The sequence below is a fragment of the Streptomyces sp. NPDC088400 genome (genome assembly GCF_044753355.1).
Lineage (GTDB): Bacteria > Actinomycetota > Actinomycetes > Streptomycetales > Streptomycetaceae > Streptomyces.
On sequence record NZ_JBIVMZ010000001.1, the window covers coordinates 1 to 710,965 of the forward strand.

Below are 710,965 nucleotides of genomic sequence, written 5' to 3' on the forward strand. Positions count from 1 at the left end.
ACCCCCCAGGTCATGCCTTCGACAGAGGGGACACAGTCATACCGGGCCCGGAGGCCAGCGGCCCCATTGCAGGACCGCGAAAAACATAACGGGGGCTCTCTTTAAGGAGCCGTCATCAGCCCAGGAGGGTTCGCAACGACCGGTCCGCCGAAGCATCGGAACGGCTGTCGGGCCGTCATCAGCCCAGGAGGGTTCGCAACGCGACACCTGGATCTGCTGGTACTTCCAGCCCTGCCCGCCGTCATCAGCCCAGGAGGGTTCGCAACAGGGGAACCGGTCATCGAAGCGGGCCCAGGGCATGCCGTCATCAGCCCAGGAGGGTTCGCAACTCATCGCCCACGTGTGGGACCGCCGCACCCGGGCCGTCATCAGCCCAGGAGGGTTCGCAACACCCACACCCGGGCACCAGGGGTGGCACCCGTACGGAGCCGTCATCAGCCCAGGAGGGTTCGCAACCGACGCTCAGTGGTCCCGGTGAAGTCGGACGACCGAGGCCGTCATCAGCCCAGGAGGGTTCGCAACTTGAGGGGTAGGCCGGGACGGACGCCCGGCCGACAGCCGTCATCAGCCCAGGAGGGTTCGCAACGCCACCGACGTGCTGTAGATCAGGCGGGTGAGACGTGCCGTCATCAGCCCAGGAGGGTTCGCAACGTGGTCTTGCGGTCTCCGCGCTTCTTCGCGGCGATGGCCGTCATCAGCCCAGGAGGGTTCGCAACACGCGCTGGGCCTGGGCGCGGGTGGCGGGCAGCTGCACGCCGTCATCAGCCCAGGAGGGTTCGCAACGTATGGCGCTGGGTCTGATCAGGACCAGCGGCAACACGCCGTCATCAGCCCAGGAGGGTTCGCAACCGATGATGGCCCGCACCAACAAGAAGGCGACCGCCGGCCGTCATCAGCCCAGGAGGGTTCGCAACGGGCTGACGGTCCCGCAGTACCTGACCGACATGTACGCCGTCATCAGCCCAGGAGGGTTCGCAACCGCGATCTCCCTTGCCTGGCTGACGATGGTGGCCTTGCCGTCATCAGCCCAGGAGGGTTCGCAACATGACCTCCTCGCCCGCGGCGAGCCCGTCACCTTCAGCCGTCATCAGCCCAGGAGGGTTCGCAACCCTGCCCGACCACCGGGAAGCCGAGGCCTTCCGCGTCCTGGCCGTCATCAGCCCAGGAGGGTTCGCAACACCTTGGCAATCATCTGGTGTGACGTCGCGAGTGGCCGTCATCAGCCCAGGAGGGTTCGCAACGCGACGACGACCAGGCCGAGCAGCTCGATACCGGCCGTCATCAGCCCAGGAGGGTTCGCAACCACCGCAGGTCCGAGCAGGACCGCCGCTGCACCAGGGCCGTCATCAGCCCAGGAGGGTTCGCAACGCGAGCACGGAGACCGTGGTCTCACCCGCCTGCCACGGCCGTCATCAGCCCAGGAGGGTTCGCAACACCTGGGACGCCGAGGAGCGTTCGGGCCCTGCGCTGGCCGTCATCAGCCCAGGAGGGTTCGCAGCTGGCGGTCAGGCGGGAACTGCGGGAGGAACTGGGCAGGGACATCGACGTACGCGGACTGCTGGTCGTGGACTGGGTCGCACCGCACGGCCCGTGGGACGACCAGATCGCGTTCATCTTCGACGGCGGAACCCTCGACGCGGCCGAGGAACTACGCCCGCACGACGAGGAACTGTCCGAAGCCCGCTTCGTGACCCTGAACAAGGCACGGGAACTGCTGAGTACGCGAATGCGGCACCGGCTGGACGCCGCCGTACACGCATTGGACGGGGGACGGCCGGTGTACCTGCATGACGGTGAGGCGGTCTGGTGAAGCGCGATATCGGCCGAAGTGTCGTACCCAGGTGGTGATGCTCGGATATCTCGGCGCCACGCACATCACGCTGCGGACTTGCACGCACCTGCTGCCGTCGAGCGAGACTCGCACTCCGCCGAACCCATGTGCCCTGGCCGCCTGACGGTCCCTCAACGGGCATGAAGAAGGCGGAGCCCGAAAGCCCCGCCCAATCCGCGAGAACCTCAGGTCAGGGCCACACCAAGCAGTACGGCTGATGCCCCGCCTCGTGCAGCCGATGCGAGAAGTCCTGCCACTCGTGCAGCAGTTGGTACACGTTGAACGCGTCCCTCGGGCCGCCCCGGTCCGGGACCGTCGACCAGATGAAGGCCGCCGCGCCCACCGACTCCTCGCCGACGCCGCGCAGCGGGTCCACGACCGTCATGGGGAGCTTGACCACCGCGTAATCCGGGTGCAGCACGACCAGTTCGAGCGGCGGGACCTTGTTCAGGGGCATGCCCTGTATGCCCGTCAGGACCATCGCCGCTATCGTCTCGGGCTTGATCTTGGAGAACATGCCACCCATGCCGAGCTCGTCGCCGCCCAGCTCCTCCGGCCGCATCGAGATGGGGACGCGGGCTGCTGTCGCTCCGTCAGGCGCGCCGAAGTACTTGTAGGTCACCCCCACCCGGCCACCACTCCTGCTCTCCGGACGTGCGTCGTTTCCCGGAGGTTGCTCACGGGCCTCACCGGCCGCACTGCCCTCGCGGGCATCGCGTTCGCGGCGCTCATGTCGTCGGTGCCTGCCCCGCTGGGCACGTTCGGGACCCAGGTCGTCGGTCCCCTCGCCCAGTCCGCCACCGCGATGCATATCTCCACCCGACCACTCGCAGCCGTGGCCGCGCAACCCGATCATCGTGACAGTGACCTCCCCCACGAACGGCCGGTGAAACACCTGTCCGCAAGAACGTCCGAGCCTCTGACACCATGGATTCCGTGAGCTTCCCCTATGACGCACCAGTTTCGCAGACGCTTTTCGACCGTGCGGCCCTTGTGACCCCCGGCGGCGTGAACTCTCCCGTGCGTGCCTTCCACGCGGTGGGCGGTACGCCCCGGTTCATGGTGTCCGGTAACGGTCCATACCTCATCGATGTGGACGGTCGCGAATATGTCGACCTCGTATGTTCCTGGGGGCCGATGATTCTCGGTCATTCGCACCCCGAGGTCATCGAAGCCGTCCAGGCCGCGGTCGCTCGCGGTACGTCCTTCGGTACGCCGGGTGAGGGCGAGGTCGCGCTCGCCGAGGAGATTGTGGCGCGGATCGCGCCCGTCGAGCAGGTACGGCTCGTGTCGTCCGGTACCGAGGCGACCATGTCCGCGATCCGGCTCGCCCGTGGATTCACCGGGCGGGCGAAGGTCGTGAAATTCGCCGGCTGCTACCACGGGCATGTTGACGCGCTGCTCGCCGCGGCGGGTTCCGGTGTCGCGACCTTCGGGCTGCCGGACACCCCGGGCGTGACCGGCGCGCAGGCCGGCGACACGATCGTCCTGCCGTACAACGACCTCGACGCCGTACGCCAGGCCTTCGCCGCGCACCCCGGCGAGATCGCCTGTGTGATCACCGAGGCGTCGCCCGGCAACATGGGCGTCGTGCCGCCGCGTGACGGCTTCAACGCCGGGCTCAAGGAGATCTGCGCCGCAGACGGCGCGCTGTACGTCTCCGACGAGGTGATGACCGGATTCCGTACGTCGAAGGCCGGGTGGTTCGGCATCGACGGTGTCGTGCCCGACCTGATGACCTTCGGCAAGGTCATGGGCGGTGGCTTCCCCGCCGCCGCGTTCGGCGGCCGGGCCGACATCATGGGGCGGCTCGCTCCGGCGGGGCCCGTCTACCAGGCGGGCACGCTCTCCGGGAACCCCGTCGCCACCGCCGCGGGCCTCGCGCAGCTGCGGCTGCTCGGCGACGCGGAGTACGAGAAGGTCGACGCCGTCTCGAAGCAGATCCAGGCGCTGGTGACGGAGGCGCTCAGCAAGGAAGGCGTCGCCCATCGCGTGCAGACGGCGAGCAACATGTTCTCCGTCTTCTTCACGGCCGACGAGGTCCGTGACTACGAGGACGCCAGGAAGCAGCAGTCCTTCCGCTTCACCCCGTTCTTCCACTCGATGCTCGCCGACGGCGTCTACCTGCCGCCGTCCTCCTTCGAGTCGTGGTTCGTCTCCACCGCCCACGACGAGCGCGCGGTGGAGCGGATCGCCGCGGCGCTGCCCGCCGCCGCCCGTGCCGCCGCGGAGGCCACCGAGCCGGAGAGTGCGGCATGAGCGAGGAGCGGGAGCGGGCCGAGGAGCGGGAGCAGGAGCGGGCCGAGGAGTTCCGGCAGATGGAGCAGGAGTCGGAGCAGGACGGGCGGGGCGACATCACCGTCGTCCATCTCGTACGGCACGGCGAGGTCCACAACCCCGACGGCGTCCTCTACGGACGGCGCCCCGGCTACCACCTCTCCGACCTGGGGCGGCAGATGGCCGACCGCGTCGCCGAGCACCTCGCGGACCGTGACATCACCCACGTCGTCTCCTCCCCGCTGGAGCGCGCCCAGGAGACCGCGGCCCCCATCGCCACGTCCCACGGCCTGCCCCTCGGCACCGACGCCCGGCTGATCGAGGCCGCCAACGTCTTCGAGGGCAAGACCTTCGGTGTCGGCGACGGCGCGATGCGGCAGCCCGGTAACTGGAAGCACCTGACCAACCCGTTCCGGCCGTCCTGGGGCGAGCCGTACGTCGATCAGGTCGTACGGATGATGGGCGCCCTGACCTCGGCGCGCGACGCGGCCCGTGGGCACGAAGCGGTCTGTGTCAGCCACCAGTTGCCGATCTGGATCGTGCGGAGCTTCGTCGAACGGCGCCGGCTCTGGCACGACCCGCGCCGGCGGCAGTGCACGCTCGCGTCCCTGACGAGCTTCACCTATCAGGGCGACAGGATCGTCTCCGTCGGCTACTCCGAACCCGCTCGTGATCTTGTTCCCGCCCATCTCCTCGCCGGCGCCAAGCCGGTGAAGGGCGGCGCCAAGGCATTCGGCGCGTGACGGGTAGGCCGTGACGCGGGTAGGCCGTGACGGGTAAGGCGTGACAGCCAAGGCATGACAGCCAAGGCATGACAGCCAAGGCGTGACGAATAAAGCACGAAGGGTTACGTGTTACGCGTAACCTGTAATGAGTGACCGGTGACGTTCTGCCATCCGGAATTACTGCCGCTATTCGTCACAGCACGCGTTCGCGCCGCTACCGCCCATCCGCGCCACTGCCGTCCCGCATTGCCGAGCTCTGTCACAGCTCTTGTTACACGGCAAAAAGTAGGAATTGCTGGAACCCCGCCGCCCCGCCCGTCATCTCCACTGCTGCCGCTTGTAAGACTCGTATGAGTGGCATCTGAACGTACGAGCGGGGATGGGAACGGTATGCGCGACATCAGCAGAAGGGGTCTGCTCGGAGCCGGAATGGGAGCCGCGGCCACGATGGGACTCGCGGCTTGCGGCTCCATCGGCGGCAGTGAGGCAGGACGGTCGGACGGGGGCAAGGGCACCGGTAACGGCGGAAGCGGGACCGGTAGTTCCGGCCATCAGGGCCGGCTCATCGGGGACGGCTCCACCTCCGACACCGGAAAGCAGCCGCATCAGCCGTCCAAGCCCGTCCCCCTCGAACCGGGTGAGACCCCGCCGCAGTTCGTGATCTTCTCCTGGGACGGGGCGGGCGAGGTCGGCAACGGCCTCTTCCCCCGCTTCCTCGACCTCGCCAAGGAACACGACGCGGCGATGACCTTCTTCCTCTCCGGGATCTACCTGCTGCCCGAGTCGAAGAAGACGATGTACCGCCCGCCGAACAACCCCGTCGGTGCCTCTGACATCGGCTATCTCACCGACGATCACATCAAGGACACGCTGAAGAACGTCCGTCGGGCATGGCTCGACGGTCATGAGATAGGCACGCACTTCAACGGCCACTTCTGCGCCGGCTCCGGCTCGGTGGGGAACTGGACCCCGGAGCAGTGGCGCAGCGAGATCGACCAGGCCGTGTCCTTCGTCACCGAGTGGCGTACGAACACGGGCTGGAAGGAACTCGATCCGCTGCCCTTCGACTACCGCAAGGAACTGGTCGGCGGCCGGGCGCCCTGCCTGCTCGGCCAGGAGAATCTGCTGCCGACGGCGAAGAAGCTCGGCTGGCGTTACGACGCCAGTTCCCCGGGCGGCCTCCAGCAGTGGCCGGGCAAGTCGCGGGACATCTGGAACTTCCCGCTCCAGGCGGTCCCGTTCCCCGGGCACAGTTTCGAAGTCCTTTCCATGGACTACAACATCCTCGCCAATCAGTCGAAGAATTCGACCAAGGGGATGCCCTCGCGTTATCCGGGCTGGCGCAAGCAGGCCACCGAGGCCTATCTCGCCGGTTTCAACCGGGCGTACGAAACGAACCGCGCGCCGTTTTACATAGGCAACCACTTCGAGGAGTGGAACGGCGGAATATATATGGACGCCGTCGAGGAAGCGCTCAAGGGAATGGCAGGGAAGAAGGACGTACGGCTGGTGTCCTTCCGCCAGTTCGCCGACTGGCTCGACGTTCAGGACCCGGCCGTACTCGCCAAGCTCCGTACGCTGGACGTCGGACAGGCCCCGGCCGGCGGTTGGAACGCATTCCTTAATCCGTCTTGACAAGGGGCTTAACGGGCAGCCAGGGGGGTGCGCAAGATCCCCGAATCGCTCATGCGAAACTTTTCACATGAACTCAGGCCGCGCCCCCCGACGCCGTTCCGGCCGTCGACTTCGGGCCATCCTGCCGGTCTCGGTCGTCGTCGCGGCGCTGACGCTCTCGGCGTGCAGCGGCGGCGGCAAGTCCGGCGGTGGTGGTGACACCAATTTCGTCACGAACACCGGAGGCATCTCCACCGTCGCGAAAGCCGACCGCAAGGCGGTGAACGAGGTCGCGGGCGAGACCCTCGAAGGCAAGAAGCTCGATGTGGCCGACCTCAAGGGCAAGGTCGTCGTGCTGAACGTCTGGGGCTCGTGGTGCCCGCCCTGCCGCGCCGAGGCCCCGCACTTCGCCAAGGTCGCCAAGGAGACCGAGGACAAGGGCGTGGCATTCGTCGGGATCAACACCCGCGACGCCAACAAGGGCCCGGCGCTCGCGTTCGAGAAGGACTACGGCGTCCGCTACCCGAGCCTGTACGACCCCACGGGCAAGCTCATCGTCCACGGGTTCCCCAAGGGCAGTCTCAACCCGCAGTCCATCCCCTCCACGATCGTGCTCGACCGGGACGGGAAGATCGCGGCCCGCTCGCTGATGGCGCTCGACGAGACGAAGCTGCGCAAGATGATCGACCCGCTGATCGCGGAGAAGTGATCCTGTGCTGGTTCTCGCCGAGGCCTCCGGCATGGTCGTGAGCTCGGGCACGTACGACACCGTCCACAACGGAGCGCTGACGCTCGCGCTGCCCATCGCCCTGCTGGGCGGGCTCGTTTCCTTCTTCTCCCCGTGCGTGCTGCCGCTCGTGCCCGGCTACCTCTCGTACGTCACCGGCATCAGCGGTACGGATCTGGCGGACGCCAGACGGGGCCGGATCGTCGCGGGCGCCGCGCTCTTCGTCCTCGGCTTCACCGCCGTCTTCGTCTCGGGCGGCGCGCTCTTCGGCTACTTCGGCGCGACGCTCCAGGAGTACCGGGACGTCGTGTCCAAGGTGCTCGGCGCGCTGATGATCCTCATGGGGGTGTTCTTCATGGGGATGCTGCCCTGGTTCACCCAGCGCGAATTCCGCTTCCACAAGCGCCCGGTGACCGGCCTGGCGGGTGCCCCTGCCCTGGGCGCGCTCTTCGGGATCGGCTGGACGCCCTGCCTCGGCCCGACGATCTCCGCCGTGCAGGCCCTCGCCTTCAACGAGGCCAGCGCCGGCCGAGGGGCCATACTGACCGTCGCGTACTGCCTCGGCCTCGGTATCCCGTTCGTGCTCGCGGCGGTGGCCTTCCGTAAGGCGCTGGGCGCCTTCGGCTGGGTCAAGCGCCACTACGTGTGGGTGATGCGGATCGGCGGCGGGATGATGATCGTGACCGGGCTGCTGCTGCTGACCGGTGCGTGGGACGGCATCGTGCAGCAGATGCAGGGCTGGTCCAACGGCTTCACGGTGGGGATTTAGTTCCATGAGCAAGGCAGACAGCAACCGCACGACCGGGATCGACGGTACGACCGGGGGCGAAGGTACGGACAAGACCCCCCGTACTCCCGAGATCCCCGATGCCCGGAACGCCGACAGCCGGGCCGCATCCGAATCCCGCGACGCCCGCGAACTCGGCGACGCCGGTTCCCAGCTCTCCACCGCCCCCCGCGAGGAGCGCGAGGACACCGTCATCGGCGGCCCCACGCTCGGGATCGTCGGCTGGGTGCGCTGGTTCTGGCGGCAGCTCACCTCCATGCGCGTCGCGCTGATCCTGCTCTTCCTGCTCTCCCTCGGCTCCATCCCCGGCTCGCTGATCCCGCAGGCCAACGTGGATGAGCTCAAGGTGCAGGAGTTCAAGGACCGGCACGAGACGCTCACCCCGGTCTACGACAGCCTCCAGCTCTTCCACGTCTACAGCTCGGTGTGGTTCTCCGCGATCTACATCCTGCTGTTCATCTCGCTCATCGGCTGCATCGTCCCGCGCACCTGGCAGTTCGTCGGCCAGCTGCGCGGACGCCCGCCGGCCGCGCCCAAGCGGCTCAACCGGCTTCCCGCGTACACCACCTGGCGCACCACCGTCGCGCCCGAGGCCGCCCGTGAGGCCGCGCTCTCGGTGCTGAAGAAGCGCCGGTTCCGCGCCCACACGGTCGGCGACGCGGTCGCGGCGGAGAAGGGTTACGTCCGCGAGGCCGGCAACCTGATGTTCCACGTCTCGCTGATCGTGCTGCTGGTGGCCTTCGCCAGCGGGGTGCTCTTCAAGTCCGAGGGCGGCAAGCTGATCGTCGAGGGCGACGGCTTCTCCAACACCCTCACCCAGTACGACGACTTCAAGTCCGGTTCCCTCTTCGACACGGACGAACTCGCGCCGTTCAGCTTCACCCTGGACCAGTTCACCGGTACGTACGCGCGCAGCGGGCCGCAGCTGGGCACGCCCCGTACGTTCAAGGCGGCCGTCCGCTACACCACCGAAGCCGGGAGTGCGGAACGCAAGGCGGACATCGAGGTCAACAAGCCGCTGGACGTCGACGGTTCGAAGGTCTACCTGATCTCGCACGGGTACGCCCCCGTCGTCACCGTCCGGGACGGCAAGGGCAAGCCGGTCTTCACGGGCGCGGTCCCGCTGCTGCCCATCGACAACAACGTCTCGTCCACCGGCGCCATCAAGGTGATGGACGGCTACCGGGACAAGAACGGCAAGAAGGACCAGCTCGGCTTCGCCGCGTTCTTCGTGCCGACGTACGGCGGCAAGGGCTCGGGACAGATGTTCTCGCGGTTCCCCGCGCTGGACTTCCCGGTGCTCAACGTGGGCGCGTACCACGGCAGTCTGGGCGTCGACTCGGGTCTGCCGCAGAACGTGTACCAGCTGAACACCGACAAGATGAAGGCCTTCAAGGACTCCAAGGGCAACGTCCTGAAGAAGACGCTGCTCCCCGGCGACAAGCTCACGCTGCCCGATGGCGCCGGCTCGATCACCTTCGAGAAGGGCGTCAAGGAGTGGGCGAGCTTCCAGATCTCGCACCAGCCCGGTGACGGCTGGGCCCTCGGTGGCGCGATCGCCGCCATCGCGGGGCTGGCCGGTTCGCTCTTCATCCAGCGGCGCCGGGTCTGGGTCCGGGCCGTGCGGGGCGCCGACGGCGTCACCGTCGTCGAGATGGCGGGACTCGGCCGCAGCGAGTCCGCCAAGCTCCCCGAGGAACTGGCCGAGCTGGCCGGCACCCTCCATTCAGAGGCGCCCACGGCGCCTGATCCCGCGGATGATTCCGCAGTAGAGACTGTCGAAGGGGCTGAGAAGTGAATCTCGCCGCCGCCGCAACCGCCGCCGCCGCAACCAACGAGAGCCTGGCGCAGACCAGCAATGTGCTGATCTATTCGTCCATGGCCGTCTACATGCTGGCCTTCTTCGCGCATATCGCCGAGTGGCTGTTCGGAAGCCGCAGCAAGGTCGCCCGTACCGCCGCCGCGCTGACCGCCGACGGCGCACAGTCCACGGCCGCCGCGGCGGATCAGCCGAAGATCAAGGCCGAACAGAAGGGCGGCACGGCCGTCCTGGAACGGCCGAAGATCATCACCCGTTCCGCGTCCGGCACCCGCGACCTCCCGGACGGTCCCGGCGCGCACGGCGGCGACGAACAGGGCGATCTCTACGGCCGGATCGCCATCTCCCTCACGGTCCTCGCCTGGGCCGTCGAGGCCGCCGGTGTGGTCACCCGCGCGATGTCCGTCCAGCGGGCGCCGTGGGGCAACATGTACGAATTCAACATCACGTTCACCACCGTGGCGGTCGGCCTCTACCTCGCGCTGCTCACGCTGAAGAAGAACGTGCGCTGGATCGGACTGCCGCTCGTCACCACGGTCCTGCTCGACCTCGGGCTCGCGGTCACCGTCCTGTACACCGCCAGCGACCAGCTGGTCCCGGCGCTGCACTCGTACTGGCTGTGGATCCATGTCTCCACCGCGATCTTCTGCGGCGCGGTCTTCTACGTCGGCGCGGTCTCCACGCTGCTCTACCTCTTCCGCGAGCGGTACGAGACGAAGCTGATCCAGGGCGTCACGCCCAGCACGTTCGCCACCTCCGTCATGGAACGGCTGCCCGCCTCGGCGACGCTCGACAAGTTCGCCTACCGCGTCAACGCGGCCGTCTTCCCGCTCTGGACGTTCACGATCATCGCGGGCGCGATCTGGGCGGGCGACGCCTGGGGCCGCTACTGGGGCTGGGACCCGAAGGAAGTCTGGTCCTTCATCACCTGGGTCGCGTACGCCGCCTACCTGCACGCCCGCGCCACCGCCGGGTGGAAGGGCCGCAAGGCCGCGTATCTGGCGCTGATCGCCTTCGGCTGCTGGCTGTTCAACTACTACGGCGTGAACATCTTCGTCACCGGCAAGCATTCGTACGCCGGGGTATAGGCCCGCGCACAGCCGCGCACGCGATGCATGAACGGCCTGCACGCGTGCATCCCTTACATAAAGAGATGCCCCGCGGGGGGTTGACTCCCGCGGGGCATCGCTGTATTTGGGCACCGCTGTATTCGGCGGTAGGGGCGCGCGTCAGTCCTGGCCGATGTCTTGACTGATGTCCTCGCCGATGTCCTCGTACCAGAGCTCAGGCCGGTCCCCGATGAAGGCGCGCATCAGGTCCGTGCACTCCGGGTCGTTGAGCAGGACGACCTCCACGCCGTGCTCCGCCAGCCAGTCATGACCGCCGTGGAAGGTCACCGCCTCACCGATCACCACCCGCGAGATCCCGAACTGCCGGACCAGGCCGCTGCAGTACCAGCACGGCGAGAGCGTCGTCACCATCGTCGTGCCCCGGTACGAGCGCTGCCGGCCCGCCGCGCGGAAGGCGGCTGTCTCGGCGTGCAGGGACGGATCGCCGTCCTGCACACGGCGGTTGTGGCCGCGGCCGAGGAGCGTCCCGTCCGGGCCGTACAGCGCGGCACCGATCGGGATCCCGCCCTCGGCCAGCCCGGTCCGCGCCTCCGCGACGGCGGTCGCGAGCCACTCCCGTACCCGCGCGATGTCCATGGTGGTCACGTCCCGGTGGCGTTCACGGTCGTCACGTCCCGGCTGCCCTCAGGGCTTCGGCGGCGCGTCGTCCGCGCTGCCGCTGCTGCCGCCGCCGTTCTCGCGACGCTCGATCTCCTCCTCGCGGCGGCGCAGATCGGCCTCCCACTGCTCCAGGTGCGAGGCGGCCTCGGGGTCGTCCTGCCCCGGTCCGGGTTCCTCGCCGCTCTTCTTCCCGTTCCTCCCGTCCTCGCTCTTCTTCCCGTCCTTCTTCTCGTCCTTCAGGGAGTTGAGGAATTCCGGGTTGTCGTCGGGCGCGACCCAGCCGCCGCGCCGCGTCGCGGGCGTACGGGTCCGGCCCACGATCAGCCACGAGATCGAGCCGACCAGCGGGAACAGCAGCACCAGAATCGCCCAGAGAGGCTTGGGCAGGAAGCGGATCTCCTTCTCATCGGTGGAGATGCAGTCGATGAAGGCATAGATGCTGAGAGCCAACGGCACCAGAAACATCAGCACCCGAAGCATGGAGGTCCCCCTGTGATGGAGATCGAGACCGGATGAGCGGCCCCCGTGACAGGTCCAGGGTACCGAGTACCGGATACTGGGACGCATGGCTTACGACGATCTTCGCTCGCTGCTCCGCGCCCTGGAGCGTGAGGGTGACCTCAAGCGCATCAAGGCCGAAGTCGACCCGCACCTGGAGGTCGGGGAGATCGTCGACCGGGTGAACAAGGCCGGCGGGCCCGCGCTGCTCTTCGAGAATGTCCGCGGCTCCTCGATGCCCTTGGCCATGAACGTGTTCGGCACCGACCGGCGGCTGCTCAAGGCCCTCGGGCTCTCGTCGTACACGGACATCAGCGACAAGATCGGCGGACTGCTCAAGCCCGAGCTGCCGCAGGGCTTCGTCGGTGTGCGCGAGGCGTTCGGCAAGCTCGGTTCGATGGTCCACGTACCGCCGAAGAAGATCAAGGACGCGCCGGTCCAGGAAACCGTCCTCATGGGCGACGACGTGGATCTCGACCAGCTGCCCGCGCTGTTCACCTGGCCGCAGGACGGCGGGTCGTTCTTCAACCTCGGTCTGACGCACACCAAGCACCCGGAGACCGGCGTCCGCAATCTCGGGCTCTACCGGCTCCAGCGCCACGACCGGCGCACCATCGGAATGCACTGGCAGATCCACAAGGACAGCCGCAACCACTACCAGGTGGCGGCCAAGCGCGGGGAGCGGCTGCCGGTCGCGATCGCGTTCGGCTGTCCGCCCGCCGTGACGTACGCCTCCACCGCGCCGCTGCCCGGGGACATCGACGAGTACCTCTTCGCGGGCTTCGTGCAGGGCCGGCGGATCGAGATGGTCGACTGCAAGACCGTGCCGCTCCAGGTGCCGGCGAACGCCGAGGTCGTCATCGAGGGATGGCTGGAGCCCGGGAAGACGCTGCCCGAGGGCCCGTTCGGGGACCACACTGGTTTCTACACACCGCAGGAGCCGTTCCCGGCGCTCACCATCGACTGTGTGACGACGCGTAAGCGGCCGCTGCTCCAGTCGATCGTGGTCGGCCGGCCGCCGACGGAGGACGGCCCGCTGGGACGGGCGACGGAACGCTTCTTCCTGCCGCTGCTGAAGATCATCGTGCCGGACATCGTGGACTACCACCTGCCGGAATCGGGCGGTTTCCACAACTGTGCGATCGTCTCGATCGACAAGAAATACCCCAAGCACGCGCAGAAGGTGATGCACGCGATCTGGGGCGCGCACATGATGTCGCTGACCAAACTGATCGTGATCGTGGACGCGGACTGCGATGTCCATGATCTGCACGAGGTGTCCTGGCGGGCGCTGGGCAACACCGACTACGCGCGCGATCTCACCGTGGTCGAGGGTCCGGTGGACCACCTGGACCACGCCTCCTACCAGCAGTTCTGGGGCGGCAAGGCGGGGATCGACGCGACGAGGAAACTCCCCGAAGAGGGATACACCCGGGACGGCGGCTGGCCGGAGATGGTCGAGTCCGACCCGGAGATCGCCGATCGGGTGACGAAGCGCTGGAAGGAGTACGGGCTGTGAATCACGCGCCCACCATGAGGACGAGCGGGGCGGGGACGGGTACTCCCCGCGCCTGCGGGGATGCTCCGGGGTACGGGCTGTGAGCAGCGCCGCCGCCGCGGTTCCTCAGCCGGGCCGGACCAAGGCCTTCTTGCGGCTGGTCATGATCGAGCACTCGGTCTTCGCCCTGCCCTTCGCGTACATCGCCGCGCTGACCGCGATGTTCCAGCTGGACGGGACCGTCCACTGGCGCGAACTGCTGCTGGTCACGGTCGCCATGGTCGGGCTGCGTACGTTCGCGATGGCCTGCAACCGGATCATCGACCGCGAGATCGACGCCCGTAATCCGCGCACGGCGGGCCGCGAACTGGTGACGGGCGCGGTGTCGGTACGGTCCGCCTGGACCGGCGCGCTGGTCGCCGTCGTCATCTTCCTCGGGGCCGCGGCCGCGCTCAATCCGCTCTGTCTCGCCCTCGCGCCCATCGCCGTGATCCCGATGGTGGTCTATCCGTACGGGAAGCGGTTCACCAACTTCCCGCACGCCATCCTCGGTCTCGCCCAGGCCATGGGCCCGGTCGGCGGCTGGCTCGCGATCACCGGGACCTGGTCCTGGGACGCGGTGATCCTCGGCCTGGCGGTCGGGGTCTGGATCGGCGGCTTCGACCTGATCTTCGCCTGCCAGGACGTCCAGGCGGACCGCGCGCACGGCGTGCTGTCCGTACCGGCGCGGTTCGGTATCCCGGCGGCGCTGTACGGGGCGCGCGCGTCGCACGCCGTGACGACGGCTCTGCTGGTCTGGTACGCGCTGGCCACCGGCGCCGGGGCGTTCTTCTGGGTGGGGCTGGTGATCGTCGCGGGGGCCTTCCTCTACGAGCACACGATCGTGAAGCCGCACGACCTGTCGCGCCTCAACCGGGCGTTCTTCTCGGTCAACGGCTTCATCGGGATCGCCCTGTTCGTGTGCGCTCTGCTGGATCTGCTGACCCGCGGCCTGACGGTGTAGCACGGCGGCGACGGCGGGACGCCCCACCGCGAGAGGCCTCACGCCGGGCCCCGGCAGCGACCTCGACCGCACCCGGTCCCCGCTGCCGGACCGCCGGATAGGCTCGGACGTGTGGAGCAGGTGGACGTACACAGTCACAGTCACAGCCGGCGGCAGCGCGTTCCGTGGGTCGTCGGTGTCTCCGGCGCGTCCGGGACTCCGTACGCCGCCGCCGTGCTGCGCGGGCTGCTGGACGCGGGCGAGAGCGTCGATCTCGTGGTCAGCAGGTCGTCGCGGCTGACGCTGCTCGACGAGACGGGCATCGCGTTCCGGGACGCGCACTGGCGGGACGATCTGGGTGCCTGGCTGGCGCGTGGCGCGGACGGCAAGCCGGACACGTTCGCGCGCGAACGGGCGCCGGATCTGGCGGACGTACGGTACTGGGCCGCCGGAGATCTGGCCGCCGGGCCGTCCTCGGGCTCGTACCCGGTCAAGGGCATGCTGATCGTCCCCGCGTCCACGGCGTGCGTGGCGGGGGTGGCGCTCGGTCTGTCGAAGGACCTGCTCCAGCGCGCGGCGAGTGTGACGCTCAAGGAGCGGCGCCGGCTGGTCGTCGCCGTACGGGAGACACCGCTGAACGGGCAGACGCTCAAGCATCTGGTCACGCTCGACGAGGCGGGCGCCGTGGTGCTGCCGGCCTCTCCGGCGTTCTACGCGGGGGCGACGCACATCCAGGATCTGGCGGATTTCGTCGCGGGGCGGGTGCTGGACGCGGCGGGGGTGCCGCACCGGTTGTACCGCCGCTGGGAGGGGGAGCTCGGCGGCTCCCGCGAGCGTTGACCGGTGCCGCCCGCGGGTGGGTGGTGCTGCCGGCGGGACGGGGCCGGGCAGGACGGCGCGGCGCCGAACGGGGTGGTGCGGGACGGGGCGGTGCTCGCGAGGGCGACGATTCGCAGAATTTAAGCCCAGCATGCCTTAGATTCTTTTCACAACTTGCGAGATTGCTGAATAATGGAAGGCTTCAAGTCTATGGATGCCGTGGATAGGCAGCTCATCCAGGCCCTCAGGGAGAACGGCAGAGCTTCGTACGCCGAGCTCGGCCGCCTCGTCGGGCTCTCCGGACCCAGCGTCACCGACCGCATCAACCGCCTCGAAGCGGCGGGCGTCATCACCGGCTACCGCGCCACGGTCGACTCGGCCTCGCTCGGTCTCGGAGTCACCGCGCTGATCGGGATCTCGCTCTCCGACGCGGCCGACCACCAGGACGTGGCACGCCGGATGAGCGAACTCGGGGAGATCGAGGACTGCTGGTTCATCGCGGGCGACGACTCGTACATGCTCAAGGTGCGGGCGAGCGACGTGGACGGGCTGGAGAAGACGATCGGCCGGCTGAGCGGTACGGAGGGCGTCTCCCGTACCCGTACCACCATCGTGCTCTCCACCAAGTGGGAGAACAGGGTCGGCGAACTCCCGGAAGACCCCGAGGCCTGACCGGCCCGGCCGGGGGAGTGGCGGGCCGCGACCGGTGGGTGGCGGTCCGAGGGGGTGTGCGGCCGGTGGACCGGAGGGCCGCACACGGTCGTGTCCGCCGGGGGGCGTAGGCTCGGCAGGTCCGATTGGTAGACGTATGGGAGGCGGCCGGTATGGACGCGGGGCTCAAGCGTGAGCTGGAGGAGAAGGTCCGGTCCGGGGAACGGCTCAGCCGCGAGGACGGGATCTCCCTGTACGAGTCGGACGATCTGGCGTGGCTCGGCGGCCTCGCCCACGAGGTGCGTACGCGCAAGAACGGCGACGTCGTCCACTTCAACGTCAACCGTCACCTCAACATGACCAACGTGTGCACCGCGTCCTGCGCGTACTGCTCGTTCCAGCGCAAGCCGGGCGAGAAGGACGCGTACACGATGCGCATCGAGGAGGCCGTCCGCCTCGCCAAGGCGATGGAGGGCGAGAGCCTCACCGAGCTGCACATCGTCAACGGCCTGCACCCGACGCTGCCGTGGCGCTACTACCCGCGCTCGCTCAGCGCGCTGAAGGAAGCCCTCCCGGAGGTCTCCCTCAAGGCGTTCACCGCCACCGAGATCCACCACTTCGAGACGATCTCGGGGCTGTCCGCCTCCGACATCCTCGACGAACTGATCGAGGCCGGTCTGGAGTCGCTGACCGGCGGCGGCGCCGAGATCTTCGACTGGGAGGTCCGGCAGCACATCGTCGACCACAGCACCCACTGGGAAGACTGGTCGCGTATTCACCGCCTCGCGCACGAGAAGGGGCTCAAGACCCCGGCGACGATGCTGTACGGGCACATCGAGGAGCCCCGTCACCGCGTCGACCACGTGCTGCGGCTGCGTGAACTCCAGGACGAGACCGGCGGTTTCCAGGTCTTCATCCCGCTGCGCTACCAGCACGACTTCGTGGACATGAAGGACGGCAAGATCCGTAACCGCCTTCAGGCCCGTACGACCATGGCCACGGGCGCGGAGGCGCTGAAGACCTTCGCCGTCTCCCGGCTGCTCTTCGACAACGTCCCGCACGTCAAGGTCTTCTGGGTGATGCACGGCGTGCAGACCGCGCAACTCGCGCTCCAGCACGGCGCGGACGACATGGACGGCTCGGTCGTCGAGTACAAGATCACGCACGACGCGGACAACTACGGCACGCCCAACAAGCTCGGCCGTGACGACCTGCTCGACCTCATCCGCGACGCGGGCTTCCGTCCCGTCGAGCGGAACACCCGCTACGAGATCATCCGCGAGTACCCGGGGCCGGACGAGAACCGCCGCGAGTCCCCGCAGCCGATGCGGGTCTGAGGAACAGCGGGACGCAAGGGCAGAAGGGCAGCGGGACGGAAGGGCGGAGGGACAGCGGGATGGCGCTCACATTCGAGCTGGACCCGAGGGTGGACCCCGCCCTGCGTGACGGGGTCCTCGCGCTCTGGGCCGAGGTCTCCAACGCCGACGGCGCCGTCGGATTCGTACCTCCCGTGACGGCCGACGACATACGGCCCGAGCTGATCAAGCACTTCGCGGCCATGGCGGAGGGCCGGGTCCGGCTGCTGGTCGGGTACGACGAGGAGGGCACCGTCGCAGCGACGGCGTTCCTCACGCTCAACACCCACCGGCTGATGCGGCACTGGCTCTGGCTGTACACGGTGATGGTCCACCCCGGGCATCAGGGCAAGGGGTACGGGCGCGACCTGATGGCGGCGGCCGCGGCGGCGGCCCGGGGGATCGAGGGCATCGAGGCGATACGGCTCACCTGCCGGGGCGGTACGGGCGTGGACAGGTTCTACGCCTCGTGCGGCTACAAGGAGGTCGGACGGGTGCCCGACGCGATCAGGGTCGCACCGGGCGACGACCGCGACGACATCATGATGCTGCTCCCGCTGAATCCGTACTGAACGGTGCGTGCTTCACTGTTCGGACACGTTCCCCCCTCCGACGAGGAAGAGAGAAGGCCCGCTGTGACCACTGCCAAGACAGGCGCCACGATCCGTTACACCACGATGCGCCTCGGTATCTTCATCGGCTGCTTCGTCCTCGTCGCAGGTCTGGTCCAGGTCGGTGCGCTGCCGAAGGGGCTCGGCGAATCGAACTTCGTCTGGGTGCTGCTGCTCTCCATCGTGATCTCGGCGCCACTCAGCTTCGTGCTGCTGCGCAAGCAGCGCGAAGCGATGTCCGAGCAGCTCGTCGACAAGGTCGACGGTGCGAAGGCGAAGCTGGCGGCCAACCGGTCCCAGGAGGACGGCGCCCTCCAGTAGGAGCTCGATCCCGGGTGGGTACTAGGCGCTCCATCCCGGGTGGGCACCCGAGGGGCGCCCCTCGTCCGGTAAGCGCTGCGTAAGCTTCCTCACAACGTGACATCTCACCCGACACCCCAGCACCGGAGCCGCCGCTCCAGTGCTGGGGTGTCGCGTTTTCAGCGCACCTTTCCCCAAAGGGGAGCTTTGAGCATCTCAAAGTTGAAGTGTTAACGTGTTCGACATGAAGTCAGCAGTGCGTCCACGCCACGACACGGGCATACCGCTCGTGGCGCGCCTGCATGTCGATCTCTGCCGCTGTATGTCCGCGGTCTGTTGCCGCGCGGTCTGACCCGGCATCATGCAGCGGCGCCCTCTCTGACGCACGAGCGCCGCACCCCTTCCCCCGTATTTCCCTGATACGTCATGTCTGGAGTGTGTTCGTGTCCGCGAACTCCGTATCCGCCGAGCCCGAGAAGCCGTCCGGCGCGAGATCGGGCCCGGGATTCCGGCTGCCCAAGGTCCCCTTCTGGGCGCAGATCGTCGCCGGTCTGGTGCTCGGCGTACTGCTCGGCTGGCTCGCCCGCAGCCAGGACATCAGCTGGCTGTACACCACGCTCGACAAGGTCGGCAGCATCTTCGTCCAGCTGCTGAAGCTGGCCGTCGCGCCCCTGGTCTTCTTCGCGATCCTGGTGTCGATCACCAACCTGCGCAAGGTCAACAACGCGGCCCGGCTGGCCTCCCGTACCCTGCTCTGGTTCATGATCACGTCGCTGATCGCGGTCGCGATCGGCCTGGCGATCGGCCTGATCACCAACCCGGGAGCCGGTACCGGGCTCACCCCGAAGGACGGCAAGGCGCCCGAGGGCTCCGGCTCCTGGATCGACTTCCTGACCGGCATCGTGCCGACCGACGTCATCACGCCGTTCACCGAACTGAACGTCCTCCAGATCGTGTTCATGGCCGCCGTCGCCGGTATCGCCGCGCTGAAGCTCGGTGAGAAGGCCCAGCCGATCCTCACCCTGAGCGAGGCCGTGCTGGAACTGCTCCAGAAGGCCCTGTGGTGGGTCATCCGGCTCGCCCCGATCGGCACGATCGGCCTCATCGGCTTCGCCATCGCCGACTACGGCTGGGACCTCATCGGCAAGTACGCGACGTTCACCGCGGACGTCTACATCGGCTGCGCGCTGGTCCTGTTCGGCGTCTATCCGCTGCTGCTGGCGACGGCCGCCAAGGTCAACCCGATCCAGTTCTACAAGGGCGCCTGGCCGGCCATCCAGCTGGCCTTCGTCTCCCGCTCCTCGGTCGGCACCATGCCGGTCACCCAGAAGGTCACCGAACGCCTCGGCGTCCCGAAGGAGTACACCTCCTTCGCCGTACCGTTCGGCGCGACGACCAAGATGGACGGCTGCGCCGCGATCTACCCGGCACTCGCCGCGATCTTCATCGCCCAGATCTTCGGCGTCCAACTGGGCATCCAGGACTACCTGCTGATCGCCTTCGTCTCGGTCGTGGGCTCCGCCGCCACCGCCGGCCTCACCGGTGCGACCGTCATGCTCACGCTGACGCTCTCCACCCTGGGCCTCCCGCTGGAGGGCGTGGGCCTGCTGATGGCGATCGACCCGATCCTGGACATGATGCGCACGGCCACGAACGTCGCGGGCCAGGCCCTGATCCCGGTCGTCGTCGCGGCACGGGAGAAGATCCTCGACCTCGACGCGTACAACTCCGCCTCGGCTTCGCCGGTGGAGGACTACGACAGCGAGGCCGAGGCCGGTCGCGGGACGACGGCCCCGGTAGCGGCCTGACTCTCCGTCCGCTCGCCCCACAGCGCCCCCGGTTCCGGACGAATTCCAGGAACCGGGGGCGCTCCGCTGTGCCGCGGCGGGGCGTCGGCCGTGTCCGTACATGTCAGCTGTATCGGCCGTACCGGGGCGGCCGGAAGAGCGGTGGTGCGGTTGACCCCGACCGCCGGCGTGCAAGTTAATGCGGGGCATGAGGTCAAGCGGCGATTCCCTGAGGGCCGACGGCAGGGGCAACGGCAACGGCAAGGAGCGGGGCGGCGAAGCCGAGCAGGGCGGCAAGGGCAAGCAGGGCAGCAAGGGCAAGCAGGACGGCAGGAGCAAGCAGGACGGCAGGAGCAGCCGGATGCCGCGCGCGGAGCGTGAGCGGCAGATGATGGACGCGGCCGTACGGACCTTTGGGCAGTGTGGGTACCGCGCCGCCTCGATGGACGAGATCGCGGAACTCGCGGGCGTATCGAAGCCGTTGGTGTATCTCTACCTGCATTCCAAGGAAGACCTCTTCACCGCCTGTATCCGGCGCGAGGCGCGGGCACTGCTCACGGCGGTGGAGGCGGGCGTCGATCCGGGGCTGCCCGCGGACCGGCGGCTGTGGGCCGGGCTCACGGCGTTCTTCACGCACACCGCGCGGCACCCGGACGGCTGGGCGGTGCTGCACCACCAGGCACGTACGCAGGGCGAGCCGTTCGCGGCCGAGGCCACGAAGACGCGGGACGAACTGGTCGCGTACGTGACGGGACTGATCGGCCCCGCGGCCCGTGAGGCGCACGGCTCGCCCGATCTGCCCGACCGCGATGTGGCCGGACTCGCGCAGGCGCTGGTGGGGGCCGCGGAGTCGCTCGCCGCGTGGGCCAACGAGACGCCGGGCGTCTCGGCGAAGGAGGCCGCGGCCACGCTCATGAACTTCGCCTGGACGGGCCTGGGGAACCTCATGGACGGGGAGCGCTGGTCGGCGAACGCCCTTCGCTGAGGAAAGCGTTCTTCGGTGAGTAAGTGCTGTTCGCAGAGGAAAGCTCTTCGGTGGGGAATGCGCTCGTCGGTGAGGAAACGGCCTGGCCCTGTGCCCGAGTTGTGTCTTCTGGGGAGGTTCCCCTCAGACTTCCCGGCAGACGGAGCCCGGCCATTGTTCCGGCTCCCCGCGCGGTCGTAGTTTACGTACTTACGCAACGTTGCTGACTAAAGGTCAGGGAAGATGCGCGACTGAGATCGCCGGTCGGTCTGAACCCTTCTGCCGGGAAGGGGAGTTCGGCGTGGCCGCTGCCTCCGTCGCCCTGCCGTAGCTCCGCCCCACGCGGAACCGCACCACCAGAACGAAGAACGAGGAGCCCCCACGTGTCCGTCCCCGTCCCCGGGTCCGTCGGCGACCTCACTGTCCCCGGGCCCGCCGACGCCCCCTTCGTACCGCAGGCCGAGCCCCCCATGCCGCGGAATCCTCAGGCGGACGAGCCCCACAAGGTGCGGGTGGACGGAATCGTCAGGGAGGTGGCCGTACCGCCCCTCGCCACACCCGTCCCGCACGGCTCACTCGCCGACATCCCCTTCGACAACGCCCGCGAGGCTCCGGCCGCCGTCGTCCTCGGCCGCAAACAGCCCGACGGGCGCTGGCAGGACGTCACGGCCGCCACATTCGCCGACGAGGTCCGGGCCGTCGCCAAGGGGCTGATCGCGGAGGGGCTGAGGCCCGGCGACCGGCTCGCGATCATGTCCCGTACGACGTACGAGTGGACCCTTCTCGACTTCGCGGCCTGGGCGGCGGGCCTGGTCACCGTCCCGATCTACCCGACCTCCTCCGCCTTCCAGACCCGCTGGATCCTCCAGGACTCGGGCGCGGTCGCCTGCGCCGTCGAGGACAAGGAACAGGCCTGGCTCGTCAGCCAGGAACGCCAACAGCTGCCCGGCCTCGGCCACCTGTGGGCGTTCGACACCGGCGCCATCGACTCCCTGCGCCGTGCGGGCGCACACCTCCCGGACGAGGAGGTCGCCGCGCGCCTGGCCGGCCTGACGCCGGAGTCCGTCGCCACCATCAGCTACACCTCGGGGACCACGGGACGCCCCAAGGGCTGTGTCCTCACCCACGCCAACTTCTTCGCGGAGGTGGACAACGCCATCGAGCTGCTCCACCCCGTCTTCAAATCGCCGGGCAAGCGGCCCACTTCCGACCCCGCCTGTTCCCCGCTCTCCACTCTCCTCTTCCTCCCCCTCTCCCATGTCTTCGGGCGGATGGTCGTGATCGGCTGTCTGCGCGCGGGAGTACGGGTCGGGCACGCGCCCTCCATCAAGACGGAGGACCTGCTGGCGGACCTGGCGGGATTCCGGCCGACGTTCCTGCTGGCCATCCCGTACGTCCTGGAGAAGGTCTACAACACCGGCCGCGCCACCGCCGAACGGATGGGCCGCGCTGCGTCCTTCGACCGCGCGGCGCGGATCGCGCGGCGCTACGCCGAGGCCAAGGAGGCGGCCCTGCACGGCACCGGCCCGGGCCCCACCCCCGGCCTGCGGATGGCCCGCGCGCTGTACGAACCGCTGGTCTACCGGCGTATCCGCGCCGCCCTCGGCGGCAAGGTGAAGTACGTGATCTGCGGCGGTTCCCCGCTGGGGCGCCGGCTGGCCGCGTTCTACGCGGGGGCGGGCATCATGCCCTTCGAGGGGTACGGCCTGACCGAGACGACGGCGGCGGCGACCGTGACCCCACCCCGGAAGCCCCGCATGGGGACAGTCGGCCGGCCCATGCCGGGGACCTCGATACGGATCGCCGACGACGGCGAGGTGCTGGTGCGCGGCGGCCAGGTGTTCGCGGGCTACTGGGACGTCCGGAGCGGTGAGGCCGTACCGGCACTGGAGCCGGGGCCCGACTCGGGGCCGGGGTCCGGGCACGGCTGGTTCGCGACGGGGGATCTGGGATCGCTGGACGACGACGGCTACCTCACCATCACCGGCCGCAAGAAGGACGTCATCATCACGTCGAGCGGGAAGAACGTCGTTCCGGCGCCCCTGGAGGACTGGCTGCGCGCCCATCCTCTGGTCAGCCAGTGCGTGGTGGTCGGCAACGACCGCTCGTACGTCACGGCCCTGATCACCCTCGAACCGGAGGGCCTGGCCCACTGGCAGCGGATGAAGAAGAAGCAGGACGTGCCGCTCGCCGCCCTGACGGAGGACAAGGAACTGCTCGGATCGCTCCAGCGCGCGGTGGACGAGGCGAACCGCCTGGTCTCCCGCGCCGAATCGATCCGCCGGTTCCGCGTCCTGCCGGTGGACTTCACGGAGGCGGCCGGCCATCTGACCCCGTCGCTCAAGCTGAAGCGCTCGGCGATCGCACGGGACTTCGCGATGGACATCGAGGCGCTGTACGGAAGCTGAGTGAACGGGCGCTGAGTGAACGGGCGCTGAGTGAACGGGCGCTGAGTGAACGGATGCTGAGTGGTCGTATACGGAAACGACGGGTAAAAGGCAGGAGCCCTGCTTTCCCCACCCGAGTGGGGGAAGCAGGGCTCCTTGGGTACTGCTAATCAGGTTCTACGCGATCGCCTGACCCGGGCAACTAGGCCGGGGTGACGTTCTCCGCCTGCGGGCCCTTCGGACCCTGCGTGACGTCGAAGTTCACGACCTGGTTCTCCTCAAGGGAGCGGAAGCCGGTCGCGTTGATCGCGGAGTAGTGGACGAAGACATCCGGGCCGCCGCCGTCCTGGGCGATGAAGCCGAAGCCCTTTTCAGCGTTGAACCACTTGACGGTTCCGGTAGCCATAAGCCCTCCTTGGGCCAAAGGGTTGCCCTGCTCCAGAACCTGCAAAGAAGTCTGAAAACTACAAAAGCCTGCGGGTTACATGCTCCGCAGGCTCTGTACTGCAAGGGAAACCAAACTGCAACTTGCGGCGAGCCTAGCACGCAGCGTGCGCGCAGCGGTAGAGGTAAAGATCACTTCACCCGGACGCCTGACGAAGGCCCTGACGTGCTGACGAACGGTGCCCCGCAGCGGCCTGCGGACGGGCGCGGGTTTAGCCTCGCGATGTGGACAGTCCAGCAGAAAACACAGCGGCAGAAGCAACCGGCACCGTCGACGGTATCGGAGCCGCCGGACCCCCTGGAGCCCTTGGAGCCGGCCACCGCCGGACCCGGCCGCGCGTCGGCCATATCCAGTTCCTGAACTGCCTGCCCCTCTATTGGGGGCTCGCCAGGACCGGAACCCTGCTCGATCTGGATCTGACGAAGGACACCCCGGAGAAGCTCAGCGAACAGCTGGTGCGGGGCGATCTGGATATCGCCCCCGTCACCCTGGTCGAATTCCTCCGCAACGCCGACGATCTCGTCGCCTTCCCGGATCTCGCGGTCGGCTGCGACGGGCCCGTCATGTCCTGTGTGATCGTCTCGCAGGGTCCGCTGGAGCAGCTGGACGGTGCCCGGGTGGCGCTCGGCTCCACGTCCCGTACGTCGGTGCGGCTCGCCCAGCTGCTGCTGAGCGAGCAGTACAAGATCCAGCCCGACTACTTCACGTGCCCGCCCGACCTCGGCGTGATGATGCAGGAGGCCGAGGCGGCCGTCCTGATCGGCGATGCCGCACTGCGCGCCTCGCTGCACGACGCGCCCCGGCTCGGCCTCCAGGTCCACGACCTGGGGCAGATGTGGAAGGACTGGACCGGGCTGCCGTTCGTCTTCGCGGTGTGGGCGGCGCGCAAGGACTATCTGGCGCGCGAGCCGAAGGCCGTACGGACGGTGCACGAGACGTTCCTCGCGTCCCGGGACCTCTCGCTGGAGGAGGTCGGGAAGGTCGCCGAGCAGGCGGCGCGCTGGGAGAGCTTCGACGCGGAGCTGCTGGAGCGGTACTTCACGACGCTCGACTTCCGTTTTGGTCCCGACCAGCTCGCGGGCGTACGGGAGTTCGCGCGCAGGACGGGACCGACGACGGGCTTCCCGGCCGACGTGCGGGTCGAGCTGCTCCAGGTGTGACGGTCTGCTCCAGGAGTGACGGCCGGTCGCCAGTGCGGCGCAGCGCTCCAGGGACGACGGTGAACTGCCCGAGGCCTCCCGCCGCTCCCGGCGACACGCCCTAAGCTGCCCCGTACAGGCGCGCGACTGGCAGAGGGGGAGCGGCATGAAGCCGCTGGAGGCAGACGATCCGCCCGTGATCGGCTCGTACCGCTTGCTCGGGCGGCTGGGGTCGGGCGGGATGGGCCGGGTCTATCTCGCGCGTTCCGAGGGCGGACGTACGGTCGCGGTCAAGGTCGTCCATCCGCACTTCGCGACGGACGACGAGTTCCGGGCCCGCTTCCGGCGCGAGGTGGACTCCGCGCGGCGGGTCGGTACCGGGGTCGGTACGGGACCGGACGGTCACCGCTGGTCGGCGCCCGTGCTGGACGCCGATCCGGAGGCGGCCATTCCGTGGGTGGTCACCGGCTATGTGGCGGGTCCCTCGCTGACCCAGGCGGTCGGGGCACACGGACCGCTGCCCGAACATTCCGTACGGGCGCTGGGTGCCGGACTCGCGGAGGCCCTGGTCTCCGTCCACGAGCTGCGTCTGGTGCACCGGGACGTCAAGCCGTCGAACGTACTGCTGGCCCTGGACGGACCCCGGCTCATCGACTTCGGTATCGCCCGCGCCATGGACGGCACCGCCTCGCTCACCTCGACCGGCGTCTCGGTCGGTTCGCCGGGCTACATGTCGCCCGAACAGATCCTCGGCAAGAACGTCAGCGGCGCGGCCGATGTCTTCTCGCTGGGCGCGGTGCTCGCGTTCGCCGTGACGGGCGAGCGGCCCTTCGCCGGGGACTCCTCGGCCGCGCTGCTCTACAAGGTCGTGCACGAGGAGCCCGAACTGGGCGCCATGGAAGGCGAACTGAGGGAACTGGTCGCGGGCTGCCTCGCCAAGGACCCGTCCGCGCGCCCCGCCCCGGCCGAGGTCGCGCTGCGGCTCGCGCCCGCGGGGGCCGGCGGGCTGGTCGCGGTGGGCTGGCTGCCGGGGCCGCTGGTCCAGGAGGTCAGCCGGGCGGCGGTCCGGCTGCTGGACCTGGAGGCGGCGGCGCCGCCCGTACAGACGGGGCCTGTTCCGTTCAGCAACCCGTCGCTCAGCACCCCGTCGCTCAGCAGCCCCTCCTTCGACGGTCCTTCCGCCGGTGGGTCTTCCGTCGGTGGTCCTTCTGCCGGTAACCCGTCGCTCGGTCATGCGCCGCTCGGGGTCTTCGGTCCTCCGATGGACCCGCCGAAGGGCACCCCGGTCCCGGCTTCGGCCCCGGCCCTGGTTCCTGAGCAACGGGCTCCTGAGCAACGGGCGTCCGACGGGCGGCTGTCCGTGTCGGTCTCCGCCGACACCACCACGGGTACGGGCGCCGGTACGGGTACGGGCACCGGCCGTCGCAGCCGTCAGGTGAGCTGCACCCTGGCCCTGGCCGTGGCGGGTGCCCTCGCGGCCGTGACCGTGGGCGGCGCCTTCTTCCTCAAGCTCCTGCCCGGGACGGGGAACGACGCCGGATCCGACGACAGCGCGGCCTCCCGCCCGTCGTCGACCGCCGCCCCGTCCGCCGCGTCGGACGCACCCGTCACCGAGCTGCCCAAGGGCTTCGCCGGCAGCTGGAAGGGGGCGACCACCGAGCGCAACGGCCTGAAACACGGTGACCTCGTCGCCGTGTTCACCAAGGGCGCGAAGGGCGAGGACGTGGTCCGTACGGTCACGAGTCTCTCCGTCTTCGGGGTGACGGCGGAGTGCTACGGCGTGGGCAAGCTCCTCTCGGGCACCGCGACCGAGCTGCGCGTCGAGGAGCGAGCCGATCCGGAGAAGCCCGGCACGAAGGGCATGTGCACCGGGAAGGCGGCCGAAGTGACCTACACGCTCATGAAGAACGGCTCCCTGCGCTACGAGTCGACGGAGGAGGAGGCCGGCAAGCCGACGGGGACGCTCACCAAGCTCACCAGGCAGTAAGGGGTCCTCGCGCAAGGGGCGGCACCGCGCACGGCCCCCGCCATGGTGCCCGCTGTCCGCCGTCCTCGCTGGCGTAGGCTGGATCGGTCGTTACTGCCCCTTTGGGAAGGACCCGCCCCGGTGACCGAGAAGGCCGACCCTACGTCCGTACATGTCACCGGCGAGGTCACTGGTGTCCTTGACCGTGCCGCCGCCGGCGGGCGCATCACCGCCGACGAGGCGCTCGTCCTGTACCGCTCGGCGCCGCTGCACGCGCTGGGCGCCGCGGCCGACGCGGTCCGCCGTCGCCGGTACGCCGGGACCGAGCACATCGCGACGTACATCATCGAGCGGAACATCAACTACACGAACGTGTGCGTCACGGCGTGCAAGTTCTGCGCCTTCTACTCCGCGCCCAAGGACACCGCCAAGGGCTGGACCCGCGACCTCGACGACATCCTGCGCCGCTGCGCGGAGACCGTGGAGCTGGGCGGAACGCAGATCATGTTCCAGGGCGGGCACCACCCGGACTACGGCGTCGAGTACTACGAGAAGCACTTCGCGGCCATCAAGAAGGACTTCCCGCAGCTGGTCATCCACTCCCTCGGCGCGTCCGAGGTCGAGCACATGGCCCGTATCTCCAAGGTCTCCGTCGAGGAGGCGATCCAGCGGATCCACGCCGCCGGTCTCGACTCCTTCGCGGGCGCCGGCGCCGAGTTGCTGCCCGCTCGGCCGCGCAAGGCGATCGCGCCGCTCAAGGAGTCCGGCGAGCGCTGGCTGGAGATCATGGAGACCGCGCACGGGATGGGCGTCGAGTCGACGTCCACGATGCTGATGGGTACGGGCGAGACCAACGCCGAGCGCATCGAGCACCTGCGGATGATCCGTGACGTACAGGACCGGACGGGCGGCTTCCGCGCGTTCATCCCGTACACCTACCAGCCCGAGAACAACCACCTGAAGGGCCAGACGCAGGCCACGCTCTTCGAGTACCTGCGCATGATCGCGATCGCGCGGCTCTTCCTCGACAACGTCGCCCACATCCAGGGCTCCTGGCTGACCACGGGCAAGGAGGTCGGCCAGCTGTCGCTGCACTACGGCGCCGACGACCTCGGCTCGATCATGCTGGAGGAGAACGTGGTGTCCTCGGCCGGTGCCAGGCACCGTTCCAACCGGCTGGAGATCATCGATCTGATCCGCAAGGCGGGCCGTGTCCCGGCGCAGCGCGCCACGACGTACGAGCACCTCGTCGTGCACGACGACCCGGCGAACGACCCGGTGGACGAGCGCGTGGTCTCGCACATGTCGTCCACGGCCATCGAGGGCGGCACGGCCCACCCCGAGCTCAAGCTCATCGCCTCCAACTGAGCTTCTGGAGAACTCTGTTGGAGACCCTGCACACGGCCGACGAGGTCCGGTACACCTGGGACCGCGCCTCCGACGCCTCGGTGAGCCACGCGTCGGCGACCGGTCCCGCACCGATCGAGGGCGGCGCCGTCGTGGTGAGCGGGGACCGGATCGGCGCGGTCGGTACGTACGACGAACTGCGGGCGCGTTTCCCGCGCGCGCGGGTGCGGAAGTGGGCCGGAACGCTCGGGCCCGCGCTCGTCCATGACGGGCCGCTGCCCGAGGCCCCGAGCCCGCGCGAGCGGATCCATGCCGTGCTGAAACTGGGCGCGGTGGCGGTGCTGGAGCGGTACGTCACGGATCCGGGGCTGCACTCCGCGGCCGAGCGGGTGGGCGTCGTCGTCCTGCCCGCCGCCCGGCGGCCCGCGATCGCCGACACGGGGCGCGCGGACCTCGCGGTGTTCGACGCGGACGGGCGGTGCGTGGCCACGGTGTGCGCGGGACGGTTGGTCCACCGGCGCGCGTAGCGTCTTCGTTCTGGAGGCCTATTTTGGGGCTCAGCCCGCCAGCGCCTTCGCGAACGCCCCCACCGCCTGTTCCGCCCCACTACAGGTGTCCGACGCCTTGGACGTCGACGTCCCGTCCGCGCACCGCTGGTCGCGGAACGGTGACCACATCGAGTCGGCAACCGCGACACGATGATCGGGTCTTCGGGCTGGTCATCGTCGTCGCGATGGCGAAGCACGGCCGGCTGCCCGGGGCCGACGCCCTGTACTGGGTGCTGCCGGTCGGGGACCTGCCGGGCAACGCATGGGGCGAGCAGGCGTGGGCGGTGCTCTGGTACCTGCGTACGTACCTGGTTCGTCCTGCTGCTGTTGCGCGCCCGCTTTCGAGCGGGACCTGCCGCTGGACAGCGTGTGGTTCCAGTTCGGGGTCGTCCGGGTGCTGATCGCGGCGGCCGTCGCGCTCTTCGGCCGGGTGGGGGACGTCGCGGCGAAACGCGGGCCGCGGCTGCTGCCCTGACGCGTACGGGGGCGTACGGGAGCGGCCTGCCACAATGGAGTGCGTGACCCGAGCCTCCCTGGACAAGCAGCCGCACGAAGTCGCCTCGATGTTCGACGACGTGGCGGAGAAGTACGACCTCACCAACGACGTGCTGTCGCTCGGCCAGAGCCGGCTGTGGCGCAAGGAGGTCGCCAAGGCGGTGAACGCCCGCCCGGCCGAGAAGGTCCTGGACCTGGCCGCGGGCACCGCCACCTCCTCGCAGCCGTTCGCCGCCACCGGGGCGTACGTCGTGCCCTGCGACTTCTCCCTGGGCATGCTGCGGGAGGGCAAGAAGCGGCACCCCTGGATGCCGTTCACGGCCGGGGACGGGACGAAGCTGCCGTTCGCCGACGAGGTCTTCGACGCGGTGACGATCTCCTTCGGCCTGCGCAACGTCCACGAGACGGATCTCGCGCTGCGCGAGCTGCGCCGGGTGACGAAGCCGGGCGGGCGGATCGTGATCTGCGAGTTCTCGCACCCGACCTGGGCGCCGTTCCGGACCGTCTACTCGGAGTATCTGATGCGGGCGCTGCCGCCGGCCGCGCGCGCCGTGTCCTCCAACCCCGAGGCGTACGTCTATCTCGCCGAGTCGATCCGCGCCTGGCCCGACCAGCCCGCGCTCGCGGCGCGACTGCAAGAGGCGGGCTGGTCCAAGGTGGCGTGGCGGAACCTGACGGGCGGGGTCGTGGCACTGCACCGGGGCGTACGGGACTGAGCCGGAGGCGTACGGACCCGAGCCGGGGCCGGGGCGTACGGAGCCGGGAGCGGCCCGGTCATGTCGTCCACGTTTTTGTCTACGTCGTCCATGTCGTCCATGTCGTTCGCGTCGTTCGCGTCGTTCACAAGGGCAGCCCTTCACCTGACGTATCCGTACGCCCCCATAGACTGCACATGACCAGTGCCGCCCGGTACGCCGTTTCGATTCTTCGGGAGAACCCGCTGTGACCGAGCCCCTCTCCGAAAACACCGCGGACGTGATCGTCGTAGGAGCGGGTCCGGCCGGCTCCACGACCGCGTACTACCTCGCCAAGGCGGGCCTGGACGTCCTGCTGTTGGAGAAGACGGCGTTCCCGCGCGAGAAGGTCTGCGGCGACGGTCTCACCCCGCGCGCCACGAAGCAGCTGGTGTCGATGGGCATCGACATCTCCGAAGAGGCCGGCTGGCTGCGCAACAAGGGGCTGCGGATCATCGGCGGTGGCGTACGGCTCCAACTGGACTGGCCGGATCTGGCCGCCTACCCGGACTACGGGCTGGTCCGCAAGCGCGACGACTTCGACGAGCAGCTCGCCCGGCAGGCGCAGAAGGCCGGCGCGCGGCTGCACGAGCGCTGCAATGTCGGCGCCCCGATCACCGACCCGCGCAACGGCCGCATCATCGGCGTCAACGCCAAGATGGGCGAGGAGAAGACTCCGGTCACCTTCCACGCGCCGCTCGTCGTCGCGGCAGACGGCAACTCGACGCGGCTGTCGCTCGCCATGGGTCTGCACCGGCGCGAGGACCGCCCGATGGGCGTGGCCGTCCGCACGTACTTCACCTCACCCCGCCACGACGACGACTACCTGGAGTCATGGCTGGAGCTGTGGGACCGGCGCGGCCCGGGTGAGGACAAGCTGCTGCCCGGCTACGGCTGGATCTTCGGCATGGGCGACGGCACGTCCAACGTCGGCCTCGGCATCCTCAACTCCTCCTCCGCGTACAAGGAGTTGGACTGGCGCGAGGTGCTCAAGGCCTGGTGCGCGTCGATGCCGGAGGAGTGGGGCTACACCCCGGACAACATGACGATGCCGATCCGGGGCGCCGCGCTGCCGATGGCGTTCAACCGCCAGCCGCACTACACCAAGGGCCTGCTGCTGGTCGGTGACGCGGGCGGGCTGGTCAACCCGTTCAACGGTGAGGGCATCGCGTATGCCATGGAGTCGGGCCAGATCGCGGCGGACGTCATCGTCCAGGCCCATGCCCGCGCCACTCCCTCTCAGCGCGAACTGGCCCTGCACCACTACCCGAAGGTCCTCAAGGACACCTACGGCGGCTACTACACCCTGGGCCGCGCGTTCGTGAAGCTGATCGGCAACCCCGCGGTCATGAAGATCGCGACCCAGCGCGGTCTGACGCATCCGCTGCTGATGAAGTTCACGCTGAAGATGCTGGCCAACCTGACGGACCCGACGGGTGGCGACGCGATGGACCGCATCATCAACGGCCTGTCGAAGGTGGCCCCGAAGGCCTGAGCCCATGCTCTGAGCCGTCCATGGTCTGAGCCGTCCGTGGCATGAGCCCATGGTCTGAGTGAACCAGGACCGATGATGGCGGACCGGCTGAGGGATGTCCGGACATCCCTCAGCCGTCGGCCCACTTCCGCAGCGCGGCACGGTCGGCGAACGCGCCGACGTTCGTGTCGACAGGGGTGTCCGTGTACTGGTGGAAGTGCCACTTCGCCTTGATACGGGGCTTTCCCGCGGTCACATAGTCCGCGATCCACAGGGCGTCGCCCGCGTTGCTCGTGGTGTCGCGGTTCAGCCAGTAGTACTGACCGCAGTACAGCCCGACCCGGTGGTTGGAGCCGCGCAGGCGCATGACCTCCGCGATGAACGCGTCCTTCTGCGCGCAGGAGACGCCGTCGTCCTCCCAGTCGGCGAACAGCGGGTCGTGCTCGATGCTGGCGCATTCCTCCACGAAGTAACGGGCCTGTGCCTTCATGTCCCCCGGCCGGAGGAAGTGGTAGAAGCCGACGACCAGCCCGGCTTCACGCGCGTGCGCGGCCTGAGCGTTCATCTTGGGGTTGATGTACGAGGTGCCTTCCGTGGCCTTGACGAACACGAAGGCGAGGCCGCTCGTGCTGAAACTCGAACTCTGATACGACGAGACGTCGATTCCGTTGACGGTCATGGGTGCCTCCTGGGCTCAAGTGCGCCCTTGGTGCGATACGTGTGGGGGGCGGTGCGAGGCCGTTCAAGTGACTTCTACCCAGAAGCGGTTGCTTCGGTCTCACTCGATTGGGTCAGTGATTCCGGCAGGTATGCCCGGCGGATAAGCCCGACGGTACCGCCGGGGAGGGTGGGGTGCAGGTGGTTCACCTGACTCCACCGTCACCGGTCAGCTGACTGACCGTCACCAGGTCACGGGGAGCCCGGCGGGCATGATGGCCATGCGGTTGGGGACCCAGGGAACCTCCTCGACGGGCACCGCCAGGCGCACCCCGGGCAGGTGGTCCAGGAGCGTGGCGAAGGCGGTCTCCGACTGGCGGCGGACGAGATGGGCGCCGGGGCAGTGGTGGCGTCCGTAGCCGAAGCGCAGATGGGGATTTGGCGAGCGGCCGATGTCGAAGGTACCGGGTTCGGCGAAGGCGGCGGGATCGTAGTTGACGGCGTCGAGGGAGAGCAGGAGCAGGTCGCCTTCCTTGACGGGTACGGTGCCGAGCTTGTCGTCCTGCGTGACGAAGCGGGGAATGGCGTTGCCCAGGACGACGCCGTACCGCAGCAACTCCTCGACGCACTGGGGGAGTCGCTCGGGACTCTCGCGCAATGTGTCCATCACGTGCGGCCGTTGGACCAAATGGAGCGCCGCGACGCCCAGGAAGCCGGCGAAGTCCTCGTAGCCGGTGACGAAGAGAAGAGCGGCGATATTGGAGAACTGCTTCTCGTCGAGACCCTGTTGACGGTCGTTGAGATCGGCGATGCGGTCCAGCAGGCCGCGGGGCGCCGCGGGGCGGGTGGCGGTGTACGCCGCCATGTAGAGCCGGAGCTCTTCCCAGTTGCGGGCGAGCTCCTCGTTGGTCGGCGTCTTCATGGTCAGGTCGAGGTCGGCGCGGGCGGCGAGCCAGTCGCGGTCCTCGAAGGGCAGGCCGAGCAGGCGGCACATGCACTGGGCGGCGACCCACTCGGCGAAGTGCCGCTGAAGATCGCCCGGACTGCCCTCCCTCGTCATGGCGTCCAGGCCTTGGCGGGTGATGCCGGCGACCCAGTCGGCCGGCAGATCCGGCTGGTTACGGCTCAGCGCCTTCAGCACCTCGTCCCGCAGGCCGGCCCGCTGGAGGTGCTGCATGGCATCGAGCAGCTCGGGCGCGAGGATCGGCGCGTCCTGGGTCGGCCCGTCCGCCTCGCCGAGCCGGGAACGGGCGAACTTCCTGTCCCGTAGCACCTGTTGGGCCAGTTCGTAGCCGGTGACCAGCCACGCCTCCCCGCCGGCGTTGGTGGTGACCCGGGCGACGGGGCACCGGCGCCGCAACTCGTGCAGTTCAGGGGCGAGGCGGTCGCCCCGGTCGCTGAAGGGGTAGTGCGGGAGGGGCTGGGTCTCCTCGGGCGCGGGCATGGCCTCGGTCTTTCTTCTCGTGTCCGTACGGCAGGTCGGCTCGCGTCCGTACGGCAGGTCGGCGGTCCACCGGCCTCACTGGCGGTTCACCACCAGTACCGGCGGTACCGGCAGTACTGGTGGTTCAGAGGCTTCGGCGGCTTCGGCGTCGGTTCACCAGCGGACCGGCAGGCGGGCCGGTGCGCGCAGCGGGGTGGTCTCGTCCCAGGGAAGGGTGTCGGCGGGGACGGCCAGCTCCAGACCGGGCAGGCGCTCCAGCAGGACCTGTAGGGCGATGGCCAGTTGCATGCGGGTCAGGTTGGCCCCCGTGCAGTAGTGCGGGCCGTGTCCGAACGCCGTGTGCGCGTTGGGGGTACGGGAGAGGTCGAGGCCGTCGGGGTCGGTGAACGCCGACGGGTCGCGGTTGGCGGAGGCGATCACCGGCAGGACCGCGTCGCCCGCCCGGATGTGCTGCCCGTGCAGCGTGAAGTCCTCCAGGGCGACGAGGATATTGATGGCGTTCATCAACGGGACGTACCGCAGCAACTCCTCGACGGCGGAGTCGATGGTGTCCGGGTGGTCGCGCAGCCGCTGGAGCTCGTCGGGGTGGGTGAGGAGGGCGAGCAGGGCGTTGCCGGTGTGCTGGATGTTCGTCTTGTAGCCGGCCATCAGCATGGTGACGACAAAGCTGACGACGTCGTCGCGGGTCAGCTCGCTGCCCTCGCGGCGGCTCTCCCAGAGCAACTGGCAGATGTAGTCGTCACCCGCCGCGTCACCCGTATCGGCGGGCGACGCGGCGGGCATCTCGCGCTCCTTGCGGGCGATCAGCTCGACCGCGTAGTCCTGGAGCGCGTACAGGGCCGCGAGCACCTCCTCCATGGTGAGACCGGCGGCGCTGAGGAGGGTGAGCGTGTGCGGCAGATAGGTGGCGCGGTCCTCGTGCGGAATGCCGGTCGTCTCGCACAGCACCATCAACGGCAGCGGATCGACGAACGCCTCGACCAGGTCCACCGTCCCGCCGGAGGAGTCCGCGGCGGCGACCATGGCATCGACCAGGCCTTCGGCCATGGAGCGGATCCGGGGAGCCATGAAGTCCAGCTTCCGCCTGCCGAACATCGGCAGCACGGTACGGCGGACCCGGTTGTGGTGCTCGCCGGTCATCTCCAGGAACGTGGGGAGGCACGGCGGGGGCGCCTGGGCGTCCTCACGCGGGGGCCAGGCGGACAGCAGCGGCCGGGTGAGCCGGGGATCGGCGAACGCCGCGCGCGCGTCCTCGTAACGGCTGATGAGCCAGCCGGTCTCGCCGTTCGGCAGCAACGCCTTGACCACCGGCCGCTCGACCCGCAACCGCGCGTACTCGCACGGCGGCCCGGCGGTACCGGGCGCGGCGGCGGGCACCGACATGGTCGGCGCGTCCGGCGCGTCCGGCACACCGGGTGCCTCCGGCACGACGGGCGCGTCCGTCATGACCGGGGTGGTCGCGTTGGATCCGCTCACGTCCTGTCCTCTCTGTCCGTTCTGTCCGTCCTGTGTCCAGCTCCCGAACCAGGCTTCCCAGGTTCACGGGGAACGACCACCGATTAACCAATTTGAGCGACTTAGTGCGATGAGTCGCCTGATGGCCTCGTACGGAAATGCCCGCGCCACGGGAATTCCGGTACGAGAGACGTCTGTCGGACACGACAAGGGCCCGCATCCCCTGGGGTGGGGGTGCGGGCCCTTGTGACGGCTCAGAGCGTTCAGAGCATGCGGACCGCGCCGGTCGGCATGTCGTAGTCCATGGTGCGCTCGACCACGCCGTCGCCGGGGTTCTGCGCGCCGACGAACTTGCCGTCGCCCACGTAGATCGCGGTGTGGTACGCGCTGCCGGAGCTGCCCCAGTAGAGGATGTCGCCCGCCTGGAGGTTGTCCAGGGACACCTGGGTGCCGGCCGTCGACTGGTCCTGCGAGACACGCGGGAGGTCCACGCCGATCTGCTTGAACGCGGCGCCTACGAGCCCGGAGCAGTCCCAGGAGTCGGGGCCCGTGGAGCCCATGACGTACGCGTCACCGATCTGGGCCTTGGCGAAGGCGATCACGGCGGCGGCGGAGCCGGTGGCCTGGGAGGCGGAGGAGTCCGAGGAGGAGCTGGAGCCGGAGTCCGAGGAGGTGTTCGTGGAGACGGAGGCGAGCTCCGTGCGCTCGGCGGAGCGGGAGGCCCGCTCGGCGGCCTCGGCCTTGGCCTGGGCTTCGTCGGCCTTCCTCTTCGCCTCGGCCTTGCGCTCCGCCTCGGCCTTGGCCTTCTTGGCGGTCTGCTCGGCCTTGGCGGCGGCCGCGTCCTGCTGGGCGCGCATGTCGAAGTTGTCCGCGACGCGCTGGGTGGCGTCGGCGGACTGCGCGACGCTGCCCGCGAGCCCGGAGGTGAGCGTGGGCATCTCGATGGTCTGGGTCACCGGCTCGGCGTTCGCCGGCGCGGCGGCGGCGGCCACAGCGATGGTGCTGAGAACGCCACCGGCAACTCCGGTACGGAGGACGACTCTCGACGCGCTGCGGCGGGGCTTCCGGTGGCTGGGTATGTGAGCGGTGTGGGACATGAGAACAACGGGTACCAGGCGATCCCTGGTCGGCGTCAAGAAAGGTGTGTTGCGCCACAGTTACGTCCGGAATCCCATAATCCGCTTTCCGATGGCCCTTATTGACGCCCTAGCGGTCAAACCGGGCGTGGGCGATCATTGCTGTGATCAGAGGCTTTCCGATAAACGTCCGAATTGCCCGTCGCCTACCACCCCTTCACGCGCGTGGCCAAGCCCGCTTCTCTGGGAGGTTGAGTGGAGTGGCGCAGGTCACAGGAAGGTCACCGCTTGGTGGTCCGGACGATCACGGAGTCCGCTTCGGGTGATCACGGGGCCCGTGCGGGTGATCGCGGGCTCGCCCCGGACCTCCACCCCGGACTGTCATGGACACCCGGCGTTCATTTGATCTTGACCCTCGCCCGGGCGACGTAACTCTCTGTTGCTCACCGGACTCGACGGGTCGTGACGGGCTGCGAGGGCGTTCCACGCTCCCGCGTGCTCGCCCCGGTCGCTCGTGAATGCGTGCACGTGTCCCCGTCGGCCCTCGCGGCACCCTCGACCTGGTCGATCGCCAGGCGCTTTATCACCCTCATCCGTCTCATTGCCAATTTGCTTGTACCGTGCATCTCTTGATAGGGCCGCACGCCTTCGACCAGCGACAACGGGCCCGGATGTCACATCTGGTGATCACACAGGCGCTTCGCGTATGAAGATCACCGCTCATCCGACTTGATGATCCTTCGTCGGGTGGTGGAGATCACAAAGGCGATGCTGTACCCCGTGTCGCAGATCACAGATCGACGGGCATAGGATGCGGAGCAGTCGGGCTTGTGAACTGCCTCACATGTACGCGATCTTCGGTGATCCGTGGGTGACCCGCCGATTACTCACCGGCGTATCGCCGGTGATCGGTCGGCGATTCGTCGGCGGTCCGTGAGGGGGTGGTCACGTGAAGTGCCCGGTGCGGTCCAACGGTCAAGGACGACTGGAAGGAGCTGAGGAGCGTGAATGCCTATGCGCCCGTCCTCGTGCTCGGCGCCCTCGGGGCTGGGTTTGCGATCTTCTCCGTGGTCATGGCCACGCTTATCGGCCCAAAGCGGTACAACAGGGCGAAACTTGAAGCGTACGAGTGCGGCATCGAGCCCACGCCGACGCCTGCCGGGGGTGGCCGTTTCCCCATCAAGTACTACCTGACGGCGATGCTCTTCATCGTCTTCGACATCGAGATCGTCTTCCTTTACCCCTGGGCCGTCACCTTCGACGCTCTGGGGATTTTCGGGCTCGTGGAGATGCTGCTCTTCGTGCTCACCGTCTTCGTCGCCTACGCGTATGTGTGGCGGCGCGGCGGTCTGGAATGGGACTAAAGGGGCTGAGGGGCCACCAATGGGACTCGAAGAGAAGCTGCCGAGCGGTTTCCTGCTGACCACGGTCGAACAGGCCTCGGGCTGGGTGCGGAAGTCATCCGTCTTCCCCGCGACCTTCGGCCTCGCCTGCTGCGCCATCGAGATGATGACGACCGGCGCCGGACGGTACGACCTGGCGCGGTTCGGCATGGAGGTCTTCCGCGGTTCGCCGCGCCAGGCCGATCTGATGATCGTGGCCGGACGGGTGAGCCAGAAGATGGCGCCCGTCCTGAGGCAGGTCTATGACCAGATGCCGAACCCCAAGTGGGTGATCTCCATGGGGGTTTGCGCATCATCGGGCGGAATGTTCAACAATTACGCGATTGTTCAGGGTGTGGACCATGTCGTCCCCGTAGACATCTATCTGCCCGGCTGTCCGCCGCGCCCCGAGATGCTGATGGACGCCATTCTCAAGCTCCACCAGAAGATCCAGGGCTCCAAGCTCGGGGTCAACGCGGAGGAAGCGGCCCGTGAGGCGGAGGAGGCGGCCCTCAAGGCGCTCCCGACGATCGAGATGAAGGGGCTGCTGAGGTGAGCGAGAAGAACGGCAAGAGCGGCCGGAACGACCAGAGCGGCCGGAGCGATTCGAGCGGCGAGCAGGTCGCGGCGGGCAACGTTCCCTCCGCCCGCGACGACTCCGCCGAGCCCATCCGCGTACAGAAGGGCATGTTCGGCGCCCGCAACGGAGGCGACACCTCCGGCTACGGCGGTCTCGTACGGACCGTCTCCTTCCCCGGTGCCTCGGCCCGGCCGTACGGCGGACCCGGCGGCGTCTTCGACGAGGTCGCCGACGAGCTCGAAGGGGCGCTGGAGGAGCAGGGGCTGGTCCCCGAGAGCGCCATCGAGAAGACGGTCGTCGACCGCGACGAGCTCACCTTCCACATCGCGCGCGAGCATCTCGTCCAGGTCGCGCGCACCCTGCGCGACGACCCCGCGCTGCGCTTCGAGCTCTGTACGGGGGTGTCGGGCGTCCATTTCCTCGGCGACAAGGGCCGCGAACTGCACGCCGTCTACCACCTGCGCTCGCTCACCCACGGCCGGCTGATCCGCCTGGAGGTCTCCGCCCCGGACGCCGACCCGCATGTGCCGTCCCTGGTCGAGGTCTATCCGACCAACGACTGGCACGAGCGCGAGACGTACGACTTCTTCGGCCTGATCTTCGACGGCCACCCCGCCCTCACCCGGATCATGATGCCGGACGACTGGCAGGGCTTCCCGCAGCGCAAGGACTACCCGCTCGGCGGCATCCCCATCGAGTACAAGGGCGCCCAGATCCCGGCTCCGGACCAGCGGAGGTCGTACAACTGATGAGCACGCCACACGCGTCCACGCACGCTTCCGCCCGCGAGACCACCGAGGGCACCGTATATACGGTCACCGGCGGCGACTGGGACGAGGTCGTCCAGTCCGCGGCCAAGGCCGACGACGAGCGGATCGTCGTCAACATGGGTCCCCAGCACCCCTCCACCCATGGGGTGCTCCGGCTGATCCTGGAGATCGAGGGCGAGACCGTCACCGAGGCCCGCTGCGGCATCGGCTATCTGCACACCGGTATCGAGAAGAACCTCGAATTCCGCAACTGGACGCAGGGCACCACCTTCGTCACGCGCATGGATTACCTGACGTCGTTCTTCAACGAGACGGCGTACTGCCTGGGCGTGGAGAAGCTGCTCGGCATCGAGGACGACATCCCGGACCGGGCCACCGCCATCCGCGTCCTGCTGATGGAGCTGAACCGGCTCTCCTCGCACCTGGTCTGTATCGCCACCGGCGGAATGGAGCTGGGCGCGACGACGATCATGATCTACGGCTTCCGCGATCGTGAACTGATTCTCGATGCCTACGAGCTGATCACCGGGCTGCGGATGAACCACGCGTTCATCCGGCCCGGCGGACTGGCCCAGGACCTGCCCCCGGGCGCCGTCGACCATCTGCGCGAGCTGCTGAAGACGCTGCGGAAGAACCTGCCGGAGTACGACAAGCTCGCCACCGGCAACCCCATCTTCAAGGCGCGCATGGAGGACGTCGGCTATCTCGACCTGGCCGGCTGCATGGCACTGGGCGCCACCGGACCGATCCTGCGCTCCGCCGGGCTCCCGCACGATCTGCGCAAGAGCGATCCGTACTGCGGTTACGAGACCTACGAGTTCGACGTCCCGACCGCCGACTCCTGTGACGCGTACGGCCGTTTCCTCATCAGGCTGGAGGAGATGCGCCAGTCGCTGCGGATCGTCGAGCAGTGCCTGGACCGTCTGGAGCCGGGGCCGGTGATGGTCGCCGACAAGAAGATCGCCTGGCCCGCGCAGCTCGCACTCGGACCGGACGGCCTGGGCAACTCGCTCGACCACATCAAGAACATCATGGGCACCTCCATGGAGGCTCTGATCCATCACTTCAAGCTGGTGACGGAGGGCTTCCGGGTCCCGGCCGGTCAGGCGTACGCCGCCGTGGAGTCGCCCAAGGGCGAACTCGGCGCGCATGTCGTCTCCGACGGCGGCACCCGCCCGTACCGGGTCCACTTCCGTGACCCGTCCTTCACCAACCTTCAGTCCATGGCGGCGATGTGCGAGGGCGGCCAGGTCGCCGACGTCATCGTCGCCGTCGCGTCCATCGACCCCGTGATGGGAGGCGTCGACCGGTGACAGCCACACCCAATTCCGAGGTCAGCCTGGGCATGCCCCAACTGCCCGCCCCGGCCTACCCGGCCGAGGTGCGCGCCAGGCTGGAGACCGACGCGAAGGAGATCATCGCGCGCTATCCGGGCTCCCGGTCCGCGCTGCTCCCGCTGCTGCACCTCGTCCAGGCGGAAGAGGGCTTCGTCTCCCGTACGGGCATGGCCTTCTGCGCCGAACTGCTCGAACTGACCACCGCCGAGGTCACCGCCGTGGCGACCTTCTACTCCATGTACCGGCGCGGTCCCGGCGGTGAGTACCAGGTCGGGGTCTGCACCAACACGCTCTGCGCGGTGATGGGCGGCGACGCCATCTTCGACGCGCTGAAGGAGCACCTCGGCGTCGGCAACAACGAGACGACCGAGGACGGCAAGGTCACCCTCGAACACATCGAGTGCAACGCGGCCTGCGACTTCGCGCCCGTGGTGATGGTCAACTGGGAGTTCTTCGACAACCAGACGCCGCAGAGCGCCAAGCGGCTCGTCGACGACCTGCGTGACGGGCTTCCCGTGGAGCCGACGCGGGGCGCGCCCCTGTGCACGTACAAGGAGACGGCGCGCATCCTCGCCGGCTTCCCCGACGAGCGCCCCGGCGCCGTCGAGGCCACGGGCGGTGCCGGGCCCGCGTCGCTGATCGGTCTGCGGCTGGCCAAGGGCGAGAACCCACGGCGCCGCGTGGTGCGCCCGCGTGACGCCGAACCCCGGGACGCGGAACCGCGTGACGCCGGACCGCGTGACGCCGAACCCCGGGACGCGGAACCGCAGCCGGGTTCCGAGCACCTCAGCTCGCACGACGCACCGCAACGGACGTCGGCCTCCGACCCGGCCCACCCGGCCGGTCCAGGCCATCCGGCCGACCCGGACCACACGACCGGGCCGGCCGCCGAGGAGGGGGAGTGATGACCATGGCCGCAGAGCTGGACGAGAACGGGACCAGCCCCGAGAAGATCCTCGCGCCCGTCCTGTCCGCCTTCTGGGACCAGCCGGAGTCCTGGACACTGGCCACGTACAAGCGGCACGAGGGGTACGAGGGGCTGAAGAAGGCCCTCGCCATGCAGCCCGACGACCTCATCGCGTACGTCAAGGACGCGGGCCTGCGCGGCCGGGGCGGCGCGGGATTCCCCACCGGAATGAAGTGGCAGTTCATTCCGCAGGGCGACGGCAAGCCGCATTATCTCGTCGTCAACGCGGACGAGTCGGAGCCCGGAACCTGCAAGGACATCCCCCTTCTCTTCGCCAATCCGCACTCCCTCATCGAGGGAATCGTGATCGCCTGTTACGCGATCCGCTCGCGGCACGCCTTCATCTATCTGCGCGGCGAGGTCGTCCCCGTACTGCGCAGGCTGCACGAGGCGGTGCGCGAGGCCTACGCGGCGGGCTATCTCGGCAAGAACATTCTCGGCAGCGGACTCGATCTCGACGTCATCGTGCACGCGGGGGCGGGCGCGTACATCTGCGGCGAGGAGACCGCGCTGCTGGACTCCCTGGAGGGCCGTCGCGGACAGCCCCGGCTGCGTCCCCCCTTCCCGGCGGTGGCAGGCCTCTACGCCTGCCCCACTGTGGTGAACAACGTCGAGTCCATCGCGTCCGTTCCCGCGATCCTCAATCGCGGCAAGGAGTGGTTCAAGTCGATGGGCAGCGAGAAGTCCCCGGGCTTCACGCTCTACTCGCTCAGTGGCCACGTCACCAGCCCCGGCCAGTACGAGGCCCCGCTCGGCATCACCCTGCGTCAGCTGCTCGACATGAGCGGCGGCATGCGGGCCGGTCACCGGCTCAAGTTCTGGACGCCGGGCGGCTCTTCGACCCCGATGTTCACCGACGAACACCTCGATGTCCCGCTGGACTACGAGGGTGTGGGCGCCGCCGGTTCGATGCTCGGCACGAAGGCGCTCCAGTGCTTCGACGAGACGACCTGTGTCGTACGGGCCGTCACCCGCTGGACCGAGTTCTACGCCCACGAGTCCTGTGGCAAGTGCACGCCATGCCGTGAAGGCACGTACTGGCTGGTGCAGTTGCTGCGAGACATCGAGGCGGGCAAGGGCCGGATGTCCGACCTCGACAAGCTGAACGACATCGCCGACAACATAAACGGCAAGTCGTTCTGCGCGCTCGGCGACGGCGCCGCGTCCCCGATCTTCTCCTCGCTGAAGTACTTCCGTGAGGAGTACGAGCAGCACATCACCGGCAAGGGCTGCCCCTTCGACCCCGCGAAGTCCACCGCGTGGGCAGACCGGAACCCGCACCTGGAGGTGAACGCATGACAGTCACCACCTCTGCCCCCTCCGGCGGCGGCGAGGCGGCGGTCCCGCCCGAAGATCTCGTCTCGCTGACGATCGACGGCATCGAGATCTCCGTCCCCAAGGGGACCCTGGTGATCCGCGCCGCCGAGCTGCTCGGCATCGAGATCCCGCGCTTCTGCGACCATCCGCTCCTCGACCCGGCCGGCGCCTGTCGCCAGTGCATTGTGGAGGTCGAGGGCCAGCGCAAGCCGATGGCCTCCTGCACGATCACCTGCACCGACGGCATGGTCGTCAAGTCGCAGTTGACCTCGCCGGTCGCGGAGAAGGCCCAGCGCGGGGTGATGGAGCTGCTGCTCATCAACCACCCGCTGGACTGCCCGGTCTGCGACAAGGGCGGTGAGTGCCCGCTCCAGAACCAGGCGATGCAGGTCGGCGACCCGGACACCCGCTTCGAGGGCAAGAAGCGTACGTTCGAGAAGCCCGTCCCGATCTCCACCCAGGTGCTGCTCGACCGCGAGCGCTGCGTGCTGTGCGCGCGGTGCACCCGCTTCTCCAACCAGATCGCGGGCGACCCGATGATCGAGCTGCTGGAGCGGGGCGCGCTCCAGCAGGTCGGCACCGGCGAGGGCGACCCGTTCGAGTCGTACTTCTCCGGGAACACCATCCAGATCTGCCCGGTCGGCGCGCTGACCTCGGCGGCGTACCGCTTCCGCTCCCGCCCGTTCGACCTGGTGTCGTCCCCCTCGGTGTGCGAGCACTGCGCGGGCGGCTGCGCGACCCGTACCGACCACCGGCGCGGCAAGGTCATGCGGCGGATGGCGGCGGACGACTCCGAGGTCAACGAGGAGTGGATCTGCGACAAGGGGAGGTTCGGCTTCCGCTACGCCCAGCGGCCCGACCGGCTCACGACCCCTCTCGTACGGAACGAGGACGGCGTCCTCGAACCGGCGAGCTGGCCCGAGGCGCTCCAGGCCGCCGCGCGCGGTCTGAGCGCGGCGCGCGGCCGGACGGGCGTGCTGGCCGGCGGCCGGCTGACCGTCGAGGACGCCTACGCGTACGCCAAGTTCGCCCGGGTCGCCCTCGACACGAACGACATCGACTTCCGCGCGCGCGTGCACAGCGGCGAGGAGGCCGACTTCCTGGCCGCCCACATCGCGGGCCGGGGGCGGGACCTGGACGGTACGGGCATCACGTACAGCACGCTGGAGAAGGCACCGGCAGTGCTGCTCGCGGGATTCGAGTCCGAGGAGGAGGCGCCCGGCGTCTTCCTGAGGATGCGCAAGGCTCACCGCAAGCACGGGCAGCGCGCCTTCTCGGTCGCCACGCATGCCACCCGGGGGCTGGAGAAGGCCGGGGGCACGCTGCTGCCGGCCGCGCCCGGTACGGAGACCGAGTGGCTGGACGCGCTGGCGTCCGGCAAGGGGCTGGAGGGGGACGGAGCCAAGGCCGCCGAGGCGCTGCGCGCGCCGGGCGCCGTGATCGTCGTCGGTGAGCGGCTGGCCGCCGTACAGGGCGCTCTGACGGCGGCGGCGCGGGCCGCCACCGCGACCGGCGCCCGGCTGGTGTGGATCCCGAGGCGGGCCGGCGAGCGCGGCGCGGTCGAGGCGGGCGCGCTCCCGTCGCTGCTGCCCGGCGGCCGTCCCGCCACCGATTCGCGGGCCCGCGAGGAGACCGCGGCGATCTGGGGCGTACGCGAACTGCCGCACCAGTACGGCCGCGACACCGGCCAGATCATCGCGGGCGCCGCCACCGGCGCGCTGGGCGCGCTGGTCGTCGCGGGCGTCGAGATCGCGGACCTGCCGGACCCGGCGGGCGCGCGGGCGGCGCTGGAGGCGGTCGGTTTCCTGGTCTCGCTGGAGCTGCGGCCGAGCGAGGTCACCGAACGGGCGGACGTGGTCTTCCCGGTCGCGGCCGTCGCGGAGAAGTCCGGCACCTTCCTCAACTGGGAAGGCAGGGCACGGCCGTTCGAGGCCTCGCTGAAGCCGGAGCAGATGACGCGGCGGCTCGCGCCGAGCGACGCGCGCGTACTGCACATGCTGGCCGACGAGCTGGACGTGCACTTCGCGCTGCCGGACCTCGACGCGGCGCGGGCCGAACTGGACCGGTTCGGCGGCTGGGACGGCCCCCGGGCCACCGAGCCGCTGGAGAGCGCACTGCCACTGCCCCGGCCGGGCGACGGCGAGGCCGTTCTCGCGGGGCACCGGCTGCTGCTCGACCAGGGCCGTCTCCAGGAGGGCGACGAGGCTCTGGCGGGTACGCGCCACGCGGCGGTCGCCCGGCTCTCCGCCGCGACGGCCGAGGAGACGGGCGTCAAGGATGGCGACGAACTGGCCGTCACCGGCCCGGCGGGCACGGTAACGCTGCCTCTTCAAGTGACGCGGATGCCCGACCGGGTCATCTGGCTGCCGTTGAACTCCACGGGCGGGGGCGTCCTCGCGGACACCGGATCCCGCCCCGGCACGCTGGTCCGCATCGGCCCGGCGGAGCCCGCCCCCGTGGCCGACGAAGCGCCGGAGGTGCGCGCATGACCGCCTTCGCCCAACTCGCGGCGGGACCGCCGAGTGTTCTCGCCGCCGAGGACCTGTCGATGTTCGGCCGCGATCCCTGGTGGCTCGTGGTCGTCAAGGCCGTGTTCTGCTTCGCGTTCCTGATGGTGACCGTGCTCTTCTCCATCGTGTGGGAGCGCAAGGTCGTCGCCTGGATGCAGCTGCGTATCGGCCCCAACCGGCACGGCCCCTGGGGCATGCTCCAGTCGCTCGCCGACGGCATCAAGCTGATGCTGAAGGAAGACGTGATCGTCAAGCGCGCGGACAAGGTGGTCTACGTCCTCGCGCCGATCATCGCCGCGATTCCGGCCTTCATGGCGATCGCCGTGATCCCGTTCGGCCCGGCCGGCAACGAGGTCTCGATCTTCGGCCAGCGCACCACGATGCAGCTGACCGACCTGCCGATCGCGATGCTCTACATCCTCGCGGTCGCCTCGGTCGGGATCTACGGCATCGTCCTCGCCGGCTGGTCGTCGGGGTCCACGTACCCGCTGCTCGGCGGATTGCGCTCGTGCGCGCAGATGATCTCGTACGAGATCGCCATGGGCGCCGCGTTCGCCTCCGTGTTCCTCTACTCCGGATCGATGTCGACCTCGGCGATCGTCGAGGCGCAGGCGGACCGCTGGTACATCATCCTGCTGCCGGTCTCCTTCATCATCTACATCGTCACGATGGTCGGCGAGACCAACCGCGCCCCCTTCGACATGCCGGAGTCCGAGGGCGACCTCGTCGGCGGCTTCAACACCGAGTACTCGTCCATCAAGTTCGCGATGTTCATGCTCGCCGAGTACGTCAACATGGTCACCGTCTCGGCCGTCGCGACCACGCTCTTCCTCGGCGGCTGGCGCGCTCCGTGGCCCATCTCCACCTTCTGGGAGGGCGCGAACCACGGCTGGTGGCCGATGCTCTGGTTCGTCGTCAAGGTCCAGCTGCTGCTCTTCTTCTTCATCTGGCTGCGCGGCACGCTGCCGCGGGTGCGCTACGACCAGTTGATGAAGCTCGGCTGGAAGGTCCTGATCCCGGTCTCGCTGCTCTGGCTGATGCTCGTCGCGACCGTACGGGCGCTGCGGAACGAGAACTACGCGTTCCAGACGATCGTGCTGTACGTGGCCGGGGCGATCATCACGCTCCTGCTGCTCTCGTTCATCGCGGACATCTTCCGCGACAAGCAGGAGAAGGCCGCGGCCGAGAGCGAGCCCGAGCCGCCGGCGTTCGACCCGATGGCGGGCGGTTTCCCCGTACCGCCGCTGCCCGGACAGACGTTGCCGCCGGTGCCGCGCAGGCGCTCGCGCCGTGAGCGCGAGCTGATTGTCAGTGGCGGGGTCAATACTGTGAGTGACGGTACCGAGAGTGACGGAAAGGAGGCTGACAGTGTCTGACTCTTCGCAGGGAGACGTTCCGCAGGGAGACGTTCCGGAGGGGGACATCCCGCGTCCGCCCCGGAATCCGGTCGCCGGCTTCGGCGTGACCTTCAAGGCCATGTTCAAGAAGCGGCTGACCGAGCAGTATCCGGAGCAGCCGAAGGTGACGGCGCCGCGCTTCCACGGCCGCCATCAGCTGAACCGGCATCCGGACGGCCTGGAGAAGTGCATCGGCTGCGAGTTGTGCGCCTGGGCGTGCCCGGCGGACGCGATCTATGTCGAGGGCGCGGACAACACGGAGGAGGAGCGCTACTCCCCGGGCGAGCGGTACGGCCGCGTCTACCAGATCAACTACGCGCGCTGCATCCTGTGCGGCCTGTGCATCGAGGCCTGCCCGACCCGGGCGCTCACGATGACCAATGACTTCGAGCTGGCCGACAGTTCTCGCGAGAGCCTCATCTATACGAAGGAGCAACTGCTCGCGGGACTTGAGGAGGGCATGGTCGAGTCGCCGCACTCGATCTTCCCGGGCACGGACGAGCAGGACTACTACCGGGGGCTGGTCACCGAGGCCGCTCCCGGGACGGTCCGGCAGGTCGCGGTGAGCAAGGGCGAGAAGCCGACGGACGAGGGGGTCGGCGCATGAGCGCGCTGGCCGCCTCGGTCACTTCCGTCACCTCTGCCACCTCTTCCGTCACTTCCTCCGTCACTTCTTCCGTCCACGCTTCCGTCACGTCTGCGGCCTCCACCGCCGCCTCCACCACGTCGACCGGTGAGGCCGTCCAGTTCTGGATCCTCGGCACGGTCGCCGTGATCGGCGCGCTCTCCACGATCCTGATGAAGAAGGCCGTGCACAGCGCGCTGTCCCTGGCGGCGACGATGATCATCCTGGCGGTCTTCTATCTGGCCAACGGGGCGTATTTCCTGGGCGTCGTCCAGATCATCGTCTACACCGGCGCGATCATGATGCTGTTCCTCTTCGTCGTCATGCTGGTCGGTGTCACCGCCGCCGATTCCCTCAAGGAGACGCTCAAGGGCCAGCGTTGGCTGGCCGCCGCCTGTGGGCTCGGCTTCGGCGTGCTGCTCATCGCCGGGATCGGCAATGCCTCGCTGGACACCTTCACCGGACTCGGCCAGGCCAACGCGGGCGGCAATGTCGAGGGACTGGCCGCCCTGATCTTCACCAGGTACGTCTTCGCGTTCGAGATCACCGGTGCGCTGCTGATCACCGCGACCGTCGGGGCGATGGTGCTCACGCACCGCGAGCGCACCGAACGGGCCAAGACCCAGCGGGAGATGGCCGAGGAGCGCGTCCGCAAGGGCACGCAACTGCCGCCGCTGCCCGCTCCGGGTGTCTACGCCCGGCACAACGCGGTGGACATCGCCGGCCTGCTGCCGGACGGCACCGCGTCCGAGCTGACGGTCAACAAGACGCTGAAGGGCCGCGGCCAGATCCGCGATGTGTCGAGCGAGGCCATCGCGGACCTCAAGGCCCTGGAGCAGCGGTCGACGGAGCGGCTGGGCCGCCCGCTGGAGTCCGGCCTTGACGAGCGATCAGCCCGTGAGTACGGGAAACCCGGCCGTGAGTACGGGAAACCCGGCCGTGAGTACGGGAAACCCGGCCGTGAGAACGGGAAAGAGGAGGAGGTCAAGCGATGAACCCGGTCTACTACCTCTATCTCGCCTCCCTGCTGTTCACCATCGGCGCGGCCGGTGTGCTGATCCGGCGCAACGCGATCGTGGTCTTCATGTGCGTCGAGCTGATGCTCAACGCGTGCAACCTCGCGTTCGTCGCCTTCTCCCGGCTGCACGGCAATCTCGACGGCCAGATCATCGCCTTCTTCACGATGGTCGTCGCCGCCGCGGAGGTCGTGGTCGGGCTCGCGATCATCGTGTCGCTGTTCCGTTCCCGCCACTCGGCCTCGGTCGACGACGCCAGCCTGATGAAGCTCTGAGGGGTCGCTGAATCGTGGAGAACTTGATTGCGCTGCTTGTCGCGGCGCCCCTGCTCGGAGCCGCGGTCCTGCTGTGCGGCGGCCGTCGCCTCGACCGCTCGGGTCAATGGCTCGGCACGGTCCTGGCCGGCGCGTCCTTCGTCATCGCCGTGGTGCTGTTCGGCGACATGCTCGGCAAGAGCGGCGAGGAACGCGCCCTGCACCAGCACCTGTTCAGCTGGATCCCCGTCGAGGGCTTCCAGGCGGACGTCGCCTTCCAGCTCGACCAGCTGTCGATGACGTTCGTCCTGCTGATCAGCGGCGTGGGCACGCTGATCCATATCTACTCGATCGGGTACATGGAGCACGACGAGCGGCGCCGCCGCTTCTTCGGCTATCTGAACCTGTTCCTGGCAGCGATGCTGCTGCTCGTCCTCGCCGACAACTACCTGCTGCTGTACGTGGGCTGGGAAGGCGTCGGTCTCGCCTCGTACCTGCTCATCGGGTTCTGGCAGCACAAGCCGAGCGCGGCCACGGCCGCCAAGAAGGCGTTCCTGGTCAACCGCGTCGGTGACATGGGTCTGTCGATCGCGATCATGCTGATGTTCACCACCTTCGGGACCTTCGCCTTCGGGCCGGTGCTGGGGGCCGCGGGGGACGCCACGGAGGGCAAGCTGACGGCGATCGGCCTGATGCTGCTGCTGGCCGCCTGCGGCAAGTCGGCCCAAGTGCCGCTCCAGTCCTGGCTCGGTGACGCGATGGAGGGTCCGACCCCGGTCTCGGCCCTGATCCACGCGGCGACGATGGTGACCGCAGGCGTCTACCTGATCACCCGCTCCGGGGCGATCTTCAACGCGGCGCCGGACGCGCAGCTGGCGGTCGTGGTGGTCGGCGCGGTGACGCTCCTGTTCGGTGCGATCGTCGGTTGCGCGAAGGACGACATCAAGAAGGCCCTCGCGGGTTCGACGATGTCGCAGATCGGCTACATGATCCTGGCGGCCGGCCTCGGCCCGATCGGCTACGTCTTCGCGATCATGCACCTGGTGACGCACGGCTTCTTCAAGGCCGGGCTCTTCCTCGGTGCCGGATCCGTCATGCACGGCATGAACGACGAGGTCGACATGCGCAAGTACGGCGGCCTGCGGAAGTACATGCCGGTCACCTTCGTCACCTTCGGCCTCGGCTATCTGGCGATCATCGGCTTCCCGGGGCTGTCCGGCTTCTTCTCCAAGGACAAGATCATCGAGGCGGCCTTCGCCAAGGGCGGTACGGAAGGCTGGATCCTCGGCGCCGTCACCCTGCTGGGCGCGGCGATCACCGCGTTCTATATGACCCGCGTGATGCTGATGACCTTCTTCGGCGAGAAGCGCTGGCAGCCCGATGCTCAGGGACACGAGCCGCATCCGCACGAGTCCCCGAAGTCCATGACCATCCCCATGATCATCCTGGCCTTCGGCTCGGTCTTCGCCGGAGGTTTCTTCTCCATCGGCGACCGTTTCCTCCACTGGCTGGAGCCCGTCACCGGACACAGCCACGGACACGCGCCGATCAGCGCGGGCGCCGTCACCGGCGCCACCATGGTCGTCCTGGTGATCGGTGTCGCCATCGCCTGGGTGATGTACGGACGTTCGCCGGTGCCGGTGACCGCCCCGCGCGGCTCGCTGCTCACCCGCGCCGCCCGCCGCGATCTCCTCCAGGACGACTTCAACCACGTGGTTCTGGTCCGGGGCGGCGAGCACCTCACCCGCTCCCTGGTGTACGTCGACCACACCATGGTCGACGGAGTGGTCAACGGCACGGCGGCGTCGTTCGGCGGGCTCTCCGGCCGGCTGCGCAAGCTGCAGAACGGCTACGCCCGCACGTATGCGGTCTCGATGTTCGGAGGTACGGCAGTGCTCATCGCCGCGACCCTGCTGATGAGGGCGGTGTAAACGGATATGTCGTTCCCTCTTCTGACGGCGACGGCGGTGCTGCCCGCGGTCGGCGCCATCGTCACGGCGGCCGTCCCCGCCGCCCGGCGCACCGCCGCCAAGTGGCTGGCGCTGCTCTTCTCGCTCGCCACGCTCGTACTGGCCGCCGTCGTGCTGGTCCGCTTCGAGCCCGGAGGCGACCGCTATCAGCTCACCGAATCGCACGCCTGGATCGCGGACTTCGGGGTGCGGTACGAACTGGGCGTGGACGGCATCGGGGTGGCGCTCCTCGCGCTCACCGCGCTGCTGATCCCGTTCGTGATCCTGGCCGGCTGGCATGACGCCGACCCGCTGGAGGATGTGAACCCGAACCGCCGCTGGCGGCCGACCCAGGGCTTCTTCGCGCTGATCCTGATGGTCGAGGCGATGGTGATCCTCTCCTTCGAGGCCACCGACGTCTTCCTCTTCTACATCCTCTTCGAAGCCATGCTCATCCCGATGTACTTCCTCATCGGCGGCTTCGGCGACCGCGCCGCACCTGCTCAATTTGCCGCTACCGCGGCGGGGGGCGGGGACGAGGCGGCGGCGACCCAACGCTCGTACGCGGCCGTCAAGTTCCTCCTCTACAACCTGGTCGGCGGCCTGATCATGCTGGCCGCCGTCATCGGCCTCTATGTCGTCGCGGGCAGCTTCTCGCTCGCCGAGATCGCCGAGGCGCGGGCCAACGGCTCGCTGACGATGGCGACCGACACGGAGCGGTGGCTGTTCCTCGGCTTCTTCTTCGCCTTTGCCGTCAAGGCACCGCTGTGGCCGCTGCACACCTGGCTGCCGAACGCCATGGGGGAGGCCACCGCGCCCGTCGCCGTACTGATCACCGCGGTGGTCGACAAGGTCGGCACGTTCGCGATGCTGCGCTTCTGCCTCCAGCTCTTCCCGGAGGCGTCCAAGTGGGCCACGCCGGTGATCCTGGTGCTGGCGCTGATCAGCATCATCTACGGGGCGCTGCTCGCGGTCGGCCAGCGCGACATCAAGCGGCTGATCGCCTACGCGTCGATCTCGCACTTCGGCTTCATCATCATGGGCATCTTCGCGATGACCAGCCAGGGCCAGTCGGGCGCCACGCTCTACATGATCAACCACGGCATCTCCACTGCCGCGTTGATGCTGGTGGCCGGCTTCCTGATCACGCGGCGCGGCTCCCGGCTCATCGCGGACTACGGCGGAGTGCAGAAGGTCGCCCCGGTCCTCGCCGGGACGTTCCTGATCGGCGGTCTCGCCACGCTCTCGCTGCCGGGGCTCTCCCCGTTCGTGAGTGAATTCCTGGTCCTGGTCGGCACGTTCAGCAGATATCCGGTGGTCGGCATCATCGCCACCTTCGGCATCGTGCTCGCCGCGCTCTATGTCCTCGTGCTCTACCAGCGCACGATGACCGGACCGGTGAAGGCGGAGGTCAGGACCATGCCGGACCTGAAGATCCGGGAACTGGTGGTCGTCACCCCGCTGATCGCGCTGCTCCTGTTCCTGGGTGTCTACCCGAAGCCGCTGACCGAGATCGTCAACCCGGCGGTGGAGCACACGATGTCCGACGTACAGAAGACCGATCCCAAGCCCGAGGTGGAGGCCGCTCCGTGAGTGCGACAGCTGTCCACAGCCTGTGGACAACGGCGGCGGCCGAGTCTGCCAACGGGATCGACAAGATCCCTGCCCCGAACATCGAATACGCGCAGCTGGCCCCCGTACTGATCGTGGTGGGCGCCGCCGTCCTGGGTATCCTGGCCGAGGCGTTCGTCCCCCGTAAGGGGCGGTACCACACGCAGCTCTTCCTCTCCGTCGTCGCCCTGGCCGCCGCCTTCGCGGCGGTGGTCGCCCTCGCGGCCGGCGGATACGGGACGACCAAGAAACACATCGCCGCCATGGGCGCCATCGCCATGGACGGCCCGACGCTCTTCCTCCAGGGCACGATCCTGCTGGCCTCGGTCGTCGCCGTGTTCACCTTCGCCGAGCGCCGGCTCGACCCGGAGGCCCACGGCAACCGCGTCGACTCCTTCGTCGCGCAGGCCGCGTCGGTGCCGGGCAGCGACAGCGAGAAGGCCGCGGTCAAGGCCGGGTTCACCACCACCGAGGTGTTCCCGCTGGCCCTGTTCGCCGTCGCGGGCATGCTGGTCTTCCCGGCGGCCAACGACCTGCTGACGCTCTTCATCGCGCTGGAGGTCTTCTCGCTGCCGCTCTACCTCCTGTGCGCCCTCGCCCGCCGCAAGCGACTGCTGTCCCAGGAGGCCGCGGTCAAGTACTTCCTGCTGGGCGCCTTCTCGTCGGCGTTCCTGCTCTTCGGGATCGCCCTGCTGTACGGATACGCGGGCTCCGTCTCGTACGCGCGCATCGCCGAGGTCGTCGGCGGCACCGTGCAGAACGTCGATCCGGCCCTCGCCGGCACCATGGGCAACGACGCGCTGCTGCTGATCGGCGGCGCGCTGCTCATCATGGGTCTGCTCTTCAAGGTCGGCGCGGTGCCGTTCCACATGTGGACCCCGGACGTCTACCAGGGCGCCCCCACCCCGGTCACCGGCTTCATGGCGGCGGCGACCAAGGTGGCGGCCTTCGGCGCGCTGCTGCGGCTGCTGTACGTCGTCCTGCCGGGCCTGCGCTGGGACTGGCGGCCGGTGATGTGGGCCGTCGTCATCATCACCATGCTGGGAGGCGCGATCGTCGCCATCACCCAGACCGACATCAAACGGCTCCTGGCGTACTCGTCCATCGCGCACGCGGGCTTCATCCTGGCCGGTGTGATCGCGGCGACGCCCGACGGGATCTCGTCGGTCCTCTTCTACCTGGCGGCGTACTCGTTCGTGACGATCGGCGCGTTCGCGGTCGTCACCCTCGTACGCGACGCGGGCGGCGAGGCGACGCACCTGTCCAAGTGGGCCGGTCTGGGACGGCGTTCGCCGCTGGTGGCCGCGGTCTTCGCGGTCTTCCTGCTCGCCTTCGCCGGCATCCCGCTGACCTCCGGCTTCTCCGGGAAGTTCGCGGTCTTCAAGGCGGCGGCGGAAAGCGGCGCCGGGGCGCTCGTCGTGGTCGGTGTGATCGCCTCGGCGATCGCGGCGTTCTTCTACATCCGGGTCATCGTGCTGATGTTCTTCAGCGAACCGAAGGCCGACGGCCCGACGGTAGCGGTCCCTTCGGCTCTGACGATGACGGCGATCGCGGTGGGCGTGGTCGTCACGCTGGTGCTGGGCGTGGCTCCGCAGTACTTCCTGGACCTGGCGGGTCAGGCGGGGGGCTTTGTGCGGTAGCCCGCGTACGGCGGGATTTCCCGTACGTCGGTGGATTCCATAGGTATGTCAGGGCCCGGCACCTCACTGAGGTGCCGGGCCCTGCCGCGTCCCGCTACTGCTCTCCGGGAACCCATCGGCGTGGGGTGATGGCGCCGGGATCGAGAACGACGGCGAATAACTCACGCGGCATGGACGGGAGCCGGCAGAGCAACGCGTGCTCAGTTCAGGCGAGTTGCTAGGTTGGCGGAACGCAGGTTGTCGCCAGGAGCAGCCGCATGGGTGGGGCGGGGGGCTTTCTCGTGGGGTGGGACGAGTGGGAGCAGTCGAAGGCTGAGGTGGCCGAAAGGCATTCCACGTCCACGGAGACGAAGCTCAATCAGCTTCCCGCGGACTCGCGGAGCGGCGGAGGTGGCGCGAGCGGCGGGCAGAGCGATCTGGTCACCAACCAGGATGATCTGGGTGACGTCGGCCACGAGGCATTCATGCTGCACGATCATCTTGGCAGGCAAGCGGATATCGCGGGCGCGGGTGCGGACAAGAACGGCGCCGGGTCCTCCATGCAGGCCGCCGCCTCGCTCAAGAGCCACAACTTCGCCCTGGGCGGAGCCCTGGAGAAAACAGTGGAGATCTGGACCACCCAGCTGAAGACACTGCTGCAGGCCTGCGCCCACATCTCCAATCATCTGGACCACACCAAGACGTCGCATGCCCGGGACGACGCCCTTATCGAGGCGTCGTTTCGCAACCGCAATGGTTCCGCGGTGCCCGTGTCACGGATCAGCGAGTACTTCAAGTAGCGAAGGACAGTGGTGGGCAGTCTTACGTTCATGGATGTGGCCGAGGTGGACCTCGGAAAGCTGGGGGCAGCCGTTTCGAGCTGGGAAACGACGGTCAAGAATCTAAAGTCTCTTGCGAGCGACGCCGAATTCGGACTGCTCGCGAAGTCGGAGGCTGCCCGCTGGGCCGGGATAAACGCGAGTGTGACGCGAGCCTTCGTCAAGAAGACTGCGAAGGAGTTCGCCGACGCCCACGCAGAGGCCGAAAGCATCGCGAAACTCCTTCACGACTCTCATTCGGAACTCGTCGACATTCAGAAGAAAATGAAGACCGCCGTCGAAGTCGATGTCCCCGGTCTGGGGGTCAAGATTGAGGACATCGGAGAGGGAGCAGTCCGGTGGTTCTTTCCTCACATCCGGGGTGACAGCGACGAGCGCACGCAGGAGCAACGCGATGCTGCTCAAGCGCTGGCCGACCGGATCAGTGGCCTGTTGGCGCACGCCATGGAAATCGATGCTTCCGTCAGCCGGGCACTCGGCAAGAGTCACGGGAACGACCCCAATAACTTCGGCCACAAGAGCTACTCATCGCTGGACGACGCTCAGCAGGAGCGGGCGAGTGAACTGGCCAAGATCGGTCCCAGGATGAACGACAAACAGTTCGCCGAGTTCAACCGAATTATGAAGTACAACGCGAACGACTCCGACTTCTCGACCGCCTTCTACAAGGGACTCGGCGGACCGAAGGAGACCCTGGAATTCTATGGCCAGATGTCGCTCGACGGTACCTGGGAGGACGATAAGTCGCGGCTCGCCCTGACCAAAGAACTTCAGCGAAACATGGGTATGGCTCTGGCGTCGGCCACCGACCCGGACAATAAGTCTCATCTTCCCGCCACTTGGCAGAAAGACTTCCGCGAACTGGGAAACCAGCGAGTCGAACTTCCTCGTGGTGCGCCGACACCACCATACGGCTATCAGATTCTCGGCGGTCTGCTGAGATATGGAAACTATGATTCCCGATTCATTAATCCCATCGCCGAGCACATAGTTCAGACGCATCACAACAACCCTGACCGGTTCATGTTGAACAAGCCGGTGGGAGGAACTGATCTCAACTATGGATTCAATCCGTCAGGGAAAACCGGGGCCGGATATGATCCGCTGACCAGTGTCATGGAGGCGCTGGGACACAGTCCGGATGCGGCAAAGAAATTCTTTTCCGACGAGAGCCCCACGGTGTACAACGAAAATGGCTCCGTCAACAAGGAAAAGACGCTCGACTACACCTACTTCGACGAGTTGACCAAGAAGGATTTCGAGTGGCCGCCGGACACTCTTGAACCGCTCGGTGCCGGATCCGACGAGAAAGCCACCAGCGTTGGTCCGGACGCGCTCGGTCACGCACTCGAAGCCGCTACGACCGGCCACGCTTGGGATGCCGCGAACCCTGTACTGCGTCGTGACGAAGAAACGACCGCGATCATGAAGAGAGTAATCGAAATCTATGGCGCGGACTCGGACGTACCGGCGCATGAAGTCATGAAAGACAGTCTTGGCCGGATGGGGGCCGCCTATATTGACGACCTGAACTATTCGACGAAGAACTTCGGTGGCTCAGGGGACGAGTTGGGCCGCGACGAGCTGTTTGCCAACAGCAGTGACGGATCGACGCGGACGGACTTCGGGGAGATGGCCGCGCACAATTTCATGATGGTGGCGGCAGGGGACGAAGAGGGGTACAAGGCGCTGTCGTCGGCGCAACAGGTCTTCATGGCCAGTGGGCTCGCCTCATTCGAGGGCGATCGTGAATCCGGGACCACCTTCGCTCACAATGCGGCCAAGGTTCATGGAATTCTGGACGAGTCTCGATCTCATTATATTCGCGAAGAATTCAAGGGTACGGAAGAAGAAAAGAATCTGCTCCAGGAGCAAAAGGGTGAGTGGCGGAAGTTTGGCGTGAGTAGCGGTGTGGCTGGCGTGGTCGGTGTGGGAAGCGCGCTTGTTGTCGGCCCTGCTGCGGGTGTCGTGGTGGCCACGGCTGTTCCGCTGCTGATGGAGACAGGTGGGGAAGCAATCAACACGGCGTACGGAAACCATACGCTTCAGTATCTCAAGGACAACGAATTCAAGAATGACCCCGAGGCTCTTGGGGCTTACCAGGATCATGAAGAAGCTGCTCAAATGGCGGCATGGGCACCTGCCTCTAGTTACGCAGACACTGCAGGGATGACGAATTTCGAAAGGAATGAATTTAACCGGGAGTTTGAGTATTCCTATCGAGGCGGCAAGGCGATCATTGGTTCTGCGGAGAAGGTAAATTGACCCTAAAGGTTATGCGCATAGGATGTGGAGTGCTCACCGCCACGGCCCTGCTCGTGACTGGCTGCTCAAGCGAGCCGCCGAGGCGTGATGATTCGCCCATTGGCTGGAAGGCGTGCAATGAACTCTTCGGATCGAAGAATGTCGATGTCTTGCAGGAACAAATGGGTGGAGGGCAGCTGCGGATCGAGAATCAAAGCTACCCCGTCCGAGATTTGACAGCCGGGTTGATCGCATTGGCGCGCGGTTGGGAGCCGGGAAGCGGAGCTCACTTGTCAGCCGCGTTCAACCCTTGCCAGATCGCGATTTCAAAGAATGGTGAGCGTCTCACTTCTGATGTGCGCTGGTTTCAGTTCAGTATGAGTGAAATTCAGTCCGGGGATGTGTCCGAGGAGTGGCGTAATGTTGGAGGTGACGTACTCGCTTCAGAGGACTCGGGTAGGGGGATTGAATTCATCTTTCCATGCAAAATTTCGGGCACCCACAAAGGGCAGGAGGAGGGCCTTCCGCTGAAGGTGCTTCTGTGGGGAGTGGGGATGCCGAATTTCAACACGGATCTTCGTGGAAATATGGCCTCCGCAATGGCCCGGAAGCTGAGCAGTGAGCTCGGCTGTGTCAACAAGCCGGCCATCCCGCGTGAGATCACCCTCGCCTGAGCCGGGTTTCCGGCTCAGGCGACGCGCGCGTGGTCGACGGAGGCGGGGCGCGGCGCGGCGTGTGCCTGCGGGTCATTGCGGGCCGGATGCGATCCGTCCTGTGACCTCGCCCAGGCCGACCCTCGTGCCGTCGGGGCCCGGGGCCCAGGCCGTGATCGTCACCACGTCGCCGTCCTCCAGGAACGTCCGCTTGCCGTCGGGCAGTTCGAGGGGCTCGGTGCCGTTCCAGGTGAGTTCGAGGAGGGAGCCGCGCTGCTCGCGCCGGGCGCCGCTGACCGTGCCGGACGCGAAGAGGTCACCCGTACGCAGAGAGGCGCCGTTGACCGTCATGTGGGCCAGTTGCTGGGCCGCCGTCCAGTACATGGTGGAGAAGGGCGGCTCGGAGATCACCTGTCCGTTGAGGGACACGGAGATCCGCAGGTCGAAACCGCCCGGCTCCTCGTCGTCCGCGTCGTCCAGATAGGGGAGAAGTCCGGCGGTACGGGCCGGGGGCGCCACCCGGGCCGCGTCCAGGGCCTCCAGCGGGGTCACCCAGGCGGAGACGGACGTGGCGAAGGACTTCCCGAGGAACGGGCCGAGCGGAACGTACTCCCAGGCCTGGATGTCCCGCGCCGACCAGTCGTTGAGGAGCGAGAGCCCGAAGACGTGGTCGCGGAAGGAGGCCAGTTCGACCGGTGCGCCCTGCCGGGAGGGCGCACCGACGACGAAGCCGACCTCCGCCTCGATGTCCAGCTTGACGGAGGGGCCGAAGACGGGCGCGGGGTCGGACGGCGCCTTGCGCTGGCCCGCCGGGCGCGTCACGTCCGTACCGGAGACGACGATCGTGCCGGCCCGGCCGTGGTAACCGATGGGCAGGTGCTTCCAGTTGGGGGTCAGCGCGTCACTGTCGGGGCGGAAGATCCGGCCCACGTTGGTGGCGTGGTGCTCGCTCGCGTAGAAGTCGACATAGTCCGCGACGTCGTACGGCAGATGCAGGGTGACCGAGCCGAGCGGGTGGAGCAGCGGCTCGATGTCCGCGCGGTGCGCGGGGACGGTGACCCAGGCGGTGAGGGCCCGGCGGACATCGCGCCAGGCCGTACGCCCCGCCGCCATCAGCGGGTTGAGGCTCGGCTGCGCCAGCAGGGCCGCGTACGGGGAGCCCAGGGTGTGCGCCGCCGCTCCCGCGTCGAGCACCTGATCGCCGATACGGACCCCGAGCCGGCGGCGGTCGGGCTCGTCGGAGGTCGAGAAGACTCCGTACGGCAGGTTGTGCGGGCCGAAGGGATCGCCCTCGGTCGGTTCGAGCGGGCTCTGCTCGGGCATTGGTGCTGCCTCGCTTTCCGGATCGATGCAGGACACGTTACGTCGGTGTTGCCCCGTCACGGCAGTGGTGAAAAGCCCGCCTTGACCGAAAAAGCGCTGGGTGTGCCGGTGGGGGCGCCGGGTGGGTCGGGACCGTACCGGCGGTAGCCCCCTGACCGCGCCGCTGGGGCCACGGCCGGGGCCGCGGCCCCCCTCCGGCGTCAGGCTGCCGCAGAGCCGCCACAGCGCCCGTGGAGGCCCGCCTTGAGGCAGCTGTTGCCCGTCGGGCCCCGGCGTGTTCGCGTGGCCCGACGGCAGCTCTCGTGGCGGCCCCGTGCGCCCATGGCTCTCGTAGCTCTCGTAGCTCTCGTGGCCTCTGTGGCGGCCCTCGTAGCGGCCGCCGCAGAGGCCACGGGCATCGAACCGCCCGGCACCGAACCGGCACCGGACCGCCCGGCACCGACGGCTCGCTCGGCCGCCGTCAGCTCGCCGTCAGCCCGCCGTGCGCGGAATGCGCTTCTCCCAGGTCCGGTGGAAGACCACTTCCTCGCCGTCGTGGCAGATCACCTCGTTGGTGGTGAAGAAGGAATCCGCGTCGCAGCTGATCTCGGAACGCGTCTCGACCCGGGTGTCCCAGGCCAGTTCGGGCCGGTGCAGCCGGATCGTCCAGTCCGAGCGGGTGCGCGCCGACAGCGGGTCGCTCTCCTGGATCGTGTACGTCTCCAGCGCGTCCTCGGTGAATTCGAGACCGTCCGGGTAGACGCGGGTGCCGCCGTAACGCGGGTCCACCTCCAGCCGCCAGGTGCCCTGCGCCACGTCCCGGATCACCATCCGCTCGGGGCGCGGTTCGTCCAGGGTGGCCGGAAACACCACGCCCATCGGCTCGGACTGCTCCGGCGGCTCGAACGAGATCGGGCGGTCCTCGTCGGCCTCGCCGTCGGCCGTACGGACGGGCAGTTCGAGCGAACTGCCCCCCGGGTCCAGGATGAAGCCCGCCGAGTCTCCTTGCGGCCAGACCCACGGCCAGTACGCGGAGGAGACCGCGAGCCGGATGTGGTGGCCGGGCGGGAAGGTGTGCCCGATGCCGTTCAGCTCGAAGGTGACGTCCTCGGTCGCGCCCTCGGGCCACGGGTCGTTGCGGTCACGGCCGTTCCGGGCGGAGAGGTTGAGGACGCCACGCGTGACCAGCGTGGACGAGCCGTCTGGCGCGACATCGCACAGCCGGGCGATGGCCTGCCCGGCGGGTACGTCCATACGCAGCCGGAGCCGCACCCGGGGGCGGCCGAGGATCTCGATCGGAGCGTCGCCGTGCCCGTCGGTTACGTCACCGGCCGTACCGCCCGTGACCGGGAAGTCGAAGCAGGCCGACTTCGCGTCCTCGTCCCGCTGGTCCGGCGGCAGATCCGCGTCGTTGCCGAACGGGAAGTAGCGTCCCGCGTCCAGCCCGGTGTGATGAGGCGAATCGACAAGGACCGGCTCGCCCCGGAAGGCGTACGGGACGGTCGTGATGTTCGGGGAGGGCCACACGGTGTCGCCGACCCAGCGGCCCGGCAGCTCGGGGTAGACCGTCGCGGGCGGGTGCGAGGCGCTGATCCAGGAACGCAGCAGCGGCTCGTCCATCACATCCGTGTCCTCGCCCTTGAGGTGATGGTCCCACCAGCGCAGCGTCTCCTGGAGGAAGCCGATCGCGGGCCCCGGCGGCAGCCCCCGGTCCGGATACTGGTGCGACCAGGGCCCGATCAGCCCCCGTACCTTCTCCGGGTCCAGGTGCTCGACCAGCCGCAGCACGGTGTCGCGGTACGGGTCGTGCCAGCCGCCCACCGCCAGGACCGCCGCCTTGATCGCGCCGTAGTCCTCGCAGACGCTGCCGTGCTTCCAGTACGCGTCGCGGGTCTGGTGGTCGAGCCAGGTGTGGATGAAGGGGTCGACGGCTTCGAGACGCCTCAGCCACATCTCGCGCCAGTCCTCGCCGGCGAACACCGGGTCCGGCGGCCGCGAGACGAAGGCCAGCATCGTCGCGGCCCAGGCATGCATGTCGACGGCGAGCACCGAGCCGCCGATGTAGTGGACGTCGTTGTCGTAACGGTCGTCGGCCGAACAGACGGTGACGATCGCCTTGAGGGGCTCGGGCGCGAGGGCCGCGAGCTGGAGCGAGTTGAAGCCGCCCCAGGAGATGCCGAACATGCCGACCTTGCCCGTGCACCAGGGCTGCTCCGCAAGCCAGTTGATCACCGCGACCCCGTCGGCCAGCTCGGTCGCGTCGTACTCGTCGCCCGGCAGTCCCTCGCTGTTGCCGTGGCCGCGTACGTCGACGCGTACGGAGGCGTAGCCGTGGCCCGCGTACCAGGGGTGACGCTGCCAGTCACGCGGCGCGGTCCAGTCGCTCAGCCGGTACGGCAGATATTCGAGCAGGGTGGGTACGGGCTCGTCCGTGACGGGACGCCAGATCCGCGCGAAGAGGTGGGCGCCGTCGGGCAGCGGGATGCGTACGTCCTCGTGGGACGTTTCGTACGGGAACGCGGTGCGGATGGTGGGGGGCATGCCGGTCACCTCTGGGGGATGGAACGGGGATGGAACTCGGGGGAGAGTCGGGGGCGGTACAGGGAGAAGTCGGGGGTGGTGCATGGGGAAGTCGGTGAAAGCGGGGGAAAACTGTCAATGCCTGGGGCGGTTCGTCGGGGAACGCGGTTCATCGGTACGGCGGTTCATCGGAGAGGGGGTTCATCGAGAGGGGGGCATCGAGAGGGGGGTTCATCAGGAACGCGGTGCATCAGGAACGAACGGGAAGTCGGAGGAGGGGAAGGAGAGCGGATGGCGGGGAGAGCCGGGTGGCAGGAAGGGCTGGGGACCGCCAGTGGTGCGCGGGTTGAGGGCACGCCGTCAGTGGACGGGGTGCATCGTGCGGCGCAGCCAGGGCGCCGCGGCGATCACGGCCAGACCGGCCACGACCGCGACGGCGCCGTTGACGCCGAAGTAGGCGGGCCCCGAGACCTGTCCGTACAGTTTCACGGTCTGTGCCTGGATGCCGTTGGCGAGGGCCAGAGAGAGGAACCACAGGGCCATGGTCTGGCTGGCGAAGGCCTTCGGCGCGAGTTTGCTGCTGGCGGAGAGCCCGGAGGTCTCCACGAGGATGTCGCCGAGGCCGAGCAGCAGATACGAGCCGACGATCCACCAGGCGGCCATCTTGTAGTCGTTACCGCTGTGTCCGGACGTCGGCAGCACCATCAGCAGGAAGGAGAGGCCGCCGAGGACCACCCCGACCGCGATCTTGTTGGAGGCGTGCGGCTGCCGCGTGCCCATCCGGACCCAGAGCGCGGCGACGACCGGCGCGAGCGCCACCTCGAAGGCGCCGAGCGCGGAGGCGTACCAGCTGGCCGGGAAGTCGAAACCGAGGACCGATGTACGGGCATTGGTCGACGCCAGCAGGATCATCGTCGAATACGACTGGAAAAGGATGAAGTTGAAGACGACGGACGCCAGGAACAGCACCACGTACGGGCGTAGCCGGCCACGTTCCTCCGCGCTCACCCGGGGGCTGCGGAACATCACCGCGAAGTAGACGACCGGCACGATCACCGAGATCACGGTCAGTAGGTCGACGAAGCGGCCCAGGGTGAGCCATCCGGCCAGTGACAACGCGACGGCCACGGCGGCGACCGCGACCGCGCCCATGAGGATCAGCCGGACGGCCCGGCGCATCGGTTCCGGCGCGAGTGCGAACTCCGCGGTGTGTTTGTGCCCGGCGAGGTGACGGCGTCCGGCCACGTACTGGACGAGGCCCAGGGTCATCCCGACCGCGGCGGCCGAGAACCCCCAGTGCCAGCTCACATGCTCGCCGACCCAGCCGGTGACCAGCGGACCCAGGAAGGCGCCGATGTTGATGGCCATGTAGTAGAGGGCGAATCCGGCGTCCCTGCGCTCGTCGTCGGTGCGGTAGAGCTTGCCGACCATGGCGGCGACATTGGGCTTGAGCAGCCCCGTGCCGGCGCTGATCAGGCCGAGGCCGGCCCAGGTCGCCGCGGCCGTGGGGATGATCATGGCGCAGTGGCCAACGGCGATCAGGACGCCGCCCCAGAGCACCGCGCGGTACGAGCCGAGGACGCGGTCGGCGAGCCAGCCGCCTGCCACGGAGACCAGGTAGACCAGGGTCCCGTACGCGGCGGACACGGAGGCGGCCGTGTTGTCGGCCATACCCAGGCCGCCCTCGTGGGCGGTCGCGACGAAGTAGAGGACGAGGATGGCCTGCATCCCGAGGAACGAGAAGCGTTCCCAGACTTCCAGGCCCGAGAGGGTCAGCAGCCCTTTGGGGTGACCGAGGAAGGCGTGATCGTCGCCGGGTGGCGGTTGCTCCGTGTTGGTTTCGGGTTCGGCCGTTGTTCCGGACAAAAGAGCTACTCCTGGTCGTATGGCTGAACCCGAACATACCGGTGGCCCCGGGAAGCCGCCCATGGTGATCGAAAGGGGACCGGATAGGCTGACTTGAGTGGTGACAGCGACACATCGACAATCCGTGTGATCGTCAGCAGACAGGAGTACCCCTCGTGACCGTCGTCGGGCCGTTCGGGCTGAGCGTGCGGGACCAGGCTCTTGAGGCCGATGTCCAGACCGGATTGGCAGCCGTCGAGGCGGGACTGCTCGAAGCAACCAAAAGCGACGTGCCCTTCATCACGGAGGCCGCCCAGCACTTGGTGCAGGCCGGGGGCAAGCGGTTCAGGCCGCTGCTCGCGATGCTCGCGGCGCAGTTCGGCGACCCGCACGCGCCCGGAATCGTCCCGTGCGCCGTGGTCGTCGAACTCACTCATCTCGCGACGCTGTACCACGATGATGTGATGGACGAGGCGGAGGTCCGCCGGGGCGTGGACAGCGCCAATGCCCGCTGGGGCAACTCGGTGGCCGTCCTCACGGGTGATTTTCTCTTCGCCCGCGCCTCGCAGGTCCTGGCCGACCTGGGGCCCGAGGCGGTCCGCGTTCAGGCGGAGGCATTCGAACGCCTGGTCACGGGTCAGATCCTGGAGACGGCGGGACCTCGCGACGGACAGGACCCGGTCGATCACTACCTCGAAGTCGTCGGCGGCAAGACGGGCTCGTTGATCGCGGTCTCCGGCCGCTTCGGCGCGATGATGTCCGGCGCGGACGAGTCGGTCGTCGACATTCTCACCCAGTACGGGGAGCGGCTCGGCGTCGCCTTCCAGCTTGCCGACGACGTCCTCGACATCGCCAGCGACTCGCACGAGTCGGGCAAGACGCCCGGCACGGATCTGCGCGAGGGCGTCCCCACGCTGCCGGTGCTGCTGCTGCGTGCTCAGGCCGAGGCACATGGCCGCCGGAGCGACCTGGAACTGGTCGAGTTGCTGGACGGCGATCTGGCGGACGACGCGCTCCACGGTGAGGCGTTGCGTCTGCTGCGCGCGCACCCGGCGTTGGAGCAGGCGCGTCGTGACACGGTGCGGTACGCGGAGTCGGCGCGGGAGACGTTGGCGCCGCTGCCCGAGTGTTACGCGAAGTCGGCACTGGTGGAGCTGTGCGACGCGGTGGTGCACCGCGCGGGCTGAGCCGACGCGGTGGTGCACCGCGCGGGCCGAGCCGGTGGTTGAACTCGGGGCGTGCGGTGACGGAATACGTGTATGCGGCGATTGAGCACGGTCGTCGCCCGTTCCCTGCCATGTCCCCGCCATGCCCTGCGGTGCCCTTGCCGCGTTCCTGCCACGTCCCTGACGAACGACGGGGTTTTCTCATCCGTATGTCATCCCAGGGCAGTACAGAAAATTGCTCCCGGAGTCTGACGCTTGTCCGCGGCCGATTTGGTCAGATGGATAACACCACTCCTCACCACTTCGGGTGAGAACGGCGGCGCGGGGTGGACGAGTGCAACGGACGGAAGGCCGCCGACCACGGAGGTAGGGCACACATGGCACCGAATGACAGCACACAGATCGCCGACGAGGACAAGGGTCCCGGAGCGGGCCGCCGTAAGGCGGCGCGCTACGCGCTCCCGGTCGCGGTGGCGGGGGTGGCTGCGGCGACCATCGGGCTCGTCCCGGCACTCGCCGCGTCAGGCGACCCCGAACTGCCGAAGATCAGTGCGCAGCAGCTCATCGAGAAGATCGCGGCCTCGGACACCGAGCAGCTCTCGGGCTCGGTGAAGATCACCACGGATCTGGGTCTCCCGCTGGACGGCCTGAGCGGCGCTGCGGACGCCTTCGTTCCCAAGGGCGGCGAAGGCGGAAAGGATTCTTCCGCGGCGCCGAGCGACAAGCTGATGGAGCTCAGCTCCGGCACGCACACGCTGCGGGTCGCGGCGGACGGCCCCGACAAGCAGCGGGTGTCGATCAAGGAGAATGCCGCCGAGTACAGCCTGATTCACAACGGCAACGAGCTCTGGGCGTACGACAGCGCCTCCAACCAGGCGTACCACGAGGCGTCTCCGAAGGGTGCGCCCAAGGACGAGAAGGGCGCCCCTTCCTCTGAGGGGAAGCCGTCCGTCACACCGCAGGAGTTCGCCCAGCAGGCGCTGAAGGCGGCGGGCGACACCACCTCGGTGAGTGTCGACGGTACGTCACGGGTCGCCGGACGTGACGCCTACCAGCTGCTCATCAAGCCCAAGCAGGCCGGTTCGACGGTTGGTTCGATCAAGGTCGCGGTCGACGCGGAGACCGGTACCCCGCTCAAGTTCACGCTGACTCCGAGCAGCGGCGGCAAGGCCATCGTCGATGTCGGCTTCACCAAGGTCGACTTCGCCAAGCCGGCCGCCTCCACGTTCGACTTCGCCCCTCCCAAGGGCGCGAAGGTGACGCGGAGCGAGGACGCGGTGAAGGGCGGGAGCGACAAGCACGATGCCCGGGAAGGGCGGAAGTCCCCGATGATCCCGTCGGTGCCCGGCGGGGCGGCGGCGTTCGGCGACGGCGACCTGAAGGTCATCGGCAAGGGCTGGAACGCGATCTACGAGCTGAAGGCCCCGGGCGGCGCAGGCGCGCCCACGTCCTCGAAGCCGAAGTCCGGCGAAGAGGGCATGCCCGCGGAAGCGCAGGGACTGATCGACTCGCTGGGTGACAAGGTCAGCGGGAAGTTCGGTTCGGGGACGGTCTTCCAGACCCGCCTCGTCAACGCCCTGATGACGGACGACGGCAAGGTCTACGTCGGCGCGGTGACGAAGGACGCGCTGGTCAAGGCCGCCGACCAGGCGAAGTAACGCGGTAACCGCCCGCCCCGCCGCACGGTCAGTGCGGCGGGGCGGAACGCTGACCGGGGCCGGTCCGTTCTCGGAGAGGTACCGCCGGGGGACAGGGCTGGGGGATGCCGCCGGGGTGGAGGGAGGAGCGCGATGAGCGAGACGATCCGTGACGGGACCGACATGATCGACGGGGCCCATGGGACCGCCGTGATCAAGACACGTGGGCTCACCAAGCGCTATCGCGGCGGGCAGGCGGCCGTCGACCGTCTCGACCTGACCGTGCCCGCCGGCAGCGTCTTCGGCTTCCTCGGTCCGAACGGCTCGGGCAAGACCACCACCATCCGGATGCTGATGGGCCTGATCGAGCCGACCGCGGGCTCGGCCACGCTCCTCGGCCGCCCCGTGCCGCGTGCCGCCCGAGCCGTTCTGCCCCAGGTGGGCGCGTTGATCGAAGGGCCCGCGCTGTACGGGTACTTGTCCGGCCGGGACAATCTCGTACGGTACGACTCGGCCGACCCGACGGCCGACCCCCGGACCCGTCGCGCGCGCGTGGCCGGGGCCCTGGACCGGGTCGGGCTCACCGCCGCGGCGGGCAAGAAGGCGAGGGTGTACTCCCTCGGCATGAAGCAGCGGCTCGGACTCGCGGCCGCTCTGCTGCGGCCGCGCCGCCTGCTGGTGCTGGACGAGCCGACGAACGGACTCGACCCGCAGGGCATGCGCGAGATCAGGACCCTGGTGCGGGAGTTGGCGGCGGACGGCACGACCGTCTTTCTCTCCTCGCATCTCCTCGACGAGATCGAGCAGGTGTGTACGCATGCCGCCGTGATGGCCCAGGGGCGGCTCCTGGTCCAGGGGTCGGTCGCCGAACTGGCGGCCGGGACCCGCGACAGACTCGCCGTCACCACCCCTGATCCGGGCGAGGCCGCCCGGGTGCTGACGGAGTGGGGGGTCACCGATCTCGTCGTGACGGGGGACCGGGTGAGCGGCGAACTGCCCACGGGTGAGGGCGCGGCAGACCCAGCGGGCTCTGTGAGACCGGTGGAGCCGGCGGACCCGGCGGACCTGAATGCCGCGCTCGTACGGGCCGGCGTGCGGGTACGGGCCTTCGGCGTCGAGCGTGCCTCGCTGGAGGACGCCTTTGTCGCGTTGACCGGGGAGGGCTTCGATGTCGCGGGGTGAGGTCGAGGCCGGGACCGCCGCCGGTGTGGCGGGGACGGCCGAGGTGGCGGACAGGGCCGGGACGGCCGAGGTGGCCGAGGCGCTGGAAACGACGGGTGCGTCACCGGATCATGGGCCCGAGCCCCGGGAGCGACGGCTGTGGTGGACGCTCGGGCTCTTCCGCTCCGAGGTGACGACCACCTTCCGACGCTGGCGCACCCTCGCCCTGCTGGGGGTGCTCGCCGCCGTGCCGGTCCTCATCGGTATCGCCGTGAAGATCGAGACGGGCGACGGCGGTGGGCCCGGCGGCGGAGGCCCTGCCTTCGTCACCCAGATCACCAACAACGGACTGTTCCTGGTCTTCGCCGCGCTCGCCGCGACGCTGCCCGTGTTCCTGCCCATGGCGGTCGGCGTCATAGCGGGTGACGCGATAGCGGGTGAGGCCAACAGCGGCACGCTGCGCTACCTGCTGGTCGCACCGGCCGGACGTACGAGGCTGCTGCTCGTCAAATACGCTTCCACGCTGACGTTCTGCCTGGTCGCGACGTTGGTCGTGGCGGCCTCGGCGCTCGCCGTCGGCGTGCTGCTCTTCCCGCTCGGCGAGGTCACCACGATCTCGGGCACCCGTATTTCCTTCGGGGAGGGACTGGCGCGGGCCCTGCTGACAGCGGTGGTCGTCGCGGCCTCGTTGACGGGGCTGGCGGCGCTCGGCCTCTTCGTCTCGACCTTGACCAACAGCGGGATCGCGGCGATGGCCGCGACGGTCGGGCTGCTGATCACGGTGCAGATCCTGGACACGATCCCGCAGCTGCACGCGATACAGCCGTACCTCTTCCCGCACTACTGGCTCTCGTTCGCGGATCTGGTGCGTGAGCCGGTGTACTGGGACGAGGTGGTCAAGAACCTGGGCTTGCAGGGGCTGTACGCGGTGGTGTTCGGCTCGGCGGCCTGGGCCCGCTTCACGACGAAGGACATCACGGCCTGAAGCCGGGAGTACGAGGTCACCCCCGCACATGGCCAACCGCCCGCGTGTGTGCCGTACGCACACGCGGGCGGTTGTGGGAAGAAGGCTGCCGGAAGGCTTACTGGGCGCCGGAGAGCGACCAGACCGCGTAGGCGACGGCGTCGCTGTTGCGGTTGAGCGCGGTGTCGTTGATGTTCGACGTGGTGTCGCACGAGCGGTGGTAGCACTGGTCGAAGGCGCGCCCTGAGGTGCCGCCCCACTTCTGCGCCTGTGCGGCGGTCTTGATGTAGTCGGCGCCGCTGAAGAGCCCGCCGACCGGGATGCCCACGTTCTTGAACGGGGCGTGGTCGGAGCGGCCGTCGCCCTCGGTCTCGATCTCCGTCGCGACCCCGAGGCCCGCGTAGTAGGTCTTGAAGGTCTGCTCGATCGTCGGGTCGTCGTCATAGACGAAGTACCCGGGGTTCGGAGAGCCGATCATGTCGAAGTTCAGATAGCCGCTGATCTTCGAACGATCGGCGCTCGGCAGGTTGTTGACGTAGTAGCGCGAGCCGACCAGACCCAGCTCCTCCGCGCCCCACCAGGCGAAACGCAGATGCTTTGTCGGCTTGAGCTGCGCGCGGGAGACGGCGAGCGCGGTCTCCAGGATGGCTGCCGAACCCGAGCCGTTGTCGTTGATACCGGCACCGGCGGTGACCGAGTCGAGGTGAGAACCGGCCATGACGACCTGGTTCGTATCGCCGCCCGGCCAGTCGGCGATCAGGTTGTAGCCGGTGGAGCCGCTGGAGGTGAACTGCTGCACGGAGGTGGTGAATCCGGCAGCGTCCAGCTTGCCCTTCACGTAATTGACGGACGCCAGATAGCCGGCCCGGCCATGGGCCCGGTTCCCGCCGTTGGCGGCGGCGATCGACGACAGCTGGGTCAGATGTGCCTTGACGTTCGCGAGCGGGATGTCGGGCGCGGCGAGGACGGCCGATTGTGAGGCCAGTGAGGCCTGTGCGGGCTGCACGGCCTGGGCCGGTCTGGGAGCGGGGGCGGGCGCCGCGGTCGCGGCGGGCGCCGCGCCGGCGAACAGCCCGGAGAGTGCGAGCCCGGCGACCGCGGCTGTAGCCGTGGCCTTGACCTTGCGGGCGGCCGGTATTCGGCCAGGTATGCGGCGTACTCCAGGAACGGAGAGCTTCATGGGGGGGCTCCGGATTCCGAACGGGGACAGGGACGGAACGTGCGAGACGCCCCACGACGACGTCGGCGTGAGGCGTTGGAGCTACACAGCGCCCAGAGTGTCGCGTGCTGGGTACTGCGCTGTGCGTGCTGAATGGTTGGTGACGGCATGACTGGCCGTCAAGAGCAAGAACCGGTCATAGGCCTTCGCTGAACGTTCGCTGAACGGACGGAATGAGACCTCAATCGGTCGTCCCCTGCCGGAAAGCCCCGTACACCCCGACTTGCGGGAGCGTGCGGGGTGTACGGGACGTACGGAACGTGCTGTGAGGGGCGGTCTAATGCACGCAGAACTCGTTACCTTCAGGGTCGGACATAAGGGTCCATTCCCCGCCGGGCACCTTCACTCGTCGGAGCACTGTCGCGCCCAGCCCCTCCAGGCGTTCGACCTCGGCCTCACGCTCCCCGGGGGCGGAGTGCACGTCCAGGTGCAGCCGGTTCTTCGTCGTCTTCGCCTCCGGCACGCGCTGGAAGAGGATCCGCCGGCCGAGCCCGACACCGGTGCCCTCGTCGTACGGGTCGTCCGGATGACGGACGGCGATCAGATCCCGCCAGGCGCGTCGGCCGTGCGATTCCACGGTGTCCGCGTCCGATGCGTGGCCCTGGCTGAGCAGTTGCCCGATGAGGGCGCTGTTGTCCTCGACGAGATAGCCCATGGCGTCGGCCCAGAAGTCGGCCTGAGCGTGCGGATCGCCCGAGTCCATCACAAGTTTCCAGTGCAGGGTCATGGACACCATTTGTATGGGCTACGTGATGGAGCCCGCAACGGACACGAGCGTGAACAGCACCCGTTCCCTAAGGGGCGGACGAGGGCTCGCTCCGGGCCGGCCCGGATTCCGTCCGTTCCGCCGACAGGGCCGGTGCACCCGCCTTCGCCGCCGCTGCCAGCCGCAGCGCCTGCGACTTCGTACGGCGGGCCGTCCGCAGCGCGTCCCAGGTCAGGATCGACAGCGCCAGCCAGACCAGCGAGAAACCAGCCCACCGCTGCGGCGGCATCTCCTCGTGGAAGTACAGGATGCCCAGCAGGAACTGGAAGACGGGAGCCAGATACTGGAGCAGGCCCAGCGTCGAGAGCCGTACCCGTATCGCCGCCGCGCCGAAGCAGACCAGCGGGATGGCGGTGACCAGGCCCGTGGACGCGAGCAGAGCCACATGGCCCGCCCCCTGCGTGCCGATCGTGGCCGAGCCGGAGGCGCTCAGCCACACCAGAAAACCGAGGGCGGGCAGGAAAAGGATCGCCGTCTCCGCCGCCAGTGACTCCAGACCGCCGATATTGATCTTCTTCTTGACCAGGCCGTAGGTCGCGAACGAGAAGGCCAGTATCAGCGAGATCCAGGGCGGCCGCCCGTACCCGACAGCGAGCACCAACACCGCCCCGAGGCCGATGAGCACCGCTGCCCACTGGGCCGCCCGCAGTCGTTCCTTGAGGAGGAGGACACCCATGGCGATGGTCACCAGGGGGTTGATGAAGTAGCCGAGAGAGGCTTCGACGACCCGGCCGGTATTGACCGCCCAGATGTAGAAACCCCAGTTGATGGTGATCACGACGGCGGCCACGGCTATGAGCCCCAGCTTGCGGGGCTGCCGTATCAGCTCCCGTATCCAGCCCCAGCGGCGCAGCGCCAGCAGCCAGATGACGACGAGGGCGAGTGACCAGACCATCCGGTGGGCGAGGATCTCCATCGCCCCGGCCGGTTCGAGCAGTGGCCAGAAGAGCGGGACCAGGCCCCACATCCCGTACGCCGCGATCCCGTAGAACAGTCCCGCCCGCTGGTCGCCGTCCGTCTTCACTGGCCCTCCCCGCTCCCGCGCGCCGCCCCGGCGCGGCGCCCCGAAGACGGTAGCGCCGAGCGGATGGAGATGTCATGCCCGTATCGCCATACGGTCATGACGCGAAGGGATGCGGCCAGGCAGGAAGGAGAGCGAAGGGGGAGCGAAGGGGGAAGCGGAGCAAGGGACTTGGAGCCGCCCTCAGGCCTTGAGTGCCTCGGCGACCGAGTCGGCGAGCGGGGTGGTCGGGCGGCCGATCAGCCGGGCCAGGTCACCTGTCGTACGGGCGAGCAGCCCGCGCCCGATCGCGTTGTCCACATCCACGAAGATCTCGGCCAGCGGCGCGGGCAGCCCCGCACCGGTGAGGATCTCCAGCCGTGCCTCGGGGGTGACATCGCTGTAGGTGATGGTCCGCCCGGTCTGCCGTGACAGCTCGGCCGCGTACTCGGCGAAGGACCACGCCGTGTCGCCGCTCAGCTCGTACACCGTGTTCAGGTGCCCCTCGCCGGTCACCACAGCGGCCGCCGCGGCCGCGTAGTCCGCGCGGGCCGCGGAGGCGACGAGGCCCTCGCCCGCGTTGGCCACGACGGTGCCGTGCTCCAGTACGGGAGCCAGGCTCTCGGTGTAGTTCTCGGTGTACCAGCCGTTGCGCAGGAAGGTGTAGGGCAGGCCGGAGTCGAGGATCAGCTGCTCGGTGACCTTGTGCTCGGCGGCCAGCTGGAAGTCGGCCTCGGGCCCGCCCAGGACGCCGGTGTACGCGAGCTGTGCCACGCCCGCCGCCTTCGCGGCGTCGATGACCGCGGTGTGCTGCGGCACGCGACGGCCGACCTCGCTGCCGGACACCAGCAGCACCCGGTCGCCGGCGCGGAACGCCGCCGCCAGCGTCTCGGGCCGGTCGTAGTCGGCGACGCGCAGCTCGACGCCGCGCGCCGCGAGTGCCGCGGCCTTCTCCTCGTTCCGTACGACGGCGGCGATTCCGTCGGCCGGGGCGCCGGTGGCCAGCAGGGACTCGATGACGAGGCGGCCGAGGTGTCCGGTGGCTCCGGTGACAACGATGCTCATGGGGTGTTTCTCCAGTTCATGCGTTCATGCGTTCATGCGGTTTCGTATCGCTCTGATGCTCACTTTAGGAGGGACACTAACCATGCGAAAGTACCCACTTTGAAGTAAGGTACTGGCGTGACAGTAAGCAAGGAATCGCAGGAGTCCCCGGCGCGATCGGTGATCAAGCAGCCGGATGTGAACCGGGCCATGTGCCCGTCCCGGCTGGTCCTGGAACACGTCACCAGCCGCTGGGGGGTGCTCGTGCTGGCCGCCCTGCTGGAGCGCTCGTACCGCTTCAGCGAACTGCGGCGCACGGTCGGCGGCGTCAGCGAGAAGATGCTCGCCCAGACCCTCCAGACCCTGGAACGCGACGGTTTCGTCCACCGCGACGCCAAGCCCGTGATCCCGCCGCGCGTCGACTACTCGCTGACCGAGCTGGGACGCGAGGCGGCGGAACAGGTGTGGGGGCTGGCGCGCTGGACGGAGCGGCGGCTCGGCGAGGTGGACAAGGCGCGTCAGGCATACGACGAGGCCCGGACCTCCTGAGAGATCCGGGCCCCGGGACGCGTCGAAGCGACGGCGGAAGCGGTCGCGTCGACCGGCGACCGCGAACTGTCGACGGTCAGCCGACAACCGTCCAGGTGTCGCCACCGGCCAGCATCGCCGCCAGATCTCCCTTGCCGTGTTTCTCGGCGGCAGCGTCGAGCTGGTCCGACATCAACGTGTCGTAGACGGGCCGTTCCACACTGCGCAGCACGCCGATCGGCGTGTGGTGCAGGGTGTCCGGGTCCGCGAGGCGTGACAGCGCGAACGCCGTGGTGGGGCTGCTCGCGTGCGCGTCGTGGACGAGGATCCGCGACTCGTTCTCGGGAGTGATGGTCACGGCCTGGAGGTCACCGGTGGCCGGGTCCCTGACCACACCCTTCGCGCCGTCCACGCCGAAGCGGATCGGCTGCCCGTGCTCCAGCCGGATCACGGCTTCCTGGGCCTTCTCCCGGTCCTTGAGGACCTCGAAGGCACCGTCGTTGAAGATGTTGCAGTTCTGGTAGATCTCCACCAGCGCCGTGCCGGGATGGTCGGCCGCCTGCCGCAGCACCTCGGTGAGGTGCTTGCGGTCGGAGTCGACCGTGCGGGCCACGAACGACGCCTCCGCGCCGATCGCCAGCGACACCGGGTTGAACGGCGCGTCGAGCGAGCCCATCGGTGTCGACTTGGTGATCTTCCCGATCTCCGAGGTGGGGGAGTACTGCCCCTTGGTCAGGCCGTAGATCCGGTTGTTGAACAGCAGGATCTTGAGGTTGACGTTCCGGCGCAGCGCGTGGATGAGGTGGTTGCCGCCGATGGAGAGCGCGTCGCCGTCGCCGGTGACGACCCAGACGGACAGATCGCGGCGCGAGGTGGCCAGGCCGGTGGCGATGGCGGGGGCGCGGCCGTGGATGGAGTGCATCCCGTACGTGTTCATGTAGTACGGGAAGCGGGAGGAGCAGCCGATGCCGGAGACGAAGACGATGTTCTCCTTGGCCAGGCCCAGTTCGGGCATGAAGCCCTGGACCGCGGCCAGTACCGCGTAGTCACCGCAGCCGGGGCACCAGCGGACCTCCTGGTCCGACTTGAAGTCCTTCATGGACTGCTTGGCCTCGGCCTTGGGGACCAGCGTCAGCAACTCGTTCGCGCCGGAAGTCGCGCCGGAGGCCGTACCGGAGGTCGCGCCGGGGATTGTCCCGGGGATTGTCCCGGACGCCGTCCCGGAGACCGTCCCAGAGGTCGTCGTATCAGGCATCGATGGCCTCCTGGAGAGCCGTGGCGAGCTGCGCGGCCTTGAACGGCATGCCGTTGACCTGGTTGTACGAGTGGGCGTCGACCAGATACTTCGCCCGCAGCAGTGTGGCGAGCTGACCGAGGTTCATCTCCGGCACCACGACCTTGTCGTACCGCCTCAGGATCTCCCCGAGATTGCGCGGGAAGGGGTTGAGGTGGCGCAGATGGGCCTGCGCGATGGGCATGCCGCTCTTGCGCAGCCGGCGTACGGCGGCGGTGATCGGCCCGTACGTCGAGCCCCAGCCCAGCACGAGCGTGCGGGCGCCGTCCGGGTCGTCGACGGCCAGGTCGGGGACCTCGATGCCGTCGACCTTGGCCTGGCGGGTGCGCACCATGAAGTCGTGGTTGGCCGGGTCGTACGAGATGTTGCCCGTGCCGTCCTGCTTCTCGATGCCGCCGATGCGGTGTTCGAGGCCGGGCGTGCCGGGTACCGCCCAGGGGCGGGCCAGGGTGTGCGGGTCGCGCTTGTACGGCCAGAACACCTCGGTGCCGTCGGCCAGTTCGTGGTTGGGGCCGGTCGCGAACCGCACCCGCAGGTCCGGGAGTTCGACCGTCTCCGGGATCCGCCAGGGCTCAGAACCGTTGGCGAGGTAGCCGTCGGAGAGCAGGAACACCGGGGTCCGGTAGGTCAGCGCGATCCGGGCGGCTTCCAGCGCGGCGTCGAAACAGTCCGCCGGTGTCCGGGGCGCGACCACCGGGACCGGCGCCTCGCCGTTACGCCCGTACATCGCCTGGAGGAGGTCCGCCTGCTCCGTCTTGGTCGGCAGGCCGGTGGACGGGCCGCCCCGCTGGATGGCGACGACCAGCAACGGCAGCTCCAGCGAGACCGCCAGACCGATCGTCTCCGACTTGAGCGCCACCCCGGGGCCCGAGGTGGTGGTGACGGCGAGGGCGCCACCGAAAGCCGCGCCTAACGCGGCACCGACGGCGGCGATCTCGTCCTCCGCCTGGAAGGTCCGTACGCCGAAGTTCTTGTGCCGGGACAGCTCGTGCAGGATGTCCGACGCCGGGGTGATCGGGTACGAGCCCAGGTAGAGCGGCAGCTCCGACTGGTGTCCGGCGGCGATCAGACCGTACGACAGGGCCAGGTTCCCCGAGATGTTGCGGTAGGTTCCGGCCGGGAACGCGGTGTCGGCCGGGGCGACTTCGTACGAGACGGCGAAGTCCTCGGTGGTCTCGCCGAAGTTCCACCCCGCGCGGAACGCGGTCACGTTCGCCTCGGCGATCTGGGGCTTCTTGGCGAACTTGGCCCGCAGGAACTTCTCGGTACTCTCGGTCGGCCGGTTGTACATCCACGACAGCAGCCCGAGCGCGAACATGTTCTTCGAGCGCTCGGCCTCCTTGCGGGAGAGCCCGAACTCCTTGAGCGCCTCGATCGTCAGTGTCGTCAGCGGCACCGGATGGACCTGATAGCCGTCCAGTGAGCCGTCCTCCAGCGGCGAGTTCAGGTAACCGACCTTGGCCATCGGGCGCTTGGTGAACTCATCGGTGTTCACGATGATTTCGGCACCGCGCGGCACATCGGCGATGTTCGCCTTCAAGGCGGCCGGGTTCATCGCGACCAGCACGTTGGGGGCGTCGCCCGGCGTCAGGATGTCGTGGTCGGCGAAGTGCAGCTGGAACGAGGACACACCGGGCAGGGTCCCGGCTGGCGCGCGGATCTCGGCCGGGAAGTTCGGCAGGGTCGACAGGTCGTTCCCGAACGACGCGGTCTCCGAGGTGAACCGGTCACCCGTCAGCTGCATCCCGTCACCCGAGTCGCCCGCGAAGCGGATGATGACCCGGTCGAGACGGCGGACTTCCTTCTTCTCGCCCGCGCCTGCCTGTCCCGGTGCCTGTCCCGGTGCCTGTCCGGGTGCCTGTCCGGGTGCTTGTCCCGACGCTTGTCCCGGCTGAGAGACGCGCTGTTCCCCGGCGGCACCGTCGTTCCCACTGGCGCCCTCGGTCTCGTCGGCCTGTTCGGCCGGGCTACTGACCTGGCTTGTCACTGAACTGGACCTCCCTCGAGGCGGCGGCTCGGGACCGTCCGGCAACCGGCGGTCCCGGATGCCCACCCTACGTCGGTAAGGGTCACCTTCCCTGGATCCTTGTGCGATGGACGTCATTTTGAGATGCCCCGACGTATGGCTTTGTCACGTTTTCCCCACCCCTGAGTGCTCCGACGAGGGCCGTTCCGCCCTCATCCTTTAGTTCTAGGTCCAGTCCCTCCAGCCCTGGTCCTCGCCCTTGTCCGGGGCTCTCCCCCGTCGCACGCCCCGTTACGCGTCTCGTGAGGGTGACGTGTACCCGCGCGTTTGACGCGAGGGAGGCGGAGGGGGAGGAGAGGGGACAGGAAGACAGAGGAGACAGGGGTATGACAGGGCGACAGGAAGACAGAGAAGGCAGAGAAGACAGGGGTGGGAGGTGACGCGGTGCGGATAACGGCGGTGCGGATAACGCGACGGTCAGGTCTTCAGATACGTCAGTACGGCCAGCACCCGGCGGTGATCCCCGTCGCTGGGGGAGAGACCGAGCTTCAGGAAGATATTGCTGACGTGCTTCTCGACCGCACCGTCACTCACCACCAACTGCCGGGCGACGGCCGAGTTCGTCCTTCCCTCGGCCATCAGTCCCAGGACCTCCCGCTCACGGGGCGTCAGCCCGGCCAGGACGTCCTGCTTCCGGCTCCGGCCCAGCAACTGCGCCACGACCTCCGGGTCCAGCGCCGTACCACCGCTCGCCACCCGCACCACGGCATCCACGAACTCCCGGACCTCGGCCACCCGGTCCTTGAGCAGATATCCCACGCCCCGGCTGTTTCCGGCCAGCAGTTCGGTGGCGTACTGCTCCTCGACGTACTGCGACAGCACCAGCACCCCGATCCCCGGATGGTCCCGGCGCAGCCGCACGGCCGCCCGTACCCCCTCGTCGGTGTGGGTCGGCGGCATCCGTACGTCCGCGACCACCACATCCGGCAGCGCGCCCTGATCCGCCAGGTCGCCCACGGTCTTGATCAGTGCTTCCCCGTCACCGACACCGGCGACCACGTCGTGCCCGCGGTCGGTCAGCAGCCGGGTCAGGCCCTCCCGAAGCAGCACTGAGTCCTCGGCGATGACCACCCGCACTCTGTCCCCCACGATCTGACGCCCCCCACTGTTCAGGTGTGCCTGCTCTGTGCCTCCAGCATCTCAGTATTCGGATCGCTCCGGACCTGCCTGCGAAGAATTAGCCGGTTGCCGCCGGTTGCCGCCGGTTGCCGCCGGTTGCCCACTGCGTGCGGTCAGCCCCGCCAGGGCAGTTCCGCCGTCACCGAGGTCGGGCCACCGGCCGGGGAGTTGATGACGAGGATGCCGTCCACCGCGTCCAGCCGTTCCGCCAGCCCGGCCAGACTGCTGCTCGCCAAGGTGTCCGCCCCGCCCCTGCCGTCGTCCGTGACCTGAAGCATCAGCCGGTCGTACGTCCGCCACACATCCACCGAGGCGCGTGTCGCCCTGGCGTGCCTGCTGATGTTCTGGAGCAGCTCGGAGACCGTGAAGTAGGCGATGCCCTCGATCGCCGCCGCCGGCCTGGCGGGCAGGTCGACGTCCACCGTCACGGGGACCGCGCAGCGCGAGGCGACGGCGGACAGTGCGGCGTCCAGGCCGCGGTCGGTGAGAATGGCCGGGTGGATGCCGCGCGCGAGATCGCGCAGCTCCTGGAGGGCCGTCTTCACCTCCCCGTGCGCTTCGTCGACCATGCGCGCCGCCGCCTCGGGGTCCTCCGCCATTTTCTCCTTCGCCAGCCCCAGATCCATGGCCAGGGCGACCAGGCGGGCTTGTGCGCCGTCGTGCAGGTCGCGTTCGATCCGGCGCAGGTCGGCCGCCGCCGTGTCGACCACCACGCCCCGGTCCGACTCCAGCTCGGAGACCCGGTTGGCCAGCCGGGACGGCCCGAGCAGCCCGGCGACCAGCAGCCGGTCCACGCTCGTCAGACCGCGTATCACCCAGGGCGAGACGAGCACCAGCACCAGTCCGAACCCGCTCGTGACCGTGACCTCGAACGGAGTGTCGAGGTAGAAGCCGTTCCCGTTGCCGTCGCTGTAGAGCGCGATACCCGACTGGTTGAGGTTGCCGGGGAACATCCACTGCCACAGCGGATACGAGAACAGCCCCCAGGCCGTGGCCCATAGCGTCAGGGAGACCGTGAACGCGAATACCGCCCACGGCAGTTGCAGCACCGCGTACAGCAGGTGCCGCCAGGACACCCCGCTCTTCAGAACGGCGCCGACCCACGACAGGAGGCCGCCCTCCTTGCCGCGGACCGGCGCGGGCTCCGCCACGTTCAGCCCCAGCATCGCCCGGGCCCGCGCCCGCTCCAGCATCCCGAAGCCGCGGCAGCCGACCAGGCCGGCCGCCAGTACCGGGACACCGAGGAACGTGACGAGCAGGCCCGCGCCCAGCGCGAACATCGTGACCGCGTAGGTGAACAGCACGACGCTGATCGGCAGGCTGATCATCAGATAGCCGAATGCGAGCCAGGTGCGGGCCTCGACCGGCGCGCGCAGAGCCGGAGGAAGGAAGTGGCGCCGCGTGTGCGTTCCGTAATCCGTATCCATACCCATGGCCATCGGTGGTGTCCATTCTGCGAGCGGGGTCTGAGCGGGTCCGTAGGGGCGAGGTCTGTTCGAGCGCGGTGTGTCAAGCGGCGTCTGTACGAGGGCGGTTCGCACGACCGAGCTCCGCACCTCCATGTCGATGTCCATGCTCCGGGGGCCCGGACCCCCGCACCATGAGGCCGGTCTCCGTCTTCACCGTGGGGTTTTCCCCACCCCCGGGATGCGGTGTCAGGCCTGCCCGCGCTGTCGCCAGGGCAGCTCCGCCGTCACGACCGTGGGACCCCCGGCCGGTGAGTCGAGGACGAACAGCCCGTCGACCGCCCCGAGCCGCTCGGACAGTCCGGACATGCCCGTACCGCCGTCCAGCCGCGCACCGCCCTGCCCGTCGTCCTGGACCTGGATCAGCAGCCGGTCGTCCGTCCGCCAGACGTCGACGGACGCGGTACGCGCCGCGCTGTGCTTGCTGACGTTCTGGAGCAGCTCGGAGACCGTGAAGTACGCGATGCCCTCGATCGCCTCCGCGGGCCGCTCGTCCAGACCGACGGTCACGGTCACCGGGACCGTGCAGCGGGACGCGATGGCGGACAGTGCCGCGTCCAGGCCGCGGTCGGTGAGGACGGCGGGGTGGATGCCGCGCGCGAGATCGCGCAGCTCCTGGAGCGCCAGCTTCACCTCGCCGTGCGCCTCGTCCACCATCTCGGCGGCCGCTTCCGGGTCCTCCGTCAGCTTCTCCTTGGCGAGGCCGAGCCCCATGGCCAGGGCGACCAGGCGGGCTTGTGCGCCGTCGTGCAGGTCGCGTTCGATCCGGCGCAGGTCGGCCGCCGCCGTGTCGACCACCACGCCCCGGTCCGACTCCAGCTCGCTGATCCGCCGCTCCAACTCGTCGGAGGGCGAGAGCAGCCCCCGCACCATCACCCGGTCGGCGTTGGCGAGTCCGCGCACCACGTAGGGGAGGCCCGGCCAGAGGACGAAGAGACCCACCAGGGTGACGCAGAACGTCAGTACGCCCCAGGGCAGCCGTATGAACTCGTACAGCACCGTCCGCCACGCCACCGGGTCCTTCAGCCCCGCCCACACCCAGCCCAGGAAGCCTCTGGTACGGACGCGCTCGCGCCCGCGTGCGCGTCCGTACCCGCGCAGGGGGCTCGGCTCGTCAATTCGTACGCCCAGCAGCGCGCGCGCCCGCGCACGCTCCATTCGGCCGAACAATCGCGCGCCGGTGAGACCGCAGACGAGCCAGGGCAGACCGATCACCGTGACCGACAGCCCCACACCCGTGGAGATCATCACCACCACATAGACGAACCCGGCCAGAGCGAGCGGCAGATTCGCGAGCAGATGCGCGATCTCTTTCCAGGTGTGCCGGTCGTACGCGAGGCGCACCGGTGGCGGCCGGTCATCGTCGGGGAGGTCGCTGCTCACGGTCATAGGGACCAAGACTGCCCGCACCGAATGCCGCACGCCATGGGGTTGCTGGGGGAGGGCCGGGTAGGGATAACCCCCCTACGAACCCACTACGGGAGACGCGGCTGCTTACCGTTTCTTTAGCAGGGCCTAGACTCCCGTGCGTACAGATCGTCGAAGAAGCTGCTTACTAGGTCAGGGAGCGAGGGGCGGACGTGTCGCAACCGACCGTTCTCGCGTCGGACTACTTCCAGAGCTATTCGGTGGTCGGTCTGCTCGCGGTCGTCGGCGTGCTGTTCGTTGCCGTGGCCTTCGGAGCGGGCCGGTTGCTGCGGCCGGTGGTGCCGACGCCGGAGAAACTGCTCACGTACGAATGCGGAGTGGATCCCGTGGGCGAGGGCTGGGCCCACACTCAGGTCCGCTACTACGTCTACGCGTTCCTCTACGTGATCTTCGCGGTCGACTCGATCTTCCTGTTCCCGTGGGCGACCGTCTTCGCCGCACCGGGATACGGCGCCACGACGCTGGTCGAGATGTTCATCTTCCTCGGCTTTCTGGCCGTAGGACTGCTCTACGCATGGAAGAAGGGCGTCCTGGAATGGACGTGACCCCCGCTCCCGAATCTCGCGCTGCGGAGGCCCGCACTCCCGAGGCCTCCACTCCCGGGACGTCCACCGCCGAGGCCTCCTCTTCCGAGGCGCGCACTCCCGTACAGCTGCCGATCGCGTCCGCCGGCGGCTCCGACACGGGCAGCCGTCTCGGCGTGCTCTCCCGGCTGGCCCCCGAGCCCATGAAGGTGGTCCTCAACTGGGGCCGCCGCTACAGCCTCTGGGTCTTCAACTTCGGGCTCGCCTGCTGCGCGATCGAGTTCATCGCCGCTTCCATGGCCCGGCACGACTTCATCCGGCTCGGCGTGATCCCCTTCGCACCGGGCCCGCGCCAGGCCGATCTGATGGTCGTGTCCGGCACGGTCACGGACAAGATGGCTCCCGCCGTGAAGCGTCTGTACGAGCAGATGCCCGAGCCCAAATACGTGATCTCCTTCGGCGCCTGTTCCAACTGCGGCGGCCCGTACTGGGACTCGTACTCCGTCACGAAGGGCGTCGACCAGATCATCCCGGTCGACGTCTACGTACCGGGCTGCCCGCCGCGTCCCGAAGCGCTGCTCCAGGGCATCCTGAAGCTCCAGGAGAAGATCGCCCGCGAATCGCTCGGCGAGCGCTACGCCTCGGGCGGCCGGCCCTCGGCCGCCGCCCTGAGCAGCGGACTGGTCGCCGCCCCGCCGACACCGGGGGAGAGCTCCTCGTGAACGCCTACGACCGGCTCCCGGACGCCGCCGCCGAGCTCTTCGGCGAGGACGCCACGGCCGAGCTGACCTACGACCTCCTGACGGTCGACGTCCCCGCCGCGTCCTGGATCGCCGCCCTCGAAACCGCCCGTGACCAGCTGGGCTGCACCTATTTCGACTGGCTGAGCGCGGTCGACGAACCGGGTACGGGCTTCCGCGTCTGCGCCCATGTGGCCGCGCTGGGAGGCGGTACGGGCGGAAGCGGTACGAGCGCCACAGGAGGAATCGGTACGGGGGGCACGGGAGGAAGCGGTACGGGTGGCACGGGCGGTACGGTCCGCCGGCTGCTGGTCCGTACGACCGTTCCGCACGACGCGGCCGTCCTCCCCACAGCCATCGAGGTCTACGCGGGCGCGGGCTGGCACGAGCGCGAGACGTACGAGATGTTCGGCATCTCCTTCACCGACCACCCGAACCTCGCCCACCTCCTTCTCCCCGAGGCGTTCGAGGGCCATCCGCTGCGCAAGGACTTCGTCCTCGCGGCCCGGGTCGCCAAGGCCTGGCCGGGCGCGAAGGAACCGGGGGAGTCCGAACACGGCGGACCGAAGCGTCGACAGATGCTCCCGCCCGGCGTCCCCGACCCGAACGAATGGGGCCCCCTGAAGGGCCAGTTGCCCCCGGCCCCGGCCCGCCCCGCGCGCGGAGCACGCGCCGGGGGAGCCGTGGCTGCCGGGGGAGCCGCGCGGGGGGCGGGAGCCACCGGCGACCGTCCGGCCCGCCGCGCCCGCAGCGTTACGGAGGGATCGGCCGCCCAGCGCCCGGCACCGCCCGCCCCAGCGGAGAACGGGACGAAGGACGGGACGAAGGACGGGACGAAGGACGGGACGGGCAAGGCGGCGACCGAGGCGACGCCCCGGACCCCGGCAGGGTCCGAGCCGACACCCCAGGCTCCGGCAGCGGCCGAGCCGAAGCGGGAAGTCCCGCCGACTGCTCAGGACGCGCCCTGGCACAAGCCGCGTCCGGCCTTCGAGGACAGCGAGAGCCGGCCCGCCCCGGCCGAGTCCGAGAACGACGGCCCCGAGAACGACGGCCCCGAGAGCGAGAGTCCCGAGAGCAACGGTTGGCAGACCGAGGGCCGGCAGCCCGACAGCCCGCAGGCCAAGGGGCAGCGGCCCGACAGTCCGCAGACCGAGGGCCGGCAGCCCGACAGTCCGCAGGCCGAGGGGCAGAAGCCCGACAGCCCGCGGAGCAACGGCCCCCAGACCGACCGCCCCGAAGGAGACGCGTGAACGACGTACTCGACGTCGCCCTCCGGCTGGTTGTCGTCTTCGCCGTGTTCCTGGTCGTCCCCCTCGTCGTCGGGCAGACCGAGCACAAGGTGATGGCGCACATGCAGGGCCGTCTCGGCCCCATGCACGCGGGCGGCTTCCACGGCTGGGCCCAACTCGTCGCGGACGGTGTGAAATTCGCGCAGAAGGAGGATGTGGTCCCGGCCGACGCCGACCGCCGTATCTTCCAACTCGCCCCGGCCGTCGCCCTCCTCCCGTACCTCCTCGTCCTGGTCGTGATCCCGGTCGGGCCGGGCGAGGGCGCGGTCGGGCAGGTCATCGACGCGGGGATCTTCTTCGTCCTCGCCGTGATGGGCATCGGCGTGCTCGGCTCGCTCATGGCGGGCTGGGCCTCGGCCAACAAGTTCTCCCTCCTGGGTGGTCTGCGGACCGCCGCGCAACTGCTCGCGTACGAGCTGCCGATGCTGCTCGCCGCCGCCTCGGTCGCGATGGCGGCCGGCACCGTCTCACTGCCCGGCATCCTCAACGCCTTCGAGTGGTGGTGGCTGCCGTGGCAGATCGTCGGCGCCCTGGTCTTCTTCGTCGCGGGCCTCGCCGAACTCCAGCGCCCTCCCTTCGACATGCCGGTCGCCGACTCCGAGATCATTTTCGGCGCCTACACCGAATACACGGGCCTGCGCTTCGCGCTGTTCCTGCTCGCCGAGTACGCGGGCATCGTCGTTCTCTGCGGGCTGACGACCGTCCTCTTCCTCGGCGGCTGGCACGGCCCGCTCGGCGCCGACGGCCTCGGCTGGGTCTGGACGCTCCTCAAGACGGCCGTACTCGCCTTCGTCGTCATCTGGCTCCGGGTGAGCTATCCGCGACTGCGCGAGGACCAGTTGCAGAAACTCGCCTGGACCGTCCTCATCCCGCTCGCTCTCGCGCAGATCGCGCTCACCGGCATCGTGAAGGTGGCGATCAACCAGTGACCCGCCCGTCCCCCGACCACCACGCCCCGGCGACGCCCTCCGGGCGGCGCTCCTCCTTCCCCGGATCCGGCCTGGCCAAGGGCCTGGCCGTCACCCTGCGCACGATGACGAAGAAGACCGTCACCGCGCAGTACCCGGAAGCACAGCCCGAACTCCCGCCCCGCACCCGCGGGGTGATCGGGCTGTTCGAGGAGAACTGCACGGTCTGCATGCTCTGCGCTCGTGAATGCCCCGACTGGTGCATCTACATCGACTCCCACAAGGAGACGGCCCCGGCCGCGGCCCCCGGCGGCCGCGAGCGCAGCCGTAACGTCCTCGACCGGTTCGCCATCGACTTCTCGCTCTGCATGTACTGCGGTATCTGCATCGAGGTGTGTCCTTTCGACGCGCTGTTCTGGTCGCCGGAGTTCGAGTACGCGGAGGCGGACATCCGCGAACTCACCCACGAACGGGACAAGCTCCGCGAGTGGATGTGGACGGTGCCGCCGCCGCCCGCCCTCGACCCGGGCGCGGAGGAGCCGAAGGAGATCGGAGCGGCCCGCAAGGCGGTCGAGAAACTCGAAGCGGCTCAGCGAAAAGAGCGGGAACAGGAACAGGAGGGCGGCGAGTGACCCTCGCAGCAACCGCCGCGACCGTGACCGCGACCGCAACGGAGACCGCCATGGCAACCGCGAACACAGCCGCCGCGGCCGGACACGGCTTCCTGTCACCGAGCGGCGTCGAGATCGCCTTCCTTCTCGTCGGCCTCGTCACCTTCGGCGCGGCTCTTGTCACCGTCACGACCAAGCAACTGGTGCACGCCGCCCTCTGGCTGGTCGTGGCGCTCGGCGGCCTGGCCGTCGAATACCTGCTGCTCACGGCGGAGTTCATCGCCTGGGTGCAGGTCCTGATCTATCTCGGTTCCGTGGTGGTGCTCCTTCTCTTCGGTCTGATGCTCACCAGGGCGCCCATCGGCCGCTCACCGGACGCCGATTCGGGCAACCGCCCGGTCGCGCTGGCGGTGGCCGTCGCCGCGGCCGCCGCCCTGGTCTGGGTGGTCGTCGACGCGTTCCGTACGACCTGGATCGACCTGGACGGACCGGTCCAGGGCTCCACCGCGGTGACCGGCCAGTTCCTCTTCCGGAACTGGGTGCTGCCCTTCGAAGCGCTCTCCGTTCTGCTCCTGGCCGCCCTCGTCGGCGCGATCGTCCTGTCCCGCAGGAACACCGGCGCCCCGAAGAGCAGCAACTCTCCGAAGAACAGCGGTTCCCCGAGGAGCAACAACTCTCCGAAGAACAGCAACTCTCCGAAGAACGGCAACGCCCCGAAGAGCACCGATTCCCCCAGCGGTAGCGGTAAGGAGCAGCGCTGATGCATCTCGCCTATCCCGCCGTGCTCGCGGCCCTCCTGTTCTGCACCGGGCTGTACGGAGTACTCGCGCGCCGCAACGCGATCCTCGTCCTGATGTCCGTCGAGCTGATGCTCAACGCCGTCAACCTCAATCTGGTCGCCTTCGACGTCTGGCTGCGCGACACCCTGCACACCGGTCAGGCGCTCACCCTCTTCGTCATCGCCATCGCCGCGGCGGAGATCGGCATCGGGCTGGCGATCGTCCTGATGGTCTACCGCAACCGCGGCACCTCGGACGTCGATGCCCTCCGCGACACCGCCGAAGGCCCTGACGACACCGGGGCCCTGGCGCTGACACCGGATCAGACAGCGGCACCGACACCCGCGCAGACAGCGGCACAGAAGGCCGAGGCCACCACGTGACCACCACGACCCTCGCCGTTCTCGTCCCCCTTCTTCCCTTCCTGGGCGCTGTCGCCGGGCTGCTGCTCGGCCGTACCGCACCCGGGTTCGTACGCCCGCTGGCCGTACTGCCGACCCTGGTGGCGGCCGCGCTCGCCGTCGTCGTGGCCGTACGCCAGGGCGGTGGCGCCGGCAACGGGACAGCGCCGCTGGAGGCCGCGACCCAGCTCGCCCCCACCGGCTCGGTCCCCATCGACCTCGCCCTGTACATCGACGGTTTCGCGGCCCTGGTCGCCGTCACCGTCGGCGTCGTCGCGTCCTGTGTGCAGATCTACTCGACGGGCTACCTGCGCGGCGACGCGCGCTACCCCTCGTACGCCGCCCTGGTCTCCCTCTTCACCTCCGCGATGCTGCTCGTCGTCTACTCCGGCGACCTGATGGTGCTGCTGGTCGGCTGGGAGATCATGGGCATCTGCTCGTACTTCCTCGTCGGTCACTACTGGGAGACCCCCGAGGCGCGCGCCGCCTCCCTCAAGGCGTTCCTGGTCACCAAGCTCGGCGATGTCCCCTTCCTGATCGGCCTGTTCGCGCTGGCCGCCGACGCCGGTACGTTCCGGATCACCGGGGTCCTGAAGACCGTCGCGGACGGTGGCCTCGACCACCCCACCCTGGTCGCGCTGCTGCTACTCGCGGGCGTGGCGGGCAAGTCCGCGCAGTTCCCGCTGCACACCTGGCTGCCCGACGCGATGGCCGGACCCACGCCCGTCTCCGCGCTCATCCACGCCGCGACGATGGTCGCCGCCGGTATCTACTTCGTGGCCCGTCTCCTCCCTGTCTTCGCCGCCTCCGGGACGGCCCTGACGGTGCTGGCCGTGATGGCCGCGATCACCATGGTCGGCTCGGCGCTGGCCGCCCTCGCCCAGGACGACATCAAGCGGGTCCTCGCCTACTCGACCATCGGACAGCTCGGCTACATGTCGGGCGCCCTGGCCGTGGGCGACCGTGGCGCGGCCGTCTTCCACCTCATCTCGCACGGCGCGTTCAAGGCCCTCCTCTTCCTCGGCGCCGGCGTGATCATCCACGCCGCCGGCACCAACTCGCTCGCCACGATGTCCCGTACGCACGGCCTGTCCAAACGCGTCCCGGACGCCTACTGGACGATGACCGTCGCGCTGCTCGCCCTCGCCGCGATCCCGCCCTTCGCCGGCTTCTTCTCCAAGGAGTCCGTCCTCGTCGCCGCCGAGCACACCGCGCTCGACAGTTCCTCCGGCATCGCCCCCGGGGCCGCGGGCTGGACAGTGCTGGTCGCCGGTCTGCTCACCGCCCTCCTGACGGCCGGCTACGCCACCCGCCTCTGGCTGCTGGTCTTCCGCGGCCGCGGTGCCGAGGCCCCCGACCACGGCAAGCAGCCCTTCTCCATGAACGCCGTCCTGTGGGTACTCGCCCTCCCCACCGTCGGTCTCGGTCTGACGGTCGGTGTTCTCGCCGACTGGTTCGACGGACACAGCCTCGCCCCGAACCTCACCACCTCCGTGCTGGGCACGGGAGTCGCCCTCGCCGGCGGGCTGGTCACCTACGGCTGCTGGCGGCACACCACGGCGCTCGCGGCACGCACCCCGATGGGCGCCGTCGTCGCCCACCCGGACGCCGAACCCGCTCTCGCCGAGATGGAAGCCATCGAGAACCACACCCGTGTCTACGGCTCCATGGCGGCGGCCCCCGACCCGGCCGACCCCGGGCGGCTCCTGCTGGGACCGCTCCACCGCCACGCGGTGTCCGGCTTCCATCTCGACGCCGTCTACCACAGCCTGTTCGTACGCCCCGTCCTCGCGGCGGCCCAACTGGTCCGCTTCCTCGACCGCGAGGTCGTCGACACGTACGTACGCGGTGCGGGCGCCGGCGCCCGCCAACTGGGCGCCGCCGTACGCCGGGCGCAGACCGGCAATGTGCAGACCTACCTCAGCGCGCTGCTCGCCGGCTCCGTCGTCCTGGCGATCGCCGCCGTCCTCGTCGCCGCCGGAGCGTGAGCCGTGATCGATATCAGTGAGTCCGTGATGCAGTTCCTTCTCGCGTTGATCGTCGTCGGGCCGCTCGTCGGCGCCGTCGCGGCGCTCCTCCCGGCCCCGCCCGGACTGCGGGGCAGAAGCCCCGACCAGGCCGTGCTGCGCCACGGTGTGACCGTGACCGGCGCGATCCTCGTCGCGGCGATCGTGCTGGCCCTCGGCTTCGACCATGACCATCCGTCGAAGATGCAGGCCACGACGGACATCAGCTGGATCGCGGCACTGGACGTGCGGATCCACCTCGGCATCGACGGCATTTCGCTCCCCCTCCTGGTCCTGACCGCGCTGCTGACCTTCCTCTGCGCGCTCTACAGCTACTTCAAGCAGCAGCATCAGCAGCCGACGCCGCAGACCAAGGACCCTTCGCCCACGGCCTCTTCGTCCAAGACGCCTTCGCCGAAGGGCTTTGTCGCCCTGCTGCTCGTCCTTGAGTCCGGCATGCTCGCGACCTTCGCCGTCCTCGATCTGATGCTGTTCTTCCTGGCCTTCGAGATGGTGCTGATCCCGATGTACTTCTTCATCGCCCGCTGGGGCGGTTCGGAAGGAGTGACCGGTGGCCGGGAGGCCGCCGCCTGGAAATTCATCCTCTACACGCTGCTCGGTTCCGTGGTCATGCTGCTCGGCCTGCTGCTCATCGGGCTCAACGCGGGCACATTCGACATGGTGGCACTCGCCACTGACAACGGCCGGGGTCTCAGTACATCCGTGCAGGTCATCGCCGTTCTCGCGATCGGCCTCGGACTTGCGGTGAAGACTCCGATGTGGCCGCTGCACAGCTGGCTGCCGGATGCCCACACCGCAGCACCCACCGTCGGCTCCGTCCTCCTCGCCGGCGTCCTGCTCAAGATGGGTACGTACGGATTCGTCCGTATCATCCTGCCCATCGCCCCCGACGGGATGCGGACCTTCGCGCCCTACCTCGGAGCCCTGGCCGCCGTCGGCATCATCTACGGATCCCTCGCCTGCCTCGCCCTCGCGAAGCAGGGCGCGGGCGGCGACCTCAAACGGCTGATCGCCTACTCCTCCGTCGGCCACATGGGCTTCGTGCTGCTCGGCATCGCGTCCATGACACCCACCGGCGTCAACGGCGCGCTCTTCGCCAACATCGCCCACGGCCTCATCACCGGCCTGCTGTTCTTCCTGGTCGGAGCGCTCAAGGACCGCTACGGCACCGCTGATCTCGACACCCTCTCCGGAGCGACGGGCGCCGCGCTCTACGGCCGCGCCCCGCGCCTCGGCGGACTGCTCGCCTTCGCGGCCGTCGCCTCCCTCGGACTGCCCGGACTCGCCGGTTTCTGGGGTGAGATGCTGGCGATGTTCGGCGCCTTCGATCCCGCGCCAGGGCTGAGCCGCCCCGCCTTCCTCACTTTCATGGTGATCGCCGGCTTCGGCACCCTGCTCACCGCCGCGTACCTCCTGATCGTCGTACGCCGCGTCTGCATGGGCGTGAAGCCTCAGGAAGCACAGGAAGCCCAGCAAACACAGGGGCCGCAGGAAGCACAGGGAGCGAAGGGAGCGAGGGAAGCGCAGCACTTCGCCGACGTCCAGACCTACGAATTCGCCGCCTGGACCCCGCTCGTCGCCCTGACCGTCCTCGCCGGACTCTGGCCCGCGGTCCTTCTCGGACTCACCGACCCCGCCGTGCAGAAGCTCCTCGCAGGAGGCAAGTCGTGACCGTGGCCGCCGAGAGTGCCGCAAGTGCCGCCGGCCTCGTCCAGTCCGTCGACTGGCTCGCGATCGCGCCCCCCACCATCACGGCGGCGGTCGCGCTGATCGTGCTGCTCGCCGACCTCTTCGTACCGGAGCACCGCAAGCCGCTCCTCGGCGGTATCACCATCGCCGGTCTCGTCGCCGCGCTGATCAGCCTCGTACCCCTGCTCCACGGCGACCGCTCGACGTTCTGCCTCCCCACCGACGCCGCTGTGTGCAGCTACACCGCCGATCATTTCGCGCTGGTCATCCAGCTGCTGGTGCTCGGCGGGGCCCTGCTGACCGCTCTGCTCTCGCTCCACGACACGTGGAAACTCCCCGTAGGGGAGTACTGGTTCCTGCTGCTCTCCTCGGCGGCCGGCGCGGCCCTGCTGCCCGCCTCACGCGATCTCGCCACCCTGGTCGTCGCCCTCGAAGTCGCGTCCCTGCCCGCCTTCGCCCTGGTCGGGATGAGGCGCGGCGACCGGCTCTCCTCCGAGGCCGCGCTGAAGTTCTTCCTCTCCTCGGTGACCGCGACCGCCGTGATGCTGCTGGGCGTCAGCTTCGTGTACGTCACGACCGGCAGCCTGCACCTCACCCGCGTCGCCGCCGAGCTGAACGATGTCCCCGGCCAGTTCGAGACCCTCGCGGAGGCGGGCGTCGCCCTCACCCTCGTCGGCTTCGCCTTCAAGACGGCTGCGGCCCCGTTCCACTTCTGGGTCCCCGACACCTACGTCGGCGCGCCCCTGCCCATCGCCGCGTATCTCTCCGTCGTCGGCAAGGCGGTCGGTTTCTCCGGCCTCATCCTGGTGACCGTCGTCGCGTTCCCCTCGTACGGGAACGTGTGGGGCCCGGTCCTCGCGGTCCTCGCCGCGCTCACCATGACCGTCGGCAATGTCGCGGCGCTGCGCCAGTCCTCCACGCGCGCGTGGAGCGCGGTACGGCTGCTGGCCTGGTCGTCCGTAGGACAGGCGGGCTATCTGCTGGTACCGATCGCGGCCGCCGCGTACGCGGGACACGAGCGGATCGGATCCACCGTCGCGTACGCCCTCATGTACGCCGTCGTGAACCTCGGTGCCTTCGCCGTCGTCGCGCTGGTGGCCCGTATGCAGCCGCTGAACCGCATCTCCGACTACGCGGGCCTCTACTCGCGGCGGCCCCTCGCCGCCCTCTCCATGGGCTTCTTCCTGCTGTGCCTGGCAGGACTGCCGCCGGGCATCATCGGCCTGTTCGCCAAGGTCACGGTCTTCTCGACGGCCGTCGACGCGGGCCTCGGCTGGCTGGCTGTCGTCATGGCAGTCAACGTGGTGATCGCGCTCTACTACTACCTCCAGTGGACGGCCGTCCTCTTCCGTGCCCCGGAGGGGCAGCCCGAGCAGGCCGCCGGGGCCGAGGCATCCGCCCACGGCGAACTGGTCGTACACAGGGCCCCGGTGGCGGTCACCGCGGCCATCGCACTGACCGCCGTGGCCGGTGTCGTCCTGTCCGGGGCGCCCCAGTTGGTACTGCGCTTCGCCGGCGTCAATCTCTTCTGACATCGCCCTCTTCCGACATCGCCCGCGCCAGTCCCCGCGCCAGTCCCCGCGCCAGTCCCTGCGCCAGTTCTGTCTTCTTCTGATCTGTCTCTTCTGACGCCGGTCCCGTCAGCACGTCCCCCGGCGCCAGTTCCTTCCCGGACGGCCGTCCCGGGCCCGTAGGGCGTACGCCGCCACCTCGACGGCGTACGCCCCTGCCCCGCAGCGCCAGGGAACCCGCACCGCTCGCCTCGCGTTGACCAGTACGGAAGGGTCCACTGAAGAGTGGAGCAGCATCAGTAGAGGGTCCCCCTGCCGCACCACTTGGAGGGCGTACCGTGCACCGCCGGCACAACGGGCTGAAGACCGCAGTACTCCTCGGGGGGCTGTCCGCGATCATCATCGCGTTCGGCAGCTTCTTCGGCCGTACGGGCCTGATCGTCGCGCTTGTCGTGGCGGTCGGCACCAACGCGTACGCCTACTGGAACAGCGACAAGCTGTCCCTGCGCGCCATGCGGGCCCGCCCCGTCAGCGAATTCGAGGCGCCGCAGCTCTACCGGATCGTCCGCGAGCTCTCGACGGCCGCCCGTCAGCCCATGCCCCGGCTGTACATCTCACCGACCCAGGCCCCGAACGCGTTCGCCACCGGCCGCAACCCCCGCAACGCCGCCGTCTGCTGCACGGAAGGGATCCTGCAGATCCTCGACGAGCGCGAGCTGCGCGGTGTCCTCGGTCATGAACTCAGCCATGTCTACAACCGCGACATCCTGATCTCGTCGGTCGCCGGAGCCCTCGCCTCCGTCGTGATGTTCCTGGTGAACTTCGCCTGGCTCATCCCCGTGGGCCGGTCCGACGACGATGACGGCCCCGGCATCGTAGGGATGTTGTTGATCATGCTCCTGGGGCCGCTCGCGGCCTCGGTCATCCAGCTGGCGGTGAGCCGTTCGCGTGAGTACGAGGCGGACGCCTCGGGCGCGCAGATCACCGGTGACCCACTGGCCCTGGCGAGCGCCCTGCGCAAGCTCGACGCCGGGACGAAGCAGCTTCCGCTCCCGCCCGAACCGCAGATCGAGACCGCGAGCCACCTGATGATCGCGAACCCGTTCCGGCCCGGACGGGGGTTCTCGAAGCTGTTCTCCACCCACCCGCCGATGGCGGAGCGCATCGCACGGCTGGAGCGGATGGCCTGCGGCGGCAGAGGGCTCTGACGGAGGGGGCTCTGAAGACGGCGACCGAACCCAGCATCCAGCGCCCAGCGACTCTTGGACCGGCCGCCGGTCGGTCCTAGCGAGCCCCGAAGGCCACATCCGTCGCCACGACATCCCGCCCCAGCGGCATCAGCGAGATGGGGATCAGCTTCAGGTTCGCCCAGCCGAAGGGGATCCCGATGATCGAGATGAAGAGCGGGATGCTGGTGAGCAGGTGCCCCAGGGCCAGCCACCATCCGGCGAAGACGACCCAGATGACATTGCCGATGAAGGACGGCGCACCGGCGCCCGGGCGTTCGACCGTCGTGCGGCCGAAGGGCCAGAGCACATACCCGGCGATCCGCAGGGAAGCGACGCTGAACGGAATAGTCACGATGAAGATAAAGCAGATGATCGCGGCGAGGACGTATCCGAGCGCCATCCAGATCCCGCAGAACACCAGCCACAGGATGTTCAGGATCAGCTCTATGAGCTTCATGATCACTCGCCTTCCGTGTGGACCACCGGTTATCGCTGCTCAGACTCAGTATCGGTCCTGAACGGCATCAGACGAAACCGGAAGGCCGTTCCAACCCGCGAACGCATGTCTCGCGGGATGCGGGGTAGTTGATCATCAAGCCGGATCGGCGGCATCGCGTGGCCCGGTTGCCGAACGACCCCCGCTCGCCGCTGAGTCGCCCTGTGTCGAGCACCCCGGAGTGTGGACAGTTCCTGTGTCCTGCACCGCACTCCACGGTCCGTGCAACCGCACCCGGCCCTTTTGGCGTCTTCCGGGGCAACTCAGTACGAAAGGCAGGTTTGTGGCATGGCCGTCATCAGCTGGATCATTCTCGGACTACTTGCCGGAGCCGCCGCCAAGATACTGCTCCCCGGCAGGGACCCCGGTGGGCTGATCGGTACGACTCTCATCGGTATCGCGGGAGCCTTCATCGGTGGCTGGATATCGTCCCGCTGGCTCGACCATCCGATCACCAAGGGTTTCTACGACGGCGCGACCTGGATCTCGGCGATCGGCGGGGCGCTCGTCCTGCTCATCGTGTACCGGCTTCTCTTCGGGCACTCGCGATCCCGCTGACCCCACTCGTCCCGCCTGCCCCTGACTCCACTGACCCCGCTCACCCCGCGGTCTCGCGGTACTACGCGAGACCGGTCTCCCGCAGGGTGATGTTCAGCCGCCCGCTCTTCACGCCCGTGGCCGGGGCAGCGGTTCCTGGATACACCTTCGGCACGCCGTGGTACGCGAAGCGGGACGGGCCTCCGAAGACGAAGAGATCTCCGGAGGCCAGCTCGACATCCGTGTACGGCCGCCCCCGGTTCTCCGCCTGACCGAAGCGGAAGACGCAGGTGTCGCCGATACTCAGGGACACCACCGGGGCATCGGACTTCTCGTCCTTGTCCTGGTGCATGCCCATCTTCGCGGCACCCTCGTAGAAATTGATGAGAGCCGTGTCAGGGGTGTACGCCGGACCGCCGTACACCGCACCCACCCTCGGGCCACCGCTCCCCACCCTGTCGACCAGCGGACCGTGGACCAGTGGACCGTCGATCAGCGGGCCATCGGCCGGCGGACCGTCGGCCACCTGCTCGCCGTACGCCTCGACCAGCGCCGCCCGCCCCAGTTGGACGAGCCAGTCCGGGAAGGCCGCGACCCGGGCGCCGTTCACATCCCCGGCGGTACGGGTGTATCTGTACGGCTGCCAGTGCCAGCCGACACAGACGGTCTGCACGGACATCACACCACCACCCGGCAGCACCGTGTGCCGGATCGGCACCGGCCCCCGCGCCCACTCCCGGCAGCTGTCCACCAACTCCCGCTGCCGTTCCACCGACAGCCAGTCGGGCACATGTACGGCCCCGGGCGCGACGACCGCGCGCGGCCTCGGAAACAGCTCTCCATACGCGGCACCCGGGCTCATGACGCCGTCGCGCCCTCCAGGCCGAGGAGCCGCTCCTTGTTCGCCAGCCCGCCGGCGTACCCCCTGAGTGCCCCGTCCGCCCCGATCACCCGGTGACACGGCCGTACGACAAGCAGCGGATTCCGCCCGATCGCGGTCCCCACGGCCCGCACCCCGGCTCCGGCGGAGCCGACCTGCTGGGCGATCTGCCCGTACGTCACCGTGACGCCGTACGGAATGGCGTCCAGCGCCTGCCAGACCCGCCGCTGGAAGTCGGTCCCGCCGGCCACGTACTCGACGTCGAAGTGCGTCAACGTGCCCTCGAAGTACGACCCGAGCTGTCCGGTGATCACGTCGAAAGCCTCCGGAGCCGGGACCCAGCCGTCCAGGACGACGGCCGCGCCCTTCTGTCCCGGCAGGGAGAGTGAGGCGAGCGCGGTGCCGCCCTTCGCCGTGGCGGATTCCTCACCGACCAGCAGCAGTTCGCCCAGCGGACTGTCGATCGTTGTGTACACGGTCATCACTCGGTCATCTCCTCGCAGAGTGTCCAGCTGTCGACTTCTTGCGGCCGTTGACTTCCTGCAGCTGTCCACGAGAACGATTCTCTGCCTGTCCGGCAGCCGAGGCTGGCGGAATTCGGACACGGCATCCTCGCGCGGGTCATTAGAGGTGCGCGAGTCACCAGAGGCGCGCGGGTCACGAGGTACGGGGCCGGAGACGGATCGCCGCCCCGTCCCCGTACCGCCTTCCCTACCGGTAGTTCACGAACTGCAGCGCGAAATCGAAGTCGTGCCCCTTCAGCAGCGAGATCACGGTCTGCAGGTCGTCACGGCTCTTCGAACTGACCCGCAGCTCCTCGCCCTGCACCTGCGCCTTGACCCCCTTGGGGCCCTCGTCGCGGATGAGCTTCGCGACCTTCTTGGCGTTGTCCTGGGAGATGCCTTCCTCGATCGAGGCGAAGATCTTGTACTCCTTGCCGGACAACTGCGGCTCACCGGCGTCCAGCGCCTTGAGCGAGATCCCGCGCTTGATCAGCTTGGACTGGAAGACATCGAGGATCGCGCTGACCCGCTCCTCGGAGTTCGCCTCCATGAGGATCTTCTCGCCGGACCAGCCGATCGAGGCTCCGACGTTCTTGAAGTCGTAACGCTGCGAGATTTCCTTCGCGGCCTGATTGAGGGCGTTGTCGACCTCCTGCCGCTCGACCTTCGAGACGATGTCGAAACTGGAGTCGGCCATGTCCTGTGGCTCCTTGTATCGGGGGCTGCTTCGGGGTGTTCGCTTCAGGATGTTGCTTCGGTGCTGCCGGGTGCTGCTCAAAGTGTTGTCCGAGATGCCGCCGACGGTGCCGCCGGGGCGCTCGTCACCTGCTCACTCGGCGACCGGACGCCGCCGACCGCTGGCGTAAAGCCTAGTCACCCGGGCCAGCCGCGAGGGCTGATCAATCCGGTGGCAGAGCACCCCTGGGCATCGGGTATCGTTTACGTCGTTGCCACGGAGCACCGCCCACCAGCGGCCCCCTCCAAACGGCAGCGACATCCCATGGCGGTGTGCCCGAGTGGCCAATGGGAGCGGACTGTAAATCCGTCGGCTTAGCCTTCCCAGGTTCGAATCCTGGCGCCGCCACGCGATAAAGAAGATGGCCCCTGCTCTGCGGAAACGTGGAACAGGGGCCATTTTCATTGCCACGGTCACTACCGGTCACGTACCCGCGGCCCGTGGAATCACCGAAATGATCAGCCGCCCGCGGCCGCCTTCGTCGCCTCGGCCACCGGTACCGTCCCGCCGATCAGTTCCAGCGTCCGACCCGCCGTGCCCGGGGTGTCCAGCAACTCGGCCAGTACCGCCGCCACATCGTCCCGCGTCACGGAGTCCCGGCCCGTCGACTCCGCGAGCCGGACGAGGCCGGTGCCCGGGTCGTTCGTCAGGGCCCCCGGCCGCAGGATCGTCCAGTCGAGCGCGGACCGGGAGCGTACGTAAGCGTCCGCCGCGCCCTTGGCACGCAGATAGGCGTCGAAGACCCCGTCGCCCTCGTGTTCCGGGTCCGCACCCATCGAGGAGACGACGAGGTGGCGCCGTACCCCCGCGCGCTCCGCCGCGTCCGCGAAGAGCGCCGCGGCGCCGCGGTCCACCGTGTCCTTGCGTTCCGTACCGCTGCCCGGACCGGCGCCGGCCGCGAACACCGCGGCGTCCGCGCCCTCCAGCGCCGCCGCGACCTCGTCGACCGAGGCCGACTCCAGGTCCAGGACGACGGGTTCGGCGCCCGCCGCCCGCAGATCGTCGGCCTGTTCCGGTTTGCGGATGACGCCCGCCACCTCGTGTCCGCGCGCGGCGAGCAACTGCTCCAGCCTCAGCGCGATCTGACCATGTCCTCCGGCAATCACAATTCGCATACTCACGACCGTACGTCCGCCCGGCTGTTCACACTCACGCGCCACGGCGGCGCCCCACTCATGGTCCGGGGTGGCCGGGTTGGCCCGAGGGGCCGAGGTCGGAGCGTCCCTGGCGCGGGAGTTCCAGGGGCAGGGGCGCCGCCGAATCGCAGTACTCCCGCACCGCGCTCGTCCGCGTCACCACCCGCCCGCGATGGATGACGATCCTGCTGTACGCGAGGGACAGCGCGCCCGCGATGTCCTCTCCGCGCACGGCCATCAGCTCGGCGGGGGAACCGGCCTCCACCCGGACCTCCGGCAGCCCCATCGCCGCCCGCGCCGCCGTACTCACCGCGCCGTACGCGTCCTCCGGCCGCATCCCGCCCCGCGAGGCCAGCAGATACGCGGCCTCCAGAGGATCCCCGCGCCCGACCGGATTCGATACGTCCCGCAGAGCGCCGCTGCCCGCCGCGACCCGTACGCCGGCCGCCCGCAGCAGCTCCACGGGGGCGACACCGCGCTCGTCCGTGCCCCCGCAGCCTCCCTGCGGCAGGCAGACCACCGTCACACCGGCCGCCGCCAGCCGGTCCGCCGCCCGCGCCGCCACATCGGCCGGCAGCCGGGCCAGACCGGCGCAGGGGCCGAGCGTCACTCCTTGCCGCAGGCCGCCGGCCATCGCCGCGAGCCGGGCGAGCCACGCAGGATCGTCACCGTCCGTATGCAGATCGACCGGACAGCCGTGCTCGGCCGCGACCTCCAGCACCGCCTCCAGATACCCGGCCGGATCCGGATCGAGGCCGGGCCGGCCGCCCACCGCCCCCGCGCCCATCTTCATCGCGTCGCGCAGCATCGCGAGCCCGTCGGCGCCCGCGAGCCCCGTCAGCAGCCGCGGTACGGCGACGGTGGTCAGGTCGGCGAGGCCGCGCAGCGAACGCCGGGCCTGGAGCACCGCCTCCATCCGGTCGAGCCGCCCCACGTCGCCGATCCGTACGTGGGAGCGCAGCGCGGTCGCGCCGTGCCCCAGTTGCAGCAGTGCGGCTTCGGTGGCGCGCCGCCGCGCATCGTCGGGGCAGTCTCCCGGGGGCCCGGCCGGGACGGGCGTGGTGAGCGCGGTCAGCGCGGTGTCGCTGTGGGCGTGCGGCTCGGCGGGGGCCGGGAGCAGCAGGTAACCGGCGAGGTCCACCCGGGCGCCGTGCGAGGCGAGGCTGCCCGCCGCTCCGACGGCGTCGATCCGGCCCGCGCGGAGCCGTACGTCCACGGTGCGGCCGTCGGCGAGACGGGCGCCGCAGAGGACGAGCGCGGCGGTGTCGGCCGTGGCGCCGTCGGGCGGTTGCGGCTGGCTGTCGGGCATCGCGCTCCTGGTCGGGGCTGCCTTGCCGGGCTGTGGACCGGACCCGGCAGCCCTGCGGTGGTGGGAGTCCGGGCAGGGGCTCTGGCGCGCGGATCACACGCAGAGGCGGATCACACGCAGAGTGGGTCGAGCGTAGGGGCGCCTTCGACGCGCTTCGGGGAGGAGCGCAATAGTCGTACCGGGCGAGGCCGCGAATGCCGTACGTGAGTGCCCCTCGGTGATCCGTACGCGTGCCGAACCAGCGCCTCCGAGCGCCGAACCAGCGCCGTACGAGTGCCTCCCGGGCCGCAGCGGGACGCGTGAGGTGAGGGCCGGAAAACGGATTTGGGCGAACGGCAACCGACCGTGTAATGTCTTCATCGCTCGCCCCAATAGCTCAGTCGGTAGAGCGTCTCCATGGTAAGGAGAAGGTCTACGGTTCGATTCCGTATTGGGGCTCAGATGTTCGGTGATCCTCGCCTTCGGGCGAGGAGATCCAGCATCGAAGCGGTGTAGCTCAGTCGGTAGAGCAAGCGGCTCATAATCGCTGTGTCACCGGTTCAAGTCCGGTCACCGCTACACACGGTAGCCGATTGCGGGGTCGGTCCTTCGATCGGCTACTCTTTTATGCGTTCATCCTTTCATCCGTTGTCCGTCCAAGGAGCACTCACGTGGCTGCCACCGACGTCCGCCCGAAGATCACGCTGGCCTGCGTGGAGTGCAAGGAGCGGAACTACATCACCAAGAAGAACCGGCGTAACAACCCGGACCGTCTTGAGATGAAGAAGCATTGCCCGCGCTGCAACTCGCACACCGCGCACCGCGAAACGCGCTGAATCAGGCTCGTATGCGAGGCCGTCCCCGTTGGGGGACGGCCTCGCGTCGTTTGTTGTGATCACATTCATCACAGGAGGGAGCGAGTCCATGGCGCTCGATCAGTCCTTCGTGGGGCGGAGTTATCCACCCACCGAGCCGTACGAGGTCGGCCGGGAAAAGATCCGCGAGTTCGCCGAGGCGGTGGGCGACCGCAACCCGGCTTACCACGACCCGGAGGCCGCCAAGGCTCTCGGACACTGCGATCTGATCGCCCCGCCGACGTTCGTGTTCGCCATCACGTTCAAGGCCGCGCGCGGCGTCATCGCCGACCCGCAGCTGGGTCTGGACTACAGCCGGGTGGTGCACGGCGACCAGAAGTTCGCCTACACCCGTCCCGTACGGGCGGGGGACCGGCTGACCGTCACCTCGACCATCGAGGCCATCAAGTCCCTTGCCGGGAACGACATCATCGACGTCCGTGGCGAGGTGCACGACGAGGGCGGCGAGCATGTCGTGACCGCCTGGACCAAGCTGGTGGCCCGCGCCGCCGAGGAGGCGTGAGGACGATGGCCGCGAAGATCGCTTACGACGAGGTCGAGGTCGGCACGGAGCTGCCGGCGCAGAGCTTCCCCGTCACACGCGCCACGCTGGTGCGGTACGCGGGCGCCTCGGGGGACTTCAACCCGATCCACTGGAACGAGAAGTTCGCCAAGGAGGTCGGGCTCCCGGACGTCATCGCGCACGGCATGTTCACGATGGCCGAGGCGATCCGTGTGGTGACCGACTGGACCGGCGACCCGGGGGCCGTCGTCGAGTACGGCGTCCGCTTCACCAAGCCCGTCGTGGTGCCCAACGACGACGAGGGCGCGCTGGTCGAGGTCAGCGCCCAGGTCGCGGCCAAGCTGGACGACGGCCGGGTCCGGGTGGACCTGAAGGCCATGAGCGCGGGACAGAAGGTGCTGGGGATGTCCCGCGCCGTCGTTCAGCTCGCCTGAACCGGATCGGTTCTTCTCCTCACGTAAGGGGTGCTCGCCATGGCGGGCACCCCTTACCTGTGGGCGGACGAGTGCACGGCCGCCGCCTGATCCCGGGCCGTTGAAATTCAGGGATCGAATTTCAACGGCCCGTACTCTTGTTCCTGTGCAGGAACTCCACGATGCCCCCCTCGCCCCCCTGACCACCTTCCGCCTCGGCGGACCGGCGACACGCCTCGTCACGGCCACCACCGACGACGAGGTGATCGACGCCGTACGTGAGGCGGACGACGCCGGAACACCGCTGCTGATCATCGGCGGCGGCAGCAACCTGATCATCGGGGACAAGGGCTTCGACGGCACCGCCCTGCGGATCGCGACAAAGGGGTTCACGCTCGACGGCACCACGCTGGAGCTGGCCGCGGGCGAGACCTGGACCGACGCCGTCGCCCGTACCGTCGAAGCGGGCCTCGCGGGCGTCGAATGCCTCGCCGGCATCCCCGGCTCGGCCGGCGCCACACCGATCCAGAACGTCGGCGCGTACGGCCAGGAAGTGTCCAGCACCATCACCGAGGTCGTCGCCTACGACCGCGCCACCCGCGAAACCGTCACGCTCGCGGGCGCCGACTGCGGCTTCTCGTACCGCCACAGCCGCTTCAAGCAGCACCCCGAGCGCTGGGTCATCCTGCGGGTCCGCTTCGCGCTGGAGGACGCGGGCGGGCTCTCCGCCCCCCTCAAGTACGCCGAGACGGCCCGCGTCCTCGGTGTCGAGCCCGGGGACCGCGTCCCCGCCGCCACCGCCCGGGACACCGTCCTGGGGCTGCGGGCCGGCAAGGGCATGGTGCTGGACCCCGCGGACCACGACACCTGGTCCGCGGGCTCCTTCTTCACCAACCCGATCCTCACCGACCAGGAACACGCGGACTTCGTCACCCGCGCCAGGGCCCGCCTCGGCGACGACGTGACACCGCCCGGATTCCCGGACGGGAGTGGCCGTACGAAGACCTCCGCGGCCTGGCTGATCGACAAGGCCGGCTTCACCAAGGGCTACGGCACGGGCCCGGCCCGCATCTCCACCAAGCACACCCTCGCCCTCACCAACCGGGGCGCGGCGACCACCGAAGACCTGCTCGCCCTCGCGCGCGAGGTGGTCGCCGGGGTCCACGAGGCGTTCGGGATCATGCTGGTCAACGAGCCGGTGACGGTCGGCGTCAGCCTCTGACGAGCGGATTGGCCGCACACATCGCAGGGAGGGGCCCCGTCAGTCGGCCAACCAGCCGTCGATCCCCGCAAGCAGCCTGTCGCGTACCTCCGTCGGCGCCGCCGAACCCCGTACCGACTGCCGGGCCAGCTCCGCCAGTTCGGTGTCGCTGAACCCCTGGTGGTTGCGGGCCAGTTCGTACTGCGCGGCCAGCCGCGAGCCGAAGAGCAGGGGGTCGTCCGCGCCCAGCGCCATCGGGACCCCCGCGTCGAACAGCGTCCGCAGCGGCACGTCCTCCGGCTTCTCGTAGACGCCCAGCGCCACGTTCGAGGCCGGGCAGACCTCGCACGTCACCCCGCGCTCCGCGAGCCTGCGCAGCAGCTTCGGGTCCTCGGCGGCCCGGACGCCGTGCCCGATCCGGGTGGCGCGCAGATCGTCCAGGCAGTCCCGTACGGACGCGGGCCCGGTCAGCTCGCCGCCGTGCGGCGCGGCCAGCAGCCCGCCCTCCCTGGCGATCGCGAAGGCCCGGTCGAAGTCCCTGGCCATGCCGCGACGTTCGTCGTTGGAGAGACCGAAGCCGACGATGCCCCGGTCCGCGTACCGCACCGCGAGCCGGGCCAGGGTCCTGGCGTCCAGCGGATGCTTCATACGGTTGGCCGCGACGAGCACCCGCATCCCCAGACCGGTCTCCCTGGACGCGGCGTCCACCGCGTCCAGGATGACCTCCAGGGCGGGGATCAGTCCGCCGAGATGGGGGGCGTACGACGTGGGGTCGACCTGGATCTCCAGCCAGCCCGAGCCGTCCCGTACGTCCTCCTCGGCGGCCTCGCGCACCAGCCGCTGGATGTCCTCCGGGGCACGGAGGCAGGACCGGGCGATGTCGTAGAGCCGCTGGAAACGGAACCAGCCGCGCTCGTCGGTGGCGCGCAGCTTGGGCGGTTCGCCGCCGGTCAGGGCGTCGGGCAGATGGACGCCGTACTTCTCGGCGAGTTCCAGCAGGGTCGTGGGCCGCATCGAGCCGGTGAAATGCAGATGCAGATGAGCCTTGGGCAGCAGGCTGAGGTCGCGAGGTCGGGTGGTGCTCTCCATTGGTAGATCCTGCCGCACGGAAACGCGGACCGGCAGCCACTTTCCCCGATCGAGATCTTGCCCGAACAGAAAAGCGGGCCCCAGGCCGTGGCCGGGAGCCCGCTTTCCGGAGCGGAGGAGCCGAAGCAGAACGTCAGTTCTTGGCCTCGGCCAGCAGCTTCTGGAGCCGCGTGATGCCCTCGGCCAAGTCCTCGTCGCCGAGCGCGTACGACAGCCGCAGATAGCCGGGTGTGCCGAACGCCTCACCCGGGACGACCGCGACCTCGGCCTCGTCCAGGATCAGCGCGGCCAGCTCGACCGACGTCTCCGGGCGCTTGCCGCGGATCTCCTTGCCCAGCAGTGCCTTCACCGAGGGGTACGCGTAGAAGGCGCCCTCCGGCTCCGGGCACAGGACGCCGTCGATCTCGTTCAGCATCCGCACGATGGTCTGACGGCGCCGGTCGAACGCCGACCGCATCGCGGCGACGGCGTCGAGGTCGCCGGAGACGGCCGCGATCGCCGCGGCCTGGGCGACGTTGGAGACGTTGGACGTGGCGTGCGACTGGAGGTTGGTCGCGGCCTTGACGACGTCCTTCGGGCCGACGATCCACCCCACGCGCCAGCCGGTCATCGCATAGGTCTTGGCCACACCGTTGACCACGATGCACTTGTCGCGCAGCTCGGGCACGACGGCGGGCAGCGAGGTGAAGGTGGCGTCGCCGTAGACGAGGTGCTCGTAGATCTCGTCCGTCATCACCCACAGGCCGTGCTCGACGGCCCAGCGGCCGATGGCCTCGGTGTCGGCCTCGCTGTAGACGGCGCCCGTCGGGTTGGACGGTGAGACGAAGAGCACGACCTTCGTACGCTCCGTGCGGGCCGCCTCCAACTGCTCGACGGAGACGCGGTAGCCGGTGGTCTCGTCGGCCACGACCTCTACCGGGACACCGCCGGCCAGCCGGATCGACTCGGGGTACGTGGTCCAGTACGGAGCCGGGACGATGACCTCGTCGCCCGGATCCAGGATGGCCGCGAACGCTTCGTAGATCGCCTGCTTGCCGCCGTTGGTCACCAGGACCTGGGAGGGGTCGATCTCGTAACCGGAGTCACGCAGCGTCTTCGCGACGATGGCGACCTTGAGCTCGGGGAGCCCGCCGGCCGGCGTGTAGCGGTGGTACTTGGGGTTGCGGCAGGCCTCGACAGCGGCCTCGACGATGTAGTCGGGGGTCGGGAAGTCGGGCTCGCCGGCGCCGAAGCCGATGACCGGACGCCCGGTGGCCTTGAGGGCCTTGGCCTTGGCGTCCACGGCGAGGGTCGCGGACTCGGAGATCGCGCCGATGCGGGCGGAGACCCGGCGCTCGGTCGGAGGGGTTGCAGCGCTCATGAGGCCCATGGTCCCAGACCTGAAACTTCCGCGACACACAAGTTTCGCTCTGCGGACAAAAAGAGGGTGCTCGCTCTGCGGACAGAAGAGAAAAAGGTGCTCGCCCTGCGGACAGAAGAGAACTCGCCCTGCGGACTGAAGAGAAAAGGTGCTCGCTCTGCGGACTAGAAAGAGGGTGCTCGCTCTGCGGACCCGCGGAGGGTGCTCCCTCCGCGGACGGAAAGCGGATGAGAGAGGGACACGCGAGCGTATGGACGGATGGACATATGAACAGCTGGACCGTGCGTGCGATCCGGGGAGCCGTGTCGGAGGAAGCTGTTCGACGCAGGGGCCGGGAGCACGTACACTCACTGGTCGTTGGCCCTCAGCAGCCAGGTCCGCACCGCGTACACCGTGCGTCCGGTCGGATGCGGTAGGTTGAGGGGAACGCAAAGGGTCGTAGCTCAATTGGTAGAGCACTGGTCTCCAAAACCAGCGGTTGGGGGTTCAAGTCCCTCCGGCCCTGCTACACACACCTTCCGCCAGGATGTGTGCGCATGTACGTACGTTTCAATGCATCGCCGTGCGGCTCCCCCGGGCGCGGCACGGCCACGACCCGGAATCAGGTGAGAGAGCGTGACGGACGCCGTGGGCTCCATCGACAAGCCTGATGCCGACGACGAATCCGCGGAGTCGAAGAAGCCCCGTAAGGGCGGCAAGCGCGGCAAGAAGGGCCCGCTGGGCCGTCTCGCGCTCTTCTACCGTCAGATCGTCGCCGAGCTGCGCAAGGTCGTCTGGCCGACTCGCAACCAGCTGACCACGTACACCACCGTGGTGATTGTCTTCGTAGTCATCATGATCGGTCTGGTGACCGTGATTGACTATGGCTTCCAGCAAGCAATCAAGTACGTCTTCGGCTGATCCCGCGGAGGGCGCCCACGCGGCGCCCCTTTCGCGTGTTCCACCCATTGAGCCAGGAAGAAGCAGCCACCGTGTCTGACCCGAAACTGAACGACGCCAGCGAGTCGGTGGAGTCCACGAAGGACGAGACCGACATCGTCGAGGCGGCGGACGCTGTCGAGCCAGACCAGGCCGAAGCCGCTGACGTCGCCGCCGGCGAGTCCGCCGAAGAGGCCGCTGTGCACGTCGAGGACGAGGACGCCGAGGCGTCCGACGAAGCGGAGTCGTCGGAAGACGCCGACGACGAGGACGCCGTCGAGGACGAGGCCGCCGAGCCCGAGGCTCCGGCCGACCCGATCGTCGCCCTCCGTGAGGAACTCCGCGGTCTGCCCGGCGAGTGGTACGTCATCCACACCTACGCGGGCTACGAGAAGCGCGTGAAGGCCAACCTGGAGCAGCGTGCCGTCTCGCTGAACGTCGAGGAGTTCATCTACCAGGCCGAGGTCCCCGAGGAAGAGATCGTCCAGATCAAGAACGGCGAGCGCAAGAACGTTCGCCAGAACAAGCTGCCGGGATACGTCCTGGTGCGCATGGATCTGACGAACGAGTCCTGGGGCGTCGTCCGGAACACCCCCGGTGTCACCGGCTTCGTGGGCAACGCCTACGACCCGTACCCGCTGACCCTGGACGAGATCGTCAAGATGCTCGCCCCGGAGGCCGAGGAGAAGGCCGCCCGTGAGGCCGCCGAGGCCGAGGGCAAGCCGGCTCCGTCCCGCAAGGTCGAGGTCCAGGTGCTGGACTTCGAGGTCGGCGACTCGGTCACCGTCACCGATGGCCCGTTCGCCACGCTCCAGGCGACCATCAACGAGATCAACGCCGACTCGAAGAAGGTCAAGGGCCTGGTCGAGATCTTCGGCCGCGAGACCCCGGTCGAGCTGAGCTTCGACCAGATCCAGAAGAACTGAGCCAGTGCCGCTCGCGGCACCAGCGCCCTTCTGAACAGCAGCTTCCGACAGGTCAGGCAGGCTCCCACAGCTGTCTGACCTGTCGGTTTTTGGCCGTGCAGCTATACCCGTTATCGTTGTGCGGTATGCCTCCATCCGGATGGCCGGATGGCTGGCTGAAAACTCTCACTAGGACCCGGAGAGAGCAATGCCTCCCAAGAAGAAGAAGGTCACGGGGCTTATCAAGCTCCAGATCCAGGCCGGCGCGGCCAACCCGGCACCGCCGGTCGGCCCCGCGCTGGGTCAGCACGGCGTCAACATCATGGAGTTCTGCAAGGCCTACAACGCCGCGACCGAGTCGCAGCGTGGCATGGTCGTGCCGGTGGAGATCACGGTCTACGAGGACCGTTCCTTCACCTTCATCACCAAGACTCCGCCGGCCGCCAAGCTGATCCTCAAGGCCGCGGGTGTGGACAAGGGCTCCGGCGAGCCGCACGTCAAGAAGGTCGCGAAGCTCACCCGCGACCAGGTGCGTGACATCGCCACGACCAAGATGCCCGACCTGAACGCGAACAGCCTGGAAACCGCCGAGAAGATCATCGCCGGTACCGCCCGTTCCATGGGCATCACGGTCGAGGGCTGACCCAGCCGGGCAAGTCCCCAGTGGCAGGGCCATGCGCGGCCCGGACCACGAACTCCACACTGAAGAAACACCAGGAGAAGAAGTGAAGCGCAGCAAGGCACTCCGCGGCGCGGAAGCCAAGATCGACCGGGAGCGCAACTACGCCCCGCTCGAGGCCGTCCGTCTCGCCAAGGACACCACCACCTCCAAGTTCGACGGCACCGTCGAGGTAGCCATGCGTCTGGGTGTCGACCCGCGCAAGGCCGACCAGATGGTCCGTGGCACCGTGAACCTTCCGCACGGCACCGGCAAGACCGCCCGGGTCCTGGTCTTCGCGACCGGTGACCGTGCCGAGGCCGCGCGTGCCGCGGGCGCCGACATCGTCGGCGCCGACGAGCTCATCGACGAGGTTTCGAAGGGCCGTCTGGACTTCGACGCCGTCGTCGCCACCCCGGACCTCATGGGCAAGGTCGGCCGCCTCGGCCGCGTCCTCGGCCCGCGTGGTCTGATGCCGAACCCGAAGACCGGCACGGTCACCCCTGATGTCACCAAGGCCGTGAACGACATCAAGGGCGGCAAGATCGAGTTCCGCGTCGACAAGCACTCGAACCTGCACTTCATCATCGGCAAGGTCTCCTTCGACGAGACGAAGCTGGTCGAGAACTACGCCGCGGCGCTGGAGGAAGTCCTCCGTCTGAAGCCGTCCGCCGCCAAGGGCCGCTACATCAAGAAGGCCACCCTGGCCACGACGATGGGCCCCGGCATCCCGCTGGACGCCAACCGCACCCGCAACCTCCTCGTAGAGGAGGACCCGGCCGCCGTCTGACACTGACGGCAGTCGCGGGTCACACGCGTACGAAAGCCGGTCCCCGCCCCTCTCCGGAGGTGCGGGGACCGGCTTTCGTACGTGGCGGTGTCGGAGCCGTGCGTTACGGTGCAGGGGAGTTGACTCACAACCAAGGGGTGGTGGGACATGCGTATGTCCGGATGGGCGCGTGGGGGCGTCTCACTGACGGCCGTGGCGGCCTTGGCCGGTGTCGCGGGCTGCCAGGGTGACGGTGGCTCCGAAGAGGGGACTTCGGGCTCAGGGACGGCCCGGTCCCGGTCCGGTGCCACGGATGCCGTCACCGCGGCCTACGAGAAGACCTCGGCGGCGAAGTCGGCCAAGGTCCGGATGACGGTGTCGATGCCGACGTCCGTGGGCGTGGGCGGCGACATGGAGATGTCCGGCGTCATGGGGTGGGACCCCACCGTGATGGACATGACCATGAACGGAGCGGCCCTGGCGGCCGCCTCCGACGCCCCGGACGAGATCCGTATGGTGTGGCTCGACAACGCCATGTACATGGACCTGGGCGCCGCGGCCAAGGGCATGAAGGGCAAGAGCTGGCTGAAGCTCGACATGGGCGCCCCGGCCGATGACTCCGGGGACGCGGCGCTCGGCAAGCAGCTCGCGGGCGGCCTGAAGAACGTGAACCTGGACCCGGCCCAGCAGCTCGCCCTGCTGCTCGACTCGCCGAATCTGAAGCACGTCGGCGCGGAGAAGGTCGACGGAGTCCAGGCCGAGCACTACAAGGGCACGCTCACCCTGGACGAGCTGATGAAGTCCGACGGCTCGCTCGGTGTGCTCGGCGCGAAGGGCCGTGAGGCCCTCGTCGACACGATGAAGAAGTCCGGCATGAAGGGGTACGACACCGAGGTCTGGGTCAACGAGGACGACTACCCGGTGAGGATGGACGTCGGTACGAAGACCTCTCAGGGCACGGCCAAAGTCTCCGCGCACTACTCGGACTTCGGAGCGAAGACACAGGTCCAGGCTCCGCCGGCCGGTGAAACCTTCGATGTCGCCGAGCTGCTGAGTGAGCTCGGAACCGGTACGGGCGCGGGTGCCGCGAGCGGGCGCTGAGGGGTCCGGCAAGGACCCTAAACCTGTTCCGGCAGCCCGATTTGCCTGCCGGAGACTCGGTCACGTACTCTTCCCCAGAAGCCAAAGACCGCTGGTCGTTGCCGTGTGCTCGTAAGAGGGTACGGCGGCCGAAGGATCCGCTAGCTGCGGACGACCCGCGTAGGTGACTGTGGACAGCTCCCGGATTCCATTCGGTCGAGCTACGCCCCGTGCGCCTGCGCCGGGGCGTTTCGTTTTGCCCAGCCCCTTCTGAGCGGTCCTCATCACCCGGAAGGAGGCCGACGCTCATGGCAAGGCCCGACAAGGCTGCCGCGGTAGCCGAGCTGACGGACCAGTTCCGCAGCTCGAACGCCGCTGTGCTGACCGAGTACCGGGGTCTCACCGTGGCGCAGCTCAAGGAGCTGCGTCGTTCTCTCGGTGAGAACGCCCAGTACGCCGTGGTGAAGAACACGCTGACCAAGATCGCGGCCAACGAGGCCGGGATCAACCAGCTGGACGACCTGTTCTCGGGTCCGACGGCGGTTGCCTTCGTCACCGGTGACCCGGTGGAGTCGGCGAAGGGTCTTCGTGACTTCGCCAAGGACAACCCCAATCTCATCATCAAGGGCGGTGTCCTTGACGGTAAGGCGCTGAGCGCTGATGAGATCAAGAAGCTTGCGGACCTCGAGTCCCGTGAGGTTCTGCTCTCCAAGCTGGCCGGTGCCATGAAGGGCAAGCAGTCGCAGGCTGCCTCGCTCTTCCAGGCGCTTCCGTCGAAGTTCGTCCGCACCGCGGAAGCGCTTCGTGCCAAGAAGGAAGAGCAGGGCGGTGCCGGTACGCCGGCTCCCGTCGAGGCCGACTCCGAGTAATCACGCTCGTTCGGTCACAGCGGGCCGGTACGCCCGCGGAACTGTACATACGGCACCAGCCGAATAGTGGAAGGACCGCCATCATGGCGAAGCTCAGCCAGGAAGACCTGCTCGCGCAGTTCGAGGACATGACCCTCCTCGAGCTCTCCGGGTTCGTGAAGGCGTTCGAGGAGAAGTTCGACGTCACCGCCGCCGCCGCGGTTGCCGCCCCGGTCGCCGGTGTCCCCGGTGCCCCGGCCGAGGCCGAGGCCGAGCAGGACGAGTTCGACGTCATCCTCACGGGTGCCGGCGACAAGAAGATCCAGGTCATCAAGGTCGTGCGTGAGCTGACCTCCCTGGGCCTCAAGGAGGCCAAGGACCTCGTGGACGGCGCCCCGAAGCCCGTCCTCGAGAAGGTCGCCAAGGAAGCCGCCGAGAAGGCCGCCGAGTCCCTCAAGGGCGCCGGCGCCTCCGTCGAGGTCAAGTGACCTCGTTCGAGTCCGCAGCCGCGCGCCGGTAGGCGTGCGGAGGCAGTCTCGGCGCCGTGAGGCGCAGCGTTGACGCGAAGGGCGATCACCCAGTCGGGTGGTCGCCCTTCCGTGCTCCCGTGGGGGGTGCCTTGCTCTTCGGCTCGTGGCGAGTATCGTGATCATCGCCGTGCCTCCGTACCGCCTCGTGACTTTCCACATGGGGTGGGGGGCCTTGACGAACCGCACGCAGCGCGCAATTCTCAGGACGCGTCGTCACAATCGATCCGGATCCGAGGCATGGATCGACGGCGAAGAGGGCAGTATCGATGTGCGCCCAGTGGCGCGAGGTTTTGCCGCAGTTGAGACAAGGGTGTTGAGAAAAACGAGGGTGTCGGGAAACCCGCTCTGGACATCAGTGAGCCAAGTGGCTACACTGACCCTTTGCGCTGCCTGTTAGCTGCTCCCTGCCCGTCACCAGGGGCACCCCCTCGCAAGAGCACCGGTGAGTGAACGGCCCTGATCTGGGCTTTCCCTCTCCGTGCCCCGCTTGGGACCGGTACGCGCGTAGTGAGTCCGAGCCCTCGGAAGGACCCCCTCTTGGCCGCCTCGCGCAACGCCTCGACCACGAATACGAACAACGGCGCCAGCACCGCCCCGCTGCGCATCTCCTTTGCAAAGATCAAGGAGCCCCTCGAGGTTCCGAACCTCCTGGCGCTGCAGACCGAGAGCTTTGACTGGCTGCTCGGCAACGCCGCTTGGAAGGCTCGTGTAGAGGCGGCTCTCGAGAACGGGCAGGACGTCCCCAGGAAGTCCGGTCTGGAGGAGATCTTCGAGGAGATCTCCCCGATCGAGGACTTCTCCGGGTCGATGTCGCTGACCTTCCGCGATCACCGCTTCGAGCCTTCCAAGAACTCCATCGACGAGTGCAAGGAGCGCGACTTCACGTTCGCCGCCCCGCTCTTCGTCACCGCCGAGTTCACCAACAACGAGACCGGCGAGATCAAGTCTCAGACGGTCTTCATGGGCGACTTCCCGCTCATGACCAACAAGGGCACCTTCGTCATCAACGGCACCGAGCGTGTCGTGGTGTCCCAGCTGGTCCGTTCGCCGGGTGTGTACTTCGACTCCTCGATCGACAAGACGTCCGACAAGGACATCTTCTCCGCCAAGATCATCCCATCCCGGGGTGCCTGGCTGGAGATGGAGATCGACAAGCGCGACATGGTCGGTGTCCGCATCGACCGGAAGCGCAAGCAGTCCGTGACCGTCCTTCTCAAGGCTCTCGGTTGGACGACCGAGCAGATCCTGGAGGAGTTCGGCGAGTACGAGTCCATGCGCGCCACCCTGGAGAAGGACCACACCCAGGGCCAGGACGACGCGCTCCTCGACATCTACCGCAAGCTGCGTCCGGGCGAGCCCCCGACGCGCGAGGCGGCTCAGACGCTGCTCGAGAACCTCTACTTCAACCCGAAGCGCTACGACCTCGCGAAGGTCGGCCGCTACAAGGTGAACAAGAAGCTCGGCGCGGAAGAGCCGCTGGACGCCGGTGTGCTCACCACCGACGATGTCATCGCGACCATCAAGTACCTGGTGAAGCTGCACGCCGGTGAGACCGAGACGGTCGGCGAGTCCGGTCGTTCGATCATGGTCGAGACCGATGACATCGACCACTTCGGCAACCGTCGTATCCGTAACGTCGGTGAGCTGATCCAGAACCAGGTCCGTACGGGTCTCGCCCGTATGGAGCGCGTCGTGCGCGAGCGCATGACCACCCAGGACGTCGAGGCGATCACGCCGCAGACCCTGATCAACATCCGGCCGGTCGTCGCCTCCATCAAGGAGTTCTTCGGTACCAGCCAGCTGTCCCAGTTCATGGACCAGAACAACCCGCTGTCGGGCCTGACGCACAAGCGTCGTCTCAACGCCCTCGGCCCGGGTGGTCTCTCCCGTGAGCGGGCCGGCTTCGAGGTCCGTGACGTGCACCCGTCGCACTACGGCCGCATGTGTCCGATCGAGACGCCGGAAGGCCCGAACATCGGTCTGATCGGCTCGCTGGCCTCCTACGGCCGGGTCAACGCGTTCGGCTTCATCGAGACCCCGTACCGCAAGGTCATCGAGGGTGTCGTCACCGACGACGTCGACTACCTGACCGCCGACGAAGAGGACCGCTTCGTCATCGCGCAGGCCAACGCGACGCTCTCCGAGGAGATGCGTTTCGAGGAGTCCCGCGTACTGGTCCGCCGCCGTGGTGGCGAGATCGACTACATCCCGGGCGACGACGTCGACTACATGGACGTCTCGCCGCGCCAGATGGTGTCGGTCGCGACCGCCATGATCCCGTTCCTGGAGCACGACGACGCCAACCGTGCCCTCATGGGCGCGAACATGATGCGTCAGGCCGTGCCGCTGATCACGTCCGAGGCGCCGCTCGTCGGCACCGGCATGGAGTACCGCTGCGCGGTCGACGCCGGTGACGTCATCAAGGCGGAGAAGGAAGGTGTGGTCCAGGAGGTATCCGCGGACTACATCACCGTCGCCAACGACGACGGCACGTACACCACGTACCGCATCGCCAAGTTCTCCCGCTCGAACCAGGGCACCTCGGTCAACCAGAAGGTTGTCGTCAACGAGGGCGACCGGGTCATCGAGAGCCAGGTCCTCGCCGACGGTCCCGCCACCCAGCAGGGTGAGATGGCGCTCGGCAAGAACCTTCTCGTGGCGTTCATGCCGTGGGAGGGCCACAACTACGAAGACGCGATCATCCTCAGCCAGCGGCTGGTGCAGGACGACGTCCTCTCCTCGATCCACATCGAGGAGCACGAGGTCGACGCCCGTGACACCAAGCTCGGCCCCGAGGAGATCACCCGGGACATCCCGAACGTCTCCGAAGAGGTCCTCGCGGACCTCGACGAGCGCGGCATCATCCGTATCGGTGCCGAGGTCGTCGCCGGAGACATCCTGGTCGGCAAGGTCACGCCCAAGGGTGAGACCGAGCTGACCCCGGAGGAGCGTCTGCTCCGCGCGATCTTCGGTGAGAAGGCCCGTGAGGTCCGTGACACCTCGCTGAAGGTGCCGCACGGCGAGACCGGCAAGGTCATCGGTGTGCGCGTCTTCGACCGGGAGGAGGGCGACGAGCTGCCGCCGGGCGTGAACCAGCTGGTTCGCGTGTACGTCGCGCAGAAGCGCAAGATCACCGATGGTGACAAGCTCGCCGGCCGTCACGGCAACAAGGGCGTCATCTCGAAGATCCTGCCGATCGAGGACATGCCGTTCCTGGAGGACGGCACCCCGGTCGACATCATCCTCAACCCGCTGGGTGTCCCGTCCCGAATGAACCCGGGACAGGTCCTCGAGATCCACCTCGGCTGGCTCGCCAGCCAGGGCTGGAAGGTCGAGGGCAGCGAGGAGTGGATGGAGCGCCTGAAGGTCATCGGCGCCGACGAGGTCGCCTCCGGCACCAACGTCGCCACCCCGGTCTTCGACGGTGCCCGTGAGGACGAGATCTCCGGTCTCTTCGAGTCCACGATCCCGAACCGCGACGGCAACCGGATGGTGCAGCCGTCCGGCAAGGCGAACCTGTTCGACGGCCGCTCCGGTGAGCCGTTCCCGGACCCGATCTCGATCGGGTACATGTACATCCTCAAGCTCCACCACCTGGTCGACGACAAGCTGCACGCGCGGTCGACCGGCCCGTACTCGATGATCACCCAGCAGCCGCTGGGTGGTAAGGCGCAGTTCGGTGGTCAGCGCTTCGGCGAGATGGAGGTGTGGGCGCTGGAGGCTTATGGCGCCGCGTACGCCCTCCAGGAACTGCTGACGATCAAGTCCGACGACGTGACCGGCCGCGTGAAGGTCTACGAGGCCATCGTCAAGGGCGAGAACATCCCCGAGCCCGGCATTCCCGAGTCCTTCAAGGTCCTCATCAAGGAAATGCAGTCGCTCTGCCTCAACGTGGAGGTGCTGTCCTCGGACGGTATGTCCATCGAGATGCGCGACACGGACGAGGATGTCTTCCGCGCTGCGGAGGAGCTCGGTATCGACCTGTCCCGGCGAGAGCCGAGCAGCGTCGAAGAGGTCTGACGGGTTCGCCGGCCGGATCCCGTATCCGGCCGGCTCTCCCCGGACCCGTTCAGACCATTGCTGAAGTGCCCCATCTACTCGCTGACGCGAGGGGCTCGAACCCCCGAAAGAGGGATTGACGACAAGTGCTCGACGTCAACTTCTTCGACGAGCTGCGGATCGGCCTTGCCACCGCGGACGACATCCGGACCTGGTCGCACGGCGAAGTGAAGAAGCCGGAGACCATCAACTACCGCACGCTCAAGCCCGAGAAGGACGGACTCTTCTGCGAGAAGATCTTCGGTCCGACCCGGGACTGGGAGTGCTACTGCGGCAAGTACAAGCGTGTCCGCTTCAAGGGCATCATCTGTGAGCGCTGTGGCGTGGAAGTCACGCGCGCCAAGGTGCGCCGTGAGCGGATGGGCCACATTGAGCTGGCCGCGCCCGTCACCCACATCTGGTACTTCAAGGGCGTCCCGTCACGCCTGGGGTACCTGCTCGACCTCGCGCCGAAGGACCTTGAGAAGGTCATCTACTTCGCCGCGTACATGATCACGTTCGTGGACGAGGAGCGCCGTACGCGCGACCTGCCCTCGCTGGAGGCGCACGTCTCCGTCGAGCGTCAGCAGGTCGAGAACCGTCGCGACTCCGACCTCGAAGCCCGCGCCAAGAAGCTCGAGACCGACCTGGCCGAGCTGGAGGCCGAGGGCGCCAAGGCCGATGTGCGCCGCAAGGTGCGCGAAGGCGCCGAGCGTGAGATGAAGCAGCTGCGCGACCGTGCGCAGCGCGAGATCGACCGTCTCGACGAGGTGTGGAACCGCTTCAAGAACCTCAAGGTGCAGGACCTGGAGGGCGACGAGCTCCTCTACCGCGAGCTGCGTGACCGCTTCGGCACGTACTTCGACGGTTCGATGGGCGCCGCCGCGCTGCAGAAGCGCCTGGAGTCCTTCGACCTGAACGAGGAGGCCGAGCGCCTCCGCGAGATCATCCGTACCGGCAAGGGCCAGAAGAAGACCCGTGCGCTCAAGCGCCTCAAGGTCGTCTCCGCGTTCCTCCAGACCAGCAACAGCCCCAAGGGCATGGTGCTGGACTGCGTGCCGGTGATCCCGCCGGACCTGCGTCCGATGGTGCAGCTGGACGGTGGCCGCTTCGCGACCTCCGACCTGAACGACTTGTACCGCCGTGTGATCAACCGGAACAACCGCCTCAAGCGTCTCCTTGACCTCGGTGCCCCCGAGATCATCGTGAACAACGAGAAGCGGATGCTCCAGGAGGCCGTCGACGCGCTGTTCGACAACGGCCGCCGCGGTCGCCCGGTGACCGGTCCCGGTAACCGTCCGCTGAAGTCCCTGAGCGACATGCTCAAGGGCAAGCAGGGCCGTTTCCGTCAGAACCTGCTCGGCAAGCGAGTCGACTACTCGGCCCGTTCCGTGATCGTCGTCGGCCCGCAGCTCAAGCTGCACCAGTGCGGTCTGCCGAAGGCCATGGCGCTGGAGCTCTTCAAGCCGTTCGTGATGAAGCGCCTGGTGGACCTGAACCACGCGCAGAACATCAAGTCGGCGAAGCGCATGGTCGAGCGTGGCCGTACGGTCGTGTACGACGTGCTCGAAGAGGTCATCGCCGAGCACCCGGTGCTGCTGAACCGTGCGCCGACCCTGCACCGCCTGGGCATCCAGGCCTTCGAGCCGCAGCTGGTCGAGGGCAAGGCCATCCAGATCCACCCGCTCGTCTGCACCGCGTTCAACGCGGACTTCGACGGTGACCAGATGGCCGTCCACCTGCCGCTCTCCGCGGAGGCGCAGGCCGAGGCGCGCATCCTGATGCTCTCCTCGAACAACATCCTCAAGCCGGCCGACGGCCGTCCGGTCACCATGCCCACCCAGGACATGGTGCTCGGCCTCTTCTTCCTCACCACGGACGAGGAGGAGCGCAAGGTCAAGGGCGCGGGCCGGTCCTTCGGCTCCACCGCCGAGGCGACCATGGCGTTCGACAACCGGGAGCTGTCGCTCCAGGCGAAGGTCGACATCCGCTTCCCGGTGGGCACCATCCCGCCGCGCGGCTGGACCCCGCCGGTCTCCGACGAGGTCGACACCGACGGCACCGCCGTCGAGTGGCAGCAGGGCGACCCGTTCCGGCTGCGTACGACGCTGGGCCGCGCGCTCTTCAACGAGCTGCTGCCCGAGGACTACCCGTTCGTCGACTACTCGGTGGGCAAGAAGCAGCTCTCCGAGATCGTCAACGACCTGGCCGAGCGCTACCCCAAGGTCATCGTGGCGGCGACGCTCGACAACCTGAAGGCGGCCGGCTTCTTCTGGGCGACCCGCTCCGGTGTCACCGTCGCCATCTCCGATGTCGTCGTGCCCGAGGCGAAGAAGGCGATCGTCCAGGGTTACGAGGCCCAGGACGAGAAGGTCCAGAAGCAGTACGAGCGCGGTCTGATCACCAAGGACGAGCGCACCCAGGAGCTCATCGCGATCTGGACCAAGGCGACCAACGAGGTCGCCGAGGCGATGAACGCGAACTTCCCGAAGACCAACCCCATCTTCATGATGGTGAACTCGGGTGCTCGTGGAAACATGATGCAGATGCGTCAGATCGCCGGTATGCGTGGTCTGGTGTCCAACGCCAAGAACGAGACGATCCCGCGTCCCATCAAGGCGTCCTTCCGTGAAGGCCTGTCCGTGCTGGAGTACTTCATCTCCACGCACGGTGCCCGTAAGGGTCTGGCCGACACCGCCCTGCGTACCGCCGACTCGGGTTACCTGACCCGTCGTCTGGTGGACGTCTCGCAGGACGTGATCATCCGCGAGGAGGACTGCGGCACCGAGCGCGGTCTGAAGCTGCGGATCGCCGAGCGCGGCGCCGACGGTGTCCTGCGCAAGGCGGAGGACGTCGAGACGTCCGTGTACGCGCGGATGCTCGCCGAGGACGTCGTCGTCGACGGCAAGGTCATCGCGCCGGCAAATGTCGACCTGGGCGATGTCCTGATCGACGCCGTCGTGGCCGCCGGGGTCGAGGAGGTCAAGACCCGCTCGGTCCTGACCTGCGAGTCCGCGGTCGGTACCTGTGCCTTCTGCTACGGCCGCTCGCTGGCCACCGGCAAGCTGGTCGACATCGGTGAGGCGGTCGGCATCATCGCCGCCCAGTCCATCGGTGAGCCCGGTACCCAGCTGACGATGCGTACCTTCCACACCGGTGGTGTGGCCGGTGACGACATCACCCAGGGTCTGCCCCGTGTCGTCGAGCTCTTCGAGGCCCGTACGCCCAAGGGTGTCGCCCCGATCTCGGAGGCGGCAGGCCGCGTCCGTATCGAGGAGACCGAGAAGACCAAGAAGCTCGTCGTCACCCCGGACGACGGCAGCGACGAGACGCCGTTCCCGATCTCGAAGCGTGCCCGTCTGCTCGTGGGCGAGGGCGACCGGGTCGAGGTGGGCCAGAAGCTCACCGTCGGTGCCACCAACCCGCACGACGTGCTGCGGATCCTCGGTCAGCGCGCGGTCCAGGTCCACCTGGTCGGCGAGGTCCAGAAGGTCTACAACTCGCAGGGTGTGTCGATCCACGACAAGCACATCGAGATCATCATCCGGCAGATGCTGCGCCGTGTGACGATCATCGAGTCCGGCGACGCGGAGCTGCTGCCGGGCGAGCTGGTGGAGCGTTCGAAGTTCGAGAACGAGAACCGTCGTGTGGTCCAGGAAAGCCGCCAGCCGGCCTCCGGCCGTCCGCAGCTGATGGGTATCACCAAGGCCTCGCTGGCCACCGAGTCGTGGCTGTCGGCGGCGTCCTTCCAGGAGACGACCAGGGTCCTCACCGACGCGGCGATCAACGCCAAGTCGGACTCCCTGATCGGCCTCAAGGAGAACGTCATCATCGGTAAGCTCATCCCGGCCGGTACGGGCCTGTCCCGTTACCGCAACATCCGGGTCGAGCCGACCGAGGAGGCCAAGGCCGCGATGTACTCGGCCGTCGGCTACGACGACATCGACTACTCGCCGTTCGGCACGGGCTCCGGCCAGGCCGTTCCGCTGGAGGACTACGACTACGGTCCGTACAACCAGTGAGCGGGTGCCGGTTCCTCGCTCACCGGTTTCGGTGAGCGGGTCGCCGGTCGCTGATTCGACTGAAGGGCGGTCACCCCACGGGGTGGCCGCCCTTCGGCCGTGGGCGGGCGTAGAAGCCTCACGGCCGGTCTTAGTTGAGGGCCCGGTCGATCCATTCGCGTATCCGCGCGTGGTGGTCGGACCAGGCGTCCCACATCTCCGAGCCCCACGCCGTGAGCAGCTCGCCGTACTCCCGGGTGTCCCCGGCGGCCACCACGTCGGCGGCCGACAGCCGGGAGTGCAGGCTCTTCGCGGACGGCTGCGGCTCCAGCGGGCGGAAGCCCCCGTACGCCACCATGCGGCGGTGCAGCCGTGGGCCGAGCCGGGGATCGGCGTCGCTCTCCACGACCATGCACAGCGTCATCAGGCATATCGACAGCCGTCGCACCGAGCGGGGGTCGCCGCCGCCCGGGTGCTGGGCGACACAGCTGTCCACCAGAAGCTGGTGCAGCGGCTGCCGGTCCGCGTCGTTGTACGAGGCTGCCAGGAGCTCCAGGTAGGGCGCACGACAGCGTTCACAGCCCATCTCGCCGGGCCGGCTGTCCGTCGTCTCCGTCATGCGTTCGCCCTCGTCATGCGTTCGTCCTCGTCACGTGGCTGCCTCCGTCACATGCGGGGTCGCCCCTCCGCGAGCATGATCCGGGCCCAGCCCTCCACCGTCCGGTGCGAGCCGGACCAGGCCCGCCATACGGAGGACGCCCAGCGGGCGGTCGCGGCGGCGCGCTCCTCGGAGGGGGCGTGCCGTACGTCCAGGACGGTCACCGAGCCCAGCCCGGCCGGACCGGCGGGGGGCTCCAGCACGGGCCAGTCGTCCCTGCCCAGCCGGGGCAGCACCTCGCGGCTGATGCCGTTGAGCAGCCGCCGCATCCGGTCCTCGGAGAGACCGTGCTCCAGGTGCAGACAGAGGGCGGTCAGATGCACCGCCACCGACTGGCGCTGGCGTCTCTCCCGCTCGCCGCCGTACGGATGCTGCGCGGCGTAACAGTCGGTGGCCAGGCGCAGCACTCCCGGATCCGCGAGCTCGGCGGTCAGCAGGGAGAACTCCTGCCAGCAGCCGGGTGCGGCGGACATATAGGCATGCACCGGGGCCGGGATGTCCGCGACAGGCGCGGCGCAGCCCCTACAGGTCGTCGATCTCGGTAAGTCGGCTCCCACTGTCATACTGTCTCCCGCCCCACCCCGCCCCGTCTTCGTCTTATACGTTTTCCTGTCGCGCGCACTCGTATGCTCGCTGAGACGTTCGATCTGACCGGGCTGTGGGCGGGCGACGGCCGGGCGATGACCTGGCTCGATCCGATCCGGCCCCCCGCCACCGCCCCCGGCGTGTCGGGTGCGCGGCATTTGTTTTGACCGGAGTCGATGAGGTAGGTACGCTCAGACCTTGTGCCTGGGGTGTGCCTGGGCTCCTGTGCGTGTCTGCAACCGCCGAGGGGCTCGAGTACCGGCCACCGCAATCTGCGCCCTCCTCGCTTTCAGCGGGGTCATGCAGCATTCGACACACCCGACCGCGTGGGTCGGTGGGTGTTCCAGGTTAGTTTCACGAACGGCACACAGAAACCGGAGAAGTAGTGCCTACGATCCAGCAGCTGGTCCGGAAGGGCCGGCAGGACAAGGTCGAGAAGAACAAGACGCCCGCCCTTGAGGGTTCCCCTCAGCGTCGTGGCGTCTGCACGCGTGTGTTCACGACCACCCCGAAGAAGCCGAACTCGGCCCTCCGTAAGGTCGCGCGTGTGCGTCTGACCTCCGGCATCGAGGTCACGGCCTACATTCCGGGTGAGGGACACAACCTGCAGGAGCACTCCATCGTGCTCGTGCGTGGTGGCCGTGTGAAGGACCTGCCGGGTGTTCGCTACAAGATCATCCGCGGTTCCCTGGACACCCAGGGCGTCAAGAACCGCAAGCAGGCCCGCAGCCGCTACGGCGCCAAGAAGGAGAAGTAAGAATGCCTCGTAAGGGCCCCGCCCCGAAGCGCCCGGTCATCATCGACCCGGTCTACGGTTCTCCTCTTGTCACCTCGCTGATCAACAAGATCCTGCTCAACGGCAAGCGTTCCACTGCCGAACGGATCGTGTACGGCGCCATGGAAGGCCTCCGCGAGAAGACCGGCAACGACCCGGTCATCACGCTGAAGCGCGCGCTTGAGAACGTCAAGCCCACGCTCGAGGTCAAGTCCCGCCGTGTCGGTGGCGCCACCTACCAGGTGCCGATCGAGGTCAAGCCCGGTCGCGCCGCCACCCTCGCTCTGCGCTGGGTCGTGGGTTACTCCCGCGCCCGTCGTGAGAAGACCATGACCGAACGCCTCATGAACGAGCTGCTCGACGCCTCCAACGGTCTCGGCGCCTCGGTCAAGAAGCGTGAGGACACGCACAAGATGGCCGAGTCCAACAAGGCCTTCGCGCACTACCGCTGGTAGTCGCTCCCCCCATCGAGACCGAGAGAAGATTGAGCCTTATGGCCACCACTTCGCTTGACCTGGCCAAGGTCCGCAACATCGGGATCATGGCCCACATCGACGCGGGCAAGACGACGACCACCGAGCGCATCCTGTTTTACACCGGTGTGAGCTACAAGATCGGTGAAGTCCACGACGGCGCTGCCACGATGGACTGGATGGAGCAGGAGCAGGAGCGCGGCATCACGATCACGTCCGCCGCGACGACCTGTCACTGGCCGCTCGAGGACGTCGACCACACCATCAACATCATCGACACCCCGGGACACGTGGACTTCACGGTCGAGGTGGAGCGTTCGCTCCGCGTACTCGACGGTGCCGTCACCGTGTTCGACGGTGTCGCCGGTGTGGAGCCGCAGTCCGAGACGGTTTGGCGCCAGGCCGACCGTTACGGTGTTCCGCGCATCTGCTTCGTCAACAAGCTCGACCGGACCGGCGCGGAGTTCCACCGCTGCGTCGAGATGATCTCGGACCGCCTCGGCGCGACCCCGATCGTCATGCAGCTTCCGATCGGTGCCGAGGCCGACTTCAAGGGCGTCGTCGACCTGGTGACGATGAAGGCCTACGTCTGGTCCGCCGAGGCCGCCAAGGGCGAGATGTACGACACCGTCGACATCCCGGCCACGCACACCGAGGCTGCCGAGGAATGGCGCGGCAAGCTGCTCGAGACCGTCGCCGAGAACGACGACGAGCTGATGGAGCTGTTCCTGGAGGGCATCGAGCCCACCGTGGAGCAGCTGTACACGGCGATCCGTCGCATCACCATCGCCTCCGGCAAGTCCGAGGGCGTCACCGTCACCCCCGTGTTCTGCGGAACCGCGTTCAAGAACAAGGGCGTTCAGCCCCTGCTCGACGCGGTCGTGCGCTACCTGCCTTCGCCCCTGGACGTCGAGGGCATCGACGGCCACGACGTGAAGGACCCGGAGAAGGTCGTCACGCGGAAGCCGTCGTTCGACGAGCCGCTGTCGGCGCTGGCCTTCAAGATCATGAGGGACCCGCACCTGGGCAAGCTCACCTTCGTCCGGGTGTACTCCGGCCGTCTGGAAGCCGGCACCGCGGTGCTGAACTCCGTGAAGGGCCGCAAGGAGCGCATCGGCAAGATCTACCGTATGCACGCGAACAAGCGTGAGGAGATCGAGTCGGTGGGCGCCGGCGACATCGTCGCCGTCATGGGCCTGAAGCAGACCACCACCGGTGAGACGCTGTGCGACGACAAGAGCCCGGTGATCCTGGAGTCCATGGACTTCCCGGCGCCGGTCATCGAGGTCGCGATCGAGCCCAAGTCCAAGGGTGACCAGGAGAAGCTGGGTGTCGCCATCCAGAGTCTCGCGGAGGAGGACCCCTCCTTCCAGGTGCACAGCAATGAGGAGACCGGCCAGACCGTCATCGGCGGTATGGGCGAGCTCCACCTTGAGGTGCTGGTCGACCGTATGAAGCGCGAGTTCCGCGTCGAGGCGAACGTCGGTAAGCCGCAGGTCGCCTACCGTGAGACGATCCGCAAGACCGTCGAGCGCGTGGACTTCACGCACAAGAAGCAGACCGGTGGCACCGGGCAGTTCGCCAAGGTGCAGATCATGCTCGAGCCCATCGAGAGTGGCGACACCTCGTACGAGTTCGTCAACAAGGTCACCGGTGGGCGTATCCCGAAGGAGTACATCCCTTCGGTCGACGCCGGTGCGCAGGAGGCCATGCAGTTCGGCATCCTGGCCGGTTACGAGATGACCGGCGTGCGCCTCACCCTGCTCGACGGTGGCTACCACGAGGTCGACTCCTCCGAGCTCGCCTTCAAGATCGCCGGTTCGCAGGCGTTCAAGGAAGGTGCCCGCAGGGCGTCTCCCGTACTCCTTGAGCCGATGATGGCCGTCGAGGTCACCACGCCCGAGGACTACATGGGTGACGTGATCGGCGACATCAACTCCCGCCGTGGCCAGATCCAGTCCATGGAGGACCGGTCCAACGCCAAGGTCATCAAGGGTCTGGTGCCGCTTTCGGAGATGTTCGGCTACGTCGGCGACCTCCGCAGCAAGACCTCGGGTCGCGCAAGCTACTCGATGCAGTTCGACTCCTACGCCGAGGTTCCCCGGAACGTCGCCGAGGAGATCATCGCGAAGGCCAAGGGCGAGTAACTCTTCAGAGTCCACGCTTTAGGCTTGTCACCGGAAGCCTTGGGGCAGTTCCGCCGGATTCACGGCGGGGCGGCTCCGGGCCCCGGCATCCCAGCAAAGATCACCTGGCGCCGATGAGTAAGGCGTACAGAACCACTCCAGGAGGACCCCAGTGGCGAAGGCGAAGTTCGAGCGGACTAAGCCGCACGTCAACATCGGCACCATCGGTCACATCGACCACGGTAAGACGACCCTCACGGCCGCCATTACCAAGGTGCTGCATGACGCGTACCCGGACCTGAACGAGGCCTCGGCCTTCGACCAGATCGACAAGGCTCCTGAGGAGCGCCAGCGCGGTATCACGATCTCGATCGCGCACGTCGAGTACCAGACGGAGTCGCGTCACTACGCGCACGTCGACTGCCCTGGTCACGCGGACTACATCAAGAACATGATCACGGGTGCGGCGCAGATGGACGGCGCCATCCTCGTGGTCGCGGCCACCGACGGCCCGATGCCGCAGACCAAGGAGCACGTGCTCCTGGCCCGCCAGGTCGGCGTGCCGTACATCGTTGTCGCCCTGAACAAGGCCGACATGGTGGACGACGAAGAGATCATGGAGCTCGTCGAGCTCGAGGTCCGTGAGCTCCTCTCCGAGTACGAGTTCCCGGGCGACGACCTTCCGGTCGTGCGTGTCTCGGCGCTCAAGGCTCTCGAGGGCGACAAGGAGTGGGGTGACTCCGTCCTCAAGCTGATGAGCGCCGTGGACGAGTCCATCCCGCAGCCCGAGCGCGACATCGACAAGCCGTTCCTGATGCCGATCGAGGACGTCTTCACGATCACCGGTCGTGGCACCGTCGTCACCGGTCGTATCGAGCGTGGTGTCCTCAAGGTCAACGAGACCGTCGACATCGTCGGTATCAAGCAGGACAAGACCACCACCACGGTCACCGGCATCGAGATGTTCCGCAAGCTGCTCGACGAGGGCCAGGCCGGTGAGAACGTCGGTCTGCTCCTCCGTGGCATCAAGCGCGAGGACGTCGAGCGCGGCCAGGTCATCATCAAGCCGGGTTCGGTCACGCCGCACACCAGCTTCGAGGCCCAGGCCTACATCCTGTCGAAGGACGAGGGTGGCCGTCACACCCCCTTCTTCAACAACTACCGCCCGCAGTTCTACTTCCGTACCACGGACGTGACCGGCGTGGTGACCCTTCCCGAGGGCACCGAGATGGTCATGCCGGGCGACAACACCGTCATGAGCGTCGAGCTGATCCAGCCCGTCGCCATGGAGGAGGGCCTCAAGTTCGCCATCCGTGAGGGTGGCCGGACCGTCGGCGCCGGCCAGGTCACCAAGATCAACAAGTAATTGCTGATCCCGTCCGATCCAGTCGGGTCCTTTTCTAAAAGGAACTGATCGGGTCAGATGTGACCTGGTTGCTCCTCGGAGCATTCAGCAGGGGCCCCGTACCCCGTCCGTGAGGACGGTGGTGCGGGGCCCCTGTCGTGTGTGTACGGCGGGATGTGTACGACGTGGTGTGTAAGGCGGCTTGTCGTATCGGCGTGGCATAATCCCCCGACCGCTGGTGGTCCGTACCTATGCGGTCGGGCGGCCGGTGACGCCGACTCCCAAGAAGACAGCCCTAGTTGCGTCAGTTGCCACCTCCACGGTGTGCACCTTGAGGCCGTTGGCTGACTCCTCGTCATGAGAGGAACATTGGATGGTTGTTCAGCGAGACACGGGGGGCGGGGCGAAGCCCGGAGCCGCTTCCCGCCCTCCTCGTATCCGGGCGGCAGTGACACTGTCGGCCTCGGCTCAGGACCCGGGTGACGCTCTCGTCCCGGGCGATGCCCAGGCTCCGTCACCGTCCTCGAAGCCGGCCCGGCCCGCGCCCGTACCCACGGGGGCCGACGGGCGGACGGACAGGGGCGAAGACGCAGGGGCGGCCGTGAACGCCCGCACCGCCGACGAGCCGGGCGATACGAAAGCCGGGGAGACCGGGGCCAGGGAAGCAGAGGCCGGGGAAGCAGGGGCCGGGTCGGTCGGAAACGCGGAGGCCGGCAAGGCGGAAGCGGACGACGGGAAAGCGGAGGCCGAAGAAGCGCGGACTGCCGAAGCGGGCTCGGGTACGGGTACGGGCTCAGGCTCGGGTACGGCCCTGGGCGCCACCCGGGGCGAGCGCTCCGGGCGGGCGACCGGAATCGCCGTCGCGGGAGCGGACGGTGGAGCCTCTCCGCCCGCCGCCCCCGACGCGGTGCCCGCCGGACGGCCGGGGAAGCCCATGCTGGCCGTCGCCGCCATAGCCGGAGCTGTTCTCATCGCCGTACCCCTTCTCCTGATGGGCGGCGGCAAGGACGACAAGGGGAACGGCCCGTCGGGGAGCGTGGCGTTGCAGACGTCCGACACCGTTCTCGGATCGGACGCGCTGGCCGGTGCGCCGGGCGACTACGCCAGCGAGAAGCCCTCCGCATCCCCGACCGCCACCCCCTCCAAGTCGGCGCGGGTCGAAATACCCCAGGTCCGGCATGATCCGGAGCCGAAGGAGAGCAAGGAATCCGTCAAGGACAAGCCCTCCCCGACGGCCGACTCCAAGAAGGACAAGAAGGAGAAGGCGGCCGACGAGAAGCCCAAGGCGGTCGTCTGGACGAAGACCACTGTCGCGGCGCCGAGCAAGCTCGAAACCGGCCAGTCGTGGAGTACGAATCGCATCCGGATGACCATTCAGCCGGACGGCAACTTCGTCGTCTACAACAAGGCGGACAACCACGCGCTCTGGGCCTCCATGGTCTTCGGCGAGAACCACAACGTCGAGTTCCAGCCCGACGGCAATCTCGTCGTCTACACCGCCGACCACAAGGCGGTGTGGGCCTCGCGCACCAACGGGAACGACGGTGCGAAGCTGGTCCTCCGCGAGGACGGCAGGGTGTCCATCACGACCGGTGACAAGGTCCTGTGGAGCACCTGATCCGCTCTGGATAGCGTTCGTGTACCGGAATTCCCGTCAGGCGGGAATTCCGGTACACGTCTTTGGTGCACGTCTTTGGTACGCGATGCCGGTGCCGGACCGTCGGTTTCACCCAGCTGTCATCATCTGTGCCCCTCGCGGGCCGGCGGGGGCCGTTGAACGCCCTTATCGTCACGGCGATCTCAACGGGCGTGCCGGCACAGGAGAGAGGGCGCGGTTCGCGATGGAAGCAGCGTTCCGGAACGGGAAGAGAAAGAGACGCGGGAGCCGATCGGCGCTGGTCGGCGGGGGAGTGGCCGCAGCCATGGCCGGGCTGATCGCCCCGCTCCTGGGCATCCCGGCGGCGAGCGCGGCACCGGCCGCGGCCCCGGCGGCAACGTCGTCCGTCGTGCCGTCGGCGGCGCCGGCCGTGCGCGACCCGGCCCAGTACGTGGACCCGCTCATCGGCTCGGCCAACGGCGGCAACACGTACCCCGGCGCCAACCTGCCGTTCGGCATGATCGCGTGGTCCCCGACCAGTACGGCGGGCGACCAGACCAACACCGCCGCCGCCAACGGCTATTCGTACGACACGACCCGCGTCCGCGGGTTCAGCCTCACGCATGTCAACGGCGCGGGCTGCCATCCGGGGGCGGCCGGTGACGTACCGATCATGCCGTTCGTGGGCGACGTCGACTCGTCCCCCTCCGCCGACACCAAGGACCAGAAGTACGCCGCGAACTTCTCGCACGCCAACGAGAAGGCCGAGCCCGGCCGTTACCGCGTGGGCCTCGACTCGGGCGCGATCACCGACCTCGCCGTCAGCGAGCGGGCCGGCGTCGCCGACTTCACCTTCCCCGAGGACAAGCCGGCCAGCCTCCTCTTCCGCGTCTCCAACTCCCTCAACGGCAGCGAGAACGCCCACGTCGCCATCGACACCGCGCAGCGGAAGGTGACCGGCTGGGTGGAGACCGGGGCGTTCTGCGGGCGGCGCGCCAACGGCGGTGAGAACAGCCGTAAGAGCTACTACCGCCTCTACTTCACCGCCTCCTTCGACCGCGCCTTCTCCGGCGTCGGCACCTGGCGGAACGACCGTCTGGCCGCCGGTTCCACCACGGCCGACGGCGGCGAGGGCTACGCCACCGGGGCGGACCGGGCCGGGCGCGGTTCCGGTGGGTACGTCAGTTTCGACACGGCGGGCGACAACGATGTCCGGATGCGGCTCGGCATCTCGTACGTCTCGCTCGCGGGCGCCGAGGCCAACCTCCGCGGCGAGATAGCGCCCCGGGCGAGCGTGGCGGACGTGGCGGAGGCCGGACAGGCGGCCTGGGAGCGGCAGTTGGGCGACGTCGGGATCAGCGGCGGCAGCGAGGCGCAGCGTACGACGTTCTACACCGCCCTCTACCACTCCCTCCAGCAGCCCAACCTGGTCAGCGACCGCGACGGCCGTTACCCGGGCATGGACGGTACGACACGGCGCGTCGGGCGCGGCCAGGGGGCGCAGTACAGCAACTTCTCCGGCTGGGACCAGTACCGGGCCCAGGTGCAGCTGCTCGCCCTGCTCGCACCGCGTGTCGCCGGGGACTTCGCCCAGTCGCTGTTCAACTTCGCCGAGCAGAACGGCGGGGTGTGGGACGGTGTTCGATATCGACAGCCACCAGGAAGTGCTCCCGCACCGCGTGCCGGAGCACTTCCTCCCGGTCCCGCGGAGGCATGAATTCGGTGTCCAGCACCGGGCTCATGAGGCAGACCTTCGACCGCATCGGCCATGGAGCCCGTCTGAGAAGACATCGACCCATTCCCCCACAATCCACCCCACAACGCAGACGGTTCCGGATATCAGTACGGATGGTTCCAGGCATCAGTCTGGCAGGGATTCTCTCCCGCCGGGCAACGCGCTTCGAGGGGCACACGCAGGGATCTCGCCTGATGCGGCGTCAACGTCGAGGCGGTGCACCACTGACAAAGCTCAGCGGTGCACCACTGACAAAGTTCCCTGCACGACTGACAAAGTCCGGAGCCCACGAGGACCTTAAGCTCCATGAGCGAGGGAGTGGACGACGCTTGAGAGGACGACCTGGAGCGCGAACAAGACGGCCTGTCCGAACCTGCCGTCGCCCACAGCTCATCCAGGCCCCACACATCATCTTCGGACTGTTGAACCGCAGGGGGTTTCGCAGTCCGACGGTGATCCGCCTGTGCTGTGCCGGCTTTCCGTGGCTCGTCGCCCGCCACCAGCGCAAGTAGGTGCCGCCCCGCCGGCGTACGACCGTGTTGTCAGCTCTGTGCTACTTCGAACGCGTTCCCGTTACCGATCGCAGCGCTGTTGACTAGCGGCGCCGTGCGACGATCGCGATTACGGTCACCGAGTCCAGGGGGCCGTTGACGCGCGGCGCCGAGGAGACATCGCGGTGAGCAACACTGCCCGACCCACGATCCGTACCCCTGAAGGACGCGGGCGCAAAGCCGCCGGACTCCTCGGCACGGTGGTCTGCGCTGTCGTCCTCGCCCTGGCGCATCTGGTGTCGGGTTACGTCACCTGGCTCGCCTACCTGATCGAGCCCGACGGCTTTTGGGACACCGACGCGGCCGGCAAGTCCGGCATCGCCGCCGGCATCGGCTTGGGGATCGCCGTTTTCGGGGGGCTGCTGACGTTGGCATTCGTGAAGGCCGGTTGGCTGCGCACGTGGTGGTACGCGTTGCCGGTCGCGCTCGCCGTCGCGGCGCTCCTCCGGCTCACGGTTCTCGCCCCCGAACTCTGACGTCGGCCTGCGTTCCTACGCCGCGAGCGGAGTGTCCGAGGCGGCGCAGCCGGCGCACGTGCCCGGTTCCGGCGCGCGGTAGGCGCGGTCGCAGGTGTCGCAGTTCTGAAGTGGGTCCGGGCGTGCGGCGGTTGTGGTGACCGGGGTCGCCGGAAGCGGTGGCGGCAGCAGGGCGGTGAGACGGTGGGCCAGCAGGGCGGCCGGGTGGTGCAGGCCCGATGGCAGGTTCGCGGTCAGGGTGCGTCGTACGGCCTCGGGCGCGGCACCGCGTTCCAGCCAGGCGGCGACGGCCGGGGCCAGGCGCCGTACGTCCCGCTCGGAGAGTAAGAGGCACGGGGCATCGCACCGCAGATCGGCCAGGAGCGAGGCGGCCGCGCGCTCGCGCTCGGGGGTGTGGACGTGTGGCTGGGGGAGTGGCGGTGGTACGGCAGGGGGCGTCGCGGTCCCGCTCGGCGCGCTGATCGCGCCTACGGGTGGGGCGGATGGTGCGGGAGCGGTCTCGGGGCCGGGCGACTGCGGGGGCTCGGTGGCCGGTCTGTCCGCTGCGGCTACCGGGAGCGGCGGCTGCGGGCGCTCGGCCGGTGTCCGTTCCACGGTCACACGCCCGTCCTGATTCGCCAATGCGGCTTCGCGGGCCCGACGGGCGCGGGTCGCCTCCGGCGCGTTGTACGAGATTGTGCGGGTGACGATCCAGCCGCCCTCGGTCCGCTCACGAAGGCGTTCGATGTATCCGTACGCCTCCAACTCCCTTAACGCGGCGGCGATACGGTCGCGCCCCTCGGGGAACTTGCCGGTCAGCGTCTTGATGTCCACCGGCGAACCCTCGGGCAGCGACTGGATGTGCGTGGCCAGGCCGATCGCGGTCGCGGACAACTCGCGGTGCTGGGCGAGGTGGTTGCCGACGATCGTGTAGCCGGAGGCCTGGAATTCGTTCACCTTCATCACTCCGGACGGGGATCGGCGAACGACAGAACGAGCGCGCGGGGGCGCACTAAGCTGCTGTTCAGTCATCGGGAAGCCTCACTTCCTTGGTGGTCAGGCCCTCGATCGGGATGCCAGTCCCGGCCGGGGGCCGTCTCATGTCTGTGCTGTTGTCGAGGCCGAGCCTGCCGCCCTGACCTGTCCGAAAGCCAGCTCTCTGGGGCGAGATCACCCTTGTGGGTGATGTACGGGAGGTTGGGTGGGGTTTGGTTGGTTCTTTCCCGGGTTCTTTGATCTTTTTACGTCCCGCAGCCCCGAGGCCTGACCCACCGAGGCCAGGGTTTCCGGGTTTCGGTGGGCGAGCTTCCAGTGGGCCGGGGGAGGCTGGGCTCAGGGAGTGAAGTCGATCTCCGCCCAGACCGTTTTGCTGAGCGCCGGTCCGGTCGTGACGCCCCAGCGGTCGGCCAGCGCCGCGACGAGCAGGAGCCCGCGCCCCGACTCGGCATCGGTGGGCGCCGGTTGGCGGGTGGCCGGAAGCCGCGCGCCCTGGGCGTCGGTCACCTCGATACGCAGCATTCCCGGCCTCGGACGCCGGAGCGTGAGGCGGAAGTCCCGGCCGGGTGCGCGGCCATGCACCGCGGCGTTCGACGCCAACTCGGCCACGACATGAGCGGCGTCCTCGAACGGCAGCTCCCAGGACCGCAGTTGCTCGACGGCGAGCAGCCGAGTGAGCCTGGCGCCCCTGTGAGTGGACGACAGCTGCACACGGAACTCATGGGTGGGCGGCGCCGATTGCGTCAGGGGCAGCTGGTCGCTGATTTCTCGGTTCACGTCACACAGCGTGTCCGGATATGTCTAGGCTGAATAGTGGCGGCGCCCTTACGTACGGTGAATGTCCCTGGTCAGGTATGGAACTGTCAGGGCTGTACAGCGTGACCTTCCGTGCTCGGGGCGACCGAAAGTGACGCTACGGGCGTGTCGGAGGTGTGCACATGGGCGTGGACAGCGGCGGTACGGACTACACGACGGACGGCGCGGACGAGCCCGACTGGGAACCGGACCCCGGAGAAGACTCCGGCGCGGTGATCGCTGCCGTCGGCCGCCAGATCAAGCTCTGGCGGGAGGCCGCCGGACTGCGCCAGGTCGAGTTCGGCGCGGCGATCGGCTACGGCGAGAACCAGGTCTACAAAGTGGAGGCGGGCAAGCGCATCCCGCGACCGGAGTTCCTCGACCGGGCGGACGAGGTGCTGGGCGCGGGCGGGAAGCTCGCCGCGATGAAGCAGGACGTGGCGGAGGCGCGGTACCCGAAGAAGGTGCGGGATCTCGCGAAGTTGGAGGCGGAAGCCGTCGAACTGGGCGCGTATTGCAATCACAACATGCACGGGCTGTTGCAGACGGAGGAGTACGCGCGGGCGCTGTTCGACATCCGGCGGCCGGCCTTCTCCCCGGACAACCTCGAACGGTACGTGGCGGCCCGTCTCGCCCGGCAGCGGATCTTCGCGCGTACGCCGATGACCACGCTCACCTTTGTCCAGGAAGAGGTCACGCTACGCCGCCCGATCGGGGGCAGAATGGTGCTGCGTCGCCAGCTCGAACACCTGCTGGAGCGGGCCCAGTTGAGGCACGTCGAGATCCAGGTGATGCCGACGGACCGTGATGACCACGCCGGAATGGGTGGTGAGCTCCAGGTGCTGAAGCTCAGGGACGGTTCGACGGTGGGGTACGTGGCGGGGCAGCTCACCACTCGCATGCTCTCGGCGCCGAAAGAGGTCCAAGTCCTTGAGCTGCGACATGGGATCATCCGATCTCAGGCTCTCAGTCCACGGGAGTCGCTGGCCTTCATCGAGAAAGTGCTGGGGGAGACATGACCCGCGAGTCCTCTGCCGGGAACGCGTCCGAGCCACAGTGGTTCAAGAGCAGTCACAGCGGCAGCAACGACAACGACTGCGTCGAGGTAGCCACCACCCCCGGCACCGTCCACGTCCGCGACTCCAAGGCCACCGAAGGCCCCCGCCTCGGCTTCGCCGCGACCGCCTGGTCCGACTTCGTGGCCCACGCCTCCCGGCACTGACGTGTGGAGCCACGGGCGTCCTGTTGGATGGTGCCGATCAGGTGCTGTTAGCTGAGAATCGGTACCGCACTGCCCGACCCGGACGATCGAGAGAGGTGCCCGGTGCAGACACCCCGCCTGGAGGAAGTGCGCCTCACCTCCTTCAAGAGCTTCACCGACCAGTGCTTGCCGCTCCAGAACCTCACCCTTCTGATCGGCCGCAATGGCAGTGGCAAGTCGAACGCGCTGGACGCTCTGACGGTTCTGTCCCGGCTCTCGCTCGGTGAACCGGTACGGGACGCGCTCGACGGGCCTCGGCACGGTGGGGAGGAACCGATCCGAGGCGGTGCCGAGGGATGCGCGCCGCTGGGGCGCGATGCCTTCGCCATCGGCTGCCGGGTGCGGGTCGGGGAGGCGGTGTTCGACTTCGACGTGGAGATCGAGGTACGGCCGACCGTTCGTATTCGCTGTGAGCGGCTGGTGGCCGTGGAGGGGGCGCTGTACGGCGGCAGGAGGGTGGCACCGGGCCGGGTGCTGCTGGTGGCGGAGCCGTACGAATCGGGCTCCGACCGTCTCGCGGTGCGTTATTTCAACGGCCGCAAGGAGTTGGAGGAGGGCGACGCAACACTTCCTGACCGTCTCCTCCTTTCTCAGGTCCCGGTGCGGGTGCCGGACACGACGCAGGCCGGGCACCTGGTGCACCGCGCGGCCGACCAGGTGCTGTCCGCATTGCGGGAGGTCTTTCTCCTGGACCCGGTCCCGCACCTCATGCGCCGGTACGTGGCCGAGCGGGACACCGAGCTCCGTCGTAGCGCGGACAACCTGAGCGCTGTGGTGGGTGAGCTGAGGCGCGAGGATCCACCGGCGTTCAACCGGCTCAAAGAGCTGATCAGCGGGATGCCGGAGTACCCGGTGGTGGACGTGGACACGGTCGTCACTTCCCTCGGCGATGTGCAACTCGTGCTCCACGAGTCGGGGTTCCACGGCGATGTGCATGAAATCCCCGCCCGCCTCCTCAGCGATGGGATGCTGCGCTTCCTCGCCTTCGGTACCGCGATGCTTGATGTACCCGCGCCAGCTCCCGCCGTGGATCCCGCCGTGCCGAGACGGCTCCTGGTGATCGAGGAAATCGAGAACGGGCTGTACCCCACCCAGGCCGCCCGGGTGCTGCATCTGATGCGGGAGGAGTCGCGGCGAGGCGCTGTAGAGGTGCTGTTCACCACCCACAGCCCGGCCTTGCTCAACGCGCTCACCGCGCAGGACCACTCCGGGGTCATGGTCTGCACCCGTGACCCGGATTCGGGCGAGAGTCGTCTGACCCGTTTCACCGATCTGCCCGGCTATGTGGATCTGCTGGCCGCCGGCGACCTGGGTGACGTCGTCACCAAGGGGCGCCTGCCCGATGCCGTACGTCCGCGCGACACCGAAGTGATCAGCGTCGAGGACTGTCTCTCTGTGACGGAGTCAGCACAGGCATGGACCTCGTCGAGCATGCTGTGCGGCAGCAGCTGGGCACCGGCGACCTGAGCATCGTGGTCGAACGGGATCTGTACGCGTCCCGCGCGCAGGCGAAGGTCCGTATCTGGACCCTGGAAGCCACGATGGGCACCTGGGCCGACCTCGGCTGAGCGAGAGAGGCCCCGGGAATCCCTCGCGCGTGAGGCCGAGGGAGACGCGCCCCAGGATTCGCTCAAACGCCCGTGGGGTACGCTTTCCGGCCCGATTGGCCAGGGTCAAGGCCCCTATGGCACACTGTTCAGGTTGCTCGGTTGAGTGCCGATGCTGCGCGCCTCCCGCCGGGAGGACCGGAAGCGAGTCCCACAGTACTCGTCGTCCCAACTGCCCTCCGGGGCAGCGCTGGGACGGACGTACGGGAATCTTCCGGGAAGTGTCAGCGGGGTTCCGGCCAGGCACCCGGTGGGTGTTCTGCCCCCGGCCTGCGGTCCATGGGCCCGCAAACCCTTGGTTGGGAAATCCTTCGGGAGATCTTCGTAGAGGGAATGCGACACGCCCGACCGCGTGGGTCGGAGCAGGGCCGGCAGTTCCAAGAAGCTCGACCCAGCGGGTTCCAGAGCGTTACGAGAGACAGGACTAAGAAGCAGCCATGGCGGGACAGAAGATCCGCATCCGGCTCAAGGCCTACGACCACGAGGTCATCGATTCGTCGGCGAAGAAGATCGTCGAGACGGTGACGCGTACTGGTGCGTCGGTCGCGGGCCCGGTGCCGCTGCCCACTGAGAAGAACGTGTACTGCGTCATCAAGTCGCCGCACAAGTACAAGGACTCGCGCGAGCACTTCGAGATGCGCACGCACAAGCGCCTGATCGACATCCTCGACCCGACGCCCAAGACCGTTGACTCGTTGATGCGCCTGGACCTTCCGGCCGGCGTCGACATCGAGATCAAGCTCTGAGAGGCGCGGAAGAGATGGCAAAGCAGATCAAGGGTGTCCTGGGCGAGAAGCTCGGCATGACCCAGGTCTGGGACGACAACAACCGTGTCGTCCCGGTGACCGTGGTCAAGGCCGGACCCTGCGTCGTGACCCAGGTCCGTACGAATGACTCCGACGGCTACGAGTCGGTCCAGATCGCCTTCGGCGAGATCGACCCGCGCAAGGTGAACAAGCCCCTCAAGGGCCACTTCGCCAAGGCCGACGTGACCCCCCGCCGTCACCTGGTGGAGCTCCGCACCCCCGACGCGAGCGAGTACACGCTCGGTCAGGAGGTCACTGCCGAGGTGTTCGAGTCCGGCGTCAAGGTTGACGTCACGGGCAAGAGCAAGGGCAAGGGCTTCGCCGGTGTCATGAAGCGTCACAACTTCAAGGGCCTCGGCGCCGGTCACGGCACCCAGCGCAAGCACCGCTCCCCCGGTTCCATCGGTGGCTGTGCCACCCCGGGTCGTGTGTTCAAGGGCCTCCGCATGGCGGGCCGTATGGGCAACGAGCGGGTCACCACCCAGAACCTGACCGTTCACGCCGTTGACGCGGAGAAGGGCCTGCTCCTGATCAAGGGTGCGGTTCCTGGTCCGAACGGCGGCCTCGTCCTGGTCCGTACCGCGGCCAAGGGGGCCTGAGGTAACTGATGAGCACCGTTGACATCCTTTCGCCGGCAGGCGACAAGGCCGGGACCGTCGAACTCCCTTCGGAGATCTTCGACGCCAAGGTCAGCATTCCGCTGATCCACCAGGTCGTAGTCGCCCAGCTGGCCGCTGCCCGACAGGGCACGCACAAGACCAAGACCCGCGCCGAGGTCCGTGGTGGTGGCAAGAAGCCCTACCGCCAGAAGGGCACCGGCCGCGCCCGTCAGGGTTCGACCCGCGCGCCCCAGTTCGCCGGTGGTGGCGTCGTCCACGGCCCCGTGCCGCGTGACTACTCGCAGCGGACCCCCAAGAAGATGAAGGCCGCCGCTCTGCGCGCCGCCCTCACCGACCGGGCCCGTCACTCCCGTATCCACGTCGTCTCCGGCGTGGTCGAGGACGCGGTGTCCACCAAGGCCGCCAAGACCCTGCTGGGCAAGATCAGCGAGCGCAAGCACGTGCTCCTGGTCGCCGAGCGGGCCGACGAGGCCGCGTGGCTGTCCGCCCGCAACCTGCCCCAGGTGCACATCCTGGCGCCGGGCCAGCTGAACACGTACGACGTGCTCGTCTCCGACGACGTGGTCTTCACCAAGGCCGCCTTCGAGTCCTTCGTGTCTGGCCCTTCCAAGGCCGCTGAGACCGAAGGGAGCGAGGCCTGATGGCTACGCGACACCCGAGCATTGCGCCGAAGGCCGCCAAGGCGGCGAAGGCCGCGCGTGTGGCGAAGGCCCGTCGTGGCACCACGGCGACCGTCGAGACCCCGCTGAGCAAGTCCCTCTCGGACCCGCGCGACATTCTTGTCAAGCCCGTGGTCTCCGAGAAGAGTTACGCACTGCTCGACGAGGGCAAGTACACGTTCGTCGTCGACCCGCGCGCGAACAAGACCCAGATCAAGGAGGCCGTCCAGGCGGTCTTCTCGGTCAAGGTCACCGGGGTCAACACGATCAACCGGCAGGGCAAGCGCAAGCGCACCCGCACCGGTTTCGGCAAGCGTGCGAACACCAAGCGCGCCATCGTGACCCTCGCCGAGGGCGACCGTATCGACATCTTCGGCGGCCCGACCTCCTGACGGGGGGCTGGGACGTCCAGGATCCGGAATTCTTCCGAGGACTGAGAGACAATGGGTATCCGCAAGTACAAGCCGACGACCCCGGGCCGTCGTGGCTCCAGCGTCGCCGACTTTGTCGAGATCACGCGGTCCACGCCGGAGAAGTCGCTGGTCCGCCCTCTGCACAGCAAGGGCGGCCGTAACAACGCCGGTCGTGTGACCATGCGCCACCAGGGTGGCGGCCACAAGCGTGCCTACCGCGTGATCGACTTCCGTCGTCACGACAAGGACGGCGTGCCGGCCAAGGTCGCGCACATCGAGTACGACCCGAACCGCACCGCGCGCATCGCGCTGCTGCACTACGCGGACGGCGAGAAGCGCTACATTCTCGCGCCGCGTGGCCTGGCACAGGGCGCTCACGTCGAGAACGGTCCGGGCGCCGACATCAAGCCCGGCAACAACCTGGCGCTGCGCAACATCCCGGTCGGTACGACCATCCACGCCATCGAGCTGCGGCCCGGCGGCGGCGCGAAGTTCGCCCGCTCCGCGGGTGCCTCCGTGCAGCTGCTGGCGAAGGAGGGCTCCATGGCCCACCTTCGTATGCCGTCCGGTGAGATCCGGCTGGTCGACGTGCGCTGCCGCGCCACCATCGGTGAGGTCGGCAACGCCGAGCAGTCGAACATCAACTGGGGCAAGGCCGGCCGTATGCGCTGGAAGGGCGTTCGCCCGTCCGTCCGCGGTGTCGCCATGAACCCGGTCGACCACCCGCACGGTGGTGGTGAAGGCAAGACCTCCGGTGGTCGTCACCCGGTCTCGCCGTGGGGTCAGAAGGAGGGTCGTACTCGTTCTCCCAAGAAGGCGAGCAACAAGTACATCGTCCGCCGCCGCAAGACGAACAAGAAGCGCTAGGAGCGGGTTTAGATGCCGCGCAGTCTCAAGAAGGGGCCCTTCGTAGACGGCCACCTCATCAAGAAGGTGGACGTCCAGAACGAAGCGGGCTCCAAGAACGTCATCAAGACCTGGTCCCGTCGCTCGATGATCGTCCCGGCCATGCTCGGCCACACGATCGCGGTGCACAACGGCAAGATTCATGTCCCGGTGTTCGTCACCGAGTCCATGGTCGGCCACAAGCTCGGCGAGTTCTCGCCGACTCGCACCTTCCGCGGCCACGTCAAGGACGACCGGAAGTCGAAGCGCCGCTAACGCGGGGTGACTGACTATGACTTACACCGAAGGGACAACCATGGAAGCCAGGGCCCAGGCGCGGTACATCCGCGTCACGCCCATGAAGGCCCGCCGCGTGGTGGACCTCATCCGTGGCATGGATGCCACGGAGGCTCAGGCGGTCCTGCGTTTCGCCCCGCAGGCCGCGAGCGTGACGGTGGGCAAGGTGCTCGACAGCGCCATTGCCAACGCCGCTCACAACTACGACCACACCGACGCCTCGTCGCTGATCATCAGCGAGGCGTACGTGGACGAAGGTCCGACCCTGAAGCGGTTCCGTCCGCGTGCTCAGGGCCGTGCTTACCGGATCCGTAAGCGGACCAGCCACATCACCGTGGTCGTCAGCAGCAAGGAAGGAACCCGGTAATGGGCCAGAAGGTTAACCCGCATGGGTTCCGGCTCGGTATCACCACGGACTTCAAGTCCCGCTGGTATGCCGACAAGCTGTACAAGGACTACGTCAAGGAAGACGTTGCCATTCGTCGCATGATGACGAAGGGCATGGAGCGGGCCGGCATCTCGAAGGTCGAGATCGAGCGCACCCGCGACCGAGTCCGCGTGGACATCCACACCGCGCGTCCGGGCATCGTCATCGGCCGCCGCGGCGCCGAGGCCGACCGTATCCGCGGCGAGCTGGAGAAGCTGACCGGCAAGCAGGTCCAGCTGAACATCCTCGAGGTCAAGAACCCCGAGGTGGACGCTCAGCTGGTGGCCCAGGCCGTCGCCGAGCAGCTGTCCTCCCGCGTCTCCTTCCGTCGCGCCATGCGTAAGAGCATGCAGTCGACGATGAAGGCCGGCGCCAAGGGCATCAAGATCCAGTGCGGTGGCCGCCTCGGCGGCGCCGAGATGTCCCGCTCGGAGTTCTACCGCGAGGGCCGCGTGCCCCTGCACACGCTCCGTGCGAACGTCGACTACGGCTTCTTCGAGGCCAAGACGACCTTCGGCCGTATCGGTGTGAAGGTCTGGATCTACAAGGGCGACGTCAAGAACATCGCCGAGGTGCGTGCCGAGAACGCCGCGGCCCGCGCCGGCAACCGTCCGGCCCGTGGTGGTGGCAACGACCGTCCCGCCGGCCGTGGTGGCCGCGGCGGCGAGCGTGGCGGCCGTGGCCGTAAGCCGCAGCAGAGCCCGGCAGCCGAGGCCCCCAAGGCCGACGCGACCGCTGCTCCCGCGGCTGAGGCGACGTCCTCTTCTACCGGCGGAACGGAGGCCTGACCGAAATGCTGATCCCCCGTAGGGTCAAGCACCGCAAGCAGCACCACCCGAAGCGCAGCGGAATGTCCAAGGGTGGGACGCAGGTTGCGTTCGGCGAGTACGGCATCCAGGCGCTGACCCCCGCGTACGTGACGAACCGTCAGATCGAGGCCGCTCGTATCGCGATGACCCGTCACATCAAGCGTGGCGGAAAGGTCTGGATCAACATCTACCCGGACCGTCCGCTCACCAAGAAGCCTGCCGAGACCCGCATGGGTTCCGGTAAGGGTTCCCCCGAGTGGTGGATCGCGAACGTCAAGCCCGGTCGGGTGATGTTCGAGCTGTCCTACCCGAACGAGAAGACTGCGCGTGAGGCGCTTACCCGCGCTGCTCACAAGCTTCCGATGAAGTGCCGGATCGTTCGGCGCGAGGCAGGTGAGTCGTGATGGCGGCCGTGACCAAGGCGTCCGAACTGCGCGAGCTGGGCAACGAGGAGCTTGTCGCCAAGCTCCGCGAGGCCAAGGAAGAGCTGTTCAATCTCCGCTTCCAGGCGGCGACCGGCCAGCTCGAGAACCACGGGCGTCTCAAGCTCGTGCGCAAGGACATCGCGCGGATCTACACCCTGATGCGTGAGCGCGAGCTGGGCATCGAGACGGTGGAGAGCGCCTGATGACTGAGAGCAACGTGACCGAGACCAAGATCGCCCGCGGCGACCGCAAGACCCGTGAGGGCCTTGTCGTCAGCGACAAGATGGACAAGACCGTCGTCGTCGCTGTCGAGGACCGCGTGAAGCACGCCCTGTACGGCAAGGTCATCCGCCGTACGAGCAAGCTCAAGGCGCACGACGAGCAGAACGCCGCCGGCATCGGCGACCGCGTCCTCCTGATGGAGACCCGGCCGCAGTCCGCCACGAAGCGGTGGCGCATCGTCGAGATCCTCGAGAAGGCCAAGTAAAACCCCTCCGAGGGGAGTCCCCCTCGGAATAGTTCCGCCAGGCTCGGTGGGGCCCCGCACGTCGACTCACGTCACGCGCGGAGCCCCGCCGGGAACCGGCAGACGATCAGGAGATAGACGTGATCCAGCAGGAGTCGCGACTGCGCGTCGCCGACAACACGGGTGCGAAGGAAATTCTCACCATCCGTGTTCTCGGTGGCTCGGGTCGCCGCTACGCGGGCATCGGTGACGTCATCGTCGCCACCGTCAAGGACGCGATCCCCGGTGGCAACGTGAAGAAGGGTGACGTCGTCAAGGCGGTCATCGTTCGCACCGTCAAGGAGCGTCGTCGTCAGGACGGCTCGTACATCCGCTTCGACGAGAACGCCGCCGTCATTCTGAAGAACGACGGCGACCCTCGCGGCACCCGTATCTTCGGCCCGGTGGGCCGTGAGCTGCGCGAGAAGAAGTTCATGAAGATCATCTCGCTCGCGCCGGAGGTGCTGTAAGCATGAAGATCAAGAAGGGCGACCTGGTTCAGGTCATCACCGGTAAGGACAAGGGCAAGCAGGGCAAGGTCATTGTGGCCTACCCCACGCAGGACCGTGTTCTCGTCGAGGGTGTCAACCGGGTCAAGAAGCACACCAAGGCCGGTCAGACGGCCCGCGGTTCGCAGACCGGCGGCATTGTGACCACCGAGGCCCCCATCCACATCAGCAACGTTCAGCTGGTCGTGGAGAAGGACGGCAAGAAGGTCGTCTCGCGCGTCGGCTACCGCTTTGACGACGAGGGCAACAAGATCCGCGTTGCCAAGCGGACCGGTGAGGACATCTGATGACTGCGACCACCAACGCGCCGCGTCTGAAGCTGCGCTACCGCGAGGAGATCGCCGGCAAGCTGCGTGAGGAGTTCTCGTACGAGAACGTCATGCAGATCCCCGGTCTCGTCAAGATCGTGGTCAACATGGGTGTGGGCGACGCCGCCCGCGACTCCAAGCTGATCGACGGTGCCATCAAGGACCTCACCACGATCACCGGCCAGAAGCCGTCGGTCACCAAGGCCCGGAAGTCCATCGCGCAGTTCAAGCTGCGTGAGGGTCAGCCGATCGGGTGCCACGTCACCCTCCGCGGTGACCGCATGTGGGAGTTCCTGGACCGTACGCTGTCGCTCGCGCTGCCGCGTATCCGTGACTTCCGCGGTCTGTCGCCGAAGCAGTTCGACGGCCGTGGCAACTACACCTTCGGTCTCACGGAGCAGGTCATGTTCCACGAGATCGACCAGGACAAGATCGACCGGGTCCGGGGCATGGACATCACCGTGGTCACCACGGCGACCAATGACGACGAGGGTCGTGCCCTCCTTCGTCACCTCGGCTTCCCGTTCAAGGAGAACTGACCGTGGCGAAGAAGGCTCTGATCGCTAAGGCCGCCCGTAAGCCGAAGTTCGGTGTACGCGGTTACACCCGCTGCCAGCGCTGCGGCCGGCCCCACTCCGTCTACCGCAAGTTCGGCCTGTGCCGTGTGTGCCTTCGTGAGATGGCGCACCGCGGCGAGCTGCCGGGCGTGACCAAGAGCTCCTGGTAGTCCTCCCTTTCAGGAGAACTGCTCGAAGCTCTCGGTAAGTATCTGGTTGGCGGGAGCCCTCCTTCACATGCCGTAGGCTTGTGGGGTTGGGCGCCCGCCGTCCATAACGACTTACTACGCCGTAGGTCCCCGCACCGCACCCGTCCCGACTCTGATTCGGGGAGAGGGATGGCGCATACAGGAAACCCCGGCGAGAGAGGCCGAAGGCCAACTCATGACCATGACTGATCCCATCGCAGACATGCTCACGCGTCTGCGCAACGCGAACTCGGCATACCACGACGATGTCGTGATGCCGCACAGCAAGATCAAGTCGCACATCGCGGAGATCCTCCAGCAGGAGGGCTTCATCACCGGCTGGAAGGTCGAGGATGCCGAGGTCGGCAAGAACCTCGTCCTGGAGCTGAAGTTCGGCCCGAACCGCGAGCGTTCGATCGCCGGCATCAAGCGCATCTCCAAGCCGGGTCTGCGCGTGTACGCGAAGTCCACCAACCTGCCGAAGGTCCTCGGCGGCCTGGGCGTGGCGATCATCTCCACGTCCCACGGTCTCCTGACCGGTCAGCAGGCAGGCAAGAAGGGCGTAGGTGGGGAAGTCCTCGCCTACGTCTGGTAGTCGGGAACGGAGGAAAAGCTCATGTCGCGAATCGGCAAGCTCCCCATCCAGGTTCCCGCCGGTGTGGACGTCACCATCGATGGCCGTACGGTCGCGGTGAAGGGCCCCAAGGGTTCCCTCTCGCACACCGTTGCCGCGCCGATCGAGGTCACCAAGGGCGAGGACGGCATCCTTTCGGTGCTGCGCCCCAACGACGAGCGTCAGAACAAGGCCCTTCACGGCCTGTCCCGCACGCTGGTGGCGAACATGATCACCGGCGTGACCAAGGGATACACCAAGGCGCTCGAGATCAGCGGTGTCGGTTACCGCGTCCAGGCGAAGGGCTCCAACCTGGAGTTCGCCCTGGGCTACAGCCACCCGATCCTCATCGAGGCCCCCGAGGGCATCACCTTCAAGGTCGAGTCGCCCACGAAGTTCTCCGTCGAGGGCATCGACAAGCAGAAGGTCGGCGAGGTCGCCGCTAACATCCGCAAGCTGCGGAAGCCCGACCCGTACAAGGCCAAGGGCGTCAAGTACGCGGGCGAGGTCATCCGCCGCAAGGTCGGAAAGGCGGGTAAGTAAGCCATGGCATACGGTGTAAAGATCGCCAAGGGTGACGCGTACAAGCGCGCCGCCATCAAGCGTCGCCACATCCGCGTCCGCAAGCACGTCTCCGGCACGCCGGAGCGTCCTCGTCTGGTCGTGACGCGCTCCAACCGCAACATCGTTGCGCAGGTCATCGACGACATCGCGGGCCACACGCTCGCGTCGGCGTCGACCCTGGACACCTCGATCCGCGGTGGCGAGGGCGACAAGAGCGCCCAGGCCCAGCAGGTCGGGGCCCTGGTCGCCGAGCGCGCCAAGGCCGCGGGTGTCGAGGCCGTCGTGTTCGACCGTGGTGGCAACAGGTACGCCGGGCGCATTGCCGCTCTGGCTGACGCCGCCCGCGAAGCCGGGCTGAAGTTCTAAGCCCCGGATCCCGGGACCAACGGACGTAACAGAGAGAGGTAAATCCAATGGCTGGACCCCAGCGCCGCGGAAGCGGTGCCGGTGGCGGCGAGCGGCGGGACCGGAAGGGTCGCGACGGTGGCGCTGCCGCCGAGAAGACCGCTTACGTTGAGCGCGTTGTCGCGATCAACCGCGTTGCCAAGGTTGTGAAGGGTGGTCGTCGCTTCAGCTTCACCGCGCTGGTCGTGGTGGGCGATGGTGACGGCACCGTCGGTGTCGGTTACGGCAAGGCCAAGGAGGTGCCGGCCGCCATCGCCAAGGGTGTTGAGGAGGCCAAGAAGCACTTCTTCAAGGTCCCCCGTATCCAGGGCACCATCCCGCACCCGATCCAGGGCGAGAAGGCCGCGGGCGTCGTCCTGCTCAAGCCGGCTTCCCCCGGTACCGGCGTTATCGCCGGTGGCCCGGTGCGTGCCGTGCTCGAGTGCGCCGGCGTGCACGACATCCTGTCGAAGTCGCTCGGCTCGGACAACGCGATCAACATCGTGCACGCGACCGTGGCGGCCCTTCAGGGCCTGCAGCGTCCCGAGGAGATCGCGGCCCGCCGTGGTCTGCCCCTCGAGGACGTCGCCCCCGCGGCTCTGCTTCGTGCACGTGCGGGAGCGGGTGCGTAATGGCCCGTCTCAAGATCACGCAGACGAAGTCGTACATCGGCAGCAAGCAGAACCACCGCGACACCCTGCGTTCGCTCGGGCTCAAGCGCCTGAACGACGTTGTTGTCAAGGAGGACCGTCCCGAGTTCCGCGGCATGGCCAACACCGTGCGGCACCTCGTAACGGTCGAGGAGGTCGACTGACATGGCGGAGAACAACCCGCTGAAGGTCCACAACCTCCGTCCTGCCCCGGGCGCCAAGACCGCCAAGACCCGTGTGGGTCGTGGTGAGGCGTCCAAGGGTAAGACCGCTGGTCGTGGCACCAAGGGCACCAAGGCCCGTTACCAGGTTCCGGAGCGCTTCGAGGGTGGGCAGATGCCCCTCCACATGCGTCTCCCGAAGCTCAAGGGCTTCAAGAACCCGTTCCGCACCGAGTTCCAGGTGGTGAACCTGGACAAGCTCTCCGCTCTCTACCCCGAGGGTGGCGAGGTCACGGTGGCCGACCTGGTCGCCAAGGGCGCGGTTCGCAAGAACAGCCTCGTCAAGGTCCTGGGCCAGGGCGAGATCTCCGTGGCGCTGCAGGTTTCGGTTGACGCCGTCTCCGGCTCCGCCAAGGAGAAGATTGCCGCCGCCGGCGGCACCGTCACCGAGCTCGTCTGAGACAACTCGATGGCCTGAACATCCGACCGGGGATGCCTCTCATATGGGGCATCCCCGGTTGGTCGTTCCAAGGGGGGCACTGTCGCCGGTAAGGTGGCGTGCATTGTTGCTGTATTGAAGCCGGGGGCTTGCCCCCGGACCCCCGTCGCGCGGAGTGTCCGCAGGGGTTCCACGCGCGGCACCCGCTCGTTCCGTATCCGTCGATCCTCAATACCGTCACCTCTGACGCAGTAGCGCGGGGGTCGCAGGAGGCACCGTGCTCACCGCGTTCGCCCGGGCGTTCAAGACGCCCGACCTGCGCAAGAAGCTGCTCTTCACACTCAGCATCATCGTGCTGTACCGGCTCGGGGCACACGTCCCCGTACCTGGCGTCAGTTACGAGAATGTCCAGACGTGTGTCGACGCGGCCCAGAAGGGCAATAACAGCCTGTTCGGCCTGGTGAACATGTTCAGCGGCGGGGCGCTGCTACAGATTACGATCTTCGCGCTCGGCATCATGCCGTACATCACCGCGAGCATCATCCTCCAGCTGCTGACCGTGGTCATCCCCCGACTGGAGGCCCTCAAGAAAGAGGGTCAGTCCGGTCAGGCCAAGATCACTCAGTACACCCGTTATCTGACGGTCGCCCTCGCCGTGCTCCAGGGCACCGGTCTGGTGGCCACCGCCCGCAGCGGCGCGCTCTTCAGCGGCTGCCCGGTCGCCTCGGAGATCGTCCCCGACCAGTCGATCTTCGTCACCGTCGTCATGGTGATCACCATGACCGCGGGCACCGCGGCCGTCATGTGGCTCGGTGAGCTGATCACCGACCGCGGCATCGGCAACGGCATGTCCATCCTGATGTTCATCTCGATCGCCGCCGGCTTCCCCGGCGCCCTCTGGGCCATCAAGCAGAGCGGCACGCTCGCGAAGGGCTGGATCGAGTTCGGCACGGTCATCCTGATCGGCTTCGTGATGGTGGGCCTGGTCGTCTTCGTCGAGCAGGCGCAGCGCCGGATCCCCGTCCAGTACGCGAAGCGCATGATCGGCCGCAGGTCCTACGGCGGTACGTCGACGTACATCCCGCTGAAGGTGAACCAGGCCGGTGTGATTCCGGTCATCTTCGCGTCGTCGCTGCTCTACATCCCGGCGCTGGTCGCGCAGTTCTCCAGCGGGAACTCCGCCTGGAAAACGTGGATCGAGGCCCACTTCGTCAAGGGCGACCACCCTTACTACATCGCCTCGTACTTCCTGCTGATCGTGTTCTTCGCCTTCTTCTACGTGGCCATCTCGTTCAACCCCGAAGAAGTCGCGGACAACATGAAGAAGTATGGTGGCTTCATCCCGGGTATCCGGGCAGGTCGACCTACTGCCGAGTATCTGAGCTACGTGCTCAACAGGATCACTTGGCCGGGCTCGCTGTACCTGGGTCTGATTGCTCTCGTCCCGACGATGGCGTTGGCAGGCTTCGGCGGTGCGAACCAGAACTTCCCGTTCGGCGGGACGAGCATCCTCATCATCGTGGGTGTGGGTCTGGAGACCGTGAAGCAGATCGAGAGCCAGCTTCAGCAGCGTAATTACGAAGGGTTCCTCCGCTGATGCGAATCGTCCTCGTCGGACCGCCCGGTGCCGGCAAGGGAACGCAGGCTGCGTACCTAGCCGAGAATTTGTCGATCCCGCACATCTCCACGGGCGACCTTTTCCGGGCCAACATCAGCCAGGGCACGGCCCTCGGCAAACAGGCGAAGGCGTACATGGACGCCGGGAACCTGGTGCCCGACGAGGTCACCATCGCGATGGCGCAGGATCGCATGGCCCAGCCGGACGCCGTGAACGGCTTCCTGCTGGACGGCTTCCCGCGCAATGTGTCGCAGGCCAAGGCGCTGGATCAGGCGCTCACGGCGGATGGTGTGCGGTTGGACGCGGTACTCGACCTCGAAGTCCCCGAGGAAGAGGTGGTGAAGCGGATCGCCGGCCGGCGGATCTGCCGTAACAACAGCGCGCATGTCTTCCACATCACGTACAGCCCGGCGAAGCAGGAAGGCGTCTGTGACGCCTGCGGCGGCGAGCTGTACCAGCGGGAGGACGACTCCGAGGAGACCGTACGGACTCGCCTGGAGGTCTACCACACGCAGACCGAGCCGATCATCGACCACTACAAGGCCCAGGGCCTGGTGGTCACGATCTCCGCGCTCGGCAAGGTCACCGAGGTGACCGAGCGCGCGATGGAGGCTCTGAAGCAGGACCCGGCCTCGCAGGGTTGAGCAGTAAGCAGTGCTGAGCGGTAAGCAGCAGTAGCGCAGGTACGGCCGTGGCGTCCGTCGGACACCACGGCCGTACTGTTTAGCGGTTCGAATGGTTCGAACGGTTTCGCAGACAGTCAGGTGGAAGGCACAGGCATGGTGCAGATCAAGACTCCCGAGCAGATCGCGAAGATGCGCGAGGCGGGACTGGTCGTCGCCGCCGTGCACGCGGCCACCGGCGAGGCCGCGGTGCCCGGCGCCACCACCCGGGATCTGGACCAGGTCGCCCGCAAGGTGCTCGCGGACCACGGCGCCAAGCCGAACTTCCTCGGGTACGGCGGGTTCCCCGCGACCATCTGCACCTCGGTCAACGAGGTCGTCGTCCATGGCATCCCGGACGACAAGACCGTCCTCAAGGACGGCGACATCATCTCCGTCGACGCCGGCGCGATCATCGACGGCTGGCACGGCGACGCGGCCTTCACCGCGTTCGTCGGCACCGGTCACGCCCCGGAGCTGGTCGAGCTCTCCCGGGTGACCGAGGAGTCGATGTGGGCCGGTATCGCGGCGATGCGGACCGGCAACCGGCTGGTGGACGTCTCCCGTGCGATCGAGACGTACATCCGCCGCCAGCCCCGTCCGGGCGGCGGCAAGTACGGGATCATCGAGGAGTACGGCGGCCACGGCATCGGCACCGAGATGCACATGGACCCGCACCTGCTGAACTACGTCACCCGCAAGCGCGGCAAGGGCCCGAAGCTGATCCCGGGATTCTGCCTGGCGATCGAGCCGATGGTGTCGCTCGGGACGCCCCGCACCGAGGTGCTGGAGGACGAGTGGACGGTCATCACGACCGACGGCACCTGGTCCTCGCACTGGGAGCACTCGGTGGCGCTCACCGAGCAGGGCCCGCTGGTCCTGACGTCGCCGGACGGCGGCAAGGCGAAGCTCGCGGAGCTGGGTGTGACAGCGGCTCCCGACCCGCTCGCCTGAGCCTCCGGGGCCCGTCCAGGGCCTGTCCGGCGGAGCCTGAGAGACAGCGTGAGGAAGACGGTCCGCTTAAAAATCTCCGGCAGTGGGCAAACTCCACGGATTCGTCTTTTCGAGTGTGCTGCCGTAGACTGACGCGTCGGCTCTGGTGCACCCGTGTGTCTGCATGCGATTGCCAGAAACCGACCAAGGTAGCCGATTCGAAGGGCGAAGCGTGGCCAAGAAGCAAGGTGCCATCGAAATTGAGGGCACCGTGATCGAGTCCCTCCCGAACGCCATGTTCAAGGTGGAGCTCCAGAACGGTCACAAGGTCCTCGCGCACATCAGCGGCAAGATGCGGATGCACTACATCCGAATCCTGCCCGATGACCGGGTCGTGGTGGAGCTGTCTCCGTACGACCTGACGCGTGGCCGGATCGTCTACCGATACAAGTAGATCTTGCCGACGCTCCTTCCGGGGAGCGTTTGCACTGACCCGGAGAACCTCAATCCCATGAAGGTCAAGCCGAGCGTCAAGAAGATCTGCGACAAGTGCAAGGTGATCCGCCGTCACGGCCGGGTCATGGTCATCTGCGACAACCTGCGCCACAAGCAGCGCCAGGGCTGACGTACGACCGCCTTTCTCTTCGCAGTACTTCGCGCGACGCGAGCAACTCGTAATAACGCAGTGTCCGGCTCCCACACGGTGGGACCGACACCTCCGGCGGAGGCCGGGGACCCGGACCGTGCCGCTCTCTTCCGAGAGGCGGACGGCAGCCGGGACAGACGCTGCGGAAGACCTCCGACACCATCAGGAGCCATGAATGGCACGCCTCGCAGGCGTTGACCTCCCGCGCGAAAAGCGCGTCGAGGTCGCCCTTACGTACGTCTTCGGTATCGGGCGCACCCGGTCCAAGGAGACCCTCGCCGCCGTTGGCGTGGACGCCAACGTCCGTGTTCGCGACCTTGCCGAGGAAGACCTCGTCAAGATCCGTGAGTACGTCGACGCCAACCTCAAGACCGAGGGTGACCTTCGTCGCGAGATCGCCGCCGACATCCGCCGCAAGGTCGAGATCGGCTGCTACCAGGGTCTGCGTCACCGCCGTGGCCTGCCGGTGCACGGTCAGCGCACCAGCACGAACGCTCGTACCCGCAAGGGCCCGCGTCGCGCCATCGCCGGTAAGAAGAAGCCGGGCAAGAAGTAGTCCTCAGCGGACGCTCACCAGCGGTCTTCGCTGTAGGACCGACCACCTCCACCGCAGGAGTTCAAAAGAATGCCTCCTAAGGGCCGTCAGGGCGCAGCCAAGAAGGTGCGCCGCAAGGAAAAGAAGAACGTCGCTCATGGGCACGCCCACATCAAGAGCACGTTCAACAACACCATCGTCTCGATCACGGACCCCTCGGGCAACGTGATCTCCTGGGCCTCCGCCGGCCACGTCGGCTTCAAGGGCTCGCGCAAGTCCACCCCCTTCGCCGCGCAGATGGCCGCCGAGTCGGCCGCCCGTCGCGCGCAGGAGCACGGCATGCGCAAGGTCGACGTCTTCGTCAAGGGTCCCGGCTCCGGCCGTGAGACCGCGATCCGTTCGCTCCAGGCCACCGGCCTGGAGGTGGGCTCGATCCAGGACGTCACCCCCACCCCGCACAACGGCTGCCGCCCGCCGAAGCGTCGCCGCGTCTGATTTCGCTGTCCCCTCGTACGTCTTGTACGTAGAGGGGAACAGCTCGCGGGCGGTACGGCGCTTCGGTGCCGTGCCGCCCGTACCCTTGTTCCTGTTGGCATCAAATAGTGGGTGCCAAGACTGGAGGCAACACCATGCTTATCGCTCAGCGTCCTTCGCTGACCGAAGAGGTCGTCGACGAATACCGCTCGCGGTTCGTCATCGAGCCGCTGGAGCCGGGCTTCGGCTACACGCTCGGCAACTCTCTCCGCCGTACGCTCCTCTCCTCGATCCCCGGTGCCGCTGTCACCAGCATCCGGATCGACGGGGTCCTGCACGAGTTCACCACCGTGCCGGGCGTCAAGGAGGACGTCACCGACCTCATCCTCAACATCAAGCAGCTGGTCGTCTCCTCGGAGCACGACGAGCCGGTCGTGATGTACCTGCGCAAGCAGGGTCCCGGCCTGGTCACCGCTGCTGACATCGCCCCGCCGGCCGGTGTCGAGGTCCACAACCCGGACCTCGTCCTCGCGACGCTGAACGGCAAGGGCAAGCTGGAGATGGAGCTGACCGTCGAGCGCGGTCGCGGCTACGTCTCCGCCGTCCAGAACAAGCAGGTGGGCCAGGAGATCGGCCGTATTCCGGTCGACTCCATCTACTCGCCGGTGCTCAAGGTCACGTACAAGGTCGAGGCGACCCGTGTCGAGCAGCGCACCGACTTCGACAAGCTGATCGTCGACGTCGAGACCAAGCAGGCCATGCGGCCGCGTGACGCCATGGCGTCCGCCGGTAAGACGCTGGTCGAGCTGTTCGGTCTGGCGCGCGAGCTCAACATCGACGCCGAGGGCATCGACATGGGCCCGTCGCCGACGGACGCGGCGCTCGCCGCCGATCTCGCCCTGCCGATCGAGGAGCTGGAGCTCACCGTTCGGTCGTACAACTGCCTCAAGCGCGAGGGCATCCACTCCGTGGGTGAGCTCGTGGCGCGTTCCGAGGCCGACCTGCTCGACATCCGTAACTTCGGTGCGAAGTCGATCGACGAGGTCAAGGCGAAGCTGGCCGGCATGGGCCTCGCGCTCAAGGACAGCCCGCCCGGATTCGACCCGACCGCCGCCGCGGACGCCTTCGGCGCCGACGACGACGCGGACGCGGGCTTCGTGGAGACCGAGCAGTACTGACACACCTCCGGCCGGGGTGCCCGAAAGGGTGCCCCGCTCCGGTGCCCCGCGCCGGGGCCATTCCGCAGGGCATCCGCTCTGCGGGAACTGACATCGGTACCTGACACGGCCGGTGCAGATATGAAGGAGTAACACCATGCCGAAGCCCGCCAAGGGTGCCCGTCTGGGCGGCGGCGCCGCGCACGAGAAGCTGCTTCTCGCGAACCTCGCGAAGTCGCTGTTCGAGCACGGCCGTATCACCACGACCGAGGCCAAGGCCCGCCGCCTGCGTCCGGTCGCGGAGCGCTTCATCACGAAGGCGAAGAAGGGCGACATCCACAACCGTCGCCAGGTGCTCCAGTCGATCACGGACAAGAGCATCGTCCACACGCTCTTCACCGAGATCGCCCCGCGCTACGAGAACCGCCCTGGTGGTTACACGCGCATCACCAAGATCGGCAACCGTCGTGGCGACAACGCCCCGATGGCGGTCATCGAGCTGGTCGAGGCCCTGACCGTGGCGCAGGAGGCCACCGGTGAGGCCGAGGCGGCCACGAAGCGCGCGGTCAAGGAAGACGCCCTCAAGAAGGACGAGGCTCCGGCCGAGACCGTCGAGGACGCCAAGCCGGCCGAGTCGGAGTCGAAGGACGCCTGAGCGTTCTGACCGACGGCTTCAGGACGGGCCCGCTCCCTCACGGGGGCGGGCCCGTTCCGTTTCGAGAGGATCCGACAAGGTGAGTCAGGCAGGGCAGGTGGGCGAGGACGTCGAGGGCGCGGCGCCCGGACACGTACGGGTGCGCCTCGACCTCAGTTACGACGGCAAGGACTTCTCCGGCTGGGCGAAGCAGAAGACCCGGCGCACGGTCCAGGGGGAGATCGAGGACGCGCTGCGTACGGTGACGCGGTCCTCGCGTACGTACGAGCTGACCGTCGCGGGGCGTACGGACGCGGGCGTGCACGCGCGCGGGCAGGTCGCCCATGTCGATCTGCCCCAGGACGTGTGGGCCGAGCACCGGGAGCGGCTGCTGCGGCGGCTCGCGGGGCGCCTCGGTCATGACGTACGGGTCTGGAAGGTCGCCGAGGCGCCCGCGGGCTTCAACGCGCGTTTCTCGGCCGTCTGGCGGCGCTACGCGTACCGGGTGGTCGACCACCCGGGGGGCGTCGACCCGCTGCTGCGCGGCCATGTGCTGTGGCACGACTGGCCGTTGGACGTGGCCGCGATGAACGCGGCGTCCGCCGGGCTGCTCGGTGAGCACGACTTCGCGGCGTACTGCAAGAAGCGCGAGGGCGCGACGACCATCCGTACCCTCCAGCGGCTGGAGTGGGAGCGGGACGCGCACGGTGTGATCACCGCGACCGTGCGGGCCGACGCCTTCTGCCACAACATGGTGCGTTCGCTGGTGGGCGCGCTGCTGTTCGTGGGCGACGGGCACCGGCCGGTCGACTGGCCGGCGAAGGTGCTGGCGGCGGGGGTGCGGGACTCGGCGGTGCATGTCGTACGGCCGCACGGGCTCACGCTGGAGGAAGTCGGCTATCCGGCCGACGAGTTGCTGGGCGCCCGTAACCGCCAGGCGCGCAACAAGCGCACACTGGGCGGTATTCAGGACAGCGGCTGCTGCTGAGGCCGGGCAGCCGGTGGCGGCCCACTGCTCTACCGCTCGACCGGAGCCGTGGCCGCCGCCGAGGCCTGGGCCCGTCCGCGCCCGAGGATCTGACGGAACGTGAACTCCGCGATGTCGTCACCGGTGGTGTAGACGTCCTTGTCGGACGTCGTGACGTTCTTGCCGTTCGTGAAGCCGCCGACCGTGAAGTACAGGTAGCGGCCGTACGAGTTGGTGGTCCTGCGGCAGACCGAGGGGGCCCGGCAGAAGGTCGGGACACCGGCGCCGGAGAGCGAGGCGATGCCGCCCTCCGCCTGGTCCTTGGCCTTCAGCGCCTGGGCCTCCTTGTCGAAGACCGCGACACCGACGGTCACGGCGACCCCGTCCTTGCTGTACGTGGCGCGGATGACCTGGTCGCAGCTGTTCGCGGCGAGGATGGAACCGAGTGAACCCTGGGCGGACGCGGCGCAGTTGGTGGTCTGTGTCGTGGCGCCCTTCATGTAGAGGCGGCTGCCCATCGCGAGCCTCCGGCCGGGGTACAGGGTGTCGGCGCTCAGCGGCGCCTTGTCCTTGTCCGCGCTGGAGACGTAGTCCTTCGGGTTCGGCGGGGGCAGCGGCTCGGCCGAGGGGAAGGACGGTCCTGCCGCGCTGCCCTGATCGGTCGGATCGGTGACCGTGCTGGGCAGTTCGGTCGCGCTCTGGCCCGAGGCGGTGTTCTGGCCGTCGCCGTCCATGGAGACGACGGCGGTCGCCACGATCGCGGCGACCGTGGCGGTCGCGACCGCGCCGCCGCCGATCAGCAGCCACCGCTTGCGGCGGGTGCGCGCGGCGGACTCGTCCGCGAGGGCGCCCCAATCCGGTGTCCGTGCGGCATACGCGTCCTGAGATGCGTACGGATCGGGTGTGACGTACGGATCAGGTGTGGCGTACGGGTCGGGCGTGCTGTACGGCTCGGGAGTGCCGTACTGGTCCGACGACCGGTGCGCGTCCTGTGATCCGCGCACGTTCCGCGACCTGCCCGTATTCCGGGATCCGTACGGCTTCTGCGCTCCGTACGGGTCATGTCCTGACGAACCGGGGCCGCCCCATGAAGGTCCCCCTTGCCCAAAGCTCATGCCGCGAGTTTAAGGCCGCCCGAGGGGGAGTTGTGCCTCGGAGGCACATGAGAAACGGGGGACGAGGCAAAAGGATTGGGCTCTGGACGCGACTGCACGGACAATGCGGACCATGGGACATGTTGAGGCCGCGCACCTGGAGTACTACCTCCCCGACGGACGGGTGCTCCTCGGCGACGCCTCGTTCCGCGTCGGGGAAGGTTCCGTCGTCGCTCTCGTCGGGGCCAACGGCGCCGGCAAGACAACCCTGTTGCGGCTGATCGCGGGGGAGCTGCGGCCGCACGGCGGAACGGTGACGGTCAGCGGCGGGCTCGGTGTGATGTCGCAGTTCGTGGGGTCGGTACGGGACGAGCGTACGGTCCGTGACCTGCTGGTCTCGGTCGCGCAGCCGCGCGTACGGGAGGCCGCGGCGGCCGTGGACGAGGCCGAGCACGGGATCCTGACCATCGACGACGAGGCCGCGCAGATGCGGTACGCGCAGGCGCTGAGCGACTGGGCGGAGGCGCGCGGGTACGAGGCCGAGACGCTCTGGGACATGTGCACGACGGCGGCGCTGGGTGTCCCGTACGAGAAGGCGCAGTGGCGCGAGCTGCGCACACTGAGCGGCGGCGAGCAGAAGCGGCTGGTGCTGGAGGCGCTGCTGCGCGGGCCCGATGAGGTCCTGCTGCTCGACGAGCCGGACAACTATCTGGACGTGCCGGGCAAGCGGTGGCTGGAGGAGCGGCTGAAGGAGACCCGTAAGACGGTCCTCTTCATCTCCCACGACCGGGAGCTGCTGGCGGGCGCGGCCGAGAAGATCGTGAGTGTGGAGCCGGGGCCCGCCGGTTCCGACGTGTGGGTGCACGGCGGTGGGTTCGGTACGTACCACGAGGCGCGGCGGGAGCGGTTCGCGCGGTTCGAGGAGCTGAAGCGACGCTGGGAGGAGAAGCACGCCCAGCTCAAGCGCCTGGTGATCAACCTGAGGCAGGCGGCCTCGGTCAGCCACGAGATGGCGTCGCGGTACTCGGCGGCGCAGACGCGGCTGCGGAAGTACGAGGAGGCAGGCCCACCGCCCGAGCCGCCGCGCGAGCAGGAGATCACCATGCGCCTGCGCGGCGGGCGCACCGGGGTGCGGGCCGTGACCTGCGAGAACCTGGAGCTCTCCGGCCTGATGAAGCCGTTCTCGCTGGAGATCTACTACGGGGAGCGGGTCGCCGTCCTCGGCTCCAACGGCTCGGGGAAGTCACACTTCCTGCGACTGCTGGCCGGGGACGACGTACGGCACGAGGGGGCGTGGAAGCTGGGCGCGCGGGTCGTGCCCGGACACTTCGCGCAGACGCACGCCCACCCGGAGCTGATGGGGCGCGCGCTGGTCGACATCCTGTGGACGGAGCACGCGAAGGACCGGGGCGGCGCGATGAGCGTCCTGCGCCGGTACGAGCTGGAGCGCCAGGGCGACCAGCCCTTCGACAAGCTCTCGGGCGGCCAGCAGGCGCGCTTCCAGATCCTGCTGCTGGAGCTGTGCGGCACGACGGCGCTGCTGCTGGACGAGCCGACGGACAACCTGGACCTGGAGTCGGCGGAGGCCCTTCAGGAGGGGCTGGAGGCGTACGAGGGCACGGTGCTGGCGGTCACCCACGACCGCTGGTTCGCGCGCTCCTTCGACCGGTATCTGGTGTTCGGCTCGGACGGGGTCGTACGGGAGACGCCGGAGCCGGTGTGGGACGAGCGCAGGGTGGAGCGGGCGCGGTAGCGGGCGTCCGTGCCAGGGTGGAGCCAGGCGCGGGTGGGCGTCCGTGCCAGGGTGGGTGCGGGCCCCTGGGCAGTGTTCGGTCAGTGTTCGGTCCGGGTTTGACAGCGACTGGGCGGTTCCTGGGCAGCCGTTTTGACCCGTACGGCGCACCGACGGTATTCTTCTGGTTCGTTATGCGTATTGGCTTGGTCGTTCTCACGCGAGGGGCCCTTACGCCGGTCTACCGGGCCGATGGACAGCGGCAGGCAGCGGGTTGCGTCCCCGTATGCCGGCCACGGCTGTCGTGATCGTCCGGGTGGCCCAGTCAGGACTCCACTCTCTGAAGAAGCGAAGGCATACGACCGTGCGTACGTACAGCCCCAAGCCCGGCGATGTGACGCGCCAGTGGCACATCATCGACGCGCAGGACATCGTCCTGGGCCGTCTGGCGACCACCGCCGCCAACCTGCTGCGCGGCAAGCACAAGGCCATCTACGCGCCGCACGTTGACACCGGTGACTTCGTCATCATCATCAACGCGGACAAGGTGCACCTGTCCGGCAACAAGCGGACCCAGAAGATGGCGTACCGCCACTCCGGCTACCCGGGTGGTCTGCGCTCCGTCCGCTACGACGAGCTGCTGGCCAAGAACCCCGAGAAGGCCGTCGAGAAGGCCGTCAAGGGCATGATCCCCAAGAACACCCTGGGTCGTCAGATGCTCTCGAAGCTGAAGATCTACTCGGGCGACCAGCACCCGCACGCTGCTCAGCAGCCGGTGCCGTTCGAGATCACCCAGGTCGCGCAGTAGTTCCGGCCACCCCCTAAGACGAAAAGAAATCTGAGGAGCATCGTGGCCGAGACCACTGTTGAAACGCCCGTCGAAGGTGCTGAGGTCGAAGAGACCTACGCCGAGGTGACGACCTTCGAGTCCGAGGTCCCCGTCGAGGGTGAGTACACCTCGGAGTCGCTCGCGGGCCGCTTCGGCGACCCGCAGCCGGCGGCCGGCCTGGGCCGTCGCAAGAACGCCATCGCCCGCGTCCGGATCGTCCCGGGCACCGGCAAGTGGAAGATCAACGGTCGCACCCTTGAGGAGTACTTCCCCAACAAGGTGCACCAGCAGGAAGTCAACGAGCCCTTCAAGGTGCTCGAGCTCGACAACCGCTACGACGTCATCGCCCGTATCTCGGGTGGCGGCGTCTCCGGCCAGGCCGGCGCGCTGCGCCTCGGCGTGGCCCGCGCGCTGAACGAGGCGGACGTGGACAACAACCGCGCCGCGCTGAAGAAGGCCGGCTTCCTGAGCCGCGACGATCGTGCGGTCGAGCGCAAGAAGGCCGGTCTGAAGAAGGCCCGTAAGGCCCCGCAGTACAGCAAGCGCTAAATCGCTCGCTGGCTCGTACCGGCCTCGCGGCCGGTACGAGCTTCGAACGCCCCGGCGGCACTCCGTGCTGCCGGGGCGTTCGTTTTATTGGTTACTCGGGCGTATAACAGCATTAGACGCTCAAAAATCTGCATTATCGGAGCTTTTTTCGTTCAGAACAGTTTGGGTTCTGGGCGATTCTCGGAGGGAGAGCTGTGGGACGACTCTTCGGTACGGATGGCGTGCGAGGTGTCGCCAACGCCGATCTGACGGCGGAGCTGGCGCTCGGGCTGTCGGTCGCCGCGGCGCATGTGCTCGCCGAGGTGGGGACGTTCGAGGGACACCGGCCCACGGCGGTGGTCGGCCGTGATCCCCGCGCGTCCGGCGAATTCCTCGAGGCGGCCGTCGTGGCGGGTCTCGCGAGCGCGGGCGTGGACGTCCTGCGGGTCGGTGTGCTGCCCACCCCCGCGGTCGCGTATCTCACCGGCGCGTTGGGCGCCGACCTCGGCGTGATGCTCTCCGCGAGCCACAACGCCATGCCCGACAACGGCATCAAGTTCTTCGCGCGCGGCGGGCACAAGCTCGCCGACGAGCTGGAGGACCGGATCGAGTCGATCTACGACGAGCACCGCACCGGTGAGCCCTGGCAGCGGCCGACCGGCTCGGGCGTGGGCCGGGTCCGCTCGTACGACGAGGGCTTCGACCAGTACGTGGCCCACCTCATCGGGGTGCTGCCGAACCGGCTCGACGGTCTCAAGGTCGTCCTGGACGAGGCGCACGGCGCGGCGGCCCGGGTGTCGCCGGAGGCCTTCGCGCGGGCCGGCGCCGAGGTCATCACGATCGGCGCCGAGCCGGACGGCCTGAACATCAACGACGGCTGCGGCTCCACGCACCTGAACCTGCTGAAGGCCGCGGTCGTCGAGCACGGCGCGCACTTCGGCATCGCCCACGACGGCGACGCGGACCGCTGCCTCGCCGTGGACGGGGCGGGCGAAGAGGTCGACGGCGACCAGATCCTCGCCGTGCTGGCCCTCGCGATGCGCGAGGCGGGCACGCTGCGCGGGGACGCGGTGGTCGGGACGGTCATGTCCAACCTCGGCTTCAAGATCGCGATGGAGCGCGAGGGCATCCACATGGTCGAGACGGCGGTCGGCGACCGTTACGTACTGGAGTCGATGAAGCAGCACGGCTACGCCCTGGGCGGCGAGCAGTCGGGCCATGTCATCGTCCTCGACCACGCGACGACCGGCGACGGCACCCTGACCGGCCTGATGCTGGCGGCCCGTGTCGCCGCGACGGGCCGTACGCTCGCCGACCTGGCGGGCGTCATGAAGCGGATGCCGCAGGTGCTGGTCAATGTGCCCGACGTCGACAAGTCGCGGGTCACCACCTCGGCGGAACTGGCCGCGGCGGTCACCGAGGCCGAGCGCGAACTGGGCGCCACGGGCCGGGTGTTGCTGCGCTCGTCGGGCACGGAGCCGCTGGTACGGGTCATGGTCGAGGCGGCCGACATCGAGCAGGCGCGGTCGGTGGCGAGCCGGCTGGCGGACGCGGTGAAGTCGGCGCTGGGCTGAGCGAGTTGGGGTGCGTGTGTGGGGCGCGGCCCCCGCGCCCCGCACCAGGTGCTCCGGTCGGTGGACGACACGCGTATCGGATGTCCGCCGGTCCATGGGGGCGGTCCGCTACGGTCGTCCCAGATCGCGGGTACGAATCCCGCCACCGGTCTTCTGGTGAAGTCGAGTTGGTGCAGTCGAGCAGCGTTACGCCCCCTCCGTCCGGAGGGGGCGTTCGTGTTTCCCGGGGCGTGCGTGCCCCTGGGGCCCAGAATCTGTTTGCAATCCCTGCCACTGGGGCTGCCCCCCCCACATCGATCAGGTCGACCCGCGCGTCATCCGCCGACGCGACCACGTGTCATGCGGTCGGCCGGACTTCGGACCGTTTGCTGGCGGCAGCATCGTGGCGGCCGTTGGGAAGAGATGCGGCGGGGGCTTGTGGGGGCGGTATCAGTTCGATCAGAAAGTCCTGGTCGGCGGCGCCGGAGCATCGGCCTTGGACGACTTCCGTCCCTTCCTTGACGTCTTGGCCGCGCAGACTCAGGCACTGGTCGGTGATGACAGGGCGGATCCGGAAGTGAGTCGGGGCCTGTGGGCCGAGGGGCTCGATGCGGAACTGTTGGGCCCGGTTGTCGTCGGCGCAGTCTTCGCGGGGTTCGAGCAGGTCGCGGCCCGCACCGTTCAACAGGACTGTCAGGCAGCCGATGCTGTACTTCGGGTGATGCCATTGGATCTGCACGATGTCCGCGCCGACTGGTTCGAGGAACACGTGCGGCAGGACGGCCTTACTGCAAAGGCGCTGGGCGGCGACCGCGGTCTCGTATTGGCCTGTGCGATCTCTGCCTTCGGTGAGACACGAACCCGGGGTCCGAGCGGGGTGGATGAGAGCCCAACTGCCGACGGCCAGTATGCGCAGCCCGGCTACTGGCATCGCGCCCGGTGGTGTTGGTGACTTGGAGGTGTCGAGCAGACCGCCGATGGCCAGGGCGCCAGCGGCTCCGGTGGTCGCGGCGAGGGCCAGGCCGACTGCTCGGCGCCATAGTGGGCGGCGCGAGGGTACAGATGCACCGGAATCCGGACCATCGCCATCGTCGCCGGTCGGTTCGGGTTCGTCGACGGTTGGTGCGGGTTCGCCGACGGCGATGCGACGGCGCGCCTCCAGCCACTGCCGTACGTCCTCCTCAGCAAGGCCGCATGCGCGGGTGAAAGCGACGACGAACCGTTCTCGCGGCAATGTGGTGCGGCCGAGCGTGGTCGCGATCGTGCTGGCCGGCAGGGTGTCAGTGTGCGCGGTGGCCTTGGCCTCGAGCTGCCGATAGGTCAGTCCGGACCAGGACCGTAACGCGCGCAGCGCTGCGGTGAACTCGGTAGGCGTGCCGACCAGCGCTGGCTTCGGCGCTTGTGCCGGTGACCCGGCTAAGTGACTCCCCGTATCCCTCATGACCTCAGTATGGCCGCACGACAGAGGCGGAACGCGATCCAATCCGGGCAGGTTCGGGTGCGTTCGGAACTCATTGAGCACAGTTCCGAATGCACCCGAACAGCAATCTTTCTTGTGGCGCATGAGTGGCTCGGACAGTCTCGAACTCGGCTGAAGCCGGTCGATCCCGAAGCCTTCGGGACGGCGATCAAGTCAAGGCCAAGCGGGCGCCCGGAACTCGACCGGACCGCTCGGGAAGATCCGGCATTTACTGCGGCAGCTCTGCCCGGGAGGCAATCCGGACAAGCAGACGACACCCCGCTGGCGTGTCGTCGCCCACGGCGGCCCTTGTCCCAACGAACCGAAGGAGCACCTATGCGTTTCCGTGCGGCTGTGGCAGGACTGGGAATCGGAGCGGCATTGGCGCTGGGCGGTGTGTCGGCGCCCGCGCAGGCCGCCCCCCACGACGGAGCCTCTTCTGCTCTGGCGCCCAATTGCAACACGGGCAAGAACCTCACCAACGGGTGGGGGCAGTGCACCACCGCAGGGACCTACAAGTGGCGCGTCCGCGTCTACTGCACGCTGGGAGGGTCCGGGACGAGCAGTATCGTGACTGGCCGGACCCGGACCAACGCGTACTGCAGCTGGGGCAACGTGGAGAGCGTGACCATCGAGCACCTCTGATCCGACCGGACTCCCCGCCGCGCTCGGGGTTCGCCCCGGGGAGTCCGACGTCAGGTGGCGCATACGACCGTTACGCCCCGGTGGCCAAATGGATCAGCGACTCCCCGGACCTGACCCAATCACGTCAGGCTAAGCCTGGGTCTGCGGCTCATCCACCAACGACAAGGGGCCCCGCCGACGTTGACCGGTCGGCGGGGCCTCTTGTTCAGGGCGTGGTCAGTACCCGACGCTGTCGGGGATCTTGGAAGGGCCGTCGGAGTCCTGGGTTGGCGAGCTGGCGCCGGCGGGAGATGGACGTCGATCCGTTCGAGATTGACCGCGATCGCGGTCAGAACATGCTGGACATGCGCCTTCTTCTGGCTTCGGTAGCGGCACTGCCGCATGCCGTGGCCGTTGACCAACTCGCTGATGGTGCTCTCGATGGCGGCCCGCAGCGAGTATCGAAACGCATCGCTCACATGACTCGCCCACCATGATCGGCCACGCCGAGTTTCGAGATCCCCGACAGCGTCAGGTACTCAATCAGCCGGGCCCATGCGCGGGTCGACCGGAGTGAGAACTCCGAGCCGGTCCTCGATCGCCTGGGCCGCGTCCAGGCACAGATCCTCCCGGAAGGCACGCCCGATGATCTGCACTCCGCAAGGGAGCCCGTCGGCCACCCCGGTCGGTACGGCCACACCGGGCACACCGGCGAAGCTTGTCGCGGTGCACAGCCGCATTCCCGACCCGACCCGGTCCCGGCCTGTCCTGTCACGCGACTCCAGCCCCGGCTCGACCGGTGGCTCGGTGAAGACCGGGCCGAGCAACAGCGGGTATGCGTCGAGGAATTCGGCCCATGAGCGGCGGATGCTCATCCACGTGCCCATCAGCTTCATGAACTCGCCCGCGCTCGCGGGCGGGGTCTGCTCCATCGTCATCTCGATATAGCGGTCCCCGCCCTTGCCGAGCAGCTTGCGCACCAGCGGCCAGGTTGGGGCGAACTCGGTCACGGTGATCCGGCCGTACGCATCGAGGGTCTCGTCCAGCCGCGGTACGTCCCGCTCCTCGCGCACGTCGTATCCGGCGTCGCGGAGCGCGTCGGCCGCGGCCGCGACGGCTCCGCGAACCGTGGGGTGTACGCCGTGCCCGCCAGGGTCCGTCACCACCGCGACCTTCACGCGTCCGGGGAGCGGTTCGCCGTAGGCGGGCACCGGCACGGCGCGTGGGTCTCGTGGATCGGTCCCGGCCAGCACTTCGTAAGCGAGCCGCAGGTCGCCCACGCTCCGGGCCAGTGGGCCGTCGGTGACCAGGAACTGGGACGCCGGGCCGGGGTCGTCCGGGCCGAGAACGCGGTGGTCGGCGGGGAACCGGCCCGTGGAGGGCTTCAGCCCGGCCACGCCGCAGAACTGGGCCGGTATACGTATCGATCCACCGGAGTCGTTGCCGAGCCCGAGCGCTGCCATGCCCGTGGCGACGGCCACCGCGTCGCCTCCGCTGGAGCCGCCCGGGGTCCGGCCGCTGTCCCACGGATTGACCGTGTCGCCGAACAGCTCGCTGCGCGTGTGCATCCCCGCCAGGATCAGGGTGGGGATGTTGCTGTGCCCGATGGGAATGGCCCCGGCCGCGCGCAGCCGGGCCACCGGTGGTGCGTCGGCCGACGCCACCAGATCGCGGAAGCGCTCCGTGCCGAACGTGGTCGGCACGCCTTCGACGGCGGTGCTCTCCTTCACCGTGAAAGGCACGCCCGCGAGGGGCCCCAGCGCCTCACCTGCGGCCCGCCGACGATCTGTCTCTGCCGCGGCCTCACGTGCGCGCTCCGCCAGGAGCTGCGTGACCGCGTTCACCCGTGGGTTGATCTCGGCTATGCGATCCAGGTGACTGTCGACCAGTTCGACGGCCGAGACGTCCGCTCCGCGCACAGCCTCCGCCTGTGCGGTGGCCAGCATCTTCCACAGGGCATCCTGCATGGCGTTCTCCTCCCCATCCACGTACCAATGCGCTCGCATCGGAACCGTAGCCTGGAACCGATGCGAGCGCATCGCATAAAGTGCGGTGCGAAGCGGAGTGCTGTGTGTTGAGGAGGTAACCGGGCATGCCCAGGCAGGTGGATCATGTGGGCCGACGCCGCCTCATCGCCGAGGCTGTCTGCCAACTCGCCGACGAGCGTGGGCTGGAGGGCGTGACTCTTCGCGATGTCGCCGCCCGTGCGCAGGTGTCGATGGGCGCGGTTCAGCGGTGCTTCCGTACCAAGGAAGAGATGCTCGTGTTCGCTCTCGGGCACATCGGCGAGCGGATCGGCGAGCGCGTGCAGGCCCGCCTCGTCAGGAGCCCGGCCCAGTCGGCCGGCACCGCCCTGGGCCACGCGGCCACCGAGATCTCACTGCTCCGGGAAGAGCATCGCGCCGAGGCCAGGGTGTGGCTCGCCTTCGTCGCGCAGGCCGCTGTCAGCGAAGCGCTCGCAAGGACGCTGAAGGTGAACTACGCGGCCCTGCAAGAGGCGTTCACCCGCCTCATCTCGGAAGCCGGTGAGGACGCCGACGGCGCCGTGCCCCTCGATCCGCAGCGCGAGACCCGCACCCTCCTCGCCCTTGCGGACGGCCTCACCGTGCACGTCCTCATCGGCCACCTCACCCCGCGAGAGGCACACGACGTCCTCCACGCGCATCTGGCCGGGCTCTGGGAGTGACCGCTCCGGCCGCCATGCTTTCCGCATGTGTTCTGAGAAGGTCACTGTCATGAAGAACGAGCGGGAATTCTTTTCACCGGACGACATGGAGTGGAGCACCGGGCCGCAGCCCGGGACCGCCGAGAGGATTCTGAGCAGGGACGAGGCCGATCCGGACATGCTGACCCGGCTGGTGCGCTGGGAGCCCGGCCTCGACACCTCGCTCTCCGGCGTGATCCGGCACGAGTGGGTCGAGGAGGTCTATTTGCTCGAAGGCGACCTGCACGACCTGACCCTGGATCAGACCATCCGCGCCGGAGACTTCGCCTCCCGGCCTCCGGGCATGGAACACGGCCCGTACCGGACGACCGGAGGCTGCGTGATGCTGGAGATCCGCTACCGGCCGTAAGGCGTGAATCGCAGACGCTCTGCCGGCCCAGTCGCTCCGATTGGTGTCAGCCCAGTGTGAGCTTCCAGTACGCGGCTTCGCGACAACTGTCGTCCGGTGGCCTCACTTCCACCGTGATCGGCATTCCCTTCGCACTCCCGGCTGCACGTACCGGCACGGCTGTCGCTGTCCGTGCTTCTCTCCGGCGCTTCCATGTGGGCGATGGTACGAAGCGTGCTTCCGGCACTCTTGAGCGTTGATGCTCAGGTCCGGCTGAGTAGCTGCCGCTCATTACAACCCGAACCGGCCGAGATTCAGTCGCCGGGCTATCGCGGCCATGCCGCAAAGGGCCCATGGGAGAGGTAGGCCACATGCAGTCATTTCCCCCGTCGTTGTTCTCGGACGGCCCCGTGCTGAGGCTTCTCGAACTCGCCATCGCGGCCCAGGAATCGGGCGGAAAGCTGTCCCTGGACGAAGAGATCCAGCGCTACATCCGCCTGGTACGCCGCGACTGGGTGGCGAACTGGAACTGCTCGGCCTACACCTCGGCAGGGTTGTTGGACTTCGCGGCCGATTCTGTTGCGCAACTGGGTGCGCTCGATTCCTTCCCCTCTGAATTCAGAGAGAAGGTGACGCGTGCGGCCGACGGCATGGGGATACCGGAGTATCTGCGGACCCTGGCAGACCTTGTTCGCATTATTGACCGTCAAGGAGTCCACGAATACCGGGAGTTGCCCATGGGAGGGTCGGAATTCTTGCAGACATTTCCCTTCCTGTTCGGTTTCGATGCCATTCTCATGGACGAGGCCGATGGCCCTTTCGCAGCCGTCGTTCAGTCATTCCTGACCGATGAACACCCGTACTGTCACGAGCGGGCGGTCGCCTGCACCACCGAGGCGCAGCGGGCCCTCGTGCTCTTCCCGGACGCGGATGCGCTCAAGAAACATCTCTCCTGGGCTACCCGTGACAGGCTTCGAGAGCTCATCGCAACCGTCGACGAACACATGCGGCGAGAGCACTCATGACGGCGCGTCGGAGCACGTGCCACCCGCAGCCTTTCCTCCGGGATCTCCGTCAGCTCCACCCCACGCGACGGCACGAACTCGCCCCTGACCACGACGACGGCCCGCACCACCTGAACGGGGTCGTACCGGCCGTTCATGTTTCTCCGCCTCTTCCGTCTTCGCTTCCTCAGACGGCCTGTTGGACCTTCCACATCAGGTCGTCGAACTCGCCGCCGAGGCTGCTGCCCGGACGTCCGGCGTTGCAGACGGCGAACCAGCCGCGGCCGTCGGACGGGCGGACCAGGATCGACTGGGTGCCGGGCAGGGTGCCGTCGTGCCAGATCGTGCCGGCGCTGTTGACGCTCCAGCCCCGGGCGTAGCCCGGTGTCGTCGCCGTGACCGGGCGGACCGCCGAGGCGGTCGTCATGTCCGTGCGGGTGGCCGGTCGCAGCAGGTCGGGGGGTGAGGGCAGGCCGTCGACCGAGAAGAGGAAGCGCAGTACGTCGGACGGGGTCGCGACCCAGCCTCCGTGGGCGTCCATGCGGTCGACCCGGCACCCGTACGGCTCGGCCAGATCGAGGCCGGCGTACATCGCCTCCCGGGCGGCCCGGTCCGGGGCGGTGGCGCCTGCCAGGATCGCCTGGTTCGCGCCTGCCGGGGCCAGTACGAAGCGGCGGACGAAATCTCCGTACGACAGTCCGCTGACCCGCTCGATGATCCGTCCCAGCAGGCAGTAGCCGAAGTTCGAGTAGCCGTAGGTGGTGCCCGGGGCGGCGCCGAGCGGCTGGTTGTCGAGGGTCCAGGTGATGAGGGCGTTCTGACTCAGCGCCAGCTGCTTGAACATTGGGTCGTTGCTGTCGTTGGTCCAGCCGCCCGCCGAGTGTTCGAGCAGGTGTCGCAGCGTCACGGCCTTCACACGCGCGCTGTACGGCACGGTCCCGTACGTGGTGCCGAGCAGGGCCCCCGGGCCGAACACCACGTCCGTGAGGGCGAGTCGGCCCTGGTCGATCAGCAGGTGGACGGCGGTGGAGGTGATCGGCTTGCTGACGCTCGCGATACGGAACCGGTGGTCCGGTGTGGTGATCTCGCGGGTGATGCGGTTGGCGTAGCCGAAGGCGCGGGCGGCCCGGATCGCGCCGCCCCGGGCGAGGGCGAAGCTGAAGCCGGGCACGGCCCACTTCTGCATGAAGGGCACGATCAGCCCGTTCGCGGCGTCGCCGGTGAGGTCGGCCTCGGGGGTGGATTCCCAGACCGTGGTGTAGGTCGCCGAGCCGCCGGCGCGGGAGCCGCTGATGTCGACGAGCCGCAGGCCGGCCGCCGTGTTGGTGTCGAAATGGTGCTGGAAGTCGCTGTGCGCGATGCCGTGTGCCGCCGCCCCCGGGTGTCCGGGGGACTGCTCCCAGATGCCCGCGTAGCGGATGTCGCCGCCGCTCGGGTAGCCGACGACGCGGATCAGCCGGAAGCCGTGCTCACGCTGGGTGTCGAACTCCCGCTGGTACTCGTCGGCCGACATGCCGTGCCGCGCGTTCCAGGCCGGTCCGGCGTAGCGGTCCCAGACGCAGGCGAACCGCTCGCCTCCCGCGTCCGCGTACGGCGAGACGCAGCGCAGCCGGAAACCCTGGTGCGACAGGTCGTCGAACAGGGACTGGTACTCGGGCCCCGTCAGCCCGTGCCGGGCGACCCATTCCAGGCTCCGCTCCCGCTCCCAGACCGCACTGAACAGGGGCTCGTCCCCCGAGTGGAACACCGACACGTCGACCGGCCGGAATCCGTCGCGCTCCAGCGAGGTGACCGCGGCCTGGTAGTCGGCGGCCGAGATGCCGTGGCGGGCCTGCCAGGCGCTGCCGCCCTGGACGCCCCAGACACTGGCGTACCGCGGCTCGCCGGCGAGGACGTAGCCGGAGATCTTCATCAGCCGGTAGCCGCGAGCGGTGAGCTGGTCGAACGTCGCCTGATGGTCCGCCGCGGTGAGGCCGTGGCGCGCTTGCCAGTCGGTCACGATCATGGGGCGGCTCCGGGCGCGGGTGGTGGAGGGGGTCCGGGGGATCTCCTGGTGGCGCGTGCTCGTCGCTCCACGGTAGGCACGAAGTGTTCCGGAGCGCCCTTCCTGCGCGGCCACTCGCGGGCTGCCCGAGCGCCGACACCCCGATGGCGCGGACCGTGTACGGATTCCGGCCGACATCGCGGCTGGTGGTGCGGGTGCTGTCAGTCCGGCAGCAGGTGTGACACGAGGGTGCGCGTCCATTCGGGGGTCAGGGCCTGGTCGGTGAAGACGGCCCGGTAGTAGAGGGGGGCGAGCAGGGCGTCCGCGACGCGTTCGACGGCCGGGGTCTCATTGCCCCGGGCCTGTTCCCGTTCCAGCATGGCCTGGAGCTGCTGCCGGCGTTCTCCGGTACATGCGCCGGCGCCTTGTTCTCCGGCCGCACCGATGGTGCGCTGGGACATGGACGCGGCGCTGCTCGCGACAGAGCAGCCGATCGCCGTGTTCGCGATACGTGATCTGGTGACCCGGGAAGCGATCGACCGCTACGGGGACCGCTTCGACATCGCGCCCGTCGACCTGGGCAGCCACCACTTCCCGGTGGAGGCGCCCGAAGGCACGGCGAGGCTTCTGGCCGGAGTGGGGACCCCGTAGGACGAACACGGGGCCCGGTTGCTCCTGCCGGGCTCTCTCCTCTGCGCCTGGTCCGATCCGGCTCGGGCGGTGGCCGCTGTGCCGGTCATCGCCCGGGACTGTTCGGCCCGAGTCGCCGGAGCGATCACCCCTGGTGTCGGCAGGCGTCGATGAGCAGGAGTACGGACAGGAAGCCAGACGGCCACGAGGCTTGGCGTTCCGCGCCGGGGCACGGGCCGGGCCTCGGGTGCCACGGGGCGGCGGCCGGGGCCCGCAGTCTCAGTGGAGTGGCCGTCCCGCGTTGGCCCGGCCACTCGACCTTCCGGATGGAAGAGTGGGGCGACCGGACTCGTACTCCAGGAGGCACTGTGCGGTTCACGATACGTCCGGCCGGTTCAGCGGACGCCGCCTCGGTCACGGGCATCGTTCTCGCCCGGTCGGCCTGGCTGGAGGAACGTGGGATGCCGAGCTGGCGCAAGGACGTGGAGCTGGTAAGCGCACAGACCGAGAACCCTGATGGGGCGATGTACGTACTGGAGGCGGATGGCCGGGTTGTCGGCTGCACGACGGTGACCAGGTCGACGCCCCCGATGGCGTGGACCGAAGAGGAACTCGCGCACTCGGCGCTCTACCTCTACACCACGATCACGGACCCTTCGGTACGGGCGTGGAAGCCAGGAACTCTCCTTGCTCTATGGGCAGTTGACCGCGCTGCCCGACTGGGCGTGTCGTGGGTACGGCGTGGCTGCCGATTCCCAGGTCTGGTCGCGTACTACGAGCGGCAGGGTTTCACCGTGGTTCATGAGATGCGGAAGACTCACGGCCCGATGTATCTGATGAGCCGTCGTGCGGAGCGCATCGAGGATTTGGAGGGCCGTTTCCACGGCCTGGTGGCGCCTCCCGCGTAGTCGGAGAACACGGTTGGTCCCGGCCGACGGTTCGAGTTGGTACCGGGGCTGTCCGAGCCTCAGGCGATCACACCCGGCACCGGCAGGCGTCGATGAGCAGGAGTACGGACAGGAGCCAGACGGCCACGAGGCTTGGCGTTCCGCGCCGGAGCAAGGGCCGGGCCTCGGGTGCCACGGGGCGGCGGCCGGTCATCATGTGGTCCCGGCCCCCGGCGGGCACTCGGGTGCACAGACCCACAGCTGGAAGACGAAGCCCTGGTACCGCACCTCGCCGAGTACCCGGCCGTTCGTACCGAGTCGGCGGGCGCACCGTACGCAGTCGATGGCCATCTGTTGCCGGGGCTCCAGCCTGGTCAGTTGCGGCAGGCCGTCCAGGGGCCGGTCCGCGGGGCCGCCGCTCACCGTTCGTCCTCGCTCTTCGCGCACAGCTCGACCCATACGCTCTTGCCCCAGCGCAGGAGGTCAGTACCCCAGCGGTCTCCCAATGCCTCGATGACGGCGAATCCCCGCCCGTTCTCGTCGTCGTCCGTCGCCCGGCGAGGGACGGGGCACGTGCGGGACTTGTCCACGACGGCGATCCGTACCCGGCCCTGCTCCGGCAGGGAGACGGTCACACGCACCAGCCGACTTCCGCTGTGCGCAACCGAGTTGCTCACCAGCTCCGACACGACGAGCGCGCCGGTCTCCGCGAGGTCGGCCAGGCCCCAGGTGTCGCAGGCGATGCTCACCAGGAGCCGGGCCCGGCGGGCCGACTCGGGTGCGCAGGGCAGGGTTTGGGTGTAGGCAGGACGGCCGGTGGCGGAGGGGAGTGCACCGTGGGCCTCCAACACGCTCTTTATCAACCGCCGTTGAGCGCTGCGGGCGGGGTCGGCCGGGTTGTGGAGATGCATGGGGACTCCAGCGGCGGTTCTGGTCTTTGGGCGCACGCCCTTGACAGGGCAACTTCCGCGCCCGCTACCGTCTGTGACGTCGCGGTAACTCGTTCAGATTGGGGTGCGCGGTGACCGCTGAGCAAGCTGGCGCGAGAATCTCGCGCGAATTGGTATATGTGATCGAAGGCGCTACAGACTCCACAAGAGGGACATTGGCTGCCAGACTCATCACAGGCACCGCAGTGTGGCGGGCTCTAGTTCCACGGAGGCACACTCGTGGCAGCACCAACGGGACCCACGGTCCGGCGTATGCAACTGGGCTGGGAACTCAAACAGTTGCGGGACAAGGCCGGATTAACCCTTGCTCAGGCGGTCGAAGGGTTGACGTTCTCGCCGTCGAAGCTCCATCGCACGGAGAACGGCCTGACCGGTCTGCCGAAGGTCCAGGACTTGAAGGACCTCCTCGATCGCTACGGCGTCGAGGAGGCGGGGGACGTGGACTTCCTGGTGGAGATCCATCGTGATTCGCTGAACCGGGGTTGGTGGTCTGTCTATCGCAGTGTCATGCCGTCCGGTATGAGCATGTTCATCGGCCTGGAAAGCGGCGCTCGGAGTGTTCGCGCCTGGCAGCCGGATGTCGTCTACGGGTTGTTGCAGACCGAGCGCTACGCCCGGGAGATGTTCCTGATGGCGAAGTCAGTCGAAGAGACAACCACCGAGTTCGTGGAGCGTCATGTTCAGATCCGTATGCAGCGAAAGGAGGTACTGACTCGCAAGCAGTGTCCGCTGGAACTGTGGGCCATCCTTGATGAGGCCACGCTGCGGCGGGTTGCTGGCGGACCTGACGTCATGCGGGAGCTGTACGAGGAGATCATCAGGCTCTCGCAGCTGGACAATGTGACGGTCCAGATCCTGCCTGCGAACATCTCGACCTATCGCTGTAGCTTCAACTTCGCACTGCTGGACTTCGTCGCCCCGATGCCCACGGTGGTCCAATCCGACGCGGCTGACGGGTCGGGCCTTGGCGACAAGGACACAACGATCTGGACCTTCACCCGCAGGTTCGATGCCCTGCGAGCCGGTGCTCTCGCCCCCGGTGAGACAGTGGCGTTCCTACAACGACTAGCCCGAGAGGTCTGACCCCATGGTTCACCACGGCAAGTCTCAACTCATCTCCGAGGCAACATGGTTCACGTCCTCGTACAGCTCGGAGAATGGCACCAACTGCGTCGAGGTCGCTGACCTCGCCCGTACCGGCCGCGTAGGCGTCCGCGACTCCAAGCGCAAGGCTGGCCCCGCGCTCGTCGTTCCTGCCGACGCGTGGGCGCAGTTCGTCGAGGGTGCCCGGTCGGGTTTCTGAGGCGGTAGTGAGACAGTGACGGTCCTGCAACCTCTAGCCCGAGAGGTCTGACCCCATGAATCATCGCGCCATGTCTGAACTGGTCGCTGAGGCAGGCTGGTTCACGTCCTCGTACAGCCAGGAGAACGGCACCAACTGTGTCGAGGTCGCTGACCTCGCCCGTACCGGCCAGGTAGGCATCCGCGACTCCAAGCGCAAGGCCGGTCCCGCCCTCGTCGTCCCCGCCGCCGCGTGGGCGCGGTTCGTCGTCGGCGCCCGGTCGGGGTTCTGACGCGGGCCGGTCGGGGTGTGTGGCCGCGCCTCTCCCGGCGGGGCCACACACCGTAACGTCCCTTAGCGGGTGCCCTTGCGTACCTCACCGAGCAGTTCGTACATCGTCTCGCCGGGGCAGTCGGTCTCCAGCCAGTCGCGGTGGCCGCTGACCGTGTCGACGTCCTTGGTGACGCCGTTCACCGGGTTGGTGAAGGTCATCTTCGCCTGCGGGCTGAGGCCGTGTATGCGGGCGAGCATCGTGACCAGGTTGGTCAGTGACTCCTTGGCGGCGTCCGTCGGGCGCTGGGCCGCGAGGTTGCCGATCAGGGCTATGCCGATGTTGCCGGAGTTGAACCCGGCGGTGTGGAAGGCGGTGACGAGCTTGCCGTCCTTGTCGTGGGCGGGGAGGTCGTCGTCCCCGGAGTAGCGGCCCTCGTAGATCGCGCCTGCCTCGTCGATCAGGAAGTGGTAGCCGATGTCACCCCAATCGTTGGTGATCGCGTGGTACTCGTAGATCGCCCGGACGGTGGCGGCGGGGTCCGGGTCGTCGTTCGGGGTGTCGGTGTGATGGACGGTCAGGCACTGCGCGTCGTAGTAGACCTCGGGCGAGTTGACCTTGCCGTCCTTGAAGCGCAGGGACTCGTCCGCGCCCCAGGCCGCCCGGCTCAGGTACCGCACCCCGCGTGCGCGTGTCGGTTCGCTCGGCACCTTCACGTTCCGCTGCGGACCGGCCGTCGTGTCGATCGCGAGCGACGTCACGTCCGACGCGCCACGCTCTTCTCTGACCTCGTACTTCTCGGCGCCCGATGCCGGAACGAGGGCGGTGCCGCCGCCGTTCACCTGCGCGCAACCGCCGCCCGCGGCCTGCCACTCGCCGTTCGAACCGTCGGCCTTCGTCACGCGGACCGAGGCGCCGTTACGGGCGGTTCCCGCCCAGCGGACCGCCACATAGCCGACCGGGAAGGCCGCGTTGACCGGATCGGTGCCGGTGGCCTTGTGCGACCGGGTCTTGGGGAACTTCTCGGTCCTCATGCCCTTCGTGCTCTCGGTGGTGTTCGAGTCGGCCGCCGGGTCGGGGGACTCGTCGGACTCCCCGGCGGCGAAGACCACCGGTGTCAGGGCGGCGCCGAGGGCCACCGCGCCCGTGGCGCCGATCACTCCGCGGCGCGTGACGCGGGACTTGGCCCGGTGGGAGGACGGAGCGGAGGAATCGGCGGAGCCGGCCGAATCGACGGAAGGTGAAGAAGACGTGGGGGGTGTGGGGGACTCTGGCATAGCGATGACCTTTTGATCGATGTACTGGAAACATCTGTGTGCGGAATTCCGGAGAGTCACGCGCTCATTACGTAACCGGCACCGGGAAATCCCTTACAGCAGAAATCACTTCACAGGTATTCACTATTACCAATGGCTTCGGGTTCCCAGGTACCCGAAGTTTTCCGGATGCTGAGCTTCATGGACTCCGCCGGCTGACAGCCGGCAACGCTGACCGGTCGGCCTGGGTGGGGAGGTCGCCGCCGTCCGATGCCGGCCACCGCCATCGAGGAGGGCCGGGACCTGCCTCGATGGCGGCATCCTGGCCGACACCGCCTACCGGCTGCTGCCGGCCCGGCGGCCCGGCCTCACTTCAGGTGCCGGCCGAAGAACCGGTTCCCGTCGTCCACCTCGAACCACGGGGTGCCGGTGTGCCCGCCCAGGTTGGCGTGCAGCGTCTTCTCCTCGGTGCCGAAGGCGTCGAACAGGTCCAGGGCCCGCTGTCGGGGGTTCCCTTCGTCGTCCCACTGCAGCAGGAACAGCAGCGGAACAGTGACCTGCGGGGCCTCCTCGCGTTGGGCGCGGGGCACGTAACCCCCGGCGAAGAAGCCGGCGGCCGCGATGCGCGGCTCGACCACCGCCAGCCGAATGCCGACGGCGGTCCACCCCGAGTACCCGACCCGGCCGCCGATCTCGGGCAGCGCAAGGAGAGCGTCCAGGGTGGTCCGCCAGTCCGGGACCGCCTTTTCGACCAGCGGGCCGATGAAGGACTCGAAGATCTCATCGACCGGCTCGCCGGCCCGCATCGCCCGGCGGAGGTGGGCGCGGGCCTGCTCGTCGGCGGCCGAACGGGGCCGGTCACCGCACCCGGTGGCGTCGATGGTGGCCACCGCGTAGCCGTACGCCGCGGAGTGCCGGGCCCGGGCCACCAGCCGGGATTCCCCCTTGGGCAGGCCGTTGTTGTGGGCCATGAGGATCAGTGGGGCCGGTGCGGCGGATCCGGGCGTCCACAGGGTGCCGGGGATCTCGCCGAGGGTGAATTCGCGTTCGAGGACGCCGTCGTCGAGGCGCTGCTCGGAAGTGAATCGCATGGTCGTGCCTTTCGGGAGTGCTCCTGAACGGCGCTCCCGGACGACCTATCGTCCGACCGTGACCCCGGAGGGGAGCACCCATGTCGATACTGCGTTCACGGGTACCACCTCCTCGTTCTCTCGCACGGCCTCCGGGAAAGTAGCAGTGGTCGCCGTGGTCCGCCAACGGGTTTTCGCGGAGGCTCCGTGGCCGGATGCCGCCTCACCACGTAGGACACGGTCCAAGTGAAAGGCTCCTGGCGGGGCTTGGCGGCAGAACGGACGGAGTGCGGACCGGGGTCAGGACGCAGGCGTCTTACCGGTGTGCCGTACGCGGCCCTGCCGGACCGACCACAGTGCCTTCTGCGCGAGCAGTGTCAGCGTGCCCGCCGCGACGATGCCTGCCAGGTTCAGCAGAAGCTGACCGCTGGAGCCCCAGACCTGGCCGAACTCGCCGTAGCCGAGCGCCACTGCCGCGTTGGCGGCGGCCGGGACCGTGGTCACCGAGATGGCCACCCCCACCAGCGCGCCCGATTTGGACGAGGTCAGCGAGAGCATGCCCGCTATGCCCGCGAGCCCCGCGACCACCAGTGAGAACAGGTCCGGGTTCCAGATGAACGAGGTGTTCGGCCGGTCCGCGTCCAGCAGCGAGCGGGAGAACAGCCCGAAGCCGTCCATGGCCAGACTGAACGCGGTCGTCAGCACCATCGCCACCATGAAACCGGCGATCAGCGCGATCAGAGAGCGCAGGGCGAGTCTCGGGGCGCGCTGCACGAGTGCCGTACAGATCCCGGCCAGCGGGCCGAACTCCGGACCGACCGCCATCGCGCCCACGATCAGGATCGCGTTGTCCAGCACCACACCGCAGGCCGCGATCATCGTCGCGAGGGTCAGAAACGCCAGATAGGTGAAAGAGAGCGTCGACTCCTCATGGGTCACGTCCTCCAACTGCTCCCACAGCACCGCGTCGGCGCCCTCGCCCGGCGCCGCCTCCTCCGCCTCGTCGGCCCGCTCGGACAGCGACAGATCGACGCTCCCCACGGCGATCGAACCGGACCGGTCGATGCCGAGGGCGCGCAGCGTGGCGATCAGTTCGTCGCCGGCCTCGCGCGCCACGTCGCACATGACCAGATCGCCCAGCGGGTCACGGGCGACGCCCGGTACGACCACGAGATGGGCGGTGCCGACCGTGCGTTCAACCGACCGTACGACTTCGTCCGTACGGTCGGCGGGCACGAGCAGGCGCAGATGCAACACGGCGGTGGCTCCCGGGCGTTCGCGTGAATCGTGAATTCAGAGCGGTGATATCAGAGCGGTGAAGTCGGAGCGGTGAAGTCGGAGCGGTACAAGTCGTCCGCGCTGTCAGAGCTTGCGCAGCGACAGTCGCTGGACCTTGTGGTCGGGCCCCTTGCCGGCACCAGTGTGGCGCGGCTCCGGGTAGGGGTCACATTTTCCAGCAGGTTGGGCTTGTTGACGGCCCGCCACATCGTACGGGCGTAATCCAGGGCCTTCTCCTCGGCGGAGGTTCGGCGTGGGGGCGGATGGCTGCGCTGTTGCCGCGTGCTGAGGGACCTGGCCGAAGCTGCTGGAACATGTCCAGGCCCAGCTCAATGGCGGTTCGAGGCGGCGGTGGGTCGGGCCGTGGCTGTCTTCGGGTAGTGGCGGCGCAGGTTGGCGGAAGTGTGATCACGAAGAGGGCCCTGCGGCCTTGTCCCACCGCTGTCAGAGCTTGCGGAGCCGCAGCCGCTGGACCTTGTGGTCCGGGCCCTTGCGCAGGACCAGCGTGGCGCGGCCCCTGGTGGGGGCGACGTTTTCCAGGAGGTTGGGCTTGTTGATGGTCCGCCATGTCGTACGGGCGTAATCCAGGGCCTCGTTCTCGGAGACCTGGGTGTACTTCCGGAAATACGACGACGGATCCTGGAAGGCCGTATCGCGGAGTTTGCGGAACCGGCTCAGATACCAGCTCTCGATGTCCTCGGCGCGCGCGTCGACGTACACGCTGAAGTCGAAGTAGTCGGCGAGGCCCACCCGTGTCCGGCCGTCCTTTCCGGGCAGGGCCGGCTGGAGGACGTTGAGCCCTTCCACGATGAGGATGTCGGGCCGCCGCACGGTGAGGAGTTCGCCCGGCACGATGTCGTAGATGAGGTGCGAGTAGACGGGGGCGGTGACCTCGTCCTTGCCCGCCTTGATGTCGGCGACGAACCGGGTCAGGGACCGCCGGTCGAACGACTCGGGGAACCCCTTGCGCGACATCAGCCCGCGATCCTGCAACTCCTTCATCGGGTACAGGAAGCCGTCGGTGGTGACGAGTTCGACGCGCGGGTGCTCGGGCCAGCGCGCGAGCAGCGCCTGGAGGAGCCGGGCCACGGTGGACTTGCCGACGGCCACGCTTCCGGCGACGCCTATGACGAACGGCGTGCCGCGCTGGGCGCCGAGTCCGTTGCCCGCGTCGCCGAGGAAGGTGTTCAGTGAGCCGCGCAGCCCGGTGGTGGACTGGACGTAGAGGTTGAGGAGCCGGGAGAGCGGGAGGTAGACGTCCCGTACCTCGTCGAGGTCTATGACGTCCCCGAGCCCGCGCAGCTGCTCGACCTCCTCGGCCGTCAGCGGCAGCGGAGTCTTGTCCCGCAGCGCACTCCACTCGTCCCGGCTGAGGTCGACGTAGGGGGTCGGCCCGTGGTCGGCCCGGCGGGGGGTGCTTCGTGGCGGCGAAGTGATCACGCCCGCCATTGTCCGGGGTCGGGGGGTGGTTGTGGGGGGCGGCGGGTGGTGGGCTCGGTCACGTGGGCGGGGCGGTGGGGTGCCGCGAGACTCGGGTTTTCCGGGTGTCCGGTCAGGCGGCGTTGCCGTGAGGGGTGAGGTTGATGGTCAGGTCGGCGTCGAGGGCACGGGCCAGGCGTCGCAGAAGGGGGATGGTGGGGACGGTGCCGCCACCTTCGATGCGGGAGATCTGGGGTTGCTTCATGCCGCAGCGCTCGGCGAGCTCGGTCTGGGACAGGCCGAGAGCGGTACGCCGGTCGTAGACCATCTGACCGAGGTCATGGGCCAGTTCCGCCTCTTCGTAGAGGCGGTCGTACTCGGGGTTGTCCTCCGCCGCTTCGCCCAGGAGCTTGCGGTGGTGGCGGGTCTTCCACTCGGCGTGGTTCATCGCAGTTCCTCCTTGATGCCGCGGCTGTAGACGGCGTGCTTCGGGCTCGATCTCGATCGTGTACCGCTCACCGTCCATAACATCGATGATATATGGCATGGGTGCCATAGGGCCGGTGGTCACCCGGGCGCCGTAGGTCGGCCGGGGACCGGTGCCGGGGGGCCGGTCGCGGCGCTCGTGGTGCTTTCGGCGCGGTCCCGGTGTGCCGCGACGCGTTCTGCGACGATGCGTCCGGCGGGTGGGAACGGCCAGGAAGGGATTGGTATGTGCGGAATCGTGGGGTACGTCGGCGGTCAGTCGGCGCTTGATGTGGTCATCGCGGGTCTGAAGCGGCTCGAATACCGGGGCTATGACTCCGCCGGGGTCGCCGTACTCGCCGACGGCGGACTGGCCGCGGCCAGGAAGGCGGGCAAGCTCGTCAATCTGGAGAAGGCGCTGGTGGAACGGCCGTTGCCGAGTGGTTCCACCGGGATCGGGCATACCCGGTGGGCCACCCACGGCGGGCCGACCGACGCCAACGCCCACCCTCATCTGGACAACGCCGGGCGGGTCGCCGTCGTCCACAACGGGATCATCGAGAACTTCGCCGCGCTCCGGGCCGAACTGGCCGGCCGCGGCCACGACCTGGGGTCGGAGACCGACACCGAGGTGGTGGCGCATCTGCTCGCCGAGGGGTTCTCGTCGTGCGGCGATCTCGCGGAGTCGATGCGGCAGGTGTGCCGGCGGCTGGAGGGGGCCTTCACGCTCGTCGCCGTACACGCGGACGAGCCCGACGTGGTCGTCGGCGCGCGCCGCAACTCGCCGCTCGTGGTCGGTGTCGGGGAGGGGGAGGCCTTCCTCGCCTCGGACGTCGCCGCGTTCATCGCCCACACCCGTTCCGCGATCGAGCTGGGCCAGGACCAGGTGGTCGAGTTGCGCCGCGACGGCGTACGGGACGGGGTGACGGTCACCGGCTTCGACGGTTCCCCGGCCGAGGTGCGCTCGTACCACGTGGACTGGGACGCGTCGGCCGCCGAGAAGGGCGGTTACGACTACTTCATGCTCAAGGAGATCGCCGAGCAGCCGAAGGCGGTCGCCGACACGCTCCTCGGGCGGATCGACGCCGAGGGATCGCTGACGCTCGATGAGGTACGTATCCCCGCCGAGGTGCTGCGCGAGGCCGACAAGGTCGTCATCGTGGCGTGCGGGACGGCCTTCCACGCCGGGATGATCGCGAAGTACGCCATCGAGCACTGGACGCGGATGCCGTGCGAGGTGGAGCTGGCCAGCGAGTTCCGCTACCGGGACCCGATCCTGGACCGGCGCACGCTGGTGATCGCGATCTCGCAGTCCGGGGAGACCATGGACACGCTGATGGCGCTGCGGCACGCCCGGGAACAGGGCGCGAAGGTGCTGGCGATCCGCAATACGAACGGGTCGACCATCCCGAGGGAGTCGGACGCCGTCCTGTACACGCACGCCGGGCCCGAGGTCGCGGTCGCGTCGACCAAGGCGTTCCTGACCCAGCTGGTGGCCTGCTACCTCGTCGCCCTGTATCTCGGGCAGCGGCGCGGCACCAAGTGGGGCGACGAGATCCGGGCCGTCGTACGGGACCTGTCGCGGATCGCGGGCGAGGTGGAGCGCGTACTGGAGACGATGGAGCCGGTACGGGCGCTGGCGCGCACGCTCGCGGACAAGCGGACCGTGCTCTTCCTCGGCCGGCACGTGGGCTATCCGGTGGCCCTGGAGGGCGCGCTCAAGCTCAAGGAACTGGCGTACATGCACGCGGAGGGGTTCGCGGCGGGCGAGTTGAAGCACGGTCCTATCGCGCTGATCGAGGAGGACCTGCCGGTGGTGGTGGTCGTACCGTCGCCGCGCGGGCGTTCGGTGCTGCACGGCAAGATCGTGTCGAACATCCAGGAGATCCGGGCCAGGGGCGCGCGGACGATCGTGATCGCGGAGGAGGGGGACGAGGCGGTGGTGCCGTACGCGGACCATCTGATCCGGATCCCGGCGACGCCGACGCTGCTTCAGCCGCTGGTCGCGACCGTGCCGTTGCAGGTGTTCGCGTGCGAGCTGGCGACGGCGCGGGGCAACGAGGTGGACCAGCCGAGGAACTTGGCGAAGTCCGTGACAGTGGAGTGAGATTGAGCGCGGGTGCGGATGCGGGTGCGGGCGTGATGGTGAGCGGAAGCGCGGGGGCGGGAGCGGGAGTGGGAGCGGTGGGAACGACGGGCAGTCCGGCCACGGGCGAGGGGGGACTCCGGTGATCATCGGGGTGGGCATCGACGTCGCGGCGATCGACCGGTTCGCGGAGTCCCTGCGGCGGACCCCGCAACTCGCCGACCGGCTCTTCCTGGAGCGGGAGTTGCTGCTGCCGAGCGGGGAGCGGCGCGGGGTGGCTTCCCTGGCGGCGCGGTTCGCGGCCAAGGAAGCCGTGGCCAAGGCGCTGGGCGCGCCCGGCGGGCTGCACTGGACGGACGCCGAGGTGTACGTCGAGGACAGCGGGCAGCCGCGGCTGCGGGTGCGCGGGACGGTGGCGGCGCGGGCGGCGGAGCTGGGCGTACGGAGCTGGCATGTCTCGCTCAGCCATGACGCGGGAGTGGCGTCCGCCGTGGTGATCGCGGAGGGTTGACGGGAGCGGGGCAGGCAAGCAGGGGCAGACAACAGGGGCAGACAGGTGGAGCACTTCCGGACGGGCCGCTTCCGACCGGACGGAGGGCTTCCGGGCGGAGGGTTGACCGAGTGCGACGTGCGTACAGCGTGGAGACGGTGAGGAACGCCGAGCGGGAGCTGATGGCACGGCTGCCGGAGGGCGCGCTGATGGCGCGCGCGGCCGCGGGGCTCGCCGCGACCTGCGCCGATGTGCTGCGGGACCAGCTGGGACGGGTGTACGGGGCGCGGGTCGTCCTGCTCGTCGGCAGCGGGGACAACGGCGGCGACGCCCTGTACGCCGGGGCCCGGCTGGCCCGCCGGGCCGCGAAGGTCTCGGCGGTGCTGCTCGCGCCCGACCGTACGCACGCCGGCGGGCTGGCCGCGCTGCTCGGCGCGGGCGGGCGGATCGTCGACGACCCCTTCGACGTACTGGCCGCCGCCGATCTGGTGATGGACGGCATCACCGGCATCGGCGGGCACGGCGGGCTGCGTCCCGACGCGGTGCCGGTGGTGCGCGCGGCGCGGGGATCGGGTGCGGTGGTCGTGGCCGTCGACCTGCCGAGCGGGGTGGAGGCGGACACCGGGGCGGTCGCGGGGGAGGCGGTGCGCGCGGACGCGACGGTCACGTTCGGTACGTACAAGCCGGGGCTGCTGATCGACCCGGCGCACGAACACGCGGGCGCGGTACGGCTGGTGGACATCGGCCTCGGCCCGTACCTGCCGTCCGTACCCGACCTGGAGGTGCTCCAGCACGAGGACGTGGCGCGGCTGCTGCCGATGCCGACGGGGGAGAGTGACAAGTACCGGCGGGGTGTCATCGGTGTCGTCGCCGGATCCGCGCGCTATCCGGGTGCGGCGGTGCTCGCCGTGGCGGGCGCGCTGCGCGGCGGTGCGGGCGCGGTGCGGTACGTGGGCCCCGGAGCCGACGCGGTGATCGCGCGTTTCCCGGAGACGCTGGTGCACGAGGGGCCGCCGTCGAAGGCGGGCCGCGTCCAGGCGTGGGCGATCGGTCCCGGCCTGGGCGAGGGGCCCGAGGTGGGCGAGGGACACGGGGTGGCGGAGGTACTGGCCTCGGATGTCCCGGTCCTGGTGGACGCGGACGGCCTGCGGCTGCTGGACACGGCGACGGTACGGAGCCGTACGGCACCGACCCTGCTCACCCCGCACGCGGGCGAGGCGGCGGCGCTGCTGGGCGTCCCGCGGCGACAGGTGGAGTCGGCCAGGCTGGCGGCCGTACGGAAACTGGCGGCGCGCTACGGCGCGACGGTGCTGCTCAAGGGCTCGACCACGTTGATCGCGTCCCCGGACGCGAGCGCCCCCGTCCGGGTGAACGCGACCGGCACCCCCTGGCTGGCCACGGCAGGCAGCGGCGACATCCTCACGGGCCTCGCGGGCTCCCTCCTGGCCTCGGGTCTCTCGCCGCTCGACGCGGCCTCGGTGGCGGCCTACCTGCACGGCCTGGCGGCCCGGCTGGCCTCGCGGGGCGCTCCGGTGTCGGCGCTGGACGTGGCGGAGAGGCTGCCGGAGGCGTGGCGGAACGTACGGGATTGACTGAGCGCGCGGGCTCTTCTCCGTACTCCACGGGGGGCCGCCATGCGGAGAACCTGTACGGGACCGACCGCCCGGCACCCGCCGCGACACCGGCCCCGGGGGCCGCTCTGAGACACTGGGCGCGATGACCGGAACGACGCAGACATCGGCGAGCCTCAGGGCACGGGCCGAAGTCGATCTCGATGCCCTGCGGGGCAATGTGCGTGCCCTGCGCGCACGCGTGGGGCCCGACACCGCCCTGATGGGGGTCGTGAAGTCCGACGCGTACGGGCACGGCATGCTGCCCGTCGCCCGCGCCGCTCAGGAGGCAGGGGCCACCTGGCTGGGCACCGCCACCCCGCACGAGGCACTCGCCCTGCGGGCCGGGGGCATCCGGGGCCGCGTGATGTGCTGGCTGTGGACGCCCGGCGACCCGTGGCGCGAAGGCATCGAGGCCGACCTCGACATGTCCGTCAGCGCGATGTGGGCACTGCGCGAGGTGACCGCCGCCGCGCGCGAGGCCGGGCGCCCCGCCCGGATCCAGCTCAAGGCCGACACCGGCCTCGGCCGGAACGGCTGCCAGCCCGCCGACTGGCCCGGACTCGTCACCGCCGCGCTCGCCGCCCAGGCCGCCGGCGAGGTGAAGGTCACCGGCCTCTGGTCGCACTTCGCGTGCGCCGACGAGCCCGGCCACCCCTCCATCACCGCCCAACTCGACGTGTTCCACCAGATGGTGGCGTACGCCGAGAAGGAGGGCGTCGAGCCCGAGGTCCGGCACATCGCCAACTCGGCGGCCACGCTCACCGTCCCCGAGTCGTCCTTCGATCTCGTACGGACCGGCATCGCCATGTACGGCTTCTCGCCCAGCCCCGAACTCGGCACCTCCCAGGACTTCGGCCTGCGGCCCGCCATGACGCTCTCCGCGTCCGTGGCCCTGGTCAAACAGGTCCCCGGGGGGCACGGGGTCAGCTACGGCCACCACTACCTCACGCCCGCGGAGACCACCCTCGGTCTCGTCCCCCTCGGCTACGCCGACGGCATCCCCCGCCACGCCTCGGGCCGCGGCCCCGTGCAGGTCGGCGGGGTCCGGCGGCGGGTGGCCGGGCGGGTCGCGATGGACCAGTTCGTGGTCGACCTGGACGGCGACACGCCCGAACCGGGCGCGAGGGCCGTCCTCTTCGGCCCCGGCGACCGGGGCGAACCGACCGCCGACGACTGGGCCGAGGCCGCGGGCACGATCGTGTACGAGATCGTCACACGCATCGGTTCGCGCGTCCCCCGCGTCCATCTCCATGAGCGGTCAGCGTGATCCCCCGTGTTCATCTCCACGAGCGGTCAGCGTGATCTCTTCCGGGTGAAGCCCGGCACGGTGGGGAAGAGGCAAGCCAGAACGACGAGGAGCGCACGGTGAGCGAGAACAGCGCGGCGGGGGACGCGGCGGCCCAGGCGGCCGTCACGGTGGCCAGGGCCACGGGCGCGTCCGGGGGCAGGTCCATAGGCGGTTCGATCGGCGGACTCCTCAGCGGGGTCACAGGCGGGTCCGCGGGCGGAGCCACGGGCAATTGGCGCAAGGCAGGCGTCGCCGGCGCCGCGATAGGCGTGATAGCCGCCGGGGCGGCCGCCGGTGTCGCGATCGAGAGGCTGACCGTCGGCCGTGGCATGCGCAGGAGGGCACGGCTCGCGCTCGACGCCTCGGGACCGTACGGCACGCTGCGCGGCCGGCCGGGCAAGGCGCTCGCGGACGACGGTACGGAGCTGTACTACGAGGTCGACGAGATCGAGCCGGAGGGCGGGGGAGCGGCGGCCACGGGTACGGGTGCCGGGGCGGGCTCGGGCTCCGGGGCCGGTTCCGGGGGTGCTCCGAGTCCTCGGCGGCGGCGACTGTTCGGCCGTAGGACCCCCGCGCCCGTCACCGTCGTCTTCAGCCATGGCTACTGCCTCAACCAGGACGCCTGGCACTTCCAGCGCGCCGCCCTGCGCGGACTGGTCCGTACCGTCCACTGGGACCAGCGCAGCCACGGCCGTTCCGCTCGCGGGGTCGCGCAGCAGGGTCCCGACGCCGTCGCGGTCAGCATCGACCAGCTCGGCCGCGACCTGAAGGCCGTCATCGACGCGGCCGCGCCCGAGGGACCGCTGGTGCTGGTCGGTCACTCCATGGGCGGCATGACGATGATGGCCCTGGCCGACCAGTATCCGGAACTGGTGCGGGACCGGGTCGTGGGCGTCGCCCTCGTCGGTACGTCGAGCGGAAAGCTCGGCGAGGTCAACTACGGGCTCCCGGTCGCGGGCGTGAACGCGGTACGCCGGGTCCTCCCCGGTGTCCTCAAGGCGCTCGGCTCGCAGGCCGAACTGGTCGAGCGCGGCCGGCGGGCCACCGCCGATCTCTTCGCGGGGCTGATCAAGCGGTACTCGTTCAGCTCGAAGGACGTGGACCCCGCGGTCGTACGGTTCGCCGAGCGGCTCATCGAGAGCACCCCGATCGATGTGGTCGCGGAGTTCTACCCGGCCTTCGTCGACCACGACAAGGCGCATGCGCTCCCGGTCTTCCTGGAGGTCCCGGCGCTCGTCCTGGCCGGGGAGAGCGATCTGGTGACCCCCAGCTCGCACAGCGAGGCCATCGGTGATCTGCTGCCGGACGCGGAGCTGGTACTGGTCCCGGACGCCGGGCATCTGGTGATGCTGGAGCGTCCCGAGGCCGTCACGGACCGGCTGGCGGACCTGCTGGCGCGGGTCGGCGCGGTGCCGGCAGCGGCTAACGTTGGAACGCATGGAAGCACCGCACAGCCCGGCGCCTGACGCCGCCGATCTCCCGATCGCCCCCCTTGCCCCCGCTGTCTCCGACGACCCCTCCGGCTCGGCTCTGGTCGTCACCGTCGGTTCTCCCGAGCGGATGCGGGAGCTGGGCCGCAGGCTCGCGGCCCTGCTGCGCCCCGGCGACCTGGTGATGCTCACCGGCGAGCTCGGCGCGGGCAAGACGACTCTGACGCGCGGTCTCGGCGAGGGCCTCGGCGTCCGCGGCGCCGTCACGTCCCCCACCTTCGTGATCGCCCGCGTACACCCGTCCCTGGTCGGCGGCCCGGCGCTGGTCCATGTCGACGCGTACCGGCTCGGCGGGGGACTGGACGAGATGGAGGACCTCGATCTCGATGTCTCGCTGCCGGACTCCGTGGTGGTCGTGGAGTGGGGCGACGGCAAGGTCGAGGAGCTGTCGGACGACCGGCTGCACGTGGTCATCCACCGGGTCGTGGGGGCCGTGGACGCCGATACGGACGACGACGACCGGCGCACCGTCACGCTGACCGGGCTCGGCGGGCGCTGGGCGGATGCCGATCTGGTGTCGCTGACGGACTGAGCTGACGGACCGACCTGACGGGCTGAGCTGGCCGATGGAGCTGACGGGACGGAGTTGGCCGACTGAGCTGATGGACGGAGCTGAAGGGACGAGCTGACCGACCGGCCGAGCCGCCCCTGCCGGGCGTCGCACATCCGGTCGACTGTTCCGTACATTCCGACAAGGTGTCGGCAAAATGTTGCGCATGCCGTGCCGCACGTGGTCACATGGTACTGAGACCTGGTTAGGTCTACCTAACCACGCCTGCCCCCGGAGCCTCAGGAGGCATCCATGTCGGCACCAGAGCGCGAAGCGCGCCCGCAGTTCCCCTCGGCCACGTCACTGGCGCCGCTGCCGTTGCCGTCGCCCTCGTCGGTGTCCATGAGCGATCTGCTGGCGTCCTGTGCGGCGGCCTCAGCCGTGTCCACACCGCCGAACGAGCCCTCGGCGACGGAGATCGCGGAGGGCTCGGGGGCTACGGAACGTCCGGAGGGCGTGGCGGACGCGGAGCGTGAGGTGGGGCGGCGCGACGCCGCCTGATCCGGCACGTACGGCCGAGGCCGTACTGCCGGCCGTACGACCACGCAGTCGTACGACTTCGGGATACCGCGACCTACGGGGCGACCCGACCTACGGGACGACCACGACCGTCGAACCGACCGTCGCGAACGTCCACATCGCGTTCCCGTCCCCCACCTTCATCCTGACCCCGCCCGTCTTCAGCGTGGGGTCGGGGCTGGTCAGCGTGCCGTCCACGGCGGCGCTGAAGCCGATCACCACGCCGTCGACCGTGGTGAACCGTACGACGTGCTCGATCCGTACCCCGTCCGAACCCGTGACCGACCCGGACCGTGAGGTGACCGAGAACGCACCGGGGGCGGGGCTGACCGTGCTCGGCATGACCGCGAAGGTCCGGGTCACCTTCTCCTTCGCGTCCACCAGCCACACACGCTTGGCGGCCAGCGCGTAGACGACTCGTTCACCCTTGCCCGACGCCTCCGGAAGGGCGGTCGGGTTTTTCTTCGGCTTCTGCGCGGGCGAGCCGGCGGATCCGGAGGAGTGGGAGCCGCTCGGTGAGCCGTTGGGCTTTCCGAGGGTCTCGGGGACGTTCGCCGATGCCTGGTAGGCGAGGAAACCGACCACGGCGACAGCCGCTACGGTGAGCCCGGCCACGATTCCCGAGCTGCTCCTGGACACCTTGATCCACCTCTCGTACGTATGACTCCGTGGTGACGTTAGCAGCAGCTGTGTGACGGGACGGGGCGCCGTGCCCCGGGCCCGGGAGCCGTAGGCTGTTTGCGTGCTTCTGCTCGCCGTTGATACCGCCACGCCCGCCGTCACCGTCGCCCTCCACGACGGCACCTCCGTCCTGGCCGCGGAGAGTCAGGTCGACGCCCGCCGCCACGGGGAGCTGCTGCTGCCCGCCGTCGACCGGGTCCTCGACCGGGCGGGACTGAAACTGGACGCCGTGACGGAGGTGGTCGTCGGCGTGGGGCCGGGGCCCTACACCGGACTGCGCGTGGGGCTGGTGACGGCGCTGACATTCGGCTCGGCGCTCGGCGTGCCGGTGCGGGGACTGTGCACGCTGGACGGGCTCGCGTACGCGTCGGGGCTGGAGGAGCCGTTCGTGGTGGCCACGGACGCGCGCCGCAAGGAGGTCTACTGGGCGCGGTACGCCGATGCCCGTACGCGCCTGACCGAACCGGCCGTCGACCGTCCCGCCGACATCACCGGGCGGGTCGCGGGACTGCCCGCCGTCGGCGCGGGCGCGCTGCTCTACCCGGACTGCTTCCCGGACGCGCGCGGCCCCGAGCACCAGTCCGCCGCCGCGCTCGCGTCCCTCGCGGCCGAGAGGCTGGACGCGGGTGGGGAGTTCCTGCCGACGGTGCCCCTCTACCTGCGCCGCCCGGACGCGCAGGTGCCCAAGAACTACAAGGTGGTCACGCCGAAGTGACCGTTCCTTCCGTTCCTCCCGTTCCATCCGTTTCTGCCGTCGTGCTGCGCGAGATGCGCTGGTGGGACATCGAGCCGGTGCTCGCGCTCGAACACGAACTCTTCCCCGAGGACGCCTGGTCACCGGGCATGTTCTGGTCGGAGCTGGCGCACGCGCGCGGTCCGAGGGCCACGCGCCACTATGTCGTCGCGGAGGACACGAGCCGCCGGATCGTCGGCTACGCGGGTCTCGCGGCGGCCGGCGGGCTCGGTGACGTACAGACCATCGCCGCCGCCCGCGAACAGTGGGGCACCGGACTGGGGTCCCGCCTCCTCACCGATCTGCTCCAGCACGCCACCGCCGCCGAATGCGAAGAGGTGCTGCTGGAGGTACGGGTCGACAACACCCGGGCGCAGCGGCTGTACGAGCGGTTCGGCTTCGAGCCCATCGGTTTCCGCCGGGGGTACTACCAGCCGGGCAATGTCGATGCCCTCGTCATGCGCCTGCACGTACAGGGATTTCGCGCACAGAACCAACAGGAGCGGGAGCTTCCTCCCGAGCAGGAGCATCCCGAGGGGCGGCTCCACGGGCGGGAACCCCAAGTACAGGGCGCTGAGCCCCAGCATGCCGCCGAGCCCCAGCAAGGAACTGAGACCCATGGCTGACGAACCTCTCGTTCTCGGTATCGAGACCTCCTGCGACGAGACGGGCGTCGGCGTCGTCCGAGGAACGACCCTGCTCGCCGACGCCATCGCGTCGAGCGTGGACGAGCACGCGCGCTTCGGCGGTGTGGTGCCGGAGGTCGCGTCCCGCGCGCATCTGGAGGCCATGGTGCCGACGATCGAGCGTGCGCTGCGAGAGGCGGGCGTGTCCGCCCGCGACCTCGACGGGATCGCCGTGACGGCCGGCCCCGGCCTCGCGGGCGCGCTGCTGGTGGGCGTCTCGGCGGCGAAGTCGTACGCGTACGCCCTGGGCAAGCCGCTGTACGGCGTGAACCACCTGGCCTCCCACATCTGCGTCGACCAGCTCGAACACGGCCGGCTGCCCGAGCCGACGATGGCGCTGCTGGTCAGCGGCGGGCACTCGTCGCTGCTGCTCGCGCCGGACATCACGTCCGACGTACGGCCGATGGGGGCGACGATCGACGACGCGGCGGGCGAGGCGTTCGACAAGATCGCGCGCGTGCTGCACCTGGGCTTCCCGGGCGGCCCGGTGATCGACCGGCTGGCCAGGGAGGGCGACCCGGCCGCGATCACCTTCCCGCGCGGGCTGACCGGGCCGCGTGACGCGCCGTACGACTTCTCCTTCTCCGGCCTGAAGACGGCGGTGGCCCGCTGGATCGAGGCGAAGCGGAACGCGGGCGAGGAGGTGCCGGTGCGTGATGTGGCGGCCTCGTTCCAGGAGGCGGTGGTCGACGTGCTGACGCGAAAGGCCGTCCGCGCCTGCAAGGACCAGGGCGTGGACCACCTGATGATCGGCGGCGGGGTCGCGGCGAACTCACGGCTGCGCGCGCTCGCGCAGGAGCGCTGCGAACGGGCGGGCATCCGGCTGCGGGTGCCGCGCCCGGGGCTGTGCACGGACAACGGCGCGATGGTGGCGGCCCTGGGCGCGGAGATGGTGGCGCGCAACCGTCCGGCGTCGGACTGGGAGCTGTCGGCCGACTCCTCGCTGCCGGTGACGGAACCGCACGTACCGGGCACCGCGCACGACCACGACCACGACCACGCGCAGGGCCATGACCACGACCACGTCCACGAGCTGGCGAAGGACAACCTGTATTCATGAGGCAGACATGACGCTCGCGCTGATGTGGGAGGCCAAGGCCGCGCCCGGCCGGGGCGGGGAACTGCTGGAGTGGGCGCGGTCGATGTCCCTGGAGCTGCCCTGCGCCCCGCTGCGCCGTGAACTGCTCCGCGCTCCCCAGGACCGCGTCCTGGTCATCACGTGGTGGGACGGTCCGTACGACGCCGATGTCCCCGAACTGCCGGACCCGGCACCGGACTTGATCGCCCGCCCGGCACATCGCTGGCGCTTCGAGTCCGTCGAGGCGTGAGCGGGCCGGGCGGGCCGAGGGGGAGACGGCCCCCGCCGCTGTGATTCAGAACTGGCGGGGCATGCGGTATCCGGCGTCCAGGCGCGGGCTGGAGGCGTTGGCGTAGCCGTTCTCCACCAGGTGGGCGGCGAACGCGGCGAACTCGTCGGGCCTGCCCAGGCGCAGCGGGCCGGCGAAGTGCTGGAGCTGCTGGGCGACGGCCGCCTCGTCGGTGACGTCTCCGGCACTCGGTGTGTCGAAGCCGCCGGCCACGATGGTGTTGACCCGGATGCCGCGCCCGGCGAACTCGCGGGCGGCGGGGAGCGTCATGCCCACGATCGCGGCCTTGGTCGCCGAGTATCCGACCATGCCGACGGTGCCGCCCTCGGCGGCGGCCGACGAGGTGTTGATGATGACCCCTCGCTCGCCGTCGTCGTCGGGCTCGTTGCCGAGCATGGCCGCGGCGGCCTGGCTCATGACATTGAAGGTGCCCACGACGTTCGTGGCGAACATCCGGGTGAAGGCGGCCGGGTCGGTGGGCTTTCCGTCGGGCGTGGTCAGCGGAATCATGTCGATGTAGCCCGCGGTGTTGACGTCGATGTCGATCCTGCCGAACCGGTCGAGGGTCGCCCGGACCGCGGCGGCCACCTGGTCGGGGTCGGCGACGTCGGCCCCGAGCCCGATGGCGTTGTCGCCGATGTCGGCGGCGAGCTTCTCGGCGAGCTCACGGCGGCGTCCGAGGAGGGCGACGTTCGCTCCGCGCTCGGCGAAGTGGCGGGCCACTCCCAGGCCGAGACCGGACGTGGCGCCCGCGATCAGAGCTGTCTTCCCTTGGATGTTCATGGCAGTGAGGGTTCCTTTCGGGAGCGGGGTGTCTGGGGCGTCCGGGGTGTCTTACGCGCGGAGCATCTTGGTGCCGAGGTCCCACAGCCGGGCCGCGTCGCCCGCGTCGAGTGCGTGGGGGAGCACACCGGTGGTCGCGGAGGGGTCGAGGTCAGGATTGACCACGGCCTCGTTGCAGTCCTCGAAGTAGCGGCCGGTGACGCCGTCGAGCAGCGGGGACGCGGCCACCAGTACCGAGGTGGCGGCGCCCTCCTCGACGGTCTTCCACTTGAAGTCGGCGAAGGCCGCCTCGATCTCCGGCGTCATGTTGCCCTCCTGGTGGCGCTGGAGGCCGGTGCGGATGCCACCGGGCATGACGGCGTTGGCGGTGATGCCGTCGTCGGCCCAGCGCGCGGCCGCCCCCACGGCCAGCAGCGAGTTGGCGGTCTTGGCCTGGCCGTAGGCGGTCCACTCCTCGTAGGGGCGGCGCTCGAAGTTGACGTCGTCGAAGGCGACCGGGGAGAAGACGTGGCCGATGGAGGTGAGGGAGACGACGCGCGCGCCGCCCGCCGAGGCGAGCGCCTCGTGGAGGCCGAGGGCCAGATTGAAGTGCCCGAGGTAGTTGGTGGCGAACTGCAGCTCCCAGCCCTCGGGGGTGCGCTGCAGCTCGGGCAGCGCCATGATCCCCGCGTTGTTGACCAGGATGTGCAGCGGGCCCTGCCAGGCGTCGGTGAACGACGTGACCGAGGCCTGGTCGGCCAGCTGAAGCGGTGCGGCGGTCACCTTGGGGTTGCCGGTCTTGGCCGTGATCTCCGCGGCCACGCGGCGGCCGGCCTCGACGTTGCGGACGGCGAGGGTGACGTCGGCTCCGGCGCCGGCCAGGGCGCGGGCCGTCTCCACGCCGATTCCTGAGGTGGCACCGGTGACAATGGCACGCTTGCCGGCCAGGTCGACTCCCTGGACGACCTCGCTCGCGGTGCTGTGGAAGCCGAAGGGCGTGGTGAAGCGCTGGTCGTTGTTCATGGGGGTGTCTCCGTTCGTGTCGGCGTTTCCCGCGGAGGCGTTGTGCGGGCCACTGTCGCGGGCGCCGTATCGTTATCCGGAATCCGTTCCGGTAAGGCGAAGTTATCCGGAATGGATTCCGGATGCAAGCGGGGCGTTGGCATGTCCGCAGCTTGAAGTCCGGGTGTGGGGCGGTGTATCCCGTACTGCGAGGGCTCGGCCGTGCGGCCCCCGAGCAGGGCCTGAGGGTCCCGATTCGGGCGTACCCTGCAAATGGAATGGATTCCGCTTCTTAGGGGTGATGGTGACCGGAACCGGGGCGACGCAGCGCAGACCGCGCGCGGACGGGCAGCGCAACCGCGTCCGCATCCTGGAAGTGGCGCTGCATCTGTTCGTGGAGCGGGGGCCGGACGTCCCCTTCACCGAGATCGCCAAGCAGGCCGGCGTCGGGGTCGGCACCGTCTACCGCCACTTCCCGGCACGCGAAGACCTCATCGAGGCGGCCTACCGCTCGGAACTGGATGCCGTGTGCGCCGCCGCCGCGGAACTGCTGGAGCAGGCACCGCCCCAGGAGGCCCTGCGGATCTGGATGGACCGGTTCGTCGACTACTGGGCCACCAAGATCGGCCTGACGGAGGCCATCGAAGCCGTCGTGGCCGCGGGCGGTGACCCCTTCGCGCAGAGCCGCGGGCGGGTCGACGAAGCCGTCGGCACGCTGCTGGCGGCAACCGTGGCGGCGGGGGCCACGCGTCCCGACGTCGAACCGGACGATGTGGTGGTGTCCCTCAGCGGTATCGCCATGGTCGCGGCCGTGATCGACGACCGTGATCAGGTGCGCCGGGTGCTCGACCTCTTTTACGAGGGAATCCGCGCCCGCCCCTGAATGGCTGTGCGTGAGGACCGGCACGGTTCACCGATCCTCGCCGCCGCCGGCGTCGCCCTCGTCCGGGCCGGGCGCGTCCGGGCACGCGAAGGCCGCAGCCCGTCGCGTGGGACGGGCTGCGGCGAAGCGTTCGCCGAACCCTGGCGGAGCGGCTGTTTCCTTGCTCCCCGGGGCCGGTTTCGTGCCGTACGGCTCGGCTACCAGCGCACCGGCAGCCGGTTCAGGCCGCGGAGGAGGCCGGGGCGCCAGTCGGGGGCCGCCGCTTCGTCGTCCAGGGTCAGGCCCGGGAAGCGCTCCAGCAGGGTGCGCAGTGCGATGGCGCCCTCCAGGCGGGCCAGGGGGGCGCCCAGGCAGTGGTGGATGCCGTGGCCGAAGGCGAGGTGGCCCCGGGAGACGGCCGGGTCGCGGTGGATGTCGAAGCGGTCCGGGTCGGCGAAGCGCTCGGGGTCCCGGTTGGCCGCCGCGATCGAGAACATGACGGGCTCGCCCGCGGCGATCCGGGTGTCGCCGAGGGTGACGGGTTCGGCGGTGTGACGGTACGAAGTGGCCTGTACGGGCGGCTCGTACCGCAGCGTCTCCTCGATCGCGCCGTCCAGCAGCGTCCAGTCGGCGCGCAGCGCGGCGAGCTGGTCGGGGTGGCGCAGCAGGTGGTGGACGGCGCTGGAGATCAGGTGCGCGGTGGTCTCGTGCCCGGCTACCAGCAGCACGAAGGCCATGCCGAGCAGTTCCTCCGTGTCCAGGCCCTCGCCGTCCTCGCCGTCGGTGGAGTGGATCACCGCGTGCAGCAGATCGCTCTCCGCGGCCCCGGCCGGGAGCGCGCGTTTCTCCTCGATGAGGCCGAGGAAGTACGCGGCCATCTCCTGGTTGGCCCGCTGCGCGGCGTCCGGGGCGGTCGGATCGACGACCGCCGCCGACCAGGCCCGGAACGGCTCCCGGTCTGCCGCCGGGACGCCCAGCAGCTCGCAGATGACCGTGACCGGCAGCGGGAAGCCGTACGCGTCGACGAGATCGGCGCGGCCGTCGCCCTCGACGGCGTCGAGCAGTCCGTCGGCGATCTCCTGGACGCGGGGGCGCAGCGCCTGTACCCGGCGCGCGGTGAACTCCCGGGCCACCAGGCGGCGCAGCCGGGTGTGGTCGGGCGGGTCGACCTGGAGCATGTTGCGGCCCACGGCGTGGCCGCCGTCGCTCTTCCAGGAGGAGGAGTGGCGGATGTCGTTGCGCAGCCGCGCGGTGTCGTTGAGGGCGGCACGGGACGTGGTGCCGTCAGTGACGAGCCACTGCGGCGCGCCGAGGGGGAGGCGTACGGGATGGACGGCGCCGGCGTCACGCAACCGCGCGTAACGGGGGTACGGGTCGGCGGTGAAGCCGGGCCAGTCGCCCAGGGCGAGGTCCTCGGCGCCGGAGTCCTCGGCGCGTACCCCGTCATCGGTGGGGTCGGTGAGGGCGGCGGTGTCGGTCGGGTCAGTCGGGTCAGTGGGCATGGTGGCTCCCGGGTCCGAAAACCTTAAGTGGGGAAAGCTCCCCGTTTATCGGTTCCGACGATAACAGGAAGTGGGGAGTGCTCCACGTTTGGGTGTCCCGGGGTACGGTACGGCCGTGAGACAGGACGCGCAGCGCAACCGGGAGCGGGTGATCGCCGCCGCCCGCGCGGTCTACGCCGAGCAGGGCGTGGAGGCTCCGCTCGACGTGATCGCCCGCAGGGCCGAGGTCGGCAACGCCACGCTCTACCGGCGCTTCCCCGACCGCGCCGCGCTGATCGAGGCCGTCTTCGGCGAAGGGCTCGCCGCGACCATCGAGGCCGGGGAGCGCGCCCGGCAGGCGGCGGACCCGTGGGCGGGGCTGACGGCCTATCTGGAGCGGACCTTCGCCGGGCTGGCCACGAATCGAGGGGTCACGGACCTGATGACGACGGCCATGCCGGGCGTCCCCACGCTGGAGGCGCTGCACATCCACAACGCCGCGACGATCGACGCCCTGCTGGCGCGGTGCCGCCGGGGCGGCACCGTACGCGACGACGTGTCGGTCGAGGACGTGCTGTTCGCGCTGGCGGCGCTGGGCCGTGCCGTACCGGCGGCGGAGACGGCCGCGTCCGGGTCCTGGCGGCGGCTGCTCGCGCTCTTCCTGGACGGCCTGCGCGCGGAGGGGGCCCGCCCGTTGCCGGGCGAGCCCCTCACCTCGGACGGTCTGAGCACGGCGCTGGGCGAGCTCCACGGCCCCGGCTGACCGGATCCCAGGGGCAGGGCCAGGGATCCCCCGGTGAGCCGGGACCGTGGCCACGCCCCGGTGTCCTTCGCGGCAGTCCGGGGATCTTCGAAAGATTTTCCGGCGTGTGTCGATCCGGGCGTCTCCCGTTCGACGTAAGAGGTGAGAGGCGGGAAACGGCCCGCCCCCTGCCCGAGGAGTCACCATGCCGCGCTATCTCTCCATGATCCGTATCGACGAGGCCACCGCACCCGCGAGTGGCCCCAGCCCCGAGCTCCAGCAGCGCATGGGGGTGCTGCTGGAGGAGATCACCAAGGCCGGGGTCATGCTCGACACCGCCGGTCTGACGCCGACCTCCGACGGGGTGCGGGTCCGTCTGGACGGCGGGAAGCTCACCGTCACCGACGGGCCGTTCACCGAGTCCAAGGAGGTCATCGGCGGGTACGCGCTCATTCAGGCGAAGGACAAGGCCGAGGCCGTCGAATGGGCGCGGCGCTTCGTGGAGGTGCACGAGGGCGAGTTCGACATCACCTGCGAGGTCCGGCAGATCGCGGAGTAACTCGCGCTGCGATGGTTCGCCGCGCCCCCGTCCGGTGGGTGTGCTCTGATGGGTGCCCGTGAGGGCCAGACGGGCAGACGGACCGGACGGGCGGGCCGCGGCGGAGCGCGCGGACCGCATCGGCGGCGTTGACGGCGTCGACCGTGCCGACGGCGTCGACCGTGCCGACGGCGTCGACCGTGCCGACGGCGTCGACCGTGCCGACGGCGCGGATCACATGAACGGCGCGGACGACGCGGACCGTGCGGATCGCGCGGACCGTGCGGACCGCGCCGTGGAAGCCGTCTTCAGGATCGAGTCCGTGAAGATCATCGCGGCGGTCGCACGCATCGTCCGCGACATCGGCATCGCCGAGGAGATCGCGCAGGACGCACTCGTCGCGGCGCTGGAGCGGTGGCCGGAGTCGGGCGTCCCCGAGAAGCCGGGAGCCTGGCTCATGGCCACGGCCAAGCACCGCGCCATCGACCTCGTACGCCGCCGGGAGACGTACGCGCGCAAGCTCGCAGAGGTCGGACGCACCCTGGAGGACGTCCCGGCGCCCGACAGCGCCGGTATCGAGGCCGCCGAGGCGGACACCATCGACGACGATCTCCTCCGCCTCATCTTCACCGCCTGCCACCCGGTCCTCTCCACCGAGGCCCGTATCGCCCTCACCCTCCGGCTGCTCGGCGGGCTCACCACCGACGAGATCGCCCGCGCCTTCCTCGCACCCGAGGCGACCGTCGCCCAGCGCATCGTGCGCGCCAAGCGGAGTCTCGCCAGGGCGGGTGTGCCGTTCGAGGTGCCGTACGGAGCGGAACGGGCCGAGCGCCTCTCCTCGGTCCTGGAGGTCGTCTACCTGATCTTCAACGAGGGGTACTCCGCCACCGCGGGCGACGACCTGCTCCGCCCCGGCCTCTGCGAGGACGCCCTCCGGCTCGCGCGCGTACTCAGCGGGCTGATGGACGGGGAACCCGAAGCGCACGCCCTGGCCGCCCTGTTGGAGCTCCAGGCCTCTCGCACGGCCGCCCGCACCGGGCCCGACGGGGAACCGGTGCTCCTCGCCGACCAGAACCGTTCCCGCTGGAACCAACTCCTCATCCACCGGGGCTTCGCCGCCCTCACCCGCGCCGGCGCGCTCGGCGGCCCGCCGGGTCCGTACGCCCTCCAGGCCGCCGTCGCGGCCTACCACGCCCGCGCGGCCACCTACGAGGAGACCGACTGGGCCGCGATCGCCGCGCTGTACGCACAGCTCGCCGCGCTCAGGCCCTCCCCGGTGGTCGAACTCAACCGTGCCGTCGCCGTGTCGATGGCCGAGGGACCGGCGGCCGGACTGGCACTCGTGGACGCGCTGGCCGACGAGCCCGCGCTCAAGACGTACCACCTGCTGCCGAGCGTGCGCGGCGACCTGCTGCACCGGCTGGGGCGTACGGACGAGGCACGGGCGGAGTTCGTACGGGCGGCGGGCCTGACCCGCAACGAACGCGAACGCGCGCTGCTCCGGGAGCGCGCGGACCGGATCGGACAGTCCTGAGCCCCGGGGCCCGTCAGCTGTCCTTCGGAGCCGGGGCCGGGTCCGTGTCCGCAGGCCCGCCCGGCGGCCTCAGCAGATGTTCGATGTGGTCGAAGCGGCTGTGGAGGGCGCGCATCTCGTCGGAGACGTCCGCCTCTCCCTTTCGCCCGACGTGTTCGAAGGCCACGGCCAGTTGACGCACATCGCGGGCGGCCCCGCCGACGAACCAGGTGGCGATGGACGCCGTGACAATGCTGAACACCGCGATCCCGACGAGCATCACCACCGACGCGATGACGCGCCCCGGTGCGGTCACGGGGTAGAGGTCCCCGTATCCGACCGTGGTGGCGGTCTCGATGGACCACCACAGGGCGAGAGGGAAGGACGTGATGGTCGCGCGGGGTGCCGACGCCTCGAACGGGACGATGATCCAGGAGCCGACCAGGAGAACCAGTACGACGGCCAGCGTGGCCCACACGGCGGCCCTCACATGGAGCCGCTGCCAGCGCGCGTTGCCGAGCAGCCGTTTCAGCAGGTACGCAAGGGACAGCGGCGGCATGGGGCTACCTCGCTCGGGAGCGGCATCAGGTCGGACGGTTTGGACGGGTCGGGCGGGCCGGGCGGGCCGGTGACTCGACTGCCTCGAAGCTACGCGCGGCCCGGCGGTTGACGGCGTCTGACACACAGCCGCTCGCCCATCGCCGTACGCCCGTTGCCCGTCGCTGTACGTCCGTTGCCCGTCGACGTACGTGCGCGTGGCCTCACGCCAGAGAGTCCAGCGGAGTCGATGCCAGGGAGCCGAGCAGGCGCAGGGATTCGGCCGACGGGGAGTTCGGTTCGACGGTGAAGAGGTTGACCATCTGGTCGGGGTCTTCGGGGAAGACGAGCGTCTCGCCGTGGAACACCATGGCGCCGACGTCCGGGTGGTGGAAGTGCTTGACGCAGTGCGTGGCGAAGTGCACGTCGTACCCCGCCCACCAGCGGCGGAAGTCGGCGTCCCGGACGGACAACTCGCCGATCAGTTCGGCCAGTCGGGGATCGTGCGGGAAGCGTCCGCTGTAGCGGCGCAGATTCGCGACGCTGTCCGCCGCCATCGACTCCCACTCCTCGAAGCGTTCGCGCGCGGTGGGGTCCAGGAAGACGTAGCGGGCGAAGTTGCGTTCGCGGGCGGGCAGCGCGTCGAAATCGGTGAGTACGGCGTGGGCCAGCCGGTTGGAGGCGAGGATGTCCATCCGGTGGCCGATGACGAACATCGGTAGGTGGTCGAGGCTCGCCAGCAGGTTGACCAGTCCGGGCCGCATGCGCTGCGTGGCCGGTTGCCGGCGCCGGGACCGGGCGCGGGGCGGGCGGGCCAGGTCGAAGAGGTGGTCGCGTTCGACCGGACTCAGGCGCAGGGCGTGGGCGACGGCGTCCAGGACGCTGTCGGAGGTGTTGAGGTTACGGCCCTGCTCCAGGCGCGCGTAGTAGTCCGCGCTGACGCCCGCCAGGTGAGCCACTTCCTCGCGCCGCAGCCCGGGGACCCGGCGCGGCCCCGGATGAGGCTGTACGCCGGCCTGTTCGGGGGTGATCCGGGCACGCCGGGTACGGAGGAACTCCCGCAGTTCCCTGTTGTGCTCCATCCGTACGACTGTAGCCGGGCGGTACGTCCGTCGGCCCGTGCAAGGTAGGTCTGCCGGACCTGGGTGGATCAGGGCGCGGCTGGGCTGGTGCGGGGTGTGACGTGCGGTGGTTGTGTAGGCGCTCCGACACCCTGAGGAAGACGGCGATGACCCACCTCCCCACGATCACTCTCGGCGACGGACTCGCCGTCAGCGCGCTCGGCTACGGAGCGATGGGCCTGTCCGACGTCTACGGCCCCGCCGAGGAGCGCCAATCCCTGGCCACTCTGCGGCACGCCCTGGACCAGGGGGTGACGCTCATCGACACGGCAGACGTGTACGGCGCCGGAGGGAACGAGCGGCTCGTCGGACGGCTGCTGGCCGAACGCGGCACGGACAGGGCGGGCGTGACCGTGGCCGGCAAGTTCGGCATCGTCCTCGGCGGGTCCGGTACAGGCACGGACGGGACGGTCGACACCAGCGGGATGACGACGCGCGGTGACGGCTGCCGGTGGTGCCGATCCCGGGTACGCGGCGGGCCGTGCGTGTCGACGAGAACATCGGGTCGCCGGCGGTCACGCTCGACGCGGGGCAGCTCGGACTGCTGAGCGGGCTGGCGGACGCGGTGGTCGGCCGGCGCTCGGACAACGACGACCCGGACTGGGTGTCGGACACCCGCGAGGCCCGCGCGTAACGCACTACGCGCCTACGCACTACGCGCCTACGCACTACGCGGCTACGCACCACATACGACGTACGAGAAACAGTTGACGAAGATGAAGATGGAGAACGGCACATGAGTGGACGCCTGGACGGAACGGTCGCGCTGGTCACCGGCGCGAGCAGCGGTATCGGCGAGGCGGCGGCCCTCTCGCTCGCCGCCGAGGGCGCGGTGGTCGCGGTGGTGGCCCGGCGCAAGGACCGGCTCGACGATCTCGTGACCCGCGTCCAGGACGCGGGCGGCAGCGCACACGCCTTCGGCGTGGACATCACGGCGCCCGGCGAGGCGGAAGCGCTGATCGCCCAGGTCGTGGAGGCGCTCGGCAGGCTGGACACCGTCGTCAACAACGCGGGCGTGATGCTGCTCGGCCCCGCCCTGGACACCCCCTTCGAGGAGTGGCAGCGGATGGTCGACCTCAACCTGTCGGCGCTGCTGCGGGTCACCCACGCCGCGCTGCCGCACCTGGTCACAGCCGCCGACACCGGGCCGCGCGGGGTCGCCGACCTGGTGAACATCAGCTCGGTCGCCGGACGGACGGCCAGTGCCGGTGCGGCGGTCTACAACCTGACGAAGTTCGGAGTCACCGCGATGAGCGAGGCACTGCGTCAGGAGCTCACGGGCCGGCACGTACGGGTGAGCGCGGTGGAGCCGGGAGCGGTGACCACCGAGCTGACGCAGCACCTCCGGGACGGGGTACGGGAGGGCGCCGAGGCCTGGTACGCCGGGATGGAGACCTTGCGGGCGGAGGACATCGCGGACGCGATCCACTACATCGTGACCCGCCCGCGCCGGATGGCGGTCAACGAGATGCTGATCCGGCCCACGGAACAGGTCTGAGGCCCACCGAACAGGTGAGGTGTCTGAGGTTCCGGGGTGAGGTAAGCGGTCCGTGGTCCTGGTCCGAAGTCCGGGGCCACGACCGCCTCGTGGGCCTGCCGACGTGGCCGGATAACCTCGTCCGCATGTCTCGCCGTGGTCCGCTCCCTCCGCCCCCGCCGCCCGTACACCTGCGCTCGTGGCCGGACCGTGGCGCGCTGCTCGCCGACCGGCACGGAGTACTCGCGGACCTGGGCCGGCGGAGCCTCGGGGCCGGTGCGCTGGCCCTGTTCTGGCTGCTGGTCGCGGGGGTGCAGTTGGGCTGGGCGCTGATCGGCGCCGCTCTGACCTCGGTCGGCGGCGGGTTCGATCCCATCGGCGCCGTCCTCGTCGCGGTACTCGCGACGCTCGGTCTCGGCGTCATGCTGGCCGCCGGGATCGTCCTCGGGATCCTGGTCCGCAGGCAGCGCGTGATGCGCGGCCTGATGGACCGGTGGGCGGAGCTGGAGAGCGACCCGGCGGGCGACGCGCGCTTCCGGATGGCGGGTCCGAGCCTGTGGTGGCTGCTCACGTCGTTCGCGGCGTGCGCGGTGGGCCTGTGGATCGCCCTGGTCGTGCCGGCCACGGCCAAGGCGGGCGAGGACACCTATATGGAGGTCGTGTACGGGATGGGCGCGGGGACCATCCTCTGGATCGCCGGGCTGCTCGGCGGGGCGCGGGCGGTGGAGCACTACCGGTGGGCGGTGCGGCTGGTCGTACCGTCGCGGGGCGTTTCCGCGAAGTAGCGCCGTCCGCCCGAAGGGCGCGGCCACCGCCGTACCACCCCACCGGACCGGTGCTCGTGCCCACCGCTAATCTCTGCCCAATGATCAGCCGCGCGCCGCTGCCGCCCTCTCCACCGCCGGAGGAACTCCGTTCCTGGCCCGACCACGAGGCACTGCTCGCCGACCGCGCCGAGGCCATGGTGGGACTGACCCGGCGTGGGCTCGGGTTCGGCCGGCTGCTGGCCCTCTGGCTGACGGGCCTGGTCGCCGTGGTCGGCTGGGCGGCGGCCGGACTGGCGATACAGAGCTTCGAGCAGGGCGGCCTCGGTTATCTGACCGGGCTGGTGACGCTGGCCCTCGCGGCGGTCCTCCTGACGCCGGCGGGGGTGGGAATCGGTTTCTGGCTGAGCCGGGGCCGTACCGTACGGCAGCGGCTCGACGAATGGGCGGAGCTGGGGGCGGAGCCGGGACAGGGCCTGGCTCCCGGCACCACGATCGGCGTACGGGTCCGAGCGCATGGACGGTGCGTGATCTGGCTGCTGCCGTCCGTACTGCTGTGTGTGGTGGCCGTGTGGTCGATGTTCCAGGCGGTGACGGGGGCCGGACCCGGATCCGGGGTCGGGCCCGCATCCGGAGCCGGACCGGACGCCGGGGCGGGGCCCGGGGCCTGGCTCGGCTCGGCGACCGTGGGTGAGATGGCGTACGCGCTGGGCTGGATGGCCACCTTCCTGGCGACCGGTGTGCTGGGCATCGTCCAGGCGGTCCGGCATCAGCACTGGTCAGAACGGTTGCTGAGCCCGGTCCCGGTCCGCAGGGGCGGGGGCGCTCATCGCTGAGGACATATCTGCCGCCTCCGTCCTATCCTGAAGAGGGAACGCGTGCGCCATTCAGGTGTAAGGGGCGGCGGATGGAATGGCTTTGGTGGATTTTCATCTTCTTCATCGTGGGCGGCTTCAGCTGGATGGTCGACACGGGCCGGACCGCACTGCGGACGCGTCACGAGCGGAGAATCGAGCGCTTCAAACTGGCGGAGAAGGAGCGGCTCGCCCTTGAGGAGGCCCACAAGCCTCCGGAGGCGGTCTGCGGCTGCTCGCACCACTTGGCGAAGCACGACCGGCGGGGCAAGTGCCACGAGGACGTGGAGACGCCGACGGCGTGGGACGAGAACAAGAAGCCGCTGCGGTACGAACTCCGGCAGTGCAACTGCCAGCAGTACGTCGGACCGCAGCCGCTGTCGCAGATCTACGCGGATGAGCTGACGGACCTGGACTGACAGACGGAGCGACGGACAGACGGACAGACGGAGCGGAGACAACCGACAGACGGAGCGGAGACAGAGGCGGAGGCGGCAGTCTGCCGGGCGCGTTCCCGCACGGTAGGAGGCGTGTGCCGGCTTCTCCCGGAATTCCCGCGAAGTCGCCTCCGTAATTCCGGTCCTGAGGAACTCTCCGATGAAATCCGGCTCTCCCCGAGATTCCTGGGCCCTGATCGCGGGTTCGAGGATCCTCAATTGACGTTGTGACGGGGGTTATACGGTGGCGGGGCGGCCGATCAGCATCGTCGGGGCCCCGGCGACCCGGGTGAGGAAGACGGTCGCCGCGTTCGGGCCCTTGAGCTTCACGCGGCGGCGCAGCTCTTCCGGTTCCACGGCGGAACCGCGTTTCTTCACCGTCAGCACACCGACCTCGCGTTCGCGCAGCAGGGCCTTCAACCTCTTCAGATTGAAGGGGAGTTCGTCGGTGATCTCGTAGGCGGTGGCGTACGGGGTGGGCCGCAGTTCGTCGGCCGTGATGTACGCGATCGTCTCGTCGATCAGCCCACCCGCCAGCTCTTCGGCGACCTCGGCGACCAGATGGGCGCGGATGACGGCGCCGTCCGGCTCGTACAGGAAGCGGCCGGTCCGGCGGACGGGCGGGTCGGGCAGGCCACGGCCGGCGAGGGTGGCGGCGGAGGGCAGGAGGGTGGCGCGGCGGATGCCGGGGACGACGGCATTCTCCGGATTGCGGGAGTCGTTCCGCAGGCCGTTTCGTGGGGTTTCCGCCCGGTCTCGGTCTCGGTCCCGGTCCCGGTCTCCGCCCTGGTCCCGGTCGTGCCAGAGGACGGCCTCTTTGACATCGCCGCCGTCCGAGATCCACTCGGCCTCGAAGTCGTCCGGGATCAGTTCGTGCGGAATGCCGGGCGCGATCTTGACCGCGCCCAGACCTGCCCGGCGTACGGCGTCGATCGCCCAGGACAGCGGCGGTGAGTACGCCTCCGGATCGAAGATCCTTCCTCGGCCGCCGCGCCGCGCGGGGTCGATGAACAGGGCCCGGGGGCCGGTGGCCTCGTCCTCCGCGCCCGGCTCCAGGTCGTACTCCCGTACGTCCGCGCAGGTCACGGTCATGGGCGGACTGTCAGGGGCCAGTGTCCGCACATTGGCCAGGGCGATCTCGCAGGTCAGCGGGTCGAGATCGACGGCAGATACGGCGAAACCCGCGCGGGCCAGCTCGATCGCGTCGCCGCCGATACCGCAGCAGAGGTCCGTGACGCTCACCGCCGTTCCCGCGTCCGTTCCCGCGTCCGTTCCTGAGCTCTTTCCTGCGCCCTGCCCGGAGTGAGGCCCGGAGTCCGGGCCCGGCGGGGTGGGGGCGATGGCGCGGAACCGGGCGGCCCGGTAGGCGGCGACGGTGCTGCGGGTGGCCTGCTCGACGCCGTTCGGCGTGAAGTACATGCGATACGCGTCCGCCGCGCCGAACTTCGCCACTCCGCGCTGCCGCAGTCGCGCCTGCGCCAGCGCCGCCGAGACCAGCTCGGCCGGGTGCTCGCGGCGTAGCCGGGTGGCGAGGGTGAGCTCGTGGGCCGGGTCGTGGTCACGCAGCTCGGCGAGGAGTGCCTGGCCCTCGGCGGAGAGCAGCGGTTCGAGGTGGGGGGAGGGGGAGCGGTCGGTCACCCGGCCCATTGTGGGCCAGCCGAGGGATGGTGCGCGTCGGACGGCGGTGTCGTCCGGGAGAGCGGGCTGTGCGCTGACAGGATGCGGCGCCATGCAACTAGTACGACAAAAGGAAGAAATGATGACAAAGGTGACGGTGCTGCGGGGCAGGCCCGGCCGTACCGTCCTGGCCGTACTGCTGGCCGCCGCCCTCGGCTCCGGGTGCGCTGCGGAGACGGGCGAACCGGCCGCGTCCGGGTCCGCGTCCGGGTCCGCTTCGGGGGCCACGTCCGGGTCCGCCGAACCCGCCAAGTCCGCAGCCGGACGGGAGGGGGAGGAGGGGCACGGGGGACAGCAGGGGCACCACGGGAAACACGGCAAGGAGGGGCATGGGGCGCCGGAGGCGCACAAGCCCGGCTCGGCCGGGGCCCGTGCCGCGTACGCCGAGGAAGTGCGCCGTACGCAGGCCGCACGCGCCGTCGCGGCCAAGAAGTGGGGGCTCACCGCCACACCTCTCGCCGCGCCCCCGCCCCCCGCCGTCAAGCCGGAGATCACCACGCGCGACGGCTTCGAGGTCGAGGGCGGCGAGGATCTGCCGCCGATCTTCACCACCGTCCCCGTCAAGGACAGGGTCGTCTTCCTGACGATCGACGACGGCTCGGAGAAGGACCCCGAACTGTTGCGGATGATGAGCGAGCTGAAGCTCCCGTACACCGCGTTCCTCAGCGACTACGTCATCAACGACAACTACGCCTACTTCAAGAAGATGCAGGACCGTGGCGTCACGCTCAACAATCACACCCTCAACCACCCCTACATGCCCGGCCTTTCGTACGACGAGCAGAAGCAGGAGATCTGCGGCCAGCAGGACAAGCTGCAGAAGCAGTACGGCAAGCGCCCCGTGCTCTTCCGTCCGCCGTACGGCAATTACAACGCCGACACGCTGCGCGCCGCGAAGGCGTGCGGCATCAAGGCCGCACCGATCTGGGCGTCCGAGGCATTCCCCGATCACATGGAGTGGCGTGAGTGGGACCGGGACATGCACCCGGGCGACATCATCCTCACGCACTTCCGGGGGCGCGAGGACTGGAAGGGCACCATGCCCGACATGATCCGGCAGGTGATGAAGGTGATCACGGACAAGGGTTACGCCGTGGCCAAGCTGGAGGACTACGTATGAGACCCGCGCACCGGCTGCTGGCCGGAGTGCTGGCAGCCGGTGCGTTCCTCACCGCCGGCTGCGCGCAGTCGGTGGACCCCATCGAACGGCTCGGCCGCAAGGCGGCGCAAGGAATGAGCCCCCACGCCCCTGCTTCGTCCCCACACGCCCCGGCCGCACCCCCTCACGAGCCGCTCCCGCCCGCGCACGCCCCGGTCCTGCGCGCCCCTGCCCCGGCCTCGGTCATGCCTTCGGTGGCGCCCCGGGGCAGGGCGGGCTCCGTGCGGCTCGCGGCGTCGGGGCCACCCGCCCGCACGGTCCGGCTGCCGCGCGGGGGACAGCCGCGCGAGGACTGTGACCGTCAGGAGCGCGATCGTCGGGAGCGCGGCCTCACGGAACGCTCCCCGTGAACCACGCGAAACCACGCGCGGGCCCTGCTCGCCGCTGGTGAGCGCCCCGCCCGCCCACGTACTCCCGTACGGAACCCTCGGCTCCCGCGTCGCGTTCCCGTAGCGAGAACGAACCGCCGCACCGGCATCGAAACGAGCCGCCACGCGGCGATAATTGGCACTCCGCTTGACCGAGTGCTAATCGCGGTCATAGTGTCAGGCCTGGCACTCCCCACTGGAGAGTGCCAAATGCGCGACTGGCAGATCCGGCACCCGCGACGACGGATCGACCTGGTCGCCACCCTGAGACAGTTAACCCCGTGAGATCTCCGAAGGGGGAGGTCGGATCGTGACGACCGCCAGCACCAAGGTTGCCATCAAGCCGCTCGAGGACCGCATTGTGGTCCAGCCGCTCGACGCCGAGCAGACCACGGCCTCTGGCCTGGTCATCCCGGACACCGCCAAGGAGAAGCCCCAGGAGGGCGTCGTCCTGGCTGTGGGCCCGGGCCGTTTCGAGAACGGCGAGCGGCTTCCGCTCGACGTTTCCGTCGGCGACGTCGTTCTGTACAGCAAGTACGGCGGCACTGAAGTCAAGTACAGCGGCGAGGAGTACCTCGTCCTCTCGGCTCGCGACGTGCTCGCGATCATCGAGAAGTAGGGCGGAATCCCGGGGCGCACCCCGGGACACTCCGCACCCATAGTTTGCTTTTGAACTGCGCCCCTGGCCCCCCTGCGACAGCCGGGCGGACAGGGGCGCAGTTCATTTGAGCGATCGCGACCGCCAGGTACGGCCGATGATCGCAACGAGAGGACACAGAAGCTCCCATGGCGAAGATCCTGAAGTTCGACGAGGACGCCCGTCGCGCCCTCGAGCGCGGCGTCAACAAGCTTGCCGACACGGTGAAGGTGACGATCGGCCCCAAGGGCCGCAACGTCGTCATCGACAAGAAGTTCGGCGCCCCGACCATCACCAACGACGGTGTCACGATCGCCCGCGAGGTCGAGATCGACGACCCGTACGAGAACCTGGGCGCCCAGCTGGTGAAGGAGGTGGCGACCAAGACCAACGACATCGCGGGTGACGGCACCACCACCGCCACCGTGCTGGCCCAGGCGCTGGTCCGCGAGGGCCTGCGCAACGTCGCCGCGGGTGCTTCCCCGGCCGCCCTGAAGAAGGGCATCGACGCCGCGGTCAAGGCCGTGTCCGAGGAACTCCTCGCGACCGCCCGCCCGATCGACGACAAGTCCGACATCGCCGCCGTGGCCGCGCTCTCCGCGCAGGACCAGCAGGTCGGCGAGCTCATCGCCGAGGCGATGGACAAGGTCGGCAAGGACGGTGTCATCACCGTCGAGGAGTCCAACACCTTCGGTCTGGAGCTGGACTTCACCGAGGGCATGGCCTTCGACAAGGGCTACCTGTCCCCGTACATGGTGTCCGACCAGGAGCGTATGGAGGCCGTCCTCGACGACCCGTACATCCTGATCCACCAGGGCAAGATCGGCTCCATCCAGGACCTGCTCCCGCTGCTGGAGAAGGTCATCCAGTCGGGTGGCTCCAAGCCGCTGCTGATCATCGCCGAGGACGTCGAGGGCGAGGCGCTCTCCACCCTCGTCGTCAACAAGATCCGTGGCACCTTCAACGCGGTCGCGGTGAAGGCCCCCGGCTTCGGTGACCGCCGCAAGGCCATGCTCGGCGACATCGCCACCCTCACGGGCGCGACCGTCATCGCCGAGGAGGTCGGCCTCAAGCTCGACCAGGCCGGTCTGGACGTGCTGGGCTCCGCCCGCCGCGTCACCATCACCAAGGACGACACGACCATCGTCGACGGCGGCGGCAACTCCGCCGACGTCACCGGCCGCGTCAACCAGATCAAGGCCGAGATCGAGTCCACGGACTCCGACTGGGACCGCGAGAAGCTCCAGGAGCGCCTCGCGAAGCTGGCCGGCGGCGTGTGCGTGATCCGGGTCGGCGCCGCCACCGAGGTGGAGCTGAAGGAGAAGAAGCACCGCCTGGAGGACGCCATCTCCGCGACCCGCGCCGCGGTCGAGGAGGGCATCGTCTCCGGTGGTGGCTCCGCTCTGGTGCACGCCGCCAAGGTGCTCGAGGGCAACCTCGGCAAGGAGGGCGACGAGGCCACCGGTGTCGCGGTCGTCCGCCGCGCCGTTGTCGAGCCGCTGCGCTGGATCGCCGAGAACGCCGGCCTCGAGGGCTACGTCATCACCTCGAAGGTGGCGGAGCAGGACAAGGGCCACGGCTTCAACGCCGCGACCGGCGAGTACGTCGACCTGGTGAAGGCCGGCGTCATCGACCCGGTCAAGGTCACGCGCTCCGCGCTGGAGAACGCCGCGTCCATCGCCTCGCTGCTGCTCACGACCGAGACCCTGGTCGTCGAGAAGCCGGCGGACGACGAGGCCGAGGCGGGTCACGGCGGCCACGGTCACAGCCACTGAGGCCTGACACCTGGCTCGCGCACAGCTCGCACAGCTGAACATCCGAGGCCCGGTACCCCCTTCGAGGGGGCGCCGGGCCTCGGTGTTCGCCACGCGTGACCGAGCGATGTACCGGCAGCCCTTGAGCAGGACGCCGCGAAAGGTCCGGGGCGCGACTTCCCGACGGAATCGACGGAACCGACACGACTGACGGAACCGACATGACTGACGGAACCGACACGACTGACGCAACCGATCGAACAGGCGAGGCTGACCGAACCGACGGGACCGGGTGGAGGGATCCGCCTCGGCCGCCGGAGCCGTTACTGCGGGCCGTACTTGCGCCCCGTCTTCGACGTGAGCCCGCCGAGCAGCCCGCGCGGGGCCAGCTTCACCGCTCCCATCAGCGCCTTGTACCGCGGATCCGGTACGGACACGGTCTTGCCGCGTGCCAGGTCCGCCAGCGCGGCCGTCACCAGCTTGTCCGCGTCCAGCCACATCCAGCCCGGGATGCTGTCGGTGCCCATCCCGGCCCGCTCGTGGAACTCGGTCCGCACGAAACCGGGGCACAGCGCCATCAGCCGCACCCCCGTCCCGGCCAGGTCGCGGCTCGCGCCCTGGCTGAACTGCACGACCCAGGCCTTCGACGCGCCATACGTCCCGCGTGGCAGGAACGCGGCCACCGACGCCACATTCACGATGCCGCCCCGCCCCCGTGCCTTCATTCCGGGGACCGCCGCCGACGTCAGTCGCAGCACCGCCTCGCAGTGCACCTTCAGCATCGTCAACTCGTCGGCCATCGGGACGTCGAGGAAGCGGCCCTTGTTGCCGAACCCCGCGTTGTTGACCAGCAGATCGACCGCGTGTCTGCGATCCGAGAGCCGGTCCTCCACCGAAGCGATCCCGCTGTCGGTGGAGAGATCGGCGGTCAGCACCTCGGCCTCGATGCCATGCAGGTCGTGCAACTCCGTGGCCTGTTCCCGCAAACGCTCGGTGTCGCGCGCCACCAGCACGAGGTTGTGCCCGTCCGCGGCCAGCCGCCGCGCGAAGGCGGCGCCGATCCCCGCCGTCGAGCCCGTAATCAAAGCAGTCGTCATACGGGCACGTTAGTGCCTGTGCCGAGACGCCCGACGTCCGTGCGCGAGGGGTGGACGGCCCGTACCCGGGCATCACCGCGCACAGCTCCACGCCAGAGCCGATCCGCCACTTTCGTCCCGCCTCTGACAGCAACTCACCCGGCCCCCGCTTCCATCGCACTCAACTCCACCCCCTCCGCCTCAAAGAGTGTGCCTGCTATTTAGTCATGCCCCAAAGAATCGCTTATAGTCGTCGGGTGATCGAAGCCCGTCATCTCCGTGTTCTGCGCACCGTGGCCGCCACCGGCTCCTTCTCGGCGGCCGCGCGCGAGCTGGGCTGCACCCAGCCGGCCGTCAGTCAGCAGATGAAGGCACTCGAATCCTCCACGGGCACCCCGCTGATCGTCCGTACCGGCCGCGAGATGCGACTGACACAGGCCGGTGAGGTGCTCGTACGGCACGCGACGGGAATCCTCGCCGGGCTCACCGCCGCCGAGGAGGAGATCGCGGCCATCGCGGGGCTGAGGGCCGGCCGGGTCAGGCTGGTGTCCTTCCCCAGCGGCAGCTCCACCCTCGTCCCCACCGCGCTGGCCGCCCTGCGCGCGGCCCATCCCGGCACCAGGGTCTCGCTCGTCGAGGCCGAGCCGCCGAGTTCGGCGGAGATGCTGCGGGACGGTGACTGCGATGTGGCGCTGGCGTTCCGGTACGGCGGCTCCGCCGCGGAGTGGGACGACCTGGTCGTACGCCCGTTGCTGGTGGACCGGCTCGTCGGTCTGGTTCCCGAGGGCCACCGGCTCGCGGACGCCGGGACGGTCGCGATCGGCGATCTGGCCGCCGAGCCGTGGATCGCGGGCTGTCCGCGCTGCCGCAAGCAACTGGTCGACGCCTGTGAGGAAGCGGGGTTCACGCCCCGGATCGACTTCGCGACAGACGACTATCCGGCCGTCATCGGCCTGGTCGCGGCGGGTCTCGGGGTGGCGGTGCTGCCGGAGCTGGCGATGGAGTCGGTGCGCACCGAAGGCGTCCGTGCGCTCACGGTCGAGCCGTCGGTCCAGCGGGAAATCGTCGCGCTCACCCTGCCGGACCTGGCGCAGGTCCCGGCGGTGGCGGCCACGCTGGATCAGCTGGTCCTCGCCGCCGCACGCTGACTCCGCGGCCGGTCGGTGTCTCTGTGGCCGGTCGATGCCGGGCATACGAGTGCGCCTCGGGGCGGGATCACAGGAACGTGCAGGAACGTTTCTGCCGATATCGGTTGTTCGCGGTCAACCGCTCGTACGGCCCCCTGGGCCACCGCCCGGGCTCATGCCGGACGTGGAGGTCGGCGCCGACGATGACGCGGACGCCGTGATCAGCCTGGTGCGCGCCCGTCCCATCAGCTCTTCGCGCTCGTCCTCCGTCAGCCCGCCCCACACGCCGTACGGCTCCCGCACCGCCAGCGCGTGCGCCGCGCACTCCGCGCGAACCGGGCACCGCATGCACACCTCTTTCGCCGAGTTCTCGCGCGCGCTTCGTGCCGCGCCCCTTTCCCCCTCCGGGTGGAAGAAGAGCGAGCTGTCGACACCACGGCACGCCGCCAGGAGCTGCCAGTCCCACAGATCTGCGTTCGGTCCGGGAAGGCGGGAGAAATCTGCCATTGCTCATGTCCCCTTGAAACCGTGCTGAGGCGGATACGGGCCGCTTGGACGCCGGGTACGAGCCCGGCGCACAACCCGCACCGGTGCTGACGACGGTACATCTACTATCCAAGTAGATGTAAATATGACTCATTGCGAATGTAGCCATAGACACCAGGAAAAGTGAAGAAAAACCGCTAAATGGGGCATAGCTCTAGATGCGGGCCCGGATGACCCGGGCTGCTCTCCTCTGTAGGTGACCCCTCACAGGGAGTGCTGAATTGGGTCGTCCGACCCGTAACTCTTTCGAGTGACCATCGTTGAGTGTGCGAGGCGGTTGAGAGAATGAGCGATCGGGCGCATGTCCGAGAGCGTCAATCGCACAGATGACGATATGTACCCTGCCTGGAGGCTCAAGGTGACGCGCATCAGCTGCGGAGGACGGTCATGACATCCGTCCTCGTCTGCGACGACTCCCCGCTTGCCCGAGAGGCGCTCCGCCGCGCGGTCGCGACCGTGCCCGGTGTCGAGCGCGTGACGACCGCGGCCAACGGCGAGGAAGTCCTCCGCCGCTGGGGCGCCGATCGTTCCGACCTGATTCTGATGGACGTACGCATGCCGGGCCTCGGCGGTGTCGAGACGGTCCGCCGACTGCTCTCGGCCGATCCCGGCGCCCGGATCATCATGCTCACGGTCGCGGAGGATCTGGACGGAGTCGCTCTCGCGGTCGCCGCCGGTGCCCGCGGTTATCTGCACAAGGACGCCTCGCGTGCCGAGTTGCGCGCGACCGTCACTCAGGCGCTCGCCGACCCGACCTGGCGGCTCGCCCCGCGCCGTCTCCGCTCGGCCGAGATGGGCGCCGCGCCCACGCTCACCGCGCGCGAGATCCAGGTGCTCGAAGGCATGAGCCATGGCCGTTCCAACGCGGAGATCGGCCGTGAGCTGTTCCTCTCCGAGGACACGGTCAAGACGCACGCCCGGCGCCTCTTCAAGAAGCTCGGCGCCTCGGACCGCGCGCACGCGGTGGCGCTCGGCTTCCGCTGGGGCCTGGTCCGCTGAGGCGACAGGCCCTAACTCCCCGCCTGCTGTCAGGTCCGAAAGGGTCCGGGTGGGCGGGGAAAACGTAGACCCGCCGGGCAACGTACGCCCGTACGCACCCGTTTCCCGCGCGATGCCGCATCCTTGAGGGTGTGGAGTTCCTCGGGGACGAGTCGGACGAGCGCGAGGGGAGGGCGCAGGGGATGAGTTCTGCCGCACCCGCTCATAACGCTTCGGTGCACAACTATGGACGCGGTGCCACCGATCAGCAGACGCCAAGGCACCATGGACCGATGCGCGATGACGAGACCACGGTGATTGGTGCGCTCGTTCACCGTGCCGTCGACGGCGACGAACAGGCCACGCACGACCTTCTGGCCCGTGTTCATCCGCTCGCGCTGCGCTACTGCCGTACGAGGCTGAGCCGGCTGCCCGGTGATGCTCGCCACTTTGTGGAGGACCTCGCGCAGGAAGTCTGTGTCGCGGTCCTGATGGCTCTTCCGCGGTACCGCGACACCGGCAGACCGTTCGAGGCCTTCGTCTTCGCCATCGCCGGGCACAAGGTCGCCGATCTCCAGCGGGCCGCCATGCGGCACCCGGGATCCACGGCCGTACCGTCCGACGAGATGCCCGAGCGGCCGGACGACTCGCTCGGCCCGGAGGAGCGCGCGCTGCTCAGCAGCGACGCGGAATGGGCCAAGAAACTGCTGGCCAACCTGCCGGACAACCAGCGCGAGCTGCTGGTGCTGCGGGTCGCCGTCGGGCTGACCGCGGAGGAGACCGGCCAGATGCTGGGGATGTCACCGGGGGCGGTACGGGTCGCCCAGCACCGCGCGCTCAGCAGGCTGCGGGCACTGGCCGAGCAGTGAGCCCGGTCGGCGTCGGGCGTCGGAACCATCGAGCCCGGCGCCGGCGGCGTCTGAACGTACGGCGCGTCAACAACGTACGAACGGCATACGAACGTCCGGCATGTGTCCGGCGTGCGCCCACGGTTTTCCCGCTCGTCCCGCACCTCTCCGGCGTGCGGGAGGCACGCATCGGGCGTGGGACCATCCGACGTACGAACATACAAAGCCGATAGGCGATCTTGTTCATGGAATGAGGGGCTCGCAGAGCCCGTTAGCATGGACATCCGCACCGATCAAGGCTATTTGGGGAAGGTGTCATGACTGCAAACGTCGACGGAGTGCCCGAGAAATTCGCGACGCTCGGGCTGACATACGACGACGTGCTGCTGCTGCCGGGCGCGTCGGACATGGCGCCCGATGCCATCGACACCTCCTCACGCATCTCCAAGAACGTGCGGGTGAACATCCCGCTGCTCTCCGCGGCGATGGACAAGGTCACCGAGGCCCGGATGGCGATCGCCATGGCCCGGCAGGGTGGCGCCGGTGTGCTGCACCGCAATCTCTCCATCGCTGACCAGGCCAACCAGGTCGACCTCGTGAAGCGCTCCGAGTCCGGCATGGTCACCGACCCGATCACGGTCCACCCGGACGCGACGCTCGGCGAGGCCGACCAGCTCTGCGCCAAGTTCCGTATCAGCGGTGTCCCGGTCACCGACCGCGGCGGCAAGCTGCTCGGCATCGTCACCAACCGCGACATGGCCTTCGAGGCGGACCGTACGCGCCAGGTGCGCGAGGTCATGACCCCGATGCCGCTCGTCACCGGCAAGGTCGGCATCTCCGGCGTGGACGCCATGGAGCTGCTGCGTCGTCACAAGATCGAGAAGCTGCCGCTGGTCGATGACGCGGGTGTCCTCAAGGGCCTGATCACGGTCAAGGACTTCGTCAAGGCCGAGAAGTACCCGAACGCGGCCAAGGACGGCGAGGGGCGGCTGCTCGTCGGCGCGGCCGTCGGTGTCGCGGGCGACGCGTACGAACGTGCCCAGGCACTGATCGAGGCGGGCGTCGACTTCATCGTCGTCGACACCGCCCACGGCCACTCCCGGCTGGTCGGTGACATGGTCGCCAAGATCAAGTCGAACTCCACCGTGGATGTCATCGGCGGCAACATCGCCACCCGTGACGGCGCGAAGGCGCTGATCGACTCCGGTGTCGACGGCATCAAGGTCGGTGTCGGCCCCGGCTCCATCTGTACGACCCGGGTCGTCGCCGGTATCGGCGTCCCCCAGGTCACCGCGATCTACGAGGCCTCGCTCGCGGCCAAGGAGGCCGGTGTCCCGGTCATCGGTGACGGAGGTCTCCAGTACAGCGGCGACATCGCGAAGGCCCTGGTCGCCGGCGCGGACACGGTGATGCTCGGCTCGCTGCTCGCGGGCTGCGAGGAGTCGCCGGGCGAGCTGCTCTTCATCAACGGCAAGCAGTTCAAGTCGTACCGCGGCATGGGCTCGCTGGGCGCGATGCAGACCCGTGGCGACCAGCGTTCGTTCTCCAAGGACCGCTACTTCCAGGAGGGAGTGGCCTCCGACGAGAAGCTGGTACCCGAGGGAATCGAGGGCCAGGTGCCCTACCGCGGTCCGCTCTCCTCGGTCGTCCACCAGCTGACCGGTGGCCTGCGCCAGTCGATGTTCTACGTCGGCGGGCAGACGGTGCAGCAGCTCCAGGAGCGCGGCCGGTTCGTACGGATCACCTCGGCGGGCCTCAAGGAGAGCCACCCGCACGACATCCAGATGACGGTCGAGGCACCGAACTACAACAGGGGCTGAGCGCGCGTATCCGTGAGGGGCGGCCCGGGATTCCGGGACCGCCCCTCAGGGCGTATTGCGACGGTCAAACAGGCGTGCGGTATCAGGCGTAGGGGCGTCGGGGATACTGGGACGCAGACGTAGAGGGAAAGGCCACACATCGTGACTGAGATCGAGATCGGGCGCGGCAAGCGCGGCCGCAGGGCGTACGCCTTCGACGACATCGCCGTCGTCCCCAGCCGGCGCACCCGGGACCCGAAGGAGGTCTCGATCGCCTGGCAGATCGACGCCTACCGGTTCGAGCTGCCGTTCCTGGCCGCCCCGATGGACTCCGTCGTCTCCCCGCAGACCGCGATCCGTATCGGCGAGATGGGCGGTCTGGGCGTACTGAACCTGGAAGGCCTGTGGACCCGGTACGAGGACCCGCAGCCGCTGCTCGACGAGATCGCCGGGCTGGACGAGGCGAGCGCCAACCGCCGGCTCCAGGAGATCTACGCCGAGCCGATCAAGGAAGAGCTGATCGGGCAGCGCATCAAGGAGGTGCGGGACTCGGGAGTGGTCACGGCCGCCGCGCTCTCGCCGCAGCGCACGGCGCAGTTCTCCAAGGCCGTGGTGGACGCCGGGGTCGACATCTTCGTCATCCGCGGTACGACGGTCTCCGCCGAGCATGTCTCCGGTGCCGCCGAGCCGTTGAACCTGAAGCAGTTCATCTACGAACTGGACGTTCCGGTCATCGTCGGCGGCTGCGCCACGTACACGGCGGCGCTGCACCTGATGCGTACGGGCGCGGCGGGCGTGCTGGTCGGCTTCGGTGGCGGCGCGGCGCACACCACCCGCAATGTGCTGGGCATCCAGGTCCCGATGGCGACCGCCGTCGCGGACGTGGCGGCGGCCCGCCGGGACTACATGGACGAGTCCGGCGGCCGGTACGTGCATGTCATCGCGGACGGTGGTGTGGGCTGGTCGGGCGACCTCCCCAAGGCGATCGCGTGCGGCGCGGACTCGGTGATGATCGGCTCCCCGCTGGCGCGGGCGACGGACGCGCCGGGCAAGGGCCGCCACTGGGGCATGGAGGCGGTCCACGAGGACGTGCCGCGCGGCAAGCTGGTCGACCTGGGCATCGTCGGGACGACGGAGGAGGTCCTGACGGGCCCCTCGCACATTCCGGACGGGTCGATGAACTTCTTCGGCGCGCTGCGGCGGGCCATGGCGACGACGGGCTACAGCGAGCTCAAGGAGTTCCAGCGCGTCGAGGTGACGGTGGCGGACTCGCAGCACCGCCGCTGAGCGTTCCGCCGCGCTTCCTCAGGAAGGCGTTCTTCCGAGGACGTTCTTTCGAAGGCGTTTTTCCGAAGGCGTTTTCCGAAGGTGCGAGAGGTGCCCCGGACCTGGCACGACGGTCCGGGGCACCTTGTCGTGCCGCGTGTGAGTGCTGTGTGTGTACGTACGGGCGCGTGTACGGCGGTGTGCCGCGCCCGTGTGGGCGGCTACGGCTGTGTACCGAGCCTCAGAGCCGGTACGCGGCGCCCGCCGGGGTCGCGCCCCTGGTGTCCAGCAGCAGCTGGGCCTTGACCGCCAGGCCCTGGAGGTCATACGTCCGGTGGTGCTGGAGCAGCACCGTCAGGTCCGCGTGGGCGGCGGCCTCGTAGAGGGAGTCCGCGCGCGGTACGGGCAGGTCGCGTACGCGCCAGTCGTGGACGTGCGGATCGTGGTAGCTGACGGCCGCGCCCAGCTCCATCAGCCGGCAGGCGATCTCCGTGGCCGGTGAGCTCTCCTGGTCGGCGAGGTCCGGCTTGTACGTGACGCCGAGGAGCAGCACCCGGGCGCCGCGCGCGGACTTGCCGTGTTCGTTGAGGAGGGTGGCGCTGCGCTGGATGACGTACTGCGGCATCCGCGTGTTGATCTCCTGGGCGAGGCCGACCATGCGCAGCGGATGGCCCGGGGTGCGGCCGGCGTGCGGCAGATAGCTGGGATCCATCGGTACGCCGTGGCCGCCGACGCCGGGGCCCGGCCGGAAGGCCTGGAAGCCGAAGGGCTTGGTCTCGGCGCAGCGGATGACGTCCCACAGGTCCACGCCGAGGTCGTGGCAGAGCACGGCCATCTCGTTGACCAGGGCGATGTTGACGTGCCGGAAGTTGGTTTCGAGGAGTTTGACGGTCTCGGCCTCGCGCGGGCCGCGGGCCCGGACGACTTTGTCGGTGAGGCGTCCGTAGAAGGCGGCGGCCGATTCGGTGCAGGCGGGGGTGAGGCCGCCGATGACCTTGGGCGTGTTGGCGAGGCCGTGGGTGCGGTTGCCGGGGTCGAGCCGGCCGGGGGAGTACGCGAGATGGAAATCGCGTCCCGCGCGGAGCCCCGAGCCCTCCTCCAGGACGGTCCGCAGGAAGCCTTCCGTGGTGCCGGGCGCCACGGGGGACTCCAGCAGCACGGTCGTGTGCGGGCGCAGCCGCGCGGCCAGCGCGCGGGCCGCGTCACCGATCGCGGTCAGGTCCGGGGTGCGGTCGGCGCCGAGGGGGGCGGGCGCGCAGATGACGGCGGTGCGGACCCGGCCGAGGTCGGTCGGGTTGGTGGTCGGCCGGAAGCCCCCCGAGAGCATCCGGCGGATGTCGGCGGCGGTGAGCGGGCCGTCGACCGGCGTGTGACCGGCCGCCAGCTCCGCGACGGGCCGCGGGTCGGTGTCAAAGCCGATGGTGTCGATACCGGCGGCTACGGCGGCCTGGGCGAGGGGCAGGCCGAGATGGCCGAGTCCGATGACGGCGAGATCGGCTGGCATGGCGGTGGCCGTCCTTCCCTTAGCCGGAGTGGACAGGAAGCGCAAGCCCTGTGGACAGAATGAGCACGCGCCCCGTCAGACTAGGCGTAAATATGACCGTTATGCGGCATTACGTGGCCGGAGAACGGCTGTTTATCGGGGGATCGGGGCAATCTTTGACCGGTTTGGTCGCTTTTTGGTCACCTCGCTGGTTCGGGTCGCTGGGGTCGGTCCCGGTCGCTCCGCCAGGTTCTGGTCGTTCCGCGGATTTCGGGCGTCGTGACCCTGCTCCGGGGCCGGTGGGGCAGGGGTGCGATGCGGGTGGGCGATGGGTGTTATCCACAGGCAGTGGCTGAAGTCGTGAGGTGCGGACAGAATCGAGTCTGTGAGCCCGACCACACGGGGGACGACGGGAGGCAACGGTGAGGACAGCGACACTGGGACCCGCGGAGCGCGTCCAGGCGCTCGCGGCGATGGCCGAGCGTGAACTGGACGTACTGGTCGTGGGCGCGGGCGTGGTCGGAGCCGGGACCGCGCTCGACGCCGTGACCAGAGGACTCGCGACCGGGCTGGTCGAGGCGCGCGACTGGGCGTCCGGCACATCGAGCCGGTCGAGCAAGCTGATCCATGGAGGCCTGCGCTATCTGGAGATGCTCGACTTCGCGCTCGTACGGGAAGCCCTCAAGGAGCGGGGGCTGCTGCTGGAGAAGCTGGCGCCGCATCTGGTGAAGCCGGTGCCGTTCCTGTACCCGCTGCGGCACAAGGGCTGGGAGCGGTTCTACGCGGGCTCGGGCGTCGCGTTGTACGACGCGATGTCCGTGTCGTCCGGGCACGGGCGCGGACTGCCCGTGCACCGCCACCTGTCGCGGCGGCACGCGCTGAAGGTGGCGCCCTGCCTGAGGAAGGAGGCGCTGGTCGGTGCGTTGCAGTACTACGACGCGCAGATGGACGACGCGCGTTATGTGGCGACCCTGGTCCGTACGGCCGCGACGTACGGCGCGCAGGTGGCCGGGCGGGCGCGAGTCGTCGGCTTCCTGCGGGAGGGCGAGCGGGTCGTCGGCGCGCGCGTGCGGGACGTGGAGGCCGGCGGGGAGTACGAGATCCGGGCCAGGCAGGTGGTCAACGCGACCGGGGTGTGGACGGACGACACCCAGTCGCTGATCGCCGAGCGCGGGCAGTTCCACGTCCGCGCCTCCAAGGGCATCCATCTGGTGGTGCCCAAGGACCGGATCCACTCCACGACCGGGCTGATCCTGCGGACCGAGAAGTCGGTGCTGTTCGTCATCCCCTGGGGCCGCCACTGGATCGTCGGCACCACCGACACCGACTGGGACCTCGACAAGTCCCACCCGGCGGCCTCCAGCGCCGATATCGACTATCTGCTGGAGCATGTGAACTCGGTGCTGCACGTCCCTCTGACGCGGGACGACGTGCAAGGGGTGTACGCGGGCCTGCGCCCGCTGCTCGCCGGGGAGTCGGACGCGACCAGCAAACTGTCGCGCGAGCACACGGTCGCGCACCCGGTGCCCGGCATGGTGGTCGTCGCCGGAGGCAAGTACACGACGTACCGCGTGATGGCCAAGGACGCGGTGGACGAGGCGGTGCACGGCCTCGACCAGCGGGTGGCGGAGTGCGTCACGGAGGATGTCCCGCTGGTCGGCGCCGAGGGCTACCACGCGCTGTGGAACGCGCGCGCGGGGATGGCGGCGCGGACCGGGATCCATGTGGCCCGCGTGGAGCATCTGCTGAACCGCTACGGCACGCTCGTGGAGGAGCTGCTGGAGCTGATCGCCGCCGATCCCGGGCTGGGGCAGCCACTCGGCGGGGCCGACGACTATCTGCGCGCCGAAGTCGTCTACGCGGCCTCGCACGAAGGGGCACGCCACCTCGACGACGTGCTCACCCGGCGGACCCGGATCTCGATAGAGACCTTCGACCGGGGGACGCGCAGCGCGCGCGAGTGCGCGGAGCTGATGGCGCCGGTGCTGGGCTGGGACAGGGGGCAGATCGATCGGGAGGTCGAGCACTACGAGAAGCGGGTGGAGGCGGAGCGGGAGTCGCAGCGGCAGCCGGACGACCAGACGGCGGACGCGGCGCGGCTGGGGGCGCCGGACATCGTGCCGTTCTGACGGGTCGGTTCCCGGTCCCGGCCGATCCCGTTCGTGCCGTGCCTGATCCCGGTGCCTGATGTCCTGGAGCCGGTGTGCCGTGCCCGGCACACCGGCACCGGTGCCGGTGTGCCGGGCACGGCGGGACGCGATCCGGCGCCGCGAGATCAGGAAGGCTGGACCTCGTCGAAGAGGGCAAGGGCTTCTGACGGGTCCGGGCTCACGAGGCGTTCCAGACCGGCCGCCGTGATGTTCGCCCACCTGCCGGCCCGTACCCACATCTGTTCCTCGAAGGCGCGGACGGCCTCGTCCAGATCTCCAGGGCCGGGGGCGACGGCGATGGCCTCGGCGATGGACTCGGCGAGTTCGGCGCCTTCCAGCATCGCGAGGTTCGCGCCGGCCCCCAGCGGGGGCATCAGGTGGGCGGCGTCGCCCAGTAGCGTCACCCCGGAGACATGGGCCCAGGTGTGGGACGCGGGCAGGACGTAGAGGGGGCGGTGGACGAAAGCTGTGCCGTGGCGGAGGAGGTCGAGGACGGGAGCGGCCCAGCCGTCGAAAAGAGCCAGCAGGCTTGATCGCACGGCCTCGGCGTCGGCCGGGCCCAGGCCCGCGCCCTGGTTCAGGCCCATTCGCCGGTCCGGGTTCGTGTGCCAGTCCAGGGGCACGCGGAACTGGGCGTACACCTTGACGTGGCCGCCGCTGTTGCGCTGGGCGACGAGCGCGCGGTTCACGCCGTACACAGCCACGGAACCGTCGCCGACCAGCCGGGCGAGGTCGGGGTGGCGGGTGTCGACGTCGTCCAGGGAGGTCTCGACCGAGGTGACGCCGGTGTACTGCGGCGTCGCGGACGAGACCGCCGGGCGGACCCGGGACCAGGCACCGTCCGCGCCGATCACGAGGTCGAACGTCTCCTGTCGCCCGTCCGCGAAATGGACCAGCACGCCGTTCCGGCTCTCCGGCACCACCTCCGTCACGGCCCGCCCCCACTGAACGTCCAGAGGTCCGAGTAACAGGTCACGGAGTTGCCCGCGGTCGATCTCGGGATTGGCCCGGTCACCAGGACGAGGTTGCCAGTCGCGCAGGACGGTCCCGTCCGTGTCCAGGATGCGCATGGCCTGCCCCTCGGGACGGGACAGCGCCTGGAACTCCGCCAGCAGTCCTGCCTTCTCCAGCGCCAGCTGGCCCAGCCCCTTGTGCAGGTCCAGCGTGCCGCCCGCTGGACGGGCGTCGCGGGCGGGATCGCGTTCGAGGACGGTGACAGGGTGACCATGACGGTGCATGACGCGGGCGAGGGTAAGGCCGGCGGGGCCGCTGCCGATCACGGCGATACGAGGTCTCATGCCGATACAACGTACGGCCCCTCACCAGGCCGGTCCCGCCCCGTCACCGAACCGAGACGACGGCGTGAGCCCGCGGAGCCGAGGACGGCACCCCCGATGCTGCCGGCCCGCTCCCGTCACGCTTCCGTCCGCTCCCTGGAGGGCTACGCCCGCCCCGGCATCGGATACGCGGACGCTCCTCCGGGAAGGTCGCTTCGGGGGCGTTGCTCCGGACGTTGAGTCGTTCGCGGTGGCGCGGTCGTACATTCCGTCGGCAGAGGTGAGGGGATGTGCGCGGGGTGGATCACGTCAGGGAGTGGGCCGTAGCTCCTTGTTCGGTCCATCCGTACCGGACACCCCCGTATGCGAGGGATCGTCACTCAATGCACTCATGCCCGGCACACGTGTTCGCAGCATGCTTGCGCCATGTTCGAACAGGTCCGCGACCAGCAGGGTGCTCGGTCTGGCCCGGGGTAGTGGCATGGTGAGGGTCCGCGCCTCCGGCCTCAACCGGGAGGACGCCGGACCCGGGAGCAGTGGTGGTCCCGGAGTGAGGGACAATGAAGGCTCTGCCAGGGCGCGTTACGGCACCGCGCGGGCGGGCGGCAGTCGCGCCAGGATCAGGGATCGCAGAGGGGACGCATGTCGGAGTCGAAGCAGTCGCGGGACACGGCGCAGGAGCCCCAGCGGGACACAGGGAAGAGCGCCGAGGCCAGCCCGGAAGGGCGTCTTCTCGCGGGCAGGTACCGGCTCGGCGGGGTCCTCGGGCGTGGCGGCATGGGCACGGTCTGGCGGGCTCTCGACGAGACGCTCGGCCGTACGGTCGCGGTGAAGGAGCTGCGCTTCCCGTCCAGCATCGACGACGACGAGAAGCGACGGCTCATCACGCGCACGCTGCGCGAGGCGAAGGCGATCGCCCGGATCCGTAACAACGGCGCCGTCACGGTCTTCGACGTCGTGGACGAGGACGACCGGCCGTGGATCGTCATGGAGTTGGTCGAGGGCAAGTCGCTCGCCGAGGCCATCCGTGAGGACGGCGTTCTGACGCCGAGGCGCGCCGCCGAGGTCGGGCTCGCGATCCTCGACGTGCTGCGCTCGGCGCACCGTGAGGGCATCCTGCACCGTGACGTGAAGCCGTCCAACGTGCTGATCGCCGAGGACGGGCGCGTGGTGCTCACGGACTTCGGCATCGCCCAGGTCGAGGGCGACCCGTCGGTCACCTCCACCGGCATGCTCGTCGGCGCCCCCTCGTACATCTCGCCGGAGCGCGCACGCGGTCACAAGCCGGGCCCCGCCGCCGACCTCTGGTCGCTCGGTGGTCTGCTCTACGCGTCGGTGGAGGGCTGTCCGCCGTACGACAAGGGTTCCGCCATCGCCACGCTGACCGCTGTGATGACCGAGCCGGTGGATCCGCCGAAGAACGCGGGTGCGCTGGAAGAGGTCATCTACGGGCTGCTCGCCAAGGAACCGGAGCAGCGGCTGGACGACGCGGGCGCGCGGGCGCTTCTTGAGGACATCATCGACGCGCCGGAGCGCGAGCCGGAGCCCGAGCCGGACGCCACCCGGGTCGTTCCGCTGCCGCCGGTGCCCGGGGGCGCCGCGTCCGCGCCGGCGGCGCCGGGCGCGTGGTCCGCGAGCGACTCGGGCGCCGACCGTGTGCGCGGCGCGCTGCGCTCCGTACGGAACGGCGCCACTGCCAAGTCCAAGGCAGGGGTTGCGGTTGGAGCCGGGGCGTATCCGGCGTCCGACGGGCCGCCGAGGCCGGTCCAGCCGAGGGCGTCGCTCACCGACGTGGTGCCCCGGCGCACGCTGGTGATCATCGCGGTCGTCGCCGCGCTCGCCCTGATCTCCACGGTCCTGATCGTCGCCCTGAGCGGTGACGACACCGGCGGGGCGAGCGGCAAGGGGCAGGGCACGACCGGCGCGTCAGCCTCGACCGGCGCGTCCTCCGGCGCCGAGACCAAGGCCGACGGCGAGGGCAAGAACACGGACTCGGGCAAGAGCACGGCCGACGGCGGCAAGAAGGAAGGCTCCGCCAAGAACGGGCAGCCGTCGGGCGATTCGGGTTCCGGTTCCAGTTCCGGTTCCGGCGATTCGGAGGACTCCGACGGCGAGGAGGACGACGACGGGACGCCCGAGGGGTACGACAAGATCAGCGACGGCCAGTTCCGTTTCTCGATGGCGATGCCCGAGGAATTCCATCGGACGGGCATAGCCGGACGTAACTCCGGCGGCATATTCAGCGCCGACGGCGGATTCCCGCGCGTTCAGGTCGATTTCGGCAGCAGCCCCAGTGACGACGCCGTGGCCGCCTGGAAGGCAGCCGCGCCGACGGTCGGCGCCAGCAGCAGCAACTACAAGCTTCACGGCATCAAGAAGGTCGACTACAACGGCTATCCGACGGTCGCCGACTGGGAATTCGAGCGCGACCAGAGCGGTCAGCGGGTCAGGGTCCTCAACCGGGGTTTCAAGGTCGACGGCAACCGTGGTTATTCGATCATGATCAGCTGTAAGGCGAGCGAGTGGGATTCACCGGAGTGTGAGACGCTGCGCCGCACGGCGTTCGCGACGTTCAAGCCGGCAGGCTGAACGGGCCGATGAAGTACGGGTGTTGAGGGTGAAGGGTCGGGAGAAGGGGGAGGGTTCAGATGCTCCGGGTTTACCGGAACCATGCGTTCCCCGGTGGGTTGCCTCGACCCTGCGGCACGTTCGCCCGTGGCCACGTATCGTGAGAGCTCGCGAACCGTACGCATCCACAATGAGCCGGTAAGCGACCGGAATTGGCGGTTTCGTAGGTCTCCGTGACCGGGAGACAGCGGGTTGGTGGGGAGGCATCGTGGACGACTACGCGGGACGGGTGCTGGCCGACCGCTACCGCCTGCCCTTGCCGCCCTCCGACGAGTACGAACTCGCCGAGACTCGCGCGTTCGACACCTACAGCGGGCAGGAAGTCCTCGTCAGGCAGGTGCCGCTGCCCGAGGTGGTGGACGCGGAGGTGGTGGACGCGGACGGAGCCCCGGCGCCCCGGCGGGTCTCCGGGCGTGGGGTGCGCAGGCCCACGGACCCGGCGGTGCGGCGGGCCATCGAGGCCGCGCAGAGCGCCGCCCAGATCCCCGACCACCCCCGGCTCGACCAGGTCTTCGACGTGTTCGCGGAGGCTGGCTCACTGTGGATAGTGAGTGAACTCGTCGCGGCCAGGCCGCTGGCCGCGCTGCTCGCCGAGAGGCCGCTGAATCCGTTCCGGGCGGCCGAGATCGCCTCCGACGTGCTGACCGCCGTGCGTGTGGTGCACGCGCACGGCTGGACCCACCGGAACATCACCGTACGTACGGTGCTCGTCTGCGACGACGGGCGCGTGGTGCTGACCGGGCTCGCGGCGGGCGCGGCAGAGGAGGCGCTGTGCGGTTACGCGCCGGTGCCGGATCCGCCGGATCAGCCCGGCCGGCCCGGCGCGCAGGATGACTTCGAGTCGCCGGATCACATGGGCCCGCCCGATCACATCGAATCTCCCGGCCCCGTCGATCCTCCCGGCCAGGTCGGCCCCGGGGACCCTTCGGGCGCCGAGGTGTCCGGTCCGCCGTACGAGCTGGGGCCGACGGCCGGAGTGCCCGGCGGGCCCGGCCGTGCCGCGCTGGAGACGGCCCGTTCGGCCGACGGTCCGTACGGAGACGGTCCGTACGGAGACGGTTCGGACGGGGAAGGGACATACAGGGAAGAGGCGTACGGAGAAGGGGCGTACGGCGACGGCGCCTCTGCCGGTAGGTACGACGACGGCACCTCGTCCGGCACCTCCGGCGCGATGCCGCGTCCGCACCACGGCACGCCGGGCATCCCCGCCCCGTACGGAGGCCAGCCGGCGCTGCCGGGCGGGAGCGCGTCGGGCGACATCCGCGCCGCGCGCGCCGGGGCGATCGCCGCGTACCGCGCGGGAGCGCGCGCCGCAGCGCGCGCCAGTGAGGATCAGCGCTCCGGCGCGGACGCGCTGCCCCCGCTGCCGGAGCCCGGCACCGGCGGGGAGCCCGGCACGGGTCCGGGGCCCGGATCCGGCGAGGCGGGGCAGGACCCGCACGACCGGCCGAGCGGGAGCAGCCCCGACCCGGACTGGTGGGCGCAGCCCCGCCCCTTCGCCGAGTCCGACCCCGACGAGGACGACGACCCGCCCACTCCTTACCGCGCGGAGCTCGCGGGCACCTGGCGCGACGGCCCGGCTCCGTGGAACGACGCCTCCGGTTCCCTGCCCGCAGGCGGGGGAACGTCCGGCCGCCCCGGCGGCGGCGACCGTGGCGGGACGCCCGCGCTTCCTCCCGGCGGGAGCTCCGGACCCGGTGCCGCCATGGCCCGCGACGGCGGTGACTCCCCGTACTCCGGTCCCGGCAGCGGCGGTGCGGGGGGCCGGAGCGGCGGTGGCGGCTGGCAGAACTCCGGGGCGCGTGACGCGTTCCGCGCCGACGCGCAGCGGCAGTCCGCGCAATTGCCCGCCGTGGCGGGTCAGGGCGCGGGCACCGGGCGCTGGGACGAGGTCGTGGCCAGCGGGTCCGTGCCCGCCTACCGGGGCCCGGCGACCCCCCTCGCAGCCGAGCGCGCCCGGCAGGCGCGGATCGCGGTCGTCGGTGCCGTCACGGAGCGCTGGGCGCCCGAGCAGGCCGGTCCCGTACACGAGAACTGGCAGCTGGCGCCGCCCATCGGGCCCGCCACCGACCTCTGGGCGCTGGGCGCGCTGCTGTACCGCGCGGTGCAGGGCCACGCCCCGTACCCGGAGGAGAACGCCGTCGAACTGGTGCAGCTCGTCTGCGCCGAACCGCCCGCCTTCGCCGAGGAGTGCGGCCCGCTGCGTCCCGTGGTCGAGTCGCTGCTGCGTCAGGACCCGACCGAGCGGCCGGACTTCGAGGAACTGCGTGGCTGGCTGCGCTCGCTCGTGCGGTCCGCGCCCGAGCCGGAGGCCGGTCTGGACGTCGTACCGCTGCCGTCGGACGAGGCGCGGCTGCCGATCGTGCGCCGCAGGGGCGAGCTGGTGCGCAGGCGCCGCAGGCGTAACCGCGACCTGAGCCATGGGCGCCACCGGCACAAGAAGGGCAAGGAGCGCCGGGAGAAGGGCGGCAGGGGCGGCTTCGACGGGCAGCGGAACGAGCACCAGTACCCGCCCTCGTACGGGATCGACGAGCCGCACGAGCCGTATGCGCGCACCGAACGGGCGGAACGGTCGGAGGGGCTGGACTCGTCCGACCGTACGGATCGACTGGACCACCTGCTGGACAGAGCTGACCGGCTGGACCGGCCCGAGAGGGCGGAGCGGCTGGACAGGGCCGGGCGGAGCCGTGGCAACAGCCCCCGCTCCCTGGGGCGCATCCTGCTCCTGCTGATACTGCTGCTGCTCGTGGCGGCGATCGCGTACGCGGTGATGTTCATGCCCAGGACCGGTACGGGGCAGGGGCAGGGGCAGAGCGTCGGCGAGGCGAACCCCGGTGCGTCCGCCACGTCTTCCGCGTCGCGTTCTCCCGGCCCGCAGTCGCCGGCCCCGGAGGATTCCGGTACGAGCGCCCCCAACGCCTCGGCGCCACAGACCTCAGATCCCGCCGTCGATCTCGCCGACGGCTACGTGCTGCGCAAGGACACGGAGGGGTTCCAGACGGCGGTCGACAAGGACTGGCGGCGGCGGCCCATCAACGACAGCGGGCAAGTCCGTTACGACGGCGGCGACTTCACGCTGATCCTCGTTCCGGGCCGGGACTCCGTGGCGGACAACGGCGGCGATCCGCTGGCGTATCAGCGGGACAAGGAGCGGGAGCTCCAGCCCTTCCGCGACTCCTCCTGGTCCAGCGCCTCGGGGCTGCGACGGGTCGACGTGGGCCGACAGGCCATGGCGGAGGGTCAGTACACCTGGCAGGACAGCAGCGGCCGTTCGGTCTACGTACGGAACCTGGCGATGATCATCGGCGGTCGGTACCACATCGTTCAGGTCATCGGCCCGGACGGTCAGCGGGACAAGGTCAGTGAGATTTACCAACAGGCCATCAGTACTTACCGCATGACTGGATGACCGCTGAGCACGCTGAGTAGCCGGGCGCGCATCACATTGAGGTTTCCGTGGGTCACCCGCGCTTCCGTGTCCGTACATCCGCTCCGTAACCTGTGTCCCAAGGAACGGGGCGAATCAAGTCAGTGGGGCAGTCACAGAGTATGGGTGCGAGCACGGGAACGGGCGCGGGCGCGGACGCGGGCATGGGTCTGCTGCTCGCAGGGCGTTACCGACTGGGTGAGACCATCGGCAGCGGCGGCATGGGCAAGGTGTGGCGTGCGCAGGACGAGTTGCTGCACCGGACCGTCGCCGTCAAGGAGTTGACCGCGGGGCGTTACGCCTCCGAGGCCGACCGGGCCGTACTGCACCAACGGACGCAGAAGGAGGCGCGGGCCGCGGCCCGCATCACCCATCCCGGTGTCGTCACCGTCCATGACGTCCTCGACCATGACGACCGGCCCTGGATCGTCATGCAGTACGTTGACGGCCCCTCACTCGCCGATGTCATCAAGGAATCGGGGGCGATGGCATCCCGTGAGGTGGCCAGGGTCGGCATCGAGGTCCTCGCCGCGCTGCGCGCCGCGCACGCCGCCGGGGTGCTGCACCGTGATGTGAAACCCGGGAACGTCCTGCTCGCACGGGACGGCCGGGTGCTGCTCACCGACTTCGGCATCGCGGCCATAGAGGGCGACTCGACCATCACCCGGACCGGTGAACTCGTCGGTTCCATCGACTACCTGGCACCCGAGCGGGTACGGGGCGCCGATCCCGGCCCCGCGTCCGACCTCTGGTCGCTGGGGGTGACGCTCTACACGGCGGTGCAGGGGACTTCGCCGTTCCGCCGCACCTCACCGCTGTCCACCATGCAGGCCGTGGTCATGGAGGAGCCGGTCCATCCCGAACTGGCGGGCCCCCTCGCGCCCGTCATCACCGCCTTGCTGAGCAAGAACGTGGAGGCGCGGCCCGACGCGGCCAGGGTCGAGCAACTGCTGCGCGCGGTGATGAAGGGGCAGGCGCCGGCCGGGGGAGGGGCGGATGCGACGACCCGGGTCGCCACGGATGGTGACAGGCAGTCGGCTGCCGGGTACCTGCCGAAGGCCGAGCCGATGCCGATGGCGACGCCGATGCCCATGCCGGCTTCGACGTCGACGCCGGTTACGGCGGCCGGGACTTGGCCGGGGTCGGAATCCGGGACGGGGACCGCTGCGAGCGGGACCGCCGGCTCCGGGACTGCCGCGACCGCTGGAGGCGCCGGGGCCGGGACTGCCGCGACCGCTGGGGGCGCAGGGGCAGGCTCCGGCGCCGTGCCGGCGGCGTCCGCACCGGCGGGAGCCGCAGGAGGCGCGGGGTCCGGCCGTGGCGGCCGTTGGCGTTCGACCACCGTGGCTGTCGTCATCGCGGCGGTCCTCGGTGGTGGCGTCGGCTACGCGGCCCTCAAGTACGCGGACGGTCAGGACAGCGGCTCCCTGGGCTCGGACACGACGTCCGGTCAGTCGGCGGACGACGGGACCGGGGACGGAACCGATGACGGAACTGACGACGGCACCGCCGACGACGGGACCGCGCCCGAGGGCTGGGAACGCGTCGAGGCCCCGGAAGGCTTCAGCCTGAACGTCCCCAGCGGCTGGGAACGCCAGATGGACGGCAACCAGATCGACTTCACACCCGACAACGGTGTCCACCTCATACGGATCAGCATAGGAAAGCCCGATTTCGAGAATCCGTATCAGCACATGAAGAGCATGGAGCGGAGCGTCCAGAAGTTTCCCGACTACGTGCGGGTAAAAATGGCTCCGAACGCATTCCGCGACAAGGCGCGGGCCGCTCTTTGGGAGTTCACCTGGACGGGGGAGAACGGCACTCCGGGCAAGCGGCACGCGATCGACCAGGTCTACTACTCGGACGACAGCAGTACGGAGTACGCGATCTACATGTCCAGTCCCGAGGAGGACTGGGAGACGACGCGCAAGCAGTTCGACGCCGTACTGCGCAGCTGGCAGCCGCCACCGGGCGAAGCCGGCCCGTGAACGGGAGGAAAAGGTATTGCCCGACGACCGGCAGCCCGCGGAGAGCCGGCAGCCTTCGGAAAGCCGGCTGATCGCCGGTCGCTACCGGTTGGGGGCCCGGCTGGGGCGCGGTGGCATGGGGACCGTGTGGCGGGCCGACGACGAACTCCTCGGCAGGCATGTGGCCGTCAAGGAACTGCACGCGGCGTACGACGGCCAGGGCACCTCGACGCTGCGCGAGGCCCGCGCCGTCGCCCGCGTCAAGCATCCGCATGTCGTGGTCGTCCATGACGTCGTCGAGGAGGACGGCCGGTCGTACATCGTCATGGAGTTGGTGGAGGGCGGTTCGCTCGCCGACCGGCTGACGTCCGGGGGACCCGTCGATACGGCGGAGGCGGCACGGATCGGGCTCGCGCTGCTGAGCGCGCTGGGCGTCGCGCACCGTCTCGGGGTGCTGCACCGCGACCTCAAACCCGCCAACGTCCTGCTGGAAGAGGTCACCGGGCGGGTGGTGCTGACCGACTTCGGCATCGCGCGCCTGGTCGGTGCCACGACGATCACGGACCCGGGGTCGTTCGTCGGCTCGCCCGAGTACACGGCGCCCGAGCGGGTGCTGGACGGGGAGGTGGCCGGTCCGGCCTCGGACCTCTGGTCGCTCGGCGCGCTGCTGTGCGCGATGCTCAGCGGTGAATCGCCCTTCCACCGCGACTCGTTGGCGGGAGTGCTGCACGCCGTGGTGGAGGCCGAGATCAGGCCGCCGGCGGCGGCGGAACCGCTGTTGCCCGTCGTACGGGGGCTGTTGGAGCGGGATCCGGAGCGCAGGCTCGACGTAGAGGAGGCGGACCGGCTGCTGCGCGCGTACGTCACCACGGGGGCGTGTACGGCGCTCCCGGCGGGTTCCGGGGCGGCGGGAGGCTCAGGGACGGCGGGGCGCTCAGGGGCGGCGGTGGGAGGCGGTCCGGCCGGTCAGGGGAACGTTCCTCAGGGTGCTCACGCTGCTCAGGCTCAGACCCCGCAGTTGTCTCAGGCTCCTCAGACCCATCAGCCCCCTCCGATCTCCCAGCCCTCTCCGGCTACACAGGCTTCTCCGGCTCCCCAGCCCTCTCTGATTCCCCAGGTTTCTCTGGCTCCTCAGGCTTCTCCAGCGCATCAGGCTCGTGAGGCCCGTCAGGCTCCTCCGGATACCTCGCCCCCGGCGGATCCGCTGACTCCGGCGTTCCGCGAGCCCGTTGACGGTGCCGGTTCGGCTCCGGCCCCCTCCCTCGACCCGAATCCCGCCCCCGACCCCGCGCGCACCCGGGCACCCGCCCTGGTCGCCCCGCGCGCCCGCCGGCGTTCCGCGCTCGTCGCGGGTGCGGTACTCGCGGTGCTCGCCGGCGCGGGTGGTCTGACCGTGACCCTGCTCCAGGGCGGCTTCGGTGACGGCGGCGGTAACGGCATCGACAGCCGTAACGGCAGCGGTAACGGGACTGGTAACGGCACGGGTAACGACGGCAGTACGGACACGCTGCCTGGCCGTTCGGTCGTGAGCGGCAGGCCTTCGGGCGCTGCCGGAACGTCGCCCGCCCCCACCGTGACGTCCACCTCCACGAGTGCGCCCGCGCGTACCCCGGCGCCCAAGGGCCACCACGCCGGGCCCAGGGGCTACCACACCGTCAACGATCCGATGGGCTTCACCCTCGCTGTTCCCAACGGCTTCCCCCGCTCCCACGACGACAAGCGCGTCTTCTACATGTCGGCGGACAAGGCCTTCAGGATCGGCATCCGTATCCAGGAACCGATCCCCGGCGGTCCGGAGGCCGCGATGCGCCTGTCGCACGCCGACGGCGACAGCACCAATCCCGGGTACCACGACGGCAGCGTGACCCCGACCACCCACAACGGATTCCCGGCGGCGCTGTGGGAGTTCACCTGGAACGGCTTCTCCCGCACCGAGGGGGAACGGCACACCTTCGACCTCTGCTGGGAAGAGGGCGGGCAGATGTACGACGTCTGGGTCTCGGCCCCGGTGAACGGACTGGACAAGGCGCGGCACCAGTTCGACACCGCCCTCGACTCGTTCGTACCGTCGCTGACGGCACGGCACGGTTCCGTGCGCTGAAGTCGCCCGGAGCCGGAGCCGGAGCCGGAGCCGGAGCCGGAGCCGGAGACCGAGCCGGAGTCGCTGAAGTCGCCGGAGTCGCCGGAGTGGCTGGTTCGCCGGACTCGGGCCGGAGCCCCGGAATCGAAGAGATCTAGGACCTCAACCCGGGACCGGGAAAAGGGGTTACCGCCGGGTACCAATATTTTCGGATGCGACATACTCTCGGGCCCATGACGGACTCGCAGGCCCCCGCCGCCCCCGGATCCCTTGGCACCAACCCCGTGGCAGCCGCCCCGGCCGGTGTGCGCACCGCGGCCGATGTGGTCACTCCCGAGGTGGTCGCCCAGCTCACGCGCGGTGTCGTCGGCTCCGGCCGGACGGCCAACCACACCCCCTTCACCGGGGAGAAGCTGGCGGACCTGCCCGAGTCCAGCCCGGAGGACGTGGCGACGGCCTTCGAGCGGGCGCGGGTGGCCCAGCCGCTCTGGGCCGCCGTCCCCGTCCGGCAGCGGGCCGCCGTACTGCTCCGCTTCCACGATCTCGTACTGGAGCGCCAGGCCGAAGTCCTCGACCTGATCCAGCTGGAGACCGGCAAGGCCCGGCTGCACGCCCACGAAGAGGTCCAGGGGCTGGCCGTCGAAGCCCGGCACTACGGGTGCGCGGCGGCCTCGTACCTGAAGCCGAAGCGCCACATCGGCGCCGTACCGACCCTGACCAAGGTCACCGAACTGCGCCAGCCGCGCGGGGTCATCGGCCAGATCGCGCCCTGGAACTACCCCTTGGAGCTGTCCGCGGGAGACGCGCTGCCCGCGTTCGTGGCGGGCAACGCCGTCGTGATGAAGCCCGACACCGAGACCGCGCTGACCGCGCTGTGGGCGCGTGACCTGCTGGTCGAGGCCGGGTTGCCGCCCGAGGTCTTCCAGGTCGTCCTCGGCGAGGGCCCGGTGGTCGGCCCCGAGATCGTCCGGCACGCCGACTACGTCTCCTTCACCGGTTCGACCCGTACCGGCCGCGAGGTCGCCAGGGGTGCGGCGGACCGGCTCGTCGGCGTCTCCCTCGAACTGGGCGGCAAGAACCCCATGGTGGTCCTGGCGGACGCGGATGTGGAGAAGGCGGCGGCGGGCGCGGTGCGCGCCTGTTTCTCCTCCGCGGGCCAACTCTGCATCTCCATCGAGCGGTTGTACGTCCATGAGTCCATAGCGGACGTGTTCGTGGAGCGGTTCGCCGCCCGTACGAAGGCCATGCGGCTCGGCACTTCGCTCGCGTACGGCGCGGAGATGGGCTCCCTCGTCGGCGAGCGTCAACTGGAGGCGGTCACACGCCATGTCGACGAGGCCGTCGCCAAGGGTGCCACGGTCGTCGCGGGCGGGACCGCGCGCCCCGACATCGGTCCGTACTTCTACGAGCCGACCATCCTCGACGGCGTCGAGGCGCCGATGGCGGTGTGTGCGGAGGAGACGTTCGGGCCGGTGGTCTCCCTCTACCGCTTCAGCGACGAGGACGAGGTGATCGGCCTCGCCAACGGTACGCCGTACGGCCTCAACGCGAGCGTCTGGACGAAGGACGCCCGGCGCGGACTCGCGGTCGCGGCCCGGCTGCGGGCCGGCACGGTCAACATCAACGAGGGATACGCGTCGGCGTACGGCAGCGTGCGGTCACCGATGGGCGGAATGAAGGAATCCGGTCTCGGCCGGCGGCACGGCTCGGAGGGCATTCTCAAGTACACCGAGGCCCAGACCGTCGCGCGGCAGCGGATTCTGCCCATGGCGCCGTCCTTCGGGATGGACGACGAGAAGTACGCGGCCTTCATGAGCCGGAGTCTGCGGGCCATGAAGGCTCTGCGGCTGCGGTAGTTCTCGACGAGGAGAGCCAGTGTCACAGGACAGCCATGCCCGGAACCAGGAACGGAAGCGGCCACAGAACCTGGAGCAAGCAGACGAAGCGGACGGAGCGTCCCGGAACGGCGCGGTGTGCGATGTGGCGTACGGCGCGGTGCACGACGCGTCGTATGCCGCTCCGTACGACTACGACGTGATCGTCGTCGGCTCGGGGTTCGGCGGCTCGGTGTCCGCTCTGCGTCTGGCCGAGAAGGGCTACCGCGTCGGCGTCCTGGAGGCGGGGCGCCGCTTCACCCGCGAGACCCTCCCCAAGAACTCCTGGGACATCAGGAACTACCTCTGGGCACCGCCGCTCGGGCTCTACGGCATCCAGCGGGTCCACCTGCTCGGCAATGTGATGGTGCTCGCGGGCGCCGGGGTCGGCGGCGGCTCGCTCAACTACGCCAACACGCTGTACGTACCGCCCGCCGCGTTCTTCGACGACCCGCAGTGGGCGTCCATCACCGACTGGGACGAGGAGTTGAAGCCGTACTACGACCAGGCGCGACGCATGCTCGGCGTACGGCTCAACCCGACCATGACCCCCTCCGACGTCCACCTGAGGGCGGCGGCCGACGAGATGGGCGTCGGTGACAGTTTCCATCTGGCGCCGGTCGGGGTCTTCTTCGGGGACGGCGAGGACGCCGAGGACGGTCCCAGGGCCGCGCCGGGAGCGGCCGTGGACGACCCGTACTTCGGCGGCGCGGGCCCCGCCCGTACCGCCTGCACCGAGTGCGGCGAGTGCATGACGGGCTGCCGGCACGGCGCGAAGAACACCCTCAACGAGAACTACCTGTACCTCGCGGAACGGGCCGGAGCAGTCATCCACCCGATGACGTCGGTGATCGCGGTGACGGAGGACGCGGAGGGGGCCGCGGGAGGCGCGGGCGTGGGAGGCGCGGGCGCGGGGAGCGGCACGGGCGGCTACCGCGTCACCGTCGTCCCGACCGACAAGCGCGGGAAGGGCCGGCGAAAGGGCGGACGGCAGGGCCGTACGAAGGTGCTGCGCGCCCGGTGGGTGGTGATCGCGGCCGGTACGTACGGCACACAGACCCTGCTGCACACCATGAGGGACCAGGGCCTGCTGCCGCGTCTCTCGGCCCGGCTCGGCGAGCTGACCCGTACCAACTCCGAGGCCCTGGTGGGCGCGCAGACCGACAACCGCCGTTACCGCGCCCGGCACGGCGCTCCGAGGGCCGACTTCACCCGGGGCGTCGCCATCACGTCCTCGATCCACCCGAACGAGTCCACACACATCGAGCCGGTGCGGTACGGCAAGGGCTCCAACGCGATGGGCGCGCTGTCCATTCATCAAGTGCCGTACAGCGACCGGCGGGTACGGGCCTGGCTCGGGAGAGCGGCCAAACACCCCTCGTGGCTGCTCCGTTCGTTCTCCAGCCGTCGCTGGTCGGAGCGGACCATCATCGGGCTCGTGATGCAGTCGCTCGACAACTCCCTGACGACGTACCGCAAACCGGGCGGCGTGGGGAAGGGCCTGCTCACCGCCCGGCAGGGCCATGGTTCCCCCAATCCGAAGCAGATCCCGGAGGCGACCCGGGCCGCCACGCTCATCGCGGACGAGATCAACGGCTTCGCGGGCAGCAATGTGGGTGAACTGATGGGCACGCCGTTGACCGCGCACTTCCTGGGCGGTTGTGTCATCGGGGCGTCGGCGGAGGAGGGCGTGATCGATCCGTACCACCGGGTGTACGGGCACCCCGGGATCTCGGTCGTCGACGGCTCCGCCGTCTCGGCGAACCTGGGCGTGAACCCGTCGCTGACGATCACGGCCCAGGCCGAGCGCGCGATGTCCTTCTGGCCGAACAAGGGCGACCCGGACCCGCGCCCCGAGCAGGGCGCGGCGTACGTCAGGCAGGTCCCGGTCGAGCCGGTGTCCCCGGCGGTGCCGGCGGGGGCGTTCGGCGCGCTGAAGCTGCCGTTCCTGGGGATGCCGACGGTCCCGCCGAAGGAGCGTTAGCGGCCCGAGGGGCCTGATGGGCTTGATGGGCATGATGGGCTTGAGCTGTCCGAGTGGCCTGCGACAGAGCAGAAAATCTGAGTGGCCTGTGGCAGGGCAGAAGTGGCCTGTGACAGAGAAAAAGAGGCGCTGCACCCCCCTCCGAGTGCAGCGCCTCTTCGCCTGTGCCCCCACGTGCGTCTCTCCCCCAGGTGCGCGGAATGCGCCTGGGGGACGGATACCCGTAAGGGGAGGAGAAACCGGTCCGGGCGCGCCTGAGCGAGGCGCCCCCGCGCTGGCTTGTCGCCAGCTGTTGGTTTCGCATGCAAGACCCGCCACCTGCGGGAATGGTTGCGGTCGGCTTCACAGAATCTTCATGTGTCCTGCGTCACGCGAATCGGGGTGGAGCGGCCGGTTCCGGGAGTCTCCGGAGCCGGCCGCCCTCGGGTGACCGGGCCGCTGTCCCCTGCCGCCCGGTCACGGGCGCCGGGGCGAGGTCCCACGACGCACCTGCAGTACGTCGCACGCCCTGGCGGAGCCACGCGCGGTGCCCTCTTCTCCAACGAAGCCCCGCCGGACGCGGTCACGTTCCGCAGGAGTGAGAGCGAGCGCGCTACCCGAACGCAAATGCGGCCCCATATGTGCCCCGGCCTCAAATGCGGCCCCGGCACAGCTCCAGCAGCGTCATCGCCAGCGGTGTGCCCGGTTTGCCGAGCGCGTCGCTGTAGCGGCTGAGGATGTCCATCTCGCGGGAGAGATTGACCCGGCGGCCCCCGGACGTGATCCGCGCGTCCTGGATGACGGCCGAGACCGCCATCCGTTCCTGCACGAGACCGATGATCCGGTCGTCCAGCGTGTCGATCCGCTCGCGCGCGTCGCCGATGAGCGTGGCGGCCTCGTCCGTACGGGCGCCGGTGTTCTCCGTGTTCTCCGTCAGAGTCATTCGAGGTTCCTTCTCGGGGAGCGGCGCCCCGGAGGCGACTGGGCCCCGAACGCGACAGGCGCCCCGGGCCTTGTCGGCCCGGGGCGCCTGTCGAAGTCGCTTGTCAGCTCAAGCAGCACGACCATGGCAGCCGGACGGGCCGGTGCCATAGGTAAAGACGAACGTCAGCTGCTGGTGCATGGGCTCAGTATGGCCCCGGCGCCCCGACGGTGGCCAAGGCCGGTTCGGATGGTGAGACGAAAGCCGTCCCCGGGCCGTCGCGGCCCCCCGTTAGAATCGAGAAAACAGCATCGCCCTTGTGTCACGTCACCACATCACCGCCGGAAGGCCGCCCCCGTGCCAGCAGCGCCCCCCGCCGCCCCCGTCGCCCCCGACGTCGTACTCGTCGTCGACTTCGGCGCGCAGTACGCCCAGCTCATCGCCCGCCGTGTCCGCGAGGCCCGGGTCTACAGCGAGATCGTCCCGTCCACGATGCCGGTGGCCGAGATGCTGGCCAAGAACCCCAAGGCGATCATCCTCTCCGGCGGCCCGTCCTCCGTGTACGCGGAGAACGCCCCGACCGTCGACCGCTCGCTCTTCGAGGCCGGCGTCCCCGTCTTCGGCATGTGCTACGGCTTCCAGCTGATGGCGACCACGCTGGGCGGCACGGTCGACAACACGGGAGCGCGGGAGTACGGCCGTACGGAGCTGCGTGTCTCCCGTACCGACTCCACGCTCTTCGAGGGCACTCCGGCCGAGCAGTCCGTCTGGATGTCGCACGGCGACGCGTGTTCCGCCGCGCCCGCCGGGTTCACCGTCTCCGCGTCCACGGACGTCGTGCCCGTCGCGGCCTTCGAGAACGACGAGAAGAAGCTGTACGGAGTCCAGCACCACCCCGAGGTGATGCACTCCACGTTCGGCCAGCAGGTCCTGGAGCACTTCCTCTACCGGGGCGCCGGCATCGAGCCGTCCTGGACCACCGCCAGTGTGGTGGACGAGCAGGTCGCCCTCGTCCGTGAGCAGGTCGGCACGAAGCGCGCCATCTGCGGTCTGTCGGGCGGAGTGGACTCGGCCGTGGCGGCGGCTCTCGTCCAGAAGGCCATCGGTTCGCAGCTGACCTGCGTGTATGTCGACCACGGCCTGATGCGCAAGGGTGAGACCGAGCAGGTCGAGAAGGACTTCGTCGCCGCCACGGGCGTCCAGCTGCGGGTGGTCGACGCCCAAGAGCGCTTCCTCACCGCGCTGGCCGGGGTCTCCGATCCCGAGCAGAAGCGGAAGATCATCGGCCGCGAGTTCATCCGGGTCTTCGAACAGGCCCAGGCCGAGATCGTCGCCGAGGCGGGCGCGGAGGGCGAGGACGTCGCGTTCCTTGTCCAGGGCACCCTCTACCCGGACGTCGTGGAGTCGGGCGGCGGCACCGGCACCGCCAACATCAAGTCCCACCACAACGTCGGCGGGCTCCCCGAGGACATCGAGTTCGAGCTGATCGAGCCGCTGCGCAAGCTGTTCAAGGACGAGGTCAGGATGGTCGGCCAGCAGCTCGGCCTGCCGGACGAGATCGTCCAGCGCCAGCCGTTCCCCGGTCCCGGCCTCGGTATCCGTATCGTCGGCGATGTCACGCGCGAGCGCCTCGACCTGCTGCGCGAGGCCGACGCGATCGCCCGCGAGGAGCTGACGGCGGCCGGTCTCGACCGGGAGATCTGGCAGTGCCCGGTGGTCCTTCTCGCGGACGTACGGTCCGTGGGCGTCCAGGGCGACGGCCGTACGTACGGCCACCCGATCGTGCTCCGGCCCGTCTCGTCCGAGGACGCGATGACCGCCGACTGGACGCGGATGCCGTACGACGTACTGGCGAAGATCTCCACCCGCATCACCAACGAGGTCGCTGACGTCAACCGCGTGGTGCTCGACGTGACGAGCAAGCCCCCGGGCACGATCGAGTGGGAGTAGTCCTGGCCGTACGTGGCCGGGCTCTGACCGCCTGACGCCGACGCCGTCGCTCATTGGTTCGAGCGGCGGCGTCGGCGTATTTTCTTTCGCTCTTTCTGTCCCTCTTTCTGTCGCTCATAGGGTGTTCGTAGGCCGCCTGTCGGCCATTCATCTGTCACGGAACCGGATCGGGTGAGGCTGAAGGGCCTGGTGGGGCCGGTGTGGCCGCCGTGTCAACACCGTGACCGCATCCTCACCCTCCCTGACCGGGCCGACCGCGCGCGTACCTCACTCCGTACGGCACAATTCCCAGGCGTTGCAAGGAAGTTCACTGGGTTCGGGGCGGGGAAGGCGGCGTTCGGCGTGGCGGTGCAAGAGGCGAGACAGGGCGCGCACGGCGGAGGCTGTACGTGCGGGGACTGTCCGCACGGGGCGCGTGAGGGGCATCGGCGGGCCGTGGCCGCGTTCCTGGTGAAACGGGATGAACTGGCCGCCGGTCAAGGGCTGCCCGCCGCGGTCGCCCACTCGGTGGGTGCGTCCCGGCAGTGGGTGTCCGACGAACTCACGGAGTCCGCACGCGCGGTGGCCGACCGCAGCCGGGAGGCGGGCGATGCCTGGCTGCACGCCGTCTGGCGGCGCACGCTGCTGGTGGTGTGGGGCGGGATCGCGGTACTCGCGCTGGTGCAGGCCACGACCGCGATCGGGGCCGGCTGGACGGTCGCCCGTACGGCGGGGCTGGCCGCCGCGCTGGTCGTCGCCGGGCTGCTGATCGGTGCCGCCAGGCTGCACCGGGCGCGCGGCGGGCTGCTCGCGCCGCTGATCGGTGAGGACAACCGGCTGTCGACCTCGCGGACCGTCGCCTCCGGCTGGGTACTGCTCGTCGTCTTCGCCGTGCTCGTGCTCGCCCTCCAACTGGCGGGCGCCTCCGGCCATGACCGGCGGGACGAGCTGATCGCCGGACTCGAACTGGCCCGGGGCGCCGGCCTGGTGACCGTCCTGGCCGTGGTGTGCGCGATCGCCGTGGTCGTCCGCCGCGTGGTGACCGTACGGGTACTGGCACAGCGGCTCCAGAAAGTACGCGCCGAGCGGCCCCGGCTGGCCGATCTGCTCTGCGACGACGGCGGGCGCGGCAGCTTCACCGATGTGCAGTACACCCTGGTGAACGCCGTCGCCGTGCTCTTCTCCGCGGTCCGGCTGGCCCGGCGGCCCGAGCAACTGCCCGATCTGCCCTGGGCGCTCGCCCTGCTGGTGATCGTCTCCGCCGCCACCTACTTCGCGGGGAAGTACGCGGAGGGCGGGCGGCCCGTCGTCCTGTCGGTGGTCCGGGCCCGGGAGGCGGGTGACCTGGACGCTCCGATCCGTACCGGTGACGACATCGAGATCCGCGGCGCCGGCTTCGTACCACCGGGCGCGGGCACTCCGGACCGGCTGGCCCGGATGGTCGTCCGGATCGGGCCGGTCCATGTCCACGTCCCGCTGGTGCCGGTCCCCGGCGGCTTCGCCAGCCCGGCGGACACCGCCCTCGTCGTGCCCGTGCCGGTGGACGTGGAACCGGGCCCGGTCGAGGTGCAGGTCGTGACGGCGGCAGGAGTGGAGACCAACCGCGTGATCGTCGACGTCATGGACTGAGTCATGGACTGAGTCATGGACTGTGTCATGGACTGAGCGGACTCGATCGTTCAATTTTCATACAGATCTCAGACATGCCCGATTCCGACAGCCGGTACGGCTGGTTCACTGAGTCCCGGACGCGCCGTGCACGTATGTACGCATGGACAAGGCACGCGGGGACACATGTCCCTGCGGCAGCGGCGTGGGACAGGGAGAGGCGGACCGGCGATGACGCATGGATACCGGACGGACCTTGGGCGGGTCGGTGGTGAGCGGAACAGCCTGCGGGAGGATCTCGCCCGCCATGCGCTGCTGCCGTTGCGAATCTTTCTCGGCATCACCTTCATCTACGCGGGAATCGACAAGTTGACTCAGGGCGGGTTCTTCTCGGCCACCGGCACCGGATCGGTCGGCGAGATGATGCGGAGCGTCCGCGACAGCTCGGCCATTCCCGCACTGGTCGACCTGGCGCTCAAGAACCCCGCCGGATTCGGCTACGCCATAGCCATCGGTGAACTCGCCGTCGGCCTCGGCACTCTGTTCGGCGTGTTCGCCCGGCTCGCCGCCTTCGGCGGTGCCCTCATCTCGCTGAGCCTGTGGCTGACGGTGAGCTGGCAGAGCACTCCGTACTACTACGGCAACGACCTCGCCTATCTGATGGCCTGGCTGCCGCTCGTGCTCGCCGGCGCCCCGGCTTTCTCGCTCGACGCGGTCCTCGCGGGCCGACGCCGCCGTATGCGGTAGTTGACCCAGGCCGCGAGGGCCGCCACGCAGAGGCCGTCCCAGACCACCACGAAGGACACGTACCACGGTGTGTGCCAGGCGTCGGCCGCATCGCCCGCGTATGCAGCGGCCGCGCCGAGCACCGCCAGGCCCGCGATCAGCCGGCCCGGCATGACCTCATGCCGCGGCACGGGCCACCTCCACCTGTCCGAGACCGACTTCGAGCCGGAGCTCCAGCGTGCCCGCCGGGTCGGCGCCCGCACGGGGCGTCAGCGTGCGCTGCTGTGAATTGCTCGGGGAGATGTCCACATCGTTCGGTGGCTCTCCGGGGAGCCGGACGTCCCCCAGGGCCGCCTCCGCCGTCACTTTCACTGTCACTCCGTCCGGTATGACGACCTTGAGCTGTCCGGCGCCGACCTCGGCCGACGTACTGACGGTCTGCCCCTTCGGAACGGCCAAGCGGCGCAGATCCAGTACGCCGGTGCCCGTGCCCAGTTCGTAGTGGTCGCGCACGGCGGCCACCGAAGCCACTGTCCAGTTCTGACGCTCCCACCCCGTGGTGATGTTCTTCGGGACGGCGGAGGCGGCCGCGAGCAGCCCGGCCGTGACCACCGCCAGGAAGATCGTGCCTATGCCGGTACGGCCCACGAACGAGCTGACCGCGAGACCGAGCCCGAAGATCGCGAGCGCGGCGACCAGGCCGATCTGGAGGCTCGTACCGAACGGGTGGCCGTCCCACGACAGGCCCGTGCCCAGTCCGCCCGCCAGCAGGGCGAGCAGAAAGACCGTCCCGCCGATCCCGCGCTGGCCCGGAGGGCGAGAAGGACGCCCCGGGACGGCCGTGCGGTGCCACAGGTGCCGCTGCGGCAGCACCGGGCCGGTCGCGTCCTCCGGACCCCACAGATAGACCGGGCCGCCCCGGCCCGTGGTGCCGTCCTTGGATATCGGGTCCCGCCACCACGAGGGGGTGTCGGGCGTCGGCGGTGCCTTTGTCTCCGGGGGCGCCTCCGCCACCGCTTGTGCGGTCGCGGGGTCGAGCGGTCCGCCGTCCGGCTGGGTGACACGGCGACGCTGCGACCAGACGGCCGAGCCCACGACCGCGATCGACAGCATCGCGGCGAAGCTGAGTGTGCCGTCGTCCCCCAGCATGGACAGGAACAGACCGCAGCCGACCAGCGCCAGCAGCACGGCGACCAGCGAGGTGCCGTCGACCCGCCCCGAGAGCAGCCTGCGGGCCTCGGTCCCGTCCTCTCCGTCCAGGGGGATCAGCAGCCACGCGAAGCCGTAGAAGATCAGGCCGATGCCGCCGGTGGCCGTGAGCACCCCGATGACGATCCGGAAGATCACCGGATCTATGTCGCAGTACCGCCCGAGGCCGCCGCAGACGCCGGCGAACACCTTCTGCCGCGGGCTGCGCGTCAAGTGCGCGGGTGCGGAAGGAGGCGACGCGGGGCCTGGTGCGGACGCCGGCGCGGTGGGCGGCGGCGCGGTGGGTGACTGCGGCGGCTGGGTCATACGTCCATGGTGACGGCGCGAGGGCCCCGGCTCCAGCCATCACGACCCTGGCCTCCCCCTGATATCGGCCCTGGCCGGACTCGGGGTCCGCCGGTGTTTGGGCCGGGCCCCCGGAATTCCCGTTGCGGGAGCTCAGGGACGTATCAGGGTCGCCTCAGGGGTCCGACCCTGATGCCCTCGATCCCCCCGCCGTGTGACCATCAAAGGCATGCCAGCCGCCCCGCCCCGCGCCACCGCGCCATCCTCCTCCCGTGCCTCGGCGCCGGAGGAGCCGTCGCCGCGCAAGCTCTACCGCAGCGCGGACGGCCGGCTCCTCGGCGGTGTGGCGCGCGGGCTCGCCGGCCATCTGGGGCTGCCGGTCGTCTGGGTGCGGCTGGTCTTCCTCGGCCTCTTCTTCGCCCAGGGCCTCGGAGCCCTGCTCTACGCCGTCTTCTGGATCGTCGTCCCGCTCGGCTTCGGCGGTACGGCCACCGAATCGCGGTCGGTCTTCGAGATCAGCCCCGACGGCCGGCGACGCCTCCGCAAGCCCGACAAGGGCCAGATCTTCGCGCTGATCGCGCTGCTGATCGGCGCCGGCGTCTTCGTGGGCAACGTCAATCTCGGGCGTAACGGAGTCGACCGCTACATCTGGCCGATGCTGCTGATCGGCGCGGGCGTCGTGCTGGTCTGGCGGCAGGCGGACAACGCGCGCCGCGCCCGCTGGACCGAGGTCGGGCCCCGCCGCCGGCTGTTCCAACTGGCCCGCGCCGTCGCGGGCGTCGTCCTGGTCGGCCTCGGCCTGACCGTCTTCATGGTGGTGCGCGGCGCGGCGGCCCAGCTCGGCAATGTGCTGACCGGTGCGATAGCCGTCGTCGCCGGGGTCGCGCTGCTCGCCGGACCCTGGCTCGTACGGATGACACAGGACCTCTCCGAGGAACGGCTGATGCGGATCCGTGCGCAGGAGCGCGCCGAAGTCGCCGCGCATGTCCACGACTCCGTGCTGCACACCCTCACGCTCATCCAGCGCAACGCCGACGACTCGGGCGAGGTCCGCCGCCTCGCCCGCGCCCAGGAGCGTGAGCTGCGCGCCTGGCTCTACAAGCCGGAGGGCACGGGCAAGGACGAGGAGGACGAGCCGACCACCCTCGCCGAGGCGGTGAAGCGGACGGCGGCGGAGGTCGAGGACTACCACGGGGTGCCGATCGAGGTCGTGATCGTCGGCGACTGCCCGCTCGACGAGAAACTGGCCGCACAGATGCAGTCCGCGCGCGAGGCGATGGTCAATGCCGCCAAGTACGGTGGCGAGGGAGGTGCGGTGCAGGTCTACGCGGAGGTGGAGGGACGTACGGTCTTCCTCTCCGTACGGGACCGCGGACCCGGTTTCGACCTGGACTCGGTACCGGCCGACCGGATGGGCGTACGGGAATCGATCATCGGCCGCATGCAGCGCAACGGCGGGACGGCGAGGCTGCGTTCGGTGCCGGACGGCGGCACCGAGGTCGAGCTGGAGATGGAACGGGCGGGCTGAGCGGGCGGATCGAGCGGACCGAGCGGGCGGACCGAGCGCCGCATGGTCGGGGGACCGTACGGTTCGACGGGAACGACGGGACGAATGGCCGCGCGGGCGGCGGAGCGACAACGGGCAGCAACAACGGGCTGTGACAACCGGCAGCGGCGTCCGGTAGCAACAACGGGCAGCGGCAACCGGCAGTGACATCGGGCAGTGACAAGGGCGAGGGGCAGTGGGATGAGCGAGGGCGTACAGGCCGAAGGCACGCCTGGGGAGAGCGGCGGCCAGGCCGGGGACGGGCGTCACGTACGGGTCGTGCTCGTCGACGACCACCGGATGTTCCGTACCGGCGTACAGGCCGAGATCGGTGTCACCGAGCAGACGGGCGTCGAGGTCGTCGGTGAGGCCGCCGATGTCGCCCAGGCGATCACCGTGATCACGGCGACCCGCCCCGAGGTCGTGCTGCTGGACGTCCATCTGCCGGGCGGTGGAGGCGTGGAGGTGCTGCGCCGCTGCGCGCCGCTCATGGGGCCGGTCGAGAATCCGGTGCGGTTCCTGGCGCTGTCGGTCTCGGACGCGGCCGAGGACGTCATCGGGGTGATCAGGGGCGGCGCCCGCGGTTATGTCACCAAGACGATCACGGGCACGGATCTGGTCGACTCGATCTTCCGGGTGCAGGAGGGCGACGCGGTGTTCTCGCCGCGCCTGGCCGGGTTCGTCCTGGACGCCTTCGCGTCGACGGACGCCCCGCCCGTGGACGAGGACCTCGACCGGCTCACGCAGCGGGAGCGTGAGGTGCTGCGCCTGATCGCGCGGGGTTACGCGTACAAGGAGATCGCGAAGCAGCTCTTCATCTCGGTGAAGACCGTGGAGTCGCATGTCTCGGCGGTCCTGCGGAAGCTCCAGCTCTCCAACCGGCACGAGCTGACGCGCTGGGCGACGGCGCGCCGGCTGGTCTGACCACAGGTGGCGCCGCTCGTGGGGTCAGGCCTGGTCACAGCGCAGGCGCGCCCCGGTCTTAGGGGTCCTAGGAGCAGTGCCACTGGGTGACGTACATCCGGCCCCGGTGGTCCAGCAGGCCGCGGACGCACTCGCCCGGCTCGGTGCTGACCGTGCCGGTCAGTTCGGCGTGACCGTGCCGGGTCCGCTGTGTCCCGAACCAGCCCGGGAAGGCCGTGATCCGGTCGTCCTTGCGCTGATAACCGAGGCGTACGGCGATGTCCCGCCCGCCCGTGTGCTGGACGTAACGGGTGGTGAACCTGCCCGGGCCGCCGATCGGCCCTTCGACGCAGAGCCGGCCGCCGGAGAGGTCGCCGCAGCCCTTGGGCGTGAGGCCGACGGGTGCCAGGACGAAGAGTGCTCCGGCGGCGAGAACAGTGGCTCTGACGGCGCTGGCTCGTCTCATCAGGACTCACCCCTTCGCGGGCCGACGGCGTGCTGCTGCTCATCGTCACCTCGGTACGGGGGAGCGGCATCCTGGAGTGGGCCAGTCCGGTTGTTTCGGCGCCCCCGCACCCGGCGCCGGGGCTGATGCGGGAGCGGAACGCGGAATCAGGTGCGAGGCCGGACTCGGGCCCGTCAGGCGGGGCGGGCGGCTCCCGCGAAGGGCATCTGGTCGATCGGCGCCATACGGACCGCCGAACCGGGCCGTGGGGCGTGGATCATCTGCCCGTTGCCGACATAGACCCCGACATGGCTGATGCCCGGGAAGAAGAACACCAGGTCACCCGGGGCGAGCTGGTCGCGTGTGACGCGCCGGCCGGCGTTGATCTGGGTGTACGTGGTGCGGGGGAGGGCCACTCCGGCGGAGCGCCAGGCGGCCTGGGCCAGGCCCGAGCAGTCGAAGGAGCCGGGGCCGGTCGAGCCCCACACGTACGGCTTGCCGATGGCCCCGTAGGCGAAGGCGACGGCCGCGGCGGCACGGGAGTTCGGCGCCCCCACCGCACCACCGGGCGCGGAACCGCCTCCCTGCTGTCCTTGCCGTGCGTACTGGGTGCGCTGCGGGGCGGTGAGGCTGTCGAGGAGCCTCTCGGCGGTGTCGAGCTTTGCCCGGATGGTGGACTTGTGCCTGGCCAGTTCGGCCTGGTGGGCCTTGAGTGCCACGAGCCGGCCGTCGGCCCGGGTGCGCAACTCGGCGATCTGCGCGAGTCCCTTGCGGACCCCGGCGATCGTGCTCGCCTGGCGGGCACCGGCCTGTTCGGCGAAGCCGGCCGCTTCCAGGTACTCCTCGGGCTTGGAACTGAGGGCGAGCTGTACGGCGGGGTCGAGGCCACCGGCCCGGTACTGCGCGGCGGCGATCGAACCGAGCGCGTCGCGGGCCGTGTTGAGCCGTTCCGTACGACGCGCTGCCTCGTCGCGCAGCTCCGCCAGCGAGGCGTGTGCGGCGTCCGCCTTCTCCTTCGCCCCGTTGTACTGCTCGGTGGCGGCCTCGGCCTGCTCGTACAGCCCGTCGACCTTGGCCTTGACCTGGGCCGGGGTGAGCCGGGGTTCGGCGTGTGCGGGCCCGTCGAAGGCGGTGACGGTCGCGGCTCCGGCGAGCGCGAGAGTGGCGGCGGTACGGCCGGCCGAGCCGGCGAGCGGGCGCTGTCTGGGTTTTCGGTGCGCTGCCACGGGGGTGGTCCTCTTCCTTATGTCCGTACGGGGCCGACGGCGAGAGCCGCCCACCCGGAGAGGACCGTAAGGGGCAAGGTCACAAGCCGTTGTCGACATGGCGGTATTGGCGTGAGATGGATGATCTGTTGCGCTTTATGACCGGCTCGATCGCGACGGAGCGGCGATCTCCGGTCGGACCCGACCGATACGGCAACAAAGCCTCACCTCACCGAAGAGCAGTGGTAAGGCCCTGGTTAGGCTCCGAGTCATGGACGTACTCATCAATGTCTTCGTCGCCCTGCACATCATCGGCATCGCCTCGCTGCTCGGCGGCTTTCTGACGCAGATGAAGGCGATGAGCGCGGGCACGGCACGGTTCAACGCACCGATGCTGCACGGAGCGCTGACGATGCTGATCACCGGCATGGTGCTGGTGGGCCTCAACCAGGCCGACGGTCACACCCTGAACAACATCAAGATCGGCATCAAGCTGGCGATCCTGGTCGTGATCCTGGGTGTGGTGTACGTGAAGCGGGACGACGAGGCCGCCTCGAAGCCGCTGTTCGGCGTGGTGGGCGGTCTGACGGTGGCCAACATCTTCATCGCCACGCTCTGGACCTGAGCGGGGCCGTGGCCCGCAGGACGCTCGACGGCGCTCCCCGGGCCACGGGCGTGAGTTCAGCGGTCCGCCGGTGTCAGGCGGGGCGGACGCTGCCGTAGATCGGCATGTAGTAGATCGACTCCTCGCGGACGTTCGCGCCCGGCTTGGGGGCATGGATCATCATGCCGTCGCCGATGTAGATGCCGACATGGCTGATGTCGTCGTAGAAGAAGACCAGATCGCCCGGACGGAGGTCCTCCGTCGCGACGCGCGTGCCGGTCTTCGCCTGGTCCCAGGTGGTACGCGGAAGTTCCACGCCCGCCTCTTTCCAGGCGGCCTGGGTCAGGCCCGAGCAGTCGTACGAGCTGGGGCCGGTCGCGCCCCAGACGTACGGCTTGCCGATCTGGGCGCGGGCGAAGGCGAGGACCTTCGCGGCCTTGGTGGTCTGCGCGCTGTCGGAGGCCCCCGAGCCGGTCCCGGTGCCCGTGCCGGTGCCGGTGCCCGTACTTGAGCCTGAGTCTGAGCCGGTCTCGTTGTCCGTTCCGGTCGACGGGGATTCGGCCTGCTCCCCGTCCTGCTGCTTCGCCCGCTCTTGCTCTTGTTCCTGCTTCTCGCGCAGGCGCTCGGCCTCGGCCCTGGCCCGAGCGTCTTCCTTGGCCTTCGCCTCCGCCTTGCGGCGGGCCTCGTCTTCCTTCTTGCGTTCCAGCGCGGCCAGGCGCGCCTTTTCCTCGGCGGTCAGCTTCGACAGCAGTGCCCGCGCCGCGCTGAGCTTCTTCTGGACGCTCTCCTTGCTGGTGCGCAGGGATGCCTGCGAGTCGGAGAGCGACTCCAGGCTCTTGGTCGCCTCTGCCCGCTGCTTCGTCGCGTCGGCCTGCTGTGACTGGTACTCGGCGACGGCCCCTTGCTGACGGTCGGTCAGCCGGTCCGTCGTCTGCTTCTGTTCGAGGAACTCCTCAGGGCTGTCCGCGAACAGCAGGGCGGCGGTCGGGGTGATCGCGCCTTCCCGGTACTGCGTGGCCGCGTAGCCGCCGAGCTTGCGGCGGGCCTCGTTCAGCTTGTCCATGCGCTCGGCGGCGTCGTCGAGCGCACGGTCGACCGTGCGCTTCTGCTCCTGGGTGGCTTCTTTGGCCTTGTTGTACTGCTGGGTCTCGCTCCCGGCCTGGCGGTACAGATCGTCGACCTTCTTCTGTACCTCTTCGACGGACGGTGTCGGCTCGGTGGGCGCGGCGTGCGCGTTCTGTGTCGAGAGCAGCGTGACCGAAGCGAGAGCGGCCGTCGTGACTCCGACGGCCGGGGAGTTGGCGCGTACTCCGCTACGGTTGCGCGGCTTGCGATGCGACGCCAAGGTCGGCATCTCCTTCCGTGGACCGCCTACCGGGTTAGCTGTCGGGTTCGGGCGGAACGGAAGGCTGCCCTACGGGCCTGGAACGTACGGCCCGATTCACCCCGGTCGTGCAGAGTGGGTCCCCGGTTCCGAACTTCCTCACAGGAAGGTCGAATTCGGCGCGGGCCGCCCGCTTGGCGCGGATCGCCGGGGAGGGAACGGGCTGCCTGACGGAGCACGCTAGCCAAAGTGTGGCGCTTGTGTGAAGGCGGATGGCCGATATGCCCGATACGTTTTTGTGACATTTGCCCGCGTGATGTGCGGGGGTGTTGGTGGGTAAGTCCGCCATTACGGTGCGTGATTTTTCGGGCCGTTCCGCGCGTCCGCCCGGCATCCTGTCGGGGGCGGCGACGGATGCCTCGGGAGACTTCCGAAGGCGGGCGCGGGCTGTCAGTCCGGGAGCCTAGACTCGTAAAGCGATGAGCAGCCTCTTTGACGACAGTTTCCTGGCGGACCTCCAGCCCTCGGGCGACGAGCACCCACCGCCGCCCGAGGATCACGCCGAGCATGCCCCGGAGCAGGTGCCCGACGACCTCTTCGAGGGTGCCTTCGACGCGCCCCCGGCGCGGGACGCGTACCACCGCGACGGCGCTCCGCGCACCGTGGTGGATCCGGCCGCGCTGCTCGAAGGGCTGAACGAGGAGCAGCGCGCGGCCGTCGTGCACACCGGATCGCCCCTGCTCATCGTGGCCGGAGCCGGCTCCGGCAAGACCCGGGTCCTGACCCACCGGATCGCGCATCTGCTGGGGACCCGCAACGTTCACCCCGGCCAGATACTGGCGATCACCTTCACCAACAAGGCCGCGGGCGAGATGAAGGAGCGCGTCGCCGACCTCGTCGGCCCGCGCGCCGCCGCCATGTGGGTGCTGACCTTCCACAGCGCCTGCATCCGCATCCTGCGGCGCGAGTCGAAGAGGCTCGGGTTCACGTCGTCGTTCTCGATCTACGACGCCGCCGACTCCAAGCGCCTGATGGCCCTGGTCTGCCGCGATCTGGACCTCGACCCCAAGCGCTACCCGCCCAAGTCCTTCAGCGCCAAGATCTCGAATCTGAAGAACGAGCTGATCGACGAGGAGACCTTCGCCGACCAGGCGGCCGACGGCTTCGAGAAGATGCTCGCCGAGGCGTACCGGATGTACCAGGCGCGGCTGCGTGAGGCCAACGCCCTGGACTTCGACGACATCATCATGACCACCGTCCATCTGCTCCAGGCGTTCCCCGATGTCGCCGAGCACTACCGGCGGCGCTTCCGGCACGTCCTGGTGGACGAGTACCAGGACACCAACCACGCGCAGTACACCCTCGTACGGGAGCTGGTGGGCCCCTCCGGCGCCGACCACGACCCGGCCGAGCTGTGTGTCGTCGGTGACGCCGATCAGTCGATCTACGCCTTCCGCGGCGCCACCATCCGTAACATCCTCCAGTTCGAGGAGGACTACCCGGACGCGACGACGATTCTGCTGGAGCAGAACTACCGTTCCACGCAGACGATCCTCAGCGCCGCCAACGCGGTCATCGAGCGGAACGAGAGCCGTCGGCCGAAGAACCTCTGGACGAAGGCCGGCGCGGGCGCCCAGATCACCGGCTACGTCGCGGACACGGAGCACGACGAGGCGCAGTTCGTCGCCGACGAGATCGACCGTCTGACGGACGCGGGCGAGGCCAAGGCGGGCGATGTCGCCGTCTTCTACCGTACGAACGCGCAGTCGCGTGTCTTCGAAGAGATCTTCATCCGGGTCGGACTGCCGTACAAGGTCGTCGGAGGAGTGCGCTTCTACGAGCGCAAGGAGGTCCGCGACGTGCTGGCCTACCTGCGCGTCCTGGCCAATCCGGAGGACAGCGTTCCGATGCGCCGGATCCTCAATGTGCCCAAGCGTGGCATCGGGGACCGTGCGGAGGCGATGATCGACGCCCTCGCGCTGCGGGAGAAGATCACCTTCCCGCAGGCGCTGCGGCGGGTGGACGAGGCGTACGGCATGGCGGCCCGCTCCGCGAATGCCGTCAAGCGCTTCAACACGCTGATGGAAGAGCTGAGCACGATCGTCGAATCGGGTGCCGGGCCCGCGACGGTCCTGGAGGCCGTGCTCGAACGGACCGGTTATCTGGCCGAGCTCCAGTCCTCGACGGACCCGCAGGACGAGACGCGTATCGAGAACCTTCAGGAACTGGCGGCGGTGGCGCTGGAATTCGAGCAGGAGCGCAGCCAGGCCGCGGGGCAGGCGGAGGTTCAGGGCGAGGATCAGAGCCAGGGCGAGGGTCAGACTCAGGGCCGAGGCGAGGCTCAGGGCGAGGGCCAGGGCGGGGACGAGACGGCTGCCGCCGCCGCGACGACGACCGGCACGCTCGCCGAATTCCTGGAGAAGGTGGCGCTCGTCGCGGACTCCGACCAGATCCCCGACGAGGACGAGGACGGCTCCGGTGTCATCACGCTGATGACGCTGCACACGGCCAAGGGACTTGAGTTCCCGGTGGTGTTCCTGTCGGGCATGGAGGACGGCGTCTTCCCGCACATGCGCGCCCTCGGGCAGACGAAGGAACTGGAGGAGGAGCGCCGGCTGGCGTACGTCGGCATCACGCGCGCCCGTGAACGGCTCTATCTGACCCGGTCGTCGATGCGGAGCGCCTGGGGACAGCCCTCGTACAACCCGCCGTCGCGGTTCCTGGAGGAGATTCCCGGACACCACCTGGAGTGGAAGCGGACCGGCGCGCAGATCCCGGCGGGCCCGACGTCAGGGATCACGTCCTCGCTGTCCTCCTCCGCCTCGTCGCGGTCGAGGTCCGGCGGCGGCCCCTCGGGCTTCGCGACACGGCGTACGACCGACAAGCCGGTGATCTCGCTGACGGTGGGAGACCGGGTCACGCACGACCAGTTCGGGCTCGGCACGGTGACGGCGGTGACGGGGACGGGCGCCGACGCGCAGGCGACGGTCGACTTCGGCGACACCAAGCCCAAGCGACTGCTGCTGCGGTACGCGCCGGTCCAGAAGCTGTAGGCGCAAGGCGCGGTAAGCGCGTTGGGGCCGTCAGAATCCCCCTCCGTGGAAAATCCCGTAGAGCTCGGGGACTTCGGAGGGGGATCGCCGGTGGCAGTGTCCGACTACATCGGTCCGACTACATCGGGTTGACACCGTGGCCGCGGAGCCACGTCAGCGGGTCGATCGCCGCGCCGCCGCCGGGCCGTACCTCGAAGTGCAGGTGCGGTCCGGTGGAGTTGCCCGAGTTCCCGGAAAAGGCGATCACATCGCCGGCCTTGACCGAACCGGAGCGGATCTTGGTGCTGCTGAGGTGGCAGTACCAGGTCTCGGTGCCGTCGGGGGAGGTCACGATGGCCATGTTGCCGTAGGCGCTGTTGTACTGCGTCCGCACGGTGCCGTCGGTCGCCGCCATCACCGGAGTGCCGTACGACACCGGGAAGTCGATCCCGGTGTGCATGGACATCCAGTTGACGCCCGCCTGGCCGTACTGGGCGCTCAGTCCGTGCTGCGCGACGGGGAGGGCGAACTTGGGGCGCAGGGCCTCCTTGCGCGCCGCTTCGTCCTCGCGTTTCTTCCTCTCCGCTTCCTGCCGTGCCTTGAGGTCGATGCGCTCCTGAGTACGGCTGGCGCGGTCGCCGAAGTCGCGGGCGTCGGCGCTGAGCGCGGCGAGCTGCGTGTCCAGCTTGTTGTTGGCCACGACAGGCTTCACCGCGCTGGGTACGGTGTCGGCGGCGGAGGCCGTCGTGGTCGTGTCGTCCTGGGACTCCTCGCCGCCGCTGAGATTCCCGACGGAGGCCGCGGCGATACCGGCCACCCCCATCACACACGCGGAGGGAACGGCGACGGTGAGAAGCGCGGAGCGCTTGGCGGGCGTACGCCGGCGGCCACGGCTGCCGCCACCGCCACCGGCGCGGCGTGCGGTGCGGGGCTCGACGGTTATGGCGGGCGTGGCCATGGTCTCGGCCAGGTGGATCTGCTCGGGCTCGGCGCTGTACTCGGTCCCGGTGCCGTACTCGGCGCTGTATTCGGTGCCGTATTCGCCTTCGGTCCCGGTCCCGGTCCCGGTCGGGTGCTCGGTCTCCGCCTCGACCGCGGAGGCGTAGCCGGCCGTCGAGTCGAACTCGCCGCCGGACATGTTGGACGCGCCGGACGGGTCGGACTCGTGCTCCGGAGCGCCGTATTCGGAGTCGGGGCTGTAGTGCGCGCCCGTCTCGTACGAGGTGTCGGAGTGGTACTGCTCCGGTACGACGGCTTCCGAGAGCGGTGCCCCCTGCGCCGGATCCGGCGCTGCCCCGGCCGAGTTCCAGGCGGTGGCGTCGTACGCGCCTGAGTCGAACGTGGGCGCCGCCCACTGAGTTGTCGCCTCGTAACCGAGTTGGCCGTTCTCGAACTGGCCCGTGGCGAACTGGCCCGCATCGAACTGGTCCGTGGCGAACTGGCCTGTCGTGAACTGACCGGTGACGAACTGGGTGGACTGCGTGGGGTCGTAGGGGACCGATGCCGCCTGGCCCGACGTGTCGTACCCGAACTGCAGGTTCTCGAACTGACCTGTCTGGTCGGTCCCGTTCAGCTGGTTCGCCTGGTTCCAGGCGGTGGCGTCCCACTGGCCCGTGACGTCGGGTTCCGCGGTCTGGACCTGCATGTCCGCCGCCTGCTGGTAGCCCGTGTCGGCCGCGGTGGTGACCGAGGCCCACTGGCCAGTGGTGTCGTACTGCGGCGTGCCGTACGCGTCGTAACTCGCCGCCGGGTGGGCGCCGGTGTCCCACTGCGTGCTGTCGTACTGGGTGTTCTCGTACGGCGTGTTGTCGTACGGGGGTGGGTACTGCCCGTTGTGGGACGGGGTGTCTTCGTAGCCGCCCGGAAGGGTGCCGAAGAGCGGATCCGTCTCGTAGCTGCCGTTCTGGTAGCCGTCGTATCCGGCGTACCCGGCGTTGGCGTGCTGGTCGTTCACCAACTTCTCTCTCGCCTCGGCAGCAGAACCAGGGTTCTCCGGGGTCTGGTCCTGGGGGCAGGGGACCCGGAAGGAAAGCTGGCCGCGACTGTACCCGGCGGTATGCGACGGCGACAATCTTCGGCAAGTTTTGGGCCCTGCGGAAACGGGCATTCGGCCGTGTTTCGGCGGACTGCGGACGCAGCTTTGGCCGTATGTTCGAAAAGCGTTCGATAGGAGGGCGCGGTTTCCCGCGGACCTGTGCGAACGCGTGCGGGAGTTTTTCAGGCGACGGATGCTGGTCCGTCGCTGCGCGATCCCTCTTCGGGTCCGGTATGGGGCTCGCCGTCAGGTCCGGCTCCGGAGTCGACACCGGACTCGTCGCCGCACGAATGATCGAACTGGCAATCGGATTGGTAATCGGACTCAAGGTCGGATTCCGGGCCGGACGCAAGTTCGGACTCGAGAGCGTGTCGAATTCCGGCCGCGACCGCCGGGTGGACCGGCAGGGCGAGGTGGCCGACGCCGCTCACGCGCACGTTCCGGGTGAGGAGGTCCGGGTGCTCGATACGGGCCGTTTCGGCGGGCACCATCAGCTGGTCGAGATCGCTCCAGAAGCTCACGAATCGCGTGCGGCAGCCGGGCGCGGGCAGCCGAAGCTCCTCGATCAAGGGCGATCCCGGCCGCATCTGCCGTACGACGGGATGGGCGTTCGCCAGCGGCAGGACGGCTGTGCCCTCATGCGGTGTGCCCAGGGTGACCAGCGTACGTATCCGGTTGTCACCGCCCAGGCGCTGTGCGTAATAGCGGGCGATCAGGCCGCCGAGACTGTGCCCGACGACATCGACCTGGCGGTGGCCGGTACGGGCGCAGATCTCCTCGATCTGCCGGGCGAGCAGCTCGGCGGCCGTACGGATGTCGAACGTCAGCGGGGAGTAGTTCAGGGACACCAGATGGGGCCAGCCGTGCCGCGCCAGGGAGCGGCGCAGCAGGACGAAGACGGAGCGGTTGTCGACGAAGCCGTGGAGCAGGACGACCGGGGGGTGCGAGCGGCCCTCGGTGGGGAGCCGCGGGGTCTCGGGAGGCAGCGGGGCCGCACGCCGCTCCTGGGCGATCCCGGCCGGATAGAGAAGGAGGTGGCCGGTGAGGACCGCCAGGTCGAGCGCGGTGGCGCGCAGCAGGGTGACGGGACGCCCCGCTCGGCGCACCCGGCTCATCTGGCGCACAAGCGCCGGAAAAACCGGCGAGAGGGGCGACAGGAGAGGGGAAAGGGGTGACAGGAGAGGTGCGAGAAGCGAGGGCAGAGGGGGAGGCGGCGCGAGAGAGGAGAGCAGTGAGAGCGGAAAGAGCGGCGGAATCTTCATGGCCGACCTCCGAACGGCACCCGGGAGGCGGCTCTGACCCCCGTGTGCCCTCATGGGGCGCCGCTCGCGGGGGCCTGACCGCGGCCCTCGTGCCGGAGCCGTCACGCGAGCCGAACCGTCGCGCCGCGCTGTCGGCGGCACGGCGGAACAGCCGCTCGCGGGGCGGCTCTCTGCGGCTCCCCTTGCGGCCCTTCCTGCCCGGCCGGATGTGCCGGCTCGTAGCGGGAACTCCGCAAAGCGAACATGTCCCACGTGTGATTTCCCCCTCGCTGACCACCGCGAAACGGCGGGTTGCGGGATGCTGTGGATAACGTTCGTTCACCTCTCCGGGCCTTGGCGGGCGCGGGGGATCCGTGCCAATGGCGGCGCAGTCGGTATGTGGAGGCAGTGATGGGTGTGGCTTGGCATCCGGAGAACCAATCGAAAGGCCACGACGGGGTGAGCGGAGCGGACACGGCCGGCCCGATCCGGGTGGTGGTGGCCAAGCCGGGACTCGACGGCCACGACCGGGGGGCCAAAGTGATCGCGCGGGCGCTGCGCGACGCGGGGATGGAGGTCATCTACACGGGGCTTCATCAGACCCCCGAGCAGATCGTGGACACGGCGATCCAGGAGGACGCCGACGCGATCGGCCTGTCCATCCTCTCCGGCGCCCACAACACCCTCTTCGCCAAGGTGATAGAGCTTCTGAAGGAGCGGGACGCGGAGGACATCAAGGTCTTCGGCGGCGGCATCATCCCGGAGGCGGACATCGCGCCGCTGAAGGAACTGGGCGTCGCGGAGATCTTCACCCCGGGCGCGACGACGACCTCGATCGTCACCTGGGTCAACGCCAATGTGCGGCAGCCCGCGGGCACCTGACGGCGGCGGAAGCGGATCCGGACAGAATCAGGGGCGCGGAACAGGGGCGCCGCTCACGGGTACCTACGGTGCCAGTTCCGTCAGCATCGACTCGCGCAGGCGCAGCGTCGAGACCAGCCGCTGGAACGCCTCCGACCAGTAGCCGCCCGCGCCGGGGGACGCGTCCTCCGGTTCGTCGGGGGTTGCCGTGAGGAGTTCCAGACGGCTTGCCTCCGCCGGGTCGAGGCAGCGTTCGGCGAGGCCCATGACTCCGCTGAAGCTCCAGGGGTAGCTGCCCGCGTCCCGGGCTATGTCCAGTGCGTCCACGACCGCCCGGCCCAGCGGTTCGGCCCAGGGGACCGCGCAGACGCCCAGCAGCTGGAACGCCTCCGACAGGCCGTGGGCGGCGATGAACGCGGCCACCCAGGAAGCCCGTTCGGCGGACGGCAGCGTGTCGAGGAGCTTCGCTCGTTCGGCGAGGGACGGGGTGCCGGGGGCCGCGGCAGGGGATGCCGTGGGCGGTCCCAGCAGCGCGGCGGACCACCGGGCGTCCCGCTGCCGGACCGCTGCCCGGCACCACGCGGCGTGCAGCTCGTCCCCCCAGCCGTCCAGCACGGGCAGTGCGACGATCTCCTCGGGCGTACGGCCGCCGAGCCCGGCCCGCCAGGCGGACAGCGGGGCGGCCTCTACCAACTGGCCGAGCCACCAGGACCGTTCGCCCCGGCCGGAGGGTGCGGCCGGGATCACACCGTCACGCTGCATGTCCGCGTCGCATTCGTGCGGCGCCTCGACCGCGATGACCTGTCCGGCGCCCGTCCGGTCCATGCTCACGCAGGTCCCCGCCCGAGCCGCCATCCTTTCCGCGAACGCCGAGAGCGGCAGCGCGGAGAGCAGTTCGGCGGCGGTGGAGCGGACATTGCGACTCCGGTCCGACAGGGCGCGCTCCAGGAACGGCTCGTCCGTCCCGGACAGACCGGTCCGCAGGGAGTCGAGGAACATCAGCCGGTCCTCGGCGCGCTCGGTGGACCAGGTCGAGTCCAGCAGCGTCAGGGCGTGTTGCGACGCTCCCGCCTGGGCCAGCGCCTGCCCGTGCGCCTCCGCTCCCGCCTGCGTGTCCTGGACTCGCAGGGCCGAGAGGAGCGCGATCCGCTCGGCGAACAGGCCCTCCTCCCAGAGCAGCCGGACGGCCTCGGTGTCCTGGGTGTCGGGCAGCACGGAGCCGCCGGACGCGCCGCGCAGCGCGAACTTCCACTCCGGGTTGAGCCGGGCGAGCCACAGCCCGCGCGGTCCGGCGAACGTCAGGGCCTGCGGACGCAGATCGGTGCGCGCGCGGGCCGCGTCGAGCAGAGCCGGAAGTACGGAGGCGGGCGCGCGGTAACCGCGCTCATTGGCGGCGGCGAGCCACTGGGGGAGCAGTTCGGTGAGGTCCGGCGCCGCGCCCCGTCGGCCTCCGCCTCCGCCGCCGCTCGCCGATCGGTCGGCGAGCAACTGGGCGAGCCGCCTGACGGCCGGCTCCGGCAATGGCCGGCGGTCGTCGCCGGGTGCCGGATCGGGGCGCGCGGCGGCGCGCGCGGGGAGCAGGCCCGCCCGGCGCCGTACGGTGTGGAGCGCCGCGGCGTCCAACAGGGCGGCGGACGCTTCCTTTCCGGGGGACATGATCTCCGCGGGTGGCTTGCGGCGGTCCGTGCCGAGGAGCGCCGAGGTGACAAGCCCTTCCCAGGATGTCGAGGCGCTGTTCCTGCCGGTTGCGCTGTTGCTACCGGTTGCGTGATTCGTGCCGGTGGTGCCGGCAGTATGCGTGCCGGTGGTGCCGACAGTGCCGGTGGCACTGCTGGTACCGGTCGGGTTGGTCGTGCTGGTCATCGAGTCCTCCGTACATACATCTCGGGTCATCCGAAGGCGCGCGGGCGAAGACGGCGGGCGGTGGCGCACGAGCGATGGTGTGACGGCGCCGCCGTGCGGTCAGGTGAGCGGAACGATCCCCGGTATGTCCTCGGCCCAGGCCGCGAGCGGATGGAAGCCCCGGTGGCCGCACTCGCCGAAGACCGTGACCGGGGCGCCGCCCGACAGCGCGGCCAGCTTCCACAGGCCGGGGCGCGAGAGAGCGGCGGATGCGACCGGGAGCGCGGATTCGCCGTCGGCGTCGGCCAGTTGCCAGCCGCCACCCGGCTCGGGCACGGGTATGACGTCGCTCAGCGTCACCGGCCAGGCGTCCAGCCAGGGGTCGGACCGCAGCGCGGTGCCGTAGGCCTCGATGGCCGCGGTCGTCGACCCGCCCGGCGGCGGCCCCAGGATCGGGCTCGGGGCGCCGAATTGCTCGGTCCAGTCGGCCCGCAGCTGTCCTCCACCCGTGTGCGGGGTGACGTCGGCCTCGACCATCAGCCCCACCGGCAGCGCCAGTTGCGGGGCCCGGCCGGCCGGGCCGAAGGAGAGCACCAGCACCGAACGCCCCGAATCCCGTCCGTACAGCCGGATCCGGCGGGTGGTCAGATGGCCGTCGGAGGAGTCGTACTGCGCCAGGACCAGCCAGTGGTCCCGGACCGGCGGGCCGTCGGCGGGGGACGGGAGGCCGACCCGGGTGCGGACCGTCGTCGCCAGCGGCTCCGGCAGCCGGTCGAGCCCCAGCCACCCCGCGTTCAGCAGATGCAGCAGTGCGGACTCCTCCAGCAGCCGCACCGGCCAGCCCGGCCCCGACCCGGGAATCGCGCCCAACTCCCGCACCCGTCCTGCCAGTCCCGGCGCCTGCGCGTCGACCATCCGGGCCGCGGTCTCCTCCCACAGTCCGTATCCCGACTGCTCCGCCGACGCCAGCCCACCGCGCAGCAGATCTGTCAGCCGCTGCTCCAGCTCCGTCGCACCCGCCGTGATGCGCCCGGCCCGCCGGTCCGCCCGCCGCTTCGCGGCCTCCGGATCGGCCTGCTTCCCCGCCCCGCTCCTGTCGGTGCCCGCCTCTGTCTTCTCCTCGCTCCGCTTCCGGCGTCCTTCGAGCCATTCCCCGGCCCAGCCGGGCGCTTCCCCCTCGACCACGCTCTGCTCGTCCGCCGCCCAGAGCAACAGCAGTCCCAGCGCGTGCTTGCACGGAAACTTCCGACTGGGGCAACTGCACTTGTAGGCAGGGCCCGTGACGTCCACGATGGTCTGATAGGGCTTGCTGCCGCTGCCCTTGCACAGGCCCCACACGACCCCGGAGCCGCTGCCGCCCGCGTCCGACCACGGCCCGGCCGTGCTCAGCCTGTTGCCCGCCTTGCGTGACGCATCGTCAGGAGCCAGAGCAAGCACCTGTTCCGTCGTCCAGCGCACCCCCGCTTGATTCATGGATACGACGGTAGGGCCCGCCACTGACAATCGCCCTGACCTGCGATTTAGAGGAGATCCCGACGCGGACCCTTTACCTCGCCTTTGCTAATGTGCGAGCTTCCTGAGCCAAGATCCGGGGGGATCACCGATGAACCGCACCGTTCGCGCCGCCGTCACCACTCTTGCCGTGACCGGCCTCGCGCTGGGACTGGGGGCCTGTTCCGAGGCCCAGAAGGACGCAGCGGCTGACCAGGTCGACAAGGTTGTCGACGAGACGTACGAGGTCACCTACGAGGTCACCGGCAAGAACGTCGACACGATCGAGTTCAACGGCGGGGAGGGGACGGCCATGGAGCCGAAGCTCGAGACGGTCGAGAAGCCCACGCTGCCGTGGAAGAAGACGGTCACGCTCCGCGGCATCATGCCGTCCGCCGTCATGCCGATCGCGCTGGACCCGGCGGGCACCGAGCTCACCTGCAAGATCATCCACAAGGGTGAGGTGATCAAGGAGGAGACGGCCGAGGGCGTGGCCTCGGCGGGCGGCTGCGTCGCCGCCTCCCCGATCACCGAATAACTCCTGTCGCGGGCCCGCCAGTTATCCGCACGGGCCCGCGCAACTCCCGCCGACGGCCCGGCAACTTCCCTCACGGGCCTGGTATCTGGGCCTTGACCTGCGGCAACGGTCAATTGTCAGTGGCGTGGTGCACGGTAGAACCCACATCGGGTCGATCGATCTGGAGGGGGATCCATGACCGTGCCCACCACCGCCTCAGCCGCCGCTTCACCATCCGCGACGGCCGCCGAAGCCACCGGCGGCGAGGCCCTGCGCCCGCATGCCGAGGACGCGTTCGCCGGGGAGCTGAGGGCCCTGGCCGCCGCCGACGACCGGCAGCGGCCCGCCCGGTGGCGGCTGTCGCCCTGGGCCGTGGCCACCTACCTGCTCGGCGGCACGCTGCCGAACGGGACGGTGATCACACCGAAGTACGTGGGACCGCGGCGGATCGTCGAGGTCGCGGTCACCACGCTCGCCACCGACCGGGCGCTGCTGCTGCTCGGTGTACCGGGCACCGCCAAGACCTGGGTCTCCGAGCATCTCGCGGCGGCCGTCAGCGGTGACTCGACCCTGCTGGTGCAGGGCACCGCCGGCACACCGGAAGAGGCGATCCGCTACGGCTGGAACTACGCGCAGCTGCTCGCCCACGGCCCCAGCCGCGACGCGCTGGTGCCCAGCCCCGTGATGCGGGCCATGTCGGAGGGGATGACCGCGCGGGTCGAGGAGCTCACCCGTATCCCCGCCGATGTACAGGACTCGCTCATCACGATCCTGTCCGAGAAGACCCTGCCGGTTCCGGAGCTGGGACAGGAGGTGCAGGCCGTCCGGGGGTTCAATCTGATCGCCACGGCCAACGACCGCGACCGGGGGGTCAACGACCTCTCCAGCGCGCTGCGCCGGCGTTTCAACACCGTCGTTCTGCCGCTGCCGGCCACACCGCAGGCCGAGGTCGACATCGTGTCCCGGCGCGTCGACCAGATCGGGCGCTCGCTGGATCTGCCGCCCGGACCGGAGGGGATCGACGAGATCCGCCGGGTCGTCACGGTCTTCCGTGAACTGCGCGACGGCGTCACGGAAGACGGGCGTACGAAGCTCAAGTCCCCCTCGGGGACGCTGTCCACGGCCGAGGCGATCTCCGTCGTCACCAACGGCCTCGCGCTCGCCGCGCACTTCGGCGACGGCGTACTGCGGCCGGGCGATGTGGCGGCCGGCATCCTCGGCGCGGTCGTCCGCGATCCGGCGGCGGACCGGGTGATCTGGCAGGAGTACGTCGAGACAGTGGTCCGCGAGCGGGACGGCTGGAAGGACTTCTACCGTGCCTGCCGCGAGGTGAGCGCGTGACCACGACGCGAGCTCCGGGCGCGGAGGCGGGGACCGCGTCCGGAGCGCCACCGCCCGGCCGGGCACCCGCTCGGCGTGGTCCGTTGCTGCTCGGAGTCCGCCACCACGGGCCGGGCTCCGCGCGGGCGGTGCGGGGGGCTCTCGACGCGGCAGCGCCACGGGTGGTGCTGATCGAAGGACCGCCCGAGGCCGACGCGTTGCTGGCACTCGCAGCCGACGAGGCGATGCGGCCGCCCGTCGCGCTCCTCGCGCACGCGGTGGACGATCCGGGCCGGGCGGCGTTCTGGCCGCTGGCCGAGTTCTCGCCGGAGTGGGTCGCGCTCCGCTGGGCGCTCGCGCACGACGTACCGGCGCGGTTCATCGATCTGCCCGCGACGCACTCGCTCGCAGAGCCCCCGGAAGCCCGGGAAGCCGCGACCGACACCGCGGAAGGGGAAGACGGCACCAAGGAGGCCCAGGAGGAGAAGGGGCCCCAGGAGGAGAAGCGGTCCCAGGAGGAGACCGAGGAAGGGACCGGCGAGGAGCCCCGGGACGGGGCCGACGGCGAGCCGGACGCCGACGGGCTGCGGATCGACCCGCTCGCCGTGCTCGCCGAGGCCGCCGGGTACGACGATCCGGAGCGCTGGTGGGAGGACGTGGTCGAGCATCAGGGCCCCGGTCGCGCGGGCGACCCCTTCGCACCGTTCGACGCGGTCGCCGAGGCGATGGGCGCGCTGCGCGAGGAGTACGGCGACGGCGGGCAGCAGCGGGATCTGGTCCGCGAGGCCCATATGCGGCTCCAGTTGCGCGCCGCGCGCAAGGAGTTCGGGGACGACGCGGTCGCCGTCGTCTGCGGCGCCTGGCATGTGCCCGCGCTCGGGGTGAAGACCACCATGGCCGCCGACCGCGCGCTGCTGAAGGGGCTGCCCAAGGTCAAGACCGAGATGACCTGGGTTCCCTGGACCCACCGCAGGCTCGCCCGGCACAGCGGCTACGGCGCGGGAATCGACTCGCCCGGCTGGTACGCGCATCTTTTCGGCGCGCCAGACCGCCCCGTGGAGCGCTGGCTCACCAGGGTCGCCGGCCTGCTGAGGGAGGAGGACAGCTTCGTATCCTCCGCGCATGTGATCGAGGCGGTACGGCTCGCCGAGACCCTCGCCGTGATGCGCGGCCGTCCACTGGCCGGTCTCACCGAGACGACCGACGCGATCGTCGCCGTGATGTGCGAGGGATCCGATGTGCCGCTCGGGCTCATCACGGACCGGCTCATCGTGGGCGATGTGCTCGGCGAGGTCCCCGACGCGGCGCCCGCCGTGCCGCTCCAGCGCGACCTCACCCGCCTCCAGCGCTCGCTGCGCCTCAAGCCGGAGGCGCTGGAGCGCGAGGTGGAACTCGACCTCCGTAAGGAGACGGACACCGCGCGCAGCAGCCTCCTGCACCGGCTGCGGCTGCTCGGCATCGGCTGGGGCGAGCCGGTCGCCGGGCGGGGGAGCACCGGCACCTTCCGGGAGACCTGGCGGCTGGGCTGGGAGCCCGAGTTGTACGTACGGGTCGCGGAGGCGGGCGTATGGGGCACCACCGTGCTCGCCGCCGCCACCGCCAAGGCCGAGTCGCAGGCCATGTCCGCGTCCGCGCTCGTCGAGGTCACGGCCCTGGCCGAGCGCTGTCTGCTGGCCGCGCTGCCCGACGCCCTGCCCGGGGTGATGCGGGCCCTCGCCGACCGTGCCGCGCTCGACGCGGACGTCGGCCACCTCGCCCAGGCGCTGCCCGCGCTGGCCCGTTCGCTGCGGTACGGAGACGTACGGTCCACCGACACCGGGGCACTCGGCGAGGTGGCGGCCGGGCTCGCCGAGCGGATCTGCGTCGGCCTGCCGCCCGCGTGCGCCGGGCTCGACGCGGACGGCGCCGCCGAGATGCGGACACACCTCGACAACGTCCACACCGCGATCGGCCTTCTCCCGGACGGCGACGGCCGGGATCTGGGCGGGCGCTGGGCAAGTGTCCTGCACAAGCTCGCGGACCGGGACACGGTGGCCGGAGTGATCCGGGGGCGGGCCGCCCGGCTGCTGCTGGACGACGGGCGGCTCGCGGAGGACGAGGCGGCCCGGTTCATGGGGCTCGCCCTGTCGCCCGGCACCCCGCCGACCGACGCGGCGGCCTGGATCGAGGGCTTCGTCGGCGGAGCGTCCGGGAGGGGGTCCTCCCAGGCGTCGGGCTCCGGGGGAGGCATGCTCCTCGTCCACGACGAACGCCTCCTGGGGCTGGTGGACAGCTGGCTGACCGGAGTGTCCGCCGACTCCTTCACCGATGTGCTCCCGCTGCTGCGCCGTACCTTCTCCGCGTACGAACCGGGCGTACGCCGCACACTCGGCGAACTCGTCCGGCGCGGGCCGGCCACGGGCGGTCCGGTGGGGACCGAGGCCGCGGCACCCGGCTTCGGCGCCGGTCTCGACGCGGCACGGGCGGACGCCGTACTGCCGGTGCTCCAGCTGCTCCTCGGCATCGACGCGGACGCTCCGGCAGACGACGGGGCTCCGGCAGACAACGGGGCTCCGGCCGACGACGGGGCTCCGGCCGACGCGGCCCCATCGGCCGGCCCGGACAACAACGATCTTGTGGGGGTGGGGACATGACCGCAGCGGGGACGGACAGCACGCGGGCCGGCGCGGACGGGACGGCGTCGGACGCCGACGAGCGGCTGCGCCGCTGGCGGATGGTGCTCGGCGGGGAGAGCGCCGACGGGACGGGACGCGCGCTCTCCGGCAAGGACGCGGCGATGGACGGCGCGCTGTCCGCCCTGTACGGCGACGGCAGGAGCGGCCGCGGTGGTGCCAACCGTTCCGCGGGGCTGGGCGCCTCCGCGCCGTCCGTCGCCCGCTGGCTCGGTGACATCCGTACGTACTTCCCCACCTCCGTCGTCCAGGTCATGCAGCGCGACGCGATCGACCGGCTCGGGCTCTCCACGCTGCTGCTGGAGCCGGAGATGCTGGAGGCCGTCGAGGCCGACGTCCACCTCGTCGGCACGTTGCTCTCGCTCAACAAGGTGATGCCCGAGACGACCAAGGAGACGGCGCGCGCCGTTGTACGGAAGGTTGTCCAGGACATCGAGAAGCGGCTCGCCGGCCGGACCCGGGCCACCCTGACCGGGGCGCTCGACCGGTCCGCACGGATCAACCGGCCGCGCCACCGGGACATCGACTGGGACCGCACGATCCGGGCCAACCTCAAGAACTACCTCCCGGAGCACGGCACCGTCGTCCCCGAGCGGCTCATCGGGTACGGCAGGGCCTCCCAGTCCGTCAAGAAGGAGGTCGTCCTCTGCATCGACCAGTCCGGCTCGATGGCCGCGTCCGTCGTCTACGCGTCCGTGTTCGGCGCGGTCCTGGCGTCCATGCGCGCCATCGCCACCCGGCTCGTCGTCTTCGACACCGCGGTCGTCGACCTGACCGACCAGCTGGACGATCCCGTCGACGTCCTCTTCGGCACTCAGCTCGGCGGGGGCACCGACATCAACCGCGCGCTCGCCTACTGCCAGTCGCAGATCACCCGGCCCGCCGACACCGTGGTCGTACTGATCAGCGATCTCTACGAGGGCGGGATACGTGACGAGATGCTCAAGCGGGTCGCGGCGATGAAGGCTTCGGGCACACAGTTCGTGGCGCTGCTCGCGCTGTCCGACGAGGGGACGCCCGCGTACGACCGTGAGCACGCGGCGGCGCTCGCCGCGCTGGGCGCTCCGGCGTTCGCCTGCACGCCGGATCTCTTTCCCGAGGTGATGGCGGCGGCGATCGAGAAGCGGCCGATCCCGGTGCCGGACGGCGACGTACCGCGCACAGCGGCTCATCGGTGACTTCGAGGTGACATCGAGTGGTATCGGGCAACACCGGGTGGCAAGGGTGATGAAGATTCGCGGTGGCGCTGAAGAGGCGCAAGAGTGGTGATGAGCCGCAAAGAGCGCCAAAGAAGGCTGAAGAGGGCTGAGGGCCGGCGGAAAGAGTGTGTTTCTGTCGCCTTCGACGAGGGTAGGCGCCCGCCCGGTCGGGCGTCCGTGTGGTCCGTGACGGGTTTTACCGCTCTGTGACAGGTATCACCGCTCATGTGTGATCTGCGATTTAGGGACCCACGTCCCACGGGGATAACCTGCGAGACGGACATGCCGCGTACCGGACAGCGGGTACGCGTTCCTCAGTGACAGCGCAGTCACGTTGCCCTCGCGGCACGCCCACGCAGACAACGAACCCGCGATCACCAGGCTGCGGTTAAAAGACACAAGGGACGGACACGCGTGGACCTGTTCGAGTACCAGGCGAGGGACCTCTTCGCCAAGCACGGCGTACCGGTGCTGGCCGGTGAAGTCATCGAAACGCCCGAGGCTGCCCGCGAGGTGACCGAGCGTCTCGGCGGCAAGGCCGTCGTCAAGGCGCAGGTCAAGGTCGGCGGACGCGGCAAGGCGGGCGGCGTCAAGCTGGCCGCCGACCCGACGGAAGCCGTCGAGAAGGCCGGTCAGATTCTGGGCATGGACATCAAGGGCCACACGGTCCACAAGGTGATGCTGGCCCAGACCGCGGACATCGCGGAGGAGTACTACGTCTCCTTCCTGCTGGACCGCACCAACCGCACCTTCCTCGCCATGGCCTCCGTCGAGGGCGGCGTGGAGATCGAGGTCGTCGCGGAGGAGAACCCCGACGCGCTGGCCAAGATCCCGGTCGACGCCTACGAGGGCTGCACGCCCGAGAAGGCCGCCGAGATCGTCGCCGCGGCGAAGTTCCCGGCCGAGATCGCCGACCAGGTCGCCGATGTCCTCCAGAAGCTGTGGACCGTCTTCATCAAGGAGGACGCCCTCCTTGTCGAGGTCAACCCGCTGATCAAGTCCGGCGACGGCAAGATCATCGCGCTCGACGGCAAGGTCTCGCTCGACGAGAACGCCGACTTCCGCCAGCCCGAGCACGAGGCTCTCGAGGACAAGGCCGCGGCCAACCCCCTCGAGGCCGCGGCCAAGGCCAAGAACCTCAACTACGTCAAGCTCGACGGCGAGGTCGGCATCATCGGCAACGGCGCGGGGCTGGTCATGTCGACCCTCGACGTCGTCGCGTACGCCGGTGAGGCCCACGGCGGCGTGAAGCCCGCCAACTTCCTCGACATCGGTGGCGGCGCCTCCGCCGAGGTCATGGCGAACGGCCTGGAGATCATCCTCGGCGACCCGGACGTCAAGTCCGTGTTCGTCAACGTCTTCGGTGGCATCACCGCGTGCGACGAGGTCGCCAACGGCATCGTTCAGGCCCTTGAGCTGCTCAAGACCAAGGGCGAGGACGTCTCGAAGCCGCTGGTCGTGCGCCTCGACGGCAACAACGCGGAGCTGGGTCGCAAGATCCTGTCCGACGCCAACCACCCGCTCGTGCAGCGCGTGGACACCATGGACGGTGCGGCCGACAAGGCCGCCGAGCTCGCGGCTGCGAAGTAAGGGACGAGGGACTCCAACACCATGGCTATCTTCCTCACCAAGGACAGCAAGGTCATCGTCCAGGGGATGACCGGCGCCACCGGCATGAAGCACACCAAGCTCATGCTGGGTGACGGCACCAACATCGTCGGCGGTGTGAACCCCCGCAAGGCCGGTACCTCCGTCGACTTCGACGGCACTTCCGTACCGGTCTTCGGCTCGGTCGCCGAGGCCATCGAGAAGACCGGTGCCGACGTCTCCGTCGTCTTCGTGCCGCCGGCCTTCGCCAAGGCCGCCGTCGTCGAGGCGATCGACGCCGAGATCGGCCTGGCCGTCGTGATCACCGAGGGCATCGCGGTGCACGACTCCGCCGCCTTCTGGGCGTACGCGGGCAAGAAGGGCAACAAGACCCGGATCATCGGTCCGAACTGCCCCGGTCTGATCACCCCCGGCCAGTCCAACGCCGGCATCATCCCGGGCGACATCACCAAGCCCGGCCGCATCGGTCTCGTGTCCAAGTCCGGCACGCTGACCTACCAGATGATGTACGAGCTCCGTGACATCGGCTTCTCCTCGGCCGTCGGCATCGGTGGCGACCCGGTCATCGGTACGACGCACATCGACGCCCTCGCGGCGTTCGAGGCCGACCCCGAGACCGACCTGATCGTGATGATCGGCGAGATCGGCGGCGACGCCGAGGAGCGTGCGGCCGACTTCATCGCGAAGAACGTCACCAAGCCGGTCGTCGGCTACGTCGCGGGCTTCACCGCGCCCGAGGGCAAGACCATGGGCCACGCCGGCGCCATCGTCTCCGGCTCCTCCGGCACCGCCCAGGCGAAGAAGGAGGCCCTTGAGGCCGCGGGCGTGAAGGTCGGCAAGACGCCGACCGAGACGGCCGGTCTGGCGCGCGCGATCCTCGCGGGCTGACTCCTTCGTACGGACTGTCCCGCAGGGGCCGACCCGCACGGCTTGTCCCGCACGGACTGTCCGTACAGTTCCACGCGCGTGGGCCCGTACCCCCTTCCCGGGGTGCGGGCCCACGCGCGTTCGCGGGTGCCGTTGTGTCTGCCGTGCTTCGTCGCCCTGCCGCTCATTTCGTCTGCGGGACCAGCCGCGGCGGCCCGTTCATCGGCTCGGTGCGGAGCATGTCGCGCAGTCGCAGGTCCTCGGCGCTCAGCCGCTCGGGACCGCTGTTCACCGGGACGCCGCCGATCCGCTCGCCCGGGGCCTGGGGCGGGTCGTACTGCGTCGGGGCGGTCGTCAGCGTGAAGCCGGTGGCGCCCACGATCAGCGCGGTGAAGGCGATGGCGGTCCGCGTCCAGAACCTGGCCCGGCGCTCACATCCGTTCCGTACCGTGCGAGCCGGCAGGATCGACGGGGGCGTCACCGCGCGGGTGAGGGCGCCGAGGCGCTCATGCAGCAGCTCCGCGTCGGTCAGCTCGGGCAGGCGTCTGGCGAGCGCCTCGCGTGCGTTCATCAGCCGGTTGGCGACGGCCGGGGTGCTCGCCTCGGTCTCGGCGGCGGTTTCCGGAAGATCGAGGCCCAGTCCGTCGTAGAGCAGCAGCGCGCGCCGGTAGGACGCCGGGAGATCCAGCAGCGCCTGCCGCAGTTCCCGCGCGCCGGGGCCCTCGTGCTCGCCGGGTGGCGGGCCGGAGGGCTTGCCGGTGCGGCGGATCCGGTGCCAGGGCGACATGGCGTACTCGTACGCGGCGGCCCGCACCCAGCCCGCCGGATCCCGGTCGACCGCGACCTCCGGCCAGCGCTGCCAGGCGAGGTGGAAGGCGCGCTCGACGGACTCCTGGGACAGCGAGCGCCGCCCGGTGAGCAGATACGCCTGGCGTACGAGGGAGGGCGCCGCGTACGCGTAGAGCGCGTCGAAGGCCTGGTCGGGGGTGAGCGGCCCGGTTTCCGGCCCGGCTTCCGCCCCAGCCCCGGCCCCCACCTCGCTCCCTGCCCCGACGCCTGTCCCGGTCCCTGCCCCGACGCCTGTCCCGGTCCCCGCCCTCGTCGGAATACCTGCCTCGTTCCCCGTCGCCGTCCCGATGCTCCCTTCGGCCTCCGTCCCGGCCCCTGGTCCGGCTCCGGCTCCGGCAGCGGCTTCGGGAGCGGCGGCGGGGGCGGGATCGGTCGCCGTTCCGGTGGCGGCCGTCGTCGGTACGGTGTTCCCCGTCGCCCGGAGGGACCGCGGCGGATAGGCCAGATGCGGCGAGCGGGCCAGATGCGAAGGGCGTGACGGGTAGGGCGATTTCGTGTGATGCCGGGGCGCGGACTCGCTGCGGCGCCGGGCGGCGGTCCGTTCCGCCGCCGCCATCTCCGCTGCCCTCTCGGCCCGTTCGGCCTGCGCGGCCTTCGCCCGGATCTCCGCCGTGATGTCGGCCAGCAGCTTCGCGTATGCCTCTCCCTTGCGCCCCCGCGGAGCCGTACGACCCGACTCCCAGGACCGGATCGTCGACCGGGTGACCCCCACTGCCGTCGCCATCTGCTTCTCGGTCAGCGACTTCGCCTCGCGCAGCCCGCGCCGTTCCTCGGGAGAGGGCAGCTGGGCGAGGGAAACGCCGGCCGTGGTGCTGTGATTGGTGCTGTGCGTGGTTTTCTGCGTCATGAAGGGCTCCCCGCAGCACTGGAATGGACCAAAAAGCACATAAACGTATATTGAGCGACACAGCGGCTCTTCGCCTGTTACACGAATAAAGAGCGTGTCGTTGGCAGCATGTCGGCGTGACCCAATTGACCGATCGCGCTACGCCTCTGTCCTCGGCCGCGGCCGAGGACAGAGGCCGGGCCGCCGCGCTGACCGCCGCTTTCCTCCGTGGAGCCATCGCCGCGGGCCTCGGGCTCGGCACGCTCGCCGTGCTGGCGATGGCGCTGTGGATCAGTTCGCCGTACCCCGAGAGCGGTGCCGGGCAGACCCTGCATGTCGCGGCGGCGCTGTGGCTGCTGTCCCACGGCATCGAGTTGGTACGCCCCGACACCCTCTCCGGGACCCCCGCGCCACTCGGGCTCGTACCGCTGTCGCTCGCGGTCCTGCCCGTGTATCTCGTGTACCGGGCCGCCCGGGACACCCTCGACCCCGAGGAGGGGCGTCCGCAGCTCACCGCGCTCGGCACCGTGGCCACGGTGGCCGGTGGATATCTGCTGGTCGGGGCGGGCGCCGTGCTCTACACGGCGGGCGGGCCGCTCATCGCGCATCCGGTGCGCGCGGTGGTCGCGCTGCCCCTCGTGCCGGTGCTGTCGGCGGCAGCAGGTGCGTGGACCGCGTACGGCCGTCCGCGCGGTCCGCTGCCCCTGTGGCTGCCGCGGGCGGTACGGAGCCTTCTCGTCCGTACGGTGTGGGCGCCCGCCTCGCTGCGCCGGGGCGCGGTCGCGGTGCGGGCCGGTACCGGGGCCGCGCTGCTTCTGCTGGGCGGCGGCGCGCTGCTGGTCGGAATCTCGCTGGTGTGGCACGCGGGCGCCGCGCATGAATCGTTCCTGCGGCTCGCCGGGGACTGGTCGGGGCGGTTCGCCGTCCTGCTGCTGGGACTGGCGCTGGTGCCGAACGCCGCCGTCTGGGGCGCCTCGTACGGTCTCGGGCCCGGATTCGCGCTCGGTACGGCATCGACCGCCACTCCGCTGGCCGTCACGGGCACGCCCGCGCTGCCGTCCTTCCCGCTGCTCGCCGCGTTGCCCCACGGCCCGGGTACGGCGTTGAACTGGGCGGCGGCGGGTGTGCCGGTCGTCGCCGGGCTGGCGGTGGCCTGGTTCACCGTACGGGTGGCCGCGCCGCCGTTCGCCGTACGGGAGGAGGCCTGGGGCGCGGGCGCGACCGCGCTGACGGCGGCGCTCGGCGGCGTGGCGACCGCGGGGCTGATGGCGTTTCTGGCGGCGATGTCGGGCGGGCCGTTGGGGAACGCGGACCTGGCGGTCTTCGGCCCCGTGTGGTGGCTGACGGGCGCGGCGGCGCTGGTGTGGACGGTGGTTCTGGGCGTACCGGCGGCGCTGCTGCTACGGGTCTGGCGGGTGCGGGAACGGCGCGTGAAGCCCGTACCCGAGCGGGAGCCGGAGCCGGAGTTGGTGGAAGAGACCTCGGGTGGGGCCTCGGGCGGGACCTCGGGCGGGACCTCGGGTGGGACCTCGGGTGGGGCCGATTTCGTGCCTCGGCAGGCGGTGCGGTGGTGGACCCCGTGGCGACGGAACAGACGCAAGACCTGGGAGGCGCCCAGCAGTCTGGACATTCTGAACGCCGTACTGGATGCCCCGAAGGACGAGAGGCGCCCGGAAGGAGGAGCGGACGCGGGGAGAGAGGCGGACGCGGGAGCGGCGGCGGAGGCCGCGACGGGAGTGGCGGAGGAGACTGCGGTGGGCGCTCCGGCACAAGCCCCGGAGCAGGCTTCGGCGCAGGCCCCGGCGGACGTGCCGACAGAGGCGCCGCCGGAGGCGCCCGGTCCGGATCGTGAGGCGTATGACTTCCTGCCCGCCGATGCCTGGCACGAGCGCGGTGCGCGCCAGGTGCGCTGGGCGGCGTTCAAGGAGGCGTCGGGCGATCTGATCACCGGCCCCCCGGCGGCGCCGTCACCCCCGGAACCGCCGCCTTCGAAATCGCCGTCACCCCCGGAACCGCCGTCGGAGCCGGTCTCGTTCGAGACGAGCGGCTCCGACGAGGGGAAGAGAAGCGACCAGGACGGGAGCCGGAGCGGCGAAGGCCCGGATGCCGAGCATCCGGACGGTCCGGACGTTCCCGGTGACCGTCCGGGCGTTACTCCTTGACGCCGAAGAACGGGACCAGCGAGCGCGGCAGCAGATCGTTGCAGGACAGCTGGCCGGTCTTCGTGAGGGAGTCGTTCACACAGGTGTAGTAGTCGCGGTAGACCACCTGCACCGTGAACGTCGCCGCCACCATCACCAGCGCGAGACTGGCCGCCACCAGGCCGCTCACCGCCGCCGTCGTCTGCTGCTTGGCCGGGCCCGAGCCCTGCCCCTGGACCTGGCCCGGGGCGGGGCTCCGCTGCTCCTGCGGCGCCGCAGCCGTGCCGCCGGACAGCGCGTGGTCGGGGCCGGTGCCGGACGGACGCTTCCCGGACCGGGCGCGCAGGGAGCTGATGCTCCAGTACAACGCCAGTGAGCCGAGCAGCAGGGCGATCTCCGGGAGGTCGTAGAGCGCGAAGAAGAAGGCCCACATTCCGGAGAGCAGCGCGTAGCGGGCGCGGCGCTGTGCCGGGTCGGTCGGGTCCCAGCGCAGCGCGCTGCCGCGGCCTCCGTCGGGACCGTCCTGACCGCTGTCCTGCTTGTTTCCCTGCTCGTTCTTCCCGTTCTGGCCCCCGGGGCGGCTGCCGAAGCCGCCCGAGGAACGGCCGGGCTGCCGGCTGCTCCACTGGCTGCCCCAGCCGCCCCGGTCGGAACCGGAATCCGAGTCCGAGCCCGATCCGGAGCCGTTGTCGGAGGAGCCGCCGTTGCCGGGGTGGCGAGGTTGCCACGGCTGGTCGGGCCTGCCCTCGGGCGGCGGTGCGAACGGATTGTCGTCGGAGGAGCCCGAGGAGCCTGACGACCCCGAAGAGGAGCCCGACGGACCCGAAGAAGTGTCCGACGAGTCCGGGTCCGAAGGCCCTGTCGAACCGGTGGAAGAGGACTGGCGTTCCCGCGGCAGCAGCACCGGCCCGGAAGGCGGCGGGAGGTGGAGTGCCGTGCGGCGGCGTCGGTCCGGCATCTGGTGAACGTCTTCCCCTCAGACTCCGCGCGCCCTCAGACCCAGCGCGCGGGGGTCTTGTCTCGTATGGCCCGTCCCGGAGACGGAACACTGTCCCCAGACGCTACCTCCCGGCCGCGCCCCCGTCCCGTGGGGGCCGCTCGGTGTGCCGGTATCGTTGCTGACGGTCGGCCCCTTCGTAGAGTTCCCCGTATCGGGGAACACGGTTCGTTCGTACGACCACACAAAAGCCGCCGCACGACCCGCGAGGCTGTGCTCGCTCCCAGAAAGGCGCCCGTTGTGGCCTCCCCGCCCGCTGCCCCCTCCGCAGGCTCCTCAGATGCGGCGAACTCAGGAGACCAGTACCGCCCGGCCCGTCCGGCCCGGCTCGTGGTCCTGGTCTCCGGGTCCGGTACGAATCTCCAGGCCCTGCTCGATGCCATCGGCGACGACGTCACGGCCTTCGGGGCCCGGATCGTCGCCGTCGGCGCGGACCGCTCCGGCATCGCGGGCCTGGAGCGCGCCGAGCGCGCCGGGCTGCCGACCTTCGTCCGCCGGGTGAAGGACTACGGGACCCGCGACGCCTGGGACGCGGCGCTCGCCGAGGCGACCGCCGCGTACGAACCGGACCTGGTGGTCTCGGCCGGCTTCATGAAGATCGTGGGGAAGGAGTTCCTCGCGCGCTTCGGCGGGCGGTTCGTCAACACGCACCCCGCCCTGCTCCCCAGCTTTCCCGGTGCCCATGGCGTACGTGAGGCACTCGCGTACGGCGCGAAGGTCACCGGCTGCACAGTCCACTTCGTCGACGACGGTGTCGACACCGGCCCGATCATCGCGCAGGGCGTGGTCGAGGTACGGGACGAGGACGACGAAGACGCTCTGCATGAGCGCATCAAAGAAGTCGAGCGACGCCTGCTCGTCGATGTCGTGGGGCGTCTGGCCCGGCACGGCTACCGCATTGAGGGACGAAAGGTAACGATCCAGTGAGCGCCGAAGGTACGAAGCGGCCCATCCGCAGGGCTCTTGTCAGCGTCTACGACAAGACGGGCCTCGAAGAGCTGGCCCGGGGGCTGCACGAGGCGGGCGTCACCCTCGTCTCGACCGGCTCCACCGCCTCGAGGATCGCCGCCGCCGGGGTGCCCGTCACCAAGGTCGAGGAGCTGACCGGCTTCCCCGAGTGCCTGGACGGCCGGGTCAAGACGCTGCACCCGCGCGTCCACGCCGGCATCCTGGCCGACCTCCGGCTCGACTCGCACCGCGAGCAGCTGGCCGAGCTGGACATCGAGCCGTTCGACCTGGTCGTCGTGAACCTCTACCCGTTCCGCGAGACGGTCGCCTCCGGCGCCACCCCCGACGAGTGCGTCGAGCAGATCGACATCGGCGGGCCCTCGATGGTCCGTGCCGCCGCCAAGAACCACCCCTCGGTCGCGGTCGTCACCAGCCCCGAGCGGTACGCGGACGTCCTCGGGGCCGTACGGGACGGCGGGTTCGACCTGGCGACCCGTAAGCGGCTGGCGGGCGAGGCGTTCCGGCACACCGCCGCGTACGACGTGGCCGTCGCGTCCTGGTTCGCCGACGGCTACGCCGCCGCGGACACGGCGTCCGACAGCGGCTCCGCCCCGGCGGGCCTCCCGGAGTTCCTGGGCGCCACGTACGCCCGCAAGAACGTGCTCCGCTACGGCGAGAACCCGCACCAGCCCGCCGCGCTCTACACCAGCGCCGAGGGCGGTCTGGCCGAGGCCGAGCAGCTGCACGGCAAGGAGATGTCGTACAACAACTACACGGACACGGACGCCGCGCGCCGTGCCGCGTACGACCACGCCGAGCCCTGCGTCGCGATCATCAAGCACGCCAACCCGTGCGGGATCGCGATCGGTGACGATGTCGCCGAGGCGCACCGCAAGGCGCACGACTGCGACCCGCTCTCCGCGTTCGGCGGGGTCATCGCCGTCAACCGTCCGGTGTCCGTCGCGATGGCCGAGCAGGTCGCCGAGATCTTCACCGAGGTCATCGTCGCGCCCGGTTACGAGGACGGCGCGGTCGAGGTACTGGCCCGCAAGAAGAACATTCGTGTGCTGCGCTGTCCCGACGCCCCGGCCGCGCAGGTCGAGGTGAAGCCCATCGACGGCGGCGCGCTGCTCCAGGTCACCGACCGTATCCAGGCCGACGGCGACGACCCGGCGAACTGGACCCTGGCGACCGGCGAGGCGCTGTCCGAGGCCGAACTGGCCGAGCTGTCCTTCGCCTGGCGCGCGAGCCGCGCGGTCAAGTCCAACGCGATCCTGCTCGCCAAGGGCGGCGCTTCGGTGGGCGTCGGCATGGGCCAGGTCAACCGCGTCGACTCCGCGAAGCTGGCGGTGGAGCGCGCGGGCGAGGAGCGTGCGCGGGGCGCGTACGCCGCGTCCGACGCGTTCTTCCCGTTCCCCGACGGCCTGGAGATCCTCCTGGCGGCGGGCGTCAAGGCAGTGGTGCAGCCCGGCGGTTCGGTCCGTGACGAGCAGGTCGTCGAGGCGGCGAAGAAGGCCGGCGCGACGATGTACTTCACGGGCACGCGGCACTTCTTCCACTGAGGCCGCCTGCTGAGAGCGTGCGTCATCCCGGCTCACGCGGTTGCCCGGCTTTTGAACGGCTGCGCCCTCCTCGGACCGACCGAGGAGGGCGCAGCCGTTCAACCGGGCGGGCCCGCGTCCGGCATCGGTACGAAGCGGGCTGACGCCGTGTCCGTACGAAGGGGTACGGAGGGGTACGGAGGGGTGCGCCGGCGGAGTGCGAGCAGAGCGGGCGGGTCGGCTCAGTGGCGCGGGTGGTTCAGTAGCGCGGGCGCTGGAACCAGGCGGCGCCGTCCGACTTCGCGACGAACACGATGATCAGGATGCCGAGCGCCAGGGTGACGATGCCGCTCGGCAGCGAGACCACACCGCCGAGGGTGGCGAACGCGCCGTAGACGATCGCGCAGACACGCGTGGCGTTGCCGCCGGTCTTCATCTTCAGCGCCAGCATGACCGAGAGCGCGGCGAAGATCAGTATCAGCACACCCATGAAGCCGAGGACGCCCTGGCCGAAGTCGTTGAAGGCCGCCGTGTCGGAGCTGGAAGCACCGGCCTCGTCGAGCGCGTCGTCGACGGAACCCATCATGGCGAACATGGCGATCCCGCCGATGACCTGGAAGGCGGCCATGACCCAGAGCAACACCCGGGTCGCCTTGATCCCGCCCGGCATCTCCATGTGGCCACCGGGGCCGCCCGGGTAACCGCCGTACGGCTGCTGGACCGGAGGGGCCTGCGGGTAGCCGTAGCCGGGCTGACCCTGGGGCTGGCCCGGGTAGCCGTAGCCCGGCTGGCCCTGCGGCGGCTGACCGTAGCCCGGCTGACCCTGGGGCGGCTGACCGTATCCGGGCTGGCCCTGCGGCTGCCCGTAACCGGGTTGCTGATCTGGCTGGCCTTGCTGGCCGTACGGGTTGTTCGGGTCGCCGAAGCTCATGCGGGGTTCCTCCGTTGGTGATGCGGGGACGTCACGTCCCGCGTGGAGGAACTTTCTCTCAAACTGAGCGGTCTGCCCCCCGACGCCGGCCGCGCACTGCGCGGTCATCGTGTTATCAACGTCTTATTTTTGTCCAGTCGCTTTTCGCAGGTGTTGTGCAAGTGCAACCTCTGCCGGACTCGCTCGCCGAGGGTCGGCGCCGGTGCTTGCGGAGGGCGCGTGACCGCGCAGGTGAACCCTCGGTAGCCGTGAATTGGAACAGGGGAGGGGTCATCCGCGAGGATGGGGCCATGAGCGCCCAGATTCTCGATGGCAAGGCCACCGCAGCCGTGATCAAGTCCGATCTGTCCGTCCGTGTGGCGGCCCTCAAGGAGCGGGGCATCACGCCCGGCCTCGGCACCCTGCTGGTCGGGGACGACCCGGGCAGCCGTTGGTACGTGAACGGCAAGCACCGCGACTGCGCCCAGGTCGGTATCGCCTCGATCCAGCGAGAACTGCCCGACACCGCCTCCCAGGAGGAGATCGAGTCGGTGGTCGGCGAGCTGAACGCCAACCCCGAGTGCACCGGCTACATCGTGCAGCTCCCGCTGCCCAAGGGCATCGACACCAACCGCGTGCTGGAGCTGATGGACCCGGCCAAGGACGCCGACGGGCTGCACCCGATGAGCCTCGGCCGACTGGTGCTGCACGAGACGGGACCGCTGCCCTGCACCCCGTACGGCATCATCCAGCTGCTGCGCCACCATGGAGTCGAGATCAAGGGCGCGCATGTGGTGGTCGTGGGCCGCGGTATCACCGTCGGCCGGTCGATCCCGCTGCTGCTGACCCGTAAGTCCGAGAACGCGACGGTCACGCAGTGCCACACGGGAACCCGCGACCTGTCGGCGCAGCTCAAGCAGGCGGACATCATCGTGGCCGCGGCGGGCGTGCCGCACATCATCAAGCCCGAGGACGTGAAGCCGGGCGCGGCGGTCCTGGACGTCGGCGTCAGCCGTGACGAGAACGGCAAGATCGTCGGCGATGTCCACCCGGGCGTGGCCGAGGTGGCCGGCTGGATCTCCCCGAACCCGGGTGGCGTCGGCCCGATGACCCGCGCCCAGCTGCTGGTCAACGTGGTGGAGGCGGCCGAACGCGCCGTCGCCGACGCGAGCTGAGCCGACGGCCGAACCGTACTGCCGACGTAATGCGGAAAGGGGCACCCATGGGTGCTGGTACGAGCGCGGGCGACGCGGCCCGGTCGCGGCGCGAGGAGCGCGCGGCTGCCGCGAAGGGCGCGGCGGCGGAGAGCCCTGTCGTGGGGAGCCCGGTCCCGGGGAGCCCGGTCGCCGTGGGGGCTGGTGCCCCCGAGCAGCCGACAGTGGCGGAGCGGACGACACCGGAACCGGCTGTGGCGGAATCGGCTGTGGCGGAATCGGCTGTGTCGGGGACGGCCGCGCCGGTACGGGACGTACCCGGGACGACGGTCGGCGAGAAAGGGGACGACGGTGCCGCTGGGGGCACTGACGGTGGCTCCCGAGCCGCTCGCCCCGCAGCCGCCGACGGCACTGCCGACGCCGGTGCCCCTACCGATGCCGATGCCGATGCCGACGCGAATGCGAATGCGAACGCGAATGTGAACGCTGATGCCGATGGTGACGGTGAGGCGGCCTCGGTCTCCGACTCCGCCCCGGACCGGCGGTTCTCGATCACGCAGGACACCGCACGGCCCGAGGGCGGTGGGCGTGCCGCGCCGGGGGAGGCCTCCGCGCCGGCGCGGCAATGGCCGCTGCTCAGCGTGCTCGGGACGACCGCCCTCGGGCTGTTGGTCGTCGGCACGCACCTCTTCGCCGAGGCGTTCCGGGTCGGCACGATCCTGATCGGTGTGGCCCTCATCGGCGGTGCGGTCCTGCGGCGCGTGCTGCCCTCCGTGGGCATGCTGGCCGTACGTTCGCGCTTCACGGACATGCTCACGTACGGCGTGCTGGGTGTCGTGATCGTGCTGCTGTCCCTGATGACGCAGCCCGACCCCCTGCTGGAGATTCCGTTCCTGGAGGACGTGGTCCACTCGACCGTCACGTAGGGCGTGTCGCGGAGGCCCTGGCGGGCATGACGGTGGCCCGTCCTCTCCCCCGTGGAGGACGGGCCACTGCCGTTCGTCGGGCGGTGACGCCTTGTCGGGCGATGCCGCGTGATTACTTGCAGGACGGGCTGTTGCGGATGTCGATCGCGTAGAGCTTCCAGCCCGCGTTCACCTTGTAGGTCCCCTTCGGCTTCGCGCAGCCCCACGCCTTCGTGCCGTTCGACTTGACTCCGTAAATGCGGGCCCCGTCGTCCTTGCGGCTGTTGTAGATCGAGGTGGCCGACTTCGCCTTCGCGCCGAGGGCCTGGTAGCCCATGTCCTTGTACGCGGCCACCGTCGTGCCGCCCTTGATGAAGCAGACGCTCGGGTACGCACACGAAGCCTTCTGCGCGTTGGCGGACCACGTGGTCTGCTGGACGGCGGTCGGCCGGGCCACCTCGCTCGTCTGCGAGGCGACCGCGCCGGGAGCTGTGGCCAGGCCGGCGCCCAGGGCCAGACCGGCCGACGCGAGGGCGATGCGCTTGCGCGTGTTCATGAGTTGGGTTCCTCCCCGTGTGGTGAAGGGCGGCGCGGGGTGGACCGCGCCGCCCGGTGTGCTCCACAGACTGTTCCGCGTCACATCGCGCCGCCGCCAGGCAAAGCCGCCGAAGTGGTCAACCGTGGGACAAACGAGGCGCTGACCTGTGGGGATGCCGGATCTCACGGGACGTTGTGGGACGCCGTGGGACGGATCTCGCGGCGTGGCGGCCTGTCCGGAAGGAGGCGCCGCCCCGGCGTCACCCGCAACCCGGCGTTGAGTGGCGGCCGTCCCGGGGAGAAAGGGGACGTGAGCCTCGGACAGGCCCGATTACGCATGAGGTGGACATGCCGCGTTGGAAAGAGCTTCCGTCAGAGCTGCCGGAGAGGGAACATCAACTCATCGTGCTGCTCAGGCGGTTGAAGGACCGCTCAGGGCTGGGACTGGCCGCGCTGGCGGCGAAGACCAGTTACAGCCGCTCCTCCTGGGAGCGTTATCTCAATGGCAAACAGCCGGTGCCACGCGGGGCCGTGGAGGAACTGGCACACGTGTGCGGGACGGAGCCTACGAAGCTGCTCGTCCTGCACGAAATGGCCGCGGAGGCGCGGGAGTCGGCACCCGCGGGTTCGGCGGGAGCGAGGGAAGCGGGCGCGGAGACGTCACCCGAGCCCGGGGCCCGGTCGGAGCCCGGAGCCGAGCCCAAGTCCGCTGCCGCGCCCGCCTCTTCGGCGGCGGCCCCGCCCGAGGCTCCACCGGCGTCCGGCGCCCAGCCGTCCTCCCGGCGGCTGGTCCCCGCGCGGTACGCGCTCGCGGGGGCGGTCGCCGCCGTGGCCGTCGCGTTTGTCGCGGGCCTGCTGCTCCCTCGCCCCGGAGGCGGGGATACGGAGGCTCCGGCGGCGCAGACCTACGGCCCCGGCCGTACGTACGACTGCGAGGACGGCCGCAAGGACGGCGCGGCCTACGCCGGGCACAGCGTCACCACCGAAGAGCTGATCGACATCAACGGCAGCGGCCGTGACGTCGTCGAGGCGCAGTGCCTGCTGAAGCGGCACGGCTTCGACCCGGGGGAGATCGACGGGCTGTTCGGCCCGACGGCGAAGTCCGCCGTACGGGAGTTCCAGATCGCGCGCAAACTGGTCAGTGACGGCATCGTCGGTCCGGACACCTGGGCGGAGTTACGGCGGTGAGCGACGCGCGACCGAAGGCCCCTGAATGCGAGCGGCTGGCGGCCGAGTTGAGTGCGTTACGGGAGCGTACGGGGCTGAGCCTGGCCGCGCTCGGCGACCGTACGCCGTACAGCAAGTCATCCTGGCAGCGCTATCTCAACGGGACGAAACCCTTGTCACGGCAGGCGGTCGAGGCGCTCTGCAAGCTGGCGAACGAGCCCCCCGGGCGGCTGCTCGCGCTCTGGGAGCTGGCCGACGCGGCCTGGAGCGGCCGGGCGGGTGGCGGGAGCCTCCGGGCCGATGCCGATGCCGATGTCGATGCCGGTACTGCTACCGGTACAGGTAGAGGTACGGGTTCAGGTACTGGTACCGGTGTTGGCGTCGTACCGCCGAGCGTGCCCGTGTCGGTGGGGCCGGGTGAGTCGCCCCGGAAGCGTCGGCGTGCTCCGGTGATCGTCGTCGTGGCGGCAGCCGTGGTCGCTGTGTCGGCACTGCTCGCGGTCTCGCTCGCACTGGACGGGGGAGGGGGAGAAGGAGAGGAACGGCGCGACGCGGCGGACGCGAGCTGGCTCACCGCGACGCCGGTGCCGCCCGGTTGTGCGGGCCCGACGTGCGAGGGGCACCGCCCGTCGATCATGGGCTGTGGTGGTCCGGGGATGGTGACCAACCGCGGCTCGTTCACCACCACGGGCGGGCAGCGGCTGGAGCTGCGGTACTCGGAGATGTGCGGCGCCATGTGGGTACGGGCGACCGGGCTGCGGTTGGGGGACCGGGTCGCGCTGGCCGTGCCCGGCGGACAGGTGCAGGAGATCGAGCCGGTCGCCCGGCGGAACGTCGGGCGCTATCTCTCGACCCCGATGGCGAGGGCCGTCGATCCGGACGAGGCGCGGGTGTGCCTGCGGCCCGAAGGAGGCGCGGGCCAGGAGTGTTTCGGAGGGGGCCCGACCTCATGAGCCGGATCGCCTCATGAGCCGGATTTTTCCGACCAGGTGGCCCCTCTTCGCGGGGAGGGCGCGGGAGTTTCTCGTCCGGCCGAACGGCCGCCGTGGCCAACGCCGTTGACAGAGAGACGGCGCCCATCCCCTCCCCCGAGGCAGGACGGGCGCCGTCCGTATCTGGCGGTGAGATCAGCGTCACGGAGGCGCCACCGCCGATCAAGAGTTGTTCCGTTCCTGTGGCACGGAAGTGACCATTCCACCATGGTGTGATCAGTGGGCAACGAATGCGAGACTGGAGTGGGGGATCGGCGCGGGGACGCGCGCGGGGGTGCGAGTACGTGAGTAACGGGCCGTCGGCCTGCCGGGGAGGCAGAGAACGGCGGGCGGACGACAGCGCGGGGCACATCAGGCACGTGCGGGGGGACAAGGGGGAGGCGAAATGCCTCGTTGGAAGGCGCTACCGGACGAACTCGACCCGGAGATAGTCGAGTTCACGAGCCAGTTGCGCAGGCTCGTGAACCGCAGCGGGCTCAGTATCGCGGCGGTGGCGGACAGGACCGGCTACAGCAAGACGTCGTGGGAGCGCTATCTCAACGGGCGGCTGCTCGCGCCCAAGGGCGCGGTCGTCGCACTGGCCGACGTGACCGGCACGCCACCGGTGCATCTCACCACGATGTGGGAGCTCGCGGAGCGCGCCTGGGGCCGGTCCGAGATGCGTCACGACATGACGATGGAGGCGATACGGATCTCCCAGGCGCGGGCGGCGCTCGCGGAGACGGGCCAGACGGCGCTCGTCGATCTCGGTGGCCCGGGTGACCCGAGTGGTCCGGGCGGGCCCGGTGGCCCGGCCGGTCCGGGTGGTAAGGGCGGTCCAAGTGGCACAAGTGGCAAGGGGGGTACGACCGGTCCGGCCGGCGCGGGTGGTCCGGGCGGCTCATCCGGCCCCGGTACCCATACCGGCGCCAACTCGGGTGCCAGCGCCAGTACCAGTGCCAGTGCCAGTACCGGCACCGGCACCGGCACTTCGTCGGGCCGCGCCCAGTGGCCTTCCATGTCACTGCAGAGCGACCTCGCGGCCTCGTATCCGTCAACTCCGCAACAGCCGCAGCACCCACAGCGTCCACAACATCCACAGCAGGGGCAGCAGGGGCAGGGGAAGCCGCAGGGGCAGCGAGGGCAGCACGCGTCGGGCCGTCCGCCCGCCGCCTCGACCGGCAAGATGCGCGGTCGCCGCAAGGTCGTGACGTTCGTGGCGGGCGTTGTCGGCGCGCTGCTGGTGATAGTGGCGGCCGTGTTGCTGACCGACATCGGCGGTGACGGCGGCGGGGCCGTCGCCAAGTCCCCGTCACCCGCGCCGACCACCAAGGCCCCCGTACTGCCGGCCGGTGTGAAGTGTGCCGGTGACGACTGCACGGGACAGGATCCGGAGGGCATGGGCTGCGGCGGTCAGTACGCCACGACCGTCTCCAGCGCCACGATCGGTACGTCCCTGGTCGAGGTCCGTTACAGCAAGACGTGCGGAGCGGCCTGGGCCCGGATCACCCAGGCGGCCATCGGTGACGAGGTCCGGATCACCCCGGACGGGGGAAAGGCCCAGAGCGGTTCGGTCGACGGGACCAAGAAGGACGCGTACACGCCGATGGCCGCCGTGCCGAGTGAGGCGGACGTCAAGGCGTGCGCGACGCTCGCGACCGGCGCGACGGGCTGTACGACGACGCCGTGACGCCCACGGCGCCCCAGCGCCGTATCGCCATCACCGTCACCATCACCGTTCACGGAGTCGTGACACGGAGCCCCGCCCCTGTGACACACCGCTGACGTACCGCCGTGAGCCGTGCCACAAGGGGTCGGGGGTTCGGGGTGCCCCAGGTCGGATAGCCTGACCGCTGTACATCTCTTCACGTCAAGATTCAGATCGAGTTCCGGACCGCGATCCGCAATCCGGATCAGCAGCCGGAGCGGCGACCGGATCAGCGATGGGGAGATGTCCCGCACCAGGGGCAGGGACCCCCACCGCCAGCTGTCTTACGGAGATCGCCATGACCCGCACTCCCGTGAATGTCACCGTCACCGGCGCGGCCGGCCAGATCGGCTACGCGCTGCTCTTCCGTATCGCCTCCGGTCATCTGCTCGGCTCGGATGTGCCGGTCAAGCTGCGTCTTCTTGAGATCCCGCAGGGCCTCAAGGCCGCCGAGGGTACCGCGATGGAGCTCGACGACTGCGCCTTCCCGCTGCTCAGCGGTATCGAGATCACGGACGACCCGAACGTCGCCTTCGACGGCGCGAACGTAGCCCTGCTCGTCGGCGCCCGCCCCCGTACCAAGGGCATGGAGCGCGGCGACCTGCTCTCCGCCAACGGCGGCATCTTCAAGCCGCAGGGCAAGGCCATCAACGACAACGCCGCGGACGACATCAAGGTCCTCGTCGTCGGCAACCCGGCCAACACCAACGCGCTGATCGCCCAGGCCGCGGCGCCCGACGTACCGGCCGAGCGCTTCACCGCGATGACCCGCCTCGACCACAACCGCGCGATCTCCCAGCTCGCCGCGAAGACCGGTGCCGCGGTCTCCGACATCAAGCGCCTGACGATCTGGGGCAACCACTCCGCCACCCAGTACCCGGACATCTTCCACGCGGAGATCGCCGGAAAGAACGCCGCGGAGACGGTCAACGACGAGGCCTGGCTGGCCGACACCTTCATCCCGACCGTCGCCAAGCGCGGCGCGGCCATCATCGAGGCCCGTGGCGCCTCGTCGGCCGCCTCCGCCGCCAACGCCGCCATCGACCACGTGCACACGTGGGTCAACGGCACCGCCGAGGGCGACTGGACCTCGATGGGTATCCCGTCGGACGGTTCCTACGGTGTGCCGGAGGGCCTGATCTCCTCCTTCCCGGTCACCACCAAGAACGGCACGTACGAGATCGTCCAGGGCCTGGACATCAACGACTTCTCGCGTAGCCGGATCGACGCCTCGGTGCAGGAGCTGACCGAGGAGCGCGACGCGGTGCGTGGACTCGGCCTGATCTGACGCGGGTCCTCCGCGCGACAGTCAGTCCTCGGTCCAAGCCCCGAGGGTCCAACCCCCGAGTTCAGCCCCGGCCCGCCGTGAAACATCCGGCGGGCCGGGGCTTTCGTATGTCCGCAAAGACTTTCGTATGTTCGCAAAGACCGTCGCGGTGTTGCGTCCCTACGCTCGAATGTAGTACTTCTTATACATGAGCGAGCAGGTGCACAACAGGCTGGCGGTTGTCAGGGCCGAGCGCAAGGTGTCCCGGCAGCAGTTGGCCGAGGCGGTGGGGGCCCACTATCAGACGGTCGGTTACATCGAGCGGGGGCAGTACAACCCCAGCCTCGACCTCGCGCTGAGGATCGCGGAGTTCTTCGGTCTCCCCGTGGAGGCGCTGTTCTCCCTCGAACCCTTCAGCCCGCTCACGGACGAGGTCTACGGGAGGAAGCAGCAGTGATGACCACACGAGAGACGCCCGCGCCGCAGCGGCGGGCGTCGGAGCCGACGACGTACGACCGGCGCATGTTCGCGCTGATGAACAGGACGGAGGGGCGGCCGTTCCATGCGACGGTCGTTCGCAGGCGCATCGTTGTCTGTACGCACATCGTGCTGACCGTCCTCGGTGTGGCGGCCGGTGTGACGGCGGGTTTCGCCAAGCAGCAGTGGGCTCTTTACGTGCTCCTCGCCGTGCTGCTGCCGTGGTGCTTCGCGACCGGCGTGATCAACGCGGCCACGCGCGGGCTGTTGGAGCTGCGGGGGCGGGTGCTGGACGAACGGCAGCTCGCGGAGCGCGACCGCGTACTGGCGCGCGCCCACCGGGTGACCCTGTTCCTGCTGCTGGCGGCCACGCTCGCGGCCGGTACGTCCGGCTGGTTCGGCGACGTACGGATGGACGTACGGGTCGAGGCTCTGGTCGTACCCGTACTGGTCGCGGTCCTCTTCGTGCACTGGATGATGCCGCTGTGGGTGGCCGGGCTGCTCGTCCGGGACGAGCCCGCCGAGGAGTGACCGGGCGCGCCCGACAGGTAGTGCTCCGGAGGTGTTCCACAGGTGTTCCGCGACTGTTCCGCGTGACCCCCAGCACTTTCGGACACCGGACGCGCATGCTTTCCGCCCCCCGGGGCAGGTGCCGGGATCGCCAGTTATTGCTGGTGGAGAACGTTCCGGGAATGGAAGGCAATACGCGACGTGTCGGCACAACAGACGATTCATGTGGACGGAAAGTGGCGCGAAGCCGCCTCCGGCGCCACACGGGACATCCTCGACCCCGCCGACGCGACGGTTCTGGCCGTCGTGTCCGAGGGCGGGCCCGAGGACGCCGATGCCGCGATCGCCGCCGCGCGTACGGCATTCGACGAGGGGCCCTGGCCCCGTACCCCCGTCGCGGAGCGGGCCGGCCTGCTGCGGCGGACCGCCGAGTTGCTGGTCCGTAACCGCGAGAAAATAGCGCTGCTGGAGTCCAAGGACTCCGGCAAGACCCTGGAGGAAGGGCGCGTCGACGTCGACTGTGTCGCCGACGCCTTCCGCTACTTCGCCGATCTGGTGATGAACGAGAGCGGCGGCCGGGTCGTCGACGCCGGTTCGGACACCGTCCACAGCGTGGTCGTCCATGAACCCGTCGGCGTCTGCGCGATGATCACGCCCTGGAACTACCCGCTCCTGCAAGCGAGTTGGAAGATCGCCCCGGCCCTCGCCGCGGGCAACACTTTTGTGATCAAGCCGAGCGAGGTCACCCCGCTCTCCACGATCGACCTCATCGACCTGCTCGCCGAGGCGGGCCTGCCGCCCGGCGTCGCCAACCTGGTGACCGGCGCGGGCGCTGAGGTCGGCGCCCGGCTGTCCGAGCACCCGGACGTGGACCTCGTCTCGTTCACCGGTGGCCTCGTCAGCGGTACGAAGGTGATGCAGGCGGCCGCGCCCAGCGTGAAGAAGGTCGCCCTCGAACTCGGCGGCAAGAACCCGAACGTCGTCTTCGCCGACGCCTGCGTCACCGAGGAGGGCTTCGACACCGCCGTGGACCAGGCGCTCAACGCAGCCTTCATCCACAGCGGTCAGGTCTGCTCCGCCGGTTCGCGCCTGATCATCGAGGAGTCCCTCCGCGAGCGCTTCGTCGCCGAACTCGCCCGGCGCGCCCCGCGGATCCGCCTCGGACGCGGCACCGAGGAGAACGTCGAGTGCGGTCCGCTCGTCTCCGCCCAGCAGCTCGCGAAGACCGAGGACTACGTCGCCTCGGCCCTCGCGGAAGGAGCCGTACTGCGCTCCGGCGGCAAGCGGCCCGAGCCGTCCGAGGTCCGTCCCGCCGACGGATACTTCTACGAGCCGACCGTCCTCGACCGGTGCCACCGCGAGATGCGTGTCGTACGGGAAGAGGTCTTCGGCCCCGTGCTGACGGTGGAGACCTTCCGTACGGAGGACGAGGCCGTCGCCCTCGCCAACGACACCGAGTACGGCCTGGCCGGCGGCGTGTGGAGCTCGGACGCGGGGCGCGCGCGGCGCGTGGCCGGACGGCTGCGGCACGGCACCGTGTGGATCAACGACTTCCACCCCTACCTCCCGCAGGCGGAGTGGGGCGGCTTCGGCAAGTCCGGCATCGGCCGTGAGCTGGGCCCGGCCGGGCTCGCCGAGTACCGCGAGTCCAAGCACATCTACCAGAACCTCGAACCGCGCCCGGTGCGCTGGTTCGCGGGCTGAACCACCTCCGTGCGCGCCGACGCGATTCCCACCCGCGTCGGCGCGCACGCCCTTGAGCGCACCTCGTACCCCCTCCAGCAGTCACCCCGCACCACCCTCCAGCAGAGGAGCAGAAGAACCCATGGCATCCACGGTCGAGAACGGCGATGTCGAGTACGGCGATGTCGAGAGCGGCTCCGCCGGGAATCGCTCCGCCGAGACCGGCTCCATCGCGTACGACTACGTCGTCGTCGGAGGTGGCACCGCGGGATCGGTGATCGCCTCCCGCCTCACCGAGAACCCGGACATCAGCGTCGCCGTCATCGAGGGCGGCCCCTCCGACGTCGACCGGCCGGACGTGCTGACGCTGCGGCGCTGGATGGGACTGCTGGGCGGCGAGCTGGACTACGACTACCCGACGACCGTGCAGCCGCGCGGCAACTCGCACATCCGGCACAGCAGGGCCCGGGTGCTCGGCGGCTGCTCGTCCCACAACACGCTCATCGCCTTCAAGCCGCTGCCGTCCGACTGGGACGAGTGGGCGGCGGCCGGAGCCGAGGGCTGGGACGCCGCCGCCATGGACCCGTACTTCGGCCGGCTGCGCAACAACGTCGTGCCGGTGGACGAGCGGGACCGTAACGCCATCGCCCGCGACTTCGTCGACGCGGCGCAGTCGGCGCTGGGAGTCCCGCGCGTCGAGGGCTTCAACAAGAAGCCCTTCCACGAGGGCACCGGCTTCTTCGACCTCGCGTACCACCCGGAGAACAACAAGCGTTCCTCGGCGTCGGTCGCCTACCTCCACCCCTTCCTGGACCGGCCGAACCTCCATCTCCTGCTGGAGACCTGGGCGTTCAGGCTGGAACTGGACGGCACGCGCGCGACGGGCGTACGCGTACGGACGGCGGACGGCGCGGAGAAGCTCATCACGGCGCGCACCGAAGTCCTCGTCTGCGCGGGCGCGGTGGACACTCCGAGGCTGCTGATGCACTCCGGCATCGGCCCGCGCGCCGATCTGGAGGCGCTCGGCATACCGGTCACGCATGATCTGCCGGGTGTCGGGGAGAATCTGCTCGACCACCCGGAATCGGTCATCGTCTGGGAGACGGACGGGCCGATCCCCGAGAACTCGGCGATGGACTCGGACGCGGGTCTGTTCGTGCGACGCGATCCGGAGATCGAGGGTCCGGATCTGATGTTCCACTTCTACCAGATCCCGTTCACCGACAACCCGGAGCGGCTGGGGTACGAACGCCCCGAGCACGGCGTCTCGATGACCCCGAACATCCCCAAGCCGCGCAGCCGCGGCCGGCTCTATCTGACGAGCGCGGACCCGGAGACGAAGCCCGCCCTGGACTTCCGCTACTTCACCGACGAGGACGACTACGACGGCCGGACGCTGGTCGACGGCATCAAGATCGCGCGGCAGGTAGCCGCCTCGGAGCCGTTGGCGCACTGGCTGAAGCGCGAGGTCGCCCCGGGACCCGAGGTCACCTCGGACGAGGAGCTGAGCGCGTACGCCCGGTCGGTCGCGCACACGGTCTACCACCCGGCGGGCACCTGCCGGATGGGCGCGGTGGCCGACGAACAGGCCGTCGTCGCACCGGACTTGAAAATCCGTGGACTGGAAGGCATCCGTATCGCCGACGCGTCCGTCTTCCCGACGATGCCCGCCGTGAATCCGATGATCGGCGTCCTGATGGTCGGCGAGAAGTGCGCGGAGCTGCTGACCGGGGCGGCGGCCGGGACCAGCGGGACATCAGGGGTGGACAAGACAACAGGGGCGGGTGGAGCGGCCGGGACGAGTGAGCCGGCCTAAGAGGGGTGCGGCAGGCACCGAAGAGCAGGGACTGAACCGATGAGCGGTCTCAAGGGAGTGGATGACGTGGCTGGAACGCAACGGACACCAGGTGCAGCGGACACGGCGGGGACGGTGGGAGCAGCGGTGGCGGCCGGTACAGCGGGGCCCGGAGGAAAGGACGTCCGGGACCTGACACCGCCCGGTACCGAAACCGAGGTGTCCGAACGGCCGCCGGTGTTCTCCGTGCGGAACGTGTGGAAGGTCTTCGGCCCCAAGGCGGACCGTGTCCCCGGCGACCCCGAACTCGGCGCGCTCTCCCCGGCCGAGCTGCGTGAGCGCACCGGCTGCACCGCCGCCGTACGGGACGTCTCCTTCGACGTCCGCAAGGGCGAGGTCTTCGTGGTCATGGGCCTGTCGGGCTCCGGCAAGTCCACCCTCGTCCGCTGCCTGACCCGGCTCATCGAGCCGACGGCCGGTGAGATCGCCATCGACGGCGAGGACGTCGTCTCGATGGACAAGTCCCGGCTGCGTGAACTGCGGCGCCACCGCGCCGCCATGGTCTTCCAGCACTTCGGCCTGCTGCCGCACCGCACGGTCCTCGACAATGTCGCGTACGGCCTGGAGATCCAGGGCATGGGCCGCGCCGAGCGCCGCGAGAGGGCCGCCGAGGTCGTCGGCAAGGTCGGCCTCGACGGCCTGGAGAACCGCCGTCCCGGCCAGCTCTCCGGCGGCCAGCAGCAGCGGGTCGGGCTGGCCCGCGCGCTGGCCGTCGACCCCCAGGTGCTGCTGTTCGACGAGCCGTTCAGCGCGCTCGACCCGCTGATCCGCCGTGACATGCAGGAGGAGGTCATCCGGCTGCACCGCGAGGAGCACCGCACGATGGTCTTCATCACCCACGACCTGAACGAGGCGCTGCGGCTCGGCGACCGGATCGCGCTGATGCGCGACGGCCGCATCGTGCAGCTGGGCACGCCGGAGGAGATCGTCGGCAGCCCGGCCGACGAGTACGTACGGGACTTCGTCCGTGACGTACCGCGCGAGCAGGTCATCTCCGTACGCGCCGCCATGCGCCGGGTGGAGCCCGGTGACGCCGACAGCGGCCCGGCGCTCGCGCCGAGCGCGAAGGTCGCCGAGGCCATCGAGGCGGTCGCGCGCTCCGGCGAGCCGGCGGCGCGCGTGGTCGACAAGGGCAGGCTGCTCGGGGTCGTCGACCGCGAATGCCTGCTGGACGTGGTCGCGGGCACGACGAGCGACGGTCCGCCCGTTCCGGTCGGCGTCGGTGACGGGCCATCCGTCGCGAAGGCGGAGGCCGGCGAGGCGGTTCTCTGATGGCCACCGCCACGACCACCACAGGCACCGGACCCGACACGCGTGACGGCCTGTCCGCCCTGCTGCGCAACCGCGCGCTCGGCAAGCTGCTGCTCTTCGCCGTGTTCGCCGCCGTCCTCGTACCGCTGGCCCTCACCCGCTGGTCCGGCACCGCCTGGCCCGGCGCGCTGACCGTCGACCTGTCGGAGCCGCTCGGCCACGCCAGCGACTGGATCATCGACAACCGCGACAGTCACCCGCTCTTCACCTACTTCTTCGGCTACATCAGCAACGCCGTCGTACTGTCCGTACGCGGGGTGTACCTCCTCCTGCTCGGCGCCGGCTGGGCCGGGGTCACCGCGGCGGCCGGCCTGATCGCCTGGCGGGTCGCTGGCGTACGGCTCGCCCTCACCGCCACCGTCTCGTTCGCCGTCTGCGGCCTGCTCGGCATGTGGGTACCGACCATGCAGACGCTCGCGCTGATGGTGGTGGCGGTCACCGTGTCCGTCGCGCTGGGAGCCGTTCTCGGCCTCGCCGCCGGACTCTCGGACCGGCTCTACCGGGCGCTGCGGCCCCTCCTCGACACCATGCAGGTACTGCCCGCCTTCGCCTACCTGCTGCCCGTGGTGCTGATCTTCGGCATCGGCGTCCCGGCGGCGGTCCTGGCGACCGTCGTGTACGCGGCTCCGCCGATGGCCCGGCTCACCGCGCTCGGCCTGCGGAACGCCGACGGCGGGGTGATGGAGGCCGTCGCGTCGCTCGGCGCGACCGCCCGGCAGCGGCTGCTGAGCGCGCGGCTGCCGCTCGCCCGCAAGCAACTGCTCCTCGGCCTCAACCAGACGATCATGATGGCGCTCTCGATGGCCGTGATCGCGTCCGTGATCGGCGCCGGCGGCCTCGGTGACCGCGTGTACCAGGCGCTGGCCTCGGTCGACGTGGGCGCGGCGCTCGCCGCGGGCCTGCCGATCGTGCTGCTCGCCGTGGTCCTGGACCGGGTGACGGCCGCCGCCGGATCCGGCCTGGACGCTCCCGGCACGAACCGGTTCCGTACGGGATGGCTCGGCTGGGCCATCGCCCTCGCCGCGGCCGTCGTCGTCGCGGTCGCCGGACGCCTCGCGGGCCGGCTCGACTGGCCCGAGAGCTGGACCGTCAACATCGCCGAGCCCGTCAACACCGCCGTCGACTGGATGACCGCCCACCTCTACTCGGGCGTCCCCGTCATCGGCGGCACCGCCGACTGGGCCGGGCACTTCACCACCTGGATACTCGACCCGATGCGCAGCGGGCTCCAGGCCCTGCCCTGGTGGTCGGTCCTGCTGATCGTCGCCGGCCTCGCCCTGCTGATCGGCACCTGGCAGACCGCGCTGACCGCCGTCCTCGCCATGTCCGCGATCGGTGTCCTCGGCGTGTGGAAGCCGTCCCTGGACACGCTGTCCCAGGTGCTGGCCGCCGTCGCGGTCACCCTGGTCATCGGCTTCGCGACCGGCATCGCCGCCGCCCGCAACGCCCGGATCGAGGCGCTGCTGCGGCCCGTACTGGACGTCTTCCAGACCCTGCCGCAGTTCGTCTACCTGATCCCGGTCGTCGCGCTCTTCGGCGTCGGCCGCGCCCCGGCGGTCGCCGCCGCCGTCGTGTACGCGCTGCCGGCCGTCGTACGCATCACCACCCAGGGACTGCGCGACGTCGACCCGTCCGCGATGGAGTCCGCGCGCTCCCTCGGCGCGACCAGCGGCCAGCAGCTGCGCCAGGTCCAACTGCCGCTCGCGGGCCCGGCGTTGCGCCTCGCGCTCAACCAGGGAGTCGTCCTGGTCCTCGCCGTCGTCATCATCGGCGGTCTGGTCGGCGGCGGAGCGCTCGGGTACGAGGTCGTCTTCGGCCTGGCCCAGGGCGACCTGGCGGCGGGCCTCGTCGCGGGTGCCGCCATCGTCTGCCTCGGCCTGATGCTCGACCGGGTCACCCAGCCCACGGAACGCCGTGGGAACAGGAAGGGGGCCTGACATGGCCCGCACGCACACGCGCGCTCGCTCCCGTACGTACACGGCCCGCACGCGCACAGGCGCTCGCTCCCGTACGTACACGGCCGCGGCCCTCGCCTCGGCCTGCGCCCTGCTCGCGGTCACCGGCTGCGGCGCGGCCGACATGACCAAGCAGGCGTCTCCGTACGCCAACGCCCAGGGCTCGAAGACCGTGACGCTCTCCATCCAGTCCTGGGTGGGCGCCCAGGCCAATACCGCTGTGGTGAAGTACCTGCTGGAACACGAACTGGGCTACCGCGTCGACACCGTCCAGGTCGACGAGGTCCCCGCCTGGGACGCCCTCAGCCAGGGCCGTGTCGACGCCATCCTGGAGGACTGGGGCCACCCGGAGCAGGAGCAGCGGTACGTCACCGACAAGAAGACGATCAAGCCGGGCGGCGACCTCGGGGTCACCGGCCACATCGGCTGGTTCGTCCCGACGTACTTCGCCAAGCAGCACCCGGACGTCACCGACTGGCGGAACCTCAACAAGTACGCGGACCAGCTCCGCACCCCGGAGAGCGGCGGCAAGGGCCAGCTGATGGACGGCTCCCCGTCGTACGTCACGAACGACAAGGCGCTGGTCAGCAACCTGAACCTGGACTACCAGGTCATCTTCGCGGGCTCCGAGGCGGCGCAGATCACCCAGATGAAGCAGTTCGCCAAGGAGAAGAAGCCCTTCCTCACCTACTGGTACAAGCCGCAGTGGCTGTTCGAGAAGATCCCGATGACGGAGGTCAAGCTCCCGCCGTACAAGGAGGGCTGCGACGCCGACCCCGAGAAGATCAAGTGCGGCTATCCGCACACCCCGCTCAAGAAGTTCCTCAACGCGGACTTCGAGAAGAGGGGCGGGGACGCTGCCACGCTCATGAAGAACTTCCAGTGGAACACCAAGGCGCAGAACGACGTGTCTCTGATGATCGCGGAGCAGAAGCTCTCGCCGGAGGAGGCGGCGGCGAAGTGGGTCAAGAAGAACAAGCAGGTGTGGGAGAAGTGGCTGCCGAAGAAGAAGTGACGCGGCTGCGGCTGCGGCTGCGGGAGAAGTAGCGGGCCGATGGGCAGGCGCTCGGCTCCCCGTTCCTCGGGGGTGAATCCCGGCCGATCAGGCCGAACGGGGATGCCGAGCCTCCCATTCGCCGGCGGCTTGACGACGCCGGAGCGTTTTGTTTCAGGCCCGGACCGCGCCGGTGTCCAGGCCCGAGCGGCGCAGTGCCTCGGCCATCGCGGGCGAGGCACCGCCCCGGCGGCCGTCGCCCTGTGGTGCGGCGGCCCCTTCGGGTTCTTCGGCCCCTTCCGACCCGGCGAGTTCGGTGAGGAAGGCGTCCAGGACCTGCCGCGTCAGGGTGCCCTGTTCCGCGTGGGTCATCAGGGCATCCGCGGTGGCATGGTCGATCGCCCAGTCCAGGTAACCGACCAGCTCGTCCACCGCTTTCTCCCGGTCGGCGAACCGGCCCATGCCGCAGTCGAGGCCGTCGTCGTCCAGGTCGTCTGGGTAGGGCGCGCGGGCCCAGGAGCCGCTCTCGTACCAGTAGACGCAGCCCAGTTCGTAGCCTTCGAGCAGGTCGCGCAGGTTCTCGTACGGCAGCCAGTCCGGGCCGCCCGCGAGCATGTCGACGGGCGGCTCATGCCACTTGACGGCGCTCGACTCGTCCTCCCCGTACAGAACGGCCCGCCCGCCGTCGTACCGGACCAGGGTCCACCACGTGCACCCGGAGTCATCGAGACGCAGCGCCACCCTGCTGTCGAGCCAACAGCCCGTCGGATAGCGCCCTCTGGACTCGTCGTCCTCGGCGGTGACGATCGCGATCGTCGACCAGCGCGCCCACAGCACGTCCGGAGCCGGCAGATCCTCCGGGAGGCCCGGCCTGTGGATGGTCATATCTCTTCCGCTTCGATCGTCGCGACGGTGGCCACGCAGAAGGCGGTCCAGGCGGCGGGGGTGAGCCGGACGATCGGCCTGTCGGGGGATTTGGAGTCCCGTACGGCGACGGTGCCGGGGACGTTGGTCGCGACCTCGACGCATTCGCCGCCGGCTGCGCTGTAGGAGGACTTGACGAACGTGAAGGTGGGCACTGTCTAGGGCTCCTCGATGATCCGCCGTATGAGGGACCGTGATTCGGTCTGCGCGAGTGCCTGCCGCGCGGCGTGGTCGAAGATCTTCACGTGGTGCGTGGCGTCCTGCTCGCTCTCCAACCACACGATAGATGAGCGCACATCAAGGTTGACCACGTCCATGGCGCCGGAATCGGCAAAGGACATGACGCTGAAAGCACCGGCCATACCGGCGTGCGCGCCCGTCGCGTAGGGCAACACCTGAAGCCGGATGTTCGGCTGCTTCGTCAGTATCAGCAGGTGTTCGAGCTGGCTCCGCATGACGTCCTGGCCGCCGACTTGCTGACGCAAAGCGCCTTCACTGACGAGGGCCCAAACCTGGAGGGGCCGATCACCGGCGAGCCGTTCCTGGCGGGTGATACGGGTTTTCACATAGCGCTCGATCTCGTCCGGGTCCTCCCAGAGACCCGCCCCTACGTGCAGAGCCCGCGCGTAGTCCGGTGTCTGGAACAGACCTGGGATGACAGTGACTTGGAGCGTACGAATCCGTGAGGCCGCGTCTTCGAGGGTTACGTATTCGATCTGTGCGCCCAGTTCGGGGTACTGGTCCCACCAGCCGTGGGCTCGGCGGCGTTCCCTGTCGGTTTTGGCGAGGCCCAGCAGGTTCTGTACGAGTGCGGGGTCATCGGCGCCGTACAGCTCGCAGAGTGCCTTGATGTCCGGGTCCCGGACCGGAACCCAACCGCGCTCGATCTTGACGACCTTCGTGGCGGTAGCGCTCAGAGCTTCGGCTGCTTCCGCTTGCTTCTTGCCCGCGCCGTCGCGGAGTCGTTGCAGCTCCCCACCAAGCTTGCGACCGAGGACAGTTGATGTTCCTCCCAGCGCGGATGCCCGTCTCGGCGACATGCGACCCCACCTCCCTGTGCCGCTCAGTGTGCAGGAGCGGACTCGGAGCGACCAAACGAGGTCGTTACAGGAAGATATTCTTGAGAGTGACTTGTGTCACGACCATCTTCGCGGCTACCTTCGGTGACGAATCGCTCGCACAGCGGCACCAGTTGGTGGAAGTGCACCGCCCCGCCCTGCCTCCGGGCAGTCGTGGACGCGGCATCGCCACCGCCATCGCGCCTCTGTACGGGCCGCCCCGACCGCACATGGAGGTGCGTGTCCATGACCTCGCCCCAAGAAATTCCCCGGCCCGACGAGCAGCGGCTGAAGCCTCGTTCCGAGGTCGTCGTCCGGGAGGACCGGCTCGACTACACCCCCAACACCGGCAGCGTGACGCTCGCCCGCCGCCGCGCCGGACGGCTCGTCGCCGAGTGGGGGCATCCTGAACTGGCCTGGACGGCAGCTCTGTTGGTCAGTGAGCTCGCCACCAACGCACTGCTGCACGGCTGTCTGCGCGGGCGGCTCTTCGAGGTGCGGCTCGCCCTGGGCGCGGACATCCTCCGTATCGAGGTGAGCGACCCGCTCGATGAACGGCCGCCGGTCCCGCGCGTCGCCGCCGATGACGAGTGCTTCGGTCGCGGGCTGCTCATCGTGGAGCAGCTCGCGGACCGCTGGGGCACCGAGCCCCGCAGCGTCGGCAAGACGGTATTCGCCGAGTTACGCACGCTGCCGGCGAGGCCCGGTGAATAGCGTTGTCCTGCCGTACCGATTCCTCCGGAATACGGAGGTATCAGTGCGCGTACTGGCCCGGCGTGTAGTGGCCCGGCGCCATCCGGCTGGACACCCCGAGCCGGTTCCACGCGTTGATCACCGTGATCGCGGAGATGAGATGGGCCAGCTCAGTCTCGTCGAAGTGCCGCGCGGCCCTCGCGTACACCTCGTCCGGCACGAAACCGTCCGTCAGTACGGTGATCGCCTCGCTCAGCTCGATCGCCGCGATCTCCTTCGGCGTGTAGAAGTGCCGCGACTCCTCCCAGGCGCTGAGCTGGACGATGCGCTCCACCGACTCACCGGCCGCCAGCGCGTCCTTCGTGTGCATGTCGAGGCAGAACGCGCAGTGGTTGAGCTGGGAGGCGCGGATCTTGACCAGTTCGAGAACGGTCGGGTCGACGCCCTGCCGGGCCGCCGCGTCCAGCCGGACCATGGCCTTGTAGACCTCGGGGGCGAGCTTGGCGAGTTCGAGGCGCGGGGTGTGCTCGGGGGCGTATTGCTTCGTTTCGGTCTTCGTTTCTGTCGTCATGCTGATGACGTTAGGCGCTCAGTGGCGCAGCTGTATGGTCCACTTTCATGACGGATTCCTGGGCCAATCAGCATCTCTCCGGTGAGCCGATCTCCGGCGCTGATCTCCATCTGGAGCTGCACGGCCTCGCCCCGGGCCCCGGGCCGCGCACCGGACTGCGCGCCGGGCTCATGGACGCCCTGCGCGAAGCCGTCCGGACGGGCCGTCTCACGCCCGGCACCCGGCTGCCGTCCTCCCGCTCGCTCGCCGCCGACCTGGGCATCGCCCGTAACACGGTGGCCGACGCGTACGCCGAACTGGTCGCCGAAGGGTGGCTCACCGCCCAGCGGGGCTCGGGTACGCGGGTGGCCGCGCGGGCCGAGCCGCGCAGGCCCGCGCCCGCGCCGCCCAGGACCCGGACGACCCGCCGCAGGCCCACGTACAGCCTGCTGCCAGGCTCCCCCGACCTCGCCGGTTTTCCCCGCGCGCAGTGGCTCGCCGCCGCCCGCCGGGCGCTCATGACCGCGCCGTACGAGGCCCTCGAACTCGGCGAGGCCAGGGGCCGCGTCGAACTGCGCACCGCCCTCGCCGACTATCTGGCGCGGGCGCGCGGGGTGTACGCGGACCCCGGGCGGATCGTGATCTGCTCCGGCGCCGTCCACGGCCTGATGCTGCTGGGGACGGTGCTGCGGGCACGGGGAGTGCGAGCGGTGGCCGTCGAGTCGTACGGGCTCGACCTGCACCGGAACCTGCTGGTGAAGGCGGGCCTGCGGACACCGGCGCTCCCGGTGGACGAGCGCGGCGCCAGGACCGAGGAACTGGCGGACGACCCGGAGGTGGGCGCGGTGCTGATGACGCCGGCGCACCAGTTCCCGACGGGCATGGCGCTCCACCCCGACCGGCGAGCGGCTGCCGTCGACTGGGCGCGCGCCAGGGACGGGCTGATCCTGGAGGACGACTACGACGGGGAGTTCCGGTTCGACCGCCAGCCGGTCGGCGCGCTTCAGGGACTCGACCCGGAACGGGTGGTGTACCTCGGCACCGCGAGCAAGTCCCTGGCGCCGGGGCTGCGGCTCGCGTGGATGGTGCTGCCGGACGAACTGGTCGGCGAGGTGGCGGCGGCGAAGGGCCCGGTGGACTGGGTGTCGAGCTCGCTGGACCAGCTCACGCTCGCGGAGTTCATCGCCTCGGGCGCGTACGACCGTCATGTCCGCTCCATGCGCCTGCGCTACCGGCGCCGCCGCGACCAGCTCGTCTCGGCGCTGGCGGAGCGGGCCCCGGACATCCGGGTGACGGGCATCGCGGCCGGCCTGCACGCGGTCGTCGAACTGCCACCGGGCACCGAGCGCTCGGTCGTCGAAGCGGCGGCCTGGCAGGGACTGGCGGTGGAAGGGATGACCCGCTTCCGCCACCCGTCGGCAGGCGCGGTCGCACCAGGCGGTACGGCCGCACCCGGCGGCTCGGACGCGCTGGTCGTCGGCTACGCCACCCCGCCGGACAGCGCGTGGGCCGGTGCGCTGGACGCGCTGTGCCGGGTGCTGCCGTAAGCCTTCGCGGCCTTCGCAGGGGGCGTGACCGAGATCGGACGTGACAGCCCCTGCCGCCCGTTTTAGGATCATGAGTAAGGCATCGCGTGCCGGTCACCGTCCGGGTGAGGCATGGAGGTGCCCGTGAGACTGCCTTACGGAGGCATTTCACCGTGTCAGTCCAGTTGAATCACACGATCGTCCACTCCAAGGACAAGCGGGAATCCGCAGACTTCTTTGCGCGCATCTTCGACCTGGAGGCCGGAGACGAGTGGGGTCCGTTCATCCCCGTCGAGCTGAGCAACGGCGTCACTCTCGACTTCGCGACCATCCCGGCCGAGTCGATCGTCACGCAGCATTACGCCTTCCTGGTCACCGAGGAAGAGTTCGACGGGATCTTCCAGCGGATCCAGGACGCGAAGCTCACGTACTACGCGGATCCGCACGGCAAGCGTCCCGGCGAGATCAACCACAACGACGGCGGACGCGGGGTGTACTTCCCCGACCCGTCCGGTCATGGGTTGGAGGCGATCACCCGCCCGTACGGCGGCGTCGGCTAGGACCGACCGGTCTAAAGCTTCACCAGGTGTGAGCAGTGACGGCCCGGTGGCGGGAACCATCCCGCCCCGGGCCGTCGTGTGTACCTGGTACGCGAGAGTCACAAGTGGCTGTAGTTGAGGAGAGTCCGTGCCCCGCCTTTACGCCGGGGCCGGTCGGCCAACTACTGTGTGCGGGCATACGATAAACAGTTCGAATGGCTTTGAACGACACGGGGGAGGCAGCGGGATGACCGCACGGCAGCGGAGGCTGAGGTCGAGCACGGTCGTGCTCGGCAGCATGGGAGTACTGGCGATCACGATCACGTCCTGTGGTTCGGATCCCGACAAACGGTGCGCCGACCGGACGACGAAGCAGACCCTGCCCAGCTCCGACTGCAAGAGCGGCGGCAAGGGCTCGTACTACTACGGCGGTTCCAGCAGCAAGGGCACGGTCGACGGCGGCAGTTTCGACAAGTCGGCGGTCGACCGGGGCGGTTTCGGCTGCTCCGGCTCGGGCTCCGGCGGAGGCTGACGGACCGAATACGGACCGATACGAGCCGACCGGTTCACCGCTGATGAAACGTCACACCATCGAACCCCGCCCCGGCTGGCAGCAGACCGTCGAGGAACAGGGCGTCATCTACCCGCTCACCCGCTACCCGGACGACTCGCTGCGCCCGTACTGGGACGAGAGCGCCTACTACACCTTCACCCTGTCCGAGGTGGAGGCCCTCGAAGACGTCGTCGAGGAGCTGCACGCCCTGTGTCTGGGGGCCGCCGCGCACATCGTGGAGCACGACCGGTTCGCCGACCTCGGCATCACCGATCCCCGGCTGGCCGCCCTGATATCCGAGTCCTGGCGGCGCCGGGCCGAACTGCCCTCCGTCTACGGCCGATTCGACCTGCGCTACGACGGCGCGGGACCGGCCAAGATGCTGGAGTACAACGCCGACACCCCGACCTCACTGGTCGAGGCGGCGAGCGCGCAGTGGTTCTGGATGGAGGAACGGTTCCCCGGCGCCGACCAGTGGAACTCCCTGCACGAACGGCTCGTCGCCTCCTGGAAACGGCAGGCCCCGCTCCTCCCGCCCGGCCCCGTGCACTTCGCGCACTCCGACAGCGACGAGCTGGGCGAGGACCTGATGACGGTCGCGTATCTGCGGGAGACCGCCGAGCAGGCCGGTCTCGCCACGGAGGCCCTCTCCGTCGAACAGATCGGCTGGGACCGGCTGTCCGGCCGCTTCGTCGACGACCGGCTGCGCTTCGTCCGCAGCTGCTTCAAGCTCTATCCGTGGGAGTGGCTGGCGACCGACCGGTTCGGCCCGCACGTCCTGGACACCCTCGACAACGGCGGCGGTACGGGCACCACCTGCTGGATCGAACCCGCCTGGAAGATGCTCCTCTCCAACAAGGCGCTGCTCGCGATCCTCTGGGAACTCAACCCCGGCCACCCGAATCTGCTGGCCTCGTATCTCGACGGCCCCCGCGAACTCGCCGACTCGGCCGGTTATGTCGCCAAGCCCCTGCTCGGCCGCGAGGGCGCCGGCGTCACCGTCCACGAGCCGGGCGCGGCGCCGGTGGTACGGGACGACGACGAGGCCTGCTGCTACCAGGAGCTGGCCCCGCTGCCCGACTTCGACGGCAACCGTGTGGTGCTGGGCGCGTGGGTCGTGGACGACGAGTCGGCGGGGCTCGGTATCCGGGAGTCGTCCGGGCTGATCACGGACGAGTACGCCCGCTTCCTGCCCCACGTCATCCTCTGACGCGCCCCCCAATCGCCGGTCGGTGCTACTCCGCGAGCACCGACCGCAGCTGGTCGAGCCCCCAGTCCAGGTCCTCCTTGCTGATCACCAGCGGCGGCGCGAGCCGGATCGTGGACCCGTGCGTGTCCTTCACCAGGACCCCCCGGTCCATCAGCCGCTCCGAGATCTCCCGGCCCGTCCCGTGCGACGGTGCGATGTCCACTCCGGCCCACAGCCCCCGGCCCCGTACCGCCTCCACGGCCCCGCCGCCCACCAGCAGCCCCAGCTCCTGGTGGAGATGGTCACCCAGCTCCGTCGCGCGCTGCTGGAACTCGCCGGTCCGCAGCATCGCGATCACCTCCAGCGCCACCGCGCAGGCCAGCGGATTGCCGCCGAACGTCGAACCGTGCTCGCCGGGCCGGTACACGCCGAGCACCTCCGCCGAGGACACCACGGCCGACACCGGCACCACCCCGCCGCCCAGCGCCTTGCCGAGGACATACATGTCGGGCACCACGCCCTCGTGCTCGCAGGCGAAGGTCTTCCCCGTACGGCCGAGGCCCGACTGGATCTCGTCCGCGACGAACAGCACGTTCCGCTGCCGGGTCAGCTCCCGCACCCCGGCGAGATAACCGGCCGGCGGGACCAGCACCCCGGCCTCGCCCTGGATCGGCTCCAGCAGCACGGCCACGGTGTTCGCGGTCACCGCCCGGTCCAGCGCGCCGAGGTCCCCGTACGGAACGATCTCGAAGCCGGGCGTGTACGGGCCGAAGTCCGCCCGTGCCTCCGCGTCCGTGGAGAAGCTGATGATCGTGGTCGTACGGCCGTGGAAGTTGTTGTCCGCGACCACGATCTTCGCCGTGCCGTCCGGCACGCCCTTGACGCGGTAGCCCCACTTCCTGGCGGTCTTCACGGCGGTCTCCACCGCCTCGGCCCCGGTGTTCATCGGCAGGACCATCTCCATGCCGCACAGTTCGGCCAGCCGCGCGCAGAAGTCGGCGAACCGGTCGTGGTGGAACGCCCGGGACGTGAGCGTCACCCGGTCCAGCTGTGCCTTCGCGGTGTCGATGAGCCGCTGGTTGCGATGGCCGAAATTGAGTGCCGAGTATCCGGCGAGCATGTCGAGGTAGCGCCGCCCCTCGACATCGGTCATCCACGCCCCGTCCGCCGAGGCGACGACCACGGGCAGCGGGTGGTAGTTGTGCGCACTGTGGGCCTCCGCCGAGGCGATGGCGCTCTCCGTTGTCGACACGGGTTCTCCGATCGGTCAGGACAAGCTGCTGGGCAAGTCGCCGCCCCACTTCTATCGTCGCTCGCCGCACGGACCAGGAACCCTGGTCCCGGCGCGCCCCCGCGTGGCCCGGCGCCCGGCATGCCCCGCGTGGCCCCGCGCGACCCGGCACCGTAGGACCGTGCCCGGTGGAGAACCGCCCATCCGGACCCCCGAACAGCCTGTGTTCCGTGTCTCATTGGGGCTGATCGGGTGACATTGAGACCCGTTCATACCACTTACTGGAGATCAGTTACCGGCCTGTCGGAGATCCGTTCCAGAGCTGTCGGTCTCACCTGAGAGAATGGGAAGCATGGCCTCTGATCGACCCCGTGCGCTCTCCGGTATCCAGCCCACCGCCGGCTCGTTCCACCTCGGGAACTACCTCGGCGCGGTGCGCCAGTACGTGGCGCTGCAAGAAACCCACGACGCGTTCTACATGGTCGTGGACCTCCACGCGATCACCCTCCCGCAGGACCCCGCCGAGCTGCGCGCGAACACCCGCCTCGCCGCCGCCCAGCTCCTCGCCGCCGGTCTCGACCCGCAGCGCTGCACGCTCTTCGTCCAGAGCCATGTCCCCGAGCACGCCCAGCTCGCCTGGGTCATGAACTGCATCACCGGCTTCGGTGAGGCCTCCCGGATGACGCAGTTCAAGGACAAGTCGGCCAAGCAGGGCGCGGACCGTGCCACGGTCGGTCTCTTCACGTACCCGATCCTCCAGGTGGCGGACATCCTCCTCTACCAGGCCAACGCCGTCCCGGTCGGTGAGGACCAGCGGCAGCACGTCGAGCTGACCCGCGACCTCGCCGAGCGGTTCAACACCCGGTTCGGTCCGACGTTCACGGTCCCGGCGCCGCACATCGTCAAGGAGGTCGCGAAGATCTACGACCTCCAGGACCCGGCGATCAAGATGAGCAAGTCGGCGTCCACGCCCAAGGGCCTGATCAACCTGCTGGACGAGCCGAAGACCACGGCGAAGAAGATCAAGAGCGCGGTCACCGACACCGGCTCCGAGATCCGCTTCGACGCCGAGGCCAAGCCGGGTGTCAGCAATCTGCTCACGATCTACTCGACGCTCACGGGCCTCGCGGTCGCGGAGCTGGAGCAGAAGTACGAGGGCAAGGGGTACGGCGCGCTCAAGACGGACCTGGCCGACGTCATGGTCGACTTCGTCACCCCGTTCAGGGCCCGCACCCAGGAATATCTGGACGACCCGGAGACGCTGGACTCGATCCTGGCCGAGGGAGCGGAGAAGGCCCGCGCGGTCGCCGCCGAGACTCTCGCGCAGACCTACGACAGGGTCGGTTTCCTGCCCGCCAAGCACTGACGAGCGACTGATCCGGTCGCTGCCGACGGCGGCCCGGCCCCGGCGGAAACCGCCGACCGCGCCACCGGCGGCAGCACCGATATCAAGCCCGGCACCACGCTTCACCTGGCGGCGGAACGGCCGCTCGCGAATACTCGAAGATCTGAATCACCCGAACAACTGAGGAGCATGATGTGGGGACCGTAACGCTCGGCGTTTCGATCGCGGTCCCGGAGCCGTACGGCAGCCTGATCCAGGAGCGGCGTGCGAGCTTCGGCGATCCGGCCGCGCATGGCATTCCCACGCATGTCACGCTCCTGCCGCCCACGGAGGCCGACGCGTCGGCGCTGCCCGCCATCGAGGCGCATCTCGCCGAGGTCGCCTCGGCCGGCCGCCCCTTCCCGATGCGGCTCTCCGGTACCGGTACGTTCCGCCCGCTCTCCCCGGTCGTCTACATCCAGGTGGTCGAGGGCGCGTCGGCCTGCACCTGGCTGCAGAAGCGGGTCAGGGACTCGTCCGGGCCGCTCGTGCGCGAGCTCCAGTTCCCGTACCACCCGCATGTGACCGTGGCGCACGGCATCTCCGAAGAGGCGATGGACCGGGCGTACGAAGAGCTCTCGGAGTACGGGGCGCAGTGGAGCTGCACGTCCTTCGCACTGTACGAGCAGGGCGCGGACGGGGTGTGGCGCAAGCTGCAGGAGTACGCGTTCGGCGGCGGAGGGGAGGTCCCGGGGGTGCCTTCGCAGAGCACCCCCGCCGACCGGCCCGCCTCGCTGAGCCCGTGAGTGCTTAGGCCGGCAGCCTGCGGAACACCGGACGTGGCAGATGCCGCAGCGCCGACATCACCACCCGCAGCGCTCCCGGCACCCACACGGTCTCGGAGCGCCGTCGCAGCCCCAGTTCGATGGCCGCCGCCACGGCCTCGGGCGTGGTGGCCAGCGGTGTCCCGTCCCGGTGGGCCGTCGCGCGCGACCGTACGAAACCGGGCCGTACGACCATGACCTGCACGCCCGTGCCCTGCATGGCGTCCCCCAGGCCCTGCGCGAACGCGTCGAGGCCCGCCTTGCTCGACCCGTAGATGAAGTTCGCCCGACGGGCCCGCTCGCCGGCCACCGACGACAGCACCACCAGCGAGCCGTGCCCCTGCGTCTGCAACGCGCCCGCGCACAGCAGTCCGGCCGAGACCGCGCCGGTGTAGTTCGTCTGCGCGACGTGGACCGCCGCGAGCGGCTCGGCCTCGTCGTGCGCCTGGTCGCCGAGGACGCCGAAGGCGAGCAGCACCATGTCGATGTCGCCCTCCGCGAAGACCTTGCTCAGCGTCTCCTCGTGCGAGCCGGGGTCCAGGGCGTCGAAGGCGACGGTACGGACGTCCGCGCCCAGGGCCGCCAGCCGGTCCGCGGCGGTGTCCAGGGCGGGGGAGGGGCGGCCCGCCAGCCAGACCGTACGGGTACGGCGGGTGATCAGCCGGCGGGCGGTGGCCAGGCCGATCTCCGACGTACCGCCGAGGATGAGCAGGGACGTGGGGGAGCCGAAGGCGTCCTTCATGGTGGGTCGCTCCTAAGAGGGCTGGAGGGCTGGAGGGCTGTAGGGCGGCTGCGGGGTGACCGTATCGCCCCATACGTCATTACTTGCCACCTTTGCGGCGGTGCTCGTATGAATGGGTGGTCACGGTGGAATGGGTGGCGGTGCCGGAACGGGCGGCGACGCTTCCGGGGGACCCGGACGCTTGTTTTCCGGTCAGGGGGTAGTCCTCCTTCATGGACTGGCTGAGAAAACTCCCTGTCGTCGGCCCGTTCGTGGCCCGGCTGATGCGGACGCACGCCTGGCGCTCGTACGAGACGCTCGAACGCGTCCACTGGGCCCGCCTGGCCGCCGCCGTCACCTTCATCAGCTTTCTGTCGCTCTTCCCGCTGATCACCGTGGGCGCGGCGATCGGCGCGGCGCTGCTCAGCCAGGGCCAGCTCGACCAGCTGAAGAACGGCATCGAGAAGCAGGTCCCCGGCATCTCCGGGCAGCTCGACCTCGACGGTCTGGTGGCCAACGCCGGGACAGTCGGGGTGGTGGCCGGTGCGCTGCTCCTGTTCACCGGCATCGGCTGGATCGGCTCGATGCGGGAGTGCCTGCGGGCCGTCTGGGAGCTGGACGACCCGCAGGACGGCAACCCGATCCTGCTCAAGGTCAAGGACGCCGTGGTCCTCGGTGGGCTCGGTGCGGTCGGACTCGCCTCGCTGGGCGCCTCCGGCTTCGGCTCCACGGCCGTCGGCTGGACCGCCGACCAGCTGGGAATCCCCGAGAACGGGGCGGGCGGTGTGCTGCTCCAGGCCGCCGCCCTCATGGTCGCCGTCGTCGCCGACTTCCTGCTGCTGCTGTACGTCCTGACGCTGCTGCCCCGCGTCCAGCCGCCGCGCCACCGGCTCCTCGTGGCCGCGCTCATCGGCGCTGTCGGCTTCGAGCTGCTGAAGCTGCTGCTCGGCGGCTACATGAAGGGCGTGGCAGGGAAGAGCATGTACGGCGCGTTCGGGGTGCCGGTGGCGCTCCTGCTGTGGATCAACTTCACGGCGAGGCTGCTGCTGTTCTGCGCCGCGTGGACGGCGACGCCCGGCAAGAACGAGACGGCGGCGGAGGAGCCCACCGCCACCGACGGCGGCAGCGGCGACGGTGGCAGCGGAGGTGCTAGCCGCGCAGACGCCGGCGGAGCGGCCAGCGCCGGTTGACCAGGTAGCTCCCGCCCGCCAGCACGGCCAGCGCTCCGCCCGTGATGGCGAGGGCGACTCCGGCGCCGCCCGTCCCGCCGTTCGCGGACCTGAGCGCCTCGTCGCCGGTCCCCGACGAGTCGGCTCCGACATTGGTGGGGTTCGCGGACGCGTTCGTGTCCGCCGACTTCGGCGGCACCAGCAGGCCGACCGGCTTCACCTTCCCGGCGGCCCCGAATCCCCAGTCCAGCAGCCGGGCCGACTCCTCGTAGACCGCGTGGGCCTCCGTGGACGACGGGTTCATGACGGTGACCAGCAGCACCCGCCCGTCGCGCTCGGCGACCCCGGTGAAGGTCGTACCGGCGTGCGTGGTGGAGCCGTTCTTGACGCCCGCCATGCCCTTGTACGCGGCGACCCCGTCCGCCCCCGTCAGCAGCCGGTTGGTGTTCTGGATCCCGAAGCTCTCGCGCTTCGGCTGCCCGTTCGCGTCCTTCTCCTGCTTCTTGCCCTTCTCCGGCTTCTTCACCAGGCCCGGGAACTGGGCCGACGGTGTCGCGCAGTACTCCCGGAAGTCCTTCTTCTGGAGACCGGAGCGGGCGAAGAGGGTCAGGTCGTACGCGCTGGAGACCTGCCCCTCCTCGTCGTAACCGTCGGGCGAGACCACATGCGTGTCCAGCGCCTGGAGCTCCTCCGCGTGGGCCTGCATGTCCCGGACGGTCTTGGGGATGCCGCCGTTCATGGCGGAGAGCACGTGCACCGCGTCATTGCCGGAGCGCAGAAAGACACCGAGCCACAGATCGTGCACGGAGTACGTGAGGTCCTCCTTCACACCGACCAGGCTGCTGCCCGAGCCCATGCCCTCCAGGTCGGCGGGCGCCACCTTGTGCCGCTTCTCCTTGGGCAGCTTGGGCAGCACGGTGTCCGCGAAGAGCATCTTGAGGGTGGAGGCCGGCGGCAGCCGCCAGTGGGAGTTGTGCGAGGCCAGTACCTCGCCCGATTCGGCGTCCGCGACGATCCAGGACCGGCCGCTCAGCTTCGTGGGCAGGACGGGCGCCCCGGAACCGAGGTTCACCTGGGTGCCCGCCTTGCCGAGCGTGGCACCGCCGACCGTGGACATCGAGGCGGGCGGCTGGGGCTGTTTGGCGTCGGGCCCGTCGGCCTTGCCGTCCGCCCACGACGGCGCGGCGGTCAGGAGGGGCAGCAACGCGGCAGCGGCGACCGTCACAGCGGTCTTTTTCAGAGCGGGCACGACCGAGAAGTTACATGTCGGCAGCACCGATTCAGACATCGCCCGAGCCAACGGCGGCTCCCGGTGCCGGGCCGGACCAGGCCCTTCCGGACCCCTCCCCTCACGAGGACCCCGCTGCTGCTGCCCGGAGGACGGCGGCGATACTGAACCCATGAAGCTCAGCCGCCCCGTGTCCTGGTTCCTGCTCGCGTTCGGGGTCTGGAGCTGGTTCATCTGGATCACTTTCGTAAAGAACCTGTGGCAGGACGGGAGCGGACTCGCCTTCGACGACGCCGGTGATCCCACGGGCTATTTCTGGGTGCACCTGCTGCTCGCCATCGCGTCCCTTCTTCTGGGGACGGCGGTTGGCGTGGTCGGGTTCCGTGGCGTCCGCGCACTTCGGCGCGGACAGCGCGAGCGACTGGGATAAGGGGCCTGTTCGTGGTCATCGTGACCGTACTGATGATGATTGCGGTCGTCGCGCTGGTTGTCGCGGCGCACTGGTACGTGTGGGGGCGCCTGGTGCGCGACACGACCGAGCCGGGCGGCCCCGGCCGCAGGCTGGGTACGGTCGCGGCCGTCGTCATGCCGTTACTGGCCGTGGGAGCGGTGAGCTCCGGCCGTGCGGGGGCGCCCTTCGGGTTGCAGCAGGTGCTGGCCTGGCCGGGGTACCTGTGGCTGGCCATGCTGATGTATCTGCTGCTGGCACTGGCGGTGGGTGAGGTCGTACGGCCGCTGCTGCGGCGGCAGCTGGAGCGGCGCGAGGCGTCAGCCGGCGCCGCGATACCCGCCGACGAGCGGGAGGAGCCGACACCGGCGGCCTCTGCGGCAGCTCCGGCGGCAGCCCCGACCCTCGCTCCGGCGGGCTCCACCGCTCCGACGGCCACTACCGCTCCGGCGGGCTCCACGGCGGCCGCCGCCCCATCCCGTCGGCTCTTCGTCTCGCGCGTCGTGGGCGGCGCCGCCGCGACGGCCGCGCTCGCCACCGTCGGTTACGGCACGTACGGCGTTCTGCGCGGCCCCCGGATCAAGCGCGTCACGGTCCCGCTCGCCAAGCTGGCGCGCGGCGCCCACGGCTTCCGTATCGCCGTCGTCAGCGACATCCACCTCGGCCCGATCCTGGGCCGCGCGCACTCCCAGCGCATCGTCGACACCATCAACTCGACCCAGCCGGACCTGATCGCCGTCGTCGGCGACATGGTCGACGGCAGTGTCGAGAACCTGGGCCCGGCGGCGGAACCCTTGGCCGGTCTTGAGGCACGGCACGGCACGTTCTTCGTCACCGGCAACCATGAGTACTTCTCGGGCGCCGACGCCTGGGTCGACCACGTCCGCGAACTGGGCATGCGTCCCCTGGAGAACGAACGCGTCGAGATCTCCGGCTTCGACCTCGCCGGGGTCAACGACATCGCGGGCGAGAGCGAGGGCGAGGGGCCCGACTTCGCCAAGGCGCTGGGCGACCGCGACCGGGCGCGAGCGTCCGTACTCCTCGCCCACCAGCCCATCGTGATCGACGACGCCGTACACCACGGCGTCGACCTCCAGCTCTCCGGCCACACCCACGGCGGCCAGCTCTGGCCCGGCAACTTCGTGGCGGGCCTGGCCAATCCCACGGTGGCCGGCCTGGAACGCTACGGCGACACCCAGCTCTACGTCTCCCGGGGCGCCGGCGCCTGGGGCCCACCGGTCCGCGTCGGAGCGCCCTCCGACATCACCATCGTCGAACTGGCCTCGCGCCAGGCCTGATTCAGGTCTTCCTGCGGGCGGTCGCCGTTTCCGCGATGCCCGGCAGGAACTCCGCGAACAGCTCGTGCACCTCGCGTACGAGCGGCCGCAGCACCCGGAAGCGGGAGAGCGCGACGCCCCGGCCGACCAGCCGGGCGCCGCGCTCGGCGAGGCGGCGGGTGCGCTCGCTGTCCTCCGAGCGGTCGAAGACCCAGTACAGGACGAGTCCCATCTGGGACAGCCACAACAGCTCCGGCAGCATCTCGGCCAGCTCGTCCACGACCTTCGTCCGGGAACCGGCCAGGACCTCCCGGTGGAGGGCGACGGCCGCCTCCCGGGCGTGTTCCGACTCGGGGGAGAAGGGGCTCAGCGGACTCTCGGGGTCGGCGGCGTTCTTGAAGAACTGGGCGGCGAACTCGTGGTACGGCGCCGCGATGTCCAGCCAGACCGTCAGCACGCCGGCCACACGCGCCTCCAGTTCGGTCTCCCTGTCGAGCACGGCGCGGGCCGCCACGCGGTGTTCCGAGCCGATCCGGTCGTAGAAACCCTGCACCAAGTGCTCTTTCGACGAGAAGTAGTAATACGCGTTACCGACGGAGACCCCCGCCTCCGTGGCGATGGCCCGCATCGTCGTCTTGTCGTAACCACGCTCCTGGAAGAGCCGCAACGCGGTTTCGAGGATGAGGGTGCGGGTCTGCTCGCTCTTCGGGGCCTTGGCGACCTCCGAGGCCTTGGTGACCTCGGAGGCTTTGGCGACCTTGGCGGCGGGGGAGGCCTTGGGGGCCTTCGCGGTGTTCTCGTCCTTCACGATGACCGAGCCTAGTGCGACGGCGGGGGCGCCTCGCACGCCCCGTCACAGGGGGCGGCGGTCAACTCCCGGTACTTCGAGGCGGCGAGCACGGTGACCCGGGCGAAGGGGGCGCCGGCCGGGGTGGCCAGCCAGAAGGCCTTCGGCCGGTGTTCGGACAGCGCCCACAGGCAGACGATCCAGGCGGCCGTCCCCCGGTAGATCTGGCCGCTGTCGCCGATCACCGTGATCTCCTTGAGCGTGGAGCCGTGATCGAGGTCCGGGTACCGCCGCCGCGCCTCCTGCGAGGCGGCGGGCACCGGGTCGATCGTGACGAGCTGGGTCTGGCGCAGCAGCCAGTCCCGCAGATGGGTACAGAGCGGGCACCCCGCGTCGTACAGCAGGGTCAGCCGTCGTACGGGCACCTGGTGCGGAGGCCGTTGCCGGCGTCGTGAGGGCCGCGTCGGCTGTCCGTGGTGGAACGTGGGCATCTGCTCCACGGGCAGTTGATCCACGGTCGGTCCTTCTGACCGGTGCGCGGGGGTCGTCATCGCCGCTCACGCCCCGGAGGCCGGAGTCGCCCACGGTCCGGGCCCCTTGTCCGCGGGCCCCGTCCACCCCTGCGGGGGTACCGGCGGAGTCTGGCCGCGTTCCATGATCCCGCGCCGCCGGATCTTGTTGAGTACGTACACGTTGCCGAGGTGCATCACCCCGAGCACGAGCAGCACGACCCCCACCTTCACCGAGAGCGCCTCAAGGAGCCGGCGGGTGTCCGGGACGCCGTCGGAGTTCTTCAGGTAGAGCGCCACGAACCCGAGGTTGACGAGGTAGAAACCGACCACCAGCAGGTGGTTGACGGCATCCGCGAGCTTCTCGTTCCCCTGGAGTACGTCGGCGAGAAAGACGCGTCCGTTCTTGCTCAGCGTCCGGGCCACCCACACGGTCAGCGCCACGCTGATGACCAGGTAGACGGCGTACGTGACAACAGTGAGGTCCATCCCCCACCCTCCCTTTGAACGTGTTCAAAAGCTGGTGTCATGGACTGTAGACCTGTTTTTGAACATGTTCAAGCGATGGGTGGCCCGGGGCGGGACGGCCGAGTGGCCGGGCGGGGGTGCGCGGTTGCAGGGCGCACGGGGGCGTGGGGCGCGGGGGTGTGGAGCGCGGGCGGAGAAGGAGTGCGCGGGCGGAGAAGGGGCGCACGGGTGGCGGCGCGGAGTGAAAGGCGCGGACGCTTTCTCGGTGCGGAATGACCTCGGCCGTATAAACGGCTGCCCGGGTGTGGAGCGCGGCCGTAATGACTTCGGCGCTCTCGGGGTGTTCCGGGGGCCGGCCTCAATTCGCCTGATCCGCCACGGGCTTCCTCAGGAAGTCTTGAACTTGCCCTGCCGCACTGCCTGGACGAACGAGGTGAAGGCGCCCGGCAGGATCATGAGGCGTGGGCCGTCGGGGCTCTTGGAGTCCCGGATGGGAATGACTCCGGCCTGGCCGGAGGCGATCTCTATACAGTTTCCGCCGTTGTCGGTGCTGTAACTGCTCTTGTGCCACAGGGTGGTGACGGGCATGCTTTTCGGGGGGGTCATGGCCTCAGGTCCTTCAACACGTCAGCGACCAAGTCCATTGACCGCCTGGGCGACAGAGATACGGCGCTCAGCAAATCATATGCCCGCAATGCGTCTTTCACGCTCTGAGGCTCGGCGAGAATCTGCCCTTGCAGAAATCCGTCGACGTATACGACATCGGGTCCTTCGTCGAGAGTGAGCGCGGCAAACGGACCGCCCACCCCCGCATGACCACCCACGTCGTACGGGACCACTTGAATCACCGTCGTCGACAATTCGGCAGCGGTGATGAGGTGTTCGAGTTGTGCTCTCATGACGTCGACGCTGCCCATGCGACGGCGCAGGACGTTTTCGTCCAGCACCACCCACAACTCCGGTGGACTTTCCCGTTTGAGAATGTGCTGACGCTCCATGCGCGCGGCGACGATTTCCTCGACCCGGTCGGGGTCCAGACGGCGGCCGGCGAGAATCGCCCGCGTGTAGTCCTCGGTCTGGAGCAGTCCCGGAACGACCTGCGCCTCGAACGACCGGATGGCCGCCGCGGCCGCCTCCAGGTCGACGAACGGCCGGAACCACTTCGGGTAGGCGTACCTGATGACCAGTGGCCACAGGCGCGTGAAGTGGTCGACCGTCCCGAAGGTCTCGTCGGCCAGCGCCGACAGCTCCCTCGTCGGCAGCCGTTTCGCCGCCTCGATCTTGTTGAGGAGCGACGGGGCCATCAACGCGGCCTTGGCGAGGGCCCGTTGTGACATTCCCGCCGCCTCGCGCCGACGCCGCAAATCGGTCGCGTAGAACGACAACACGGAGTCCGACGGGTCCAGGTCATCCGCGTATGCCACGGGGGCACCCCTCTCGTTGAATCTTCCAGAAGTCAACGCTGCCCGCCTGTTGAGCGCGCTCGTGAGCGTTGAAGCTGGAACACAGAAAGCGAGCAGGTGATGACGGAAGGTACATCCCCCATGGGTGAGCAAGCCACCGGAACGAGGGCGGACACCCCGAAAGAGTTGGCCGCGCTGGTCGAGGTGCGGGGCTTCTGGCGCATGGTGCCCGAGTGGGTGCCGCGGCGCTTCGACGAACCGACGCGGGAGCTGGTGGAACGGGTCGCGCACGGGCTCAGGAGCACGGGCGCATGACGACGGGCGGCAGTGCGGCGCGGAAGCTTCTGGCGCTGCTGATCGCGCGGTCCGGCGCGGACGGCGCCCTGCTGGTCAAGAAGGCCGATCCAGGGGCCGAGAGCCCGGACCTGGCCCCCGGCTCGGAGGGCTCCGAGTGGACGTGGCCCGCGTGCCGGTGCGGGAGCCTCACCTGCCCCGACTACGAGCCGCCGGCCGTGACGTAACGTTCCGCCCTGCCGCGCCCCTGACCGCGCCTCCGGAGCGCCGTGCCGCACGCCCGCCTCCGCCGTGCCGCGCCGTACGCCGGAGCGCCGCGCGAGCCATACCACACCCTGCGGTGCCGCATCATATCCGCTGATGCGTGCGAAGGGTGAATTTTTGATATATCGCCGCAAGTCTGCTTGCGTGACTCCCTCAACGTGGTACGCCGCGCGTCGGACGAGGCAGGAAGATGCCCTTCATCTCAATGAGTCCCGCCAGGGCCACTCTCACGGCCCCGTCCCCCGGGCACCTGCGAAATGCCATTCCCGCGCTCGGCCTCTTCATCGCCATTCGCGTGACATGTGTCTCCGTATTGCTGGTCTGGTCCGCCTTCGCCGACCGCAGTGCCCATACGCTTCTCGCCGGACGCTGGGACTCCCTCTGGTACGTACGCGTCGCCGAATTCGGATACGGATTCTCGCTCCACGCGCCCGACGGCCGAGACCTTTCCAGCATGGCCTTCTTTCCGCTTCTTCCCTGGCTGGAAGAGGGCATATCGTTCCTTACGCCGCTCAGCCCGGCCGATTCCGGTCTGGTGGTCAGCGCGCTCGCTTCCGTCCTCGCCGCCTGGGGCATGTTCGCCGTCGCCGCCCAGTTCTACGGCCGGCGGACCGGGATCATTCTGGTCGGATTGTGGGCCGCGCTGCCGGTCGGCATCGTCCAGTCCATGGCGTACAGCGAATCGCTGTTCGTCGCGCTGGCGGCGTGGGCGCTGTACGCGGTCCTGAACGGCCGCTGGGTGCTTGCCGGTTCGCTCGCGTGCCTGGCCGGACTCACCCGCCCCGTGGGGCTCGCCGTGAGTCTCGCGCTGGTGGTCACGGCCGTTCTCGGAGCCACCCGCCTGAGGCGGCTGCTGCCCGACATCCACGACCGCCCGATGCGGATGGTGCTGGGCTGCGTGATCGCGCCGCTGGGCGCCGCGGCCTACATACTCTGGGTGGGCCGGCAGAACGGCGATCCGCTCGGCTATCTCGATGTGCAGGCCGCCTGGGGCAACGGATTCGACGGCGGCATCGCGTTCTCCCGCTTCGTCTCCACCGGCGTCACGGGATCCCCCGCCCTCTGGGGAATCATCTGGCCCGCGATCATCGCTCTCGCCGTGTGGCCGCACTGGATCGGCCTGAAGCAGCGTCAACCGCCGCCCCTGCTGGTGTACTCCGCCGCGGTGACCGTGCTCGCGATCGGGGCGGCCGGATACTTCGGATCGAAGCCGCGCCTCCTGCTGCCGGCCTTTCCCCTTCTGCTGCCCCTCGCCATCGTGCTCGCGCGCTGCCGGAGGACCGTCGTCGTCACGGTTCTGGCCGTCGCGACGGCCGTGGCCGCGCTCTACGGGGCGTTCTGGCTGCACGGCTCAGGCCCGCCCTGACGAGCGGTCCGTGAGGGGCCCGTTGGCGGGCCCTGGGACAGGACCCGCCCTTGCGCCCACGTTCTGCGTCACATACTGCTGATCGAACGGGCGTAGCTGATCTGCCCCATGACCGTCTGGAACGCGCCCGGATGCGTGGCCGGCACCATCGTCGAGTGGTGCCTGCCTCCGCTGGTCACCGTCACCTGGATGAAGCCGGTCGTCGTCTTCTCCTTCATCAGGAGGAAGAGCAGACCGAGCAGGCAGAAGAGGAAGAAGACGATCGCCAGGATGATGGCGTGCGTCGGGATCTTCTCCTCCGTACGGGACATGTCCGTCGCGTTCCACACCGCGCCCCTGAGCGGCAGCGTGCCCGACGGGGTGATGATCGAGTCGTTCATGACGGTGATGTCACCGATCGACACCAGCGGCGTCCCACCACCCATCGGCACCGGGGCACCCGGCTGCGGATAGCCGTACCCGGGGGCCTGGCCCGGATAGCCGTAGCCCGGTGCCGCGCCCGGCGGGCCGTCGGCGAGGGTCGGGTTGGGGAAGTCGTACTGCGGAACGCCAGGCGTCCCCGGTACCCCTGACGGCGTCTCCGGCGGAGATCCGGGCGGCTGCGCCGGCCCCCACTTGTACTCTCCGTCCGCGTACGGATTCGGCTCGCTCATCTCTCTCCCCGCTTCCACCGGCCCCTGTTCCGAGCCCTGGTCGACTGAGTCGATCCTGACACACGTGGGGCCCGCTTCTGTACGGCGTTACGTCTCAATGCCGTACAGAAGCGGGCCCCATATGAAGGCCCCGGAGGGCCGGAGAGGTCGGAACGGTCAGAAGCGGCGCGTGATCAGCGCGCGCTTGACTTCCTGGATCGCCTTGGTGACCTCGATACCGCGCGGGCAGGCGTCCGTGCAGTTGAACGTCGTGCGGCAACGCCACACGCCGTCCTTGTCGTTGAGGATCTCCAGCCGCTGTTCCCCGGCCTCGTCACGCGAGTCGAAGATGAAGCGGTGCGCGTTCACGATCGCGGCCGGACCGAAGTACTGGCCGTCGTTCCAGAACACCGGGCAGGACGACGTGCACGCGGCGCACAGGATGCACTTGGTGGTGTCGTCGAAGCGCTCGCGGTCCTCGGCGGACTGGCGGCGCTCACGCGTCGGCTCGTTGCCGCTGGTGACGAGGAAGGGCATCACGTCGCGGAACGCCTGGAAGAACGGATCCATGTCCACGATCAGGTCCTTCAGGACCGTGAGGCCCTTGATGGGCTCGACCGTGATCGGCTTCTCCGGGTTGATGTCCTTCACGAGCGTCTTGCACGCCAGCCGGTTACGGCCGTTGATGCGCATCGCGTCCGAGCCGCAGATGCCGTGCGCGCAGGAGCGCCGGAAGGTGAGCGTGCCGTCGACGTCCCACTTGATCTTGTGGAGACCGTCGAGCACGCGCTCCTTCGGGTCGAGTTCGATCTGGAAGTCCTGCCACTGGGCCTCGTCCGAGACCTCGGGGTTGAAGCGGCGGATCCGGAACGTGACCGTGATGTACGGCGAGGCGGCGGACTCCGCCTCGACCTTGTCCATGGTCGGTGTAGCCATCAGTACTTACGCTCCATCGGCTGGTAGCGGGTCTGGACGACCGGCTTGTAGTCGAGACGGATGGACTCGTTGCCGTCGTCGCCGACCTCGCGGTACGCCATGGTGTGGCGCATGAAGTTCACGTCGTCCCGGTTGGGGAAGTCCTCGCGATAATGACCACCGCGCGACTCCTTGCGGGCGAGCGCGGACACGGCCATCACCTCGGCCAGGTCGAGCAGGTTGCCCAGCTCGACGGCCTCCAGCAGGTCCGTGTTGAAACGCCTGCCCTTGTCCTGGACGGACACGTGCAGGTAGCGCTCGCGCAGCTCGCCGATCTTCTCGACGGCCGTCTTGATCGTCTGCTCGGTGCGGAACACCATGACGTTGGCGTCCATGGTCTCCTGGAGCTCCAGGCGCAGGTCCGCGACCCGCTCCTTGCCCGTGGAGTTCCGCAGCCGCTCGACCTGGGCCTCGACCAGCTCGGCCGGGTTCTCGGGCAGCTCGACGTGGCCGTGCTTCGCCGCGTACTCCGCCGCGGCGATGCCGGAGCGGCGGCCGAAGACGTTGATGTCCAGCAGCGAGTTGGTGCCGAGCCGGTTGGCGCCGTGCACCGAGACGCACGCGACCTCGCCGGCCGCGTACAGGCCGGGCACGACCGTCGTGTTGTCGGCGAGAACCTCGCCCTGGACGTTGGTCGGGATGCCGCCCATGGCGTAGTGCGCGGTCGGCTGGATCGGGATCGGGTCCGTGTACGGCTCGATGCCCAGGTACGTCCGCGCGAACTCGGTGATGTCGGGCAGCTTGGCGTCCAGCTGCTCCGGCGGCAGGTGCGTCAGGTCGAGGTAGACGTGGTCGCCCTCGGGGCCGCAGCCGCGGCCTTCGCGGATCTCCGTGTAGATGGAGCGCGAGACGACGTCGCGCGAGGCGAGGTCCTTCATGACGGGCGCGTACTTCTCCATGAAGCGCTCGCCGTCCTTGTTGCGCAGGATGCCGCCCTCACCGCGGGCGCCCTCCGTGAGCAGGATGCCCATGCGCCAGATGCCCGTCGGGTGGAACTGGAAGAACTCCATGTCCTCCAGCGGCAGTCCGCGCCGGTAGCAGGCGGCCTGCCCGTCACCGGTCAGGGTGTGCGCGTTGGACGTCACCTTGAAGAACTTGCCGGTGCCGCCGGACGCGTAGATGACCGACTTCGCCTGGAACACGTGGATCTCGCCGGTGGCCAGCTCGTAGGCGACCACACCGGCGGACACCTTGACGCCGTCGACCTCGGCCAGCAACTGGTCCAGGACGTAGAACTCGTTGAAGAACTCCACGCCCTCCTTGACGCAGTTCTGGTACAGCGTCTGGAGGATCATGTGGCCCGTACGGTCCGCGGCGTAGCAGGACCGGCGGACCGGCGCCTCGCCGTGGTTACGGGAGTGGCCGCCGAAGCGGCGCTGGTCGATGGTGCCGTCCGGCGTCCGGTTGAACGGGAGGCCCATCTTCTCCAGGTCGAGGACCGCGTCGATGGCCTCCTTCGCCAGGATCTCGGCGGCGTCCTGGTCGACCAGGTAGTCACCGCCCTTGATCGTGTCGAAGGTGTGCCACTCCCAATTGTCCTCTTCCACGTTGGCGAGCGCGGCGGCCATACCGCCCTGCGCGGCGCCCGTGTGGGACCGGGTCGGGTAGAGCTTCGTCAGCACGGCGGTACGGCTGCGCTTGGTCGACTCGATGGCCGCGCGCATACCGGCGCCACCGGCGCCGACGATGACGGTGTCGTACTTATGGATCTTCATTGGTCTCGTCAGCCCCGGCTTTAGCGGATGTTCGGGTCGAAGGTGAAGATCACCAGCGAGCCGAGAAGGATGGTGAACACCGTGGCGGTGTACAGCAGGCCCTTGAGCCACAGGCGCGTGTTGGCACGCTCCGCGTAGTCGTTGATGATCGTGCGGAGGCCGTTGGCGCCGTGCAGCATGGCGAGCCACAGCATCAGCAGATCCCAGACCTGCCAGAACGGGGACGCCCAGCGGCCGGCCACGAAGGCGAAGCCGATCTTGGACACTCCGCCGTCCAGCACCAGCTGGATGAGCAGATGGCCGAGGACCAGGACGACCAGCACGATGCCGGACAGCCGCATGAAGAGCCACGCGACCATCTCGAAGTTGCCGCGGGTCGACTTGGGGGTCTTGCCGGTGCGCTTGCGCGGCGGCTCGATGACGGGCGCCGGGTTGTCGACGTCGTACAGGCTCTCGCCTTCGACGGAACTGATCGCGGATGAGGTGTCAGCGGACAACGTGGATCAGCTCCCGAAGACTTCGGCTACGGCATGGCCGAGCACGGGGTAGAGGGCGCCCACCATCAGGACGAACCAGATGCCTACGGCAGACCACAGCATCTGCTTCTGGTAGCGGGGGCCCTTGGACCAGAAGTCCACGGCGATGACGCGCAGGCCGTTGAGCGCGTGAAAGAGGATTGCGGCCACAAGGCCGTACTCGAGCAGCGCGACGAGCGGCGTCTTGTAGGTGGCCACGACGTCGTCGTAGGCCTCGGGGGAGACACGGACGAGAGCGGTGTCCAGCACGTGTACGAACAGGAAGAAGAAGATGAGGACGCCGGTGACTCGATGAGCCACCCAGGACCACATTCCTTCCCGGCCGCGGTACAGCGTTCCAGCCGGCACGGAAAAACCTTCCGGGAGCGGTGATCGGGGGGCCGGCCGCCATCTTCTACTCAATGAAGCACAGTGGTGTCGGTCGTGCCCGGCCGGGTACGGTCCACCGGCCCTGGCCATCGTAGCGACGACCTGTCGGTTCGTTCGCGCGGGGTCCTCAGGTGTGATCAAACAGGCAATCAAACAGCCACGGACGGGCTATCTGGACGGCCGGGGCACCCCGGCACCCGTCTTCTATGGCCGTAATCAGCCGAATTGACGGAATATGCGAAGCCGGAGTTGGCACTCGGGCCGGAGCCGTGGTCGCTGTCGGCGGGCCCGGAGGTGCCCGTTTCCGGGGCCGTCGCCAGCAGCGCCATGATCCGGGCTCGGGCGAGTCGGCGCAGTTCGTCGGCGGCGACGGCCCGTTCGTGGTCGGGGTCGTGGGAGAGCCGGGTACGGATGCCCGCCAGGACATGGTCGAGGTACTCGTCGGGGTGGTGGCCGTCGAGGCTGATCACGAAGGCGTGGCCGAAGCTGCTCTCGTACGCGTCGTGCGCGGCGCGCAGCGCGGTACGGGCGGCGGGCGGGGCGCCGCCGGGCGGGGCGGAGGACGGCTCGTCGGCGAGCGCCCCGGCGATCTCGGCGGGGGTGAGGTCGTAACTGGCCTCGTCGGACGCCGCGAGCAGGGCGTCGAGATCGGGGTAGGGGCGGTGTGCGGCCACCCGCTGGGCCCAGCGCGGGCTGCGGCAGCAGGTGAGCAGCGCGGCTTCGGCGGCGGTGTCGGGGGCGGCGTTGAAACGGTGGAGGCCGGCCGGGCGGCCGGTGTTGCGGTCAGTGTCCGGACGGCCGGTGTTCGGGTGGCCGGCGTTGGATGCGCGGAACAACGTGGGCTCCTCGAACGCGACGGGGCGGCGGTGCTGAACGTGACCGGGGAGGTGCACGTAGAGGCAGACGGGAAGGCGGGCAGGGCGGTTGATCTCGAAGGGGTGATGAGCGGGAACGGGTGTTTGGGAAGACGTTCAGGGGTTCTTGATGAGGAAGCGCGGAGAGTGGTCGATGTGCCGCAACGCTATCGACGCCCCGGGGAAAGGCATCCGACGGATGCGCGATTTTCACCCAGATGGTCGAGTTTCGGCACGCGTGATGGACGTTGCCGTGGGACCTTCGCGGTAGGGCCGGTCCAAGGATCAGCCCCGACGCGTGCCGCACTCTCCGTGCTTCTGCTGTGCTTCTGCCGTGTATCGCGGCATGGGAGGTTTCTGAGTGATGTGGATATCCCGGGGTAACAGGGTCGCCGGCGCGTTCGTCGCGGCCACCACCGCCGTCACGCTGGTGGCGTGCGGTTCGGGGGACACCGACACGGGTTCGGCGGACGACGGGCAGTCGTCCGGTATGGCCCGTTCCTCCACCGGCCCCTCGGCCTCACCGTCACCCACACGGTCGTATCCGCTCTCCTCCGCGCCGCGCTCCATACCGTCCGTACGGACGCACGAAGCGGCCCGCGGACCGGGCTGGCGGCCGGCGGGAGCGAAGAGCGGGGTCGTCATCGCGAGCGGCAGCGACGCTCTCGCCGACGAGGGCAAGCTGCTCTCCCAGGAGCTGAAGATCCCCTACCGGGGCGCCGCCAAGGCCCGCGCCGGTGATGTGGAGCTGGCCCTCGCGAGCGGGGGCGGCGGGGCCGAGTCGTACGCCATGACCGTGAGCGGCGGCCGGGTGCGGATCACCGGCCCCGGCGAGGCGGGCGTCTTCTACGGCACCCGTACGCTCAAGCAGGCGGTGCGCGCCGACGGCGAGATGCCGGAGGGCGTGGTACGGGACAGTCCCGGCCGGGCGCAGCGCGGGCTGAACCTCGACATCGCCCGCAAGTACTACACACCGGCCTGGATCGAGGACCGGCTGCGTGAGATGGCCGACCTCAAGCTCAACCAGCTGGGGCTGCACTTCTCCGACGACCAGGGCTTCCGCATAGAGTCCAGCAGCCACCCCGAGATCGTGTCCCAGCAGCACCTCTCGAAGGCCGAGGTCCGGCAGATCCTGGCGCTCGCCAAGCAGCTGCACATCAATGTCGTCCCGGAGATCGACAACCCGGGCCACCTCGGCGCGGTGATCCGCGCCCACCCCGACCTCCAGCTGCGCAATGTGAACGGGGTCGCCACGAAGGGCGCGATCGACATCTCGAAGCCGGAGTCCGCGGCGATCGTGGACGATCTGCTGCGCGAGTACGCGGGGCTGTTCCCCGGCCCGTACTGGAACCTCGGCGCCGACGAGTACCAGGCGCTGGTGGTCTCGAATCCGCAGGCGTCGTATCCGCAGCTGGCGCGGGCGGCGGTCAAGAAGTACGGGAGCCAGGCCGGGGTCCAGGACCTGACGGCCGGCTGGACGAACGACCGGGCCGCGGTGATGGCTCCGTACGGCAGGCAGCTCAAGGTGTGGAACGACGGCCTCTTCAAGGGCGGTGTCGTCAAGGCCGACCCGAAGCTGGAGGTCCAGTACTGGACGGGCAAGGAGTACGGGGCACGGGAGCCGGTCGCGTATCTGAGTGAGGGCCGGAAGGTCGTGAACTTCAACGACGAGTACCTGTACTACGTGCTCGGCCAGCCCAACAACTTCGTCTACCCGACCGGGAAGCGGATCTACGAGGAGTGGACCCCGCTGGTCCTGCGCAAGACGCAGGCGGTGCCCGAGAAGTACTCGAAGCAGATCCAGGGCGGACTGTTCGCGATCTGGGGCGACTTCCCGAACGCGCAGACCCAGGATCAGGTGGCCGCCGGGATCAGGATGCCGCTGGCCGCGACGGCCCAGAAACTGTGGGACCCGGCGAAGCCGACGCTGAGCTGGACCGAGTTCAAGGCACTCGCGGAGAAGCTGGGTGTCTGACGCGCCCGTCTGATCCGCGCGTGATCCGCGAGTCGGCCGTCGCCCGGGTATCACGACGTGTCACTTGTCTCTCTTGACGTGACGCTCGATGTGATGCGCGGGCGGCGGCCGGAATCATTCGCAGAATCCTCGCTGTTTCGTCTCCTCGACGTCTCTCGACGACCGCTCCGCGGGCTCATGATTCTGGGTGTTGCAGCGCTTTTCCGACGGAACCGCGCCCACTCGATGAGCTGCGAGTAGTCCGTGCATGGTCCGGGAGTGACGAATTCCGGCCGCTCGACGCAGTAGTGGTGAGCAATGTGCCCGCACTGTGCCCGCGACGGGAGACGTATATGAGCCTGGTGAAGCTGATCGCGCAAGCGGATGAGCGTGGTCTGGCGGCGAGCGGCCTCGCCTGCCTGGACCGGTGTCTGCCGTTGCTCGCCGGTGCCATCGAGGAGGCCGATGTCCTGCGGCCCCTGTGGGTGGGTGTCGTGGGCGGCGAGACGGACTGGACGGTGCGCCTGGCGGCGTCCAGGGACGCTCTGGACGCCGCGGTCGGCCCGGACGGCGCGTCGGGCGTCACCGCCGTACTCGTACGGACCATGCTCGGGTCCGCGCCCTCGGAATGGGCGGCCGAACCGCTGCGTACCTGGGCGGACACCTGCTCCGTCGTCGCGCTGGAGATCCACCAGACACTCGACGCGGTGGATATGAGCGGGGACGCCGGCGACGGGACCGGTGCCGGGGAGCGGCTGGCGCGGTGCCGCGAGGAGGCGGCGGACGTGACGGAGGCGGCGGACGGCGCGGAGAGCACGGACGGTGTCGGACCGCTGGTCGCCGGTGAACTGCGCCGCCAGATCCGGGTCCTGGAGATCCTCGCCCGGACACCGGGCGCCACCGGGGTGCGTCAGGCCATGGACCTGTCGTACGAGGGGCAGCGCGTGGTACGTGCGGTGGTCTCACGCCGGGCGCGGGCACGGAGCTGACCGGACTTGCTCATGCAGGGGAGCTGCCCGCCTGCCGGAGCCGGACGGGCGGGCCTGACCGGGTGTCCGCATCCCGCGGTTCAGCCCTGCGCCGAGGCCCCGCAGGTCAGTGCCGCGCCCTGCGCCGAGGCCCCGCGGGTCAGGGCCGCGCGCTCGCCGTCATGGCCTCGATGCCTCCGGTGAGGAAGGTCATCGCCGTGCTGATGGCCTGGTCGCGGTCGGTTTCCTTGGGATGCTCGAAGATCTCGGTGACCACCGCGGCGGCCGCGGCGGCCGCGAGGCGGGGGCCGATTCCGTCCGGGGGCTGACCGGTGTCCTCGGCGATGATGTGGGCGCCTTCCTTGATGGCCGCCGCCATCCGTGCGGTGCGTACCGCCCGCAGTTCCGGGTTGACCTCGAACATGCGCAGTTCGAGGTGGTCGGTCTCGTCGTGGCAGGCCATCTCCTCGCGCAGCCAGCCCTCCAGGGCCTGCACGACGCTCTCCCCGGGGGCCCGGCCGCGCAGTATCTCGGTCAGGTTCAGCACCGAGGCGTCGAAGGTCGCGAAGGCGATGTCCTGCTTGGAGCGGAAGTACAGCGTCACCGTGCGAGGGGACACCTCGGCCGCCGTGGCGATCTCCGCGATCGTGGTGGCGTCGTAGCCCTGCCCGGCGAAGAGCTCGAAGGCCGCTTGTGTGATCGCGGCTCGCCGTTTGGCTTTGCCGCGTTCCCGCAGGCCATCCCCCGTCGTCACCCTGTCCATGGCGTCCAGCATAGTGGCCGACTGCATTTTTACCTCCCATGGTAAACATGCACTACGCTGTAAAAATCCTCGGGATCGACCGTTGCTGACCCCGAATGCTGCCCCCGAACGAAAGAGACCTGCCGTGGCGAAACGCTTGTACGCGCTGGGACGTTGGGCGGCGCGCCGCCGGGGCCGGGTGCTCGCGGTGTGGGTGCTGCTGCTCGCGGTGGCCACCGGCCTGGGCACCGCCCTCAGCGGAAAAGTGACGACGGAGTTCTCGGTGCCGGGCATCGAGTCCCAGCGGGCCCAGGACCTGCTGAAGGAGAAGTTCCCGCAAGCCGCCGGCGGCACGGCCCGGGTGGTGTTCGCCGCGCCCGAGGGCGCGACACTCACCGGCGAGAAGGAGCGGCGCGCCATCGCCGCGACCCTCAAGGAAGTCGCCGCGGTTCCGGGGGTGATCGGCGTATCCGACCCCGCGAGGACCGGCGCCGTGTCGAAGGACGGTGCCATCGGCTACGCCGACGCGGTGTTCGACAAGCCGGCCGACAACGTGCCCCAGTCCGCCAAGGACCGGCTCGACGACGCCCTGGCCCCGGCCGGGAAGGCCGGCCTCGATGTCGAGCTGGGCGGCACCGTGTCCACCCCGCCGGTCGAGGTCGGCGGCCCCGCCGAGGCCGTCGGTGTGATCGTGGCCTTCGTGGTGCTCGCGATCGCCCTCAGCTCACTCGTGGCCGCCGGGCTGCCCCTGGCGACAGCCCTCGTCGGCGTCGGCGTCGGCGTGATGACCGTCCAGTTCCTCTCCCGATTCATCGAGATGACGAACACCGCGACCGTCCTCGCGCTGATGATCGGCCTGGCGGTCGGCATCGACTACGCCCTGTTCATCGTCTCCCGCCACCGGGAACAGCTCGCCGATCCCGAGCAGGACGTGCCCGACTCGATCAGCCGCGCCACCGCGACGGCGGGCAGCGCCGTGACCTTCGCGGGCGTGACGGTCATCATCGCGCTCGCCGCCCTCGCCGCGGCAGACATACCCTTCCTCACCGTGATGGGCCTGGCCGCCGCCGGAACCGTACTCGTCGCGGTCCTGGTGGCCCTCACCCTCGTACCGGCTCTGCTGGGCTTCCTCGGTGAACGCCTGCGCCCCAAGAGCGCACGGCCGGGGGCGAAGGGAACGAAGACTGAGGCGCCCGGCCGCGAACGCGTGCCCGGTGCCTGGGGTCTGGCCTGGGGCCGCCTCATGACGCGCTTCCCCGTCCCCGTCCTGATCGTCAGTGTCCTCGGGCTGCTCGCCCTCGCCGTGCCCGCCACCGGACTGCGGCTCGGACTGCCCAGCAACGAGACCCAGCCCGCCGCGAGCACCCAGCACAAGAGCTACGAACTGCTCACGAAGGGCTTCGGCCCCGGCTTCAACGCGACCCTCACCGTCGTCGTGGACGGCACCCACGTGCCCGCCGCGCAGCGCGAGACGGTCGTCAAGCAGGTCGCCGGAACTGTCGGCAAGGACCCGGGCATCGCGACCGTGGCCCCGCCCACGGCCACCGAGGACGGGGCGATCACCGTGCTCGGCGTCGTGCCGAAGACCGGCCCCGACGACCAGAAGACCACCGACCTGGTGAACCGGCTGCGCGACGACGCGGTGACCCCCGTGACCGACGCGGGCGGCACGGCCTACGTCGCGGGCGTCACCGCCGCCGGAATCGACGTGTCGGCGAAACTGTCCTCGGCGCTGCCGCTGTTCGTCACGATCATCGTGGTGCTCGCGCTGCTCCTGCTGATGATGGCCTTCCGCTCGATCCTCGTACCCCTCAAGGCCGTTCTCGGCTTCCTGCTGTCCATCGCGGCCAGTCTCGGCGCGGTCGTATGGGTCTTCCAGGACGGCAATCTCTCCGGACTGTTCCAGGTCGCGGCGGCGGCCCCGATCGTGAGCTTCCTTCCGGTACTGCTGATCGGCGTCCTGTTCGGCCTCGCGATGGACTACGAAGTGTTCCTGGTCAGCCGGATGCGGGAGCACTTCCACCGCCACCGGGACGCGCGGGCCGCGGTCGAGCACGGTGTGGAGCGCAGCGGCCGGGTGGTCACGGCGGCGGCCCTCATCATGGCGGCTGTCTTCGGAGGCTTCATCTTCAACCACGACCCGACCATCAAGTCGATCGGCTTCGCGCTGACCATCGGCGTCCTCATCGATGCCTTCGTGGTGCGCCTCACGATCGTCCCCGCGCTGCTGAGCCTGCTCGGCCGCCACGCGTGGGCGCTGCCCGCGTGGCTGGACCGCGCCGTGCCGAACGTGGACATCGAAGGCGACTCACTGCCCCCGCGCGGTGCGGCCGGCCGGACGGCTCCGGTCGCCCCCGAACCCGTGCGGGCCGGCAAGAACTGATCGGCCAACTGATCGGCCAGCTGATCGGCCACAGCGATACGTGAACTCCGGTGCGGGCGGCTCCTGATGAGCTGCCCGCACCGGCGTACCGCAAGCCCCGGATCTGTCGGTTCAGGTGTCTCCCGGCCGCACGGGCCGGCTCCATTCCGGTGCCCGGACACCGCTGTCGGGCCGGGCGGGGCAGGCGGAGGTCAGATGGCGACTCTTGTCGTGGTAACCGAGTCACGTCGCGGCGTCGGCAAGCATGAAGGCGGCCACGGCCAGCAGGACCACCGCGAAAACGCGCTGGAGGCGGGGCCCGGAGACCTTCGTGGCCAGGCGCTTGCCGTCCCGGGCGCCCAGGACCGCGGCTCCGATGAACGGGCCGATCACCGCCCAGTCGAGCGAGGCGGCGGCGCCGGAGCGAGTGGCCAGGGAAGCCAGCGAGTTGACCGTGATGACCAGCAGGCTGGTGCCGACCGCGGCCTCCATCTCGAAGGCCAGGACGGTGACCAGGGCGGGGACGGCGAGAAAGCCGCCGCCCACACCGAGCAGTCCGGTCAGCGTGCCCAGACCGGCCCCGGCCCCGGCCGCCCTGCCCGGCCGTACGTCGCCGCTTCCGGGGCGGGCGGTGTCAGCGGGCCGGAGCATGTTGACGGCGGCGAGGGCGGCTATGGCGGCGAAGGCGCTGGTGAGGACGGCTTGGGGCAGGTGGACGGCGGCGGCTCCGGCGGCAGCCGCCGGAAGAATCCCGGCCGCCGCGAACGCCGCTCCGGTCTTCCACCGCACCTGCCCGGCGCGGGCGTGCGCGTACAGGGCGGTCAGGGACGTCGCCGTGACGATGATCAGGCCGGCGGTGGTGGCCGCGGCGGGGGTGAAGCCGAGCAGGTAGATCAGCGCGGGCACCGCCAGGACACTGCCGCCGCCGCCGAGGGCGCCGAGCGCCAGGCCGACGACGGCTCCCGCGATCAGGGCCAGGACCAGGGCGGTCACGCTGTTCTCCCACAGTGTCCGGTGGCCCGGGGGCGGGTCTGTTCGGGGCCGAGGCGGCCGGGACCGTGGCGGGAGAGGAGCATCGCGTGCCTTCTGTGCGGGTGGAGCGGGGGATTCAGGGGCGGTTGACGCTCAGGCCCGCGTCGGCGGCGGCCTCGAAGCCGTCATCGATGGCGACGACCTTCCGTCCGGTGGCGTCCAGGAGGGAAGCGGCGATCGCCGCGCGCATCCCGCCGGCGCAGTGCACCCACACCGTGCCGTCCGGCACCTCACCGACCCGGCCGTACAGCTCGTGGAGCGGAATGTGCACCGAGCCCTCGATGAAGCCGTCTCCGCGCTCGGAATCCCGGCGTACATCCAGCACCACCACGTCCTCGCCGCGCTCGTGTACATCGGCGAGACCGGCGAAGCGGGAGCGGGGGAAGGAGGCGAGCCGCTCCCCCTCACGTACCCAGGCGGCCGGGTTTCCGGTGGCGGCGGCGGCCGGGCGGTCGATGCCGACCCGGGTCAGCTCCCGCTGCGCGTCGGCGATCCGCTCCGGGGTGTCGGCGAGCAGGGTGACCGGTTTGCCCCACGGGATCAGCCAGGCCAGATAGGTGGCCATTTTGCCGGCGCCCTCGAAGTTGAACGATCCGGCCACATGGCCGTCGGCGAAGGCGACCCGGCCGCGCAGGTCCACCACCCACTCACCCGCTGCCAGCCGTTCGGCGATCTGTGCGGCATCGGCGGGCCCGGGCGGGGTCAGGTCGACGGGCGCGGGGCCGGCGGCGTTGGCCGGACCCATGTGCGCGTAGTAGGCGGGCACGTCGTCCAGTCCGGCCAGGATCCGCTTCACGAAGGTGTCCACGTCCAGGGTGAAAGCGTCGTTGCCGGTGCGTTCCTCGCCGATCGTGGTCGTATCGCCCTCGGCCTGGGAGGAGGAGCAGAAGCTGCCGAACCCGTGCGTGGGCAGTACGGGCACCTCGTCGGCCAGTGTTGCCGCCAGCCGGTGGACGGAGGTGTGCTGCGCGCGGGCCAGGCGTTCGGTCAGCCGAGGGTCCACCAGGTCCGGACGCCCCACGGTGCCGATCAGGAGCGAGCCGCCGGTGAAGACCGCCACCGCGCGGCCGTCCTCCTCCAGCGCGTACGAGGTGTGGTGCGGGGTGTGGCCCGGGGTGGCGATCGCCCGCAGTACCAGGTGCTCGTCCACCTCGGACGTGTCGCCGTCCGTGACGGGAGTGCGGGGGAAGGAGACGTGGGCGTCGGCCGGGACCAGGTAGCGGGCGCCGGTGAGGCGGGCCAGTTCCAGCCCGCCGCTGACGTAGTCGTTGTGCACGTGCGTCTCCGCCACGTAGGCGATGCGCACCCCTCGCCGGGCGGCGGTGGCGATCACCTGGTCGACGTCCCGCGGCGGATCGACCACGACCGCCGTTCTCGGACCGCCGGCCAGATAACTGCGGTTGCCCAGGCCCTCGAACTCCAGGGTGTCGACAAAAAACACGGTGTGGCTCCTTTCTGGGATGGTGCGGCCGGGTCATTCCCGAAGAGTGCGAGACGAATGGCGGGACCCGCCGGCCTCTTACCGGAGGCGTGTGTGACGGTTGGGGGCGTGCGTGCCGGTTGTCCGCCGGTTCTGCTTTCGTCAGTTCTCACGTACCGCGGCTTCGGCACGGTCGCCGTTGTCCGCCGCGTCCTCGCGGTCGGGGAAGGCGACCGGCAGCCCCGCTGCTTCCCATGCCTCAAGGCCGCCTGTCACGCTGTGGACGGAGGACCGGCCCGCGCGGATCGCCTGCGCGCCGCCTCGCACGCTGCGTGTGCCCGTACGGCATACGAAGGCCAGCGGACCGTCAGGCAGATCCGGCAGCGAGGCCGGCAACGTGCCGAGTGCGGCGTGGACGGCGCCGGCCGGGTGACGCGCCGCCCATTCATCGTCTTCCCGGACATCGACCAGCGTGAGTTCACCGTCCACGACGCGGCGATGCGCCTCGGCGGGAGACAGCTCGGCGGGCGCGCGACCGTCGCCGGGGCTCGGGCTCCGCTCCGTGACGGGCAGGACCGTCCGGACCGCCTCGTAGTTCGAGGCATGGGCGACGGCTGCCTGTTGTCCCATCATCGGGCAGACATTCATCGCCTCTTCCCAGTGAGAGGTGGACTCCCATTCCGCCACATTGACGAGAGAGAATGTGCTCCCCGGAACGATCGTGCGGAACATGTACGTCCGAATGAAACCGGGTTGAGCGGCCATCACGTCCGCGGCGCCCTGCCAGGCGTCCAGATACGCGCTTTCCCTCTCCTCGGCGATCTCGATCGGAATGATCACGACATGGCGATTTTCCATCTGCTGCCTCCTCTGCTCCGTGAGGAAATTGCGAATTCCGGCGTACCGGCTTTGGGGTGGCGAGCCGGCGCTTTCTGGATGCAGCCTGCGGGCAGGTGTTCCTGGTCGGCAAATGTCTTTGCTGATACGGCAATAAGGAAGTGTCCGCCACGCTGTCGGCGGGTCGCTGCCGTCGGCGGATCGCTGTCGAGGAGCCAGGGAGGGTTTGACCGGGTCCCTCGCCGGGTCCCTCGCCGAGGCGCTTACGTGCTGAGACATGTGTCGCAGCTGTGATGCCTGTCGTGTGGGCGGGCAGAAGGGTCTGAAACTTTGGGAGGCAGATGTGGCGCGTGATCGGATCGGACTGGCTGAGGTGCTGGCAGCGGCGGAGAATGCCGCGCCGGTGGCCTCTCTTGATGTCGTGGCGCGCAATCTGCGTGAGCGGTTCGGCGCGCGATACGTGTCGTTCCTGTTTGTCGACGTCGTCGGCCAGCGCCTGCTGCGGGTCAGCGAGGAGGCGGCCACGCAACAGGAGCGCGGCGCCGAACAGGTCCCCCTCGCCGGCAGCGTCTACGACGAGGTCCTGCGTACCCAGAGACTCGTGCAGGCACCGGAGGGCGAGCAGGGGAAGCGGGTGCTCGCCCCTGTCACCAACCGCGGCGACACCATAGGTGTCCTGGAGCTGTTCCTTTCCCAGGTCACACCGGCCGTGCTGGAGCAGGTCGAAGAGGCCGCGCACGCGCTGGCGTACATCACCGTCACCGACCGCCGGTTCACCGACCTCTACCACTGGGGCAATCGCACCACCTCGGTCAGCCTGGCGGCGGAGATCCAGCGCCAGCTCCTGCCCTCGGCCCCTTCCTGCGAGGCCGCCGAGTTCGCCCTCGCCGGCGCCCTGGTCCCGGCATCCGACATCGCCGGAGACACCTACGACTACTCCCTCGACCACGATGCCCTGCACTTGTCCGTCACCGACGCCATGGGCCATGACGTGGACGCCTCGCTCATCGCCACCCTCCTGGTCAACGCCTCCCGCGGTGCGCGCCGCGCCGGGGCGGACCTTGCCGAACAGGCCCGTCAGACCCACCAGGCCATCGTTGACCACGGCCGACGGACCTTCGCCACCGGCCAGTTGCTGCGCATAGCCCTGGACGGGACCAGCGCCCAGCTCGTCAACGCCGGCCACCCCTGGCCGCTACGGCTGCGCGACGGCAGGGTCGATGAACTGCACCTGGCCGTGGATCTGCCCTTCGGCGTCGCCGGGCAGGGCCCGCACCAGGTGCAGGACCTCGACCTGCGCCCCGGTGACCGCCTCGTGCTCTACACCGACGGCATGCAAGAACGCCAAGCGAAGACAGTCGACCTGCCTGGCCTCGTCCGCGACAGCGCCACCGAGCACCCGCGCGAGGTCGTGCGCTCTCTGGTCGCCGCGGTTGCCGACTCCTGTGACGGCCACGTGAGGGACGACGCCACCGTCCTGTGCCTGGACTGGCACGGTCCCCAGGCCGGAGGCCGCCGCGCGAACGCCGGCGGCTAGACGACGACCGGGGCCGCCACCCCCCACAGGAGAGGCCCCGGTCGTCGCCTCGGAGCCGCTGCACGGCCCCATATCACTAACAGCGCCGTAGATGCGTTTTGTGTCACACCGCGGAGCGTCGGTTGGTCGTTGCATGTTGTACAAGTCATGGACGCGGGCACCCGAAGGCCGTAGCGTGCAGAAGCGCGTGGGGCGGCGCGGCGGTGACCAGCCGCGATTTCAGGACAGGTTGTGGGAGTGCTGGGGGACGACGCGGAGCTGACCGCCGCGGTGCTCGCGGCACAGGACGGGGACGAGGACGGCTTCCGTACTGTGTACCGCGCGGTGCACCCGCGGCTGCTCGGCTATCTCCGGACGCTTGTCGGCGAGCCGGACGCCGAGGACGTGGCGTCCGAGGCGTGGCTGCAGATCGCCCGCGACCTGGACCGTTTCAGCGGGGACGCCGACCGCTTCCGTGGCTGGGCGGCCCGGATCGCCCGTAACCGCGCCCTCGACCACATCCGGATGCGCGGCAGACGTCCCGCGGTGGGCGCCGACGAGACGGAGCTGACCGGGAAACCGGCCGAGTCGGACACGGCGGACGAGGCCATCGAGGCGCTCGCGACCGGCCGGACGATGGCGCTGATCGCGCAACTGCCGCAGGACCAGGCCGAGGCCGTCGTGTTGCGGGTGGTGGTCGGGCTCGACGCGAAGAGCGCGGCCAGGACGCTGGGCAAACGTCCGGGCGCGGTACGGACGGCCGCGCACCGCGGGCTGAAGAGACTGGCCGAACTGCTGGGCGCGGACGGGGACTCGCCTTCGCTCTCACTCGACGAGTGCCCCGACAGCTGTCCCGGTGGCGCGGGTGGCACCGGCGGCGGTGCCGGAACCGGTGGCGGTGCGGCGGGTCATGACGCGGCGGACCGGAGCGCGGAGTTCGATACCGTACCGCCCCGGCTCGGGGCTCCGTCGGGTGTCACGGCGCCCCGGGTGTGACGCATTCGCGCCTGCGGGCGCAGAAGGACATGTGATGGCCGACGAGCGTGACGCGTGGCTCGACAAGGGCGCGGCGGAGAGACTGCTGCGTGGTGAGCCGGTGGAGGTCGCGGACGACCGCGTCCGGGCCCGGATGGAACGGCTCGGATACGCCTTGCGTGACATAGCCGCCGTCACGTATAAGAACCAGGCTGAACTCCCCGGCGAAGAGGCGGCCTTGGCCGCCTTCCGGCGGGCCCGGGCGGCACGTCGCGGTGTGGACGGCGCGAGCGGGAGCGTGTACGAGGGCGCGTACGCGAGCCGACGTGACAGCTCCCACGCGAGTGCGCACACGTACGGCACGTATGGGAGCGGCGGCGCGCGGAGTACCCGTACTACGGGTGCCTGGAATCCGCTCGGGACGGTACGGATCGCGCCGCTGCCCCGCCCCGCGCCCCTGGGTCGGTCCGGCCGCCCCGGCCGCAGAGGGTTCGTCACGGTGGTGGCCGGATGCGCGCTGGGCGGGATCGCGATCGTGGTGGGGGCCGGACTGATGCCGGCGCTCCTGGGCGGCGGGCCCGGCCTCGTGCCGGCCGACTCCGTCTCGACGGTCACCTCCCCGGCGCCCCTCGCATCCCGGTCGTCCGGTGTGGGCGAGGACCGGGGCGATCCGGACGGCCCGAACGTGCCGGACGTGGCCGGTACGGAGAGGCCCCCGCTCAGCCGCACGCCGTCGGAGCCGCCCGGGAAGGGCGGCCGTACGGACAAGGGCGGCCGTACGGACAAGGGCGGCGCGGAGGCGGGGAGACCGGACGACGGAGACCCGGGTGGCGGGTTGTCGGACGAGGGGACAGGGCCGGTCGGGAAGCGTACGAACTGGTCCGGCCCCGGCCCCGACGGGCAGGACGACGAGCGGTACCGCAACACCGTCAAGGCCTGCCGCGAATACCGCGCCGGCGCGATCGACGCGAAGCGCAAGGACGCTCTGGAGTCGGCGGCCGGGAGCCCCCGGGAGACCGGGCGCTTCTGCGACCGGCTGCTGGGCACCGGCCTGCGGGACGGCCTCAGGAACGATCAGGGGAACAAGGGGCAAGAAAACGGTGCGGGGCCGTCCCTGCCGTATCAGCCGTACCTCCCGCACCAGCCCCACCAGCCGTCGGAACCCCACCCGCCGTCGGAACCCCACCCGCCGTCAGAATCCCACCAGCCTTCGGAACCGACACCTTCACCCACACCGGCACCGACGACCTCGGAGCCGACTCCGGATCCGACTCCCGATCCGCGTCGGGGTCCGCGTCGGGATCCCGGCTGGGGGCCGCTGACACCCCCGCCGTCGCCCACACCCACGCATCCCGTGACGCCACCGGCCACGACCCCGGGCGCTGACGAATCCGTGCTCAACCCATCCTGACCTGGGGTTTCAGAGCCTCGGTAGGTGGGTGTGACGTTTTTCGACGCCGTGGCGCAGTAATGAGTGAGCCGACTGGTCATCGGCGGCGCTTGAGCCGGGGTTCCCCCCGTACCTTCGGCTCAGCGCACTCGGCGCGGGCGGGTCTCGTTCCCCCGGTCCCGCCCGCGCCGCTCTTCCGGCCCGGTGACCGCGGCCGTCACCACGCGGCCGTCACCAGTAGATGACGACCTTGTCGCCGGTGCGGACCTCCGAGAACAGCGCTGCGATCTTCTTCTCGTCCCGGACGTTGACGCAGCCGTGCGAGGCGCCGCTGTAGCCGCGGGCCGCGAAGTCCGAGGAGTAGTGGACGGCCTGGCCGCCGCTGAAGAACATCGCGTACGGCATGGGCGAGTCGTACAGCGTCGAGACATGGTGCCGGGACTTCCAGCCCACCTTGAAGGTGCCCTCACGCGTCGGCGTGTACTGCGAGCCGAAGCGCACATCCATCGACGACTTCACCTTGCCGTCGATCATCCAGGTCAGCGTGCGGCTGTTCTTGCTGATGCACATCACCCGCCCCTTCAGACACCGGGGATCGGGCTTGGCGACCGGCTTGGCGGTGGGCGGGCGCAGTTGGCCGCGGGTCGGCTTCGTGGTCATGCCGAGCAGCCTCAGCCAGGTGACGGCGTCCGTGGCGCCAGTACGGGGCAGTCCGCGCTTGCCCTGGAAGGAGGAGACGGCGGCGGCCGTCACGGAGCCGTAGTAGCCGGTCGGATTGCGGTCGAAATAACCGATCTGCCGTAATCTGGCCTGTAGTTCACGTACCTGCCCGCTCTCCGAGCCGCTCGCCATCAGTGTCGCGGGCTTCGGCGCGCTCGGGCGCGGTCTCGGGGTCCATGCGGGGGTGGGCACGGCGACCGGGGCCGTGGTGCGGTCACGGTCGGTGGCGGGCCGCGCCGGCCGTTCGGTCCGCGGCTTCGGCACCGGCTGGGCCGATTCCGTGGCGGGGGTGATCCTCAGGGGGCTGTTGCCCCCTTTGCCGTCGCCCGCCGACCCGGCGGGGAGGGGCTGCACCGTACAACCGACACTCACGGCCAGTACGACGGCGGTGGCGAGCCCGGCGCCCAGCCCTCTGCCGTACCGTCCGCGCTCCCCGTCGTAACCCCCGCGCCCCCCGCCGCTCTCCCTGTGCTCCCCGTGCCTCTGGTCGTACCCGCTGCCGAGCCCTCTGTGCGGGGCGGCTTTCCTGAGCATCCTCGTCCCCCTGTATCTCACCGTCGCGACCGTGTCCCATGACATGAGTTCCTTCGGTGTCCCCTCAGACAGCTCCGCACCCGGGACGGTTGCCCGGGCGGGAGAGAAACCCTCCGACCGGAGTCATCCCCCGTTGCCGGGAGGTGAATTCCAAAGGGCGGTTCGCAGAAGAGAAAGAACGTCTCACCTCCCTGCCCCTCCGGACTGACATGATCCCGCGCAGGACACGCAGCACGCAGCATGTACCACGCCGCGCGCAGTACAAGAAAGCGCGCTTTCAGTAATTCTGTTTCCTCGTGAAGGTTCTCTGCCATGACGACCGTGTACGAAGACAAGCCGCGCCCTCGTGAACTCAATGACGTTCGCGGTTGGTTCCCCCCTCTCGACCAGGTTCTTTTCGAGAAACTGCTCACCCGCCAGGAGGATCGGGGCGAGCGGGGCGACCTGCTCGAACTCGGGGTCTTCATGGGCAAGAGCGCGATCTTCATGGGCCGGCACCTGCGGGACGGCGAGAAGTTCACGGTCTGCGACCTGTTCGAGAACGACGCCCCGGACGACGCGAACGGCGCGGAGACGGCGAAGTCGTATCCGACGCTGACCAGGGACGCGTTCCAGAACAACTACCTCTCCTTCCACGACGACCTGCCCCGCGTGCTTCAAGCCCCCAGCTCCGTCGTCGTCGGCGAAGTCGACCAGAAGTCGTGCCGCTTCGTGCACATCGATGCCTCGCATCTCTACGAGCACGTGTACGGGGACATCGGCGCGGCGCGGGACATCCTGCTGCCGGGCGGCATCGTCGTGCTGGACGACTTCCGCTCCGAGCACACGCCCGGAGTCTCCGTCGCCACCTGGGAGGCGGTGCTCACCCGGGGGCTGCGGCCGATCTGCCTGAGCACGCAGAAGCTGTACGGCACCTGGGGCGACCCCGAGCCGATCCAGGACGAACTGATCGCCATGGCCGAGGGGCGCGACGACTGCGACCTCAGCGTCCAGCAGGCGGCGGGGCACCGGATCGTCCGGCTGAAGGGCCGGGGCATGCCGGCGCCGGAGTTCCCGTTCTCCAAGTTCTACGAGGAGCAGGCGCCGACTCCGAAGGCGGCGCCCGCCGCTCAGCCTCAGCCCGCCCCCGCCGCGCCGCGGCGCCGTTCGACCCGGTCGCGCGTGCGGCGGGTCGCGATCGACGTACTGCCGCCGGTGATCACGCGCGCGGTACAGCGCAGCCGGGCGCAGCGCCGGGGCTGACAGCGGACGGCGAGGAGCGGTGAGCCGGGAAGGGTGAGCCGGGACCGGAGAGCCGGGACCGCTGAGCCGGGACCGGAGAGCCGGACCCTCAACCGCGTACACGCGCCACTACAGTCCATCGCGAGAGCGGCGGGCGGCAGCCAGTGGTGAAGCGTCGGCGACGGCCCGCCCCGTGCGAGTGGGAGGCGGAGCGATGGCGCGCGAGCCCGGCAGGGACCGAGACCCCGTGCCGCGGGTGCCGGACGGTGCCGGTGTCCGGCTCACCGAGAGCGGTCTGCCCGTCGAACCGGTCTACGGTCCCGACGCGCTGAACGGCTGGGACCCCGCGGAGAAGCTCGGCGAGCCGGGCTCGTACCCCTTCACCCGCGGGGTCCACCCGTCGATGTACACGGGCCGGCCCTGGACGATGCGCCAGTACGCCGGTTTCGGCACCGCCGTCGAATCCAACGCCCGCTACCGGCAGCTGATCGCGCACGGCACGACGGGCCTGTCCGTCGCCTTCGACCTGCCGACCCAGATGGGGTACGACAGCGACGCGCCGATCGCGAGCGGCGAGGTCGGCAGGGTCGGCGTCGCGATCGACTCGATCGACGACATGCGTGTGCTGTTCGACGGGATTCCGCTCGACCAGGTGTCCACGTCGATGACCATCAACGCGCCCGCGGCGCCGCTGCTCCTCCTCTACCAACTGGTGGCGGAGGAACAGGGCGTACCGGCGGAGCGGTTGACCGGCACGATCCAGAACGACGTGCTGAAGGAGTACATCGCCCGGGGCACGTACATCTTCCCGCCCGCGCCCTCGCTGCGGCTGATCGCCGACATCTTCACGTACTGCCGGGCCGAGATGCCCCGGTGGAACACCATCTCGATCTCCGGCTACCACATGGCGGAGGCCGGGGCCACGCCCGCGCAGGAGATCGCGTTCACGCTGGCCGACGCGATCGCGTACGTACGGACGGCGATCGCGGCCGGGATGGACGTGGACGACTTCGCGCCCCGGCTGTCCTTCTTCTTCGTCTCGCGTACGACGATCCTCGAAGAGGTCGCCAAGTTCCGTGCCGCGCGCCGGATGTGGGCCGGGATCATGCGCGACGAGTTCGGCGCGAAGAACCCCAGGTCGCTGATGCTGCGCTTCCACACGCAGACGGCCGGGGTCCAGCTGACCGCGCAGCAGCCCGAGGTCAACCTCGCGCGGGTGACGGTGCAGGGCCTGGCGGCGGTCCTCGGCGGTACGCAGTCGCTGCACACCAACTCCTACGACGAGGCCATCGCCCTCCCGACGGACAAGTCGGCGCGCCTCGCCCTGCGTACGCAACAGGTGCTGGCGTACGAGACGGACGTCACCGCGACCGTCGACCCCTTCGCCGGCTCGTACGCCGTGGAGACGATGACGGACGAGGTGGAGGCGGCGGCGGTCGCGCTGATGGCACGGATCGAGGACATGGGCGGGGCGGTCGCGGCCATCGAACGGGGCTTCCAGAAGGGCGAGATCGAGCGCAGCGCGTACGCCGTCGCGCGGGAGACGGAGAGCGGCGAGCGGGTGGTCGTCGGCGTCAACCGCTTCGTGATGGACGAGGAGGACCCGTACGTCCCGCTGCGCGTCGACCCGGCGATCGAGTCGCGGCAGGCGGCCGGGCTGGCGAGGCTGCGGGCGGAACGGGACGGGGCCGCGGTGGCACACCGGCTTTCGGAGCTGAGCGCGGCGGCGGAGGGTACGGGCGATGTCCTCCACCCGAATGTCCTCCACCCGATGAAGGCGGCGCTGCGGGCGCGGGCCACGGTGGGGGAGGTGTGTGACGCGCTGCGGGAGGTGTGGGGGACGTACGAGCCGGCGGACACGTTTTGAAGCCGATGCGCCTGAAGGCCCATGCGCATGTCTGCTTGTCGGATAAGCAAGGCGCCAGGGCGACCGTATATGCCACAATCCGCCTCATGCTGGGTGTCACTGATCTGCCGACGTATCTCGTCGGACTCACTCTGATCGTTCTGTTGCCAGGGCCGAACTCGCTGTACGTACTCTCGGTCGCCGCCCGCCGGGGCGTCCGCGCGGGCTATCAGGCCGCCGCGGGCGTCTGGTGCGGCGACTCCGTCCTGATGGTGCTCTCGGCGGCGGGCGTCGCGTCGCTGCTCCAGGGGAACGCGCTGCTCTTCGGGATCGTGAAGTACGCGGGCGCCGGATATCTGACCTGGCTGGCGATCGGGATGATGCGCGCGGCGTGGTCGCTGTGGCGTGAAAGGGACGACCGTACGGACGAGGACGAGGAGGCTTCCGCCGCCCCGGCGGCCGCGAGTGAACGCCCGTACCGCCGGGCCCTGGTGATAAGCCTCTTCAACCCGAAGGCGATCCTCTTCTTCATCTCCTTCTTCGTGCAGTTCGTCGACCCCGCCTACGCGCACCCCGCGCTCTCGTTCGTCCTGCTCGGGGTCCTCGCCAACGCGGCCAGCGCCCTCTACCTCTCGGCCCTCATCTTCGGCGGCACCAGGCTGGCCGCCGCCTTCCGCCGCCGCAAACGCCTCTCGGCAGGCGCGACGACGGCGGCGGGCGCGTTGTTCCTGGGCTTCGCGGTAAAGCTCTCGATGAGCGGCGCCTAGTACACCCGCGACGCGCTTCTCTCGTACGTCTTCTCGTACCGGGATTCCCGCCTCACGGGAATTCCGGTACGAGACGAATACGAGACGAAGCGGGCTATCGAGCGAACGTCACGAGCCGGCCGCTCGCAGGACCGCGCGGCGCACCTTCCGCGCCCGGCGCACCATCCGCCGGGCCGCCGCGTTGCGCGGGATACGGGCCAGCTGCGCCGGGACCGCGCCCGGCAGCCCGAGCGAGGTGAGCCGGCGCCGCTTGAAGTAGCGCCAGGTGTAAGCGTCCAGGTGGTGCGCCAGGTGGTTCTCCGCCGTGGCGCGCAGCTGCGGATATATCTTCGGCTGCATCGCGTACCCGACCGTCCCGACCAGCTCGGCGAGCCGTCGTTCCGGCCGGTACGCCGCCGCCTCCTGGATGTCCAGCGGAGGCACCAGCGCGTCCACGATCGTCACCGGCACACGGTTGCTGTTCTCGTACGGAGTGAGCCGCTCCAGCAGCAGTTCCGTGTCCGTACGCGCAACCGGGATGTCGTAGAAGGCGGACGCCGTGAACAGCGCGGTGGAGAAACAGCCGACGACCAGCGCCGGCTTCAGCCGCCGGTAGAGGACCTCGGCGAGCACCGGGCTGTCCAGGATGGTCAGTTCGGCGCCGGCCTTCTCGGCCTCGCGCTCCAGGAGCTGGTTCCACACCGCCGGGGCGGAGGGGTGCGGCTTGAACACCACCTGGGTGTGGCCGAGGGCGACCGCGCCCCGCACCATCCTGATGTGCAGGTCCTCCTCCTCCCGCTCGGTGAGGATGCCGAGCGCGGAGAGGTACTGGCCGAGCAGCAGCGCCGGAGGCACGGACGGCGTCTCGATCGCGGATCCGCTCTCCGCGTCGGTCAGTTCGTCCAGTACGCGGGTGAACCGGTCCGTCGGGATCAGCTCGGGCTCGACGCCGAACTCGGTGAGGAGCAGCGGCTTGAGCCCCGGCACGAGGTCGAGATGCAGCAGCCTGCGGACCCGTTCGCCGACCAGCGGGTCGATCTTGGACCGGGTGGGCCCGTAGCTCATCAGTCCGTCCGCGTACACATGGACCGGGGCGCCGGAGAAGATCTGTGCGATCGCGAGGGCCGGGTTGACCTGGATGGACTCCACGGTCAGTTCGACGGTGTCGTCGCCGAGGTCCCAGGCCAGCCGCAGGTGGCGTTCCCAGAGGGGGACGTCGTCGGCGCGCGGGGACCAGCCGCCGGGGTGGAACGGCGCGACGGTCTCGTTCCACGACACGAGGTCGTCGAAGCGGTCGCGCAGCTGCTCGAACCCGGGCATCTCGTCGATGGACGGGGCCAGTTCGGGCGAGCCCGCGTTGTTGCAGACGACGAGCACGCGCCGGCCGGCCGGACGGAAGAGACCGGCGTCGATCGCGGCGGCGAGGGTCGCGGCTCCGTAGAGGGTGGAGGCGCAGAAGAGCTGCGTGGTGCGGGGGCCGGCCGGTGCACGTGAGCCGGTCGCCGTACGGGTGGTGGGGGTGGACGGTTCCATCACGCGGCCGCCTTCCCCGCCGAGGCCGACACCGGCCGTCGTCGCAGGCGCCGCAGACGGGCCGAGCGGTCCAGGTCCATCGAATCCAGCGCTTCCTTGAGAACGTCCTGGGGCAGCCGCTTCAGAGCGGCCGCGCTCATGGACCGCAATTGCCGGGCCACGGCCGGTTCGAATCGGTCCTTCGCGCCCAGATGGTGGGCAATGATCGCGCAGTACGTGCGCACCGCTTTCGGCAGGAAACGGTCCGCCTCGGCGTCCTTCGCCGTTTCCTCGATGACCTGATCGAAGGCCCGGATGAAATCCAGCTGCCGTACGTCACCGATCTGGGTGAGCGACGAGGCCACCCCGCGCCGGTAGAAGATTCCGAGCAGACCGACCGCGGCGAACGACTCCGCCTCCCGGTGCAGCCGCCAGATCCACGGCCGGTCCTCGGCCGTCCGCAGCCCGTCGGTGAAGTGCAGCAGACCGCGGTCGGCGAGACGACGGTGGTAGATGCCCGCCCAGGCGTACGGATAGTCGACGGAGGTGGACCGGTGCTCGGGCAGGATCCAGTCCCGCGGCCGCAGCACCTCGTCGCGCCGGCCGACCGGAACACGGCGGACCGTCCGGGCCCTGGCCGTGAACTGGACATGGTCGGTACGGACGAAGTCGCAGCCCAGCGACTCGATGGAGCCGAGCAGCTGCTCGTAGAAACCGGGCGCCACCCAGTCGTCCCCGTCGAGGTAGGTGACGTACTCGCCGCGCGAGGCGTCCAGGCCCGTGTTGCGCGCGGTGGCCAGACCGCCGTTCTTCTCGTGTCTGAGCAGGACGGCACCCGGGAGCTCGCGCTCCGCCCGTTCGAGGATCTCCGGGGTCCCGTCCGTCGAACAGTCGTCGACCAACACGAACTCGAAGTCCTCACGGCTGTTGGCTCGGAGACTTCTCAGGGTTTCTAGGGCATATGTCTGCACGTTGTAGAACGGCACGACGACGGAGAGCTTGACCACCTGCGTGACGCTAGGCGCAGGCCCGGCATTCGGCCTGACATCCGGACGCATGGAAGGTGAACGAAGAATGGCGGAACGGTAAACCAGCCCGCGCCAGGTGCTTCCCGTTCGCTCTGCGGGTGCCCTTACGTCCATTTCCTGGCCTCCGAAGCCATTCGTAGATGTGCTGTTAACCCTTTATTGCCATTGAGTTGGGCGGAGCAACGGAATGGCTTTCTAACGTCCTCGTCGTGCCATCACGTAACAGCCATGCGGTCCGGGTCGCCGTGCTCGCCGACTCCGACACCCGGTGGAAGTGGGGTGCGCTCACCGCGCGCCGCATCGCCCCGGACGACCGCCCCACAGAGCTCAGCGGCTTCCTGCTGCGCGGACGAGCCACGCCCACCGCCCGACAGCTCGCGGAGGTCGGCGCGGATGCGGACGCCCTGCGGGAGGTGACCGGCACCGCGTTCCTGCGGACGCTGCGCGAGGAGTCGTACGACATCGTCGTGCTGGCCCTCGTCGGCGGCGCCGTCCAGGCGATGCTGCACGGCATGGCCGCGCTCCGCACGGAGTTCCGGCCCGTCGTCGTCACCGGCTATGTCGGTGTCGTCTACGAGAAGCTGTCGGACGGTCTGCTGCTGCGGCACGGCGCGGACGTCGTCCTCGCCAACTCCCTCTACGACGCCGAGCGTTTCCGCGCGGTGTACGAAGGGGTCGGCGCCGACGCCTCGTCGGTCACCGAGGCGGCGCTGCCGTTCCTCGGGGGCACGCCGTACACGGCCGAGGGCGAGCGCGACACCCTCGTCTTCGCCGCCCAGCCGTCCGTGCCGGCGACCCGCACGGACCGTGCGTACCTGCTGCGGCGCCTGGTCGAGCACGCCCGGCTGCACCCGCACCGCGAGGTGCTGCTCAAGCTGCGCAGCAAGCCCGGCGAGCACACCACGCACGTGGAGGAGTACCCGTACCAGCGGCTCGTCGAGAAGGTGCCCGGCGGTCCGCCGCCCAACTTCCGTCTCGTGTACGGGAACATGGGCGAGGTCCTCGACCGTACGGACCTGCTGGTCACGGTCTCCTCGACGGCCGCGCTGGAGTCCCTGCACCGGGGCATCCCGACCGCGATCCTCACCGACTTCGGGGTGCGCGAGCCGCTCGGCAACCACCACTTCATCGGCTCGGGCTGCCTGGCGTCCTGGGACCAGCTGGACGGCGGCGGCCGGCCGAGCGCCGATCCGGACTGGGCCGCGCGTCAGGGCGTGGTCTCCGACGGCTCGTACGCCGCGGCCTTCGACCACGCCCGTGAGCGGGTCACGAAACTCCTCGACGGGCCCGAACTCCCGCCGATCAACCCGTACTACACGGTCACCACCGCGCCCGGATACCTGCCGGGGCTGCTGGCCCGCTACCACCTGGCGCCCGACGGCAAGCCGCTGGCGACCGCGCCCGAGGGCGCCGACAGCGACGCGAGCGGGCTGCGGCGCGTGGTGCGCGAGGCGGTACGGGGCGCGGCGCGTGGCGCGTACCGGCACGGCGTGCAGCGCGTGGCGCCGGTCATCCGCCGGATGGGCGAGCTGTGAGCGGGCCCACGGACAGTGCCCCCGCCGTGCACCGACCGGCCGTGCAGGCGGCCCCCGACCACCGAGCCGCGACCCACCGAGCCGCGATCCAAGGAGCAGAAGAGATGACCGTCCTCGCGGTGATCCCCGCACGCGGCGGATCCAAGGGCGTACCCGCCAAGAACCTCGCCGCCGTGGGCGGTGTCCCGCTGGTCGTCCGAGCGGTCCGCGCCGCCCTCGCGGCCCGGCGCGTGACCGATGTCGTCGTCTCGACGGACGACGAGGCCATCGCCGACGCGGCCCGCTCCGCCGGCGCCGAGGTCGTCCTGCGGCCCGCCGCGATCGCGGGGGACACCGCGACCAGCGAGGCCGCCGTGCTGCACGCGATGGACGCCCACGAGGCGCTGCGCGGCACCACCACCGACGTGGTGCTGCTGGTGCAGTGCACGAGCCCCTTCATCACGGCCGAAGACCTCGACGGCGTCGCCGGCGCCGTCACCGAGGACGGCGCGGACACCGCGCTGACCGTGGCGCCCACGCACGGCTTCATCTGGCGCCAGGACAGCACGGGCGACGCCGGAGGGCCCGACGGCTACGGCGTCAACCACGACAAGGCGAACCGTCCGCGCCGCCAGGACCGCCAGCAGGAGTACCTGGAGACCGGCGCCGCGTACGCGATGCGGGCCGACGGATTCCGCGCGGCGAACCACCGCTTCTTCGGCCGCACCGCGCTCGTACGGACCGACCCCGCACGGGTCCTGGAGATCGACGACCCGCACGACCTGGCCCGCGCCCGCGCGCTGGCACCGCTGGTCGACCCGGCCGTCCTGCCGTCGTACGAGGACATCGACGCCGTCGTGCTCGACTTCGACGGGACCCAGACCGACGACCGGGTCATGATCGACTCGGACGGCCGAGAAACGGTCTCCGTACACCGGGGCGACGGACTCGGGATCGCCGCGCTGCGCCGCTCGGGACTGGAGATGCTCATTCTCTCCACCGAGCAGAACCCGGTCGTCGCCGCGCGCGCCCGCAAGCTCCAGGTGCCGGTGCTCCACGGCATCGACCGCAAAGACCTCGCACTCAAGCAGTGGTGCGACGAGCACGGGATCACGCCCGAGCGCGTGCTGTACGTCGGCAACGACGTCAACGACCTCCCGTGCTTCGGACTCGTCGGCTGGCCGGTGGCCGTCGCGAGCGCCCATGACGCCGTACGCGCCGAGGCGCGTGCCGTCACGACGACCCCGGGCGGAGAAGGCGCGATCCGAGAGATCGCGGCCTGGCTCCTGGGCCCGGGTCTGAACAACCACCTCACCACCCCGAACCACATCAACACCCTCAACAAGTAAGGACGCTCCATGAGCACCGACGTCAGTCCCCGCCTGCGTACCCTCGGTACCCGCACCGCCGGCCCCAACCGCCCCGTCTACGTCACGGGCGAGATCGGCATCAACCACAACGGCGAGCTGGACAACGCTCTGGCGCTGATCGACGCGGCCGCCGAAGCGGGCTGTGACGCGGTCAAGTTCCAGAAGCGCACCCCGGAGATCTGCACCCCGCGCGACCAGTGGGACATCGAGCGCGACACCCCCTGGGGCCGGATGACGTACATCGACTACCGTCACCGCGTCGAGTTCGGCGAGGACGAGTACCGCTCCATCGACGAGCACTGCCGCAAGCGTGGCATCGACTGGTTCGCCTCCCCGTGGGACACCGAGGCCGTCGCCTTCCTGGAGAAGTTCGACGTCCCCGCCCACAAGGTGGCCTCCGCCTCGCTGACCGACGACGAGCTGCTCCGCTCGCTGCGCGCCACCGGCCGTACGATCATCCTCTCGACCGGCATGTCGACGCCGAAGCAGATCCGTCACGCGGTCGAGGTGCTGGGCAGCGACAACATCCTGCTCTGCCACGCCACGTCGACGTACCCGGCCAAGGCCGAGGAACTGAACCTGCGCGTGATCAACAGCCTCCAGGCCGAGTACCCGAACGTGCCGATCGGCTACAGCGGCCACGAGACCGGTCTCCAGACCACCCTCGCCGCCGTCGCGCTCGGCGCCGCGTTCGTCGAGCGTCACATCACCCTCGACCGCGCCATGTGGGGCTCCGACCAGGCCGCCTCGGTCGAGCCGCAGGGCCTCACCCGCCTGGTCCGCGACATCCGCACCATCGAGGCCTCCCTCGGTGACGGTGTCAAGAAGGTGTACGAGTCGGAGCTGGGCCCGATGAAGAAGCTCCGCCGCGTCGCGGGCGTCGTGGCCGAGGCCACCGAGCCGGTGGCGGTCTGACGCCATGACCGGTGCCGCCGGGGGCCGCACCCCGCACCCCGAGTCCTCTCCCGGGACCGCTTCCTCCGCCAGGACCGCACGCGTGACCGCTCGCGCGGCCGCCCGTGTCAGGTCCGGCGAGAAGTCCCGTGCGATCGCCTTCGTGGAGAGCCCGGTCCAGCTGCTCAACGTGCTGGAGTGGGCCCGCGTGAGCACGACCGGTGACGCGCTCACCGTCGTCGTGCTCTCGCCCACCGATCCCATGTCACGCGGCCAGCTCCGCAGGATGGCGGAGCTGGCCCGGGACGAGGGCTTCACCGTGCGCTGGCAAGAGGCGCGCGGTGGTGCGGGGGCACCCCTGCGGACGGTACGGGAGCTGGCGCCACTGCTGCGCCGGACCGGCCGGATCGTCATCGGCGATCCGTTCTCCCGTTACGTACAGCTGCTGCTGACCCTGGTCAGCGGCAAGGAGCTGACCGTCGTGGACGACGGCACGGCGACGCTGGAGTTCATCGGACAGGTGGCCCGGGGTGAGCCGCTGGTGCGCTGGCACCGGCGCGGCGGCAGCCGCGGACCGCGCGAACTGGTCCTGGCACCGGTCACCGCGGTCGCCCGCCGCCGGCTCACCCCGTCCGGCCCCCGCACGGTCGAGGTCTTCACCTCGATGCCCGTGGAGGAGGTGCCCCCCGGCATCACCGTGACCGCCAACACCTTCGAGTGGACCCGGTCCACCTTCGGCCCGCCCCGCATAGCCTCGGGTGCCGACATGGTCGGCACCTCGCTGGTCGAGACGGGCGTGGTCGACGGGGACCAGTACACCCAGGCGGTCCTCTCCCTGGCCCGCGCCCACGGCGCGACGCGCTACTTCGCCCACCGCCGCGAGAACGTGGACAAGCTCCACCGCCTCCACGCCGAGACGGGCCTGGAGATCGTCCGCCCGGACCTGCCGCTGGAACTGATCGCGCGACGCGGCCCGATCGGCAGCACGGTCCTGAGCTTCCCCTCCACCGTGGTCCACACCCTGCCCCTGGCCCTGGCGGGCACGGGCGTACGGGTCGCGGTCTGCGACATCGCCCCGGAATGGCTCAAGGAAACGGCCTCGCCCCGCGCCCAGGGCTTCCTCTCGGGCGTCACGGGCACGGCCCGCGACGTCCACAGGCTGCCGCGCATGCCGTCCCCGGCGTCGGGAGCCCCGGCGTAAAGAGCCCTGCGGAACGGGCGCCCCTGACCGTACGGGCACGGGTTCACCGGCGGGGGCCACGGACAGCCCGCCGATGGCCCACCGTCGGCTCATCGGTGGACCGTTTCGCGGGAGTACGGCCCGAAGGAAGGCGCTGATATACCCGCTGTGATCGCGCGTCATGCATCTCGGGGCCGTGTTTCTTCGTCTGTGCGGCTGAAATTTTGTTGATCGAGGGGCCGTTGATCACGGAAGGGGCCTACTCTTCAACAGGTGAGCCAGTTGATGTCCCGAGAGTCCGAGACCGACCTGCCCGCGGAAGCGGCGCTTCCCGGCGTACTGCCCGATGCCCTGCGCACCGAGCTGATCGCCTTCCGCCGGGACATGCACATGCATCCGGAGCTCGGCAACCAGGAATTCCGCACCACCGCCGCGCTCAAGCACCGGCTGGAGCAGGCCGGGCTCAAGCCCCGGGTGCTCGGGACCGGTACCGGCCTCGTGTGTGACATCGGGACGGACGGGGACGAGACGCCAAGCTCGCGAAGCTCGCACCGGGGCGGCGTGCGGTCCATGCTCGCGCTGCGTGCCGACATCGACGCGCTGCCCATTCCGGACACCAAGACCGGAGTGCCGTACCGCTCCACCGTGCCCGACCGGGCACACGCCTGTGGGCATGACGTCCATACGGCCGCCGTCCTCGGCGCCGGGCTGGTTCTCGCCGGGCTCGAACGGCAGGGGCTGCTCCCTCATCCCGTACGGCTGATCTTCCAGCCCGCCGAAGAGGTGCTGCCCGGCGGGGCCGCCGACGCCATCGAGGCCGGGGTGCTGGACGGGGTCGGCAGGATCATCGCCGTGCACTGCGACCCCCGGGTCGACGCCGGGCTGATCGGGCTGCGGCCCGGACCGATCACCTCCGCCTGCGACCGGCTGGAGATCACCCTCGACGGACCCGGCGGTCACACCGCCCGCCCCCACCTCACCACCGACATGGTCACCGCCGCCGCCAAGGTCGCCACCGAGGTGCCTGCGCTGCTGGCCCGCCGGGTCGACGCGCGATCGGGGCTCGCCGTCACCTGGGGACGTATCGAGTCCGGCCACACCTGCAACGTCATCCCGCAGCACGCCGAACTCTCCGGCACCGTCCGCTGCCTGGACCTGCCCGCCTGGCGCGAGGCACCCGACCTGGTCCATGCCGCGATCGACGAGATCGCCGCGCTCCACCAGGCGAAGACGCAGATCAACTATGTGCGTGGGGTGCCGCCGGTCGTCAACGACCCGGTCGTCACCGAGCTGTTGCGCGACGCGCAGACCGCGCGCCGTGGATCGTACGCAATCGAGGACACCGAACAGAGCCTCGGCGGCGAGGACTTCTCCTGGTACCTGGAACAGGTGCCCGGCGCGATGGCGCGGCTCGGCGTCAGGGTTCCCGGCAGCCAGGTCCCGTACGACCTGCATCGTGGCGATTTCGACGTCGACGAACAGGCGATCCAGGTCGGCGTGGAGCTTTTCACCGCCGCAGCGTTGATCGACGGCAACCGTTCGTAACCGGCCGGAGGCCGGCCGTCCGGCAAGGGGACACCTTCTGTTCGCGACGATCCGATAACAGCTTCCCTAGGGGGCTTTGTCTGACATCTACGCGCGTTACGATCGCGGCGAAAAGCAGCGCCGGAAGTGGCGCTTAGGCCAGGTCGAAGGAGCCTCCCTTGCGCCGGATCACCAGGATCGCCACCGTGGGCGTCGCGTCAGCGGCACTCGCGCTCACCGCGACAGCGTGTGGCAACAAGTCGTCGTCGGACGCCGGTTCCGATTCCAAGGACGCCGGTGCGGCCATCGCCTACGACGTAGGCGGTCGTGGTGACCAGTCGTTCAACGACGCCGCCTACGAGGGTCTGGCCAGGGCCGAGAAGGACCTCAAGATCAAGGGCAACGACACCGAGCCCTCCGACGGCGAGTCGGACGCCGACAAGGTCCAGCGCCTGACCGAGCTGGCCCGCGCCGGCAACAACCCGGTGATAGGCGTCGGTTTCGCCTACGCGCCCGCCATCAAGAAGGTCGCGCAGAAGTTCCCGAAGGTCACCTTCGGGATCATCGACGACTCCTCGGTGACCGGTAAGAACGTCGCCAACCTGGTGTTCAACGAGGAGCAGGGCTCCTACCTCGGCGGGGTCGCCGCCGCGAAGGTGACCAAGACCAAGACGGTCGGCTTCGTCGGCGGTGTCGAGACCCCGCTGATCAAGAAGTTCCAGGCCGGTTTCGAGCAGGGCGTCAAGGACACCGACCCCTCGGTCAAGGTCCTGTCGCAGTACCTGACCCAGCCGCCGAACTACGACGGCTTCTCCAAGCCCGACCTGGGCAAGGCCGCCGCGCAGGGGCAGCTCGACAAGAAGGCCGACGTGGTCTACGCCGCCGCCGGTCTGGCCGGTTTCGGCTCGATCGAGGCCACCTCCAAGGCCGGCAAGTGGGCCGTCGGTGTCGACTCCGACCAGTACGCCCAGAAGGGCCTGGCCGCCTACAAGGACCAGATCCTGACCTCGGTCACCAAGGACGTCTCGGATGCGGTCTTCAACCTGATCAAGTCGGTCGAGGACGGCAAGCCGCAGACCGGCGAGATCCGCTACGGCCTGGACAAGGACGGCGTCGGCCTGGCCGACTCCAACCCGGCGTACACCAAGATGACCGACGTGGTCGCCGCGGTGGACAAGGCCAAGAAGGACATCATCGACGGCAAGGTCAAGGTCAAGACCACCCCGTAACGGCGTCTGCCGGTTGCGCGGTGGGTACGGTCCGCGGGCCCGGAGCGACGGCAATCGCCGCCGCTCCGGGCCCCGGGCGCGTCCGTGGCGCAACTCCCTGCCGCTCCGTATCGGACCCCTACCGGTCCGTGGAGGATCCCCGCATCCGCCCCCTGTTCCGGCTCGCCAGACACCTCCCGCCTTACGATTCGGCAGCGCTACGCGTGTAGACGACCCTCCGGCGCGATAACTTCACCCCCCGCCCTGCCCCACCCCGCCCCCGCTCCTTTCCGGCCAAGGAGAGTCCGTCATCAACACGTCCAGCACCGCTTCCGGCACCGCGTCCCGTACGCCGTCCGGGAGTTCACCCGCCGTCGAGCTGCACGGCATCACCAAACGCTTCCCCGGCGTCGTCGCCAACAGCGATATCGACATCACCGTTCACCGGGGCACCGTGCACGCACTCTGCGGCGAGAACGGCGCCGGCAAGTCGACCCTGATGAAGATCCTCTACGGCATGCAGAAGCCCGACGAGGGGACCATCACCGTCGACGGTGAGCAGGTCACCTTCGGCAGCCCCGGGGACGCCATCGCACGCGGCATCGGCATGGTGCACCAGCACTTCATGCTCGCCGACAACTTCACCGTGCTGGAGAACGTCGTCCTCGGCGCCGAGAAGCTGTACGGCATCGGCTCGAAGGCCCGCGCCAAGATCAGGGAGATCTCCGACGCGTACGGCCTCGGAGTCCGCCCCGACGCGCTCGTCGAGGACCTCGGCGTCGCCGACCGGCAGCGCGTGGAGATCCTCAAGGTCCTCTACCGGGGCGCCCGCATCCTCATCCTGGACGAGCCCACCGCCGTCCTGGTCCCGCAGGAGGTCGACGCGCTCTTCGACAACCTGCGGGAGCTCAAGGCCGAGGGTCTGACCGTCATCTTCATCTCGCACAAGCTGGGCGAGGTGCTGTCGGTCGCCGACGAGATCACCGTCATCCGGCGCGGTACCACCGTGGGCACCGCCGACCCGGCGTCCACCACCTCCAGGCAGCTCGCCGAGCTGATGGTCGGCAGCGAACTGCCCTCGCCCGAGACCCGCGAGTCGACGGTGACCGACATCCCGATGCTCGCCGTGGACGGGCTGCGGCTGGCCGCCACCGACCCCGACGGCGCGGTACGTGAGGTGCTGGCCGGGATCACCTTCACCATCCACCAGGGCGAGGTCCTGGGCATCGCGGGTGTCGAGGGCAACGGCCAGACCGAGCTGATCGAGGCGCTGATGGGGATGCGTGACCCCGACGGCGGGGTGATCACCCTCGGCGGCAGCGACATCTCGCACGTGCCCACCCGCAAGCGGCGCGAGGACGGCATCGGCTACATCCCCGAGGACCGGCACCGGCACGGCCTGCTGCTGGAGGCCCCGCTCTGGGAGAACCGCATCCTCGGCCATGTCACCGAGCAGCCCAACAGCCGCGCCGGACTGCTCAACCTCAAGGCCGCCCGCGCCGACACCACCCGGATCGTGCGGGAGTACGACGTCCGGACACCCGGCATCGACGTCACCGCGGCCTCCCTCTCCGGCGGCAACCAGCAGAAGCTGATCGTCGGCCGCGAGATGAGCCACAGCCCCAAGCTGCTGATCGCCGCCCACCCCACCCGCGGTGTGGACGTCGGTGCCCAGGCGCAGATCTGGGACCAGATCCGCGAGGCCCGCCGCGAGGGTCTCGCCGTACTGCTGGTCTCGGCGGACCTGGACGAACTGATCGGGCTCTCCGACACCCTGCGGGTGATGTACCGCGGCCGGCTCGTCGCCGACGCCGACCCCGCGACCATCACCCCGGAGGAGCTCGGCTCGGCCATGACCGGCGCCGCCACCGGTCACCTCGAAGCGGCTGAACCGGCCGACGCGGCCGAGGCAGTTGACCCGGCCGAGGTGGCTGAAGAGGTCGGGCCGGCCGAAACGACCGAGGCAGCACCAGCAGCCGAAGCAGCACCAGCAGCACCCGCAGCCGAAGCGGCCACAGCGGTCGACGCGGCGGTTGACGCAGTTCCGGAGGACGACGCCCGATGAAGAAGTTCGACAAGGACCGGCTGATCCTGGGCTTCGCAGGCCCGGTGCTCGCGCTGGTCGTCGCCATCGCCCTCACCTCGATGGTGCTGCTGCTCTCGGGCAGCGACCCCTTCGAGCCGTACCGGATCATGTTCGAGTCCGCCACGTACGTCGACGTCCAGGTACTGATCGTCAATCAGGCCGGTACGTACTACCTGGCCGCCCTCGCGGTCGCCGTCGGCTTCCGGATGAACCTCTTCAACATCGGTGTCGACGGCCAGTACCGGCTCGCCGCGATGATGGCCGCGCTCGTCGGCGCCAGCGTCGACCTGCCGGGGCCGCTCCAGATCGCGCTGATCGTGATCGTCGCGATGCTGGTCGGCGCGTTCTGGTCCGGGATCGCGGGCATCCTCAAGACCACCCGAGGGGTCAGCGAGGTCGTCTCCACGATCATGCTCAACTCGATCGCCACCAGCCTGGTCGCCTGGCTGATCCTGCCCAAGAACTTCGGCGTACAGCCCGCCGGTTCCAACAACCTGACGACCGGTGACATCCCGGAGTCCGGCTGGTTCCCCGGGCTGTCCATGGGCGCCGAGGCCGGCGAGATCTACGGCTTCACCTTCGTCGCCGCCGCCTGCGGTGTCGCGTACTGGTTCATTCTCGGCCGTACCCGCTTCGGCTTCGACCTGCGCGCCACCGGCGCCAGCGAGAGCGCCGCCCAGGCCTCCGGTGTCGACGCGAAGAAGATGGTCCTCACCTCGATGCTGATCTCGGGCGGGGTCGCCGGCCTCGCCGGGATGCCGACGCTGCTCGGCGACACCCACACGTACAGCCTCGACTTCCCGACCGGCGTCGGCTTCACGGGCATCACGATCGCCCTGCTCGGCCGGAACAACCCGCTCGGGATCGCGTTCAGCGCGCTGCTGATCGCCTTCCTCGACAAGACCTCGGCCTCCCTCGACCAGTACGGGTACGAGAAGGAGATCGCCACGATCATGCAGGGCCTGATCGTGATCTCGGTCGTCGTCAGCTACGAACTCGTCCGCCGTTACGGGCTCCGCCGCCAGCAGCAGAAGGTCGGCGAGGAACTCGCCGCCGGAGGCGCCCTCGCGACCGTTGCCGGTGCCGGGCCCGGCACCGGCAACGGCAAGAAGAACAAGAACGGCCAGAACGACACGACCGAGAAGGAAGGGGCCGCGCTGTGAGTACGACTACGAACACGAGCACCGTCTCTGCCACCAGCGCCGCCCCCGCCAAGGGGCCGGGCCGCCGTACGCTCTCCCTGCCCGTCATCCTGCTGATCATCGCGGGCGCGCTGGGCCTTGTCTCGCTCGTACGGCTGATCAGCGGCGCCAACGACCTCACCTCCGTCGGCCAGGTCTCCGGCGCCCTCGAACTCGCCATCCCGATCGGGCTGGCCGGACTCGGCGGCCTGTGGGCCGAGCGCGCGGGCGTCGTCAACATCGGCCTCGAAGGCATGATGGTCCTCGGCACCTGGTTCGGCGCCTGGGCGGGCTTCCAGTGGGGCCCGTGGGCCGGTGTCCTGTGCGGCATCCTCGGCGGCGCGCTCGGCGGACTGCTGCACGCCGTCGTCACCGTCACCTTCGGCGTGAACCACATCGTCTCCGGTGTGGCCATCAACATCCTCGCCGTCGGAGCCACCCGCTACCTCTCCAACTTCGCCTTCGACGGCCAGGACGGCGGCTCCTCCAAGCAGTCCCCGCGCATCGACTCGATCACCGACATCACGATCCCCGGACTCGCCGACTGGATGCAGGATCTCCAGGCCAGACACTGGTTCCTGGTCTCCGACATCGCGGGGGTCGTCGGTGGTCTGGTCACCGACCTGTCGCTGCTGACCGTGGTCGCGCTGCTGCTGATCCCGGGCACCTGGTGGGTCCTGTGGCGTACGGCGTTCGGCCTGCGGCTGCGCTCCTGCGGCGAGAACCCGGTCGCCGCCGAATCGCTCGGCGTCAACGTCTACAAGTACAAGTACATCGCCGTCACCGTCTCCGGCGGCCTCGCGGGCCTCGCCGGTGCCTTCCTCGCGATCGTCGCCACCGGCATCTACCAGGAGGGCCAGACCGGCGGACGCGGCTACATCGGTCTCGCCGCGATGATCTTCGGCAACTGGATGCCGGGCGGACTCGCCCTCGGCGCCGGGCTCTTCGGCTTCACCGACAGCCTCAAGCTGCGCGGCGGCGCCGAGAACGTCCACGCGATGCTGCTGCTCCTCGCGATACTGCTCGTCCTGGTCCTGGCCTGGCAGCTCTACCAGAAGAAGTACGTCTCCGCGGCGATCTCCGGGGCCGTCTCGCTGCTGCTCTTTGTCTGGTACCTGCTCACCGACCAGGTGCCGAGCCAGTTCGTCGACGCCGCTCCGTACGTCACGACGCTGCTGGTCCTCGCGCTCTCCGCGCAACGGCTCAGGATGCCCAAGGCCGACGGCATGCCGTACCGGAAGGGGCAGGGCTCATGACCGCGCCACCGACGCCTCCCACGCGCTCCACGCTCGCCGGGGCTGTCGACTGGGAGGCCCTGCGGAACGCGGCCCGGGACGCCATGTCCCGTGCGTACGCGCCGTATTCGGGCTATCCGGTCGGCGTCGCGGCCCTGGTCGACAACGGCCGTACGATCACCGGCTGCAACGTCGAGAACGCCAGTTACGGTCTGAGTCTGTGCGCCGAGTGCGGCCTGGTCTCCGCCCTGCGTCAGAGCGGCGGCGGTCGGCTCACCCACTTCACCTGCGTGGACGGCGCGGGCGAGGTGCTGGTGCCGTGCGGCCGCTGCCGGCAGCTGCTGTACGAATTCGGCGGGCCGGATCTGATCCTGGAGACCCCGGAGGGCTTCCGCACGCTGGACGAGATGCTGCCGCAGCCGTTCGGGCCGGGGCACCTCGCCTGAGACCGGACCTTGACCGGCGGCCGGTACCGAGACGGGTACCGGCCGCCGGTCATTACCGGTGGGAAATCTATGCGCGTAGAGATGTCAGGGATACTCTCGCGTACGTACGGAACGTCGTACGGAGCGCCGTACGGAAAGTCGTACGGCACGTCATCGAAAGGATCGTCATGGACGTCATCTCCGTCATCCGCGCCAAGCGGGACCGGGGCGAGCTGAGCCCGGAGCAGATCGACTGGGTGATCGACGCCTACACCCGCGGCGAGGTCGCCGACGAGCAGATGTCCGCGCTGGCGATGGCGATCCTGCTCAACGGCATGAACCGGACGGAGATCGCCCGCTGGACCGCCGCCATGATCAACTCGGGCGAGCGCATGGACTTCTCCGCGCTGTCGCGCCCCACGGCCGACAAGCACTCCACGGGCGGCGTGGGCGACAAGATCACGCTCCCGCTGGCTCCGCTGGTCGCCGCGTGCGGCGCGGCCGTACCGCAGCTCAGCGGCCGTGGCCTCGGCCACACCGGCGGCACGCTCGACAAGCTGGAGGCCATCCCCGGCTGGCGGGCGCTGCTCTCCAACGCCGAGATGCTGGATGTCCTGGAGTCCACGGGCGCGGTCATCTGCGCGGCGGGCGACGGACTGGCCCCCGCCGACAAGAAGCTGTACGCGCTGCGCGATGTCACCGGCACCGTCGAGGCCATCCCGCTGATCGCCTCCTCGATCATGTCCAAGAAGATCGCCGAGGGCACCGGCTCGCTGGTCCTGGACGTCAAGGTCGGCTCGGGCGCGTTCATGAAGACCATCGAGGACGCCCGCGAACTCGCCGCCACCATGGTGGGCCTGGGCACCGACCACGGCGTACGGACCGTCGCCCTGCTCACCGACATGGCCACCCCGCTGGGCCGCACCGCGGGCAATGCCCTGGAGGTCCGCGAATCCGTCGAGGTCCTGGCGGGCGGCGGGCCCGCCGATGTCGTCGACCTGACCCTGGCCCTGGCACGCGAGATGCTCGACGCGGCGGGCCTGAAGGACGCCGACCCGGAGAAGGCGCTGGCCGACGGCTCGGCGATGGACGTCTGGCGCCGCATGATCGCGGCCCAGGGCGGCGACCCGGACGCGGCGCTCCCGGTGGCCCGCGAGCAGCAGGTGGTCACGGCCCCGTCGTCGGGTGTCCTCACCCGCCTCGACGCGTACGGAGTCGGCGTCGCCGCCTGGCGCCTGGGCGCGGGCCGCGCCCGCAAGGAGGACCCGGTCCAGGCGGGCGCGGGCATCGAACTCCACGCCAAGCCGGGCGACCCGGTCACGGCCGGCCAGCCCCTGCTGACGCTGCACACGGACACCCCGGAGAAGTTCGGCTACGCGCTGGAGGCACTGGAGGGCGGCTACGACATCGGAGCACCGGGCACGGCGTACGAGGCCACGCCGGTGGTGCGGGAACGTATCGCCTGACCTGCGCCCGCGGCCGGAGGCCGCTGATGTATACGCCCCGTTCGGGTGAACGGGATCGGTGGACGCCTACCGGTCCCGTTCGGCATGCTGGGATCGGTGACGAAGCGAACGGAGACCGCCATGAGCGCACTCACTGTCGACCACGAGCCCCATCAGGGCTGGGACGACCTCGTCCGTATCTGGGAGGACACGGACGCGCCCGAGGGCTGCAAGGTGGAGATCATCGAGGGGATCGTCACCGTGTCACCCACGCCGTCCTGGGACCACAATTTCACCGCTGGGAGGGTACAGCGCCGTCTGTACGCTGTACTTCCCGAGGAATGGGAAATTGTCCAGACAATGGGGGCGGCCGTACCAAGCCGTAAGGGTCTGTACATTCCGGATCTGATGGTGGTGGCGGAGAACGACAAGCCCGCGCCTGGAGAGCTGTTTTCCGCAAGCCAGGCGAAGCTCGTCGTTGAGATCACCTCACGCGGCAACGCCAACCATGACCGTATCGCCAAGGCTCATGGCTATGCCCAGGCCGGTGTTCCTCTCTATTTGCTGCTTGATCCCTGGCAATCGGGCCGCCCGACGGCGACGCTCTATGGTGAGCCCGAAGGCAGTACGTACCGGGTCCTGGGGTCGGTCGAGTACGGCGGCAAACTGACTTTGCCGGCGCCCTTCGACTTGGTGATCGACACGGGCGTCTTCCCCATCAGCTGACCAACCGCTCCGCGAGCAGCCCCGGCAGCTCCCGCATGTCGTCGAAGACCACCGTGCCGGGGCCCCTCAGCCGGTGCGCCTCGGTCAGGCCGCCCGCGTAGCCGAAGGCCCGCATTCCGGCGGCTCGGGCCGCTTCGACGCCGTACGGGCTGTCCTCCACCACCGCGCAGCGCGCCGGGTCGACGCCCAGCGTGCGGGCCGCGTGCAGGAAGAGGTCGGGGGCGGGTTTGCCGTGGGCGACGTCGGCGGCGCTGAAGATACGGCCCTCGAAATGGTCGTACAGGCCGGTGGTCCTGAGGTTGCGCCGGATGCCGTCATGGCCACCGTTCGAGGCGAGGCAGAAGGGCAGGCCGAGGATTTCCAGAACCTCGGCGATGCCGTCGATCGCCGTCAACTCGGCGTCGAACGCGTCCTGGTAGAGATGCGCGTACGCCTGGTACCAGCCGGGCTCCAGCGGCCGGCCGAGCCGTTGCTCGACCGCCGCGTCGAACATCTCGCCCGAGGAGCCGACGAACGTCGCGATGATCTCCTCCTCGGTGAAATGGCAGCCCAGCGAGGCGAAGACCTGCGCGTCCACCCGGACGGCTATGCGCTCGCTGTCCACGAGGACGCCGTCGCAGTCGAAGATCACCAGCTCGACAGGATGTCCGGCAGAGTTTCCAGCAGAGTCTCGGGCTGGACATTCGGCGGGATCAGGGGTCATGCCGGGCAGCGTACGGGCCGTGTCGGAGCGGCTGCGATGAGTTCCGTCGGCGTGGCCGGTCTCTTACGTGTGGATGTCACGAAACCGATCGTTCTCGTCATCGCCGGACGCGTCACATCGGCCGATGCGCCCCGGCTCAGCGGGGAGCTGTGCGCGGAACTGTCCGCCGGCACGGCCGTGCGGGAGACCGGGGCGCCGCCTTACGACGACACCGCGCCCGCCGAGGTGATCTGCGACGTCAGCGGTCTCGTCCAGCCGAGTCTGGCAGCCGTAGAGGTCCTCGCCAGGCTCCAGCTGGCGGCCCGCAGGAGGGGCCGCCGGCTGAGGCTACGGGGCGCGGGGCGAGAACTTCGGCTGCTGCTGGATCTCGTGGGACTGGGAGGCATCGACCAGCGGACGGCGGGGGAGCCGGACGGGGACCGTCAAGCTCCCTGAGCCACCGCCCGCCGAGCGGCTGTTCCTCACTCCTCGTCCGGCTTCCTCTCCTGTTCCTTCTCCAGCCTCGGAGGCAGGTCGAAGAGCGGGAACCAGCGCTCCGTGTCCAGGAAGCAGTGCAACCCGGTGATCCGGCCGTCCTCGATCTCGATGACCTGGAGCGCCCACGGTGTGAAGCCGTCGCCCGACTCCGCCGGTTTGTAATGGGCGAAGGCCGGGGTGCCGTTGGCCAGGGTCGGGACGAGCCGCGAGCCACGGCAGCCGGCGCCGATGGTGAGCATGAAGCCGGTGATGTCGTCGTGGCCCTGGAGCCACAGGTCGTACGGCGGCATCGTGAACTTCGCGTCGTCATGGAGCAGGGCGGTCAGCGCCTTCATGTCGTAGCCCTCGAAGGCCACGACATAGCGCTCCAGCAGCGCCTTCTGCTCCTCGTCGAGCTCGGCCGCCGCGTCCGTCGCGTCGGGCGGCGACTCTGCGAGCGTCGCGCGGGCCCGCTGGAGTGCGCTGTTGACCGAGGCGACCGTCGTGTCCAGCAGCTCGGCCACCTCGCTCGCCTTCCAGGCCAGCACCTCGCGCAGGATCAGCACGGCCCGCTGCTTCGGCGGCAGATGCTGGAGCGCCGCGACGAACGCGAGCCGGATCGTCTCCCGCGACACCGCCGTCTCGGCCGGGTCGGCCACCGACGGCAGCACCCGGCCGTCCGGCACCGGCTCCAGCCAGACATTCTCGGGGCGCGCGCTGAGCTGGGCCTGGGCCACCGGAGTCGGCGCGGTCAGATCCATGGGGCGGGCCCTGCGATTGCCCGCGTTGAGCATGTCCAGGCAGACGTTCGTCGCGATGCGGTACAGCCAGGAACGGAGCGAGGAGCGGCCCTCGAACTTCTCGAAGCCACGCCACGCGCGCACCATCGTGTCCTGCACGGCGTCCTCGGCCTCGAAGGCCGAGCCCAGCATCCGGTAGCAGTAGCCGGTCAGCTCCGTCCGGTACTTCTCCAGCTGGGAATCCAGGTCCTCTGCTGTTACAAGATCACTCATTGGTCACCCCAGTCGCCCCCTTGGAACCACACTCTCGGAAGCTACCGCAGCCCACTGACATCCGCCGGTTTCCGGAGAAATTGCCCCAGCCCGACCCCTGCCCGGACAGACGGATACGGCCCGGGCCGCAGCGCTCTCGCGCCGCGGCCCGGGCCGTATCCGTCTGTCCGTTGTCTGTCCTACCGCGTTACCGCGTTACCGCTGTGCCGCCCGCACCGGCCGCCGCGCCGCCTGCACGCGCGCCGCGTGGCTCCCGTACAGGGTGATCGAGACGACCCCGAGGACCGCCAGCAGTCCCAGCGCCACCGTGGCCTCCCAGCCGCCCGCGTGGAAGGCGACCGCGCCCAGCGCGCCGCCCGCGCTGCTGCCCAGGTAGTACGCCGACTGGTAGAGCGCCGAGGCCTGCGCGCGGCCGGTCTTCGCCGTACCGCTCACCGCCGACGAGGCGACCGCGTGGCCCGCGAAGAAGCCCGCCGTGATCAGCACCAGGCCGAGCAGGACCATGACCAGCGCGTCCGAGAGCGTCAGCAGCAGACCGGCCGTCGTCGTGCCCACCGCCAGGTACAGCGCGCCGCGCCGGCCCAGCCGGGCGACCAGCCGCCCGGCCGCGGCAGAGGAGAGCGTACCGACCAGGTAGACCAGGAAGATCGAGCCGATGATGCCCTGCGGGAGGCTGAACGGCGCTTCCACCAGCCGGTAGCCGATCACCGTGTACACCGCGCCGAACACCATCATGAAGAGCCCGCCGATCGCGTACAGGCGGCGCAGCAGCGGGTCCGACAGGTGCCCGCCGACCGTCTTCGCCAGCGCGCGTGGGCTCAGCGACCGGGGCGTGAAGTTGCGCGCCTTGGGGATCATGAGGCGGAAGACGATCACGCAGAGCACCGCCATCAGACCGACCGCGCCCAGCGCCGCGCGCCAGCCCCACAGCTGGGCGACCCAGCCGGTGACGATGCGGCCGCTCATGCCGCCGACGCTGTTGCCCGCGACGAACAGCCCGATCGCGGCGACCAGCGCCTTCGGCCGTACCTCCTCCGCGAGGTACGCCATCGCCGACGCAGGCAGACCGGCGAGTGCCGCGCCCTGCACGGCGCGCAGCGCCACCAGCCACTCCACGTTCGGCGCGAACGGCACCAGCAGCCCGACCACGACCGCGACCAGCAGCGAGGCGGTCATCATCGTGCGTCGGCCGAGCCGCTCGGACAGTGCGCTCAGCGGCAGCACGAACAGGGCCAGCGCGCCCGTCGCCGCCGAGACCGTCCAGCTGGCCTGGCTCGCCGTCACACCGAGGTCGGTGGAGATGGCGGGCAGCAGGGCCTGCGTGGAGTAGAGGAGGGCGAAGGTCGCGACTCCGGCGGCGAAGAGCGCGAAGCTCATCCGGCGGTAGCCGGGGTGGCCCGGGGAGAGACGCGAATCCGACGCGGAGGACGACGAGGCCGACGAGGACGACGGCGGGGTCGAGGAGGTGGTCGGAGCGGACGGCGCGGCGGAGGCACCCGGGGTGGTGGGTGCCTCGGTACTGACTGAAGGCATACAACGACCGTAAGTACCGCTCCCTCATGCGTCCAATGCATGGAATGGCGATAATCGTTCCCATGGTGCATGAACACAGCTCACGGAAGCGTCTGTCATGGGACAGTTACGAAGAAGACATGGCGCCGACAGCCGAATTGGACCCCGAGTCCTGGTCCGCGGTCCTCGCGCCCCGGCTCGCGTACTTCGCCGGGGTGGCCCGCCACGAGCATGTGACCCGCGCCGCACAGGACATGGCCGTACCGCAGTCCACGCTCTCCCGGGCGATGGTCCGGCTCGAACAGGACCTGGGCATCGCCCTGTTCGCCCGTAAGGGCCGTACGGTCGCCCTCACCCACGCGGGCCGGACGTTCCTCGCCTCCGTGGAACGGGCCCTCGCGGAGGTGGAGCGCGCCGCCGAGTCCGTACGCGCCGACGCCGACCCGGCGTCCGGCAAGGTCGCCTTCGGCTTTCTGCACACCATGGGCTCCGAGACCGTGCCCGGACTGATCCGGGCCTTCCGCGCCGACCATCCGCGCGTGCGCTTCCAGCTCGTGCAGAACTACGGCGAGGCGATGATCGAGCGCATGCGCGCGGGCGAACTGGACCTCTGCCTCACCTCGCCGGTGCCCGACGCCCCGGATCTGGTCGCCCGGCGGCTGGACGAACAGCGGCTGCGGCTGGTCGTACCCGACGACCACCGGCTCGCGGGGCGCCGGCGCGTACGCCTCGCCGAGGCCGCCGACGAAACCTTCGTCACGCTCGAACCGGGGTACGGGCTGCGCCGGATCACCGACGACCTGTGCGCCGAGGCGGGCTTCCGGCCGCGCGTCGCGTTCGAGGGGGAGGAGGCGGAGACGCTGCGCGGCCTGGTGGCGGCGGGCCTGGGCGTCGCCCTGCTGCCGCCACCGGCCGTGGCCCGCCCGGGGGTTGTCGAACTGACGGTCACGGCGCCACGCGCGGTCCGTGAGATCGGGGTGGCCTGGCTCGACGGTCACCCGGACACCCCGCCGGTGGCGGCCTTCAAACGCTTCCTGCTGTCCCGGCGCGGCCAACTGCTCCCGGACTGAGGGAGACAGCGCGCGGCCGAGGCGCGCTCACGGCCGCAGCGACCGTCCGAACCCCGCCGCCAACGGCATCCGCAGCCCCAGCGGCGGAGGCGCCGCCAACGCGTCGGCGACCGGCCGGGAGTACGTGCGCGAGAGCAGCGCCCCCAGCACGAAGTCCGAGGCCAGCGCCAGGACTTCGTCGTGGTGCTGGCGCAGCGCGTGTCCGTCGGAGTGGACCTCGAAACGGCAGGTGTCCCGGTTGATCTTCTTGGCGCGCTCGGCCAGCCGGTACGAGAGGTCGGGATCGCACCGGGCGTCGTTGGTGCCGTGCATCATCAGCACCTGACGCCCCATCAGCTGCCGTACCGGCTCCGGTTCGGCGGCCCGGTCGCGCTCCGGCAGCCAGGGTGACATCGCCAGTACGGAGTTGACGGCCGGGTGCCCCGCCGCCCGCAGCGCGGCGCGGCCACCCATGCCGTGTCCGGCGAGGCAGACGGGCACATCGCCGTAGCGCCGTACGACCTCGTCCGCCGCCCACTCGGCGTCCGCCGCGAGGCGTGCGTCCGTACCGTTCCAGCCGCGACCCCGGTAGCGCACCACGTGCACGACCAGCCCTTCGGGCGCGCCCGCCCTGGCCAGGGAGCGCGCGAGGGGCAGGACGCGCGCGTACCCGAGGAGGGAGGGGGGCCGGGTGGAGGCCGGCTCGCCCGGCGGGAGTACGAGCACCACGCCGCCTATGGCCGCCCCGGCGGCGGGCGCGGCGATCGCACGCCCCAGCCGTGCCCGTGCCTCAGCCTTCGTTCCCGGCCCGGATCCCGTTCCCGACCTGGATCCCGCTCCCGGCCCGGATCCCGCGCCGGGCCCGGGGTCCGCTCCCGCCTCCGTTCCTGCTCCCGCTTCCGACCCTGTTCCCGAGTCCGGTCTCTCTTCCGCACGTGCGTCCACCCGTGCTTCCGTTCCCGCACCTGCCCCCGACCATGCCACCCGTGCCCACCGTGTCCCTGCTCGTGCCCATGGCTCTGCCCGACGCCCGCGTGCCGTCCCGTTCGGGCCCGCCGTCCGTTCCTCCGGCCGGGGAGCCGCGTGCTGTCCCATGGCAGAACAGTCTCAGAAGGACACGTGTACTCCACCCGTCCGCGTGGTCACTGTTAGATATCGACCGTCGCTGATCTACGCGCGTAGGCGTTAGAGTGCGGAGATGACGAGCCAGACATACCGTCCGCCCACCGCCGACCAGATCCGCCGCGCCCCCAAGGTCCTTCTCCACGATCACCTGGACGGCGGCTGCCGGCCGGGCACGGTCATCGAGCTGGCCCACGACGCCGGTTACGAGGGCCTGCCCGAGCACGAGTCCGACAAGCTCGGCCTCTGGTTCCGCGAGGCGGCCGACTCCGGCTCGCTGGAGCGCTATCTGGAGACCTTCGCGCACACCTGCGCCGTCATGCAGACGCGTGACGCGCTCTTCCGGATCGCCGCCGAGTGCGCGGAGGATCTCGCCGAGGACGGTGTCGTCTACGCGGAGGTGCGGTACGCGCCCGAGCAGCACCTGGAACGCGGGCTCACCCTCGAAGAGGTCGTCGAGGCCGTCAACGAAGGCTTCCGTGAGGGCGAGCGACGCGCCCTCGCCAACGGCCGACGCATCCGGGTCGGCGCCCTGCTCACCGCCATGCGGCACGCGGCCCGCTCCCTGGAGATCGCCGAACTCGCCAACCGCTACCGGGACTCGGGTGTGGTCGGCTTCGACATCGCGGGCGCCGAGGCCGGCTTCCCGCCCACCCGGCACCTCGATGCCTTCGAGTATCTGAAGCGGGAGAACAACCACTTCACCATCCACGCGGGCGAGGCCTTCGGGCTGCCCTCGATCTGGCAGGCGCTCCAGTGGTGCGGCGCCGACCGGCTCGGTCATGGCGTACGCATCATCGACGACATCGAAGTCGCCGAGGACGGCACCGTGACACTGGGCCGGCTCGCCGCGTATGTACGGGACAAGCGCATCCCGCTGGAGCTGTGCCCCAGCTCCAACCTCCAGACCGGCGCCGCCGAATCGATCGCCGAACACCCCATCGGTCTGCTCCGTAAACTGCACTTTCGCGCCACGGTGAACACCGACAACCGCCTGATGGGCGGCACCACCATGAGCCGTGAATTCGAGCTGCTGGCCGACGCGTTCGACTACACACTCGAAGACATGCAGTGGTTCACGGTCAATGCGATGAAATCAGCATTCATTCCTTTCGATGAACGACTCGCCATGATCAATGACGTGATCAAGCCCGGATACGCGGAGTTGAAATCCGAATGGCTGTTCAAGCAGACTGCTGTGACCAGCTGATATCTGGGTAGGGGGCGCCACGCACCTCCCTCGGTGAGCGGTCGGGAACACGAAATCCCGGCCGCTTCCGGGTGTTTGCGGGGCCGTGCGCGGATGGCTAACTTGCAGAGCCGCTCACATTCCCCTCCCCAAGGATGACATTCCTGATGAAGAAGTCTGTCGCCAAGACGCTCGGTGCCGCCGCCCTCGGTGCCGCCTTCGCCGCCACCGCCGCCGGGAGCGCCTCGGCCGCCGTGCCCGGCGTCCCCGACACGGGTGCCGTGCTGGGTGGCGTCACCAAGGCGGTACCGGTAGGCGATGTCGCCGGTGCCCTGCCGGTGAACGGTGTCGCGAAGCAGCTCCCGGCGCCCGTCTCCGACGCGACGACCGGCGCCACCACCGGGCTCGGCGCGCTCCAGCAGGCGGCTCCCCAGCTGCTCCAGGGCCTCCAGAACGCACTCCCGCTCAAGTCGCTGCTCGGCGGGATCCCGGTGAACACGGGACAGAAGGGGATCCCGGTCAACGGAATTCCCCTCGGCGGCTGAGCCTGTCCGGAACCACGACGTATGAGCGGGCGCGTATCCGTATGCGGGTACGCGCCCCACTCATGTCCGTCCACAGATGCGCGGGCGGTCGTGTACGGATGGCCCGGCCGGTTACCAGGCGGTCGAGGCGGTGCTCTTCTCGCCCGGCAGCAGGATCCACAGCGCCAGATAAAGCAGGAACTGCGGGCCCGGCAGCAGACACGAGGCCACGAATATCACCCGCATGGTGTTCGCGGACATGCCGAAGCGCCGCGCCAGCGCCGCGCACACTCCGCCGATCATTCGTCCGTCACGGGGGCGTACCAGTGCGGCCATGGTGGAACTCCTTTACGAGACCGTGCATGAGGGAACTCTTCGTCAATCTGCGTCGCTCTTCGTCGACTTTTTCGTGTGCTCCCGATATCTCCATGGTGCCCCCGGAGCCAGGGACAACGCCTCGCCCTACGGGGCGACGCCGACCCTGGGAATTGTCGGGGTCGCCCCCTGAGAGACGTCCTCCCTCGGGAGCATCCCCGGTCGTCCGCCGGGCCGGGGGGTACGACGGCCGCTGGGGGACCCCTGCTTGCGGCGCAGCCGGGACCGGCCCAGAGGGACCACCAGAAGATGTGCCAGCGCCACCCCGGCCGTATTGAGCAGCATCGCGTCCACGTCGACCACCCGGCCGGGCACTCCGGTCTGCAACAGCTCGATCCCCAGGGAGATCAGCGCACCGGCCGCGACCGTACGGGCCAGGGAGGCCCAGAAGGAAACGGCGAGACGGCCGCCCGCGACCGGCAGCAGGACACCGAGCGGGGCCAGCAGCAGCAGTCCCTCGCCGATCCTGCGGGCCGCCATCAGGGGCCCCAGGGCCAGATCCGCCCTGATGCCGGCGAACGGCGTCAGATTGGCGGCGTTCACCCACAGAACGTCCAGCGGGCGAAGCGTCAGCCACCCCACCAGCAGAAGATGCAGGAGGAGGAGAACGAGCCCCGCCGTACGGAAGCGGATGACGGCACTGCCGCCCGGACCTTGACGCACGAAACCCAAGACGCGGAGCCCGGCAGGATCGGTTCCGCCGGTTGCGGAAGAAGGGGTTCATGAGACGGGCATCACCCGTACGGGGGCGATCGGTCCGGCCACCGCAGGCCCGGGTGGGGCGTGGCGGGGCGCGGGAGACCACGCGCCGGTGTCATCTACCGAGGCGCTCGGGTCGTGTACCTCGAATGCCGTGTACCTGGAATGCCGCGTACCTGGACTTACGACGGTGACGACGACGGGGACGCCGAAGCCGAGGGAGACGAGGACGCCGACGCCGCGCGCGTCGGGGCCGTCTCGTCCGGGTGGTTCTTCGTCTGCTTGTCGCAGGTGTATCCGTGCACCGGATAGTCACCGGGCCCGCCCAGCACCACCTTGCCGTTCGTGGCCTCGCTCTCCGCGAACGTACAGACGATCTGCGCGAGCGCGGCCGGCGGCAGGTCCTCCGGCTGGCGGCTGAGCCGCAACGTGCCCGAGGGGTCGCCCGCGCGCGGCGCGGAGACGAGCAGTGGCCCCCGTACGGACGTGGTGAAGCCCGCGTTCCGCTCGGTGGAGGACGGCTGGGCCTGAAGCTCGTCCAGCAGCCCCTGACCGATACGCAGTCGGCTGTCGAGCGTCTTCCCGTCCGGTATCTGTGCCGCGCGCTCCACCGGGACCAGTCCGGAGGCGCACACGAGATACACCCGCACCGGCACGCCCGGGTTACGGCTCGTGATGACGTCCTTCTCGGGAGAAACCTCGCACGGCATCCGCGAGGGCGCGTGCCCGGCGTCCACCGGCACCGACGTGGTCCGGATTCCGCATCCCGTGGCCACGACGGCGAGCGCGGTCACGCACGCGAGGCGCGCGAACGCCACGGCGGGCCGGCGTATCCGCCCCGGTTCCGTACGGCTCCCTCGCGCCCGACTCCCGTCCGTACCGCTCCCGTTCGTACCGCTCCCGTTCGTACCGCGCGGGCTCTGCCCGCTCCTGGCAGTCACGGTGCGTCGCCTTCCTCTCCCCGTTGCCGTTGCGTCTCCCGTTCCAGGTCCCGCTCCGCCGACTCGCCCTCCCGGGGCAGTCGCAGGACGAACATCGCGCCGCCCTCCGGCACATTGACCGCGGTGATGTCGCCCCCGTGGATATGGGCGTTCTCCATCGCGATCGACAGGCCGAGGCCGCTGCCCTCGGAGCGCGGCCGTGAGGCGCTCGCCTTGTAGAAGCGGTCGAAGACATGCGGCAGGACGTCCTCGGGGATGCCGGGGCCGTGGTCCCGTACCGAGATGACCAGTTCGTCACCCTGCGTCCGCACCGCGACCCGGACCGGCGAACCGCCGTGCTTGAGCGCGTTGCCGATCAGGTTCGCCATGATCACGTCGAGCCGGCGCGGGTCGAGCCGCGCCATGATGTCCCGCCCGGCGTCCAGCTCCACCGCGTCGAGCCAGGCGCGCGCGTCGATACAGGCCGTGACCTGGTCGGCGACATTGACGTCGTCGAGGACGAGCCGGGCCGTACCCGCGTCGAAGCGGGTGACCTCCATCAGGTTCTCCACCAGGACGTTGAGCCTGCGGGTCTCACTGACCACCAGCGTCACGGCGGGCGCGATCATCGGATCGAGGTTCTCGGTCTCCTCCTCCAGGACCTCCGTCACGGCGGTGAGCGCGGTCAGCGGAGTACGCAGCTCGTGCGACATGTCGGCGACGAAGCGACGGCTGGACTCCTCCCGCGCGCTCATGTCCGCGATCTTCTTCTGGAGGGACTCGGCGGACTTGTTGAACGTACGTGACAGGTCGGCCAGTTCGTCCGTCCCCGTCACCCGCAGCCGGGTGTCGAACCGGCCCTCGCCGAGCTTCCGCGACGCCTCTCCCAGCCGCTGTACGGGCCTGAGCACGGTCGTCGCCGCGGCCTGCGCGAGCAGCGCCGAGCCGACGAGCGCGAGCCCCGTGGCGATACTCAGCGACACCGCCAGCGAGTTGAGGTCCGCGCGCTCCTGGTCGAGGGACTTGAACAGGTACCCGGTCGGCCCGCCGCCGATGATCCGCGTACCGCCCACCAGATAGGGCGTACTGCCGCGCTCGGTGCGCTGCCAGAACAGGTGGTACGGGTACGCGTTTCCCGAGGTGACCTTCTGCCTGTCGTTGACGGCCTTCTGGAGCGAGCGCGGTACGTCGTCGAGCGTGAAGGTGTCCGGATCGGAGGCCCCCACGATGGGCTTCCCCTCGGCACGCTCGCCGATCAGCAGCACGCTGTAACCGGAGTTGTCGCCCGACATCTGCTCGGCGGTGGTCTGGAGATCGGCCTGACTCGGCCGCTCGGGCAGCTCCGCCGCGCGGTTCTGCATCTCCTGCCGGAAGTCCTTGAGGGTGGCGTCCTGGGTCCGGGACAGTACGGACTCGCGGTTGAGCCAGTACGCGATCCCCGACGCGGAGACGGCCGCGGTCAGGGCGACGGCGCCGAAGACGACCACGAGCCGCAGCCGCAGACTGGTCAGCCGAATCCCGGCCAGGATGGCCTTCTTCGCCGAACCGCCCGTGGATCCCTTGGATTCTTGGGACTTTTCCCGGGACTTTTCTCGGGACTTCGTGGATTCCTTCGTCTCCGTGGATCCCTTCGTGTCGCCGTTCCTCGCGTCGCCGTTCCCCGTCGCGCCGTTCTGCGGCGGGCCGTCGTCCGGCCCGTCCTCCGTGGGTGCGTTGCTCACGAAGGGGCGTCCAGCCGGTAGCCCACTCCACGGACCGTACGGATCAGGGTCGGTGAGGACGGCACGTCCTCCACCTTCGCCCGCAGCCGCTGCACGCACGCGTCCACCAGACGCGAGTCGCCCAGGTAGTCGTGCTCCCACACCAGCCGCAGCAACTGCTGCCGCGACAGCGCCTGTCCGGGCCGGCGGCTCAACTCCAGCAGCAGCCGCAACTCGGTCGGCGTGAGCTGGAGATCATCGCCGTTCTTCGTGACGGTCATGGCGGAACGGTCGATCACCACACTGCCGTACGTCGCCGAATCCGTGGACTCCCGCTCGCCGCGCCGCAGTACCGCGCGGATACGGGCGTCCAGCACCCGCCCCTGCACCGGCTTCACCACATAGTCGTCGGCGCCGGACTCCAGGCCGACCACCACATCGATGTCGTCACTGCGGGCGGTCAGCAGAATGATCGGCAGTTGGTCGGTGCGCCTGATGCGCCGGCACACCTCGAAACCGTCGATACCGGGCAGCATCACATCCAGCACAATCAGATCCGGCCGCTGCTCCCGCAGCAGTTTCAGGCCGTCCTCTCCCGTCGCCGCGGTGGCCACACGGTGGCCCTGGCGTGACAACGAGAGTTCGAGGGCCGTGCGGATGGCGTCGTCGTCCTCGATCAGCAGCAGGAAAGGCACAGAGGTCATTCTGTCTTATGGGGCGACCGGAGTTCGACCGTCGGAGCGCTCCCATCGATTCCTCACGTTTTCCACAAGGACCACAGCCCCCTGTGACACGCCTGTGACAGTCGACGGACAGCGCCATGAAACTGCCCCGGCAAGCTCATTGGCACACGGAACGAAGCAACTCCAACCGACGGGGGGCGCGGAATGAACGCACTGCACGGCACCACCACGAGCGCAGTAATCACGCGCCTTCACGACGTCACGCGGAGCAGCGAGAAGTCCGGCGCCGTGAACGGGCGGGGGTGCGTTCGCAGCGCCGGGCGTCAGCACAAGCCGTCGTACATGACGGTGGTTGACACGCCCCAGGTGCTCAACGGGGGCAACGGGGCAGTCGCGTACGGGGAGGCCACGGGGGAACGGACGGCCCGGACGGAGACGGAGGACGCCGAAACGGCGTTCACCGCCTACGTCAGGGAGCGCCGCGCTTCCCTGTACGCGACCGCTTACCACCTGACCGGCGACCGGTTCGAGGCCGAGGACCTGCTGCAGAGCGCCCTCTTCTCGACGTACCGGGCGTGGGACAGGATCAGCGACAAGGCGGCGGTCGGGGGCTATCTCCGCCGCACGATGACCAATCTGCACATCAGCGCCTGGCGCAGGCGCAAGCTCAACGAGTACCCGACGGAGGAGCTGCCGGAGACGGTGGGCGACACCGACGCGATGCGCGGCACCGAACTGCGCGCGGTGCTCTGGCAGGCGCTCACCCGCCTTCCCGAACTCCAGCGCACGATGCTGGTACTGCGCTACTACGAGGGCCGCACCGACCCGGAGATCGCGGACATCCTCGACATCAGTGTCGGCACGGTGAAGTCGAGCATCTGGCGGTCGCTCCGCCGGCTGCGCGAGGACGAGGTCCTCAGCTTCGGCCGTGACGAGGAAGAGTCCTTCGGCGAACTGGTCGCCTGAGGGCAGTGGGGGGAAGTACGGGGGAGCAGGGCCCGCCGTTTCGGGGGAAACGGCGGGAGCACGGGGGATTCAGGGGAAGAAAGCAGGGGGATCCACGGGGGTTGACGGGGAAACGAAGCGGGATCGGACCGGGCTGGGGGGCCTGTCCGGTCCCGCTTTGTGTTGCTCGTGTCGTTCGGCGCTTGAGCTGCGCGGACGTGGGCCGTACGCGTACGGCCCAGTGCGTACAACTCGGTTCGTACGGTTGAACCGTGGCCGTTGGCCGCCTCGGTGGTCGGTGGTCGGTGGTCGGCCGCTCAGCGACCGCTCGCGCTCGGGGCGGCGGAGTTGGGGGCGGCCGTGTCGACCGCGCCCGCCGCGGGGGAGGGCACGCCGCGCGGCTTGACGCAGCGCCCGGCCGCCGCGGCCGTGATGCGTCCCAGCGCCTCCGCCTTGGCGCACGGATGCGCCCCCAACGCCGTCTGCCGGCCGACGATCGCGCGCTCGGCCCGCATCAGCCGCCAGCCGCGCCGCAGCAGGAACGGAATCGACTTCCGCCCCTCGCGCAGATCACGCAGCAGCCGCCGCCGGAACGTGGTCGAGGGCCGCCCGCGCAGACAGAGCGCGTCGGCCAGCACGCCGAGTTCCTGGCAGTGGGCGACGATATCGGCGGCGAAGATGCCCTCCGCGAGGAACAGTGGCGTACGTCCGATGTCGAGCGCCTCCGTGTCCACCCGCGCGCTGGTGGCGATGGAGTAGACGGGAACGGTCGTACGGCCCGTACGGCACAGCTCCACGATCGCGGCGACGGCGGCGTCCGTGTCCCAGGACCGCGCCGAGTCCCAGTCGATGTCCGTGCTGTCCGGGACCAGCGGCAGCGTCGGGTCGTCGCCCTCCTTGTAGAAGTCGTCGAGGCGCAGCACGGGCAGGCCCGTGTGGGCGGCGAGGGACGACTTTCCGGAACCGGAGGGGCCCGTGAGAAGCACGACTCGGGTCGGAAGGGAAGGAGAGCTCACGGGACACCAGTGTGGGGCATGAACCGGCGTGAGGGATCCCCGGGGACCTCCGATCGGCCGATGGGTTCGGGCGGTGAGGCCGGTCGGTGAGGTCGGGGGCGGGCAGCGGGTCGGGCGGGTGAGGTCGGCCGGGTGAGGTCGGCCGGTCCTGGTGGTATCGGCACCGCACCTCAACTACGCTGCGTGTCGCCACGATTACTCAAACCCTCTGCCAGGCAGGAAACCCCATGGCACGTCATGCAGCTCCCTCCTCCCCGCGCCTCACTCTGCTGCGCGCCGGTCTGACCGTCACCGCGGCGAGCGCGGTCCTCGGTCTGGGCGGTACGGCGGCCCAGGCGGCGCAGCCCGCCGCCCCGGCGCCCGCCACGAGCACCGACAGCAAGCTCAACGACTCCAAGCTCGCGGAATCCGGTGAGGCCGCGGTCCAGGGCGTCGTCGGCGCGCTCGGCCACGCGACGGCCGGTGCGCTGGGCCCGGCCAAGAACCTCAAGCTCTACCCGCTGGCGGGCACGGGCGTGGACCCGCTGGACAACGCGGTGGGTACGCAGGTCGCCGACTTCAAGCCGGTGTCCACCGCGATCCTGACCGATCCGCTGACGAAGGGCGGCGGGGCGCTCAAGAACCTGCCGCTGGTCGGGCCCGCGCTGGGGCTGCTGCCGGGGTGACGGACGACGGATGCCCGCTTTCGCCTCCGGAGCGAGGGAAAGCGGGCATCGGGCGGTGGCGGGCCTTGGGCGTCAGTACGTCAGTACGCCGAGGGTCGTTGCGGCCCCGAGCGTCAGTACGCCGAGGCCGTGGCGGCTTCGGGGGTCAGTACGCCGAGCCGGAGGCGCCCAGGCTTCCCGTCGGGTGCCAGACCGTCTTCGTCTCCAGGAACGCCGTCAGCCGGTGGGTACCCGGGTCGGCGGACCAGCTCGACACGTCCGCCGGCCTCGGGCGCCGTACGCGCTTGAGGTTGTCCGCCGCCGCGATCTCCAGGTCCTTGGCCAGGGCCTCGTCCGCGCCGGTCAGATCGATCCCGTTGACGTCCTGGTGCGCGGCGAGCGGGGCCGCGATCTCGGCGGTCCGGCCGGAGAGGATGTTGACCACGCCGCCCGGCAGGTCGGAGGTGGCCAGCACCTCGCCCAGACAGAGTGCGGGCAGCGGGGACTTCTCGCTCGCGACGACGATCGCCGTGTTGCCCGTCGCGATCACCGGGGCGATCACCGAGACCAGGCCCAGGAAGGACGACTCCTGCGGGGCCAGGACCGTGACGACACCGGTCGGTTCGGGGGTCGAGAGGTTGAAGAACGGGCCGGCGACCGGGTTCGCCCCGCCCACCACCTGGCCGATCTTGTCGGTCCAGCCCGCGTACCAGACCCAGCGGTCGGTCGCCGCGTCGACGATCGCCGCCGCCTTGGACTTGGACAGACCTTCGGCCTGCCCGACCTCCCGTACGAACTGCTCGCGGCGGCCCTCCAGCATCTCGGCGACGCGGTAGAGGATCTGGCCCCGGTTGTACGCGGTCGCGCCCGACCAGCCGCCGAACGCCTTCCGCGCCGCGACGACCGCGTCACGCGCGTCCTTGCGGGAGGACAGCGGGGCGTTGGCCAGCAGGCTGCCCTTGGAGTCCGTCACTTCGTACACCCGGCCGCTCTCGCTGCGGGGGAACTTGCCCCCGACGTACAGCTTGTAGGTCTTGAGGACACTCAGTCGCGTCGAGGTCGGGGTCGAGGTCGAGTCAGACATCGAGGTATGCCTCCAGGCCGTGGCGGCCGCCTTCGCGGCCGTAGCCCGATTCCTTGTAGCCGCCGAACGGCGAGGTCGGGTCGAACTTGTTGAACGTATTGGCCCAGACGACACCCGCCCGGAGCTTGTTCGCCACCGCGAGGATGCGGGAGCCCTTCTCGGTCCAGATGCCGGCCGACAGGCCGTACTGGGTGTTGTTGGCCTTGGCCACGGCCTCGTCGGGCGTACGGAACGTCAGTACGGACAGCACCGGGCCGAAGATCTCGTCACGGGCGATGGTGTGCGCCTGGGTGACGTTCGTGAAGAGGGTCGGCGCGAACCAGTAGCCGGAGGAGGGCAGTTCGCAGGCCGGGGACCAGCGCTCGGCGCCCTCCGCCTCGCCCGCGTCGGCCAGTGTCTTGATACGGGCCAGCTGCTCGGCGGAGTTGATCGCGCCGAGGTCGGTGTTCTTGTCCAGCGGGTCGCCGACGCGCAGCGTGGCCAGCCGGCGCTTGAGCGAGTCCAGCAACTCGTCCTGAACCGACTCCTGTACGAGCAGCCGGGAGCCCGCGCAGCAGACCTGGCCCTGGTTGAAGAAGATGCCGGTGACGATGCCCTCGACGGCCTGGTCGATCGGGGCGTCGTCGAAGACGATGTTGGCGCCCTTGCCGCCCAGTTCGAGCGTGACCTTCTTGTCCGTACCGGCGACCTCGCGCGCGATGGCCTTGCCGACGGCGGTCGAACCGGTGAAGGCGACCTTGTCGATGTCCGGGTGCGCGACGAGCGCGGCTCCGGTGGTGCCGTCACCGGTCACGATGTTGACAACGCCCTTGGGGAGCCCGGCCTGGCGGCAGATGTCCGCGAAGAACAGGGCGGAGAGCGGGGTGGTCTCGGCGGGCTTCAGGACGACCGTGTTGCCGGTGGCGAGCGCCGGGGCGATCTTCCAGGCGAGCATGAGGAGCGGGAAGTTCCAGGGGATGACCTGCCCGGCGACCCCGAGCGGGCGGGGGCCGGCTCCATATCCGGCGTGGTCCAGCTTGTCGGCCCAGCCCGCGTAGTAGAAGAAGTGCGCGGCGACCAGCGGGAGGTCGGAGTCGCGGGTCTCCTTGATCGGCTTGCCGTTGTCGAGGGTCTCCAGGACGGCCAGCTCGCGCGAGCGCTCCTGGATGATCCGCGCGATACGGAACAGGTACTTGGCCCGCTCGGCGCCGGGCAGCGCGGACCACTTCTCGAACGCCTTGCGGGCGGACCTGACGGCGCGGTCGATGTCCTCGGTGCCGGCCTGGGCGACTTCGGAGAGGACCTCTTCCGTGGACGGGCTGAGGGTCTTGAAGACCTTGCCGTCGGCCGCCTCGGCGAACTCGCCGTCGATGAACAGGCCGTAGCTCGGCGCGATGTCGACGACGGAGCGGGACTCCGGAGCGGGTGCGTAGGCGAACGCGTCCAATGCGTTCGATGTGCTCAGTGCGTTCAAAGCGTTCTCGGATGCCATCTCTGCCTCAGTTGCCATCTGTGCCTCAGTCCACCGTGACGTAATCGGGGCCGGAGTACCGGCCGGTGCTGAGCTTCTGACGCTGCATCAGCAGGTCGTTCAGCAGACTGGAAGCGCCGAAGCGGAACCAGTGGTTGTCCAGCCAGTCCGCGCCGGCGGTCTCGTTGACCAGCACCAGGAACTTGATCGCGTCCTTGGTGGAACGGATGCCGCCGGCCGGCTTCACGCCGACCTGCACCCCTGTCTGTGCGCGGAAGTCGCGTACGGCCTCCAGTAGCAGCAGGGTGTTGGCCGGAGTGGCGTTGACCCCGACCTTGCCGGTCGACGTCTTGATGAAGTCCGCCCCGGCGATCATGCCGAGCCAGGAGGCGCGGCGGATGTTGTCGTACGTGGAGAGCTCGCCGGTCTCGAAGATGACCTTGAGGCGGGCGGCCCCCGCGGCCTCCTTCACGGCGCGGATCTCCTCGTACACCTTCAGATAGCGCCCCGCGAGGAACGCGCCGCGATCGATGACCATGTCGATCTCGTCGGCGCCGGCGGCCACGGCGTCGCGGGTGTCCGCGAGCTTCACGCCCAGCGAGGCGCGGCCGGCGGGGAAGGCGGTGGCGACGGAGGCGACCTTCACGTCCGAGCCGGCGAGCGCGGCCACCGCTGTCTCCGCCATGTCCGGATAGACGCAGACGGCCGCGGTGGCGGGAGTCGTACGGTCGGTCGGGTCGGGCCGGAGGGCCTTGGCGGCGAGCGCCCGGACCTTGCCCGGGGTGTCCGCGCCTTCGAGTGTCGTCAGGTCGATCATGGAAATGGCCAGGTCGATGGCGTACGCCTTGGCCGTGGTCTTGATCGAGCGCGTCCCGAGCGACGCGGCACGCGCCTCCAGGCCGACGGTGTCGACGCCGGGCAGCCCGTGGAGGAAGCGGCGCAGTGCGCTGTCGGACGCGGTCACGTCGGCGAATGCGGGGGTGATGGTGGGCATGGTCACCAGAGGAGCATATCTACGCGCGTAGCGGCCTGTACAGGGGGTGCGGGTTGTGCGGCCGGGCCGTTCGTGGGCGGTGACCGGCGGGAGGTCGGCCGGACGGGTGCGGCAGAATCGGTTGTATGACGACCCCGAGCCCCGAGCAGCCCTCCGAGCCGACGACGGATGTGACACCGACGCCGGATGCGCCGACGCGGGGCGGGGCGCCGGAGCCGGGCGGGGCGCCTGCGACGGATGCGGCGTCGGCGCCGGATGAGATGCCTGCGCCGGGTGGGGTGCCCGCGCCCGGTGGGGCATCAGCGTCGGGTGGGGTGCCCGCGCCGGGTGAGGCATCAGCGCCGGGTGGGGCGCCCGCGACCTACGCCGATCGCGTCTACCGGTCGGCCGGCGGGATCCTCGGCGGTGTGCTGCTGCTCGTGATCGTCGGCTGGCTGGGCGGCGACGCGCTCTTCCGGGGGACGGGCCGCGCGCCCTGGCTGGCGCTCGCCGGGCTGCTGTTCGTCGTGCCGCTCATCATCGCGTTCAGCCTGCGCCCGGCGGTCTATGCCGGTCAGGACAGGCTGCGGATCAGGAACCCGTTCCGGACGATCAGCCTTCCCTGGGCGAGCGTCACGGATGTGCGGGCCACTTTCTCGTGCGAGGTGTTCACCGAGAACGCCGGGAAGTTCCAGATGTGGGCCGTCCCCGTTTCCTTGCGCCAGCGCAAGCGCGCCAACCGCCGACAGGCGCGTCTGGTGCACGGTGACCCGATGGGCATCGGCACCGTCGGCATCCCGCGCGGCAGGGCTTCGCAGGGTGCCGGGGCGGGCGCGGACGAGGCCCAACTGGCCCTGGCGGACCGTACGGTCGCCGAACTGCGCGAACTGGCCGAGCGCTCCGCCGCACGCCCCACCGCCCAGGGCGAACCGACGGTGCGCTGGGCGTACGGGATCATCGCGCCCGCCGTCGCGGGCCTGGTGGTCCTGCTGGTGCTGCTGCTGACGGGGTGAGCGCGCTGGTCCAGGGCGGGGGCCAGGGCGGGAGCGTGCACAACCGTGCCCGGCTCTTCTCGCTGAGGCATGAGACTCTCTGGCCGTGTCGGACGTGATGCGCGGGTTGCAGGCGGCTTTGGACGAAGCTGTGTCTCCTTCGTGGGCGAAGCGAGTTCGCGCCGGGCGCGACCTTGCTCCCTTCGCTGATGTTCCTGTGGCTGCGGAAGCGTTGGCGGGTCTGCTGCTGGACGTCGCGGACACGGCTGTGACCCGACGGACCGCAGAGGCCCTGGTCCGAGTGGGGACGACAGCCGCCGTAAGGCTCATCGCTCTCGCGGTCGCAGAGGCCGATGACGACCATGGCGACTGGATGCAGACCGGGGTGCGTGACGCGCTCGTGGGTCCGGACGCCTTGCCGGACATCGCAGCGGTCTGCGGTCGGCTCGCTCAGGACCCCGACGCAGATGTACGCCGAGGTGCTGCGGAGGTCTTGGGGTGGGCGACCGAAGTACTGGAGTAGGACCGCGACCGGGTGAACCTTGCCCGGTGGTCCTGCTGGCCTGCTGGTGCGGTGCGGTGCGGTGCGGTGCGGTGCGGTGCGTTGCGTTGTGGGTGCGGGGGCCGGGGCCTCCGGAGGTACGTGTCCTGCACTGCATGATTTACGGCGCGTGCGGCCTTGTTCTTCGGGTGCGGCCCGGTGTGCGCCACAAATCACGCTTTACGTTCCGGACACGCACCTCCTACGACCCCGCCCCCCTCCCGCCGGTGCGTCGCCTGCGGCACGGTGGGGTTGAGGGCGCTCTGTCCCTCAACTCCTCTGCTGCTTAGGCGTGTTGGGGGATACCTCGTTGGTCGTGTCGTCATCGGCCTCCAGAGGGACGGCGCCACCCAGGCCCACCAACACCAGCTTGAGTAAGCGCAGGTAAGCAGGGTCGTCGCGGGTCAGGGGGCGGTCGGCCGGGACGAGCGCGGCGGCGGAGCCGTCGGATCGGGCGGGCATGCGGTGGCCTCCAGGGTGAAGATCAGGCTCTTCCCGGTCGGCGTGGTCACGACGAACCATCCGGGGGCGAGGACGTCGAGCAGTTCAAGGCCTCTGCCGTGGCTGTCCCACGCGGTGGCCACGCGGCGCGTCGGCTCGGACTTGGACCGGTCGTGCAGCTCGATCTGGATCGAACTGCCCACGGGCGAATGGCAAATCAGATCGAACCAGCCTCCGCCCGCGTGCAGTACGGCGTTGGTCGCGGTCTCGCTGACCAGCAACTTGACCATGTCGTGGTCCACCCAGGGGTGCGGCGCGTAGGCACGGGCCGCTATGGCGCGGGCCTCGGGGACGGCAACTGCCGTGCAGGGGTAGCGCTCTACCGCCAGGACGTAACCACGCTGATCCATTACCCACACCTTTCGGGCGCGCGGATGTAGAGGCAGCCCGCTGCGGATACGTGCGTTCGCAGCGTGCGCGCCCAGTTTGGGTCACGTGACCCGCCCTGTGCAACCCAGCGTGCAGGTGTCAACTCGGAGAGTCATAGGGTGGTCAACTGGCCGATACTCTGACGGCGTCGGGAGCACGCCACTGGAAGGGGACTCGTGGCTGTAAGCGTCAATGCGAACGCGATCTTCGCCATGCGCCGCGTGGGCGAGGAACTTCAGCGTCTCCGCGTGGAGGCTGGTCTCCAGCAGGAGGCGGTAGGGCAGGCGCTCGGTGTCTCGCGGTACACCGTCGGCAAGATAGAGCGTGGCAGAGCGTTCCCCACGGATGAACAACTCCCCAAGCTGCTCAAGCTCTTGAAGGTGACTCCCGAGGAACGTGCCGGGATCGTCGCGACGATCGAGCAGGGCAGGTCGTACGGTCGCGCTTGGTACGAACGGCCAGAGGTTCAGGCTGTGTTCAGCGGCGATTCCTATCGCTACTTCTCTCTCGAAGATGCCGCACACCGCATGTCGGTCCACTCCGGGACCTATGTGCCGGGGCTGCTCCAGACACGTGAGTATGTCGAAGCACTGGCCGCGTTCGGCCAGAAACAGGAGAGCGCGGAACGCCGCGAAGCCTTTGTCGAGGTCCGGTTGAGGCGACAGGAGGTCCTCACGCGCCGCAACCCGCTCACCATGGAAGCTCTCTGCCTGGAGTCGGCTCTTCGTTCGGTTGTGGGTGGGCCGGTGGTCATGGGCGCGCAACTCCGGCACTTGAGGGCATGGGCCGGCCGCCCGAACGTCACATTGCGAGTCATCCCGTTCATGTCGGGAGCCGCAAGCACAACAGGTGCGCCGTTCACCATCCTTGACTTCCCCGGTTCCGACAACCGCAGCGTCGTATCTCTGGAACGGGTACGAGGGGATACTCTCCAGGACGATCCCGTGGAAGTTCGGATCGCTCGCCGGAAGTTCACCGACCTGGCCAGCTGTGCGCTGGACGAAGAAGCGACCGTCCGGTGCATCGAGGACATCGAAAAGGGACTCACATGAGCGACCAGAAGGACGCCCTCTACGCGGCCTCACTCGACGGCGAGTGGGAGAAGTCCTCGTTCAGCAATGGCTCAGGCAGTGATTGCGTCCAGATCATGCCCATCGAGGGCGGCGTCGCCTTCGGTGACACCAAGCGCCGCGACCTCGACGGCGCTCTCCGGTTCACCGACAAGGAGATGCTGGCGCACGTACTGGCCGTCAAGGCCGGCCAGTACGACCACCTCATCCCCGAAGGAACCGAACTCTGACCCGGGGGATCGGTGTTCAGATCCCCGCCGCCTCCGACAAGTCCCGCTTCAGTGACTCCAGGACCTGTGTGCCGGTCGCCCGCGCCGACGTCAGGTCCGTTGCGTCGGCGACCGGGATCACGACCTCCAGGTAGCACTTCAGCTTGGGTTCCGTGCCGCTGGGGCGGACGATGACGCGGGCCTTGTAGGTGCCGTCCAGGCGGTAGCGGAGGCCGTCCGTGGGCGGGAGGGTGGCTGTGCCTCGGGTCAGGTCCTCGGCCGAGGTGACGGTCAGGCCGGCCAGGGTGGTGGGGGGCTGTTCGCGCAGGCGGTGCATCGCGTCCGCGATCAGGGACAGGTCCTTGACGCGGACCGAGAGCTGGTCCGTGGCGTGCAGGCCGTGGGCTACGGCGAGGTCGTCCAGGAGGTCGGAGAGCGTACGGCCTTCGGCCTTCAGCTCCGAGGCCAGTTCGGCGACCAGCAGCGCGGCCGTGATGCCGTCCTTGTCCCGTACGCCGTCGGGGTCGACGCAGTAGCCCAGCGCCTCCTCGTATCCGTACCGCAGGCCCTCGACACGCGCGATCCACTTGAAGCCGGTCAGCGTCTCCTCGTAACCGAGCCCCGCCGCCGCGGCGATCCGGCCGAGCAGCGAGGACGAGACGATCGACTCGGCGAACGTGCCCGTCGCGCCCTTGCGGACGAGGTGCGCGGCGAGCAGCGCGCCGACCTCGTCGCCGCGGAGCATGCGCCAGCCCGCCTCGGCCGAATCGTCCGGGACGGCCACCGCGCAGCGGTCCGCGTCCGGGTCGTTGGCGATGATCAGGTCGGGCCGGACGCGGCGGGCCGTGGCGAAGGCCAGGTCCATCGCGCCCGGCTCCTCCGGGTTCGGGAACGCGACCGTCGGGAACGCCGGATCGGGCTCGGCCTGCTCCGGCACCGGTACGGGCGCGGGGAAGCCGGCCCGCGCGAAGGCCGCGAGGAGCGTTTCCGTACCGACGCCGTGCAGCGCCGTGTGGACGGTCCGCGCGGTGCGCGGCGTGCCCGGGGTCAGGGCGGCGCCCGTACGGTCCAGATACGCCTCCAGGACCTCGTCCCCCAGGGTCTCCCAGCCGTCGTCGGGACGCGGGACGGAGGCCAGCGCGCCGATCGCGTCGATCTCGGCCGCGATCTCGCCGTCGGCGGGCGGCACGATCTGGGAGCCGTCGCCGAGATAGACCTTGTAGCCGTTGTCCCGGGGCGGGTTGTGGCTGGCCGTGACCTCTACCCCGGCGACGGCGCCCAGGTGCCGTACGGCGAAGGCCAGGACGGGGGTGGGCAGCGGCCGGGGCAGTACGGCGGCGCGCAGGCCCGCGCCGGTCATCACGGCCGCGGTGTCCCGGGCGAAGTCCGCGGACTTGTAGCGGGCGTCGTAGCCGACGACGACCAGGGGCGTTCCGGATGACGCGAGTTCCGGGCCGTCGTCGCCCTGCTTCTTGAGATACGCGGCGAGGCCGGCCGCGGCCCGGATGACCACCGCGCGGTTCATCCGCATGGGCCCGGCGCCCAGCTCCCCGCGCAGCCCGGCGGTACCGAACTGGAGCGTGCCCGCGAACCGTTCGGCGAGTGCGTCGAGATCACCGGCGTCGATGATCCCGGCGAGTTCCTCGCGGGTCTCGCTGTCCGGGTCCTCGGCCAGCCAGGCCGCGGCCCGAGCGACGAGGTCCTGCCGTGACGCGTCCTGGGTACTGTCCCGCTCCCCGGGGGTGTCCTGCGCCTGGGGAGTGTCCTGCGTCGCGTCCTGTCGCGTCAGGTCCTGCTGCACGGTGGGAGTACCTCCTTGCGCCGCAGCCGGCGCCGCTCTGGCGGAGGTGGTCGTGCTCCGCCGTGGTTCCTGCCGAGGCCGGTGGTTGTCCCGGCCGAGTTTCGTTCCCGCCTCTATAACGTGCCCAGGGATCGGACGCGTGCGAGCATCGGACGCCCCTGAGATGCCCCTGAAATGCCCCCTGAGACGTCTCTGAGGATCAGGGTGCGCCCGAGGCGTCAGACGCGCTCAAGCACCCGTGCCAGCAGCGCGCCCATCTGCGTCGCCGAGTCGCGGCCCGCCTGGAGCACCTCTTCGTGGTTGAGCGGCTCGCCCGACAGTCCCGCGGCCAGGTTGGTGACCAGCGAGATACCGAGGACCTCGGCGCCCGCCTCGCGGGCCGCGATGGCCTCCAGGACGGTGGACATGCCGACGAGGTCGCCGCCCATCACCCGGACCATGTTGATCTCGGCCGGGGTCTCGTAGTGCGGGCCGGGGAACTGGACGTACACGCCCTCTTCGAGGGCCGGGTCGATCTCCTTGCAGAGCGTGCGCAGCCGGGGGGAGTAGAGGTCCGTCAGGTCCACGAAGTTCGCGCCGACGATCGGGGAGACCGCCGTCAGGTTGATGTGGTCGCTGATCAGTACGGGTTGCCCGGGGCGCATGCCCTCGCGCAGTCCGCCGCAGCCGTTCGTCAGGACGATGGTCTTGCAGCCTGCGGCGACGGCGGTACGGACGCCGTGCGCGACGGAGGCGACGCCCCGGCCCTCGTAGTAGTGCGTACGGCCGAGGAAGACCAGCGCGCGCTTCTCGGCGATCTTGTACGAGCGGATCCTGCCGCCGTGCCCCGCCACCGCGGGTGGCGGGAATCCCGGCAGCTCGGTCACGGGGAACTCGGCCTCGGGCGCTCCGAGCGCATCGACGGCCGGAGCCCAGCCGGAGCCCATCACAAGGGCGACGTCGTGGGTCTCGGCGCCGGTGAGCTCGCGCAGGCGCGCGGCGGCGGCTTCGGCGTCGGCGAAGGGGTCGGCGGGTCCGCCGGCGTTGGCCGGGGTAACAGATGCGTTCACGCGGATGAGGGTAGCCGGTCATTCCCTACGCGCGTAGATGTATGCGGCACGCTCTTGAGATCGTTGTGTGGTCGTTTCTGGCGGAAAGCCCTGGTGTGTGCTCCTGTACGCGCCCTGGGCCAGCCGCGCTGCCCGCCCTGGGCCCGCCGTGCCGTCCGCGCCGCGCCCGCCCCGTCAGCAGGGGCGTTTGCGCAGTTCCATCACGTAGTCGTGGGGGGCGCCGGCCGATTCCGCGGCGTCGGCCAGTTCGCCCAGGTAGCGCGCCGACGGCAGGCCGCCCTCGTAACCGTTCAGGACGTAGAGCCAGGTCGGCTCCTCGCCGTCCAGGGTGTGCACCCGGACGCGCATCCGGCGGTAGATGTCGAGGCCCACGCCCTCCCAGCGGTCCATGGAGTCCTCGTCCATCGGGGCGATGTCGTACAGCGCGACGAACACCTGGGAACGCGGTGCCTCCACGATCGTGACCAGCGCTCCCTCCCAGCCCATCTGCTCGCCGCCGAAGGTGAGCCGCCAGCCGTTGAGCCAGCCGGTACCGCGCAGCGGTGAGTGCGGTGCGCGGCGGGACATCAGCCGCGCGTCGAGGTTGCCGGCGTACGCGGCGTAGAGCGACATGGGGTCGAGGGTACGGGAGGTGCGGACGTGGGTTGTTTTTTGAGGGGTCGCTTTTTTTGTGGGCTCGGTTCGCCGCCGGGGCGCTCTATGCCCCTGCCGACGGTCGACCGTGCCCGCCTCCCGTTCCTCGGGGCCTGTGCGGTCTCCCTCGCGGCGGCGGCCCTCGCGGTGACCTGACGGCCGGGTTGCGCACGTCCGCCGGCGAGTGAGCCGAAGGGGCGCGTCGACGTCGAAAGAGAGAGCGCGCGGAGGTTCGTGAGGAACGAGCGAATCGAGCACGGTCGACCGTCGACGTCGGCACAGAGCGCCCCGGAGGCGAACCGAGCCCTCAAAAAAAGGGGCCGCAGGCACCCCGGGGGGAAGCTACTTGAAGCGTGCGGGACAATGGGGTACGTACTGCATCCCCCGGGGGGCTCCCCCGGAACCCCGGCCGGGGTGGCAGACGGGCCGGGATGACAACCCGAGGCGGACTTTTTCGTGACCCGGATCGTGATCATCGGCGGTGGCCCCGGCGGCTACGAGGCGGCCCTGGTGGGCGCCCAGCTCGGCGCGGAGGTGACCGTCGTCGACTGCGACGGCCTCGGCGGTGCGTCGGTGCTCACCGACTGCGTACCGTCGAAGACCCTCATCGCGACGGCCGAGGTGATGACGACCTTCGACTCCTCGTACGAGGAACTGGGCATCATCGTCGCCGACGACACCCCGCCGGACGAGCAGAGCGCGCGCGTCGTCGGGGTCGACCTCGGCAAGGTCAACCGGCGTGTGAAGCGGCTCGCCCTCGCCCAGTCCCACGACATCACCGCCTCCGTCACCCGGGCCGGCGCCCGCGTCATGCGCGGCCGTGGCCGGCTCGACGGCCGGCAGGCCATGGACGGCTCGCGCAAGGTGATCGTGACCGCGGCGGACGGCAGCGAGGAGTCGCTGACCGCCGACGCCGTGCTGGTCGCCACCGGCGCCCACCCCCGCGAGATCCCGGACGCGCGGCCGGACGGCGAGCGCATCCTCAACTGGACGCAGGTGTACGACCTCGACGAGCTCCCCGAGGAGCTGATCGTGGTCGGTTCCGGTGTCACCGGCGCCGAGTTCGCCGGTGCCTACCAGGCGCTGGGTTCGCGGGTCACGCTCGTCTCGTCCCGGGACCGGGTGCTGCCCGGTGAGGACCCGGACGCCGCCGGCGTACTGGAAGACGTCTTCCGGCGCCGGGGCATGAACGTGATGTCCCGTTCGCGTGCCGAGGCCGTCAAGCGCGTGGACGACCGGGTGGAGGTGACCCTCTCCGACGGCCGGACCATTTCCGGTACGCACTGTCTGGTGGCGGTCGGCGCGATCCCGAACACCGCGGGCATGGGTCTGGAGGAGGCCGGTGTCTTCGTCAAGGACTCGGGTCACATCAAGACCGACCGGGTGTCCCGTACCTCCGCGCCCGGTGTCTACGCGGCCGGCGACGTCACCGGGATCTTCGCGCTCGCCTCGGTCGCGGCCATGCAGGGCCGGATCGCGATGTACCACTTCCTGGGTGACGCGGTGGCCCCGCTCAACCTCAAGACCGTCTCGTCGAACGTCTTCACCGACCCGGAGATCGCCACCGTCGGGTTCAGCCAGGCGGACGTCGACGGCGGCAAGATCGATGCCCGCGTCGTCAAACTGCCGCTCCTGCGCAACCCGCGCGCCAAGATGCAGGGCATCAGGGACGGCTTCGTCAAGATCTTCGCCCGGCCGGGTACGGGCATCGTGGTCGGCGGTGTGGTCGTCGCGCCGCGTGCGAGTGAGCTGATCCACCCCATCGCGCTGGCGGTCGACAACAACCTGACGGTGGAACAGATCGCGAACGCCTTCACCGTGTACCCGTCGCTGTCGGGCTCGATCGCCGAGGTGGCGCGGCAGTTGCACACGCGTAAGACGTCGGACGAGAACTGACGCCCCCGGGGCGCCCGGTGCTCTTGGTGCTTCTGGGGCGTTCAGGCGGTCCTTCGCTCCGCGTCGGGAGTTGATGTGTAGCACCAGGGCGCCCCTTATACCACTGTGCGTGCTCGCCTGTGTACAACTTCTCTTTTTCGGCGCAAACTGCTGAAAGTGGATGGTCGTTGGCGTTACTGTCAGTTTCGTGTTCGCTGCAGAACGTCGCCAATTGATCCTCGAAATGGTGCGTGCCAACGGGGCTGTGTCGCTCCGTGAGCTCGCCCGCGTCGTCCAGACCTCCGAAGTGACCGTCCGGCGGGACGTGCGGGCGCTCGAGGCCGAAGGACTCCTCGACCGCCGGCACGGCGGTGCGGTATTGCCGGGCGGATTCACGCGAGAATCCGGCTTTCCGCAAAAGTCCCATCTCGCAACGGCGGAGAAGACGGCCATCGCCGACCTCGCCGCGAGCTTCGTCGAAGAGGGCGAGGCCGTGGTCGTCGGTGCCGGTACGACCACGCAGGAGCTGGCCCGCCGGCTCGCGCGGATCCCCGGCCTGACCGTCGTCACCAACTCCCTCCTGGTCGCCCAGGCGTTGGCCCACGCCAACCGCGTCGAAGTCGTCATGACGGGCGGCACCCTGCGTGGCTCGAACTACGCGCTGGTCGGCAGCGGGGCCGAGCAGTCCCTCCAGGGACTGCGGGTCACCCGCGCGTTCCTCTCCGGGAGCGGGCTGACGGCCGAGCGCGGCCTCTCCACGTCCAACATGCTCTCGGCGAGCGTCGACCGGGCGCTGGTGCAGGCCGCGGCGGAAGTCGTGGTGCTCGCCGACCACACCAAGCTCGGTACCGACACGATGTTCCAGACGGTGCCGACGGATCTGATCAGCCGGCTGGTGACCGACGAGCCGCCCGCGCACGACGACCGTGCCGGAACGGAGCTTCAGGCCCTCGCCGACCAGGGTGTGCAGATCGCGGTGGCGGGCACGGGGGCGACGGCGTCAGGGTCCGGGGCCGGTGGGCCCGGCGGCGAGGCGGTCCAGCCGGGGCGCCAGCCTCGCCGGGACGTGCCGCTGCCCGGACAACGGCGTACGCACTCGGGAGGGCCGGGGGGCGGGCCCGCGCCTCAGTTGCGCAGCACGGCCGCGCCGTTGGGGGCGACGGAGCCGGGGGAGCGGGCGAGGGTGGCGGATCTGCGCCGCCGCTGACGGTGCGAGTCGCCTCCCGGCGAGGGGTCGTGGTGCGGGTGGGCCCGGTGGGGGTGCGGGTGCCGGGGCCTTCGGAGGTGCATGTCCGGACTGCATGATTTACGGCGCGTGCGGGTTGGTTTTTGGGTGCGGGTCGGTGTGCGCCACAAATCACGCTTTACGTCCGGACACGTCACCTCCTGCGGCCCCGGCCCCCTCCCGCCCGTTGCCCTCGCCGACCTGGACGGGGGCGAGCGCGGGGTCAACGAGACCAGGCGCCCGCCGGTGGTCGGACGGGGGCGAGGGCGCCGTAGTGGTCACTCGGGGGTTTCGGTTAGGCCCGTCAAGGTCAGCTTCAGGAGCCGGTCCGCCAGCTCCGGGTCGTCCGGGGACTGTTCAGCGGCCAGGGCGATCGCGTTCGTGAGCTGCATCAGGTCGTCGATGGAGACTTCGGACCGTACGTGACCGGCTCTCTGTGCCCGTACGAGGAGCCGCTCGCCCGCGTCGCGCAGCGGCACGTGGCACTGAGTGAGGGCCGAACTCGCGTCGTGCGAAGCCGACATGAGAGCTCGTGAGAGTCCGCGGTACTCACCCGCATGGGTGATGAGGGCGCGCAGCCATTCCACCAGTGCGCCGCAGGGCCGGTCGGACTCGGTGAGTTCCCGCGAGCGCTCCAGCAGGGAGGCGAGCGCTTCTTGGAAGACCGCGCTCAGTAAGGCGTGCCGGTTGGGGAAGTGGCGGTAGAGCGTGCCGATCCCTACGCCGGCCCGGCGTGCGACATCCTCCAGCGAGGCGTCCGCGCCGTATTCGGCGAAGTTGTTGCGGGCTTCGGTGAGCAGCCGCTCGTAGTTGCGGCGCGCGTCGGCTCGCATGGGCCGGCGTGGCGCCTGTGCCGTACTGCTCGCCATCGCGCAGTCCTTCCTGTCTCCATCCGTTGCGTCAAGGATGCCATCACGCGCCACCGGGCCCGGGCCGCCGAAGTACTCGGTGACCCGGGCCTGGTGCTGTGGCCGGGAAGGTTTGCCGTGGGCTCGCGGCGGCCGGTGCGGTAGCTCGCAAGGCGGAGGATCGCGCTCGTACCGGACGTACTCGCGCGACTCCGACAACACGGCGAGATGCCGTGCCGGCCGTCGCGAGCCGGTGAACCTTCCCGGTCACAGCACCAGTGGTCGATGTCAGGCGATGGCCTTGATGGCTTGCCAGCCTCCCGTGCCCACGACGGTCGGCGTGCCGACGCCGTCCTTGCGGCCGGGCAGGAACTCCAGGCCGGCCGTGGTGTTCGCGGTGGTCGTCCACAGATCCGTGATGCCGTCGCCGTCGACATCACCCGGAGCCGTGATCAGTGGACGCGCCGCCGGGGTCCAGCCGGTGGCGTGGGTCGTACGGTTGGCGGGGGCACCGAAGGAGGCGGGATCGGTTCCGCCGTCCGCCACTCCGTCACCGTCCGCGTCCAGGGCCATGCCGTGGTAGACGTACAGCGTGCCGTTGGTGTGACGGGCCATGAGGTCGGTCAGCCCGTCTCCGTTCACGTCGCCCGGGGAGACCAGAGTCATGGCACCCCAGCCGGCGTTGCCGATCGGGTAGCCGGACTCGACGGCACCGCCCGTGTATCCGGGCAGGAACCAGAGCTGGTCGCCGATGACCGCGACGAAGTCCGGGTTGTACTGCTCGGCGTCGGGCGTCAGGTCCCCGACCGACACGATCTGTTTGATGGCCGCGGTGTCGGTGACGGCACCGGTCTCCTCGTCCGGGAAGACGTACACCGGCTGCCGGGTGTCCTCCGAGACCTGACCCAGACCGTCGTTGGGGAACAGCCACAGCTTGCCGTCGTTGCGGCGGGCGACGAGATCCTCGTAACCGTCCTCGGTCCAGTCGCCGCGGTGAGTGAGCAGCGCGCCCGCCCATGCCTTGTTCGTGGAGAGGAACTGCGGGGCCGAGATCGTGCCCTTGGTGTCCGTACCGGAGTACAGCCGCAGATTGTCGGAGCCGTCATGCTGGCCGACCACCACGGAACGTCGAACACCGTCGCAGGCGAAGAAGCCGGCACAGAACCGTGGCTCGAAGATCAAGGAGGAGGTCAAGTCCGAGCTGAAGGACCAGGCGCAGGACGCCGTTCAGCAACAGGTTTCCGGCACGTGCGAGTCCAACAGCTTCAAGCCCGGTACCCAGGTGCTGATGGCCGACGGCACGAAGAAGTCGATCGACAAGGTCAAGGTCGGTGACAAGGTCCTCGCCACCGACCCGAAGACGGGCAAGAGCCGTACCGAGACGGTCACGGCCACGATCATCGGCAAGGGCAAGAAGCGTCTGGTCAAGGTCACCGTGTTCGGCGGTGCCAAGGACGGCGCGTCGTCGGCGGTCGTCGCCACCGAGGGCCACCCGTTCTGGGTGCCGGCGGTCGGCGAGTGGGTGGACGCGGGAGACCTGGAGCCGGGCGACTCGGTCTGGCCCAACTCCGGTACGGAACTGCGTATCTCGGAGGTCCAGGAATGGACCGAGCGGGCGACGGTGTACAACCTGACCGTCGCCGACCTGCACACGTACTATGTGCTGGCAGGGGTCATTCCGGTCCTCGTCCATAACTGCGGGGACGGAGCGGAATCCGTCTCACCGGCATTCGAGGACGATCCGTACCACCCGGACAAGGTGCAGAAGCGGATCGATGCTGGACGGGCCGCCTGGGCGGAGATTCCGAGGGAAGTTCACAACACGGTGAACGGCATTGAAAGTGGTCGGGTCACCCAGCGGGTCAACAGCAACGGGCGCGACTGGTTCAACGCGAATGGCAATACCAGCAGCCCTTGGCACAACGCGACCATCTTCACCGGTGTGGCCTCGCCCACGACCTTGACCCGCGTGCTCCTGCGAAGGGACGGGGGTATCGGGTACGTGCTCGGCCACAACTACAACAAGGTGATCGAGTACGGCTACGCCAGGCTTCCCGGCCGGTACGTACCGAGACCATGAGCCCGAGATGGATGAAATGGAACTGAAGGAATCTCTTGCCGTAGCGGGTCTCCTGGTGCAGGAAGAATGCGGCGACCTGGGTGGGCTCATTCCACCCCTTGTCACCGGCCAGGCGCCGAGCTGTCCTCTTGAGGACGGCCGCACCGAATCCCTGGTGGACATCGAGGACCCGCTGCTGCTCGAGAAGGCGAACGCGGACTGGTACCGGCTGTCGGTCGAAGCAGGCCTTTTCACTGAGGTCGATCGTCGGTTTCTGGTCGCGCTCACCCCTGAGGAGGATGGTCCTTCGCAGTGGATCTGCGTGGAATTGCAGGACTCGTGGGACATCATGGGGAACGGTGCTTCAGGATTGCTCGGCAGCGGGTACTGCCGTCCCGAATTCCGCATGCTCTCGCTTGATGGGGCAGTGCTTTGCTGCGGAACCACCTGGGAGTCCGCGATCAGTGCGTTCGTAATGAAAGAACCGCACAATTCGCAAGTTCTTCGCAAGTTCGCTGAATGGGTGGCAACTGGCGAAATTGGGCACCCGGTGGAGGGAGTCGCGGCGCGTCGCTGGCTCGATAGAGCTTAGGTTTTTGGAACCCCGGGAAGGGATTTCGGTCCCTTGCCGGCAACGCGCGGCCGGACGCGGGCGCCCCCACGAGAAACCTCGTGGGGGCGCCCGCGTGACCAGTACGAGATGTGACCGGCTTCGTGCTGGACGGCGTGCAGGAGGAAGGCCCACCTGCAGGCGATTCGCCAATCGCCGGCGCTTGAAGTGAATCGTGGTTGAAGCAATGGATCATCCTGGGCGACTTGCCCCCGGCGGCCTGGTCTTCCTGGGGCTGATGAGCCCGGAAGACCCCCTCATCCCGCCGACGCTCGCCACTCTGTCTCCGGGATATCCGCCAACGTCCAGGAAATGGCTCAGGTCAGTCGTCGACAGCGATACTCCGGATTTCGTCACCAGGGCGAACAAGGGTTGGTTCGATCTGTCCAGCGAAGGGGGTCTTTTCGGCGAGGATCGAGAATTCCTGGTCGCCGTCGAGGTCCATGAAGGCGAGGGCGACTGGTGGTGGGCGCGCGTCAGGCTGGCCGAATCCTGGGACATCATGGGCGCGGGTTCCGCCGCCGCGCTCGGCAGCGGTTTCGGCGCACCGGAGTTCGCCATGCTGTCGCCGAGTGGAGACGTCATTGTCTGTGGCACCGCGGGAGATTCCTCGATCGGCACTGTCCTGGTGAACAGATTCCGGAGCCTCGCCGGCCTTCGCGAGCTCGCGGATTGGAAATCAGGCTGGCCGGGAACGCCACAGCACGAGAGGGCGGCCGCCCGGAGATGGCTCGAGTCCCTCGGTCAATGAACATAATTTGCGGTGTGCTGTGAGGTTGCTGCGGAGGAACACATAGTGAGCACGTCGAGTTACGGCACCCATCCGGAAGTGCTGTCCCGTCTCCTGGGGGATCTCGCCCCGGAGGAACGACGGCAGGTTCGGTACCTCGACGCGGCGGAGAACGCGGACGTCGAGGAACGATGCCTGAACAAGTTTCCGCAGACGGGTGGAAGTCTGGAGTTCGGGGGTGCCCCGCCGGGCGAACTCGGGGCCCGGCGGGGCGAAAAGGAGAAGTGATGCTCGGGTCACGGAGACGGGCCGTCGGCTTACGCCCCCGTGACAGAACCCGACGTCAGTCCTTGATCTCGCAGATCGACGCGCCCGAGGTGACAGAGGCTCCGACCGCGGCGGCCAGGCCCTTGACGGTGCCCGAGCGGTGCGCGTTCAGGGGCTGTTCCATCTTCATGGCCTCCAGGACGACGACCAGGTCGCCCTCCTTGACCTCCTGGCCCTCCTCGACCGCGACCTTGACGATCGTGCCCTGCATCGGCGAGGCCAGGGTGTCGCCCGAGGCCGCCGAGGCGGACTTCTTGGCGGCGCGGCGCTTGGGCTTCGCGCCGGCGGCGAGGCCGGTGCGGGCCAGCGACATGCCCAGGCTGACGGGCAGGGAGACTTCGAGGCGCTTGCCGCCGACCTCGACCACGACGGTCTCGCGGTTCGACTCGTCGTCCGTGTCCGCGTCGGCGGGGGCGGCGAAGGCCGTGATGTCGTTGACGAACTCCGTCTCGATCCACCGGGTGTGGACCGTGAACGGGTCGGACGTGAACGCCGGGTCGGTGACGACCTTGCGGTGGAACGTGATGGCCGTGGCCATGCCCTCGACCGTGAACTCGCCCAGCGCACGCGCCGCGCGCTGCAACGCCTGCTCGCGGGTGGCGCCGGTGACGATCAGTTTGGCGAGCAGGGAGTCCCAGGCCGGGCCGATCACCGAGCCGGACTCGACGCCCGCGTCCAGGCGGACGCCGGGGCCGGAGGGCGGGGCGAAGGTGGTGACCGTACCGGGGGCGGGCAGGAAGCCGCGGCCCGGGTCCTCGCCGTTGATACGGAACTCGAAGGAGTGCCCGCGCACGGCCGGGTCGTCGTACCCCAGCTCCTCGCCGTCCGCGATCCGGAACATCTCACGGACCAGGTCGAGGCCGGTGACCTCCTCGGTGACCGGGTGCTCCACCTGGAGACGGGTGTTGACCTCCAGGAAGGAGATCGTGCCGTCGGTGCCGACGAGGAACTCGACGGTGCCCGCGCCGACGTAACCGGCTTCCTTGAGGATCGCCTTGGACGCCGCGTACAGCTCGGCGTTCTGCGCGTCGGACAGGAACGGCGCGGGCGCCTCCTCGACCAGCTTCTGGTGGCGGCGCTGGAGCGAGCAGTCACGTGTCGACACGACGACGACATTGCCGTGGGTGTCGGCCAGGCACTGGGTCTCCACGTGCCGGGGCTTGTCCAGATAGCGCTCGACGAAGCACTCGCCGCGGCCGAAGGCGGCGACCGCCTCGCGCACGGCGGAGTCGTACAGCTCGGGGACCTCTTCGAGCGTACGGGCGACCTTCAGGCCGCGGCCGCCGCCGCCGAAGGCGGCCTTGATGGCGATCGGCAGGCCGTGCTTCTCGGCGAACGCCACGACCTCCCCGGAGCCGGAGACCGGGTCCGGGGTACCGGCCACCAGCGGGGCGCCGGCGCGCTGGGCGATGTGGCGCGCGGCGACCTTGTCACCGAGGTCGCGGATCGCCTGCGGCGGCGGGCCGATCCAGGTCAGGCCCGCGTCGAGAACGGCCTGGGCGAATTCGGCGTTCTCCGACAGGAAGCCGTAGCCGGGGTGGACCGCGTCCGCCCCGGAGTCCTTCGCGGCCTGGAGCACCTTGGCCATGTCCAGATAACTGGCGGCCGGGGTGTCACCGCCCAGGGCGAACGCCTCGTCTGCCGCGCGGACATGCAGGGCATCCCGGTCCGGATCGGCGTAGACGGCTACGGATCCGATCCCGGCGTCCCGGCAGGCACGGGCAACGCGGACAGCGATTTCGCCACGGTTGGCGATGAGCACCTTGCGCACGATGGCTCCCTCCTTGGAACAAGCTGAGTTTAGGGATAGCCGACACGCTCATTCGACCCGTCCCCAATGGTGAGCTTGCCCACACAGAGCGTGGTTCGAGGCTCGCTCAAGTCGTGAAATCCCATGTGACACCACGGTACGCCGCGATGTCCCGTCGCACAGTAGCTGTCCGGTGTGCGCCAGCTCTCTGTCCGAGTGCCCCTCGGCCGATCGCGATTCTTTGTGGAGTATCTACTAACGGTGGCCTGATTCTTTGCCTCCGCTCGGGCTCTTGCCCGACGGTTTACCGGTTAGTAACGTGCGCGATATCGTCCGTACTGCTGGTAACAGGGAGGGTGGGCGCCGTGGGCAGGCCTGTGGCGTGGGTGGCGGCGATCGTGCTGCTCGTGGAGGGGCTGGGCATCGTTTTCGTCAACGGTGTGCTGGCCACGGTCGCCGACAATCAGAAGATGTCCCTCGCCGGTCTCGATCCGGAGGCCATGTCCGCCGGTGCGTGGGTGATGGGCGGCGTCTTCGGCCTCTGTCTCGCGCTGTGCGCCGCGATTCTCGTACGTACGGCGGTCAAGGACCGGGCCCCGAGCCGCTTCGGCCGGATCGCGCTGATCTCCTGCGCGGTGGTGCACGCGGTGCTGGGGGCGCTCACGGTGGGCCTGGTGGGCTGGACGGCCTTCGCGTTCATGATGGTCGTACTGGGGCTGCTCGTGCTCACTCTGCTCGCGTACGAGACGGAGCACGAAGGGGCGTACGAGGAGGAAGGGGCGCGGGAGGAAGCGCCGTTCAGGCCCACAGGTCGGTGATCGCGACCCCGTGCTCGCCCAGCAGCCGGCGCAGCAGGGGCAGCGACAGACCGATGACATTGCCGTGGTTGCCGTCGATCGAGTCGACGAAGGGCGCGGAGCGGCCGTCCAGGGTGAAGGCGCCCGCGACATGGAGGGGTTCGCCGGACGCGACGTACGCGGCGATCTCGGCGTCCGTCGGGTTCCCGAAGCGGACGGTGGTCGAGGCGGTCTCGGCGGCGCTGCGGCCGGTCGCGGTGTCGATCACGCAGTGGCCTGTCCGCAGGATGCCCGCCCGCCCGCGCATCGACTTCCAGCGGGCGGTGGCCTCCTCGGCGTCGGCGGGTTTGCCGAGCGCCTCGCCGTCGAGTTCGAGGACGGAGTCGCAGCCGATGACCAGCGCGCCGGCCGTCTCGGGGCGGGCGGCCACCGCGGTGGCCTTCGCCTCGGCCAGAACGCACGCCAGTTCGGCGGGGTTCGGCGCGGACAGCGCGTCCTCGTCGACGCCGCTGACGATCACCTCGGGGGCGAGTCCGGCCTGGCGGAGCAGTCCGAGGCGGGCGGGGGATGCGGAGGCGAGGACGAGCCGGCGGCGCTGATCGGTCATGCGGGCCATCGTAAGTCGCATCGTGAGTCGCGGGCGCGGGGCGGGGTGTGCGGGGCCGTCCGGCTCGGCGGGGCCGTCCGGCTCAGCGGATGCCGTCCAGTTCAGCGGATGCCGAGTACGACCATCGCCAGGACGACCGCCAGAGCCATCAGCACTCCCGCGCGGCGCAGCATGTGCTGCGTTTCCCGCAGTTCCTTGGAAGGCTCATCCTTCGGGTCGGACCACAGCATGACTTCGATCCTCCGGCCGACACGGCTCGAACGCCTGAGTACCCGTACTCAGGCGCCGCCCGCGTCCGGGCTCACCGCCAACCGGCTCCTCACCGTTCCAACATGTCCATGTCCATGCCGGAGTCCATGCCGGAACTCGCCCCCGTACCCACGCCCGCTCCGACCGGCGGGCGGCGGCGCGGGTGGGGGATGCCCGGGAAGCCGGTCGAGCGCCGGGGCATCACCGACTGGAGGCGGATGACGGCCTTGAGGCCGCCGCCCGGGGCGGGCAGCAGCAGGGCCTCGCCGCCGCTGGCCAGGGTGAGCCGCTGGACGAGGGCGAGGCCCAGGCCCGTACCGCCCTTGGGGGCGTTGGGGGCGCGCCAGAAACGGTCGAAGGCGCGGCGGCGTTGCTCGGCGGTCATGCCGGGGCCCTGGTCCGTGACGTGCAGCTCCGACCCGGTGGCGCGCAGCCGCCGGGACACGGTCACCACGCTGCCCATCGGGGCGACGCGCAGGGAGTTGGAGAGCAGGTTGTCCAGGACCTGTTCGACGGCCCCCGGTACGGCGAGGGCGCTGCCGATCGGATTGCCCAGGAGGAGGAGACGTACGCCGTGCTGCTCGTACAGTCCGTGCCAGGCGGCGGTCCGCTCCTCCATCGCCCGGTCCAGGTCGACGGGTTCGGGGGTGAGCGCCTTCTCCTCCATGCGGGCGAGGGCGAGCAGGCCCTCGACCATTCTGGCCAGCCGCTCGGTCTCGGTCATCGCCGCGGTCAAGTTGCCGCGCAGATGCGGCGGGACGTCGATCTCCAGGTTGTCCAGGCGCAGCCGCAGCGCGGCGAGCGGGGTCTTCAGCTGGTGGGACGCCTCGCCGGCGAAGGCGCTCTGGGAGGCGAGCAGGTGCTCCAGCAGCGCGGCCGTACGGTTGAAGGTGACGGCCAGGCTGCGTATTTCGGGCGGCCCCGTGGTCACGGAGGCCGGGGTGGCGAGGCTGCCGCCGGCCAAGGTGTGGGCGGCGCGCTCCAGTTCGAGGATGGGGCGGCCGATCCAGCGGGCCAGCGCGAACGCCACGGTGGCGACGGCGACCAGCACTCCGATTCCGCCGAGGCCCAGCCCCAGCCAGACCCGGTGGACGTCGCCCGCGATCGCCTCGGTGGGGATGGCGAGGCGTACGGCGCCCTGGAGCTTGCCGTCGTGCTGGACCGGGACGGCGACGGACAGCGAGTTGACGCCGCCGATGGTGGACGTGCTCACGTCGGCGCCGCTGCGGCCGAGGAGCGCGGCGGAGATCTCCGGGCGCTGGGCGAGTCCCGCCTGCTCCTCGGGGACGAGCGGGTGCGAGGTGGCGAGCAGGGCGCCCTTGCTGTCGACGACGAGGATCTGGCCGCCGATGCGTTCGGCGCAGGCGGCGACCTGTTTGTCGAGTTCCTCGGGGCGGCCGTAGGCGATGGAGAGGGCCGCGAAGTCGGAGACCGATTCGGCTTCCTGGTGAGCCGCGTTGGTGGCGCGGTCCTGCTCGGCGCGGCTGTAGACGTAGCCGAGCGGGATCTCCAGGCAGAGGAGGACGAGGGCGGCGAGGGTCAGGTAGCTGGTCAGCAGTCGGCGCGTCATCAGTGCTGCGATTCCGGGTAGGCGCTGTCGCTGTTGGTCCGTACGGCGAGACGCAGACCCACTCCGCGGAGGGTCTGGATCCAGGCCGGGTTGCCCAACTTGCGGCGCAGGGTGGCGACATGCACGTCAAGGGTCTTGGTGGGGCCGTGGAAGTGCGGGTCCCAGACGCGGTCGAGGATCTGCTGGCGCGAGTAGACCGCTCCCGGGTCCTCGGTCAGCAGGGCCAGCAGGTCGAACTCCTTGGGGGTGAGGGTGATCGGCGTCTCCCCGATCCAGACCTGGCGGGTGCGGCGGTCGACGATCAGTGCCCCGGTCGGGGCCGACCGCGGCGGGGACGACTGCGGCGGTGCGGGATCGGGCCAGGCGTCGGCCCCGGGCGCCGCCGGTCCGGGCCGGGATTCCGGCTCGGGCGGGGCCGTGGGTACGGACACGGGGACGGAGCCCTGCCAGGCCGGCATCGCGGTGGGTGCCGTGGCCGGCGGGTCGCTCCGACGGGGCGCGTCGCTCCGGCGTGGCAGGTCCGTCCGGCGGGGCGGGTCGGGGCGGTACGGAGCGTCGGTGCGCGGGGGTTCGGTGCGGTACGGAGCTTCGGTCCGGTGGGGAGGGGCGGGCGGGGCGCCGAACGGGGCGGGTGGGGCATCCGGAGCCGCCGGGACCGAGTAGGGGTAGGCCCCCGGGCTGTTGGTGACCTCCACCCCGATGGGGGCGGTGGTGCCCTCGAAGGCGCCCGGCGCGTTCGAGGGCGGCATACCCGGCGGGGCGGCCATGGGGTTCATGGACGGCATCCCCGTCGGGGCGGCGCCCGCCCAGGCCGCGCTGCGGCGGGTCACGGCGCGGATCCGGGCGATGAGTTCGCGGACGCTGAACGGTTTCGCCAGATAGTCGTCGGCGCCCAGTTCCAGGCCCAGCACCCGGTCGGCCTCCGTGCCGCGCGCGGTGAGCATGATGATCGGCACGTCCGAGACCTGCCGGATGCCACGGCAGACGTCGATGCCGTCCATGTCCGGCAGTCCCAGGTCGAGCAGGACGATGTCGCCGTACGGGCCTTGCAGCCCTTCGGTGCCGGTGGCCACATGGCCGACCGTCAGCCCGTAGCGGCCGAGGCCCTCGACAAGGGGTTCGGCGATCGTCTCGTCGTCCTCGATGAGCAAGGCCCTCAGTGTCATTAAGTTCCGTCTCTCAGTTAATTCGGACGACGTTCGTTGCCCCATACTGCGCCCCATACTGCGCGTCGGGGCGAACACCGTACAACAGTCGATTTTCTGCCGCCCGTTTTCAAGGGAGTTGGGGCCCAGGTCACATCAACTGGCCAAATTCTTGCGTTGCCTTAGTGTCCTACTAACCTTCGCCTTGGGTAGCGCTCTCTACGGTGTTGAACCAGGTCCTGGCCACAACCCACCCGTTGGAGAGGCACCATGAAGGCTCTGCTCGACCGTGCTCGCTCGTTCCGTCGTCGTGTGGATTTCGAAAGCGAGACATACCGGAAACTCGCCGATGGGCAATTTCCGGAGGCGCTCTTCGTCGCCTGTTCCGATTCCCGCGTCATACCCGCATTGATCACCGGCGCACGCCCCGGTGAGGTCTTCGAAATGCGAAACGCGGGCAACATCGTGCCGCCCCACCGGCCACATCTGGTGTCGGGTGAGGCTGCCACCATTGAGTACGCGCTGGAGGTGCTGGATGTTCGAGACATCGTCGTCTGCGGTCATTCGCACTGCGGGGCGATGGGCGCGCTGGCCTCCGGCAAGGACCTCTCGGGCCTGCCCGGGGTGGGGGCCTGGCTGGATGTCGCCAAGCCGGGGCTCGCTGCCGTACTCGACCGGGAGGAGGCCGCGGCCGCCGTGGCCGCGACCGACCGGGGCAGGAACGAACTGGTCACGGAGCTGGCGCAGTTGAACGTACGGGTCCAGCTGGCGCGGCTGCGGGAGTACCCGGCGGCCCGGAAGCGGCTCGCGGAGGGCAAGCTCCGGCTGCACGGCTGGTACTACGAGGTGGACACGGGCGAGATCTCGGAGCTGAACGCGGAGGACGACAGCTTCCTGGTGCACGCGTGCTGAGCCCGGGGCAGGGCCCCGGCAGGGGGCAGGGCCGGGGGCACGGCGACGGTGAGCAGGCGTACGGACAGGGATACGGCCCGGGGTACGGCCGGGACCCGGGGTACGGCCCGGACCCGGACCAGGGCGGTCAGGGCTACGACGACCAGGGGTACAGCGGTCAGGGTCACGGTGGTCAGGACTACGCCGATCAGGGTTACGGCGGCGATGACTACGGCGACCAGGGTTACGGCAGCCAGGAGTACGTCGGCGGTCAGGGCCACGGCGGCCTGGGGTACGTCGGTCAGGGGCACCCGGGCGCGGCCGGCGGTGGCCGCCACCGGGCCCGGGGCGCCGGACACGGATCCGGCGGACATGGATCCGGCGGACATGGATCCGGCGGACACGGATCGGGCGGGCACGGACCCGCCGGGCACGGATCCAGTGGCCCGACCCGTACGCACGCGCCGTCGCCCGCCCAGGGCTACGGGAGCTACGGGGGCGCGTCCGACTCCGGCGGCTTCGATCCGTTCGACGCCTTCGGCTCGTACGGATCGCCACCGCCCGAACCGCCGCAGCCACCGAGGCCCTCGGGCCCCCCGGGCCCGGCCGGGTCAGCCGGGTCCGCCGGGTCCGCCGGGGTGAAGATCCCCGGCATCGGTCAGATGATCGGCCGGGCGACCGGCCAGAAGGCCGGCCCGCAAGCAGGTCAGAAGCCGGGTCAAAAGGCCGGTCAGAAGCCCGGTCAGAAGGTGGACATCGCCAACGAGATCACTGCCTCGTTCGTCGTCTTCCTCGTCGCCCTTCCCCTCTGCATCGGGGTGTCGGTGGCCTCCGGAGCCCCGGCCGAACTGGGCATCATCTCCGGTGTCATCGGCGGCCTGGTGGTCGGCATGGCGCGCGGCAGCACCCTCCAGGTGAGCGGCCCCGCGGCCGGGCTGGCGACGCTCGTCGCCGAGGCGGTGCTGGAGTTCGGACTGGCCACGCTCGGAGTGATCGTGCTGGCGTCCGGCGTGTTGCAGATCGGGCTCGGGCTGATCCGGCTGGGCCGGATGTTCCAGGCGATCTCCATCGCGGTGGTGCAGGGCATGCTGGCGGGGATCGGGCTGCCGCTGATGTTCAGCCAGGCGTATCCGCTGGCGGACGCCAAGGCCATCGGCGCACCGTTCGAGAACATGCTCGGCATCCCGGGGCTGATCGCGAACACCCTCGCCGATCCGCAGAAGGCGATCGCGGCCGGGCTCGGTATCGGCACGGTCGTCCTGAGCTTCCTGTGGAAGAAGATGCCGCCGCCGGTGAAGAAGATGCCGGCCGCCCTGGTCGCGGTGGCCGGCGGTATGGCGGTGGCCTCGCTGCCCGGCGTGGAGATCAACACCCTCCAGGTCGGCAACCTGCTGGCGTCCGTGAACATCCCCGGCCCCACCCAGTTCGCGGCCCTCGCCAACGGCGCGGTGCTGACGACCGTACTCACCTTCACGATCATCGCCTCGGCGGAGAGCCTGTTCACCGCCGCCGCCGTCGACCGGATGCACACCGGTGAACGCACCCGCTACAACTCCGAGTTGATCGCCCAGGGCGCGGGCAACGCCGTCGCCGGCTTCCTCGGCGCGCTGCCGATCACGGCCGTCGTCGCCCGCAGCTCGGCCAATGTCCAGGCAGGAGCCAAGACCCGGCTCTCGCGCACCCTGCACGGCCTGTGGCTGCTCGCCTTCGCGCTGCTCCTGCCGAACGTGCTCGCGCTCATCCCCATCTCCGTACTGGCGGGTGTCCTCGTACACAGCGGATGGAAGCTGTTCGCGCCGGAGGAGTTCCCGAAGATGTGGCGGCAGGACCGGGGCGAGTTCGCGGTGATGACCATCACCACGGTCGTGATCGTCGCCACCGCCCTGCTCGAAGGCGTACTCGTGGGCCTGGCGGCGGGCATCATCCTGGCCGCGCTGCGGATGTCGCAGACCTCGGTGACCACCAGCGTGGAGGGCGACACGGCGAAGATGGTCATGGCCGGCAACGCGACCTTCCTGCGTCTGCCGAAGCTCATCGACGCGCTGGAGGAGGTCGCCTCCGCCGGGATGCCGCGGATACGGCTCGACCTGACCGGCGTGACGCACTGGGACCACGCCTGCCGCAACCAGGTGGACGAGTTCGTGGCACAGCACCGGGGAACAGGTGAGGTACGGGTGGAGTTGCTGCGCCCGAACACCCCGAACGCGCCGATGCCACCGGCCGGGCCCGGTATGTCGAAGCCCGACGAGGGCCCAGGGCATCTGCCGGGGCCGACGGCGGAGTGGTTCTACCTGGACCCGACGCCGATGGACGACCTGATGGATCAGATGGACCCCATGGACGACTACCGGTCACCGGCGCGGATGCGCTGACCCGCCGGCCGGTTGTCGCTCGGCTGGCCCCGGCTGATCCCGGCTGATCCCGGCTGATCCCGGCCGGGCTCGGCCCACTCGGCCACCGCCACCCCCCACACCGAAGGCGCCGTCCCATTCGCGGACGGCGCCTTCGGCATGCGGGTTGTCCGCTCGGTTCGGTACGCGGGCTCACGGGGATCGCGGAGCCGGCCGTCCACCTGGCTACCCGGGCTGCCTGTCTACCCGGGCCAGTACGTACGCGCCCACGCCCCCGGTCCCGGCCGCGGGACACGGTGGCGGGCGATCCGGGTCGGGGCCGACCACTGGGCGGGAAGCTCGGCCGGGCCCGACGGGGAGTCCTCCTCCACCACCGACGCGGCACGGGCCTGGACCACGGCCAGCGCGGCGGCCAGCTCCTCGCGGGTCGGATTGCCCCGTACGACCTTGATCATCGCCAGCTCCCTTTGTTTGGAGAGGTGTTCGGAATAAGGGGTCCTAGGCCCTAGAGGGGGATGTTGCCGTGCTTCTTCGGAGGCAGGCTTTCCCGTTTCGTACGCAGCTGACGCAGGCCCTTCACGATGTGTGCCCGGGTGTCCGACGGCATGATCACCGCGTCGACATAGCCACGCTCGGCCGCCACGTACGGGTTGAGCAGCGCGTCCTCGTACTCCTCGATCAGCCGGGCGCGCGTCGTGTCCTGCGCCGTCTCGTCACCGGCCGCCGCGATCGTCCGGCGGTGCAGGATGTTCACCGCGCCCTGCGCGCCCATCACCGCGATCTGCGCGGTCGGCCAGGCCACGTTGAGGTCGGCGCCCAGGTGCTTGGAGCCCATCACGTCGTACGCGCCGCCGAACGCCTTGCGGGTGATCACCGTGATCAGCGGGACCGTGGCCTCGGCGTACGCGTAGATCAGCTTGGCGCCGCGCCGGATGATGCCGCCGTACTCCTGGTCGACACCCGGCAGGAAGCCCGGCACGTCCACGAACGTCAGCACCGGGATGTTGAACGCGTCGCACGTCCGGACGAAACGTGCCGCCTTCTCCGAGGCGTTGATGTCCAGACAACCCGCGTACTGCAGCGGCTGATTGGCGACGACACCCACCGGAAAGCCCTCGACCCGGCCGAAGCCGGTGACGATGTTCGGGGCGAACATCGCCTGCGTCTCCAGGAATTCACCGTCGTCCAGCACATGCTCGACGGCGGTGCGCATGTCGTACGGCTGGTTCGCCGAGTCCGGGATCAGCGTGTCCAGCTCGCGGTCCTCGTCCGTCGTCTCCAACTCGGCCACCTCAGGGAAGGCGGGCGGCTCGGAGAGGTTGTTCGACGGGAGGTACGACAGCAGGGACTTGACGAACTCGATGGCGTCCTTCTCGTCACCCGCCATGTGGTGCGCGACGCCCGAGGTGGTGTTGTGGGTACGGGCTCCGCCCAGCTCCTCGAAGCCGACGTCCTCGCCCGTCACCGTCTTGATGACATCCGGACCCGTGATGAACATGTGCGAGGTCTGGTCGACCATCACCGTGAAGTCCGTGATCGCGGGGGAGTACACGGCGCCGCCCGCGCACGGGCCGACGACCAGGCTGATCTGCGGCACGACGCCCGAGGCGTGCACGTTACGGCGGAAGATCTCCGCGAACAGGCCCAGCGCGGCCACGCCCTCCTGGATCCGGGCGCCACCCCCGTCGTTGATGCCGACGATCGGGCAGCCGGTCTTCATCGCGAAGTCCATGACCTTCACGATCTTCTCGCCGTAGACCTCGCCGAGCGAGCCGCCGAAGATCGTGAAGTCCTGCGAATAGACGCAGACCGGGCGGCCGTCGACCGTGCCGTAACCGGTGACGACCCCGTCTCCGTACGGCCGGTTCCGCTCGATGCCGAAATTGGTCGAGCGGTGCCGGGCGAACTCGTCCAGCTCGACGAAGGACCCCTCGTCGAGCAGCAGATCGATCCGCTCGCGTGCCGTCAGCTTGCCCTTGGCGTGCTGTTTCTCCACCGCCCGCGCCGACCCGGCGTGCGTGGCCTCCTCGATGCGGCGCCGAAGATCCTCGATCTTGCCGGCGGTGGTGTGAGGCGCGGCACCGGTGGTCGCGGGGGCGACCGGCGGGACGGGGGTGGCTGGTGTGGCGGGCGTTGCGGTTCCGTGGGCGTTTTCCGGCTCGGACATCGGGATGCTGCTCCCTGCGGGGTCACGGGTGTCACGGGTGCGGTGCGGGTGAGATTGCGGGTGCGGGTGGGGTGAGGGGACGAGTGCGGTTGAGGATGAGGTTGCTGTGGAGTTGCTACTGACCCGTAGCGTATCGGCGCGGATGCCGTTCGGCAGTGCGGTGTTTGCCACATCTAGGGTGGCTTGTATGACGGAGCCCCATGCCTCACAGAGCCGCTGGTCCGACCTCGAACGCCCGCCGCTGAACGTACGCGAGCTGCGCCGTGGGCTGCTCCTGCCCGGCGGCCTGTGGACCTCGCTCGACGTGGTCGCCGCGACCGGATCCACCAACTCCGACCTCGCGGCGCGGGCGAGGGAGGGCGCACCCGAGGGCGCCGTACTGATCGCCGAGGAGCAGACCGCCGGGCGGGGACGGCTGGACCGCCGGTGGTCGGCGCCGGCCCGCTCCGGGCTCTTCTTCTCCGTGCTGCTCAGGCCGGGCCCGGACGTACCGGTGGAGCGTTACAGCTGGCTGCCGCTGCTGGCCGGCGTGGCCGTCGCGACCGGGCTGTCGCGGGCGGCGGGCGTGGACACGTCCCTCAAATGGCCCAACGACCTGCTGGTGACGGTGGACGGCGAGGAGCGGAAGGCGGGCGGAATCCTCGCGGACCACGCGGTGGTCGCGGGGGTGCCGGGGTGCCGGGGGGCCGGGCCTGGAGCTGGGCCCGGGGGCGACGCGGTCGTGATGGGCATCGGCCTGAACGTCTCGCTCAAGGCCTCGGAGCTACCGGTCCCGACCGCGGGCTCGCTGGCCCTCGCGGACGCGGTGTCCCTGGACCGCGACACGTTGCTGCGCGGGGTGCTGCGGTCGCTGGAGCGCTGGTACGGGGAGTGGCGCCGGGCGGGCGGCGACCCGGGGATGTCCGGGCTCCAGGAGGCGTACGTGGCGGCGTGCGCGACGCTGGGACGCACGGTGCGGGCGGAGCTGCCGGGGGGGCGGGAGCTGCTGGGCGAGGCGGTGGCGGTGGACGTGGAGGGGCGGCTGGTGCTGGTGACGGGGGACGGAGTCCGGCATGCGGTGGGGGCGGGGGATGTGGTGCACGCGCGGGCGGTGTAGCCGGGCGGGTGCGGTGTCGCCGTCCGGCGGGGGCGGGGCGGGGCGCGGGGCGCGGTCCGGCGGGTGCGGTGCGCCGTCCGGCGGGGGTGCGGGTCCGGGTGTGGTTTGTGGTGGGTGCGGGGGCCGGTGGCTCCGGAGGCGCATGTCCGGACTGCATGATTTACGCCGCGTGCGGGTTGTTTTCCGGGTGCGGGTTGTCGTGCGGCACAAATCACGCTCTACGTCCGGACACGTCACCTCCTGCGCCCCCGTCCCCCTCCCGCCGGATTCCCGCCTGCCGGCCGGTGGTGTCGGGGCGGGGGTGCTGCCGGTGTGGTGCCTCCTGGCCGGTGGGGGTGGCAGTCGGCGCACCGTGCCGGCCGGGGTGGTGGGTAGGACGTGAGCCAGGGCACATCTGCCGTATCGTTGAGGCGGTCCACGACAGATCGGCAGGGCAGTGCGCAGGGAACGGGCAGGAGGCGGCTGGTGACCGTCGACGATTCGAATTCCGGCGAGGCCGCGCAGCCGCCGTCGGAGTCTCCCGGATACCCCACGCCGCACCACATCGTCGACCACACGGCGGAGCCGACCGATGACCCGCTGGCCATCCGGCTCGAACAGCTGATCCTGGGCGCCGAGCGCCGTTACACGCCCTTCCAGGCCGCCCGTACGGCCGGTGTCTCGATGGACCTCGCGTCCCGCTTCTGGCGGGCCATGGGCTTCGCCGACATCGGGCAGGCGAAGGCGCTCACCGAGGCGGACGTCCTGGCGCTGCGGCGGCTCGCGGGTCTGGTGGAGGCGGGGCTGCTCAGTGAGCCGATGGCCGTACAGGTCGCCCGGTCGACCGGGCAGACGACCGCCCGGCTGGCGGAGTGGCAGATCGATTCGTTCCTGGAGGGGCTCACCGAGCCGCCCGAGGCGGGGATGACGCGTACGGAAGTCACGTACCCCCTGGTGGAGCTGCTCCTGCCCGAGCTGGAGGAGTTCCTCGTCTACGTCTGGCGGCGCCAGCTCGCGGCCGCCACCGGCCGTGTCGTGCAGGCGGCCGACGACGAGGAGATGGTCGACCGGCGGCTCGCCGTCGGCTTCGCCGACCTCGTCGGGTTCACACGGCTGACCCGGCGGCTGGAAGAGGAGGAGCTGGGCGAGCTGGTCGAGGCGTTCGAGACGACCTGCGCCGACCTGGTCGCCGCGCACGGCGGCCGGCTGATCAAGACCCTCGGCGACGAGGTCCTGTACGCGGCGGACGACGCGGGGACGGCCGCCGAGATCGCGCTGCGTCTCATCGAGACGATGACCCATGACCAGACGATGCCGGCGCTGCGGGTCGGTATCGCGTTCGGGACGGTCACCACGCGCATGGGCGACGTCTTCGGTACGACGGTGAACCTGGCGAGTCGGCTCACGTCGATAGCTCCCAAGGACACGGTCCTGGTCGACGGCGCGTTCGCGGAGGAGCTGATCCGTACGGGAGACGCCCCCGTCTCCGAGGCCCAGGCGGCGGAGGCCGAGAAGGAGGGCGAGGCGCCGCCCGCGTACCGCTTCGGGCTCCAGCCGATGTGGCAGCGGCCGGTGCGTGGTCTGGGAGTCGTGGAGCCATGGCTCCTGGGGCGGCGGGCCTGAGAGCCTGTTCGGTGCCGGTCGCGGCACCTAGTATCGGCCTCCGGTGAACCGACGTTAACCGGGAGGGTGCGGTCATGGGTGAGGCTGAGCAGCGGTTCGGGGAGTTCGTCGTCGTACGGCGGCACGGTCATGTCGCCGAGCTGGTCCTGGACCGGCCCAAGGCCATGAACGCCGTGTCCACGGAGCTGGCCCGGTCCCTCGCGGCCGCGTGCGAGGCCCTGAGTGCCGATCAGGGTGTACGGGCCGCAGTGCTGACCTCCACGCACGCGCGGGCCTTCTGTGTCGGCGCGGACCTCAAGGAGCGGAACTCCCTGAGCGACGCCGAGCTGGTACGCCAGCGGCCGACCGCGCGGGGCGCGTACGCCGGCGTACTGGAGCTGCCGATGCCGACGATCGCGGCCGTGCACGGTTTCGCACTGGGCGGCGGCTTCGAACTGGCGCTGGCCTGCGACCTGATCGTCGCCGACCGTACGGCGGTCGTGGGGCTGCCCGAGGTGTCGGTCGGGGTGATTCCCGGCGGCGGCGGTACGCAGCTGCTGCCGCGCCGGGTCGGGGCCGCGCGGGCGGCGGAGCTGGTCTTCACGGCGCGTCGGGTGGAGGCGGCCGAGGCGGCCGGGCTGGGTCTTGTCGATCAGCTGGTGGACGAGGGCACCGACCGGGACGAGGCGCTCGCGCTGGCGGACCGTATCGCCGCGAACTCGCCCGTCGGCCTCCGGGCCGCCAAGCGCGCGCTGCGGCTGGGGCACGGACTCGACCTGCGGGCCGGCCTGGAGGTCGAGGATGCCGCCTGGCGGTCCGTCGCCTTCTCCGGTGACCGGGCGGAAGGGGTCGCGGCCTTCAACGAGAAGCGGAAGCCGGAGTGGCCGGGCGAGTGAGCGCACGCCCGTCGTCCGCGTCCGTGAGCGCACACTGATCGCTCACTGACGCAGACGATCAAATCACCCCAAAGCGCCCTAAGCTGGGGTGATGGGAGTGGATGGGGACGGGCGACTGCGTGCCACGGTGGCGCTGGCGCAGGCGATGGCGTCGGCTCCCACCGAAACGGAGTCCTGGCGGGCGGCCGCACAGGGCGCACGGGAGGCGCTCGGGGGGAGTTTCGCGGCCCTGTCGGTCTGGGAGCGGGAGTGCGGGCGGCTCAAGGTGCTGGTGAACGCCGGGCAGCGGGTCGACGGGGAGGAGGAGTTCCCGGAGGACGAGACGTACCCGGTGCACGAGTTCCCCGAGATCGCCGAGTTCCTGCACGAACGGTGGGCGGGCGGCGGCGGGCCGAACGCGTGGGTCGAGGTGGCGGAGCCGGGAGCGGAGCAGGTCTCCCCGGGCGCCGGCGAAGGGCCCGGTTACGGGCACGGCCGCGTGGAAGCGCTGCGTCGGCGCGATCGTGGCTGCTGTGTCGTCGCCCCGATCGTCCTGCACGGGCGGGCGTGGGGCGAGCTGTACGTGGCCCGGCCCCGGGGCGTACCGGTCTTCGACGGCGACGACGCGGACTTCGCGACCGTGATCGCCTCGGTGGTCGCGGCGGGAATCGCCCAGACGGAGCGGCTCGAAGAGGTCCGCCGCCTTGCCTTCACGGACCCCCTGACCGGGCTCGCGAACCGGCGCGCGGTCGATGTGCGTCTCGACGAGGCCATCGGACGGCACCGGGCGGACGGGGCCGTCGTCAGCCTGGTCGTCTGCGATCTCAACGGCCTCAAGCGGGTCAACGACACCCAGGGCCACGCGGTCGGCGACCGGCTGCTGGAACGGTTCGGCACGATCCTGTCGGTCTGCGGCGCGAAGCTTCCGGGGGCGGTCGCCGCGCGGCTGGGCGGGGACGAGTTCTGCCTGTTGACGGTGGGTCCCACGGCCGATGATGTCATCGAGGTGGTGGGCGAACTATGCGTGCGCGCGGGTGAGTTGGACCTGGGGGAGGGGGTGGCGTGCGGGATCGCATCGACGGGCGACCCGATCGGCGAGGTGAGCTCGGCGAGGCGCCTCTTCCGGCTGGCGGACGCGGCGCAGTACCGGGCGAAGGCGGCGCGATCGCGGGGGCCGGTGGTGGCGGGGCGGGACGGCGCGGTGATCCGCCTCGCGGACGGCCCGGCGCCGAGGAGCGGAACCCGCCGCCGCTTCCGCGATGCGCCTCCCGGCGGGGGGTCGTAGTTCGGGGTGCTTTTTTGGCGGGGCCGGTGGGGGTGCGGCTGCGGGGTGCGTTGTGGTGGCGGTGCGTGGTTCGTTGTGGGTTGTTGCCGGGTGCCGCTCCGGGGTCATGTCCTGCACTGCATGATTTACGGCGCGTGCCGGTCTCGTCGTCGGCTGACAGCCCGGTGTGCGCCACAAATCACGCTTTACGTTCCGGACACGACCCCTGCGCGGCCCCCTTCACCGCCCGTCACGGACCACCCCCACCGGGCAGGCGGGCGGACGGGGTGTCCCACCGGGCCGCAGGCGGGGAACCGGCGGGAGGGGGTCGGGGTCGCAGGAGGTGACGTGTCCGGACGTAGAGCGTGATTTGTGCCGCTCACGAAACCCGCGCTCGAAGAGCAAACCCGCACGCGGCGTAAATCATGCAGTCCGGACATGCGCCTCCGGAGGCCCCGGCACCCGCACCCACCGCAAGCCCCGCTCGCACTCGCGCCCCCGCCGGACGGCGTACTCCACCCCGTGACACGGTTCGATTCAGTACGTACGCTCCTGAATATGGATATGCATACCGTCGTGGTGGGGACGTCCGGGACGACCGCCGAAGACGTCATCGCCGTCGCCCGCCGCCACGCCCGCGTCGAGCTTTCCGCCGATGCCCTCGACGCGCTCGCCGAGGCCCGGGCGATCGTGGACGCGCTCGCCGCCAAGCCCGAGCCGGTGTACGGGGTCTCCACCGGGTTTGGCGCCCTCGCGAGCCGGCACATCGGTCAGGACCTCCGCGGCCGGCTCCAGCGCAACATCGTGCGGTCGCACGCCGCCGGGATGGGGCCGCGCGTCGAGCGGGATGTCGTCCGGGCGCTGATGTTCCTGCGGCTGAAGACCGTCGCCTCCGGGCGTACCGGCGTACGCCCCCAGGTCGCGCAGACCATGGCCGACGTACTGAACGCCGGGATCACGCCCGTCGTGCACGAGTTCGGCTCCCTCGGCTGCTCCGGGGACCTCGCGCCGCTCTCGCACTGTGCGCTGACACTCATGGGCGAGGGCGACGCGGAAGGCCCCGACGGCGTCGTGGCGCCCGCCGGGGAGCTGCTCGCGGCCCACGGCATCGAGCCGGTCGAGCTGCGCGAGAAGGAGGGCCTCGCGCTGCTCAACGGGACCGACGGCATGCTCGGCATGCTGGTCATGGCCCTCGCGGACCTGCACCGCCTGTACACCTCCGCCGACATCACCGCCGCGCTGAGCCTGGAGGCGCTGCTCGGTACCGACAAGGTCCTCGCCCCCGAGCTGCACGCCATCCGACCGCACCCCGGCCAGGGCGTCAGCGCCGACAACATGCTGCGGGTCCTCGCCGGGTCGGGGCTCACCGGGCATTTCCAGCAGGACGAGGCCCCGCGCGTGCAGGACGCGTACTCGGTGCGCTGTGCCCCGCAGGTCGCCGGCGCGGGGCGGGACACGCTCGCGTACGCCCGGGTCGTGGCCGACCGGGAGCTGGCCTCGGCCGTCGACAACCCGGTCGTGCTGCCCGACGGCCGGGTCGAGTCCAACGGCAACTTCCACGGCGCCCCCGTGGCGTACGTCCTGGACTTCCTGGCGATCGTCGCCGCCGATCTCGGTTCCATCGCGGAGCGCCGTACCGACCGGCTGCTGGACAAGAACCGTTCGCACGGTCTGCCGCCGTTCCTCGCCGACGACGCGGGGGTCGACTCGGGCCTGATGATCGCCCAGTACACCCAGGCCGCGCTGGTCAGCGAGATGAAGCGGCTGGCGGCCCCGGCCTCGGTCGACTCGATCCCGTCCTCCGCGATGCAGGAGGACCATGTCTCGATGGGCTGGTCGGCGGCGCGCAAGCTCCGTACCGCCGTCGACAATCTGACCCGGATCATCGCCGTCGAGCTGTACGCGGCGACGCGCGCGATCGAGCTGAGGAGCGGCCTGACGCCCGCGCCCGCCTCGCGGGCCGCCATCGACGCGCTGCGCGCCGCGGGCGTCCAGGGCCCGGGCCCGGACCGTTTCCTCGCCCCCGACCTGGCGGCGGCGGACACGTTCGTACGGGAGGGCCGGCTGGTCGCGGCGGTGGAGCCGGTGACGGGGCCGCTGGCCTGAGAGCCCGCAAGCGCCGCGACGGACGTACGGAGGGGCCGCCCGATGCCGGACGGCCCCTCCGTACGCGTACACATACGGCATGCGTACACGTGTGCGGTTCGTTCAGAACGCGCGGCCGCTTCTGCGTAGCGAGTACGCGACGAACCCCGCGCCGATCCCGAGACACGCGGTCCCGCCGAACACGTATGGCGTGGTGTCCACGCTGCCCGTGTCGGCGAGGGCCGGTTGTCCGGACTGCGCGGACCGTTCGGAGCCGTCCGACACCTCGGACGGCCCGGATCCCACTGATGCGTCGGATTCCGCGGCCGTGTGAGCTTCCACGGCCGTGCCGGATTCCTCGGCGGCGACGCTTTGCGCGGATACCGCTGACTGCCGCCCCGGACCGACCTGCTCGTCCGTGGCGTTCGCGGAGGGAACGAACCACAGAGCACAGAGCAGGGTCCCGGCGGCGGTGGCTGTCAGCAGTGGTCGGCGTGCGACAGGCACGTAATCGATCCCCCTTGTGACGACGCCGAATTGGCTGGGTGGGCTGATGTTAGTGAAAGCAGCGGGTCGCGGGAAAGTCGCAGGAATCCGGAGCCGTACGCTCCGTTCCATGAGCACTTCTGAGACATCACGGTATGTACGGCTACGGGTGGAATTGGTGCTGGAGGTCGGCACCCCGGAGGCGCTGAGCGCCGCCGCCCTCGCGCGCATCGTCGCCGACGAATCCATGCCCGACGACGAACGTACGCATGCCCAGTCGGCGGTACGGGAAGACGCGGCAGAGGCCCTCGCGTACCTCGTGGAGCCGTTCGATCTGATCAAGGAGGTTCCCGGTGTCGAACTGGCGCAGGCCTCGTGGACCAGCGAGCAGATCGACTACGACCCCGACGCCGTGGAATGGGACCTCGACGATGACGATGACGACGAGAGCGACGGTGAGGATGCCGAGGGGGACGGTGCCGGAAAGGGCAGGGAAAGTGGCGTAAGCGCTGGTGGGAGCGGTGGCGGGGTCGGTACTGGTCGGGGGTAGCGCGAGAGCGTGACACCCTGGTAAGCCCCGGTCCCCCTCAGGTGGCGGGCCGGGGCTCACCCATTCCCGTCGGCGAGTGGTGTTCACCACACCTTGGGTCGATGTGGAACCGGACGAACCGGTACAGGCGTTCTTAAGGGTTATCGGCAGGGTAAGCGGCGATGATGGAGAAGCGTGTGATGACGGACAGCAAGCGGCGCAGGGCTCTTACGGCCGCGTCCGCACTGCTCGGTGGCGTTCTGGTGCTTTCGGCCTGTAGTGGCGGCGGGGACAAGGAAGCCGACAGCTCGAAGAGTTCGTCGTCCCAGTCGCAGGTGGACGAGGCGGCGGCCAAGGAGACGTCCGAGGCCCAGATATCCATCTCGCCCAAGAACGGCGTGACGAACGCGGGCATCAACAAGGACACCAAGGTCACGGTCAGTAAGGGAACTCTTACGGACGTCACCATGGCCACCGCGGACGGGACCGCCGTCAAGGGCACGCTGTCCTCCGACGGGAAGAGCTGGAAGCCGGACGCCCAGCTCGACCGCTCCACCTCGTACAAGATCACCGCGACGGCGAAGGACGGCAAGGGCCGTCAGGCTCACGAGAACTCCTCCTTCACCACCGTCTCCCCGGACAACAGCTTCATCGGCAACTTCACTCCCGAGGACGGCTCCACGGTCGGTGTCGGGATGCCGGTCTCGATCAACTTCGACAAGGCGATCACCGACAAGAAGGCCGTGCAGGACGCGATCTCGGTCGAGTCGAGCAGCGGCCAGGAGGTCGTCGGCCACTGGTTCAGCCAGCAGCGCCTCGACTTCCGCCCCGAGGACTACTGGAAGGGCGGCTCGACGGTCACCCTCAAGCTGAACCTGGACGGGGTCAAGGGCGGCCAGGGCATCACCGGCGTCCAGCAGAAGACCGTCACCTTCAAGGTCGGCCGTAACCAGGTCAGCACGGTCGACGCCAAGAGCAAGATGATGACCGTCACGCGGGACGGCAAGACGGTCAAGACGATCCCGATCTCCGCCGGTTCGCCCGACAACACGACGTACAACGGTCAGATGGTGATCTCCGAGAAGTTCAAGGAGACCCGGATGAACGGTGCCACGGTCGGCTTCACGGACGACGACGGCAAGGGCGAGTACGACATCAAGGACGTCCCGCACGCCATGCGGCTGTCCACGTCGGGCACGTTCATCCACGGCAACTACTGGGGCGCCAAGTCCATATTCGGTTCCGCGAACACCAGCCACGGCTGCGTGGGCCTCTCGGACACGAAGGGCGCGAACGACCCCAACACGGAAGCCGCGTGGTTCTACAACAACTCGCTCCTCGGTGACGTGGTCGTCGTCAAGAACTCCAACGACAAGACCGTCAAGCCCGACAACGGTCTCAACGGCTGGAACCTGAACTGGGCCGACTGGCAGGCCGGTTCCGCCGCCTGATCCCCTGATCCGAGCCCTGGCCCGTAAGCCATGTAAGGCCGCGCGAGGTCATGTAGACCTCGTACACCACGCGAGACCACGTCAGACCTCGTAAGTCCTGCGGCGGCGACACCCTCCCGGTGTCGCCGCCGTTCGCGTTCTCGTCCGGCTCTCGCCCGGGGCCGCGAACACCCCACAACCCGCTCCCGCCCCCACGTGTCACTCCCATCTCACTCGTGCCTCACCTCCATTCCGTCACCGCATCATCTCCACCTCACCTCCATTTCGCGTTCGCCCGTCCGTTCACCAGGACGTACCGGTAAGGAGGGGGCGCCATCACCCTCGTGCGCGTAAATTCGGTCCATGCTCATCACTCTGGGAAGCCCGCCCTCGGACGCCGAGACGGACGCCTGGCACGCCGTGGTCACCGCGGCGCATGTCCGTGATCTGCCGGCCTCGGTGCCCGAGCCCAGCAGGGCGGAGACCTCGGGGAAACTGCGCATACCGCCGGTGGACGGGCGGAACGTCCATCTCGTGGCGACAGCGCGGGACGGCTCGTACGAGGGGGTCGCCTCGCTGGTCCTGTTCACCGACGAGCCCACCCGGCACGCGGCGTTCCTGGACTACCTGGTGGTCTGTCCGGGCGCCCGGCGGCACGGGCTCGGCGCCATGCTCTGGACCGCGATACGGGACGAACTCATGGCGGACGGCCGCACCTCGGTCTCGACCGTGCTCGAACTGGGCGGCGCGGGCGAGGCGTTCGTCGACAGCATCGGCTTCACCAACATGCGGCCGCTCGGCCGGTACGTACAACGCGTCCGGCAGGCGGTCGACGAGGTCCCGCAGCCCGCGCTCCCCGACGGCCTGCGCTTCGCCGACTGGCCGGGCGTCGTCCCCGACGAGCGGGCCGAGGCGTTCGCCCGCGCCCATGAGGCGCTGCGGGACACGCAGGCAGGGGAGTTGGAGGAACGAGCGCCGCACTGGGACGTGGACCGGGTACGGGCCACGGCCCGGGTGATCGGGGAGCGCGGCGGGCTGATCCTCACCTCGGCCGTGCTCGACACGACGGACGGCGACGCCGTCGTCGCGTACACCGAGATCGTCCTGCGCGATCCGGCGGACACCCGCGCGCTCCAGTACGACACGGTGGTCGTCCCGTCCCATCAGGGCCATGGTCTGGGGCGCGCGGTCAAACGGCATCTGCTGGGGAGGCTGAGCGAACTGCGGCCGGGGGTACGGGAGATCAGCACCACCGTCGCCGACGACAACACGGCGATGCTGGCGGTGAACGAAGGCCTCGGCTACCGGAGCGAACGCCCCGCCGGGCTCTTTCAGGCGAAGCTCTAGCAGGTCTGACCGCCTCTGGGTTCATCGTGCTTCCCCGGCGCTGGGTCGTCGAACGCACGCCCGCGCCCTTCTGCCCCTCATTCCGCCCCGGACGGGGAAAGCTGTTTGCGCACCCATTCTGGATCCGGGTTGACATGTGACCGGCCCGCCACGATGACTGTTGGCACGGTCTCGTTGCCGTCGTTGGCCGCCCTCACGACTGCCGCTCCATCCGGGTCACGCCAGATGTCGACCCAATGCAACTGGCGGGCACTACGGCCCAACCGTATGCGCAGTCGCAGGCAGTACGTGCAGCCCGACCGCCAGAAGACGACCGGTCGGCCGTCTTCCGCGCTGCGGCGTTGTGCCTCCAGCGCACCGATCGACCTCGGAAAGATCAGAGGCGAGTTCACGCCTGCGATCAGCACAAACACCAGCAGGATTGCTGCGGCTTCCCCGGTGCTTCCCCGGCGGATCAGCTCGGTCGCAACGACTGAGCCGCAGAGCACAAGCAGCACCGGCAAAATCCACGCGCGCATCATGATGACGCAGGCTATCGGTGAGTCGAAATACTCCTCGAACCAGCCCGCTCGGCTGGGCGTTCACAGGACACTGGAGCAGCCTTCCTCTGATCATGTGCTCGGACCAAGCATGCACGTGGCCATGACGAAAGCCGTGTAAGTGAGTCTGCTGCCCGAAGCTCAGCCTTAGGCTGCCCCGACTCATCGACACCTGAGCAGTCCCATCGAAGAGTGATTGTGGTCGATCGCGTCGCTTCGAGGAGGTATTCAGGAATCAAGGTCGAGGAACTGGCGGGCGCCGCGCAACGTGGTATGCAGCTCGCGCTGGGTGGCGCGACTGTCAAGGCGGACATCAAGCGCCCCGGGAAATGTGCTGTCGGCCCGCAGGCCCACTGGTAGTCGGGAGGCGTCGAGCCCATCACGCTTGGCGATGAGGATTCCGAGTTCATGACGGCTCATTGCGTCGGTTCCTGCCAAATGGTGAACGCCGCTCGCTTCGCCGGACGCACATTCCAGCAGAGCGGCGGCCAGGTCAGCGACATGCACGGGGCAGCGGATGTCATCGGTGAACAGGACGCCGTTTCGGGTACCGGCCGCGAGGTCGTGCACCACACGTACGTGCGCGGACCGCAGGTCACCGATGATCAGCGAGGTGCGAGCGATGACGGCATCCGGGTATGCGAGGCGAATCCCCGTCTCTGCTGCCGCCTTCGCCGCGCCGTAGGGGGTGACAGGGTCGGGGAGGCAGGATTCGTCGTAGTGGACGCGGGTTCCGGAGAACACCGCGTCGCTGGATACGTGGACCAGGCGGCAGCCGTACTTCGCTGCGGCCATCGCCAGGCGGACAGGGCCTTCGGCCGTTACCGCCCAGTCGGTTCCACCGCTCGTCGCGTTGACGACGAAGCACGGGGCGGTCTCAGCCACGACTGCTTCGACACGCTCGGGATCCCGCAGGTCGAGGGCGTGCCATGTGACCTCCGCAGTGCTGCCGGGCCTGGTCGCGAACGTCGCGGCCGTCGCGTGGCCGGCAGCTGCCGCCTGGCGGACCAGCTCAGCGCCCAGGAAACCGCTACCGCCGATGATCAGGATCGTCATGACGCGACACAGTAGGGGATTCGCGCGCCGCTCCAACTTCGCTGCGCCTGCTCAAACTTCACAGTCGGCACACCCGGTCGAAATGCGACTCAGTTCGAGACGCCGTTCGAGGCCGGAAGACAAAGAACAAGCTCGGTCCCGGCGCCCCCGCTCCGTTACCCGCAGCCGTTCGTGCGAGGCAGCCGGTAGGCCGAGTCCAGTCGGTAGTCACCGGCCGAACGGACCGTCAGCCGGGTCCAGTCGCCCGCCCGTTCCACGCACGCGCCCGGTGCCCTCAGCCAGGGCGAGTACGCGATCCGTACCGTCACCGATCCGGCGGCCGGCATCCGTACCACCAGCCGCGCGGCGTCTCCCCCCACGACGGTGGCGGGGGCCGACACCAGCGGGACGGCGGCCCGTACGCGGTAGACCGTCCATTCGCTGTCCTGCCACACCCGCTCCAGCCAGTCGGGCGCGCTCCTGACGAGCGCGGCCTCGGCCTCGGCGGGGCCGTCCGGCTGTCCGTGCGGCAGTACGACGAGGCCCACGGCCCAGCGGTCCAGCCAGGCACGGTACGTGGCCGGGGCCAGGGTTGGTGTGCCGCGGGGGACGTCGTAGAAGAGGCGCCCGCGTTCGACGTCGAGCTGACGGTTCCAGCCGCGTGCCAGGTTGATGTGCGGGGCGAGGACATCCGCCTCGCGGTGGTTGCGGGCGGGGACGACCTCGACGCGCGTACGGTCGGCCCCGAGCCGGTCCAGGGCGGCGACGACTCCGTCCGTACGGGCGGCCCAGGCGGGCACGGTGTTGGAGACCACCAGGTCGTCGTCGGTCTTGTTGATCAGCCAGCCGGTGTTCACGACGAAGACCCCGACGAGCACCAGGTGGGGGAGCGCGCGTTTCAACACCCGCTCCCGGACCGGGCCCAGGCCTCGCGTCAGCAGGGCCGCGAGCAGCACCGGGGGACCGGCGAGTCCCACCAGCCGCTCCACGTTCGTACCGATCGGTGAGCTGACGAGGAACGTCAGCACCACCCCGACCGCGTACACCGCCGCCCCGAACCGCACCACACGCCAGGCACGCGGCGCCGCCAGACACAGCGCCGCGCAGGCCACCAACGGCATCCACAACTTGCCGGGGGCCATGGGCTGTTCGCCCTCGAACGGGAAGAGCAGCGTGACCGTCGCGACCATCACGACCGGCGGGACGACCAGCGAAACCCCCTTCACCCACCGCCGGTCCAGGGCGTACGCCGCGCCCGCCACGACCAGGAACAGCGCCGCGACCGGGCTGGCGAGGGCGGTCAGCGCGGCGCAGAGCACCGCGAGCACCGGCCGCCGCACCCACAGCAGCGCGAGCAGCCCGACGGCCACGCCCAGGGCGAACGTCGTCCGCCCCGACGCGACGTTGCACCAGAGGGACAGCGCCCCGAGCAGCGCCGGCCACAGGGGCCGCGGCGTCCCCGACCGTACGAACAGGAGCGCCATCACCCAGGTCCCGGCGAGGCCCGCCAGTACGGACACGGACCGGACACCCAGGAGCGCCATCAACGGCGGTGTCAGCACGCTGTAGTTGGCGGTGTGCGTGCCTCCGTACCAGGAGAGGTTGTACGCGGAACCCGGATGCCGCGCCATGAACCCGGCCCAGGCGAACTGCGCGGCCAGGTCGCCCCCGCCGGTCGCGAGCACGGCCGCCCACAGGGCGTACAGGGGCACGACGACGGAGGTCGCGACGAGCGGCACGCGCCACCACGGCTGCCGACGGCCGCCCTCGCCGCGCTCCTGGACGGCGCCCCCGTCCGTCACTTCCGGCGCCCATGCGGGCCTGATGGTCCCCTCGGTGATCCCCACCTCGCCCAGCCTATGCGGTGCCGGCCGCCCGTACTCTTCCCGCCGACAACGGCAACTCCGTCCCCACGAACGCGTCCCGGAACCCCCGGTCGTGCGAGACCACGACCACCGCCCCCGCGTACGTCCGCAGCGCCTCCTCCAACTCCTCCACCAGGCTCAGCGCCACATGGTTCGTCGGTTCGTCGAGGAGGAGCAGGTCGGCGGGGCGCGTCAGCAGCCGGGCCAGCTCCAGCCTGCGCCGCTGCCCCACGGAGAGCGCGGCGACCGGCACGGTCAGGTCGTCCGCCCGGAAGAGGCCGAGGGCCAGCAGTTCGTCCTCGTACTCCTCCGCAGATCCCGGCCGTCCCGCCGCGAACGCCCGCAGCAGCGGGAGCCGGGACGGTACGGCGGGAAGCTCCTGCGGGAGATAGCCGGTCAGGCCCGGACGAGTCTCGGAGCGGGCCGTGTTGTCGGGACGGGCCGGGTTGTCTGAGCGGACCACGTTGTCGGGACAGCCAGTGCTGTCGGGACTGTCCGCGTTGTCGAGGCGGGCCGGGTCCTCGAAGCGCCCGTTACCGCCCGGGAGGCGCACCGTGCCGCTGTCCGGGCCGAGTTCGCCGGCCAGGACCCGCAACAGCGTGCTCTTGCCCGCCCCGTTGGGGCCCGTCACCAGCAGCCGGTCGCCCGTCCTGATCCGCAGACCGGACACCCGCAGCCGGTCCCCGACCACGACCTCGTCCAGCTCCGCCACCACTATCCCGCGGCTCAGACCGCCGCCTCCGCTGTCGCCCGAGGCCGGTGTCGCGGTGAACCTCAGCGGTTCCGGGGGCGTGGGCACCGGTGACGCGCGCAGCCGCCACAGCCGTTGCCGTGCCGCCCTGACCTGGCCGGACAGCTTCGCCTCGTGCGAACGGCGGTGCTTGCCGAAGCCCTGTCGCGGGTCCTTGCCGGTGGCGGCGAGCCGTTGGCCGGCCGCCGTGACCAGCTCTTCCGTACGGGCCAGGTCGGCCAGCCAGTCCAGATGGTCCTGCTCCCAGCGGCGGCGGGCGGCGGCCTTCGCCGTGCGGTAGCCGTGCCAGCCGTCGCCGTACCGGGTCACCGCCCGGGTGTCCCGGTCGACCTCCAGGATCGTCGTCGCGATCCGCTCCAGGAACGCCCGGTCGTGGGTGACGGCCAGAACGGTCCCGCGATGTGCCCTGAGCTGGTCCTCCAGCCAGGTCGTGGCCTGGAGGTCGAGGTGGTTGGTGGGCTCGTCGAGCAGGAGCAGTTCCGGTGCCGCCGCCAGTACGCAGGCCAGCGCGAGCCGGGACCGTTCCCCGCCGGAGAGCGAGCCCAGTGGCCGGTCCCGTGCCACCCGGGCGAGCCCGAGGGCGCCCAGCGCGGCATCGACGCGGGCGTCGGCGAGATAGCCGCCGCGTTCCTCGTACGTGGTCAACAGGTCGCCGTACGCGGCCAGTTCGTCGTCACCCGCCTCGCCGAGGCCCGCCTCGGCCGCCGCGATCCGGCGTTCCAGCTCGCGCAGATCGGCGAGAGCCGCATCGACGGCGTCCTGGACGGTGCGGGCCGGGTCGAGGTCGAGGGTCTGGGCGAGATGACCGGTGCCGCCGGGGAAGGCGACGGTGATCTCACCGCCGTCGGGGCGCTCGACTCCGGCCAGCAGCCGCAGCAGTGTCGACTTGCCGGAGCCGTTCTCCCCGATGACCCCGGCCTTCTCGCCGGGACGTACGGTCAGCGAGACCTGGTCGAGAACCGACCGGTCGCCGTACGCCTTGGAAACGTCTTTCATCGCCAATTGGGCGCGCTCGCGCATGCTTCTTCCTGGATTGTCACGCCCTCGCGCACGCGCGGACGCGGCGGCGGGGCTGGACTGTGTCGGACCTCGGGAGCGGGTCCGGAATCACAGGAAGAAGTAGTGCGTGAACATGCCGCCCACTGTAGCCGCGCCCCGGGACGCGGCCCAGGGAATTACCGGCTCGGGGAACTACCGGCCCAGGGAGTTACCGGCTCGGGGAACTACCGGCCCAGGGAATTACCGGCTCAGGGGACGAGCGCGACCGGTCGCTTCCCGGCGGGGGAGGACGAAAGCGACGACCGGAGGCCGGTGCCGGCACCGGCGTGCTTACCGTTCGCGGTCTGCGCAGGCACGCGGGCAGGCCCGGCCGGGATCCGGTTGCGGCTCCGGTAGTCCAGCGCGAACGCGAGCTTGCCGGGCTTCGCGTCGGTGATCGGGGCGCTCAGCTTCCCGAATTCGCCGCCGGTCGGCTTCTTGCCGTCGTTCCACTCGCTCATCCGGCCCAGCTCGTCCGCCGTACGCCCGTCGGCGATGACGGTGTCACCGTCCGCGTCCGTCATCGCCTCGGAGGCGGTGCGGATCGCGCTCAGGTACGAGGTGGGGGAGGTGAGGTCGTACGAGTCGAGGTTCACGTGGTCGCGCAGCCAGGTGCCCCACAGGAACTCCAGGTACTCCGCCGCTTCGTCGGGTGCCTGGTAGCCGATGTCGCGCGTGAAGTAGACGAGGCTGCGGTAGCGGTCGTCGTGGAAGTCCGCCAGGGCGAGGCGCTGGGGGAGCTGGTCGGTGGTGATGGGGTCGTTGTTCTCGTCGCGCAGCCAGACCCACTTCCGCTCCCGCATGGTCTGCCAGAAGTCGGCGGTCGAGAGGTCACTCAGGTCGGCGGCGACCCGCAGCCGGATGGGGGTCTTGGGGCCGCCGTCGGCCGCCTCCACGAAGGACGTCAGGCTGTGGTGCCCGTCGGTCAGGTACAGCTTGCCGCCGGGGCCGATGACGACCGTCTTCATCGCGGCCCTGGTCTCGTCCGTCTCTTCGCCGAGGGGGACGGTGCAGGTGAAGCTGGATGGGTCGGAGAGCCTGGCGCCGGAGTCCACACTCGCCGCCTCTCCCTGGCCGTTGGTCTCGCACCAGTCGTCGAAGCGCTTGTTGACGTCGCCGGCCTGCTCGTCCTTGGTGCTGCCGTACCGGCCGAGCTTGTAGTAGATCTGGTCGAAGCCGATGGAGGGCTGGGTGGGGTGGAGCTGGTCCAGCGTGACGTCGATGAGATCGCCCGCCATGGTGCCGGTGCCGGTCCCGATCCCGGTGCTCGTCCTGGAGCCGACGGTTTCGCTCGGGGCGGTCGCCCCGGCCGGGCCGCCACCCGCGAGGACACTGCCCAACGTCAGGGCGCCCACGGTCAGTCCGGCCGCCAGGCCACGCGCTCCGGCCGTTCGTGCGAACGCGCTGTGCGGCAGGGGCTGCGTACGGGCTGAGCCGTTCATACGGGTCTCCACGGAGTGAGCGGACGGGACCACGCCCGTACAGCGGTGCGGGGCGGCGCGGTGTTCGTGCAGCGCCGTATGGCGCGATGGGGTGCGGCTGGGCCGCGCACATCCATTCACCTCCGCCCACCCTGAAGCGTGTTGGGCGGGCGTCGGGGAGGTGGCGGCCGGGTGAACGCTCATTGCCGCGAGCGCCGGGAGCGATCCCGTACGCCACGCCCCCCGGCTGTCACCCGCTCGGCACCGTGGCCGACTCTCCGGTGGCCGGCCGGCCGGCCGTCCCGTCAGCGGCTGCCTCGTGCTCGGCCGCTTCATCGCGAGGCGCCGTCCGCCAGCACCCTCAGCAGGTCGGTGTCACAGGACAGCGAGGCAGTCCGCAGCGCCGAGATCCGTTCGCGCTGCTCGTCGGCGGGCAGGGCACGCAGCGCGTCCCAGGCCGGGCGGGCGAGCGCGAGCGTTTCGGCGCGCCACACGCGAGGGCCGGGCAGCGGCTTCAACTCGCCGGTGAACCAGGAGGCGGCGACCGTACGGGCGGCCCGTTCGCGTATGACCTTGTCCTGGCCGACGGGCTTCCCGTCGATGACCGAGGCTTCCCCGAACGCGTCGGAGCAGGCCGCCGTACCGGCGCCGGCCAGCAGGATGCGGAGCGTCTCGTCCTTCGTGGCCCCGATGAGATCCCGCGCCTCGAAATCCACGGAGACGAGGTCGGCGGTCCTCGGCGCTTTCGCCCCTTCAGGCCCCGCGTCGACGGACTCGTGCACCGCCGACGGCGGGTCCGGGAGCCGCCCCAGCAGCCGCAGGGCTTCCGCGCCCGGCCCCTTGAACGCGTCCAGCAACGGCTCGTGCACCTTCGTGACGCAGACGTGGTCGGCGCACACCAGCGCCGTCGCCGCCTTGTCGACGGCGTAATTCCGTCCCGGGTCGGACGGCAGGAGCGGCAGTGCCACCGCCGCGCCCAGTACGACCGGCAGCAGGGCGAGCAGACGCGTGCGGGTTTTCCCGGCCGTCAGCAGAAGGAAGCCCGTGACGGCGAGGCCGAGCAGCCAGACGGACTGACCGAGGTTGACCTGCCACGGGACGGTCAGGAACGGACTGTGGACCGGGGACAGCGAGGGCGAGAGCAGCACGAGCCGGTTGGGCGCGGACAACTGGAGGGAGTCGTGGACGAGCATGACGGCGACCAGGGACACGAGGGCGAGCGCCGGCGGAGTGAAAATGGACGGCAGGGTCTTCGCGACCCCCATGCCCAGGAAGGCCCCGGCCACCAGCGCCAGCATTCCGACGGCGAGGACCGGAAGCCAGCCGAGATGGACGAACCCGTCGTTGCCGATCACCTGTACTCCGCCGTACAGGAACACCAGCAGATACGCGACGGCCACCGCGAGGCCCAGGGCGCCCGCGGTTCTCGCGGCACGGTGCCATACGGGACGGGCCGTGGTCGCGAGGAGTTCGGACGTACCGGAGCGGTGGTCCCGTATCCCCTGGATCGCCCCGGCGGCCACCGACACGGGCCACAGGAACAGCATCAAGGTGCGCAACCACCAGGCGGTGTAGGTCAATTGCGCGACCCAGCTCTCGTCGCCCTTCCACCACGGCGCGTTGGGCATCAGCATGTTGCCGAGCAGGGTGACCAGTAACAGGACTCCCGCCCTCAGAGCGGTGGACCGGCGGAGTTCGATGCGCAGGATGCGTCCGGGGAGCGGGGGTCGTCGCTTCACCGTGGTCTCCTGCGCTGCCGGCCGATCGTCTTCAGTGTGCTCACCAGGTACCTCGTCCCTGTCCGAGTCCGGCCGCCCTGCGACCGCATGTACGTGTGTGCGCGTACGCGTGTGATGCGCGCGTACGTGTGATGCGCGCACGGCGCATGAAGCGTGTGTGGTGTGTACATGTGTGGTGTGTACGTGTGTCAGTGGTGGGCGCCGAGGAGGGCGTACGCGCCTCTGCGGGCGACCACGACCACCAGGCCGAGCGCGAAGAGGATGCCCCACACCGGCAGGGCCATCGTCTGGAGTGCGAAGGGCACCTGGCTCCCGGCCACGGTCGGCGCCACGATCACCGCCGCCCACACCGTCACCAGCCCGATCGCCGCGCGCGTCACGCCGATCAGTCCGCCGAGCGCGAGCGTGCCGGTGGTGAAGGCCAGGCAGGGCAGCAGCCACTGCCCCACCGTGGTGCCGGTGACCAGACCGGCCACCAGCAGCACGGAGATCACCACGGTGAGTACGGAAGTGGTGCGCCTGAGCACCAGTTGGAGGCCGGCGCGCGGGGTCGCGGCGACGAGTTCGTACGCCGGGTCGAGGCCGCGCGCCCAGGAAGCGGCGACGCCGAGGACGGGCAGCACCGGAGCCAGGACCAGGACGAAGGGGACCTCGTCCCCGCGCACACGGTCGAGGAAGACGGCGCACAGGGTGACGAAGGCCATCATGAACAGCCACGGCACCGTCACCGGCGACGCCCAGGCCGACAGCATCGCTGACCACCGGCGGCGCCGGGGCATGGGCGCGATCGTCGCCAACCGCGGTGCCATCTCCGACCAGACGGAGCCGACCAGCGCGGTCACCGCCGGGGCCTCTCCGCCGACGGTGGCGGCGAGCCGGCCACGGCACACCGCACAGAATTCGAGGTGGGCTTCGAGTGCCCACACCTCGTCGCCCGCGATGCCGGTGTCGCCGCGCGCGTACCGGCGGATCAGCTGCTCGGAGGCGTGCTCCGTGTGTTCCGTAAGGTCAGTGTGTCCCGTACGGTCGGTGTGTTCTGTACGGTCAGGCTGTCCCGTACGGTCGGTGTGCTGCGCGTGTTCCGCGTGTTCCGCACTCATGACAGTGCCTCCCGCATCGCTTTCCGTGCCCGCCGGGCGCGCGTTTTGACGGTGCCCTCCGGCACTCCGAGCAGTACCGAGGTCTCCCGTACGGACAACCCGTCGAGCACCATGGACCGCAGTACGTCCCGCAGTTCGGGCGCCAGCCGCGACAGCGCGTCGCCGACCTCGCCGCCGACCGTCGTCGCCAACGCCTGGTCCTCGGCGGCGGGTACGACGGCCTCGGCGGCCCCGGCGGCGGACATCGCGGCGGGCAGGGACGCCTGGTGCGCGCGCCGGCGGAAGGCGTCCACGAGCCGGTGGCCCGCGATCGTCCACAGCCACCCGACGGCCGATCCGCCGGCCGCCGCACCCGCGAACGCGCTCGCGGCGCGCCACACCGCCAGATACGTCTCCTGCATGACCTCGGCGACGATCTGCTCGTCCGCGCAACGCCGCCTCAACCGCAGGGCCAGCCAGGGGGCCGTACGCCGGTAGAGCTCCTCGAACGCGGTGCGGTCGCCCTTGGCGACGAGCCGGACGAGTCTTTCCTCGTCCAGCTCCTCTGGTGACTTCCTGCTTGCTCCCACACCACCCAGACGCCGGGAAGCACCGCGAGGTTTTCCTTGACGCGTGTTCTGCGTCACAGGGCGGGCGGGGGTGCGGTGTCAGTGTCCGGTGCGAGGGGCGCGATTTCGCCGGGGGCAGAACCTCACTCCCTACCGGTCGCGCGGAACGCTCATACCCTGAGAAGGTGAGTAGCCACGCGCCGAACCAAGCCCGCGTCACTCCCCTGCGCCCGGCAGCGGTGGCGCCCGCCTCCGAGGTCCCAACCCCCGAGGTCTCAACCCCCGAGGTCCCAATCCCCGAGGCCCCAACTCCCAAGGCCAAAGAGCCCCTTTGGCGGAACGTCGTGGGTGATGTCCTGCGACGCGAGCGCCTGGCCCAGGAGCGCACGCTCAAGGACGTGGCCGAACGGGCGCGGATCTCGATGCCCTATCTCTCCGAGCTTGAGCGCGGCCGCAAGGAGGCTTCGTCGGAAGTCCTCGCGGCCGCCGCCCGCGCGCTCGGCCTCGGACTGGCCGATCTGCTCGCCCTGGCCCAGGCCGAACTGGCCCGCCTCGACACGGTGAGGCCGGGCCGGCCCCGTACCTCCGCCGCTCCCGCGTCGATCACCTCGATCACCTCGATCGCGTCGAGGCACGGCATCAGCACCCGGCGCGGTGGGGTGCGGGGCACCCCACCGCAGGGCGAAGTGAGGCTCGCCGCCTGATACGTGGCGGCTCAGGCAGCGGGTACGGTCCGCCGGCTCAGCACCTCGTCGGCGAGCCCGTACGCCACTGCCTCGCGCGCGGTGAAGACCTTGTCACGGTCCATGTCCGCGCGAAGGGTGGGGACATCGTGGGGTGTGTGCCGGGACAGCACCTCCTCGATCTCGGAGCGGATCCGGAGCATCTCCTTGGCCTGGAGGCTGAGGTCCGAGACCGTCCCCTGCCGGCCCCCGCTCGCCGGCTGCCCCAGCAGCACCCGGGCGTGCTCCAGGACGAACCGTCGCCCGGGATCCCCACCGGCCAGCAGCACCGCCGCCGTCGAGGCCGCCTGCCCGACGCAGAACGTCGAGATCGGCGCGCCGACGAAGGTCATCGTGTCGTAGATCGCCATGAGCGAAGTGACCGATCCGCCGGGTGAGTTGATGTAGATCGCGATCTCGCTGTCCGGGCTGGACGATTCGAGGTGGAGCAGTTGCGCGATGACGACGTTCGCCACACCGTCGTCGATCTCGCTGCCGAGGAAGATGACCCGCTCGGACAGCAGCCGGCTGTAGATGTCGTACGCACGCTCCCCCTGCGGGGTGCGCTCCACGACGGTCGGGATCGTGTATTGGCCCATGTACGCGTCCTGGCCCATGTACGCGTCCTGGTAGCGGCCCAGGTACGACTGCTGGTACCGGTTCATCATCAGAGCCCCAGCCGTCGCTGCGAACCGGCCGGCCGGACATCGTCGAGCGACTCGACGACCCGATCGACCATGCCGTACTCCTTCGCCTGCCCGGCCGTGAACCACCGGTCGCGGTCCCCGTCGCGGGAGATCGTCTCCTCGCTCTGCCCGGTGTGCTCCGCGGTGATCCGTTCGATGGCCTTCTTCGTGAACTCCAGGTTCTCGGCCTGGATCGCGATGTCGGCGGCGGTCCCGCCGATGCCGGCCGACGGCTGGTGCATCATGATCCGCGCGTTCGGCAGCGCGAGGCGCTTCCCCCGCGCCCCGACGGCGAGGAGGAACTGGCCCATGCTCGCCGCGAACCCCATGGCGAGCGTCGAGACGTCGTTGGGGATCAGCCGCATCGTGTCGTAGATCGCCAGCCCGGCCGTCACCGATCCGCCCGGGCTGTTGATGCAGAGGCAGATGTCGGTCTTGGGATCCTCCGCCGAGAGGAGGAGCAACTGCGCGCAGACCCGGTTCGCGGAGACCTCGTCCACCTGGGTACCGAGAAAGACGATCCGCTGAGTCAGGAGCTGCGTGGCCAGATGGTCGTCGAACCGGGTCGGAGGCGTGTCGTCGTTCTCGGCGGCGCGTGGCCTCAGGGCGGGGCCCCGGCCGGTGATGAGTGCTGTCATCGGTCCTCCTCGTCGTGGCGCGGCCGTCGTTGCCGCGGTCCCACCACTCTTGGACCGGATGTGCCGCTACGTCAGGGATCTCGGCCCGCAGCAGATTCGCTGACGGCAGACGACACCGGACGTCGATCGCGGGCCAGGCGCCACAGCGAGGTGGTCACTTACGATGACGACGAAGACAACGGGGGTGGACCGTGGTCCACCGCAGGGAGGGGACGCGAGCCGATGAGCCTTCGTCAGTACGAGTACGCCCTGGCCGTTGCCGCCGAGGGCTCGGTGACGGCGGCGGCGGAGGTGCTGCACGTCGCGCAGCCGTCGGTGTCCCAGCAGATCCGTGGCCTGGAGCGGGAACTCGGCGTGGAGCTGTTCGCCCGTACGCCGACCGGACTGGTGCCCACCGTGGTCGGCCGCGCGTTCCTGCGGGAGGCGGAGGTCGCGGTGAGCGCGGCGCGGCGGGCGAGGGCGACGGCGCGGGCCGGTGCCGATGACCTGGTGGGCGAGTTGCTGGTCTCGGTGCAGATGGGCTTTGGCACGCGGCAGTTGCCGGGGGCGCTGGGCGCGTTGCGTCGCCGCTTCACGCGGCTGGAGGTCACCGTCTTCGAGGAGCAGAGCTCCGCCGAACTGGAGCGGCTGTGCCGCCGGGGCGTGCTGGACCTCGCCCTGATGGCGGCGTGCGAGCGGAGCCCCGCCGACGCCCACCACCTCGGCGACGAGGAGTTCGTCGTGGTGCTGGGCGCCGGGCACCGGCTGCTCGCCGCGGACCGGGTCGAGCTGCGCGGGCTGGAGGGGGAGCCGTGGGTGAGGTTCGACCGCGACAGCGCGCTCGACGGCGTGCTGCGGGAGGTGCTGCGGGACAACGAGCTGACCCCGACCACGGTCGCCCGCGTGTCCCAGACGGCGACGGCCGTGCGCTGGGCCGCCCACGGGCTGGGGGTGACGCTCGTCCCGGCCTCCGCGGTGCCCCACGGTTACGAGCACCTCGTGCGTCCGGTGTTCCCGGTCGTGTCCCAGCCCGTGATCGCCGTGCTCCGGCCCGGCGCGGGCCCGGCGGGGACGGCCCTGCTCGACCTCCTGCGTCAGGAGACCTGGTCGGAGTCCGCTTCCTTCTCGCCGGTGTCCTGACGGCCGAGAAGGAAGCGGGCGCCGCTGAATTCTTTTCGTCGAATCTGCCGAACTTCTGAACTTCAGAACTTCCGAAGTGCCGAACTTCCGAACCGTCGAGACCGGCGTTCCGGAATACCGTCGGCGTCAGCCCCTGGGGAATTCGCCGCCGTCCACGACGAGATTGCTCCTGGTCACCCAGCTCGCTCGGTCGGACACGAGGAACAGCACCGCGTTGGCGATGTCGTCGGGCTGCCCCTCGCGCCCCAGTGGCACGGTGGTGTTGTCCTGCCCCGGCCCCGCCTCCAGGCGCGCCCACTGCTCCCGCGTCGCTTCGCCGCCAGGGGTGACGACTCTGCCGGGAGTCACGGTGTTGACCCGGATTCCGAACGGAGCCAGCTCCAGGGCCAGTCCCCGGCTGTAGTTCTCCAGCGCCGCCTTGGCCGCCGTGTAGTGCAGGAACGGTGGTGGCGTGAGGGGTACCGCGGCCGTGGAGATGTGCACGATCGCCCCCGAACGCTGTTCCCGCATCCCCGGTGTCAGCAGCGAGTCCAGCCGCACCGACGCCAGGTAGTTCAGGTCCAGCTGGTCCTGCCACTCCTCGTCGGGGATGACCGAGGCGCTCGCATACGGTCGCGCCCCACCCGCGTTGTCGACGAGGATGTCCACCCCGCCGAGCACCTCCTGCGCGGCCACGGCGACCGCCTCCGCTCCGGCCCGTGTCCGTAGGTCGGCCGCCACGAAGGTGGCTCCTTCCGGCACCGTACTCGTCGCCGTCCTGGCGGTCGTGACCACCTCGGCGCCCGCGTCCAGGAGCTGGCGCACGACGGCTGCTCCGATTCCGCGAGAACCGCCTGTGACCAGGGCCCGCTTTCCCGCGAGTTCTCGAGTTCCCGATCCGTTCTCGATCGTGGTCATGCCACCGGTCCTCTCAATTGCGTATCTGTCCGCTCGACGGAATAAGGATCGACGTGCGCAGAAACGCGAATCTTCGGAGAAATCGCGGTGCGCACCTTGTCGAGCTGTTTTGACGGTACGTCCGGAAAGGAAAGAGCGGCAAAGACGAAATGTCAGCAGGCGCTATAGGTAACTCCTATGGCCCCGGCTCACTTCGCCCGTGACCGCCGACTCTTCGGAGCAAGGGTGGTGGGTCAGCTTCGCCAGTGAGCTTCCCGACGCCGTGAAGCCGCTCCTCAGCATCGAAAGCGGGCTGGTCGCACTCCGCGACTTCCAGCCCCAGCTCCTGCACGGTCTGTTGCAGACCGCTGACTACCCTCGCGCGGTGATGACCGTGGTGTCTCCGGGTACGTACTCCCCCGGAAGAGCTTGAACCCAGGGTCGCCGCCAGGATGATCCGTCAGCACATCCTGCTCAAGAACCCGTCGATCATGTGCGGTCAGCTGCGGAAGCTGCTCGATGCTGCGCAAGAACTCCGAGGCGGGCATGGTGTTCTTCACCCGCACGGACATGACCGCCTGGCTCGTCGGCGTCAAGGCGGGCGCCTTCGACGGCCCTGGCGCCTGAACCGCTTCCGACGTGGACCGCCGCGTCAGCCCTGGCGCCCTACGACCCGGACCTCTCGGATCTTCACCGACTGGCTCACTCGTCGTCCGGGAGGGCTGTGACGGACTCACGGTTGTGACCGTAGGAGCCCGACGGCTCATGCCGCATGGGGGACGAAGACGAGATGTGTTTCCTCCGTGTCGATGGAGACATCCAGCTTCGCGTGCAATGCCACCGCCAGGGCCCGGAGCAGCTGAAGGGCGGGAGTAGTTCCGCCGCCCTCGATACGTTCGATGTCCTCCGGGGACAGGCGTGTCCGTTCGGCGAGTGCGGCATGATCGATGCCCAAGTCGAGCTCTGTCACCTGATCAGGGTCGGTCGTCACATGTCTTTCATCGCCTCGGACCGGCCTACTGACACGATCATCTGCCGCTCGCGGAGCGCTGCCCCGCCCAGCCGGTGGCGGCCAACACGTCGCGTGCGATGTCATCGACCGTCCTCCCGTCCGTCACCACCCGCACGGTGTCCGCAGGGGCCCGCTCGTCCAGCAGCCGCGCTTTGCGCGCGCTGCTTTCCAGCTCTCGCTCCAGCTCCGAGCCGATTTCCCGGCCTGTCAGCCGCTCGCGGGCGGTGGCATCGGAGGCCGTGAGCATGACCCGAACGATTCGCACCTCCGCCCCCAAGGCGCGCTCGAACATGCCGGCCGTCTCAGGCAGCACACACAGAGGGTTCGTATAGATCAGACGACGGTAACCACGTCGGGCGAAGTTCGCCCACACCGCGGTCAGATTGCTCTCGGTGATCTCCGAACGATCAGGATCCCCCTCCGGAGCGGGATGCACCTGCCCCATGAAATCCCCGTCAACTACCGCGTGAGAGACGGCCGCAGCTCGGAGCAGCGCCGACGCCTCCCACGCCACCGTCGTCTTGCCGACACCGGCCCGCCCTCCGATGAGCACTGCTTCCGGGTGGTCCAGCAGTACTTCCGCGTCGCCCATGCGGGCAGCGTGCCAGCTCGCGACCGCCTCACGCGATCGGATATCGATCCGTCTCCTGCTCGCAGCCCCCCATCAGCAAGCAGGGACTCCGCGGGCAGCAAGCAGGGACTGCGCGGGCGATCAGCCCTCCGCCTTCGCCACCCCGATCGGGCAGGAGACGCCCGTGCCGCCGAGGCCGCAGTAGCCCGCCGGGTTCTTGTCCAGGTACTGCTGGTGGGCCGCCTCCGCCGGGTAGAAGTCGCGGCCCTCGGCCGGGAGGATCTCCGTGCTGATCGTGCCGTGGCCGGAGCCCGTCAGGACCTGCTGGTAGGACGCGCGGGAGGCTTCCGCCTCCGCCGCCTGGGACGGCGAGTGGGTGTAGATCGCGGAGCGGTACTGGGTGCCGACGTCGTTGCCCTGGCGGAAGCCCTGGGTGGGGTTGTGGGACTCCCAGAAGAGCTTCAGCAACTCGGTGTACGAGATGACCTTCGGGTCGAAGACGACGCGGACCGCTTCCGTGTGGCCCGTGCGGCCGGAGCAGACCTCTTCGTACGTCGGGTTCGGGGTGATGCCGCCCTGGTACCCGACGAGGGTCGTCCAGACTCCGTCACGCTGCCAGAACGTGCGCTCGGCGCCCCAGAAACAGCCCAGGCCGAAGTCGGCGACCTCAAGGCCCTGCGGGTACGGGCCGAGCAGCGGGTTGCCGAGGACCGTGTGGCGCGCGGGTACGGGGAACGCGGGCTCCGGGCGGCCGCGGAGGGCCTGGTCCGGGGTGGGGAGTTCGGGGGTGCGGCGGGACAGGAACATGGTCAGGTCTCCTCGGCTGTGGGGTCCTGACCGAACAACGTACGGATCGTGCCGGACATTCCGCAGGCCCTCGCCGAACAGGGACCGATCCCGGCCCGCAGCAGCGCCCTCGATCCTGGCCCCCACCAGCGCCGCCCCCCTCACTCCTACTGGGACAGCGTCGCCGGGCTCCCGCCGTTCGCCTCGTACCCCGCCACCGCCAGCGCCCGGTACACCGCGTACTCCGCCGCCGGGTCACTGTCGTGCGTCCACGGCAGCGCTCCGACGTGGCCGTCCACCCGCAGCAGCTGGTTCATGGCCTCCGCCCAGCGTTCGCACCGTACGAGGAAGAGCACCAGAAGGTGCCGTACGTGCGCGAGCATCGGGTCGTCGGCGCGCGCGGCGTGCACCGCGAACAGCGCGCCCTCCACCGCCTTCGTGACCACCGCGCCCTGGTAGAAGCCCTGCACCAGATTGACCTCGGGCAGATGCTCGTACACCGCGAACAGCGGCAGCGCCGCCAGCAGCGAGCCCTGCGGGGCGCGTGCGGCGGCCGTCGTCGCGAAGTGGTCGGCCTCCTGGCGGGAGCCGTGCCACTTCTCGCACCAATAGTGCAGCGCGGCCAGATGCGCCCCCATGTGCGCCGGAGCGCGGTCGATCACCTTCGCCCACAGCTGGTCGAACTCCTCGTGCGCGTAACCGAGCCCGCGCCCCACCGCCAGCTCGATGATGTACGGCACCGGGTCGCCGGGCGCCAGCAGCGCCGCCTCGCCGCAGACCGTACGGGCCTCCTCCAGGATGATCCGGAAGTCGTCCGTCCCGGCGGACGACGACCGCCACGCCTGCTGCACCAGGAACTCCGCGTGCACGGCCGCCCCGCCCGCGTCCTTCGGCGACTCCGACCGCCACGCCCGCAGCCACGCGCCTCCGGCCCCGGGCCGCTGCTGAAGCTCCAGCGAGGCCGCGCCCGCGAACGCCTGCACACGCTGCCAGCGCACCTCACCCCCTTTGCCGGTCCCGGCGAGCAACTGCGCGGCGGCTCGCCAGTCCTGGGTGTGCTGTACGACATCGAGCACGTCGAGGAGGTCCTGGTCAGGCCCCGGCAGGCGCATGTCCAGCTCCTCCTGCCGTACGAAGCCGTACGCGGCCGGGTCGGCGGCATCGGGTGAGCCGGGTGCGGCCAGCTGGATGCCGCCGCGGCGGCGCCTGGCGTACGGGACGACGACCGCGGCCAGCAGGCCCATCGCGATCAGGAACCACAGAATCTCCATGGCCCCATTGTCCCGGACGCCGAAGAATCCCCTTCCGCCGGTCCGGTCCGGTCCTGGCCAGGTCCCGGGTGGTCCGGTCCCGGGCGGACCGGCCATGGTCGGCCAGGTCCCGGTCCGGCCCAGGCCGGTCTCGTCCCGGTCAGGTCCCGTCGGAACAGCACAGGAACGGTCCGGGACCGTCCCGGACGGCCCGACCCGGAACAAGCTCGGCGCGGGAAGGTCGTCCGGCGCTACCCTCGGGCCTCATGAGTCAGCAGCACAGCACCGAGCAGCACCGCTTCGAGACCGTCGCCATTCACGCGGGCAACACCGCGGATCCGCTTACCGGCGCGGTCGTTCCGCCGATCTATCAAGTGTCCACGTACAAGCAGGACGGTGTGGGTGGGCTGCGCGGCGGTTACGAGTACAGCCGCAGCGCCAACCCCACCCGTACCGCGCTGGAGGAGAATCTCGCGGCCCTCGAAGGCGGCCGTCGCGGGCTCGCCTTCGCTTCCGGGCTCGCGGCCGAGGACTGCCTGCTGCGTACGCTGCTGGCACCCGGCGACCACGTGGTCATCCCGAACGACGCCTACGGCGGCACCTTCCGGCTCTTCGCCAAGGTCGTCTCCCGCTGGGGTGTGGAGTGGTCGGTCGCCGACACCTCCGACCCGGAGGCGGTACGGGCCGCGCTCACCCCCCGGACGAAGGCGATCTGGGTCGAGACCCCCTCGAACCCGCTCCTCGGCATCACCGACATCGCGAGCCTCGCCGGGATCGCGCGCACGGCCGGGGTGAAGCTCGTCGTCGACAACACCTTCGCCAGCCCCTACCTCCAGCAGCCGCTCGCACTGGGCGCGGACGTCGTCGTGCACTCGACGACGAAGTACATGGGCGGGCACTCGGACGTGGTGGGCGGCGCGCTGGTCGTCAACGACACCGAGCTGGCGGACGAACTGACCTTCCACCAGAACGCGATGGGGGCCATCGCCGGTCCCTTCGACGCGTGGCTGGTGCTGCGCGGCATCAAGACGCTCGCCGTCCGGATGGACCGGCACAGCGAGAACGCGACGCGCGTCGCGGAGATGCTCGCCGAGCACCCCCGGGTGTCCAAGGTCTTCTACCCGGGCCTGCCCGGACACGCGGGCCATGAGGTCGCGGCCAAGCAGATGAAGGCGTTCGGCGGGATGGTCTCCTTCCAGGTCACGGGCGGCGAGGAGGCGGCGGTCGCGGTGTGCGACCGCGCGAAGCTGTTCACGCTGGGGGAGTCCCTGGGCGGGGTCGAGTCCCTGATCGAGCACCCCGGCCGGATGACGCACGCGTCGGTGGCGGGCTCGGCGCTGGAGGTGCCGGCCGACCTGGTCAGGCTCTCCGTGGGGATCGAGTCGGGCGACGACCTGCTGGCGGATCTGCGGCAGGCGCTCGGCTGAACCGAAGCCGAAGCCGAAGCCGAAGCCGAAGCCGACGGTGACGGTGACGGTGACGGGCCAGGCCCGGTGGTGCGGGCACCGCCGGGCCTCGTCACCAGCCCTCCAACGGAGGTGTCGTCTCCGTCGGTGGCACGGCCCACGGTTGCGTGAGCGACGCCCAGAGGCCGAACAGGAATACGGCGACGAACAGCAGCGTCCAGAACACGCGTCGCGCCGCCCGGCGTCTGCGCATCAGCCGCACGCCGAGCGCGGTGGCGCACGGTACGAGATCGGCGGGGACGGCGGCCGGACGCGCCTGCTTCAGCATCCGCCGCACCTCGGCCTGCTTGCGGTCGGGGCCGTTCATGAGCCGGCCTCCCGCGAACGCTCTCCCGCGAGCGCGAGCCGCCGCACCGTCGTGACCGCACGGGCGCAGATCGCGTGGACCCGTTCCACCGGGAGGCCGACCAGCGCCGCCGTCTGCTCCTCGGGCACCCCCTCGTACAGGCGCAGCACCAGTACGACCCGCTCCCGCGGCCCGAGCCGGGCGAGGATGCCGGACGGACCTGCCGCCCGGCGCCGTCGGGGGATGTACCAGGCTCGGTCGTACCAGGCTCCGTAAGCGAAGCGGAGCGCCAGTTCCTGGCGGGTGCGGTCGTACGGGTCGTCGTCGCCGAGCCGGTCCCAGTCCGCGTACGTACGGGCCAGGGCCGCGATCAACAGGCGCCGGGCGCGCGGGGCGGTACCGGGTGGTTCGCCCGTCAGCAGTGTGGCCGCATGCAGCAGCCGGCCTGCCGTGCCCGCGGCGAATGCCTCGAACTCCCGGGCGCGACAGCGATCCCGGGCCGCCCGCCGCTCTCGCACGATCTCCATTGAGGCCGGTCAGCGGTCGAGGGTCAAGAGGGCGTCCCCGAGCCCCAGTTGCTCACGCCCCGGCTTCGGCCTCCGTGCCCGCCCCGCTCTCCGCGTCCGTCCCGGGCTCCGCGTCCCCGGCCCCGGACGGGACCCCCGTCGTGCCCGCCGCCGCCCGCGACGCCAGTGCGCCGTTGAAGCGGGTGAGCAGGGTTGTGAAGGAGTCCCGCTCCTCCTCCGTCCAGCCGCCGGTGACCTGCGCCATCAACTCGCGCCGCGACGAACGGACTTCGTTGAGCCGGGCCAGTCCGCGCGCCGACACCTGGAGGACGACCGCTCGGCCGTCCTCCGGGTGCGACGTCCGCTTGACCAGGCCGGTGTCGACGAGGGGGGCGACCTGCCGGGTGACGGTCGAGGAGTCGATGCCCATACCGGCGGCCAGGGCTTTGACGCCCATCGGGCCTTCCTGGTCGAGACGGTTGAGCAGCAGATAGGCGGCGCGGTCCATCGTGTTGCGGACCTGGCCGACACCGCCGAGCCGCGTCTGTTCCGCCCGCCGGGCGAAGACGGCCACCTGGTGCTGGAGGGCATCGAGGAGGCCGGCGCTGTCCGAGGATTCGGCAGGCCTCTCCCGGGAGACCGACGCAGCGGAAGTCATGTCCTGAATGGGGGGCATGGCTGGGGCTCTCTCGTGCGGGGGCCGGTTGGTGGGGGACCAGAGTACGCGGCCCCGCCCTTGCCCGTACCGGCGCTGGGCAAACCTGCGAAAACCCACGGACGGGCGCGGACGCCGACTCGGCGGGGCACCGGCGTAGGGCGGGTACGCCGAGCGCGCACGCCCGGCGCGAATCCCCGGAGTGAACCCTGCACCCCGCGTGCGAATACCTTGCGTGAACTGCTGCGTTCGGCCCGTGAGTCCCTGCTTCCCGCCCGTGAACCCCCGCCTGAGCCCCGGGAATGGACACCGAGCGCCTTCCCGGCGGTGAGCTGCGAGACTGGCCTGCATGAGCCTCGGCACCTCCCGCCCCACGCACCCCTTGATCCTCGATGACATCCGTGGGGCGCGGAAGATGCTCTCCGGAGTGGCGCGGATGACCGCGATGGAGGGGAGCAGATACCTGACGCAGCTGGTCGGCTCCCCGGTCCACTTCAAGTGCGAGAACCTCCAGCGGACCGGTTCCTTCAAGCTGCGCGGCGCGTACGTACGGATCGCCGGCCTGTCCCCGGAGGAGCGCGCGGCCGGGGTCGTCGCGGCCAGCGCCGGCAATCACGCGCAGGGCGTCGCGCTCGCCTCCACGCTCCTCGGCGTACGGTCCACGGTCTTCATGCCGGTCGGCGCGCCGCTGCCCAAGGTCGCGGCGACCCGCGACTACGGCGCCGACGTACGGCTGCACGGTCAGGTGGTGGACGAGACCCTGGCCGCCGCGCAGGAGTACGCGCGGGACACCGGCGCGGTCTTCATCCACCCCTTCGACCACCCGGACATCATCGCCGGGCAGGGCACGGTCGGGCTGGAGATCCTGGAGCAGTGCCCGGAGGTAGGGACAATCCTCGTCGGCGTCGGCGGCGGCGGACTGATCGCGGGCGTGGCCCTCGCGGTGAAGGCCGTACGCCCCGACGTCCAGGTGATCGGGGTGCAGGCGGAGGGCGCCGCCGCGTACCCGCCCTCGCTGGACGCCGGCCGGCCGGTGACGGTGGCCGGGACACCGCAGACGATGGCGGACGGCATCAAGGTGGGCCGCCCCGGCGACGTACCGTTCCAGCTGGTCAGGGAGCTGGTCGACGAGGTGCGTACGGTCTCCGAGGACGAGCTGGCCAGCGCGCTGCTGCTCTGCCTGGAACGGGCGAAGCTGGTCGTGGAACCGGCCGGCGCGAGCCCGGTGGCCGCGCTGCTCAGTGATCCCGAGGCATTCCGCGGTCCGGTGGTGGCGGTGCTGTCCGGCGGCAATGTCGACCCGGTGCTGATGCAGCGGATCCTGCGGCACGGCATGTCGGCGGCCGGGCGCTACCTGAGTCTGCGGCTGCGGGTGACGGACCGGCCGGGAGCGCTCGCGACGATGCTCCAGGTGCTGTCGGTGGCCGACGCCAATGTGCTCGACGTGAGTCATGTACGGACCGATCCGCGGCTCGGGCTGGCGGAGGCGGACGTGGAGCTGCATCTGGAGACCAAGGGCCCGGTGCACTGCACGGAGGTCGCGGCGGCGCTGCGCGAGGCGGGCTACACGATCCTGGGCTGAGGGGCTGAGGGGCTGAGGGGCTGAGGGGCTGAGGGGCTGAGTCGTCGGTCCGGACGTGCGGCCGGGTCAGATCCGGACGTACGGCCGTCGGTCCGGACGTACGGCCGTTGGTTCCGGCGTACGCGTATGCCTGTACGCCCGGTCATGTGCCTCGCGTACGTCCTGCGCGAGACCACACGTAAGACTCACATAAGGCTTGTGGGTCGCGATGTATCGCGATATTGTCCGGATCCGGCTTGCCACGGTAGGTCTTTCGCTGAGTCTTTGCCGGGCATTTGTCAGGCTTTCCCTGGGCTTCCGTATTCGCCCCGTGAGGGCGGGTCGGCGAACCTAAGCTCTGGATGATCGCAAAACCACCGACAGCGACACAAATGTCAGCAGCTACAGCGACAGCACTAGCAACAGCCACAGCCACGCTGGGAGAACCACATGCCAGGTGCCATCTACGCCGAAGGCCTGGTGAAGACCTTCGGCGATGTAAGGGCTCTGGACGGCGTCGATCTCGATGTCCCCGAGGGCACCGTCCTGGGGCTCCTCGGGCCCAACGGCGCCGGTAAGACCACTGCCGTACGTGTCCTGACCACGCTGCTCCAGCCCGACAGCGGACGAGCGGTCGTCGCCGGGATCGACGTCGTCAAGCACCCCAACGAAGTACGCCGGTCCATCGGCCTCTCCGGCCAGTTCGCGGCGGTCGACGAGTATCTGACCGGCCGCGAGAACCTCCGGATGGTCGGCCAGCTCTACCAGATGAGTTCCCGTGACGCGAAGGCCCGCGCGGACGAACTGCTGGAGCGCTTCCACCTCTCCGACGCGGCGGACCGTACCGCCAAGACCTACTCGGGCGGCATGCGCCGCCGCCTCGACCTCGCCGCCGCGCTCGTGGTCTCCCCGCCGGTGATGTTCATGGACGAGCCGACGACGGGCCTCGACCCGCGCAACCGCCTCCAGCTGTGGGGGATCATCCAGGACCTCGTGGCCGGGGGGACGACCCTGCTGCTCACGACGCAGTATCTGGAGGAGGCCGACCACCTGGCCCATGACATCTGCGTCGTGGACCGCGGCCGGGTCATCGCCCGTGGCACCGCCGACGAGCTCAAGGCCCGCACGGGCGGCGAGCGTGTCGAGGTGGTCGTCCACGAACGCGACCAGATCGAGCCCACCCGCGCCGTGCTCGCCGTCTTCGGCAAGGGCGGCGAGGTCGCGGTCGCCGAGCACACCCGCAAGCTGACCGTCCCGGTCTCCGGCGGCGCCAAGCTGCTCGCCGAGGTCATCAGGGAACTGGACACACGCGGCGTCGAGATCGACGACATCGGCCTGCGTCGCCCCACCCTCGACGACGTCTTCATCTCGCTCACCGGCCACGCCGCCGAGGACGCCGACCAGCCGGACGAACAGGACGTGGTACAGCCCACGAAGGAGGCCCGCAAGTGACCGCAGGCGAAGCCACCGGGAGCGCCGGGGCCCTGACTCCCCGGCCGCGCGGCGTGATCACGCAGTCCGCCGTCGACTCACTCGTCGTCGCCAAGCGCAACCTGATCCGGATGACCCGGATCCCCGAAGTGGTGCTCTTCGGGCTCATCCAGCCGATCATGTTCGTGGTGCTGTTCAGCTACGTCTTCGGCGGCTCCCTGAAGGTCGGCGGCACCACCAGCGCGGACGTGTACCGCAACTTCCTGATGGCCGGCATCTTCGCCCAGACCGTCACCTTCGCCACGGCGGGCGCGAGCGCGGGAATCGCCGACGACATGCACAAGGGCCTGGTCGACCGGTTCCGCTCGCTGCCCATGGCGCGCGGGGCGGTCCTCACCGGTCGTACGCTCGCCGATCTCGTCCAGACCGCGCTCACCGTCGTCGTCCTCTCGGTCGTCGCCGTGCTCGTCGGCTGGCGGATCCACGAGGGCGTACCGAAGGCGCTCGGCGCGTTCGCGCTGCTGCTCCTGCTCGGGTACGCGTTCTCCTGGATCGGCGCGCTGATCGGACTCTCCGTCCGTACGCCGGAGGCCGCCACCTCGGGCGGGCTGATCTGGCTCTTCCCGGTGACGTTCATCTCCAACGCCTTCGTGGACACCAGCCTGATGACTCCCTGGCTGCGGCACGTCGCCGACTGGAATCCGTTCAGCGCCACCGTGCAGGCATGCCGGGTGCTGTTCGGCAATCCAGGCGTCTCGCCGTCTCCCGCCTGGCCGATGCAGCATCCGGTGTGGGCCTCGGTGATCTGGTCGATCGTGATCATCGCGGTGTTCCGGACGCTCTCGGTGCGCAAGTACCGCTCGGCGACGGTCTGAGGAGCGGTCCGTAAGGCGCTTACGACGGCTGTACGACAGTGGCCCCCGGCGTTCATGCCGGGGGCCACTGTGACATCCGAAGCTGAAGAGCCGGGCTCAGCGCTGGTGGGGGCCGGAGCTCAGCTCAGGTACGGGCCGGGGCTCAGCCCTCGTAGGGCTTGGCGCCGAGGATCTTCACGGAGGCCTTCTTGCCGTTCGGCAGTTCGTACTCCGCGTCCTCGCCGATCTTCTTGCCGTTCACGCCGCTGCCCAGCGGGGACTGCGGCGAGTAGGTCTCGATCTCCGAGCTGGCGTACTCGCGCGATGCCAGGAGGAAGTCCAGGGTGTCGTCCTCGTCCCCGTCGAACGCGATCGTCACGACCATGCCGGGGGCCACCACGCCGCTCGCCTTCGGAGCCTCGCCGACCTTTGCGTTCTCCAGGAGCTGGGTCAGCTGGCGTACCCGGAGCTCCTGCTTGCCCTGCTCCTCCTTGGCCGCGTGGTAACCGCCGTTCTCCCGCAGGTCGCCCTCCTCACGGGCCGCCGCGATCTTCGTAGAGATCTCCGTGCGCGCGGGACCAGACAGGTAGTCCAGCTCGGCCTTGAGCTGGTTGTACGCCTCCTGGGTGAGCCAGGTGACGTTCTCGCTGGTCTGGGTCACAGGTGCTCCTCGTAGGTACCGGGAATACAAAGCAACGCCCTACTCAGAAGGATGTGCCTTCTCGGGAGGGCGAAACCACGAGCCTAACAATTTCGTGGCGCGAGGGGGAGGACAATTGCCGTCAGAATTGCGTCGGTGCAGGTCAGCGCCGAGACGTACGGCGGGTCCAGTGGCGGGACGGGAAATCCGGGGGGCATCCGGAGGCCACGGGAAGCGGTGCGCGCCCGGTGGTCGGTCGGAGGCCGGCCGGCGGGCGGTCGGAGATCAGTCCGACGTACAGCCCATCAGCTCGGTGCTGGTCGCGCTCTCCGTCGTACGTACGGTGACGACCCGGTCGATCCGCGTCCCGCCCGCGCCGAAGCGGACGTCCTTGCGGCCCACCTCCGCGCCGTTCTCCGCGAGGGAGCGCAGCGTGCAGCTGCCGGAGGCGTCCCGGTCCTTGCGGACCTCCAGATGCGCCTCGACAGCGGTGGCGGAAATCCGCTTGAACTTGATGAGCTCTCCGGAGACACTCCGGTCGACCACGTAGTGATAGCCGAACCAGCAGAGCAGGCCGAGCAGCGCGACGCCGAGCACCGCGCCCACGATCTTGAGCTTGTGGTCGGCGCGATGGTCCGCCGAGTGGCCGTAGCGGCCCGGGGGAAGCTCCTCGCGCACCACGGCCATGATCGTTCCCTCCGGAGTCGGGCAGCGCGGAATTTCCGCCCCCCGATATCCGTCACTATAGAAGCCGTCCCATGCGACAAATCACTGAGGATCGAGTCTTGACTGAGCAGCTGCGACTCATGGCCGTGCACGCCCACCCCGACGACGAGTCGAGCAAGGGCGCGGCCACGATGGCCAAGTACGTGTCCGAGGGGGTGGACGTGCTGGTCGTGACCTGCACGGGAGGCGAGCGCGGCTCCATCCTCAACCCCAGGCTCCAGGGTGACCCCTATATCGAGGAGCACATCCACGAGGTCCGCAAGAAAGAGATGGACGAGGCTCGCGAGATCCTCGGCGTGAAGCAGGAGTGGCTCGGGTACGTCGACTCCGGGCTGCCGGAGGGCGATCCGCTGCCGCCGCTGCCCCAGGGCTGCTTCGCGCTGGAGGACACCGACGAGGCGGCGGGCCGGCTCGTACGGTCCATCCGTGCGTTCAGGCCGCAGGTCATCACCACGTACGACGAGAACGGCGGATATCCGCACCCCGACCACATCATGACCCACAAGGTCTCGATGGTCGCGTTCGAGTCGGCGGCGGACAAGGAGAAGTACCCGGAGGACGAGTTCGGGCCGGTCTGGCAGCCGGAGAAGCTCTACTACAACCAGGGCTTCAACCGGCCGCGTACGGTCGCGCTGCACGAGGCGCTGCTGGCGCGCGGTCTGGAGTCCCCGTACGGCGAGTGGCTGGAGCGGTGGAAGGAGTTCGAGCGGGTCGAGCGGACGCTGACCACGCACGTTCCCTGCGCGGACTTCTTCGAGATCCGTGACAAGGCGCTGATCGCGCACGCCACGCAGATCGACCCGGACGGGGGCTGGTTCCGGATCCCGATGGACATCCAGCGGGAGGTCTGGCCGACGGAGGAGTACGAGCTGGCGAAGTCTCTCGTCGATACGTCCCTCCCCGAGAGCGACCTCTTCGCGGGCATCCGCGAGAATGCCTGATATGTATGCGACCCAGGCAATGACGCACGCGGTTCCCCTCGCCCAGGAGCTCGACCAGAACAAGGTGACGCCCGGCGTTCTCGGGTTCATCGTGTTCGCTGTGATGGCGGGCGCCGTGTGGCTGCTGATGAAGTCGATGAACCGCCACATGGGCAAGGTCGACTTCAAGGAGTCCCCGGCCCCGGCGTCGACGGCCCCGGCTTCGCAGGCCCCGGCCTCGACGGCCCCGTCGACGCCGAAGCAGGCTTCCCCGAGCGAGTAGCGCGTCACGCGGCCCGCACTCCGGCCGCCCCCTCTCCTGAGCGGGGCGGCGGGGGAGTGTCAGGTGCGGGTCAGGTGTGTGTCGCCTCCACCGGTACGCCCATGACCTCCCGCGCGTGCCGGTTCGGAACCATGCCCAGCTGCCAGGCCTGCCAGCCGTCCTCCAGCGCGAGGCCCCGGCTCAGCATCACCGCGAAGGCCGAGACGCACTCCTCCAGCCTGCCGTCGCGCGCCTCGTGGCGGGCGCCGGTGAGATCCGACAGTTCCTGTTCCGCCACCACCGAGCCCACCTCGATGCCGCCCGCCGAGGCGTACGGCAGCAGGGTGCAGCGCAGGAAACGGGACCAGTCGGCGCCGCGACGGTCGTCGTACGAGACGAAGAGCGCCGTCGCCTCGTCGCACAGCTGGAGCGCCGGGCCCGGCTTGCTGTTGCCCGCGTCGATGAGGGCCAGTTCGAGGCACGTCCAGGCCTCGCCGTGGGCCACGCCGATACGGCGGAAGTCCGCGCGGGCGTCCACCAGCAGCTGGCGGGCGAAGCCCGAGTTGCGGAGGTTGCCGGTCCGGGCGGCGCGCTGGTCGCGGGTGACCCGGCCCGAGTGGTGCCGGGCGCAGGCCAGGCCGTACACGTCGCGCATCCGGGAGAACATCGTGCGCGCCCGCTCCAGCTCCCGTACCGCCTGGTCGCGCTCGCCCGACTCCTCCAGCGCCTGCCCCAGGTAGTAGAGCGTCCAGGCCTCGCCGCGCGCGTCCTCGTTGTCCCGGTGGCGGGAGAGCGCCTCGCGCAGCTGCTCGACGGCCGGGTCCGGTTCGCCGTCCACCAGCCGTGTGCGCGCCAGCTGGGTCAGCGCCCAGGCCTCACCGCGACTGTCGCGGGTCCTGCCGTACAGATCGAGCGCCGCGCGCAGCTCGCCCTCCGCGCGCGCCGCGTCTCCCCTGCGCAGATACAGCTGGCCCAGCTGGAAGTGCGTCCAGGCCTCGCCGTGCACGGACTCGTTCTCGCGGTGCAGCGCGAGCGCCGTGGTGAGCAGGGCGCCCGCCTCCGCGACCGCGCCCCGGTCCCGCTCGACCGCGGCCAGCGCGTGCAGCGTCCAGCCCCGGTCACCGGCCGTCTCGTCGGTCGTCTGGAGCTCCAGCGCCTCGCGCAGCTTCGCCGCCGCCTCGGTCAGATTGCCCTGGTGATGCAGGGTGATGCCGAGCGAACAGAGCGCGCGGGCCGCCCCCGCGTCCTGCTGCGCCTCCCGGTAGAGACCGACCACCGAGGTCAGCGTCGTGCGCGCCTTGTCCAGCTCGCCGAGCTGCCGGGCCGCGATGCCCGTACGCCACTGGACCGAGCGGACCAGCAGCCCCTGGTCCACGGCCTGCGCCAACTCGCTGATCTCGCCCAGCCGGTAGAGGTCGCCGCGCAACAGGCAGTAGTCGCAGAGCGCGCCCAGCAGGTTCAGTACGGTCTGCTGGTCGACGCCCTCCGCGTGCCGCAGCGCGGCCGTGATGAAGCTCGACTCCTCGTCCAGCCAGCGCAGCGCGGCGTCCAGCGAGGAGAAACCGTGCGCGCCCGCCGCGCTCCTGAACAGATCCGCGCGGGTCGAGGTCTTGCCGTCGACCATCCGGATCACGGAGTCGGCCAGCTCGCCGTAGTTCCGGATCAGCCGCTCCTGCGCGGCCGTACGGTCCGCCGCCGCCTCCTCGTCCAGCAGGCGGGCCTGCGCGAAGGCGCGTACGACGTCGTGCAGCCGGTAACGGCTGGCCCGTACATGGTCGATCAGGCCCGCCCGCGACAGCGCCGACAGCAGCGGGCCGGCCTCCTGCTCGTCCGTCTCCAGCAGCGCGGCGGCGGCAGCCGCGCCCAGGGAGGCGCGCCCGGCGAGCGCGAGACGGCGCAGCAGGCGGCGCGCCTGGTCGTTCTGGTCGGTGTAGCGCAGCCACAGGGCCCGCTCCACGGGCTCCACCGGGCCGTACGCGGAGAGGTCCGAGGCCAGCTCATGCGCGGTACGGGTGCCCAGCGAGGACCCCGCGATCCGCAGGGCGAGCGGCAGCCCGCCGCACAAGTCCCGTATCCGGTCGGTGGATTGCGCGTCGTAGGGGACGTCGCCGGAGCCGGCGGGCGGTGACGCGGCGCCCGGCGCGGTCCCCGCCGGCTCCCCGGCCGCCGGGTTCCCGGCCGGCCGCGCGAAGGTCCCTGGCGTGTCCGCCGCCGCCCGCAGCAGTTCCTCCGCGCCCGCGCCGTCCAGCGCCTCCACCGGCAGTTGGTGCACCCAGGCCGGTACGTCGTCGGGCAGCTCGACGGGCCCGCGCGCCGTCACCAGCACCAGGCTGTCCGAGCGAACCGGCACCAGCGCCCGTACCTGCTCGGGATCGGAGGCGTCGTCCAGGACGACCGTCACCGGAAGACCCGTCAGATGCTGGTGGTACAGCTCGCTCAGCCGCCGTACCTGCTGCTCGGGGGATGCCCCCTCGCGGAACAGCAGTTGCTCGCGCGGCGCTCCCAGCCGGTTCAGGAGGTGCAGCAGCGCGTCCCGGGTCGACAGCGGCGGCTCGCCCGCGCCGCCGCCGCGCAGATCGACGACGCACGCGCCCCGGAACTGGTCCCTGAGCTGATGCGCCGCCCGTACGGCCAAAGTCGTACGGCCGGAGCCCGGTTCGCCGTACATCACGACGACGGTCGGCCTCGTCTCCGTCGACGCGCGGGCAGCGTGCACCCACTGCGCGATCCGCGCCATCTCGGCACGACGGCCCGCGAACGGCCCGTGCTGCTCCGGCAGATGACCGAACGACTGCTCAAGTACGGTGCGCCGGCGCGCCGCCGCGCTGCGGTCGCCGCCCCGGAGCCGGGGCTCGACCGTGGGCTTCTTCGTGGTGCGCCGGGTCGCGGACGTCAGCACCCGCTGCTGGTCGAGGAACGGGCGGATACCCCGTACCTCCAGCGCCGTCAGCCACTGGAGCCTCAGCTGTTCGGTCCCGCCGGGCTGCCCGGCCGCGCCCGCCCGGTGATGGGCGGCCGGCCAGTGGGAGGCGGTCACCTTGGCGACGGTGGCCGCGGCCCCGGCGACCGCGACGACGGCACCGGCACCCAACGCGACGCCCGAGGCCGTACCCAGCGCGACATCCGCGCAGACCGTCGCGGCGGCGGCAACGACCGTCACCAGTGCGGGCGTTCCGAGCGACTGCCTGCTGAACCGCTCGGACAGTGGCCGCGCCTCGGCCTGTGCCGCGTCCAGAGCCCGCACGTAAGCGTCGTACTCGTCGCTCGCGCCGGCCGCCATCGCGTCGAGAGCGCCCCGCCCCCGCGCCAGCAGCGCGCTGCTCTCGGTCCGCCCGCCGGAGCGCCGTACCTCTTCCTCGACGGCGCGTGCCAACAGCCTCTCGGCCTCGGCCCGGTGGCTTTGCCGCATGTGCGTCCCCCTCCGAGAGCTTCGGGTGGTTCGTTCGCGTGCTTCGGGTGAGCACATTGTCCTGCGCGCGGGGCGTGAAGGCGAGGGAGCCGACTGCCCGGCGGGGCGCGCGACCTATCACGCGCCCGATCTCCGGGCGACATCGTCATCGACATTGACGAGCGGCTGCCGCGCCCGGCCGAAGTACTCACCGTGCGGGACGTCTCGGTCCACACCCTCTGATATGACGCGGTTACCCCTTTCATCGGCGGATTCCGCTGTTCGCACAATCCGCACGTACGGGAAATGAATTCGTAAACCGGGCCTTACAGCGAACCGAACCGAACCGAAAGTAACCGAACCAAAACGAACACCCATTACGGCGCCGTAGTCAACTGGCCTGAATTTGGGAAGGACTTGACCGTCCGTGCGGCATTGACTACTGCCGCACCCCAATGGTTGTGTGATCACACGCAAGGGCTTGCAGAAAATCTACTCGTGGTCGAGCAATCTGTCTTTGGGCTGTTGTCAAGAGGGGAGGGTGCGGGGCAGAGCGGACCACGTGTTACGTGGGTCACTCCTGGCTGCCGGTCGGCACTTCTTTACCGAAGAGCACGCCGATGTTGTCGCCTTCCCTATTTCGCCCGGACGTTGCAGGACGCGATGCACATGGAATCCGCGGAAATACCTGATTCCACATAACGATCCCAATCGATCCGGAGCGGCGCAGATGGCATTCATCTGCAATGCGGCGACCTTTGTCCGGCTCCCTGCCAATAGCCCCGACGTCAGTGGATGAGACGATGCGACCTAATCAAATGGACCCCCATGCGCGGGAGCCGGCACCGGCTGGCTCCGGCACCCTGCTGCCCCTCAGCTCGTACCAGCGGGACATCTGGGCGACAGCCGTGATCCATCCGGATGACCCCCAGTACAACTGCTGTCTGACCGAACGACTCACCGGCTCCGTCGACCTTGATCTGATGGCCGAGTGTATTGAGCGTGCCCTGCGTCGCCATGAAACTTTTCTTCTGCGGTTCGACGAGCGGAACGGCACGCCGGTGCAATGGGTCGGCGCATCCGTCACGCCCGTGGAGCGCGTCGACCTTTCCGGTGAGGACGATCCGGCATTGGCGTGCCGGACGTGGTGGGAACGGGAAATGCTGACCACGCTTCCGTTGCGCGGTCAGCCGATGGTTCGCGCCACACTTCTGGTGGAGGGGCCGGATGTGGTGAACCTGCATCTCAAGGCCCACCACTTGGTCGCCGACGGATTCTCCTGCAGCGCATTACTTTTCGAGGTAATCGAAGACTACGCACGATGCTCGTATGATTCCGCTCACTCCGATCTCTCCGATCTCTCCGATCTCTCTGATCACTCCGATCCGCGGAACGCTCCCGCGCAGCCGACGTTCGAGTCCCTGCTGGAGCAGGAGGCCGCTTACCTGTCCACGGCGGATTCCACAGCCGACCGGGCGGCATTGCGCGCCGCACTGGAAGGCGTCCGGCCCGCGCTGTTTCCCCGTCCGGCCGTCACGCGGGGCACTCGGCGGCGGGAGAAAGTGATATGGGAACTCCACGCCGACGTTGTGGAGCGCATCCGTGCGGCCGGTCATACGCCCTTCAGCTACATAGCCACTGTGGTGGGCGGATACCTGGCCCGGTTGCACGGAACCGACGAGGTCGTCCTCGGGGTTCCGCTGCTCAACCGCCGGCACTGGGAGGGCGCCCCGCTGGGCCAGCTGGCGAATACCCTGCCACTGCGGGTGCGGGACCTGGCCGCCACTCCGGTGGACACCCTGGTGCGGAAGGTCCGTGAGGACGTCCGGGAACTCCAGCGTCACGAGCGCGTCGCCCTCGGAGACGTACTGAACGACCTTGTCGACGCCGGTGCCGGACCGGGCTCCCGGCAGCTCTTCGACGTGACGATCTCCTCCCTGCGCTTCGAGCGGCCTTCTCCCGTGCCCGGAATCGGTCGCGAGAGCGACATGAGGGCGCCCGGCTACGAGGCCAGCGCCATCAATATCTTCGTCCGGGACTTCCACGACGTGCCGGGCATCCAGATCGAACTGGTCTACCTGGTGGACCTGTTCGACGCGGACCTTCCGATGGCCGCCGTTGTCCGCCACCTGGCGAACCTGATGTCCGGTTGCCTGGACGCGCCCCACGAACCGCTGCCCGCGCTCCCCGTGATGGACGCGACCGAGCACGCCGCCGTCCACGCCCTGGGCCAAGGCCCGTCGGTTCCGGCCAGTGGGCCACAGACCCTGCACGGCCTGTTCGAGCGTCGCTGCGCGCAACACCCGGAGCGGACGGCGGTGACCGAAGCCGCCACCGGCCGCTCCCTGAGCTACGGGGAACTGAACCGCCGGGCCGACCAATTGGCGGGCGAGCTGCATGCGCTGGGCGTCGGGCGGGGCGACCGCGTGGCGGTGGCGATGGAGCGCGGCCTGGACTTGATGACCGCTGTGTTCGGGGTGCTGAAGGCCGGTGCGGCGTACGTGCCGGTGGACCCGGGCCACCCCGACGACCGAGTCGCCTTCCTTCTCGACGACAGCCGGGCCGCGGTGGTGCTGTTGGACGACGGCAGTACCGGCAAGCCGTGGGCGGCGCTGCCACACGCACATCGGGCGTCCGAGCTGCTGAACCGTCCCGCGCGTGCTCTTGCGCCTCCTGCGCCTCCTGCGCCTCTTGCACCTCTTCCGCCGGGATCGTCCGCCCTGCCGACCGACCTGGCCTACGTCATCTACACCTCCGGGTCGACAGGACAGCCCAAGGGCGTCATGGTCGAGCACCGTTCGGTGGCCAACCGGCTCGCGTGGATGCAGCGGTTGCACCCGGTCGGCGCCGACGACGTACTGCTTCAGAAGACCCCGATCTCCTTCGACGTCTCCGTCTGGGAGCTGTTCTGGTGGGCGGCCGAGGGCGCGCGGCTGGTTCTGCTGCCGCCCGGCGCGGAGAAGGACCCGCAGGAGGTGCTGCGCGTCGTGCGGGAGCACGACGTCGGCGTCCTGCACTTCGTTCCGTCGATGTTCGGTCCGTTCATGGACGCCGTCGCCGCCCCCGGCGACATAAACGACGGGGGCGACGCCGACGGGGGCGACGCACAAGTTCCGCCGCTGCGGTACGTGTTCTGCAGCGGGGAGGCGCTGCAGCCGGAGCACGTCGAGCGGTTCGCGCGCTTGCGTGCCGAGGGACCCGACGGCCGTACGCGGCTCGTCAATCTGTACGGTCCCACCGAAGCCGCCGTGGACGTCACCTCCTGGACCTGCCCGGACGAACCGGGAGAGCGCGTGTACCGGGTGCCGATCGGCCGGCCGGTGGACAACACCTCCCTGTACGTGCTGGACCCACTGGGCAGTCCGCAGCCGGTCGGGATACCCGGCGAGCTGCACATAGGCGGGGTACAGGTCGCCCGGGGCTACCTGGGGCGCCCGGAGCTGACCGGCGAGCGGTTCGTTCCGGACCCCTTCACGCCGGACGGGCGGTTGTACCGCACCGGTGACGTCGCCCGCTGGCTCGCCGACGGCACCCTGGAGTGCCTGGGGCGGGCGGACGGCCAAGTCAAGATCCGCGGCAACCGGGTGGAGACCGGCGAGGTGGCCTCGGCGCTGCGTGCCCAGCCCGGTGTGGGCGACGGCGTGGTCGCCGCCGACGTGGTGCCCGGCGGCGGCACCCGGCTGATCGGCTACTACACGGCCGATGGGGCGGACCCCGGCGCGAGTCGACTGCGTGCCGCGCTGGCCGCGCGGCTTCCGGGTTACATGGTGCCCGCGCTGCTGTGCCGGATCGACCGCATCCCGCTCACCCCGAGCGGCAAGACCGATCTGCGGGCGCTACCGGACCCGCGTGACCTCGCCGCCCCGGACAACGGCAACGGCCCCCACACATACGCCGATTCCCCTGACGGCGCCACGCAGGCAGCCCTCGCCGCGATCTGGGAGGACGTGCTCGGCGTCGGTCACGTCGGCCCTCACGACGACTTCTACGCCCTCGGCGGCGACTCGATCCTCGTACTCACCGTACGAGCACGCGCCGAGGCCCAGGGCCTGACGTTCCACCTGGCCGACCTGGTGGAACATCCCACCGTGGAGGCGCTGGCCGCCCGTACGACTACGTCGGCAACCCCGCCCGGTACGCTCGCTACGCCCGGTCGCCCCGGCGGAGCGCGGCCACAACCGGCCCACCCGCCCTTCCACCTGGTCTCGCGCATCGACCGGGCGGCGTTGGGCGACGCGCAGGACGCGTTTCCGCTGACCCGGCTGCAACTCGGACTGCTCTTCCACTCCCGTCGTGAGCAGACCTCGGCCACGTACAAGGACGTCTTCCAGTACACCCTGCGCATACCGTGGGACGAGGCCACGTTCCTGGCGGCCGTGGAACACCTGGTCGTCCGGCACCCGGCGCTCCGCTCGACGTTCGCGCTGGCTCTGGCCTCCGAGCCGCTGCAAGTCGTGCACGACGACTCCACCGGCCGGGTCGGTGCCGTCGACCTGCGGGCGCGGCCGGAGCCGGAGGCGCGGGCGCTGATCACCCGGCATGTCGAAGAGCGGCGTTTCCACGACTACGACCTCGATCAGGGACCCCTGTGGTCGCTCCACGCCTTCGCGGTCCAGGACACGGTCGAACTGGTCGTGGCATTCCACCACGCGCTGCTCGACGGCGGCAGCGTGGCGAACCTGCTGCGTGACCTGCTCCAGGACTACACGCATGCCCTGGGTCTGCATTCCGATCCGGTGGGTGGTACGCCACTGCCGCCGCCCACCGGGCACGTGGCAGCCGAGAGGCAGGCGCTCACGTCGGCGGAAGCCGGTGACCACTGGCGTCAGGTGCTCGCCTCGGACGCTCCGTCGGCCCCGCCGGCGCTGCGCGCCCACCGGCCGCCCGCCGACGAGCGGCTCATCGTGCGCCGTATCGAGCTGCCCGCCGATCTGACGGCCGCGGTGCGGGCGACCGCCCGCACGCGGGGTGTGCCGATCAAATCCCTGTTGCTGGCCGCACATTGCCTGACCCTGGGCGTGTTCACCGGTGCGCCGGAGGCGATATCCGGCGTCATCACACACGGCCGGACCGAGGAGGACGGGGAAGACGCCCTCGGCCTGTTCCTCAACACGGTGCCGGTGCGGCTGCCCATGACCGCGGAGAGCTGGTTGCACCTGGCCCGGGAAGCCTTGCGTCAGGAGCGGGCCGGGTACCCGCACCGCCGCTACCCGCTCAGCGCCATTCAGGAGGACAGCGGTGGCCGGGAGCTGGAGACCGCGTTCAACTATGTACATTTCCGGCAGCTCGCGCAGGTTCTGACGCTGCCCGGCGTGGAGTTGGAGAACTTCCGCACCTGGGAGGAGACCAACTTCGCGTTGCTGGTCAACGCCGTGCACGACGCGGTGAGCGACAAGATCGAGCTGCGGATCGACTGCGACGGGCGGCACTTCAGCGCCGATCAGGCCGACCTCCTGGCCGACACGCTCCTGACCGTGCTGCGGCGCGTCGCCGAACACCCCGACGAGAAGACCGGGTTCGGGTTCCTGGCCGCCGGGCCGACGCGGATCACCGCCGTACCCGACGCGCTCCCTGTCACCACCCAGTTCCTGGCGCGGGCGGCAGCCGTACCCGAGTCCAGGGCTCTGGTGCTGGGGGACCGGCAATGGAGCTACGCGCAACTGGCCGACACCGCCCGGACGGTGGGGCATCGCCTCGTCGCGGCCGGCACCCGCCCCGGTGACAGGATCGGGGTGACCATGGACCGCTCGGCCGACACCGTCGCGGTCCTGATCGGGGTACTGCTGGCCGGCGCTGCCGTCGTCCCGCTCGATCCGGCCTACCCACCGGCCCGCCTGAAGGCGATGGCCACGGTGGCCCGCCCCCGGTACATCGTGGCGAACGCCCCGCATGCCCGTCTGATCGAGGGATGCGCACCGCAGCTGGCGGCCGAGTCCCTGACGGCGCCCGACAGTGAGCCGGACCTCGCGTACGACGGTGAGCCGGACCACGCGCCCGGGCCTGCCTGCGCGGCGATCGGCCTGCCGGCACCGGTGCCGGACTCCACCGCCTACGTGCTGTTCACCTCCGGTTCGACCGGGGAGCCCAAGGGTGTGGCGATGCCGCACGGCGCTCTGGCCAACCTGGTGAGCTGGCAGAACAGCGTGAGCAGCGGCGCGGTGGGCGGTACGACACTCCAGTTCGCGTCGATGAACTTCGACGTCTCGTTCCAGGAGATCTTCTCCACCCTGTGCGGCGGCGGCACCCTGGTGCTGACCACCGAGAGCCAACGGCATGACATGCGCACCCTTCTCAGGCTGATGGACGACGAAGGCGTGGAGCGGGTCTTCCTGCCCTACGTGGCGCTCCAGCACATGGCAGAGGCCTCCGAGGCGCTGAACCTGGTACCGCGCCGGCTGCGCGTGGTGGTCTCTTCCGGCGAGCAGCTCCGGGTCACCAGCCTGATGCGCCGGTTCCTCGCGGCCTTGCCGACTTCAGCGCTGCTGGAGAACCAGTACGGGCCGACGGAGACCCACGTCGTCACCGCCTTCACCATGACCGGCGACCCGGCCACCTTCCCCGAACTGCCGCCCATCGGCCGGCCGATCGACGGTACGGAGGCCCATGTCCTGGACGAGGAGCTCCGCCCCGTCCCGACCGGTGTCGAGGGGCAGTTGTACCTTGGCGGGAGGTGTCTCGCCGAGGGGTACGAGGGACGCCCGGACTTGACCCGGCAACGGTTCGTCACTCTCCCGTCCCGCACGGTGGACGAGAGGCTGTACCGCTCCGGAGATCTCGCGATCGTGCTGCCGGACGGCGACATCGTCTGCACCGGCAGGGCCGACCGGCAGGTCAAGGTCCGCGGCCACCGGGTGGAGCCGGCCGAGGTGGAGACCGCGGTCCTCGGCTGGGCGGACGGACGCTCCGGCATCACACAGGTCGCGGTCGTGCCTCGCGCCTCGGCCGGGAACGGGACGGTGCTGGCCGCTTTCCTCGTCGGTGCCCCGGACGCCGTAAGCCTGAACGGCCTGCGCGATCACCTTCGTACCGTGCTGCCGGCCTACATGCTGCCCGCGCACCTGACCTGGCTGCCCGAACTCCCGCTGACCTCCAGCGGCAAACGCGACGATCAAGCCCTGTCGCGCGTTCCCCTGGCCGCGCCCGAGGTTCCGGCGGGGACTCCGCCCACCCCGGGAACTCACGAAGCGGAACTGGTGGAGATTCTGGCCGATCTGCTGGATCTGCCGGTGTCCGCGGTCGGTCTGCACGACGATCTGTTCGACCTCGGCGTGACCTCGCTGACCGCGATGCGGCTGATGGTCACCGTCGAACAACGCTACGGCGTCGCGCTGCCGATGTCCGAGTTCCTGTCGACCCCCACCGTCTCCGGCCTGGCGCGGCGACTGGATTCGACGGGCGCGGAGTTCGCGTTCAACTCGCTGGTACCCATCCACTCCCGGGGCAGCCGCCGCCCGCTGTTCATGGTCCACCCGATGGGCGGCAACGTACTGTGCTACGTCCAGCTCGCCCGGCACCTGCCGGAGGAGCAGCCGCTCTACGCGTTCCAGGCGGCCGGGGTGGCAGCCGGTTCGCAGCCGCGCACCTCGGTGCAGAAGCTCGCCGCCGACTACATCGCCGCCATGCGCCAAGTGCAGCCGCACGGGCCGTACACCATCGGGGGCTGGTCCTTCGGCGGGTTCGTCGCCTTCGAGATGGCGGTGCAGCTCCGGCGGGCCGGTGAGGAAGTGGCGGAACTGATGCTGCTGGACACCACGGCACTGGCCCCCGGGCATCGGGCCGCGTTCGACGACGACGCGGTGCTCGGCTGGTTCTTCTGGGAGCTGCTGTGGCTGGAACGCGGCGGCACGTCACCCTTGGAGATCATCCCGGACGGCCTGGTCACGCTGGAGGAGAAATTCGCCTTCATCGCGGACTTCGCCGTGGACACCGGGGTACTGCCGCCGGGCAGCACCGACGAACTGGTGGAGCGGCTCTTCGCGGTGTACCGGGCCAACTGGAGCGCGGCACTGGCCTACCGGCCGGATCCGCCCGACCAGGACCTCACGTTGCTGCTGGCCGCCGAGCCGCTGCCCGAGGTGCTGCTGGACATGCACAGCGCCGGTGGCAGCCAGCACGCCGACGCCACCAACGGCTGGCGGCACATGACCACGGGCCGACTGCGCACCGTCACGGTGCCGGGCGACCACCTGTCCATCATCGAACCGCCCCACGTGGAGCACACGGCCGGCGTCATCGGCCGCATTCTGGACGGCTCGTTCACCCCTTCCCCGCAGGAGGAAACCGGAGCATGACCACACCTGAGCACGATGCCGTACCTGAGCACGATGCCGTACCTGAGCACGAAGCCGTCGAGCACACCTCCGACGTGATCATCGTGGGCGCCGGTATCGGCGGCCTGACCGCTGCCGCCGCGCTGCGACGGGCCGGCATCGGCGTCCGCGTGTACGAGCGCGCCACCTCTCTGCGCCCCGCGGGGTCCGGCCTGTCGGTGATGAGCAACGCTGTCAGCGCGCTTGCTTCGATCGGCATCGATCTCCATCTGGACAAGCGCGGCCAGACCATCGAGGTCTTCCATGTCCTCGACGAAACCGGCGGCCTGATCCAGGAGCAGCCGCTGAAAGCGGTCACCGACCGGCTGGGCGTGCCGTCGGTATGCGTGACACGCGCCGATCTTCAGGCCGCGCTGCTCGAAGAAACAGACGGCGTTCCGCTGTTCCTGGGCAAGGCGGTCGCCGGGTACACGGTGGAAGCGGACGGGGCTTCGGTCCGTTTCGACGACGGCACGGTGGTCCACGGTCGCGCCGTGGTCGGCGCGGACGGCTTCAACTCGGCGATCCGTCGCCAGGTCGCCGGCCCGGAGGAGTCCACGGACAGCGGCTACGTGTGCTGGCTGGCGGTCGTCCCCTTCGCCCGGCCCCATCTCCCCGCGGGCTACGTCGGCCACTACTGGGGCAGCGGCCGACGAGTCGGCCTCATCGATGTGGGCCACGGCCGCTACTACTGGTGGGGCACCATGAACATGCCCGCCGAGCGGTCGCGCCACTGGACGGGCGACAAGGAGGAAATCCTGCTCGCATACGACGGCTGGGCTGACGAAGTGTGCGACATCATCCGGGAGACCCCGGAGGAAGCCATCCTCGCGGTGCCCTCGCACGACCGTCCGTTCCTGGAACACTGGGGTGAGGGCCCGGTCACCCTGCTCGGCGACGCCGCCCACCCCATGCTGACCAGCCTCGGACAGGGCTCGGCGATGGCGATAGAGGACGCGGTCGTCCTGTCCGACTGCCTGGCGGCGTCCCCGGACGATCCGGCTGCCGCGTTCCGTGCGTACGAGGACCAGCGGCGCGAGCGGACCCGCACAGTGGTCGCGGCATCCCGATCGGTCAGCGAGACGGAGCAGTTGGAGGACCCCGAGGAACGCCGGCAGAGGGACGAAGGACTGCGCGCAGCGGACGAACCCTTCCTGGCAGGCCAGTTGGAGTCGCTGCTCCGCTGGCCGGCCTGACCCCCGGCCCGGCCGTACTTTTCTGCCGCCTTTACGGCCGGGCCGGGGCTCGGCCCTTTCCGCGAACTCCCTTGAGCACACCTTTGGCGGGATGAACCTGCAACCCAGGTCCGGGTCGGCAACCAGTGCGGGGCCCCTCTCCAGGGCCCCGCACTCGCACAGCAGCGGAACCGAAGCCCGAGGCGGGCTACCGTTGAGTACGGCACATGCCGGAGGGAAAAAGGGAGCCATGCCCCGACGTACCAGGACAGCCGCGATCGCTGTGCTCTGTGTTCTCGCTCTGACGAGCTGCGGAAAGAGCGCGGACGATCTCTTCTCCAATCTCAACGGCACCAAGTCGTCCAACGCCTCCGACCAGGAGACCCCGGCCGGCCAAGAGACCCCGACCAGCGGCGCGGCCAAGGCGGATGAGCCGCCCAACTACGGTGACAACAGCCGGGCGCAGCGCCCCGACCGTCCGAATGCCGCGGACGAGAAGCGAGCGCGTGAGAAGGCCAAGGAAATAACACGGGCCCTTGAAGAGCTGCGGCGTAACGATCAGACCCAGCCCGCGCAGGTGCGGCCGGTACTCACACGACTGGCCTCTCCCGCTCATCTGGCCGTGGCGGAGTGGCCCGCCGGGGGAGAAGAGAACCCTGCTCAAGGCAGCACGTACGGAATCTGGATCGGCAAGACCGCATGCATCACCGGTGCCGTCAGCCCAGATCGCGTCCGGACTGATGTCAATGGTCATTTCCCGGAGACAGGTTGCCTGCCCCCGGCGCCCGCTCACTGAGGAGGGGGCCGGCGGGGCAGCGCAGACGAGGCCACCTGATCTTCCAACCCTGTCAGATGGTTCCCAGGTCGACAGCGACGGAGAAGGGCGCGGCAGCCTTGATCGCGCCGGTGAACATCTCGCCGTCCCTGTAGGCCTTGGTGGCGGGGTCGAGAACGTAGGTGTAGATGATGGGGACACCGGTGGCGGCCTGTTCGATCCGCCAGTGGAAGGGGATGCCGGCCTTGGCGTACTGGTCCACCTTCACGATCCGGTCGGTGGTCTCCGAGCCCGGCGGCACGACCTCGACGACCAGGAGTACATGTTCGGGGCGGGTGGGCGTGAGGTCGATGGTCTCCGCCCGGTAGACGACGACATCGGGACGGCGGTTGGTGAGTGGAACGTCCTGCAGGCGGACATCGAAGTCCGTGTCGGCGTTCCAGTCCGGACCTGCGGCGGCGTCCAGAGTGTTGCCGGGGCACCGGATCTGGACGGGAGCAGAAGCGTCTCGTCGCCCTACAGGGCGCCCAGCAGCCCCAGGACCTTGTTCGCCGCCTCCGCGACCGGCTGGCCGAGCGCTCCGACCGTCGTGGCGATGGTGGCCACGGCGATCAGGGCGCGGTGTCGCTCTTGCGGAGCGCTCGCGTCGGAGGTGATCACAGGCAGGGAGTCGTCGATGACCTGCGCGCTCCCGGGCGCGAGCTGACCGCGCAGCTCCTGGAGCAGCCGCGCAAGCTCCCCGGTCGCCTCGCGCAGAGCAGGGGACTGGTGCTTGACGATGCCGGTGTTGCCTGTCCCGCCGTAGATATTGACGTTGTCGCCGTGGATGTTGTTGCCGTAGTGGTGCGAGTTGCCGCCGCTCACTTGCTCACCCCCGTGTTGTACAGACCGCCGTACATGTTCACGTTGTCACCGAAGTGGTAGTTCTTGGGGTTGACCAGTACGCGCTCCACGCGCACGTGGAACTCGGCCTCCGGGTTCTCGATGGCGTTGACGAGGTACCGGACCAGCTGGCGCAGCTGCTCCGGATTGGGCAGCGTCACCAGCGCGGTGGAGGCGCTGGACGTCTCGACGGCCAGTACGTGCTGGGACGGTGCGCTCCACTCCTTCGCGAGCCGCAGGGCCAGGCCGATCACCACCGCGATGCCGAGGACCCGCAGCGTGCTGGCGGAGTCGCTTCCCGCTTGCTCGTCGTACGGCGAGGCCGAGTTGGCGTTGACCATCTGGAGCAGGACGAACGCGACCACAATGATGCCGAGCCACTTCAAGAAGCTCATGAAGGCTTCCATGCGCTTGGGTCGGAGTACGAGGGTGTGGACCCGCGTGATGTTGTGCAGTGGATAGGCCGCCTCTCCCACCCACAGCAGCCGTCTGCCGACCTTGAGTTCGACGCTGGTCCCACTGGGGGGAGGCGGCGGCACTGGTAATGAGGTTCCAACGGTCCCGGTGTTCTCCACAAGTCCCCCGTATGTACGTGAATCTGCGGACACAGGGGACCATTAAGTACGCGCACTCTCACTCGACGAGAAGACGAAATGCAGCCAATATCGGTGTCCCGTCACGCCGTCCGTGGTGAAGGCCCGCCGCGCGTTCTGACGCCGAGGTCAAGCGCCGATGTTGCGGGCGAACCCGACCAGCCCGGCCCAACTGGTGGGGGAGAGGAGGAGCACGGGGCCGTGGGGGGCCTTGCTGTCGCGGACGGGAACGACGCCGGGGAAGCCGTCCGCGACCTCGACGCAGTTACCGTCTCCCCCGTTGCTGTAGCTGCTCTTGCGCCACACAGCGGCACTCATATCGGGGGTGTTCATGAGGTGCTGCCCTCCATGAGGTCTCTGATGAAGTCCAACGAAGGCTGACGGCGAAAGAGCCGAGTCCCTCAGCTGATCGTATGACAGCCGGTACAGCCCGACTTCTTCCGGATCTTCGACCAGCTCACCCGACTTGTTGCCTTCCAGGTAGACAACGCCTGTTCCGTCTCCCTGCCAGAGCAGCGACAGGGAGCCTCCCATGAGGTCGTGCACCCCGGCGGAGAAGGGAAGCACCTGGATCACAATATTCGGTTGCCCGGCTGATTCGACGAGGTGCGAGAGCTGCGCCGTCCAGACCTTCGGATCGGCGGTAGGGCGCCTCAGCACTGACTCGTTGAGGATGACACGCATGCTCGGGGGAGGGCTTCCTCGTAGCAGCTGCTGACGACCGATACGAGCGGCTACTTGTGCTTCCACCTCGTCCTGTGTCCCGGGGTTTGGAGCGGAGGAGAGGACCACGCGGGCGTAGTCCTCGGTCTGGAGCAGGCCCGGCATCACTTCGGCACGACGAGCGCACCGTTCAGCCCGAACTCCGACGGCGCGGATCTCGTCCCCGGCTCCGGGTTGCGATGGCCGCCGTGCGAGTGCGGCGGCCCGAAGTGCCCGGACTCCGCTCCGGACGAGGTCTGCCCGCCGGACTGAGCACGTGACCGCTCCGGGCCCAACCCGCCTGTCGACCCGTCACGCGGGCCAGGCCGCGACGACGTCCCGTGGTTCCCAGACGAGACCCACGGAATCGGCCCCGGCGATGTCCGTCGTGCCGCTGAGGGTGGCGACGACCAGTCCGCCCGTACCCGGGGTGAATCCCGGTACCTGGGCCGCGCCGCGCTCCAGGGCGGTGAGGTCGTGGCGGTCGAAGGGGCCCGCCAGCCATTTGACCGAGCCGGCGAAGAACACGGTCTGCGCCACCGGGGCGCGGTCCGCGCCGATCAGGTCGATCTCCGGGCTGAACTGCCGGTTCCACCAGCCACCCACCGCCTCGGTGTCGGGCCACGGGAAGTCACCCGTTACGGCGGCGAGTTCGAGCGATTCGCGGATCAGCGGTTCGACGGCGCGGCCCCGCCAGGCCGCCCAGCGTCGCTGCACCACCCGGAACGCAGCGTCCGGGCGCCCTCGCAGGGCGAGTTGCTCGGCGGTGCGCAGGGCGGCGAGGTACAGACGCAGATTGCTGTCCGCGATGCGATGGAGCGCGGGTTTCCCGGGTTTGGTGGACAGCGGGCTGTCGACCGCGAGCACCTGCTTCTGTTGTGAGAGGCGGCGCAGTATCGGGGAGAGCACGCCGGACGGCAGTACACCGTCCTGGCTGCCGGCCGCGGCCGCGATATTCGCGTGCGTACGCTCCCCGCTGCCGATGGCCTCCAGTACGCGCCGGGACTGGTCGGGCGCGGGGAACTCGGCCATGAGAGCCGACTCCGGGACGCCGAACAGTGGAGAGGCGGGGTCCGCGCACTCGGCCTCGATGAAGTCGAGGGCGGGCATGGAATGGGGCCAGGCGCGGAGGATTCCGGGCAGGCCTCCGGAGACCAGGTGGGCGTCGATGGCATCCGGGGCGTCGAGTCCGAGGTTCTTCCCGGTCTCCGCCGGGTTGAGCGGGCCGAGGGCGAGGTTGTCGGCGCGGCCGTAGAAGGGGCGGTCGTACGCGGTGAGCCGTTCCATCATGTGGAGGTCACTGCCGAGCAGCAGGAGCAGCACGGGCCGCTGGGACAGCAACCGGTCCCACGCGGTCTGGAGAGCGCCGTCGAAGAGCGGGTCCTGCTCGGCGAGCCAGGGGAGTTCGTCGAGTACGACGACACAGGGCGTCGACGGCAGCACTGTCGCGAGCAGCCGCAGCCCGTCGGGCCAGTTCCGGGGAGCGTCCAGTGGGAGAAGTGCCTCATCGTGACGGGCCAGCCCCGATTCGCGGAGTTCGGTGTGGAAGGCGGCGAGGGCCTCCAGCGAAGAGGCGCCCTTGGTGGCGGTGAAGAAGAGATAGGGCAGTCCCGCCCGGTCGCAGAACTCCTGAACCAGTCGCGACTTGCCGACCTGCCGCCGTCCCCGGATGGCGACGGCACTACCGGATCCGGTCGCGTGGGTACGGTCGAGACGTTTGCGCAGCACATTCAGTTCGGTGCTGCGGCCTACGAAGGTACCGGCGGCCATTTTTCTCCCGTGCTCCCGCTGAGCATCTATGTAGATCTCATCTACGTAGATTGATTCTACCCGAATGTTCGGATGTCTGGAGTCCTTGCGGAGCCAGTAGCTGTGGCCTGTGCCGGCCGGCACAGGCCACAGCAGCGGCTGCACGCGCTGGCAGGATGGGACGTATGCCGAACCGACTGGCCCACGAGACCTCCCCCTACCTTCTCCAGCACGCCGACAACCCCGTCGACTGGTGGCCCTGGTCGCCGGAGGCGTTCGAGGAAGCGCGTGAGCGCGATGTGCCGGTGCTGCTGAGTGTGGGATACAGCAGCTGTCACTGGTGCCATGTGATGGCGCACGAGTCGTTTGAGGACGTCACCACCGCCGCGTACATGAACGCCCACTTCGTCAATATCAAGGTCGACCGCGAGGAACGGCCCGATGTCGATGCCGTCTACATGGAGGCCGTGCAGGCCGCCACCGGGCAGGGTGGCTGGCCCATGACGGTGTTTCTGACCGCCGGCGGGGAGCCCTTCTACTTCGGTACGTACTTCCCGCCCGAGCCGCGCCACGGCATGGCCTCCTTCATGCAGGTCCTGGAGGGTGTCGACGCCGCGTGGACCGGGCGGCGCGAGGAGGTCGCCGAGGTCGCCGGGCGGATCGTGCGGGAGCTGGCCGGGCGGTCGCTCGCGCATGGCGGGGACGGGGTGCCCGGTGAGGAGGAGCTGGCGCAGGCGCTGCTGGGGCTGACCCGGGAGTACGACGCGAAGTGGGGCGGGTTCGGCGGGGCGCCCAAGTTCCCGCAGTCGATGGTGGTGGAGTTCCTGCTGCGCCACCACGCCCGTACCGGCGCGGAGGGCGCGCTCCAGATGGCCGCCGACACGTGCGAGGCGATGGCCCGGGGCGGGATCTACGACCAGCTCGGCGGCGGGTTCGCGCGGTACTCCGTGGACCGCGAGTGGGTGGTACCGCACTTCGAGAAGATGCTGTACGACAACGCGCTTCTGTGCCGCGTGTACGCGCACCTGTGGCGGGCCACCGGATCCGATCTGGCCCGGCGCGTGGCGTTGGAGACCGCCGACTTCATGGTGCGTGAACTGCGCACCGTCGAGGGCGGGTTCGCCTCCGCGCTGGACGCCGACAGCGACGACGGCTCGGGGAAGCATGTCGAGGGCGCGTTCTACGTATGGACGCCGGACCAGCTGCGCGAGGTGCTGGGGGAGTCCGACGCCGCGTTCGCCGCCCAGTACTTCGGGGTGACGGACGAGGGGACCTTCGAAGAGGGCGCGTCCGTGCTCCAACTCCCGCAGGGCGGCGGGGTGGTGGACGCCGGGCGGATCGCTTCCGTACGGCAGCGGCTGCTGGCGGCGCGTGACCTGCGGCCGAGGCCGGGGCGGGACGACAAGGTCGTGGCCGCCTGGAACGGGCTCGCGATCGCCGCGCTCGCCGAGACCGGCGCGTACTTCGACCGCCCCGATCTGGTGGAGCGGGCCACCGAGGCCGCCGATCTGCTGGTGCGGCTGCATCTGGACGACGCGGCGCGCCTCGCCCGTACTTCGAAGGACGGGCGCACCGGTGCCAACGCCGGGGTGCTGGAGGACTACGGCGATGTCGCGGAGGGATTCCTCGCGCTCGCCGCCGTCACCGGGGAGGGCGCGTGGCTGGAGTTCGCCGGGTTCCTGCTGGACATCGTGCTCGACCAGTTCGTGGGGGAGAGCGGGACGCTGTTCGACACCGCCCACGACGCCGAACAGCTGATCCGCAGGCCCCAGGACCCGACGGACAACGCCACCCCGTCCGGCTGGACGGCCGCAGCCGGGGCGCTGCTCTCGTACGCCGCCCACACCGGTTCCGAGGCTCATCGCACGGCGGCCGAAGGGGCGTTGGGCGTGGTGAAGGCGCTGGGGCCGAGGGCGCCGCGCTTCGTCGGCTGGGGGCTCGCGGTCGCCGAGGCGCTGCTGGACGGGCCGCGCGAGGTCGCCGTCGTCGGGCCCGAGGGCGATGAGCGTACGGCCCGGCTGCACCGTACGGCGTTGCTGGGCACCGCCCCCGGCGCGGTGGTCGCGACCGGTGCGGCCGGCGGCGGTGAATTCCCCTTGCTGGCAGACCGTCCGCTGGTGGACGGGCAGGCTGCCGCCTATGTCTGCCGACGGTTCGTCTGTGCCGCGCCGACGACCGAAGCTGACGTCCTCGGAAGCGAGTTGGGTGTCTTCCGGGTCGACGCGGACGATTTCTGATCGGTAACGAATCGGACTGAAACGCGGTATTCACCTGATCGTCCCCCCGAGTGTCACAGGTTCCCCTTATTGTCTTCACAAGAGTCACAGCAGGTACGCACGTGGGACCTGTGTGTGAGGGGGATGACGGGGCGTCGGCGGCCAGGGGGGCCTGGCCTGCCGCTGAGCGCCCCGGGCCAAGGGGGGCCGTGTGGTCATGTCCGTGTTCATCGCTGCCGTTTCACTGGCGCTTTTCTGGATGGCCGCGTTCACGCTGTGGTGGCAGATGCACGCCTGGCGTACACCCGAAACGCTGGCCGCGACCAGATTCGACCAGCCTGACGGCGGAAGAGAAGGTTCGTTCTCGCTGCTCCTGCCCGCCCGGCACGAACAGGCGGTGCTGGAGCACACCATCGAGCGGTTACTGGAATCCAGTCACGCCGCGTTCGAGATCATCGTCATCGTCGGGCACGACGACCCGGAGACGGCCGCGGTCGCCGAGCGGGCCGCCGCCCGCGATCCGGCACGGGTCAGGGTCGTCGTCGACACTCACGAGGCGAAGAACAAACCCAAGGCGCTGAACACCGCGCTGCCGCACTGCACCGGCGAGATCGTCGGGGTCTTCGACGCCGAGGACCAGGTCCACCCCGCGCTGCTGACCCATGTCGACCACGCCTTCCGCTCCACCGGCGCCGATGTCGTCCAGGGCGGCGTCCAGCTGATCAACTTCCACTCCAGCTGGTACAGCCTGCGCAACTGCCTGGAGTACTTCTTCTGGTTCCGCAGCCGGCTCCACCTGCACGCCGAGAAGGGCTTCATACCGCTCGGCGGCAACACCGTCTTCGTACGGACCGAAGTGCTGCGCGAGGCCGGCGGCTGGGACCAGAACTGCCTGGCCGAGGACTGCGATCTGGGCGTACGGCTCTCCAGTACCGGCAAGAAGGTCGTCGTCGCGTACGACTCCGACATGGTGACCCGCGAGGAGACCCCGGGCTCGCTGATGTCGCTGTTCAAGCAGCGCACCCGCTGGAACCAGGGTTTCCTTCAGGTCTACCGGAAGAAGGACTGGCGCCAACTGCCCACCCACGGACAGCGGATGCTCGCGCGCTACACCCTGATGACACCGTTCTTCCAGGCGTTCACCGGGCTGGTCATCCCGCTCAACGTGGGGGTCGCGCTGTTCCTCGACGTGCCGGTGACGGTCGCGTTCATCACCTTCCTGCCACTGGTCACCGCGATGGTCACCTTCGTCTTCGAGATCGTCGGGCTCCATGACTTCGGCAGGCAGTACGGGCTCCGGGTCCGCCTCACGCACTACCTGAAGCTCATCGTCGGTGGCCCCTTCTACCAGATGCTGCTGGCCGGTGCGGCGGTCCGCGCGGTCTGGCGCGAGCAACGGGGGCGCGGTGACTGGGAGCTGACCAGTCATGTCGGCGCGCATCTCGTGCGAGAGGGTGCGCATTCCATACGAGAGGACGTGCACGCATGACGTCCACGCTCCCTGCGGAGACCACGGAGACGATCAGGCCGGCCCAGGTCGCCGTTCCCGCGCCGCGAAGACTCATACCGAGCGGCAGCGGCCGGCCGGTCATGTTCCAGCGGCCGGTGATACGTTTCCGGCGCTCACGCTCCGACCTGCTGCTGTGCGGTGTGCTCCTCGTCGCGATCCTGCTCGTCCAGGGCTGGAACATCCAGCACTACCCGTCGCTCAGCGACGACGAGGGCACCTATCTCGCCCAGGCCTGGGCGGTCCGCGAGGGCAAGGGCCTGGCCCACTACACCTACTGGTACGACCACCCTCCGCTCGGCTGGCTACAGATCGCCTTTCTGACCTGGCTGCCGTCGCTCATCTCGCCCGAGTCGATGACGGTCGCCCCGATGCGGTTCGCGATGCTGCTGGTCAGCGCGGCCAGCGCGGTGCTCCTCTACGTACTGGCCCGGCGGCTGTGGCTGCCGCGCTGGGCGGCCGGCCTGGCCATGGTCCTCTTCGGACTGTCCCCCCTGTCCGTCGTGCTCCAGCGCGAGATCTTCCTCGACAACATCGCCGTGATGTGGATGCTGCTCGCGTTCTGCCTGGCGGCCTCGCCCAGCCGCCACCTCTGGCACCACTTCGCGGCCGGACTCGCCGCCGCCGTCGGGGTGCTCACCAAGGAGACGATGCTGGTCGTCCTGCCCGCCCTGCTGCTGACGCTGTGGCGGCACAGCCATCGCGACACCCGCAAATTCGCGGTGACCGGAGCGATCACCGCCTGTGTGCTGCTCGGGCTCTCCTACCCGCTGTTCGCCCTGCTCAAGGGCGAGTTGCTGCCGGGTGACGGACACGTCTCGCTCTGGGACGGCATCACGTACCAGATGAGCAGGCCCGGTTCCGGTTTCGTGCTCGACCCGGGCAGCGGTTCGTACGGTGTGCTCCAGTCCTGGCTGTACTACGACCGGGTGCTGCCCCTGGGCGGTATCGCGGGCGGGATCCTGCTGGCGGTGACCTTCCGCTGGTCGGTCACGGCGCGGGCGCTGGCGGGCCCGGCGCTGGTCGTGGTGATCCTCACCGCCGTCGCGCTGCGCCCGTCCGGCTATCTGCCCGCGATGTACGTGCTCCAGGGGCTGCCGTTCCTGGCGCTGGTGCTGGCGGGCGGCGCGGCCAGCGTCACCCATGCCGTCCTGCGCCGACGGCGGAACGCCTCGGGGGAGAGCCGGAAGCTGACGGCCCTGCGGTGGACGGCGCTGGCGCTGCTGGCGGCGACCTCCCTCGCGTATGTGGCGCCGCGTTGGTACGACGGCAACCGCACCGCGCTGACCGCCGACGCCAACGCCCCCTACCGGGCAGCCGCTTCCTGGATGGCGACGAAGGTGCCGGACCCGGCGACGTCCCGTGTGCTGGTCGATGACGCGCTGTGGCTGGACCTGGTGCACGCCGGGTACGAACCGGGCCTGGGCGCGATCTGGTTCTACAAGGCCGACCTCGACCCGGCCGTGACGAAGACGATGCCGGGCGGCTGGCGTGACCTGGACTATGTGGTCGCCTCCCCGACCGTACGGCGCGACGCGCGGAACCTGCCCAATGTGCGGGACGCGCTCAACCATTCGACCCCTGTGGCTGTCTTCGGTGACGGTGAGGATCGGATCGAGATCAGGCAGATCGTGGGAACCGTGGGAGCCGAGCGAAGTGTGGGAGCCGAGCGGGTTGTCGGAGCCGAGCGAGTCGTGGGAGGCGAGCGATGAGCGTTCCTCCCGCTCCGGGGACGGGGGACCCGGGCAGGCCCGGACGGACGGGCCACTCGTCCGGACCCGTCGGTGGGGTTCTCGGCGACGCCCGGCTGGAAGCGACAGCCGTCGCCGAGCCGGGAGCCGTCACCGTCATCATCCCGACCTTCAACGAATCAGCGAACGTGGTCGAGTTGCTGCGCCAGCTGACCGACGCCGTACCGGCCAGGCTGCCCTGCGAGGTGCTCTTCGTCGACGACTCGACGGACGACACCCCCGAGGTGATCAGGGCCGCCGCGCAGGACTGCCCCTTCCCGGTCGGCGTGATCCACCGGGAGACCCCGGAGGGCGGCCTCGGCGGCGCCGTGGTCGAAGGGCTCAAGGCGGCGGGCTCCGACTGGATCGTCGTCATGGACGCCGATCTCCAGCATCCGCCCGCCCTCATCCCCGACCTGGTCGCGGCCGGTGAGCGCGGATCCGCGGACCTCGTCGTCGCCAGCCGCTACACCGAGGGCGGCAGCCGGGCCGGTCTGGCGGGCGGCTACCGCGTCGCCGTGTCGCGCGCCGCGACCTGGCTGACCAAGGGGATCTTCCCGGGCAGGCTGCGCGGGATCAGCGACCCGATGAGCGGCTTCTTCGCGATCCGGCGCTCCGCCGTCACCGCGGAGGCACTGCGTCCGCTCGGCTACAAGATCCTGCTGGAACTGGCCGTACGGTGCCGGCCCGAGCAGCCGGCCGAGGTGCCGTTCGTCTTCCGCGACCGGTTCGCGGGCGAGTCCAAGTCGACGGCGAAGGAAGGGCTGCGGTTCCTGCGGCATCTGGTCGAGCTGCGGACGGCCTCGCCGGTCGCCCGGATGATCGCCTTCGGGCTGATCGGGCTCACCGGCTTCGTACCGAATCTGCTCGCGCTGTACGGCCTGACGGCGGCCGGGACGCACTACCTGGCGGCGGAGGTGGTGGCCAACCAGTTCGGTGTGCTGTGGAACTTCCTGCTGATCGAGGTGCTGCTCTTCCGCAGCAGACGGGCGCACCGGCACTGGGCGGACCGGGTGGGCCGGTTCGCGCTGCTCGCCAACGCCGATCTGCTGCTGCGGATACCGCTGATCGCGCTGTTCGTGACCGAGTTCGGAATGGGCGTGCTGCCGGCGACGGCGACGGCGCTGCTGGCGACGTTCGTGCTGCGGTTCGCGGGGACGGAGGCGCTGGTGTACCTGCCGAAGAGGGAGCGGGGGAAGGGGAGTTCGGGGCGCACCGGGCGTACGGGCAGTCGCGGGACCGGGAACGACCGCGTCGAGAGTGAGGCGGGCCGGTGAGAGCGCTCCGTACGTCACACCGCCGTACCACCGCCCTCGCCGCCGTCACCGCGCTCACCGGGGCGCTGCTGCTCGGCGCGCCGCAGCCCGCCTCCGCCGGGGCGAACCTCGTCAAGAACCCCGGGTTCGAGACGGCGGGCGCGGGAGGAGCACCGGGGGAGATGCCGTACTGCTGGGAGCGGTCCGGCTGGGGCGACAACGACGCCACGTTCAGCACCGTCGGCGCCCCCGAGGCCCACTCCGGCACCAAGGCGCTCAAGGTCGAGCTGACCCGCCGCGCCGACGGTGACCGCAAGGCGCTGATCACGGAGTCCGCCGAGTGCGCGCCCGCCGTGTCGGCCGAGCGGCAGTACGACCTGTCCCTCTGGTACAAGTCCACGACCCCCGACGCGGCGATCACACTCTTCCGCCATGACACGACGGCGGGCTGGCAGTACTGGACGGACCTCAAAACCCTTGAGCTGAGCGCCGGTTACCGGCGGGCCGAGGTCCGTACGCCCGTCGTCCCGCCCGGCACCGACCGGATCACCTGGGGTGTGTCGGTGTACGGCACGGGCAGTGTGACCACCGACGACTATGTGACGGAGGAGGTCGCGCCGCCGCCCGCCGAACCGGAGTGCACGGGCACCCCTCAGGAGTGTGTGGACGGCAGGTGGGAGGTCCTCCCGACGCGGAACCCGGTGCGCTCCATGCACTCGGTGGTGCTCAACAACGGCAAGGTGCTGCTGATCGCGGGCTCCGGCAACGACCCGGAGATGTTCGAGGCCGGTACGTTCACCTCGGCGGTGTACGACCCGCAGGACGGCTCGTACCGTACGGTCCCCACCCCCAAGGACATGTTCTGCTCCGGGCATGTGCAACTGGCCGACGGCCGGGTGCTGGTGATGAGCGGCAACAAGGGCTATCCGTCGGCGGACGGCCGGGTCGGCTACCAGGGCTACAAGGACTCGTACCTCTTCGACCCCGCCACCGAGACGTACCGCAGGACGAACGACATGAACGACGGCCACTGGTACCCGTCGGCCACGATCATGGGCAACGGCGACGTGATGTCGTTCGGCGGGCTGCGCGAGGACTCCACCGGCTCGGTCACCGCCGATCGCTGGTCGGCCGCGCAGGAGAAGTGGCTGCCGATGGGGCAGGTCAACCAGACCTGGTCGTACTGGGGCCTGTACCCGTCGATGATCCTGATGCAGGACGGCCGGCTCTTCTACTCGGGCAGCCATGTCTTCGGCAACGGCACCCCGGGGACGGGCGCGTCGGTCTACGACTACGACGCCAACACCGTCACCGACGTCGCCGGGCTGCGGAACAAGGACGAGCGCGACCAGTCGGCCAGTGTGCTGCTGCCGCCCGCGCAGGACCAGCGGGTACTGACGATCGGCGGCGGCAACATCGACTCCAACCCCGAGGCGAACCGGCTCACCGATCTCATCGACCTCAAGCAGCCGGACCCGGCGTACACACCGGGCCCGCCGCTCCCGCAGGGCACGGTCGACGTCGGCAACGGCCCGCAGCCGCAGACCGGGGCCCAGGGCAAGATGTACGGCTCCGCCGTGCTGCTGCCGGACGGCAAGGTGCTGGAGACGGGCGGCGGGCTGCACAACCGCGCCAACCCGGTCTTCGAAACCTCGCTGTTCGACCCGCTGACCGACACCTTCGACCCGGTGGCGACGGACCCGGAGGCGCGCGGCTACCACTCCTCGGCGTTCCTGCTGCCGGACGGCCGCGTGATGACGACGGGCGACAACCCGGGCAACGGCTCCTGGAACCACAAGGTCTCGCTCTACACCCCGCCCTATCTGCTCAAGGGCGAGCGGCCGAAGATCACTTCACTGATCGACAACCAGTGGCTGTACGGGGACACCCAGCGGATCACGGTCGACCGGCCGATCGCCAAGGCGGAGCTGATCCGGCCGGCCGCGGTGACCCACTCCTCGGACCCCAACCAGCGGTTCGTGGACCTGCCGCTCTCGGTGGACGGGAACAACGTCGATCTGAACGTGACGAGCAACCCGAATCTGGCTCCGCCCGGCTGGTACATGCTGTTCGCCGTGGACGCCCAGGGCGTTCCGTCGGTGGCGGAGTGGGTACACCTGGGCGGCCCGACGACCTCGGCGCGGAAGGCCGGGGAGTCGGCGGTGCCGGGCGGGGAGCCGTCGGTGTCAGCCGGGAAGCCGTCGGCGTCCGCTCACGTGCACGACTTCGCGGGGGAGCTCGCGAAGAGCCCGAAGAAGCCGCAGAAGAAGCGGACTTCGGCGCCGGTGAGCCCGCAGGTCGCGGGCTGCGACCGGCACTACGGGTCGGCGAACGTCTGCGTACCGACGGTCTTCCCGGAGAGTGTGAAGGCGGCGGCGAAGGGCGAGGGGGCGAGGGCAGCGAACTCCGCGACGACCAGGGCGCGTTGCGACTGGCTCGCGACGAACGACTACGGGCGGCTGAAGGTCAACGGACAGGACGACCCGCTCCGGCTGGACCCGGACGGGGACGGGGTGGCGTGCGGCAGGGGGGACGTGCGGCGGGACTGAGGCATCAGGGCGGCGGGACTTGGGTACCCGGGCGGCGGGACTTGGGTACCCGGGCGGCGGGACTTGGGTACCCGGGCGGCGGGACTTGGGTACCCGGGCGGTGGGACTTGGGTACCCGGGCTCGAATTTGCCCGCCAGGCAACGAAGATTGCTGATGTTTTCTCCTGGACCCTGCCTGACTCTGTAGAAGCGAGCTGAGGCTCCGGCCATGCTGTCGGATCAACACCCCGGGAAGGGAGAGCGTCCATGGCTCGTCAGCTGCGCTTCACCGGCACAGACAGCAAGGTCGACGGTTGCCCCGCCCTGCACACGGACGAAGGCACCGGCGAGATCATCGTTCAAGGCAGGCCCGTGACCGACCCCGGAGACCTCGCACAGCTCCAGCACTTCGGTCCGGACGACGCGGCGGTGGCCGTACCGCGCGAACTGCTCGTGAACTGGGGACCGAAGGAGATGGAGCGCGTGCCGGAACTGGTCGACCGGGACACCTTCCGGCGTCTCTTCAAGACCTTCGAGCACACTGCTTGGCGTCTGGAGACGCGGCGCGGCTACGCGTCGGACCGACAGGACCCCGACTTTCAGGAGTTCCTGGCCACCGGTTCATCGCCCTGCGACCCCAACGAGCCCTGGTTCGTCAACATCAAGGCGCAGACGGAAGCGGGCAAGCGCGTCGGCCGCGTCCGCGTGGCCGACATCCCGCCCACCATGGAGCAACTGTTCCTGCTCGGCTACGCCCGGCACAACGCGGCAGTCGGTGAGGACATGCGCTACCTGTGGCGCGAGGACGCCGACAGGGCCACCCTGCCCGCCGAGGATTTCTGGATCTTCGACTCGCGGATCGTCGCCCTGCTGCACTTCGATGACGAAGACAACATGCTCGACATCGAGCTGATCACCGAACCGGCCGAGGTCGTGCGGTACGCCATCATCCGTGACACGGCCATGCAGAACGCCATCCCGTACGACCAGTTCGCGGCGCAGGTGGCCGCGACCGAATAGCGCGCGTGACCGGTGAGCACTGACTATCAGCAGGCACGGGCGGCCTTGGGGGCGCGCCTGCGTGAACTACGGATCACGTGCCCTGGCGGTCGGCTCACCGGTCAGCAGCTCGCCCAGCGGCTCGGCTGGCAGGGCTCCAAGGTCAGCAAGCTGGAGAACGGCAAGCAGACGGCCGCCCCCGAGGACTTGAAGGCATGGGCCGACGCGACCGAGCAGCCGGGCGTGTACCCCGAGCTTGCGGCCCGGCTGGCCGGGTTCGAGTCCCACATCAGGTCATGGCGTCGCGCGCTGGCGAACGGCTTCAAGCCGCTGTACGAGGGGCTGAGCGCGGAGATCGACCGCACCTCACAGATATGGATCTGGAAGAGTCGGTGGTCCCCGGTCTGTTGCAGACTCCCGAGTACGCCCGCCACGTCATTCAGCGCTATGCGGAGTTGCTGGGCGGAGCCAACGACATCGAGGCCGCCGTGCGCTCCCGGGCGCAGCGTCAGGAGTGGCTGTACCGGCCAGGCCGCAAGCTGCACGTGCTGATGGGGGAAGCCGCGTTGCGGTCGCTGATCTGCCCGCCCTCGGTGCTGATCGCCCAGCTCGACCGGCTCAGGGGGATGATCGGCATGGACACGGTCGAGCTCGGCATCATCCCGTTCACAGCATCGGTCAAGATCGTGCCCGCCAATGGCTTCTGGGCCCTTGACGACCGCCTGGTGGTCGCCGAGGACTGGCACGCCGAGATGTGGTTGGACGACGCCGACAACGTCGCCTTGTACTCGAAGGTCTGGCGCACCCTTCGCGAGTCGGCTGTGTACGAGTCCGACGCCCACAACGTCATCAACGCGGCTCGCCGCGCACTGGGCCCTTATCCATGACATGTGGGCGTGCCCGCGTCACAAGACTCCGGGCACGATGCCGACAATGGCAGAGGCGAGGGCTCTGACGGGAACTCCAGTGCCCTGATTGCCTGCGGAAACGCCAATGTTCGGTCACAACATCCCCTCCATGTGTTCCCGATCGGGGTTCAGGGTGCGATCGTGTGCCTGGCGACAGCGTTGGGGGAGCGCCTTGAGCGTCTTGGGGGGAGCGTCGATGTCCGAGGTGTGTGCTGGTTCCGGTCGGCCCGGATCGCGGGGGATGGGTCGGCCGACGGATGAACTGCCGTACGTCGCCGCAGTGTCGGAGGGTTCCCGGTGATCTGCCCGCACTGCGCCCACAGCCTGCTCCAGAGGGAGCGGACCGGTTCCACCTGTTCCAAGTGCCGGCGCAAGTTCGTCTTCGACCCCAAGACCAACTCGCTGGGCCTCCACGATCTGCGGGTCCGCCGGGTCAGCGAGAAGATCACGGACGGGGGCCGGCTGACGGTCACCGTCGGCCAGCTCTGGTTCGCGTTGTCGCGCAGGACGCTCAAGGGGAAAAGCAGGCGCAAGGGTGTCATCGTGATGATGACCGGTGCGCTGTTGTGCGCCGGCGGGCTGGGCGTGGGCATCTCCGGGGGCGAGGAGAACGATGGGCTCGTCCTCCTCGGGATCCCGCTCCTCGTATGCGTCGTCGTCGGCGTGGGCCTCATGCTGAACGGCAGCTCGCGGGGCAGGATCACGTTCCCGCTCAGTGGCTTCCGCTCCACCCTGACGCACCAGTGGCCGGATGTGTACGGCGCGCTCCCGGCCGGGATCGTGGACGGCACCAGGGTCCCCGCCGTAGCCCTGAAGGGCGGTCCGCGCGCCGCGTTGCTCTGTCCGGACGCGGGCGTGCTCGCCTTCCTGGCCGCCAACGAGGTGCCGGAGCGATTCGGTGTCGCCCTCGCCACCGATGTCCGGCGGGTGCCGGACGCGGTGCCCGTCATCGTGCTGCACGACGCCGACGCGAACGGATGCCTGCTGGCCCGGCGGACCCGCGACGCGCTGCCAGGGCGCAAGGTCGTGGACGCCGGGCTGCCGCCGCGCGCCGTGATGAGTGCGCGGGGCGCGGTGCCGGTGCGCGGCCGTCAACCCTCGCGGGAGCTCGTCCGACAGCTGCGCGACTCCGCGACGCTGACCGCCGCCGAGGTGGACTGGCTGGCCAAGGGCTGGTCGTGCCTTCTTGTCGGGGTGCCGCCCGCCAAGCTCCTCGCCGTCGTCACGAAGGCCGCCGAACGCGTCACCGCCGCCGCCGATCCCGACGGGCGCGAGGCCGAGGACGATCGGCGCAAGGCCGAGGCCGTCGGATTCCTCACCTGGCCCGGCGAGGCCGCCCGATGACCACACGCGTCGCGGCCGGCCTCGGTACCCGGCTCCTCGACCGCGCCCTCGTCACCGCCGCCGCGCGAGCAGGCGCGCCCGGCCGGATCCGGTTCACCGAACGCCAGTTGTACTACGAGCTGTGCCGCGTCCTGCGGCGCCCGCTGCACGTAGTCCCACGCGGGATCCCGCTGATGCCCGCCCTGCCCGTACGGTACGAACGGTACGAGGAGGTCTTGCGCCGTCACGGGAACGTGACCGGGCTGCTGGCCGCCGTACCCGAGTCCGGGACGTCCCGACAATCAAGGCACCCCTTGGAGCCCTCGGAGCCCGACCTCTACGACTACGGACTGCCTCGGCTGCTCGTCTGCCAGAGCCGTTCCGTGGCCCGGATGCTCCTCGCGAACGATGTGCATCTGGAGGCCGCCTGCCCTGTGTTCGCCGCCGACGATCTGCCCCTCGATACACGGCTGTTGACCGGGCTCGGGAGGGTGGAGGGCGCCCCCGTGCATGTCCTGCACGACGCGAGCGTGGAAGGCATCGCGCTCACCGCACGGGTGCGGGCCGAAGTCTCGGGCGCGGTCGCAGTCTCGGGTGCCTTCGAAGTCTCCGGCGTACGAGCCACCGCCGGCATACGGGTCACGTCCATGGGCCTCGTACCCCGGCACGCCACCGCCCTGCGCCTGATCTCGCGGCGCGGTCCCGCACGGGATCCCGGCGCCGCAGGCCTCCCCGCCGCGCTCGAACCCCACGAACTCGACTGGCTCGCCCAAGGGCGGTTCGCCGAGGTGGAGTCCGTACCTCCGGACCGTCTGCTGCGTGCCGTCCTGCGCCTGGTGCGTGGCCCGAAAACGCCCGGCCACTCCGCGTGGAGCGGGCTGCGTGACCTGCGCACGGCGGGATTTATGACATGGCCGACGAACTGACCAGTCGATAACAAGGACAAGAGGCGATGAATCGGCCACGCGAAATCTCGTACCGGGATGAACTGCTCGCGGACGGAAGCGTCCACCGCCGATACGAGGACGGGCGCGAGGAGTGGCGCCGGCGGGACGTCGGTCTCCTGGTGAGCTGGCGCGACAACCAGGGCGCTTCGGGCACCGACGAACTCCTCGGCGGGCGGATCATCAAACGGCAGTACGCGAACGGCACCGTGACGTACGGCCGGGACATCGGCTACGGCCGTACGGTCTGGGGCCGGGGAGAAACGGTTCTGGTCAACAGAACGTCGTTCGGCGGGCGCATGGGCGCCCTCCTGGGCGGACTCGGTCTGGCGGCCCTCGCCGTCACGGCGGCCCAGCTCCCGCCGGAGACGCTGAGTCCCGAAGAGGAGGAGGAACTACGGCAGCAGGCGGCTGCGCAGAGTTCCTCCGGCGGAGGCGGCAGCGGTGACGGTGGCGGTGGCGGCAGCAGCGACGCTGGTGGCGCCGGCGACGACTGGGACTCCGACGACGGCTGGAGCTCCGACGACGACGGCGGCTGGAGCGACGACGACTTCGGATGATCCGTACGAGTCCTGACACGAGCTTCGGTACGAATCGTAGAACGAGAGGACGAGGTCACCATGGCGCGCTTCTGTGCCTGCCTGGCGGCGACCCCTGACCGGGCGGCGGACCAGCTCGCCGCGATGGGCGCCACCGTACGCGCCGACGCGCCCGGAATCGGGCTGGTCGAGGCCGAACCGGGCCCCGCCCGCGGCCCGTTCACCGCGTACGGCCGTACCGCCGTGGGCGAGGTCACCCTGCACAACCGGCCCGAACTCCTCGCCGCGCTCGCTCAGTCCGGCGCCCCGGCCCCGCCCGGCTGCCCGGACGGCGAACTGCTGCTGCGCTGCTGGGCGCGGCTCGGCGCCGCCGGGATCCGTGCGGCGGAGGGCATGTTCGCGCTCGCCGTGCACGACGGCGGTGAACTGGTCCTGATCCGCGACCATGTGGGCGCCCGCACCCTGTTCTACGCCCGTGCCGACGGCTGTTGGGCCGCGTCGACCTCGCTGCGGTCGCTGCGCCGCTGGCCGGCGCTCGGTACGGGGCTCGAACTGGCGGCCGTACGTTCCTTCTTGACGTTCGCGTACCTGCCGGGCGAGGAGACGCTGCTGCGCGGTGTACGGGAGGTGCTCCCCGGGCGTTGCCTGCGGCTCTCGGCGGACGGGGCCGTGGCGGAGGAGCCGTACTGGGAGCCCGAGGAGCGAATCGGGGAGCGGGACGCGATGAAGGGCGGGGAGCGCGCCGCCTCGTCCGAGCCGTACGCCCTGCGTCTGCGCGAACTGCTGGAGGAGGCCACGGCGATGCGGCTGCCGGACGCGGAGGCCGTGGGCGTACTGCTCTCCGGCGGCGTCGACAGCTCGCTGGTCACCGCGCTCGCCGCCAAGCTGCACGCCCACCCGGTACACACGTACTCCATCAGCTTCGGCGACGAACTCCCCAACGAACTGGGCTACTCGGGCCTCGTCGCCGCGCACTGCCACACCCGGCACCGGGTGCTCAACGTGTCGGGGGACGCCGTGGCCGCGCGCCTCGCGGAGGCCGCCGGGCTGCTCGACAGCCCCGTCGGCGATCCGCTGACCGTGCCCAACCTGATGCTGGCGGAGGCCGTGGCGGGCGACGGCCTGAACGTCGTACTCAACGGGGAGGGCGGCGACCCGGTGTTCGGCGGCCCGAAGAACCTGCCCATGCTCGTACAGGAGATGCACCGCGACGACGTGCCCGACGTGCCTGACGGAAGCAGGGGATACGACGGAAACAGGGGACGCGGCGGATACGCGGACGACGCGCGCGAGACCGCGTACCTGCGCTCGTACCGTAAGTGCTTCACCGACCTGCCCGACCTGCTCACCGCCGACGCGCTGGACGCCCTGGCCGCAGCGCCGCCCCCGCAGCGGTTCGTCACTCCGTATCTGCGCCCCGAGGCCAGGGACGGCCGGATGAACCATCTGCTCAACCAGCTCCTGCACTGCAACCTCCGGACCAAGGGCGCCCACCACATCCTCACCAAGGTCGAACGGCTCACCGCCTCCCAGGGCATCGAGGGCCGCGCCCCGCTGTTCGACCGCCGGGTGGTGGATCACGCCTTCGCCACGCCACCACGCTGGAAGCTGAACGGCGCCGTGGAGAAGTGGGTGCTGAAGGAGGCCGTACGGGACCTGCTGCCCGGCACCGTCGTGGACCGGCCGAAGAGCGGTATGCGGGTGCCGGTGCAGCAGTGGCTCGGTGGGCCGTTGCGGGAGCTGGCCGGCGATCTTCTGCTGGGCAGGGAGGCGCGCGCCCGGGGGCTGTTCCGGGAGGACACCGTGCGCGCGTGGATGCGGCGGGAGGGCACGCTGCTGCCCCGGCAGGGCGGGAAACTGTGGCTCGTGCTCACCCTGGAACTGTGGCTGCGCGCCTACGACGTGAACTGACAGAGCTGTCGGCCGCCTTCGAGGCCGGCCAGGGCGCTGTCGGCCAGGTCGATCAGGTCGTCCCGGCAGCCACGCTCGCCCCAGTAGATCGTCACCTCGCGCAGGGCGGCGAACGCTGCGGCGACGAAGATCCGGAACTCCAGGCCGGCCGGGTCGCGGCCGGTGCGCTCCGCGAGTACGCCGCTGAGCGGTCGCGCCGACACCGACAGTGCCTCGGTCATCCGGGCGCGCACGGCCGGGACTTCGACCAGCAGTTTGGCGCGCAGGACCATCTCGTCACGCTCGGTGGCCAGGGCGTTCCTCAGCGTCTCCACCACGATGAGGCGGAACGACTCCAGCGGAGCTTCCCCGGCCGGCCTCGCCCGCAACAGGCCCGCCAGGAGCGGGTCGTACTCGTCGGTGACGACCATGTCTTCCTTGGCCGGGAAGTAGCGGAAGACGGTAGAGGGGGAGACCTCCGCGGCCTCCGCGATCTGCTCGACGGTGGTCGCCTCGTACCCCTGCTCGGAGATGAGCCGGTACGCGGCGCCGCGGATCGCGATCCGGGTCTTGAGCTTCTTGCGCTCGCGCAGCCCCAGTTGGGCCGGCTGCTCATCGGAACGGATACGTGAGGTGGCGGCCATGGTCGCCATTGTCGGGCATCGGTCGGCATCGGTCGGCATCGGCGAGCATCGGTGGGCGCCTTGTGGCGCAGCGGTCGCTGGTCGCTGGTCGCTGTACGTCAGGAGTGCTGATAGGCGACGAGGGAGATGCCGACGAAGTGCACGACGAACGCGGCCAGGGTGAAGGAGTGGAACACCTCGTGGAAGCCGAACCACCGCGGTGACGGGTTGGGGCGCTTGAGCCCGTAGATCACGCCGCCGGCGCTGTAGAGGAGTCCGCCGACGATCACCAGGACGAGTACGGCGATCCCGCCGGCGCGCAGGAATTCGGGCAGGAAGAAGACGGCGGCCCAGCCCATCGCGATGTAACAGGGGGTGTAGAGCCAGCGTGGTGCGCCGACCCAGAAGACCCGGAAGGCGATACCGGCGATGGCGGCGGCCCATACCGCCCAGAGCAGCGTCCGGCCGCTCGATTCGGGCAGCAGCAGCATGGTCAGCGGGGTGTAGGTGCCCGCGATGATCAGGAAGATGTTGGCGTGGTCGAGGCGGCGCAGTACGGCTTCGCCGCGCGGACCCCAGGTGCCGCGGTGGTAGACCGCGCTGACTCCGAAGAGCAGGCAGGCCGTCAGGACGTAGATCCCGCACGCGACGCGGGCGCGGGTGGAATCGGTCAGGACGATCAGTGCCAGTCCCGCTATCAGTACGGCGGGGAACATCCCCGCGTGCAACCAGCCGCGCAGCTTCGGCTTGACCGGGCTCGGCAGCTGAATCTCGACGGGGCCCCCTTCGGGCGGCCCGGACTGCTGGGGGTTCGCGAGCGGGTCGTCGGACGCGGCAGGAGTCATGGGTTCATGCTACCTACGCCTGCGTAGGTAGGCGGTCGGGCGCGGACAAGTCAGGTCGGCGGCCGGGCAGGAGGTGCGGGCGCCGACCTGCCACTTGCCGCCACCCGCCGACCTTCACCGCCACTCGCCGACCTTCACCGCCACTCGTCGCCCCCGCCCCCGCCGCTCGCCGCCCCTCTACGCCGCCACTTGCTGTCACTCGCCGTCACTCACCGTGGTGAACCGCCGTGCGCTGTCGCGTGAATGGCGGGGAGGTGCCGGCCGGATGTCTCAGGCGTGCCGCATGCATGGCGCATGAGTGGCGATGCTCACGTGTGAGGCCCTCTGGACATATGGGCGGATGAGTCGGATGATCAAATGAGTGCGGTCGGCACCGGATGAGCAGCTACGTAGTGTCCGGGTCGCAGCCCCCAAGGGGCATATCACCTCAAATCCCTCACCAAGGAGCAATCGTGGCGCGCGACATCGCGGCTCCCACCACCGTCCCCACCGACCACCAGGAACTGATCTCCTGGGTCGACGAGATCGCAGAAATCACGCAGCCGGACAGGGTCGTCTGGTGCGACGGATCCGAGAGTGAGTACGAGCGCCTGTGCGGGGAGCTCGTCGCCAAGGGCACGTTCAAGAAACTGGACCCCATCAAGCGGCCGAACTCGTACTACGCCGCCTCCGACCCGAGCGATGTGGCGCGCGTCGAGGACCGTACGTTCATCTGCTCCGAGAAGGAGGAGGACGCGGGCCCGACGAACCACTGGAAGGCTCCGGCGGAGATGCGGGAGATCTTCACGGGCGACGGCTCCAAGGGTGACAAGGGTGTCTTCCGGGGATCGATGCGGGGCCGGACGATGTACGTCGTGCCGTTCTGTATGGGCCCGCTCGGCTCGCCGCTGTCCGCGATCGGTGTCGAGATCACCGACTCCGCGTACGTCGCGGCCTCCATGCGCACGATGACCCGGATGGGACAGCCCGTCCTGGACGAGCTGGGTTCCGACGGCTTCTTCGTCAAGGCCGTCCACACGCTGGGCGCGCCGCTCGCGGAGGGCGAGGCCGATGTGCCGTGGCCCTGCAACACCACCAAGTACATCTCGCACTTCCCCGAGTCGCGCGAGATCTGGTCGTACGGTTCCGGCTACGGCGGCAACGCCCTGCTGGGCAAGAAGTGCTACGCGCTGCGCATCGCGTCGGTCATGGCCCGCGACGAGGGCTGGCTCGCCGAGCACATGCTGATCCTCAAACTGACGCCGCCGCAGGGCGAGTCGAAGTACGTCGCGGCGGCCTTCCCGTCCGCGTGCGGCAAGACGAACCTCGCCATGCTGGAGCCCACCATCTCCGGCTGGACCGTGGAGACCATCGGCGACGACATCGCGTGGATGCGCTTCGGCGAGGACGGCCGGCTCTACGCGATCAACCCCGAGGCGGGCTTCTTCGGTGTCGCGCCCGGTACCGGCGAGCACACCAACGCCAACGCCATGAAGACCATGTGGGGCAACTCGGTCTTCACCAACGTCGCGCTCACCGACGACAACGACGTGTGGTGGGAGGGCATGACCGAGGAACTGCCCGCGCACCTCACGGACTGGAAGGGCAACGACTGGACGCCGGAGTCCGCCACCCCGGCCGCCCACCCCAACGCCCGCTTCACCGTCCCGGCCGGTCAGTGCCCGATCATCGCCCCCGAGTGGGAGGACCCCAAGGGCGTGCCGATCTCGGCGATCCTCTTCGGTGGCCGCCGCGCCTCCGCCGTACCGCTGGTCACGGAGTCCTTCGACTGGCAGCACGGCGTCTTCCTCGGCGCCAATGTGGCCTCCGAGAAGACGGCGGCGGCCGAGGGCAAGGTCGGCGAGCTGCGCCGCGACCCGTTCGCCATGCTGCCGTTCTGCGGCTACAACATGGGCGACTACATGGGCCACTGGGTCAAGGTCGGTGCCGACAAGGACCAGTCGAAGCTGCCGAAGATCTACTACGTGAACTGGTTCCGCAAGGACGAGGCGGGCAAGTTCGTGTGGCCGGGCTTCGGTGAGAACGGCCGCGTACTGAAGTGGATCGTGGAGCGCCTGGACGGCAAGGCCGAGGGCGTCGAGACCCCGATCGGCATCCTGCCGACGAAGGAGTCCCTCGACACGAACGGCCTGGCGCTGTCCGGAGCCGAGCTGGACTTCCTGCTCTCGGTCGACAAGGAGGTCTGGCGCGAGGAGGCGGCGCTGGTCCCCGGGCACCTCAACACCTTCGGCGACCACACGCCGAAGGAGCTGTGGGACGAGTACCACGCGCTGGTCGAGCGCCTGGGCTGACCAACTCGTAACTCATCCTGGGACGTGATCAGTTCACGCTGGGACGTGACCAACTCGTCCTGAGGGCGTGACCGGCGGTGTTCGTTCGTCGCCGTACGCCCCAGGCACGTACGACCCGCGCCCCGGAGCCCCCGCATGGCTCCGGGGCGCGGGTCGTACGCATGACCGGACTGTTCTCCGGCCCGGGGGCTGTGATTCCGGTTCCGCCCGGTTCCGCCCCGGTTCCGTGATTCCGGTCCGGGGCGGAGTGTGACGGGCTACGCTCGCGCGGGTGACTTCGTTGTGGGAGCCCGCAGCAGCGGGCGTGTTGCGACTGCCGTCGGGCCGGCTCGTACGGGGCCGGGGGCTGAGGCGGCCGCTTCCGGAGGGCTCGGTGCCCACCTTCGCGTTGTACCTGCTGGGCCACCAACCGCCCGCCGTCGACTGGGAGTCCCGGTGGCTCCGCTGGCCCGACTTCCGGCTGCCGGCCGACCGGCCCGCGGCGGCCGACGCACTGCGCGAGGCCCTGGAACGCGCCGGGACGGAACGCGTCGAGGTCGCCTGCGGCGGCGGATACGGACGCACCGGTACGGCTCTGGCCTGCCTCGCGGTACTGGACGGGGTGCCCCAGGGCGAGGCGGTCGCCTACGTACGGGAGCACTACGCGCGCCGCGCCGTCGAGACACCGTGGCAACGCCGCTTCGTCTCCCGCTTCCCGTTGTGACGCGCCTGGTGTGACGTGCCCGGCGTGACGCGCCCGTTGTGACACGCCTGGTGTGACGCGCCCGGCGTGACGCGCCCGTTGTGACGCCGGGCGTTGTGACGCGTCCGATGTGACGCTCAGTGCGACGCGGCACGTTCCTCTCCTCACCCGGACCGCCAGGACCTCGTGGTGGGATGCCCGTGGTGGAGTGCGGCTCGATGCTGCTCAGCGGCACCTGAACAGGTGCCGCTCCACGCACCTGCACGTGATCACAGGAGGCAGCAGTGTCACGTCCGGTCACTCTCGTCACAGGCGGCAGCCGAGGAATCGGCGCCGCGACCTGCGTCCGGCTGGCGGCCGAGGGGCATGACCTGGCCCTCGGATACGTCAGCGACGCCGGAGCCGCCGAGGAGACGGCGAACGCCGTGCGCGCGGCGGGGGCGCGCTGCGTCACCGTACGGGCGGACCCCTCCGACGAGGCGGACGTGGAGCGGCTGTTCGACACCGCCGTGACCGAACTCGGGCCGGTGACCGGGCTGGTCAACAACGCCGGTGTGACCGGCCCCCTCGGCAGACTCGCCGATGCCCGTACGGAGGACCTGCGGCGGGTGGTGGACGTGAACTTCCTGGGCTACCTGCTGTGTTGTCGACGAGCGGCCAGGGACATGGCGGTTCACGGTTCCGGCGCCATGTACGCATCGCCGACCTCGACGCCCGTTTCCCCGGTCTCCTGGCTCTGGTGACGGCATGGACACGAAGCACACCAGGCACACCAGGCACACACTGACCCAGCGCGATGGCCGCACAACGGCCCCGGTGGACACGCCGTGCCGGGCTCTATCTCTGGTTGGAGGAGGCGATCATCCCGGAGCCCGATTACCGCGCATTCCGGCGGCCATAGGCTCGGAGACATCAAGAACGCATCGACAAACAGTTCTTCCCGGTCCTTCTGATCGGCGCCCGGTGCATTCTTCTTGCGGGCGGCCGACGCGGAGGAATTGTTCCGTACGGCGGGTTGGACAGATGCGTTACCGGTCGGCGTAGTCGCCATTCTGAGGGGAATTCTCATGTCCAAGCGCGTTGTTGTTTCGTCGCTCGTCGGTGCTGTCGCTCTCGGCGGTATCGCCATCGGCGGAATCGCGTCCGCCAGCACGCCCGCCAAGCCGACCGTGGAGAACAGCTCGGCCCGCTACGTCGCCCCGACCGCCGACGCCAAGGGCTCGGTCACCTTCACCGTGAAGGTGACCGACGACTCGGGAGTCCGGAGCCTCAAGGTCCTGGCCTGGCCCAAGGGTTCGGACCTCAAGCCGACCGCTGAGGAAATGGCGGAGGTTGAGAGCGCCACGTGCGAGAAGTCCTCGGCGGAGACGTCCGAGTGCACCTACACCCTGGCGGTCAGCGGAGAGGAGGCCGCCGAACTGCCCCAGGGCGTCTGGCACATCTCCGCGCTGGCGACTGCCAAGGACGGAGACACGACCTTCGTACCCGAGGCCGCGGACTTCAACGTCACGCGCTGAGCCGCCGGACGCAACTCTCACGCCGGAGAAGGGCGCCTGGCGGGCATCTGCCCAAGCCGGGCGCCCTTTTGGCAGCTTGGAGCGGCTGAGACGTCGCTGGGGTTGACGATGGCGGCGGTCAGCCGCGGCTACACCTCGGCGCGCTTGGCGAACTCGACCAGGCCCGCCCAGGCTTCGGGGGAGAGTACGAGTACGGGGCCGGTGGGCTGCTTGCTGTCGCGTACCGGAATGCCCGCCTCGTGGGCCTGCGCGTACGGCGCCCACTCCAGGCAGTTCCCGCCGTCCTGGCTGCTGTAGCTGGACTTGACCCAGTTGCGGGTCATAGCGCCTCCATATGCGTCAGGATCAGACGTGCGGATGCGTCGGGCGAGAGCGCCGATGCGGTCAGAACATCGTAGGACCGGGCCAGCTCCCGCACGGAACCAGGATCTTCGATGATCGCGCCGGAGCGGATGCCTTCCGTGTACACGATTATTGCCCCGTCGCGCGGTGTCAGAATCGACATCGTGCCGTCCATCAGCCCATGGCAGCCGGCAGCCAGGGGCAGGACTTGCACCACGCTGGTGTGACGTGCCCCGTGTGCCAGCAGGGCGGCCAGTTGATCCCGCATCACGTCCGGGCCACCGACGGTACGTCTGATCACCGACTCGCAGAGGACGGCGGAAAAGTCGGGCGGGAAGCTGCGCTTGAAGACGTCTTGCCGCGCCAGCCTGGCTGTCAGCATCGCCGAGATCTCACGGTCGCTGGCCCGGGGGTCGCCTGCCCGGAAGAGGGCACGCGCGTACGCCTCCGTCTGGAGAAGACCGGGCACTACTGTCTGCGTCCACTCCGCGATGGCCGCCGAGTGGGGCTCCAGCCCGATCCGCCGCCGTGAGTGAGCGGGAAAGCCGTCCGCCTGGATCAGCTCGTACAGACGCTTGAACTTCCCATCTGTTGCGAAGACTTGATCAAAAATCGATGGCAAGTTGCCGGGAATCGGAAGGTCTCCGCCTTCGATGCGAGAGATCGTGGAGCTGGACGTTCGAACTTCTCGGGCAAGTTGCGCTTGCGTCCACTTGCCCGCAGGCCGCAGCTCGCGCGCATCACGCAGAGCCTCTCCGAATTCTCGTCGCGGATTACTCACTTCTCCGTTCTCCCCTCCGTCAACTTCGCGCTGACCAACCACGATGAATCTCCTTCATCAAGGGTCTGAAAGTCGATGCCATCTGCCGTAGGTGTGCAGGTCATTCGCTTGGTCATATGCCGGCACACCCAACTTGCAGGTTGGGTGCCGAATGGCTTTTAAGGTAACGCTCCGTGTCGCACTCTGAACACCCCGCTTTCAGGAGTCCGTGCGAACGGAAGGGTGACCGATGGCAGACCGCCATGAACCTACCTATAACGACGCCGAGTTGGCCGACAGTGTAGAGGAGCTGGCCTTCTGGCGGTTACTGCCCGTCGAAGTGCCCAGCGAGTACGCGGAGCCGACGCCGCTTCTCCTGGCTGCCGCTCTCGCCGGGCTCGAACGGTGGTGCGCTCATGGCGCCGAGTGAACGTCGCCGTCTGGGAATCTCGCCCGCCGTGCTGTCTCCGCCGTGCGATCTGGAGCCGGTCGACGGGTGCGAGGTGTGTGCCTGGTGGGACAAGCGGCGGGAGAACGCACTTCGCGGGATCGGGGCGTCAACAGTCTTGGAGTGCACCCGCCAGATCGCGGCGCACCCACATCGACGGTCGGGTGATGCCAAGTGATCCCCCGGCTTCGCGCGCCCGCCCGGACCGCACAGGGGTCTGTTCGGCTCCGTAGGTGGTCGCACCACCACACAGGCCCTCTCCGGTAGTCGCGGGCGCCGGAGAGAACCTCGGAAGGCCGGCCTGTTGCGGAGCGGGCCGCTTTCGAGGAGTACGGGCCGGACTTCATGGCAGGGGTCCGGCCTGCCGCAAGGGGCGGGCCTGGTTGACGGTTCCAGGCTCGCCCCGCCCAACTGGGCGTCCACGCCAGGGCTTGTGACCCGGCTCACAGAATGGCCATGCAGCAGATGACCGGGCTTCCACGTCGAGGAGGGGTGACAGGAAGGGAGGAGCGGATGGATCTGGCAACTGAGTGGAAGCTGGGCGCCGGCCTCGGCGAGGCCGAGTCGGCGGAGATCGATTTCCACGGTTTCGTCGCGACTCGGTCGGCCGCGTTGTTCCGTGGCGCCCTCGTCTTGACGGGGAACCGCGAGGCGGCGGAGGACCTGGTCCAGGAAACCCTGGAGCGGACCTGTCGCAAGTGGCGCACGATCGCCGCCAAGGATGCTCCGGACGCGTACGTGCGGCGGATCATGGTGAACCTGGCGAACGACCGGTGGCGGAGGTTCCGCCGCATGGTTCCGCAGCAGGACACCGGCGACAGGGCGGCTCCGGGCGATGAGTACGGGCGTATAGACAGCAGGGACCAGTTGGTGCGTGCCCTGCAGCAACTGCCGATGCGCATGCGCACGGTGGTGGTGCTGCGGTACTTCCACGAACTGTCCGATGCCGAGATCGCGGCCGACCTCAGGATCTCGCCGAGCACCGTACGGTCCCAGCTCGCTCGCGGAATCGACAAGCTCAGAAGCCAGTACCCCGCGCTCTCCGGCCCTTCATCACAGCAGCCCACGGAAGGAACCCGATGACTCCGAATGATTCGCGGCCTTCCGGCTGCACCAGTCACACACCCTTCGAAGAGGAACTGGTGAACGCCATGAACGACTTCGCGAACTCCGCCGACGCGCCGGACTTCGACACGGCCGGCATCGTGCGCAAGACCCGCCGTAAGCGGACCACGGCCATAGCCGGCATCGCCGCCGCCCTGATCGTGGCCGGTGGTGGCACGGCCCTGGCCACCGCAGGGACCAGCGGTTCGGACGCCCCGAAGCCTGCCGCCGTGAGCGCCGCGAGCGACGGCGACGCCGCCAACGTGGTGCTGTCCGGCAGCAAGTACAAGATCGAATTCGGCGGCCTCAGCCTGGACTTCGCCAAGCAGCTGCTGCTGAAGACCCAGCTCGAACTCGGTACGGTCGGTGAGAAGCCCTGTGGCAAGGAGGGCAAGCCGGGCACGGTCATCGCGGTCGACCCCCACAGCCCGCAGATCGTGTCCAAGGGCGACACCATCAATCTGACGCTCTGCGCCGGCTGACCTGAGAGGCCCTGCCCCCGTTCTTCCCGACACTGCGCCTTCTGCGAATCACGTCTGAGCATCGACTGACTCGTACCGTTCGCGGGCGGGCGGTCCAGTGAGGCGAATCAGCCATGCGCTCCGTGACGCACTCGCGCACAGTCCCAGCATCGGTTGTTTCGTTGAGTGAATGGGCCGAATGACCAGGTGAGGCCTCTCCCGCGCGTGGGAGAGGCCTCACCGATATCCAGAACCGCCGGTACACGCCCCGGTCACGGCCTCGAACTCCTGAAACCGAAGAACTCGGGCGGTCGGTCAGGACCGATCTTCGTCTGCCACGATCTGGATGATGAGCATCTCCTTGTAGGTGAGGTCTGCCGGTCTGTGGACAGTCTGTTCGGCTTCCGCGACGGACTCGCGACTGATGAGCGGCTCATCGCCGAGCGGGCTGTTCAGCACCGCGTTCTCGGCGGACAAGCAGGTGAGGACGTCCTTGGTGGTCCGGCTCTTGGGTGGTCACAACCGACCGGTGCGCGCGATCACCTGGCCGGCGAAGTCAAGCATCTGGTCAAGGCCGGGGAACAGTGCGAAGGCGTCCACGAACGCCTCGTCCGCACCGGACTCGGCGAAGCGCTTGAGCTTGTCGGCCAGCGAATCAACGGTCGTGCCCGGTTCGAGGTTGATACGTATGGCCTTCTTCAGCGCGTCGGGATCGCGGCCGGCCTCCTGTGCCGCCTGGCGCGCGAGCGACCACAATTGGTCGGCGACCTCGTCCGGCAGAAAATCGACCCCGAGCCAGCCGGTGGCGCTGCGGCCGACCCGGCGCATCGCGGCCTCGCTGGCGCCGCCGATCCAGATGGGCGGCCCGCCCGCTTGCACCGGGCGCAGGTCGGCGTGGACCGGCGGCAGCGAGAAGAACTCGCTGTCCCAGGACACCGGGTTGGCCGTCCACCACTCGTGCAGGAACGCCAGCAGGTCATCGAGCATCCTCCCGCGCCGGCGCCAGTCCGCGCTGCGGGAGATGTCGTGCTCGTCCTTCATCCACCCGAGTCCCACGCCGACCTCGAGACGGCCGTCGCTGAGCACGTCGAGCGTGGTCAGCATCCGGGCCAGGTGCGGCGGTTCGTAGTAGAAGGTGCTGAGCGTGCTGGCATTCAGCCGCACCCGGCTGGTCGCCGTCGCGGCGACGGTCCACAGCAGCACCGGATCGAGGTAACGCTTCATCTGCGGCGGGTACGGCTGCTCTTTGCCCGGATAGACGCTATGCATATCGACCGGCTGGACCAGGCGATCGCCGACCCACAGTGTGTCGTAGCCAAGGTCCTCGATCCCGCGGCAGAACGCGCTCAGGCCGGCTGCGCTGCTGATAGCGGGCCCGATTATGGGAAGTGTGAAACCAAGCTTCACGACGAGTCCTCTCGGTGATCCGTCAACCGTTTACTCAGACGGGAAGCTCGGTGATGCTGAGGGCGAAGTCCACGTTCCCCACCCCGTGGTTGGCGAGGCCCACCGTGACCACGCCCGCTCCTTCCAGCCAGTGCGCCATTTTCAGGCCGCCGACGTCCAGCGGGCGCAGCCCGAGGCTCTCGATGAACGCCTCCACGCTCGCCTTGGCCGGCGCATTGTCGCCGGCGAGGAAGACGTCGGGCCGACCCTTCTCCAGGACGTGGCGGAAGATGGTGTTGAACGCCTTCACCACGCTGGCGCCGGCCGGGGCGGCCTTGGCGACTTCCTGCGCGATCGAGGTCTCCTCGCGGTGGGCCAGCCCGTCGAACGTGGAGTTGAAGGGGTTGCTGATGTCGACGATGACCTTGCCCGCGAGAGCGTCTCCGTACTGGGCGACGGCCGGCACGACGCCGTCGTACAACAGGGCCACGATGACGATGTCCCCGGCCGGGGCGGTGCCCCATTCTCCCGTCGTGGCGCCGCCGCCGAGAGCCTTGGCCAGGTCAGCGGCCTTGGACTGATCGCGGCCCATGACCTCGACGGTGTTGCCGCCCGCTATCGCCCGCGCTCCGATGGCGCGGGCCATGTTCCCGGTGCCGATGATGCTGATGTTGCTCATGAGATGTCCTGCCCTGGTGGTGGTGGTTGTTGTTGTTGGGCTCAGATGGCGGTGGTGCCGCCGTCGGCGACGAGTTCCATGCCGTTGACGTAGCTGGAGTCGTCGGAGGCGAGGAAGAGGGCGGCGGTGGCGATTTCGTCGGGGCGGCCCATCTGGCCGCGGGGGATGAGGGACTCGAACTGGCGCTTGGTGGCCTCGTCGAAGAGTTCTTCCTGCTTGGCGGTGGCGACCTGGCCGGGGGTCAGGACGTTGACGCGGATGCGGCGGTCCTTGAGTTCGTTGAGCCAGATTCGGGCCCAGGCCTGCTGGACGGCCTTGCTGCCGGCGTAGACGCTCCAGCCGGGGAAGGCGCCGAGGGAGGCGTTGGAGCCGGTCATGAGGATGGAGCCGCCGTCGTTGAAGAGCGGGAGGGCCTTCTGGACGGTGAACAGAGTGCCGCGGGCGTTGAGCCCGAACCAGGTGTCGAACTGGGCCTCGGTGATCTCGCCGAGCGGGGCGGGCTCGCCGCCGCCGGCGCTGGCCCACAGCACGTCGAGGCTTCCCTTCTCCCGCTTGACGGTGTCGTACAGGCGGTCCAGGTCGTCCAGGTCGGCGGCGTCGCCCTGGACGCCGGTGACGTTGCGGCCGATCTGCTTCACGGCCTCGTCCAGGGCGTCCTGGCGGCGGCCGGTGATGAAGACGTGCGCTCCCTCGTCGACGAACAGCTTCGCGCCGGCCAGCGCCATGCCGGTGGTGCCGCCGGTGATGACCGCGACCTTGCCGTCGAGCTTTCCCATGGTTGCTCCCTTGAGTCGGTGGTGCCGTGTGTACCTGGGGCGACGGTGTTATGTACACCGCTCTGTGTGCTTACGGTACGGGGCGGGTGGCCGGGACGCAAACTATGTACACCGGTCGTTACCTAGCTGCGGTACGGTGGATCCATGACGGAGTTGGAGAAGGGCCCCACGGGCCGTCGCCGCGGCCGGGGCGCCCGCGAGCGCATCATCAGCGCGTCCCAGCAGCTGTTCCGCGAGCAGGGCATCAACCGCACCGGCATGGACCAGCTCTGCGCGGCGGCCGAGGTGTCCAAGCGCACGGCCTACCAGCACTTCACCGGCAAGGACGAACTCGTCGCCGAGTACCTGCGCCGGTTCGACCCCTCGGTTCTGTCCGGCGTGTTCGACCGCCCCGACCTCACGCCCCGCGAACGGCTCCTCGCCGCCTTCGACATCCCCCCCACCACGCCCCTGTGTCCCTACATCGCCGCGGCCGTCGAACTCCACGACCCCGAGCACCCCGCATCCCGGCAGGCACGCGACTACAAGAAAGCCGTCGCCGCGCGGCTCGCCGAAACCGCCCGCGAAGCCGGCGCCGCCGACCCGGAACAACTCGGCGAGCAGCTCGCGCTGCTCATCGACGGGGCCGCGGCCCGCACCCGGGTCCTCAACGCCGACGCCTTCCCCACCGCCGCCGCCATCGCCACCGTCCTCATCGACAACGCCATCCCCGCCACAGCGAGCGATGACCGGCGGCAGGAGGAAGTGTCAAGCTGACTTGGCACTCCGCGGCCGGGCCGGACGCGCTGCCGGTCGCGCGGAGCCACCCGCTGGCACGCGGCACCAGCCGCCCGGCACCTGGCCCGGATCTGCCGGCTTTTACGGAACTGGCCGCCCGCTTTCTGAAGGCCGCAGCAGAAGCCGCTGGGGAGACCGGCGCCCCCGAAGGCTTCAGGAGTCCGAGGCCGTCATCCCGGCCCAGGGCGCCGACGCGCCGCCCGTTCGAACAGACGGCTGATCACCTGAGTCCGTACGCGGTGGCGCATGAAAAACTCGTATGCAGCTGGGGGGTTCCGGACCGAGCCGGCTGAGCCATTCACACTGATCATCAGTGAGCGGCCCACCTGGTCCACGCCGGCCCGAAACGAAGGCCAACAGGCGGGCAGCCAACACGTCCGGCTGGAACCCACCGTCGGGTTCTGGATCCCAGGGACCGACTCCCGACGCTACGAACGGCAGACCGTCGGTGAACGGCTCCGCTCCGACGACTGGGCGATCAGACGGGGCGATCAGACAGGGCGTTCAGCCGACTTGATGATGAACGGGGGGCAGCCGAACTGCTCAAGCGTGCCTTGTGACGGCATCGCCTCCGCGCTGCCACATCTCGTAGTTCCCACATTCTGCCGTGATCTCGGCCGCCGACCGGGCCGCGGTGACGAAGTCGTCCACTACCGGCGAGGTGTGAGATGCCGCCACCGCGAGGCACACCTGGTCGGGCGCCAGATCCGGGATGGGCACATAGACGATGTCCGGATGCGAGTAGAACACGGACGCCGAACGGGCCAGGAAGGAGATGCCCCGGCCGGCCGCGACATGCTCGAGCGTCTCGTCCACCCCGCGCACCGGGTACCCGGCATTGGGGAGCGGGCGCTTGGTGGGCTGTGTGCTCGGGTCACCGTGCCAGACCAGCGGTTCGCCGGCCAGGTCGGCCTCGGTGACCTCCTCCTTGCCGGCCAACCGGTGTCCGGCGGGCAGTACCGCTATCCGCGGCTCGGTGTACAGCGGGGTGACGCGCAGGCCGGCCTCGTCGATGGGCAGCCGCACGTAGCCGACGTCGATACGGCCGTCGAGCAGCATCGCAGCCTGGTCGTCCCCTTCGATCCGCTGCACGTCCACGACCACGTCCGGGTGCCGGTCCTCGAACGCACGGGCCGCCGGGGTGACGGCAACGCCGGCCCGGAAGCCGACCATCAGCCGCCGCTTGCCGCCGGCGGCCGCGGACACCCGGCGGCGGACCGCGTGGGTTGAGGCGAGCAGCGGACCGGCGTCGGCCAGCAGTTGCCGGCCCGCATCTGTCAGCTCCACGCCGTGGCGATCCCTGGTGAACAGCGAGGCGCCGAGATCCTGCTCGAGCGCGCGGATCTGCCGGCTGAGCACCGGCTGCGCGATATGGAGCTCATCGGCGGCGCGGCCGAAATGCAACTGGTCCGCCACAGTGACGAAGTAACGCAGTTTGCGCAGATCCAGATCCATGGCGCCCCCAGCTGGTGATGCCTCCAGGGTATCACCACGGCTGAAAGAAGTATTGGACGCCGACCAAGGCCAATGGCAGCCTGAATAGGTACCTAACGGTCCGAGCGAATTCGGCACAAGAATTCGACATTGGAGGGCGCAGGCCCAGAGTGAGCGCATCAGGAATTGAACGCCCCCATCGCGTCATTCGGCGGCGTCGACGACACAACCGTTAACAACGACGGGGCGGGCATGGCGTCCTGTCCGGCTCCAGAAAGCAGGAACTCCATGAGCAGCATCAGCATTATCGGCCTGGGGGACGTCGGCCTGCTGGAGCTGGCCCTCATGAAGCACTCCGTCAAGCACGCCAATTTCTCCCTCGGTATCACCCTTCTCGGCTGATCACACCCCTACCACTACCTCTCGTGCCGCATTAAGCCAGTTCACTCACGGCACGAAAAGTCCCTGCACCTACCCTCAAAAGGAAAGTTAAATGCGCGTTTTCGTCGCTGGGGGGACCGGCCATTCCGGTTCGTACATCATCCCCGAGCTCATCGCATCCGGGCACGAGGTCACCGGCCTGGCCCGGTCGGACGCTTCCGCGGCGGCCCTGTCCGCGCTCGGCGCGACGGTGCGTCGCGGCGACCTTCAGGATCTCGACGGGCTCAAGGAGGCAGCCGCGGACTCCGACGGCGTCATCCACGTCGCGCACAGGCAGGATCTGCTGCCTTCCGGTGGGCTCGACGCCGTGGCCGCCGCGGAGCTCCCGATCATGCTCGCGTACGGCGAGGCACTCGCGGGAACCGGAAAGCCGCTGGTCACGGCGGGAAGCATTGGCTCACCCGGGCAGCACCTGGGCCGGCCGGCCACCGAGGAGGACCCGGCCCTCCCCGCCGGCGAGGAGCACAAGGGCACCCTGCGGGTCCGCAACGTCGTGGAAAGGGCCGTTGTCGACCTCGCCGAGCAGGGGGTGCGGTCTTCGGTCGTACGGATCGCCACCATCGCGCACGGCACGACCGATCGCGCCGGCTTCCTCCCCACGCTGATCGCGCTCGCGAAGGAAAAGGGGTTCGTCGGCTACCACGGCGACGGCGCGAACCTGTGGAACGCCGTGCACATCCGCGATGCCGCCACCTTGTTCCGCCTGGCGCTGGAGAAGGGGCCGGCCGGCACATACTGGCACGCGGTCGAGGACGGGGGCATCCCGTTCCGCTACATCGCCGAGGCCATCGCCGGCCGCCTGGGCCTGCCCGCCGTGAGCGTTCCCGACGATGCCCTGATGACGCCGGGGTACTTCGGGTTCCTCACGAATATCGCCACGCAGAGCTACCCGACGTCCAACCTCATCACCCGCCGGACCCTCGACTGGGAACCCGCCCAGCCCGGCCTGCTCGCCGATATGGACAACGGCCACTATTTCCCCGCCGGCTGACGGCGGGAACCGGGATCGAAACGAGCCCGGCAACCGGCAAGTTCGGCTCTTCTGAAGGACGTTGAGATTATGACGACTGTGGGATTCATCGGAAGCGGAAGCATCGGCAGGACCATCGCGCGGCTCGCTGTCGGGGCGGGGCACCAGGTGGTGCTCAGCAACTCGCGCGGCCCCGAAACGCTCGTGGACACGGCCGCGGAACTGGGGCCGCGGGCGTCCGCGGCGACGAGCGAAGAGGCCGCGGCGGCCGGTGACATTGTCGTGGTCACGGTGCCGGTCAGCGCCTTCCCCCGCGTGCCCGCCGCGCCACTGGCCGGGAAGACGGTCATCGACACCTGCAACTACGGCTCCGAGCGTGACGGGTACATCCCCGAGCTCGACAGCAAGTCCCTCACCTCGAGCGAGCTGCTTCTGCGGTACGTCCCGGACGCCCTGCTCGTAAAGGCGTTCAACAACATCTTCTTCAAGCACCTGCTGTCACTCGCACGCCCGGCTGGGGCGGCCGACCGTTCCTACCTGCCGATCGCCGGAGACTCCGCACCGGCCAAGGCGGCGGTGACCGAATTCATCGACTCCATCGGGTACAGCGTGGTGGACGCGGGAACGCTGGCCGACAGCTGGCGGCAGGCGACGGGCACGCCGGTGTGGGGAACACCGTACGGGCCGTACTCGAACGAGGAGGGCCAGCCGGTCGGCGAGGACGCCATCCGCGCGGCACTGGGCACCGCAACGCGGTAACCGTCGAACATCGCGGACCGTGATGTGGTCCGGCCGTGCCGTGCCCCCGCCCGGTGGATACCGGGCGGGGGCATGTTTCGCACGCAAAGGCGTCGAGTCCAGCGGCGGGTTGCCCCTGCGTATCGTCGCGCGGAGTCAGGAGTTCGAGGCCCTCCGCATGCGACGACAATGAGCCACGTGTCAGGCGGACCTGGACAGCTCGTGACATGGATCACAAAAGTGCCCCGCGCGTAGAAGGCAACTCTCCCCCTATGTGGCAATTGCCCGCGTGCGAGAGCGATGTGCCGCACGTGGCGCCTACCTCACGTGCTTCCTACAACGGTGTTTTCGTCCATACGATCAGCGAACGAAGCCCTGCGTGAGTGCCACCGCAGCGGCTGCCTCACCCCTTTATCGAACCCGTTCGATCGTGCTTTTCGGACCCGCGAAGGACTCCGTTGAAGATTCGCCGCACCCTTGCCACGGCCGTCGTCGCCGCCGTGATCACACCCGTCGTCCTGCTCTCCGTCACTCCCGCGCTCGCCGACGCCAAGCCGTCCGCCGCCTCGCAGGCGCAGCAGGACGCACAGGACAAGCCCTCCATCGAGGAGTTGGAGAAGGCCGCCGAGAAGGCGCGGAAGGTGTACGAGGACGCCGTCGCCGCGGAGAAGACCGCGAAGGCCGTCCTCGATGCCGCGCTCTCCGACGACGCGCCCCTCGCCGTCGCCGCGAAGGCCGCCAGGAAGGACGCGGCCGACGCCGCCACGGCCAAGACGAACGCCGACAAGGCGCTCGCCGACGCCAAGGCAGTGCTCGCCGCGCTGCCCGAGACCGCCACCGACGAGGAGAAGGCGAACGCGGAGAAGGCCGTCACCGACGCCGAGGCCGTTGCCCTGGCCGCCGGGGACGCCAAGACCGCCGCCGACGCGAAGGCAGCGACGGCCGGCAAGGCCGTCGACGACGCCCGTGTCGCCGCCGCCCGGGCGTATTACAAGGCCCAGAAGGCCAAGGACGAGGCTCTCAAGGCGAAGAACGCCGCCGACAAGGCGCTCGCCGACGCCAAGGAGGAGGCGGAAGAGGAGGAGGAAGGCGGGCCGGACTGCGTCTACGAGGGTGAGCTCAGCACCGTCGTCAACGGCCTGCCCTCCAAGATCGTCGCGGGCTCGACGACCGACTTCTCGGTCCGCGTGACCAACGGCACGGACAGGACGATGGGCGAGGTCTCCCCGTTCGTCTACTTCCACGCGACGGACAAGAGCGGCTACAACGTCATCGACGAGGCCTTCCACCTGCAGTGGTCGACCGCCGCCTCCCCGACCTGGAAGAAGGTCGAAGAGGAGGAGTACGCCGGGTCCATCAGCCCGCTGAAGGCCGGCGCCCACGCCGACGTGAAGCTGCGCCTGAAGGTCGACGCCAAGGCCCCGGCCGGGGACGGCCTCGCCTTCGTCGCCGGTGACTACTTCAACGACGACGAGTCCTGTGGCGGCAACTTCCTGACCGAGTACGCCTTCGATCTCCTCGCCGCCGGCAGTGCCGTCGGTGAGGTCGGCGACGCCGGCCCCGGCAAGACCACGCCGCGAACCCCGAACACCAAGCCGCAGGGCGGCACGTCCAGCACCCCGGTGAGCTCCGGCACTCCCGCCGCCACCGGCTCCCTCGCCAACACCGGCTCCTCCTCGGCCCTTCCGCAGTTCGCCGCGGCGGCCGGTGCGGCCGTGGCCCTGGGCGCCGGAGCGGTCTTCGTCGTCCGCCGCCGCAAGGCCGGCTCAGCTTCCTGACGTACCGTCACCACCTCCTGGGGTGGCCGCGTCCGGCCGCTCCATGAGCAAGGGCGCCCCCTTCTCCGGGGGCGCCCTTCCAGCTGTGCGAGCCGTGATCGCAGGCTATGTGAGCGAGGATCGCGGCTGTGGTGTGAAGCGGTCAGTCCTGCTCGACGATGTTCTTGCCGGCGCCGCCGGAGAGCGTGTCCGTGCCGGCGCCGCCGTACAGCTCGTCGTCCCCGCTGTTCCCGTAGATCGTGTCGTCGCCCTCGTCGCCGTGCAGGACGTCGTTGCCCTTCCCGCCGTAGATGAAGTCGTTTCCGGCACCGCCGTCGATCGCGTCGTTGCCGTCGCCGCCGGACAGGCTCTGCGCGCCCGCGTCGCCGTGGATCTCGTCGTCGCCCTCGTCGCCGTCGACGATGCTGTCGTCGCCGTTGGAGTAGATCGTGTCGTTGTCGTTGCCACCCTGCGCGATGCTTCCGGCGGCGGCGTGGATCGTGTCGTCGCCGTCACCGCCGGAGGCCACCGTGTACTTGCCCGCCGTGATGGTGTCGTCGCCCGCTCCGCCGATGACGAAGTTGCCGTTGACGCTCTCGTTCTCGGTCAGTGTGTCCGCGCCGGCGCCGAGGTCGAGAGTGGCCAAGTAGTAGGCCTGGTCGGTGTTGTTGTCGTACGTGGCGTGGTCGTCGCCGTCGCCGAGGGCCACCTTCAGGGTGGAGTACGGGTCCTGGGTTTCCAGGGCGTCGACCGTGCACGAGACCTTGGTCCGGTCGGCGCTGTCGGGGTACGTGCAGCCGGTGCCCGCGCTGATCGCGACGGAGTCGTCTATCACGTAGGTGATCTTCTCGACGCCGCTGGTCCACGACGCGGTGACCGCGACCTTGTTGGTCTGGCCGGAGGCGGCCGTGTAGAGAATCGCGTGATCGGTCGGGCTGAACGCGGCGGTCGCCGACGCCTTCGTGGCGGTGACCGAGGAGGTCGCGGCGCCGGCCGTACCGGCGAGGAGGAGCGGAGCGGCCAGTCCCGTACCGAGAGCCAGCGTCAGCGCCGAAGCGGCGCGCAGAACCCGGCGGTTGACGAGGGGAGAGGACATTGCAAACCTCCATGGGGCGTATGTGGTTCTTACAATTGTTTGAGAGCCCTGAGGTTTGCGGTCGGTTGCGTTCCGGATCGCGCGGCACAGGTGCACGCATGCGGGGCACGGCAGCCTGGAATACGTGCTGACCAGCGGTGTTTGGCAGAACAGTCGCCGTCGGACAATTACTCGTCAGGCGCGGTTCAAGAGAAATTCATCATGGTGAGATGGCTGTTCCAGGGGCCCGAAGGCCCCTGGAACAGGGCTACTTCACCGACGCCGGCGGCTCGGCCGGGACAACGGGCTTGTTCTGGCAGCCGAGTTCGCCCGTCAACACCCGCGCGGAATGCAGCAGATAAGTGAAGCGGTCGCGCTCGCTGTGGTCGCCGGTGAGCGTGTCCGTCATCCGTCCCTCGATCGGTACGGCGTTCTCCTGCTGCGCCGGTGTACCCGGCAGCTTGCAGGTGACGAAAACGATGTACTCGACATCGTCGCCGTCGGCGACCCGACGCAGCAGCCGTACGTCGGAGTTCACCGGCGTCTCGGTCAGGTCACTGTCGGTGGAACCGGTGATGGGAGCGTCGAAGGGGAGGATGGAGGGCCGGTATTCGAGGGCGAGTTCGCTTCCGGGGTCGCTGTCCGCCGTCACCCCGCAGACATCGGATTCCGCGTACGTCGGAATCCCCTTCTTGCCCGGCTCCCAGTTCTCGATCTGGCCGCTGAGCATCGAGCGCGCCTGCTCAAGGTCGTGGCGGCTCTTCATGTGAACCGTCCCGGCCCCGCCTGTTCCGCTCTCCAGCCACTTCACGCCCGCGTCACCGAGGAGTTCCCGGCACGTGGCCGCTTCGGCGGTCGCGTCGGCCGTGGCGGACGCGTCCGCGGTGGCGGTCGCACCGGTCTCCGTGCCTTTGCCATCGGTGTCCGAGCCGCACGCGCCGGTCAGCAGGACGAGCGCGATGACGGGGATCGGGAGGGTTCGCCTCAGCATCAGATTCCTCATTATCCTCGGGCGTTGTCGGTGTCCGTACGTTCCGTGCCGGCGCCGTACTCCTTCTCCGCCGCGATCGACAAGTCCCAGATCTCGTCCTCGGACATGCCACGAGCCGAGGCCCAGTTCAGCAGGGGAGTCATCGCGTTGTGCTGTCCCTCCTGCCTGGCCTGGTCGATGCCCTTGATCGACTCATCGGTGTTGTCGTACTCGTTCGCCTTGAGCCAGTCCATGGTCTGGATCCCGAACTTGGTCTCGGCGGCGCCCCCGGCGGTCTCGAAGGCCAGGGGCACGGCGATGGCCGCGGCGACTCCGGTGGGCACGACCACGGCCGCGCCGACGCCCGCGGCGACCCCGATCGCGGCCCCCGCCGCGTACTTGCGCCACTCGGCCTGCTTCTCCAGCTCCAGGTTCCGCGCGTCCTTGTCGTCGGCGAATTCCTTGCCGATGGCTTCGGCGCGGACCTCGTCCAGCATTCCGTGCATCTTGACGCTGTGCATGCCGATGCGCTTCGCGTCGTCCACGTCGTCGCCCTGCCCGGCCATGGCGCTGGATCCGTAGATCTGCTGGGCCGTGGACACGGTGTCGTAGGCGTCCTTGTCCGTGGCCAGCGCCCGCAGGAAGCTCGTGGTGGACCCGCTGTCGAAGTCGCGGAGATGGTTCCCCTGGGCGTCGAAGAGGTCGTCACGTCCTGATTTCGGCCCGCTGCCGCCGAAGTCCGCCGCGGAGTAGTTGAGGCTGTCGACGTGACCGGCCGCCATGTTCGCCAGGCTGTCGCGGATCCCGTCCTGCTGGTCGATCTGGTCCGAGGTCTGGTAGTGGTCCACGACCCGGTCCATGAGCGCGGTGCGCGCCTCGCGCGCCTCGATCTGCTCCTTGGTGTCCATCGGCGGGATGGACGGGTCCTTGGCGTCGTACGGGTACCCGAGCGTCCCCGACTCCAGGGCGTGGCCGAGGTTCGTGAACCCCGTCGTCTTCCCGTCGTCGTCGGTCGGCCACTCGCGCGCGCCCTCGCCGCCCTTGTTGACCAGGTAGTCCCAGTTGCTCATCGCGTCGTCGCCCTTGCCGGACGAGCCGTCGAAGAACTGCACGGAGGCTTCCGGGTTGTGGCCGAGCGCCTCCATCAGGTTGGCGACCGGGTCGCTGTCCGGCTTGGTGGCGCCGGGCGGGTAGGAGAGCTGGGCCGGGTTGAAGCGGTTCTCCCAGAGTTCCTTCGGGCCGCCCAGCACCGGGTCGTCGGACTTGCGCTCGAATTCGAGCATCTTGTCGCCGTACTTGTTGAGGAAGGCCGAGTCCCACTTGCCCTCGGTCATCAGCGGGCCCAGGACCTGGAAGCCGTACGGCGCGCTGGGGATGCCGTTCCTGGCCTTGATCGGATCGTCGCCCAGCTCGATCATCCGGTCCTTCCACGCCCGCATCTCGGGGGTGTCGGAATGGGTGGCGTTGGCGAGGGTGACGCCCAGGTTGTCCTGCACCTTGGCGAGGATCTTCGCGCGATCGCCGTCCGGGTCCGGTGTGTTGCCCTTGCCCGGGTCGGCGAGGCTGCGCCAGAACTCCAGCGTGCCCTCCGGGCCCAGCTTGGTCGCGAACCGCTCGGCGAAGGCGGGGTTGTCGCGGTGGTACCTGGAGACCTCGTTGAACTTCTTCAGCTCGTCGTCGGACATCCCGTCGCCCTTGGCCGCGAGCTTCACCATCGCGTCGGCGTCCTCGATGCCCTGCTTCCGGTCGGCGTCCTTGAGGCCCGTGAAGCCGGTCTCGTCGAAGTCGTACGTGCTCTCGGCGTGCTTGCGCAGCGCACGCGCGGCGATCCGGTCCGTCTCGTTCGCCGCCTCCAGGATCCTGGCGACCTCGCGTGCCGCCCGGTCGACCTCTTCCTGGCTGGTCTGCTCCTTGGGTCCGCCCTCGACCTCGCGGGGCGGGCCGCCATACCTCGCGCCGCCCTTTTCGTCGATGTAGACGTTCTTCTTGGCCCACGCGTCGATGGTGGTCCTGAGGTCGTCCTTGTGCTTCTTCAGGTTGCTGTGGGCTTCCTGAATGATCTTGTGGATGCTGCGCGCCTCGGTGACCATGTCGTCGAACTGGCGCGCCGTGGTGGTGGTGAACTCCTTGGTGACGGTGGCGTTGTCACCCTTCCAGTCCGCCGCGTTGGCCTTGCGCTCCAGATCGGCGGCGTTGACCTCGCCGTCGCCCCCGTCGGCGAGGAGGACCAGTTTGGCGAGCATCTGCTTCCACTGCTCGACCGCGGTGTTCAATTTGCTGAGATTCAGATCCTGCAGTTCCTGGCACGTGACCATGGCCCGGCTCCCCGTTGTCCCCGTTGGCGTACTTGACCCGTTGGCTTGGACCGACCGGTCCTACTTGAACTGGTCGTAGATGCGCGACACGGTCATCGTCTTGCCGTCGAGCGACTGCATCCCCGTCACGATCTTCTTCTCCTGCTCCGCGTGCGTGGAGCGGGAGTAGTCGAGGTGGTTGGAGATGTGCGCGCAGGCCTCCTTGAGGGTGGCCAGCTTGGTGCTCCATGCGTCGTGCACCTGGAGGAGTCCGGAGCCCATGTCCAGACCGTCGTTGAAGAGCTGGTTCGACGCGTCGAACGTCGCCACGCGCGCGTGGTCACCGTCGGTGGACAGCTGATCCCGCAGGGAGCGGGCCATGTCACCGAGTTTTCCCAGCTCGTCGTCCTGAACCGTGAGGTCGTCCTTGCCCCCGCCACCCGATCCGCCGCCACCGTCCGCCGGCAGCTGATTCAGCCGCGTCTGTGCCGAACTGGACTTGGCCTGTTCCCACTCGTCCCATGCCACGTGACTGCCCCCGTGTCGATCTTTGCAGTGTGCATGACTCAACTTCCGCACCACGGTAAACGGGCGTCGTGTGCGATGGCCAAGCAGGTGAGCCTCACGGGGAAAATTTCACGGAGATCGCACAATCCCTTACGGCGTGGGGTCTTCCGGCTTCGGTGCGTGGGGGTGTCCGGGTGCGAGACCGAGGCATCCGGGGCCGGTCGTTGCGTACGGGAAGGCGGCGCGGGCCACGGAAAGCGGGACGAGGTGGACAGGCGGATCGTGGACAGGCGGATTCAGGACAGCGGGCCCGTTCTCCCGGAGCCGACCGGCGGCCCGGCCCGCATCCGGTCCGCGCCGTCAGTGCGCGCCGACGAGGCGGTGCTCCCCGCGGTCCGGGGCCGGCTCGGCCAGGGCGGCGGTGTGGGCGTCCATGCGTTCGGCGGAGAGGATCGCCGCCGCCGTGTCCGCGCGGGACGCGGCGACGACCAGGGCGCGGCCCGCCAGGGCCAGGGCGCGGCGGTGCAGGTCGCCGGGGGCGGCGCCGGTGAGGCCCGCGTGGCGGGCCGGCGGGGTGCCGCGCAGGCGGGCAATCTGGCCGGCGATGCTCTCGGCGGCTTCGTCCAGGCCGAGTTCGTCGGTGACGGCCAGGAGTGCGGAGAGGTGACCGGCGAGCTGGATGTTCAGCTCTTCCTCGCGGCTGCGGTGCGGGAAATCGGTATCGGTGTCGCGGTCGGCCATCGCGTGGACCGACTTGCTGCGGATCGGCTCGTACATGAGATGGCCTCCTGGCATCGTCAGGAGACCATCCTACATTGGAATCAGTCTAAAGTTGAGCGAAGTCCGGCACCGGTGAACGCCCGTCGTCATCGGTCGTGTACCGAAATTCCCGGGTGACGGGCATTTCGGTACACGACCCCGAAAGCTCAGGGGGGCCGCCCGGCTTACCGCTGTGCGTAGCCGTCCAGGAACGTTCCGATCCGGGTCACCGCGTCCTCAAGATCCTTCGCGGCGGGCAGCGTCACGATCCGGAAGTGGTCCGGCTCCGGCCAGTTGAACCCCGTACCGTGCACGACCATGATCTTCTCGGCCCGCAGCAGGTCCAGGACCAGCTGCCGGTCGTCCTTGATCTTGTAGACCTTCGGGTCGAGCCGCGGGAAGAGGTACAGCGCGCCCTTCGGCTTGACGCAGGTGACGCCCGGGATCCGGGTGAGCAGGTCGTACGCGGTGTCCCGCTGCTCCAGGATCCGGCCGCCCGGCAGTACCAGGTCCTCGATCGACTGCCGGCCGCCCAGCGCCGTGGCCACCGCGTGCTGCGAGGGCATATTGGCGCACAGCCGCATATTGGCCAGGATCGTCAGGCCCTCGATGTACGAGGAGGCGTGCGCCTTGGGGCCGCAGACCGCCAGCCAGCCGGAGCGGAAGCCGGCCACCCGGTAGTTCTTGGAGAGGCCGTTGAAGGTGAGGGTGAGCAGGTCGGGGGCGACGGCGGCGGTCGGGGTGTGGGTGGCGCCGTCGTACAGGATCCGGTCGTAGATCTCGTCGGAGCAGACGACCAGGTTGTGGCGGCGGGCGATCTCGGTGAGCGCGCCGAGCATCTCGTCGCCGTACACCGCGCCCGTCGGGTTGTTCGGGTTGATGATCACGATCGCCTTGGTCCGATCGGTGATCTTCCGCTCGATGTCGGCGAGGTCCGGCATCCAGTCGGCCTGCTCGTCGCAGCGGTAGTGCACGGCCGTGCCGCCCGCGAGCGAGACCGACGCGGTCCACAGCGGGTAGTCGGGCGCCGGTACGAGCACCTCGTCGCCGTCGTCCAGCAGGGCCTGCATCGACATCTGGATCAGCTCGGAGACGCCGTTGCCGAGGTAGATGTCCTCGACGCCCAGGTCGATGCCCTTGGTCTGGTAGTGCTGCATCACCGCGCGCCGGGCGGTGAGCAGCCCCTTCGCGTCGCCGTAGCCGTGTGCCCCGGACAGGTTGCGGAGCATGTCCTCAAGGATCTCGGGCGGGCACTCGAAGCCGAACGCCGCCGGATTGCCGGTGTTGAGCTTGAGGATCCGGTGGCCCGCCGCCTCCAGGCGCATCGCCTCGTCGAGGACCGGGCCCCGGATTTCGTAACAGACGTTGGCGAGCTTCGTCGACTGGATGACCTGCATGGCGGCCACCTTACGGCCGCTCGGCCGGAGCCGCTCGGTGTCTTTCGCCACCTCGGACGGTGCGGACGCCCTGGTGGCGGCGTACGGGCGGCGTACGGGCGGCGTACGGGCGGCGCGCGGGGTGGCGCTGGGTTGCGTGCGCGTCACTTTCTGTCGCGTCAGTGCCAGGTAACGACTGGATGTCCGTCATTACGTTCCGAGAACGAGGGGTTGGCGCGGGCGGAGCCGCTGGCTATCGTTCACGCACTTCACCCAATCGTTCACTTGAACGAATAATGCGAAGGTTGCCCGGCACATGCCCCTGTCCGACACCTCCGAACCCCGGTCGGTCTCCGGGCGCCCGGTCTCCGAACCCCGGCCGGCCCCCGGGCACCCGGAGACCGCGATGCCGCGCCGCTCGCTCCTCACCGCAGCCGCCGCCGGCGGCGCCGCGCTCGGCACGTCCTGGCTGCTCACCGGCTGCTCCGGCGCCGCGCCCGCCACCGCCGCCGACGCCGTGCCCACCGGCGCGCCCGCCGGCCGGCCCGACCGGGGCGGCACCCTGCGCATCGCCCGGCCGCCCGCCTCCGACGCCGAGACCCTCGACCCCGCGAGCGCGCTGTCCGCGTACGAGTACCTGGGCGCCCTCTACAACCGGCTCGTACGGATCGGACCCGACGGCGCTCTCGCCCCCGACCTCGCCGAGTCCTGGGAGCCCGACGACACCGCCCGCACCTGGACCTTCCGGCTCCGGCGCGGTGTCGCCTTCCACCACGGCCGGGCCTTCACCTCCGCCGACGCCGCCTACACCCTGCGCCACATCCTCGACGCCGCGACCGCCTCACCGCAGGCCGCCGTCCTCGCCCCGCTCATCGACCCCAAGACGCTGCGCACCCCCGACCCGCACACCCTCGTCGTACCGCTGAAGACCCCCAACGCCGAGTTCCCCAGCCTGCTGACGCACTACAACTGCTATGTCATCCCCGAGGGCAGCGCCCGTTCCATCGGCCGCACCGGCATCGGCACCGGCCCCTTCAAGCTGGCGTCCTTCACCGCCGCCGGGCCCGGCCGGGTCACCGCGTACGAGGACCACTGGGGCGGCCGCCCGGTCCTGGACGCCATCGACTTCTACTCCGTCGCCGACATGCAGGCCCGCTCCAACGCCCTGCTCGCCGGGCAGGTCGACCTCCTCTCGCAGACCAACCTGGACTTCGCCACCGCCCGCGTCGTCGCCGCCTCCGACCGCGCCACCATCGCCCGCGCCAAGGACGCCCAGTGGTACGTCCTGCCGATGCTGACCACCGAGAAGCCCTTCACGGACGTACGCGTACGGCAGGCGATGAAGCTCGCCTACGACCCCGAGCACGTACTGAAGGTCGCCCTCCAGGGCGCGGGCACGGCCGGCTGGGACAACCCCGTACCGCCCACCGATCCGAACCACATCGCCACCCACCCCGTCCACGACCCCGAGAAAGCCCGCCACCTCCTCAAGAAGGCGGGGCACGAGCGGCTCGCGGTCGACCTCTACACCTCCTCGTACGACCCGATCTTCACGCCGATGGCCCTCGCCTATCAGGAGTCCGCCGCGCGGGCCGGCATCCGGATCAAGGTGAAGACCGCCGCCGCCGACTCGTACTTCACCCAGATCTGGATGAAGAAGCCGCTGATGGCCACGTACTGGTTCACCGGCCGCCCCATCGACCAGCTCCTCAACCAGGTGTTCCGCAGCGGGTCCAGCTACAACGAGACCGCCTGGTCGGACCCGGCGTTCGACGCGCTGCTCGACCGGGCACGGCGCGAGACCGACAGCGGCCGCAGGCGCGAACTGTACGGCGAGGCGCAGACGTTCGTCATCGAGAAGGGCGGGGCGATGACCCCGATGTTCGCCGACCGGCTCGTCGGCATCTCCCGAAAAGTACGCGGCTACGCCGAGTACGGATTCGAGTTCGACTACCTCGGCATCGGCCTGAAGGGGGCGTAGGACCGTGCTCATGTTCATCGCCCGCCGCGTCGTCGCCGCGCTCGGCACCCTCGTCCTCTCCTCGGTCCTGGTCTTCCTGGCCGTACAGGCGCTGCCCGGAGACGTCGCCACCCAGGTGCTCGGCAAGGACGCCACCCCGTCCGCCGTCGCCGCGCTCCGCGAGAAACTCCAGCTCGACCGGCCCGCCTGGGAGCGCTACATCGACTGGGTGCAGGGCGCCCTGCACGGCGACTTCGGCACCTCGCTCGTCTCCGCCAAGCCCGTGGGCGGCGAGGTCGGCCAGTACCTCGGCAACTCGCTCCTCATCGCCCTGGTCACCGTCCTCTTCGCGGTCACCGGCTCCCTCGTCCTCGGCATCGTCGCGGGCCTCTACCGCGACCGCTGGCCCGACCACCTCATCTCCACCGTCAGCCTGGTCGGCATGAGCATCCCGGAGTTCGTGGTGGCGACACTTCTGGTGCTCGCCTTCTCCGTGGCCGTGCCGCTGCTGCCCGCCGTGGTGCTGTACGGGCCCGGCGCCACCACCGGACAACTGCTCCCGTCGATCTGGCTGCCCGCGCTCTCGCTGGCGATCGTGATGGCCGCGTACATCGTGCGCATGGCCCGTACCTCGGTCATCGACGTCATGGCCAGCGAGTACGTGACCACCGCCCGGCTCAAGGGCCTGTCCACCTGGCGCGTCGTCACCCGGCACGCGCTGCCCGGCGCCCTGCTGCCCACGCTGCACGTGATCGCGCTGAACGTCGCCTGGCTGGTCGGCGGGGTCGCCGTCGTCGAGAACGTCTTCAACTACCCGGGCATCGGCAAGCTGATGCTCTCCTCCGTACAGAACCGCGATCTGCCCGTCATCCAGGCCATCGCCCTGATCAGCGCGGTCGTGTACGTCGTGTGCAACCTCGCCGCCGACCTCGGCGCGATGGCCCTGAACCCCAAGCTCCGTACCCGAGGAGGGAGGACGCGATGAACCTCGACACGCCGGCAGTGAATGACGCGAGGGGCGGACAGGCCCGGCCGGGCCTCGCCGCCCGCGCCTGGCGCACCGTACGCTCCTCCCGCGCCGCCGCCCTCGGCCTCGCGATCGTCGCCGTCCATGTGGCCGTCGCGCTGCTCGCCCCGCTCCTGACCTCGTACGATCCAATCGTGGGAGACGCCTCCCGGGCCCTGCTCGGACCGAGCGGGGACCACTGGGCGGGGACCGACCAGTACGGGCGCGACGTGCTGGCCCGGGTGCTGTACGGCGGGCGGTACGCGCTCGGCGTCTCGCTCACCGCGACCCTCCTCACCATCGCCCTCGGTACGGTGCTCGGCTGCGCCACAGCTCTTCGGGGCGGCCTGCTGGACGACGTGCTGATGCGCGTGCTGGACGCGGTGCTGTCCGTCCCGGGGCTGCTCGCCCTGCTGGTCATCGTCACCGCGCTCGGCTCGGGCCCCGCCGTCATCGTGCTGGCCGTCGCCGTCGTCTTCGTACCGCAGGTGGTACGGGTCGTACGCGGCGCCGCGCTCGCCGTCGTACCCGCCGACTACGTCACCGCCGCCCGCGCCCGGGGCGAGTCCACCTGGTCGGTCCTGCACCGTGAGGTGCTGCCCAACATCACCAATGTGGTGTGCGTCGAGTTCGCGATGCGCGCCTCCTGGGTGGTGCTGCTGATCAGCTCCCTGTCCTTCCTCGGCTTCGGCGCCAACCCGCCCACGCCCGACTGGGGTCTGATGGTCTCCGAGAACCGCACCGCCATCACCGTCGTGCCGATGGCCAGCCTCGCGCCGATCATCGCCCTGGCCACCCTCGTGGTCGGACTCAACCTCGCCGCCGACGGCCTGTCCAAGGCGTGGGGCGTCGACCGGATACGGGAGGGGTCCTGATGACCAGTCCGAAGAACGCTCCGAGGATCCCTCCGAGGATCCCTCCGAGGATCCCTCCGAGGATCCCTCCGAAGAACGCGATCGTGTCGGTTGACGGGCTGTGTGTCGCCTACCGCTCCGGCGGGCGGAACGTCCCCGTCGTCCACGACGTCGGCCTCGACGTGCTGCCGGGGCAGACCCTCGCCCTGGTCGGCGAGTCCGGCAGCGGCAAGTCCACCGTCGCCGCGACCCTGCTCGGTCATCTGCGGCACGGCTCGCGGCTCACCGGCGGCACCGTACGGGTCGACGGGAAGGACGTATTCGCGCTGCCCGCAAGGGAGTTGAGGCAGCTGCGCGGCGGTACGGTCGCGATGATCGCGCAGAACGCCGGGCACACGCTCACCCCCTCGATGCGGATAGGCAAGCAGATCGCCGAGGCGCTGCGCGACGAGCGGGCCCTGGACCCCGACGCGGTCACCGACCTGCTCGAACAGGTCCGCCTCCCGCGCCCCGCCGAACTGGCCCGCCGCTACCCGCACGAACTCTCCGGCGGACAGCAGCAGCGTGTCGCCATCGCCATGGCACTCGCGGCCCGTCCGAAGGTCCTCGTCCTGGACGAACCCACCACGGGCCTGGACGTCGTCACCCAGCGCGGTGTCCTGGACCTGATCGGCGCGCTGCGCGCCGAACTCGGCATCGCCGCCGTCCTGGTCAGCCATGACCTCGGGGTCGTGGCCCGGATGGCCGACCACGTCACGGTGTTGCGCGCCGGCCACGTGGTGGAGTCGGCGGCCACCCGCCGGCTCTTCGCCGACCCGGCCGAGCCGTACACCCGGCGGCTGCTCGCCAGCGTGCCGCGCCTCGCGGACCACGGCCTCGCGGTGGTCGGAGAGGACGGCACCCGCGAGATCCGGCCGAGGGCCGTCCTGCCGGCGGACGCCGCGAAGGTCGTCGACGTACGGGACGTGACCATCGACTACGGCGCGACGCGGGCCGTCCGCGGGGTCTCCTTCCAGGTACGACGGGGCGAGATCCTGGCGCTGGTCGGTGAGTCGGGGAGCGGCAAGTCCACGCTCGCCTGGTCGCTGGCGGGGCTGCGGGCCCCGTCCGGCGGCACCATGACACACGGGCCCGGACGAGCGGCGGACACTGCGGGTCAGGGAGCGGTGGGGGACCTCGCCGGACCGTCCCGCAAGCGTTCGCTCGCGCTGCGCCGCAAGATCCAGCTCGTCTTCCAGAACGCCGACTCCTCGCTGAACCCCCGGCGTTCGGTGGGCGACGCGGTACGGCGTCCGCTGCGCTTCTTCGGTACGGCGACCACCCGCGCCGAGGCCGCCGACCGCGCCCGGCGACTCATCGAAGACGTACGCCTCGACCCGGAACTCGCCGACCGGCTGCCCGCGCAGCTGTCCGGCGGCCAGCGGCAGCGGATCGGGATCGCGCGGGCGCTGGCGGGCGAACCGGACGTGCTGATCGCGGACGAGATCACCACCGCCCTCGATGTCTCGGTCCAGGCCGATGTGCTGCGCCTGCTGGACGACCTGCGCCGTGAGCGGCAGCTGGCCTGCCTCTTCATCAGCCATGACCTCGCGGTGGTACGGGGGATCGCCGACCGGGTGATCGTGCTGCGGCACGGGGTGGTGGTGGAGGAGGGCCGTACGGACGCGGTGTTCTCGGCGCCGGCGCATCCGTACACGCAACAGCTGATGGCGGCGGCGCTGGAGCCGGATCCGGAAGCGGGTACGGGGACAGGCGCGGGTGCGGGTGGCTCTGGTGGTTCCGGCGGCTCTGGTGGCTCCGGTGGCTCCGGTGGCGAGAGCTGGGAGGACGCGGTGTCCGGCGACGACGTGTGGACGGAGATCACGAGCGGCCACCGCATCCGGCGCTGGCGCCCGCGGTCTTAGAGTGGCAGTACGGAACTACCCGTCACCGCAACGGAGTTCGTCACAGACACCAGGGCCGAAGCGGGGGCGAACGGAGAAACAGTGGCCAACCACGCAGGGCAGCCGACCATCCCCAGGACGTCCGGATGACGGCCGGCAGAACACCGAGGCGGGCCGTCGCCGCCGCCAGCCGCAGCCGGCAGCCCACCGAGGTGCGCCGTCGCCTGATCGCGGAGGCGGCGGTGCCGCTGATCGCCGAACGCGGCTCGGCCGCCGTCGGCGTACGGGATGTCGCGGCGGCGGCCGGGGTGTCGGTCGGCACGGTCACGTACCACTTCGAGAGTGTGCGGGAAGTCCTCTCCGAGGCGATGGTGCTGCACATCGAGCGCTACTACAGCGCCCTCAGCGCCTCCACCGACCGGGCCTTCCGTGCGGCGGAGGGGCTGCGGCTGCTCATCGACGCGCTCTTCACGGACGACACCGACCGGCACTGGCGGATGTGGTTCGACTACTGGCACTCGGGCGACCGCGACCAGGCGTTCGCGCGCGGCCAGGCCGAACGGTACGAGCGGTGGCACGACGAGATCCGCACCCTGGTCGAACGCGGCCGCGACGAAGGCGACTTCACCTGCGACGACCCGGCCGACTTCGCGGTGCGCTTCGCTGCGCTGGCGGACGGCCTGGCCCTGCAACGCCTCCGCCAGGTCCCGCCGCTCACGACGACGGACGCCCGCCGCCATCTGTACCGGCTGATCGAGGCGGAGTTGGAGAGCGGCGGGACGACGGCGACCGTCCGAGCGGACCTCTGACCGTGGAGCGCTGAGCGTGGAGGGATCCGTCGTCAGCCGGCCACGGCGCGCAGGGCGCCGGGGCGGCGGCCGGTGAGGGTGTCGAGTGCCGTGGATGTCGCGTCGTCGGCGGGGAGATGGACGATCAGGCGTTGGCCGTCGGCCTCGGGCAGGTCGAGCGTCTCCTGGAGCAGCCGGAGTTCGCCCGCGACCGGGTGTGTGAGCCGTCGGGCTCCGGTCTGCGCGGATGCCCGGGGCGGAGCGGCCCAGCGTTCCACGAACGGGGTGCCGGCGGTGAGTGTCAGTTCCTGCACGAGGCCCGTGAGGTGGTGGTCGTCGGGGACGGAGTCCGCCTTGAGGCGGGCGACCAGTTCATCGGCGGCGCGGGCCCATTCGGGATGGGCGGTGCGCGCGCGGGGGTCCGTGAAGAGGAATCGGGCCAGGCTGGGCGAGGGGGAGTCCAACAGCCCGAGAGGGCCGACGAGTTGCTCGTAACCGCGAGTGAAGGCGAGCACCTCGGACAGCCGGTTCAGCAGGACGGCGGGCGTGGGCTCCAGCCGGTCGAGCAGGGTGCGCAGGGTGGGTCGTACGGTCCGGGCCGGCGGCTGCCCCGCTCCCGGGCACAGCTTGAGCGTGCCGCTGCTGGCCTTGACGGCGTGCAGCAGGGTGAAACGTTCTTCCGCGGTGATGCGCAGGGCTTCGGCGAGCGCGACGAGTACCTGCGGGGACGGGTGACGGTCCCGGCCCTGTTCGAGACGGGCGAGGTACTCGACGCTGATCCCGGCGAGCGTGGCCAGCTCCGACCGGCGCAGACCGGGCGTACGGCGGCGGGGGCCGTGCGGGAGCCCGGCATCGGCGGGTGTCAGCGCCTCGCGGCGGGCGCGCAGGAACAGGCCCAGTTCGTTGTCGCTCACCCGTGAAATGTACCGGGGAGGGCCGCGTTCGCGGCCGGGCCGATCGTAGCCCTGTCACTACTAGGGTCTTTCGTTTGGATCTGGCCGGATCAGGGAGCGGGGTCTGGTGCCGTGGATCGCAAGGCGGAGGAGTGAGGCGACGCGGAGCGTCGTGGAGTGACGACAACGCGGCGAGGCGCGGTGCCAGGGCACGCGAGCCCGGCAAGATCCAAACGAGAGGCCCTAGCCTCGGCCAATACCAGCCTCGGCCCGGTCTTCCTCGGCGGGTCCGGACGGGGCAGCCTGTGGCGGGTCCGGACCGGGCAACCCGTGTACGGGGCGCCCGGGACCGGCGATTCGCCCGTGTCCCAGCCCGCGTCGGCCGGCTCGTGCCGTTGAGCTCGCGCCGCCACGTCTCCGCTCTTACACGTACATCTTCCGAGGGGTCATCCGTGTTCATCGCCTACGCCGTCGTCGGCGTCCTGCTCGCCGCAGTCCTGACGGGTTCCGCCGTCGCCACGTTCACCCGCCAGGAGAAGGTCGTCGGCTCGATGCTCGGAGTGGGCGTACCGGAGTCGTGGCTTCCGCGCCTCGCCACGCTGAAGGCGGCGGGCGCGGTGGGTCTGCTCGTCGGGCTGGCAATCCCGCTGCTCGGCGTGGCTGCCGCGATCGGCGTGATCCTCTACTTCATCGGCGCCGCCATCACGCATCTGCGTGTGAAGGACTACGCGATCGCCCCGGTCGTCGTCATCCTCCTCATCGCCGTAGCGGCGTTGGTGCTGCGTCTCGCCTCGGCCTGACAGAGCGCCTCTACGGACCGGCTCCACGGAGCGCCTCCACGGACCGGCTCTACGGACCGCCTCTACGGACCGCCCTCTACGGACCGTTCGGCTGCGGGTAGTTCTGGACGATGTACGTCAGCCGCGCCACTCCCAGGACCACGAACACCGCCGGAATCGCCGGCCACCAGAGGCCGAGGAGGCGCCTCCGTACCGCGGCCGCAGCCACCAGCAGGGCCACCGCACCGACGAGGATCAGACACATCGATCCGACCTCGATACCGGTCAGGCCGCTCTCGTCCCACGGGCCCTGCGGTGCTCGCAGCACGGAGCTCGCGAGGTAGAGACTGACGAGGTTCGCGAGGACCAGCACGGTCATCGCGGCCCCTCGTAGAAATCCGCTCTCTTCAGGAGATCTCTCGCGCTGTTCGTCTGTCATTCCGTGTCATTTCGTGTCAGCTCGTGTCAACTCGCGCCGATCCGGTCCGCCGGACCGAACGGCCCGCCAGGACGTCCGTGCGGCGGCCGTCCTCGATCACGAAGCGGCCGTCGATCAGAACGTACGGGATGCCCACCGGCAGGGTGCGCGGGGCCTCGAAGGTGGAGCCCGCCGCGACGGTGGCCGGGTCGAAGAGGACCAGGTCGGCGCGGTAGCCCTCGCGGATCAGGCCGCGGTCGGGGAGGCGGAGGCGGGCGGCCGGGCGGGAGGTCAGATGGGCCACGCACTCCTCCAGGGACAGGACGCCCAGGTCGCGTGTGTACCGGCCCAGGTACTGCGGGAACGTGCCGTACGCGCGCGGATGCGGCTTCGTGCCCTGGAGGATGCCGTCGCTGCCGCCCGTGTGGACGCGGTGGCGCATGATCCGGCGGACGTTCTCCTCGTGGCCGACGTGCTGGAGGATCGTCGAGCCGAGCCTGTCGTCCAGGAGCAGCCGACGGGCCGTCGTCCAGGGCGTCTCGCCGCGCTCGCGCGCCGAGTCGGCCACCGTCCTGCCGACATGGTCCGCCAGTTCGGGGGACGAGACTCCGGAGATCTCGATCGTGTCCCACTCGATGGGCACGCCATGGCAGCCGTCCGCGCCGATGACCTCCATGTGGTGGCGGATCTTCTCGGCGGTCGGATCGTCCCGGAGTCGGTCCAGGATCGCGTCGGGGCCGCCCTCGCTCGCCCAACTGGGCAGCATCGCCACGAGAGTTGTGCAGCCAGGGGTGTACGGGTAGGTGTCGAGGGAGATGTCGGCGCCCGCGTCCAGGGCCCGGTCGAGGAGGGCGAGCAGTTCGGGCGCCCTGCCCTTGTTCACGCCGAAGTTCATGGTGGCGTGGGCGAGATGGAGGGCGCAGCCCGCGTGCCGGGTGAGCGTCACCATCTCCTCGTACGCCTGGAGCGCGCCGGCGCCGTACGAACGGTGGTGCGGGCAGTAGTAGCCGTCGTACCGCGCCACCACCCGGCACAGCTCGGTCAGTTCGGAGTCGTTCGCGTACATCCCGGGGGTGTAGGTCAGGCCCGAGGACATGCCGACCGCGCCCTGCTCCATGGACTCGGCCACCAGCCGCTTCATCAGGGCGAGTTCGGTGTCGGTCGCGGGCCGGTCGTCCCAGCCGACCGCGTACATGCGGACGGTGCCCTGCGGGACCAGATACGCGGCGTTGACCGCGATGCCCCGGCCGTCGAAGCCCTGGCCCTCGAAGGCGCGGTCGAGCCGGTCGAGATAGCCGCCGACCGTACGCCAGTCGAAGTCGATGTCGCCGCCGTCGCCGTTCCAGCCGGTGATCGCCTGGCGGACCTGGGCGAGGGTCGGGTCGTCCACGGGCGCGTACGACAGGCCGTCCTGGCCGATCACTTCGAGGGTCACGCCCTGCGCGGCCTTCGCGGAGTGGTCGGGGTCGCGCAGCAGCGCGAGGTCGCTGTGCGCGTGCATGTCGATGAAGCCGGGGGAGAGGGCGAGTCCGGCGGCGTCGAGAACCCGGGCGCCGGACGGGCGGGGGGCGCCCTCGTGGCGTATCGCCGCGATACGGCCGTCCTCGATGCCCACGTCGGCGCGGTACGAGGGGCCGCCCGTGCCGTCGATGACGCGTACGTCGCGAATGACGAGATCCATGGCCATGGGCGGGGGCCCTCTCGGGAGTCTCGGGTACGGGGCGGGGCGGGGCGGGGGCTTGGCGGGTTCAGGCGGGTTCAGGTGGGCTCAGGCAGGCTCAGGCGGGCTCAGAAGAACGTGCGGATGAAGTCCGTGACCGTGCCGTCCGCCTCCACCAGCGGGATCAGCTGCCACTTGTCGAACGACGTGCAGGGGTGGGAGAGGCCCATCCCGACCCAGTCGCCCACCTCCAGGTTGGCCTCGGGCGTGGTGGTCAGCCAGCCGTGCTGGTCGGACAGGCCCGTGACCGTGACACCGGCCGCCGGGCGGATCTCGCCGGTGCGGCCGTCCCGTACCACCTGGGCCTCCGGCAGATCGAGGTCGTACGCCGCGTCCCGCTTGCCGGCGTTGACGAACGCCTGTCCGGCGGACGGGCGGGAGACGACCTGCGCCCAGAGCCGGAAGGCGGGCTGGAGGGAGCCCTCCTCGGGGACGCGGTTGAACGGGGTGAGGTGCCGGTAGTGGCCGTCGTCGTGCGAGATGTACGCGCCGGAGCGCAGCAGCTTCAGTACCGGGCGGGAGAGCACGGGGATCTCCGCGAAGACGTCCGCGACCGCGTCGAACCAGGCGCTGCCGCCCGCGCTGATCACGATCTCGCCGGTGCCGTCGAAACGGTCGGAGCGGTCGAACTCCGCCGCCAGCGCGACGAGTCGGCGCAGCCAGGCGCGGACGCTGTCGCCGTCGGCTCCCGGCACCTCGCCCTCGTAACCGGCCACTCCGGTCAGCCGCAGGGTGGGTACGGCGGCCACCGCGTCCGCGATCGCGGCGCACTCCGCTTCCGTACGGGCTCCGGTGCGGGCGCCCTCGCCCGCACCCAGTTCGACCACGACCTCCACCGGGCGGGTGGCGCCGGCGGCCCGGAGTGCCTCGTCCATCAGCTCGACGCCGCGCACGGAGTCGACGTAACAGAGGAAGCGGAAGTCGGGATCCCGGTTCAGCTCGGAGGCGAGCCAGCGCAGGGCCGCCGCGTCGACGAGTTCGTTGGCGAGGAAGATCCGCCCGACGCCGAACGCCCGGTAGACGCGGGCCTGGTGCGGGACGGCGGCCGTGATGCCCCACGCGCCGCGCTCCAGCTGGCGCGCGAAGAGCTGCGGGGACATGGAGGTCTTGCCGTGCGGGGCGAAGGCGAGGCCGTGGCGCTCGGAGTACGTCTCCAGCAGGGCCAGGTTGTGCTCGACCGACTCGGCGGACAGAGCGAGGACGGGGGTGGTGAAGCCGCCGGTGAAGAGGGAGCGGCGCTCGGCGGCGAGCGCGCCGACGGTCAGGCCCTCGGCGTCGGGAGGGAGGGCCTTGAAACGGTGGTCGACGCGTTCACCGGCCAGTCGGTCGGCGGGCATGGGAGCCTCCCTCTTCCTTGTCATTGCAGATACTGCAACGCCCATTGCGTATATCGCTTTACGGTGTCTAACATCCGAGCCGACACCGGGTCAATGGCGCCCCGGTGTCGTACCCCTTCAACGGCCTGATCATCGGCCATCGGCCGGATCATCGGCCTGAGAGCGCGAGTGGCGAGGAGCCCCGGAGTGACCGGAACCGTAGACGTGGACACCCACCCCGGCGTGGAAGCTCACCCCGGTGCGGACGTCGTCTGCCTCGGCGAGTCCATGGTCACCTTCCTGCCCTCGAAACCGGGCCCGCTCGCCGATGTCCCGTCCTTCGACCGTACGATCGGCGGCGCCGAGTCCAATGTCGCCTGCGCGCTGGCGGCCGCCGGGCACACGGTGCGGTGGGTCAGCCGGGTCGGCGCCGACGGCTTCGGGGACCACCTGGTCGACGCGATCGCCGCGTACGGGGTCGACACGTCGGGCGTCCGCCGGGACCCGGACCGCCCGACCGGGATCTACTTCCGTACGGCGACGGACCGCGACACCGCCGCGCACGAGGTCGCCTACTACCGGGCGGGTTCCGCCGCCTCCGCGATGTCCCCGCAGACCATGCCGTACGAGGACCTGCGGTCGGCCCGTGTCCTGCATCTGTCGGGGATCACGGCGGCGCTCTCCGAGGACTGCCTGGCCCTGATGCGCGACCTGACCGCCCCCAGGCCGGGGCGCCCGCTGGTCTCGTTCGACGTCAACCACCGGCCGGGGCTGTGGCGCGACCCGTCGGCGGCCCGGGTCCTGCTCGACCTGGCGCGGGGCGCCGATCTGGTCTTCGTGGGGGAGGACGAGGCGGCCCTGGCCTGGGGGCTGCACGGCGCGGACGCGATCCGCGCCGCGCTTCCCGAGCCGGAGACGCTCGTGGTCAAGCGCGGCAGCGCGGGGGCGACGGTCTACACGCGCGAGGCGGGGGCGGGGCCGGTGCCGGGGGCGGGAGCTGCCTCTCCCGGGGACACCGCTTCCGCCGACGCGATCTCCGCGGCCGTCACCTCCGCGGCCGTCACCTCCGCCGACGCGACCTCCGCCGCCGTCACCTCAGCCGACGTCACCTCCGGCGCTCACGCCCTTGACCTGGTCGCGCCCGACACCGTCATCTCCGTCCCCGCCCTGCGTGTCGACGTCGTCGCTCCCGTCGGCGCCGGAGACGCCTTCGCCGCCGGATTCCTCTCCGCCACCCTCCGCGGCCTGCCCGCCGCCGCCCGCCTGCGGCACGGCCATCTCATGGCCGCCGCCGCCCTCACCGTCCCCGGTGACCTCGGTACGCCCCCCTCGCGCGCCGACGCGGACCACCTCGCCGGTCTCGACGCGGACGCCTGGGGGACACTTCGACTCGGCCCCGGTTGGACGGGCGCCACGGAGCCGGAGCCGCCGGCGACAGGGCCGGAGGTGCCGGCCGCGGAGCCGGAGGTACGTATCCCATGAGCCAGACAGTCGACCGCGCGCTGAGCATCCTCCCCCTGCTCGCCCGGGGGCCCGCGGATCTCGGGCAGGTCGCCGACCGGCTCGGCGTCCACAAGTCCACCGCGCTGCGACTGCTCCGTACGCTCCACGAGCACGGGCTCGTCTACCGCCAGCAGGACCACCGCTACCGCCTCGGCGCACGGCTCTTCGCACTCGCCCAGGAGGCCGTCGAGAACCTCGACGTGCGCGAGATCGCCCACAGCCACCTCGTCGCGCTCAACGAACAGTGCGGCCACACCATCCATCTCGCGGTGTACGAGGAGAGCGAAGTCCTCTACATCGACAAGGTCGAGAGCCGCTACCCGGTCCGGATGTACTCCCGGGTCGGCAAACCGGTCGCGATCACCGTCGCCGCCGTCGCCAAGCTGCTGCTCGCCGACCTCCCCGAGGCCGAGCGGCGCGCGGTCGCCGAGCGTCTCGACTACCCCATGTACACGCCCCGTTCCACGCCCGGCGCGTCCGCTTTCCTCAAGGAGCTGGCGACCGTACGTGAACAGGGCTGGGCCACCGATCTCGGTGGTCACGAGGAGTCCATCAACTGCATCGGCGCCCCCATCCGCGGGGCGGACGGCCGGGTGGTCGCCGCCATGTCGGTGTCCGCGCCCAACGTCGTCGTGACGGCGGAGGAACTCCTCACCCTGCTCCCGCTGTTGCGCCGCACCGCCGACGCGATCAGCGGGGAGTATTCCGGCCACACCCACCCCAAGGAAGCTTCATGAGTGACAAGACCGCGTCCACGACCGCCAAGACCGCGCTGACGCCGGCCACGCACACCACGCCGCCGGCGAAGTTCTCGCACGGCGTCCGCAAGGGCAACATCCTCCAGGTCGCGGGCCAGGTCGGCTTCCTCCCGGCCGTCGAGGGCCAGGCGCCCACCCCGGCGGGCCCGACCCTGCGCGAGCAGACCCTCCAGACCCTCGCCAACGTCAAGGCGATCCTGGAGGAGGGCGGTGCGAGCTGGGACGACGCGATGATGGTGCGGGTCTACCTCACCGACGTCGACCACTTCGCCGAGATGAACGCGATCTACAACCAGTACTTCGAGGAGCAGGGCCTCAAGGAAGCGCCCGCCGCGCGTACGACGGTCTATGTGGGGCTGCCCAAGGGGCTGTTGGTCGAGATCGACGCGCTGGCGGTTCTCGGCTGAGAGCGCTCGGGCCCCGTGCCCTTGGCCCCCGCCCCCGTGTGAGCGCCTCGCCCGTACCACCGCACACCGCACCCGTACCCGCGTGACCACCTTGATCGCACCCGCACCCGCACCGCCCGGCACGGCGCCCTTCTCCAGGGCGTCGTGCCGCGATCCCCCCTGCCCCGATGCCTCCAGAACGAGAGGTCCACCATGCTGTTCGCCGCCGACGCGCCACCGGAGACCCCACCCCACACGGGTGGTCTGCTGCTGCTGATCAACGGCACCGCCGGTCTGCTGACCGTCGCCGCCCTCGGAATCGCCCTGCTCCTCGTCCTGATCATCAAGGTCAGGCTGCAGCCCTTCGTGGCGCTGCTCGGCGTCTCCATAGCCGTCGGCCTCGCCGCCGGTCTGTCCGTCACCGAACTCTTCGGCACGGTCCAGAAATCCGCCGCCGTATCGATGATCGAAACGGGGATGGGCGGCATCCTCGGCCATGTCGCGATCATCATCGGGCTCGGTACGATGCTCGGCGCGATCCTCGAAGTGTCGGGCGGCGCCGAGGTGTTGAGCACCCGGCTGCTGAACCTCTTCGGTGAGAAGCGTGCCCCGCTCGCCATGGGCGTCACCGGCGTCGTCTTCGGTATACCGGTCTTCTTCGACGTCGGCATCTTCGTCCTCGCGCCGATCGTGTACGCGGCCGCCAAGCGTTCCGGGAAATCGATCCTGCTGTACGCGATGCCGCTGCTCGCCGGCCTCTCGATGACCCACGCCTTCCTGCCCCCGCACCCCGGCCCGGTCGCCGCCGCCGGTCTGTTCAAGGTGGACCTCGGCTGGGTCATCCTGATGGGCGTCATCGTCGGTGTCCCGGCCGTCCTCGCCGCCTGGGGCTACGCCGCCTGGATCGGCAAGCGCCTCTTCGTGGACGTACCGCAGGACATGGTCGAGGCCGCCGAGGAGGCCAAGGCCGCCGTCGCCGCCGAGCAGAAGGCCTCGGGCGTCACGCCCAAGGAGGCGCCGGTCGCGCTCGGTACGGTCCTCGCGATCATCGGCACCCCGCTGATCCTGATCCTCCTCGCGACCTTCTCGTCCATCGCCCTGGAGCCGTCGACGGGCCGCTCGGTCATCGAGTTCTTCGGCCACCCGTTCGTGGCGCTGACGATCGCGCTGGTGCTCGCGTACTACCTGCTGGGCATCCGCCGGGGCTGGTCGCGTCAGTCCCTGGAGACGGTCTCCACCTCCTCCCTCAAGCCGGTCGGCAACATCCTGCTCGTCGTCGGCGCGGGCGGGGTCTTCGGCGCGGTCCTCAAGGGCAGCGGTATCGCGGACGCCCTCGCGGACACCTTCAACGACGTCGGCCTGCCGGTCATCCTGCTGGCCTGGCTGATCTCGGTGGTGCTGCGGGTGGCGCAGGGTTCGGCGACGGTCGCGATCGTCACCACGGCGGGCATCGTCGTCCCGCTGGTCGAGGGCCAGGACCTCTCGCAGGCCCATCTCGCCCTGATCATCATGGCGATCTCGGCGGGCTCGATCTTCGCCTCGCACGTCAACGACGGCGGCTTCTGGATGGTCGCGAAGTACTTCGGCATATCGGAGCGCGACACCCTGAAGTCCTGGACGGTGCTGGAGACGGTGCTGTCGGTCGCGGGCTTCGTGGTCGCGGCGCTGCTGAGTCTGGTGATCTAGGCGGTTTCGTTCGGATCACCGAACTCTTTTCTGGATCACCGAACCCCTGTCTGTCAGGGAGCCGGCACCGAGCGGAGCGTCGGCCTGGCCTCTGTCTGGAGAACGAGGTGCGTGTCGTCGTGGGCGGACAGGTTGGGGTAACGGTCGTCGGCCGCCTCCGGGTACGCGGGCGAGTAACGCGGCGCGTCGGTGCCGGTGGCCTCGGGACCACCGCGCGGGTCGACGGAGACCAGCCGGCCCTCGGAGACCCACACCACCCGGGATCCGGCGAGGACGATGTCGTCACCCATGCCAGTGGTCTCCCACAGGATCCTGCCGCTCTCCATGTCGATCGCGGTCCAGTCGCCGCCCGCCGGGTCCTCGGCGTTGACCGTGCGCAGCACCAGCACCCCGTCGGGGGTGATCACACCGCCGTACGGCTTGTCCACCGGCTGAAGGAGCGTCCGGTCGAACGCGAGCGTGTCGGGGTCGATCCGTACAACCGGCGGGAATATGTCACCGGCCGCGGCCGGGCTCGACGCACAGACCAGGTAGCCGGGTGCGCTGATCAGGGACGGACAGGGGTGGGAACCGTCCGACGTGGCGACGGCCTCGCCGGTCCGTCCGTCCCGCGCGACGGCCCGCGCACCGGACTCGACCGTGTACACCCGGCTGCCCACGGCGACCGGCACGATCCCGGTGCTGTCACGCTGCCAGAGTGGCGCTCCGTCGGAGGCGCGGTAGGCGAACAGTGTCTGGGGCTCGGCGGCGGTGGCACCGTACGCGGCCACGTAGACCACACCGTCGGCGGCGGCGGGCCGGCCCACCGTGCGTCCGGCCGGGAACTCCTTCGTCCACGCGGGCCGGCCCGTGGTCAGGTCGAAGGCGCGGAGCGTGCGTCCGCCGGCCGACAGGGCGCGGTTGCCGTCGACCGCCACCCCGGCGTTCCGGCCGGTCGGGCGATCCGCGCCCACGCTCCATGCCACCGCGCCGGTCGAGGCGGAGCGGGCGACGAGGCCGGCGGGAGCCACCGGGCACACGACCAGCCGGTCGGTGGGCAGACAGGTGCGCGACGCTTCGGCCGTGCTGAGTGCGACGGTCCAGGGCTGCCATCCGGCGACCGCGCCGGAGCGGCTGCCCGTGTCCGTGCTTGAGGCCGCGTCCGCGTCCGGGCTCCCGGAGGCCCCCGCGCACCCGGCGCAGACGAGCAGAGCGGCCATCGCCAGCCGGTGCAGGCCCCGCCGTACGCTGTGCTCCCTCATGTCCCACTCTTCAGTCGTCCGCGAATGCGTGGCGGCTCCCGCCGTGGCCGCCGCGTACCGGCGATGGCCTGCCGGTACGCGGCGACCACGGGAGGAGCGGGAACCGGCTTCTCAGCACGTCAGCACGTCAGTACGTCAACGCCTCAACGCCTCAACGCGCGTTGGCCGCCGCGCCCGTGCGTGACGCACTCGGCTCGGCGACCTTCGAGCGGACGGTCGTCTCGCCGTTCTTCGTCACACGAGTCGTCGTGAGCGCACCGCAGTTCGAACCGTAGGTCCAGGTCTCCTGGCCGCCGATGCCGCCGCCCCAGTCGATGCACTGGCCCTGCCCGTACGAGAACACCGGCCCGGCGTACGAGCGGTACTCGCCGCCGTCGATCTGCTGGTCGCCGGTCTCGGGGACCCCGAGGTAGGAGAACATGTAGATGGGCGATCCGGTGGTCTTGCGGATCGTCACGACACAGTTCTCGCCGTTCCCCGAGTTGTACGTCAGATACACGGTGCCCTGAGAGCCGATGTCCGCCGAGTTCACCACCTTGTACCCGGTCCCACAGGCGCCGTTGTAGGCGGCTTGAGCAGCCGCGGTGGCGGGCGCGGCGGGTGCGGCGGCGGCAGGTTGCGCCAACGCCGTGGTGGTGCCTCCGACGGTGAGCGCGGCGAACGCTGCCATCACTGCCGCACGACGAGATCTGCGCATGTTGTGCCCCCTGTAGCTTCGTGAGCTTCGTGGGTGCTTCTGCGACCCACTCGTGAGACCCGTCGACCACAGACACAGTTGTACGGAAGCGCGCCCTCAACTTACGGCTCTCGCCGACAACCTCCTTATGCGGATGGTGTGTTGAACGATCGCGGGGGTTCCGTCTCTCCTCTCACCGGACCTCACCGGACCTCACCGGACCTCACCGGACCTCACCGGCCCTCACCGGCCCCCTCCCGCCACCGAACCCTCACCGCAGGCCCCCTTGCGCGATCATCGTCCGCCAGCTTTGGTGACGTGAGTCACGTACCACACAGGTGGATGACGGAGACGACGGAAACGACGGAGACACACGGGAGGCGACGATACGTATGGCAGGAACCACGGACACCGGCATGGATGAGGCCGTCTCCCGTCCGCGCAAGTCGAGTTGGACGTACATCGGCCCGGGCATCGTCGTCGCGGCGACCGGCGTCGGCGCGGGCGATCTGGTCGCCACGCTCATCGCGGGCAGCAAGTTCGGCTACACCCTGATGTGGGCGGCGGTCATCGGCTGCGTCGTCAAGATCTCGCTCGCCGAGGCCGCCGGCCGCTGGCATCTCGCCACCGGGCGCACCCTCTTCGACGGCTGGCGCAGCCTCGGCCGCTGGACGACCGGTTATTTCGCGGTGTACGTCGTGGTCTGGGGCTTCGTCTACGGTGCCACGGCCATGTCCTCCAGCGCGCTGCCGATCGTCGCGCTCTTCCCGGACGGACCGGGGCTCAAGACCTGGGCGGTCATCACCGGCCTGATCGGCCTGGTCTTCGTCTGGTTCAACCAGTACGCCGTCTTCGAGAAGGTCATGACGGTCCTGATCGGCGTGATGTTCGTCGTCGTCATGTACGTCGCGATCCGCGTCGCCCCGGACTTCGGCGCCGCTTTCGCGGGGCTCGCCCCCGTACTGCCGGACGGCTCGCTGCTCTACACCCTCGGCCTGATCGGCGGAGTGGGCGGCACGATCACGATGGCCGCGTACGGGTACTGGGTCAACGCCAAGGGCTGGACCAACACCGGCTGGATGAAGGTGATGCGCCTCGACAACCGCGTCGCGTACATCACCACCGGCCTCTTCGTCGTCGCCATGCTGGTCATCGGCGCCGAGCTGCTGCACTCTTCGCACATCGCCCTCACCCAGGGCGACCGGGGCCTGATCGACCTGGGCAAGATACTGGAGGACCGGTTCGGCCCGACCACCGCGAAGCTGTTCCTGGTCGGCTTCTTCGCCACGTCGTTCTCGTCGCTGATCGGCGTCTGGCACGGCGTGAGTCTGATGTTCGCGGACTTCGTGGAGCGCATCCGCAAGGAGCGCGCGGGAGTCCCGGCGGACGGGAGCGGGACCGACGGCGCGGTCGAGGAGGTCGCGTCCGGCGCCCGCGAGCGCTCGGTGCCGTTCCGCGCGTACCTGCTCTGGCTGACCTTCCCGCCGATCTCGCTGCTCTTCCTCGACGAACCCTTCGGCCTGGTGGTCGTCTACGGCGTACTGGGCGCGTTCTTCATGCCGTTCCTGTCGCTGACGCTGGTGTGGCTGCTCAACTCGTCGCGTACGCCGAAGGAATGGCGCAACGGCATCCTGAGCAATGTGATGCTCACGGCGGCCGGGCTGTTGTTCATCGTGCTGTGCGTGCAGCAGGTCCGGGACATTCCCTGGTAGCCAGGGGCATCCCCGCGTAGTCCGGGATCTGCCCTCGTAGCCCGGGACCTCCCCTGGTGGGCGGGCCTCTGCGGCTCGTCGGTCCCGGTGCGGACAGCGGACACACGGCAGCGCCGTCGGGTGGGGTTTCGACGGCGCTGCCGGCCCTGTGGGGGGTTCGGGAGGGAGAGGCGTCCACGGAAGGGCGTTACGGGGCCGTTACGGGTGGCCGTTTACGGAAGGCCGTGGACGTGCGGTCCTACGGCGTTGGACCAGGCGTTGCCCGCCGTCGCGTCCCAGTTGGTGGACCAGGTCATGGCGCCGCGCAGGCCGGGGTAGGTCTTGGACGGTTTGAACGAGCCGCAGTTCGTGCCGCGCGTCAGACAGTCCAGGGCGGCGTTCACGACCGAGGGCGCGACGTAACCGCTGCCCGCGCCCCTGGGGGAGGCCGGTACGCCGATGCCGACCTGCGAGGGGGCGAGGCCGCCTTCGAGCTGGATGCAGGCGAGCGCGGTGAGGAAGTCGACCGAGCCCTGTGCGTAGACCTTGCCGTCGCAGCCGAGCATCGTGCCGCTGTTGTAGTACTGCATGTTGACGGTCGTGAGGATGTCCTTCACGTTCAGAGCCGTCTTGAAGTACTCGCCCGCCGTCGACTGCATGTCGATGGTCTGCGGCGCCATGGTGAGGACGAACCCCGGGCCGGCCTTTGCCGCCAGTGACTTCAACGCCTGAGACATGTAGGTGGAGTTGAGGCCGTTCTCCAGGTCGATGTCGACGCCGTCGAAGCCGTACTCCTTCATCAGCGCGTACACCGAGTCGGCGAAGGCCGCCGCGGAGGCCTGGTCGTTGACGGAGACCGTGCCCAGTTCGCCGCCGATGGAGATGATGACCGACTTGCCGGCGGCCTTCTTCGCGGCCACATCGGCCTTGAACCGGTCGACGCCGTAACCGCCGAGGCCGGCCGAGTCGAGGTTGAAGGTGACCTGGCCCGGTGTGCCGGTGGCGTCGGCGAAGGCGACCGCGATGATGTCGTACTGGTCCTGGACGTCGCCGAGGGTCTGGACGGCCGCGCCGTTGTTGAAGTTCTGCCAGTAGCCGGTGACGGCATGGGCGGGTACGGCATGGGCGGGTAAGGCGGCGTCCGAGGCGTCCGTGGTGGCGTGGGCCGTGGCGGCAGTGGGGGCCGTGGGGGTCGTCGAGCTGGTCCCGGGCGCCGCGGCGGCGGTGGGTGTCGCGAGTCCGGCGACGGCGAGGACGCTTGCCGTCGCCAGGACGGATTTCAGGATGCGGGAACGTGCTTGGCGCAGCACTTCATGGCCTCCGTGGGGGGAGTGTGGGGGAGACCCCGTGGGGGGAGTCGTGGTACGGAACGGTGGCCACCGATGGCATACAAAGGTGGTCCAGACCATTGTTCTTGTCAAGGGTTTCGGCGGCGGCGCCACTTGACCGGTGCCACTGGTGCCACCGGAGCCGGAGGAGCCGGAGGAACTGCCGGGGTGTCGAACTCGGCCTGGATTCCTGGGGTCTCTCGTTCGGATCAGGCCGGATCAGGCCGGATCCAGGCCGGATCGGGCCGGATCAGGTAGCGGCGCCTGGCCCGGCCCGAAGGTGATCACCAGGTCGGCGGCGGCCCGGCCGGGGGCGACCCGGCGGGCGTTGGCCTCGTCGGAGTCCAGGACGAAGCGCTCGGCCTCCGCCGCCTCCTTGCCGAACCGCTCGTGCCGGGCGATCAGCCGCCGTACCCGCTCGTCGTCGTCCAGCTCCACCCACCAGCTCTCGTCCAGCAGCTTCCTGGCCTCCGCCCAGGGCCCGTCGTCCAGCAGCAGATAGTTCCCCTCGGTGACCACCAGGGGCACCTCGGGCGGAATCGGGATGCTGCCCGCGATCGGCTGCTCCAGCTCGCGGTCGAACCCGGGCGCGTACACCGGCTCCCCCCGCCGCGCGGCGCGCAGTCGGCGCAGCAACGCGGTGTACCCGTACGGGTCGAAGGTCTCCGGAGCGCCCTTGCGCCCCGTCAGACCGAGCCGGCGCAGCTCGATGTCGGCCAGGTGGAAGCCGTCCATCGGTACCAGGACCGCCTGGCCGGGCCCGAGCTCACCGACCAGGTACTCGGCCAGCGTGGTCTTTCCGGCGCCGGGAGGACCGGCGATTCCGAGCACGCGCCGGTCACCGGACGCGGCCAGGCGCCGTGCGCGCTCAAGGAGTTGCTGGGGAGTCCGGGAGGTCTGGGGAGTCCGGGGAGTCCGGGGAGTCTGGGGGGTCATGGCCGGCGCTTTCGAGGGGGTCAGGGGATGGGAGTTCGAGGTGGCGGTGGGTTTATTCGCACACGGAATCGGAATCGGAGCGTACGGGCGCAGGAGATGCCCGATCTTGGATCCTCGGCGGACCCAAGTCGGACCCAAGTCGGACCCAAGTCGGACCCAAGTCGGGCTCAAAACCGAACAGTTGGGTGCGGAATTCCACTGAATCGAATATTCATTGAAACATGAGTGAACAGCTGACTGCTTCGTCCGAGTTTGCCAGTGTCTACCGGCCTAGGGGCCGGTCACTGTCATCTGATAGGTGTTCTCTCTGCCTTAAGTCGTGGATAAAGTGCTGAGGCAGATGCGCCGTGCAGGAGAGAACTGCGGCCGCCGGGCCGCCGGTGGCCGGGGCCGAACGGGGAACCAGCGTGCCGACCGCGATTGCTGTCACCAGCCCTGATCTGGTGTTACCACCGACGGACCATCAGACGCCCACCGCGGCGCTGCTGCCCCCGCCCGGCGTCCAGCCGCTGGACGCCGCGCTCGCCGACATGCAGGTCCTCGTGGAGCAGCACGGTTACGTCGTCGTCCTCTACCCGGCCTCCATCCCGGCGGCCCACGAACGGCGCCTGTACACGGTCCGTTCCATCATGGAGAGCGACCGGATCGCCCTCCTCAGGCTCGACCTTCCGCCGCTCGGCGTCGCCGTCCTCGTGCGCCAGCTGCGGCAGTTGTCGATCTGCGACTTCAGCGCCGGGATCGTCGCCTCCGCCGCCCGGCTGCTCTCGCACTACATCTACGCGGGGGCGCTGCTCAACACCGTGACCAAGCTCGACCGGGTGCCGGTGAGCCTGAAGACCCATGCGAAATCCTGGGTGCCCGGTTCCCAGTTCGGCGTTCTCGCCACCCCCACGCCCCAGTTGATCAGGATTGGTGCCGGTGAGCTCACCGGGCCCGATTTCGGTACGCAAATGATCGTCGGGAAGGGGCAGTCCCCATCGGACTGGGTGACCGGGACGCTCGCGCCCGCGTGGCGCGTGCAGGGAATCCAGGAGACCGCTCTCCCCGCCGATTCACCGCGCTGGTGGGGAACGCCGAAGATGGTCGAGTTCGCCGCCTTTCTGCCGGATATTTCCATCCTTTATCAGCTGGTCTCCTCCGTCCGGCGGGAGAAGTGTTCCTGGTGCGGTATCGAATTGATAGGTGACCGCTGTGGATTCTGCTCGGCGCCCCTCGCACCGCACGAGGCTCCCACCCGGGTGGCCGGTGTCCTGAGCCATGGAACGCCTATGCGGCACGGGTCGTAACGCACGGGCGCCGGCCGCCGGCCGCCGGGCGCCGAGCGGTTCCGGCCTCCCCGGTCGTCTCCGGTCGGCAGACGTGGCTGCGGCCCTATGGTCCTCGGCCCCGGCGCGGCTCATAGAAACTCAACTCCCCAGACATTCAACCCCCCGCCCCCCTACGCTCCCCGTCACCGAACGAGGTTGTACCGCTCATGAATTCACGGCAGCGCCGCGGCGTCATACTCCTTCTTCTGTCGGTCCTCTGTGCCTTCGGCGCCTTCCTCGGCGTCCTTTCGGTGATAAGCGACGTGAACTCGAAGGTCGGCCCCGAGGTGGCGGCGTACCGGTTGAAGGCGGATGTGGCGCCGTACACCGCACTTCAGCCGAATCAGTTCGAGAAGATCGCCATGCCCAAGCGCTGGCTCTCCGCGAACGCCGTGACCGATCTGTCCGTCGTCGGCGGGAAGATCGCCATCACGCAGCTGAAAAAGGGTTCGCTGCTCCAGGACGACATGATTGTCCAACGGCCCGCGCTCGCCGACGGTGAGCAGGAAATCGCGATCATGATCGACTCGGCGACCGGGGTCGCCGGAAAGATCCGGCCCGGCGCCCTGGTCAATATCTTCGCCACCTTCGCCGCCGAGAACGAGGGCGGCACGGACCAGTCGCGGATCATCGTCTCCAACGCCAGAGTCATCGACGTCGGCACGCTCACCGCACTGGAACCCGACGAGGGCGACAGGAGCCGCAGCGCGGCCAGGCAGGCCGTGCCGATCACCTTCGCGCTGAAGACGAAGGACGCCCAACGCGTCGCGTACGCCGAGTCCTTCGCCGAGCACGTACGACTGGCGCTCCTCGCCGACGGCAGCCCCACGACGCTGCGCCCGGGGGAGAACACCTACACCCTCGAAGGGGACAAGTGAGGGACGAATGAGCACCCGAATCCTCCCGGTCGTCGGCGACGCCGACGCCGCCCGGTCCATCACCACCCTGCTCAGCCAGCTCCCCGACGCGGAACCGGCCGGACCGGTCGGCGACTCGACCTCGCTGATCGACACGCTGGCCCGGCTGGCCGCCGAGTCGATCGACGAGCTGCCCGAGGTGGTGCTGGTCCATGAACGGATCGGGCCCGTACCGGCACTTGAGCTGATTCGGGAAGTGGCCCTCCGCTTTCCCGCCGTCGGGGTCGTCCTGGTCACCACGGACGCGGGCCCCGGACTGTTCTCGGCGGCGATGGACGCCGGAGCCCGCGGTCTGGTCGGGCTGCCGCTCTCGTACGAGGAACTCACCCAGCGGGTCCAGGCGGCGGCCGGCTGGTCCGTGGGGGTACGGCGCCATCTCGGCCAGAGCGGCGACGTGTTCACCGGCCCCGGCGGCACGGTCATCACCGTCAGCGGCGCGAAGGGGGGCGTCGGCACGACCCTCACCGCGGTCCAACTGGCCCTGGCGGCCTGTGCGTCCGGCATGACCGTCGGGCTCGCCGACCTGGATCTCCAGTCCGGGGACGTGGCGTCGTACCTCGACGTGCAGTTCCGCCGGTCGATCGTGGACCTCGCGTCCATCCAGGACATATCACCGCGCGTGCTCCAGGACGCGCTCTTCACCCACCAGAGCGGGCTCGGACTGCTGCTGGCGCCGGGAGAAGGGGAGCGCGGTGAGGAGATGGACGAACGGGCCGTACGGCAGATCGTCAGCGCGCTCCGCAACCGCTACGAAGTCGTGGTCATCGACTGCGGCACACAGATGAACAGCGCCAATGCCGCCGCGATCGAGATGGCGGACACCACCCTGCTGCTGACGACACCCGATGTGGTGTCGGTCCGGGCGGCCAAGCGCATGGTGCGCCTGTGGGACCGGCTCCAGATCCGCAAGGCGGAGGAGACCGTGACGGTCGTCAACCGCCATTCACGGCATACGGAGATCCAGCCGCCGCTCATCGAACGGATCACCGGTACCCGGGTGTCACGCGTGACGATCCCCGCCAACTTCAAGGAATTGCAGTCCGTGGTGGACGCGGGCCGCATGCAGGACCTGGAGGCGAAGTCCACCGTAAAACAGGCCATATGGGGGCTGGCGGGAGAGCTGGGGCTGGTGAAGGCGGCCGTAGGTGGGGAGAGAACAGGGAAGTTCCGGGGGGACCGCGGCTCGGTCGGGGTCCGGCGCGGGCGATCCAAGTCGCGGGACCAGAAACCGGGCTGACGGGGTGAGGGGGCGCATTGAGTCATGAGCGATCCGGGGACGGGCGCAGGGTACGGAGACGGAGACCGAGAGGGGGAGGGAGGGCGCGGGACGGCGGGCGGCGTACGGACGCGGGCCGGGGAGCTGTGGGTCCGGCGGCTGCGGGCCACGGGGCTGTGGGTCCGGCGGCCGTGGCCCGGACGGCTGCGGGCCTGGCGGCTGCGCGACGACCGGGGCCAGGTCGCCGTCGAGTTCACCGGGATGCTCCCGGTCATCCTGGCCACGGCGGTCCTGCTCTGGCAGGCCACGTTGATCGGCTACACGTTCTCACTCGCGGGCAACGCGGCGGACGAGGCGGTACGGGCGGCGGCGGTGGCGGACGGCGACCGGAACGCGGCCTGTACGCAGGCCGCGGAGGAACACCTTCCCGGCGCCTGGAGCCTCGGTGATGTCAGCTGTCCGGCGGACGGGGATCTGGTCGACGCGGACATCGGGATCAATATCCCCGTGCTCTTCCCCGGCTTCGACATCCCGGTCGACATCACCGCTCACGCCTCCGCGGTGAAGGAGAGCGACTGATGAGGAAGCGACTGATGAGGAAGCGCGCACTCCGGGGCGGACAGCGGGGCCAGGTGGCCCTCGAATACATCGGCATGATCACCCTGCTTCTCTTCGTCGCCCTGGCCGCGATCCAGCTGGGGCTGGTCGCGTACGCCGTGCAGCAGGCGGGCACGGCGTCGCGGGCCGCCGCCCGTACCGCTTCGTACAACGAGACCAGCATGGACGCGCAAGCGGCGGGCCAGGCCGCGATGAGTTCCTGGCTGTCGGGCGCGGCGGACATCTACGTATCCACCTCGGGGGACGAGGTCAAGGCCACCGCGACGGTGCCGGTCCCGCGCATTCTGCCCATCTTCCAGTTCGATCCCGCGAAGAGGAGCGCCACCATGCCCCTCGACTGACCGTACGTGCTGGAGCAGCAGCACTCCAGCAGTCCAGCACCTCAGTACACGAGCAGCACCTCAGTACACGAGCAGCACGTCAGTACACAAGCAGCACGTCACTACACGAGCAGCACCTCGGCACACGAGAAGTACCTCAGTACACGAGCAGAATCTGGGAGTTGAGCACATGAGCCTGCGGGCGCGCATCAACAGCCCCGAGCCGACGAACGGGCACAGCGAGGAGAGTCTCCTCGTCGGGGTCTACCGCGCCAAGCTCCTGGAGGAGATCGACCTCGCGGAGATGTCCGCGCTCGCCGCGGCCGAGCGCCGGGCCCGCCTGGAGCGGGTCCTGAGCCACATCATCAGCCGGGAGGGCCCGGTCCTCTCCACCGTCGAACGCTCCCATCTGATCCGCCGGGTCGTCGACGAAGCCCTGGGGCTGGGGATCCTCGAACCCCTGCTCGAAGACGCCTCCATCAGCGAGATCATGGTGAACGGCGCGGACCAGGTCTTCGTCGAGCGCGGCGGGCGGCTGGAGATGCTGCCGATGCGGTTCACCTCCAACGAGCAGCTGATGCAGACCATCGAACGCATCGTCTCCACGGTCAACCGCCGTGTGGACGAGGCGAATCCGATGGTCGACGCCCGCCTCCCCTCGGGGGAGCGGGTCAACGTCATCATCCCGCCGCTCTCCCTGACCGGCCCGATCCTCACCATCCGGCGATTCCCGCGCGCCTTCACCCTCCAGGAGATGATCAGCCTCGGCTCGCTGGACGAGCAGATGATGGTCCTGCTGGCCGGTCTGGTGCGCGCGAAGTTCAATGTGATCGTCTCGGGGGCCACCGGCACCGGGAAGACGACCCTGCTCAACTCCCTCTCCGGGCTGATCCCCGACGGCGAGCGCATCGTCACCATCGAGGACTCCGCCGAGCTCCAGCTCCAGCAGTCCCATGTGATCACGCTGGAGAGCCGTCCCGCGAACGTCGAGGGCAAGGGCCAGGTCACCATCCGCGACCTCGTACGCAACTCCCTGCGTATGCGCCCCGACCGCATCATCGTCGGTGAGGTCCGTGGCGGCGAGACGCTCGACATGCTCCAGGCCATGTCCACCGGTCACGACGGCTCACTCGCCACCGTCCACGCCAACAGTGCCGAGGACGCGCTGATGCGACTCCAGACCCTGGCCTCCATGTCGGAGGTCGAGATCCCGTTCGTGGCGATCAAGGATCAGATCAACAGCGCGGTCGATGTGATCGTGCAGCTCACCCGGCACGCCGACGGCTCCCGCCGGATCACCGAGATCGCGATCGTCGACTCGCACGGGCGCGAGGAGTACCGGATCGTCTCCGTCTGCCGCTATCTCGCCCAGCCGATGGCGGCAGACGGGCGGATCTACGGGAAGTTCGAGTACTACCCGCTGCCGCGCAGGATCGCCGACCGCCTCTATCTGAAGAGCGAACCCGTTCCTCCGGCCTTCGGGGTCGCCCGCTCGGAGGAGGAGCTGGACGTACGCAGATCGGCGACCTGAGCGGCCGACCGCCCTGCTCGGCACACCCCCACCGCAGCCCCCGTTCTCGTCCCGTTCCCGTCCCGTCCCCGTCCATCGAGAAGGTCCCGGCACGACATGGAAAATCTTCCGCTCCTGACGATCGGCGTCACACTGCTCACGTGTGTGCTCGCCGTCATCGGCGTGCACGTCTACTCGGCGGGCAGGGCCCAGGGACAGGTGCTCTTCGAGCGCATGTCCCAGACGGCACAGCTGACGGCGCCGACCGGCCGGCGCCGGCGCTTCGCCGGTGTCGACCGCAAACTGCGCACCACGTCCCTGGGCAAACGCATCGATCGCAAGATCGCGGTCACGGGCCTCGATCTGACGACCGGCGAATACGCGGTGTACGTGGTGGCCGGACTGCTCGGGCTGTACTTCGCCGTCGGTGCGATCTTCGCCCCCTTCTTCGGCGTCCTGGCGGCGCTGATCGGCGTATGGGGCGGCAACGCCTTCCTCAACTGGCAGCGGGTGAAGCGCACGGAAGCGTTTATCAGCCAACTGCCGGAGCTCACGCGCGTACTCGCCAACGCCACACAGGCCGGACTCGCGATGCGTACGGCACTGGCGATGGCGGCCGAGGAGCTCGACAACCCGGCGGGCGAGGAGCTGCGCCGGGTCGCCGACCAACTCGCCGTCGGTCATTCCCTGGACGACGCACTCGGCGAGCTGGCGGACCGGCTGCCCTCGCGCGAACTGGTCGTTCTCGTCACGACGCTGGTGCTCTCCAGCCGGGCCGGCGGCCAGGTCGTGAGCTCCCTGCGCAACCTCACGGAGACGCTGGAGGAGCGCAAGGAGACCCGCCGCGAGGTCACGACGATGCTCTCCCAGGTCAAGGTCACCGCGCTGGCGGTACCGCTGCTCGGCCTCGGCTTCCTGCTGATGATCAACGGGATGGCGCCGGGGGCGCTCGACAAGATGACAGGTTCGGTGCTCGGTCAGATCGCCGTCGTCGTGGCCTTCGGCATGTACGGCGTCGGCTTCTTCCTGATCCGGCGTATGTCCCGGGTCCAGGTCTGAGAGGGGAGGGGAAGAGACATGGTGGGTCTGCTGCTCGCGGCCGTTCTGGGACTGGCCGTCTACGGTGCGCTCCACGGCGTACGCCTCATTCGCGCCGACGCCGAACTGCCCGGTGACCTCGCCGTCGCCCTGGAGGTCGGCGCCACCCGCACCACCGCCGTGGGATCCGGCATCGACCGGCTCGGCATGCGGTACGCCCCGTTCGTACTGCGCATCATGGGCCCCAAGCGGGTCGACGCGCTGCGCCGCCGGCTCGACATGGCGGGCAACCCCGGCGGTATAACCGTGGACCGCTACGCCGCTCGCCGCGCGGTCTACGGAATCCTCGGGGTGCTGGCCGCGCTCTCCCTGGTGATGCGCGGGCAGCCGGTCATCGGAATCCTCGCCCTGGCGTACGGCATGGTGTGGACCGACGTCATCATCCGCTCGGCCATCCGCAAGCGGAGGGACGACATCGAGCGCACGCTGCCCGACTTCCTCGATGTGCTCGCCGTCGTCGTCTCCGCGGGCCTCGGTTTCCGGCAGGCGCTGGAGCGGGTCGCGGACAAGTACCAGGGGCCCTGGTCCGACGAACTCCACATCACCCTGCGGCAGATGGACATGGGGCTCGGCCGGCGCGAGGCGTTCGACCAGCTGCGCAAGCGCAACGCGTCCGACCAGGTGTCGATGTTCGTCACGGCGCTCCAGCAGGGCGAGGAACTGGGCGCGCCCATCGTGGACACGCTGATACAGATCGCCAACGACATGCGCCGTACCGACGCCCAGAACGCCCGGCGCAGGGCCGCGCAGGCCGTTCCGAAGACCACGCTCGTAGTCACGATGGTGATGCTCCCGGCCACCATGCTGCTGATCGTCCTCAGCTTCTACTACGGCTCGGGGGTCGATTTCGGCGACATTCTCGGAGGCTGAGGCGCCGGCGCGGACATCCGTCCCACCACGTGACCGACCGCGGCCCGGAAACGCGAACCGCATACCAGAACGGGAGGTGACCCCCACCATGGCCCAGAGGAACGCCGCACTCTCCGGCGGTGTGAGCGACGACTTGTCCCGTACGGCGAAAGGCGCCGCTCCGAAGCATGTGCCGCCCCTGGCGATCCAGGTCAACGCTCTCCAGGCGCTGTGCCGCCAGGTGTTCGCCTTCAGGCTGGCGATGATCGCTCTCGCCGCGCCCTTCGCCCTGGACCGGACGGCATCGGGTCTCGCGATCTGGCTGGTCGGCTCGGCCGTGCTGGTCACCTTCATGGTGTCGTACGTGCTGCTGCGGGACTGGGAGCGCTTCGGCCCCTTCCTGCTGCGCCACCCCGTACTGCTCGCCGCCGACATGTTCTTCGGCGCGCTGCTCCTGACGACGGCGTCCCCGGACTCGACGCTCGCGTACGTCACCATCTGTACCCCGCTGCTGGCCGGGCTGGTGTACGGCTGGCGGGGCGCGGCGCTGTTCGCCATACTCCAGTCGCTGATCGTCGCGGGCGCGTACGCCGTCAACAGCGAGATCGAGATCGCGTTCAACGCGCTGCTCCTGCCGGGGTTCTGCGTCATCGCGGGCGCGGTCGGCAGCACTCTGCGCAACCTGATGCTGGGCTTCGGCACCGCCAGCCAGGCGTTGACCGAGGTCCGTGCCCAGCTCGCGGTGAACCGCGCCGTCGAGCAGGAACGCGCCCGCCTCGCCCGCGAGATGCACGACTCGGTGGCCAAGACCCTGCACGGCCTGGCCATGGCGGCGGACGGCCTGGCGAGCACCGCGGACCGGATGGACCCCCTGGTCGTCAAGCACCAGGCGGAACTGGTGGCACGCTCGGCACGGCGCGCGGCGGCCGAGTCGCGCGAGCTGCTCTCGGATCTGCGCCGGGAGTCGGGGCTGGACAGCGGGGTGGAGAGCGGGGTGAACAGCGGGGTCGACATGCTGGCCGAACTGCGCTCCCGTACGGCGGACTTCACCCGTCGCCAGGGCGTGAAGGCGACCTTCCGGCGGCTCGGCGACGCTTCCGTCCCGCCGATCCCCCACGCCGTGGCCCGGCACGCGCTGACGATCGCGACCGAGGCCATGGAGAACGCGCGGCGCCACGGGCACCCGACGTTCGTGAACGTGTCGGCCGGGGCGGTGGGTGATGTGCTGTGCGTCAGCGTGTACGACGACGGGCAGGGCCTGCCACCGGGCACGACCCTCGACAACCTGCGACAGGCGGGCCACTTCGGGCTGGTCGGGATGGTCGAGCGGGCCGCGTCCATCGGAGCCCGTATCCGTATCGGCAGGGGCCGGGCGGCGAAGGGCACGGAGGTGCGGCTGGAACTGCCGCTCACCGCTCTGAGCCCCTCGCCGCCCGCACAGCTGACCCGGCCCGCGGAGCTCACACCGGAGGAGCGGCGGCCCCGTCGCCGCGCACAGATCTCGCGATGACGACATGACATGACATGACACGACGCAACACGACACGACACGACACCTCACACCGACACCGTCCCCCACAGCTTCACTTCGAGAGGAGGCCGCGGCCATGCCGGACGAGATCTCCAGCGAGCCCGGATGCCAAGGGTCTCAAGGGTCCTACGGGCCCCGTGAGTCGCACCCGTCGCAGCACACGTCTTCACATGCCGCGTCGGTCAGCTCGGGAGTTCCCCCCGGACTTCCTCCGGGAGTTCCTCCGGGAGTTCCTCCGGGAGTTCCTTCGGGCAGGCCCACCGGAGTCCCTGCCTCCGCACCGCCGTTGGCATCCGGAGAGTTCCCCGACTTCCCCCTCCCCGAGGCGATGACGCCCGCGCCACCGATGCGCGTCGTGGTCGCGGACGACAACCCGGTGGTCCGCGCCGGCCTCACCGTCCTGCTCTCCGGGCGGGACGACATAGAGGTCGTCGCGGAGGCGTCGGACGGCCGCCAGGCGTACGAACAGGCCGTACAGCACCGACCGGACGTCATCCTGCTGGACGTCCGGATGCCGGGCGTCGACGGGCTCTCCGCCCTGCCGCACCTGGTGTGTCTGGCACCGGTCCTGATGATGACGTACAGCCGGGAGACCGAGACCGTCCACGAGGCGCTGAGGCTGGGTGCGGGCGGCTATCTCGTCCACGGCGAGTTCACGGCCGACCAACTGGTCCTCGCGGTGCGGGACATCAAGCAGGGCCGGGCCCATTTCACCCACTCCGCCTCCAGCGCGCTGCTGGCGACGGTCCGCGTACCACAGCAAACATCTGCACCTGCACACACACCTTTCCCGAACCGTTCGGTCGCAGGTCGCGTAACAGACGCCCAGGTAAGGGTAGTTGAGCCACCATCACCCTTACTGGGATTCCCTCAAAAACCTTCGCTTTCGCAAGTTGATGTGGGACATTCTCCTCAGGGTCGGCAGCAGTCCGGAGCTTCCGCGGCGCTGCACGCGGAGCTGAGCCAACGGGAGGTGGAGATCATGGATCTGATCGCGTCGGGATTGACCAATCAGCAGATCGCCGCCGCCTGCTTCATCAGCCAGAAGACCGTCAAGAACCACATCAACCGCATCTTCGCCAAACTGGACGCGGGCAGCCGCGGCGAAGCGATAGCCCTGTGGCACGGCATCTTGCGAGGGGGTTCGACGGGCCATGGCTGAGCACGCTCGCGATCTCCGGCCCACCAAGGGCACATCCGCCGCCGAGCCCGCGCCCGCCGCCGAGGCGACGGCGCCGGCCGCGGGGAACCCGGGAACCCCGGGGGCCTCAGGAACCCCGGGGGTCACTCGGGCACCAGGGGCACGGGCCCATTCCCCGCGCTGGGCCCTTAGTTGGGCCCTGAGGCCCATGTTTAGGGGAGCCTCACCGGCGTACGTTTCTTGTGTCGCGAGTGAGACCGGCCAGGAGGAAGCCGGAAGCACGAACGGCATCAGGGACTCGTACGAGTCGGCCGACAAGGGGCCGGCCGGCACCGGAGGGGAACACCATGTCGAACACCACGCTGAAGGCCGCCACCAGCGCCAAGCTCTACGTCGGCTCCTGGGCGAAGACCGCCGTCACGGCGATGAAGCGCCGCGGCGACAAGGGCCAGGGCGCCGTCGAGTACGTGGGAGTGATCGTTCTGGTGGCCCTGATCATCGTGGCCATCGTCGGCACGGGTGTCGCGGACGACATTGCCAACGGTCTTTCGGACAAGGTCAGCGAGATTCTGGACGCCGGCTGATCGCGCACTCTTCTCGCGAGGCAGGGCAGGCCGCCCCCATCTACATCACGATGGTGGCGGGCCTGCTCTTTCTCGCGCTCGCGTTCTTCGCGGTCGGCCAGGCCGGCGCCTCGCGTAACGGAACCCAGGCCGCGGCGGACGCCGCGGCCCTGGCGGCTGCTCAGGAGTCGCGGGACCAGTTCCGTGCCGAACTCCTGGGAAACCTGTTGACCCCCGGATATCTGGACGACATCTTCAACGGCAATCCGCTGGGTACCGCCCACGGCTGTGAGGTCGCGGCCCGCTTCGCCAACGGCAACAAGGCCGATCTGGACGGAGCGGGCGGATGTCACGCGCTGTCCGACAGATGGGGCTTCGCGGTCGGCGTCATCAGCCAGAAGCCGATGGGCGACAGCATTCTGTCGGGCACCAGGAACGAGCGTGCGACGGCTGAGGCCACGGCGGTCGTCGAGCCCCGGTGCAGCTTCAAGCCCGCCGAGGTCGAAACGAAGCCGTCGGAGGAGCCGGCCGACCCGGCCCCGAGCGACAGCCCTGCCCCGGACGACAGCGCTGCCCCGGACGACCCGGCCGACACCGAGCCGGAGTCACCGGGCTCACTCGTATGTGATGGCACCAAATGGAGTATCGACCCGGAGCACCTTGAGCTTCTCCCGGAGATGGCCGATCTATTCTCCGTCCGACTGGCCCAGGACTGACCGCGAGCGAACGCAAAGGAACCGTATTCATGAGTCTGTGGCATGGGGCGAAGGCCCGTAGAGCGGCGGGGGCCGCGCTCGCTGTGGCGGCGCTGACCGTCTCCCTGACAGCCTGCGGGGGAGACGACGGGGGCAGCAAGGAGAAGGGCGCCGACTCGTCGTCCTCCGCCCCCGCCGACGAGAAGCCCAAGGAAGAGGGGGACGAGGGCACCACGGTGCCGGACACCAGCAAGACTCTGGCAACCATCAACGGCAGCAGCGGGTTCCAGTTCGTCATCCATACCGCCACACGCGACGAGGGCGGTTTCCTCACGGTGACGGGGACGGTCAAGAACACGGGGAACAGCGGCCAGTCGGTGCCGATCCAGTGGAACGGGTCGGAGACGCAGGTGAGGCGGACCGGTCGCTCCTTGGCCGGAATGACGCTGGTGGACAAGGCGGACAAGAAGCGTTACTACGTCCTGCGGGACACCGAGGGCTACCCGCTGACCACGACAGGTATCAGTCGTATCGACGCCGGGGCCAGCGAAACCTTCTTCGCTCAGTTCCCGGCTCCGCCGGAGTCGACGGCCCAGGTCGACCTCCAGCTTCCGATGATGCCCACCGCGACGATTGAGATCTCCTGATGCGTGCCACGACGCCCGGCGCACGCAGGGCATCCAGGCGCCCAGCGGCGACGACTCTCGCCGCGGCCGTGCTGTTCACCGGCATGCAGTTCACCGTGGCGGCCGGCGCCCGCGCCGACGAGAGCCCGAGTACGCCCCCCGGCACCGAATCGACCTCGCCGCCGCCCCAGGTGGACGGCAACGCGCCCGGTCTCAAGCTCAGGGGCGGTGCCACGCTCGCCCCGGCGAAGGTGCTCGACATCATCTCGGTCATCGAATCCGAGGGGGGTGAGGAGCGTCGCGAGGACACCAACGAGAACGTGAAGTTCGCGCTTCAGGCCGAAGTCCTCTTCGGCAAGGACAGCGCCAAGCTGTCCTCGGACGCCAACTCCCGTATCGCCGCCATCGCCAACGAGATCAAGAAGCAGAGCACGACCAAGGTCCGCGTCTTCGGATTCACGGACGACCTCGGCTCGGCCGCGCACGGGGACAAGCTCTCCAAGGAGCGCGCGGAAGCCGTCCACGGAGTCCTCGACAAGGAGCTGGCCTCTGCCGGGATCACGTACGAAATCCGTGGCTACGGCGAGGACTACCCGATCGCGGACAACAGCAACGAGGAGGGCCGCAAGAAGAACCGTCGCGTGGAGGTCTCCTTCCCGCGCGGCGAGAGCGGCGGTTCGCAGAACTGACGCGTCGTACGAGCGAGGGCCCGGCCCGCCGTGAAAGCAGTGCGGGTCGGGCGGGCTTCAGCGGTGCCCCGCCCCGGGCCCGACCGCCGACTGCCGACCGCTGCCCGTCGATCTGTCGACCGTCGTCGGCCAGGGGCAGGCCACGGACAGGCCACGGACAGGCCAGGACAGGCCAGGACAGGCCAGGCCAGGGGCAGGCCACGGACCGGCGAGCCCGGTCCTGCCTCATAGAGCCGTAACCGTCCCTGGATACAGTGCGCGGGTGCACGGTACGTCCGGCGGGAACCGTGAGGCCGTACATGCGCGTGAGCCCATGAAGCCGGGCGCTTTCGGTAGTTGACATATGCGGAGCACTGCACAGGAGCAGAGCACAGCAGAACGGGGGACGGGGACTGATGGACACGGAGAACGAGGGCGGGGTATTCCGGGCGCTGGAGGCCGGCGATCCGCCGACCATCGCCGGTTATCGCATCAGCGCCAAGCTCGGCGAAGGCGGTATGGGCAAGGTCTACCTCTCGTACACGCCCGGTGGCCGACCTGTGGCGATCAAGGTCATCCGTCCGGACTTCGCCGGTGACCCGGAATTCCGCCGGCGCTTCAAGCTGGAAGTACGGGCCGCGGAGCGCGTGCAGGGGCTCTACACCGCGCCGGTCATCGACAGCGACACCGACGGGCCCAGCCCCTGGCTCGCGACCGCCTATGTACCCGGCCCGTCGGTGCACGCGGCGGTCGTCGAGCACGGTGCGCTGCCGGTGTCGGCCGTACTGCTCATGGTCGCCGGGATCGCCGAGGCGCTCCAGGTCATCCACGGCGCGGGCATCGTGCACCGCGATCTCAAGCCGTCGAACGTCCTGCTCGCCGTGGACGGACCGCGCGTCATCGACTTCGGTATCGCCCGCGCGACCGACGCCACGTCACTCACCGGCAGTGGCGTCACGATCGGCACTCCCGCCTTCATGTCCCCGGAACAGGCCTCGGGGACGAGCTGCACCGCGGCGTCGGACATCTTCGCGCTCGGCCAGGTGGCCGCCTTCGCGGGGATCGGGAACCCGGCCTTCGGCGAGGGCGCTTCCCACGCGGTGCTGTACCGCATCGTCCACGAGGCGCCGAATCTCACCGGCCTCCCGGCGGAACTGCGCGAACTCGTCGAACGCTGCCTGGCCAAGGACCCCGCCGGGCGGCCGTCCCTGGCCGAGGTCATCGACATCTGCCGTGAGGCCTCGCCGGAGACCCAACTGCGCCGATCCGACGACTGGTTGCCGTCCCCCGTCAACGCCGACATCGACCGACGGGAGGCGGCCCCCGCCCCGCCGCACACCCCGCCCCCGCCGCACACCCCGCCCCCGGCGACGGAGGCATCCGTCGCGCCGCCCGTCGGGCCGTCCACGCCGCCGCCCGTTCCGACGCAGCTCGACGCTTCGCACCTGCATGCCGCACCGACTGTCCTGGGCGACGGGCAGCGGCAGGGGCCAAGGCCCGGCACGTACCCGTCCACGCCGCACCCGCCTTCGCCGCACACCCCGGCGCCGTACTCCCCGGGGACCTACCCAGGCGCTGCCTACCCGCCAAGGCCCTATCAGCCGGGGCCCGGCGCACCGCAGACCGCGCCTTTCCAGCCGGGGAAGAGCCGGGGAGGGCTCATCGTGACGCTGGTTCTGGCCGGGGTGATGGTCCTCGCCGGCGCCCTGTACCTGACGCGTGGCAACACGACGGACGACAACAAGGCGTCGAGCGGCGGGCAGGCGAGCAGCGGATCCACGGGATCCGGCGCGCCGGCCGGCGGTGAGAGTCCCGCCGCCGATCCGAAGCCGCTCACGTTCACGTCCGTCAACCTCACCAGCGGCTATTACGTGATGCTCAACGACGACGAGCTCCGCCCGGTCAAGGGCGACGTCAACTACGAGGGAGATTTCGGCTACCGGGTCGCCGCGCTGCTCGACCCCTCGACCGTGGCGACCGGAGAGAACGACAACACCATGACGCTGGTGGACCAGGGCAAAAAGGGATCGCTCGCGTTGTGCCGGGACGACACCCGCTTCGTCAAGTCGCTGGAGACCGACAAGCTCAGCAAGGGCTCACAGATCTGCGTCCAGACCGCGTCGGGACACATCGGACTCGTCACGCTACGAGCATTCGGGCCGTGGACCGAGTCGAGCGCGGCCGATGGGGGAGGGAGCCAGTACGTGACGGTGGACGTCACGGTCTGGCGCAACGCGGGCCGGTCGTCGTCATCGTCGTGAGGCCGCGAGCGCCCCGAGTCGCCTGCTGACGCCGTTGCTTGGGCCATGGGGCCCAAGCAACGGCAAACCGGAGCCGCTGGGGAAAGCCGTCGCGTACCGCCAGATCGTCGGGCCCGAGGACAACCGCCCGGCCGTCTCCGAGTTCCTCACCACTCACGGCGCACAGGGCGCCAAGCTCACCCGACGCCCTGCTGGACAGCCACCCGAACTCCTGGCCGCAGCCCCCACCTCGCCATCGCCCCGCCCTCCGCCTCCAGCACATGGCGGGCCCGCCACCGGGGAAGAGGGAACCGCCCCGGCTTCAGCGTCCGGACATCGATGACCTTCAACTCCTTGTCCAGATACGCCACATCGATCGTGAAGCGCATCCGGAAGGTGTGCACGCTGTTGCACGGGGTGATCAGCAGCGCGCCCTCGATCCCGGCCCGCCCGAGCAGACCACGCCGCCGGGTCCCGTAGGAGGCGGCGATCTCCAGATCCACGTGCCGGTCAAGCTCCGGGGCAGCCCCCGCGACCGTCAAACGTCCGCTGCCGTTGCGCCAAGTGCCCATGGCCGTAGACCGTAGCCCTCGTCGTACGGCGGCACGCCCCGCGCGGTCGGTTCTGGGTCCTGGAACACCGGGAGTTGGGCCCGTGGACCCACGACCGGGCCCGGCGCCGGACTCTAGAGTCGGGGAGGTGTACGCCACGCTGATCGCCGTCGCCGTCGCTGTTGTCTGGGGTGGAGCCACCGGGCTGCTGCTGCCGCGTGCCGCGTACCGGCTGTCGGTCGAGCCGGAGGAACCCTGGCGGGACAGCTGCCCGGCCGGCCACCCGATCACCGGGCCCGCTCGCGGATGGCTCGGCGGTGCGCGGTGCGCGGGATGCGACGTGGCGGCCGTCCCCTTCCGTACGGCGGAGAGCGCCCACGCTCCCTCCCGTACGACGGAGAGCGCCCACGCCCCCTCCCGTACGGCGCAGAGCCCCTACGCCCCCTCTCTCCTCGTCCCCCTCCTCACCGCCCTCGTCTGCGCGGCCCTCGCCGCCGCCACCGGCCCCCGCCCCGAACTCGCCGTATGGCTCCTGCTCACGCCCGTCGCCGTACTCCTCGCCCTCGTCGACCGCAACGTCCACCGCCTCCCGGACCACCTGACGCTGCCCCTCGCCGTGGCCGCCGCCGTACTGCTCGGCCTCGCCGCGCTGCTCCCCGGGGACGGGGGCTCCTGGCCGACCGCCCTGCTCGGCGGACTCGCCCTCGGCGCCTGCTACTTCGTACTGTTCCTGATCAACCCGAACGGCATGGGCTTCGGTGACGTCAAGCTCGCCATCTCCCTCGGTGTCACCCTCGGCTGGTACGGATGGCCGGTGCTGTGCGTCGGGGCCTTCGCCGGGTTCCTGCTCGGTTCGCTGTACGGACTCGGCCTGATGCTGCTGCGCCGCGCGGGCGGCAAGTCGGCGATCCCCTTCGGCCCGTTCATGATCACCGGCGCGCTGCTGGGCATCGTCCTCGGCGGCCTCGCCGCAGCCTGAGCCCGCCGCCCCGATCCGCACCGCACGCCCCGCACGCACCGCACAGCGCAAAAGCGTTCGCGCCCCCGGCGAACCCCTGCCACCCTCACCCCATGTCCGCCAGCATGTCCCCCCGCCGTGCCCGTACGTTCGAAGAGCTGATCGCCGAGGCCGAGGCGGTGTCCGTCGAGGGCTGGGATTTCTCCTGGCTGGACGGCCGGGCCGGCGAGGAACGCCCCGCCTGGGGCTATGCCCGGTCGATGGCCGAGCGGATGGCCCGCGCCACGGCCGCCCTGGACATCCAGACCGGCGGGGGTGAAGTCCTCGCGTCCGTACCGAAGCTGCCGGCCCTCACCGTGGCCACCGAGTCATGGCCACCGAACCTCGCCCGTGCCACCGCCCTGCTGGGTCCGCTCGGCGTCCCGGTCGTCGCCGACCCCGACAAGCCGCCGCTGCCCTTCGCCGACGGCGCCTTCGATCTGGTGGTCAGCCGCCATCCGGTACACGCCTGGTGGCAGGAGATCGCCCGGGTCCTGCGGCCGGGCGGTACGTACTTCTCCCAGGAGGTCGGCCCCGCCAGCGTCTTCGAACTGGTCGAGTACTTCCTCGGCCCGCAGCCGCCCGCCGCCCGGTCCGCCCGCGACCCCGAGCGGGCCGCACGGGACGCCGAAGCGGCCGGCCTCGATGTCATCGACCTGCGGACGGCGGAGCTGCGCACCGAGTTCCTCGACATCGGTGCCGTCGTCTACTTCCTGCGGAAGGTGATCTGGATGGTGCCCGGCTTCACGGTCGAGCGGTACCGCGACCGGCTGGAGGCGCTGCATCGCCGTATCGAGACCGAAGGGCCGTTCGTGGCCACGACGACCCGCTTCCTGATCGAAGCGGTCAAGCCCGAGTCCTGATCCAGGAAGCGGTCAAAGCCCGAGCCCGCCCCGACATCACGAAACCCCCTCCAGGTCACGCTGCGCATTGTCACGCGATGACGCGATGGGCCCGGGAGTCGCACATGCCGGCCCCCGCCCGCCGTGACGGCGGCCTCCGAACAGCTCTCGAACAGCCCCGGAACAACCCCCGAACGGCCTCCGATCCGCCGCGGTCAAAGCGATACCCCCGCCGGAGTCGCTCCTGAGGGTTACGGGTTCGGCGTGGCAAGTACTCGCCACGCCGAACCACGGCACCCCCGAAAAGCCTGGTATTACGGGCCTCCCACGGCGTACCCCCGCCTCTGGAACACAGCCTTGGCCTGTCTTGGCGCCCATCAGCCCTCACAAAGGGTTATGGTGGAAACCCCCCCTCGGGCCGGTCCGTATCCCCCCCACGGACCGGCCCGGCTTTTTTATGCGTGGGCAGGCACGCGGGCAGGTACAGGCGCAGGCACCGGGCCCCGCCCGCTACGCACCGTCAGCTCCGCGCGGTGAGCGACGCGCCATCAGCTCCGCGCCGTGAGTCACGAGCCATCAGCTCCGCACCGTCAGCTCCGCCTGGCCCAGATGTTCGTGCCCTCGGTGTCCACCGCGAAGCCGTCGATCTCCTTCAGCTCCTCGGCGGTCAGCGTGGGCCCGGCCAGCGCCGCCACGTTCTGCTCCACCTGTTTCACACTGGACGCGCCGATCAGCGCGGACGTCATCCGCGGATCGCGCAGCACCCACGTCAGCGCCAGCTGTGCCAGCGACTGGCCGCGCCGCCGGGCGATCTCGTCGAGGCCCGTCAGCCGCCGTACGACATCGTCCGACAGCAGATCCGGGTCCAGGGACTTGCCCTGCGCCGCCCGGGACCCCTCCGGAATCCCCTTCAGGTACTTGTCCGTCAGCAGCCCCTGGGCGAGCGGCACGAAGGAGATGCAGCCCATCCCGGCCGTCTCCAGGGCGTCCAGCAGCCCGTCGTCCTCGGTCCAGCGGTTGATCATCGAGTACGACGGCTGGTGGATGAGCGCCGGGACACCCATCTCCTTCAGCAGCCGGGCCGCCTCGGCGGTCTGCTCCGCGTTGTACGACGACACCCCCACGTACAGCGCCTTGCCCTGCCGCACGGCGGACGCCAGCGCCCCCATCGTCTCCTCGAGCGGAGTGTTCGCGTCGAAGCGGTGGGAGTAGAAGATGTCGACGTAGTCGAGCCCCATCCGCTTCAGCGACGCGTCCAGCGAGGACGTCAGGTACTTACGGGATCCCCACTCACCGTAAGGACCGGGATGCATCAGATATCCGGCCTTGGTCGAAATGACGAGTTCGTCCCGATAGGCAGAGAAGTCCTGGGCAAAGATCTTGCCGAAATTCAGCTCGGCGGATCCCGGCGGCGGGCCGTAGTTGTTCGCCAGATCGAAGTGCGTGATGCCGAGATCGAAGGCGCGGCGCAGGATCGCGCGCTGCGAATCGAGGGTCCGGTCGTCGCCGAAGTTGTGCCAGAGCCCGAGGGAGATCGCGGGCAGTTTCAGGCCACTTCGCCCGCTGCGCCGGTACTCCATGGACTCATACCGGTCACCGGCCGCGAGGTAAGGGGGAAAATTAGTCACGCTTACCTCCTTATCACGGACTTGTGACAGACCGGGTTGGGCCGCTGTGGGGCCCGCGCAGTAATGTGACGGCTTCGGGGTCCCCGGGCCGGCTCCAGGATCTCGCCAGTGGACGCGCCGGTCCCCATGGAATCGAGAGGGTGGACTCAGTGAACTTGCGCGACCTGGTGTACAGGCTTTACGCACGCCGCGTGGAAGGCCGTCTCGACCACACCCAGGTGCCCAAGCACATTGGCGTCATCCTCGATGGCAACCGGCGCTGGGCGAAGGCGTCCGGCGGTACGGCCGAGCAGGGCCACAAGGCCGGCGCCAGCAAGATCCAGGAACTGCTCGGCTGGTGCTCCGAGACCGATGTCGAGGTCGTCACCCTCTGGCTGCTCTCCACGGACAACCTGGACCGGCCCGAGGACGAGCTGATCCCCCTCGTCGGCATCGTCGAGAACGCGGTCCGCGACCTGGCGGCCGACGGCCGCTGGCGGGTGCACCACGTCGGCACGCTCGACCTGCTGCCCGACCGTACGCAGACCGTCCTCAAAGAGGCCGAACAGGCCACCGTCGACAACAAGGGAATACTCGTCAACGTCGCCGTGGGCTATGGCGGCAGGCAGGAGATCGCCGACGCGGTCAGCTCGCTCCTGATGGACCACGCCCAGAAGGGCACCTCCTTCGAGCAGCTCGCCGAGATCATCGACGTCGACATGATCTCCTCCCACCTCTACACGCGCGGCCAGCCGGACCCGGATCTGGTCATCCGTACCAGTGGTGAACAGCGCCTTTCCGGGTTCATGCTCTGGCAGAGCGCCCATTCGGAGTACTACTTCTGCGAAGTTTTCTGGCCGGCTTTCCGGAAGGTCGACTTCTTGCGGGCCCTGCGTGACTACGCGGCGCGTCACCGCCGCTACGGGTCCTGAACCGCTTCTCCCACCTGGACGGCGGGCGTTCACGGTCCGGTTTCTGTCCGGTTCCGATCGGCTCGGCCCGGCTCTGTCACCTCCGGTTCACCGGCTGTCCGCCGACTGTGCTGGCATGGCGGCGCGTGTTCGAGGGAATACCTCCTTCTAGCCGATGTCCGAAAGTTAGGTCAGTGGACATCGCATCTCAGCGGACGGCATGGGGCCGTCCGCCCGGGAGGCCCTTTGCACCAGGACGACCGTGCGATGAGACGTACGGGCGACACGGAGGGCCGGAGTTCGGCCCGCGCATGGGGTCTGAGCCCGGCCCACCCGCCCCGCGACGCCGTCGCACCCCGACCTCATCCGAGGGGGTACGTCCTTCCGTGGTGACCAGCACAAAGCGCCGCATGCCCGACAGGCGCACCTACGTTCTCGACACCAGCGTCCTGCTGGCCGATCCCAACGCCATGTCCCGGTTCGACGAGCACGAAGTGGTGCTCCCGATCGTGGTGATCACGGAGTTGGAGGCCAAGAGGCACCATCCGGAGCTCGGCTACTTCGCCCGGCAGGCACTGCGCCTGCTCGACGACTGCCGGATCAGGTACGGCCGTCTCGATGCCCCCATCCCCCTGGGCGACCTGGGGGGCACGCTGCGCGTCGAGCTCAACCACTCTGATCCCGGCATTCTGCCCGCCGGCTTCCGATTGGGGGACAACGACTCACGGATTCTCGCGGTCGCGCGCAATCTCCAGGCGGAGGGGTACGACGTGACGGTCGTCTCCAAAGACCTGCCGCTGCGCATCAAGGCCTCGTCGGTCGGCCTCCTCGCCGAGGAGTACCGCGCCGAACTCGCCGTCACGGACTCCGGCTGGACGGGGATGAGCGAGCTGTCCCTCGCAGGGGACCAGATCGACCTCCTCTTCGCCGAGGAGTCCCTCTATGTGCCCGAGGTGAGCGATCTGCCCGTGCACACCGGACTGGTGCTCCAGTCCGAGCGCGGCAAGGCGCTCGGCCGGGTCACCGCCGAGGGCAATGTCCGGCTCGTCCGCGGCGACCGTGAGGCCTTCGGGATCCACGGCCGCAGCGCCGAGCAGCGCATCGCCCTCGATCTCCTCCTCGACCAGGACATCGGCATCGTGTCGATGGGCGGCCGGGCCGGCACCGGCAAGTCGGCGCTGGCCCTGTGCGCGGGTCTGGAGGCGGTCCTGGAGCGCAGGCAGCATCAGAAGGTGATGGTCTTCCGGCCGCTGTACGCGGTCGGCGGCCAGGAACTCGGCTATCTGCCCGGCAGCGAGGCCGAGAAGATGAGCCCCTGGGCGCAGGCCGTCTTCGACACGCTGTCCGCGGTCGCCGGCCGTGAGGTGATCGAGGAGGTGCTGGGGCGCGGCATGCTCGAAGTGCTGCCGCTCACACACATCCGGGGCCGTTCCCTGCATGACGCGTTCGTCATCGTCGACGAGGCCCAGTCCCTGGAGCGGAACGTTCTGTTGACCGTTCTGTCGCGTATCGGGGCGAATTCCCGGGTGGTCCTGACTCATGACGTGGCGCAGCGCGACAACTTGAGGGTGGGCCGGTACGACGGGGTCGTCGCCGTCGTCGAGAAACTCAAGGGTCATCCGCTCTTCGCGCATGTCACGCTCACCCGTTCCGAGCGCTCGCAGATCGCCGCACTCGTGACCGAAATGCTGGAGGACGGTCAGATGTAGGGGGTGTGGGGCGTTCTCGCGGGTAACGCGTATCACGCCCCGTTTCACCACAGTTGGGCGCCGCCCGGCGAAGCCGAAGAGCTTAGCCGGGCGGCGTTCTGGTGCGCGGGTATTTCCGTGAATCCCTTGGGGCAAACGGGGTGTGAGCTTTCCCACGCGGCGGGGAATTGCCTCGCGGCGTCAACGTCCGGCAGAGTCTTGCTTCCGTCAGGCCCCCGCATGCGGCACATGCGTATGCACCTCCACAGGTGCTGCACCACACAACTCAACAGCCGTCGCCGCATGCCGCCCGCGCACCACGCGGCAGTCCCCGTAAGGGGGTTGCCCACCGGGCCCGCGTCTCCCGTGACCCAGCAGTCGGAGACCAGTGCCAGGGGCACGATCGCGCCCCTGAGGTCACCTGCCGGGCGATGCTGGAAGGACACCGTGTGAGCCGGATCTCGGTCCGGGGATTCGCCGTGGCATCGGCCACTGCGGTCACCACCGTCGGCGCTGTCGTGGGTGTTGCCTCGGGCGACCCCCAGGTCTCGGACGCCAATCTTGAGGCGACCGCAGCCGACACGACGCTCCTCGCAGACATCCCCGCAGGACAGCAGGCGCAGGTGCAGACCGCGTCGCTGGCAGAGCAGGCGGACGTGCAGGCCTCCGCGGCCGACGCGACCGCGAAGAAGTCCGCGGAAGAGTCGGCCCGTATGCAGGCCGCCAAGGACGCCAAGTCCAAGAAGGCGGCGGCCGACGACAAGGCCGAGCAGGAGCGTCTGGACAAGGAGAGGGCCGAACAGGCCAAGAAGGACGCGGAGCGCGCGAGCCGCGACGAGGTCCGCTCCTCCAGCTCCTCCGGCTCCTTCGCCCAGCAGAGCTCTTACACGGTCGCCGACGTCCAGTCGATCGCCCGGCAGATCGTGCCGGCCGACCAGTTCCAGTGCTTCAGCAACATCGTGAATCACGAGTCGACCTGGAACTACCAGGCGGAGAACCCGTCTTCCGGTGCGTACGGTCTTGTCCAGGCGCTCCCCGCCTCCAAGATGTCCTCCGCGGGCGCCGACTGGCGGACCAACCCGGCCACGCAGATCAAGTGGGGCCTGAACTACATGAACGACCGCTACGACAGCCCCTGTGGCGCCTGGTCGTTCTGGCAGGCCAACAACTACTACTAGAGGCATCCCCGGCCCGTCCGGCCGGAAGTCCGGTCCGTCCGGCGCTCAACCTCGCGCAGCCCCTCGCCGTCCTACGGTGGGGGGCTGCGCACGTGTACGGTCATTCCTGAACTGCCCCGGGGAGCGAGTGGGGAGTCAAGCAGGGGGGAAGAGGGAACATCATGTCGAGAGTGCCGTCCTGGCTCGGTCAGGTGGGTGCGGAACTGACCCGTATGAGCGCGCGTTTCGAAGAGCGCAGAGCCGAGGCCGAGGCCGACGACGAACCGGTCACCACGCGGGCGGACATCCCCCCGCCCCCCTCGTACGCCCCCGTTGTCGCGGCGAAGCCCGATCCCGTCTCCGCCATCCCCTGGGGCATGCGGGTCGCCGGTGAGGCCGCCTGGCGGCTCCTCGTCCTCGGTGGCCTGCTCTGGGTGCTCATGCGTGTCATCAGCGCCGTGCAACTGGTCGTCATGTCCTTCGTCATCGCGCTGCTCATCACCGCGCTCCTCCAGCCCACGGTCGTCCGCCTCAAGGGGCTCGGCGTACCGCGCGGACTGGCCACGGCCCTCACCGCGATAGCGGGATTCGTCCTGATGGGGCTGGTCGGCTGGTTCGTCGTGTGGCAGGTCATGGAGAACATCGACGACCTCTCCAACCGCGTCACGGACGGCATCAACGAGCTGAAGCAATGGCTGCTCAACAGCCCGTTCCATGTGACCGAGGACCAGATCAACGACATCGCGAAGAGCCTGAGCGACGCCGTCGGGTCCAACACCGAGGAGATCACCTCCGCCGGCCTTCAGGGCGTGACGGTGATGGTCGAGTTCCTGACCGGAATGTTCCTCGCGATGTTCTCGACGCTCTTCCTGATGTACGACGGCAGCAAGATCTGGCAGTGGACGCTCAAACTGGTCCCGGCGCAGGCCCGTGAGGGAGTCGCCGGAGCGGGTCCGCGGGCCTGGCACACCCTCACCGCCTACGTGCGTGGCACGGTCCTGGTCGCCCTGATCGACGCGATATTCATCGGTCTCGGGCTCTACTTCCTCGATGTCCCGCTCGCCGTGCCGCTCGCCGTCTTCATCTTCCTCGGCGCCTTCATCCCGCTGGTCGGCGCCGTGATCTCGGGCGCCCTGGCGGTGGTGGTGGCGCTGGTCACCCAGGACGTGTTCACCGCGCTGATGGTGCTGCTCGTCGTCCTGGGCGTCCAGCAGATCGAGGGCCATGTGCTCCAGCCCTTCATCCTGGGCCGCGCGGTACGGGTGCATCCGCTCGCCGTCGTCCTCGCGGTCGCCATCGGCGGTCTGGTCGCGGGCATCGGGGGCGCGGTGGTCGCGGTGCCGCTGGTGGCGGTCACCAACACCGTCGTCGGCTACCTCCGCGCGTACAGCCAGGAACAGGACCTGCGGAACTCGCCCTCGCCGCACGGCCCGGCGCGCACCGACGCCCAGCCCGACCCGACGCCCGTACCCGCCGCATCAGTTCCGGCGGCGGCCCCGGCGCCGTCGGCCACGCCCGCCTCCGCCGAGGCGGCGGACGGCACGCGGTGATCTCCGAACCGGAGCTGGAAGGCGAGCCGAACGGGCGGACCGGGCAGGCGTCGTCGTCGGCGGAACGGCCGGCGGGCGTGTGACGGCAGACGTGAGGGGCCCGGCGGACAGGCTGTCCACCGGGCCCCTCGTCTTCGCGGGACTGTCTCCGCGTAACGCCTACTCGGCCGGGACGGCGTCGGCGAGTACGGCCTCGGAGTCGATCGTCGCGCCGACCGCCTGGATCACCGCGGCGATCTTGACGGCTTCCTGGATCGTCTCGCGGTCCACGTCGGCCTTGCGGAGCACCTGCTCGTGCGAGTCGAGGCACTGGCCGCAGCCGTTGATGGCGGAGACGGCGAGCGACCACAGCTCGAAGTCCACCTTCTCCACACCCGGGTTGCCGATCACGTTCATCCGCAGACCGGCGCGCATAGTCCCGTACTCGGGGTCCGACAGCAGGTGCCGGGTCCGGTAGAAGACGTTGTTCATCGCCATGATCGCGGCGGCCGACTTGGCGGCGGTGTACGCCTCGGGGCTCAGGTTGGCCTTGGCCTCCGGCTCCAGTTCGCGCAGCACGCGCGGCGAGCGCGAGGCGATCGCGCAGGCCAGTACCGTGCCCCAGAGCCGCTGCTGCGGCAGCTCGCTGTTGCCGATGACCGAACCGAGGTTCAGTCGCAGGTCCTTGGCGTAGTCCGGCAGGGCCGACTTCAGTTCATCGAGAGCCATCGGATATCACTCTCCCGACAGGAGCTTGACGGGGTCGAGCGTGGTCTCGCCCTTGTTCCAGTTGCACGGGCACAGCTCGTCGGTCTGCAGAGCGTCCAGCACCCGCAGGACCTCCTTGGGGTTACGGCCCACGGAACCGGCGGTCACCATCGTGAACTGGATCTCGTTGTCCGGGTCGACGATGAAGACGGCGCGCTGCGCGAAGCCGTCCTCGCCCTCGATGCCCAGGTCGCGCATCAGCTCGTGCTTCGAGTCGGCCAGCATCGGGAAGGGCAGGTCGCGCAGGTCGGGGTGGTCCTTGCGCCAGGCGTGGTGCACGAACTCGGAGTCGCCCGAGAAGCCGAGGATCTGGGTGTCACGGTCGGCGAAGTCCTCGTTGAGCTTGCCGAAGGCCGCGATCTCGGTCGGGCACACGAACGTGAAGTCCTTGGGCCAGGCGAAGATGACCTTCCACTTGCCTTCGTAGGTCTTGTGGTTGATCTCCTCGAACTCCTTGCCGCTCTCGAGTGAGACGCAGGCGGTCAGTTCGAACGAGGGGAACTTGTCACCAACAGTGAGCACGCGCACTCCTTGTGGGGAAAGGAGATCCCATTTGGGGGTCTTCCGGGCGGTTGGGCAGATCACTGATGGTGGCACGGACGATATTGATCACGGAAATAGCTAGACTCGGTCGCCGCGATCGGAAGGACCTATCAGTGGTGCCCACGAGTTACGTCAAACACTCCGGCCAGCGGGGCAAACAGCCCAGTCTGTCCCAGTTGCGCGCCTTCGCGGCCGTCGCCGAGCAGCTGCATTTCCGGGACGCGGCCGCCGCGATCGGGATGAGCCAGCCCGCTCTCTCCGGGGCCGTCTCGGCGCTGGAAGAGGTGCTCGGCGTACAGCTCGTGGAGCGTACGACACGCAAGGTGATGCTCTCCTCGGCCGGTGAGCGGCTCGCGGTCCGGGCGAGGACCGTACTGGACGCGGTCGGCGCGCTGCTGGACGAGGCCGAGGCGGTACGGGCCCCCTTCACCGGGATCCTCCGGCTCGGGGTGATCCCGACCGTGGCACCGTATCTGCTGCCGACGGTGCTCCGGCTGGCGCACGGGCGCTATCCGGAGCTGGATCTCCAGGTGCACGAGGAACAGACGTCGTCCCTGCTGGACGGGGTGGCGGCCGGCCGGCTGGACCTGCTGCTGCTCGCCGTGCCGCTCGGCCAGCCGGGAATCACCGAACTGCCGCTGTTCGACGAGGACTTCGTCCTGGTCACGCCGGACGCCCACCGGCTCGGCGGATGCCGGGACCTGCCGCGCGAGGCGCTGCGCGAGCTGCCGCTGCTGCTGCTCGACGAGGGGCACTGTCTGCGCGACCAGGCACTGGACATCTGCCGCGAGGCGGGGCGTACCGACGGCGTGCCCGCGACGACCACCGCGGCCGGCCTGTCCACGCTGGTGCAATTGGTGGCGGGCGGGCTCGGGGTCACGCTGCTGCCGCGGACGGCGGTCCAGGTCGAGACGGGGCGTAACGACCGGCTGGCGACGGGGTACTTCGCGGACCCCGCGCCGTCGCGCCGGATCGCGCTGGCGATGCGGACGGGCGCGGCGCGCGGCGGGGAGTTCGAGACGTTCGCGGAGGCGCTGCGGGAGGCGCTGAGGGAGTTGCCGGTGCGCGTGGCCGGGCCCGCGCCCGCGTGCGTACCGGCGCAGCGGCGGGAGCCGGGCTGAGGCGGGGCCGGGGCCGGGATCGGGCGCGGACGCCGGGCACCCGGGCACCCGGGCCATCGGCCGAGGTGCCCGGCAGCCGGGTCGCGGGCGGACGGGGCGCCTGGCGGCCCGTGGCTCGGTACCCCCGTGGCCCGTGACTCGGTTGCCCGGTTGCCCGTGGCTCGGCGGCCGTACTACGGACCTGCGCCCGGTGCCCGCGCCCCCAACACCCGTGGCCCCGGCGGGTGGTCATATCGACCCCCGCTGGTGGCTCACTCCGTTCGCAGTCCCTCCGGCCGCATCATCCGCCACAGCGGCGGCATGCTGAGCACCGTAACCAGCAGGATCACTGCGGCGCCCGCGCCCGCGTAGGGCACGAAGCCCCACCAGTCGCCGACCGGTTTGGCGATCATGTTGAGCAGGACGGCCCCGAGGGCCAGCCCGCCCGCGATGGCCAGTGCCGTACCGACCACCACCGGTACGGCGGTCTGCCAGAGCACTGACCAGGCGAGCGTCGCCCGACGTGTACCGAACGCCACCAGGACCGACAACAGCCGCCTGCGTTCACGCAGTTGCTCGATCTGTGAGATGAGCATGCTCGCGGCGATCAGCCCCATCGTGGCGGTGCCGCCGATCATCAGCCCGGTCCGCACACTGGCGTACTGCTTGTCCCGCTCGACGCGCTTGACCGTCGTCACCCGCATCGACGGGTCGAGACCGGCCGCTGTGTTGCGTACATGCTCCACCGCGTCCGGCACCCGGTCGTCCACCCGGATCGTGGCCGTGGTCGTCGCGCTCGTCAACCGGCTCGGGTCGATGGCACCGGGTGTGGCGAAGATGCCGTCGGTCTCGCGCCCGAGAGGATCCTTCCGGGCCTGGACCGTACGGGCCGGCGCCGGCAGCGTCCACAGCACCGGCGGCGAACCGTCGCGCGCGGAACGCGTGTTGAGGTCGACAGGCTTTCCCGGCCTGGCGGTCTCGTCGACCCAGTCGTTCATCCGCTTCTGCCCGGGGATGTGGGACACGAAGGCGTCTCCGTCCGCGCAGGAGGGCAGCTTCGCGAGTTCCCGCAGGGTGGCGCAGGTGCCGACGGTCAGGGTGGTGGTCGGACGGATGCCGCCGTCCGGCACGGGCCCCGGCGCGATCACATACTTCTCGACCGTGCCGATGACCTTGGTGACGCCCTTGGTGGCCCGGAAATCGTCGATCATCCGCTGGGCCAGTTCCCCGTTCCCGAACGACGCGCTGACCGTGATGTTCGCGCGCGTCGGGTCCTGGCCGGTGGGCTTGACGAAGGCCTCGTGCATCCCGCCGAACATCATCTGGAGGGCGATGGCGCCCGCCACCACCACGGTGATCCCGCTGACGGCCCGCGCCGCCGAGCCGCTGCCCAACTGAAGCCTGCGGGTCGCGAGTTGCCAGGCGACGGGTCCGCCGCGCAGCCGGGCCACGGCGGCCTCGACCGCCCAGGGCAGCAGGGTGGTCAGACCGACCAGCACGAGCACCGCGCCGCTCGCGATGGTGTACTGGTCGACCGTTCGGGTCTCTTCGTTCACGGTCCGGGTCGTCATCAGGAGGGCGATGCCGACGAGAGGTATCGGCAGCCGCCACCACAGCCGACGGCGGCAGGTGCCGGAGTTCCGTACGACGCCCAGCGGTTCGATGGCGACCGACCGCAGCGCGACCAGCGTCACCGCGACGGCGGCGACCGGTACGGCCGGCACGATCAGCGTGGCGAGCGCGGGTACGGGGCTGAGATCGGCGGGGAAGGCGCTGAGGTTCCACAGCCGCATCCCGCCCACGAAGGGCCGCGCCGCGAGGAAGAGCACGAGCCCGACGAACACGCCCAGGGCCGACCCGAACAGCGCCTCTCCGGCCGCGATACGCCGGGTCATCGCGATGTCGGCGCCCACCAGCCGCAGCGCGGCGAGCCTGCGGTCCCTGCGGTCGCCGCCGAAGCGGACGGCGGTGGCGATGAAGATGGCCACGGGCACCAGCAGAACGACACAGATCAGGATGACCAGTACCACCACGGACGGGTTCATGGGAGTGGGCGAGGTGTCGTCGCCCCACCCCGAGGTCCTGCTGCCGCCCCTCGCGAGGGTGAGCGTGTCACTGCCCGCGTAGAAACGCAGCTCGCCGGGGTCGAGCAGGCCGGGATCGGCGATGGTGCCGACGATCCGGTGGCCGAGCCGCTCCTTGAGGAGGGCGCCGTCGGGCGAGCCGAGCAGATCCCGCAGGGCGGGGGAGACCACCATCTCGCCGGGGGCCGGTATCTTCCCGACCCCGGGCGGTGCGGGTGCGTTCGGGCCGTCGGGGCGCAGCAGCTCACCACCGACGGGGTCGTCGCGGTACTCGGTGCTCGCGTCGACGTGCAGAAGGGTCGCGTCCGAGCGCTCCACCTGGGCGCCGGACCACGTGCCGACGGCGATACGGCCATCGCCGCGGTCGCTCCGCGCGTCGATCATCCGCGGTACGGACGCGGCGAAGAAGAGCAGCGTCACACCGATGCCGACTCCCACCGCGGTCAGGGTGGTCCGGACCCAGCCCTCGCGCCCGCCCGCCGCGGCGAACCGTATGCCGAGCCCGAGGTCACGCACCCGGGCGCCGATGCCCCCGGGAGGCGCGTTCCCGTTCCCGGTCCGCCGGTCGAGCGGCGTCATACGGCGTGCTCCAGGCCGCCGTACTCCAGGTCGCGGGATTTCCCGTCGCGTATGACGACCTCACGGTCGGAGTACGCGGCGACCCGCGCCTCGTGGGTGACCAGGACGACGGCGACGTCGCCGGCCCTGGCCGCCTCGGTGAGCAGCTCCATCACCCGCTCGCCGTTGAGGGAGTCGAGGGCGCCGGTCGGCTCGTCGGCGAAGACCAGCCGCGGGGAGGCGACCAGCGAACGGGCCACCGCGACCCGCTGCCCCTGCCCACCGGAGACCTCGCCGGGCCGCTTCGCCCCGATGCCGTCGACCTCCAGGCGTTCCATCCAGTCCAGGGCGGTACGTTCGGCGTCCTTGCGCCGGACGCCGGTCAGCCGCAGCGGCAGCGCCACGTTCTCCACGCACGTCAACTCGGGTACGAGCTGGCCGAACTGGAAGACGAAGCCGAACTCGGTACGGCGCAGGGTGCTGCGCTCGGCGTCCGACATGGCGGTCAGGGGGCCGCCCTTGTAGGTGATGGTGCCCGAGTCGGGGGTGACGATCCCGGCGAGGCAGTGCAGCAGGGTCGACTTGCCGGAGCCGGACGCACCCATGACGGCGACGATCTCACCGGGCCGGATGGAGAACGACGCGCCGTCGAGCGCGGCGGTCGGGCCGTAGGCCTTGCGCAGGTCGTCGGCCACGAGCAGCGGTTCGCCGGTCGCCATCAGCGCACCTTCTCCGCGAGCTTGTCGAGCCGGGCCGCGGTCAGCTCCAGCCAGCGCAGATCCGCCTCCAGGTGGAACAGCGCGTGGTCGCAGATCAGTTGGTCGACCAGGTCGCCCTCGCGCTTGCGCGCGGTGAGGTCGCGCATCATCCGCAGATGTTCGGCGCGCTGGGTGTCGAGCAGATCGGTGGCGCTGCGGTCGGTGAGCAGCGCGATGACGACCTTCGTGTAGAGGGTCGACTGGAGGTACGGTTCCGGCTTCTCCGGCTGGTCGAGCCAGTGCTTGACGTCGATGACGCCGGCCGGGGTGATCGCGTACCGCTTACGCTCGGGACCGGCTCCGGCCTCGATCCCGTCGACTTCGACGAGCCCGTTCTTCAGGAGGCGGGACATGGTCGAGTAGACCTGCCCGTAATGGAGGGGCCGGTCATGTCCAAATTGCTGGTCGAACGCGCGCTTGAGGTCGTAGCCGTGGCGCGGTCCCGATTCGAGGAGCCCGAGAAGGGTGTGACCGATTGACATGCGGGCAACTATACACCGCGCGTATACATCGCATGAATAGCCCGCACCCTTCCCGCGAACAGATCTCCGGCGCGGGCCGGAGCCCTCCACCCCCCATCGGGGGGGCGTATGGACACACGAGGCGACCCGCGGACGAGGGGACGGGCGGGAGGGGGGCGGGGTCGCAGGAGGTGACGTGTCCGGACGTAAAGCGTGATTTGTGCCGCACGCCGGCCCGCACCTGAAAGACGAACCCGCACGCGGCGTAAATCATGCAGTCCGGACATGCGCCTCCGGAGCCCCCGGCCCCCGCACCACCCACACGCCGCGCCGCACCCCGACCCGCCCCGCAGGACACCGCGCCCCCGGCTACCGGTCGCCCGCCGAACCGCCCCCGGCGTCATCGTCCGCCCCCGACGACTCCGACGCCCCCGACGACTCCGGCGGCCCCGACGGCTCCGGCGCCCCCGCCTTCCGCGGCCGCCCCCGCCGCGGAATCGGCCCCGCGTTCCCCGGCAGCCGCCCCGCGTCCGCCAGCGCCCGTCGCAACAGGAACTCGATCTGCGCGTTCGCGCTGCGCAGTTCGTCGGACGCCCAGCGGGCCAGGGCGTCGTACACCGCCGGATCCACGCGCAGCAGGATCTGCTTTCGTTCGGTCACTGGTAAAGCGTGCCCGTGTTGACGACGGGCTGGGCGGCGCGGTCCCCGCACAGCACGACGAGCAGGTTGCTCACCATCGCGGCCTTGCGCTCCGAGTCCAGCTCCACGATGTCCTCCTCCGTCAGTCGGGTCAGTGCCGCCTCGACCATGCCGACCGCGCCGTCCACGATCTCCCGGCGAGCCGCGACGACCGCGCCCGCCTGCTGGCGCTGGAGCATCGCGGAGGCGATCTCCGGGGCGTACGCGAGGTGCGTGAAGCGGGACTCGATGATGTGGACGCCGGCCGCCTCCACCCGGGCGTGCAGTTCGACGGCGAGCTTCTCGGTGATCTCCTCGGCGTTGCCGCGCAGCGAGAGGCCGTCCTTCTCGTGAGCGTCGTACGGGTACTCGATGGCGATGTGCCGTACGGCGGCCTCGGTCTGGGTGGAGACGAACTCCAGGAAGTCGTCCACCTCGAACAGTGCCTGTGCCGTGTCCTCGACCTTCCAGACCACGACCGCGGCCAGCTCGATCGGGTTGCCGTAGGCGTCGTTGACCTTGAGGACGGCCGTCTCGTGGTTCCGCACCCGCGTGGAGATCTCCGTACGGGAGGTGAGCGGGTTGACCCAGCGCAGTCCGTCCGTACGGATCGTGCCGCGGTAGCTGCCGAAGAGCTGGACGACCCGGGCCTCGCCGGGCGACACCGTGTTCAGTCCGCACATCGCGAAGAACGCGACGATCGCTATGAGTATGCCGACGCCGATCAGTGCGGCCTTCGGGCCGTCCGAGGTGAGCGTGGCGCCCAGGGCGATCAGGGCGACGCCCAGGCCGAGTCCGAGCAGTCCGAGCAGCAGGGCGAGGCCGCCGCCGATGTTGTGGGCGGCGAATTCCCGGACCCGTGGGGCGGGCATCTCGGGCAGGTCGTCGGCGAGAGGTGTGCTGGTGGTGGTCATGATCGGGCCCCGTTTCCGTGCTGATCCCGCGGTTCCGCGGTGGCTATCATTCTGATACCACATTAATGGCTTTGGCAACCCTGAGGCCCTCTCGTGAGTCGGTTCCAGTGGGTACGGGTGCTGATTGTCACGCCCGGAAAGGCCGGATCGGTTGGTCTTTGTCACAGCGGGCGGTGTTAGCTTTCTGAGCTGATTCCGGACCAGAGGCGCCAAAGAGCCAAGGGGCACCAAGAGGCCAAGAGGCGCCAAAGAGCCAAGAGGCGCCTAAAAGCGCGAGAGACGGCAAGAGACGGCAAGACCCGCGACACCGATACCGACGGCACGACACCAACACCGACGGCGACAGACCTGAGAGCGGAGCTGCACGGCCATGGCCCGAGCGGAAGCCACACGTGCCCGGAAGCATGGAACGCGCCGGGCGGAGAGAGGGGGAGGCGGCGGCATACGCCGCTTCTTCACGCCGAGGAAGCTGCTCGGCACGTTCTTCGGGCTCTGTCTGCTCGGCATGGGCGGGCTCTTCGTGATCTATCTGATCGTCCCCGTGCCCAGCGCCAACGCGCAGGCCGAGATGCAGAGCAACGTCTACAAGTACAGCGACGGGAAGATCCTCACCCGCACGGGCCAGGTCAACCGCGAGATCGTCGGCCTGGACCAGATCCCCAAGGGGATCCAGCGGTCCTTCGTCGCCGCCGAGAACAAGGGGTTCTACGGCGACTCCGGCGTCGACATCAAGGGCACGGCCCGCGGCCTGATGAACACCCTCTCCGGCAAGGGCAAGCAGGGCGGCTCGACGATCACCCAGCAGTACGTCAAGAACTACTACCTGGACCAGGACCAGACGGTCACCCGCAAGCTCAAGGAGCTGGTGATCTCCCTGAAGGTGGACCAGAACAAGGGCAAGAACGAGATCCTCGCCGGGTACATCAACACCAGCTACTACGGGCGCGGCGCGTACGGCATCCAGGCCGCGGCCCAGGCGTACTACGGCATCGACGCGTCCAAGCTGAGTGTCGCGCAGGGCGCCTACCTCGCCGCACTGCTCCAGGCCCCCAGCCAGTACGACTGGTCCTCGGCCACCGCCACCGGCAAGAAGCTGGCCACCGAGCGCTGGAACTATGTCCTCGACAACATGGTCGAACAGCACTGGCTGGACTCCTCGGCCCGCTCCGGCCTGAAGTTCCCCGTCCCGCACGAGCCCAAGGCGGCCCCCGGCATGGAGGGTCAGACCGGCTATCTCGTCGAGGCCGCCAATGACGAACTGGCCGCCCAGGGCATCGACAAGAGCGAGATCGACGCGGGCGGCTGGACGGTCACCCTCAACATCGACCGGAAGCGGCAGAAGCAGCTGGAGAAGTCGGTCGACAAGCAGCTGGAGAGCAAGCTCGACCGCAAGGGCAACAAGACGGACGCCACGGTGCAGGCGGGAGCGACGTCCGTCGACCCGAAGACCGGCCGGGTCGTCGCGCTGTACGGCGGCAGGAACGCCACCGAACACTGGATATCCAACGCCACCCGCTCCGATTACCAGCCCGCCTCGACCTTCAAGCCGATCGTCCTCACCTCCGCCCTGGAGAACGGCGCCCAGACGCAGGACGGCCGGCGGATCGGCATCGGCACGATGTACGACGGCACCAGCAAGCGGCCCGTCGTGGGCAGCGACACCCCCTTCGCCCCGCAGAACGAGGACGACCGGGACTACGGCCCCGTCGACGTCCAGACCGCGATGAACGACTCCATCAACTCCGTCTTCGCGCAGATGGTCGTGGACGTCACCCCCAGCGCGGTCAAGCGGACCGCGCTGGACCTCGGGATGCCGGACAAGAACTTCCCCGAGCGCCCCGCGATCACTCTCGGCACGATGAACGCCTCCACCTGGGACATGGCCGGTGTGTACGCGACGCTCGACAACCACGGCACGAAGGTCACGCCGACCATCGTGAAGTCGGCCGAGCACAAGGACCGTACGGTCGAGATGCCGGACCCGGTGGGCGAGCAGGCGGTCAGCAGGGAGACGGCCGACACCGTGACCCGTACGCTGCAAGGCGTCGTCGACAACGGCTCGGGCGCCGAGGCCAACACCTCCGCCTATGACGCGGCGGGCAAGACCGGTACGTCGGAGAACAACAAGTCCGCGTGGTTCGCCGGCTACACCCCCCGGCTCACCACGGTCGTGGCGCTGTTCGGCGAGTCGACCAAGGAGGGCGGCGGCCAGGTCACCCTGACCGGCACCGCCAACAGCGGCCGTGCCAACGGCGGTGGCTTCCCCGCCAGGATCTGGGCGGACTACACCCTCGGCGCGCTGAACGGCGGATCCGATGAGCAGTTCGACCTGGACGTCGCCCCACCCGTACAGACCGGGGTGACGAAATCGCCGACCGCACCCAGTCCGACGACGACGCCGACCACGGAGTCACCGGACCCCACGCCCACGACACCGTCGCCCGATCCCACCGAATCGACGAGCGAGTCCCCGCCCGCGCCGCCGACGGATTCGCCGCCGGCCACGGAGCCCGGCGGCGGGGAGACCGGCGACCCGTGGCCACCCGACGGTGGGGAGACCGGTGACCCCACGGGCGGCGCGGACCCGCCCGGAGACGGCGACCAACTGCCGTTCGGCCAGTAGCTGTACGGGGTTCCAGTAGCTGTACAGGGTTACAGAGTTACGGGGTGGCCCCGGCAGGCACGTACAAGCCTGCCGGGGCCACCCCGTAACCATCGCGGTCCGACGCCGGTCCGACGCCGGTCCGCGCCGGACCGGTCAGCCGCCGTTCACCTTCTTGGCGATCCGGTCGCCGATGTTCTTGTCGATGTTGCGCCAGTACTGGAGCGCCCGTTCCAGCACGGGCGCGGACACTCCCTGCGCGAGATGGCCGGCGACGTTCGACACCAGCCGGTCGCGCTGCGCGTCGTCCAGCACCTGGCGGACCTGTGTGCCCGCCTGGCCCCAGTCGTCGTCCTCGCGGTGCGGCTTGTACGCCTCGCGCACCATCTCGCCCGCCGAGGCCCAGCCCGCCGGCTCGCCGAAGCGCTCGGTGTCGGCGGCGGGACCGCCGTACGAGTTCGGCGCGTACGGCCTCGCCGCGTTCGACGCCACGTACCGCATCGGACCGTCCTTGGAGTACGAATCCACCCGCGAATGCGGCCGGTTGGGCGGCAGCTGGGTGTAGTTCGGACCGATCCGGTACCGGTGCGTGTCCGGGTACGAGAAGAGCCGGCCGAGCAGCATCTTGTCCGGGGACGGGCCGATGCCCGGCACCAGGTTCGAGGGCTCGAACGCGGCCTGCTCGATATGGATGAAGAAATTGTCCGGGTTCTTGTTGAGCGTCATCCGGCCGACATCGATCAACGGGTAGTCGCCGTGCGGCCACACCTTGGTCAGGTCGAACGGGTTGAAGCGGTAGTCGGCCGCCGCCTCGAACGGCATGATCTGGACCTTCAGGCTCCAGGTCGGCGCGTTCCCGGACTCGATCGACTCGTACAGGTCACGGCGGTGGTGGTCGCCGTCCGTGCCGGCCATCTCGTCGGCGTCGGCCTGGCTGAGGTAGTCGATGCCCTGGTCGGTCTTGAAGTGGTACTTCACCCAGAACCGCTCGCCCCCGGCATTCACCCACATATAGGTGTGCGAGCTGTAGCCGTTCATGTGCCGGAAGGACTTCGGGATGCCCCGGTCGCCCATCAGCCAGGTCACCTGGTGCGCGGACTCGGGGGAGAGCGTCCAGAAGTCCCACTGCATGTCGTTGTTGCGCAGCCCGGTGGCCGGGTGGCGTTTCTGCGAGCGGATGAAGTCCTGGAACTTGATCGGATCGCGTACGAAGAAGACCGGCGTGTTATTACCGACCATGTCGTAGTTGCCGTGTTCCGTATAGAACTTGAGCGCGAAACCGCGGGGGTCCCGCCAGGTGTCGGGCGAGCCGAGCTCACCGGCGACCGTCGAGAAGCGGGCCAGCATCTCGGTGCGCCGGCCCGGCTGGAAGAGGTCGGCCTTGGTGAACTGGCTGACGTCGTTGGTGACTTCGAAGACGCCGTAGGCGCCCGCGCCCTTGGCGTGGACCACTCGTTCGGGGACCCGTTCACGGTTGAACTGGGCCATTTTCTCGATGAGGTAGTGGTCCTGGAGCAGGATGGGGCCGTCGGGGCTGATGGTGAGCGAGTGCTCGTCGCTCTCCACCGGGATGCCGACGTTGTTCGTGGTGTAGGGAGTCCTGGGGGATGACTCGGCCATGAGTGTCCTCCCGTCGAGAGAAGGCCCGAACCACGTGAACCGAGGGAGTGGAAACCCAGATCCTGTGCCGGGCTGGGACAGCGGTCACTACGGCCGCCTGCCCCAGCTAACCTCTACGACACCTTGTCGGCAACATTTGGAAACGGGCCCGCCCTGAGCCCGCTCGGCCCCGCGAACCAGGCCTCGGTGAACGAGATCCCGCGTGCCGAACGGCCCCCGTAGCGATCGCATCGGGCCCCGAACCGATCGCGTCGGGCGAACTGATCATGCCGGCGCCGAACCGATCGTGTCGGGTTCCCGAACCGATCGTGTCGGGGCCCGTACCGATCACGTCCGGGTCGAGATCTCGAACCAGACCACCTTCCCGGTGGACAGCCGGGTCGCTCCCCAGCGCCGTGCGAGCCGGTTGACCAGGAACAGTCCCCGTCCGCCCTCGTCCGTGTCGCGGGCGCGCCGCTGCCTGGGCAGCTGCGGTGAATCGTCCCCGACCTCGCAGCGCAGTACGTCCGTGCGGAGCAGCCGCAGCGTCACCGGACGCTCCGCGTACCGCACGGCGTTGGTCACGACCTCGCTGATCAGCAGCTCGACCGAGTCGCTCAGCTCTTCCAGGTTCCAGCGGGACAGCGCCCGCCGGGCCAGCCGTCGGGCCCGCCCGGGAGCGGCGTCCTCCGGCTCCAGGAACCAGTACGCGACATCGCTCGGCGCGATGCCGTCGAACCGGGCCGCGAGCAGCGCGATGTCGTCGTCCCGGTCGCCCGGTCCCAGCACATCGAGCACGTCGTCGCAGAGCGCCTCCAGCGGCGGGGAATGGTCGGGCCCGGTCAGCTGCGCGGTGGCCGCGAGGCGCTCCCGCAACTGCTCGATACCCGTCCAGACGTCACGCAGCCGCGACTCGACCAGACCGTCCGTGTAGAGCAGCAGTGTCGCTCCGGCGGGCGCGTCCAGCTCGACGGCCTCGAAGTCCACCCCGCCGACCCCGATCGGCGCCCCGGGCGGTACCCGGAGCACCTCGGCCCGGCCGCCCAGATGCAGCAGTATCGGCGGCGGATGCCCGGCGTTGGCGATGGTGATCCGGTGCGCGACCGGGTCGTAGACCGCGTAGAGACAGGTGGCCATCCGGTCCGTGCCGAGCCGTTGGGCCTGCTCGTCCAGGTGGTGCAGCACTTCCTGCGGCGGCAGGTCCAGACCGGCGAGGGTCTGCGCCGTCGTCCGCAGCTGGCCCATGATCGCCGCGGAGGTCATGGAGTGCCCCATGACATCGCCGACGACCAGCGCCACCCGGCTGCCCGGCAGCGGGATCGCGTCGTACCAGTCACCACCGACCCGGGCCGTCTCGGCGGCGGGCAGATAGCGCGAGGCCAGCCGCACTCCGGTCGGCTGCGGAAGGTTCTCCGGCAGCATCGTGCGCTGGAGCTCGTCGGCGATGTACGCCTCGCGGCCGTACAGCACCGCCTTGTCGATCCCCAGCGCCGTGTGCGTCGCCAGCTGCGCCGCGACCAGCAGATCGTTCGGCTCGAAGGGCGACCGGTCCGGCCTCCGCAGGAACACCGCGGCGCCGATGACCCGCCGTCGGCCCCGCAGCGGCGCGAGGATCGCGCGGTGCCCGGTCGGTACGGTGCGGTCCACGCCCAGCAGCTCGGGCAGCGCGGCGCGGGCCGCGGCCGAGTCGCCGAAGACCGGACGCACGCCGCGCAGCACCTCGGAGAGCGCGCCCCCGGAGTGCACCTCGCACAGCTCCGCCGCCGGCATCAGATCGGACTGCGGATCCAGGATCGGCAGCCGCAGCCCCTCGGTGACCTGTACCTGTGGCGGGATGGGGCTGATGGGCGAGCCGTTCTCGGTGTCCTCGTCGGTCAGCCGCAGCCGGTCCGTGCGCCGCAGCCGCAGCACGAACGGCGACACCGGCCGCTCGTCGCCGACCGGCAGCGGATCACGCAGATAGACGAGTATCGCGTCGGAGAACGTCGGTACGGTCGCCCTGCACAGCCCCAGCACGATCTCGTCCAGGTCTATGCCGCGTGCGATACGGCGGGTGGCGGCTCCCACGAAGCGCAGCCGGTCGCCCTCGCGCCGTGCGGTCCCCGCGGGGTCCGCCGCCGGGGCCGGCACCGTGGGCTGAGGCGGCGCCGAGGCTGCCGCCTCCTGCCGCGGCCTCGTGCGTTCCTGCGACCGGGCAACCAGTGGCTGCCGGCCTTCGTGGGAGGGGGGGTGCTCCGTCACGCGTGGGGTTCCGTCCGTCCGGGCCGGTGGTGCGATGCGATCGCTTCGACAGGGTGGCAGCCCTCCCGCACGGCTCCACCCCCTCGAGTGATTCACGCGGTCGATGTGATTCACGGTCGTTGTGACTTGCGGTCGTAGCGACTAACGGTGTGACGTGTGGTGTGACATGCGGCCAATCCGTGCGCTGCGCTCACCCGTTGACACGGGCGCCGATGTTCCGGAGGACGATCCTACGTTTGAACCCTGGGGCCACATCAAGGGTCTCATGGCCCTGAGAGCGCTGCCCGGGTGATCACGGCGTTGGTCAGCACGCATACGGGCAGGGCTCGTTCGGGTGGGACCGCCCCGGGACGGAGTCATCCGTACGAGGGGCGTTCGGGCAGGAATCGTCCCGGTGTGAGTCATTCGTACGGGGGGCAATGGGTGGCGTACTGATGCCAGCGAGACGCGTACGGGTGCCGACAAGTCGTGTACAGATGTCAACGAGTCGCGTACGAATGCCGAGGAGTCGTGTACAGGCGACGACGAGTCGCGTACGGGTGCCACCGCGCTTCGTGTGTGGTTCATCGCGCTCGGACCTCCGCTCGTACCGGCGCCCGGTCCCAGCCGTCCGGCAGCCGGGGCACCCCCCAGCGGGGGTCGGGCCGCCAGTGCTCCCAGCCGTCGCGGAACGGGGCGCCCCAGGCGTCGATCAGGTCGACCGCCGCCCGCCCGGCCTTCCTGACCCGCCGCGCCTGGTCCCGCTCCATCAGTCCGTCCTGCTGGGCCTGGGCGAACTCGTCCTCGTCGCGCCACCGCCAGCTGCGGTCCGGGTAGACATCGATATCGAGGAAATGGTCCTCGGAGTCGATGCCTCCGGCCCAGCGGGTGCGCGGCTCCTCCAGATTCACGTACCAGTTCTGGAAGCGCCAGCCGCGCTCCCACCACAGCCACACCGACCAGGGCTCGCCCGGCCGTGCCAGCTTCAGCACACCCATCCCGTACCAGCGGTCGTGCGCCACCGTGCGCGGCTTGGTGTAGCGGCTGGTCAGTGGCTCGTGGTGGACGGGTGTACCGTCCGCGAGCACCGGCCGTACGCACGGTGTGTCCGGCGCCAGCCACGCCGCGAGCAGTTCGTCGGTGTCCTGCACGACCGTGACAGGGCGGCAGATATGCACGCGGTCTCCGGCGTTCTCCCGGTACCGCCACAGGATCTGAGTGCCGGGCGCCCAGCGCCGCCCGTCCGTTTCCGTCGCTGCCATGCGCAGATCTTAGGCGTGTCGTACGGATCTTGCCCGGTCCATGGCCGCAGCGGTCCCGTATTCACGGCCGCGACCGACCCGTATTCACGGCCTCGTCATACGCAGCACATCCAGCGCCTCGTCGAGCTGCTCCAGGGTGAGATCGCCGCGCTCCACGTACCCGGCGGCCAGGACCGTCTCGCGGATCGTCCGGTGCTCGGCCAGGGACTTCTTGGCGACCTTGGCCGCCTCCTCGTACCCGATGTACTTGTTCAGCGGGGTGACGACGGACAGGGAGGACTCGGCGTACTCACGGGCCCGGCCGGCGTGCGCGGTGATGCCGTCGACGGTGCGGTCGGCGAGCAGCCGGGAGGCGTTGGCGAGGAGCCGTACGGACTCCAGGAGGTTCTTGGCGATCACCGGGAGCATCACGTTCAGCTCGAAATTCCCGGCGGCGCCGGCCGCGGCGACCGTGGCGTCATTACCGGTGACCTGCGCGGCGACCATCAGCACGGCCTCCGGGATCACCGGGTTGACCTTGCCGGGCATGATCGAGGAACCGGGCTGGAGGTCGGGCAGGCTGATCTCGGCGAGCCCGGTACGCGGGCCCGAGGCCATCCAGCGCAGGTCGTTGCAGATCTTGGTCAGCGAGCCGCCGAGGGTACGGAGCTGTCCCGAGGTCTCCACGAGCCCGTCGCGGGCGCCCTGCGCCTCGAAGTGGTTACGGGCCTCCGTCAGCGGCAGCCCGGTCGCGTCGGCGACCTCGGCGATGACGGCCGCGGAGAACCCGGGCGGGGTGTTGATACCGGTGCCCACCGCCGTACCGCCCAGGGGCAGTTCGGCGAGCCGGGGCAGCGAGGCGGTCAGCCGCTCCACGCCGTACCTGACCTGCGCGGCATAGCCTCCGAACTCCTGGCCCAGCGTGACGGGCGTGGCGTCCATCAGATGCGTACGGCCCGACTTCACGACGTCCTGGAACTCCTCGGCCTTGCGCTCCAGGGAGGCGGCGAGATGCTCCAGGGCCGGGATCAGATCGCCGGTGACGGCGGCGGTCGCGGCGATGTGGATGCTCGATGGGAAAACGTCGTTGGAACTCTGCGAGGCATTGACGTCGTCGTTCGGGTGGACGGGACGGCCGAGGCGCTCGGTGGCGAGCGTGGCGAGCACCTCGTTGGTATTCATGTTCGAAGAGGTACCTGAGCCCGTCTGGAAGACGTCCACCGGAAAGTGTTCGTCCCAGCGGCCCTCCGCGACCTCGGCCGCCGCGGCCTGGATGGCTTCGGCGACATCCTTTCCGATCACATCGAGGTCGGCGTTGACCTTGGCCGCGGCCGACTTGATACGGGCCAGGGCCTCGATGTGCGCGCGTTCGAGCCGCTGTCCCGAGATGGGGAAGTTCTCCACCGCACGCTGTGTCTGGGCCCGCCACTTGGCGTCCGCGGGCACCCGCACCTCGCCCATGGAGTCGTGCTCGGTGCGGTACCGGCTCTTGTCCGGGGTCTGACCGTCTGCGGTCTGACCGTCCAGAGTCTGGCCGTCCGGGGTCCGGCCCCGCCCCACACCCGTGTTCTCGTCCGTCGTCATCGTTGTCGTACCTCCTGTCTGGATGAGCGTCCGGCTGACCTCGTGTGTTCCCCTGAACGCATACGTTCCCCCGAACGAGTGTTCCCGGGGCGCCTCTGCGAAGACGTACCTGTGAAGACGTACCTGTGAAGGCGTATCCGCAAAAAGCGGCGCCCTCCCCGGCGGAATTCCGGGGAGGGCGCGGCGTACGTCCGAGCGGGAGCCGGTCAGGCCAGGCCGGGGCCGCGGACCGGGATGCTGGTGAAGGTCGGGGCGGGGGCCGGCTCGGTGAAGAAGTCGTTGCCCTTGTCGTCCACGACGATGAACGCGGGGAAGTCCTCCACCTCGATCTTCCAGACCGCTTCCATGCCCAGCTCCTCGTACTCCAGGACCTCGACCTTCTTGATGCAGTCCTGGGCGAGACGCGCGGCCGGGCCGCCGATCGAGCCGAGGTAGAAGCCGCCGTGCGAGCCGCAGGCGTCGGTGACCTGTGTGGAGCGGTTGCCCTTGGCGAGCATGACCTTCGAGCCGCCCGCCGCCTGGAACTGCTCCACGTACGAGTCCATCCGCCCGGCCGTCGTCGGACCGAACGAGCCCGAGGCGTATCCCTCGGGGGTCTTCGCCGGGCCCGCGTAGTAGACGGGGTGGTCCTTCAGGTACTGCGGCATCTCCTCGCCCGCGTCGAGCCGCTCCTTGATCTTGGCGTGCGCGATGTCGCGGGCCACGACCAGCGGTCCGGTGAGCGAAAGCCGGGTCTTGACCGGGTACTTGGTCAGCTCGGCGAGCACCTCGTCCATCGGACGGTTGAGGTCGATCCGTACGACGCCGCTCTCGTCCAGGTGCTCGTCGGTCGTGTCGGGGAGGAAGCGCGCCGGGTCCTTCTCCAACTGCTCCAGGAAGACGCCCTCGGCGGTGATCTTCGCGACGGCCTGGCGGTCGGCCGAGCAGGAGACGGCGATCGCGACCGGCAGCGACGCGCCGTGGCGCGGCAGGCGCACCACCCGCACGTCGTGGCAGAAGTACTTTCCGCCGAACTGCGCGCCGATACCGATCTTCTGCGTCAGCTCGAAGACCTTCTCCTCCAGCTCCTTGTCACGGAAGCCGTGACCGGTGGGGGAGCCCTCCGCCGGCAGCTCGTCCAGGTAGTGCGCGGAGGCGTACTTCGCGGTCTTCAGCGCGAACTCGGCCGACGTGCCGCCCACGACGATCGCCAGGTGGTACGGCGGGCACGCGGCCGTACCGAGCGAACGGATCTTCTCCTCCAGGAACTTCATCATGGAAGCCTCGTTGAGGACCGCCTTGGTCTCCTGGTAGAGGAACGACTTGTTGGCGGAGCCGCCGCCCTTCGCCATGAAGAGGAACTTGTAGGCGCCGCCGTCGGTCGCGTACAGCTCGATCTGCGCGGGCAGGTTCGAGCCGGTGTTCTTCTCGTCCCACATGGTCAGCGGGGCCATCTGCGAATAGCGCAGGTTGAGCTTGGTGTACGCGTCGTAGATGCCGTGCGACAGCGCCTCTTCGTCGCCGCCCTCGGTCAGCACGTTCTGACCGCGCTTGCCCATCACGATCGCCGTGCCGGTGTCCTGGCACATCGGGAGGACGCCCGCGGCCGCGATGTTCGCGTTCTTCAGCAGGTCGAGCGCCACGAACTTGTCGTTCGAGGACGCGTCGGGGTCGTCCACGATCCGGCGCAGCTGGGTGAGGTGGGCCGGGCGCAGGTAGTGCGAGATGTCGTGCATCGCCTCGGCGGCGAGCGTCCGCAGTGCCTCCGGGGCGACCTTGAGGAACGTACGCCCGTCGGCCTCGAAGGACGAGACACCGTCGGAGGTCACCAGCCGGTACGGCGTGGTGTCCTCTCCCAGGGGGAGCAGATCGGAGTACGCAAACTCTGGCATTACGGCCATTCCTCACTCGACAGACGGAGGCGCGGCCTCCATTGGCGGCGCGCATCCAGCGTAGGGCGCCGTACTGACACCGCTCCTGTGAGGTAAGGCTCAGTTCCGGCGGTACCCCCGTGTTCGCGGCGCTCTCGGCCGCGCCGGGAAGCGGCGGTCCAGGGGTGTGTTCCCGGCGACAGGGCCGGACAGGCCCTAGTCGCGATCTATCGCGTTTCGCTACGCTGAGGCCGTGGACCTCGAAAAGCACCCTCAGAAGCCGGTCGCGCCGGCGGAGCCCGCGGCCATCCGGGCCTCCGACGCCGACCGGGACCGGATCGCGGACATTCTCCGGGAGGCGCTGGCGGAGGGCCGCCTGGACGCCGAGGAGCACGCCGAGCGGATCGACTCCGTCTACCGGGCGAAGACCGTCGGGGAACTGGAGCCGCTGGTGCGGGACTTGCCGGCCGTCGGTGCCGACGGCCGCCCGACCGGAAGGCCGGTGTCCTCGTCGTCCGCGTACGGATACGGGCCCGAGGATCCGACGGCCCCGGCGGAGAACCTGGTCGCGATCCTCAGCAGCTCAACCCGCAAGGGACGCTGGCGGATCGGGCGCAGGACCAATGCCTTCGCGCTCTTCGGCAATGTCGAGATCGACCTGACCGAGGCGCTGTTCAGTCAGCGCGCCAGCGTGATCAACGCGACGGCTATTTTCGGCAATGTCGAGATCACGGTCCCCGAAAACATCTCGCTGCGCGGCAACGGTACCGGCATCCTGGGCAATTTCGAGGTTCTGGCCCTGGAGGGCGACGACCCGAACGCGCCCCTCGTCACGGTGAACGGCTACTCGCTGTTCGGGAATGTCGAGGCCAAGCCGAGGCGCGGCAAGTGGGTCGCGGATCTCCACAACCGGCTGCGCAAGCACTTCGGTTCCTGATTTTCCGTCGGCTCCGGCCGGCTCCCGTACGGCCAACGGCCGGTCATCTTCGGTGGTTTTCGGCCAAAGCCGTCCGGCGGCGCGAGAGTGTCCGGAATTCCGCACGATATTCCGAACTCCGAACTGGGTACCACTCAGTGCATAGGAGTGCGTACAGCGGGTAGGGAAGGCTGCATCGTCTCTCGCTCGCGAAGCCGTCGTCAGGAGTAGACCGTGCTGCAACTGCCGCATCAGCCCCTGCAGGTCGCCGCCGTTCCGCCCCAGCGGAGTCCCGCTCGGGAGGATCAGGCCGGGCCCTGGCATTCGGAGGCGGTGTGCCGTCGGGACGAAGCCGGACTGTTCTTCGCCCCGTCCAAGGAGCCGACAGCCGCGAGGCTGGCGCGCGAGGAGGCCGCGAAGCGGGTCTGCGCCCGCTGTCCGGTGATGGTCGAATGCCGGGAGCACGCGCTGCTCCAGCCCGAGCCGTACGGAGTGTGGGGCGGTCTGACGGCAGCCGAGCGCCGAGTGGTGCTGGCCCGTCGCAGGCGGCGCGAGCTGGAGCTGAGGAAGGCCGCCTCGACGGAAAGCCGGGTCGCCGCCGCCGGCTGACGCGTACCGGGCCGTGTTTCGGGCCGACGCGTTTTCCGAGAGACGCGTATCCGATGGGCAGGTATCCGGAAGGGGCGCCCTCGCCGCACAGTGAGGGCGCCCCTTCCGTATCCGCTTTCGCATCCGCGTGAGCCGTCGACGTACCTGCGGGCCGTCGACGTACCTGCGGGCCGTCGGCCCGGTGGTCGCGCCGCTTCGGCTGCTTCGCGTCGCTTCGGCTACTTCGCGCGGTCGAAGTCGATCGTGCTGTAGGCCCGGAGCTTCGACAGCCGGTGCGTCGAGTCGATCTGCCGGATCGTGCCCGACTTGGAGCGCATCACCAGGGACTGGGTGGTCGCGGTCTCCGCGCGGTAGCGCACCCCGCGCAGCAGTTCGCCGTCGGTGATGCCCGTGGCGACGAAGAACACGTTGTCGCCGCTGACCAGGTCGTCGGTGGACAGGACGCGGTCCAGGTCGTGCCCGGCGTCGATCGCGCGCTGCCGCTCCTTGTCGTCCTTGGGCCAGAGCTTGCCCTGGATGACACCGCCGAGGCACTTTATGGCGCACGCCGAGATGATGCCCTCGGGGGTGCCGCCGACGCCCATCAGCAGGTCGACGCCGGTGCCTTCGCGCGCCGCCATGATCGAACCGGCCACATCGCCGTCGGAGATGAACTTGATCCGCGCGCCGGTCTCCCGGATCTCCTTGACGATGCCCTCGTGGCGGGGGCGGTCGAGGATGACGACCGTGACGTCGTCGGGGGAGGAACGTTTGGCCCTGGCGACCCGGCGGATGTTGACCGAGACGGGCGCGTTGATGTCGACGAATTCGGCGGCCTCGGGGCCGGTGACCAGCTTGTCCATATAGAAGACCGCGGACGGGTCGAACATGGCGCCGCGGTCGGCGGCCGCCAGGACGGCGATGGCGTTGGGCATGCCCTTGGCGTTCAGGGTGGTGCCGTCGATGGGGTCCACGGCGATGTCGACCTCGGCGCCGGTGCCGTCACCGACGTGTTCGCCGTTGAACAGCATCGGGGCTTCGTCCTTCTCGCCCTCGCCGATGACGACGACACCGTTCATCGAGACGGTGGAGACGAGGGTGCGCATGGCGTTCACCGCGGCGCCGTCCGCGCCGATCTTGTCGCCGCGCCCGACCCACCGGCCGGCTGCCATGGCCGCGGCCTCGGTGACCCGGACCAACTCCAGGGCGAGGTTGCGGTCGGGGGCCTCGGGAGACACATCGAGCGGGGACGGTAGGTGGTGCTCGGTCATCGGGACGCACCTTTCTGTACGGCGACGGCCGGAATAGAGGGTGATGCGACTCTAGCCGTACATCGACAAATTGAGCAGAGGGCCCCACGTATGAGCACCGCACCGTGATGCGACCATGGTGCGGTGGCAGGTATGCGAGGCAAGCAGACGGTGCGGGACATGTTCCTGTCGATGGCGGTCATCGGGATGGTCGTGGCCGCGATCTACGTGTTCATTCCGCATGACGAGACGGCGACCCCGGTCAAGGCCGTCGACTACCGGGTGGAGCTGCTGACCGCGCGGCGCGCGGCCCCGTATCCGGTGCTGGCGCCGGTGGGCCTGCCGGAGAAGTGGAAGCCGACGTCGGTCACGTACAAGCGCCAGGACGGCGACGCGTGGCATCTGGGCTATCTGGACCCGGACGGCCAGTACGTGGCGGTCGAGCAGTCCGCGGCGCCCCCGAAGAAGTACGTGCCCGAGGTCACCCAGCAGGCCACCGACACCGGCAAGACGCAGCAGGTGGCGGGCGAGGCCTGGCAGCGCTGGAAGGGGCCGAAGTACGACGCCCTGGTCCGCGGGGACGGTGACGCGACGACGGTGGTGACGGGTACGGCGTCGTACGAGCGGCTGGCGGAGATGGCTGCCGCGCTGAGGCCGGAGCCCGCCTCCGCGTCTGATTCCGGGTCCGGGTCCGGCTCCGGTGCCGACGCCGGTACCGGAACCGGTGCCGAGAAGTCCTGACCCGCGCATACGACTGAGCCGGTGGACCTGTAGATACGTGGACCTGTAGATACGACGAGGCCGCCGCACCTTCACCGGAAGGTGCGGCGGCCTCGTCGTGCACGCGGGCTCGATGCCTCAGACGGTGGTGACGGCCTCGTCGAAGGACAGTCGCGGGGAGCGCGGGTACCAGGCGTTCTCGCCGGGCTTGCCGATGTTGACGACGATCAGCGGGGTGTGGTCGCCGTCCAGGAACTCCTTCTGGATGCCGGCACCGTCGAAGCCGGTCATGGGACCGGCGGCGAGACCGGCGGCGCGGATGCCGAGGATGAAGTAGCCGGCCTGGAGGGCGGCGTTCATCGTGGCGGACCGCTCGCGCGCCGGGCGCTCGCTGAAGAAGGCGTCCTTGGCCTCCGGGAAGGCCGGGAAGAGGCGGGGGAGTTCCTCGTGGAACTCGTTGTCGGCGGCCAGGATCGCGACCAGGGGAGCGGTGGCGGTCTTGGGCTGGTTGCCCCCGGACATGAACGGCACGAGGCGCTCGCGGGCCTCGGCGGAACGCACCAGGACGACACGCAGCGGCGACTGGTTGAACGCGGTGGGTCCGAACTTGACCAGGTCGTAGATCGCCTGCACCTGCTCCTCGGTCACCGGCTCGTCAGTGAACGTGTTGGCGGTGCGGGCCTCGCGGAAGAGGAGGTCCTGGGCGGCGGGGTCGAGAGCGAGGGACATGTGGGGGCACCTTCCGAAAGCGCAAGTGGTCAAGGAATCGTGTTCCACCGTACAAGCGGAATGTGTGAAGCTTCAACTAAAATTGGATCCGGGTGATTCGACTCACAGGCACCCGCCGCCCGCTACCCCGGTACTCCCCGCGGCCCCGTGCTACTCCTCGTTCGTGCCGGCACCCTTACCCGGGCCCGGGCCGGGAGCCGTGTCCTCATCCGCGAGCGACGCGTCCAGCCGCGCCCGCGCGCCCTCCAGCCAGCGGCGGCACACCTTCGCCAGCTCCTCGCCCCGCTCCCACAGCGCCAGGGAGTCCTCCAGTGACGTACCGCCCGCCTCCAGCCGGCGTACGACCTCGATCAACTCGTCCCGTGCCTGCTCGTAGCCGAGCGTTGTGGCTTCGTCCGTCCTGGCCATGTGATCCACCCTAAATACGCGCGTGTACGCGCGGTCCGACAACGATTCCTGCGACGACGGCGGCGATGGCAGCGATGGCGGCGACCGCGATTCCGCCGGTGATCGTGAGGGAGCGGCCGTGCGAGGCGCCGCCGCGTGCGGCACCGCTCCGCGCCGTGCCGGTCACTCCGCGACCCGCACCGTGAACTCGCCCTCCGCCACCCGGGCCCGCAGCTCCTCGGCCGCGGTGACGTCCTCCGGGGACCGCACGACCGTCCCGTCCGGCCGCTGCAGCACCGCGTACCCCCGCTCCAGCGTCGCGGCGGGCGACAGCGCGACCACCCGCGCCCGGGTGTGCGACAGCTCCGAGTCCGCGCGGTCCAGCAGATGCCGCAGCACCCGCCGGCTCCGGTCGGTCAGCGCGGCCACCTCGGCCTCGCGCTCGTCCACCATCCGGTGCGGCCGCTCCATCACGGGCCGGGCCAGCGCGTGCGCGAGACCGCGCTCCTCCCGGTCGAGCAGCCCCCGGACCGTCCGCAACGCCCGGTCCCGCAGGGCCTGTACGCGGTCCAGCTCCTCCCCGACGTCCGGCACGGCCTTCTTCGCCGCGTCGGTCGGCGTCGAGGCCCGTACGTCCGCCACCAGGTCCAGCAGCGGCGCGTCCGGTTCGTGCCCGATCGCGGACACGACCGGCGTACGGCACGCGGCCACCGCCCGTACCAACTGCTCGTCCGAGAACGGCAGCAGATCCTCCACGCTGCCGCCGCCGCGCGCCACGATGATCACGTCCACCTCGGGCAGCGCGTCCAGCTCCTCGACCGCCTGGACGACCTGGGCCACCGCGTTGACCCCCTGCACCGCCGTGTTCCGTACCTCGAAACGCACCGCGGGCCACCGCCTGCGCGCGTTCTCCAGGACATCCCGCTCGGCCGCCGACGCCCGCCCGCAGACCAGCCCGATCAGCTGCGGCAGAAAGGGCAGCGGCCGCTTGCGGTCGGCGGCGAACAGTCCCTCCGCGCCCAGCGACTTCTTCAGCCGCTCCAGCCGTACCAGCAGTTCGCCCACTCCGACGGGGCGTATCTCCGTGGCCCGCAGCGACAACTGCCCGCGTGGCGCGTACCACTCCGGCTTGGCCTGCACCACGACCCGCGCGCCCTCGGAGACCACGTCCGCGATCGCGTCGAAGACCTGCCGGTAACAGGTCACGCTCACCGAGATGTCGTACGACGGGTCACGCAGCGTCAGAAAGACGACCCCCGCCCCCGGCCTGCGCGAGAGCTGCGTGATCTGCCCCTCGACCCAGACGGCGCCGAGCCGGTCGATCCATCCGCCGATGAGCCGCGACACCTCGCCGACGGGCAGCGGAGCGTCCGCGGACGTTTGGAGAGCCATACCGAGGAGCGTATCCGCCGCCTCTGACATCGCCCCGGAAACGGCCTTACGGTGCCGCCCTTCCTACGGAAGGGCCGTGCCCCGCGCCGCGCCCCCGCTGCGCGATCAGCACCACCAGCCCCACGGCCAGCCAGATCGCGCCCACGACCTGCGCCGTACTCGTGGCCTCCACCATCACCGCGACCAGGATCGCCGCGCCGGTCACCGGCAGCACCACATGCGCGAACCAGTTCGGCGGCCCCTCGGCACGCCGTACCGCGAACCATCCCACCACCGAGGCGTGCAACAGGACGAACGCGGTCAGCGCCCCGATGTCCACCACGGAAACCAGGTGGTCGAGACCGTCGTCGAGGCGGGCCGCCCACACCGCAGCCACCAGCGTGACCACCGCCGCCAGCAGCAGTGCCACGCGTGGCACACCCGAGTCCGTACGGGCCAGCGCGCGCGGCAACCGGCGCTCGCGGCCCATCGCGAAGAGCAGCCGCCCCGCCGCGGCCTGCCCGGCCAGCGCCGCGAACGCCGCGCCGATCGCCTTGCTGACCGCCACCAGATCGTGCAGCCAGGTCCCGACCGACGCGTCGACCGCGTCGTAGAACGCCGACCCCTGCTCGGCCGGGTCGGCGGCCAGTTCGGCCGAGGACAGTGGTTCCAGCAGCGCCACCAGATAGGTCTGCGCGACGAACAGCACGCCCGCCAGCACCAGACAGAACAGCACTGCCCGCGCCACCTGCCGCGAACCGCCCGTCACCTCCTCGGCGAACGAGGCGATCGCGTCGAACCCCAGATACGACAGCACCGCGACCGACACCGCGCCGAGCACCGCCGCGAGCGAGAACTCCGTATCGCCGGTGAACGGCGTGGCCCAGCCACGCTCCGCGCCGTCCCGGGCGAGAACGACGACGGCCGACACCACGAACACCTGCAACACCACGATCTCCATGGCGAGCACCGCGAAGCCGACGCGGGCCGCCGCCCGTACGCCCCAGAGGTTGAGCAGTGTGGTGATCACCACGGCGATCGCCGTCCACACCCACTGGTCGACGGCGGGAACCAGCGCCTCCATCGCGATCCCGGCGAAGAGATAGGCAACGGCGGGGATCAGCAGATAGTCGAGCATCGCCATCCAGCCGGCGATGAACCCGGGCCCCTCGCCGAGCCCCTTGCGCGCGTACGCGAACACGGAACCGGCCTGCGGGGCGACCCGCACCATCTGGGCGTAACTGAACGCGGTGAACGCCATCGCGACGGTCGCCACCACATAGACCAGCGCCACGGATCCGTGGGACCGGGCGTCGAGCGTGCCGTAGACGCCGACCGGGGCCATCGGCGCGATGAACAGCAGCCCGTAGACGACGAGATCGCGGAAGCCGAGAGTCCGCCGCAGTCCGTCCCCGCGCCCGTCCCCTGTTCCCCGCACCTCCGCTGACTGCCCGTCCGTACCGTCACCGGTGTCGGCCATCGCGCCCCTCCGTCGATCGCGTACGCCCAGTGTCGGGGAGACGGCCGATCTCCCGCCCCTTCGGCACGGCCTTACGATGGGGGGCATGACTGCTACGTCCCGCCCGTCGCCCGCCGCCACCCCCAGTGGAGACGCCGCGCGCCGCGCCGGCAAACGCGTCCTGCTCGCCGCGCCCCGCGGCTACTGTGCCGGGGTCGACCGTGCCGTTATCGCTGTTGAGAAAGCCCTGGAACAGTACGGATCGCCGGTCTACGTCCGCCACGAGATCGTCCACAACAAGTACGTCGTCCGGACCCTGGAGAAGAAGGGCGCCATTTTCGTCGAGGAGACGGCGGAGGTCCCCGAGGGATCGATCGTCATGTTCTCGGCGCACGGCGTCGCCCCGGTCGTCCACGAGGAAGCGGCCGAGCGCAAGCTCGCCACCATCGACGCGACCTGCCCCCTGGTCACCAAGGTCCACAAGGAAGCCGTCCGCTTCGCGGAGGAGGACTACGACATCCTGCTCATCGGCCACGACGGCCACGAGGAGGTCATCGGTACGTCGGGCGAGGCCCCGGACCACATCACGCTGGTCGACGGACCGGGCGATGTCGCCAATGTCGAGGTCCGCGACGAGTCGAAGGTCGTCTGGCTCTCCCAGACCACGCTCTCCGTGGACGAGACCATGGAGACGGTCGACGCGCTCAAGGACAAGTTCCCGCAGCTGATGTCGCCGCCGAGCGACGACATCTGCTACGCGACGCAGAACCGCCAGATCGCGGTCAAGCAGATGGGCGCCGACTCGGACCTGGTGATCGTCGTCGGCTCCAAGAACTCCTCCAACTCGGTACGCCTGGTCGAGGTCGCCCTCGGCGCCGGTGCCCGCGCCTCCCACCTGGTGGACGGCGCCGAGGAGATCGACGAGGCATGGCTGGACGGAGTCTCCACGGTCGGCGTCACCTCGGGCGCTTCCGTGCCGGAGGTGCTGGTCGAGGGCGTCCTGGAGTGGCTCTCGCAGCGCGGCTTCGAGGATGTCGAGATCGTCAAGGCGGCGGAGGAGTCGATCACGTTCTCGCTCCCCAAGGAGCTGCGCCGAGACCTGCGCGCCGAGGCGGCGGCACTCTCGGAGAAGTGAGCTGAGCCCGCGGGGCGGTCGCCGGCCTCTGTGCGAGGAAAGCGGCCGTCCCGGAGCCTGCGCATCCGGAGCCTGCGCATGAGAAAGCCGCCGTCCGGAAGTCTCTGCGCGGGAAAGTGACCGTCCGGAAGTCGCTGTCAGCGTCTGCCCGTAACGTTGTGTCCATGAACGTCTTCGGAGTGGACATCGGCGGTTCGGGCATCAAAGGCGCGCCCGTGGACCTGGACCGCGGCGACCTGGTCGAACCGCGGCACAAAGTGCTCACCCCGCATCCGGCGACGCCCGAGAGCGTCGCCGACGGCGTGGTCGAGGTCGTACGGCATTTCGGCTGGTCGGGTCCGGTCGGGATCACCTTCCCCGGCGTGGTCACGGGTTCCGTGATCCGTACAGCCGCCAATGTCGACAAGTCGTGGATCGACATGGACGCGGGCCAGGTGCTCGGCGACCGGCTGAATCTGCGGGCCACGGTCCTCAACGACGCCGACGCGGCGGGTGTGGCGGAAATGGCGTTCGGCGCGGGGCGCGGCCGTAAGGGCACGGTGTTCCTGTTGACCTTCGGTACGGGCATCGGCAGCGCGCTCTTCGTGGACGGCAAGCTGGTCCCCAACACCGAGCTGGGCCATCTGGAGCTGCACGGTCACGAGGCGGAGAAGCACGCCTCGACGAAGGCCAAGGACGACGGGGAACTGAGCTGGCACCACTGGGCGCACCGCGTCCAGAAGTATCTGGCGCATCTGGAGATGCTGTTCTCGCCGGAGCTGTTCATCATCGGCGGCGGGGTGAGCCGTAAGGCCGATAAGTTCCTCCCGCTGATCGAGGGGATCAGGGCCGAGATCCTCCCGGCGGAGCTTCAGAACAACGCGGGGATCGTGGGCGCGGCAATGGCGGCGGCGGGACGGTGAGCGCGGTCTGACGGGACCTGGGCCGTGTTTTAGCACGGCCTAGCCGCGCCATGTGCTCCGAGTGGCACGGTAGGCGGTGGCCCCGGTCCGGGCGGTCCCGTTCTGAGCCGCCCCGGTCCTGGCGGGTACGGTCCGGGCCGCACCAGCCCTGGCTGTCCCCGCCCCGGTCGCCGTCCTGGTCGCTGTCCCGGTCCCGGCCCTGGTGGAGGCGGCCTCGGCGGCGGTCCTGGCGACCGCCTCGCGGATCCGCTGCCGTCGCCCCATCTCCCGGATCTTCCGTACGGACGCGATGAGCCCGGCGACGAGAGTGCCGCCGTACAGCCAGCCGGCGTGCACGGCCAGCGAGGTGATGAGTGCCATCGCGTGCCCGCCGATGCCGCCGGTGCCACCGGCGATCGGAAGGATGCCGACCGCGAAGGCGATGGGCACGCTGATGGGGGCGGTCACGAGGTCAGCGGTACGTACCCAGAGCGCCGTCACCGCGCTGACCGGCAGGAACAGCACCCCGTACACCAGCGGCTCACCGTCCAGGAGCAGCTGGTCCGCGTAGGCGAAGAACAGCATCGTGGCGGTGGCGAACAGCCCGGCGCCGAGCCCGGTGAACCGGGGATTGGGCAGCCGGCGCGGCTGACGCCGTGCCGTGGGCACCCGCCGGGGCTTCGCGGGAATCCCGTAGACGCCGACGGGCCCGGAAATGGTGCTCCGCTGCGCGAGGGCGCTCTGCCGGTTCCGCTCGGGGACGGGGCTCTGCGGCCGGGGCCGACGCGGGGCCTGTTGACGAGTCCAGTGCTGCTCCACCGGACCAAAGTAGGTGGCGGAGGGGGACGAATCCGGCGTTGGACACGCGCTTTGGGGGACCTTGGCGCTGAGTTCGAGGGCGCCGGGCCCTTCACGGTGCGCCCCCGGCCCGTCGTCGCCCGCCGCGGCCCGCCCGTAAACTGGGGGATCGGTCCGGTCCCCGGGCCGCACAGGCCATCAGCCAGTACCCCTCCGGTACCCGCTCAGCACCCACTTCAGGAAGTCGCCAACGTGTCGCTCACGATCGGAATCGTCGGTCTGCCGAATGTCGGCAAGTCGACCATGTTCAACGCCCTGACCAAGAACGACGTGCTGGCGGCCAACTACCCGTTCGCCACCATCGAGCCGAACGTCGGCGTGGTCGGCGTACCGGACCCGCGCCTCAACAAGCTCGCGGAGATCTTCGGCTCCCAGAAGATCCTCCCGGCCACGGTCGACTTCGTCGACATCGCCGGCATCGTGCGCGGCGCCTCGGAGGGTGAGGGCCTGGGCAACAAGTTCCTGGCGAACATCCGTGAGTCGGACGCGATCTGCCAGGTCATCCGCGCTTTCAAGGACGAGAACGTCGTCCACGTCGACGGCAAGGTCTCGCCCAAGGACGACATCGAGACGATCAACACCGAGCTGATCCTCGCCGACCTCCAGACGATCGAGAAGGTCCTGCCGCGGCTGGCGAGGGAGTCGCGCATCAAGAAGGACGTCCTGCCGAAGGTCAAAGCGATCGAGGAGGCCCAGGCCATCCTGGAGCGCGGCGAGACCCTCTTCTCGGCGGGCATCGTCCAGGGCACAGAGAAGTCGGAGCCGCTGCACGACCTGCACCTGCTCACGACGAAGCCCTTCCTCTACGTCTTCAACGTCGACGAGGACGAGCTGACGGACGACACCTTCAAGGACGAACAGCGCGCCCTGGTCGCCCCCGCCGAGGCGATCTTCCTCAACGCCAAGCTGGAGTCGGACCTCGCCGAGCTGGACGACGAGGAGGCCCTGGAGCTCCTCCAGTCGGTGGGCCAGGAAGAACCGGGCCTGGCCACCCTCGCCCACGTAGGCTTCCGCACCCTCGGCCTCCAGACGTACCTCACGGCCGGCCCCAAGGAATCCCGCGCCTGGACGATCAACAAGGGCGCCACGGCCCCCGAGGCGGCCGGCGTGATCCACACCGACTTCCAGAAGGGCTTCATCAAGGCGGAGGTCATCTCCTTCGCCGACCTGGTGGAGACGGGCTCGGTGGCCGACGCCCGCTCGGCGGGCAAGGCCCGCATGGAGGGCAAGGAGTACGTCATGCAGGACGGGGACGTGGTGGAGTTCCGCTTCAACGTGTAGTGGCTCAGGTATCACCACGTCGCTGATCTGGCAAACATGCAGGTAAGAGAGGGTCCGACTCTTCGGGGTCGGGCCCTTGGTTTTTTCCCGTGCTGGGATGGTGCTGGGATAGCTGACCCCTCGTCACCTGTCGTCATCCCTGGTCATCCGTACCGTGCTGGGATTGTGCTGGGACGGGATAGGGGTGCCCGTGCTGGGATTTGTGCGAGCCGGGCGCTGACCGAGCTGTGAAGGTAGTGCGAGCGTGGCGCTTTTCCTACTCGTTTGACACAATCGAGGTATGGCTGAGACGACGTACAGCATCGGGGAAGGGCCGGCGACGCGGGTGAGCCTGTCGCTGCCGGAGGGGACGGCGGAGGCGATCCGGGCGCGGGTGGGCAAGCGGGAGTTCTCCGCGTTCATCGCCGAGGCGGTCGAGCGTGAGCTGCGCGGGCAGGTCCTGGACGAGTACCTGGCGGACTACGAGAGCCGCAAGGGGCCGGTCTCCGAACCGGCTCGTCGGCGGGCGCGGCAGGTCTTCGACGAGGTGTTCGCCGAGGAGGCCGAGTGGCCCGCCGCAGGTTGAGTCATGAGGGGACACTTGTCCTGGACAGCGAGGGACTCTCGAAGCTGCTCGCCGACGACGAGCAGGTCGTGGCTCTGGTCGCTGAGGCGCGCTCCCGCGGCATGGAGGTCGTGATCAGTGCGCTCACCATCATCGAGGCCGTCCATGCCCGTACGAACAAGTCCCGCCTGAACTGGGTGCTTTCCGGGCTGCGGGTCGTCCCGGTCGGTGATGAGGAGGCGAGGGCTGCCTCGAAGTTGCTGATGAATGCCGGGTTGCACGGACACAAGTACGCGATCGATGCGGTTGTTGCCGAGGCCGCGCTGCGACAGCACCGCCCCGTGGTCATGCTGACTTCCGATATTGACGACATGACCAAGCTGTGCGGCGAGCGGGTCCGGCTTGTGGCGGTGTGATTTCCCCTGGTCCGGCTCAGTAGGAGCGGGGTCCGTAGGGGCTCCAGTGGCCGAGGAAAGGCTTGAGGTCGTCGCCGCTGGGCTTTGGTGGCGTGGGCAGTTTCGGCGCTGAGACCGATTCGGTGAGGATTTGGAGGTGCGCGTCCGCGAACGCCAGCCACGCCTCGATCTCGGTTCGCTCCTGCCCGGGTGGCAGTGATGTGACGTGGTTGCGTACTGCTGCGATGTATGCGGTCAGTCGGCTGGCCTGGTGCCAGGTGTCTGCCTGTTCTCCGAGGTGTTTGACGCGGTAGGCGTGGGCGTAGGCGGCGTGGGCTTCCTGCATGGCGGCTTCCCAGCGCTTTCGCTCGACCTCTCTGGCTTTCTGGTCCGCGAGGCGTTTGCGCTCCGCGGCTTCGCCACGGAGGCCGACCTCCTGCACGATCTCGGCGAGTTGTTCTTCTAGAGGCCGGTCGGGGAGATCCGCCCATTCGATTGCACGGTGCGGGCTGCCACCGCGGACTATGAAACGCAGCCGGCTGGAGGGGGTGTAGTCGAAGCGGGGGATGCGCATCCATGAGTACTTCTTGGCGTCGGCGAGTTCTTTGTCCGTGGGGACGTGTTCGCTGCGGTCCTGTTCTTGAAGGACGAGGAAGCCGACACTTTCGCCTTGGGCAGTAATGGAGAAGTGCGGTGGTGCCTTGCGGCGCCGATGGGGCGGGGGAGCGCCTTGTGTGGTTCCGAGCGCTGCCTTGTGGCCTTGTGCTTCGGTGGCGGTGATGAGGGTTTGGATGATGCGCAGGGCTCGGCCCTGGAGGGGTTTGGTCAGGCCCATGGGCTGCGGCTGCTTTTGGAGGGCTGCCACGATGGCATGGGGTTTGGTGAGTCTGGCCGGCACAGGGAGCGGGGTGAGTTCCGCAAGGCGCCAGGCAGGGATGTCGACCAGCTGGATCTCGTAGCCGCGGTGGGTGCGGTATCCGCGGATTTCCTGCGTGTGGGGGATCTTGCCGGACTTGCGGGCGGCGTTGACCCGTGACGCCCAATTCACCGCGTGCGGGCCGGATTCGATGGGCTTGATGAGACAGCCGTCGTTCGCAGCGGCCAGTTCATCGAGTAGCTGGTCCACATCGTTCGCAAGGACCTTCGGCGCGGCTCTGGGGCGCGGCGGTGCCGGCTTTCGAGCGGGCCGTTCCGGCGCCCGGGTGCTCTGCTCCACGGGGCGGATGCCGCGGTCGATGAGATGCTGCTGCCCCTTCTCGGTGAGGTGGGCGCTCCAATGCCCTCGGCGTTTGGTGACCTTGATGAGCCCTCGGTTCTGCAGGGCTTGTCCGCTGGTCTTGTACGTGCTGTCCGGCCAGACTCCGTCGGGACACCCCTGGCCCACCCAGTCGAGCACGGCCTGCTGCCGCTTGTTGAGGGCCTGTTCCATGTAGTTTCCCGCCGTTCCCTGGGTGCTCTGCCCCGGAGACGATGCCCGCTGCCCTTACGAGAATTCTGGGCCGTTGAAAGGACTCTTCGTTCGAGTGAGAGATATAGAGGGCGTGTTTACGGCGAGAGTGGCTATTCCTGGTATTGATGCGAAACGGCTTGGGTTCAGAATCGTTGATAGGGATCTGGCTGAACTGGCTTGGGGTGCCGGGTGGAGGTCCGGGAAGGGCAGTGGGCCGACATCGTGGTGCAAGCACTGAGCCCGAGATCGGGCGTACGTGGACGTCGTCGACGGTCGCCGCGGTGCGCGTCTGAATCAGATCACCGTGGACGGAGCCGTCTTGCCGAGGTAGATCTTGAACGCCTCGCGGATCTGGCCACGTGTGTAGCCGACGGTGTTGACGTTGGCCGGTACGACCTCCCGCTCGTATCCGCGCTTGCGGGCGGACAGGTACTTGACCACGCTCGATGCTCTCGTGTTGGAGACGAACAGGTTGCGGGCGGTCCGCAGGTCGCTGTGCAGCCCTTCGGAATTACGCGCGTGGCCGATGCCGACCCGGCTGGCGGTGTAGTACTTGCACTCGATGGCCAGCAGGCACTTGTTGCCTCGCGGCGCCATCCGGATCTGCCGTGAGAGTGCAGCCTCGTCGGCCGGCAGGATCAGGACATCGCACTCGTGCACTCGCGGTGATCGAACTCGGCCTCGACTGCCCTGAGCCGCAAGCCTGACAGCAGGCCCGGCCCAGGGCGCCTCAGCCGGTCAGGGCCGTGGGTCGTGGTCGATCAGCTTCAGCAGGCTCAAAAGCTGCTTGGTCTCCGTCAGTGCCTCGGTTTTCGTCTCCGGGGCGTCCATGTCCCAGTGAGCCAGCTCATTCCGGTACTCCTTGACGGAGGTGACGCGGCGCACGAGATCGTCTTGCTCGTACGGCCACGCCAGCCTCGCCCAGCAGGCATCCTCCTTGAGGACTTCCGGATACTGGCCGAGAGTGAGGTACTTGCCCGAGGCGCGCGTCTTGCGTACTCCCGAACCCGTGGGCAGCTCGTCCACGGGCAGCCGCCGCTCCGCCTCGCCGAGGAGGATGAACGGCTCGACCCGGAGCTTGAGCTGATCCGCCAAGTCGGATGCGGTGAGGATGCCGAGCACGAGATTGTCGCCGTCGGTGACGATGAGGAAGCCGTGGCGCTGGATGTCGTCGATGCGGACGAACAGCTCCTCCTGCTCCTGAGCGGTGAGCGGATGCGAATCCAGGGCTGCGGCTATGGTGGCGCCGCGGTGCCCCAACTGGGCACGGGCGATGCTCTCCCAGGTGACGACCCCACGCAGCACGTTGTTCCGGTTCACCACCGGAAGCTGGGAGAAGTCACCCTGGACCATGCGTGTGATGGCGCGGCTGAGCGGTTCGTCGAAGCCGACTGTGACCACGTCGCGGGCGAAGGGGAGGCTGCCGATGCGCCAATGGCGACTCAGGTCCTCGCCCGCGGCCCTTGTGGGCGTGTGACCAAGGTCTGTCCCCGAAGGCTCTTGAGCTGTCTCTCCCGTCAGGGTGGTCTCCTCCGCGGAGACCGTGACCAGGCCGTCGAGCTGGACTTCCGTGAAGTGAGGGGCCACCTGCAGACCTCGAGCCGCGAGCCCCCGGTCGACGAAATCGATGACGTCGCCAGTGCGCCTCTGCCAGCCCCACAGACCGATCAGATCCCGGGCGGTCAGCTGCCGGGTGCCCTCGTCGCGCACATCCTGCTCCAGCGCATCGGGGTCCGCAGGCGGCTCCACGGCACCCTTGTAGCCCGGGTCGACACCGGTCTGCGCCAGTGTCTCGACACGGTGTGCTGGCGTCACGGCGGCGCAGCTCGCTCACGGTCAGGAACGCGCCGATGCTGTCACGGAGGTCGCCACCGATCGCGGTCCGCTCGACCTGGGTGCGCACCCATTCCACCTTGCGCGTGTGCCGGAAGCCGGGGGCGGCCTCGCTCCGGTACTCGTACCCGCCGGTCAGTCGTCCGATGGAGACGACGCCGAGAAACTTCCGAGGCATCACAACCAGATCCCCGGTGTCCATCGTGGTGAAGCGCCACAGCTGATGCTTCCAGTTGTCCACTCGGCAGGGCAGCTCATCCGGATAGGCCCGAGCCAGCACATCCCCTACATGCGATCGACGCGCAGCCGCTCAGATCGCCGACCTCCTCCCAGCCAGCGATCACCACGCCCTCGTCGAGTGCCTGTTCTTCGCGCTCTCCGTACTGGCCCCCGCGGACTGTCCAAGCTCTGACCATGGTTCCCCACCCGTAAAGCCCTCCAGCCGCATCCACGTCGGGCGGCTCGCGTTGGGGATGAATCTACGTGCGTGTTGCGGCGTGACGACAGGCGCGGAGCAGGTTGAGCCAGCAGCCAGGAACAGGGCAGGCGCCGCTTTGGCGCCTGCCCTGTTCCTGGTTAATAGGTCATCAGTCTGGCTCTGAACAGCGACGACTCTCTGGCGAGTGGCGGCCAGACGTATGTCGGTGCCGCAACCGGGGACGTATGTGGGACGCTCCCCCTCAAAGAGGGGTATTTACGCGCAGAATGACCTCGGAGGTGCTGAAAAGGCCCTCTGCGGGCGATCTCGCGAAGAGCCAGGAACAGCCTCTAACCTGCATAAACGTGCGCCCCCGGCAGGAGCCGACGACAAGGGCTGGTCGTTCTGTACCCCCTGTGACCTGCGGAGATTCGCTGGTTGTGGCGTGGTCGACGCATCTGCCAAAGATGCGCGCAGCATCGACGGGCTGATCTTCCGAAGCGCATCCATGTGGATGAGCGGCCAGGGCGGGGCGCGACTCAAGCGCCACCGACACCAGACGGGGCGAGGTTGCTACTTGACGGGAGGGCAGCACTGCGTGGATTCCTATCAGGCCTGCTCGCTGGCGTTGTCAGTCCCCTGCGCTAGCGTCTGAATCCGTGCCACCCTGGGACTGCCTCCCTGGGGTCCCGTGGGGGCGACCAGAGACCCAGGAAGGAGTGTCCGAGACCGATGGCTGCGACGGCTGATCACATCAAGGCTCTGGTGCAGGCACACGCGGACGGTGACGACCGCAACTTCTACACGGTCGCCCTGCAGGTCGCAGCTCGTGAAGCACGGCAGGGACATACTCGAAGTGCTGCCTCGTTGCGGGATGTCATCGACGCGTCGAAGGCCAAACGAGTACGCCACCTTGAGTCAGTAGCGGTTGCGCCGCCAAACGGCGAACTCGCCGGCTTGCTGCATCTCAGCCATCCCGATCTCGGGCTGCAGCACATGACGCTCAATCCTCAAGTGCGTGACCACCTCCGACGAGTGCTGTCGGAACAGCGCCAGAGGGCCAAGCTGGGGGAGTTCGGCTTCTCGCCTGTCCACCGGATGCTGCTGACTGGCCCGCCAGGCACGGGCAAGAGCATGTCGGCCGCAGCCGTGGCCTGCGAGCTGGGACTGCCGCTCTACAGCATCCGCCTCGACGGCCTGATCAGCCGCTTCATGGGAGAGACCGCCACGAAACTGCGGCTGATCTTCGACGCGGTGGAGCGGACTCGTGGGGTGTACCTCTTTGACGAATTTGATGCACTGGGAGCCGAGCGCATCGCTGGCAATGACGTCGGCGAGGCCAGAAGGATCCTGAACTCCTTCCTGCTCTTCCTGGACGAACTTGAACCGCACAGTCTGGTGATCGCTGCAACCAACCACGAGGGCCTGCTTGACCGTGCACTGTTTCGCCGCTTCGACCTGGTGGTGGGCTATGACCGGCCTGGTCAAGAGGAAGCTCTGGAGGTACTCCAACGCCGCTTGTCCTTGATGGACGCGACACAGATCCAGTGGACTGAGGTAATTTCTGAGGCAGTTGGCCTCAGCCACGCGGAGCTCGTCGCCGCGGCGGAATCGGCCGCGAAGCAAGCGATCCTCGGAGGAAGTGACGTGATCGACCCAGCAGTGCTTACCGTGGCCCTTGCCGAGCGCCGTAGCGTCGCCGGTGCCTGAGGACAATGGCGGACACTTCTCCCGCCACATAGATCTCCCGCCGGCCGTCGATCTTTCCTTCCGGGGCCTGTCAGGGCGAGGAGGGCAGAAGATCCGGCCGATCGCCGACAGGCTTGAGCACGCCGCGAACCTGCGGCACTCGTTGACCCAAGCGCTGGTAGCAGGCGACGCACGGCGCGAGCGTATCCCCTCCGGCGAGGCCGCAGAGGAGACACTCCTCGCCATCACCTCGGCCCCCGGCTATCCGCTGGCCGTCCCGAAGCTCGACTCCTCCGGATGCCGTCTGGTGGCCATGTCGTCACTACCTGGCAATGCACACTCCGAGGTGGCACTCGTCAGCGTTGGCGACTCGGGGGCCGAGAAGCTGCGGGGACGTATCGCTGCGTATGCCCAAGTACCCGGCGGGGAACAGCCGGAAGACTCGATACCGGCCGAGGCGGATCTCATCGCCAACGTTGATGAGATTGCTCTGGCCTCGGTCCGGCATCTGTGGAGTGGCGGAGACGAGCTGCCCGCAGGCGAACGCTGGTGGCAGCTGTGGCTGGAGAGAGCAGCAGACCGTGATGAGGAACCGGTCGAGGTTCTTCGCAGACTCGGCCCGCTGGCCGGGCTGACACTCAGCGAGCACACCTTGTCCTTTGCGCGACGCACTGTCGTCCACGTCCACGGGGCACCTGCTCAGCTCTCCGACTTGGTGGGCACCAACGCACTCCCCGTCGAGGTCCGGCCGGCACCTTTGGTCGAAGTATTCGCCGAGGCCACATGGGCCCTCCAGGAAGATCTGGCTGATGACCTCGCCGGTCGCACTGTGCCTGCCCAACGCGATGACGCTCCGATTGTTACCGTCCTTGACACCGGCGTACTCGCACAACACCCCTTGCTCAAGCACTCGTTGGTCCGGAGCCTGACCTTGCGAACAGACGGCCGGGCTGGTGATGAGCACGGGCACGGCACTAAAATGGCAGGACTGGCGCTATACGGTGATCTGTCCGAGCCGCTGAGTCATAACCTGGAAGTGCATCTACGTCACCGCATCGAGAGTATGCGCATCCTCGAGCTCGATGGTGACCAAGTGAGTAAGCCTGACTTCGGCGCAGTCATGGCCGAAGCCGTGGCCCGTACGGAGATTGAGGATCCCGCCACCCCCCGCGCCTACTCGATGTCCGTCACGGCCCGCACGTACGAACCGTCGCCCATGGCAGGACAGCCCACGGCATGGTCGACCGCTGTGGACGCACTCGCCTACGGCCATGACGTTGCGGTGTCCGACGGAGGCGACGTGAGCCTCCTTACGCCCCCCGAGCCCGGGCCACGTCGCCTGTTCTTTATTTCGGCCGGTAACGTCCGCGACCCATACGTGCAGAACTACCTGGACCGCTGCGATCTCATGCCGGTGGAGGACCCGGCTCAGAGCTGGAACGCCCTCACCGTCGGCGCGTACACCCGACTGGCGCACGTGCCGACCCAGAATTCGGACTACGCAGGTTGGAGCCCACTGGCCCCCGACGGAGAACTGTCGCCGTTCAGCCGCACCGGGGTCGTCTTGAGTAGCCGGTGGCCGAACAAGCCAGACATCGTGATGGAGGGCGGTAACCTTCTATTCCAGAAGATGCCGAATGGCGAACTGGATACAGGCGCGGCTGAGAGCCACGGCGTGCTGACCACGACACGTGCGTCCTTCGCTCCCGTTCAAGCCACCCACGCCACCAGTCCCGCAACAGCCCAGGCCGCCCGCCTTGCTGCCTTGGTGATGGACCGCTACCCGCACCTGAAGCCCGAGACGATACGTGGTCTGCTCGTGCACTGCGCCGAATGGACTCCGGCTATGTGGAGCCATTTCACCGCGGCCGGAGCCTTTGGAATCAAAGGCAACAAGCAGATGCTGGGCGCCCTATTGCGCCGGTACGGTTGGGGCGTTCCGACTGAGGAACGGCTCCTGAACAGTGCTGCTCACGACCTCACCTTGATCGCCCAGGAAGAGTTCCGGCCGATGAGGGTAACGAACCGGCAGCCCAAGCTCTCACTGATGCAAGTACACGATCTCCCGTGGCCTGTGGAACAACTCCAGGCCCTCGGCGACGAACGGCTCCGGATGCGAGTGACCCTCTCGTACTTCGTCGAGCCCTGGGTCGGAGGCCAAGGCTGGCGCGACCGCTTCGTCTACCCGTCCCACGAGCTGCGCTTCGAGCTGCCCCGGCCCGGTGAGGATCCGGTCGACTTCCAACGCCGTGTCTCCCACGATGCCGCGGCGGACGAACTGGGCCGCCCAGCCGGCACGCGCCGCGGTAAACCGCGAGCCGACAGTGGCTGGCTCCTCGGCCAGGGACAGCGACAGCGCGGCAGCCTGAGCTCCGACCTGTGGGAAGGAACTGCAAGCGAATTGGCCGAGCGAGGCCACATCGCCGTCTACCCGGCGGGCGGCTGGTGGCACCGGCAGAAGGCCACCGACCGCGCCGAGATGCCTGTGACCTATGCGCTGCTGGTCACCATCCGGACCTCGAACACCGAGACGGACCTGTTGACTCCGATCCGAAGCGAGATCGCTGCCAGAGTGCCCGTCTCGGTGCCCATCGAGCTCTGAACCGACGCGTCAGTCGTCTGAGCCCTCACCTGACTCGGACGGCTCGTCATTCTCGGCTGAGGGCTCGTACGTTTCCCGGAAGACCGTCTCAGTCAGCCACCGTTGGAACTCGGGATTGCCCATGAACTCGCGGTACAGCTCAGTATCGGACTGGAGGAAACTGCCGATCGCTCGCCGCACAGCTGCGTCGCTTTCGACGCGAGCATTCTGTTCGTCGTTGTACTGCTGGGCGTTGACGTAGTCCTTGTCCTGACGTACCTTCGCCGGAATCTCCACCGCGATCAGCTGCTGTATGCGGTCTTTGTCATTCCACGGGATGTTCCCGAAGTTCTGGTTGAACTCGGCAAGGATGACGGAAGCAGGCTTCAGTTCTGGTTCGGAGCGATGTCCGCCCCCACCGGGGGTGGTGGCTGTCAGTTCGGCGTCCTCGTCTCCCAGGGCGATGCTGATCGCCTTCTGCTGCTCGGCTCGGTAGCTGTCCAGGTTGACAGCCTCCAAGATGCCCCGAGACAGGTCCTCCTCGATGGGGGCTGGCAGCTTGGGGATGAGGAAAGTGAGCAGGATCGACAGCTTCAACCACTCCGGGTTGCGGTACGGAAGGATGCCGGCGAGATAGTCGTAGTTCCGGACGAAGGCCTTGGCCTTGCCCTTGAACTCGACCTGCAGATCCTCGCTGTCAAGCTGCCGATAGGCAACGACGAGCTGGTCCAGCAGAACCTCCAGGCGCGATCGCGATTCTTTGGCCAGGAACATCTCGACGAACTCATCAATGTCCGACTGGTCGTACACTCCAGCGCTGTCCAACACCGCACGCAGGTCATGGAGCTTGTTGGGGTCGACACTGTCCGCGAGTACGGTAGTGCGATACCACTTCTTAAAGGACGCCTCGATGACGTCAGTCTTGTTGGAGAAATCGAGAACCGCGACATCGTACTTGTCCGGGTGGGCACGGTTAAGCCGGGACAGGGTCTGCACAGCCCGCACACCGGAGAGCGTCTTGTCAACGTACATCGTGTGCAGGAGCGGTTCGTCGTAGCCGGTCTGGAACTTGTCCGCGCAGACCAAGATTCGGTAGGGATCCTCGCGGAAGGTCTCTTCGATGTCTCTGCTGGGAAAGCCGTTGAGACCCGCCTCCGTGACCTTCTTGCCACCATGTTCGTGCTCGCCGGAGAACGCGACGATGGCTCGGTAGGGACTGCCTAGCTTCTTCAGGTAGGCGTTGATCGCTGCGTGGTAAGCCAGGGCTCGCTTGACTCCATCGGTCACCACCATGGCGCGGGCCTTGCCGCCGATCTTCCGGGGGCGGATCACATGGTCCAGCAGATGGTCGACCATGATCGACGCTTTAACCTTGATCGCATGATCGTGCCCCTCGACGTAGCGGCGCAGCTTCTTCGCAGCCTTCTTCGCATCGAACTCAGGATCGTTCTCGACCTGTTTGACGAGCTTGTAGTGGCTCTCGACCGTGCTGAAGTGCTTCAGAACATCCAGGATGAAGCGCTCTTGGATTGCCTGCTTCATGGTGTAGACGTGGAATGGATGATCCTTCTTGTCCTCTCCGCGCCTGCCGAAGTATCCGAGCGTCTTGTCCTTCGGGGTAGCCGTGAACGCGTAGTAGCTGGCGTTGGTGAGCAGCTTCTGACTGTCGATGATCTTGTTGATCTTGTCCTCGGTCGTCTCTTCCTCGACGTCCTCGGGCTCGACGCCAAGTGCGCTGCTCATCGCGTGCGTTGTCTTGCCACCCTGCCCGGAGTGCGCCTCGTCGATGATAATGGCGAAGTTCCGGTCCCGGTAAGTGTGGCCGATGTCCTCCAGGATCACGGGGAACTTCTGAACCGTGGAAATCACGATCTTCGTTCCGTTGGCCAGCGCCTCCCGCAGGTCCTTCGACTTGTCGGCGTGCTTGACCAGCGATCGGACCTGCGTGAAGTGCATGACCGTGCGGTTGATCTGGGTATCCAGGTTCACCCGGTCAGTCACAACGATCACCACGTCGAAGACGGGGGAGTCGTCGGTGCCCAGGCCGACCAACTGGTGTGCCAGCCAAGCGATGGAGTTGGACTTGCCGCTGCCGGCCGAGTGCTGGATCAGGTAGCGCTGGCCGGCACCTTTCGCCTGGCTGTCTGTGAGGAGCTCCCGGACAACATCAAGCTGGTGGTACCGGGGGAAGATCTGTGATCGCGTCGTCTTCTTGGTCTTGGGGTCCTTCACCACCAACCGGGCGGCGTAGTGCTCGATGATGTCCGTGAGGCTGGTGGGGGACAGGATCTCCCGCCACAGGTATGCCGTTCTGTAGCCACCCTCAGGGTTCGGCGGGTTGCCTGCGCCGCCCTCTGAGCCCTTGTCGAAGGGCAGGAACCAGGACTTCGTGCCGAGCAGTTGGGTGCAGAACCGTACTGAGTGCTCATCGACTGCGAAGTGGGCAAGGCAGCGCCCGTCCTTGAAGAGCAGTTCACGATGATCACGAGTGTTCTTGAACTGCTCGACCGCGTCCTCCACGGTCTGCTTGGTCTGGTTGTTCTTCAGCTCGAACGTCGCGAGCGGCAGTCCGTTGAGGAAGATCGCCAGATCGAGTGCTCGGTGAGTCTCATCGTGGCTGTAGCGCAGTTGGCGGGTCACGCTCCAGATGTTTTTGCTGTGTCGAGCCTCAGCCACAGCGTTGCCCGGAGAAGGTGTTGCCCCGTAGAACGCGACCTCGTAGGCGCCGGTGCTAGTGGAGTGGTTCATCCCCTTACGGAGGAGGTCCACGACACCATAGGTGGTGATGTATCCCTGCACTCGTCCGAGGAACTTGGCGCGAGTCTCGGACTTTGGATTGTCGAGCTCGAACGCTGCAGCGACCTCGGGCTGGGTGTCTTCCAGGAATGCCTGAAGGTGCTCAGTGTCAATGGCATGCCCGCGGTCGTAGGCCTTGGGGGACCCTGCTATCCATCCTCCCGCCGGCGAAGTCATGTCAGCGACTATGTCGCGCTCCAGGGCGCCTTCGCTCATGTCCGTGCCGCCGTACAGGGTCGCCTTGCTGCTCACTTCGACTCCTCAATTGGGTGATCGCCATCCAGGTCAGCATCCAGTCCACTCTCGTTGACTGCCGCTGCCGGGCTGAGGTCGTTCGGGCTCACGTCGGGCAGCGCAGCTGAGGCAGCGCGGACGTCGAGCCTTCCGGTGACCGCGTCGGAGGTCAGGCGGGTTTGGTATTCGCGGAGTAGAGAGATTTCGCGCTCGACGCGACTCAATGCGATATCGATTGGTGAACACTCGTGCTGAATCTGCTCTAGGAGGCGCACTTGCTCCTCAACGGCAGGAACGGAGAGTGGCATGGAACCAATGTCATCCATATTGAAATGCCCCACCGTTGTCCCTTGGCTGGCAAGGCCGATGATCTCGACGGGAGGGCCGTGGTAGATTTGGTTTACGATCCATTCAGGCAAGACGGCGTCGGTATTTGGTCTGATTAGCACAGTGCGCTGCCCCAGGCAGACCTTAATGCCTTCTGGGATCACACAGGCTTCTCCGACTGGTGCTTCGCGCGTGAAAATTACGTCGCCGGGCCTTGGTTCGAGCCTACGGGTCCATTCAGAAAAGGACCTTGCGTCAGTGCAGTATGTCCCTGCGGGGACCAGTTGCCCATGACGCACGCCAGAGGTTCTGACGACCCGGAATTCGCTGTCGGTAACCGCTGGTGCTGTCTTGTGCTCACAGTCGACAATCTTGCGAGAAATTCGCTTGAGGGGGATTACCTTCCATTCGGCTGGGGATTTGATCGGTGAGGATGCTCGTGCATTGGAATCAATTGGCGAAAGTTCGCGATCATTGGTGACGTGCTTGCGGATCAGAGCATCTCTATGCTCGGTGAGTAGGGAGATCAAGCGTTGCTTGGAGCGCACAAGGAATCCGATCTGCCTCTCCGCGTGCCGAACGTATTTGATGATGGCTCGCTGCTCATCCAGCGGAGGTAGCGTGATGGCTACTCTCTTTAGATGCCCTTGCGACAACTTCGGCATACTTTCGCTGGACCCTCGGGCCATGATCTCCATTTGGAAACGCCCGGCCGGGTTAAGGAGCTGGAACAAGAGCCATTCGGGCAAGGCGGTGGATGTGCGCGGGGAAATCCGATACATGAGATCGCTGAAAATGACTCGATCGCGTGGATTTCGAACGATACAGGCGTCACCTACTCGGCTCCGTGTGTTGGCGCGAGTGACGAGGAGATCTCCTGATTCGATTCTTAGATGGGATGGCACCGGAAGGTTGCGGGCGATCGGCTTGATCGCCGATGCATTGAAGTTGCCCCGCGTTACCGCCGAGAGGGATAGCACTGCCCACTGAGTTTCATCGAGATGCCCTGCGGCTGCGACGGGACTCCATCCTTGCTCGATGCGATCAATGCAGCGGCCAAGCGTGACGGTTTTCCAGTGACTCGGCGTGGATCCGAACCACTCTTTGAGGAATTTCTCGGAGTCGCTCATCAGACCACACCGTCATTGAGTACGGAGTCCAGCATCCCTTCGGTCTCCTTCTCGATCTTCATGATTTCCGCTCGAATTTCTTCGAGGCCGCGCAAAACAGGAGCCTTGTAGAAGTGTCGGTTGAAGCTGATTTCGTACCCCTTCTTCGTTGCGCTCCTCTTGATCCACGCATCCTCCACATACGGCAGAACCTCGCGACGAAAGAACGCCTCGATGCCACCGGGCTCTAGCAGCGGTACCTGTTCCGTGTCGCGCAGCTCGCTGTCGGGCTCGTATTCGACGACGGCGAGCTTCCCTGTCTTGGCTTCCTTGACCTCGTTCAGCCCGTAGAGGGGGTCCTCGGTCGTGCCAGTCTTGTGGCGTTTCAGAATCACCGGCTTTGCGGATTCGTCGCGCCAACTTACGCAGCGTAGAAGGACCTTGCGGTCGGTCGCGCTGAGCTTTAGTTCGAGCCGGCCCATCGCCTCCCCCACGCGCCGGTCGAACTCGTTGTAGTCATCGAAGACCTGCTCGCCTAGATCGTTGAGTAGCGCTGTGCCGATCTTCACCAGCTGGCCGTCACGCGCCCATGTGGTCGCGTTCAGCAGCTTCTTGCGCGCGGCGTCCTTGAGGGTCGGCACATTGGGGTCTGCCTCGTCCTCGTCTGATCCAGTCGCGCGAGCCCATTGCTCCAGCTGCTCGCGCACCTTCTTGGAGACGCCCGCGAAGTTGGTGAACAGATCTTCTCCCAACGCCTCGTAAAGGAGCTCGCGTGTCTCGGCTTCGCCTGAGGCAAAGCGCAGAGCCTCCACCCGTTCCTTGGTGAACTGACTACGCAGACGCAACGGTCGTTCCACTGTGATCTTCCAGTAACCGAACTCCTCGTTCGGGAAGATCTTGGACTGTTCCGTCTCCGCGAAGTTCAGGAACGTCTCTGTGACGTGCTCGGTGTCTGAAGGTGACAGCTCGCAGTTCTTGCTGCCTAGATTCCTGCCCAGCGGGGTGAACCGGCCGGTGGCATCGATCAGCTGAACCTTGCCCTTGCGGGCTTCAGGCTTCCGGTTGGTGATCACCCAGATATAGGTTGCGATGCCGGTGTTGTAGAACATGTTCAGCGGCAGCGCGACGATCGCTTCGAGCCAGTCGTTCTCGATGATCCAGCGTCGGATGTTGCTCTCGCCGCTTCCGGCGTCACCAGTGAAGAGCGAGGAGCCGTTATGGATTTCTGCGATGCGGCTGCCAAGCGGAGATTCGGTCTTCATCTTCGAGACCATGTTCGCGAGGAACATCATTTGGCCGTCACTAGAGCTCGTGACCAGCGAGGATGGCTCCGTCTCGCCCTCAAAGGTAACGATGAACCGAGGGTCGGAGATCTTCGCCTTCCCGCCCAGTCGCTCCTGGTCGGACTTCCAACTCTTTCCGTACGGAGGATTGGCGAGCATGAAGTCGAATTGGCGACGTGGGAAAGCGTCGTTGGAAAGCGTGGACCACTCGGGGCCGCCCTTGATGTTGTCGGCCGCCTCGCCGTCACCCTTCAATAGCATGTCGGCCTTGCAGATCGCGTATGTCTCAGCATTGATCTCTTGGCCGTAGAGATGAGTGACGATGTTCTTGCCGCGCTCGTTCGCGAGGGTGCGGAGGGTCTCCTCGGCGACGGTCAGCATTCCGCCGGTGCCGCAGGCGCCGTCGTACAACAGATACGTGCCATTGATCTCGTTTGCAATGGGCAGGAACATCAGCCGGGTCATGAGCTTGACTACGTCACGAGGGGTCCAGTGTTCGCCAGCCTCCTCGTTGTTCTCCTCATTGAACCGGCGCACCAGGTTCTCGAAGATGGTCCCCATGGAATGATTGTCGAGTCCTGGCAGACGAACGCGAGCGTAGGAGTCCAGAACAGGCTTTGGAGAGAGGTTAATTTCCGACGACAGGAGCTTGCCGATCAGCATGCCCAGAGTGTCGTTGCGAGTGAGTTTTGGGATTTGGTTCCGAAACTCGAAGTTGTCGAGGATCTCCTTGACGTTGGGTGAGAATCCGTCCAAGTACGCTTCGAAGTCGCTGCGGAGCTGCTGAGCTGTTGTGCGCTTGGATAGCGTCTGCAGTGTGAATGGAGAGACGTTGTAGAAGGCGTCGCCTGCTGCCTTCCGGAGAGGAAATTCCTGATGTTCAGGGCTCAAGAGGTCCATTTCTCTGAGGCTGTCGTAGGCCTGGAGAACCTCCGTCTTTGTTCCTTCCAGAACTGCATCGAAGCGGCGGAGTACCAGCATGGGGAGAATTACGTCCCGGTACTTGCCGCGTACGTACACATCACGCAGGACGTCGTCCGCGATTCCCCAGATGAAGCTCTCGATGCGGCTCTGCTGTGCGCTGTACACCTTGTAACCGTCTCTCCTGAACCGTGCCGACCTGTTGAGGCGGCCTCCACGTCTGCTCGCGGTTGCTCCAGAGAGCGTAGTCGAGAGGCCCGAGTCGGGAGGGGTTTCACGCCTCGGCGAAGCGACTGTTGACGCTGGCTGACGGTGCCTATGGGCGGTCAGGGCGGCGCTCCTGAAGGGGGCGTTGCGGCTTCAGCGACCAGAGCCTGCCGCCGCTCCGATAGGAATCCGAGCAGGCAGCCGCCGGTAAGGAAGGGGCCGAGTGGAACCGTCGTCTTGCGGGTCACCCGGCGCAACAGGCAGAGGTGTAGACACTGAGCGTTTTCAGAGTGGCCACCGATCGGGTGACGGCAACGAGGGCGCAACGCACGAGGCACCCGTGCCGTTGAATATGCGCCCGAGTGCGCTCCGAACTCAGACTGCACCCGAGTGCGCCAGATCATGAAGGAGGCCGCGGTCCGCGACGAGGGTGACTTCCGTGCTATTCGTCCGCCCACTTAGGCACGAGGAGAGGTCATCCCGCAGTGCCGATACCCCATCCGAGCGATTGTCGGTGGGCTGCCATGAGAGGCGGGGGCAGAGTAGCGAGTGGCGTTCGCCTCGTCAGAAGGCTGCTGGTATTGCGACGCGGCTTCGGCGTCTGACGCATCGTGGTGGGGTGACTGACGAGAAGGGCGGACAGCCGAGGCCAGTCGAGGAGGGGGAAGCCTCTCAGCGTGACGACCGAGTTGGTCGTCGTGGACGGACCCGACGGTGAGTATCTGGAGCGTCGGCAGGTGGAAGCGATCCGCCGTGCGCTCCAGTGGTTGGTCGATCACCCGCAGCCGGCCGAAGGCGGCGATGCGGGCGAGACGGAGTGCCGAGCCAGCCCATTAGCGCATGTCCCGGTAGGACTTGAACCTGCGGCTGCTTCGCAGCAGGGTTCCCGCCCCTTTACAGGGCCTCTGACCTGGGGCTTCTTAAAGATTTTGGGTGGTTCCGGAGGAAATGAGCCTGCTGAGGAAGTCAGCCACACACGCCCCATGGGCCCCAGGTTGGCTTCGAATTGTGGCGTTGACCTGCGGTTTTGCTAAGCTGCAGGTTGGCGGCCCCGGCAGGACTCGAACCTGCGGCCCAGCACTTAGAAGGCGCCTGCTCCACCCGCTGGGCTATGCAGGCTGACCTGCGACAGCGCGGAAGCTTCTGACTATGCCCTACCAAACCGGGGGTATACGGGATCTGTGGACGCTCCCGCCAACCCAGAGGTCTGGACGTACATTCTGGGCGGCGGCCAGGTGTCGGAGCTGGCCGCTGGCGTCCGGGGGAGACCGCGAGTGAGCGCGAGCGCTGTGCTGCTCTGCGAGGTTCGGTGCGGTGGCACGAGCCTGATGTGGCGCTCGTAGAAGTTCCGCAGACTTCAGGCATGTGTGGGCGCTGCCGGGTAGCGTTGGCGATCTTCGGTCTGCTTGTACTTTGTCGCGCATCCCGTGCTGGGATGGTGCTGGGATGCGCCCGCATTTCCGCAGGTCACAGCCTTGTGGTGGAGTTCCGCTTCAACGTGTAGCGAGTGGCATACCGCCACGTTGCTGATCTGGTAAACGTGCTGGTCAGAAGGGGGTCGACTCTTCCGAGTCGGCCCTTTGGCCTTTTCCCGTGCCGGTATGGTGGTGGGAAAGCTGCCCCCCTGCCAACACGATGAATAGCGACGTGACCGAGGCCACGATGCGTCTTGTTGAGGTTGAGGCAGATGTGCAGGGGGAACCGCGGAAAGCCGACCGCCTACCGCATCAGCTCCCGTCCTCGTCGTCGTTGTCCCGTGCGCGAGGTGCGGCCGGTTGGTGCGGGCTTTGCGAGGTGTCCCAGAGGTACGGAGGTGTCATGTCGTCCTCGCTCGTCTCGTACCTGCCTTGGTTCCGTTCGCCCGTGCTGCTCTCCGCTGCCCCCGGCGTGAACGTGCCCGCGCCCGCGTCGGTGAATGGTGAGCCCTCAGGGTCTGGGAAGCGCGGAGACCAGGTCCCCGTGGTGTCCCCCTCGTCCGAAGGCTCACCCTCCGGCCCCTCGCGCCTGTCCTCGTCGGATGCCGGGAGAAGGGTCCGCCTGATCTCCTCGGCGGCCTCGTCCAGCCCGGCCGCTTCCAGACTCCGCACCACACGGTGCACGAACACCGTGTACTCGTCCATGTCCGGCTTCAGGCCCACCGCCGCCAGTAACAGGAGCAGCCGATCCGGAACCCCTACTTCCTCCTCGCGGTCGAACGTCCCTCCTCCCTGGCCGGGTCCGTCCCACAGCGGGCCCCCGACGGTCGCTTCGCTCCGCGCGCCTACGGGCGGGACGAGCAGGTGGCGGAAGAGCTCGGGTACCTCCTCGTCGTTGGCCGCCGCCGCGATCTGGGCGAGCGGGCCGATCATGTCGACCGCCTTCTCGATCTCGTTCTCGTGACGGGCCAGCCACCACACCACCGCGCTGCCCGCGCTCTTGAGCACGTCCTCACCGAGGTAGCGCCGCTTGTTGCGCTCGTGCTGACGCTCGTGCTCCCAGACCTCCTCGTCCTTGCGAAGGTCGTTCAACTTCCGCAGGCGCTCGCGGTCGGCGGGGGCGAGGGTCAGCGTCACATCGGCCGCCATGGCCTTCACCCGTCCGCTCCGGTCCGTGAGCGGGACGCCCAGCTCGCCGTCCAGGAGATACCGCGCGAAGGTCGCCCGGCCGGGCTCTTCGCGGTGGACGATCTCCAGGGCCCGGCTGACGACCGATGACACGGCGAGGGCCGACGAGGCACCACCGTCGGACCAGTCGGCGTGGTCGGAGGCCGGCCTCCACCACACGGTGGCGGAGAACAGGAAGTCGTAACAGTCCGCCGCGCTCGGCAGCGCCGCGTCGACCACCCGCGTCTCCTGGTACGGCGGCTCCGCCGGCGCCGCGGGCGGTTCGGGTTCCCGGGGCTCGTACGGGTCGGCCGACGCGTGGCCACGGCTGAGGACCGTCATCACGAGCAGCAGGGAGCCCGAGGCCGTGACCATGGACATGAAGCCCCACAGCAACGCCGGCCAGTGCAGGAGATTTCCGAGCACAACCGGTGCGAGGCTGCAGAGGGCGACGAACAGCAGGCTGGAAATGCGGTCTCTCATCGTGACTCTTCCGTGGTCCGTGGTCCGGCGCCCGCACGCTCCGTACTCTCCGTGCGGGCATACTGCGCATGGTCGATGTGCTGCCAGAAGAGGGCGGCGACGGCCGCCCGGGAGGGGTGACGCGAGCTCCCCGCCCAGCCGCAGGCGATGGCGTAGAGGCGGTGGAGAGCGGCCGCGCGGCCGCGCGTCGCCCCGACCATCACGTCCAGCGCCATCTCCTGCGTACTGTCGCCCGCCGCGGCGTTCAGCCAGCTACTCACCAGCAGGTTCCAGAGCTCCGTCGACGGCTGGGAGAAAACCGACTCCCAGCCCAGGAACAGGTCAGGCCACGGCGGCGGGACCGGTGCCCGGTCGCTTCTCAACAGCTCCGTGAGCAGCTGGAGATGGGGCTCCGCGCCGCGCGGATCCCGACGCGTACGGTCCCGCAGGCGGTCGATCAGCAGCCGGTAGAGCCGACGGTCGCGGCCGGCGAGGTCGAGAAGTACCTCCTGGGCCTCGCGCGCCGCCTCCCCCTTCCGTACGGCGAGGTAGTGGAGCCGCACCATCGCCTGATCCGGGTGCGTCGCGCTGAGACTCTGAAGGCAGGCGGTGGTCAGGACGCGGGCGAGACCGTCCGACAAGGGGCCGGGCCTCGCGCAGTCGTACATCCGCCTGCGGAACCATCCCCCGAACCTCTCGTGGCTGAGACCGAGTTCGAGGGCCGCCACGGCTCGCGGGTCGCAGGACGCCCCGGTCGCACGATCCGCCCAGCGCATCACGAGGTCGAAGAGGTGGTCGGGCCGCCCGACGGCCAGGGACCGCTCGCCGAAGCGGACGACGACGTTCATCCGGTCGTCGCTGGTCAGACCGCGCAACTCGGTGGCGTGACCGATCCAGTCCTTGAGGTCGTCGCGCACCCCGGGGAAGTTCGCCCAGAAGTACGTCCGTACCGCGTCGGCGTAGGCCAGCCGATCGAAGCGGAGCCGACCGTCCGGGTCCCGCTCGATCCCGAGCGCCCTCAACCGTTCCCCGAAATCCGTCCGTGCCAGCTCGGTCGTCGCTTCTTCCTCGTGTCTCACCGTCCTCATCAGGCCGTGCCACGCCTCGTAGACGGTGTCGGCGCGGGCCTCCTCGAACACAGCCGTCGCGAGCAGCAGGGCCCGTTCGGGCGCGGTGCGGACCGTGGCCACCTGTCCGCCCACGTCACCGGCACGATCGGTCACCGCGTGCATCGCCTGGTCGAGCCATCCCGCGAAGTCGGCGCCGAACCGGCCGCTGTCGCGAGCGGCCCTCACCAGCCCCGCGAGCCGGGCCAGTTCCTGCATGGGGGAGCGGTCGTACAGGCGCTGGAGGTCGGCGCTCCGCAGGTCCGCGGGGCGGAAGGCCATCCGGTCCATGCGGAGGTACCGGGTGACGACGGTGATGCCCCGGGGGCGCCCCAGCGTCACCGTGTCCGGTTCGAGGTCCGGCGGGTGGGCGTGCTCCAGGCCCGACGGCAGGACGACGACCATGTGGGCGCCCGCCTCCTGGACCAGTGACCGGCGCATGGCCAGGCGGCGCTGGGCCTTGGCGTATGCCTCTTCGTCGGCGGTCCCGGAGAGGTCGAGGAGGAAGCGGTCCCCCTCACCGGGGGCGAAAGGGGTCTCGTCCTTGTCCGTGGCGGGAAGCTCCTCGAACCGGGCCCCCTCCTCGTCGGCGCCCCCGTCCTCCCGGAGCCCGTGCAGCAGCATGATCGCCGCGGCGCGGCGGCCGCTGCCGGGCGGAGCATCCAGCAGCACCACCGATCCGGGCTTCTCCAGGCGGTCGGCGGCGACGCGGAAACCCACCGGCGGAGCGAACCGGTCGGCCAGGCGCACCCGGTCCTCGCGGGCGATCCGGAGGGACTGGACCCCTTTGCGGATCATCCAGTCCGTGCCGACGCCGTAGAAGACGTACTGGGGCCCCTCGCCGTTGCTCACCGGGCCGCGCGGATCGTTGACCGTGACGCGGTCCTGCTCGGTCATCGTTCGTCGTCCGAGCGCCGGCGCTCGCGCTCGAAGCGCTGGTGGATCGTACCGCTGTTGTCGCCCGCCGTGAACTGGACCCCGGTGTTGTCACCCTGGAAGTGGGGCGCGTTGTACTGGGGTCCCCGACCGGTGTTCACGGGCCCCTGCGGCTCGTTGACGAAGGTGCCGAGTTCTCCGTTGAGGTTTCCGATGCCGCCGCGCACGCGCTGCTCGACGTCGCGCGTCCGCATCCTGGTGTGCCCGGCGTCCTGGGCCGGCTTCCTGCGGGACTTCGTCTCCGTCCGCTCCCGCGCCGCACGGGCGTCACGGTCCACCGCGCCCAGCTCGGGCAACAGCCGGGCGAGGGCGTCGCCGAGCGCCGTCAGGTCCGACTCGGCGTTGCGGTGGTCGAACCGCCTGTACTGGCAGTCCGCCAGCTCCCACAGATCGTCCGGGAGGACGGCGCGGTCGATCCGCGTGGCCTTTCCGACGAGCACGGGGATCACCAGGATCCCGCGGTCGAGCGCGGTCTGGATCTCACGACGGGTCCAGTCCTGCTCGGCTTCGAGGGCGGGGCGGCCGTCGGCCCCCCGCACCTCCGCCCAGCGCGGGCCGATCACGGCGAGGAGCGCCTCGCACTCCTCCACCGCCCTGACCAGTTCCACCGGGTAGCGGTGTCCGAGCTCGATCGAGTTGCTGGCGAAGAAGATCCGCTCGCCGCCGAACCGCCGGGTGAGCTCCCGAGCGATCATGGCGGCCGCGGATTCCTCGTCGCCTGTGCGGTAGTTGACGAAGATGTCGGGCATGAAGGTTCCCTTCGTGAGAGGAAGACGGGAGTGAATGGGTACGAGCGCGGGGGCTGCGGACCCAAGGCTTCGAGGCCCGATCGGCCTGGGCCATGAAGTCCCGACCGTGTGACGGCATGGCGTGTCCACGGGAGGGCGTACGGATGGAGGTGCGCCGCCCTGCACGTCACTGGTCGCGGGCAGCCCGAAGAAGCCGGGGGCGCGGTGCTACGCGTCGGGCGGGGATCAGAGAGGCCGGCCGGGGATCGTGGGAACCGGCGGACCGGAAGGGCCAGGAAGTCCGGTGAGCCGGGCGGTTCGAGCCGGTGTCGGTCGTGGAGCCGCTGTCAATCGTGTGCGGGGGCGAGTACCCGTGCCAGCGCCGGCTGCAGATCGCGTACGGCCCTGCTGCTCCGGAACCGGGAGAGTTCCCGCGCGAGACGCCGGACATCGCTGTTCACCGTCGCCGAGGGCACGGCAGGCATCACCCCCAGGAGTTCCCCGGCGATCGTGCACGCGTGCTCGACCTCTCCGGAGGCGGCGTGGGTCAAGGACCTGCGGAAACCGTACCGGGCGCGAGTTCGCAGCGCATGCGGCGGGAGGCGGCGGCACTCCCGGTCGAGGACCTCGGCGGCGGCCTTGGGGCGACCCAGGTCGTGCAGGCACCAGCCGGTCGTCATCGCCGCCGGATCGCTCACGTGGGTGGTGCCGATCATTGGCTCGGCGCCGCTGCGGGCGTCGTCGCTGTCGAGCAGCTCCCGCGCCCTGTCGAGGCTGCGGAGGCAGTTGCGTTCGTCGCCGACGAGCGCGTGTCCCTGCGCCTCCCGCTGGGCCGCAAGTCCCCGGATGCGCGGCGGGAGTTCGTCGCTCTGGGCCTGGCGGGCCAGGGCGACGGTGCCTGCGGCGTCCCCGCCGTAGAGCGTGACCAGGGCGCGTCGCACGAGCGCGTAGGAACCGAGGTGCGGATCGCCCCCGGCGCGCGCCAGTTCGGCGGCCTCACCGGTCCAGTCGAGCGCCGCGCCGTTGTCCCCGGCCTCCTGGGCCATCCAGCCGGTGAACTCCGCGAACCGCGAGGCGAGTAGGAGCGCGGGGGCCCGAGTGGCGGCCGGGGCGTCGGCGGCCAGCCCGGCGACCGTGCGCGTCTGCGTCTCCAGCAGGGGAAGCAGAACCTTCGGCGCGGTGGACTGGCCGAGCTTTCGTAGCTGGTCGAACTGAGCGCGGAAGGAGGGAAGGAGTGGGTCGGCGGCAGAGGACGCCTGAACGCCGAGTTTCAGGCCGAGGTCGATCAGCGACCCCGTACCCGCAGCGAGGACTGCTCGGCGCCCGACGAGCCAGAGGCTCGGGGTGGAGGGGGTTTCGGTGGTGTCCGAGTCGGTCTCGGGGCGGACGACCAGGCGCTGCAGCTCGCCGTTCACGCCGAGGAAGGCGTCGCACCGCCGGGCCAGTTCGGGGGACGCGGAACGCACCCCGCGCTCGACCTTGCTGAGGTACCCCTTGTCGTAGTTGAGCGCCACGGAGAACTCGGTGAGAGTAAGCCCCGCTTCCTGTCGTAAACGGCGAAGTTCCGGGCCAAAACGTAAAGTTGCACTCATCATTGACCTCCCCCTTGAACAGCGACCGTGAGAGCCGTGTGCCCTCACGGGAAATTTCGTTCGACGTTCACTGACTGTCGCGAAGACCGACGGCGAACACCCGTCGTGACGGAGTCGTTTCGCTTCGCATCCGAGAGCGAGTTTGGCACGAGGCACGCCTCAGGAATCGGGGTTCGGCGGGGTTGCCCGTTGCCTCTTCTGTTCTCCGTCCGTTCCTTGTTGTGACCAGAATCGACCACGATCAGGACAAAGTAATCGAGAATGACAGGGGATGAGGCTGTGTCGATCGCGCCGCAGCAGGCGAAGGCGGTGGATGGCCGACTGATCGACGAATTGGCCGCCGCGCCCGGGCCGATGGCCTCCGACTGGCTGGCGAGGGTGGGCTGCGTCAGCAACTGGCCGAGCGCCTGCTGGAGTCCGCGCTCCAGGGTGAGCTGAAGATCGCCCGCAAGCGGCAGGAGTACGCGTGACCGTGAGCGACAAGGGGTGAAAATTCCCTGCTAACGTGCATGTTGCTAACATTGTTGTTAGTGTCGCGAGTGGAGGTCGACCGACGTGGTGGATTTCGTAGGACGTCGGCAGGAGCTGGCGACGTTGGAGCGAGAGCTGCAGAAGGTGGCGGCAGGGGTTGGTGGGGAGAGGCCCGGTCGGTGCGTGATGTTGCGTGGGCGGCGCCGCGTGGGCAAGTCACGGCTGGTCGAGCGGTTTGCGGAGCGCTCCGGGGCCCCGTTCTTGTTCTACGCGGCGATCGGTGCGTCCCTCAGGGATGATCTGGCACGGCTGGCCCGGGACGCCCAGGCGTCGACGCTGCCGTTGGCGGGGCTGGTGGCCGCCGCACGGCCGGAGAGCTGGGACGCCGCGTTCGATGTGCTGGCCGCGGCGCTGCCCGCCGACCGGGCGAGCGTGCTGGTCATCGACGAGGTGCCGTACCTGATGGACGCCGGTGGCGCCTTTGAGGGGATGCTGCAACGGGCCTGGGACCGGGTGTTGGAGAACAAGCCGGTGCTGCTGGTCCTCATCGGCTCCGATCTGTCGATGATGGAGGCCCTGAACAGCTATGGACGCCCCTTCCACCAGCGGGGCCGGGAGATGGTGCTGGGGCCGCTGAACCCCGCCGAGGTGGGGCGGATGCTCGGGTTGGAACCGGCGGAAGCCTTCGACGCCGCGCTGGTCACCGGCGGGCTGCCGCTGATCTGCGCGGAGTGGCCGAGAGGGGAGGGGCTGTGGGACTTCCTCGGCGAGGCGCTGAGTGATCCGGTCTCTGCCCTGCTGGTGTCGGCCGAGCGCTCGCTGGCTGCCGAATTCCCCTCGCGGGCCCAGGCGCGTACAGTGCTGGCGGCCATTGGAAGTGGCGAGCGGACCTTCACCAACATTGCCCGTGCGGCCGGCGGGATCGGGGCCACGCCGCTGCAGCGAGCGCTGGAACTGCTTACGGACAAGCGCGTCGTCGCTGCGGAGCTGCCCGTGTCGCTGCGTCCGTCGAAGGATCGCCGCTACCGGGTGACAGATCCCTACCTGCGGTTTTGGCTGCACTTGCTCGGCCCGTCCATGGAGGAGATCGAGCGAGGGCGGGGCGATCTGGCCTTGGCGCGGATCCGGGAGAGCTGGACCAGCTGGCGCGGCCGGGCGATCGAGCCGCTCGTCCGAGAGGCGCTAGCCCGGATACTGCCCGACGACCGACTCCCCGCGGCGCCCGCGGTCGGCGGCTACTGGACCCGCACCAACGACGTCGAGATCGACATCGTCGGGGCGGACCGCGCCCCCATCGCCAAGGAGCTGCTCTTCGTCGGTTCCGTCAAGTGGCTGGAGCAGTCGCCCTTCGACCGGCACGACCTGGCCGCTCTCCATCGACACCGGGCCGCCCTCACTGATGAACCTGTTCCAGTCGTGGCGGTCTCGCGCAGTGGAGTCGACTGTCCGGGGCTCGACGCCGTCTACGGCCCTGGCGATTTGCTGACCGCCTGGCCGCTGTGAGTGGCGGAGCGGGCGAGGCCGGAGGTGCCGTGGTGCGAAAACGGTCGTTCGAGATCGTGGCGCGGAGTGTGCCCGGCGCCTTCGACGACGACGGTCGTCCCCGTCATCCGGCATCGCCCCAGCCCCCGCCGCTGTCGCGACCAGGCGCCGCCGCCGGGATCACCAGCCGGTCATCAGCAGGTGGTTGAGGAGCAGCGCGAGCACCGCCTGGGCGGTGAGCCAGGCGCGGGGGCGGGGGAGGAACGTACACGCCGGGAGCAGCCATATCGCGAAGGGGAGCCAGATTCGTTCCGTCTCCGCCTTGCTCATCCCGGACAGATCGGCGACCAGCAGGGCGAGCAGGGCGGCGGCCACGAGGAGCGCGAGGCGGGTTCGGGCGGGGGACGGGTTCCCGGACTGGCCGAGGCCGCGGGCGTGGATCAGCACCGCGGCTGTCCGCCGCAGGCCCGCCGCTGTGGCCAGGCCGGTGATGAGCACGGTGCAGGCGAGGTTGGCCCACACCCAGTAGCCGTAGGGGCGGGTACCGCCCGCGCCCTGGTAGTAGCGGGTGACCAGCAGGTGGTACGCCTCCCACCAGTCGAATCCGGCGAGTGTGAACGCCAACGGCACGACGGCCGCCCCGGCCAGCAGCGGTGCCAGCAGTACGGGGCGTTCCCGGACTCGGCGCCGGCCGAGCAGCAGCACCGCCGCGCCGATGAGCGCGAAGAGCGTGAGGCCGTAGGAGAGGTAGCAGGTCAGGCCGAACAGCAGGCCGGACGCCCCGGCCGCCGGGAGGGAACCCCGGGTCACCGCGAGCGCCAGCAGGGCGACCGCCCAGGCCGCCACCGCCGCGAAGTAGGCGTCGGCCGAGGTGCCCATCCACACCGCGGCCGGTGCCAGGACCAGGTAGGGGGCCGCACGTCGCGCCAGGCGCTCGTCGGCCAGTGCGCGGATCGCGACCAGCACGGCGACGCAGGCCGTCGCGCCGACGGTGACGCACCAGACGCCGGCCCAGCCGCCGCCGCGCAGCCCGATCCGGTCGAGCAGGACGAAGGTGAGAGTGGCGGCCGGGGGATGGCCGGCGATGTGGGCGGGCCAGTGGTCGGGGGATGGGAGCAGGATGTGGTGGGTGAAGTCGCGCAGGGTGGCCGGGATGTCGTGGAAGCGGTCGATGACCTGGAGGTACTCGTAGCGGGTGGTGAGGCGGACGGCGATGCCGCGCTGCCAGCCGTCGATCAGGGCGAGGGAGAAGATCCAGGCCGTGGATGTGCCCCAGGCCAGCGGGAGCAGGGCCCGCCAGGGGAGACGGGCCGCGAGGGCGGGGCCGTACGCCACGGTGAGGGCCGCGACGAGCAGCGCCGCCGGGGTGCCGGGGCCGGCATGCGGTCCCCAGGACCCCAGCACCGGGGGCCAGCCGACGCGCAGTGTGTGGCGGGTGTCCTCGATGTGGCGGCCGATCAGTACGGCCGCCGTCACCAGCAGGGCCGCGGCCCCGGCGGCGTACAGGTCACGGCGGAGGTCACGGGACGGGACACGGGAGCGGGGAGCGCGCGGTTCGGCGGAACGCGGTGTGCGGGTCACATCCGAACGCTAGGCCGGGCGGACGTTCGCACACCGCCGTCCGGGCCGGACGTCAGCGTTTCGTCATGAGTCGCACGCCCTCCACCAGGGGCGCCCCGGCCTACGGTCGGACCATGCGAGACGATCCACGGCTCCCCACCTCTCCCGGCTTCTGGCGCAGCCCCCTGCGCGGCCCCTGGTTCACGTCCGTGCTCGGCGTCGTCCTGCTCGTCGGCATCACGGTGCTGTTCGTGACGGGTCTGGTCTCGTACGCCGCCTACAACCCGGACCTGGCGCCGGTGAACGACAAGACCCCCGACAAGGGGATCCTCGGCTTCTACCTCTTCGCCTGGCCCACGGGCCCGCCCTGGCTGTACCGGCTCAACCAGGGTGTCCACGTCACCCTGGGCATCACCCTGATCCCCGTACTGCTGGCCAAGCTGTGGTCGGTGGTGCCGAGGCTGTTCGCGTTGCCGCCGGCCCGATCGCTCGCCCACGCCCTGGAGCGGATCTCCCTGTTGCTGCTGGTCGGGGGTGGGCTGTTCGAGTTCGTGACCGGGGTGCTCAACGTCCAGCTGAACTACGTCTTCCCGGGCTCCTTCTACCCGTTGCACTTCTACGGGGCCTGGGTGTTCTTCGCGGCCTTCGTGGCCCACGCGCTGCTGAAGATGCCCACCGCGCTGCGCAATCTGCGGCAACCGCGGGAGGAGCGGAACGACTTGGTGTCACCGCGCCCCGCCGAGCCGACCGTCTCCCGGCGCGGCGCCCTGGGGTTCGTCGGGGGCGGCTCGCTGCTGCTCTTCGCCACGACGGTGGGGCAGAACTTCGACGCTCTGCGACGTACCGCCCTCCTCGCCCCGCACGGCGGGGCCGAGCCCGGCGGCGGGCCGAACGGTTTCCAGATCAACAAGACGGCCGCGTACGCCGGGATCGGCACGGCGGAGACGCGCGAGGACGTCTGGCGCCTCGTCGTCGCCGGACGCGCGGGCACCGTCCGCCTCGGCCGCGCCGACCTCCTCCGACTCCCTCTGCACAGCTCGGCGTTGCCGATCGCCTGTGTCGAGGGCTGGTCGACGTCCGACCAGTGGTGGCGCGGGGTGCGGCTGCGCGACCTCGCCGCGCTCGTCGGCCACGAGGGCGACCCGCCGGACGTGCTCGTCGAGTCCCTCCAGCGGCACGGCGCCTTCCGCCGGGCGGCCCTGCGCGCCAACCAGGTGGCCGACCCGCGTTCCCTGCTCGCCCTGTACGTCAACGGCGAAGACCTGTCCCCCGACCACGGCTATCCCGCCCGCGTGATCGTGCCCGCCGCGCCGGGCGTGCTGAACACCAAGTGGGTGGCCCGTATGACGTTCGGAGACCTTTGATGCTTCCGCGGGTCAAAGTCGGCAGCCCTCTGCAACTGCTGTTGCTCGCCTGCTCGTTCGCTCTCGCCGGCTACGCGGGCGTACGGCTGCTCACGGACGACTGGTTCGGCGTGGCGCTGTGGATCGTGGGGGCGGCGCTGTTGCACGACCTGGTGCTGCTGCCGCTGTACGCGGGGGCGGACCGGGCGGTGGTACGCGGTCTCGGCGCGGCGGGCCGCCGGGAGTGGGCGATGTACGTCCGGTTCCCGGCCGCCCTCTCCGGCCTGCTGCTGCTCATGTGGTTCCCGTTGATCAGCGGGATGGTGGACCGGCGTTACCGGCTCGCCACGGGCCTGTCGCCGGACGGCTTCCTCACCCGCTGGCTGCTGATCACCGCCGTCCTGTTCGGCGGCTCGGCGCTGCTGCTGGCGCTGCGGTTGCGCAGGGCGGCGAAGCGCCGGCCGCCGACTGCCCAGTGACCGGCCCTCTCCCAGCCCCGCGCGTAGCGGTGCAGGGCCGGAGTGCCGAGCCGTGCCCACGGGAAGGGGGCGCCGACGGTGGCGTGTGCGTCGGTGATGTGGACGTGAACGCGTTCGTCGACGTTCACCGGCGCCGTCTCGGCGATCAGCAGGCCGCCGGGGGCGAGCAGCGCGGCGGCCCGCTCCAGAAGAGCGCGCGGGTCGCCTCCGATCCCGACATTGCCGTCCATGAGCAGGACGGTGCCCCAGCGCCCCTCGCCGGGCAGCGGCTCGAAGACGGAACGCCGTAGCGCCTGGCCCCCGAGCCGCGCGGTGTGGTCGACGGCGGCCTCGCTGACGTCGATGCCGAGGGCGGTCCGGCCTCGGGCGGCGAGTTCCGCCACCAGCCGGCCCGGTCCGCAGCCGACGTCCAGCACCGTGCCCTCGCACCGGTCGAGTACGTCCAGGTCGACCGGGTCGGCCCGGGCGCACCAGCGTTCCACCTCCAGCGGCAGCAGCCAGCCGTCGTCCCGGCGCAGGAACAGCGGCCCCCGTCCGGTTCGCAGGGCGGCGGCGTAGGAGTCGGCGGCCGCCCACGGGGGCATGGTGGTGCTCATCGGCGGCCCGCCGCCGTCGCGCACCGGGTCAGCTGTGCGGCGAACCGGCCGCGCGGGACCAGGGCGGCGACCGCGTGGGCGTCGGCGGCGGTGTCGACGTCCCGCAGGCACGGCAGGTCGCGTACCCGCAGCCCGGCGGCGACCAGCCGCTGCCGCTGTACGGCCCCGGTCACCGGCGTCGACATGGGCACGCCCCGCAGCAGGGCCGGATCCGGGCGGGTCAGGCCGAGCGCCCAGAAGCCCCCGTCCTCCGCCGGACCGAAGTACGCGTCGCAGCGCGTGAAGTCCGCGGTGAGCAGGTCCGGCGTCACCTGCGGGGTGTCCATGCCGATGAGCAGGGCCGGGCCGGTGCAATGCGCGAAGGCGTCCGCCAGCCGCTCGTCCAGCCCGCCCGCACACTGCGGCACGACGTCGAAGCCGGGCGGCAGCCACGGGCCGGGGGCGCCGTCGAGGACGAGGACCCGCCGGGACGCGGGCGCCGCCGCCACGGTGCGCAGGGTGTCGGCGAGGGCCGCTTCCGCGAGTTCCGCGGCTTCCTCGGGGGTGAAGGGCGGGGTGAGCCGCGTCTTGACGCGACCCGGCCGGGGTTCCTTGGCGATGACGAGAAGAGTGGTCACCGTGCTGTTCCTCCCGCGTGGTCGGAGGTCTCGCGCAGGACGCGGCTCATGTCCCGTACCGCCTGCCAGGTGCCGCGCCAGGTGCCCGTCACCTTCGAGACGCCGGTGCGCGGCAGATACGGCACGTCGTGCTCGGCGATCCGCCAGTCCGCGTCGGCGGCCCGTACGACCATCTGGAGCGGATAACCGCTGCGCCGGTCGGTGAGGCCGAGAGCGAGCAGCGGCTCGCGGCGGGCGGCGCGCAGGGGGCCGAGGTCGTGCAGGCGCAGCCCGGTGCGGCGGCGCAGCATGCGCGCGAGCATCAGATTGCCCGCGCGGGCGTGCGCGGGCCAGGCACCCCGGCCGCGGGCACGCCGCCGTCCGAGAACCAGGTCGGCCTCGCCGGAGCGGATCTCGTCGACGAAGGGCATGAGCAGTGAGGGGTCGAGGGAGGCGTCGCAGTCGCAGAAGCAGACGATGTCGGCGCCGGCGGCGGCCAGTCCGGCGTGACAGGCGGCGCCGAAGCCCCGGCGCGGCTCGTGCACGACGGTCGCGCCGAGCGCGCGGGCGATGTCCGCCGAACCGTCGGTGGAGCCGTTGTCGACGACCAGGGCGCGCCAGCCGTCCGGGATCCGTGCGAGTACCCAGGGCAGCGCCTCGGCCTCGTTCAGGCAGGGGAGGACGACATCGACGTCTTGTGGTGGTGGGAGGATCACGACTTCACCCTACGAGCGCGAATCGGGCAATTCGGTCTTGCGGTCCTTACGAAACGTGGACGTCGGGGGCGGGGCGGCCTCCGAGGGCGGCGCCGGGGACGGCGTGCTGCCAGGCTGGGGGGCATGCAGCAGCCGTACGAGCCCCCAGGACCTGTCCGGTCGACGAGGGTCCTGGTCGTCGATGACGATCCGACCGTCTCCGAGGTCGTCGCCGGATACCTGGACCGCGCCGGCTACCTCGTGGACCGGGCGGACGACGGGCCGACGGCCCTCGTCCGCGCCGATGCCCACCGTCCGGATCTGGTCGTGCTGGACTTGATGTTGCCGGGCATGGACGGTCTGGAGGTCTGCCGCCGGCTGCGTGACCGGGGCCCGGTGCCGGTCATCATGCTCACCGCCCGCGGCGACGAGGACGACCGTATCCTCGGCCTGGAGGTCGGCGCCGACGACTATGTCACCAAGCCCTTCAGCCCCCGGGAACTGGTCCTGCGCGTGGAGTCGGTGCTGCGCCGCTCCCGCCCCGACCCGGGAACGCGCCCGCTCGGCGCGGCCGGACTCGCCGTCGATCCCAGAGCCCGCCGTGCCACCAAGAACGGCGGCGAACTACCCCTCACGCTGCGGGAGTTCGATCTGCTCTCGTTCTTCCTGCGCCATCCTGGGCAGGCCTACGGCCGCGAGGCCCTGATGCGCGAGGTGTGGGGCTGGGACTTCGGCGACCTGTCGACCGTCACGGTCCATGTCCGCCGGCTGCGCGGCAAGGTCGAGGACGATCCGGCCCGCCCCCGTCTGATCCAGACGGTGTGGGGCGTGGGCTACCGCTTCGAACCGGGAGACGAACCGGGGAGCGAGCCGGGAGGCGATTCAGGGAACGAACCGGGGAGCGAGCCGGGAGACGATTCAGGGAGCGAACCAGAGAACTCTTCCGGGAACGGGGAGGTGGACTGACGTGCGCGACACTCTCCTCATCGCCCTTTACGCTTTCGCCGGTGCCGCCGTCACGGGCCTGGCCGGAGCGGTTGTGCTGCGGCTGATCCGCCGCCGGTCGCTCTCCGCCTCGCTCGCCGTGGTGGCGGCGGTGGGGGTGCTGGCCATGCTCGCCGGCACGTTGGTCGTGGCGTGGGCGATGTTCCTCTCGCCCCATGACCTGACGGTGGTGACGACCGTCGTCGCCATGGCTGCCGTCGTCTCCCTGGCCACCGCCCTGCTGCTGGGCCGCTGGGTTGTCGCCCGCAGCCGCGAACTGGCCGTCGCGGCACGCTCGTTCGGCGACGGCCTGTTCACGGCCCCGGACGTCCCGGCCACCGCCGAACTGGAGGCGGTCAGCCGCGAGTTGGCGGCCACCAGCGCGAGGCTCGCCGAATCCCGTGAGCGCGAGGGGGCGTTGGAGACCTCCCGGCGGGAACTCGTCGCCTGGATCTCGCACGACCTGCGTACCCCGCTGGCCGGCCTGCGTGCGATGTCGGAGGCCCTGGAGGACGGCGTCGCCACCGACTCCGACCGCTACCTCAGGCAGATCCGCACCGAGGTCGAACGGCTCAACGGCATGGTCGGCGACCTCTTCGAACTCTCCCGCATCCACGCCGGCACCCTCCCGCTGGCCCCCTCCCGTATCTCTCTGTACGACCTGGTCGGCGACGCGCTGGCGGGAGCCGACCCGCTCGCGCGGGAGCACGGGGTCAAGCTGGTGGGCGGCCGGGTCGAGCCCGTACCGGTGGAGGTGGACGGCAAGGAGATGAATCGCGTGCTGGGGAACCTCCTGATCAACGCCATCCGGCGCACCCCGGCCGACGGCACCGTCGCGGTCGCGGCCGAGCGCGCGGCCGACGGCGCCGTGATGCTGTCGGTCACGGACGGCTGCGGCGGCATCCCGGAGGAGGAGCTGCCCCGTGTCTTCGACACCGGCTGGCGCGGCACCGACGCGCGCACGCCCCCGGCCGGCGCGGGTCTGGGCCTCGCCATTGTGCGGGGGATCGTGGAGGCGCACCAGGGGCGGGCGACCGTACGAAACATCCCCGGTGGCTGCCGCTTCGAGGTCACGCTGCCCGCGGTGCTCTGATCACCCTGCCCGCTGTGCTCTGATCACCAGTGACCCTCGCGGCAGCGTTTGCCCCGTCGCGACGCCCGGACTTCGACGGACCGCCTCACTCGTCCCGCAGCCCCGCCTTCGCGAACTCCCGCATCCCCTCCTCGAATCCGGCCTCCGGCTTCCAGCCCAGATCGGCCCGCAGGCGCGAGGAGTCGGCGGTGATGTGCCGGACGTCGCCCAGCCGGTACTCACCGGTGACGACGGGATCGGGGCCGCCGTACGCGGCCGCCAGGGACCGGGCCATCTCGCCGACGGTGTGCGGCTCTCCGCTGCCGGTGTTGTACGCCGTCAGCACCCCTGGTGCCCAGGGCGCCTCCAGCGCGACGGCGTTGGCCGCCGCCACGTCCCGCACGTGCACGAAGTCCCGCCGCTGCCGTCCGTCCTCGAAGACACGGGGAGCCTCGCCCCGGGCCAGCGCGGAGCGGAAGAAGGAGGCCACGCCCGCGTACGGGGTGTCGCGGGGCATCCGGGGCCCGTACACGTTGTGGTAGCGCAGCGACACCGCCGAGCCGCCCGTGCAACGGGCCCATGCGGCGGCCAGGTGTTCCTGGGTGAGCTTGGTGGCGGCGTACACGTTGCGCGGATCGGCGGGGGCGTCCTCGCCGACCAGGCCGGGGAAGAGGGGCTCCCCGCACACCGGGCACCGCGGCTCGAACCGGCCCCCGTCCAGATCGCCGAGCGCTCGTGGGCCGGGCCGTACCACGCCGTGCCGGGCGCACTCGTACCGTCCCTCGCCGTACACCACCATCGACCCGGCCAGGACGAGACGGCGTACACCGGCCTCCGCCATGGCGGCGACCAGCACGGCGGTGCCGAGGTCGTTGTGGGAGACGTACTCCGCGGCGTCGGCGACCCCGTCGCCGAGGCCGACCATCGCCGCCTGATGGCACACCGCGTCGACCCCGGCGAGGGCCCGGGCGACCGCGGAGGGGTCGCGGACGTCGGCGTGGGGATCCTCCCGGACGTCGTACACGAGCGGATCGTGCCCGCGCTCCCGCAGCGCGTCGACGACATGGGACCCGATGAACCCGGCACCGCCGGTGACCAGTACACGCATACGGCCACGCTAGGGCCGGGGGCCCGCGGGACACCGTGACCCGCCCGGCACGTCACCACTCCGTAAGACGTTCGGGGCCGCCGAGTCCGGCTCACGCCAGGAGCGTCCGGGGACGCCCGCCCTCCTGTACCCGCCTTGTGGGCATCCTCCAGGCGGTACTAGTGAAGAAAGATTCAATCTACTAATAATCTGTCTACGCCACTGTCTGGAGTGCGTCATGGAGTTCCAAGGTCGGGCCGGAGATCTTGAACTGCTGGCCGAGCCGATGATCTGCCGCTGACCGCGCACTGGGGGCCGGAGGATCTCGTACGGGCGTGGCAGCCCCGGTAACCGAAGAGTGGCGATGTGCTCCTTCTCGTGGCCGTGCGAGCCGGTGTCCTCCGTGGCGGCCTCGAAAACGAGGCCGCCACTCTCCGCGCATCGGCGACGTCACCGTGTTTCGGAATCCGGACGACGGTGAACAGGGCATCCTTCCGCCGGAGTTGAGGGCACGTCCTCAATGGCGTCCTCAGCGGCGTCGGTATGGGCATCGCCGTCGGCGGTGTCGTGCGTGACCGGGGCCGTGGTGCGGCTCCCGGCTGCCGGGCGGTCGCGTGACGTCAGGTGCACCATGACGTCCTCCAGGGGGCGTAGTGAGATCACCGGCGAGCCGTACCGCAGTGCGTGGCCCGGGATCATGCTCAGCTTGAAGCGTTGGTTGATCATCGTCACGATGGTCCGCAGTTCGAGCAGGGCCATGGTGTTGCCGATGCACTGCCGCGGTCCCGCGCCGAACGGGAAGTAGGCCATGCGCGGGCGTTCCTTCACGGCCTTCGCGGTGAAGCGGTACGGGTCGAAGGCCAGCGGGTTGTCCCAGTGGCGCGGGTTGTGGTGGGAGACGAGCGGCGACAGCAGGATCGACGAGCCGGCTTCGATGTCGTAACCGCCCAGACGGTCCGGGCCGACGGCGGCGCGCGGGAAGATCCAGATGGGCGGGTGCATCCGCAGGCTCTCGTCCACCACCATCCTGGTGTACGTCAGCGCGTCGGTGTTCCGTGTGTCCGGCAGCCCGCCGCCCAGGACTTGGCCGATCTCCGCGTCCAACTCCTCCTGGACCGGAGGATGGTTGGCGATGGACAGCAGGGTCCAGCACAGCGACACCGCGGTCGTCTCGTGTCCCGCCAGGTAGATGGTCAGCAGCTCGTCGCGCAGTTCCTGGTCGGTCCAGGACTCACCGGTGACGGGGTTCTCGGCCTGTTCCATCAGCGAGATCAGCGAACCCTCGCCGGTGCGTGCGTAGTTCTGCCGGACGTCGGCCACGATCTTGTCGAAGACCCGGTGGATCCGGGCGATCTTGTGCTTGCGGTCGGTCGGCAGCCAGGACGGCAGCATCTCGGCCGGCGTACCGCGCCGGAACATCACCTCGACCACGTCGTCGACGATGTGTTTGAGCACCCGCGACGAGGGCTTGATGTCGTAGGCGAACAGCGAGCGGCTGAGCGTGATCAGGGTGAGCTTGAGCATGTCGGTCATCAGGTCCACGGGCTCGTCGCGCGCGGCCTTGACTTCCCATTCGTCGAGCATCTCGCTCGTGGCGGTGACGATGTTGGGGACGATGTCGCGGATGGCGTTCTTCTGGAACGCGGGCTGGACCGCCCGGCGGTGCCCGCGCCAGAAGTCGCCGTCCGAGGTGAGCAGCCCCTTGCCCATGACGACGCTGAACTGCTCGTACAGCGGGCCGCGCACATAGTTGCCGTGGTTCTTCACCAGAACCTGCTGCACCGCCTCGGGGCCGGTGATCTGGTGGACCGTCATCGGTCCGAGCCGCATGCGTACGGTCTCCCCGTGGTCGCGCTGCAGGCCCAGCAGGAACTCGGCGGTGTTGCGGCGCCAGGGGCCGAGGCTGCCCAGCACCGGGACTCCCTTGGGGCCGGGAGCCCGGGTGGTGTCGCGGGGGGTGGTCGCGGGGGCGGTGGTGGCGTTCATCGGCGGTCTCCTTCGTGGCGGGGCTGCGAGCACAGCGGTTCTGCCCGGTGGGCGTCGTCGATCGGCGTGGCGCCGCGGGTGCCGGTGGCCGGGCGGACTCCGGCAGCCGGGGCCTGACCGCGGGCCTCGTCGCGGGGCACCGGGAACACGCGCCGCACGAAGAGGTTGTCGAAGACGACGTCGGGGGCCAGCCGGCGCAGGGCGAGGGTGCTGCGGGCGAGGAACCCGACGGGGTAGCGGGCGCTCGGGCGGGCGCTGCGGACCGCCCGCTCCACCACCCGGGCCACGTCGTCGGACTGGATGGCGAACGTGCCGGCCAGGGTGCGGCGGCTGCCCGTGTAGATGGCGTCGAAGTATTCGGCCGTACGCCGGCGGAACTCGTCGTAGTCCTTGCTCACGGGCTTGAGGTTCGCCACGTAGGTGGCGCCGAAGTCGGTCGTACGCACCGGGCCCGGCTCGATCAGGACGACCCGGACACCGAAATCGGCCACCTCCAGCCGCAGGGCGTCGCTCAACGCCTCGACCGCGTGCTTGGACGCCTGGTAGAAACCCCCGCCCGGAACCGCGTAACGGCCGAAGATCGACGAGATGTTGACGATGGTTCCGCGCCGCGCGGCCCGCATGCCGGGCAGCACCAGCTGACTGAGCCGGGCCAGCCCGAACACATTGGTTTCGAACTGCCGCCGCATGTCGTCCGGTCCGGCCTCTTCCACCACACCCGACATGGCGTATCCGGCGCTGTTGACCAGGGCGCCGACCGAGCCGTGCTCGGCCTCGACGAGGTCGACGACCTCACTCATGCTCGCTTCGTCGGTGACGTCCAGGCGCAGCGTCCGGATTCCCTCGGCCTCCAGGCGGGTAAGCGTTTCCGGCCTGCGTGCCGTGGCGTACACGGTCAGACCGGCCCGGTGCATCCGCAGTGCGCAGGCGCGGCCGATCCCGGAGGAACAGCCGGTGATGAGCACGGGCAGGGATGTCGTCATACCGCTCTCCTATTCTCTGTCCCGATCGTCTCTCTGTCCCGATCGTCGGGGTATTCCTGTGCGGGGTGCCGTGGTATCAATTGAAGAGCAGGAAGAAAACCATCCAGGGGCTGCAAAAAATCGGCTCGCATACTCGGGAGAGGTAGTTTATGTACCATCGGATCGTTGCCGCCAAGCTCCGTAAGGCTTTTGCCGACATCAACGCGGGAAACTGGCAGTCCATGGTGGACACGCTGGCACCCGAGTTCACCTACGTGTTCTACGGCGACCATGCGCTCTCCGGTGAGCGGCATACCGTTGAAGCGATGAGCCTGTGGTGGCAGCGAGCCTTCAGGCTGATTCCCGACGCCCGTTTCGAGCCGCTGGAAATCATCATTTCCGGCGGCCCCTGGCTGACCAAGGTGGCGACCCGGGTGCGTATCGGCGGGCCGCTTCCCGACGGCACGCGCTACGACAACATCATGACCCAGTTCATGTATCTGAAGTGGGGAAGGATCACCGAGGTCCACACCCTGGAGGACACCGTCGTCCTCCAGCGGGTACTGGACATCGTCGCCGCCTCAGGCAACGCGGAGGCGCACGCCGAGCCCATCACCGACGCGTACGCACGCTCCGTCCAGCAGCGCTCCGTTCAGCAGAACTGAAGAGCGCCGGACCCGGAGCCGAGGGCCCGGGGAAGCGCGACCGGCCCCGGCACCACCAGGTGCCGGGGCCGACGCCTTCATCCCAAGGCGCCCAGCTGCTTGGCGAGTTCGAGCCCGTCCAGCGAGAACCAGCTCTCCACGATCTTCCCGCCGTCGAACGCGTCGATCACGATGCCGCTGACGGCGAACTCCCGGCCGATGGCCGGCGCGCCCTCGTAGGGCTCCCCGGTGTGGGTGCCGCGCGCGGTGAACCGGCTGACGACCTTCTCGTCCTCCAGGATCCAGTCGTCGACGGTCACGTGGAGGTCGGGGAAGGACGCGCGCTGGAGCCGCACCCACTCCTTGAGGTGCTCGACACCCTCCTTGCCGTTCGGGGCCGTTCCGTGGCTGATGTGGTCGTCGCCGGCCCCCTCGTAGATCACATCGAGGTTGCCCTTGTTGAGGCACTCCTCGTAGTAGCGCTCCAGCACGGCCTTGTTCTCCAGCAGATTCGACATCTTTACCTTCCTTGTATTCCGATTCAGCGTAATAGACGTGAGTGGAGTAATTGACTCGGCCATGCAAGCCGTAACGTTCAAGCCGCGACAATTGAACCGTGTCATTTGAAAGGGTGGCGGTCAACCGTTTCCGGTCGGCCCACGGAGGCCCGTGACGGTCATGACGGGAGCCTCCGTTTCGGCATTCTTCACTTTCCATACCCCGAGGGCCGGATCCCCCTCGATGAGGGAATTTCCGTGCTCCTCGGAATGGAGTGCGATACGGCCGATGACCAGCGGGTCGTCAGCGACCGAAATTCCTTCGCTCTGCCTGGCGCACGCCCGGACCACGTTCTCCAGTGCGGAGACGGGAAGCGCGGTGCGCGGTGCGTGGAGCGTCGCCCACAGGTCGTTGGGGACGCACGGCCGCACCACGGCCGACCGGCGGCCGTCCGGGCCCTCGGACCAGGCGGCGGCGGGCACCACCGACGAGCGCCAGCTCAGCAGTGGCCGTCCGGACCGCCAGGTGGTCGTCCGCTTCACATCGGGCCGGGGCAGGGCGGGAGAGCGAGCACCGCCCGGCTCGTGGACGACCCGCAGGCCGGCCTCCGGCCCGTCCCCACCGTCCGACACCCGCCGGAACCGCACGTCGACCACCCACGTGTCCCCCTCGTGGGCACCGCGCACCTCCCGCTCCCACACGGTCGAGCCGGCGTCGAGCCGCAGCAGGTCCAGCGGTACGACGACCTCCTCCAGGCAGCCGGCCCGCAGCGCCGGGAAGTCCTCGGGAACGATCCACTCCGCGCCGCGCACCGCGCTCTCCAGCAGCATGCTCACGGGAACGGCCGCGGCGCCGTCCAGCAGGAAGTCGCCCAGGACCGGCGCCCGTTCACGGTCGAACGTCACCCGCGACACCATGCGGACGTGCGGCTGGTACGTGGTCACCTCCCCGAGGTGGAAGATCCGCGGGTAGGTGCCGGTGAACCCGGGCAGGTCGGGTACGACGGGGTAGTCGGTGGCCTGGCCGGGGCTCATCGCCCTGCCCAGCGGCCCCACGAAGGTGACCTCCCCCTCGGAGCCGGCGCGCAGCTCGGCCTGCCACTTGGCGAGGCCGTCGGTGACATCGACGGCCGCCATGTAGCGCAGCGTCGCCGAGAAGTTGGAGATGAGGCCGATACGGTCCCAGGTCGGCCAGGCCAGCGTCATCACGGGGAAGTCCGCACGGCGGCCCGCCCACCGGCCGAGCCGGGCCAGTCCCTCGTTGGCCGCGGCGTATTCGAGCTGGCCGACCATCCCGCCGAGCCGGCCGGTGAGGGAGCCGACGCCGCAGAAGAACTTGAGCCGGTGCTCCCGCAGTTCGCCGAAGAGGTTGAGGAAGCCCCCGATCTTGGTACGGACGGTCCGCAGGATCTCCTCGTCGGTCTTCTTGGGCAGCCTCGCCGCGGTGTCCACGCCCGCGTTGTGCACGACCCCGGTCAGTGCGGCGCCCTCACGCGCCAGCAGGGAGCGCACCTGCTCCAGATCGGTGAAGTCGCACCGGGCGTAGTCGACGCGCAGCCCGCGGGACCTGGCCTGGGTGATGTTGGTGGCGAGTTCCCACCGGCGGCGGACGCGGGCGATGTCCCGCCGGATCTCGGCGACGGTGGCCCCCTGCCGCAGCCGGGACCACAACTGCTGCTCGTACGCCTTGAGTTCGCTCGCCCCGACGCCGAACCACGGTTCGTCGCCGGTGGGGAAGTCCTCCCGGCCCGTCACCACGACCCGCAGGCCGTAGGCGGCGGCGAGGGAGCGGGCCAGCTCCCAGCCGATGCCCCGGCCGCCGCCCGAGATCAGTACACAGTCGTCGGGGCCGAGCGTGACGGCCGGTTCCCCGGCGGGCCGGGAGACCGGGGTGAGGGTCAGCCGCTGCCCGTCGCGGTGACCGACCTCCAGCTCGCCGGGCCTGCCCAGTTCGGCGGCGACGATGCCCGGCAGGTCGCCGGCGGCGGTCAGGCTCGTGTCGACGACGCGTGCGTTGCAGTTCGGCAGCTCGCGGTGCAGCGTCTTCGCCAGCCCCGCCCAGATGCCGCCGAGCGGCTGTGCCAGGTCGTCCTTCGGGTGGTGCCCCATGCCGCCGCCGAGATACGTCACGGCCAGGTAGTACAGGCGTCGCGCGGACGTCTCGGCGGACCAGTCGGCGTAGTGCTCGCGCAGCGCGGCGACCGTTTCCAGCAGCGGCTCGCGCCAGACTTCATCCCGGTCACCGGCGCCGGACACGGTGGCGCCGGACACGCTGGTGCCGGGCGCCGGGCCGCCCACGGTGAGGTCGACGATCGCGTCCACGGCGCCGTCGTTCCCGGGCCCGGGGGCCGCCGGGTGGCGGCGTACCAAGGCTCCGTGCCCGGTCAGTTCACGCGCCACGGCCGCGGCGGTCTCCTGGTCGCCGCCGAGGAGGAGGACCCGCATCCCCACGAGGCGCGCGGGGTCGGCGGGGGGCGCAGGCAGGGCGGTGAGCTGCCATTCCATCCGGCTCACCGGCTGCACCGGGGCATCTCCGCCGGCGCCTGTGGACACCGGTCCCGGCGGCTTTTCCTGTACGGACGTCATGCCGCGTTCTCCTTCCTCGTCAGTCACGGGTGGCCGCGACGGTTTCCCGGTCGGTCGCGACGGTCTCTCGGTCGGCCGCGACGGCTTCGCCGGTCCGGGCGTCGACATAGCCGATCAGCGTCGCCTGCATGTCCTTCATCTGCAGGAGCATCCGGCCGTCGGGCCGGGTGGCGACGAACCGGTTGTCGACACGGTCGGCGGCCAGGTCGAAGCCGGGCGGGGTGGCGTACAGCTCGATGTCCTCGCCGGCCCCGGACCCGGACCCGGACGCGGACCCGTCGGCCTCGGACTCCCCGCCCCCGGACCCGGACAGGGTCAGGTCGTTCGTCTCCTCGTACAGGTCGATGCGGCGGATCGACAGCGGCGCGGCGACGGGGATCAGATGACCGTCGACGAGGTCCAGTACGCCGACCCTGGCCAGGCCGTCCAGCAGGATGCTCGGGACGGTGAACCTCTGCCATGTCGGGTCGTCGGCGGGGAGCGACAGGGCGTAGCGGCCCCGCTTGCCGTTGGGGTGGACGCGGGTGTCGGTGGTGGACGCGAACGGCCCGGTCAGCCGCACCGGTGAGCCGGACTGGTGGTAGGGGTCGGGTACCGGGGTGTCGTCCGCGGTGTCCCACGCCTCCCACCGCGGCGCGGCGGGAAAGGTGTCGGCGAGCAGGACCCGGGCCGTGAAGTGCACCCGGTCCCTGACGAGTACGACGCCGGCCGGTGACACCACGTTCTCGGTGACCCGCACCTCGACGGCGGTCGTGCCGCCGGACGATGCGGCGATCCGCGCGTGCAGCCGCTTCGGGGCGGTCGGCAGGTCGCGGTAGACGCGCAGGAAGTGCTCGAACCGCAGGTCCTCGAAGGCGACGACATGCTGATCGGGCGCCAGGTACCGGGCGGCCTCCGCGGCCATTTCGGTGACGAACGTCCCCGGCAGGGTCGGCTCGCCGCGCACGGTGTGGTGTTCCAGGTAGCCGTCGGTGTCCAGGTCGAAGCGGCACTCGAACACGGCGGACGTCGCCGTCGACTCGACGACACGGCGCAGGAAGAAACCGGGTGCCTGCGGCTGCGGCGCGACAGCATCCGTACCGTCACCGTCGGCCGGTCCGCCCGTGAGGTAGCCGGGGTAGAACTCCTCGACGGTGGCGCGTTCGGCGTCCCCCAGGTGCACGAGGGAAGGCCGCCGGACGGGCGCGTGCAGCTCCTGTACGAAGTGGTGCACGCCTTCGGGGACGGCCATGCTGCTGTAGGAGCCGGCCCGTTCGTAGTACGCCTTCGTCAGCTCGTTGGCGCCCATGCCGACACCGGCCCACAGCGTCCACCCGATGGTGAACTCGTCGAGTTCCGAGGTGGCCGCCGCATACGTGGCCGCGCTGCCCAGGAAGTCGTTGGCCGAGGCGTAGTCGGACTCGCCGAGCTGCCCGAAGTACCCGAGCAGCGAACCGAAGTTGCACCACATGAGGGGCGGGGCGTCGCGCAGCGCGTACTTGAGGTTGAGGTACGACTCGACCTTCAGGTCACGGATGGAGGTGAACTCCGCGAAGTCCTTGTCCTTGATGAGTGCCGAGCGCTGCAGTCCGGCGGCGTTGACCAGCAGGTCGATCCGCCCGTGTTCCCGGAGCACCTCACCGATGGCCTTCTCCACCTGGGCGCCGTCGCGCATGTCGCACCGCACGTACGTGACCCGACCGGCGCCGCTGTGCTCCGTCATCGCGTCGAGGTTGTGCCGGGCGTCGCGGGCGTTGAGCATCCGGTCGAAGGACTTGTTGAGGTCCGCCACCGAAGGGCGCTTGCCCGTGCCCGTGTCCTTGCCTTTCGCCTTGCCCTTTCCCTTGGCTGTGCCCTTGCTCTTGCCCTTGGCCTTGGCGAGTTCGGCGGAGATGTGGGCCGCCCGGCCCGCCGCGAACTCCTCGTCGCTGCCGGCGAAGACCGACGGCGGGTAGCTGTCCAGGTCGTTGCTGCCGAACACGTGGATACGGGAGCCGAATTCGGCGGCGACCGCCTTGAGTACCTCGGCGGTGATGCCCCGGGCGCCCCCGGCGACGACGATCACGGAGTCCCGGTCCAGGACTGCCGGGGCGGAGGCTTCCAGGTCGATCGGCTCGTCGTTCAGCCGGTGGGTGCGGCGCACCCCGTCGGCGTCCACGACGACGGGGAAGTCCCGGTACGCCCGGCTCTCCTCCTCCACCAGCCGCACCGCGTCGCCCACTTCGGTGGCCGAGGTGAGCAGCGCGAAGCTGGTGCTGTCGGTGAGTTCCCGGCCGGCGGTCTTGAGCAGACCGGTGAACAGCCCGGAGAAGGGGTGGGGGGAGCCGCCGGGCACCGCGTCGAGGAACAGCATGACGAGGGTGGACTCGGCGGTGGACAGGCCGTCGTACGCGTGCTGGACAGCCAGGTAGGCCGCGTCGTGCAGGGCGAGGAGAGGCGAGGAACCCTCGGTGAGCGACTGCCCGGCGGGTGCCGAACGCCCCAGGTCGGCCAGCACACGCAGGTGCGTGACCGGTCGCCCGGAGCCCGCCAGGACCTTGCCGACGGCGTCGGGGGTGACCTCGGGCAGGTGGTGCCAGCCGGGGCGGGGCGCCGCGAGCGGGGTGGTGGACAGTACGGTGAGCGCCGCGTCGGGGCCTGCCGCCTCGGCCAGCGCGCCGGGGGCGTCGGTGACGACGAGGGCGCCGTCCGGCAGGAACGGAATCGGCTCCCGCACCCGCCGGGGCGGGGTCGCTTCAAGCACCGGGATCTGGCGGCGCACCCGCAGCGGGACGCCCTCCCCGGTGTGCGTGGCCGACACGAAGCGCTCCGGCAGGGTGCCGGTGACGTCGGCGCCGCGTGACCCGCCCCGCTCCGGGGTGGGCCCGGCGGGGCCGGGCACGGTCAGCCGGAGCCGGGCGCCCGGTGCGCCGCCGGTCTGGTCGCAGGAGACCTCCACCGTGCCGGCGGGCCCGTGCAGGGCCTTCAGTACGGCAAGTCCCCCCGCGGCGCCCAGATAACGGGCGTGCTCGGGCTCCGCGCACCGTACGGAAACCTGCTCGGGTACGGCGCCGGCCTGCGCGGCGGCGCCGAGCGGCTCGTCGACGTACGCCAGGATCGGCAGGCCCTCGCGCTTCGCCCGCTCCTCGGTGGCGAGGGCGAACAGGAAGGCGCCCTCGGCGAGTTCCAGCTCCCGCTCCGGGAGCAGGTCGCCGATGAGGGAACGGTACTCCGGGAGGCTGTTGCCGTTGATGCCGCCGGCCAGCGCGAAGTCCAGCTCGCCGGTACGCAGGTAGCGGCCGGCCGAGGTGATCGACGACAGGGCGGAGGCGAAGCCGGAGTCCATCGTCATGTTCGGGCCGTGCAGGTCGAAGTAGTTCGCCACCCGGGCGGAGATGATGTTGGGCATCTGGCCGGGGAAAGCGTCCTCGTCGGACTCCGGGATCATCGCCCGGACCTGCTCGCGCAGCCGTTCCAGCACCTGGGCGGCGGCCGGGGACCCGGCAAGCGGTGAGTCGGCGAGGGCCTGCCCGATGTCGTCGAGGTAGCAGCGGTTCGCGTAGAGCATGGCGGCCCGGGTCGGGCCCATGTGGCCGACGAAGACGCCGGTCTTGTCGGCCTGCCTGCCCCAGAACTCGGGCATCTGGTCGCGGAGCCGGTGGGCGCACTGAAGGATCATCAGCTGGCACCGGTCCAGGGCCCTGATGGTCTTGGGAGGCAGCCGGACCTCCTTGAACGGCGGCGACGGGTACGCGGCGCCGAAGGTGTCCAGCGGCGACTTCCCGCCGGCCAGCCAGTCCGACACCTCGTCGCGGTCCGCCAGGCCGGGCAGGTGCGACGACCATCCGACGATGGCCACCCGGCTGTCGGTGTCCGGCTTCTTGGTGGCCGGGATCGTCCCGGAGGGGGCTGTCCCGGTGGGGGCTGTCCTGGTGTGAGCCGTATCGGCGAGTGTGGTGCCGGTGGGGGCGGTGCCGGTGTGGGCCGCTTCGGCGGGCGCCGCCACGTGCGGCCGGTTCTCGGCGACGATCAGGTGCGCGTTGGTCCCGCCGAAGCCGAACCCGGACACGGCGGCGTGCCGGGGCCGGTCACCGCGCCCGGACCACCGCGCCGCCTCGGACGGGATGTCCAGCTGGGTGTCGGCGAGGCGGAAGTCCTCGCGGGGGTTGGTGAAGCGGTACTGGCCGGGAATGGTCCGCTTTTCGAGCCCCTTCAGGTTCTCGATGAGCGAGACGACCCCGGCTGCCCAGCCGGTGTGCCCGATCAGGGACTTGTTGGAGGTGACCGAGGTCGGCCGGGCCGTGCCGAAGTGCTCCCGCAGAGTGGAGAACTCCGCGAGGTCACCGGCGGGGGTGCCGGTCGCGTGCGCGTTGATCCAGTCCACGTCGTCGCCGTTCACGTCGCCGTTCTCCAGCGCGCGCCGTACAGCGAGGCCCTGGCCGGCCGAGTTCGGCGCGTAGATCGCCTTGCCCTTGCCGTCCGAGGAGGAACCGAACGCCCGCAGCACGCCGAGGACTTGATCGCCGTCCTCCTGGGCCTTGCTCAGCCGCTTGAGTACGACCAGGGCGGCGCCGTCGGCGAAGATCACCCCGTCGGCCGCCTCGTCCAGGGCGTGCACCTTGCCGCTCTTGGACAGTCCCTGAAGCTTGGAGAAGAGCACGGTGCCGCGCGGCGCCAGGGCGAAGGCCCCGCCGCACACCGCGATGTCCTGCTTGCCCATCAGCAGACCCTTGGCCGCGATGTCGACGGCGTAGAGCGACGAGGAGCACGCGGTGTCGACCATGTGGAGCTCGGTGGACGACGGCAGGATGCCCTCCATGGCCAGCTCGCCGACCCGGTGCGGCAGGAACCGGGACGGGTCGCGGCTGCCGCGCCGGTAGCGGCGGGTCAGCGACTCGTCGATGCCCGCGCGCAGCGTGGCGCGCTCGTCGTCGGACATCGCCAGGTCGTCGATGATGTCGTGCGTCATCCTGGTCGCGCTGTCCAGGACTCCGGCCTCCTCCAGGTGCTGGCTGCCGTCCGGGGTGTAACCGACGACGAAGGAGCAACTGTCGGTGTCGCTGCGGTGTACCCCGTCGAGCGCCTGGACCAGGCTGTGGCGGAGCCACTGGGTGGTGAACTCCTGGTCGTCGGGGTCCCCCTCCATGCCGTCGAGGGCGCCGTCGGCGGGCTGGAAGCCGGTGATGAACACGCAGTGCTCGGCGTACGCCTTGTCCTCGGCGGCCGTGTCCGCCGAGTGGAAGCTCTTGTGCTGCCAGCGGTCCTCGGGGACCGGGACGAACAGTTCGTCCCCCGTCATGCCGAGCTTCCAGAACTCCTCCGGGCTGTTCGCCCCGGCGACGGCGAGGCCCATGCCGACGACGGCGATCGAGTCGTCCCCGAACTCGGCCTCGGTGGAGGGTGTTTCGGACGCCACGGGTGCCACGGGTGCCACGGGTGCTTGCGCCGCCACGGGTGCTTCGGCCGCCGCGGGTGCGTCGGCTGCGGCCACGGGCGCCTCGGCCACGGCTTCGACGCGCCCCACCGAGGCCGGTTCCGTTACGGCAGCTGGTTCCGGCGCGGGAGGCGAGAGCAGGGCGGCGCCGAGCGTGAGGCCGCCGTCGGCCAGGATGACCTGGCCGGTGATCCAGGCAGCGTCGTCGGAGGCGAGGAAGGCCACCACGTTGGCGAACTCCTCCGGTGTGCCGAGCCGCCCCCAGGGAGTGGCCCGCGCGATGACGTCCTGCATCCGGGCCGCGTCGGGGAACTTGTCCGCCACCTCGCTGCTCAGCATGGCGGCGGACGCCGTGTTGACCCGGATGCCGAGCGGCGCCAGCTCCACGGCCAGGTACCGGGCGGCGGCCTCGGCCGCGGCCTTCGCCGGCGCGCACGCCAGGTAGTTGGCCATCACCATCTGGGAGCCGCCGAGGGCGGAGACCGTGACGATCGAACCGCCACCGCCCCTGGCCATCAGCGGCGCGGCGGCGCGCGCGCAGCGCAGCCCGCCCTTGTAGTTGACCTCGACGGCCTTGTCGAGGTGCTCGTCGGTGACCTCGTCCGGCGGCAGCAGCGCGCCGTCGGCGGCGCTGTTGACGAGGATGTCGAGCCGGCCGTGCAGCCGGTCCGTCTCCGCGAAGATCCGGTCGACCTGTTCCTGCCGGGCCACTGATCCACGGACCAGGTCGACCCGGTGGCCCTCGGCGGTCAGCTCGTCGCGGGTCTCCTTGGCCTGGTCGTGCGAGTGGAAGTAGTTGAGGACGATCGAGGCGCCGCGCGCGGCGAGTTCACGCGCGATGGCCTTGCCTATCCCTTTCGATCCGCCGGTGACCAGGGCCACCTTGCCTGTGAGGTCTTTCATGGAACACGTGCCCTTCTGGAGCCGAGAGAGCGAGGGAGAGCGAGGGAGAGGGAGGGAGAGGGAGGGGAAGCCGGGAGGGAGAGCGGAAGCCGGCGGAACGGGAAGCCGTCCGGGCCGGACAGGCCCTGAGCGCCGTCAGCGCCGTCAGCCGGCCGCGACGGCCTCCCGGCCGGACAGCTCCGTGACCACGAAGTCGACGATCTTGTCCATGGTGTTGTAGTTCTCCAGCCGGAAGCCGGCCTCCCGGGTGGGCAGGCCGTACCGCTTGGAGGCGCGGGAGAGCAGCTCGACCTGCTTGACCGAGTCGACCCCCAGCTCGGCCTCCAGCTGCACGCCGTCCTCGAAGACCTCCTCCGGGTACTCCAGCGCCTCCGCGTACAGGGTCCGCAGTTCGGTGTGGATCTCCGCGCGGTCCGGTGCCTCGGCGGACGGCGCCGGCGAGGAAGGAGCCGGTGCGGCGGGAGCGGTCGCCTCGGTGCCGGGCGAGGGCGCGGGCGAGGGTGCCTGCGCCGACGGCCGGCCGGTGCCCGCCGGCTCCGGGGTGAAGCCGTCCAGGTCGTCGGCGATGCGCCGGAGCACCTCGTCGCCGTGCTCGGCCCAGTACGCCTCGAATACGTCGGCGGGCACCGTGGGGGCCAGCAGTTCGGCGAGGCCCGGGGCCTCGGTCACCCCGGCCAGACCGGCGTCCCGCAGGACCCGCAGGGTGGCGTCCAGCGCGAGGCCGCCGTCGCCGTCGACCGTGAGCGAGGGCAGGGCGCGTACGTCCGAGCCCTTGGTCAGCCGGACGACGAGCTTGGACAGCGCGGCCCGCCCGCCCGCTTCCACGAACGTGTCGACACCGGCGGCCTGCAAGTGCCGGATGGCGGCGGCGAACCGTACCGGGGTGACGAAGTGCTCGGCGAGACGGTCGGCCAACGCGTCGTCGGGCTCGTAGTACCGCTGGAGGATCGGCGAGTACACCAGGTGCTGGAGCGGGTGCTGGTCCAACTTGCCTACGTAGGCGGCGAATTCGGGTACGGCGGGGGCGAGGGCCGGGGTGTGGAAGGGGAAGGGGGCGTCGATCTCGATGGCGCCGATGCCCAGTTGCCCGGCGATCGCGATCACCCGGTCGAGGGTCTTGCCCGGGCCGCTCACCACGGTCTGCTCGTCGTGGTTCTCGGTGGCGACGGCCAGCATCGGGTCGTCCAGCAGGTCCAGCAGCCGGCGGGACCGGTCGGCATCGGCGGACAGCGCCACCATGCGGCCCTCGACACCGTTCTGCCGCTGGATGACCGCCACGCGCTGGGCGACGATCCGTACCCCGTCCTCGACGGAGAACGCGCCGGCGGCGACCAGTGCGGTGATCTCGCCGAGGCTGTGGCCGACGAGCACGTCCGGACGTACTCCCTGGGCGTCCAGGATCTCGTACGCGGCCAGGCCGGCGGCGTAGATGGCCACCTGGGAGGCCCAGGCGTCGTCGTCGAGGAGTTCGCGCAGGTCCGTGGGGCGCGCTCCGAGGAGCACGTCGGATATTCGGCGCGAGAACAGGCTCATGGTCTCCGCGTCGATACGCTCGAAGACCCGCTGGACCTGCGGGTACTTCTGCACGGCCATGCGCAGGGCATCGCCGTCGTAGCCGCCCTGGCCGGGGAAGAGGAAGGTGGTGCGCAGGTCCGTCGACGTGTGGACGGTCATGGTGTGCCTCCAAGCTGGTGGTACGGATCGGATGAATACGCGGGATGCGCGTGCGGCCGTAGGGGGCGCGCGGCGGGCGACAGACAACAGGCGGCGGGCGGCGGGAACAGGGAGAAGGACGTGGCTCAGGCCAGGTACTGGCCCATGGGCCCGAGGTTCTTGGCCACCAGCCGGTCGGCGGTGCGGGCCGCTCCGGGGATGTGCCGGGGGCCCCCGCGGGCCAGCCAGCGCACCATCCGCAGTTTCCAGCCCGGCCCGCTGCCCGGCTCCAGGTGGTCGAGCAGGGCGTGGATGCTGGCCGGCGAGTAGAACTCCGCCGGGTGGACCATCGTGGCGAACATGCCGACCATCGCGCGGCCGTGCGTGGGGCTGCGGTTCATGGCCCGGATGAACGCCAGCTCCGCGGGCGAGTGGTCCGCGATCGTCGCGTGCTCCCGGGTGTAGCGGTAGTGGCCGGTGACCAGGTCGTCGCGGTCATGGGCGTAGCGGGCGAGCGCGGCCCGCAGCGGTTCGGTGCCGGAGAGGCCCGACTCGACGGCGGCGGCGAGGAGTTCAGCGCCGCGCAGTCCGTCGGTGATCCCGGCGGCGGTGATCGGGTCCCGGGTGTAGCCGGCGTCCCCGGTCAGCGCCCAGCCGGGGCCGTGCGAGCGGCGCAGGAAGTTGGGTACGGACCCGGTCATCCAGCGGTCGACGCGCTTGGTCGTGCGCAGCAGTTCGGCCCGCTCGGGATCCACCTCGTCGAACGCGGAGATGACCGTACGGTCGCGGTCCTCGTCGCTCGTCGCCTTGAAGTCGGCCACCGGCAGGGCCACTCCCACGATGGTCAGCCCGTCGTGGGTCGGCCAGGTGAACGCGTGCTTGCCCGCTTGACGGTAGGTGCGCACCCGCCCGTCGTGCGGCAGCCCCTCCCAGTACGACCAGTGGCTCTTGTTGAGGACCGGGTGCGCGTCGTACTTCGGCGCGTCCACCAGCCTGGCCACGGTCGAGTTGGAGCCGTCGGCCCCGACCACGACGTGGGCGCGTTCGACGACGGGGGTGCGTTCCGCCGTCTCCCCGCGCACACCGGTGACCGTGCCCGCGTCGTCGGTGGTCAGCTCCCGGACCGAGACGCCGGTACGGAGTTCCGCCCCGGACCTGACCGCGGCGTCCAGCAGGATTTCGTCGAGCCTGGCGCGCTCCGGGGAGTACGCCTCGCCCACTCCGTCCACGGCGGGCAGCCGGGCCATCAGCTCCACCGGGCCGCTGCGCAGGCCGTACTCGGTGATGGGCGGGCAGCCGGTGGCCGTCAACTCGTCGAGCAGGCCCCAGCGTTTGAGCCGGAGTATGCCCGGCGGGTGGACCAGGTTGGTCGCCGCCGCCTTGCCGCCCGGGAACACGGCCCGGTCGAGCATCAGCACCTTGTGGCCGGCTCGGGACAGCAGCATGGCCGTGGCGGCGCCGCTGATCCGTGCGCCGACAACTATTGCGTCGTACATCTCGACTCCCTGCCACTGGCTGGTCGACTGTCGGGCGAATGCGTACGGTCGGGGCCTTGCCAAGGGCCACCCCTGAGGGGAGCGGTACCTTCAGGGCCGGGCCCCTGGACGGTGTTCGGGCGCGGCTGTCACCACCGCCGTGAGGCTCGGCGCGGCTGTCAGCGCCGCGAGGGTTCCAGCAGGTCCGCCGGGTCCGTCTTCACGCTGTCCGGGCGCTCCTCTCCCTGTTCCTTCCACGCGCCGTTCCGCTCCCTGGACTTGCGCGGTGCGGTGAGGATGGCGACGCAGCCGAGGGCGGCGATCGCGGCGCCGATCCAGGTGGCCGGGACCAGGCCGTCCACGAACTTCTGCGGCGAGCTGTAGCCGCCCTGGGAGGTGAACACCGACGTCAGCACGGCCACGCCGAGCACACCACCGAGCTCCCTGAACGTGTTGTTGGCTCCGGAGGCGATGCCCTGGTCACGGGGGGCGACGATGTTCATGGCCATCTCGGCCGTGGGCGCGAAGAACAGCCCGAGCCCGATGCCGCCGAGCACCAGCCCGGGAACCTGGTCGGCGTACTCGATGTCCACCTCGGTCACCAGGGCGAGCCAGCCGAGGCCGACGGCCTCGAACAGCAGCCCCGCGGCGACCACCAGCCGGTTGCCCAGCCGCGCGCTGAGCAGGGCGGTGAGCGGGGCGACCACGACCGGCATGGCGGTCCACGGCAGCATCCGCACCCCCGCTTCGAGCGGCGAGAAGCCCTGGATGTTCTGCATGAACTGGGTCAGCAGGAACACCAGCCCGAACATGGCGGCGAACATCAGCAGGCTGGCCGAGTTGACGGCGCTGAACGAACGGTTGCGGAACAGCCGCATCGGCAGCATCGGATCGCGGGTGCGCAGCTCCCAGAGGACGAAGGCCGCGATGAGTACGACTCCGGCGATCAGGTAGGTCAGCACCTGGCCGCTGGTCCAGCCGTGCTCGGTGGTCCGCACGAGGGCGAACACCACTCCGAACATGCCGAGGCTCAACAGGACGGTGCCCACGGTGTCGAGGGCGCTCTCCGGGTGCTTGCTCTCGGCGAGCTTCCACAGGCTGAGTGCCAGCACCACCACACCGATCGGCACATTGACCCAGAAGATCCACTCCCAGGAGATCTTCTCGACGACGGCGCCGCCGATGAGCGGCCCGAGCGCGACGGCCAGTCCGCTCAGCGCACCCCAGATGCCCAGCGCGAGGGCACGCCGGCGGGGCGGCACCGCGACGGTCAGCAGGGTCAGCGTCAGCGGCATGACGATGGCGGCGCCGAAGCCCTGCACGGCACGGGCGATGATCAGCTGCTGGGAGGTGTCGGCGAGGGCGCACGCCGCCGACGCCGCCGTGAAGACGACCAGCCCCACCACGAACATCCGGCGGCGGCCGAATCGGTCACCGGCCGCCGCACCGGCCATCAGGAAGACGGCGAAGGACAGGGTGTAGGCGTTCACCGTCCATTCCAGGTCCTGGAGGCTCGTGCCGAGGGACTCCTGGATGGCGGGCAGAGCGGTGATGACGACGAGGTTGTCCAGTGCTGCCATGAAGACCGCGAGTCCGGTCACGATCAGGGTCCACACGGAATGACCGCGTGAACTGGACCGATTCGACATAGAAAAGCCCTCCGAAGGGGTGGGTGGCGGGGGTGCGCCGAAGGAAGCGGGCCCCGGGGTGGCCGCGGCCGGCGGTGGGACAGGGCGCGCGATACGGCCGGTTACGCCGCGGGCCGCGCGTCCATCGCGTTGAGCTCGTCGAGGGCTTCACGCCACAGGGCGGCCAGCCGCTGGGCGTCCGGCAGTCTGCGGTCGTACAGGAAACTCACCTGGACCCGGGAGCCGCAGGACAGCAGCGTCACCGACAGGCCGTTGCCCGGCAGCAGCACACCGAGCGGTATCGCGTCCACCACCGGGTCGCCGCAGAAGGAAAGAGAGCCGGGCAGAAGGTAGTTGGAGGCGTACAGCGGGGACGAGCGGGGGCTGAGCAGACGCCTCACCGTCCAGCGGATCAGGGCCGCCGGGAGCAGGGCGACCAGTGCCCTGCTGGCCGGCCGCAGACCGTTGGAACGCATCCGCTGGGTGCTGCCGACGAGTTGCGCGAACGCCTCGGCGGGCGGCAGTTCCTGTCCGGGCAGCGTGACGACGGCCGTCGCGAGGTGGTTGCCGACGGCGTCCTCCTCACCGGCCTGCCGGGTACTCAGCGGCATCCGCACCGGTACGGGCGACGCGCGGAACACCGAGCGCGCGTCGCGGCGGCCGTCGCCCGCCGTGCTCCAGGCGGACAGCGCGCCCCACAGAGCCATGAGGAAGGCGTCGTTGACGGTGCCGCCGAATTTCCTTCCTAGCTCGCTCAGTTCACGCCGGGTGGCACTCGTACTGCACATGGCCAGGTTCTCCGGGCCGGGGTACGTACTGGGCCAGATCCGGCCGGGCGCCAGCCCCCGCACCATGCCGGCGCCCACGCTGAGCGCGCCGTGCAGCAACTCGCCCGGCCCGGCGGTGAACAGCGGTCCCGCGCGCCGCCCGTCCCGGGGTGTCCGCCCCGGCTGCGGAGTGTCGCCGAACAGGACGGCGGCGACGTGGGCCGCGCCCATCCCGTCCTCAAGACCGTGGTGGACGCGGTAACAAACGGCGTACTCACCGTCCGCGTACCCGTGGACGAGGTGGATCGACCACAGAGGGCCGCTCTCGCTCAGCGGCCGGCGCACCAGGGCGGTCAGCACCTCGTCCAGCGGGGTGCCGGCCGGGAGCTTCATCTCCTCCACGTGGTCGCGCAGGTCGAAGCCGGGACTGGGGGCACGGAATCCGCCGCGCCTCCCGGTCACCGTCCCGTGGGTCAGCCGCGGCAGGCCGGGCAGCCGCTCCGCCAGGTGGTCATGGAGCTTGTCCAGCGAGGGCGCCTCTCCACGGAACCGCAGGAACTGCCCTTGGACCAGGGTGGGTTCCCGGTCCATGGCGAGGAAGACCTCGTCGATCGGGTTGAGTGGATGTGTCACTATCCGCTCCCAGTCGATTGTGTCGGGAAGCCGGCGTCCGTGTCGGGGAAACCGGCGTCGGTAAGGCACGCGGGTACGGTCTCGGGCCTGTCCGGCGGTCCAGGACGGACGGGCCCCGGCCGCCCCGGCGTGCGTCCACCGTGAGCGCGGCGGGCTGGGCCGGCATGGGCGTGTCCTTTCCTTTCTCCGTCACCGCGAAGGGGGAGATCAGCGAGTCCACCGAAACCGGGGATTTCGCAGGGTGCGTCTCCGGAAAAGTTCTGGAGGGAAACCGGGTCCGTGACCTCGGTCTTTCCTTCCCGTCATAAACTATCGGGCATTAATTCTGCGCGGAATCGCACTTTGGTACAGGTGGCGATAGGAGTGGGCGACAAGCCCCGCTTGCAACCTGGATTCAACGCGCAATTTACTCAGCACTTGTGCCACATGAAGCTTGACCGTGCGTTCGGTGATGTTCAGTCCGCGCGCGATACTGCGGTTGGAACAGCCCTCGCCGAGAAGCTCGAATACTTCCGCCTCGCGCGCGGAGAGCAGCGGGACCCGTTCCAACTCCGACTTCCAGGAGGGCGGTTCGTCACCGCCTTCACCGACGGGGCCCACGCCTCGGGCTGCCACTCGGCCTGCGGCACAACCCGCGGCATGTCCTCCGGCGCCACCTTCCGCGGCACCGTCTGCCGCGCGGTGCGCCTGCTTCTTCCCCGCTCCCGGACCCTCTTCCGGTGCGTGCGAACGGGTAACGGCGATGCAGATCAAGACGACTCCCCCTGATGGTGAATCCGGATCGTCGGAACGCCGGCTCTTCACCGTTCGAGTATTAGGGGCCGGTACCGGGGTTTGTCAAGAAATAGAAAAGTTCTCCCGCAGGGCGAGAATGCCGGGCGAGGCCTCTCCCGGCACATGAGAAACGGCGGCGGTTTCTCATGTGCCGAGAAACGAATATTTCGTGAACGCCGGTCACACCATATGCTCCGCCGGGCGGTTTTATTTGCTCCGGAACGGTAAGGGCTCTGAGGCGCTGATCGTCGCGTGAGCGATCGTGAGTGATCCGTGTGAGTGATCCGTGGGCCGGGGACCAGAACGAGCTGGTCCCCGGCCCCCGGGTTCAGAACGAGCTGGCGGTCTCCGACGACCAGGCGCCGAGGCCGCCCGCCTCGGTGAACGCCTTGGCCGCGCCCTTCATGGCCCCCAGAATGCCGGCGGTCCACTGGGGCATGGCCTCCTTGGGCTTGAGTACCGCCACGGAACCCATGATCAGCCCATCCCAGCCGACAGGCACAGCAAGGCCGTTCCAGTCGGCGGCGCACTCCTCCGAGTCGATGGCCACCCCTTGTTCGCGTACGGCCCTCAGGGAGGCCAGCAGGGCTTCTTCGTCCCGGAACGCCCCCGGGCCCGCGTCCGCGGGAAGCGGCTCGGCCAGCACACCTTCCTGGATGACCTCCGGCAGATGGGCGAGGATCGCCCGCCCGCAGGCACCCGTACGCAACGACTGAAAGACCGTCAGGAGCGCACGCCGGCTGATGCCGAGCTCCGCCAGGTCCGAGTCGCCGACTGCCATGTCCAGGCACTGCTTCCTGGCGCCGCCGAAGGGGGCCAGCCCGAAGAGGAACACGAGGCCCCCGTCGGTCGCCTTGCGCATCTCCTCCAACACCCCATGCGCCTCAGCGGTGTTGGGCGCGTGCGTGAGGGCTTTCAGGCCGAGACGCGCGGCACCGGAGCCGAGCCGGTAGAGGCCACGCCCCTCGCGTGCGAATATCCCGTCGTAAATGCCGGACTGCAGAATGCGATGAACCGTCGAGTCGTCCAGCCCGGTCGCCTCGGCCAGCTCACCCGGACCGTGCACCTGCCCTTCGAGCTCGGTGAAAGCTCGTTGGACCCGGAAGACCCGGACGGCGTGGTCGCTTCCTCCTTGATTACCGTTCTTGGCCATGTTCCCCGTTCCCCGTTCCCCTGTTGAGCGCCCTTTCTGACGCCACGGCCCGTGCCCGACAACGGCACCAGGGACCTTTTACGACCCTACTATTCCATCCCGGCCATGTGGCTGGTATAGGCCGGGGATGGGGTGCTCGTGAAGGTCGGGGACGCGGGTGCCGGGTGGATCACCGGCTGCTCCTCGGCGGAGTGCTGATGGGAAGTCAGCTGATGAGGAGGCGGCTGATGAGGCGTCAACTGGTGGCGAGGCGGCGGCGTTCGAGGATTGCGGCGAGGGCGTAGGCGCCGCCGCCGGCGATGGTGAGGACCCAGTAGAGGCCGGGGTCGTCGAGGAAGAGCGCCGTGGTGGAGGTCAGTGCGAGCCAGGCGCCGAGGCTGTAGTGCAGGAGGTTGCGGCGTGCGGCGCCTTCGGCGAGGTAGAGCAGGCCGACGATGAGGCCGGAACCGGTGGGCCAGAGCGTGGACTGAAGGTCGGGCATGCCGAGCGTGGACGTCAGGCCGGTGATGGCGAGGAACAGGGCGGCGAAGGCGACGACCCAGGCGGCGCCGAGCAGTTTGCCGGAGAGGATGTCGTCGGGGTTGGTGGCGGCGCGCTGGGCGCGGCCGGCGGCGATGGTCGCGTTGACGGTGCCGGCCGCGAGCCCGATTCCGAGGAGCGTCAGGGGCAGCCAGCCGGGCATGTCGAGCAGGGGGGTGGCGCCCTGGGAGACCGCGGCGGCGCCGTGGCCGAGTACGTAGGCCAGTCCGAAGCTGATGTAGGCCGCACGGTTGTCGACCTCACCGGTGGGACGCGTGGCGGCCACGGACTCGGGGGTGAACGGCGCGGTGGGGGCGGTGGCGGACATGGCGGAACCTCCGGAGTTGCGGCGGGACGGGGACGCGTAGGCGGCGAGGGGCATTTCGTCACGTTCCGGGGACGAGGATGACCTTGCCGAGGACGGTGCGGGACTCGGCGAGCGCGAGCGCGGAGGCGGCGTCGGCCAGCGGGATCTCCGCGGCGATCTGCGGGACCAGGGACCCGTCGGCCACCAGTCGCAGTACCTGGGTGAGGTCCTCGCTCAAGTGCCGCTGCCATACCGCCCGGCGGCGTTGCCCGGCCCAGTAGTTGTAGAAGTGCGCGCTCTTGCCGTTGGGCAGGGAGTTCCATGCCGTCAGCCGCGCGAACAGTTTCAGTATCGGCAGCTGCGAGCTGCCTTCCTGGTCCTTCGTCGCGGCGGTGCCGTAGGAGACCAGCGTTCCGCCGCGGCGCAGCAGCCGCCACGACTGCTCCAGCGCGGCGCCGCCGACATGGTCGAAGACCGCGTCCACGCCGTCCGGCGCGAGCTCCCGGATCCTGGCGTACATGTCCGGGTCGCGGTAGTCGACCGGGCTCGCGCCCAGTTCACGCACGGTGGCGTGGTGGCGGGGCGACGCCGTGCCGATCACCGTGATGCCCGCGTGCCGGGCCAGTTGTACGAGGGTGGAGCCGACGCCGCCGTTGGCGCCGAGCACCACGATGATCCCGCCCGAGCGGACCTTCGCCATCCGGTGCAGCAGCTGCCAGGCGGTGATCCCGTTGACGAGCACGGTCTCCGCGGCGGCCGCGTCCACGCCGTCGAGTACGGGCATCAGCTCCGCGGCGTCGATCAGCAGGTGGCTGGCCCACGCGCCGGTCTTGGTGACGGCGGCGAACCGGTGTCCGGTGAGTCCGGTGTCCACGCCGGGCCCGGTGGCGGTGACCGTACCCACCACGTCGTAGCCGGGCACGAAGGGAAACGGGGGCTGGTTGAAGTACTTGCCGCGGCGCATCTGCTGCTCGGCGAACGCGACCCCGGTCGCTTCCATCCGCAGCACGACCTGGCCCGCGGCCGGCGCCGGAAGATCACGGGTCCGGACCTCAAGACCGTCCGGCTCGACCGTGCCGGGCAGGACGATCTCGGTGGCGCGGACGGTGGCGGTGCTGGTGGCCATGGCATACCCCTCAAGGCTTCGCTCGTTTGCTTACGGTCGTAACACTACGAGCGTAAGGTGTGGCTCTGCAAGAGGGATACGGCGATAAACTTCACGGCGTAAGGTGACAGCATGGAAAGCATCGGAACGGCGGCCTCGCCCCCACCGAAACGGACCCGCGCGCGCAACCGTCGTGGCGAGGGCGGGCGCCTGCGCGAGGACATCATCGCCGCCGCGGTGGAACTCCTCGACGAAGCGGGCGACGAACGCGCCATCACGCTGCGATCGGTCGCCCGCCGGGTCGGAATCGCCGCCCCGTCGATCTACCCGCACTTCCCCGACCAGCCGGCCATCATGCTGGCCGTCGTGCGACGGGAGTTCGCCGAGTTGCGCAACAGCCTGCACTCCGTGGCGGAGAAGTCCGGGACGGACCCTCGGCAACGGCTCTACGCCGTATCCAACGCCTATCTGGATTTCGCCCGGACCCATCCCGAGCGCTACCGCACGATGTTCGGCGGCCTGTGGATGCCGGACCTGGGTGACAGTTCCCTGACCGAGGCGGATCTGGCCACACTCGGCGACGAAACCATGCGGATCCTGATCGACACCCTCGCCGACTGCGTCGCCGCCGGACAGTCCACCAGTACCGACCCGTCCGGCGACGCGGTCGCGCTGTGGCTGGGCCTGCACGGACTCGCACACCAGCGTGCCGTGTCCCGTGTCTTCCCCTGGCCGGAGGACATCGGCGACCGCATCATCGCCGCACTCGCCCACCTGAACGACCCGGACGCCTGAGCCCCGGCCCGGGTCACGACCCACACCACCAACTCACCGTTGTCGATCGTGTAGACGACTTGGTAGTCACCCACTCGTAGGCGGCGGCGCTCGGGCCGGGACGCGAGTGGGTGGTGTTGAAGCCGAGTGGGTCGCTTTCCGGCTCGGTCAGCCTGGCCAGGACGCGGAGCGCCATGTCACGGGGGATCTTGCGTAGCTCAGTCTGAGCTTCGGGCCGGAGGACGGTCCGGTACCCACTCGGCACGTGCCAGCGTCTCCCGCATGATGTCCTCAATCGGGATGCCGGGTACCGGATTCGCCATGCGCTCGTCGATGATCCGGTTGATCTCGCGCTCTTCCCGCTCCTGGTACTTCCGAAGCACCTCGATGGGCACGACGGCCGCGACTTCCTTGCCTCGGCGCGTGATCACGGTGGGTACGTCGTCCCGGTCGGCCCGCTCCACGACCTCGGCCAAGTGTGCGCGCACGTCGCGGACGGACTCTATGGGCGAACGCTGCGTCATGCACCCAAACGTACCGGGTGTCCCATGTATGCACGACGTCGTGGAATGGGTCGGGTTCTGGTCCTTTGCTGCGGCCTGATTCCCGTGCTGATGTGTTGCCGACTCAGTCTCGTCGCTGCGGCGCCAGCTTCTGCAGATCGAGGTTGATCTCGAAGGGCACCCGAAGGCGCAGTGTGTCCCTGAAGATCCCGACGGGTGCATAGGCGGCGGTCGGTTCATCGAGTTCGTAGGCATGGACGACGGGTGCGCCGTCCTCGTCCTCGATACGCCAGTAGTACGGGATACCGGCCTCGGCGTACTTGCGGAGTTTCACCGTGCGGTCCCGGTGGGCGGACTCGGGGGAGACCACCTCGATGGCGAGTCGTACCTCATCCGGCGCGAACCATGTGCGGTCTCCGTCGAAGTCGGCTGTCGTCACCAGCAGATCCGGCTCGGGCCGGTTGCGTTGATCGAGTTTGATGGTCATTTCCCGCGCGACTCGTACGTCGGCGGGTGCCTGCCCTATGAGGGCGACGGTGAGCATCGTGACAAGGCGGCTGTGCCACAACCGCTGCGGGGACACCCTGAAGACGAGTGCTCCGTCGATCAACTCGGTGTGGCGGGGTGCCTCGGGGAGGCGGTCAAGGTCCTCCGCGAACCAGCCTTCCGCGCGCGGCGGGCGCATCCAGTCGGGCAGTGCGGTCATGAGCCAACGGTAGCGAGGTAGGACCAGGCCACGAGGTCCTTGCCGCAAGGGCCGCCCTCCGCTGGCCGGGGGCGTTGGGCTTCCGGAACCGGATCTCGGCGGATCGCGTCGTCCGGGGTATGGGAAAGGACCAGAAGGCGGTGACGCGCGGGTGGGGCGGGGCCTTGGCCGTGGTGGGTGGGTTTCTCGTGGGGTTCCTGGTGTGGGGGACCGGTGCCGCGCCGGGGCTGCGGGGCGCCTTTGAGGGGGAGCGGGATCTGAGCCTGCTCTACGCCGAGTTGCCGCTGATGCTCTTCGGGATGCCCGCGCTCGCCCTGGGGGCGTGGGCGCTGGCCGTCGGGGCGTTGCGGGTGCGCGAGGGGATGGCGGTTCTTGTGGTCGTTGGCGCGCTGGCGCTGGGGGCCTGGGGATGCGCGGAGTGGCTGGATCTGCGTACGGCGTCGTTCACGAGCGACGGGCCGCTGTGAATCGCTCGTTGTGAGCCGCTCCCTGTGATGCCGATCCGTCGTGATGCCTGTCCGCCCGGTCGATACGCCCGGTCGATACGGGCGGGCGGATCCGGTCCGGGAGGCTCAGCGCTGCCCTGCCGGGCTCCTCTCCACGGTCAGTTCGCTGATCCCCGTACGGGTCTCCCCGGGCGGCGCGTGCACCGTCACCCGGACATGGCGGGCCGCCGTTCCCGGCCGCGGCGGCTGCCAGGCCGTCCCGTCCTCCGACGTCTCCACCTCGTACGAGGCGGGGGCCGGGCCCGTCCAGTGAGGGGTGACGGATGCGACCGGGCCGGCGCGGCCCACGTCCACCGTCAGCGTGGCCGTGGCGTCCGAGGGGACCCAGGCGGTGGCCGGGCTGCCGTCGACGGCAGCCGGCGCGTACAGGCCCGGGTCCTCCGAGGTGGCGGTCGCCGGGCGGCAGCGGGCCGCGTTGTCCGTCGGGGTGAGGTCGGGACGGCGGGTGGGCAGGGTGAGTGTCGTACGCAGCTTCCGGTCGCCGTCCGGGGTGTGCACGGTGAACGGTTCGCCGGACCTCAGCCGGACCGTCGTCTCGCGGGCGCCGATGGCGATGTCGTACGTACGGCCCTGCCAGCGCAGCCCCCGCAGATTCACCCCGTCCGCCAACTGCGGCGGCAGCGTGGGGTCGAGCCGTACCCCGTCCTCGCGCAGCCGCAGCCCCGTCAGCCCGTGCGTGAAGACTTGCAGGAAGCCGCCCTTGCCCGTGAGGAAGTCCTGCGCGGGTGAGCCGGAGAGGGGATCGTCCGCCCCCGCCTTGGCGCCTCTGGCCTCGGAGAAGAGCGCGAAGGGCCCGCGTACGAACGGCTGCACCGACCGCCGGAGGTACGTGTACGTCGCGCAGCCCGGCGCTCCGATGGCGGCGGCGTCGATCGCGTGCACCGAGTCCGTCATCGCGGGGCCGTCGGGGTCGGTGCGCGCGGCGTAGTAGTCGAGGGTCGCGGCAGCGGCACCGGCGGGCATCGGCCACTCCAGCGGGTACGTCAGCAGGACGGTGTCCGCCTGCTTGATCCGCGAGCCGTCGTAACCCGCGTACTGGAGGTAGACGCGGCGCCCGGCGTCGTACGGAATACGGATGCGGTCCGCGATCCGCGTCCAGAGCGCGGGGGCCCGCTCCCCGACGAGCGCGGCTGCGCGGACGGCGTCGCGCAGCGCGGTGGCCGCGCCCGCGTTGGTGAAGACCCCGTCGGTGACGCCGTTGCTGTACTCGTCGGGGCCCGCCACCTCCTTGACCGAGTAACTGCCGTCATCGTTGGCGGTGACCCGGGAGGCCCAGAACTCCGCGATCCCGCGCAGCAGCGGCCAGCCGCGCTCGCGCAGCCAGCGGAGGTCGCCGGATGCCAGGTAGTACTGCCAGGTGGCGAGGGCGATATCGCTCTGGAGGTGGTTCTGGGTGACGCAGTGCGGTGGGTTCCAGCTCTGGCATTCCGTCCAGAGATCGCCCGTGCCGCCGCTGGTCCACGGGTGGAACAGGCCCTGGAAGCCGAGCTTTTCGGCGTTGGCGGCTGCGGCGGCGCGGGTGCGGTGGCGGTACTCGACGACCGAGCGCGCCAGTTCGGGGCGGGTGACCAGCAATCCCGGGTACATCCAGGTCTCGGCGTCCCAGAAGATCAGGCCCGCGTAGTTGTCGCTGCTCAGGCCGGTCGGGGCGAGGCTGTCGGCGGAGCCTTCGCGGACGCCGGTCAGCAGGCCGTACTGGGCCGAGCGCAGCCACAGTTGGAGATCCGGCCGCCCCGGCACGTCGACGTCGGCGGCCCACAGGCGTGACCAGGCGGCCGAGTTGGCGGCGAAAAGCGCCTCCCAGCCGCGATCGGCCGCGCGCCGGGAGGCGCCGAGGGCGGCGGCCCGGGGGTCGTGGGAGGTGAGGGCGGTGTCGATGCCGACGTATTTCGTGAAGCTGTACGTACGGTCCGCCCGCACCCTCAACGGCTCCCGCGCGGACGGGCGCAGGACCGAGGCGATGGCGCCCGCCGTGCCCGTACCGTTCGCGCGGAAGGTGGTGACCTCGCCCTTCGCCCCGGTACGGGTGATGCGCCGCGCGCCGCGCCAGTCGAGCGAGCCGGTGACCGTCGCCTCGCCGCTCCAGCGCGGGGTGAGGCGCAGCCGTACGGCGCCGGTGTGCGGGTCGGAACGGTCGGTGAGCACCTCGTACGTCAGGTCGGTCGCGCGGCCGTCGGCCGTGGTCCAGCGCAGGCTCGTGACGACCACTCCGCAGCGCATCAGCACGCTCTGGCGGTAGTCGGAGATCCGGCCGCGCGGCCCGAACGTCTCGTCACCCACCCGTACGTCCAGCGTCGTCCAGGTGGGGAGGGCGGCGATCACCTGGCGATCGGCGGTGGTGGCGGGCTCGTGGGCGAACAGGCCGGACGCGAAGGCCCCGTCGTAGCGGGGGGTGTACAGCGGCCAGCCGGTCGGCGCGCCGTTCTCGGCGTAACCGGCGCCGGTGGGCGGGACGCGGACGCCCAGGTAACCGTTTCCGGTGTACGCGTGGTGGCTGTCGGCGGGGTCGATGCGGGTGGCGATGGGCGACCAGCCGGGGGCTTCGGCGCCCCTCTCGCCCTCCTGCTCACAGGTGGGCGAGAGGGACCGGGCGGGTGGGCCGTCGGCGTACGAGACCGGGGGCACGGTGGCGACGAGCGCGCCCGCGACGAGAGGGGCGAGGAGTTGCGTACGGGTTCGGCTCACTGGAGTCACGGGAGTCACGGGAGTCACGGGAGGACCGTACGAACCGGCCGTACGGCACGGGTGCGCGGGCGCGCGTGGTGAACGGCTGATTCAAGGCGGAGCGCGGAGACGGCTGATGCGGGAGCGGGCGTGCGCTGGGGGCGCGGACAGGCCCTGTACGGACAGGCCCTGTACGGACAGGCCCTATACGGACAGGCCTTATATGGAGGCAGGCCCTATACGTGTGGGTCCGGAGCCGCGAGCCCCGTCTTCGCTCCCGCGCCACAGAGCGGTACGACGACGGAACGGTCGGTCCACCCACCCACCGCCGCCCAGCAGGCCACGCCCGTCGACTCCACGAAGAGCCCCCGGGCGGCCAGGTCCAGCTGGGCGGCGCGCAGCTGGACCTCGGTCACGGTGAGGAAGGTGCCGCCCGACTCTCTTACGGCACTCAGGATCTGGCGGGCGCGCGGCGGATTCGGAATGGCGATGCCCTCGGCGAGGGTGGGCGTCGGCTCGGCGGCGGCCACCAACTCGTCGGCGCCCGCGTGGAAGGCGGTGGCCAGTGGCGAGACCGCCTCGGCCTGGACGGCGATCAGGGCGGGGCGGTCGGTGATGAGCCCGTGCCCGTACAGCTCGGCGATCGCGAGCGCCGCGCCCAGCAGCAGGGTGCCGTTGCCGACGGGGACGGCGATCGCCTCGGGCAGGCGGCCGCCGAGGTCCTCCCACAGCTCGTAGACGTAGGTCTTCGTGCCGTGCAGGAAGTACGGGTTGTGGACATGGCTCGCGTAGAAGGTGCCGGGTGTTCCGGCGGCGGCACGGGCGGCCAGGGCCGTGGCCTCACGGTCGCCCGGGACGCGTTCGAGGCGGGCGCCGTGGGCCCGGATCTGTTCGGTCTTCTTGGGCGAGGTGGCCTCCGGCACGTACACCGTGCAGGGCAGCCCGGCCCGCGCGCAGTACGCGGCGACGGCGGTGCCCGCGTTACCGCTGCTGTCGGCGATCACCCGCTCGGGGCCGAGCCGCAGCGCCAGCTCCGCGAGCAGCACCGCGCCCCGGTCCTTGAAGGAGAGCGTCGGCATCAGGAAGTCGAGCTTGGCGGAGACGGACGGCGTCAGCGGCACGAGCGGCGTGCGGCCCTCGCCGAGGGAGGTGACGGGCGGTGCGGGCAGCGGCAGTGCTTCCTCGTACCGCCACAGTGAATGGACCCGCCGGGAAAGGGATGTCAGGGGCACGGGCGACGCGTCGAAGTCGAGATCCCAGGGCCCCCGGCAGACGGGACAGCACCAGGCGTCCGAATCGACGGGGGAGCGGGTGCCGTCGGCCGGGCAGAGATACGTCGTCGTCATGGCCGCCAGCATGGCAGCCCCCACGAGGCCGCCCGTTCGCTTCCGTCCTTGGCTCCGGCTGTCCTTGGCTCCGGCCGTCCTACGTGTCCGCACCATGCCGCGCGGGCGATCGGCCGCCGCGCACAGGGGGCTCACGGGGTCATGGGGAGCGGCGAACGGTCGTCCGTACGGCAGTAACCCCTGCTTAAACCCCACTCATCACTTCGGGTGAAACTCTGGCCCATGCTTGCGGTCAACAACCTACGGTTGTCAGGCTGTTGCTGTCTGTCAACCTGATGGGAGTGGCCAGTGGCCTTCGGTGAGCAGCCCGCCTATCTACGCGTTGCGAGCGATCTGCGGGAGCAGATCGTCAACGGCGCGCTGCCGCCCCATACCAGGCTGCCCTCGCAGGCCCGTATCCGTGAGCAGTACGGCGTCTCCGACACGGTGGCGCTGGAGGCGCGCAAGGTGCTGATGGCCGAGGGGCTGGTCGAGGGCCGCTCCGGTTCGGGGACGTACGTACGGGAGCGGCCGGTCCCGCGCCGTATCGCGCGCTCCGGATACCGGCCGCCGTCCGGCTCCAGCCCGTTCCGGCAGGAGCAGGCGGAGACGGGCACGCGGGGGACCTGGGAGTCCAGGAGCGAGCAGGAGGACGCGGCGCCGGAGATCGCGGCCCGGCTCGGGATCACGCCGGGCGACCGGGTGATGCGTACGCACTACGTGTTCCGGGAGGGGGGCGAGCCGATGATGCTCTCCACTTCCTGGGAGCCCCTCGCGCTCACGGGACGCACGCCCGTGATGCTGCCCGAGGAAGGGCCGCTCGGCGGATGCGGGGTGGTCGAGCGGATGGCGGCCATCGACATCGTGGTGGACAACGTGCTGGAGGAGGTCGGCGCGCGTCCGGGCCTCGCGGAGGAGTTGATGGCGCTCGGCGGGGTGCCCGGCCATGTCGTGATGGTCCTGGAGCGGACGTATTTCGCGTCGGGGCGGGCGGTGGAGACGGCGGATGTGGTCGTCCCGGCCGACCGGTATCGCATCGCGTACCACCTGTCCGTCAGGTGACGGACGGGTGACGGACGATTGGGCGGTGATGGAGGGAGAGAGGGGGACGGGCGACGGGGGCCGCCCTGACGGCCCGTGGGACGCCGGAGGCCGTGGAGCCGGCAGCGATGCCTGCTTTTCGGCGCGTTGTTGGCCGGATGCGTACCTCTTTGTGAAAAGAGATCACCGCTGAGTGAAGGTCAGGCGTAGGCTCCGGCATATGCGCAATGCGGTTTCCTGGGGTTTTCCACAGAGATACGGCTCGGCGGCGGGAGGGGCTCGATGAATGAGGGCGGAGCCGTGCTCCCATGGCTGGTCATACGACAGGACGGCAACGGCAACCAATATCGCGTCGGCCGGTACGCCACCGAGGACGAGGCGAAGAAGATCGCCGACAGCCTCGACGGCAGGGGACAGGAGCGGCTCTACTGGGTGGAGCGCGTCAGCCAGGCCGCCCGGTAACGGGTCTGTCGTCAGGCCGCCCGGTAGCAGGTGCGCCGTGAGCCGCCCGGTAGCAAGTGTGCCGTCAGGCCGCCCGGTAACGCGGGCTCCGTCAGGCCACCGGTAACGCGGGCTCCGTCCTGGCCACGCCCCTCCCCGGCGGGGTTTTCCCGGGCGCACCCTTCCTCGGCGCGTGGTTCCCGGCCGTGCCCTTCCCTCCCCGGCCGGACTCTCCCGGCGCCGTGTCCTCCCTCCGTGGCGCGTTACGCTCCGGCGCATGACTGATCGTGTGGTGGTGGCAGGGGCCGTGTTCGACCGGGGGCGCCTGCTGGCCGCTCGCCGCAGCGCGCCGCCCGAGCTGGCCGGCCGCTGGGAGCTGCCCGGCGGCAAACTGGAGCCGGGAGAGGGGCCCGGCCAGGCCCTGGTGCGTGAGCTGCGCGAAGAACTCGGCGTGGAGGCGCGGCCGGTGGAGCGGATCCCCGGCGAGTGGCCGCTGAAGCCCGGCTATGTGCTCCATGTGTGGACGGCCCGGCTGCTCTCCGGCGAGCCCCGCCCCCTTGAGGACCACGACGAACTGCGCTGGCTCCGACCGGACGAGATCCATACCGTGGACTGGCTCGACCAGGACCGCCCGGCCGTCGCCGAGGCCATGCGCCTCCTCCGTACGCCTCCGTACTCCATTGGTGCCTCCGTGCGCCCGCCGGAACGGTAACCGCCTCAAATATCGGGTATGTGATGATTAACCACCTTAAAGAGGACGTGGGCCTCCCGTTGGTCCTGGGAAGTGATCGGCTTGATCGACACCGAGGGCGGCGCCTGCGCCGAGTGGACCTTCCCTGCCGAGCCCAACTCCGTACGCGCCGCCCGTCATGCGGTCGGCGACACGCTCCGCGACTGGAGAATGCCTCCCTCGGTCGGTGAGGTGGCGACCCTGTTGGTCAGTGAGCTGGTGACCAATTCCCTGCGCTACGCCTCCGGACCGATCGGGGTGCGGCTCGCGGTCCGCGCCGTCGCCGCCGGTTCGGACGGAGACGGGGCCGGTCCGGACGCCGCCGCCCTGGACAGAGCCGGTCCGGACCGCGTCCGCCCGGACGGTTCCGGTCCGGGCGGTCCCGGCCGGGACGGTGCCGTTCCCCGGCGTCCGGGCGGTCCCGGCGGGCTGGGCGGCGCCGGGAGTCCGAACGGGCACGACGGCGCCGTCGCCACGCAGCGTGGCGCCGCCCTGCTGGTGGAAATCTCCGATCCGCTGCCGGATCCCCCGACCGAACGTCCCGCCGGTCCCGAGGACGAGGGGGGCCGGGGTCTCCAGCTCGTGGCATGTTCCGCCCGCCGCTGGGGAACGCGTCGTGGGAAGACGGGCAAGACCGTGTGGTTCGAGCTGCCGCTCCCTGGTTAGAAGTCTGAAGGGACGATCGATCACGTCGGACTCGGCTCAAAAAGAACGAGACTGTGCTGTGATCGTGAACGCCGTGTCGGTCCGCGCCGTAGTGCTGAATACTGCGGGCAAGGCCGGTCCGGTGCGTGAGCTGGAGGGGACGGTCGCGTGAGCGAGATATCTGGGGCGGCGGGCGACGTCGTATGGCAGAGCAGTCCGCCCGGCTCGATCTATGACTACATCAGGGTCGCTTCTTTCTCGATCGGGCCTGACGGGCTGATCGAGCACTGGAGCGAGCGGGCCGCCGAACTGTTCGGAATGGGTCCGCACGAGGTCAGGGGCAGGGACCCGATTGAGGTGTTCATGCCGCCCGATCTGCGGTCGCGTGGACGCCGCAAGGTCAAGGAGATCCTCGACGGCAAGGAGTGGACCGGTCTGGTCCCCTTCAGCGAGGACGAGGGCGGCGGAGCGAGCGGGCTCGCCGAGATCTATGTGATGCCGAGCGAGACGGAAACCGGCGAGCGCGGTGCGCTCTGCATCGTCGTCGATGTCCACGCGCTTCGCCGGATCGAAACGGATCTCGCCTCATCGCAGGCTATTTTTGGCCAATCTCCTTTCGGTTTCATGCTGTTCGGAACCGATCTCACGATGCAGCGCGTCAATGAACGCTTCGCCACCGTCTTCGGCGGTGAGGTGGGCGCGCACCGTGGCCGTACGGTCCACGACTACCTTTCCCGTCCCGAGGCCGAGCGGATGGACGGCGCCCTGGCACGGGTGCTGAAGACCGGAGAGGCCGTCACCGACCTCCAGATCGTCGGCACCGTGCCCGGCGGCAGCGAACGCCGGCACTGGTCGGTCGACCTCTACCGCGTGCACGCCGCGTCCGGCCGCCCCCTCGGCGTCGCCGGAGTCGGCACCGATGTCACCCGCCGTCATATCGCCGCCCGCGAGGCCGCCAGCGCCCGGCGCAATCTCGCCCTCCTCAACGAGGCGAGTGCCCGTATCGGCAACTCCCTCGACCTGGAGACCACGGCACGCGAACTGCTCGACGTCGCCGTCCCCGGCTTCTGTGATCTGGCCTCCGTCGACCTCTACCAGAGCCTGCTCACGGGGGAGGAGGCTCCGCCCGGACGCTGGGGCTCCTCCGGGGCCGACTCCGGCGGCGGCAGTGCCCGGCTGCGCCGGGTCGCGTTCGCGAGCGCCGTGTCCGACGCCCCGCTGGCCGGGCCCGGCGGTGAGGACGACGACGGATACATCCCGCCGGAGGTCGGCGCGGTGCACCGGTTCCCCTTCAGCTCGATGTGCGCGAGCGCCCTGCGTACGGGCCGGGTCCAGGCCATCCCCGGCGGGACCGGCAGCCTGGTCCAGTCCACGTTCGCCGTGCCGATGGTGGCGCACGACACGGTCATCGGGCTGGTCCAGTTCTCCCGTACGAAGGGCAGCGAGCCGTTCGGCGAACGGGACCGCGCGCTCGCCCTGGAGCTCGCCGCGCGTGCCGCCGTCTGCATCGACAACGCCCGCCTCTACCGGCGGGAGCACGAGCGCGCGCTGATCCTCCAGCGCAGCCTGCTGCCGCCCGGCGACCCGGAGGCCGCAGGGCTGGACATCGCCTGCCGCTACCTGCCGGGCAACACGGCCACCGAAGTGGGCGGCGACTGGTTCGACGTCATCGAACTGCCCGGTCACCGCACCGCGCTGGTCGTCGGCGATGTCATGGGACGCGGTCTGCGGGCCGCCGTCGCCATGGGCGAGCTGCGCACGGCCGTACGGACGCTGGCGCTCCTCGACCTGGAGCCCGCCGAGGTGCTCTCCGCGCTGGACGAGATCGCCCGTGGCCTCGGCTCGCCCAGCGGGGCCCAGCAGGCCTCACGGGTCGCGCACAAATCGCGGGACGCGGACCTCGCCGAGGTCTACCTCGCGACCTGCGTGTACGCCGTCTACGACCCGGTCACCCGGCACTGCACCTTCGCCAACGCCGGGCACCCGCCGCCCGTACTGGTCGAACCGGGCGAGGAGGCGCTGATGCTCGACGTGCCGCCGGGTATGCCGCTCGGGGTCGGCGGTGAGCCCTTCGAGCAGGTGGAGGTCGAGCTGACGGAGGGCGCCCTGCTCGCCCTCTACACGGACGGCCTCGTCGAATCCCGGGACCATCCGCTGGACGAGGGGCTGGCCGGTCTCCGCGCCGCCCTCACCCATGGCGAACGGCCGTTGGAGGACGTCTGCGACCATGTGCTGAACACGCTGGACACCCGGCACGGCGAGGACGACATTGCCCTTCTCATGGCCCGTATCCAGGGGCTGCCGACCGAGGCGGTCGGCGACTGGGTGCTGCCGCGCGAGCCCCGCTCGGTCGGCCTGGCCCGGGAACTGGCCCGCACACAGCTGCTCGCCTGGGATCTCGAACCGCTGGTGGACACGGTCGAACTGCTGGTCAGCGAGCTGGTCACCAACGCCATGCGGTACGGCGAGGGCGAGATCAGGCTGCGGCTGCTGCTGGACCGTACGCTCGTCTGCGAAGTCTGGGACGCGGGGCTGGTGCAGCCGAGGCGACGGCGGGCCCGCGACACCGACGAGGGCGGCCGGGGGCTGCAACTGGTGGGGCTGCTGAGCGCCGCCTGGGGCTCGCGCCGTACGCCGCGCGGTAAGACGGTCTGGTTCGAACTGGCCCTGCCGGACGGCGAGTCGACGGCGGAGCCGTCGGTCGAGCAGCTGCTGAGCATGTTCTGAGTACGCGACGGGACGGGGCGAAGCGGGACTGGACGGGACGGGACGGGACCGAGGCTGCGGAACGGCGGGGCTGAGGGGCAGGGCTGAGGATCGCCTTCAGCCCCAGTCCTGCGGTCCGCTGCGCGGTGTCGTCCGGGTCCGGACCCGTCGCCTGCGTTTCACGAAGGTGTACGTGCCGACGGCAACCGCCCCGACCACCACGGAGATCGGCAGGACCAGATTGCTCGCGGCGCCCGCGTCGCGCGCTCTGCCGCCCGGGGAGTCGCCACCCGTGCCCGTGACGGCGCTCATGACGGCACCCGTGCCCGCCCTCGCGTCGGCAACGGCGAGCGCGATCAGGCAGCACGCCAGGACCAGCACGGCCAGGAAGGCTATCCGGGTCCGGGGGCGGCTGGTGCGCGGCGTCACATTTGGGAGGCTATGTCCGTACGGGTCCGCCCGCGACCGGACGCCGTACCCCCGCGACCGGGCGCCGTACCACCGCGACCGGTCGCCGTGCCCCCGCCTGCCTCGGTGGACCCCACTCGCCGCATCCGCCTCGGTATGTCCGTGCCGCCCCATAGCCTGGGCGCCTCCGTGGGCGACAGCCCGTGGACGGGATCCGTGACCTGTACGTCCACGCCGGGCCGCTGGAGTACGACGGCACCCTGCCCGAAGCCCGCTGTCCCCGGGCAAGGGGGGGAACCGCGACCAGCCCCGCCCCTCGCGCTCCCCGGGCCCGCCCTCCCCGTACTACTCGCCCCGCCGCCGGATCTTGTTGCCCAGCCACACCAGCGGGTCGTACTTCCGGTCCACCGCCCGTTCCTTGAGCGGGATCAGGGCATTGTCCGTGATCTTGATGTGCTCGGGGCACACCTCCGTACAGCACTTGGTGATGTTGCAGTACCCCAGACCGTGCTCGTCCTGGGCCGTCTTCTTCCGGTCGAGGCCCGACTCCCCGGCCGCGTCCAGCGGATGCATGTCCAGCTCGGCCACCCGCATCAGAAAACGCGGCCCGGCGAACGCGGCCTTGTTCTCCTCGTGGTCCCGCACCACATGGCAGGTGTCCTGGCACAGGAAGCACTCGATGCACTTACGGAACTCCTGCGAGCGGTCCACATCGACCTGCTGCATCCGGTACTCCCCGGCGGCCACACCCGGCGGCGGTACGAACGACGGAACCTCCCGCGCCTTCGTGTAGTTGAACGACACGTCCGTCACCAGATCCCGGATCACCGGGAAGGCGCGCAGCGGGGTGACCGTGATCGTCTCCTCGCGCGAGAAGACGGACATCCGCGTCATGCACATCAGCCGTGGGCGGCCGTTGATCTCCGCGCTGCACGAACCGCACTTGCCCGCCTTGCAGTTCCAGCGCACCGCCAGGTCGGCGGCCTGCGTCGCCTGGAGCCGGTGGATGATGTCGAGGACGACCTCGCCGTCGTTCACCTCGACGGTGAAGTCCTTGAGCTCCCCGCCGTCCGTGTCGCCACGCCAGACCCGGAACTTCGCCTCATAAGCGGCGGACGCACCTGCGCTCGCGCCCGATTCCGCACCCGTACCGGCACTCGCACCCGCGTTCGCGCTCACTCGTGAAGCTCCTCTTCGGCGAGGTACTTGACCAGCTCTTCCTTGTCGAACAGGGCGAGCAGATCGGGACGGATGGGCTCGGTCGTGTGCCGCGTCAGCGCGATCTGGCCGCGGGTGGGTTCGGTCGCCACCACATCCCGGCCGGCGGCCTCGGTGAGCCGGCAGTGCAGATTGATCCGGCGCCAGTCGACGTTCATGCCCGGCCAGTCCTCGCGGGTGTGGCCGCCCCGGCTCTCCGTACGCTCCAGAGCCGCCCGCGCGACGCACTCGCTCACCAGCAGCATGTTCCGCAGATCGAGCGCGAGGTGCCAGCCCGGGTTGAACTGCCGGTGTCCCTCGACCCCGGCCCGCCTGGCCCGTACCCGCAGCTCGGCCAGTTTCTCCAGGGCCCGCTCCATCTCGGCCTCGCGTCTGATGATGCCGACCAGGTCGTTCATCGTCTGCTGGAGCTCCTGGTGGAGGGTGTACGGATTCTCCGCCGGCCCCACGTGCCCTCCGCTCACCGGCACTTCGGGCCCCTCGGGGGCCTCCGCGCTGAACGGGCGCAGCGCCTCGGCCGCCGCCGCGTCGATCTCGCTCTCGTCCGGGGCCGGCCGCGCGCCGAGCCCGGTCGCGTACGTGGCCGCGTGCAGCCCCGCCCGCCGCCCGAAGACCAGCAGGTCGGAGAGGGAGTTGCCACCGAGCCGGTTGGAGCCGTGCATTCCGCCGGCGACCTCGCCCGCCGCGTAGAGACCGGCGATGCCGGGCGTGGCGGCGGTCTCCGAGTCGACGGCGATGCCGCCCATCACGTAGTGGCAGGTGGGTCCGACCTCCATCGCCTCCGCTGTGATGTCGACGTCGGCCAGTTCCTTGAACTGGTGGTACATCGACGGCAGTCGGCGCCGGACGACCTCGGCGGGCATCCGCGTCGAGACATCGAGGAAGACACCGCCGTGCGGAGAGCCGCGGCCCGCCTTGACCTCGGAGTTGATGGCGCGGGCCACTTCGTCGCGGGGGAGCAGTTCGGGCGGGCGCCGGTTGTGGTCCGGGTCCTCGTACCAGCGGTCGCCCTCCTCCTCCGACTCCGCGTACTTCTCCTTGAAGACATCGGGGATGTAGTCGAACATGAACCGCTTGCCCTCGGAGTTGCGCAGCACCCCGCCGTCGCCGCGCACCGATTCGGTGACGAGGATGCCCTTCACCGACGGCGGCCAGACCATCCCGGTCGGATGGAACTGCACGAACTCCATGTTCAGCAGGGGCGCGCCCGCGAGCAGCGCCAGCGCGTGCCCGTCGCCCGTGTACTCCCACGAGTTGGACGTCACCTTGAAGGACTTCCCGATCCCGCCCGTCGCGAGCACGACCGACGGGGCCTCCAGCACGAAGAAACGGCCGGACTCCCGCTCGTAACAGAAGGCACCGGCCACCCGCCCGCCGTCCCCGTCGCCGCCCTCCGTGTCCTTCAAGATCCTTGTGACCGTGCACTCCTGATAGACCTTCAGGCGCGCCTCGTAGTCCCCGTACTCCCGGAAGTCCTCCTGCTGGAGCGAGACGATCTTCTGCTGGAGGGTACGGATCAGCTCCAGGCCCGTCCGGTCGCCGACATGGGCGAGCCGGGGGTACTCATGGCCGCCGAAGTTGCGCTGGGAGATCTTCCCGTCGGGCGTACGGTCGAAGAGCGCGCCCCAGGTCTCCAGCTCCCAGACCCGGTCCGGCGCCTCCCGCGCGTGCAACTCCGCCATCCGCCACTGGTTGAGGAACTTCCCGCCGCGCAGGGTGTCGCGGAAGTGCACCCGCCAGTTGTCGCCGGAGTTCACATTGCCCATGGAGGCCGCGATACCGCCCTCGGCCATCACCGTATGGGCCTTGCCGAAGAGGGACTTGCAGATGACGGCGGTACGAGCCCCCCGCTCGCGCGCCTCGATGGCCGCGCGCAGCCCCGCACCACCCGCACCCACCACCACGACGTCCCACTGACGGCGTTCGAGTTGCGTCATTTCTGAAGGATCTCCCTGTCCCTGGCTGTCTGTGGCCGCCCGGCCCGGCCGCCCGCCCCTGATCTCCGGCTAGAAGAAGCGCGGATCGTCGAAGGCCCCCGTGGCGAGCAGATACACGTAGAAGTCACAGAGCGCGACACTGATCAACGAGGCCCAGGCCAGCTGCATGTGACGGTTGTTCAGCTTCCCGGCCCAGCCCCAGAGCCGGTAGCGCACCGGATGCTTCGAGAAGTGCCGCAGCCGGCCGCCGATGACATGCCGGCAGGAGTGGCAGGAGAGGGTGTACGCCCAGATCAGCCCGATGTTGATGAGGAAGAGCAGCGAGCCGAGGCCCATATGGCCCCAGGCGTACTCCTCGTCGCGGAAGGTCAGCACGGTGTCGTACGTGAGGATGCCGGCGACCGGCACGGCCGCGTAGAAGAAGTACCGGTGGATGTTCTGCAGGATCAGCGGAAAGCGGGTCTCACCGGTGTACTTCGCGTGGGGCTCGGCGACGGCGCAGGCGGGCGGCGAGGCCCAGAAGCCGCGGTAGTACGCCTTGCGGTAGTAGTAGCAGGTCAGCCGGAACCCCAGCGGGAAGATCAGGATCAGCAGCGCGGGGGAGAGTCCCCACCAGCTGCCGAACAGCTCCCAGTTGGGGCCGCCGCGCATCGGCTCGCAGTTCTCCGCCAGGCAGGGCGAGTAGAACGGCGAGACGTACGGCGCCGCGTAGTAGTCGCTGTTCGCGAACGCCCGCCAGGTCGAGTACACGATGAAGGCGAACAGCCCGGCGGCGGTGACGGCGGGCGCCAGCCACCAGCGGTCCGTCCGCAGATGCCGGGCCTCGATGGCGGCGCGCGAGGCGCCGCGCACGCCCGCGCGCGCACCGCCCCCGGCTCGTGCGCCCGCGGCCGGGGTGTCCGTACTGACGTGTGGAGGTTCCGTACCGGTGGCCAATGAGGTCTCCTAGGCGCGTTTCGGAAGGAGTGTCGTCGGCCCGTGAGCCGGTGAGCCTTTCCGGCGGCAGGTTCAGGGAGCCCGCCGGTCGCGTACACCCAGGCCCTCGTCGTCCGAGTCCGTCCAGAGCGCGCTGTTGTACGGGGCGTCGCTGATGGTGACCAGGTCGTCGACGCGGCAGGCCGGCTGGTGCGGGGGCTCGCTCTCGCGCGTCTGCGCCAGGCTCCGTTCCAGCTGTCCGACCGTGCGGACCAAGTCGTCCAGGCAGCGCCTGACTGCCTCAAATCATCGTGCACGGACACGAGTTGCCCTCATTTCCACGGTCGTTGGTGGCATGCGGGGATCCCAGGGGGTCACCCCTCGGACGCTCTCTGTGTGCGCCTGGAAGTGTTCCGCGTCACACCCCTGCTTGTGAAGGCGTAAGCCCCTTTTTTAGGGGGTCCGGTTCGGCCGGAGGGTGTCCGCGCGCCGGTCGGCTCCCCCTCTTTGTGCTGCTTTCGGCGCGTTTCACGGGCCCGGCGCGCGGGCGGTTCGCGCCCCCCATTGGGCCGCACGGGTGGCTTTGCGCGTCGTACCGCCGTGTCTGCGCCGTACTCCTGTTCCGGTCCACTTCAGTGGGCGGGCATTAGGTGTGATCATCTCTAAATTCCGCGAACAGGACGAAGAGGTACAAGCCATGTCCCACGTCGGCGCCCCACGCGGGAGGACATGCTCCCGAACGCTCCGCTCCGTCGCCCTCCTCACCTCCGGTGTGCTCGCCCTCCCCGCCCTGTCCGCGTGCACCTCTGACGACGGCAGCGACTCCGCGTCCGCCGCCGCCCCGGACATCGCCTCCGCCAAACGGGACGGGGTCCGCCAGGGCGGCACCCTGCGCTGGGCGATCGACTCCGTGCCCACCACGCTCAACGTCTTCCAGGCCGACGCGAACGGTGCCACCAGCCGGATCGCCGGCGCGGTGCTGCCCGCCCTCTTCACGCTCGACAAGAGCGGCCGCCCGCAGCGGAACCCGGACTATCTGGAGTCCGCGAAGGTCGTCGAGCGCGAGCCCAAGCAGGTCGTGCTCTACAAGCTCAACCAGCAGGCGGTGTGGAGCGACGGCCGGGAGATCGGGGCGGCGGACTTCGCGTCCCAGTGGCGCGCGCTGCGCGGCAAGGACTCCGCGTACTGGACGGCCCGCAACGCCGGCTACGAGCGGATCCAGAAGATCGAGCGCGGAAAGAACAACCTGGAGGTCAGGGTCACCTTCAACAAGCCGTACGCGGACTGGAAGTCCCTCTTCAGCCCGCTCTATCCCAAGGCTGTGACGGGGAAGCCCAACTCCTTCAACGACAAGGCCAGGACCGCGCTGGAGACGACAGCGGGCCCCTTCAAGGTCAAGAAGGTGGACCGCAAGGACAAGAAGGTCACTCTGATCCGCAACCCCCGCTGGTGGGGTGAGCCCGCCAAGCTCAACTCGATCGTCCTGAGCGCGGTTCCCCGCAGCAAGCGCGCCGCCGCGCTCGCGGACGGCAAGCTCGACCTCGCGGAGATCGACCGGCGTACGGCGGAACGTATCGCCTTGGCCGACAGGGACAGCGGATCCGGCGGACAGCAGCTCACCCACGGGCCCGGCACCGAGATCACCGCCGCCTCCGCGCTGCGGTCCTGGGCCCTGGCCCACGGCTCGGACGACGAGAAGGCCGAAGAGGCCCAGGACGCCCGCAAGCAGACCGAGCGGGCCATCGCGGAGTACGCCAGGGAGCAGAAGGCGCTGCGCGGCTACGAAGTCCGCAAGTCGCTGGAGCCGGCCTATACGCAGCTCGCGCTGAACGGTGAGTCCGGGCCGCTCGCCGACGAGCGGGTACGGCGCGCGGTGGCCCGCGCGCTCGACCGCCAGGAACTGGCCGACACCGTACTCAAGCCGCTCGGACTGCCCGCGAGGCCGCTCGGCAGCCATCTGGCCCTGATCGGCCAGCAGGCGTACGCGGACAGCAGCAAGGCGCTCGGCAAGCAGGACACGCAGGAGGCGCGGGCGCTGCTGGCGGACGCGGGCTGGATCCCGGGCGGAGCCCGTAAGAAGACCGGTGGCACCAAGGCCGGCAGCGAGGCCAAGAAGGCTGAGAAGTCCGGGCAGGACGGCACCGAGGGCAACGAGGGCAGCGAGAACGCGGAGGAGCAGTCCTCGGACACGAAGCCGTCCAAGGAGCCGATGTCGGAGAAGGAGCAGGAGGCCGCGGACAAGAAGGCCGACGAGCGGGCGGCGGCCGAGAAGAAGAAGTGGGACGAGCACGAGAAGGCCGAGGAGAAGAAGGCCGCCGAGAAGTCGGACGAGAAGAAGCCGGCCGAGAAGAAGAAGCCGGCCGAGAAGGCGCCGTCGGACGACGAGAAGAAGGCCGAGGACGAGAAGTCCGCGTCGGCCAGGCAGGAAGAGGGCAGCGCCGGTGAGGCGCCCTCCGACGAGGGTGAGTACATCGTCGGGGACAGCAAGCCCGGTCGGCCGGAACCCCGTCAGGCGGAGCCCCGCCAGGCGGAACCCCGTCAGCAGCAGGAGGAGCTCCGTCAGGCGGAGCCCCGCCAAGCGGAGCCCCGTCAGGCCGCCCCGAACCCCGAGTCAGCCACCCACGTCCTCGCTCCCGCACTCGCGACCACCGCCGCCTTCCACGGCGCCACCCTGCTCCGGCAGGCCGCGTCCATGGACGACTCCGACTCCGACTCCGACTCCGGCACCGGGTCGCGGACGGTACGAGTGGCCCACGCCTCCCATGAGAAGCCCGGCGGCATGGCGGGCGCCTACGCCCCGCGCGGTACGGCCGCCCCCGCCCCCCGGAGCGGGCCGCTCGGCAAGAACGGCAAGCCCCTCACCCTCCGCTTCGTCCTGCCTTCCGGTGAGGGATCGGAGTCGCTGCGCACTGTCGGTGAGCGGATCTCGCGGATGCTGGACCGCATCGGCATCGGTACGGAGATCACCAAGGTCGACGACGCCAGCTACTTCAAGGACCACATCGCCTCCGGCGAGTACGACCTGGCCCTCTACTCCTGGCCCGCCACCGCCTACCCGGCGACCGACGGCCGGCCGATCTTCGCCAAGCCCGTACCCGCCAGCGACGGATCGCTGCTGGTGGAGCAGAACTACACCCGTGTCGGTACGTACCACATCGACCAGCTCTTCGACCGCGCGGCCTCCGAGCTGAACGAGGGCACCGCCCGTGACCTGGTGCGGCAGGCCGACGCGCGTATCTGGGCGGCGGCCGGTTCCATCCCCCTCTACCAGCGTCCGGAGCTGGCGGCCGCCAAGCCGGGGCTGGTGAACGCCGGAGCGTTCGGCTTCGCCACCCCCCGTTACCAGGACATGGGATACAAGAACGCCGGGGCCTCGGGCCCGGACGCCAAGAAGAAGTAGCCGCTTCCGGCGCCCGGACCGCGCCCGGACGACGCTCGGACGACATTGGACGAAGTCCGGGCGACGGCCGGACGAAAACCGGGACCCCAACAATTCACTTGCCCGCCGGCCTCCCCGGCGGGCAAGCTCATGTCCGCCTCGACCCGGGCAGCTCACACCCCTCGCGCACCCCACCCGCGCACCCCCGCAGACCCCGTGCGCACCCCACCCGCGCACCTCGTGCGCAGCCGTGCTCCGGCCCCTTCGATCGGGCCGGGAAGCCCCCGACTCGTCGGGCCCGTACCATGGGACAGGCCGTGGCGTGTCCGCCCGGCGGGCGTACGAGGAAAAACGCCGCACCCACGATCGAGAGAAGCGCCAGCCAGTATGCCCACGCGCCACGACATCCGTAACGTCGCCATCGTCGCCCACGTCGACCATGGCAAGACCACTCTGGTCGACGCCATGCTGAAGCAGGCCGGCGCATTCGCCGCCCACGCCGCCGAGCACCTCGACGATCGGATGATGGACTCGAACGACCTGGAGCGTGAGAAGGGCATCACGATCCTGGCGAAGAACACCGCCGTGAAGTACCACCCGAAGACGGGCGGCGACCCGATCACGATCAACATCATCGACACCCCCGGCCACGCCGACTTCGGTGGCGAGGTCGAGCGTGGTCTGTCGATGGTGGACGCGGTCGTCCTGCTCGTCGACGCCTCCGAGGGCCCGCTCCCGCAGACGCGCTTCGTGCTGCGCAAGGCCCTGTCGGCGAAGATGCCCGTCATCCTCTGCATCAACAAGACGGACCGCCCGGACTCCCGGATCGCCGAGGTCGTCGACGAGACGTACGACCTGTTCCTGGACCTGGACGCGACCGAGGAGCAGATCGAGTTCCCGATCGTCTACGCCTGTGCGCGGGACGGCATCGCCTCGCTGACCAAGCCGGAGGACGGCAGCGTCCCGGCCGACAGCGAGAACCTGGAGCCGTTCTTCACCACGATCCTGGAGCATGTCCCGGCTCCGGAGTACGACGAGAGCGCGCCGCTCCAGGCCCATGTCACCAACCTGGACGCCGACAACTTCCTCGGCCGTATCGCGCTCTGCCGCGTCGAGCAGGGCGAGCTGAAGAAGGGCCAGACCGTCACGTGGATCAAGCGTGACGGCTCGATGTCCAACGTCCGTATCACCGAGCTGCTGATGACCGAGGCGCTCACCCGCAAGGCGGCCGAGAAGGCGGGTCCTGGCGACATCTGCGCGGTCGCCGGATTCCCGGACATCATGATCGGCGAGACCCTGGCCGACCCGGACAACCCGATCGCGCTGCCGCTGATCACGGTCGACGAGCCCGCGATCTCGATGACCATCGGTACGAACACCTCGCCGCTGGTCGGCAAGGGCGGCAAGGGTCACAAGGTCACCGCCCGCCAGGTCAAGGACCGTCTCGACCGCGAGCTGATCGGTAACGTGTCGCTCCGCGTCCTGGACACCGAGCGCCCCGACGCCTGGGAGGTGCAGGGCCGCGGTGAGCTGGCGCTGGCCATCCTGGTCGAGCAGATGCGCCGCGAGGGCTTCGAGCTGACCGTCGGCAAGCCCGAGGTGGTCACCAAGCAGGTCGACGGCAAGACGCACGAGCCGATCGAGCGCATGACGATCGACTCCCCCGAGGAGCACCTCGGCGCCATCACGCAGCTGATGGCGACGCGCAAGGGCCGTATGGAGACCATGACCAACCACGGTTCGGGCTGGATCCGCATGGAGTGGATCGTGCCGTCCCGCGGACTCATCGGCTTCCGTACGGAGTTCCTGACCCAGACGCGCGGCACGGGCATCGCCCACTCCATCTTCGAGGGCCACGAGCCGTGGTTCGGTGACCTGCGTACCCGTCACAACGGCTCGCTGGTGGCGGACCGTTCGGGCTCGGTGACCCCGTTCGCGATGGTCAACCTCCAGGAGCGCGGTGTCATCTTCACCGAGGCCGGCACCGAGGTCTACGAGGGCATGATCGTCGGTGAGAACTCGCGCGCCGACGACATGGACGTGAACATCACCAAGGAGAAGAAGCTCACCAACATGCGTGCCGCCTCGGCGGACACCACCGAGAACGTGGTGCCGGCCAGGAAGCTGTCGCTGGAGCAGTCCCTGGAGTTCTGCCGCGACGACGAGTGCATCGAGGTGACCCCGGAGACGGTCCGGATCCGCAAGGTCGTCCTGGACCAGAAGCAGCGTGGCCGCAGCGCCTCGCGCGCCAAGCACGGCTGACGTCTCGCCAGACCTCGTACGACCCGACGGCCCGCCCCTCCGCGAACGAGCGGAGAGGCGGGCCGTCGGCCGTTCGCGTGTGACGTTTCCGATGGCTTCAGGACGCCTTGACGTCAAGTGCGTTTTTGTGGGCGACGTCCGATTATCGGCCAGTGATCACCGGATGATGTGTTAACGGTCCGTTTCGCGGGTGTCTGCCTGGGCTAACTTTGTCCGGATTTCGGGCGGACGGGATATGTCGATGTTGCCAAAACGAGACCCTTTAAGTGTGGTTTACGGCCCGGTCGTACTTAATAGTTGGCCATTGAGCTCGGGTCAATGAGTCATGCGCTGTGGGGGTGCGACGGCTCACGAGCACACTTCGGGGTTACTTGACGAGCGCACTGTCACTGTTGTCAGCGCGCGTAGACAGTGCCCCTCTTGTAGTGACAAGTGGACTCATGAGGAGGACCCCATGCGTGGTGCCATCAGCACCGAATGGGTCGGGCGCGCGGCAGTGATCCCCACGGGGGACGAGCGATCGTGACAAGTCCAGTGCAGACCGAGGGCGCCGAGGCGTCCACCGTCCGGGACGGCACGAGCGTCTCGAAGGACGGGACCCAGGACGCCAAGACGCTCGCCGGGCTCTCTCCCGGCCAGTTGATGTGGCGTCGCTTCAAGAGAGACCGAACTGGGGTCGTCTCCGCCGTAGTTGTCATCTTCTTCTTCGTGATCGCGCTTCTCGCGCCCGTGATCAAGATGGTCTACGGCAAGGACGCGTACACCCTGTACGGCCAGGACAGTCTTGACCTGCTCGACGAATTCAACATGCCGACCGGGACGTTCGGCGGCATGTCCCCGGACCACTGGTTCGGCATCGAGCCCAACCTCGGCCGCGATGTGTTCATGCAGCTGATCTACGGCATGCGCACCTCGATCTACACGGCACTGGCCGCGACCGTCCTGATGGTCGTCGTGGGTGTGGTGATCGGGCTCGTCGGCGGTTACTACGGCGGCAAGATCGACTACTGGCTGGGCCGGCTGACGGACTTTCTGCTGGGCTTCCCCAGCCAGCTGTTCTTCATCGCCTCGATGCCGGTGATCGTGGCCGCCTTCGTCAGTCCGGAAGAGGAGACGCCCACCGCGCTGCGTGCCGCCGCGATCATCGTGGTGCTGTCCTTCCTGGGCTGGATGGGCCTGTCCCGGCTGATCCGGGCCGCCACACTCTCCCTGCGCGAGCGGGAGTTCGTGGAGGCGGCGAAGATCGCGGGCGCCTCGCCCTGGCGCATCATCCGCAAGGAACTGCTGCCCAACCTGGTCACACCGATCCTGGTGCAGGCCACGCTGCTGCTCCCGTCGACCATCCTCTCCGTGGCCTTCCTCTCCTTCGTGGGCGTCGGCTTCGTCGAACCCACCCCGGACTGGGGCCGGATGTTCGCCACGGGCGCCGGTATCTACGAGCAGGATCCGGCTTACATGATCTTCCCGGGTGTCGCCATGGTGATCTTTGTCGTGGCGTTCAACCTCCTCGGCGACTCGGTTCGGGACGCCTTCGACCCGAAGTCCGGACGCTGACGTCCCGCCGAGGGGAAAGCTGCCACCCGGGCGCCGGCCCACACCGGACGTGCCAGGCAGCACCGTTGGATCACTACTGACAGATAGGTACTCATCATCATGAGGATCTTTGGCACGCGCAGGACACGTGCTGTCGTCGTCGCCCTGGCGGCCGGCTCGCTGGTGCTGACCGCCTGTGGCGGAAACAGCGACAGCGGAACCAAGAACGACAGCAAGACCCAGGAGGACGCCGCCGCGCAGGCGGAGGCCGTCACGTACGGAGACGCGAAGGCGTCCACCGGCCCGGCCGCCGAGGTCCCCGGAGCCAAGGCCGGCGGGACCATGACGGTCTTCCAGGAGGACGACTTCTCCCACCTGGACCCGGCTCAGACCTACGTCAGTGACGGCAAGCTGCTCGACCGGCTGCTCCAGCGCGGTCTGACGCAGTTCCAGGAGGACGACAAGGGCAAGCTGACCGTCGTCGGCGACCTGGCCACCGACGCCGGCAAGGCGACCGACGGCGGCAAGACCTGGACCTTCACGCTGAAGGACGGGGTGAAGGACCAGAACGGCTCCGCGATCACCTCGGCGGACGTCCGTCACAGCATCGAGCGGATGTACGCCCCGTTCATCACGGACGGCCCGACCTACATCCAGAACTGGCTCTCCGGCGCGGGCACCACGTACCGCAAGGCGCTCCCGGACGGCCCGTACAAGGGCAAGCACCTGCCCGACTCGGTGCTGGCCACCCCGGACGCCAAGACGGTTGTCTTCAAGTTCAAGGACGCGCAGCCCGACCTGCCGCAGGCGCTCACCATGCCCGGCTACGCCTTGGTGCCCAAGAAGACGGACACCAAGGAGAAGTACGACACGGCCCCGATGTCGACCGGCCCGTACAAGATCGCGGACTTCAAGCCCGGCAAGTCGATGAAGCTGGTCAAGAACACGAACTGGGACCCGAAGACCGACTCGGTCCGTCACCAGTACGTCGACGGCTTCAACATCGAGTTCAACCACGACGACGACGACCAGACCAAGACGCTGCTGGCCGACCGCGGCGAGGCCAAGAACACCGTGATGTTCACGGGCCAGGTCTCCACCAACCAGGTGCGCAACGTCGTCCAGGACCCCGCGGCCAAGAAGCGCACCATCGCCGGCTACGCGCCGTACGTCTGGCAGCTGAACTTCAACCTCCAGCGGATCAAGAACAAGAAGGTCCGCGACGCCATCGCGTACGCCCTGCCGAGCGCCCAGGTCTACAAGCTCGACGGCGGTGCGTACGGCGGTGAGACCGCGACCGGTCTGATGTCGCCGACCACCCCCGGCTACGAGAAGGGCTACGACCCCTTCGGCAAGCTGAAGAAGCCGAACGGTGACGTCGAGAAGGCCAAGAAGCTGATCAAGGAGGCGGGCGCCGAGGGCCAGAAGCTGGTCTACGCGTACGCCAACACCCCGGTTCGCCAGCAGCAGTCGGTCGTCATCGCCAAGCGTCTTGAGGAGATCGGCCTCAAGATCGTCAAGAAGGAGATCGACCAGGCCACCTGGTACGAGCAGGTCGGCAAGGTCGACAACGGGCTGGACCTCTACATGACCGGCTGGGGTCAGGACTGGCCGTCGCCCTCCACGGTCATCCCGCCGTCGTTCGACGGCACCCAGCTCCAGGACGGCTCCGCCGTCTACTCGCACATCAACGACCCGAAGGTCAACTCCGAGATCGCCCGCATTCAGAAGATCACGGACCCGGCCGCGGCGCAGAAGGAGTGGGCCACGCTGCACCGCGACATCGTGGAGCGGGTCAACCCGGCGGCGCCGATCTACTTCACCAAGGTCTTCCAGATCTTCGGCTCCAACGTCGGTGGCGCGCGCTACTCGTCGGACTCCAGCTACATCGACGTCACGCGCCTGTTCCTGAAGAAGTAGACGTCACGCGCCTGTTCCCGAAGAGGTAACAGAGCACGCGCAGGCCGGACCCGGAGGTGCGCACACGGCGGAGTGCGCACCTCCGGGCCGCCGATCCTCTCCTCTCGACCCCCTCACAGCCGCCGTCCTGAGAGCAGCGACCAGCCATGCTTCAATTCCTCCTTCGCCGGACGTTCGGCGCAGTCCTGACCCTCTTTCTGATCAGTGCCGTCACGTTCTTCATGTTCTTCGCCATCCCGCAGGACCCGGCGATGCTCGCCTGTGGCAAGAACTGCACTCCGGACGCGCTCGCGGTGATCCACCAGAACCTCGGCCTCGACAAGCCGGTACCGGTGCAGTTCTGGGAATTCATCGTCGGCATCTTCGCCGGCCGTGACTTCGCCGTCGGCCACTGCTCGGCCCCCTGCTTCGGTGTGTCCTTCAACAACCAGCAGATGGTGTGGGACACGATCATCGACCGGTTCCCCCTGACGCTCTCCCTCTCGGCCGGTGGCCTCCTGGTCTTCCTCGTGGTCGGCCTGGGCGCGGGCATGATGGCCGCGTGGAAGAAGGGCACCTTCATCGACAAGGCGTTCAGCTCCGCCTCGCTGGTGCTGAGTTCGCTGCAGATCTACTTCCTCGGCCCGGTCGTGCTCGGACTCTTCGTCTACAGCACCGGATGGCTGGACAAGCCGAAGTACGTACCCCTCACCGAGAGTCTCAGCGGCTGGTTCATGGGCCTGCTGATCCCCTGGCTCGTGATGTCGGTGATCTTCACCGCCAACTACACGCGTATGTCGCGCTCGACGATGATCGAGCAGCTTCAGGAGGAGCACGTCAGAGCGGCCCGTGCCAAGGGCATGGCCAGCCGCTACGTCTTCTTCCGGTACGCCTGGCGCGGCTCGCTCATCCCGATCGTCACCATCCTCGGCATCGACCTCGGCGCGCTCTTCGGCGGCGCCATGGTCACCGAGATCACCTTCGGCCTGCCCGGTATCGGCCGGCTCGCCCGTGACTCGGTGGTCGACAAGGACCTGCCGCTGACCATGGGCGTGATGATCGTCAGCGCCGCCTTCATCCTGCTGTTCAACGTCATCGTGGACGCCATGTACGCGATCATCGACCCGCGCGTGCGTCTGTCCTAGGAGAACGACCGTGACCACACTCACCAAGACCGAGGACGCCCCGGCCCCGACCGAGTCGGACGCGTTCCTGTCGGTGCGCGACCTGCGTGTCCACTTCTCCACCGAGGACGGCACCGTCAAGGCCGTGGACGGGCTCTCCTTCGACCTGAAGCGCGGTCAGACGCTCGGTATCGTCGGCGAGTCGGGCTCCGGCAAGTCGGTGACCAACCTGTCCATCCTGGGCCTGCACAATCCGCAGTTCACCGACATCAGCGGGGAGATCCTGCTGGACGGCCAGGACCTCACCGACATCGCGGACAAGGAGCTGGAGAAGCTCCGCGGCAACAAGATGGCGATGATCTTCCAGGACGCGCTGACCGCCCTGTCGCCGTACTACACCGTCGGCCGGCAGATCGCCGAGCCGTACCGGAAGCACACGGGCGCCAGTAAGAAGGAGGCCCGCGCACGGGCCATCGAGATGCTGGGCAAGGTCGGCATCCCGGACCCCAAGAGCCGGGTCGACGACTACCCGCACCAGTTCTCCGGCGGTATGCGCCAGCGCGCGATGATCGCCATGTCGCTGGTGTGCAACCCCGAGCTGCTGATCGCCGACGAACCGACCACGGCCCTGGACGTCACCGTCCAGGCGCAGATCCTCGACCTGCTCAAGGACCTCCAGCAGGAGTTCGGCTCCGCGATCATCCTGATCACCCATGACCTGGGCGTCGTGGCCAATGTCGCCGACGACCTGCTGGTGATGTACGCGGGACGGGCCGTCGAGCGCGGCTCCGTACGGGAGGTGCTGAAGCAGCCGCAACACCCGTACACCTGGGGCCTGCTCGGTTCGATGCCGCGGCTGTCGTCGGATGTCGGCGAGCCGCTGCGGCCCATCCCGGGCAGCCCGCCCAGCCTGCTGAACCCGCCGACCGGCTGTGCGTTCAACCCGCGGTGCGAGTACGTCGAGCTGGTGGACGGCGGCCGTTGCGTGAACGAGCGCCCGCTGCTCCCCGAGGGGCGCGGCTCCGCCTGCCACCTGACGGCGGAGCGCAAGCAGCAGGTTTTCATCGAGAAGATTCAGCCCCGGCTGGGCTGATGTACCAGCGACTGGGGCTATGACCATGAGCGAGAAGAACACGACCACCACCGTCGAGGACGAGGTCCCGCCGCAGCGGACCGCCTCGACCGAGCCGCTGCTCGAAGTGAAGGGCCTCACCAAGCACTTCCCGATCTACGGCGGCTTCCCCATCAAGCGGAAGGTCGGCGCGGTCCAGGCCGTCGACGGCGTGAGCCTGAGCGTCTACCCGGGCGAGAGCCTGGGCCTGGTCGGTGAGTCGGGCTGCGGCAAGTCGACCACCGGCCGGCTGCTCACCCGGCTGCTGGAGCCCACCGCGGGCTCGATCACGTACAACGGCAAGGACATCACCCGCGCCAACCGCAAGCAGCTGGCGCCGATCCGGTCCGAGATCCAGATGATCTTCCAGGACCCGTACGCCTCGCTGAACCCGCGGCAGACGGTCGGCACGATCATCTCCAGCCCGATGGAGATCAACGGCATCAAGCCGCCCGGCGGCCGCGAGGCCCGGGTACGGGAGCTGCTGGAGACCGTCGGCCTCAACCCGGAGCACTACAACCGCTTCCCGCACGAGTTCTCCGGCGGCCAGCGCCAGCGCATCGGCGTCGCCCGCGCGCTCGCACTGGAGCCGAAGCTGATCGTCGCGGACGAGCCGGTCTCCGCGCTCGACGTCTCCATCCAGGCGCAGGTCGTCAACCTGCTCCAGGAACTCCAGCGTGAGCTGGGCATCGCCTTCGTCTTCATCGCCCACGACCTGGCCATCGTGCGGCACTTCTCGGAGCGCGTCGCCGTGATGTACCTGGGCAAGGTGGTGGAGGTCGCGGACCGCGACTCGCTCTACAACCGCCCGCGCCACCCGTACACCCACGCCCTGCTCTCCGCGGTGCCCGAGGCGGACATCGACCTGGACAAGAAGGAGCGGATCCGGCTCGCCGGTGACGTCCCCTCGCCGATCATGCCGCCGTCCGGCTGCCGGTTCCGTACGCGCTGCTGGAAGGCGCAGGACCAGTGCGCCACGGAGGAACCGCCGCTGGTCCAGATCCAGGGCAGCCGCGAGGGCCACCTGACGGCGTGCCACTTCCCTGAGGAGCCGACGACCGAGGCGCGCGACGAGGATGTCGTGATGGACCCGGCGCTGGTGGCCATGGAGAAGGGGCTGTCGAAGGAGGACTGAGCGGCGCGGCTGTGTCGTTCCTCCAAGCGCTGTACGGGCCGAAGTCGGCCCGTACAGCGTTTTTGCATGTGATCCAGCGGTCCGAAGTCGCAGTTCGCGAGGGTACGGCCGACGTTGCGATCGGTAACCGAATCGCGACAGAATCCGGCGTATGACAAGGGGCGGGGATCACATACCGGGGGCAGACGAGCCCCTGCGACTTTCCGATCTGACCGGTACCACCGGATCACCGACGGCGGAGCCGGATTCGGAGGCGGACAAGCTGGCCGCGCGAGTGGATCATGTGGTGGCCGGTCGGCGGGAGTTCGCGGTTCTGCTGGGGGAATTCCGGCGGGGGGCGTGGCTGGTGCCGCTGGACGACGAGGGTGATCTGTGGTCGGCGGAGCAGGGCGGGGTGCGGTGGATCTGCGCGTTCTCGGACGAGTCGGCGTTGGCGCGGTTCGCGTTCGCACAGGGGGCGGCGGATCGTGAGTGGTCGTATCAGCGGGTGCTGGGTGCCAGGTTGCTGGATGTGATGGTGCCGCTGCTGGGGGTGCCGGGCGGGGTGGCGCTGGATGCGGGCAGTGCGGAGGGAATGCTGTTTCCGCCGGTCGCGGGTGTGGTGCCCGAGGGGGCGGTTGTTGACGTCGGGGGGACACGATGAGCGGGCGGGAACCGGATCTGGCGGCACCGGCGGGAGCGCTGGAGCTGATCGCGCAGGGGATCGACAAGGCGCACGGGGAGCTGAAGGATCTCGGGATGATCGGTGAGGCCACGACGGGCCGGGGTTTCTCGGATCTGTCTCTGTCGGGTGTCCAGTTGGGTCATGAGGGCCTTGCGGCCGAGTTCACGACGTTCTGTGAGCGCTGGGAGTGGGGTGTACGGGCGCTGACGAACCGCGGTAACGGGTTCGCGAAGGCGCTGGGGTTGTCGGCGGGGTCGCTCCATGAGCAGGAGCAGTACATCAAGGGCACGTTCAAGATCGCGGTGAACGCGGTGAACGGCAATCCCCACCTGTCGGAGGACGAGGTCAAGGGCAAGAGCTGGGACGAGATCAGCACGCAGACTCCCACTGACGGTGCGGACTACAGCGCGGAGTCGTTCGCGCGGGCGCGGGGCGAGGTCGAGCAGACCTGGCGGGACACGGGATATGACGTGAGTGACGGTGTGTACGACTCGATGCGCAACTCCGGAGTGATCACGCCCGAGGGGCGTGAGCTGATGGAGGAGAAGGCACGCGAGACGTTCAGCCCCTCGGATGAGGCGGTCCGGCAGGCGGAGCAGCCGAATTGGGGGGATCGCTGATGTCGGGTGCGGGTGGGGTGGACTGGGGCGGGCTGGCGGAGAAGGGGCTCGGCAAGGCGGAGGAGGTGTGGGACGAGGGGAAGAGGAAGGTCGGTGAGGGGGTCGACTGGGCGACGGACAGGACGGGTTCGGTCCTGGAACGCCTCGATCACCACGCGGTCGCGGACGTGGTGGAGGACTGGGGCGACCGGACCGCTTCCTCGCTCGGTGCGAAGGTCGGTGAGCAGCAGCTGGACCAGAGTGAGGAGGCCGATGAGCTGATTCACGGCCGTACGGGGGACATCGCCGCGAGTGTGAAGAACCTGCGGGACTTCGGGGCGGCGTTCGATCTGGTGGGCCAGGGGCTGAAGAGTCTGGACTCGGGTCACTGGAAGGGTGAGGCGGCCGAGGCGTTCCGTGAACGGTTCCAGAGCCTGCCGACGGACTGGCTGCACGCGGCGGACGCCTTCAAGGATGCGGCCGGGGCGCTGGAGACGTATGCGAAGACGGTGGCGTGGGCGCAGGGTGAGGCGCGGGAGGCGATCGCACTCTACAAGGAGGGTGAGGCGACGTCGAGGACGGCGCACGCCGCGTGGGACAAGGAGCGTGTGGCCCACAAGGAGTCGTTGGCCGGTGATGCGCCGCTGCCCGACCCTGGTGAGTTCACCGATCCTGGCGACGCCAGGCGCAAGCGGGCGCAGGAGATTCTGGCCGGGGCGCGCAGTCAGCGTGACGAGGATGCGGGGACGGCGAAGAGGGCCGTCACCGCTGCGCTGGCGCATGCGCCGGCGGAGCCTTCGGCGACCGAGCGTGCGAAGTTCAATCTGGACGATTTCAGTGTGGCCCAGGGGGTGGAGCGGACCCACATGGTCTCCGGCATCGCCAAGGGGACGGTCGGGATCGTCAATTTCGTGCGTGCGGTCAATCCGCAGGATCCGTACAACCTGACGCACCCGGCGGAGTACTACAAGAGCGTCAACATGACCCTGGCCGGCCTCGCCTCCACCGCGGCCCATCCCGACCGCGCGCTGAAAGGCGCCTGGGAAGCGCTCAAGCGCGACCCCAACGAATTCAGCGGTCGCCTCCTACTCGAACTCGCCACCACCAAGGGCGCCGGAGCAGGCCTCAAGACCGGCCTGAGGGCCGGGGTGAAAGACGGCCTCAAGGGTGGCTCGACGCACGGATTCGGGGAAAACGTTGATTCTGCGTTTGATAATCTGGCAAGTAGAGGATCCGGAGCCGACATTCCAGCCTTCGAGGAGGTGAAAAGGGCCGTTGTCGAGAGCAAGCCAGAAGTCTCTTCCCGTACATGGCAAGATGACGATGGGCGCTACTATGCAAGCCGAGTCCTCAAAGGCGGCCGTCCCGATGGTGAGTCTGTGCTGGCCGGCCATGGGTATGTCGAAATCGGCGCAGGCGAGCTATCGGTACCCCAGGGGACAAGCATTTCTTTCTACGTGGAGCACGGTGAAAGAATTCCTGGACTTAACGGCGTGGCTGTGGAAGGAGGGGTTTACCCGGGAGTTGCCGTAGAAAAATTTGGGCCTGGAGACAGAATACCGAACTATACGCTCGCGCCGCCCGAACCGAAGGGGCCGGGCGGTTTCACTGTTTACGAGAATTCTACGACCGTGGCACAGCGAACGAAGCTCACCGATCTCCTGAAGTCAGATATGGGGGATGTGCACTGGGCCGCCTGTCGCGAGTTCAAGCATTAGTAGCAAGCGGATGAGAACCACAAAAGAACTGCGGGTAATTGAATGACAAGCGAGCTACGGCCAGGAGAGTCGTGGACACTGACAGACGTGACGCTCGTTGTAAGGAAGAGCGATCTCGATCCTGACGCAATTACTGAACGCCTGGGGCTGCAACCTTCGGCCGTGCGGATGCCCGGTATCGATCGCTGGAATCCCCAAGGGGAAACCGACGGACAGTGGCGCTTCCAGTGCGATGAACGCACTACGAGAAATTTCTCCGAACAGCTTGACGTAGTACTCCGGGCTTCGGAAACCTGCGCCCAGGTGCTCGCAATGCTTAGCGCTGAAGGCTGCAACGTTTCGCTTTCCATCGGAGGCTTTGCCGACAATGATTCCCAGATTTCCTTCTCTGCCCATGAAATGGTGAGGATTTCGCGACTGGGAATTCCTTTGATCCTCACCCCGAACCTCAATGAGCGATAAATTTGAAGCAACTGGAGTGTGCTATGCCTAAGCTCGATTCGTGGGATTCGGTGAACACCTCGTTGGCGGTCACAAAAAATTCCCTTGATGCCCCCTTCGTTTGCGAAGTTCTGGGATTCAGTAAACTACCGAAAGGGGGGAGGGGGGTTGTGAATTCAGGGTCGGATTGGTGGGCATACACCTACGTTGATGGGTTCACGGGCAGCCTCGAAGAGCAATTGATTTCACTGGTCAATGAAATTAAGCCCCTCCTCGACAGGTTGGATATTCTCCTGAAGGCTGGCTATTCGATTCAAGTGGCTATTGCGGGATCGGTTGAGACCGGATCTCAATTGTTCGTCTCGCCTCGGGCTCTTGGTCAGTTGGCGTCCTTGGGTATTCCTATTTCTTTTACCACTCTCACAGCCTCGGGCGTCCAGGAAGAAGATCCTCTGGGCTGGCTCGACGGCTGAGTTCCTGTAGCCTGCGTTCTGGCGGCGGCGTTTCCGGCCCGTCTTGCCGGTGATGTGCAGAGCGTCCTGACGGTGATGCCGGATGCCAGCCTCCCACCGGTGCGCTCCTTCGAGGTTGGGCTGCAGGGCAGGAGCATCGCTATCCCCTCGCGGATCTACAACGAGGAGCCGGATGTCGGTTGGGAACGGGTGCTGACCGAAACGCAGCAGATGGTCTTGCATTGCCTGTATTCCCGGCACAGTGACGGCCGGGTTCGCCAGCGCCACCTCGAACAGATCATGACGTCCAGAGAGCAGTGGACTGTCCCATTCGTGGTACAGCTGGCCGGCGAGTACGTGCTGGAGATCATTGATGCGATCAGCGAAGGGCTTCCCGACCTTGCTGTCCCGGGCTCTGTCTGTCGGAGGCGGTATGGCGAGTTCATCGCACGTAATCCGGCCTTTTTCGCACGCACAGAGCGACGCGTGGTGAGCTACTGGTCGGTGTACTACCGCTGGAAGTACACCGAGTTCGGGACGTATCCGGGGTCCGCGCTGATGGAAGCGTTTCGGGCAGCCGCGTCCGAGCATGTGGGCGTGCGGTGGCCGCGCAACACGCCGCCTCCGCTGGCGGAGTGACTGGTGGTTCGCCTGGGTGTGGTGGTGGCTCCAGCCCGCGAGGGTGAGGTTGCGCCGACGGGCAACGCCGAGGATGGCGTGGTGAACGCCGGAGGGCGAGTCGCTTGATCGCGTCCGTGATGACGTTGGTCCGGGGTCAGTGACGGTTGAATCTCAGATGCGGGCAGCGGACTGTACCGCTCCGTGAGCGTCGCCCACAGTTCGCCGAAGTCGCCCGCCGCATCCCGGTGCGTCCCAGCCGGCCTGCACGGTCCGGGTCTTCGCCGCGACTGCCGACTGGACGCAACCCGCCCCTACCGCGCGTCTCACTGTCCCCGAAGTGACGTCCCTCATCGAACAGTCGAATGGGCCCGGCTCAGGCGAGGTGGGTGAGGAATGTGCTCCAGGCGTTGTGGCTGAAGCCGAGCACGGGGCCGGTGGGGCGTTTGCTGTCGCGGACCGGGACGAGGTGGGGGACGTGGTCGGCGACCTGTATGCACTCGTTGTTCCCGCCGCTGTATGTGCTGGTACGCCACTTCGCGTCCGGCGGAACCAGCGTGCTGGCACGTGAGTTGTTCATGCTCTGTGCTCCTTGGCCCTGCGATGGATGACGGCACGGGACTCCGTCGGGGAGAGCGCGGAGGTGCGTGCCGCATCGAACAGGTCCTGGTAGCGGGTGACTTCGGCCTCCCGCTCCAACCACATGGAGCCTGTCGGGTTGTCTGCCAGCACTACGTCGAGCGCCCCGTCCTCGGGAAATCCCAACACTACGTAGGGGCCGAACATACTCGCATGGGCGCCGCGCGAGAACGGCAGCACCTGGACCGTCACGTTGGGCTTTCCGGACATGGTCAGCAGGTGCTGCAACTGCGCTTTCATTACTTCTGCTCCGCCGACCTGCTGCATGAGAACGGCCTCCGAGAGGACGGCCCAGAGCGGCAAGGGCGAGTCCTCCGCGAGACGTTCCTGGCGGGCGAGGCGTACCCGGACGAAGTTCTCGATCTCGTCCGCGGTCTCCCACAGTTGCGACGCCACGGTGACGGCCCGAATGTACTCCGGAGTCTGGAGCAGGCCAGGGATGAGCTGTGCCTGGAACGTGCGGATCGATCCCGCCATGGCCTCCAGCGCGATGTAGTCGCGGTACGTGTCGGCGAGGACGGAACCGTACTGGTTCCACCAGCCGTCCCTGCGGCGGCGGTTGGCCTTGCGAGCCAGTGCGCTCAGCCGCTCTCGTAGCTCCGGATCCGATGCCTCGTATGCGTGCAGCATCGCCGTCAGGTCGGGGAGTCGGACTGCCACCCGGCCATTCTCGATCCGGCTGATCTTGCCTTTCGTACAGTCCAGAGCTTCGGCCGCCTGGGAAGTGGTCAGCCTCGCCGACTCTCGCAAGCGGCGCAATTCTTCGCCGAGTTGGCGGCCGAGGACAGTCGATGGGTTCGGGGTGACGTTCTTCGCTGACATACGGACACGTCTATCAAAGCAACAGATTCGTCGGAACAGGCTTAACTCGAAAGAGGGAACATCGGCATGATGTCTTTCGGCAACGTTGCAGATTCGTGTGATGCGCGTACATGCTGCTCGCCATGGACATCGGCGTCCCGGCGTGAACTGCCAGCTCTGTCATGGGACTCCGGTTGAGCTTCGACTCTTTGGGAGTTGTCGTGGGTGGACCGTACGAAGTGAGTTTCCGGCTGACACGTCGCCGTAGCAGCGTTCCGCGAGCCCGAGCCGTCTTGCGCGCCGCCATCGAAGACTGGGGCGTGGGTCAAGACGTCGCGGAGTCCGGGGAGTTGGTCCTCTCCGAGCTCGTGACCAACGCCCTGCGGGTGCCCGTGCCGGCCGACCGTCAGGTAAGCGTGCGGATCGCGCGCTCGGCGGAGGGCGGCGCACTGCGGCTGGAGGTGGGTGACGCCGGGGCGGGTACGCCCGGGGTGCGGGTGCCTCGTGATGATGAGACGGGTGGGCGCGGGTTACTTCTCGTCGAGGCGCTCGCCGAGCGCTGGGGGGTCGAGGCGCGCGCCGGTGGGGTCGGGAAGATCGTTTGGGCGGAGCTGGCGGAGCTGGCGGCGCCGAGGAGCGGGCCTGCGGTTGCCCTCCCGCCCGGTCCGTGCGTACAGGGATGGGGATGGAGCACCTGGCTCGTGGTCCCCGGTGCGCGCGGCGCGAGGGCGGCCGGGCCAGGGGTGCCGGGCTCCGTACCCGTTCCCGTACCCGAATGCCCGTGACGCGGGAATTCGGGTACACGACTTCGCACCCCCCGGCCCCCCCCGGCGCCCCGGCCCCCCGGCGCCCCCGGGCGGGGGCGTCCCGTACCGCGCCGTCGAGCGCCGCACGTACAGCCGCGATCAAGGTGCGGCCCTTCACCGTATGGGGTGTATTGGGGGCAAGTGAGACGTGCGTCCGACGAGGAGGTACCCATGCGCGGAGCCACACACGTCACATGGGCCGCCTGCGTGACGGCCGTGGCGTTGGTGGGTACGGCCTGTGGCGGGGGGAGCGGCGACAGTGGGGGCAGTGGCGCCGACGGTGTGGTGCGGTCCTCCTGGGGGGATCCGCAGAATCCGCTGGAACCGGCGAACACCAACGAGGTCCAGGGCGGCAAGGTCCTCGACATGGTCTTCCGGGGGCTGAAGCGGTACAACCCGAAGACCGGCAAGGCCGAGGACGCCCTCGCCGAGAAGATCGACACCAAGGACTCGACGCATTTCACGGTCACCGTCAAGGACGGATGGACCTTCAGCAACGGGGAGAAGGTCACCGCGGCGTCCTTCGTGAACGCCTGGAACTACGGCGCTGATGTCAAGAACAACCAGAAGAACGCCTACTTCTTCCAGTACATCGACGGCTACGACAAGGTCCACCCGGAATCCGGGCAGCCCACCGCGCGCACCCTGTCGGGGCTGAAGGTCACCGGGCCCCGGACCTTCACCGTCACGCTCTCGCAGCGCTTCTCCACCTGGCCCGACACCCTTGGCTACGCCGCCTTCGCGCCGCTGCCCAGCGCGTTCTTCCACCACCACGCCGCCTGGGTCGCCAAGCCCGTCGGCAACGGCCCGTACACGGTCCAGAGGTACACCAAGGGGTCGCAGATGTCCCTGCGCACCTGGAAGAAGTACCCGGGCAAGGACAAGGCGCGCAACGGTGGTGTGGACCTCATGGTCTACACGGACAACAACACCGCTTATACGGATCTGGTCGCCGGCAACCTCGATCTGGTCGACGACGTCCCGGCCGCGCAGCTCCGGAACGCGAAGGCCGACCTGAGCGGCCGGTACATCAACACCCCGGCCGGCATCATCCAGACCCTGGCGTTCCCGTACTACGACAAGCGGTGGAACACTCCGAAGGCCGTCAAGGTCCGTACCGGCCTCTCCATGGCCATCAACCGCGCGCAGATCACCAAGACGATCTTCCAGAAGACCCGCACCCCGGCCACCGACTGGACCTCGCCGGTACTCGGCGCGGGCGGCGGCTACCAGGCCGGGCTCTGCGGCAAGGCCTGCGACTACGATCCGGCCGCGGCGAAGAAGCTGGTCGCGGAGGGCGGCGGCATTCCCGGCGGCCGACTCACCGTCACGTACAACGCCGACACCGGCTCCCACAAGGGCTGGGTCGACGCGGTCTGCAACAGCATCAACAACGCGCTGGGCAAGGACAGGGCGTGCGTCGGCAGCCCGGTCGGCACCTTCGCGGACTTCCGCAACAAGCTCGGCCAGAAGAAGCTGACCGGCCCCTTCCGGGCGGGCTGGCAGATGGACTACCCGCTGATCCAGAACTTCCTCCAGCCCCTCTACTACACCAACGCCTCCTCCAACGACGGCAAGTGGAGCAACGCGCGGTTCGACAAGCTCATCAACGAGGCCAACGCCGAGATGGACAAGAAGACGGCGATCCAGAAGTTCCAGCAGGCCGAAGGGGTCGTACGGGACCAGATGGCGGCCATCCCGCTCTGGTACCAGAACGGCAGCGCCGGTTACTCGGACCGGGTCGCCCACGTCGAGCTGAACCCGTTCAGCGTGCCCGTCTACAACCAGATCGAGGTCCGCTGACCGTCGACGCCCCGGGCCCGTCGCGCTCGCCCCCGCAACTGAAGACCACGACCCCGGGAGCCCTTCATGGGACGTTATGTGATCCGGCGTCTGCTCCAGATGATCCCTGTCTTCATCGGGGCCACGCTGCTGATCTTCCTGATGGTCAACGTGATGGGCGACCCCGTCGCCGGACTCTGCGGCGACCGGCAGTGCGATCCGGCGACCCTGGCCCGGCTGCGCGGGGAGTTCGGTCTCGACCAGCCGGTGTGGCAGCAGTACCTGACCTACATGGGGCACGTCTTCTCCGGCGACTTCGGGACCGCCTTCAACGGTCAGAAGGTCATCGACCTGATGGCCACGGCCTTCCCGGTCACCATCCGGCTGACGATCGTGGCCGTGGTCTTCGAGGTCGTCATCGGCATCGCCTTCGGCGTGATCACCGGCCTGCGCCGGGGCCGCCCCGTCGACACCTCCGTACTGCTGCTGACCCTGGTCGTCATCGCCGTACCGACGTTCGTCACCGGCCTGCTGGCGCAGCTCCTGCTGGGCGTGCAGTGGAAGATCATCTCGCCGTCGGTCTCCGCCGCCGCGCCGCTCGGCGAGCTGATCGTCCCCGGGCTGGTGCTCGCCTCGGTCTCGCTCGCGTACGTCACCCGGCTGACCCGTACGTCCATCGCCGAGAACGCCCGCTCCGACTACGTCCGTACCGCCATCGCCAAGGGCCTGCCCAGACACCGGGTGATCACCCGGCACCTGCTGCGCAACTCGCTGATCGCGGTGGTCACCTTCATCGGTACGGACATCGGGGCGCTGATGGGAGGCGCCATCGTCACCGAGCGGATCTTCAACATCCACGGCGTCGGCTTCCAGCTCTACCAGGGCATCCTGCGCCAGAACACCCAGACCGTCGTCGGCTTCGTGACCGTGCTCGTCATCGTCTTCCTGGTGGCGAATCTGCTGGTCGACCTGTTGTACGCCGTTCTCGACCCGAGGATCCGGTATGCCTGAACTCCTGCGGCCGCCGCCCGACGACAACGGCGGAGCCATCGCGTCCACCGGAGCCGGCGGCGCGATGGACCTCGCGACCAGCGAGGGCGGCACCCTGGAGCGGGGACCCGGCGGACCGTACGGCGGCGGGACCGCCGGCAAGCCGCGCAGCCTGTGGTCGGACGCCTGGCGCGATCTGCGCCGCAACCCCGTCTTCATCGTCTCGGGGCTCGTCATCGTCTTCCTGGTGATCATCTCGATCCGGCCGTCCCTGATCGCCGGCGGCAACCCGCTCTCCTGCGATCTCGCCAAGGCCCAGGAGGGCTCCCAGCCAGGCCACCCCTTCGGTTTCAACGGGCAGGGCTGCGACGTGTACACCCGTACGGTCTACGGCGCCCGCACCTCCGTCGTCGTCGGCGTCTGCGCCAGCCTCGGCGTCGCCGTCCTCGGCTCGGTCCTCGGCGGACTCGCCGGATTCTTCGGCGGGCTCTCGGACGGGATGCTCTCCCGGGTCACCGACATCTTCTTCGGGATCCCGGTGGTCCTCGGCGGACTGGTGCTGCTGTCCGTGGTGAGCAGCTCCACGGTCTGGCCGGTGGTCGGTTTCATGGTCCTCTTCAGCTGGCCGCAGATCTCCCGGATCGCCCGCGGCTCCGTGATCACCGTCAAACAGAACGACTTCGTACAGGCGGCGCGCGCGCTCGGCGCCTCCAGCACCCGGATGATGGTGCGGCACATCATGCCCAACGCCATCGCGCCGGTGATCGTCGTGGCGACCATCGCGCTCGGTACGTTCATCGCGCTGGAGGCGACCCTCTCGTACCTCGGCGTGGGGCTCAAATCGCCGACCGTGTCCTGGGGGATCGACATCTCGGACGCCTCGCCGTACATCCGCAACGCCCCGCACATGCTGCTCTGGCCGGCCGGAGCGCTGGCGGTCACCGTGCTCGCGTTCATCATGCTCGGCGACGCGGTACGCGACGCCCTCGACCCGAAGCTGCGTTAGGGGAGACCGGTGCTGCTCGAAGTGCGCGATCTGCGGGTGGAGTTCCGTACCCGTGACGGGATCGTCCGGGCCGTCAACGGCGTCACGTACTCGGTGGAGGCCGGCGAGACGCTCGCCGTGCTCGGCGAGTCCGGCTCCGGCAAATCCGTCACCGCACAGGCGGTCATGGGAATCCTGGACATGCCGCCGGGCCGGATCACGGGCGGCGAAGTGCTGTTCCAGGGAAGGGACTTGCTGAAGCTCAAGGAGGACCAGCGGCGGAAGGTGCGCGGCGCCGAGATGGCCATGATCTTCCAGGACGCGCTGTCCTCGCTCAACCCCGTACTCACCGTGGGCGCCCAGCTCGCCGAGATGTTCACCGTGCACCGGGGGATGTCCCGCAAGGAGGCGCGGGCGAGGGCCGTCGAGCTGATGGACCGGGTCAGGATCCCGGCGGCCGGGGACCGGGCGGGCGACTACCCGCACCAGTTCTCCGGCGGGATGCGCCAGCGCATCATGATCGCGATGGCGCTCGCGCTGGAACCCGCGCTGATCATCGCCGACGAACCGACCACCGCACTGGACGTCACCGTCCAGGCCCAGGTGATGGACCTGCTCGCGGAGCTCCAGCGGGAGCTGAACATGGGGCTGATCCTGATCACCCACGACCTGGGAGTGGTCGCCGACGTCGCCGACAGGATCGCGGTCATGTACGCGGGACGCATCGTGGAGACCGCGCCGGTGTACGACATCTACAAAGCGCCCGCCCACCCGTACACGCGCGGCCTGCTGGAGTCGATCCCGCGCCTGGACCAGAAGGGCAAGGAGCTCTACGCGATCAAGGGGCTGCCGCCGAACCTGCTCCACATCCCGCCCGGCTGCGCCTTCCACCCGCGCTGCCCGATGGCCCAGGACGTGTGCCGCAGGGACGTGCCGCCGCTGTACGAGGTGGCGGGGGAGCGGCGCAGTGCCTGCTACTTCTGGAGGGAGACGCTCGATGGCTGACTCCGCGACGGCCGGTCCCACAGGCTCCGCTCTTCTCACGGCGGCCGGGTCCACGGCGGCCGAACCCCTGCTGGAAGTACGGGACCTGGTCAAGCACTTCCCGCTGACCCGGGGCATCCTCTTCAGGAAGCAGGTCGGAGCGGTACGGGCGGTCGACGGCGTCTCCTTCGACCTGGCCGCCGGGGAGACCCTCGGCATCGTGGGGGAGTCCGGCTGCGGCAAGTCGACCGTGGCGAAGATGCTGGTGAGCCTGGAGCGGCCGACGGCCGGCCGGATCCGGTACAAGGGCGAGGACATCACCGAGCTGTCCGGGCACGCGCTGAAGGCGGTGCGCCGGAACATCCAGATGGTGTTCCAGGACCCGTACACCTCGCTCAATCCGCGGATGACCGTGGGCGACATCATCGGGGAGCCGTACGAGATCCATCCCGAGGTGGCACCGAAGGGCGACCGGCGCCGGAGGGTCCAGGACCTGCTGGACGTGGTCGGGCTCAATCCCGAGTACATCAGCCGCTATCCGCACCAGTTCAGTGGCGGGCAGCGCCAGCGCATCGGCATCGCCCGCGGGCTGGCGCTGCGGCCGGAGATCATCGTCGCCGACGAACCGGTCTCGGCCCTCGACGTGTCCGTCCAGGCGCAGGTCATCAACCTGATGGAACGGCTCCAGGACGAGTTCGGCCTCGCGTACGTCTTCATCGCCCATGACCTGTCGATCGTCCGGCACATCTCCGACCGGGTCGCCGTGATGTACCTGGGCCGGCTGGCCGAGATCGGCACGGACACGGAGATCTACGATCACCCCACGCACCCGTACACCCAGGCGCTGCTCTCGGCCGTGCCGCTGCCCGACCCCACGGCGCGTGAGCACCGCGACCGGATCATCCTGACGGGCGACGTCCCGTCCCCGGCGAATCCGCCGTCGGGCTGCCGCTTCCGTACCCGGTGCTGGAAGGCGCGGGAGAGGTGCGCGGTGGAGGTCCCGGAGCTGGCGGTCCCGGAGGTCTTCAGGGCGGGGCGGGGAGCCGCCGCGCATCCGTCGGCCTGCCACTTCGCCGAGGAGAAGCGGATCGTCCCGGGGGACGGATCGGGGGACGGATCGAGGGACGGACCGGGGGACGGATCCGGTGACGGTACGGGCATCGACACACGTGGTGACGCAGGGGGCAAAGTGCTGTAAAACACACCAATTTCGTTAACGCGCGCGCAACTTGGGCGACCCGGTACCGATATACGGACGCGTCAGGCTGAACAACGTACGGCCGTGCGGGTGCCGTAGACCGGCCGGGACTCCAGGGTCCCGGCCGGTCGCCCGTTCAGGGCGTGCTCGGCTTCAGGGCGTGCTCAGCGTGCTCGCGAACTGCTCAGCGTGCTCGCTACCTGCTCAGGACATGCCCAGCGACCGCTTGAGGAAGTCGACTTGGAGCAGCAGCAGGTTCTCCGCGACCTGTTCCTGCGGTGTCATATGGGTCACCCCGCTGAGCGGCAGCACCTCGTGGGGCCGGCCCGCGGCGAGCAGCGCCGCGGAGAGCCTGAGCGTATGCGCCACCACCACGTTGTCGTCCGCGAGGCCATGGATGAGCATCATGGGCCTGGCCGGTTCCCGCGCCCCGGAGAGGCCGTCGTCCGTGACGAGCGAGTGGGCCGCGTACACCTCGGGCTGCTCCTGAGGGGTGCCGTAGTAGCGCTCCATGTAGTGCGTGTCGTAGAGCCGTACGTCGGTGACGGGCGCGCCCACGATCGCCGCGTGGAAGACGTCGGGCCTGCGCAGCACGGCGAGTCCGGCGAGCCAGCCGCCGCCGGACCAGCCGCGGATCGCCACCCGTCCGGTGTCGAGCGGGAACCGTCCCGCGAGGTCCTGGAGCGCCTCGATCTGATCTTCGAGGATGAGCAGCTTGTTGTTCTTGATCGCCTTCTCCCAGTCGGGGGAGCGGCCGGGGGTGCCCCGGCCGTCGGCGACGATCACCGCGAAACCCTGGTCGGCGAACCACTGCGAGGTGAGATGCGGGTTGTGCGCGGCGACCACCCGCTGGCCGTGGGGGCATGCATAGGGATCCAGGAGGACCGGAAGCGGACCATCCGATTCCTGATAGCCGGTGGGGAGCATGACGGCGCACGGAATGCGCCGTGCGCCCCCCTCGGTGAGCCGTGCGCGAGCCGTGAGCGCCGGCTGCTCGGCGTACGAGGTGACGGTGGTGAGCGGCTTGCCGTCCCGGAAGATCCGCACGGAGGCTCCGGCGGTGTCCGGCCTGGCCGACGCGAGGACCGTCACCGCTCCGGTGCGGACCGCGGAGTGCACCCCGACGCCGTCCGAGAAGCGCTCGATTCCGAGCTCGTTGACCCGGTAGACATGGATCTCGCCGGTCTCGGGATCGGCGGCCTCCTCGCCCGCCGACGCCGAGACCAGGATGTCGTCCTCGCCGATGTCCAGCACCGCCCGCAGATGCAGCTGCGGCCCGGTCAGCGGCCGGTCGCCGACCATCAGGACGCGTGCGCCCCCTTCGTCGGAGAGCCGCACGAGACGGCCGTCCGGCGCCCAGGCCGGTGCGCCGGTGGGGAGCTCCAGCCAGGCCGGGTCCTCGTCCCGGTGTACGGGCCGGGTCGCGCCGGTGTCCGTGTCGACCGCCAGGTACAGCTGATCGCGCTGGTCGCGGCTCTGTACGAGCAGCAGCGGGGCGCCCGGGGCGGACCAGTGGACCCTGGCGAGGTAGGGGTAGTCGGCGCGGTTCCAGATCACCTCCGTACGCGGCGCGTCGCCTGTCTCCTCGGAGGGATCGGCCCCGGTCTCCTTGGAGGGCCCGGCCCCGGTTGCCTCGACCGTGCCGTCCGAAGTCGCGCCCGCGTCAGGCCCGTTCAGATTGACGAGAAACAGCCGTACGTCCGCGTTCGGTGTGCCGGCCGCCGGGTAGGCGACCTGGACAGGTTCCCGCTCGGGCTGGGACGGGTCGGAGATCCACCACCGCCGGACCTCCGTCGTGTCGGCCCGCGCGACCAGCAGCCGATCGGACCCGGGAGACCACCAGAAGCCCCGTGAACGGCCCATCTCCTCAGCGGCGATGAACTCCGCCAGACCGTAGGTGATGTCCTCTCCATCGCCCTCCTGCGGCCCCGCCAGCTCGCGGTCGCCCTCCCCGTCCGCGCCGACCACGCGCAGCGCTCCACGCGCCACGTAGGCGATGTGCCGCCCGTCCGGCGAGGGGCGGGGGTCGATCACGGGTCCGGACGCGGGGAGTCGGCGTGCCGTCCCGGCGCGCAGTTCGGCCGCGTACAGCCGCCCGGAGAGGGTGAAAGCGGCCAACTCCACGGCGCCGTCCACCGCGTAGCCCACGATGCCCCCCGACCCCTCGCGGCTGCGCTCGCGCCGGGCCCGCTCCTCGGCGGAGAGTTTCTCGGCGGCGCCTCCCAGCAGCAACTCCGGGTCCGCGGCGATCCGTTCGGCCCCCGTGGCGGCCGTCGGACTGTCAAGATCGAGCACCCAGAGGCGGTTCGCGCGGTCCGTGCCGGACGTGGAGCGGAGGAAGACCACCCGCTTGCCGTCCGGGGACACCGTGAACGCGCGTGGGCTGCCAAGAGTGAACCGCTGGGTTCGAGCCGACTGGCGCGGAAACGAGACTTGCTGGCTCAAGGTCATACGACCGAAAATAGCGCCCGTGCGCCCCCCTGTGCTGCCATGCACCGATCGATGCGTACGTACGGATAGTTATGATCCGTAGCGCTAGGTGGGTAGGTATCTGCCGGCACATGCACGCTGCGATTTTCCGATCGAATATTTATGGAGGTGAACCGCCGTGGCACTCTCGATTTCGGCGGTGGTGCTGCTGGCGATCATCGTCTTCCTGCTGGTCCGGAAATCCGGGCTGAAGGCCGGACACGCGGTGGTCTGCATGCTGCTCGGGTTCTACATGGCCAGTTCCTCCATCGCCCCCACCATCAGCGAACTGACCACGAACGTGGCCGGAATGATCGGTGGGATCAAGTTCTAGCGCCGTTCCCGACGACCGCCGCCCCGACGACTCCCCATCCCCGATCCCCCGCTGACGATCAACTGCCGATGATCAGGCGGCCGACGAACGGACGGCGGCCGAACAGACAGTGGCCGAACGGACAGCGGACGAACAGACAGCAGACGGTCGGCGACCGACAACCGGCGATCAGTGGCCGATAGCCAACGATCAGCGGCTGACGGTCGACGATCAGTAGACGATCAAAGGCCGACGTTCGGCCGTCGAAGACCGGCACCCCTCGACCAGCGACCGGCCACTGGTCGAGGGGTTCGGCATGCCGCCTCGTAGGCTGTCCCCATGACCGATCTACCCGCCCGGCGTCTGCTGCTGGTGCACGCGCACCCCGACGACGAGTCGATCAACAACGGCGCCACCATGGCCAAGTACGCGGCCGAGGGCGCCCGGGTCACCCTGGTGACCTGCACTCTTGGTGAGGAGGGCGAGGTCATCGTGCCCGCCCTCGCTCACTTGGCGGCCGATCGCGACGACCGCCTCGGCGCCCACCGCATCGGTGAACTCACCGCCGCGATGAAGGAACTGGGCGTCACCGACCACCGCTTCCTCGGCGGCCCCGGCAGGTTCCGGGACTCCGGGATGATGGGCCTGGAGCAGAACCGGCGGGAGGGCTCCTTCTGGAGCGCGGACGTGGACGAGGCCGCCGCGCACCTCGTGGAGGTGATCCGGGAGGTGCGTCCGCAGGTGCTGGTGACGTACGACCCGCACGGCGGCTACGGCCATCCCGACCACATCCAGGCCCACCGGGTCGCGATGCGCGCCGCCGCCCTCGCGGCCGACGCCGATTTTCGGCCTAATTTGCGAGGCCCGCACACCGGCTCCCCGGATGCCGGAGCGCCGTACAGCGGAGCCCCGCACGCCATCAGCAAGATCTACTGGAACCGCGTGCCGCGCTCGGTCGCCGAGGAGGGCTTCGCCCGGCTGCGCGAGGCCGACGCCGGCTTCCCCGGTGTCGCCGAGATCGCCGACATCCCGGGCGTGGTCGACGACGCGGAGATCACGGCCGCGATCGAGGGTGAGCCGTACTCCGCGCGGAAGGCGGCCGCGATGCGCGCACACGCCACCCAAATCGCCGTGGACGGGCCCTTCTTCGCCCTCTCCAACGACCTGGGACAGCCGATCTTCTCCGCCGAGTACTACGAGCTGGTACAGGGTGTGTCCGGAGCGCCCGCCGGTGAACGTGAGAGCGACCTCTTCGCCGGGGTGGACACCGGCGCGGATGCGGGCGCGGATACCGGAGCGAACGCATGAGCGCGCAGCATCAGCCCGGCGGATGGCTCGCAACCCCGCCCAGACCCGGGCGAATCGGCGCGTATCTCGCGCTGGCGGTCCTCGGGGCCCTGGTCGGTGTCGCGGGCTCGCTCCTCCAAGGCGCCTGGTTCCCAGGCGGTTTGCTGCTCGCGCTGCTCGCCACGGGCTGCCTCTTCTACGGAGGTCTGCGCGCCACCGGTACCCAGTTCGGCGTGGGCGCACCCGCCGCCGGCTGGCTGGCCGCGGCCATCCTGCTGAGTATGGGCCGCCCGGAGGGTGACGCGGCGTTCTCGGCGGGTATCGGGCCGCTGGTCTACCTGTTGGGCGGCATGGTGGTGGCTGTGATGTGTGCCACCATGTCGCGATTGCCGCAACCGGGTGGGCGGTCCGGCCGACTTGAGAAGTGAGGCCTGCCCGACTGCCGCTGAAGCGCCCGGCTGCTGCTGAATTGACAAGGTATCGACCCTGTCCGGACGGCTTGCGGGCCTGTCGCTGCCCACGGGCGTCGGACGACTGTCGGCGGAGGCCAGTATGGTGGTGCGCGCTCCGGGCCTTCCCCTCGCCTCCGGCGCAGGGGAACTGAACAGCCGAGTACGAGTACACGTAAGAACGGGCGGCGGAGCCAACCGGGAGAGCCTGCTTTGAGTCGTGAAACTGACAGTTCGTCCTCCGGGCCCCAGGGGCGCGGCGGAGCCGCGTACCCCTCGGGAACACCGCCGTACGGATCACGCCAGTATCCGTCGCTGCATCCCCAGCAGGACGCTCCGGAGGAGACCGGAACCGAGCCCGACCCGCGGCCGGACGAGCCCAGAACCGAGACCACGCTGACCACGCGTATCCGGATCAACATCCCGGGCTCGCGGCCGATCCCGCCTGTCGTGATGCGGACGCCGATGAGCGATGTGGAAACCGGTGAGATCCGGGACACCCATTCGGCCGAACGTACGGCGAGCATTCCCCGCCCCGACGCCGGGCCGGACGTCACCGACGCCCGGCAGGCCGAGGCCGCGGAGGAGAAGCCGCCCGCGGACAAGCCCACGAGCGACTGGTTCGCGCCACGCAAGTCGTCACCGTCGGGCTCGGGTGCCGGTACGGCCCCGGGTGCCGGTACGAGTTCGGGCATGAGCGCCGGCATGGGCGCGGGAGCGGCCGCCGTCTCGGGCGCCGTCACGCCGCCCCCGGCCGCCCCGGGTGACCGACGCTCCGAATCGCCGTACTACTCGGGCCGCTCCGACGGGCCGGGTTCGCAGGGATCTGGTTCGCAGGGACCGGGGTCGCAGGGACCGGGTTCGCAGTCGCCCACCGGTGGTGGCTCGCTCAGCGACCTCGCGGCCGGTCCGGGGGCGGACAGTTCCACCACCGGGTCGCACCGCTTCCCGTCCGGTCCCGGAGGCGGTCCCGGAGCCGGTCCCGGAGCGGACAGTTCCACCACCGGGTCGCACCGCTTCCCGTCCGGCCCCACCACCCCGCCGCTCGGCATGCGTACCCCCGGTGCGTCCGGCCCCGGCGGTCCGACCACGGGACCGGTCTACGGCGGCTCGCCCCTGGGCACCCCGCCCGGGTCCCTGAGCACCTCCGGTGCCACGGACTCGCCGTCAGCGGCCGGCCAGAGCGGTGTCCCCCGGCTGTCCGACGACACCGCCGTACTGACCCCGCAGCAGCCCGCGCCCGAGCCGGGCCGCGGCGGCCATGTCTCCGGTGACACGCTGACCAGCGGAATCCCCGTGGTGCCGGCGGAACAGCGCACGTCCTTCCCCGGATCGGGACCGATGGCCGATCCGCTGTCCCGGCCCGGCGGACCGGGACCGGACGACGACTTCTCGGCACCGGACTTCCCCGGACCCGTCGGCTCCGGCCAGGGCGCCCCGCCGTCCCGGCCCACGCCTCCCGCCGGTACGAAGCCTTCCACGCCGTCCGCGCCCGCCAAGAAGGGCCGTTCGAAGCTGATGCTTCTGGGCGTCGCCCTCTTCGTGATCGCCGGTGGCGTCTACGGCGCCGGCCTGCTCATGAACCACTCCGACGTACCCAAGGGCACCACCGTCCTCGGCGTCGACATCGGCGGTGGCACCCGGGACGCGGCCGTCATCAAGCTCGACTCCACCCTCGGCAAGCGCGCCGACGTGCCGCTGCGGCTCGCCGTCGACGGCAAGACGCAGACACTCGCCCCGGACAAGGCCGGACTCAGCCTGGACAGCCAGGCGACCGTCCGTGGCGCGGCCGGTAGTGACTACAACCCCGTCTCCGTGATCGGTTCGCTCTTCGGCGGCCCGCGGGTCGCCGAGCCGGTGATCCCCGTGGACGAGGAGAAGCTGGCCGCCGCGCTGACCGACCTGGCGGGCACCTCGGGCTCGGCCTCCGAAGGCACGATCAAGTTCGAACCGGGCCGGGCCGTCGCCGTACCCGGAAAATCGGGCAAGGCGCTGGACGTCAACCACTCGATCATCTCCGTACGGGACGCCTACCGCGCCCAGGTCCAGACGGGGAAGACGAAGAACATCGAACTGCCCGCCGTCACCCGCGAGCCGACGATAAGCCAGGCGGAGCTGGACCGGGCGATGAACGATTTCGCCAAGCCCGCGATGTCCGACCTGGTCACGATCAAGGCCGGGGCCAAGCAGATCCAGTTCGGGCCCGCGAAGTCGTTGCCCAAGATCCTCTCCATGAAGCCCGTGGACGGGAAGCTCGTCGAGGTCTACAACCGGAACGCCATCGACCAGCTGCTGGACGGCGTCTTCGACGGCATCACGGTCACCAGGGGCAACGGCAAGCAGTACCCCATCTCCTCCGCCGATGTGGCGCAGGCCATGCAGACGGCGCTGCGCGGTAAGACCCCGGAAGAGCGCACCCAGGAGATCAGCCTCGACCCGAGTTAGCCGAGCGACCGTAGCCCCCGCCCACGGACAGCACCACATCCGGGCGGGGGCTCCGTCATGTCTCCCGGAAACTCGTCATGACCCGAGCGGCGCCGTCATGTCCCAGGCGGCGCCGTCATCTCCCCGGCGGCTCCGTCATATCCCCGGCATGACGGATGTCATCCCGGGCCCACGACCCGCGACACTGCCGCCGCGAACGGCTCCCGGGCACGCTGGACACATGACGACGACAGCCCCCACCACCACCGTGGTGAGCTTCGAGAATGTGCACAAGACCTACGGAGACGTCCACGCCGTGGACGGTCTCTCGCTGGCCCTCCACCCCGGCGAGACCGTGGCGCTCCTCGGCCCCAACGGCGCCGGCAAGTCCTCCACCCTCGATCTGCTGCTGGGTCTCAGGAACGCGGACTCCGGCAGCGTCACCGTCTTCGGTACGACCCCACAGGAGGCCATAGCCGCCGGCCGCGTCGGCGCGATGCTCCAGAGCGGCGGGCTGATGGAGGAGGTCAAGGTCCGCGAGCTGGTCGCACTCGCCTGCGCGCTGCACCCGAAGCCGCACCCCGTCGCCGAGGTCCTCGCCATGGCCGGGATCACCCAGATCGCGGACCGTAAGGTCGACAAGCTCTCCGGCGGCCAGGAGCAGCGTGTCCGCTTCGCGCTCGCCACGGCCGGAGCCAGCGACCTGATCGTCCTCGACGAACCGACCACCGGCATGGACGTCACCGCCCGGCAGGCGTTCTGGGCCACCATGCGCGAACAGTCGCGGCAGGGCCGTACGGTCCTGTTCGCCACCCACTACCTCGAAGAGGCCGACGCGATCGCGGACCGGGTCCTGGTCCTGCACCGGGGACGGCTGCTGGCCGACGGCACCGCCGCCGAGATCAAGGCCAGGGCCGGAGCGCGCCGTATCTCCTTCGACCTGGACTTCGGTCCCGACTCCGGCCGGGACGGCGCCCAGGCCGACGAGACGGCTCTGCGCGGGCTGCCGTTCCTGAGTTCCATGACCGTCTCCGGCACCACCGTCCGTATGCAGTCGTACAACGCCGACGCGACCGTGCACGCGCTCTACGGACTCGGCCTCTACCCGCGCAATCTCGAAGTCGCCGGACTCGGCCTGGAGCAGGCCTTCGTCGCCATCACCGAGGCCGAGGAGGCCAGGACAGCGTGAACACCCTGATCAGGCTCGAAATCACCCGCACCCTGCGGAACAAGAAGTTCATGTTCTTCTCGGTGATCTACCCGTCGGTGCTCTTCCTGGTGATCGCCGGGCCCCAGGACAACGGCAGGGTTCCCGGTACGGACCTGAGCCTCGGCGCCTTCTACATGGTCGCGATGGCCTCCTTCGGGGCGCTCACCGCCGTACTCATGGGCAACAGCGAGAAGATCGCCAAGGAGCGCGAGAAGGGCTGGGTCCGCCAGCTGCGGCTCACCGCACTGCCCGGACGCGGCTACGTACTGGCCAAGATCGCGAGCGCGGCCGTGGTCACGCTGCCGTCGATCGTCATCGTCTTCCTCGTCGCCGGCGCCTCCAAGGGCGTACGTCTGGAGACCTGGCAGTGGCTCGCGCTCACCGGCGTGATCTGGGCCGGCAGCCTGTGCTTCGCCGCGCTCGGTGTGGCACTCGGCTACCTCGTGTCCGGCGACGCGGTCCGGCCGGTCACGATGATCACGTACTTCGGTCTCTCCATCCTCGGCGGGCTGTGGCTGCCCACCACCGCGTACCCGCAGTGGCTCCAGAACATCTCGGAATGGCTGCCCACCCACGCCTACGCGGGCCTCGGCCAGGCCGTCGAACTGGGCGGAGCACCGCACCTGAAGGACGTGGCCATCCTCTTCGGTTACTTCCTGATCTTCGCGGGCGGTGCCGCATGGCTGTACCGGAAGGACACACTGAAGGCGTGAGCGACACGACCTTCACCTCGCTGGGGCAGACACCCACCTCCCTGGGGCAGACACCGGACAACCGCCGCCACATCCTCTTCAAGCTGATGTGGGTCGGTATCTGGCTGGCCTTCATGGGCGCTCCGGTGAGCGACACCCTCGACGGCCGGCACACGGCATGGGCGGCCGCGCTCGGCGCGCTCGGACTCCTCGTCTTCGTGGCCGCCTATCTGATCGTGATCTTCCGGCACACCAAGCGGGTGGCCCGGCGTACGGTCCACGCCACGGTGCTGCTCATGTTCGCCGCGGCGGTCGCGCTCACCCTGACCATGGGCACCCCGTGGCTGGTGCTCTTCGTCTACGTCTCGGTGGCCTGCGGGGCGGCACTGCCGCCATCGGCGGCTCGCCCGGCGATCCTCGCTGTCACCGGCGCGATGTTCCTGGCCGGCCTGCACAAGGAGGACGCGGGGGACTTCCTCACCGCCCTGGTGATCCCCGCCCTGGTCGGCGGGTTCGCCATGTCGGGCGTACGGCAACTGGTCCGTACGACGGTCGAGTTGCGCGAGGCACGGGCCACGGTCGCCGAACTCGCCGCCAACGAGGAGCGGCTGCGTCTCGCCCGCGACCTGCACGACCTTCTCGGCCACTCCCTGTCCCTGATCACCCTCAAGAGCGAACTGGCCGGACGCATGCTCCCCGGGCAGCCCGACCGGGCGGCCGAGCAGGTGGCCGACATCGAACGGGTCAGCCGCCAGGCGCTCACGGACGTACGGGAAGCCGTCACGGGCTACCGCAGACCCACGCTGCCGGGCGAACTGGCCGGGGCGCGTACGGCACTCGCGGTGGCCGGCATCATCGCCGAGGTACCGGCGGACGTCCCGGACGGGCTCCCCAGCGGGGAGCTGACCGAGGAGAGCGAGGCGGCGCTCGCCTGGTCGCTGCGGGAGGCGACCACCAACGTCGTACGGCACAGCGGCGCCCGGCGCTGCGTCGTCGCGCTCACCCCGCGCCAGACCCTGGAGGGGCCGGTGCTCGAACTCACCGTCGAGGACGACGGCTCCGGCGCGACCGGCGCGAACGGCGCGAACGGTGTTCCGTACGGCAACGGCCTGACCGGCCTGGCCGAACGTCTCGCCACCGTCGGCGGCACCCTGGAGACCGGCAGATCCCGCAGCGGCTTCGCCGTCACGGTCAGGGCACCCCTGGGCGCCCAGGGTGGTGCGGAGCAGGGCCTAGGATCCGGTTCATGAGCCGCATGATCAAGCTCCTCCTCGCCGAGGACCAGTCGATGGTCAGGGAAGCCCTGGCGGCGCTGCTCGGTCTCGAACCGGACATCGAGGTCGTCGCCCAGGTCGCCCGGGGGGACGAGGTCCTGGCCGCCGCACGCGCCCACGACGTGGACGTGGCCCTTCTCGACATCGAGATGCCGGGAATGACGGGCATCGAAGCAGCTGCCGAACTGCGCGACGCCCTGCCCGACGTCAAGGTGGTCGTGCTCACCACCTTCGGCCGGCCCGGCTATCTCCGCCGCGCGATGGAATCGGGCGCGGACGCCTTCCTGGTCAAGGACGCCCCGGCGGCCCAACTGGCCGAGGCGGTACGGAAGGTACTCGACGGCGAACGCGTCATCGACCCGATACTGGCGGCAGCCGCGCTCGCCAACGGCGCCAACCCGCTGACCGACCGGGAACGCGAGATCCTGCGTGCGGCGGCGGACGGCTCGACCAACGCGGAACTGGCCAGTGCGCTGCACCTGTCCCAGGGCACAGTCCGCAACTACCTGTCGACGGCGATCCAGAAACTGACGGCCCGAAATCGGGCGGAGGCGGTCCTGATGGCACGGGAGAAGGGCTGGCTGTAGCCCCCGCGACATCAGCCCCCACTCGCCCCCACCGGACTGGGGGCGGCGCCCCACCCCACCCCAACCTCACCAGGGGCGGCCGTACAGAACCAAGAGCCGGCCCGCGGACAGGCGACCGGCGGGAGGGGGACGGGGCGCAGGAGGTGACGTGTCCGGACGTAAAGCGTGATTTGTGGCGTACGACAACCCGCACCCGAAAACGAAGCCGCACACGCCGTAAATCATGCAGTCCGGACATGCGCCTCCGGAGCCACCGGCCCCCGCACCGACCACAACCCGCACCGCACCCGTACCCCCGCCGGACGGCGCACCGCACGCGGTCAGTTCAGCCGAGCCCGAGCCGCCCGAGCCCGCCTCCGTACCGCTTCCGCCATCGACGGATCGACCGCCTCCACCACCTCCGCGTACTCCTCCAGCTCCGTCGCCCCGTGCAGGAACTCCCCGCGCCGCACGAGCAGTTCGGCCCGCTCGTACCGCAGCCTCGCCGGATGTGACGGCAGCAGCAGCGACAACTCGACCGCCCACAGCGCCACATCGCTGCGCTCCGGCCGGGTCTCGGCCCACGCGCGGATGTTGTTCAGGACGCGCAGGACGGTGTCGAGCGGGTCGGCGGGTGCGAGCATCGCGGGTTCCAGGTTCGCGCCCGTAGTGCCGCTCACGAGCAGTTCCGCGTCCGCGCCTGTCAGGAGGCGACCGCCGGCGAAGGGGTCGACCAGGACCCGTTCACCGGATCCCGCACCGGTTCCCGCACCCGACCCCGCAACGGTTCCCGACCCCCCGCCGGATTCCGCCCCCGAACCCCCACCGGTTCCTGACCCCCCACCGGCCCCCACACCGAAGCCGACCACGAAGTGGCCCGGCAGCGCCACGCCGTACACCGGCGCCCCCGCGCGCCGGGCGACCTCGATCCAGACGACCGAGAGCAGGATGGGCAGTCCGCGTCTGCGCCGCAGCACCGCGGGCAGCAGTGAGGACTCCAGCCGCTGGTAGTCGGCGGCGGAGCCGTGGAAGCCGCAGCGGGTGCCCAGCAGGTCCGCGACCGCCGCCGCCCAGGCCGCCGGGCCCGTGATGCCGAAGGGCAGGAGCCCGGCCAGCCGGTCCAGTTCGGCCTGGGCCGCGTCGAGACCGGAGTCGCCCGAGGCAGGGTCGGCCTCCGCGGCCACGAGCAGGCAGAGCGTCGCGAGGTCCGGCCGTTCCGCGCGGGCCTCCTCGGCGAATCGCCGGCGGTGGTCGGTGGGTTCCGGTTGCATATGCGCCTCGTACCCGTTCAGGGAGATCGGAAGTGGTGGTACCGGTGGTGGACGGCGAAGCCCATGCCGTCGTACAGCGCACGCGCCCCGTCGTTGTCCGTCTCGACCTGGAGCCAGGCGGCGGACGCGCCTTCCTCCAGTGCGCGGCGGGCGAGCGCGGTCATCACGGCCGTGGCCAGCCCCTGGCGCCGGTGCGCGGGGTCGACCTCCACCGCCATGAACCCGGCCCAGCGTCCGTCGACCACACACCGGCCGATCGCCGCCGGGACGTCACCTTCGCCGGTCACACCCGACAGGCCCGGCACCCCGGGCACGGTGGCGAACCACACAGAAGGGCCGCTGTTCAGTACGTGGAGCACATGGGGCCCCGGCGTACCGGACCGCTGGTACCGCCGCAGCCAGGCGTCGTCACAGGTGCGGTCGAGCCGCACCCGGGAGATGTCCGCGTCGAGGTCCCCGAGCGGCGCGAGCGCGCCGATCCGTAGTTCCGCCGTCACCTCGGAGCGCCAGCCGCGCCGCTCCAGCTCCGCGCACAGGTGCTCCTGGGTGCCCTCCGCGCCGGTCGCGGCCTGGATGTACGCGGGCAGCCCCCGCTCCTGGTACCACCGGCGTACGCGCTCCAGCGCCTGGTCCAGGTCCAGGCCGGGGTCGCCGAGGGGCAGTACGGAATTGGCCCGCCGCGTGAAGCCCGTCCGCGTGAAGCCCGTCCGCGTGGAGCCTGCTCTCTCCCCGCCGGAGCCCGGAACCTGCGCCCCGCCAGAGCCCGGAGGCTCCGCCGCCGCCCGCAGCAGCCAGCCGCCGAGCGGCTCGCTCTCCACCGGCTGCCAGGCGCGGGCGCAGACCGTGGCCAGTTCCTCGAAGCTCGCGGCGGGCCCCCGGCGCCGGGCGGGCGCGGCCGGTACGACCTTGCCCGCCACCAGCGCGGACTCGGGGATATGTACGCTCTCCCCGGTGCGGCGTGTGATGACCAGCACACCGTCGTCCCAGGATGTGAGAACGCCTACCGTGTCGGTGAACTTCTCCGTTCCCGCGCCCCCGCCGGTCAACTGTCTGACTGATACACGTTTGCCCACGTCAGACGGTGTGATCCGGACCTCAAGCCGTCCGCCCGCAGTGAATTCCACAGCTCTGTCCGCCCCTCCTGTTCGGATCGCGCTCAAGAACGGAGATACTAGATGTGGGCATCGACGACGCCGCGCTCCCGCGCGCCTGTGGACGGAGCCGCAGATCGGCCCGCCGCGCCCTACCGAGGAGGAACGACAGCGTGACCTACGTCATCGCGCAGCCTTGTGTCGACGTCAAGGACAAGGCGTGCATCGAGGAGTGCCCGGTCGATTGCATCTACGAGGGCTCCAGGTCCTTGTACATCCACCCGGACGAATGCGTCGACTGTGGAGCCTGTGAGCCGGTGTGCCCGGTCGAGGCGATCTTCTACGAGGACGACACCCCGGAGGAGTGGAAGGACTACTACAAGGCGAATGTCGAGTTCTTCGATGAACTCGGCTCGCCCGGTGGAGCTTCCAAGCTCGGCTTGATCGAGCGCGACCACCCCTTCATCGCCGCGTTGCCGCCGCAGAACGGCTGACAGCGCGCCCCCGGTCCCGTACGGCTTCGTGCTGTACGGGACCGTGGTGTTTCGTCCGTGCGGCTCCCCGTCGTGCGGGCGGGAATCCGTACGAGAAAGTACGAGAAAGAGTGAGCACCGTGTCCCCAGTCTCTTCGCGCCTTCCCGTCTTTCCCTGGGACAGGCTGGAGCCGTACAAAGCGACGGCCGGGGCCCATCCGGACGGGATCGTGGACCTGTCCGTCGGTACCCCCGTCGACCCGGTCCCCGACCTGATCCAGCGAGCTCTGGTCGCGGCGGCGGATTCACCCGGGTATCCGACGGTGTGGGGGACGGTCGCGCTGCGTGACGCGCTGACCGGCTGGGTGGAGCGACGGCTCGGCGCGCGCGGGGTGACGCACGCGAACGTGCTGCCGGTGGTCGGCTCCAAGGAGCTGGTGGCCTGGCTGCCGACGCAGCTGGGTCTCGGCGCGGGTGACCGGGTCGCGTATCCGCGGCTCGCGTACCCGACGTACGAGGTGGGGGCGCGGCTCTGCGGCGCCGAGCCCGTCGCGTACGACGACCCGACGGATCTGGACCCCGCGGGCCTGAAGCTCCTGTGGCTCAATTCGCCGTCCAACCCGACCGGACAGGTGCTGGCCGAGGACGAGCTGGTCCGGATCGTGGCCTGGGCCCGTGAGCACGGCGTGCTGGTGTTCAGCGACGAGTGCTACCTGGAGCTCGGCTGGGAGGCCGAGCCGGTGTCCGTGCTGCATCCGGACGTCTGCGGCGGTACGTACGAGGGCCTCGTCGCCGTCCACTCGTTGTCCAAGCGCTCCAACCTCGCCGGATACCGCGCGGCCTTCCTGGCGGGCGACGCGGCTGTCCTGGGTGAGCTGCTCCAGATCCGTAAGCACGGCGGGATGATGACCCCCGCGCCGGTGCAGGCGGCGACGGTCGCGGCGCTCGGGGACGACGCGCATGTACGGGAGCAGCGGGAGCGGTACGCGGCCCGCCGCCGCTCGTTGCGCACGGCGCTGGAGGCGCACGGTTTCCGTATCGACCACAGCGAGGCGAGCCTCTACCTGTGGTCGACGCGCGACGAGCCGTGCTGGGACACCGTCGCTCACCTCGCCGAGCTGGGCATTCTGGTCGCGCCCGGTGACTTCTACGGCCCGGCGGGGGAGCGGCATGTGCGGGTGGCGCTGACGGCGACCGACGAGCGGATCGAGGCGGCGGTCAAGCGGCTGGTCTGACGCCTTCCGCTCGCAGCTGTACGTGGAGGGGCCCGGGGAGTCGCGTACTCCCCGGGCCCCTCCACGTACAACCGATCCGTGGGCGGGTCAGCCGAGCGACAGGCCCTTCGTCGGCAGCCCGCCGAGCAGACCGGTCGGCGTGGCGCCCGTGGTGGACTTGGCGGCGCCACCCAGCGCCTCACCGGCGCCGCCGGCGGTCTCACCGGCCACCTTCTGTACGGCGGGGGTCGCCGTCTTGGCGGTCTTGCCGACGGTCTTGCCCACGGCGGGGACGCCCTGCTTGACGGCCTTGCCGCCGGTGTCGCCGGCGGCCTTGGTCACCGTCTGCGCGCCGCTGTCGACGGTGTTGCCCAGGGAGGCGCCGTCGAGGGAGGTGACCGCGCCCAGGTCGGGGGTCTGCGGCAGTGCCGCCGCGCTCGCGGAGCCGGCCGCACCGACCACGGGTGCTGCGCCTGCCGCGACGAGCAGCGCGGCACGGGCGATCCGGCGGGTCAGGGGGAGGGACATGATGCTCCTTCGAGAGGGAGAGAACAGTGCGTGTCCGTCGATCGGACGCAGTGACAACCCCTCGGAGGGCGGTGAAGGTTGCGGTGGACGAAGGTAAAGAGTTGGCAATGCGTCGCATTATCGGGTACGGATAAAAACGGTCAAAGGATGGTGTTCGGGAAGGGGTGACGAATCGTCACTTCGCAGGTCACGCAGGGGATGCGGCCGATGGGGCGCGTGCTGCTGATTCATCCGGACAAAGGGCGTCGGCGGGGGACGGGGCTCGTCCGTCCGGGCGATCGGTCGTACTACCGCGCGGTGCGAATTCGAACTTCTTGCGAGGCGGATTTCCGGTCGGCCGCCGAACCGTCGGCTGTCCGCCAGCCCCGGTGCGCCTCTTTCGCGCTCCACACCCGGCCCGCGTAGGCGACTTCGTCGATGCGCAGGGCGGTGGACTGCGCCACGGCCCACTGGGCCACTTCCCAGCCGCGCTGCGAGGCCGGGCTGCCGCTGTCCGAGCCGCCGCTGTCCGGGCCTCCGCTGCCCAAGTCGCCGTTGCCGGAGTTGCCGCCGCCCGCGTCGCGGCGCTCGCCGCCGCCCGATGCCGGATCCGCGGCCTGTGCCGAAGCCGAAGCCGAGGCGGCCCGTACGGGCACGGACACCACGGCGGTCCCGCCCGAGGGCCGCGCCCGCTCGGCAGGGTCTTCCGCGGGCAGTACGTTGACCCCGAACGCCCTGATCAGCGCCGTCCGCACCTTCGCCGGGTCCCCGGGCGCGTCGCTGTCCCCGGGCGCGTTACAGGTCAGTGAGGCGGCCGACCGGCCGGTCAGCGCCGCCGCCAGCAGCGTGGCGTCCGGCTCGTGCTTCGCGTACGCCTGCGGGAAACCGCTGCGCTGCACGCGCTGCGCCGCCTCCGTGAGCGGCAGTCGCGAATACCCCGGAACCTTGGCGAGATGGGCGTAGAACTCCCCGGCCGAGTAGACCGGATCCTTGATCTGCGCCGCGGTGCCCCACCCCTTCGAGGGGCGCTGCTGGAAGAGCCCGAGCGAATCCCGGTCGCCATGGCTCAGGTTGCGCAGCGCGGACTCCTGAAGGGCGGTCGCCAGCGCGATCGTGATCGCGCGTTCGGGCATCCCGCGGGTCGTGCCGACCGCCGAGATCGTCGCGGCGTTCGCGGCCTGGTCCGGGGTCATCTCGTACGACGGGCTGTCACCACCCGGAGCGTCCGCGGCGCTCACCACACACCGTGGCGTGCCCACGACAGCGGTCAGGTACTGCACCACCACGTACCCGGCCACGGCCAGCAGTACGGCGAGGGCGACCCCGATACGCAGGAGGCGGCGGTGGCGGGAGCGGGCGGCGATCTCGGGCACGGGGGCCACGCTACTGGAGTCGGGGAGCCCCCAAGTCCGAGTTCTGGACATGTGTACAAGGCACGTGCATGAGTGCTGAGAGCGGCCGTGTCCGCCCGTGAACGAAGGGGCAATCCGGGGAGGAGCGGAGGAGCCCCCAGGGGCGAGCGGAGGAGCCCCCAGGGGAGCGGAGAGAGCGCTCGGGACGAGCACTCGGGAGGGGGCATTAGGGTCGAACCATGTCTGAGACCTCGCTTGACCTCACGCTGGACGGCCCGTCACTCACCGCTCGCCTCGTCGACTTCCCCTCGGTCAGCGGTGACGAGAAGCCCCTCGCCGACGCGATCGAGCAGGCGCTGCGCGGCCTGCCGCATCTCACCGTCGACCGGCACGGCAACAACGTCGTGGCGCGGACTCGGCTGGGCCGCGGCGAGCGGGTCATCATGGCCGGGCACATCGACACCGTCCCGATCGCCGGCAACGTGCCCTCGCGGCTGGACGCCGACGGGGTGCTGTGGGGCTGCGGCACCAGCGACATGAAGTCCGGGGTCGCCGTACAGCTGCGGATCGCGGCGACGGTCCCCGAGCCGAACCGCGACCTCACCTTCGTCTTCTACGACAACGAAGAGGTCGCCGCGGACCTGAACGGTCTCGGTCATGTGGCCGAGGCGCACCCGGACTGGCTGGAAGGTGACTTCGCCATCCTGCTGGAACCGTCCGACGGCGAGGTCGAGGGCGGCTGCCAGGGCACGCTGCGGGTCCATCTCCGTACGACGGGGGAGCGGGCGCACTCCGCGCGCAGCTGGATGGGGTCCAACGCCATTCACGCCGCGGCGCCGATCCTGGAGCGGCTCGCCACGTACGAACCGCGCCGGCCGGTCATCGACGGACTGGAGTACCACGAGGGCCTCAACGCGGTGGGCATCGAGGGCGGCGTCGCCACCAATGTGATCCCCGACGCCTGCACGGTCGTCGTCAACTACCGCTACGCGCCGGACATCGGCGAGGACGAGGCCATCGCCCATGTCCGGGAGGTCTTCGCCGACTGCGGCGTCGCGGAGTTCATCGTGGACGACCACTCGGGCGCGGCCCTGCCGGGCCTCTCGCACCCCGCCGCTGCCGCCTTCATGGCCGCCGTCGGCGGCACCGCGAAGCCGAAGTTCGGCTGGACGGACGTCTCCCGTTTTGGCGCGCTCGGGGTGCCCGCGGTGAACTACGGCCCCGGTGACCCGATCTTCGCCCACAAGCGCGACGAGCATGTGGCCGTCGAGCGGATCGACCACTGCGAGAACCGGCTGCGTGACTGGCTCACCAAGTGAGCAGCGGACGGACTGCCGGAATTTCGCCGTTTGTCACCTCCAGGGACCTACTCTTGCCGGGAACGACGTACAGCAGCGGAAGGAGCAGGTCATGGGCATGCCTGACGGAGAACAAAGGCCTGAGGAACAGCGGCTCGGCCCGGTGATCCGCCGTCGTGAGCAGGTTCAGCCCGGCACGACCGATCAGCGGCTGCTGGACACCGAAGGCGACTCCGAGTGGGTGCACACCGACCCCTGGCGGGTCATGCGCATCCAGTCGGAGTTCGTGGAGGGCTTCGGCGCCCTCGCCGAACTCCCCAGCGCCATCAGCGTCTTCGGCTCGGCACGCACCCCGCAGGGCTCACCGGAGTACGAGGCGGCCACCCGTATCGGCGGGGCACTGGTCGACGCCGGATTCGCGGTGATCACGGGCGGTGGCCCCGGCGCGATGGAAGCGGCGAACAAGGGCGCGCGGGCCGCGGACGGTGTCTCCGTGGGCCTCGGCATCGAGCTGCCCTTCGAGCAGGGGCTCAACGCGCATGTCGACATCGGCGTGAACTTCCGCTATTTCTTCGTCCGCAAGACGATGTTCGTGAAGTACGCGCAGGGCTTCGTGGTCCTGCCGGGCGGCCTCGGCACGCTGGACGAGCTGTTCGAGGCGCTCACTCTGGTCCAGACCCGCAAGGTGACCCGATTCCCGATCGTGCTCTTCGGTACGGAGTACTGGGGCGGCCTCGTGGACTGGCTGCGGAACACGGTCGTGGCGCAGGGCAAGGCGTCCGAGAAGGACCTGCTGCTCTTCCACGTCACGGATGACGTGGACGAGGCGGTGGCGCTGGTCACGAAGGAGACCGGCCACGACGGCTAGGGCCTCTCGTTTGGATCTTGCCGGGCTCGCGTGCCCTGGCACCGCGCCTCGCCGCGTTGTCGTCACTCCACGACGCTCCGCGTCGCCTCACTCCTCCGCCTTGCGATCCACGGCACCAGACCCCGCTCCCTGATCCGGCCTGATCCAAACGAAAGACCCTAGGGCGCCGGACAGGCTCTGGTCCTTCGCTTCGGGCACACCGGGCTCCTGGGCCACAGGACCAGCCCATCAGCCCGCCTGCCCACAGGGCCGCCGAGGCCGGCCCGCTCAGGCCAGGCCCCGGCGGGCCACCGCCGGGGGACGGTGGCCCGCGATCGTCGCCACCATGTCCAGAATCTGCTTGGTCTCCGCCACCTCGTGGACGCGGTAGACCCGCGCCCCGAGCCACGCCGAAACCGCCGTCGTCGCCAGCGTGCCGAGCAGGCGCTCCTTGACCGGCTTGTCGAGCGTCTCGCCCACGAAGTCCTTGTTGGACAGCGAGACCAGGACCGGCCAGCCGGTCTCCGCCATCTCGTCCAGCCTGCGGGTGGCCTCCAGCGAGTGGCGGGTGTTCTTACCGAAGTCATGACCGGGATCGATCATGATCCCGTCCCTGCGGACACCCAGTTCCACGGCGCGCTCGGCCAGCCCCAGCGTCACCTCCAGGATGTCCGCCACCACATCGTCGTACGCGACCCGGTGCGGCCGGGTCCTCGGCTCCGCGCCGCCCGCGTGCGTACAGACCAGCCCCGCGCCGTACCGGGCGGCGACCTCGGCAAGCGCCGGATCCACCCCGCCCCACGCGTCGTTGAGGAGATCCGCGCCCGCCTCGCAGACGGCCTCGCCGACCTCGTGCCGCCAGGTGTCGACGCTGATCACCACGTCCGGGTAGCGCCGCCGCACCTCGGCGACGAAGCCGACCGTACGGCGCGCCTCCTCCCCGGCCGTCACCTCGTCGCCGGGTCCCGCCTTCACCCCGCCGATGTCGATGATCGCGGCGCCTTCCGACACCGCTCGCTCGACACGATCGAGGGCCGGTTCGTCGCGGAACGTCGCGCCCTGGTCGTAGAAGGAGTCCGGGGTCCGGTTGACGATCGCCATGATCACCGGCTCGTGCGTGTCGAATTCCCGCCGTCCCAGCCGCAGAGTCCCGCTGCGCATCCCCTGTGTCCTCCTCGCGTACGTACGCCTGCGACCTTAACCGTCCCGAACCGCTCGGTCTTAACTGTCAGTGGCTCATGGCACGATCGGGACAGGACGTTTTCCTGCCAGGGGAGAAGCTCGTGTTCTTGTTCTTGCTCATCGCGATGGTCGTGGTCGTCGCCGCGGTCACGCTCGCGGTCGTCGGCGGCGGCGATCGCGCGCTCCTGCCCGAGACCACCCCGGAACAGCTGGTGGACCCCCTGCCCGCGACCCGTCCGGTCGGCCGCGCCGATGTCGACGCCCTCCGGCTGCCGGTCGGTATGCGCGGCTACCGGATGGCCGATGTGGACGATGTGCTCGGCCGCCTCGGCGCGGAGCTCGCGGAGCGGGACGCTCGGATCGCGGAGCTGGAGTCGGCGCTGGCCGGGGCGCAGGCGACCGCCGTGTCGTCGCCCGACCTCTTCAAGAAGCCGGGAGAGGAGGCGGGCCGATGACCGACGGCGGCACCGAGCAGCCGGGGCCGGACGGCGGCACCGAGCCGGGCCCCGATGGGCGGCCCCGCTGCCCGTGGGGCCTGTCCACCGAGGACTACCTCGCGTACCACGACTCCGAATGGGGCCGCCCGGTCCACGGCGACGACGCCCTGTACGAACGGCTGTCCCTGGAGGCATTCCAGTCCGGGCTGTCCTGGATCACGATCCTGCGCCGCCGGGAGACCTTCCGCGCCGCTTTCGACTCCTTCAAGATCGCCTCCGTGGCCGAGTTCACCGACACGGACCGGGAGCGGCTGCTCGCCGACCCGGGCATCATCCGCAACCGCGCCAAGGTCGACGCGACGATGGCCAACGCGCGGGTTCTCGCGGGCTGGTCCGCGGGCGAGCTGGACGGCCTGATCTGGTCGTACGCGCCCGACGCGGCGAAGCGCCCGGCGCCGAGGACGACGGCGGACGTCCCGGCGGTGACGGACGAGTCCACGGCTCTGGCCAAGGCGCTGAAGAAGCGTGGCATCCGGTTCGTGGGGCCGACGACGGCGTATGCGCTGATGCAGGCGTGCGGGCTGGTGAACGACCACTTGGCGGACTGCGCGGTACGCGAGCCGTAGCACCGCACGGCGGGTACGGGGCGCGGCCCGGGGGCCGAGGAGGCACCCCGTATCCCGTCGCCCGTACCTCCGTCCCCCGTACCCCCGCGCGGCGGACCACGCCTACCGGGTCACCCGCCCACGTACGTCGGCTTCTCCTTGGACAGGAACGCCCGCACCGCGATCCCGTGGTCCTCCGACGCCCCCGCCCTCGACTGGAGTTCGTCCTCCTTGTCCAGCGTCTCCGCCAGCGAGTGCCCCGCCCCGTAGGCCAAGGACTCCTTGATCGCCGCGTACGCGAGCGTCGGGCCCTCGGCCAGCGCGCGGGCCACGGCGGCGGCCTCGGACGCCAGGTCGGCCGACGGCACCAGGCGGTTCACCAGACCCCATTCGTACGCCTCGGCGGCCCGGACCGACCGGGGGAACAGCAGCAGGTCCGTGGCACGGGCGCGGCCGATCAGGCGGGGCAGTGTCCACGAGACGCCGGAGTCGGCGGTCAGTGCCACCCCCGCGAAGGACGTGTTGAACGTGGCGGTGTCCGAGACGATCCGGTAGTCCGAGGCGAGGGCGAAACCGAGGCCGGCGCCCGCCGCGACCCCGTTGACGCCCGCGACCACCGGCTTGGGCATCTCGGTGATCGCCCGCAGGATCGGGTTGTAGTGCTCGCGCACCGTGCTCATCGTCTCGCCGGTACCCGCCTCACGGTCCGCTTCGAGCAGGGCCACGTGCTCCTTGAGGTCCTGGCCCACACAGAACGCGCGGTCGCCGGAGGCGGTCAGCAGGACGCTCCGTACAGCGGTGTCGGCGGCTGCCGAGAGCAGCGCGTCCCGGAGGGCGACCTTCGTCGCGATGTTCATCGCGTTCATGGCCTCGGGCCGGTTGATCGTGATCGTTGCGAGTCCGTCACTCACCTCGTACAGCACGGTGTCGGCCATGATCGGGTCCCCTTTGCGGCTCGGACGGTCCTGTCCGGGCCCAGCATGGCGGAGATCCATACCGGCGGTCATGTGACCTGCGTCTAAGAAAGTCGGGTCCCGGTGGCGCGCGGGGTGGCGAAGTATCGCAGGCGGATCGCCGAATTGCGTGGTTTTGCGAGAGCGCGTTGCCCAAGCGATGCCGTCCGATGTTGGTCATCGGGTCCCGCCATGCGGGATAATGGGCTGAAGCAATGTGTTCGATGCCGGTGACACAGCGCCTGTCATGGGGCCGCCGGCTGCGATGAGCTGGTTTCAGGAAGGGGAACGAGCATGGCGGCCATGAAGCCGCGAACGGGCGACGGCCCGCTCGAGGTGACCAAGGAGGGGCGGGGCATCGTCATGCGCGTTCCGCTCGAAGGCGGCGGTCGGCTTGTCGTCGAGCTGACTCCGGACGAGGCGGACGCACTCGGCGACGCGCTGAAGAAGGTCGTCGGCTGAGCGGAACGCTCACAGTCTTCGGGGTGGGTCACCCCCGGACCGGCACCACCGTAGCTGCCCCGGTACCGACGAGAGTCCGTACCGGGGCAGCGCTTTGTCCTGATGTCCTGGGGGGTACGGACTCGAAGCCGCGTGCGGCCCGGGTTGTACGAGGGTTGTACGAGCACGAGCACGAGCACGAGCACGAGCACGAGCACGAGCACGAGCACGAGCACGAGGTCGTGTCGGTTCAGCCGCGGCGTACCGCGCAGAGCAGGCCGTCGCCCACCGGCAGCAGAGACGGCAGCAGCTCCTGGCTCTCCCGTACGGCCCGCAGCAGCTCCCGCAGGCGCAGCACCTCCGCGGGCTGGGCCGCCGAGTCCACGGTCCTGCCGTCGGCGAACACGCCCTCGAAGCAGACGAGGCCGCCGGGTCTGAGCAGACGCAACGATTCAGCGAGATAGTCGAGGCACTCAAGACGGTCGCCGTCGCAGAAGACGAGGTCGTACCCGCCGTCCGCGAGGCGCGGCAGTACGTCCAGGGCGCGGCCGGGGATGAAGCGGGCGCGATTGCCGGCGAAGCCGGCGGCGCGGAAGGCCTGCCGCGCGAACTGCTGGCGCTCGGGCTCGGTGTCGACCGTGGTCAGGACGCCGTCCGGGCGCATGCCCAGGAGCAGATACGTCCCCGAAACACCGGTCCCCGTGCCGATCTCGGCCACCGCCTTCGCGTCCAGCGTGGCCGCGAGCAGACGCAGCGCAGCGCCGGTGCCTGGTGACACCGAACGGAGCCCTGTCTCCCGGGCCCGGTCCCGGGCCCAGTGCAGTGCTTCGTCCTCGGCGACAAAGGCGTCGGCGAATGCCCAGCTCGTCGGCCGGTTGGCGGTAATGACCCTCTCCTTGTCCCCGTTGTCGGCGCAACGGTGACTGTATCCGCTGTGCCCGGGAACCCGCAGATGGGACCAGGCGTTATGAGAGGGCGGGGAACGCGTGGATCGAGGCCGGGGACCGGACCCAAATCCGCGTAAAGATTCTTATCCGGAGCTAACGGGCGGAGTGGCTATGGTAGGGGCTCCACTGGACACCACCAGAGCCGATAGGGGAGGTGCGGCTGCGCCTGTGGATCGGGGAGGAGTGCTCAAGCGCTTTCTCAGTTCAGTCGGCGAGCCGAAATCCGTGACCAACATTGCTGACCGGCCTCGCTCCAACGACTCCGCAGTTACCGCGACCTTCGCATCGGATGCGGAATCGCAGGCGTGGACTCCCCCCAGCTGGGAGGAGATCGTCAGCACGCACAGCGGACGTGTCTACCGCCTCGCCTACCGCCTTACGGGCAACCAGCACGACGCCGAGGACCTGACCCAGGAAGTCTTCGTCAGAGTTTTCCGCTCGCTGTCGACCTACACCCCCGGCACCTTCGAGGGCTGGCTGCACCGCATCACCACCAATCTGTTCCTCGACATGGTCCGGCGCAAGCAGCGGATCCGCTTCGACGCGCTCGGTGACGACGCGGCCGAGCGGCTGCCCAGCCGTGAGCCGTCGCCCCAACAGGTCTTCCACGACACGCACTTCGACGCGGACGTCCAGCAGGCGCTGGACACGCTCGCGCCCGAGTTCCGTGCCGCGGTGGTGCTCTGTGACATCGAGGGGCTCAGTTACGAGGAGATCGCGGCCACGCTCGGCGTGAAGCTCGGCACCGTACGCAGCCGGATCCACCGTGGCCGCTCGCATCTGCGCAAGGCCCTCTCGCACCGTTCCCCCGAGGCTCGGGCCGAGCAGCGCGCCTTTGTGAGCGTGGCGGGGGAGGGCGGAGCGGCGTGAGTGGCACAAGTTCGACCCCCGCCGAGCATCATCTGGGGGACCGACTCGCCGCGCTGGTGGACGGGGAGCTGGACCATGACGCGCGCGAGCGTGTGCTGGCCCATCTGGCGACCTGCGGTCAGTGCAAAACGGAGGCCGACGCCCAGCGTCGGCTGAAGAGCGTCTTCGCGCAGAGCGCTCCGCCGGCCCCCTCCGCGGGACTGCTCGCCAGACTCCAGGCGCTTCCCGGCGGACTGCCCGGAGATGACGACGACGACGGAAAAGGACTCTTCGCCGGGGGACGCTTCGGTGAGGGCGTCTTCGGCATGCGCACGGACGGTTTCGGCTATGTGCCCGCCGGTGCCCACGCGGCCACGCTCCCCGGCGACTCCGGTTTCCGGATCCATGAGGTCGGGCGCCAGGAGGCCGAGCGGTCGCCGTGGCGTGGACGGCGCTTCGCCTTCGCGGCAGCCAGCGCGGTGTCGTTCGCCGCGATGGCCCTCGGCGGGACGATGCCGCTCGGCACGGCCGCCGACACCCTGCCGCGCGGTGTGGGTAACAACGTGACCCCCATGCGGGCCCCCGGCACCACGGTCCCGGTCTCCGTGGGCAGCGAATCCAACCGCCGTCAGGGCGCTGGAGGCGGCAGCGGAAAGCAGTCGCAGTCCGCCGACCGTCCGGTCGCCGCCGCTCCCCCCGGGATGTTCCAGGCGCAGACGCTCTCCGAGCGCGCGTTCTCGACGGGGGTCCTGCCCGGTGGCTCGTCGCCGGGGCCGTTGATCCAGCCCCCCGGCCCGGTCCTCCAGATCGACGCGGCTTCCGGGGTCGGTCCCACGACCACCCCCCGCCCCACCCAGCTCGCCGCCCCGACACTGCCTTCCGTGCCGGTTTCCACCCGGCGCTGACCGGTGTGGCCCCAGGTCCCTGCGCGGTCATTCGTAAACCTGGTTGAATCCCCTGCAGGGGCGCCCCTGGCCGGGCGCGGAGCGGCAGTTGCGGGGAGAACATGGACGACGGGAAGCCCACCGGACCCAAGGCGAAGTGGTGGAGCCGTCCCCCGGCGGGACGCGCGGTACCGCAGGAGCCCGAGGTGTCGCCCGCCCGCGACGGCGAGGCGACGACGGAGTCACTCCCGCGCACTGATGACGTGTCAGCCGACGCAGTGGTTGACGCGGCGGTCGACGTGCCGACGCCCGCCGATCAGGTGCCGACGCGGTCCGGGCCGGCTCCGGTGACCGCCGACGAGGGGTGGATCTCCGCCCATCCGGCTCCCGTTCCCGTCGATTCGGTCCCCCTGCCCGCAGATTCGCCTTCGGCCTCTCCCGGCGCGGCTCCGCCCGCTTCCGGTGCGGCGCCCACCCCTGTCGGTGAGGTGACGAGCCCCGTCGGCGAGGCCGCCGTACCTCGGCGGGGGCGCCGGCAGCCGCTGCACGAGCCCGACGAATACAGCACACCTCCTTACGGCGGTCCGGGACCCTGGGCGCTCGCACCACCCGTACAGCGCCCGACCCCGGCGCACGGCACTCAACTGCCGCCCGTCCCGCCGCCGTACGCCGCGCCGCACGGCGCCCACGAGGGCGGAACCCTCCCGCCGGCTCATCCCGCCCCGCAGCAGCCCCAGGACGCCGCGCAGCCCCCTCCGCGGGGCTTTCAGCAGCCGCAGCCGGGGAGCCATCCCCAGCCTCAGCCCTCGCCCGCGGTCCATCCCCACTCCCCGCCCGCGGCCCACCCCCAGGTCCAGACGTCGCAGTGGCTCCAGTACGACCCCTGGAGCAGCCCCGCCTCCGTGCCCGGACAGCAGCCGCTGACCCAGTACGGCGAGCCGCGCCCGAAGCGGCGGCGCGCCGGGCTCGCGGCCGCGCTGCTCCTCGCGTTCGCAGCCTGTGTCGTGGGCGGCGCGGCCGGCGCGTACGTCGAACGCAACGGGGGCTTCACCAGCGTCGAACTCCCGCAGTCGAGCGGGGAGTCCGGTGGCCGGGCCCCCGACAGCGTCGCGGGCATCGCCGCCAGCGCCCTGCCCAGCGTCGTCACCCTGCATGTCAGCGGCAACGGCGAGCAGGGCACCGGCACGGGCTTCGTCCTCGACCGGCAGGGCCACATCCTCACGAACAACCACGTCGTCTCGCCCGCGTCGTCCGCCGGAGAGATATCCGTCACGTTCAGCGGCGGCGAGACCGCCAAGGCGAAGCTCGTGGGCAACGACAGCGGCTACGACCTGGCCGTCGTCAAGGTGACCGGGGTCTCCGGGCTGAAGCCGCTGCCGCTGGGCAATTCGGACGCCGTCCGGGTCGGCGACCCGGTGGTGGCCATCGGCGCCCCCTTCGACCTGTCCAACACGGTGACCTCCGGGATCATCAGTGCCAAGGAGCGCCCCATCACCGCCGGGGGTGAGAAGGGCGACGGAAGCGACATCAGCTATGTGGACGCGCTCCAGACCGACGCCCCGATAAACCCCGGCAATTCCGGCGGTCCGCTGGTGGACGCCCGCGCCCGCGTCATCGGCATCAACAGCGCGATCCGCGCGGCGGACAGCGGCTCCGGCCTCGACGGCGGCCAGTCCGGATCCATCGGTCTCGGCTTCGCGATACCCATCAACCAGGGCAAGCGCGTCGCCGAGGAGCTGATCAACACGGGCAAGGCCACTCACCCCGTGATCGGCGTCAGCCTCGACATGGACTACGCGGGGGACGGCGCCCGGGTCGGCGCCAAGGCCGCCGACGGCGGTCCCGCCGTGACCACCGGCGGTCCCGGGGCCAAGGCCGGAATCAAGCCCGGGGACGTCATCACCGAGGTGAACGGCCAGCGGGTGCACAGCGGCGAGGAGCTGATCGTCAAGATCCGTGCCCACCGGCCGGGCGACCGGCTGAAGCTGACCGTGGTCCGCGGCGGCAAGGAACGGCCCGTCACGCTGGCCCTGGGCTCGGCGTCCGGCACCTGAAGGTCACCCGGAGGTACCGCCCGTACAGGTCGGGCGGGTACCGTGGGGCGGCCCGGACCCTTGACCCATCTCAGGCCAGGACGACGACGACCTCGACCCCGTCCGACCACCTCGACCCCGTCTGTGGGCACGGAGAACCGAAGGAGCAGCAAGGTGTTCAATGACGTCGGTGGCCTCGAACTGGTCACGATCGTGATCCTTGCCATTCTTGTCTTCGGTCCGGAGAAGCTGCCCAAGGTCATCCAGGACGCCTCGCGCTTCATCCGCAAGATCCGCGAGTTCTCCGAGAGCGCCAAGGAAGACATCCGCTCCGAGCTGGGCCCCGAGTTCAAGGACTTCGAGTTCGAGGACCTCAACCCCAAGGCGTTCGTCCGTAAGCAGCTGATGGACGGCGACGACGAGTACGGGCTGAAGGAGATCCGCAGCAGCTTCGACCTCCGTAAGGAGATCTCCGACGTCACGGACGCGGTGAACGGCCGGGAGTCCGACTCCGCCGCGTCGGACACACCGGCGGCTCCGGTGGCCTCCGCGAGCGGTTCCACCGGGACTCCCGATCTGCTCAAGAAGCGCGACACGCCGGATCAGCCAGTCCGGCCGCCTTTCGACGCAGACGCCACCTGAGCACCGCCTATCCCTACGAGTCGGGCACCGGGTGGCTATCCTCCATCTGTCCGGCAGTGAGGCGCCCGTCGAGGGCGGGCCGCTGCGGACGTACGAGATCGAGGAGGCGCGGGCCAGATGGAGACGACGAGTCAGGCAGGGGCGCGGAGCGCCGCCAGCTCATCCACCGCCGAGGGCTTGACCACGGGCCGCCGTACGGCCGCCGACTATCTGCGCGCATCTTTCCCCTGGTACGGACTGGACGAGGCCTTCACCGGGCCCCGCTGGCTGATGCAGGTCGGCGCCACCGCCGACGGCACCGTGCGGCACGGCGCGACGGGCCACGGCGAGGAGCCGTCGATAAGACCGGACGCGGCCAGCGTGGAGAAGGAACGCTTCGCTGTGGTCGTCACGGTGGCCACCAGCCCCGAACGCACCACCAATGACGGCAGGGGGCAGCTGGACGCCACCACGGCCGCCTCGGCGGCCTGGCTGGCCGGGGCGGGGCTGCTGTCCTCCACCTGGCCGGTGCAGCTGGACCACACCCTGCGCGACGACTGGCTGAAGCAGCAGACCGAAGCCGCGTTCGAGCTGGCCGACGATCTCGACGGGGCCGCCTGGTCGTCGCTCTCGCTGCCGGTCGACGGAGTGTCGACACCCTTCCACTACCGCGAGTCGGAGTTCGGCTGGGTGCTGGCCGGTTCGCCGGAGGGCGGGGTCCATCTGGGCGCGTACGGGCGGGGGATGAGCGCGTACGGGCTCGGCTTCTCGGTGATCGCCGACATCAGGTCGTACGGCGCGTAGGCGGGCCCGCGAGGGCGGCACATCGCGGCACATCGTGCGCCCGCAGGTACACGCCGCGCGCATGGGTAAGGGGCGACCGCAATGGCGGCCGCCCCTTACCTGTGGTCCTGGTGTCCGAACGCCCGGCGGGCGCCGCGGACTCAGAACTTGTTGCGCGGGGTGACCCCCAGCGACATGCCCGACAGGCCGCGCTGCCGGCTGCCCAGCTTGGTCGCGACCTCGCGCAGCGCCGTGGCCGCCGGCGAGTCCGGGTCGGAGAGCACGATCGGCTTGCCCTCGTCGCCGCCCTCCCGCAGCCGTACGTCGATCGGGATCGCACCCAGCACCGGCACCGTGGCGCCGGTCGTCTTCGTCAGCCCCTCGGCCACCAGCTTGCCGCCGCCCGTGCCGAAGACGTCGATCATCTCGTCGCAGTGCGGGCAGGGCAGACCCGACATGTTCTCGACCACGCCGACGATCTTCTGGTGGGTCTGTACGGCGATGGAGCCGGCCCGCTCGGCGACCTCGGCCGCGGCCTGCTGCGGCGTGGTGACCACCAGGATCTCGGCGTTCGGCACCAACTGCGCCACCGAGATCGCGATGTCGCCGGTCCCCGGGGGCAGGTCCAGCAGCAGCACATCGAGATCGCCCCAGTAGACGTCCGCGAGGAACTGCTGGAGCGCGCGGTGCAGCATGGGTCCGCGCCACACCACCGGCGTGTTGCCCGGCGTGAACATGCCGATGGAGATCACCTTCACGCCGTTCGCCGACGGCGGCATGATCATGTTCTCGACCTGGGTGGGCTTGCCGTCCGCGCCGAGCATCCGGGGGACGCTGTGCCCGTAGATGTCCGCGTCGACCACGCCGACCTTCAGCCCGTCGGCCGCCATCGCCGCCGCCAGGTTGACCGTCACCGAGGATTTGCCGACCCCGCCCTTGCCCGAGGCCACCGCGTACACCCGGGTCAGTGAGCCGGGCTGGGCGAACGGCACCTCACGCTCGGCCGTCCCGCCGCGCAGCGAGGCCGCCAGCTCGCGCCGCTGCTCGTCGCCCATCACATCCAGCGTCACATCGACGCGCGTGACGCCCTCGACCCGGGCGACCGCGTCCGTCACCGTGCGCGTGATGGTGTCGCGCATCGGACAGCCGGACACCGTGAGATAGACCGTGACGGCCACCGCACCATCGGCACCGATATCCACCGATTTCACCATGCCGAGATCGGTGATCGGCCGGTGGATCTCGGGGTCGTTCACCGTCGCCAGCGCGTCGCGCACCGCTTCTTCCGCGGGGACGGCGGTTCCGTACGTGTCGGTAGCCATACGGAGATGGTACGGCGCCCCGAGCCACCGGGGAAAAATCCGTCAGCGGTCGGATTCCTCACGTCCGTGCCCGCTCTCCGTGGGGAATACGACACGGTGTTCCACCATGTCGCGCACCAGATCCTGGAGCTCGGAGCGGATCCAGTCCCTGGTCGCGACCTCTCCCACGCCGATGCGCAGAGCCGCGATCTCCCGGGTCAGGTACTCGGTGTCCGCGATCGAGCGCTCGTTCTGCTTGCGCTCCTGCTCCTGTGTGACCCGGTCCCGGTCGTCCTGGCGGTTCTGCGCCAGCAGGATCAGCGGCGCGGCGTACGAGGCCTGGAGCGAGAGCATCAGGGTCAGGAAGATGAACGGGTACGGGTCGAAGCGCAGCGGGCGCGGGGCCGCGATGTTCCAGATCACCCACACGATGATGATCAGGGTCATCCAGACGATGAAGCGGCCCGTCCCCAGGAAGCGGGCGACCCGTTCGGAGAGCCGCCCGAAGGCCTCGGGGTCGTACTCCGGCAGGAGCTTGCGCTGCGGGGCGCGCGGCTGGTCGAGCCGTACCCGGCCGCCACGCGACAGCGCGGTCGACCCGGCGCCGGAACCGGTCCTCGGGCGCTCCCGGCCGCTGCCCTCCTTGTCCTGGCGCTCAGTCGCCACCGGGCACCTCTCCCAGGTCGTGGAAACCGGCCTCGCGCCAGTCGTCCGGCAGCAGGTGGTCGAGTACGTCATCGACCGTCACCGCGCCGAGCAGCGCCCCGGTGTCGTCCACGACGGGCACCGCGACCATGTTGTACGCCGCGAGATGGCTGGTGACCTCGGGCAGCGGGGTGTCCGGGGGGAGCGGCGGCAGGTCGCTGTCCACGATCGAGCTGACGAGTGTGTACGGCGGGTCCCGCAGCAGCCGCTGGAAGTGGACCGTCCCCAGGTACTTGCCCGTCGGGGTCTCGTCCGGCGGGCGGCACACGTAGACCTGCGCCGCGAGCGCGGGGGACAGGTCCTGCTGCCGTACCCGGGCCAGCGCGTCCGCCACCGTCGCGTCCGGCCGCAGCACGATCGGATCGGTGGTCATCAGGCCGCCCGCGGTCCGCTCCTCGTACGCCATCAGCCGCCGTACGTCGGCCGCGTCGTTCGGCCGCATCAGGGTCAGCAGCCGTTCCTTGTCCGCCTCGGGCAGTTCGGAGAGCAGATCGGCCGCGTCGTCCGGGTCCATCGCCTCCAGGACATCGGCCGCGCGTTCCTCCTTGAGCTTGCCGAGGATCTCCACCTGGTCGTCCTCGGGCAGCTCCTCCAGGACGTCCGCGAGCCGGTCGTCGTCGAGGGCGGCGGCCACCTCGGCCCGCCGTTTGGGCGTCAGATGGTGCAGCGCGTTGGCGACATCGACCGGACGCAGCTGCTCGAAGGTGGCGACGAGACTCTCCGCGCCCTGCCCTTCCTCCTCCAGGGAGAAGCCGGTGACCGCCGACCACTCGACGGTCAGCGCCTCGCCCGTCCGCCGTCCGCCACCGCCCTTCCAGGGAAGGCCTCCGCGCCCGGCCATCTGCCGCAGCGCACCGCCCTTCCCGCCGCGCCGTACGAAGACCTTGTCGATCTCCCAGTCGCGGCGGGCCGGCAACTGCTGGACGGAGACGTCGACAACCGTCACCTCTTCGTCCGTCTCCACCAGCCGCACCCGGCGGTCGAGCAGCTCGCCGAGGACCAGGCGCTCCGTCGGCCGCTGCTCGAAGCGCCGTACGTTGACCACGCCCGTGGTGATCACCTGGCCCGACTCGATGCCGGTGACCCGGGTCATGGGCAGGAAGATCCGGCGTCTGCTGAGCACCTCGACGACCAGCCCGAGCAACCGCGGCGGGCGCCGGCCGACCCGCAACATCGCCACCAGGTCACGGACCCGCCCCACCTGGTCGCCGCTGGGATCGAAGACCGCCACACCGGCCAGATGGGAGACGAAGACCCTCGGGGCGACTGCTGGCATGCCGAGCGCCTCCTTGCTCCGTGCCGTCTCACTCCGTCTGGAACGTGTCGCTCATGGAATGTGTCGCTGAATGTCCCTCTATCCACAGGGATAACGGGTTCAGGCTAGCCCGTACCGCTGCGGTACGCCTTGGCGGATCCACCCGCACGCCTCCTGTACGGCTCTCTGTCGAGAGCTGCGTCCGGCCCGGGTACGCTGCGGTCTGCCACCCCCCGCGCGCGTTTGAGAGGCAGTCCGTCTTGTCCGTTCTCCCGTGGTCCGGCCGTGCCCGTAGAGCCGCTCTCGCCGCCTCGCTCTGTGTGGGACTGGCCGTGCTGCTCACCGCGTGCGGCGAGGACGAGGACCCGGACAAGGGGACGAACGGCGCCGGAAAACTCACCGCCACCCAGATCGAGAAGAAGGCACAGACGGCCGCGGACACGGCGGGCGCGGTCCGCCTCTCCGGCTCGCTGGTCAGCAAGGGCCAGACGTACAAGCTCAATATGCGGCTCAAGGAGAACGGCGGCATGGGCTCGGTCACCTCGAAGAGCAGCACGTTCCAGCTGCTGCGCATCGAGGACACCCTCTACCTGAAGGCCGACGCCGGGTTCTGGAAGCACGCGGACGACGAGTCCGGGAGCGGCAAGGGAAGCGCCGCGTCCAGCGACGAGGACGCCTCGGTCGCCGGAAAGCTTTCGGACAAGTACGTGAAGGTCCCGCAGGAGGACCCGTCGTACAAGCAGCTGAGCGGCTTCACGGACAAGAGCGTGCTGCTCGACGGGTTGCTGACGCTGCACGGCGAGCTGAGCAAGGGCGACCGCGACAGGATCGGCGGCGTACGGACCATCAAGGTCAACGGCAGTGAGGGGGCCGGCGGGACGCTGGACGTCTCGCTGGAGGGCACGCCGTACCCCCTGCAACTGGTGCGCGCGGGCGGCGCCGGGACGGTCACCCTGACCGACTGGGGCAAGGACTTCGAAGTGGAGGCGCCGACCAAGGAGCAGACCGTCGACTACGGAAGCCGGCTTCCCGGGTCGGCCGGCTGACCTGCTCCGGGGGCTCGGCCCCGGGCTCCTCGGTGGCTGCCGAGGGCTCAGCCCTGCTTCCCCTTCGTGCCCTTACTTCCCTTGCCCTTGTTCCCGCCCTTGCCGCGCCTCAGCAGCAGCCGTCCCAGCGACGCGGGCGCGGGCTCACGGGTCGTCGCCCCGGTCGGCAGCGGTACGGCCGCTCCGGAGCCCTGCGGCATCTCGGTGATCGCGTCCTGGGGCACCAGCCGCAGCACCCGGCACTCACGTGCCCAGCGTTCGGCGATGACCTCGGCGTCCGGGGCGTTGAGCCGCTTGCCCTTGAGCTCGGCGACGGCGGTCTCCCAGGCCTCGGAGCGCGGCGGGAGTTCGGTGACCGCCGCCGTCCACGCGACGAGCCGGCCGCCCTTGTCCTTGCTGCGTACGGTCACCTCGGCCGCGACGCCGTCCACGAGCCCCGGCAGCGGCTGCTCCCCGGGACCGTCCCCGACCAGCAGCGCCGCGCCCTCGTGCCAGATGTGCCAGAGCGCACGGGCCGGTTCCGAGCCACGCACCCAGATGAGGGCGGACTTCTTGGTGGCCTCCTCGACGAGCGCCTGGCCGAGCTGCGGTTCTGTCATGCGCGCAGCCTATCCAGCGGCGGGAGGTGGCGTTACGGGACTTCGGACTTACTCATCTAGAGCCATCCGTTGCGCTTGAGCGTCCGATGGATCGTCAGGCAGGTGATGCCGATCGCGACGAGCACCATCGGGTAGCCGAACCGCCACTCCAGCTCCGGCATGTGCTTGAAGTTCATGCCGTAGATCCCGCAGACGGCCGTCGGCACGGCGATGATGGCCGCCCAGGACGTGATCTTGCGCATGTCCTCGTTCTGGGCGACCGTCGCCTGTGCCAGATTCGCCTGGAGGATCGAGTTGAGCAGTTCGTCGAAGCCGATGACCTGCTCATGCACCCGGGCCAGGTGGTCGGCGACATCGCGGAAGTACTTCTGGATGTCCGGGTCGATCAGTCGCATCGGCCGCTCGCTCAGCAGCTGCATCGGCCGCAGCAGCGGCGAGACGGCCCGCTTGAACTCCAGCACCTCACGCTTGAGCTGGTAGATCCGCCCGGCGTCCGAGCCGCGCGGCCCGCCCTTCGCCGGCGCCGAGAACACATCGATCTCGACCTCGTCGATATCGTCCTGCACGGCCGCCGCCACCGCGACGTACCCGTCGACGACATGGTCGGAGATGGAGTGCAGCACGGCCGAAGGCCCTTTGGCGAGCAACTCGGCGTCCGACTCCAGGCGGTGGCGGAGATTGCGCAGCGAACCCCTCCCGCCGTGCCGGACGGTGATGACGAAGTCGCGGCCGGTGAAGCACATGACCTCGCCGGTGTCGACCACCTCGCTGGTCGCGGTCAGTTCGGTGTGCTCGACGTAGTGGATCGTCTTGAAGACCGTGAACAGAGTGTCGTCGTACCGCTCCAGCTTGGGCCGCTGGTGCGCGTGCACCGCGTCCTCCACCGCCAGCGGGTGCAGTCCGAACTCGGCCGCGATACCGGCGAATTCCTCCTCGGTCGGCTCGTGGAGGCCGATCCAGGCGAAGCCGCCGCCCTCGCGCACACGCAGCATCGCCTCGTGCGGGGTGACGCAGGGATCGTTCATGACCCGCCGGCCCTCGCGGTAGACCGCGCAGTCGACGACGGCGCTCGACGCGGACGGGTCACGGGTCGCGTCGTACGTGTCGTACTTGCTGTACGCGGCGCTGTTCTTGCGCAGGGACGGGCGGACCGCTTCTCGCAGGTCACGGATCATCGACATGGCGGGCTCCTTCACGCAGAAGCCGTCGGCGAGGCGTGGCACAGCCCGGAATGAGGACGTGACGCATACGTCCGCAAAGCGGGCGGCACCGCGGGTTCGCGGTGACGGCGTTCGCTACAGACAGGCACAAACGCAAGCAAATGAGAGAAGTGCTCTTCCGCTGTGCGGATGCCGTGAGCCTGGACGAATGAGACGGGAAACCGTCAGGCCGACGCGGAGATAATTCGTGCGGAAGAGCGGCTGGTACTGGCCGGGTGACTTCGATCCACCGCAGCCCCACCTCCTCCGGCCGGTCCCCCGTGGGGGATGACGTGATGTCGGGACTGGAGAGCAACGCTTCTGCGTGCTGTCCCAACCAGCGCCCAAGACTAACAGCTGGGCGAGAGTCAATCTCTCCTCTTGCCCAATCCTTAACCGATCTATGCTCCCCGCATGGAAGAAATTCTTGGTCTGGTCGAAGCCCGGCTACGTACGGCGCTGGGAGCCCCGGACGCGCGCGCCGCGGTGACTTTCCTGGGGACGGACCGCATCGAGGTGCTGCGCTTCCTGGACCCGGAAGACACGGCCGATGTGGTGAGGTACGCCACTCTCGGGATGGCGGCGCAGCCGATGACCGACCCGTCGGAGATGCTCGCCGATCCAGAGCGAGGGCCGCGCGCCGAGCTGGTGCTTTCGGTACGGGCCGGGCTCGCCGACACCGACCGGGTGCTGCGCCCGCTGGCCGTGCTGGCCGCGTCTCCGCAGGTGGAGGGAGTGATCGTGGCTCCGGGCAGTTCGCTGGACCTCGGGGAGCCGCTGTGGCCGGGGGCGCCGTTCAGCTCCGTACTGGTCGGGGAGCCCGGCGGGCTGGTGGCGGACCTGGAACTGGACGAGCCCCTGGAGCCGGTGCGGTTCCTGCCACTGCTGCCGATGACACCGAACGAGGCGGCGTGGAAACGGGTCAGGGGCGCGCAGGAGCTTCAGGAGCGTTGGCTGGCGCACGGTACGGATCTGCGCGATCCGCTGCGCCGGTCCGTGGTGCTGGACTGACGCGGCGGAAGCGGCGAGGGGCGGCCGGGTCGGTCGGCGAAGGGCGAGGGGCGGCCGGGTCAGTCGGCGAGGACCGGGACGCTGTCCTCGGTGGCGTGGACCGGCTGGAGTTCCTTCGCCTCGTGGCCCAGCGCGGCACGCCTGACCCCGACGATGACGGCGCCCACGACCGCCGCCGCGGCGGCGACCACGAACGGGATGTGGATATCGCTCCACTCCTCGATCTTCGGTGCGAGGAAGGGCGCGGCGGCCGCCGCGAACCAGCGGACGAAGTTGTAGCCCGCGCTCGCCACCGGCCGGGGCGCGTCCGAGACGTCCAGTGCCAGCTCGGTGAAGACGGTGTTGTTCAGGCCGATGAAGGCACCGGAGACGATCGTCCCCACGATGGCCGTGGTGTGGTTCCCGTACCCGAGGACCAGCAGGTCGACGGCGAGCAGGACGAGCGAGCCGCCCAGCACCTTGAGCGATCCGAAGCGTGACTGGAGTCGCGGGGCGACGAGTACGGAGAAGACCGCGAGCAGCACACCCCAGGCGAAGAAGACCGCGCCCGACTTATAGGGCGTCATGTTCAGTACGAACGGTGTGAAGGCCAGCACGGTGAAGAAGGCGTAGTTGTAGAAGAACGCCGAGGCGGCAGCCGACGCGAGTCCGCCGTGCCCGAGTGCCTTGAGCGGATCGAGCAGCGAGGTCTTACGCGTGGGCCTGGGCTGTTCCTTGAGCAGCGCCGCAATGCAGACGAAGCCGATGGCCATCAGGGCCGCCGTGCCGAAGAACGGGTAGCGCCAGCTGGCGTCGCCGAGCAGGGCCCCCAGCAGCGGCCCGCAGGCCATGCCGAGGCCGAGGGCCGATTCGTAGAGCAGGATCGCCGCGGCGCTGCCGCCGGCCGCCGCCCCGACGATGACGGCGAGCGCGGTCGAGACGAAGAGTGCGTTGCCCAGCCCCCAGCCGGCCCGGAAACCGACCAGTTCCGCTACGGAGGACGACGTACCGGACAGACCGGCGAAGACGACCACCACGGCCAGTCCGGCGAGCAATGTCCTGCGGCCGCCGATCCGGCTGGACACCCAGCCCGTGAGCAGCATGGCGACGGCGGTGATCAGGAAGTACGAGGTGAAGAGCAGCGAGACCTGACTGGGCGTGGCCTCCAGCCCCTTGGCGATGGACGGCAGGATCGGGTCCACCAGTCCGATGCCCATGAAGGCGACGACGGACGCACCGGCCGTGGCCCATACGGCCTTCGGCTGACGGAGCAGGCCGCCTGCTCCCGCTCCTTCGTCGAACGGATCCTCTCCGCGCATGAGGCAGGTCCTCACTCTCAGCTAGATGGTCGGGCAGATCGTTGGGATATACACACGATAAGTTAGCTTCGCTAATAAGTGCAAGTTACATCTATATCGGTCCGTCTCCTCCCGGGCCGGACGGGTGATCGTCCTTGACGCGGCGACGACCGGGGAGGACCGTGGGGCGCTATGAGGGGCGAACCCAGTTGCCCGAAGTGTGGTGGCCGGGTCAGGGCGCCCGGCCTCTTCGCCGACACCTGGCAGTGCGGCGCCCATGGCACGGTGTACCCGCTGCAACCCGTGATACCGCCCAGCGTCGAGGCCCTCGATGTCGTCGTGCAGCGCGCGCGCGTCCCGGTCTGGATGCCCTGGCCGCTGCCCGTCGGCTGGCTGTTCAGCGGAGTGGCGTACGCGGGCGATGACCGCAGCGGAGGCCGCGCCACCGCCGTCGCCTGCTCGGGTCCCGGTCCGCTCGGCGGCCCGGGTGAACTGCTGCTGATCGCCGAGGAGCCCGGCGTCGGGCTCGGGGCGCGCTACGCGGGGATCGACGGCCCGGACCCGGGTCCCGGTATCTGTGTCGACAAGCCACCGCAGGTCAAACTCCTGGCCGCGGGCCGGCCGACCCCGCTCTGGCATATCGCCGACGCCCCGCAGGACCGCGCGGTGTTCGCGGGCGAGGCGCTCGGGCTGTGGCTGTGGGCGATCGTCTGGCCGGAGCAGTCGGGGCTGCTCCTGTACGACGAATTGGTGCTGACCGATCTGCGGGACGCGGGCGCGGAGGTGGAACTGCTGCCCTGCGGGGCGCTGTCGCCGAGACTGCTGTCCTGACGGGACCCCGCCCGAGGCCCCGCGGCCTCGGCCGTGCGTACCCGTGGTGCCGCGCGTGTACCGTCCGGGCCGGTGTCGGGGCCGTACGGACGTGCCGTTACCCTTTCAGCGTCTGCTCTGTCCGCCCCGAGCCCCCGGAGCCCGCGTCGTGCGAATCGACCTGCACACCCACTCCACGGCCTCGGACGGTACGGACACCCCCGCCGAGCTGGTCCGTAACGCGGCCGCCGCCGGGCTCGACGTCGTCGCGCTGACCGACCACGACTCCACCCGGGGTCATGCCGAGGCGATCGCCGCGCTCCCCGGGCTCGACCGGCCCCTCACGCTGGTCACCGGCGCCGAACTCTCCTGCCGGATCGACGGCGTCAGCCTGCACATGCTCGCGTACCTCTTCGACCCGGACGAGCCGGAGCTGCTGAGCGAGCGCGAGCTGGTACGGGACGACCGTGTCCCGCGAGCCAGGGAGATGGTGCGCAAGCTCCAGGAGCTGGGCGTCCCGATCACCTGGGAGCAGGTGACGCGTATCGCGGGCGACGCTTCCCTCGGCCGCCCGCACGTCGCCACCGCCCTCGTCGAACTGGGTGTCGTCGAGACCGTCTCCGACGCCTTCACGGCCGAGTGGCTCGCCGACGGCGGACGTGCGTTCGCGGAGAAGCATGAACTGGACCCCTTCGAGGCGATCCGCCTGATCAAGGCGGCCGGCGGAGTCAGCGTGTTCGCGCACCCGCAGGCCGTCAAGCGCGGCCAGGTCGTGCCGGAGTCGGCGATCGCGCGGCTCGCCGCCGCGGGCCTCGACGGCATCGAGGTCGACCACATGGACCATGACGAGCCGACCCGGACCCGGCTGCGCTCCCTGGCGGCCGAGCACGGGCTGCTGACCACCGGTTCCAGCGATTACCACGGCAGCCGGAAGTCCGTGGAGCTCGGTGCGTGGACCACCGATCCGGAGATCTACGGCGAGATCACCCGGCGCGCGTCCGGCGCGTTCCCGGTGCCGGGTGCGGGCGGAGACGCGTAAGCGTCCGGCGTACCCCTCGTCCTCCCCCTCTCGCAAGGCGCTTCACCCGTGTTCGACTTCGCCGTCTTCGGATCTCTTTTCCTCACCCTCTTCGTGATCATGGACCCTCCCGGGATCACGCCAATCTTTCTCGCCCTGACCTCCGGCCGGCCCGCCAAGGTCCAGCGCGCCATGGCCTGGCAGGCGGTGGCCGTCGCCTTCGGTGTGATCACCGTCTTCGGCCTGCTCGGGCAGCAGATCCTGGACTACCTCCATGTCTCCGTCCCCGCGCTGATGATCGCCGGCGGTCTGCTCCTGCTGCTCATCGCGCTGGATCTGCTGACCGGGAAGTCCGACGAACCCCAGCAGACGAAAGACGTCAATGTGGCGCTCGTGCCGCTGGGCATGCCGCTGCTCGCGGGACCCGGTGCGATCGTGTCCGTCATCCTCGCCGTGCAGCACGCCGAAGGGGCGGCCGGACAGGTCTCGGTCTGGGCGGCGATCGTCGCGATGCATGTCGTGCTCTGGCTGACCATGCGCTACTCGCTGGTGATCATCCGGCTGATCAGGGACGGGGGCGTGGTGCTGGTGACCCGGCTCGCCGGGATGATGCTCTCGGCGATCGCCGTGCAGCAGATCATCAACGGGGTCACCCAGGTCGTACAAGGTGCCTGACCGGGTGTGCGACAGGCAGCGCCCCTGTACGAGTGATCCGTGCAGGGGCGCTTCGTCAATCGCGTCGAGGTGGTACTCGACCGAGGCAGTGCGTAAGGGTTATGAGGCCGGGGATTCGGCCGGTCGGATGTAGATGCGCTGGCCTATCGAGGCGGCCTGCTGCACGATCCGATTGACGGAGGCGGCGTCTACGACGGTGCTGTCCACGGCGGAGCCGTCAACATCGTCAAGTCGCATGATTTCGAAGCGCACGGGCTTCTCCCTTCGTCCGATCCTCCTGCTGGAGAACTACTGGAGAGCTGGTGAGCGGCAGGTGAACCCGCCGTTACCTCTCTCTCCAACGGGTTGCCCTCTGCAAACATTCCCTACGCTAAGGAAATTTTTCGGCTGACTAAGTACTGGCGGGTACGTTGCGGCCGTACTGGCGGGTACGGTGTCGTCCACAGAGAATGAACCGCGTATGAACGAGGCAGAGATCAACCCAGAAGTCATCGAGATCGGCGCCCGTCTGGAACGCACCAATGAGTTGCTCCAGCGCATGCTCGCCGAGGTCGCCAAGACTCCGTCCACTCATGCCATCTTCGTCGACGCCGGTTACGTCTATGCTGCGGCCGGGTTGCTTGTAGCGGGCACCGAAGACCGGCGTTCCTTCGACCTCGACGCCGAGGGGCTGATCGAGGCCTTCATCGACAAGGCCAGGATCATCTTCGCGGACAGCCGGCTGCTGCGGGTCTACTGGTACGACGGCGCCAGGCGCCGTATCCACACCCCCGAGCAGCAGTCCATCGCGGAACTGCCCGACGTCAAGGTCCGGCTCGGCAATCTCAACGCCAACAACCAGCAGAAGGGCGTCGACTCCCTGATCCGGACGGATCTCGAATCGCTCGCCCGGCACCGCGCCATCAGCGACGCGGCCCTGGTCGGCGGGGACGAGGACCTGGTGTCGGCGGTCGAGGCCGCCCAGGGGTACGGCGCCCGGGTCCACCTCTGGGGTATCGAGGCGGGGGAAGGGCGCAATCAGGCCGAGCCGCTGCTGTGGGAGGTCGACAGCCAGCGCACCTTCGAACTGGACTTCTGCAAGCCGTACGTCACCCGGCGTCCGGTCACCACGTACGAGCACGAGGGCGAGCCGCCGCCCAACCGCGACCAGGTCCGTTTCATCGGCGCGCAGATCGCGGCGACCTGGCTGGTGGAGCGGGGCCGGGACGCGATGGCCGAGCTGCTGCCGGGACATCCGTACCTGCCGGGGCCGGTGGATCAGGATCTGCTGATCGAGGCGGAGAAGCTGCTCCAGCGGTCGCTGCGGGGCCATGCGATGCTGCGGCGATCGCTGCGGGACGGTTTCTGGCAGCACTTGCAGGCCCAGTACTGAGCCCGCAAGTGCCGAGTACGGAGTCCGCAAGTGCCACCCGTAGCTGCACGTGCCGCTCAGTAGGCGCCGTCCCAGAATTCCGTCAGCGCGGCGGCGGTCTCCAGCGGCCGGTCGGTGTTGGGAGAGTGCTGCGCGCCCGCGACGACCGTCCTGCGGGCCCTGAGCCGCGTCGCCATCGAATCGAACAGCGTCACCGGCCAGGTGTCGTCGCGCTCGCCCGACACCACGTGCTTGGGCAGCGGCTGTACGGCGGCCAGCTCGTCCACCCGGTCCGGCTCCGTGGTCAGCTGCCGGCCGGTGGCGATCAGCTGGACCGGATTGGTCCGCAGCCAGCGCCCGCGCAGACCGGAGCCGTCGACCGGCGTCTCCTCCGGGGGATCCATCGCTCGCATGGCCTCCCAGACCTGCTCCATCGTCATGGTCGCGAGCGCGTCGCCGAGCATCTTCAGTCGCTGCCGCTGGAGCTCGGAGACCTGTGCGGGCCCCGAGGACATCAGCGTCAGCGAGAGGAACGGGCTCCGTTCGGTCAGCACGGCGGCGCGGGCGATCTGGCCGCCGAGCGAGTGCCCGAGAAGATGCACGGGAGTGTCGAGCGCCGCTGCCTGTGCGAGCACATCCGCCGCCAACTCACCCTGGTTGTAAGCCTCTTGGGTGTCCGGTCCCTCGGTCTCGTACTGTCCTCGGCCATCCACGGCGACGGCTCGGTAGCCGGACTCGGTGAGCGGCTCCAGCAGCGCGATGAAGTCCTCCTTGCTGCCGGTGTACCCGGGTAGCAGGAGTACGGTCCCCTGCGGCACCCCGGTCGGCCGTGCGTCGAGCACGGCGAACCGCCCGCGACGGGTCGTCAGGGTGCGGGCGTGGGCACAGGGGGGCGGGGTGAAGGTGGGCGGCCGACTCATGCGACGAGGCTAACCGCGCCCCCGCGAGCCCGGCGCCGCGCCCCCGGTGCTCCCGGCGTACGCCGACGGCCCGGCACCCCTGTGGGGCGACGGGCCGTCGGGCGGTGCGTCCGTACGTCGGGCTCCGTACGGCGGTGCCGTACATCAGCGCTCGTACGTCAGCGTTCGTACGTGAGCTGTCGGCTGTCAGCTCTCGGTCTTGGCCGGTGCCGTACGGGCACGGCGGCGGCGCGGCTTGGCCGGGGCCTCCGCTTCCGGTGCCTCCGTGGCCTCCACGGCCTCCGCCGCCTCGGCGGCGGGCTTGGCGACGCGTGTACGGCGACGGGGCTTCGACTCCGCGACGGGGGCCTCGGCCGTTTCGGCCGTGGCTTCCGCGGCGTCGGCCTTGGGCTTGGCGACCCGGGTGCGGCGGCGCGGCTTGGTCTCGACGGCCGGGGCTTCGGCGGGGGCCTCGGCAGGTGCTTCGACCACCGCGGCCGACTCGACCGTCTCCGCCACGTCGGCCGCGGGCTTCGCGGCACGGGTGCGGCGGCGGCGCGGCTTGGCCGGGGCCTCGGCCTCCGGCTCCTCGGCCACCGGCTCGGCCGGAACCTCGGTGCCCGGGGTCTCCAGGACCGGCGCGCCGGTCGCGGGAGCGGCCACGGCACCGCGCGTACGCCGGCGGCGGCGCGGGGTGCGCGGCTCGGCCGACTGCTCCGCGCCGTCCGGGCCGTTCACCGGCTCCACGGCCGGGACCTGCTGGTCCGTGGCGTCCAGCGGGGTCCCGCCGCGGGTGCGGCGGCGCTGGCGCGGGGTGCGCGTGCGGGCCGGGCGCTCTTCCCGTACCGCGGTGGCGGCGGACTTGCGGCCACGGCCGCCCGTCTCACCGAGGTCCTCCACCTGCTCCGCCGAGAGACCGGCGCGCGTGCGCTCCGCTCGCGGCAGGACGCCCTTGGTCCCGGCGGGAATGCCGAGCTCCTCGAACAGGTGCGGGGAGGTGGAGTACGTCTCCGGCGGGTTCGGAAAGCCGAGGTTCAGCGCCTTGTTGATCAGCTGCCAGCGCGGGATGTCGTCCCAGTCGACGAGCGTGACGGCCGTACCCGAGGCGCCCGCGCGGCCGGTGCGGCCGATGCGGTGGAGGTAGGTCTTCTCCTCCTCCGGCGACTGGTAGTTGATGACGTGGGTCACGCCCTCGACGTCGATACCGCGCGCGGCGACGTCGGTGCAGACCAGCACGTCCACCTTGCCGTTGCGGAAGGCGCGCAGCGCCTGCTCGCGGGCGCCCTGGCCCAGGTCGCCGTGGACCGCGCCGGAGGCGAAGCCGCGCTGGGCGAGCTGGTCGGCGATGTCGGCGGCCGTCCGCTTCGTACGGCAGAAGATCATCGCGAGTCCGCGGCCCTCGGCCTGGAGGATGCGTGCGACCATCTCCGGCTTGTCCATGGAGTGGGCGCGGTAGATCCGCTGCGTCGTGTTGGCGACGGTCGCGCCCTCGTCGTCCGGCGAGGTGGCGCTGATGTGCGTGGGCTGCGACATGTAGCGGCGGGCGAGGCCGATGACCGCGCCCGGCATGGTCGCGGAGAACAGCATCGTCTGGCGCTTGGCCGGCAGCAGCTGGATGATCTTCTCGACATCCGGCAGGAAGCCCAGGTCGAGCATCTCGTCGGCCTCGTCCAGGACGAGCCCGCGCACATGCGCGAGGTCGAGCTTCTTCTGGCCCGCGAGGTCCAGCAGCCGGCCCGGGGTGCCGACGATCACATCGACGCCCTTCTTGAGGGCCTCGACCTGGGGCTCGTAGGCACGGCCGCCGTAGATCGCCAGCACACGGACGTTACGGACCTTGCCGGCCGTCAGCAGGTCGTTGGTGACCTGCTGGCACAGCTCGCGGGTGGGGACGACCACCAGGGCCTGCGGGGCGTTCGTCAGCTGCTCGGGCACGGCCCGGCCGGACTCGACGTCCGCGGGGACGGTGACGCGCTCCAGGAGCGGCAGGCCGAAGCCGAGCGTCTTGCCCGTGCCGGTCTTGGCCTGTCCGATGACGTCCTTGCCGGACAGTGCGACCGGGAGGGTCATCTCTTGGATGGGGAACGGAGACAGGATGCCGACGGCTTCTAGCGCTTCGGCTGTCTCGGGGAGGATTCCGAGGTCTCGGAAAGTCGTAGTCAGGGTGCTGCCTCTTCTGTGAGACGCGGCGCGAGGCGAACGCTGGGGGTCGTACCGCACCTGGGTACTCGGCCGGCCGTGGATTGGCCGGATGGCGCGGGACCACTGCCGTCGCTCGAGCGTCGTGCCGCTGAGGGGGCCCCTCATCTTGCGGGTCGTACGCAGCTGTGCGCACGGTCCGCGCGGAGGGCGGTCGGGGCGGAGCCGATCGGGCCACCGACCGGGCATCCTCGTGGGGCCTGTCCGAGGGAAACCCCTCGGGCAGACACTGCGATGGCCCGCCGAAAAATCGGCAGGCGCATTATCACTGTACCCCGGAATCGCGCATGTGTGTCGGGCGAATTCGTCGGAACGGTGTGACAGCTGCGTCTGACCAGGCCCTTACGGGGTGTGGCGGGCGGGCTATTCTGCGGTTCATGGAGACGCCCGACAACGCCACCGCACCCGCATCAGCAGCCGAGGAACCCACGGGGATCGCCGCCCAGGACTGGGCCACGGCCTCAGCAGATCCGCAGTACCACGCCGCCGTCGTGGACCTGCTCGGAGCGCTGGCCTACGGCGAGCTGGCGGCCTTCGAGCGGCTCGCCGAGGACGCCAAGCTCGCGCCGACCCTGGCCGACAAGGCCGCGCTGGCGAAAATGGCCGCCGCGGAATTCCATCATTTCGAACAGCTGAATGACCGACTGCGCGCGATCGACGTCGAGCCGACCGGTGCGATGGAGCCGTTCGCGAAGGCTCTCGACGATTTTCACCGCCAGACAGCGCCCTCGGACTGGCTGGAGGGCCTCGTCAAGGCGTACGTCGGTGATTCCATCGCCAGTGACTTCTACCGCGAGGTGGCCGCCCGGCTGGACACCGACAGCCGTGCTCTGGTGCTGTCCGTGCTGGACGACACGGGACACGGCAATTTCGCGGTGGAGAAGGTGCGTGCCGCGATCGATGCGGAGCCCCGGGTCGGCGGACGGCTCGCGCTCTGGGCACGCCGCCTGATGGGCGAGGCGCTCTCGCAGGCGCAGCGCGTGGTCGCCGAGCGGGACGCGCTCTCCACGATGCTGGTGGGCGGGGTGGCCGACGGGTTCGACCTCGCGGAGGTCGGCCGGATGTTCTCCCGGATCACCGAGGCGCACACCAAGCGGATGGCGGCGCTCGGTCTGGCCGCCTGACCGGAAGCCGGAAGCCGGAAGCCGGGGGATCGGACGGCCGTACGGCCTGCCTGGCGCACCGCTGATGTGACCTACGACCGGACCGGGCCGTACATCACATCGCCGGTGCGTCAGGGATCAGGACGGCATGGCTCCGTGGTGCAGTCGGCGGCGGCTCGCCGGGCGGATCAGCAGCGACAGCAGCACCGCTCCCACCAGCAGGGCGCCGGCGAGCGTCGCCAGGACGTGGCCGGCCCCGAGCGCCATGTGCGTCACATACGCACCGAATACGGCACCGACCGGGCCCGCGGTGAACACCGTCCTGTGGGCAGGAAGCCGGTGGGACAGCCGGTGGGCCGCTGCCCACGAGAGACCGAGTCCGAGCAGGACCGATCCAAGGACTTCCCAGATCACTGCTGATCACCTCACGACGCCGGGTTGGCACTGTGGTCAGGGCCTTGTGCGGCCCAGCACGTCACTACCCGTAGCGCGGTGAGCGCAACCCTCCGGAGGTCCCCGGAGGGGGCGACTCCGCGCACAGCGAAAACGCGGGTGGCGGTGGCAGGCGTCCGCGCCGCCACGTCCCGGGGCCGGCTGCGCGGGACGCCCCCGGGGAGGACAGCGGAATGGCCCGGCGGGAATCCCGCCGGGCCATTCCGGATGTCAGTGACGACAGTCATGACAGTGACTACAGCGCGCCGAATCCGACCCGCCGTGTCGTCGGCTCACCGATCTCCACATACGCGACCCGCTCGGCCGGTACGAGGACCTTGCGCCCCTTGTCGTCCGTGAGGCTGAGCAGCTGTGCCTTGCCGGCCAGCGCGTCGGCCACGGCGCGCTCGACCTCCTCGGCGGACTGCCCGCTCTCCAGAACGATCTCCCGGGGCGCGTGCTGCACGCCGATCTTGACCTCCACGGCTATGTCCCTCCGAACGGTCGCGTTGCGCGGTCAGCCGCGCGGTACGCAGCACACATTAGCCCGGAGAGACCACGTGGAAGACGCCGAGGTGAACGCCCGCAGCGAACACGCGCCTTCAGTGCTGCTCGGTGCCGTGCAGCGGGAAGCCGGCGATACCGCGCCAGGCCAGCGAGGTGAGGAGGCTGACGGCCCGCTCGCGGGGGATGGCGGACTCGCTGGAGAGCCAGTAGCGGGCCACCACCTGGGAGACGCCGCCCAGACCCACGGCCAGCAGCATGGACTCCTCCTTGGAGAGCCCGGTGTCCTCGGCGATCACGTCGGAGATCGCCTCGGCGCACTGGAGCGCGACCCGGTCCACGCGCTCGCGCACCGCGGGCTCGTTCGTCAGGTCCGACTCGAAGACCAGGCGGAACGCACCGCCCTCGTCCTCGACGTAGGCGAAGTAGGCGTCCATGGTCGCCTCGACGCGCAGCTTGTTCTCCGTCGTGGACGCGAGCGCCGTACGGACCGCCTGGAGCAGGCTCTCGCAGTGCTGGTCGAGCAGGGCGAGGTACAGCTCCAGCTTCCCTGGGAAGTGCTGGTAGAGAACAGGCTTGCTGACTCCGGCACGCTCGGCGATGTCGTCCATCGCCGCCGCGTGGTACCCCTGCGCGACGAACACTTCCTGTGCCGCGCCCAGCAGCTGGTTGCGTCGGGCGCGACGCGGCAGGCGCGTGCCTCGCGGGCGCGCTGCCTCGGTCTGCTCTATGGCTGTCACGCCGCCTCCCAAAAATTCGTTCCGTGCGCGCTGTGCGCCGCTCCGCCATCGTACTTTTGGGTAACGCGACTGTGCGTGGCGAGTGCGCACAATTTCACGGACCGGACGGGTGTGGTAATGACTGTCGCCGGTTCAGCGGCTCAGCGGTAGTCCTCGTCCTCGTCCGGTTCGACGGACCGTGCCTGTTCGGCCGCGTCTCCCTCGCTGGCCGTGGCCGGGTCGATCTTGGTGAGCGGTTCGTCGCCGTGCCGCCGTACGTCCGCGAGCTGCTCGGCGGCGTCGGCTTCGGGGACCTCCTCCGCCAGCTCGGCGTCCTCGCCGTTGGTCTCGAAGGTCTCGGGGTCCGTGGGGTCGACCGGCATGCAGTGCCCTTTCTCTTCGCGATGGAAGGGGGGCCGGGGCGCGCGCCCCTCTTCCCGAGCCTAGGAGCCGGGGATCCAGGGCGCCAGGCGGCCTGTGACCGCGAACACACGATTCCGGACGTGATCATCTCGTAACATTGCCGCATGTCGTCGACCGAACTGCCGGAAACCATCGCCGCCGCCGTGGCTCCGAAGGTGAGCACCGTACGGGTCGCGGAGGGGGAGACGCTCCGTTCCGTGACGCTTCCCGGGCTGACGCTGACGGTACGGTCGCGGCCCGCGAACCGCACCGGAGCGGCGCCCGCGCTGTACATCCACGGGCTCGGCGGGTCTTCGCAGAACTGGTCGGCGATGATGCCGTTCCTGGCGGACCGGGTCGACGGCGAGGCCGTCGACCTGCCCGGTTTCGGGGACTCGCCGCCGCCGGACGACGGCAACTACTCCGTCACCGGTCATGCCCGCGCGGTGATCCGGCTGCTGGACGCGGGCGGACGTGGTCCCACGCATCTGCTCGGCAACTCACTCGGAGGGGCCGTCGCCACCCGCGTCGCGGCCGTCCGTCCCGATCTTGTGCGGACTCTCACACTGGTCTCGCCCGCGCTGCCGGAGATCCGGGTGCAGCGCACCGCCGTGCCCACCGCGCTGCTCGCGGTGCCCGGTGTGGCCTCGCTGTTCTGGCGGTTGACGAGGGACTGGACGGCGGAGCAGCGCACCCGCGGGATGATGTCGCTCTGTTACGGAGACCCCACGTCGGTCAGCGAGGAGGAACTGCGCCACGCGGCGCAGGAGATGGAGCGCAGGCTTCAACTGCCGTATTTCTGGGACGCGATGACCTGCTCGGCTCGCGGTATCGTCAACGCGTACACGCTCGGCGGTCAGCACGGACTGTGGCGGCAGGCCGAGCGGGTGCTGGCGCCGACGCTGCTGGTCTACGGCGGGCGGGACCAACTCGTTTCGTACCGCATGGCCCGTAAGGCGGCGGCCGCGTTCCGTGACTCCCGGCTGCTGACTCTCCCGGACGCCGGACATGTTGCCATGATGGAGTATCCACGGCAGGTCGCCCAGGCCTGCCGGGAGCTCATCGACGACTACGACAGGGGCTGATCCCGGGCGTGGGACGACATAGCCGCAGAGGCCCCGTACCCCAGGGCTCGCAGGGCACCGCCGGGCTCGCGCCCGGTGACCCGGAGCCGGAGGAACCGGGCCAGGGCCGGCGCAGGCGGTCGGAAGCCGGGCAGGACACCGAGCGGCAGGCGGCTGCCGTGCGGGAGACCCCCGCGCGGGGAACTCCCGTACAGGGAACCCCGGCACAGGGCACCCCCGCGGTCGGTGCCCCCGGCCGTGGGACTCCCGGTCGCGGAACTCCCGCGCAGGACACCCCCGTACGTGGCGTGCCGCAGGCGCAGGCGCGCGGTGGGCATCCCGAGCAGCGTGAGTCCGGCGGTGGGTGGGGCTCCGAACAGCGTTACGGCGACCGGCCGGGCGCCGCGCGGGGGCCCGCGGTTCCGCCGCGGCAGAAGCGGCAGCCGACGGCCGGTTCGCCGTTGATACCGGGACCGCGACGGGAGTTCGTCGACGCGTTCGACTCCGATGCCTTCGACGCTCCGTCCTCGGAGCTCGCGGAGGGCGCCTCGGGCTCGTCCCCGGGGGCCGCGCGGACCCTGTCGCGCGAGTCCGCTCCGTTCGCTTCGTCCTCCACCGTCGATGACCGTGAAGCCGATGACCGTGAATACGGCGACCGTGAAAACGAGCGGGCGGGCGGCCTGGGCGGTGACCGGGGCGGCGACGGTATCGACGGCGGCCCGGACACCGATCCCGATGCGGAGCAGCCCGCCAAGGGCGGCAAGGGCCGCGCCTTCACCGGGATCGCAGCCGCCGCGGTGACCACCGTCCTCGCCGTCGTCGTGGCCGGGCAGGTCACGGAGGGCGGCAGTGACGGGGACAAGTCCGGCGCTCGGGCGGCCGGTGGAGTCGACCGCGGCGTCGAGGGTGATGAAGCCTCCCGCTCGGTGGGCGGAGAGGGGCCGAAGCAGCGCGAGGCACCGGTCAAGCCCGCCACGTACGCGCAGTTGATGACCGAACAGTTCCCGCTCGACCCGGAGTTGAAGGCGTCGGGTGGTTTCGCCGCCGTTCCCGGTCTCGACAAGGCGCCCGGCAAGGGGCAGAAGTTCCGCTACCGCGTGGACGTCGAGAAGGGCCTCGGCCTCGACGGCACGCTGTTCGCGGACGCCGTCCAGAAGACCCTGAACGACGACCGGAGCTGGGCGCACAACGGCGCCATGACCTTCGAACGGATCTCCAGCGGCCGGCCCGACTTCGTGATCACGCTGGCCAGCCCGGGGACCACGGCCTTCTGGTGCGAGAAGTCCGGTCTGGACACGACCGTCGACAACGTGTCCTGCGACTCCGCCTCGACCGAACGCGTCATGATCAACGCCTATCGCTGGGCGCAGGGAGCGGAGACCTTCGGCGCCAAGGCGATGTTCCCGTACCGGCAGATGCTCATCAACCACGAGGTCGGACACCGGCTCGGGCACAACCATGTGAGCTGCCAGACCCCCGGCACGCTCGCCCCGGTGATGCAGCAGCAGACGAAGTCGCTGGATATCGAGGGGATCCAGTGCAAGCCGAATCCCTGGGTCTTTCCCGGCAGTTGAGGCGAGCCGCAGTCCCGGTAGCTGAGACGGCCGTCTCGTCGCGCGTCGGCCGTTCCCTCTCGCCGTAGATCCCCGCGCCGGGCGTACTGAGTCCGTACGCGGGCGCGCGGCATGGCAGGTCTCTGTTTTCTTCCTCTCGGTCGCCGCTTCTCGTGCGGGCACCGGGCGTCAGCGCCCCTGTTCCTGGCCTACCGGCTTGTTCCTGGCTTTCCGCCCTGTTGGGAACACCGCCTGCCCTGTTGAACTCTGCCCGCGAGGCCACCGAGGGCCGCGCAGCCCATCGAGAGGCTTCCTCCCATGCGTCGTCCGTCCATCAGATCCCGCCGTTCGGCACGCACCGCACTCCCCAAGGAAGTGGCCGTAGTTTGACGTCGCGTAACGAGAACGCTCGGTAGCGCGACAGAACGCCACCGACGCGGGAAAGTTACGTGCATTCACCCCTTCTGGTGGTGGGGGGGGGGGCCCCGGCCCCGGCCCCCCCCCCCCGCGCGAGGGGGGTGGCGCGCCCCGGCGGGCGCCGCCACCCCCGCCGCCCCCGCCCGACCAACGAGGGGTG

At 69.6% G+C, this 710,965-nt stretch carries 639 protein-coding genes, 5 tRNA genes, 9 pseudogenes, 1 CRISPR repeat array and 1 riboswitch; of the genes and pseudogenes, 398 read left to right on the top strand and 255 right to left on the bottom strand.

What is annotated here, in order from left to right; translation table 11 throughout:
* Positions 1–108 precede the first annotated feature (108 nt).
* Positions 109–1,499: a CRISPR direct-repeat array (repeat unit 29 nt; unit sequence GCCGTCATCAGCCCAGGAGGGTTCGCAAC).
* A 65-nt stretch (positions 1,500–1,564) separates the two neighbouring features.
* Positions 1,565–1,810, top strand: coding sequence for a hypothetical protein (locus ACIQD6_RS00005; RefSeq protein WP_401876541.1), 246 nt, complete (start codon positions 1,565–1,567; stop codon positions 1,808–1,810).
* A gap of 211 nt (positions 1,811–2,021) precedes the next feature.
* Here the strand turns inward: ACIQD6_RS00005 and ACIQD6_RS00010 are convergent, their stop codons facing one another.
* A complete protein-coding gene (locus ACIQD6_RS00010) occupies positions 2,022–2,642 on the bottom strand; it encodes a hypothetical protein (protein ID WP_401877984.1) in 621 nt (206 codons plus the stop codon).
* Positions 2,643–2,758: 116 nt separating this feature from the next.
* On the opposite strand from ACIQD6_RS00010, the gene hemL reads away from it, so the two are divergent.
* From hemL to ccsB, 7 genes are all read left to right on the top strand, one after another.
* The gene (gene hemL, locus ACIQD6_RS00015) at positions 2,759–4,090 is read left to right on the top strand and encodes a glutamate-1-semialdehyde 2,1-aminomutase (RefSeq protein WP_401876542.1); all 1,332 of its coding nucleotides are present in this window, start codon (positions 2,759–2,761) and stop codon (positions 4,088–4,090) included.
* Positions 4,091–4,149: 59 nt separating this feature from the next.
* Positions 4,150–4,851, top strand: coding sequence for a histidine phosphatase family protein (locus tag ACIQD6_RS00020; protein WP_401877985.1), 702 nt, complete (start codon positions 4,150–4,152; stop codon positions 4,849–4,851).
* Between the two features lie 372 nt (positions 4,852–5,223).
* Positions 5,224–6,468 carry a hypothetical protein gene (locus ACIQD6_RS00025; RefSeq protein WP_401877987.1) on the top strand — a complete coding sequence of 415 codons (1,245 nt, stop codon included), beginning with the start codon at positions 5,224–5,226 and terminating at the stop codon, positions 6,466–6,468.
* A gap of 67 nt (positions 6,469–6,535) precedes the next feature.
* On the top strand, positions 6,536–7,156 hold the full coding sequence (locus ACIQD6_RS00030) for a TlpA family protein disulfide reductase (RefSeq protein ID WP_401876544.1): 621 nt from the start codon (positions 6,536–6,538) through the stop codon (positions 7,154–7,156).
* A gap of 31 nt (positions 7,157–7,187) precedes the next feature.
* Positions 7,188–7,943, top strand: coding sequence for a cytochrome c biogenesis CcdA family protein (locus ACIQD6_RS00035; protein WP_401877989.1), 756 nt, complete (start codon positions 7,188–7,190; stop codon positions 7,941–7,943).
* A 4-nt stretch (positions 7,944–7,947) separates the two neighbouring features.
* Positions 7,948–9,759, top strand: a complete 1,812-nt coding sequence (locus tag ACIQD6_RS00040) for a cytochrome c biogenesis protein ResB (RefSeq protein WP_401876546.1) — start codon at positions 7,948–7,950, stop codon at positions 9,757–9,759.
* Positions 9,756–10,868: a c-type cytochrome biogenesis protein CcsB gene (ccsB, locus tag ACIQD6_RS00045; protein ID WP_401876548.1), complete on the top strand. Its 1,113-nt coding sequence runs from the start codon at positions 9,756–9,758 to the stop codon at positions 10,866–10,868. The genes ACIQD6_RS00040 and ccsB overlap by 4 nt, the downstream gene beginning before the upstream one ends.
* A 141-nt stretch (positions 10,869–11,009) precedes the next feature.
* Here ccsB and ACIQD6_RS00050 read toward each other — a convergent pair whose 3' ends face one another.
* Both ACIQD6_RS00050 and ACIQD6_RS00055 read right to left on the bottom strand, forming a co-directional pair.
* On the bottom strand, positions 11,010–11,486 hold the full coding sequence (locus ACIQD6_RS00050; RefSeq protein ID WP_401877991.1) for a nucleoside deaminase: 477 nt from the start codon (positions 11,484–11,486) through the stop codon (positions 11,010–11,012).
* Between the two features lie 48 nt (positions 11,487–11,534).
* Positions 11,535–11,990: a PLD nuclease N-terminal domain-containing protein gene (locus tag ACIQD6_RS00055; RefSeq protein ID WP_401876550.1), complete on the bottom strand. Its 456-nt coding sequence runs from the start codon at positions 11,988–11,990 to the stop codon at positions 11,535–11,537.
* Positions 11,991–12,075: 85 nt separating this feature from the next.
* Between ACIQD6_RS00055 and ACIQD6_RS00060 the strand changes: the two genes are divergently transcribed.
* The 10 genes from ACIQD6_RS00060 to ACIQD6_RS00105 all read left to right on the top strand — a co-directional run bounded on the left by ACIQD6_RS00060 (position 12,076) and on the right by ACIQD6_RS00105 (position 23,383).
* A complete protein-coding gene (locus ACIQD6_RS00060; RefSeq protein WP_401876551.1) occupies positions 12,076–13,527 on the top strand; it encodes a menaquinone biosynthesis decarboxylase in 1,452 nt (483 codons plus the stop codon).
* A gap of 79 nt (positions 13,528–13,606) precedes the next feature.
* Complete coding sequence (gene mqnP, locus ACIQD6_RS00065; protein WP_401876553.1) at positions 13,607–14,509, top strand: menaquinone biosynthesis prenyltransferase MqnP; 903 nt, start codon at positions 13,607–13,609, stop codon at positions 14,507–14,509.
* 111 nt (positions 14,510–14,620) lie between these two features.
* Positions 14,621–15,328, top strand: a complete 708-nt coding sequence (locus tag ACIQD6_RS00070) for a UbiX family flavin prenyltransferase (RefSeq protein WP_401876554.1) — start codon at positions 14,621–14,623, stop codon at positions 15,326–15,328.
* Positions 15,329–15,517: 189 nt separating this feature from the next.
* Positions 15,518–15,979, top strand: a complete 462-nt coding sequence (locus ACIQD6_RS00075) for an Lrp/AsnC family transcriptional regulator (RefSeq protein WP_401876555.1) — start codon at positions 15,518–15,520, stop codon at positions 15,977–15,979.
* Between the two features lie 152 nt (positions 15,980–16,131).
* Complete coding sequence (gene mqnE / locus ACIQD6_RS00080) at positions 16,132–17,295, top strand: aminofutalosine synthase MqnE (RefSeq protein ID WP_401876556.1); 1,164 nt, start codon at positions 16,132–16,134, stop codon at positions 17,293–17,295.
* 59 nt (positions 17,296–17,354) lie between these two features.
* The gene (locus ACIQD6_RS00085; RefSeq protein ID WP_401876558.1) at positions 17,355–17,885 is read left to right on the top strand and encodes a GNAT family N-acetyltransferase; all 531 of its coding nucleotides are present in this window, start codon (positions 17,355–17,357) and stop codon (positions 17,883–17,885) included.
* A 105-nt stretch (positions 17,886–17,990) separates the two neighbouring features.
* Entirely contained in the window at positions 17,991–18,245 is a 255-nt protein-coding gene (locus ACIQD6_RS00090; RefSeq protein ID WP_401877992.1) for a DUF4229 domain-containing protein, read from the top strand.
* A 422-nt stretch (positions 18,246–18,667) separates the two neighbouring features.
* Positions 18,668–20,032: a dicarboxylate/amino acid:cation symporter gene (locus tag ACIQD6_RS00095; protein WP_401876560.1), complete on the top strand. Its 1,365-nt coding sequence runs from the start codon at positions 18,668–18,670 to the stop codon at positions 20,030–20,032.
* Positions 20,033–20,372: 340 nt separating this feature from the next.
* Complete coding sequence (locus tag ACIQD6_RS00100) at positions 20,373–20,996, top strand: TetR/AcrR family transcriptional regulator (protein ID WP_401877994.1); 624 nt, start codon at positions 20,373–20,375, stop codon at positions 20,994–20,996.
* Positions 20,997–21,445: 449 nt separating this feature from the next.
* The gene (locus ACIQD6_RS00105) at positions 21,446–23,383 is read left to right on the top strand and encodes an AMP-dependent synthetase/ligase (protein ID WP_401877995.1); all 1,938 of its coding nucleotides are present in this window, start codon (positions 21,446–21,448) and stop codon (positions 23,381–23,383) included.
* A gap of 181 nt (positions 23,384–23,564) precedes the next feature.
* Here ACIQD6_RS00105 and ACIQD6_RS00110 read toward each other — a convergent pair whose 3' ends face one another.
* Positions 23,565–23,768 (bottom strand): cold-shock protein, encoded by a 204-nt coding sequence (locus ACIQD6_RS00110; protein WP_017948713.1) that lies wholly within the window; start codon positions 23,766–23,768, stop codon positions 23,565–23,567.
* Between the two features lie 317 nt (positions 23,769–24,085).
* On the opposite strand from ACIQD6_RS00110, the gene ACIQD6_RS00115 reads away from it, so the two are divergent.
* The 7 genes and pseudogenes from ACIQD6_RS00115 to ACIQD6_RS00145 all read left to right on the top strand — a co-directional run bounded on the left by ACIQD6_RS00115 (position 24,086) and on the right by ACIQD6_RS00145 (position 31,531).
* Complete coding sequence (locus tag ACIQD6_RS00115) at positions 24,086–24,967, top strand: menaquinone biosynthetic enzyme MqnA/MqnD family protein (RefSeq protein ID WP_401877996.1); 882 nt, start codon at positions 24,086–24,088, stop codon at positions 24,965–24,967.
* A gap of 145 nt (positions 24,968–25,112) precedes the next feature.
* Positions 25,113–26,933: a serine/threonine-protein kinase gene (locus ACIQD6_RS00120; protein WP_401876562.1), complete on the top strand. Its 1,821-nt coding sequence runs from the start codon at positions 25,113–25,115 to the stop codon at positions 26,931–26,933.
* Between the two features lie 120 nt (positions 26,934–27,053).
* A complete protein-coding gene (mqnC, locus tag ACIQD6_RS00125) occupies positions 27,054–28,280 on the top strand; it encodes a cyclic dehypoxanthinyl futalosine synthase (protein WP_401876563.1) in 1,227 nt (408 codons plus the stop codon).
* A 17-nt stretch (positions 28,281–28,297) separates the two neighbouring features.
* Positions 28,298–28,786: an imidazolonepropionase-like domain-containing protein gene (locus ACIQD6_RS00130; protein ID WP_401876565.1), complete on the top strand. Its 489-nt coding sequence runs from the start codon at positions 28,298–28,300 to the stop codon at positions 28,784–28,786.
* 182 nt (positions 28,787–28,968) lie between these two features.
* A pseudogene (locus ACIQD6_RS00135) lies at positions 28,969–29,161 on the top strand (acyltransferase); the annotation flags it as partial.
* A 164-nt stretch (positions 29,162–29,325) separates the two neighbouring features.
* Positions 29,326–30,018: a demethylmenaquinone methyltransferase gene (locus ACIQD6_RS00140; protein ID WP_401876566.1), complete on the top strand. Its 693-nt coding sequence runs from the start codon at positions 29,326–29,328 to the stop codon at positions 30,016–30,018.
* A 226-nt stretch (positions 30,019–30,244) separates the two neighbouring features.
* Positions 30,245–31,531, top strand: a complete 1,287-nt coding sequence (locus ACIQD6_RS00145) for a geranylgeranyl reductase family protein (RefSeq protein ID WP_401876568.1) — start codon at positions 30,245–30,247, stop codon at positions 31,529–31,531.
* 109 nt (positions 31,532–31,640) lie between these two features.
* Here the strand turns inward: ACIQD6_RS00145 and ACIQD6_RS00150 are convergent, their stop codons facing one another.
* From ACIQD6_RS00150 to ACIQD6_RS00165, 4 genes are all read right to left on the bottom strand, one after another.
* Entirely contained in the window at positions 31,641–32,189 is a 549-nt protein-coding gene (locus tag ACIQD6_RS00150) for a glycoside hydrolase family 25 protein (RefSeq protein WP_401876570.1), read from the bottom strand.
* 222 nt (positions 32,190–32,411) lie between these two features.
* Entirely contained in the window at positions 32,412–33,611 is a 1,200-nt protein-coding gene (locus ACIQD6_RS00155; protein WP_401876572.1) for a cytochrome P450, read from the bottom strand.
* A gap of 153 nt (positions 33,612–33,764) precedes the next feature.
* Positions 33,765–35,087 carry a cytochrome P450 gene (locus ACIQD6_RS00160; protein WP_401876574.1) on the bottom strand — a complete coding sequence of 441 codons (1,323 nt, stop codon included), beginning with the start codon at positions 35,085–35,087 and terminating at the stop codon, positions 33,765–33,767.
* Between the two features lie 242 nt (positions 35,088–35,329).
* On the bottom strand, positions 35,330–36,163 hold the full coding sequence (locus tag ACIQD6_RS00165; protein ID WP_401876575.1) for a C40 family peptidase: 834 nt from the start codon (positions 36,161–36,163) through the stop codon (positions 35,330–35,332).
* A 983-nt stretch (positions 36,164–37,146) separates the two neighbouring features.
* Between ACIQD6_RS00165 and ACIQD6_RS00170 the strand changes: the two genes are divergently transcribed.
* The 17 genes from ACIQD6_RS00170 to ACIQD6_RS00250 all read left to right on the top strand — a co-directional run bounded on the left by ACIQD6_RS00170 (position 37,147) and on the right by ACIQD6_RS00250 (position 57,233).
* Positions 37,147–37,506: an NADH-quinone oxidoreductase subunit A gene (locus ACIQD6_RS00170; RefSeq protein WP_053644853.1), complete on the top strand. Its 360-nt coding sequence runs from the start codon at positions 37,147–37,149 to the stop codon at positions 37,504–37,506.
* Between the two features lie 19 nt (positions 37,507–37,525).
* Complete coding sequence (locus ACIQD6_RS00175; protein ID WP_401876577.1) at positions 37,526–38,080, top strand: NuoB/complex I 20 kDa subunit family protein; 555 nt, start codon at positions 37,526–37,528, stop codon at positions 38,078–38,080.
* Positions 38,077–38,853, top strand: a complete 777-nt coding sequence (locus ACIQD6_RS00180; RefSeq protein WP_401876578.1) for an NADH-quinone oxidoreductase subunit C — start codon at positions 38,077–38,079, stop codon at positions 38,851–38,853. Before ACIQD6_RS00175 ends, ACIQD6_RS00180 begins: the two co-directional genes overlap by 4 nt.
* Entirely contained in the window at positions 38,853–40,187 is a 1,335-nt protein-coding gene (locus tag ACIQD6_RS00185; RefSeq protein ID WP_401876580.1) for an NADH-quinone oxidoreductase subunit D, read from the top strand. Before ACIQD6_RS00180 ends, ACIQD6_RS00185 begins: the two co-directional genes overlap by 1 nt.
* A gap of 32 nt (positions 40,188–40,219) precedes the next feature.
* Positions 40,220–41,116 carry an NADH-quinone oxidoreductase subunit NuoE gene (gene nuoE / locus ACIQD6_RS00190; protein WP_401877998.1) on the top strand — a complete coding sequence of 299 codons (897 nt, stop codon included), beginning with the start codon at positions 40,220–40,222 and terminating at the stop codon, positions 41,114–41,116.
* Entirely contained in the window at positions 41,116–42,477 is a 1,362-nt protein-coding gene (gene nuoF, locus ACIQD6_RS00195) for an NADH-quinone oxidoreductase subunit NuoF (protein ID WP_401876582.1), read from the top strand. Before nuoE ends, nuoF begins: the two co-directional genes overlap by 1 nt.
* Positions 42,474–44,984: an NADH-quinone oxidoreductase subunit G gene (locus ACIQD6_RS00200; RefSeq protein ID WP_401876584.1), complete on the top strand. Its 2,511-nt coding sequence runs from the start codon at positions 42,474–42,476 to the stop codon at positions 44,982–44,984. The genes nuoF and ACIQD6_RS00200 overlap by 4 nt, the downstream gene beginning before the upstream one ends.
* Entirely contained in the window at positions 44,981–46,381 is a 1,401-nt protein-coding gene (gene nuoH, locus ACIQD6_RS00205; protein WP_401876585.1) for an NADH-quinone oxidoreductase subunit NuoH, read from the top strand. The genes ACIQD6_RS00200 and nuoH overlap by 4 nt, the downstream gene beginning before the upstream one ends.
* A gap of 46 nt (positions 46,382–46,427) precedes the next feature.
* Positions 46,428–47,009: an NADH-quinone oxidoreductase subunit NuoI gene (nuoI, locus tag ACIQD6_RS00210; protein WP_401877999.1), complete on the top strand. Its 582-nt coding sequence runs from the start codon at positions 46,428–46,430 to the stop codon at positions 47,007–47,009.
* Positions 47,006–48,022 carry an NADH-quinone oxidoreductase subunit J gene (locus ACIQD6_RS00215; protein ID WP_401876587.1) on the top strand — a complete coding sequence of 339 codons (1,017 nt, stop codon included), beginning with the start codon at positions 47,006–47,008 and terminating at the stop codon, positions 48,020–48,022. The genes nuoI and ACIQD6_RS00215 overlap by 4 nt, the downstream gene beginning before the upstream one ends.
* A complete protein-coding gene (gene nuoK, locus ACIQD6_RS00220) occupies positions 48,019–48,318 on the top strand; it encodes an NADH-quinone oxidoreductase subunit NuoK (RefSeq protein ID WP_040024225.1) in 300 nt (99 codons plus the stop codon). The genes ACIQD6_RS00215 and nuoK (ACIQD6_RS00220) overlap by 4 nt, the downstream gene beginning before the upstream one ends.
* A 14-nt stretch (positions 48,319–48,332) precedes the next feature.
* Positions 48,333–50,228 (top strand): NADH-quinone oxidoreductase subunit L, encoded by a 1,896-nt coding sequence (gene nuoL / locus ACIQD6_RS00225; protein WP_401876588.1) that lies wholly within the window; start codon positions 48,333–48,335, stop codon positions 50,226–50,228.
* 6 nt (positions 50,229–50,234) lie between these two features.
* Entirely contained in the window at positions 50,235–51,839 is a 1,605-nt protein-coding gene (locus tag ACIQD6_RS00230; protein WP_401876590.1) for an NADH-quinone oxidoreductase subunit M, read from the top strand.
* On the top strand, positions 51,836–53,497 hold the full coding sequence (gene nuoN / locus ACIQD6_RS00235) for an NADH-quinone oxidoreductase subunit NuoN (RefSeq protein WP_401876592.1): 1,662 nt from the start codon (positions 51,836–51,838) through the stop codon (positions 53,495–53,497). The genes ACIQD6_RS00230 and nuoN overlap by 4 nt, the downstream gene beginning before the upstream one ends.
* Before the next feature lie 257 nt (positions 53,498–53,754).
* Positions 53,755–54,276, top strand: a complete 522-nt coding sequence (locus tag ACIQD6_RS00240) for a hypothetical protein (RefSeq protein WP_401876593.1) — start codon at positions 53,755–53,757, stop codon at positions 54,274–54,276.
* A 36-nt stretch (positions 54,277–54,312) separates the two neighbouring features.
* On the top strand, positions 54,313–56,580 hold the full coding sequence (locus ACIQD6_RS00245) for a hypothetical protein (RefSeq protein WP_401876595.1): 2,268 nt from the start codon (positions 54,313–54,315) through the stop codon (positions 56,578–56,580).
* A 29-nt stretch (positions 56,581–56,609) separates the two neighbouring features.
* Positions 56,610–57,233, top strand: coding sequence for a hypothetical protein (locus tag ACIQD6_RS00250; RefSeq protein ID WP_401876596.1), 624 nt, complete (start codon positions 56,610–56,612; stop codon positions 57,231–57,233).
* A gap of 72 nt (positions 57,234–57,305) precedes the next feature.
* Here the strand turns inward: ACIQD6_RS00250 and fahA are convergent, their stop codons facing one another.
* From fahA to ACIQD6_RS00265, 3 genes are all read right to left on the bottom strand, one after another.
* Positions 57,306–58,535 (bottom strand): fumarylacetoacetase, encoded by a 1,230-nt coding sequence (gene fahA / locus ACIQD6_RS00255; RefSeq protein ID WP_401876597.1) that lies wholly within the window; start codon positions 58,533–58,535, stop codon positions 57,306–57,308.
* A gap of 471 nt (positions 58,536–59,006) precedes the next feature.
* A complete protein-coding gene (locus ACIQD6_RS00260; protein ID WP_401876598.1) occupies positions 59,007–61,055 on the bottom strand; it encodes a CocE/NonD family hydrolase in 2,049 nt (682 codons plus the stop codon).
* Positions 61,056–61,394: 339 nt separating this feature from the next.
* Positions 61,395–62,900: a peptide MFS transporter gene (locus tag ACIQD6_RS00265; protein ID WP_401876599.1), complete on the bottom strand. Its 1,506-nt coding sequence runs from the start codon at positions 62,898–62,900 to the stop codon at positions 61,395–61,397.
* Between the two features lie 155 nt (positions 62,901–63,055).
* On the opposite strand from ACIQD6_RS00265, the gene ACIQD6_RS00270 reads away from it, so the two are divergent.
* The 4 genes from ACIQD6_RS00270 (at position 63,056) to ACIQD6_RS00285 (ending at position 67,828) form a co-directional block, all read left to right on the top strand.
* Positions 63,056–64,066 (top strand): polyprenyl synthetase family protein, encoded by a 1,011-nt coding sequence (locus ACIQD6_RS00270; RefSeq protein WP_401876601.1) that lies wholly within the window; start codon positions 63,056–63,058, stop codon positions 64,064–64,066.
* 356 nt (positions 64,067–64,422) lie between these two features.
* The gene (locus tag ACIQD6_RS00275) at positions 64,423–65,703 is read left to right on the top strand and encodes an outer membrane lipoprotein carrier protein LolA (protein ID WP_401876602.1); all 1,281 of its coding nucleotides are present in this window, start codon (positions 64,423–64,425) and stop codon (positions 65,701–65,703) included.
* Positions 65,704–65,835: 132 nt separating this feature from the next.
* The gene (locus ACIQD6_RS00280) at positions 65,836–66,864 is read left to right on the top strand and encodes an ATP-binding cassette domain-containing protein (RefSeq protein WP_401876604.1); all 1,029 of its coding nucleotides are present in this window, start codon (positions 65,836–65,838) and stop codon (positions 66,862–66,864) included.
* Entirely contained in the window at positions 66,851–67,828 is a 978-nt protein-coding gene (locus ACIQD6_RS00285; RefSeq protein WP_401876606.1) for an ABC transporter permease, read from the top strand. The genes ACIQD6_RS00280 and ACIQD6_RS00285 overlap by 14 nt, the downstream gene beginning before the upstream one ends.
* Before the next feature lie 97 nt (positions 67,829–67,925).
* On the opposite strand, the gene ACIQD6_RS00290 is transcribed toward ACIQD6_RS00285, so the two are convergent.
* The 4 genes from ACIQD6_RS00290 to ACIQD6_RS00305 all read right to left on the bottom strand — a co-directional run bounded on the left by ACIQD6_RS00290 (position 67,926) and on the right by ACIQD6_RS00305 (position 71,857).
* Entirely contained in the window at positions 67,926–68,987 is a 1,062-nt protein-coding gene (locus ACIQD6_RS00290; RefSeq protein WP_401876608.1) for a M28 family metallopeptidase, read from the bottom strand.
* A gap of 316 nt (positions 68,988–69,303) precedes the next feature.
* The gene (locus tag ACIQD6_RS00295; RefSeq protein ID WP_401876610.1) at positions 69,304–69,753 is read right to left on the bottom strand and encodes a VOC family protein; all 450 of its coding nucleotides are present in this window, start codon (positions 69,751–69,753) and stop codon (positions 69,304–69,306) included.
* Between the two features lie 67 nt (positions 69,754–69,820).
* Positions 69,821–70,816: an EamA family transporter RarD gene (gene rarD / locus ACIQD6_RS00300; protein WP_401876612.1), complete on the bottom strand. Its 996-nt coding sequence runs from the start codon at positions 70,814–70,816 to the stop codon at positions 69,821–69,823.
* Positions 70,817–70,996: 180 nt separating this feature from the next.
* Positions 70,997–71,857, bottom strand: coding sequence for an SDR family oxidoreductase (locus ACIQD6_RS00305; RefSeq protein ID WP_401876613.1), 861 nt, complete (start codon positions 71,855–71,857; stop codon positions 70,997–70,999).
* Positions 71,858–72,046: 189 nt separating this feature from the next.
* Between ACIQD6_RS00305 and ACIQD6_RS00310 the strand changes: the two genes are divergently transcribed.
* Entirely contained in the window at positions 72,047–72,385 is a 339-nt protein-coding gene (locus ACIQD6_RS00310) for a winged helix-turn-helix transcriptional regulator (protein WP_401878001.1), read from the top strand.
* A gap of 76 nt (positions 72,386–72,461) precedes the next feature.
* Here the strand turns inward: ACIQD6_RS00310 and ACIQD6_RS00315 are convergent, their stop codons facing one another.
* From ACIQD6_RS00315 to ACIQD6_RS00335, 5 genes are all read right to left on the bottom strand, one after another.
* Complete coding sequence (locus tag ACIQD6_RS00315; protein ID WP_401878002.1) at positions 72,462–73,463, bottom strand: 2-oxoacid:ferredoxin oxidoreductase subunit beta; 1,002 nt, start codon at positions 73,461–73,463, stop codon at positions 72,462–72,464.
* A 148-nt stretch (positions 73,464–73,611) separates the two neighbouring features.
* Positions 73,612–75,645 carry a 2-oxoacid:acceptor oxidoreductase subunit alpha gene (locus ACIQD6_RS00320; RefSeq protein WP_401876614.1) on the bottom strand — a complete coding sequence of 678 codons (2,034 nt, stop codon included), beginning with the start codon at positions 75,643–75,645 and terminating at the stop codon, positions 73,612–73,614.
* A 456-nt stretch (positions 75,646–76,101) separates the two neighbouring features.
* Positions 76,102–76,761 (bottom strand): response regulator, encoded by a 660-nt coding sequence (locus ACIQD6_RS00325; RefSeq protein ID WP_401878003.1) that lies wholly within the window; start codon positions 76,759–76,761, stop codon positions 76,102–76,104.
* A gap of 155 nt (positions 76,762–76,916) precedes the next feature.
* Entirely contained in the window at positions 76,917–78,230 is a 1,314-nt protein-coding gene (locus ACIQD6_RS00330; protein WP_401878004.1) for a sensor histidine kinase, read from the bottom strand.
* 228 nt (positions 78,231–78,458) lie between these two features.
* Positions 78,459–79,658: a sensor histidine kinase gene (locus ACIQD6_RS00335; RefSeq protein WP_401876616.1), complete on the bottom strand. Its 1,200-nt coding sequence runs from the start codon at positions 79,656–79,658 to the stop codon at positions 78,459–78,461.
* A gap of 191 nt (positions 79,659–79,849) precedes the next feature.
* Here ACIQD6_RS00335 and ACIQD6_RS00340 point away from each other — a divergent pair, with 191 nt between their 5' ends.
* The 11 genes from ACIQD6_RS00340 (at position 79,850) to htpX (ending at position 91,384) form a co-directional block, all read left to right on the top strand.
* Positions 79,850–80,242, top strand: a complete 393-nt coding sequence (locus ACIQD6_RS00340; protein ID WP_240045916.1) for an NADH-quinone oxidoreductase subunit A — start codon at positions 79,850–79,852, stop codon at positions 80,240–80,242.
* Positions 80,233–80,943, top strand: a complete 711-nt coding sequence (locus ACIQD6_RS00345) for an NADH-quinone oxidoreductase subunit B (RefSeq protein WP_401876617.1) — start codon at positions 80,233–80,235, stop codon at positions 80,941–80,943. Before ACIQD6_RS00340 ends, ACIQD6_RS00345 begins: the two co-directional genes overlap by 10 nt.
* Positions 80,940–82,211 (top strand): NADH-quinone oxidoreductase subunit C, encoded by a 1,272-nt coding sequence (locus ACIQD6_RS00350; protein WP_401876619.1) that lies wholly within the window; start codon positions 80,940–80,942, stop codon positions 82,209–82,211. The genes ACIQD6_RS00345 and ACIQD6_RS00350 overlap by 4 nt, the downstream gene beginning before the upstream one ends.
* A complete protein-coding gene (locus ACIQD6_RS00355) occupies positions 82,208–83,179 on the top strand; it encodes an NADH-quinone oxidoreductase subunit H (RefSeq protein ID WP_401876620.1) in 972 nt (323 codons plus the stop codon). Before ACIQD6_RS00350 ends, ACIQD6_RS00355 begins: the two co-directional genes overlap by 4 nt.
* A gap of 104 nt (positions 83,180–83,283) precedes the next feature.
* Positions 83,284–83,790 carry a 4Fe-4S binding protein gene (locus tag ACIQD6_RS00360; RefSeq protein ID WP_401878006.1) on the top strand — a complete coding sequence of 169 codons (507 nt, stop codon included), beginning with the start codon at positions 83,284–83,286 and terminating at the stop codon, positions 83,788–83,790.
* Positions 83,791–83,840: 50 nt separating this feature from the next.
* The gene (locus ACIQD6_RS00365) at positions 83,841–84,530 is read left to right on the top strand and encodes an NADH-quinone oxidoreductase subunit J (protein WP_401878008.1); all 690 of its coding nucleotides are present in this window, start codon (positions 83,841–83,843) and stop codon (positions 84,528–84,530) included.
* The gene (nuoK, locus tag ACIQD6_RS00370) at positions 84,530–84,931 is read left to right on the top strand and encodes an NADH-quinone oxidoreductase subunit NuoK (RefSeq protein WP_401876621.1); all 402 of its coding nucleotides are present in this window, start codon (positions 84,530–84,532) and stop codon (positions 84,929–84,931) included. The genes ACIQD6_RS00365 and nuoK (ACIQD6_RS00370) overlap by 1 nt, the downstream gene beginning before the upstream one ends.
* Positions 84,928–86,937 (top strand): NADH-quinone oxidoreductase subunit L, encoded by a 2,010-nt coding sequence (locus ACIQD6_RS00375; RefSeq protein WP_401876623.1) that lies wholly within the window; start codon positions 84,928–84,930, stop codon positions 86,935–86,937. Before nuoK (ACIQD6_RS00370) ends, ACIQD6_RS00375 begins: the two co-directional genes overlap by 4 nt.
* A gap of 27 nt (positions 86,938–86,964) precedes the next feature.
* Positions 86,965–88,647 carry a NuoM family protein gene (locus ACIQD6_RS00380; RefSeq protein WP_401878010.1) on the top strand — a complete coding sequence of 561 codons (1,683 nt, stop codon included), beginning with the start codon at positions 86,965–86,967 and terminating at the stop codon, positions 88,645–88,647.
* A complete protein-coding gene (locus tag ACIQD6_RS00385; RefSeq protein WP_401876625.1) occupies positions 88,644–90,197 on the top strand; it encodes an NADH-quinone oxidoreductase subunit N in 1,554 nt (517 codons plus the stop codon). Before ACIQD6_RS00380 ends, ACIQD6_RS00385 begins: the two co-directional genes overlap by 4 nt.
* Before the next feature lie 317 nt (positions 90,198–90,514).
* Entirely contained in the window at positions 90,515–91,384 is an 870-nt protein-coding gene (gene htpX, locus ACIQD6_RS00390) for a zinc metalloprotease HtpX (RefSeq protein ID WP_401876627.1), read from the top strand.
* A 76-nt stretch (positions 91,385–91,460) separates the two neighbouring features.
* Here the strand turns inward: htpX and ACIQD6_RS00395 are convergent, their stop codons facing one another.
* On the bottom strand, positions 91,461–91,862 hold the full coding sequence (locus ACIQD6_RS00395) for a YccF domain-containing protein (RefSeq protein ID WP_401876628.1): 402 nt from the start codon (positions 91,860–91,862) through the stop codon (positions 91,461–91,463).
* A 327-nt stretch (positions 91,863–92,189) separates the two neighbouring features.
* On the opposite strand from ACIQD6_RS00395, the gene ACIQD6_RS00400 reads away from it, so the two are divergent.
* Complete coding sequence (locus ACIQD6_RS00400) at positions 92,190–92,459, top strand: GlsB/YeaQ/YmgE family stress response membrane protein (protein ID WP_401876630.1); 270 nt, start codon at positions 92,190–92,192, stop codon at positions 92,457–92,459.
* A gap of 61 nt (positions 92,460–92,520) precedes the next feature.
* Here ACIQD6_RS00400 and ACIQD6_RS00405 read toward each other — a convergent pair whose 3' ends face one another.
* The 3 genes from ACIQD6_RS00405 to ACIQD6_RS00415 form a co-directional block, all read right to left on the bottom strand.
* Positions 92,521–93,300, bottom strand: a complete 780-nt coding sequence (locus tag ACIQD6_RS00405) for an alpha-ketoglutarate-dependent dioxygenase AlkB family protein (RefSeq protein ID WP_401876632.1) — start codon at positions 93,298–93,300, stop codon at positions 92,521–92,523.
* Positions 93,297–93,800 (bottom strand): methylated-DNA--[protein]-cysteine S-methyltransferase, encoded by a 504-nt coding sequence (locus ACIQD6_RS00410; RefSeq protein ID WP_401876633.1) that lies wholly within the window; start codon positions 93,798–93,800, stop codon positions 93,297–93,299. The genes ACIQD6_RS00405 and ACIQD6_RS00410 overlap by 4 nt, the downstream gene beginning before the upstream one ends.
* Before the next feature lie 229 nt (positions 93,801–94,029).
* A complete protein-coding gene (locus ACIQD6_RS00415) occupies positions 94,030–94,518 on the bottom strand; it encodes a YajQ family cyclic di-GMP-binding protein (protein ID WP_401876634.1) in 489 nt (162 codons plus the stop codon).
* Positions 94,519–94,823: 305 nt separating this feature from the next.
* On the opposite strand from ACIQD6_RS00415, the gene ACIQD6_RS00420 reads away from it, so the two are divergent.
* Positions 94,824–94,905: transfer RNA gene (locus tag ACIQD6_RS00420), tRNA-Tyr, on the top strand.
* Positions 94,906–95,015: 110 nt separating this feature from the next.
* Here the strand turns inward: ACIQD6_RS00420 and ACIQD6_RS00425 are convergent.
* The gene (locus ACIQD6_RS00425) at positions 95,016–95,672 is read right to left on the bottom strand and encodes an SDR family oxidoreductase (protein ID WP_401876636.1); all 657 of its coding nucleotides are present in this window, start codon (positions 95,670–95,672) and stop codon (positions 95,016–95,018) included.
* A 58-nt stretch (positions 95,673–95,730) separates the two neighbouring features.
* Positions 95,731–97,002, bottom strand: coding sequence for an amidohydrolase family protein (locus ACIQD6_RS00430; protein WP_401876638.1), 1,272 nt, complete (start codon positions 97,000–97,002; stop codon positions 95,731–95,733).
* A 365-nt stretch (positions 97,003–97,367) separates the two neighbouring features.
* Between ACIQD6_RS00430 and ACIQD6_RS00435 the strand changes: the two genes are divergently transcribed.
* From ACIQD6_RS00435 to ACIQD6_RS00460, 6 genes are all read left to right on the top strand, one after another.
* Positions 97,368–97,440, top strand: a tRNA-Thr gene (locus tag ACIQD6_RS00435).
* A gap of 47 nt (positions 97,441–97,487) precedes the next feature.
* Positions 97,488–97,560, top strand: a tRNA-Met gene (locus tag ACIQD6_RS00440).
* 92 nt (positions 97,561–97,652) lie between these two features.
* Positions 97,653–97,817 carry a 50S ribosomal protein L33 gene (rpmG, locus tag ACIQD6_RS00445; protein WP_003956487.1) on the top strand — a complete coding sequence of 55 codons (165 nt, stop codon included), beginning with the start codon at positions 97,653–97,655 and terminating at the stop codon, positions 97,815–97,817.
* A gap of 88 nt (positions 97,818–97,905) precedes the next feature.
* The gene (locus ACIQD6_RS00450; protein ID WP_401876640.1) at positions 97,906–98,358 is read left to right on the top strand and encodes a MaoC family dehydratase N-terminal domain-containing protein; all 453 of its coding nucleotides are present in this window, start codon (positions 97,906–97,908) and stop codon (positions 98,356–98,358) included.
* A gap of 5 nt (positions 98,359–98,363) precedes the next feature.
* Positions 98,364–98,792 (top strand): MaoC family dehydratase, encoded by a 429-nt coding sequence (locus ACIQD6_RS00455; protein WP_401876641.1) that lies wholly within the window; start codon positions 98,364–98,366, stop codon positions 98,790–98,792.
* Positions 98,793–98,910: 118 nt separating this feature from the next.
* Positions 98,911–99,993 (top strand): UDP-N-acetylmuramate dehydrogenase, encoded by a 1,083-nt coding sequence (locus tag ACIQD6_RS00460; RefSeq protein ID WP_401878011.1) that lies wholly within the window; start codon positions 98,911–98,913, stop codon positions 99,991–99,993.
* 39 nt (positions 99,994–100,032) lie between these two features.
* Here ACIQD6_RS00460 and ACIQD6_RS00465 read toward each other — a convergent pair whose 3' ends face one another.
* Positions 100,033–101,061: an adenosine deaminase gene (locus ACIQD6_RS00465; RefSeq protein ID WP_401876642.1), complete on the bottom strand. Its 1,029-nt coding sequence runs from the start codon at positions 101,059–101,061 to the stop codon at positions 100,033–100,035.
* Between the two features lie 133 nt (positions 101,062–101,194).
* Positions 101,195–102,421, bottom strand: coding sequence for a pyridoxal phosphate-dependent aminotransferase (locus ACIQD6_RS00470; protein WP_401876643.1), 1,227 nt, complete (start codon positions 102,419–102,421; stop codon positions 101,195–101,197).
* Between the two features lie 432 nt (positions 102,422–102,853).
* Here ACIQD6_RS00470 and ACIQD6_RS00475 point away from each other — a divergent pair.
* The 10 genes from ACIQD6_RS00475 to ACIQD6_RS00520 all read left to right on the top strand — a co-directional run bounded on the left by ACIQD6_RS00475 (position 102,854) and on the right by ACIQD6_RS00520 (position 116,189).
* A tRNA-Trp gene (locus ACIQD6_RS00475) sits at positions 102,854–102,926 on the top strand.
* Between the two features lie 110 nt (positions 102,927–103,036).
* Positions 103,037–103,321: a preprotein translocase subunit SecE gene (gene secE, locus ACIQD6_RS00480; RefSeq protein WP_401876645.1), complete on the top strand. Its 285-nt coding sequence runs from the start codon at positions 103,037–103,039 to the stop codon at positions 103,319–103,321.
* A 71-nt stretch (positions 103,322–103,392) separates the two neighbouring features.
* Positions 103,393–104,265, top strand: a complete 873-nt coding sequence (nusG, locus tag ACIQD6_RS00485; protein WP_401876647.1) for a transcription termination/antitermination protein NusG — start codon at positions 103,393–103,395, stop codon at positions 104,263–104,265.
* Positions 104,266–104,452: 187 nt separating this feature from the next.
* Positions 104,453–104,887, top strand: coding sequence for a 50S ribosomal protein L11 (rplK, locus tag ACIQD6_RS00490; RefSeq protein WP_401876649.1), 435 nt, complete (start codon positions 104,453–104,455; stop codon positions 104,885–104,887).
* 82 nt (positions 104,888–104,969) lie between these two features.
* On the top strand, positions 104,970–105,692 hold the full coding sequence (gene rplA / locus ACIQD6_RS00495) for a 50S ribosomal protein L1 (protein WP_401876651.1): 723 nt from the start codon (positions 104,970–104,972) through the stop codon (positions 105,690–105,692).
* Between the two features lie 147 nt (positions 105,693–105,839).
* The gene (locus ACIQD6_RS00500) at positions 105,840–106,772 is read left to right on the top strand and encodes a hypothetical protein (protein WP_401876652.1); all 933 of its coding nucleotides are present in this window, start codon (positions 105,840–105,842) and stop codon (positions 106,770–106,772) included.
* A gap of 287 nt (positions 106,773–107,059) precedes the next feature.
* Positions 107,060–107,620, top strand: coding sequence for a 50S ribosomal protein L10 (gene rplJ / locus ACIQD6_RS00505; protein WP_401876653.1), 561 nt, complete (start codon positions 107,060–107,062; stop codon positions 107,618–107,620).
* An 83-nt stretch (positions 107,621–107,703) separates the two neighbouring features.
* Positions 107,704–108,087, top strand: coding sequence for a 50S ribosomal protein L7/L12 (gene rplL, locus ACIQD6_RS00510; RefSeq protein ID WP_401876654.1), 384 nt, complete (start codon positions 107,704–107,706; stop codon positions 108,085–108,087).
* A gap of 579 nt (positions 108,088–108,666) precedes the next feature.
* Entirely contained in the window at positions 108,667–112,149 is a 3,483-nt protein-coding gene (gene rpoB / locus ACIQD6_RS00515; RefSeq protein WP_401876655.1) for a DNA-directed RNA polymerase subunit beta, read from the top strand.
* A 125-nt stretch (positions 112,150–112,274) separates the two neighbouring features.
* On the top strand, positions 112,275–116,189 hold the full coding sequence (locus ACIQD6_RS00520; RefSeq protein ID WP_401876656.1) for a DNA-directed RNA polymerase subunit beta': 3,915 nt from the start codon (positions 112,275–112,277) through the stop codon (positions 116,187–116,189).
* Between the two features lie 130 nt (positions 116,190–116,319).
* Here ACIQD6_RS00520 and ACIQD6_RS00525 read toward each other — a convergent pair whose 3' ends face one another.
* The gene (locus ACIQD6_RS00525) at positions 116,320–116,787 is read right to left on the bottom strand and encodes a DUF5946 family protein (protein ID WP_401876658.1); all 468 of its coding nucleotides are present in this window, start codon (positions 116,785–116,787) and stop codon (positions 116,320–116,322) included.
* 47 nt (positions 116,788–116,834) lie between these two features.
* Positions 116,835–117,389 carry a DUF5946 family protein gene (locus tag ACIQD6_RS00530; protein ID WP_401876660.1) on the bottom strand — a complete coding sequence of 185 codons (555 nt, stop codon included), beginning with the start codon at positions 117,387–117,389 and terminating at the stop codon, positions 116,835–116,837.
* Between the two features lie 63 nt (positions 117,390–117,452).
* Between ACIQD6_RS00530 and ACIQD6_RS00535 the strand changes: the two genes are divergently transcribed.
* The 8 genes and pseudogenes from ACIQD6_RS00535 (at position 117,453) to ACIQD6_RS00570 (ending at position 126,489) form a co-directional block, all read left to right on the top strand.
* Positions 117,453–117,578, top strand: a complete 126-nt coding sequence (locus tag ACIQD6_RS00535) for a hypothetical protein (RefSeq protein WP_401876662.1) — start codon at positions 117,453–117,455, stop codon at positions 117,576–117,578.
* A gap of 218 nt (positions 117,579–117,796) precedes the next feature.
* The gene (gene rpsL / locus ACIQD6_RS00540) at positions 117,797–118,168 is read left to right on the top strand and encodes a 30S ribosomal protein S12 (protein ID WP_003948652.1); all 372 of its coding nucleotides are present in this window, start codon (positions 117,797–117,799) and stop codon (positions 118,166–118,168) included.
* A gap of 2 nt (positions 118,169–118,170) precedes the next feature.
* Positions 118,171–118,641 (top strand): 30S ribosomal protein S7, encoded by a 471-nt coding sequence (rpsG, locus tag ACIQD6_RS00545; protein ID WP_030742163.1) that lies wholly within the window; start codon positions 118,171–118,173, stop codon positions 118,639–118,641.
* Positions 118,642–118,679: 38 nt separating this feature from the next.
* Positions 118,680–120,806 (top strand): elongation factor G, encoded by a 2,127-nt coding sequence (fusA, locus tag ACIQD6_RS00550; protein WP_401876664.1) that lies wholly within the window; start codon positions 118,680–118,682, stop codon positions 120,804–120,806.
* Between the two features lie 151 nt (positions 120,807–120,957).
* Complete coding sequence (tuf, locus tag ACIQD6_RS00555; RefSeq protein ID WP_401876666.1) at positions 120,958–122,151, top strand: elongation factor Tu; 1,194 nt, start codon at positions 120,958–120,960, stop codon at positions 122,149–122,151.
* Between the two features lie 580 nt (positions 122,152–122,731).
* Positions 122,732–123,748 (top strand): mannose-binding protein, encoded by a 1,017-nt coding sequence (locus ACIQD6_RS00560; RefSeq protein WP_401876668.1) that lies wholly within the window; start codon positions 122,732–122,734, stop codon positions 123,746–123,748.
* Positions 123,749–124,052: 304 nt separating this feature from the next.
* A pseudogene (locus ACIQD6_RS00565) lies at positions 124,053–125,363 on the top strand (glycoside hydrolase domain-containing protein); the annotation flags it as partial.
* A gap of 775 nt (positions 125,364–126,138) precedes the next feature.
* Positions 126,139–126,489 carry a hypothetical protein gene (locus tag ACIQD6_RS00570; RefSeq protein WP_401876670.1) on the top strand — a complete coding sequence of 117 codons (351 nt, stop codon included), beginning with the start codon at positions 126,139–126,141 and terminating at the stop codon, positions 126,487–126,489.
* A gap of 15 nt (positions 126,490–126,504) precedes the next feature.
* On the opposite strand, the gene ACIQD6_RS00575 is transcribed toward ACIQD6_RS00570, so the two are convergent.
* Positions 126,505–127,431: a helix-turn-helix domain-containing protein gene (locus ACIQD6_RS00575; RefSeq protein WP_401876671.1), complete on the bottom strand. Its 927-nt coding sequence runs from the start codon at positions 127,429–127,431 to the stop codon at positions 126,505–126,507.
* A 369-nt stretch (positions 127,432–127,800) separates the two neighbouring features.
* Positions 127,801–128,241, bottom strand: coding sequence for an ATP-binding protein (locus tag ACIQD6_RS00580; protein ID WP_401876672.1), 441 nt, complete (start codon positions 128,239–128,241; stop codon positions 127,801–127,803).
* 161 nt (positions 128,242–128,402) lie between these two features.
* Between ACIQD6_RS00580 and ACIQD6_RS00585 the strand changes: the two genes are divergently transcribed.
* From ACIQD6_RS00585 to truA, 35 genes are all read left to right on the top strand, one after another.
* Positions 128,403–129,278, top strand: a complete 876-nt coding sequence (locus ACIQD6_RS00585; protein WP_401876674.1) for a helix-turn-helix domain-containing protein — start codon at positions 128,403–128,405, stop codon at positions 129,276–129,278.
* Positions 129,275–129,481: a DUF397 domain-containing protein gene (locus ACIQD6_RS00590; protein WP_401876676.1), complete on the top strand. Its 207-nt coding sequence runs from the start codon at positions 129,275–129,277 to the stop codon at positions 129,479–129,481. Before ACIQD6_RS00585 ends, ACIQD6_RS00590 begins: the two co-directional genes overlap by 4 nt.
* 102 nt (positions 129,482–129,583) lie before the next feature.
* Positions 129,584–130,987 (top strand): AAA family ATPase, encoded by a 1,404-nt coding sequence (locus ACIQD6_RS00595; protein ID WP_401876677.1) that lies wholly within the window; start codon positions 129,584–129,586, stop codon positions 130,985–130,987.
* Positions 130,957–131,088, top strand: coding sequence for a hypothetical protein (locus tag ACIQD6_RS00600; RefSeq protein ID WP_401876679.1), 132 nt, complete (start codon positions 130,957–130,959; stop codon positions 131,086–131,088). Before ACIQD6_RS00595 ends, ACIQD6_RS00600 begins: the two co-directional genes overlap by 31 nt.
* Positions 131,089–131,564: 476 nt before the next feature.
* The gene (rpsJ, locus tag ACIQD6_RS00605; protein ID WP_003948644.1) at positions 131,565–131,873 is read left to right on the top strand and encodes a 30S ribosomal protein S10; all 309 of its coding nucleotides are present in this window, start codon (positions 131,565–131,567) and stop codon (positions 131,871–131,873) included.
* A gap of 14 nt (positions 131,874–131,887) precedes the next feature.
* On the top strand, positions 131,888–132,532 hold the full coding sequence (gene rplC, locus ACIQD6_RS00610; protein ID WP_401876681.1) for a 50S ribosomal protein L3: 645 nt from the start codon (positions 131,888–131,890) through the stop codon (positions 132,530–132,532).
* Positions 132,533–132,540: 8 nt separating this feature from the next.
* A complete protein-coding gene (gene rplD, locus ACIQD6_RS00615; protein ID WP_401876683.1) occupies positions 132,541–133,194 on the top strand; it encodes a 50S ribosomal protein L4 in 654 nt (217 codons plus the stop codon).
* Positions 133,194–133,604 (top strand): 50S ribosomal protein L23, encoded by a 411-nt coding sequence (gene rplW / locus ACIQD6_RS00620; RefSeq protein WP_401876684.1) that lies wholly within the window; start codon positions 133,194–133,196, stop codon positions 133,602–133,604. The genes rplD and rplW overlap by 1 nt, the downstream gene beginning before the upstream one ends.
* Positions 133,605–133,655: 51 nt before the next feature.
* The gene (rplB, locus tag ACIQD6_RS00625; RefSeq protein WP_401876686.1) at positions 133,656–134,492 is read left to right on the top strand and encodes a 50S ribosomal protein L2; all 837 of its coding nucleotides are present in this window, start codon (positions 133,656–133,658) and stop codon (positions 134,490–134,492) included.
* Between the two features lie 12 nt (positions 134,493–134,504).
* A complete protein-coding gene (rpsS, locus tag ACIQD6_RS00630; protein WP_401876687.1) occupies positions 134,505–134,786 on the top strand; it encodes a 30S ribosomal protein S19 in 282 nt (93 codons plus the stop codon).
* Positions 134,787–134,826: 40 nt separating this feature from the next.
* Positions 134,827–135,174: a 50S ribosomal protein L22 gene (gene rplV / locus ACIQD6_RS00635; protein WP_401876689.1), complete on the top strand. Its 348-nt coding sequence runs from the start codon at positions 134,827–134,829 to the stop codon at positions 135,172–135,174.
* Complete coding sequence (rpsC, locus tag ACIQD6_RS00640; RefSeq protein WP_401876690.1) at positions 135,174–136,022, top strand: 30S ribosomal protein S3; 849 nt, start codon at positions 135,174–135,176, stop codon at positions 136,020–136,022. Before rplV ends, rpsC begins: the two co-directional genes overlap by 1 nt.
* A 5-nt stretch (positions 136,023–136,027) precedes the next feature.
* On the top strand, positions 136,028–136,447 hold the full coding sequence (rplP, locus tag ACIQD6_RS00645) for a 50S ribosomal protein L16 (RefSeq protein WP_401876691.1): 420 nt from the start codon (positions 136,028–136,030) through the stop codon (positions 136,445–136,447).
* Positions 136,447–136,671 carry a 50S ribosomal protein L29 gene (gene rpmC / locus ACIQD6_RS00650; protein ID WP_030351440.1) on the top strand — a complete coding sequence of 75 codons (225 nt, stop codon included), beginning with the start codon at positions 136,447–136,449 and terminating at the stop codon, positions 136,669–136,671. The genes rplP and rpmC overlap by 1 nt, the downstream gene beginning before the upstream one ends.
* Complete coding sequence (gene rpsQ, locus ACIQD6_RS00655; protein ID WP_401876693.1) at positions 136,671–136,955, top strand: 30S ribosomal protein S17; 285 nt, start codon at positions 136,671–136,673, stop codon at positions 136,953–136,955. Before rpmC ends, rpsQ begins: the two co-directional genes overlap by 1 nt.
* A gap of 119 nt (positions 136,956–137,074) precedes the next feature.
* Positions 137,075–137,443: a 50S ribosomal protein L14 gene (gene rplN / locus ACIQD6_RS00660; RefSeq protein ID WP_003966950.1), complete on the top strand. Its 369-nt coding sequence runs from the start codon at positions 137,075–137,077 to the stop codon at positions 137,441–137,443.
* A gap of 2 nt (positions 137,444–137,445) precedes the next feature.
* Positions 137,446–137,769, top strand: coding sequence for a 50S ribosomal protein L24 (gene rplX / locus ACIQD6_RS00665; protein ID WP_401876694.1), 324 nt, complete (start codon positions 137,446–137,448; stop codon positions 137,767–137,769).
* Entirely contained in the window at positions 137,769–138,329 is a 561-nt protein-coding gene (gene rplE / locus ACIQD6_RS00670) for a 50S ribosomal protein L5 (protein ID WP_401876696.1), read from the top strand. Before rplX ends, rplE begins: the two co-directional genes overlap by 1 nt.
* 2 nt (positions 138,330–138,331) lie before the next feature.
* A complete protein-coding gene (locus tag ACIQD6_RS00675) occupies positions 138,332–138,517 on the top strand; it encodes a type Z 30S ribosomal protein S14 (RefSeq protein WP_003948630.1) in 186 nt (61 codons plus the stop codon).
* Between the two features lie 214 nt (positions 138,518–138,731).
* Entirely contained in the window at positions 138,732–139,130 is a 399-nt protein-coding gene (gene rpsH, locus ACIQD6_RS00680; protein ID WP_319680019.1) for a 30S ribosomal protein S8, read from the top strand.
* 21 nt (positions 139,131–139,151) lie between these two features.
* Positions 139,152–139,691: a 50S ribosomal protein L6 gene (rplF, locus tag ACIQD6_RS00685; protein WP_401876698.1), complete on the top strand. Its 540-nt coding sequence runs from the start codon at positions 139,152–139,154 to the stop codon at positions 139,689–139,691.
* 3 nt (positions 139,692–139,694) lie between these two features.
* Positions 139,695–140,078: a 50S ribosomal protein L18 gene (gene rplR / locus ACIQD6_RS00690; protein ID WP_093799540.1), complete on the top strand. Its 384-nt coding sequence runs from the start codon at positions 139,695–139,697 to the stop codon at positions 140,076–140,078.
* A gap of 47 nt (positions 140,079–140,125) precedes the next feature.
* Positions 140,126–140,728, top strand: coding sequence for a 30S ribosomal protein S5 (gene rpsE / locus ACIQD6_RS00695; protein ID WP_030351447.1), 603 nt, complete (start codon positions 140,126–140,128; stop codon positions 140,726–140,728).
* The gene (gene rpmD, locus ACIQD6_RS00700; RefSeq protein WP_041985698.1) at positions 140,728–140,910 is read left to right on the top strand and encodes a 50S ribosomal protein L30; all 183 of its coding nucleotides are present in this window, start codon (positions 140,728–140,730) and stop codon (positions 140,908–140,910) included. The genes rpsE and rpmD overlap by 1 nt, the downstream gene beginning before the upstream one ends.
* Position 140,911: 1 nt before the next feature.
* Positions 140,912–141,367 carry a 50S ribosomal protein L15 gene (rplO, locus tag ACIQD6_RS00705; protein ID WP_401876700.1) on the top strand — a complete coding sequence of 152 codons (456 nt, stop codon included), beginning with the start codon at positions 140,912–140,914 and terminating at the stop codon, positions 141,365–141,367.
* 256 nt (positions 141,368–141,623) lie between these two features.
* Positions 141,624–142,943, top strand: a complete 1,320-nt coding sequence (gene secY / locus ACIQD6_RS00710; RefSeq protein WP_401876701.1) for a preprotein translocase subunit SecY — start codon at positions 141,624–141,626, stop codon at positions 142,941–142,943.
* Entirely contained in the window at positions 142,943–143,608 is a 666-nt protein-coding gene (locus ACIQD6_RS00715) for an adenylate kinase (RefSeq protein ID WP_401876703.1), read from the top strand. The genes secY and ACIQD6_RS00715 overlap by 1 nt, the downstream gene beginning before the upstream one ends.
* A gap of 135 nt (positions 143,609–143,743) precedes the next feature.
* Positions 143,744–144,580 carry a type I methionyl aminopeptidase gene (gene map / locus ACIQD6_RS00720; RefSeq protein WP_401876705.1) on the top strand — a complete coding sequence of 279 codons (837 nt, stop codon included), beginning with the start codon at positions 143,744–143,746 and terminating at the stop codon, positions 144,578–144,580.
* 211 nt (positions 144,581–144,791) lie between these two features.
* Positions 144,792–145,013: a translation initiation factor IF-1 gene (gene infA / locus ACIQD6_RS00725; RefSeq protein ID WP_003956442.1), complete on the top strand. Its 222-nt coding sequence runs from the start codon at positions 144,792–144,794 to the stop codon at positions 145,011–145,013.
* 57 nt (positions 145,014–145,070) lie between these two features.
* Positions 145,071–145,184 carry a 50S ribosomal protein L36 gene (gene rpmJ, locus ACIQD6_RS00730; RefSeq protein WP_003956441.1) on the top strand — a complete coding sequence of 38 codons (114 nt, stop codon included), beginning with the start codon at positions 145,071–145,073 and terminating at the stop codon, positions 145,182–145,184.
* 196 nt (positions 145,185–145,380) lie between these two features.
* The gene (rpsM, locus tag ACIQD6_RS00735) at positions 145,381–145,761 is read left to right on the top strand and encodes a 30S ribosomal protein S13 (RefSeq protein WP_366393636.1); all 381 of its coding nucleotides are present in this window, start codon (positions 145,381–145,383) and stop codon (positions 145,759–145,761) included.
* Between the two features lie 69 nt (positions 145,762–145,830).
* Positions 145,831–146,235 carry a 30S ribosomal protein S11 gene (rpsK, locus tag ACIQD6_RS00740; RefSeq protein ID WP_003956432.1) on the top strand — a complete coding sequence of 135 codons (405 nt, stop codon included), beginning with the start codon at positions 145,831–145,833 and terminating at the stop codon, positions 146,233–146,235.
* A 134-nt stretch (positions 146,236–146,369) separates the two neighbouring features.
* Entirely contained in the window at positions 146,370–147,392 is a 1,023-nt protein-coding gene (locus tag ACIQD6_RS00745; RefSeq protein ID WP_003956430.1) for a DNA-directed RNA polymerase subunit alpha, read from the top strand.
* Positions 147,393–147,528: 136 nt separating this feature from the next.
* A complete protein-coding gene (rplQ, locus tag ACIQD6_RS00750) occupies positions 147,529–148,026 on the top strand; it encodes a 50S ribosomal protein L17 (protein WP_401876707.1) in 498 nt (165 codons plus the stop codon).
* Positions 148,027–148,105: 79 nt separating this feature from the next.
* On the top strand, positions 148,106–148,993 hold the full coding sequence (gene truA / locus ACIQD6_RS00755) for a tRNA pseudouridine(38-40) synthase TruA (protein WP_401876709.1): 888 nt from the start codon (positions 148,106–148,108) through the stop codon (positions 148,991–148,993).
* A gap of 29 nt (positions 148,994–149,022) precedes the next feature.
* On the opposite strand, the gene ACIQD6_RS00760 is transcribed toward truA, so the two are convergent.
* On the bottom strand, positions 149,023–150,087 hold the full coding sequence (locus ACIQD6_RS00760; protein WP_401876711.1) for a hypothetical protein: 1,065 nt from the start codon (positions 150,085–150,087) through the stop codon (positions 149,023–149,025).
* Positions 150,088–150,190: 103 nt separating this feature from the next.
* Between ACIQD6_RS00760 and ACIQD6_RS00765 the strand changes: the two genes are divergently transcribed.
* The 4 genes from ACIQD6_RS00765 to glmM all read left to right on the top strand — a co-directional run bounded on the left by ACIQD6_RS00765 (position 150,191) and on the right by glmM (position 154,729).
* Entirely contained in the window at positions 150,191–151,819 is a 1,629-nt protein-coding gene (locus tag ACIQD6_RS00765) for an ABC-F family ATP-binding cassette domain-containing protein (protein ID WP_401876712.1), read from the top strand.
* Positions 151,820–152,162: 343 nt separating this feature from the next.
* Positions 152,163–152,606 carry a 50S ribosomal protein L13 gene (rplM, locus tag ACIQD6_RS00770; protein ID WP_401876713.1) on the top strand — a complete coding sequence of 148 codons (444 nt, stop codon included), beginning with the start codon at positions 152,163–152,165 and terminating at the stop codon, positions 152,604–152,606.
* Positions 152,607–152,648: 42 nt separating this feature from the next.
* Positions 152,649–153,176 carry a 30S ribosomal protein S9 gene (rpsI, locus tag ACIQD6_RS00775; protein ID WP_401876715.1) on the top strand — a complete coding sequence of 176 codons (528 nt, stop codon included), beginning with the start codon at positions 152,649–152,651 and terminating at the stop codon, positions 153,174–153,176.
* 194 nt (positions 153,177–153,370) lie between these two features.
* Positions 153,371–154,729, top strand: a complete 1,359-nt coding sequence (gene glmM, locus ACIQD6_RS00780) for a phosphoglucosamine mutase (protein WP_401876717.1) — start codon at positions 153,371–153,373, stop codon at positions 154,727–154,729.
* 337 nt (positions 154,730–155,066) lie between these two features.
* Here the strand turns inward: glmM and ACIQD6_RS00785 are convergent, their stop codons facing one another.
* On the bottom strand, positions 155,067–156,149 hold the full coding sequence (locus ACIQD6_RS00785) for a helix-turn-helix domain-containing protein (RefSeq protein ID WP_401876718.1): 1,083 nt from the start codon (positions 156,147–156,149) through the stop codon (positions 155,067–155,069).
* 372 nt (positions 156,150–156,521) lie between these two features.
* Between ACIQD6_RS00785 and ACIQD6_RS00790 the strand changes: the two genes are divergently transcribed.
* Entirely contained in the window at positions 156,522–156,812 is a 291-nt protein-coding gene (locus tag ACIQD6_RS00790) for a hypothetical protein (protein ID WP_401876720.1), read from the top strand.
* A gap of 119 nt (positions 156,813–156,931) precedes the next feature.
* Here the strand turns inward: ACIQD6_RS00790 and ACIQD6_RS00795 are convergent, their stop codons facing one another.
* Both ACIQD6_RS00795 and ACIQD6_RS00800 read right to left on the bottom strand, forming a co-directional pair.
* The gene (locus ACIQD6_RS00795) at positions 156,932–157,270 is read right to left on the bottom strand and encodes a transposase (RefSeq protein ID WP_401876721.1); all 339 of its coding nucleotides are present in this window, start codon (positions 157,268–157,270) and stop codon (positions 156,932–156,934) included.
* Between the two features lie 60 nt (positions 157,271–157,330).
* The gene (locus ACIQD6_RS00800; RefSeq protein ID WP_401876722.1) at positions 157,331–158,758 is read right to left on the bottom strand and encodes an amidase; all 1,428 of its coding nucleotides are present in this window, start codon (positions 158,756–158,758) and stop codon (positions 157,331–157,333) included.
* A gap of 125 nt (positions 158,759–158,883) precedes the next feature.
* Between ACIQD6_RS00800 and ACIQD6_RS00805 the strand changes: the two genes are divergently transcribed.
* The 3 genes from ACIQD6_RS00805 to ACIQD6_RS00815 all read left to right on the top strand — a co-directional run bounded on the left by ACIQD6_RS00805 (position 158,884) and on the right by ACIQD6_RS00815 (position 160,869).
* Positions 158,884–159,477 (top strand): TetR/AcrR family transcriptional regulator, encoded by a 594-nt coding sequence (locus ACIQD6_RS00805; protein WP_401876724.1) that lies wholly within the window; start codon positions 158,884–158,886, stop codon positions 159,475–159,477.
* 49 nt (positions 159,478–159,526) lie between these two features.
* Positions 159,527–159,865 carry a cupin domain-containing protein gene (locus tag ACIQD6_RS00810; RefSeq protein WP_401876725.1) on the top strand — a complete coding sequence of 113 codons (339 nt, stop codon included), beginning with the start codon at positions 159,527–159,529 and terminating at the stop codon, positions 159,863–159,865.
* Positions 159,866–160,215: 350 nt separating this feature from the next.
* Positions 160,216–160,869: a hypothetical protein gene (locus tag ACIQD6_RS00815; protein ID WP_401876726.1), complete on the top strand. Its 654-nt coding sequence runs from the start codon at positions 160,216–160,218 to the stop codon at positions 160,867–160,869.
* A 166-nt stretch (positions 160,870–161,035) separates the two neighbouring features.
* Here the strand turns inward: ACIQD6_RS00815 and ACIQD6_RS00820 are convergent, their stop codons facing one another.
* Together ACIQD6_RS00820 and ACIQD6_RS00825 are read right to left on the bottom strand one after the other, a co-directional pair.
* Positions 161,036–162,853, bottom strand: coding sequence for a serine hydrolase (locus ACIQD6_RS00820; RefSeq protein ID WP_401876727.1), 1,818 nt, complete (start codon positions 162,851–162,853; stop codon positions 161,036–161,038).
* A 200-nt stretch (positions 162,854–163,053) separates the two neighbouring features.
* Complete coding sequence (locus ACIQD6_RS00825; RefSeq protein WP_401876729.1) at positions 163,054–163,293, bottom strand: TetR-like C-terminal domain-containing protein; 240 nt, start codon at positions 163,291–163,293, stop codon at positions 163,054–163,056.
* Between ACIQD6_RS00825 and ACIQD6_RS00830 the strand changes: the two genes are divergently transcribed.
* Together ACIQD6_RS00830 and ACIQD6_RS00835 are read left to right on the top strand one after the other, a co-directional pair.
* Positions 163,292–163,483, top strand: coding sequence for a hypothetical protein (locus ACIQD6_RS00830; RefSeq protein ID WP_401876731.1), 192 nt, complete (start codon positions 163,292–163,294; stop codon positions 163,481–163,483). The two genes, ACIQD6_RS00825 and ACIQD6_RS00830, sit on opposite strands and share 2 nt — an antisense overlap.
* Positions 163,484–163,830: 347 nt before the next feature.
* Complete coding sequence (locus tag ACIQD6_RS00835) at positions 163,831–164,370, top strand: GNAT family N-acetyltransferase (protein ID WP_401876732.1); 540 nt, start codon at positions 163,831–163,833, stop codon at positions 164,368–164,370.
* Between the two features lie 192 nt (positions 164,371–164,562).
* On the opposite strand, the gene ACIQD6_RS00840 is transcribed toward ACIQD6_RS00835, so the two are convergent.
* Positions 164,563–164,772: a hypothetical protein gene (locus ACIQD6_RS00840; protein ID WP_401876733.1), complete on the bottom strand. Its 210-nt coding sequence runs from the start codon at positions 164,770–164,772 to the stop codon at positions 164,563–164,565.
* A complete protein-coding gene (locus ACIQD6_RS00845; protein WP_401876735.1) occupies positions 164,769–165,260 on the bottom strand; it encodes an ATP-binding protein in 492 nt (163 codons plus the stop codon). Before ACIQD6_RS00845 ends, ACIQD6_RS00840 begins: the two co-directional genes overlap by 4 nt.
* Before the next feature lie 291 nt (positions 165,261–165,551).
* Between ACIQD6_RS00845 and ACIQD6_RS00850 the strand changes: the two genes are divergently transcribed.
* The 3 genes from ACIQD6_RS00850 (at position 165,552) to ACIQD6_RS00860 (ending at position 166,873) form a co-directional block, all read left to right on the top strand.
* Positions 165,552–166,382, top strand: a complete 831-nt coding sequence (locus ACIQD6_RS00850; protein ID WP_401876737.1) for a helix-turn-helix domain-containing protein — start codon at positions 165,552–165,554, stop codon at positions 166,380–166,382.
* Between the two features lie 4 nt (positions 166,383–166,386).
* A complete protein-coding gene (locus ACIQD6_RS00855; protein ID WP_401876738.1) occupies positions 166,387–166,602 on the top strand; it encodes a DUF397 domain-containing protein in 216 nt (71 codons plus the stop codon).
* A gap of 70 nt (positions 166,603–166,672) precedes the next feature.
* On the top strand, positions 166,673–166,873 hold the full coding sequence (locus tag ACIQD6_RS00860) for a DUF397 domain-containing protein (RefSeq protein ID WP_401876739.1): 201 nt from the start codon (positions 166,673–166,675) through the stop codon (positions 166,871–166,873).
* A gap of 62 nt (positions 166,874–166,935) precedes the next feature.
* Here ACIQD6_RS00860 and ACIQD6_RS00865 read toward each other — a convergent pair whose 3' ends face one another.
* From ACIQD6_RS00865 to ACIQD6_RS00890, 6 genes and pseudogenes are all read right to left on the bottom strand, one after another.
* On the bottom strand, positions 166,936–168,129 hold the full coding sequence (locus ACIQD6_RS00865) for a peptidoglycan recognition family protein (RefSeq protein ID WP_401876741.1): 1,194 nt from the start codon (positions 168,127–168,129) through the stop codon (positions 166,936–166,938).
* A 347-nt stretch (positions 168,130–168,476) separates the two neighbouring features.
* Positions 168,477–169,199, bottom strand: a complete 723-nt coding sequence (locus ACIQD6_RS00870; protein WP_401876742.1) for a dienelactone hydrolase family protein — start codon at positions 169,197–169,199, stop codon at positions 168,477–168,479.
* 279 nt (positions 169,200–169,478) lie between these two features.
* Complete coding sequence (locus tag ACIQD6_RS00875; protein WP_401876743.1) at positions 169,479–170,435, bottom strand: DUF389 domain-containing protein; 957 nt, start codon at positions 170,433–170,435, stop codon at positions 169,479–169,481.
* Between the two features lie 105 nt (positions 170,436–170,540).
* A pseudogene (locus ACIQD6_RS00880) lies at positions 170,541–170,695 on the bottom strand (type I pantothenate kinase); the annotation flags it as partial.
* Positions 170,696–170,900: 205 nt separating this feature from the next.
* Positions 170,901–171,896: a type I pantothenate kinase gene (gene coaA, locus ACIQD6_RS00885; RefSeq protein WP_401876745.1), complete on the bottom strand. Its 996-nt coding sequence runs from the start codon at positions 171,894–171,896 to the stop codon at positions 170,901–170,903.
* A gap of 112 nt (positions 171,897–172,008) precedes the next feature.
* Positions 172,009–172,323 carry a helix-turn-helix domain-containing protein gene (locus tag ACIQD6_RS00890; RefSeq protein WP_401876746.1) on the bottom strand — a complete coding sequence of 105 codons (315 nt, stop codon included), beginning with the start codon at positions 172,321–172,323 and terminating at the stop codon, positions 172,009–172,011.
* Positions 172,324–172,587: 264 nt separating this feature from the next.
* Between ACIQD6_RS00890 and glmS the strand changes: the two genes are divergently transcribed.
* From glmS to ACIQD6_RS00925, 7 genes are all read left to right on the top strand, one after another.
* Positions 172,588–174,447 carry a glutamine--fructose-6-phosphate transaminase (isomerizing) gene (gene glmS / locus ACIQD6_RS00895; RefSeq protein WP_401876748.1) on the top strand — a complete coding sequence of 620 codons (1,860 nt, stop codon included), beginning with the start codon at positions 172,588–172,590 and terminating at the stop codon, positions 174,445–174,447.
* A gap of 121 nt (positions 174,448–174,568) precedes the next feature.
* Positions 174,569–174,937 carry a holo-ACP synthase gene (locus tag ACIQD6_RS00900; RefSeq protein WP_401876750.1) on the top strand — a complete coding sequence of 123 codons (369 nt, stop codon included), beginning with the start codon at positions 174,569–174,571 and terminating at the stop codon, positions 174,935–174,937.
* Between the two features lie 110 nt (positions 174,938–175,047).
* Positions 175,048–176,508: an NAD(P)H-hydrate dehydratase gene (locus tag ACIQD6_RS00905; protein WP_401876752.1), complete on the top strand. Its 1,461-nt coding sequence runs from the start codon at positions 175,048–175,050 to the stop codon at positions 176,506–176,508.
* A 124-nt stretch (positions 176,509–176,632) separates the two neighbouring features.
* Positions 176,633–177,796, top strand: a complete 1,164-nt coding sequence (gene alr, locus ACIQD6_RS00910; protein ID WP_401876753.1) for an alanine racemase — start codon at positions 176,633–176,635, stop codon at positions 177,794–177,796.
* A gap of 197 nt (positions 177,797–177,993) precedes the next feature.
* Positions 177,994–179,283: an alpha/beta fold hydrolase gene (locus tag ACIQD6_RS00915; RefSeq protein ID WP_401878012.1), complete on the top strand. Its 1,290-nt coding sequence runs from the start codon at positions 177,994–177,996 to the stop codon at positions 179,281–179,283.
* Positions 179,255–179,839, top strand: a complete 585-nt coding sequence (gene tsaE, locus ACIQD6_RS00920) for a tRNA (adenosine(37)-N6)-threonylcarbamoyltransferase complex ATPase subunit type 1 TsaE (RefSeq protein WP_401876754.1) — start codon at positions 179,255–179,257, stop codon at positions 179,837–179,839. Before ACIQD6_RS00915 ends, tsaE begins: the two co-directional genes overlap by 29 nt.
* A 270-nt stretch (positions 179,840–180,109) precedes the next feature.
* Positions 180,110–180,358 carry a hypothetical protein gene (locus ACIQD6_RS00925; protein ID WP_401876756.1) on the top strand — a complete coding sequence of 83 codons (249 nt, stop codon included), beginning with the start codon at positions 180,110–180,112 and terminating at the stop codon, positions 180,356–180,358.
* 90 nt (positions 180,359–180,448) lie between these two features.
* Here the strand turns inward: ACIQD6_RS00925 and ACIQD6_RS00930 are convergent, their stop codons facing one another.
* Entirely contained in the window at positions 180,449–181,015 is a 567-nt protein-coding gene (locus ACIQD6_RS00930) for a hypothetical protein (RefSeq protein ID WP_401876757.1), read from the bottom strand.
* Between the two features lie 103 nt (positions 181,016–181,118).
* Between ACIQD6_RS00930 and tsaB the strand changes: the two genes are divergently transcribed.
* The 4 genes from tsaB to ACIQD6_RS00950 are packed head-to-tail and all read left to right on the top strand — an operon-like array spanning position 181,119 to position 183,804.
* Positions 181,119–181,772 (top strand): tRNA (adenosine(37)-N6)-threonylcarbamoyltransferase complex dimerization subunit type 1 TsaB, encoded by a 654-nt coding sequence (gene tsaB, locus ACIQD6_RS00935; protein WP_401876759.1) that lies wholly within the window; start codon positions 181,119–181,121, stop codon positions 181,770–181,772.
* Between the two features lie 53 nt (positions 181,773–181,825).
* Positions 181,826–182,416 (top strand): ribosomal protein S18-alanine N-acetyltransferase, encoded by a 591-nt coding sequence (gene rimI / locus ACIQD6_RS00940; protein WP_401878015.1) that lies wholly within the window; start codon positions 181,826–181,828, stop codon positions 182,414–182,416.
* Positions 182,409–183,536 (top strand): tRNA (adenosine(37)-N6)-threonylcarbamoyltransferase complex transferase subunit TsaD, encoded by a 1,128-nt coding sequence (tsaD, locus tag ACIQD6_RS00945; RefSeq protein WP_401876761.1) that lies wholly within the window; start codon positions 182,409–182,411, stop codon positions 183,534–183,536. Before rimI ends, tsaD begins: the two co-directional genes overlap by 8 nt.
* A 7-nt stretch (positions 183,537–183,543) precedes the next feature.
* Positions 183,544–183,804, top strand: coding sequence for a hypothetical protein (locus tag ACIQD6_RS00950; RefSeq protein WP_401876762.1), 261 nt, complete (start codon positions 183,544–183,546; stop codon positions 183,802–183,804).
* Between the two features lie 45 nt (positions 183,805–183,849).
* On the opposite strand, the gene ACIQD6_RS00955 is transcribed toward ACIQD6_RS00950, so the two are convergent.
* Both ACIQD6_RS00955 and ACIQD6_RS00960 read right to left on the bottom strand, forming a co-directional pair.
* Positions 183,850–184,626, bottom strand: coding sequence for an SDR family NAD(P)-dependent oxidoreductase (locus ACIQD6_RS00955; RefSeq protein ID WP_401876764.1), 777 nt, complete (start codon positions 184,624–184,626; stop codon positions 183,850–183,852).
* A 51-nt stretch (positions 184,627–184,677) separates the two neighbouring features.
* Positions 184,678–185,628 (bottom strand): SDR family NAD(P)-dependent oxidoreductase, encoded by a 951-nt coding sequence (locus tag ACIQD6_RS00960; protein ID WP_401876766.1) that lies wholly within the window; start codon positions 185,626–185,628, stop codon positions 184,678–184,680.
* A gap of 280 nt (positions 185,629–185,908) precedes the next feature.
* On the opposite strand from ACIQD6_RS00960, the gene ACIQD6_RS00965 reads away from it, so the two are divergent.
* A complete protein-coding gene (locus ACIQD6_RS00965; RefSeq protein WP_401876768.1) occupies positions 185,909–186,490 on the top strand; it encodes a TetR/AcrR family transcriptional regulator in 582 nt (193 codons plus the stop codon).
* Between the two features lie 197 nt (positions 186,491–186,687).
* On the opposite strand, the gene ACIQD6_RS00970 is transcribed toward ACIQD6_RS00965, so the two are convergent.
* Positions 186,688–187,971, bottom strand: coding sequence for a cytochrome P450 (locus ACIQD6_RS00970; protein WP_401876769.1), 1,284 nt, complete (start codon positions 187,969–187,971; stop codon positions 186,688–186,690).
* Between the two features lie 115 nt (positions 187,972–188,086).
* Between ACIQD6_RS00970 and ACIQD6_RS00975 the strand changes: the two genes are divergently transcribed.
* The 3 genes from ACIQD6_RS00975 (at position 188,087) to ACIQD6_RS00985 (ending at position 190,764) form a co-directional block, all read left to right on the top strand.
* Positions 188,087–188,713 carry a TetR/AcrR family transcriptional regulator gene (locus ACIQD6_RS00975; protein ID WP_401876771.1) on the top strand — a complete coding sequence of 209 codons (627 nt, stop codon included), beginning with the start codon at positions 188,087–188,089 and terminating at the stop codon, positions 188,711–188,713.
* A gap of 184 nt (positions 188,714–188,897) precedes the next feature.
* Complete coding sequence (locus tag ACIQD6_RS00980; protein WP_401876773.1) at positions 188,898–189,251, top strand: YciI family protein; 354 nt, start codon at positions 188,898–188,900, stop codon at positions 189,249–189,251.
* Positions 189,252–189,468: 217 nt separating this feature from the next.
* A complete protein-coding gene (locus ACIQD6_RS00985) occupies positions 189,469–190,764 on the top strand; it encodes an RNA polymerase sigma factor (RefSeq protein WP_401878016.1) in 1,296 nt (431 codons plus the stop codon).
* Between the two features lie 13 nt (positions 190,765–190,777).
* Here ACIQD6_RS00985 and ACIQD6_RS00990 read toward each other — a convergent pair whose 3' ends face one another.
* Together ACIQD6_RS00990 and ACIQD6_RS00995 are read right to left on the bottom strand one after the other, a co-directional pair.
* On the bottom strand, positions 190,778–191,302 hold the full coding sequence (locus tag ACIQD6_RS00990) for a potassium channel family protein (protein ID WP_401876775.1): 525 nt from the start codon (positions 191,300–191,302) through the stop codon (positions 190,778–190,780).
* 202 nt (positions 191,303–191,504) lie between these two features.
* Positions 191,505–192,362, bottom strand: a complete 858-nt coding sequence (locus ACIQD6_RS00995) for a helix-turn-helix transcriptional regulator (protein WP_401876777.1) — start codon at positions 192,360–192,362, stop codon at positions 191,505–191,507.
* A gap of 146 nt (positions 192,363–192,508) precedes the next feature.
* Between ACIQD6_RS00995 and ACIQD6_RS01000 the strand changes: the two genes are divergently transcribed.
* From ACIQD6_RS01000 to ACIQD6_RS01020, 5 genes are all read left to right on the top strand, one after another.
* Entirely contained in the window at positions 192,509–192,949 is a 441-nt protein-coding gene (locus tag ACIQD6_RS01000) for an aldo/keto reductase (protein ID WP_401876779.1), read from the top strand.
* Between the two features lie 188 nt (positions 192,950–193,137).
* Entirely contained in the window at positions 193,138–193,899 is a 762-nt protein-coding gene (locus ACIQD6_RS01005) for an SDR family NAD(P)-dependent oxidoreductase (protein WP_401876780.1), read from the top strand.
* A gap of 125 nt (positions 193,900–194,024) precedes the next feature.
* Complete coding sequence (locus ACIQD6_RS01010) at positions 194,025–194,663, top strand: hypothetical protein (protein ID WP_401876782.1); 639 nt, start codon at positions 194,025–194,027, stop codon at positions 194,661–194,663.
* Positions 194,664–194,743: 80 nt separating this feature from the next.
* Complete coding sequence (locus ACIQD6_RS01015) at positions 194,744–195,478, top strand: hypothetical protein (protein WP_401876783.1); 735 nt, start codon at positions 194,744–194,746, stop codon at positions 195,476–195,478.
* A 71-nt stretch (positions 195,479–195,549) separates the two neighbouring features.
* A complete protein-coding gene (locus ACIQD6_RS01020; protein ID WP_401876785.1) occupies positions 195,550–195,915 on the top strand; it encodes a hypothetical protein in 366 nt (121 codons plus the stop codon).
* 255 nt (positions 195,916–196,170) lie between these two features.
* On the opposite strand, the gene ACIQD6_RS01025 is transcribed toward ACIQD6_RS01020, so the two are convergent.
* Entirely contained in the window at positions 196,171–197,580 is a 1,410-nt protein-coding gene (locus ACIQD6_RS01025; RefSeq protein ID WP_401878019.1) for an SAM-dependent methyltransferase, read from the bottom strand.
* An 82-nt stretch (positions 197,581–197,662) separates the two neighbouring features.
* On the opposite strand from ACIQD6_RS01025, the gene ACIQD6_RS01030 reads away from it, so the two are divergent.
* The 4 genes from ACIQD6_RS01030 to groL all read left to right on the top strand — a co-directional run bounded on the left by ACIQD6_RS01030 (position 197,663) and on the right by groL (position 201,549).
* Positions 197,663–198,730 (top strand): polysaccharide deacetylase family protein, encoded by a 1,068-nt coding sequence (locus tag ACIQD6_RS01030; RefSeq protein ID WP_401876787.1) that lies wholly within the window; start codon positions 197,663–197,665, stop codon positions 198,728–198,730.
* Positions 198,727–199,119: a hypothetical protein gene (locus ACIQD6_RS01035; RefSeq protein WP_401876789.1), complete on the top strand. Its 393-nt coding sequence runs from the start codon at positions 198,727–198,729 to the stop codon at positions 199,117–199,119. Before ACIQD6_RS01030 ends, ACIQD6_RS01035 begins: the two co-directional genes overlap by 4 nt.
* 328 nt (positions 199,120–199,447) lie before the next feature.
* Complete coding sequence (gene groES / locus ACIQD6_RS01040) at positions 199,448–199,756, top strand: co-chaperone GroES (protein ID WP_023539274.1); 309 nt, start codon at positions 199,448–199,450, stop codon at positions 199,754–199,756.
* Positions 199,757–199,923: 167 nt separating this feature from the next.
* On the top strand, positions 199,924–201,549 hold the full coding sequence (groL, locus tag ACIQD6_RS01045) for a chaperonin GroEL (protein ID WP_401876791.1): 1,626 nt from the start codon (positions 199,924–199,926) through the stop codon (positions 201,547–201,549).
* A gap of 302 nt (positions 201,550–201,851) precedes the next feature.
* Here groL and ACIQD6_RS01050 read toward each other — a convergent pair whose 3' ends face one another.
* On the bottom strand, positions 201,852–202,625 hold the full coding sequence (locus tag ACIQD6_RS01050; RefSeq protein WP_401876792.1) for an SDR family NAD(P)-dependent oxidoreductase: 774 nt from the start codon (positions 202,623–202,625) through the stop codon (positions 201,852–201,854).
* A 236-nt stretch (positions 202,626–202,861) separates the two neighbouring features.
* Between ACIQD6_RS01050 and ACIQD6_RS01055 the strand changes: the two genes are divergently transcribed.
* Positions 202,862–203,752 carry a LysR family transcriptional regulator gene (locus ACIQD6_RS01055; protein ID WP_401876793.1) on the top strand — a complete coding sequence of 297 codons (891 nt, stop codon included), beginning with the start codon at positions 202,862–202,864 and terminating at the stop codon, positions 203,750–203,752.
* A gap of 114 nt (positions 203,753–203,866) precedes the next feature.
* On the opposite strand, the gene ACIQD6_RS01060 is transcribed toward ACIQD6_RS01055, so the two are convergent.
* Positions 203,867–204,238: a WhiB family transcriptional regulator gene (locus tag ACIQD6_RS01060; RefSeq protein ID WP_401876795.1), complete on the bottom strand. Its 372-nt coding sequence runs from the start codon at positions 204,236–204,238 to the stop codon at positions 203,867–203,869.
* A 426-nt stretch (positions 204,239–204,664) separates the two neighbouring features.
* Here ACIQD6_RS01060 and ACIQD6_RS01065 point away from each other — a divergent pair, with 426 nt between their 5' ends.
* The 4 genes from ACIQD6_RS01065 to ACIQD6_RS01080 all read left to right on the top strand — a co-directional run bounded on the left by ACIQD6_RS01065 (position 204,665) and on the right by ACIQD6_RS01080 (position 209,189).
* Positions 204,665–205,276 (top strand): response regulator transcription factor, encoded by a 612-nt coding sequence (locus ACIQD6_RS01065; RefSeq protein ID WP_003948568.1) that lies wholly within the window; start codon positions 204,665–204,667, stop codon positions 205,274–205,276.
* A 272-nt stretch (positions 205,277–205,548) separates the two neighbouring features.
* Entirely contained in the window at positions 205,549–206,124 is a 576-nt protein-coding gene (locus ACIQD6_RS01070; protein ID WP_401876796.1) for a sigma-70 family RNA polymerase sigma factor, read from the top strand.
* A 296-nt stretch (positions 206,125–206,420) separates the two neighbouring features.
* Positions 206,421–207,923: an IMP dehydrogenase gene (gene guaB, locus ACIQD6_RS01075; protein ID WP_401876798.1), complete on the top strand. Its 1,503-nt coding sequence runs from the start codon at positions 206,421–206,423 to the stop codon at positions 207,921–207,923.
* Positions 207,924–208,064: 141 nt separating this feature from the next.
* Positions 208,065–209,189: a GuaB3 family IMP dehydrogenase-related protein gene (locus ACIQD6_RS01080; RefSeq protein WP_401876800.1), complete on the top strand. Its 1,125-nt coding sequence runs from the start codon at positions 208,065–208,067 to the stop codon at positions 209,187–209,189.
* A gap of 220 nt (positions 209,190–209,409) precedes the next feature.
* Here the strand turns inward: ACIQD6_RS01080 and ACIQD6_RS01085 are convergent, their stop codons facing one another.
* Positions 209,410–210,672, bottom strand: a complete 1,263-nt coding sequence (locus tag ACIQD6_RS01085; protein ID WP_401876801.1) for a nucleotide sugar dehydrogenase — start codon at positions 210,670–210,672, stop codon at positions 209,410–209,412.
* Between the two features lie 401 nt (positions 210,673–211,073).
* Between ACIQD6_RS01085 and ACIQD6_RS01090 the strand changes: the two genes are divergently transcribed.
* Positions 211,074–212,780: a glycerol-3-phosphate dehydrogenase/oxidase gene (locus ACIQD6_RS01090; RefSeq protein WP_401876802.1), complete on the top strand. Its 1,707-nt coding sequence runs from the start codon at positions 211,074–211,076 to the stop codon at positions 212,778–212,780.
* A 146-nt stretch (positions 212,781–212,926) separates the two neighbouring features.
* On the opposite strand, the gene ACIQD6_RS01095 is transcribed toward ACIQD6_RS01090, so the two are convergent.
* On the bottom strand, positions 212,927–214,099 hold the full coding sequence (locus tag ACIQD6_RS01095; RefSeq protein WP_401876803.1) for an FAD-dependent oxidoreductase: 1,173 nt from the start codon (positions 214,097–214,099) through the stop codon (positions 212,927–212,929).
* A gap of 621 nt (positions 214,100–214,720) precedes the next feature.
* Here ACIQD6_RS01095 and ACIQD6_RS01100 point away from each other — a divergent pair.
* From ACIQD6_RS01100 to ACIQD6_RS01125, 6 genes are all read left to right on the top strand, one after another.
* Positions 214,721–216,667 (top strand): serine/threonine-protein kinase, encoded by a 1,947-nt coding sequence (locus ACIQD6_RS01100; protein ID WP_401876805.1) that lies wholly within the window; start codon positions 214,721–214,723, stop codon positions 216,665–216,667.
* A 247-nt stretch (positions 216,668–216,914) separates the two neighbouring features.
* Entirely contained in the window at positions 216,915–220,115 is a 3,201-nt protein-coding gene (locus ACIQD6_RS01105; protein ID WP_401876806.1) for a serine/threonine protein kinase, read from the top strand.
* A gap of 140 nt (positions 220,116–220,255) precedes the next feature.
* Complete coding sequence (locus ACIQD6_RS01110; RefSeq protein ID WP_401876808.1) at positions 220,256–222,121, top strand: serine/threonine-protein kinase; 1,866 nt, start codon at positions 220,256–220,258, stop codon at positions 222,119–222,121.
* Between the two features lie 16 nt (positions 222,122–222,137).
* Positions 222,138–224,201, top strand: coding sequence for a protein kinase (locus ACIQD6_RS01115; protein ID WP_401876809.1), 2,064 nt, complete (start codon positions 222,138–222,140; stop codon positions 224,199–224,201).
* 212 nt (positions 224,202–224,413) lie between these two features.
* Positions 224,414–226,036, top strand: coding sequence for a succinic semialdehyde dehydrogenase (locus tag ACIQD6_RS01120; protein ID WP_401876811.1), 1,623 nt, complete (start codon positions 224,414–224,416; stop codon positions 226,034–226,036).
* 115 nt (positions 226,037–226,151) lie between these two features.
* Positions 226,152–228,038 (top strand): GMC oxidoreductase, encoded by a 1,887-nt coding sequence (locus tag ACIQD6_RS01125; protein ID WP_401878021.1) that lies wholly within the window; start codon positions 226,152–226,154, stop codon positions 228,036–228,038.
* A gap of 631 nt (positions 228,039–228,669) precedes the next feature.
* Here the strand turns inward: ACIQD6_RS01125 and ACIQD6_RS01130 are convergent.
* On the bottom strand, positions 228,670–228,960 hold the full coding sequence (locus tag ACIQD6_RS01130) for a chorismate mutase (RefSeq protein ID WP_401876813.1): 291 nt from the start codon (positions 228,958–228,960) through the stop codon (positions 228,670–228,672).
* Positions 228,961–229,296: 336 nt separating this feature from the next.
* On the opposite strand from ACIQD6_RS01130, the gene guaA reads away from it, so the two are divergent.
* From guaA to ACIQD6_RS01145, 3 genes are all read left to right on the top strand, one after another.
* Complete coding sequence (gene guaA / locus ACIQD6_RS01135; RefSeq protein WP_401876815.1) at positions 229,297–230,889, top strand: glutamine-hydrolyzing GMP synthase; 1,593 nt, start codon at positions 229,297–229,299, stop codon at positions 230,887–230,889.
* A 342-nt stretch (positions 230,890–231,231) separates the two neighbouring features.
* Entirely contained in the window at positions 231,232–232,497 is a 1,266-nt protein-coding gene (locus ACIQD6_RS01140; RefSeq protein ID WP_401876817.1) for a hypothetical protein, read from the top strand.
* Positions 232,498–232,707: 210 nt separating this feature from the next.
* Positions 232,708–233,223: a DoxX family protein gene (locus tag ACIQD6_RS01145; protein ID WP_401876819.1), complete on the top strand. Its 516-nt coding sequence runs from the start codon at positions 232,708–232,710 to the stop codon at positions 233,221–233,223.
* 156 nt (positions 233,224–233,379) lie between these two features.
* Here the strand turns inward: ACIQD6_RS01145 and ACIQD6_RS01150 are convergent, their stop codons facing one another.
* Complete coding sequence (locus ACIQD6_RS01150; RefSeq protein WP_401876820.1) at positions 233,380–234,717, bottom strand: PspC domain-containing protein; 1,338 nt, start codon at positions 234,715–234,717, stop codon at positions 233,380–233,382.
* Positions 234,718–234,925: 208 nt separating this feature from the next.
* On the opposite strand from ACIQD6_RS01150, the gene ACIQD6_RS01155 reads away from it, so the two are divergent.
* A complete protein-coding gene (locus ACIQD6_RS01155) occupies positions 234,926–236,224 on the top strand; it encodes a PspC domain-containing protein (RefSeq protein ID WP_401876822.1) in 1,299 nt (432 codons plus the stop codon).
* A 219-nt stretch (positions 236,225–236,443) separates the two neighbouring features.
* Positions 236,444–237,166, top strand: a complete 723-nt coding sequence (locus ACIQD6_RS01160; RefSeq protein ID WP_401876824.1) for a LuxR C-terminal-related transcriptional regulator — start codon at positions 236,444–236,446, stop codon at positions 237,164–237,166.
* 67 nt (positions 237,167–237,233) lie between these two features.
* Here ACIQD6_RS01160 and ACIQD6_RS01165 read toward each other — a convergent pair whose 3' ends face one another.
* Positions 237,234–237,611: a hypothetical protein gene (locus ACIQD6_RS01165; protein ID WP_401876825.1), complete on the bottom strand. Its 378-nt coding sequence runs from the start codon at positions 237,609–237,611 to the stop codon at positions 237,234–237,236.
* Between the two features lie 173 nt (positions 237,612–237,784).
* Positions 237,785–238,816, bottom strand: a complete 1,032-nt coding sequence (locus ACIQD6_RS01170; RefSeq protein WP_401876827.1) for an NlpC/P60 family protein — start codon at positions 238,814–238,816, stop codon at positions 237,785–237,787.
* 250 nt (positions 238,817–239,066) lie between these two features.
* On the opposite strand from ACIQD6_RS01170, the gene ACIQD6_RS01175 reads away from it, so the two are divergent.
* Entirely contained in the window at positions 239,067–239,420 is a 354-nt protein-coding gene (locus tag ACIQD6_RS01175) for a hypothetical protein (RefSeq protein ID WP_401876828.1), read from the top strand.
* Between the two features lie 73 nt (positions 239,421–239,493).
* Here ACIQD6_RS01175 and ACIQD6_RS01180 read toward each other — a convergent pair whose 3' ends face one another.
* Positions 239,494–240,753 (bottom strand): NlpC/P60 family protein, encoded by a 1,260-nt coding sequence (locus ACIQD6_RS01180; protein WP_401876829.1) that lies wholly within the window; start codon positions 240,751–240,753, stop codon positions 239,494–239,496.
* A riboswitch (cyclic di-AMP (ydaO/yuaA leader) is annotated at positions 240,752–240,915 on the bottom strand. It overlaps the preceding gene by 2 nt.
* Before the next feature lie 287 nt (positions 240,916–241,202).
* Between ACIQD6_RS01180 and ACIQD6_RS01185 the strand changes: the two genes are divergently transcribed.
* Positions 241,203–243,776 carry an ATP-dependent DNA helicase gene (locus tag ACIQD6_RS01185; RefSeq protein ID WP_401876831.1) on the top strand — a complete coding sequence of 858 codons (2,574 nt, stop codon included), beginning with the start codon at positions 241,203–241,205 and terminating at the stop codon, positions 243,774–243,776.
* A 118-nt stretch (positions 243,777–243,894) separates the two neighbouring features.
* Here the strand turns inward: ACIQD6_RS01185 and ACIQD6_RS01190 are convergent, their stop codons facing one another.
* Both ACIQD6_RS01190 and ACIQD6_RS01195 read right to left on the bottom strand, forming a co-directional pair.
* Positions 243,895–245,709 (bottom strand): peptidoglycan DD-metalloendopeptidase family protein, encoded by a 1,815-nt coding sequence (locus ACIQD6_RS01190; protein WP_401876832.1) that lies wholly within the window; start codon positions 245,707–245,709, stop codon positions 243,895–243,897.
* Positions 245,710–245,972: 263 nt separating this feature from the next.
* Positions 245,973–246,905 carry an esterase/lipase family protein gene (locus ACIQD6_RS01195; RefSeq protein ID WP_401876834.1) on the bottom strand — a complete coding sequence of 311 codons (933 nt, stop codon included), beginning with the start codon at positions 246,903–246,905 and terminating at the stop codon, positions 245,973–245,975.
* A gap of 525 nt (positions 246,906–247,430) precedes the next feature.
* Between ACIQD6_RS01195 and ACIQD6_RS01200 the strand changes: the two genes are divergently transcribed.
* Entirely contained in the window at positions 247,431–247,913 is a 483-nt protein-coding gene (locus tag ACIQD6_RS01200; protein WP_401876835.1) for a cobalamin B12-binding domain-containing protein, read from the top strand.
* Positions 247,914–247,976: 63 nt separating this feature from the next.
* On the opposite strand, the gene ACIQD6_RS01205 is transcribed toward ACIQD6_RS01200, so the two are convergent.
* Positions 247,977–249,755: a DUF5691 domain-containing protein gene (locus tag ACIQD6_RS01205; protein ID WP_401876837.1), complete on the bottom strand. Its 1,779-nt coding sequence runs from the start codon at positions 249,753–249,755 to the stop codon at positions 247,977–247,979.
* A 99-nt stretch (positions 249,756–249,854) separates the two neighbouring features.
* Complete coding sequence (locus ACIQD6_RS01210) at positions 249,855–251,207, bottom strand: SWIM zinc finger family protein (RefSeq protein WP_401876838.1); 1,353 nt, start codon at positions 251,205–251,207, stop codon at positions 249,855–249,857.
* 130 nt (positions 251,208–251,337) lie between these two features.
* On the opposite strand from ACIQD6_RS01210, the gene ACIQD6_RS01215 reads away from it, so the two are divergent.
* The 6 genes from ACIQD6_RS01215 (at position 251,338) to sucD (ending at position 259,429) form a co-directional block, all read left to right on the top strand.
* The gene (locus ACIQD6_RS01215; protein WP_401876840.1) at positions 251,338–251,763 is read left to right on the top strand and encodes an MmpS family transport accessory protein; all 426 of its coding nucleotides are present in this window, start codon (positions 251,338–251,340) and stop codon (positions 251,761–251,763) included.
* 174 nt (positions 251,764–251,937) lie between these two features.
* Positions 251,938–253,083: an AAA family ATPase gene (locus ACIQD6_RS01220; RefSeq protein ID WP_401876842.1), complete on the top strand. Its 1,146-nt coding sequence runs from the start codon at positions 251,938–251,940 to the stop codon at positions 253,081–253,083.
* Positions 253,084–253,166: 83 nt separating this feature from the next.
* On the top strand, positions 253,167–255,695 hold the full coding sequence (locus tag ACIQD6_RS01225) for a DUF5682 family protein (RefSeq protein WP_401878024.1): 2,529 nt from the start codon (positions 253,167–253,169) through the stop codon (positions 255,693–255,695).
* Positions 255,692–256,912, top strand: coding sequence for a VWA domain-containing protein (locus ACIQD6_RS01230; protein ID WP_401876843.1), 1,221 nt, complete (start codon positions 255,692–255,694; stop codon positions 256,910–256,912). The genes ACIQD6_RS01225 and ACIQD6_RS01230 overlap by 4 nt, the downstream gene beginning before the upstream one ends.
* Before the next feature lie 435 nt (positions 256,913–257,347).
* Positions 257,348–258,523 carry an ADP-forming succinate--CoA ligase subunit beta gene (gene sucC / locus ACIQD6_RS01235; RefSeq protein WP_401876845.1) on the top strand — a complete coding sequence of 392 codons (1,176 nt, stop codon included), beginning with the start codon at positions 257,348–257,350 and terminating at the stop codon, positions 258,521–258,523.
* Positions 258,524–258,544: 21 nt separating this feature from the next.
* Complete coding sequence (sucD, locus tag ACIQD6_RS01240; RefSeq protein WP_401876846.1) at positions 258,545–259,429, top strand: succinate--CoA ligase subunit alpha; 885 nt, start codon at positions 258,545–258,547, stop codon at positions 259,427–259,429.
* 163 nt (positions 259,430–259,592) lie between these two features.
* Here sucD and ACIQD6_RS01245 read toward each other — a convergent pair whose 3' ends face one another.
* Positions 259,593–261,104 (bottom strand): sigma factor-like helix-turn-helix DNA-binding protein, encoded by a 1,512-nt coding sequence (locus tag ACIQD6_RS01245; protein WP_401876847.1) that lies wholly within the window; start codon positions 261,102–261,104, stop codon positions 259,593–259,595.
* A gap of 116 nt (positions 261,105–261,220) precedes the next feature.
* Here ACIQD6_RS01245 and ACIQD6_RS01250 point away from each other — a divergent pair, with 116 nt between their 5' ends.
* The gene (locus ACIQD6_RS01250; RefSeq protein ID WP_401876849.1) at positions 261,221–263,245 is read left to right on the top strand and encodes a DUF6350 family protein; all 2,025 of its coding nucleotides are present in this window, start codon (positions 261,221–261,223) and stop codon (positions 263,243–263,245) included.
* Here ACIQD6_RS01250 and ACIQD6_RS01255 read toward each other — a convergent pair.
* Positions 263,235–264,182 (bottom strand): hypothetical protein, encoded by a 948-nt coding sequence (locus ACIQD6_RS01255; protein ID WP_401876850.1) that lies wholly within the window; start codon positions 264,180–264,182, stop codon positions 263,235–263,237. The genes ACIQD6_RS01250 and ACIQD6_RS01255 overlap by 11 nt on opposite strands.
* 279 nt (positions 264,183–264,461) lie before the next feature.
* Here ACIQD6_RS01255 and purN point away from each other — a divergent pair, with 279 nt between their 5' ends.
* Entirely contained in the window at positions 264,462–265,148 is a 687-nt protein-coding gene (gene purN, locus ACIQD6_RS01260; protein ID WP_401876852.1) for a phosphoribosylglycinamide formyltransferase, read from the top strand.
* Entirely contained in the window at positions 265,145–266,731 is a 1,587-nt protein-coding gene (purH, locus tag ACIQD6_RS01265) for a bifunctional phosphoribosylaminoimidazolecarboxamide formyltransferase/IMP cyclohydrolase (protein WP_401876854.1), read from the top strand. The genes purN and purH overlap by 4 nt, the downstream gene beginning before the upstream one ends.
* A 238-nt stretch (positions 266,732–266,969) precedes the next feature.
* Here purH and ACIQD6_RS01270 read toward each other — a convergent pair whose 3' ends face one another.
* Entirely contained in the window at positions 266,970–267,641 is a 672-nt protein-coding gene (locus tag ACIQD6_RS01270) for a hypothetical protein (protein ID WP_401876855.1), read from the bottom strand.
* Between the two features lie 290 nt (positions 267,642–267,931).
* On the opposite strand from ACIQD6_RS01270, the gene ACIQD6_RS01275 reads away from it, so the two are divergent.
* Positions 267,932–268,795, top strand: a complete 864-nt coding sequence (locus ACIQD6_RS01275) for a bifunctional methylenetetrahydrofolate dehydrogenase/methenyltetrahydrofolate cyclohydrolase (RefSeq protein WP_401876857.1) — start codon at positions 267,932–267,934, stop codon at positions 268,793–268,795.
* A 47-nt stretch (positions 268,796–268,842) separates the two neighbouring features.
* Positions 268,843–269,700, top strand: a complete 858-nt coding sequence (locus ACIQD6_RS01280; protein ID WP_401876858.1) for a DUF3017 domain-containing protein — start codon at positions 268,843–268,845, stop codon at positions 269,698–269,700.
* 112 nt (positions 269,701–269,812) lie between these two features.
* Here the strand turns inward: ACIQD6_RS01280 and ACIQD6_RS01285 are convergent, their stop codons facing one another.
* On the bottom strand, positions 269,813–270,235 hold the full coding sequence (locus ACIQD6_RS01285) for a hypothetical protein (RefSeq protein WP_401876859.1): 423 nt from the start codon (positions 270,233–270,235) through the stop codon (positions 269,813–269,815).
* A 329-nt stretch (positions 270,236–270,564) separates the two neighbouring features.
* Here ACIQD6_RS01285 and ACIQD6_RS01290 point away from each other — a divergent pair, with 329 nt between their 5' ends.
* The 11 genes from ACIQD6_RS01290 (at position 270,565) to ACIQD6_RS01340 (ending at position 284,135) form a co-directional block, all read left to right on the top strand.
* A complete protein-coding gene (locus tag ACIQD6_RS01290; protein WP_401876861.1) occupies positions 270,565–271,404 on the top strand; it encodes a peptidoglycan-binding protein in 840 nt (279 codons plus the stop codon).
* Positions 271,401–272,336 (top strand): helix-turn-helix domain-containing protein, encoded by a 936-nt coding sequence (locus ACIQD6_RS01295; RefSeq protein WP_401876863.1) that lies wholly within the window; start codon positions 271,401–271,403, stop codon positions 272,334–272,336. The genes ACIQD6_RS01290 and ACIQD6_RS01295 overlap by 4 nt, the downstream gene beginning before the upstream one ends.
* A 424-nt stretch (positions 272,337–272,760) precedes the next feature.
* The gene (locus ACIQD6_RS01300; RefSeq protein WP_401876864.1) at positions 272,761–274,044 is read left to right on the top strand and encodes an XRE family transcriptional regulator; all 1,284 of its coding nucleotides are present in this window, start codon (positions 272,761–272,763) and stop codon (positions 274,042–274,044) included.
* A 316-nt stretch (positions 274,045–274,360) separates the two neighbouring features.
* Positions 274,361–275,350: a malate dehydrogenase gene (locus ACIQD6_RS01305; RefSeq protein ID WP_401876866.1), complete on the top strand. Its 990-nt coding sequence runs from the start codon at positions 274,361–274,363 to the stop codon at positions 275,348–275,350.
* 187 nt (positions 275,351–275,537) lie between these two features.
* On the top strand, positions 275,538–275,786 hold the full coding sequence (locus ACIQD6_RS01310; RefSeq protein WP_401876868.1) for a helix-turn-helix transcriptional regulator: 249 nt from the start codon (positions 275,538–275,540) through the stop codon (positions 275,784–275,786).
* The gene (locus tag ACIQD6_RS01315; RefSeq protein ID WP_401876870.1) at positions 275,786–276,337 is read left to right on the top strand and encodes a hypothetical protein; all 552 of its coding nucleotides are present in this window, start codon (positions 275,786–275,788) and stop codon (positions 276,335–276,337) included. The genes ACIQD6_RS01310 and ACIQD6_RS01315 overlap by 1 nt, the downstream gene beginning before the upstream one ends.
* A gap of 180 nt (positions 276,338–276,517) precedes the next feature.
* The gene (locus ACIQD6_RS01320) at positions 276,518–278,020 is read left to right on the top strand and encodes an aldehyde dehydrogenase family protein (protein ID WP_401876872.1); all 1,503 of its coding nucleotides are present in this window, start codon (positions 276,518–276,520) and stop codon (positions 278,018–278,020) included.
* Positions 278,021–278,141: 121 nt separating this feature from the next.
* Positions 278,142–279,815 carry a GMC family oxidoreductase gene (locus ACIQD6_RS01325; protein ID WP_401876873.1) on the top strand — a complete coding sequence of 558 codons (1,674 nt, stop codon included), beginning with the start codon at positions 278,142–278,144 and terminating at the stop codon, positions 279,813–279,815.
* Between the two features lie 171 nt (positions 279,816–279,986).
* Positions 279,987–281,126: a glycine betaine/L-proline ABC transporter ATP-binding protein gene (locus tag ACIQD6_RS01330; protein ID WP_401878026.1), complete on the top strand. Its 1,140-nt coding sequence runs from the start codon at positions 279,987–279,989 to the stop codon at positions 281,124–281,126.
* Complete coding sequence (locus tag ACIQD6_RS01335) at positions 281,126–283,102, top strand: ABC transporter permease (RefSeq protein WP_401876875.1); 1,977 nt, start codon at positions 281,126–281,128, stop codon at positions 283,100–283,102. The genes ACIQD6_RS01330 and ACIQD6_RS01335 overlap by 1 nt, the downstream gene beginning before the upstream one ends.
* Before the next feature lie 142 nt (positions 283,103–283,244).
* Positions 283,245–284,135 (top strand): ABC transporter substrate-binding protein, encoded by an 891-nt coding sequence (locus tag ACIQD6_RS01340; RefSeq protein ID WP_401878027.1) that lies wholly within the window; start codon positions 283,245–283,247, stop codon positions 284,133–284,135.
* 153 nt (positions 284,136–284,288) lie between these two features.
* Here ACIQD6_RS01340 and ACIQD6_RS01345 read toward each other — a convergent pair whose 3' ends face one another.
* The 3 genes from ACIQD6_RS01345 to ACIQD6_RS01355 are packed head-to-tail and all read right to left on the bottom strand — an operon-like array spanning position 284,289 to position 286,078.
* Positions 284,289–284,999 (bottom strand): hypothetical protein, encoded by a 711-nt coding sequence (locus tag ACIQD6_RS01345; protein WP_401876876.1) that lies wholly within the window; start codon positions 284,997–284,999, stop codon positions 284,289–284,291.
* Positions 284,996–285,193 carry a DUF397 domain-containing protein gene (locus ACIQD6_RS01350; RefSeq protein ID WP_401876877.1) on the bottom strand — a complete coding sequence of 66 codons (198 nt, stop codon included), beginning with the start codon at positions 285,191–285,193 and terminating at the stop codon, positions 284,996–284,998. The genes ACIQD6_RS01345 and ACIQD6_RS01350 overlap by 4 nt, the downstream gene beginning before the upstream one ends.
* A 3-nt stretch (positions 285,194–285,196) precedes the next feature.
* On the bottom strand, positions 285,197–286,078 hold the full coding sequence (locus ACIQD6_RS01355) for a helix-turn-helix domain-containing protein (RefSeq protein ID WP_401876879.1): 882 nt from the start codon (positions 286,076–286,078) through the stop codon (positions 285,197–285,199).
* A 264-nt stretch (positions 286,079–286,342) separates the two neighbouring features.
* Here ACIQD6_RS01355 and ACIQD6_RS01360 point away from each other — a divergent pair, with 264 nt between their 5' ends.
* A complete protein-coding gene (locus tag ACIQD6_RS01360; protein ID WP_401876880.1) occupies positions 286,343–286,810 on the top strand; it encodes an ATP-binding protein in 468 nt (155 codons plus the stop codon).
* Between the two features lie 40 nt (positions 286,811–286,850).
* Here ACIQD6_RS01360 and ACIQD6_RS01365 read toward each other — a convergent pair whose 3' ends face one another.
* Positions 286,851–287,360, bottom strand: coding sequence for a carboxymuconolactone decarboxylase family protein (locus tag ACIQD6_RS01365; RefSeq protein WP_401876882.1), 510 nt, complete (start codon positions 287,358–287,360; stop codon positions 286,851–286,853).
* Positions 287,361–287,407: 47 nt separating this feature from the next.
* Between ACIQD6_RS01365 and ACIQD6_RS01370 the strand changes: the two genes are divergently transcribed.
* From ACIQD6_RS01370 to ACIQD6_RS01385, 4 genes are all read left to right on the top strand, one after another.
* Positions 287,408–288,886 (top strand): PLP-dependent aminotransferase family protein, encoded by a 1,479-nt coding sequence (locus tag ACIQD6_RS01370; RefSeq protein ID WP_401876884.1) that lies wholly within the window; start codon positions 287,408–287,410, stop codon positions 288,884–288,886.
* 152 nt (positions 288,887–289,038) lie between these two features.
* A complete protein-coding gene (locus tag ACIQD6_RS01375) occupies positions 289,039–289,425 on the top strand; it encodes a VOC family protein (protein WP_401876886.1) in 387 nt (128 codons plus the stop codon).
* Positions 289,426–289,651: 226 nt separating this feature from the next.
* A complete protein-coding gene (locus ACIQD6_RS01380; protein WP_401876887.1) occupies positions 289,652–289,936 on the top strand; it encodes a hypothetical protein in 285 nt (94 codons plus the stop codon).
* A gap of 43 nt (positions 289,937–289,979) precedes the next feature.
* Positions 289,980–291,167 (top strand): glutathionylspermidine synthase family protein, encoded by a 1,188-nt coding sequence (locus tag ACIQD6_RS01385; protein ID WP_401876888.1) that lies wholly within the window; start codon positions 289,980–289,982, stop codon positions 291,165–291,167.
* A 25-nt stretch (positions 291,168–291,192) separates the two neighbouring features.
* On the opposite strand, the gene rocD is transcribed toward ACIQD6_RS01385, so the two are convergent.
* Positions 291,193–292,398 (bottom strand): ornithine--oxo-acid transaminase, encoded by a 1,206-nt coding sequence (rocD, locus tag ACIQD6_RS01390; protein ID WP_401876890.1) that lies wholly within the window; start codon positions 292,396–292,398, stop codon positions 291,193–291,195.
* 331 nt (positions 292,399–292,729) lie between these two features.
* Here rocD and trpS point away from each other — a divergent pair, with 331 nt between their 5' ends.
* Together trpS and ACIQD6_RS01400 are read left to right on the top strand one after the other, a co-directional pair.
* Complete coding sequence (trpS, locus tag ACIQD6_RS01395; RefSeq protein WP_401876892.1) at positions 292,730–293,743, top strand: tryptophan--tRNA ligase; 1,014 nt, start codon at positions 292,730–292,732, stop codon at positions 293,741–293,743.
* Between the two features lie 173 nt (positions 293,744–293,916).
* Positions 293,917–294,507 (top strand): 2'-5' RNA ligase family protein, encoded by a 591-nt coding sequence (locus ACIQD6_RS01400; protein WP_401876893.1) that lies wholly within the window; start codon positions 293,917–293,919, stop codon positions 294,505–294,507.
* 4 nt (positions 294,508–294,511) lie between these two features.
* Here the strand turns inward: ACIQD6_RS01400 and ACIQD6_RS01405 are convergent, their stop codons facing one another.
* A complete protein-coding gene (locus ACIQD6_RS01405) occupies positions 294,512–295,267 on the bottom strand; it encodes a decaprenylphospho-beta-D-erythro-pentofuranosid-2-ulose 2-reductase (RefSeq protein WP_401876894.1) in 756 nt (251 codons plus the stop codon).
* Between the two features lie 212 nt (positions 295,268–295,479).
* On the opposite strand from ACIQD6_RS01405, the gene ACIQD6_RS01410 reads away from it, so the two are divergent.
* The gene (locus ACIQD6_RS01410) at positions 295,480–296,436 is read left to right on the top strand and encodes a YihY/virulence factor BrkB family protein (RefSeq protein ID WP_401876896.1); all 957 of its coding nucleotides are present in this window, start codon (positions 295,480–295,482) and stop codon (positions 296,434–296,436) included.
* Here the strand turns inward: ACIQD6_RS01410 and ACIQD6_RS01415 are convergent.
* The gene (locus ACIQD6_RS01415; protein ID WP_401876897.1) at positions 296,396–297,703 is read right to left on the bottom strand and encodes a D-alanyl-D-alanine carboxypeptidase family protein; all 1,308 of its coding nucleotides are present in this window, start codon (positions 297,701–297,703) and stop codon (positions 296,396–296,398) included. The genes ACIQD6_RS01410 and ACIQD6_RS01415 overlap by 41 nt on opposite strands.
* A gap of 112 nt (positions 297,704–297,815) precedes the next feature.
* Here ACIQD6_RS01415 and ACIQD6_RS01420 point away from each other — a divergent pair, with 112 nt between their 5' ends.
* Positions 297,816–298,073 (top strand): SCO4848 family membrane protein, encoded by a 258-nt coding sequence (locus tag ACIQD6_RS01420; protein ID WP_401876899.1) that lies wholly within the window; start codon positions 297,816–297,818, stop codon positions 298,071–298,073.
* A 17-nt stretch (positions 298,074–298,090) separates the two neighbouring features.
* A complete protein-coding gene (locus ACIQD6_RS01425; RefSeq protein ID WP_401878030.1) occupies positions 298,091–299,389 on the top strand; it encodes a metallophosphoesterase in 1,299 nt (432 codons plus the stop codon).
* Between the two features lies 1 nt (position 299,390).
* Here the strand turns inward: ACIQD6_RS01425 and ACIQD6_RS01430 are convergent, their stop codons facing one another.
* From ACIQD6_RS01430 to ACIQD6_RS01450, 5 genes are all read right to left on the bottom strand, one after another.
* Positions 299,391–300,050, bottom strand: coding sequence for a TetR family transcriptional regulator (locus ACIQD6_RS01430; RefSeq protein WP_401878033.1), 660 nt, complete (start codon positions 300,048–300,050; stop codon positions 299,391–299,393).
* Between the two features lie 137 nt (positions 300,051–300,187).
* On the bottom strand, positions 300,188–300,670 hold the full coding sequence (locus tag ACIQD6_RS01435; protein WP_401876900.1) for a thiol-disulfide oxidoreductase DCC family protein: 483 nt from the start codon (positions 300,668–300,670) through the stop codon (positions 300,188–300,190).
* A 42-nt stretch (positions 300,671–300,712) separates the two neighbouring features.
* On the bottom strand, positions 300,713–301,153 hold the full coding sequence (locus ACIQD6_RS01440; protein WP_401876902.1) for a hypothetical protein: 441 nt from the start codon (positions 301,151–301,153) through the stop codon (positions 300,713–300,715).
* 366 nt (positions 301,154–301,519) lie between these two features.
* Positions 301,520–301,738, bottom strand: a complete 219-nt coding sequence (locus tag ACIQD6_RS01445) for a DUF397 domain-containing protein (RefSeq protein ID WP_401876903.1) — start codon at positions 301,736–301,738, stop codon at positions 301,520–301,522.
* Positions 301,735–302,520: a helix-turn-helix transcriptional regulator gene (locus ACIQD6_RS01450; RefSeq protein WP_401876905.1), complete on the bottom strand. Its 786-nt coding sequence runs from the start codon at positions 302,518–302,520 to the stop codon at positions 301,735–301,737. The genes ACIQD6_RS01445 and ACIQD6_RS01450 overlap by 4 nt, the downstream gene beginning before the upstream one ends.
* A 156-nt stretch (positions 302,521–302,676) precedes the next feature.
* Here ACIQD6_RS01450 and ACIQD6_RS01455 point away from each other — a divergent pair, with 156 nt between their 5' ends.
* From ACIQD6_RS01455 to ACIQD6_RS01465, 3 genes are all read left to right on the top strand, one after another.
* The gene (locus ACIQD6_RS01455) at positions 302,677–302,850 is read left to right on the top strand and encodes a hypothetical protein (protein WP_401876906.1); all 174 of its coding nucleotides are present in this window, start codon (positions 302,677–302,679) and stop codon (positions 302,848–302,850) included.
* Complete coding sequence (locus ACIQD6_RS01460) at positions 302,847–303,056, top strand: hypothetical protein (protein ID WP_401876908.1); 210 nt, start codon at positions 302,847–302,849, stop codon at positions 303,054–303,056. Before ACIQD6_RS01455 ends, ACIQD6_RS01460 begins: the two co-directional genes overlap by 4 nt.
* Before the next feature lie 242 nt (positions 303,057–303,298).
* Positions 303,299–304,459, top strand: a complete 1,161-nt coding sequence (locus ACIQD6_RS01465) for a hypothetical protein (protein ID WP_401876910.1) — start codon at positions 303,299–303,301, stop codon at positions 304,457–304,459.
* Between the two features lie 68 nt (positions 304,460–304,527).
* On the opposite strand, the gene ACIQD6_RS01470 is transcribed toward ACIQD6_RS01465, so the two are convergent.
* The 6 genes from ACIQD6_RS01470 to ACIQD6_RS01495 form a co-directional block, all read right to left on the bottom strand.
* A complete protein-coding gene (locus ACIQD6_RS01470) occupies positions 304,528–305,112 on the bottom strand; it encodes a hypothetical protein (RefSeq protein WP_401876911.1) in 585 nt (194 codons plus the stop codon).
* A 156-nt stretch (positions 305,113–305,268) separates the two neighbouring features.
* Positions 305,269–306,027, bottom strand: a complete 759-nt coding sequence (locus ACIQD6_RS01475; RefSeq protein WP_401876913.1) for a succinate dehydrogenase iron-sulfur subunit — start codon at positions 306,025–306,027, stop codon at positions 305,269–305,271.
* On the bottom strand, positions 306,027–307,781 hold the full coding sequence (sdhA, locus tag ACIQD6_RS01480) for a succinate dehydrogenase flavoprotein subunit (protein WP_401876915.1): 1,755 nt from the start codon (positions 307,779–307,781) through the stop codon (positions 306,027–306,029). Before sdhA ends, ACIQD6_RS01475 begins: the two co-directional genes overlap by 1 nt.
* 20 nt (positions 307,782–307,801) lie before the next feature.
* Positions 307,802–308,278, bottom strand: coding sequence for a succinate dehydrogenase hydrophobic membrane anchor subunit (locus ACIQD6_RS01485; protein WP_401876917.1), 477 nt, complete (start codon positions 308,276–308,278; stop codon positions 307,802–307,804).
* A gap of 6 nt (positions 308,279–308,284) precedes the next feature.
* On the bottom strand, positions 308,285–308,665 hold the full coding sequence (sdhC, locus tag ACIQD6_RS01490; RefSeq protein ID WP_401876918.1) for a succinate dehydrogenase, cytochrome b556 subunit: 381 nt from the start codon (positions 308,663–308,665) through the stop codon (positions 308,285–308,287).
* 170 nt (positions 308,666–308,835) lie between these two features.
* A complete protein-coding gene (locus ACIQD6_RS01495; RefSeq protein WP_401876919.1) occupies positions 308,836–309,522 on the bottom strand; it encodes a 2-oxo-4-hydroxy-4-carboxy-5-ureidoimidazoline decarboxylase in 687 nt (228 codons plus the stop codon).
* Between the two features lie 382 nt (positions 309,523–309,904).
* On the opposite strand from ACIQD6_RS01495, the gene ACIQD6_RS01500 reads away from it, so the two are divergent.
* Both ACIQD6_RS01500 and ACIQD6_RS01505 read left to right on the top strand, forming a co-directional pair.
* Positions 309,905–311,515 carry a family 20 glycosylhydrolase gene (locus ACIQD6_RS01500; RefSeq protein ID WP_401876920.1) on the top strand — a complete coding sequence of 537 codons (1,611 nt, stop codon included), beginning with the start codon at positions 309,905–309,907 and terminating at the stop codon, positions 311,513–311,515.
* Between the two features lie 332 nt (positions 311,516–311,847).
* Positions 311,848–312,483 carry a hypothetical protein gene (locus ACIQD6_RS01505; RefSeq protein ID WP_401876921.1) on the top strand — a complete coding sequence of 212 codons (636 nt, stop codon included), beginning with the start codon at positions 311,848–311,850 and terminating at the stop codon, positions 312,481–312,483.
* A gap of 139 nt (positions 312,484–312,622) precedes the next feature.
* On the opposite strand, the gene ACIQD6_RS01510 is transcribed toward ACIQD6_RS01505, so the two are convergent.
* Positions 312,623–313,252 carry a TetR/AcrR family transcriptional regulator gene (locus tag ACIQD6_RS01510; RefSeq protein ID WP_401876922.1) on the bottom strand — a complete coding sequence of 210 codons (630 nt, stop codon included), beginning with the start codon at positions 313,250–313,252 and terminating at the stop codon, positions 312,623–312,625.
* A gap of 97 nt (positions 313,253–313,349) precedes the next feature.
* Here ACIQD6_RS01510 and ACIQD6_RS01515 point away from each other — a divergent pair, with 97 nt between their 5' ends.
* A complete protein-coding gene (locus ACIQD6_RS01515) occupies positions 313,350–315,587 on the top strand; it encodes an MMPL family transporter (protein ID WP_401876924.1) in 2,238 nt (745 codons plus the stop codon).
* Between the two features lie 222 nt (positions 315,588–315,809).
* On the opposite strand, the gene ACIQD6_RS01520 is transcribed toward ACIQD6_RS01515, so the two are convergent.
* The 3 genes from ACIQD6_RS01520 to ACIQD6_RS01530 all read right to left on the bottom strand — a co-directional run bounded on the left by ACIQD6_RS01520 (position 315,810) and on the right by ACIQD6_RS01530 (position 318,876).
* Positions 315,810–316,559 (bottom strand): sulfite exporter TauE/SafE family protein, encoded by a 750-nt coding sequence (locus ACIQD6_RS01520; protein WP_401876926.1) that lies wholly within the window; start codon positions 316,557–316,559, stop codon positions 315,810–315,812.
* A gap of 115 nt (positions 316,560–316,674) precedes the next feature.
* Complete coding sequence (locus tag ACIQD6_RS01525) at positions 316,675–318,039, bottom strand: rhodanese-like domain-containing protein (protein ID WP_401876927.1); 1,365 nt, start codon at positions 318,037–318,039, stop codon at positions 316,675–316,677.
* Between the two features lie 141 nt (positions 318,040–318,180).
* Positions 318,181–318,876 carry a rhodanese-like domain-containing protein gene (locus ACIQD6_RS01530; RefSeq protein WP_401876929.1) on the bottom strand — a complete coding sequence of 232 codons (696 nt, stop codon included), beginning with the start codon at positions 318,874–318,876 and terminating at the stop codon, positions 318,181–318,183.
* A 322-nt stretch (positions 318,877–319,198) separates the two neighbouring features.
* Between ACIQD6_RS01530 and ACIQD6_RS01535 the strand changes: the two genes are divergently transcribed.
* The 3 genes from ACIQD6_RS01535 to ACIQD6_RS01545 all read left to right on the top strand — a co-directional run bounded on the left by ACIQD6_RS01535 (position 319,199) and on the right by ACIQD6_RS01545 (position 322,757).
* Positions 319,199–320,392 carry a PP2C family protein-serine/threonine phosphatase gene (locus ACIQD6_RS01535; protein ID WP_401876930.1) on the top strand — a complete coding sequence of 398 codons (1,194 nt, stop codon included), beginning with the start codon at positions 319,199–319,201 and terminating at the stop codon, positions 320,390–320,392.
* A gap of 237 nt (positions 320,393–320,629) precedes the next feature.
* Positions 320,630–321,367 (top strand): RNA polymerase sigma factor, encoded by a 738-nt coding sequence (locus ACIQD6_RS01540; protein ID WP_401878036.1) that lies wholly within the window; start codon positions 320,630–320,632, stop codon positions 321,365–321,367.
* 34 nt (positions 321,368–321,401) lie between these two features.
* Entirely contained in the window at positions 321,402–322,757 is a 1,356-nt protein-coding gene (locus ACIQD6_RS01545; RefSeq protein WP_401876932.1) for a hypothetical protein, read from the top strand.
* 210 nt (positions 322,758–322,967) lie between these two features.
* Here the strand turns inward: ACIQD6_RS01545 and ACIQD6_RS01550 are convergent, their stop codons facing one another.
* Entirely contained in the window at positions 322,968–323,990 is a 1,023-nt protein-coding gene (locus ACIQD6_RS01550) for a L,D-transpeptidase family protein (protein ID WP_401876934.1), read from the bottom strand.
* A 312-nt stretch (positions 323,991–324,302) separates the two neighbouring features.
* Here ACIQD6_RS01550 and ACIQD6_RS01555 point away from each other — a divergent pair, with 312 nt between their 5' ends.
* From ACIQD6_RS01555 to leuE, 3 genes are all read left to right on the top strand, one after another.
* The gene (locus ACIQD6_RS01555; protein ID WP_401876936.1) at positions 324,303–325,232 is read left to right on the top strand and encodes a class I SAM-dependent methyltransferase; all 930 of its coding nucleotides are present in this window, start codon (positions 324,303–324,305) and stop codon (positions 325,230–325,232) included.
* A gap of 193 nt (positions 325,233–325,425) precedes the next feature.
* Entirely contained in the window at positions 325,426–327,078 is a 1,653-nt protein-coding gene (locus ACIQD6_RS01560) for a methylmalonyl-CoA mutase (protein ID WP_401876938.1), read from the top strand.
* Positions 327,079–327,164: 86 nt separating this feature from the next.
* Positions 327,165–327,824, top strand: coding sequence for a leucine efflux protein LeuE (gene leuE / locus ACIQD6_RS01565; RefSeq protein WP_401876939.1), 660 nt, complete (start codon positions 327,165–327,167; stop codon positions 327,822–327,824).
* Between the two features lie 108 nt (positions 327,825–327,932).
* Here leuE and ACIQD6_RS01570 read toward each other — a convergent pair whose 3' ends face one another.
* Entirely contained in the window at positions 327,933–329,336 is a 1,404-nt protein-coding gene (locus ACIQD6_RS01570; RefSeq protein ID WP_401876941.1) for a polysialyltransferase family glycosyltransferase, read from the bottom strand.
* The gene (locus tag ACIQD6_RS01575) at positions 329,336–330,322 is read right to left on the bottom strand and encodes a glycosyltransferase family 2 protein (RefSeq protein ID WP_401876943.1); all 987 of its coding nucleotides are present in this window, start codon (positions 330,320–330,322) and stop codon (positions 329,336–329,338) included. Before ACIQD6_RS01575 ends, ACIQD6_RS01570 begins: the two co-directional genes overlap by 1 nt.
* A gap of 230 nt (positions 330,323–330,552) precedes the next feature.
* Between ACIQD6_RS01575 and ACIQD6_RS01580 the strand changes: the two genes are divergently transcribed.
* From ACIQD6_RS01580 to ACIQD6_RS01635, 12 genes are all read left to right on the top strand, one after another.
* Positions 330,553–331,878 carry a DUF6716 putative glycosyltransferase gene (locus tag ACIQD6_RS01580; RefSeq protein ID WP_401876944.1) on the top strand — a complete coding sequence of 442 codons (1,326 nt, stop codon included), beginning with the start codon at positions 330,553–330,555 and terminating at the stop codon, positions 331,876–331,878.
* A 104-nt stretch (positions 331,879–331,982) separates the two neighbouring features.
* On the top strand, positions 331,983–333,206 hold the full coding sequence (locus ACIQD6_RS01585) for a cytidylyltransferase domain-containing protein (protein WP_401876946.1): 1,224 nt from the start codon (positions 331,983–331,985) through the stop codon (positions 333,204–333,206).
* A 9-nt stretch (positions 333,207–333,215) separates the two neighbouring features.
* Entirely contained in the window at positions 333,216–334,142 is a 927-nt protein-coding gene (locus tag ACIQD6_RS01590) for an N-acetylneuraminate synthase family protein (RefSeq protein WP_401876948.1), read from the top strand.
* 82 nt (positions 334,143–334,224) lie between these two features.
* Positions 334,225–335,322, top strand: a complete 1,098-nt coding sequence (locus ACIQD6_RS01595) for a hypothetical protein (protein ID WP_401876950.1) — start codon at positions 334,225–334,227, stop codon at positions 335,320–335,322.
* A 264-nt stretch (positions 335,323–335,586) separates the two neighbouring features.
* A complete protein-coding gene (locus ACIQD6_RS01600; protein ID WP_401876951.1) occupies positions 335,587–336,846 on the top strand; it encodes an amidohydrolase in 1,260 nt (419 codons plus the stop codon).
* A gap of 158 nt (positions 336,847–337,004) precedes the next feature.
* On the top strand, positions 337,005–338,054 hold the full coding sequence (locus ACIQD6_RS01605) for a BMP family protein (RefSeq protein WP_401876953.1): 1,050 nt from the start codon (positions 337,005–337,007) through the stop codon (positions 338,052–338,054).
* Between the two features lie 289 nt (positions 338,055–338,343).
* Complete coding sequence (locus tag ACIQD6_RS01610) at positions 338,344–340,098, top strand: ABC transporter ATP-binding protein (protein ID WP_401878039.1); 1,755 nt, start codon at positions 338,344–338,346, stop codon at positions 340,096–340,098.
* Positions 340,095–341,282 (top strand): ABC transporter permease, encoded by a 1,188-nt coding sequence (locus ACIQD6_RS01615; RefSeq protein ID WP_401876954.1) that lies wholly within the window; start codon positions 340,095–340,097, stop codon positions 341,280–341,282. Before ACIQD6_RS01610 ends, ACIQD6_RS01615 begins: the two co-directional genes overlap by 4 nt.
* Positions 341,279–342,556: an ABC transporter permease gene (locus ACIQD6_RS01620; protein WP_401876956.1), complete on the top strand. Its 1,278-nt coding sequence runs from the start codon at positions 341,279–341,281 to the stop codon at positions 342,554–342,556. Before ACIQD6_RS01615 ends, ACIQD6_RS01620 begins: the two co-directional genes overlap by 4 nt.
* A complete protein-coding gene (locus ACIQD6_RS01625) occupies positions 342,553–342,981 on the top strand; it encodes a cytidine deaminase (protein ID WP_401876958.1) in 429 nt (142 codons plus the stop codon). Before ACIQD6_RS01620 ends, ACIQD6_RS01625 begins: the two co-directional genes overlap by 4 nt.
* Before the next feature lie 167 nt (positions 342,982–343,148).
* Positions 343,149–344,426: a thymidine phosphorylase gene (locus tag ACIQD6_RS01630; protein WP_401876959.1), complete on the top strand. Its 1,278-nt coding sequence runs from the start codon at positions 343,149–343,151 to the stop codon at positions 344,424–344,426.
* Between the two features lie 120 nt (positions 344,427–344,546).
* Positions 344,547–345,131 (top strand): Uma2 family endonuclease, encoded by a 585-nt coding sequence (locus ACIQD6_RS01635; protein WP_401876960.1) that lies wholly within the window; start codon positions 344,547–344,549, stop codon positions 345,129–345,131.
* On the opposite strand, the gene ACIQD6_RS01640 is transcribed toward ACIQD6_RS01635, so the two are convergent.
* Positions 345,124–345,762, bottom strand: a complete 639-nt coding sequence (locus tag ACIQD6_RS01640; protein ID WP_401876961.1) for an HAD family hydrolase — start codon at positions 345,760–345,762, stop codon at positions 345,124–345,126. The two genes, ACIQD6_RS01635 and ACIQD6_RS01640, sit on opposite strands and share 8 nt — an antisense overlap.
* Positions 345,763–345,870: 108 nt before the next feature.
* Between ACIQD6_RS01640 and ACIQD6_RS01645 the strand changes: the two genes are divergently transcribed.
* Positions 345,871–346,269, top strand: a complete 399-nt coding sequence (locus tag ACIQD6_RS01645) for an STAS domain-containing protein (RefSeq protein WP_401876963.1) — start codon at positions 345,871–345,873, stop codon at positions 346,267–346,269.
* Between the two features lie 26 nt (positions 346,270–346,295).
* Here ACIQD6_RS01645 and ACIQD6_RS01650 read toward each other — a convergent pair whose 3' ends face one another.
* A complete protein-coding gene (locus tag ACIQD6_RS01650) occupies positions 346,296–347,303 on the bottom strand; it encodes a sigma-70 family RNA polymerase sigma factor (RefSeq protein ID WP_401876965.1) in 1,008 nt (335 codons plus the stop codon).
* Between the two features lie 195 nt (positions 347,304–347,498).
* The gene (locus tag ACIQD6_RS01655) at positions 347,499–348,836 is read right to left on the bottom strand and encodes an MFS transporter (RefSeq protein ID WP_401876967.1); all 1,338 of its coding nucleotides are present in this window, start codon (positions 348,834–348,836) and stop codon (positions 347,499–347,501) included.
* A gap of 62 nt (positions 348,837–348,898) precedes the next feature.
* Between ACIQD6_RS01655 and ACIQD6_RS01660 the strand changes: the two genes are divergently transcribed.
* The gene (locus ACIQD6_RS01660; RefSeq protein WP_401876969.1) at positions 348,899–349,885 is read left to right on the top strand and encodes a LysR family transcriptional regulator; all 987 of its coding nucleotides are present in this window, start codon (positions 348,899–348,901) and stop codon (positions 349,883–349,885) included.
* Between the two features lie 27 nt (positions 349,886–349,912).
* Here ACIQD6_RS01660 and ACIQD6_RS01665 read toward each other — a convergent pair whose 3' ends face one another.
* Positions 349,913–350,593: an alpha/beta hydrolase gene (locus ACIQD6_RS01665; RefSeq protein ID WP_401876971.1), complete on the bottom strand. Its 681-nt coding sequence runs from the start codon at positions 350,591–350,593 to the stop codon at positions 349,913–349,915.
* Positions 350,594–351,062: 469 nt separating this feature from the next.
* Between ACIQD6_RS01665 and ACIQD6_RS01670 the strand changes: the two genes are divergently transcribed.
* Together ACIQD6_RS01670 and ACIQD6_RS01675 are read left to right on the top strand one after the other, a co-directional pair.
* Positions 351,063–352,196 (top strand): adenosine deaminase, encoded by a 1,134-nt coding sequence (locus ACIQD6_RS01670; RefSeq protein ID WP_401876972.1) that lies wholly within the window; start codon positions 351,063–351,065, stop codon positions 352,194–352,196.
* Between the two features lie 146 nt (positions 352,197–352,342).
* Entirely contained in the window at positions 352,343–352,720 is a 378-nt protein-coding gene (locus ACIQD6_RS01675; protein ID WP_401876973.1) for an ATP-binding protein, read from the top strand.
* A gap of 111 nt (positions 352,721–352,831) precedes the next feature.
* Here ACIQD6_RS01675 and ACIQD6_RS01680 read toward each other — a convergent pair whose 3' ends face one another.
* From ACIQD6_RS01680 to afsQ1, 5 genes are all read right to left on the bottom strand, one after another.
* The gene (locus ACIQD6_RS01680) at positions 352,832–353,035 is read right to left on the bottom strand and encodes a PspC domain-containing protein (protein WP_401876975.1); all 204 of its coding nucleotides are present in this window, start codon (positions 353,033–353,035) and stop codon (positions 352,832–352,834) included.
* 126 nt (positions 353,036–353,161) lie between these two features.
* Entirely contained in the window at positions 353,162–353,737 is a 576-nt protein-coding gene (locus ACIQD6_RS01685) for a VanZ family protein (RefSeq protein ID WP_401876977.1), read from the bottom strand.
* A gap of 218 nt (positions 353,738–353,955) precedes the next feature.
* Positions 353,956–354,714, bottom strand: coding sequence for a hypothetical protein (locus tag ACIQD6_RS01690; protein ID WP_401876978.1), 759 nt, complete (start codon positions 354,712–354,714; stop codon positions 353,956–353,958).
* Positions 354,711–356,414 (bottom strand): ATP-binding protein, encoded by a 1,704-nt coding sequence (locus ACIQD6_RS01695; protein ID WP_401876980.1) that lies wholly within the window; start codon positions 356,412–356,414, stop codon positions 354,711–354,713. The genes ACIQD6_RS01690 and ACIQD6_RS01695 overlap by 4 nt, the downstream gene beginning before the upstream one ends.
* A complete protein-coding gene (afsQ1, locus tag ACIQD6_RS01700) occupies positions 356,411–357,088 on the bottom strand; it encodes a two-component system response regulator AfsQ1 (RefSeq protein WP_401878042.1) in 678 nt (225 codons plus the stop codon). The genes ACIQD6_RS01695 and afsQ1 overlap by 4 nt, the downstream gene beginning before the upstream one ends.
* Positions 357,089–357,280: 192 nt before the next feature.
* Here afsQ1 and ACIQD6_RS01705 point away from each other — a divergent pair, with 192 nt between their 5' ends.
* On the top strand, positions 357,281–358,042 hold the full coding sequence (locus ACIQD6_RS01705) for a SigE family RNA polymerase sigma factor (protein WP_401876982.1): 762 nt from the start codon (positions 357,281–357,283) through the stop codon (positions 358,040–358,042).
* A gap of 296 nt (positions 358,043–358,338) precedes the next feature.
* On the opposite strand, the gene ACIQD6_RS01710 is transcribed toward ACIQD6_RS01705, so the two are convergent.
* Positions 358,339–359,037, bottom strand: coding sequence for an ATP-binding protein (locus ACIQD6_RS01710; protein ID WP_401876983.1), 699 nt, complete (start codon positions 359,035–359,037; stop codon positions 358,339–358,341).
* Between the two features lie 227 nt (positions 359,038–359,264).
* Between ACIQD6_RS01710 and ACIQD6_RS01715 the strand changes: the two genes are divergently transcribed.
* Complete coding sequence (locus ACIQD6_RS01715) at positions 359,265–359,702, top strand: hypothetical protein (protein ID WP_401876985.1); 438 nt, start codon at positions 359,265–359,267, stop codon at positions 359,700–359,702.
* A gap of 145 nt (positions 359,703–359,847) precedes the next feature.
* On the opposite strand, the gene ACIQD6_RS01720 is transcribed toward ACIQD6_RS01715, so the two are convergent.
* From ACIQD6_RS01720 to deoC, 3 genes are read right to left on the bottom strand one after another with little or no spacing between them, the layout of a single operon-like run.
* Entirely contained in the window at positions 359,848–360,765 is a 918-nt protein-coding gene (locus ACIQD6_RS01720) for an aldehyde dehydrogenase family protein (RefSeq protein WP_401876986.1), read from the bottom strand.
* On the bottom strand, positions 360,758–362,236 hold the full coding sequence (locus ACIQD6_RS01725) for an aldehyde dehydrogenase family protein (protein WP_401878044.1): 1,479 nt from the start codon (positions 362,234–362,236) through the stop codon (positions 360,758–360,760). The genes ACIQD6_RS01720 and ACIQD6_RS01725 overlap by 8 nt, the downstream gene beginning before the upstream one ends.
* 25 nt (positions 362,237–362,261) lie before the next feature.
* Positions 362,262–363,209, bottom strand: coding sequence for a deoxyribose-phosphate aldolase (deoC, locus tag ACIQD6_RS01730; protein ID WP_401878047.1), 948 nt, complete (start codon positions 363,207–363,209; stop codon positions 362,262–362,264).
* A gap of 314 nt (positions 363,210–363,523) precedes the next feature.
* On the opposite strand from deoC, the gene ACIQD6_RS01735 reads away from it, so the two are divergent.
* Together ACIQD6_RS01735 and ACIQD6_RS01740 are read left to right on the top strand one after the other, a co-directional pair.
* Positions 363,524–364,201 (top strand): PH domain-containing protein, encoded by a 678-nt coding sequence (locus ACIQD6_RS01735; protein ID WP_401876987.1) that lies wholly within the window; start codon positions 363,524–363,526, stop codon positions 364,199–364,201.
* A 196-nt stretch (positions 364,202–364,397) separates the two neighbouring features.
* Complete coding sequence (locus ACIQD6_RS01740; RefSeq protein WP_401876989.1) at positions 364,398–364,703, top strand: hypothetical protein; 306 nt, start codon at positions 364,398–364,400, stop codon at positions 364,701–364,703.
* A gap of 422 nt (positions 364,704–365,125) precedes the next feature.
* On the opposite strand, the gene ACIQD6_RS01745 is transcribed toward ACIQD6_RS01740, so the two are convergent.
* Positions 365,126–365,572, bottom strand: coding sequence for an ATP-binding protein (locus ACIQD6_RS01745; protein WP_401876990.1), 447 nt, complete (start codon positions 365,570–365,572; stop codon positions 365,126–365,128).
* A 195-nt stretch (positions 365,573–365,767) separates the two neighbouring features.
* Between ACIQD6_RS01745 and ACIQD6_RS01750 the strand changes: the two genes are divergently transcribed.
* Both ACIQD6_RS01750 and ACIQD6_RS01755 read left to right on the top strand, forming a co-directional pair.
* Positions 365,768–366,643 (top strand): Scr1 family TA system antitoxin-like transcriptional regulator, encoded by an 876-nt coding sequence (locus ACIQD6_RS01750; protein ID WP_401876992.1) that lies wholly within the window; start codon positions 365,768–365,770, stop codon positions 366,641–366,643.
* Positions 366,640–366,891, top strand: coding sequence for a DUF397 domain-containing protein (locus tag ACIQD6_RS01755; RefSeq protein WP_401876993.1), 252 nt, complete (start codon positions 366,640–366,642; stop codon positions 366,889–366,891). The genes ACIQD6_RS01750 and ACIQD6_RS01755 overlap by 4 nt, the downstream gene beginning before the upstream one ends.
* 16 nt (positions 366,892–366,907) lie before the next feature.
* On the opposite strand, the gene ACIQD6_RS01760 is transcribed toward ACIQD6_RS01755, so the two are convergent.
* The 3 genes from ACIQD6_RS01760 to ACIQD6_RS01770 form a co-directional block, all read right to left on the bottom strand.
* Positions 366,908–368,545 (bottom strand): phospho-sugar mutase, encoded by a 1,638-nt coding sequence (locus tag ACIQD6_RS01760; RefSeq protein WP_401878049.1) that lies wholly within the window; start codon positions 368,543–368,545, stop codon positions 366,908–366,910.
* A 344-nt stretch (positions 368,546–368,889) separates the two neighbouring features.
* Positions 368,890–369,720 (bottom strand): purine-nucleoside phosphorylase, encoded by an 831-nt coding sequence (locus tag ACIQD6_RS01765; RefSeq protein ID WP_401876995.1) that lies wholly within the window; start codon positions 369,718–369,720, stop codon positions 368,890–368,892.
* A gap of 174 nt (positions 369,721–369,894) precedes the next feature.
* The gene (locus ACIQD6_RS01770) at positions 369,895–370,332 is read right to left on the bottom strand and encodes a gamma-glutamylcyclotransferase (protein WP_114621718.1); all 438 of its coding nucleotides are present in this window, start codon (positions 370,330–370,332) and stop codon (positions 369,895–369,897) included.
* Between the two features lie 477 nt (positions 370,333–370,809).
* On the opposite strand from ACIQD6_RS01770, the gene ACIQD6_RS01775 reads away from it, so the two are divergent.
* Both ACIQD6_RS01775 and ACIQD6_RS01780 read left to right on the top strand, forming a co-directional pair.
* The gene (locus ACIQD6_RS01775) at positions 370,810–372,249 is read left to right on the top strand and encodes an NAD(P)H-quinone dehydrogenase (RefSeq protein ID WP_401876997.1); all 1,440 of its coding nucleotides are present in this window, start codon (positions 370,810–370,812) and stop codon (positions 372,247–372,249) included.
* Between the two features lie 187 nt (positions 372,250–372,436).
* On the top strand, positions 372,437–373,435 hold the full coding sequence (locus tag ACIQD6_RS01780) for a DeoR/GlpR family DNA-binding transcription regulator (protein ID WP_401876999.1): 999 nt from the start codon (positions 372,437–372,439) through the stop codon (positions 373,433–373,435).
* Between the two features lie 296 nt (positions 373,436–373,731).
* On the opposite strand, the gene ACIQD6_RS01785 is transcribed toward ACIQD6_RS01780, so the two are convergent.
* Both ACIQD6_RS01785 and ACIQD6_RS01790 read right to left on the bottom strand, forming a co-directional pair.
* On the bottom strand, positions 373,732–374,322 hold the full coding sequence (locus ACIQD6_RS01785; protein ID WP_401877001.1) for a TetR/AcrR family transcriptional regulator: 591 nt from the start codon (positions 374,320–374,322) through the stop codon (positions 373,732–373,734).
* A 267-nt stretch (positions 374,323–374,589) separates the two neighbouring features.
* Positions 374,590–375,423, bottom strand: a complete 834-nt coding sequence (locus tag ACIQD6_RS01790) for an FG-GAP repeat domain-containing protein (RefSeq protein ID WP_401877002.1) — start codon at positions 375,421–375,423, stop codon at positions 374,590–374,592.
* On the opposite strand from ACIQD6_RS01790, the gene ACIQD6_RS01795 reads away from it, so the two are divergent.
* The 4 genes from ACIQD6_RS01795 to ACIQD6_RS01810 all read left to right on the top strand — a co-directional run bounded on the left by ACIQD6_RS01795 (position 375,392) and on the right by ACIQD6_RS01810 (position 377,988).
* Complete coding sequence (locus tag ACIQD6_RS01795; RefSeq protein ID WP_401877004.1) at positions 375,392–376,381, top strand: polymorphic toxin-type HINT domain-containing protein; 990 nt, start codon at positions 375,392–375,394, stop codon at positions 376,379–376,381. The genes ACIQD6_RS01790 and ACIQD6_RS01795 overlap by 32 nt on opposite strands.
* 7 nt (positions 376,382–376,388) lie before the next feature.
* Positions 376,389–376,952, top strand: coding sequence for a hypothetical protein (locus ACIQD6_RS01800; RefSeq protein WP_401877005.1), 564 nt, complete (start codon positions 376,389–376,391; stop codon positions 376,950–376,952).
* Between the two features lie 193 nt (positions 376,953–377,145).
* On the top strand, positions 377,146–377,721 hold the full coding sequence (locus tag ACIQD6_RS01805; protein ID WP_401877007.1) for a hypothetical protein: 576 nt from the start codon (positions 377,146–377,148) through the stop codon (positions 377,719–377,721).
* Positions 377,722–377,766: 45 nt separating this feature from the next.
* Positions 377,767–377,988, top strand: coding sequence for a hypothetical protein (locus ACIQD6_RS01810; protein ID WP_401877008.1), 222 nt, complete (start codon positions 377,767–377,769; stop codon positions 377,986–377,988).
* A 55-nt stretch (positions 377,989–378,043) separates the two neighbouring features.
* On the opposite strand, the gene ACIQD6_RS01815 is transcribed toward ACIQD6_RS01810, so the two are convergent.
* Positions 378,044–379,798 carry an acetyl/propionyl/methylcrotonyl-CoA carboxylase subunit alpha gene (locus ACIQD6_RS01815; RefSeq protein WP_401877010.1) on the bottom strand — a complete coding sequence of 585 codons (1,755 nt, stop codon included), beginning with the start codon at positions 379,796–379,798 and terminating at the stop codon, positions 378,044–378,046.
* Between the two features lie 344 nt (positions 379,799–380,142).
* On the opposite strand from ACIQD6_RS01815, the gene ACIQD6_RS01820 reads away from it, so the two are divergent.
* Positions 380,143–380,595: a hypothetical protein gene (locus ACIQD6_RS01820; RefSeq protein ID WP_401877012.1), complete on the top strand. Its 453-nt coding sequence runs from the start codon at positions 380,143–380,145 to the stop codon at positions 380,593–380,595.
* Here ACIQD6_RS01820 and ACIQD6_RS01825 read toward each other — a convergent pair.
* From ACIQD6_RS01825 to ACIQD6_RS01845, 5 genes and pseudogenes are all read right to left on the bottom strand, one after another.
* Positions 380,576–381,190 (bottom strand): nucleoside triphosphate pyrophosphatase, encoded by a 615-nt coding sequence (locus tag ACIQD6_RS01825; protein ID WP_401877014.1) that lies wholly within the window; start codon positions 381,188–381,190, stop codon positions 380,576–380,578. The two genes, ACIQD6_RS01820 and ACIQD6_RS01825, sit on opposite strands and share 20 nt — an antisense overlap.
* Positions 381,191–381,282: 92 nt before the next feature.
* Positions 381,283–381,411, bottom strand: a complete 129-nt coding sequence (gene mmpB / locus ACIQD6_RS01830) for a morphogenic membrane protein MmpB (protein ID WP_401877016.1) — start codon at positions 381,409–381,411, stop codon at positions 381,283–381,285.
* A gap of 89 nt (positions 381,412–381,500) precedes the next feature.
* On the bottom strand, positions 381,501–383,000 hold the full coding sequence (locus ACIQD6_RS01835; protein WP_401877018.1) for an ATP-binding protein: 1,500 nt from the start codon (positions 382,998–383,000) through the stop codon (positions 381,501–381,503).
* The gene (locus tag ACIQD6_RS01840; protein WP_401878052.1) at positions 383,000–383,785 is read right to left on the bottom strand and encodes a winged helix-turn-helix domain-containing protein; all 786 of its coding nucleotides are present in this window, start codon (positions 383,783–383,785) and stop codon (positions 383,000–383,002) included. The genes ACIQD6_RS01835 and ACIQD6_RS01840 overlap by 1 nt, the downstream gene beginning before the upstream one ends.
* A gap of 29 nt (positions 383,786–383,814) precedes the next feature.
* Positions 383,815–384,166, bottom strand: a pseudogene (locus ACIQD6_RS01845) (response regulator transcription factor); the annotation flags it as partial.
* Positions 384,167–384,415: 249 nt separating this feature from the next.
* Between ACIQD6_RS01845 and ACIQD6_RS01850 the strand changes: the two are divergent.
* Positions 384,416–385,057 carry a carbonic anhydrase gene (locus ACIQD6_RS01850; RefSeq protein ID WP_401877019.1) on the top strand — a complete coding sequence of 214 codons (642 nt, stop codon included), beginning with the start codon at positions 384,416–384,418 and terminating at the stop codon, positions 385,055–385,057.
* A 728-nt stretch (positions 385,058–385,785) separates the two neighbouring features.
* Positions 385,786–387,408 carry a SulP family inorganic anion transporter gene (locus ACIQD6_RS01855; RefSeq protein WP_401878055.1) on the top strand — a complete coding sequence of 541 codons (1,623 nt, stop codon included), beginning with the start codon at positions 385,786–385,788 and terminating at the stop codon, positions 387,406–387,408.
* A 221-nt stretch (positions 387,409–387,629) separates the two neighbouring features.
* Here ACIQD6_RS01855 and ACIQD6_RS01860 read toward each other — a convergent pair whose 3' ends face one another.
* Complete coding sequence (locus ACIQD6_RS01860) at positions 387,630–387,842, bottom strand: acyl-CoA carboxylase epsilon subunit (protein ID WP_401877021.1); 213 nt, start codon at positions 387,840–387,842, stop codon at positions 387,630–387,632.
* A gap of 50 nt (positions 387,843–387,892) precedes the next feature.
* A complete protein-coding gene (locus ACIQD6_RS01865; protein WP_401877023.1) occupies positions 387,893–389,554 on the bottom strand; it encodes an acyl-CoA carboxylase subunit beta in 1,662 nt (553 codons plus the stop codon).
* Positions 389,555–389,741: 187 nt separating this feature from the next.
* Here ACIQD6_RS01865 and ACIQD6_RS01870 point away from each other — a divergent pair, with 187 nt between their 5' ends.
* The 5 genes from ACIQD6_RS01870 (at position 389,742) to hutH (ending at position 396,476) form a co-directional block, all read left to right on the top strand.
* Positions 389,742–390,650, top strand: a complete 909-nt coding sequence (locus ACIQD6_RS01870; RefSeq protein ID WP_401877025.1) for a biotin--[acetyl-CoA-carboxylase] ligase — start codon at positions 389,742–389,744, stop codon at positions 390,648–390,650.
* A 465-nt stretch (positions 390,651–391,115) separates the two neighbouring features.
* Positions 391,116–392,252, top strand: coding sequence for an adenylate/guanylate cyclase domain-containing protein (locus ACIQD6_RS01875; protein ID WP_401877027.1), 1,137 nt, complete (start codon positions 391,116–391,118; stop codon positions 392,250–392,252).
* A 74-nt stretch (positions 392,253–392,326) separates the two neighbouring features.
* Entirely contained in the window at positions 392,327–393,127 is an 801-nt protein-coding gene (locus ACIQD6_RS01880; protein ID WP_401877029.1) for an enoyl-CoA hydratase/isomerase family protein, read from the top strand.
* A gap of 91 nt (positions 393,128–393,218) precedes the next feature.
* Entirely contained in the window at positions 393,219–394,391 is a 1,173-nt protein-coding gene (locus ACIQD6_RS01885; RefSeq protein WP_401877031.1) for a diguanylate cyclase domain-containing protein, read from the top strand.
* Between the two features lie 537 nt (positions 394,392–394,928).
* The gene (hutH, locus tag ACIQD6_RS01890; RefSeq protein ID WP_401877033.1) at positions 394,929–396,476 is read left to right on the top strand and encodes a histidine ammonia-lyase; all 1,548 of its coding nucleotides are present in this window, start codon (positions 394,929–394,931) and stop codon (positions 396,474–396,476) included.
* A gap of 102 nt (positions 396,477–396,578) precedes the next feature.
* Here hutH and ACIQD6_RS01895 read toward each other — a convergent pair whose 3' ends face one another.
* On the bottom strand, positions 396,579–396,962 hold the full coding sequence (locus tag ACIQD6_RS01895) for a hypothetical protein (protein ID WP_401877034.1): 384 nt from the start codon (positions 396,960–396,962) through the stop codon (positions 396,579–396,581).
* Between the two features lie 109 nt (positions 396,963–397,071).
* Between ACIQD6_RS01895 and ACIQD6_RS01900 the strand changes: the two genes are divergently transcribed.
* The 3 genes from ACIQD6_RS01900 (at position 397,072) to ACIQD6_RS01910 (ending at position 400,247) form a co-directional block, all read left to right on the top strand.
* On the top strand, positions 397,072–397,491 hold the full coding sequence (locus ACIQD6_RS01900) for a hypothetical protein (protein WP_401877036.1): 420 nt from the start codon (positions 397,072–397,074) through the stop codon (positions 397,489–397,491).
* A gap of 164 nt (positions 397,492–397,655) precedes the next feature.
* On the top strand, positions 397,656–398,921 hold the full coding sequence (locus tag ACIQD6_RS01905; protein WP_401878058.1) for an Ig-like domain-containing protein: 1,266 nt from the start codon (positions 397,656–397,658) through the stop codon (positions 398,919–398,921).
* Positions 398,922–399,263: 342 nt separating this feature from the next.
* Positions 399,264–400,247 (top strand): GNAT family N-acetyltransferase, encoded by a 984-nt coding sequence (locus ACIQD6_RS01910; RefSeq protein WP_401877038.1) that lies wholly within the window; start codon positions 399,264–399,266, stop codon positions 400,245–400,247.
* A 77-nt stretch (positions 400,248–400,324) separates the two neighbouring features.
* Here ACIQD6_RS01910 and ACIQD6_RS01915 read toward each other — a convergent pair whose 3' ends face one another.
* From ACIQD6_RS01915 to ACIQD6_RS01950, 8 genes are all read right to left on the bottom strand, one after another.
* Positions 400,325–400,768 carry a glutaredoxin domain-containing protein gene (locus ACIQD6_RS01915; protein ID WP_401877040.1) on the bottom strand — a complete coding sequence of 148 codons (444 nt, stop codon included), beginning with the start codon at positions 400,766–400,768 and terminating at the stop codon, positions 400,325–400,327.
* Positions 400,769–401,014: 246 nt separating this feature from the next.
* Positions 401,015–401,842 (bottom strand): SDR family oxidoreductase, encoded by an 828-nt coding sequence (locus ACIQD6_RS01920; RefSeq protein ID WP_401877042.1) that lies wholly within the window; start codon positions 401,840–401,842, stop codon positions 401,015–401,017.
* 155 nt (positions 401,843–401,997) lie between these two features.
* Complete coding sequence (locus tag ACIQD6_RS01925) at positions 401,998–403,560, bottom strand: hypothetical protein (RefSeq protein ID WP_401878060.1); 1,563 nt, start codon at positions 403,558–403,560, stop codon at positions 401,998–402,000.
* 118 nt (positions 403,561–403,678) lie between these two features.
* The gene (locus ACIQD6_RS01930) at positions 403,679–405,457 is read right to left on the bottom strand and encodes an ABC-F family ATP-binding cassette domain-containing protein (RefSeq protein ID WP_401877044.1); all 1,779 of its coding nucleotides are present in this window, start codon (positions 405,455–405,457) and stop codon (positions 403,679–403,681) included.
* A 227-nt stretch (positions 405,458–405,684) separates the two neighbouring features.
* Positions 405,685–406,917 carry a ParB/Srx family N-terminal domain-containing protein gene (locus tag ACIQD6_RS01935; RefSeq protein ID WP_401877046.1) on the bottom strand — a complete coding sequence of 411 codons (1,233 nt, stop codon included), beginning with the start codon at positions 406,915–406,917 and terminating at the stop codon, positions 405,685–405,687.
* A 311-nt stretch (positions 406,918–407,228) separates the two neighbouring features.
* A complete protein-coding gene (locus ACIQD6_RS01940; protein WP_401877048.1) occupies positions 407,229–408,635 on the bottom strand; it encodes a hypothetical protein in 1,407 nt (468 codons plus the stop codon).
* 188 nt (positions 408,636–408,823) lie between these two features.
* Positions 408,824–409,735 (bottom strand): zf-HC2 domain-containing protein, encoded by a 912-nt coding sequence (locus tag ACIQD6_RS01945; protein ID WP_401877049.1) that lies wholly within the window; start codon positions 409,733–409,735, stop codon positions 408,824–408,826.
* Positions 409,732–410,304: an RNA polymerase sigma factor gene (locus ACIQD6_RS01950; protein WP_401877051.1), complete on the bottom strand. Its 573-nt coding sequence runs from the start codon at positions 410,302–410,304 to the stop codon at positions 409,732–409,734. Before ACIQD6_RS01950 ends, ACIQD6_RS01945 begins: the two co-directional genes overlap by 4 nt.
* Before the next feature lie 164 nt (positions 410,305–410,468).
* Between ACIQD6_RS01950 and ACIQD6_RS01955 the strand changes: the two genes are divergently transcribed.
* Positions 410,469–410,987 (top strand): helix-turn-helix domain-containing protein, encoded by a 519-nt coding sequence (locus ACIQD6_RS01955; RefSeq protein ID WP_401877052.1) that lies wholly within the window; start codon positions 410,469–410,471, stop codon positions 410,985–410,987.
* Between the two features lie 11 nt (positions 410,988–410,998).
* On the opposite strand, the gene ACIQD6_RS01960 is transcribed toward ACIQD6_RS01955, so the two are convergent.
* Together ACIQD6_RS01960 and ACIQD6_RS01965 are read right to left on the bottom strand one after the other, a co-directional pair.
* A complete protein-coding gene (locus ACIQD6_RS01960; RefSeq protein WP_401878063.1) occupies positions 410,999–411,604 on the bottom strand; it encodes a ClpP family protease in 606 nt (201 codons plus the stop codon).
* A 68-nt stretch (positions 411,605–411,672) separates the two neighbouring features.
* A complete protein-coding gene (locus tag ACIQD6_RS01965; RefSeq protein ID WP_401877054.1) occupies positions 411,673–412,329 on the bottom strand; it encodes an ATP-dependent Clp protease proteolytic subunit in 657 nt (218 codons plus the stop codon).
* A 222-nt stretch (positions 412,330–412,551) separates the two neighbouring features.
* Here ACIQD6_RS01965 and ACIQD6_RS01970 point away from each other — a divergent pair, with 222 nt between their 5' ends.
* Positions 412,552–413,448 carry a LysR family transcriptional regulator gene (locus tag ACIQD6_RS01970; protein ID WP_401877056.1) on the top strand — a complete coding sequence of 299 codons (897 nt, stop codon included), beginning with the start codon at positions 412,552–412,554 and terminating at the stop codon, positions 413,446–413,448.
* A gap of 126 nt (positions 413,449–413,574) precedes the next feature.
* Here ACIQD6_RS01970 and ACIQD6_RS01975 read toward each other — a convergent pair whose 3' ends face one another.
* Positions 413,575–414,345, bottom strand: a complete 771-nt coding sequence (locus tag ACIQD6_RS01975) for an oxidoreductase (RefSeq protein ID WP_401877058.1) — start codon at positions 414,343–414,345, stop codon at positions 413,575–413,577.
* Between the two features lie 199 nt (positions 414,346–414,544).
* On the opposite strand from ACIQD6_RS01975, the gene ACIQD6_RS01980 reads away from it, so the two are divergent.
* The gene (locus ACIQD6_RS01980; protein WP_401877060.1) at positions 414,545–414,757 is read left to right on the top strand and encodes a Scr1 family TA system antitoxin-like transcriptional regulator; all 213 of its coding nucleotides are present in this window, start codon (positions 414,545–414,547) and stop codon (positions 414,755–414,757) included.
* A gap of 330 nt (positions 414,758–415,087) precedes the next feature.
* Here the strand turns inward: ACIQD6_RS01980 and ACIQD6_RS01985 are convergent, their stop codons facing one another.
* From ACIQD6_RS01985 to ACIQD6_RS02000, 4 genes are all read right to left on the bottom strand, one after another.
* Positions 415,088–415,294 carry a helix-turn-helix domain-containing protein gene (locus tag ACIQD6_RS01985; protein WP_401877061.1) on the bottom strand — a complete coding sequence of 69 codons (207 nt, stop codon included), beginning with the start codon at positions 415,292–415,294 and terminating at the stop codon, positions 415,088–415,090.
* 58 nt (positions 415,295–415,352) lie between these two features.
* Positions 415,353–415,928, bottom strand: a complete 576-nt coding sequence (locus ACIQD6_RS01990; protein WP_401877062.1) for an AAA family ATPase — start codon at positions 415,926–415,928, stop codon at positions 415,353–415,355.
* A gap of 120 nt (positions 415,929–416,048) precedes the next feature.
* On the bottom strand, positions 416,049–416,714 hold the full coding sequence (gene msrA / locus ACIQD6_RS01995) for a peptide-methionine (S)-S-oxide reductase MsrA (protein ID WP_401877064.1): 666 nt from the start codon (positions 416,712–416,714) through the stop codon (positions 416,049–416,051).
* Positions 416,715–416,860: 146 nt separating this feature from the next.
* Entirely contained in the window at positions 416,861–417,964 is a 1,104-nt protein-coding gene (locus ACIQD6_RS02000) for a hypothetical protein (protein ID WP_401877066.1), read from the bottom strand.
* A gap of 245 nt (positions 417,965–418,209) precedes the next feature.
* Here ACIQD6_RS02000 and ACIQD6_RS02005 point away from each other — a divergent pair, with 245 nt between their 5' ends.
* The gene (locus tag ACIQD6_RS02005; protein WP_401877068.1) at positions 418,210–419,370 is read left to right on the top strand and encodes a cystathionine gamma-synthase; all 1,161 of its coding nucleotides are present in this window, start codon (positions 418,210–418,212) and stop codon (positions 419,368–419,370) included.
* A 91-nt stretch (positions 419,371–419,461) separates the two neighbouring features.
* Here ACIQD6_RS02005 and ACIQD6_RS02010 read toward each other — a convergent pair whose 3' ends face one another.
* The 3 genes from ACIQD6_RS02010 to ACIQD6_RS02020 all read right to left on the bottom strand — a co-directional run bounded on the left by ACIQD6_RS02010 (position 419,462) and on the right by ACIQD6_RS02020 (position 420,877).
* Positions 419,462–419,716, bottom strand: a complete 255-nt coding sequence (locus tag ACIQD6_RS02010) for a hypothetical protein (RefSeq protein ID WP_401877070.1) — start codon at positions 419,714–419,716, stop codon at positions 419,462–419,464.
* Positions 419,713–420,213, bottom strand: a complete 501-nt coding sequence (locus ACIQD6_RS02015) for a sigma factor-like helix-turn-helix DNA-binding protein (protein WP_401877072.1) — start codon at positions 420,211–420,213, stop codon at positions 419,713–419,715. Before ACIQD6_RS02015 ends, ACIQD6_RS02010 begins: the two co-directional genes overlap by 4 nt.
* A 61-nt stretch (positions 420,214–420,274) precedes the next feature.
* Entirely contained in the window at positions 420,275–420,877 is a 603-nt protein-coding gene (locus ACIQD6_RS02020) for a MarR family winged helix-turn-helix transcriptional regulator (RefSeq protein WP_401877074.1), read from the bottom strand.
* Positions 420,878–421,205: 328 nt separating this feature from the next.
* Here ACIQD6_RS02020 and ilvA point away from each other — a divergent pair, with 328 nt between their 5' ends.
* From ilvA to ACIQD6_RS02035, 3 genes are all read left to right on the top strand, one after another.
* Positions 421,206–422,438, top strand: coding sequence for a threonine ammonia-lyase (gene ilvA, locus ACIQD6_RS02025; protein ID WP_401877076.1), 1,233 nt, complete (start codon positions 421,206–421,208; stop codon positions 422,436–422,438).
* A gap of 429 nt (positions 422,439–422,867) precedes the next feature.
* On the top strand, positions 422,868–423,869 hold the full coding sequence (locus ACIQD6_RS02030) for an ATP-binding cassette domain-containing protein (RefSeq protein WP_401877078.1): 1,002 nt from the start codon (positions 422,868–422,870) through the stop codon (positions 423,867–423,869).
* A 32-nt stretch (positions 423,870–423,901) separates the two neighbouring features.
* On the top strand, positions 423,902–424,723 hold the full coding sequence (locus tag ACIQD6_RS02035; RefSeq protein ID WP_401878066.1) for an ABC transporter permease: 822 nt from the start codon (positions 423,902–423,904) through the stop codon (positions 424,721–424,723).
* Positions 424,724–424,865: 142 nt separating this feature from the next.
* On the opposite strand, the gene greA is transcribed toward ACIQD6_RS02035, so the two are convergent.
* Complete coding sequence (gene greA, locus ACIQD6_RS02040) at positions 424,866–425,363, bottom strand: transcription elongation factor GreA (protein ID WP_401877080.1); 498 nt, start codon at positions 425,361–425,363, stop codon at positions 424,866–424,868.
* A gap of 264 nt (positions 425,364–425,627) precedes the next feature.
* On the bottom strand, positions 425,628–426,029 hold the full coding sequence (locus ACIQD6_RS02045) for a DUF4307 domain-containing protein (RefSeq protein WP_401877082.1): 402 nt from the start codon (positions 426,027–426,029) through the stop codon (positions 425,628–425,630).
* A gap of 98 nt (positions 426,030–426,127) precedes the next feature.
* Between ACIQD6_RS02045 and mca the strand changes: the two genes are divergently transcribed.
* Together mca and ACIQD6_RS02055 are read left to right on the top strand one after the other, a co-directional pair.
* Positions 426,128–427,009: a mycothiol conjugate amidase Mca gene (gene mca / locus ACIQD6_RS02050; protein ID WP_401877084.1), complete on the top strand. Its 882-nt coding sequence runs from the start codon at positions 426,128–426,130 to the stop codon at positions 427,007–427,009.
* Position 427,010: 1 nt separating this feature from the next.
* A complete protein-coding gene (locus tag ACIQD6_RS02055) occupies positions 427,011–427,271 on the top strand; it encodes a hypothetical protein (protein WP_401877086.1) in 261 nt (86 codons plus the stop codon).
* Positions 427,272–427,341: 70 nt separating this feature from the next.
* Here ACIQD6_RS02055 and ACIQD6_RS02060 read toward each other — a convergent pair whose 3' ends face one another.
* Positions 427,342–430,659 carry a tetratricopeptide repeat protein gene (locus ACIQD6_RS02060; RefSeq protein ID WP_401877087.1) on the bottom strand — a complete coding sequence of 1,106 codons (3,318 nt, stop codon included), beginning with the start codon at positions 430,657–430,659 and terminating at the stop codon, positions 427,342–427,344.
* A 797-nt stretch (positions 430,660–431,456) separates the two neighbouring features.
* Here ACIQD6_RS02060 and ACIQD6_RS02065 point away from each other — a divergent pair.
* The 3 genes from ACIQD6_RS02065 (at position 431,457) to ACIQD6_RS02075 (ending at position 440,918) form a co-directional block, all read left to right on the top strand.
* Positions 431,457–438,929, top strand: a complete 7,473-nt coding sequence (locus ACIQD6_RS02065; protein ID WP_401877088.1) for an amino acid adenylation domain-containing protein — start codon at positions 431,457–431,459, stop codon at positions 438,927–438,929.
* Positions 438,926–440,143 (top strand): FAD-dependent monooxygenase, encoded by a 1,218-nt coding sequence (locus ACIQD6_RS02070; protein WP_401877089.1) that lies wholly within the window; start codon positions 438,926–438,928, stop codon positions 440,141–440,143. The genes ACIQD6_RS02065 and ACIQD6_RS02070 overlap by 4 nt, the downstream gene beginning before the upstream one ends.
* Before the next feature lie 229 nt (positions 440,144–440,372).
* Entirely contained in the window at positions 440,373–440,918 is a 546-nt protein-coding gene (locus ACIQD6_RS02075; protein WP_401877090.1) for a hypothetical protein, read from the top strand.
* Positions 440,919–440,970: 52 nt separating this feature from the next.
* On the opposite strand, the pseudogene ACIQD6_RS02080 reads toward ACIQD6_RS02075, so the two are convergent.
* The 5 genes and pseudogenes from ACIQD6_RS02080 to ACIQD6_RS02100 all read right to left on the bottom strand — a co-directional run.
* Positions 440,971–441,381: pseudogene (locus ACIQD6_RS02080) on the bottom strand (Uma2 family endonuclease); the annotation flags it as partial.
* A gap of 32 nt (positions 441,382–441,413) precedes the next feature.
* Positions 441,414–441,761, bottom strand: coding sequence for a hypothetical protein (locus tag ACIQD6_RS02085; RefSeq protein ID WP_401877091.1), 348 nt, complete (start codon positions 441,759–441,761; stop codon positions 441,414–441,416).
* The gene (locus tag ACIQD6_RS02090) at positions 441,758–442,387 is read right to left on the bottom strand and encodes a DUF6232 family protein (RefSeq protein WP_401877092.1); all 630 of its coding nucleotides are present in this window, start codon (positions 442,385–442,387) and stop codon (positions 441,758–441,760) included. The genes ACIQD6_RS02085 and ACIQD6_RS02090 overlap by 4 nt, the downstream gene beginning before the upstream one ends.
* A gap of 114 nt (positions 442,388–442,501) precedes the next feature.
* A complete protein-coding gene (locus ACIQD6_RS02095; protein WP_401878069.1) occupies positions 442,502–443,200 on the bottom strand; it encodes a DUF397 domain-containing protein in 699 nt (232 codons plus the stop codon).
* Positions 443,201–443,386: 186 nt separating this feature from the next.
* A complete protein-coding gene (locus ACIQD6_RS02100; protein WP_401877094.1) occupies positions 443,387–444,844 on the bottom strand; it encodes an ATP-binding protein in 1,458 nt (485 codons plus the stop codon).
* A gap of 164 nt (positions 444,845–445,008) precedes the next feature.
* Here ACIQD6_RS02100 and ACIQD6_RS02105 point away from each other — a divergent pair, with 164 nt between their 5' ends.
* The 11 genes and pseudogenes from ACIQD6_RS02105 (at position 445,009) to ACIQD6_RS02155 (ending at position 460,684) form a co-directional block, all read left to right on the top strand.
* Positions 445,009–447,060 carry a thioredoxin domain-containing protein gene (locus ACIQD6_RS02105; protein ID WP_401877096.1) on the top strand — a complete coding sequence of 684 codons (2,052 nt, stop codon included), beginning with the start codon at positions 445,009–445,011 and terminating at the stop codon, positions 447,058–447,060.
* A 196-nt stretch (positions 447,061–447,256) separates the two neighbouring features.
* Positions 447,257–448,528, top strand: a complete 1,272-nt coding sequence (locus ACIQD6_RS02110; RefSeq protein ID WP_401877098.1) for a glycosyltransferase — start codon at positions 447,257–447,259, stop codon at positions 448,526–448,528.
* The gene (locus ACIQD6_RS02115) at positions 448,525–450,258 is read left to right on the top strand and encodes an ArnT family glycosyltransferase (RefSeq protein ID WP_401877099.1); all 1,734 of its coding nucleotides are present in this window, start codon (positions 448,525–448,527) and stop codon (positions 450,256–450,258) included. The genes ACIQD6_RS02110 and ACIQD6_RS02115 overlap by 4 nt, the downstream gene beginning before the upstream one ends.
* Positions 450,255–451,553, top strand: a complete 1,299-nt coding sequence (locus ACIQD6_RS02120) for a glycosyltransferase (RefSeq protein ID WP_401877101.1) — start codon at positions 450,255–450,257, stop codon at positions 451,551–451,553. The genes ACIQD6_RS02115 and ACIQD6_RS02120 overlap by 4 nt, the downstream gene beginning before the upstream one ends.
* On the top strand, positions 451,550–454,081 hold the full coding sequence (locus ACIQD6_RS02125; protein WP_401877103.1) for a galactose oxidase-like domain-containing protein: 2,532 nt from the start codon (positions 451,550–451,552) through the stop codon (positions 454,079–454,081). The genes ACIQD6_RS02120 and ACIQD6_RS02125 overlap by 4 nt, the downstream gene beginning before the upstream one ends.
* A gap of 246 nt (positions 454,082–454,327) precedes the next feature.
* Complete coding sequence (locus tag ACIQD6_RS02130) at positions 454,328–455,080, top strand: DUF6879 family protein (RefSeq protein ID WP_401877105.1); 753 nt, start codon at positions 454,328–454,330, stop codon at positions 455,078–455,080.
* Between the two features lie 12 nt (positions 455,081–455,092).
* Positions 455,093–455,946, top strand: a pseudogene (locus tag ACIQD6_RS02135) (helix-turn-helix domain-containing protein).
* A 318-nt stretch (positions 455,947–456,264) separates the two neighbouring features.
* Positions 456,265–457,311, top strand: a complete 1,047-nt coding sequence (locus ACIQD6_RS02140; protein ID WP_401877107.1) for a hypothetical protein — start codon at positions 456,265–456,267, stop codon at positions 457,309–457,311.
* Positions 457,308–458,216, top strand: coding sequence for a hypothetical protein (locus tag ACIQD6_RS02145; RefSeq protein WP_401877108.1), 909 nt, complete (start codon positions 457,308–457,310; stop codon positions 458,214–458,216). The genes ACIQD6_RS02140 and ACIQD6_RS02145 overlap by 4 nt, the downstream gene beginning before the upstream one ends.
* A gap of 26 nt (positions 458,217–458,242) precedes the next feature.
* Positions 458,243–458,794 carry a hypothetical protein gene (locus ACIQD6_RS02150; protein ID WP_401877110.1) on the top strand — a complete coding sequence of 184 codons (552 nt, stop codon included), beginning with the start codon at positions 458,243–458,245 and terminating at the stop codon, positions 458,792–458,794.
* Positions 458,795–458,854: 60 nt separating this feature from the next.
* The gene (locus tag ACIQD6_RS02155; RefSeq protein ID WP_401877111.1) at positions 458,855–460,684 is read left to right on the top strand and encodes an asparagine synthetase B family protein; all 1,830 of its coding nucleotides are present in this window, start codon (positions 458,855–458,857) and stop codon (positions 460,682–460,684) included.
* Here ACIQD6_RS02155 and ACIQD6_RS02160 read toward each other — a convergent pair.
* Entirely contained in the window at positions 460,669–461,307 is a 639-nt protein-coding gene (locus ACIQD6_RS02160) for a TetR/AcrR family transcriptional regulator (protein WP_401877113.1), read from the bottom strand. The genes ACIQD6_RS02155 and ACIQD6_RS02160 overlap by 16 nt on opposite strands.
* Positions 461,308–461,405: 98 nt before the next feature.
* Positions 461,406–462,131: a hemolysin III family protein gene (locus ACIQD6_RS02165; RefSeq protein WP_401877115.1), complete on the bottom strand. Its 726-nt coding sequence runs from the start codon at positions 462,129–462,131 to the stop codon at positions 461,406–461,408.
* A 452-nt stretch (positions 462,132–462,583) separates the two neighbouring features.
* On the opposite strand from ACIQD6_RS02165, the gene ACIQD6_RS02170 reads away from it, so the two are divergent.
* The 4 genes and pseudogenes from ACIQD6_RS02170 to ACIQD6_RS02185 all read left to right on the top strand — a co-directional run bounded on the left by ACIQD6_RS02170 (position 462,584) and on the right by ACIQD6_RS02185 (position 466,621).
* Complete coding sequence (locus ACIQD6_RS02170) at positions 462,584–464,422, top strand: phosphoenolpyruvate carboxykinase (GTP) (protein ID WP_401877117.1); 1,839 nt, start codon at positions 462,584–462,586, stop codon at positions 464,420–464,422.
* A gap of 271 nt (positions 464,423–464,693) precedes the next feature.
* The gene (locus tag ACIQD6_RS02175; RefSeq protein ID WP_401877119.1) at positions 464,694–465,125 is read left to right on the top strand and encodes a protein-tyrosine phosphatase family protein; all 432 of its coding nucleotides are present in this window, start codon (positions 464,694–464,696) and stop codon (positions 465,123–465,125) included.
* Between the two features lie 263 nt (positions 465,126–465,388).
* Positions 465,389–465,829 (top strand): annotated as a pseudogene (locus ACIQD6_RS02180) (SDR family NAD(P)-dependent oxidoreductase); the annotation flags it as partial.
* 342 nt (positions 465,830–466,171) lie between these two features.
* Complete coding sequence (locus tag ACIQD6_RS02185; protein ID WP_401877120.1) at positions 466,172–466,621, top strand: DUF5707 domain-containing protein; 450 nt, start codon at positions 466,172–466,174, stop codon at positions 466,619–466,621.
* A 128-nt stretch (positions 466,622–466,749) separates the two neighbouring features.
* Here ACIQD6_RS02185 and ACIQD6_RS02190 read toward each other — a convergent pair whose 3' ends face one another.
* Together ACIQD6_RS02190 and ACIQD6_RS02195 are read right to left on the bottom strand one after the other, a co-directional pair.
* Positions 466,750–466,944, bottom strand: coding sequence for a DUF397 domain-containing protein (locus ACIQD6_RS02190; RefSeq protein WP_401877121.1), 195 nt, complete (start codon positions 466,942–466,944; stop codon positions 466,750–466,752).
* The gene (locus ACIQD6_RS02195) at positions 466,941–467,786 is read right to left on the bottom strand and encodes a Scr1 family TA system antitoxin-like transcriptional regulator (protein WP_401877122.1); all 846 of its coding nucleotides are present in this window, start codon (positions 467,784–467,786) and stop codon (positions 466,941–466,943) included. Before ACIQD6_RS02195 ends, ACIQD6_RS02190 begins: the two co-directional genes overlap by 4 nt.
* A 226-nt stretch (positions 467,787–468,012) precedes the next feature.
* Here ACIQD6_RS02195 and ACIQD6_RS02200 point away from each other — a divergent pair, with 226 nt between their 5' ends.
* The 3 genes from ACIQD6_RS02200 (at position 468,013) to ACIQD6_RS02210 (ending at position 469,757) form a co-directional block, all read left to right on the top strand.
* A complete protein-coding gene (locus ACIQD6_RS02200; protein WP_401877124.1) occupies positions 468,013–468,153 on the top strand; it encodes a hypothetical protein in 141 nt (46 codons plus the stop codon).
* Positions 468,154–468,684: 531 nt separating this feature from the next.
* Positions 468,685–469,254 carry a SigE family RNA polymerase sigma factor gene (locus ACIQD6_RS02205; RefSeq protein ID WP_401877126.1) on the top strand — a complete coding sequence of 190 codons (570 nt, stop codon included), beginning with the start codon at positions 468,685–468,687 and terminating at the stop codon, positions 469,252–469,254.
* Positions 469,251–469,757, top strand: coding sequence for a PASTA domain-containing protein (locus ACIQD6_RS02210; protein WP_401877128.1), 507 nt, complete (start codon positions 469,251–469,253; stop codon positions 469,755–469,757). The genes ACIQD6_RS02205 and ACIQD6_RS02210 overlap by 4 nt, the downstream gene beginning before the upstream one ends.
* Positions 469,758–470,051: 294 nt before the next feature.
* Here the strand turns inward: ACIQD6_RS02210 and ACIQD6_RS02215 are convergent, their stop codons facing one another.
* Genes ACIQD6_RS02215 through ACIQD6_RS02230 form a run of 4 tightly spaced genes read right to left on the bottom strand, consistent with a single transcriptional unit; the run spans position 470,052 to position 472,577 of the window.
* Positions 470,052–470,213 carry a hypothetical protein gene (locus ACIQD6_RS02215; RefSeq protein WP_401877130.1) on the bottom strand — a complete coding sequence of 54 codons (162 nt, stop codon included), beginning with the start codon at positions 470,211–470,213 and terminating at the stop codon, positions 470,052–470,054.
* A gap of 39 nt (positions 470,214–470,252) precedes the next feature.
* The gene (locus ACIQD6_RS02220) at positions 470,253–471,143 is read right to left on the bottom strand and encodes a TIGR03619 family F420-dependent LLM class oxidoreductase (RefSeq protein ID WP_401877132.1); all 891 of its coding nucleotides are present in this window, start codon (positions 471,141–471,143) and stop codon (positions 470,253–470,255) included.
* Between the two features lie 34 nt (positions 471,144–471,177).
* Positions 471,178–471,801, bottom strand: coding sequence for an NADPH-dependent F420 reductase (locus ACIQD6_RS02225; RefSeq protein WP_401877133.1), 624 nt, complete (start codon positions 471,799–471,801; stop codon positions 471,178–471,180).
* Positions 471,802–471,842: 41 nt separating this feature from the next.
* Positions 471,843–472,577: an SDR family NAD(P)-dependent oxidoreductase gene (locus ACIQD6_RS02230; protein ID WP_037738440.1), complete on the bottom strand. Its 735-nt coding sequence runs from the start codon at positions 472,575–472,577 to the stop codon at positions 471,843–471,845.
* Positions 472,578–472,721: 144 nt separating this feature from the next.
* Here ACIQD6_RS02230 and ACIQD6_RS02235 point away from each other — a divergent pair, with 144 nt between their 5' ends.
* Positions 472,722–473,333: a TetR/AcrR family transcriptional regulator gene (locus ACIQD6_RS02235; RefSeq protein ID WP_401877135.1), complete on the top strand. Its 612-nt coding sequence runs from the start codon at positions 472,722–472,724 to the stop codon at positions 473,331–473,333.
* Positions 473,334–473,897: 564 nt separating this feature from the next.
* Here the strand turns inward: ACIQD6_RS02235 and ACIQD6_RS02240 are convergent.
* Positions 473,898–474,809: a LysR family transcriptional regulator gene (locus ACIQD6_RS02240; protein ID WP_401877136.1), complete on the bottom strand. Its 912-nt coding sequence runs from the start codon at positions 474,807–474,809 to the stop codon at positions 473,898–473,900.
* A gap of 472 nt (positions 474,810–475,281) precedes the next feature.
* Between ACIQD6_RS02240 and ACIQD6_RS02245 the strand changes: the two genes are divergently transcribed.
* From ACIQD6_RS02245 to ACIQD6_RS02255, 3 genes are all read left to right on the top strand, one after another.
* Positions 475,282–476,220: an SDR family oxidoreductase gene (locus tag ACIQD6_RS02245; RefSeq protein WP_401877138.1), complete on the top strand. Its 939-nt coding sequence runs from the start codon at positions 475,282–475,284 to the stop codon at positions 476,218–476,220.
* Positions 476,221–476,298: 78 nt separating this feature from the next.
* Positions 476,299–476,958: an NADPH-dependent F420 reductase gene (locus tag ACIQD6_RS02250; protein WP_401878072.1), complete on the top strand. Its 660-nt coding sequence runs from the start codon at positions 476,299–476,301 to the stop codon at positions 476,956–476,958.
* A 437-nt stretch (positions 476,959–477,395) separates the two neighbouring features.
* Positions 477,396–478,715 carry an LAETG motif-containing sortase-dependent surface protein gene (locus ACIQD6_RS02255; RefSeq protein WP_401877140.1) on the top strand — a complete coding sequence of 440 codons (1,320 nt, stop codon included), beginning with the start codon at positions 477,396–477,398 and terminating at the stop codon, positions 478,713–478,715.
* Positions 478,716–478,857: 142 nt separating this feature from the next.
* Here the strand turns inward: ACIQD6_RS02255 and ACIQD6_RS02260 are convergent, their stop codons facing one another.
* The 6 genes from ACIQD6_RS02260 to ACIQD6_RS02285 form a co-directional block, all read right to left on the bottom strand.
* A complete protein-coding gene (locus ACIQD6_RS02260; protein WP_401877141.1) occupies positions 478,858–479,790 on the bottom strand; it encodes a calcium-binding protein in 933 nt (310 codons plus the stop codon).
* Positions 479,791–480,037: 247 nt separating this feature from the next.
* Positions 480,038–480,760: a hypothetical protein gene (locus ACIQD6_RS02265; protein ID WP_401877143.1), complete on the bottom strand. Its 723-nt coding sequence runs from the start codon at positions 480,758–480,760 to the stop codon at positions 480,038–480,040.
* A gap of 11 nt (positions 480,761–480,771) precedes the next feature.
* Complete coding sequence (locus ACIQD6_RS02270; RefSeq protein ID WP_401877144.1) at positions 480,772–483,054, bottom strand: DUF6571 family protein; 2,283 nt, start codon at positions 483,052–483,054, stop codon at positions 480,772–480,774.
* 60 nt (positions 483,055–483,114) lie between these two features.
* Positions 483,115–483,561 (bottom strand): hypothetical protein, encoded by a 447-nt coding sequence (locus tag ACIQD6_RS02275; RefSeq protein WP_401877146.1) that lies wholly within the window; start codon positions 483,559–483,561, stop codon positions 483,115–483,117.
* Positions 483,562–483,900: 339 nt separating this feature from the next.
* On the bottom strand, positions 483,901–484,317 hold the full coding sequence (locus ACIQD6_RS02280) for a hypothetical protein (protein ID WP_401877148.1): 417 nt from the start codon (positions 484,315–484,317) through the stop codon (positions 483,901–483,903).
* Between the two features lie 167 nt (positions 484,318–484,484).
* Positions 484,485–485,696 carry a pyridoxal phosphate-dependent aminotransferase gene (locus ACIQD6_RS02285; protein ID WP_401878074.1) on the bottom strand — a complete coding sequence of 404 codons (1,212 nt, stop codon included), beginning with the start codon at positions 485,694–485,696 and terminating at the stop codon, positions 484,485–484,487.
* A gap of 295 nt (positions 485,697–485,991) precedes the next feature.
* Here ACIQD6_RS02285 and ACIQD6_RS02290 point away from each other — a divergent pair, with 295 nt between their 5' ends.
* The 5 genes from ACIQD6_RS02290 to ACIQD6_RS02310 all read left to right on the top strand — a co-directional run bounded on the left by ACIQD6_RS02290 (position 485,992) and on the right by ACIQD6_RS02310 (position 492,187).
* The gene (locus ACIQD6_RS02290) at positions 485,992–487,656 is read left to right on the top strand and encodes an ABC transporter substrate-binding protein (RefSeq protein ID WP_401877150.1); all 1,665 of its coding nucleotides are present in this window, start codon (positions 485,992–485,994) and stop codon (positions 487,654–487,656) included.
* A 4-nt stretch (positions 487,657–487,660) separates the two neighbouring features.
* On the top strand, positions 487,661–488,620 hold the full coding sequence (locus ACIQD6_RS02295; RefSeq protein WP_401877151.1) for an ABC transporter permease: 960 nt from the start codon (positions 487,661–487,663) through the stop codon (positions 488,618–488,620).
* Positions 488,617–489,516, top strand: a complete 900-nt coding sequence (locus ACIQD6_RS02300) for an ABC transporter permease (protein WP_401877153.1) — start codon at positions 488,617–488,619, stop codon at positions 489,514–489,516. Before ACIQD6_RS02295 ends, ACIQD6_RS02300 begins: the two co-directional genes overlap by 4 nt.
* Complete coding sequence (locus ACIQD6_RS02305; protein WP_401877155.1) at positions 489,516–491,399, top strand: dipeptide ABC transporter ATP-binding protein; 1,884 nt, start codon at positions 489,516–489,518, stop codon at positions 491,397–491,399. Before ACIQD6_RS02300 ends, ACIQD6_RS02305 begins: the two co-directional genes overlap by 1 nt.
* Positions 491,400–491,524: 125 nt before the next feature.
* On the top strand, positions 491,525–492,187 hold the full coding sequence (locus tag ACIQD6_RS02310; RefSeq protein ID WP_401877157.1) for a TetR/AcrR family transcriptional regulator: 663 nt from the start codon (positions 491,525–491,527) through the stop codon (positions 492,185–492,187).
* A gap of 32 nt (positions 492,188–492,219) precedes the next feature.
* Here ACIQD6_RS02310 and ACIQD6_RS02315 read toward each other — a convergent pair whose 3' ends face one another.
* Positions 492,220–493,080 carry a helix-turn-helix domain-containing protein gene (locus ACIQD6_RS02315; RefSeq protein WP_401877159.1) on the bottom strand — a complete coding sequence of 287 codons (861 nt, stop codon included), beginning with the start codon at positions 493,078–493,080 and terminating at the stop codon, positions 492,220–492,222.
* A 431-nt stretch (positions 493,081–493,511) separates the two neighbouring features.
* On the opposite strand from ACIQD6_RS02315, the gene ACIQD6_RS02320 reads away from it, so the two are divergent.
* Positions 493,512–493,859 carry a DoxX family protein gene (locus ACIQD6_RS02320; protein ID WP_401877161.1) on the top strand — a complete coding sequence of 116 codons (348 nt, stop codon included), beginning with the start codon at positions 493,512–493,514 and terminating at the stop codon, positions 493,857–493,859.
* Between the two features lie 76 nt (positions 493,860–493,935).
* On the opposite strand, the gene ACIQD6_RS02325 is transcribed toward ACIQD6_RS02320, so the two are convergent.
* The 3 genes from ACIQD6_RS02325 to ACIQD6_RS02335 form a co-directional block, all read right to left on the bottom strand.
* Positions 493,936–494,217 (bottom strand): hypothetical protein, encoded by a 282-nt coding sequence (locus ACIQD6_RS02325; protein WP_401877162.1) that lies wholly within the window; start codon positions 494,215–494,217, stop codon positions 493,936–493,938.
* A 76-nt stretch (positions 494,218–494,293) separates the two neighbouring features.
* Positions 494,294–495,937 carry an amidohydrolase family protein gene (locus ACIQD6_RS02330; protein WP_401878077.1) on the bottom strand — a complete coding sequence of 548 codons (1,644 nt, stop codon included), beginning with the start codon at positions 495,935–495,937 and terminating at the stop codon, positions 494,294–494,296.
* A 107-nt stretch (positions 495,938–496,044) separates the two neighbouring features.
* Positions 496,045–497,358, bottom strand: a complete 1,314-nt coding sequence (locus ACIQD6_RS02335; RefSeq protein WP_401877163.1) for an amino acid deaminase — start codon at positions 497,356–497,358, stop codon at positions 496,045–496,047.
* A gap of 222 nt (positions 497,359–497,580) precedes the next feature.
* Between ACIQD6_RS02335 and ACIQD6_RS02340 the strand changes: the two genes are divergently transcribed.
* The 4 genes from ACIQD6_RS02340 to ACIQD6_RS02355 all read left to right on the top strand — a co-directional run bounded on the left by ACIQD6_RS02340 (position 497,581) and on the right by ACIQD6_RS02355 (position 501,625).
* Positions 497,581–498,774 carry a PfkB family carbohydrate kinase gene (locus ACIQD6_RS02340; protein WP_401878080.1) on the top strand — a complete coding sequence of 398 codons (1,194 nt, stop codon included), beginning with the start codon at positions 497,581–497,583 and terminating at the stop codon, positions 498,772–498,774.
* The gene (locus ACIQD6_RS02345) at positions 498,771–499,532 is read left to right on the top strand and encodes an IclR family transcriptional regulator (RefSeq protein ID WP_401877165.1); all 762 of its coding nucleotides are present in this window, start codon (positions 498,771–498,773) and stop codon (positions 499,530–499,532) included. Before ACIQD6_RS02340 ends, ACIQD6_RS02345 begins: the two co-directional genes overlap by 4 nt.
* On the top strand, positions 499,529–499,960 hold the full coding sequence (locus ACIQD6_RS02350) for a RidA family protein (protein WP_401877167.1): 432 nt from the start codon (positions 499,529–499,531) through the stop codon (positions 499,958–499,960). Before ACIQD6_RS02345 ends, ACIQD6_RS02350 begins: the two co-directional genes overlap by 4 nt.
* A gap of 192 nt (positions 499,961–500,152) precedes the next feature.
* A complete protein-coding gene (locus ACIQD6_RS02355) occupies positions 500,153–501,625 on the top strand; it encodes a GntP family permease (protein ID WP_401878082.1) in 1,473 nt (490 codons plus the stop codon).
* A gap of 53 nt (positions 501,626–501,678) precedes the next feature.
* On the opposite strand, the gene ACIQD6_RS02360 is transcribed toward ACIQD6_RS02355, so the two are convergent.
* Together ACIQD6_RS02360 and ACIQD6_RS02365 are read right to left on the bottom strand one after the other, a co-directional pair.
* Positions 501,679–502,866: a PQQ-binding-like beta-propeller repeat protein gene (locus ACIQD6_RS02360; protein WP_401877169.1), complete on the bottom strand. Its 1,188-nt coding sequence runs from the start codon at positions 502,864–502,866 to the stop codon at positions 501,679–501,681.
* 151 nt (positions 502,867–503,017) lie between these two features.
* Positions 503,018–503,563, bottom strand: a complete 546-nt coding sequence (locus tag ACIQD6_RS02365; protein WP_401877171.1) for a spore-associated protein A — start codon at positions 503,561–503,563, stop codon at positions 503,018–503,020.
* Between the two features lie 371 nt (positions 503,564–503,934).
* Between ACIQD6_RS02365 and ACIQD6_RS02370 the strand changes: the two genes are divergently transcribed.
* Complete coding sequence (locus ACIQD6_RS02370; RefSeq protein ID WP_401877173.1) at positions 503,935–505,254, top strand: Nramp family divalent metal transporter; 1,320 nt, start codon at positions 503,935–503,937, stop codon at positions 505,252–505,254.
* A gap of 212 nt (positions 505,255–505,466) precedes the next feature.
* Here ACIQD6_RS02370 and ACIQD6_RS02375 read toward each other — a convergent pair whose 3' ends face one another.
* Positions 505,467–506,543, bottom strand: a complete 1,077-nt coding sequence (locus ACIQD6_RS02375; RefSeq protein ID WP_401877175.1) for a chitinase — start codon at positions 506,541–506,543, stop codon at positions 505,467–505,469.
* A 237-nt stretch (positions 506,544–506,780) separates the two neighbouring features.
* The gene (locus ACIQD6_RS02380; RefSeq protein ID WP_401877176.1) at positions 506,781–507,497 is read right to left on the bottom strand and encodes a nucleoside/nucleotide kinase family protein; all 717 of its coding nucleotides are present in this window, start codon (positions 507,495–507,497) and stop codon (positions 506,781–506,783) included.
* Between the two features lie 407 nt (positions 507,498–507,904).
* Between ACIQD6_RS02380 and ACIQD6_RS02385 the strand changes: the two genes are divergently transcribed.
* The 15 genes from ACIQD6_RS02385 to ACIQD6_RS02455 all read left to right on the top strand — a co-directional run bounded on the left by ACIQD6_RS02385 (position 507,905) and on the right by ACIQD6_RS02455 (position 522,817).
* On the top strand, positions 507,905–508,783 hold the full coding sequence (locus ACIQD6_RS02385; RefSeq protein WP_401877178.1) for a hypothetical protein: 879 nt from the start codon (positions 507,905–507,907) through the stop codon (positions 508,781–508,783).
* 188 nt (positions 508,784–508,971) lie between these two features.
* The gene (gene cpaB / locus ACIQD6_RS02390; RefSeq protein WP_401877180.1) at positions 508,972–509,682 is read left to right on the top strand and encodes a Flp pilus assembly protein CpaB; all 711 of its coding nucleotides are present in this window, start codon (positions 508,972–508,974) and stop codon (positions 509,680–509,682) included.
* Between the two features lie 7 nt (positions 509,683–509,689).
* Positions 509,690–510,958 carry a CpaE family protein gene (locus ACIQD6_RS02395; RefSeq protein WP_401877182.1) on the top strand — a complete coding sequence of 423 codons (1,269 nt, stop codon included), beginning with the start codon at positions 509,690–509,692 and terminating at the stop codon, positions 510,956–510,958.
* Positions 510,959–510,982: 24 nt separating this feature from the next.
* Positions 510,983–511,516: a TadE/TadG family type IV pilus assembly protein gene (locus ACIQD6_RS02400; protein WP_401877184.1), complete on the top strand. Its 534-nt coding sequence runs from the start codon at positions 510,983–510,985 to the stop codon at positions 511,514–511,516.
* Positions 511,516–511,896 (top strand): TadE/TadG family type IV pilus assembly protein, encoded by a 381-nt coding sequence (locus tag ACIQD6_RS02405; protein ID WP_401877186.1) that lies wholly within the window; start codon positions 511,516–511,518, stop codon positions 511,894–511,896. Before ACIQD6_RS02400 ends, ACIQD6_RS02405 begins: the two co-directional genes overlap by 1 nt.
* Before the next feature lie 169 nt (positions 511,897–512,065).
* The gene (locus ACIQD6_RS02410) at positions 512,066–513,406 is read left to right on the top strand and encodes a CpaF family protein (RefSeq protein ID WP_401877188.1); all 1,341 of its coding nucleotides are present in this window, start codon (positions 512,066–512,068) and stop codon (positions 513,404–513,406) included.
* 96 nt (positions 513,407–513,502) lie between these two features.
* On the top strand, positions 513,503–514,444 hold the full coding sequence (locus ACIQD6_RS02415; RefSeq protein ID WP_401877190.1) for a type II secretion system F family protein: 942 nt from the start codon (positions 513,503–513,505) through the stop codon (positions 514,442–514,444).
* Positions 514,445–514,465: 21 nt separating this feature from the next.
* Positions 514,466–515,353 (top strand): DUF5936 domain-containing protein, encoded by an 888-nt coding sequence (locus ACIQD6_RS02420; protein ID WP_401878085.1) that lies wholly within the window; start codon positions 514,466–514,468, stop codon positions 515,351–515,353.
* 88 nt (positions 515,354–515,441) lie between these two features.
* On the top strand, positions 515,442–516,842 hold the full coding sequence (locus tag ACIQD6_RS02425) for a sensor histidine kinase (RefSeq protein ID WP_401877192.1): 1,401 nt from the start codon (positions 515,442–515,444) through the stop codon (positions 516,840–516,842).
* 97 nt (positions 516,843–516,939) lie between these two features.
* Positions 516,940–518,025 (top strand): response regulator, encoded by a 1,086-nt coding sequence (locus tag ACIQD6_RS02430; RefSeq protein ID WP_401877194.1) that lies wholly within the window; start codon positions 516,940–516,942, stop codon positions 518,023–518,025.
* 326 nt (positions 518,026–518,351) lie between these two features.
* A complete protein-coding gene (locus tag ACIQD6_RS02435) occupies positions 518,352–518,588 on the top strand; it encodes a hypothetical protein (RefSeq protein ID WP_401877196.1) in 237 nt (78 codons plus the stop codon).
* Positions 518,588–519,283 (top strand): pilus assembly protein TadG-related protein, encoded by a 696-nt coding sequence (locus ACIQD6_RS02440; RefSeq protein ID WP_401878088.1) that lies wholly within the window; start codon positions 518,588–518,590, stop codon positions 519,281–519,283. Before ACIQD6_RS02435 ends, ACIQD6_RS02440 begins: the two co-directional genes overlap by 1 nt.
* A gap of 29 nt (positions 519,284–519,312) precedes the next feature.
* A complete protein-coding gene (locus ACIQD6_RS02445) occupies positions 519,313–519,909 on the top strand; it encodes a hypothetical protein (protein WP_401877197.1) in 597 nt (198 codons plus the stop codon).
* Positions 519,909–520,577, top strand: coding sequence for an OmpA family protein (locus ACIQD6_RS02450; protein WP_401877199.1), 669 nt, complete (start codon positions 519,909–519,911; stop codon positions 520,575–520,577). Before ACIQD6_RS02445 ends, ACIQD6_RS02450 begins: the two co-directional genes overlap by 1 nt.
* A gap of 395 nt (positions 520,578–520,972) precedes the next feature.
* Complete coding sequence (locus tag ACIQD6_RS02455) at positions 520,973–522,817, top strand: serine/threonine-protein kinase (protein ID WP_401877200.1); 1,845 nt, start codon at positions 520,973–520,975, stop codon at positions 522,815–522,817.
* A gap of 176 nt (positions 522,818–522,993) precedes the next feature.
* Here ACIQD6_RS02455 and ACIQD6_RS02460 read toward each other — a convergent pair whose 3' ends face one another.
* On the bottom strand, positions 522,994–523,368 hold the full coding sequence (locus tag ACIQD6_RS02460) for a DUF192 domain-containing protein (RefSeq protein WP_401877201.1): 375 nt from the start codon (positions 523,366–523,368) through the stop codon (positions 522,994–522,996).
* 127 nt (positions 523,369–523,495) lie between these two features.
* On the opposite strand from ACIQD6_RS02460, the gene ACIQD6_RS02465 reads away from it, so the two are divergent.
* Both ACIQD6_RS02465 and ACIQD6_RS02470 read left to right on the top strand, forming a co-directional pair.
* Positions 523,496–524,326, top strand: a complete 831-nt coding sequence (locus tag ACIQD6_RS02465; RefSeq protein WP_401877203.1) for a prepilin peptidase — start codon at positions 523,496–523,498, stop codon at positions 524,324–524,326.
* Between the two features lie 92 nt (positions 524,327–524,418).
* Complete coding sequence (locus ACIQD6_RS02470; RefSeq protein WP_401877204.1) at positions 524,419–525,207, top strand: class I SAM-dependent methyltransferase; 789 nt, start codon at positions 524,419–524,421, stop codon at positions 525,205–525,207.
* Positions 525,208–525,776: 569 nt separating this feature from the next.
* Here the strand turns inward: ACIQD6_RS02470 and mgrA are convergent.
* On the bottom strand, positions 525,777–526,814 hold the full coding sequence (gene mgrA, locus ACIQD6_RS02475; RefSeq protein WP_401877205.1) for an L-glyceraldehyde 3-phosphate reductase: 1,038 nt from the start codon (positions 526,812–526,814) through the stop codon (positions 525,777–525,779).
* A 149-nt stretch (positions 526,815–526,963) separates the two neighbouring features.
* Here mgrA and ACIQD6_RS02480 point away from each other — a divergent pair, with 149 nt between their 5' ends.
* The 4 genes from ACIQD6_RS02480 (at position 526,964) to ACIQD6_RS02495 (ending at position 532,099) form a co-directional block, all read left to right on the top strand.
* Complete coding sequence (locus ACIQD6_RS02480; protein WP_401878090.1) at positions 526,964–527,725, top strand: isoprenyl transferase; 762 nt, start codon at positions 526,964–526,966, stop codon at positions 527,723–527,725.
* A 365-nt stretch (positions 527,726–528,090) separates the two neighbouring features.
* Positions 528,091–529,413 (top strand): PhoH family protein, encoded by a 1,323-nt coding sequence (locus ACIQD6_RS02485; RefSeq protein WP_401877206.1) that lies wholly within the window; start codon positions 528,091–528,093, stop codon positions 529,411–529,413.
* Positions 529,414–529,841: 428 nt separating this feature from the next.
* Positions 529,842–530,570, top strand: a complete 729-nt coding sequence (locus tag ACIQD6_RS02490) for a transglycosylase SLT domain-containing protein (protein ID WP_401877207.1) — start codon at positions 529,842–529,844, stop codon at positions 530,568–530,570.
* Between the two features lie 161 nt (positions 530,571–530,731).
* Entirely contained in the window at positions 530,732–532,099 is a 1,368-nt protein-coding gene (locus ACIQD6_RS02495) for an AI-2E family transporter (RefSeq protein WP_401877208.1), read from the top strand.
* 159 nt (positions 532,100–532,258) lie between these two features.
* On the opposite strand, the gene ACIQD6_RS02500 is transcribed toward ACIQD6_RS02495, so the two are convergent.
* Both ACIQD6_RS02500 and ACIQD6_RS02505 read right to left on the bottom strand, forming a co-directional pair.
* The gene (locus ACIQD6_RS02500; protein ID WP_401877210.1) at positions 532,259–532,807 is read right to left on the bottom strand and encodes an alkyl hydroperoxide reductase; all 549 of its coding nucleotides are present in this window, start codon (positions 532,805–532,807) and stop codon (positions 532,259–532,261) included.
* 6 nt (positions 532,808–532,813) lie between these two features.
* Complete coding sequence (locus ACIQD6_RS02505) at positions 532,814–533,368, bottom strand: peroxiredoxin (protein ID WP_401877212.1); 555 nt, start codon at positions 533,366–533,368, stop codon at positions 532,814–532,816.
* A 137-nt stretch (positions 533,369–533,505) separates the two neighbouring features.
* Between ACIQD6_RS02505 and ACIQD6_RS02510 the strand changes: the two genes are divergently transcribed.
* Positions 533,506–534,510: a LysR substrate-binding domain-containing protein gene (locus ACIQD6_RS02510; RefSeq protein ID WP_401877214.1), complete on the top strand. Its 1,005-nt coding sequence runs from the start codon at positions 533,506–533,508 to the stop codon at positions 534,508–534,510.
* A gap of 251 nt (positions 534,511–534,761) precedes the next feature.
* On the opposite strand, the gene ACIQD6_RS02515 is transcribed toward ACIQD6_RS02510, so the two are convergent.
* From ACIQD6_RS02515 to ACIQD6_RS02535, 5 genes are all read right to left on the bottom strand, one after another.
* A complete protein-coding gene (locus ACIQD6_RS02515; RefSeq protein ID WP_401877215.1) occupies positions 534,762–537,152 on the bottom strand; it encodes an FtsX-like permease family protein in 2,391 nt (796 codons plus the stop codon).
* Positions 537,149–537,850, bottom strand: coding sequence for an ABC transporter ATP-binding protein (locus ACIQD6_RS02520; protein ID WP_401877217.1), 702 nt, complete (start codon positions 537,848–537,850; stop codon positions 537,149–537,151). The genes ACIQD6_RS02515 and ACIQD6_RS02520 overlap by 4 nt, the downstream gene beginning before the upstream one ends.
* The gene (locus tag ACIQD6_RS02525) at positions 537,850–538,371 is read right to left on the bottom strand and encodes a PadR family transcriptional regulator (protein WP_401877218.1); all 522 of its coding nucleotides are present in this window, start codon (positions 538,369–538,371) and stop codon (positions 537,850–537,852) included. Before ACIQD6_RS02525 ends, ACIQD6_RS02520 begins: the two co-directional genes overlap by 1 nt.
* 348 nt (positions 538,372–538,719) lie before the next feature.
* Entirely contained in the window at positions 538,720–539,061 is a 342-nt protein-coding gene (locus ACIQD6_RS02530) for a hypothetical protein (protein ID WP_401877220.1), read from the bottom strand.
* The gene (locus ACIQD6_RS02535; protein ID WP_401877222.1) at positions 539,007–540,005 is read right to left on the bottom strand and encodes an SPFH domain-containing protein; all 999 of its coding nucleotides are present in this window, start codon (positions 540,003–540,005) and stop codon (positions 539,007–539,009) included. Before ACIQD6_RS02535 ends, ACIQD6_RS02530 begins: the two co-directional genes overlap by 55 nt.
* Positions 540,006–540,312: 307 nt before the next feature.
* On the opposite strand from ACIQD6_RS02535, the gene ACIQD6_RS02540 reads away from it, so the two are divergent.
* Positions 540,313–542,565, top strand: a complete 2,253-nt coding sequence (locus ACIQD6_RS02540; protein ID WP_401877224.1) for a transglycosylase domain-containing protein — start codon at positions 540,313–540,315, stop codon at positions 542,563–542,565.
* 135 nt (positions 542,566–542,700) lie between these two features.
* Here ACIQD6_RS02540 and ACIQD6_RS02545 read toward each other — a convergent pair whose 3' ends face one another.
* From ACIQD6_RS02545 to ACIQD6_RS02565, 5 genes are all read right to left on the bottom strand, one after another.
* Complete coding sequence (locus tag ACIQD6_RS02545) at positions 542,701–544,164, bottom strand: catalase (RefSeq protein WP_401877225.1); 1,464 nt, start codon at positions 544,162–544,164, stop codon at positions 542,701–542,703.
* Positions 544,165–544,491: 327 nt separating this feature from the next.
* A complete protein-coding gene (locus ACIQD6_RS02550) occupies positions 544,492–546,384 on the bottom strand; it encodes a SpoIIE family protein phosphatase (protein ID WP_401877227.1) in 1,893 nt (630 codons plus the stop codon).
* A 563-nt stretch (positions 546,385–546,947) separates the two neighbouring features.
* Positions 546,948–547,625 carry a DUF402 domain-containing protein gene (locus ACIQD6_RS02555; RefSeq protein WP_401877229.1) on the bottom strand — a complete coding sequence of 226 codons (678 nt, stop codon included), beginning with the start codon at positions 547,623–547,625 and terminating at the stop codon, positions 546,948–546,950.
* 84 nt (positions 547,626–547,709) lie between these two features.
* Positions 547,710–549,188: a class II fumarate hydratase gene (locus ACIQD6_RS02560; protein WP_401877231.1), complete on the bottom strand. Its 1,479-nt coding sequence runs from the start codon at positions 549,186–549,188 to the stop codon at positions 547,710–547,712.
* 206 nt (positions 549,189–549,394) lie between these two features.
* Complete coding sequence (locus ACIQD6_RS02565; RefSeq protein WP_401877232.1) at positions 549,395–551,059, bottom strand: fumarate hydratase; 1,665 nt, start codon at positions 551,057–551,059, stop codon at positions 549,395–549,397.
* Positions 551,060–551,291: 232 nt separating this feature from the next.
* Here ACIQD6_RS02565 and ACIQD6_RS02570 point away from each other — a divergent pair, with 232 nt between their 5' ends.
* Positions 551,292–551,975: a DUF1707 domain-containing protein gene (locus ACIQD6_RS02570; RefSeq protein WP_401877233.1), complete on the top strand. Its 684-nt coding sequence runs from the start codon at positions 551,292–551,294 to the stop codon at positions 551,973–551,975.
* Between the two features lie 213 nt (positions 551,976–552,188).
* Positions 552,189–552,563 carry a WhiB family transcriptional regulator gene (locus ACIQD6_RS02575; protein WP_401877235.1) on the top strand — a complete coding sequence of 125 codons (375 nt, stop codon included), beginning with the start codon at positions 552,189–552,191 and terminating at the stop codon, positions 552,561–552,563.
* Between the two features lie 218 nt (positions 552,564–552,781).
* Here the strand turns inward: ACIQD6_RS02575 and glpX are convergent, their stop codons facing one another.
* Positions 552,782–553,813 (bottom strand): class II fructose-bisphosphatase, encoded by a 1,032-nt coding sequence (glpX, locus tag ACIQD6_RS02580; RefSeq protein WP_401877237.1) that lies wholly within the window; start codon positions 553,811–553,813, stop codon positions 552,782–552,784.
* A 132-nt stretch (positions 553,814–553,945) separates the two neighbouring features.
* On the opposite strand from glpX, the gene ACIQD6_RS02585 reads away from it, so the two are divergent.
* Positions 553,946–554,533, top strand: a complete 588-nt coding sequence (locus ACIQD6_RS02585) for a DUF4245 domain-containing protein (protein ID WP_401878092.1) — start codon at positions 553,946–553,948, stop codon at positions 554,531–554,533.
* A gap of 117 nt (positions 554,534–554,650) precedes the next feature.
* On the opposite strand, the gene ACIQD6_RS02590 is transcribed toward ACIQD6_RS02585, so the two are convergent.
* The 4 genes from ACIQD6_RS02590 to ACIQD6_RS02605 all read right to left on the bottom strand — a co-directional run bounded on the left by ACIQD6_RS02590 (position 554,651) and on the right by ACIQD6_RS02605 (position 558,479).
* Entirely contained in the window at positions 554,651–555,241 is a 591-nt protein-coding gene (locus tag ACIQD6_RS02590; RefSeq protein ID WP_401877239.1) for a malonic semialdehyde reductase, read from the bottom strand.
* Between the two features lie 150 nt (positions 555,242–555,391).
* Positions 555,392–555,649: an exodeoxyribonuclease VII small subunit gene (locus ACIQD6_RS02595; RefSeq protein ID WP_401877241.1), complete on the bottom strand. Its 258-nt coding sequence runs from the start codon at positions 555,647–555,649 to the stop codon at positions 555,392–555,394.
* A gap of 162 nt (positions 555,650–555,811) precedes the next feature.
* The gene (xseA, locus tag ACIQD6_RS02600; protein WP_401877242.1) at positions 555,812–557,020 is read right to left on the bottom strand and encodes an exodeoxyribonuclease VII large subunit; all 1,209 of its coding nucleotides are present in this window, start codon (positions 557,018–557,020) and stop codon (positions 555,812–555,814) included.
* A 46-nt stretch (positions 557,021–557,066) separates the two neighbouring features.
* Complete coding sequence (locus ACIQD6_RS02605) at positions 557,067–558,479, bottom strand: APC family permease (protein ID WP_401877244.1); 1,413 nt, start codon at positions 558,477–558,479, stop codon at positions 557,067–557,069.
* 85 nt (positions 558,480–558,564) lie between these two features.
* Here ACIQD6_RS02605 and ACIQD6_RS02610 point away from each other — a divergent pair, with 85 nt between their 5' ends.
* Positions 558,565–559,593: a 4-hydroxy-3-methylbut-2-enyl diphosphate reductase gene (locus tag ACIQD6_RS02610; protein WP_401877245.1), complete on the top strand. Its 1,029-nt coding sequence runs from the start codon at positions 558,565–558,567 to the stop codon at positions 559,591–559,593.
* 164 nt (positions 559,594–559,757) lie between these two features.
* A complete protein-coding gene (gene ppgK, locus ACIQD6_RS02615) occupies positions 559,758–560,495 on the top strand; it encodes a polyphosphate--glucose phosphotransferase (protein ID WP_401877246.1) in 738 nt (245 codons plus the stop codon).
* A gap of 39 nt (positions 560,496–560,534) precedes the next feature.
* Here ppgK and ACIQD6_RS02620 read toward each other — a convergent pair whose 3' ends face one another.
* Positions 560,535–561,293 (bottom strand): DUF6542 domain-containing protein, encoded by a 759-nt coding sequence (locus ACIQD6_RS02620; protein ID WP_401877248.1) that lies wholly within the window; start codon positions 561,291–561,293, stop codon positions 560,535–560,537.
* A 231-nt stretch (positions 561,294–561,524) separates the two neighbouring features.
* Between ACIQD6_RS02620 and ychF the strand changes: the two genes are divergently transcribed.
* The 3 genes from ychF to ACIQD6_RS02635 all read left to right on the top strand — a co-directional run bounded on the left by ychF (position 561,525) and on the right by ACIQD6_RS02635 (position 563,573).
* On the top strand, positions 561,525–562,613 hold the full coding sequence (gene ychF / locus ACIQD6_RS02625) for a redox-regulated ATPase YchF (protein ID WP_401877249.1): 1,089 nt from the start codon (positions 561,525–561,527) through the stop codon (positions 562,611–562,613).
* Positions 562,614–562,893: 280 nt separating this feature from the next.
* Positions 562,894–563,178: a hypothetical protein gene (locus ACIQD6_RS02630; protein WP_401877251.1), complete on the top strand. Its 285-nt coding sequence runs from the start codon at positions 562,894–562,896 to the stop codon at positions 563,176–563,178.
* Positions 563,160–563,573 carry a PIN domain-containing protein gene (locus ACIQD6_RS02635; protein ID WP_401877252.1) on the top strand — a complete coding sequence of 138 codons (414 nt, stop codon included), beginning with the start codon at positions 563,160–563,162 and terminating at the stop codon, positions 563,571–563,573. Before ACIQD6_RS02630 ends, ACIQD6_RS02635 begins: the two co-directional genes overlap by 19 nt.
* 16 nt (positions 563,574–563,589) lie before the next feature.
* On the opposite strand, the gene ACIQD6_RS02640 is transcribed toward ACIQD6_RS02635, so the two are convergent.
* From ACIQD6_RS02640 to ACIQD6_RS02650, 3 genes are all read right to left on the bottom strand, one after another.
* Positions 563,590–564,981, bottom strand: coding sequence for a hypothetical protein (locus tag ACIQD6_RS02640; protein ID WP_401877254.1), 1,392 nt, complete (start codon positions 564,979–564,981; stop codon positions 563,590–563,592).
* Positions 564,982–565,296: 315 nt separating this feature from the next.
* Positions 565,297–565,662 (bottom strand): hypothetical protein, encoded by a 366-nt coding sequence (locus ACIQD6_RS02645; protein WP_401877256.1) that lies wholly within the window; start codon positions 565,660–565,662, stop codon positions 565,297–565,299.
* Positions 565,663–565,740: 78 nt separating this feature from the next.
* Positions 565,741–566,817 carry an HPP family protein gene (locus ACIQD6_RS02650; RefSeq protein WP_401877258.1) on the bottom strand — a complete coding sequence of 359 codons (1,077 nt, stop codon included), beginning with the start codon at positions 566,815–566,817 and terminating at the stop codon, positions 565,741–565,743.
* Positions 566,818–567,985: 1,168 nt separating this feature from the next.
* Here ACIQD6_RS02650 and ACIQD6_RS02655 point away from each other — a divergent pair.
* Together ACIQD6_RS02655 and ACIQD6_RS02660 are read left to right on the top strand one after the other, a co-directional pair.
* Positions 567,986–568,963 carry an ATP-binding protein gene (locus tag ACIQD6_RS02655; protein ID WP_358687417.1) on the top strand — a complete coding sequence of 326 codons (978 nt, stop codon included), beginning with the start codon at positions 567,986–567,988 and terminating at the stop codon, positions 568,961–568,963.
* Complete coding sequence (locus ACIQD6_RS02660; RefSeq protein WP_401877260.1) at positions 568,956–571,544, top strand: S8 family peptidase; 2,589 nt, start codon at positions 568,956–568,958, stop codon at positions 571,542–571,544. The genes ACIQD6_RS02655 and ACIQD6_RS02660 overlap by 8 nt, the downstream gene beginning before the upstream one ends.
* Positions 571,545–571,553: 9 nt before the next feature.
* Here the strand turns inward: ACIQD6_RS02660 and ACIQD6_RS02665 are convergent, their stop codons facing one another.
* The 8 genes from ACIQD6_RS02665 to ACIQD6_RS02700 form a co-directional block, all read right to left on the bottom strand.
* Complete coding sequence (locus ACIQD6_RS02665) at positions 571,554–574,571, bottom strand: type I restriction endonuclease subunit R (protein WP_401877262.1); 3,018 nt, start codon at positions 574,569–574,571, stop codon at positions 571,554–571,556.
* A complete protein-coding gene (locus tag ACIQD6_RS02670) occupies positions 574,568–576,010 on the bottom strand; it encodes a restriction endonuclease subunit S (RefSeq protein ID WP_401877263.1) in 1,443 nt (480 codons plus the stop codon). The genes ACIQD6_RS02665 and ACIQD6_RS02670 overlap by 4 nt, the downstream gene beginning before the upstream one ends.
* On the bottom strand, positions 576,010–578,361 hold the full coding sequence (locus ACIQD6_RS02675) for an N-6 DNA methylase (protein ID WP_401877265.1): 2,352 nt from the start codon (positions 578,359–578,361) through the stop codon (positions 576,010–576,012). The genes ACIQD6_RS02670 and ACIQD6_RS02675 overlap by 1 nt, the downstream gene beginning before the upstream one ends.
* Before the next feature lie 1,082 nt (positions 578,362–579,443).
* Positions 579,444–579,511 (bottom strand) — tRNA-Arg (locus ACIQD6_RS02680).
* Between the two features lie 616 nt (positions 579,512–580,127).
* Complete coding sequence (locus ACIQD6_RS02685) at positions 580,128–581,465, bottom strand: hypothetical protein (protein ID WP_401877267.1); 1,338 nt, start codon at positions 581,463–581,465, stop codon at positions 580,128–580,130.
* Positions 581,462–583,447, bottom strand: a complete 1,986-nt coding sequence (locus ACIQD6_RS02690; protein WP_401877269.1) for a hypothetical protein — start codon at positions 583,445–583,447, stop codon at positions 581,462–581,464. Before ACIQD6_RS02690 ends, ACIQD6_RS02685 begins: the two co-directional genes overlap by 4 nt.
* On the bottom strand, positions 583,444–584,235 hold the full coding sequence (locus ACIQD6_RS02695; protein ID WP_401877271.1) for a toll/interleukin-1 receptor domain-containing protein: 792 nt from the start codon (positions 584,233–584,235) through the stop codon (positions 583,444–583,446). Before ACIQD6_RS02695 ends, ACIQD6_RS02690 begins: the two co-directional genes overlap by 4 nt.
* A gap of 326 nt (positions 584,236–584,561) precedes the next feature.
* Positions 584,562–585,806: a helix-turn-helix domain-containing protein gene (locus ACIQD6_RS02700; protein WP_401877273.1), complete on the bottom strand. Its 1,245-nt coding sequence runs from the start codon at positions 585,804–585,806 to the stop codon at positions 584,562–584,564.
* A gap of 261 nt (positions 585,807–586,067) precedes the next feature.
* On the opposite strand from ACIQD6_RS02700, the gene ACIQD6_RS02705 reads away from it, so the two are divergent.
* Together ACIQD6_RS02705 and ACIQD6_RS02710 are read left to right on the top strand one after the other, a co-directional pair.
* Positions 586,068–586,244 carry a hypothetical protein gene (locus ACIQD6_RS02705; RefSeq protein ID WP_401877275.1) on the top strand — a complete coding sequence of 59 codons (177 nt, stop codon included), beginning with the start codon at positions 586,068–586,070 and terminating at the stop codon, positions 586,242–586,244.
* Positions 586,245–586,361: 117 nt separating this feature from the next.
* A complete protein-coding gene (locus tag ACIQD6_RS02710; protein ID WP_401877277.1) occupies positions 586,362–587,780 on the top strand; it encodes an ATP-binding protein in 1,419 nt (472 codons plus the stop codon).
* 159 nt (positions 587,781–587,939) lie between these two features.
* On the opposite strand, the gene ACIQD6_RS02715 is transcribed toward ACIQD6_RS02710, so the two are convergent.
* A complete protein-coding gene (locus ACIQD6_RS02715; protein WP_401877279.1) occupies positions 587,940–589,340 on the bottom strand; it encodes a hypothetical protein in 1,401 nt (466 codons plus the stop codon).
* Between the two features lie 113 nt (positions 589,341–589,453).
* Here ACIQD6_RS02715 and ACIQD6_RS02720 point away from each other — a divergent pair, with 113 nt between their 5' ends.
* A complete protein-coding gene (locus ACIQD6_RS02720; RefSeq protein WP_401877281.1) occupies positions 589,454–590,683 on the top strand; it encodes a molybdopterin-dependent oxidoreductase in 1,230 nt (409 codons plus the stop codon).
* A 313-nt stretch (positions 590,684–590,996) separates the two neighbouring features.
* Here ACIQD6_RS02720 and ACIQD6_RS02725 read toward each other — a convergent pair whose 3' ends face one another.
* From ACIQD6_RS02725 to ACIQD6_RS02735, 3 genes are read right to left on the bottom strand one after another with little or no spacing between them, the layout of a single operon-like run.
* Positions 590,997–591,737, bottom strand: coding sequence for a class I SAM-dependent methyltransferase (locus ACIQD6_RS02725; protein ID WP_401877282.1), 741 nt, complete (start codon positions 591,735–591,737; stop codon positions 590,997–590,999).
* Positions 591,734–592,354 (bottom strand): DUF2064 domain-containing protein, encoded by a 621-nt coding sequence (locus ACIQD6_RS02730; RefSeq protein ID WP_401877284.1) that lies wholly within the window; start codon positions 592,352–592,354, stop codon positions 591,734–591,736. Before ACIQD6_RS02730 ends, ACIQD6_RS02725 begins: the two co-directional genes overlap by 4 nt.
* The gene (locus tag ACIQD6_RS02735; protein WP_401877285.1) at positions 592,351–593,049 is read right to left on the bottom strand and encodes a glycosyltransferase family 2 protein; all 699 of its coding nucleotides are present in this window, start codon (positions 593,047–593,049) and stop codon (positions 592,351–592,353) included. The genes ACIQD6_RS02730 and ACIQD6_RS02735 overlap by 4 nt, the downstream gene beginning before the upstream one ends.
* A gap of 123 nt (positions 593,050–593,172) precedes the next feature.
* Between ACIQD6_RS02735 and ACIQD6_RS02740 the strand changes: the two genes are divergently transcribed.
* Both ACIQD6_RS02740 and ACIQD6_RS02745 read left to right on the top strand, forming a co-directional pair.
* Entirely contained in the window at positions 593,173–593,994 is an 822-nt protein-coding gene (locus ACIQD6_RS02740; protein ID WP_401877287.1) for a response regulator transcription factor, read from the top strand.
* A gap of 1 nt (position 593,995) precedes the next feature.
* Complete coding sequence (locus ACIQD6_RS02745) at positions 593,996–595,105, top strand: sensor histidine kinase (RefSeq protein WP_401877289.1); 1,110 nt, start codon at positions 593,996–593,998, stop codon at positions 595,103–595,105.
* Between the two features lie 85 nt (positions 595,106–595,190).
* Here ACIQD6_RS02745 and ACIQD6_RS02750 read toward each other — a convergent pair whose 3' ends face one another.
* The 3 genes from ACIQD6_RS02750 to ACIQD6_RS02760 all read right to left on the bottom strand — a co-directional run bounded on the left by ACIQD6_RS02750 (position 595,191) and on the right by ACIQD6_RS02760 (position 599,140).
* Complete coding sequence (locus ACIQD6_RS02750) at positions 595,191–596,192, bottom strand: NAD-dependent epimerase/dehydratase family protein (RefSeq protein ID WP_401877290.1); 1,002 nt, start codon at positions 596,190–596,192, stop codon at positions 595,191–595,193.
* Between the two features lie 429 nt (positions 596,193–596,621).
* Positions 596,622–598,157: a cytochrome P450 gene (locus ACIQD6_RS02755; protein ID WP_401877291.1), complete on the bottom strand. Its 1,536-nt coding sequence runs from the start codon at positions 598,155–598,157 to the stop codon at positions 596,622–596,624.
* Entirely contained in the window at positions 598,154–599,140 is a 987-nt protein-coding gene (locus ACIQD6_RS02760; protein WP_401877293.1) for an SDR family NAD(P)-dependent oxidoreductase, read from the bottom strand. Before ACIQD6_RS02760 ends, ACIQD6_RS02755 begins: the two co-directional genes overlap by 4 nt.
* A 149-nt stretch (positions 599,141–599,289) precedes the next feature.
* Between ACIQD6_RS02760 and ACIQD6_RS02765 the strand changes: the two genes are divergently transcribed.
* The gene (locus tag ACIQD6_RS02765) at positions 599,290–599,784 is read left to right on the top strand and encodes a nuclear transport factor 2 family protein (RefSeq protein ID WP_401877294.1); all 495 of its coding nucleotides are present in this window, start codon (positions 599,290–599,292) and stop codon (positions 599,782–599,784) included.
* 77 nt (positions 599,785–599,861) lie between these two features.
* Here ACIQD6_RS02765 and ACIQD6_RS02770 read toward each other — a convergent pair whose 3' ends face one another.
* The 11 genes from ACIQD6_RS02770 to ACIQD6_RS02820 all read right to left on the bottom strand — a co-directional run bounded on the left by ACIQD6_RS02770 (position 599,862) and on the right by ACIQD6_RS02820 (position 619,176).
* Positions 599,862–600,281: an ester cyclase gene (locus ACIQD6_RS02770; RefSeq protein WP_401877295.1), complete on the bottom strand. Its 420-nt coding sequence runs from the start codon at positions 600,279–600,281 to the stop codon at positions 599,862–599,864.
* Positions 600,282–600,401: 120 nt separating this feature from the next.
* Positions 600,402–602,846 (bottom strand): KR domain-containing protein, encoded by a 2,445-nt coding sequence (locus ACIQD6_RS02775; RefSeq protein ID WP_401877296.1) that lies wholly within the window; start codon positions 602,844–602,846, stop codon positions 600,402–600,404.
* A gap of 19 nt (positions 602,847–602,865) precedes the next feature.
* Positions 602,866–609,141 carry an SDR family oxidoreductase gene (locus ACIQD6_RS02780; RefSeq protein ID WP_401877298.1) on the bottom strand — a complete coding sequence of 2,092 codons (6,276 nt, stop codon included), beginning with the start codon at positions 609,139–609,141 and terminating at the stop codon, positions 602,866–602,868.
* 144 nt (positions 609,142–609,285) lie between these two features.
* Positions 609,286–610,815 (bottom strand): acyltransferase domain-containing protein, encoded by a 1,530-nt coding sequence (locus ACIQD6_RS02785; RefSeq protein WP_401877300.1) that lies wholly within the window; start codon positions 610,813–610,815, stop codon positions 609,286–609,288.
* 125 nt (positions 610,816–610,940) lie between these two features.
* Positions 610,941–612,290: an NAD(P)/FAD-dependent oxidoreductase gene (locus ACIQD6_RS02790; RefSeq protein WP_401877301.1), complete on the bottom strand. Its 1,350-nt coding sequence runs from the start codon at positions 612,288–612,290 to the stop codon at positions 610,941–610,943.
* Positions 612,291–612,448: 158 nt separating this feature from the next.
* Complete coding sequence (locus ACIQD6_RS02795) at positions 612,449–613,918, bottom strand: MFS transporter (RefSeq protein ID WP_401877303.1); 1,470 nt, start codon at positions 613,916–613,918, stop codon at positions 612,449–612,451.
* Positions 613,919–614,019: 101 nt separating this feature from the next.
* Positions 614,020–615,297 carry a wax ester/triacylglycerol synthase domain-containing protein gene (locus tag ACIQD6_RS02800; RefSeq protein WP_401877305.1) on the bottom strand — a complete coding sequence of 426 codons (1,278 nt, stop codon included), beginning with the start codon at positions 615,295–615,297 and terminating at the stop codon, positions 614,020–614,022.
* A 309-nt stretch (positions 615,298–615,606) separates the two neighbouring features.
* Positions 615,607–616,101, bottom strand: coding sequence for a LuxR C-terminal-related transcriptional regulator (locus ACIQD6_RS02805; protein ID WP_401877306.1), 495 nt, complete (start codon positions 616,099–616,101; stop codon positions 615,607–615,609).
* A 298-nt stretch (positions 616,102–616,399) separates the two neighbouring features.
* Positions 616,400–617,224, bottom strand: a complete 825-nt coding sequence (locus ACIQD6_RS02810) for an IclR family transcriptional regulator (RefSeq protein WP_401877308.1) — start codon at positions 617,222–617,224, stop codon at positions 616,400–616,402.
* Positions 617,225–617,459: 235 nt separating this feature from the next.
* Positions 617,460–618,071, bottom strand: a complete 612-nt coding sequence (locus ACIQD6_RS02815) for an ABC transporter permease (protein ID WP_401877309.1) — start codon at positions 618,069–618,071, stop codon at positions 617,460–617,462.
* A 58-nt stretch (positions 618,072–618,129) separates the two neighbouring features.
* Positions 618,130–619,176 carry a medium chain dehydrogenase/reductase family protein gene (locus tag ACIQD6_RS02820; protein WP_401877311.1) on the bottom strand — a complete coding sequence of 349 codons (1,047 nt, stop codon included), beginning with the start codon at positions 619,174–619,176 and terminating at the stop codon, positions 618,130–618,132.
* Positions 619,177–619,287: 111 nt separating this feature from the next.
* Here ACIQD6_RS02820 and ACIQD6_RS02825 point away from each other — a divergent pair, with 111 nt between their 5' ends.
* Positions 619,288–619,950, top strand: a complete 663-nt coding sequence (locus ACIQD6_RS02825; protein WP_401877313.1) for a TetR/AcrR family transcriptional regulator — start codon at positions 619,288–619,290, stop codon at positions 619,948–619,950.
* A 14-nt stretch (positions 619,951–619,964) separates the two neighbouring features.
* On the opposite strand, the pseudogene ACIQD6_RS02830 reads toward ACIQD6_RS02825, so the two are convergent.
* The 3 genes and pseudogenes from ACIQD6_RS02830 to ACIQD6_RS02840 all read right to left on the bottom strand — a co-directional run.
* Positions 619,965–620,194: pseudogene (locus ACIQD6_RS02830) on the bottom strand (type II toxin-antitoxin system RelE/ParE family toxin); the annotation flags it as partial.
* The gene (locus ACIQD6_RS02835) at positions 620,148–620,453 is read right to left on the bottom strand and encodes a type II toxin-antitoxin system Phd/YefM family antitoxin (RefSeq protein ID WP_401877315.1); all 306 of its coding nucleotides are present in this window, start codon (positions 620,451–620,453) and stop codon (positions 620,148–620,150) included. The pseudogene ACIQD6_RS02830 and the gene ACIQD6_RS02835, both read right to left, overlap by 47 nt.
* A 103-nt stretch (positions 620,454–620,556) precedes the next feature.
* A complete protein-coding gene (locus ACIQD6_RS02840) occupies positions 620,557–621,138 on the bottom strand; it encodes a Uma2 family endonuclease (RefSeq protein WP_401877317.1) in 582 nt (193 codons plus the stop codon).
* A 119-nt stretch (positions 621,139–621,257) separates the two neighbouring features.
* Here ACIQD6_RS02840 and ACIQD6_RS02845 point away from each other — a divergent pair, with 119 nt between their 5' ends.
* A complete protein-coding gene (locus ACIQD6_RS02845; protein ID WP_401877319.1) occupies positions 621,258–621,605 on the top strand; it encodes a hypothetical protein in 348 nt (115 codons plus the stop codon).
* Between the two features lie 105 nt (positions 621,606–621,710).
* Here ACIQD6_RS02845 and ACIQD6_RS02850 read toward each other — a convergent pair whose 3' ends face one another.
* Positions 621,711–624,329 carry a glycosyl hydrolase family 65 protein gene (locus tag ACIQD6_RS02850; RefSeq protein ID WP_401877321.1) on the bottom strand — a complete coding sequence of 873 codons (2,619 nt, stop codon included), beginning with the start codon at positions 624,327–624,329 and terminating at the stop codon, positions 621,711–621,713.
* A gap of 215 nt (positions 624,330–624,544) precedes the next feature.
* Complete coding sequence (locus ACIQD6_RS02855; RefSeq protein ID WP_401877322.1) at positions 624,545–625,654, bottom strand: threonine synthase; 1,110 nt, start codon at positions 625,652–625,654, stop codon at positions 624,545–624,547.
* A 288-nt stretch (positions 625,655–625,942) separates the two neighbouring features.
* On the opposite strand from ACIQD6_RS02855, the gene ACIQD6_RS02860 reads away from it, so the two are divergent.
* From ACIQD6_RS02860 to ACIQD6_RS02880, 5 genes are all read left to right on the top strand, one after another.
* Positions 625,943–626,695 carry a GntR family transcriptional regulator gene (locus tag ACIQD6_RS02860; protein WP_401877324.1) on the top strand — a complete coding sequence of 251 codons (753 nt, stop codon included), beginning with the start codon at positions 625,943–625,945 and terminating at the stop codon, positions 626,693–626,695.
* A 261-nt stretch (positions 626,696–626,956) separates the two neighbouring features.
* On the top strand, positions 626,957–627,136 hold the full coding sequence (locus ACIQD6_RS02865; protein WP_401877326.1) for an SPOR domain-containing protein: 180 nt from the start codon (positions 626,957–626,959) through the stop codon (positions 627,134–627,136).
* Positions 627,137–627,392: 256 nt separating this feature from the next.
* Complete coding sequence (locus ACIQD6_RS02870) at positions 627,393–627,827, top strand: (deoxy)nucleoside triphosphate pyrophosphohydrolase (RefSeq protein ID WP_401877327.1); 435 nt, start codon at positions 627,393–627,395, stop codon at positions 627,825–627,827.
* A gap of 72 nt (positions 627,828–627,899) precedes the next feature.
* Positions 627,900–628,511 (top strand): ATP-binding protein, encoded by a 612-nt coding sequence (locus ACIQD6_RS02875; RefSeq protein ID WP_401877329.1) that lies wholly within the window; start codon positions 627,900–627,902, stop codon positions 628,509–628,511.
* A gap of 147 nt (positions 628,512–628,658) precedes the next feature.
* Positions 628,659–631,217 (top strand): SpoIIE family protein phosphatase, encoded by a 2,559-nt coding sequence (locus ACIQD6_RS02880; protein ID WP_401877331.1) that lies wholly within the window; start codon positions 628,659–628,661, stop codon positions 631,215–631,217.
* A 96-nt stretch (positions 631,218–631,313) separates the two neighbouring features.
* Here ACIQD6_RS02880 and ACIQD6_RS02885 read toward each other — a convergent pair whose 3' ends face one another.
* From ACIQD6_RS02885 to ACIQD6_RS02905, 5 genes and pseudogenes are all read right to left on the bottom strand, one after another.
* Entirely contained in the window at positions 631,314–631,625 is a 312-nt protein-coding gene (locus ACIQD6_RS02885; protein WP_401877332.1) for a hypothetical protein, read from the bottom strand.
* Between the two features lie 324 nt (positions 631,626–631,949).
* Complete coding sequence (locus ACIQD6_RS02890) at positions 631,950–632,783, bottom strand: succinate dehydrogenase/fumarate reductase iron-sulfur subunit (protein ID WP_401877334.1); 834 nt, start codon at positions 632,781–632,783, stop codon at positions 631,950–631,952.
* Positions 632,780–634,759: a fumarate reductase/succinate dehydrogenase flavoprotein subunit gene (locus ACIQD6_RS02895; protein ID WP_401877335.1), complete on the bottom strand. Its 1,980-nt coding sequence runs from the start codon at positions 634,757–634,759 to the stop codon at positions 632,780–632,782. Before ACIQD6_RS02895 ends, ACIQD6_RS02890 begins: the two co-directional genes overlap by 4 nt.
* A gap of 69 nt (positions 634,760–634,828) precedes the next feature.
* A complete protein-coding gene (locus ACIQD6_RS02900) occupies positions 634,829–635,695 on the bottom strand; it encodes a hypothetical protein (protein WP_401877336.1) in 867 nt (288 codons plus the stop codon).
* 72 nt (positions 635,696–635,767) lie between these two features.
* A pseudogene (locus tag ACIQD6_RS02905) lies at positions 635,768–635,997 on the bottom strand (hypothetical protein).
* Positions 635,998–636,371: 374 nt separating this feature from the next.
* Between ACIQD6_RS02905 and ACIQD6_RS02910 the strand changes: the two are divergent.
* The 13 genes from ACIQD6_RS02910 (at position 636,372) to ACIQD6_RS02970 (ending at position 652,630) form a co-directional block, all read left to right on the top strand.
* Positions 636,372–639,074, top strand: coding sequence for an ABC transporter substrate-binding protein (locus ACIQD6_RS02910; protein WP_401877338.1), 2,703 nt, complete (start codon positions 636,372–636,374; stop codon positions 639,072–639,074).
* A 366-nt stretch (positions 639,075–639,440) separates the two neighbouring features.
* Positions 639,441–641,315 carry a translational GTPase TypA gene (gene typA, locus ACIQD6_RS02915; RefSeq protein WP_401877339.1) on the top strand — a complete coding sequence of 625 codons (1,875 nt, stop codon included), beginning with the start codon at positions 639,441–639,443 and terminating at the stop codon, positions 641,313–641,315.
* A gap of 522 nt (positions 641,316–641,837) precedes the next feature.
* Positions 641,838–642,869: an ABC transporter permease gene (locus tag ACIQD6_RS02920; protein WP_401877341.1), complete on the top strand. Its 1,032-nt coding sequence runs from the start codon at positions 641,838–641,840 to the stop codon at positions 642,867–642,869.
* A 99-nt stretch (positions 642,870–642,968) separates the two neighbouring features.
* Entirely contained in the window at positions 642,969–644,768 is a 1,800-nt protein-coding gene (locus ACIQD6_RS02925; RefSeq protein ID WP_401877343.1) for an ABC transporter substrate-binding protein, read from the top strand.
* 146 nt (positions 644,769–644,914) lie between these two features.
* Positions 644,915–645,892, top strand: a complete 978-nt coding sequence (locus tag ACIQD6_RS02930; protein WP_401877345.1) for an ABC transporter permease — start codon at positions 644,915–644,917, stop codon at positions 645,890–645,892.
* A gap of 10 nt (positions 645,893–645,902) precedes the next feature.
* Complete coding sequence (locus tag ACIQD6_RS02935) at positions 645,903–646,964, top strand: ABC transporter ATP-binding protein (RefSeq protein WP_401877346.1); 1,062 nt, start codon at positions 645,903–645,905, stop codon at positions 646,962–646,964.
* 25 nt (positions 646,965–646,989) lie between these two features.
* Positions 646,990–648,117, top strand: a complete 1,128-nt coding sequence (locus tag ACIQD6_RS02940; RefSeq protein ID WP_401877347.1) for an ABC transporter ATP-binding protein — start codon at positions 646,990–646,992, stop codon at positions 648,115–648,117.
* 151 nt (positions 648,118–648,268) lie between these two features.
* Complete coding sequence (locus ACIQD6_RS02945) at positions 648,269–648,760, top strand: SseB family protein (RefSeq protein ID WP_401877349.1); 492 nt, start codon at positions 648,269–648,271, stop codon at positions 648,758–648,760.
* Complete coding sequence (locus tag ACIQD6_RS02950) at positions 648,757–649,401, top strand: hypothetical protein (RefSeq protein ID WP_401877350.1); 645 nt, start codon at positions 648,757–648,759, stop codon at positions 649,399–649,401. Before ACIQD6_RS02945 ends, ACIQD6_RS02950 begins: the two co-directional genes overlap by 4 nt.
* Positions 649,401–651,098, top strand: a complete 1,698-nt coding sequence (locus tag ACIQD6_RS02955; RefSeq protein WP_401877352.1) for a putative T7SS-secreted protein — start codon at positions 649,401–649,403, stop codon at positions 651,096–651,098. The genes ACIQD6_RS02950 and ACIQD6_RS02955 overlap by 1 nt, the downstream gene beginning before the upstream one ends.
* A gap of 87 nt (positions 651,099–651,185) precedes the next feature.
* A complete protein-coding gene (locus tag ACIQD6_RS02960) occupies positions 651,186–651,560 on the top strand; it encodes a DUF4279 domain-containing protein (protein ID WP_401877354.1) in 375 nt (124 codons plus the stop codon).
* A 23-nt stretch (positions 651,561–651,583) separates the two neighbouring features.
* Complete coding sequence (locus ACIQD6_RS02965) at positions 651,584–652,012, top strand: hypothetical protein (protein ID WP_401877355.1); 429 nt, start codon at positions 651,584–651,586, stop codon at positions 652,010–652,012.
* Positions 652,013–652,066: 54 nt separating this feature from the next.
* The gene (locus ACIQD6_RS02970; RefSeq protein ID WP_401877357.1) at positions 652,067–652,630 is read left to right on the top strand and encodes a hypothetical protein; all 564 of its coding nucleotides are present in this window, start codon (positions 652,067–652,069) and stop codon (positions 652,628–652,630) included.
* A 355-nt stretch (positions 652,631–652,985) separates the two neighbouring features.
* Here the strand turns inward: ACIQD6_RS02970 and ACIQD6_RS02975 are convergent, their stop codons facing one another.
* Entirely contained in the window at positions 652,986–653,189 is a 204-nt protein-coding gene (locus ACIQD6_RS02975) for a DUF397 domain-containing protein (RefSeq protein WP_401877359.1), read from the bottom strand.
* Complete coding sequence (locus tag ACIQD6_RS02980; protein WP_401877361.1) at positions 653,186–654,070, bottom strand: helix-turn-helix domain-containing protein; 885 nt, start codon at positions 654,068–654,070, stop codon at positions 653,186–653,188. Before ACIQD6_RS02980 ends, ACIQD6_RS02975 begins: the two co-directional genes overlap by 4 nt.
* A gap of 161 nt (positions 654,071–654,231) precedes the next feature.
* Here ACIQD6_RS02980 and ACIQD6_RS02985 point away from each other — a divergent pair, with 161 nt between their 5' ends.
* From ACIQD6_RS02985 to ACIQD6_RS03010, 6 genes are all read left to right on the top strand, one after another.
* Entirely contained in the window at positions 654,232–654,834 is a 603-nt protein-coding gene (locus ACIQD6_RS02985; RefSeq protein WP_401877363.1) for an ATP-binding protein, read from the top strand.
* Between the two features lie 192 nt (positions 654,835–655,026).
* Positions 655,027–656,658, top strand: a complete 1,632-nt coding sequence (locus ACIQD6_RS02990; protein WP_401877365.1) for an ABC transporter substrate-binding protein — start codon at positions 655,027–655,029, stop codon at positions 656,656–656,658.
* A 66-nt stretch (positions 656,659–656,724) separates the two neighbouring features.
* A complete protein-coding gene (locus ACIQD6_RS02995; RefSeq protein WP_401877367.1) occupies positions 656,725–657,648 on the top strand; it encodes an ABC transporter permease in 924 nt (307 codons plus the stop codon).
* Complete coding sequence (locus tag ACIQD6_RS03000; protein ID WP_401877369.1) at positions 657,641–658,633, top strand: ABC transporter permease; 993 nt, start codon at positions 657,641–657,643, stop codon at positions 658,631–658,633. Before ACIQD6_RS02995 ends, ACIQD6_RS03000 begins: the two co-directional genes overlap by 8 nt.
* Positions 658,634–658,642: 9 nt before the next feature.
* Positions 658,643–659,617 (top strand): ABC transporter ATP-binding protein, encoded by a 975-nt coding sequence (locus ACIQD6_RS03005; RefSeq protein WP_401877371.1) that lies wholly within the window; start codon positions 658,643–658,645, stop codon positions 659,615–659,617.
* Entirely contained in the window at positions 659,610–660,794 is a 1,185-nt protein-coding gene (locus ACIQD6_RS03010) for an ABC transporter ATP-binding protein (RefSeq protein ID WP_401877373.1), read from the top strand. Before ACIQD6_RS03005 ends, ACIQD6_RS03010 begins: the two co-directional genes overlap by 8 nt.
* 204 nt (positions 660,795–660,998) lie before the next feature.
* Here ACIQD6_RS03010 and ACIQD6_RS03015 read toward each other — a convergent pair whose 3' ends face one another.
* Complete coding sequence (locus tag ACIQD6_RS03015; protein ID WP_401877375.1) at positions 660,999–663,245, bottom strand: prolyl oligopeptidase family serine peptidase; 2,247 nt, start codon at positions 663,243–663,245, stop codon at positions 660,999–661,001.
* Positions 663,246–663,402: 157 nt separating this feature from the next.
* Here ACIQD6_RS03015 and ACIQD6_RS03020 point away from each other — a divergent pair, with 157 nt between their 5' ends.
* The gene (locus ACIQD6_RS03020) at positions 663,403–663,597 is read left to right on the top strand and encodes a hypothetical protein (protein WP_329829152.1); all 195 of its coding nucleotides are present in this window, start codon (positions 663,403–663,405) and stop codon (positions 663,595–663,597) included.
* 58 nt (positions 663,598–663,655) lie between these two features.
* Here the strand turns inward: ACIQD6_RS03020 and ACIQD6_RS03025 are convergent, their stop codons facing one another.
* Entirely contained in the window at positions 663,656–663,853 is a 198-nt protein-coding gene (locus ACIQD6_RS03025; RefSeq protein ID WP_401877377.1) for a hypothetical protein, read from the bottom strand.
* Between the two features lie 62 nt (positions 663,854–663,915).
* On the opposite strand from ACIQD6_RS03025, the gene mshB reads away from it, so the two are divergent.
* The 7 genes from mshB (at position 663,916) to ACIQD6_RS03060 (ending at position 671,499) form a co-directional block, all read left to right on the top strand.
* Positions 663,916–664,884 carry an N-acetyl-1-D-myo-inositol-2-amino-2-deoxy-alpha-D-glucopyranoside deacetylase gene (mshB, locus tag ACIQD6_RS03030; protein ID WP_401877378.1) on the top strand — a complete coding sequence of 323 codons (969 nt, stop codon included), beginning with the start codon at positions 663,916–663,918 and terminating at the stop codon, positions 664,882–664,884.
* Complete coding sequence (locus tag ACIQD6_RS03035) at positions 664,881–665,291, top strand: DUF6113 family protein (RefSeq protein WP_401877380.1); 411 nt, start codon at positions 664,881–664,883, stop codon at positions 665,289–665,291. The genes mshB and ACIQD6_RS03035 overlap by 4 nt, the downstream gene beginning before the upstream one ends.
* A gap of 234 nt (positions 665,292–665,525) precedes the next feature.
* The gene (locus tag ACIQD6_RS03040) at positions 665,526–667,757 is read left to right on the top strand and encodes a hypothetical protein (protein ID WP_401877381.1); all 2,232 of its coding nucleotides are present in this window, start codon (positions 665,526–665,528) and stop codon (positions 667,755–667,757) included.
* Positions 667,758–667,977: 220 nt separating this feature from the next.
* Positions 667,978–668,925 carry an ABC transporter ATP-binding protein gene (locus tag ACIQD6_RS03045; protein WP_401877383.1) on the top strand — a complete coding sequence of 316 codons (948 nt, stop codon included), beginning with the start codon at positions 667,978–667,980 and terminating at the stop codon, positions 668,923–668,925.
* Positions 668,922–669,659, top strand: coding sequence for an ABC transporter permease (locus tag ACIQD6_RS03050; RefSeq protein WP_401877384.1), 738 nt, complete (start codon positions 668,922–668,924; stop codon positions 669,657–669,659). Before ACIQD6_RS03045 ends, ACIQD6_RS03050 begins: the two co-directional genes overlap by 4 nt.
* A gap of 86 nt (positions 669,660–669,745) precedes the next feature.
* Positions 669,746–670,888, top strand: a complete 1,143-nt coding sequence (locus ACIQD6_RS03055; protein WP_401878094.1) for a sensor histidine kinase — start codon at positions 669,746–669,748, stop codon at positions 670,886–670,888.
* On the top strand, positions 670,885–671,499 hold the full coding sequence (locus ACIQD6_RS03060; RefSeq protein WP_401877386.1) for a response regulator: 615 nt from the start codon (positions 670,885–670,887) through the stop codon (positions 671,497–671,499). Before ACIQD6_RS03055 ends, ACIQD6_RS03060 begins: the two co-directional genes overlap by 4 nt.
* A gap of 320 nt (positions 671,500–671,819) precedes the next feature.
* Here the strand turns inward: ACIQD6_RS03060 and ACIQD6_RS03065 are convergent, their stop codons facing one another.
* Both ACIQD6_RS03065 and ACIQD6_RS03070 read right to left on the bottom strand, forming a co-directional pair.
* Entirely contained in the window at positions 671,820–672,749 is a 930-nt protein-coding gene (locus ACIQD6_RS03065) for a tetratricopeptide repeat protein (RefSeq protein WP_401877388.1), read from the bottom strand.
* A gap of 17 nt (positions 672,750–672,766) precedes the next feature.
* Positions 672,767–673,873, bottom strand: coding sequence for a GNAT family N-acetyltransferase (locus ACIQD6_RS03070; protein ID WP_401877390.1), 1,107 nt, complete (start codon positions 673,871–673,873; stop codon positions 672,767–672,769).
* Positions 673,874–674,013: 140 nt separating this feature from the next.
* On the opposite strand from ACIQD6_RS03070, the gene fdxA reads away from it, so the two are divergent.
* Together fdxA and ACIQD6_RS03080 are read left to right on the top strand one after the other, a co-directional pair.
* Positions 674,014–674,334 carry a ferredoxin gene (fdxA, locus tag ACIQD6_RS03075; protein WP_003985062.1) on the top strand — a complete coding sequence of 107 codons (321 nt, stop codon included), beginning with the start codon at positions 674,014–674,016 and terminating at the stop codon, positions 674,332–674,334.
* A gap of 119 nt (positions 674,335–674,453) precedes the next feature.
* Positions 674,454–675,548 (top strand): bifunctional succinyldiaminopimelate transaminase/glutamate-prephenate aminotransferase, encoded by a 1,095-nt coding sequence (locus ACIQD6_RS03080; protein ID WP_401877392.1) that lies wholly within the window; start codon positions 674,454–674,456, stop codon positions 675,546–675,548.
* A gap of 87 nt (positions 675,549–675,635) precedes the next feature.
* On the opposite strand, the gene ACIQD6_RS03085 is transcribed toward ACIQD6_RS03080, so the two are convergent.
* Positions 675,636–676,055 carry an ATP-binding protein gene (locus ACIQD6_RS03085; RefSeq protein WP_401877393.1) on the bottom strand — a complete coding sequence of 140 codons (420 nt, stop codon included), beginning with the start codon at positions 676,053–676,055 and terminating at the stop codon, positions 675,636–675,638.
* Between the two features lie 287 nt (positions 676,056–676,342).
* A complete protein-coding gene (locus ACIQD6_RS03090; RefSeq protein WP_401877395.1) occupies positions 676,343–677,407 on the bottom strand; it encodes a hypothetical protein in 1,065 nt (354 codons plus the stop codon).
* A gap of 218 nt (positions 677,408–677,625) precedes the next feature.
* Here ACIQD6_RS03090 and dapE point away from each other — a divergent pair, with 218 nt between their 5' ends.
* Entirely contained in the window at positions 677,626–678,705 is a 1,080-nt protein-coding gene (dapE, locus tag ACIQD6_RS03095) for a succinyl-diaminopimelate desuccinylase (protein WP_401877397.1), read from the top strand.
* Between the two features lie 91 nt (positions 678,706–678,796).
* Positions 678,797–679,552: a TIGR00730 family Rossman fold protein gene (locus tag ACIQD6_RS03100; RefSeq protein WP_401877398.1), complete on the top strand. Its 756-nt coding sequence runs from the start codon at positions 678,797–678,799 to the stop codon at positions 679,550–679,552.
* 267 nt (positions 679,553–679,819) lie between these two features.
* Here ACIQD6_RS03100 and folP read toward each other — a convergent pair whose 3' ends face one another.
* Positions 679,820–680,692 carry a dihydropteroate synthase gene (gene folP, locus ACIQD6_RS03105; RefSeq protein WP_401877399.1) on the bottom strand — a complete coding sequence of 291 codons (873 nt, stop codon included), beginning with the start codon at positions 680,690–680,692 and terminating at the stop codon, positions 679,820–679,822.
* 122 nt (positions 680,693–680,814) lie between these two features.
* Here folP and ACIQD6_RS03110 point away from each other — a divergent pair, with 122 nt between their 5' ends.
* Together ACIQD6_RS03110 and ACIQD6_RS03115 are read left to right on the top strand one after the other, a co-directional pair.
* Positions 680,815–681,168 carry a DivIVA domain-containing protein gene (locus ACIQD6_RS03110; RefSeq protein ID WP_401877400.1) on the top strand — a complete coding sequence of 118 codons (354 nt, stop codon included), beginning with the start codon at positions 680,815–680,817 and terminating at the stop codon, positions 681,166–681,168.
* Entirely contained in the window at positions 681,165–681,776 is a 612-nt protein-coding gene (locus ACIQD6_RS03115) for a DNA-3-methyladenine glycosylase I (protein ID WP_401877401.1), read from the top strand. The genes ACIQD6_RS03110 and ACIQD6_RS03115 overlap by 4 nt, the downstream gene beginning before the upstream one ends.
* A 110-nt stretch (positions 681,777–681,886) precedes the next feature.
* Here the strand turns inward: ACIQD6_RS03115 and ACIQD6_RS03120 are convergent, their stop codons facing one another.
* Complete coding sequence (locus ACIQD6_RS03120; protein WP_401877402.1) at positions 681,887–682,690, bottom strand: enoyl-CoA hydratase/isomerase family protein; 804 nt, start codon at positions 682,688–682,690, stop codon at positions 681,887–681,889.
* 312 nt (positions 682,691–683,002) lie between these two features.
* Between ACIQD6_RS03120 and ACIQD6_RS03125 the strand changes: the two genes are divergently transcribed.
* Complete coding sequence (locus ACIQD6_RS03125; RefSeq protein WP_003966491.1) at positions 683,003–683,170, top strand: DUF3117 domain-containing protein; 168 nt, start codon at positions 683,003–683,005, stop codon at positions 683,168–683,170.
* A gap of 229 nt (positions 683,171–683,399) precedes the next feature.
* On the opposite strand, the gene ACIQD6_RS03130 is transcribed toward ACIQD6_RS03125, so the two are convergent.
* The gene (locus tag ACIQD6_RS03130; RefSeq protein ID WP_401878097.1) at positions 683,400–684,035 is read right to left on the bottom strand and encodes an O-methyltransferase; all 636 of its coding nucleotides are present in this window, start codon (positions 684,033–684,035) and stop codon (positions 683,400–683,402) included.
* A 172-nt stretch (positions 684,036–684,207) separates the two neighbouring features.
* Here ACIQD6_RS03130 and sigE point away from each other — a divergent pair, with 172 nt between their 5' ends.
* The 5 genes from sigE to ACIQD6_RS03155 all read left to right on the top strand — a co-directional run bounded on the left by sigE (position 684,208) and on the right by ACIQD6_RS03155 (position 689,287).
* Positions 684,208–684,966, top strand: a complete 759-nt coding sequence (gene sigE, locus ACIQD6_RS03135) for an RNA polymerase sigma factor SigE (protein WP_401877404.1) — start codon at positions 684,208–684,210, stop codon at positions 684,964–684,966.
* Complete coding sequence (locus tag ACIQD6_RS03140) at positions 684,963–685,850, top strand: zf-HC2 domain-containing protein (protein ID WP_401877405.1); 888 nt, start codon at positions 684,963–684,965, stop codon at positions 685,848–685,850. Before sigE ends, ACIQD6_RS03140 begins: the two co-directional genes overlap by 4 nt.
* Positions 685,851–685,951: 101 nt before the next feature.
* Complete coding sequence (locus tag ACIQD6_RS03145) at positions 685,952–687,883, top strand: trypsin-like peptidase domain-containing protein (RefSeq protein ID WP_401877406.1); 1,932 nt, start codon at positions 685,952–685,954, stop codon at positions 687,881–687,883.
* Between the two features lie 153 nt (positions 687,884–688,036).
* Positions 688,037–688,504: a sec-independent translocase gene (locus ACIQD6_RS03150; protein WP_401877408.1), complete on the top strand. Its 468-nt coding sequence runs from the start codon at positions 688,037–688,039 to the stop codon at positions 688,502–688,504.
* Positions 688,505–688,621: 117 nt separating this feature from the next.
* Positions 688,622–689,287 carry a hypothetical protein gene (locus tag ACIQD6_RS03155; RefSeq protein WP_401877409.1) on the top strand — a complete coding sequence of 222 codons (666 nt, stop codon included), beginning with the start codon at positions 688,622–688,624 and terminating at the stop codon, positions 689,285–689,287.
* Between the two features lie 140 nt (positions 689,288–689,427).
* Here the strand turns inward: ACIQD6_RS03155 and ACIQD6_RS03160 are convergent, their stop codons facing one another.
* Genes ACIQD6_RS03160 through ACIQD6_RS03170 form a run of 3 tightly spaced genes read right to left on the bottom strand, consistent with a single transcriptional unit; the run spans position 689,428 to position 692,548 of the window.
* Entirely contained in the window at positions 689,428–690,588 is a 1,161-nt protein-coding gene (locus ACIQD6_RS03160; RefSeq protein WP_401877411.1) for an Mrp/NBP35 family ATP-binding protein, read from the bottom strand.
* A gap of 42 nt (positions 690,589–690,630) precedes the next feature.
* On the bottom strand, positions 690,631–691,233 hold the full coding sequence (locus tag ACIQD6_RS03165; RefSeq protein WP_401877413.1) for a DUF1003 domain-containing protein: 603 nt from the start codon (positions 691,231–691,233) through the stop codon (positions 690,631–690,633).
* Positions 691,223–692,548 (bottom strand): magnesium transporter MgtE N-terminal domain-containing protein, encoded by a 1,326-nt coding sequence (locus ACIQD6_RS03170; RefSeq protein WP_401877415.1) that lies wholly within the window; start codon positions 692,546–692,548, stop codon positions 691,223–691,225. The genes ACIQD6_RS03165 and ACIQD6_RS03170 overlap by 11 nt, the downstream gene beginning before the upstream one ends.
* A 239-nt stretch (positions 692,549–692,787) precedes the next feature.
* Here ACIQD6_RS03170 and ACIQD6_RS03175 point away from each other — a divergent pair, with 239 nt between their 5' ends.
* Positions 692,788–693,573 carry a hypothetical protein gene (locus ACIQD6_RS03175; protein WP_401877417.1) on the top strand — a complete coding sequence of 262 codons (786 nt, stop codon included), beginning with the start codon at positions 692,788–692,790 and terminating at the stop codon, positions 693,571–693,573.
* 47 nt (positions 693,574–693,620) lie between these two features.
* Here ACIQD6_RS03175 and ACIQD6_RS03180 read toward each other — a convergent pair whose 3' ends face one another.
* Together ACIQD6_RS03180 and ACIQD6_RS03185 are read right to left on the bottom strand one after the other, a co-directional pair.
* Entirely contained in the window at positions 693,621–694,172 is a 552-nt protein-coding gene (locus tag ACIQD6_RS03180) for a hypothetical protein (protein ID WP_401877419.1), read from the bottom strand.
* A gap of 56 nt (positions 694,173–694,228) precedes the next feature.
* Entirely contained in the window at positions 694,229–695,353 is a 1,125-nt protein-coding gene (locus ACIQD6_RS03185) for a magnesium and cobalt transport protein CorA (RefSeq protein ID WP_401877421.1), read from the bottom strand.
* Between the two features lie 432 nt (positions 695,354–695,785).
* On the opposite strand from ACIQD6_RS03185, the gene ACIQD6_RS03190 reads away from it, so the two are divergent.
* On the top strand, positions 695,786–696,382 hold the full coding sequence (locus ACIQD6_RS03190) for a suppressor of fused domain protein (RefSeq protein WP_401877423.1): 597 nt from the start codon (positions 695,786–695,788) through the stop codon (positions 696,380–696,382).
* Positions 696,383–696,441: 59 nt separating this feature from the next.
* On the opposite strand, the gene ACIQD6_RS03195 is transcribed toward ACIQD6_RS03190, so the two are convergent.
* On the bottom strand, positions 696,442–697,680 hold the full coding sequence (locus ACIQD6_RS03195; protein ID WP_401877424.1) for an MFS transporter: 1,239 nt from the start codon (positions 697,678–697,680) through the stop codon (positions 696,442–696,444).
* Positions 697,681–697,851: 171 nt separating this feature from the next.
* Between ACIQD6_RS03195 and ACIQD6_RS03200 the strand changes: the two genes are divergently transcribed.
* From ACIQD6_RS03200 to ACIQD6_RS03210, 3 genes are all read left to right on the top strand, one after another.
* On the top strand, positions 697,852–698,490 hold the full coding sequence (locus ACIQD6_RS03200; RefSeq protein ID WP_401877426.1) for a DUF6758 family protein: 639 nt from the start codon (positions 697,852–697,854) through the stop codon (positions 698,488–698,490).
* 148 nt (positions 698,491–698,638) lie between these two features.
* Positions 698,639–699,508 (top strand): PHP domain-containing protein, encoded by an 870-nt coding sequence (locus ACIQD6_RS03205; RefSeq protein WP_401877428.1) that lies wholly within the window; start codon positions 698,639–698,641, stop codon positions 699,506–699,508.
* Between the two features lie 48 nt (positions 699,509–699,556).
* Positions 699,557–700,162: a MarC family protein gene (locus tag ACIQD6_RS03210; RefSeq protein ID WP_401877430.1), complete on the top strand. Its 606-nt coding sequence runs from the start codon at positions 699,557–699,559 to the stop codon at positions 700,160–700,162.
* A gap of 99 nt (positions 700,163–700,261) precedes the next feature.
* Here the strand turns inward: ACIQD6_RS03210 and ACIQD6_RS03215 are convergent, their stop codons facing one another.
* The gene (locus tag ACIQD6_RS03215; protein ID WP_401877431.1) at positions 700,262–700,414 is read right to left on the bottom strand and encodes a hypothetical protein; all 153 of its coding nucleotides are present in this window, start codon (positions 700,412–700,414) and stop codon (positions 700,262–700,264) included.
* Between the two features lie 208 nt (positions 700,415–700,622).
* On the opposite strand from ACIQD6_RS03215, the gene ACIQD6_RS03220 reads away from it, so the two are divergent.
* Positions 700,623–701,534 carry an NYN domain-containing protein gene (locus ACIQD6_RS03220; protein WP_401877433.1) on the top strand — a complete coding sequence of 304 codons (912 nt, stop codon included), beginning with the start codon at positions 700,623–700,625 and terminating at the stop codon, positions 701,532–701,534.
* Positions 701,535–701,590: 56 nt separating this feature from the next.
* Here the strand turns inward: ACIQD6_RS03220 and ACIQD6_RS03225 are convergent, their stop codons facing one another.
* Positions 701,591–702,433: an alpha/beta fold hydrolase gene (locus tag ACIQD6_RS03225; RefSeq protein ID WP_401877435.1), complete on the bottom strand. Its 843-nt coding sequence runs from the start codon at positions 702,431–702,433 to the stop codon at positions 701,591–701,593.
* A 186-nt stretch (positions 702,434–702,619) separates the two neighbouring features.
* Complete coding sequence (locus ACIQD6_RS03230) at positions 702,620–704,719, bottom strand: DEAD/DEAH box helicase (protein WP_401877437.1); 2,100 nt, start codon at positions 704,717–704,719, stop codon at positions 702,620–702,622.
* Between the two features lie 269 nt (positions 704,720–704,988).
* On the opposite strand from ACIQD6_RS03230, the gene ACIQD6_RS03235 reads away from it, so the two are divergent.
* Complete coding sequence (locus ACIQD6_RS03235; protein ID WP_401877439.1) at positions 704,989–705,735, top strand: ferritin-like fold-containing protein; 747 nt, start codon at positions 704,989–704,991, stop codon at positions 705,733–705,735.
* Positions 705,736–705,852: 117 nt separating this feature from the next.
* On the opposite strand, the gene ACIQD6_RS03240 is transcribed toward ACIQD6_RS03235, so the two are convergent.
* The 4 genes from ACIQD6_RS03240 to ACIQD6_RS03255 form a co-directional block, all read right to left on the bottom strand.
* Entirely contained in the window at positions 705,853–706,128 is a 276-nt protein-coding gene (locus ACIQD6_RS03240; protein ID WP_401877440.1) for a hypothetical protein, read from the bottom strand.
* 274 nt (positions 706,129–706,402) lie between these two features.
* Positions 706,403–706,630 (bottom strand): DUF3107 domain-containing protein, encoded by a 228-nt coding sequence (locus tag ACIQD6_RS03245; RefSeq protein WP_046500385.1) that lies wholly within the window; start codon positions 706,628–706,630, stop codon positions 706,403–706,405.
* Positions 706,631–706,748: 118 nt separating this feature from the next.
* Complete coding sequence (locus tag ACIQD6_RS03250; protein ID WP_401877443.1) at positions 706,749–707,390, bottom strand: TetR/AcrR family transcriptional regulator; 642 nt, start codon at positions 707,388–707,390, stop codon at positions 706,749–706,751.
* Between the two features lie 140 nt (positions 707,391–707,530).
* Entirely contained in the window at positions 707,531–707,752 is a 222-nt protein-coding gene (locus ACIQD6_RS03255; RefSeq protein WP_401877445.1) for a hypothetical protein, read from the bottom strand.
* 144 nt (positions 707,753–707,896) lie between these two features.
* Between ACIQD6_RS03255 and ACIQD6_RS03260 the strand changes: the two genes are divergently transcribed.
* Positions 707,897–708,856 (top strand): alpha/beta fold hydrolase, encoded by a 960-nt coding sequence (locus tag ACIQD6_RS03260; RefSeq protein ID WP_401877447.1) that lies wholly within the window; start codon positions 707,897–707,899, stop codon positions 708,854–708,856.
* Positions 708,857–708,864: 8 nt separating this feature from the next.
* Positions 708,865–710,409, top strand: coding sequence for a DUF3152 domain-containing protein (locus ACIQD6_RS03265; RefSeq protein WP_401877448.1), 1,545 nt, complete (start codon positions 708,865–708,867; stop codon positions 710,407–710,409).
* Positions 710,410–710,965 lie beyond the last annotated feature (556 nt).

What these genes read in the sequence shown, in the direction of transcription:
- ACIQD6_RS01840 (WP_401878052.1), bottom strand. Translation starts at nt 383,785, where the DNA reads ATGCCGTCCATGAACCCCATGGCCGCCCCGCCGGGTATGCCGCCCTCG.
- dapE (WP_401877397.1), top strand. Translation starts at nt 677,626, where the DNA reads ATGTCTGAGACCTCGCTTGACCTCACGCTGGACGGCCCGTCACTCACC.
- tsaE (WP_401876754.1), top strand. Translation starts at nt 179,255, where the DNA reads ATGGAAGCACCGCACAGCCCGGCGCCTGACGCCGCCGATCTCCCGATC.
- ACIQD6_RS00010 (WP_401877984.1), bottom strand. Translation starts at nt 2,642, where the DNA reads ATGCATCGCGGTGGCGGACTGGGCGAGGGGACCGACGACCTGGGTCCC.
- ACIQD6_RS02720 (WP_401877281.1), top strand. Translation starts at nt 589,454, where the DNA reads ATGCGAGACGATCCACGGCTCCCCACCTCTCCCGGCTTCTGGCGCAGC.
- ACIQD6_RS02990 (WP_401877365.1), top strand. Translation starts at nt 655,027, where the DNA reads ATGCGCGGAGCCACACACGTCACATGGGCCGCCTGCGTGACGGCCGTG.
- ACIQD6_RS00865 (WP_401876741.1), bottom strand. Translation starts at nt 168,129, where the DNA reads ATGCCAGAGTCCCCCACACCCCCCACGTCTTCTTCACCTTCCGTCGAT.
- rpsQ (WP_401876693.1), top strand. Translation starts at nt 136,671, where the DNA reads ATGACTGAGAGCAACGTGACCGAGACCAAGATCGCCCGCGGCGACCGC.
- ACIQD6_RS00060 (WP_401876551.1), top strand. Translation starts at nt 12,076, where the DNA reads ATGGCTTACGACGATCTTCGCTCGCTGCTCCGCGCCCTGGAGCGTGAG.
- ACIQD6_RS02925 (WP_401877343.1), top strand. Translation starts at nt 642,969, where the DNA reads ATGAGGATCTTTGGCACGCGCAGGACACGTGCTGTCGTCGTCGCCCTG.
- ACIQD6_RS02345 (WP_401877165.1), top strand. Translation starts at nt 498,771, where the DNA reads ATGAGCCAGACAGTCGACCGCGCGCTGAGCATCCTCCCCCTGCTCGCC.
- ACIQD6_RS01095 (WP_401876803.1), bottom strand. Translation starts at nt 214,099, where the DNA reads ATGAGACCTCGTATCGCCGTGATCGGCAGCGGCCCCGCCGGCCTTACC.
- ACIQD6_RS01660 (WP_401876969.1), top strand. Translation starts at nt 348,899, where the DNA reads ATGGTGCATGAACACAGCTCACGGAAGCGTCTGTCATGGGACAGTTAC.
- ACIQD6_RS02525 (WP_401877218.1), bottom strand. Translation starts at nt 538,371, where the DNA reads ATGTCAATCGGTCACACCCTTCTCGGGCTCCTCGAATCGGGACCGCGC.
- ACIQD6_RS01550 (WP_401876934.1), bottom strand. Translation starts at nt 323,990, where the DNA reads ATGCTCAGGAAAGCCGCCCCGCACAGAGGGCTCGGCAGCGGGTACGAC.
- ACIQD6_RS00215 (WP_401876587.1), top strand. Translation starts at nt 47,006, where the DNA reads ATGAGCGCGCTGGCCGCCTCGGTCACTTCCGTCACCTCTGCCACCTCT.
- ACIQD6_RS02185 (WP_401877120.1), top strand. Translation starts at nt 466,172, where the DNA reads ATGTCCAAGCGCGTTGTTGTTTCGTCGCTCGTCGGTGCTGTCGCTCTC.
- ACIQD6_RS00830 (WP_401876731.1), top strand. Translation starts at nt 163,292, where the DNA reads ATGGACGCGGCGCTGCTCGCGACAGAGCAGCCGATCGCCGTGTTCGCG.
- ACIQD6_RS02595 (WP_401877241.1), bottom strand. Translation starts at nt 555,649, where the DNA reads ATGGCCAGGACGGACGAAGCCACAACGCTCGGCTACGAGCAGGCACGG.
- ACIQD6_RS02020 (WP_401877074.1), bottom strand. Translation starts at nt 420,877, where the DNA reads ATGCCCCCCATTCAGGACATGACTTCCGCTGCGTCGGTCTCCCGGGAG.
- ACIQD6_RS02030 (WP_401877078.1), top strand. Translation starts at nt 422,868, where the DNA reads ATGCCAGGTGCCATCTACGCCGAAGGCCTGGTGAAGACCTTCGGCGAT.
- ACIQD6_RS01005 (WP_401876780.1), top strand. Translation starts at nt 193,138, where the DNA reads ATGAGTGGACGCCTGGACGGAACGGTCGCGCTGGTCACCGGCGCGAGC.
- ACIQD6_RS02835 (WP_401877315.1), bottom strand. Translation starts at nt 620,453, where the DNA reads ATGACGCAGCGTTCGCCCATAGAGTCCGTCCGCGACGTGCGCGCACAC.
- ACIQD6_RS02845 (WP_401877319.1), top strand. Translation starts at nt 621,258, where the DNA reads ATGGGAAAGGACCAGAAGGCGGTGACGCGCGGGTGGGGCGGGGCCTTG.
- ACIQD6_RS01035 (WP_401876789.1), top strand. Translation starts at nt 198,727, where the DNA reads ATGAGACCCGCGCACCGGCTGCTGGCCGGAGTGCTGGCAGCCGGTGCG.
- ACIQD6_RS00985 (WP_401878016.1), top strand. Translation starts at nt 189,469, where the DNA reads ATGAACGGCGCGGACGACGCGGACCGTGCGGATCGCGCGGACCGTGCG.
- ACIQD6_RS00315 (WP_401878002.1), bottom strand. Translation starts at nt 73,463, where the DNA reads ATGAAGGACTTCAAGTCGGACCAGGAGGTCCGCTGGTGCCCCGGCTGC.
- ACIQD6_RS02235 (WP_401877135.1), top strand. Translation starts at nt 472,722, where the DNA reads ATGACGGAGTTGGAGAAGGGCCCCACGGGCCGTCGCCGCGGCCGGGGC.
- ACIQD6_RS00055 (WP_401876550.1), bottom strand. Translation starts at nt 11,990, where the DNA reads ATGCTTCGGGTGCTGATGTTTCTGGTGCCGTTGGCTCTCAGCATCTAT.
- ACIQD6_RS01215 (WP_401876840.1), top strand. Translation starts at nt 251,338, where the DNA reads ATGAACCGCACCGTTCGCGCCGCCGTCACCACTCTTGCCGTGACCGGC.
- ACIQD6_RS02760 (WP_401877293.1), bottom strand. Translation starts at nt 599,140, where the DNA reads ATGACGACATCCCTGCCCGTGCTCATCACCGGCTGTTCCTCCGGGATC.
- ACIQD6_RS01345 (WP_401876876.1), bottom strand. Translation starts at nt 284,999, where the DNA reads ATGACCATCCACAGGCCGGGCCTCCCGGAGGATCTGCCGGCTCCGGAC.
- ACIQD6_RS02285 (WP_401878074.1), bottom strand. Translation starts at nt 485,696, where the DNA reads ATGCAGGTCATCCAGTCGACGAAGCTCGCCAACGTCTGTTACGAAATC.
- ACIQD6_RS01670 (WP_401876972.1), top strand. Translation starts at nt 351,063, where the DNA reads ATGACGAGCCAGACATACCGTCCGCCCACCGCCGACCAGATCCGCCGC.
- ACIQD6_RS02820 (WP_401877311.1), bottom strand. Translation starts at nt 619,176, where the DNA reads ATGGCCACCAGCACCGCCACCGTCCGCGCCACCGAGATCGTCCTGCCC.
- ACIQD6_RS00530 (WP_401876660.1), bottom strand. Translation starts at nt 117,389, where the DNA reads ATGACAGTGGGAGCCGACTTACCGAGATCGACGACCTGTAGGGGCTGC.
- hemL (WP_401876542.1), top strand. Translation starts at nt 2,759, where the DNA reads ATGGATTCCGTGAGCTTCCCCTATGACGCACCAGTTTCGCAGACGCTT.
- ACIQD6_RS02355 (WP_401878082.1), top strand. Translation starts at nt 500,153, where the DNA reads ATGCTGTTCGCCGCCGACGCGCCACCGGAGACCCCACCCCACACGGGT.
- ACIQD6_RS01015 (WP_401876783.1), top strand. Translation starts at nt 194,744, where the DNA reads ATGATCAGCCGCGCGCCGCTGCCGCCCTCTCCACCGCCGGAGGAACTC.
- ACIQD6_RS00430 (WP_401876638.1), bottom strand. Translation starts at nt 97,002, where the DNA reads ATGCCCGACAGCCAGCCGCAACCGCCCGACGGCGCCACGGCCGACACC.
- ACIQD6_RS00330 (WP_401878004.1), bottom strand. Translation starts at nt 78,230, where the DNA reads ATGGATACGGATTACGGAACGCACACGCGGCGCCACTTCCTTCCTCCG.
- nuoE (WP_401877998.1), top strand. Translation starts at nt 40,220, where the DNA reads ATGCCCCAACTGCCCGCCCCGGCCTACCCGGCCGAGGTGCGCGCCAGG.
- ACIQD6_RS02470 (WP_401877204.1), top strand. Translation starts at nt 524,419, where the DNA reads ATGTCCGCCAGCATGTCCCCCCGCCGTGCCCGTACGTTCGAAGAGCTG.
- ACIQD6_RS02240 (WP_401877136.1), bottom strand. Translation starts at nt 474,809, where the DNA reads ATGGATCTGGATCTGCGCAAACTGCGTTACTTCGTCACTGTGGCGGAC.
- ACIQD6_RS00745 (WP_003956430.1), top strand. Translation starts at nt 146,370, where the DNA reads ATGCTTATCGCTCAGCGTCCTTCGCTGACCGAAGAGGTCGTCGACGAA.
- ACIQD6_RS02640 (WP_401877254.1), bottom strand. Translation starts at nt 564,981, where the DNA reads ATGGAACAGGCCCTCAACAAGCGGCAGCAGGCCGTGCTCGACTGGGTG.
- ACIQD6_RS01770 (WP_114621718.1), bottom strand. Translation starts at nt 370,332, where the DNA reads ATGTCGCTCTACGCCGCGTACGCCGGCAACCTCGACGCGCGGCTGATG.
- ACIQD6_RS01290 (WP_401876861.1), top strand. Translation starts at nt 270,565, where the DNA reads ATGCCGCGTTGGAAAGAGCTTCCGTCAGAGCTGCCGGAGAGGGAACAT.
- ACIQD6_RS01725 (WP_401878044.1), bottom strand. Translation starts at nt 362,236, where the DNA reads ATGGCATCCGAGAACGCTTTGAACGCACTGAGCACATCGAACGCATTG.
- ACIQD6_RS00075 (WP_401876555.1), top strand. Translation starts at nt 15,518, where the DNA reads ATGGATGCCGTGGATAGGCAGCTCATCCAGGCCCTCAGGGAGAACGGC.
- ACIQD6_RS01130 (WP_401876813.1), bottom strand. Translation starts at nt 228,960, where the DNA reads ATGACTCTGACGGAGAACACGGAGAACACCGGCGCCCGTACGGACGAG.
- ACIQD6_RS01530 (WP_401876929.1), bottom strand. Translation starts at nt 318,876, where the DNA reads ATGGAAAATCGCCATGTCGTGATCATTCCGATCGAGATCGCCGAGGAG.
- ACIQD6_RS03065 (WP_401877388.1), bottom strand. Translation starts at nt 672,749, where the DNA reads ATGCAACCGGAACCCACCGACCACCGCCGGCGATTCGCCGAGGAGGCC.
- ACIQD6_RS00800 (WP_401876722.1), bottom strand. Translation starts at nt 158,758, where the DNA reads ATGCAGGATGCCCTGTGGAAGATGCTGGCCACCGCACAGGCGGAGGCT.
- fahA (WP_401876597.1), bottom strand. Translation starts at nt 58,535, where the DNA reads ATGCCCGAGCAGAGCCCGCTCGAACCGACCGAGGGCGATCCCTTCGGC.
- ACIQD6_RS01935 (WP_401877046.1), bottom strand. Translation starts at nt 406,917, where the DNA reads ATGAACGGCTCAGCCCGTACGCAGCCCCTGCCGCACAGCGCGTTCGCA.
- ACIQD6_RS03115 (WP_401877401.1), top strand. Translation starts at nt 681,165, where the DNA reads ATGACCGACGGCGGCACCGAGCAGCCGGGGCCGGACGGCGGCACCGAG.
- ACIQD6_RS02305 (WP_401877155.1), top strand. Translation starts at nt 489,516, where the DNA reads ATGACCAGTCCGAAGAACGCTCCGAGGATCCCTCCGAGGATCCCTCCG.
- mshB (WP_401877378.1), top strand. Translation starts at nt 663,916, where the DNA reads ATGACCGATCTACCCGCCCGGCGTCTGCTGCTGGTGCACGCGCACCCC.
- ACIQD6_RS02770 (WP_401877295.1), bottom strand. Translation starts at nt 600,281, where the DNA reads ATGTCGAATCTGCTGGAGAACAAGGCCGTGCTGGAGCGCTACTACGAG.
- tsaD (WP_401876761.1), top strand. Translation starts at nt 182,409, where the DNA reads ATGGCTGACGAACCTCTCGTTCTCGGTATCGAGACCTCCTGCGACGAG.
- ACIQD6_RS03225 (WP_401877435.1), bottom strand. Translation starts at nt 702,433, where the DNA reads ATGAGTCGGCCGCCCACCTTCACCCCGCCCCCCTGTGCCCACGCCCGC.
- ACIQD6_RS01285 (WP_401876859.1), bottom strand. Translation starts at nt 270,235, where the DNA reads ATGAACACGCGCAAGCGCATCGCCCTCGCGTCGGCCGGTCTGGCCCTG.
- ACIQD6_RS03160 (WP_401877411.1), bottom strand. Translation starts at nt 690,588, where the DNA reads ATGGCTACCGACACGTACGGAACCGCCGTCCCCGCGGAAGAAGCGGTG.
- ACIQD6_RS02940 (WP_401877347.1), top strand. Translation starts at nt 646,990, where the DNA reads ATGAGCGAGAAGAACACGACCACCACCGTCGAGGACGAGGTCCCGCCG.
- ACIQD6_RS00365 (WP_401878008.1), top strand. Translation starts at nt 83,841, where the DNA reads ATGGCAACCGCGAACACAGCCGCCGCGGCCGGACACGGCTTCCTGTCA.
- glmS (WP_401876748.1), top strand. Translation starts at nt 172,588, where the DNA reads ATGTGCGGAATCGTGGGGTACGTCGGCGGTCAGTCGGCGCTTGATGTG.
- ACIQD6_RS02855 (WP_401877322.1), bottom strand. Translation starts at nt 625,654, where the DNA reads ATGACGACGACGTATCTCTGCCCGGCCGACGGCACCCGCTCCCCCGTC.
- ACIQD6_RS01455 (WP_401876906.1), top strand. Translation starts at nt 302,677, where the DNA reads ATGGGTGAGCAAGCCACCGGAACGAGGGCGGACACCCCGAAAGAGTTG.
- ACIQD6_RS01715 (WP_401876985.1), top strand. Translation starts at nt 359,265, where the DNA reads ATGGCACGTCATGCAGCTCCCTCCTCCCCGCGCCTCACTCTGCTGCGC.
- rpsH (WP_319680019.1), top strand. Translation starts at nt 138,732, where the DNA reads ATGACCATGACTGATCCCATCGCAGACATGCTCACGCGTCTGCGCAAC.
- rplC (WP_401876681.1), top strand. Translation starts at nt 131,888, where the DNA reads ATGGCAAAGCAGATCAAGGGTGTCCTGGGCGAGAAGCTCGGCATGACC.
- rpsJ (WP_003948644.1), top strand. Translation starts at nt 131,565, where the DNA reads ATGGCGGGACAGAAGATCCGCATCCGGCTCAAGGCCTACGACCACGAG.
- folP (WP_401877399.1), bottom strand. Translation starts at nt 680,692, where the DNA reads ATGCGCAGCGGGACTCTGCGGCTGGGACGGCGGGAATTCGACACGCAC.
- ACIQD6_RS01420 (WP_401876899.1), top strand. Translation starts at nt 297,816, where the DNA reads ATGAAGCTCAGCCGCCCCGTGTCCTGGTTCCTGCTCGCGTTCGGGGTC.
- ACIQD6_RS02945 (WP_401877349.1), top strand. Translation starts at nt 648,269, where the DNA reads ATGACAAGGGGCGGGGATCACATACCGGGGGCAGACGAGCCCCTGCGA.
- ACIQD6_RS01100 (WP_401876805.1), top strand. Translation starts at nt 214,721, where the DNA reads ATGTCGGAGTCGAAGCAGTCGCGGGACACGGCGCAGGAGCCCCAGCGG.
- ACIQD6_RS02555 (WP_401877229.1), bottom strand. Translation starts at nt 547,625, where the DNA reads ATGGCAGCGACGGAAACGGACGGGCGGCGCTGGGCGCCCGGCACTCAG.
- ACIQD6_RS02260 (WP_401877141.1), bottom strand. Translation starts at nt 479,790, where the DNA reads ATGTCCTCTCCCCTCGTCAACCGCCGGGTTCTGCGCGCCGCTTCGGCG.
- ACIQD6_RS00500 (WP_401876652.1), top strand. Translation starts at nt 105,840, where the DNA reads ATGCGTATGTCCGGATGGGCGCGTGGGGGCGTCTCACTGACGGCCGTG.
- glpX (WP_401877237.1), bottom strand. Translation starts at nt 553,813, where the DNA reads ATGACCGAGCACCACCTACCGTCCCCGCTCGATGTGTCTCCCGAGGCC.
- ACIQD6_RS00535 (WP_401876662.1), top strand. Translation starts at nt 117,453, where the DNA reads ATGCTCGCTGAGACGTTCGATCTGACCGGGCTGTGGGCGGGCGACGGC.
- ACIQD6_RS02790 (WP_401877301.1), bottom strand. Translation starts at nt 612,290, where the DNA reads ATGTACGACGCAATAGTTGTCGGCGCACGGATCAGCGGCGCCGCCACG.
- ACIQD6_RS01835 (WP_401877018.1), bottom strand. Translation starts at nt 383,000, where the DNA reads ATGACGCGCCGACTGCTGACCAGCTACCTGACCCTCGCCGCCCTCGTC.
- ACIQD6_RS01510 (WP_401876922.1), bottom strand. Translation starts at nt 313,252, where the DNA reads ATGCAGTCGGCCACTATGCTGGACGCCATGGACAGGGTGACGACGGGG.
- ACIQD6_RS01410 (WP_401876896.1), top strand. Translation starts at nt 295,480, where the DNA reads ATGGACTGGCTGAGAAAACTCCCTGTCGTCGGCCCGTTCGTGGCCCGG.
- ACIQD6_RS00035 (WP_401877989.1), top strand. Translation starts at nt 7,188, where the DNA reads ATGGTCGTGAGCTCGGGCACGTACGACACCGTCCACAACGGAGCGCTG.
- ACIQD6_RS03220 (WP_401877433.1), top strand. Translation starts at nt 700,623, where the DNA reads ATGAACGAGGCAGAGATCAACCCAGAAGTCATCGAGATCGGCGCCCGT.
- ACIQD6_RS00030 (WP_401876544.1), top strand. Translation starts at nt 6,536, where the DNA reads ATGAACTCAGGCCGCGCCCCCCGACGCCGTTCCGGCCGTCGACTTCGG.
- ACIQD6_RS02160 (WP_401877113.1), bottom strand. Translation starts at nt 461,307, where the DNA reads ATGGCCGCCACCTCACGTATCCGTTCCGATGAGCAGCCGGCCCAACTG.
- ACIQD6_RS01210 (WP_401876838.1), bottom strand. Translation starts at nt 251,207, where the DNA reads ATGAATCAAGCGGGGGTGCGCTGGACGACGGAACAGGTGCTTGCTCTG.
- ACIQD6_RS01010 (WP_401876782.1), top strand. Translation starts at nt 194,025, where the DNA reads ATGTCTCGCCGTGGTCCGCTCCCTCCGCCCCCGCCGCCCGTACACCTG.
- ACIQD6_RS00290 (WP_401876608.1), bottom strand. Translation starts at nt 68,987, where the DNA reads ATGAAGCTCTCCGTTCCTGGAGTACGCCGCATACCTGGCCGAATACCG.
- rimI (WP_401878015.1), top strand. Translation starts at nt 181,826, where the DNA reads ATGCGCTGGTGGGACATCGAGCCGGTGCTCGCGCTCGAACACGAACTC.
- ACIQD6_RS00400 (WP_401876630.1), top strand. Translation starts at nt 92,190, where the DNA reads ATGGCCGTCATCAGCTGGATCATTCTCGGACTACTTGCCGGAGCCGCC.
- ACIQD6_RS01680 (WP_401876975.1), bottom strand. Translation starts at nt 353,035, where the DNA reads ATGGCCGCACTGGTACGCCCCCGTGACGGACGAATGATCGGCGGAGTG.
- ACIQD6_RS02335 (WP_401877163.1), bottom strand. Translation starts at nt 497,358, where the DNA reads ATGGGCGTTGCAGTATCTGCAATGACAAGGAAGAGGGAGGCTCCCATG.
- ACIQD6_RS01110 (WP_401876808.1), top strand. Translation starts at nt 220,256, where the DNA reads ATGGGTGCGAGCACGGGAACGGGCGCGGGCGCGGACGCGGGCATGGGT.
- ACIQD6_RS03055 (WP_401878094.1), top strand. Translation starts at nt 669,746, where the DNA reads ATGTGGGTCGGTATCTGGCTGGCCTTCATGGGCGCTCCGGTGAGCGAC.
- ACIQD6_RS02585 (WP_401878092.1), top strand. Translation starts at nt 553,946, where the DNA reads ATGCGAGGCAAGCAGACGGTGCGGGACATGTTCCTGTCGATGGCGGTC.
- ACIQD6_RS02005 (WP_401877068.1), top strand. Translation starts at nt 418,210, where the DNA reads ATGAGTCAGCAGCACAGCACCGAGCAGCACCGCTTCGAGACCGTCGCC.
- ACIQD6_RS02540 (WP_401877224.1), top strand. Translation starts at nt 540,313, where the DNA reads ATGGCCCGAGCGGAAGCCACACGTGCCCGGAAGCATGGAACGCGCCGG.
- ACIQD6_RS01500 (WP_401876920.1), top strand. Translation starts at nt 309,905, where the DNA reads ATGTGGATATCCCGGGGTAACAGGGTCGCCGGCGCGTTCGTCGCGGCC.
- ACIQD6_RS03170 (WP_401877415.1), bottom strand. Translation starts at nt 692,548, where the DNA reads ATGCCAGCAGTCGCCCCGAGGGTCTTCGTCTCCCATCTGGCCGGTGTG.
- ACIQD6_RS02750 (WP_401877290.1), bottom strand. Translation starts at nt 596,192, where the DNA reads ATGCGTGTACTGGTCACCGGCGGTGCCGGGTTCATCGGGTCCCATGTC.
- ACIQD6_RS00870 (WP_401876742.1), bottom strand. Translation starts at nt 169,199, where the DNA reads ATGCGATTCACTTCCGAGCAGCGCCTCGACGACGGCGTCCTCGAACGC.
- ACIQD6_RS03230 (WP_401877437.1), bottom strand. Translation starts at nt 704,719, where the DNA reads ATGAGGGGCCCCCTCAGCGGCACGACGCTCGAGCGACGGCAGTGGTCC.
- ACIQD6_RS00410 (WP_401876633.1), bottom strand. Translation starts at nt 93,800, where the DNA reads ATGACCGTGTACACAACGATCGACAGTCCGCTGGGCGAACTGCTGCTG.
- ACIQD6_RS02370 (WP_401877173.1), top strand. Translation starts at nt 503,935, where the DNA reads ATGGCAGGAACCACGGACACCGGCATGGATGAGGCCGTCTCCCGTCCG.
- ACIQD6_RS00815 (WP_401876726.1), top strand. Translation starts at nt 160,216, where the DNA reads ATGCAGTCATTTCCCCCGTCGTTGTTCTCGGACGGCCCCGTGCTGAGG.
- map (WP_401876705.1), top strand. Translation starts at nt 143,744, where the DNA reads ATGGTGCAGATCAAGACTCCCGAGCAGATCGCGAAGATGCGCGAGGCG.
- ACIQD6_RS01230 (WP_401876843.1), top strand. Translation starts at nt 255,692, where the DNA reads ATGACCGCAGCGGGGACGGACAGCACGCGGGCCGGCGCGGACGGGACG.
- ACIQD6_RS02055 (WP_401877086.1), top strand. Translation starts at nt 427,011, where the DNA reads ATGTATGCGACCCAGGCAATGACGCACGCGGTTCCCCTCGCCCAGGAG.
- ACIQD6_RS01070 (WP_401876796.1), top strand. Translation starts at nt 205,549, where the DNA reads ATGCGCGATGACGAGACCACGGTGATTGGTGCGCTCGTTCACCGTGCC.
- ACIQD6_RS01305 (WP_401876866.1), top strand. Translation starts at nt 274,361, where the DNA reads ATGACCCGCACTCCCGTGAATGTCACCGTCACCGGCGCGGCCGGCCAG.
- ACIQD6_RS02975 (WP_401877359.1), bottom strand. Translation starts at nt 653,189, where the DNA reads ATGAACAACTCACGTGCCAGCACGCTGGTTCCGCCGGACGCGAAGTGG.
- ACIQD6_RS01800 (WP_401877005.1), top strand. Translation starts at nt 376,389, where the DNA reads ATGGATGAAATGGAACTGAAGGAATCTCTTGCCGTAGCGGGTCTCCTG.
- ACIQD6_RS00960 (WP_401876766.1), bottom strand. Translation starts at nt 185,628, where the DNA reads ATGAACAACGACCAGCGCTTCACCACGCCCTTCGGCTTCCACAGCACC.
- ACIQD6_RS00085 (WP_401876558.1), top strand. Translation starts at nt 17,355, where the DNA reads ATGGCGCTCACATTCGAGCTGGACCCGAGGGTGGACCCCGCCCTGCGT.
- msrA (WP_401877064.1), bottom strand. Translation starts at nt 416,714, where the DNA reads ATGTTCCTGTCCCGCCGCACCCCCGAACTCCCCACCCCGGACCAGGCC.
- ACIQD6_RS02445 (WP_401877197.1), top strand. Translation starts at nt 519,313, where the DNA reads ATGAGTCTGTGGCATGGGGCGAAGGCCCGTAGAGCGGCGGGGGCCGCG.
- ACIQD6_RS00025 (WP_401877987.1), top strand. Translation starts at nt 5,224, where the DNA reads ATGCGCGACATCAGCAGAAGGGGTCTGCTCGGAGCCGGAATGGGAGCC.
- ACIQD6_RS00890 (WP_401876746.1), bottom strand. Translation starts at nt 172,323, where the DNA reads ATGAACCACGCCGAGTGGAAGACCCGCCACCACCGCAAGCTCCTGGGC.
- ACIQD6_RS01280 (WP_401876858.1), top strand. Translation starts at nt 268,843, where the DNA reads ATGGGTGCTGGTACGAGCGCGGGCGACGCGGCCCGGTCGCGGCGCGAG.
- ACIQD6_RS02365 (WP_401877171.1), bottom strand. Translation starts at nt 503,563, where the DNA reads ATGCGCAGATCTCGTCGTGCGGCAGTGATGGCAGCGTTCGCCGCGCTC.
- ACIQD6_RS01180 (WP_401876829.1), bottom strand. Translation starts at nt 240,753, where the DNA reads ATGCCGACCTTGGCGTCGCATCGCAAGCCGCGCAACCGTAGCGGAGTA.
- ACIQD6_RS03015 (WP_401877375.1), bottom strand. Translation starts at nt 663,245, where the DNA reads ATGACCTTGAGCCAGCAAGTCTCGTTTCCGCGCCAGTCGGCTCGAACC.
- ACIQD6_RS01625 (WP_401876958.1), top strand. Translation starts at nt 342,553, where the DNA reads ATGACCGCGCCACCGACGCCTCCCACGCGCTCCACGCTCGCCGGGGCT.
- ACIQD6_RS01310 (WP_401876868.1), top strand. Translation starts at nt 275,538, where the DNA reads ATGAGCGAGCAGGTGCACAACAGGCTGGCGGTTGTCAGGGCCGAGCGC.
- ACIQD6_RS02070 (WP_401877089.1), top strand. Translation starts at nt 438,926, where the DNA reads ATGACCACACCTGAGCACGATGCCGTACCTGAGCACGATGCCGTACCT.
- ACIQD6_RS00360 (WP_401878006.1), top strand. Translation starts at nt 83,284, where the DNA reads ATGACGAAGAAGACCGTCACCGCGCAGTACCCGGAAGCACAGCCCGAA.
- ACIQD6_RS02725 (WP_401877282.1), bottom strand. Translation starts at nt 591,737, where the DNA reads ATGAGCACCACCATGCCCCCGTGGGCGGCCGCCGACTCCTACGCCGCC.
- ACIQD6_RS02605 (WP_401877244.1), bottom strand. Translation starts at nt 558,479, where the DNA reads ATGGCCGACACCGGTGACGGTACGGACGGGCAGTCAGCGGAGGTGCGG.
- ACIQD6_RS02690 (WP_401877269.1), bottom strand. Translation starts at nt 583,447, where the DNA reads ATGACCGAGCAGGACCGCGTCACGGTCAACGATCCGCGCGGCCCGGTG.
- ACIQD6_RS01325 (WP_401876873.1), top strand. Translation starts at nt 278,142, where the DNA reads ATGGCATCCACGGTCGAGAACGGCGATGTCGAGTACGGCGATGTCGAG.
- ACIQD6_RS01150 (WP_401876820.1), bottom strand. Translation starts at nt 234,717, where the DNA reads ATGACCCAGCCGCCGCAGTCACCCACCGCGCCGCCGCCCACCGCGCCG.
- ACIQD6_RS00850 (WP_401876737.1), top strand. Translation starts at nt 165,552, where the DNA reads ATGCAACTGGGCTGGGAACTCAAACAGTTGCGGGACAAGGCCGGATTA.
- ACIQD6_RS03255 (WP_401877445.1), bottom strand. Translation starts at nt 707,752, where the DNA reads ATGCCGGTCGACCCCACGGACCCCGAGACCTTCGAGACCAACGGCGAG.
- ACIQD6_RS01745 (WP_401876990.1), bottom strand. Translation starts at nt 365,572, where the DNA reads ATGGATCAGCGTGGTTACGTCCTGGCGGTAGAGCGCTACCCCTGCACG.
- ACIQD6_RS02780 (WP_401877298.1), bottom strand. Translation starts at nt 609,141, where the DNA reads ATGAAAGACCTCACAGGCAAGGTGGCCCTGGTCACCGGCGGATCGAAA.
- ACIQD6_RS01720 (WP_401876986.1), bottom strand. Translation starts at nt 360,765, where the DNA reads ATGTCTGACTCGACCTCGACCCCGACCTCGACGCGACTGAGTGTCCTC.
- ACIQD6_RS01355 (WP_401876879.1), bottom strand. Translation starts at nt 286,078, where the DNA reads ATGTCGCCGAGACGGGCATCCGCGCTGGGAGGAACATCAACTGTCCTC.
- rplK (WP_401876649.1), top strand. Translation starts at nt 104,453, where the DNA reads ATGCCTCCCAAGAAGAAGAAGGTCACGGGGCTTATCAAGCTCCAGATC.
- ACIQD6_RS01065 (WP_003948568.1), top strand. Translation starts at nt 204,665, where the DNA reads ATGACATCCGTCCTCGTCTGCGACGACTCCCCGCTTGCCCGAGAGGCG.
- ACIQD6_RS00295 (WP_401876610.1), bottom strand. Translation starts at nt 69,753, where the DNA reads ATGACCCTGCACTGGAAACTTGTGATGGACTCGGGCGATCCGCACGCT.
- ACIQD6_RS01970 (WP_401877056.1), top strand. Translation starts at nt 412,552, where the DNA reads ATGAGCCTTCGTCAGTACGAGTACGCCCTGGCCGTTGCCGCCGAGGGC.
- ACIQD6_RS01755 (WP_401876993.1), top strand. Translation starts at nt 366,640, where the DNA reads ATGAGCGACCAGAAGGACGCCCTCTACGCGGCCTCACTCGACGGCGAG.
- ACIQD6_RS01945 (WP_401877049.1), bottom strand. Translation starts at nt 409,735, where the DNA reads ATGAGTGCGGAACACGCGGAACACGCGCAGCACACCGACCGTACGGGA.
- ACIQD6_RS02840 (WP_401877317.1), bottom strand. Translation starts at nt 621,138, where the DNA reads ATGACCGCACTGCCCGACTGGATGCGCCCGCCGCGCGCGGAAGGCTGG.
- ACIQD6_RS03000 (WP_401877369.1), top strand. Translation starts at nt 657,641, where the DNA reads ATGCCTGAACTCCTGCGGCCGCCGCCCGACGACAACGGCGGAGCCATC.
- ACIQD6_RS02545 (WP_401877225.1), bottom strand. Translation starts at nt 544,164, where the DNA reads ATGGCCGAGTCATCCCCCAGGACTCCCTACACCACGAACAACGTCGGC.
- ACIQD6_RS02205 (WP_401877126.1), top strand. Translation starts at nt 468,685, where the DNA reads ATGGATCTGGCAACTGAGTGGAAGCTGGGCGCCGGCCTCGGCGAGGCC.
- ACIQD6_RS00955 (WP_401876764.1), bottom strand. Translation starts at nt 184,626, where the DNA reads ATGAACATCCAAGGGAAGACAGCTCTGATCGCGGGCGCCACGTCCGGT.
- ACIQD6_RS01600 (WP_401876951.1), top strand. Translation starts at nt 335,587, where the DNA reads ATGTCCCGAGAGTCCGAGACCGACCTGCCCGCGGAAGCGGCGCTTCCC.
- ACIQD6_RS00185 (WP_401876580.1), top strand. Translation starts at nt 38,853, where the DNA reads ATGAGCACGCCACACGCGTCCACGCACGCTTCCGCCCGCGAGACCACC.
- ACIQD6_RS02410 (WP_401877188.1), top strand. Translation starts at nt 512,066, where the DNA reads ATGAGCCTGCGGGCGCGCATCAACAGCCCCGAGCCGACGAACGGGCAC.
- ACIQD6_RS02765 (WP_401877294.1), top strand. Translation starts at nt 599,290, where the DNA reads ATGTACCATCGGATCGTTGCCGCCAAGCTCCGTAAGGCTTTTGCCGAC.
- ACIQD6_RS00105 (WP_401877995.1), top strand. Translation starts at nt 21,446, where the DNA reads ATGCCGCGGAATCCTCAGGCGGACGAGCCCCACAAGGTGCGGGTGGAC.
- ACIQD6_RS02280 (WP_401877148.1), bottom strand. Translation starts at nt 484,317, where the DNA reads ATGTACGAGCCGATCCGCAGCAAGTCGGTCCACGCGATGGCCGACCGC.
- rplO (WP_401876700.1), top strand. Translation starts at nt 140,912, where the DNA reads ATGGCGGAGAACAACCCGCTGAAGGTCCACAACCTCCGTCCTGCCCCG.
- ACIQD6_RS01785 (WP_401877001.1), bottom strand. Translation starts at nt 374,322, where the DNA reads ATGGCGAGCAGTACGGCACAGGCGCCACGCCGGCCCATGCGAGCCGAC.
- ACIQD6_RS00100 (WP_401877994.1), top strand. Translation starts at nt 20,373, where the DNA reads ATGCCGCGCGCGGAGCGTGAGCGGCAGATGATGGACGCGGCCGTACGG.
- ACIQD6_RS02405 (WP_401877186.1), top strand. Translation starts at nt 511,516, where the DNA reads ATGAGGAAGCGACTGATGAGGAAGCGCGCACTCCGGGGCGGACAGCGG.
- ACIQD6_RS01585 (WP_401876946.1), top strand. Translation starts at nt 331,983, where the DNA reads ATGACCGTCCTCGCGGTGATCCCCGCACGCGGCGGATCCAAGGGCGTA.
- ACIQD6_RS00280 (WP_401876604.1), top strand. Translation starts at nt 65,836, where the DNA reads ATGAGCGAGACGATCCGTGACGGGACCGACATGATCGACGGGGCCCAT.
- rpsK (WP_003956432.1), top strand. Translation starts at nt 145,831, where the DNA reads ATGCCTCCTAAGGGCCGTCAGGGCGCAGCCAAGAAGGTGCGCCGCAAG.
- ACIQD6_RS03190 (WP_401877423.1), top strand. Translation starts at nt 695,786, where the DNA reads ATGGAAGAAATTCTTGGTCTGGTCGAAGCCCGGCTACGTACGGCGCTG.
- ACIQD6_RS03125 (WP_003966491.1), top strand. Translation starts at nt 683,003, where the DNA reads ATGGCGGCCATGAAGCCGCGAACGGGCGACGGCCCGCTCGAGGTGACC.
- rplX (WP_401876694.1), top strand. Translation starts at nt 137,446, where the DNA reads ATGAAGATCAAGAAGGGCGACCTGGTTCAGGTCATCACCGGTAAGGAC.
- ACIQD6_RS02230 (WP_037738440.1), bottom strand. Translation starts at nt 472,577, where the DNA reads ATGGGAAAGCTCGACGGCAAGGTCGCGGTCATCACCGGCGGCACCACC.
- ACIQD6_RS01165 (WP_401876825.1), bottom strand. Translation starts at nt 237,611, where the DNA reads ATGAGACGAGCCAGCGCCGTCAGAGCCACTGTTCTCGCCGCCGGAGCA.
- rplR (WP_093799540.1), top strand. Translation starts at nt 139,695, where the DNA reads ATGGCATACGGTGTAAAGATCGCCAAGGGTGACGCGTACAAGCGCGCC.
- rpsE (WP_030351447.1), top strand. Translation starts at nt 140,126, where the DNA reads ATGGCTGGACCCCAGCGCCGCGGAAGCGGTGCCGGTGGCGGCGAGCGG.
- ilvA (WP_401877076.1), top strand. Translation starts at nt 421,206, where the DNA reads ATGAGCCTCGGCACCTCCCGCCCCACGCACCCCTTGATCCTCGATGAC.
- alr (WP_401876753.1), top strand. Translation starts at nt 176,633, where the DNA reads ATGACCGGAACGACGCAGACATCGGCGAGCCTCAGGGCACGGGCCGAA.
- ACIQD6_RS03260 (WP_401877447.1), top strand. Translation starts at nt 707,897, where the DNA reads ATGTCGTCGACCGAACTGCCGGAAACCATCGCCGCCGCCGTGGCTCCG.
- ACIQD6_RS02460 (WP_401877201.1), bottom strand. Translation starts at nt 523,368, where the DNA reads ATGGGCACTTGGCGCAACGGCAGCGGACGTTTGACGGTCGCGGGGGCT.
- ACIQD6_RS01220 (WP_401876842.1), top strand. Translation starts at nt 251,938, where the DNA reads ATGACCGTGCCCACCACCGCCTCAGCCGCCGCTTCACCATCCGCGACG.
- ACIQD6_RS03155 (WP_401877409.1), top strand. Translation starts at nt 688,622, where the DNA reads ATGGAGACGACGAGTCAGGCAGGGGCGCGGAGCGCCGCCAGCTCATCC.
- ACIQD6_RS03235 (WP_401877439.1), top strand. Translation starts at nt 704,989, where the DNA reads ATGGAGACGCCCGACAACGCCACCGCACCCGCATCAGCAGCCGAGGAA.
- ACIQD6_RS01650 (WP_401876965.1), bottom strand. Translation starts at nt 347,303, where the DNA reads ATGAGTGATCTTGTAACAGCAGAGGACCTGGATTCCCAGCTGGAGAAG.
- deoC (WP_401878047.1), bottom strand. Translation starts at nt 363,209, where the DNA reads ATGCCCACCATCACCCCCGCATTCGCCGACGTGACCGCGTCCGACAGC.
- ACIQD6_RS01175 (WP_401876828.1), top strand. Translation starts at nt 239,067, where the DNA reads ATGGACGTACTCATCAATGTCTTCGTCGCCCTGCACATCATCGGCATC.
- ACIQD6_RS02360 (WP_401877169.1), bottom strand. Translation starts at nt 502,866, where the DNA reads ATGAGGGAGCACAGCGTACGGCGGGGCCTGCACCGGCTGGCGATGGCC.
- ACIQD6_RS02500 (WP_401877210.1), bottom strand. Translation starts at nt 532,807, where the DNA reads ATGGCTCTCGATGAACTGAAGTCGGCCCTGCCGGACTACGCCAAGGAC.
- ACIQD6_RS01000 (WP_401876779.1), top strand. Translation starts at nt 192,509, where the DNA reads ATGACCCACCTCCCCACGATCACTCTCGGCGACGGACTCGCCGTCAGC.
- ACIQD6_RS02190 (WP_401877121.1), bottom strand. Translation starts at nt 466,944, where the DNA reads ATGACCCGCAACTGGGTCAAGTCCAGCTACAGCAGCCAGGACGGCGGG.
- ACIQD6_RS00970 (WP_401876769.1), bottom strand. Translation starts at nt 187,971, where the DNA reads ATGCCCACTGACCCGACTGACCCGACCGACACCGCCGCCCTCACCGAC.
- ACIQD6_RS00825 (WP_401876729.1), bottom strand. Translation starts at nt 163,293, where the DNA reads ATGTCCCAGCGCACCATCGGTGCGGCCGGAGAACAAGGCGCCGGCGCA.
- ACIQD6_RS02815 (WP_401877309.1), bottom strand. Translation starts at nt 618,071, where the DNA reads ATGTCCGCCACCGCCCCCACCGCGCCGTTCACCCCCGAGTCCGTGGCC.
- ACIQD6_RS00805 (WP_401876724.1), top strand. Translation starts at nt 158,884, where the DNA reads ATGCCCAGGCAGGTGGATCATGTGGGCCGACGCCGCCTCATCGCCGAG.
- ACIQD6_RS00585 (WP_401876674.1), top strand. Translation starts at nt 128,403, where the DNA reads ATGGGCGTGGACAGCGGCGGTACGGACTACACGACGGACGGCGCGGAC.
- ACIQD6_RS03035 (WP_401877380.1), top strand. Translation starts at nt 664,881, where the DNA reads ATGAGCGCGCAGCATCAGCCCGGCGGATGGCTCGCAACCCCGCCCAGA.
- ACIQD6_RS00405 (WP_401876632.1), bottom strand. Translation starts at nt 93,300, where the DNA reads ATGAGCCCGGGTGCCGCGTATGGAGAGCTGTTTCCGAGGCCGCGCGCG.
- ACIQD6_RS01570 (WP_401876941.1), bottom strand. Translation starts at nt 329,336, where the DNA reads ATGGAACCGTCCACCCCCACCACCCGTACGGCGACCGGCTCACGTGCA.
- ACIQD6_RS01825 (WP_401877014.1), bottom strand. Translation starts at nt 381,190, where the DNA reads ATGGCCCGCATGACCGATCAGCGCCGCCGGCTCGTCCTCGCCTCCGCA.
- ACIQD6_RS00950 (WP_401876762.1), top strand. Translation starts at nt 183,544, where the DNA reads ATGACGCTCGCGCTGATGTGGGAGGCCAAGGCCGCGCCCGGCCGGGGC.
- ACIQD6_RS02870 (WP_401877327.1), top strand. Translation starts at nt 627,393, where the DNA reads ATGACTGATCGTGTGGTGGTGGCAGGGGCCGTGTTCGACCGGGGGCGC.
- ACIQD6_RS02910 (WP_401877338.1), top strand. Translation starts at nt 636,372, where the DNA reads ATGTCCCACGTCGGCGCCCCACGCGGGAGGACATGCTCCCGAACGCTC.
- ACIQD6_RS03100 (WP_401877398.1), top strand. Translation starts at nt 678,797, where the DNA reads ATGGGCATGCCTGACGGAGAACAAAGGCCTGAGGAACAGCGGCTCGGC.
- ACIQD6_RS02130 (WP_401877105.1), top strand. Translation starts at nt 454,328, where the DNA reads ATGGCTCGTCAGCTGCGCTTCACCGGCACAGACAGCAAGGTCGACGGT.
- ACIQD6_RS01880 (WP_401877029.1), top strand. Translation starts at nt 392,327, where the DNA reads ATGGGTGAGGCTGAGCAGCGGTTCGGGGAGTTCGTCGTCGTACGGCGG.
- ACIQD6_RS02010 (WP_401877070.1), bottom strand. Translation starts at nt 419,716, where the DNA reads ATGAACGGCCCCGACCGCAAGCAGGCCGAGGTGCGGCGGATGCTGAAG.
- ACIQD6_RS00020 (WP_401877985.1), top strand. Translation starts at nt 4,150, where the DNA reads ATGGAGCAGGAGTCGGAGCAGGACGGGCGGGGCGACATCACCGTCGTC.
- ACIQD6_RS01205 (WP_401876837.1), bottom strand. Translation starts at nt 249,755, where the DNA reads ATGACCAGCACGACCAACCCGACCGGTACCAGCAGTGCCACCGGCACT.
- ACIQD6_RS01615 (WP_401876954.1), top strand. Translation starts at nt 340,095, where the DNA reads ATGAAGAAGTTCGACAAGGACCGGCTGATCCTGGGCTTCGCAGGCCCG.
- ACIQD6_RS01365 (WP_401876882.1), bottom strand. Translation starts at nt 287,360, where the DNA reads ATGACGACAGAAACGAAGACCGAAACGAAGCAATACGCCCCCGAGCAC.
- ACIQD6_RS02265 (WP_401877143.1), bottom strand. Translation starts at nt 480,760, where the DNA reads ATGCTGAGGCGAACCCTCCCGATCCCCGTCATCGCGCTCGTCCTGCTG.
- mqnE (WP_401876556.1), top strand. Translation starts at nt 16,132, where the DNA reads ATGGACGCGGGGCTCAAGCGTGAGCTGGAGGAGAAGGTCCGGTCCGGG.
- ACIQD6_RS01865 (WP_401877023.1), bottom strand. Translation starts at nt 389,554, where the DNA reads ATGTCCGAGCCGGAAAACGCCCACGGAACCGCAACGCCCGCCACACCA.
- rplD (WP_401876683.1), top strand. Translation starts at nt 132,541, where the DNA reads ATGAGCACCGTTGACATCCTTTCGCCGGCAGGCGACAAGGCCGGGACC.
- ACIQD6_RS01560 (WP_401876938.1), top strand. Translation starts at nt 325,426, where the DNA reads ATGGCGCGCGAGCCCGGCAGGGACCGAGACCCCGTGCCGCGGGTGCCG.
- ACIQD6_RS00860 (WP_401876739.1), top strand. Translation starts at nt 166,673, where the DNA reads ATGTCTGAACTGGTCGCTGAGGCAGGCTGGTTCACGTCCTCGTACAGC.
- rpsM (WP_366393636.1), top strand. Translation starts at nt 145,381, where the DNA reads ATGGCACGCCTCGCAGGCGTTGACCTCCCGCGCGAAAAGCGCGTCGAG.
- ACIQD6_RS00425 (WP_401876636.1), bottom strand. Translation starts at nt 95,672, where the DNA reads ATGCGAATTGTGATTGCCGGAGGACATGGTCAGATCGCGCTGAGGCTG.
- ACIQD6_RS00305 (WP_401876613.1), bottom strand. Translation starts at nt 71,857, where the DNA reads ATGAGCATCGTTGTCACCGGAGCCACCGGACACCTCGGCCGCCTCGTC.
- ACIQD6_RS00110 (WP_017948713.1), bottom strand. Translation starts at nt 23,768, where the DNA reads ATGGCTACCGGAACCGTCAAGTGGTTCAACGCTGAAAAGGGCTTCGGC.
- ACIQD6_RS02755 (WP_401877291.1), bottom strand. Translation starts at nt 598,157, where the DNA reads ATGAACGCCACCACCGCCCCCGCGACCACCCCCCGCGACACCACCCGG.
- leuE (WP_401876939.1), top strand. Translation starts at nt 327,165, where the DNA reads ATGCTGGGTGTCACTGATCTGCCGACGTATCTCGTCGGACTCACTCTG.
- ACIQD6_RS02065 (WP_401877088.1), top strand. Translation starts at nt 431,457, where the DNA reads ATGGACCCCCATGCGCGGGAGCCGGCACCGGCTGGCTCCGGCACCCTG.
- ACIQD6_RS02685 (WP_401877267.1), bottom strand. Translation starts at nt 581,465, where the DNA reads ATGAGAGACCGCATTTCCAGCCTGCTGTTCGTCGCCCTCTGCAGCCTC.
- rplV (WP_401876689.1), top strand. Translation starts at nt 134,827, where the DNA reads ATGGAAGCCAGGGCCCAGGCGCGGTACATCCGCGTCACGCCCATGAAG.
- ACIQD6_RS00820 (WP_401876727.1), bottom strand. Translation starts at nt 162,853, where the DNA reads ATGATCGTGACCGACTGGCAAGCGCGCCACGGCCTCACCGCGGCGGAC.
- ACIQD6_RS01120 (WP_401876811.1), top strand. Translation starts at nt 224,414, where the DNA reads ATGACGGACTCGCAGGCCCCCGCCGCCCCCGGATCCCTTGGCACCAAC.
- ACIQD6_RS00465 (WP_401876642.1), bottom strand. Translation starts at nt 101,061, where the DNA reads ATGGAGAGCACCACCCGACCTCGCGACCTCAGCCTGCTGCCCAAGGCT.
- ACIQD6_RS01050 (WP_401876792.1), bottom strand. Translation starts at nt 202,625, where the DNA reads ATGACGACTGCTTTGATTACGGGCTCGACGGCGGGGATCGGCGCCGCC.
- ACIQD6_RS01340 (WP_401878027.1), top strand. Translation starts at nt 283,245, where the DNA reads ATGACCAAGCAGGCGTCTCCGTACGCCAACGCCCAGGGCTCGAAGACC.
- rplW (WP_401876684.1), top strand. Translation starts at nt 133,194, where the DNA reads ATGGCTACGCGACACCCGAGCATTGCGCCGAAGGCCGCCAAGGCGGCG.
- ACIQD6_RS02100 (WP_401877094.1), bottom strand. Translation starts at nt 444,844, where the DNA reads ATGGCCGCCGGTACCTTCGTAGGCCGCAGCACCGAACTGAATGTGCTG.
- ACIQD6_RS02270 (WP_401877144.1), bottom strand. Translation starts at nt 483,054, where the DNA reads ATGGTCACGTGCCAGGAACTGCAGGATCTGAATCTCAGCAAATTGAAC.
- ACIQD6_RS00855 (WP_401876738.1), top strand. Translation starts at nt 166,387, where the DNA reads ATGGTTCACCACGGCAAGTCTCAACTCATCTCCGAGGCAACATGGTTC.
- ACIQD6_RS02785 (WP_401877300.1), bottom strand. Translation starts at nt 610,815, where the DNA reads ATGACCGTCCACACGTCGACGGACCTGCGCACCACCTTCCTCTTCCCC.
- ACIQD6_RS00965 (WP_401876768.1), top strand. Translation starts at nt 185,909, where the DNA reads ATGGTGACCGGAACCGGGGCGACGCAGCGCAGACCGCGCGCGGACGGG.
- ACIQD6_RS01245 (WP_401876847.1), bottom strand. Translation starts at nt 261,104, where the DNA reads ATGACGCAGAAAACCACGCACAGCACCAATCACAGCACCACGGCCGGC.
- ACIQD6_RS00240 (WP_401876593.1), top strand. Translation starts at nt 53,755, where the DNA reads ATGGGTGGGGCGGGGGGCTTTCTCGTGGGGTGGGACGAGTGGGAGCAG.
- ACIQD6_RS01915 (WP_401877040.1), bottom strand. Translation starts at nt 400,768, where the DNA reads ATGATGCGCGCGTGGATTTTGCCGGTGCTGCTTGTGCTCTGCGGCTCA.
- ACIQD6_RS00715 (WP_401876703.1), top strand. Translation starts at nt 142,943, where the DNA reads ATGCGAATCGTCCTCGTCGGACCGCCCGGTGCCGGCAAGGGAACGCAG.
- ACIQD6_RS00310 (WP_401878001.1), top strand. Translation starts at nt 72,047, where the DNA reads ATGTGCCCGTCCCGGCTGGTCCTGGAACACGTCACCAGCCGCTGGGGG.
- ACIQD6_RS02105 (WP_401877096.1), top strand. Translation starts at nt 445,009, where the DNA reads ATGCCGAACCGACTGGCCCACGAGACCTCCCCCTACCTTCTCCAGCAC.
- groL (WP_401876791.1), top strand. Translation starts at nt 199,924, where the DNA reads ATGGCGAAGATCCTGAAGTTCGACGAGGACGCCCGTCGCGCCCTCGAG.
- ACIQD6_RS00335 (WP_401876616.1), bottom strand. Translation starts at nt 79,658, where the DNA reads ATGACCGTGAGCAGCGACCTCCCCGACGATGACCGGCCGCCACCGGTG.
- ACIQD6_RS02985 (WP_401877363.1), top strand. Translation starts at nt 654,232, where the DNA reads ATGGGACTCCGGTTGAGCTTCGACTCTTTGGGAGTTGTCGTGGGTGGA.
- ACIQD6_RS02455 (WP_401877200.1), top strand. Translation starts at nt 520,973, where the DNA reads ATGGACACGGAGAACGAGGGCGGGGTATTCCGGGCGCTGGAGGCCGGC.
- ACIQD6_RS01860 (WP_401877021.1), bottom strand. Translation starts at nt 387,842, where the DNA reads ATGATCAAGGTCGTACGGGGCAATCCGACCCGCGAGGAGCTGGCCGCC.
- ACIQD6_RS01440 (WP_401876902.1), bottom strand. Translation starts at nt 301,153, where the DNA reads ATGGACCTCACTGTTGTCACGTACGCCGTCTACCTGGTCATCAGCGTG.
- ACIQD6_RS02415 (WP_401877190.1), top strand. Translation starts at nt 513,503, where the DNA reads ATGGAAAATCTTCCGCTCCTGACGATCGGCGTCACACTGCTCACGTGT.
- ACIQD6_RS00175 (WP_401876577.1), top strand. Translation starts at nt 37,526, where the DNA reads ATGGGACTCGAAGAGAAGCTGCCGAGCGGTTTCCTGCTGACCACGGTC.
- ACIQD6_RS01385 (WP_401876888.1), top strand. Translation starts at nt 289,980, where the DNA reads ATGAAACGTCACACCATCGAACCCCGCCCCGGCTGGCAGCAGACCGTC.
- ACIQD6_RS02515 (WP_401877215.1), bottom strand. Translation starts at nt 537,152, where the DNA reads ATGACGCCGCTCGACCGGCGGACCGGGAACGGGAACGCGCCTCCCGGG.
- ACIQD6_RS01405 (WP_401876894.1), bottom strand. Translation starts at nt 295,267, where the DNA reads ATGAAGGACGCCTTCGGCTCCCCCACGTCCCTGCTCATCCTCGGCGGT.
- ACIQD6_RS01900 (WP_401877036.1), top strand. Translation starts at nt 397,072, where the DNA reads ATGAGCACTTCTGAGACATCACGGTATGTACGGCTACGGGTGGAATTG.
- ACIQD6_RS01415 (WP_401876897.1), bottom strand. Translation starts at nt 297,703, where the DNA reads ATGTCTGAATCGGTGCTGCCGACATGTAACTTCTCGGTCGTGCCCGCT.
- ACIQD6_RS02560 (WP_401877231.1), bottom strand. Translation starts at nt 549,188, where the DNA reads ATGACGACGGACGAGAACACGGGTGTGGGGCGGGGCCGGACCCCGGAC.
- ACIQD6_RS01185 (WP_401876831.1), top strand. Translation starts at nt 241,203, where the DNA reads ATGAGCAGCCTCTTTGACGACAGTTTCCTGGCGGACCTCCAGCCCTCG.
- ACIQD6_RS02980 (WP_401877361.1), bottom strand. Translation starts at nt 654,070, where the DNA reads ATGTCAGCGAAGAACGTCACCCCGAACCCATCGACTGTCCTCGGCCGC.
- ACIQD6_RS01370 (WP_401876884.1), top strand. Translation starts at nt 287,408, where the DNA reads ATGACGGATTCCTGGGCCAATCAGCATCTCTCCGGTGAGCCGATCTCC.
- ACIQD6_RS02495 (WP_401877208.1), top strand. Translation starts at nt 530,732, where the DNA reads ATGTCGAGAGTGCCGTCCTGGCTCGGTCAGGTGGGTGCGGAACTGACC.
- ACIQD6_RS01645 (WP_401876963.1), top strand. Translation starts at nt 345,871, where the DNA reads ATGAGTTCCGTCGGCGTGGCCGGTCTCTTACGTGTGGATGTCACGAAA.
- ACIQD6_RS02810 (WP_401877308.1), bottom strand. Translation starts at nt 617,224, where the DNA reads ATGGCCAAGAACGGTAATCAAGGAGGAAGCGACCACGCCGTCCGGGTC.
- rpmJ (WP_003956441.1), top strand. Translation starts at nt 145,071, where the DNA reads ATGAAGGTCAAGCCGAGCGTCAAGAAGATCTGCGACAAGTGCAAGGTG.
- ACIQD6_RS01145 (WP_401876819.1), top strand. Translation starts at nt 232,708, where the DNA reads ATGACGCATGGATACCGGACGGACCTTGGGCGGGTCGGTGGTGAGCGG.
- ACIQD6_RS01590 (WP_401876948.1), top strand. Translation starts at nt 333,216, where the DNA reads ATGAGCACCGACGTCAGTCCCCGCCTGCGTACCCTCGGTACCCGCACC.
- rplQ (WP_401876707.1), top strand. Translation starts at nt 147,529, where the DNA reads ATGCCGAAGCCCGCCAAGGGTGCCCGTCTGGGCGGCGGCGCCGCGCAC.
- ACIQD6_RS02045 (WP_401877082.1), bottom strand. Translation starts at nt 426,029, where the DNA reads ATGGCCGTGGTGCGCGAGGAGCTTCCCCCGGGCCGCTACGGCCACTCG.
- ACIQD6_RS02965 (WP_401877355.1), top strand. Translation starts at nt 651,584, where the DNA reads ATGCCTAAGCTCGATTCGTGGGATTCGGTGAACACCTCGTTGGCGGTC.
- ACIQD6_RS03060 (WP_401877386.1), top strand. Translation starts at nt 670,885, where the DNA reads ATGAGCCGCATGATCAAGCTCCTCCTCGCCGAGGACCAGTCGATGGTC.
- ACIQD6_RS00200 (WP_401876584.1), top strand. Translation starts at nt 42,474, where the DNA reads ATGACAGTCACCACCTCTGCCCCCTCCGGCGGCGGCGAGGCGGCGGTC.
- ACIQD6_RS02060 (WP_401877087.1), bottom strand. Translation starts at nt 430,659, where the DNA reads ATGCGGCAAAGCCACCGGGCCGAGGCCGAGAGGCTGTTGGCACGCGCC.
- ACIQD6_RS02340 (WP_401878080.1), top strand. Translation starts at nt 497,581, where the DNA reads ATGGTCACCTTCCTGCCCTCGAAACCGGGCCCGCTCGCCGATGTCCCG.
- ACIQD6_RS00260 (WP_401876598.1), bottom strand. Translation starts at nt 61,055, where the DNA reads ATGCCCCCCACCATCCGCACCGCGTTCCCGTACGAAACGTCCCACGAG.
- ACIQD6_RS01635 (WP_401876960.1), top strand. Translation starts at nt 344,547, where the DNA reads ATGAGCGCACTCACTGTCGACCACGAGCCCCATCAGGGCTGGGACGAC.
- ACIQD6_RS02590 (WP_401877239.1), bottom strand. Translation starts at nt 555,241, where the DNA reads ATGTCCCTCGCTCTCGACCCCGCCGCCCAGGACCTCCTCTTCCGCGAG.
- ACIQD6_RS02565 (WP_401877232.1), bottom strand. Translation starts at nt 551,059, where the DNA reads ATGCCAGAGTTTGCGTACTCCGATCTGCTCCCCCTGGGAGAGGACACC.
- ACIQD6_RS02930 (WP_401877345.1), top strand. Translation starts at nt 644,915, where the DNA reads ATGCTTCAATTCCTCCTTCGCCGGACGTTCGGCGCAGTCCTGACCCTC.
- ACIQD6_RS02075 (WP_401877090.1), top strand. Translation starts at nt 440,373, where the DNA reads ATGCCCCGACGTACCAGGACAGCCGCGATCGCTGTGCTCTGTGTTCTC.
- ACIQD6_RS01905 (WP_401878058.1), top strand. Translation starts at nt 397,656, where the DNA reads ATGGAGAAGCGTGTGATGACGGACAGCAAGCGGCGCAGGGCTCTTACG.
- ACIQD6_RS02380 (WP_401877176.1), bottom strand. Translation starts at nt 507,497, where the DNA reads ATGACCCCCCAGACTCCCCGGACTCCCCGGACTCCCCAGACCTCCCGG.
- rplL (WP_401876654.1), top strand. Translation starts at nt 107,704, where the DNA reads ATGGCGAAGCTCAGCCAGGAAGACCTGCTCGCGCAGTTCGAGGACATG.
- ACIQD6_RS00810 (WP_401876725.1), top strand. Translation starts at nt 159,527, where the DNA reads ATGAAGAACGAGCGGGAATTCTTTTCACCGGACGACATGGAGTGGAGC.
- ACIQD6_RS00090 (WP_401877992.1), top strand. Translation starts at nt 17,991, where the DNA reads ATGCGCCTCGGTATCTTCATCGGCTGCTTCGTCCTCGTCGCAGGTCTG.
- ACIQD6_RS00470 (WP_401876643.1), bottom strand. Translation starts at nt 102,421, where the DNA reads ATGAGCGCTGCAACCCCTCCGACCGAGCGCCGGGTCTCCGCCCGCATC.
- rplB (WP_401876686.1), top strand. Translation starts at nt 133,656, where the DNA reads ATGGGTATCCGCAAGTACAAGCCGACGACCCCGGGCCGTCGTGGCTCC.
- fusA (WP_401876664.1), top strand. Translation starts at nt 118,680, where the DNA reads ATGGCCACCACTTCGCTTGACCTGGCCAAGGTCCGCAACATCGGGATC.
- ACIQD6_RS02775 (WP_401877296.1), bottom strand. Translation starts at nt 602,846, where the DNA reads ATGACGTCCGTACAGGAAAAGCCGCCGGGACCGGTGTCCACAGGCGCC.
- rpmD (WP_041985698.1), top strand. Translation starts at nt 140,728, where the DNA reads ATGGCCCGTCTCAAGATCACGCAGACGAAGTCGTACATCGGCAGCAAG.
- ACIQD6_RS00760 (WP_401876711.1), bottom strand. Translation starts at nt 150,087, where the DNA reads ATGAGCTTTGGGCAAGGGGGACCTTCATGGGGCGGCCCCGGTTCGTCA.
- ACIQD6_RS01705 (WP_401876982.1), top strand. Translation starts at nt 357,281, where the DNA reads ATGAACGCACTGCACGGCACCACCACGAGCGCAGTAATCACGCGCCTT.
- ACIQD6_RS02000 (WP_401877066.1), bottom strand. Translation starts at nt 417,964, where the DNA reads ATGGAGATTCTGTGGTTCCTGATCGCGATGGGCCTGCTGGCCGCGGTC.
- ACIQD6_RS02795 (WP_401877303.1), bottom strand. Translation starts at nt 613,918, where the DNA reads ATGTCGAATCGGTCCAGTTCACGCGGTCATTCCGTGTGGACCCTGATC.
- guaB (WP_401876798.1), top strand. Translation starts at nt 206,421, where the DNA reads ATGACTGCAAACGTCGACGGAGTGCCCGAGAAATTCGCGACGCTCGGG.
- ACIQD6_RS03195 (WP_401877424.1), bottom strand. Translation starts at nt 697,680, where the DNA reads ATGCGCGGAGAGGATCCGTTCGACGAAGGAGCGGGAGCAGGCGGCCTG.
- ACIQD6_RS02115 (WP_401877099.1), top strand. Translation starts at nt 448,525, where the DNA reads ATGACGTCCACGCTCCCTGCGGAGACCACGGAGACGATCAGGCCGGCC.
- ACIQD6_RS02435 (WP_401877196.1), top strand. Translation starts at nt 518,352, where the DNA reads ATGTCGAACACCACGCTGAAGGCCGCCACCAGCGCCAAGCTCTACGTC.
- trpS (WP_401876892.1), top strand. Translation starts at nt 292,730, where the DNA reads ATGGCCTCTGATCGACCCCGTGCGCTCTCCGGTATCCAGCCCACCGCC.
- ACIQD6_RS01380 (WP_401876887.1), top strand. Translation starts at nt 289,652, where the DNA reads ATGACCGCACGGCAGCGGAGGCTGAGGTCGAGCACGGTCGTGCTCGGC.
- rplJ (WP_401876653.1), top strand. Translation starts at nt 107,060, where the DNA reads ATGGCAAGGCCCGACAAGGCTGCCGCGGTAGCCGAGCTGACGGACCAG.
- ACIQD6_RS03120 (WP_401877402.1), bottom strand. Translation starts at nt 682,690, where the DNA reads ATGGCCGACACCGTGCTGTACGAGGTGAGTGACGGACTCGCAACGATC.
- cpaB (WP_401877180.1), top strand. Translation starts at nt 508,972, where the DNA reads ATGAATTCACGGCAGCGCCGCGGCGTCATACTCCTTCTTCTGTCGGTC.
- ACIQD6_RS00285 (WP_401876606.1), top strand. Translation starts at nt 66,851, where the DNA reads ATGTCGCGGGGTGAGGTCGAGGCCGGGACCGCCGCCGGTGTGGCGGGG.
- ACIQD6_RS01465 (WP_401876910.1), top strand. Translation starts at nt 303,299, where the DNA reads ATGAGTCCCGCCAGGGCCACTCTCACGGCCCCGTCCCCCGGGCACCTG.
- nuoK (WP_401876621.1), top strand. Translation starts at nt 84,530, where the DNA reads ATGCATCTCGCCTATCCCGCCGTGCTCGCGGCCCTCCTGTTCTGCACC.
- ACIQD6_RS00150 (WP_401876570.1), bottom strand. Translation starts at nt 32,189, where the DNA reads ATGACCGTCAACGGAATCGACGTCTCGTCGTATCAGAGTTCGAGTTTC.
- ppgK (WP_401877246.1), top strand. Translation starts at nt 559,758, where the DNA reads ATGAACGTCTTCGGAGTGGACATCGGCGGTTCGGGCATCAAAGGCGCG.
- ACIQD6_RS00455 (WP_401876641.1), top strand. Translation starts at nt 98,364, where the DNA reads ATGGCCGCGAAGATCGCTTACGACGAGGTCGAGGTCGGCACGGAGCTG.
- ACIQD6_RS02310 (WP_401877157.1), top strand. Translation starts at nt 491,525, where the DNA reads ATGACGGCCGGCAGAACACCGAGGCGGGCCGTCGCCGCCGCCAGCCGC.
- ACIQD6_RS02300 (WP_401877153.1), top strand. Translation starts at nt 488,617, where the DNA reads ATGAACCTCGACACGCCGGCAGTGAATGACGCGAGGGGCGGACAGGCC.
- ACIQD6_RS02290 (WP_401877150.1), top strand. Translation starts at nt 485,992, where the DNA reads ATGCCCCTGTCCGACACCTCCGAACCCCGGTCGGTCTCCGGGCGCCCG.
- ACIQD6_RS00230 (WP_401876590.1), top strand. Translation starts at nt 50,235, where the DNA reads ATGTCGTTCCCTCTTCTGACGGCGACGGCGGTGCTGCCCGCGGTCGGC.
- ACIQD6_RS00575 (WP_401876671.1), bottom strand. Translation starts at nt 127,431, where the DNA reads ATGAAGGTGAACGAATTCCAGGCCTCCGGCTACACGATCGTCGGCAAC.
- ACIQD6_RS01030 (WP_401876787.1), top strand. Translation starts at nt 197,663, where the DNA reads ATGCAACTAGTACGACAAAAGGAAGAAATGATGACAAAGGTGACGGTG.
- ACIQD6_RS00450 (WP_401876640.1), top strand. Translation starts at nt 97,906, where the DNA reads ATGGCGCTCGATCAGTCCTTCGTGGGGCGGAGTTATCCACCCACCGAG.
- ACIQD6_RS01255 (WP_401876850.1), bottom strand. Translation starts at nt 264,182, where the DNA reads ATGCCGGACCGACGCCGCCGCACGGCACTCCACCTCCCGCCGCCTTCC.
- ACIQD6_RS01960 (WP_401878063.1), bottom strand. Translation starts at nt 411,604, where the DNA reads ATGGGCCAATACACGATCCCGACCGTCGTGGAGCGCACCCCGCAGGGG.
- ACIQD6_RS00995 (WP_401876777.1), bottom strand. Translation starts at nt 192,362, where the DNA reads ATGGAGCACAACAGGGAACTGCGGGAGTTCCTCCGTACCCGGCGTGCC.
- ACIQD6_RS01920 (WP_401877042.1), bottom strand. Translation starts at nt 401,842, where the DNA reads ATGACGATCCTGATCATCGGCGGTAGCGGTTTCCTGGGCGCTGAGCTG.
- ACIQD6_RS00120 (WP_401876562.1), top strand. Translation starts at nt 25,113, where the DNA reads ATGAAGCCGCTGGAGGCAGACGATCCGCCCGTGATCGGCTCGTACCGC.
- nuoH (WP_401876585.1), top strand. Translation starts at nt 44,981, where the DNA reads ATGACCGCCTTCGCCCAACTCGCGGCGGGACCGCCGAGTGTTCTCGCC.
- ACIQD6_RS02655 (WP_358687417.1), top strand. Translation starts at nt 567,986, where the DNA reads ATGGCTGCGACGGCTGATCACATCAAGGCTCTGGTGCAGGCACACGCG.
- ACIQD6_RS00165 (WP_401876575.1), bottom strand. Translation starts at nt 36,163, where the DNA reads ATGTCCCACACCGCTCACATACCCAGCCACCGGAAGCCCCGCCGCAGC.
- rplE (WP_401876696.1), top strand. Translation starts at nt 137,769, where the DNA reads ATGACTGCGACCACCAACGCGCCGCGTCTGAAGCTGCGCTACCGCGAG.
- ACIQD6_RS02895 (WP_401877335.1), bottom strand. Translation starts at nt 634,759, where the DNA reads ATGACGCAACTCGAACGCCGTCAGTGGGACGTCGTGGTGGTGGGTGCG.
- ACIQD6_RS00785 (WP_401876718.1), bottom strand. Translation starts at nt 156,149, where the DNA reads ATGAGGGATACGGGGAGTCACTTAGCCGGGTCACCGGCACAAGCGCCG.
- ACIQD6_RS02325 (WP_401877162.1), bottom strand. Translation starts at nt 494,217, where the DNA reads ATGACCGTGCTGGTCCTCGCGAACCTCGTCAGTCTCTACCTCGCGAGC.
- ACIQD6_RS01195 (WP_401876834.1), bottom strand. Translation starts at nt 246,905, where the DNA reads ATGAGCCGGGTGCGCCGAGCGGGGCGTCCCGTCACCCTGCTGCGCGCC.
- ACIQD6_RS01300 (WP_401876864.1), top strand. Translation starts at nt 272,761, where the DNA reads ATGCCTCGTTGGAAGGCGCTACCGGACGAACTCGACCCGGAGATAGTC.
- ACIQD6_RS03180 (WP_401877419.1), bottom strand. Translation starts at nt 694,172, where the DNA reads ATGACAGAACCGCAGCTCGGCCAGGCGCTCGTCGAGGAGGCCACCAAG.
- ACIQD6_RS01335 (WP_401876875.1), top strand. Translation starts at nt 281,126, where the DNA reads ATGGCCACCGCCACGACCACCACAGGCACCGGACCCGACACGCGTGAC.
- ACIQD6_RS00765 (WP_401876712.1), top strand. Translation starts at nt 150,191, where the DNA reads ATGCGGACCATGGGACATGTTGAGGCCGCGCACCTGGAGTACTACCTC.
- rpmC (WP_030351440.1), top strand. Translation starts at nt 136,447, where the DNA reads ATGGCGGCCGTGACCAAGGCGTCCGAACTGCGCGAGCTGGGCAACGAG.
- ACIQD6_RS01270 (WP_401876855.1), bottom strand. Translation starts at nt 267,641, where the DNA reads ATGAGCTTCGGCGACCCGAACAACCCGTACGGCCAGCAAGGCCAGCCA.
- rpsS (WP_401876687.1), top strand. Translation starts at nt 134,505, where the DNA reads ATGCCGCGCAGTCTCAAGAAGGGGCCCTTCGTAGACGGCCACCTCATC.
- ACIQD6_RS02245 (WP_401877138.1), top strand. Translation starts at nt 475,282, where the DNA reads ATGCGCGTTTTCGTCGCTGGGGGGACCGGCCATTCCGGTTCGTACATC.
- ACIQD6_RS02865 (WP_401877326.1), top strand. Translation starts at nt 626,957, where the DNA reads ATGAATGAGGGCGGAGCCGTGCTCCCATGGCTGGTCATACGACAGGAC.
- ACIQD6_RS01850 (WP_401877019.1), top strand. Translation starts at nt 384,416, where the DNA reads ATGAAGGCTCTGCTCGACCGTGCTCGCTCGTTCCGTCGTCGTGTGGAT.
- nuoK (WP_040024225.1), top strand. Translation starts at nt 48,019, where the DNA reads ATGAACCCGGTCTACTACCTCTATCTCGCCTCCCTGCTGTTCACCATC.
- ACIQD6_RS02165 (WP_401877115.1), bottom strand. Translation starts at nt 462,131, where the DNA reads ATGACTCCTGCCGCGTCCGACGACCCGCTCGCGAACCCCCAGCAGTCC.
- ACIQD6_RS00155 (WP_401876572.1), bottom strand. Translation starts at nt 33,611, where the DNA reads ATGCCCGCGCCCGAGGAGACCCAGCCCCTCCCGCACTACCCCTTCAGC.
- ACIQD6_RS02450 (WP_401877199.1), top strand. Translation starts at nt 519,909, where the DNA reads ATGCGTGCCACGACGCCCGGCGCACGCAGGGCATCCAGGCGCCCAGCG.
- ACIQD6_RS00395 (WP_401876628.1), bottom strand. Translation starts at nt 91,862, where the DNA reads ATGAAGCTCATAGAGCTGATCCTGAACATCCTGTGGCTGGTGTTCTGC.
- ACIQD6_RS01655 (WP_401876967.1), bottom strand. Translation starts at nt 348,836, where the DNA reads ATGCCTTCAGTCAGTACCGAGGCACCCACCACCCCGGGTGCCTCCGCC.
- typA (WP_401877339.1), top strand. Translation starts at nt 639,441, where the DNA reads ATGCCCACGCGCCACGACATCCGTAACGTCGCCATCGTCGCCCACGTC.
- ACIQD6_RS00050 (WP_401877991.1), bottom strand. Translation starts at nt 11,486, where the DNA reads ATGGACATCGCGCGGGTACGGGAGTGGCTCGCGACCGCCGTCGCGGAG.
- ACIQD6_RS01315 (WP_401876870.1), top strand. Translation starts at nt 275,786, where the DNA reads ATGACCACACGAGAGACGCCCGCGCCGCAGCGGCGGGCGTCGGAGCCG.
- ACIQD6_RS02700 (WP_401877273.1), bottom strand. Translation starts at nt 585,806, where the DNA reads ATGAGTGCAACTTTACGTTTTGGCCCGGAACTTCGCCGTTTACGACAG.
- ACIQD6_RS01060 (WP_401876795.1), bottom strand. Translation starts at nt 204,238, where the DNA reads ATGGCAGATTTCTCCCGCCTTCCCGGACCGAACGCAGATCTGTGGGAC.
- ACIQD6_RS00345 (WP_401876617.1), top strand. Translation starts at nt 80,233, where the DNA reads ATGGACGTGACCCCCGCTCCCGAATCTCGCGCTGCGGAGGCCCGCACT.
- ACIQD6_RS01990 (WP_401877062.1), bottom strand. Translation starts at nt 415,928, where the DNA reads ATGGGCGACGCGGAAGTACTGCTGGACCACCCGGAAGCAGTGCTCATC.
- ACIQD6_RS01160 (WP_401876824.1), top strand. Translation starts at nt 236,444, where the DNA reads ATGAGCGAGGGCGTACAGGCCGAAGGCACGCCTGGGGAGAGCGGCGGC.
- ACIQD6_RS02395 (WP_401877182.1), top strand. Translation starts at nt 509,690, where the DNA reads ATGAGCACCCGAATCCTCCCGGTCGTCGGCGACGCCGACGCCGCCCGG.
- ACIQD6_RS01930 (WP_401877044.1), bottom strand. Translation starts at nt 405,457, where the DNA reads ATGCGCGAGCGCGCCCAATTGGCGATGAAAGACGTTTCCAAGGCGTAC.
- ACIQD6_RS02695 (WP_401877271.1), bottom strand. Translation starts at nt 584,235, where the DNA reads ATGCCCGACATCTTCGTCAACTACCGCACAGGCGACGAGGAATCCGCG.
- ACIQD6_RS03200 (WP_401877426.1), top strand. Translation starts at nt 697,852, where the DNA reads ATGAGGGGCGAACCCAGTTGCCCGAAGTGTGGTGGCCGGGTCAGGGCG.
- ACIQD6_RS00040 (WP_401876546.1), top strand. Translation starts at nt 7,948, where the DNA reads ATGAGCAAGGCAGACAGCAACCGCACGACCGGGATCGACGGTACGACC.
- ACIQD6_RS02430 (WP_401877194.1), top strand. Translation starts at nt 516,940, where the DNA reads ATGCCGGACGAGATCTCCAGCGAGCCCGGATGCCAAGGGTCTCAAGGG.
- xseA (WP_401877242.1), bottom strand. Translation starts at nt 557,020, where the DNA reads ATGGCTCTCCAAACGTCCGCGGACGCTCCGCTGCCCGTCGGCGAGGTG.
- ACIQD6_RS02110 (WP_401877098.1), top strand. Translation starts at nt 447,257, where the DNA reads ATGTCCGTGTTCATCGCTGCCGTTTCACTGGCGCTTTTCTGGATGGCC.
- sdhA (WP_401876915.1), bottom strand. Translation starts at nt 307,781, where the DNA reads ATGAAGATCCATAAGTACGACACCGTCATCGTCGGCGCCGGTGGCGCC.
- ACIQD6_RS03010 (WP_401877373.1), top strand. Translation starts at nt 659,610, where the DNA reads ATGGCTGACTCCGCGACGGCCGGTCCCACAGGCTCCGCTCTTCTCACG.
- ACIQD6_RS02630 (WP_401877251.1), top strand. Translation starts at nt 562,894, where the DNA reads ATGGCTGAGACGACGTACAGCATCGGGGAAGGGCCGGCGACGCGGGTG.
- rpsC (WP_401876690.1), top strand. Translation starts at nt 135,174, where the DNA reads ATGGGCCAGAAGGTTAACCCGCATGGGTTCCGGCTCGGTATCACCACG.
- ACIQD6_RS00525 (WP_401876658.1), bottom strand. Translation starts at nt 116,787, where the DNA reads ATGACGGAGACGACGGACAGCCGGCCCGGCGAGATGGGCTGTGAACGC.
- ACIQD6_RS02535 (WP_401877222.1), bottom strand. Translation starts at nt 540,005, where the DNA reads ATGTGGTATCAGAATGATAGCCACCGCGGAACCGCGGGATCAGCACGG.
- ACIQD6_RS02330 (WP_401878077.1), bottom strand. Translation starts at nt 495,937, where the DNA reads ATGGATCTCGTCATTCGCGACGTACGCGTCATCGACGGCACGGGCGGC.
- ACIQD6_RS01555 (WP_401876936.1), top strand. Translation starts at nt 324,303, where the DNA reads ATGACGACCGTGTACGAAGACAAGCCGCGCCCTCGTGAACTCAATGAC.
- ACIQD6_RS00275 (WP_401876602.1), top strand. Translation starts at nt 64,423, where the DNA reads ATGGCACCGAATGACAGCACACAGATCGCCGACGAGGACAAGGGTCCC.
- ACIQD6_RS01910 (WP_401877038.1), top strand. Translation starts at nt 399,264, where the DNA reads ATGCTCATCACTCTGGGAAGCCCGCCCTCGGACGCCGAGACGGACGCC.
- ACIQD6_RS01155 (WP_401876822.1), top strand. Translation starts at nt 234,926, where the DNA reads ATGCCAGCCGCCCCGCCCCGCGCCACCGCGCCATCCTCCTCCCGTGCC.
- ACIQD6_RS02955 (WP_401877352.1), top strand. Translation starts at nt 649,401, where the DNA reads ATGTCGGGTGCGGGTGGGGTGGACTGGGGCGGGCTGGCGGAGAAGGGG.
- ACIQD6_RS00990 (WP_401876775.1), bottom strand. Translation starts at nt 191,302, where the DNA reads ATGCCGCCGCTGTCCCTTGCGTACCTGCTGAAACGGCTGCTCGGCAAC.
- ACIQD6_RS00845 (WP_401876735.1), bottom strand. Translation starts at nt 165,260, where the DNA reads ATGCATCTCCACAACCCGGCCGACCCCGCCCGCAGCGCTCAACGGCGG.
- ACIQD6_RS02350 (WP_401877167.1), top strand. Translation starts at nt 499,529, where the DNA reads ATGAGTGACAAGACCGCGTCCACGACCGCCAAGACCGCGCTGACGCCG.
- ACIQD6_RS01975 (WP_401877058.1), bottom strand. Translation starts at nt 414,345, where the DNA reads ATGACCACGATCGAGAACGGATCGGGAACTCGAGAACTCGCGGGAAAG.
- ACIQD6_RS00380 (WP_401878010.1), top strand. Translation starts at nt 86,965, where the DNA reads ATGCAGTTCCTTCTCGCGTTGATCGTCGTCGGGCCGCTCGTCGGCGCC.
- rplF (WP_401876698.1), top strand. Translation starts at nt 139,152, where the DNA reads ATGTCGCGAATCGGCAAGCTCCCCATCCAGGTTCCCGCCGGTGTGGAC.
- ACIQD6_RS01470 (WP_401876911.1), bottom strand. Translation starts at nt 305,112, where the DNA reads ATGAGCGAGCCGAATCCGTACGCGGACGGAGAGTACAAGTGGGGGCCG.
- ACIQD6_RS02740 (WP_401877287.1), top strand. Translation starts at nt 593,173, where the DNA reads ATGCAGCAGCCGTACGAGCCCCCAGGACCTGTCCGGTCGACGAGGGTC.
- ACIQD6_RS01460 (WP_401876908.1), top strand. Translation starts at nt 302,847, where the DNA reads ATGACGACGGGCGGCAGTGCGGCGCGGAAGCTTCTGGCGCTGCTGATC.
- ACIQD6_RS03085 (WP_401877393.1), bottom strand. Translation starts at nt 676,055, where the DNA reads ATGTCCCTCCCCCTGACCCGCCGGATCGCCCGTGCCGCGCTGCTCGTC.
- ACIQD6_RS02155 (WP_401877111.1), top strand. Translation starts at nt 458,855, where the DNA reads ATGGCGCGCTTCTGTGCCTGCCTGGCGGCGACCCCTGACCGGGCGGCG.
- ACIQD6_RS01505 (WP_401876921.1), top strand. Translation starts at nt 311,848, where the DNA reads ATGAGCCTGGTGAAGCTGATCGCGCAAGCGGATGAGCGTGGTCTGGCG.
- ACIQD6_RS01360 (WP_401876880.1), top strand. Translation starts at nt 286,343, where the DNA reads ATGACCTCGCCCCAAGAAATTCCCCGGCCCGACGAGCAGCGGCTGAAG.
- ACIQD6_RS00925 (WP_401876756.1), top strand. Translation starts at nt 180,110, where the DNA reads ATGTCGGCACCAGAGCGCGAAGCGCGCCCGCAGTTCCCCTCGGCCACG.
- sucD (WP_401876846.1), top strand. Translation starts at nt 258,545, where the DNA reads ATGGCTATCTTCCTCACCAAGGACAGCAAGGTCATCGTCCAGGGGATG.
- ACIQD6_RS03145 (WP_401877406.1), top strand. Translation starts at nt 685,952, where the DNA reads ATGGACGACGGGAAGCCCACCGGACCCAAGGCGAAGTGGTGGAGCCGT.
- ACIQD6_RS02095 (WP_401878069.1), bottom strand. Translation starts at nt 443,200, where the DNA reads ATGCCGGGCCTGCTCCAGACCGAGGACTACGCCCGCGTGGTCCTCTCC.
- ACIQD6_RS03185 (WP_401877421.1), bottom strand. Translation starts at nt 695,353, where the DNA reads ATGTCGATGATCCGTGACCTGCGAGAAGCGGTCCGCCCGTCCCTGCGC.
- ACIQD6_RS00980 (WP_401876773.1), top strand. Translation starts at nt 188,898, where the DNA reads ATGCCGCGCTATCTCTCCATGATCCGTATCGACGAGGCCACCGCACCC.
- ACIQD6_RS01870 (WP_401877025.1), top strand. Translation starts at nt 389,742, where the DNA reads ATGACGGAGCCCCATGCCTCACAGAGCCGCTGGTCCGACCTCGAACGC.
- ACIQD6_RS02150 (WP_401877110.1), top strand. Translation starts at nt 458,243, where the DNA reads ATGAATCGGCCACGCGAAATCTCGTACCGGGATGAACTGCTCGCGGAC.
- ACIQD6_RS02610 (WP_401877245.1), top strand. Translation starts at nt 558,565, where the DNA reads ATGACTGCTACGTCCCGCCCGTCGCCCGCCGCCACCCCCAGTGGAGAC.
- ACIQD6_RS02995 (WP_401877367.1), top strand. Translation starts at nt 656,725, where the DNA reads ATGGGACGTTATGTGATCCGGCGTCTGCTCCAGATGATCCCTGTCTTC.
- ACIQD6_RS01445 (WP_401876903.1), bottom strand. Translation starts at nt 301,738, where the DNA reads ATGACCCCCCCGAAAAGCATGCCCGTCACCACCCTGTGGCACAAGAGC.
- ACIQD6_RS01545 (WP_401876932.1), top strand. Translation starts at nt 321,402, where the DNA reads ATGGCCGACGAGCGTGACGCGTGGCTCGACAAGGGCGCGGCGGAGAGA.
- ACIQD6_RS02670 (WP_401877263.1), bottom strand. Translation starts at nt 576,010, where the DNA reads ATGAGCGACTCCGAGAAATTCCTCAAAGAGTGGTTCGGATCCACGCCG.
- ACIQD6_RS02705 (WP_401877275.1), top strand. Translation starts at nt 586,068, where the DNA reads ATGACAGGGGATGAGGCTGTGTCGATCGCGCCGCAGCAGGCGAAGGCG.
- ACIQD6_RS02520 (WP_401877217.1), bottom strand. Translation starts at nt 537,850, where the DNA reads ATGGCGACCGGCGAACCGCTGCTCGTGGCCGACGACCTGCGCAAGGCC.
- ACIQD6_RS00415 (WP_401876634.1), bottom strand. Translation starts at nt 94,518, where the DNA reads ATGGCCGACTCCAGTTTCGACATCGTCTCGAAGGTCGAGCGGCAGGAG.
- ACIQD6_RS01630 (WP_401876959.1), top strand. Translation starts at nt 343,149, where the DNA reads ATGGACGTCATCTCCGTCATCCGCGCCAAGCGGGACCGGGGCGAGCTG.
- ACIQD6_RS02225 (WP_401877133.1), bottom strand. Translation starts at nt 471,801, where the DNA reads ATGAGCAACATCAGCATCATCGGCACCGGGAACATGGCCCGCGCCATC.
- ACIQD6_RS02950 (WP_401877350.1), top strand. Translation starts at nt 648,757, where the DNA reads ATGAGCGGGCGGGAACCGGATCTGGCGGCACCGGCGGGAGCGCTGGAG.
- ACIQD6_RS02425 (WP_401877192.1), top strand. Translation starts at nt 515,442, where the DNA reads ATGGCCCAGAGGAACGCCGCACTCTCCGGCGGTGTGAGCGACGACTTG.
- ACIQD6_RS01025 (WP_401878019.1), bottom strand. Translation starts at nt 197,580, where the DNA reads ATGGGCCGGGTGACCGACCGCTCCCCCTCCCCCCACCTCGAACCGCTG.
- ACIQD6_RS01085 (WP_401876801.1), bottom strand. Translation starts at nt 210,672, where the DNA reads ATGCCAGCCGATCTCGCCGTCATCGGACTCGGCCATCTCGGCCTGCCC.
- sigE (WP_401877404.1), top strand. Translation starts at nt 684,208, where the DNA reads ATGGTAGGGGCTCCACTGGACACCACCAGAGCCGATAGGGGAGGTGCG.
- ACIQD6_RS03045 (WP_401877383.1), top strand. Translation starts at nt 667,978, where the DNA reads ATGACGACGACAGCCCCCACCACCACCGTGGTGAGCTTCGAGAATGTG.
- rpsG (WP_030742163.1), top strand. Translation starts at nt 118,171, where the DNA reads ATGCCTCGTAAGGGCCCCGCCCCGAAGCGCCCGGTCATCATCGACCCG.
- ACIQD6_RS01885 (WP_401877031.1), top strand. Translation starts at nt 393,219, where the DNA reads ATGGGAGTGGATGGGGACGGGCGACTGCGTGCCACGGTGGCGCTGGCG.
- ACIQD6_RS01675 (WP_401876973.1), top strand. Translation starts at nt 352,343, where the DNA reads ATGAAGAAGTCTGTCGCCAAGACGCTCGGTGCCGCCGCCCTCGGTGCC.
- nuoF (WP_401876582.1), top strand. Translation starts at nt 41,116, where the DNA reads ATGACCATGGCCGCAGAGCTGGACGAGAACGGGACCAGCCCCGAGAAG.
- ACIQD6_RS02210 (WP_401877128.1), top strand. Translation starts at nt 469,251, where the DNA reads ATGACTCCGAATGATTCGCGGCCTTCCGGCTGCACCAGTCACACACCC.
- ACIQD6_RS00590 (WP_401876676.1), top strand. Translation starts at nt 129,275, where the DNA reads ATGACCCGCGAGTCCTCTGCCGGGAACGCGTCCGAGCCACAGTGGTTC.
- hutH (WP_401877033.1), top strand. Translation starts at nt 394,929, where the DNA reads ATGGATATGCATACCGTCGTGGTGGGGACGTCCGGGACGACCGCCGAA.
- ACIQD6_RS02825 (WP_401877313.1), top strand. Translation starts at nt 619,288, where the DNA reads ATGGAAAGCATCGGAACGGCGGCCTCGCCCCCACCGAAACGGACCCGC.
- ACIQD6_RS02120 (WP_401877101.1), top strand. Translation starts at nt 450,255, where the DNA reads ATGAGCGTTCCTCCCGCTCCGGGGACGGGGGACCCGGGCAGGCCCGGA.
- rplP (WP_401876691.1), top strand. Translation starts at nt 136,028, where the DNA reads ATGCTGATCCCCCGTAGGGTCAAGCACCGCAAGCAGCACCACCCGAAG.
- ACIQD6_RS02145 (WP_401877108.1), top strand. Translation starts at nt 457,308, where the DNA reads ATGACCACACGCGTCGCGGCCGGCCTCGGTACCCGGCTCCTCGACCGC.
- ACIQD6_RS01275 (WP_401876857.1), top strand. Translation starts at nt 267,932, where the DNA reads ATGAGCGCCCAGATTCTCGATGGCAAGGCCACCGCAGCCGTGATCAAG.
- ACIQD6_RS01020 (WP_401876785.1), top strand. Translation starts at nt 195,550, where the DNA reads ATGGAATGGCTTTGGTGGATTTTCATCTTCTTCATCGTGGGCGGCTTC.
- mmpB (WP_401877016.1), bottom strand. Translation starts at nt 381,411, where the DNA reads ATGCTGTGGTCCGACCCGAAGGATGAGCCTTCCAAGGAACTGCGGGAA.
- ACIQD6_RS01475 (WP_401876913.1), bottom strand. Translation starts at nt 306,027, where the DNA reads ATGGCTACACCGACCATGGACAAGGTCGAGGCGGAGTCCGCCGCCTCG.
- ACIQD6_RS02400 (WP_401877184.1), top strand. Translation starts at nt 510,983, where the DNA reads ATGAGCGATCCGGGGACGGGCGCAGGGTACGGAGACGGAGACCGAGAG.
- ACIQD6_RS01965 (WP_401877054.1), bottom strand. Translation starts at nt 412,329, where the DNA reads ATGACAGCACTCATCACCGGCCGGGGCCCCGCCCTGAGGCCACGCGCC.